This window comes from Streptomyces bacillaris (assembly GCF_003268675.1).
Taxonomy (GTDB): Bacteria; Actinomycetota; Actinomycetes; order Streptomycetales; family Streptomycetaceae; genus Streptomyces; species Streptomyces bacillaris.
Genome location: NZ_CP029378.1, coordinates 2,300,185 through 3,222,930, shown reverse-complemented (window position 1 = coordinate 3,222,930; position 922,746 = coordinate 2,300,185). Strand labels below are relative to the sequence as shown.

Here is a 922,746-nt window from a genome sequence, read left to right as displayed (position 1 = left end):
ACGTGTCAGACATCAGCTATATCCCCAACGTATTCCGCAGTGGCTTCGAACTCGACGACATCAAGTGGGTCACCTGGGACGAGCCCGGCCGGGCCGGGGTCGAGCACCACGTCCTGTGGGCGCCGGACGAGGCGAGCGGCGAGCAGTCGGTCAGCCTGCTGCTCCGCTTCCCGCCCGGCGCGCACGGCGACTTCCACGAGCACCTCGGCTATGAGCTGATGCTCGTGCTCGACGGCGTACTGGACCACAGCGACGGCATCTCGTACGTCAAGGGAGACCTGGTCGTCGAGGGGCCGGGCACCGAGCACCAGATGTCCAGCCGCACCGGCTGCACCGTGCTCGCCATCCGCACCCGGCCGGTGGAGGCCCGCGCCCCGCAGAAGCCGGTCCGCCAGGTCGGCGTGGTCGCCGCCCCCTGAGCGCGGGCAGGGCCGACCGCCCCCACCTCCCGGGCCGGACGCCCTGCCCGCCTCCCGCCCCCTTCACCACCCCGGCACCGGTCACCACTTCCGTACCGAGCATCAGCAGCACCAGGCACCACCCGCACCGAGCACCACCACCCCACACCCCCGCGCCCGTACGTTCCCGTCCCGAGCGAAAGAACAGTGTCTTGTCGTCGTACAGCGTCCAGCCCCTGAACCTCAACGGACAGGCGATGGAGCCGGGGGCAGCCGCCCCGGCCACCCAGGAGCGGCCCGGCCGCCGGGTGCTCGTCTCGAGCGTCTCCTCCGACTCCCACACCTGGAACCTGGTCTTCCTCCAGTTACTGCTGGAGGAGATGGGCCACGAGGTGACCAACATCGGCTCCTGCGTCCCCGACGAGCTGCTGATCGAGGAGTGCCGCCGGGTCCGGCCGGACCTCGTCGTCATCAGCAGCGTCAACGGGCACGGCGCGCTCGACGGCTCCCGGGCCGTGCGCCGGCTCCGCGCCCAGCCCGACCTGCGGGACCTGCCCGTCGTCATCGGCGGAAAGCTCGGGGTCCGGGGCGCCGACGCCGACTCCTACGGACCGGAGCTGCTGGCCGCCGGGTTCGACGCGGTCTTCGAGGACGGCGCCGGGATCGCTGAGTTCCGCCGGTACGTCGACACCTCCGCCCGCCCCGAACTCCTCACGTCGGGTGCCCGGTGAGCGTCTCCGGTCCCGATCCCGCCCCCGTGGCGCCGGCACCGGAGCGGGGCGCCTTCGCCACGGCCGTGGCCGACGCCCGGCGGGCCGGGGAACTCCTGGTCCAGCCCCGGATGGGCTTCGCCGACCTGCCCCGGATGCGTGAGGGGCTGCTCGCGGTGAAGGGCGCCCGCGCCCGGACCGTCGGCACCCTGACCATCGACAGCTACACCCGCGTCGGGGACGACGAGTCGGCCGCCCGCGCGCTCGCGGAGGGCACCGACCTCAACGGCTACCCCATCGTCGCCCACGGTGCCGACACCACCCGCCGGCTCGTCTCCGACCTGGTCGGTGACGGATTCGCCGTCCAGGTGCGACACGGCTCCGCCGACCCGATCGGCATCATCCGCGCCCTGCTGGACGCCGGACTCGACGCCACGGAGGGCGGGCCGGTCTCGTACTGCCTGCCCTACAGCCGCACCCCGATCCGCACCTCCGTCGAAGCCTGGGCGCGCAGTTGCGAACTCCTCGCCTCCCGGCCCGGCACCCACCTGGAGAGCTTCGGCGGCTGCATGCTGGGCCAGCTCTGCCCGCCGGGGCTGCTCGTCGCGCTCTCGGTGCTGGAAGGCATCTTCTTCCGGCAGTACGGCGTACGGAGCGTCTCCCTCAGCTACGCCCAGCAGACCCACCACGGCCAGGACGTCGAGGCGCTCCAGGCGATGCGGACCCTGGCCGGGGAGCATCTGGCCGGGCTCGACTGGCATGTGGTGCTCTACACGTACATGGGCGTCTTCCCGCGCACCACCGGCGGCGCCCTCGGACTGCTCCGCGACAGCGCGGTGCTGGCCATGCGGACCGGGACCGAGCGCATGATCGTGAAGACCCCGGCCGAGGCGCACCGCATCCCCACCATCCAGGACAACATCCACGCCCTGGAAGAGGCGGCGCGGGCCGCCGCCGGGGAGCCGGGGCGCGCGGGCGCGGTCGAGCCGGAGTTCGGGGTCGAGGCCGAGGCCAGAGCCCTGATCGACACCGTGCTCGGCCTCCACCCGGACGTCGGGCGGGCCCTCACCGAGGCGTTCCGGCGCGGGCTGCTGGACGTCCCGTACTGCCTGCACGCCGACAACGCCAACCGTTCCCGCAGCTACATCGACACCCGGGGCGCGCTCCAGTGGCACTCCACCGGGGCCATGCCGATCGCGGCCACCCCCGTGCCGGGCCGGGAGCGGCTGCGCGCCGACGACCTGCTCGGGATGCTCTCGCACACCCAGGACTCCTTCGACCGGGCCGCTCTGGCGCGGGGCGAGGGGCCCGACGGCCGGACCGCCCTGCCGGTCTGACCTCCCGTCGCGCAGATCCGCCGGGCCCGGTGTGCCGTCCACGCCGTACGGGCCGGTCCGGCCGGTGCGCCCATCGCCGTGTGTTCCCTCCTCACTCCAAGGAAGCTCCTGTGTCCGGACTCGAATCCACTCCGCATCCCCTGGTCATCGCCGTCGTCGGCAGTGGCCCGCGCGGGATCTCCGTCCTGGAAAGGATCGCCGTACGCGCCACCGCCGAGGCCTCCGAGGCGGCGGAAGCCGGCCGGTCCCCGCGCCCGGTGCGCGTGCTGTTCATCGACGCCACGGAGATCGGCGCGGGCCGTGTGTGGCGCACCGATCAGGACGACTGGTTCACGATGAACACCGTCATCAGCCAGGTCACCATGTACTCCGGCGGTCCCGACGGCGGCCCCGACCGTCCCGGCGCGGGCCCCTCGCTCGGTGAGTGGATCGCCCACCGCCACGAGACCGCGGGCGAACCCGCCCTCGGCCCCGACGACTACGCGCCCCGCGTCCGCTACGGCCAGTACCTCGCCCACGTCCACCGCACGATCGCGGAGCACCTGCCCGCCCATGTCGAGCTGGTCCCGGTCACCGGCCGGGTCACCGCCCTGCGCACCGGCCCCGACGACCGCTATCTGCTCAGCCTGGACACCGCGCCGCACCTGCTGGAGGCGGACCGGGTGGTCCTCGCCACCGGCCACCCCTTCAACGCCCCCGACGCGTTCGAGCGCACCATGCTCGACTTCACCGAGCGCACCCCCGGCACCCACTACCTCTGCGGCGACTCGGCCGCCGACATGGCGCTCGACGAGGAGACCGTCCCGCCGGGCAGCTCGGTCGGGATCAAGGGCCTCGGGCTCTCCTTCTACGACGTGATGCTCTCGCTCACGGTCGGCCGCGGCGGCACGTTCGAGCAGGCGGCGGGGGCCGACAGCGGCGGCGAGCTGCGGTACGTGCCCAGCGGGCGGGAGCCGCACATCGTGGCCGGCTCCCGCAGCGGACTGCCGATCCCGGCCCGGGGCCGTAACCAGAAGCGCCCCGACTTCAGCCACCGGGCCCGGTTCCTCACCCGCGACGCCCTGGTGGCGGCACGTCAGAAGCGGGGCGTCGGCGGCCAGTTGGACTTCGCCCAGGACGTCCTGCCGCTGCTCCAGCAGGAGATCGACCACGTCTTCTACGTCACCCACGTCCGCAACTCCGCCGGTCCCGAGGCGGCCGAGACCTTCTCCGACGCCCACGCCGAACTGCTGCTCTCCGGCGGGGATCCCGGTCCGCTGCGGGCCGCCGCCGGGCTCGGGGACGTACCGCCGGTCGATCTCGACGCGCTGGCGCGGCCGTTCGGTGACACGCGGTTCGCCTCGCCGGAGGAGTTCCGCGAGCGGCTGCTCGCCGTGATGGACGAGGATCTCGCACAGGCGGAACTGGGCACACTGGACGGGCCGTTGAAGTCCGCGCTCGACGTGCTGCGGGACATCCGCAACGTGGTGCGCCTCGCGGTGGACTACGGCGGACTGCTGCCCGCCTCGCACACCGGCTTCTTCCACGGCCGCTTCCTGCCCGTCAACGCCCTGCTCTCGGCCGGTCCGCCGATGGCCCGGGTCGAGCAGCTCAGGGCGCTCGTCCGGCAGGGGATCGTGGAGGTGGCCGGCCCCGGCACCCGCTTCGAGGCGGACGACGCGGCCGGGGCGTTCCGGGTGGTATCCCCGCAGGTCAAGGGGTCGGCCCGGCATGTGCAGAGCCTGATCGACGCCCGTATCCCCACCCCGGACCTGCTCCGGGACACCTCACCGCTGACGCGCCAGCTGGTCGCGGAGGGCATGGTCCGGCCGTACGTCATCGAGGGGCCGGAGGGCGAGGAGTACGCCACCGGGGGCCTGGAGGTCACCACGAGCCCCTTCCACGTGGTCGACGCCGCCGGCCGGATCCGGCCGGACCTGTACGCTCTGGGCATCCCGACCGAGCACACCCGCTGGTTCACCCAGGTGGGCAGCAGCCGGCCCGGCGTGAACACCCTCTTCTACCAGGACGCCGACGCCATCGCGGCGGACGCGCTGCGCCCGCTCGGCGCGGCCGCGGACCGGGGGACGGCGGCCGCGGCGATCATTCCGGCGCAGCAGGCCAACTCCCGCCCCGGGCAGACCGGTTCCGCCGCATCGCCGGGCCTGGGCGCGGCGGTCGGCGCGCGTCCGGGGGAGGGGGCATGACGGAGACCCTGCACACCGACGCGGCCACGGGCCAACTGGCCTCCGCCGCCGAGGAGTTCCTCGCCGCACGGGACACCCTGCTCCTCCACCGTACGGATCTGGCGAAGGCGGTCGAGGCCTTCCGCTGGCCGAGGCCCGAGCACTTCAACTGGGCCCTGGACTACTTCGACACCGTCGCCGCCCGGGGCGACCGGGACGCGCTGCGGGTCGTCGGCGCCGGCGGCCCCGCCTCCGACCGGCTGATCGGCTACGGCGAACTCGCCCGCCGCTCCGGCCAGGTCGCCAACTGGCTGAGGGGCATCGGGGTGCGCCGGGGCGACCCGCTCCTGCTGATGCTGGGCAACCGGGCGGAGGTCTGGGAGACCATGCTCGCCGCGATCAAGCTGGGCGCGGTCGTCATCCCCACCTACACCACCGCGACCCCCGGCGAACTCACCGACCGGCTGGAGCGCGGCGAGGTGCGGCACGTCGTCGCGGAGGCGGAGCTGGCGGACCGGTTCGCCGGAGGGCCGGGCGGCTGGCAGGGGATCGCCGTCGGCGGCGAGGCCCCGGGCTGGCAGCGGTACGCCGACTCCCTGACGGCCCCGGAGGAGTTCACCCCGGACGGGCCGACCCGCGCGGACGACCCGCTGTTCCGCTACTTCACCTCCGGCACCACCTCGCGCCCGAAGATGGTGGAGCACACCCACGTCAGCTACCCGGTGGGCCACCTCTCCGGCATGTACTGGAACGGGGTCCGGCCCGGCGACGTGCATCTGAACATCTCCGCGCCGGGGTGGGCCAAGCACGCCTGGAGCTCGCTCTTCGTGCCCTGGAACGCCGAGGCCACCGTCGTCGCCCTGGACGCGGCCCGCTCCACCCCGGCGGCGATCCTGGAGGTCCTCCGTACGCGCGGGGTCTCGACGTTCTGCGCGCCGCCGACCGTCTGGCGGGGTCTCGCCGCGCACGGCCTGGGCGAACGGCCGCCCGCGCTGCGCGAGACGGTCGCGGCGGGCGAACCGCTGGAGACCTCCCTCGTGGAGCTGGTCGGCACGGCGTGGGGACTCGACCTGCGGGACGGGTACGGCCAGACGGAGACCACGGGCCAGATCGGCAACCCGCCCGGCCGCCCCGCACTCCCCGGCAGCATGGGGTTCCCGCTGCCCGGCTACACGGTGGTGCTGATCGACCCGGAGAGCGGGGAGCCGGTGGCCGACGGGGCGCCCGGCGAGGTCTGCCTCGACCTGGCCGACCGGCCGCTGGGGCTGATGCGGGGGTACGTCGGTGACCCCGGCCGCACCGCGAAGGCGCTGGCCGGCGGCTACTACCGGTCGGGGGACCTGGCCCGGCGGGAGCCCGACGGTTCGCTGACGTATCTGGCGCGCTCGGACGACATGTTCAAGTCGTTCGACCACCGGATCTCGCCGCGCGAGCTGGAGGACGCCCTGCTGCGCCACCCGGCGGTGGCCGACGCGGCGGTGGTCCCGGTGCCCGACCCGGTGGGGCTCTGGGCGCCGAAGGCCTTCGTGGTCCCGGCCGCCGGACGCCCGGCCTCCGCCGCGACGGCCCGGGAGATCCTGGACGCGGCGAGCGCCCTGCTGCCGCCGGAGAAGCGGGTGCGGGTGCTGGAGTTCGCGGCGGCCCTGCCGCGGACCACCTCGGGCAAGGTGCGCCGGGCCGCGCTGCGCGAGCAGGGGCCGAGGGCGGCGGAGTACCGGGCGGAGGCGCCCGGAGCGCCGGCGCCGACCTGGCCCTGACCCCGAACCCGATCGCGTGGCCGGTGGGCCCGGCCGCCACCCCATGACGGGGCGGGGGCCGGGCCCGCCGGCCATGCGGGAACGCTCACTCCGCCGAAGCGTTCATCGGGTGGGAACGCTCACCGCGCCGGAGCATTCATCGCGCGGGAACGTTCATGCGGAGGCGCTTCTCACGCGCCCGCGTTCGTGCGGCGGGCGTAGTGGCGCTGGGCCTTCGCACGGTTGCCGCACCCGGCCATGGAGCACCAGCGGCGGGTCCCGTTCTTGGAGACGTCGTAGAAGTGCAGGACACAGGCGTCGTTCGCGCACGGGCGGATGCGGTCGGGCCGGTCCGCCACCAGCCTGAGCCAGTTGTCCGCCGCGTACCAGGCGGGGCCCCAGGCCGGGTCGTCCACCTCCACCACCGACTCCGGGAGCCCGTCGGCACCCAGGGCGCGGCGGATGCGGCCGTGGGCGAGGACCGTGTTGAGCGCGGCGGTGGCCCCGGCGGCGGCCGGCTCGTCGAGGGCGGCGGCCGAGGCCAGCGCCTCGAGGGCGGTACGGGTCTCCAGCAGCCGGTCCAGGGTGGCGCGGTCGGCGGCCGGGGCGAGGGGCGCGGTCTGTTCGCGGACCGGCGGACTGCCCAGCCATATCGCCAGGCCGTCCGGAGATTCGAGCAGGTCGCGCGGGCCCTCCGCGTCGATCCAGCGGGTGTTGAGCAGGTCGAGGGCGAGCGGTTCACCGGTCAGCGGCCGGGGGTCGGCCCCTACGGGGTGCGGCACTGCTGTTTCCTTCCGTCGCGGCTCGGTCGAAGGGCCGGGGGCCGGGCTCGGCCGGGGGCCGGGCTCGGTAGAGGCTGGGACATCGATGATAACCGGCCAAACGAAGATCACCGGTTGACTACCCCGTCCCTAACCACTAAATTCGCTTTTACAGGTTACGAGATCACCTCGCGGCCCTGACCGAAAGCATGGGGATTGACCATGAGCAAGGCGGAGAACCTGCAGACCGGCCACATCGGCCTCAACGTCACCGATCTGGACCGCTCGCTCGCCTTCTACCGCGAGGTCTTCGACTTCGAGGTGCTGGGCGAGGGCAAGGAGGAGGGCCGCCGCTACGCCTTCCTCGGACGCGGCTCCCGTCTCCTGGTGACGCTGTGGCAGCAGAGCGAGGGCACCTTCCCTGCCGGGCTGCCGGGCCTGCACCACCTGTCCTTCCAGGTGGACACCGTCGAGGAGGTGCGGGCCACCGAGGAGGTCCTGCGCACCCTGGGCGCCGAGTTCGCCTACGACGGCGTCGTGCCGCACGGCGAGGGCGCCACCTCGGGCGGCATCTTCTTCACCGACCCCGACGGCATCCGCCTGGAGATCTACGCGCCCACCGGCGCCGACGCGGCGGCCGCCCCGACCACCGGCGCCCCCACCTGCGGCTTCTTCTAGGGCGTGTGTCGAAAGTCCCGCCTGCCCGGCGGTGCCCGGCACGCACGCTCGCGGCGTTGTCGGGATCACCCCGATACATCCAGTATCGGGGCGACCCTCCGCCTTGCGATCGCACGCACCGGACACCGCCGGGCCTGCCCTTCGGGCAGACGACGCTACTTTCGACACACGCCCTAGACCCGCGGCCCAGGCGGACACGCGCCACCCTCCGGCGAAAGGCAGAACCATGGGCGGCTACCACCACGGTGAGATCGCCGTGCAGGAGCGGGCGGGTCTCGCCCGCGAGGCCGGGTACTCGCAGGGTGCCATCGGCAACACCATCCCCGAGGTGGCGGTGGCCTTCCTCGCGCAGCAGCCCCATGTGGTGGTGGGCGGCACGGACGAGCGGGGCCGGATCTGGGCCACCCAGCTCACCGGGGAGCCCGGCTTCCTGACCGTCCCCGGGCCGCACACCCTGCACATCGGGACGCTGCCCCCGCCGGAGGACCCGCTCGCGGCGGTCCTGACCGGAGCCGGTGCCGCAACGGGCTCCGGCTCCGGCCGGGACGCCGCCCGCATCGGCATGATCGGCATCGAGCCGGCCACCCGGCGCCGGATGCGGATGAACGGCCGGGCCGTCCGCGACGGCGCCGGCCTGCGCGTCGAGCTCGACCAGGTCATCTCCAACTGCCCCAAGTACATCCAGAAACGCGACCACCACCCGGTCGCGGAGACGGCGGCCCCGACCGCCCGCGGCGCCGTCGACTCCCCGGAGCTGAGCCCGGAGCAGCAGCGGACCCTGCGGGAGGCCGACACCTTCTTCGTCGCCACCGCCTCCCCGGACGGTGACGCCGACGCCTCCCACCGGGGCGGCAACCCCGGCTTCGTCCAGGTGCTCTCGCCCCGGCTGCTGCGCTGGCCCGACTACGTGGGCAACGCCATGTTCCTGACCCTCGGCAACCTCGAACTCAACCCGGCCGCCGGACTCTTCGTCCCCGGCTGGGAGACCGGCACCTCCCTCCACCTGACCGGCTCGGCCCGCACGGTGTGGGACGAGGAGGAGGTGGCCCGCCACCCCGGGGCCCAGCGGCTGGTGGAGTTCGAGATCACCGCCGTACGGGAAGTGGCGGCGGCCTCCCCGCTGCGCTGGTCCGCGCCCGCCTACTCCCGCTTCAACCCGCCGCCGGCCGCCTGACCCCCACCCGGCCGCCGCGCCCCCTCCCTCCTCCCGTTCCGCCGTTTCCGACCGTTCTACCTGTGACGGAGTCACCATGCAGATCACCGTGGACATGGACGTCTGCGAGAGCCACGGCCAGTGCGTCTTCGCGGCTCCCGAGACCTTCTCCTTCGACGACGACGAGTACCTCCAGTACGACCCGGCGCCGGACGACGCACTGCGCGACAGGATCGAGAAGGCCGCCGCCTCCTGCCCGGTCCGCGCCATCACCGTGGCCCCCGCCCCGTGAGGGGCACCGGCCGTCCGCGCGACATCGTGATCGTCGGGGCCTCGCTGGCGGGGCTGCGGGCGGCCGAGACGCTGCGCGCCGAGGGGTTCACGGGCAGGCTGACCCTCGTCGGGGCCGAACAGCACGCCCCGTACGACCGCCCGCCCCTCTCCAAGCAGTTCCTCACCGACAGCACCCCGGCCGACACCGCGCTCCCGGTCCCCGACGGCCTCGGGGCCTCCTGGCTGCTGGGGCGCCCCGCGGTCGGGCTCGACCCGGACAGCCGGATCGTCACCCTCGCCGACGGCTCCCGCCTCCCGTACGACGGTCTGCTGATCGCCACCGGGGCCGCCGCCCGGTCCGGCGTGATCCCCGGCGAACCGGGCCCGGGCCAGGGCGTGTTCACCCTGCGCGGGCGCGACGACGCCACCGCGCTGCGGGCCGCGCTCACGCCCGGGCGGAAGCTGCTCGTGGTCGGTGCCGGGTTCCTCGGCGGCGAGGCCGCCGCGGCCGGCCGGGCGCTCGGGCTCGACGTCACGCTCGTGGAGGCCGGGGCCGTACCGCTGGAGCGGGCGGTCGGCACGGAGGCGGGCGCGTTCATGGGGATGCTCCACCGGGAGGCGGGCATCGACCTGCGGACGGGCACCACGGTGGCGGAGTTCCGTACGGCCCACGCGTCGGCGGCGGAGTTCCGTACGGCCACCGCGTCGGCGGCGGTCGCGGAGCCCGGTGCCCCCGTCGGCGCGCTCACCGGCGCCCGGCTGTCCGACGGCCGGACCCTCGCGGCCGATGTCGCGCTGCTGGCCCTGGGCGCGGTCCCGGCGACCGGCTGGCTGGCCGGGTCGGGGATCGAGGCGGCCGGGGGAGTGCCCACCGACGCCCGGCTGCGCGCCCTCTTCCCGGACGGCGCTGTGGTGCCCGGGGTGGTCGCGGCGGGCGACGCGGCCCGGGTCCCGCAGCCCCTGGCGGGCGGCGCCGCCCCGGCCCTCGGCCACTGGTCCGGCGCGGTCGAGCAGGGCGCGGCGGCGGCCCGTACGCTGCTGCTGGGCGAGGCGGCCCCGGTCTTCGCCGAGGTGCCCTCCTTCTGGTCCGACGTCCACGGCGTCCGGCTCCGCTCGGTGGGGCTGCCCGCGCTCGGGGACACGGTGAAGGTCCACGAGTGCGACCGCGAGGCCCGCCGCCTGGAGGTCAGCTACCACCTGGACGGGCGGCTGGTCGGCGCCCTCACCATCGGCCGCACCTCCCGACTGGCCGCGTACCGGCGGGCGTTGACGGAGTACGTGGCTGCTCAGCACGCCTGAGAGGCCGCTCAGCGCCCCTGAAAGCGCGGGGTGCGGCGCTCGGTGAAGGAGGCGACGCCCTCGGTCGCGTCCCGGGTGGTCATGTTGATCTCCTGGGCGGCCGCCTCCGCCGCGAAGGCGGCCGCCCGGTCGCCGGTGAGCGCGTCGTTCACGAGCTGCTTGGTCAGGGCGAGCGCCCGGGTCGGCCCGGCGGCCAGCCGCTCGGCCCACGCGGTGGCCACCGCCTCCAACTCCCCTGCTTCGACCGTGCGGTTGACGAGCCCGATCCGCTCCGCGTCCGCCGCCGACAGGGCGTCCCCGAAGAACATCAGCTCCTTCGCCCGCTGCGGCCCCACCAGCCGGGGCAGCAGATAGGCGCCGCCACCGTCCGGCACGAGCCCCCGGCGGACGAACACCTCGATGAACCTCGCGGTGTCGGCCGCCAGGACCAGATCGCAGGCGAACGCCAGATGCGCGCCGATCCCGGCGGCGGTCCCGTTGACGGCGGCGATCACCGGCTTCTCGCAGTCCAGTACGGCGGCGACGAGCCGCTGCGCCCCGAGCCGGACGGTCCGGGCGACATCCCCGGGAAGCCGCTCGCGCACCCGGTCCGGGGCGCCCCGCAGATCGGCGCCCGCGCAGAAGCCGCGCCCGGTGCCGGTGAGCACGACGGCCCGGACGGCGGGGTCGGCGGAGGCGTCGGCCAGCAGGGCGATGATCCGCTCGCGTTGCTCCGGGGTGAGCGCGTTCATGGCCTCGGGCCGGTTGAGGGTGATCCAGGAGACGCCGGAGGCGGTGGTGGAGTGGAGGACGGTGTCGTCCTTCGAACGCTCTTCTCCCTCCGCCCCCTCTTCTCCCTTCGCCGGCCTTGCGCCCGCAGCGTCTCCGCGTACGGGCTCCGGACCCGCCCCGCTCACGGGCTCCGGGCTGACGGCTTCTATCCGTACGGGCTCCGCGCTCACCGGCACACCGCCAGCGCGTCCAGCGCCACCGCGCCCTGCCCGCGCCCCAGCACCACCAGTGGGTTGATGTCCAGCTCGGTGAGGTCGTCGCCCAGCTCCAGGGCCATCCGCTGGACCCGCAGCACCACCTCCACCAGGGCGTCCACATCGACGGGCGCCCCGCCGCGCACCCCGGCCAGCAGGGCCCGCCCGCGCAGCTCGCCGAGCATGTCCCGGGCCTCCTTCTCGCCGAAGGGGGGCACCCGTACCGCCGTGTCGTGCAGCACCTCCACCAGCACCCCGCCGAGCCCGACCGTGACGGTCGGGCCGAAGAGCGGGTCGTGGGTGACGCCGACCATCATCTCGACGCCCCGGTCGATCATCTGGCAGACCAGGATGCCGTCCAGGTCCACCGACTCGAACCGGGCGATGTCGGTCAACTCGCGATAGGAGTCCCGCACTTGACTGGCCGAGGTGAGCCCGACCTTCACCAGGCCCAGCTCCGTCTTGTGGGCGAGGTGCGGCCCGGAGGCCTTCATCACGACCGGGTAGCCGACCGGACCGGCCGCCCGGACCGCGCCCGCCGCGCTGGTGACGAGCTGCTCGCGCGGCACCCGGATCCCGTACGCGCGCAGCAGTTGCTTGGCCGCGTGCTCGCTGAGCTGCCGGCCCGGCCGCATCAGGCCGCGCGCCTTGCGGAAGGAGGGGGAGGGGGTGCGGGGGGCCTCGTCGAAGGGGGAGCGGTAGCCGGAGGCGAAGCGGTGGTGGTCCAGGTAGGCCTTCACGGCGGTGACGCAGTTGGCGAACGTACGGAAGGTGGCGACGCGGGAGGAGCCGAGGAGGGTCGTACGGTAGGCGTCCTCGGTGCCGACGGGGGAGCCCCAGACCACGCAGACCAGCTTGTCGGTGGCCTCGGCCGCGTCCACCAGGTCCTGGGCGAGGCGGTCGCTCATGGGCGGGAACGGGCCGGTGATCGGACAGATCAGCACGCCGACGGACGGGTCCGCGAGGATCGCGTCGATGATCTTCCGGCCGCGCCAGTCCCCGACCGGGTGGCCGCCGTTGTCGATGGGGTTGGCGACGTTGAGGTAGCCCGGTATCCAGGTGTGCAGTTCGTCCTGCTTGGCGGCGGAGAGGGCGGGCAGGGCGAGCCCGGCGGCGGTGGCGAGGTCCGCGAAGTGGGCGCCGGTGCCGCCGGAGATGGAGTACACGGCGACGCCCTCGGCCTGCGGTGGCCGGGCGCGGGCCAACAGTGCTGCGGTGTCCTGGAGTTCGTCGAGACCGTCCACGCGGACCACCCCGAACTGCCGCATCGCCGCGTCCACCACCTGGTCCGCCCCGGTCAGCTTCCCGGTGTGCGAGGCGGCGGCCTCGGCCCCGGCCTCCGTACGCCCCACCTTCACCGCCACCACCGGCACCCCCGCGCGGGCGGCCCGGTCGGCGGCGAGCAGAAAGGCGCGTCCGTCCTTGAGCCCCTCCACGTAACAGGCGATGGCCCCCACCTCCGGCCGCTGGGCGAAGTACGCGAGGAAGTCGGCGGTCTCCAGATCGGCCTCGTTGCCCGTGGGTGCCCAGTGCGAGAGGCGGATGCCCAGCTCCTGGAGGGTGTGGAGCGGGCGGCCCTGGTGCCCGGACTGGGTGATGAGGGCGATGGCGGGGCCCTCCAGGTCGTCCCGGAACCGCTCGAAGGCGTTCAGGTTGGTGTTGGGCCCGAGCAGCCGCACCCCGGACCGCTCGACGGCCGCCGCCAGCCGGGCCTGCGCCACCGCGCCCGCCTCCCCGGTCTCCGCGAACCCGGAGGCGAAGGCCACGGCGAAGGGGATCTTGGCCTCGCCCAGCTCCTCGACGACCGGGAGCGGGTCGGCGACCAGCAGGACCGCGAGGTCGACGGGTTCGTCCAACCCGGCCAGCTCGGCCACCGAGGCCACGCAGGGCAGCCCGAACACGGTCTCCCGGGCCGGGTGCACCGGGTGCAGCCGCGCCCCGACCCGCTCGGCCCAGGCGATGAGCTGGCGGGTGATACCGGCGTTGGGCCGCCCTTCGGTGTCGGAGGCGCCGACGACGGCCACCGAGCGCGGCCGGAAGAAGCGGTCCAGGTCGGGCACGGCCAGTTGGAGCGGCCGCCCGCTGACGTCGAGCCCGCCCTGCCGGGTGGCGGTGGGCAGGCTGACGACGGAGGCGTGCGGCTCCTCGCCGCAGGCCACCACCCGGGCGCGGAAGTCGGTGGTGAGGGTGCCGTGAGTCGATCCGAGCATCGTTCCGCCCACTCCTGTCCTGCTCGATGGGGTCCGTCGGCCGGCGCCCGGCGTGCTGCGGGACCGGCACAATGAACTGACGCTCTGTCAGTTTACTGAACTGACGACGTGTCAGGAATGGTCGTGCAGGCAAAGGCTCGGGCGCCACCCCGGGAGGGCGGGGTGGGCAGCGCCGGGGCGTCCTCGGGCCGGAGCGCGCATCGCCCGGGGCGTCCTCCGGCCGAAGCGCGCATCGCCGGTCCGGGTCCCGGCCGTGTGCCGGACGGCCGGACATCCCTCCCGGACGCTGAGCCATGGCGGGGTGCGGGCCGCCGGGCGAGGCTGGAGCCATGACACAGCCGACAGAAGCAGCAGCGCATCCTTCGTCCCCCGTCCTGGTGCTCGGGGGCACCGGCAAGACCGGCCGCCGGGTGGTGGCCCGCCTCCGTGACCTGGGCGTGGAGGTCCGGGTGGCCTCGCGGTCCGGCGGGACCCGGTTCGACTGGGAGTCCCCGGACACCTGGGCGCCCGCCCTGAAGGGAGCCGCCGCCGTCTACATCGTCCCGCTGGACACCGAGCCCTCCTCGACCCCCGCCTTCGTCGAGCAGGCCGTGGCGGCCGGGGTACGGCGGCTGGTGCTGCTCTCGGCGCGAGGCGTCGACGTGCCGGGCTACTTCGGCTCCCCGCTCCTCGACGACGGCCCGCACCTGCGGGGCGAGCAGGCCGTGCGCGCCTCCGGCCTGGCCTGGACGATCCTGCGCCCCGGCTGGTTCGCCCAGAACTTCAGCGAGGGCGTCTTCCTCGAAGGGGTACGCGACGGTGAACTCGCCCTCCCCGTCGGGGACGGCCGGGCGGCGTACATCGACGTGGACGACATCGCCGCGGTGGCGGTGGCGGCGCTCACCGAGGACGGCCACGACGGCGAGGTCTACGAACTGTCGGGCCCGCGCGCCCTGAGCGTCCCCGAGGTCCTGGACGAGATCGCGAAGGCGTCCGGCCGACGGGCCGCCTACGCCCCGCTGGAGGAGTCCGCGTTCCGGGACGCGCTGGTCGTACGCGGCATGACGGAGGTGGAGGCCGACCTCTGGACGGCCGCCCTGGACCCGATCCGCACCAGCCGGGAGGCCCCGCCGAAGGACGGCGTCCACCGCGCCCTGGGCCGCCCCCCGCGCGATGTGTCCGACGTCTTCCGGGACGCGGCGGCGGAGGGGGCCTGGAGGTGACGAGCAGGGGGATGTAGGTTCCACAGGGCAGGTTCAGGCCTTACGTGTCCGTCAGGGGGAGAGGCTCGGTGGAACAGTTCCGTGCGCTGCTGGTGGACGCGGCCCCGGCCCGTTGCTCGGCCGGGAGCTGGAGCGCCTGCTCGGCCACGGTCTGGCCGTCACGCTGAACCTGCGGCGGGTGACCGATCGGGCGGCGGTCCGGGCGGAGTGGGGCGACCGGGTGGAGTTCACCGACTTCGACCCCTTCGACGAGGCGGCGCTGCTCGCCGGCGCCGTACGGGACGGGCTCGGCCACCACGCGGTGAAGTCCCGGGCCGGGGTGCCGCTGCGCGCCGCCTTCCTCGCGGGGGCGGCCGGGCCGGGCCCGGCCCACCGCCTCCGCGTGATCGGCCGGGCCGGTGCGGGCACGGACCACGTCGACCTGGCGGCCGCCGCCCGCCACGGAGTCGCGGTCACCCACACCCCCGGCTCCAACGCGGATGCGGTGGCGGAGTTCGCCCTGGCCCAACTGCTCACGCTGACACGGGACATGCGGTCGTACGATGCGGCCGCGCACCGGGGCGAGTGGCGGGCGCCCGTGGCCCCGCCGCCGGAGCTCTCGGAGCTGACGCTGGGCATCGTCGGCGCGGGCCGGATCGGGCTGGCCCTGGCGGGGCGGGCACGTGCGCTGGGCATGGACGTCCAGGCCCTCGCGCGGCGCCGGGACACGGTACGGGCTCCCCGTCCGGCCCGCGCCTCCATGTCGACGCCCCGGCCGGTCCCGGTCCCGGCTTCCGCGTCGGCGCCCCGCCCGGCCCCGGTCCCGGCCCGCGCCTCCGCGTCGGCTTCCTGCCCGGCCCCGGTCCCGGCTTCCGCGTCGGCTCCCTGCCCCGCCCCGGTCCCGGCCTCCACGTCGGTGCCCCGGCCGGTGCCCACTCTCCCCGAGCTGCTCGCGACCAGCGACGTGGTCTCCCTCCACCTGCCGCTCACGCCGGAGACCCGGGGGCTGATCGGCCGGGCGGAGCTGGCGCTGATGCGGCCGGGGGCGATCCTGCTGAACACCGCCCGGGGCGGGATCGTCGACGAGCAGGCGCTCGCCGACGCCCTGCGTGACCCCGCGCACCCACTCGCTGCCGCCGCCGTCGACACCTTCGAGCACGAGCACGCGGCCTTCGCCTCACCCCTCCACGGCCTGCCGAACGCGCTGCTGACCCCGCACATCGCCGGGATGACCAGGGCCGCCATGGCCACGGCGGCCCTCCGCTGCGCGGACCACATGGCGGCCCTGCTCGCGGGCCGCCCGGACGGCATCCCGGTGGCCACGGCCTGACGTCACGCCTCGGCTCACCCCGCCGGGGTCTTCCGCCCACCCTCGCCCCGCGCCGCCGTCGCCGCACGGCGGTAGGCGGTCGGGCTCTCGCCGCGGAGCCGTTTGAAGGCCGCGCTGAAGCCGAACGCGTCCGCGTAGCCGACCCGGCGGGCCACCGCCGCCACCGTCAGTTCGGGGCGGGTCAGGAGGTCGGCGGCGAGGGTCATGCGCCACTCGGTCAGATACGCCACCGGGCCGTCCCCGACCAGCTCCGTGAACCGCTTCGCCAGGGTCGTCCGCGAGACCCCGGCCCGGGCCGCCAGCTCCGCCGTCGTCCAGGGGTGCGCCGGGTCGTCGTGCATCGCCTTGATCGCGGGCCCCGCGACCGGGTCGCCGAGGGCTCCGTACCAGCCGGGCGGCTCGGCCTCCGGGCGGTCGAACCAGTCCCGCAGGGTGCACACGAGCATCCAGTCGAGCAGCCGGTCCAGCACGATCTGGTGACCGGGCCGCGCACCGCCGATCTGGGCGACCAGATAGTCCCGCAGCGGCCCGCAGTCGTCCTCGTCGGGGACGACGAGGGCGGGCGGCAGGGCCTGGAGGAGGCGCCGGGGCACCTCGGCCCGTACGTCGTAGGCGGCGGCCAACAGCACGGTGGGGCCCGCCAGTTCGGGGCCGGGCCCGGAGGGCGGCGGCACCTCGTCCTCCCAGTGCACCTCCCGTACGCCCGCCGTCGGGCCGTCCGCCCGTGCCGGGTCGTCGGTGAAGGTGAACGGCGCCGGGCCCCGTACGATCGCGGCCTCCCCGAACGACAGCCGCAGCGGCTCACCGCCCTCCGGCACGATCCACCCGGCGCCGCGCATGGGCAGGCAGAGCGTCAGGTAGGCCCCGTCCGTGAAGCGCAGCGACCACGGCGGCCACAGCACCGACCGGCCGAACACCGCCCCTCGGCCCCGCACGCCCTGCAACAGTTCGTCGAACACGTCCATGGCCGTCACGATAGGCAGAGACGCACCCGGGATGCGGCCCCCGGCCCCGCTTCGAGCCCCGGGGGCCGCACCCCTGACCGGTCATCCTCGACCGGTCATCAATGGACCGTCACCCCTGGGTGGTCACCTCGAACCCGTCGCGTACGCCGGTGCCTGCTGCCGGCCCGCCACCGTCGGCCGCGGGTTCTTCAGCGCTCCCAGATCGTGCGCGTACGTGCCCACCGCGTGCGCGATGACGTCGATGTTGATGTCGTACGCCTTCATGCTGATGTTCCGCAGCGTGTCCCCGGGCGCGTGGTAGTTCGGGTCGAACGCGACCCCCGCCCGGCCGCCCCACTTCGCCGCCTCCTCGGGCGACTTGAGCGCCTCGGCGCCCGTGGTCGTACCGCCGGAGGGGATGCCCGCCAGGACGAAGGGGTGGTAGTCCGAGCGGCCGATGAAGGGCGTTCCGGCCGTCGGGAGGCCGCGGTTGCCCAGGAACGTGGTGATGTCCCGCTCGATCTGCGCCGAACCGGTCGGTCCCTCGGGGAAGTTGAGGCCGTCGGAGTTGTCGCCGTCGAAGACGAAGAGGCCGTAGTTGGGCGAGGCGATGATCTCGAAGTTCAGGTAGAGCTTGATCCGTTGGCGTTCCGCGGGGGTCAGGCTGTCCACGTAGTGCGCGGAGCCGAACAGGCCGCTCTCCGCCGCCGACCACCAGGCGAACCGCACCTTGTTGCGCGGCTGCTTCTCCTTCTTGGCCAGCTTCAGCGCGACGTCCAGCAGTCCGGCCGAGCCGGAGCCGTTGTCGTTGATGCCCGGGCCCGCCTTCACCGCGTCCAAGTGGGCTCCGACGACCACGGTGTTGGCCGGGTCGCCGCCGCGCGTCTCCGCGATGACGTTCCGGGTCGTACGGGTCTCCTGGAGCTGGCGCACCTCGAAGGAGATGGTCACCGGCCCCCGGGCGAGGTCGGCGGCGAGCCGGTCGCCGTCGGGCTTGCTCATCCCGGCGGTGGGGATCTTCCCGTCGCCGGGGCCGCCGAGGGTGCCGGAGAGCGGGCCGTACCCGGCGTCGATGTTGTTGTAGATGATGGCCCCGGCCGCGCCCGCCGCCGCGGCCTGCTCCTGCTTGGCGCCGAACGTGCAGCCGCCGCGCTTGATCAGCGCGATCCTGCCGGTGAACGCGCCCGCCGCGTAGTCGCCGGGCTCGCAGCCGGTGGTGCCGTCCTCGTCGACCGGTACGGCGGCCAGCTCGGCGGTGATCCCGCCGACCGGGGTCGAGGTGGTGTAGGTGAGCGCCTTGATCTCGGCGTCGAACGGGGTGGGGGAGAGCACCGACAGCTTCTCCGCCAGCGTCTCCGTGTAGACGAAGTCGAACTTCTGGTACGAGACGTCGTACCCGGCCGCCTTGAGGAGCGTGTGCACATACGCGGCGGAGAGGTCGTGCCCGAGCGACCCGGCGACCCGGTGGCCGCCCGTCGCCCCGGCTATCGCCTGCAGGGCCACGAGATGGTTGCGGGCGTTCGCGGCGGACGCGTCCCGCACGAGGGTCTGCGAGAGGGCGGCGGCGTCCTGGGCCGCCCGGTCCCGGTGCGCGGAGGCGGGCGAGGCCGAGGCCAGCAGGAGCGGGGCGACGAGGGCGGCGGAGGCGAGGGCGGCGACGGATCTTCGAACGGAGGCGCTCACAGAAGTCCTTCCCGGTGCGGACGAGTTGACCGGAAGCTAGCGATCTCCGCGCCGACCTGGGAACAGTTGCGCCACAACTCAGGCCATTAATCACACAGTTGTCATCATGTCGCCGTAGTCACTCCTGCGTGTCCTTGATCTACGCCGGGTGCCGCAGAACCGGCGACGTGGAGCCGGCAACGTGAAAACGGCACCGCAGAGCCGGACCTCAGTGCGCCCGCGCCACCCGCTTCGCGATCTTCTCGGCGTCCAGGGCCAGTTCGCGGAGCATCCCGCTGATCGGGTTGGTGAAGCCGGTGAAGTAGAGCCCCGGGGCCTGCTTCGGGGTGCGGGCGCCGTGAACGACCGGCCGCCCCCGCCCGTCCAGTACGTCGAGGTGGCCGAGCAGCGGCTCCAGGGCCCGGCTGTACCCGGTCGCCGCGATCACCGCGTCCGGGGTGAAGCGGGTGCCGTCGACCAGCACCACCGCGTCCTTGTCGAAGGAGGCGACGGTCGCCACCGGAACCACCCGGCCGTTCTTCACCGCGTCGATCAGCCCCACGTCCTGCACCGGGATCGCACCCTCGCGGACCCGTGAGTACAGCCCCTTCTCCGGGCGCGGCAGCCCCTGCGCCGACAGGTCCGGCACGGCGACCCGGGCCAGCAGGGACCCCGCCTTGTCCACCACCCGCACCGGCAGCCGGCGGACCAGGATGCCGGTCGCCTGGGCGGGCCACCCCGCCGTGGAGCGGCGCACGATGTGCGGGGCCGTGCGCACCGCGATCCGCACCCGGGCCGCCCCGCCCTCCGTCAGGTCCGCCGCGATCTCGGCCCCCGTGTTGCCGATACCGACGACCAGGACGTCCTTGTCGGCGTACGGGGCCGGGTTGCGGTACTCCGCCGCGTGCAGCAGCTCGCCGGTGAACGTGTCGCGCCCCGGCCACTCCGGGATGCGCGGGGTGTGGTTGAAGCCGGTGGCGACGACCACCGCCCGGCCGCGCAGGACCCGGCCGCCGGTGGCGGTCAGCTGCCAGTCGCCCGAGCCGTCGGGGTGCGGGTCGATCCGGGTCACCTCGACGCCGGTCACCACTTCCAGCTCGTGGTGCTCGGTGTACTTCTCCAGATACCGCACCAGGTCGTCCCGGCCACCCACCGCCCGAACTTCCGCGGCATCCTCAGCCCCGGCAGCGCCGACCAGCGGCGGGTGGTGTGGAGGTGCAGCCGGTCGTAGTGGCCGCGCCAGGAGGCGCCGATCCGGTCCGCCTTCTCCAGGACCACCGCCCGTACGCCCCGGGCCCGGAGCGCGGCGGCGGTGGCGAGACCGCCGGGGCCGCCGCCGATGACGTAGACGGGGCGGTCGTCCGTACGGTCGGTGAGGGCGACGGCGTCGGTACGGCCGGTGGGAGACGGGCTGTTGGGCATGGTTCGGAGCGTAATCGCCCGCTCTGTTGATGGGTCTCGGTCAAGGTGGAAATCGATTGCGAATTGATCACGGGGGGCGTGATGCGGCGGTTGCGGCCATTCGTGCCCCTCGCCCCATCTAAGGTAAGGCTAACCTTGCTTCGCTCGACGCGAGGTGACCACCGGGGGGCCGTCGCGCGGTGCCGTGCCGCGCGCCCACCAGGCGGTCGAAGGGTGGAACGTACATGAACGGCAGACAGCTGGCCCGGACCACGACCGGTCGGGGCGGGTTCCCGGGGCTCCGGGCCGGACTCAAGGGCGCGGCGGTCGTCGCCGCCGGGCTTCTCGCACTCACCGCCTGCGGTGGCGGCGACGGCGGGAGCGACGCGAGCGCCAAGGGCGAGAAGAGCGGCGACAAGGCCGCCGCCGCCACCCGTACCGTCAAGCACGACGCCGGAACCGCCGAGAAGGTGCCCGCCCAGCCGAAGCGGATCGTCTCGGTCAGCGTCACCATGACCGGCCACCTGCTCGCCCTCGACGCCCCGGTCATCGCCTCCCAGGCCACCCCGCCCTCGGTCATCACCGACAAGCAGGGCTTCTTCACCCAGTGGTCCGACGCTGCCGCCCAGAACAGCGTCAAGGTCGCCTACCAGGGCTTCGAGCCTGACGTGGAGAAGGTCCTCGCGCTGAAGCCGGACCTCATCGTCGGGGCCTCGTCCGGCGCGGAGAACGCCGAGAAGTTCTACGACAAGCTCTCCGTCGTCGCCCCCACCCTCCTCTACCGCCACGACGACGTCTCCTGGCAGGACCTGACCGCCCGCCTGGGCAAGGACCTCGGTCTGGAGAAGCGCGCCACCGAGGTCGTCGCCGCCCACGACAAGCGGGCCGGCGAGGTCAAGGCCGCGATCACCGTGCCGAAGCAGTCCGCCGCGCTCGTCCGCGACAACCAGTCCGCGATGACCGTCTTCACCCCCGAGTCGGCCCAGGGCCGGCTGCTCACCTCGCTTGGCTTCACGGTGCTGGAGCCGCCCGCGGGCAAGGGCGAGACGCAGGGCGGCCGTTCGGACTTCGCGGAGTTCAGCCAGGAGAAGGTGGCCGACACCGCGAAGGACAGCTCGCTCCTCTTCGTCAGCCACACCCCCGAGGAGATCACCGCAGCCACCGCGCGCCCGGTCTGGAAGGACCTGCCCGCCGTCAAGGACAAGCGGGTCTACGACCTCGGCCTGGACACCTTCCGGCTGGACTACTACAGCGCGGGCAACCTGATCGACAAGATCGAGAAGGCCTTCGGCTGACGGTGGCCGGGAACGACGTGAACCTCGAGCCGCGCGAACCTCAAGCACCGTGATCGTCAAGCGATCCGCCGTACGCGTACGGTACGCCGCCGGGCTCACTGCGGGGCTGGTCCTCCTGGCCCTCGCCGTGGCCGGCGGCCTCGCCGTGGGCGCGCAGTCCGTGCCCCCGGCCGAGGTGTTCGCCGCCCTGCTCGACCCCGACGCCCCGCATGCCTCGATCGTCCGGGAGGTCCGGGTGCCGCGCACCCTCCTCGCCGTCGCCGCCGGGGCCGCGCTGGGCCTTGCCGGGGCGGTGATGCAGGGCATGACCCGCAACCCGCTGGCCGACCCCGGCATCCTCGGCGTCAACACCGGGGCCGCCTGCGCCGTCGTCGCGGCGACCGTGCTGCTCGGCACGCGCTCGCTCCAGGCCGTCGTCTGGTGGGCGCTGCTGGGGGCGGCCGTCGCGGTGATCGTGGTGTATCTGCTCGGCGGCCGGGGCGCGGGGCGCGGCACCCCCGAGGGACTCGTACTCGCGGGGGTGGCTGTCACCGCCGTGCTCGGGGCGGTGGTCAGCGGGCTCGGGGTGCTGGACGCGGACGCGTACGGGACCCTGCGCATGTGGTCCGTCGGCACCCTGGCGGGGCGCGAACTCCCGGTGCTGGCCGAGGTGTTGCCGTTCCTGCTGGTCGGGGCCGTGCTCGCGCTCACCGTGGCGCCCGCCCTCGACGCGTTCGCGCTGGGGGACGAGGCGGGGCGGGCGCTGGGCGTCGCCCCCGGGCGCGTACGGCTGCTCGGCACGCTCGCCACGGTGCTGCTCAGCGGCGCCGCCACCGCCGCCATCGGCCCGGTCGGCTTCATCGGCCTGGTCGCCCCGCATGTGGCCCGCCTCCTCACCGGCCCGGACCACCGCCGCCTGATGCCGTACGCGGTCCTCATCGGCGCGGGCCTGCTGCTCGTCGCGGACATCGTGGGCCGGGTGATCGCGCGCCCCGCCGAGATCCAGGTGGGCATCGTCACGGCGTTCGTGGGCGCGCCCGTACTGATCTGGCTGATCGGCCGCAACCGGCGGGCCCGCCGGAGTGCCTCCCGGAAGGCGGTGGCCCCGGCATGAGCGCCGTGACCCGTACCCGATCCCGCGCCCGTGCGGAGGAGGCGGCGGCCGACCCCGTCTCCGTACCGGGCCGGGGAGCCGCCCACCGGACCCTCCGCCTCGCCCCCGGCCGCCTCTCCTTCCGCGTCCGCCCCCGCCCCCTCGCCGTCACGCTCCTGCTGGCCCTCCTCGCGGCGGGCAGCGGCGCGCTGGCGCTCACCCGGGACGGGCTCGTCCCGCCCGCCGAGGTGCTGGGCGCGCTGTTCGGCGCGGGCTCGGAGCAGGCCGCGTTCGTGGTGCTGGAGCTGAGGCTGCCCCGGGTGGCCCTCGGCCTCGTCGTCGGCGCGGCGCTCGGTGCGGCCGGTGCACTGTTCCAGCAGCTCTCCCGCAACCCGCTCGGCAGCCCGGACATCGTGGGCTTCAACTCCGGTGCGGCCACGGGTGCGTTGCTGGTCCTGCTGCACGGTGACCCGGCGTATGTGGCGGCGGGCGCGGCCGGTGGCGGCCTCGCCACGGCGGTGATCGTCCAACTTCTCGCCCGGCGCGGCTCGTTCCGGGGCAACCGGCTCATCCTCGCCGGGATCGCGGTCGGTTCGCTGCTGACCTCGGTCAACTCGTATCTGCTCACCCGGGCCGCCCTCGACCACGCCCAGTCCGCCCAGCTCTGGCTGATCGGCAGCCTAGGCTCCACCGAACGCCACCAGATCGTCCCCGCCCTCCTCGCCCTGGCGGCCCTGCTCCTGCTCGCCCTCCCTCTCGTCCGCCGCCTGGACCTGCTGGAGATGGGCGACGAGGCGGCGGGCGGCCTGGGCATCGACGCGGCCCGCACCCGTGTCCTGGTGCTCCTGATCGCGGTGGGGCTGAGTGCGGTGGCGGTCTCGGTGGCCGGGCCGATCGTGTTCGTGGCGCTCTGCGCACCGCAGCTGGCCCGCCGCCTGAGCCGCGGTACGGGAACGGGGCTGCTGCCCGCCGCCGCGATGGGCGCCCTCCTGCTCTCCGCCTCCGACCTGGTGGCCGTCACCCTGCCGACGGCGAGCCCGCTCCCGGTGGGCGTGGTGACGGGTGCGCTCGGCGGGGTCTATCTGGCGTGGCTGCTGGGGCGGCGGCAGCGGCGCTAGAGGGGGCCGGTCCGTGCGGGCCTCTTGCGTGAGCCGGCCCGCATCCGCTGAACTGACGTATCGTCAGATGCGAGGTGATCGGAGGCTGCCCGATGCGGACGATCTGGCTCAGCGGTGCGGAATGGCTCGCCGTCCTGCGCATAGGCCTCGGCCTGTGGTGGCTGGAGAGCTGGCGGCACAAGGACAGGAAGGGCTGGTTCGAGCGGGGCACGGGGATCGCGTGGGCGGCGGACGTGGCGGGCAAGCACCGCTGGGGCGTGGTCCGCACAGGCTTCCGGCGGGTCGTCGAACCCCGCCCGAAGCTGATCGCGTACGTCGTCGTCTACGCCGAACTGGCCCTGGGGATCGGCCTGGTGACGGGCTTCCTCACCCCGGTGGCGCTGGTGGCGGGCCTCCTGCTCAATCTGCTGTACCTGACCCTGATGATCCACGACTGGGCCGAGCAGGGGCAGAACGCCATGATGGCCCTGATCTCGCTGGTGGCCCTGTTCGCGATGGGCTGGCAGGTCTGGTCGCTGGACGCGGCGTTCGGGCTGTTCCTGTGAGCCCGGAACCCGGGGCGGCTCCCCGCTTCGACCTCCCGGAGCCGGACGCCTTCACCCGCCCCTACTGGGACGCGGCGGCGGAGGGGCGGCTGCTGATCCGGCGGTGCGGCGGGTGCGGCCGGGCGCACCACTATCCGCGGGAGTTCTGCCCGTACTGCTGGAGCGAGGACGTGGCGTGGGAGCCCGCGAGCGGCCGGGCCACCCTGTACACCTGGTCCGTCGTGCACCGCAACGACCTGCCGCCCTTCGGCGAACGCGTTCCGTATGTGGCCGCCGTCGTCGACCTGGCCGAGGGACCCCGGATGATGACGGAGATCGTGGAGTGCGCGCACACCGGCCTCCGCGTCGGGATGGGGCTGACGGCCGTGTTCCGGCTCCCGGAGGGGGGAGTTGGGGAGGCCGTGCCGGTTTTCCGGCCCCGGGACTGACGGGGCGGGCCCCTGCTGACGGGGCGGGCCCCTGTGGCAGGCTGGCGGTCCAGGACCATGATCCAGGGCGCGAGGGGGCGGCGTGCGACGGTCGGGAGAGGTCACGGGCTGGGCGTTCCTGGCCGAAGTGGACGGGGTCCCGCACGCCGGGGTGGCGGTGGGGCAGGCGGGGCTCGGCCCGTTCACCGGCGCCGGACCGGGCGGGAGCCTGTACACCCGCGCCCACGTACGGGGGTTGGCGCCGCTCGCCTCGCTGGACGAGCTGCCGTTCACGGACCCCGTCGACGCGCGGTGGCGCGTCCACCGGGACGCGGAGGGCGCCGTCGCCGTCCTCGGTCCCGGCGGCCTCGATCTGGCCTATGACCTCCACCTGGACCTGCCGCCCGGCTGGCTGGAGACGGCGACCGGAGCCGGGGCGGTCGTCCTGGTGGTGTCCCATGTACTGCCGGCCGGGGACGACATGGCCGGCGTGCTGACCGACGAGACCTGGCGGGGGACGGTCTGCGTGGGCCGGGTGCGCTTCGGACCGCCCGGCCCCGAGGCGACCGGGCCGCCCACCGCCACCTATGTCTTCGACCCGGTCTCCGTCCTGTCCGAGCTGGTGCTCCATGTGCGGGACGGGGTGCTGTCGCTCGACGCGGCCGGGGCGAGGGCCCGGGGGATGGAACGGACCCGGCGGGCGGCGCAGGCGGCGCTGGAGCCGGAGGGGCGACTGGCTTCACAGAGGGCTTCCGGGCTGTCCGCCGGAGCGATGCTGGACCTGCTGACCGCCGAGGCGTCCCGGAGCCGGGGAGCCCCACCCGAACTCCTGCACCTCTACTGGCGGTTGACGGCCGAGGTGGCCGAGGAATGCGGCGCGGAGTCCGTATGGCGGGAAGCGGCGCTGCGTACGGTCGAGAACGCCGCGCCGGTGCTCGCCCAGCGGCCCGGCCGCTCCGTGTTCGAGGACGCCGACGCGCTGGCGGGCCGCCTGATCGAGCGGCTGGAGGCATCCCGGGGCGGCTCGCCGGGTGACTCGGCGGACGGTTTCCTGGGCGGTTCTTCGGACGACCCGCCGGACGACTCCTCGGGCGGCTCGCCGGACCTGGTGGCGCCCGCGCTTCTGGCCGCCGCCCGGCTGCGGCTGGCGCTCCTGGGCCCGGAGGACCTGGGCGGTGACGCGTATGCGGGCAGGGAGGGGACGGTACGGGCCGCGCAGCTCGCCGTGGACCTGTACCGCTCGCCGCCGCACCGGCCGGGGTCCGGCGGGGAGTGGCCGCTGCGGTTCGACGCGCGGCTCCGGGCGGAGGCGGGGAGCCTGCTGTCCCGGGCGACCGCGTGGGACGACCGGGAGAGCGGGCCGGGCAGCGCGCTGCGCCCCGCGCTCCTGGCCGCGCTGGCCCAGGTGCTCGCGGCGGACGGGGGCGGGGAAGGCATCGGCGCGCGGCAGGGCGGAGGCCCGGAGGGCGTCGAGGTGCGGGGCGGAGGCGTCGGGGGCATAGGCGTGCAGCAGGACGGGGGCCTGGAGGACGTCGGGGTGCGGCAGGGCGGAGGCCCGGAGGGCGTCGGTGTGCAGGACGCCCCCTTCGGCGGAGGCGTGGACCCGGAGACCGCGCGGGCCGCCTTCGACGCGCTGTACGAAGCGCCCGGGGCCGCCCCTCCGGATCTGCTGCTCTTCCTGCTCCGGGCGGTGCCCGACGCACCCGCCGCGTTCGTCGACGCCGTGCGGGAGAGGGTCTTCGGCTCGGACGTTCCCGCCTTCCTCGCCGCGTACGGCGGTGCCGTCGCCGCCCGTACGGCCGACCAGGGCCTCAACCTCGGCCGGGAACGCGCCGACCTGCCGCTGCTCCGGGCGGCGCTGGACTGGGCCGGTCAACTCCCTTTCTCCCAGGGCTCGGCGCACCGCCGCCAGCAGACGGAGGCCCGGCTGCACGCCCTGCCCGACGACCCCACGGAGTGCCCCGGACCCGACCGGGACCCCCGGCCGCTGCCGGATCCCCTTCCGGCGGACTGGTCGCCCGCACAGCGCTCCGCCGCACTGCTGCACGCCGCTGCCCATGCCCGCCAACGACGTCAACCCGCCCTCGGAGCAGCCCTGTTGAGGCGCGCCGGGCGGCGGGGGAGCGGACCGGAGGTCAGACTGCTGACCGCCGACCTCTACCGCCAGGCGGTGGAGACCGGCGAACCGGTCTCCGACCACGTCCCCTTCCCCTGGGGGCACTCCCTGTACGCCGCGCTCTCCTACGCCTCGCTGGACCAGCAGGACCTGGCCCAGGCCTGTCTGCTGCCCGTCCTCCAGGACCTGCCGAACCTCAGCGGCGACGCCCTCAAGGACGTCGTGTACGCGATCGTCGTCGACGTACCGAACTTCGACACCAGCGGTGCCCCCGCGCTCGGTGAGGTGCTCCGCGACCTCGTCCACGCGGCCGTATGGCAGGTGGCCCTCGGGATCGAGACGCTGCCGGTGGCCCTGATGCTCGGTCTCCACCAGGCGGGCAAGGGGCCGGAGGCCGGTGCGTGGCGACGGATCGGCGGCCCGATCACCCGCCCCGCCCCCATCGAGAACTACGTCGCCCTGCTCCGGGCCGTGGAGGACCCCACCGCGGCCGGAGGTGGCGCGACGGCGAACTTGCTGAACGCGATGGACGCCCCCGACACGTACGACGCGTACGACGCGGACCTCGGGGAGGCCAGCCACGAAGACGACCGCTACGTACGCAACCTCCGTCGCCGGATCTCCTCCCTCATCGACGACGAACTCCGCGCCCGCTCGGCGGCCTTCGTGGACGACCAGTACCTGTGGGCGCGCACCGGCGACCTGCTCGACGAGCGGAGCGTCCTGCTCACCTGGTTCCTGCCCACCGCGGTCAACGGCGCCGCCGTCCTGCTCGCCGTCACCCGCGAAGGCAGCGCGATCACCGTGCAGTTGGGCGACGCGGAGGACGGCGTACCGGAGAACGCCGAGACGTACGCCGACCGGCATCCCGTGGCCGACCTGGTCGAGGCCGTCCGGGAGGAGGTCGAGCGCGACCCGCTCTTCGGGGACGTGACGCCGGAGGGCCGCCGCCTGCTGACGGGGCACGAACTGCCGCTGCCCACGGCCGACCAGTGGGCCGCGTGGCGGGGCCGGGGCAAGGACCGCCTGCTGCTCTGGCCGCACGGGGCGCTGCACTACCTGCCGGTCGCGCTCTGCTCCGCCGATGGCGATGCCGACGGCCACGGCCGCCTGATCGCGGACGACTGGACGGTGACCACCATCGCGGGCCTGGAGAGCCTCGTGCCCCTGGACGTCCCCGTACGCCCCCGCCGTACCGCCGTCCTCGCCTCGGCCACCGGCGGCGTCCCCTACGGGCTGCCCGCCGAACCCGCGCTCGACGAACACGCCCGGGCGGTCGCCGCGGCGGTCGGCGGGGTCGCCGTGACCGGTCCGGCCGCCACCCGGGCCCGGCTGCTCGCGGAACTCGCCACGGCGGACGTCGTCCACCTCGCCGTCCACGGCACGCTGGACCGGGACGCCCCCTGGCTGCACTGCCTCCACCTCGCCCCGGACGAGGACGACGACGGCCGGGTCTTCGCCCACGACTTCCTCGAACACGACCTGAGCGGTGTCCGTCTGATCACGCTCGCCGCCTGCGAATCGGCGCTGGGCCGCTTCGACCGGGCGGACAACGTCCGCGGTGTCCCGGCCGCGCTGATCACCGCCGGGGTGCGGGCGGTCGTCGGCTGTCTCTGGGCCGTACGCCCCGAACCGGCCGCGTACTTCTACCATCACCTGCACGAACGCGCCGCCGAGGGGGAGAGCGCCGAACGCGCCTTCCGGGCGGCCCAGAACGCCACCCGGGCCCGATACCCGCACTACCGTGACTGGGGAGCGTTCACCTTTCTCCGGGGCAGGAGCGGGATTCTCCGGGACGGGAGCGAGCCTCTCCGGGACGGGAGCGAGGAAGCCGCCGCATGACGACCGAGATCCAACTGCACGACATCGCCCTCGTGCCGGAGCGCACCCTCGGCGCCCCGGCCGACGACGGGCCGCTGCGCGGCAGGCTGACCTTCGGCTGGGACCTGCTGCCCGCCGACCACGAGGGCGCCCCCGCCGACTGGCTCGCGCACGTGAGGGCCACGCCCGGGCGGGAGTTCCGCCGGCTGCTGCTGGTGTGCTCGTTCCGCCCGGAGACCCCGCAGGCGCGGGGCGCGTTCCGGCACGCGTCCCTGGCGCTCGCCCTCACCACCCCCGACCCAGTCCGGCGGCCCGTGGCCCGGCTCATCGACCCGGGCGAACGCACCCGCCCGGTGGCGGCGGGCCCCGGCACCGGACTCAGCTTCACGGTCGCCACCGGCCTCGTCGACCTGGGCGTGGAGCGGCAGCCGGGCGAGGGCCCCGGCCGGGAGGAGTGGATCGTACGGGGACACGGCGCGTCCCAGCCGGACCCGCAGTGGGAGTTCCGCCGCCTGCGCCGCCTGCCGTTGGTCGGCGACCATCCGGTGGCCGCGCTGGTGGAACTCGTCCCCGGCCTGGTGAACACGGCGGAGGTGCTGGTCGCCGCCGAACTGGAGCACCGGAGCTGGGGCATCCGCCGCTACCGCGCCCGCCTGGGCCCCACGTCCCGAGGCATCACGCTGAGCACCGTGGAACGGGGACCACAGCCGCCCGCCGACGCGGACTGATCACAGCAGGGGCACGATCACAGCCCGGGCGCGCCCCACACGGGGAACCACCGGGACAGATCCTTCTCCACCCGGAGGTCGTCCCCGAGGGCGCCCCGCACCTGGAGCTCCAACTGGTTGTCCCGCTTCTCGGCGTCGCCGGGGAGCGGGGCGAACGGATAGAACGTGCCGCGCTTGTACAGATAGACGAGCGCCAGCGCACGCCCCTCCCCGTCCCGGAAGCCGATCAGCGAGCAGAGCAGGTGCGGCCCGAAACCGCCGTCCTGGAGCAGGGTGTTCACCGCGTGCAGGTCGTTGACCAGGGCCGCCGTGTCGTCGGCAGGGTGGTCGGCGAGCAGCCAGGTGTAGCCGTACGCGTCCCGGCTGAACTCCACCGGGATGCCGCCGCGCCCGGTGTCCGCGTCGAGCAGCTCCCGTACGTCCTCCTGGAGCCGGGCGAACCCCCCGCCCTCCACCCCCGCGAAGCAGACCGAACCCCGGCCCGTCGGGGTGAAACCGGTGGCGGCCTGGAGGGTGAGGGCGGCGGAGGGGACGGCGAAGAGCTGGTCGAGGTCGGGGCGGACGGGTTTGCTGCGGCCGAGGATGGCGTCGAGCAGGCCCACGGGCGGCACTCCTTCAAGTCGGCTCAGCGGGACAGGTCGGTGGAGATGCGGGACAGCTGGTCCAGGCGCTGTTCCAGCGTCGGGTGCGTGGAGAAGATCCGCCCGATGGACTCCTTCGCGGAGAAGGCGGGCAGGAAGTAGAACGCGTTGTACGGCTCCGCCTTGCGCAGGTCCTCGGTCGGGATACGGGCCATCTGCCCGCTGACCTTGGTCAGGGCCGAGGCGAGGGCGGAGGGGCGGCCGGTGAGGAGGGCGGCGGCGCGGTCGGCGGACAGCTCCCGGTAGCGGGAGAGCAGCCGGGTGAGCAGGAAGCTGATCGCGTACACGACGGCGCTGATCAGCGGGATCAGCAGCAGCAGGATGCCCGCCGGGTCGTTTCCCGGGCGGCTGCGCGCGAACCCGCCCCACAGGGCGATCCGGGTGATGATGCCCGCCAGGACGCCGAGGAACGAGGCGATGGTCATGACGGCCACGTCCCGGTGCGCCACGTGCGACATCTCGTGGGCGAGGACGCCCTCCAGCTCCTCCGGCTCCAGTCTGCGGAGCAGCCCCGTCGTCGCGCAGACCAGGGCGGTCTTCTCGCTGCGCCCGGTGGCGAACGCGTTCGGTACGTCACTCTCGGCGATGGCCACCTTCGGCTTCGGCATGTCCGCGAGCGCGCAGATCCGGTCGATGGTGCCGTGCAGCTCGGGGGCCTGTTCGGGGGTGACCTCGCGGGCGCCCATGCCGTACGCCGCGATGCGGTCGCTGAACCAGAACTGGGCGATGAACAGGCCACCCGTGATGATCAGGATGATCGGCCAGGAGCCGCGCAGGGCCGCGAGGAGCACGCCCACGAAGACGACGTACAGCAGACCGATCAGGAACATGGTGGTGACCATGCGGCCGGTCAGCCCCCGGTCCGGGGCGTAGCGGGAACGGGCTCGTGGCATCGGGGCCTCCCAACAGCTCAGCTCTCACCTGTCTCCATAGTGCCCCCTTCTTGTTGAAACCGGGTTAAGCCACCTCTCCGGCCGCCTCAGGGCCAGAGCAGCTCACGCGCCCATTCACCGCCCCCGGCCCGGCGGTAGCGGAGCCGGATGTGGCGCCGCCGGGCGTCGCCCTGGAAGAACTCCACCTCGGCCGGCTCGACCACATACCGGGTCCAGGTCGGCGCCTCGGCGTCCGGTTCCGCCCGGGCCCGCTCCCAGGCCGCGTCCGCCGCCCGGTGCAGCTCCGCCACCGACGCCACGGCCTCGCTCTGCGCCCCGGTCAGGGCGGCGGCGAGGGCCCCGGTGGACCGGGCGTGCAGATCGGCATGGCTCTCGGCCGGGGTGCAGCGCGCGACCGGACCCCGGACCCGCACCTGCCGCCCCTGCGCGGGCCAGTAGAAGCCGAGCGCGGCGTACGGCCGGGCGGCGATCTGGTGGCCCTTGGCACTGGTGGCATGGCTCGCGAAGTGGAACCCGCGCCCGTCGGCCCCGTGGAGCAGCAGCGTCCGTACGTCGGGCAGCCCGTCGGCGTCCGCCGTGGCCAGCGACATCGCGTGCGGCTCGACCTGCCCGGCGGCCACGGCCTCCGCGAACCAGGCGTGGAAGAGCGGCAGCGGCGCGTCGGGGGCGGTCGCCGGGTCGAAGGACGGCAGCTCGCTCTCCCAGACGCGCTGGGCGTGCAGGAGACCGGTGAAGTCGGTGGGGGAGGACGGGGCGGGGGCGTCGGGTTCGTTCATGGGGTCATTGGACCGCACAGGACCGTACGGGCTCGCCCCTGTCCTGTAGCTCCATGGGACACGCCGCGCTACAGTGAAGGTATGAAGACCATCACGCAGCGGGAGTTCCGCAACAAGTCCGCAGAGGTCATGGACGCGGTGGAGAGCGGCGAGACGTTCCACATCACCCGGAACGGCATAGAGGTCGCCGAACTGCGGCCCCTCAGCCGCAAGCGGCAGCTCGGTGCCGAGGAACTGGTGGCCCGGCACCGGAGGCTGCCCCGGGTGGACGGTGCGTCGCTGCGCCGCGAGGCCGACGACTTCTTCGGCGCGGAGGACCGGGTGGGCGACGACGACGTGTGGGAGCGCAACAGTGGCTGAGCGGCACCGGGTGGGCGTGCTCGACACCTGTACGTACATCGACCTCGACCTGCTGGAGCCGGAGCGGCTCCCCGCGCTCCCCGCCCTCACGGCGATTTCGCTGGCCGAACTCCAGCAGGGGGTGGCCATGGCCAGGGACCCGCTGGTGCGGGCCGCGCGCATGGAGAAGCTGGGGGCGGCGGTGGCCGACTTCGAGTCGCTTCCCTTCGACGCGGACGCCGCCGCGCGCTACGGGACCCTCGTCACCCTCGTTCTCGCGGCCCGGCGCGACCCCCGCCCACGCCGCCTCGACCTGATGATCGCGGCCATCGCGTCGGTGCGGGAGCTGCCGCTCTACACGCGGAACGCCGACGACTTCAAGGGGCTGGAGAGCGCGGTCACGGTGGTCGCGGTGTGAGGCCGCTCCCGCGCCTGCGCGGGGTCCCCCACATGTACGTGTGCGGCCCCCCTCACCCCCGCCCCAGCACCACCGTCCCCGACGAGCAGAACCAGCCGCCCGTGCCCGAGGCCACCGCCAGTTCCGGGAGGCGGTTGCCCGGGCGGTGGACCTGGCGGGCTCCGGCCTCGCCGCGTAGCTGGCGTACCGCCTCCACCAGCAGGAACAGGCCGCGCATCCCGGGGTGGCAGGCGGAGAGGCCGCCGCCGTCGGTGTTCACCGGGAGTGCGCCGCGCAGGCCCGTGCGGCCCTTCTCGACGAACGCGCCGCCCTCGCCCTTCGCGCAGAAGCCCAGGTCCTCCAGCGTCACCAGCGTCATGTACGTGAACGCGTCGTAGATCTCCGCCAGGTCGATGTCGGCGGGGCGCACCCCGGCGCGTTCGAAGGCGAGGCGGCCGGAGACGGCGGCGGGGGAGACCGTGAAGTCCTCCCACTCGGACATCGTGGCGTGGGAGGTGTGCTCCCCGGTGCCCAGGATCCACACCGGGGCCTTCGCCGTGTCCGGTACGTACTCCTCGGCGGCCAGCAGCACCGCGCACCCGCCGTCGCTGCGGACGCAGCAGTGCAGCTTGGTGAACGGGTCCGCGATCATCGGGCCGGAGAGGACGTCGTCGACGGTGATCGGGTCCCGGAACATCGCCTCCGGGTTGGCCGCCGCGTTGGCCCGGGCCTGGACCGCCACCTCCGCCAGCTGCTCCAGGGTCGTGCCGTACTCGTGCATATGTCGGCGGGCGGCCATCGCGTACTTGGCGATCAGGCTGTGCCCGTACGGGACTTCGAACTGCGCCGGTCCCCGCGCCCCGAAGGACAGGTTGGCCGTGCGGCGGCCCGCCCTGATGTCGGCGCGGGCCGTCGACCCGTAGACCAGCAGCACCGCCCGGGCCCGGCCCGCCGCGATGGCGTCCGCCGCGTGGGTGGCCATCACCTCCCAGGTGGCACCGCCCACCGCCGTGGAGTCGACCCAGGTGGGCCGCAGCCCCAGATACTCCGCGACCTCCACCGGAGCCAGCGTCCCGAGCCCGGCGGAGGCGAGACCGTCGACCACCGAGCGGTCCAGTCCGGAGTCCGCGAGCGCGCGGCGGGCCGCCTGGGCGTGCAGGGCGTACGGCGTGGCGTGGTCGACGCGCCCGCACTCCGCGAGGGCGACTCCGACGACGGCGACCTTGCGGGGGAGGCGGGAGGCAGGCATAAATCTGACGGTACATCAGATAGAGGGTGATGTGACCGTGCGTGCACGCTTCTTCCCTGCCCCGGCCGCGTGCGGGACTCTGGGAATCGACGTGCCCCGCACCTAATATGACGGCTCGTCAGATCAGGAGCCGCCGGTTCCTGAGGGGAGGAGCCGCACGATGGACGCCGCCTTCACCGCGGAACAGGACGAGATCCGCCGCACCCTGCGCGACCTGCTCGCCCGGCACGCCGGACCCGGCGAGGTCCGTGCCGCCGTGCGCACCGCCGAGGGTCACGACCCGGCCCTGTGGCGCCGGCTCGCCCAGGGGCTCGGGCTGCCGGGGCTCGCGCTCCCCGAGGAGTACGGCGGGGCCGGCTGCACCCCCACCGAGCTGGCCCTCGCCTGCGAGGAGACGGGCCGCGCCCTGCTGCCCTCCCCGCTCCTGGCCACCGCCGTACTCGCCGCCCCCCTCATCACCGCCCTGGGCACACCGTCGCAGCGCGCCGGGCTGCTGCCCCGCATCGCCGACGGCACCCTCACCGCCGCCCTGGCCGTACCGGGCGGGTCGATGGCCGCCGCCCTCGGCCTCACCGGCGACAACCGGTCCGCGCCCTGGTCGGGCGGCGGCCGGGCCGGGGGTGTCCAGGCCCGCCACGGCGACGGCGGCTGGCGGCTCTACGGGGAGGCGGACCGGGTGCTGGACGGGCACAGCGCCGGGCTGCTCCTGGTCGCCGCCCACACCGGCGGCTATCCGCGCAGCCGGACGCTCCTCTTCCTGGTGCCCACCGAGTTCCACGTGCGCGCCGAGGTGTCGGGCGGGGCGCCCACCGAGGTGCCCACCGACGTGCCCTCCGGGACCGAAGGGCTGACCCGTACGCGGCTCACCTCTCTCGACGAGACCCGGCCCCTCGCCCGCGTCGAACTGCGCGACACCCCCGCCGCGCTCCTCGGGACGGAAGCGGACACCGCCGACGTCTGCGGGGCGCTCGCCGCCACCGGGCACACCGCCGCCGCCGTCCTCGCCGCCGAGGCGGTCGGGGCGGCTGCGGGCGCGCTGGAGCGGACCGTGGCGTATGTGAAGGAGCGCGAGCAGTTCGGCCGGGCCATCGGGTCGTTCCAGGCGGTCAAACACCGGCTGGCCGATCTGTACGTACGGGTGGAGGCGGCCCGCTCCGCCGCCTACTACGCCGCCTGGGACCCGGCGGCGGGCCCGCTCGCCCTGGCCCAGGCGCTGGAGACGGCCCGGACCGTGGCCGGTGAGGCCGTCCAGCTGCACGGCGGGATCGGCTTCACCTGGGAGCACGAGGCGCACCTGTACGTGAAGCGGGCGGCGGCGGACGAGCTGCTCTTCGGGCCCGTGCACCGGCTGCGCGACCACGCGGCGGTCCGGGCCGGGCTGTTCGGGGACGTACCCTCGCGGGCCCTCGCGCACGAGGTGGCCGTCTGATGGCCCCCGGCCCCGCCCCTGCCCCCGGCCCCGCTCGCGACCGGGCTCTCCGGCTGGTCCAGAAGGTCTCCTCCACCCGCGCCTTCGCGAAGGTCGCCCCGCACGTCGTGCCCGTCCTGGACCGCACCGTGCACCGGCTCACCCGGGGCCGGGTGCTGCCCAGCGCCCGGATGCTGCCGGGGCTCGTCCTCACCGTGCCGGGGGCGCGCAGCGGGCGGCCGAGGGTGACCCCGCTGGCCTGTATGCCGGAGGGGGAGGCAGAGAGCACCTGGATCCTGGTCGGCAGCAACTTCGGCCGCCCCGGGCATCCCGCCTGGACCGCGAATCTGCTGGCCCGACCGGAGGAGGCCGTCATCAGCTGGCGCGGCCGGTCCATCCCGGTGCGGGCACGGCTGCTGGAGGGGGCGGAGCGGGAGGAGGTGTGGCGGGTGGCGCTGGCGTTCTGGCCGCCGTACGCGGCGTACCAGGCGCGGGTGGAACGGCGGATCCGGCTCTTCCGCCTGGAGCGGCGGTAGCCACTCCGCCCGGAGCGGCAGCAGCCGCCCTTTCCGGCTCTCGCCGGCTCTCGTGGACGACGTCCGGGTACGCCGACGGCGGACCACCGGCAGGGGTGCGTGGTGGTCCGCCGTCGGTGAGACAGGACGTGCCGGTGGGCTACTTGGCGGGCTTCTTGCCGGTGATGCCCAGGTGCACCAACAGCGCCAGGTTCGGGCGCAGTTCGGCCTGCTTCACACCCCAGGTGGTGAACCCCTTCTGGTGCGAGGCGACCGCGGCCAGCATCGCGACCAGGGAGCCCGCCATCGCGGCGGCGCTGACGTCCTTGTCGACCTTGCCCTTGGTCTGGAGCTCCTTCACCGAATCGGTGAGGGAGTTGGTGACCGAGTTCAGGATCTTCATGCGGATCTTGTAGAACCGCTTGTCCCCTTCGGCCGCGCCGAGGTCGATCACGCGGAGGATCGCGTCGTTGCGGCGCCAGAAGTCGAGGAATCCGTCGACGAGTTCCTCGGCCGTGTGCCAGCCGGCCTTGCCGACCCACGGGCGTCCGGCGACCAGTTCGGTCAGTCCGGCACCCTCCTTGGCGACTTCCTCGGCGATTTCGAGGACGGCGCCCTCCACATCGGGGAAGTACTGGTAGAAAGTCGCGGGTGAAGTCCCGGCCTTCCGGGCGACGTCGATGACTTTGACGTCCCGGTACGGCGAGGAGCTGAGCATCTCGCTGAGGCAGTCGAGCAGCTTCTGCCGCGTCGCCTGACCGCGTCGACCGGCCACGCGGCCGTCGACGGTACGTACTTGTCCTGTCATGCCGTCAGCTTACCGAGGGGCGATGAGAGCGCGATTCGGCCGACTGCAAATGGGGAACGCCGCAGGACCGGAGGGGTGCGAGGGGGCGGGGGCGAATGTTTTCGGCCGCCGGGAAGACCGCCGGACGACCGTTGTGACGACGGCCGGGACGACGGCCGGGACGACCGCCGGGACGGTGGCTGATCCGGAGGCCGGCGCGGCCCCGGCAGAGGTTCGGTCGACCCACTGTGATGGTGTTATCAACAGCCTGTGGACAACTTCGGTGGACAACTTTCGTCCATGCGGTGCCTCGATCTTCACCGATCGGACAAGTGTTCCCTTTTTGGGGTGTATGAACTGCGTGTGGACCGCGTTCGGCGGGCGTCGGGGCGCGCCGGGCCGGGTGCGACGTTACGTTGACTGTGACGGGCGTCACTGAAGCGACACCGGAGCGACACCGAAGGCTGAACCGCGACGGAAGGGACCAGGCCCCATGGCCGCATTCGCGCACTCGGCGCCGTGCTGGGTGGACGTGCAGCTCTCCGACCTCGAAGCGGGCAAGCGTTTCTACGGCGGCCTCTTCGGCTGGACCTTCCGGGCGGGTGACGGCATGCCCTTCGCGGACGCCCTGAGCGGCGGCAGGCTCGTCGCCGCGCTCGCCGCCAAGAAGGACGGGCGGATGCCCACCGCCTGGGGCGTCCACTTCGCCACCGACGACATCCGCGCCACCGTCGCCGCCATCCGTGAACACGGCGGCCAGATCATCACCGACCCCGTACGGGCCGGACGGGCCGGGATCCTGGCCCAGGCGGCCGACCCCGGGGGCGCGGTCTTCGGCCTCTGGCAGCCCGGGGAGCGCGCCGGCTTCGAGAAGCAGAACGAACCCGGCTCCTTCTGCTGGACCGAGGTCCACACCCGGCGGCCGGAGGAGGTGGACCCTTTCTACGAGAAGGTCTTCGGCTTCCGGGGCACCGACCTGGACGAGGCGGGCAACGACGTCTCCGGCGACGCCGAGGCGCTGGTCGACTTCCGGATGTGGTCGCCCGAGGGCACCGAACCCGGCCCGGACACCGCCGTCGGCGGCCGCAGCGTCATCACGGACGCGTTCCCCGCCGAGCTGCCCAGCTACTTCCTCACCTACTTCGCCGTCGCCGACTGCGACGCGGCGGCCGAACTCGCCGTACAGCTCGGCGGCCGGGTCTCCGCACCGCCCTTCGGCATCCCGTACGGGCGGATGGCGGTCCTCCACGACGACCAGGGCGCGCTCTTCGCCGTACTCCAGCCGAACGAGCTGCTTCCGTAGCCGAACGAGCTGCTTCCGTGACCCCGCCGTGCCCCCGTCCCGTACACCTTGTGGGCGAGAATCGGCCGAAGTGGCATGAGACACCCACATCCGCCCCCGGGTTCGCCAGCGGCGCCCGAGCCAGGAAGAATCAGGGTGCGCACCGCCAGGTGGTGCCCAGCGGTGAGACGCTGCGGAGGCCGGGAATCGCACCGGGCGGTGACGGGCGGTAATTCGCGGGCTTCGTTCCTGAGGTCCGTACGGGGAGGTGGCAGGCACGTGATGGAGCAGCTGACGCAGCACGACCCGAGACGGATCGGCCCGTTCGAGGTGCTGGGACGGCTCGGGGCCGGCGGCATGGGGCTGGTCTATCTCGCCCGGTCGGCATCGGGCCGGCGGGTGGCGATCAAGACGGTACGGACCGAGCTGGCCGAGGACCAGCTCTTCCGGGTCCGCTTCACGCGCGAGGTGGAGGCCGCCCGCGCGGTCAGCGGGTTCTACACCGCCGCCGTCGTCGACGCCGACCCCCGCGCCGCCGTGCCGTGGCTGGCCACCGCCTATGTGCCCGCGCCCTCGCTCGAAGAGATCGTCAACGAGTGCGGCCCCATGCCCACCCAGGCCGTGCGCTGGCTGGCCGCCGGGATCGCCGAGGCCCTCCAGTCGATCCACGGCGCCGGGCTCGTCCACCGCGACCTGAAGCCGTCCAACGTACTCGTCGTCGAGGACGGCCCCCGGGTCATCGACTTCGGCATCGCCTCCGGGGTCTCCAACACCCGGCTGACCATGACGAACGTCGCCGTCGGCACCCCCGCCTACATGTCGCCCGAGCAGGCCCGGGACTCCCGCAGCGTCACCGGGGCCAGCGACATCTTCTCGCTCGGCTCCACCCTCGTCTTCGCCGCCACCGGCCACGCCCCCTACCACGGGGCGAACCCGGTCGAGACGGTGTTCATGCTGCTGCGCGAGGGGCCGGACCTGGAGGGGCTGCCGGACGACCTGCGCCCCCTGATCGAGTCCTGCATGCAGCTGGACGCCACCCGCCGGCCCACCCCCGCCGACCTCCAGGCCCAGCTGGCCCCGCACCTCTTCGCCTCCGGCAGCGACGACAGCGGTACGGCGTCGGCCTGGCTGCCGTCCCAGGCCACGGCCATGATCGAACGGCGCAGGGGAGGCGGCCGCACCGCCCCGACCGCGCCCTCCGCCCACCCGCCGCGCCCCCCGCAGCCGCCGCGCGCCCCGGACCGCGCGCCGAACCGGGGGCCCGGGGCGGGGCACGGCCCGGACGGCGGCCCCGGCCACGCCCCGAACCGGGGCCCCGGGCATGCACCGGACCGGGGTCCCGGGCACGCCCCGAACGGTGGCCCCGGGCATGCACCCGACCGGAGGCCCGACTGGCGCGGCGGCGACGACCTGCGCTCCCCGTCCCCGCTCTCCTCGCCCTCCCAGCTCTCCTCCTCGGCCCCCGCCCCCGACAGCGGGCCCGTCCACCTGCCCGGCGCGAAGGCGCCGATCGGGCCAGGCCCCCGGGTGGGGGAGGTCCGGGGCCCCGCCGCCGCCCACCCGGCCGCCGCGACCGGCTGGGTCCGCCCGCCCGCGGGCCCGAACGGCTCGCCCGGTACGTCAGCGGCGTCCACCGCCCCCGTACCGTCCCCGGGACCCGGCCCGGACCCCTCGCCCGCCGCGCCCGACCGCTGGCGGCCCTGGCGCTTCCGCATGTCCAACGACGTGTGGGGGACGCCCGTCGTCTCCGGTGACCTGCTGTACGTGACGTCCTTCGAGATCCACGCGCTGGACGTCGGCAACGGGCGGCGCCAGTTCAAGACCCGGGACGTGGCGTGGGCGATGGCCGTCGAGGGCGGCCGCATCCACGCGTCGGACGGCCCCTCCCTCTACGCCCTGGACGCGGCGACCGGCGCCGAGCAGTGGCGGATCCGCACCGACGCCTGGGTGTACGCGCTCAAGGCCGACCGGGGCACGGTGCTCACCGCGACCCGGGGCGGCGGCGTCCAGGGGTGGGAGGCGTCCAACGGCGACAAGCTGTGGGAGGTCACCGGCGCCCAGACCGACTTCGAGACGGTCGAGGCCGCGCCGGTCATCCACGACGGCACGGTCTACGTCTGGCAGGACGCCCGGCTGCGCGCGCTGGACGCCCGTACGGGCCTGGAGCGCTGGTCGTACCCGATCGGCGACGCGGCCTCCTGCGGCGGCGTCCCGGTCCGGGTGACCCCGGCCCCCGACGGGTACGTCTACATCGCGGCGGGCACCCGGGTGCTGGCCGTGGACATCGTCTCCGGCCTGGTGCGCTGGCACTTCGAGGCCCCGGCGGTCTTCCTCTCCCCGCCCGCGTTCGCCCCGGGCCCGGCGGTGACCGGGGGCGGGGTCTACCTGGCGGACTACCTCGGCACGGTGTACGCGCTCGACGCGACGACCGGCAAGGACCGCTGGCGCATCGCCACGGAGGCCCGGGCCTCCCTCGAACCGGTCCTCGTCGCCGTCGGCAACGTCCATGTGGGCAGCGGCAGCGCGCTCTACACCCTGGACGCGGTCACCGGCACCCCGAAGTGGCGCTTCGCGGCGGGCGGCGACGTGGTGGGCTCCCCGGTCGTGGCGGACGGCCGCGTCCACTTCGGCTCGGCCGACCACGTCCTCTACACCCTGGACGCGGCGGGCGGCCAGCTCCGCTGGAAGCTCGCCACGGGCGGCGAGATCACGGGCTCCCCGGTGGCGGAGGCGGGCGTGGTGTACGCCTGCAGCAAGGACCGCTGCGTCTACGCCCTGGACGCCCTGAAGGGCACCGGCACCGGCAACAGGGCCCGCACCTGAGCCTCGCCTCCGCCGAACTCCCAGCCCGTCCGGCGAAACTCCAGCCCGTCCGGCGTTTGAGGACGGAACCCTGGACGGGGTGGGCGTCGACTCTGTGGGGACCGGTGCGGCGGGCTCCCAGCCCGTCCGGCGTTTGAGGACGGAACCTTCGACGGGGTGACCGTCAACCCTGGGGCGGCCGGTGCGGAGGATGCGGCGGATGCACCGGATCCCGAGGATCACCCTCCGCCTGCGGATACGACCGCGTACGCGCATCCCGGGCGTCCTGGGGGCCATGGGGGTCACGGGGGCCACGGGGATCCGGCCCCGTGTACGGCTCCACCTCCGGCTCCGGCCAGGGCGACGTCTGCACCGACATCCCCGGCTCCTGCGTCGGCGGCCAGGTGTCCACCTGATCGGCCGGATGCGCCGCGTACGGCTCCTCCACCGCCCCCTCCCGAGACCGCTCCCGGGACCGGGACCGCCCCCACCCCGACCCCCGCGCCCGCCCCTTCATCAGCAACGCCCCGATCAGCATCAGCACCCCGCCCGCCAGCGCGTTGACCACCCCCACCTGGAGCCCCTCCCCGTCCCCGCCGACCGTGAGCGACCCCGCCGCCTGCCCCTGGCGGACCATCCACAGGATCGTGAAGCCCAGCACCACGACCCCCGCGAACGCGACCACGATCCGCGACCGCACCAGAACTCCCCCGATCACGAGCAGCGCCGCGAACAGGAACGGCAGCAGGATCGAGACCAGCACCCCCGACTCCGTACCGGTGATGCCCTCGAAGAGGTCCCGTACCCGGTAGTCCTGCCCGGCCCGCCCGGCGTACCAGTCACGGAACGGGCTCAGCACGGCGGAGACCGCCCCGGCCAGGGCGACGAGGGAGCCGAGGATGTTGCGGATCATCGGAGAGGCCTCCAGGGACGTACGGCGTACGGCGAACACCCCCGTACGGCCGACGCTACGCCGGGGTGATCACCCCCGCCACGCGGACGCCGCCGTACGCCGCGCGGATGCCCCGCCCCGCAGACCATGACCGGACCGTGACAGGGTCATGACCTACGCGCGTGCGGTATCCGGCAAGCTGTACCGGCAGTACCGGGAAACGGCGAAGAGCCGAGGACGACAACAAGGGGGGCTGCATCCATGATGCGGCGACAGATCAAGCTGGCGGCGGTCCTGGTCGTGGTGGTGCTCGCACTCACCGGCTTCTCGACCGCCAGCAGCGGCGGCAAGGGAAGCAAGAGCAAGGGCAGCAGCAGCTCGGGCGGCGGCTGCTCCAACTCCAAGAAGAGCAACAGCGGTTACCGACACAACGACTACAGCGACGACGACAACTCCTCGTCCGGCTCCTCCGGTTCGACCTACGGAACCCCGACACCCACCGCCTCCGACGAGCCCGTCGTCCGGGTGATCCGGTGCGCCCGGCCCGGCAAGGGCAAGCGCAAGGCGGTCACCGCGTCCGTCGTCGAGCTGCGGTCGAACGACACCCGCTCGCACCGGTACGAGGTCGACGTCACGTTCCTGGACGCGCGCGGGAACACCGTCGACACCGCCGAGACCACGACCACGCTCGACGCCGGGGACGTCCGCAGCCTCACCGTGCGGATGGACAGTCCGCGCAAGGTCTCCCAGGTCAGCCGCTGCGAGGTCACGGCCCAGCTGCTCTGACCCGAGGGGCGGGGGCGAGGGGCACCGGAGCACAGAGCCCCCGACCCCGAGGCCGGGAGACACGGCCGCCCCAGCCCCGCCCCCACCGCACCAGGCCACCTCACCGCACACCCGCCCCACCCCCTCACCGCACCCGAGGAGCGCCTCCTCCGCCCTCACGCCCACCCCCACCCCTCCGCCCCGCGAACAGCTCGGCCTGCCGCTTTGGCCCCAGGTTCCCCAGGGCGATCAGCGCCGGGGCCTGGGCCATCGCCTGCGTCCGGGCCGCCTCCTTCGCGGCCCACACCGCCCGGACCGTGCCCTGCACCGCGTCGGTCGGATACCCGGCCATCACGCCCGCCGCCCGCAGCGCGGCCGCCGCCGCCCCGCCCGGCTCGGTCACCTCGCTGACCAGCCCGATCGCGTGCGCCCGGGCGGCGCCGATCCGTTCCGCGGTGCCCATCAGCGCCATCCGGGCCACCTCCCCGAACGGCATCCGTTGGGCCATCGCGATGGCCTCGTACGCCGAGACCATCCCGTACGTCGTGTGCGGGTCGAAGAAGGTGGCGTCGCGCGAGGCGACGATGAACTCCGCCTCGCCCAGCAGATAGAACGCCCCGCCGCACGCCATCCCCTCCACCGCCGCGACCACCGGCTTCCACAGGTCGTTGGCCTTGGGCCCGATGCGGAGGAGCGGATCGTCGATGGCGTACGGGGACGGAGGCTGCGGGACGTTCACGCCCCGGTCGATCCCGGTGCAGAAGGCGCGGGTGCCGCTCCCGGTGAGGACGACGGCCCGCACGCCCACGTCGTACCGCAACTCCCGCCACGACTCAGCCAGTTCCTCCGCCGTCCCCAGATCGATCGCGTTGAGCTTGTCCGGCCGGTCGAGCGTGACGAGGGCGACCCCCTCGGCCGCCTCCCGCTCGATGAGCAGAGCCACCGCTCACCGCTCCAGCAGCCAACGCACCAGCGTGACCGCCCCCCTTGGGCCCGCCGGGCAGAACACCGCCCGCACCGGGGCCCCGATCCGCAGCCGCGCCGGATCGACGGAGTTCAGCGGCGCGTCGGCGGAGGCGACGACGTTCCCGGCCAGCCGGATCCGCGGGGCGTCCACCAGCTCCACCAACACCGCGTTGTAGGGAGCCTGTTCGGCGTACGCGGGGAGCAGCGGCGGGTGCGGGATCACGTACGACCAGATCCGGCCGCGCCCGCTCATCGCCCGCCACTCACTGTCGAACGACCCGCAGTGCGGGCAGCAGGGCCGGGGCGGGAAGCGGAGTTCGCCGCAGGCGGGGGAGGCGCAGGCCTGGACGCGCAGTTCGCCCCGGGCGGCGTACTCCCAGAAGGGGGCGCCGTCCTCGTCGACGACGGGCAGCAGCAGCGAATCGTTCACATCCATCTCCTCAACTCTCAACTCCTCAACTTCTCGACTCGTCAGTTCCGCAGCAGGACGGCCGACGTCGGTACGCCCTCACCGGCGGTGACCAGACAGGTGGCGGCGTCCGGGACCTGGGCGGTGGAGGTGCCGCGCAGCTGTTTGACGCCCTCGGTGATGAGGTTGAACCCGTGGACGTACGCCTCGCTCAGCCCGCCGCCCCCGGTGTTGAGCGGCAGCCGGCCCCCGGTCTCCAGCGCCCCGCCCTCGGTGAACGCGCCGCCCTCGCCGCGCCCGCAGAAGCCGTACCCCTCCAGGGAGAGCGGGACGAGCGGGGTGAACGCGTCGTAGATCTGGGCCACATGGATGTCGTCCGGACCGAAGTCGGCGTGTTTCCACAGCTGTCGGGCGGCTGTCCAGGCGGGTCCGGTGAGCGGGTCGTCGTTCCAGTAGTTGACCATCCCGTGGTGCTGGGCGGGCAGGCCCTGGGCGACGGAGTGGAGGTAGACGGGCTTCTGCCGGCAGTCGCGGGCGCGCTTGGCGGAGACGATGACGCAGGCCAACGCCCCGTCCGTCTCCAGGCAGTTGTCGAAGAGGCAGAGGGGTTCGCTGATCCAGCGGGAGGTCATGTACATCTCGCGGGTGAGCGGCCGGTCGTACATGATCGCGTCGGGGTTCTGGTTGGCCCGGTTGCGGCAGGCGAGGGCGACGTTGAAGAGGTGGTCGCGGGTGGCCCCGTACGCGTGCATGTAGCGACGGGCCAGCATGCCGATCTCGTCGGCGGGCCGGAGCAGCCCGTAGGGGCGGGTCCACTGGGCGGGGGTCGGCAGCTGGACGGCGGTGTTCTTCCACGGCCGGGGGCCCGACCCGCGCTTCCGCGACCGCCAGGCGACACCGACGCTCGCCTGCCCGGTGGCGACGGCGGCGGCGAGATGGCCGAGGGTGGCGCAGGAGCCACCGCCCCCGTACCCCACCTTCGAGAAGAACGTGACGTCCCCGGCGCCGATCGCCTTGGCGACCTCCACCTCGTCGGTCTCCTCCATCGTGTACGAGGCGAAGCCGTCGACCTCCGAGGGGGCGATGCCCGCGTCGTCGAGGGCGACCAGGATCGCCCGGCAGGCGAGGGTCTTCTCGGATTCGGGGAGCCGTCGGGCGAACGCCGTCTGCCCGATCCCGGCTATCGCTGTCGCGTCCTTGAGCGTCGCCATCCGCCAACCTCCCGCACTCCCGAGCCTGCTGACAGCGGCAGAGGCTACCGCTAATCTGACGGATAGTCAGCTAGTGCGGCGGCGGCAGGAGGGCGGGCGCGTGATGCGGGACGACGAGGAGTGGGGCACCATCCCGGGGCTGGTACGGGCGGCGGCCGAGCGGTACGGCCCGGCCGAGGCGGTGGCCCACGGCCGCACCCGCCTCTCGTACACCGGACTCGGCGCCCGCGTGGAGCGCGCCGCCGCCGCGTGCATCGCCGCCGGGGTGGAGCCGGGCGACCGGGTGGCGATCTGGGCCCCGAACACCCCGGACTGGATCGTCTCCGCGCTCGGGGCGGTGAGCGCCGGGGCGGTGCTGGTCCCGCTCAACACCCGGTTCAAGGGCACGGAGGCCGCTCACATCCTGCGCCGCAGCCGGGCCAGGCTGCTGTTCGTCACCGGCACGTTCCTGGGCACGTCGTACGTGGCGTCCCTGCGCCGGGCGGAGGTGAAGCTGCCGGACCTGGAGCGGGTGGTGGTGCTGGCGGACACGGCCCCCGAGGACTACACGAGCTGGCCGGAGTTCCTGGCGGCGGGGGAGAGGGTCCCGGCCGGGGCCGTACGGGAACGGGCCGACGCCGTCCGTCCCTCGGACCCCTCCGACATCATCTACACCTCGGGCACCACGGGCGCCCCCAAGGGTGCGGTGATCACCCACGCCCAGACGCTGCGCGCGTACGCGATCTGGAGCGAGCTGGCGGGGCTGCGCGAGGGCGACCGCTATCTGATCGTGAACCCGTTCTTTCACACCTTCGGCTACAAGGCGGGGATCATCGCCTGTCTGATGCGGGGGGCCACGATGGTGCCGCAGCCGGTGTTCAACGTGGACACGGTGCTGGCGAACATCGCGGCGGAACGTATCTCCGTCCTGCCCGGCCCGCCCACGCTCCACCAGTCCCTGCTGGACCACCCGGCGCGCGACGCCCACGACCTCTCCGCCCTCCGCCTGGTGGTGACGGGCGCGGCGGTGGTCCCCCTGCGCCTGGTGGAGCGCCTGCGCGGCGAACTCCACATCCCCACGGTCCTCACGGCGTACGGCCTCTCCGAGGCGAGCGGCATCGTCACGATGTGCCACCGGAGCGACCCGCCGGAGACCGTGGCCACCACCTCCGGCCGTGCGATCCCCGGCACCGAGGTCCGCGTCCTGGCGGAACCGGGCGCTCCGGGCGAGGTCCAGGTCCGCGGCTTCACCGTGATGACCGGCTACTTCGAGGACCCGGAGACCACGGTCCGCGCCTTCACCCCCGACGGGTGGCTCCGCACCGGCGACGTGGGCGTCCTGGACGCGGCGGGCAACCTGCGGATCACGGACCGGATCAAGGACATGTTCATCGTGGGCGGCTTCAACGCCTACCCGGCCGAGATCGAACAGCTCCTCGGCCTCCACCCCGACATCGCCGACGTGGCGGTCATCGGCATCCCCGACCCCCGCCTGGGCGAGGTCGGCAAGGCCTACGCGGTCCGCCGCCGGGGCGCCACGGTGACGGCCGACGACCTGATCGCCTGGTCCCGCCGCGAGATGGCGAACTTCAAGGTCCCGAGAGCGGTCGAGTTCGTCCCGGAACTCCCGCGCAACGCGAGCGGCAAGGTGGTGAAGGGGGAGCTGCGGGGGAGGGGGTAGCGAACCTTTGTACGACTTCACCGGTTGGGGTGAACGGCCTGGGGTTCCGGCGGCCTCCGGCGGTATGGTCGTAAGTATGGCAACCAAGAAGTACACGGTCACCCTGCCGGAGGAGCTGGCGGAGGAGATCCGGGCGGAGGTCGGCCCTGGGGCCTTCAGCGCGTATGTCACGCGGGCCATAGAGCGTCAGCGTGAGCATGACCGGCTGGGGGAGCTGGTGGAGCGCTTGGAGGGCGAATACGGACCCGTCACCGACGCGGACCTGGCCGCCGCCGAGGCCGAGCGACGCGAGATCGAGCAGTGGTTCGCCGGCCGGGCGACGGACGGCGAACCGGTCGGGCCTGAGCGCCGGAACGCGGCGGCCGCCTGATGCCGGAGATCTCGTACGTACTGGACTGCGAGGCCCTCTCGCGGGCGGCCCTCGGCAAGGCGGAGATGAAGAGCCGCCTCAAGGACGCCCACCGGGCGGGTATCCGCGTGGTGACCAGCTCCACGACCCTGGTCGAGGCATACCACAGCAAGATTCGGCGCCCGGTCTGGGACTGGGCGATGTCCGGCGTGGTGGTCGAACCCGTCACCAAGGGGGTCGCGGACGAGGCGATCCTGCTCCTGCGGGAGACCGGCCTGCACGGCCACAAGTACGCGATGGACGCGATCCTCGCCGCGATCGCCAACCGCCAGCGCGGACCGGCGGTCGTCTTCACCTCCGACGCCGACGACCTGACCAAGCTGTGCGCACCCCGGGTCCAGGTCCGCGCCCTGTAGGCCCGCATGCCGAGAGGCCCGAGCCCATCCCCAGGCTCGGGCCTCTCGTGTACGGCAGCCGCGGCGGCTCCCCCTCCGCGTCGCAGCGGCTGCTCCCCCGTACGTACCCCCGTTCCCCGTTCCCCCGTATCCCCCCCGACGTCCCCCGTCGTGAAGGTCTGAAGGTCTAGTTGGCGGGCTCGCTCGTGGCGTGCATGTCGCCGTTGGTGGTGTCGCCGCCGGTGGCGTGCATGTCCTTGGCCTTGAGCGGGCTGCCGGTGGCGTGCATGTCGCCGTTGGTCGTCTCGCCGCCGGTGGCGTGCATGTCCTGCGGCTTGATGACCGGGTTCTTCTTCGCGTCAGCCATATCGCTGTTCTCCCCTAGGCAGTGCTTCTTTTCCGGTTGATGGGCGGCCCGCCCGGCTGTTCCCCCGTGGACGGCCGGGCGGGCGCCTCAGGGCCGCTCACCTTACGTCGCGGCCTCACCGTCAGCCCGTCTGCCCCCCGACGCGACGGATCGACAGGCATGAGACTGGCCGGTCGCGATAAACGAATGATGAACACCGGTGGGGGCAGGGGCGGAAACCCCTGCCGGCCTGCGGTGTTACGGGGTGGACGTCGTGGACGCGAGCAGGGTGCGGACCTCGGCCGCCTCCTGCGAGCCGAGGGCGTCGTAGATGCCCAGCGCCTCGCGCCAGCAGACCTCCGCCCGGCCGAACTGGCCGATCCGGACGAGGGAACGGCCCAGCACCGTGAGGATGTTGCCCCGCCGCCACTCGCCGCCGATGCCCCGCAGCGCGGTGAGGGCCTGCTCCGCCTTGACCGCCGCGTCCGTGGCGTTGCCCGCCGCCAGGTCCACCTCCGCGAGCCGGAAGAGGGTCATCCCCTCCCACAGCCGCTGCCGGCTGGCCCGGAAGACGTCCAGCGCCTCCAGCAGCCGGTCCGACGCCTCCGCGAACCTGCCGCTCTGCGTGAGCGCCATCCCCAGCGCGTAGCGGCCGTTGGCGCTGCGCAGGGCGTGGCCCATGCTGTCGTAGACGGCCGTGCCCTCCTCGGCCAGGGCCACCGCGCTCTCGGTGCGGCCGGTCGCCAGGTGGATGCGCGAGAGGTTGCACAGGGCGCTGGCCTCGCCCGGCCGGTCCTGGACGGAGCGGAAGTTGTCTATGGCCCGGTTGAAGTGCCGCTCGCCGTCCTCGTGGCGGGACTGGTAGAGCGCCATGATGCCCCGGGCGTTCGACGCCCAGCAGACGGGCAGCGGGTCCTGGTCGGCTCCGGCCAGCAGCATCACGCTCTCCGCCTCCTGCTCGGCCTGGTCGAACCGGCCCGACGTGTGGTGCACATCGGCCAGCGTCACCAGGGCCCGCACCTCGGAGCGCCGGTCCCCGCCCGCCCGGGCCGCCTCCAGCAGGGCCAGGGCGACGGTCTCGTACTGCTTCGCGTTCGCCCCCGACTCGCCCAGGTCCAGCGCCGCCCAGAGCAGGTCCACGCCCCGCCGCAGGGTGGCCGGGCCGTGGGACTGGCGTACGCAGGCGAGCAGGTTGCCCGCCTCCGTGTACAGCCAGTCCAGCGCCGGGTGCCGGTCCGCGAACGTGAGCCCGGCCTGTTCCGTCGGCTCCAGGTGGTCCACCAGCCGGTCGCCCGGCCGCTCCAGCGCGTACACCCCCGCCGCCGTCGCCAGGTAGAAGTCCAGCAGCCGGGAGAGGGCCGCCTCCCGCTCGGCGTCCTGCTCGTCGCGCTCGGCGCACGCGCGGGCGTAGAGGCGGACCAGGTCGTGGTAGCGGTAGCGCCCCGCGGCGGCCGACTCCAGGAGCGAGGTGTCGACCAGGGCCTCCAGCAGGTCCTCCGCCGTGTGCGCGTCCAGGTTCAGCAGGGCCGCCGCGGCGGCCAGCGAGATGTCCGGGCCGTCCGCGAGGCCCAGCAGGCGGAAGGCGCGGGCCTGGCCCGGCTCCAGCTGGCCGTACCCCAGCTCGAAGGTGGCCTTCACCGCCAGGTCGCCCGCCTGGAGCTCGTCCAGCCGGCGCCGCTCGTCCGCCAGCTTGGCGGCCAGCACGGAGACCGTCCAGGTGCGCCGGGCGGCCAGCCGGGAGGCGGCGATCCGGATGGCCAGGGGCAGGAAACCGCAGGCGGCCACCACGTCGAGCGCCGCCTCCCGCTCCGCGCCGACCCGTTCCGTCCCCACGATCCGGGTGAAGAGCTGGAGCGCCTCGTCCGGCGACATCACATCCAGGTCCACCAGATGCGCCCCGGCCAGGTCGACCATCCGCACCCGGCTCGTCACCAGCGCCGCGCATCCCGGGGTCCCCGGCAGCAGCGGGCGGATCTGGGCCGCGTCATGGGCGTTGTCCAGCAGCACCAGGATCCGGCGGCCGTCGAGCGTGGAGCGGTAGAGCGCGGCCCGCTCGTCCAGCGTGCCGGGGATCGCCGACTCCGCGGTGCCGAGGGCCCGCAGGAACGAGCCGAGGACCGTCTCCGGCTCGGCCGCCCGCGCCCCCGCGCCCTGGAGGTCGACGTAGAGCTGCCCGTCCGGGAAGTGCGGGCGGGCCTGGTGGGCCACATGGACGGCCAGCGTCGTCTTGCCGACCCCGCCGATCCCGGCCAGCGCGGAGACGGCCATCACCGAACCCTCGGCGGTGGCGAGTTGGGCGCCCAGATCCCGTACGAAGGAGTCCCGGCCGGTGAAGTCGGGGACCGTCGCCGGAAGTTGTGCCGGGCGCAGCGGCGCGGGCGCCGGGGCCGGTTCGTCCGCCGGACGGGCCAGCTCCTCGTCGGCGCGCAGGATGCGCTGCTGGAGCTGGGCCAGTTCGGGGCGCGGGTCCACCCCCAGCTCCTCCGAGAGCAGCCGCCGGGTGTCCGCGTACACCGCCAGCGCCTCCGCCTGCCGGCCGCTGCGGTACAGCGCCACCATCAAAAGCTCCCGCAGCCGCTCCCGCAGCGGGTGGGCCGCGGTGAGCGCGGTCAGCTCGGAGACGGCCTCCGCGTGGCTGCCGACCTCCAGGTCCAGATCGAGCCGGGCCTCGGTGAGCGAGAGGCGCCACTCCTCCAGCCGGGTGCGCTGGTTCTCCGCGTACGGCCCCGGTACCGAGGCCAGCGCCTCCCCGTCCCAGAGCCCCAGCACCTTGTTGATCAGCGTCCGGGCCTGGACCCGGTCACCCGCCGCGCGGGCCTTCTCCGCCTCGGTCACCAGGTCCTGCGCCAGGGTGAGGTCGAGGGCGCCCCGGCCGATCCGGAGCGCGTAACCGCCCGACTCGCTCACCAGGGTCTCCTGCCCCAGGATCTTGCGGAGCCGGGAGGCGTACGTACGGATGGTGGCCAGCGCCTGCGAGGGCGGGTCCTCGCCCCAGAACGCGTCGATCAGCTCGCCCGCCGTGGCCGTCCGCCCCTCGCGCAGCAGCAGGGCCGCGAGGAGCGCGCGCTGCTGCGGGGATCCGGAGGGGAGCGGCTCCCCGCCGCGCCATGCCCGTACGGGACCGAGGACGGTGAACCTGAGGGAGTCGGCGGCCCCCGGTTCCTCCGGGGCGCGCTGCCCCGGTACGCGCACGCGTGGCCCGCGGTCACGGTCCATTGATGCCCCCTGTCCTGCTCGCCTGCCGGCCCTGCTCTTCAGCGGGCTCTGCCGGTGGTGCCGGTATCCGAGCGCTCGCGTCTCCGCCCCGCCTGTCCGCCCCTTGTCCGCCCGTGCGTCGAAGTGCGGCGTACATCCGGATTGCTCGGTACCGCTGGTATCGCGCTCAACAGTCTGCCTTGTCGCGGGCGGGCACGTCAGCAGTGGGTGACGCTCTGCACAAGCCCTCGACAACGATCGGGGAACCGTGCGCGGGGCCGCGCCCGGCGCCGATGCGCGCACGGGAGCTGACGGGTCGTCAGATCAACGCTACCGTGGAACGCATGGAGACCTTCCCGAAGATCATCTCGGTGGACGACCACACGGTGGAGCCCGCTCATGTCTGGCGGGACCGGCTCCCGTCCCGGTACGCGGACTCCGGCCCGCGCATCGTCCGCGCGCCCCTGAAGGAAATGACCTTCCTGGGTGGAAAGTTCGCGCCCGTGATGGGCGCCAAGGGGGACGACGGGCCGGTGGGCGACTGGTGGGTCTACGAGGACCTGCACCGGCCGCTCACCCGCCTGGACACCGCCGTCGGCTACGACAGGGACGAGATCAAGCTGGAGATCATCACCTACGAGCAGATGCGCCCGGGCTCCTTCTCGGTCCCCGACCGGCTGGCCGACATGGACGTCAACCACGTCCAGTCCGCGCTCTGCTTCCCCACGTTCCCGCGCTTCTGCGGCCAGACCTTCACCGAGGCGAAGGACCGCGAACTGGGGCTGCTCGGCGTGCGCGCGTACAACGACTGGATGGTGGAGGAGTGGTGCGGCCCCGAGGCGCACGGCCGCCTCATCCCGCTCACCCTCGTCCCGCTCTGGGACGCGGAGCTGGCCGCCGCCGAGGTCCGGCGCAACGCGGCCCGGGGCGTGCGCGCGGTCGCGTTTTCCGAGATACCTCCCCATCTCGGGCTTCCGTCGATACATACGGACGAGTGGGATCCGTTTCTCGCCGCCTGCGACGAGACCGGCACCGTCATCGCCATGCACATCGGCTCCTCCTCGAAGATGCCGTCCACCTCCGCCGACGCCCCGCCCGCCGTCGGCTCCACCATCACCTTCGCCAACTGCTGCTTCTCGCTGGTCGACTGGCTGATGAGCGGCAAGTTCGAACGCTTCCCGAACCTGAAGGTCATGTACGCGGAGGGCCAGATCGGCTGGATCCCGTACATCCTGGAGCGCGCCGACGTCGTCTGGGAGGAGAACCGGGGCTGGGGCGGTGTCGCGGACAAGGTCCACCGCCCGCCGTCCGAGCTGTTCGCCGACCACGTCCACGGCTGCTTCTTCGACGACGCCTTCGGGCTGCGGAACCTGGACGCGATCGGCGTCGGGAACGTCCTGTACGAGACGGACTACCCGCACTCCGACTCCACCTGGCCCCGATCCCGCGAGGTGGGCGAGGCCCAGATGGGCCACCTCGCCCCGGACGTCGTGGACCGGATCGTGCGCGGCAACGCGATCGACCTGCTGGGGCTGACGGAGGACGGGCTCTGGGCGGGGGCGTAGGGGACGTTCGTACGGAGGCCTGACGGAGGTCTGACGGAGGGCTTGTACGGGGAGGGGCACCCCTCCCCGTACGGACCCGGCCGCTACACCTTCGCCACCGGCTCCTGCAGCTCCGTGACCCACTGGTCCCGGTCCGGCGGGCACTCCAGGGTGACCTCGCGGGCGTACCCCGTGGAGCGGTAGCCGTGGGAGTCCAGCCAGCGGGCCAGGGTCTGCGCGGTGGGCAGTACGTCGTCCATCGCGCCCCGGTGCACGATGGTCGCCGCCTCGAACGGGGGCAGCTCCACGACCTCCACCCCGGTGTCCCCGACCGGGCCCACCGGGGCCGACACCGTCACCCCGGCGTGGACGACGATGGCGCCGCCGCCGCTGCCGCCCTCGCCCTCGGGGGAGTCCTGCGGCGCGTCCTCGTAGCGGGCGATCCCGGGGCCGGTGGGCCGGATGCCGGCGCCTTCCAGGAGCGGGAAGAGGTTCTCGTACAGCGGACCGATCACCGGCCCGATGTCCTGCGGCTCGTAGCTCGCCGCCGTCCCGGTCAGCTCGGCCACCCGGACCGCCGGAACGGTCTTGATCACAACGTCGTCGGCAGGCATGTGCCCCTCGCTCTCGATCGACCGGAGCCTCGCCTCGACCTGGGCCAGCCGCGCGGTCGCGGCCGCCACCGCTTCCGCCAGCTCCGCCCGGCGCAGCCGCAGCATCCCGCGCAGCTCCTCCGGGCCCACCTGCTCGTCCAGGACGGCCCCCACCTGCTGGAGCGTGAAACCGAGGTCCTTGAGCGCGATGATCCGGTTGAGCCGGGCGAGCTGGGCGGCGCCGTAGAAGCGGTAGCCGGTGGCGGGGTCGGTGCGGTCCGGGCGCAGCAGTCCGATGGCGTCGTAGTGACGCAGCATCCGGGGCGACACCCGTCCGTACCTGGCGAAGTCTCCGATGGTGAACATGATGGCTCCCACTGCACGGCTTCACATGGTGTGAGGGTCAAGCGGTACCGGCGGATCGCGGGCCGTGTACGGGCAGGAGCCCGTACACCGGCGGGAGTCCGTACACAGGCAGGAGCCCCGTTCCTCCGCCGAAGCGGGGGAGCGGGGCTCCTTGGGTACTGCTGGTGCGACCGCGATCGGCCGACCCGGGCAACTAGGCCGGGGTGACGTTCTCAGCCTGCGGACCCTTGGGCCCCTGAGTGACGTCGAAGTTCACGACCTGGTTCTCCTCGAGGGAGCGGAACCCGGACGCGTTGATCGCGGAGTAGTGAACGAAGACATCCGGGCCGCCGCCGTCCTGGGCGATGAAGCCGAAGCCCTTTTCAGCGTTGAACCACTTGACGGTTCCGGTAGCCATAAGCCCTCCTTGGGCCAAAGGGTTGCCCTGCTCCAGAACCTGCAAACAAGTCTGAAAACTACAAAAGCCTGCGGGTTACATGCTCCGCAGGCTCTGTACTGCAAGGGAAACCAAACTGCAACTTGCGAGCGAGCCTAGCACGCAGCCTCTGGCGAGCGGTAGAGGGAAAGATCACTTCACCCGAATGTTTGATTGCCTCGCCGGAGAGGTGACGGGGGCCGTCTCCGGGCCCCCGGAGACGGCCCGGGAGGTGCTCCGGGACGCCCTCGGAACGACGGTCCCGAGGGCGTCCCGGAGGTGTACGGGAGGCATCCCGTACGCGCCTCGAAGGCCTTCCGGAGAAGCCCTGGAGACGCCCCGGAGACGCCCCGGTGGTGCTCCGCCTCCGGCGCGGGTTTAGCCTCGCGATGTGGACAATTCAACCGTCTCAGCCCGCGAGGTCCCGGCCGGTGAAGGCGACGACCGTCGCAGCCGCCCCCGCGTCGGCCACATCCAGTTCCTGAACTGCCTGCCGCTCTACTGGGGTCTGGCGCGTACGGGGACCCTGCTCGACCTGGAGCTGTCGAAGGACACCCCGGAGCGGCTCAGCGAGCAGCTGATCAGGGGGGACCTGGACATCGGCCCGGTCACCCTCGTGGAGTACCTGCGCAACGCCGACGACCTGGTGGCCTTCCCCGACATCGCGGTCGGCTGCGACGGGCCCGTCATGTCCTGCGTGATCGTCTCCCAGCTCCCGCTGGAGCAGCTGGACCGGGCCCGGGTGGCGCTCGGCTCCACCTCGCGCACCTCCGTACGCCTGGCCCAGCTGCTGCTGGCCGAGCGGTACGGGGTCCGGCCCGACTACTACACCTGCCCGCCCGACCTCGGGCTGATGATGCAGGAGGCGGACGCGGCCGTCCTGATCGGTGACGCCGCCCTGCGGGCCAATCTGCACGACGCCCCGCGCCTCGGCCTCCAGGTCCACGACCTGGGTGCGATGTGGAAGGAGTGGACGGGGCTGCCGTTCGTCTTCGCCGTCTGGGCGGCTCGCAAGGACTTCCTGGCCGCCCACCCCGAGACGGCCGCCAAGGTGCACGAGGCGTTCCTCGCCTCCCGGGACCTCTCCCTGGAGGAGGTCGCCAAGGTCGCGGAGCAGGCGGCCCGCTGGGAGGCCTTCGACGCCGGGGTGCTGGAGCGGTACTTCACGACCCTGGACTTCCGCTTCGGCCCGGACCAGCTCGCCGGTGTCCGCGAGTTCGCCCGCCGTACCGGAGCGGACACCGGATACCCGGCGGATGTCCATGTGGAGCTGCTCGGCGGCTGAGCCGGGAATGGTCCGTCCGCTTCGAATTCACTTTCCGGTTCCCGGGCGGGAAATGGGAGGAGAACGGCCGGACAACGCGGTGGACAACGTATTTGCGCCTTTCCCCGGGGCGAAAAAATCCCCTCCTGCCCGGAGAAGGTGGAATGGTCCGGCCGTTTGCCGGTGACCGGGGCGGTGGCGCCGCCTAGGCTTCGGTCCGGGTCCGGACCGTCACAGGGTCAGCCGGACCGCGTCACCGGATCGGGGGGAGTCCCTATGCAGCCGCTGGAGGCGGGCGAGCCGCGCACCATCGGTGCCTACCGGCTGCTCGGCAGGCTCGGTGCGGGCGGCATGGGCCGGGTCTATCTGGGGCGCAGCGCCGGCGGCCGGACGGTCGCGGTCAAGGTGGTCCACCCGCACTTCGCGCTGGACGAGCAGTTCCGCGCCCGGTTCCGGCGCGAGGTGGAGTCCGCGCGGCGCATCGGCGCGCAGTGGACCGCCCCGGTCCTGGACGCCGACCCGGACGCGCCGGTGCCGTGGGTCGCAACCGGTTACGTCGCCGGGCCGCCGCTCTCCCAGGCGATCACCGAGCACGGCCCGCTGCCGGAGCACGCGGTCCGCACCCTGGGCGCGGGCCTGGCCGAGGCCCTCCACGTCGTCCACGGGCAGGGCATCGTCCACCGCGATGTGAAGCCCTCCAACGTGCTGCTGGCCCTGGACGGCCCCCGCCTCATCGACTTCGGCGTCGCCCGGGCCCTCGGCGCGACCGTCTCGCTCACCTCCACCGGCGTCTCCGTCGGCTCGCCCGGCTACATGGCGCCCGAGCAGATCCGGGGCCGGGACGTCTCGGGCGCGGCGGACGTCTTCTCGCTGGGCGCGGTCCTGGCGTACGCGGCGACCGGCCACGCCCCCTTCTCCGGCGACTCCTCCGCCGTACTCCTCTACAAAGTGGTGCACGAGGAGCCCGAACTGGGCGACCTGGAGGGCGATCTGCGCGAGGTGGTCGCCGGATGCCTGGCCAAGGACCCGGACGACCGTCCCGCCCCGGCCGACCTCGCCCGCATCCTGGCGCCGGACGGGGCGGCGGCGATGGTCGCGGCGGGGTGGCTGCCGGGCCGCCTGGTGGGCGAGGTGAGCCGGTCGGCGGTGGCCCTGCTGGACCTGGAACCGCAGGACGCGCCGGTGGGGTCGGGCCCGGTGCCGTTCAGCAGCGCGTCGCTGGGGGCGGGCTTCGGGGCGAGCCCGCACGAGGGGCAGGGAGGCGATGCCCGCACGGGCTCCGCCACGGAACCGGGGTCCCCTCCCCGTACGGGCTCCGATCCCCGCACGGGCTCCGAGTTTCCTCGTACAAGCTCCGATTCCCGTACAGGCTCCGATTCCCGTACGGGCTCCGATTCCGGCCCCCGCTCCGGACCGCTCGGGGCCTTCGGCCCGCCGCCCACCCACGTACCGGACGGCAGCACTCCGCCGGGCACCCCGCCCCCGCCCGGCGCGCCCCCGGAGGCCGGGCTCCCCGGGCAGCGGGCCCGCGACCCCCGGTTCTCCGTCTCGGTCACCGCCGACTCACAGACGAGCGCGCGTACGAGCACGGGCGCGGGCCCCGACGCCGACGCGGGCGCCGGAGCGCACCGGAGCCGCCGGGTGAGCTGCACGGTGGCGCTGGCCGTGGCGGGCGCCTTCGCGGTCGTCGCCCTCGGCTCGGGCCTGCTCGACGGCTTCTTCCCGGGCGGCGACGCGGACCGGCGCCAGGGCAACGACACCGCGGCCGAACCGCCGTCCCCGACCGCCTCCGCCTCCGGTTCGGCCCCCGCGTCCGAGGACCCGGCACCGGCCACGTCCGCCCCTGACAGCGCCGAGGACGGTTCCGTCGCCGAGTTGCCGAAGGCGTTCGTCGGCACCTGGAAGGGCGCCCTCACCGAGAGGACGAGCGGGCAGCCGCACGGCACGCTCACCGCCGTCTTCACCGAGGGGAAGAGGGGCACCCAGGTCGTCCGGATGTCCAACACCATCTCCCAGCTCGGCATCACCATCACCTGCAACAGCGTCGGCACCCTCACCTCCGGCACGGCCAAGCAGCTGAAGGTCCGCGAGCGCACCGACCCGGACCGTCCCAGCACCCCCGGCCTCTGCACCACCACCGAGGCCGACCTGGTCTTCGAGCTCACCGGCGACGGAACCCTCGACTACCGCTCGGAGGAGCGCGGCGCGGGTCTCCCGTACGGAAACCTCACCAGGTCCGGCGGCTGACGGCACAAGGGGCTGGCGTACGCTGGATCGGTCCGAGGATCCTCAAAAAACCGCCGAAAGGTGACAGCCCGGTGACCGAGAAGGCCGATCTCCAGCCCGTCCTCGACCGAGCCGCCGAGGGCGGTCGGATCACCCCGGAGGAGGCGCTCGAGCTCTACCGCCGGGCCCCGCTGCACGCGCTGGGGGCGGCGGCCGACGCCGTGCGCCGTCGCCGTTACGCCAGTACGGAGCACATCGCGACGTACATCATCGAGCGCAACATCAACTACACCAACGTGTGTGTGACGGCCTGCAAGTTCTGCGCCTTCTACGCGCCCCCGAAGGCCAAGGACAAGGGCTGGACCCGGGACATCGAGGACATCCTGCGCCGCTGCGCGGAGACCGTCGAGCTGGGCGGCACCCAGGTCATGTTCCAGGGCGGCCACCACCCGGACTTCGGCGTGGAGTACTACGAGGAGCACTTCTCCGCGATCAAGAAGGCGTTCCCGCAGCTGGTCATCCACTCCCTCGGCGCCTCCGAGATCGAGCACATGGCCCGGATCTCCAAGGTCTCCGCCGAGGAGGCCATCCGCCGCATCCACGCCGCCGGGCTCGACTCCTTCGCGGGCGCGGGCGCCGAGCTGCTGCCCGCCCGGCCGCGCACCGCCATCGCCCCGCTCAAGGAGTCCGGCGAGCGGTGGCTGGAGATCATGGAGATCGCCCACGGCCTGGGCGTCGAGTCCACCTCCACCATGCTGATGGGCACCGGCGAGACCAACGCCGAGCGGATCGAGCACCTGCGGATGATCCGGGACGTCCAGGACCGTACGGGCGGTTTCCGCGCCTTCATCCCGTACACCTACCAGCCGGAGAACAACAAGCTGAAGGGCCGCACGCAGGCCACCCTCTTCGAGTACCTGCGGATGATCGCCATCGCCCGGCTCTTCCTCGACAACGTCGCCCACATCCAGGGCTCCTGGCTCACCACCGGCAAGGAGGTCGGCCAGCTCTCCCTGCACTACGGCGCGGACGACCTCGGCTCGATCATGCTGGAGGAGAACGTCGTCTCCTCGGCCGGCGCCAAGCACCGCTCCAACCGGCTGGAGATCATCGACCTGATCCGCAAGGCGGACCGGGTCCCGGCGCAGCGCGCCACGACGTACGAGCACCTCGTCGTGCACGACGACCCGGCGAACGACCCGGTCGACGAGCGCGTGGTCTCGCACATCTCCTCCACCGCGATCGAGGGCGGCACGGCCCACCCGGAGCTGAAGCTCCTCAACGCCAACTGACGTCCCCGTGCTGACGATCCACGCCGCGCCGCTGGTCCTTCCGGTCGGCGCGGCGGCCGTCGCGGACGGGGCGGTCGTGGTGGACGGCGACCGGATCGCCGCCATCGGTCCGTACGAGGAGGTCGCCGCCGCGTACCCGGCCGCCCGGGTCCGCCGCTGGCCCGGCCTCCTCACCCCCGGCCTCCGCCAGGACCGGGCCCGCGCGCTGCTCACCCGCTGCTACCACCCGGACCCGCGCGAGGCCGACGAGCTGGGTGAACTGCCCCTGTGGGGCGAGGAGTTCGAGCGGATCGCGGCGACCATGGACACGGCCCGGCGGGCAGGCAGCGTACGGCGGGGGCTCCAGCGGATGCTGCGGCACGGGACCACGCATGTGGTGGGCCCGTTCGGCGCGGAGGAGCCCGCGCTGCGGACGGCACTGGCCCGGTCCGGGCTGACCGTGGTGCCCGCCCCCGGCCGCGTCCCTTCTGGTGCGGCCGACCTGGACCCCTCCGCGCCCGGCGGCGACCTGGACCCCTTCGCGTACGGCGGTGACCTCGCCGCCACCGCCCACGGCCCGCTGACCGTGGGTGGGCGCGCCGACCTCGCCGTCTTCGACGTGCCCGCCGAGGAGGCCCTGCGCACGGGCGGGGCCGGGCGGTGCGTGGCGACCGTACTGGCGGGCCGGCTCGTCCACCGCGCCCGCTGAGCCCCACGTCCGTACGCGTACGGCCCCGGGGCTCACGGCACCGAAGGGCCGCCCAGATAGCGCCCCTTGGCGTCGTACGGCCAGGCGTTGGCGACGCACCCCTTCAGTCCGTCGATCTGCTGCATCATCGCGGGCGCCGGGCGTCCCTTCCCCGGGCAGGTCTCGTGGCCGCGGCCCAGCCAGTGGCCGACCTCGTGGTTGATGATCAGGGCCCGGTACTCGGCGACGGGCCCGTCGAACTGCGGTGAACCCAGCTGCCAGCGCTTCAAGTTGACCATCACCTGTTCGCCGCCCCGGCAGTTGACCTCACCGCGGGTCTTGAGGCCGTACGCACCACAGAGCCGGTCCGTGGTCTCCGGGGTGGCTATTTTGACCACCAACCCGGCTGATGTGTCGGTGACTTGGCGGAACGAACGCTCGCCTCCGTGGCTCCAGCCGCGCGGGTGGGCCAGGATCGCGGCGATCTCCTCGGCGGCCCGGTCGGGGTCGACGCCGATGCCGTCCTCCACCTCCACCCGGTAGGGCTCACCCTTGCCGGACCTGGTGACGCCCGCGCGGGCGACGCTGAACGTCCCGGGGCCGGAGGCGGGCACGTCGTCGGAGGTGCGGGAGGAGCGATCGTCGGTGTCGGCGGGGGTGGGTGTGGGCTCGGGCTCAGGGGACGGGGGCGGGGCGATCGGGGTCTCGGCGCTGTCGTCACCGGTCCCTGCTGCGGGATCGCTCGCGGGGTCCGGGGCGGCGGTGACGGACGGGTCGCCGCTCAGCCAGGGCCGGTCGAGGAGGGCCGCCACCAGGGCCACCGCCGCCAGGGCGAGCACGGCCAGCCCCACCGTCCGGCGCCGGTTCCGCCGTCTTCGCCGCTCACGGGAGCGGGACCGGGAGAGCGAGCGGGGCTGGGGGCGGTCTCCCGGTGCGCGCCGGGAACCACCGGCTCCCGGGCGGTCACCTGCGCGGTCACCCGGGCGGACCCGCCGCCCCGACACCGCAGTGCCACGGGCCGGTTCGTCGCGCGGCAGGGTGCCCGGTCCGCGCCGGCCCGTCATGACGCGGCCCCGGAACCCGGTATCGCGGCGTGCGGCCCGTCGCCGGGCCGTCCCGGGCCGGGCGGAGCGGAGGAGGGCGGCGGGGGCGGGGACCCGGGTGGGTACGAGGACGAGGGGGTGGGGGTCGGCATGCCGGTTACGGGCTCCGTCGGGTCGGGGGAGGTGTCCGGCGCGGGCCGGGTGAACGAGGGCGCCGGAGTGGCGGAAGGAGCGGACGTGGCGGAGGACTCCGGGGTAGCCGTCGGTCCCTGCGTGGACGTGGACGCGGGCCCCGGCGTGGGCGTGGGTTCCGGCGCGGGCCGGGTGATGGACGGGCCGGAGGGAGGGGCGGCGGGTTCGGCGTCGGGGGTGTGCCGGAGCAAGGGTCCCAGCAGGGCGATGCCCAGCGTCACGCAGGTCACCGCGGTGAAGGCGCCCGCCACCGCGAGCCCGCGCCTCCGGGCCCGTCGCCGCTGCCCCTCCCGTACGGCGTCGGGGACCAGATCGGGCAGCGGGGGCAGGTCGTCGGCGGTCCGGCACAGCGCGTCCCGGAACAACTCCTCGTCGGCCGGGGCCGGTCCTGCCGGGTGACCCGGCTGTGGTTCTGCGGTCATGACCGGCCCTCAGCTTCCGGTGGAGTAGAGCTGGACATCGCCCAGGCGGGCGCGCAGCCGGACGAGCGAACGGGAGCACTGGCTCTTCACCGTGGACTCGCTGCACCGCAGGAGCGAGGCGACGCGCTCCACGCTCAGATCGTCCCAGTACCGCAGGACGACCATCGCCCGTGCCCGGGGCGGAAGTTCGTCGAGCAGGGCGAGCAGGGTGACGCGGAGGTCGGCACCCGGGGCCGGATCGGCCTGAGGGCGCGGCGGGTTGGAGCGGTGGGCGAGCAAATCCCGTACGGTACGCCGTCGTTCGGCCACATACGTACGGACGAGGACGGTCTTGGCGTACGCGTCGAGGTTGTCGGCCCGGCTCGCCCGCCGCCAGTGCTGGAACAGCTTGGCCAGGGTGGTCTGCGTCAGGTCCTTGGCGCCCTCCATGTTGCCGCAGAGCAGATAGGCCGTGCGGTACAGCCGCCGCTGCCCGTCCCGCGCGTACGCCTCGAACGCGGCGCTCCCGCCGTCCGCCGCCGCCCCCTCGGGCTCCGCCCCTGCCGGCATCCGCCCTCCCTCTCCTCGTTCCACCCCTTACAGAGTTCGCGGGTGCGGAAAAGGTTGAAGGCGGATCGCCATCGATTCGCGGGGCCGACCGGCGGGACGGAACGTCTCACTCCGCAGTACGAACCTTCTCCGCGCCTGACATGTCCGCATATGTGGCTGTCTGCATGGGTCCGCCGTTCCCTGCCCTCGTTCCCGGAGCCCTCCATGACCACGCCCACTTCCGTACGGAAACGGGCCGCCGACGCCCCTGCTCCCGCCTCTGCCCCCGCGCCCGTGGGGCGGCGGCCGGAGCGCGGGGCCCGTTGGCGCCGGGTCGGGCTCCGCCTCGTCGCCCTCGCCACGCTCCTCGCGCTCTGGCAGCTGGTGACCGCGCTCCAGCTCTGGTCCCCGGTGCTGGTCCCGTCACCCGCCGCCGTGTGGAACGCGCTGCTGGAGACCTCCGGTACGCACGACGGGGTGCGCGGCTACCAGGGCCACACCCTGATCGAGCACCTCGGCATCAGCGCCGACGTCACCTTCCGTGAGCGCCCGGCGCTCGGCGCGGTCTTCCAACTGCGGGAGGTGCCGCCGGTGGGCGGGGACACGCTGTGGGCGGACATGGCGGCGGCGTACGACAACCTGCCCGAGGAGGTGAAGGAGCGCATCGAGGGGGGCGCGGGCGGTGCACGACTTCATCCCCGGGTTCTCCCGCTTCTACCCGCCGGAGCGGCTGGCTCCGCACCAGGATCAGCTCCCGCCGGTCGAGCACCCGGTGGTGCGGCGCCATCCGGTGACCGGCCGCCGGACGATCTTCGTGAACGCGTCCTTCACCACCCGGATCGTGGGCTTCGCGCAGGAGGAGAGCGACCGCCTCCTGCGCCTGCTGTTCCAGCAGGCGCACGCGCCGGAGTTCCAGGTGCGGTACAGCTGGCGGGCGGGCGATGTCGCATTCTGGGACAACCGGGCCACGCAGCACTGCGCGGTCAACGACTACGCCCCGCACCGCCGCATCGGGGAGCGGGTGGCGATAGCGGGGGACCGCCCCCACTGATCCGTACGCCCCGGCTGCTTGAATGGAGGGGTGACCCGAGCCTCCCTGGACAAGCAGCCGCACGAAGTCGCCTCGATGTTCGACGGTGTGGCGGCCAACTACGACCTGACCAACGACGTAATTTCGCTGGGCCAGGCCCGGCTGTGGCGCAAGGCGGTCGCGGCGGCGGTCGACGCCCGCCCCGCGCAGAAGATCCTCGACCTGGCGGCCGGCACCGCGACCTCCTCGCAGCCCTTCGCCCAGGCCGGCGCCTACGTCGTTCCGTGCGACTTCTCGCTCGGCATGCTGGAGGTGGGCAAGCGCCGCCACCCGTGGATGCCGTTCACGGCCGGTGACGGGATGCGGCTGCCGTTCAAGGACGAGGTGTTCGACACCGTCACGATCTCCTTCGGCCTGCGCAACATCCAGGACACCGAGACCGCGCTGCGCGAGCTGTACCGGGTGACGAAGCCGGGCGGCCGGGTCGTGATCTGCGAGTTCTCGCAGCCGACCTGGGCCCCGTTCCGCACGGTCTACACCGAGTACCTGATGCGCGCGCTCCCGCCCACCGCACGGGCGGTCTCCTCCAACCCGGACGCGTACGTCTATCTCGCCGAGTCCATCCGCGCCTGGCCCGACCAGCCCGGCCTCGCCGCACTCCTTCAGAAGGCGGGCTGGTCGAAGGTGGCGTGGCGGAACCTCACGGGCGGCGTGGTGGCCCTGCACAGGGCCACCCGCGCCTGAGCGCCCCCGATCGTTAGAGCTCCAACCGGTAGCAGTACCCTTGCTGCCCGGCGCGCGGGGTGGTGAAGGTCTCCGCGTGCCGCATCCCGAGCCGCTCCGCCACGGCGATGGAGCGGGCGTTACGGGAGTCGATCATCGCGACGACGTCCGGCACCCCGGCCGCCCGCAGCCGCTCCAGCGTGGTGCGGGCGGCTGCGGTGGCGTACCCGCGCCCCCACGCCGTGCGTGCCAGCCGCCAGCCGATCTCGATGGCGCCGACCGGGCCGAAGTGGGTGTGCGGCCAGGGCTGGGCGCCGGTGAAGCCGAGCACGGTGGTGTCCTCGTCGGTGAGCGTCCACAGGCAGAAGCCCAGCTCCGCGTCGTGCCGCCGCTGCCGCGCGGTCAACTCCTCGTAGACGGAGAACTCCGCGCTCCGGCCGCCGTGGAACTCCATCACCTCGGGGTCGTCGAAGATCCGGTGCCAGATCAGGGCGTCCTCGTCGGTCGGTACGCGCAGGCGTACGGCGGGCGCCGGAGCGGTGGGCGGCGGAACAGGTGCTATCGACATGAGGGAGCCCTTCGGAGGGTTGTTCTGCAGGCCCCCATAGACTGCACGGGACATGTGCCGCGCGGCACGCGAATTCGAGTCTTCGGGAGATCCGACCGTGACCGAGCCCCTCTCCGAGCACAGCGCGGACGTGATCGTCGTCGGAGCGGGCCCAGCGGGCTCCACGACCGCGTACTACCTCGCCAAGGCCGGACTAGACGTCCTGCTGCTGGAAAAGACCGCTTTCCCCCGGGAGAAGGTCTGCGGCGACGGCCTCACGCCCCGTGCCACGAAGCAGCTGGTCTCCATGGGGATCGACATCTCCGAGGAGGCCGGCTGGCTGCGCAACAAGGGCCTGCGCATCATCGGCGGCGGCGTCCGGCTCCAGCTGGACTGGCCGGAACTCGCCTCCTACCCGGACTACGGACTGGTCCGTAAACGCGACGACTTCGACGAGCAGCTGGCCCGGCAGGCGCAGAAGGCGGGCGCCCGCCTCTACGAGCGCTGCAACGTGGGCGCCCCCATCCGGGACGAGCGCACCGGCCGGATCACCGGCGTCGAGGCGAGGATCGGTGAGGAGAAGACCCCGGTCACCTTCCACGCCCCGCTCGTGGTCGCCGCCGACGGCAACTCCACCCGCCTCTCCCTCGCGATGGGCCTGCACCGCCGCGAGGACCGCCCGATGGGCGTCGCGGTCCGTACGTACTTCACCTCGCCCCGCCACGACGACGACTACCTGGAGTCCTGGCTGGAGCTGTGGGACCGCCGCGGCGCCGAGGACCGGCTGCTGCCCGGCTACGGCTGGATCTTCGGCATGGGCGACGGCACCTCCAACGTCGGCCTCGGCATCCTCAACTCCTCCTCCGCCTTCAAGGAGCTGGACTGGCGCGAGGTCCTCAAGGCCTGGTGCGCCTCGATGCCGGAGGACTGGGGCTTCACCCCGGAGAACATGACGATCCCGATCCGGGGCGCCGCCCTCCCCATGGCCTTCAACCGCCAGCCGCACTACACCAAGGGCCTCCTCCTGGTCGGTGACGCGGGCGGCATGGTCAACCCGTTCAACGGCGAGGGCATCGCGTACGCCATGGAGTCCGGCCAGATCGCCGCCGACGTCATCGTCCAGGCCCACGCCCGCGCCACCCCCGCCCAGCGCGAACTGGCCCTGAACAACTACCCGAAGGTCCTCAAGGAGACCTACGGCGGTTACTACACGATGGGCCGCGCCTTCGTGAAGCTCATCGGCAACCCGAAGGTCATGAAGGTCGCCACCCAACGCGGCCTGACCCACCCCCTGCTGATGAAGTTCACCCTCAAGATGCTCGCCAACCTCACCGACCCGACGGGCGGCGACGCGATGGACCGCATCATCAACGGCCTCTCGAAGGTGGCCCCGAAGGCCTAGAGCCTCAAGCCTGCCCGTAATGGACGCGGTGGTGTGTACCCCTTGGGTACACACCACCGCTTCACATATCAACCCCGCCCGAAAGCCCCGCTACTCGGATCGGAAGCACGCCGAATCGACGGTGACCTCAAGAAGATCCGGGGCGTTTCCGACGCTGCTTGCCCTGCGCAGACGCACGTCCACCGCGAATTCACGCCCCGCGGATTCCGCGACGAGCTGCGGACTCTTCGCCGTGCTGCTGTCCGTCCCGTCCTTCACGATCTCCCAGCCGTCCTTCGGTAGTTCGCGACGCAGGCGTTCCATGCCCGCCTGCAGTTCGACGAACGGGGCCTGGTGAACACTCCACGGGTGACGGGCGCGGAAGGTCTTCTCGTCGGATCCGTTGTCCGTGCACGGTGCTGTCATCGCGCCCGATTCGGTGACCTTGCCCTTGACGGCGAGCATTTCGAGAATGCGACTGGAGGTCTTCTCGGTTTCCGCGCTCACGGCCTGACTGTTCCGCGCTTCCACAGCCGCCTCATTTCCCTTCGAGCATCCCGTGATCAACGCGCCCGCCACGAGCATGAGTCCTATTTTTGCAACTAGCCTAGTCAAGTTCTACCTTGTCGTATTGGCCGGCGATGACGGCTGCCTGAATGCGCATTTTCCCCCAGCACGGCTCCCAAGGACTCATCGAGGGGCCTGGTCGCCGCCGGAACCGTCCGGGCTCTGATGAAGCCGCGTCGCCGTTTCCCCCGTTTCCACGTCGGCCTTGACGTGTTCCCACTCGTCCCATGCGATCGACGCGGACCGGCTCCCTGGCCGACCGCGCGCCACGGCCGAGCTGTTCGCGGAGGCGACGAGGGGATGCACCAAGGCGGATGGCCGCTGGTGGGGTGCGTACGTAGCCGTCGGACGTTCAGGTGGCGGTCGGCTCCGGCGGTGCGCTTGCGGGGCCGGTCGCCTGTGCGCGGCGTACGGAGGACGGTGCGGGGCTGACGCCCTCGCCGCGGACACCCTCACGGACCGGCCGTCGTTCCCCGCGTGCGTTCGTAGTGGCGGGCCACCCGGGCGCGGTTGCCGCAGGACGGCTTGCACCACTCCTGGCGGCCGTGGCTCTTGAGGAAGTACCGGACGCAGCGCGGTGCGTGGCAGGCCCGGAGCTGTTCGCGCTCGGGGCCGCTCAGGAAGTCGACGGCGTCGCGCGCCAAGGCGGCGACGAGCCGTACGTGCGGGTCGGCCTCGGCGGACAACAGGCGGGCCGCCGGGGCCCCTTCGGCGGGCCAGTGCAGCTGCGGGGCGACGGGCTCCCGGGCGGCGGCCGCGTTGAGGTGGGCGAGGGCCTCGTCGGCGGGCATCAGGCGGTGGGCGTCGGCCGGGCTGGGCGGCGCCGGGCTCACCACCCGCGCGAACAGGGCCCGCACGGCCCTCCGTACGCCGATGATCCCGTCCCGCAACTCCTCGTCCGCCACGAGGTCACCGACAGCCAGGCCCTCGCCGGCCAGGCTCTCGCTCTGCTGCTGGAGCCACCGCGCCACCCCCCGGACCGTGTCCAGGTCGTCGACGATGCCGTCGTCTCCGCCGTGGTGGATCGTGCTCGCCAGCGCCATGACGGGCCGCTCTGCCACCGGTCGCCCCCTTCACCGCCCTCGGCCGCCGGTCGTCGAAGGCCTCTTGAACTCTGTCCGGTCTCCACTCTAGAGTCCTAACGGAAGATCGAGAATTAACGTTAGACGGGGGATGGTCCGACATGTTGCTCGCCCAGATCAGCGATCTCCACCTGGACGGGAGTGAACGCGCGACCCGCCGGGCCACCCGCACCATGGAGTACCTGCGCGCCCTGCCCCGCCCGGTCGACGCCCTGCTGGTCACCGGGGACATCGCGGACCACGGGACGGAGGCCGAGTACGAGGAGGCGGCCCGTATCCTCGCCGCCCCGTTCCCCGTACTGCCCTGCCCCGGCAACCACGACGCCCGCCCCGCCTACCGCAAGGCCCTTCTCGGCGAGGCCCCCGCCGAAGGCCCCGTCAACCGCGTGCACCGGATCGCCGGAACCGCCATCCTGATGTGTGACTCCACCATCCCCGGCCGCGACGAGGGCCGCCTCGACACGGAGACGCTGGCCTGGATCGACGCCACCCTCACCGCGCTCCCGGAAGGCGTCCCCGCCCTCATCGCCTTCCACCAGCCGCCCGTCGAACTCCACCACCCGCTCCCCGACGCCTGCCGCCTGGAGGAGCCCGAACACCTCGCCGCCCTTCTCGCCGCCCACCCCCGGGCCGTCGCCGTCCTCACCGGCCACGCCCACACCGCCGCCGCCTCGACCTTCGCCGGGCGCCCCCTCATCGTCGGACCCGCCGTGACCTGGACCCTGCGCATGCCCTGGGAGGGGGACCGCCCGGCCGACCGCGACCAGCCCCCGGGGCTCGCGTTCCACGTCCTGGGTGAGGACCGGCGCCTGACCACCCATTTCCGTACCGTGCTCTGAGCCCGTGCATATTGCCGGGCCGTCCGCGCACCCATGTGCAATGATTCACGCGCCGGGCGTACGCGCACCTCTTCATGACGCACGCTCAGGTCTCCCCCCTCACCTCCCATCGAACGCAGGCCGGCGGGGTACGGAACAAGCCGATACAGCGCTGCTCGACCCCAAGGACTCAGCCATGACCACCGCATCCCTGCCCCGGAAGACCTCCCGTACGGAACCGGCCGCCGCCACCGCGCCCGCCGTCGCCGCGCCCCAGCACCACGGCCTCTTCCTGGAACCGCACTTCGCCCCGGGCTCGCGCGCCCTCGAGGACGACGAGTACGAGGACGGGTACGAGGGCGACGCCCTGCCCGCCCCGGAACCGTCGCGACCGGCCCGCCGCCGCTGACCGGACGGTAGCCTCGACCCCATGCCCGGCATGTCCAGCCCCGAGTCCGACAGACTCCGCCCACCGGTGGTACCGGTGGGCCGACCGCCGTTGAACATCTAGGAGCCCGAGCGCCGCCGGACGCCCTTCCCGGGCCACCGGCGCCCCTCGCTCCCTCCCCACGGCCACGCCCCCGCCGGACCACCGCGGGTACGGGCCGTTCCCACCCCACGTACGCGCCGATCCATCGCCGTACGTACGTCGGGTCCGCGCGTGCCCCGGTCGATGTCCGCACCCTTCGACCGGGCTTCTCTCGGCAACGCCCCGCATCCCCGCACCTCGGTACGTCTGTCCACCGACGGTTCCGTCAAGGGGTCTGCCACTCATGCCATACACGCTCAAGTCACAGCCACAGTCACGGCGGCAGCCACGGCTACGGCCACTGCCACTGCCGTTCGCCGTCTATGTCCTCGGGCTCGCGGTCTTCGCCCAGGGCACCTCCGAGTTCATGCTCTCCGGCCTCGTCTCGGCCATCGCCACCGACCTGGACGTCTCCCTCTCCGCCGCCGGACTCCTCACCTCCGCCTTTGCCGTGGGGATGGTCCTCGGCGCGCCCTTGATGGCCCTCTTCAGCCGTACGTGGCCCAGGCGCCGGGCTCTCCTGCTCTTCCTGGCCGTGTTCATCGCGGTGCACATCGTGGGTGCGCTGACCCCGGGTTACGGAGTCCTCCTCGCCGCCCGCTTCGTCGGCGCCCTCGCCAACGCGGGTTTCTGGGCGGTCGCCCTGGCGGCGGCGGTCTCGATGGTCCCCGACGGGCTGAGGGGCCGGGCCACGGCCGTGGTGGTCGGCGGGGTGACGATCGCCTGCGTCGTCGGCGTACCGGCCGGAGCGGTGCTGGGGGAGCGGTGGGGGTGGCGAGCGGCGTTCTGGGCGGTCGCGGTGGTGTCCCTGCCGGCGCTCTGGGCGATCACACGGTCCATCCCGGGCGGCATCCCGGGCGGCCGGGGCCGGGGAGGCGGGACGGCTCCGGTGGCCGACACGCGCGGGACGGCTCCGGCCGCCGGGGCGCGCGGGGCGGGCTCGGCAGCCCGGACACGCGGGACGGCCTCGGCAGGGCAGGTACCCGGGAGGGCCCAGGCCCCCGCCCCGGCCTCCGGGCCGACTTCCGCACCCGCCCCCACCCCCGTACGGAACGAACTCCGCCTCCTCCTCACCGCCCCGCACCTCCGCCTCACCCTCCTCACCATGGCTCTCGTCCAGGGCGCCACCTTCTGCGCGTTCTCCTACCTGGAACCGCTCCTCACCCGCACGACCGGCCTCACCACCACCTGGGTGCCCGTCGCCCTCGCGCTCTTCGGGGCGGGGGCGTTCCTCGGGGTGGGGGCGGCGGGACGGTACGCCGAACGTCGGCCCACGGCCTTCATCGCGTACGGGATGACCGCCCTGGCCCTCGGCTGGAGCGCCTTGGCCCTGACAGCGGGCCGACCGCTCGCCGCCCTCGCCCTGATCCCGCTCCTCGGCATGCTCGCCTTCGGTACGGGCACGGCCCTGATCACCCGGGTCCTCGGCCTGGCCGGCCGGTCGTCCACGCTGGCGGGTGCCTTCGGCACGAGCGCGTTCAACCTCGGGGCGGCGGTGGGCCCGTGGGCGGGCGGCCTGGCCCTGGAGGCGGGAGGGGGCTACCGGGCGCCGGTCTGGGTGAGCGCCGTGCTGATGGCCCTGGCGCTGCTCACCGAGGGCGCGCGGAGACTGCGGCGGGTGCGCTCGCGGGAGCGGGCGAGTGGGAGCACGGCGGGCTGAGCGTCAGGTACGTGAGGGGCCGCACATGCCACTCCATGTGCCGCCCCTTGCGGAGCATCAGGGTGAACCCGCAGTTCTCCCCCCGGTGCAGCGCCCCGAGGGCCTGCACCCAGCCGCGCTGGTCGGCCCAGTAGAGGGCCCGCCCGGCTTCGTACGAGGTCAGCCCGAGGACGTGGCTGGAGCGGAGCTGGACGCGCAGGACACGGATGACGTCACGGGGGTTGGCGAGGAGCCGGAGATCGACCGGCTCGGGGACGAACCCGTTGGCGGGCCCGTACCGCAGGACTTCGAACCGGAACCCGTGCTGGACCAGGGCCTGTACGGGGGCGGTGGTGCGGGGAGAAGTGCGCATGGTCGACCGTCCGATCGCAGCGTCCGGGACACCGGGCACCTCGACAGGGCGGCCCGGTCCAACTGCGGTGACCGTAACGTCACGCGTCGCTACGGCTCAACCATGTTCCGGAACAAAAATGCTGGCTCATACGTGCGAAGGCCCTCCACCGCGCGGTGGAGGGCCTTCGTGGCGCGGAGAGTCCGGGACGCCCTACTGGGCGAAGTGGTCGAACTCGCCTGCCTTGACGCCCTTGATGAACGCGGCGAACTTCTCGCGGGAGGTGATGGCCACGGTGCCGGGATCGTCGCTTTCGCGCATGAGGATCTGACCGGCGTGCTCGGTGATCTCCACGCACTGCTCCTGCGTGCTGGAGAAGGTGGACTTCTGCCACTCAAGCGCTGAGTTCATGCAGGGAATTCTCACATATCCCGTGCGAGGTGTTGGATGAAGCTCAGTGACTCCGCAGGGTCCAGCGATGCTGTCCGGCCCAGATCGAGCAACAGCCGGAAGCGATGCAACTCCGCCTCCGCGTCCAGGTAGGGGCTGCGAGTGGGGGCGTCGATGTGCACCGTGTCGAGCTGGGGCACCACGCCACCCGCGTACAGAACGGTGTGGGTCATGTCCACGTGCAGCTCGCTGGCGAATGGGATGACCCGCAGGGACACGTTGGGCCGGTCCGTCGCTTCCAGCAGATACTCCAACTGGGCGCGGGCGACCTTGCGTCCGCCGACCCGCACCCGCAGCGCCGCCTCATGGACGATGGACGCGAACTCCGGCGGCTCGTCCCGGTCGAGAACGGTCGCTCTCCGCATGCGGTGCTCCACCCGGGCCTCCACTTCGTCCTCGGGCAGCCTGGGCAGGGCTGCGCTGAACAGCGCTCGCGCGTACTCGGGTGTCTGGAGCAAACCGGGCATCGTCACCGGCTGAAAGCTGTGCATGTAGCGCGCATGGTGCTCCAGCTCCGCGATGTCCAGGAAGCCGGGCGCGAGCACCCCGCGGTACTCGTCCCACCAGAACTGCCCCCGGTGCTCACGGGATATGGCGCACAGGGCGTCGATCAGGGCCTCGTCGTCACAGGCGTAGAAGCTCGCCAGCCGGCGGATGCGCTCCTCGCCGATGCCGCTGCGTCCGGCCTCGATGTTGCTGATCCTGGCCTGATCGGTCGAGATGCGCCCGGCTGCTTCCCGGGCGGTCTTGCCCGCACGCTCCCGGAGCTTCCTCAGCTCGGCGCCCAGGCGGACCTGGCGGGCGGTCGGGTTGTCCCTTGGTGGCATGTCACCTTCCCCTGTCTGCCTGTGCAGTGTCGCAGGGCTCTGGGCGGCCGACGACGAGTTCACCCATGCGAGTGAATGGATGAAGTGCATTATTGTACCGGGTTATTTATTGACCCTAGCTTGTCCCGGAGACCGACGCGCCGGACATGAACGCCGAAGTGCAGCCGTACGCAGGGGCCTTGACCGGTACCTGTATGCGGCCGGAGCCACGGCAGCCGAACACGGAATGGCGCGCCCACCGACTCTGGCTCACGTAGGGAGACCCCCATGCCGGCCGTCATCGCGCCACCCGCCCCCTTCCCGAACGTCCCCCGCCCCTTCGAGGGCTACCAGCTGGCGATGCCCAACTCACCCGCCGCCGCGAAGATCGCGCGGGACTTCGTCGGAACGCTCCTGCGGACCGGTGCGCACTCCGCACTCGCTGACGACGCCCGGCTCTGCGTGAGTGAGGTGGTGGCCAACGTGTACTGCCATACGAGTTCGCAGTTGGTCCGGGTCGAGGTCACGGTGGACCGCGACCAGGTGGCGGTCCACGTCACCGACGACGGCCCCGGCCCCCTGCCGGACCCGCCGGAGCGCCCCGACGGCGAAGGCGGCCGCGGCCTGCTCGTCGTCGACGGCTTGGCCACCAGCTGGGGAAGCAGCACGCGCCAGGCGAACACCCGCTGAACCAACACCGTCTGGTTCGTCCTCACACCCCCGGGCGGCCAGGCGGCAGCACATTAGGACGAGCTGCTGTCGCAGGGCCTCCTCGGCCGACTGGCGGAGGAGGCGAGCGAAGGCCTGGGCCGCCCGCCTTCGTAAAGGTTCACGCGGTGGTCGACCAGCGGGCTTCGACGAGGAGCGGTACAAGAACCGCAACACCGCCAAGCGGACCATCAATCGGCTGAAGAACGAACTCCCGGGCCATGGCAACGCGGTACGGCAAGCGCGGCTACGTCTTCCGTGGAACGGTCTCCGCTGGGGCCCTGGTCATCCGGCTGAGGTCATGAATCGCTGTGCTGGTCGTCCGTCCCGGACGCCACCGGCTCGGTGCCGAGCGGCCAGCGATAGCCGGCGTCATGCAGCTTGCTCAACGCCAAGTGATCATTGGACACCATCACCTGGGCCAATCGAGCTGCCGCAGCGACCACGGCGGACCAGCCCGGGGAGTCCAGATAGACCTCGTCGGGGGCAGCGGAGCCGATCGAGTCCTGTACAGCGTTGAAGGCGGCACCGAGACCTGCCATCAGCTCAACCTCCTCCTCGCTACGAAGGCACTGCCCCAGCCAGGGCGACGGATTGTCCGCATCGCAGAAGTCGTCGAAAAGCACATGCACCGTGTAGTCGAGGTCTTCGAACTGACCCGGATCGAGCCACACATCGCGCTGCCATGTCGGGCTCGCCAGCGCCACGACGGCGGGCGCCACATGGAGGCGGTAGTACGGCAGAGCAATACCGTGATCAATCACGAGCCAACAATCGCATGATCGGCCGGACAACTCCTGGCCGGGCAGCGCGCCGCGAGGAGACCGGTGACGTCATCCTCCCCGTCGGAGGTCCACTCACCCCACGACGCACGACGAGCCGCCCCCGTACCGCAGGACACAGGCCAGCCTGCCGCAGAAGCACCGGCGACGGCCGAGGGCCGCCACTCCCGAGCGGGGAAGTGGCGGCCCTCGGCCGTACTGCGATGTGCTTGTGAATCAGAGAACGCGGACCGCGCCGGTCGGCCGGTCGTAGTCCATCGAGCGCTGCACCGTACCGGTGCTGGAGTTCTGCGCGCCGACGAACTGGCCGCCGCCCACGTAGATCGCCACGTGGTACGCGCTGCCCGCGGCGCCCCAGTACAGGATGTCGCCGGACTGGAGGTTGCTCAGCGAGACCTGGGTGCCGGCGGTCGACTGGGCCTGCGAGACGCGGGGCAGGTCGATGCCGACCGAGCGGTACGCGGCCTGGACCAGGCCGGAGCAGTCCCACGCGTTGGGGCCGGTGCCACCGGACACGTACGCGTCGCCGACCTGGGCCTTGGCGAACGCGACGATGGAGGCGGCGGAGCCCGTGGCGTTCGACGAGGTGGAGGGGGCGGACGACGGGGCCGAAGCGGTGGCCGAGTTGCCCGAGGAGGAGCTGGAGGGTGCGCTGAGCGTCGTGCGCGCGGCGGTACGGGAGGCGCGCTCGGCGCGCTCCTCGGCCTCGGCCTCGGCCTTCGCCTTGGCGGCGGCTTCCGCCTTCTTCTCCGCCTCGGCCTTCCGGACGGCCTCGGCCTTGGCCTTCTTGGCCGCCTTCGCGGCGTCCTGGGCCGCGGCGTCCTCGTGGGCCTGGGCCTCCAGGTCGAGGGCGACCTGCTGCGTGGCCTGCGCGGAGGCGGCGACGGCGGTGGCGAGCCCGGAGGTGATGGTGGGCATCTCGATCGTCTGGGTCACCGGCTCGGCCTGGGCCGGACCGGCCGCACCCGCGACCGCGACGGTGCTGAGGACGCCACCGGCAACTCCGGCTCGCAGCGCCGACTTCGAGGCGCGACGGCGGGGCTTCCGGTGGCTGGGTATGTGAGCGGTGTGGGACATGGGTACTAGCGCTATCAGGGCTGTAGGGGTCCCATCAAGAAACGTGTGTTGCGACACAGTTACGTCCGGAATCTGTGAATCCGCTTTCCGGGCGCCTTTATTGACGCCGTAACGGGCAAAACGGGCATGGATGATCAGGGCCGTGATCACGGCCTTTCGGTAATACGCCCGAATTGCCCGCTGCCTACCATCCGTTCACACCGATGGCCAAGCCCGGTTTTCCCGGAGGCGGGCCGCCGTGGCGCAGGTCACAGGGTGAGTGGTCGGTGACGGGCAACCCTCGCGTACGCGATCGCGGTCCGCCCGGCCGCGCGGAGGCGGTCCCTCCGTCACCCTCTCCGTCGATCCCGGTCTCCCTCTCTGGATCGTCTGTCCGTGATCCGGGAAGTTCGTGAATGGGTGCACATGTCCCCTTCGGTCCCCGCGACCCCTCGTCCGGGTGAGGGTGATCGACGATCGGTTCCCTTATCACTCCGCCGCCGTCCACCGCCAATTTGCTTGCAGGGGCCCTCCATTGATAGCGCCGCACCCCTTTGACCAGGGGTAACACCAGTGAATGTCACGTCTCGTGATCACTTCGCCGCTTCGCGTACGAAGATCACCGCTCATACGACTTCATGATCCTTCGTCAGGTGGTGGAGATCACAAAGCCGTTGTCGTACCCCGTGTCGCAGATCACAGGGGGACGGGCATAGGATGCGGGGCAGTCGGGCTTGTGAACTGCCTCACATGTGCACGATCTTGGTGAGGTGGCGAGCCGGTCGCCCGATGCGGTCCAACGGTCAAGGACGACTGGAAGGAGCGAGGAGCGTGAATGCCTACGCGCCCATCCTCGTGCTCGGCGCCCTGGGGGCAGGGTTTGCGATCTTCTCCGTGGTCATGGCCACGCTTATCGGCCCCAGGCGGTACAACCGGGCAAAGCTCGAAGCGTACGAGTGCGGCATCGAACCCACGCCGACACCGGCCGGAGGCGGCCGCTTCCCCATCAAGTACTACCTGACGGCGATGCTTTTCATCGTCTTCGACATCGAGATCGTCTTCCTCTATCCCTGGGCCGTCTCCTTCGACGCCCTGGGGATCTTCGGGCTCGTGGAGATGCTGCTCTTCGTGCTCACCGTCTTCGTCGCCTATGCGTATGTCTGGCGTCGCGGCGGCCTGGAATGGGACTGAGGGGCTGAGGAGCACACCATGGGACTCGAAGAGAAGCTGCCCAGCGGCTTCGTGCTGACCACGGTCGAACAGGCCGCAGGCTGGGTGCGGAAGTCCTCCGTCTTCCCGGCCACGTTCGGCCTCGCCTGCTGCGCCATCGAGATGATGACGACCGGCGCCGGCCGCTACGACCTGGCCCGGTTCGGGATGGAGGTTTTCCGCGGATCGCCGCGCCAGGCCGACCTGATGATCGTCGCCGGACGGGTCAGCCAGAAGATGGCGCCCGTCCTGCGGCAGGTCTACGACCAGATGCCCAACCCCAAGTGGGTCATCTCCATGGGGGTTTGCGCTTCATCGGGCGGAATGTTCAACAATTACGCCATTGTGCAGGGAGTCGACCATATTGTTCCGGTCGACATCTATCTGCCGGGATGCCCGCCACGCCCCGAAATGCTGCTGGACGCCATCCTCAAGCTCCACCAGAAGATCCAGGACGGCAAGCTCGGGGTCAACGCGGAGGAAGCCGCCCGCGAGGCCGAGGAAGCGGCCCTCAAGGCGCTGCCCCTGATCGAGATGAAGGGGCTCCTGCGGTGACCGAGAACCCGAACGCCAACGACGGCGAGCAGAACGGCAACGCCGTACCCGCCCCGCGCGACACCGGCGGCGAGGTCATCCGCGTACGCCGGGGCATGTTCGGCGCCAACAACGGCGGCGACACCTCCGGTTACGGCGGCCTCATCCGCACCGTCACCCTGCCCGGCGCCGCCACCCGCCCCTACGGCGGCTGGTTCGACGAGGTGGCCGACGAACTCGAAGGGGCTCTGGAGGAGCAGGACCTGCTCCCCGAGAACGCCATCGAGCGCACCGTCGTCGACCGTGGCGAGCTGACCTTCCACATCGCCCGCGAGCACCTGGTCCGGGTCGCCCGCACCCTGCGCGACGACCCCGCCCTGCGCTTCGAACTCTGTACGGGCGTCAGCGGTGTCCACTTCCCCGGGGACAAGGGCCGCGAGCTGCACGCCGTCTACCACCTGCGGTCCCTCACCCACGGCCGGATCATCCGGCTGGAGGTCTCCGCCCCGGACAGCGACCCGCACATCCCGTCCCTGGTCGAGGTCTATCCGGCCAACGACTGGCACGAGCGCGAGGCGTACGACTTCTTCGGCATCGTCTTCGACGGGCACCCGGCCCTCACCCGAATCATGATGCCGGACGACTGGCAGGGCTTCCCGCAGCGCAAGGACTACCCGCTCGGCGGCATCGCCGTCGAGTACAAGGGCGCCCAGATCCCGGCTCCGGACCAGCGGAGGTCGTACTCCTGATGACCACTCCCCACGCAACGCCCCGTGCCACGACCGAGGGGACTGTCTACACAGTCACCGGCGGCGACTGGGACGAGGTCGTCGAATCCGCCGCCAAGTCCGACGACGAACGCATCATCGTCAACATGGGTCCCCAGCACCCGTCCACGCACGGCGTGCTGCGGCTGATCCTGGAGATCGACGGCGAGACCGTCACCGAGGCCCGCTGCGGCATCGGCTACCTCCACACCGGGATCGAGAAGAACCTCGAATTCCGCAGCTGGACCCAGGGCACCACGTTCGTCACGCGCATGGACTACCTGACGCCGTTCTTCAACGAGACGGCGTACTGCCTGGGCGTGGAGAAGCTCCTCGGCATCGAGGACCAGATCCCCGACCGGGCCACGGTCCTGCGCGTGCTCCTGATGGAGCTGAACCGGATCTCCTCGCACATGGTCTGCATCGCCACCGGCGGTATGGAGCTGGGCGCGACCACGATCATGATCTACGGCCTCCGCGACCGTGAACTGGTTCTCGACCTCTTCGAGCTGATCACCGGCCTCCGGATGAACCACGCGTTCATCCGCCCCGGCGGCCTCGCCCAGGACCTGCCCCCGGGCGCGGTCGACGCGCTGCGCGAGTTCATCAAGACCATGAAGAAGAACCTGCCGGAGTACGACAAGCTCGCCACCGGCAACCCCATCTTCAAGGCCCGCATGAAGGACGTCGGCTACCTCGACCTCACCGCCTGCATGGCGCTGGGCACCACCGGGCCGATCCTGCGCTCCGCCGGGCTCCCGCACGACCTGCGCAAGAGCGACCCCTACTGCGGCTACGACACCTACGACTTCGAGGTGCCGACCGCGGACACCTGCGACTCCTACGGACGCTTCCTGATCCGCATGGACGAGATGCGCGAGTCGCTCCGCATCATCGAGCAGTGCCTGGACCGCCTGGAGCCGGGCCCGGTCATGGTCGCCGACAAGAAGATCGCCTGGCCCGCCCAGCTCGCCCTCGGCGCGGACGGACTCGGCAACTCGCTCGACCACATCAGGAACATCATGGGCACCTCCATGGAGGCCCTGATCCACCACTTCAAGCTGGTGACCGAAGGCTTCCGGGTCCCGGCAGGCCAGGCCTACGCGGCCGTCGAGTCCCCCAAGGGCGAACTCGGCGCGCACGTCGTCTCCGACGGCGGCACCCGCCCCTACCGGGTCCACTTCCGCGACCCGTCCTTCACCAATCTGCAAGCCATGGCGGCGATGTGCGAGGGCGGCCAGGTCGCCGACGTGATCGTCGCCGTCGCGTCCATCGACCCCGTGATGGGAGGCGTCGACCGGTGACCGCAGCAAATCAAGAGGTCAGTCTGGGGATGCCGCAGCTCCCCGCCACCCCCTACCCGGCCGACGTGCGCGCCCGGCTCGACGCGGACGCGAAGGAGGTGATCGCCCGCTACCCGGGAACCCGCTCCGCACTGCTGCCGCTGCTCCACCTCGTCCAGTCCGAGGAGGGATACGTCTCCCGTACGGGCATGGCCTTCTGCGCCGAGACGCTGGGCCTCACCACCGCCGAGGTCACGGCCGTCGCCACCTTCTACTCCATGTACCGCCGCAAGCCCAGCGGTGATTACCAGGTAGGGGTCTGCACCAACACCCTGTGCGCGGTCATGGGGGGCGACGCCATCTTCGACACGCTCAAGGAGCACCTCGGCGTCGGCAACAACGAGACGACCGAGGACGGCAAGGTCACCCTCGAACACATCGAGTGCAACGCCGCCTGCGACTTCGCGCCCGTCGTGATGGTGAACTGGGAGTTCTTCGACAACCAGACGCCCGAGAGCGCCACGCAGCTCGTCGACGACCTGATCGCCGGGCGGACCGTCGAGCCCACCCGGGGCGCCCCGATCTGCTCGTACAAGGAGACCGCCCGCATCCTGGCCGGCTTCCCCGACGAGCGCCCCGGAGCTGTCGAGGCCTCCGGCGGCGCGGGACCCGCTTCCCTCGTCGGGCTCCGGCTCTCCAAGGGCGAGGCACTGCCCAAGGCCCGCGTCGTCGCCCCGCGCGACGGCCGGCCCAAGGACGGCCAGCCGCACGACCCTTCGCCGTCCGAGCACCTCAGCTCGCACGACGCACCGCAGCAGACCTCGGCCTCCGACCCGGAGCACCCGGCCGGGCCCACCGCCGAGGAGGGGGAGTGATGACCTTGGCCGCCGAGATCGACCACAACGGGACGAGCCCCGAGAAGCTGCTCGCCCCCGTCCTCTCCACCTTCTGGGACCAGCCCGAGTCCTGGACCCTGGAGACCTACCGCCGCCACGAGGGGTACGAGGGGCTGCGCAAGGCCCTCGCCATGGACCCCGACGACCTCATCGCGTACGTCAAGGACTCCGGTCTGCGCGGACGCGGCGGGGCTGGCTTCCCCACCGGGATGAAGTGGCAGTTCATCCCGCAGGGAGACGGCAAACCGCACTATCTAGTTGTCAACGCCGACGAGTCGGAGCCGGGGACCTGCAAGGACATCCCGCTCCTCTTCGCGAACCCACATAGCCTCATCGAGGGCATCGTGATCGCCTGTTACGCGATCCGTTCGTCGCACGCGTTCATCTACTTGCGCGGTGAGGTCGTCCCCGTGCTGCGACGACTGCACGAGGCCGTACGAGAGGCGTACGAGGCGGGTTATCTGGGGACGAACATCCTGGGTTCAGGGCTCGATCTGGAACTCACGGTGCACGCGGGCGCCGGTGCGTACATCTGTGGTGAGGAAACCGCGCTGCTCGACTCTCTCGAAGGACGGCGTGGCCAGCCCCGGCTGCGGCCCCCCTTTCCTGCGGTCGCCGGTCTGTACGCCTGCCCCACTGTGGTGAACAACGTCGAGTCCATCGCCTCGGTTCCCGCGATCCTGAACAAGGGCAAGGACTGGTTCAAGTCGATGGGCAGCGAGAAGTCCCCGGGCTTCACGCTCTACTCGCTCAGCGGCCACGTCGCCAGCCCCGGCCAGTACGAGGCCCCGCTCGGCATCACGCTCCGCCAACTGCTCGACATGAGCGGCGGGATGCGCCCCGGCCACCGCCTCAAGTTCTGGACCCCCGGCGGCTCCTCCACCCCGATGCTCACCGACGAGCACCTCGACGTCCCCCTCGACTACGAGGGCGTCGGCGCCGCCGGCTCCATGCTCGGCACCAAGGCGCTCCAGTGCTTCGACGAGACGACCTGCGTGGTGCGGGCCGTCACCCGCTGGACCGAGTTCTACGCCCACGAGTCCTGCGGCAAGTGCACTCCCTGCCGCGAAGGGACGTACTGGCTGGTCCAGTTGATGCGCGACCTCGAAGCGGGCAGGGGCGAGATGTCCGACCTGGACAAGCTCAACGACATCGCCGACAACATCAACGGCAAGTCGTTCTGCGCGCTCGGCGACGGCGCCGCCGCCCCGATCTTCTCCTCGCTCAAGTACTTCCGCGAGGAGTACGAACAGCACATCACGGGCAAGGGCTGCCCCTTCGACCCCGCGAAATCCACGGCCTGGGCCGACGACAAGACCGCACACGCTCACCGGGGGGTGAACGCATGACAGTCACCACGAGTGCGCCCTCCGGGGGCGGCGAGGCGGCCATCCCGCCCGAGGACCTGGTCACGCTGACCATCGACGGCATCGAGATCAGCGTCCCGAAGGGGACCCTGGTCATCCGCGCCGCCGAACTCCTCGGCATCGAGATCCCGCGCTTCTGCGACCACCCGCTCCTCGACCCGGCCGGCGCCTGCCGCCAGTGCATCGTCGAGGTCGAGGGCCAGCGGAAGCCGATGGCCTCCTGCACCATCACCTGCACCGACGGCATGGTCGTCAAGTCGCAGATCACCTCTCCTGTCGCCGAGAAGGCGCAGAAGGGCGTGATGGAGCTGCTGCTGATCAACCACCCGCTGGACTGCCCGGTCTGCGACAAGGGCGGCGAGTGCCCGCTGCAGAACCAGGCGATGTCCCACGGCGACGCCGAATCCCGCTTCGAGGGCAAGAAGCGGACCTTCGAGAAGCCCGTCCCCATCTCCACCCAGGTGCTGCTGGACCGTGAGCGGTGCGTGCTCTGCGCGCGCTGCACCCGGTTCTCCAACCAGGTGGCGGGCGACCCGATGATCGAGCTGATCGAGCGCGGCGCCCTCCAGCAGGTCGGCACCGGCGAGGGCGATCCCTTCGAGTCGTACTTCTCCGGCAACACCATCCAGATCTGCCCGGTCGGCGCGCTGACCTCGGCGGCGTACCGCTTCCGCTCCCGCCCCTTCGACCTGGTCTCCACCCCCTCGGTGTGCGAGCAGTGCGCGGGCGGCTGCGGGATGCGCACCGACCACCGGCGCGGCAAGGTCATGCGGCGCCTCGCGGCCAACGAGCCCGAGGTCAACGAGGAGTGGATCTGCGACAAGGGGAGGTTCGGCTTCCGCTACGCCCAGCAGCGCGACCGCCTCACCACCCCGCTGGTCCGCAACGCCGACGGCGTCCTGGAGCCGGCGAGCTGGCCCGAGGCGCTGGAGGTCGCGGCGGCCGGACTGCTCGCGGCCCGGGGCCGTACCGGCGTCCTGACCGGCGGCCGGCTGACCGTCGAGGACTCCTACGCGTACAGCAAGTTCGCCCGGGTCGCCCTCGACACCAACGACATCGACTTCCGCTCCCGCGTCCACAGCGCCGAGGAGGCCGACTTCCTGGCCGCCCGCGTCGCCGGGCGCGGCCGGGACCTGGACGGCGAGGGGGTCACGTACTCCGCGCTGGAGAAGGCCCCTGCGGTCCTGCTCGTCGGGTTCGAGTCCGAGGAGGAGGCCCCCGGCGTCTTCCTCCGGCTCCGCAAGGCCCACCGCAAGAGCGGCCAGAAGACCTTCGCCCTCGCCTCGCACGCCACGCGCGGCCTGGTGAAGGCGGGCGGCACGCTGCTGCCCGCCGCCCCCGGCACCGAGACCGAGTGGCTGGACGCGCTCGCGGGCGGGGTCGGCCTGGACGCCGAAGGGGCCGCGGCCGCCGAGGCGCTGCGCGGTGAGCACTCCCTGATCATCGTGGGGGAGCGGCTGGCGGGGGTGCCCGGCGCACTTTCCGCTGCCATCCGTACCGCCACCGCGACCGGCGCACGCCTGGTGTGGATTCCGCGCCGGGCGGGCGACCGGGGCGCGGTCGAGACCGGCGCGCTCCCCACCCTGCTCCCCGGCGGCCGCCCGGCCACCGACCCACGGGCCCGGGAGGAGGTGGCCGCCGTCTGGCGCGTCGCCGAACTCCCCTCCCGCCACGGCCGCGACACCGGCCAGATCATCGAGGCCGCGGCCACCGGTGAGCTGGGCGCGCTGCTCGTCGCCGGCGTCGGTGTGGAGGACCTGCCGGACCCGGCGCGGGCGCTGAAGGCCTTGGACGAGGTCGGCTTCCTGGTCTCGCTGGAGCTGCGGCCGAGCGCGGTCACCGAGCGGGCCCACGTGGTCCTCCCGGTCGCCGCCGTCGCGGAGAAGTCCGGCACCTTCCTCAACTGGGAGGGCCGGGTCCGGATGTTCCAGGCGGCGCTGAAGCCCGAGCAGATGCCCCGTACGCTCTCGCCGACCGACTCCCGTGTGCTGCACATGCTGGCCGACGCCATGGACGTGCACTTCGCGCTGCCCGACCTGACCGCCGCCCGCCGCGAGCTGGACCGGCTCGGCGGCTGGGACGGCGGCCACGCGGACGACCCGCGCGAGCCGTCGCAGCCGCTGCCCCGGCCGGGCGACGGCGAGGCGATCCTCGCGGGCCACCGGCTGCTGCTCGACCTCGGCCGGCTCCAGGAGGGCGACACCGCGCTCGCCGGGACCCGGCACGCGGCTCTCGCCCGGCTCTCGCCCGCCACCGCGGCCGGGACCGGCGTCAAGGACGGCGACCTGCTCGCCGTCACCGGCCCCACCGGCACCGTCGAACTCCCCCTCCAGGTCACCGACATGCCGGACCACGTGGTCTGGGTGCCGCTGAACTCGGTGGGACGCGGCATCCCCGCCGACACCGGTGCGAACCCCGGCGGCCTGGTGCGCATCGGCCCCGCCGCCGCACCGGGTGCTCCCGTCGAACCATCGGAGGTACGAGCGTGATGGGCCTCACCGCACTCGCGACGGCGCCCGGGGGTGCCGTCCTCGCCGCCGAGGATCTCTCGATGTTCGGCACCGACCCCTGGTGGCTGGTGCTGCTCAAGGCGGTCTTCTGCTTCGCGTTCCTGATGCTGATCGTGCTCTTCTCCATCGTGTGGGAGCGCAAGGTCGTCGCCTGGATGCAGTTGCGCATCGGCCCCAACCGGCACGGCCCCTGGGGGCTGCTCCAGTCGCTCGCCGACGGCGTCAAACTGATGCTGAAGGAAGACGTCATCGTCAAGCGGGCGGACAAGGCGGTCTACATCCTCGCCCCGATCCTCGCGGCGATCCCCGCCTTCATGGCCATCGCGGTCATCCCCTTCGGCCCGGCGGGCAACGAGATCTCCATCTTCGGCACCCGTACGACGATGCAGCTCACCGACCTGCCGATCGCCGCGCTCTACATCCTCGCCGTCGGCGCGGTCGGGGTGTACGGGTTCGTGCTCGGCGGCTGGTCCTCCGGCTCGACGTACCCGCTGCTCGGCGGGATCCGCTCGTGTGCCCAGATGATCAGTTACGAGATCGCCATGGGCGCCGCGTTCGCCTCGGTCTTCCTCTACTCCGGGTCGATGTCGACCTCCGCGATCGTGGAGGCGCAGGCGGACCGCTGGTATCTGATCCTGCTGCCGATGTCCTTCATCATCTACATGGTGACGATGGTCGGTGAGGCCAGCCGGGCGCCGTTCGACATGCCGGAGTCCGAGGGCGACCTCGTCGGCGGCTTCAACACCGAGTACAGCTCCATCAAGTTCGCGATGTTCATGCTCGCCGAGTACATCCACATGGTCACCGTGTCGATGATCGCGGTGACGCTGTTCCTCGGCGGCTGGCGCGCCCCGTACCCGATCTCCGCGTTCTGGGAGGGGGCGAACCACGGCTGGTGGCCGATGCTCTGGTTCTTCCTCAAGCTCCAGCTGCTGATCTTCTTCTTCATCTGGCTGCGCGGCACCCTGCCGCGCGTCCGCTACGACCAGCTGATGAAGCTCGGCTGGAAGGTCCTCATCCCGGTCTCGGTGGGCTGGCTGATGCTCGTCGCCACCGTCCGCGCGCTGCGGAACGAGGGGTACGACTTCTCGCGGATCGTCCTGTACGTCGGCGGGGCCATCCTCGCGATCCTGCTGATCTCCCTGGTCGTCGACATGTTCCGGGACCGCAGGGCCAAGGCCCAGGAAGAGGCGGCCGGACCGGAGCCCGCCTTCGACCCGATGGCGGGCGGCTATCCGGTGCCGCCGCTGCCCGGACAGACGCTGCCGCCGGTGCCCAGGCGGGTGCCGAGGCGCGAGCGGGAGCTCGTTGTCAGTGGTGGTCCCGATACTCAGAGTGACGGAAACGCGAGTGACGGAAAGGAGGCCGGCGGTGTCTGAGAAACCAGAGCTCACGGGCTCATCGGGATCCGCTGGGTCCTCGGGCGAATCGGGTTCGGCGGGGGAGAAGTTCCAGAACCCGGTGGCCGGCTTCGGCGTGACCTTCAAGGCCATGTTCAAGAAGCGGCTGACCGAGCAGTATCCCGAGACGCCGAAGGTGACGGCACCCCGCTTCCACGGCCGCCACCAGCTCAACCGCCACCCGGACGGTCTGGAGAAGTGCGTCGGCTGCGAGCTGTGCGCCTGGGCGTGTCCGGCGGACGCCATCTACGTGGAGGGCGCGGACAACACCGAGGAGGAGCGCTACTCCCCGGGCGAGCGGTACGGCCGCGTCTACCAGATCAATTACGCGCGCTGCATCCTCTGCGGACTCTGCATCGAGGCCTGCCCCACCCGGGCGCTGACGATGACCAACGAGTTCGAGCTGGCCAACACCAGCCGCGAGAGCCTCATCTACACCAAGGACGAGCTGCTCGCGGGGCTGGAGGAGGGCATGGTCGACAGCCCGCACGCGATCTACCCCGGCATGGACGAACAGGACTACTACCGGGGCCTGGTCACCGAGGCCGCCCCCGGCACGGTGGTGCAGCCGGCGCTCTCCAAGGGCGAGCGGGAGAAGCCCGACGAGTCCGCCGACGCCGAGTCCGCGTCCACGGGCGGCGCACGGCAGGACAGGGGGGCGGGCGCATGAACGCGATCGCCGCGGCCACCACCACCTCCACCGGTGAGGCCGTCCAGTTCTGGATCCTGGGGACCGTCGCCGTGATCGGCGCCTTCGCCACGATCCTGCTGAAGAAGGCCGTGCACAGCGCCCTGGCGCTCGCCGGGACGATGGTGATCCTGGCCGTCTTCTACCTCGCCAACGGCGCCTATTTCCTCGGCATCGTCCAGATCATCGTCTACACCGGCGCGATCATGATGCTGTTCCTCTTCGTCGTCATGCTCGTCGGCGTCACCGCGGCGGACTCCCTCAAGGAGACCCTGAAGGGGCAGCGCTGGCTGGCCATCGGCTGCGGGCTCGGCTTCGGCATCCTGCTGATCGGGGGCATCGGCAACGCGTCGCTGTCCACGTTCAACGGGCTCGGCGCCGCCAACGCCCTGCACGGCGGCAACGTGGAGGGCCTCGCCAACCTCATCTTCACCAAGTACGTCTTCGCGTTCGAGATCACCGGCGCCCTGCTGATCACCGCCACCGTCGGGGCCATGGTGCTCACGCACCGCGAGCGCACCGAGCGGGCCCGCACCCAGCGGGAGCTGTCCGAGCAGCGCGTGCGCGAGGGCAAGCACCTCCCGCCGCTGCCCGCCCCCGGCGTCTACGCCCGGCACAACGCGGTGGACATCGCCGGTCTGCTCCCCGACGGCACCCCGTCCGACCTGACGGTCATGAAGACGCTGCGCGACCGGGGCCAGATCCGCGACGTCTCGCAGGAGGCGCTCGCCGATCTCAAGGCGCTGGAGCAGCGCTCCGGCGAGCGGCTCGGACGTGAGGACGCGGACGCCGTGGCACGGGGGGCCAACCCCGCCTCCGCGGCGGAGAATTCGGAGGCCGCCAAGTGAACCCGGTGTACTACCTCTACCTCGCGGCCCTGCTCTTCGCGATCGGCGCCTGCGGGGTGCTGATCCGGCGGAACGTGATCGTCCTGTTCATGTGCATCGAGCTGATGCTCAACGCGTGCAACCTGGCGCTCGTCACCTTCTCCCGGATGCACGGAAACCTCGACGGGCAGATCGTCGCGTTCTTCGTGATGGTCGTCGCCGCCGCGGAAGTCGTCGTCGGGCTCGCGATCATCGTGTCGCTGTTCCGCTCCCGCCACTCGGCCTCGGTCGACGACGCCAGCCTGATGAAGCTGTAAGGGGACCGGAATCGTGGAGAACCTGATCGCGCTGCTCGTCGCGGCGCCCCTGCTCGGAGCGGCGGTCCTGCTCTGCGGCGGCCGACGGCTGGACAAGACCGGGCACTGGCTCGGCACCGCGCTCGCCGCCGCCTCGTTCGTCATCGGTGTCGTCCTCTTCACCGACATGCTGGGGAAGGGCGCCGACGACCGGGCCCTGCACCAGCACCTGTTCAGCTGGATTCCGGTGGAGGGCTTCCAGGCCGACATCGCCTTCCAGCTCGACCAGCTGTCGATGACGTTCGTCCTGCTCATCACCGGTGTGGGCACCCTGATCCACATCTACTCCATCGGCTACATGGAGCACGACGAGCGCAGGCGCCGCTTCTTCGGCTATCTCAACCTGTTCCTCGCGGCGATGCTGATCCTCGTCATCGCCGACAACTACCTGCTGCTGTACGTCGGGTGGGAAGGCGTCGGTCTGGCGTCGTACCTGCTCATCGGCTTCTGGCAGCACAAGCCCAGCGCGGCCACCGCCGCGAAGAAGGCGTTCCTGGTCAACCGCGTCGGTGACGTGGGGCTCTCGATCGCCATCATGCTGATGTTCACCACCTTCGGCACCTTCGCCTTCGGGTCGGTGCTGGAGGCGACCGGAGACACCAGCGAGGGCAAGCTGACGGCGATCGGCCTGATGCTGCTGCTGGCCGCCTGCGGCAAGTCGGCCCAGGTGCCGCTGCAGTCCTGGCTCGGTGACGCGATGGAGGGCCCGACCCCGGTCTCCGCCCTCATCCACGCCGCGACCATGGTCACCGCCGGTGTCTATCTGATCGTCCGCTCCGGTGCCATCTTCAACGGCGCCCCGGACGCCCAGCTGGTCGTCGCCATCGTCGGTGCGGTCACGCTGATCTTCGGTGCGATCGTCGGTTGCGCCAAGGACGACATCAAGAAGGCGCTCGCCGGCTCGACGATGTCCCAGATCGGCTACATGATCCTCGCCGCGGGCCTCGGCCCGATCGGCTACATCTTCGCGATCATGCACCTGGTGACGCACGGCTTCTTCAAGGCCGGGCTCTTCCTGGGGGCCGGTTCGGTGATGCACGGCATGAACGACGAGGTCGACATGCGCAAGTACGGCGGCCTGCGGAAGTACATGCCGGTCACCTTCATCACCTTCGGCCTCGGCTACCTCGCCATCATCGGCTTCCCGGGCCTCTCCGGCTTCTTCTCCAAGGACAAGATCATCGAGGCGGCCTTCGCCAAGGGCGGCACCGAGGGCTGGATCCTCGGCTCCGTCGCCCTGCTGGGCGCCGCGATCACCGCGTTCTACATGACGCGCGTGATGCTGATGACCTTCTTCGGCGAGAAGCGCTGGCAGCCCGACGCCGAGGGCCGCGAGCCGCACCCGCACGAGTCCCCGAAGTCCATGACGATCCCGATGATCGTGCTGGCCGTCGGGTCGGTCTTCGCCGGTGGCTTCTTCGCCATCGGGGACCGCTTCGTCAACTGGCTGGAGCCGGTCACCGGTTACGACCACGGCCACTCCCCGCTGAGCGTGGCCACCGTCACCGGAGCCACCGTGGTGGCGCTGGTCATCGGCGTCGCGATCGCCTGGGCGATGTACGGGCGCAGGCCGGTGCCGGTCGTGGCCCCGCGCGGCTCGCTGCTCACCCGGGCGGCCCGCCGCGACCTGCTCCAGGACGACTTCAACCACGTGGTCCTGGTCCGCGGCGGCGAGCACCTCACCCGCTCGCTGGTCTACGTGGACCACTCCCTGGTCGACGGCGTCGTCAACGGCACGGCCGCCTCGGTCGGCGGACTCTCCGGCCGGCTGCGCAAGCTGCAGAACGGCTACGCCCGCTCCTACGCGGTCTCGATGTTCGGCGGTGCGGCGATCGTCATCGCCGCGACCCTGCTGATGAGGGCGGTCTGATCACATGTCCTTTCCCCTCCTGACCGCGACGGCGGCGCTCCCGGCCATCGGAGCCATCGCCACCGCCGCCGTCCCCGCCGCACAGCGCACCGTGGCCAAGTGGGTCGCGCTGCTCTTCTCGCTCGGCACGCTCGTCCTGGCGGGCATCGTCTTCGCCCGCTTCGAGCCGGGCGGCGACCGCTACCAGCTCACCGAGTCCCGGGCCTGGATCGCGGACTTCGGCGTCCGGTACGAACTGGGCGTGGACGGCATCGGGGTGGCCCTCCTCGGGCTCACCGCGCTGCTGATCCCGTTCGTCATCGTGGCCGGCTGGCACGACGCCGACCCCCTGGAGACGAAGTCCTCGCGCTGGCGGCCCACCCAGGGCTTCTTCGCACTGATCCTCATGGTCGAGGCCATGGTGATCCTGTCGTTCCTCGCGACCGACGTCTTCCTCTTCTACATCCTCTTCGAAGCCATGCTCATCCCGATGTACTTCCTCATCGGCGGCTTCGGGGACCGGGCCCACGGGGGCAGCGACGAGAACGCCGCCAAGCAACGCTCGTACGCGGCGGTCAAGTTCCTCCTCTACAACCTGGCCGGCGGGCTGATCATGCTTGCCGCCGTCATCGGGCTCTACGTGGTCGCGGGCAGCTTCTCGCTCACCGAGATCGCGGCGGCCCGCGCCAACGGCGACCTGGCGATGGCGACCAGCACCGAGCGGTGGCTCTTCCTCGGGTTCTTCCTCGCCTTCGCGATCAAGGCCCCGCTCTGGCCGCTGCACACCTGGCTGCCCAACGCGATGGGCGAGGCCACCGCACCGGTCGCCGTGCTCATCACCGCGATCGTCGACAAGGTCGGCACCTTCGCGATGCTCCGCTTCTGCCTCGGGCTCTTCCCGGAGGCCAGCAAGTGGGCGACCCCGGTCGTCATCGCCCTGGCGCTCGTCTCCATCGTCTACGGAGCGCTGCTCGCGGTCGGCCAGCGCGACATCAAGCGGCTTATCGCCTACGCCTCGATCTCGCACTTCGGCTTCATCATCCTCGGCATCTTCGCGATGACCAGCCAGGGCCAGTCGGGCGCCACGCTCTACATGGTCAACCACGGCATCTCCACCGCCGCGCTGCTGCTGGTCGCCGGATTCCTCATCACCCGGCGCGGCTCGCGGCTCATTGCGGACTACGGCGGGGTGCAGAAGGTCGCCCCCGTGCTGGCGGGCACCTTCCTCATCGGCGGTCTGGCGACCCTGTCGCTGCCGGGGCTCGCCCCGTTCGTCAGCGAGTTCCTGGTGCTGGTCGGCACGTTCAGCGCCTATCCGGTGGCCGGGATCATCGCCACCACCGGCATCGTGCTGGCCGCGCTCTACGTCCTCGTCCTCTACCAGCGGACGATGACCGGCCCGGTCAACGAGTCGGTCCGCACCATGCCCGACCTCAAGGCGCGTGAGCTGGCGGTCGCCGTACCGCTGATCGCGCTCCTGCTCTTCCTGGGCGTCTTCCCGAAGCCGCTCACCGAGGTCGTCAACCCGGCGGTCCAGCACACCATGTCCGACGTACAGAAGAAGGACCCCCAGCCCGAGGTGGAGGCCGCCAAGTGAGCGCAACAGCTGTCCACAGCCTGTGGACGACGGCGAGCGGGGTGACATCCGCAGCCCCGGGGGACCGCTTCACGGCGCCCACCATCGAGTACGCCCAGCTGGCACCCGTCCTGATCGTCGTGATCGGGGCCGTCCTGGGCATCCTGGTGGAGGCCTTCGTCCCGCGTAAGGCCCGCTACCACACCCAGCTCCTGCTGACCGTGGTGGCGCTGGCCGCCGCGTTCGCCGCCGTGGTCTCCCTCGCGGCCGGCGGGTACGCCACCACCAAGGCCCAGATCGCGGCCATGGGGGCCATCGCGACCGACGGCCCCACCCTGTTCCTGCAGGGGACCATTCTCCTGGTCGCCGTGGTGGCCGTCTTCACCTTCGCCGAGCGGCGGCTCGACCCCACGGCCCACGGCAAGAAGGTCGACTCCTTCGCCGCCCAGGCCGGCACGGTCCCCGGCAGCGACAGCGAGAAGGCCGCCGTCCGCGCGGGCTTCACCACCACCGAGGTCTTCCCGCTGACGCTCTTCTCGGTGGCGGGCATGCTCGTCTTCCCCGCCGCCAACGACCTGCTGACGCTCTTCATCGCGCTGGAGGTCTTCTCGCTCCCGCTCTACCTCCTCTGCGCCCTCGCCCGCCGCAAGCGGCTGATGTCGCAGGAGGCGGCCGTGAAGTACTTCCTGCTCGGCGCGTTCTCCTCGGCGTTCATGCTCTTCGGGATCGCCCTCCTCTACGGCTACGCGGGCTCCCTCTCGTACGCCACCATCGCCAACGTCGTCGACGGCGCGGTCCTGGAGATCGACCCCGCCCTCGCCGGCACCATGGGCAACGACGCGCTGCTGCTCATGGGCGGCGCGCTGATCCTGACCGGCCTGCTCTTCAAGGTCGGTGCCGTCCCGTTCCACATGTGGACCCCGGACGTCTACCAGGGCGCACCCACCCCGATCACCGGCTTCATGGCCGCCGCCACCAAGGTCGCCGCGTTCGGCGCGCTGCTGCGCCTGCTGTACGTGGCGCTGCCCGGGCTCACCTGGGACCTGCGGCCGGTCCTGTGGGCGGTTGCGATCGTCACGATGGTGGGCGGGGCGGTCGTCGCGATCACCCAGACCGACATCAAGCGGCTGCTGGCCTACTCCTCGATCGCGCACGCGGGCTTCATCCTGGCCGGTGTCATCGCCACCAGCCCGGAGGGGGTCTCCTCGGTCCTCTTCTACCTGGGTGCGTACTCCTTCGTGACGGTCGGCGCGTTCGCGGTCGTCACGCTGGTACGGGACGCGGGCGGCGAGGCCACGCACCTGTCGAAGTGGGCCGGGCTCGGCCGCCGCTCGCCGCTGGTGGCGGCGGTCTTCGCGGTGTTCCTGCTCGCCTTCGCCGGTATCCCGCTCACCTCGGGCTTCTCCGGGAAGTTCGCCGTCTTCAAGGCGGCGGCGGAGAGCGGCGCGGGCGCGCTGGTCGTGGTCGGTGTGATCTCCTCCGCCATCGCCGCCTTCTTCTACATCCGGGTGATCGTCCTGATGTTCTTCAGCGAGCCGAAGGCGGACGGCCCCACGGTCGCCGTCCCGTCCCCGCTGACGATGACGACGATCGCGGTGGGTGTGGCGGTCACGCTGGTGCTGGGCCTGGCCCCGCAGTACTTCCTGGACCTGGCGGGCCAGGCGGGGGTCTTCGTGCGGTAGCGGGAACCCTTGTCGCACAGCGCCGGACGGTCGATATCCACAGACCGTCCGGCGTTGTCGTAGGAGCCGCCTATCGTGGTCGGGGACGGAGCAAGGACGGACAGGGCCGGGCGTGCGGCCGGGACGACGGGCGACCGACGGCGGACCGGACGGGCACGGACCCCGGGGGACAGAGCATTGGGCGTGACCATGGATGTGACCGGGACGGTGACCGGCAACGGGACCGACACCGACGGCAACACCGGCGGTGGGGTCGGAGGCGGGACCGGCGCGGCCGAGACCGAGGCGCTGCGGACGCTGCACCGGGTCTTCGGGTACGACGCGTTCCGCGGCGAGCAGGGCGCGGTCATCGAGCATGTGGTGGCCGGCGGCGACGCCGTCGTGCTCATGCCGACCGGTGGCGGAAAGTCCCTCTGCTACCAGATCCCGTCCCTGGTCAGGCGCGGCACCGGGGTCGTCGTCTCCCCGCTGATCGCCCTCATGCAGGACCAGGTCGACGCCCTGCGGGCGCTCGGTGTGCGGGCCGGCTTCATGAACTCCACGCAGGACTTCGACGAGCGCCGCTCGATGGAGGCGCAGTTCCTCGCGGGTGAGCTGGACATCCTCTATCTGGCGCCGGAGCGGCTGCGGCTGGACTCCACCCTCTCGCTGCTGGCCCGGGGCGAGATCTCCGTCTTCGCGATCGACGAGGCGCACTGTGTGGCCCAGTGGGGCCACGACTTCCGCCCGGACTATCTGGCGCTCTCCGTGCTCGGTGAGCGGTGGCCGGACGTCCCGCGCATCGCCCTGACGGCGACCGCCACGGACGCCACGCACCAGGAGATCACCCGCCGCCTCGGGATGCCGGAGGCGAAGCACTTCGTCGCCAGCTTCGACCGGCCCAACATCCAGTACCGGATCGTCCCGAAGTCCGACCCGAAGAAGCAGCTCCTCACCTTTCTCCAGGAGGAGCACGCCGGGGACGCGGGCATCGTCTACTGCCTCTCGCGCAACTCCACCGAGAAGATCGCGGAGTATCTGACCCGCAACGGCATCGACGCCGTGCCGTACCACGCGGGCCTGGACGCCAACACGCGCGCCGCCCACCAGTCGCGCTTCCTCCGGGAGGAGGGCCTCGTCGTCGTCGCGACCATCGCCTTCGGCATGGGCATCGACAAGCCGGACGTCCGCTTCGTCGCCCACCTGGACCTCCCGAAGTCCGTCGAGGGGTACTACCAGGAGACGGGCCGCGCGGGCCGGGACGGGGAGCCGTCGACGGCCTGGATGGCGTACGGACTCCAGGACGTCGTCCAGCAGCGCAAGCTCATCCAGGGCGGGGAGGGCGACGAGGCGTTCCGCCGCCGGGCCGCCGCCCACCTGGACTCGATGCTGGCCCTCTGCGAGACGGTCCAGTGCCGCCGGGCCCAGCTGCTGACCTACTTCGGTCAGGAGCCCACGGCGGCGAACTGCGGTAACTGCGACACCTGCCTGACCCCGCCGGAGACCTGGGACGGCACGGTCGTCTCGCAGAAGCTGCTCTCCACGGTGGTCCGCCTCAAGCGCGAGCGGAACCAGAAGTTCGGCGCGGGCCAGATCATCGACATCCTGCTGGGCCGCAAGACCGCCAAGGTCATCCAGTTCGATCACGACCAGCTCTCCGTCTTCGGCATCGGCGAGGAGCTGTCCGAGGCGGAGTGGCGCGGCGTGGTCCGCCAGCTGCTGGCCCAGGGCCTGCTGGCGGTGGAGGGGGAGTACGGCACGCTGGTCCTCACCGACGCCAGTGCCACGGTCCTTGGCCGCGAGCGCGAGGTCCTGCTCCGCAAGGAGCCCAAGAAGCCCACGACCCGCTCGTCGTCCGCGGCGGGCGGCAAGGGGGCCAAGGGCAAGGCGGCCGCGGCCGACCTCCCCGCCTCCGCGGTCCCGGTCTTCGAGGCCCTGCGCGCCTGGCGCGGCGCGACGGCCAAGGAGCAGGGCGTCCCGGCGTACGTGATCTTCCACGACGCGACGCTGCGGGAGATCGCCACGGTCCACCCGACGTCCCTGGCGGAGCTGGGCGGGATCAGCGGCCTGGGCGAGAAGAAGCTCGCGACGTACGGGGAGGGCGTGCTGGAGGTCCTGGCGGAGACGTCCCCGGGACCGACGGCCACGGAGGCCCCGGCTCCCGCGGCCCGTCCGGCGGCGACCCCGTCCCGTACGAAGGCCCCGGCTGCCCCGCCCCGCACCGACAAGGCTCCGCAGGCCCCGGCCGCCACCCAGCAGTACAGCGACCCCGAGTTCGCCTGGGACGAGGAGCCGCCCGAGTACGAGTGAGGGCGTGGCCCGGGCGGCGGGGCTACTGCGGGTCCGCCGCCCGGCGCCGGGGTGTGATCCCGGTGAGGTCCAGGTCCACGGGGAACGGCACCGACACCTTCATCCGGTCGTGGAAGATCCCGGTGGAGGTGTACGCCCCGGTGGCCGGTTCCAGCTCGAAGACGTACACCACGGCCCGCCCGTCGTGGTTCTCCACCCGCCAGTAGTGGGGAATGCGGGCACGGGCGTACTTCACGGGCTTGGTCTCCCGGTCGCGGGACCGGGACTCGGGGGAGACGACCTCAATCGCGAGGCGTACCGACTCGGCAGGAAAGCGGGTCTGGTTCGGGTCCTGGATGACATCACCGCCGATGACGATCACATCGGGCTCGGGCCGGTTGTAGCGGTCGATGTCGATGGTGAACTCGCGCACGACCTCCAGCTCGGGCGGCGCCAGGGACTGCAACTGCCAGTTGAAGAAGTCGACCGCCCGGGTGTGGAACAAGGTCTGCGGACTCACGAAAACGAGACTCCCGTCGATCAGCTCCGTGTGCGGAGGCAGATTCGGGAGTGTGTCCAGGTCATCGGCGGTCCAGCCGCCCTCGGGCGGGACCGCCCACCGCGGCTCGGAGGCCTCGGGTTCGATGCTCATCATTGCTCCCATGGGGAGGAGTCGCGCGGGCCTGACCAGCGTATACGCCGGGAACTGGATAGGGCTCCCCCGAACGTGTGACCGCATCGCGCACCGCTGAGCGGGCCTCCCGGGCGCCCCTCAGTCACCGCCCCCGCCGCAGCCGCCGCCGCCCCCGCTGTCGCCGCTCCAGCCGTCGCTTCCGCCGCCACCGCCGGACTCGTTCTGCTTCACGTTGTAGTGGACGGCCGTCGCGGTCCACTCGGAGCGGCGCAGGACCTTCATCGCGGTGCGGCCGGGGCGGCCGTTGCGGGTGAGGGTGGGGGCGAGGCCCAGCGCGGAGACCAGGGCGGCCAGGAGGCGGTCGCGGGGGTCGGGGTAGCCCGCCTTCTCGGCCTGGGAGAAGCGCCTGCGGAGGCCGGGCACCAGGTCCGGGTGGACCGGGAAGTGGCGGTGGTACGGGAAGAGGCCGAGGACGCGGCGGGTCTCCCGGGAGAGCACGGAGCGCTCGACCAGGGAGTCCAGGTGGATGTCCCGCACGTGCTTGTCGAAGTCGGCCACCCAGCGCCGGGCGCGCATGCCCGAGCGGGGGGCCTTGCCCTGGGGCAGGGTGCGCAGCAGGGCGGCGAGGCGAGGGTCGGCCGGGTCCAGCGGGTTCACCACCTGGACCCGGCCGCGCTCCTCGCGTATCCGGCCCTGGAGCTCCAGCTCCGCGAGTGCCGCACCGGCCGTCCCGTACGCCAGGGCGGCGGCCGCGCACAGCGGCTTGCCGCTCCCGGGGTCCAGGGTGAGCAGGATCAGCTCCTCGGGGAGCGTCAGCGCGGGGGCGCCGGGGCCGGAGGTCGCGGGGGTCGTCATGGTGCCATGACGATCCTGCCGGTCACATCGCCGAGGCCCACCCGGGTGCCGTGCGGGCCCGGGGCCCAGGCGGTCAGGGTGACCGTGTCGCCGTCCTCCAGGAACGTCCGCTTGCCCTCGGGGAGTTCGAGGGGGTCGCGGCCGTTCCACGTCAGCTCCAGGAGCGAGCCGCGCTGGGCCGTCTCGGGGCCGCTGACCGTACCGGAGCCGTACAGATCGCCCGTTCGCAACGAGGCGCCGTTGACCGTCATGTGCGCGAGCTGCTGGGCCGCCGTCCAGTACATCGTGGCGAAGGGCGGCTCGGAGACGACCTGGCCGTTGATCTCCACCGTGATCCGGATGTCGAAGCCGCCGTGCTCCTCCTCGCCGGAGTCGTCCAGGTAGGGGAGGAGCGGGACGTCCCGGGTGGGCGGTTCGGTGCGGGCCGCGTCCAGGGCCTCCAGCGGGGTGACCCACGCCGATACGGAGGTGGCGAAGGACTTGCCGAGGAACGGGCCCAGCGGCACGTACTCCCAGGCCTGGAGGTCGCGCGCCGACCAGTCGTTGAGGAGGAAGAGCCCGAAGACGTGCTCGCGGAAGCCGGCCAGCGGGACCGGGGTGCCGTGGGCGGAGGGGACGCCGACGAGGAAGCCGACCTCGGCCTCGATGTCCAGCTTCACCGAGGGCCCGAAGACGGGCGCCGGGTCGGTGGGGGCCTTGCGCTGGCCGCTGGGGCGGACCACGTCCGTACCGGAGACCACGACGGTGCCGGAGCGGCCGTGGTAACCGATCGGCAGGTGCTTCCAGTTGGGGGTGAGCGCGTCGCCGTCCGGCCGGAAGATCTGCCCGACGTTGGTGGCGTGGTGCTCGCTGGCGTAGAAGTCGACGTAGTCCGCGACCTCGTACGGCAGGTGCAGGGTCACCTCGTCCACCGGGTGCAGCAGCGGTTCGATGTCCGAGCGGTGGGCGGGGACCGTCACCCAGGCGGTGAGCGCGCGGCGCACATCGCTCCAGGCGGTGCGGCCCGCCGCGAGCAGCGGCGTCAGGCTGGGCTGGGCCAGCAGCCCGGCGTAGGGCGAGCCGAGGGTGTGGGCGGCGGCGCCGGCGTCCAGGACGTGGTTGCCGATGCGGACACCGACCCGGCGGTCCTCGGGGCGGTCGGGGGTGGAGAACACACCGTAGGGAAGGTTGTGCGGGCCGAAGGGGTCGCCCTCGGGGAGGTCGAGCGGGCTGCTCTGCTCGGGCATGTGTTGCTGCCTCGCTTTCCAGGTCGTGTGGAGGACACGTTACGTCGGAGGCCCTGCCCCACGGCAGTGCCCTGACCCTCCCCAACTGTGCCTATTGCCCGGAAAGTTCGATGGGTCCCCCCGGCGTTCCGGGGGGACCCATCGGCAGGGCGGGCGGTCCGCTGAGCGGAGTGCGTGGTCCGCTCAGCGGGGCGTTCCGCCTGTTCGGCGGGGCCCGGACCGCTCGGCCCGCCGCCTCATCAGGACGCTCAGCCCGCCGTGCGCGGAATCCGCTTCTCCCAGGTGCGGTGGAAGACGATCTCGCCGCCGTCCTTGCAGATCACCTCGTCGGACGTGATGAAGTCGTGCTCGTCGGCGGCGATCTCGGAGCGTGTCTCGATCTCCACGTCCCAGGCCATCTCCGGCCGGTGCAGCCGGATCCGCCAGTCGGAGCGGGTGCGGGCGGAGAGCGGGTCGTCCTGCTGGATCGTGTACGTCTCCAGGGCGTCCTCGGTGAATTCGAGGCCGTCCGGGTAGACCCGCGTACCGCCGTAGCGCGGGTCCACCTCCAGCCGCCATTCGCCCTTGGCGACATCGCGGACGACGAGCCGTTCGGGGCGCGGCTCCTCCAGCGTGACCGGGTAGACCACGCCGAGCGGTTCGGACTGTTCCGGTTCGCCGAAGGTGATCGCCGGGTCCTCGGTGTGGCGGCGCACCGGCAGCTCGACGAAGCTGCCGTCGGCGTCGAGCGTGAAGCCGGCCGACCCGGCCTGCGGCCAGATCCAGGGCCAGTACGCGGAGGAGATGGCGATCCGGATGCGGTGGCCGGGCGGGAAGGTGTGGCCGATGCCGTTGAGGTCGAAGACCACGTCCTCGGTCTCGCCGGGCGGCCAGTCGTCGGTGCGGTCGCGGCCGTGCCGGGCGGCGAGGTTGAGCGCGCCCCGGGTGACCAGGGTGGAGGCCCCGTCGGGCGCCACGTCGCAGAGCCGGGCGATGACCTGCCCGCGCGGTACGTCCATCCGGAGGCGGAGCTTCACCCGGGGGCGGCCCAGGATCTCGATCGGCGCCTCCTCCACCGGGAACTCGAACGACACCGACTTCGCGTCCTCGTCCCGCTGGTCCGGCGGCAGGTCCGCCTCGTTGCCGAACGGGAAGAACCGCCCCGCGTCCACCCCGGTCTGCTGCGGCGAGGCGACGATCCGCTCACCGCCCTGGAGCGCGTAAGTCACCGGGTTGACGTTCTCCGAAGGCCAGGAGGCGTCCCCGACCCACCGGCCGGGCAGCGTCTCGTACACCGTGGCGGGCGGGTGCGAGCCGCTGATCCAGGACCGCAGCAGCGGCTCCCGCATCACGCCCGTCTCCTTGCCCTTCAGGTGCTGGTCCCACCAGCGCAGCGTCTCCTGGAGGAAGCCGATCGCGGGCCCCGGCGGCAGCCCCCGGTCCGGGTACTGGTGCGACCACGGGCCGATGATCCCGCGCACCTGCCCGGGGTCGAGGTGCTCGACGAGGCGGAGGACGGTGTCCCGGTACGGGTCGTGCCAGCCGCCCACCGCCAGCACGTTCGCCTTGATCGCCCCGTAGTCCTCGCAGACGCTGCCGTGCTTCCAGTAGTCGTCGCGGCTCTGGTGGGCCAGCCAGGTGTGGACGAACGGCTCGATCGCCTCCAGCCGCTTCAGCCACATCGCCTTCCACTCGTCCCCGACCTGCGCCGGGTCCGGCGGGCGGGCGACGAAGGCGAGCATGGTGGCGGCCCAGGCGTGCATGTCGACGGCGAGGACCGAGCCGCCCATGTAGTGGACGTCGTTGTCGTACCGGTCGTCGGCCGAGCAGACGGTGACGATCGCCTTCAGCGGGTCGGGGGCGAGCGCGGCGATCTGGAGCGAGTTGAAGCCGCCCCAGGAGATCCCGAACATGCCGACCCGGCCCGAGCACCACTCCTGCTGGGCCAGCCAGTGGATGACGGCCACCCCGTCGGCCAGCTCCTGTGCGTCGTACTCGTCGCCCGGCAGCCCCTCGCTGTTGCCGTGGCCCCGGACGTCGACCCGTACGGAGGCGTAGCCGTGGCCCGCGTACCAGGGGTGGCGCTGCCAGTCGCGGGGCGCGGTCCAGTCGCCGAGCCGGTAGGGCAGGTACTCCAGCAGCGCGGGGACCGGTTCGTCGGTCAGCGGCCGCCAGATCCGGGCGTAGAGCAGGGTCCCGCCGGGGAGCGGGATGCGGACGTCCTCGCGGGTCGTCTCGTACGGGAACTCGGTCGTGATGTTCATGGGTCACCTCGATGTACGACGACGGGGTGCGGAGGGGGTCTCGGGGGTGGTGGGCGGCGGGGTGCGGAGGGGGCTCGGGGTGGTGGGGGACGGGGTGCGTGAGGCGTACGGGTCAGTGGACGGGGTGCATCGTGCGCTTCAGCCACGGGGCCGCGAGGATCATCGCCACCCCGGCCGCCACCGCGATGCCGCCGTTGACGCCGAAGTAGGCGGGGTTGGAGACCTGGCCGTACAACTTCACGACCTGGGCCTGGATGCCGTTGGCCAGGGCCAGTGAGAGGAACCAGAGCGCCATCGTCTGGCTGGCGAACGCCTTCGGGGCGAGCTTGGTGGTGGCCGACATGCCGGAGGTCTCCAGGAGTACGTCACCGAGGCCGAGCAGCAGGTACGAGCCGACGATCCACCAGGCGGCCATCCGGTAGACGTCGTCCGCGTGGCCGGAGGTCGGCAGGACCATCAGCAGAAAGGAGAGACCGCCGAGGATCACCCCGAACGCGATCTTGTTGGAGGCGTGCGGCTGCCGGGTGCCCATCCGGGCCCAGACCGCGGCCACCACGGGCGCGAGCGCCACCTCGAAGGCGCCGAGCGCGGAGGCGTACCAGCTGGCCGGGAAGGTGAAGCCGAGGATCTCGGTGCGGGCGTTGGCCGACGCGAGCAGCATCATCGTCGAGTACGCCTGGAAGAGGATGAAGTTGAAGACGACGGATCCGAGGAAGAGCACGACGTACGGGCGGAGCCTGCCGCGCTCCTCCGCCGTGACCCGGGGCGAGCGGAACATCACCACGAAGTAGACGACCGGCGCGATCACCGAGATGACGGTGAGGACATCGACGAACCGGTCCATCGTCAGCCAGCCCGCCAGGGCCAGCGCGGTGGCCAGGACCGCGACCACGACGGCCCCGCCGACGATCATCCGGACTGCGCGGCGCATCGCGGCGGGGGCGAGCGCGAACTCGGCGGAGTGCTTTCGCCCGGCCAGGTGACGGCGGCCCGCCACGTACTGGATCAGCCCGAACGTCATCCCGATCGCGGCGGCCGAGAAGCCCCAGTGCCAGCTGAGATGGTCACCGAGCCAGCCGGTGACCAGCGGACCGGCGAAGGCGCCGATGTTGATCCCCATGTAGTAGAGGGCGAAGCCCGCGTCGCGCCGCTCGTCCTCGGTGCGGTAGAGCTTGCCGACCATGGAGGCCACATTGGGCTTGAGCAGGCCCGTGCCCGCGCTGATCAGCCCGAGCCCGATCCAGGTCATCGCGTCGGTCGGCACGGCCATGCAGTAGTGGCCGCAGGCGATGAGGATGCCGCCGTACAGCACCGCCCGGTAGGAGCCGAGGATGCGGTCGGCCAGCCAGCCGCCCGCGACGGAGACCAGATAGACGAGCGTCCCGTACGCGGCCGAGACGGAGGCGGCCGTTCCGGGGTTCATGCCCATGCCGCCGTTGGCCACCGTGTCGGCGAAGAACAGCACCAGGATCGCCTGCATACCGAGGAAGGAGAACCGCTCCCAGACCTCCAGCCCGGAGAGGGTCATCAGCCCCCGTGGCTGACCGAAGAAGGCGCGGTCGTCCTCGGGCGGGGGCTGGGCCGGTTCGGTGGCGGCGGGGCTGTGGGACAAAGCGGTCTCTCCTGACCATATGGGCTGATCACGAACATACCGGCGGTGGCGGGAAGGCGCCCACGGTGATCCACAGGGGACCGGATACGCTGAAGTTGCCAGGAGAGACAGCGACACATCGACATCGGGTGTGGTCGTCAGCAGACAGGAGATGCCCCCGTGACCGTCGTCGGGCCGTTCGGACTGCACGTGCGGGACCAGGCTCTTGAGGCCGATGTCCACGCGGGCCTGGCCGCTGTCGAGGCGGGGCTGCTCGAAGCCACCAAGAGCGACGTGCCCTTCATCACGGAGGCCGCCCAGCACCTGGTGCGGGCGGGCGGCAAGCGGTTCCGCCCCCTGCTGGTCATGCTCGCGTCACAATTCGGAGATCCGGACGCGCCGGGTGTCGTGCCCTCGGCCGTCGTCGTCGAGCTGACCCACCTGGCCACGCTGTACCACGACGACGTGATGGACGAGGCCGACGTACGCCGCGGAGTACCCAGCGCCAACGCCCGCTGGGGCAACTCGGTGGCCGTGCTGACGGGCGACTTCCTCTTCGCCCGCGCCTCCCACATCCTGGCCGACCTCGGCCCCGAGGCCGTACGCATCCAGGCCGAGGCGTTCGAGCGGCTGGTCACCGGCCAGATCCTGGAGACCGCGGGCCCGCGCGACGGCCGCGACCCGGTCGACCACTACCTGGACGTGCTCAGCGGCAAGACCGGCTCGCTGGTCGCCGTCGCCGGCCGGTTCGGCGCGCTGATGGCCGGGGCCGACGAGCGGACCGTGGACATCCTCACGCAGTACGGGGAGCGGCTCGGCATCGCCTTCCAGCTCGCCGACGACGTTCTGGACATCGCCTCCGACACCCACGAGTCCGGCAAGACCCCCGGCACCGACCTGCGCGAGGGCATCCCCACCCTCCCGGTCCTGCGGCTGCGGGCCCGGGCCGCGAAGGACGGCAGGCCCGAGGACCTGGCCCTGGTCGAGCTGCTCGACGGCGACCTGGCCGACGACGCCACCCTGGCCGAGGCGCTGCGCCTGCTGCGCGCCCACCCGGCGCTGGAGCAGGCCCGCCAGGACACCGTCCGCTACGCCCAGGAGGCGCGCGCCACGCTGGCGCCGCTGCCCGAGGGGTACGCGAAGTCGGCGCTGGAGGAGCTGTGCGACGCGGTGGTCCACCGCGCGGGTTGAACCGTCGGTGCACCGTCCGGGCCGAACCGTCGGCGCACCGCGCGGGCCGAGCGCCCCGGGGCCCGTCCAAGGGCCCTACCCCTACTGGATGGCCGATGAGGCCCGCCCGGTTGTCATACCGCAGCAGTAGGCGAGTTGATCCCCGGGGCTGATGCTTCGGCCCGCCCGATTTGGTCAGATGGATAACAGACGGACCACAACCACTCCTGACCCCATCGGGTGAGAAGGGCGGCAGGGAGTGGACGGGCAACCGGACGGAAGCCGCCGACCACGGAGGTAGGGCACACATGGCACCGAACGACAGCGCGGAGACCACCGGCGAGGCCACGGGCACTGCCGTGGGCCGCCGGAAGGCGGCGCGCTACATCGTCCCCGTCGCGGTCGCGGGGGTGGCGGCCGCGACCATCGGGCTCGTCCCGGCCCTCGCGAACAGCGGCGACCCGGACCTGCCGAAGATCAGCGCACAGGAACTCATCGAGAAGATCGCCGCTTCCGACGAGGAGCAGCTCTCCGGAACCTTCAAGATCAGCACGGACCTCGGTCTGCCCCTCGACGGCCTCGCGGGCTCGCTCCTCCCGGGCGCCGGCGAGGACGGGGGCAAGGGCGCGGCGGCGCCGGAGGACAAGCTCATGGAGCTGACGTCCGGCACGCACACCCTGCGGGTGGCCGTCGACGGCCCGGAGAAGCAGCGCCTCTCCATCCTCGGCAAGGCCTCCGAGTACAACGTCATCCACAACCGGGGCGAGGTCTGGGCGTACGACTCCCAGTCCGACGAGGTCTACCACTCCAAGGCCCCCGAGGGCCGGGGCGACGGCGACGCCGAGAAGGAGCCGAAGGCTCCCAAGGGCGCCCCCGCCACCCCGAAGGACTTCGCCGAGCAGGCGCTCGCGGCGGTCGGCGACACCACGTCGGTCACCGTCGACGGGACCGCGCAGGTGGCGGGCCGGGACGCGTACCAGCTGGTGATCAAGCCCAAGCAGTCCGGCTCGACGGTCGGTTCGGTACGGATCGCGGTGGACGCCGAGAACGGCGTACCGCTCAAGTTCACCCTGGCCGCTTCGGACGGCGGCAAGGCCGTGGTCGACGCGGGCTTCACCAAGGTGGACTTCGCCAGGCCCGCCGCCTCCACCTTCGACTTCACCCCGCCCAAGGGCGCCAAGGTGACGGAGGCGGACGAGCTGGAGCACGGCAAGGGCGGCAAGGACGGGATCGGCGCGGCGGAGAAGTCGCTCCAGGAGAAGTTCTCCGGGCAGATCCCCGGCCTGGAGGGGCTGGGCGGGCTCGAAGGCTCCGAGGGCGTCAACGTCATCGGCGAGGGCTGGACGTCGGTGGCCGCCATCGAGATCCCCGGCGGCAAGGGCCTCCTGCCCCCGGCGGGCTCGGGCGACGTCCCGGCCGAGGTGCAGGGCTTCCTGGACGCCCTGGGCGACAAGGTCACCGGGAAGTTCGGCTCGGGCACGGTCTTCAAGACCCGTCTGGTCAACGCGCTGCTGACGGACGACGGCAAGGTGTACGTCGGCGCGGTGACCAAGGACGAGCTGGTACGGGTGGCGAACGGCGCCAAGTAGCGCCTTCGGGCCGCCGTGGTTCACCGGCCGGGCCGCCCCGTCGCGAGAGAGTGTGCGACGGGGCGGCCCGGCCCGGCTGCTGGATGGTTGCCCCGAGGGCGTGCTTCCGCACCTGGCGGCTGCCCCGGAGGCGCGCGGCGGGTCCGGGCCGCCGCCGGATGCGGAAGTGCGGGTACGAGCGCTGAGAGGTGCGAGGCGGCATGACGGACTGCGGGGCGGCGGCATGACGGGCGGCGATGCGGCATGACGGAGACAGCGGCTGCGCGGAGTGCGCCGGAACCGGCCGGGGCGGCCGCCCCAGACCCCCAGGCCCCAGACTCCCAGGCCCTCGACCCCCAGGCCCTCGACCCTCGGGCACTCGACCACCCGACCCCCGTCATCGAGACCCACGGCCTCACCAAGCGCTACCGGGGCGGCCGCCTCGCCGTCGACGGCCTCGACCTCACCGTCCCCGGCGGCAGCGTCTTCGGCTTCCTCGGCCCCAACGGCTCCGGCAAGACCACCACCATCCGGATGCTCATGGGCCTCATCGAGCCCACCGCCGGCACCGCCAGGGTCCTCGGCCACCCGATGCCCCAGGCCGCCCGCACGGTCCTCCCGGAGGTCGGCGCGCTGATCGAGGGACCCGCGCTGTACGGCTATCTGAGCGGCAGGGACAACCTCCTGCGGTACGACCGCGCCGACCCCACCGCCGACCCGCGCACCCGCCGGGCCCGCGTCGGCCACGCCCTGGAGCGGGTCGGCCTCGCCGCCGCGTCGGACCGGAAGGCGAAGGCGTACTCCCTCGGTATGAAGCAGCGCCTCGGCCTCGCCGCCGCTCTGCTCCGCCCGCGCCGCCTGCTCGTCCTGGACGAGCCGACCAACGGCCTCGACCCGCAGGGGATGCGCGAGATCCGCTCCCTGGTCCGGGAGCTGGCGGCGGAGGGGACCACGGTGTTCCTCTCCTCGCACCTGCTGGACGAGATCGAGCAGGTCTGCACGCATGCGGCGGTGATGGCCCGGGGCCGGCTGCTGGTCCAGGGCCCGGTCGCCGAACTGGCCGCGAGCGCCCGGGGCCGGCTGGCCGTCACCACCCCCGACCCGGCCGCCGCCGCCCGCATCCTCACGGCGCACGGCCTCACCGGCCTGGCCACCGACGGCGACCGGCTGACCGCCGACGCCCCGCCCGCCGACGTGGACCTCGCGGACCTCAACGCGGCGCTGGTGGGCGGCGGCGTGCGGGTGCGGTCGTTCGGAGTGGAGGGCGGCTCGCTGGAGGACGCGTTCGTGGCACTGACGGGAGAGGGTTTCGATGTCGCAGGCTGAGACGACTCCGCCCACCGGGGCCGGGACCGAAGCCGGGGCCGGGCCCAAGGCCAGGACCGGGACCCAGGGGCGCCGCCCCCGTAACCTCCGTAACCCCCTCCGCAACTCCCGTAACCCCCTCCGCACGCTCGGACTCCTCCGCTCCGAGGTCGCCACCACCTTCCGTCGCCACCGGACCTACGCGCTCCTCGCGGTGCTCGCCGCCGTCCCCGTCCTCATCGGGATCGCGGTCCGCATCGAGACGGGCGGCGGCGGATCCGGGGGAGGGGCCGGGGGCGGCGCGGACGGCGGGGCGGGCCCCGCGTTCCTGACGCAGGTCACCAACAACGGTCTCTTCCTGGTCTTCGCCACCCTCGCCACCACGCTCCCGGTCTTCCTCCCGATGGCCGTCGGGGTGGTCGCGGGCGACGCGATCGCGGGCGAGGCGAGCGCCGGGACGCTCCGCTATCTGCTGGTGGCCCCGGCGGGCCGGACCCGGCTCCTGCTGGTCAAGTACGCCTCGGTCCTGACCTTCTGCCTGGTCGCGACCTTCGTGGTGGCGGCCTCGGCGCTGGCGGTCGGGGCGCTGCTCTTCCCTGTGGGGGAGGTCACGACGATCTCCGGGACGCGGATCGGCTTCGGTGAGGGGCTGGCGCGGGCCGGGCTGACGGCGGCGGTCGTCGCGGCGTCGATGGTCGGGTTCGCCGCGCTGGGGCTGTTCGTCTCGACGCTGACCGACAGCGGGATCGGGGCGATGGCGGCGACGGTCGGGCTGCTGATCACGGCGCAGATCCTGGACAGCATCCCGCAGTTGAGCGGCATCCACCCCTATCTGTTCCCGCACTACTGGATGTCCTTCGCGGACGTCCTGCGCGAGCCGGTCCTCTGGGACGACCTGGTGAAGAACTTCCAACTCCAGGGCCTGTACGCGGCGGTGTTCGGCTCGGCGGCCTGGGCCCGCTTCACGACGAAGGACATCACGACCTGAGCGAGGTCAGGGGGCGGAACCGTCGGGCAGAAGCGCGGGACAGAACCGTGGGGTGGTCGTCCCGTGGCCGAATCGGATCGGTGAACAGTCGTCCGCGCCGTCGGCCGGGCGAGCCGTCCCCCGATCGGCTCGTCGCGGCACGAACGGCACGAACGGTGCGGAAGGCGGGATCGAACCGACACGGTACGTTCCGTTTCCGCCTGGGTAATGTTCGGCCTATGACGACGAGCTGTCAATAAGGAATGGCTCAAACCGTCCTATGCTCACCGAATGATCACGCCGCCCAGTAGTCTGCGCCGCAGCGAGAGATCACGCCGCGCGACGCTTCAGGCCGCCCTCGACCTCTGTACGGAGAAGGGGTACGGGCGCGTGACGATAGAGGCCATCGCGGCCCGCGCGGGCGTCAGCAAGAAGACGATCTACCGCTGGTGGCCGTCAAAAGGGGCGGTCCTGCTGGAGGCGTTCACGGACGCCCTGGTGGACGCCACGCCGTTCGTGGACACCGGGGACATCGGCGCCGACCTGCGTACGCATGTGGCGGGCGCGGTGAAGTTGCTCACCGTCCCGCCCTTCGGACCGGCGTACGCGGGCATCCTCTCCGAACTCCACCACGACGACGTCCTCGCCCAGGCGCTCAAGGACCAGCTCGTGGATCCGCGCGTGGAGGAGGCCGTGGCCCGGCTGCGCAGCGCCCAGGACCAGGGCCAGATCCCGCCCGGCGCGAACCTCCCGCTGGCGGTGGAGATGCTGTACGGCCCCGTCTACTACCGCCATGTCCTGCGCAAACCGGTCCAGGACGAGGAGACGATCGCCGCCCTGGTCGCCCATGTGCTGCGCTCGCTGGGGTCACCGGGGTACTGACCCCCTACCAGGAGCACCTATACGAAGCACTCCAGGATCAGCGGCAGGTCCTCCAGCCACTCCTGGAGACGGGCGCGCTTGCGGGCCGCGAGCAGGCAGGGATGGGCCGTGCCGTCGTGCAGGTGGACGACGACCCTGAGGTGCTTGGGCCCCTCGGCCGCGTACTGCACGGTCAGGATCTCGGTCCAGGTGTACTGCGCCTCCCCGCCCTCCCGGCCGAGCGTGACGCCCGTGCTGTCGACGAGCAGGGAGGTGTCCGGCCCGATCGCCATGAACGTGAGGTCGGCGGCGAGACCGGCGGTGAGGTCGGCGGAGGGCGCGTACGGCGTGTAGGACGGTCGCGGGGGCACCACGAGGGCGGGGGCGGTCACCGTGGGCTGCGCCGCGCTCGGCGGGTGCGGGACGGCGCCGGGCGCGCTCGGCGCGTACGGAGCAGCCTCTGGCGCGCTCGGTGTGTACGGGGCAGCCTCCGGCGCGGTCGCCGGGTACGCCTCGGTAGGGGTGTACGGCGTGGCCTCCGGCGCGAAGAGGTCCAGCAACTGCGCCGGGGTGGGCCGCCGCTCCGGCTCCTTGGCCAGGCACGCCCGCACGACCGGACGCAGCTCTTCCGGAACCGCGCCCAGGTCCGCCGGTTCGTGCACCGACCGGTACATCAGGCCCATCGGCGTGCCCGCCCCGAACGCGCTGCCGCCCGCCGCCGCGACGAGCACGGCGCCCAGCGCGAACACGTCGGCGGCACCACCGACCTCCAGTCCTTGCGCCTGCTCGGGCGCCAGGAACCCCGGCGTCCCGAAGGCCGTGCCGGTGGCCGTCAGCCGGGTCGACTCCAGCGCCCGCGCGATGCCGAAGTCCAGCACTCGGGGGCCGTCGGGGGCCATCACGATGTTGCCGGGCTTCAGATCGCGGTGGACCAGGCCGCAGCCGTGGATCGCCGCGAGCGCCTCGGCGAGCGCCGCCCCCAGCCGCCGCAGCCGCGCCTCGTCCATCGGCCCCTCGGCCTCCAGCAGCGCGGAGAGCGTGGGCCCGGGAACGTACGCCGTGGCCAGCCAGGGCGCCGGTGCCGCCGGGTCCGCGTCGACCACGGGGGCCGTGTGGAAGCCGCCCACACTCCGCGCGGCCGCCACCTCGGCCCGGAACCGCTCCCGGAAGTGCGGGTCGCTCGCCAGCTCCGGGCGCGCCACCTTCACGGCCACCGCCCGCCCGCCGCGCGAACGCGCCAGATAGACCGTGCCCATGCCACCGGAGCCCAGCTCCCGTTCCACGGTGTACCCGCCGATACGTTCCGGCAGCCTGCTGCCGTCCGCCCCGTGCTCCATCCGCTGTACGCCCCCTCGCCCCCGCGCGCTCCGGCGGCTCAGTATGACGCAGGCCGCCCGGCGGAGACATGACGCAGAGCGCCTTGCGGAGACATGACGCTGAACGGCCCGCGCGGAGGCGGTGATCCGGACGCCTCCGCCCCCTCCTCCCGCGCTCCTGGTGGAGCGCCCGGCCCCGCCCGTCACACCCCCGCTGCCCCCGGGTGGCCGCTCCCCGGGCCGCGGGTGATGCTGGACCGGCACGTGTCGGTGCTCCGGTGGTCCGGGGCGCCGGGGCCGGAGCCTGAGGGTGGGTGGAGCCGTGTCGTACGCCGATACCCCGGCCGGGGCCGGAGCCGGGAAGGACGGGCCCGGCGCCCTGGACGACGCCCTGCTGGAGGCCCTGTTCGCCCAGTCCGCCGTGGGGCTCGTCGTGCTCGACCCGCAGCTGCGGCTGGTCCGCGCCAACTCCCTGGTCGAGGGCGTCGGGACCGAGGAGTACATCGGGCTCCCCTTCACCGAGGTGTTCCGGCTCGACGACCCCGACGGGTGCGAGCGGCTCCTGAGGCGGGTGCTCGCGGGGGACGGGCCCGTACGCGACCATCTCGTACGCGGCCGGCTCCGGCAGATCCCCGGCGACCGCACCTTCCTGGTCTCCGCCTACCGCCTCGCAGGAACCGCAGCCCCCGCAGCCCCCGCAGTCCCCGCAGGCTCCGTAGGACCCGCAAGCCCCGACAGTCCCGCAGACCCCGCAGGACCTGCAAGCCTCGACAGTCCCGCGGGCCCCGACAGCCCCGGGGGCCCCACCATCGGCCTGCTCAGCGCCGTCGTCGACGTCACCGAGCGGGAGCGGGCGCGGGCCCGGGAGGCCGCGCTGGCCGCCGTGCGGGACGCGGTCGGCGGTTCGCTGGACGTGGCGGCCACCTGCCGGTCGTTCATCGACGCGCTGGTGCCCGGGTTCGCCGGAGCCGCCGTCGTCGAGGTGGTGGACGAGGTGCTGCGCGGGGCCGATCCGCCGGTGGGGCCGCTGCCGCCCGAGACCCCGTTGCGCCGTGCGGCGACCGGCCGCTGTGCGACCGTACGGCCCGCCCCCGGCGACGGGCCGCACCGGGGCCGCCCGGTCGGCGGGACCCGCCGGCTGCCACCCCGTACGCCGTACGCGCTCGCCGTCGCGGACCTGCGGCCCCGGCTCGTCCCGCTCACCGCAGACACCCCGTGGCTGGCCGCCGACCCGGACGGGGCCGGTGCCCTGGCGCAGGCCGGTGCGCACTCCCTGATCGTGGTGCCCCTCACCCTGCGGGGAGCCGTGCTCGGGCTGCTCAGCCTCTACCGCTGCGGGCCCGCCGAACCCTTCGACGAGGACGACGTCTCCCTCGCCGCCACCGCCGCCACCCGGGCGGCCCTCGCCATCGACAACGCCCGCCGCTACGAGCGCGAGCACCTCATAGCCTCCACCGTGCAGCGCCGCCTCCTCCCGCAGGCCGAGCGCCACCAGGCCGCCGTGGAGACCGCCCATGTGCTGCTGCCGGGCCGGGACAGCGGCTGCTGGTTCGACGCGATCGCGCTCTCCGGGGCCCGTACGGCACTCGTCGTCGGCGGTGTCGCGGGGGAGGGGCTCCAGTCGGCCATCGCGATGGGCCAGCTCCGTACGGTCATCCAGGCGCTGGCCGGTCTCGACCTGGAGCCGGAGGAGGTGCTGGCCCGCCTCAAGGAGACCGCCGACCGTCTCGCCGGCGAACGCGCGGCTCTGCCCCCGAGCGACGCGCTCCAGAGCGAGGAACTGCGGGCGGGGTGCGTGTACGGGGTCTACGACCCGTTCACCCGCACCTGTACGGTCGCCCGCGCCGGCCACCCCGCGCCCCTGGCCGTCGGCCCCGACGGGCGGGCCGTCGCGCTCGACGTCCCCGAGGGCCCGGGCCTCTTCGACGCCGACGGCGGCCTCTTCGCCCCCGCCGCCGTCACCCTGGAGGAGGGCAGCCTCCTGGCGTTCTGCACGGGCGACCTGCTCCCCGACGAGCACGCCGAGGAGCGCATCACGCGGACCCTCGCCGACGGCATCGGGTCCGGCCGCGGCCTCCAGCAGCTGGGCGACGACATCGTGTACGCCCTCCCCGACGACACCCGGTCCGCCGGTGCGGCGCTGCTCCTGGCCCGTACCGGTACGGTCTCCGACCACCGCGTCGCCACCTGGGACCTCGCCCAGGACCGGACGACCCCGGCCACCGCCCGGCTGCTCGTCCGCGACCGGCTCCAGGGGTGGGGGCTCGACGAGGACACCGTCGACGCGACCGAGCTGATCGTCAGCGAACTGGTCACCAACGCCGTCCGCTACGGCACCCCGCCGCTCCGGCTCCGGCTGCTCCTGGACACCACCCTCACCTGCGAGGTCCACGACGGCTCCACGGCCTCCCCGCACCTGCGCCACGCCCGCACGGTCGACGAGGGCGGCCGGGGCCTCTTCATCGTCTCCCGCCTCGCCGCCCACTGGGGCGCCCGGCACGGCCCGGACGGCAAGGTGCTCTGGACGGAACAGAACCTTCCGGGCAGCGGCTGACCAGCTGACCGGGCGCGCGGGCGCGGGCCTCAGCCGAACAGCCGCTCCAGCACCACCGCCACCCCGTCCTCCGCGTTGGTGGCCGTCACCTCGTCCGCCGCCGCGCGCAGCTCCGGGTGGGCGTTGCCCATGGCCACCCGGTGGCCGGAGCGGCGGAACATCGGGAGGTCGTTGGGCATGTCTCCGAACGCGACCGTCCGCTCGGGCCCGATCCCCAGCAGCTCGGCCGCCGCCGCGATCCCGGTGCCCTTGTCGACACCGTACGGAGCCAGTTCGACCGTGCCGGGCCCCGCCATGGTGACGTTCGCCAGGTCCCCCACGGCCCCGCGCGCGGCGGCGGCCAGGGCGTCGTCGCCCAGCTCCGGGTGGCGGACCAGCACCTTGATGACGGGGCGCTCCCACAGGGCGTCGCGGGAGTCCACGCGGAGGGCGGGGAGCGTGGGGTTCGGCATCCGGTAGCCGCGCTCGATCAGCGTGACGCCGTCCGGCCCGTCCTGGTCCACGGCCGCGAACACCGCCCCGACCTCCGCCTCCAGCTTGCCGAGCGCGGTGTCGGCGGCCTCCCGGTCCAGGGTCACCGAGCGCAGCAGCCGCGCGCTGTCGGCGTCGTACAACTGCGTGCCCTGCCCGCACACGACGAGCCCGGTGTAGGCGAGATCCGCGAGCAGGGCCCGTACGCCGGGAACCGGCCGACCGGTGACGATCAGATGCCGGGCGCCCGCGGCGGCGGCGAGGGCGAGCGCGGCGCGGGAACGGGTGCCGACGGTGTCGTCCGGGCGCAGCAGGGTGCCGTCCAGGTCGGTGGCGACGAGGGCGTACGCGGGCGGCACGGGGGCGCACGCGGGCGGCACGGGCGAGGGCGAGGGCGAGGGTATGGGCGTGGGCGTGGGCATGCGCCACAGCCTAGGAGGGCCCGGACGGCGGCTTGCGCGGGAGGGGGCGATCGGGTAGGCGCGCCGGGTGCGGGCGGGAACCACGGGCTCGCAACGGAGCGAGCCCGCCCGCCCCTGTTCGGGGCGGACGGGCTCAAGGTCGTGCAGGCGTTTACTTCCGGTCGTTACTTCAGGCCGTTACTTCCGGTCACTACTTCAGACCGTTGCTGATGGCCTTCACGAGTTCGCCGTCGGTGGTGTCACCGTTGAACTCCCAGAAGAACGCGCCACCCAGGCCCTGGTCCTTGGCCCACGCCATCTTGGAGTTGATGGTGGCCGGGGTGTCGTAGCTCCACCAGTTGTTGCCGCAGTGGGCGTACGCCGTGCCGCCGACGGTGCCGGTGGCCGGGCAGGTGGTCTTCAGGACCTTGTAGTACTGGTTGCCGGGCTCGATGCCGGCCGCCGGGCCGGTGGCGCTGCCGCCGGGGGCGGACTGGGTGACTCCGGTCCAGCCGCGGCCGTAGAAGCCGATGCCGAGGAGGAGCTTCTTGGCCGGGACGCCCTTGGCCTTCAGCTTGGCGATCGCGTCGGCCGAATTGAAGCCCTGCGCCGGGATGCCCGGGTACGAGGTCAGCGGGGAGTGCGGGGCGGTCGGGCCCTGGGCGGACCAGGAGCCGAAGTAGTCGTACGTCATCACGTCGTACCAGTCGATGTACTGCGCGGCGCCGCCGTAGTCGGCCGCGTCGAGCTTGCCGCCGTTGGAGCCGTCGGCGGTGATGGCCGCAGTGAGCAGGTTGTTGGGGCCGAACTTGGCCCGCATCGCCTGCATCATGTTCTTGATCGCGGCCGGGCCGCTGTTGTCACAGGTCAGACCGCAGGCGTTGGGGTACTCCCAGTCCAGGTCGATGCCGTCGAAGACATCGGCCCAGCGCGGGTCCTCGACCAGGTCGTAGCAGGACTGGGCGAAGGCGGCGGGGTTCTGGACGGCCTGGCCGAAGCCGCCGGACCAGGTCCAGCCGCCGAAGGACCAGAGGACCTTGATGTGCGGGTACTGCGCCTTCAGCTTGCGGAGCTGGTTGAAGTGACCGCGCAGCGGCTGGTCCCAGGTGTCGGCGACCCCGTCGACGGAGTTGGCGGCAGTGTAGGTCTTCTCGTAGTCCTCGTACGCGTCGCCGATCGTGCACTTGCCGTTCTGGACGTTGCCGAAGGCGTAGTTGATGTGCGTGATCTTGTCGGCGGAGCCGGAGGTCACGAGGTTCTTCACCGTGTAGGAGCCCCAGTTGGTGAAGTATCCCAGGTTGATCTTGCCCCCGCCCGGGTTCTCGCCGCCACCGCCGCCGGTGGTGCGGACCGTCGTGGCGGCCGAGGCCGGGCCGGTCTGGTCGGCGGTGTCGCGGGCGACCACGGTGTAGGTGTAGTCGGTGCCCGCGGTCAGACCGGTGTTGGTGTAGCTGGTGCCGGTGACCGTCGCGACGGTGGCGCCGTCGCGCTTGACGTCGTAGTTCTTGATGCCCTTGTCGTCCGTGGCGGCCGCCCAGGAGAGCTTCACCGAGGTGTTGGTGATGTCGCTCGCGGTGGGCTTGCCGGGGGCGGAGGGGGCGTTGTCACCGGGGTTGGTGGAGCCGTCGCAGGGGTTGCCGTTCAGCTTGCAGCCGGAGGGCGCGCCGTTGCCGGAGCCGTTGAAGCCGAAGGAGACGGAGGCGCCGGGGGCGAGGGTGCCGTTCCAGCCGAGGTTCTTCGCCGTCCAGTGGTTCGCGGAGTTGGTGACGGTCGCGTCCCAGGCGGAGGTCACCTTGGTGTTCGCGGGGAAGTCCCACTCGACGGTCCAGGAGGTGAGCGTGGTGGTGCCGGTGTTCTTCACCGTCCACTTGCCCTCGAAGCCGGAGCCCCAGTCGGAGGCCTTGGCGTAGGTGGCGGTGGCCGAGGCCGCGGCGGACGCGGGGGAGGCGAGGCCGACCATGGCGGCCAGCGGGAGGGCCAGCGCCGTGGCGCCCGCGAGGAACTTGAACCGCTTGTTCGGGGTGCTGCCGTGCGGCGATCTGGTCCGGCTCCGGCGTGTTTCCGTGCTCAAGGATGCTCCCTGGGGACTCTGGACGGACAGGGGGGACCCCTGGCCTGTCAACCCTGCGTGGCCCTGAGCGCGTCGCGCCTCTCCTCGGCACCCCCGCAGTGTTTCCGCGACCCTAAGAAGGCCTAGACCAATCGTCAAGAGGTCTGGACCAAAAGGCTGTTGGAGGTGCTGTCGGGGTGCCGCCGGGGATGCCGACTCCGTCGTCAAATGTCTTTGATTGCTTCCAATTGTGGTCAGTTGACGCAGAATTCGTTGCCCTCTGGATCTGCCAGGACGAGCCAGCTCCCGCCCTGTTCGTCGACCGCGCGCAGGATGCGCGCACCCAGCCCGACCAGACGTTCCGCCTCCGTGTCGCGCTCCCCGGGAGGTGTGTGCACATCGATGTGCAGCCGGTTCTTGACCGTCTTCGGCTCCGGGATGCGCTGGAAGAGCAGCCGCCGCCCCAGCCCCGTACCGCTCTTCTCGTCGTACGGGTCGTCCGGGTGCCGGGCCGCCGCGAGATCGCGCCAGGCGCGGCGGCCGTGGGCGTGGGTGGTGGCGGCCTCGGGGACGGCTCCGGCGGTGAGCAACTGCTCGACCAGGGCGCTGTTGTCCTCGACCAGGTAACCGAGGGCCCCGGCCCAGAATCCGGCCTGGGCGTGCGGGTCGGCGCTGTCGATGACGAGCTTCCAGGGGAGTGTGCGTGTCATGGAAACCGTTTATAGTGGTTACATGAGTGGAAGGGCAATGGACACGCCGGAGGCGGATGTGGAGGCGGCACCTCCGGGGATGCTGCTGGTGCATCCGGACGGCAGTTCGTTCCGGTTCGACCCGGGCGCGCTCTGCCTGGAGCTTCTGCCAACCGGTGGGCCCGGGCCACTGGCGTACTTCGAGGTGCTGCACGGCCCCGCCGACCTGGTGGACTGGGCGGGCCGGAGCCGGCTGCCGGGCGGGCTCGACCTGGTCGTGAGCCCGGCCGAGGTGGTGGCCGCGCGGCGGCTGCGCGATGCGCTGTGGCGGCTGGCGGAGGCCCGGGTGGCGGGGGAGCCGACCGGGGCGGACGACCTCGCCGCCGTGAACGACGCGGCGGAGCGGCCGCCCTTGACCGCCCGGCTGACCGCCGACGGGGGGCGGGAGTGGTCAGCCGCCGGGGCGACCGGGACCGGGCTGCTCTCCACCGTCGCGCGGGATGCGGTGGACCTGTTCACGGGGGCGTACGCCCACCGGATCCGCACGTGCGGCGCGGACGACTGCCGCCTGCTGTTCGTCGACACCTCCCGGCCCGGCAAGCGGCGCTGGTGCTCGATGGAGCGGTGCGGGAACCGCCACAAGGTCCGGGCCCACCGGGCGCGGACGACGTCCGTCGGCACGCGGACAACTTCCGCCGTGGTGCGGACGACCGAGCGGGACGACTGACTACGAAACGACTGACCGCGAAGCGACTGACTGAAGGGGTTTGCCATGCCTGTCGGACTTACTCGGGACGCCGGCTGGGAGATCGGTGTCTCCCGGACTCTTCACCAGCCCCCGCAGGCCGTCTGGGAGTTCATCACCGGACCGGAGGGCGTCGCCCTGTGGCTCGGCGCCGAGGGCCCGCTCCCCACGGAGAAGGGCGCTCCGTACCGTACGGCCGACGGGACCGAGGGCGAGATCCGCAGCTACCGCCCCGGCGACCGCGTCCGCCTCACCTACGGCCCGTCCACCGTCCAGGTCGCGGTGACCCCCGGCAGCTCCGAGGGCCGGGCCGTCCTCCGCTTCCACCAGGAGCGGCTGGCGAGCGCGGAGGAGCGGGAGGAACGGCGTACGCACTGGAAGGCCGTGATGGACCGGGTGGCGGCCGAGCTGGGCTGAGCGGTGGCCTGTCCTCCCGGATCCTGGCGGGTCAGTCCTCCGGTGCCGGGCAGGCCGGACATCTGTGGCCGTCCAGCGCCGTCAACAGCCGGGTGGCGGCTTCCTGTACGGGGTCGGTGTGCGGCGGCGAGGACGTGCCGGCCGTCAGCCGCACCGCCGTCGGGCGCCCCTCCGCCACCGCCTCGTGCGCGGCGCGCGTCCACTCCGGGTGCTCGGCGTGACCGGCGGCGAGGATCGTGGTGAGCAGGTCCAGCACGCCCGCCCGGTCCTTGACCGTCTCGGTCCCCGCCAGCTCCCACAGGAACGGCACCGCCGCCACGGTCGCGTCGAAGACGGCCGGGGCGCCGATCCACCGGGCCAGCTCGCCCAGGGCGTCCCCGGCGGTCGGCCCGTCACCCCAGGCGACCCGCGACAGCATCCCGGGGACCTGGGAGGCGGAGCCGTACGCATGCTGCAACTCGTGCCATCGCACGTTCCTCATCCCGCCCAGGACAGTCCCCATCCGGGCACTCAATCAGCCTTGCCGCGTGACGTCCACCGTGCCGGGTGCTCCGTACAGCCGCCGCAGGTACTCCCGTACGGGAGCGGGGTCGTCGGCGGAGGCCACGGCGCCCACGTGGTGGTCGGGGCGGACGACGACGAGAGCGGTCGCGTACGCCGCTGCCGCGTGACCCTGGTGGTCGACGAGGGAGCCCGGGGGCGGCGTTCCGCGGTCCTCGTGGGGTGCGTACACCCGGCAGGTGCGGATGCCGGCGTTCCCGTACGCGACCGCCACCTCGCGCAGGACCGCCGCGCTCTCGGGGCCGAAGCCGAGGACGGTGGTGTGCGGGCCCGCGAGGGTGCGGTGGAGGCGCGTGGGCCCTCCGGTGGCGGCGTCCTGGCAGGGGGCGTCGGGGGCGCGGTCGCCGGGGAGGGCTCCGCGCTGCTCGGTGCCGGGCCTCGGCGGAGTGGCCGGGTCCGGCTTCGGGGCGGTCAGGGTGCTCCAGCGGTAGCCGATGCCCAGCCCCGTCGTCTCCTCGGTCATCGCGGAGGCCAGGCTTCCGCCCGGTTCGCGGATCGCCTCCAGGGTGGCCCGCAACCGGTCGGAGGCGAGGTCGAGCGTCCAGGCGGCGACGGGCAGCCGCTCCTCCTCGTACGTGTCGAGCAGTGCCGCGTCCGCGTGCCCGGCGAGCACCTGGCCCAGCTTCCAGCCCAGGTTGAACGCGTCCTGGATCCCCGTGTTCATCCCGAGCCCGCCCGCGATGGCATGCACATGGGCCGCGTCCCCGGCGAGGAGGACCCGGCCCACCCGGTAGCGGTCCACCATGCGGACGTTCACCCGGTACGTCGACAGCAGCTCGGCCCGGGTCAGATGGCGGCCCGGCAGCCCGGTGTGGCGGGTGAGCAGCCGCCGGAAGCCGTCGACGGAGGGCGGGAGCGGCCGGCCCGCCCCGTCCCGCTCGGGCCCGGCCTGGAACCACCACCCCGTCCGCGTACCGGGAATGGGGCAGAGCATGACCGCCCCGTCCTCGTCGAACCACTGGTGCCACCGGCCCCGGTCCAGTACCCCGCCGGCCAGCTCCACATCGCCGGTGACCATGACCTGGTCCTCGGCGGTCGTCCCGTCGAAGGGGATGCCGAGCAGCTTGCGTACGGAGCTGTGGGCGCCGTCGCACCCGACGACGTACCGCGCCCGTTCCGCGGGCCCCTCCCCGAAGGCGACCGCCATGTGCTGCCCGTCGGGCCCCTCCGTCAGGCCGACCACCTCGCGGCCCAGCTCGACGTGGACTCCGTACCCCGCCAGCCGACCGCGGAGGATCTCCTCCAGCCGCCACTGGGCGATCAGCCACGGCCGGTCGTAGTGCGCGGCCGGGGCGGGGGTCGCCTCTGCCCACGGGTCGGTGTCGGAGACCGGGCGGTGGTCGCGGTACACCCGCATGGGCAGCGGTGCCGAACCGGCGGCGAGCACCTCGTCCACCACGCCCAGGTCCGCCAGGATCTCCAGCGACCGGGGGTTGGGGCCCTTGGCGCGCGAGGTACGGGGGTGGGCGGGGGACCTGTCCACGATCCGGACCACCCTGCCGCGCCGGGCCAGGTCGACGGCGAGGGTGAGGCCGGTGGGACCGGCGCCCACGATGAGGACGTCGGTGGGGGTGTCGGGCATGGCGGTCGCTGCTCCTCGGTCACGGTTCCGTCGGAGCCACCAGAGAATCGTAACCGAGTAATAAAAGCAACTAGGTAATCTTTTGTTGGGTCGCGGTCTCCGGGGCTGCGGCCTCCGGGGCTGCTGTCTCGGACGTTGTCGGCGCGGGGGCCGTCGTTGCGGAGGGCGGCTGCAGGGGGGCTGTCTGCGCGGGGGCCGCCGCCGCGGTCGCCAGCAGCTTCGCCGCCAGGATCCGGTTGCGCCGGGCGTTGCGCAGCGCGTCCCAGGTCAGGAGAGTGAGGGCCAGCCAGACCAGGCCGAACCCGGCCCACCGCTCCGGCGGCATCTCCTCGTGGAAGTAGACGATGCCCAGGATGAACTGGAAGACCGGCGCCAGATACTGCAGCAGCCCCAGCGTGGAGAGCGGCACCCGGATCGCCGCCGCGCCGAAGCAGATCAGCGGCACCGCCGTGACGATCCCCGTCGCGGCGAGCAGGGCCCAGTGGCCGGTGCCCCCGGAGGTGAACGTGGACGCGCCGGTCGCCGTCAGCCAGAGCAGGAAGCCGAGCGCGGGCAGGAAGAGGACGGCGGTCTCGGCGGCCAGCGACTCCAGGCCGCCCATGTTGACCTTCTTCTTCACCAGGCCGTACGTGGCGAAGGAGAACGCCAGGACCAGCGAGATCCACGGCGGACGCCCGTAACCGATCGCCAGGACGAGCACGGCGGCCAGACCGGTGGCGACCGCGACCCACTGGACGGGGCGGAGCCGCTCGGCGAGCAGGATGACGCCCATGGCGATGGTGACGAGCGGGTTGATGAAGTAGCCGAGCGAGGCCTCGACGACGTGCCCGTTGTTCACGGCCCAGATGTAGAGGCCCCAGTTGATGGTGATGGTCGCCGCCGCGAAGGCTATGAGGCCCAGCTTCCGCGGGTCGCGGACCAGCTCGCCGATCCAGGCCCAGCGGCGCACGACGAGCAGGGCGATCCCGACGACGGCCAGGGACCAGACCATCCGGTGCGCCAGGATCTCGATCGCCCCGGACGGCTTCAGCAGCGGCCAGAAGAGGGGGACGATGCCCCACATCCCGTACGCGCCGACTCCGTACAGCAGGCCGGCCCGCTGTTCGTTCTTCCCCTTCACGGGCCCCTCCAGGACTACCTGCGCCGCTCGCTCCGCCGGCACGTCTGCCGACGGGATGACGGTAACGCCGGAGGGGCCCCGTGTCATAGCCGTTTCAGGTAAACACTCATGACAGCCGTCGAGAGGTGCGGGTCAGGCGGTCGCGAGAGCCGCGCGTACGGTCGTGGCCAGAGGTGTCGTCGGGCGGCCGATCAGCCGGGCCAGGTCACCGCTGGTGCCCGCGAGGCTCCCGCGCCCGATGGCCTCGTCCACGTCGGTGAGGATCGCGGCGAACCCCTCGGGCAGGCCCGCGCCGACCAGGATCTCCTGGTGTACGGCGGCCGGGACGTTGTTGTACGCGATCTCCTTGCCGGTCACCTCGGAGAGCAGGGCCGCGTACTCCGCGAACGACCAGGCGGTGTCGCCGCTCAGCTCGTAGGCCCTGCCGAGGTGGCCCTCGCCGGTCACCACGGCCGCGGCCGCGGCGGCGTAGTCGGCCCGGGAGGCGGAGGCGACCCGGCCCTCGCCCGCGTTGGAGACGACCGCGCCGTGCGCCAGGACGGGGGCGAGGTTGGCGGTGTAGTTCTCCGTGTACCAGCCGTTGCGGAGGAAGGTGTACGGCAGCCCGGAGTCCAGGATCAGCCGCTCGGTGGCCTTGTGCTCGTCGGCGAGGGCGAAGTCGGCGTCCGGTCCGCCGAGGATGCCGGTGTACGCGAGCTGCGCCACGCCCGCCGCCTTGGCCGCCTCGATGATCGCGGTGTGCTGCGCGACCCGCTTGCCCACCTCGCTGCCGGAGATCAGCAGCACCCGGTCGCCGGTCCGGAACGCCCCGGCAAGGGTCTCGGGTCGGTCGTAGTCGGCGATGCGCAGCTCGACACCGCGCGCCGCGAGCGGGGCGGCCTTCTCCTTGTCGCGGACGACCGCCGCGATCTCGCCGGCCGGGACCGTGGCCAGCAGTTCGTCGATGACGAGGCGGCCGAGTTCTCCGGTGGCTCCGGTGACGACGATGCTCATGGGGGGCTCCTGTTTCGGGTTCTTCGGTGGGTTGTGTGGTGCTGGTGTGCCGGTGTGCTCCCGATCGAGCGTAGGGCGGACACTAACTAATGGAAAGTACCCACTTTGAAGTAAGGTACTGGCATGGGAGTGAGTGAAGAGGTGGGGAATGTGGGGGCGGCTCCGGTCGGTCTGCAGGGGCTGCCGAAGCCCGTCCAGGACGTCAACCAGCCGATGTGTCCGTCCCGGCTGGTGCTGGAGCATGTGACGAGCCGCTGGGGCGTCCTCGTCCTGGCGGCCCTGCTGGAACGCTCGTACCGCTTCAGCGAGCTGCGCCGCACGATCGGCGGGGTGAGCGAGAAGATGCTGGCTCAGACCCTCCAGACGCTGGAGCGCGACGGCTTCGTCCACCGGGACGCGAAGCCGGTGATCCCGCCGCGGGTGGACTACTCGCTGACCCCGCTGGGCACCGAGGCCGCCGAACAGGTGTGGGCGCTCGCCCGCTGGACCGAGCGCCAGGTGGACGCCGTGCAGGCGGCCCGCAAGGCGTACGACGAGGGCAGGGCGCAGCAGGGCTGAATGGCGCCCCCACGCTGAGGGCGGGGCGCGGGGCGAGGCCCGGCCCCCGGAGTGAGAGCGGGGCGGGATCCGAGGCGCGGCCCACGGTGAGGGCGGGGCGCATGACGAGGCGCGGCCCCCGGAGTGAGGGCGAGGCCCGGGCCTGATCCTGCTGGTCGCGGGATCAGGCCCGGGCCGCTGCCGTGGCGCTGTGCCCTCGTACGACGGCTGCGTGGCCGGTCAGCCGATGACGGTCCAGGTGTCGGCCCCGGCGAGGAGGGCGCCGAGGTCGCCCTTGCCGTCGCGCTCGACGGCGGTGTCCACCTGGTCGGACATCAGGGTGTCGTAGACGGGCCGCTCGACGCTGCGCAGCACCCCGATGGGGGTGTGGTGCAGGGTGTCGGCGTCGGCCAGCCGGGAGAGGGCGAAGGCCGTGGTGGGGGAGGCGGCGTGGGCGTCGTGGACGAGGACCTGTGCGCGGTTCTCGTCGGTGACGGCGACGACCTCCAGGTCACCGGTGGCCTGGTTGCGGACGACGCCCTTGGAGCCGTCGGCCCCGAAGAGGATCGGCTCCCCGTGTTCGAGGCGGATGACGGCCTCGGCGGCCTGCTCCTTGTCCTTGAGGACCTCGAACGCGCCGTCGTTGAAGATGTTGCAGTTCTGGTAGATCTCCACGAGCGCCGTGCCCGGGTGCTCGGCCGCCGCGCGGAGCACGTTCGTGAGGTGCTTGCGGTCGGAGTCGACCGTGCGCGCCACGAACGTGGCCTCCGCGCCGAGCGCCAGCGACACCGGGTTGAAGGGTGCGTCCAGCGAACCCATCGGCGTCGACTTGGTGATCTTCCCCAGCTCGGAGGTGGGGCTGTACTGGCCCTTGGTCAGCCCGTAGATCCGGTTGTTGAAGAGCAGGATCTTGAGGTTGACGTTGCGGCGCAGGGCGTGGATGAGGTGGTTGCCGCCGATGGAGAGCGCGTCGCCGTCACCGGTGACCACCCAGACCGACAGGTCACGGCGGGAGGTGGCGAGCCCGGTGGCGATGGAGGGGGCGCGGCCGTGGATGGAGTGCATCCCGTAGGTGTTCATGTAGTACGGGAAGCGGGAGGAGCAGCCGATGCCGGAGACGAAGGCGATGTTCTCCTTCGCGAGGCCCAGCTCCGGCATGAACCCCTGGACTGCGGCGAGGACGGCGTAGTCGCCGCAGCCGGGGCACCAGCGCACTTCCTGGTCGGACTTGAAGTCCTTCATGGACTGCTTGGCCTCGGCCTTGGGCACCAGCTGGAGCAGTTCGTTGTGGAGCAGTTCCCCGGTGTCAGGCATCGATGGCCTCCTTGAGGGCGGTGGCGAGCTGCTCGGCCTTGAACGGCATGCCGTTGACCTGGTTGTAGCTGTGGGCGTCGACCAGATACTTCGCCCGGAGCAGGGTGGCGAGCTGGCCGAGGTTCATCTCCGGGACGACGACCTTGTCGTACCCCTTCAGCACCTCGCCCAGGTTCTTCGGGAAGGGATTGAGGTGGCGGAGGTGGGCCTGGGCGATGGAGAGCCCGGCGGCGCGGAGCCGGCGGACGGCGGCGGTGATCGGCCCGTACGTCGAGCCCCAGCCCAGCACCAGCGTGCGGGCACCGGCGGGGTCGTCGACGGCCAGGTCGGGGACCTCGATGTTGTCGACCTTCGCCTGGCGGGTGCGGACCATCAGGTCGTGGTTGGCGGGGTCGTAGGAGATGTTGCCGGTGCCGTCCTGCTTCTCGATGCCGCCGATGCGGTGTTCGAGGCCGGGGGTGCCGGGGACGGCCCAGGGGCGGGCCAGGGTCTGCGGGTCGCGCTTGTAGGGCCAGAAGACTTCGGTGCCGTCGGCCAGGGTGTGGTTCGGGCCGGTGGCGAAGGGGGTGGTGAGGTCGGGCAGGCTCTCGGTCTCCGGGATGCGCCACGGCTCGGAACCGTTGGCCAGATAGCCGTCGGAGAGCAGGAACACCGGGGTCCGGTACGTCAGGGCGATCCGGGCCGCGTCGATCGCGGCGTCGAAGCAGTCGGCCGGGGTCTGCGGGGCCACGATCGGCACCGGGGCCTCGCCGTTCCGCCCGTACATCGCCTGGAGCAGGTCCGCCTGCTCGGTCTTGGTCGGCAGTCCGGTGGAGGGCCCGCCGCGCTGGATGTCGATGATCAGCAGCGGCAGCTCCAGGGAGACCGCGAGCCCGATGGTCTCCGACTTCAGCGCCACGCCCGGCCCCGACGTCGTGGTCACGCCGAGCGCCCCGCCGAACGCGGCGCCCAGCGCCGCCCCGATCCCGGCGATCTCGTCCTCGGCCTGGAAGGTGCGCACACCGAAGTTCTTGTGCTTGGACAGCTCGTGCAGGATGTCCGAGGCCGGGGTGATCGGATACGAGCCCAGGTAGAGCGGCAGATCCGCGAGCTGCGCGGCGGCGATCAGGCCGTAGGAGAGGGCCAGGTTCCCCGAGATGTTGCGGTAGGTGCCGGTGGGGAAGGCCTGGGCGGCCGGAGCGACCTCGTAACTGACGGCGAAGTCCTCGGTCGTCTCGCCGAAATTCCACCCGGCGCGGAAGGCCGCCACGTTCGCCTCGGCGATCTCCGGTTTCTTCGCGAACTTCTGCCGCAGGAACGTCTCCGTCCCCTCGGTCGGCCGGTGGTACATCCACGACAGCAGCCCGAGCGCGAACATGTTCTTCGACCGCTCGGCCTCCTTGCGGGAGAGCCCGAACTCCTTCAGCGCCTCGATCGTCAGCGTCGTCAGCGGCACCGGGTGGACGTTGTAGGCCTCCAGCGACCCGTCCTCCAGCGGACTGGTCGCATACCCCACCTTCGCCATCGGCCGCTTGGTGAACTCATCGGTGTTGACAATGATCTCGGCGCCGCGCGGCACGTCGTCGATGTTCGCCTTGAGGGCGGCGGGGTTCATCGCGACCAGGACATTGGGGGCGTCGCCGGGGGTGAGGATGTCGTGATCGGCAAAGTGCAGCTGGAAGGAGGAAACCCCGGGCAGGGTGCCGGCGGGGGCCCGGATCTCGGCAGGGAAATTGGGCAGGGTCGAGAGATCGTTCCCGAACGACGCCGTCTCCGAGGTGAACCGGTCACCCGTGAGCTGCATCCCGTCGCCCGAGTCGCCCGCGAAGCGGATGATCACCCGGTCCAGGCGGCGGACCTCTTTCCCGTCGCCGCCGGTCGTTCCCGTCGTACCTGACAGGGGGGCACGCTGGCCCCCGAGGACGGCGTCATTGGCCTCATCGGCCTTCTCTGCCGCGCTACTGACCTGGCTCGTCACTGAACTGGACCTCCCTTGGGGCGGCGGCTCGGAATCGTCCGGCCGACCGGCGGTTCCAGAGGCAACCCTACGTCCGTGCGGTTCGCCCTCCAGGGGCCGATCATATGGTGGACGCTGTTTTGAGACGCCCTTTTAGCCCGTTTTGCCATCTTTCTCAAGCCCTCCGATCGCTGGATGGAAGTGCTCTGTCCGTCGGTCTTTGGTGCTAGGTCCCACCGCCCAGGACTGCCCGGCGGGGGCCCGCCGGACACCCCCGGCGGAGATCGGCGGGGCGTACGCCGTCTGCTCGCCGGGTGTGCGGCGGCGGCTCGGGCAGGTATCTGACAGAGTGTCAGATGGCTAGGAGTTGAGGTAGGTGAGTACGGCGAGGACGCGCCGGTGGTCCCCGTCACTGGGCGAGAGCCCCAGCTTCAGGAAGATGTTGCTCACGTGCTTCTCCACCGCCCCGTCGCTCACCACGAGCTGCCGGGCGATCGCGGAGTTCGTCCGCCCCTCGGCCATCAGACCGAGGACCTCCCGCTCGCGCGGGGTCAGCCCGGCCAGCACGTCCTGCTTCCGGCTGCGGCCCAGCAACTGCGCCACCACCTCCGGGTCCAGCGCCGTCCCGCCCCGGGCCACCCGCACGACCGCGTCGACGAACTCGCGGACCTCGGCCACACGGTCCTTGAGCAGATACCCCACACCCCGGCTGCTGCCCGCCAGCAGCTCGGTGGCGTACTGCTCCTCCACATACTGCGAGAGGACCAGCACCCCTATCCCCGGGTACTCCCTGCGCAGCCGCACCGCCGCCCGTACGCCCTCGTCGGTGTGGGTCGGCGGCATTCGCACATCGGCCACCACCACATCGGGCAGCGCCTGCTCCGCGCCGAGGTCCGCCACGGTCTTCAGCAGGGCCTCCGCGTCGCCCACCCCCGCGACCACGTCGTGCCCCAGATCGGTCAGCAGGCGGGTGAGCCCCTCCCGCAGGAGGACCGAATCCTCGGCGATGACTACCCGCACCCTGTTCTCCACGTGCTTCACGTGCTCCACGTCGCTGTGTCCCCCGCTGGTTCTGCTCTGCGCCCTGCGCCCGACACCACCAGCATCCCAGGACCACCCCACAGATGGGCCACCTGTGGATAACCACGCCCACTTCAGAGCCGGGCGGGGGAGTTCCAGCCCGTCCGGGGAGCCCCAGCCCGTCCGGCGATCGAGGACGGAACCCTCGACGGGGTGACCGTCAACCCTGCGGGTCCGGCACGGGGCAGCCGGGCCCGGGGCGACGCGGCGGGGGCTAAGGGTCAGCCGCGCCAGGGAAGCTCGGCCGTGACCGTCGTCGGGCCGCCGGACGGCGAGTCCACCACCAGCACCCCGTCCACCGCATCCAGCCGCTCCGTCAGACCCGCCAGCCCACCGCCCGCCGCCGCAGCCGCGCCACCCCGCCCGTTGTCCGTGACCTGGAGCATCAGCCGGTCCGAGGTCCGCCACACATCCACCGTGGCCCGGGTCGCCCCCGCATGCTTGCTGACGTTCTGCAACAGCTCCGACACGGTGAAGTACGCGATGCCCTCGATGGCCTGCGCGGGCCGCGCGTCCAGGTCCACCTCGACCGTCACCGGGACGGTGCAGCGGGAGGCGATGGCGGAGAGGGCGGCGTCGAGTCCTCGGTCGGTGAGGACGGCGGGGTGGATGCCCCGGGCGAGGTCGCGCAGCTCTTGCAGGGCCACCTTCACCTCGCCGTGGGCCTCCTCCACCATCCGCGCCGCTGCCTCGGGGTCGTCCGTCAGCTTCTCCTTCGCCAGCCCCAGGTCCATCGCCAGGGCGACCAGCCGGGCCTGCGCCCCGTCGTGGAGGTCCCGTTCTATACGGCGCAGGTCGGCGGCGGCCGTGTCCACGACCACGCCCCGGTCCGACTCCAGCTCGGTGACCCGGGCCGAGAGCGCGGACGGGCCCAGCAGACCGGACACCATCAGCCGGTCCACCGAGACCAGCCCCCGCACGATCCACGGCGACACCAGCACCAGCACCAGGCCCACCGCACTCGTCACCGTCAGCTCGGCGGGCGAGTCCAGATACTCCGCGTGCGTGCGGTCCCCGTACAGCTGAATGCCGTCGGCCCCCACGAAGACCGGGAAGATCCACTGCCAGAGCGGGTACGTCAGCGCCATCAGGCCGTACGTCCAGAACGTCACCGCGACGCAGAACGTGAACACCGCCCAGGGGAAGTGCAGCAGCGCGTAGAGAAGGTGACGCCAGGAGACGCCGCTCTTGAGGACCGCCCCCATCCACGCCATCGGGCCGCCGGTCTTGCCCCGCACCCGCACCGGCTCCGCCACGTCCAGCTTCAGCAGCCCGCGCGCCCGGGCCCGCTCCATCACCCCGAACCCCCGGCAGGCGGCCAGACCGACCGCCAGCAGCGGTATCCCGATGAAGGTGATGAGCAGACCGGCGCTGACCGACGTCATGGTGATCGCGAAGACGAACACCACCGTGCTCAGCGGCAGACTCAGCAGGACATAGAGCAGCTCGCGCCAGCTGCGCGCCTCCAACGGCGCACGCAGCACCGCCGGGAGGAACCGCTTCGCCGGCGCCGGCCCCGGGGGCCCGCCGCCCCGGCCCGCGTGGCCGGGCAGGTCCGAGTAGCCGTGCGAGCCTGCGTAGCCGTGCCGGCCCGTGTGGCCGTACGAGCCCGCTGCCTGGTGGTCCCGGGTGTCCGGTCCGTATGCCGTGGCCATGAGTGCCGTCCGTTTCCGTCTCTTCTGCCGAAACTCTTCCGCCGACTCTTCCGGCGATCGGCGGAGAGTCCCGCTTCCCCGCCCTACTCCCTCAAGGGTGCTGGGCCGCCGCCCCCGGCACCATGCGGCCGGTCTCCGTATCCGTACGGGGGTTTTCCCTACCCCCAGCCCCACATGGGGCCCGGAGTCCGGAGCGGCTCAGGTCGCCCGGCTGCCCGCCGGGGCCCGGTCGCGCCACGGCAGCTCGGCGGTGACGGCCGTCGGCCCGCCCACCGGGGAGTCCAGGACGAACAGCCCGTCCACCGCGCCCAGCCGCTCGGCCAGCCCCGCCATGCCCGAACCGCCGTCGAGCCGCGCGCCGCCCGAACCGTCGTCCGTGACCTGGATCAGCAACCGGTCCGCCGCCCGCCACACCTCGACGGAGGCCGACCGGGCACCGCTGTGCTTGCTGACGTTCTGCAGCAGCTCCGAGACCGTGAAGTACGCGATGCCCTCGATCGCCTCCGCCGGACGCCCCGGCAGATCCACCGACACACTGACCGGGACGGTGCAGCGGGAGGCGATGGCGGAGAGGGCGGCGTCGAGTCCTCGGTCGGTGAGGACGGCGGGGTGGATACCCCGGGCGAGGTCGCGCAGTTCCTGGAGGGCCACCTTCACCTCGCCGTGGGCCTCCTCCACCATCCGTGCGGCCGCCTCCGGGTCCTCGGTCAGCTTCTCCTTCGCCAGCCCCAACCCCATCGCGAGGGCCACGAGCCGGGCCTGCGCCCCGTCATGGAGATCCCGCTCGATGCGGCGCAGGTCGGCGGCGGCGGTGTCCACGACCACGCCCCGGTCCGACTCCAGCTCCGCGATCCGCCGCTCCAGCTCGTCCGAGGGCGACAGCAACCCCCGCACCAGCGCCCGGTCGACCGCCGTCAGCCCCCGTGTGATGAACGGGAGCACCGGCCACAGGACGAACAGGCTCACCAACGTCACCGTGAACGTCAGCACGCCCCACGGCAGCCGGATGACTCCGTACAGCAGGGAGCGCCAGCCCACCGGGTCCTTCAGCCCCGACCAGAGCCAGGCGAGAGCCCCCTCGTCCCGGCGACCGCGCGACAGCGGGCTCGGCTCCTCCACCCGCACCCCGAGCAACGACCGGGCCCGGGCCCGCTCCACCCGGCCCAGCCAGCGCGCACCCGCCAGCCCGCCGACGAGCACCGGCAGTCCGATCACGGTGACCGAGAGGCTCACGCCGACGGAGACCACCAGGAGCGCGTACACGAAGCCGACGATGGCTTCCGGCAGATTGAGCAGCAGGTGCGCCGTCTCGCGCCAGGTCCATCGGTCGAGGGCGAAGCGGGCGGGCGGCGGCCGGTCGGGGTCCGGAACGGGAGGGCTCATGGTCATGGAACCAGCCTGCCGGGCCGTGTCCGCCCACGCCATGGGGCTCGTAGGTGGCATGAAGTAGGGATAACCCCACCTGGGCGCGACGCGGCTGCTTACTGTGCGTTTATCAGGGCCTAGACTCCCGTGCGTACGAAGGGGCCCGGGAACGTGCGGGGCCAGAACTGGATGACGAGCAGCGAGGGGCGGACGTGAAGGACGGGGCGTACGTGCCGGAAGTGCCGCACGCGGCGTACGTGCCGGTCCACCAACAGACCGCCCTCGCATCGGAGTACTTCCAGAGCTACTCGGTGATCGGCCTGCTCGCGCTGGTCGGCGTCCTCTTCGTGGCCGTCGCGTTCGGGGCGGGGCGGCTGCTGCGGCCCGTCGTCCCGACGCCGGAGAAGCTCCTGACGTACGAGTGCGGGGTCGACCCGGTCGGTGAGGGCTGGGCCCACACCCAGGTCCGCTACTACGTTTACGCGTTCCTCTACGTCATCTTCGCCGTCGACTCCATCTTCCTGTTCCCGTGGGCCACGGTCTTCGCGGCACCCGGATACGGCGCGACCACGCTGGTGGAAATGTTCATCTTCCTCGGCTTCCTCGCCGTGGGACTGCTCTACGCATGGAAGAAGGGCGTCCTCGCATGGGCCTGACGAGCCGGCCGACCGCCGCAGGAGCCGCAGGACAGCAGCCCGGGCCGGAGGCCTCGTCGGACGGGACCGACGCGCCGCAGCCGGTGCTCCTCCCGGAACCCAAGCGCCTCGGCCTCCTCTCCCGGCTCGCGCCCGAGCCGATGAAGGTCGTCCTCAACTGGGGCCGCCGCTACAGCCTCTGGGTCTTCAACTTCGGACTCGCCTGCTGCGCCATCGAGTTCATCGCCGCGTCCATGGCGCGCCACGACTTCATCCGGCTCGGCGTGATCCCCTTCGCCCCCGGCCCCCGCCAGGCCGATCTGATGATCGTCTCCGGCACGGTGACCGACAAGATGGCCCCGGCCGTTAAGCGCCTCTACGAACAGATGCCCGAGCCGAAGTACGTCATCTCCTTCGGCGCCTGCTCCAACTGCGGCGGCCCCTACTGGGACTCGTACTCCGTCACCAAGGGCGTCGACCAGATCATCCCCGTCGATGTGTACGTACCCGGCTGCCCGCCCCGGCCCGAGGCGCTGCTCCAGGGCATTCTCAAGCTCCAGGAGAAGATTGCGCGCGAGTCCCTGGCGGAGCGTTACGCCCCCGCCCCCGCCGGTGGAGCCCCGTCCACGGCGGCGCTGCGCAGCGGCCTGATCACCGCGCCGACGCCACCGGGCACGGAACCGGGCACGGGGTCAGGTACGGGCGCGGGGGAGGAGGGGCAGCGGTGAGCGAGCGTCAGCACCCGGGCCACCACCCGTACGACGGGCTGCCCGATGCCGTCACGGAGGTCTTCGGCGAGGGCGCGACGGCGGAGTCGGCCTACGACCTGCTCACCGTCGACGTCCCCGCCACGGAGTGGACCGCCGCGCTCCGGACCGCCCGCGACGGGCTCGGCTGCACCTACTTCGACTGGCTCAGCGCCGTCGACGAGCCGGGCACCGGTTTCCGGGTCTGCGCCCATGTCGCGGCTCTCGGGAACGGTACGGTCCGGCGGCTCATGCTCCGTACCACCGTCCCGTACGACGCGGCCGTCCTGCCCAGCGCGGTCGACGTCTACGCGGGCGCGGCCTGGCACGAGCGCGAGACGCACGAGATGTTCGGCGTCGCCTTCGAGGGCCACCCCGGCCTCGCCCCGCTCCTGCTCCCGGAGGGCTTCGAGGGCCACCCGCTCCGCAAGGACTTCGTCCTGGCCGCCCGGGTCGCCAAGGCCTGGCCCGGCGCGAAGGAGCCCGGGGAGTCCGAACACGGCGGCCCCAAGCGCCGCACGATGCTGCCCCCGGGCGTCCCCGACCCGAACGAGTGGGGCCCCCTCAAGGGCCAGCTCCCCCTGCCGCCGCCCGCCCGGGCCGCGCGGCCCGCCCCACGGCTGCGGGCGACCGCCCGCCCCGCCGCACCCGCTCGGCGAGCGAGGGCTCGGCCGCGCAACGCCCGCAGCAGGCTGGGGCGGAGGCCCCCACCGGCACGGGGACGCCCGCCGAACCGCCGGGCGCCACCCAGCCGGAGGCCGTACAGCCGCCGCCCGCACCCGCGCCCCCGCGCCCACGCCGCTCCCGTTCGGCATCCGGCGGTTCGGCGAGTCAGCGGAGCGAGCAGGGGACGGTTGCCGGGCAGCCGGGCCCAGACACCCCCGCGGCTCCCGAGACCCCCGACACCTCCGCGACGCCCGCACCGCGTCCGCCGCGCCGGTCCCGTTCGGCATCGGACGGCTCCGCGAGCCAGCGGCCCGAGCAGGGCCCGGAAGCGCCCACGCCACGCCCGCCCCGCCGGTCCCGCTCCGCGTCGGAGGGCTCCGCCAGCCAACGTGTCCGCAGCACCGACGCCCCCTGGCACGACGCGCAACCGGCGTTCGACGACCCCCCTGGGCCCCCGGAGCCTTCGGAAGGCAGCCCTGCCTCCGAACCCTTCGAGCCCGAGAAGCCCACCCCCGCGTCCGAGAAGCCCGACCCCGGACCCGAGACGCCCGACCCCGGCCCCGACAAGGCCGGGCGAGGGCCCGACCCCGACACCCCCCACCCCGCCGGAGGCGATACCGAGTGAACGACGTGTTCGACGTCGCCCTCCGCCTGGCCATCGTCTTCGTCGTGTTCCTGGTCGCCCCCCTCCTCGTGGGCCAGACCGAGCACAAGGTGATGGCCCACATGCAGGGCCGCCTGGGCCCCATGTATGCGGGCGGCTTCCACGGCTGGGCCCAGCTCGTCGCGGACGGCGTGAAGTTCGCGCAGAAGGAGGACGTGGTCCCGGCCGCCGCCGATCGCCGCGTCTTCCAGCTCGCCCCCGCCGTCGCCCTCCTCCCGTACCTCCTCGTCCTCGTGGCCATCCCCGTCGGCCCCGGCGACGGCGCGGTGGGCCAGGTCGTCGACGCGGGCATCTTCTTCGTCCTGGCCGTGATGGGCATCGGCGTCCTCGGCTCGCTCATGGGCGGCTGGGCCTCGGCCAACAAGTTCTCCCTGCTGGGCGGCCTCCGTACCGCCGCCCAGCTCCTCTCCTACGAGCTGCCGATGCTCCTCGCCGCCGCCTCCGTGGCCATGGCGGCCGGTACGGTCTCGCTCACCGGCATCCTCGACGCCTTCGAGTGGTGGTGGCTGCCCTGGCAGATCGTCGGAGCCCTGGTCTTCTTCGTCGCCGGGCTCGCCGAACTCCAGCGCCCGCCCTTCGACATGCCGGTCGCCGACTCCGAGATCATCTTCGGCGCGTACACCGAGTACACGGGGCTCCGCTTCGCCCTGTTCCTCCTCGCCGAGTACGCGGGCATCGTCATCCTCTGCGCCCTGACCACCGTCCTCTTCCTCGGCGGCTGGCACGGCCCGTTCGGCGCCGACGGACTCGGCTGGCTCTGGACCCTCCTGAAGACCGCCCTCCTCGCGTTCGTCGTCATCTGGCTGCGCGTCAGCTACCCGCGGCTTCGGGAGGACCAGTTGCAGAAGCTCGCCTGGACCACCCTCGTCCCCCTCGCCCTCGCGCAGATCGCGCTCACCGGCATCGTGAAGGTGGCGATCAACTGATGTCCCCGATCCCCGGCTCGGGCCTCGCCAAAGGTCTCGCCGTCACCCTGCGCACGATGACGAAGAAGACCGTCACCGCGCAGTACCCCGAGACCCAGCCCGAACTCCCGCCCCGCTCCCGGGGCGTCATCGGACTGTTCGAGGAGAACTGCACGGTCTGCATGCTCTGCGCCCGTGAGTGCCCCGACTGGTGCATCTACATCGACTCCCACAAGGAGACGGTGCCGCCCGCCGCGCCCGGCGGACGTGAGCGCAGCCGTAACGTCCTCGACCGCTTCGCCATCGACTTCTCCCTCTGCATGTACTGCGGCATCTGCATCGAGGTCTGCCCCTTCGACGCCCTCTTCTGGTCACCCGAGTTCGAGTACGCGGAGACCGACATCCACGAGCTGACCCACGAGCGGGACAAGCTCCGCGAGTGGATGTGGACCGTGCCGGAGCCGCCCGCACTCGACCCCGGGGCGGAGGAGCCCAAGGAGATCGCCGCCGCCCGCAAGACGGCCGAGAAGCTCGCCGCCCAGCAGGCCCAGCAGGGCGAGGAAGGAGGGACCCCGTGACGCTCCCCACCACGTCTTCCGTGCTCGCCGCAGCCGCCGACCACCCCGGCTTCCTCTCCCCGACCGGCGTCGAGATCGCGTTCGTCCTCGTCGGCCTCGCCACCCTCGGCGCCGCCGTCATCACCGTCACGACCAAGCAGCTGGTGCACGCCGCCCTCTGGCTCGTCGTGGCGCTCGGCGGGCTGGCCGTCGAATACCTCCTGCTCACTGCGGAGTTCATCGCCTGGGTGCAGGTACTGATCTACGTCGGTTCCATCGTCGTCCTCCTCCTCTTCGGCCTGATGCTCACCCGGGCCCCCATCGGCCGCTCCCCGGACGCCGACTCCGGCAACCGGTGGGTGGCCCTCGGCGTGGCCCTCGCCTCGGCGGCCGCGCTCGTCTGGGTCGTCGTGGACGCCTTCCGTACGACCTGGATCGACCTCGAAGGACCGGCCCAGGGCTCCACCGCCGTCACCGGAGCCTTCCTCTTCCGGAACTGGGTCCTCCCCTTCGAGGCGCTCTCCGTCCTCCTGCTTGCCGCCCTCGTCGGCGCCATCGTCCTGTCCCGTAAGCACGACACGGACACGGCGGTACGGCCCACCCCGGCCCCCGCCACCCGACGGCAGGCGGACAGCGGCAAGGCCGGAAGCCGGGGTCAGGGCCAGGGCGGGAGCCAGGAGCACGGCCAGGAGGAGCAGCGCTGATGCACCTCGCCTATCCCGCCGTACTCGCCGCCCTCCTCTTCTGCACCGGTCTCTACGGTGTCCTCGCCCGCCGCAACGCGATCCTGGTCCTGATGTCCGTCGAGCTGATGCTCAACGCCGTCAACCTCAACCTCGTCGCCTTCGACGTCTGGCTCCGCGACACCCTCCACTCCGGCCAGGCCCTCACCCTCTTCACCATCGCCATCGCCGCCGCCGAGATCGGCATCGGCCTCGCGATCGTCCTCGCCGTCTACCGCAACCGCGGCTCCTCCGCCATCGACCGGCTCCGCGACACCGCCGAGACCGATGCCGGGACCGGCACCGCCGACGCCGGGGCCGACGGCCACCCCGCGACAGCGGGGAACGTCACGGCAGGGGACACCACGGCAGGACACACCAAGAACGCAGAGGCCACCGCGTGACCACGACGACCCTCGCCGCCCTTGTCCCGCTCCTGCCCTTCCTCGGTGCCGTCGCCGGACTCGCGCTCGGCCGCACCGCCCCCGGCTTCGTCCGCCCCCTGGCGATCCTGCCGACGCTCACCGCGGCCGTCCTCGCCGTGGTCGTCGCCGTCCGCCAGGGCGGCGGCCGCGCCATCGACGCCGCCACCCAGCTCACCCCCACCGGGTCGGTCCCCATCGACCTGGCCCTGCACCTGGACGGTTTCGCGGTCCTGGTCGCCGTCCTCGTCGGGCTCGTCGCCACCTGCGTACAGCTCTACTCCACGGCCTACCTCCGCAACGACGCCCGCTATCCGTCCTACGCGGCCCTGGTCTCCCTCTTCACCTCCGCGATGCTGCTCGTCGTCTACTCCGGCGACCTGATGGTGCTCCTGGTCGGCTGGGAGATCATGGGCATCTGCTCGTACTTCCTGGTCGGGCACTACTGGGAGACGCCCGAGGCCCGCGCCGCCTCCCTGAAGGCCTTCCTCGTCACCAAGCTCGGTGATGTCCCCTTCCTGATCGGCCTGTTCGCCCTCGCCGCCGACACCGGCAGCTTCCGGATCACCAAGATCCTCGCGGCCGTCACCAACGGCGGCCTGGACCACCCCACCCTCATCGCCCTGCTGCTCCTCGCGGGCGTCGCCGGGAAGTCCGCCCAGTTCCCCCTGCACACCTGGCTGCCCGACGCGATGGCCGGCCCCACGCCCGTCTCCGCGCTCATCCACGCCGCGACGATGGTCGCCGCCGGCATCTACTTCGTGGCCCGGCTGCTCCCCGTCTTCGCCGCCTCCGGCGCTGCCCTCACCGTCCTCGCCGTGATGGCCGCCGTCACGATGGTCGGCTCCGGGCTCGCCGCCCTCGCCCAGGACGACATCAAGCGCGTCCTCGCCTACTCGACGATCGGTCAGCTCGGCTACATGTCCGGCGCCCTCGCCGTCGGTGACCGCGGCGCCGCCGTCTTCCACCTGATCTCGCACGGTGCGTTCAAAGCCGTCCTCTTCCTCGCGGCCGGGGTCGTCATCCACGCCGCCGGCACCAACTCACTGGCCGCCATGTCCCGCATGGGCGGCCTCGCGCGCCGGATCCCCGACGCCTACTGGACGATGACCGTCGCCCTCCTCGCGCTCGCCGCCATCCCGCCGTTCGCCGGCTTCTTCTCCAAGGAAGCCGTCCTCGTCGCCGCCGAGCACACCGCCGTCGGGGACCGGGCCGTCGCCCCCGCCGCCGCGGGCTGGACGGTCCTGATCGCCGGACTCGCCGCCGCCGTCCTCACCGCCGCCTACGCCACCCGCCTCTGGCTCCTCGCCTTCCGCGGCCGTGGCGCCGAAGCCCCCGACCACGGCCGCCAGCCCGTCGCCATGACCGCTGTCCTGTGGATCCTGGCCGTCCCCACCATCGCCTTCGGACTCACGTCAGGCGTGATCGGCGACTGGTTCGACGGCCACGCCCTCACCCCGTCCCTCACCACGGCCGTCCTCGCCACCGGCGTCACCCTCGTCGGCGGCCTGGTCACCTACGGGGCGTGGCGCCACACCACCGCCCTCGCCGCCCGCACCCCCATCGGTGCCGTCGCCGCCCACCCCGGTGCGGAACCCGCCCTCGTCGAAGCCGAGGCCATGACGTCCCATACCGCCGCCTACGGCACCATCGCGGCCGCCGCCGACCCGGCCGACCCCGGACGTCTCCTCCTGGGCCCGCTCCACCGCCACGCGGTCACCGGCTTCCACCTCGACGCCCTGTACACGGCGCTGTTCGTCCGGCCCGTCCAGCAGGCCGCCCGTCTCGTACGCTTCCTGGACCGCACGGTCGTCGACACCTACGTCAACGGATCGGGCGCCGTCACACGCCTCCTCGGAACCGCCGTCCGCCGCGCCCAGACCGGCAACGTGCAGACCTACCTCGGCGCCCTGCTCGCCGGGTCCCTCGTCCTGGCCATCGCCGCCGTCGTCTTCGCCAACGTCAACGCGGGGTCGTGACCGTGATCGATATCAGCCCGTCCGTGATGCAGTTCCTCCTCGCGTTCATCGTCGTCGCCCCGCTCCTCGGCGCCGTCGCGGCCCTGCTCCCCGCCCCGCCCGGCCTCAAGGGCAGGAACCCCGACCAGGCCGTGCTCCGCCACGGCGTGACCGTCACCGGTGCCGTCCTCATCGCCGCGATCGTCCTGGCCACCGGCTTCGACCACGACCACCCCGCCACGATGCAGGCCACCACCGACATCAGCTGGATCCCGGCGCTCGACGTCCGCATCCACCTCGGCATCGACGGCATCTCGCTCCCTCTCCTGCTCCTGACCGCGCTGCTGACCTTCCTCTGCGCGCTGTACAGCTACTTCAAGCCCCCCGCGGGCCCCTCCCCGAAGGCGTTCACCGCCCTCGTCCTCCTCCTGGAATCCGGCACCCTCGCCACCTTCGCCGTCCTCGACCTGCTGCTCTTCTTCCTCGCCTTCGAGATGGTCCTCATCCCCATGTACTTCCTCATCGCCCGCTGGGGCGGTGACCAGCGGCGCGCCGCCGCCTGGAAGTTCATCCTCTACACGCTGCTTGGCTCGGTCGTCATGCTGCTCGGCCTCCTCCTCATCGGACTGAGGAGCGGCACCTTCGACATGGTGGCACTCGCCACTGACAACGGCCGTGGCCTCACCACATCCGTGCAGGTCATCGCTGTTCTCGCAATCGGTGTCGGACTTGCCGTCAAGACCCCGATGTGGCCCCTGCACAGCTGGCTCCCCGACGCCCACACCGCCGCCCCGACCGTCGGCTCGGTGCTCCTGGCGGGCGTCCTGCTGAAGATGGGAACGTACGGATTCGTCCGGATCCTGCTCCCCGTGGCCCCCGACGGGATGCGCACCTTCGCGCCCTATCTCGCCGCGTTCGCCGTCGTCGGCATCGTCTACGGGTCGCTCGCCTGTCTCGCCCTCGCCCGCAGGGGTGCCAAGGGCGACCTGAAGCGGCTCATCGCCTACTCCTCCGTCGGCCACATGGGGTTCGTCCTCCTCGGCATCGCCACCATGACCCCGACCGGAGTCAACGGCGCGCTCTTCGCCAACATCGCCCACGGCCTCATCACCGGCCTGCTGTTCTTCCTGGCCGGCGCCGTCAAGGACCGGTACGGCACCGCCGACCTGGACACCCTCGCCGGTGCCACCGGGGCCGCCCTCTACGGCCGCGCCCCCCGCCTCGGCGCCCTCCTCGCCTTCGCCGCCGTCGCCTCGCTCGGCCTGCCCGGACTCGCCGGGTTCTGGGGCGAGATGCTCACCCTCTTCGGCGCCTACAGCCCCGCCGAAGGCCTGAGCCGCTCCGCGTTCCGCACGTTCATGGCCATCGGCGCGTTCGGCACCCTGCTCACCGCCGCGTACATGCTCATCGTGGTCCGCCGCGTCTGCATGGGCGAGCACTCGCCCCACTCCGAGCTCTCGTCCGCCACCACCCCGGCCGACGCACCCGAACCGGCCGACGCACCCGAACCGTCCGGAACCGGGCGGTCCGCAACCACCACGCCCCGGCCCGCCACGCCGCAGCCAGCCGCCACCACGCCCCAACTCGCCGACATCCAGACGTACGAAGCCGTCACCTGGACCCCGCTCGCCGCCCTCACCGTCCTCGCCGGACTCTGGCCCGCGGTCCTCCTCGGCCTCACCGATCCGGCCGTGCAGAAGCTCCTCGCAGGAGGCAAGTCGTGACCGCGGACCCCAGCGCCGCCCCGGGCGCCCTCACCACCGCGGCCGACACCGCCCCCAGCGTCGTCCAGAGCGTCGACTGGCTCGCCATCGCACCCCCCACCCTCACCGCGCTGGCCGCCCTCCTGGTCCTCGTCGCGGACCTTTTCCTCCCCGCCCACCGCAAGAAGCTCCTCGGCTACGGAACCCTCACCGCCCTCGCCGCCGCCCTGGCCCTCCTCATCCCGCTGCGCGCCGGCGACCGCGCCACCTTCTGCGTCACCACCGGCACCCAGCTGTGCAGCTACACCGCCGACCACTTCACCCTGGTCATCCAGGCCCTCGTCCTCGGCGGGGCCTTCCTCACGGCGCTGCTCTCCCTCGACGACACCCGGAAGCTCCCGGCGGGGGAGTACGGGTTCCTGCTCCTGGCCTCCGCGGCGGGCGCGGCCCTGCTGCCCGCCTCCCGCGACCTCGCCACGCTTGTCGTGGCCCTGGAGGTCGCCTCGCTGCCCGCCTTCGCGCTCGTCGGCATCGTGCGCGGCGACCGGCGCTCCTCCGAGGCCGCGCTCAAGTTCTTCCTCTCCTCCGTCGTCGCCACCGCCGTCACCCTTCTCGGCGTCAGCTTCGTGTACGCGGCCACGGGGACCCTGCACCTCACCGAGATCGCCGCCCGCCTGGACGACGTGCCCCCGGCGCTCGACACGCTCGCCAAGACCGGTGTCGTCCTCACTCTTGTGGGCTTCGCCTTCAAAGTGGCGGCAGCCCCCTTCCACTTCTGGGTTCCCGACACCTATGCAGGGGCGCCGCTCCCGATCGCCGCCTATCTGTCCGTCGTCGGCAAGACGGTGGGCTTCTCCGGCCTCATCCTGGTCACGGTCGTCGCGTTCCCCTCCTACGCCGACGTCTGGGGCCCCGCCGTCGCCGTCCTGGCCGCCCTCACCATGACCGTCGGCAACGTCGCGGCCCTGCGCCAGCGGGCCGACCGCGACCGCAGCGCCGTCCGGCTCCTCGCCTGGTCCTCCGTCGCGCAGGCCGGCTATCTGCTCGTCCCGATCGCCGCCGCCGCGTACTCCAGCGACGAACAGATCGGCTCCACCGTCGCGTACGCCCTCATGTACGCCGTCGTGAACCTCGGCGCCTTCGCCGTCGCCGCCCTGGTCTCCCGTACGCACCCCGGCAACCGCGTCGACGACTACCGGGGCCTGTACGCCACCCGCCCCCTCGCCGCCCTCGCGCTCGGCTTCTTCCTGCTCTGCCTGGCCGGACTGCCGCCCGGCATCATCGGGCTCTTCGCGAAGGTCACCGTCTTCTCGGCGGCCGTCGACGCCGGTCTCGGCTGGCTCGCCGTGGTCATGGCCGTCAACGTCGTGATCGCGCTCTACTACTACCTTCAGTGGACCGCGATCCTCTTCAGGAGCCCTGAAAGCCAGGAGAACGCGGAGACCGGCGGCGGAGCGCCGGCCTCCGGAACGCCCCGCCGATTCCCCGTCCCCGCCCCGCTGACCACGGCGATCGTCCTCACCGCCGTCGTCGGCATCCTCCTCTCCGGCGCCCCCCAGCTCGTCCTGAGGTTCGCCGCCGTCAACCTCTTCTGACGCCCGCCGGACGCCGAAGATCGGTTTGCCCGGGGCCGCCGCCACAGGGCAATGTCTTGGCTGCATGCGTCCCGTACACGACGAAGACGTACGAAATCCATAGAGGAGAGAGAGCAGTGCTGAACGGGTTCAAGGACTTCATCCTGCGCGGAAACGTCATCTCGATGGCGATCGGCCTCGCCGTCGGAGCAGCCTTCACCGCCGTCGTCACCGGCTTCAGCACCGCCTTCATCACCCCGCTGATCGGCCTCGCCACCGGCTCGGTCGGTGACTTCAGCGCGGCGAAGTTCGCTGTGCAGGGCACGTACTTCCCGTACGGAAAGTTCCTCGCGGCCGCGATCGCCTTCCTCATCACCGCCGCGGTGCTCTACTTCTGCGTCGTCGTCCCCATGACCAAGGTGCAGAACCGCTTCGCCAAGGAGGAGGAGGTCGACATCAAGGCCGCCCTCCGCGACTGCCCGCGCTGCTACAGCGCGATCCCGGCCGTCGCCTCCCGCTGCGGCCACTGCACCAGCGAGGTCGAGCCCGACCCCGAGGCCCTCTCCCTCGCCAAGCTGCCCGTCCAGCGCTGACGGCCGAGCTGCCCGTCCAGCGCTGACGCACGGGGGCACGCCCCCGGCGTTGCGCCCCCTCCACCCGTACGGCTCAGTGCCGCGCCGTACGGGCCGGGAGCCCGGACCGGCCGGATCACGCCGCACCGGGCCCGCCCTCCGGCCGCACGCACAAGGGAACCAGCTCCCCTCGCCTGGCGTTGACCAGTACGGGAGGCTCCACTGGGGGAGTGGAGCACCACCACGCAAAGGGTTCCCCTGCTGCACCACTTGGAGGGCGTACCGTGCACCGCCGGCACAACGGGCTGAAAACCGCCGTACTCCTCGGGGGACTGTCCGCACTCATCATCATCATCGGCAGCTTCTTCGGACGTACGGGTCTCGTCGTCGCCCTCGTCGTGGCCGTCGGCACCAACGCCTACGCCTACTGGAACAGCGACAAGCTCGCCCTGCGCGCCATGCGGGCGCGCCCCGTCAGCGAGTTCGAGGCGCCGCAGATCTACCGGATCGTCCGTGAGCTGTCCACGGCGGCGCGGCAGCCGATGCCCCGCCTCTACATCTCACCGACCCAGGCGCCCAACGCCTTCGCCACCGGCCGCAACCCGCGCAACGCGGCCGTGTGCTGCACCGAGGGCATCCTCCAGATCCTCGACGAGCGGGAGCTGCGCGGCGTCCTGGGCCACGAGCTGAGCCATGTCTACAACCGGGACATCCTCATCTCCTCCGTCGCCGGAGCCCTCGCCTCCGTCGTCATGTTCCTGGTCAACTTCGCCTGGCTCATCCCCATCGGCCGTTCCAACGACGACGAGGGCCCCGGTCTGCTGGGCATGCTCCTGATCATGATCCTGGGCCCGCTCGCCGCCTCCGTCATCCAGCTCGCCGTCAGCCGCTCCCGGGAGTACGAGGCCGACGCCTCCGGGGCCCAGCTCACCGGGGACCCGCTCGCCCTCGCCAGCGCCCTGCGCAAACTCGACGCAGGAACGAAACAGCTACCGTTGCCCCCGGAGCCCAAGATCGAGACCGCGAGCCACATGATGATCGCGAACCCCTTCCGCCCCGGACAGGGGATGGCCAAGATGTTCTCCACCCATCCGCCGATGGCGGAGCGCATCGCCCGACTGGAACAGATGGCAGGTCGCCGCCCATGAAAACCATCCTGAACATCATCTGGCTCGTGCTGTGCGGGTTCTGGATGTTCCTCGGCTATCTCCTCGCGGGCGTCCTGCTCTGCATCACCATCATCGGTATCCCGTTCGGCATCGCCGCCTTCAGGATCGGGGTGTACGCGCTCTGGCCCTTCGGCTACACCGTCGTCGACCGCCGGGACGCCGGATCGCCCTCCTGCGCCGGGAACGTCCTCTGGCTGATCCTCGCCGGATGGTGGCTCGCCCTCGGCCACATCACCACCGGCATCGCCCTCTGCATCACGATCATCGGCATCCCCCTGGGCATCGCCAACTTCAAGCTGATCCCCGTCTCGCTCATGCCCTTCGGCAAGGAGATCGTCCCCAGCGACCAGCCCTTCGCCACCCGCTGAGCAACCGATCACCCCACCCCCGGCGTCCTGGGTTTCAGAACCGAGCAAGGGGTAGGTAGGTCGACATGGGCATCATCAGTTGGATCGTTCTCGGGCTGCTCGCCGGAGTCATAGCGAAAATCCTGCTCCCGGGGCGCGACCCGGGCGGGATCGTCGGGACCACGCTCATCGGCATCGCCGGTGCGTTCGTCGGCGGCTGGCTCTCCAGCCAGTTCCTCGACCGTCCCATCAGCAACGACTTCTACGACACCGCGACCTGGATCGCGGCCATCGCCGGCTCCCTGGTCCTGCTGATCCTCTACCGGGTGCTCTTCGGCCACTCCCGCGAACGCCGCTGACCCATACGCAGGGCGCAGGCGTCGGCCCCGCGCGCCACTGACCGCGCGTCGGGGCCGTACATGCGGCCGACCGCGGGCGCCGCTCAACTCAGCCCGGTCTCCCGCAACGTCACATTCAGCCGGCCGGCCCGCATCCCCGCATCCGGGTCGGCCGTTCCGGCGTACACCTTCGGCACCCCGTGGAAAGCGAAGCGCGAGGGGCCGCCGAAGACGAAGAGGTCGCCGGAGACCAACTCCACGTCCGTGTAAGGCTGCCCGCGGCCCTCCGTGTTCCCGAAGCGGAACACGCACGTCGCCCCGATGCTCAGCGACACCACCGGAGCGCCCGACCGCTCCTCCTTGTCCTGGTGCATTCCCATCCGGGCCGCGTCGTCGTAGAAGTTGATGAGCGCGGTGTCCGGAGTGAACGCCTCCGCCGCGCGCTCGTCCTCGTACGCCTCCGCCACCGCCGCACGCCCCAGGCCGACCAGCCACCGCGGCAGGGCGGCCACCCGGGCTCCGTTCACATCGTCGGCCGTGCGCGTGTACCGGTACGGCTGCCAGTGCCACCCCAGGCACACCGTCCGCACGGACATCACCCCGCCGCCCGGCAACACCGTGTGCCGCAGCGGAACGGGCCCCCGCGCCCACTCCCGGCACGCCGCCACCAACTCCCGCCGCCGCTCCGCCGGAAGCCACTCCGGTACGTGTACGGCGCCGGGCGCGACCACCTGCCGGGGCCGCGGGAACAGCCCGCCCGAAGCCTCCGGAACCCCACGCGAGCCCATCCGTCACACCACCCTCAACCCGTCACACCGGCCTCAACGGCCGACCCTCACCGCATCACGACGGCGCACCCTTCACCGCATCACGCCCGCTCCGCCCCCGCCACACAGGCGGCCCCCTCCAGCCCCAGCAGCAACTGCTTGCGCTCCAGGCCACCCGCGTACCCCCGCAGCGCCCCGTCCGCACCGATCACCCGGTGGCACGGCCGCACGACCAGCAGCGGGTTCCGCCCGATCGCCGTCCCCACCGCCCGAACACCGGCGCCCGAGGCCCCCACCCGCACGGCGACCTCCCCGTACGACAGGGTCTGCCCGTACGGGATCTCCTCCAGCACCTTCCAGACGCGCCGCTGGAACTCCGTACCCACGCCCTCCGCGAACGGCACGTCGAACCGCGTCGACCGCCCCGCGAAGTACGCCTCCACCTGCGCCACGACCCCCGCGAACAGCTCGGGCTCGCGCAGCCACCCGTCCTGGACAGCCGCACCGCCCTTCTGCCCGGGCACGGACAGCGACACCAGCCGCAGCCCGCCGGCCGTCCCGTCCGACTCGCCCACCAGCAGCAACTCGCCCAGCGGACTCGCCACCCGCGTATACACCGTCGTCACGACCGCTCACTTCCTTCGACCGGAGAACCGTGCGGACCACGGCCCATCCGTATCCGCACGGCCAGTCTGCTCCGCGCCGGGGGTCCCGGCTGGCGGTATTCGGACACGGAGCAGGGCGGGCCCCGGAACCCGAAGGGGCGTGTCGTCCGAGCCCACCCCGACGACACGCCCCTTCGCGTTCCGAACCGTCCTGCCGCCAGTTCGTGAACTACCGGCAGTTCACGAAACTACCGGTAGTTCACGAACTGGATCGCGAAGTCGAGGTCCTTGTCCTTCAGCAGCGCCTGCACGGCCTGGAGGTCGTCCCGGCTCTTCGAGCTGACGCGCAGCTCGTCACCCTGGACCTGCGCCTTGACGCCCTTGGGGCCCTCGTCGCGGATGATCTTCGCCACCTTCTTGGCGTTCTCCTGGGAGATGCCCTCCTCGATGGAGGCGAAGATCTTGTACTCCTTGCCGGAGAGCTGCGGCTCACCGGCGTCCAGCGACTTCAGCGAGATCCCCCGCTTGATCAGCTTGGACTGGAAGATGTCGAGGATCGCCTTGACCCGCTCCTCGCCGTTCGCCTCCATCAGGATCTTCTCGCCGGACCACGAGATCGAGGCGCCCGTGCCCTTGAAGTCGTAGCGCTGGGAGATCTCCTTGGCGGCCTGGTTGAGGGCGTTGTCGACCTCCTGCCGCTCGACCTTCGAGACGATGTCGAAACTGGAGTCGGCCATGACGTGTGGCTCCTTGCGTCGAATGTGCGTGGGATACAGCGCAAAGCCTAGCCACCGCCGCACCCTCCGGCTGCTGATCAATGAGGTGGCGGAGCACCCCTGGCCATCAGGTATTGTTTACGTCGTCGCCAAGGAGCCCACCAGCTGGGATCCGACGCGTCGTTCGAGGCGGTGTGCCCGAGTGGCCAAAGGGAGCAGACTGTAAATCTGCCGGCTCAGCCTACCCAGGTTCGAACCCTGGCGCCGCCACGCGAACGAAGCCCCCGACCGGTTCTTCCGGTCGGGGGCTTCCTCGTTGTCGGAGCGGCCCGGAGCTGGAGGAAACCTCCGGCCCCCGGTCCCGGTCCCCGGCCCCCAACGCCAGTCCTCGGCCCCGGCTCAGTTGCCCGCCACGTCCTTCACCGCCACCGTGACCGGGACGTTCCCCGAGATCAGCTCCAGGGTCAGGCCCGCCGTCGCCGGGGTGTCCAGGAGCTCCAGGAGCGTGGCCGCCACGTCGTCGCGGGGGATCGGGCCGCGGCCGGTCTTCGCGGCCAGCAGGACCAGGCCCTTGCCCGCGTCGTCGGTGAGCATGCCGGGGCGCAGGATCGTCCAGTCCAGCGCGGAACGGGAGCGCACGTCGGCGTCCGCCGCGCCCTTCGCCCTCAGGTAGACGTCGAACACCTCGTCGCCGGGGTGGTCGGGGTCGGCGCCCATGGAGGAGATGACGATGTACCGGCGTACGCCCGCGGCCTGGGCCGCGTCGGCGAAGAGGACGGCGGCGCCCCGGTCCACGGTGTCCTTGCGGGCGGCGCCGCTGTTGGGTCCGGCACCCGCCGCGAAGACGGCCGCGTCCGCGCCGCGCAGCACCTCGGCGGCCTCCTCCACGGTGGCCGATTCGAGGTCCAGCACGGCGGGTTCGGCGCCGAGGTCGGTGAGGGTCTGACTCTGTCCGGGGTCGCGGATGATCCCTACGGCCTCATCCCCGCGAGCGGCGAGCAGCCGCTCCAGTCGCTGTGCGATCTGTCCGTGTCCACCTGCGATGACAATGCGCATACCTCCGACCGTACGCCCGGCGGCCACCGTGTGCTCAGTTCCCCGGCCCGCCACCGGAGTCGGGCCGCCCCTGACGGGGGAGATCGGGTCCGGCGGCCGGGTCGGGCTCGGAGTCGCAGTACTCGCGTACGGCGCTGGTACGGGCGACGACCCGGCCGCGGTGGATGACGATCCGGCTGTACGCGAGGGAGAGCGCGGCGGACAGCCGTTCACCGCGTACGGCGAGGAGTTCGGCCGGGAAACCCGCCTCCACGCGGACGTCGGGCAGGCCGAGCGCGGCGCGGGCCGTCGTGGAGACCATGGCGTAGGCGTGCTCGGGGCGCAGGCCGTGCTGCGAGGCGAGGAGGTACGCGGCCTCCAGCGGGTCGCCGCGCCCCACCGGGTTGGCCGTGTCGCGCAGTGCGCCGCTGCCCGCCGCCATGCGTACGCCCGCGGAGCGCAGGAGGCGTACGGGGGCGGTCGTGCGGCGCTCGGAGCCCGTACAGCCGCCCTGGGGGAGGCAGACGACGGTGATCCCGGCGGCGGCCAGCTGGTCGGCGGCCCGGCCCGCCGTCTCCAGGGGGAGGTGGGCGAGCCCGGCGCAGGGGCCGAGGGCGACCCCGGGACGCAGCCCCCCGGCCATCGCGGCGAGCCGGGCCAGCCGGGCCGGGTCGTCGCCGTCGGTGTGCAGGTCGACCGGGCAGCCGTGCTCGGCGGCGACCTCCAGCACCGCCGCCGTGTACCCGGTCGGGTCGGGGTCCAGGTCGGGGCAGCCGCCGACGACCGCCGCGCCCATCTTCACGGCGTCCCGGAGCAGGGCGAGGCCCTCGGCCCCGGCGACCCCGGTGAGCAGCCGGGGGACGGCGACCGCGGTCAGGTCGGCGAGGCCGCGCAGCGCCCGGCGTGCCTGGAGGACGGCCTCCAGCGCGGCGAGCCCCTGGACGTCGCCGATCCGGACGTGGGCGCGCAGGGCGGTGGCGCCGTGGCCGAGCTGGAGCAGGGCGGCCTCGGTGGCGCGGCGCTGGATGTCCTCGGAGCGGTGGGATGCGGGCCCCGGGCCGTTCGCGTCGGCGGTGAGGGCGGTGTCGCCGTGGGCGTGGGGTTCGGCCGGGGCGGGGAGCAGGAGGTAGCCGCGCAGGTCGATGCGGGGGCCGCGGGAGGTGAGGCTGCCCGCGGTGCCGACGGCCTCGATACGGCTGCCGCTGAGGCGTACGTCGACGGCGCGGCCGTCGGCGAGGCGGGCGCCGCTCAGGACGAGGGCGGGGGCGGGGTCGGTGGTGGCCGCGTCAGCGCTGTCCGGCGCGTTGTCGTCGGGCCGCCGTGGCCGGCTGTCGGGCATCGCGCTCCTGGGAGGGGTGCGGGACCGCGCGAAGCGGCCGGGCCTGGAGTGGTCCCGTCGATCATGGCCGCGTCCGCGACCCGTGGCACGGCGGCTTCCGGGAGGAGCTGAATAGTCGTACCGGCACGGCCGCACCGAGCCGGGGAAGGAAGCCGTCCGGAAGGCCGCGCGAGGTCGATCAAGGCCTGATCAGGGGGTGTGCCCGGGCCCGGCCCGACGGCCCGGGTGCGGCGCGGAAACGGATTTGGGCGATCGGCCGGGGACCGTGTAATGTCTTCCTCGCTCGCCCCAATAGCTCAGTCGGTAGAGCGTCTCCATGGTAAGGAGAAGGTCTGCGGTTCGATTCCGCATTGGGGCTCTGGTGATCGGGAAACCCCGCTTCGGCGGGGGGACTCATCATCAAAGCGGTGTAGCTCAGTCGGTAGAGCAAGCGGCTCATAATCGCTGTGTCACCGGTTCAAGTCCGGTCACCGCTACTAACGGTAGCCGATTGTTGGGTCGGTCCTTCGATCGGCTACTCTTTTATGCGTTCATCCGTCCATCGTCCGTCCAAGGAGCACTCACGTGGCTGCCACCGACGTCCGCCCGAAGATCACGCTGGCCTGCGTGGAGTGCAAGGAGCGGAACTACATCACCAAGAAGAACCGGCGTAACAACCCGGACCGTCTTGAGATGAAGAAGCACTGCCCGCGCTGCAACTCGCACACCGCGCACCGCGAAACGCGCTGAATCAGGCTCGTACACGAGGCCGTCCCCTCTGGGGGCGGCCTCGTGTCGTTGTATGGGGTGGTTCCCCGCACAGGGGCGTGCCCTTATTCGTCTTTCCATCAGGAGGTAGCGCGCGCATGGCGCTCGACCAGTCCTTCGTGGGGCGGACCTATCCGCCCACCCCTGCGTACGAGGTAGGCCGGGAGAAGATCCGCGAGTTCGCCGAGGCGGTGGGCGATGCCCATCCGGCGTACGTCGATGTGGACGCCGCCCGCGCGCTCGGCCACCCCGATGTGATCGCCCCGCCCACGTTCGTCTTCTCCATCACCTACCGGGCCGCCGGCGAAGTGGTGCAGGACCCGCAGCTGGGCCTGGACTACAGCCGGGTCGTCCACGGCGACCAGAAGTTCACCTATGTGCGTCCGGTACGGGCGGGGGACCGGCTGACGGTCACCTCCACGATCGAGGGCATCAAGTCCCTGGCGGGCAACGACATCGTGGACATCCGCGGGGACGTGCACGACGAGAGCGGCGAGCTGGTCGTCTCGGCGCTCACGAAGCTGGTGGCGCGCGCCGCCGAGGAGGCGTGATGACGGCGAAGGTCTCCTTCGACGAGGTCGAGGTCGGTACGGAGCTGCCCGCGCAGTCGTTCCCGGTGACACGGGCGACGCTCGTGCGGTACGCGGGCGCCTCGGGCGACTTCAACCCGATCCACTGGAACGAGAAGTTCGCGCGCGAGGTCGGGCTGCCGGACGTGATCGCGCACGGCATGTTCACGATGGCCGAGGCGATCCGCGTGGTCACGGACTGGGCCGGAGACCCGGGCGCGGTCGTCGACTACGGGGTGCGCTTCACCAAGCCGGTCGTCGTGCCCGACGACGACAAGGGCGCCCTGATCGAGGTCAGCGGCAAGGTCGCGGCCAAGCTGGAGGACAACCTGGTCCGGGTGGACCTGGTGGCCGTCTGCGACGGCAAGAAGGTGCTGGGCATGTCCCGCGCCGTCGTCAGGCTCGCCTGAGGTCACGCGGAAGCCGTACGGTCTCGTACGGCCCTGAGCAGGCGTACGGAAACCTGAACAGGCTCCACGGTCCGCGGCCCCGCCCGAGCGGCGGAGCCGCGGACCGTACCCTTGTCCCGTGCAGGAACTCCACGATGCCCCCCTCGCCCCCCTGACCACCTTCCGGCTCGGCGGCCCCGCCACCCGGCTGCTGACGGCCACCACCGACGCCGAGGTGATCGCCGCCGTGCGCCAGGCCGACGCGAGCGGCACCCCGCTGCTGGTCGTCGGCGGCGGCTCCAACCTGGTCATCGGCGACAAGGGTTTCGACGGCACCGCGCTGCGGATCGCCACCCGGGGCTTCACCCTCTCCGGTACGTCGCTGGAACTGGCGGCCGGTGAGGTCTGGACCGACGCCGTCGCCCGGACCGTGGAGGCGGGTCTCGCGGGCATCGAGTGCCTGGCCGGAATCCCCGGCTCCGCGGGCGCGACGCCGATCCAGAACGTCGGGGCGTACGGGCAGGAGGTCTCCTCCACCATCACGGAGGTCGTCGCCTACGACCGGCACACCGGGGAGACGGTCACCCTGCCCAACGCGGAGTGCTCCTTCTCGTACCGCCACAGCCGTTTCAAGGCGGAGCCCGACCGCTTCGTGGTCCTCCGGGTCCGGTTCGAGCTGGAGGACGCCGACGGGCTCTCCGCGCCCCTCGCGTACCCGGAGACGGCCCGGGCCATGGGCGTCGAGCAGGGGGAGCGCGTCGCCCTGACCGCCGCCCGGGAGACCGTGCTGAAGCTGCGCGCGGGCAAGGGCATGGTGCTGGACCCGGAGGACCACGACACCTGGTCCGCGGGCTCCTTCTTCACCAACCCGATCCTCGACGGGGCCGCCTTCCAGGAGTTCCTGGCCCGGGTCCACGAGCGCCTCGGCCCGGAGGTGACGCCCCCGGCGTTCCCCGCCGGGGACGGCCGCACCAAGACCTCCGCGGCCTGGCTGATCGACCGGGCGGGCTTCACCAAGGGGTACGGCACCGGCCCCGCCCGGATCTCCACCAAGCACACCCTCGCCCTGACCAACCGCGGCGAGGCCACCACCGACGACCTCCTCGCCCTGGCCCGTGAGGTCGTCGCCGGGGTCCACGCGGCCTTCGGCGTCACCCTGGTCAACGAGCCGGTGACGGTCGGCGTCAGCCTCTGAGCCGCCGGGGCGCCGACGCTCAGTACGCCACACCCACGCCCGTCCGAACCGCCGCCGGGTCGTCGATCAGCGCCAGCATCGCGTGCGCCACGTCGGCCCGGGAGATGGTCCGGCTGCTGCGCGGCGTCCCGCCCACGGCCCGCCGGTAGACGCCCGTACGCGGCCCGTCCGTCAGCCTCGGCGGGCGTACAGCGGTCCACTCCGTCGCGCTGCGGGCCAGCACCGCCTCCATCCGCGTGAGATCGGCGTACACCTCCGCCAGCACCGCCTCGACCGCCTTGCGGGAGAGCCGGTCGACCAGCGGATCGCCCGCCGCCTCCGGCCCCACCGGCACCGCGCTCACCACCAGCAGCCGCCGCACCCCCTCGGCCTCCATCGCCGCCACGATCCGCCCGGTCAGCCGCTCCGCGATCCCGTCCGGCTTCCGGCCCCGCGCGCCGAGCCCCGAGAGCACCGCGTCCCGCCCCGCCACCGCCGCCCGGACCGCGCCCGTGTCGTCCAGGGCGACGGCCCCGTGCAGTGCGGTCCGGTCCAGTCCCTCCGGCAGCCGGTCCGGGTCCCGGACCACGGCCGTCACCTCGTGGCCCGCCGCGAGCGCCTGGCCCACGATCTCCCGGCCGACACCGCCGGTCGCTCCGAACACCGTGAGCCGCATGGGCACTCTCCTCGGGGTAAGTGTTCACTCACCCCTAGGGTGGGTGGCTGATCACCCACCCGTCAAGCGGCAGAGGGAGTCCTGTGGAGCCGAAGCCCGCCCGGGTCCGGATCGTCGACGCCGCCCATGAGCTGATGCTCTCCATCGGCCTCGCCCGGACCACCACCAAGGAGATCGCGCGGGCGGCCGGCTGCTCGGAGGCGGCGCTGTACAAGTACTTCCCCAGCAAGGAAGAGCTCTTCGTGACCGTCCTCAAGGAGCGGCTGCCGGGGCTCGGCGGGCTGCTCGCCGGGCTGGTCGCGGGGGAGGGCACCGTCGAGGCCAACCTCACCGAGGTCGCCCGGCAGGCCGCGCTCTTCTACGAGCAGACGTTCCCGATGGTCGCCTCCCTCTACGCCGAACCGCAGCTCAAGCGCCGCCACGAGGAGCGCATGCGGGAGCTGGACACCGGCCCCCACATGCCGATCCAGGGGCTCGACGGCTACCTCCGCGCCGAACAGCGCGCGGGCCGGGTCCGGGCGGACGCGGACACCTACGCGGCCGCCTCACTCCTGCTCGGCGCCTGCGCCCAGCGGGCCTTCGCCTACGACGCGCTGCCCGGCGGCACGCCCCCGCAGCCGCTGGAGGAGTTCGCCGCCGGCCTCGCCCGCACGCTGCTGGCCGGGATCAGCTAGCCAGCCAGTCGTCGATCCCCGACAGCAGCTTCTCCCGTACGTCGACGGGCGCCGCCGAGCCGCGGACCGACTGGCGGGCCAGCTCGGCCAGCTCCGCGTCGGTGAAGCCGTGGTCGCGGCGGACCAGCTCGTACTGCGCGGCCAGCCGCGAGCCGAACAGCAGCGGGTCGTCCGCGCCCAGCGCCATCGGCACCCCCGCGTCGAACAGAGTGCGCAGGGGGACGTCCGCGGGTTTCTCGTAGACGCCGAGCGCCACATTGGAGGACGGGCAGACCTCACAGGTCACCTGGCGCTCGGCCAGCCGGGCCAGCAGCCGGGGGTCCTCGGCCGCCCGCACCCCGTGGCCGATGCGGGAGGCGTCCAGGTCGTCCAGGCAGTCGCGGACGCTGGAGGGCCCCGCCAGCTCGCCGCCGTGCGGGGCGGCCAGCAGACCGCCGTCCCGGGCGATGGCGAAGGCCCGGTCGAAGTCGCGGGCCATCCCGCGCCGCTCGTCGTTGGAGAGCCCGAAGCCGACGACGCCCCGGTCCGCGTACCGCACGGCCAGCCGGGCCAGGGTGCGGGCGTCCAGCGGGTGCTTCATCCGGTTCGCGGCGATCACCACGCGCATCCCGAGCCCGGTGTCCCGCGAGGCGCTGTCCACCGCGTCCAGGATGATCTCGATGGCCGGGATCAGTCCGCCGAGCAGTGGGGCGTACGAAGTGGGGTCGACCTGGATCTCCAGCCACCCGGAGCCGTCCGCGACGTCCTCCTGGGCGCTCTCGCGCACCAGCCGGTGGATGTCCTCGGGGGACCTGAGGCAGGACCGGGCGATGTCGTAGAGCCGCTGGAAGCGGAACCAGCCGCGCTCGTCGGTCGCCCGCAGTTTGGGCGGCTCGCCGCCGGTCAGTGCGTCGGGGAGATGGACCCCGTACTTGTCGGCGAGTTCGAGCAGGGTGGTGGGCCGCATCGACCCGGTGAAGTGCAGGTGCAGGTGGGCCTTGGGCAACAGACGTACATCACGCTCCATCGGAAGATCCTGCCGCACGGGCGGGCCGGAGCGAAAGCCGCTTTCCTCTTTGGAGTGGGCCCTGTACGAAAAGTGCCCCCGGCCGTGGTGGCCGGGGGCACAATCGCGCGGGCTTCTCAGGCCTTGGCCTCGGCCATGAGCTTCTGGACGCGGGAGACGCCCTCGATCAGGTCGTCGTCGCCCAGGGCGTAGGAGAGGCGGAGATACCCCGGGGTGCCGAAGGCCTCGCCCGGGACGACCGCGACCTCGGCCTCGTCCAGGATCAGGGCGGCCAGCTCGACCGAGTCGGCCGGGCGCTTGCCGCGGATCTCCTTGCCGAGCAGCCCCTTCACCGACGGGTAGGCGTAGAACGCGCCCTCGGGCTCCGGGCAGAACACGCCGTCGATCTCGTTGAGCATCCGCACGATGAGCTTGCGGCGGCGGTCGAAGGCGGTCCGCATCTCCGCGACGGCGTCCAGCGGGCCGGAGACGGCCGCGAGCGCGGCGGCCTGGGCCACGTTGGAGACGTTGGAGGTGGCGTGCGACTGGAGGTTGGTCGCGGCCTTCACGACGTCCTTGGGGCCGATGATCCACCCCACGCGCCAGCCGGTCATCGCGTACGTCTTGGCGACGCCGTTGACGACGATGCACTTGTCGCGCAGCTCGGGCACGATCGCCGGGAGCGAGGTGAACGTCGCGTCGCCGTAGACGAGGTGCTCGTAGATCTCGTCGGTCATCACCCACAGGCCGTGCTCGACGGCCCAGCGGCCGATCGCCTCGGCGTCGGCCTCGCTGTAGACGGCGCCGGTCGGGTTGGACGGCGAGACGAAGAGGACGACCTTGGTCCGCTCGGTGCGCGCGGCCTCCAGCTGCTCGACGGATACCCGGTAGCCGGTGGTCTCGTCGGCGACGACCTCGACCGGGACACCGCCCGCGAGCCGGATCGACTCGGGGTAGGTGGTCCAGTACGGGGCGGGGACGATGACCTCGTCGCCCGGGTCGAGGATCGCGGCGAAGGCCTCGTAGATGGCCTGCTTGCCGCCGTTGGTCACCAGGATCTGGCTGGCGTCGACCTCGTAGCCGGAGTCCCGCAGGGTCTTCTCGGCGATGGCGGCCTTCAGCTCGGGGAGGCCCCCGGCCGGGGTGTAGCGGTGGTACTTCGGGGTGCGGCAGGCCTCGACCGCGGCGTCGACGATGTAGTCGGGGGTCGGGAAATCGGGCTCACCGGCACCGAAGCCGATCACCGGACGGCCGGCGGCCTTGAGGGCCTTGGCCTTGGCGTCGACGGCGAGGGTCGCGGACTCGGAGATCGCACCGACGCGGGCGGAAACCCTGCGCTCGGACGGGGAAGTTGCAGCGCTCATGGGGCCATGCTCCCAGACCGGAAAACCCGTCGGCACACGGGTTTCAGGGACCGGACAGGAGCTGCACGGGAACCGGACAGGACCGGTCGGTAGTTGTCTGTTCGACGCAGCGGCCCTGAGCACGTACACTCACCTGTCGTTGGCCTTCACCAGCCGCGCCGTATCCACACCCGGGCACCGGGGAACATGCGGTAGGTTGGTGGAAACCACAAAGGGTCGTAGCTCAATTGGTAGAGCACTGGTCTCCAAAACCAGCGGTTGGGGGTTCAAGTCCCTCCGGCCCTGCTACACACTCCTTCGCCAGGATGTGTGCGCATGTACGTACTTCATTGCACAGCCGTGCGGCTCCACCGGGCGCGGCACGGCCACGACCCGGAATCAGGTGAGAAGCGTGACGGACGCCGTGGGCTCCATCGACATGCCTGATGCTGAGGATGAATCCCCCGAGTCCAAGAAGAAGACTCGGAAGGGCGGCAAGCGCGGCAAGAAGGGTCCTCTGGGCCGCCTCGCGCTGTTCTACCGCCAGATCGTCGCCGAACTCCGTAAGGTTGTCTGGCCGACCCGTAGCCAGCTGACGACGTACACCTCCGTCGTCATCGTGTTCGTCGTCGTGATGATCGGTATCGTTACCGTTCTCGACATGGGATTCGCGCGGGTCGTCAAGTACGTCTTCGGCTGAGCCGGCGGAAGGCGTCCGACCGGCGCCCCCCTCCGCATGTTCCACCCTTTGTATCCAGGAAGAAGCAGCCATCGTGTCTGACCCGAACCTGAACGACTCCGTCGAGCCCGAGGCGGGCGCCTCCAAGTCCGGCAAGGACGAGCTCGACATCGTTGAGGCTGCTGACTCCGTGGAGCCCGACCGGGCCGAGACCGCTGTGGACACCGAGGCCGTGGCGGACGAGACGGTCGAGGCCGACGAGGACGCCGCCGTCGCCGAGGTGGCGGAAGCCGTCGAGGCCGACGACGAGAGCGCCGACGAGGAGGAGGCCGAGCCGGCCGCCCCCGTCGACCCCGTCGCCGCCCTCCGCGAGGAGCTGCGCGGTCTCCCCGGCGAGTGGTACGTCATCCACACGTACGCCGGGTACGAGAAGCGCGTGAAGGCCAACCTGGAGCAGCGCGCCGTCTCGCTCAACGTGGAGGAGTTCATCTACCAGGCCGAGGTGCCTGAAGAGGAAATCGTCCAGATCAAGAACGGCGAGCGCAAGAACGTCCGGCAGAACAAGCTCCCCGGCTACGTGCTGGTGCGCATGGACCTGACGAACGAGTCCTGGGGCGTCGTGCGGAACACGCCGGGTGTCACCGGCTTCGTGGGCAACGCCTACGACCCGTACCCGCTGACCCTCGACGAGATCGTCAAGATGCTCGCCCCGGAGGCCGAGGAGAAGGCCGCCCGCGAGGCCGCCGAGGCCGAGGGCAAGCCGGCTCCGGCCCGCAAGGTCGAGGTCCAGGTGCTGGACTTCGAGGTCGGCGACTCGGTCACCGTCACCGACGGCCCGTTCGCCACGCTCCAGGCCACGATCAACGAGATCAACGCCGACTCGAAGAAGGTCAAGGGCCTCGTCGAGATCTTCGGCCGCGAGACCCCGGTCGAGCTGAGCTTCGACCAGATCCAGAAGAACTAGCGCTTCCCGCCGGTTTCTGGACACATGCCTACCCAGCAGGTCAGAGGGGCTTCGCGGCCCCTCTGACCTGCTGGGTTTTTGGTCGCACACCTATACCCGTTATCGTTGTGCGGTATGCCTCCATCCGGATGACCGGATCGGCGGCGAAACACCTCTCACTAGGACCCGGAGAGAGCAATGCCTCCCAAGAAGAAGAAGGTCACGGGGCTTATCAAGCTCCAGATCAACGCCGGTGCGGCGAACCCGGCCCCGCCGGTCGGCCCCGCGCTCGGTCAGCACGGCGTCAACATCATGGAGTTCTGCAAGGCCTACAACGCCGCGACCGAGTCGCAGCGTGGCATGGTCGTGCCGGTGGAGATCACGGTCTACGAGGACCGCTCCTTCACCTTCGTCACGAAGACTCCGCCGGCCGCCAAGCTGATCCTCAAGGCCGCGGGTGTGGAGAAGGGCTCCGGCGAGCCGCACAAGACCAAGGTCGCCAAGCTGACGGCTGCCCAGGTCCGCGAGATCGCCACGACGAAGCTCCCCGACCTGAACGCCAATGACCTCGACGCCGCGTCGAAGATCATCGCCGGCACCGCCCGTTCCATGGGCATCACGGTCGAAGGCTGATTCAGCCCCGTAACCCCCAGTGGTAGGACCAAGCGCTGGTCCGCACCACGACTCCACACTCTGAAACCACAGGAGTAGAAGTGAAGCGCAGCAAGAACCTCCGCGCTGCGGACGCCAAGATCGACCGGGAGCGCGTGTACGCCCCGCTCGAGGCCGTCCGTCTCGCCAAGGAGACCGCCACCACGAAGTTCGACGGCACCGTCGAGGTCGCCTTCCGCCTGGGTGTCGACCCGCGCAAGGCCGACCAGATGGTCCGCGGCACCGTGAACCTCCCGCACGGCACCGGCAAGACCGCCCGGGTCCTGGTCTTCGCGACCGGTGACCGTGCTGCGGCCGCGGAAGCCGCCGGAGCCGACATCGTCGGCGCCGACGAGCTGATCGACGAGGTGGCGAAGGGCCGTCTGGACTTCGACGCCGTCGTCGCCACCCCGGACCTCATGGGCAAGGTCGGCCGCCTCGGCCGCGTGCTCGGTCCGCGTGGTCTGATGCCGAACCCGAAGACCGGCACCGTCACCCCCGATGTCGCCAAGGCTGTCAACGACATCAAGGGCGGAAAGATCGAGTTCCGCGTCGACAAGCACTCCAACCTGCACTTCATCATCGGCAAGGTCTCGTTCGACGAGACCAAGCTGGTGGAGAACTACGCAGCGGCGCTGGAGGAAGTCCTCCGTCTGAAGCCGTCCGCCGCCAAGGGCCGCTACATCAAGAAGGCCGCGCTGGCCACCACGATGGGCCCCGGCATCCCGCTGGACGCCAACCGCACCCGCAACCTCCTCGTCGAGGAGGACCCGGCCGCCGTCTGAGCCACCGTGCTCACCCGGTAGCCGCGTCGCACGCGTGCTCTGTGTGGACGGGCCCCGCAACCTTCCCAGGTGCGGGGCCCGTCCTCGTATCCGAAGGAAAGAATTCACGGGGGACCAGGAGGGGTGGACGGCCGGATGAGGACGAGCACGGTACGGCGCGCGGGTACGGGGGCGGCGGTGGCGGCCCTGATGACGGTGGTGGCGGCCTGCGGCGGCCAGGGAGGCGGCTCCGGTACGCAGACGGAGCCGGCCACGAAGGCGGCCGGGGCGAGCCATGTCGCCGCGCTCCAGCAGGTCGGGAAGAAGACCGGCACCGCGCAGTCGGCCCGGATCGAGGGCACCTCCACGATGGGCGGCACCGTCTCCATGAAGCAGACGGGGACCATCGGCTGGGCGGACGGCCTCTCGGGCTCGCTCACCGTCACGTACACCGGCGGCACCATGGCCGAAGCCCTGCGGCAGGGCGGCGGCGACGGATCGGTCCGGGCGCGCTATCTGAAGGACGAGTACTACGCCGACATGGGCGAGGCCTTCGCGAAGACCGTCGGCGGCAAGCGCTGGGTCCGGTACGCCTACGAGGACGTCGCCAAGCTGGGCGGGGGCGCGGGCGACGTCCTGCGGGAGCAGGTGCGGAACAGCACCCCCGAGCAGGGCGTGAAGGCCCTGCTGGCCGCCGGGGACGTCAGGAAGGTCGGCCAGGAGGACGTACGGGGCGTCTCCGCGACCCGCTACTCCGGCACCGTCGACGTGGCCGAGCTGACCGCGCGCGGCAGCGCCCTGGACGACCGGCAGCTCGCCGCCTTCAAGGAACAGCTCACCGCCGCCGGGATCACCACGCAGACCGTCGACATCTGGGTCGACAAGGACGATCTGCTGGTGAAGAAGACCGAGCGCGGCGAGAGCGGGATCGGCGCGTTCGACTCCACGGTCTTCTACAGCGACTACGGGACGGAGATCCCGGTCGAGAAGCCGCCGGCCGCCGACACCGTGGACTTCCTCGACGTCCTGAAGCGGCAGCCGGGCATCGGCCCCTCCTGACCTGCGGCTAAACGCACCGCGCTGGGACGGGCGGCGCCGGATTTGCCCGGCGCGCCCCCGGTCGCGTACGCTCCACAGGAAGCCAAAGACCGCTGGTCGTCGCTGTGCTCCCGCAAGGGTGACGGTGACCGAAGGTTCCGCTAGATCGGACGACCTGCGCAGGTGACTGTGGAACTGCTCCCGGACTCTGTCCGGTCGAGCCGCGCCCTGGCACTTGTGCTGGGGCGTTTCGTCTTTCCCGGCCCCTTCTGAGCGGTCCTCATCACCCGGAAGGAGGCCGACGCTCATGGCAAGGCCCGACAAGGCTGCCGCGGTAGCCGAGCTGACGGACCAGTTCCGCAGCTCGAACGCCGCCGTGCTGACCGAGTACCGGGGTCTCACCGTGGCACAGCTCAAGGAGCTGCGCCGTTCGCTCGGTGAGAACGCCCAGTACGCCGTGGTGAAGAACACGCTGACCAAGATTGCGGCCAACGAGGCCGGGATCGACGCGCTGGACGACCTGTTCTCGGGTCCGACGGCGGTTGCCTTCGTCACCGGTGACCCGGTGGAGTCGGCGAAGGGTCTTCGTGACTTCGCCAAGGACAACCCGAACCTCATCATCAAGGGCGGTGTCCTTGACGGTAAGGCGCTGTCCGCCGATGAGATCAAGAAGCTCGCGGACCTCGAGTCCCGCGAGGTTCTGCTCTCCAAGCTGGCCGGTGCTTTCAAGGGCAAGCAGACGCAGGCGGCGCAGGTCTTCCAGGCCCTGCCCTCCAAGTTCGTCCGCACCGCGGAAGCTCTTCGCGCCAAGAAGGAAGAGCAGGGCGGTGCCGGTACTCCGGCTCCCGCCGAGGCCGCCGAGTAATCACGCTCAGCGGTCCAGCGGGCTCCACGTACGCCCGCCGACACATACATCCGGCACCTGCCGAATAGTGGAAGGACGCCTGTCATGGCGAAGCTGTCCCAGGAAGACCTGCTCGCGCAGTTCGAGGAGATGACCCTCATCGAGCTCTCCGAGTTCGTGAAGGCCTTCGAGGAGAAGTTCGACGTCACCGCCGCCGCGGCCGTCGCCGTCGCCGGTCCGGCCGGCCCGGGCGCGCCCACCGAGGCCGTCGAGGAGAAGGACGAGTTCGACGTCATCCTCACCGGCGCCGGCGAGAAGAAGATCCAGGTCATCAAGGTCGTGCGTGAGCTGACCTCGCTGGGTCTGAAGGAGGCCAAGGACCTCGTCGACGGCACCCCGAAGCCGGTCCTCGAGAAGGTCGCCAAGGAGGCCGCCGAGAAGGCTGCCGAGTCCCTCAAGGCCGCCGGCGCTTCCGTCGAGGTCAAGTAACACCCCGGGAGTCCGCAGCGACTCCCCGGGCGCGTCCAGCGTCCGTACCGAAGGGCGATCATCCATCCGGGTGGTCGCCCTTCGGCGTACCCGTGGCGGCTGCCTTGCTCTTCCGCCCGTGACGAGTAGGGTGATCTTCGCCGTGCGTCTCCCGCGAGGCGCCCAGGGGCCTGCTGAAGGCTTCCCCGGGGCGGCTGGAGCGTGCTCCTGGGGGCCCGTCCGGACCGGTGGGCCTTGACGAACGGCACGAGGCGCGCAATTCTCAGGACGCGTCATCACTTCGATCCGTATCCGAGGCATGGATCGAGAGTGAAGAGGGCAGTAAAGAAGAGCGCACCCCGCGCGAGGGCCTGACCACATAGGTAGTTGAGAACAGCTGTTGAGAGCAACGTGGGTCTCTGAGAACCCCGACTGGACATCAGTGTGCCGCTTGGCTACACTGACCCTTTGCGCTGCCTGTTAGCTGCCTCCTGCCCGTCACCAGGGGCATGCCCGCACTTGAGCATCGATGACCGACCCTCGCTGAGCTGGCCTTTCCGGCCGGTTCGGGACGGTGTGTCTGGGTGTCCAATGCGGGACCGGTACGCGCGTAGTGAGTCCGAGCCCTCGGAAGGACCCCCTCTTGGCCGCCTCGCGCAACGCCTCGACCGCGAATACGAACAACGGTGCCAGCACCGCCCCGCTGCGCATCTCCTTTGCAAAGATCAAGGAGCCCCTCGAGGTTCCGAACCTCCTCGCGCTGCAGACCGAGAGCTTTGACTGGCTCCTCGGCAACGCCGCCTGGAAGGCTCGCGTCGAGGCTGCTCTGGACAGTGGACAAGACGTCCCCACCAAGTCCGGCCTGGAGGAGATCTTCGAGGAGATCTCGCCGATCGAGGACTTCTCCGGGTCGATGTCGCTCACGTTCCGCGACCACCGCTTCGAGCCCCCGAAGAACTCGATCGACGAGTGCAAGGAGCGTGACTTCACGTACGCCGCGCCGCTCTTCGTCACGGCCGAGTTCACCAACAACGAGACCGGCGAGATCAAGTCCCAGACGGTCTTCATGGGCGACTTCCCGCTCATGACCAACAAGGGCACCTTCGTCATCAACGGCACCGAGCGTGTCGTCGTGTCGCAGCTGGTCCGCTCGCCGGGTGTCTACTTCGACTCCTCCATCGACAAGACGTCCGACAAGGACATCTTCTCCGCCAAGATCATCCCCTCCCGGGGTGCCTGGCTGGAGATGGAGATCGACAAGCGTGACATGGTCGGTGTCCGCATCGACCGCAAGCGCAAGCAGTCGGTCACCGTCCTTCTCAAGGCTCTCGGCTGGACGACCGAGCAGATCCTCGAGGAGTTCGGCGAGTACGAGTCCATGCGCGCCACCCTGGAGAAGGACCACACCCAGGGCCAGGACGACGCGCTGCTCGACATCTACCGCAAGCTGCGCCCGGGCGAGCCGCCCACCCGCGAGGCCGCTCAGACGCTGCTCGAGAACCTCTACTTCAACCCGAAGCGCTACGACCTCGCGAAGGTCGGCCGCTACAAGGTGAACAAGAAGCTCGGCGCCGACGAGCCGCTGGACGCCGGCGTGCTCACCACCGACGACGTCATCGCGACCATCAAGTACCTGGTCAAGCTGCACGCCGGTGAGACCGAGACGATCGGTGAGTCGGGCCGGGAGATCGTCGTCGAGACCGACGACATCGACCACTTCGGCAACCGCCGTCTGCGCAACGTCGGCGAGCTCATCCAGAACCAGGTCCGTACGGGTCTGGCGCGGATGGAGCGCGTCGTGCGCGAGCGCATGACGACCCAGGACGTCGAGGCGATCACGCCGCAGACCCTGATCAACATCCGGCCGGTCGTCGCCTCCATCAAGGAGTTCTTCGGCACCAGCCAGCTGTCGCAGTTCATGGACCAGAACAACCCGCTCTCGGGTCTCACCCACAAGCGCCGTCTCTCGGCGCTCGGCCCGGGTGGTCTCTCGCGTGAGCGGGCCGGCTTCGAGGTCCGTGACGTGCACCCGTCCCACTACGGGCGCATGTGTCCGATCGAGACCCCTGAAGGCCCGAACATCGGTCTGATCGGTTCGCTCGCCTCGTACGGCCGCGTCAACGCGTTCGGCTTCATCGAGACGCCGTACCGCAAGGTCGTCGACGGCCAGGTCACCGACGACGTCGACTACATCACCGCCGACGAGGAGGACCGCTTCGTCATCGCCCAGGCGAACGCGACCCTCTCCGACGAGCTGCGCTTCACCGAGCCGCGCGTCCTGGTCCGCCGCCGCGGGGGAGAGGTCGACTACGTCCCCGCCTCCGAGGTGGACTACATGGACGTCTCGCCGCGCCAGATGGTGTCCGTCGCCACCGCGATGATCCCCTTCCTGGAGCACGACGACGCCAACCGTGCCCTCATGGGCGCGAACATGATGCGTCAGGCGGTGCCGCTGATTAAGTCGGAGGCCCCGCTCGTCGGCACCGGCATGGAGTACCGCTGCGCCACCGACGCCGGTGACGTGCTCAAGGCCGAGAAGGACGGTGTGGTCCAGGAGGTCTCCGCGGACTACATCACCGTCACGAACGACGACGGCACGTACACCACGTACCGCATCGCCAAGTTCATGCGCTCCAACCAGGGCACCTCGGTCAACCAGAAGGTCGTCGTCTCCGAGGGCGACCGGATCGTGGCCGACCAGGTGCTGGCCGACGGCCCCGCCACCGAGAACGGTGAGATGGCCCTCGGCAAGAACCTCCTCGTGGCGTTCATGCCGTGGGAGGGTCACAACTACGAGGACGCGATCATCCTGTCGCAGCGCCTCGTGCAGGACGACGTCCTCTCCTCGATCCACATCGAGGAGCACGAGGTCGACGCCCGTGACACCAAGCTCGGCCCCGAGGAGATCACCCGGGACATCCCGAACGTCTCCGAGGAGGTCCTCGCCGACCTCGACGAGCGCGGCATCATCCGTATCGGTGCCGAGGTCGTCGCCGGTGACATCCTCGTCGGCAAGGTCACGCCCAAGGGTGAGACCGAGCTGACCCCCGAGGAGCGCCTGCTCCGCGCGATCTTCGGTGAGAAGGCGCGCGAGGTGCGCGACACCTCGCTGAAGGTGCCGCACGGTGAGATCGGCAAGGTCATCGGCGTCCGCGTCTTCGACCGCGAAGAGGGCGACGAGCTGCCGCCGGGCGTGAACCAGCTGGTCCGCGTCTACGTCGCGCAGAAGCGCAAGATCACCGACGGTGACAAGCTCGCCGGCCGTCACGGCAACAAGGGCGTCATCTCCAAGATCCTGCCGATCGAGGACATGCCGTTCCTGGAGGACGGCACCCCGGTCGACATCATCCTCAACCCGCTGGGTGTCCCGTCCCGAATGAACCCGGGACAGGTCCTGGAGATCCACCTCGGCTGGCTCGCCAGCCGCGGCTGGGACGTCTCCGGCCTCGGTGACGAGTGGGCCAAGCGCCTGCAGTCCATCGGCGCCGACCAGGTCGCCCCCGGCACCAACGTCGCCACCCCCGTCTTCGACGGTGCGCGCGAGGACGAGATCTCCGGTCTCTTCGAGGCCACGATCCCCAACCGCGACGGCGACCGCCTGGTCCAGCCCTCCGGCAAGGCCAAGCTGTTCGACGGCCGCTCCGGTGAGCCGTTCCCGGACCCGGTCTCGGTCGGGTACATGTACATCCTCAAGCTCCACCACCTGGTCGACGACAAGCTGCACGCCCGTTCGACCGGTCCGTACTCCATGATCACCCAGCAGCCGCTGGGTGGTAAGGCCCAGTTCGGTGGACAGCGCTTCGGTGAGATGGAGGTGTGGGCACTGGAGGCATACGGTGCCGCCTACGCCCTCCAGGAGCTGCTGACGATCAAGTCCGACGACGTCACCGGCCGCGTGAAGGTCTACGAGGCCATCGTCAAGGGCGAGAACATCCCCGAGCCCGGGATCCCCGAGTCCTTCAAGGTGCTCATCAAGGAAATGCAGTCGCTCTGCCTCAACGTGGAGGTGCTGTCCTCGGACGGCATGTCCATCGAGATGCGCGACACGGACGAGGACGTCTTCCGCGCGGCGGAGGAACTCGGTATCGACCTGTCCCGGCGCGAGCCGAGCAGCGTCGAAGAGGTCTGACGGGTTCGCCGGCCGGATCCCCGTGATCCGGCCGGCTCTCCCCGGACCCGTTCAGACCATTGCTGAAGTGCCCCGTTCTCTCGCCTGAGGCGAAGGGGCTCGAACCCCCGAAAGAGGGATTGACGACAAGTGCTCGACGTCAACTTCTTCGACGAGCTGCGGATCGGCCTTGCCACCGCGGACGACATCCGGACCTGGTCCCACGGCGAAGTGAAGAAGCCGGAGACCATCAACTACCGCACCCTCAAGCCCGAAAAGGACGGACTCTTCTGCGAGAAGATCTTCGGTCCGACCCGGGACTGGGAGTGCTACTGCGGCAAGTACAAGCGTGTCCGCTTCAAGGGCATCATCTGTGAGCGCTGCGGCGTCGAGGTCACTCGCGCCAAGGTGCGTCGTGAGCGGATGGGCCACATCGAGCTGGCCGCTCCCGTCACCCACATCTGGTACTTCAAGGGCGTTCCCTCGCGCCTCGGCTACCTGCTGGACCTCGCGCCGAAGGACCTCGAGAAGGTCATCTACTTCGCCGCGTACATGATCACGTTCGTGGACGAGGAGCGTCGTACCCGCGACCTGCCGTCCCTGGAGGCGCACGTCTCCGTCGAGCGTCAGCAGACCGAGAACCGCCGCGACGCCGACCTGGAGGCCCGGGCCAAGAAGCTCGAGACCGACCTGGCCGAGCTGGAGGCCGAGGGCGCCAAGGCCGACGTACGCCGCAAGGTGCGCGAAGGTGCCGAGCGCGAGATGAAGCAGCTGCGCGACCGTGCGCAGCGCGAGATCGACCGCCTCGACGAGGTGTGGAGCCGCTTCAAGAACCTCAAGGTCCAGGACCTGGAGGGCGACGAGCTGCTCTACCGCGAGCTGCGTGACCGCTTCGGCACGTACTTCGACGGCTGCATGGGCGCCGCCGCGCTGCAGAAGCGCCTGGAGTCCTTCGACCTCGACGAGGAGGCCGAGCGCCTCCGCGAGATCATCCGTACCGGCAAGGGCCAGAAGAAGACCCGTGCGCTCAAGCGCCTCAAGGTCGTCTCCGCGTTCCTGCAGACCAGCAACAAGCCCAAGGGCATGGTGCTCGACTGCGTGCCGGTCATCCCGCCGGACCTGCGTCCGATGGTGCAGCTGGACGGTGGCCGCTTCGCGACCTCCGACCTGAACGACCTGTACCGCCGCGTGATCAACCGCAACAACCGCCTGAAGCGCCTTCTCGACCTCGGTGCGCCCGAGATCATCGTGAACAACGAGAAGCGCATGCTCCAGGAGGCCGTCGACGCGCTGTTCGACAACGGCCGTCGCGGCCGTCCGGTCACCGGCCCGGGCAACCGCCCGCTGAAGTCCCTGAGCGACATGCTCAAGGGCAAGCAGGGCCGCTTCCGTCAGAACCTCCTCGGCAAGCGCGTGGACTACTCCGCGCGTTCTGTGATCGTCGTCGGTCCGCAGCTCAAGCTGCACCAGTGCGGTCTGCCGAAGGCGATGGCGCTGGAGCTGTTCAAGCCGTTCGTGATGAAGCGCCTGGTCGACCTGAACCACGCGCAGAACATCAAGTCGGCCAAGCGCATGGTCGAGCGTGGCCGCACCGTCGTGTACGACGTCCTCGAAGAGGTCATCGCCGAGCACCCGGTGCTGCTGAACCGTGCGCCCACCCTGCACCGCCTGGGCATCCAGGCCTTCGAGCCGCAGCTGGTCGAGGGCAAGGCCATCCAGATCCACCCGCTCGTCTGCACCGCGTTCAACGCGGACTTCGACGGTGACCAGATGGCCGTGCACCTGCCGCTCTCCGCGGAGGCGCAGGCCGAGGCCCGCATCCTGATGCTGTCCTCGAACAACATCCTGAAGCCGGCCGACGGCCGTCCGGTCACCATGCCGACCCAGGACATGGTGCTGGGGCTGTTCTTCCTCACCACCGACGGCCAGCTCCGTGACACCAAGGGCGAGGGCCGCGCGTTCGGCTCCACGGCCGAGGCGATCATGGCGTTCGACGCCGGTGAGCTGGCGCTCCAGTCCACCGTCGACATCCGCTTCCCGGTCGGCACCATGCCGCCGCGTGGCTGGGTGCCGCCGGTCGCCGAGGAGGGCGAGCCCGAGTACCAGCCGGGTGACACCTTCCGGCTGCGGACCACCCTGGGCCGCGCGCTCTTCAACGAGCTGCTGCCCGAGGACTACCCGTTCGTCGACTACTCGGTGGGCAAGAAGCAGCTCTCCGAGATCGTCAACGACCTGGCCGAGCGCTACCCCAAGGTCATCGTGGCGGCGACGCTCGACAACCTGAAGGCGGCGGGCTTCCACTGGGCGACCCGTTCGGGCGTCACCGTGGCCATCTCCGACGTCGTCGTGCCCGAGGCCAAGAAGGCCATCGTCAAGGGCTACGAGGAGCAGGACGAGAAGGTCCAGAAGCAGTACGAGCGCGGTCTGATCACCAAGGACGAGCGCACGCAGGAGCTCATCGCGATCTGGACCAAGGCGACCAACGAGGTCGCCGAGGCGATGAACGCGAACTTCCCGAAGACGAACCCCATCTTCATGATGGTCGACTCGGGTGCCCGAGGAAACATGATGCAGATGCGTCAGATCGCGGGTATGCGTGGTCTGGTGTCGAACGCCAAGAACGAGACGATCCCCCGTCCCATCAAGGCGTCCTTCCGCGAGGGCCTCACCGTTCTGGAGTACTTCATCTCCACGCACGGTGCCCGTAAGGGTCTGGCGGACACCGCCCTGCGTACCGCCGACTCGGGTTACCTGACCCGTCGTCTGGTGGACGTCTCGCAGGACGTGATCATCCGCGAGGAGGACTGCGGCACCGACCGCGGCCTGAAGCTGAAGATCGCGGTCAAGGGCGCCGACGGCGTGCTCCGCAAGACGGACGACGTCGAGACCTCGGTCTACGCCCGCATGCTCGCCGAGGACGTCGTGGTGGACGGCAAGGTCATCGCGCCTGCCAACGTCGACCTCGGTGACGTCCTGATCGACGCCCTGGTGGGCGCCGGCGTCGAGGAGGTCAAGACCCGCTCGGTCCTGACCTGTGAGTCCGCGGTCGGCACCTGTGCCTTCTGCTACGGACGCTCGCTCGCCACCGGCAAGCTGGTCGACATCGGTGAGGCGGTCGGCATCATCGCCGCCCAGTCCATCGGTGAGCCCGGTACCCAGCTGACGATGCGTACCTTCCACACCGGTGGTGTGGCCGGTGACGACATCACCCAGGGTCTGCCCCGAGTCGTCGAGCTCTTCGAGGCCCGTACGCCGAAGGGTGTCGCCCCGATCTCCGAGGCCAAGGGCCGCGTGCGGATCGAGGAGACCGAGAAGACCAAGAAGATCGTCGTCACCCCGGACGACGGCAGCGACGAGACGGCGTTCCCGATCTCGAAGCGTGCCCGTCTGCTCGTGGGCGAGGGCGACCCGGTCGAGGTGGGCCAGAAGCTCACCGTGGGTGCCACCAACCCGCACGACGTGCTGCGCATCCTCGGCCAGCGTGCGGTCCAGGTCCACCTGGTCGGCGAAGTCCAGAAGGTCTACAACTCGCAGGGCGTGTCGATCCACGACAAGCACATCGAGATCATCATCCGGCAGATGCTCCGCCGTGTGACGATCATCGAGTCCGGCGACGCGGAGCTGCTTCCGGGCGAGCTGGTCGAGCGGTCGAAGTTCGAGACCGAGAACCGTCGTGTGGTCACCGAGGGCGGTCACCCCGCCTCCGGCCGTCCGCAGCTGATGGGTATCACCAAGGCCTCGCTCGCCACCGAGTCGTGGCTGTCGGCGGCGTCCTTCCAGGAGACGACCAGGGTCCTCACCGACGCGGCGATCAACGCCAAGTCGGACTCCCTGATCGGCCTCAAGGAGAACGTCATCATCGGTAAGCTCATCCCGGCCGGTACGGGTCTCTCCCGCTACCGCAACATCCGGGTCGAGCCGACCGAGGAGGCCAAGGCCGCGATGTACTCGGCCGTCGGCTACGACGACATCGACTACTCGCCGTTCGGCACGGGCTCCGGCCAGGCCGTTCCGCTGGAGGACTACGACTACGGTCCGTACAACCAGTAAGCGAGTCGCTTGACGCCCGAGGGCGGTCATCCCGTACGTCACGGGGTGGCCGCCCTTCGGCGTGTGCGGGGCCGGTCCGGCCGGTCCGGTTCAGCGGAGCGTCTCCCAGAGCGCGATGGCGACGCCGGCCGTCGCGGTGAGCGCGGCGATGCTCGCCAGCGGCCAGCGGGAGCGCTCCAGCAGGTCGAGGCGGGCCTCGTGGTCGGCGAGCTGTTTGTCGGTCTGGTCGCTGCGCTGGACCAGCAGGGCCAGCTGCCCGTCGGCGCGGGCGAAGCCGGCCTCCAGGCTGCCGCGCATCCGCTCCAGTTCCAGGGCGACGGCCACGGGGTTGTTCGGGTCGGTATCGGTCATGGGCGGCCCTCCGGCGGTTCGGTGCGCAGCCAGCGCGGCAGCAGGGCCTGGACGCCCGGTACGGCCATCACCCGGGTCACCGCCCCCGCGACGGCCAGGGCCCCGGCGACCCGGGGCAGGGTCGCGGGGACGCCGGACGCGTCCACGAGTGCGGGCAGGAGCACGGCAAGGGCGAGGGCCGTCTGCAGGACGGTACGGGCGGTACGCCGGGCGGCGTCGGACATGGCAGGCTCCTCCATCCGGTCACGGGTACGCGGGGTCACGGGTTCTTGGTGGTGTACGGGACCTTCAGGGCGTCCCAGGACGTGCGGCCGGGCAGGCCGTCGGCGTCGGCGCCGCGGAAGCCGAGCTTGCGCTGCCAGGCGGCGTACGAGCGCCGGTCGGCCTCGGTCCACCGGGGGCCGGGCCCGACGGCGTACGCTCCACAGCCCTCGGCGACCAGCCTCCGGCCCATGGCGGTGACGACGGGGGAGCTGGGGCGGGCGGTGAAGAAGGAGGCGCCGGGGAAGGGCTGGTAGCGGGGGGTGGGGGTGCTGGGGCTGGCGGGTTTGTTGCCGGGCCGGGTGGGCTGGGCGGGCTTCGAGGGCTGCTTCGGGGGGTTTCCCGGGGTGGCCGTCAGGCGGGTCGCGATGCGAGTGCGCATCGACGGCATGGTGAAGCCGCGCGGGTCGATCTTGGCGGCCGACCACTCCGCGTGGCCGATGACCGAGCGGGCGGTCCAGCCGTGGGCCCGGCAGAGGGCCGCCGACGCACGTTCGATCGCCTCCAGCTGGGCGGCGGGCCAGGGGTCCTTGCCGTCGCCCAGGTTGACGCACTCGAAGCCGTAGAAGCGGGCGTTGCCGTCGACGGCGCCCGCGCTGCCGTCATGGGCGCGCGGGGCGGGCGGGCGGTCCCCGTAGTCCTCCACGACGACGCGGGCGAGCACGGCCGGGTCGCCGCCGCCCGCGTGGTTGGCGCGGCCGGCCGAGATCAGGTGGACGGTGCCCGCCTTGTCGATGACGCCGTGGCAGAGCGGGCCGGGCAGGGAGGCGTAGCCGTTGCGGCAGAGGGCGACGGAGGCGGCGCTTCCGCTGCTCACGGTGTGGTGGATCATCACCCCGTTCACGGGGCCCCAGGCGCCCTTGTGGTTGCGGTGGTGGGTGCGCCAGCCCGGGTGCTCGACGACGGTGACGCCTTCGGCGCGCAGGGCGGCGAGCAGCCGGTCGGCGGTGAGTGGTGTGGCCACGGGGGCGGTCCTTCCGGTGCGGTGTGCGGGAGTGGGGTGAGGTGGGTACGGGGGTGCGTACGGGTGTCGCGGCTTACGGGGGCGGGCGTGGCGGAGCCCCGTACCGGAGAGGCGGGACCGGTACGGGGCTCGGGTCCGGGGTGCGCGGGTGGGTCAGGTGGCGAGCGCGGCCCAGATGGCGTTGGAGTCGGCGACGACGTTGGCCACCGGGAAGGAGGTGGGCAGCGAGGTCTGGCCGGTGGTGCTGAGGCGGCCGTGCCGGATGAAGCGGCCGGGCATCCGGGCGCTGCCGCCGGGGGCCTGGCCCACGCTGGAGCCGCGCAGGAAGGCGGGGCCGCTGGTGTTGGGGCTGGGGCCGTTGATCACCAGCGCCACCCAGTAGTTGCCCGGCGCGGCGGTGTACGCGTCGGTGAGCGGGCAGACGACGGTGCGGCCCTCGGTCGCGGTGAACAGGGTGTTCAGGGCGGCGGTCACGCCGACGCGTGCTCCGGCGCTCGTGTAGAGACCGGCGAAGGAGGCGGCGCCCAAGGTGTTGCCGACGTAGCCGGGGACGTAGAAGGCGATGTTCTTCACGATCGTCTGCGCGTGCAGGGGGACGCCGATCAGGTAGACTCAGCCGTTGATGCAGTACTGCGGGGTGGCGGCGGAGCCGCAGGCCGGGTCGAAGGCCCAGCCCGCGAACCCGACGGCGGACGGGGACCAGCTGCCGGCCGAGGAGACGGCGTCCACGTAGCCGCGGCGGGTCAGCTGGTCGTCGGTGGTGGGGGTGACGGTGGTGAGCGGCGGGGCGGCGAAGGTCTTCGTGCCCTGGACGGTCTGGTTGCCGGTCAGCAGGACGGCGTCGCCGCTCGCCACGCCCGAGACGTCGGTGGCGTTGAGGACGACCGCGCCGGTGCGGCCGTTGACCGAGGTGACGGGGGAGCCGTCGATGGCCAGATAGCGGGCGTCGCCGGCCGCCTGGGAGAGGGCGCCGACGTCGGTGGCGGCGAGGGTGACGTTGCCGGTCCTGCCGTTGACCGAGGCCACGGCGCCGCCGCCGGCCGGGAGCTGGGCGGCCGGGACGAGGCCGTCGGAGCCGAGGGTGGCGACCCCGCCGGGGGTGCCGGCCCGGGAGGCGTCCACGGCGGAGACGTCGGCTGCGGTGAGCACGATGTCCGCGTCGGTCTTCCCGTTGACGGAGTGCACGGCTCCGGCGGGACCGGCGGGCCCCTGCGGGCCGAGTTCGCCGGGCGGTCCGGCCGGGCCCGGTACGGCGACGTACTGAGGGTTCGCCGGGTCGGCCGGGGCGATGTCGGCCAGGTCCACGGTGGGGTGGTCGGCGCTCAGCACGATCTGGTAGCTGCGGGCGGTGCGGCCGAGGCCGGAGAGCCGCTCGGTGACGGTGTACGTCCACACGGCGGGGTTCCAGCCGGGGGCGTCGGTGGCCGGCAGCACGACGTGGACCCGGCCCTCGGAGTCGAGGGTGGCGCGGGTGGGCCCGCCCAGGAAGAGATCCTCCTCGGCGTGGGTGAGCAGGGCGGGCGGCCGGAAGTCGACGGTGCCGCTCATGGGGCGGCCGTCGGGGGTGAGGTAGCGGGCGGTGACGGTGACGGTGGGGATGCTTTGGGGCAGCATGGGGCTCCTTGGGCGGGGTGCGTGTGGCCGGGGGCAGGCCTGTCCCCGGCTTGTCCGGCGCTTTGGGCGGGCCGCCGCCCCGGTCTGTCCTGTGTGGGAGCGGCCGCCACCCCCGGCCCGTCCGGCGTTTGGGGCGGGGCGCCGCCCCCGGCCCGTCCGGCGTTTGAGGACGGAAGCCTGGGGGCGGGGTGGGGTGCGCCTGCGGACGGGTGGATGTGGGTGCGGGCTCGTCCCCCGCGACGGTTCCGTCCTCAAACGCCGGACGGGCTGAAATGCCGCGCCGGGCCCGCAGGACGGGCATGCCGGACGGGCTGGAGTGGTGCGGGCGCACTGGCGTGATGCGGGTGGGCTGGGGGTGGGCTCCCGGGCCCGGGAAATGCGGAACGGGCTCCTACGACTCCAGGCCGTACAGCGTCAGTGGGTGGCAGCGGATCGTCGTGCCGGCGGTGGTGACCCTGGCCTGGATCTCGAACGTCACCGTCGCCCCGTACTCCACCCCCACCCGCTCCGTCAGCACCAGCCCCGCCCCCGGTCCGCCCACCGGGCCCAGCTGGACGCCGTTCACCAGCAGCCGGACCTCGCCCGGTGCGCCCGCCACCGCGATCTCGCAGTGCAGGCGCGGGTGCTGGACGAGGCCGGGGCCCCGGTGGAGCGTGGTCCAGGTGGTGGCGCCGGTGGACTCCCAGCGGGCGGGGTCGACGGGGGCGGGCAGGGCGAAGGGGAGGTAGGGGCGGGCCAGACCGCCCCGTACGGTGTCGTCGGCCAGGACCACGTTGCCCCGCCGGTCCAGGATCTGCACCGGCTGGACCGCCTGCGGGTCCGGCGCCCCGGTCCACACCGTCAGCGCCAGCGAACCGTCGTCGCGGCGGACGACCAGCCCCTGCTGCGGGGTCTCCTCGTCGCGGTCGGGCGCGACCCGGCCGAGGTAGAGGAGGTCCTGGTCGCCCGCCGTCCGCACCCGCAGCCGGCCGCGCTCACCGATGACCACCTCGCCGCCCGCGATGTTGTTCAGCGCCGGGGTGGTGTTGGCGCTGCCCATCAACTCCCTGACCTGGCGCTCCAGCGCGCGGATGCGGTCGAGCAGGTCGGTGGGGATGATCGCCACGGGTCACACTCCTTCCAGGTAGAGGACGGCGGTCTCCTGCTTGGCGCGCTGCGGCGGGGTGACCGCCATCCCGACGATCCGGTAGTGCGCGTCCAGCCCCTCGTGGTGCCACAGGTCGTGGATACGCAGCCGGATGCGGGCGCCGATCAGCGCCGGGGTGACCCGCCCGTCGAGCCGTATGGTCAGCTCCGGGATGACCTCGGGCCGCCGCTGCCGGGCCAGTTCGGCGCGGGCCAGCGAACGCAGGGTCGCCGCGTCGCTCACCCCGCCGTGGTCCGAGGTCTGCTCCAGCCGGGGCCAGCCCTGGACGAACTCCTCGGGCAGCTCCTCGGAGACCGTCAGCGGCTCGGACTCCTGGGACTGGTCGGTGTTGGCCGACTCGCCCCGGGCCACCCACACGTTCGCCTGCACGGTCGAGTCGGTGGGCAGGCTGTAGGTGAGGACGGGACCGGGGTGGTCCAGCACGAGGTCGCTGTGGCCGGTGCGGATCTGCGGGTGGCCGAGCTGGAGCCGCTTGACGCGGTTGCCGTCGGCATCCCGGTAGCAGTGGATGCGCCACTCGAAGCCGTCGTTCAACTGGCCCAGCTTGTCGAGGAGTTCGCGGATACGGGCGAGCGCCGAATAGGCGTGGGCGTAGTCGCGTACGATCCCCGACCGCTCATGGCCGAGGCTGATCCCGATGTCCCCGCCCGGCTGCTCCTGGGCGTGGGCGACCAGGAGCCGGGCGATGTCGAACTGGTCCAGCCCGGTGCCGGTCAGGTCCCGGCACAGGATGCGGTGGTCCAGGTACGAGTCGAAGGTCCCGGCCTGGAACTGCACGGTGAGCCGGCCCTGTTCGTCCGAGGCCGGGGTGCAGGTCCACAGCACCCCGCCCCACCAGATGTCGCCGTCCCGCTCCAGCCAGACCGCCGTGCGGCCGGGCCGCAGCGCCTCCCGGGCCCGGGCCGCGAGCGCCCCCTGCGGAAGGGGGACGGTGGCGGAGAGGGAGCCCGGCTTGCCGATGAAGTCGTCGAACTTGGTCTCCGTCAGGGGCAGGACGTCCAGCAGCCGGTCCGTGCGCAGATCGCAGAAGAGGGCCCGGTAGACGGGATCCGGGGATGAGGAGGTCCGGGGCATGGGCTTCCTCACAGGACCGGGTCGACGCGGACGAAGCGGTTGTCGAACCAGCCCCGGCTGCTGGTCGCGGAGGTGCAGTAGGCGGAGACCGCCGTGTAGGCGGCACCGGCCTGGAGCCCGGTGACCCGAAACGTTGTCGACACCGAGACCGACGACTTGGTGCCGACCTGGGCCGTACGCCGCTCGTCGGCGGGGACGACCAGCACGCCGTCCTTGCGGATGTTGGCGCTCATCCGGGCCCACTGGCCCTCCACCGCGGTGCTCCCCAGGAAGCCCACGGTCACGAGGACCGCGCCGGAGACCGGTGCGGTGAACGCGGCGGTGATGGTGGGGCCGACCGTGTCGGTCACCGCCTCGACCCAGGTGGTGCTGGCGCAGTAGCCGCCGTCGGTGTTCTCGGCCCAGGCGGAGGCCGGGACGGCGGCCCGCCACACGGTGCCGTCCCAGCGCTGGAGCCGCCCGCCCTCGTCGCGGTACTGCCCGGGGTACTCGCCCTGGGCGAGCGCGCCCTGCGGGGCGATGCCGCCGACCTGGCGCGGGTAGGCGGACCAGCGGGTGCCGTCCCAGCGCTGCAGTTCCCGGCTGGTGTCGCGGTACTGGCCGACGTAGCCGCCGGGCACATCGCGGTTCCAGGACTCCGGGAGGATGCCGCCGACGGCCACGGTGGGCACGCGCAGGTCGTACACGGCGTTGGCCCAGTCGATGCCGCCGGTGCCGACGGAGGCGCCGGCCGGGACCAGGACCCGGGCGAGCGGGAGGGCGGCGTCCGGGAGGCGCGGCGGCTCGGGGGAGCTCTTCGGCTCGCCCTTGATGACCTCCAGGGTGGCTTCGGTGGCGCCCCCCTCGCTGTCGAACTGGGCGTCGTGGACCCGCAGGACCACCAGGTCGATGCGGGGGTTGGAGGCGTCGCCGTCGTCGAAGCCCACGTCGGTGTAGTCGGTGAGGACGACCGGGTAGGCCCCGGCCCGGCCCTGGCCCTGGATCACGGCCCGGCCCGGTACGACGGTGGCCCGCATGCCCGCGGTCTCGCCGTACACGTAGAGCCCGGACATCAGGTAGGTGCCGTTCTCGGCGCCGGGGATCACCCCGCCGGCGCTGGTCAGGGGGCCGGTCGGGGCCATCGTCCCGAGCGGGGAGAGGCGGGTGTCGGCGCGGGACTGGCCGGATTCGGTCTCGGTGCGGTTGATCAGCCAGGCGCTGCGTACGGGCATGGGGTCCTCCTGAAGCAAGACGGATGGGGTGGTCGTGGTGGGCCGGAGAGGGTGCGCGCTCCGCACCGCTTCGACGGCGGGCCCGAAGGGGCTCACCAGTGGGCGTCGCGCCACCGGACGGTGACGGAGGCCTCCGGGTCGGGGGTCGTGTCGTTGGAGCGGAACGCCAGCTCGGTGGCGCCCGGCGCCAGGCCGAAGAGCTGCTCGGGCGCGGAGGCGGCGGTGGCGGTGTAGAGGCGGGAGGCGGTCCCGTTGAGCAGGACGGTCCCGGCCTCGGTGTCTACGCTCAGCACGTCCTGGGGGCCGAGCACGATGTCGTACTGGAGCTGCCGGCCGTCGGTGAGCCGGGTCAGCGTCGGGCGCCGGACCGGCCCCCGGAACTCGATCAGCGGGTGGGCCGTCGCCGAGCCCCCGTTGACGGCGGTGCAGGAGCCGGAGGCGTTGGCGCCGGTCCCGGTCGGGTCCGCGACCCCCCACTCCAGCGGCCACCGCAGGCCGAGCCCGCCCTCCCCGGCCTCCTCGGGCCAGAGCAGCCCCGGCTCGGGGACCGGCAGATGGGCGCGGCACTCCCGGAGCACGGCGCCGAAGCGGCGGGGGTCGGTGGCCGTCCACTGGAGGCTGGTCTTCGAGGCGCCGTGCACCACGTAGGACCGGTCCTGCGGGACGACCTTCCGGCTGATCCGGGCCCGTACGGCCAGGGTCTCCCCGTGCAGCCGTACCGCCAGCCAGTCCTCGGCGCCGTCCGCCCCGGTGGCGTCCCGGAAGGCGGTGGACACGGCGAGCGCGTCCCCGGTGGTGCGGGGCAGCAGCCAGACGGTCGCCCCGACGAGCCGGGACTGCGCCCACTGCGCGCCGGGCCAGGCGCCGTGCCGGTCGGGGCGGGAGACTTCGCCGCTGTCGAGGGTCGGCAGGTCGTCCCAGCCGGTGATGCCGGTGCGGTCGATCTCGTACGGGGTACCGGGGCCCATCAGCAGTCCGGCCCACTGGATCTGCCCGTCGCGGGTGATCAGTGAGCCGGGTGCGGTCTCGTACGCGTATGTGGTTGTGGTCTCGGCCATGAGGGGCCGTCACCTCGCTTCGGTCGTGGGGCGGCTTCGGTCGTGGGGCGGTCGGGGCTCATGCCGCCGCCCCGTGCAGGAACAGCAGGTCGGAGGCGATGGCGAGCGGGCCGCCGCGCCCGGCCGCGTGGTACGTGTGCAGCCGGGTCCGCTCCGGGGAGCCGGCCGCCCGGTCCGGCCGCGGGCCCGCCTCGGCCGGACGCAGCCGGCTCAGCGCGGAGAGCGGCTGGACGGAGGCGGCGCCCGAGCGGCCGCCCGCGGGCTGGACGACACCGCCCTCGGCGAGCTGCGGGATCTTGGGCAGGTCCACGCCGAACTTCTTGCCGAGGACGGAGAAGCTCAGCTTGTTGAGGCCGTCGATGACCCAGTTGGCGAAGGAGATCAGCGCCTTGACCGGGCCGGTGACGGCGGCCATGACGCCCTGCATCCCGGTGGAGACGAAGTCGCCCATGCCGTGCAGGGTGCGCGAGGTGGCGTCCCTGACCCGGGTGAACATGGCCGGGATGCGTCGGGTGATCCAGTCCAGGGTGGGCTGGATCATCCGTCGGAAGCCGTTCCAGGCGCCGCTGACCAGCCCGGTCACCGCCCGGGTCGCCGAACCGACCGCCGTACGGGTGCCGTTGAAGCCGGCGGACAGGGCGGCGCCGATCCCCTTGAGCACCGCGGTGACGATCGTGCGTACGGCGGTGAACTGCGCGGAGACCACCTTGGCGTACCCCTGCACGACCGGCCCGAGGAACTTCCCGATGGCCCGGAAGACCGCCAGGACCTGGTTGAATACCTGCTTCATGATCTTCTGGCCGGTCTGCGAGCTGAGCGCGTACTCGATCAGGAAGCCCGCGAGCGGCACGATCAGCCCGAGGACGAACCCGAACGGATTGGCCCGCATCGCCACGTTGACGGCCATCACCGCCCCGGCGGCGACGGTGAGCGCCCCGCCGAAGAAGCCCATCAGCCCGGAGACCGTGCCGGTGCCCTTGCCCAGGATCCCGGCCACGCCTCCGAAGACCGTGGAGCCGGTGGAGAGGGCGCCGAGGGGAGCGGCACCACCACGGGCCCCGCCGCTGCCGGTACGGAGCCGGGTCGCCGTGACCCCGGCGGTACGGCCGGCCTTGGCCACCGACTTCCCGGCCGCGTCCGCCCCGGTCCTCAGCTGCCGCAGGGCCGGGTCGGCGGAGGCCGCGCCGCCCCGGATGCCGTCGGCGGCTCCCCGGGCCCGGCCGACATCCCGCAGGGCGTTGCGGAGGGAGGCGCCGGCCGCGCCGAGCTGGGTGCGGAAGGCGGAGAGAGGACCGGCCACGCCCGCGAGCGGGTCGGCGCCCGCCCCGATCGCTGCCGTACTCATCCGCGCGCCTTGGAGAGGAACAGCAGGGCGGCGGCGGTCTCCTGGAGGTTGGCGGAGGACGCCTCGTAGTAGTGCTCGATCTGGAAGCCGGCGACGGCCCCGGTCGTGGCGTTGTACGCGTCCGCCCGGGAGCGGCGGGCGGTGTGGCGCAGCAGCCGGTCCAGCTTGGAGAGCGGCAGGACGGCCTCGGCCTCACCGGCCTCCGCGACGATGGCGTGGACACCTCCGTTGCGCGGCTGCACGATGCCGCCGGCCGCGAGCTGCGGGATCTTCGGCAGGCTGATGCCGAAGCTCTTGCCGCCGACGCCGGGGACCCAGCCGGGGATGGAGACCTTGATGCGGTTGAGCCGGTCGATCGCGGAGTTGATGAGCCGGATCACCGCGTTGACCGGCCCCTTCACCGCCCCCGTGATCCGTCCGAAGGCCCGGCCCGCGATGTCCTTGAGCCCGCCCCAGACGGCGGAGAGCCGCTCCCTGACCCGGCTGAAAGCCTGCGGGACGGTGTTGCGGATCCAGTTGACGACGGGGGTGATGACCTTGCGGATCCCGTTCCAGACACTGGAGATGACGCTCCTGATCGCGTTCATCACCGTCGTGATGAGCTTGCGCCAGGCGTTGAAGTAGGTCGTGATGACGGTGGCGACGGCCTTGACGACCACGGTGACGGCCTTCTTGATGCCGTTCCAGACCGTCTTCATCAGGGCCCCGGCCTTGGTCATGATCGGCCCGACGGCCTTCATGACCGTGCTGATGACCTTCCTGATCGCGTCGAATGCGACCTTGAGCACCTTCTGGAGGGTCTTGGAGCGGGACGCCATGTCGACGACCCGCTCGATGAGCGGGGCGAGCAGCGAGAGCAGCTGCCCGACGATGTTCCCGCGCATCGACTTGTTGAGGCCGTTCATGCCCTTGGACGCCCTGTCGGCGCCGGACTTGAACGTCCCGATCTGCGTACCGCTCTTCTGCCCGGTGGTCCCGGCCTTGGCGAGCGACCGCTCGGCCTTGTCGGCGGCGCGCTGCAGGGTGGACAGCTCGCGGGCGGAGGTCTGGGCGGAGGCGCGGATCTTCTTGAGCTCGCGGTCGCCGGCCGCAGCCCTGGTGGACAGGCCGTTCGCCGCTCTGCTGCTCGCGTCGAGCCGTGATCTGAAGGTGTTGAGCGAGCTACCCGCTCGCCCGAGTGCTTGTACGAGAGACATGCTGATTCCTGTCCGGTCCGTTGGTGGTGCCGCTGCCGACCGAATACCTGGGGCGGAATCCCCATTCAGGTCCCAAGCCGTTGCTCCAGGGCAGCAGTGCGGGAGAGGACGGCGTCATAGGCATTTGCCACGGCGCGGAGCTGCGCCGATTCGGCCGCGTAGGAACGTCCGCGGGGCGTGACCCTGTTGCCCCTGTTCTGGGTGACGTCGGCGCGGGCGCTCACTTGGGACCGTCCAGCTGCAGCGGTGTCACGGGTCATCCGGTACAGGGCGCGGATGTCCTCGCCGTGCTGATGGACAGTTCCCTGGAGCGCCGAGTCACCGCCTCTCGCCCCGTCGCCGGTTCGTGTGACGTTGGCCTCGCTGTCACGGTGGAGCCAGGACGGCAGTCTGTTCTGCCACTCTCTGAACCAGCCGCTGTTCTGGAGCGCTTCCACCCAGGAGAACTTGATGAACTCGGTCCCGAGGAAGGAGACGCCGGAGGGAGTGACAGCCAGTACCTCCATGTCCCATTTCACGATCTGATTGCTGAAGTACTCGATCTGGTTGGATGCGTTGACGGTCTTGACGCCGTCCTCTGTCCCTGGCAAACCGGAAAGATGGGCCTCGCCGTATCCCGGTGTCTTCTGGATATCGGCGATTCCGTCTTGAACGGTCTTTAGATCCTGTCGCCATGCTGTCTGCTGGGATTTCCCCTGCTCTTCGAGTTCAGCCTCGAGGCCGGCGATATCCTTCTTCTCTTCCTTGAGCTGATCGATCTGGGACTGAAGTTCGTCGAGGTCTTCCTCGGTCGGTCTGTCGCCCATGCGGTTCAGTCCTTCCTGTGTCACGCGCCGTGCTAGAGTGCCGCGCGTGAGAAAGCCGTTCGAGTACCAGGACCTCATTCCGCTGACCATCGGAACGGCCGTGACACTCTTGGCTTCCTTCGTTTTCTTTTCATTCGCCGCGAATATCCTGATTCTCAGGTTTCGTGGCGTTCTGGGTATGGCTGAGTGCGTGGCCCAGCGCCCTTATTCCTCAGTCGTCCGGTATCAGGGGCCCGACGGCGTGTTCTACGAGAGGGCAGTCGGGGCGAAACCGAAATCTTCGATCATTCCCAGCTTCGGTGATCAGGTCGAGATCCTGTACGACCCCAAGAAGCCGGGGCGCTGTTCCCGGACTCCCTTGGTGATGGGCAAAGGGGTTTTCTTCGCACTGATGGGGGGGATTTCGCTGGCTGCGGCGGTCAGCGTCGCGGCCTCGCCGTTCACTGGCTGAGGAACATGGGGTGAACCGCGCCGTGGCGCTCAGGCGAAGAAACGCATGAGCGCCGAACGACTGGGACCCCCGGGTTCCGCCGGTTCGATGTCGTCCGTGGTTGCCCCGTCCGCCTCTGGTTCCCGGCCGTCGTCCCCCGGCCTCGGCACCGGCACCGGCATCTCCGGCGGGTCGGCGTCCTCGTCCGTGTTGACCGAGGCGAACATCCAGTTGGCGGCGGCGAGATGGTCCACCGCCGCGGCCAGCAGGTAGTCGGTCACGGTCCACTCCGCGCCGTCCCCGTCGAGTTCGCGGGAGACGGCACTGTCGCGCGGCATGTGCTTGACCAGCACCGCGAGCCGGCGGGAGGTCAGCCGGCCGCGGTGCCAGTCCAGCAGGTCCACGCCGTAGTGCCGCAGCAGGTCGGCTTCGAGGGCCTCGGCGTGTTCGGTGACGAACGCGTCGAGGCTCAGCCTTCCCCCAGGCCGAGCCCGGTCTCCTTGCCGTACGCCTCCAGGAGCGCGGCGATGTCCTGCATGGTGATGTCGTGGCGCTCGAAGCGGCCGAACTGCTCCTCGCCGAGCAGCAGCCGCAGCAGCCCGTCCACGTCGTTGTCGTCCAGCGAACGCAGCGCGGCGGCGGTGGCGCGGGTCAGCTCGGTGGGCAGTTCGAAGGTGTCGCCGTCCAGGTCGAAGGACCAGGTGCGGCCGAGCGCCTCCAGGCGCTGGGCGCGCGCCGCGTTCACGTCGAAGGAAGCCATGCGGTGTCTCCGTTTCAGGTGCGGGGTTCGGATGTGGGGGAGGGGAGAGGAGGGGGTGCCGGGGCGGGGGCGGTCTGAACCGGCCCCGCCCCGGCGGGTGTTGCGGATGGTGCGGGCCGTACGGGTGTTACGGCGCCGGGACCGTCGGCACCGCGTAGGCCGGGTCCTTCATCACGAAGGTGGCCAGCGCCGCGCCGTCGCCCGGGGAGAGCGCGGTGAAGGTGACGCCCAGCTGCGCCGCGGCCTTCCGGGCGAGCTTGATGTCGTCGGTCGCGGTGACCTGGCCGCGCGGGATGACGAAGCGGTACGTGACCTCGGAGCCGTCGGTGAACTCCAGGCCGAGGGCCCGCTCGTCGAAGGTCGGACCGTCCGGCACGTCGAACTGGAAGACGTTCGTGGCGTCCCCGTCCTTGCGGATGTCCGTGGACTTGCCGCCGAGGAAGAACGGCAGCGTGTCCTCGTTGAACTGGAGCATCGCGAACTTCAGCGTCAGGTCGCGGTCCGCGTAGACGAACCGGGCCGGGCTGATGGACTGCCACGTCTCGACCGGGTCCAGCTTGTCCTTCTTGGAGAAGGTCACGCCCTCGGTGGAGGTGTAGCCCAGGTCGGTCCAGGCCGGACCCCAGTCGGCCGCCGGGTTGTCGGAGAAGGCCTCCGGCAGCGGGGCGTCGATCTCGGCGACGAGGATGCGGCCGGTTCCGGCCACGCGGATCTCGGAGGCGTTGTTGCCTGCCATGGATGGCTCCTTGGGTGGTTGGTCCCTGAAAGGGGTGGGTGTGGTGCCGGGGGTGGTGCGTGCCGTACCGGGTACGGCAAAGGCCCCGCCGGAGGGGCAGGGCCTGGTCTGTGGGGCGCGCACGGGCCGGTGTCCGTAAGGGACTTCTGTCCGTACGGGACTTGCGGGTGTACGGGTCCGGGGCGCGCCGCCTCGTGGGCGTACGGCCTCGAAGGCGTACGGGTCGTGGCCGGGGCGTACGGGGACCGGTCGGCCGACGGTACGGGACCGGCCTCAGACGTACGGGCGCGGTCGGAGGCGTACGGGACCGGTTGGAGACATACGGGGCCGGTTCGAGGCGTGCGGGACCGGCCTCAGGCGTACGGACCCGAGTACCGCGTCAGCCGATGCGCAGCGAGACGCGCAGGACGCAGAGGTAGCGGTTGGCCGCCGGGTACAGGTACTCGGGCAGCCAGCGCGGGCCGTCCGACTCGACGACATCGCTGATCACGATGTTCGTCCCGTACCGTCGGCCGACCGCGGCGAGTAGTTCGGCCCGGGCGGAGTTGGCCAGGCGGTGTGCCGTGGTCTTGTCCGGCCCGTAGGCCTCCAGCTCGATCAGCGGCTGGTCCAGGTGGAGGTCGTCGATCCAGGCGCCACCGCGCCGGGAGACGATCACCGCCTTCTGTGTGCCGTCGAAGCCCGGCGGCGGAGTCTCGTCCACGACCGCGTCCGCCAGATCGGCGCGCTCGGAGAGAAGCTCCACGACGATGGCTTCCACGTCGGGGAAGGTGCTCGGAGGTGAAGTCATGGCAGGGCGATCACTCCTGTTCGCGGAGGTGGTCAGAGGTAATCAGGGAGGTGTCCGGCGAAGCGTTCGGGGCATGCCCGGAGAGCCGGAACGCGGGCGGCGGAGCCGCGCCCGGAGGGTGGGCGCAGCTCCGCCGCTGCACTTATTGTGACTGAGATCGTGCGAGCGCGCAACTTGTTGGTGCGAAGGTGCAATTTCGCTGGGTGTGGCTCCGGTGTGGTTCGGGGGTCGTCCGCACCTCGCCGGCGCGCGGCGGGGCCTGTTCTCGCCTCCCGCATCCCCGCCTTCGGTGCGTTAGTCTGCGGTTATCGAACTGGCATTCGAAAGGCGGCGGTTCTGCGGCGGGAAGCGCCCGGACGAGGCGTGTGGAGCGAGGGAGCGGGGGAGCGGGTGGACGGGAGTGAGCCGGTGATCAGTGCCCAGGAGCGGCTGGCCGATGTCATGGCTGCGGTGGTCGAGGTGGCCGCGGAGTCGGGGGAGTCGGGTACGTACACCGCGGAGGTCGCCCGTACGCTCACCGCCGTCGTCGGCAAGGTCGGCGCGAGAATCGCCGTGGAGGCGGAGACCCGGGGGTTCCGCAGCGGCTGGGGCGAGGCGATCGCCCTGGTGGCCGGGGGTACGGAGGGCGGGGCCCAGGTGCTCCGTATGACGAACGCGAACGTGCCGGAGGAGTAGCCGGGGGAGCATGCGGAGGCGGGAACAGTGAAGGAGGGGCGGCACCCGGCCGGGTGCCGCCCCTCCTTCACCGCTTCTGTCGTTCAGCGCGCCGTCGGCGCCTTGCGCCGCGCCGCCCGTTCCGCGGCGAAGACGTCCTCCAGCCGGAACGTGTGCGCCCGGCCCCGCCGGCCCGCCGGGCTGAGGTGGCCCAGCTGGACCCACTTGCGGATCGTCGCCGGGGTCACGCCCGCCTCGTGGGCGGCCAGGGCGCCCGTCACCAGGGTCGGTGCCGTGTCCGTCATCGGCTCCCCTCCCGCCGCGCGGTGTCCGTCGTCGACGCGGTCAGCTCCGCGAGATCGGCGCCCGACTCAGCCGCGAGCCGCACCCACGCACCCTCGCTCCACGCGTGGCGGTGCGCCGGATCCGTACGGCAGTCGCAGGCCCGGTCCGCGCAGCGGCAGGCCGGGTTGACGCAGAGGACCGCGCGGCGCGCGGGGAAGGCCCGCAGCGAGACCGAGTCGCACCAGGGGCAGCGGCCGTTCACCCGCACCACCGGTTCGGCGCCGCCCAGGGCCCGGGTGCACCGCCGGGCCATCCGGCGGACCTCGTCCCGGACGTGTTCGAGGAGGACGTCGTCGGCGGCGGCCCGGTCGAGCAGCCCCGCGATGCGCAGCAGCCGGCCGGCCACCTGCTCACGGCGCGGGCGGGGCAGCCGGAGCCGGTCGTGGACGGCCTCGTCCAGCTCGATCACGCCATCCGTGATGTCCCGTACGGCGTCGGAGATGTGCAGCCGGAGCGGCGAGGTACGGGCTCCGGACGGCGTGAGGCCGTGCGCCTGCTCGGCCCGCAGGGCCTCCTCGCGCTCGGCGCGGGTCGGGCCGGCCGGGGCCCGGTGAGCGCCGGCCGGGGTCGGGCGCGGGGCGGAGGGGGAGCGGTAGGCGGGGGCCAGCTCGGTGAGCAGCTCCGGGAACTGGCGCAGCAGCAGCTCGATCCAGAGCAGGGCGTCGGCGGTCATGGCGTCCGCGGTCGTGGCGGTCACGGTGTCCGCGGACGGACCGCCACCGGGCTTCCGGTCACTGGACTTCCGGCCACCGGGCTTCCGGTCTCCGGACTTTCGGACGTCGGCCCGTGCCCCGGCATCGGGTGTCCGTGTGTTGGATGTGGACGCGTTCGGTGTGTTCATGGCGATCCCTTCTCCCCGCACGAGGTGTTGCGAGTCCGCACCCTGACATGTTGCGCGCTCGCACGCAAGGGGGAATCGAGGGGTCCGCCGCCTTTATCTCCACAGATTTTGCCCAAACGGTAGGGGTGGGCGGGGTAATTCCTTGCGCGCAAGCGCGATAGTCTGATGGTTGCTTCGGAGGGAGGCGAGTGCCCCATGACCACGGGCGAACTCGACAGCTTCGCGACCTGGATCGAAGAACTGATCCGTCGGCGCGGCTTCGACATCGACAGTCCACGCGGCGGCGGCAAATCCCGTCTCGCCGACGAGGCCGGGGTCCACCGGGCCGCCATCACCCGCCTCCTCCAGCGCCAGAGCATGCCGGACCTGGAGACCACCAGACGTCTCGCGCAGGTGCTCCAGGTCCCGGTGCGCGACATGCTCATCCGCTCCGGCCGGCTCACGGAGGAGGACCTGCCGCTGCCCTCCGCGCCCGCGGGCGCACCGGCGGCGGGCGGGCGTCCGCTCACCCTCGAGGAGGCCGCCGTGGCGCTCGGCGTACCGGCGGACCAGCGCGAGATGTTCGTCCGGGTGGCGGGCCAGTTCCTTCCCGACCCGGCGGTCACCGCCGCCGAGCGCCGGGCCCCGCTCGCCTCCGAGTGAGCCCGGGACGGAGGCGGGCGCTGCCGATCGTGCGGCGGCCCCGCAGGCCCGTTCCCGCCCCCGGCCCGTAAGCTGTCGTGGCCTGTCCCCCCGCCCCAGCAGGTTCACCAACAGCAGTGCACGGCCGCACCCCGCCAGGTGCGCGCCGGGCAGAACGAGAGCACGCGATCGTCGCGGCCGCCGTGCGCGCCCGCCCGGTCCGGAGCGTCTCGCACGGGCGGGAAGGAAGGGGGGGCGCATGGTCGAGCGGGAAGAGTGCTCCCGGGCCACCCCCGACGAAGCCGCCTCTCCGGCCGATGCCCTGACTGCGGGGCCCACGTCCCGTCCGGCCGTCCCTCCGCCCCCGGGGCCCACGCCCCGTCCGGTCGACGCCCCGCCCCCGGGACGCACCTCCCGTCCGGTCGACGTCCCGGCGCCGGAGGTCGACACTCCGCGTACCGGATCCGCCACCCTTCCGGCCGATGCCCCGCCCCCGGGAGCCGACGCCCCGGCACGGGGAGCGGATCGCCCGGCGCGGGAAACAGACGTGCCACCATCGGATGCGGGAGCGGCACCACCGGAAGCGGACGTGCCGCCGTCCGAGGCGGGCGCGCCCGTACCGGAGACGTACGCGGCGCTCCTCGCCGACCTGGGCGCCCTCCTCGACGCCCACGAGCCCCATGAGGTCGTCGTCCTGCTGCGGGCGGAGCTGGAGCGCCGGGAGCTGCGCGCGTACTCGCACGGCTGGCGCGATGCCGCCGCCCATTTCGAGCCCGCCGTCGAAGCCGCGCGGAGCGCGAACCTGCGGACCTTACGCCTGGTGGGGCGTACGCCGGGCCGCGCCGCGGTGATCCCCATCCGGCAGGAGGCCCGTGGCGGGGACCCCCGCGAGCCGGACCGCGAGGACGGCCTCCCGGACGACGTGGCTCCGCATGTCGCTTCCCATGCCGCTCCGCACGCCGGTCCCCGCACCGATCGCGATGCCGATGCCGATGTCGATGCCCAAGGACCGCCAGGCCCACGGGACGGTGACGGCCCCGAGGGCGGGGAGCCCGGCACCGGCCGCCCCCGTACCGGTCGGCGCTCCGTACCCGCGCCCCGGCCGGCGCGCACCGGTTCCGGGCCCGAACCCGCGCTCGTACCCAAGAGCCGCAGCTCCCGGGTCCCGACCATCCCCACGCTTCCGGCGCCCCGCCTGAGGCTGCCCCCGAGGCGGCCGGCGGACGGCGGCAGGGCGGCCGCCACGGAGGACACGCGAAAGGGCGGCCACCCCTGAGACGGCACAGGGAACGACCGCACCGGGGAACGGCCGCCCGCTCCGGTGACTCCCGGCCGGAGATCACCGGCTCCCCGACCCAGGAACCCGGTCGGGCAGCGGGGCCTTGCCCGCCAGGGCCGGTATGTCGGCGACGAGCGCGTAGCCGTCGACGACAGTGGAAGGCAGCGGCAGTCCGTACGTACGCTGTGTCCGTGCCGTTCGATTGCCGAGGTCCGGCAACGGTCCGGAGGGGCGGCCACCAGGGGGCGGGGCCCGTCCGCGGTGGTCGGCGGCCCCGGCGTGTCGGGGTGGACAGCATTTGTTTTGACCCAGGTCCGTGAGGTAGGTACGCTCAAGCCTTGTGCCTGGGGTGTGCCTGGGCTCCGGTGCGTGTCCTCAACCGCATCGCGAGTCTGTCAGTAGCCACCGCAATCTGTGCCCTTCTGCCCCTCGGGCGGGAGTCTGCAGTATTCGACACACCCGACCGCGTGGGTCGGTGATGTTCCAGGTTAGTTTCACGAACGGCACACAGAAACCGGAGAAGTAGTGCCTACGATCCAGCAGCTGGTCCGGAAGGGCCGGCAGGACAAGGTCGAGAAGAACAAGACGCCCGCGCTCGAGGGTTCGCCCCAGCGTCGCGGTGTCTGCACGCGTGTGTTCACGACCACCCCGAAGAAGCCGAACTCGGCCCTCCGTAAGGTCGCGCGTGTGCGTCTGACCTCCGGTATCGAGGTCACGGCCTACATCCCGGGTGAGGGACACAACCTGCAGGAGCACTCCATCGTGCTCGTGCGTGGTGGCCGTGTGAAGGACCTGCCGGGTGTTCGTTACAAGATCATCCGCGGTTCGCTCGACACCCAGGGTGTCAAGAACCGCAAGCAGGCCCGCAGCCGCTACGGCGCCAAGAAGGAGAAGTAAGAATGCCTCGTAAGGGCCCCGCCCCGAAGCGCCCGGTCATCATCGACCCGGTCTACAGCTCTCCTCTTGTCACGTCGCTGATCAACAAGATCCTCCTCGACGGCAAGCGTTCCACCGCCGAGCGGATCGTCTACGGCGCCATGGAAGGCCTCCGCGAGAAGACCGGCAACGACCCGGTCATCACGCTGAAGCGCGCGCTGGAGAACGTCAAGCCCTCGCTCGAGGTCAAGTCCCGCCGTGTCGGTGGCGCCACCTACCAGGTGCCGATCGAGGTCAAGCCCGGTCGCGCCTCCACCCTGGCTCTGCGCTGGCTCGTCGGTTACTCCCGCGCCCGTCGCGAGAAGACCATGACCGAGCGCCTCATGAACGAACTGCTCGACGCCTCCAACGGCCTCGGCGCTTCGGTCAAGAAGCGTGAGGACACCCACAAGATGGCCGAGTCCAACAAGGCCTTCGCGCACTACCGCTGGTAGTCGCTACCCCATCGAGACCGAGAGAAGACTGAGCCATATGGCCACCACTTCGCTTGACCTGGCCAAGGTCCGCAACATCGGGATCATGGCCCACATCGACGCGGGCAAGACGACCACCACTGAGCGGATCCTCTTCTACACCGGTGTGAGCTACAAGATCGGTGAAGTCCACGACGGCGCTGCCACGATGGACTGGATGGAGCAGGAGCAGGAGCGCGGCATCACGATCACGTCCGCCGCGACGACCTGTCACTGGCCGCTCAACAATGTTGACCACACCATCAACATCATCGACACCCCGGGTCACGTCGACTTCACCGTCGAGGTGGAGCGTTCGCTCCGTGTCCTCGACGGCGCCGTCACCGTGTTCGACGGTGTGGCGGGCGTCGAGCCGCAGTCCGAGACCGTGTGGCGTCAGGCGGACCGCTACGGCGTTCCGCGTATCTGCTTCGTCAACAAGCTCGACCGCACCGGCGCCGACTTCCTGCGCTGCGTCAACATGATCGTGGACCGCCTCGGCGCGACCCCGATCGTCATGCAGCTCCCCATCGGCGCCGAAGCGGACTTCACGGGCGTCGTCGACCTCGTGTCGATGAAGGCCTTCGTGTACCCCGAAGAGGCCGCCAAGGGCGAGATGTACAACATCGTCGAGATCCCGGACAACCTCAAGGAGTCGGCCGCCGAGTGGCGCGGCAAGCTCCTGGAGGCCGTGGCCGAGAACGACGACGCCATGATGGAGCTGTACCTGGAGGGCAACGAGCCCAGCCAGGAGCAGCTGCACGAGGCGATCCGCCGCATCACCCTGGCGTCGAAGGGTGGCGCCGACTCCGTCACCGTCACCCCCGTGTTCTGTGGCACCGCGTTCAAGAACAAGGGCGTCCAGCCCCTGCTCGACGCGGTCGTGCGCTACCTGCCCTCCCCCCTGGACGTCGAGGCCATCGAGGGCCACGACGTCAAGGACCCCGAGGTCGTCGTCAAGCGCAAGCCCTCGGACGACGAGCCGTTCTCCGGCCTGGCGTTCAAGATCGCGAGCGACCCGCACCTCGGCAAGCTCACCTTCGTCCGGATCTACTCCGGTCGCCTGGAGGCCGGCACCGCGGTGCTGAACTCCGTCAAGGGCAAGAAGGAGCGCATCGGCAAGATCTACCGCATGCACGCGAACAAGCGTGAGGAGATCCAGTCGGTGGGCGCGGGCGACATCATCGCCGTCATGGGCCTGAAGCAGACCACCACCGGTGAGACGCTGTGCGACGACAAGAACCCGGTCATCCTGGAGTCCATGGACTTCCCGGCGCCGGTCATCCAGGTCGCCATCGAGCCCAAGTCCAAGGGTGACCAGGAGAAGCTGGGTGTCGCCATCCAGCGTCTCTCGGAGGAGGACCCCTCCTTCCAGGTGCACTCCGACGAGGAGACCGGCCAGACCATCATCGGTGGTATGGGCGAGCTTCACCTCGAGGTGCTCGTCGACCGCATGAAGCGCGAGTTCCGCGTTGAGGCGAACGTCGGCAAGCCCCAGGTCGCGTACCGCGAGACGATCCGCAAGGCCGTCGAGCGCATCGACTACACGCACAAGAAGCAGACCGGTGGTACCGGTCAGTTCGCGAAGGTGCAGATCGCCATCGAGCCCATCGAGGGCGGCGACGCATCCTACGAGTTCGTCAACAAGGTCACCGGTGGCCGCATCCCCCGTGAGTACATTCCCTCGGTGGACGCGGGTGCCCAGGAAGCCATGCAGTTCGGCATCCTGGCCGGTTACGAGATGGTCGGCGTCCGCGTCACCCTTCTCGACGGTGGTTTCCACGAGGTCGACTCGTCCGAGCTCGCCTTCAAGATCGCCGGTTCGCAGGCGTTCAAGGAGGGTGCCCGCAAGGCCTCTCCCGTGCTCCTCGAGCCGATGATGGCCGTCGAGGTCACCACGCCCGAGGACTACATGGGCGATGTCATCGGCGACCTCAACTCCCGCCGTGGCCAGATCCAGGCCATGGAGGAGCGCAGCGGCGCTCGCGTCGTGAAGGGCCTCGTGCCCCTCTCGGAGATGTTCGGCTACGTCGGAGACCTCCGCAGCAAGACCTCGGGTCGCGCAAGCTACTCGATGCAGTTCGACTCCTACGCCGAGGTTCCGCGGAACGTCGCCGAGGAGATCATCGCGAAGGCCAAGGGCGAGTAACTCTCCCGAGCACACGCTTTAGGCTTGTCACCGGAGCCGGGCGGGCATGCGGCACAGCGCGCGAGCACTGTGCCGTATGCCCCCGGCGCCGGCACCCCAGCAAAGATCACCTGGCGCCGATGAAGCAAGGCGTACAGAACCACTCAGGAGGACCCCAGTGGCGAAGGCAAAGTTCGAGCGGACTAAGCCCCACGTCAACATCGGCACCATCGGTCACATCGACCACGGTAAGACGACCCTCACGGCCGCCATTACCAAGGTGCTGCACGACGCGTACCCGGACCTGAACGAGGCCTCGGCCTTCGACCAGATCGACAAGGCTCCCGAGGAGCGCCAGCGCGGTATCACCATCTCCATCGCGCACGTCGAGTACCAGACGGAGTCGCGTCACTACGCGCACGTCGACTGCCCGGGTCACGCGGACTACATCAAGAACATGATCACCGGTGCCGCGCAGATGGACGGCGCCATCCTCGTGGTCGCCGCCACCGACGGCCCGATGCCGCAGACCAAGGAGCACGTGCTCCTGGCCCGCCAGGTCGGCGTTCCGTACATCGTCGTCGCCCTGAACAAGGCCGACATGGTGGACGACGAGGAGATCCTGGAGCTCGTCGAGCTCGAGGTCCGTGAGCTCCTCTCCGAGTACGAGTTCCCGGGCGACGACGTTCCCGTCGTCAAGGTCTCGGCGCTCAAGGCCCTCGAGGGCGACAAGGAGTGGGGCCAGTCGGTCCTGAACCTGATGGCCGCCGTGGACGAGTCCATCCCGCAGCCCGAGCGTGACGTCGAGAAGCCGTTCCTCATGCCGATCGAGGACGTCTTCACGATCACCGGTCGCGGTACGGTCGTCACCGGCCGCATCGAGCGTGGTGTCCTCAAGGTCAACGAGACCGTCGACATCGTCGGTATCAAGACCGAGAAGACCACCACCACGGTCACCGGCATCGAGATGTTCCGCAAGCTGCTCGACGAGGGCCAGGCCGGTGAGAACGTCGGTCTGCTCCTCCGTGGCATCAAGCGCGAGGACGTCGAGCGCGGCCAGGTCATCATCAAGCCGGGTTCGGTCACGCCGCACACCGAGTTCCAGGCGCAGTCCTACATCCTGTCGAAGGACGAGGGTGGCCGTCACACCCCGTTCTTCAACAACTACCGCCCGCAGTTCTACTTCCGTACCACGGACGTGACGGGCGTTGTGACCCTTCCCGAGGGCACCGAGATGGTCATGCCGGGTGACAACACCCTCATGGACGTCGCGCTGATCCAGCCGGTCGCCATGGAAGAGGGCCTGAAGTTCGCCATCCGTGAGGGTGGCCGGACCGTGGGCGCCGGCCAGGTCACCAAGATCATCAAGTAGTTTCTGCTTGGTCCTTGGACCTGGTGGCTCACTGAGCTGCACGAAGGGCCCCGCACCTCGGAAGAGGTGCGGGGCCCTTCGCCATGTCCGGATCGCCACCCCCACCCCCTCCGACCCTGAGGTGACCCGCATGCACCGACTGCTCCGAGCCACCCTCGCGACCGCGGCGCTCGCGGGCGTCCTCCTGCTGCTGCTTCTCCCCGCCCGGGAGGCGGACAACCTGCTCGTCGCTCTCGCCCTTGCGGCCCTCGGCGGCGGGGCGTCGATGGCCTGGTTCCGGTTCCTCTGGGGCCTGTACCTGGCCTCCGACCGGAAGGCCGGAGGCCACAGGTGAAGGCCGGGACCGTCCGGCATCGTGCTGTTCGTGGCGCTGCCGGCGGTCGGCGGCGTTCTGGCCCCGCTCCTCAAGGGCACCGGGGCCCGTACATGGATGTAGGGCCCCGGTACCTCAGGGCGGAGAGGTAAGGGGGCCCTACGGACTACGGGGACGGCGGCCGGTCAGGTGTCCGCCGTCCCGGCGGGTGGGGTGGCGGGCCGGCCGGGCGGTGCCACCTCCGGGAGGAGCGGGCCCGTGCGGCGCCGCCGCCCCCGAGGGCGGCGGGCCCGACGGGCGCCGCTCCCCCCGTGAGTGGCGGCCCGGTCAGGTGGCCGCCACCCCGGGTGCGACGGCCGGTCAGACGCCCGCGATGGACTGGATCCAGGAGCGGTACGCCGTGACGTTCGTGTACGCCGTCGTGGTCTGGCGGTCGCTGGTGGAGGCCACACCGACCTGGACGCCGTTCAGCGTCATCGGGCCGCCGGAGTCACCGCCGGCCGTGATGCCGTTGCCGCGGCGGGCGCAGATCGCCGAGCCGCCGTACGCGTCACCGCAGCCGCCCGTCACCGTCACGTTGGCGACCTTCAGGTAGCGCGACTGGCAGTTGGCCTCCGAGCCGCACTGCGAGGTGGCGCCCCAGCCCCAGACCTGGACGTTCTGGCCGACCCTCACCGTGCCGGGCTGCCCGAGGCGGGAGTAGGTGGTCTGCACGGAGCGGTCCAGGCGGACCAGCGAGATGTCCGCGCTGTGGTTGTACGTCTGGACGCCGTTGGCCACCACGCCGCCGCTGTGCTGGTCGAGGCTGCCGATGCGGAACGACAGCCCGCCGCCGGTGACGCAGTGCCGGGCGGTGAGGATCCAGGTCGGCGCGATGATCGTCGCCGAACAGGTCTCTCTGCCGTTGGAGAAGAGCCGCGCGGCCCACGGCGCGTTCTGCGCGTATCCGCCGCCGATGATCTGTGTGGTGGGCGGCGGGGCGTCCGTGAGCGGGGGCTGGGGGGCGGCGGTGGCGGTGGGGGTGAGAAGAGCGAGGACGGTGGCCGCGGCGGCGAGGGCAGCGGGAACTAGCCTTGCTATTCGCATGGTTCCTCATTTCGGGGATCACGCTGAGGGGCGTGTTTGTGGGGGTTGACGGCCCCTAGGTTGTCGAAGAACCGACCCCGCCGGGTACTAACGCTTCCCCATAACGTCGCGTTATGGCCCGGTGAACACTAGGTGGCTGTACCCGGTCGCCAGATCCACGGTGCCGCGTCCGGCCCGAACCCCACGACCGCCGGTGCGCCGTCCGCGCCGAGGTGAAGCGCGGCCCCGTCCAGGGCGACCGGTCCCTGAGAGCGTACGGCGGTGGCCCCGGCGGTACGGAGGCGGAGGGTGCCCTCCGCCGTGCGGCCCAGCAGGACCGGGCCCCGGGGCGTGGCGGCCGCCGCCACCGGACCGTACCCCTCGAAGCGGGGCGCCGGGGTGTTCCCGCTGGTCAGGGCGGTGAGGGCGGCCGCGGCTGCCGCCCGGTAGTAGAGGTCGACCGAGCCGTCCGGTGCGGGGATCGCGGCCGGGGCATGGGCGGGGACCGGGGCCTCGGTGAGCTGGGTACGGGCGGTGACGTCCGTGTCCGGGGCGTCCTGGGTCCAGTGGTGCACGCTGTGGTGCCCGGCCGCGTAGACATGGACGCGCCCCGCCGTGTCCACCATCGCGCTCAGCCCGTCCTGCACCTCGCCACCGCCCAGATCGCGCCACGCGCCCCAACTGCCGTTCCCCGCTTGGCGGATACGGGTGCTCACCCCCTTCTCCGCGTTCCGTACGAAGAGGTGGACACGGCCGTCCGGGGCGGTGACGGCGACCGGTATCCCGATCCGGCGGCCGTGGTCGCTGCCCGCCGCCGGGTTGCCGAGCCCCTCCCAGGCGCGGAAGGGGCCGCCCGGCGAACGCTGCTCCAGCACCACGATCTCGCGCTCGTTGTCCGAGCCGTGCCCGCCGAGCGCCGCGAACCGCAGCCCGAACAGCAGATGGCGCCCGTCCGCCGTCACCGCCGAGCCCAGCACCGGGGCGAGCGGGCCGCCGCCGAGGTCGTCCGGCGCCTCCCACACCCCGCTGCCGGGCGCGCTCTCGCGCCACCGCACCGCGCGCAGTCCGAGCACCCCGTACGCGGTGAGCCGGCCGTCCGCGCCGGAGACCACGGCCGTGCGGGGGCCCGGGTAGCGGTGGTGGGTGGAGCGGACCCAGCCTTTCCGGTTGGTCAGGGGGCGGTCGCCGCCCACGTTGTAGTCGCCGCAGCCGGCCGGGTTGCCGCACTCCCAGTCGGGCGAGCCGCCGTACGGGACGAGGTGCGCGGCCTTGCGCTCCAGCACCTTCGGAGGGAGGTTCTTCGGCCAGTGCCGGTTGTAGTAGCCCCGGAAGGCGGAGACCGTGAACCCGGGCACCGGCTCGCCCGCCGCCGTCGCCCGTGCCACCCAGCGGATCAACGCCGCCCAGGAGAAGCAGGCCGCCGCGGTGTGGTCGGCATGGTCGGAGTAGCCGCGCTGCTCACTGTCCCGGCGGCGCTCGGACTCGCTGCTGAACTGGAGGTCCGGGTCGGGGTCCAGGGTGTGCACCAGGGTGGGTTGGTACCGCTCCAGCAGCCCCACGAGGACGTCGACGAGACCGTCGTACGTGTACGAACCCGCCCGCTCCAGCGGGGAGTTGTCGGCCACCACCGTACGCAGCACGAGCCGCCGGTCCCGCCAGAGGCTCGGCAGCCCGAGCCGCCCCCGCCCGGTGTGCATCGCGGTGTTGAGGAAGACCAGCTCCACCCGGCGCACCCCGTCGCTCAGCACGTTCACCTCGGCCCGGTGGCCGCCGTGCAGGGCGAGGACGGAGCGCTCCCAGGGCGTGAAGCGGTCCAGGCCCAGCAGGACGGCGTACGCCTGGCGCAGCCCCTGGTGGCGGGAGGAGGAGTACGCGGTCCTGTCGGCGGCCGGGCGGGGCGCCCCGGGGATCTTGTTGACGCCGTCCGCCTCGCCCGCCGTGAGATAGACGCAGACCAGCGGGGTCCCGGCGTCCAGGGACTGCCGGGTGTCCGGGTTCATGAAGTAGAGGTCGTCGTCGGGGTGGGCCAGTAGCTGCATGATCTGCGCCCGTCGGGTGCTCGCTATGGCCAGCCCGGGCGCCGGATCCGCCACCGGGCCCCGGCGCCGCGGAGCCGGTACGGCACAGCCGGCGGCGGCGGTCGCGGCGGTCGCCGTGGCGGTCAGCAGGAGCGTGCGCCGGGGCATCCGTATGCGGGACAGGACAGGTCGATCCACCACGCCACGCACTCCGTCCGCTCCCGCTTCCCCCGCAGCGGGCGAACGGTCGCCCCGTGCTGCGTACTCCTGGCTCTCCGCGCAGGTCAGCGGCTGGTCGAGCGGCGCCTGCGGGGGGATAGACGGGGATCGCGGCGGCCGGGTTGCCCGGTCAGGGTGTGGCGTCGCGCACCACGGAAGCGTGGGCCGCAGAGTCGCGTACGCCGGAGCCCTGGACGACGGAGGCGCGCACCACGGAAGCGTGGACGACGGGGTCTCGTACGCAGAAGCCGTGCACCACGGCGGCACGCGCCACGGAGCCGTGCGTCACGAGGCCTCGCGCACCACCGGCTCGCGCACCAGGAACACATCGACCGCGTCCTCCCGCTCCAGCCCGAACCCGTGCCGCTCGTAGAGCCGCCGGGCCGCACTGCCCCGCAGCACGTCCAGCCGTACGGTCAGCCGCTCGGCGTCCGCGCGGGCCAGCAGCGACCGCAGGACGGCCGAGCCGATGCCGTGGCCCTGGAGGGCGGGGGAGAGGAGGAAGTTCTCCAGCCACCAGCCGTCCGCGCCCGGCCGCAGCGTCACACACCCGGCGAAGGCGCCGCCCGACTCGATGACCGAGGTGTGTTCGGGGAGGAAGGCGTCCCGCAGCCGCTGCCGTACCCGGTGCTCGTCGTACCGTCCCAGCCGCTCCAGGTCGGCGCGCATGACGACGGCCCGCAGCTCGGCGACGGCCTCGACGTCCTCGGGTACGGCGGGGCGCAGGGCCCAGTCGTACGGTGTGATCGTCGGCATGGCCGGATTCTGTCAGGGGCGGGCGGGTGAGCCTCTCGGGCCCCGGGGAGGCCGCCGGGCGCGGCCCCGTACGACACACGGCTCCGCCGGATGCGCGCCCGCGTTTGAGTACTCGCTCGCTCGGGGTAGGATTCCCGACTCGATTGGCCAGGCCCGCGCCCCGTATGGCACACTGACCAGGTTGCTCGGTTGAGTGTCAATGCTGCGCGCCTCCCGCCGGGAGGACCGGAAGCGAGTCCCACAGTACTCGTCGGCTCTATAAGGGCCGGACGTACGGGAATCTTCCGGGAAGCAAGGCAGGGCGCCGGCCAGGCACCCGGTGGGTGTTCCACTCCCGGTTCCGCGGTCCTCGGGCCCGCACCCCCTTGGTTGGGATCTTCTTCGGGAGATTTTCGTAGAGGGGATGCGACACGCCCGACCGCGTGGGTCGGCGGAGGAGTCCAGAGAACCCCCGGGTTCCAGAGCGTTAAACAGAGAGACAGGACTACTAGTAGCCATGGCGGGACAGAAGATCCGCATCCGGCTCAAGGCCTACGACCACGAGGTCATCGACTCCTCGGCGAAGAAGATCGTCGAGACGGTGACCCGCACTGGTGCGTCGGTCGCGGGCCCGGTGCCGCTGCCCACTGAGAAGAACGTGTACTGCGTCATCAAGTCGCCGCACAAGTACAAGGACTCTCGCGAGCACTTCGAGATGCGCACCCACAAGCGCCTCATCGACATCCTCGACCCCACGCCGAAGACGGTTGACTCGCTGATGCGTCTCGACCTGCCGGCCGGCGTCGACATCGAGATCAAGCTCTGAGGGGACGGGCCGAGATGAGCAAGAACATCAAGGGCGTCCTGGGCGAGAAGCTCGGCATGACCCAGGTCTGGGACGAGAACAACCGGGTCGTTCCGGTGACCGTCGTCAAGGCCGGTCCGTGCGTCGTGACGCAGGTTCGCACCAACGACAACGACGGCTACGAAGCGGTCCAGATCGCCTTCGGCGAGATCGACCCGCGCAAGGTGAACAAGCCCCTCAAGGGTCACTTCGCCAAGGCCGACGTCACCCCGCGCCGCCACCTGGTGGAGCTCCGCACCCCTGACGCCAGCGAGTACACGCTGGGCCAGGAGGTCACCGCCGATGTGTTCGAGTCCGGCGTCAAGGTCGACGTCACGGGCAAGAGCAAGGGCAAGGGCTTCGCCGGTGTCATGAAGCGTCACAACTTCAAGGGCCTCGGCGCCGGGCACGGCACCCAGCGCAAGCACCGTTCCCCCGGTTCCATCGGTGGCTGCGCCACCCCTGGGCGTGTCTTCAAGGGCATGCGCATGGCGGGCCGCATGGGTAACGAGCGCGTCACCACCCAGAACCTGACCATCCACGCGGTTGACGCGGAGAAGGGTCTGCTCCTCATCAAGGGCGCGGTCCCCGGTCCGAACGGCGGCCTCGTCCTGGTCCGTACCGCGGCCAAGGGGGCTTGAGGTAATGAGCACCATTGACATCCTTTCGCCGGCAGGCGACAAGGCCGGTACCGTCGAGCTCCCCGCGGAGATCTTCGACGCGAAGACCAGCGTTCCGCTGATCCACCAGGTCGTTGTCGCTCAGCTGGCGGCTGCCCGTCAGGGCACGCACAAGACCAAGACCCGCGGCGAAGTCCGCGGCGGTGGCAAGAAGCCGTACCGCCAGAAGGGCACCGGCCGCGCCCGTCAGGGCTCGACCCGCGCCCCGCAGTTCGCCGGCGGTGGCGTCGTCCACGGCCCGCAGCCGCGTGACTACTCGCAGCGGACCCCGAAGAAGATGAAGGCCGCCGCCCTGCGCGGTGCCCTCTCGGACCGGGCCCGTCACTCCCGTATCCACGTCGTCACCGGCGTGGTCGAGAGCGAGATCTCCACCAAGGCCGCCAAGGCGCTCCTCGGCAAGATCTCGGAGCGCCCCAACGTGCTCCTGGTCGCCGAGCGCTCCGACGAGGCCGCGTGGCTGTCCGCGCGCAACCTGCCCCAGGTGCACATCCTGGAGCCGGGCCAGCTCAACACGTACGACGTGATCGTCTCTGACGACGTGGTCTTCACCCAGGCCGCCCTCGAGTCCTTCGTGTCTGGCCCCCAGACCGCTGAGACCGAAGGGAGCGCCGCCTGATGAGTGAGGCGACCGTTACCAGCAAGACGTACTCGGACCCGCGTGACGTTCTCGTCAAGCCCGTGGTCTCCGAGAAGAGCTACGCGCTGCTCGACGAGAACAAGTACACGTTCATCGTCGCGCCCGGCTCCAACAAGACCCAGATCAAGCAGGCCGTCGAGGCGGTCTTCTCGGTCAAGGTCACCGGGGTCAACACGATCAACCGGCAGGGCAAGCGCAAGCGCACCCGCACCGGTTTCGGCAAGCGCGCCGACACGAAGCGCGCCATCGTGACCCTCGCCGAGGGCGACCGTATCGACATCTTCGGCGGCCCGACCTCCTGACGGAGGTCGAGTCGTCCGGAATCGGACGAGGACTGAGAAATGGGTATCCGCAAGTACAAGCCGACGACCCCGGGCCGTCGTGGCTCCAGCGTCGCCGACTTTGTCGAGATCACGCGGTCCACGCCGGAGAAGTCGCTGGTCCGCCCCCTGCACAGCAAGGGCGGCCGTAACAACGCCGGTCGTGTGACCGTTCGCCACCAGGGTGGTGGCCACAAGCGCGCCTACCGCGTGATCGACTTCCGTCGTCACGACAAGGACGGCGTGCCGGCCAAGGTCGCGCACATCGAGTACGACCCGAACCGCACCGCGCGCATCGCGCTGCTGCACTACGCGGACGGCGAGAAGCGTTACATCGTCGCTCCCCGTGGCCTGTCGCAGGGTGACCGTGTCGAGAACGGTCCGACCGCCGACATCAAGCCCGGTAACAACCTGGCGCTGCGCAACATCCCGGTCGGTACGACCATCCACGCCATCGAGCTGCGGCCCGGCGGCGGCGCGAAGTTCGCCCGTTCCGCGGGTGCCTCCGTGCAGCTGCTGGCGAAGGAGGGCACCATGGCCCACCTTCGTATGCCGTCGGGTGAGATCCGCCTGGTCGACGCGCGCTGCCGCGCGACGATCGGTGAGGTCGGCAACGCCGAGCAGTCGAACATCAACTGGGGCAAGGCCGGCCGCATGCGCTGGAAGGGCGTCCGCCCGACCGTCCGCGGTGTCGCGATGAACCCGGTTGACCACCCGCACGGTGGTGGTGAGGGCAAGACCTCCGGTGGTCGCCACCCGGTCTCGCCGTGGGGTCAGAAGGAGGGTCGTACTCGTTCTCCCAAGAAGGCGAGCAACAAGTACATCGTCCGCCGCCGCAAGACGAACAAGAAGCGCTAGGAGCGGGTTTAGATGCCGCGCAGTCTCAAGAAGGGGCCCTTCGTCGACGGACACCTCCTCAAGAAGGTGGACGTACAGAACGAGGCAGGCACCAAGAACGTCATCAAGACCTGGTCCCGTCGCTCGATGATCGTCCCGGCCATGCTGGGTCACACCATCGCGGTGCACAACGGCAAGATCCACGTCCCGGTGTTCGTCACCGAGTCGATGGTCGGCCACAAGCTCGGCGAGTTCTCGCCGACTCGCACCTTCCGCGGCCACGTCAAGGACGACCGGAAGTCGAAGCGCCGCTAAGCGCGGGGTGGAAACGACTATGACTTACACCGAAGGGACAACCATGGAAGCCAGGGCCCAGGCGCGGTACATCCGCGTCACGCCCATGAAGGCCCGCCGCGTGGTGGACCTCATCCGTGGCATGGATGCCACGGAGGCTCAGGCGGTCCTGCGTTTCGCCCCGCAGGCCGCGAGCGTGCCGGTTGGCAAGGTGCTGGACAGCGCCATCGCCAACGCCGCACACAACTACGACCACACCGACGCCTCCACGCTGGTCATCAGCGAGGCGTACGTGGACGAGGGCCCGACCCTGAAGCGGTTCCGTCCGCGTGCTCAGGGCCGTGCCTACCGGATCCGTAAGCGGACCAGCCACATCACCGTGGTCGTCAGCAGCAAGGAAGGAACCCGGTAATGGGCCAGAAGGTAAACCCGCACGGGTTCCGGCTCGGCATCACCACGGACTTCAAGTCCCGTTGGTACGCCGACAAGCTGTACAAGGACTACGTCAAGGAAGACGTCGCCATTCGTCGCATGATGACGAAGGGCATGGAGCGGGCCGGCATCTCGAAGGTCGAGATCGAGCGCACCCGCGACCGCGTCCGCGTTGACATCCACACCGCCCGCCCGGGCATCGTCATCGGCCGCCGTGGCGCCGAGGCCGACCGCATCCGTGGCGAGCTGGAGAAGCTGACCGGCAAGCAGGTCCAGCTGAACATCCTCGAGGTCAAGAACCCCGAGGTGGACGCTCAGCTGGTGGCCCAGGCCGTCGCCGAGCAGCTCTCCTCCCGCGTCTCCTTCCGTCGGGCCATGCGCAAGAGCATGCAGTCCTCGATGAAGGCCGGCGCCAAGGGCATCAAGATCCAGTGCGGCGGTCGCCTCGGCGGCGCCGAGATGTCCCGCTCGGAGTTCTACCGCGAGGGCCGTGTGCCCCTGCACACGCTCCGTGCGAACGTCGACTACGGCTTCTTCGAGGCCAAGACGACCTTCGGCCGCATCGGCGTGAAGGTCTGGATCTACAAGGGCGACGTCAAGAACATCGCCGAGGTTCGCGCCGAGAACGCCGCGGCCCGCGCCGGCAACCGTCCGGCCCGTGGCGGCGCTGACCGCCCGGCCGGCCGCGGTGGCCGTGGTGGCGAGCGTGGCGGTCGCGGCCGTAAGCCGCAGCAGTCGCCGGCAGCCGAGGCCCCCAAGGCCGACGCCGCCGCTGCTCCGGCTGCTGAGAGCACCGGAACGGAGGCCTGACCGAAATGCTGATCCCCCGTAGGGTCAAGCACCGCAAGCAGCACCACCCGAAGCGCAGCGGTATGTCCAAGGGTGGCACGCAGGTTGCGTTCGGCGAGTACGGCATCCAGGCGCTGACCCCGGCGTACGTGACGAACCGTCAGATCGAGTCCGCTCGTATCGCGATGACCCGTCACATCAAGCGTGGCGGCAAGGTCTGGATCAACATCTACCCGGACCGTCCCCTGACGAAGAAGCCGGCCGAGACCCGCATGGGTTCCGGTAAGGGTTCTCCCGAGTGGTGGATCGCGAACGTCAAGCCCGGTCGGGTGATGTTCGAGCTGTCCTACCCGAACGAGAAGATTGCTCGTGAGGCGCTCACCCGCGCTGCTCACAAGCTTCCGATGAAGTGCCGGATCGTTCGGCGCGAGGCAGGTGAGTCGTGATGTCGGCCGGTACCAAGGCGTCCGAGCTGCGCGAGCTGGGCGACGAGGAGCTGCTCAACAAGCTCCGCGAAGCCAAGGAAGAGCTGTTCAACCTCCGCTTCCAGGCGGCGACGGGCCAGCTCGAGAACCACGGCCGGCTCAAGTCCGTCCGTAAGGACATCGCCCGGATCTACACCCTGATGCGTGAGCGCGAGCTGGGCATCGAGACGGTGGAGAGCGCCTGATGAGCGAGAAGACTGTGACTGAGACGACTGACAGCAAGAGCGGCTCCGCCGCGGGCGAGCGCGGTTTCCGCAAGACCCGTGAGGGTCTGGTCGTCAGCGACAAGATGGACAAGACCGTCGTCGTCGCTGTCGAGGACCGCGTCAAGCACGCGCTGTACGGCAAGGTCATCCGCCGTACGAACAAGCTCAAGGCTCACGACGAGCAGAACTCCGCCGGCGTCGGCGACCGCGTCCTCATCATGGAGACGCGTCCGCTGTCCGCCTCGAAGCGCTGGCGCATCGTCGAGATCCTCGAGAAGGCCAAGTAATTCCTGAGGGGTTTCCCTCAGGTCAGTTCCGCCAGGCTCGGTGAGGGAGCCGCGTAGGTCACTTACGCGGCTCCCCGCCGGGAACCGGCAGACGATCAGGAGATAGACGTGATCCAGCAGGAGTCGCGACTGCGCGTCGCCGACAACACGGGTGCGAAGGAAATTCTCACCATTCGTGTTCTCGGTGGCTCGGGTCGCCGCTACGCGGGTATCGGTGACGTCATCGTCGCCACCGTCAAGGACGCGATCCCCGGTGGCAACGTGAAGAAGGGTGACGTCGTCAAGGCCGTCATCGTTCGCACCGTCAAGGAGCGTCGTCGCCCGGATGGCTCGTACATCCGCTTCGACGAGAACGCCGCCGTCATTCTGAAGAACGACGGCGACCCCCGCGGCACCCGCATCTTCGGCCCCGTGGGCCGGGAGCTGCGCGAGAAGAAGTTCATGAAGATCATCTCGCTCGCGCCGGAGGTGCTGTAAGCATGAAGATCAAGAAGGGCGACCTGGTCCAGGTCATCACCGGTAAGGACAAGGGCAAGCAGGGCAAGGTCATCGTGGCCTACCCCGCTCAGGACCGCGTCCTCGTCGAGGGTGTCAACCGGGTCAAGAAGCACACCAAGGCCGGTCAGACGGCTCGCGGTTCGCAGACCGGTGGCATCGTGACCACCGAGGCTCCGATCCACGTCAGCAACGTTCAGCTGGTCGTGGAGAAGGACGGCAACAAGGTCGTCACCCGCGTCGGCTACCGCTTCGACGACGAGGGCAACAAGATCCGCGTTGCCAAGCGGACCGGTGAGGACATCTGATGACTGCCACCACTGCGCCGCGTCTCAAGACGCGCTACCGCGAGGAAATCGTCGGCAAGCTGCGTGAGGAGTTCTCGTACGAGAACGTCATGCAGGTTCCCGGTCTGGTCAAGATCGTGGTCAACATGGGTGTGGGCGACGCCGCCCGCGACTCCAAGCTGATCGACGGTGCCGTCAAGGACCTCACCACGATCACCGGCCAGAAGCCGGCCGTCACCAAGGCCCGCAAGTCCATCGCGCAGTTCAAGCTGCGCGAGGGCCAGCCGATCGGCTGCCACGTCACCCTCCGCGGTGACCGGATGTGGGAGTTCCTGGACCGTACGCTGTCGCTCGCGCTGCCGCGTATCCGTGACTTCCGTGGCCTGTCGCCGAAGCAGTTCGACGGCCGTGGCAACTACACCTTCGGTCTCACGGAGCAGGTCATGTTCCACGAGATCGACCAGGACAAGATCGACCGGGTCCGGGGCATGGACATCACCGTGGTCACCACGGCGACCAACGACGACGAGGGTCGTGCCCTGCTTCGTCACCTCGGCTTCCCGTTCAAGGAGAACTGACCGTGGCGAAGAAGGCTCTGATCGCTAAGGCCGCCCGTAAGCCGAAGTTCGGCGTCCGCGGGTACACCCGCTGCCAGCGCTGCGGCCGGCCCCACTCCGTCTACCGCAAGTTCGGCCTGTGCCGCGTGTGCCTTCGTGAGATGGCTCACCGTGGCGAGCTGCCGGGCGTGACCAAGAGCTCCTGGTAACTCTCCTCCGCCCTAGGGCGAAGGGAAGTTCCGGAGACTCTCGGTAAGCATCTGGTCGGCAGGAGCCCCTCCTTTCATGCCGTAGGCTTGAAGGGTTGGGCGCCTGCCGCCCACGACCGACTTACTACGCCGTAGGTCCCCGCGCCGCACCCGTCCCGCCACTGAGTGGGGAGAGGGATGGCGCATACAGGAAACCCCGGCGAGAGAGGCCGAAGGCCAACTCATGACCATGACTGATCCCATCGCAGACATGCTCACGCGTCTGCGTAACGCGAACTCGGCATATCACGACGATGTCTCGATGCCGCACAGCAAGATCAAGTCGCACATCGCGGAGATCCTCAAGCAGGAGGGTTTCATCACCGGCTGGAAGGTCGAGGACGCCGAGGTCGGCAAGAACCTCGTCCTCGAGCTGAAGTTCGGCCCGAACCGCGAGCGCTCGATCGCCGGCATCAAGCGCATCTCGAAGCCGGGTCTGCGTGTGTACGCAAAGTCCACCAACCTGCCGAAGGTGCTCGGCGGCCTGGGCGTGGCGATCATCTCCACGTCCCACGGTCTCCTGACCGGCCAGCAGGCAGGCAAGAAGGGCGTAGGTGGGGAAGTCCTCGCCTACGTCTGGTAGTCGGGAAAGGAAGGAAAGCTCATGTCGCGAATCGGCAAGCTCCCCATCCAGGTTCCCGCCGGTGTGGACGTCACCATCGATGGCCGTACGGTCGCGGTGAAGGGCCCCAAGGGTTCCCTCACGCACACCGTCGCCGCGCCGATCGAGGTCTCCAAGGGTGAGGACGGCGTGCTCAACGTCACCCGCCCGAACGACGAGCGTCAGAACAAGGCCCTCCACGGCCTGTCCCGCACGCTGGTGGCGAACATGATCACCGGCGTGACCGCGGGTTACTCCAAGGCGCTCGAGATCAGCGGTGTCGGTTACCGCGTCCAGGCGAAGGGCTCCAACCTGGAGTTCGCCCTGGGCTACAGCCACCCGATCCTCATCGAGGCGCCGGAAGGCATCACCTTCAAGGTCGAGTCGCCCACGAAGCTCAGCGTCGAGGGCATCGACAAGCAGAAGGTCGGCGAAGTGGCCGCCAACATCCGCAAGCTGCGGAAGCCCGACCCGTACAAGGCCAAGGGCGTCAAGTACGCGGGCGAGGTCATCCGCCGCAAGGTCGGAAAGGCTGGTAAGTAGCCATGGCATACGGTGTGAAGATCGCCAAGGGCGACGCGTACAAGCGCGCTGCTCGCAAGCGGCGCCACATCCGCGTCCGCAAGCACCTGTCGGGTTCGCCGGAGCGGCCCCGTCTGGTCGTGACGCGTTCCAACCGCCACATCGTGGCCCAGGTCATCGACGACATCGCGGGCCACACGCTCGCGTCGGCGTCGACCCTGGACACCTCGATCCGTGGTGGCGAGGGTGACAAGAGCGCCCAGGCCAAGCAGGTCGGCGCCCTGGTCGCCGAGCGCGCCAAGGCCGCAGGCGTCGAGGCCGTCGTGTTTGACCGCGGTGGTAACCAGTACGCCGGGCGGATTGCCGCTCTGGCTGACGCCGCCCGTGAAGCCGGGCTGAAGTTCTAAGCCCCGGTTCCTACGCACAGCGGACGTAACAGAGAGAGGTAAATCCAATGGCTGGACCCCAGCGCCGCGGAAGCGGTGCCGGTGGCGGCGAGCGGCGGGACCGGAAGGGCCGTGACGGTGGCGCCAGCGCCGCCGAGAAGACCGCGTACGTCGAGCGCGTCGTCGCGATCAACCGCGTCGCCAAGGTTGTGAAGGGTGGTCGTCGCTTCAGCTTCACCGCGCTGGTCGTGGTGGGCGATGGTGACGGCACCGTCGGTGTCGGATACGGCAAGGCCAAGGAAGTTCCCGCGGCCATCGCCAAGGGTGTCGAAGAGGCCAAGAAGAACTTCTTCAAGGTCCCGCGCATCCAGGGCACCATCCCTCACCCGATCACGGGCGAGAAGGCTGCGGGCGTCGTCCTGCTCAAGCCGGCTTCCCCCGGTACCGGTGTTATCGCCGGTGGCCCGGTGCGTGCCGTGCTCGAGTGCGCCGGCGTTCACGACATCCTGTCGAAGTCGCTTGGCTCGTCCAACGCGATCAACATCGTGCACGCGACCGTGGAGGCCCTCAAGGGCCTGCAGCGTCCCGAGGAGATCGCGGCCCGCCGCGGTCTGCCCCTCGAGGACGTCGCCCCCGCGGCTCTGCTCCGTGCGCGTGCGGGAGCGGGTGCGTAATGGCTCGCCTCAAGATCACGCAGACGAAGTCGTACATCGGCAGCAAGCAGAACCACCGCGACACCCTGCGTTCGCTCGGGCTCAAGCGCCTGAACGACTCGGTTGTCAAGGAGGACCGCCCCGAGTTCCGCGGCATGGTGCACACCGTCCGCCACCTCGTGACGGTTGAGGAGGTTGACTGACATGGCGGAGAACAGCCCGCTGAAGGCCCACAACCTCCGGCCTGCCCCGGGCGCCAAGACCGCCAAGACCCGTGTGGGTCGTGGTGAGGCGTCCAAGGGTAAGACCGCAGGCCGTGGTACCAAGGGTACGAAGGCCCGTTACCAGGTTCCGGAGCGCTTCGAGGGTGGCCAGATGCCCCTCCACATGCGTCTCCCGAAGCTCAAGGGCTTCAAGAACCCGTTCCGCACGGAGTACCAGGTCGTGAACCTGGACAAGCTCGCGACGCTCTACCCCGAGGGTGGAGAGGTCACGGTGGCCGACCTGGTCGCCAAGGGTGCCGTGCGCAACAACCACCTCGTCAAGGTCCTCGGACAGGGCGAGATCTCCGTAGCGCTGCAGGTTTCGGTCGACGCCGTCTCCGGCTCCGCCAAGGAGAAGATCACCGCCGCCGGCGGTACGGTCACCGAGCTCGTCTGAGCCACGGGACAGAACTGAGCCTGGCCGGCTGCCTCTTCGGAGGTGGCCGGCCAGGTTTTTTCGTGCCCGGAACCATTTCGGGGCGATGTACGGGAACCGTAAAGGCTCGGGAAAGGTTGAACGGGTGTCCACCGCACCGGCGGTGGGGGAGCGGAGGGGCGTTCACGTCCCAAATGGTGTGGCTTGGCCGGTCTTTCACGGCCTGGGCCGGGGGACGGGCGGTGCACCGGGGTGCAGTGCGTGTTTCCTGCTCAGTCCCGGGCCGGGTAGGGTAGCGCCGTTAATCTTTTGTGGCCTCCTTACGATGTAGGGCTGCCTTGTATCCGATCCCATCCAGTCCCATCCAGACCCGTCGCCTCTGACGCATAGCGCGGGGGTCGCAGGAGGCACCGTGTTCACCGCGTTCGCCCGAGCGTTCAAGACGCCCGACCTGCGCAAGAAGCTGCTCTTCACGCTCGGCATCATCGTGATCTACCGGCTCGGGGCCCACGTCCCGGCGCCCGGCGTCGACTACGCGAAGGTCCAGCAGTGCATCGACCAGGCCGATTCGGGTGGCCTGCTCGGTCTGATGCAGATGTTCAGCGGTGGCGCCCTGTTGCAGATCACCATCTTCGCGCTCGGCATCATGCCGTACATCACGGCCAGCATCATTCTCCAGCTGCTGACCGTGGTGATCCCCCGTCTGGAAGCCCTCAAGAAGGAGGGGCAGTCCGGCACGGCCAAGATCACGCAGTACACGCGTTATCTGACGGTCGCGCTGGCCGTCCTCCAGGGCACCGGCCTCGTCGCCACGGCGCGCAGCGGCGCGCTGTTCCAGAACTGCTCGGTGGGCGATCAGATCGTCGCCGACAAGTCCATCTTCACGACGCTGGTCATGGTCATCACGATGACCGCGGGTACGGCCTGCGTCATGTGGCTCGGTGAGCTCATCACCGACAAGGGCATCGGCAACGGCATGTCGATCCTCATGTTCATCTCGATCGCCGCCACCTTCCCCGGCGCCCTCTGGGCCATCAAGGAGAGCGGCAAGCTGGCCGACGGCTGGATCGAGTTCGGCACGGTCATCCTCATCGGCTTCGTCATGGTGGCCCTCGTCGTCTTCGTCGAGCAGGCCCAGCGCCGCATCCCCGTGCAGTACGCGAAGCGCATGATCGGGCGCCGTTCCTACGGCGGTACGTCGACGTACATCCCGCTGAAGGTGAACCAGGCGGGTGTGATTCCCGTCATCTTCGCCTCCTCGCTGCTCTTCATCCCGTCGCTGATCGTCCAGTTCTCCAACTCCACCGCGGGCTGGGCGACCTGGATCCAGGACCACTTCGTGACGGGTGACCACCCGTACTACATCGCGGTGTACTTCGTACTCATCGTGTTCTTCGCCTTCTTCTACGTGGCCATTTCGTTCAACCCCGACGAAGTCGCCGACAACATGAAGAAGTATGGTGGCTTCATCCCGGGCATCCGGGCAGGTCGACCTACTGCCGAGTACCTGAGCTACGTGCTCAACAGGATCACTTGGCCGGGCTCGCTGTACCTGGGCCTGATCGCTCTGGTGCCGACGATGGCGTTGGCAGGCTTCGGCGGTGCGAACCAGAACTTCCCGTTCGGCGGGACGAGCATCCTCATCATCGTGGGTGTGGGTCTGGAAACCGTGAAGCAGATCGAGAGTCAGCTCCAGCAGCGCAATTACGAAGGGTTCCTCCGCTGATGCGAATCGTCCTCGTCGGGCCTCCGGGTGCCGGCAAGGGAACGCAGGCTGCGTACCTTGCCAAGAACCTCTCGATTCCGCACATCTCCACGGGCGACCTCTTCCGCGCCAACATCAGCCAGGGCACGGACCTTGGCAAGCAGGCCCGCGCCTACATGGACGCAGGCCAGCTGGTGCCGGACGAGGTCACCATCGGAATGGCCAAGGACCGCATGTCCCAGCCGGACGCCGTGAACGGCTTCCTGCTGGACGGCTTCCCGCGGAACGTGGGCCAGGCCGAAGCCCTTGACGTGATGCTCAAGGACGAGGGCGTGAAGCTCGACGCGGTCCTCGATCTCGAAGTACCCGAGGACGAGGTCGTGAAGCGGATCGCGGGTCGCCGCATCTGCCGCAGCGACAGCGCGCACGTCTTCCACGTGACGTACAACCCGCCGAAGACCGAGGGTGTCTGCGACACCTGCGGCGGCGAGCTGTACCAGCGGGACGACGACAGCGAGGAGACGGTCCGGACGCGGCTGGAGGTCTACCACACGCAGACCGAGCCGATCATCGACTACTACCGGGCCCAGGGCCTGGTGGTGACCATCTCCGCGCTCGGCAAGGTCACCGAGGTGACCGCCCGCGCGATGGAGGCGCTCAAGTCCGACGAGGGCTGAGCCCCACCCCGTACCACCGCTGTACAGCCGGCCGCGGCGCCCCAGGGCGCCGCGGCCGACTGTTTGCGCCCGTATCGTTGGGTACGGCCGCAGTCCGCCCGTACCCCCGTCACCGTCGATGCAGAGAGGCGCCGAGCAATGGTGCAGATCAAGACCCCCGAGCAGATCGCGAAGATGCGCGAGGCGGGGCTGGTGGTCGCTGCCATTCACGCGGCCACCCGGGAGGCCGCCGTGCCCGGCGCCACCACCAAGGACCTGGACCAGGTCGCCCGGAAGGTGATCGCCGACCACGGGGCGAAGTCGAACTTCCTCGGTTACGGCGGGTTCCCCGCGACCATCTGCACCTCGGTCAACGAGGTCGTCGTCCATGGCATCCCGGACGAGAAGACGGTCCTCAAGGACGGCGACATCATCTCGATCGACGCCGGCGCCATCGTGGACGGCTGGCACGGCGACGCCGCGTACACGGCCTTCGTGGGCACGGGTCACGCTCCGGAGCTGGTCGAGCTGTCCCGGGTGACCGAGGAGTCGATGTGGGCCGGGATCGCCGCGATGAAGGTGAACAACCGGCTCGTCGACATCTCCCGGGCCATCGAGACCTTCATCCGCCGCCAGCCCCGCCCGGCCACCGGCAAGTACGGGATCATCGAGGACTTCGGCGGCCACGGCATCGGCTCCGAGATGCACATGGACCCGCACCTGCTGAACTACGTCTCCCGCAAGCGCGGCAAGGGCATCAAGCTGGTCCCGGGCGTCTGCCTGGCGATCGAGCCGATGGTCTCGCTCGGCACGGCCCGTACGGAGACCCTCGCCGACGACTGGACGGTCATCACGACGGACGGCACCTGGTCCTCGCACTGGGAGCACTCCATCGCCCTGACCGAACAGGGTCCGCTGGTCCTGACCGCCCCGGACTGCGGCAGGGCGAAGCTCGCGGAGTACGGCATCGAGGCGGCGCCGGACCCGCTGGGGTGATACGACCCCTCCGGACCCTTCCCCAAGGTCTAGAGGACCAGGGGAGACCCCATCGGGTGATGAGACCCCCTCCGGCAGGTCTAAGGATCGCCCGCAGTGGGCAAACTTGACGGATTCGTCTTTTGGAGTCCGCTGACGTAGACTGACTCGTCGGCTCTGGTGCATCCGTATGTCTGCAGGTAGGACAGGGGATCGCAAGGAGCCGATCAAGGTAGCCGATTCGAAAGGCGAAGCGTGGCCAAGAAGCAAGGTGCCATCGAGATTGAGGGCACCGTGATCGAGTCCCTCCCGAACGCAATGTTCAAGGTGGAGCTCCAGAACGGTCACAAGGTCCTGGCGCACATCAGCGGCAAGATGCGGATGCACTACATCCGTATCCTCCCCGATGACCGGGTTGTGGTGGAGCTCTCTCCGTACGACCTCACGCGTGGCCGGATCGTCTACCGCTACAAGTAGATCTTGCCCCCACCCCGCTTCGGCGCGGTGATGGCACTGACCCGGAGAACCTGACATCCCATGAAGGTCAAGCCGAGCGTCAAGAAGATCTGCGACAAGTGCAAGGTGATCCGCCGCCACGGTCGGGTCATGGTCATCTGCGACAACCTGCGCCACAAGCAGCGCCAGGGCTGACGCACGACCGCCTGCATCTCGCAGTTCTTCGCGCGACGCACGTAATCACGTACATACGCAGTGCCCGTCCAAGCCACGGCTGACGACACCTCCGGCGGGGGCCGGGGACCCGGACGTACCACCACTCCCAGCGGGTGGTCGGCGGTCGGGAGCGGCACTGCGGAAGACCCCCGATCTAACAACTGGAGCCATTGAATGGCACGCGTTTCAGGTGTTGACATCCCGCGCGAAAAGCGCGTGGAGGTTGCCCTCACCTACGTCTTCGGTATCGGGCGCACCCGGTCCAAGGAGATCCTCGCCACCACCGGCGTGAACCCGAACACCCGCGTTCGTGACCTGGCCGAAGAGGACCTGGTCAAGATCCGCGAGTACGTGGACGCCAACCTCCGCACCGAGGGTGACCTCCGTCGCGAGATCCAGGCCGACATCCGCCGCAAGGTCGAGATCGGCTGCTACCAGGGCATCCGGCACCGTCGTGGTCTGCCGGTCCACGGTCAGCGCACCAGCACGAACGCTCGTACCCGCAAGGGCCCGCGTCGCGCCATCGCCGGTAAGAAGAAGCCGGGCAAGAAGTAGTCCTCAGCGGACGCACTGCGGACCTCCGGTTCTCCCGGAACCCGCAGCAACCAGCGGTCTTCGCTGTAGGACCGATCACCTCCCCTCTCCATCTGGAGTCAAGACATGCCCCCCAAGGGTCGTCAGGGCGCAGCCAAGAAGGTGCGTCGCAAGGAAAAGAAGAACGTCGCTCACGGCCACGCGCACATCAAGAGCACGTTCAACAACACCATCGTCTCGATCACGGACCCCTCGGGCAACGTGATCTCCTGGGCCTCCGCCGGCCACGTCGGCTTCAAGGGCTCGCGCAAGTCCACCCCCTTCGCCGCGCAGATGGCCGCCGAGTCGGCCGCCCGCCGCGCGCAGGAGCACGGCATGCGCAAGGTCGACGTCTTCGTCAAGGGTCCCGGCTCCGGCCGCGAGACCGCGATCCGCTCCCTCCAGGCCACCGGCCTCGAGGTCGGCTCGATCCAGGACGTCACCCCGACGCCGCACAACGGCTGCCGTCCGCCGAAGCGTCGCCGCGTCTGATCCGTCGCGGCCGGTGACGGTCGCGCGACAGTAGCGCCGGGTCCGGGCGGTGCGCCTCGAAAGGGGCGTACCGCCCGTACCCTTGTTACATCTGTCGGGCATCAAATAGTGGGTGCCCACGACTGAAGGACACACCCCATGCTTATCGCTCAGCGTCCGTCGCTGACCGAAGAGGTCGTCGACGAGTTCCGCTCCCGGTTCGTGATCGAGCCGCTGGAGCCGGGCTTCGGCTACACCCTCGGCAACTCCCTGCGCCGTACCCTCCTCTCCTCGATCCCCGGTGCCGCTGTCACCAGCATCCGGATCGACGGTGTCCTGCACGAGTTCACCACCGTGCCGGGCGTCAAGGAGGACGTCACCGACCTCATCCTCAACATCAAGCAGCTGGTCGTCTCCTCGGAGCACGACGAGCCCGTCGTGATGTACCTGCGCAAGCAGGGCCCGGGTCTGGTCACCGCCGCCGACATCGCGCCCCCGGCCGGTGTCGAGGTGCACAACCCGGACCTCGTCCTCGCCACGCTCAACGGCAAGGGCAAGCTGGAGATGGAGCTGACCGTCGAGCGCGGTCGCGGCTACGTCTCCGCCGTCCAGAACAAGCAGGTGGGCCAGGAGATCGGCCGGATCCCGGTCGACTCCATCTACTCGCCGGTGCTCAAGGTCACGTACAAGGTCGAGGCGACCCGTGTCGAGCAGCGCACCGACTTCGACAAGCTGATCGTCGACGTCGAGACCAAGCAGGCCATGCGTCCCCGTGACGCCATGGCGTCGGCCGGCAAGACCCTGGTCGAGCTGTTCGGTCTGGCGCGCGAGCTCAACATCGACGCCGAGGGCATCGACATGGGCCCGTCCCCGACGGACGCCGCTCTCGCCGCCGATCTGGCTCTGCCGATCGAGGAGCTGGAGCTCACCGTCCGCTCGTACAACTGCCTCAAGCGCGAGGGCATCCACTCGGTGGGCGAGCTGGTGGCCCGCTCCGAGGCGGACCTGCTCGACATCCGCAACTTCGGTGCCAAGTCGATCGACGAGGTCAAGGCGAAGCTGGCCGGTATGGGCCTCGCGCTGAAGGACTCGCCTCCCGGCTTCGACCCGACCGCCGCCGCCGACGCCTTCGGTGCCGACGACGACGCGGACGCCGGTTTCGTGGAGACCGAGCAGTACTGAGCACCACCCCGTACGACTTCCGTGAGGCGTCCGCCGCACGGGAACTGACACCGGTACCTGATACGGCCGGTGCAGCACACAAGGAGAATCACCATGCCGCGTCCCACCAAGGGAGCCCGTTTCGGCGGTAGCGCCGCTCACGAGAAGCTGCTTCTCGCGAACCTGGCGAAGTCGCTGTTCGAGCACGGCCGCATCACGACGACCGAGGCCAAGGCCCGCCGCCTGCGCCCCGTCGCCGAGCGCCTCGTCACCAAGGCGAAGAAGGGCGACATCCACAACCGTCGCCTGGTGCTCCAGACGATCACGGACAAGAGCGTCGTCCACACGCTCTTCACCGAGATCGCGCCCCGGTACGAGAACCGCCCCGGTGGTTACACCCGTATCACCAAGATCGGCAACCGTCGTGGCGACAACGCCCCGATGGCCGTCATCGAGCTGGTCGAGGCGCTGACCGTGGCCCAGCAGGCCACCGGTGAGGCCGAGGCCGCCACGAAGCGCGCGGTCAAGGAAGACGCCCTCAAGAAGGAGGAGGCCCCCGCGGCCGAGTCCACCGAGGCCGTCGAGGACGCCAAGCCGGTCGAGAAGGCCGACGAGGAGTCCAAGGACGCCTGAGCGTTCTGAGGACCACGGGACGGGCCCGCATCACCCTTCGGGGCGGTGCGGGCCCGTTTCGCTGACCAGGTGGATGAGGAGATGTGCGGGTGAGTGACGAGGCGGAGCCCGGGTTCGTCCGGGTGCGGCTGGACCTGGCCTACGACGGCAAGGACTTCTCCGGCTGGGCGAAGCAGACCGGCCGGCGCACGGTGCAGGGCGAGATCGAGGACGCGCTGCGGACCGTGACCCGGTCGGCGGTGACCTACGACCTGACGGTGGCGGGCCGTACGGACGCCGGGGTGCACGCGCGGGGGCAGGTGGCCCATGTGGACCTGCCGGAGGCGGTGTGGGCGGAGCACGAGGAGAAGCTGCTGCGGCGGCTGGCGGGGCGGCTTCCGCAGGACGTACGGATCTGGCGCGCGGCCCCCGCCCCGGCCGGGTTCAACGCCCGCTTCTCCGCGCTCTGGCGGCGGTACGCCTACCGGGTGGGCGACCGGCCGGGCGGGGTGGACCCGCTGACGCGCGGTCATGTGCTGTGGCACGACCGGCCGTTGGACGTGGACGCCATGAACGAGGCGGCCGCGCCGATCGTGGGCGAGCACGACTTCGCCGCGTACTGCAAGAAGCGCGAGGGCGCGACCACCATCCGCACGCTCCAGAAGCTGAGTTGGGTACGGGACCCGGGCTCCGGAGTCCTCACCGCGACCGTGCAGGCGGACGCGTTCTGCCACAACATGGTGCGGGCGCTGATCGGGGCCGCGCTCTTCGTGGGCGACGGGCGGCGCCCGGCCGCCTGGCCCGCCGAGGTGCTGGCGGCGAAGGTGCGCGACCCCGCGGTGCACGTGGTGCGGCCGCACGGGCTGACGCTGGAGGAAGTGGCGTACCCGGCGGACGAGTTGCTGGCCGCGCGTGCCCGGGAGGCCCGGAACGTACGGACGTTGCCGGGGGGCGCGGGGTGCTGCTGAGGGGCTGAGGCATCGAGGGGCGGAGGCGACGAGGGGCCGAGGCCGGGCGGTCAACTGCCGCGGCCCCGGCTTTGTGGTGCGGGCCGGCTGGATCAGTCTTCTACTGGGCCGGTTCCGCCGCGGCCTCGGAGGCCTGGACCTGGCCGCGCTGGCGGATCTGGCGGAAGACGAAGTTCGTCAGGTCGTCGCCGACCGCGAAGACGTCCTTGTCCTGGGTGGTGACACGGGTGCCGTCGGTGAAGCCGCCGACGGTGAAGTAGGCGTAGCGCCCGTAGGAGTTGGTGGTGCGGCGGCAGACCGTACCGCCGCGGCAGAACGTCGGGACGCCCGCGCCGCTGAGGGAGGCGAGGCCGCCCGAGGCCTGGTCGACCGTCTTCTTGGCCCGCGCCTCGGTGTCGAAGACCGCGATGCCGACGGTGACGGCCACCCCCTCCTTGCGGTAGGTCGCGCGGATGAGCTGCTCACAGCCGTTGTTCTTGAGGACCGCGCCCAGGGCCCCCTGGGTGCCGGTCGCGCAGTCGGTGGTGCTGCCCGTGGCGCCCTTGATGTGCACGCGGTCGCCCATGGCGAGCTTCTCGCCGGGGAAGAAGCCGTCGACGGTGATCGGCGCCTTGTCCTTGTCGGCGCTGGATATGTACTCCTTCGGGTCCGGCGGGGGCGGCGGTGCCACCGACGAGAAGGAGGGCGCGGGCGCCGATGTGTCCTCGGGGAGGTCGGCCGGTGCCGGCAGCTTGCTCGCGTTGTTGCCCGGATCGCCCTTGTCGCCGCCCGTGGTGACCACGGCGGTGGCCACGATCGCGCCGACGAGCGCGGTGGCCAGCACCCCGCCGCCGATCATCAGCCACCGCCTGCGGCGGGCGCGTGCGGCCGACTGCTCGGCCAGCGCGGCCCAGTCCGGAGTTCCGTTGTCCCCTGGCCCCCAGGAGGGCCCCCCTTGCCATGAACTCATGCGCGAATCCTAGGGGGTGCCGTCCGACGGAAGACGCGGCCTCCGCGAACCGGGCGGTCCGTCGTCGTAAACCGGTTGGGCCATCGCTTCGCCGCCCGTGACAATGCTCGGTATGGGACATCTCGAAGCAGGCCACCTGGAGTACTACCTACCGGACGGGCGGGTGCTGCTCGGCGACGCCTCCTTCCGGGTGGCCGACGGAGCCGTGGTCGCCCTCGTCGGGGCGAACGGGGCGGGCAAGACCACCCTGCTGCGGCTGCTGGCGGGCGAGCTCCAGCCGCACGGCGGCACGGTCTCGGTGAGCGGCGGGCTCGGCGTGATGCCGCAGTTCGTGGGCTCGGTGCGGGACGAGCGGACCGTACGGGACCTGCTGGTGTCGGTGTCGCAGCCGCGCATCCGGGAGGCGGCGAAGGCGGTCGACGCGGCCGAGGAGAAGATCCTCACCGTCGACGACGAGGCCGCGCAGATGGCGTACGCGCAGGCGCTCAGCGACTGGGCCGAGGCGCGCGGGTACGAGGCCGAGACGGTCTGGGACATGTGCACCATGGCCGCGCTGGGCGTCCCGTACGAGAAGGCGCAGTGGCGCGCGGTGCGCACGCTCAGCGGCGGTGAGCAGAAACGGCTGGTCCTGGAGGCGCTGCTGCGCGGGCCGGATGAGGTGCTGCTCCTGGACGAGCCGGACAACTATCTGGACGTCCCCGGCAAGCGGTGGCTGGAGGAGAAGCTCAAGGAGACCCGTAAGACGGTCCTCTTCGTCTCCCACGACCGCGAGCTGCTCTCCCGGGCCGCCGAGAAGATCGTCAGCGTGGAGCCGAGCCCGGCGGGCAGCGATGTGTGGGTGCACGGCGGGGGCTTCGCCACCTACCACGAGGCCCGCAAGGAGCGGTTCGCGCGGTTCGAGGAACTGCTGCGGCGCTGGCAGGAGGAGCACGCCCGGCTGAAGGCGCTCGTCCTGCGGATGCGGCAGCAGGCGGCGAACAGCCCCGACATGGCCAACCGCTACCACGCGATGCAGACCCGCTTCAAGAAGTTCGAGGAGGCGGGCCCGCCGCCGGAGCCGCCGCGTGAGCAGGACATCCGGATGCGGCTGCGCGGTGGGCGGACCGGGGTGCGGGCGGTGACCTGCAAGGGCCTGGAGCTGACCGGCCTGATGAAGCCGTTCGACCTGGAGATCTATTACGGGGAGCGCGTCGCGGTCCTCGGCTCCAACGGGTCGGGCAAGTCGCACTTCCTGCGGCTGCTGGCGGGGGAGCCGGTGGCGCACACGGGGGAGTGGAAGCTCGGGGCGCGGGTCGTGCCCGGGCACTTCGCGCAGACCCACGCGCACCCGGAGCTGCTGGGGAAGACCCTGGTGGAGATCCTCTGGTCCGAGCACGCCAAGGACCGGGGCGGGGCGATGGGGGTGCTGCGGCGGTACGAGCTGGAGCGGCAGGGGGACCAGGCGTTCGAGCGGCTCTCGGGTGGGCAGCAGGCGCGGTTCCAGATCCTGCTGCTGGAGCTGGCGGGGACGACGGCGCTGCTGCTGGACGAGCCGACGGACAACCTGGACCTGGAGTCGGCGGAGGCGCTGCAGGACGGGCTTGAGGTGTACGACGGCACGGTGATGGCCGTCACGCACGACCGGTGGTTCGCGAAGTCCTTCGACCGGTATCTGGTCTTCGGGTCGGACGGGGTCGTACGGGAGACGGCGGAGCCGGTGTGGGACGAGCGGCGGGTGGACCGGGTGCGGTGACCTTGGCGGTCGGCGGGGTGGGTGTGGCCTCGCGGTCGGGTGGGGGTGGTGCGGTGCGTTGTGCCGTGCGGCGCCGTTGCGGGGGCGCTGCCCCCCCGGGCCCCCGCGCCTCAAACGCCGGCGGGGCTGGAGAGGCGCGGCCTGGCCGGAGGCGGGCGGAGGCGTTTTGACCCGTGTGGGGCGGGGCGGGTAGTCTCGACGTTTGTTATGCGTATCGGCCGTGCCCCTGTGGCACTCAGGGCCCATACGTAGGTTCTCTGGAGCAGTTACCAGTGGCTCGCATACGGGCAGCGTTCCCGGCATTGTGAGCCCCAGCTGCATGATCGCTTCAGGGGTGCCATGTGTCTGGACCTCATCCACTGAAGAAGCGAAGGCTACGAAGTGCGTACGTACAGCCCCAAGCCCGGCGATGTCACTCGCCAGTGGCACATCATCGACGCTCAGGACATCGTCCTGGGGCGTCTGGCCACCACGGCTGCCAACCTCCTCCGAGGCAAGCACAAGGCGATCTACGCCCCCCACATGGACATGGGCGACTTCGTCATCATCATCAACGCCGACAAGGTTCACCTGTCGGGTAACAAGAAGACCCAGAAGATGGCGTACCGCCACTCGGGCTTCCCGGGCGGTCTCCGTTCGGTGCGCTACGACGAGCTTCTCGCGAAGAACCCCGAGAAGGCCGTCGAGAAGGCCATCAAGGGCATGATCCCCAAGAACACCCTGGGCCGTCAGATGCTCTCGAAGCTCAAGGTCTACGCGGGCGACCAGCACCCGCACGCTGCCCAGCAGCCGGTCCCGTTCGAGATCACCCAGGTCGCGCAGTAGTTCCGGCCACCCCCTAAGACGTACAGAAAGATCTGAGGAGAATCGTGGCCGAGACCACTGTTGAGAACCCCGTCGAGGGCACCGAGGGCGAGGAGACCTTCGCCGAGGTGACCACCTTCGAGTCCGAGGTTCCCGTCGAGGGCGAGTACACCAGCGAGTCCCTCGCGGGCCGCTTCGGTGACCCGCAGCCCGCCGCCGGCCTGGGCCGTCGCAAGAACGCCATCGCCCGCGTCCGGATCGTTCCGGGCACCGGCAAGTGGAAGATCAACGGTCGCACCCTTGAGGACTACTTCCCCAACAAGGTGCACCAGCAGGAAGTCAACGAGCCCTTCAAGGTGCTCGAGCTCGACGGCCGCTACGACGTCATCGCCCGTATCTCGGGTGGCGGCGTCTCCGGCCAGGCCGGCGCCCTGCGCCTCGGCGTGGCCCGCGCGCTGAACGAGGCGGACGTGGACAACAACCGTCCGACCCTGAAGAAGGCCGGCTTCCTCTCCCGCGACGACCGTGCGGTCGAGCGCAAGAAGGCCGGTCTCAAGAAGGCCCGCAAGGCCCCGCAGTACAGCAAGCGCTAAATATCGCCTGCTCCGTCTGCACCACACGTACGCCCCGGCGGCACACTCCGTGCTGCTGGGGCGTTCGTTTATCGGGCCCCGCAGGCGTATAACGGCATGAGACGTTCAGGCGTTGAGACGTTCATCGGCCCGCACGCTGCTACCTCTGGCGCGTGAGGCGCGTCATGCCGCCTGCCCGGCCTCTTTGCTGTTCTTGTAGTTGTAGCTGTGGTTGCTGAGTTTCGCTTTGCTTTGATTTTTGTGGTTCTGAGCACTTCGGAGGACACCAGTGGGACGACTCTTCGGTACGGACGGAGTGCGCGGTGTCGCCAACGCTGATCTGACGGCCGAGCTGGCGCTCGGGCTCTCGGTCGCGGCGGCGCACGTACTCGCCGAGGCGGGCACCTTCGAGGGCCATCGCCCGACGGCCGTGGTCGGCCGCGACCCCCGGGCGTCCGGAGAGTTCCTGGAGGCCGCCGTCGTGGCCGGGCTGGCCAGCGCGGGCGTGGACGTCCTGCGCGTCGGCGTGCTGCCGACACCGGCCGTGGCGTACCTCACCGGGGCGCTCGGCGCCGACATCGGCGTCATGCTCTCCGCCAGCCACAACGCCATGCCGGACAACGGCGTCAAGTTCTTCGCGCGCGGCGGCCACAAGCTCGCCGACGAGCTGGAGGACCGGATCGAGACGGTCTACGAGCAGCACCGCACCGGTGAGCCGTGGAACCGCCCGACCGGCGCGGGCGTCGGCCGGGTCACCGACTACACCGAAGGCTTCGACCGTTACGTCGCCCACCTCATCGGCGTCCTCCCCAACCGGCTCGACGGGCTGAAGGTCGTCCTGGACGAGGCGCACGGCGCCGCCGCCCGGGTCTCGCCCGAGGCGTTCACCCGGGCCGGGGCCGAGGTCGTCACCATCGGCGCCGAGCCGGACGGCCTGAACATCAACGACGGCTGCGGCTCCACCCACCTGGACCTGCTGCGCGCCGCCGTCGTCGAGCACGGCGCCGACCTCGGCATCGCCCATGACGGTGACGCCGACCGCTGCCTCGCCGTGGACGCGGCGGGCGAGGAGGTCGACGGCGACCAGATCCTCGCCGTCCTGGCCCTCGCCATGCGCGAGGCCGGGCAGCTGCGCAGGAACACGGTCGTCGGCACCGTGATGTCGAACCTCGGCTTCAAGATCGCCATGGAGCGCGAGGGCATCCAGCTCGTCCAGACGGCGGTCGGCGACCGTTACGTCCTGGAGTCGATGAAGGCCGAGGGCTTCGCGCTCGGCGGCGAGCAGTCCGGCCACGTCATCGTCCTGGACCACGCCACGACCGGCGACGGCACCCTGACCGGCCTGATGCTCGCGGCCCGCGTCGCCGCCACCGGCCGGAGCCTGGCGGAGCTGGCCGGGGTCATGCAGCGGCTGCCGCAGGTCCTCATCAACGTGCCCGACGTCGACAAGTCCCGGGTGAACACCTCCTCCGAACTGGCCACCGCCGTCGTGGAGGCGGAGCGGGAGCTGGGCTCCACCGGCCGCGTCCTGCTGCGCCAGTCGGGTACGGAGCCGCTGGTACGGGTGATGGTCGAGGCCGCCGACATCGAGCAGGCGCGCGCCATCGCGGGCCGGCTGGCCGATGTGGTCAAGTCCGCGCTGGGCTGAGCCCGCCGCCTCACCGGCGTACGGAAGATCCGTCCACCGAAGCCCCCGGCGTGCTCGCCGGGGGCTTCTGCGTGCGCCGGACCCGTCACAGCGCCTTCTGGAGCAGCAGCGTCAGCGTGCCGGCGAGAACGACTCCGCCGAGGTTGGCGAGGAGCTGCTGCCCGGAGCCGATGGTCTGCTGGTAGTCGCGGTAGCGGAACGCGACGGTCGCGTTGGCGGCGGCCGGGACCGTCGTCACGGAGATCGCCACGCCGATCAGGGCGCCGGACTTGGCCGAGGTGAGCGAGAGCGTCCCGGCGGTGCCCGCGAGGAACGCCACGACGAACGACATCCAGTCCGGCTGCCAGATGAACCCGGTGATGGGCCGTTCCGCCTCGATCATCGACCGCTGGAAGAGCCCGAGGGTGTCCATCAGCCAGGCGAACCCCGCCGTGATGAGCATCGCCGCCGCGAAGCCGCCGATCAGCGCCCAGAGCGAGCGCGCCACCAGGCGCGGGGCGCGCTGCACGATGGCCGTGGAGATCCCGGCGAGCGGGCCGAACTCCGGGCCGAGCGCCATCGCGCCCACGATCAGCACCGCGTTGTCGAGCATCACCCCGCACGCGGCGAGCATGGTGGCGAGGGCGAGGAAGGAGACGTACATGATGGAGAACGTCGAGTCCTCGTGCGTCGTCTCCTTCAGCTCCTCCCACAGCACCGCGTCCGCGCCGTCGCCCGGCGCCTCGCGCTCGGCCCGGTCGGCGCGCGAGGAGAGGATGAGGTCCAGGTGCTCGACGCTGATCGCGCCGGACCGGTCGATGCCGAGCCCGCGCAGCGCGCCGATCAGCTCGTCCCGGACTCCCGCGCCACATCGCACAGGACCACGTCCCCGGCCGGGGAGCGGGCCGCGTCCGGCAGGACCACCAGGCGGGCGGTGCCGACGGTGGACCCCAGGAGGGCGACGACCTCGTCCGTGGAGGCGGCGGGCACGACGAGACGCAGATGCGGCACGCGGCACGCCTTCCCCGGAAGTGTCAGAGCTTGCGCAGGGAGAGCTTCTGGACCTTGTGGTCCGGCCCCTTGCGGAGGACCAGGGTGGCACGGCCGCGCGTCGGAGCCACGTTTTCCAGCAGGTTCGGCTTGTTGATGGTCCGCCACATGGTGCGCGCGTACTCCAGCGCCTCCTCCTCGGAGACCTGGGTGTACTTGCGGAAGTACGAGGACGGGTCCTGGAACGCCGTGGCGCGCAGCTTGCGGAAGCGGCTCAGATACCAGCTCTCGATGTCGTCGGCGCGCGCGTCCACGTACACGCTGAAGTCGAAGTAGTCCGCCAGCCCGACCCTGGTCCGTCCGTCCCGGCCCGGCAGGGCGGGCTGGAGGACGTTGAGCCCCTCCACGATGAGGATGTCCGGGCGGCGGACGGTGAGCCGCTCACCGGGGACGATGTCGTAGATCAGGTGCGAGTAGACGGGCGCGGTCACCTCGTCCTTGCCCGCCTTGATGTCCGCGACGAACCGGGTCAGCGCCCGCCGGTCGTACGACTCCGGGAACCCTTTGCGCGAGGTCAGCCCGCGCGCCCGCAGCTCTTTCATCGGCAGCAGGAACCCGTCCGTGGTCACCAGCTCCACCCGCGGGTGCTCCGGCCAGCGGGCCAGCAGCGCCTGCAGGATACGGGCGCTGGTGGACTTGCCCACGGCGACGCTGCCCGCGACCCCTATGACGAAGGGGGTGCCGCGCTGCTCCCCGTGCCCGTTCCCGGCGTCCCCGAGGAAGGTGTTCAGCGCGCCGCGCAGCCCGGAGGTGGCCTGGACGTACAGGTTGAGCAGCCGGGAGAGCGGCAGATAGACGTCCCGTACCTCGTCCAGGTCGATGACGTCCCCGAGCCCCCGCAGCCGCTCCACCTCGTCGGCGGTCAGCGGCAGCGGGGTCTTGTCCCGCAGGGCGCTCCACTCGTCGCGCGAGAGGTCGACGTAGGGGGTCGGCGCATGCTCGGTGCGGCGCTGCGGGCTCCGTGCGGGCGAAGTGATCACCCTTCATTGTTGCGGGAGTTTTAACGGAGTGGGGGGTGGGGTCGGTCACGTGGGTGGCGGGTGAGTCGGCTACGTGGGGGCGGGCCGGTTACGTGGGTGGCGCGGACCGGGGCGGGCGCGGGCGGGGGGCTCGGGGTCAGGTGGCGGTGCCGGGCCACTTCCAGAAGATGCCGTGCACCCCGGCCGCGGCGTCGGCGGGCAGGATGTGCGCCGTGCCCGAGCCGCTCAGGGGGAGGGTGCGGATGTCGGCGCGGGGAGCGCCGTCGTGCGCGCGGTAGTAGCCGTAGACCGAGGCGGGGAGGGCCTCCGGGTGGAAGACCACGTGGAGGAAGTAGTGCCGGACGTGGAGCGGCAGGGCGCGCTCGTGGTGGGTGGTCCTGTGCCCGTGCGGCCCGAGGTCCACGGTGTACGCGACGACGGTGCTCTCACCTCGGGCGAGCGGGCGCCCGAAGCCGATCCGCAGGGTGGTCAGCCCGAGCGCGGGGACGCACCGCTGGTCGAGGAGGACGCCGCACTGGGCGGAGGCCGTCATCGGGGGACCGGGGGGCTCGTCGACGTTGAGGTGGGCGGTGACGTGGTCGGCCCCGTCGTGCGTCGCCCGGACCACCTGGGTCACCGTGTGGCGGGCGGTGCGCCCCGTACGGTCCAGGTGGACGGTCTCCTGGACGCTGACCGGCACCGTACCCTCGTTCAGCCTGCTGAACTCCTCCTCTCCCAGCGCCCGGGCGAGCAGCGGCTCCGGCCCATAGACGGGGCGGGCGTTCTCCAGGCGCTCCGGCGGGGTGGGCAGCGGGCGGCCGCGCGGGCGGCGCGGGCCGAGCAGGGCCAGCAGCCCGCCGGCCGGGCAGCCGAGGATGGACTCGATCGCGGAGACCGCGCGCAGGGACTCCGGCCGCTCGGGCTGGCTGCGGCCGCGTTGCCAGTGGCTCAGCGTCACCGTGCTCACGCGGACCCCGCGGCGGGCGAGATGGTCGCGCAGCCGGGCCAGCGTCAGCCCCTTGCGCTCCCGGGCCTCCCGCAGCGCCTGCCCGAACGCGGACGGGGGACGGCCCCGCCCCTGGGGTGACAGGGCGTCCGGGCTGGAGGGGCTGGAGGGGGCGGAAGGGCCGGGGCGGGCGGGGCGGATGGGGTGGTGGTCGGCCATGGTCTCTCCTTGTCTCGCCTCTCCTTGCTCCCTCTCCGGTCCGGACGGGAGGGGGAGGCCGGCGGCCGTCCGAGGGGGGTGGCCGGACGGCCGCCGTCCATCGGGCCGGAGCGGGGCCCGTCGGGTGCCGCGCCCGTCAGGAGGCGGTGTTCAGCGTCAGGCCGTAGTAGCGGAGCAGGTCGTCCAGCGGCTGCATCCAGCTCGCGCCGCTGCCGAAGCTGCCGTCGCAGCTGAGGTCGCTGGAACCGGAGGTCACGCCCTGGGCCTGACCCTGGTTGGTGATCCAGGCACCGCCGCTGTCGCCCTTGTGGATGCAGACGCTGGACTTGGCCAGGCCCTTGACGAGCGTCCGCGGCTGGCCGGGGTCGGTGTAGGTGACCGAGTGGTTGTAGCTGCTGATGGTGCCGCAGGTCCACTTGGTGGTCGCGCCGGACTTGCACACCGTCGAACCGACGGCGGCCCGCTGGGCGCCCCGGACCGGGGTGTTCGACACGACGCCCCAGCCGCCGACCGCGGTGGTGACGGAGTTGCCGGAGCTGATGGCCGCGATGCCCATGTCGACGCTGTCGTAGCCGTGCGCGAAGCGGGTCTGCGTCCCCTTGGCGAACGACGATCCGCTGAAGTACAGCGTGTCCAGCCCCTTGATGCAGTGGCCGGCGGTGGCCAGGTACTGCCGGCCCCGCTGGTCCCGGGCCCCGAACCCGACCGAGCAGTAACCGCCGTTCACGTCCGAGGTGTTGATGTTCATCTTGCTGCCGGGCGAGATGGCGGCGGTGGCCTGCGGGGCGTCGTCCGTGGTGGTCTCCACGGTGACGGCCGGACCGTGGGAGCGGGCTGCGGCGACGAAGGCGCGGCTGGTGGCGTCGGTGGTGTCGCGGACGGTGACGACGACCTTGTTGCCGACCGGGTCGACGTGCCACGACTCCACGCCGACCGGGAGCTTCTTCTCGGCGAGCCGGTCCAGCTCCGCCTTGATCCCTTCGAGCGCCGACGGGGCCCGGGCCGGGATACGGGCGGCGAGACCGGCCGCCTCGACCTCGGCGGCCTGCCGCGCGGTGGCGACGTCGACCGTGAGGGTGCCCTTGGCGTCGAAGTACGCGCTCCTGGTGGGCACTCCGGACCTGCCGAGGCGCTCCAGCGTCTCCTGCTGGGCGGTCTGCCGGTCGAGTTTCCGCTCGGCCTCCGCCACGGAGACGCCGAGCGAGTCGGCGAGCGCCTTCACCATGCCGGAGGGCTGCGTACGGGCGGACGGGGCGGGTGTCGGGTCCCCAGCGGGCTGCGAGGCGGCCGCCATGCCGCCGGTCAGAGCCACCGCCCCGGCTATCGCGCCGATCGACAGAGTCCTGCTGAGCTTGTTCACGCGTTCTCCCCTGGTGTTTTCGGCATGGCTGATCCCGCCCGAGTGCTGAAGCGGAATCCCGGATTTCATGTGACCGGTGGATGAATTCTGTTGGCCCGGTCGCGGTCATGACCAGACGGAAGAGGCGGCGAATGTTTAACAGAATTCGGCGGAACTGTTTCCTGTGGTGGCAGGGTAATTCCCTGCGCTCGGCGCAGAGAAAAGGGAGAGTGAAAGGGGGGAGGGAAGGAGAAGGTGAAGGCCTTTCGTGAAATGCCTGAGGCCTGTGGGGCGGGAGTCCGTCGTGGTGCGGCTGATCGCCGTGGGGTGCGAGTGGTCGACCGGTGGAGGAAACCTACGAACGAGGCACCCGGATGACCATCCGGGTGCCTCTTATACGGACCCCTGATTAATTCGCCGGTCGTTCACCGCCCCGGGGCCCGCTCCCGGGAGGGCCGGACCCGGACGCCCCCCCGGACGCCCGATGCCCCGGTGCCCGGCCCCCGGCGGCCTTACGGCAACCAGCGTCGAGCGGGCGGCCGGCGGGCGGGCGACGGGCCCGGAGGGTTGATTGCGTATCCGTGAACGCGGCCCCCGGATGTTCGCGCGCACCGGGGACACGTAGCTTCAGGGGCCGGTCCACCGGCTGTGCGGAACGTACGCGTGGGATGCGCGACGCACCGCGCGGCCCGGTCGGCCGACGCCGTGCACGGGCGTGCGGAACGAGCTGTGCGCACCGCCGTCGGGCAGTCCCGGCCGGACGGCATCGCGCCCTGCTTTCAGCAGTCGGCCGAGCGTGCTCCGCTGCGCCTCCTACCGCCGGGAGTTCTTCCGCCCGCCCGTGTACGTCCCCTACGCCCCCGCCCGGAGACCGCCGACGGTGATTTCGGTGGCTGCCCGCGAGTGGCTTCTCACTAAAGGTGTTCGACCCGCTGTCGTTCACCGGGAACAAGTGATCTACTTGTTTCTCCAGGGGGCAGGAAAGAAATCTCGTGGCGTGTCCGGCCGCCAGGACGCATTCGGGCCCGCCCGGGCGGAGGAGAGCGAGAGCGGCTGCGTGATCACGACATGTGGTTCTGCCCTGCGGTCTCTCGTGGGCGCTCTGCCCGCCCGGCACGCCGAACCGGTCCTGATGTACGTCGAGGGCGCGGCCGGTACGGGGAAGAGCCACCTGCTCCAGGAACTGGCCGACCTGCCCGGGACACCGGATCCGACCCGCCGCTGGTGGCGGTGCGGAACCGACGGCGGGTCCCTGGATGAGCCCCTTGCACCTCAGAAGCCCGAGAAACCTGGGGAGCCCGAGAAACCTGAGGAGCCTGAGAAGGCGAACGAGCACCGGCCCGAGGAGACCGGGCACCGTCCCGGGCCGACCCTCTGGCTGGTGGACGACGTGCACCGGGCGGGCGAGGACGAGCTGCGGCGGCTGCGCCGGATGCTGGAAGGGCTCGGGCCGGGTTCGGCGGCCGTGGTGACCTACCGCCCGGAGGAGCTGGCCGTGCCCGGTCTCCCGCTGGGCGGCCCGCCGATCGCGTATCCGGCCGGGCTGACGGTGCTCAGGAACCGCCTGGCGCCCTGGGACGAGGAGCGCGTCCGCCGGGCCGCCGCCGGGGCGCTGGACGAGAGCAGCTGTACGGCCGAGGCCGTGGCCAGGCTGTACGAGCGCACCGCCGGAGTGCCCCGGGTCGTCGTCGATCTGCTGGCCATGGTGCGGGAGCAGTGGCCGGCCTTCACCGGTACGGCCGCCGAGGTGGACGCGGCCGGGGTCCCGGCCCGGCTGGCGGAGCTGGTGCTGAGCCGTACGCACGCCCTGGCGCCGGAGGACCGACCGGTCGTCTGGGCGGCCGCCGTCCTCGACGGGCCCGCGGGCCGTGACGAGCTGATCGCCGTATCGGGGCTCGGGGCCGCGGCAGGGGGCCGCGCGCTGCTGCGGGCCCTGGAGAGCGCTGCCCTGACCGAGCTGGACGAGGGCCGTTACGGCTTCGCCGTCCCGCTGGCCGCCTCGGCCGTACGGGCCACCGTGCCCGGCCCCGTACGCCAGGATCTGCACCGGCGGACGGCGAACGCGCTCAGCCGCAGACAGCCAGTGGCCTGGGCGGCCGTGGCCGATCACCACCGGGCGGCCGGGGACGGCCACCGGTGGCTCAGGGCGGTGGAGCGGGCGGCCGAGGCGGCGGAGGCCTCCGGCCGGCACGAGCAGGCGATCACGCTCCTGGAGCGGACGCTGGCCCTGCCCGGCCTCCCGCCGCAGGCCCGCGCCCGGCTGGCCCCGCTGCTGGCCCGCAACGCGGTGACCGGGCTGCGTTCGGACCAGACCGTGGAGGTGCTCGCGCAGATCGTGCAGGACGCGGCGCTGCCGCAGGCCGTACGGGGAGAGCTGCGGCTCGACCTGGGGCTGATGCTCTGCAACCAGATGGGTCGGTTCGCGGAGGGGTGGCGGGTGCTGGAGATCGCCGCCGCCGAGCTGCACGAGGTCCGCTCGCCGCTGGCCGTACGCGCCATGGCGGCCCTGGTCAGCCCCAACTGGCCGGGCGTCTCCCTCGACGTCCACCGGGGGTGGCTGATCAGGGCGGAGGCCGCCGCCGAGGAGAGCGGGGACGACGCGATGCGTACGGCGGTCCTCGCCAACCACGTGGGGCTCGCCATGAGCTGGGCCGACCCCGAGGTGTGGGACCTGCTGGAGCGGCTGCGCGTGAAGAGCGCGGACCCCGCGTGCGCCCGGCAGGCGGCGCGCGGCCTGTGCAACGCCGCCGACTCCGCCGTCTGGCTCGGCTTCCACGGGCGGGTGGGCGACCTGCTGGCGGAGGGGCGCGAGCTGTCCGTGCGGACCGGCGCGCCCTATACCGAGCACAGCGCGATGGCGACCCGGCTGCTCCAGGAGTGGTGGACGGGCCGGTGGCTGGGCCTGGACAAGCGGTGCGAGGACTTCGTCGCCGCCACCGCCGACATGCCGTTCATCGCCTCCGACGCCTATGTCGTACGCGGTCTGCTCGCCGTCGCGCAGGGGAACTGGGGAGAAGCCAGGTCCTGGCTGTCCCAGCAGGGGACGTTCGCGACGGAGAAGCTGCCCGTGCCCCTGGGCGCGGCGGCGGCCGGGGCCGTGATCCGCCTGACGCTGGCCCGGCAGGACGTGGACGACGCGGCGGAGCGGGCGCGCGCCGCCTGGAAGGTGGTGGCCGACAAGGGGGTGTGGCCCTGGGCCGCGGAACTCGCGCCCTGGGCCGTGGAGGCGCTGGCGCGCGCGGGCGACGGGGCCACCGCTCGCACCATGGTCCGTAACTTCTCCCAGGGCCTCGGCCCCGGTGACGCGCCCGCCGCCCGGGCCGCGCTGGTGTGGAGCCGGGCCGTACTCACCGAGACGGAGGCGCTGGCCCAGGAGCGGCGGGACGGACTGCTGGAGGCCGCGCGCCTGTACGAGGAGGCCGCGGCGGCGTACGGGGAGCTGCCGCGCCCCTACTCCCAGGCCCTGACCACGGAGGGCGCGGCACGCTGCGTACTGGCGGCGGATACGGGGGATACGGCGGACGGAGCGGAAGTGGCGGCGGCTCCGGCCGACGCGGCGGATACGGCGGACACCGCCGCCTCACCGGCCCGGAAGACAGCGAAAGCCGGGAAAGCCGGGAGGACCGGGAAGGCCACCGGCTCCGCCTCCCCGGACCGGAAGACCGGTGGCGAAGCCGCCCCCGACGAGGCCGCCACCACGGCGGCGCTCGCGGAGCTGGAGTCCTGCGCCCGGCGCTTCACCGACCTCGGGGCCGTCTGGGACGCCGCCCGGGCCAGGGCACTGCTGCGGACCCGGCAGCCCGCCAGGAAGGGCCGTCCTCCCGGCCGCCCCTCGCACGCCGACCAGCTGTCGCCGCGCGAGGAGGAGGTGGCCCAGCTGGCGGTCGCGGGTCTGACCAACCGGGAGATCGCCGCGACCCTGCACCTCTCCCCGCGGACCGTGGAGCAGCACATCGCCGGTGCGATGCGCAAGACCGGCGCGCTCTCCCGGCGGGACCTCGCTCACCGGCTCGGCGGGGCTCCCTGAGCCCGGAAGGCCTGGAAGGTCCGGAGCGTGCTGTCGTGCTCCCAGACGGCGACGGTCGCGGCCGCCCAGTCCAGCTCCCAGCCGGACCGGACCCCGCGCGCTCCCCAGCCGTCCGGGCGCCTGCGCGGGATCGCGGAGCCCGCCGCGTGGGCGGCCACCGCGGCGTCGCAGGTCTCGCGCGCCATGCGGAGGGCTTCGGTCTCGGTCTCGGCGGCTCCGGTGAAGACGTGCAGGCCGCACCGGTCGGGCTGCGCAGCGTTCCTGGTGGGGACATCGACCTGGAAGTAGAGCTTGGTCATGGCGCCATCTCCTTGGGATCGCGGTTTCCTGCCCTACCTGCGCGGACTGCTGCGGACTGGTGCCGGTGGGGCTGCGTTCCCTCGCGTCGGATCAACCGCTGACAGGTAACACCAACGTACGAAGCACACCCGGGCCTGAATATCCGGGGCGGGCCGATCACCTATACGTATCCGGCCGCCCATGGCCGGGACCCGGCCTCCGAGCGATACGGCGAGTGCCTCGACCGGGCCGCGCCACACGAAGCGGTACGTGCCGGTAGGGCACGTACGGGCGCGGTACGGGCGGCACGGGTCGGCACGGCGAATCCGTCACCGCGATCCCCCTGCCCGCGGCCCGTATTCGTGGTTCCGCCCCCGTGGTCCCGTATCCGTGATTCCGGCCTACGGATGGAGACCGCCCCACGCGGCCACTAAATTCCAGCCACCGGCGGTACAGCGCCTTCATTTCCCTCCCCACGGACCAAGGAAGCCAGAGCGCGTTTCATGAAATTCATCCGTCTCGGAACAGCGGCCGGGGCTTTAGTCCTTCTCTTCACCAGTGGCTGTCAGCTGCCGCGGACGGAGGCCGCGAGCGGACCCCCGATCGTCGTCGCAACGGCCAGCCGGCTGACCGGGCTCGATCCCGCCGGGGTGTACGACAACGGGTCCTGGGCGGTGTTCAGCAACATTTACCAGACCCTTCTCGCCTTCGAACCGGGGTCGCCCGTTCCCCGCCCCGACGCGGCCGAGTCCTGCGCCTTCACCGGCCTCGACCTCACCACGTACACCTGCGAGATACGGGACGGTCTCACCTTCTCCAACGGGAACCCCCTCACGGCAGCGGCGGTGAAGCGGTCGTTCGACCGTGTGCTCCGGATCCGCGACCCGCTGGGACCGGCGCCGCTGTTCGCGAATCTGGTCTCCGTGGAGGCCCGGGGCTCCGCCGTGACCTTCCGCCTCGCGACCGCCGACGCCACCTGGCCGTCGAAGATCGCCACGGGCGCGGGCTCCATCGTCGACCCGGCGGAGTTCCCCGCGGACCGGCTGCGGAAGGGGACGAGCGCCTCGGGGTCGGGCCCGTACGTCCTGGCGTCCTACGAGGAGGGGACGTCCCTCACCCTCGAACCGAACACCGGGTACGAGGGAGCGGTGACCACGAAGGGGGTCCCGGTCGAGGTCCGCTACTTCGAGACCACGCAGGGCGTCGAGGAGGCGTGGCAGGCCAGGACGGTCGACATCGCCTACGCGGGACTTCCGGCCGCCGCCCTCGCGGAGATCGACCCCGGCGACACCGACGTACGCCTCTCCGTCGGGAACAGCGCCGAGGCGCACTATCTCGTCCTGAACCTGAACTCTCCGCGCAAGCCCCTGGGGAAGGCCGCCGCCCGCAGAGCCCTCGCCGCACTCGTCGACCGCGGGCGGCTGGCGGGCGAGGTCTTCAAGCACACGGTGACGCCGCTGTACTCACTCGTCCCGCAAGGCGTCGCCGGGCACAGCACGGCGTTCTTCGACCGGTACCCGGAGGCGGACCCCGCCTATGCGACACGGTCCCTGCGTTCGGCCGGTGTCACCTCACCGGTACGCATCAAGCTGGGCCACCAGGCCGGTACCGCCGCCGTCGAGGCGCGCGAGCTGAAGAGGCAGTTCGAGAGGGGCGGCCTCTTCCGGGTCGAGCTGATCGAGGAGCGCGACTTCACCACGTACCAGAAGCGCGGTCTGCGAGGCGATTTCGACGTCCACCTCTACCAATGGGTCCCGGACTTCCCGGACGCGGACACCTTCGTCCAGCCGCTGGTGGGGACCGGGAACGTCCTCGACAACGGCTACGCCTCGCCCGAGGTCGACCACATCATCCGGGACACCCAGCGGTTCACCGATCGCGGCCGGGCCATGAAGCAGTTCCGGGCGATCCAGGACACCGTCGCGAAGGACGTCCCGCTGATCCCCGTCTGGCACCGGCAGCGCCAGGTGGTGACCCGCTCGGCGGTCCTGGGCGGGCACCGGCTGGCAGAGGACGCCGTCTGGCGCCTGTGGCAACTGCGCCGGCTCTGACCGGCACCGCACCCCTGGGCACCACACCCCTCGGCGGGAGAGAAGAAGCAGAATTCTTTCCGGGGCGTGTCGATCGGCGCCGGGCCCGTTCGTCGTCATCGTGTAAGGCGCCCGTACGGCGGGTGCGGCACACAGAGGCGACAGGAGTCGGACCATGAAGTACATGCTGCTGATCCACAGCGGGGCCGTCGACGAGCAGGGCGGGGCGCCGCAGTGCACCGTCGAGGACTGGACGGCCTACGACAAGGACGTACGGGACGCGGGGATCCTCGTCTCCGGGGAGTCGCTGGCCGATCTCGTCACCGCGACCACCGTGCGGGTCTCGCCGACCGGGGAGCGGACCGTGACGGACGGGCCGTTCGCGGAGACCCGGGAGCTGCTGGGCGGGTTCCTGGTCATCGACGTACCGGATCTGGACGCCGCCCTGGACTGGGCCGCCCGCTGCCCCGGGGCGCGGGACGGCGGCTCGGTCGTCGTGCGCCCGGTCGCGGACTTCGGCGCCCCGGGGGACTCCGGGGACTCCCAGGGCCCTGCGGCCTCCGGCGACCCCAGCGGCTCCGGGGACTTCGGGGGCTGAGGGCGGTGGTGGGTGAGGGCGCGTCGCCCGGGGAGCCGGAGGAGGCCCGGGTCGCCGTCGAAGCGGTGTTCCGGGAGGAGCGGGGGCTGCTGCTCGCCTCCCTCGTACGGCGGTTCGGGGATCTCGACCTGGCCGAGGAGGTGACGTCCGAGGCGATCGAGGCGGCGCTGCGCCACTGGCCGGCCGAGGGCGTCCCCGCCCGCCCCGGGGCCTGGCTGCTGACGACCGCGCGGCGCAAGGCGGTGGACCGGCTGCGGCGGGACCAGGTTTACGCGGCCCGGCTCGCGGTCCTCCAGGCGGACGCCGAACGGGCGGAAACCGAACGGGCGGAGGCCGTCGCCGACCCGGCCGGGCGCGGTGAACTGCCGGACGAGCGGCTCCAGCTGTTCTTCACCTGCGCCCACCCCGCCCTCGCCGCCGAGGACCGCACCGCCCTCACCCTGCGCTGCCTCGCCGGGCTCACCACGCCCGAGGTGGCGCGGGCCTTCCTCGTGCCGACGGCGACCATGGCCCAGCGGATCGTGCGGGCGAAGAAGAAGATCCGCGAGGCCCGCATCCCGTTCCGGGTGCCCGGCCCCGACGAACTGCCGGAGCGGCTGCCCGGGGTGCTCCAGGTCGTCTACTCGGTCTTCACCGAGGGGTACGCGGCCAGCTCGGGCCGCTCCCTCCAGCGGCTGGACCTGGCCGAGGAGGCGCTCCGCCTCGCCCGGATACTGCACCGCCTGCTCCCCGGCGGACGCGAGGCCGCCGGGCTCCTCGCGCTGCTGCTGCTCGTCCACGCCCGGCGCGCGGCCCGCACCGGCCCGGAGGGCGAGCCGGTGCTCCTGGAGGACCAGGACCGGGGGCTCTGGGACCGGGCGATGATCGAGGAGGGGCGGACCCTGGTGGTCCACGCCCTGACCGGCGGCCCGGCCGGTCCGTACGGGGTCCAGGCCGCCATCGCCGCCCTCCACGACGAGGCGGCGGACGTGGAGTCGACGGACTGGGCGCAGATCGTGGCCCTCTACGACGTGCTGCTCACCCTCACCCCGTCCCCCGTGGTCGCGGTGAACCGCGCCGTCGCGGTGGCGATGCGCGACGGCCCGGGGGCCGGGCTGGCCCTGCTCGACGCGCTGGGCGGCGAGCCCCGGCTGCGGACGTACGGACCGTACGCGGTGGCCCGCGGCGACCTGCTGACCCGCCTGGGCCGGGACGGCGAGGCGGCCGCGGCCTACCGGGAGGCGCTGGAGCTGGCGGGCACGGAACCGGAGCGGGCGGTGCTGCGGCGGAAGCTGGGGGACGGGCCGGGCGGGCTCGCGGGGGGTTGAGCCGACGGCCCGCGCGGACCCGCCCCTACGGCCCGCGCTCGTCGCCGTACTCCCGTTGCTCACCTCCCGTGGCTCACCCTCCGACCGTGAAGTCCGCCGCCTCCGGTACGAACGTCCGGCCGCCGTCCTTCGCCGAGGCCAGGACCGCCACGTGCCAGGCGCCCTTCGGGGAGTCGGCGGCCTCGGCGGCGGTGATCCTCACGGTGTAGGTGCAGCGCGCGGCCCCGGCGCCGGACGGCTCGCAGGTGGCGGGCTCCACGTAGGTCATCTCGTCGGCCTTCGGGGCGGGCGCCAGGTTCGCGGGCCAGGCCAGCACCTTCAGGCCCCGGACGCCGGAGGCGTCGGTGACGCGGGCGGTGAAGGTGAGCGAGCCGTCCTTGCCGGAGGCGGGCGCGGCGTACGCGACGGAGGCCTGCGTCGCCTCGGGGCCCGTGCTCCCCGTCTCGTCGGCGAAGGCGTAGGCGCCGGCGCCCACGAGCAGGGCGGCACCGGCGAGGGCGGAGACGGTGACGACGCGCTTCGACAAGAGGTTCCTCCGTGGTGGTCCGGGTGGCGCCGGTGTGGTGGCGCTGAGCCCATGGTGGTGCGGGAGGGGCGCCCGGGGCGTGAGTAGAAGTGCTCATTCGTCGTACTCAGCAGTCCATATGACCCCTGTGACGGTGTGTCCGGTCGGGCCGGAGGGGCCGCCGGAGGGATCGGGGAGGGGCCGTCGGAGGAATCATGGCCGGAATCCTTATCTTGACCCGTCCATGACATGACTCCATCCTGTGCCCGTCGCACAGCTCCACCCCCCCACCCCGACGGACTCAGGAGACTGCCAGCATGCGACGTGCCGACGCACGGAAAGCCAAGCCCAGGGTGAGGCGGAACGCCGCCCTCGCCGTCCTGCTCGCTCTCGCCCTCGCGGCCCCGGCGACCGCTGTCGCCACCGCCGAGACCTCCGCCCCGAACGCGGCCGTCGCCGCGGACGAGCGGACGCTCCAGTACGAGATCACCGGCCGCACCACCCCCGCCGCCCGGACCGAGATCGCCCGCGCGGGCGTCTCGATCGACGAGGTGCACGACCACGGTGTGGTGATCACCGCGGACGCCGCCCAGGCCAAGAAGTTGCGGGCCAAGGGCCATGTCCTGGAGGCGCTGCCCGCACCCGACGCGCATGATCACGGGTCGTCGGAGGGCATCGGCGCGCTCGACTTCCCGCCCGCCGACTCCCGCTACCACAACTACGCCGAGATGACGGCGGCCATCGACGCCCGGATCGCCGCCAACCCCTCGATCATGAGCAAGCGCGTGATCGGGAGGACCTACCAGGGCCGTGACATCGTCGCCATCAAGATCAGCGACAACGTGGCCACCGACGAGGCCGAGCCCGAGGTCCTCTTCACCGCCCACCAGCACGCCCGCGAGCACCTGACCGTCGAGATGGCGCTCTACCTGCTCCGCGAGTTCGCCCAGGGGTACGGCTCCGACCCCCGGATCACCCAGGCCGTCAACGGGCGCGAGCTGTGGATCATCCCGGACATGAACCCGGACGGCGGCGAGTACGACATCGCGACCGGTTCGTACCGAAGCTGGCGCAAGAACCGGCAGCCCAACTCCGGCTCCAGCGCGGTCGGCACCGACCTCAACCGCAACTGGGCCTTCAAGTGGGGCTGCTGCGGCGGCTCGTCCACCAGCCCGTCCTCGCAGACGTACCGCGGTACGGGCCCCGAGTCCGCGCCCGAGACCAAGGTCGTCGCGGACTTCGTGCGCAGCCGGGTGGTCGGCGGGAAGCAGCAGATCACGGCGGCCATCGACTTCCACACCTACAGCGAGCTGGTGCTCTGGCCGTACGGCTACACCTACGCCGACACGGCCCCCGGCATGACGGCCGACGACCGCAACGCGTTCGCCGCGGTGGGCCGCAAGATGGCGGCCAGCAACGGCTACACCGCCGAGCAGTCCAGCGACCTCTACATCACCGACGGCTCGATCGACGACTGGCTGTGGGGCTCGCAGCGCATCTTCGGCTACACCTTCGAGATGTACCCGCGCTCGTCCTCCGGCGGCGGCTTCTACCCGCCCGACGAGGTCATCGAGCGCGAGACCTCCCGCAACCGGGACGCGGTGCTCCAGCTGATCGAGAACGCCGACTGCATGTACCGGTCGATCGGCAAGGAGGCGCAGTACTGCACGTGATCCGCCGGGAAGCGGAACAGCGCCGCGGGTCCGACGGCATGACATGCCGTCGGACCCGCACCGCTCTGTCACCGGGGCGCCTCCGGCCTTAGGGTGCCGCTATGTGCGGAATCGTGGGTTATGTCGGTGGGCAGTCGGCGCAGGACGTCGTCGTCGCAGGACTCAAGCGCCTCGAATACCGGGGCTACGACTCGGCGGGTGTCGCCGTGCTCGCGGACGGCGGGCTCGCCGCCGCGAAGAAGGCGGGCAAGCTCGTCAATCTGGAGAAGGAGCTGGGGGACCGGCCGCTGCCGGCCGGGCGGACCGGGATCGGGCACACGCGGTGGGCGACGCACGGGGCGCCCACCGACGTCAACGCCCACCCCCACCTGGACAACGCGGGCCGGGTCGCCGTCGTCCACAACGGGATCATCGAGAACTTCGCGGCCCTGCGGCGCGAGCTGACCGGGCGCGGCCACACCCTGGAGTCCGAGACGGACACCGAGGTCGTCGCGCATCTGCTGGCCGAGGCGTTCTCGGCGGGCGGGGACCTCGCGGAAGCCATGCGGCAGGTGTGCCGGCGGCTGGAAGGGGCCTTCACCCTCGTCGCCGTCCACGCCGACCAGCCGGACGTCGTGGTCGGCGCCCGGCGCAACTCCCCGCTCGTCGTGGGCGTGGGGCAGGACGAGTGGTTCCTCGCCTCCGACGTCGCCGCCTTCATCGCCCACACCCGCTCCGCGATCGAGCTGGGCCAGGACCAGGTCGTCGAGCTGAGCCGCGAGGGCGTCACCGTCACCGGGTTCGACGGGGCACCGGCGGACGTGCGCGAGTACCACGTCGACTGGGACGCCTCCGCCGCCGAGAAGGGCGGCTACGCCTCCTTCATGCTCAAGGAGATCGCCGACCAGCCCCAGGCCGTCGCCGACACCCTCCTCGGCCGGGTCGACGGCGAGGGGTCGCTGACCCTGGACGAGGTGCGCATCCCCGACGCCGAACTCCGCGAGGTCGACAAGGTCGTCATCGTCGCCTGCGGCACGGCCTTCCACGCCGGGATGATCGCCAAGTACGCCATCGAGCACTGGACCCGGCTGCCCTGCGAGACCGAGCTGGCCAGCGAGTTCCGCTACCGCGACCCGATCCTCGACCAGCGCACCCTGGTCATCGCCATCTCCCAGTCCGGCGAGACCATGGACACCCTGATGGCCCTGCGCCACGCCCGCGAACAGGGTGCGAAGGTCCTCGCCATCTGCAACACCAACGGCTCGACGATCCCCCGGGAATCCGACGCCGTCCTCTACACCCACGCCGGGCCGGAGGTCGCCGTCGCCTCCACCAAGGCCTTCCTCACCCAGCTCGTCGCCTGCTACCTGGTCGCCCTCTACCTCGGCCAGCTGCGCGGCACCAAGTGGGGCGACGAGATCCGTACGGTGGTGCGCCAGCTCTCCGCGATCTCCGCCGAGGTGGAGAGCGTCCTCACCACCATGGAGCCCGTCCGCGCGCTGGCCCGCTCCCTCGCCCACCACGACACCGTCCTCTTCCTCGGCCGCCACGTCGGCTACCCGGTCGCCCTCGAAGGCGCGCTCAAGCTCAAGGAACTCGCCTACATGCACGCGGAGGGGTTCGCGGCCGGGGAGCTGAAGCACGGGCCCATCGCCCTCATCGAGGAGGGCCTGCCCGTCGTCGTCATCGTCCCCTCCCCGCGCGGGCGTTCGGTCCTCCACGACAAGATCGTCTCCAACATCCAGGAGATCCGGGCCCGGGGCGCGCTCACCGTCGTCGTCGCCGAGGAGGGCGACGAGGCCGTCGTCCCGTACGCCGACCACCTCATCACCGTCCCCGCAACGCCTACGCTTCTTCAGCCGCTGGTCGCCACCGTGCCGCTCCAGGTCTTCGCCTGCGAGCTGGCGACGGCCCGCGGCAACGAAGTGGACCAGCCGCGCAATCTGGCGAAGTCCGTGACCGTGGAGTGAGCCGGGGCACGCGCCCCGGGTGATGGGGATGGCGAGGGTGGGTTCGTGATCATCGGAGTCGGGATCGACGTGGCCGAGATCGAGCGGTTCGGCGCCGCGCTGGAGCGTACGCCCCAGCTGGCCGACCGGCTCTTCGTCGAGAGCGAGCTGACACTCCCCAGCGGCGAGCGGCGCGGCATCGCCTCGCTCGCCGCCCGCTTCGCCGCGAAGGAGGCCCTCGCCAAGGCGCTCGGCGCGCCCGGCGGGCTGCTCTGGAGCGACGCGGAGGTCTGGGTCGAGGAGAGCGGGCAGCCCCGCCTGCGGGTGACCGGCACGGTCGCCGCCCGCGCGGCCGAACTGGGCGTCCGCGGCTGGCACGTCTCGCTCAGCCATGACGCGGGGGTGGCGTCGGCGGTGGTGATCGCGGAGGGGTGAGGGGGCGCCTTCGCACCCCTGCGGGGCGCGTCTGCCTCCGGACGGGGCCCGGTCGGCCCCGTCCGTCGGCCGCTGGTCCTGCGGCGTGGCGGCCGCCGGTGTGACCGGCCGCTGGACCTGTGAGGGTGGCGACCGGCCTCGCAGGGCGGGTTCGCTTCCGTGGGGGCTACTCCCGTGGGGTGGTCCCGCTTCCGTGGGTGCGGGTCCGCGGAGGGGCCCTCGGGTGCGGGGCGGAGGCCTCAGGGCCCGGTGGCCCCGGCCGGCCCTGACCGCTGGCCCGGTTGGCCCGGCCGGCTCCGTTGGGCGCCGGTCGGCCCGGTGGCCCCGGTCGGCGTGTGCCGCTCGCCCCGTGGGGGTGGCGTCCGTTGGTGTGATCGCCCAGGGTTGGTCCCATGCGACGTGCCTACAGCGTGGAGACCGTACGGGCCGCCGAGGCCGCCCTCATGAAGCGGGTGCCGGAAGGTGCCCTGATGCAGCGGGCCGCCGCCGGGCTCGCCGCCGCCTGCGGCGATCTGCTCCGGCGCACCGGCCGGGTGTACGGGTCCCGGGTCCTGCTCCTGGTCGGCGGCGGCGACAACGGGGGCGACGCCCTGTACGCCGGTGCGCGGCTCGCCCGCCGGGGCGCCGGGGTGCGCGCCCTCCTCCTCTCGCCCGACCGGGCGCACGCGGGCGGCCTCGCCGCGCTGCTGGCCGCCGGGGGACAGGTGGCCGACGGGCCGGACGACATCGACGGCACCCTGGACCTCGTCGTGGACGGCATCACCGGCATCGGCGGGCGCGGCGGGCTCCGCGACGACGCGGTCGCCCTGCTGCGGGCGGTGCTCCGGGACCGGGACCGCACCCCCGTCGTCGCCGTCGACCTGCCCAGCGGCGTCGAGGCCGACAGCGGGGAGGTGCACGGCGAGGCCGTCCGCGCCGACGCGACCGTCACCTTCGGCACGTACAAGCCGGGCCTCCTGATCGACCCGGCCGCCGAACACGCGGGCGCCCTGCGGCTGGTGGACATCGGGCTCGGGCCGGAGCTGCCGGAGCCGCCGGACCTGGAGGCGCTCCAGTACGCGGACGTGGCGGCGCTGCTCCCGGTGCCGGGGGCCGGGAGCGACAAGTACAGCCGGGGCGTCGTCGGCGTCGTCGCCGGGTCCGAGCGCTACCCGGGCGCGGCGGTCCTGGCGGTCGCGGGCGCGCTGCGCGGCGGGGCGGGGGCCGTGCGGTACGTGGGGCCCGGCGCGGACGCGGTGATCGCCCGCTTCCCGGAGACCCTGGTGCACGCCGGGCCGCCGTCGAAGGCCGGCCGCGTCCAGGCGTGGGTGCTCGGGCCCGGCCTCGGGGACGGCCGGTGGGCGGAGGAGGCGGCCGCCGACGTGCTGGCCGCCGACGTCCCCGTACTCGTCGACGCCGACGGGCTGCGGCTGCTGGAGCCCGAGACCGTACGCCACCGGACCGCCGCCACCGTCCTGACCCCGCACGCCGGGGAGGCCGCCGCCCTGCTCGGCGTGGCGCGCGAGGAGGTGGAGGCCGGGCGGCTCGCCGCCGTACGGGAACTGGCCGCCCGCTACCGCGCCACCGTCCTCCTCAAGGGCTCCACGACCCTGGTGGCCGAGGCCCGGGACACCCCCGTGCGGGTCAACCCGACCGGGACCGGCTGGCTGGCCACGGCGGGCAGCGGCGATGTGCTCTCCGGGCTGACCGGGTCGCTGCTGGCGGCCGGGCTCGCCCCGCGCGACGCCGCCTCCGTCGGCGCCTACCTCCACGGACTCGCCGCCTGGCACGGCTCCGACGGCGGCCCGCTCTCCGCCCAGGACGTGGCGGACGCCCTCCCGGCGGCCTGGCGCGACGTGCGGGCGGGGTGAGGCAGGGCACGCGCGTGAGGCAGGGCGTGCGGGAGAGGCAGAGAGAGCGCGGGGGAGGTGTGTGACTCGCGGGCGGGGTGCGCGGGGGCGAAGGTGGAGGTCCCGGCAGGACCAGGAAAGGGGCCGGCACGGTGAGCGGCAGCGAACCCGTACGCGTACGCAGGGTCTACGACCCGCCCGAGGACGGCGACGGCACCCGCGTCCTCGTCGACCGGCTCTGGCCGCGCGGAGTCTCCAAGGAGCGCGCCGCCATCGACGTGTGGCTGAAGGACATCACCCCCTCGGACGAGCTGCGCTCCTGGTACCACCAGGACCGGTCCGGCGCCCGGCACGACGCATTCGTCGAGCGCTACCGCACCGAGCTGGACGACCCGGCCCACACCGAGGCCGTCGAACGGCTGGTGGGGCTGGTGCGCGAGGGCGGCCCGGTCACGCTGATCACCGCCGTCAAGGACGTGGCCGACAGCCATGTGCCCGTTCTCGTCGACCACCTCAAGCATGTGATGAAACGTACATAGGTGTGGATACCGGCGTGCGGTACCGGGGAGGGGACCGGCGCCTCTGAGACACTGGGCGCGATGAACGAGACCGCGTCCCTGAGAGCCCGTGCCGAGATCGACCTCGCCGCGCTGCGCGCCAACGTGCGTGCCCTGCGCGAGCGTGCGGCCGGGGCGCAGCTCATGGCCGTGGTGAAGTCCGACGGGTACGGGCACGGGGCCGTGCCGTGCGCGCGGGCCGCGCGGGAGGCCGGGGCCACCTGGCTCGGCACCGCCACCCCGCACGAGGCCCTCGCCCTGCGGGCCGCCGGTCTGGACGGCCGGATCATGTGCTGGCTCTGGACGCCGGGCGGTCCCTGGCGCGAGGCGATCGAGGCCGACATCGACGTGTCGGTGAGTGCCTTGTGGTCGTTGCGCGAGGCCGTCGCGGGGGCCGCTGCCGCCGGTCGCCCGGCCCGCGTCCAGCTCAAGGCCGACACCGGGCTCGGGCGGGCCGGCTGCCAGCCCGCCGACTGGCCGGAACTCGTCGCCGAGGCCCGCGCCGCCGAGCGGACGGGCGCCATCCGGATCACCGGCCTCTGGTCCCACCTCGCCTGCGCCGACGAGCCGGGCCACCCCTCCGTCGCCGCCCAGCTCTCCGCGTTCCGGGACATGGTCGCGTACGCCGAGAAGGAGGGCGTCGACCCCGAGGTGCGCCACCTCGCCAACTCCCCTGCCACGCTGACGCTCCCCGAGACCCACTTCGATCTCGTACGGACCGGCATCGCGATGTACGGCATCTCGCCCGCCCCCGAGCTGGGCACCCCCGCCGAGCTGGGGCTCCGCCCGGTGATGACCCTCGCCGCCGCCGTGGCCCTGGTGAAGGACGTCCCCGCCGGTCACGGCGTCAGCTACGGCCACCACTACGCCACCGCCGACGAGACGACGCTCGGCCTGATCCCCGTCGGCTACGCGGACGGCATCCCGCGCCACGCGTCGGGCCGGGGTCCCGTCCTGGTCGGCGGCCGGGTCCGTACGGCGGCGGGCCGCGTCGCCATGGACCAGTTCGTCGTCGACCTCGGTGGCGACCGCCCCGAACCGGGCGCGGAGGCACTGCTCTTCGGCCCGGGCGACCGGGGCGAGCCGAGCGTGGAGGACTGGGCGGTGGCCGCCGACACGATCGGATACGAGATCGTCACCCGGATCGGGACGCGGGTCCCGAGGGTGTACGTGAACGAGTCGACCGGGGCCGTGGACGAGTCGGCCGGGACGGCGGGGCACGGGGACGGGGTGGCGGCGGCCGGGACCGTGAGCGGGGTGGCCGCGACCGTGCGCGGCACGGCGAGCGAGGCCGCGAGCAGGACGGCCGGAACCGTGGGCGGGACGGCCGAGCGCGTGAACGGCACGGCGTTCGCGACCACAGCCGGGACGGCCGGTTACGTGAACGGGACGGCAGCCGCCGGGGCCGGGAGCGAGGCTGCCGAGCACGTGAACGGCACGGCGTCCCCGACCACGGCCGGGACGGCCGGTTACGTGAACGGGACGGCAGCCGCCGGGGCCGGGAGCGAGGCTGCCGACCACGTGAACGGCACGGCGTCCCCGACCACGGCCGGGACGGCCGGCCACATGAGCGGCGGCGCGGCAGCCGGGCCCGCGCACGGAACGGCCCGCACCGCGCCCACGACCGCAGACCCGACCCGAGCGGAGGCCCGGCGCGGTGAGTGACAGCAGCGCGGGGGCGGCGGGGGACGTCGTGGCGGCGGCCGCGAGCACGGCGGCCGGGTGGCGGCGGGCGGGTGTCGCCGGGGCCGCCATAGGGGTGCTCGCCGCGGGTGCGGCCGCCGGGGTCGCCGTGGAGCGGCTCACCGTCGGGCGCGGGATGCGCAAGAAGGCCCGCCTCGCGCTGGACGCCACCGGACCGTACGGCTCCCTGCGCGGCACCCCGGGCCGGGCGATCGCCGACGACGGGACCGAGCTGTACTACGAGGTCGACGAGGTCCAGCCCGCGCAGCCGGAAGGCGGGACCGGTGCCGGCTCCGGTGGCAGCCGCCGCCGTCGGCTCTTCGGGCGCAAGGCCCCCGCCCCCGTCACCGTCGTCTTCAGCCACGGCTACTGCCTCGGCCAGGACTCCTGGCACTTCCAGCGCGCCGCCCTGCGCGGCCTCGTCCGCACCGTCCACTGGGACCAGCGCAGCCACGGCCACTCCGAGCGCGGCCGGGCCCAGGCGGACGGGGTGGCGCTCGGCATCGATCAGCTCGGCCGCGATCTGAAGGCCGTCATCGACGCGGCGGTTCCCGAGGGGCGGATCGTGCTCGTCGGCCACTCCATGGGCGGCATGACGGTGATGGCGCTGGCCGACCAGTACCCGGACCTCATCCGCGACCGGGTCGCCGCCGTCGCGTTCGTCGGCACCTCCAGCGGCAGGCTGGGCGAGGTGAACTTCGGGCTGCCCGTGGCGGGTGTGCGGGCGGTGCGCCGGGTGCTGCCGGGGGTGCTGCGGGCGCTGGGGACACAGGCGGAGCTGGTGGAGAAGGGGCGCCGGGCCACGGCCGACCTCTTCGCGGGGCTGATCAAGCGGTATTCGTTCAGCTCGCGGGACGTGGACCCGGCGGTCGCCCGGTTCGCGGAGCGGCTGATCGAGTCGACCCCGATCGATGTGGTGGCCGAGTTCTACCCGGCCTTCACCGAGCACGACAAGAGCGGTGCGCTGCCCGTCTTCCGGGATCTGCCGGTGCTGATCCTGGCGGGGGAGAAGGATCTGGTCACCCCCAGCTCGCACAGCGAGGCCATCGCGGACGTGCTGCCGGACGCCGAGCTGATCCTGGTCCCGGACGCCGGGCACCTGGTGATGCTGGAGCACCCGGAGACGGTCACCGACCGGCTGGCCGACCTGCTCGTACGCGCCGGAGCGGTGGCTGCCGCTAACGTTGGCGAGCATGGAAGCACCGCACAGCAGCCCGGCCGTCGATAGCACCGGGACGCCCGTCCCCGGCACCGGAACGCCCGGAACCGGACCGTCCGTCCCCGGCACCGGAACCTCCGTCACCGGCACCGGAACCTCCGTCACCGGCACCGGAACCTCCGTCACCGGCACCGGAACCTCCGTCACCGGCACCGGGACGGCCGTCACCGTCACGCTCACCGTCGAGTCCCCCGAACAGATGCAGGACCTGGGCCGCCGCCTCGCCCGGGTCCTCGCCCCCGGCGACCTGGTGATGCTCACGGGCGAGCTGGGCGCCGGGAAGACGACGCTGACCCGCGGGCTCGGGGAGGGCCTCGGCGTGCGGGGGGCGGTCACCTCGCCCACCTTCGTCATCGCCCGCGTCCACCCCTCGCTGGTCCAGGGACCCGCCCTCGTCCACGTGGACGCGTACCGCCTGGGCGGCGGGCTCGACGAGATGGAGGACCTGGACCTCGACGTCTCGCTGCCGGAGTCGGTGGTGGTCGTGGAGTGGGGCGACGGCAAGGTCGAGGAGCTGTCCGAGGACCGGCTCCGCGTGCTCATCGACCGCGCCACCGGCGACACGGACGACGAGCGGCGCGAGGTGACCCTGATGGGCATCGGCCCGCGCTGGGCGGGGCTGCGGGACGAGCTGGCGTAACGCCCGCTCCTGCGCGGAGGTCGCTTTCCCGACGGGCTGTCGGTAAATTGTTGCGTACGGGACCGTGGTCGTGGTCACATGGGTACGAGACCTGGTTAGGTCTGCCTAACCACGACCTCCACCGGAACCCCAGGAGGCATCCATGCCGACGCCCGAGCGCGCGGAGCGGCCGCCCCGGCAGCAGCCGACGCCGTCCGACCTGTCGATGAAGGACCTGCTGGCCTCGTGCGCCGCGGCCACCGCGGTCTCCACCCCGCCGCCGAGCGAGCCCGAGGCGGCGGCCGGCGGAACGGACGGGGACGCGGAGACCGGTCACGGGAGCGCCGTGCGCCGCCGGGCCGCGTAAGGACCGGGCAGCCCCGCCGCGCAGGGGCAGGGCATCCTCCACGGGACCACGCCTTACGGAGCCGTGCCTCGCGGGGCCGTGGCGGTCCTACGGGACCACGACCACCTTGGCGCCGACCGTCGCGAACGTCCACATCGCGTTGCCGTCCGCCCGCTTCATCCGGACACCACCGGTCTTCGACGTCGGGTCCGGGGGCTCCATCGACCCGTCCTGCGCCGCGCTGAAGCCGATCGCGACGTCGTCGACGTTGGCGAAGCGCACCACGTGCTCGATGGGCACGCCGTCCGAGCCCCGGACCGTGCCCGAGCGCGAGGTGACCTGGTAGACGTCGGGCGGCGGGCTGACGGGGCTCGGCATCACCGTGAACGTACGGAGCGATGTGCCGTCGGCGTCCACCAGCCAGACCCGCCGGTCCTTCAGCGCGTAGACGACGCGCTCACCGGTGCCCGAGTCCGCCGGGACCGCCAGGGCGTCCTTGGTGGGCTTCGGCTTCGCGGTGGGCTGGGCGGAGGCCGAGGCGGAGGCCGACGCCTTCGGCGTGGAGGAGGAGGACGCCACCGAATCGGGGGCGTTCGCCGATGCCTGGTAGGCGAGGACGCCGACCACGACGATCGCCGCCGCAGTGAGCCCGGCCACCATTCCCGAGCTTCCCCTTGACACCGTGAATCCCCTTTCGCCCGCCGCCTGCGGGAGTCGTACGACCGTTGCCGGACGGTTGCCGCGCCGACGTTGTCGTACAAGCTTTTACGTCGTACCCGCGGATACCCGGTGACGGTAGCAGCAGGCGGCGGGCGGGCCGGGACGCCGTACGGGCGCCGTACCGCCGTCGGCGGAGCCGTAGGCTGTTTGCGTGCTCTTGCTCGCCATGGATACCGCCACCCCCGCCGTCACCGTCGCCCTGCACGACGGCACGTCCGTCGTCGCCTCCTCCGGCCAGGTCGACGCCCGCCGCCACGGCGAACTGCTGCTGCCCGCCGTCGACCGGGTCCTCGCCGAGGCCGGGGTGAAGCTCGACGCCGTGACCGGCGTGGTCGTGGGCGCCGGCCCCGGCCCCTACACCGGGCTGCGGGTCGGCCTGGTCACCGCCGCCACCTTCGGCTCCGCCCTCGCCGTCCCCGTACACGGGATCTGCACCCTGGACGGCCTCGCGTACGCCGCCGGGCAGGACGGCGGGGTGGAGGGGCCCTTCGCCGTGGCGACGGACGCGCGGCGCAAGGAGGTGTACTGGGCGCGGTACGAGGACGCCCGCACCCGTACGGGTGAGCCCGCCGTCGACCGGCCCGCCGACATCGCCCGGGCGCTGGCCGGACTCCCCGTGGTCGGCGCGGGCGCGGCCCTCTACCCGGAGGCCTTCCCGGACGCGCGCGGGCCCGAGCACGTGGCCGCCGGGGCGCTCGCCGCCCTCGCCGCCGAACGGCTCGCCGCCGGGCAGGAGCTGCTGGAGCCGCAGCCGCTCTATCTGCGCCGGCCCGACGCCCAGGTGCCGAAGAACTACAAGGTGGTCACCCCCAAGTGAGCACCGCCACCGCCGCCGTCCTGCGCGAGATGCGCTGGTGGGACATCGCCCCGGTGCTGGAGCTGGAGCACGAGCTGTTCCCGGACGACGCCTGGTCGACCGGCATGTTCTGGTCCGAGCTGGCCCACGCCCGCGGCCCCGGCGCCACCCGCCACTACGTCGTCGCTGAGGAACCGGCCACCGGCCGGATCGTCGGCTACGCCGGGCTCGCCGCCCTCGGTGACCTCTCCGACGTCCAGACCATCGCGGTCAGCCGGGACGCCTGGGGCACCGGCCTCGGCGCCGAACTCCTCACCGACCTGCTGAAGGCCGCCACCGCCTTCGAGTGCGCCACCGTGCTCCTCGAAGTGCGCGTCGACAACGCCCGCGCACAGCGGCTGTACGAACGGTTCGGCTTCGAGCCGATCGGCTTCCGGCGCGGCTACTACCAGCCGGGCAACATCGACGCGCTCGTCATGCGCCTCACCATGCAAGAACACGCAGCGGACAACGCACCAGAGACCGGGACTGAATGATGGCTGCCGACGAACCCCTCGTACTCGGCATCGAGACCTCCTGCGACGAGACCGGCGTCGGCATCGTGCGCGGGACCACCCTGCTCGCGGACGCCGTCGCCTCCAGCGTCGACACCCACGCCCGGTTCGGCGGCGTCGTCCCGGAGATCGCCTCGCGCGCCCACCTGGAGGCGATGGTCCCCACCATCGAGCGCGCCCTGAAGCAGGCCGGGGTCGCCGCCCGCGACCTCGACGGGATCGCCGTCACCTCGGGCCCCGGGCTCGCGGGGGCGCTGCTCGTCGGCGTCTCGGCGGCGAAGGCGTACGCGTACGCCTTGAACAAGCCGCTCTACGGGGTCAACCACCTCGCCTCGCACATCTGCGTCGACCAGCTGGAGCACGGCCCGCTGCCCGAGCCGACCATGGCGCTCCTGGTCAGCGGCGGCCACTCCTCGCTCCTGCTGGCCCCCGACATCACCAGCGACGTCCGGCCGCTCGGCGCGACCATCGACGACGCGGCGGGCGAGGCGTTCGACAAGATCGCCCGCGTGCTGGACCTGGGCTTCCCCGGCGGCCCGGTCATCGACCGGCTGGCCCGGGAGGGCGACCCGAAGGCCATCGCGTTCCCGCGCGGCCTGACCGGCCCGCGCGACGCCCCGTACGACTTCTCCTTCTCCGGCCTGAAGACCTCGGTCGCCCGCTGGATCGAGGCGAAGCGGGCGGCGGGCGAGGAGGTGCCCGTACGGGATGTGGCGGCGTCCTTCCAGGAGGCCGTGGTGGACGTGCTCACGCGAAAGGCGGTGCGGGCCTGCAAGGACGAGGGCGTCGACCACCTGATGATCGGCGGCGGGGTGGCGGCCAACTCCCGGCTCCGCGCGCTGGCCGAGGAGCGGTGCGAGCGGGCGGGCATCCGGCTGCGGGTGCCGCGGCCGGGGCTCTGCACGGACAACGGTGCGATGGTCGCGGCGCTCGGCGCGGAGATGGTGGCCCGCAACCGGCGCCCCTCCGACCTGGAGCTGTCGGCGGACTCCTCGCTGCCGGTGACGGAGCCGCACGTTCCGGGGGCCGCGCATTCTTCCGCGCACGACCACGACCACGTGCACGAGATCAGCAAGGACAACCTGTACTCATGAGCGGCGACGCGACCATCGTCCTGATGTGGGAGGCCCGCGCCGCGGAGGGCCGTGGCGGCGAACTCCTGGAGTGGGCCCGCGCCCGGTCCGCCGAGCTGTCCCGCGAGCCCGCCCGCCGCGAACTCCTGCGCGCCCCGCAGGACCGGGTGCTGGTCATGACGTGGTGGGAGGGCGCCTCGTACGCCGACGACCTCCCCGAACTCCCCGAGCCGGACGCCGCCCTGATCACCCGGCCGGTGCACCGGTGGAGGTTCGAGGCGGTGGGGTGAGCAGCGTCCCCCGGCGGAGGACTTTCGCCGGGAAGCCGCTCAGCCCCTCGTCCTTCGGCTGTTCAGGCCCTGGCCCCGGGCTGATCAAGTCCTTGCCCCTCGGCCGTTCAAGCCCTCGCCCCCCCCGGCTGTTCAGGCCCTCGCCCCCCGGCTGATCAGGCTCTCGCGCCTCGGCTGATCAGGCCCTCCACGATCGCGTCCAGCTCGGCGGCGACCTCGTAGTCGGCGGCGTACTCCCGCCAGTGCTCCTTCACCTCGGTCAGCCGGGGCAGCTCCGCCGTGTCCTTCTCCGTGATCATCTCCGGGAAGAACTCCTGGCGCGAGGGCTGCTCCGCCCGGCGGGCCGCGGCCCGGCGGAAGACCAGGTCGCCGTAGACGTAACTCCAGATCGTCCGGTACGCGCGCACCGAGCGGGCCGGGGAGAGCCCGCAGGCCAGGGCGCAGTCGATGATCTCCTCCACCATCCACAGGGCGTGGCGGTCGGTCAGCTCGCCCAGGGCCAGGATGTCCAGCACCCAGGGGATCCTGCCGATGATGTCGTGCATGTGCACGGCCACCGCGACCAGCCGCTCGCGCGGGTCCTCGGGCAGCTCGGGGCGCGGGAAGGCGGCGGCGGTGCCGGAGAGGGTGAGCATCAGCAGCTCGTCCTTGTCCTGCACGTAGTGGTAGAGCGCCATCGGCGTGCTGCCCAGCTCCTTCGCCACCCGCCGCATGGACAGGGCCGCCACGCCCTCCTCCTCGACGATGCGGCGCGCGGTGGCGACCATCACGTCCGGGTCCAGCCTGCGGGGGCGGCCCACGGGCTTCTTCACGCCGGGCTTGCCGGGCTTGCCGGGCTTGCCGGGCTTCCCGGTCTTCGCGGGCTTCTCGGGTTTCTTGGTCTTCTCGCTGCCTGACACCTGGGCATTCTCCCCTTCCAGGTCCTCCTCGGTACCGGCGGGTTTATTTTCTATACGTGTATGGTAATTGTGGATCGCAGGGGATCGGCGAAGGGGAGGGGCGGGTCATGGAGCGCAAGGTGGCCGACGGGAGCGGGGCGGAGCCGGACGCGCGGCATGCGCGGTGGCTGCTGGTGGGGGCGCTCACCGTGCAGTTCCTGGTGTCACTGGACATGTCCGTGGTCAATGTGGCGCTGCCCGACATCCGCAGCGACCTCGGCTTCGGCCGGGACGGGCTGCTCTGGGTGGTGAACGCGTACGCCCTCGCCTTCGGCGGGCTGCTCATGCTCGGCGGACGCCTGGCCGACCTGGCGGGACCGCGCCGCGTCCTCACCGCCGGCCTGGTCCTCTTCGGCCTCGCCAGCCTGGCCGGGGGCCTCGCCTGGTCGCCCGGGTCGCTGGTCGCGGCGCGCGCGGTCCAGGGCATCGGCGCGGCGGCCCTCGCCCCGGTGGCGTTCGCCCTGATCACCCTCGCCTTCCCGGCCGGGCCCGCCCGCTCCCGGGCGCTCGGGCTCTGGGGCATGGCGGGCGCGGCGGGCGGCGCGGTAGGGGTGCTGGCGGGCGGTGTGCTCACCGATCTGGCGGGGTGGCGGGCCGTGATGCTCGTCAACGTGCCGATCGTGGCCTTCGCCCTGGCCGCCGCCGCCCGCACCGGCCCGGTCGGCCGGCAGCGGCGGTCCGGCGCCCGGCTGGACCTCGCCGGGGCGCTCCTCGCCACGGGCGGGACGACCCTGCTGGTCCTCGGGCTCGTACGGGCCTCGGACGACGGCTGGTCCTCGGCCGTCACGCTCGCCACGCTCGGCGCTGCGGTGGCCCTGCTGGCCGCGTTCGTCGCCGTCGAACTCCGTACGCCCTCGCCCCTGCTCCGCCTCGGCCTGATGCGGGGGCGGCCGGTGCTCACCGCCAACCTGTTCTGCCTGCTGCTGGCCTCGGCCCAGTTCGGCGCGTTCTACTTCGTCTCGCTCTACATGCAGCTGGTCCTCGGCTACGGGGCGACCGCCGCCGGGTTCGCGTTCCTGCCGTTCTGCGTGGGCGTCGTCGCGGGCTCGATCCTCGCCACCCGCGCGGTCGCGGCGCTCGGCATCCGCCGCCTGATGACCGTGGGCGGGACGCTGGCGGCGCTCGGGATGGGCTGGTTCGCGGCGGCCGCCACGGTCGACGGCTCCTTCCTCGCCTCGATCCTCGGCCCGTCGCTGCTCTGCTCGCTCGGCATCGGGCTCTGCTTCGTCCCGCTCGGCACGGCCGCCACCACCGACGTGGTGCCGGGCGAGACCGGAATGGCCTCGGGGCTGCTCAACAGCTCCCGCCAGGTCGGCGGTTCGCTCGGCCTCGCGGTCCTGGTCACCGTCGCCGCCCAGGTCACGGGCGGCGCGACCGGGCGCGGTGCGCTCTCCTCGGGGTACGCGGCCGCGTTCTGGGTCGCGGCCGGGCTCCTGGCGGCCGCGGCGCTGGCGGCGTACGTCCTGCTGCCGGGGGAGAGCCGGGCCGCGGGCGGTGGCCCGGTGGCCTCCCGTACGGACGCGGCCGAGCACGAAGGGGACGCGGCGGGCCGATGAGTTCGGGGGCCCGGGCCGGTCTACCCACCAAGAGGCTGGACACGGCACGCGCCCCGGACCCGGGGCGACCGGACGAGGAGACCACCGCCATGCAGAAGATCACCCCCTGTCTCTGGTACGACGGCCGGGCGAAGGAGGCCGCCGAGCACTACGTCGCGATCTTCGGCGGCGAGGCCGGCGACTCCCGCGTCCTGGACGTCACCCACTACGGCGAGGCGGGCCCCGGCCGGGCCGGGGACGTGCTGACCGTCAGCTTCCGGCTCGCGGGCCAGGAGTACCTGGGCCTCAACGGCGGACCGCAGTTCCCGTTCACCGAGGCCATCTCGCTCTCCGTGGACTGCGCCGACCAGGCCGAGGTGGACCGGCTCTGGGCCGCGCTCTCCGAGGGCGGCGAGGAGGGCCAGTGCGGCTGGCTCAAGGACCGGTACGGCGTCTCCTGGCAGATCGTCCCCCGCGAGCTGCCGGGGCTGCTGGCCGACCCGGACCCGGCGAAGGCGGAACGGACGATGAAGGCGATGCTCGGGATGCGGAAGCTGGACATCCAGGCGCTGAGGGACGCCTGAGCGGGGCGGACCGGGCGGACCGGGCGGGCCGGGTAGTCCGGGCGGGCCGGGTAGTCCGGGCGGTCCGGGCGGCTCGCCTCCGGCAGACCGGTCGTACGTCCGGCAGGCCGGTCGTACGTCGGTAGTGTCTGGTCCATGTCATCCCGCCCCTCCCTGCCCCCGCCCCCGCCGCCCGTGGAGATCCGGTCCTGGCCCGACCGGGAGGCGATGCTCGCCGACCGGGCGCTGATCCTCGGCGCGCTGGTGCGGATGCACATCGGGCCGGGGCGGCTCGGGGTGCTGGTGATGTGGGCCGGGCTCGCCGCGTTCGGATGGCTGCTCGTGGGGTCCGGGCTCGTCATGATCGAGCAGGCGGCGGCGGACTTCTTCAGCGGGATCGCCGGGTTCCTCTCCCTGCTCCTCGGGGCGGGGGCGCTGATCCCCGCCGTCATCCTCGCCGGCCTCCACCTCGCCCGGGACCGGGAGATCCGCGCGCTGCTCGTGGAGTGGGGCGCGCTGGACCGGGACCCGGAGCGCGACCGGGAGCTGCGGCTGCCCGGGGTGAGCCTGGTCTGGCTGCTGCTGTCGTTCGTCCTGGCGGCGGGCGGGCTCGCGCTCTGCGTGATCGGCCCGGCGAGCGCCCGCCCCGGCTACGACACGTACGGCATGGTCGCCCTGGTCATGGGCCTGGGCATGATCGCCTGGCTCACCGGACTCATCGGGGCCGTCAAGGCGTGGACGCACCGCCGCTGGGTGCTGCGGGTCCTGACGGCGCCCGCCACCCCGGTACACGCTCCGGCGCACACCCCGGCCCATCACTGAAGCCGTACGCCCCGCCCCGCTCCTCCCGCACCGCCCGGCTCACCCCAGCGGACGGCCGATCAGCATCGTCGGCGCCCCCGCCACCCGGGTCAGGAACACCGTCGCCGCGTTCGGTCCGGCGAGCTTCATCCGGCGGCGCAGCTCCTCCGGTTCGACCGCCGAGCCGCGCTTCTTGACGGTCAGTACGCCCACCTCGCGCTCCCGCAGCAGCGCCTTGAGCCGCTTCATGTTGAACGGCAGCCGATCGGTGATCTCGTACCCGGCGACGTACGGGGAGGAGTACGGCACATCGCTGGTGACGTACGCGATCGTCTCGTCCACCAGCCGCCCGCCGCACCGCTCCACGATGTCCGCGACCAGATGCGCCCGGATCACCGCCCCGTCCGGCTCGTACAGATAGCGCCCGACCGGGCCCACCGGCGGGGCGGGCAGCGGGGCCGGGGCGGTGAGGGTGGCCCCGGACGGCAGCAGGGTGGCCCGGAACGAACCGGGCGCGATGCCCTCCCCGTACCAGAGCACCGCCTCCTTCACATCGCCCCCGTCCGAGATCCACTCCGCCTCGGCCTCCGGGCCGATCGCCTCGTGCGGGATGCCGGGCGCGATCTTCAGCGCCGCGCGAGGGGCCTTCAGCGCGGCGGCCGTGGCCCAGGACAGCGGCGGTGAGTACGCCTCCGGGTCGAAGATCCTGCCGCGTCCGCCCCGCCGCGCCGGGTCCACGAAGACGGCGTCGTACGGGGAGGTGTCGATCTCCGTGACGTCGGTGCACCGCACCTCGATCAGCTCCCCGAGCCCCAGCGCCGCCGCGTTGGCGCGGGCCACCTCGGCGGTGAGCGGGTCACGGTCCACGGCGAGCACGGAGATCCCGGCGCGGGCCAGGGCGACGGCGTCGCCGCCGATGCCGCAGCACAGGTCCGCCACGCTCCGCACGCCGAGCGCGGCGAACCGGGCGGCGCGGTGTTCCGCCACCGAGGTACGGGTGGCCTGCTCGACGCCGTTGGGCGTGAAGTACATCCGGTACGCGTCCTCGGCCCCGAACTTCGCCACCGCCCGCTGCCGCAGCCGCGCCTGCCCCAGGGCGGCCGACACCAGCTCCGCCCGGTGCGTGCGGCGCAGCCGGGTCGCGGTGGCCAGCTCGTCGGCCGGGTCGTGGTCGCGCAGCTCGGCCAGCAGGTGTTCGCCCTCGGGGGTGCGCAGGGCGGCGAAGGCGGCGCGTGCGGGGTCGCCGGGGTCGCCGGCCGGGGTGGCGGGGGTGGTTGCGTTCACCCGGTCCATTGTGGCCGGTGCGCGGAGGCGGGCCGGTACGGGCCGAAGCACGCCCCACCGGTCGATGCGTGCCCCCGACCCGCCGACGCGGGCCCCTGTCCGCCGGTCGGGCGACGGGTCCGGCCCCCTCGCGGTGTCGGGGCGGGAGGAGCCCGGGCGGCTGGCAGGATGCGGCGCCATGCAACTAGTACGACAAAAGGGAAAATCACCCACGAAGCGGCACTCGCCCACGAGACGGCATAGACCGGTCTCCACCGTGCTGGCCGCCCTCCTGGCCGCCACCGTCACCTCGGCCTGCGCGGCGGCGACGGCCGACGGCGGTACGGGGACCCCGGACGGCCCGGCGAAGCCCGCCGCCGGGCAGCAGGGCGAGGCCGCCCAGCAGGCCGGACCCGCCCGCGCCCTGGACACGTACGCCGAGGAGCTGAAGCGGAAGCAGGCCGCACGGGCCGTCGCGGCGAAGAAGTGGGGGCTGGCCAAGACCCCGCTCGCCGCCCCCGAGCCCCCCGAGGTGAAGCCGCGCATCACCACCCGTAAAGGGTTCGAGGTCCGGGACGGGGAGGGGCTGCCGCCCGTCTTCACCACCGTCCCCACCAAGGAGAAGATCGTCTTCCTCACCATGGACGACGGGGCGGAGAAGGACCCCGAACTGCTGCGGATGATGACCGAACTGGACATCCCGTACAGCGCGTTCCTCAGTGACTACGTCACCAAGGACAACTACGGCTACTTCAAGCAGATGCAGAAGCGCGGGGTGACCATCAGCAACCACACGCTCAACCACCGCTATCTGCCCGGCCTCTCCTACGCCGAGCAGAAGCGCGAGATCTGCGGCCAGCAGGAGAAGATCCTCAAGCAGTACGGGAAGCGGCCCACCCTCTTCCGCCCGCCCTACGGCAACTACAACCGCGACACCCTCGTCGTCGCCAAGTCCTGCGGCATCACCGCCGTACCGCTCTGGTCCGCCGAAGCCTTCGCCGACCGCATGGAGTGGCGCGAGTGGGACCGGGACCTGCACCCGGGCGACATCGTCCTCACCCACTTCCGGGGCAAGGGGGACTGGAAGGGGACCATGCCCGACATGATCCGGCTGGTCATGAAGACCATCACGGACAAGGGGTACGCGGTGGCGAAGCTGGAGGACTATGTCTGACCCGGCGCACTCCCCGTACGCCCCGGATGCGCGCCCAGCCCCCGCTGCGCGCGCATTCGTCGTTCGTCCTCCCCGTCGCCCCCGTCGCCCCCATCGCCCCCGTCGTCCCGTTGTCCCCGTCGTACGGAACACCGCGTCCTACGGAACACCGCGCCCCGCCCCCACGTTGTCCGGGCGGTGACCCTATGGAGCCCCGGTCGAGCCCCGATCGGGACGGCGCGAGGGTGGTGAATTGGCACTCCGCTTGACCGAGTGCTAATCGCGGTCATAGTCTCGGGTCTGGCACTCCCCCCTGGAGAGTGCCAGCACCACACTGTGCGACAGGGCAGGTCCGGCACCCGCGACGACGGATCGGTCTGGTCGCCGCCCACCGACTGCTAAACCCCGTGAGATCTCCGAAGGGGGAGACCGGATCGTGTCGACCACCAGCTCCAAGGTTGCGATCAAGCCGCTCGAGGACCGCATTGTGGTCCAGCCGCTCGACGCCGAGCAGACCACCGCTTCCGGCCTGGTCATTCCGGACACCGCGAAGGAGAAGCCCCAGGAGGGCGTCGTCCTCGCCGTGGGCCCCGGCCGCTTCGAGAACGGCGAGCGTCTTCCGCTCGACGTCAAGACCGGCGACGTCGTCCTGTACAGCAAGTACGGCGGCACCGAGGTGAAGTACAACGGCGAGGAGTACCTCGTCCTCTCGGCCCGCGACGTCCTCGCGATCGTCGAGAAGTAATTCACCCACGTCTGCTTGTGTTCTGCGCCCCTGGCCCCCTGCGACATCACTAGCCGGGCGGCGAGGGGCGCAGTTCGTTTTGAGAGGGAAGTACAGCCCATGGCGAAGATCCTGAAGTTCGACGAGGACGCCCGTCGCGCCCTTGAGCGCGGCGTCAACAAGCTTGCCGACACGGTCAAGGTGACGATCGGCCCCAAGGGCCGCAACGTCGTCATCGACAAGAAGTTCGGTGCCCCCACCATCACCAACGACGGTGTCACCATCGCGCGCGAGGTCGAGCTGGACGACCCGTACGAGAACCTCGGTGCCCAGCTCGTCAAGGAGGTGGCGACCAAGACCAACGACGTAGCGGGTGACGGCACCACCACCGCGACCGTCCTGGCCCAGGCGCTCGTCCGCGAGGGTCTGCGCAACGTCGCCGCCGGCGCCTCCCCGGCCGCCCTGAAGAAGGGCATCGACGCCGCCGTCAAGGCCGTCTCCGAGGAGCTGCTCGCCACGGCCCGCCCGATCGACGACAAGGCCGACATCGCCGCCGTCGCCGCGCTCTCCGCCCAGGACCCGCAGGTCGGCGAGCTGATCGCGGACGCGATGGACAAGGTCGGCAAGGACGGTGTCATCACCGTCGAGGAGTCCAACACCTTCGGTCTGGACCTGGAGTTCACCGAGGGCATGGCCTTCGACAAGGGCTACCTGTCCCCGTACATGGTGACCGACCAGGAGCGTATGGAGGCCGTCCTCGACGACCCGTACATCCTGATCCACCAGGGCAAGATCGGCGCCATCCAGGAGCTGCTCCCGCTGCTGGAGAAGGTCATCCAGAGCGGTGGCTCCAAGCCGCTCCTGATCATCGCCGAGGACGTCGAGGGCGAGGCGCTCTCCACCCTCGTCGTCAACAAGATCCGCGGCACCTTCAACGCCGTCGCGGTGAAGGCCCCGGGCTTCGGTGACCGCCGCAAGGCCATGCTCGGTGACATCGCCACCCTCACCGGTGCGACCGTCATCGCCGAGGAGGTCGGCCTCAAGCTCGACCAGGCCGGTCTGGACGTGCTCGGCACCGCCCGCCGCGTCACCGTCTCCAAGGACGACACGACCATCGTCGACGGCGGCGGCAACGCCGACGACGTCAAGGGCCGCGTCAACCAGATCAAGGCCGAGATCGAGGCCACGGACTCCGACTGGGACCGCGAGAAGCTCCAGGAGCGCCTCGCGAAGCTGGCCGGCGGCGTGTGCGTCATCCGCGTCGGCGCCGCCACCGAGGTGGAGCTGAAGGAGAAGAAGCACCGCCTCGAGGACGCCATCTCCGCCACCCGCGCCGCGGTCGAGGAGGGCATCGTCTCCGGCGGTGGCTCGTCCCTCGTCCACGCCGTGAAGGTCCTGGAGGGCAACCTCGGCAAGACCGGCGACGAGGCCACCGGTGTCGCGGTCGTCCGCCGCGCCGCCGTCGAGCCGCTGCGCTGGATCGCGGAGAACGCCGGCCTGGAGGGCTACGTCATCACCTCCAAGGTCTCCGAGCTGGACAAGGGCCAGGGCTTCAACGCCGCCACCGGCGAGTACGGCGACCTGGTCAAGGCCGGCGTCATCGACCCGGTCAAGGTCACCCGCTCCGCCCTGGAGAACGCCGCGTCCATCGCGTCGCTGCTGCTCACGACCGAGACCCTGGTCGTCGAGAAGCCGGCCGAGGAAGAGGCCGACGCCGGTCACGGCGGCCACGGCCACTCCCACTAGTACCCGCCGGTACGTCAGAGGCCCGGTGCCCCCGTCGCGGGGGCACCGGGCCTCGGTGCGTCCGGAGCCGGACAGGCCCGAACCGGGCTACTGCGGCCCGTACTTGCGTCCCGTACGCGAGGTCACCCCGCCCAGCAGACCGCGCGGGGTCACCTTCACCAGCCCCATCAGCGCCTTGTAGCGCGGGTCCGGGATCGACACCGACTTCCCCCGGGCCAGGTCCGCCAGGGCCGAGGCCACCAGCTTGTCCGCGTCCAGCCACATCCACCCCGGGATGTTGTCCGTGCCCATCCCGGCCCGCTCGTGGAACTCCGTACGGACGAAGCCCGGGCAGAGCGCCATCAGCCGCACCCCCGAACCGGCCAGGTCCTTCGCCGCGCCCTGGGTGAACTGCACGACCCACGCCTTCGACGCCCCGTACGTCCCGCGCGGCACGAACGCCGCCACGGACGCCACGTTGACCACCGCGCCCCGGCCGCGCTCCTTCATGCCCGCGGTGGCGGCCGAGGTCAGCCGCAGCACCGCCTCGCAGTGCACCTTCAGCATCGTCAGCTCATCGGCCATGGACACTTCCAGATAGCGCCCCTTGTTGCCGAACCCGGCGTTGTTGACCAGCAGATCGACCGGGTGCGTCCGGTCCGCGAGCCGCTTCTCGACCGCCTCGATCCCGCCGTCCGTGGCCAGGTCCGCGCGGAGCACCTCGGCCTCGATGCCGTGCCGGTCGTGCAGTTCGGTGGCCTGCTCGCGCAGGCGTGCGGTGTCCCGTGCCACCAGCACCAGGTTGTGCCCCTGGGCCGCGAGCCGTCGCGCGAACGCAGCCCCGATACCCGCCGTCGCGCCCGTGATCAGTGCAGTCGTCATACGCGGCACGTTAGTGCCCCGCGCCCGCCTCCCGGTCATCGGCCGCCGCCACGTACGCCCGGGCCTTGCGCAGCGCCTCCGGGTGCAGGGCCGACGCGGCGGCCAGCAGGGAGGGCAGCAGGGTGCGCTCCGTCGTGACGGCCCGGAACTGGAGCGAGGCGGTGACCTGGTGATCCGGGCGGTGGACGATCTCGACGGGGTCCCCGGCCCGGATCGTGCCCGGCTCGATCACCCGGAGATAGACGCCGGTGACGGCCTCCTCGGTGAACCGCCGGATCCACTTCCCCTCCGCGATGTGGTCCGCGAACGTCCGGCACGGGATACGGCCGGAGGTCACCTCCAGGAGCAGCTCGTCCCCCACCCGCCAGCGCTCCCCGATCAGCGCGCCGCTCACATCGATCCCGGCGGTGGTGAGGTTCTCGCCGAACGCCCCGTTGGCCAGCTGCCGGCCGCCCAGCAGCCGCTGCCAGGCGTCCAGCTCCTCCCGGGCGAAGGCGTACACGGCCTGGTCGCTGCCGCCGTGGTGGCGCAGGTCGCAGACCGCGTCACCGGCGAGCCCGCTGCCGCCGACCCCCTTGGCACCGGGATCGGTGACGTGCACGTCCCCCTCGACGGGCCGCTTGTCGATCCCGGTCAGACCGCCGGGGCCACCCGCGGACGGGGACGGGGTGGGGCGGCCGACATTCACGCTCAGCAATCTCATAAGGGTCACGCTAACGGCTCAAACCTGAAAGGCATACGCGATTAGTTCGCCCGCCATCCAAGTATCTCTTATGGTGGAGGGGTGATCGAAGCCCGCCACCTCCGCGTCCTGCGTGCCGTCGCCACCACCGGCTCGTTCTCCGCCGCCGCCCGTGAACTCGGCTGCACCCAGCCCGCGGTGAGCCAGCAGATGAAGGCCCTGGAGTCCTCCGCCGGCACCACCCTGCTCATCCGCACCGGGCGCGAGATGCGCCTCACCCAGGCCGGTGAGGCGCTCGTCCGGCACGCCTCCGGCATCCTCGCCGGGCTGACCGCGGCCGAGGAGGAGGTCGCCGCCATCGCCGGGCTGCGGGCCGGCCGGGTCCGGCTCGTCTCCTTCCCCAGCGGCAGCTCCACCCTGGTGCCCGGCGCGCTGGCGGCCCTGCGCGCCGAGCACCCCGGGACCCGGGTCTCGCTGGTGGAGGCCGAGCCGCCGCGCTCGGTGGACCTGCTGCGCGACGGCGACTGCGACATCGCGCTGGCCTTCCGGTACGGCGCCTCCGGCGGTGAGTGGGACGACCTGGTGGTCCGGCCGCTGCTCACCGACCGGCTGATCGGCCTGGTCCCGGAGGGGCACCGGCTGGCCGGTGCGGCGGAGGTCTCCATCGGTGAGCTGGCGGACGAGTCGTGGATCGCGGGCTGCCCGCGCTGCCGCCGTCAGCTGGTGGAGGTCTGCGAGGAGTCGGGGTTCACCCCCCGGATCGACTTCGCCACCGACGACTACCCGGCGGTGATGGGCCTGGTGGGGGCCGGGCTCGGGGTGGCGGTCCTGCCGGAGCTGGCGGTGGAGTCGGTACGGCCCAAGGGGGCGCGGACCGTCCCGGTGGTGCCCGCGATCGAGCGGGAGATCGTGGCGCTCACCCTGCCGGACCTGGCCCGGGTCCCGGCGGTCGCGGCCACCCTGGACCAGCTGTCCCTGGCGGCCGCCCGCTGAGGAGCCGCGCTCCGTACGCGGCGGGGCCGGGGCCGTGCTCCGGGGGCCGTGGGGGCGATATCGAGGAAACGTTTCTGCGTTCGGTCGGGGCCGTCGGGCGTCAGGTCGGGCGGGAGCCCGTGGTGGCCGTGGTGGCGCCCGAGGGTGCTGCGGTGATCAGCCGGGTTCTGGCCCGGCCCATCAGCTCTTCGCGCTCGTCCTCGGTCAGGCCGCCCCACACCCCGTAGGGCTCCCGTACGGCCAGGGCGTGGGCGGCGCACTCGGCGCGTACCGGGCACCGCATGCACACCTCCTTCGCCGAGGTCTCACGAGCGCTGCGGGCGGCGCCGCGCTCACCTTCGGGGTGGAAGAACAGGGAGCTGTCGACGCCTCGGCAGGCGGCGAGCAACTGCCAGTCCCACAGGTCTGCGTTGGGTCCGGGAAGGCGGGAGAAATCTGCCATTGCTTGTCCCCTCGAAGCCGTGCTGCGTCGGAAGCGGCATCCTCGACCGCCGGTTCACCGGCGGTCCGTGATCGGCGATCGTCATCTTCGGTGACCTGAGTCTCGACCGTACATCTGCGGTGCTAGTAGATGTAAATATGACTGTTTGCGAATCTAGCCACAGACACCCTCAAAAGGGAAGAAATCTCGCCAAATAGGGCAAGCCAGGGAGTGAAGATTCGGTTGACGGGTGAATCACCCGCGTCGTTCTCCTCCGTATGCGAGCCCTCACGTAGAGTGCCGAACCCGAAGGTCGGGCCCGTAACTCTTTCGAGTGACCGTCGTTAAGAGGGTGGATGCGGTTGACGGAGAACCGGCTCGGGCACATGTCCGAAGGGGTCGACCGCACAGGTGACGACTTGTATCAGCCTGGAGGCTCAAGGTGACGCGCATCAGCTGCGGAGGACAGTCATGACATCCGTCCTCGTCTGCGACGACTCCCCGCTTGCCCGAGAAGCGCTCCGTCGCGCGGTGGCCACCGTGCCCGGTGTCGAGCGCGTGACCACGGCGGCCAACGGCGAGGAAGTCCTCCGCCGCTGGGGGGCCGACCGTTCGGATCTGATTCTGATGGACGTACGCATGCCCGGTCTGGGGGGTGTGGAGACGGTCCGGCGGCTGCTCTCCGCCGACCCCGGCGCCCGGATCATCATGCTGACCGTCGCCGAGGACCTGGACGGTGTCGCGCTCGCGGTCGCCGCCGGCGCCCGCGGCTATCTGCACAAGGACGCCTCCCGCGCCGAGCTGCGGGCCACCGTCACCCAGGCGCTGGCCGACCCGACGTGGCGGCTCGCCCCGCGCCGGCTCCGCTCCGCCGAGATGGGGGCCGCCCCCACGCTCACCGCGCGGGAGATCCAGGTGCTCGAAGGCATGAGCCACGGCCGCTCCAACGCGGAGATCGGCCGTGAGCTGTTCCTCTCCGAGGACACGGTCAAGACCCACGCCCGGCGGCTGTTCAAGAAGCTCGGGGCCTCGGACCGCGCCCATGCGGTGGCCCTGGGATTCCGCTGGGGTCTGGTCCGCTGACGCCCGGCCCGGACCGCCCCCGTCCGCAGACCGGCGGACGGGCGGACGGGACGGGTCACCGGCGGTGCACCCCGCGTCGGAGCGCGGCGGTCCACCGCGGATCCGGGTGGAGCCGACGGCGCCATGTGACGCTTCCCGGCCGATGACGCATCCTTGAGTCGTGGAGTTCCTCAGGAACGGTAGGAACGATTCGGTCGAGCGGAAGGGGAGGGCGCAGGACATGACATCCGGCGCACCCGCTCATAACGCTTCGGTGCACAACTCGGGACGCGATGGAGCGGACCGTACGGCACCGAGGCACCATGGTCCGATGCGCGACGACGAAACCACGGTGATCGGTGCCCTCGTGCACCGGGCCGTCGACGGTGACGCGCAGGCCACCCACGATCTGCTGGCCCATGTCCACCCCCTCGCCCTGCGCTACTGCCGCTCCCGGCTGAACCGGTTGCCCGGTGATGCCCGTCACTTCGTGGAGGACCTCGCGCAGGAGGTCTGCGTCGCCGTGCTGATGGCGCTGCCCCGCTACAAGGACACCGGCAGGCCCTTCGAGGCCTTCGTCTTCGCCATCGCCGGTCACAAGGTGGCCGACCTCCAGCGGGCCGCGATGCGCCACCCCGGCTCGACCGCCGTCCCCTCCGACGAGATGCCCGAGCGGCCCGACGACTCCCTCGGCCCGGAGGAGCGCGCCCTGCTCAACAGCGATGCCGCCTGGGCGAAGAAGCTTCTGGCCAACCTCCCGGAGAGCCAGCGCGAGCTGCTGGTCCTGCGGGTCGCGGTCGGGCTCACGGCCGAGGAGACCGGCCGGATGCTCGGGATGTCCCCGGGTGCGGTGCGGGTCGCCCAGCACCGCGCGCTCAGCCGGCTGCGGGCGCTGGCCGAGCAGTAGGGCAGGGGCGCTCAGGCGTTCCAGGGATGCGCGCGGGCGTTCCGTAGGAAACTACAGAACGCCCAAGTGATCTTGATCGTGGAATGAGACACCCGTGGAGCCCGTTAGCATGGACATCCGCACCGATCAAGACCATTTGGGGAAGGTGTCATGACTGCAAACGTCGACGGAGTGCCCGAGAAGTTCGCGACGCTCGGGCTGACATACGACGACGTGCTGCTGCTGCCGGGCGCGTCCGAGGTGCTGCCCAACGCGGTCGACACCTCGTCGCTCATCTCGCGCAACGTGCGGGTGAACATCCCATGCTGTCGGCCGCCATGGACAAGGTGACCGAGTCCCGGATGGCCATCGCCATGGCCCGCCAGGGCGGCGTCGGCGTACTGCACCGCAACCTCTCGATCGAGGACCAGGTCAACCAGGTCGACCTGGTCAAACGGTCCGAGTCCGGGATGGTCACCGACCCCATCACCGTGCACCCCGACGCCAGCCTCGCCGAGGCGGACGCGCTCTGCGCCAAGTTCCGCATCAGCGGCGTGCCCGTCACCGACGGCTCCGGCAAGCTCCTCGGCATCGTGACCAACCGGGACATGGCCTTCGAGTCGGACCGTACGCGCCAGGTGCGCGAGGTCATGACGCCGATGCCGCTCGTCACCGGCAAGGTCGGGATCTCCGGCGTGGAGGCCATGGAGCTGCTGCGCCGCCACAAGATCGAGAAGCTGCCGCTGGTCGACGAGGCCGGGATCCTCAAGGGCCTCATCACGGTCAAGGACTTCAAGAAGGCCGAGCAGTACCCGAACGCGGCCAAGGACGCCGAGGGCCGGCTGCTCGTCGGCGCGGCCGTCGGCGCCAGCCCCGAGGCGCTGGACCGTGCCCAGGCGCTCGCCGCCGCCGGGGTCGACTTCCTCATCGTCGACACCTCGCACGGCCACAACAGCAACGCCCTCGACTGGATGGCGAAGATCAAGTCGAGCGTCTCCATCGACGTCATCGGCGGCAACGTCGCCACCCGCGACGGCGCCCAGGCACTGATCGACGCCGGGGTCGACGGGGTGAAGGTCGGCGTCGGACCCGGCTCGATCTGTACCACCCGCGTGGTCGCCGGCATCGGCGTCCCGCAGGTCACCGCGATCTACGAGGCCGCGCTCGCCGCCCGGGCCGCGGGCGTCCCGGTCATCGGTGACGGCGGTCTCCAGTACTCCGGCGACATCGGCAAGGCGCTCGCAGCCGGCGCGGACAGCGTCATGCTGGGCAGCCTCCTCGCGGGCTGCGAGGAGTCCCCGGGCGAGCTGATGTTCATCAACGGCAAGCAGTTCAAGTCGTACCGGGGCATGGGTTCGCTGGGCGCCATGCAGTCCCGCGGCCAGGGCCGGTCGTACTCCAAGGACCGCTACTTCCAGGCCGAGGTCGCCTCGGACGACAAGCTCGTCCCCGAGGGCATCGAGGGCCAGGTGCCCTACCGCGGCCCGCTCGCCAACGTCCTCCACCAGCTCGTCGGCGGCCTCCGCCAGACCATGGGCTACGTCGGCGCCGCGAGCGTCGACGAGATGGAGAGCAAGGGCCGGTTCGTCCGGATCACGTCGGCGGGGCTGAAGGAGAGCCACCCGCACGACATCCAGATGACGGTCGAGGCGCCGAACTACAGCAAGAAGTAGTGAGAAGCACCGAGAAGTAACGCGTCACCGCAGGTGAGGGGCGGACCGGAGTTCCCGGTACCGCCCCCAGGGCGTGCCCAGCGGATCAGGGCCGGGTCCGCGACGCCCGGCACGGCACCTCGCGGCGTTGCCGAAACGCCCCAATCGCTCCGCGATGAGGACGTTCCAGCGCCTTGCGATGCACCGCACCGGACGCCGCGGCCCTGACCGGCCCTGATCCGCCGGGCGCGCCCTGCCGCGTGTCGGGGATACTGGTCAGCGCAGACGTAGAGGGAAAGGCCACACATCGTGACTGAGATCGAGATCGGGCGCGGCAAGCGCGGCCGCAGGGCGTATGCGTTCGACGACATCGCTGTCGTACCGAGCCGCCGCACCCGGGACCCGAAGGAGGTCTCGATCGCCTGGCAGATCGACGCCTACCGCTTCGAGCTGCCGTTCCTGGCCGCTCCCATGGACTCCGTGGTCTCCCCGCAGCACGCCATCCGCATCGGTGAGCTGGGCGGCCTGGGCGTCCTCAACCTGGAAGGGCTCTGGACCCGGCACGCCGATCCGCAGCCGCTGCTGGACGAGATCGCCGAGATGCCGGTCGAGACCGCGACCCGCCGGCTCCAGGAGATCTACTCCGCGCCGATCCAGGAGGAGCTGATCGGGCAGCGCATCAAGGAGGTGCGCGACTCCGGTGTCGTCACCGCCGCCGCGCTCTCGCCGCAGCGCACCGCCCAGTTCTCCAAGGCCGTCGTCGACGCGGGCGTGGACATCTTCGTCATCCGCGGTACGACGGTCTCCGCCGAGCACGTCTCCGGCGCCGCCGAGCCGCTCAACCTGAAGCAGTTCATCTACGAGCTGGACGTCCCGGTCATCGTCGGCGGCTGCGCCACGTACACCGCCGCCCTGCACCTGATGCGGACCGGTGCGGCCGGTGTCCTCGTCGGCTTCGGTGGCGGCGCCGCGCACACCACGCGCAACGTCTTCGGCATCCAGGTCCCGATGGCCACCGCCGTCGCGGACGTGGCCGGGGCCCGCCGGGACTACATGGACGAGTCCGGCGGCCGGTACGTGCACGTCATCGCGGACGGAGGCGTCGGCTGGTCCGGCGACCTGCCCAAGGCCATCGCCTGCGGTGCGGACGCCGTGATGATGGGCTCCCCGCTGGCCCGCGCCACGGACGCGCCGGGCCGGGGCCGTCACTGGGGCATGGAGGCCGTCCACGAGGACGTGCCGCGCGGCAAGCTGGTCGACCTCGGTTCGGTCGGGACGACGGAGGAGGTCCTCACCGGCCCCTCGCACACCCCGGACGGCTCGATGAACATCTTCGGCGCCCTGCGCCGCGCGATGGCCACCACCGGCTACAGCGACCTGAAGGAGTTCCAGCGCGTCGAGGTGACGGTGGCGGACTCCCAGCACAGCCGCTGACCGTTCGCAGCCGAACGGAAGGGCCCGTACCGCGACGGCGGTACGGGCCCTTCCGCATGGTCGTACGGGGTGGGTCAGCTCGCCTTCTTGACGCCACCGACCGCGGCGATCGCGCCGAGGGCGAGGAAGAGGTAGCGCATGAAGTCGGCCTCCTCCTTCCAGATGCTCGTCACGGCGTCGAAGTGGTCGAAGAACACCTCGGAGAACGGGACGTGGGCGACGTCCGCCATCACCATGGCGTAGCCGATGAGCTGGCCGAAGTAGACGCCGCCGACCGAGAAGACGGCGGACGCGGCGATGACCACCGGGTTGGCGCCGCCGAGCTTGCCGGCCGCGAAGCCGACGAGGAAGCCGACGCCGACCGCCGCGTAACCGAACTCGCGCTCGATCGAGCCGAGGAGCACGCCGTACAGGATGCCCGCGACGATCGCCGCGCCGAGCGCGACCAGCACGCCGACGGCCAGGTGGTTGCGGGCCGGGGGAGCGGGCGGGGCCGGGGCGAAGGGCGCGCCGCCGCCGAACGGGCCGGGCTGCCCCTGCTGGTCGGGGCCGGGCTGTTCCTGCTGTCCGGCGAAGGGGTTGCCGGTGGGGGCTCCGGGCGGGGGCTGCTGGCCGTACGGGTTGCCGGTCGGGGCGGCGGGGGGCTGCTCTCCGTAGGGGGTGCCGGTCGGAGCGGCCGCGTACGGGTTGCCCTCGACGGGTCCGCCGGGATAGGGCTCCTGGGGCTGGTTCGGCGGCTGCACAGGCTGGCTCACGGTGGGTCTCCCCCTGGGGCGAAATGCGCAGGCACGCGTACTTGACGCGAACATGTGTGCGCTCTGTGACGCCGCACGGTAGCAGTACGCACCCGAATTGGTCACTAGTCATCTCAGTCGACGGTATGACCGTTCAGAGCCGGTGTGCCGCTCCCGCCGGGGTGGCGCCCCGGGTGTCCAGGAGGAGCTGGGCCTTGACCGCGAGGCCCTGGAGGTCGTACGTGCGGTGCTGCTGGAGCAGCACGGTCAGGTCGGCCGCGGCGGCCGCCTCGTACAGCGAATCGGCGCGCGGGACCGGGAGTTGGCGCACCCGCCAGTCCAGGACGTGCGGATCGTGGTAGCCGATCTGGGCGCCCATGTCCATCAGCCGCCCGGCGATCTCGCGGGCGGGTGAGGCCTCCTGGTCGGCGCTGTCCGGCTTGTAGGTGACGCCGAGCAGCAGCACCCGCGCGCCGCGGACGGACTTGCCGTGCTCGTTGAGCAGGGTCGCGCAGCGCTGGATGACATAGCTGGGCATCCGGTCGTTGATCTCCTGGGCCAGCGAGACCATCCGCAGCGGGTGGCCGGGGGTGCGTCCGCTGTACGGGAGCGAGCCCGGGTCCACCGGGACGCCGTGGCCGCCGACGCCGGGGCCGGGGCGGAAGGGGTGGAAGCCGAACGGCTTGGTCTCTGCGCACCGGATGACGTCCCACAGGTCGACGCCCAGGTCGTGGCAGGCCACCGCCATCTCGTTGACCAGCGCGATGTTGACGTGCCGGAAGTTGGTCTCCAGCACCTTCGTCATCTCCGCCTCGCGCGGCCCCCGGGCCCGTACGACCTTGTCGGTGAGGCGGCCGTAGAAGGCGGCGGCCGACTCGGTGCAGGCGGGGGTGAGGCCGCCGATGACCTTGGGGGTGGAGGCGTAGGTGTGGGTGCGGTTGCCGGGGTCGAGCCGGCTGGGGGAGCAGGCCAGGTGGAAGTCGCGGCCGGCGACGAGCCCGGAGCCCTCCTCCAGCAGGGGGCGCAGCACGTTCTCGGTGGTGCCGGGCGGTACGGCGGACTCCAGCAGCACGGTGGTGTGCGGGCGGAGCCGGGCGGCCAGGGCGCGGGCGGCGTCGCGGAGGGCGGTGAGGTCGACGGTGCGGTCGGGGCCGAGGGGGGTGGGGGAGCAGATCACGGCGGTACGGACCCGGCCCAGCTCGGCGGCGCTGGTGGTGGGGCGGAAGCCGCCGGAGAGCATGCGGCGGATCTCGGACGCGGTGAGGGAGCCCTCGACGGGGGTGCGGCCCGCGCGCAGTTCGGCGCAGGGGCGTGGGTCGGTGTCGTAGCCGACGGTGTCGATCCCGGCGGCCACGGCGGCCTGCACCAGGGGCAGGCCGAGGTGGCCGAGTCCGATGACGGCGAGGTCTGCGGGCATGTCGAAGGCCGCCTTCCCTAAGACCGGAGTACGAAAAGCGCAACCGCTGTGGACAGCGCAATGTCAGACTAGGCGTAAATATGACCTATATGTCGCATTGCGTGACGCCTGTCGCCCGGGTGTTGTCCACAGGCGGTGGCTGAAGTCGGGGAGCGCGGACAGAATCGAGGAGTGGACACGGGCGGCCGGCCCCTCGGCCGGGTGGCACTCCCGTGTCCGACCACCCCGATCCACCGGGAGGCAGCAGTGAGGACAGCGACACTGGGACCCGCCGAGCGCACCGCCGCGCTCGCCGCCATGGCCGAACGCGAACTGGACGTGCTGGTCGTGGGGGCGGGCGTGGTCGGCGCGGGCACGGCGCTGGACGCCGCCACCAGAGGGCTCTCCACCGGCCTGGTCGAGGCGCGCGACTGGGCGTCGGGCACATCGAGCCGGTCGAGCAAGCTGATCCACGGGGGGCTGCGCTATCTGGAGATGCTCGACTTCGCCCTGGTCCGCGAGGCACTGAAGGAGCGCGGGCTGCTCCTGGAGCGGCTCGCCCCCCACCTGGTGAAGCCGGTGCCCTTCCTCTACCCCTTGCAGCACAAGGGATGGGAGCGGTTCTACGCGGGCTCCGGCGTCGCGCTCTACGACGCGATGTCGGTCTCCTCCGGCCACGGCCGGGGCCTGCCCGTCCACCGCCACCTCTCCCGCCGCCGCGCCCTGCGGGTCGCCCCCGCGCTGCGCAAGGACGCCCTGGTCGGCGCCCTGCAGTACTACGACGCCCAGATGGACGACGCCCGTTTCGTCACCGAGCTGGTCCGCACGGCCGCCTCCTACGGGGCCCAGGTGGCCAACCGCGCCCGGGTGACCGGCTTCCTCCGCGAGGGCGAGCGCGTCGTCGGCGCGCTCGTGCAGGACGTCGAGGGCGGTACGGAGTACGAGGTCCGCGCCAAGCAGGTCGTCAACGCGACCGGTGTCTGGACGGACGACACCCAGGGGCTCATCGGCGAGCGCGGCCAGTTCCACGTCCGCGCCTCCAAGGGCATCCACCTGGTCGTCCCCAAGGACCGCATCCACTCCACCACCGGCCTCATCCTGCGCACCGAGAAGTCCGTGCTCTTCGTCATCCCCTGGGGCAGGCACTGGATCATCGGCACCACGGACACCGACTGGGACCTGGACAAGGCCCACCCGGCCGCCTCCAGCGCCGATATCGACTATCTCCTCCAGCACGTCAACTCCGTCCTCAACACCCCCCTGACCAGGGACGACGTACAGGGCGTCTACGCCGGGCTGCGCCCGCTGCTGGCCGGTGAGTCGGACGCCACCAGCAAGCTCTCCCGCGAGCACACGGTCGCCCACCCCGTCCCCGGGCTCGTCGTCGTGGCGGGCGGCAAGTACACGACGTACCGGGTCATGGCCAAGGACGCGGTGGACGAGGCGGTGCACGGGCTCGACCAGCGGGTGGCCGCCTGCGTCACCGAGGACACCCCGCTGCTCGGCGCCGAGGGCTACAAGGCCCTGTGGAACGCGCGGGCCAGGATCGCGGCCCGGACCGGGCTCCATGTCGTCCGGGTGGAGCATCTGCTCAACCGGTACGGCTCAATGACGGAAGAAATTCTGGAGCTGATCCTCGACGACCCCGCCCTGGGCGAACCGCTGCCCGCCGCCGACGACTACCTCCGCGCCGAGATCGTCTACGCCGCCTCCCACGAGGGCGCCCGCCACCTGGACGACGTACTGACCCGGCGCACCCGGATCTCCATCGAGACCTTCGACCGGGGCACCCGCAGCGCCCGCCTCTGCGCGGAGCTGATGGCCCCGGTGCTGGGCTGGGACGAGGGGCGGATCGACCGGGAGGTCGAGCACTACGAGAAGCGGGTGGAGGCCGAGCGCGAGTCGCAGCGGCAGCCCGACGACCTCACGGCGGACGCGGCCCGGCTCGGCGCGCCGGACATCGTGCCGAGCTAGCGGGCGTTCACCTGGCGGGCCACCGCCCTTCACATCCGGGCCAGTTGGGTGCGGACGGCCCGGTTCCGGGGCGGTGGCCGCCCGGTCGGCGCTGGACGAGGGGGCCGGGTTGGTAGGAGGCTGTGGGGGATTCCCTCTTCGGACCGTGTCGGGACGGACCCCGGACCCGGCACCAGGACCGGTCCCGGGGTGAGGGACAATGAACGCTCTGCCAGGGCGGGTTGATCGCAGAGGGGACGCATGTCGGAGGCGGAGCAGGCACGGGAGCCCCAAGGGGACAAGGACGGTCGTCTCCTCGCGGGGCGCTACCGGCTCGGGGGAGTGCTCGGCCGGGGCGGCATGGGTACGGTCTGGCGCGCCGACGACGAGACGCTGGGCCGCACGGTGGCGGTGAAGGAACTGCGGTTCCCCTCCGCCATCGACGAGGAGGAGAAGCGCCGGCTGATCACGCGCACCCTGCGTGAGGCGAAGGCGATCGCACGGATCCGCAACAACAGCGCGGTGACCGTCTACGACGTGGTCGACGAGGACGACCGCCCGTGGATCGTCATGGAGCTGGTCGAGGGCAAGTCCCTGGCCGAAGTCATCCGCGAGGACGGCACGCTGACGCCGAAGCGGGCCGCCGAGGTGGGGCTCGCCATCCTCGACGTGCTGCGCTCGGCCCACCGCCAGGGCATCCTGCACCGCGATGTGAAGCCGTCCAACGTGCTGATCGCCGAGGACGGCCGCGTCGTCCTCACCGACTTCGGCATCGCCCAGGTCGAGGGCGACCCCTCGGTCACCTCCACCGGCATGCTCGTCGGCGCCCCCTCGTACATCTCGCCGGAGCGCGCCCGTGGCCACAAGCCCGGACCGCCCGCCGACCTCTGGTCGCTCGGCGGCCTGCTGTACGCGAGCGTCGAGGGCTGCCCGCCGTACGACAAGGGCTCGGCCATCGCCACCCTGACGGCCGTGATGACCGAGCCGCTCGACCCGCCGAAGAACGCGGGCCCGCTCACCGAGGTCATCTACGGGCTCCTCGCCCGCGATCCCGAGCAGCGGCTCGACGACGCCGGGGCGCGAGCACTGCTCACCAAGGTGATCAACGCTCCCGACACCCCGGTGGTGCCCGCCGACTCCACCCAGGTCATGGCCCTGCCGGCGGTGCCCGGCGCGGACCGTGCGGCGACGGACGCGAAGACGGCGAAGGCGCCCAAGCTGTCGAAGCCGGCCGGTGCGGCGGGCGAGTCCGGCGAGGGCGCCCGCGACCGGCTGCGCGGAGCCCTGCGCTCCGTGCGCGGCGCGAAGGCGTCGGCCGCCGCGGCGGGCGCGGCAGGCGCGGTGGCCGCCTCGGCCTCCCCCGCCTCCGCCTCCTCTCCCGCGACGGCTCCCGCCGCCTCCGGGGCGACCGGCTCCCCGCTCACCCCGCCCAAGCCCGCCACACCCCCCGGCACCCCGGGCGCGACGACCGCGAAGGCCTCGCCGTCCGGAGCCGCTGCCGCCACCGCCGTGGCCACCGGCCTGAAGTCCGCGGCCGGACCGACGGGTTCCGCGGCCGCCGCGGGCGCGGCCGTCCCCCCGCAGCGCCCCCCGACCTCCCCGGCCACCACCCGCGCCTCGATCACCGACGTCGTGCCGCGCCGCACGCTAGCGATCATCGCGGCCGCCGTGGTGCTGGCCATCCTCGGCACGGTCCTCGCGCTCTCCCTCGGCGGCGGCGGTGACGACAAGGCCAAGGGCAACGACGGCAAGGGCGACACCGCCGCCTCCGCCGGAGCCTCGGCGGGCGGCTCCGAGGGCGAGGGCCAGGGCGAGAACCAGGGCGGCGGCCAGAAGGAGGGTCAGGGCAACGAGGACGGCCGGGCCTCCGGCGACCCGTCCGCCGACCCCTCCGGCGACGACCCGAAGACCGACGACCCGGCCGGTGGCGAGGGTTCCTCCGACGACCCGAAGACCGAGGACCCGGACGGCGCGCTGCCCGCCGGGTACCGGTCGGTCACCGACGACCGGTTCCGCTTCACCATGGCGATGCCCGGGAACTTCAAGCGCACGGCCATAGCGGGCGCCAACTCCGGCGGCATCTACAACGCCGAGCGCGGCAGCTTCCCCCGGGTCCAGGTCGACTTCAACAACTCGCCCAAGGACGACGCGGCCGCCGCCTGGCGCGGGGCCGTCGCCGGCACCAAGGTCCTCAGCGACGACTACAAGCACGTGGGCATAGAGAAGGTCGAGTACAACGGCTACCCGACCGTCGCGGACTGGACGTTCGAGCGCAGCCACAACGGCGTCCGGGTCCGGGTGCTCAACCGGGGCTTCAAGGTCGACGCCCGCCGCGGCTACTCGATCATGGTCAGCTGCAAGATCGACGAGTGGGACGGCGACGAGTGCCGCACCCTGCGCGAGACGGCGTTCGCCACGTTCGCCCCGAAGTAACCCCCGTACCGGGCGTACGGGATGGGGCGCGAGGCGTATTGGGCGGGCCGGGTTGGTGCGACCCGGCCCGTCGGCCCGCGTTGCCACGTATCGTAAGACGACGGAGACCGTACGCAGCCGGAACAGTAGGTCAATTGCCCGCCGGATGACCGCAACTGACTGAGCTGGACCGACTGATACACACGGTGCGATGGCCGGGGGACGAGCGCGCTCTGGGGAGGCGTCGTGGACGACTACGCGGGTCGGGTGCTTGCCGACCGCTACCGCCTTCCGCTGCCCCCGTCCGACGGGTACGAACTGGTCGAGACCCGGGCGTTCGACACCTACAGCGGTCAGGAAGTCCTGGTCCGCCAGGTGCCGTTGCCGGAGATCGTGGACGCGGAGGTGCTCGACCCCGACGGCCGGGCGGCGGGCGGGCGCACCACCGGGCGGGCGGTGCGCCGGAGTACGGACCCCGCGGTCCGGCGCGCGATCGAGGCCGCGCAGGCCGCCGCCCAGGTGCCCGACCACCCCCGGCTCGACCAGGTCTTCGACGTGTTCGCGGAGGCCGGTTCGCTCTGGATAGTCAGCGAGCTGGTCGCGGCCCGCCCGCTCGCCGCCCTCCTCGCCGAGCGCCCCCTGAACCCCTACCGGGCCGCCGAGATCGGCTCCGACGTGCTCACCGCCCTGCGGGTGCTCCACGCGCACGGCTGGACCCACCGGAACATCACCGTCCGCACGGTGCTGGTCTGCGACGACGGGCGGGTGATGCTCACCGGCCTCGCGGCGGGCGCCGCCGAGGAGGCGCTCTGCGGGTACGCCCCGGAGCCGCTGCCCGACGACGAGCCGGTGGCGGAGACGTACGGGAGCGGGACGGAGGCGTACGGAGACCACCACGGGGCCTACGAGGCGCCTGAGGCCCACGAGGTGCCCGGGGTCGGGTCCGGGGCCTACGAGGTGCCCCCGACGAGCGACGCCGAGGACACCCTCGGGATACCGGTCGTGGAGACGGTCGACCACGACGAGTTGATCGAGCCGGTCGGGCCGGTCGGCTCGGTCGAGCCGTCGCGGGGGCCGGAGGCGCCGGAGGTGGCCGAGGGCCGTCGGCCCTACTTCCTCCCGCCGGCCGGGGGCGACGCCGGACCGGAACTCCCGCTCGTACCACCGTATGTACGGGCGGAGCCCCAGCAGTCCCAGCCGCAGCCGCAGGACCGTGCGCACCGCCCGGACGACCACCAGGGCGAGGCCCACGGCGAGGACCGGGCCCCCGGCGGTCAGCAGCTCGTCCCGCGCCCCGCCACGCCCGCCGTGCCCTACACACCTGCCCCGCCGCCCCCCGCCGAGCCGGGAGCCGGGAGTGCCGCCCAGTTGCGGGCCGCCCGCGCCGGGGCTATCGCGGCCTACCGCGCCGGGGCCCGCGCCGCCGCCCGGGTCACCGAGGACCGCAGGCAGCCGCCCGGGAGCGCCCCCGCCGACCTCTCCAAGGAGACCCCGGCCGAGGACACCGACGCGTCCGCCGCCCTTCCCGTTCAGCGCCCCGACCCCGCCGCCTCCGGGCCCACCCCCTCGGAGCCCGGCCCCTCCGAGCCCGGCCCCGACACCACCCCCGGCCTCCCCGGCCCCCGGCTGACCGGCGGTTCCTGGGGTGTCCCGCCCGAGGACCCGTACGACGACGAGGAGGACGAGGACGACGAGGAGGGCCCCCGCCCGCCCGGCCGCCGCGTCCACCTCGCCGGGACCTGGGACGACGGCCCCGGCGCCGGGCGGTCCGTCCCCGCGGGCGGCTCCGGCGGATTCGGCGGCTCCGGCCGGGACGCGCTGCGCGCCGACTCCCGCCGCCCCGGGCAGTCCTCCGCCCCCCTCGCCCCTGCCTCCCGCCTCCCCGCCGAGCGGCCCCCCTCCAGCACCTGGGAGGAGGCCGTCGCGGGCAGCCGCAAGGTCGCCGTCTACCGGGGCCCCACCACCCCGCTCGCCGCCGAGCGCGCCCGGCAGGCCCGGATCGCGGTCGTCGGCCCCGTCACCGAGCGCTGGGCGCCGGAGCAGGCCGGTCCGGTCCACGACAACTGGCAGCTCGCCCCGCCCATCGGCCCCGCCACCGACCTGTGGGCGCTCGGCGCGCTCCTCTACCGCGCGGTCCAGGGCCACGCCCCCTACCCCGAGGAGAACGCGGCCGAGCTGGTCCAGATGGTCTGCGCCGAGCCGCCCGCCTTCGCCGAGGAGTGCGGTGCGCTGCGGCCCGTCGTGGAGTCGCTGCTGCGCCAGGACCCCACCGAGCGGCCGGACTTCGAGGAGCTGCGCGGCTGGCTGCGCTCGCTCGTGCGCTCCGCCCCCGAGCCCGAGGCCGGTGCCGACGTCGTCCCGCTGCCCGCCCCCGACGCCGCCCGGCTCCCCGTCGTACGCCGCCGGGGCGAGCTGGTCCGCAGGCGCCGGGGCCGGTTCGGCGGCGGCTCCGCGCACGGCCGCCACCGGCAGGGCAGGCGGGAGAGCCGCCGGCCGGAGAAGCGGCGCGACGCCGACTTCCGCGAGCCGCCGCGCCACGACTCCCTGCTGCCCCCCGAGCCCGCCGGTCACCCCGCCGACGCCTGGGAGCCCCGCCCGTCCCGCGCCCCGCGCGAGCCCAAGGGGCCCCGGGTGCTGCGGGAGCCGTCCCGGCCGCGCGACGGGCGCTCGCCGCGCCACCTCGGTCGGCTGCTGCTGGTCCTGATCCTGCTGCTGATGGCGGCTGCGATCGCGTACGCGTTCCTGTTCATGCCCAAGCAGGAGCCGGGCGGACCGGCCGGTGCCGGACGGCCCACGGGCTCCGCCGGCTCCGCCGCCCCGCCCCCGGCCGCCTCCGGTTCACCCGCGCCCTCGCAGGGGGCGAGCACCGACCCCGGCTCCCAGCAGCCGCAGACCAGCCGCTCCGCCGTCGCGCTCGCCCCCGGCTACGAACTCCGCAAGGACGCGGAGGGGTTCGAGGTCGGCGTGCCGAAGGAGTGGCAGCGCAGCCCCGCCAACGCGGACCGTCAGATCCGGTACGGCAGCGACGGGTTCACCCTGCTCGTGGTGCCCGGCCGGGACACGGTCAAGGCGGCGGGCGGCGACCCGCTGGACTACCAGCGCGAGAAGCAGCCCGAGCTGCAGCCGTTCCGGGACTCCAGCTGGTCCACCTCCTCCGGGGTGCGCCGGGTCGACGTCGGCCGACAGGCCATGGCCGAGGGGCAGTTCACCTGGCAGGACAGCGGCGGCCGTGAGGTCTACGTCCGCAATCTCGTCATGATCGTCGACGGCCGGTACCACATCCTCCAGGCCATCGGCCCGGAGAACGACCGGGACAAGGTGACCGAGGTCTACCAGCAGGCCATCGCCTCGTACCGGGTGAGCGCGGGCTGACCTGCCGTCACCCCGGCGTGCGCCGGGGCCTTGTCCGGTGCGGACAACCATCACGGTGCGGTCTCGTGGGCGATCCCCCGTTCCGCCGCGTCGCCCCGGCTCCGTAATCTGGCAAGCAGAGGAACGGGGGCGGGACACACGTGGACCGATCAGAAGGCACGGCTGCGGGACTGGTGCTGGCGGGGCGATACCGGCTGGGCGAGGAGCTGGGACGCGGGGGCATGGGCAAGGTGTGGCGCGCCCATGACGAGGTGCTGCACCGCACGGTCGCCGTCAAGGAGTTGACCGCCGGGCTGTACGTGGCCGAGGCCGACCGGCTCGTCCTGCACGCCCGCACCCAGAAGGAGGCGCGCGCGGCGGCCCGGATCACCCACCCCGGGGTCGTCACCGTCCACGACGTCATCGAGTACGACAAGCGCCCCTGGATCGTCATGCAGTACGTCGACGGGCCCTCGCTCGCCGACGAGGCCAAGGAGAAGGGCGACATCGCCCCGCGCGAGGCGGCCCGGATCGGCCTCCACGTCCTGAGCGCGCTGCGGGCCGCCCACAGCGCCGGGGTGCTGCACCGGGACGTCAAGCCGGGCAACGTGCTGCTGGCCCGCGACGGGCGGGTGCTCCTCACCGACTTCGGGATCGCCGCGATCGAGGGCGACTCCACGATCACCCGGACCGGTGAACTGGTCGGCTCCATCGACTATCTGGCGCCCGAACGGGTACGCGGAGGCGACCCCGGGCCCGCCTCCGACCTCTGGTCGCTCGGCGCCACCCTGTACTCGGCGGTGGAGGGGCGCTCGCCCTTCCGTCGTACGTCCCCGATCTCCACCATGCAGGCCGTCGTCACCGAGGAACCGCCCGCGCCCGTCAACGCCGGTCCCCTCGCCCCCGTCATCACCGCGCTGCTGCGCAAGGACCCGGCCGACCGGCCCTCGGCCGCCGAGACCGAGCAGATGCTGCTGGCCGCCATGGAGGGCCACAAGCCGCGCTCGGCCCAGCGGTACGTGCCGACCGAGCGGGTCCCGGAGGAGGCCCGGTACGGCTACGCGAGCCCGGACGGCTCCACGTCCCGGCTCCCCGGAACGGCCGGCCACCCCGGAACGGCCCCCTCCACCGCCACCACCCCGAACCACCCCGCCCACCACCCCTTCGCAGGCCCCGCCTCCGCCCCCACCACCCGGCGCGGCGGCTCCCGGCTCCGTACCGTCCTCGTCGTGGTCGTCGCGGCGGCGGTCCTCGGCGGCGGAGCCGGGCTGATCGCGATGAAGTACGGGAACGGCGCCTCGGCCACCGGCCGTACGGCCACGCCCGGCGCCTCCGCGAGCACCCCCGCCACCCCCGGGGCCTCCCCGACCGACCCCACCACCCCCGCCGCGTCCGAGATACCCGACGGCTGGCACCGGGTGGAGGACCCGGCGGGCTTCAGCCTCGTCGTACCGAAGGACTGGACGCGCGAGGTGAACAACGGGCAGGTCGACTACACCCCGGACGGCGGCCGCCACCGCATCCGGATCAGCGTCGATCCGGGCCCGGACTTCGACCATCCGTATCTGCACGTGCGGAACATGGAGCAGCAGCTCGTGGAGCGGCTGCCGGGGTACCAGCGGATCGCGCTGGAGAAGAACACCTTCCGCGACCGGCCGGGCGCCCTCTGGGAGTTCACCTGGAACGAGACCAAGGACCACCCCGGCCCCCGGCACGGCATCGACCAGGTGTACTACGGCGGTGCCGGCGGCCCCGAGTACGCCCTGTATCTGACCGCCCCGCAGGAGGGGTGGGCGGAGAGCCGCGAGAAGTTCGACATCATGCTGCGAAGCTGGCGCGCGCCGGGGGCATAGGACCGAGCGACCCTGCGCCGCCTCCGCATAGCCCCTGATCAGCGGTTATGTCGCCAGTGATCGCTGGCTCGATCGGCTGGGTGCTCCGGGGCGGGCGTCGGGTCCTGTGAAAAACTGTTACCGACGGGTACCCAAAGGGTTCGGGTGGACATACTCTCGGCCTCATGACGGACTCGCAGGCCCCTGACGCCCCTCTCGGTACGAACCCGGTCGCGGTCGCCCCCGCAGGCGTGCGCACGGCCGCCGATGTGGTCACCCCCGAGGTGATCGCCCAGCTGATCCGCGGTGTCCTCGGATCGGGACGTACGGCCAACCACACCCCCTTCACCGGGGAGAAGCTGGCCGATCTGCCCGAGTCCACCCCCGAGGACGTCGCCACCGCCTTCGACCGGGCCCGCGCCGCCCAGCCCGCCTGGGCCGCCACCCCCGTACGGCAGCGGGCCGCCGTCCTCCTCCGCTTCCACGACCTGGTCCTCAGTCGCCAGTCCGAGGTTCTCGACCTCATCCAGCTGGAGACCGGCAAGGCCCGGCTGCACGCCCACGAGGAGGTGCAGTCCGTCGCCGTCGCCGCCCGCCACTACGGGCGCAAGGCCGCCTCCTACCTCAAGCCCAAGCGGCACACCGGTGTCGTCCCGACCCTCACCAAGGTCACCGAGCTGCGCCAGCCGCGCGGGGTCGTCGGCCAGATCGCCCCCTGGAACTACCCCTTCGAGCTGTCCGTGGGCGACGCGCTGCCCGCCTTCGTCTCCGGCAACGCCGTCGTGATGAAGCCCGACACGGAGACCGCGCTCACCGCGCTCTGGGCCCGTGACCTGCTCATCGAGGCCGGGCTGCCCGCCGGGGTCTTCCAGATCGTGCTGGGCGACGGCCCGGTCGTCGGCCCCGAGGTCGTCAGCCGCGCCGACTACGTCTCCTTCACCGGCTCCACCCGCACCGGCCGCGAGGTCGCCGTGGGGGCCGCCTCCCGGCTGGTCGGGGTCTCGCTGGAGCTGGGCGGCAAGAACGCCATGCTCGTCCTCAGGGACGCCGACGTGGAGAAGGCCGCCCAGGGCGCCGTGCGCGCCTGCTTCTCCTCCGCCGGACAGCTCTGCATCTCCATCGAGCGGCTGTACGTCCACGAGTCGATCGCGGACGACTTCGTGGAGCGGTTCGCCACCCGGACCCGGGCCATGCGGCTCGGCAACTCCCTCGCGTACGGCGCCGACATGGGCTGCCTCGTCGGGCCCCGCCAACTGGAGACGGTCAGCCGCCATGTGGCCGAGGCCGTCGAGAAGGGCGCCACGCTCGTCGCGGGCGGGGTCGCGCGCCCCGACATCGGCCCGCTCTTCTACGAGCCGACCATCCTGGACGGGGTGGAGGCGCCGATGGCCGTCTGCACCGAGGAGACCTTCGGCCCGGTCGTCTCCATCTACCGGTTCAGCGACGAGGACGAGGTGATCGCGCTGGCCAACGCGACCCCGTACGGCCTCAACTCCAGCGTCTGGACCACCGACGCCAAGCGGGGCCACCAGGTCGCCGCCCGGCTGCGGACCGGCACCGTCAACATCAACGAGGGGTACGCCCCCGCCTACGGCAGCGTCCAGTCCCCGATGGGCGGCATGAAGGACTCCGGCCTCGGCCGGCGGCACGGCTCCGAGGGCATCCTCAAGTTCACCGAGGCCCAGACCGTCGCCCAGCAGCGGCTGATCCCGCTGGCCCCGTCCTTCGGCATGGACGACGAGAAGTACGCCGCGTTCATGACCCGCAGCCTGAAGGCGATGAAGGCGTTCCGGCTGCGCTGAGCGCCCGCTGAAAGACGCCGTAGCCCGCCCTTTCCGTCCCGTCCGACGCCTGCAGTACTCCCTTTTCGTTCCGATTCCGTAGTGAGGAGCGCCATGTCCCAGGACAGCCCTGCCCAGAAACAGGCCGTGAGCCATGTCCCGGCCGAGGACGACGCCGCGTACGACTACGACGTCCTGGTCGTCGGCTCGGGGTTCGGCGGCGCGGTCTCGGCGCTCCGGCTGACCGAGAAGGGGTATCGCGTCGGCGTCCTGGAGGCGGGCCGCCGCTTCACCCCCGGCACGCTCCCCAAGACCTCCTGGGACTTGAAGAACTACCTGTGGGCCCCCGCCCTCGGCCTCTTCGGCATCCAGCGCGTCCATCTGCTCGGCAACGTCATGGTGCTCGCGGGCGCCGGGGTCGGCGGCGGCTCGCTCAACTACGCCAACACGCTGTACGTCCCGCCCGCCCCGTTCTTCGAGGACCGCCAGTGGGCCTCGATCACCGACTGGCAGGACGAGCTGAAGCCGTACTACGACCAGGCCCGCCGGATGCTCGGGGTTCGCCTCAACCCGACCATGACCCCCTCCGACATCCACCTCAAGGCCGCCGCCGAGGCGATGGGCGTCGGCGACACCTTCCACCTCGCCCCGGTCGGCGTCTTCTTCGGCGACGGCAAGGACGCCGACGGCACGGTGAAGGCGAAGCCCGGGGAGACCGTCCCCGACCCGTACTTCGGCGGCGCCGGACCCGCCCGCAAGGCCTGCACCGAGTGCGGCGAGTGCATGACGGGGTGCCGCCACGGGGCGAAGAACACCCTCAACGAGAACTACCTCCACCTCGCGGAGAAGGCCGGAGCGGTCATCCACCCGATGACCTCCGTCGTCGCGATCACCGACCACCCCGAGGGCGGCTACCGCGTCCTCACCGTCCCCACCGACCGCCGCCGCAAGGCGAAGCCCACGAAGCTGCGGGCCCGGAAGGTGGTCGTCGCAGCGGGCACGTACGGCACCCAGACCCTGCTGCACACCATGAAGGACAAGGGCCTGCTGCCCCGGCTCTCCGCCAAGCTCGGCATGCTGACCCGCACCAACTCCGAGGCGCTGGTGGGCTCCCAGACCAGCGACCGCCGCTACCGCAAGAAGCACGGCATCGCGAAGGCCGACTTCTCGCAGGGCGTCGCCATCACCTCCTCCATCCACCCGGACGACAACACCCACATCGAGCCCGTCCGCTACGGCAAGGGCTCCAACGCCATGGGCGCGATGTCGATCCTCCAGGTGCCCTACGGAACCCACCGGGTGCGCGGCTGGCTCGCCAACATGGTCAAGCACCCCACCCTCGCCGCCCGTTCGCTCTCCAACCGCCGCTGGTCGGAGCGGACCATCATCGGGCTGGTCATGCAGTCCCTCGACAACTCCCTGACGACGTACCGCAAACCGGGCGGCATCGGCAAAGGGCTGCTCACCGCCCGCCAGGGCCACGGCGCGCCCAACCCCACCCAGATCCCCGAGGCCACCCGCAGCGCCACGCTCCTCGCCGAGGAGATCAACGGCTTCGCCGGCTCCAACGTGGGCGAGCTGATGGGCACCCCGCTCACCGCCCACTTCCTCGGCGGCTGCCCGATCGGCGCCAGCGCGGAGGAGGGCGTCATCGACCCGTACCACCGTCTCTACGGCCACCCCGGCATCAGCGTCGTCGACGGCTCGGCGGTCTCCGCCAACCTGGGCGTCAACCCCTCGCTGACCATCACCGCCCAGGCCGAGCGCGCGATGTCGCTCTGGCCCAACAAGGGCGAGGCGGACCCCCGGCCCGAACAGGACGCGACCTACCAACGCCTCACCCCGGTCGAGCCGTTGGCCCCGGCCGTGCCGAAGGACGCGTTCGCGGCGCTGAAGCTGCCGTTCCTGGGCATCCCCGTGGTCCCGCCGAAGGGAACGGTGGAGGCGGGTGCGGACGTGAAGGGCGTCGGGAACACCCCCGTACCCAATCCGTGACCCGCTCTTGGGACGCTCGTCGGAGAGCCGTGGGGCCGACCCCGTACGCTGCGGGGTCGAACGCCTGACTGCGTCACCGCCGCCCTTCCACGGGTGGCGGTCACCGCCGTCGTACAGCTCCTGCCGAACCAGAGGTCCGCGATGACACGATTCCGCCCGCGCACCGCGCCGCCGATCAGGGCGGGCGGCCTCGTGGCCGCCACCGCCCTGCTGCTCGCCGCCGCCCCGCCCACCGTGGCCTCCGCCGCGCCCACGGCCGCCGCCCCGGTGGTCGCGCTGGGCGGCCCGGCGGAGACGGCGCTGCATCCGTACGCGGAGGGCGGCGACGGGCCGAAGCGGTCGACGGCCCGGATCACGGTGACGGGCGCGGACGACACGGCGTACGAGGGCGAGTTCACGGTCACCTTCGACCTGACCGGCGCGGCGGGCATCGCGGACGTGGCCTTCGAACCGGAGGCCGGGATCGAGTGCGCGGCCACCGCCCCCGGGTCGGCCACCTGCACCGGCCACGGCATCTCGCCCGGCCGCTCCACCGTCACCGACCTCCTCCTCACCGCCGCCAAGGGCAGCGAGCAGGGCGACACCGGCACGGTCCGGATCACCGGCGAGGCCCAGGGCGCGGCCTTCACGCCCTTCACCACCGAGGTCACCGTCGGCGGCCCCGACCTGGTGATGCACCGGCTCCCCTTCGACCACGAGCCCGTCCCCGGCCAGAAGCAGCAGGCGCCGATCACCTTCACCAACCGGGGCAGCCGCGCCGCCGACGGCGTCGTCCTCACCCTGCGCCACTCGCGCGGCCTGGACATCCCGCAGCGCTACTCCAACTGCGCGTACACGACGGACGAGGCCTGGACCACCGCCCGCTGCACGGTGGAGGGCGCCTTCGAGGCGGGCGCGACCTACACGCTGGCCGCCCCGCTGACCCTGAAGACCACGGACCGTGCCTACCGAGACATCTTCGGGTACGGCATCCACGAGGCGGGCGCGGGTCCGGACACGGTCCGAGGCGCGACGGCCGCCCGCGCCGCCCGGGGACCGGCAGGGGGTTCGGACGACGTGCTCCGGGCCGTCCCCGCCCCGAGGCCCATGGCGGCCCGCGCCCTGGACCTCGAACCGGGCGACAACGAGCACGAGGCCGACTTCCGTACGGAGAACACGGCCGACTTCGTCGCGTACGGGGACACCGCCTCCGGCCAGGCGGGCGCCACGGTCACCGCGCGCCTCGGCTTCCGCAACGACGGCCCGGCCTGGATCGGCCACCTCCGCTCCGGCGAGAGCGTCGCCGCCGTCGACTTCAGCGTGCCCCAGGGCGCGACGGTCACCTCGGCACCGGAGGGGTGCCGGGGCGTGAGCGCCGAGGGCACGGCCCTGCCGACGGGGTGGACCGGCCCCGCGCCGCGTTACGTCTGCCCGACCCCGGCGACCGTCCGCGACGACGGCGGCCTGGACCTCGCCTTCGGACTGCGGATCGACAAGGTGCTGCTGGGCGCGGTGGGCCGGGTCGTGGTGCGCGGCCCGGAGCTGCGGGCGGCGGGGCTGCCGTTCGACCCGGAGCCGGGCAACAACACGGCGCGCGTGGTGCTGAACGGGCAGAGCGGCGGCCCGTCGCCCGCTCCCTCGGACGGGCCGGGCGACGGCGCCTCCGGTACGCCGGGTTCCGCGACACCGACCCCGACGCCCGGGGGAGCGGGGGCGGGAGCGGGCCACACGGTCGCGCCCGGTGCCGTGCCGAACACCGCCACCGGGAACGGCGGCAGCCTGGCCGCCACCGGCTCGCCGACGGCGATGGCCGCGTCGGGCCTGGCGGTGACGGCCCTGACGGCGGGCCTGGTGCTGTTCACGGCGGCGAGGCGCCGCCGGAGGGCCTGAGGGCTTGGGGGCCTTGAGGGCCTGAGGGCTCTGAGAGCGGGGAGGCACGAGCGGGGAGGGGAACGGCCTCCGAGCCGGGGAGGCTCGGCAGGGGGAACGGCCTCCGGAGTGGTGGGGGAGGCGGGGGAGGGGGAACGCCTCCGGCCCGTCGTACGTCCCGATGCGACCGACCCGGGCGTCCCCGGGTACGGCCGCACATGGGGTGACCGGGCTGCTGTCCCCTGCGGACCGGTCACTTGCGCCGGGACGTGGTCCCACGACGTACCTTCGGTACGTCACACGTCCCGGCGGAGCCACGCGTGGTTTTCTTATCGATGCCGCCCCTGGTTGGCACGGACACCGGGACCAACGAAGGCACCTCGGTCCCGGTCACGCGCCGTACGGGTGAGACGGGCACCGAACGCAGATACGGTCCTGCAGGAGCGGCGCCCGGCGCGTTCCGGCCCTCACACCCGCCCCCGGCACAGCTCCAGCAGCGTCATCGCGAGCGCGGTGCCCGGCTTGCCCAGCGCGTCCCTGTAGTGGCTGAGCACGGCCGTCTCGCGCGAGAGGTTGACCCGGCGGCCGCCGGAGGTGATCCGGGCCTCCTGGATGACCGCCGAGACGGCCATCCGTTCCTGGACGAGGCCGATGATCCGGTCGTCGAGGGCGTCGATGCGCTCCCGGGCGCCGCCGATCAGGGCGGCGGCCTCGTCGGTGTGGGCGCCGGTCTGCTCGGCGGGGGTGGTGGCGGTGGTGCTGCTCATGGTGGTGACTCCCGGTGGGTCGGAGGCCACCCGGGGCGATGGGCCCGGACACGCAGAACGCCCCGGGCCTGATGGCCCGGGGCGCCTGGAACGTTGCTTGTCAGTTGCTCAAGCAGCACGACCATGGCAGCCGGCGGGCCGGATGCCATAGGTAAAGACGAAGGTCGTGTGCTGACGCATGGGGCACAGTATGGCCCCGCCCCGGCGGACCCGGCAAAACGGGGCCCGGATCCTGAGACGGGAGGACACCGCCCTCGGCATCCCCGGACCGGCGCCTCCGGCATCCCCGGGCCCGGCGGAGGGTTCGCGCACGGCCGGTAGAATCGGAAGAACCGACCCCCTTCACCACCGCCGGAAGGCCGCCCCGTGCCAGCAGCACCCCCCGCCGCCCCCGACGCCACGGCCGACGTGGTCCTCGTCGTCGACTTCGGCGCGCAGTACGCCCAGCTCATCGCCCGCCGCGTCCGTGAGGCCCGGGTCTACAGCGAGATCGTGCCGTCCACCATGCCGGTGGCGGAGATGCTGGCGAAGAACCCCCGCGCGATCATCCTCTCCGGCGGCCCGTCGTCGGTCTACGCGGAGGGCGCGCCCTCGCTGGACCGCTCGCTCTTCGAGGCCGGGGTCCCCGTCTTCGGCATGTGCTACGGCTTCCAGCTGATGGCGACCACCCTCGGCGGCACGGTCGACGACAACGGGGCGCGTGAGTACGGCCGCACTCCGCTGCACGTCACGAAGGCGGGTTCGACGCTCTTCGAGGGCACGCCCACCGAGCAGCCGGTGTGGATGTCGCACGGCGACGCCTGCTCGGCCGCCCCCGAGGGCTTCACGGTCACCGCCTCCACGGACGTGGTCCCGGTCGCCGCCTTCGAGAACGACGAGAAGAAGCTGTACGGCGTCCAGTACCACCCGGAGGTCCTGCACTCGACCTACGGCCAGCAGGTCCTGGAGCACTTCCTCTACCGCGGCGCGGGCATCGAGCCGAACTGGACCACCACCAACGTGGTCGAGGAGCAGGTCGCCCTCATCCGCGAGCAGGTCGGCGACAAGCGCGCCATCTGCGGCCTCTCCGGCGGTGTGGACTCCGCGGTCGCGGCCGCGCTCGTCCAGAAGGCCATCGGCTCCCAGCTCACCTGCGTCTACGTCGACCACGGCCTGATGCGCAAGGGCGAGACCGAGCAGGTCGAGAAGGACTTCGTCGCCGCGACCGGCGCGAAGCTGAAGGTGGTCGACGCGGAGAAGCGCTTCCTCGACGCCCTGGCCGGGGTCTCCGACCCGGAGCAGAAGCGGAAGATCATCGGCCGCGAGTTCATCCGGGTCTTCGAGCAGGCCCAGCTGGAGATCCTCCAGGAGGAGGGCCCCGAGGTCGCCTTCCTCGTCCAGGGCACGCTCTACCCGGACGTCGTGGAGTCCGGCGGCGGCACCGGCACCGCCAACATCAAGTCCCACCACAACGTCGGTGGTCTCCCCGACGACATCGAGTTCCAGCTCGTCGAGCCGCTGCGCCAGCTGTTCAAGGACGAGGTCCGCATGGTCGGCCAGGAGCTGGGCCTCCCCGAGGAGATCGTCCAGCGCCAGCCGTTCCCCGGCCCCGGCCTCGGCATCCGCATCGTCGGCGAGGTCACCAAGGACCGCCTGGACCTGCTCCGCGAGGCCGACGCCATCGCCCGCGAGGAGCTGACGGCGGCCGGCCTGGACCGTGACATCTGGCAGTGCCCGGTGGTCCTCCTGGCCGACGTCCGCTCGGTCGGCGTCCAGGGCGACGGCCGCACCTACGGCCACCCGATCGTGCTGCGCCCGGTCTCCTCCGAGGACGCCATGACGGCCGACTGGTCCCGCCTCCCGTACGAGACGCTGGCCCGCATCTCCACCCGCATCACCAACGAGGTGGCCGACGTCAACCGCGTGGTCCTCGACGTGACGAGCAAGCCGCCGGGGACGATCGAGTGGGAGTGATCCCCTGGGTTCGCGTGAACCCCTAGGGCCTCCTGGTCAACGTTGATGCCGTCGCTCAGTCGTTTGGGCGGCGGCATTGTCGTATCGGCTGGGTACGCTGAGTGAAGAGACGAGACTTCGGTGTATGGGAGCAATCATGAGCGCCGCACCCGAGCCCAGGCTCGAACTCACGCTGACCGTCCCCTTCCCTCTGGAGATCGACCTCACCGCGATCAACCGCCGCCGTCCCTAGGCCGCCCCACCCCTTCCCCTCACCCCCACCCGCCGGTAACTTCCGATCCCGTACGCCCCCGGGAAAGTGAGGAGCCGCCATGTCCGAACCGCCCGCCGTGCCCGCGCCCGCGCCGATCCCCGTGGAGCAGCTGCACTTCGCTATGCCGCCCGTGCACGCGTCGCCGGACGAGGAGCGGACGTACCGCAGGCAGCGGCTCGCGGGGGCGTTGCGGCTGTTCGGGCAGTACGGGTACGAGGACGGGGTCTCCGGGCACATCACCGTGCGCGACCCGGAGCTGGCCGACTGCTACTGGGTCAACCCGTTCGGGGCGCCCTTCGCCGACATCGCTCCGCAGGACCTGATCCTGGTCAACGGGGACGGGCAGGTGGTCCAGGGGCGCTTCCATGTGAACCAGGCCGCCTTCGCCGTGCACGCGGCCGTGCACCGGGCCCGGCCGGGGGCCGTCGCCGTCGCGCACACCCACTCCACGCACGGGCGGGCGCTGGCCGCGCTGGGGGAGCCGATCGAGCCGATCACCCAGGAGTCCTGCGCGTTCTACGAGGACCATGTCCTCTACGACACGTACACGGGCGTCGTCGTGGACGAGGAGGAGGGTCGGCGGATCGCCGCCGCGCTGGGGGAGCGGAAGGCGATCATCCTGCGTAACCACGGGCTGCTGACCGTGGGGGACTCGGTGGACGCGGCCGCCTGGTGGTTCCTGACCCTGGAGCGCGCCTGCCAGGTGCAGCTGCTGGCGCGGGCGGCCGGGAAGCCCGTGCTGATCGACCACCGGGACGCCCTCACCACCCGTGACCAGCTCGGCAGCGACCTGGTCGCGTGGATCAACTACCAGCCCCTGTGGCAGCGGATCAGTCGAACGTTCTGACGGCTGCCCGCCACCGGCCGCCCCGATGCGGGGCGCGCCCGTCCCGTACGGCACAATTCGCTGGTATCGAAGGTGAGTTGGCTGTACCGGGGTGGGAAAGGGTGTAAATCTCCGTGGCGTTGGACGAGGCAAGGGCGAGCGGTGCGCACGGCGGAGGCTGTACGTGCGGGGACTGCCCGCACGGAGCACGCGAGGGGCACCGGCGCGCGGTCGCCGCGTTCCTGGCCAAGCGGGACGAACTGGCCGCCGGGAACGGCCTGCCCGCCGGGGTCGCCCAGTCCGCCTCCGCCTCCCGGCAGTGGGTCTCCGACGAGCTGACCGAGTCCGCCCGGACCGTCGCCGAACGGGGCCGGGCCGCCGGGGACGTCTGGCTCCACCATGTGTGGCGGGGCACCCTGTTCGTCGTCTGGGGCGCGGTCGTCGCCCTGCTCGTCGGCGCGAGCCTCACCGCGATCGGGCCCGGCTGGACCACCGCCCGTACCGCCGCGCTGGCCGCCGCCCTCGTGACCGCCCTCCTGCTGACCGTCGCCGCCCGCTTCCACCGGGCCCGGGGCGGCCTCCTCGCCCCGCTGATCGGTGAGGACAACCGGCTCTCCACGTCCAGGACCGTCGCCGCCGCCTGGGTGCTCCTCGCCGTCTTCGCCGTGCTCGTCCTCGCCCTCCAGCTGGCCGGCGCCTCCGACCCGGCCGACCGGGACGCGCTGATCGAGGGGCTCGACCTGGTCCGCTCCGCCGGGGTCGTGGCGGTGCTGGCGCTGGTGTGCGCGGTCGCCGTCGTCGTACGCCGTGTGGTGACCGTACGGGTGCTGGGCCAGCGGCTCCAGAAGCTGCGCGCGGACCGGCCGCGCGCCGCCGATCTGCTCACCGACGACTCCGGGCGCGGCTCGTTCACGGATGTGCAGTACGTGCTGGTCAGCGCCGTCGCCGTGCTGTTCGCCGCCGTCCGGCTGGCCCGCCGCCCCGAGCAGTTGCCCGATCTGCCGTGGGGGCTCGCCCTGCTGGTGGCGGTCTCGGCGGCGACGTACTTCGCGGGCAAGTACGCGGAGGGCGGCCGTCCGGTCGTGCTCTCCGTCGTACGGGCCCGGGAGGCCGGGGACCTGGACGCCCCGATCCGGACCGGCGACGACATCGAGATCCGGGGCGCGGGCTTCGTACCGCCCGGCGCGGGCAGCCCCGACCGGCTGGCCCGGCTCGTCGTCCGGATCGGCACAGTCCATGTCCACGTACCGCTGATCCCGGTCGCCGGAGGGTTCGCCAACCCGACCGACACCGTCCTCACGGTCCCGGTGCCCGTCGAGGTCGAACCGGGGACCGTCGACGTCCAGGTCATCACCGCCGCCGGAGTGGAGACCAACCGCTGTGCGATCGATGTGACGGACTGACCCCGCCTCCCGCCTCCTGTCGCCCCGTCTCCTGTGTCCCGCCTCGTTGATTTCTTCCGCTGATTGCCCCGCAGCCCTGGTGAGCGCCGTCGGACAGGCGTACGTATGGTCAGGTGACGGGTCTTCGGGAAGCGGGGCAGCGGTGATGAACGGTTACGGCGGCGGCAGCGGCGGTCTGTACGGGACGGGAGAGCGGCGCGGGCTGCGCGAGCAGGCGCGGGAGTACGCCCTGCTCCCGCTGCGGATCTTCCTCGGCGTCACCTTCGTCTACGCGGGGATCGACAAGCTGACGGACAGCGCGTTCCTCTCCGCCACCGGGCCCGGCTCCATCGGTGAGCTGATGAACGCGGTCCGCGACTCCTCCGCGATCCCCGCCCTCGTCGACCTGGCGCTCAAGAGCCCCGAAGGGTTCGGCTACGCCATCGCGATCGGTGAACTCCTCGTCGGCCTCGGCACCCTCGTCGGCCTCTGGGCCCGGCTCGCCGCACTCGGCGGGGCGCTGATCTCGCTGAGCCTCTGGCTCACGGTGAGCTGGCAGTCGACGCCGTACTACTACGGCAACGACCTGCCCTACCTGATGGCGTGGCTGCCGCTGGTGCTCGCGGGCGCTTCCATGTTCTCCGCCGACGCCTTCCTGGCGTCCCGGCGCCGCCGCACCCTGTAGGCGGTCCAGGTCGCGGTGGCGGAGAGGAAGAGCCCGCCGAGGAGGACCGGGAGGAAGAAGGCCCACGGGACCTTCCACGCCCCGGCCGCCTCGGCCGCGTACCCGCCGGCCAGGGCCAGCATCGTCAGACCTGCCACCGCCTGTCCGGGCCGGAACTCATGACGCAGCACGGCTGACCTCCATGTGTCGGGCCTCCATGTGTCGGGCCGCTGTCTGTTGGACCTCTGCCGGTCCGGCCTTCACCCGTCCGGCTTCCGCCTGTACGGCCTCTGCCTGTACGGCCTTCATGCGCCGGGGCCGGAACTCATGACGTCGCACGGGTGACCTCCACCTGTCCGATGCCGACCTGCACATCCAGCTCGATCGTCCCGGCCGGCTTGGCGCCCGCGGGCGGCGGCAGCGTGCGCTGGGTCGTCTCGTCGCTGTTGATCCGGACCTGGACCCGCTGCCCTTCCTCCAGCCGGATCTCCCCGAGCCCCGCCTCGGCCCGCACCTTCACCGTCACGTCCTTCGGGACGACGACGGCGGCCCGGCCCGCTCCGACCTCCACCAGGGTCCGCACGGTCTCGCCCGGGGGGACCGCCACGCCGGACAGGTCCAGCCGGGCGTCGCCGGTGCCCAGCTCGTACGCGGGCTGTACGGCCGCGACCTCCGCCGGGCGCCATTCCTTGCGCGCCCAGTCCGTGCTGATGTCCTTGGGCAGCATCGTCGCCCCCGCCAGCAACACCGCCGTGACCGTCGCCAGCAGCACCGTGCCGAACCCGGTCCGCCCCAGCAGGGAGGAGACCAGCAGGCCGAGCCCGAAGACGGCGAGCGCGGCGACCAGACCGACCTGGAGCGCCGTGCCCAGCGGCTGGTGCGGCCAGCTCAGCCAGGTGCCCAGACCGCCCGCCACCAGCGCGGTGAGGAAGACGAGCCCGCCGATCGAGCGCGGGCCCGGCGGGGCGGGCGCCGGAACCGGCGGGCGGAACGGGGCGTCGGGGCTGGGGCGCCCGGCCTGGACCGTCTCCCGTGCCGCCTCCGGGTCGGTGTCCGAGGGGCCCCACAGATAGCCGGAGCCGACCGGGCCCGTCGTGCCGTCCTTGACGATCGGGTCCCGCCACCACGACGGACCGCCCGGCGTCGGCGGGGCCTTCACCTCCGGCGGAGCCGTGCCGAGACCGCCCGGGTGCGCGGGGCGGGAGCGGCGGCCGGGGTGCCCGGTGGGGCCGCCGGGTCCTCCGGAGGAGCGGCGTTCCGGCGGGACTGCGTCCACACCGAGCAGCCGACCACCGCCAACGACAGCAGCGCGGCGAACGCCAGCATCCCCCGGTTGCCCAGCATCGACAGGAAGAGCCCGCAGCCGATCAGCGCCAGCAGCAGCGCCACCAGCGACGCCCCGTCGACCCGGCCCGACAGCAGCCGCCGCGCCTCGTTCTCGTCCTCGCCCTCCAGGGGGAGCAGGAGCCAGGCGAAGCCGTAGAAGATCAGACCGATCCCGCCGGTCGCGGAGAGGACGCCGAGCACGATCCGGAAGATCACCGGGTCCACGTCGCAGTACCGCCCGAGTCCGCCGCAGACCCCGGCCACCATCTTCTGCCGCGGGCTGCGCCGCAGCTGCGGTCTGGGGGCGTCGGGGGGTGCGACGCCGGGAGCGGCGTCCGAGGGAGCGGTCATGCCTCCATGGTGACGGTACGTACGGCCCGGCGGGACCCGCGCCGACCCTGGCCGGTCCCTGATTTTGCGCGGGTCCGTCCCGCAGGGGGCAGGTCGTGCGGCCCGGAACGGAGGGCTGGCTCCGGTGAGGGGTGGGGCTGGCATCAGGGTCGATCAGGGGGACTACCCTGATGCCCCCCGGGCCCACGGCGTGTGACGATCGGGGTATGCCAGCCGCCACCGCCCGAGCCGCGCACAGCTCACTCACCGCCGACCCGGAGGAGCCGCCGCTGCGCAAGCTGTACCGCAGCGCCGACGGTCGGATGCTGGGCGGCGTCGCGCGCGGGCTCGCCGGACACCTCGGGCTGCCGGTCGCCTGGGTCCGGCTCGTCTTCCTCGGGCTCTTCTTCAGCGACGGCTTCGGTGCCCTGCTGTACGCGGTGTTCTGGATCGTCGTCCCCCTCGGCGTCGGGGGCATCGGTGAGGGACACGGGGCGCGCTCGGTCTTCGAGACGGCGGCGGACGGCCGGCGAAGACTCCGCAAGCCGGACCCGGGCCAGGTTTTCGCCCTGGTCGCCCTGCTCGTCGGGGCCGTGGTCTTCGTCGTCAACGTCGACATGGGCAGCGAGGCCGACCGCTACATCTGGCCGACGCTCCTGATCGGCGCGGGCTCCGTCCTCGTCTGGCGCCAGGCGGACAACGCCCGGCGCGCCCGCTGGATGGAGGTCGGCCGCAGCCGCCGCCTGCTGCAACTGGCCCGCGCCCTCGCCGGGGTCGCCCTCGTCGGCCTCGGGCTCGCCGTCTTCATGGTGGTGCGCGGCTCGGCCGCCCAGCTGGGCAATGTGCTGACCGCCGCCATCGCCGTCCTCACCGGCATCGCCCTGCTCGCCGGGCCCTACCTGGTCCGGATGGTCCAGGACCTCTCCGAGGAGCGGCTGATGCGCATCCGTGCCCAGGAGCGCGCCGAGGTCGCCGCCCATGTCCACGACTCCGTCCTGCACACCCTCACCCTGATCCAGCGCAACGCGGACGACAGCGGTGAGGTCAGACGCCTGGCCCGCGCCCAGGAGCGCGAGCTGCGGAACTGGCTCTACAACCCGGAGGGCACCGGCAAGGACGAGGACGACGAACCGGAGACGCTGGCCGAGGCCGTGAAGCGGTCCGCCGCCGAGGTGGAGGACAAGCACGGCGTGCCCCTGGAGGTGGTCGTCGTCGGCGACTGCCCGCTCGACGACAGGCTGGGCGCACAGATGCAGGCCGCGCGTGAGGCGATGGTCAACGCCGCCAAGTACGGTGGCGAGGGCGGTGCCGTGCAGGTCTTCGCGGAGGTCGAGGGCCGTACGGTCTTCGTCTCCGTCCGGGACCGGGGGCCCGGGTTCGACCTGGACGAGGTTCCCGCCGACCGGATGGGCGTACGAGAATCAATCATCGGCCGGATGCAGCGCAACGGCGGCACTGCCCGGCTGCGTTCGGTGCCCGGCGGGGGCACCGAGGTCGAGCTGGAGATGGAAAGGGCGAGCGAATGACCGAGAACACCGAAGCCACCGGGGGCCCGGAGCGACGGGTACGGGTCGTGCTCGTCGACGACCACCGGATGTTCCGCACCGGGGTACAGGCCGAGATCGGCCGCACCGAGGAGACCGGCGTCGAGGTGGTGGGCGAGGCCGCCGACGTCGATCAGGCGGTCACCGTCATCACGGCGACCCGTCCCGAGGTGGTGCTCCTCGACGTCCATCTCCCCGGCGGCGGCGGGGTCGAGGTGCTGCGCCGCTGCGCCCCGCTGATGGGCGCGGCCGACGACCCGGTCCGCTTCCTCGCGCTCTCCGTCTCGGACGCCGCGGAGGACGTCATCGGGGTGATCCGGGGCGGCGCGCGGGGCTATGTCACCAAGACGATCACCGGCACCGATCTGGTCGACTCCATCTTCCGGGTCCAGGAGGGCGACGCGGTCTTCTCCCCGCGGCTGGCCGGCTTCGTCCTGGACGCCTTCGCCTCCACGGACGCCCCGCCGGTCGACGAGGACATGGACCGGCTCACCCAGCGGGAGCGCGAGGTGCTGCGGCTGATCGCCCGGGGCTATGCGTACAAGGAGATCGCGAAGCAGCTGTTCATCTCGGTGAAGACGGTCGAGTCGCACGTCTCGGCGGTGCTGCGCAAGCTCCAGCTCTCCAACCGCCACGAGCTGACCCGCTGGGCGACGGCCCGCCGACTGGTCTGAGCGGGGCGGCTCCCCGCCCGAGCGCGCGGTCCGGCTTCAGCAGGGACCCGGCAGGTGCGGTCGCGCCCCAGCGGCGGTTCGGCGGGCGAGGAGGCCGTCGGCCGGCATCGGCGGCTTCGGCCGGTTCGGTCGGCTTCGACCGGGTCAGGCCACCCGGGTCGCTCCGGCGAACGGCATCTGGTCGATGGGCGCGATCCGGACCGGTGCGCCCGGGCGCGGGGCGTGGATCATCTGGCCGCCGCCGATGTAGAGGCCGACATGGCTGATGCCGGAGTAGAAGAAGACCAGGTCGCCGGGGGCCAGTTGGGAGCGGGAGACGCGCTGCCCGGCGTTGATCTGGGTGTAGGTGGTGCGGGGCAGGCTGACGCCCGCCGCCTGCCAGGCCGCCTGGGTCAGCCCGGAGCAGTCGAAGGCGTTGGGCCCGGTGGCGCCCCAGACGTACGGCTTGCCGATCGCGCCGTGGGCGAAGGCGATCGCCCGGCCCGCCCGGGAGTTCGGGGCGGCGACCGAGGAGCGGGGGGCGGCGCGCTCGGCGTGGCCGGTGCCCGCCCGGTCGGCGCGGGCCGGGCCGCCGCCGTGGGCGGCGTCGGCCGAGCGTTCGTACGCGGCGCGCTCCTCGGCGGTGAGGGTGGCCAGCAGCGTACGGGCATCGGCCAGCTTGGCCCGGATCGCGGTGCGGTGTTCCCGCAGCTCGGCCTGGCGGGCGGCGAGCGCCTCCGTCTCCCGGTCGGCGCGGGCCTTGACCCGGGCGATCCCGGAGAGCTGGCGCCGGATGGAGCCGAGCAGCCCCGCCTGCCGGTCGCCCGCCCGGTCCAGGTGGGAGGCGCGCTCCAGATAGCTGTCGGGGTCGGAGGAGAGCGCCAGTTGGAGGGCGGGGTCGAGGGTGCCGGTGCGGTACTGGGCGGTGGCCATCGAACCGAGCGTGTGGCGGGCGGAGTTGAGGCGGTCCGTGCGGCGGGCGGCCTCGTCGGCCAGGGCGTCGACCGTGCGGGTGGCGGCGGCCGCCTTCTCCTTCGCCCCGTTGTACTTCTCCGTGGCGACCTCGGCCTCGTGGTAGAGCCGGTCGACCTTGGCCCGGACCTGGGCGGCGGTGGGGGCGGGCTCGGCGGGCGCCGCCCCGGCCCCGCCGGCCGAGGCGGCGGTGGCGGCCCCGGCGAGCGCCAGAGTGGCGGCGGTGCGGGCAGCAGGGCCGGTGAACGGGCGCTGCTTGGGTTTCCGGTGAGCGGATTTCCGGTGCGCGGCCACGGGGGCGGCATCCTTCCTGTCGGCTGCCCGCCGGGATACCGATGGGCTCGCGAGGGACGCTAATCCGGGCGAACGGAAAAGGGTCGCCATGACAGCTATTGCCCGGATGTGACGCTTCGGTGCCGACGAGTGACTGCGGACAGCGAGTCGGAATTGATCATTCCGGCAGGTTCGGGCGCGCGGCGCACAGTTCCGGCGAAGGCGTCAAGGAAGGCTTGCCTCACTGCTGGGTAAAGATTTGGCCATGGCTAGGCTCCGGGCCATGGACGTACTCATCAATGTCTTCGTCGCCCTGCACATCATCGGCATCGCCTCCCTGCTGGGCGGCTTCCTGACCCAGATGAAGGCCATGGGCGCGGGCACCGCGCGCTTCGTTCCGGCCATGCTGCACGGCGCGCTGACCATGCTGGTCACCGGCGTCGCCCTGGTCGGGCTCAACCAGGCCGACGACCAGACCGTCAACAACATCAAGATCGGCGTCAAGCTGGCGGTCCTCGTCGTCATCCTCGCGCTCGTCTACGTCAAGCGGGACGAGGAGAAGGTCGAGAAGGGCGCGTTCGCGGCGGTCGGCGGACTGACGGTCGCCAACATCTTCATCGCCACGCTCTGGACCTGAGGGACCTGAGGGACCTGGGGTACCTGAGGACTCGGGGCGCCTGAGGAAGCCGGGGTACCTGAGGGGTTCCGGAAGCCCGAGAGGCCGGGGCGGAGGCGAGAGGCCCGCCCCGGCCGACGCGTGCTACGCCGGGCGCACGCTGCCGTAGATCGGCATGTAGTAGATCGACTCCTCGCGCACGTTCGCCCCCGGCTTCGGCGCGTGGATCATCATCCCGTCGCCCTTGTAGATGCCGACGTGGCTGATGTCGTCGTAGAAGAAGACCAGGTCCCCGGGCTGGAGGTCCGACGTGGCGACGCGGGTGCCGACCTTCACCTGGTCCCAGGTGGTCCGGGGCAGGGTCACCCCCGCCTCCCGCCAGGCCGCCTTGGTCAGCCCCGAGCAGTCGTACGAGGACGGGCCCGTCGCCCCCCACACGTACGGCTTCCCGATCTGGGCGCGGGCGAAGGCCAGCACCTTCTCGGCCTTGGCCGCGTAACCGCTGCCCGCCCCGGTCCCCGTGCCCGTACCGGGCCCCGGGCTCGTCCCTGTACCGCTGCCGGAGCCAGAACCGGAACCGGAGCCACCGGCCTCGGCGGACTCCTTCGCGGCCTCCTCGCGCGCCTTCTTCTCCGCCGCCTCGCGCTCCTTGGCCTCGGCGGCCTGGCGGGCGGCCAGCCGCTCCGCCTTCTCCCGGGCCTCGGCCTCCTTCTTCCGCTCCAGCTCCGCCAGCCGCGCCTTCTCCTCGGCGGTCAGCCGCGACAGCAGCGCCCGGGCCTCGGTCAGCTTGGTCTGCACGGTCTGCTTGCTGGCGCGCAGCGCGGTCTGCGTCTCGGTCAGCTTCTCCAGGCTTTTCACGGCCTCCGCGCGCTTCTTCGAGGCCTCGGCCTGCTGCGTACGGAAGTCGTCGACGGCCTTCTGCTGCCGCTCGGTCGCCCGGCTCATCAGCCGGCTCTGGTCGAAGTACCCCTGCGGGTCGTCCGCCAGGAAGAAGGTCGCGGTGGGCGCGATGCCGCCGGTGCGGTACTGCGCGGCCGCGTAGGCGCCCAGCTCCCGGCGCGCCTCGTTGATCCGCTCGGTCCGCTTCGCCACATCGGAGAGCAGCGTGTCGACCTTGGCCCGCTGGGTGGTGGAGGCGGCCTTCGCCCGGTTGTACTGCTGGGTCGCGCTGCCCGCCTGCCGGTACAGCTCGTCGACCTTCTTCTGCACGTCCTCGATGGCCGGCTTCGGCTCGGCGGGCGCCGCCGTCGCGTTCTGCGTGGAGAGCAGCGTCACGGAGGCGAGCGCGGCCGTCGTGAACCCGACGGCGGGGGTGGTCGTGCGCACCTTCGTACGCGGCTTGCGATGCGATGCCAAGACCGGCATCTCCTTCCGTGGACCGCCTACCGGGTTAGCTGTCGGGTTCGGACGGAACGGAAGGCTGTCCTACGGTCCGCCTGCGCGGGCACGGACCGATTCACCCCGGTTCTGCGTGTGGGTCCCCGGTTCCGAACTGCTGGGAGGGCAGCACGGATTCGGCAGAGGTGACCGTGAGACGCGGTTCGCCTCAGGGAGCTACGGATCACCTGACCGAGCACGCTAGCCAACGCGGCCCGCCGCTGGGAAGGAGGATGAGCGATATGCCCGATACATTTTCGTGACCTTTTCCCCTGTCGGGCCCCGGACCCCCTCCGACCGGGTACTCCTTCACGGAACGTGGACGTCCGCTCTCCGTCCGTACGGGGCGGACGCCCGTACCGGCGGCCGCTTGTGGCCTTCGGCCGAACGTTGTCAGTGCGGCCCCCTAGACTCGGAGGGCGATGAGCAGCCTCTTTGACGACAACTTCCTGACCGGCCTCCAGCCCGCGGAGGACGGCCCGCCGCCGCCCCCGAGGAGCACGCACCCGAAGCGGTGCCGGAGGGACTCTTCGAGGGCGTCTTCGACGCGCCCCCGCCGCCCCGGGACGGGTACTACCGGGACGGCCACCCGCGCCCGGTCATCGACTCCGCCGCGCTGCTCGACGGGCTGAACACCGAGCAGCGCGCCGCCGTCGTGCACGCCGGCTCCCCGCTGCTCATCGTCGCCGGAGCCGGCTCCGGCAAGACCCGGGTGCTCACCCACCGCATCGCCCACCTGCTGGCCGAGCGCGGGGTGCACCCCGGGCAGATCCTCGCGATCACCTTCACCAACAAGGCCGCGGGCGAGATGAAGGAGCGCGTCGAGCAGCTGGTGGGCCCGCGCGCCAACGCCATGTGGGTCATGACCTTCCACAGCGCGTGCGTCCGCATCCTGCGCCGCGAGTCGAAGAAGCTCGGCTTCACCTCGTCGTTCTCGATCTACGACGCCGCCGACTCCAAGCGCCTGATGGCCCTGGTCTGCCGCGATCTGGACCTGGACCCCAAGCGCTATCCGCCGAAGTCCTTCACCGCCAAGGTCTCCAACCTCAAGAACGAGCTGATCGACGAGGAGACCTTCGCCGGACAGGCCGCCGATGGTTTCGAGAAGACCCTCGCCCAGGCGTACACGCTCTACCAGGCCCGCCTGCGCGAGGCCAACGCCCTGGACTTCGACGACATCATCATGACGACGGTCCACCTCCTCCAGGCCTTCCCGGACGTGGCCGAGCACTACCGCCGCCGCTTCCGCCACGTCCTGGTCGACGAGTACCAGGACACCAACCACGCCCAGTACACGCTGGTACGGGAGCTGGTCGGCCCCTCCGGCGAGGTGTCCGACGCCCCCGCCGAGCTGTGCGTGGTGGGTGACGCGGACCAGTCGATCTACGCCTTCCGCGGCGCCACCATCCGCAACATCCTCCAGTTCGAGGAGGACTACCCGGACGCGACCACGATCCTCCTGGAGCAGAACTACCGCTCCACGCAGACGATCCTCTCCGCCGCCAACGCCGTCATCGAGCGCAACGAGAGCCGCCGCCCGAAGAACCTGTGGACCAACGCCGGCTCCGGCGCCCGCATCACCGGCTATGTCGCGGACACCGAGCACGACGAGGCCCAGTTCGTCGCCGACGAGATCGACCGCCTCACCGACAAGGGCGACGCGAAGGCGGGCGATGTCGCCGTCTTCTACCGCACCAACGCCCAGTCCCGTGTCTTCGAAGAGATCTTCATCCGCGTCGGCCTGCCCTACAAGGTCGTCGGCGGCGTGCGGTTCTACGAGCGCAAGGAGGTCCGGGACGTCCTGGCCTACCTCCGTGTCCTCGCCAACCCCGAGGACACCGTCCCGCTCCGCCGCATCCTCAACGTGCCCAAGCGCGGCATCGGGGACCGCGCCGAGGCCATGATCGACGCCCTGTCGATGCGCGAGAAGATCTCCTTCCCGCAGGCGCTGCGCCGCGTCGACGAGGCGTACGGCATGGCGGCCCGCTCCTCCAACGCCGTCAAGCGGTTCAACACGCTGATGGAGGAGCTGCGCACGATCGTCGAGTCCGGCGCCGGGCCGGCCGTCGTGCTGGAAGCCGTGCTGGAGCGCACGGGCTATCTGGCCGAACTCCAGGCCTCCACGGACCCGCAGGACGAGACCCGCATCGAGAACCTCCAGGAACTCGCCGCCGTCGCCCTCGAATTCGAGCAGGAGCGCGGCGAGGAGGAGGGCGCGGGCACGCTCGCGGAGTTCCTGGAGAAGGTCGCGCTGGTGGCCGACTCCGACCAGATCCCCGACGAGGACGAGGACGGCTCCGGCGTCATCACGCTGATGACCCTGCACACGGCGAAGGGCCTGGAGTTCCCGGTCGTCTTCCTCACCGGCATGGAGGACGGCGTCTTCCCGCACATGCGGGCCCTCGGCCAGACCAAGGAACTGGAGGAGGAGCGCCGCCTCGCCTACGTCGGCATCACCCGCGCCCGCGAGCGGCTCTATCTGACCCGGGCCGCCATGCGCAGCGCCTGGGGCCAGCCCTCGTACAACCCGCCCTCGCGGTTCCTGGAGGAGATCCCGGAAGCGCACCTGGACTGGAAGCGCAAGGGCCCGATGGCCGCCCCGGCCGGACCCACCTCGGGCATCACGTCCTCGCTCTCCTCCTCGCGCTCCCGCTCCGGCCCCTCGGGCTTCGCCACCCGGCGCGGTGCGGAGAAGCCGACGGTCTCGCTGGCGGTGGGGGACCGGGTCACGCACGACCAGTTCGGCCTGGGCACGGTGGTGGCCGTCGAGGGGGCCGGCGACCAGGCCAAGGCGACGGTGGACTTCGGCGACGAGCGCCCGAAGAAGCTGCTCCTGCGGTACGCACCGGTCGAGAAGCTGTAGCGGGGACGACGAGGTAACGGTAGAGGGGCGGGACGGCTGCGATCAGCCGTCCCGCCCCTCTCCCGTTGCTTACGCGCGTTCCGTCACCGTCAGGTCGGCTCGACGCCGTGGCTGCGCAGCCACGCCAGCGGGTCCACCGAGGCCCCGCCGCCCGGGCGCACCTCGAAGTGCAGGTGCGGACCAGTGGAGTTGCCGGAGCTGCCCGCGTACGCGATGACGTCACCGGCCTTCACCGGGCCCGAGCGGATCTTGGTGCTGCTGAGGTGGCAGTACCAGGTCTCCGTGCCGTCGGCCATGGTCACGATCGCCATGTTCCCGTAGGCGCTGTTGTACTGCGTGCGGACGGTGCCGTCGGTCGCGGCCATCACGGGGGAGCCGTAGCCGACGGGGAAGTCGATGCCCGTGTGGACGGACATCCAGTTGACGCCCGCCTGGCCGTAGTAGGCGCTCAGCCCGTGCTGCTTGACCGGGAGGACGAACTTGGGGCGCAGCGCCTCGCGGCGGGCGGCCTCCTCCTCGCGCTTCTTCTTCTCCTCGGCCTGCCGCTGCTTGAGGTCGATGCGTTCCTGGGTGCGGCTCGCGCGCTGGCGGAAGTCGTCGCTGCCCTCGGTGAGCTGCTCCAGCTGGCTGTCGAGCTTGTTGTTCGCGGCGACCGGCTTCACCGTGCTGGGGTCCGCGACGGCCAGCGAGGTGGTCTTCTCCGGCTTCTCCTCGTCGCTGATCCCGCTGACGGAGGCGGCCGCGATGCCCGCGACGCTCATCACACAGGCGGAGGGGACGGCGACGGTCAGGAGGGCGGACCGCTTGGCGGGGCTGCGGCGGCGGGCCCGGCTGCGCGGGGCGGGGGTGCGGACCACGGTGCGGTCCACGGAGAGCGGTGCGGGGGTCTCGCCGCCGTCGTCGTACGAGGCGGGGGCCGGGGCGGTGTCCGGCTCGGGCCGCTCGTCGGGATCCGCCCCGGGGGTGAGGTCCAGAACGGGGATCTCGGCGGTGCCGCCCTCTTCGGATTCCGGCTGCTGCTGTTCGTACAGCTGGTGCGACATCTGTTCGGGCTCGTACGCGGTGTCCTCGGGCGTGGCGCCGGAGTTCCAGGCGGTCGCGTCGTAGGCGCCGGTGTCGTACGCCGCCGTCCCGTAGGCCCCGGTGTCGTACGCGCCCGTGTCGTACGCGCCGACGTCGTACGTGCCGGTCGTGAAGGCGGTGGTGTCGTACGTCCCGGTGTCGTACGCCCCGGTCCCTGTCCCGGTGTCGTACGCGCCGGTCTCGTACGTTCCGGTCTCCTGCGCGCCCGTCCCGTACGAGCCGTCGGTGACGGACGCGGTGCCCGTGCCGTACGTGGCGGTGGCGTAGGCGCCGGTATCGTACTCGTCGCTCTCGTACGCGCCCGTCCCGTAGGGGGCCGTGCCGTACGTGGCCGTGGTGAAGCCGGTGGTGTCGTAGGCGCCCGTGTCGGCGGTCTGCTGCTGCCATGCCGACTGCGCCTGGGCCGTCTGTGCCTCGGCTGTCTGTGCCTGAGCCGTCTGTGTCTGAGCCGTCTGTGTCTGGGCGGCGTACGCGTCGTACGTGACGGTCTGCTGCGCGCCCGTGTCCCAGGCGGAGGAGTCGTACGGGCCGGTGTGGCTGTTGTGGTCGCCGTGACCGCTGTGGGCGCCGTAGGAGGCGTCGTAACCGGAAGCCGCGTAATCAGTGGTGTCGGAACCGCTGTAGGGGGTACCGAAGAGCGGGTCGGTGTCGAAGCTGCCGGTGGATCGGGTGTCGTACCCGACGGGCCCGGCGTGGGGGTGCTGGTCGTTCACCAACTTCTCTCTCGCCTCGGCAGCAGGACTGTTCTGGGTTCCGGACAGGGAGTCCCAGGGGGAAGCAGTGGCCGCGACTGTACCCGGCAGTATGTGAGGACGACAATCTTCGGCAGGTTTTGCGCCCTCAGGAAACGGGCAATCGGCCGTCTTTCGGTGGACGGCAGACAGAGGCTTGGCCCTATGTTCGAGAGTCGTTCTATTTCTAAGCGACAGAGGACGTTCCGGTTGAGGGGGCTGTGCCCTCCCGGGTCCGCTGTGACTCCAGAGCCTCACGGACGGCGGTGGCGACCGCCGGGTGCACCGGCAGCGCGAGATGCCCGATCCCGGTGACGCGTACGTTCACGGCGTCCAGGTCGGGGTGGTCCACGCAGGCCGTCTCGACCGGGACCATGACCTGGTCCAGCTCGCCCCAGAAGCTGACGAACCGGGTCCGGCACCCCGGCGCGGGGCGGCGCAGTTCCTCGATCAGCGGGGAACCGCCGCGCATCTGCCGCACGATGGGGTGAATGCCTGCCCCGGGGGCGACGGCGGTGCCGCCGTGCGGCGTGCCGAGCGTGACGAGGGTGCGCACCCGGTGGTCGCCACCCAGCCGCTGGACGTAGTAGCGGGCGATCAGGCCGCCGAGGCTGTGCCCGACGATGTCGACCTCGCGCTGTCCGGTGCGGGCGCAGACCTCCTCCACGTGCCGGCCGAGCAGTTCGGCGGCGGTGCGCAGGTCGCGGGTGAGCGGCGAGTAGTTGAGGGACGCCAGATGGCGGCGGCCGTGCCGGGCGAGCGCGCGGCGCAGCAGGACGAAGACGGAGCGGTTGTCGATGAAGCCGTGGAGCAGGACGACGGGCCGCTCGGCGTCCTGGGAGCCGGGCAGATGGTGGAGGCCGGTGCTGGTGCCGGGGGCGTGGCGTTGGTGGTCCGGCGCCGGGCGCCGGGCGTGGCGCTCCTGGGCGATGCCGAAGGGGTAGGCGGCGAGATGGCCGGTGAGGACGACCAGCTCCAGCACGGTGGCGGCGAGCAGTGCGGTGGAGGGGCGGGGCGGTAAGGGGAGGGAAAGGGGAAGTTTCACGGCCGGCCTCCTGCACGGGCGCACGGGAACGACGGCGACGACGCCAGGGGACGCGGTGCGAGGGGGATGCGATGCGGCTGGTGGGGGTGCCGGGTGCGGGGGACGGCGACGGGGGGGTTGGGGGTAATGGCGGAGGTGGGGGGGCGACGGCGATGGGCCGTACCACCGTGCCGTGCGGCTGGCGGCGCGGTGATACGGCGACCTCGTAGCGGCTCCCCGGGCGATGGTCCCGCGCGGCCGAATTGCCGCGTCATAGGGGGGACGGCGCCTGGCGAACATGTCCCACGTGTGATTTCCCCCTCCCCGCCTGCCGCGAAACGGCGGCTTGCGGGATGCTGTAGATAACGTTCGTTCACATCCCCGGCCCGTCAGGCGCGGGAGACCATGTGGAGGCAGTGATGGGTGTGACCGGTCCGATCCGTGTGGTGGTGGCCAAGCCGGGGCTCGACGGCCATGACCGCGGGGCCAAGGTGATCGCGCGGGCGCTGCGGGACGCCGGTATGGAGGTCATCTATACGGGGCTCCACCAGACACCCGAGCAGATCGTCGACACGGCGATCCAGGAGGACGCCGACGCGATCGGCCTCTCGATCCTCTCCGGCGCGCACAACACGCTGTTCGCCAAGGTGATCGAGCTGCTGAAGGAGCGGGAGGCGGAGGACATCAAGGTGTTCGGCGGCGGGATCATCCCGGAGGACGACATCCCCCCGCTGAAGGAGCTGGGGGTGGCGGAGCTGTTCACGCCGGGCGCCACGACGACCGAGATCGTCACCTGGGTGAACGCGAACGTCCGCCAGCCCGCGCAGACCTGACCTGGGGGCCGTACCGGCGTAACGGGCGTACGAGGCCGGGACGCGCGTACGTGGTCGGGGGCGGGGCCGGGAGAGGGCGCCGGGGCCCGCGACGGCCGGGGCGACGCGGGCGGGGCGCCCCCGGCGGCGGGGTCGAGGTCGGGGCACGACCCGGCGCCGGCGCAGGAGCCGGGGCCGGGGTGCGACGGCGGGGGCAGGAGCCGGTGCAGGAGCCCGGGGCCGGGGGCGAGGCCGGGGCAGGACCCCCGCGCCGGAGCAGGAGCCCGGGTCGAGACCAGGGCCAGGACCCGCAGCCGGGGCCCGGGGCGTCAGGCGGTCAGTTCGGCCTCCATCGCGGCGCGCAGGCGCAGGGTGGAGACCAGGCGCTGGAACGCCTCCGACCAGTAACTCCCGGCCCCCGGTGACGCCCCCTCCCGCTCGTCCGGGGTGGCCGTGAGGACCTCCAGGCGGTCGGCCTCGGCCGGGTCGAGGCAGCGCTCGGCCAGGCCCATCACCCCGCTGAAGCTCCACGGGTAACTCCCGCCGTCCCGCGCGATGTCGAGCGCGTCCACCACGGCGCGCCCGAGCGGGCCCGTCCACGGCACCGTGCAGACCCCGAGCAGCTGGAACGCCTCGGAGAGCCCGTGCGCGGCGATGAACGCGGCCACCCAGTCCGCCCGTTCGGCCTCGGAGAGCACCGCAAGGAGCTTGGACCGCTCCGCGATCGAGGCGGGACCGGGGGAGTCGGCCGGAGGCGCCGACGCCTCGCCCAGCAGGGCCCGCGCCCAGTGCGGGTCGCGCTGGCGGATCGCGGCCCGGCACCAGGCGGCGTGCAGCTCGCCCGCCCAGTCGTCCGCGACCGGCAGCGCCACGATCTCCTCGGGCGGGCGCCCGCCGAACCGCTCCTGCCAGACCCCGAGCGGCGTGGCCTCCACCAACTGCCCGAGCCACCAGGAGCGCCGGCCCCGGCCGTTGGGCGGAACGGCCGCCACCCCGTCGCGCTGCATCCCGGCGTCGCACTCGTGCGGCGCCTCCACTGCGATGGAGAGCCCGGCCCCCGTACGGTCGGGGTGGACGCACGACGCCGCACGGGCCGCCATCCGCCCGGCGAAGGCCGATGAGGGCAGGGCGGAGAGCAGCTCGGCCGCCGTGGCGCGCACATTGCGGCTGCGGTCGGTGAGCGCCTGCTCCAGGAACTCCTCGTCCCCGGCGCCGAGCCCGGTCCGCAGGGCGTCCAGGAACATCAGCCGGTCCTCGGCCCGTTCGGTGGACCAGGTGGTGGTGAGCAGTTCGAGCGCGGCGGCGGGATCCTGCGCCCGTACGGCGTCGAGCAGCGCGACCCGCTCCGCGAACAGCCCCTCCTCCCACAGCGTGCGCACCGTTTCCGGGTCGTCGGTGTCGGGGACGAGCGCACCGGCCGCCGAACCGCGCAGGGCGAACTTCCACTCCGGGTTCAGCGCCGCCAGCCACAGGCCCAGCGGCCCGGCGAAGGCGAGCGCCTGCGGGCGCAGGTCGGTGCGGGCCCGCGCGGCGTCCAGCAGCGGCGGCACCAGGTCGGCCGGGGCCCGGAACCCCTGCTGGTTGGCGCCGGCCAGCCACTGGGGTATCAGCTCGGTGAGGTCGGGTGCGGCCCCGCGCCGTCCGGAGGCGGCCGGAGCGGCCCGGTCGGCCAGCAGCTGGGCGAGCCGGTGCCGGGCCGCCTCGGGGAGCCCCGGGCGCGGGTCGTGCGGCGCGGGCGCGGGCCTGGCCCCCGCCACGGCGGGCAGCAGCCCGGCCCGCCGCCGCACGGTGTGCAGGGCGGCGGCGTCCAGCAGGGCCCCCGCGCCGTCGGCCGGCACCTGACCTCCGGGCGCCGTCGGCGGGCGCCGGTCGGTCCCCAGCAGCGCCGAGGTGACCAACTCCTCCCAGGGGAGCGGGGCGAGGGGGTAGGAGGCGACGGCGGTCGAGGAAGCGACCGTGGTCGGACCGGTAGTGGTGCTGGGCATCGGGTCCCCTTCTGTGGTGTCGGGCAGACAGAGCTGGGAGGCGGACAGGTGGTCGGTCAGTCAGGCGTTCGGGTGTGACGAGGTGCCAGGAGGCGGTAGGAAGCGCCCAGGGGCGCCGGGGACGGGGCCGTCGTCGGTGGCGTGCCACGCCTCTCCCTGGACCCTGGGCCCGGCCTCGGGCCCAGCCCCGGACCTCGCTCCCCCCGTCAGATGAGCCGTACGGTTCCGCCTCCGGCCTCCCCCGGTCCGCCCCCGCGTCCCGCCCCCGTGTCCCAGGCCGTGAACGGGTCGAAGCCGCGGTGGCCCAGCTCTCCGAAGACCGTGACCGGGGCGCCGCCGGAGAGGGCGACGAGCTTCCACAGGCCCTGGCGGGAGAGCGCCGCCGGGGCCAGCGGGAGCGCGTCCGTGCCCTCGGCGTCGGCCAGTTGCCAGCCGCCCCCGGACGGCACGGGTATGACGTCCCGCAGGGTGACCGGCCAGCCGTCGAGCCACGGGTCGCCCCGCAGCGCCTCCCCGTACGCGGCGAGGGCGGCCTCGGCGGGGCCGCCCGGCGGCGGGGTGGCCGGCACCGGGACCGGCGTGGCGAACCGGCGGCCCAGGTCGGCCCGGAGACCGCCACCCGGGTACGGCGTCAGCTCGGCGTCGACCGTGACGCCCACCGGCAGCGCCAGCTCAGGGGCCCGGCCGGCCGCACCGAAGGAGAGCAGCAGGGCCGTACGGCCCGACTCCCTCCCGTACAGCCAGATCCGGCGGGTGGTGAGCCGGCCGTCCGCCGTGTCGTACTGCGCGAGGACCAGCCAGTGGTCGCGGACCGGCGGGCCCTCGGCGGACACGGGCAGCCCCACCCTCGTACGCACCGTGGCGGCCAGCGGCTCCGGGAGCCGCTCCCGGCCCAGCCAGGCGGTGTCCAGCAGATGGAGCAGGCTGCACTCCTCCAGCAGCCGCACCGGCCAGCCCGGCCCCGATCCCGGTATGGCCCCCAACTCCCGCACCCGGCCCGCCAGTCCGGGTGCCTGGGCGTCGACCATGCGGGCGGCGGTCTCCTCCCACAGCGTGTAGCCCGCGCGGTCGGCCGTGGCGAGCCCGCCGCGCAGCAGGTCGGTCAGACGCTGCTCCAGCTCCAGCGCCCCCGAGGCGGCGCGCTCGGCCCGGCGCTCGGCCCGCTTCCGGGCGGCGGCGGTGTCGGCCGGGCCCGGCGCGGACTCCCCGCTCGCGGCGGCCGCCTGCCTGGCCTGCTTGGCCTCCGCCCGGCCCCGGCGGCCCTCCAGCCACTGTGAGGCCCAGTCGGCCGGCTCACCCTGCTGGACCTGACCGTCGCCGGAGGCCCGGAGCAGCAGCAGCCCCAGCGCGTGCTTGCACGGGAACTTGCGGCTCGGGCAACTGCACTTGTACGCGGGGCCCGTGGTGTCGACCACCGTCTGATACGGCTTGCTCCCGCTCCCCTTGCACAGTCCCCACACCGCCCCCGACGCGTCGTGTCCCGTCCCCGACCAGTGTCCGGCCGAGGCCAGCTTGTTCCCCGCCTTGCGTGATGCGTCGTCAGGAGCCAGGGACAGCACCTGCTCCACCGTCCAGCGCGCCACCGGTTCCGTGGCGGGCGAGGGTTCTCCCCCGTGAGATAGCAGCATGGGAACGACGGTAGGGGCCACCACTGACAGTCCCCCCTGACCTGCGCGTTCGGCGCCCGTCAGCACGTTTGACTTTGCCCGCCCTTTGCGTTTTCCTGCGACCTCCGCGCGTGGAAGAGATCCGGTCGCGGAACGATCCAGGGGGGTCCCACATGAAGCACACCCACCGCACCGGCGGCCGTCTGCGCGCGGCTGCCGGCGCCCTCGCCGCCACCGGCCTCGTCCTCGCCCTCGGTGCCTGTTCGGCCGATTCGGTGGACGAGGCGGTCGGCAAGGCGGTCGACAAGACCGTGGACGAGACGTACGAGGTCACGTACGAGGTGACCGGCAAGAGCGTCGACGAGATCACCTTCCACGGGGGCGGCGGGGACGCCATGAACCCGAAGCTGGAGACCGTCTCCTCGCCCACCCTGCCGTGGAAGAAGACCGTGACGCTGCGCGGCATCATGCCGCCCGCCGTCATGCCCATGGCGGTGGAGGCCGACGGTACGGACGTCGCCTGCACCATCACGTACAAGGGCGAGGTGATCAAGGAGGCGAAGGGCGAGGGCATGCTCACCGCGGGCGGCTGCGTCGCCGTCTCGCCGGTCGTCGGCTGATCCGGACCACTCCGCCGCGGCGGCAGCATGGGCTCTGATCGCAGGTCAGAGCCCATGCGGATCCCGGTGCGAGGGCCGTTGTCAGTGGCGTGGTGCACGGTGGGAACCACATCAGGTCGACCGAACTGTCGACGATCTGGAGGGGGATCCATGACCGTGCCCGAAACCACCGCCACGACCACCACCGCAGCCGGTGAGACGCCCGGTGAGACACCCGCAAAGGCGTCCGGCGCCGAGGTCCTGCGGCCGCACGCCGAGGACGCGTTCGCCGATGAGCTGAAGGCGCTCGCCGCCGCCGACGACCGCCCCCGGCCCGCCCGTTGGCGTCTCTCGCCCTGGGCCGTCGCCACCTATCTCCAGGGCGGGACCCTGCCCGACGGCACGGTGATCACACCGAAGTACGTCGGCCCGCGCCGGATCGTCGAGGTGGCCGTCACCACCCTCGCCACCGACCGCGCGCTGCTCCTGCTCGGCGTCCCCGGCACCGCCAAGACCTGGGTGTCCGAGCACCTCGCCGCCGCCGTCAGCGGCGACTCCACCCTGCTCGTGCAGGGCACCGCGGGCACCCCCGAGGAGGCCGTCCGCTACGGCTGGAACTACGCCCAGCTGCTCGCCCACGGCCCCAGCCGCGACGCGCTGGTGCCCAGCCCGCTGATGCGGGCCATGTCCGAGGGGATGACCGCCCGGGTCGAGGAGCTGACCCGCATCCCCGCCGATGTGCAGGACTCGCTCATCACGATCCTGTCCGAGAAGACCCTGCCCGTCCCCGAGCTGGGGCAGGAGGTCCAGGCCGTCCGCGGGTTCAACCTCATCGCCACGGCCAACGACCGCGACCGGGGCGTCAACGAACTGTCCAGCGCGCTCCGCCGCCGGTTCAACACCGTCGTCCTGCCGCTGCCCGCCACGCCCGATGCCGAGGTCGACATCGTCTCCCGGCGCGTCGACCAGATCGGCCGCTCGCTGGACCTGCCCGCCGCGCCGGAGGGGCTCTCCGAGATCCGGCGCGTGGTGACGGTCTTCCGCGAGCTGCGCGACGGGGTCACCACCGACGGGCGCACCAAGCTCAAGTCCCCCTCGGGCACGCTCTCCACGGCCGAGGCGATCTCCGTCGTCACCAACGGCCTCGCCCTCGCCGCCCACTTCGGCGACGGCGTCCTGCGCCCCGGCGACGTCGCGGCGGGCATCCTCGGCGCGGTCGTCCGGGACCCGGCCGCGGACCGCGTGGTCTGGCAGGAGTACCTGGAGACCGTGGTGCGCGAGCGGGACGGCTGGAAGGACTTCTACCGCGCCTGCCGCGAGGTCTCCGTATGAGCGACCGCACCGTATCCGAGGCGCCGGTGGCTGAGACGCCCGTGGCCGAGACGCCTGTCCCCGCTACCGCCATACCCGTCCTCGCCGCCCCCCTGCTGCTGGGTGTGCGGCACCACGGTCCCGGCTCGGCGCGGGCGGTCCGGGCCGCGCTCGACGCCGCCCGGCCGGCCGCCGTCCTCATCGAGGGGCCGCCCGAGGGGGACGCGCTGCTGCCGCTCGCCGCCGACCCGCAGATGCGGCCGCCCGTCGCCCTGCTCGCCCACGCCCTGGACGACCCCGGGCGGGCCGCCTTCTGGCCGCTGGCCGAGTTCTCGCCGGAGTGGGTGGCCATCCGCTGGGCCCTCGCCCACGGTGTCCCGGTCCGCTTCATCGACCTCCCGGCCACCCACTCCCTGGCCCTGAAGGAGCCCCAAGGCGAGGGGGCCGCACCCGCTCCCGAGGTCCCGGCCGACGAAGCGGTCACCCCTGCCGTCGACCCGATCCGCGTGCTCGCGGAGACCGCCGGATACGACGACCCCGAGCGCTGGTGGGAGGACGTCGTCGAGCACCGCTCACCCGCCGCCACCCCCCGTACGGCCGCCGACGCGCTCGCCCCCTTCGCCGCGCTCGCGGAGGCCATGACGGCGCTGCGCGAGGCGTACGGGGACGGCGGGCACCCCCGGGACGCCGTGCGCGAGGCGTACATGCGGATCCAACTGCGCACCGCGCGCAAGGAGTTCGGGGACGGGGTCGCCGTCGTCTGCGGCGCCTGGCACGTCCCCGCGCTCGCCACCCGCACCACCCTTGCCGCCGACCGGGCCCTCCTCAAGGGGCTCCCCAAGGTCAAGACCGAGATGACGTGGGTGCCCTGGACCCACCGCCGCCTCGCCCGGCACAGCGGTTACGGTGCCGGGATCGACTCGCCCGGCTGGTACGGGCACCTCTTCGCCGCCGCCGACCGGCCCATCGAGCGCTGGATGACCAAGGTCGCCGGACTCCTGCGCGAGGAGGACCGGTCCGTCTCCACCGCCCATGTCATCGAGGCCGTCCGGCTCGCGGAGACGCTCGCCGCGATGCGGGGCCGCCCGGTGGCCGGGCTGGGCGAGACCACCGACGCGGTACGGGCCGTGATGTGCGAGGGCTCCGACGTACCGCTCGCGCTCATCCAGGACCGCCTGGTCGTCGGGGAGACCCTCGGTGAGGTGCCCGACAGCGCCCCCGCCGTCCCGCTCCAGCGCGATCTCACCCGCACCCAACGCACCCTGCGGCTCAAGCCGGAGGCCCTGGAGCGGCAGATCGACCTCGACCTGCGCAAGGAGACCGACGCCGCCCGCAGTCGCCTGCTGTACCGGCTGCGCCTCCTCGGCATCGGCTGGGGCGAACCGGCCGAGGGCCGGAGCCGCAGCACCGGCACCTTCCGGGAGAGCTGGCGGCTGCGCTGGGAGCCCGAGCTGCACGTCCGGGTCGCGGAGGCCGGGGTGTGGGGCACCACCGTGGAGTCCGCCGCCACGGCCAAGGCCGAGTCCCAGGCCCTTGCGGCGACCGCGCTCTCCGAGGTCACCGCCCTCGCCGAGCACTGCCTCCTGGCCGGGCTGGCCGATGCGCTGCCCGTCGTGATGAAGGCCCTCGCGGACCGCGCCGCGCTCGACGCGGACGTGGGCCACCTCGCGGACGCCCTCCCGGCCCTCGCCCGCTCCCTGCGCTACGGGGACGTGCGCGCCACCGACACCGCCGCGCTCTCCGAGGTCGCCGCCGGACTGGCCGAGCGGATCTGCGTCGGCCTGCCCCCGGCCTGCACCGGCCTTGACGCGGACGGGGCCGAGGCGCTGCGCCGCCAGATCGACGGGGTGCACAGCGCGATCGGGCTGCTCGCCGCGGGCGCCGGGCCCGCCGAAGCGGATACCGCCGCGTCCACCGAGGCCGACGGCACGTCCGCCGAAGCCACGCCCGCCGGAGCCGGCCCCGCCACGCCCGCCGAAGCCACTCCAACCGGAGCCACGTCCCCCGAAGCCACCCCCGCCGACGGCCTCCGCGACCGCTGGAGCGCCGTCCTGCGCAAGCTCGCCGGCCGTGACACGGTCGCCGGGCTCATCCGGGGCCGGGTCACCCGGCTGCTGCTCGACGACGGAGGGCTCACCGAGGACGAGGCGGCCCGGCTCATGGGCCTGGCCCTCTCGCCCGGCACCCCGCCCACCGACGCGGCCGCCTGGATCGAGGGGTTCGTCGGCGGGGCCTCCGGCGGTGGCATGCTCCTGGTCCACGACGAGCGGCTGCTCGCCCTGGTCGACACCTGGCTCACCGGCGTCCCCGCCGACACCTTCACCGACGTACTGCCGCTCCTGCGCCGTACGTTCTCCGCCTTCGAGCCGGGCGTACGCCGCACCCTCGGGGAGCTGGCCCGGCGCGGCCCCGCCCCCGAGCACGCCGGGAGCGACGGCACGGACCACGGCTGCCCGGGCTTCGGACCCGGCCTGGACACGGACCGCGCCGACGCCGTGGAGCCGGTACTGCACCTGCTCCTGGCCGGGGCCGCCGCCCCGTCGGAGGCGAGCGCATGACCACGACGGACAGTCCCACCACGGACAGCCCCACGACGACCACCGCCGCCACCGCACAGGACGACACCCGCACGGGGGACACCATGGACACGGCGTCGGACACAGCGACAGCACCGACCGCACCATGCCCACCATCCGCACAGCACGCCACCACTCCCGCCCCCGACGGCGAGCGGATGCGGCGCTGGCGCATGGTGCTCGGCGCGGACAGCGCCGAGGCCACCGGCTGCACCCTCACCGGCCAGGACGTCGCGATGGACGGCGCGCTCGAAGCGCTCTACGGCGGGGGCGGGAAGAAGCCCGGCAGCCGGGGCGGCGGCGGGCGGTCGGCCGGGCTCGGCGCGTCGGCCCCCTCCGTCGCCCGCTGGCTCGGCGACATCCGGACGTACTTCCCCAGCTCCGTCGTCCAGGTCATGCAGCGCGACGCGATCGACCGCCTCGGCCTCTCCGCGCTGCTCCTGGAGCCGGAGATGCTGGAGGCCGTCGAGGCGGACGTCCATCTCGTCGGCACCCTGCTCTCCCTCAACAAGGCCATGCCCGAGACGACCAAGGAGACCGCGCGCGCCGTCGTCCGCAAGGTCGTCGAGGACCTGGAGAAGCAGCTGGAGAGCCGCACCAGGGCCACGCTCACCGGCGCCCTGGACCGCTCCGCGCGGATCAGCCGCCCGCGCCACCGGGACATCGACTGGGACCGCACCATCCGCGCCAACCTGAAGAACTACCTCACCCTCCCCGGCGCGGACGGCGAGCCGGACACCGGCACGGTCGTCCCCGAGCGCCTCATCGGCTACGGCCGCGCCTCGCAGTCGGTGAAGAAGGACGTCATCCTCTGCATCGACCAGTCCGGCTCGATGGCCGCCTCCGTCGTCTACGCCTCGGTCTTCGGCGCGGTGCTCGCCTCCATGCGCACCCTCGCCACCCGTCTCGTCGTCTTCGACACGGCCGTCGTCGACCTCACCGACCAGCTCGACGACCCGGTCGACGTCCTCTTCGGCACCCAGCTCGGCGGCGGCACCGACATCAACCGGGCGCTCGCCTACTGCCAGTCGAAGATCTCCCGGCCCGCCGACACCGTGGTCGTCCTCATCAGCGATCTCTACGAGGGCGGCATCCGCGACGAGATGCTGAAGCGGGTGGCGGCGATGAAGGCGTCCGGGGTGCAGTTCGTGACCCTGCTGGCCCTCTCCGACGAGGGCGCCCCCGCCTACGACCACGAGCACGCGGCGGCGCTCGGCGTGCTGGGCGCGCCCGCGTTCGCCTGTACGCCGGACCTCTTCCCGGACATCATGGCCGCCGCGATCGAGAAGCGGCCCCTGCCCATACCGGACAGGGAGGCCCAGCCGTAGTGACCGACAGGGAGACCCGGCCGTAGGAACAGGGCGACCCGGTTGCGGAGGTGGAGACCCTGCCGCGGAGAGGCCCGGAGACCGGAGACGATCTTGTCGGGTCCCGTCCCGAGCCACCCGTCCGGCACCGTCTGTGACCGTTATCACCGCTCAGGTGTGATCTGCGATTTAGGGTCACACCGAGCGCGGGGATAACCTGCCGGGTGGACATGCCGCGTGCTCGGACACCGTGTGCGCCTTCCTGGTGACAGAGCAGTCACGATGCCCTTCGCGGCACGCCCACGCAGAAGAACGAACCGCGATACCACTGAAAAGGGACGGACGCGCGTGGACCTGTTCGAGTACCAGGCGAGGGACCTCTTCGCCAAGCACGGTGTACCGGTGCTGGCCGGTGAAGTCATCGACACGCCTGAGGCGGCCCGCGAGGCGACCGAGAAGCTGGGCGGCAAGTCTGTCGTCAAGGCGCAGGTGAAGGTCGGCGGCCGCGGCAAGGCCGGTGGCGTCAAGCTGGCCGGCGACGCCGACGAGGCGGTCGCCCGGGCGACCGACATCCTCGGCATGGACATCAAGGGCCACACGGTCCACAAGGTGATGATCGCCGAGCTGTCCCCGGAGATCGAGGCGGAGTACTACGTCTCGTACCTCCTGGACCGCACCAACCGCACCTTCCTGGCCATGGCCTCGGTGCAGGGCGGCATGGACATCGAGGAGGTCGCGGAGAAGACCCCCGAGGCCCTCGCGAAGGTCCCGGTCGACTCCAACTCCGGTGTGGACATCGTCAAGGCCCGCGAGATCGTGGCCCAGGCGAACTTCCCGGCCGAGGTGGCCGAGAAGGTCGCCGAGGTCCTGGTGACGCTGTGGGACACCTTCGTCGCCGAGGACGCGCTCCTCGTCGAGGTCAACCCGCTGGTGAAGACCAAGGACGGCCGCATCCTGGCGCTGGACGGCAAGGTCTCGCTCGACGAGAACGCCGACTTCCGCCAGCCGGAGCACGAGGCTCTGGAGGACAAGGACGCAGCCGACCCGCTCGAGGCTGCGGCCAAGGCCAAGAACCTCAACTACGTCAAGCTCGAGGGCGAGGTCGGCATCATCGGTAACGGTGCCGGTCTGGTCATGTCGACCCTGGACGTCGTCGCGTACGCCGGTGAGAAGCACGGCAACGTGAAGCCCGCCAACTTCCTCGACATCGGTGGCGGCGCCTCCGCCGAGGTCATGGCGAACGGCCTGGAGATCATCCTCGGCGACTCGGACGTCAAGTCCGTCTTCGTCAACGTCTTCGGTGGCATCACCGCCTGCGACGAGGTCGCCAACGGCATCGTGCAGGCGCTCGCGCTCCTGGAGTCCAAGGGCGAGAAGGTCGAGAAGCCGCTGGTCGTGCGTCTCGACGGCAACAACGCGGAGCTGGGTCGCAAGATCCTCTCCGACGCCAACCACCCGCTCGTGCAGCGCGTGGACACCATGGACGGCGCGGCCGACAAGGCCGCCGAGCTCGCCGCGGCTGCGAAGTAAGGACGAGGGACTCCACACCATGGCTATCTTCCTCACCAAGGACAGCAAGGTCATCGTCCAGGGGATGACCGGCGCCACGGGCATGAAGCACACCAAGCTCATGCTCGGTGACGGCACCAACATCGTCGGTGGCGTCAACCCGCGCAAGGCCGGTACGTCCGTCGACTTCGACGGCACCGAGGTCCCGGTCTTCGGCTCCGTCAAGGAAGCGATGGAGAAGACGGGCGCCAACGTCTCCGTCCTCTTCGTCCCGCCGGCCTTCTCCAAGGCCGCCGTCGTCGAGGCGATCGACGCCGAGATCCCGCTCGCGGTCGTCATCACCGAGGGCATCGCCGTTCACGACTCCGCCGCCTTCTGGGCGTACGCGAACGAGAAGGGCAACAAGACCCGGATCATCGGCCCGAACTGCCCCGGTCTCATCACTCCGGGCCAGTCCAACGCCGGCATCATCCCGGGCGACATCACCAAGCCCGGCCGCATCGGTCTCGTGTCCAAGTCCGGCACGCTGACCTACCAGATGATGTACGAGCTGCGTGACATCGGCTTCTCCTCCGCCGTCGGCATCGGTGGCGACCCGGTCATCGGTACGACGCACATCGACGCCCTCGCGGCGTTCGAGGCCGACCCCGACACCGACCTCATCGTGATGATCGGCGAGATCGGCGGCGACGCCGAGGAGCGTGCCGCCGACTTCATCGCGAAGAACGTCACCAAGCCGGTCGTCGGTTACGTCGCGGGCTTCACCGCCCCCGAGGGCAAGACCATGGGCCACGCGGGCGCCATCGTCTCCGGCTCCTCCGGCACCGCCCAGGCGAAGAAGGAGGCCCTCGAGGCCGCCGGCGTGAAGGTCGGCAAGACGCCGACCGAGACCGCCAAGCTGGCGCGCGAGATCCTCGGCGCCTGACGCAGGCAGCCCGGGGCACACGCTCCACGGCGCGGGCCCGCACCCCCTGATCCGAAGAGGGGGTGCGGGCCCGCGCCGTTCGCGTACGCGGTCGGCCGCCGGTCTCAGCGGAGTTCCGGCACCAGCCGTTCCGGGCCGTGCGCCAGCTGCTCGTTCAGCGACTTCTGGAGCTTCAGGTCCTGCGCGGTCAGCTTCTGCGGGCCACCGCGCGGCGGTACGCCCCCGACCCGTTCGGGGGGCGCGATCGGCGGCTCGTAGTGCGTGGGCGCCGTGTGCAGGGTGAGCGCGGTCGCACCGATGAGCAGGGCGGCGAAGGCGATGGCGGCCCGGGTCCACAGCCGCGCCTTGTCCTCGCTGCCGGTGCGGACCTTCCGGGCGGGCGCCGGGGCCGGGACGTGTTCGGCGCGGACGAGTCCGCCGAGCCGGTCGTGGAGCAGCTCGGACTGTTCGGCGGGTGAGCCGGCGGCGGCCAGCTCGGGCAGCCGCTCGGCGAGGGCGGCCCGCGCCACCTCCAGCCGGCCCGCCGCCGCCGGGGTGGACGCCTCCGTCTCGGCGGCGGTCTCCGGCAGGTCCAGGCCGACCCCGTCGTAGAGGAGCAGGGTGCGCCGGTAGGCCGGGGGCAGGTCGAGGAGCGCCTCGAAGAGGGCCCGCCTGGCCGGTTCGGTGGGCGGGGCGTCCGGGTGCCGGTGAGCGCGGCGCAGCCGGTGCCAGGGGGACATCGCGTACTCGTACGCCGCCGCGCGCACCCAGCCCGCCGGGTCCCGGTCCACGGCCACCTCGGGCCAGCGGTGCCAGGCCAGTTGGAAGGCCCGCTCGACGGACTCCCGGGCCAGCCGGCGGCGGCCGGTGAGGAGATAGGTCTGCCGTACGAGACCGGGGGCGGCGTGGGCGTACAGCGCGTCGAACGCCTCTTCGGGGGAGAGCCGGGGGGCCTCGGGCACGGCCCCGGCGCCGGACTCGGCCCCTGCCTTGCCCTCTGTTCCGGGCTTGGGCTTGGGCGCCGGTTCGGAGGGTGGGGGAGGGGCCGCCGGGGCGGGTGGTGCGGATTGTGCGGGTGAGGTCGCCGGGGCGGCGGGGGTGGTAGGCGCCGGGACGGGATCCGGCGCGGGCGCTGCCAGGGAGGGGGCCGTTTCCGGTGCGGGCGCTTGGGGGGTGGTGGCCGGGGCCGATGCCCGAGTCGGTCGCGGCTTCGGCTCAGGTGGCGAAGCCGAAGCCGAAGCCGGTGTCGGGTCCGGTGCGAGGAGCTTGGCGTACAGCGTGCGCTTGCGGCCGCGCGGGCTCGTGCGCCCCGTCTCCCAGGAGCGCACGGTGGCGCGCGTGACGCCCACGGCCTCCGCCACCTGCTCCTCGCTCAGCGACTTCGACTCACGCAGTCTGCGGCGCTCCTTGGGGGAGGGCAGCGGCGGTGCGGCGGCCTCGTCGGTGGTGCTCCGGGTCATGGACGACCCCCGGCAGCGCTGCACTGGGAGAAAAAGTACATAAACGTATATTGAGCGACACGATGGCTGTTCGCGCGTTACGCGACATAAGCGCGTGTCGTTGGGAGCATGGGCGCCGTGACCCAAATGACCGAACGCAGCCCGATGTTGCCGCCCGAACGGACCCGGACCCTCATTCTGGCCTCCGCCCTGCTGCGGGGTGCGGTCGCCGCCGGGCTGGGGCTCGCTTCGCTGGCCGTGCTGGTGACGGTCCTCTGGATCAGCTCCCCGTACCCGGACAGCGGGCCCGGTGGCGCGCTGCGTACGGCGGCCGGGATCTGGCTGCTCGCGCACGGCGCCGAACTCCTCAGGCCCGACACCCTCAGCGGCGTACCGGCCCCGGTCGGGGTGGTCCCGCTGCTCCTCGTGGCGGGCCCCGTCTGGCTGGCGCACCGGGCGGCGCGCGACGCCGCGGAGCCGGACGAGGGCGGGCGCAGGCCCTCGCAGGCCGGGGTGTTCTGCGCGGTGACCGCCGGATATCTGCTGGTCGTGGCGGGGGCCGCGGCCTATGCGCGGGGCGGGCCGCTGCGGGTGGTGCCGGAGACGCTGGCGTTCCCGGTGGCGCTGGTCGTGGCCGGTGCGGCGGCGGCCGGGGTGTGGACGGCGGCGGGGCGCCCGTTCGGACCGCTGCCGTCCTGGGCGCCCCTGGTGCTCCAGGAGGCCATGGCGCGGACCCTCTTCCGCGACCGGGCCGCGACCGCGTGCCGGGCGGCGGCGACGGGGGCGGCGGTACTGCTCGGCGGCGGCGCGCTCGTGGTGGCGGTGGCCCTGGGGCGGAACGCGGCGGCGGCCCAGGAATCCTTCCTGGTGCTCTCGGGCGACTGGTCGGGGCGGACGGCGGTGCTGCTGCTCGCCGTGGCGCTGGTGCCGAACGCCGCGCTGTGGGGCGCCGCGTACGGACTCGGCCCCGGTTTCGCGCTCGGTACGGGGGCCACAGCCACCCCGCTCGGTCTGTCCGGGACCCCGGCCGTGCCGGACTTCCCGCTGCTGGCGGCGGTCCCGGCTCCGGGTCCGGCCACCCCGCTGAACTGGGCGGCCTGCGCGGTGCCGCTCGTGGCCGCGCTCGCGGTCGCCTGGTGCGTCCTGCGCCGGGCGGCTCCCGCCGATGGCCCGCGCGCCCGGGCCTGGAGCCCGCGCGAGACGGCGCTCACCACCGGCCTCGCCGCGCTGGGGTGCGGAGCCCTCATGGCGCTGCTCACGTCGGCTGCGGGCGGCCCGCTGGGGACGGGGGCGCTCGGCGCGTTCGGGCCCGTGGGGTGGCTGGCGGGGCCCGCTGCACTGGCGTGGACGGCGATCGTCGGCGTACCGGCGGCTCTGCTCGTACGCGTGTGGCGGCTGCGCGAACCGGGCTGGGCCTGGCGCAGGGACGTACCGGAAGACGACGGGAAGAAGGACGGGAAGAAGACCGAAGACGCCGGGAGGAAGGAAGAGGCCGGGAAGAAGAAGGGGAGGCGGGGGAAGAAGGCCGACCCCGTCGAGCCGAAGCGCACTGCCGCCTCGGCGACCCCGGCGTCCGCTCCGGCGGCCACCCCGCCCGCCCCGGCCACGTCCGGGCCTGCCGCCGCGCCGGAGGAGGACGCCATGGACGATGAGGACGACGCGGGCTTCGAACCGTACGACTTCCTGCCGACCGACCCCTGGCACGAGCACGGGAAGGACTGGCACGGGAAGGACCTGCACGGGAACGACTGGCACGGGAAAGACGGGAGGGAGGCCCGATGGGCCTCCCTCAAGCAGGGCTCCGGCGGCCTGATGGCCGACTTCCCCGCGCACATCCCGGCCGCCCTGCGCTCCGACGAACCGTCAGCGGCCCCCGCCGACACCGACGGCCGGAGCACTCGGGGCGCCCAAGGCGGTCCAGGCGCCCCGGGTGCTACTCCTTGACGCCGAAGAGCGGTTCCAGCGGCTTCGGCAGCTGCTCGTTGCAGGACAGCGCGCCGGTCTTGGTCAGGGCGTCGTTCACGCAGGTGTAGTAGTCGCGGTAGACGAGCTGCACGGTGAACGTCGTGATCACGATGATCAGCGCCAGCAGCGCGGTCACCAGGCCGCTGATCGCCGCCGTGGTCTGCGGGCGGCGATCGCCGGTCCGGTCCGGGGCGGCCGCCGCCGGGGCGACCCCGTCGCCAGGGGCCGGGGTCGGGGCCGCGGTGCCGCCGACCACCGTACGGTCCGGCGCGGACGGCTTCTTGGGCGCGGCCCGCAGCGAGCTGATGGACCAGTACACGGAGAGCGCGCCCAGCAGCAGCGCGATCTCCGGGAAGTCGAAGAGGGCGAAGAAGATGGCCCAGATACCGCCGAGCAGCGCGTAGCGGGCGCGCCGCTGCACGGGGTCGGTGGGGTCCCAGCGCATCCCGCCGGGGGCGCCGTCGGGGCCGCCCTTGCCGCCCGGGCCGTTGGCACCGGAGCGCCCGCCGAAGCCGCCGCCGCCCCGGCCGGGCTGTCTGCTGCTCCACTGGCTTCCCCAGGACGGCCGGCCGTTGCCGGAGCCCTCGTCCTCGCCGTCACCCTTGCCGTTCCCGTCCGACCCGGAGGGGTGGCGCGGCTGCCACGGCTGGTCCGGGCGGCCGGGCGGCGGCGGGGCGAACGGATTGTCGTCGGTCGGCTTGGCAGGGGTCTCCGGCGACGAGGAACCGGAGGTGCCGGAGGAACCAGAGGTGCCGGGGGAGTCCGGCGAGGAGGACTGGCGCTCCCGCGTCAGCAGAGCAGCGGCCCGCGCGGGCAACGGAAGGCGGAAGGCGGTGCGACGGCGTCGGTCCGGCATGTGGTGAACGTCTTCCCCATCTCGTCATGTCCGCCCCGGAGGGCGGTTCGTCCGCCCGGCGGACGGCTCGCTGTCCCCAGACGCTACCTTCCGGCCCGGCCCCGTCCCGTGGGGGCCGCCCGGTGTGCCGGTATCGTTGCTGACGGTCGGCCCGTTCGTAGGGTTCCCCGTATCGGGCGAAGCGATTCTTTCGTACGACCCTACAAAGAGCATCCCGCACCTGCGTCACCGCGCCTCCACCACGCGAGAAAGGGCCCCGACGTGGCCTCCCCGCCCCCCTCCGCCGCCCCCGCCCGGCTGGTCGTGCTGGTCTCCGGATCCGGTACGAACCTTCAGGCCCTGCTCGACGCCATCGGCGACGACCCGGCGGCGTACGGGGCGCGGATCGTCGCCGTCGGCGCCGACCGGGACGGGACCGGCGGGGCGGAGCGGGCCGAGCGGGCCGGAATCCCCACCTTCGTGTGCCGGCTCAAGGACCACGCGACGCGCGCCGAGTGGGACGCGGCGCTCACCGCGGCCGTGGCCGAACACCGCCCCGACCTCGTCGTCTCCGCGGGTTTCATGAAGATCGTGGGCCCGGCGTTCCTCGCCGCCTTCGGCGGCCGGACCGTCAACACCCACCCCGCCCTGCTGCCCAGCTTCCCCGGCGCCCACGGAGTGCGTGACGCGCTCGCGTACGGCGTCAAGGTCACGGGCTGCACCGTCCACTTCGTCGACGACGGTGTCGACACCGGTCCGATCATCGCGCAGGGCGTGGTCGAGGTGACCGAGGAGGACACCCCGGAGGGCGAAGCCGCCCTCCACGAACGCATCAAGGAAGTCGAGCGCTCGCTGCTCGTCGAGGCCGTGGGGCGGATCGCCCGTGACGGCCATCGCATTGAGGGACGAAAGGTTCATCTCGGTCATGTCGGTGAATAAGCCCATCCGCCGCGCCCTGGTCAGTGTCTACGACAAGACGGGGCTCGAAGACCTCGCCCGCGGTCTGCACGAGGCGGGCGTCGAACTCGTCTCCACCGGCTCCACCGCCGGGAGGATCGCCGCCGCCGGGGTCCCCGTCACCAAGGTCGAGGAGCTGACCGGCTTCCCCGAGTGCCTGGACGGCCGGGTCAAGACGCTGCACCCCCGCGTCCACGCCGGCATCCTCGCCGACCTGCGCCTGGACGCCCACCGCGAGCAGCTGGCCGAGCTGGGCGTCGAGCCGTTCGACCTGGTGGTCGTGAACCTCTACCCGTTCAAGGAGACCGTCGCCTCGGGCGCCTCCGACGACGAGTGCGTCGAGCAGATCGACATCGGCGGCCCCTCCATGGTCCGCGCCGCCGCCAAGAACCACCCGTCGGTGGCCGTCGTCACCAGCCCCGACCGGTACGCGGACGTCCTCGCGGCGGTGCAGGCGGGCGGCTTCGACCTCACCGCCCGCAAGCGCCTGGCCGCCGAGGCGTTCCAGCACACCGCCGCGTACGACGTGGCCGTCGCCTCCTGGTTCGTGGACGGCTACGCGCCCGCCGACGACTCGGGCCTCCCGGAGTTCCTGGGCGACGCCCTCACCCGGAAGAACGTCCTGCGCTACGGCGAGAACCCGCACCAGCCCGCCGCCCTCTACACCTCGGGCACCGGCGGACTGGCCGAGGCCGAGCAGCTGCACGGCAAGGAGATGTCGTACAACAACTACACGGACACCGACGCCGCGCGCCGGGCCGCGTACGACCACGCCGAGCCGTGCGTCGCGATCATCAAGCACGCCAACCCGTGCGGCATCGCCATCGGTGACGACGTGGCCGAGGCGCACCGCAAGGCCCACGCCTGCGACCCGCTCTCGGCGTTCGGCGGGGTCATCGCCGTCAACCGCCCGGTGACGGTCGAGCTGGCCGAGCAGGTCGCGGAGATCTTCACCGAGGTCATCGTCGCCCCGGCCTACGAGGACGGCGCCGTCGAGGTGCTGGCCCGCAAGAAGAACATCCGCGTCCTCCGTGCCCCCGAGGCCCCGGCCGCCGTGACCGAGGTCAAGCCCATCGACGGCGGCGCCCTCCTCCAGGTCACCGACCGCCTCCAGGCCGAGGGCGACGACCCGGCCAACTGGACGCTCGCCACCGGCGACGCGCTCTCCGAGGCCGAGCTGAAGGAGCTGGCCTTCGCCTGGAAGGCGTGCCGCGCGGTCAAGTCCAACGCGATCCTGCTCGCCAAGGACGGCGCCTCGGTCGGCGTCGGCATGGGCCAGGTCAACCGCGTCGACTCCGCGAAGCTCGCCGTGGAGCGGGCGGGCGAGGAGCGGGCGGCCGGCGCGTACGCCGCCTCCGACGCGTTCTTCCCGTTCCCCGACGGCCTGGAGATCCTCACCGCCGCCGGTATCAAGGCGGTCGCCCAGCCCGGCGGCTCGGTCCGCGACGAGCAGGTCGTCGAGGCCGCGAAGAAGGCGGGCGTCACGATGTACTTCACCGGGACGCGCCACTTCTTCCACTGACCGGCGGCTGTACGGCGGAGGCCGCACCCGGCACGACCCGGGTGCGGCCTCCGCCATGTCTGCCCGTGCCCGCCGTGCCCGCCGCGTCTGCCGGTGTCCGCCGTGTCCGTCGTACGGAATCACCTCGCCGCTCTGTTCTAATGAACGGCCGTGTCCGGTCGAGCGGCCGTGGCCGAAGAAGAGCAGGAATCCCCAGCGGGAGCAGTCACCGTGCTTGAGCTGAACAAGAGTGGAACGGACCGGACGGAGCCGGGACGGCTGCCCGCCCAGGGAAGCGGTCCGGACACCCGCCCCGCCGACGGCTCCCCGGACCGGGCCGCGGCCCCCGCCGCCGAACGCGTGCCCCTGTGGCCGTATCTGATCGCGGGCGCGATCCTGTGCGGGCTCTACTTCCTCTACTCCTACCTCCAGTACGCCCGCTTCGGCTCGCCCTCCTGGGACCTCGGGATCTTCGAGCAGGAGGTCCGGGCGTACGCGAACTTCCAGGCGCCGATCGTCGACATCAAGGGCCCCGGCTATCTGATCCTGGGCGACCACTTCTCCCCGATCGTCGCGCTGCTGGCCCCGCTCTACTGGCTCTGGCCCTCGGCCGAGTCCCTGCTCTTCGCCCAGGCCGCGTTCTTCGCGCTGGGCGCGGTCATCGTCGGCCGCACCACGCAGCAGCTGCTCGGCGGCCGTTCCGGGCTCTGCGCCACGGTCGCGTACGGACTCTCCTGGGGCATCCAGGAGGCGGTGAAGTCCGACTTCCACGAGATCGCCTTCGCCGTCCCGCTCCTCGCCCTCGTCTGCCGCGCCCTGCTCCTGAAGCGGTACACGGCCGCCCTGCTCTGGTCGCTGCCGCTGGTCCTGGTCAAGGAGGACCTGGGTGCGACCGTCGCCGTCGTCGGCTTCCTGCTCTTCGTGTACGGGCGCCGCCTCCAGGGCGCGCTGCTCGCCGCGTTCGGGGTGGCCGCCTTCGTGGTCACCCTTGTCGTCCTCATCCCGGCGGCCAGCAGCGCGGGGACGTACGACTACTGGCAGAAGATCGACAAGAACGGCGACCAGGACGTCTCGATGCTGGACTCGGTCCTCGGCGCCCTGAACTCCGCCGTCAAGATCGAGATGCTGGTCTTCCTCATCGGCATCACCGCGTTCATGGCGCTGCGCTCGCCCCTGACGCTGCTCATCATCCCCACGCTCGGCTGGCGGCTGCTCTCCCAGGACAGCAACCACTGGGGCATGGTCTGGCACTACAGCGCGATCCTGATGCCCGTCCTCTTCCTGGCGATGGCCGACGGCGTCCGCCGCAGCCGCGCCTCCGGCCGCCCCTGGCTCTCCTCGTACGCGAAGGTCGCCCTCCCCGTCGCCGCCGCCGTCGCCGTGGCGATGACCCAGCACCTGCCGCTGCGCGACCTGCTGCGCCCGGACACCTACAGCGCCGTCGGCGACGCCCGCAGCGAGGCGGCCCGGGCGGCGATGAAGGCCATCCCGGTCGGGGCGCGGGTCGAGACGGACATCACGCTCATGGCCCACCTCACCTCGGACCGGACCGTCTACTGGATCGGCGGCGCCCCGGGCACCGCGCCCGACATCGTCGCCATCAACCTGGACTTCGGCTGGTCCCGCCCGATCCAGGACCCGGTGGCGTACGCCCAGCAGCTCCACCCGGAGGCGCGCTACCGGCTCAAGCACCGGGGCGGCAGCTTCGTGGTGATGGAGCGGACGACACCGGAGCCGGCGGAGATCCCGGGCGTGCGCAAGGACTGAGCGCAGGGACTGAGCGCAAGGACTGAGCGGACGTACGCAGCGGACGTACGGTCCCGGTCCGGTCCCGGTCCCGTACGCGTGAGGGCCGCACCCGTTCCGTACGGGTGCGGCCCTCACATCGTGCCGGAGGCGCTTCAGTTGGCCTTGACGACCACCGAGGAGCAGACCTTGTCCGCGAACGTCTGCTTCTTCTCGTCCCACAGCGGCCACAGCCAGCCGATGTAGCAGGCGATGCTGTCGAGGAAGTGGGCCAGGCGGCGCACGAAGGCCATGCCGAAGCCCAGCGGGCGGCCGTCGGCCTCGCGCAGCAGGCGGATGCCCACGGCCTTCTTGCCGATCGTCTGGCCGGTGGTGCCCTCCTGGTACAGCTGCCAGATGACCAGACCGATCATCAGCAGGACGCCGAGCAGCGCGATGACGCCGCCCGCCGCGTCACCCATGGCGCCGCCGATGCCGACGAGGATGCCGTACGGGAGGCCGATGACGAGCCCGTCGATGATCAGGCCGCCCGCCCGCAGACCCCAGTGCGCCAGCTGCGGCATGCCGCTGCCGTACCCCGGCTGCTGGGGGTAGCCCCCGCCGTAGGGCTGGCCGGGCTGCTGCGGGTAGCTCGGCTGGCCCTGCGGGTAGCCGTAACCCTGCTGCGGAACGCCCTGGGGAGCCTGCTGGGGGTAGCCGTAGCCCGGCTGTCCCTGCGGCGGGCCCTGGGGAGGCTGGCCGGGCTGCTGCCCGTACGGGTTGTTCGGGTCGCCGAAGCTCATAAGGGGTGTTCCTTCAACAGACGTGTGGGGACGGGTGGCCACACGGAGGAAGGACGACGTTCAGCGGCCCGCCCCCCGTACAACCGCGGGCTTCATCGTTATAAGCGCGCCCCGCATTTGTCCAGTCCGGAGCCCCGGACGTTGTGCAAGTGCAATCTCGGCCACAGCCGGGACACGGGTGGCGCACCGGTACGGCACAGGCGGGGCACAGGCAATTGGTATGCGGGCGGGGTCATCCGCGAGGATGGGTCCATGACTGCCCAGATTCTCGATGGCAAGGCCACCGCTGCCGCGATCAAATCCGATCTGACCGTCCGTGTGGCGGCCCTCAAGGCGCAGGGGATCACTCCCGGCCTCGGAACCCTGCTCGTCGGGGACGACCCGGGCAGCCGCTGGTACGTGAACGGCAAGCACCGCGACTGCGCCGAGGTCGGCATCGGCTCGATCCAGCGCGAACTCCCCGACACCGCCACCCAGGAGGAGATCGAGGACGTCGTACGGGAGCTGAACGCCAACCCGGAGTGCACGGGGTACATCGTCCAGCTGCCGCTGCCCAAGGGCATCGACACCAACCGCGTCCTGGAGCTGATGGACCCGGCCAAGGACGCCGACGGGCTGCACCCGATGAGCCTCGGCCGCCTGGTCCTCAACGAGACCGGCCCGCTGCCCTGCACCCCGCAGGGCGTCGTCCAACTGCTGCGCGCGCACGGCGTGGAGATCAACGGGGCGCATGTGGTGGTCGTCGGACGCGGTGTCACCATCGGCCGGTCGATCCCGCTGCTGCTGACCCGTAAGACCGAGAACGCCACGGTGACCCAGTGCCACACCGGCACCCGGGACCTCTCCGCCCACCTGCGCCGGGCCGACATCATCGTCGCCGCCGCGGGCGTCCAGCACCTGATCAAGCCCGAGGACGTCAAGCCGGGCGCGGCCGTGCTCGACGTCGGCGTCAGCCGGGACGAGAACGGCAAGATCGTCGGCGATGTGCACCCCGGCGTCCGCGAGGTGGCCGCCTGGGTCGCGCCGAACCCCGGCGGGGTCGGTCCGATGACCCGCGCCCAGCTCCTGGTCAACGTGGTCGAGGCGGCCGAGCGGACCGCGGCCGAGGCCGCCGACGCGGCCGCCGCGGGCTGACGGCCGGATCCGGAGGGAACCCCATGGGTGCTGGTACGAGCCCGGCCGACCCCGCCCCGGCGGGCGACCGGCCGGTCGGCGGGGCGAAGAGCGGTGACGCGGAGGGCGGCTCCGGGGGGCGTGGCTCCGGGCTGGGCGCCTCCCGGGAGGAGACCTCCCCGGAGGCGGGATCTCCGGGGGCCGGCGACGCGGGTACGGGAAGCGCGGTCGCGGAGGCCGGGAGCACGGCGGCCCGGAACGGGCGGCCCGGTGACGGGGATCCGGAAGACGGGCGGTCCGGAGACGGTGCGCCTGGAGCCGCCGAGTCCGGGAGCGCCGAGTCCGGAGGCGCCCGGTCCGGAGGCGGAGAACCCCGGAGTGCCGAGTCCGGAAAGGGGGAGCGCGCAGACGCCGACCCCGCCGGGCCGACGGCCGCGCCCCGTAAGTCCCGGCGGTTCCCGCTCTTCACGCGGGACACCGCGCGTCCCGAGGGCGGCGGCCGGGCCGCATCCGGGGACGCGCCCGCCCCGGCCCGGCAGTGGCCGCTGCTCTCCGTGATCTCCGCGGTGGGCGTCGGTCTGCTGATCGTGGCGCTGGACCCGTTCGCCGAGGCGTTCCGTATCGGCATCATCCTGATCGGCGCGGCCCTGATCGCCGGGGCGGTGCTGCGCTGGGCGGTCCCGTCGGTCGGCATGCTCGCGGTGCGGTCCCGCTTCACCGACCTGGTGACGTACGGGCTGATGGGCACCCTGATCGTGCTGCTCGCGCTGGTCGCGCAGCCGAAACCGTGGCTGGACGTGCCGATCCTGGAGGACGCGGTCCGCTTCACGATCCGCTGACGCGGTACGGCACGGCATCGCAGGGCATGGGGGGCACGGCATGGTCCGGCCGCCGGAAGCCGTGGGGCCGGGCGGGCACCCGTCAGGAGGTGCCCGCCCGGGCCGCCCGTCCCCACCCCCGACGAGGGACGGACAGCACGGTCCGGGGCTCCGGGGCGACAGCCCCCGGCTCACGGCGAATGGAGCGGCCTTGCCCCGTCCTGGCTCAAGCGTCAGGGACATGGAGGGTCGCTACAAGGTTCCCCTGGGGCCTGTGGCACGGAAGTGACCATTCCGGCACGGTGTGATCGTCGCGCAACGATGGCAGACTGACACGGCGCAACGGACGAACAGCTGACCGGTCCGGGGGACGCACAGGCCGGCGGGACCGGCCGGCAGCGGGGGCACAGGAACGCACGTCCGGCATGCACCGGGGGATGACAAGGGGGAGGCGCCATGCCTCGTTGGAAGGCACTGCCCGATGAACTCGACCCGCAGATACGGGAGTTCGCGAGCCGGCTGCGCAGGATCGTCGAGCACAGCGGCTTGGACGTCAACGCGGTCGCCGACCGTACGGGCTTCAGCGCGACCGCCTGGGAGCGGTATCTCAGCGGCCAACTGCTCCCTCCGCGCCGTGCCGTAGTGGCCCTCGCCGATGTGACGGGCACCCCGCAGCACCACCTCACGGCCCTGTGGGAGCCTGCCGAGCGGGCCTGGAGCCGGGCCGGGACGGGCCAGGACATGACGACGGAGACCCTCCGCATCCGCCAGGTGGGCGGGGCACCCGGTTCGGCGGAGGCGGCGGGCGCCGCGGGCCGCACCGCGACCGCGACCGGCACGAGCGATCACGGTGGCCCGGGCGGCCACGACTCCGGCCCGTACGCCAACGGCCCGTACGCGAAAGCCCCGTACGCCAACGGCCCGTACGCGAAAGCCCCGTACGGCAATGACCCGTACGCCAACGCCCCGTACAGCTCCGACCCGTACGGCGACGATCCTCACCACCCCGATGGAGACGGCCGCGCCCCGCACATCCCCGCCCAGCGCGGCTCCGGCACCCCGGGCCCCCAGCAGCAGCCGAGGCAGGGCGCCAGGCGGAACGGCCCGCCCGGTGGCGGCAGCAACGCGGTCATGCTCGGCGTCGGCGCGGTCGGAGCGCTGATCGTGATCACCGGCGCGGTGATGCTCGCGCCCGGTGGCGAGCCGGCCAAGGCCACCCCGACGACGGCCGCGACGACCCCGGCGGCCACCCCGACGGACGGGGGCCCGACCGGCGGCGTCTCCGAGGAGCCCGCCGCCGCACTGCCGGACGGCGTCGAGTGCCGGGGCGACGAGTGCGCCGGGCAGAACCCGGACGCGATGGGGTGCGGCGGCGAGTACGCCCGTACGGTCACCACCACCGTGATCGGCACCGCCCGGGTCGAGGTCCGGTACAGCGAGGTCTGCTCCGCCGCCTGGGCCCGGCTGACCGAGGCGGGGCCCGGCGACACCGTGACCATCACCGGCAGCGCGGCGGCGGCCGCGCAGAACGGCCGGGTCTCGGTCACGGAGGCGTACACACCGATGGTCGCGGTGGAGAAGGCGGCCGACGCGAAGGCCTGCGCGACGCTCACCTCCGGCACCAAGGGCTGCACGACCTGAGAGAGCGGGGCCCCGCACGCCCGGCACCCCGGCCCGCGCCCACCCCGCAACCGCACTCCGCACGCGCTGCGTGACCGGTTGTGTGCGGTGCCACAGGGGGCCGGGCGGCCCACCCCGCCCGGGTCCGATAGCCTGACCGCCGGATATCTCTTCACGTCAAGATTTGATCCGGGCGCGAAGGGATCTCCCGCACCAGGGTCCGGCACCAGGGGCCGGGACCCCCACCGCCAGCTGTCTAACGGAGACCGCCATGACCCGCACTCCCGTCAATGTCACCGTGACCGGCGCTGCCGGCCAGATCGGCTACGCGCTGCTCTTCCGCATCGCCTCCGGCCACCTGCTCGGCCCGGACGTGCCGGTCAACCTGCGCCTCCTGGAGATCCCCCAGGGCGTCAAGGCCGCCGAGGGCACCGCGATGGAGCTCGACGACTGCGCCTTCCCGCTGCTGCGCGGCATCGAGATCACCGACGACCCGAACGTGGCCTTCGCCGGTGCGAACGTGGCCCTGCTCGTCGGCGCCCGCCCGCGCACCAAGGGCATGGAGCGCGGTGACCTGCTCGCCGCCAACGGTGGCATCTTCAAGCCGCAGGGCAAGGCCATCAACGACAACGCCGCGGACGACATCAAGGTCCTCGTCGTCGGCAACCCGGCCAACACCAACGCGCTCATCGCGCAGGCCGCCGCCCCGGACGTACCGGCCGAGCGCTTCACCGCGATGACCCGCCTGGACCACAACCGCGCGATCTCGCAGCTGGCCGCCAAGACCGGTGCCGCCGTCTCCGACATCAAGAAGCTGACGATCTGGGGCAACCACTCGGCCACCCAGTACCCGGACATCTTCCACGCGGAGATCGCCGGCAAGAACGCCGCCGAGGTCGTCAACGACGAGGCGTGGCTGGCCGACACCTTCATCCCGACCGTCGCCAAGCGCGGCGCCGCGATCATCGAGGCCCGGGGCGCGTCCTCCGCCGCCTCGGCCGCCAACGCCGCCATCGACCACGTGCACACCTGGGTCAACGGCACCGCCGCCGGCGACTGGACCTCGATGGGCATCCCGTCGGACGGCTCCTACGGCGTCCCCGAGGGCATCATCTCCTCCTTCCCGGTCACCACGAAGGACGGCACGTACGAGATCGTCCAGGGCCTGGACATCAACGAGTTCTCCCGCGCGCGCATCGACGCGTCGGTCAAGGAGCTGACCGAGGAGCGCGACGCGGTCCGCGAGCTCGGCCTGATCTGACCCGTACGCACTGCACCGCGTACGCACAGCGCTGTCCACGCTGAGCACCGTCCACGCTGGGCACTGTGCACCCGCACCGCACCGAGGCCCCGGCAGCACACCCGCTGCCGGGGCCTCGGCGTCGTACTTCCGCCCTTGTCGCAGCCGGTCAGTGCTCGCCGCCCCCCGGCGTGTAGTGCCCCGGGACCTGGCGGGTGGTCACCCCGAAGCGGTTCCAGGCGTTGATCACCGTGATCGCGGCGATCAGCCGGGCCAGCTCGGCCGGTTCGAAGTGTCCGGCGGCCCGGGCGTACACCTCGTCCGGGACGAACCCGTCGGTCAGGACGGTGATCGCCTCCGTCAGTTCGAGCGCCGCGATCTCCTTCTCCGTGTAGAAGTGGCGCGACTCGTCCCAGGCGCTGAGCTGGACGATCCGCTCGACGCTCTCGCCCGCCGCGAGGGCGTCCCTGGAGTGCATGTCCAGGCAGAGCGCGCACCGGTTGAGCTGGGAGGCCCGGACCTTCACCAGCTCCAGGAGCAGTGGGTCGAGCCCCTTCCGGGCGGCCGCGTCCAGCCGGACCATCGCCTGGAAGACGTCGGGGACCAGCTCGGCCCAGGGCAGCCGGGCGGGGTGTTCGGGGGCGTACGGGGAGGGCGTGGGGCCGTGGGTGTGGTGGACGGGATTCGTCGTCATGGCTTCGACGCTACGGGCCCGGTGGCGCACCGGTATGGTCCATCTCCATGACGGATTCGTGGGCCACTTTCGGCGCCGACCTGCATCTGGAACTGGTCGGTCCGGGGCTGCGCAGCGGGCTGACCCGGGCCCTGCGGGAGGCCGTGCGCGGCGGGCGGCTGGCCCCCGGGACCCGGCTGCCGTCCTCCCGGGCGCTCGCCGCCGACCTCGGCATCGCCCGTAACACCGTCGCCGACGCCTACGCCGAACTCGTCGCCGAGGGCTGGCTCACCGCCCGCCAGGGCTCGGGCACCCGGGTCGCGCAGCGGGCCGTGCCGCGCCGGGCGGCCCCGGTGGCGGCCCCCGTCCGCCCGGCCCGCCCCCGCACCGGCCACCACCTCAAGCCCGGCTCCCCGGACGTCTCGGCCTTCCCTCGCACCGCCTGGCTCCGGGCCGCCCGCAAGGCGCTCACCGCCGCACCCGACGAGGCCTTCGACTACGGCGACCCGCGCGGGCGCCCCGAACTGCGCACGGTGCTGGCCGAGTACCTGGCCCGGGCCCGGGGAGTCCACGCCGACCCGGACGCCATAGTGATCTGCTCCGGCTTCTCCCACGGGCTGCGGCTGCTCGGTACGGTCCTGCGTCGGCGCCGGGTGCGGGAGATCGCCGTCGAGTCGCACGGGCTGGGCCACCACCGCGCCCTCCTCACCGGCACCGGCCTGGCCACCCCCTGCCTGGAGGTGGACCACCTCGGCGCCCGGACCGGGGAACTGGCCGCGATGCGCGGGGCGGGGGCGGTGCTGCTGACCCCGGCGCACCAGTTCCCCTTCGGCGTACCGCTCCACCCGGACCGGCGGGCCGCCGCCGTCGACTGGGCCCGCGCCACCGGGGGCCTGATCCTGGAGGACGACTACGACGGGGAGTTCCGCTACGACCGGCAACCCGTGGGGGCACTTCAAGGACTGGACCCCGAGCGGGTGGTGTACCTCGGCACCGCCAGCAAGTCCCTCGCCCCCGGGCTGCGGCTGGGGTGGATGGTGCTGCCCGGGGGCCTGGTGGAGGAGACCGTGGCGGCGAGGAGCGCGGCCGACCGGACCTCCGGGGCCGTGGAGCAGCTGACGCTGGCGGAGTTCATCGCCTCGGGGGCGTACGACCGGCATGTGCGCTCCATGCGGGCGCGCTACCGGCGCCGCCGCGACCAGCTCGTCGCCGCGCTGGCCGAACGCGCGCCCGGCACCGAGGTCAGCGGCATCGCGGCCGGGCTGCACGCGGTCGTCGAACTCCCCGCCGGCACCGAGCGTTCGGTGATCGAGGCGGCGGCCGCCCGGGGCCTGGCACTGGAGGGCCTCGCGGAGTACCGCCACCCCGACGCCCCGGCCGGCCGCGACGCCCTGGTCATCGGCTACGGCGCACCGTCGGAGAGCGCCTGGGCGGGGGCGCTGGACGCGCTCTGCCGGGCGCTGTCGTAGCCCGTGCCTCCCGGCCGTACCCCGGTCGTGCCTCCGGACATACCTCCTGCCGCACTCCGGCCGTACCCCGCCGTACGCCCGGACGTACGCGGCTTTCGAACCGGCGCACCCTACAACTAGTCTGACAAGACGTCCGGCGTGAACGGGGTGCCGGGCCGTACCACGTACCACGGGGGAGAACTGAACATGGCACCACGAAGGCTGAGGTCGAGCACGGTCGTGCTCGGCGGCATGGGGCTGCTCGCCCTGACGATCACCTCCTGCGGCTCGGAGCCGGACCGGCGGTGCGCCGACCGGATCACCCGCGAGACCCTGCCCAGTTACGAGTGCCGGGGCTCCAGCGGCGGCGGCTCCGGCGGGTCCGGGGGCACCGGCGGTTCCGGCCGGGGCTCGTACTACTACGGCGGCTCCACCAGCAGCTACGACGGCAAGGTCCAGGGCGGCAGCTTCGACAAGTCGGCGGTCGACCGGGGCGGCTTCGGCTGCACCAAGTCCGGCGGCGGGTGAGCCCGGTGGAGCGCCGCACGATCGCACCGCGCCCCGGCTGGCAGGAGACCGTCGAGTCCCAGGGGCTCGTCTACCCGCTCACCCGCCACCCGGACGGGTCGCTGCGTCCCTACTGGGACGAGAGCGCCTACTACGTCTTCTCGCTGCCCGAGGTCGAGGCGCTGGAGGAGACCGTCGAGGAGCTGCACACGATGAGCCTGGCCGCCGCCGCGCACATCGTGGAGCGGGACCGGTTCGCCGACCTCGGGATCACCGACCCGCGGCTGGCCGCCCTGGTCGCCGAGTCCTGGCGCCGCCGCGACGAACTTCCCTCCCTGTACGGGCGGTTCGACCTGCGGTACGACGGGGACGGCCCGGCGAAGATGCTGGAGTACAACGCCGACACCCCGACCTCGCTGGTGGAGGCCGCCAGCCCGCAGTGGTTCTGGATGGAGGAACGGTTCCCCGGCGCCGACCAGTGGAACTCGCTCCACGAGCGGCTGGTCGACGCCTGGAAGCGGCAGGCGCGCCTCCTGCCGCCGGGCCCGGTCCACTTCGCGCACTCGGAGGGCGACGAGGCGGGCGAGGACCTGATGACGGTCGCGTACCTCCGCGAGACCGCCCAGCAGGCCGGGCTCGACACCGAGGCGCTGTCCGTGGAGGAGATCGGCTGGGACCGGCTGAGCGGGCGGTTCGTCGACGACCGGCTCCGCTTCATCCGCAGCTGCTTCAAGCTCTACCCGTGGGAGTGGCTGACCACGGACCGGTTCGGGCCGCAGGTGCTGGAGACCCTCGACAACGGCGGGGGCTCCGGCACCACCTGCTGGATCGAGCCCGCCTGGAAGATGCTGCTCTCCAACAAGGCGCTGCTGGCGATCCTCTGGGAGCTGTACCCGGGCCACCCCAACCTGCTGCCCGCCTATCTCGACGGCCCGCGCGAGCTGGCCGGGCCCGGCGGGGCGGGGTACGTCTCCAAGCCGTTGCTGGGCCGCGAGGGCGCCGGGGTCGACCTGCACGGGCCCGGCTCCCCGGCTGTCCCGCGCGAGGAGCCGTGCTGCTACCAGGAGCTGGCGCCGCTGCCCGACGTCGACGGCAACCGGGTGGTGCTCGGGGCGTGGGTGGTGGAGGACGAGGCGGCCGGGCTCGGCATCCGGGAATCGGCGGGGCCGGTCACGGACGAGTACGCCCGCTTCCTGCCCCACGTCATCCTCTGACCCGTCGCTCTGAGGGACCTACGGAACGCTGAGCACCGTACGCAGCCGGTCCAGCCCCCAGTCCAGGTCCTCCTTGGAGATCACCAGCGGCGGGGCGATCCGGATGGTCGAGCCATGGGTGTCCTTCACCAGCACCCGCTCCGCCAGCAGCCGCTCCGAGATCTCCCGGCCGGTGCCCAGGGCGGGCGCGATGTCGACGCCCGCCCACAGCCCCCGGCCGCGTACGGTCTCCACCGCCCCGCCGCCCACCAGCAGCCCCAGCTCCCGGTGGAGATGGTCGCCCAGCTCGGCGGCGCGCTCCTGGAACTCCCCGGTCCGCAGCATCGCGATCACCTCCAGCGCCACCGCGCACGCCAGCGGGTTCCCGCCGAAGGTGGAGCCGTGCTCACCGGGCCGGAACACCCCGAGGATCTCCGTCGAGGAGACCACCGCCGACACCGGGACCACCCCGCCACCGAGCGCCTTGCCCAGCAGATACATGTCCGGCACCACGCCCTCGTGCTCCAGCGCGAACGTCTTCCCGGTACGCCCAAGACCCGACTGGATCTCGTCCGCGATGAAGAGCACGTTCCGCTCGCGCGTCAGCTCCCGCACCCCGGGCAGATAGCCGGCCGGCGGCACCAGCACCCCGGCCTCGCCCTGGATCGGTTCGAGCAGCACGGCCACGGTGTTCTCGGTCATCGCCTCCCGGAGCGCGGTGAGATCCCCGTACGGCACGATCTCGAACCCCGGGGTGTACGGGCCGTAGTCGGCCCTCGCTTCCGGGTCCGTGGAGAAGCTGACGATCGTCGTCGTGCGGCCGTGGAAGTTGTCCGAGGCCACGATGATCTTCGCCATCCCGTCCGGGACGCCCTTGACCCGGTAGCCCCACTTGCGGGCGGTCTTCACCGCCGTCTCCACGGCCTCCGCCCCCGTGTTCATGGGGAGCACCATCTCCATGGAACACAGCTCGGCCAGCTGCGTACAGAAGTCCGCGAACCGGTCGTGGTGGAAGGCCCGGGAGGTCAGCGTCACCCGCTCCAGCTGGGCCTTGGCCGCGTCGATCAGCCGGGGGTTCCCATGGCCGAAATTGAGCGCCGAGTACCCGGCGAGCAGATCGAGGTAGCGGCGCCCCTCGACATCGGTCATCCAGGCGCCCTCGGCCGAGGCCACGACGACCGGCAACGGGTGGTAGTTGTGCGCGCTGTGCGCCTCGGCGGAGGCGATGGCAGTTTCCGTGGCGGACACGGGATCTCCGTTCGTCGTACGGCGTGGGCGTGGGGTGGTGCCCACTTTGTATCGTCGGTCACAACCCGCGCGGGGAAACCTTCACTCTCCGGCGCGCCCGCCCGCGCAGTTCCCGGCGCAGCGCCGCACGCTGCCCGGCGCACGCGTCCCGTACACCCTCCTCCTCGGCCCGCCACCTGCCTTCGCACCGGCCGCACGCCTGCCTCCGTACCCGGCGCCCGTACACCTGCCTCCGCCCCGGCCCTCGCACGCGTCCCGGCCCTCGCACGCGCCCTGTGCCGCCGCGCGCGCTTCCCGTACGCCCACCCCCGCCACGGCCCGCGCGTGCTCCGGCGGCCGGAATGTGCGCTTCGTCTCAGGTGCGCGCTCCCGGGGCGTGAGCGGCCTCGCGCCCGAGCGGGTGCGCCCCCGCTGCGCCCCGCACCGGCTGCCGGAGATCGCCCCCGCACCTGAGACAATGGGCCCATGGCCTCTGATCGCCCCGCGCTCTCCACCGACCAGCCGCAGACGGGCCGCCCCGGCGCGTCCGCCCGCCCCCGTGTGCTCTCCGGGATCCAGCCCACCGCCGGCTCGTTCCACCTCGGCAACTACCTGGGCGCGGTGCGCCAGTGGGTGGCGCTCCAGGAGACGCACGACGCCTTCTACATGGTCGTGGACCTGCACGCGATCACCGTGCCGCAGGACCCCGCCGAGCTGCGGGCCAACACCCGGCTCGCGGTGGCGCAGCTGCTCGCGGCCGGCCTGGACCCGGAGCGGTGCACGCTCTTCGTCCAGAGCCATGTGCCCGAGCACGCCCAGCTCGGCTGGGTGATGAACTGCCTCACCGGCTTCGGCGAGGCCTCCCGGATGACGCAGTTCAAGGACAAGTCCGCCAAGCAGGGCGCCGACCGGGCCACCGTCGGCCTCTTCACCTACCCGGTCCTCCAGGTCGCGGACATCCTGCTCTACCAGGCCAACCAGGTCCCGGTGGGCGAGGACCAGCGCCAGCACATCGAGCTGACCCGGGACCTCGCGGAGCGGTTCAACGGCCGGTTCGGGCAGACGTTCACCGTCCCGGCGCCGTACATCCTCAAGGAGACGGCGAAGATCTACGACCTCCAGGACCCGGCGGTCAAGATGAGCAAGTCGGCCTCCACGCCGAAGGGCCTCATCAACCTGCTCGACGACCCGAAGGCCACGGCGAAGAAGGTGAAGAGCGCGGTCACCGACACCGACACGGTGATCCGCTTCGACGCCGAGAAGAAGCCGGGCGTCAGCAATCTGCTGTCCATCCTCTCCACCCTCTCCGGCAGCTCCGTCGAGGACCTGGAGCGGTCCTACGAGGGCAAGGGGTACGGCGCGCTCAAGACCGACCTGGCCGAGGCCATGGTGGAGTTCGTCACTCCGTTCCGGGCCCGCACCCAGGAATATCTGGACGACCCGGAGACGCTGGACTCCATCCTGGCCAAGGGAGCGGAGAAGGCCCGGGCCGTCGCCGCCGAGACCCTGGCGCAGACGTACGACCGGATGGGCTTCCTGCCCGCCAAGCACTGAGTCCAAGGGCCCTGGCGAGATCGGGGCCCGAGGGGCCACACTTGCGGCGGCAGGTCGCGGCGCAAGGCCGGAAATCGACCATCGACGACGGAGGAGAACGACGTGGGGACCGTAACGCTCGGCGTTTCGATCGCGGTCCCGGAGCCCTACGGCAGCCTGCTCCAGGAGCGGCGCGCGAGCTTCGGGGACCCTGCCGCCTACGGCATTCCCACCCACGTCACGCTCATGCCACCGACCGAGGCGGAGGCGGCCGACCTGCCGGCGATCGAGGCGCACCTCGACCGGATCGCCATGGCCGGCCGCCCCTTCCCGATGCGGCTCTCCGGCACCGGCACGTTCCGGCCGCTCTCCCCGGTGGTCTTCGTCCAGGTGGTGGAGGGCGCCTCCGCCTGCTCCTGGCTCCAGAAGCGGGTCCGGGACGCCTCGGGGCCTCTGGTGCGCGAGCTCCAGTTCCCGTACCACCCGCACGTCACCGTGGCGCACGGCATCTCCGAAGAGGCGATGGACCGGGCCTATGCCGAGCTGGCCGACTACGAGGCGGCCTGGACCTGCGGCTCCTTCGCCCTGTACGAGCAGGGCGCGGACGCGGTCTGGCGCAAGCTCCGCGACTTCCCGTTCGGCTCCGGAGGCAACACCCCCGCCGTCCCGGCCCAGGGCGGTTACACGGTCGACGCGCCGTCGCTGCGCCCCTGACCTGAGCCTGTCGGTCGAAAGGCCCGCCGGTCAGACCGGCAGCCGCCGGAACACCGGGCGCGGCACATGCCGCAGCGCCGACATCACCACCCGCAGCGAGCCGGGCACCCACACCGTCTCCGACCGCCGCCGCAGCCCCGTCACGATCGCCCCGGCGACCGCCTCCGGGGTGGTGGCGAACGGCTGCTCCGGCCGCCCTGCGGCCGCCCGCGTCCGTACGGGCCCGGGGCGCACGATCAGCACCTGTACGCCGGTGCCCTGGAGCGCGTCCCCCAGCCCCTGGGCGAAGGCGTCGAGCCCCGCCTTGCTGGAGCCGTAGATGAAGTCGGCGCGCCGGGCCCGCTCCCCGGCCACCGAGGAGAGCACCACCAGCGAACCGTGCCCCTGCGCCTGGAGTGCGCCGGCGCACACCAGCCCCGCCGAGACCGCCCCCGTGTAGTTGGTCTGGGCGACCCGTACGGCGGCCGTCGGCTCCTCCTCGTCCCGTGCCTGGTCCCCGGAGACCCCGAACGCCATCAGCACCACATCGATGTCCCCCTCCGCGAAGACCTTCCCGAGCACCTCCTCGTGCGTGTCGGTGTCCAGCGCGTCGAAGGCGACCGTACGGACGTCGGCGCCCCGGTCGCGCAGCTCGACGGCGGCCGCGTCCAGGGCGGGGGAGGGGCGGCCCGCCAGCCAGACCCGGCGGGTGCGCAGGGCGATCAGACGGCGCGCGGTGGCGAGGGCGATCTCGGAGGTGCCGCCGAGGACGAGCAGGGACTGCGGGGCACCGAAAGCGTCCTTCACGGAACACTCCTGTTCAGGGAAACGTGACTACGGGGGGCAGGGCGGGTCACAGTCCGAGCCGGCGGGCCAGGTCCGAGCGGAACGCCCCCGTCGGGTCCAGCTCCGCCCGCAGCTCCCGGAACTCCGGAAGCCGGGGGTACATCGCGGCGGCGGTCTCCGGGCGCATCCGGGAGTCCTGCGCCAGGCAGACCCGGCCCCCGGCCGCCGCCACCTCCGCGTCGAGCCCGTCGAGGAAGCGGCCGAGGCCCGGCAGGGCGGCGGGCAGCTCGACGGTGAGCGCCCACCCGGGCGCGGGGAACGACAGCCACCCCGGCGAGGCGGCGCCGAACCGCTGCAGCTCGGCCCGGAGCGCGGGGCAGCGGCGCGCCGCGATCCGCCGCACCACCCGGCCCAGCGCCTCCTCCTGCCCGTACCCGACCGTGAACCGGTAGCGCACGAGCCCGGCGCGGCCGGTGGACAGGGCGTACAGGCGGTGCAGCCGGTCCGTGGCCGGGGTGGCGTCCAGCGGGTGGAAGAAGGCGGCGGACGTCCGCAGCTCACCGCTCCGGGCGCGGGGCGCACTCCGGTAGCGGACCTCGTCCACCAGGGCGGCGGCGGCCGGGCCCAGCAGCCCGCCGGGGAGGGCCGACAGGACGGAGGCCCATGGCTCGCGCTGCCGCCGAGCCGCTGTGCGCCGGGCGTGCGCCGGTAGCACGGAGAGGGGCGCATGCTCCCCTCGGGTGAGGACACCGCGCCCGGCCGACCGGCCCCGGGCGGAGAGATCGACCCAGGCGGAGGCGTACGGCAGCCGGTCGCCCCCGGCCGTGAACCGCGCCAGCAGGTCGTCCAGATCGCGGGCCCGCTCGGTGGAGACGGCGATCAGCCCGGTCGCCACCCGCCTCAGCCGCAGCGTGGCGGAGAGGATCACGCCCGTCAGCCCCAGCCCGCCGGCCGTCGCGTCGAAGAGGGCGGTGCCGGGGGTCACCGTACGGACCTCGCCGTCGGCGGTGAGCAGCTCCAGTGCGACGACGTGCCGGGCGAGCGAACCGGCGGCCGGGTGGTCGAGGCCGTGCACATCGGAGCCGATCGCGCCGCCCACGGTGATCCGGCCCGTCCCCGGCACGACCGGCGGGAACCAGCCACTCGGCGGCAGCACGCGCAGCAGCCGCTCCAGGCTCACCCCCGCATCGCAGCGGACGGTCCCCGCCACCTCGTCCAGGGCGCGGATCCGGTCCAGCCCGGTCATGTCGAGCACCGAGCCGCCCGCGTTCTGCGCCGCGTCCCCGGGGGCCCGCCCGAGCCCCCGGGCGAGGGCGCCCCGGGGGCCGCGGCCCCGGACCACGGCAGCCGCTTCCTCGTACGTACGGGGGCGGAACCGTACGGCGGTGGTCGGGGCGGTGCGGCCCCAGCCGGTCAAGGACACCGTGTCGACGGACATGCCCGTGACCGTAGCCCCGGCCGTATGACACGGGAAAACCTATTCGTACCCTTTGTTACGCCCCTCACCGGAATGGGTGATGAAGCGCGTGTCACCGGGGCGAGGAGTGGTCCGTCCGGACGCGTCCGGAAGAGTCCTCGGTGCGGTCCGACGGTTTTCCGGGCCCGGGAGGGTACGCGTACGTCCATGGACTGGCTCAAGAAACTCCCCGTCGTCGGGCCGCTCGTCTCCCGGCTGATGGAGACGCACGCCTGGCGCTCCTACGAGCGGCTGGAGAAGGTCCACTGGGCCAGGCTCGCCGCCGCGATCACCTTCATCAGCTTCCTGGCGCTCTTCCCGCTGATCGCGGTCGGCGCGGCCATCGCCGCCGCGCTGCTGAGCGACCAGCAGCTGGACACCATCAAGGAGAAGCTGGCCGAGCAGGTGCCGGGCATCTCCGACCAGCTCGGCATCGACGGCCTGGTGGCCAACGCGGGCACGGTCGGTCTGGTGGCCGGTGCGCTGCTGCTGTTCACCGGCGTCGGCTGGATCGGCTCGATGCGGGAGTGCCTGCGGGCGGTCTGGGAACTGGACGACGTCCAGGAGGCCAACCCGGTCGTCGCCAAGCTCAAGGACGCCGTGCTCCTGGTCGGCCTGGGCGGCGCCGGACTCGCCACCCTCGCGGTCTCCACGGTCGGCTCGACGGCCGTCGGGTGGACCGCCGAGCGGCTCGGCATCCCCGAGGGCGGGGCGGGCGGCGTCCTGCTCCGGGTGGCCGCCCTGCTGGTGGCGGCCCTGGGCGGCTTCCTGCTGATGCTCTACCTGCTCTCGCTGCTGCCCGGGGTCGAGCCGCCCCGGCGGAGGCTGGTGGTCGCGGCCGTGATCGGCGCGGTCGGCTTCGAGCTGCTCAAGCTGCTGCTCGGCAGCTATATGAAGGAGGTCGCGGGCAAGAGCATGTACGGGGCGTTCGGTGTGCCGATCGCGCTGCTGCTCTGGATCAACTTCACCGCGAAACTGCTGCTGTTCTGCGCCGCCTGGACCGCGACCGGCTCCAAGGAGGAGGAGCTGGGGACGGCCGGGGAGCCGGAGCGGGCGCCGGAGGACGGGCCGGGGAACGCGGAAGCCGCCGGGCCCGTGAAGGGCGCCGGCGGCTCCACCCGTACCGCCTGAGTCAGTCCTTCGAGGACTTCTCCGGCTCGCTCCTGGCCTCCGGCTCCCCGTCCTTCGGCTCGCCCGCCGTCCCCTCCTGCGGGCGGCGGGCCAGGCCCGGCACCGGCCAGCGGCGGTTCACCAGGAACACCCCGGCCGCCAGGAGCACCAGCACCCCGCCGACGACCGCCAGCGCGATCCCGACGCCACCGGAGCCCTGCCCGGCCGCCGCCGCGTGCGCGGCCTTCGCCTGGCCGCCGGATCCCTGGTCGGCCCCGGCCGCCGGCTGCGCGCCCTTGCCGCCGAAGACCCCACCGGCGCCCGTGTCCACGGACTTCGGCGGCACCAGCTCACCGACCGGCCGCACCTTGCCGCTCGCGGCGAAGCCCCAGTCGAGCAGGTGGGCGGCCTCCTTGTAGACGGCGTGGCTCTCGTCCGCCGACGGGTTCATCACGGTGACCAGCAGCACCCGGCCGTCGCGCTCGGCGACGCCGGTGAAGGTGTTGCCCGCGTGGGTGGTGTAGCCGTTCTTGACGCCAGCGATGCCCTTGTACGGGTCGACGCCGTTGTCCCCGGTGATCAGCCGGTTGGTGTTCTGGATCTCGAAGGTCTCGCGCTTCTTCCCCTTCTGCTCCCCGGGGAAGTCGGCGGAGGCCGTCGCCGCGTACTCGCGGAAGTCCTTCTTCTGCATCCCGCTGCGGGCGATCAGCGTCAGGTCGTAGGCGCTGGAGACCTGGCCCGGCGCGTCGTACCCGTCCGGCGAGACCACCGTGGTGTCCAGCGCCTGGAGCTCCTCGGCGTGCCGCTGCATCGCCGCCACCGTCTTGGGCACGCCCCCGTACATCTCCGAGAGCACGTGCACCGCGTCGTTGCCCGAACGGAGGAAGACCCCGAGCCACAGGTCGTGGACCGTGTACGTGTGGTCCTCCTTGACCCCCACCAGGCTGCTGCCCTCCCCGACCCCCGTGAGGTCGCTGTCCTTGACCTTGTAGGTCAGGGAGGTCGGCTGGAGCGCGGGCAGGACCGTGTCCGCGAAAAGCATCTTCAGCGTGGAGGCCGGGGGCAGCCGCCAGTGGGAGTTGTGCGCCGCCAGCACCTGGCCGCTCTCCGCGTCCGCGACGATCCACGAGCGGGCGGTCAGATCCTTGGGCAGCACGGGCGCCCCCGGGCCGAGGTTGACCTGGGTGCCGTTCATGGAGAGCTGCTCGCCCCCGACGCTCGACATGACGTGGTTCGGCACGGGCTGCTTGTCCTTCTCCTTGTCCTTCTCGGCCGCCGACGCGGGAGCAAGGACAAGAGTGGACATCACTACGGCGGAGGCGACCGTCAAAGCGATCTTTTTCAGAGCGGGCACGGTCGAAAACGTACAGGGCGAAAATGTGGATGAGGACCCGGACCGGCTGACCCGCCGGAGGGATGGCCGGGACTGCCCCTTTCGGACGCCACCCCGGACGAGGGACCGGGAGGGCGGCGGCGATACTGGACCCATGAAGCTCAGCCGCCCCGCCTCCTGGTTCCTGCTCGTCTTCGGGGTGTGGAGCTGGTTCATCTGGATCACTTTCGTCAAGAACCTGTGGCAGGACGGCAGCGGGCTCGCGTTCGACGACGCGGGCGAGCCGACCGGGTACTTCTGGGTCCACCTGCTGCTCGCCATCACGTCCTTTCTTCTGGGGACGGTGGTCGGCGCGATCGGGTTGCGTGGTGTCCGGGCTTTGCGCGACGAGCGCCCATGACGACAGGAACTTAGGGAAGCACGGATGGCAGCAGTGATCTTCGCCCTGGTGGCGCTCGTGGTGCTGGCGCTGCTGGCGACAGTGCACCGCTATGTCTGGCGCCGGCTGGTCGGTGACACGACGGCACCCGGCAGCACCCTGCGCACGGTGGGCACCGTCGCGGCCTTCGTGCTGCCCCTGCTGAGCGTCGGGGCCATGACCTCCGGCCGGATCGGGGCGCCCTTCTGGCTCCAGCAGGTGCTGGCCTGGCCGGGCTTCCTCTGGCTGGCCGCCCTGATGTATCTGACGCTGGCCCTGCTGGTGGGCGAGTTCGTCCGCCCGGTGCTGCGCCGGGTGCTCGCCCGGCGCGACGCGGCCGCCGCGGACCGGACCACCGTCGCGCTGTCGTCGGAGGCCGTCGCCACGACGACAAGCGGAACCCGCCCCCGTACGGAAGAACTCGTCCCGGCCGGTCCCGCTCCCTCCACCACCTCGGCCGACCCGATCCCCGAGACCACCCAGCCCACCGAACCGGAACCGGAGTCATCCGCTCCTGACCCCGTCACGGCCACCGCGCCCGCGACCGCCGACGCCCCCGCCACGCCCCTCGCGCGCCCCTCCCGCCGGCTCTTCGTCTCCCGGGTGGTCGGCGGGGCCGCTGCCGCCGCCGGGCTCGCCACCGTCGGGTACGGGACCGCCAACGTGCTGAGCGGGCCGACCGTGAAGCGCGTCACCGTGCCGCTGGCCAAACTGCCCCGGGCGGCCCACGGCTTCCGGATCGCCGTGGTCAGCGACATCCACATCGGCCCGATCCTCGGCCGCGCCCACACCCGGCGGATCGTCGACACGATCAACTCCACCTCGCCCGACCTGGTCGCCGTCGTCGGTGACCTGGTCGACGGCTCCGTGGCCGACCTCGGCTCCGCCGCCGAGCCGCTGGCCGGGCTCCGCGCCCGGCACGGCAGCTTCTTCGTCACCGGCAACCACGAGTACTTCTCCGGCGCGGAGCAGTGGGTGAACCACGTCCGCGAGCTGGGGCTGATCCCGCTGGAGAACGCCCGGGTGGAGATGGGCGGCTTCGACCTCGCCGGGGTCAACGACATCGCGGGGGAGACCGAGGGCCAGGGCCCCGACTTCGGCCGGGCGCTCGGGGACCGGGACCGCTCCCGGGCCGCCGTCCTCCTCGCCCACCAGCCCGTCGTCATCCACGACGCCGTCCGGCACGGCGTCGACCTCCAGCTCTCCGGCCACACCCACGGCGGGCAGCTCTGGCCGGGGAACTACCTCGCGGAGCTGGCCAACCCGACCGTCGCCGGGCTCGAACGGTACGGCGACACGCAACTGTTCGTCTCGCGCGGCGCGGGCGCCTGGGGGCCGCCGGTACGGGTCGGCGCCCCGGCCGACATCACCGTCGTCGAACTCGCCTCGCGGCAGGCCTGAGACGCGCCTCCCGCAAGGCCCGGAACCCGGCCTCCGGACCTCGCCGACGTTGCGGTTGCGATCATGCACGCTTCAACAAAACTGCACCGTAACGTCACCCTCAGCTACGGAATACCCCTGGTCGGGGGCGGGAAACGGCCTTTTCGGACACGGTCCGTCGACCGTGTCCAACAAAAGGCTGTGAGTGCCCTATTTACTCTTCCAGATGTGAAAATCGTGTGATTGGGTAAGCGCGAACATGCGGCGATGTGCGTGTCTGCGCGCAACTGCCGTGGTGGGGCTGGTAAGGGAGAGCACGGCAATGCGGTCGGTCCGGGTACGGATTCTCGCGATTCTCGCGGTTTTGGTCATCGCAGGCGTGGGGGCCTGGCAACTTCTCCCGTCGGGGGAGGCGAAGACCGACGCGATCACCGTCGGGACATCGGACATCGTGTCCTCGCTCGACCCGGCCGGCGCGTACGACGCGGGCTCCTGGGCGATCTACAGCAACATCTACCAGTCGCTGATGACCTTCAAGCCCGGTGCCATCGTGCCGGAGCCGGACGCGGCGGAGAGCTGCGCGTTCGTCGGGCAGAAGCTCCAGACGTACCAGTGCAAGCTCCGTGACGACCTGACCTTCTCCAACGGCCGGAAGATCACCGCCGAGGACGTCAAGCACTCCTTCGACCGGATCTTCACGATCAAGTCGGACGTCGGCCCCGCCGGTCTCTTCCCGACCCTCGACTCGGTGACGACCGAGGGCCGCACGATCACCTTCAACCTCTCCAGCAAGGACGCGACCTTCCCGCAGAAGCTGGCCACCGGCGCCGCGGCGATCGTCGACTCGACCAAGTACCCGGCGGACGAGCTGCGCAAGGGCAACCAGGTCGACGGCTCCGGCCCGTACGTCCTGCGCTCGTACGAGTCGGGGACCCGCGCCGAGCTGGTGCCGAACCTGAAGTACAAGGGCGCGCTGAAGAAGACCGGCCAGGCCGTCACCATCAACTACTTCAAGGCCTCCGAGGACCTGCTGACGGCGTGGAAGAACGGCGACATCGAGGTCGCCCACCGCCAGCTGCCCTCCGAGACCCTCGCCGAGCTGGACGAGGGCGACCCGGACGTCCGGGTCACGGAGGCGGCCAGCGCCGAGATCCGCAACATCATCTTCAACACCCGCGACGACTCGCCGTTCGGCACGAAGAAGGTCCGCCAGGCCGTCGCCGCGCTGCTCGACCGGGGCCCGCTGGTCAGCAAGGTCTACCAGGGCACGGTCCAGCCGCTGTACTCGCTGATCCCCACCGGCTACATCGGGCACAGCACCCCCTTCTTCGACGCCTACCCCTCCTCCGACCCCAAGCGCGCCAAGAAGCTGCTGGCGGAGGCCGGTGTCGAGACCCCGGTCGCCGTCAACTTCGCCTACCGCGAGGGCGACATGTACACCAAGGAGACCGCCGAGCTGCGCCGCCAGCTGGAGAAGGACGGGCTCTTCAAGGTCTCGGTCAAGGCCGTCGAGTGGACCCGCTACCAGAAGGGGTACGCGGCCGGTGAGTACGACATGTACACCGTCGGCTGGTTCCCGGACTTCCCGGACCCGGACACCTTCAGCCAGCCGCTCGTCGGCACCGGCAACGTCCTGCACAGCGGCTACTCCAGCAAGAAGATGGACCAGCTGATCGCCGCCACCCAGCAGTACAGCGACCGCGGCCGCACCTCCAACGACTTCAAGGAGATGCAGAAGCTGGTCGGTGAGGACGTGCCGCTGCTGCCGCTGTGGCAGAAGAAGGACTACGTCGTCGCCAAGACGGGTGTCGCCGGCTCCCAGTACCTCTCCGACGGCACGGGCTTCTGGCGCCTGTGGGAGCTCAACCGGATCTGACCGGCCGCTCCTCGTGCCCGTCCCGGCCGTCCGGGACGGGCATGAACTCCACCAGCAGCGCGTGGACCTGCCGCACGAGCGGTCGCAGCACCTGGAACCGGGAGAGCGCGATGGCCCGTGCGGCGATCGGCGCGGTGCGCTCGACCAGCCGACGGCTGCGCTCCGCGCCCGGGGAGCGGTCGTACACCCAGAACAGCACCAGCCCCATCTGCATCAGCCAGAGCAACTCGGGCAGCAGCGGGGCCAGTTCCGGGTCGCTCTTGGTGCTCGAACCGGCGAGGGCCTCGCGGTGCAGGGCGATCGCCGCCTCGCGGGCCGCCACCGACTCGTCGGAGAACGGGGAGAGCGGGCTCTCCGGGTCGGCCGCGTTCTTGAAGAACTGAGCGGCGAACCGGTGGTACGGCTCCGCCACGTCCAGCCAGACCAGCAGCAGCCCCCGGACCCGGTCGGCCAGCTCGCTCTCTGCCGCGAGGACCGGCCGCACCGCCTCCGCGTGCTCGGCGGCGATGCGGTCGTAGAACCCCTGGACCAGGTGCTCCTTGGAGGAGAAGTAGTAGTAGGCGTTCCCGACGGAGACGCCCGCCTCCTGCGCGATGGCCCGCATGGTCGTCTTGTCGTACCCGCGCTCGGCGAAGAGCCGCAGGGCCGTCTCGAGAATCAGCGTGCGGGTCTGCTCGCTCTTCGCGGCCTTGCCGGACGGTGCGCTCCGGCCGGTCCCGGCGGGCTTGGAAGCCCCGTTCTCCTGCACGTTCTTCTCTTCCTTCACCACGGGCCCCACCCTAGGCCGTGTCCGGCGGCCCTCACTGCCGGGGGCCGGGCGCCGGGGCGGCCCACGGGCCGGCGCCGGTCGGCGGGGCCCAGCCGCGCGGCGGTACGAGATGGGTCTGCCGGTGCTCCATGGCGCCCCGGCGGCGGATGCGGCTGAGCACCCACACATTGCCCAGGTGCATGATCCCGAGCACCAGCAGGACCACGCCCACCTTCACCGAGAGCGTCTCCAGCAGTTCGCGGGCGTCGGCCACCCCGTCGGCGTTCCTGAGGTAGAGCGCGACGAACCCGAGGTTGACCAGGTAGAAGCCCACCACCAGCAGGTGGTTGACGGCTTCCGCGAGCTTCTCGTTCCCCTTGAGCACGTCGGCGAGGAAGACCTTGCCGTTACGGCTGAGGGTGCGGGCGACCCAGACGGTGAGCGCCACGCTGATGAGCAGGTAGACGACGTACGCGACCACAGTGAGGTCCATGCCCCACCTTCCTTTGAACGCGTTCAAAACTCCTTGTGGGCGTGACTGTAGACCCCTTCTTGAACATGTTCAAGAAGGGGTCCGTGTGTGCTGTGCGTCAGAGGGACTTGGGCGCGGGCTCCGAGGGCTCCGGCTCCTCCGCCACGGGCTGCGGCGGCTCGGTCAGCGCGTCCGCGATCTCCGCGCGCAGCGCCTCGCCGCGCAGCCGCGGCAGCTCCGCCAGCATCTCGGCCCACTCCGCCACCGAGGAGTCCACCGCCTCCCGGAACCCCCGCTCGACCGGCTTCCGGGCGAAGAACAGCCCCACCGCCGCGACCGGCCGCAGCAGCCACCGCCCGCGCACGCTCAGCACGACGGAGACCCGCCAGGAACCGTCCCCGGCCGCGCGCGGGGTGACCGTGAGACGGGCCTTGCCGAGCCGGTGGACGGCCTTGCCGACGACCGGGGCCCGGGCGGGCGGGGGAGCGGCCGGGGGCAGGTCCAGCGCCGCCCACCAGGCGTGCAGGTCGGCCCTGGCGCGGCCGGAGAAGCGGTACAGCGAACCGCCCTCGGGGTTGTGCCCATCGAGGGAGAGCTCCAGCGACTTCGGGGCCCGGGGCTCCCGCAGCCGTACGCCCACACGCATGGACATGCCCTCGTCCACCGCGTGGCTCTCCACCGCGATGACCCGGGAGGGCCGCCACTCACGGAGAACGGCGGCTTCCACAGAGGGTTCCGAAGGGGCCTTCTGTGGCAGGGCGGCGGCTTCCACGGCGGGCTCCGGGCCACCCCGCCCCTCGTCCTTCTCCCCGGGTGTCTCCCCGTACTCCGCCCCCGGCTGCAGATGACGCCCCTTCAGCAGCCGCAGCCCGTGCACCGGGCGCCCGTCGGGCAGGAGGATCGCCCCGTCCTGCTCGCGGGAGGCCTCGAAGAGGTCCACCACATGTCCGGCCGTCTCCTCGAACCAGCCGCGGTCCAGGGCGGCGACGGTGACCGTGTGCGCGAAACGTGCCATGACCGGGTGGTTCCGCGCTCAGACGCTCATCGAGCGGGCCTGGTTGACCTGGCCCATCACGGCGGGGAAGGTGTGCGGGCCCATGGCCGGGATCATCGTGCCGTGGTGGCGGCCGCCGCTGGTGACGGTCACCTGCACGAAGCCCACGGTCCGCTTCTCCTTCATCAGCAGGAAGAGCAGGCCGATCAGGCAGAACAGGGCGAAGACGATCGCCAGCACGATCGCGTGCGCCGGGATCTTCTCCTCGGTGCGCGACATGTCGGTGGCCGTCCAGACCGCCCCCTTGAGCGGCATCGTCCCCGACGGGGTCACGATCGCGTCGCTCATGACCGTGATGTCCCCGATCGACAGCACCGGCACCCCGCCCTGACCGGGCATCGTCGGCTGCGCCGGGTGCGGGTAGCCGTAACCGGGACCGGGCTGGGTCGCGGACTCGGGGAGCGGCTGCGGATAGCCGTACGCGGGTGTGGCGCCCGGCGTGGGGTAGCCGTACGCCTGGCCGTCGGCCACCGTCGGCGGGTGGGCGGGCTGCTGGGGAGGACCCCACTTGTAGGCGTCGCCCGGTGCGGGTTGCGGCTCGCTCATGGGGATCCCCGTTCTCTGTGCGCGTCTCGCTCCGGACGACCGTACCGCTCATATCGCCCGTACGCAGCAACGGGCCCCGTCCACCGGGGTCATGACGACCACGGCGGACGGGGCCCGTGAAGTGCTGCCCGAAGGTCAGAAGCGACGCGTGATGAGCGCGCGCTTCACCTCCTGGATCGCCTTGGTGACCTCGATGCCACGCGGGCAGGCGTCCGTGCAGTTGAACGTCGTACGGCAACGCCACACGCCGTCACGGTCGTTGAGGATCTCCAGCCGCTGCTCACCGGCCTCGTCGCGCGAGTCGAAGATGAAGCGGTGCGCGTTGACGATCGCCGCCGGGCCGAAGTACTGGCCGTCGTTCCAGAACACCGGGCACGAGGACGTGCACGCGGCGCACAGGATGCACTTGGTGGTGTCGTCGAACCGCTCGCGGTCCTCGGGGGACTGCAGGCGCTCGCGGGTCGGCTCGTTCCCCTTGGTGATGAGGAAGGGCATGACATCGTGGTACGCCTGGAAGAACGGGTCCATGTCGACCACGAGGTCCTTGAGGACCGTGAGGCCCTTGATGGCCTCCACCATGATCGGCTTCTCCGGGTTGATGTCCTTGATCAGCGTCTTGCAGGCGAGCCTGTTCTTGCCGTTGATCCGCATCGCGTCGGAACCGCAGATGCCGTGCGCGCAGGAACGGCGGAACGTCAGGGTCCCGTCGAGCTCCCACTTGATCTTGTGAAGGGCGTCGAGGACACGCTCCTTCGGGTCGATCTCGATCTGGAAGTCCTGCCACTGGACCTCGTCCGACACCTCGGGGTTGAAGCGACGGATGCGGAACGTGGCCGTGATGAACGGGGAGTCGGCGAAGCCGGCCTCGGCGTTGCCGGTCTTGTCCAGGGTCGGGGTAGCCATCAGTACTTACGCTCCATCGGCTGGTAGCGGGTCGTCACGACCGGCTTGTAGTCGAGCCGGATCGACTCGGCGCCGTCGGCGGCCACCTCGCGGTACGCCATGGTGTGGCGCATGAAGTTGACGTCGTCGCGGTTCGGGTAGTCCTCGCGGTAGTGACCGCCGCGGGACTCCTTGCGGGCGAGCGCGGAGACCGCCATGACCTCGGCCAGGTCGAGCAGGTTGCCCAGCTCGATGGCCTCCAGCAGGTCGGTGTTGAACCGCTTGCCCTTGTCCTGGATGGACACGTTCAGGTAGCGCTCGCGCAGCTCGGCGATCTTGGCGACCGCCGTCTTGATGGTCTGCTCGGTACGGAACACCATCACGTTGGCGTCCATGCACTCCTGCAGCTCCGTGCGCAGTTCGGCGACCCGCTCGGTGCCCGTCGAGTTGCGCAGCCGCTCCACCTGGTCCTGGACCAGCTGGGCCGGGTTCTCGGGGAGCTCGACGAAGTCGCTCTTCGCCGCGTACTCGGCGGCGGCGATGCCCGAACGCCGTCCGAAGACGTTGATGTCGAGCAGCGAGTTGGTGCCGAGGCGGTTGGCGCCGTGCACGGAGACACAGGCGACCTCGCCGGCGGCGTACAGGCCCGGGACGACGGTGGTGTTGTCGGCCAGCACCTCGCCCTCGACGTTGGTCGGGATGCCGCCCATGGCGTAGTGCGCGGTCGGCTGGATCGGGATCGGGTCCGTGTAGGGCTCGATGCCGAGGTAGGTCCGCGCGAACTCGGTGATGTCCGGGAGCTTGGCGTCCAGCTGCTCCGGCGGCAGGTGCGTCAGGTCCAGGTAGACGTGGTCGCCGGCCGGACCGCAGCCGCGGCCCTCCCGGATCTCCGTGTAGATGGAGCGCGAGACGACGTCACGCGAGGCGAGGTCCTTCATGACGGGCGCGTACTTCTCCATGAAGCGCTCGCCGTCCTTGTTGCGGAGGATGCCGCCCTCACCGCGGGCGCCCTCCGTCAGCAGGATGCCCATGCGCCAGATGCCCGTCGGGTGGAACTGGAAGAACTCCATGTCCTCCAGCGGCAGACCGCGCCGGTAGCAGGCGGCCTGGCCGTCACCGGTCAGGGTGTGGGCGTTGGACGTCACCTTGAAGAACTTGCCGGTGCCGCCGGAGGCGTAGATGACCGACTTCGCCTGGAAGACGTGGATCTCGCCGGTCGCCAGCTCGAACGCGACGACGCCGGCGGACTTCTTGACCCCGTCGACCTCGGTGATCAGCTGGTCCAGGACGTAGAACTCGTTGAAGAACTCCACGCCCTCCTTGACGCAGTTCTGGTACAGCGTCTGGAGGATCATGTGGCCGGTGCGGTCGCCCGAGTAGCAGGCCCGGCGGACCGGGGCCTCACCATGGCTGCGGGTGTGACCACCGAAGCGGCGCTGGTCGATCTTGCCCTCGGGCGTGCGGCCGAACGGCAGGCCCATCTTCTCCAGGTCGAGGACGGCGTCGATGGCCTCCTTCGCGAGGATCTCGGCGGCGTCCTGGTCGACCAGGTAGTCGCCGCCCTTGATCGTGTCGAAGGTGTGCCACTCCCAGTTGTCCTCCTCCACGTTGGCGAGCGCGGCGGCCATGCCGCCCTGCGCGGCGCCCGTGTGGGAGCGGGTGGGGTAGAGCTTCGTGAGCACGGCGGTACGGCTGCGCTTGGTGGCCTCGATGGCCGCGCGCATGCCGGCGCCGCCGGCTCCGACGATGACGGTGTCGTACTTGTGGATCTGCATGGTTTTCCTCTGGTCCCTCTGTCCCGGCGCCTAGCGGATGTTCGGGTCGAAGGTGAAGATCACCAGCGTGCCCAGCAGGACGGTGAACACCGTGGCGGTGTACAGGAGCATCTTCAGCCAGAAGCGGGTCCTGTCCCGTTCGGCGTAGTCGTTGATGACCGTACGGAGGCCGTTGGCGCCGTGGAGCATGGCGAGCCACAGCATGATGAGGTCCCAGGCCTGCCAGAACGGCGAGGCCCAGCGACCCGCCACGAAGGCGAAGCCGATCTTGGAGACGCCGCCGTCGAGCACCAGCTGGATCAGCAGGTGGCCGATGACGAGGACGGTCAGGAGGATGCCCGACAGGCGCATGAAGAGCCAGGCGTACATCTCGAAGTTGGTGCGCGAACCCTTGGGCGTCTTGCTGGTCCGCTTGCGCGGGGGCTCGATCACCGGGGCCGGGTTGTCGACGTCGTACAGGCTCACGCCCTCGACGTCGCCGATCGCGGCTGCGGAAGAAGTCTCGCTGGACATGGGCCTCAGCTCCCGAAGACGTCGCGTACGGCGTGACCGAGGACGGGGTACAGGGCCCCGACCATCAGCACGATCCAGATGCCCACCACGGTCCAGAGCATCTGCTTCTGGAGTCGCGGGCCCTTGGCCCAGAAGTCCACGGCGATGATCCGGAGACCGTTCAGCGCGTGGAAGAGAATCGCGGCCACCAGGCCGTATTCGAGGAGCGCGACGATCGGCGTCTTGTACGTGGCCACGACGTCGTCGTAGGCCTCGGGAGAGACGCGGACGAGAGCGGTGTCCAGGACATGTACGAACAGGAAGAAGAAAATGAGGACACCGGTGACTCGATGAGCCACCCAGGACCACATGCCTTCCCGGCCGCGGTACAGCGTTCCAGCCGGCACGGAAGAACCCTCCGGGAGCGGGGATTGGGGTCGGCCGGCTTGACTGTCGGTCTGACCCGGCCGGGTACGGTCCACCGGCCCCGGCCATCGTAGCGACGCTTTGTCGGTTCGTTCGCGCGGGGGCCTCTGGTGTGATCAAAGTGGCAATCAAACAGGCACGTACGGGCTAGAGCGGGTCTTTCCCGGCTGCCGCCCCGGACGGGTGGGACCCGGCCGCGGGGCCCGGCTCACCAGCCCTCGGCCACCAGCTCGACGAGCCTGCTCCGGGCGAGTCGCCGCAGCTCATCGGCGGTGAGGGCCCGCTCGTCGTCCACTTCATGGGTCAGCCGGACCCGGATGGCGGCCAGGACCTGGTCCACGGCCTGGGAGGGCGGGCAGGCGTCCAGGCAGATCACGAAGGAATGGCCGAATCTGCTCTCGTACGCCGCGTGGGCCGCCTGGAGCGCGAGATGGGCGGCGCGGGGCGCGTCGTCGTGCAGGAAGGGGGCCGGCTCGGCGGCGAGCGCCTCCGCGATGTCCCGGGGCGCCAGGTCGTACCCCGCCTCGTCGGAGGCGGCCAGCAGGGACGGCAGATCGGGGAAGGGCCGGTGGGCGGCCATCCGGTGGGCCCAGCGGTGGCTGCCGCAGCACTCCAGGAGTGCGGCCTCGGCGGTGGTGAAGGGGGCCTCGTTGAACCGGGCGAGGCCGGCCGCCACCTGGGCGGGGGACAGCCCGGCGCCACCGCTGACCTGCGGCGGACGGCGGTGCTGCACGGGTACGGCGGAGGACCCGGCCGGGGGTGCGGACTGCTTGGGCAGGCCGGCGGGGGACTCGCTGGACCTGGACAGCGTGGACTCCTCGGATCAACGGCATCTGTGCCCCTGAAGAGGGGCAGGAGGGCGACAAGGTTGCCCCACGAGGGCGTACGCGGGGTGAAAGCGAGGCACACGTGGGGCGTGCGGGGGACGTGCGCGGGGTGGGAGGGGGACGTTCCGGAAGCGGAGCCTCCCGGGCGGGACATCCCGGGAGCTTCCCGGGAGGGGGGTGAAGGGAGAGACGAATGTGTCGCAACGCTAGCGAGACCGGTCGGCGGCCGTCCGGGGGATCGGCTGAAAATCACCCGAACGGGAGAGTTTCGGAACGTTTGACGACCGTCTGACCCCCGCCTGACCTGCGGAATCCAAGGTTCTGTACGCTCCGCGGTCGTTCTCGGTGGGCGGATCGGCGGCAGGAATGTCAGTCTTTCAGCCTATTCATCAGTCCCCTTCCCCTTTGCTCCCCTGCCCCTGACTCTGACCCCTATCCCGGAGGAATCTGAGCGATGTCGCCCACGCGAGGTGCCCTCGTCACCGGCGCGGCCGTCACGGTCGCGGCCGCCGCCGTCCTCACCGTCGTCGTCTGGCCGGAAGGCTCCGGCAGCCACCCGTCCCGCGACGCCGCGTCGCCGTCCGGGACCTCCGCATCGGCGGCCGCCCCGTCGCCCTCCCGCAGCTACCCGCTCTCCAGCGCCCCGAGCACCATCCCGGCGGTCCGTGAGCACACCGCCGCGCGCGGGCCCGGCTGGCAGCCCGGCGAGAACAGCACGGTCGTCATCGCCAAGGGCAGCGAGGTCCTCGCGGACGAGGCCCAGCTGCTCGCCAGGGAGCTGAACATCCACTACCGGGGCGCCGAGGACGCCCGCGAGGGGGATGTCCAGCTGGCGCTCGGGGCGAAGGACCAGGGGCCCGCCGAGTCGTACACGCTCACCGTCCGCGACCGGAAGGTGCGGATCACCGGCCCCGACGAGTCGGGGGTGTTCTACGGCACCCGCACGCTCAAGCAGTCCCTGAAGGCGGACAGGACCGTGCCGGAGGGAGTGGTCAACGACCGCCCCGACCGCCCGCAGCGCGGACTGAACCTCGACATCGCCCGCAAGCACTACAGCGCGGAGTGGATAGAGGACCGCATACGGGAGATGGGCGACCTCAAGCTCAACCAGCTCGGCCTGCACTTCTCCGACGACCAGGCGTTCCGGATCGAGTCCAAGACCCACCCCGAGGTGGTCTCGGACGAGGCCCTGACCCAGGACGAGGTCCGCCGTATCGTCGGGCTCGCCAACAGCCTGCACATCGAGGTCGTCCCCGAGATCGACTCGCCCGGACACCTCGGCGCGGTGCTGCGCGCCCACCCCGATCTCCAGCTCCGCAACACCCAGGGCCGGGAGTCGCGCGGCTCCATCGACATCTCCAAGCCGGGGGCGGCGAAGCTGATCGACGAGCTGCTCGACGAGTACACCGACCTGTTCCCGGGGAAGTTCTGGCACCTGGGCGCCGACGAGTACCAGGCGCTGATGGTCCGCGACCCGGCCGCCTCCTACCCGCAGCTCCAGCGCGCCGCCGAGCAGAAGCACGGCTCCGGCGCCACGATCGAGGACCTCGCCACCGGCTGGCTCAACGACCGGGCGGCGGTGGTGGAGCCCAAGGGCCGCACCGCCAAGGCGTGGAACGACGGCCTCTTCCGGGACACGAAGGTCGTCGCGGACAAGAACATCGAGATCGAGTACTGGACCGGCAAGGAGATCGGCGCCCGGCCCCCGCAGGAGTACCTGGCGGCCGGCTACAAGATGCTCAACCTCAACGACGAGTTCCTCTACTACGTGCTCGGCGAGCCGAACGAGTTCGTCTACCCGACCGGCAAGCGGATCTACGAGCAGTGGACCCCGATGGTGCTGCGCGGCACCGAGCCGGTGGCGGCCCGCTACTCGCCGCAGATCCTCGGCGGCCGGTTCGCGGTCTGGGGCGACCTCCCCAACGCGCAGACGGTACAGCAGGTCGCGGACGGCATCAGGATGCCGCTCGTGGCGACCTCGCAGAAGCTGTGGGACCCGCGGGAGCCGGAGCTGACCTGGGACCAGTTCCAGGAGCTGGCGGCCCGGACGGGCAGCGCGGGCTGAGAGGGCGGGGGCCGGGAGGCCCTTCGCGTACGGGGCGGTCTCCGGGCCTGCGTACAGGACGGTCCTCCGGCTCGGGCGGGCCGGGCTCCATGAGGCTGGGTCCCGGAAGGAGGGGGCGGGTCCGCCGGGCCGGGGCGGGGCTGCAGGCTTTGGACAGGCGGCCCCTCCACGGGCTACGGTCCGCCGACCGCGCACCCCTGGGGAGGGGCGCGCGAGGTCACCGACCACATGCCGTACGGGGTCAGGTCCTGGGGGACCGAACCCCGTACGACCCGTGCCCTGGGGGGAACGTCTCATGCTCTGCGTCCGCTGCCGTACCGGAACGGCCGTCACCGACGACGGCCTCTGCACCTCCTGCCCGGTCGCCGGGTCCCCGCCGCCCGGTCGGCCGGAGCCCGTGGCGACCGGCCCCGGCGGCTGGGGCGTGAGGACCTGGCCGCGCTCACCGGTCGGCCTCTCCCGGGCGGTGACCGCGCTGCTGGGCGCCGTCATCGTGACGGACCTGGTCGCCATCGGCAGGGGGCTCCATCTTCGCGCTCTGTGGCAGGGCCTCGTCGAGGAGGGCGACCCGGCCGTGCACGGCAGCGGGGGTGTGTCGGCCGAGCGGCTCCACTCGGTGGCCCAGACCGGCCAGTCGGTCGTCTTCGTGGCCACCGCCGTCGTCTTCATCATCTGGTTCCACCGCACCCGCCGGAACGCCGAGGTCTTCGACCCGGCCGCGCAGAGGATGGGGCCGGGCTGGTCGGTCGGCGGCTGGTTCGTGCCGTTCGCCAACCTCTGGTTCCCCTACCGGGTGGCCACCGGCGTCTGGGAGGGGAGCGTCGTCCCGGGCCCCGAGGGCGGCAGGCCCACCGTTTCCCGGGCACCCCTCCGCCTCTGGTGGGCCGTGTGGATCGCCTCCTCGCTCCTGGATTCGTTCACCGCGCGGATGGAGGGAAGCGCCGAGACGCCGGAGCAGACCGTGCAGGGCCTCGGACTGGTGGCGGCGGCCGACGCGTTCGAGATCGTCTCCGCGGTGCTGGCCATCGTCTTCGTCCGCACGCTGACGCGGATGCAGGTGGCGCGGGCGGAGCTGCGGGCCCCGCGGACCGGGTCCGAGCAACTGACGGCTCCGTAACCGACTTCCGCTTCGAGGCACCTCCGCATGACGGTTCCGCACAACGGTTCCGTACGACGGTTCGGTGACGGAACACCGTCTGCTCCGACGCCGATAGTGACGATTTTCAGCCATTCGGCGCAGTACGCGGTAGACCGAGGGAGATGTCGATGAGTCTGCTCGAACTGATCGAATCCGCCGACGAGCGCGCGCTCGCCGCATCCGCCGTGGCCTGCCTGGACCGCTGTCTGCCGCTGCTCACGGGGCCGGACGGGCCCGAGCCGCTGCGGCCGCTCTGGGCGAGCTGCGAGAACGGGCGGGATTGGGCCATCCGCCTCGTGGCCGTCCGTACGGAGCTGGACGGAGCGGCGGCGCGGGGTGGGGCCGACGGGGACGGCGGGGACGGTCCGGCCGCCCGGGTGCGCGCCATGCTGGCGGCGGCTCCCTCCGACTTCGCCCCCGCGCCGCTACGGGAGTGGGCGGACGCCTGCTCGCTGGTCGCGCTGGAGATCCATGGCCGGTTCGACGCCCCGGACGGGGACGCCCCGCAGGAGACCGCCGACCTCCTGAAGGCGGCGCGTGCCGGGGAGGCGGAGGGGGTGGGGCCGCTGGTGGCGGGGGAGCTGGAGCGCCAGATCCGGATCCTGGAGATCCTCGCGGAGACCACCGGCACGGCGGGCAGCGGGGCCGGGGTGCGCAAGGCCCTCGACCTGTCCACGGAGGGGCGCCGGGTGCTGCGCGCGGTCATGTCGCGCCGGGCTCGCATCCGGCGCTGACCGAGCCCCCGCGCAACTCGCGCCCCTCGCCCCACTCGCCTCACCCGCTTCGCGCAGCCTCCCCGGACTCCGTACCCCAGAAGGGATAAAATCGGCCATAAGCCGCGAGGTGTGTGCGTCCGGCTCTTCGGCCGGTACGGCCATGCCCCAGTCGAAGAGGAGCCGCGCAGATGTCCACCACCACGGAGCACCGCCCGCACGCCGACCACGACCATCGGCACGCTCCGGGCTGCGGCCACGTCGCGGTCCCGCACGAGGACCACGTCGACTACGTCCACGACAGCCACCTGCACCGGGTGCACGGCGACCACGTGGATGAATGCGCGAAGTCCGGACACGAGGTCCACGAGGGCCACGACCACCAGCACGGCCAGGACTGCGGCCATGTCGCCGTCCCGCACGGGGACCACGTGGACTACATCCACGACGGCCACCGCCACTCGGCGCACGACGGCCACTGGGACGACCACTGACCGAGGGCCTGGCGCCGCCGGGGCCGTAGCGACCGCTACCGGCCCCGGCGGCTGCCCGTCACCCGGCCTGCGCGCCGCCTCCCTGGCGTACCCGGTCGAGGATGTCCCGGTGCAGGGCCTCCAGACCGGCGGGGGGCAGCGGGACGGGGCTGCCGGTGAGGACGTACCACTCCTCCGCGCCCGTGTACTGGACGGCGATGTCGGCGCGCCCGTCGGGCCGCAGGGTGGTGGAGACCGTCAGCTCACCGGTGACGACGCCCACCTCGTCGGTCATCGCCCCGCCGCGCCCCGCCTCGACGTCGTCCACGAACTGCTGGGTCTTGGCCGGGTCGGGTCCGTTCATGAGGTGCTTTCCGTTCACGAGAGTTACGGGTTCACGAGTAGCGGGCCCGTGGATACGGGTCCCACGGATACGGGCCTCACGGGACACGGGCGCATGAGCCTCGGCTTCACGAATCCCAGGTGCACGAGTCCCGGTTTCGCGGGCCCCGGCTCCACGCGCCCCGGCTTCAGGAGCCGCAGGTGTCCAGCATCTCGGTGAGTGTCTCCTTCTCCGTCTCCGTCACCGAGAGTTCGTACGAGGCCTTCACCGACACCCAAGCACGGGAGTAGGTGCACCAGTACGCCTTGGACGGCGGCTGCCACTCGTCCGGCCCCTGGTCGCCCTTGGAACGGTTCGTCGCCGCCGACACCGCCAGCAGCTGAGGCCGCGTCAGGTCGTTGGCGAACTCCTTGCGCTTCTCCTGCGTCCACGTCCTGGCCCCGGAGCGCCAGGCGTTGGCGAGCGGCACCATGTGGTCGATGTCCAGGTCGCGGGCCTCGGTGAAGGCCTTGTCGTCGTAGACGCTGGTCCACTTCCCGGAGACCGCCCGGCACTGGTCGTCCCGCTCGACGTCGGTGCCGTCCCGCTCCAGCACGGTCTCCCGCGTGTCGCAGGACTCGCCCTGCGACGCCCAGTGGGGGAACTTCGCCCGGCTGTAGCCGGACATCGAACCGTGCTTGGCCACCGTCAGCCCGGCCAGCTCCGTCCGAGCCTGCTCCGCGGTGGGTATGCCCGGCAGGGCCGGGTCGTCGGCCGCCGTACCGCCACCGCCGCCGGCCCCGGTGGACGCCGAGGCCGAGGCGGACGGCTTCCCGTCCGCGGGCTCGGGCTGCGTCGCGTCCTCGATCGCCGCGCATCCGGCCAGCGCGAACACGGCCCCGACCGCCAGCCCTCGCCGCCACCAGCTCTGTCGCCTCGTCATGACCTGGCCCACCCCATGCAGTTCGCCGCCGATTCCTTCTGGCGGAGCAGCCTATCGGCTCGCCCGCCGCCGTCCGGTTCCTTCCGGTTTCCGTCCGTCGGACCGGATGCACCGTGAAAGAATGCGCACCGCCAGGCAGTTTCGAGTGGAGGAGACGGATTCCGGATGTTCGATGCTCTGAAGGGTCTGAAGGACAAGGCCGAGACCCTTGCCGAGGCTCACGGGGACAAGATCTCCGACGGGCTGGAGAAGGCGGGCGACTTCATCGACAGCAAGACCGACGGCAAGCACAGCGACAAGATCGACACCGCCGTCGACAAGGCCCAGGAGTACGTCCAGGGCCTCGGCGAGAAGAAGGACTGACAGCGGAGCACCCCTGGGCACGCCGGAGCGCCCCCCGTCTTACGCGAGGGGCGGACGGCCGCGGGCGGTCTTCTGCCGCGTGCCAGGTCACGGCCGTGGGTGCGGAGCGACCGCACCGCCGATCGGTGTCGCGGCTCAGGCGTCGGCGAGGAGCGGATCGTACGGGGCGTTCGTGCGACGGCCCGACATGAAGGAGAGGAAGTCGCCCACGAAGGCGCTGCGGCCGTAGGCGCCGTCGCTGGTGGTGAGGTCGCGGTGGAAGGCGGTGCGGAAGAGGGTGCGGTACTCGTCGGCGTCGATGGCGCCGCTGCCGTCCTTGTCGGTGGCGTCGAAGAGGACCTCGGCGACGCGGATGAGTGCGGGCCCCGCCAGGGAGGGGACCCCGACGGCGTACTCCTCGGCGCTGACGCGGCCGTCGCCGTCCGAGTCGAGGGCTGACTGGAGTTCGCGCCACCAGGCGGCGAAGGCCTCGTAGAGCCGGGTCTCCTCGGGTTCGTCGAGGTCGAGGCGGGTGGCCAGTTCGCGCGCCATGGCGGCGAGGTCGGGCCAGTCGAGGTAGCCGTCGCCCGTCTGGTCCAGCACCTGGTGGAAGAAGGCCCTCGCCGGGCGCCTGTCCTCTCCCGCGGCCGACGCCTGGGCCGGACCGGCGTGGTCGTCCACCGGCGTCAGGAGGCGGACCAGGGCCGCGGCCCGCTTGATGCGAGTGCGCAGCGCGGCCACGGTGCGGGCGCGGGGGTCGTCGCTGTCGGGCCGGAGCGAGAGGGTCTCGATGATGGCTTCGGCGTTGATCCAGCCCGCGGGCAGGAACCGGGCGAGTCCGGCCGTGAGGTAGGCACCCTGCATGAGGGCCGGGGCGCCGGGCACCTCGGGCAGCCCGGCCTTGCGCCGGTAGGCGTCCGGGAGCGAGGCGACGGTGATGGTCCCGAGAAGCGGGCCGACAACGGCCCGGCCGGCGGCCCACAGTGTCGGAGCGCCTTCGAGCAGGGCGGGGGCGGGCAGGTGGTCGAAGAGCCGGTAGAGGATGACGCGGGCCGCTTCGGTGTTCTCCAACTCGTCCTGGACCATCCGGTCGTAGTACCGCCAGAAGTCGTTCAGCCCTTCCGGCAGCGCCCCGGCGTCGCCGTCGAGCGCGGAGAGGAACGCGCGGTACTCGGCGTACAGGCGCTCCATCGTGTCCTGGTCGAGCGGCTGGCCGCTGAGCCGGCACATGGTGACGGCGCTCTCGAAGAGGGTGGCGACCACCCACGCGCGGGCGCCGCGGTCCATGGCGTCGTAGCCCCGGCCCCGGGAGTCGGAGCCGCTCATGCGGGTGTGCAGCCGGTTGAGCCGGGCGGCCTCCCGCTCGCGTACCGCCGGGTCGGTGTCGAACATGCGCCGCATGCTGAGGAAGGTGTTGCGCAGCCGACGCCAGGGGTGCGTGGTGAAGGTGGAGTTGTCGGCGAGCGCCGCGCCGATCTGCGGGTGGGCGGCTTCCAGCACGGTGGCCCGGACGATGGCCAGCGCCCAGCGTGGGTCGTCGAAGAAGGCGCAGAACTGCGATTCCGTCTCGATCAGGGGCGCTTGGCCGGTCGTCTTCGTGGTTCCGGTCGTCATGACGGATCTCCGTTCGTCCGGGGCGGCAGGCCGCCGAAGCGGCGGTCACGGCCGTGATAGGTGTGCAGGCAGGCCAGGAACTCGGGAGCCCGGAAGTCGGGCCAGAGAACCTCGGGGAAGACCCACTCGGCGTACGCCACCTGCCAGAGCATGAAGTTGGAGATGCGCTGTTCCCCGGAGGTACGGATGACGAGGTCCACGTCGGGAGTGTCGGGGAACGGCAGATGATCCGCGAAGCGCCGTTCGGTCACCTCGTCGGCGGGCGTCCCGCTGCGGATGAGCGACTGTGCGGCCTCGACGATGTCCCGGCGTCCTCCGTGGTCGAAGGCGATCGTCAGCGTCATCCCCCGGTTGCCGGCGGTCAGCGTGGCCAGGTCGTCGAAGTCCTGGACCAACTCCCTGGGCAGGCGCGGGTCCGTCGCCCCGAGGAAGCGGCAGCGGATACCGCGGGCGAGCAGGAGCGGCGCGTGCTTGCGCACCGCCCGGCGGACCAGGCGCATGAGGTAGTCCACTTCGGCGCCGGGGCGGTTCCAGTTCTCGGTGGAGAAGGCGTACAGGCTGAGCCATTCGACGCCGCAGCCGCGGGCCGCCTCGATGATGTCGATCACCGTGGTCTCCGCGGCTCGATGGCCCGCCGTGCGGGGAAGCGACCGCATCTGCGCCCAACGGCCGTTGCCGTCCATCACACAGGCCACGTGCCGCGGGACCGCGCCCTCCGCCCCGTCACACCGCCGCTCCCCGTCGCCGGACCGGCGCCCGCCCGGCAGGCCTCCGGCGCTCACGCCGCCCGCATACCGGGCATCCGAGTTCCCCACACCGAGCCCCCTCGCTCTCCCCCCCGGCGGGACGGCCGGCCCGCCGCGCTCGGTCCGCCCACCCCGTACCGGCCCTCGCGCGCCTCGGCCGGGGCGCCGCCTTGAAAGAAGACTGACGGCAGGGGAGGCTCCCGACCGGGCAAACAGGAGGTCGTCACCCTTGGTTCGCCTGTCTGATTCCCCTCGCGGTCGACCGCTGCCTCCGGTGGTCGGGGTGCGGTCGGTGCGTCCCCGGGTGATCAGCTCACCGGCCGGTCCCTTCCTGCGGATGCTGGGACGCGCGAGAGGGCGACTGCCGCGGGCTGTCGGCGGGCGCACTCGGTGTCCGGCGACGGCGGTCAGCGCAGAAGGCGATGCCGGTCGAGAAGGGCGCCCTGGCGGAGGCGTAGCTCGTGGAGGACATACCCGTCCGACCTCTGCCCGGTCCCGTCCCCTCCGGTGTGCCTGTCGCGCGACGACGCCTCGATGGCCATCACGTCGCCCAGGGGGACGCGTGTGGTGCGTCCCCCGGGGGCGAGGGTTCAGTTCCGGAACGTGATCTCCAGCATCTCCCCGTCGAAGGCGAGCCGGGGGAACAGGGCCGACGCGGTCAGGCGGCGACCGACCGGCAGTTCGTCACTCCGTCGGACTGCTTCATGGCCGCAGTGTGGGCCAGGACGAGCGACCGCGCCATGAGGCGTTCCCTCCCGGCGCCGGGGGGGGCGACCGGTCGCGCGACGCAGAACCGGCTGTGGGGCGGGGTGCGGGCCGCGGCACGGCGCCGGTTCGCGGCGCGGGCGGGAGAGGCGGGAGGAGGAGCGACGACCGGGGCCGCCACCCCCCACAGGAGAGGCCCCGGCCGTCTTCCACGGGGTCGCAGCACGACCCCGTACTCATCTCAGCGCCGCGGCTGCGTTTTCTGTCACACCGCACCGAGGGCCGCGAATTGTTGCGAGTTGTACAAGTCATGGACGTGACCCCTGCCGACCACGTAGCGTGCTGAGTCGCGCAGAGTGGCGCGGCAGTGGTGACCAGCTGCGATTTGGACAGCAGGGCGGGTTGAGGGAGTGCTGGGGGACGACGCGGAGCTGACCGCCGCGGTGCTCGCGGCACAGGACGGGGACGAGGACGCTTTCCGTGCTGTGTACCGCGCTGTGCAGCCACGGCTGTTGGGTTACATACGGACGCTGGTGGGGGAGCCGGACGCCGAGGACGTGGCGTCCGAGGCCTGGCTCCAGATAGCGCGCGACCTCGACCGGTTCAGCGGGGACGCCGACCGGTTCCGGGGGTGGGCGGCCCGGATCGCCCGCAACCGCTCGCTCGACCACCTGCGGATGCGCAGCCGCCGCCCAGCGATCGGCGGCGACGAGACCGAGCTGACCGGCCGGCCCGCCGAGTCCGACACCGCCGGGGACGCCATGGAGGCGCTCGACACCGACCGCACGATGTCCCTCATCGCCCAGCTCCCGCAGGACCAGGCCGAGGCCGTCGTCCTGCGCGTGGTCGTCGGGCTGGACGCCAAGAGCGCCGCCCAGACCCTCGGCAAGCGCCCCGGCGCCGTACGGACCGCCGCCCACCGCGGCCTCAAGCGCCTCGCCGAACTCCTCGGGGAGCACCAGCCCGACGCGCCCCGCCCCGCCGCCGTACCGCCCGCGCCCGCCGGGGGGTTTCCCGCCGCGTCCGGTGGCCGTTCCGGCGCCCGCACCCGTAGCGGGCCCGCGTCCAGCGGTGAGGCCCTGACCGGTGGTGGGTCCGGCCTCGCGGGTGGTTCCGACGCGGGTGGCCTGGCCTCGGCGCAGGGGGCCGGGAGCGACGCAGGTCAGGGTGGGGTCGGTGGTGCGGAACTCGGTGCCGTACCCTCTCAGCGCCCCGGTAGGGGCGGTCCGGCGGCGCCGGCCGGGGTCACTCCCGGTGTGACGCATTCGCGACCGTGGACGCAGAGGGACATGTGATGGCCGACGAGCAGTACGAGTGGCTCGACAAGGACGCGGCGGAGAAACTGCTCCGCGGCGAACCGGTCGTACCCGTCGGCGACCAGGCCCGCGACGACGCTCTCCGGCTCGCCGAAGCACTCGGTGCGGCCCGTGCCGCCCGCCGTGCCCCGGCCGGTGAACTCCCCGGCGAGGACGCCGTGCTCACCGCCTTCCGGCAGGCCACCCGGTCCGGCCGGGACCGGCTCGCCGGGCGGAGCGCGGGCCCCGCCCTCCCCGGACAGCCCGGAACCCTGCACTCCGTCCACATCGGTGCCGCCCCCGCCGCCCCGCCCCGCCGCCCGCGCTGGAGCCGCCCGGTCCGCTTCGGTCTGGCCGTCTCGCTCGCGGGGTGCGCGCTCGGCGGTGTGGCCGTCGCCGCCGGTACGGGGGTCCTCCCGGGCCCCTTCGGCGGCCAGGACTCACCCGCGCCCGCCTCCTCCGTGTCGGCGGCGACCCCCGAACCGCTGGTCTCCGGACTGCCCGCCGACGACCCGACCACCGTGCCCGAACCGTCCCCGCCCGACGACCCCGATCCGGTCTCCCCGCCCGAGAGCCGGCAGCCCGGCACGCCGGAGGAGGCCGAGCGGCCGGAGACCGGAGGCATCGACGCGGAGGCGGACGGCGGCGACCGTACGGGTGACCGGAACCGGCCCGGTGGGTCCGTCGGTCCGGGCGCGTCCGGCGGCGCCGATGCGTCGGGCGGCTCCGGCGGCCCCGGCGGGTCGGGCCGCGAGAACGCCACCAAGGACCCGACCGGCCGCGACGAGCGCCCCGGCGGTTCCGGCGGCCACGACCAGGGCGGCACCTGGTACGAGAAGTCCGTCAAGGCCTGCAAGGCCTTCCGCGCCGGCACCCTCGACGAGCGGAGCCGACGGCAGTTGGTCCAGCTGGCCAAGGGCGAGGAGAACCTGGAGCGCTTCTGCGACCGGCTCCTCGACGGGACCGGTTCCGGCGGCCCCGGAAACGGAAGCGGCGGCGGTGACGGCGACGGGCCCGGTGACGGCGACGGCGGCTCCCTGCCTCCCGTCTCCTTCGAGCCCGCCCCGCCCCGCGCGGACAGCGAGCGCCGGGCCGGCGTCGGCGTGCGCGCGGAGGCGGAGGCGGTGGCTCCGATGAGGTCGGCCGCGCCTGCCCCGACCGCCCTGCTCACCCGCTGACCTGGGCTTTCCTTCCCCGACGTGTCGGTTTCCCGCGCCCGTACGCATGCGCTTCCGCTCGCGTACGGGCGCGCTTCCCGTTCCCGTACGGAGACCTCCCGCATAGAGCGTTCACTTGAGGTGTGACGTTTTTCGAGGGCCGGGCGCAGTACAGAGTGAGCCGACTGGTCATCGGCAGCGCGACGAGCCGGGGTTCCCCCCGTACCTTCGGCTCAGCGCATCGGCGCGGGCGGGACACGTTCCCCCGGTCCCGCCCGCGCCCTCTCACTCCGCAGGCACGTCTCGGGCCCGCCGCGCGCCCCTCACCAGTAGATGACGACCTTGTCGCCGTTCTTCACCTGGTCGAAGAGAGCCGCGACCTTCTTCCTGTCCCGGACGTTCACGCAGCCGTGTGAGGCCCCGGCATAGCCGTTGGACGCGAAGTCGGCGGAGTAGTGCACCGCCTGGCCGCCGCTGAAGAAGAGGGCGTACGGCATCGGGGTGTCGTACAGCGTCGACACATGGTCCCGGGACTTCCAGAACACCTTGAACTCGCCCTCCCGCGTGGGCGTGTACTCCGAGCCGAAGCGCACGTCCATCGCCGAGACCACCCGGCCGTCGATCATCCACGCCAGCGTCCGGCTCTTCTTGCTGATGCAGAGCACCCGGCCGGTCAGACACCGCTCGTCCGGCTTCGCCACCGGCCGCTCGGTCGGCGGGTCCAGCTCGTCGGCCGTCGGCGTACGGGTCATGGCCCGCAGCTTCTGCCAGGTGGCCGCGTCCGTCTCGCCGGTCCCCTCCGTCCCCCGCTTGACCTGGAAGGACCGGACGGCCTCGGCGGTGACCGTGCCGTAGTAGCCGGTGGGGTTCCGCCCGAAGTGTCCGATCTGCCGCAGTCGCGCCTGCAACTCCCGTACCCGGGGCCCCTCGGAGCCCGTCCGCATCAGAACCTCGGGCTGCGGAGAGGCCGTGCTCGGGCGGGGTGCGGGGGAGGGCGACGCGACCGGCGGGGCGGTGGGCGGCTCGGTGGGCGTGGGCGTCGGCGTGGGTGTGGGGGTGGGTGTGGGGGTGGTGTCGTCGGCCTTTCCGTCTTCGGTGGGGGAGGGGGCGGCGGGGCCGTCGTGGCGGTGGTGGCGGGTGCCGGTGCCGTCGGCTGCTTGAGCGCGTCGGCGGCCGGGTCCTGCGGCCCGCACCCCGCGGCCAGGGCGGCTATCGCGAGCACCCCGGCCGCGGTGGCGGTCGCCGTACGCCTGCCGCGTGACGGGCCGCCGTGCCGGTGCCCCTGGACGGAGGGGGCGCTGCCGTACGGGCCGTTGCTGTACGGGCCGTTGCCGTAAGGATCGCCGTCGCCCCCGTTCCCGTACGCGTCGCTCTCCACGCCGACGTTGCCCATGTTCCTGCGCGCCATCCCCGCCATCCCCACCCATCCCCCGTGCTCGTGTCCGGTCCGTCCGGTGCCTCACCGGCGCTCCCCTGACGGATGCCCGTCCGGCCCGGTGGTCGAATCCTGCGCACGACGGTAGTGGCGCCAGGTCACAGCAGGACGGCCGAAAGGTCACGGCGAGACGGCTGGGCACGGCGGCGTACGGGTGTGCGAAACTCCGTCCATGCTGGGTGTCACCGACCTTCCGACCTACCTCGCGGGCCTGCTGCTGATCGTTCTCCTGCCGGGCCCGAACTCGCTGTACGTGCTCTCCGTCGCGGCGCGACGCGGCGTACGCACCGGCTACAGAGCCGCCGCGGGCGTATGGACCGGCGACACCGTCCTGATGACGCTCGCCGCGCTCGGCGCGGCCTCGCTGCTCCAGACCACGCCCCTGCTGTTCGCCATCGTCAAGTACGCGGGCGCGGGCTATCTGACCTGGCTGGCGATCGGCATGCTGCGCGCGGCGGTGTCCCTGTGGCGCGAACGGCACCGGCGGACCGCCGAACTGGCGGAGGCGGCCGAGGCGTCCGGGGCGGGGCCGACGGAGAACCCCTACCGGCGGGCGCTGGTGGTCAGCCTGATCAACCCGAAGGCGATCCTGTTCCTGATCTCGTTCTTCGTACAGTTCGTCGACCCCGGCTACGCCTACCCGGCCCTGTCGTTCCTGGTGCTGGGCACGTTGCTCCAGCTCGCCAGCTTCCTCTACCTCTCCACGCTGATCTTCGGCGGCACCCGCCTGGCCGCCGCCTTCCGCCGCCGCAAGCGCCTCTCGGCGGGGGCGACCTCGGCGGCGGGCGTGCTCTTCCTGGGGTTCGCGGCGAAGCTCTCGCTCAGCAGCGTGTAGGAGGCAGGAGGCAGGAGGCAGGAGTACGGGGAAGGGTGACTCGACTCCGCGCGCGAGCAGGCCCGTCGGCGGTCCGAGGGCGACTGCCGGGGCGGCGGGGTGGGCGCCGCCCCGGCAGTACGGGTCAGTCCTCGGACGGCCGGGGCAGGGAGCCGACCGTGAACCGGGGCGTGGTCCGGGCACCGCTCGTGGCGGCGGACCGGGCGAAGCCCTGCTGGACCTGGTAGACGCGGGTCTGGTTGTCGGCGGTGCGGAAGACGTACGCCCAGGTCGGGCCGGAGCTGTTGGTGTACGCGAAGGTGGTCGGCGCGGTGGCGGAGGCCTCGAACGACGCCTGCTGCCATGCCCGCCAGGAGCCGCTGCCCTGGACGGTCTCACCGGTGTTGTGGACGTAGCCGTCGGTGCCGCGCGCGGTGATCTCGGTGAGGCCGGTGAGCGGGGAGATGACGGCGCTCGGCGCGCCGTCGGCGTTCAGGCCGCCGACCGTGTCCCAGCCGCCGAAGGCCCCGTTCTCCGTGGTCTGGGCCGTCGTGACGACGTGGCCCTGGCCGTCGTTGGCGAAGACCCGGATGCGGTAGCCGGGGTAGACGACGACCGAGGGCGCGTCGCTGACGTTCTGGGCGCCGAGGCCGCTCCATGAGGTGAGGGTGCCGCTCTCGGTGAACCGGGCGGTGGAGAGCGTGCCGCCGGTGGTGGTGGCGAAGAGCTGGATGCCGTCGCGGACGGTGACGGCCTGGAGCGGGCCGGCCAGACCGGTCCCGCTCAGCCGCATCCACCCCATGAAGTCGACGTTGGGCCGCTGCTGGATGCGGTACCAGGGCGAGCCGTCGGCGGCGACGGCGAACTGGACGAGCAGGCCGCCTGGGGTCTTCGCGGTGACCGGGCGGTGGGCCATCGCGCCCGCCAGGTCGACCCAGTTGTTCCAGTCGGCACCGGCCTTGGCGGTCTGCGTACGCTGCCAGATGCTGCCGGAGGTGTTCTGCGCGGTGATGACGACCCGGCCGTCACTGTGCTCGGTCAACGTGGGGCGGCCGGTGAAGGCCTCGTTGCCGGAGACGGTGGCCCACTGCACCCCGTTGAAGTCGGAGGGGTCCGTCATCCGGCCGTGCACCAGGCGGCCGATGTTGTCCGTGTAGGCGAACTCCAGCGATCCGGTGGAGGACTGGACCGCCGTGGTGGAGCTGTAGCTCTCCAGCGGTGCGGCGGGGGAGGGCGGGGTGGGGTTGGCGGTGAGACGGCAGGCGTCCGGTGCTCCGGAGACGTTCGTGTAGTTCTGCCAGCCGCTCGCGGCCACCGTCTTCTTGTAGACGGTGAAGTCCCGGATGTTCTCGTCGAAGCGGTAGTAGTGGGCGGCGCCCGAGGCGGTCACGCCGACCAGGGTGTCTCCGCCGATCGACGTGATCCCCTTGGTGTACTGGCGCCAGTCGGCGAGGCTCTCGACGACATGGCGCTCCAGCCACCGCTGGCTGGTGAAGTCGTAGCGCGAGCGGTAGAGCCGGCCGTCGGTGGCGTCGCGGCCGTAGACCACCCCCGCGTCGGCCGCGACGATGAGGTCGTAGCGCTGCCAGCCCTGGTCGATGATCTTCCCGCTGTCGCCGGTCCACTTCTCGGTGGCGAGGTCGTACTTGTGGGCGCGGAGCTGGCCCTCGCTGTTGAGCACCCAGAGCCGGTCGCCCCGGTCGACCGTGATCCGGTTGCGGCTCGCCGCACCCGCCAGCCAGCCGAAGTCCGGGCTGATCTTCTTGTGGTGGATGTCCCAGGTGCCGGAGGTCCGCCGGCTCAGATACAGGCCGTCGGACTTGATGCCGTAGAAGCGGGCACTCTGGCCGGCCAGCACCCGGCCGTAGCCGTTCCACCCGGTGTCGATGGTCCCCGGCGTGCCAAGGGTGCCGCCGCTCACGGGAGTCGGCATGTCGGTGCGGAGCAGCTTGCCCGCCGTGTCCACCGCGTACATCGGACCCGAGGGGTGCAGGTGGCGGTCTCCGCCGCGTGCGCCGTACCCGGAAGGCCCACGAGCAGCGGGACGACGGTGGCCGCCGCCGTCAGTGCGCCGGCCCAACGCGCCTTCCGTCGTGTCGAGATGAGAGTCATGGAGTCGGACGCTAGGCGAGCTTCGGTGAACGGTGCGGTAGCCGCCGGGTGAATAGGTGTCACCTGCAACCAAAGGGCACATGAACAGTTCGTGCCCGCCTCGACACGCCTTCCCCACGCCCCACAACATCAACTGGTCCGTTCGAAGACGCACTTGGGGGGTCCATGCCCGCGTACCGAGGAATTGCGCGCCGTCTGCTGATGCGCCGTGCGGTACGCGGCATCTGGGGCAAGGCCGTCGGCCTGGCCCTGGTCGTGGCGCTCGCCGTCGGCTCGCTGGCCCTCGCCGCCACCGGCTTCCCGCTGCTGCCGGAGCGGCCCGCCGCCGCCGAGGGGCCGGACCAGCGGTGGGGGAGCGCCGAAGGGCTCGGCCACTTCGCGGGCGGCCCCGCCAACACCCGGCCGCCCACGTCGCTGCGCGCCACCTACCCGACCGGCGCCCCGAAGGCCGCCGCCCGGCCCTCCGGCCCGCCCAACACCGCCGAGGTGAGCGATCCGCCCGCGCCGCGCGTCACCGGATTCGACGCCGCGACCAGTGCGGAGATCGTCGCCGAACGGGACGCCCTCAGCCGCACCTACGCCAACCAGGACGGCACCCGCACCACGGAGATATCCACCACTCCCATCAACTACCTGAACGAAAAAGGCAGTTGGCAGCACATCGATACCACGCTCACCGACGCCGAGCCGGACGGGAGCGCACCGGCCGGCCGCCGCGCCGGAAACAGCGAAGGCTGGACCACCACCGCGGACTCCGTCGCCCTGACCCTGGCGCCCCGCGCCGACAGCCCCCGACTCGCCCTGCTCACCCTCCCGTCCGGCGCCTCCTTCGGCTACCGGCTCGACGGTGCCGCCGCCGCACCGGGCAACGCCCAGGGGAACCGGGTCAGTTACGAGAACGTCCTGCCGGACACCGACCTCTGGCTCGACGCCCAGGCGGGCGGCGTCAAGGAGACCCTGGTCCTGCGCTCCGCCGACGCACCCGCCGACTTCTCCTTCCCGCTCACCCTGAACGGCCTGACCGCCACCGAGCGGGACGGCGGAATCGTCCTCACCGACGGCGACGGCGAGACCGCCGCCGTCATCCCGGCCGGGTTCATGACGGACGCCCGGGGCGTCATCTCGTACGGCGTCCGCTACCGCCTGGCCGAAGACCGCGACGGCGGGCGGACGCTCCACATCAGCGCCGACCGCGACTGGCTCACCGACCCGGCCCGCGCCTTCCCCGTCCAGCTCGACCCCTCGGTCGACACCGGCACGGCCTCCACCTCCATGTACGTCAGGGACGGCGGCCCCTCCGTGGTCGGCTCCGGCGAACTCCACACCGGCCGGGGCCCCAGTGGCGCGACCCACTCCTACCTTGGCTTCCCCGGCCTGGACGAACGGCTGCGCCACCACCGCATCTTCGGCGCCCAGCTCCAACTGGTGAACTTCGACGCCGCCTCCTGCAAACCCCGCCCGGTCGCCGTCCACCCCGTCACCCAGTCCTGGACCGCCGGGACCGGCACCTCCTACCCCGGCCCCTCGGTCGGCGCTGCCCTCGCGACGAAGTCGTTCGCGTACGGGCACGTCGCCTTCGGCCAGTCCGCCTCCGCCTGCCCGCCGGCCGGGGAACTCTTCAACCTTGGCAAGGGCGGCCGCGACCTGGTCCAGCGCTGGGTCGACGGGACCCAGCCCAACCACGGGCTCTCCCTGCGCGCCTCGGCCACCGATCCGCTCGCCTTCAAGAAGTTCACCGGCCACGCCACCGCCAACCCGCCGAAGCTGTACGTCACCCACTCCCCGTACAGCGCCACCTACGCCTTCCCCAAGCCCGTCCCCGACCCGCCGGTGCTCCAGAACCAGGCCGGGAAGGTCAAGGTCACCGTCACCAACACCGGTGCCGAGACCTGGACCCCGAGCGGCTACTACCTCGCGTACCGCGCCTACGACGCCAAGGGCAAGCTCGTCACCCAGCAGCGGTCCGCCAACCTCACCGGGAACGTGGCGCGCGGCGGGAAGGCGACGCTGGACGCCACCATCAAGGCGCTGCCCCCTGGGGCGTACCTGCTCGACTTCACCATGGTGCGCACCGGCGGCAAGGTCTTCACCGACGAACAGGTGCCGCCCGGCCGGCTCACCCTCCAGGTCTTCGACATCGCCCCGGTGATCAAGGAGCAGTTCCCGCCCAACGGCTACCAGGCACAGACCCTCACGCCCCAGCTCTGGGCGAGCGGCGTCGACATCGACGCACCGCCGGGCTCCGTCCTCCAGTACAAGTACGAGATCTGCGAGGCCGACAAGGACGGCAAGCCGACCGCCTGCACCACCTCCGCCTACCAGACCGCCTCCGCCTACCCGGTCCCCGCCGGCCGGCTGAAGTGGGGCACCACCTACCTGTGGCGCGGCTTCGTCAAGGACGCCTCCAACGAGGTGCCCACCGCCCAGATCGCCCTGGTCGCGGCGGTGCCGCAGCCGGAGATCACCTCCCGGCTCTCCGCCACCCCGGGCAAGGAGTTCGACCCGAACGTCGGCAACTTCACCTCGGCGGCCGTCGACGCAACGATCACCTCCGTCGGCCCCGACCTCGGCCTCGTCCGCACCTACAACAGCCTCGACCCGCGGCGGGACCTCGCCTTCGGGGCCGGCTGGTCGACCCGCTACGACATGCGACTCACCCCGGACGACGACGGCACCGGCAACGTCGTCATCCGCTACCCCGACGGCCAGGACGTCCGCTTCGGCAAGAACCCCGACGGGAGCTTCGCCCCGCCGCCCGGCCGGTTCGCCAAGCTGACTCTCGACACGGCGGCGGGCACCTACCGCCTCCAGGACAAGTCCGGCACCCTCTACGAGTTCTCCACCGGCGGGCTGCTCGCCCGGATCACCGACGCCTCCTCCAACGTGGTCTCCTACACCTGGTCCGGCGGGAAGATCCAGCGTGCCGTCCACGCCCGTAGCGGCCGCTCGCTCACCTTCACCTGGACCGGCGCCCACGTCACCTCCGTCTCGACCAACCCGGTCGACGGGGCCCCGCTCACCTGGACGTACACCTACACGGGCGATGTGCTCGACCAGGTCTGCGACCCCACCGGCGGCTGCACCCGCTACGCGTACACGTCCGGCAGCCACTACGCCAGTACGGTGCTCGACGCGCGGCCCGCCTCCTACTGGAAGCTCGGCGAGAGCGAGGGCACGGCGGCCGGGAGCGCCGTCGAGGCCAACCTCGGCAAGGACCGGGGCACCGCCACCGACATCACCCTCGGGGCGGCGGGCGCCATCACCGGCGACCCGGGCACCGCCGCCGGGTTCAACGGCTCCACCTCGCGCATCACCCTGCCCTCCGGCACCCTCAAGAAGAGCCGCGACCTGGCGGTCGAGGTGTGGTTCAAGACGCCTGCCACCGGCGTCGGCGGCCCGCTCGTCGGCTACCAGGACAAGGCCTGGGGCACGGCCCCCGGGGTCGGCGTCCCCGCCCTCTACGTGGGCACCGACGGCAAACTGCGCGGCCAGTTCTGGACCGGGACCGCCGCCCCGATCACCGACACCACCAAGAACGTCAACGACGGCAAGTGGCACCACGCCGTGCTGTCCGTCTCCGGCTCCACCCAGAGCCTCTACCTGGACGGGAAGCTCTCCGGCACCCTCACCGGCAAGCAGCTCACCGCGGGCGACCTCACCCACAACCAGATCGGCGCCGCCCGCGTCTCCGCCCCCGCCTCCTGGCCCGGCTGGGGCTCCACCGCCGCCCGCTCCTTCGCCGGCACCATCGACGACGTCGCCGTCTACCACCACCCGCTGGGCGCCACCGCCGTCGCCGCCCACCACCGCGAGGGCACCCGGGCGGCCGACCTCCTGACCCGGACCACGCTGCCCTCCGGCCGGACCGCCTCCGAGGTCGCCTACGACACCGCCCGCGACCGGGTCCGCGAGTACACCGACCGCAACGGCGGCACCTGGAAGATCGGCACGCCCGCGGTCTTCGGCGGTGACGACGACCTGCGGCGCACGGTCGAGGTCCACGACCCGGTCGACTCCCCGTACTTCTACGAGTACGACGGCCTCACCTCGCGGATGCTCCGCTACGGCGAACCGATGGCCCTCGGCGCCCGCGACTCCCGCCCCGCGCCCTCGCCCACCGGCACCGACCCGCCCGGGCAGATCTGCACCGAACCCGACCCGGGAGACCCGGCCTTCTGCACCAACCCGCCCGGTGACGGCGGCAGCGAACCCGACTTCATCCGGCACCCCGCCGACGGCGTCGCCATCCGTCTCTTCACCTACGACGACAACGGCTACCAGACCGGCATCACCAGCGAGAACGGCGACCAGGTCACCCTCGGCTACGACGACCGGGGCAATGTCGTACGGCGTACCACCTGCCGGGCCAAGGGCGACTGCCAGACCGCCCACACCCAGTACCCGATCCCGGCCGGGGACCTGGACCTGCGGGCCGACCAGCCCTCCGCCACCCTCGACGGCCGCTCCTCGGGACCGACGGACACCCGCTTCCGCACCCGCTACGAGTACGACGCCCGGGGGCTGCTGACCCTCCAGACGGCGGCGGACGGCGGCACGGTCCGCAACACGTACACCACCGGCGCCGAGCCCGCGATCGGCGGCGGCAACACCCCCACCGGGCTGCCGCTGACCTCCACCGACCCGCGCGGCAAGGTCACCCGCTACCAGTACTTCTCCTCCGGCGACCTGGCGCAGATCACCGAACCGTCGGGGCTCGTCACGAAGTTCACGTACGACGCGCTGGGCCGCAAGCTCACCGAGACCGAGGTCTCGGACGCCAACCCCGCGGGCGCCACCGTCACCCTGGCCTACGACAAGCTGTCCCGGGTCGTCTCCACCACCGAACCCGCCACCACCAACGCCGTCACCCTGGCCCGCCACCAGCAGCGGACCGTCACCGCGTACGACGCCGACGGCAACACCGTGCGCACCGAGGTCGGTGACGTGCTGGGCGGCGACGAGCCGCGCACCATGACCTTCGAGGCCGACGACCACGGCCGCCCCGCGAAGGCGGTCGACGCCGAGGGCAACGAGACCTCCTACGGCTACGACTCCCTCGGCAACCGGACGTCGATGGTCGACGCCAACGGCAACCACTTCCAGTACGTCTACACCGCCCGCAACATGATGGCCGAGGTCCGGCTGCGGGACTGGGACGACGACGGCGGCGACCCCGAGTACACCGTCCTGCAGTCCTACGCCTACGACCCGGGCGGCCGGGTCGCCCGCAACACCGACGCCATGGGTCGGACCGTCCTCTACGACTACTACGGCGACGACCTGGTCAAGTCCCTGACGCTCAAGGACTTCCGCAACCCCGACGGCACCCGACGGGACATCGTGGTCGAGGCCAACACCTACGACGGCGCCGGGAACATCCTCACCGAGAAGGCCTACAACGGCAGCGTCGTCACCGAGTACACCTACGACGCCGTGGGCCGTACGCAGTCGGAGGTGACCGACCCCGGGGGCCTCGCCCGCCGGACCACCTTCACCTACGACCTCGCGGGCAACGTCACCACCACCGCCTCCAGCGGCTCGCCCTCCAACGTGCCCTGGCCGGTGAGCGCCACCCCCGAGACCGTCCGCTACGTCTACGACCAGGCGGGCAACGTCGAGCAGGAGACCGTCGAGAACGGCACCGAGGGCCGCACCACCCGCTACACCTACGACCAGCGCGGCCTGGTCACCTCCCGTACCGACGCGGGCGGCCACCGCACCGACTACGGCTACGACGAGACCGGCCGCCCCCTCTCGGTCACCGCGCCCCCGGTCGAGACGGAGTCCGCGGGCGGGGCCGCCACCACCACCCGCCCCACCACCTACACCGGCTACGACACCTTCGGCGCGGTCACCGAATCCGTCGACGCGCTCGGCAACACCAACCGCACCACCTACGACCGGCTGGGCCGCGCCGTCTCCGCCACCGCCCCGCCTATCGGGCCCCCGGCTCCACGGAAACGGTCACCCCGACCACCGGCCGCACCTACGACGCCCTGGGCAACGTGCTCACCGTGACCGACCCGCTCGGCCGGACCACGGAGTTCACCTACGACCGGCAGAACCGCCTCCTGGCCAAGGACGTGCCCGTCGGCGACGGCGACGCGCGGGCCAGGTGGGCCTACACCTACACCCGTACCGGCGAACTCCTCACCGTCACCGACCCCACCGGCGCCCGCGCCGAGAGCACCTACGACGACCTCGACCGCCCCGTCACCACCACCCGCATCGAACGCAGGCCGCAGCCCGGCGCGTTCACCACCCGCAACGAGTACGACGACGCCGGGAACATCGTCCGGCAGACCGCGCCCGGCGGCGGGGTGAGCCTCTACAGCTACGACAAGCTGGGCCAGCTCCTCCGGATGACCGACCCGGCCGGTGTGGTCAGCCAGTTCGGCTACGACCTGAGCGGCCGCGAGGTCCGCGCCACCGACGGCATGGGCCGCACCTCCGCCAAGCTGTACGACGCGCTCGGCCAGCTGCGGCAGGACTCCGACCTGGACGCGGCCAACAGCCCGCTGCGCAAGGTCGACTACGGCTACGACACCGCCGGGAACCTGACCTCCGCCACCGACCCCCGGGGCCGCACCACCCGGTACGCCTACGACGCGCTCGGCCGGCTGAGGAGCCAGACCGAACCCGTCTCCGCCACCGAGTCGATCACCACCTCGTTCGGCTACGACGCCCTGGGCAACCGCACGCGCTACACCGACGGACGCGGCAACAGCACCGTCTACACGGTCAACACCCTCGGCCTGCCCGAAGCGGTGATCGAACCCGCCACCGCCCGCCACCCGGAGCCCGGGGACCGCACCTGGACCACCGCGTACGACGCCCTGGGCCAGCCGGTCAAGGTGACCGCACCGGGCGGTGTGGTCCGTGAACGCGCCTACGACCGGGCCGGGCTGCTGACCCGCGAGAGCGGCAGCGGCACCGGGGCCACCACCCCGGAGAAGACCTTCGGCTACGACACCGTCGGCCGCCTCACCCGGGCCTCCACGCCCGACGGCGACAACACCTACGCCTACGACGACCGGGGTTCGCTGATCTCGGCGGCCGGGCCGTCCGGCGAGGCCTCGTACACGTACGACAGCGACGGCCAGCTCATCTCGCGCACCGACGCGGCGGGCACGGCGAACTTCGGCTACGCGCGCCGCCAGCTCGTCTCCGCCACGGACCCGCTCACGGGCGGGGCCCAGACCTACCGCTACGACGGGTCCGGGGCCATCAAGGAGATCGGCTACGGGGCGGGCCAGTCACGCTCGTTCGCGTACGACGCGCTCGGCCGGCTCGACACGGACACGATCAGCAGCAGCACCGGCTCCACCGTCGCTTCCGTCGACTACGGCTACGACGCCGACGACCACCTGACCTCCAAGAAGACCACCGGCACCGCGAAGGCCGGGGAGAACACCTACGGCTACGACGACGCGGGCCGCCTCACCTCCTGGACCGCCGACGGCACCACCACCGAGTACCGCTGGGACAGGAGCGGCAACCGCACGGGCAACGGCGAGAAGACGGCCGCGTACGACGAACGCAACCGGCTGCTCTCCGACGGCGACTACACCTACAGCCACACCGCGCGCGGCACCCTGGCCACCCGCACCAGCTCCGGGCTGACCGAGGAGTTCACCTTCGACGCCTTCGACCGGCTGACGAAGGCGGGCGAGTCCGGCACCACGTACACCTACGACGCACTGGACCGGGTCGCGTCCCGCAACGGCGCGGACTTCTCGTACGCCGGTCTCGCACCGGACCCGGTCAAGGACAACAACTCCACCTACGGCCGGGGCGCCTCCGACGAACTGCTCTCCGTCGCCGAGGGGACCGGCGGTGCGCAGCTGACGGTCACCGACAAGCACGGGGACGTGGTCGGGGACCTGTCGGCGACCGACGGAGCGGCGACCCGGCTGACGGGCTCCGCGGCCTTCGACCCGTTCGGACAGCGCTCCGAGGCCACCGGGTCGGAGCCCGGCACCGCGGGCAACTCCGGCTTCCAGGGCGACTGGACCGACCCCGACACCGGCCAGGTGAACATGGGGGCGCGCTGGTACGACCCGGCCACCGGGGTCTTCGACTCCAGGGACGCCTACACCTACGCCTCCGGGGCCTCGATCCTCGCCAACCGCTACACCTACGGAGCCGGGTCCCCGCTGGACTACTCCGACCCGGACGGGAACTGGCCGAGCTGCATCTTCTGCAAGAAGACCGTGAGCAAGGCCCTGAACAAGATCAAGCAGAACAAGTACGTCCGGGCGGCCGTCAAGACCGCCAAGTACGTCTACAAGGCGGTCTCGTACGTCGTCCGCCACCCCGTCTCCGCGCTCAAGAAGGCGGTCAAGTTCACCGGCAAGGTGGTCGGCCACATCGCGCGCAAGTCGGGGCTCACCCAGATCTGGAACGCCGGTGTACGGGCGGTGAAGAGCCTCGGCCGCTCCACCGGGGTCACCGAATGGGCCCGGCAGAAGGCGGCGGAGGCCCGGAAGAAGTACCACGAGGTACGGGTGCAGATCACCCGAAAGGCCAGAGCGGCCGTCGACTTCGTGGCCAAGCACAACCCGGTGCCCGCCATCATGGCCGCCGCCAAACCCCTGCTGGTGGTGGCCGTGGCGGTCGTCACGGCCGATCCCAACCTCCCGGCGATCCTCGTCGGCGTCGCCAACAACGTGATCGCGGACGTGGCGAAAGCGGCGGACGACATCCGGGCGGCGGTGGTCGCGGACATCGGCGCGGTCGTCGAGACGGTCCGGGACGCGGTGGACTGGGGCGCGGTCTGGGACGGGGTGAAGACCGTCGGCAACGTCGTCGGTGAGGTCACCGGCTTCAACGACATCCGTGACTGCGTCACCACGGGCGACATGGAGGCCTGCGCCTGGGCCGTCGCCACGGTGGCGGGACTGGCCCTCGGCGGCGCGGGCGCGGGTGTGGTCCGCGCGGCGAAGGCGGGCCGGATGGCGACGAAGGCCGCCAGGTACGGCGAGAAGATCGAGAAGGCGAGCGACACCGTCGACCGGGTCGAGACCGCCGTCGAGTGCACCCGGCTCGCCTCGGACCTCGCGGGCAACAGCTTCCTCGCCGGCACCGAGGTCGTGATGGCCGACGGCACCCGGCAACCGATCGAGAAGGTGAGGACGGGCGACGAGGTACGGGCCACCGACCCGACGACCGGAAAGACCTCCACCCAGGAGGTCACCGCCACGATCACGGGCCAGGGCCTCAAGCAGCTGGTCCGCCTCACCCTCGACACCGACGGCGACCGCGGCGACGCCACGGAATCCCTGACGGCGACGGCCGGCCACCCGTTCTGGGTCGCGTCCCTGAAGACGTGGCAGACCGCCGACGAACTGGAACCGGGCCAGTGGCTGGAGACCGGCTCGGGCACCCGCGTCCAGATCGAAGCGGTCACGGCGTGGACGCAGCGGGCGGCGGTGTACAACCTGACCGTCGACACGGCGCATACGTACTATGTCGCGGCGGGGGCCAAGCCGGTCCTGGTGCACAACTGCTCGGTCAGCCCGCACCAACTGGAGCGGACGGAGCAGCTCGGCGGAGCCGACAGCCGGGCACGCGTCGACCGTATCGCCGGCAGCATGGCCACGGACGGCTGGGTGGGTGAGCCGATCGAAGTCTTTGAGCACCTGAACCGGCGGTATGTGATCAACGGGCATCATCGGGTCGCGGCGGCGAAGAAGGCGGGAATCGACGTTTCCTATCGCTCCCTCACCCTTGATGAAGTCAAGGCCTACAAGTACAGGACGGCTGATGAGGTGGTCTGGTCCTCCCTGGAGGTCGGCCCGGACTTCCCCGAGGAGCGGAGAGGGCGGAGACGACGATGACCCGGTCGAGTGGAGCCGCTGCCTGTGTGCGTTCCTTCCTGCGCTCCCGCGAGGGCGTCATGCGAGCGCTGGCGGTCGCCTACCCGCCGTTCGACACGCTGGAGAACGTCTTGGCGGCGGTCCGCGCAGGTGAGCTGGAGCGACGCGGGCGCACGGATTCCGGATACTCCTACGCGGTCCACGGACGTGGCTGCCGGATGACCGGACCCGGTGGCGCCGAGGTCGATATGGACCTGCTCCTGGACGGGGCGGAGGCTTTCGACGCCTGGCGGTTGGCGGCCTTCGCCCGCAGTGTCGGCATGAGCCCCGTGCCTCCCGACGACGACCTCGATGGGGCCTGCCGCGAGCTGGTGGCAGAGGGATTGCTCGTGGAGCCGGAGACAGGGTGGTTCCGGCTCCACGACTGACGGGTACCAGCGGCTGTCCCCGCCCTCACCACATACCGGAGAACCCCAGCCGCACCCGCTCCTCCTCGTTCGCCACGTCCAGCGCCCCGCCCTTCACCCGGGACGCCTCCTGCGCGGTCAGGGCGCGGCCGAAGAGGCGGATGTCGTCCAGGCCGCCGCGGAAGAGTTCGGTGACTCCGGCCGGCTGGTTCGGGAAGTCGGGGCGGGCGCCGATGTGGACGGAGAACTCGGCGGGCGGGGTGATGTCGCCCGCCGGGGCCGTGGCGGTGAACTCCTGGCCGCCGTCCACGGAGAGGGCCAGCCGGCCCGCCTGGCGCTTGAGGACCGCGTGGTGCCACTGGCCGTCGTTGTACGAGGACGTGGTCCGCACCTCCGCGTACGCCGTGCCCGTGTCGATCGCCGCCCGGACGGCGCCCCGGCCCGGCTCGGCCCGCAGCCAGAACTGGCGGACGCCCGAGCCCATCCCGTACCCCCAGACGATCGGCAGGGCGCCCGTCGTGGCGGTGTGGCGGAACCAGGCCGTGAGGGTGAAGTCGCCCGCGCCCAGGCGCAGCGAGTCCGAGCAGGAGACCAGGCGCAGGTAGTCGTCCTGGCCGTCGAAGGTCATGGCCCTGCCGGAGCCGCGGCTGCCGAGCTGGGCGCCGCCGTGGACCAGGGCGTGGTTGCCGTACCCGTTGGGGCCGGTGTCCGAGGTGCGGGGGAGGCGCAGTTCGCGGTGCGAAGCGTCCAGTTGGGCCTCGGTGAACGAGGTGAAGACGAGGTCGCTGTGCGGGATGTTCCCCGCGCTCTCGTAGAGGACCCCGATCGCGCCCGAGGGGAGCAGGGCCAGATCGGAGTAGCCGGAGCGGCCCGGGGTCACGACCGTGCCCGCCGTCTGCCAGGTGCGCCCCTCGTCGTACGAGGAGCGGATCGCCAGCTCCCGGCGGTCCTCCAGGGTGTGGGGGCCGAGGCGCGAGGGGGCGGAGAAGAGCAGCCGGTCCCGCACCGCGCCCAGCTCCTTCGCGTGCAGGCGCAGCAGCGAGCCGGAGACGGGCGGGGTGTCGAGGCCGGGTACGGGGGAGAACGGGGCGTCGAAGGTGGCCCCGCCGTCCGTGCTGGTGGTGGCCATCCGGTGGTTCTCGGTGCCGCACCGGGCCGAGCTGCGGGCGTTGACGTACACGCCCCCGCCGGTCGTCTCGGCGACGGACAGCTCGGCCGGGAAGGCGGGGGCGGTGGCCCGGTCGACCTCCGCCTGGGCGCCCAGGGACCAGGTCAGTCCGCCGTCGTCGCTGACGTACAGCTGGCCGCCCGCCCGGCCGCCCGTGGTCGTGTAGTCGCCCGGGACGACCAGCCTGCCCCGGTGCGGGCCCCGGGCGAGCTGGATGCCGTGGCCGGGGCCCGTCGAGATCCAGGCCCGGCCCGTCGGCTTCAGGTGGGGGAGCGGGGCGCCCTCCGCCCAGCCCGCGCCGTCGTCCACGCTGTGCACCACGCGCAGGCTCCGGGGGCCACGGACCGGCTCGCCCGGCGTACCGCTCCAGGGGCCGGTCGCGTACAGCAGCGACACCCGCCCGGTCGCCGCGTCCACGACCGGCGCCGGGTTCCCGTGCGCGTCCTCGTCCGCGCCGCCCACGACCACCTTCAGCGGGCCCCAACTCCGGCCGCCGTCCGTGGACTTCCGCATCACGATGTCGTTGTGCCCGACGTCGCTGCAGGTGGCCACCCGCCCCTCGGCGAAGGCCAGCAGGGCGCCCGAGGGCGTGGCGACGAGCGCGGGGATCCGGAAGCAGCGGTAGCCCTCGCCACCCGCCTTGAACGGGGTGGTGACCGCCGCCGGTACGGCCGCGACAGCGGGAGGAGCCGGTGCGCCCAGCACGGTCGCCGTCAGCGTCAGCACCAGCCCGGACATGGTCAGTCGGGCTCTTCGGCGGCGGTGGCGGTGGCGGAAGGGCGACGGGCGTCCGGGCAGGGGCATGGTGGCCATCCTCGTGTTGGTACCGACATCGGAGACCGGCGCGGGCCCGCCGGTCCTCCCCGCTCACGCCCGCGGACGGACCCGCCGGCTCTGCTCCGTCATCGTCCGCTTCAGCCTCGGCCCGAACGGCTTCTCGACGAACCGGTGCATCAGGTGCGCCAGCACCAGGATCGACGCCACCGCCGCGATCAGCGTCAGGTACGGCGGCACGTGGAGGCCACGGCTCAGCACCCGGATCACGAACCAGCCCAGGTGCTCGTGGAGCAGGTAGAAGGGGTACGTCAGCGCCCCCGCGACCGTCAGCCAGCGCCAGTCCATCCACTTCAGCCGGCCCAGCGCCACCGCGGCCACCGCCATGAAGGACAGCGTCACGATCAGCTGGATCACCAGGGGGGAGCGGCCGAACTCGCCGCCCCCGCCCGGGTGCCACAGGGCCATGACGGAGTACCGCTGCCCGAGCAGCCAGCTGACCAGCACGATCCCCCAGAGGAGCAGGTCGCTGCCGTACCGGTGGATCAGATAGAGCGCGAGGCCCGCGATGAAGTACGGCGCGTGGTCCCGCATCACCAGGGCGTCGGTCAGCGGGTGGTCGGCGATCCGGGCGAAGGCGCCCGCCAGCGTCCAGCCGCAGCAGAAGACGACGACCCGGCGGTACGTGACCCCGCGCCAGACGACGAACACCGCGAACAGCACGTAGAAGCGCAGCTCGACCCAGAGCGTCCAGCACACCCCGAGCACCCGGTCCACGCCCATCGGCTGCTGGAGCATGGTGAGGTTGACCAGCAGTTCGTCCAGGCGCAGCGGCTCCACGACCACGGGCAGCGCGACGGCCGCCGCCGTGACGACGACGATCGCCGCCCAGTACGCCGGGTAGAGGCGGGCGACCCGGGAGCGGAAGAAGTCACCGACCGAACGGCCCCAGCTGCTCATGCAGATGACGAAGCCGCTGATGATGAAGAAGAGCTGCACCCCCAGGCTGCCGTAGGTCGCGAACGACGACAGCGTCGGGAAGAGGTGCGCGGGCGACTGCCCCCAGGACTCGGCGACCGTGCCTTCCTTGCCCGCGTAGTGGTAGAGGCAGACCATCAGCGCGGCCAGGATGCGCAGCCCGTCCAGGGCCGCCATCCGGTTCCGCTTCCCCTTCCCCTTCTCCGGGGGCGCGGCGGCCGCCGCCTCGCGCGCCGGTCCGGCGGGCCGGGCCTCCTGGGCCGGGAGGGTCGCCGTCCCCGCACGCCTGCCCGTCACGCCCGCTCCCTCGCCCGTCGCACCCGGCGCGTCCGTCACGCCCGCCCCTCCGCCCGGTCCCGTGCCCGTGTCCGTCCCGCTGTCCCCGCCCCCGCCCATCTCCCCGCCCCGTCAGCCGCGCGTGCTGCGGACGCGGGGGAGCCGCTGTTCCGCGCCCCGCTTCCAGGCGACGGCCTGCCGGGCGATCCTGCGGACCGTGGCGTTGCGCGGGATGAAGTCGAACTGCCCGGGAAGGGCCCCCGGCAGCGCGAGCGCGGTGAGCCTGCGGCGGCGGAAGTACGGGGAGGAGGCCGGGGACGGGTGCGCGGCGAGGTACTCCTCGGCGGCGGGCCGCAGCCCCGGGTAGATCTGCGGCTGCATCGCGAAGCCGACGGCCGTGACCAGCCCCGACAGCTCCGCCCGCACCTCCTCCTCGCCCGGCAGCCGCCACGAGGTGACCGCCTCCCGGTCCTCCAGGGCGGGCAGCAGGGCGTCGACGATGGTGACCGGGACGCGGTTGCTGTTCTGGTACGGGGTCAGCGCGGCGAGCAGCTCCTCGGTGCCGACCCGCGCGACGGGGATCCCGTAGAACGTGGCCGCCGTCAGCAGCGCGGTGGAGAACGCGCCCACGACGAGCGCCGGGCGCGTCCGCTCGTACACCACCTCGGCGATCACCGGGGAGTCCAGCACGGTGAGTTCGGCGCCGAGCGCCCCGGCCTCCTGCTCCAGCGCGCGCGACCAGCTCACCGGGGCGGCGGGGTGCGGCTTGAAGACCACGTGGGTGTGGCCGAGCGCGACCGCGCCGCGCAGCATCCGCAGATGCAGCTCCTGCTCCTCGTCGGCGGTGAGGACGTCGATGGCGGAGAGGTACTGCCCGAGCAGTAGCGCCGGTGCGTCGGCCGGGGCGCTGAACTCCTCGGCGGAGGCGGCCAGTTCGCCCAGGACCTTGAGGAACTCGGCGGTCGGGACGACCTCCGGCTCCACATCGAACTCGGTCATCAGCAGCGGCCGCAGCCCCGGCACCAGGTCCAGGTGGAGCAGGCGCTGCACCCGGGTGCCGATCAGCGGGTCGATCTTGCTGCGGGTGGGGCCGTAACTCATCAGCCCGTCCGCGTAGAGGTGGATCGGGCTCTCGCCGAAGATCTTCGCCACCGCGCTGGACGGGTTGGCCTGGATGGACTCGCAGGCGATCTCCACCGGCCCGTCGCCCAGCTCCCAGGCCAGCCGCAGATACCGCTCCCAGAGCAGGGTGTCCTGCTCGCGCGGGAACCAGCCGGCCGGGTGGAAGGGCCTGATGAACGCGTTCCACGAGTGGACCTCGTCGAACTCCGGCCGCAGCGAGGCGAACCCGGCCATCCGGTCGAGCGGGGTGCCCACCTCGGGGGCGGGGGAGGTGTCGCTGACGATCAGCAGCCGGCGGTGCTCGGCGCGCGGGCCGAACTGACCGGCCCGGATCGCCGCGGTCACCGTCGCGGCGGCGTACTGGGAGGCCGCGAAGAAGAGCTGGGTGGAACGGATGGCAGACATCAGGCGCGGGCTCCGGAGGCGGCGGCAGGTGTGACGGCGGGGGCGGGCTCCCCGCCCATGGGACGGCGGCGCACCCGCCGCAGCAGGGCGGCGCGCCGGTCGCCCAGGGAGCGGAGGGTGTCGTCGAGGAGATCGGGGGGGAGCCTGCGCAGGGCGGTGGCGCTCATGGAACGCAGCGTCCGGGCCACGGACGGTTCGAAACGCTCTATGGAACCGAGATGGTGGGCCATGACCGCGCAATAGGTACGGACGGCCTTCGGCAGCAGGATCTCCGCGTCGGAATCCTGCGCGGTCTCCTCGATGACCTGGTCGAATGCCCGGATGAAATCGAGCTGCCGGACATCTCCGATCTGGGTGAGCGAGGAGGCGACCCCGCGCCGGTAGAAGAGGCCGAGCAGGCCGACCGCGGCGAAACTCTCGGCCTCCCGGTGCAGGCGCCAGATCCACGGCCGGTCCTCGGCGGTGCGCAGACCGTCGGTGAAGTGCAGCAGACCGCGGTCGAGAAGGCGCCGGCGGTAAATACCGGCCCAGGCGTACGGATAGTCCACCGATGTGGTGCGGTCGACCGGAAGGATCACCGAGCGCGGGCTGAGCACCACGTTCCGCAGCCCGTGCGGCACCCGGTGCACCGTCCGGGTGCGGCCGGTGACCTGCACATGGTCGGTGCGGACGAAGTCGCACTCCAGCCGCTCGGCCGCGGCCACCAGGTCGGTGAAGTAGCCGGGGGCCAGCCAGTCGTCGCCGTCCAGGAAGGTCAGATACTCCCCGTCCGCCGCGTCCAGGCCGGTGTTCCTGGCCGTGGCCAGACCGCCGTTGCGCTCGTGGACGATCACCTTGGCGCCGGGAATGTCCTCCCTGGCGCGCTGGAGGATCCCGGCCGTCCCGTCGGTCGAGCAGTCGTCGACGAGAATGAACTCGAAATCCTCCCGGGCGTTGGCCCGCAGGCTTCTGAGGGTGTCGGGCGCGTATGTCTGCACGTTGTAGAACGGCACGATGACGGAGAGCTTAACCACCCGCATCACGCTAGTTGGAGACCCGGCACATTCCTCGACCCGGAAAAGTACTGCGGGTGAACGATGAATGTCCGAACGGTGAAGCGGACCGAATGCGGCGGAAGTTGACCGCTCCGGCCTGCCGATTCCCCAACCGTCGGCCTCCTGTTAACCATTTGTTGCTGTCGCGTTGGGCCGCGCATCGAAATGCCTTCCTAACTTCTGGGATGTGCCCCCACGTACCAGCAATCAGGCCGATCCGGCCGACGCCCCCGCCGAGCCCCGCCAGGCGCTGCGGGTCGCCGTCCTCGCCGACTCCGACACCCGGTGGAAATGGGGCGCGCTCACCGCGCGCCGCCTGACCGCCGAGGTGGCCGGGGACGGGCGGGACGCGCGCCCCGTCGAGGTCAGCGGGCTGCTGCTGCGCGGCCGGGCCACCCCGACGCCCCGTCAGCTCGCGGAGGTCGGTGAGGTCGGGATCGACGCCGGGCGGGTCCGTGAGGTCACCGCCGTCGAGTTCCTGCACACCGTGCGCGACGAGGGGTACGACGTGGTCGTCCTCGCCCTCGTCGGCGGCGGCGTCCAGGCGATGCTGCACGGACTGGCCGCGCTCGACCTCGCCCGCAGGCCCGTCATCGTCACCGGGTACGTCGGGGTCGTCTACGAGAAGCTGGCCGACGGGCTCCTCCTCCGCCACGGCGCGGACATCGTCCTCGCCAACTCGGCGCACGACGCGGAGCGTTTCCGGGCGGTGTACGAGGGAGTGGGCGCCGACGCCTCGGCGGTCACCGAAGCCGCGCTGCCCTTCCTGGGCGGAGCCCCGTACAGCCCCGAAGAGGGCCGCGACACCGTGGTGTTCGCCGCGCAGCCCTCCGTACCGGCCTCCCGCGCCGACCGTACGTACCTCCTCCGCCGGCTCGTCGAGCACGCCCGGCTGCACCCCCGCCGCGAGGTGCTGCTGAAGCTGCGCTCCAAGCCCGGTGAGCACACCACGCACATCGAGGAACTCCCGTACCAGAAGCTCGCCCAGAGGCTGCCCGGCGGGCTGCCGCCCAACTTCCGTCTGGTGTACGGGCACATGGGCGAGGTCCTGGACCGCACCGACCTCCTGGTCACCGTCTCCTCCACCGCCGCCCTGGAGTCCCTGCACCGCCGCATCCCGACCGCCGTCCTCACCGACCTCGGCGTACGCGAACCCCTCGGCAACCACCACTTCGTCGGCTCCGGGCTCCTCACCTCCTGGGACCGGCTCGACGGCGGATACCGCCCGCGCCCGGACGGGGAGTGGCTGGCCGGCCAGGGCGTCGCCGCCGACGGTTCGTACGGCACCGCCTACGACACCGCCCGCGCCAAGGTGGCCGAGCTGCTGGCGGAGGGCCAACTCCCGCCGCTGGCCCCGTACTACACGCCCACCACCGCCCCCGGCTACCTCCCCGGCATCCTCGCCCGCCACCACCTGGCCCCCGACGGCACGCCCCTGCCCGGCGCCGCCGCACCGCAGGAGCCCGGCCGGGTCCGGGGCGCGGTGCGGGAGACCGTACGCAACGCGGCGCGCGGCGCCTACCGGCACGGCGTCCAGCGCGTCGCCCCGGTGATCCGCCGGATGGGGGAGCTGTGACCACCACCTCAGGAGCTTCGATGACACCGACCGTCCTCGCCGTGATCCCCGCCCGCGGCGGATCCAAGGGCGTGCCCGCCAAGAACCTCGCCGAGGTCGGCGGCATCCCCCTGGTCGCCCGCGCGGTGCGCGCCGCACTCGGCGCCCCCGAGGTCACCGATGTCGTCGTCACCACCGACGACGGGGCCATCGCCCAGGCCGCCCGTGCCGCCGCCGTCGACCTCGGCGCCGCCCACCGGCTGCACTGCGTCGAGCGCCCCGCCGCCATCGCGGGCGACACCGCCACCAGCGAGGCGGCCGTGCTGCACGCCCTGGACACCTACGAGGCCGAGCGCGCCAAGCGTGTCGACGTGGTCCTCCTCGTCCAGTGCACCAGCCCCTTCGTCTCCCGCGACGACATCGACGGGGTGGCCCGGGCGGTCGTCCACGAGGGCGCCGACACGGCCGTCACCGTCGCCACGTTCCACGGCTTCGTCTGGCGCGACGGGCACGCGGTGGAGGAGGGCACGTACGGCGTCAACCACGACAAGTCCGTACGCCCCCGCCGCCAGGACCGCCCCCAGGACTACCTGGAGACCGGTGCCGCCTACGCGATGGACGCGGCGGGCTTCCGCACCCACCGCCACCGCTTCTTCGGCCACACCGCCCTGGTCCCCACCGACCCGGCCCGGGTGCTGGAGATCGACGACCCGCACGACCTGGCCCGCGCCCGCGCGCTCGCCCCGCTCCTGGACCCCGCCCCGCTGCCCACCCGGGCCGACGTGGACGCGGTCGTCCTGGACTTCGACGGAACCCAGACCGACGACCGGGTCATGGTCGACTCCGACGGCCGCGAGACCGTCGCCGTCCACCGGGGCGACGGCCTGGGTATCGCCGCCCTGCGCAAGGCGGGCGTCCCACTGCTGATCCTCTCCACCGAACAGAACCCCGTCGTCGCCGCCCGCGCCCGCAAGCTCCAGGTCCCCGTCCTGCACGGCATCGACCGCAAGGACGAGGCGCTCAAGCAGTGGTGCGACGAGCAGAACATCGCCCCCGAGCGCGTGCTCTACGTCGGCAACGACGTCAACGACCTCGGCTGCTTCGCCCTCGCGGGCTGGCCCGTCGCGGTCGGCAGCGCCCACGACTCGGTGCGCGCGGCGGCGCGCGCCGTCACGACCACCCCCGGCGGCTACGGCGCCATCCGCGAGATCGCGGCCTGGCTGCTGGGCCCCACCCTCACCGCTGACATCACAGCCCCCACTGTCCCCACCAAGTAAGGAAGCACCACCATGAGCACCTCCCGTCTGCGTACCTTCGGCACCCGTACCGCCGGACCCGGCAACCCCGTCTACATCACGGGCGAGATCGGCATCAACCACAACGGCGACCTCGACAACGCCCTCGCCCTCATCGACGTGGCCGCCGAAGCCGGCTGCGACGCCGTCAAGTTCCAGAAGCGCACCCCGGAGATCTGCACCCCGCGCGACCAGTGGGACATCGAGCGCGACACCCCCTGGGGCCGGATGACGTACATCGACTACCGCCACCGCGTCGAGTTCGGCGAGGAGGAGTACCGGGCCATCTCCGAGCACTGCGCCGAGCGCGGCATCGACTGGTTCGCCTCCCCGTGGGACACCGAGGCCGTCGCCTTCCTGGAGAAGTTCGACGTCCCCGCCCACAAGGTCGCCTCCGCATCCCTCACCGACGACGAGCTGCTCCGCGCCCTGCGCGCCACCGGCCGTACGGTCATCCTCTCCACGGGCATGTCCACCCCGAAGCAGATCCGCCACGCGGTCGAGGTCCTGGGCAGCGACAACATCCTGCTCTGCCACGCCACCTCCACCTACCCGGCCAAGGCCGAGGAGCTGAACCTGCGGGTCATCAACACCCTCCAGCAGGAGTACCCGAACGTCCCGATCGGCTACTCCGGCCACGAGACCGGCCTCCAGACCACGCTGGCCGCCGTCGCCCTCGGCGCCACCTTCGTCGAGCGCCACATCACCCTCGACCGCGCCATGTGGGGCTCCGACCAGGCCGCCTCCGTCGAGCCCCAGGGCCTGACCCGCCTGGTCCGCGACATCCGCACCATCGAGCAGTCGCTCGGTGACGGCGTCAAGAAGGTGTACGAGTCCGAGCTCGGCCCGATGAAGAAGCTCCGCCGGGTCGCGGGCGTCGTCGCCGAGGCCGAGAACGCCCCGGCCCCCGAGCCGGTCGCGGTCTGAGCGCCGACCGGTGAACCTCGCCTTCGTCGAGAGCCCGGTCCAGCTCCTGAACGTCCTGGAGTGGGTGCACACCGAGGGGGGAGACGATCCGGCCGCCACGACGGTCGTCGTTCTCCCCCCGGTCGACCCGATGTCGCGCGGTCAGCTGCGCCGGATGGCGGAGCTGGCCCGCGACGAGGGCATCGCCGTCCGCTGGCAGGAGGCGCGCGGGGAGTCCGGCGCGCCTCTCAAGGCCCTGCGCGCCCTGGCCGGACTGGTCAGGCGCGCGGACCACATCGTGATCGGGGACCCGTTCTCCCGTTACGTCCAGCTCCTGCTGACCCTGGTCCGCGCCGAGCGCCTCACGGTGGTCGACGACGGCACGGCGACCATGGAGTTCGTCGCCCAGCTCGCCCGGGGCGAGCGGCTGACCCGCTGGCACCGCAAGGGCCGGGGCGGGCCGCGCGAACTGGTCCTGGCCCCGGTCACGGCCACCGCGCGGCGCCGCTTCACCCCGACGGCCCGGCACGCGGTGGAGGTCTTCACCGCGATGCCGGTCGAGCCCCCCGAGGGCATCACCGTCACCGCCAACGCCTTCACCTGGACCCGCGCCCGCTTCGGCCCGCCCACCATCGGCAAGGGCGCGGACCTGGTCGGCACCTCCCTGGTGGAGACGGGCGTGGTCGACGCCGCCCCGTACCAGGAGGCGGTGGCGGCCCTGGCCCGCACCCACGGGGCCACCCGCTACTTCGCCCACCGCCGCGAGTCCGCCGAGAAGCTCCACGCCCTGGAGGCCGCCACCGGCCTGGAGATCGTCCGCCCGGACCTCCCCCTGGAACTCATCGCCCGCCGCGGCCCCATCGGCCACACGGTGGTGAGCTTCCCCTCCACGGTGGTCCACACCCTCCCGCTGGCCCTGGCCGGCACCGGGGTGAACGTCGCGGTCTGCGACATCGCCCCCGAGTGGCTGCGCACGACGGCCTCCCCGCGCGCCCAGGGCTTCCTGAGCGGGGTCACGGAGACGGCCCGGGGGGTGCAGCGGCTGACGTCGACGGCGCACGCGTAGAGGGTGTGCCGGCGGTGTATCGGCCGTCCCGTACACCACGGGAGAACCCCAAGGCATACCCACCGTCACGACCCGTCACACACCCCCGCCCCGCCTTTTGTTCCCCTGTGCGGTTGAAGTTTTCTTGATCTGTGGCCAGTTGGGGGGTGAAGGGGCCTACGCTTCACCAGGTGAACCAGTTGAAGTCCCGCGCCGCAGCCCGTTCCGAAGACCTGGTCGACCAGCCGGGAGGAGGTGGGCTGCCCGGCAGGCTCGGTGACGAGCTGCGGGCCGAGCTGATCGCCTTCCGCCGGGATCTGCACATGCACCCCGAGCTGGGCAACCAGGAGTTCCGGACCACCGCCGCCATCAAGGACCGGCTGGAGAAGGCCGGGCTGCGGCCGCGGGTGCTCGACGTGGGCACGGGGCTCGTCTGCGACGTGGGGGAGTGGGACGGCGTGACGCCCATGCTGGCGTTGCGGGCCGACATCGACGCGCTGCCGATCCCGGACACCAAGGTGGACGTCCCCTACCGGTCAACCGTCCCCGACCGGGCCCACGCCTGCGGGCACGACGTCCACACCACCACTGTGCTCGGCGCCGGACTGGTGCTCGCCGGGCTCCACCGCCAGGGGCTCCTGCCCAACGCGGTGCGGCTGGTCTTCCAGCCCGCCGAGGAGGTCCTCCCGGGCGGTGCGGTGGACGCGATCGAGTCCGGGGTGCTGGAGGGCGTCGGGCGGATCATCGCCGTCCACTGCGACCCCAAGGTGGACGCCGGGAGGATCGGGCTCCGCGTCGGGCCCATCACCTCCGCCTGCGACCGCCTGGAGGTCTCCCTCGACGGTCCCGGCGGCCACACCGCCCGCCCGCACCTGACCACCGACCTGGTCACCGCCGCGGCCCGGGTCGCCGTGGACGTCCCCGCGCTGCTCGCCCGCCGCGTCGACGCCCGCTCCGGCCTCGTCCTGACCTGGGGCCGCCTCCAGACGGGCCACGCCCCCAATGTCGTACCGCAGCACGCCGAGCTCTCCGGCACGGTCCGCTGCCTGGACCTGGCCGCCTGGCGTGACGCCCCGGACCTGGTGCACGCCGCCATCGACGAGGTGGCCGGAATGCATCGGGCCAAGACCGTGATCAATTACGTACGGGGCGTCCCGCCCGTGGTGAACGACGCCGAGTCCATCGGTCTGCTGGACGCGGCGATGACCGAGCGTCGCGGCTCGTACGCGATCGAGGACACCGAGCAGAGCCTCGGCGGCGAGGACTTCTCCTGGTATCTGGAGCGCGTCCCCGGCGCCATGGCCCGCCTCGGCGTCCGGCCGCCCGGCGACACGCGCGGTCTGGACCTGCACCGGGGCAACTTCGACGTGGACGAAGAGGCCATCACCGTGGGGGTTGAGCTGTTCACGGCCGCCGCCCTGCTGGCCGGACGGTCGTAGGACTGCCGTAACGAACTGTTCGCGGGCCGTCCGTGGACCGGCGCGCCACCCTCTGTTCGCGACGATCCGATAACGGCTTCCGTACGTGCTCTTATCTGACATCTACGCGCGTTACGATCGCCGCGAAACCAGCGCCGGAAGAGGCGCTTCGGTCAGGTTTGAAGGAGCCTCCCTTGCGCCGGATCACCAGGATTGCCACCGTGGGTGTCGCGTCAGCGGCCCTCGCGCTCAGCGCCACCGCGTGTGGCGGAAAGACGTCGTCGTCGGGCTCCGGCTCCGACGGTGACAAGGCCGCCATCGCCTACGACATCGGTGGTCGCGGCGACCAGTCGTTCAACGACGCCGCCTACGCCGGTCTCTCCAAGGCGGAGAAGGACCTCGACATCGACGGCAGCGAGGCCGAGCCGTCCGACGGTGAGAGCGACGCCGACAAGGTGCAGCGCCTCACCGAGCTGGCCCGCGCCGGCAACAACCCGGTGATCGGTGTCGGTTTCGCCTACGCGCCCGCCATCAAGAAGGTCGCCCCGAAGTTCCCGGACACCACGTTCGGGATCATCGACGACTCCTCGGTGACCGGCAAGAACATCGCCAACATGGTCTTCAACGAGGAGCAGGGCTCCTACCTCGCCGGCGTCGCCGCCGCCAAGGTCAGCAAGACCAAGGTGGTCGGCTTCATCGGCGGTGTCGAGACCCCGCTGATCAAGAAGTTCGAGGCCGGTTACGTCCAGGGCGTCAAGGACACCGACCCGTCGGTGAACGTGCTCCCGCAGTACCTGACCCAGCCGCCGAACTTCGACGGCTTCTCCAAGCCCGACCTCGGCAAGGCCGCCGCCCAGGGCCAGCTCGACAAGAAGGCCGACGTGGTCTACTCGGCCGCCGGTCTGGCCGGCTCCGGTGCCATCGAGGCCGTCTCCAAGGCGGGCAAGTGGAACATCGGCGTCGACTCCGACCAGTACAACCAGGAAGGGCTCGCCAACTACAAGGAGTCCATCCTGACCTCGGTCACGAAGGACGTCTCGGACGCCGTCTTCAACCTGATCAAGTCGGTCAAGGACGGCAAGCCGCAGACCGGTGAGATCCGCTACGGCCTCGACAAGAACGGCGTCGCCCTGTCGATGTCCAACCCGGCCTTCACCAAGATGACCGACGTCATCGCCGCGGTCGACAAGGCCAAGCAGGACATCATCGACGGCAAGATCACCGTCAAGACCGCCCCGTAACCGGGACGGCCTGCCCCTCGGGCACCAGGCCCTGTCCGCCCGCCCGCCGCACACCGGCGCGGCGGGCGGACAGGGCCGCCGGGCCCTCCCCGTACGGCGGGGAGGTGCCCGTACCGCCGCGGAGGAACCGCAGCACCACCGCGGCCCCACCGCGACACCCTCGAAGAACCCGCGGTACCCGAAGAAGAAGATCCGCCTCTCGCAGAGGTCTCCTTACCGGCCCGGACCCCGCGTCCGGACTGTGACGTGCGCCTGTGTTTCACGATTCGGCAGCGCTACGCGTGTAGACAGCCCTCCGGCGCGATAACTTCACCCCGCTCACCAGAGCCCCCCCAGCCCCTCCGCCCCCGCTCCTGTCCGGCCAAGGAGAGTGCGTCATCAACGCGTCCAGCAGCCCCCCCGCCGTGGAAGTGCACGGCATCACCAAGCGCTTCCCCGGCGTCGTCGCCAACCACGACATCGACATCACCATCGGCAAGGGCACCGTGCACGCCCTCGTCGGGGAGAACGGTGCCGGCAAGTCCACCCTGATGAAGATCCTCTACGGCATGCAGAAGCCGGACGAGGGCACCATCGCCATCAACGGTGAGCAGGTCTCGTTCTCCAACCCCGGTGAGGCCATCGAGCGCGGCATCGGCATGGTGCACCAGCACTTCATGCTCGCCGACAACTTCACCGTCCTGGAGAACGTGGTCCTCGGCGGCGAGAAGCTGCACGGCATCGGCTCCGGCGCCCGTAAGAAGATCAAGGAGATCTCCGACGCGTACGGGCTCGGCATCCGGCCCGACGTGCTCGTCGAGGACCTCGGGGTCGCCGACCGGCAGCGCGTGGAGATCCTCAAGGTCCTCTACCGGGGCGCCCGCATCCTCATCCTGGACGAGCCGACCGCGGTCCTCGTGCCGCAGGAGGTCGACGCCCTCTTCGCCAACCTGCGTGAGCTGAAGGCCGAGGGCCTGACCGTCATCTTCATCTCGCACAAGCTGGGCGAGGTCCTCTCGGTCGCCGACGACATCACGGTGATCCGCCGCGGTACGACGGTGGGCACCGCCGACCCGGCCACCACCACGACCAAGCAGCTCGCCGAGCTGATGGTCGGCAGCGAGCTGCCCTCGCCGGAGACCCGCGAGTCCACCGTCACCGACGTGCCCATGCTGCGCGTCCAGGACCTCTCGCTCACCGTCACCGACCCCGACGGCACCGTCCGCGACGTCCTCGCGGGCGTCGACTTCACCATCCACAAGGGTGAGGTCCTCGGCATCGCGGGCGTCGAGGGCAACGGGCAGACCGAGCTGATCGAGGCCCTGATGGGCCTGCGCGACCCGGACGGCGGGGTGATCACGCTCGACACCGCCGACATCTCGCACGCCCCCACCCGCAAGCGCCGCGAGTCGGGCATCGGCTACATCCCCGAGGACCGCCACCGCCACGGCGTCCTGCTGGAGGCCCCGCTCTGGGAGAACCGCATCCTCGGCCACGTCACCGAGAAGCCCAACAGCCGCGGCTGGCTGCTGGACAACAGGGCGGCCCGCACCGACACCGAGCGGATCGTGCGCGAGTACGACGTCCGCACCCCCGGCATCGAGGTCACCGCGGCCTCGCTCTCCGGCGGCAACCAGCAGAAGCTGATCGTCGGCCGCGAGATGAGCCACGCCCCCAAGCTCCTGATCGCCGCCCACCCCACCCGGGGCGTGGACGTCGGCGCCCAGGCGCAGATCTGGGACCAGATCCGCGAGGCCCGCCGCGAAGGACTAGCCGTCCTGCTGATCTCGGCCGACCTGGACGAGCTGATCGGGCTCTCCGACACCCTGCGCGTCATGTACCGCGGCCGGCTGGTCGCCGACGCCGACCCGGCCACCATCACCCCGGAGGAACTGGGCTCGGCCATGACCGGCGCCGCCACCGGTCACCTCGAAAGCCCGGAGGACGAGGCCCGATGAAGAAATTCGACAAGGACCGGCTGATCCTGGGCTTCGCCGGCCCGGTGCTCGCCCTGGTCGTGGCCCTCGCGCTGACGACCGTGGTGCTGCTCGCCTCCGGCCGCAACCCCTTCGAGCCGTACCGGATCATGTTCGACTCGGCGTCCTACGTGGACGTCCAGGTCCTGATCATCAACCAGGCGGGTACGTACTACCTCGCCGCCCTCGCGGTCGCCGTCGGCTTTCGCATGAACCTCTTCAACATCGGCGTCGACGGGCAGTACCGCCTCGCCGCCATGATGTCCGCTCTGGTCGGCGCCAGCGTCAGCCTGCCCGGCCCGCTGCACATCGCGCTCATCGTGATCGTCGCGATGCTCGTGGGCGCCTTCTGGTCCGGCATCGCGGGCTTCCTCAAGACCAGCCGCGGGGTGAGCGAGGTCGTCTCGACGATCATGCTCAACTCGATCGCCACCGCGCTGATCGCCTGGCTGATCCTGCCGAAGAACTTCGGCGAGCAGCCCCCGGGCTCCAACAACCTCACCACCGGTGAGATCGCGGAGTCCGGCTGGTTCCCGGGGCTGCCGATGGGCGACGGGGCCGGCGAGATCTACGGCTTCACCTTCGTCGCGGCCGGCTGCGGCCTGCTCTACTGGTTCATCCTCAACCGCACCCGCTTCGGCTTCGACCTGCGCGCCACCGGCGCCAGCTCCAGCGCGGCCCAGGCCTCCGGTGTGGACGCCAAGAAGATGATCCTCACCTCGATGCTGATCTCCGGCGCGGTCGCGGGTCTCGCGGGGCTGCCGACGCTGCTCGGTGACACCCACACCTACAGTCTCGACTTCCCCACCGGTATCGGCTTCACCGGTATCACCATCGCGCTGCTGGGCCGCAACAACCCGCTCGGCATCGCCTTCAGCGCCCTGCTCATCGCCTTCCTGGACAAGTCGTCGGCCTCGCTCGACCAGTACGGGTACGAGAAGGAGATCGCCACGATCATGCAGGGCCTGATCGTGATCTCGGTCGTCGTCTCCTACGAGCTGGTACGCCGCTACGGCGTCCGCCGCCAGCAGCAGAAGGTCGGCGAGGAACTCGCCGCCGGCCATGCCATCAAGACCGAGAAGGAGGCGGCCCTGTGAGCACCAGCAAAGCCATCGCCGCACGCCCCGCCCCGCTGAAGGGCGGCCGCCGCAAGCTCACCCTGCCCGTCGTCCTGCTCATCATCGCGGGCGGCCTCGCCCTCGTCTCGCTCGTCCGCCTCATCAGCGGCGCCGACGACATCACCTCGGTCGGCCAGGTCGCCGGTGCCCTGGAACTCGCCGTGCCGATCGGCCTCGCCGGGCTCGGCGGCCTCTGGGCCGAGCGCGCCGGCGTCGTCAACATCGGTCTCGAAGGCATGATGATCCTCGGCACCTGGTTCGGTGCCTGGGCCGGGTTCCAGTGGGGCCCGTGGATGGGTGTCCTCTTCGGCATCATCGGCGGCTGCCTCGGCGGTCTGCTCCACGCGATCATCACCGTCACCTTCGGCGTCAACCACATCGTCTCCGGTGTGGCGATCAACATCCTCGCCGTCGGTGTCACCCGCTACCTCTCCAACTTCGCCTTCGACGGCGTGCAGGGCGGCTCCTCCAAGCAGTCCCCGCGCATCGACCCGATCGACAAGATCACCATCCCGGGGCTCTCGGACTGGCTGCGGGACATCCAGCAGCACCACTGGTTCCTGGTCTCCGACGTCGCGGGCATCCTCGGCGGCCTGGTCACCGGCCTCTCCCTGCTGACCCTGCTCGCGCTCCTGCTGATCCCCGCCACCTGGTGGATCCTGTGGCGCACCCCGTTCGGGCTGCGGCTGCGCTCCTGCGGTGAGTCCCCGGTGGCCGCCGAGACGCTCGGCGTCAACGTGTACAAGTACAAGTACATCGCCGTCACCGTCTCCGGCGGGCTCGCGGGCCTCGGCGGCGCGTTCCTCGCGATCGTCGCCACCGGCATCTACCAGGAGGGCCAGACCGGCGGCCGCGGCTACATCGGCCTCGCCGCCATGATCTTCGGCAACTGGATGCCGGGCGGGATGGCGCTGGGCGCCGGACTCTTCGGCTTCACCGACAGCCTCAAGCTGCGCGGCGGCGCGGAGAACGTCCACGCGATGCTGCTCCTGCTGGCGATCCTGCTGGTCATCGCGGTGTTCTGGCAGCTCTACAAGAAGAAGTACGTCGCCGCGGTGATCTCGGCGGCCGTCTCGGCGCTGCTGTTCACCTGGTACCTGCTGACCGACCAGGTGCCCAGCCAGTTCGTCGACGCCGCTCCGTACGTCACCACGCTGCTGGTCCTCTCGCTCGCCGCGCAGCGGCTACGGATGCCGAAGGCGGACGGCGTGCCCTATCGGAAGGGCGAGGGCAAGTGACCTCGCCCGCCTCCGAACCCGCCGTGCTCTTCGACGAGTCCGACTGGGAGGCCCTGCGGGCGGCGGCCCGGGACGCGATGTCCCGGGCGTACGCCCCCTACTCGGGCTTCCCGGTCGGGGTCGCCGCCCGGGTGGACGACGGCCGCACGATCACCGGCTGCAACGTCGAGAACGCCTCCTACGGCCTCTCGCTCTGCGCCGAATGCGGTCTGGTCTCCACCCTCCAGGCGACCGGCGGCGGCCGGCTGACCCATTTCACCTGCGTGGACGGCACCGGGTCGATCCTGGTGCCGTGCGGCCGGTGCAGGCAGCTCCTGTACGAGTTCGGGGGCCCCGGACTCCTCCTGGAGACGCCCGACGGGCGCCGCACGCTGGACGAGATGCTGCCGCAGTCGTTCGGCCCGCAGCACCTCGGCTGACCCCGTATTCTCCGGCGGTGGCCCTTCCCCTCCTGGAAGGGCCACCGTCCTTTCCCCTCTCTATGCGCGTAGAGTCAACGAGGACTCTTGCGTACGCACCGGCCGGAAGGACTCCCATGGACGCCATCTCCGTCATCCGCACCAAGCGGGACCGAGGCGAGCTGACCCCCGAGCAGATCGACTGGGTCATCGACGCGTACACCCGCGGCGAGGTCGCCGACGAGCAGATGTCCGCCCTCGCCATGGCGATCCTGCTCAACGGCATGAACCGCACCGAGATCGCCCGCTGGACCGCCGCGATGATCGCCTCCGGCGAGCGGATGAACTTCCGAGCGCTCTCCCGCCCCACCACCGACAAGCACTCCACCGGCGGCGTCGGCGACAAGATCACCCTGCCGCTCGCCCCGCTGGTCGCCGCGTGCGGCGCCGCCGTGCCGCAGCTCAGCGGCCGGGGCCTCGGCCACACCGGCGGCACCCTGGACAAGCTGGAGTCCATCCCCGGCTGGCGGGCCCACATCTCCAACGAGGAGATGCTGAACGTCCTCGACACCACCGGCGCGGTCATCTGCGCCGCCGGTGACGGACTCGCCCCCGCCGACAAGAAGCTCTACGCGCTGCGCGATGTCACCGGCACCGTCGAGGCGATCCCGCTCATCGCCAGCTCGATCATGTCCAAGAAGATCGCGGAGGGCACCGGGGCGCTCGTCCTGGACGTCAAGGTCGGCTCCGGCGCCTTCATGAAGACCATCGAGGACGCCCGCGAGCTGGCCTCCACCATGGTCGCGCTCGGCACGGACAGCGGCGTCCGCACGGTCGCCCTGCTCACCGACATGTCGACCCCGCTCGGCCTCACCGCGGGCAACGCCCTGGAGGTGCGGGAGTCGGTCGAGGTCCTCGCCGGTGGCGGCCCCCAGGACGTCGTCGACCTGACCCTCGCCCTGGCCCGCGAGATGCTGGACGCCGCAGGCCTCAAGGACGCCGATCCCGAGAAGGCGCTCTCCGACGGCTCCGCGATGGACGTCTGGCGCCGCATGATCTCCGCCCAGGGCGGCGACCCGGACGCCCCCCTCCCCACCGCCCGCGAGCACCACATCATCACGGCCCCCGCCTCCGGCGTCCTCACCCGCCTGGACGCCTACGGCGTCGGCGTCGCCGCCTGGCGCCTGGGCGCGGGCCGCGCCCGCAAGGAGGACCCGGTGCAGGCGGGCGCGGGCGTCGAACTCCACGCCAAGCCCGGCGACACCGTCACCGAGGGCCAGCCCCTGATGACGCTGCACACGGACACCCCGGAGAAGTTCGACTACGCCCTCAAGGCCCTCCCGGACGCGTACGACATCGCCCCGGCGGGCACGTCGTTCGCCCCGCTGCCGGTGGTGCGGGAACGTATTGCCTGACCTGCGGTTTCCCCGTACGGGTGACGGGATCGGTGGACTGCCACCGGTCCCGTTCGGCATGCTGGACTCGGTGACGTACCGATAGAGGAGACCGCCATGAGCGCACTCACCGTCGACCCCGTGCCGGGCCACGGCCAGGACTGGGACGACATCGTCCGGATCTGGGAGGAGACGGACGCACCCGAGGGCTGCAAGGTGGAGATCATCGAGGAGATCGTCACCGTGTCGCCGCCACCGTCCAAGGACCACAACACCACCGCTGCCCTGCTCCAGCGCAGGCTCTACACCGTCATCCCGGAGGAGTGGGAGATCTACCAGACCCTCGGCCTCTCGCTGCCGGGGCGGGGTGGGATCTACATCCCCGACCTCGTGGTCGTGGACCGCGCCACCGCCTCCGGGCCGGGGAACACCGTCCCCGCCGAGGAAGCCCGCCTCGTCGTCGAGATCACCTCCCGCGCCAACGCCAACCACGACCGCGTCAGCAAGGTCAACGGATACGCCAAGGCCGGGGTGGAGCTGTTCCTGCTCCTCGACCCCTGGCACTCCGGCCGCCCGACCGCGACGCTCTACGGGGAGCCGGAGGGCGGCACGTACCGGGTGCTGGAAACGGTCGAGTACGGCGGGAAGATCAGCCTCCCCGAACCGTTCGGACTCGACCTGGACACGGGCGTCTTCCCGGTCAGCTGAGGCCGCTTCCGCCACTCCTGTCGATGACACACGCGAGCGGCCCGCCGCACGGAACCTTCTCCGTGCGGCGGGCCACCGTCGTGCGGGGGGAACTACCGCTCCTGGAAGGTCACTTGCCCAGGTAGGCGTTGTAGATCTTCACCGAGGACTTGTTGCCCTTCTTGTCGGTGATGTCGGCGGCGAAGGAGATGGCCTTGCCCTTCGCCGGGTTCTTCACCGAGATCTTGCCCTTCTTCACGGTGACCTTCTTCCAGGTCTTGCCGCCGTTGTAACTGACGTACGCCGTCAGCGACTTGAGGTTCTTCCCGGCGGCCGAGCCCTGGACCGTCACCGGCACCGAGATCGTCCTGCCCGCCTTCGCGTAGCCGTCGGATCCGATGGCGGGGGTGAAGCGGGCGGTGGAGGCCGGGAGCTTGGTGCTCGACTTCTTGGAGCGGAACGAGAAGCTGACGTCCACCCGGGTGGAGAGGCGGCCGATCTTGGTGCTGTGGGTCACCGACGAGGTGAGCTTGTAGGAGGCGTCGCCCGCCGGGACCTGGAAGGGTTCCCAGCCCTGGAGCGGGTCCGTGTTCTGGGCGAACTTCTTGCCGTTGCGGTGGAGCACCGTCGTGACGGACGTGAGCTGCATCCCGCCCTCGTTGCCCTTGCCGTCGGCCAGGACCGGCAGCACGGCGGCGATCTCGTTGCCGTCCCTGTAGATGCCGTCGTCGCGGGTCAGCCGGGGGCCGAAGACACCGGTGTTGACCGTGCGGGTGTAGGTCTTGCCGCCCTGGTAGGCGACGGTGTCACCGGCGATGTAGCCCGCGTCGTAGACCGGGAAGCCGTCGGCGTCCTTGCCGCCCACCTGCGAGAAGTCCAGCGTCCAGCGGGCCTTGTCGGTGGTGGAGAGGCGGATCGTGCGGACACCGGGCAGCGACTGCGTGGCGGGGGAGCCGAAGAGGCCGTAGCCGCCGGGCAGTTCGGCCATCGGGTAGACCATGCCGGTCTTCTTCTTGACCGCCCCGGCGCCCATGGTCAGCTTCACCGTGGCGAACTGGTTGGCCTTGTAGGTACGGCTGTAGCCCGTGCCCAGCTGCTGGACCCGGCCGCCGGAGACGGTGTTGTAGTCGCCCGCCGCCCCGGTGTTCCAGCTGCCGGCCCAGCGCTGGGTGAGCGAGCCGTCGGTGATCTTCGGGCCGAGGTGGGCGGTGCGGAGGCTGTCCCCGGCACCGACCATCCAGCTGTAGGTGGCCTCGGCGTGCTTCGTCGAGATCGAGAACTCGCTCTGCAGGCTGCGGACCTTGGCGCCCTTCACCGGCAGGGTGATGTTGATCGGCTTGGCCTTGCGGGCGTCCAGCGTGATCGTCGTGTTCTTCGTGACGGCCAGCTTCGGCTGGGCGAGCCAGTCGATGTGGTTGGGCTTCTTCCGGTCCGTGACGATGTCGGAGTCCAGGACGTACGTGCCCTTGGGCACCCGGACCTTGGCCACCCCGTTCTTGAACGGCGCGGTGAACGAGGCGCCGTCCGCCGTACCGCCCAGGTCGCCCAGCGAGAAGTCCGCGCCGGCCGGGGCCTTGCCCGTACGGCCGATGGCCTTCAGCGTGACGTCGTACGACTCGCGCTCCCGGTCGACCGCGGCCGCCGTGCGGACACTCTGGCCGCCGCCGGTGCCCACGACGTACGCGGAGTACGCGCCGGTCTCCGCACCGCCGAGCCGGGTGTCGGCGGTCAGCGCCACCTGGGCGGTGCCGCCCGCGGGGACGGTGACCTGCTGCGCGCCCAGGGTGAAGAACCCGGCCGGGGCGGGCTTGCCCTTGGGGCCGGTGCCGGTGACCTTCAGATCGAGGGTGACGTCGGCGGTGCCCAGGTTGCGGTAGGTGATGTTCCTGGTGACCGGGACGTCGTCGGTGTGCGGCCACTGCTGCACGCCGAAGCTCACCGAGACCTGGTCGCTCACGACGGTCTGGGCGAGCGCCCGGTCCACCGCGATCCGGCCCACGCCCTGCTGGAACGGGGTGTACGCACCCGGCTTGGCCGAGGCCGCCAGCACGCTCTTGAGCTGCGTGTTCTTCCAGTCGGGGTGCTGCTGCTTGAGCAGGGCCGCGGCGCCCGCGACATGCGGGGTGGCCATCGACGTACCGGAGATGGTGGTGTAGCCCGCGGGCTTCTCACCGACCTCCAGCGCGATCTCCGAGCCGGGGGCGGAGGCCGCCGTGATGTCCACGCCCGGGGCGGTGACATCGGGCTTGACCGCGCCGTCGCCCACCCGCGGGCCACGGCTGGAGAAGCCCGCCAGCTTGTCCTTGACGTCGACCGCGCCGACGGTCAGCGCGGCGTCCGCGCTGCCGGGCGAGCCGATCGTGCCCGCCCCGTCGCCCTCGTTGCCCGCCGCGATGGCGAAGAGGACGCCGCTCTTGGCCGAGAGCCGGTTGACCGCCGCCTCCAGCGCGTCCACCTCGGGGGTGTCCATGCCGCCGAGGCTCAGGTTCACGATGTCGGCGCCCTGGGCGACCGCCCACTCCATGCCGGCCAGGATGCCCGAGTCGTCGCCGAACCCGTCGTCGCCGAGCACCTTGCCCGCCAGCAGCTTGGCGTCCGGGGCGACGCCCTTGAACTTCCCGCCCGACCTGGCGCCGGAACCGGCGGCGATCGACGCGACGTGCGTGCCGTGGCCGACCCGGTCCTTGAGGTCCCGCGAGGAGGAGAAGTTCTTCGCCGCGGCGATCTTGCCCTTGAGGTCGGCGTGGTTCCCGTCCACCCCGGTGTCCAGGACCGCGATCTTCACGCCCTTGCCGGTGTAGCCCGCCTGCCAGGCGGCCGGCGTGCCGATCTGGGCGACGCTGCGGTCGAGGGCGACCTTGCGCTTGCCGTCCAGCCAGACCCGGTCGATGCCCGCCGCGGTGGTCCGCTGCGGGCTGCCGGCCTGCTCGCTGGTGAGCGCCTCCCACAGGCTGGGGGCGTCCTCCTTCGGCGTGGCCACCGACTGCGCGTTCAGCGACGGCAGGCTCCGGCCGATCCGGGTGGCGCCCGCGTCCCGGACGTCCGCCTTCGCCCGGGCGCTCTGCGCACCCTGGTAGCTGACGATGAGCCGCAGGTCCTTCTTCTGCGCCCGGCGGTTCTCCGGCCGGTTCAGCTCCGTGATGTCGAACAGCCGCCGGTCGAGCTTGCCCGAGGCGATGAGCCGCTGGGCGTCGGCGGGTATGACGAGCGTGCGCCCGTCCCGTATCTGCTTGCGCACCGGGATACCGGCGCGGCCCTGCGCGGGCGCGAAGCCCACGACCCGGCCCTCGGCGTCCACCGACACCCGGTCACCGGTGATCAGCGTCAGCTGGTGCACGGCCTTGCCCGGGAGGCCGGAGGCGGCCGGGCCCGCGGCTGCGGGCCGGACCGGCTGGGCGGCGGCGGGCGTGGTCATGCCCGCGGCGAGCGCGACGGCGACGGCCGCGGCGACGGCCGGGACCCCCGCCCTGTTCACATGTCTGCGCAACTCTCCCCCTGGAGAATGAGGCGGTTCCTCTGAACCGTTCACTCAGACCAGAGGGGAAAAGTGGTGAAGAGGTTCGCAAGGGATGTGCACAACTTGTGAGTTGAGGCTCATCGGCCGAAATCCCACCCCGGGCGGCGATGAGTTTCGGTCACGGAAGCGGTCCTCCCGTTGTGGCAGCCATGAAACCGATCGTTCTCGTCGTCGCCGGACACGTCACCCGTGACGCCGTACCGGCCCTCTGCGCGGAGCTGGAGACCCTGCTGAGCGGCCCCGGGGCTCCTGTGCCGGACGGGGTCCCTCCCGCACCACCGGGCCCCGTGGAGTGCGATGTGGGCGGCGTGGTCCGGCCCGGCCTGGCCCTGGTGGAGGCGGTGGCCCGGCTGGCCCTGGTCGCCCGCCGGTCCGGGCGGCAGCTCGTGCTGCGCCGGGTGGGACCCGAACTCCAGGGGTTGCTGGACCTGGTGGGGCTGGCGGATGTGGTGGGGCTGGGGGAGCCGGGGGGCCAGGGAGCGCGGAGAGAGCCGGGAGAATTCGGGGAGCCTGAGGGTGCGGCGGAGGTACGGGCCCCGGGGGCGTAGGCGCACGGGGGGGCGTCGGGCGCGGGGCCCGACGTCCTGACCCCGCCCGGGACCTGGCCCCCCGCCCTACGTCACTCCCCGCCCGTCGCCCCCGCCGGCAGCCGCTCCGGAAGGCCGAAGAGCGGGAACCACCGCTCCACGTCCAGGAAGCAGTGCATGCCCGCGATCGCCCCGTCCCGGACGTCGATGACCTGCACGGCCCACGGCACGAAACCGGACCCCTCCGGATCGGGCTTGTAGTGGGCGAAGCCCGGGGAGCCGTTGGCCGACACCGGCACCAGGCGGGAGCCCGCGCAGGCCGCGCCGATGGTCGTCATGAAGCCCGTGATGTCGGAGGTGCCCTGGAGCCACAGGTCGAACGGCGGCATCGTCATCACCGCGTCCTCGTGCAGCAGCGCGGTCAGGGCGGCCATGTCGTACCCCTCGAACGCCTTCACATAGCGCTCCAGGAGCTTCTGCTGCTCCTCGTCGAGCGGGTCGGCCGCGTCCGGCACCCGGCCCTCCTGCTCGGTCAGGGTGGCCCGGGCCCGCTGGAGGGCGCTGTTGACCGAGGCGACGGAGGTCTCCAGCAGCTCGGCGACCTCGGCGGCCTTCCAGGCGAGCACCTCGCGCAGGATCAGCACGGCCCGCTGCTTGGGCGGCAGATGCTGGAGGGCGGCGACGAACGCGAGGCGCACCGACTCCCGCGCCACGGCGGCCTCCGCCGGGTCCTGGACGGAGGGCAGGGTGCGGCCGTCCGGCATCGGCTCCAGCCAGACGTTCTCCGGGCGGGGGGTGAGCGCCGCCTGGGCGAGCGGGGTCGGGCCGCTCAGATCGACCGGGCGGGCCCGCTTGTTGCCCGCCTTCAGCATGTCCAGGCAGACGTTGGTGGCGATGCGGTAGAGCCAGGAGCGCAGGGAGGAGCGGCCCTCGAACTTGTCGAAGTTGCGCCAGGCCCGCACCAGGGTGTCCTGCACCGCGTCCTCGGCCTCGAACGCCGAACCGAGCATCCGGTAGCAGTACCCGGTCAGCTCGGTGCGGTGGCCTTCGAGGCGGGCGTCGATGTCGGCGGCACCGGGGGCTCCGGCGGCTCCGGAGGTTCTGGCGTCCCCGGAGGCTCCGGTGCCTCCGGGTCCCGCACCCGCGGCCGTCGTCGTGGTCAGATCGCTCATGGCTCCACCCCTGTCGCGCAGCCGCGCCGCGGCCTTGGTCACCCGGTACCTCGGAAGCTACCGCAGGGCACTGACAACAGGGGTGGAAAGAGGCCGACGGGCCCGCGCCGATCAGGTCCCGGGCTTGCGCCCGTAGACGTACACGTCGTCGCCGTTCTTCAGCAGGTTCCAGTATGCCTTCGCGTCGGCGGGACGCATGTTGACGCAGCCACCGGAGCCCGGCGGGTTGTACATGGACTTGGTGACCGAGTGGAACGCCTGGCCGCCGTCGAAGAACTGCGCGTGCGGCATCCGCACCTTGTAGATCGTCGACCAGTGGTTGATGTTGCGCCAGTAGATCTTCTTGGCGCCGGTACGCGTCTCGGCGCCGTCCCGGCCGGTGCGCACCGGCACCGGGCCGTACTTCAGCTTCTTGCCGTCCTGGATCCAGCTCAGCTGCCGGGTCAGGTCGACACAGGCGATGCGGCCCTTGTTGGTGGGACACTTCCCGGCCTTGTTGGGGTTCTTCCCGGCCGCCTTCTGGGCGTTCATCGTGTTCATCGTGCGCCAGGTCAGCGGCCCGGCGTACCCGATGGTCGGGGTGATGCCGTGGGCCTTCTGGAACTTCTGGATCGCCTTGCAGTCGGCGGCCGACTGCTTGCCGTCGACGGGCCGCTTCAGGAACTTCTCGACCTGCTTCTGGTGCGGCCCCGTGGAGGTGGTGCAGGAGGCGGCCTGGGCCGCGGTCCCGGTGCCCAGGACCAGGGCGGGTGCCGCCACCAGCCCGGCCACGGAGAGCGCCGCCCCACGTCGCAGCCGCCGTCCTCCGGGTATTTTCGCCGTGACTCCCATGCGCCAACTCCCCTTCGCCCACAGTGGTTTTGTGGTTACGCCTGGGAGACGCGCGAAGGGGAGCGGGGGTTGCACGGGTCAGGTCTCGGTTGCGTCGCGGTCCGGCATAGCCGGAATTACGGCCTCCGGAACGGGTCTCCGGACGGCCTCCGGAACAAGCCTCCGGACGGCCTTCAAGCGACGGGTCGGATGGTCATCGGGTCGCCGGTACCAGCGCCCGCCGCTCGGCCCGCGCCACCCGGGTCCCGTACAGCGTGATCGAGACGACGCCGAGGACCGCGAGCAGCCCGAGGGCCACCGTCGCCGCCCAGCCGCCCGTGTGGAAGGCGACCGCGCCCAGCGTGCCGCCCGCGCTGGAGCCCAGGTAGTACGCCGACTGGTAGAGCGCCGACGCCTGCGCCCGGCCCGCCGTCGCCGTCCGGCTCACCGAGGACGAGGCGACCGCGTGCCCGGCGAAGAACCCGGCCGTGATCAGCACCAGCCCCGCCAGCACGGCGAGCAGCGCGTCCGACAGCGAGAGCAGCAGCCCGGCCGCCGTGGTCGAGACCGCGAGATAGAGCGCGCCCCGGCGGCCGAGGCGGGCCACCAGCCGTCCGGCCGCGGCCGAGGAGACCGTGCCGACCAGGTAGACCAGGAAGATCGACCCGACGACGCCCTGCGGCAGCGAGAACGGCTCGTCGACCAGCCGGTAGCCGATCACCGTGTAGACCGCGCCGAACACGGTCATGAACAGTGCGCCGATCGCGTACAGCCGCACCAGCAGCGGGTTGGAGAGGTGGGTGGCGACAGTCCTGGCCAGCGCCTTCGGGTTGAGCGTGCCGGGCGTGAAGTTACGGGCCCGGGGGATCAGGAAGTGGAAGGCGACGGCGCACGCCAGCGCGAGCAGACCGACCGCCGCGAGCGCCGCGCGCCACCCCCAGGCCTGGGCGACCCAGCCGGTGAGGACGCGGCCGCTCATGCCGCCGATGCTGTTGCCCGCCACGAACAGTCCGATCGCGGCGATCAGCGCCTTGGGCCGTACCTCTTCGGCGAGATACGCCATCGCGGAGGCCGGCAGTCCGGCGAGCGCCGCGCCCTGGACGGCCCGCAGCGCGATCAGCCAGCCGATGGAGGGCGCGAACGGCACCAGCATCCCGACCACGACCGCGACCGTCAGCGAGACCGTCATCATCTCCCGCCGCCCGAACCGCTCCGAGAGCGCGCTCAGCGGCAGCACGCAGAGCGCCAGCGCTCCGGTCGCCGCGGAGACCGTCCAGCTCGTCTGGCCGGCGCTCACGCCGTACGCGGTGGAGATCGCGGGCAGCAGGGCCTGGGTGGAGTAGAGGAGGGCGAAGGCCGCGACCCCGGCGGCGAAGAGCGCGAAGCTCATCTTCCGGTAGCCGGGCCGGCCGGGCTCGAGGCGCCCGGCGGTGCTCGCGGGAGCGGCGGCGGTGCGGGAGGTGATGACGGGGGACGACGGGGCAGAGGCATCCACGACGACGGTGGATGCCCCGGTATCGGCGGGAGGCATACGACGAACGTAGAGCGCCACGTTTCATGCGTCCAATGCACGAAACCGCCATAATCAATCCTATGGTGCATCAACGCAGCTCACAGCCCCGGCTGTCACCGAGCAGTTACGAAGAAGACATCCGGGCCGTCCTCGCGCCCCGCCTCGCGTACTTCGAGGCGGTCGCCCGCCACGAGCATGTGACCCGCGCCGCACAGGAGCTGGGGGTCCCGCAGTCCACGCTCTCCCGTGCCATGGTCCGGCTCGAAGCCGACCTGGGCGTCGCCCTGTTCGCCCGCAAGGGCCGTACGGTCTCGCTCACCCCGGCCGGCCGCACCTTCCTCACCTCCGCCGAACGCGCCCTGGCCGAGGTGGAGAAGGCCGCCGACTCGGTCCGGGCGGACGCCGACCCCACGGCGGGGCGGGTCTCGTTCGGCTTCCTGCACACCATGGGCTCGGAGACCGTACCGGCCCTGATCCGCGCCTTCCGCGCCGACCACCCGAGGGTCCGCTTCCAGCTCGTCCAGAACTACGGCGAGGCGATGATCGAACGGCTCCGCGCGGGCGGCCTCGACCTCTGCCTCACCTCGCCCGTGCCCGACGCCCCCGACCTGGTCACCCGCCGCCTCGACGAACAGCGCCTGCGCCTGGTGGTCCCCGACGACCACCGCCTCGCCACCCGCCGCCGCATCCGCCTCGCGGAGGCCGCCGACGAGACCTTCGTGACCCTCGAACCCGGTTACGGGCTCCGCCGCATCACCGACGACCTCTGCACGGAGGCGGGATTCACCCCGCGCGTCGCCTTCGAGGGCGAGGAGGCCGAGACCCTGCGCGGCCTGGTCGCCGCCGGTCTCGGCGTGGCCCTGCTGCCGCCCCCGGCGGTCGCCCGCCCGGGGGTCGTCGAGCTGACGGTGACGGCCCCGCGCGCGGTCCGCGAGATCGGGGTCGCCTGGCTGGACGGCCACCCGGACACCCCACCGGTCGCGGCCTTCAAACGGTTCCTGCTCTCGCGGCGGGGGAACCTGCTGCCGGACTGAGGGGGGCCGGACAGTTGGGAACGAACGGGCGGGCGCCCACAGGAACGAAGGGGTGGGCGCCCACGGGAACAGGCGAGCGACAATGGGCCGGTGCATCCTGCTTCCTCTCCGCCGCCCGGGGACCCGGGCCTGAAGGGCGTCGTCTTCGCGGCCGTCATCGGCTCGGTGATGGTGCTCGCCGCCGCCGTTCTGTTCGCGCTGCTGCCCGGGGCGCTCTCCGAGGCCCGCGACTTCCGGGCCGCACGGCCGTGCGCGGAGATCGGTGGCTCGGCGGTGGAGAACGGCGACTGCCTCTCCGAGTGGCCCGCCACCGTCGTCTCCACCGAGACCGGCCGGTCGAACAAGGCCGTCACCAACTGGGTCACGCTCGACGGCGAGGCCGAGGAACCGCCGTTCCGGATACGGATGCGGGGCCATGGGCCGGTCTGGGAGAAGCTGAGGCCCGGGGACCGGGTCACGGTCTCCTCCTGGCGCTCCACGGTGTGGGCGGTGGGCCTGGGGGAGCTGCGCCAGGACACGATCGACGAGCCGGGCCGCCATGCGACCGTCCGACTGGCCGTGGGGCTCGCCCTGTTGATCGTCGGGGCCGTCTTCCTGCGGGGCGCGGGGTGGCTGCACCACCGCCGCGCCACCCGCGCCCCGGCCGTCCGGGCCGCGCAGGTCTTCGTACCGATGGTGGCGACCTTCGTTGCGGCGGCCGTCGCCGTGGTCGCCGCCACCGCCACGGACACCCTCTGGCTCGTCCTGCTGATCTCCGCCGCCGGGTGCGCGGTGGCGTGGACGGGGGCGGCGCTGCTGCTGCGGGGGATGGGCGGGGAACGTACGGCTTGATGTCTTACGGGCTCCGCCCCCGTACGGCGTTCAGTGCCGCAGCGACCGTCCGAACCCCGCCGCCAGCGGCATCCGCAGCCCCAGCGGCGGCGGGGCGGCCAGCGCGTCCTTGACCGGGCGGGCGTAGGAGCGGGCGAAGAGCGAGCCCCGTACGAAGTCGGCCGCCAGCGCCACCACTTCGGACCGGTGCTGGCGCAGCGCGTGGCCGTCCGAGTGGACCTCGAAGCGGCAGGTGTCCCGGTTGGACTTCTTCGCCCGCTCGGCCAGCCGGTACGACAACTCCGGGTCGGTGCGCTCGTCGTTGGTGCCGTGCACGATCAGCACCCGCCGCCCCACGAGCTGTTTCACCGGCTCCGGCTCGGCGGCGGTGTGGTCCGGCAGCCAGGGCGCCATCGCCAGCACCGAGGTGACCGCCCCGTGCCCGGCGGCCCGCAGCGCCGCCCGCCCGCCCATCCCGTGGCCGACCAGGCAGACGGGCACGTCCCCGTACCGCCGCTGCACCTCGTCCGCCGCCCAGGCCGCGTCCTGCGCCGGATGCGCGTCGGCGTCGTTCCAGCCCCGGCAGCGGTAGCGCAGGACGTGCACCGCCAGCCCGTCGCCCTCCCCGGCGCGCGCCAGCGCACGGGCGAACGGCAGCTGTACCGCGTAGGAAAGGGGTGAGGGACGGCGCCGTGAGTCGGGCTCGCCGTCCGGGAGCAGCAGGACCACGCCGCTGACCTCGTATGGTGCTCCGGCCGTCGAGACGGCCCGTCCCAGCCTGGCGGCAGGCAGGGGGAGTGCGCGCTGTGCCATGACAGAACAGTCTCAGAAGAGCAGGTGTACTCCACCCGACTTTCCGGTCACTGTTACGCATCGACGGAAGCCGTCGGCGGGCGCTCTACGCGCGTAGGCGCTACAGTGCCCAGATGACGAGCCAGACCCTGAATGTCCCCGATTCCGACCAGATCCGGCGCGCCCCCAAGGTGCTGCTCCACGACCACCTCGACGGCGGCCTCCGCCCGGGGACGATCATCGAGCTGGCCCGCGCGCAGGGTTACGACTCCCTCCCCGAGACCGAGGCCGACAAGCTCGGCATCTGGTTCCGCGAGGCCGCCGACTCCGGTTCGCTGCCCCGGTATCTGGAGACCTTCGCCCACACCTGCGCCGTCATGCAGACCCGTGACGCGCTCTTCCGGGTGGCCGCCGAGTGCGCCGAGGACCTCGCCGAGGACGGCGTCGTCTACGCCGAGATCCGGTACGCCCCCGAGCAGCACCTGGAGGGCGGGCTGACCCTCGAAGAGGTCGTCGAGGCGGTCAACGCGGGCTTCCGCGAGGGCGAGCGCATCGCCCGCGCCAACGGCCACCGCATCCGCGTCGGCGCCCTGCTCACCGCGATGCGGCACGCCGCCCGCGCGCTGGAGATCGCCGAACTCGCCAACAGCTACCGGGACCAGGGCGTCGTCGGCTTCGACATTGCGGGCGCCGAGGCCGGCTTCCCTCCCACCCGCCACCTCGACGCGTTCGAGTACCTCAAGCGGGAGAACAACCACTTCACCATCCACGCGGGCGAGGCCTTCGGCCTGCCGTCGATCTGGCAGGCCCTCCAGTGGTGCGGCGCCGACCGGCTCGGCCACGGGGTGCGGATCATCGACGACATCGAGGTCGCGGAGGACGGCTCGGTCTCCCTCGGCCGCCTCGCCTCCTACGTACGGGACAAGCGCATCCCGCTGGAGATGTGCCCGACGTCCAACCTCCAGACCGGCGCCGCCACCTCGTACGCCGAGCACCCCATCGGGCTGCTGCGGAAGCTGCACTTCCGCGTCACCGTGAACACGGACAACCGCCTCATGAGCGGGACGAGCATGAGCCGGGAATTCGAGCTGCTGACCGAGGCATTCGGATACACGCTCGACGACATGCAGTGGTTCACCGTCAATGCGATGAAATCAGCTTTCATTCCTTTCGACGAACGTCTCGCGATGATCAATGAGGTCGTCAAGCCCGGTTATGCCGAGCTGAAGTCCGAGTGGCTTTTCCGTCAGACCGCTGTGACCAGCGGTTCTGCCGCTGCCACGAGCTGACGTCCGAGGGTGTGGAAGATGGCCGGGGAAAAATTCCCCGGCCATTTTTCGCGTGTCGGGATGTTTGCGGTCGGGGCGCCGGGATGGCTACCGTGCAGAGCCGCTCACATCCCCTTCCCCAAGGATGAATTCTTCATGAAGAAGACCGCTGCCAAGACTCTGGGTGTCGCCGCTCTCGGTGCCGCTTTCGCCGCTGCCGCCGCCGGCAGCGCCTCCGCCGCCCCCTCCCTGCCGCTCGACACCGCGGCCGGCGCGCTCCCCGTCTCCTCCATGGCGCTGGACACCGTCTCCCAGGCGGCCCAGAACGCCCCGGTCCAGGAGACCGTCGGCAAGGTCCTCGGCGGTGACGCCACCGAGTCCGTCGCCCCGGCCCTCGGCCTGCTCGGCGGACTGCCCACGCAGGGCCTGACCGCCAACGGCATCCCGCTCGGCGGCTGACCGCGGCCGCAGCACACAGCAGTGGGGCGCACACCCTGACCAGGGTGTGCGCCCCACCGTGCTGTACGCGGTCCCGCGACCGGCTCCGTGCGCGGCCCTTCGACCGGCCGGTCGCGTCACCAGGCCGACGCGGACGAGGCGGACTTCTCCGAGGGCAGCAGCGCCCAGAGCGCCAGATAGATCAGGAACTGCGGGCCGGGCAGCAGGCAGGAGACGACGAAGATGACGCGCATGGTGCCGGCCGAGGTGCCGAAGCGCCGTGCCAGCCCCGCGCACACCCCGCCGATCATGCGTCCTTCGGTGGGGCGGACCAGTGCGGCCATGGTGGGCTCCTTCGCGAGACGTGAACCGTAGCGGCGGGAGCGGCTCTGTTCTGCTCCCGGTGTATCCATGGTGCGCCCGGGAAGGGGGACAAAGCATCGCTCTACGGGGCGATGCCGACCCTGGAAATCGTCGGGGTCGAACCCCCAGGGGCCTCATCCCGCAGACGGGTCTCCTGCCGGTACCGGGGGAGGTCCCGTACGCCCGGCACCCCCCGGCGGCGCAGCCGCGCCCGGCAGACCGGCACGACCAGCAGATGCGCCACCACCACCCCCGTGGTGTTCAGCAGCACCGAGTCGATGTCGACCACCTGACCCGGCACCCCGGTCTGGCCCAGCTCGATGGCGAGCGAGATCAGCGCCCCGGCCGCCACCGTCCGCAGCAGAGACACCCACGGCGAGACGAAGACCCGGCCCCCGGCCATCGGCAGCAGCACCCCGAGCGGGGCCAGCAGGAGCAGCGCCCCGCCGATCCGGCGCAGGGCCTCGGCGGGCCCCAGTGCGAGGTCGTTCCTGATCGAGGCGAGCGGCTCGAAGTTCGCGGCGGCGGTCCAGGGCACATCCAGCGGGCGCAGCGTCAGCCACCCGACGAACAGCAGATGCGCGAGGAGGAGAGTGACACCCGCCGCGCGGAAGTGGATGACGGCCTGACCGTCGGAACCTTGACCCGAACCTTGACGCACGCCCACCAAGACGCCCCGGCCGGCCGGATCGGTTCCGCGACTTCGGCCCCGACGCTCTCCCGGTGGTCTCCCGACGGTCTCCCGGTGACTCACCGGCGGCTTCCGCCCGGCTTCCGCCCGGCCCGGCTGACGCCCGGCTGACGCCCGGCTTCAGTCCCGCTTCAGCACGTCCGGGGTGGTCACGTCCTGCGGCCGGGACTTCGTCTGCGAGGTGCAGAGATAGCCGCGCGGCGGATACGTTCCCGGGCCGCCCAGCACCACCGAGCCGTCCGTCACGAGCGCCTCGTTCTCCGCGTACGTGCACACCAACTGCGCCAGCGCCTCCGCCGACAGGTCCTCGGGCTGGCTGCTCAGCCGCAGGGCGCCCGCCGGGTCATCGGTCCGGGGGTTCTCGACCCGCAGCCCGGCCGGGACCGCCGTGGAGAACCCGGCCCGCCGCTCGGTCTCGGGCGGCGCCTGCTGCACCTGGTCCAGCAGGGCGCGGGCGGCCACCAGCGGGTCGGCGCCGCCGGCCGCGCCGCTGGGCACCGGCCGGTCCACGGTCACCAGCTGCGAGGCGCACACCAGGTACACGGGCGCGGCCACACTCTCCGGCGACCGGGTCGTGACGTCCGCCGACGGTAGCTTGCACGGCACCCGGGAGGGCGCGGCCCCGGCGTCCACGGGCACGGACGTGGTCCGGATCCCGCACCCCGAGGCCAGGGCGACGGCCGCCAGCACGGCGGCGAACCCGGCACCGGCACGACGTACGCCACGCGCCCCACGCGTCCAGGGCCCGCGCGCCGCCGTCGAGCCACGCCCGCGCGCCGCCGACGGGTCAGGCCCGCGCGCCCCCGACGGGCGCCCGGGCGGCCGGGACGCATCCGCCGCCGTCGGCCGAACCGCACCCGTCATGACACCCCACCGTCCTCGCCCTTGCCTCCGGAACCCCGGGCGCCCCCGGAACCCCCGGCGCCTCCCGGACCTCCACCGTGCTCGCCCCGCCCGCCCGGCTCCTTGTCCGCCCCGTTCCCCGTACCGCCTCCGTCCCCGCCCGCGCCTGCGCCGCCCGTCAGCTTCGAGGCGTCGCGCGGGAGGCGCAGGACGAAGACCGCCCCGCCCTCCGGAGAGTTGGCGGCCGTGATGTCACCGCCGTGGATGTGCGCGTTCTCCACGGCGATGGAGAGGCCGAGCCCGCTGCCCTCCGAACGCGGTCGGGAGGCGCTGGCCTTGTAGAAGCGGTCGAAGACGTGCGGCAGCACCTCCTCGGGGATGCCCGGACCGTGGTCCCGTACCTCGATGACCAGTTCCTCGCCCTCGGTCCGCACCTTCACGTTCACCGGCGAACCGCCGTGCTTGAGGGCGTTGCCGATCAGATTGGCCAGGATCACGTCCAGGCGGCGCGGGTCGAGCCGGACCATCATGCCGCGCTCCGCGTCCAGGTCCACCGCGTCCAGCCACGCCCGGGCGTCGATGCACGCGGTGACCTGGTCGGCCACGTCCACGTCGTCCAGGACCAGCCGCGCGGTGCCCGCGTCGAAGCGGGTCACCTCCATCAGGTTCTCCACCAGGTCGTTCAGCCGCCGGGTCTCGCTGACCACGAGGTGCACGGCGGGCGCGATCATCGGGTCGAGGCTGTCCGCCTCGTCCTCCAGCACCTCGGCCACCGCCGTGATCGCGGTCAGCGGGGTGCGCAGCTCGTGGGACATGTCCGCGACGAACCGCCGGCTGGACTCCTCCCGCGCGCTCATGTCCGCGACCTTCTTCTCCAGCGAGCTGGCGGTCCGGTTGAACGTACGGGAGAGATCCGCGAGTTCGTCCGTACCGGAGACCGTGAGCCGGGTGTCGAGCTTGCCCTCGCCCAGCTTGCGGGCCGCGTCACCGAGCCGCTGCACCGGCCGCAGCACGGTCGTCGCGGCGGCCTGGGCCAGCAGCGCCGAGCCGATCAGGGCCAGGGCGGTGGCGATCCCCAGCGACCAGGCCAGTGAGTTGAGGTCCTGCCGCTCCTGGTCGAGGGACTTGAGCATGTACCCGGTCGGGCCGCCGCCGATGATCCGCGTACCGGCGACCAGGTACGGGGTGCCGGAGATGCTCGTACGCTGCCAGAACAGGTGGTACTCGTGCTCGTTGTTCGCGGTCAGCGGCTGCTTGCGGGACACCTGCTTCCGCAGCGGGTCCGGCACATCGGTCAGGGTGAAGGCGTCCAGGTCGGAGTAGCCGACGATCGGCTTGCCCTGTTCGCGCTCGTCCTCCAGCAGCACGTTGTAGCCGGGCCCGCCGGACGCCATCTGCCCGGCGGCCCGCTGGAGGTCGTCCTTGGTGGGCCGCACCGGCAGCGTGGCCGCCGTGTCCTGCATCTGCCGCCGGAAGTCGTCGAGCGCGGTGTCCTGCGTACGGGTCAGCACGGCCTCGCGGTTGAGCCAGTACGCGATCCCCGAGGCGGAGACCGCCGCCGTCAGCGCCACCAGGGCGAAGACCACGACGAGCCGCAGCCGCAGGCTGGTCCAGCGGAGCCCCGCCCGGATGGACCGCTTGGTTCTCTCCGTCACTGAGGCGAGTCCAGCCGGTAGCCCACGCCCCGTACCGTACGGATCAGGGTCGGCGAGGACGGCACGTCCTCCACCTTCGCGCGCAGCCGCTGCACACAGGCGTCCACCAGCCTGGAGTCGCCCAGGTAGTCGTGCTCCCACACCAGCCGCAGCAGTTGCTGCCGGGAGAGGGCCTGGCCGGGCCGGCGGCTCAGCTCCAGCAGGAGCCGCAGCTCGGTCGGCGTGAGCTGCAGATCCTCCCCGCCCTTGGTCACGGTCATGGCGGACCGGTCGATGACCACGTTGCCGAAGGTCGCGGAGTCGGTCGACTCCCGCTCACCACGGCGCAGCACCGCCCGGATCCGGGCGTCCAGCACCCGGCCCTGGACGGGTTTGACCACATAGTCGTCCGCGCCGGACTCCAGTCCCACCACGACGTCGATGTCGTCGCTGCGCGCGGTCAGCAGGATGATCGGCAGCTGGTCGGTGCGGCGGATCCGCCGGCACACCTCGAAACCGTCGATCCCGGGCAGCATCACATCCAGCACGACCAGGTCGGGGCGCTGCTCGCGCAGCAGCTCCAGGCCGTCCTCTCCCGTCGCCGCGGTGGCCACACGGTGGCCCTGGCGTGACAGCGAGAGTTCGAGGGCCGTGCGGATGGCGTCGTCGTCCTCGATCAGCAACAGGAAAGGCACGAGCGTCATTCTGGCCCATGGGGGCGCTTCAGTTCGACCTGTGGCCCCGCACAGCTGCCGGATACGGCCGCAACTGCCCCTGTGACAGGCCTGTGACAGTCGGGGGACAGCGCCATGAAACTGCCCCGGCAAGCTCTTTGGCAGCAGGGAAGTACGGCACGTACCACCACGACGGACTCCAACGATCTCCACCGATAGGGGGCGCGAGATGAACGCACTGCACAGCAGCACCAGCTCAAGCGCAGTTGTCACGCGTCTCCACGACATCGGCCGGAGCGGCGAGAAGTCCGGCGCTACGAACGTACGGGGGTGTGTTCGGGGCGCCGGGCGTCAGCACCTGCCGTCACCGTCGGCCGCGGAGCAGTCGCGCAAGCCGTACATGACGGTGGTGGACGCACCCACGGGGGACACGGGGGGCAACGGGGGAAGCGCGTACGGGGAGGTCACGGGGGACCGCGCCCGGACGGAGACCGGGGACGCCGAAGCGGCGTTCACGGCCTACGTCCAGGAGCGGCGGGCCTCCCTGTACGCCACCGCCTACCACCTGACCGGCGACCGGTTCGAGGCGGAGGACCTGCTGCAGAGCGCCCTCTTCTCGACGTACCGGGCGTGGGACAGGATCAGCGACAAGGCGGCGGTCGGCGGCTATCTGCGCCGCACCATGACCAACCTGCACATCAGCGCCTGGCGCAGGCGCAAGCTGAACGAATACCCGACCGAGGAGCTGCCGGAGACGGTGGGCGACACGGACGCGATGCGCGGTACGGAGCTGCGCGCGGTGCTCTGGCAGGCGCTCGCCCGGCTGCCCGAACTCCAGCGCACGATGCTGGTCCTGCGGTACTACGAGGGCCGCACCGACCCGGAGATCGCGTCGATCCTCGACATCAGTGTCGGCACGGTGAAGTCGAGCATCTGGCGGTCCCTCCGCCGGCTGCGCGAGGACGAGGTCCTCAGCTTCGGACGTGACGAGCAGGAGTCCTTCGGCGAGCTGGTGGCCTGAGGCTACGGGGGAAACGGGGAACCCGGGGAGTCGGGGGACGAACCGGGAACGGCCACTGCTTCGGGGGAGGCAGGGGTTACGGGGGAGAAGCGGGGAACCCACGGGGGAGATGTGGGGAAACCACGGGGGAGCAGTGAAAACGGGATCCGAGGGGGCCCGGGGGAAACACGGGGGAACGGCCGGTCGCTTCGGGGGAGGCGCAGGCCACAGGGGGAATCGGAGCGGGGTCGTACGGGCCGGGGGGTCCTGTACGGCCCCGTTCGCCATGCGGGCCTGGCGGAAAAAGCGCTTGTTAGGGTGACCGGATCACGATCCGGCGCAGATGTTCGAGATGACTCATGGGGGCCGAGTTGAGCAGTCAGACAGCCGATGGGACGACGGCATCCGCAGAGGGCGCCGCACCGGTCTCGATGCAGCTCAACGAGGTCCCGGCCGACCTCTCCCCGCCGCCCGTGTACGGCCCCTTCGCTCCCGGCCAGGGCCCCAACGGCCCGGTCCAGGGCCCCTACGCCCCCGGCTACGGCCCGCCGTTCGCCCCCTGTACCCCCTCGCTCGCCTCCTCCCCGGCCGAGAAGAAGGCCGCCGCCGAGGCCATCCGTACGCGGATCAGGCCCGGCACCAAGAAGGACGGCGACCACGCGGACGAGGAGACCTCGGCGGCGGTGAAGGCGTTCGGCGCCAAGGACGGCGACGGCTGGGCCACCTCGCGCGCGCTGAAGAACGCGCACAAGACCTGGGGCGAGCAGGTGCAGGCCATGCTGAAGCGGCTGGAGGCGGACGAGAACGGGCTGAGCGGCGCCCGGCTGAACCTGCGGGGCGCCGATCTGATCACCCAGCAGCAGTTCCGCTCCATCTCGCCGCTGGACTGCTACTGAGGGTCCTCAGGGCTCCGGCCCACCGCGTTCACCAGGCATTCCGGACAACGGGGGTAAGGGCATGCCCACCTATCACGAGATCATGACGACGGACCTCTCCGCTCTCACCACGGCCGCGGCCAAGTGGACCGGAATGGCGGGCGAGTTCAGCAAGCGGGCGAAGGAGTACGAGAAGGAGGTCCAGGGCATCACGCTGGAGCGCACCTGGATCGGCCAGAGCGCGGACGCGGCCAATGCCCAGTTCCGCGTCACGCTCAACGAGTACAAGAACGCCCAGGCCGAGGCGAAGGCGATAGCCTCGCTGCTCCGGGACGCGCACACCCAGTTCACGGAGCTGAAGAAGAGCCTCCAGACCGTGCGGGCGGATGCCCTGAAGGCCGATATGAAGGTCTCGGACAGCGGCAGGGTCACCTTCGACACCTCGACCCTGAGCGAGGGCGCGCGGAGCGCGTACCACCACGACCCGGACTACCAGAAGTCCGTCCGGGACGCCGTCGGCTCGTGGCAGCGGCAGATCGACCGGCTCGTCGCCCAGATCACGGACGCGGACGCCGGTGTCGAGATCGCGCTGAAGGCGGTCGTGAAGGACACCGACCCCACGGACGGCACGACGAACGGCTTCAACGGCAAGCCCCTCGGTGACATCGAGGAGTACGAGGTGCGCAACACCGAGGAGATCGCCAGGCGGCTCCTCGACGGCAAGAAGGTCTCCGACACCGACCTCGCCGAGATGGAACGGGCGATGCGGGACCAGGCCGGCGACAAGACCTTCGCCAAGTCCCTGCTGAACCGGCTGGGCCCCGAGGGCATCGTCAAGCTGAGCGACGTCATGTCCGACCGGGAGCGGGAGGGCGGTTCGTCCGCAGATCAGTACACCAAGCTCCTCGGCGGCCTCGCCAACACCGTGGCGACGGCCACGAACGTCCCCGGTTCGATGGCGGACGCGGGCCCCGGCTCCGCGAAGTACGAGGCCTGGCTGAAGAGCCCCGACGGCGCGTTCTACAAGCAGTTCACCGAGGGACTCAAGGAGGCCGGGGCCAAGAACTTCGACTCGAAGACCAACCCGATGTACGGCTACCGGCCGTTCGTCGAGATGATGACCCGCGCCGACGTCCCGTTCGACGACCAGTTCCTCAACCAGCTCGGCCACGACATGATCGCCGCCGAGAAGGACAACCGCACCATCTTCGAGCAGTGGGGCGGCAACCACCGCGAGGGCCGGGCCGACGCGCTCGACAGCCTGCTCGGCGTGATGAGCAAGAACCCCGATGCTGCCACGGCCTTCTTCGACCCGAAGCTGGAGCACGGCCAGGCGCACCTGGACTACCTGGTGGGCAACGGGGACGGGGCGCGGGAGTGGCCGCAGCAGCACATTGTGGCCGGCACCACGCTCATCACCAACGACGACCCGCTCAGCCGCCACGGCCTGGGGCTCGCGCTGGAGGCCGGGGCGACCGGCCACGAACCGGGATCGCCGCTGGGCAGGCCGGGACCCCACAGCGAGGGCCAGGCCCGGGTCATGCAGGGCATCATCGCCACGCTGGACAAGGGCGCCGGGGGCGACACCGTACCGGAGGCGCTGAAGGCCCCGCTCGGCCGCGCCCTGAACGACTACACGCAGGACACCCACGCCATCCTCGGCGGCTACGCCCCGAACAGCCCGGTGGGCCAGGACGACATCGCAGGCTCCGGCGACAACGCCTCCATCGCCAACAGCAAGGAGAGCCTGCTGCGGGTGATGCGCGGAGTCTCCGACGGTGTGGCGGGCGAGAACGAGAAGGGCGAGCCCATCCGCGTCTTCGACACCCTCTACGAGAGCCAGCGCGGGTACGCCGCCGAGTACCTGGAGACCGGCCGCCAGGTGCCCCAGTCCGCCCTGACCGAGAACGTCACCAGCTGGGACAACCGGGCCCGCCATGTGGGCGAGGCCCTCGGCGGCATGAACGCCATCGGCACGGACATGATCCTCGACGTCCGCGACGCCGAGGTCGGCACGATCAACGACCAGGCGCGGTACGCGTACCACGGCGTCGGGTCCCTGGCCAACACCATCCCCGTGTTCGGCGACGTCGCGCAGCGCACCGTGGACGCCGCCACCTACGAGTGGTCCAAGGACGTCATCACCGAGAAGGAGAACGTCGCACGCGCCGACGTCAGCCGGGAGACGGCGGGCGGCATCGCGGGAACGAACAACCTCATCGACGGCTGGGCCGACACCCGCGACGCCAAGGGCTCCGACGCCGCCGAGAACGCCAAGGGCGAGGCCAAGCAGAGCTACATCACCGGCCGTGAAGAAGCGTATTCGGCCCTGCGGACCAGGAAGTGAGCACGTGAGCACAGCAGGAGCAGCAGGCCGTACGCGTCCGGCGTGGAAGGTCTGGGCGGTCGTGGCCGCCGTGGTCGTGGTGGTCGCGGGGCTGCTGCACGCCTGGCGCAACACGAACGTGCTGACGGCCGACCGGCTCTGCGGGGGGCTGGTGTCGGCGGAGAAGGTGGACGCCGTCCTTCCCGGGTCCGGGCGCCTGGGCGCCGAAGGGGACGGGCTGGACGAGGACGAACTGACGGATACGAGGTGCAGCGTCGAGAAGTCGTCCGTCGTCCTCGGTTCCGGCGAGAGCGGGCTCAGTGTCCGGCTCTGGGGGGTACGGGGCTACGACCCACTGGCGTTCGAAAGCGAGCCCTACCCCCCGGGCGCCTCGTACTTCACCGGCGAGGTGACCGGCGGGGTCAACGCGTACAGAGCGTGGGTCATGCTGCCCGAGAAGTGCTGGACCGACCGGCCGGTGGTCGCCGCGTTCAGCGTCAACGAACCGGCTGCCGACCGCACCGCCTTCGCCGCCCTGGCCACCGACACCGCACGGACCATCGCAGCCCGGACCAAGTGCGGTGACCTCCCCGGGAAGCCCGGAACGCTCGTCTCCCCTCGCTCCGATGCCGCGCGCCCGGTCGCCGAGGGACAGGTGTGCGGCCTGGACGGCCTGACCGTGGCGGGCCAGGTTCCGGCCGGGACGAAGGTGCTCGAAGAGGGGCAGCAGGCCCCCACCGACCTGTGGTTCTGCAAGCTGACCCTGGACGACGAGACGAGTGGCTTCGTCCGTGGTGACGGCTTCATGCATTACACCGCCACCCGGGACCCGCTGCTCATCGATGCCCTGCGGAAGTTCCCGGGCACGGCCGAGGGCACGGCGCCGGACGGCCGGAAAGCCGAAAAGGTCGACAGTGGCGTCGGATTCATCCTGCCCTGCGCGGACGGCGGCTCTCTCTACCTGGCGGAAGAACTGGGGCTCCAGTACCTGGAGGCGAGCAAGCGCCACGAGGACCTGCCGAAGCGGGACACCTACTTCGCCCCCTTCATGAAGGCCGCCGCCAAGACCTTCGGCTGCGCGGCCCCCGCCACCGGCTGAGGCGGCTACTCCGGCACCGTCACCCGTCGGCACCGTCCCGCCGCGGCGGCGGCGAACCGCCCCAGCGCCTCCTCCTTGCCGCACGGGTGCGCCCCCAGGGCCGTCTGGCGGGCCACGATGCGCCGCTCGTCCCGCATCAGGCGCCAGCCGCGCCGCAGCAGGAACGGCACCGACTTGCGGCCCTCGCGCAGGTCCCGGACCAGGCGGCGGCGGAACGTGGTGGAGGGGCGGCCGCGCAGGCAGAGCGCGTCCGCCAGCAGGCCCAGCTCCTGGCAGCGCGCCACGATGTCCGCCGCGAAGATGCCCTCGGCCACGAAGAGCGGCGAGCGCTCGATGCGGAAGCCCTCGGTGCCCGTACGGGAGCTGGTGGCGATGTCGTACACCGGCACGTTCGTCCGGCCCGTGCGGCACAGCTCCGCGATGGCCGCCACCGCCGCGTCCGCGTCCCAGGAATCGGCCGAGTCCCAGTCGATGTCGGTGGAGCCGGGGACCCGGAACAGCGTCGGGTCGTGGTGCTCCTTGTAGAAGTCGTCCAGGCGCAGCACCGGGAGACCGGTGCGGGCGGCCAGGACGGACTTGCCGGAGCCGGAGGGGCCCGCGAGCAGGACGACGCGGGTCGGGAGCGGAGGGGAACTGGAACTCACAGAACAGCAGTGTGAGGCATTGACCCGCGCAGGGGACCACCCGGGCCTCCTGTTGGTATCCAGCATCACACCTCAACTACTCTGCGCGTACGCACGATTACCCGACCAGGTCGATCAGGTGGAAACATGGCACTTCACGCACGCAAGCCCGAACGCCGCGCCCTGCTGCGCGCCGGTCTGACCGTGACCGCGCTGGGAGCGGCGCTGGGGGCGGGTGCGGGCTCGGCCCAGGCCCTTCCCCAGCTGCCCCCGGTCGCGGAGATTCCCGAGCAGGGCGTCACCGCCGTGCAGGCGGTCACCGAGAGCGCCGGGCCCGCGGTGACCAGCGCGCTCGGGACCTCGCTGACCAACAGCATCCGGCCCGTCACCGAGCTGCAGCTGCACCCGCTGGCCAAGACCGGGGTCGACCCGCTGGACAACGCGGTGGGCACCCAGGTCGCCGACTTCCAGCCGGTGTCGACCGCCGTGCTCACCGACCCCCTCACCAGCGGCGGCGCGATCAGCGACCTGCCGGTGGTGGGAGCGGTCACCCAGTTCGTCACGGGCTGACGCCGGTCGCGTACGGCAGGACGCAGGACGGAGGGGCCGCCCCCAGCGCGTGGGGGCGGCCCCTCCGTCCGTATCCGGGGGCGAGCGTCGGTACGGCGAGCCCGCGGCTACGTCAGTACTCAGTACGACGACCCCGCGGCCCCCAGCGCACCCGTCGGGTGCCAGACCGTCTTGGTCTCCAGGAACGCCGTCAGCCGGTGCGTGCCGGGCGCGGCCAGCCAGTCGGTGGACGCGTCCGAGCCGTCCGCCTCGGCGGGGAGCGGGCGCAGGACCCGCTTCAGGTTGTCCGCCGCCGCGATCTCCAGCTCCTTGGCCAGCTCGGCACCGGCGCCGGTGAGGTCGATCGCGTTGACGTCCTGGTGGGCGGCGAGCGGGGCCGCCAGCTCCGCCGTGGCGCCGGACAGGATGTTGACCACGCCGCCGGGGACGTCCGAGGTCGCCAGCACCTCGCCCAGCGAGAGCGCGGGCAGCGGGGCGTCCGCCGAGGCGATGACGACCGCCGTGTTGCCGGTCGCGATGACCGGGGCGATCACCGAGACCAGGCCGAGGAACGACGACTTCTGCGGCGCCAGGACCGCGACGACACCCGTCGGCTCGGGGGTGGAGAGGTTGAAGAACGGGCCCGCGACCGGGTTGGCCCCGCCGGAGATCTGGCCGATCTTGTCGGTCCAGCCCGCGTACCAGACCCAGCGGTCGACCGCCGCGTCCACCACGGCCGCCGCCTTGGACTTCGACAGCCCCTCCGCCGCCGCCACCTCGCGGACGAACTGCTCCTTGCGGCCCTCCAGCATCTCCGCGACGCGGTAGAGGACCTGGCCGCGGTTGTACGCGGTCGCGCCCGACCAGCCGCCGAACGCCTTCCGCGCGGCCACGACCGCGTCACGGGCGTCCTTGCGGGAGGACTGCGGCGCGTTGGCCAGCCATGCGCCCTTGGAGTCGGTCACCTCGTACACCCGGCCGCTCTCGGAGCGGGGGAACTTGCCCCCGACGTACAGCTTGTAGGTCTTGAAGACGCCAAGACGGTTCTGCTCAGACATCGAGGTACGCCTCCAGGCCGTGGCGGCCGCCCTCGCGGCCGTAGCCCGACTCCTTGTAGCCGCCGAACGGCGACGTCGGGTCGAACTTGTTGAACGTGTTGGCCCAGACGACGCCCGCGCGGAGCTTGTTGGCCACCGCGAGGATGCGGGAGCCCTTCTCCGTCCAGATGCCCGCCGAGAGGCCGTACTGGCTGTTGTTGGCCTTGGCGACCGCCTCGTCCGGGGTGCGGAACGAGAGCACGGAGAGGACCGGGCCGAAGATCTCGTCACGGGCGACCGTGTGCGCCTGGGTGACGTTGGTGAACAGGGTCGGCGCGAACCAGTAGCCCGACGACGGCAGTTCGCAGGGGGCGCTCCAGCGCTCCGCGCCTTCCGCCTCGCCCGTCTCGACCAGGGCGGTGATCCGGGCGAGCTGCTCGGCGGAGTTGATCGCGCCGATGTCGGTGTTCTTGTCCAGCGGGTCGCCCAGCCGCAGCGTCGAGAGCCTCCGCTTCAGCGCGTCCAGCACCTCGTCCTGGACCGACTCCTGGACCAGCAGCCGGGAGCCCGCGCAGCAGACCTGGCCCTGGTTGAAGAAGATCCCGGTCACGATGCCTTCGACGGCCTGGTCGATCGGGGCGTCGTCGAAGACGATGTTGGCGCCCTTGCCGCCCAGCTCCAGCGTGACCTTCTTCTCCGTGCCCGCGACCGAGCGCGCGATGGCCTTGCCGACGGCGGTCGAACCGGTGAAGGCCACCTTGTTGACGTCCGGGTGCGTGACGAGGGCCTCGCCCGCGTCCCCGTAACCGGTGAGGATGTTGACGACGCCCTTGGGCAGCCCGGCCTGACGGCAGATGTCCGCGAAGAACAGGGCGGAGAGCGGGGTCGTCTCGGCGGGCTTCAGCACCACCGTGTTGCCGGTGGCGAGCGCCGGAGCGATCTTCCACGCGAGCATCAGCAGCGGGAAGTTCCACGGGATGACCTGCCCGGCCACACCCAGCGGGCGCGGGTTCGCCCCGTACCCCGCGTGGTCCAGCTTGTCGGCCCAGCCCGCGTAGTAGAAGAAGTGCGCGGCGACCAGCGGGAGGTCCGCGTCGCGGGTCTCCTTGATCGGCTTGCCGTTGTCCAGCGTCTCCAGGACGGCCAGCTCACGGCTGCGCTCCTGGATGATCCGGGCGATCCGGAACAGGTACTTGGCGCGCTCGGAGCCGGGCAGCGCCGACCACTTCTCGAACGCCTTGCGTGCCGCCTTCACGGCCCGGTCCACGTCCGCCGCGCCCGCCTGCGCGACCTCGGAGAGCACCTCCTCGGTGCTCGGCGAGACGGTCTTGAAGACCTTGCCGTCGGCGGCCTCGGTGAACTCACCGTCGATGAACAGCCCGTAGGACGGGGCGATGTCGACGACGGAGCGGGACTCCGGCGCCGGTGCGTACTCGAATGCGGATGCCATGGCTTATCAGTCCACCGTCACGTAATCGGGGCCGGAGTAACGGCCGGTGCTGAGCTTCTGGCGCTGCATCAGCAGGTCGTTGAGGAGGCTGGAGGCGCCGAACCGGAACCAGTGGTTGTCCAGCCAGTCCTCACCCGCCGTCTCGTTCACCAGCACGAGGAACTTGATCGCGTCCTTGGTGGTGCGGATGCCGCCGGCCGGCTTCACACCGATCTGTACGCCGGTCTGCGCCCGGAAGTCCCGGACCGCCTCCAGCATCAGGAGCGTGTTGGCGGGGGTGGCGTTGGTGGCCACCTTGCCGGTCGAGGTCTTGATGAAGTCCGCGCCCGCCAGCATCCCGAGCCAGGAGGCGCGGCGGATGTTGTCGTACGTGGACAGCTCGCCGGTCTCGAAGATCACCTTGAGGCGGGCGGTCCCGCACTCGGCCTTGACGGCCACGATCTCCTCGTAGACCTTCAGGAACCGGCCGGAGAGGAAGGCCCCCCGGTCGATCACCATGTCGATCTCGTCGGCCCCGGCCGCCACGGCGTCACGGACGTCGGCCAGCTTGACGTCCAGCGCGGCCCGGCCGGCCGGGAAGGCGGTCGCCACGGACGCCACCTTCACACCGGAACCGGCGAGCGAGGCGGCGGCGGTGGAGACCATGTCGGGGTAGACACAGACCGCGGCGGTACGCGGGGTCGTGCGGTCGAGCGGGTCGGGATGGACGGCCTTGGCGGCGAGAGCCCGGACCTTGCCCGGGGTGTCCGCGCCTTCCAGCGTCGTCAGGTCGATCATCGAGATGGCGAGATCGATGGCGTACGCCTTGGCCGTCGTCTTGATCGAACGGGTTCCGAGGGCGGCGGCGCGCGCTTCGAGACCGACGGCGTCGACGCCGGGCAACCCGAACAGGAAGCGGCGCAGCGCACTGTCGGACGCGGTCGCGTCGGCGAGGGGGGTACCTCCCTGCTCGAACGCAGTTGAGAGTTTGGGGGAGGGAGCAGTGGTGGGCATGGTCACCAGGGGAGCATATCTACGCGCGTAGCGACCTGTACAGGGGTACGGCCCAACCGTGCGTACCGCCACACGTCCCGCAGGCTCTCACGGGGCTGCGGGCGCAGGGCGAAAGCCCGTCCTCCGGGTGCGTCAGGCAGAATCGGCCCCATGACGAGCCCCACGCCCCCCGCTGAGCCGCAGTACGCCGACCGGACCCACCGCTCGACCTCCGCGCTGGTCTGCGGGGTGCTGCTCCTCGCCCTGGTCGGGGTGATGGCCGGGGACGCCCTGATCCGGGGCGAGGGACAGGCGCCGTGGCTGGCCCTGGCCGCCCTGCTCACCGCCGTGCCGCTCATCGTGGCGTTCACCCTGCGGCCCGTGGTCTCCGTGAACGCCGAGCGGATCCGTATTCGCAACCCGTTCCGGACGATCCAGCTGCCTTGGACCGAGGTGGCCGACGTCCGGGCCGGGTACTCCTCCGAGCTGATCGCCGCAGGCGGCACCAAGTACCAGCTGTGGGCCATTCCGGTCTCCCTGCGCGACCGCAAGCGCGCCTCGCGCGCGGCGGCCCGTACGCCGCACAAGGACGCCTACGGCCGCTTCTCGCCCGGCGCGGGCGCGGGCACCGACGCCCACCGGCACACGGCCCCGCCCGTCGCGGCGGCCGACCAGACGATCATGGAGCTGCGGGACCTGGCCGAGCGGGCGGGCGACCCGAAGGGCGATGCCGGTGCCACGACGGGCTCGGTGCGCTGGGCGTACGAGGTGATCGCGCCGGCGGTGGCGGGGGTCGTGCTGTTCGTGGTGCTGTGGGCGATGGGCTGAGAGGTCCGTACGCCCGACGCGGGCTGAGGGGTCCGTACGCCCGTACGTCCGACGCGGGGCTGAGAGGCCCGTACGTCCGGTACGTACGACGCGGAAGGGGACCGGCCCCGGCACTTGTGCTGGGGGCGGTCCCCTTCCCGTATCCCGTCCGTACGTCTCAGGCTCAGATCCCCGCGGCCGCCGCCAGGTCCCGCTTGATCCCGGCGAGCAGCTCAGCGCCCCGGGCCCGGGCGGCGGGCAGCGAGGCGGCGTCCGCGACCGGGACCACGACCTCCAGGTAGCACTTCAGCTTCGGCTCGGTGCCGCTCGGGCGGACGATCACCCGGGCGCCCTCCAGCTGGTAGCGCAGCCCGTCCGTGGGCGGCAGCGCGGCCGTGCCCTGCGACAGGTCCTCGGCCGAGGTGACCGCGAGGCCCGCGAGGGAGGCCGGCGGCTGCTCGCGGAGCCGGGCCATGGCGTCCGCGATGACCGTCAGGTCCTCCACCCGCACCGAGAGCTGGTCGGTGGCGTGCAGGCCGTGGGCCAGCGCCAGGTCGTCCAGCAGGTCCAGCAGCGTACGGCCCTGCTCCTTGAGTACGGAGGCCAGCTCGACGACGAGCAGGGCTGCGGTGATGCCGTCCTTGTCGCGGACGCCCTCGGGGTCGACGCAGTAGCCGAGCGCCTCCTCGTACCCGTACCGCAGGCCGTCCACGCGGGCGATCCACTTGAAGCCCGTCAGCGTCTCCTCGTAACCGAGGCCCGCCTTCTCCGCGATCCGGCCGAGCAGCGACGACGACACGATCGACTCCGCGAAGACGCCACTCACGCCCCGCTCCACCAGATGCGCGGCGAGCAGCGCGCCCACCTCGTCACCGCGCAGCATCCGCCAGCCGCCCTCGGCAGAGGTGTCGGGCACGGCGACGGCACAGCGGTCGGCGTCCGGGTCGTTGGCGATGATCAGGTCCGGGGCCGCCCGGCGCGCGGTGGCGAAGGCGAGATCCATCGCACCGGGCTCTTCCGGGTTGGGGAAGGCGACGGTGGGGAACGCGGGGTCGGGCTCGGCCTGCTCGGTGACGAGCACCGGCGCGGGGAACCCGGCCCGCGCGAAGGCGGCGGTCAGCACGGAGGTGCCGACGCCGTGCATCGCGGTGTAGACGGTGCGCGCCGTACGGGGGCTCCCGGCGGCCAGGACGGCGTCCGTACGGGCGAGATAGGCCTCCAGGACCTCTTCGCCCAGGGTCTCCCAGCCGTCCTCGGGGCGGACGACGCCCGCCAGCGGACCGACCGCGGCGATGGCGGCCGCGATCTCGCCGTCGGCCGGGGGCACGATCTGCGAGCCGTCGCCGAGGTAGACCTTGTAGCCGTTGTCGCGGGGCGGGTTGTGGCTGGCGGTGACCTCGACCCCGGCCACGGCACCCAGGTGCCTTATGGCGTACGCGAGTACGGGGGTGGGGAGCGGGCGGGGGAGGACGGCGGCGCGGAGTCCGGCGCCGGTCATCACGGCCGCGGTGTCGCGGGCGAAGTCCTCCGACTTGTAGCGGGCGTCGTAGCCGATGACGACGAGGCCGTCGTCCTGCCCCTGGGCCTTGAGATAGGCGGCGAGGCCCGCCGCCGCCCGGATCACCACGGACCGGTTCATCCGCATGGGGCCCGCCCCCAGCTCGCCGCGCAGCCCGGCGGTGCCGAACTGGAGGGTGCCCGCGAAACGGGCGGCGAGCTCGTCGGCGTCGCCCGCCTCGATGAGGGCGCCCAGCTCGTCACGGGTCTCGGGGTCGGGGTCCTCGGCCAGCCAGGTCCTGGCCTGCGCGATGAGGTCGTGCTGCACGGGGGCCGCCTTTCGGGGGTGCGGTGGTCGTGGGGCGGGGGGTGGGTTCGGTGCGAGTACGGGGGTGGGCGCTGCGCGGGCTGTTCCCCTCCCCGCCCCTTCCCGAAACCGGGTCTCCGCCCCGGACCCCGGTCCTCAAACGCCGGACAGGCTGGAAAGGAAGCCGGGGTGGAGAGGGAGCCGAACGGGGTGGAAGGGGAAAGGGGAGTCGGGCGGGAGAGGGGCAGTCGGGCGGGGTGGAAGCGAGGTCGGACAGGCCGGAAGAGCAGCGGAACGCCGGACGGGCCGGACGCGAGCAGCCGGGCCGGGACGGGCCCGGTCCTCGAATGCCGGACGGGCCCGGTCCCGGGGCGGCCCGTACCGGCCTAGGGCGTGTCCGGCGGATCTTGACCGGGTCCGCGACGCCTGGCACGGCACCTCGCGGCGTTGCCGACACGCCCGAATCGCTCCGCGATGAGGACGTTCCAGCGCCTTGCGATGCACCGCGCCAGACGCCGCGGCCTATCCGGTCCTGATCCGCCGGACACGCCCTAGATGCGGTCGAGCACCTGGGCCAGCAGGGCGCCCATCCGCGTGGCCGAGTCGCGGCCCGCCTGGAGGACCTCTTCGTGGTTCAGGGGCTCGCCGGAGAGGCCCGCCGCCAGGTTGGTGACCAGGGAGAGGCCCAGCACCTCGGCGCCCGCCTCGCGGGCCGCGATGGCCTCCAGGACCGTGGACATGCCGACCAGGTCGCCGCCCAGGACCCGGACCATGTTGATCTCGGCCGGGGTCTCGTAGTGCGGGCCGGGGAACTGGACGTACACACCCTCTTCGAGGGTGTTGTCGATCTCCTTGCACAGCGCGCGCAGGCGCGGCGAGTACAGGTCGGTCAGGTCGACGAAGTTGGCGCCGACGATCGGGGAGGTCGCCGTGAGGTTGATGTGGTCGCTGATCAGCACCGGCTGGCCGGGGCGCATGCCCTCGCGGAGACCGCCGCAGCCGTTGGTCAGGACGACGGTCCGGCAGCCCGCGGCCACCGCCGTACGGACTCCGTGGGCGACGGCGGCGACGCCGCGGCCCTCGTAGTAGTGCGTGCGGCCGAGGAAGACCAGCGCGCGCTTGCCGCCGATCTTGTACGAGCGGATCGTGCCGCCGTGGCCCTCGACCGCGGGGGCCGGGAAGCCGGGGAGCGCGGTGACGGGGAACTCGGCTTCCGGCTCGCCGAGTGCTTCGCCCGCGGGCGCCCAGCCGGAGCCCATGACCAGGGCGACGTCATGGGTCTCGGCGCCGGTCAGCTCGCGCAGGCGGGCGGCGGCCCCGGCAGCGGCTGCGTACGGGTCGCCCTGGATGTTGTCCGGAATAACTGATGCGTTCACGCGCAAGAGCGTAACCGCTGAATGCCTACGCGCGTAGATGCCCTGGTGCAAAGACTCGCCGGATGTCTTTGTGGCTTCGCACGAAGACCGGTCGGCGGGTCGTGCCCGAGCCCAGGTCAGGCCCTGTCCGGGGGCTTCGTCACAGGAACCGGCGGTCCCGGTCAGCAGGGGCGCTTGCGCAGGTTCATCACATAGTCGTGGGGGGCGCCCGCCGACTCGGCCGCGTCCGCGATCTCGCCCAGGTAGCGGGCGGAGGGCAGGCCGCCCTCGTACCCGTTCAGCACGTACATCCAGGCCGGCTCCTCGCCGTCCAGGGTGTGCACGCGGACGCGCATGCGCCGGTAGATGTCGAGCCCGACGCCCTCCCAGCGGTCCATGGAGTCCTCGTCCATCGGCGCCAGGTCGTACAGCGCGACGAAGACCTGGGAGCGCGGCGCCTCCACGACCGTGGCCAGCGCCCCCTCCCAGCCCATCTGCTCCCCGCCGAAGGTCAGCCGCCAGCCGTTGAGCCAGCCGGTGCTGCGCATCGGGGAATGCGGGGCGCGGCGGGTCATGAGCCGCGCGTCGAGGTTGCCGGCGTACGCGGCGTAGAGCGACATGGGACCGAGGGTACGGGAGGGGGGCGCGGGAGTGCCGGTTCCTGTGACGAAGCCCCCGGTCGGGGGAGGGCAGGCGGGGCTCGAAGGGCTGTGCGGGCGGGGCCGTTTCCGTACGGGCGGGGCGTCTTCTCCCGTACGTCCGGAGCCCCGGCGCCCGTATGGAGGGCCCCGGGGCGAATCTGTTTGGCGCGTGCGGGACAATGAAGTACGTACTGCATTCCTCCGGGGCGATCCCCCGGACCCCCGGCCGGGGCGGCAGGCGGCCGTGGGGTTGACACCCACGCGAGGCGGACTTTTCGTGACCCGGATCGTGATCATCGGCGGCGGCCCCGGCGGCTACGAGGCGGCTCTGGTGGGCGCCCAGCTCGGCGCGGAGGTGACCGTCGTCGACTGCGACGGCCTCGGCGGAGCCTCGGTACTCACCGACTGCGTGCCCTCGAAGACCCTGATCGCCACGGCCGAGGTGATGACCACCTTCGACTCCTCCTACGAGGAGCTGGGCATCATCGTCGCCGACGACACCCCGCACATGGAACAGGCGGCGAGGGTGGTCGGGGTCGACCTGGGCAAGGTCAACCGACGGGTCAAGCGCCTGGCGCTCGCCCAGTCCCACGACATCACCGCCTCCGTCACCCGGGCCGGCGCCCGGGTGATGCGCGGCCGGGGCCGGCTCGACGGGCTCCAGGCGGCCGACGGCTCCCGCGAGGTCGTCGTCACCGCCGCCGACGGCACCGAGGAGCGGCTCACCGCCGACGCGGTCCTGATAGCGACCGGCGGCCACCCGCGCGAGATCCCGGACGCCCAGCCGGACGGCGAGCGCATCCTCAACTGGACCCAGGTCTACGACCTCGACGAGCTGCCCGAGGAGCTGATCGTGGTCGGCTCCGGTGTCACCGGCGCCGAGTTCGCCGGGGCCTACCAGGCGCTCGGCTCCCGCGTCACACTCGTCTCCTCCCGCGACCGGGTGCTGCCGGGCGAGGACCCGGACGCCGCCGCCGTGCTGGAGGACGTCTTCCGGCGCCGCGGCATGAACGTGATGGCCCGCTCCCGCGCCCAGTCGGCCAAGCGCGTCGGTGACCGGGTCGAGGTCACCCTCGCCGACGGCCGGGTCATCACCGGCTCGCACTGTCTGATGGCGGTCGGCGCGATCCCCAACACCGCGGGGATGGGCCTGGAGGAGGCCGGCGTACGGCTGAAGGAGTCCGGCCACGTCCTGACCGACCGGGTCTCGCGCACCAGCGCCCCCGGCGTCTACGCGGCCGGTGACGTCACCGGGATCTTCGCGCTGGCCTCGGTCGCCGCGATGCAGGGCCGGATCGCGATGTACCACTTCCTCGGTGACGCGGTGACCCCGCTCAACCTCAAGACGGTCTCCGCCAACGTCTTCACCGACCCGGAGATCGCCACCGTCGGCTACAGCCAGGCCGACGTGGACGCGGGCCGGATCGACGCCCGGGTGGTCAAGCTGCCGCTGCTGCGCAACCCGCGCGCCAAGATGCAGGGCATCCGCGACGGCTTCGTCAAGATCTTCTGCCGTCCCGGTACGGGGATCGTGGTCGGCGGCTGTGTCGTCGCGCCGCGCGCCAGCGAACTGATCCATCCGATCTCGCTCGCGGTCGACAACAACCTGACCGTGGAACAGATCGCAAACGCGTTCACCGTGTACCCGTCGCTGTCCGGATCGATCGCAGAAGTGGCCCGTCAACTGCACACCCGCAAGCTCACGGACGAGGGCTGACGCCGGGTCACGACCGCACACAGGCCTCTGTACGGGCCTGGCGGAGGCTCTCGAAGTCCCCGCCGGAACCTTCCGGTTGCCGGGGAATCCCGACATTCCCCGGCAACCCCCGGCAGGCCGGGCGGGGGTGGTGACCGCTCGGCGATCACACCCGGACAACAACGAAAGTCCCTATACCACTTCGGTGGCTGCCGGATGTACAACTTCTGTTATTCGGCGCAAACTGCTGAGAACTCAACGACGGCCAGGTTACTGTCAGTTTCGTGTTCGCTGCAGAACGTCGTCAGTTGATCCTCGAAATGGTGCGCGCCAACGGGGCGGTATCGCTCCGTGAGCTCGCCCGCGTCGTCCAGACCTCCGAAGTGACCGTACGGCGGGACGTGCGGGCACTGGAGGCAGAAGGACTCCTCGACCGCCGGCACGGTGGTGCGGTCTTGCCGGGCGGTTTCACGCGGGAGTCCGGCTTTCCGCAGAAATCCCATCTCGCCACCGCGGAGAAGACGGCCATCGCCGACCTGGCCGCCTCTCTGGTCGGTGAGGGCGAGGCCATCGTGGTCGGCGCCGGTACGACCACACAGGAGCTGGCCCGCCGGCTCGCCCGGGTCCCCGGGCTGACCGTCGTCACCAACTCGCTGCTGGTCGCCCAGGCGCTGGCTCATGCCAACCGGGTGGAGGTCGTCATGACCGGCGGCACCCTGCGCGGGAGCAACTACGCGCTGGTGGGCAGCGGGGCCGAGCAGTCCCTCCAGGGGCTGCGGGTCTCCCGGGCCTTCCTCTCGGGGAGCGGCCTCACGGCGGAGCGCGGTCTCTCCACCTCCAACATGCTCTCGTCCAGCGTCGACCGGGCCCTGGTGCAGGCCGCGGCGGAGGTGGTGGTCCTGGCCGACCACACCAAGCTCGGCTCCGACACCATGTTCCAGACGGTGCCCACGGAGCTGATCACCCGCCTCGTCACGGACGAACCCCCGGTCCACGACGAACGTGCCGCCGCCGAACTCCAGGCCCTGGCCGACCAGGGCGTGGAGGTCACCGTGGCGGGCCCCGACGTCGACACGGCCGACGGCCCGTCCGGCGACCGCCGTCCCCGCCGCGACATGCCCCTCCCGGGCCAGCGGCGGACGACGACGGGTCGGAACGGTGGCCTGGGCCCGCAGTTGCGCAGCGCGTCGTCGCTGTCCGACCAGCCGCCGCCGACGGGCGAGCGGGCCCGGGTGGCGGACCTGCGCAGGCGGTAGGCCCCGCAACACCCAGCCCCCTCCGGCGTTCGAGGAGCGGGGTCCGGGGCGGAGCCCCGAAACCTCAGCCGTCCGGCGATTGAGGACAGAGGGGTCCGGGGCGGAGCCCCGGATTCGGGAAGGGGGCGGAGCGGGGAGAGGCTCCGCGCAGCGGCCCCGGCCCGCAGGCACCCGCCCACCGCACCCTGGTCCACCGCCCCCTACTTCAGCCCCCGCAACGTCAGCCGCAGCAACCGCTCCGCCAGCTCCGGATCGTCCGGGGACTGTTCGGCGGCCAGGGCGATGGCGTTCGTCAGCTGGAGCAGGTCGTCGATCGAGACGTCCGCCCGCACCGACCCGCTCTCCTGCGCCCGCCGCAACAGCCCCGCCCCCGCCTCCCGCAAGGGCAGATGGCACTGGGTGAGCGCCGAAGTCTCGTCCTGCGAGGCCGACATGAGGGCGCGGGCCAGGCCCCGGTACTCACCCGCATGAGTGACGATCGCCCCCAGCCAGTCCACCAGCGCCCGGCACGGGGCCTCCGCGCCCGCCAACTCCCGGGAGCGGTCCAGGAGGGAGCACAGGGCGTCCTGGAAAACCGCGTTCATCAGGGCGTGGCGGTTGGGGAAGTGGCGGTAGAGGGTGCCGATGCCCAGGCCCGCCCGGCGGGCGATGTCCTCCAGCGAGGCATCCGTACCGTGCTCGGCGAAGGCCGTACGCGCCACACCGACCAGCCGTTCGTGGTTCCGGCGGGCGTCCGCGCGCATCGGCCGCTCCGGTGGCCGTGCCGTGCCCGTCTCCATCGAGATCGGCCCTGCCATGGCTCCCGCCCTCCCTCGGTCCGAGCACCTCTCGTGGGGTCCAGGATGCCACTGCGCGCGGAGGGGCCCGGCACGCGTAGGCGGGGAGGGGTGCTGATGCACGCGGAGGGGCCCGGACCGCGTCCTGGTGACGTGGTCCGGGCCCCTGAGCGCAACTCTGTACGGGCTCCGAGCCGTCAGTCCTTGATCTCGCAGATCAGGGCGCCGGAGGAGACGGAACCGCCCACCTCGGCCGTGAGGCCCTTGATCGTGCCGGAGCGGTGCGCGTTCAGCGGCTGCTCCATCTTCATGGCCTCCAGGACGACGACGAGGTCGCCCTCCTTGACCTCCTGGCCCTCCTCGACCGCGACCTTGACGATCGTGCCCTGCATCGGGGAGGCGAGGGAGTCGCCGGAGGCGGCGGAGCCGGCCTTCTTCGCTGCGCGGCGCTTCGGCTTCGCGCCGGCCGCGAGGCCCGTACGGGCCAGGGACATGCCCAGCGAGGAGGGCAGCGAGACCTCCAGGCGCTTGCCGCCGACCTCGACGACGACGGTCTCCCGGCCGGCCTCGTCCTCCTCGTCCGCGCCCGCGGGCGCGGCGAACGGCTTGATCTCGTTGACGAACTCCGTCTCGATCCACCGGGTGTGGACGGTGAACGGGTCCGCGGTGAAGGCGGGGTCGGTGACGACGGCCCGGTGGAAGGGGATGGCGGTGGCCATGCCCTCCACCTGGAACTCCGCCAGCGCACGCGCGGCGCGCTGGAGGGCCTGCTCACGCGTGGCGCCCGTCACGATCAGTTTCGCGAGCAGCGAGTCCCAGGCCGGGCCGATCACCGAACCCGACTCGACGCCCGCGTCCAGGCGGACACCCGGGCCGGTCGGCGGGGCGAACGTCGTCACGGTGCCGGGGGCGGGCAGGAAGTTGCGGCCCGGGTCCTCGCCGTTGATGCGGAACTCGAAGGAGTGCCCGCGCACGGCCGGGTCGCCGTAGCCCAGTTCCTCGCCGTCGGCGATGCGGAACATCTCGCGTACGAGGTCGATGCCCGTGACCTCTTCGGTGACGGGGTGCTCGACCTGGAGGCGGGTGTTGACCTCCAGGAAGGAGATCGTGCCGTCGAGGCCGACCAGGAACTCGACCGTGCCGGCGCCGACGTAGCCGGCCTCCTTCAGGATCGCCTTGGAGGCCGCGTACAGCTCCTCGTTCTGCGCCTGGGAGAGGAAGGGGGCCGGGGCCTCCTCCACCAGCTTCTGGTGGCGGCGCTGGAGGGAGCAGTCACGGGTCGAGACGACGACCACGTTGCCGTGGGTGTCGGCCAGGCACTGCGTCTCCACATGCCGGGGCTTGTCCAGGTACCGCTCCACGAAGCACTCGCCGCGCCCGAACGCGGCCACCGCCTCGCGCACGGCGGAGTCGTACAGCTCCGGGATCTCCTCCAGTGTGCGGGCCACCTTCAGCCCGCGCCCGCCACCACCGAAGGCGGCCTTGATCGCGATCGGCAGCCCGTGCTCCTCGGCGAACGCCACGACCTCCGCCGAACCCGAGACCGGGTCCGGGGTACCGGCCACCAGCGGGGCACCGGCGCGCTGCGCGATGTGCCGGGCGGCGACCTTGTCACCCAGGTCCCGGATGGCCTGCGGCGGCGGGCCGATCCACGTCAGCCCGGCATCCAACACGGCCTGCGCGAACTCGGCGTTCTCCGACAGGAACCCGTAACCCGGGTGGATGGCGTCCGCGCCGGAGTCCGCGGCGGCCTGGAGCACCTTGGCCATGTCCAGATAGCTGGCGGCCGGGGTGTCACCGCCCAGAGCGAACGCCTCGTCGGCGGCCCGGACGTGCAACGCGTCCCGGTCCGGATCGGCGTAGACCGCCACGCTCGCGATCCCCGCATCCCGGCACGCCCGAGCAACGCGGACAGCGATTTCGCCACGGTTGGCGATGAGCACCTTGCGCACGATGACTCCCTCCTGGAAACAAGCTGAGTTTAGGGACTACCGACACGGCGCTACGACCCGTCCCCAATGGTGAGCTTGCCCACACGGAGTGTGATCCGAGGCTTGGCCCAGCAGTGAAATCCCTTGTGGCACCACGGTACGCCGGGTTCTACCACCGCACAGTAACCACCAGGTGTGGTGCAGGTCTCTGTCTGTGAGGTCAACGCCTCACGGCGTTTCTTTGTGGGGTCCCTACGAACGCCCGGAGGATTCTTTGCCCGGCGTGCGGTCCGGTCCGACCCCTTGTCCGGGCGGATACCGGTGAGTAAGGTCCGCGACACGCACATACCGCAGGTAACAGGGCCGGTGGCAGGGCAGGCAACCAGGGGAGGCGCCGTGCTGAACAGAGCGGTGGCGATCGTGACCGCGTTCGTCCTGTTCGGGGAGGCCGTGGGCATCTTCGCCGTCAACGCCGTCCTCGCCACGGTCACCGAGAACCAGAACATGTCGCTGGCGGGGATGGACCCGAAGGCCATGACCACCGGGACCTGGGTGCTGGGCGGGGTCTCCGCGCTGCTGCTCATCGGGTGCGGGCTGATACCGCTGCTGGCCGGGGTCCGGGACCGGGCTCCGGGGCGGTTCGGGCGGATCGCGCTGATCGGCTGCGCGGTGGTGCACGGGGTGCTCGGCGCGGTGACCGTGGGGCTGGTGGGGTGGGGCGCCTTCGCCTTCATGATGGTGGTGCTGGCCCTGCTCGTCTTCACCCTTCTGGCGTACGGCCCCGAGCCCGGCGGCGATGACCGTACGGGTGACGGGAAGGCCGCCCCGGCGGCCGCCTGAGCCACCGGGGAGCCGTGGCGCGAACGGCCTCAGGCCCACAACTCCGTTACCGAGATGTCCAGTTCGCCCAGCAGGCGGCGCAGCAGCGGCAGCGAGAGGCCGATCACGTTTCCGTGGTCGCCCTCGATGGAGTCGACGAACGGCGCCGAGCGGCCGTCCAGCGTGAACGCCCCCGCCACGTGCAGCGGTTCGCCGGACGCCACGTACGCGGCGACCTCGGCGTCGCTCGGCTCCCCGAACCGTACGACGGTGGACGCCGTCGCCGAGGCCGTACGCCCCGAGGCGGTGTCGATCACGCTGTGGCCGGTCTGCAGGATGCCGGACCGGCCGCGCATCGCCTTCCAGCGGGCGGTGGCCTCCTCGGCGTCGGCCGGCTTGCCGAGCGTCTCGCCGTCCAGCTCCAGGACCGAGTCGCAGCCGATGACCAGGGCCCCGGCCGCCTCCGGGCGCTCCGCGACCGCGGCCGCCTTGGCCCGGGCGAGGACCAGGGCCAGTTCACCGGGGGTCGGGGCGCTCAGGGCGTCCTCGTCGACCCCGCTGACGATCACCTCGGGGGCGAAACCCGCCTGGCGGAGCAGGCCGAGACGGGCGGGGGAGGCGGAGGCGAGCACGAGACGGCGCTGATCAGTCATACCGGCCATCGTAGAAGGAGCCCCCGGCGCTCATGGCCGGGTCCCGTCGGCCCGGGGCCGTACCCCCTGCCCCGTAGGTCATGGTCCCCGGGGCCGTACTCCTGCTTGCCCTGTGAACCCGCCGGTCCCGGTGTCCCGTCAACCCTGCCGGGCCCGTGCGCCGTCAACCCTGCCGGTCTCAGCGGGAGCCGAGCACGAACATCGCCACCAGCATCGCCAGCGCGAGCACGAATCCCGCGCGGCGCATCATGTCCTGGGCGTCGCGCAGTTCCTTCGGCGGCTTGTTCTCGGGGTCGGACCACAGCATGGTTCCGATCCTGCTGCGCGGGGCGCCGAAACGCCTGAGTACGGGTACTCAAGCGCCCCGGCGCCCCCGGTCCGGTTCAGGCCGGCCAGTACGTCCGGGCCCAGGCCCGGGGGCCCGGCTGCAGGCGGCCGGTGCGGGCGATGCGGCCCGGGTCGGACCACTGCTCGGGCGGGTTCGGCGCACCGGACGAGACGGCGGCGCTCGCCGCGGCGCGGGCCTGGACCACCGCGAGGGCGGCGGCCAGCTCCTCCGGGGTCGGGTTGCCCCGTACGACCCTGATCATGGGCAGACCTCTCTGTGGCAGGGCAGGCGGCTACAGCGGGATGTTGCCGTGCTTCTTCGGAGGCAGGGATTCCCGCTTCGTACGGAGCTGACGCAGGCCCTTGACGATGTGGGCCCGGGTGTCGGACGGCATGATCACCGCGTCGACGTAGCCGCGCTCGGCCGCCACGTACGGGTTGAGCAGCGTGTCCTCGTAGTCCGCCATCAGCTCGGCGCGGGTCGCTTCCGGGTCCTCCGCGGCCGCGATGGTGCGCCGGTGCAGGATGTTCACCGCGCCCTGCGCCCCCATGACGGCGACCTGCGCGGTCGGCCAGGCGAGGTTGAGGTCGGCACCCAGGTGCTTGGAGCCCATCACGTCGTACGCCCCGCCGAACGCCTTGCGGGTGATCACGGTGATCAGCGGGACCGTGGCCTCCGCGTAGGCGTAGATCAGCTTGGCGCCGCGCCGGATGATGCCGCCGTACTCCTGGTCCACGCCCGGCAGGAAGCCCGGCACGTCCACGAAGGTGATGACGGGGACGTTGAACGCGTCGCAGGTGCGGACGAAGCGGGCCGCCTTCTCGCTGGCGTTGATGTCCAGGCAACCGGCGAACTGCATCGGCTGGTTGGCGACGATCCCGACCGGGTGCCCCTCCACCCGCCCGAAGCCGGTGATGATGTTCGGCGCGAACAGGGCCTGGGTCTCCAGGAATTCGGCGTCGTCCAGCACGTGCTCGATCGCGGTGTGCATGTCGTACGGCTGGTTCGCGGAGTCCGGGATGAGCGTGTCCAGCTCCCGGTCCTCGTCGGTGACCGCGAGGTCCGCCTCCTCCGGGAAGGCCGGGGCCTCGGAGAGGTTGTTCGAAGGGAGGTAGGAGAGCAGGGACTTGACGTACTCGATGGCGTCCTTCTCGTCGCCCGCCATGTGGTGCGCCACCCCGGAGGTGGTGTTGTGCGTACGGGCTCCGCCCAGCTCCTCGAAGCCGACGTCCTCACCGGTGACCGTCTTGATGACGTCGGGGCCGGTGATGAACATGTGCGAGGTCTGGTCGACCATCACCGTGAAGTCGGTGATCGCGGGGGAGTAGACCGCACCGCCCGCACACGGGCCGACGATCAGCGAGATCTGCGGGATCACCCCGGAGGCGTGCACGTTGCGGCGGAAGATCTCCGCGAAGAGGCCGAGGGCCACGACACCCTCCTGGATGCGCGCGCCGCCGCCGTCGTTGATGCCGATGATCGGACAGCCGGTCTTCAGCGCGAAGTCCATGACCTTGACGATCTTCTCGCCGTAGACCTCGCCCAGCGACCCGCCGAAGATGGTGAAGTCCTGCGAGTACACACAGACCGGGCGGCCGTCGACCGTGCCGTACCCGGTGACGACACCGTCGCCGTACGGGCGGTTCTTCTCGATGCCGAAGTTGGTGGAGCGGTGCCGGGCGAACTCGTCGAGCTCCACGAAGGAGCCCTCGTCGAGCAGCAGCTCGACCCGCTCACGGGCCGTCAGCTTGCCCTTGGCGTGCTGCTTCTCGACCGCGCGGGCCGAACCCGCGTGCGTCGCTTCGTCAATGCGGCGCCTCAGGTCCGCGAGCTTGCCCGCGGTGGTGTGGATGTCGCTCTGCGGCTCGGACATCGGGGGGCGGCTCCCTGCCTGATCACGGGGACGGCGATCGGTGGCGGTCACGGGGGGACGGACCGGTCGCCTGTCCGGCTCTGTGGCTACTGGCTCGTAACCTGTGGTCGCGGAACTCTGCTACGTAACTCTCCGGCTACTGACTCGTAGGGTATCGGCGCCTCTCCGGAAAGGCAGTGCGTCCTTTGCCACACCTAGGGTGGCTTGCATGACACCACCGGATGCGCCACACAACCGCTGGTCGGACCTGGACCGGCCGCCCCTGAACGGGACCGCACTGCGCCGCGGGCTGCTGCGGCCGGACGGTCTCTGGAGCGAGCTGGAGGTCGTGGAGACCACCGGCTCGACCAACTCCGACCTCGCGGAGCGCGCCCGCTCCGGCGAGCTGGCCGAGGGCACGGTCCTGGTCGCGGAGGAGCAGACCGCCGGGCGCGGGCGGCTGGAGCGGAGCTGGACCGCGCCGCCCCGCTCCGGGCTGTTCTTCTCGGTCTACCTGGAGCCCGGCGACGCCGTGCCCGTGGAGCGGTGGGGGTGGGTGCCGCTGCTCGCCGGGGTGGCCGCCGCGACCGGCCTCGCCAAGGCGGCGGGCGTCGACACGGCACTCAAGTGGCCCAACGACCTGCTGGTGAATGTGGAGAGCGTCGAGCGCAAGGCGGGCGGCATCCTCGGGGAGTTCGCCGGGGACGGCATCGTCGTCGGCCTCGGCATCAACGTCTCGCTGCGCGCGGACGAACTGCCCGCCCCCACCGCCGGTTCGCTGGCCCTCGCCGGGGCCGTCTCCACCGACCGGGAGACGCTGCTGAGGGCGGTGCTGCGGTCGCTGGAGCACTGGTACGGGGAGTGGAAGGCGGCGGACGGCGACGCGGCGGCGAGCGGGGTCCAGGCGGCGTACGCGGCCGGGTGCGCGACCCTCGACCGGACCGTGCGGGCCGAGCTGCCGGGCGGGGACTCCCTGGTCGGGGAGGCCGTCGCGATCGACGGCGACGGGCGGCTGGTGCTCTCCACCGAGGACGGACTCCAGAAGCCGGTCTCGGCGGGCGACATCGTGCATCTGCGGGGCACGGAGGGCGGCCTGACGTAAGGCCTGCCCCGCTTCCCGGCGCGGGTGGTCCGGAGAACGCGGGCGGCCTGGAGCAAGAGGCACATAGCGCTTATCCGGTGGATGTCACGCGCGACGCACCCGTATCGGGCAACCTAGGACGTGAGCTAGGGCACATCTGCCGTATTGTTGAGGCGATCCGGCGACAGATCGTTGTCGAGGCGATCGACGACAGATCGACGACAGATCGGCAGGCAGTGCGCAGGGAACGGGCAGGAGGCGGCTGGTGACCGTCGGCGACACCACGTCCGGCGCGGGTGAGGAGCCCCCGTCGGACTCCTCGGTCCATGCCACCCCGCATCACGAGGTCGACCACACGGCCGAACCGACCGACGACCCCCTCGCGATCCGCCTCGAAGCCCTGATCCTCGGGGCGGACCGCCGCTACACCCCCTTCCAGGCCGCCCGCACCGCCGGGGTCTCCATGGACCTGGCCTCCCGTTTCTGGCGGGCCATGGGCTTCGCGGACATCGGCCAGGCCAAGGCGCTCACCGAGGCCGACGTGCTGGCCCTGCGGCGGCTCGCCGGTCTGGTGGAGGCCGGGCTGCTGAGCGAGCCGATGGCGATCCAGGTCGCCCGCTCGACCGGGCAGACCACCGCCCGGCTGGCGGAGTGGCAGATCGACTCGTTCCTGGAGGGGCTCACCGAGCCGCCCGAGCCGGGGATGACCCGTACGGAAGTCACGTATCCGCTGGTCGAGCTGTTGCTGCCGGAGCTGCAGGAGTTCCTCGTCTACGTGTGGCGGCGCCAGCTGGCCGCCGCCACCGGGCGGGTCGTGCAGGCGGCGGACGACGACGAGATGGTCGACCGGCGCCTGGCCGTCGGCTTCGCGGACCTCGTCGGCTTCACCCGGCTGACCCGGCGGCTGGAGGAGGAGGAGCTGGGCGAGCTGGTCGAGTCCTTCGAGACCACCGCCGCCGACCTGGTCGCCGCCCACGGCGGCCGGCTGATCAAGACCCTCGGGGACGAGGTCCTCTTCGCCGCCGACGACGCGGGCACGGCCGCCGAGATAGCGCTCCGGCTGATCGAGGCGATGTCCCAGGACGAGACGATGCCCGCCCTCCGCGTCGGGATCGCCTTCGGCACGGTCACCACGCGCATGGGCGATGTCTTCGGCACCACGGTGAACCTGGCCAGCCGCCTCACCTCCATAGCCCCGAAGGACGCCGTCCTGGTCGACGGGGCGTTCGCCAAGGAGCTGGTCCGCCACGGGGAGGCCCCGGAGTCGGAGGCCCAGGCCGCCGAGAAGGCGGCGGCCGCCGCCGAGCGGGCCCGGCTGGCCGAGAAGGAGGGCCGCGAGGTGGTCGAGGAGCCGCCGCTGCCCACGTACCGCTTCGGTCTCCAGCCCATGTGGCAGCGGCCGGTGCGCGGGCTGGGCGTGGTGGAGCCGTGGCTGCTGGCGCGGCGGGGGAAGACGGGGTCCTGAGGGCCTGAGCCCGTCGGCCCCGCCGTCGGCGCGGCTCGATCCGTCTGCGCCCTCTTCCCTTTTCCTTCTCTTTCGCGTCTCCCCCTTACGTTGCCGATTCCGGCCGTCCCTGTCGGATTCCCGTGGCTCCTGTCTAGGATCCCTGGCGGGTAACGCTCGTTAACCGGCAGTCGACCGACAGGGGTGCAGCCATGACCGTCACGTCCGAGCAGCGGTTCGGGGAGTTCGTCGTCGTACGGCGTCACGAGGGCCAGGAGCACGTGGCCGAGCTGGTGCTCGACCGGCCGAAGGCCATGAACGCCGTCTCCACCGACATGGCCCGCTCCATCGCCGCCGCCTGCGAGGCGCTCGGCGCCGACCGGGACGTGCGGGTCACCGTCCTCACCTCCAGCCATGAGCGGGCCTTCTGCGTGGGCGCCGACCTCAAGGAGCGGAACTCCTTCACCGACGCCGAGCTGGTACGTCAGCGGCCCACCGCCCGGGCCGCCTACACCGGGGTCCTGGAGCTGCCGATGCCCACGGTCGCCGCCGTGCACGGCTTCGCCCTCGGCGGTGGCTTCGAACTGGCCCTCGCCTGCGATGTGATCGTGGCCGACGCCACCGCCGTGGTCGGGCTGCCCGAGGTGTCGGTGGGCGTCATTCCGGGCGGCGGCGGTACGCAGCTGCTGCCGCGCCGGGTGGGTGCGGCCCGCGCCGCCGAGCTGGTGTTCACCGCGCGGCGGGTGGAGGCGGCCGAGGCGCGGGAGCTGGGTCTGGTGGACGAGCTGGTGGCGGCGGGGCGGGACCGGGAGGAGGCGCTCGCGCTGGGGGCCCGGATGGCCGCCAACTCACCGGTCGGGCTGCGGGCGGCCAAGAAGGCGCTCCGGCTGGGGCACGGGCTGGACCTGCGGGCGGGTCTTGAGGTGGAGGACGCGGCCTGGCGGTCGGTGGCCTTCTCCGGGGACCGGGCGGAGGGCGTGGCCGCCTTCAACGAGAAGCGGAGCCCGCGGTGGCCGGGTGAGTGACCGGTTCTGCGCGCCGTGATCCGCCCGCCGGGCGACGCCGAAAATTAGTTGCGCATCAAACTGATCAAAAGGGAACAAATCTACATAAGCTGGGTGAATGGCTGAAGAGGATGCCCGGCTGAGGGCCGTGGTTTCGCTGGCGCAGACGATGGCCGCGGCCTACACGCCGCGCGAGTCGTGGCGGGCGGCCGCACTGGGGGCCTGCGAGGCGCTGGGCGGCAGCTTCGCGGCCCTCTCCGTGTGGGAGCGGGACCGGGGCAGGCTGCGGGTCCTGGTCAACGCGGGGCAGCGGGCCGAGGGGGAGGAGGAGTTCCCCGAGGAGGAGGCCTACCCGGTCCACGAGTTCCCGGAGATCACCGAGTTCCTGCACGAGCGCTGGGCGGGCGGCGGTGAGCCCGACGCCTGGGTGGAGACCGCCGACGGCCTGCCCGGCGCGGGCGGCCCGGCGCGCGGCGCGCGCCCGTACTGCCACCAGCGGGTGGCGGCCCTGCGGCGGCGCGGCCGGGGCTGCTGCGTGGTCGCGCCGATCGTGCTGCACGGACGGGCCTGGGGCGAGCTGTATGTGGCGCGGCAGGCCGGGAAGCCGGTCTTCGACCGGGACGACGCCAACTTCGCGACCGTGCTCGCCGCCGTCGTGGCGTCCGGGATCGCCCAGACCGAACGGCTGGAGGAGGTCCGCAAACTGGCCTTCACCGACCCGCTGACCGGCCTTGCCAACCGCCGGGCCGTCGACATCCGGCTCGACGAGGCGATCGAGGCGCACCGCACGGCGGGCATCGTCGTCAGCCTCGTCGTCTGCGATCTCAACGGCCTCAAGGCGGTGAACGACACCCATGGGCACGCGGTCGGCGACCGTCTGCTGGAACGTTTCGGCTCGGTGCTCTCCCTCTGCGGCGCGATGCTCCCGGACGCGCTGGCGGCCCGGCTCGGCGGGGACGAGTTCTGCCTGGTGGCGGACGGGCCCCCGGCGGACGAGGTGGTGGGCGTGGCCACCGAGTTGTGCGACCGGGCGGCGGTGATCGAGCTGGGCAACGGGGTGGCCTGCGGGGTCGCGTCGACCGGTGACCCGATCGGGCCGGTGCGCTCGGCCCGTCGGCTGTTCCGGCTGGCGGACGCGGCCCAGTACCGCGCCAAGGCCGCCCGCTCGCTGCGGCCGGTGGTGGCGGGGCGGGACGGCGAGGTCATCCGGCTCGCGGACTCCCCGCCGAAGTCGGCCCACGACCGCCGCAGACTGCGCGGCAACCGGCCGTGACCCCGGCGGAGGGCCGGCCGTGATCCCTGCGGGGGGTCGCCCGTGACCGTACGGGCAAGGCGGTGGCGGTAAGGGGCCCTCTTCGGTAAGGGGCCCTCTCCTCAACGACTAGTGACATAGCGGGTTTCAATCCGTACGCTGCTGAATATGGATATGCACACTGTCGTGGTGGGGACGTCCGGAACCACCGCCGATGACGTCGTCGCCGTGGCCCGCCACGGCGCCCGGGTCGAGCTCTCCACCGCCGCCGTGGACGCGCTCGCCGCCTCCCGCCTCATCGTGGACGCGCTCGCCGCCAAGCCCGAGCCCGTCTACGGCGTCTCCACCGGCTTCGGCGCCCTCGCCAGCCGCCACATCAGCACCGAGCTGCGCGCCCAGCTCCAGCGCAACATCGTCCGCTCGCACGCGGCGGGCATGGGCCCCCGCGTCGAGCGCGAGGTCGTGCGCGCCCTGATGTTCCTCCGGCTCAAGACGGTCGCCTCCGGCCACACCGGCGTACGCCCCGAGGTCGCGCAGACCATGGCGGACGTGCTCAACGCGGGGATCACGCCCGTCGTCCACGAGTACGGCTCGCTCGGCTGCTCCGGCGACCTCGCGCCCCTCTCGCACTGCGCGCTCACCCTGATGGGCGAGGGCGAGGCGGAGGGCCCCGACGGCACGGTCCGTCCGGCCGGTGAACTGCTCGCCGCGCACGGCATCACCCCGGTGGAGCTGCGCGAGAAGGAGGGGCTGGCCCTCCTCAACGGCACCGACGGGATGCTCGGCATGCTCGTCATGGCCCTCGCCGACCTCCGTAACCTCTACACCTCCGCCGACATCACCGCCGCCCTCTCCCTGGAGGCGCTGCTCGGCACGGAGAAGGTCCTCGCCCCCGAGCTGCACGCCATCCGCCCGCACCCCGGCCAGGGCGTCAGCGCGGACAACATGCTGCGGGTGCTGGCCGGTTCGGGCCTGACGGGCCATCACCAGGACGACGCGCCCCGGGTCCAGGACGCCTACTCCGTCCGCTGCGCCCCCCAGGTCAACGGCGCCGGACGCGACACCCTCGACTACGCGGCCGTGGTGGCGGGCCGCGAGCTGGCCTCCGCCGTCGACAACCCGGTGGTCCTGCCCGACGGCCGGGTGGAGTCCAACGGCAACTTCCACGGCGCGCCCGTCGCGTACGTCCTGGACTTCCTCGCGATCGTCGCCGCCGACCTCGGCTCGATCTGCGAGCGCCGCACTGACCGGCTCCTCGACAAGCACCGCTCGCACGGCCTGCCGCCGTTCCTCGCGGATGACGCCGGGGTCGACTCCGGTCTGATGATCGCCCAGTACACCCAGGCCGCCCTGGTCAGCGAGATGAAGCGGCTCGCGGTCCCCGCCTCCGCCGACTCCATCCCGTCCTCCGCGATGCAGGAGGACCACGTCTCCATGGGCTGGTCGGCCGCGCGCAAGCTCCGTACCGCCGTGGACAACCTGACCCGGATCGTCGCCGTCGAGCTGTACGCGGCGACCCGCGCCGTCGAACTGCGCGCTGCCGAGGGACTCGTCCCCGCCCCCGCCTCGCAGGCCGCCGTGGCCGCGCTGCGGGCCGCGGGCGCCGAGGGTCCTGGCCCGGACCGCTTCCTGGCGCCGGACCTGGCCGCCGCGGACACGTTCGTACGGGAAGGGCGCCTGGTGGCGGCGGTGGAGCCGGTCACGGGGCCGCTGGCCTGAGGGCCGCCGGCCTGAGCACGGCCGCGTGACGCCGGTTCCGTCCGCGGAACGCGAGAGGGCTGCCGCGCCGGGGGCAGCCCTCTCCGTAAGCCGTGTACGGGTACGCGTACGGGGTTCAGATCACCGGACGCGTACCGCTGCGGCGGACCGAGTAGGCGACGAACCCCGCCCCGATGCCGAGCAGCGCCGTACCGCCGATCAGATACGGGGTGGTGTCGACGCCCGGGCCGGTCTCCGCGAGCTGCGGGCCCGCGGTGGTGCCCTCGGCGGCGGCCGGGGCAGCGTCCTGGGCGGCCGGCTCCGCGGTGGCCTCGACGGTGGCGTTGGCCGACGGGACGAACCAGAGTGCGGCCAGCAGCGTTCCCGAGGCGGTGGCGGTCAGGAGTGTGCGACGAGTGACGGACACAGTTTCGATCCCCTTGCGACAACCATGAGTTAGCCCCGTGGGCCGATGCTAAGCAAAGCAGCGGGTCGGAGGAAAGTCGCCGCCTGAACGCGCCCTACGCTCCGCACTATGACCACAGAAGAGAGATCCGGATTTGTTCGCGTTCGCGTGGAGATGGTGGTGGAGATCACCGATCTCGACGCCCTCACCGGCACGGCCCTGGAATCCATCGCCGCCGAATACGGGGAACCCGTAGCGGGTATCTCCGAGAGCGACAGCGCCGAGGAGCGGATGCATGCCGAGGCCACGGTCCGGGCAGACGGAGCGGAGGCCCTCGCCTCGCTGATCGACCCGTTCGACCTGGTCGGCGATGTGCCCGGGGTCGAGCTCGCGCAGGCCTCGTGGAGCAGCGAGAGCGTCGAGTACGACCCCGACGCGGAGGACTGGGACGACGACGAGGACGGTCCGTTCCTGACCGGTACCGGGGACGACGAGGAGGGGTACGGCGACACGGTCGCGCACAATGGGAGGAATGACGGCGAGGACGGTGACCTCGCGCAGCGGGTCTGACGTGTGAGAACACCGGCCCCGGCCCCGCTCACCGCGGACCGGGGCCGCGCTGTGCGGCGGTTCCGTATCAGGGCCGGGCGACGGGAACCACCGCCGCCGCGGCCGCGTCGATGAGTGGTGTTCCCCACATCCCGGGTGGATGCGGAACGGAGTGTCCGTTCCAGGTGTTCTTCAGACACTGACGGGGAATCGCCGCCTGGCAGCCCCGTCCGGGGATCTTGGGGAATCGGCAACGATGGAGAAGCGTGTGATGACGGACAGCAAGCGGCGCAGGGGCCTCGCGGCCGTGTCCGCACTGCTCGGCGGCGTGCTGGTGCTTTCGGCCTGTACCGACGACGGCGGAGACAAGAAGACGGGCGCCGGCAGCTCGGAGTCGTCGCAGGCGCAGGAGGTGGACAAGGCCGCGGCCGAGGACGCATCCGAGGCCCAGATAGCCATCGAGCCGAAGAACGGCTCCACCAACGCCAGCATCAACAACGCGGCGCAGATCTCCGTCACCAAGGGCAAGCTGACCGAGGTCACCATGACCACGGCGGACGGCAAGCCGGTCGAGGGCACGCTGGCGGCCGACGGCTCCAGCTGGAAGCCCGCGGGACCGCTGCAGCGCTCCACCACGTACAAGATCAACGCGACGGCCGAGGACGCGAAGGGCCGCCAGGCCCACGAGAACACCTCCTTCACCACCGTCTCGCCCGACAACAGCTTCATCGGGAACTTCACCCCCGAGGACGGCTCCACGGTCGGCGTCGGGATGCCCGTCTCGATCAACTTCAACAAGCCGATCACGGACCGCAAGGCCGTCCAGGCCGGCATCACCGTGACCTCCAGCAGCGGCCAGGAGGTCGTCGGGCACTGGTTCAACAGCCAGCGCCTGGACCTGCGCCCGGAGAGCTACTGGCAGGGCGGCTCCACCGTCACCCTGAAGCTCGCGCTGGACGGCGTCGAGGGCGCCGACGGCGTGTACGGCGTGCAGCAGAAGACGGTCACGTTCAAGGTCGGCCGCAACCAGGTCTCCACCGTCGACGCGAAGACCAAGATGATGACGGTCACCCGCGACGGCAAGACGATCAAGACGATTCCGATCTCCGCCGGCGCGCCCGAGAACCCCACGTACAACGGTCAGATGGTGATCTCCGAGAAGTACAAGGAGACCCGGATGAACGGCGCCACCGTCGGCTTCACCGACGACGACGGCAAGGGCGAGTACGACATCAAGGACGTGCCGCACGCGATGCGCCTGTCCACCTCCGGCACCTTCATCCACGGCAACTACTGGGGCAAGGGCATCTTCGGCACCGCCAACACCAGCCACGGCTGCGTGGGCCTCGCCGACGTGAAGGGCGCGAACGACCCCAACGCGCCGGGCGCCTGGTTCTACAACAACTCGCTCATCGGTGACGTGGTCATCGTGAAGAACTCCCCGGACAGGACCATCAAGCCGGACAACGGCCTCAACGGCTGGAACATGGACTGGGCCCAGTGGAAGGCCGGCTCCGCCGCCTGATCCGTCCCCCCGCTCTTTCCCCCGCGTGAAGGCGGCGGCCCCCGGAACTCTCCGGGGCCGCCGCCTTCGGCGTGTGCGGGCGGCCATGACCCCGGGGGTACCTCGCGGGTACATGACCTCCGAGGTAATCGACGCCGTCCACCCCGCGCGGCAGCATCGGGAGCGTCACGGGGGCCACCCCGACGCCATCCACCCCGACGCCATCCACCCTGGAGGACCGCGCCATGACCGCGTACGCCATCGCCCACCTGCGCCCCGCCGACGGCCCCGTCCACGACGAGGTGCTGAGCTACATCGAGCGCGTCCAGGCCACCATGGAGCCCTACGGAGGCCGCTTCCTGGTCCACGGGGCCGAGGTGGAGGTGGTGGAGGGGGAGTGGCCGGGCGCGCTGGTCCTGGTGGGCTTCCCCGGCGTCGAGGAGATCCGCGCCTGGTACGCCTCCCCGGCCTACCAGGAGATCCTGCCCCTGCGCACCCGGCACTTCGACGGCGACGTGGTGATCGTCCCGGGCGTCGGCCCGGAGTACGACGCCCCGGCCACGGCGGCGGCGATGCGGGCGGCCCGGGACCGGGCGGCGGCGTGAGCGTCGGGATGGGCCTGGAGAGGGTCCGAGGGCCTGCGAAGGGGCCTGAGGACCCCTGAGGGAGCGGGGGGAGCTTGAGGGGCTCTGAGAAGGGGCCTGAGAAGGTTCTTTCAGCCGGTGTGCCACGGCACCCGGGGCACCGGGCCGCCTGCCGCGTCGGGCCGGACATGACGGCCCCGGCGCCGCGCCACCGCCTCCCGGTAGGAGCGCAGATCGCTGCGGTGCACCTGGCGCACGCCCGCCAGATCCGCGTGCGTGGCTGCGGCCCGGGGGCAGCCGCCCAGGCGTTCGCGGGGCGGCGGCCCGGCGGTGGCCCGGCGGAGGTGGTGCCAGGGCTGGAGCGGCAGCCAGAACAGGCCGTAGAGCCAGCGCAGCACCAGACGGCGGAACTCCGGGCGCCCCGCGTCCGGCAGCCGGATCACCCGTACGCCCATGATCAGCTTTCCGGCGCTCGCCCGTACGGCCATCGTCAGCAGCACCTGGTTGGCGAAGGACAGCGCGGTCAGCTGGGCGACGAGCGCCACCGCCGTCCGCCCCACCCCCGCGTCCGCCGCCCTCAGGCACCCGTGCAGCAGCAGCCCGACGACCAGCAGGCACAGGTAGCAGTCGAGCCCGACCGCCAGATAGCGGCGCGTCTCGCCCGTGCCCCGGGGGATACGGGGCTGCCGTCCGGGGGCGCCGTACGGGTCGGGCCGCGGGGGCGCGGGAGGCGCGGCGATGCGGCCGGTTCCGTACAACAACCTTGGCTGATAAGGAGGTTGCGCTCTCCGACGCCCCCGCGGCTTCGTCATGGGGAGCATCATGACCGATCGTCAGTCGGGGTGTCGTGGTTCCTGGCCGGTAACTCCCTCGCTCTTACCGATTTCACCAATCCCTTACCTTGGCGGGAACAGTTGCACGAGTGGTACGGGGGCGGCGATGGGGTTCGACGGCACCATATGGAGGCTGCGGCGCGGGACGGATCTCGTCGGGGAGATCGCCGTCGACGACGCCGACTTCCCCTGGCTGCACGGCCGGTTCATCCCCGGCCCGGCCTTCGACCCCGCCGTGCGTCAGCTCTTCGACCGCGAACTGGCCCTCCTGGAACGGCTGGACGAGGACGAGAGCGACGAGAGCGCGGAGGCGTGGGAGCGGGTCTGCGACGAGGTGAACCGTACGCTCGCGCTGGCCGGCCCAAAGGGGGCCGCGGTGGCGGAGTTCCTGCTGCACATCCGGGGGGACCGGGCCTGGTTCCGGTGGAGCGACACCCCGTTCTCGGAGGAGGGGCTGTAGGGGTGGGCCTGGGCGGAAGGGCGGCGCTGTAGGGGCGGGCCTCGGTGGAAGGGCGCGGCTTCAAGGGGCGGGGCCCCGCCGGAAGGCGGGACGGCCACTATGTGGATGGCCGTTCAAGATCATCGGGTGACGCGGGACAATCGGGGCGTACGACGGTCCCACCCACCGGCCGCCAGGGCAGCCGGGCGGACCGGAGGTGCCCCCTCGGGACGGGGGTGCCCCTCCGGTGCGGGGGTGCCGACGCGCACGAGCCGACCACGGAAGGTCTTGATCAGATGCCGGTCATCCCCGACGCCACCGACCCCGCCCGCTCGCACGATGCCGCGGACCGTGTCATCGAGCCGCTCTACGCCGAGATCCTGCGGCGCAACCAGGGCGAGAAGGAGTTCCACCAGGCGGTCCGCGAGGTCCTGGAGACGCTCGGACCCGTGCTGACCCAGCGCCCCGAGTTCGTGGACGCCCGCATCATCGAGCGGATATGCGAGCCCGAGCGCCAGCTGATCTTCCGGGTGCCGTGGGCCGACGACTCCGGCGACATCCACGTCAACCGGGGCTTCCGGGTCGAGTTCTCCAGCTCGCTGGGCCCGTACAAGGGCGGCCTGCGCTTCCACCCCTCCGTCAACCTCGGCATCGTGAAGTTCCTCGGCTTCGAGCAGATCTTCAAGAACGCCCTCACCGGTATGCCCATCGGCGGTGGCAAGGGCGGCGCGGACTTCGACCCCAAGGGCCGCTCGGACGCCGAGATCATGCGGTTCTGCCAGTCCTTCATGACCGAACTCCACCGCCACCTGGGCGAGTACACCGACGTGCCCGCCGGTGACATCGGCGTCGGCGGCCGCGAGATCGGCTACCTCTTCGGCCAGTACAAGCGGATCACCAACCGTTACGAGTCCGGTGTCCTCACCGGCAAGGGCCTCGGCTGGGGCGGCGCCCAGGCCCGTACGGAGGCCACCGGCTACGGCACCGTCCTGTTCACCGCCGAGATGCTGCGCAGCCGGGGCGAGTCGCTGGAGGGCCAGACCGTGGCCGTCTCCGGCTCCGGCAACGTGGCCATCTACGCCATCGAGAAGGCCCAGCAGCTCGGCGCGACCGTCATCACCTGCTCGGACTCCGGCGGCTACGTCGTCGACGAGAAGGGCATCGACCTCGCCCTCCTCAAGGAGATCAAGGAGGCGGGCCGCGGCCGGGTCTCCGAGTACGCCGAACGCCGCGGCGCCCACGCCCGGTTCGTCGCCGGTACGGGGGTGTGGTCGGTCCCCGTGGACGTGGCCCTGCCCTGCGCCACCCAGAACGAACTGCACGAGGCCGACGCCCTGGAACTCGTGCGCAACGGGGTCAAGGCGGTCGCGGAGGGCGCCAACATGCCCACCACGCCGGAGGCGGTCCAGGTCTTCCAGAGCGCGGGCGTCGCCTTCGCCCCCGGAAAGGCGGCCAACGCGGGCGGGGTCGCCACGAGCGCCCTGGAGATGCAGCAGAACGCCTCCCGGGACTCCTGGACCTTCGCCCACACGGAGGAGCGCCTCGCGGAGATCATGCGCCACATCCACGACTCCTGCTACACGACCGCCGAGCGGTACGGCAGCCCCGGCAACTACGTGGTGGGCGCGAACATCGCGGGCTTCGAGCTGGTCGCGGACGCGATGCTGGCGCAGGGGCTGATCTGAGCGTGCGCAGCGTACGTACGGAGACCTGACCGCCCGTACGGTCGGATCTCCGTACGTGCAGGGGGCGTCGGCCCGGCGCGATCGCCTGCCGGGCCGACGCCCCCTGCACGTTCCTGCACACCCCTGCTCGTTCGTACGCCCCTGCCCGCCCCCCGGCTCGTCAACACCCTTCGCCCTCGGCAGATCCGCCGGGAGCGCAACGCCCGCTCCGTGCCCTCCCGGCGCCCGGCTCCTAGGCTGGAGCGATGACCATCCGAGAGACGAACCGGGCCCGTGTCATCCCGCTGCGCCCGCTCCCGGCCCCGCCGGGCCCCGCCCCGTCCCGGGAGCCGCTCTGGCGCGACCTCGTCGGTGAGGCGCTGCGGAGGGAACGGCGGTCCCAGGGACGGACGTTGAAGGACGTGGCCGGCGCCGCGCGGATCTCGATGCCCTACCTCTCCGAGGTGGAGCGCGGCCGCAAGGAGGCCTCGTCGGAGGTGCTGGCCGCCGCAGCCCAGGCCCTCGGCCTGACCCTGGCCGACCTCCTGGCCCTGGCCCAGGGCGAGCTGATCAGACTCTCCGCCGCCCGCTCCCGGAGCATCGGCCACCCGGGCCACCCGGGCCGCCCGGCGGGCCCCGGGGCGGGGTCGGGCGCGATGGGCACCGTACGGCTGGCGGCCTGAGCGGGTGTCAGGGCCGTTCCGGAGGTACCGTCCTCGGCATGGACTCTCGCATCACAGTTGAGCGCGCTCAGCGCTTCCGGCACCTGCACGCCGACCACCAGCCGCTCGTGCTCCCGACCGTCTGGGACGCCTGGTCCGCCCGGACGGCGGCCGCCGCCGGGTTCCCCGCACTGACGGTCGGCAGCCACCCGCTCGCCGACTCCCGGGGAGCGGAGGACAAGGAGGGACAGACCTTCGAGGAGGTGCTCGCCGCCGTCAGGCCGATCATCGCGGCGGTCGACATCCCGGTCTCCGTGGACCTGGAGGCCGGGTACGGTCAGCGGCCCGCGGATCTCATCGCCGGACTCGTCGAGATCGGTGGCGTCGGCCTCAACCTCGAGGACACCGTCCACTCGGAGGGCGGACGGGTGCGCACCACGCAGGAGCACGCGGGCTTCATCGCGGACCTGCGCGCGGCGGCCGACGCCTCGGGCGTTCCGGTCTGGATCAACGGACGCACGGACCTCTTCATCTACGCGGAGGACGCCGCCGGCGTCCTCGACGAGGTGATCGAACGGCTGCGGGCCATGGAGCAGGCGGGCGCGGACAGCGTCTACCCGGTGAAGATCCAGGACGACGACGAACTGCTCAAGGCGGTGACGGCCGCGGTCTCCGTCCCCGTCAACTCCACGGCCCACCCGGTCAAGCACGACCTCGAACGCTTCCGCAGCCTCGGCGTCGGCCGGGTCACCTACGGTCCGCTGCTGCAACTCGCCCTGACGGACGCGATGAAGGACATGCTCGGCCCCTGGGCGCCGTAGCGCGAGACCCGCCGTCGGCGCGGGGCTTCGGGCCCCGCGCCGACGGCCTACGCCTCAGTCGAGGCAGAATTCATTGCCCTCGATGTCCTGCATCACGATGCAGGACTCGTTCTCCTCGTCGGCGACCAGCACCTGCTGACACATCGCCCCCAGCGCCACCAGCCGGTCGCGCTCGGCCTCCAGCGTGGCGAGCCGCTCCTCACCCACGAGCCCGGTCCCGGCCCGTACGTCGAGGTGCACCCGGTTCTTGGCGGTCTTGCCCTCCGGCACACGCTGGAAGAACAGACGCGGCCCCACCCCCGACGGGTCGGTACAGGCGAACCACGCGTCCCGCTTCTCCTGTGGCAGCGAGTCGTTGTACGCGGCCCACGTCCCGAACCCCTCCGGTGGCTCTGGGGGGACGTACCCCAGCACCTCGCACCAGAACCGGGCCAGGCGCTCGGGTTCGGCGCAGTCGAAGGTGATCTGGATCTTCCTGAGCGTTGCCATTCGGGCACCCTAGAGGGCACCGACCGCCCCCGGCATCCGGATTTTCCTCCAGCGGGGGGCGGTGGTGCCGCGCCTCGGGAGTCCGACGGGCGGGCGGTCAGCCGTCCGTGGGAGCCGGTGCGAGGCCCGTCGGGCAGGAGGCGCCCCAGTTCGTCTCGAACGGGCCGCTCAGCTCGACGCCCGTACCGCCGATCCCGCAGTAGCCGTCCGGGTTCTTGTCCAGGTACTGCTGGTGGTACGCCTCAGCCGGCCAGAACGGGCGGCCCTCCGCCGGGAGGATCTCCGTGGTGATCTCCTTGTGGCCGGCCGCCGTCAGGACCTTCTGGTACGCCGCGCGGGAGGCGTCCGCCGCCGCTGCCTGGGCGGGGGAGTGGGTGTAGATCGCGGAGCGGTACTGGGTGCCCACGTCGTTGCCCTGGCGGAAGCCCTGGGTGGGGTTGTGGGACTCCCAGAACAGCTTCAGCAGCTCCGCGTACGAGACGACCGCCGGGTCGAAGACGACGCGGACCGCCTCCGTGTGGCCGGTCAGGCCCGAGCAGGCCTCCTCGTACGTCGGGTTCTCCGTGTACCCGCCCTGGTAGCCGACCAGCGTCGTCCAGACGCCCTCCGTCTGCCAGAACTTCCGCTCCGCGCCCCAGAAGCAGCCGAGCGCGAAGTCCGCCACCTCCAGGCCCTCCGGGTACGGGCCCACCAGCGGGTTGCCGAGGACCGTGTGGCGGGAGGGGACGGTGAATTCGGGGACGGGGCGGCCGCGCAGGGCCTGCTCCGGGGTGGGGAGCTGGGGGGTGCGGCTGTTCAGGAACATGCGGGGGCTCCTCCGGGGTCGGTCGGGTTCGCTACGTACAACAAAGCCGCCCTCGCCCGGATTCCGGGTGGGGGTGCGGGCGGAGTGCGGCTCAGGGGCCGTGAAGCCCCGGGACCCGGGTGAGGGCCGCAGGCCGCGGCGCCTCAGTGCGGCAGCGTCGCCGGGGAGCCGCCGTTCGCCTCGTACCCCGCCACCGCCAGTGCCCGGTAGACCGTGTACTGCGCGGCCGGGTCCGCCTCCGCCGTCCAGGGCAGCGCGCCCACGTGGCCGTCGATGCGGATCAGCTGGTGCATCGCCTCCGACCAGCGCTCCATATGGACCAGGAAGAGGACCAGCAGATGGCGGACGTGGGCGAGCATGGGGTCGTCGGGGCGGGCCGAGTGGACCGCGTACATCGCGCCCTCCACCGCCTTCGTCACCACCTGGCTGCGGTAGAACCCCTGCACCAGGTTGACCTCCGGCAGGTGCTCGTACACCGCGAACAGCGGCAGCGCGGCCAGCAGCGAACCCTGCGGGGCACGGGCGGCGGCGGCCGTGGCGAAGGCGTCGGCGTCCTTGCGGGAGCCGTGCCACCTCTCGCTGTGGAAGTGCAGCGCCGCGATGTGCGCGCCCATGTGCGCCGGGGCCCGGTCGATGATCTTCGCCCAGAGCTGGTCGAACTGCTCGGGGGTGTAGCCGAGACCCCGCGCCACCGCCAGCTCCACGATGTACGGCACCGGGTCGCCGGGGGCCAGCAGGGCCGCCGAGGCGCAGACCGTACGGGCCTCCTCCAGGATGATCCGGAAGTCGTCGCTCCCCACGGATGAGGAGCGCCACGCCTGCTGCACCAGGAACTCCGCGTGCACCGCCGCCCCGCCCGCGTCCTTCGGGGCCTCCGCCCGCCAGGCGCGCAGCCACGCCCCGCCCTTCCCCGGCTGCTGCGCCAGCTCCAGCGAGGCCGCGCCCGCGAAGGCCTGCACCCGCTGCCAGCGCACCTCGCCCTCCTTCGGCGTACCGGCGAGGAGCTGGGAGGCCGCCCGCCAGTCCTGGGTGGCCTGCACGACGTCGAGCACGTCCAGGAGATCCTGGTCCGGACCCGGCATCCGGACGTCCAGCTCCTCCTGGCGTGCGAAGCCGTACGTGTCGGGGTCGGCCGCGTCGGGCGAGCCCGGTTCGACCTGGCGGATACCGCCCCGCCGGCGCATGATCCAGGGGCCGACGATCGCGGCGAGCATGCACATCGCGAGCAGGAACAACAGAATCTCCATGCACCCATTGTCCCCGGAGCGGCGAGTGGCCGGTAAGGCCCCTTGCGACGAACTACGCTCGGGGCCATGAGCGACCAGCACAGCTTCGAGACTCTCGCGATCCACGCGGGCAACACCGCCGACCCCCTCACCGGCGCCGTGGTTCCCCCCATCTACCAGGTGTCCACGTACAAGCAGGACGGCGTGGGCGGACTGCGCGGCGGCTACGAGTACAGCCGCAGCGCCAACCCGACCCGTACCGCCCTGGAGGAGAACCTGGCGGCCCTGGAAGGCGGCCGCCGCGGCCTCGCCTTCGCCTCCGGTCTCGCCGCCGAGGACTGCCTCCTCCGTACGCTGCTGACCCCCGGTGACCACGTGGTCATCCCGAACGACGCCTACGGCGGCACCTTCCGGCTCTTCGCCAAGGTCGCCGCGCGCTGGGGCGTGGAGTTCTCGGTCGCGGACACCTCGGACGTGGCGGCGGTCCGCGCGGCCATCACCCCGCGCACCAAGGCGGTCTGGGTGGAGACCCCCTCCAACCCGCTGCTCGGCATCACCGACATCGCCGCCGTCGCCCAGGTCGCGCACGACGCCGGGGCCCGCCTCGTCGTCGACAACACCTTCGCCTCGCCCTACCTCCAGCAGCCGCTGGCGCTCGGCGCGGACGTCATCGTCCACTCCACCACCAAGTACATGGGCGGCCACTCCGACGTCGTCGGCGGCGCGCTCGTGGTCAGCGACCCGGAGCTGGCCGACGAGCTGGCCTTCCACCAGAACGCCATGGGCGCGGTCTCCGGCCCCTTCGACGCCTGGCTCGTGCTGCGCGGCATCAAGACCCTCGCCGTCCGCATGGACCGCCACACGGAGAACGCCACCAAGGTCGCCGACCTGCTGACCCGCCACCCCAAGGTCTCCCAGGTCCTCTACCCGGGCCTGCCCGAGCACCCCGGCCACGATGTCGCCGCCAAGCAGATGAAGGCCTTCGGCGGCATGGTCTCCTTCCGCGTCGCGGGCGGCGAGGAGGCGGCGGTCGAGGTCTGCAACCGGGCCGAGCTGTTCACGCTGGGTGAGTCCCTCGGCGGGGTCGAGTCGCTGATCGAGCACCCCGGCCGGATGACGCACGCCTCCGTCGCGGGCTCCCTCCTGGAGGTCCCGGCCGACCTGGTCCGCATCTCCGTCGGCATCGAGAACGCCGACGACCTGGTGGCCGACCTCACGCAGGCCCTGGGCTGATCCGGCACAGAGACGTTGATCCCGTAGGGAGATGCTGATCCCGTACGGGGACAAGGGGCCCGCCGGTCGTCCGGCGGGCCCCTCCCCGTGCTCACCACCCCTCCAGCGGGGGCGTCACCTCCGCCGGTTCCGGCAGCCACGGCTGTTCGACCCCGGCCCAGACGAGGAACGCGGCGAACACCGTCCCCGCCAGCCACCACCCCGTACGCCGCGCCCCGCGCCGCAGCCGCAGCAACCGGGCCCCGCGCCGTACGGCCCGCCCCGCCAGATCGACCGGCACGGGAGGATGCGGCCCCTCCAGCATCCGCCGGACCTCGTCCACCTTCCGGTCCCGGCCCGCGCCCGCGCCCGCGGTCATGCCGTCGCCCCGGAGGCCGTCCGCCGCCCTCGGTCCACGATCACGGCGCCACCCCCGAGGCCGTACGCCGGTTCCGACCCGCCGACCTCAGCGTCGCGATCGACCGGTCGCAGACCACCCGCACCCGGTCCGCCGGCAGGCCCAGCAGCGCCGCCGTCTGGTCCTCGCCGACCTCCTCGTACAGGCGCAGCACCAGCACCAGCCGTTCCAGCGGCGCGAGCGCACCCAGTACGCCGCCGAGCGGGCGGCGGTGGCGCCAGGACTCGCGGGCGAAGCGGACCGCCAGCTCCTGGCGGGTGCGGTCGTACGGGTCCTCGCCGCGCAGCCGGTCCCACTCCGCGTACGTCCGGGCCAGCGCCGCGCAGAGCAGCCGCTCGGCCCGGGTCCCCGTGCCCGCCGGGGCGAGCGGCTCGGCGGTGAGCAGCGTCGCCGTGTGCAGCAGACGGCCGCCCGCGCCCGCCACGAAGGCCTCGAACTCCTGGGCGCGGAGCCGGTCCCGGTGGGTCTGCCGCTCTCGCATGGACCTCATCCGAGCCCCGCGGCGGCTCCGGGGTCAAGGGGTCGGACAGGGCCGGAGGTCCGTGACCCCGGGCCCTCTCACGTACGTACCGCCCGGCCTCAGTCGTTCTGCTGCGGCTGGTACGCGGCCTGCCGGGCCGCCAGCGATCCGTTGAACCGGGTGAGCAGCGTGCAGAAGGTGTCCCGCTCCTCCTGCGTCCAGCCGTCCGTCACCTGGGACATCAGCTCGCGCCGCGAGGCGCGGACCTCCTCCAGGCGGGCCTGGCCGCGCGGGGAGAGCTGGAGCACGACCGCCCGGCCGTCCTCCGGGTGCGAGGTGCGCTTGACCAGCCCGGTGTCGACGAGCGGGGCCACCTGCCGGGTCACCGTCGAGGAGTCGATCCCCATCCCGGCCGCCAGCGCCTTGACACCCATCGGGCCTTCCTTGTCCAGGCGGTTGAGCAGCAGGTAGGCCGCCCGGTCCATCGAGTTGCGGACCTGGCCGACACCGCCGAGGCGGGTCTGCTCGGCGCGGCGGGCGAAGACGGCCACCTGGTGCTGGAGGGAGTCCAGCAGGCGGTCGGGACCCGGGTGTTCGGGGGCGGCGCCCCCGGAAGGAGACGCAGCAGTCGTCATGTCCTGAGGGGGCATGGCCGGGGGCTCTCTTCATGCGGTGTCGGATGGAGTGGGGGACAGAGTACGCGGCCCCGGGGCAACGCGTACCAGTGCCGCACAAACCCGTGGACACCACCGCAGGCCGCCATGGGACAAGTCTGCCGGGACCGCCGCGAGCTGCGAGACTTGCGACCATGATGTTCCGCGCGACCGCCCGACACCCGGCCCTGATCCTCGACGACGTCCGGGGCGCGCAGAAAATGCTGTCCGGGGTGGCCAGAGCGACCGCCCTGGAGGGCAGCCGGCATCTGACCGAGCTGGTCGGCGCCCCCGTCCACCTCAAGTGCGAGAACCTCCAGCGCACCGGCTCCTTCAAACTGCGCGGCGCGTACGTCCGCATCTCCGGCCTCACCCCGGTGGAGCGGGCCGCCGGGGTGGTCGCCGCCAGCGCCGGGAACCACGCCCAGGGCGTCGCGCTCGCCTCCTCGCTCCTCGGCGTGCGCTCCACCGTCTTCATGCCCGTCGGTGCGCCGCTCCCCAAGGTCGCCGCCACACAGGAGTACGGGGCCGAGGTGCGGCTGCACGGGCAGGTCGTCGACGAGACGCTGGCCGCCGCCCAGGAGTACGCGGAGCGGACCGGCGCGGTCTTCATCCATCCCTTCGACCACCCCGACATCATCGCGGGCCAGGGCACGGTCGGGCTGGAGATCCTGGAGCAGTGCCCGGAGGTCCGCACCATCGTCGTCGGCATCGGCGGCGGAGGGCTCGCGGCCGGGATCGCCGTCGCGGTGAAGGCGCTGCGCCCGGACATCCGGATCGTCGGTGTCCAGGCCGAGGGCGCCGCCGCCTACCCGCCCTCGCTCGCCGCCGGGCACCCGGTCTCCCTCGACGACCCGGTCACGATGGCGGACGGGATCAAGGTGGGGCGCCCGGGGGACGTCCCGTTCACGTTCATCGAGGAGCTGGTCGACGAGGTCCGTACGGTCTCCGAGGACGAGCTCTCCAGCGCGCTGCTGCTCTGCCTGGAGCGGGCCAAGCTGGTGGTGGAGCCGGCCGGGGCGAGCCCGGTGGCCGCGCTGCTGAGCGACCCGAAGGCGTTCCGGGGGCCGGTGGTGGCGGTGCTCTCCGGCGGCAACGTGGACCCGCTGCTGCTCCAGCGCGTCCTGCGCCACGGGATGTCCGCCGCCGGGCGCTATCTGAGCCTGCGGCTGCGGCTCACCGACCGGCCGGGGGCGCTGGCCACCCTGCTGGCCGCGCTGACCGTGGCCGACGCCAACGTGCTCGATATCAGCCATGTGCGCACCGACCCGCGCCTCGGCCTCACCGAGGTGGAGGTCGACCTCCACCTGGAGACCAAGGGCCCCCGCCACTGCGAAGAGGTCGAGGCGGCGCTCCGCGCGGAGGGGTACCGGGTCATCGGCTGACCGTCCGGTTCTTGCCGGATGGCCGAAACGCGTTAATCACCGCGCGATGGGGCCCCGCGAATCCTAGGATCGCTCACGGACGACGTACCGGACGACGCATCGGACGGCGTACCGACACACGTACCGCGAGCGAGCGACGGGGGAGTCCCTCTATGCCAGGTGCCATCCATGCCGAAGGTCTGGTCAAGACCTTCGGTGACGTACGAGCCCTGGACGGAGTCGACCTCGATGTGCCCGAGGGCACCGTCCTCGGGCTGCTCGGGCCCAACGGCGCGGGCAAGACCACCGCCGTACGCGTCCTCACCACCCTGCTGCGCCCCGACAGCGGCTCCGCGTTCGTGGCCGGGATCGACGTGCTGAAGAAGCCCAACGAGGTACGCCGCTCGATCGGGCTCTCCGGCCAGTTCGCCGCCGTCGACGAGTATCTGACCGGCCGCGAGAACCTCCAGATGGTCGGCCAGCTCTACCAGATGAGCTCCCGCGCGGCGAAGGCCCGGGCGGGCGAGCTGCTGGAGCGGTTCAACCTCGCGGAGGCCGCCGACCGTACGGCCAAGACGTACTCCGGCGGGATGCGCCGCCGGCTCGACCTCGCCGCCGCCCTGGTCGTCTCGCCGCCCGTGATGTTCATGGACGAGCCGACGACCGGCCTCGACCCGCGCAACCGGCAGCAGCTGTGGGACGTCATCGAGGACCTGGTGGCCGGCGGTACGACGCTGCTGCTGACCACGCAGTATCTGGAGGAGGCCGACCGCCTCGCCAACGACATCTGCGTCATCGACCACGGCAAGGTCATCGCCCGTGGCACCTCCGACGAGCTGAAGGCCCGCACCGGCGGCGAGCGCGTCGAGGTCGTCGTGCACCGCCCGGACGAGATCGAACCCGCCCGCTCCGTGCTGGCCTCCCTCGGCAAGGGCGACGTCACCGTCGTCCAGCTCTCCCGCAAGCTGACCGTCCCGGTGAGCGGCGGTGCCAAGCTGCTCGCCGAGATCATCCGCGACCTGGACGCCCGGGGCATCGAGATCGACGACATCGCCCTGCGCCGCCCGACCCTGGACGACGTCTTCCTCTCGCTGACCGGCCACGCGGCCGAAGCGGAAGAGGGCGACGACAAGGAGGAGACCCCGTGAGTGTCACCACCAAGGACGCGCCCGTCCTGGCACCCCGGCCGGCCGGAGGGGTCGTGCAGTCGGTCCGGGACTCGCTGGTCGTCGCCAAGCGGAACCTGATCCGCATGTCCCGGATTCCCGAAATGCTGCTTTTCGGGGTCATTCAGCCGGTCATGTTCGTCGTGCTGTTCACGTACGTGTTCGGCGGGTCCATGCGGATCGGCAACAGTACCAACCCAGAGGACTACAAGAACTTTCTGATGGCGGGCATCTTCGCGCAGACCGTCACGTTCGCCACGGCGGGGTCGGCGGCGGGCATCGCCGACGACATGCAGAAGGGCTTGGTCGACCGCTTCCGGTCGCTCCCGATGGCGCGCGGTGCGGTGCTCACCGGCCGGACGGTCGCGGACCTCGCGCAGACGTGTATCACCCTCTCCGTCCTGGCGATCGTCGCGCTGATCGTCGGTTGGCGCCCCGGCTCCGACGGGCCGACCAACGCCGGACGGGTGCTGGCCGCCTTCGGGCTGCTGCTCCTGCTGGGATACGCCTTCACCTGGATCGGCGCCCTGATCGGGCTGTCGGTCCGGACGCCAGAAGCCGCGACCTCAGGTGGGATCATCTGGCTGTTCCCGGTCACTTTTCTGTCCAACGCATTCGTGGATTCCAGTCAGATGACTCCGTGGGTCCGTCACATCGCCGACTGGAATCCTTTCAGCGCAACTGTGCAGGCGTGCCGTGAGCTTTTTGGTAACCCGGGCGTCTCGCCATCGTCTGCGTGGCCGATGCAGAACCCGGTATGGGCCTCATTGATTTACTCATTGGTCATTGTGGTCGTCTTTCGAACTCTGGCGGTTCGAAAATATCGAAAGACGTCCTGAGGCAGTCCGGGTGCGGGCCCTCATGCCGGGCCCGCACTCTTCGATTCGTGCAGATTGCCGCCTGGGGCACTGAACTGTCAGCAAATGGTGTGGTACTTGCTGGACTCCTTCGGCCCCCATGTGACCCGCCCGTTGTACGTGGCATGGGCGTAGGTCTTGTAGTTGCCGCACGCGGGCTTGGGCGTCGACCACGTCACCGTTCCGGCTGACGTCGTTTTGCAGGCTCCTCCGAGCTGGATGTCGGGGGTGAAGGGGTGCTGGGCGTGAAGGAAAACGCAAACCTTCGTATCTATGGGGTTGGGCCCGTGCAGGTTCGCCGAGACGTGAATCCTTCCGCTCTTGAGGGTCGGATTCGTGATCGTGCCTGAGGCCAGGGTGCCGGCGTCGCCGGCGAACGCGCCACTTGGGCTTCCTAATGCGAGTGCGAGCCCAACTCCTGTAACTGCGAAGAGCTTCTGGTACTTCGACACAAGGTTCCTCCCTTTTTCGATTGGCATCGGGAGATTCAGGGCTTGATCCCTTGGAGCTGAGGCCAACTTACACATTGAGTTGTCGGATGAGTCAAGGGGTGTGGCCTCGGAGTGGCTTGAAAGAGGTGCCACTGGTAAATGTGGCCGCAGCCGTGGAATCGGAAGTGTGGATTCCATCGCCTGGTCCGTGCTGGTGGCCGGGCGTAGATCAGTCCCGTTATCTATGAACGATCGGCGGCCACTGTGGCCGCTCTCCGGCGCTTCCCTGAAAGCGTGGGCCGGAATGGCGGCGATCCGCTGGACCTTGTCTTCATCGGAGAGGGGACCGGTGTGACCTGCCGGGCCAACACGGACCCGACGCGGGTGCCCCGGACCCCTCAGGAAGGGGCCGGGACACCCGCGTCGGGTGTGTCGTGGTGAGGCCGAGCGGGGTGTCAGCCCGTGTACGGCTTCGCCGCCAGGATCTTGACCGTGGCGGTCTTGCCGTTCGGCAGCTCGTACTGGGCCTCGTCGCCGGTCCGCTTGCCGTTCACGCCGATACCCAGCGGGGACTGCGGGGAGTACGTCTCGATGTCTCCGCTGGCGTACTCGCGGGAGGCGAGCAGGAAGGTCGTCGTGTCGTCCTCGTCGCCGTCGAAGGCGATCGTCACGACCATGCCGGGCTCGACCACACCGTCGTCGGCCGGCGCCTCGCCGACCTTGGCGTGCTCCAGGAGCTGGGTGAGCTGGCGTACGCGCAGCTCCATCTTGCCCTGCTCCTCCTTGGCCGCGTGGTACCCGCCGTTCTCCCGGAGGTCACCCTCCTCACGGGCCGCCGCGATCTTGACGGCGATCTCCGTGCGCGCGGGACCAGACAGGTACTCCAGCTCGGCCTTGAGCTGGTTGTACGCCTCCTGCGTGAGCCAGGTGACGTTTTCGCTGGTCTGGGTCACAGGTGCTCCTCGTCGGTGCTGGGAATACAAACGATCGCCCTACCCGGAAGCATGTGCTTCCTCGGGTGGGCGAAACCACGAGCCTAACAATTCCCCAGGAAAAGGGGGAGAAGGTAAACCGTCACACGTCCGGGTGGACCGGGCCGCCCGGAGGAAGGGGCAGGTCAGAGGGGGTACGGACGCGGACGGGCCGAGCGGATCGGTCAGCCGGCGGGGGAGTCGCCGGCCGTGCAGCCGGTCAGCTCGACCGCGGTGGCCCGGGCCCGGGTCCGCATCACCACCAGCTCGTCGATCCGGTCGGAGCCCGCCCCGAAGCGGGTCTCCTTGCGGCCGACCTCGCTGCCGTCCTCGCTCAGCGCCCGTACGGTGCAGAAGCCGACGGTCCCGCTGTCCTTGCGCACTTCCAGATGGGCGTCAGTGCGGACGTCGGAGACGATCTCGAACTTGATCAGCTCGGCGCTGACGCCCTTGCCGACGATGTAGCCGTAGCCGATCCACGCGATCACGGCGAGCAGCCCGACACCCAGGACCGAACCGACGATCTTCAGCGTCCGGTCGGTCCGCTGCTCGTCCGTCCTGCCGTAGCGCCCCTCGGGCGTGGCCTCGCGCGCCGCCGTCATGATCGTTCCTTCCGGGCAAAAGAAGAACGAGGAATTTTCCCCCTCCTCGTTCGGTCACTATAGAAGTCGCCCGTTCGTCATCCGACCGCGCCCCGACACGACCACAGCAGGATCAATGACAACCGAGGATCGAGCTTTGACTGAGCAGCTGCGACTGATGGCCGTTCACGCCCACCCCGACGACGAGTCGAGCAAGGGCGCGGCCACCATGGCCAAGTACGTGTCCGAGGGGGTGGACGTGCTGGTCGTGACCTGCACGGGGGGCGAGCGCGGCTCCATCCTCAACCCGAAGCTCCAGGGCGACGCGTACATCGAGAAGAACATCCACGAGGTGCGCAAGAAGGAGATGGACGAGGCCCGGGAGATCCTGGGCGTCCAGCAGGAGTGGCTGGGCTTCGTCGACTCCGGACTCCCCGAGGGCGACCCGCTGCCCCCGCTGCCCGAGGGCTGCTTCGCCCTGGAGGACCCGCAGCTCGCGGCCGGGCGGCTGGTGGCGAAGATCCGGGCGTTCCGGCCGCAGGTCATCACCACGTACGACGAGAACGGCGGCTACCCGCACCCCGACCACATCATGACGCACACGATCTCGATGATCGCGTTCGACGGTGCGGCCGACGCGGAGGCCTTCCCGGAGGAGGAGTTCGGCCCGGTCTGGACGCCGCAGAAGCTCTACTACAACCAGGGCTTCAACCGGCCGCGCACCGTCGCGCTGCACGAGGCGCTGCTCGCCCGGGGCCTGGAGTCGCCGTACGGGGAGTGGCTGGAGCGGTGGAAGGAGTTCGAGCGGGTCGAGCGCACGCTGACCACCCACATCCCCTGCGACGAGTTCTTCGAGATCCGCGACAAGGCGCTGATCGCGCACGCCACGCAGATCGACCCGGAGGGCGGCTGGTTCCGCGTCCCGATGGAGATCCAGCGGGAGGTCTGGCCCACCGAGGAGTACGAGCTGGCGAAGTCGCTCGTCGATACCTCCCTCCCGAGAGCGACCTCTTCGCGGGCATCCGCGACAATGCCTGATATGTACGCGACCCAGGCACTGACACACGTCGTCCCGCTCGCCGCCGAGCTGGACAAGAACAAGGTCACCCCCGGTGTCCTCGGCTTCCTCGTCTTCGCGGCCCTCGCCGTCGGCGTGTGGCAGCTGATGAAGTCGATGAACCGGCACATGGGGCGGGTGAACTTCGAGGAGGCCCCGGAGCCGGGGTCGGCCGTCGCCGCCGAGAAGGGGGCCTCCGGGGGTTCCGCCGAGAAGTAGCCCCGGGGCCCCGGGGCGCGGACGCCAGGACTGGGCCCGGGGCCTCCGGGCGCGGGCTTCCGTCCTCAAACGCCGGACGGGCTGGGGTGGCCGATCACCTCGCGGGAGTGGCGGGTCGGCATCAGGCCGAGCCGCCACGCCTGCCAGCCGTCCTCCAGGTCCACGCCCCGCTCCAGGACCACCGCCAGCGCTTCCGCGCACCGCTCCAGCCGGGAGTCCCGGGCCGGGTGGTGCTCGGCGGTCAGCTCCACCAGCTCCTGCTGCGCCACCACCGTGCCCACCTCGCTGCCGCCCGGCGAGGCGTACGGCAGCAGCGTGCACCGCAGGAACCGGGCCCAGTCGCGCCCGCGCTCGTCCCCGTACGAGGCGAACAGCTCCGCCGCCTCGCCGCAGAGCGTGAGCGCCTGGGCCGCCCGCCCGTTGCCCGCGTCGATCAGGGCCAGCTCCAGGCAGGCCCACGCCTCGCCGTGCGCCACCCCGATCCGGCGGAAGTCGGCGCGCGCGTCCATCAGGAGCTGGCGGGCGAAGCCGGAGTTCCGCAGGTTCCCCGTCTGCGCGGCCCGCTGGTCGCGGGTGACCCGGCCCGAGTGGTGGCGGGCGCAGGCGAGCCCGTACACGTCCCGCATCCGGGAGAACATCGTGCGGGCCCGCTCCAGCTCCCGTACGGCCTCGACGGTGTCGCCGTCCTCCTCCAGCGCCTGGCCCAGGTAGTACAGCGTCCACGCCTCGCCGCGCGCGTCCTCGTTGTCCCGGTGGCGGGCCAGCGCGTCGCGGAGCTGCTCCAGGGCGGGGCCCGGGTCGCCGTCCAGCAGCCGGGCGCGGGCGAGCTGGGTGATGGCCCAGGCCTCGCCGCGGCTGTCCCGGGTGCGGCCGTACAGCTCCAGGGCGGTGGAGAGGGCCTCCTCGGCCGCGGCGACCTCGCCCGTACGCAGCCGGACCTGGCCGAGCTGGAAGCGGGTCCACGCCTCCCCGTGCAGCGACTCGCCCTCCCGGTGCAGGGCCAGCGCGGTGTCCAGCAGGGTCAGGGCGCGGGCCAGGTTGCCCCGGTCGCGCTCGACGGCCGCCAGCGCGTGCAGGGTCCAGGCCCGGTCCTCGGCCTGCTCCGGGGAGGACTGGAGGTCCAGCGCCTCACCGAGCCGGGCGGCGGCCTCCCGCAGGTTGCCCTGGTGGTGCAGGGTGATGCCGAGCGAGCAGAGCGCGAGGGCGGCGCCCGCGTCGTTGTGCGCCTCCCGGTAGAGGCCGACCACCGAGGAGAGCGTGGTGCGGGCCTTGTCCAGCTCACCGAGCTGCCGGGCCGCGATCCCCGTACGCCACTGCACCGACCGCTCCATCAGCCCCTGGTCGACGGACTGGGTCAGCTCGCTGATCTCACCCAGGCGGTAGAGATCACCGCGCAGCAGGCAGTAGTCGCAGAGCGCGCCCAGCAGGTCCAGGACCGTGGACTGGTCGACGCCCTCGCTGTGGCGCAGGGCGGAGGTGATGAAGCTCGACTCGTCGTCCAGCCAGCGCAGCGCCGAGTCCAGCGAGCCGAAGCCGTGCGCCCCGAACTGTCCGGCCCGGGTCGACATCTTCCCGTCGACCATACGGATCACGGCGTTGGCCAGCTCGGCGTAGCTCGTCAGCAGCCGCTCATGGGCCGCCGCCCGCTCGGCGGGCTCCTCCTCGTCGAGCAGCCGGGCCAGGGCGAAGCTCCGGACGAGGTCGTGGAGCCGGTAGCGCGATCCGCGTACGTGGGTGAGCAGCCCGGCCCGGGTCAGCTCGGCCAGCCGCCGTCCGGCCTCCTGCTCGTCGGCGGCCAGGAGCGCCGCCGCTGCCGCCGCACCGAGGCTGGCCCGGCCCGCCAGGGCGAGCCGCCGCAGCAGCCGGCGGGCGGTCTCGTGCTGGTCGGTGTAGCGCAGCCACAGGGCCCGCTCCACGGGCGAGAGCGGGCCGTACGCCCGCAGGTCCTCCGCGAGCGCACTGCGCGTACGGGCCCCGAGCGCGGACGCGGCCACCCGCAGCGCCAGGGGCAGGCCGCCGCACAGCTCCACGACGGCGTCGGTGGCCGGATAGTCGTACGGCCCCGCCTCCTCGCCCCCGGCCACCTCCCGCAGCAGCTCCTCGGCGCCCCCCGCGTCCAGCGGGCCGACGGGCAGGTGGTGGACCCGGGCGGGGACGTCCTCCGGCAGCTCCAGCGGCTCCCGGGCGGTGACGATGACCAGGCTGTCGGAGCGCTCCGGGATCAGCGTGCGGACCTGCTGGGCGTCGGTCGCGTCGTCGAGCACGATGGTGACGGGGGTGCCGGTGAGGTGCTGGTGGTACAGCTCGCCGAGCCGCCGTACGTGCTGCTCGGCGGCGGCCTTCCCGGGCGGCGTCGGTCGCGTACCACCGGGGGAGCCCGGGCCACCGGGGGCGCCGGGGGCCGTCCCGTCCCGGAAGAGGAGCTGCTCGCGCGGCGCGCCCAGCCGGTTGAGGAGGTGCAGCAGGGCGTCCCGGGTCGGCAGCGGGCTCTCCCCGGCCACCTGGCCCCGCAGGTCGACCACGCAGGCGCCCCGGAACTGGTCCTTCAGCGCATGGGCCGCCCGCACCGCGAGCGTGGTGCGCCCGGAGCCCGGCTCACCGTGCAGCACGACGACGGTGGGCAGGGTCTGCGTGGCGGCGCGGGAGGCGTGCACCCACTTGGCGATCTGCGCCAGCTCGGCCCGGCGTCCGGCGAACACGCCTTCAGCCTGCGGAAGTTGGCCGAAGGACTGCTCCAGCACGACGCGCGTACGGGCCGCCGCACTGCGGTCGCCGCCGCGCAACTGCCGTACCACGGGCGGCTTCTTCTGCTGAGACGCGCGGGTGGTGGGGGTGAGCATCCGCTGCTGGTCCAGGTACGGGCGGATGCCCCGTACCTCCAGCGCGGTCAGCCACTGGAGCCTCAACTGCTCGGCCCCGCCCGGCTGTCCGGCCGCGGCGGCCCGGCGGTGGGCGGCGGGCCAGTGCGATGCGGTCACCTTCGCCACGGTCGTCGCGGCCCCGGCCACCGCGACGACCGCCCCCGCACCGAGGGCCGGCCCGGTGGCGGTCCCGAACGCCAGGTCCGCCCCGAACGCGGCGACGGCGGCGACACCCGTGACGAGCAGGGGCGTTCCCAGGGCCTCCTTGGTGAACCGCTCCGACAGCGGCCGCTCCCCGGCGGCCGCGGCATCGAGGGCCTGCGTGTACGCGGCGTACTCCTCGCGCGCCCCCGCCGCGATGGTGTCGAGCGCGGCGGTCGCCCGTGCCATCAGCACGGCGGAGTCCGTCCGGCCGCCCGACCGCCGCGCCTCCTCCTCCACGGCGCGCGCCAACAGCCTGGTGGCCTCCGCCCGATGGCCGTCCCGCATCTGTGTCCCCCTCCGAGTGCCGCGTCGCGAAGCCGTACGCCGCCGGGCCCCGGTGACCCGACGTCAGGGCCAAGTGTCCTGCGTACAGCGCCAGCACGCGAGAGCCCCTGGGCAAGGGGAGGGTCAAGGAAGGGGTACGGGGCAGTGACCGGCGGACGCGACGGGGCGCGCGGACGGGGGCGATGGGTGGGCGGACGGGTCGACCGGTGGCCGCCCTGTCAGGTGGCCGGCGGGCGCGGCGGGGTGCGCGGACGGGCGTGACGGGGGGCGGACGGGACGACGGGCGGCCCACCCCGTCCGGCAGGCGGACGAGGCGATGGGCGGCCCACCGCGTCCGGTGAGCGGGGGGCGACGGGCCACCGCCCGCCGCCACCGCCCCCCCGGCTCACCCCGCCATGTCGCCCCCGCCCGGCTGCCGCAGGCCGAGCGCGGCGCGCAGCCGCTGCTCCTCACCGGCCCCGTCGCCCTCGCCGACGCCCGCCATCCGCTCCCGGAACTCCTCCTCCGTACGGGCGGCCGACGCCCCGCGCATCTTCGCGGACAGGGCGTCGAGCCGGTTCGCGAACGCCGCCGCCGGGCCGCGTGCGTCCGCCGGGAGCTTGTCCGCGGCCCGCAGCAGCCGGGCCGACTCGGCCTCGCCGTCGGCCATCCGCGCGGCCCAGGCGGTCGCCCCCGCGAGGTTCTTCCCGGGGCCCCCGCCGGGCTGGCTCGCCCGTGCCTCGCTCGCGGGGCGCAGGGCCGTCAGATAGGCCAACTGGCCCTCGTCCCAGACGTTCACGTCCTGGCGGAGCGACTTCTCCAGCAGCCCGGCCGGGGCACCCACCCAGCACAGCACCGTACGGTTGCCCATCGCCCAGCCGGTGGCGTCCGGGTGGTAGAAGTACAGCTGCACCCGGGGCAGGGCCGTGGTGTCGAGGGCGAAGTCGTGCAGCAGCGGGGCACAGTCCTTGTACGCGGACGCCGCGATGGGCCCGGTGCCGGGGAAGTCGCCGTCCGGCAGCCGGAACGAGCCGTACACCTCGCCCTGATGGGGCCTGTCGCACTCCACCACATCGGCCGACAGATCCTTCAGCCGCGGGTCGTCCTGCGTCGGCAGCCCCGCACCGGGGGTGAAGCAGTCCCCTTCCCGCAGCCCGAACAGGGTGCCCGTCTCCGCGCCCCGCGGCCCGTCGACCGTCCACGCGTCGAACCGCGCCCCGCCGATGGCCACCAGCAGCACCGACAGGGCGACCAGCGCCCCGCCGACGGCCGTACCCGCGACCGCCAGCCCCTTCCCGCGCTTGCCGGTCCGGGGGATCCGCACCAGCGCGACGATCCCGAGGACCAGCCCCACGGGCGCCAGGCAGACCAGCAGCGACAGCACGAGCGAGGCCACCGCCATCCCGCTCAGCGGCCGGTGAGCCACCGGCTGCCAGGAGCCACCGGGCGGCCGGTGCCCGTAGCCGTACGGGCCGGGCACCGGATGGCCCGGATGGCCCGGATGGCCCGGATGGCCCGGATGGCCCGGCGGGGGCGGCGGCACGGAGGGTATGGAGGAGGGCGGGGGCGGCGGCACGGTCATGGTCCTGTGCCCTTTCGTCGGTTCGTGAACAGCGCAGGAGTCCGTGTGGGGCCGGGGTGACGGCACGGTAGCACCGGGCCGCGCGACGCCTTGCCCGGCCGGTTCCCCCCATCGCCCTCGGCACCGGCGTGCCGGAACAAGGGCCGCAAGCTGCCGGGTGCGGACGGCCCCGTGCGCCGGTTCCTGGTGGCCGACACCGTCGCGGACGGGATGCTCGCGGTGGCCGCCGGATGCGCGGTGGCGGACCTGATCGTGAGCTGATCCGCTCGCTCCCTACTCCGCCCCCAGTACGTTGGCGAGGAAGCGGGCCTCGTTGCGGCCGAGCCGGGTCGCGATGACCGCGTTGCCGCCCGTGATGCGGCCGATGACGGCGACCTTCGCCAGGAGGCGGTTCTCGCCCTGGACGATGGCCAGGGCGTTGGTGGGCGGCGGGCGGTCGGTCACCGTCCCGGTCAGCTCGGCGAACTTCTCGGCGTCCGCGTCCTGGAACTCCACCCGTACCGCCCACCCCTCCTGCGCCTCGTCCTCGAAGGCGGTCACCCGCACGAACCGGGTCACCGTCAGGCCGGGCGCGGTGGAGACGACCACGCACTCCTCCCGGTCGTCCGAGGTGAAGCCCCGCCCCGGGGGCACGGCGGGCCGTGACGGGGCGAGCGGGTCGGCGGCCTCACCCGGAGCGGGGCAGACGCCGGGCTGCTCGCTCTCCACCTCCAGGAACCGCACCGGCGCGTCCGGGGCGCCCGCCGCCCCCGTACCGCCACCCCCGCCCCACGGCTGCCAGATCAGCACGCCCGCCACCAGCAGCGCGGCCCCGGCCGACGCGGCGACGGACCACCACCGCCGCGAACCCCTCGGGGTCGCCCCGTGGTCCGTCGGAGCGGCCAGGCGTGCGGTGGCGGGCGGGGAGCCGACGGGCCGGGTCGGTTCGTCCGGTCCGGCGCGGTCCGGTGTGGCCGGGAGTTCCGCGGAGGCGTCGACGCGGCGGATCGCGTGGCGCAGGGCGTCGGTGCGCTCGGCCCGGTGCCGTTCGACGGCGTCGGTCCAGCGGGCGTCCAGCAGCCCCCCGCCGCCCCGCGCCGCCGGGCTGCCGCCGAGGTGGTCGGCGCAGTGGGCGATGACCTCGGCCGGGGTGGGGCGGGAGCGCGGGTCGGGGTCGAGGCAGGGCAGGACCAGGGGGTCCAGCTCCGCCGGGAGGCCGGTGGTGTCGATGTCCCCGGTGGCCGCGCGTACGAGCAGTTCCATCGCCGAGATGTGCTCGATGTCCCGGTAGGGCGGTCGGCCCACCGCCAGATAGAACAGGGTCGCCCCCACGGAGAACATGTCCGACGCCTCGGTCGTGGGCTCCCCTCGCGCCTGCTCCGGCGAGGCGTAGGCGACGGTGCCGAGCGCCGACTGCGTACGGGTGAGGTCGTGCGCCTGCGAGATGCCGAAGTCGATCAGGCGGGGCCCCTCGACGGGCAGGAGCACGTTCGAGGGCTTCACATCCCGGTGCACGAGCCCCGCCGCATGCAGCGAGGCGACCGCCTCCGCCATCCCGGCGCCCACCCAGTGCAGGGCGTCCACCCCCAGCGTGCCGCACTCCTCGACCAGGTCCTTCAGCGAGGGCGCGGGCACGTACTCCTGGGCCATCCACGGCACTTGGGCCTCCGGGTCGGCGTCCACGACGCTCGCCGTGTAGACCCCGCGCACCCGCCGCGCGCACTCGACCTCACGGACGAACCGCCTGCGGTCGTCCGCCCCGTCCGTGAGCAACGTCTTCAGCGCGACCGTACGCCCCGCCGGCGACCGCGCCAGATGCACCCGCCCCATGCCCCCGCTCGCCAGCTCCGCGAGCACCGTGAACTGCCCGACCCGCTCCCCGGGCCGCACCGCCCCCGCCCCAGCCCACCCCATAACCCGCCCGCCCCGTCTCCTCGCACTCCCACCCAGGCCACTCAGCATCGTCACCCATGGCACCCGAACCCACCACGCTTTTCCCCGAGTTGAGGCCACCAGCGCCCGGATCGCGGATCGCGGATCGGCGGGCGAACCGGGCGGGTGGTGTGGACCGAGGCGCCCGCGCCCGACGACGGCACGGTGGCCGTAACGTTTCCCCGGCCGGGCCCGGGCGCTGTGAGAGGCTGACTTTCATGAACCGGCTGGCTGGTGTGACCTCGCCATATCTGCTTCAGCATGCTGAGAACCCCGTCGACTGGTGGCCCTGGTCGCCGGAGGCGTCCATGCCGCCTCACTCATGCTCGAGCCCCCGGGGCGTCTGCGTACGCCTGCTCAGTCCCGAAGCCTTGCGCTATGGGAAAGGGAAAACTCGACGCGACGTGAGCAAGGCAGACGGTGCGAATGTAGCCGCGCAGTAGCTTTTTCGTGGCCCCGCCGTGAGGCCGGGAGCTGGTCTGGGTCGTGATCCTTGCGCATCACAAGACAGAAGCATGCGGGTGCGAGCCATAAAACGTGGAAGACGAACGACTTTCCGTTCCTTAACTTTCCCCAAGATTGACCGCGATGGGGAAAGGTGCGGTGGCCTTCACTGTGCCCGTGAACATTTCGCCGTCCCGGTAAGCCTTGGTGGCGGGGTCGAGGACGTACGTGTAGACGATCGGGACACCGGTGGCGGCCTGCTCAACCCGCCAGTAGAAGGGGATGCCTGCCTTGGCGTACTGGTCGACCTTCACGATCCGGTCCGTGGTCTCCGAGCCGGGCGACACGACCTCCACTACCAGGAGCACGTGCTCCGGGCGGGTAGGCGTGACGTCGATGGTTTCTGCCCGGTAGACGATGACGTCCGGGCGGCGGTTCGTGAGCGGCACGTCCTGCAGGCGGACGTCGAAGTCCGTGTCGGCATTCCAGTCCGGGCCTGCGGCGGCGTCCAGGGCGTTGGCCAGGATGCGGGCCAGCCGGTTGTGGCGCTTGGAGGCGCTCGGGCTCACGACGACCATCCCGTCCACGATCTCGATGCCGGCGCACTGCTCCTCGGACCAGGAGTCGTACTGCTCCGCGCTGATCTGCATGTGCATCCACGCGGGCGCCACCATCTCGGCGGTCATGGTGTACCTCCTTCGAGGAGCCTCAGCAGTCCCGGTGCTGCTGGAGCCAGCCTACTGTCCGCCGATGCCACGCCGCCCGGTATCGGCAACCCTCACTCCCCCCACCTGCCCCTTCACACCCCGTCCCGTGGCGCGCGGGTGTCGTGGGGACGGGTGCGCGAGGATTGGGGCCATGGCCAACCGACTTACGCAGACCACCTCCCCGTACCTGCTCCAGCACGCCGACAACCCCGTCGACTGGTGGCCGTGGTCGCCCGACGCGTTCGAGGAAGCCAGAAGGCGGAACGTTCCGATCCTGCTCAGCGTCGGGTACGCCTCGTGCCACTGGTGTCACGTCATGGCGCACGAATCCTTCGAGGACGACGACACCGCCGCCTACCTGAACGAGCACTTCGTCTCCGTCAAGGTGGACCGCGAGGAGCGGCCCGACGTCGATGCCGTCTACATGGAGGCCGTGCAGGCGGCCACCGGGCAGGGTGGGTGGCCGATGACCGTGTTTCTTACGCCGGATGCCGAACCCTTCTACTTCGGGACCTACTTCCCGCCCGAGCCCCGGCACGGCTCGCCCTCCTTCCGGCAGGTGCTCGAAGGGGTGAGTGCCGCGTGGACCGATCGGCGGGAGGAGGTGGCCGAGGTGGCCGGGCGGATCGTCGCGGATCTGGCCGGGCGGTCGCTGGCCCATGGCGGGGACGGGGTGCCGGGGGAGTCGGAGGTGGCGCAGGCGCTGCTCGGGCTGACGCGGGAGTACGACGAGCAGTACGGCGGGTTCGGGGGAGCGCCCAAGTTCCCGCCGTCCATGGCCGTGGAGTTCCTGCTGCGGCACTACTCCCGTACGGGGGCCGAGGGGGCCCTTCAGATGGCCGCCGACACCTGTTCGGCGATGGCCCGCGGCGGGATCTACGACCAGCTCGGCGGTGGGTTCGCGCGGTACTCCGTGGACCGGGAGTGGGTGGTCCCGCACTTCGAGAAGATGCTGTACGACAACGCGCTGCTCTGCCGGGTGTACGCCCATCTCTGGCGTACCACCGGGTCCGAGGAGGCCCGTCGCATCGCCCTGGAGACCGCCGACTTCATGGTCCGGGAGCTGCGTACCGCCGAGGGCGGCTTCGCCTCCGCGCTCGATGCCGACAGTGAGGATCAGGAAGGAAAGCACGTCGAGGGTGCTTTCTACGTGTGGACTCCCGCGCAACTGCGTGCGGTGCTCGGTGAGGAGGACGGGGCCTTCGCCGCCGCGTACTTCGGGGTGACCGAGGAGGGCACCTTCGAGGAGGGCGCTTCCGTGCTCCAGCTGGCGGGGGACGCCGGACCTGTGGACGCGGGACGCGTCGCCGACGTACGGGCACGGCTTCTGGCGGCCCGTGAGGAGCGGCCGCGGCCGGGGCGGGACGACAAGGTGGTCGCCGCCTGGAACGGGCTCGCCATCGCCGCGCTCGCCGAGACCGGCGCCTACTTCGACCGGCCCGATCTGGTCGAGCGCGCCACCGAGGCCGCCGATCTGCTGGTCCGGGTCCACCTGGGCGAGGTCGCCCGGCTGACCCGTACCTCCCGGGACGGGCGCGCGGGAGACAACGCGGGCGTGCTGGAGGACTACGGCGATGTGGCCGAGGGGTTCCTCGCGCTGGCCGCTGTGACAGGTGAGGGCGCCTGGCTGGAGTTCGCCGGGTTCCTGCTCGACGTCGTGCTGGAGCAGTTCACCGGCGAGGGCGGGCAGCTCTACGACACCGCCCATGAGGCGGAGCAGTTGATCCGGCGGCCGCAGGACCCGACCGACAGCGCCACCCCGGCCGGGTGGACGGCGGCGGCGGGTGCGCTGCTCTCGTACGCCGCCCACACCGGGTCCGAGGCTCATCGCGCTGCCGCGGAAGGTGCGCTCGGCGTCGTCAAGGCGCTCGCGCCGCGTGCGCCCCGGTTCATCGGGTGGGGGCTCGCCGTGGCCGAAGCGCTGCTGGACGGGCCCCGTGAGGTGGCCGTCGCCGGGCCCGTCGGCGGTGAGCTGCACCGTACGGCGTTGCTCGGCCGGGCCCCGGGTGCGGTCGTCGCCGCGGGGGAGGGGCCGGGCGCGGCGGCCGAGTTCCCGCTGCTGGTGGACCGGCCGCTGGTGGGCGGGGAGCCGACCGCGTACGTCTGCCGGCACTTCGTCTGTGACGTGCCGACCACCGATGCGGGGGAGTTGGCTGTGAAGCTCGGCGGGTGAGGGACGGGGGGATGAGCAAGGGGCCGGTCGTCGCCAGAGACCGGCCCCTTTCCCGGACCCGTACGGACTTCCCCGTACGGACTATCCGTGCTGGTACGCCACCAGCGAGATGCCCACGTAGTGCGCCACGAACGCCGCCAGCGTCAGCGAGTGGAAGACCTCGTGGAAGCCGAACCAGCGCGGCGACGGGTTCGGCCGCTTGATCCCGTAGATCACCCCGCCCGCGCTGTAGAGCAGCCCGCCCACGACGACCAGCACCAGCACCGCGATGCCGCCCGTCCGCATGAAGTCCGGCAGGAAGAACACCGCCGCCCAGCCCATCGCGATGTAGCACGGGGTGTAGAGCCAGCGCGGGGCGCCGACCCAGAAGACCCGGAACGCGATGCCCGCCGCCGCAGCCGCCCAGACCGCCCAGAGCAGCGGCCGTCCGGTGGATTCGGGCAGAAGGAGCAGGGTCAGCGGGGTATAGGTCCCCGCGATGATCAGGAAGATGTTGGCGTGGTCCAGCCGGCGCAGCACCGCCTCGCCGCGCGGGCCCCAGGTGCCTCGGTGGTAGACCGCGCTCACGCCGAAGAGCAGGCAGGCCGTCGCCACATAGATCGCGCAGGCTATCCGGCCCTCGACGCTGTCGGTCAGGGCGATCAGGGTGATCCCGGCGATCAGTACGGCGGGAAACATTCCGGCGTGCAGCCAGCCGCGCAGGCGGGGTTTGACAGGGACGGGGTCGAGGACGACAGGTCCTTTCGTCGCCTCGGTCGGGCCGGTGGTCGCGGCGGCAGCAGCGGCGTCAGTCATACCCGCATGTTACCTACGCAACCGTAGGTAACGAATATGAGTGGCAATGCTCACGTGTGAGGCCCCCTGGACAGATGGGCGAAACGGTCGGATGATCAAATGAGTGCGGTCGGCACCGGATGAGCGCCAGGGGATCGAAGGGTACGAAGCATCCGGGTCGCAGCCCCCACGGGGCACCTGACAACACACACCCTCTCCAAGGAGCGATCGTGGCGCGCGACATCGCGGCTCCCCTCACTGTCCCCACCCACCACCAGGAGCTGATCTCCTGGGTCGACGAGATCGCAGCCATCACCCAGCCGGACCAGGTGGTCTGGTGCGACGGCTCCGAGGCCGAGTACGAGCGCCTGTGCGGGGAGCTCGTCGCCAAGGGCACGTTCACCAAGCTGGACGAGATCAAGCGGCCGAACTCGTACTACGCCGCGTCCGACCCGAGCGATGTCGCCCGCGTCGAGGACCGTACGTTCATCTGCTCCAAGGAGGAGAAGGACGCGGGTCCGACCAATCACTGGAAGGACCCCGCCGAGATGCGGGAGATCTTCACGGGGGAGAACGGCATCTTCCGTGGGTCCATGCGCGGCCGCACCATGTACGTCGTGCCCTTCTGTATGGGCCCCGTCGGCTCCCCGCTCTCCGCCATCGGCGTCGAGATCACCGACTCGGCGTACGTCGCCGTCGCCATGCGCACCATGACCCGCATGGGCCAGGCGGTCCTGGACGAGCTGGGCACCGACGGCTTCTTCGTGAAGGCCGTCCACACCCTGGGCGCGCCCCTGGAGGAGGGCCAGGAGGACGTCCCGTGGCCCTGCAACACCACCAAGTACATCTCGCACTTCCCCGAGGACCGCGAGATCTGGTCGTACGGCTCCGGCTACGGCGGCAACGCCCTGCTCGGCAAGAAGTGCTACGCCCTGCGCATCGCCTCCGTCATGGCCCGCGACGAGGGCTGGCTCGCCGAGCACATGCTCATCCTGAAGCTCACCCCGCCGCGCGGTGAGTCGAAGTACGTGGCCGCCGCCTTCCCGTCCGCCTGCGGCAAGACCAACCTGGCCATGCTGGAGCCGACCATCCCCGGCTGGACCGTGGAGACCATCGGGGACGACATCGCCTGGATGCGGTTCGGTGAGGACGGCCGCCTCTACGCGATCAACCCCGAGGCCGGCTTCTTCGGTGTCGCGCCCGGCACCGGCGAGCACACCAACGCCAACGCCATGAAGACCATGTGGGGCAACTCCGTCTTCACCAACGTCGCGCTCACGGACGACGGCGACGTCTGGTGGGAGGGCATGACCGAGGAGACGCCCGCCCACCTCACGGACTGGAAGGGCAACGACTGGACCCCCGAGTCCGGCACGCCCGCCGCCCACCCCAACGCCCGCTTCACCGTCCCCGCCGGGCAGTGCCCGATCATCGCGCCCGAGTGGGAGGACCCCAAGGGCGTCCCGATCTCGGCCATCCTCTTCGGTGGCCGCCGTGCCTCCGCCGTACCGCTGGTCACCGAGTCCTTCGACTGGCAGCACGGCGTCTTCCTCGGAGCCAACGTCGCCTCCGAGAAGACGGCGGCCGCCGAGGGCAAGGTCGGTGAGCTGCGCCGCGACCCGTTCGCCATGCTGCCGTTCTGCGGCTACAACATGGGCGACTACATGAACCACTGGGTCAAGGTCGGCGCCGACAAGGACCAGGCCAAGCTGCCGAAGATCTACTACGTGAACTGGTTCCGCAAGAACGACGCGGGCAAGTTCGTGTGGCCCGGCTTCGGTGAGAACAGCCGCGTCCTGAAGTGGATCGTGGAGCGCCTGGAGGGCAAGGCCGAGGGCGTCGAGACCCCGATCGGCATCCTGCCGGCCAAGGGCGCGCTGGACACCGAGGGCCTGGACCTCTCCGAGGCCGACCTCGACTTCCTGCTCACGGTCGACAAGGAGGTCTGGCGCGAGGAGGCCGCCCTGGTCCCCGAGCACCTCAACACCTTCGGCGACCACACGCCCAAGGAGCTGTGGGACGAGCACCGCAAGCTCGTGGAGCGCCTGGGCTGAGGCCCGGACCGGAGCGCCCGGACCGGAGCGTCTGGGCTGGAGTGCCTGGGCCGAGGCCCGGGCGCCTGGGACTCCGGTCTCCGGAGTCCCGCCCTCTGAGCCCCGCGGCCGGGTCCATCGGACATCCGCCCTGACCTGTGGGTACGACGACCCGCCGCGGAACGGGGACTGTCGGAGACGACAGCCCCTCAGGGAGTCCCCGACCAAGGACGCCCTGCCGGTCCCCGGAACCCCCTCAGGTTCCGGGGACCGTCCCCGTTCCGTACGTGTTCTCCGCGCCCCGGTCCTCCAGATAGCGGGTGTGCGTCTGCTGGCGGATCTCCTCCGCCTCCCGCAACCCCGCCACCAGCTCCTCGACCTCCCCGTGCAGCAGGGCGAGTTGGCGCATCAGCTGCTCCTCGGGGTCCTGCCGGCCCGGGGCGATCCGGGTCCACCATCGAGTCCGTACGTAGGTGTCCACGGACTCCGGGAGGTCCCGGTGCACCGCACGGACCAGTACGTGGATGCCTTCCGGGTCCTGCGCCAGCGCCTCGGAGACCCAGCCCGGAGTCAGGAGTCCGTCCAGCAACTCCCGTAGCGAGTCGAGCCGTTCGGTGGCGGCCGGTGGCAGGTCCACCTGCGTCAGATACTCCCGGAGGGTGGTGAAGTCCTTGCGCAGCCCGTCCAGCCGGGAGGTGGGGTCGGGGAATCGCGGTGCCGGTGGGCGGGTCGGCGGTGCGATCAGCGCGCCCGCCCCGTACAGCCCGGCGACCACCACCGGCCAGTACGCGCCTGCCAACCCGGTGAAGGTGAGGGCGAGTCCGCCGAGGGCGCAGGCGCTGCCGGTGAGGTTCTTCGCGGATTCGAGGTAGGCGAGCGCCCGGTCCGTCCGGTTCGCCTGGCCCGCCCGGCTTCCCGCGGTGGCCTTCGTCGGTCTACTGGTAGCCACGGATCTCCTCGAACGCCCCCTCCAGCGAACCGGGTCCGTGCTCCTTCGTGCCGTCGAAGAGCCGGCCACCGGTCAGGGCGGCGATCCGGTCCAGCTCCGAGCGGTCGGAGTCCCCGAAGACGACCGGGAAGACCGGGGTGATCTGCCGGGCGGGCGGCAGGGACCGGTAGAACGAGGTGAAGTCGGCCGCCGACCGGCCCGCCGTGTTCTCGCCGTCCGTCATCAGCACGATGGAGGTGAACGCCGAGTCGGTGTCCGGGCCGAGATGGTCGTACGCGGCGGCCAGCGACGAGTAGATCGCCGTGTTCCCCTCCGCCGTCAGCGCGGCCGTGTCCGCCCGGATCGCGGCGGGTCCGGCCGCCGGGTCCGCCGGATCGACCGTGTGGGTACGGACCCGCTTCACCGCCGACCCGAACGGCAGCAGGGTGACCTCCTCGCGCTGCCGGAAGTCGCCGGTCAGACCGGTCAGTGCGGACTTGAGCTGCTCCAGTCGCTTCCCCTTCATCGACCCCGAGGTGTCCAGGACGTACACCGTGCGCGAGGGGCGCCGGAGCTGGTGCTCGTAGGCGGAGAGCAGCCCGTCCGCGACCGATCGCGAGCCGGGGAAGGGGAGTTCGCGGCGGGGCTCGGGGGAGAGCGGCTCGGCGGGGCGCGCGGAGGCCACGACCGGGCGGCGCAGGGTCCGCTCGGTGATCTCGCGCTGGACGGCGGGGGAGCGGAAGTGCTCGGTCAGGGCCCGTACCGCGTCCTTGGCCTCGGGGGTGGCGTCGGTGAGCGTGGAGAGCGGGTAGTCGGCGGTCACGACGCCGTCGCGGGGGCGGATGACGGTCAGGTCGGTGCCGGTGCGGGTGTCCCTGCCGGTGCGGCTTTCGGTGTCGGCGTCGGCCGGGGTCTCGGCGGGGTCGGTGCTGGTACCGGCGCCGGTGTCCCGGGCGAGGGAGAGCAGCACCGACTCGTAGTTGATCAGCGCGTCCACGGTGGAGCGCCGGGTGTACGCGGTGGCCAGCCAGCCCGAGGAGCCGGAGGTCAGCCGCTGCCCCGCGAAGAACTCCTTCAGCTTGGGGGTCGCCGTGCGGACATCCGCGTCGGTCAGCGCCGCCTGCGCGCCCGACAGTCCGGAGGCCACCGAAATGAGCGCGGAGAAGCCGGAGTTGGAGCGCTTGGGGTCGGTCATCCCATACGTGAGCTTCCCGTCCGCCACCGCCCGGTGGACCTGGGCCCAGCTGACCCGCTCCGGGTCCCAGCCGAGCCGCCGCACCGTCGCGGGCCGTACGCCCAGGGCGACCGGCGAGGTCATCAGCGGGGTCTCGGAGGTGACGCGGCGGGCGGCCTCCGGGTTCAGCCGCAGATAGTCGTTGGACGACAGCCACACCGCGTCGAACGCCCCGTCCGCCTTCCCCGAGGCCAGCCGCTCTACGGCGTCCAGGGTGCCCGTCCAGGTGGGCCGCACGGTGATCCCGGTCGCCTTGCGTGCCTCCTCCAACAGGGGCTCCATGTCCGCGAGTTCGCTGGAGGCGAGGACCCGGACAGTGCCGGAGCGCGGCCGCCCGTCATCGGCGGGCTCCGGAGCCGGGCCTGCCGGGTCCGGCGTACAGGCGGCGAGCGGGAGGAGGACGGCGAGGGCCGCGGTGAAGGCGAGCAGGGGCGCGAAGGCGCGGCGCGGGGGCCTGCGGGGCGCGTCGGTGCGGGAGGACTGATGGTTGCGGTCCTGCGAGGACCGGTTCGTGCGCGTCCACGAGAGGCGGCGCATGTGTCCCTGGGGGAGATGGCTCATGCGAGGCCGCCGTCCAACGGGCCGGACGCACGCCCCCGCTCCAACCGGGCGCTCGCCTCCTGGAGTTCGGCGGTGAGCGCCTCAACGGTGGCGGCCATGGACTCCGTCGCCCGCACCTTGTACGTGTCGATGGCGTCCAGCGTCCGGTAGATCTGGTGGAACGCCGTACGCAGCGTCTCCGCGCCCACCGCCGGGTCGGCCGCGATGCGCTGGATCTCGCCGCTCTGGGTGGCCAGCATCTCCGCGTTGCCCCGGATCAGCTCCTCCGTGGTGGAACGCAGCACCTGCACCTGCTCGGTGACCCGCCGCTGGTTCTCCAGCGCCGAGGCGAGCATCACCGCGATGCGCAGCGCCGAGACCGTGGTGGTCGCGGCCCGGTCGACGCCCTTGATCAGCTCGTCGTTGTTGCGCCGTACGACGTCCATTGCCAGGTATCCCTGCGCGCAGACGGCCAGTTGGGTCAGCAGGTCCTGGTGCTTCTGCCGGACCGAGAAGAGGACGTCGGCACGGAGCGCGTCCGCCTGTACGGGGTCGGTGAGCTCGGTCTCCGCGATGCGGCGGGCCACGACCTCGTCGAGGGCCTCGGTGAGGACCGCGTACTCCTGGAGTTTGCCCATCGACTCCCAGAGCCGGGTGCGTTCGGTGTGCAACGCGGCGTTGTCGCGTCGCAGTTCGTCCTGGCCGCTGCGGAGGGAGCCGACAATCCGGTTCAAGGTGCCTTGCGCCGAGGCGTACTTGGCCACGTGGTCGCGGAACCGGTTCGCGCCGGGCAGCCGGGACAGCAGCCGCCGGGCGCCGCGTACCGGGGTGTCGCCCGGGTCGAGATCCTGGACCGTGCGCCGCAGTTCGACCAGCGAGGCCCCGACCCGGGCGGGCGCGTCGCCCTCACCGGAGGCCAGCGAGCGGACGGTGCGGTCCAGCATCCGGTTGGACTGCTGGGCGGCGCTGCGGATGTCGCCCTGCCCGAGCGCGGCGATCTCGCCGATCCGGGAGGTGAACTCCGGTGACCGGGCGTCGAGTCCGGCGAGCGACCCCACGTACTCCTCCGCCCGCCGCACCATCTCCTCCCGCACCGCGCCCTCCACCGGGACGAGCCCGGCGGCCTGCTCGGCCCGGACGGGGGCGACGGGCTCGGGCGGGGTGAGCACGAGCGGCGCGGCCGGCGGGTCCAGGGACCCGACGCCGTGGGGCCTCGCGTCCTGCGGCCCGCCTGCCTCCCGCGGGGCGCCTGCTTCCTGCGGTCTCGCGTAGGGGGTTCTGGGGTCCTGGGGCATGGGTCACGTCTCCTGGGCTGCGGGTGCCTCGGGGCACGCGGGGGATGGGGAAGCCGGGTGGGGTGCGGCGGTGGCGGGCGGGGCCGGTACGGCCGGCCGGGGCGCCGTGGCCGTCGGGGCTTGCGCGGGCGCGGCGGCGCGAGGGGCCGGAAGCATCGGGCCGGGTGTGGCGGTACGGGGTGCCGGGAGCGCCCGGCCCGGCGGGGCCGTGGCCCCGGGCCCCGGCCTCCGTACGGCGGCAGCCCGGCGCATCAGCCGCGGGCCCGTTCGGCCATCGTGCGCAGCACCTCGGCGGTGGGCACGGGTGCCTGGCGTACGCCGGTCAGCTGCTGGTCGATGTAGTCGGTGTGGGCCGCGGTGGCGGCGGTGAACTCGGCCGCCGCGCCCTGCGGGCGGAAGCCGTGGCGTACGGCCAGCTCCCGCAACCGCGGGTCGGTGGAGAGCAGTTCGCCCAGTTGTCGGCCCGCCGCCGTCAGGGGGACCAGGGTGTGGTCGCTGGAGACCGTGGTGTCCGGGTAGAGCACGACGAGGTCCCCGATCTCCTGCCGTTTGCTGTGGGTCAGGAGGGAGGCCACCTGCGACTCGTAGACCAGCACCAGCGGGTTGCCGACCCCGCTGATGAAGTCCCGGAACGGGGCGTCGCTGCTGGTCTGCTGGGCCCCCTGCACCTGGACCAGCTTCCGCATGAGCACCGCCGTACGGTCCACGGCCGCGCGGTCCGCCGCGACCCGGCCGCCGTCGGCGACGTACGAGGCGGCGGCGAGGTAGAGGGCGCCGGAGTTGGACGAGACGGGGTCGGTGCTCGTGATGAAGAGCGTGCCGCTCAACTCGGCGTGCCCGGAGGCCCCTTCGAGCTGCTGCCAGGTCCGGTCCGCCTCGGCCGCCTTGAGGTAGGGGCCCATGAGCAGCGTGCCCCGGGTGGCGAAGCTGGAGGTGCCGTCGGTCTTCAGCCGGGCGAGGCCGTTGGCGGCGAGGACCTCGGCCGCGTTGCGGTGGGCCACGACGACGAGCGGTGAGTAGAAGGGCCGCAGCGGACCGCCCTCGACGGCGGACCTGCGGCGCAGCTCGTCGGCCGGCGCCTTGGAGCTGGGGAAGGCGAAGTCCTGTCCTTCCAGGGAGAGTTGATCCATGGCCCAGGAGCCGGATGTCTCGGCCTTGACGGTGATGCCCCGGGCGGCGAGGGCCTTCACCGTGTCGGGGTCGGCGAAGAACTCGGCCTTCTCCGACCCGATCACTCCACGCACGGTCGTCGCTGCCGTGCCACTGCTGCCGTCGCCGTCTCTGTCACGGCCTGCCACGACGGCCGCCGCCACGCCGCCGATCAGCAGGACCGCCAGGACGATTCCCACGATGCGTCTCACGTACGCAGCGTGCGCCCGGAAGCCCACATTCCTGGCCGAGTTGGGTGGACGGGAGATGAAGCGGCTATCCCAGTACGCAACGGAGGGGCGGGAAGGACCCTCGGGAGGTTGCGGCCGGAGAGGCGATGACATCTCCATCATGACAGGTCAGAGGGGGTTTTCGTAGGACGGACGGCACAGGCTCCATGCCTTGTTCGGCCACCTCGGCGGCGCCCAGAATCTCCGCCATGGACATCACGGGGACAGTTGATCAGGACGACATCACGCGGGCGCGGACCATCCTTCTCGCATCGGGTCGCCGCACGCCGTACGAGGAAGTCGACGCCTACCGGGTGCTCGCCCGGGTCGGCCCCACCGCCTATCTGCCCCGCCTGGTCCGGGCACTGCACGACCTGAGCCACGAACGGGGCCATGGCTCCGGCAGGTGCGGCTGCCCCGGGTCCGGGTACCGTGAACGGCCTGCGGCACGCCTCGCGTTGCTGGAGGAAGCGGTGGCCGCGGCGCGGGCCGTCGACCCGGCCGAACCTGGACGTGCGGAACTCCTCTACCAGGCACTCGACTTCTGCCAGAGGAATCTGTACGCCATGGGCAGGCGCGCCGAAGGGCTGGCCCTGCGCGCCGAGATGCTGGCTATCGGCCGTGCGCAGGCCGCGGCGGACGGTGGTCCGGTGAGCCAGGGGGTGAGGGAGTGGGCCGCCGGCCTCTCCGAGGAAGGCCGTTGTGCCGAAGCAGCGGAACTGCTCGGTGAGTTGGTCGCCGTGAGGCTGCCGGACGGGCCCGGTGAGGGCACTCTCGCCTGGCTGCTCCTGGAGTGGATCGGCGCTCTCCATGACGCGGGCCGCGCGGATGAGGCACTTGCCGCGTTCGAGGGGCTCGTCACCATGGAAGCGGCCGAGGCCGCGGCCGACCGGGGGCCGGTGGTCTGCCACGCCCACGCGCTGATCGGGTACGCGCGGATGCTCGACACCTGGGGCAGGGGTGAGCCGGCAGCCGCCGTACGCAAGGAGGCGCGGGCCGTGCTGACGGAGCTGGCCACCACCGGTGAGCGCCGGTCGTGGAGCGGCTATCAGACGTCGTTCTGGGTGGTTCTGTTGTCCCTCTCGGGCGCGGACAGCGAGCGCCCGGCGTCCGGTGGGCGTCCCGCGCCAGGTGAGCGCCCGGCGTCCGGCGGGCCGCGTCCGGCGCTGGGAGTGCAACCTCGGAACTGGTCCCCGGACGTCGGGCAGCGCTATTTCGACAGCCGTACAGCCCTGCGGGAAGAGGTCGACGCGCTCGCCGCACGGGCGGCCGAGGACCCGGACGGACCGTGCGCCGAACAGGTCCGGCTGCATCGCGTCCTCACCGTACGCTCAGCCGTCCACGCGGAGTCCCTCACCCATCTGTTCGCGGAGCGGACGCGGCACCTGTTCGACGAGGGGGTGGACCTGGCCCGAGGCCTGGCCCGGCACCGCTCGGCCGAGGGAAGGAGGGCCCTGGCCGACGTCCTGATGGACCGGTCGGCCTTTCGCCTGGCGGCCCGGGAGTTCGGCCCGGCACTGGACGACCTCCGCGAGGCCTCGGGGCTGCTGGGGGACGCGGGCTGATCCGGCCGGAGGGCGGAACACGGAGCACGGAGGGTGGAGAACCGAGACCAGGCAACGGAGCCCGAATATCGGGGCCAGACAACGGAGGCGAGGCAACCGGGACCAGGGAACGGGGCCAGGCAACCGTAAACGTGGCGCCCGGTCCGCGCGCCCTGCCGGCACGCGGACCGGGGCCGTCAGTGGGCGCCGACAAGCTGCCCGGAGGCGGCGGTGTCGGCGGGGGCCGAGGCGAGGGCCTCGGTGTGGGCGTCCATCCGCTGCGCGGAGAGGATGGCCGCGGTCGTGTCGGCGCGGGACGCCGCCACCACCAGCGCGCGGCCCGCCAGGGCGTGGGCGCGGCGGTGCAGGGCCACCGGGGCGGCGTCGGTCAGGGCGGCGTGCCGGGCGGGCGGAGCGCCGCGCAGCCGCGCCACCTGCTCGGCGATGCGGTCGCCCGCCGCGCCGAGGCCCAGTTCGTCGGTGACCGCGAGGAGGGCGGCGAGGTGCCCGGCCAGCTGGATGTCCAGCTCCTCCTCGCGGCTGCGGTGCGGAAAGTCCGCGTCGTCGGCCGGGCTGTGGACCGAGGGGGTGCGGATCGGCTCGTACATGGATGGCCTCCCGGTGATGCTGGATATCCATCCTACATTGGATCGAGTCTAAGTTTACGCTCGATCTGAAATCCGGTCCGGCATCCGGCCCTCCGTCCTTGAGGTGTCTGCCCTACGGCTGCCCGTAACCGTCCAGGAACGAGCCGATCCGGGTCACGGCGTCCCGCAGCTCCTCCGTCGCGGGCAGCGTCACGATGCGGAAGTGATCGGGCTCCGGCCAGTTGAACCCGGTCCCCTGCACGACCATGATCTTCTCGGCCCGCAGCAGGTCCAGCACCATCTGCCGGTCGTCCTTGATCTTGTAGACCTTCGGGTCGAGCCGGGGGAAGAGGTACAGGGCCCCCTTCGGCTTCACGCAGGTCACCCCGGGGATCGAGGTCAGCAGGTCGTACGCCACGTCCCGCTGCTCCAGGATCCGGCCGCCCGGCAGCACCAGGTCCTCGATCGACTGCCGGCCGCCGAGCGCGGTGGCCACCGCGTGCTGGGAGGGCATGTTGGCGCAGAGCCGCATGTTGGCCAGGATCGTCAGCCCCTCGATGTACGAGGTGGCGTGCGCCTTCGGGCCGCAGACCGCCAGCCAGCCGGAGCGGTATCCGGCCACCCGGTAGTTCTTCGAGAGCCCGTTGAACGTCAGCACCATCAGATCGGGGGCCAGCGCCGCCGTCGGGGTGTGGGTGGCACCGTCGTACAGGATCCGGTCGTAGATCTCGTCGGAGCAGACGATCAGGTTGTGGCGGCGGGCGATCTCGGTGAGACCGCGCAGCATCTCGTCGTCGTACACCGCGCCGGTCGGGTTGTTCGGGTTGATGATCACCAGGGCCTTGGTGCGGTCGGTGATCTTCCGCTCGATGTCCGCCAGGTCCGGCATCCAGTCGGCCTGCTCGTCGCACCGGTAGTGCACCGCCGTCCCGCCCGCCAGCGCGACCGAGGCCGTCCACAGGGGGTAGTCCGGAGCCGGTACGAGGACCTCGTCACCGTCGTCGAGCAGGGCCTGCATCGACATCTGGATCAGCTCGGAGACGCCGTTGCCCAGGTAGATGTCCTCGACGTCGAGGTCGATCCCCTTGGTCTGGTAGTGCTGCACCACCGCGCGCCGCGCCGACAGCAGCCCCTTCGCGTCCCCGTAACCGTGCGCGCCCGAGAGGTTCCGGAGGATGTCCTCGAGGATCTCCGGCGGGCACTCGAACCCGAACGCGGCCGGGTTGCCCGTGTTGAGCTTGAGGATGCGCTGACCGGCCGCTTCGAGCCGCATCGCCTCCTCCAGCACGGGGCCCCGGATCTCGTAGCAGACGTTGGCGAGCTTGGTGGACTGGATGACCTGCATGTCCGCGAGCTTACGGCCGCGTTTCGCGCGGTGCGCGGAGATTGCGCCGTTCTCGGGACCCCGGCCCCGCCCGCCGCCGCGCTCCGACTTCCAACGCCAAGGCCGCCCCGGCCCCGGACCGTGGGAAGGACCGGTGAGGGCGGCGCCGCGGCTTGGAATGGGGCGTGAGCGGCCCGCGCGGGTGAGATGCGCCACGCGGGCGGTGACACAGCGCCCTGCCGACGGTGGAGACGGGCGAAGGGGGGCGTGTCCGTACGTCCGGTCCGCCGGTACGCGCCTACGCCGGCAGCTCGGCACCCTCCGGTACGCGGATGCCGAAGTCGTCCCGGAGCACCCGCACCACCTCGTCACGGCCCGACAGCAGCCGCTCCTTGACCGTGCCGTCCTCGGCCCGCTCGACCAGGTCCAGCCCGGCGAGCGCCAGGTGGGAGGCGTCGGGCAGGGTGCGCCGCACGTAGACCGCCTGCTGGAACGGTGAGCGCGGGCTCGTCGCCACGTACCAGTTGATCATCTCGAAGTCCGGGGACTCGAACGGCTCCAGCGTGAACGTGTACTGCGGCTCCCAGCTCCCGCCCTGCTCCGCCAGCAGCTCCCACATCTCCAGCGGCCCGTCGTGCGCCACGGTGACGAGCCGGTGGCGGCGTGGGGCGTCGTGCAGCTCCGCGCCCGGCACCAGCTCGATCGGCTCCAGGAGCGCGCCGACGTCCCCGAACCCGACATCGGCGATGTACGGGGTCGCCGCGCCCGGCACGTCCACCCGCAGCAGTATGTGGCTGCGCGGGCGGATGTCGCCGGGCGCGGCGCCCAGGACCACCCGGGCGGCCAGGAACGTCACCGTGAAGCCGAGCTGGCGCAGGGCGGTGGCGAGGACGGTGTTGTGCTCGTAGCAGTAACCGCCCCGCCCGCCGCGGACGAGCTTGGCCTCCAGGTCGGCCAGGTCCAGCGAGGGCGCCGATCCGAGCACCGCGTCCAGGTTCTCGAACGGGATGCCCAGGGCGTGCGCGCGGTGCAGGGACCGCAGCACCTCCACCGTGGGCCGGGGCTCCCCGGACCAGCCGATCCTGGCGAAATAGGCGTCGAGGTCGAGTGTCATACCCCGACCGTACGCAGCCGGGGCCGGGCCACGTCTCAGGCTCACCGGACCCGTGCCGCGTGCCGCCGACGGCCCACCGGGCACGCCCCGTCGGCGCCGGTCCCGAGCCCAGCGGCCCTGGTGGCGCGGACTGTGCCGACGCCGGGCTGAGCCTCGCCGGGCCCGTCCTGCCGACCCGTCGGCGCCGGTCAGAGGCCGGTCACCGAGCCCGCCGCCGCTTCCAGCAGGGCCGTCTCCACGCCCTGTTCCCGGGCCGTACGGAGCAGAGCCGCGTCCCCGGCCTCCACCACGGCCGGGCTAGTCGTGTCCTCGGGCGCCGCCGGGTCGCCGTACGCCGCCGTCGACGGGGCCATCGCCGTGAGCCAGCCGGCCACCAGCCCGCCGAACTCCTTCCGGTCGATCCCCGCCCCCTCCACCAGCGCGAACGCGTGCCGGGCCCCCGCGAACATGGCGGTCATCGCGCTCAGCAGCGCCACGTCGTAGAGCGCGGCCAGCCCGAAGTCCTCACCCACGTAACGGGTCTCCGCCGGTACGCCGAGCACCTCGCGGTGCTGGTCGAAGAGGGCGCGCGGCCCGCTGTAGAGGATGTAGCCGCCCGCCTCGGGCGCACCGATCATCGGCGGTACGGCCATGATCCCGCCGTCCAGGAATCGGGCGCCGCGCCCCGCCGCCCAGGCTGCCCGGGCGCGGGACTCGGCCGGGGTGGAGGTGGTGAGGTCGACCAGGTCCTTGCCGGTCAGGCCGGCGTCGGCCAGCGCCTCCCGGACCGAGGCGTCGTCGAGCAGACAGGTGACGACGAGCGGGCTCGCGGCCACCGCCTCGGCCGCGCTGTCCGCCACCCGCGCGCCCCGGAGGGCGAGTTCGGCGCTGCGGCCGGGGCTGCGGTTCCAGACGGTGAGGGGGTGCCCGGCGGCGAGCCAGGTACGGGCGAGCGCGGCGCCCATGGCGCCGAGGCCGAGCAGGGTGAGCGGGGTGGGGGAGGCCGGTGCGGTCGGTGCTGATGCGTTGTCGGACATGCGGATTAGGCTGGTCGAAGGGCTGGGACCGCTCAAGTACGCACTTGCGAGTGGGTGGTTACCCGGTGGTGAGTGACCAGGCGGGGGGAGGGTGTCGCGATGAGGGCGGTACGGAGGCCGGGGGCGTATGTCTGCGGGATCGACGCCGCGATGGATGTGATCGGCGGCAAGTGGAAGGTGCTCATCCTGTGGGCCCTGGCCGAAAGGACTTACCGCTTCGGTGAATTGCGCCGGGCCGTCCCCGGCGTGACCGAGAAGGTGCTCACCGCGCACCTCAAGGAGCTGGAGGACGACGGCATCGTGCACCGAGAGGAGTACGCCGAAGTGCCGCCGAGGGTGGAGTACTCGCTCACCCCGCGAGGCGTCGCACTGAACACGGCGCTGGGGCCGCTGGGGGACTGGGGGCGCGAGCACGTGTATCCGGGAGGTGGGGGCGGGGGCGCGGCCGAGAGCGGGGGCGCGGCTGGAGACGGTCGCCCGTGATGGCGAGGCACCCAGGAAGGCGTACGTATGCCGAACACCATTCTCATGTCGGCGCGTGATCGAGGATGACGGTTGTGCCCTGTGCTTCCCTCTGCTCACCGCAGCCGGGACCCGCCAGCCCCTCGACGCAGCCCGCGCCGACCGGCTCCCGCGCGCTGTACGCACTTGCGCTGCGCACCAGACTCCGCAGAAGGCGAGTGCCTCTGCCGCTAGACCCTCCTCCTGTTCCTGGCTCCAGGAACAGGAGGAGGCGATCTCATCGTGACCAAGGAGCTGCTGGGGCACGCCCAGATTGGCGTAACCGCCGACGTCGAGGGCGAGGATCCTGACGACCCACCCGCCACAGGCATCGTCCGCTGACGTTGCCGTCATTGTTGCCGCTGAGGTTGAACGGGTGGGGTGACATAGGGCGTTGGCGGTGCTACATCCTCGTCATGAGGTATGCGGATGGTGGCGGGCTGACCGCTGCGGGGCGGGCGAAGCGTGAAGCGGTGCGCTTTGAGGCCGCGGAGATGTTCGGGCAGGGGGTGCGGCCGCCGGAGGTGGCCCGCAGGTTACGGGTGTCGCGGGAGTCGGCCTACGCCTGGCACACCGCCTGGCGCCAGGGCGGGAGCGCGGCCCTGGCCTCCAAGGGGCCGGCGGCTTTCCGTGCCGACTCGACGATGCCCAGGCAGAACAGCTGCAGGCCGAGCTGGAGGCGGGACCGGCGGCGCACGGCTGGCTGGAGGACCAGCGGTGGACCCTGGCGAGGGTCGCGGAACTGATCCACCGCCTGTTCGGGCACCGGTACACCCCGCGCGGGGTGTCGTATCTGCTGCACCGGCTGGGCTGGTCACCGCAGGTCCCCGCGCACCGGGCGGTCGAGCGGAACGAAGAGGCCGTCGCCGCGTGGCGGACGGAGCAGTGGTCACGGGTAAGAGGACGGCCCAGCTCCTGGGCGCGTGGATAGTCTTCGAGGACGAGGCCGGGCAGGACCCGAAACCCGGCAAAGGCCGGACCTGGTCACGGCGCGGGCGGACGCCGGTGGTCAGAGTCACGGGCAAGGGGTCCGGCCGGGTCCTGATGGCCGGGATGATCTGCGTCAGACCGGGGCGTGAGACCCGTCTGATCTACCGGACGCAGACATACCGGGGCCGAACCGGCGAGAAGAAGGGCTTCCGGGCCCGCGAGTTCGCGGACCTGCTGGCCTCTGCCCGCCGGCAACTCGGTGATGCCCCGCTGATCGTGGTGTGGGACAACGCCAGCACCCACCACGCCAAGGCGGTGCGGGAGTTCTGCGAACGCAACAGCGACTGGCTGACCATCATCAAGCTCCCGCCCTACGCACCCGACCTCAACCCTGTCGAAGGCGTGTGGGCCCACCTGAAGAAGTCCCTGACCAACCTCGCACCCCGCACGATCGACGAGCTGACCCCGATCCTGAAGAACCGCCTACGCGCCATCCAACGCCGACCGCAAATCCTCAACGGCTTCATAGCCGAGACAGGACTCGGACTGGAGCCCCCGTAGCCCCGGCACCCCGCCCTTTCAACCTCAGCGGCAACTACTGCCGTCAGACACCGCGGAGGCCCCACCGGAAAGCAATCCGGTGGGGCCTCCGCGTTTCGCAGAGAAACGCGACTCTATGTTCCCATCACGTCACGAGGAGAGATATCAGGAAACAGTGGCGATGGCGATCACGTCATCAACGCTCATGCCCGTCTCAATGCTCCCGCCGAAGCTATACCCATCATCACAGAACACCAGGTCAATATCTGCGGGCACCAAGCCTCGGAACCAGAGCGCAAACCTAGCGGCCAAACCAAGGGGGGAATCGAGGTAAATGCAAGTTCCGTCCACATGGGAGTAGCCCTCAAGCTCCTGGCTATCCTCTGCGTAAGACCAAACCACATCCCTGGACTCCTGTGATCCTTGGTGTTCACGGATCACAGCGGTCGGCCAGTCGCGCTCCAATGCCGCGATCAGATCCGAGCGTCGAACCCCACGACTCTGGTCTTCAAAGACGGCTAGGTACGTCACTGACCTGCTCCTTTCCTATGGACTCAAGACGACAGAGCCTGGTACCCCATGCTGTTGCATCAGGCCCCTAAAGTATGGCACGGCCCCCGACTCGTTGGTGATGACGCGCAATCCCGTCAATGGATTTCCAGGATCGTTGATCACCGCCGCGTACCGTGAGAATTCATCGCCCATCTTGGCATCGATTTTTGCCTGGATAAATACTGGGACCTTCCCGCCCGGCACAAAGGGACTCCGCCCCGGATTGCCAACATACTTGGCATCCAGAAGTTCGGAAGTGTTGATATCGAGACCGTCAGCCCAAACTTGTGTACCGCCACCCGTGGCATGATATTCGGTCGAACCAACCTGCCTAATCTGGTAGGCCTGATTCGCGCCGCTACCCTTCGGAGCCCCAGTTTTCAACGACAACGCATAAGACGTCGGGCAGCCCGTATTGGTGTTGTGCACCAGGACCGGAGTAGCCCCCGCCAGCACATAGTACGTGTGCGTGCTGAGGTGCTGTCATCTGCGTTTTCGCAGGTCAGCGGAATTCGGCCAGTCCGTGGGTGTGCGTGGAAGTGCCGTGCTGTGCGCCCCTGTTGCCGTCGGCGTTGCCGTCAGACGGCTACGCGCGTGAGGGCGGTGGAGTGGGCTTTGGCCGGTGTCCTGCCCGGGTTGGGGTCGGGCATAGTCAGGGGGCCGTACGCTGGCCCGGCAACTCGGGCAGGTTGTGATCCTGCCCGGAATTTGAACGAGTGGCCCCCTGGCCTTGCCCGGCGCGGGCCCCGGCCCGGGGAGGTGGGTAAAGCCCACGGAACCGACCGGCCCCACCCCCGGGCCTACGCCCCGACCAACTCCCCGCCGTCGCCTCGCCGTCGGCCTGGCGTTCGCTGTGCGGGCGCGTCCGGCTCCCCCTGCGCTTCCGGTTGTCCGCTGTGCTGTCTCTGCGCGGCCTGGTCGCTGGCCGGCCCGCGGTGGCGGAGCCGAGAGCGGGCCGGGTGGGCGACCGCGCCGCGCGCGACCCGCGTCAGCGGGTCGCCTTGAAGACGTAGAGAAAGTTTGGACGCATCCCGCTTCGGCGGTACGCCGTGGCTGTCGGTTGAGCGTTCGGCTGGGCTGCTGGCCTGGTGCGATGGCCTGCGGGTTGTGGGTCCTGTTCCGGCTGGCGGTGGTGGTTCTACTCGGCTCGGGTGACCTTGGCATGGTCGGTGAAGACGCGTCTGAACAGGTCGTGGCCGGTGCGTCCGGTGTGGCGGAGTGCCCAGTCCTGTGCGGCTTCCTGCTGGGGGTGCGGTCCGGATTCGGCTCCGCAGCCGCCGGTGACGCAGAACGCCTCGTAGGTGATGCCCCCTTCGGGCGCGTGGCGGATGGTGTGAACGACGTGCCGGTAGATAGCGCGGGGGCTCACTGGTGACCCTCCGGGTGGCGTCGCATGTAGACGTTGCAGTCGCTGACGGTGGTCATGTCTCCGACCACGCGGGCCCGGTCGCGTACGTTGGCCAGTTCGGTACAGCCCGCGCAGCCTTCAACGGGAGTCGGCTCCAGTTCCAGGCGCAAGGGGAGTTCGACCGGCTGGGTGGAGTATCTGGTCGGCTCCGTCATGCACATCGCCACCTCTCGAACGTCACATGGCCGACCTCTTGACAGGTCGGTACTCTAGTTCAGTATTCGAGTGGCCGAAGCACTCCCGCTACGGTTCGTAGTGCACTAGTGTGCCCTCACTGACAGCACGTCAACTCAACTGAGGGGCACGCCTTATGCCCAGTCCCAAGACGTTCACGAAGATCGCGGATCACTTCCGGGAGCGCATCCTGTCCGGAGAGCTTGAGCCGGGCGCCAAGCTGCCGACCAACCGGGAGATCGCCGGGCAGTGGCAGGCCGCGGCCGCCACCGTCTCCCGCGCCTTGCAGGCTCTCCAGGTGGAGAACTTCATCCGCACCACCCCCCGGGGCACCTACGTCGCCGATGACCCTCGCTGGACGCTGTCGGCGCGGGACCGGCTGGCCCGGGTCCAGCGGGTGAAGTCGTTCCTGGCCGAGGGGGAGACGAGCCGGGTGACGGCCGCCGAGCTGATCATCCCGCCGCTGTACGTGGCGGAGATCTTCGATCTGGAGGCCGGGGATCAGGTGGTTCGGCGCGAGTGGCTGGCCGGACGGGGCAAGACCCGGACCGTGTTCGCGGTGACCTGGTACCCGGCCCCGTTCGCCGCCCTCGTGCCGGACCTGCTGAACACCGCCCCGGGCCGCAATCACGGACTCTCGGCCAGGGTTCTGGAAGCCACCGGGCGCACGATCACCCACGCCCGCGACGACATGCACGCCCGTCCCGCCGATGCCCGAGAGGCGAGCGCGCTGGGGCTGCCGGTCGGCTCCCCTATCCTGGCCGGCGCCCACCGCTGGTCGGACGCGGAGGGGATCATCGAGTACGGGGAATGGTGCCTGCCGCCTCGATTCACCATCGGCTACGAGTACCAGCCCTGACCGATCCACGCGAAGCGTCCCCGAAGGCCAGTCTGCGGCCTTCGGGGACGCTGCCGTTCACGTACCCGCCTCAGTTGGTGTCGCGGCCTTCGAGGCGTTCGACGCGCTCCTCCAGCTCCTCGATCCGCTCCAGGGCTCGTTCCAGCTTGTAGGCGAGATCCGCCACTCCGGCCACCGCCGGGAACTCGTTCGGCGGGGCAGCCGACGCTTCGTCCGGCTCGTCCACCGGCTGCACCGCGACCGGTACCTCTGTGCCGAACTCGCCCCCCACGACGACATACGCCATCGAGCCGTTGCGCTGGTGGGCCTTCTTCATCCTGCCCTCCAGAGTGAGGAAGGTCAGAGCCTGGTCTGCGGATTCCGGGTCGCCGCCGATTGTGTCGACCACCTCGTCCACGGTGACCGTGGCGCCCCTGGCCAGTGAGCCGTCTCTGATCTTGCGGACCAGGCGGCCGTGGGTGAGCTGGGTGGCGAAGCCGTGGTCGTCCCAGTCGCGTACGTAGACCTCGTCGGCGGGCAGCTCACCGAGGTAACGCAGGAGGAAGTTACCGGCCAGCAGGGCGATGGCATTGGTGACCACGTTGAGCGGCACCGCATAGTGCTCCGCCAAGACCTCGCGGGCCGGGAGCCGGGAGCCGGGAGCCAGAGTGCCGGAGTAGATCTGCTGTGTGAGATCGCCGGCGACCTTCTCGAAGGCGTCCTCGAAGTCGGCCGAGCGCGTGACGAATGTGCCGCGCCCCTGGCGGGCGATGACCCAGCCCTCGTTCCTGAGCAGCCGGATCGCCTTCTGCACGGTCAGGCTCGACGCCTTGTAGGTCTGCATGAGCTGGCTCTGGGTCGGCAGGAGCTGGCCGGGCCGCAGTTCGCCGTCCCGGATCTGCTGCCTGAGGTCGTCCGCGATGCGCTCGAACGTCAAGCGCGCTTCGTCAGCAGCAGCCATGTCCATCCCCGGTCCCAGTCCGATTCCACCCACTGCGGGCCGCTCGCTGCCTGTCGCGTTTCACCAGTTCAGCGGCCTCACGGGGTCAGAGTAGCCGCCGTATGGATGGACCACCCCACGAACGGATGGAACTCAATAGGGATGGACTTTGGATGGAATGAATGTAGGGTTGCGGCACGCGATCACCCACACGGGTGACTTGCACCCCTTCTACCTGGAGGTTTGCCGTGAAGACCATGCCCATCGACCAGACTCCGGCCCTGGTGATCCTGGCCTCCGAGTCCCGGCCGCACTTCAAGGACCGCGAAGGCCAGCAGCCCGCGATCGACCGGGCCACCGGCGCCCACCTGCACCTGGTGGACGTGATGTTCGCCTTCAACGGCCGCGCCGAAGTGATCACCGTCAAGGTCCCGGAGCCGGGCCTGGGCAAGGGCCTGAAGGTCGGCCTGCCCGTCGTCTTCACCGGCCTGGTCGCCTCGGCATGGGAGAACGAGATCAACGGCAAGGACCGCCACGGCATCTCCCTGCGCGCCGACGCCGTCACCGCCAAGGCGGGCGCCTGATGACCGGCAGCCCCCTCGGACCCGCGCTCCTGGCCGTGGTCGTCCTCGGCGCGCTCGGACTGCTGGGCTGGGCCGGGTACTGCTTCACCCGCTGGTACCGGGCCGATGCCGAGACCCGGGTCAGCCTGCGGCAGGCGCGGCGGCTGCGGTGGGGCTGGAAGCGGCTCGCCCCGATGCTCGGCCTGGCGGTCAAGGACGCCACCCCGACCGTGCTCCAGCAGTACGGCCCGCAGGAGCAATCGACCAAGCCGCGCGTGCTGGTGCCGCGCCTGCGCACCCGCGCCGATGCCTTCGGCGTCACCGTCACCGCCGACGCGCTGCCGCAGGTCGGGCTGAGCGCCTGGCAGGACGCTGGCGAGGGCCTGTGCGACGCCTGGGGCATGCGCCGCATCCGGCTCACCCAGCCCAAACCCGGAGTGATCGTGGCGCGCGGCTTCCGGCGGGAACCGCTGGAGGCGGTGATCCGCTCACCACTCCTCGGTCCCGACGGCTCCCCCGTCTGCCGACCGGGGCAGTTCGTCTCCACCGACGACGTACTGCTCGGCTGGGACGAAGACGGCACCCCCATCGTGCTCAACCTCGCCTACTCCGCCCACGCTCTCGTCGCCGGCCTCACCCGCTCCGGCAAGTCGATCACCGTCAACACCCTGCTCGCCTACGCCTCGCTCATGCGGGACGTGCGGCTGATCGTGATCGACCCCAACCTCGGCGCCGTCGCGCCCTGGTGGCGTACCGCCTACAAGGTCTCCGACGCCATCCACCCCGACGAGCCGACCGAGATCCTGCGCTGGGTGCGCGAGGAGATGCAGCGCCGGGAGCGGCTGTTCTGGTCCGGCCGCACCGACCGCATCACCGACTTCAGCCCCGAGCTGCCGCTACTGCTCGTGGTGATCGACGAGGTCGCGAACTACACCCGGCACCCGGACCGCAAGGCCCGCGAACGCTTCGAGGCCGAGCTGCTGGCCATCGCCAGCCAGGGCGCCAAGTTCGGCATCCGGCTGTGGCTGCTCACCCAGAAGCCCTCCGCCGACGTGCTCACCACCGCCGTACGGACCAACCTGTCCGCCCGGATCTGCCACCGCGTCGACACCGTCGAGGACTTCCTGCACCTCTTCCCCGACGGCCGGGAACTGGACATCACCGCCGCCGACCGCACCATGCCCCAGGGCGTCTCGATCGCCTCCGTCGGCGACATGCGCACCCCGGTCCGGTTGCGCTCGGTCTACCTGCCCACCGAAGCCTGCTGGCAGATCAACGACCTCATGTGCGCCGAAGGGCTCAAGGTCCGCGACCTGCCCGACCACATCGACCTGGACAAGGCCGCGTGACCGCCGCCTCCTGGTCCCGCTTCGCAGCGATCCCCGGCAAGGGCGTGTAGTCGCCAAACCCTCGCCCCTGCCGGGGCCTCCCTCCCATCCATCCACGGCACACGTGTGCCGCAGCGCAGAGAGGTCCCGCCAGCATGCCACCGCACCACCCCACCACCACAATCCCCCACCCCGAACCGGCCGCACCCGCGCTACCCACGTTCACCGGGTACCGCGACCTGCTCGGCCTGGTACGGCAACTGTCCTCGCTCGGCGGCTGCGCCCGGCCGATCCGGCTCGAAGGCCAGCGCACCGAGATCGACGCCTTCACCGGCGCGATCCTGCGCGAACTGAAGTCCAAGGAGCTGCCCGCCGGGCACCTCCTGGTCCGCTGTGGCAACCGCCGCAGCACCCGCTGCCCCTCCTGCGCCGAGCTCTACCGCCAGGACACCTACCACCTCATCGCCGCCGGCCTGCGCGGCGGCAAGAGCATCCCCGACCAGGTCGCCACACACCCCCGCGTCTTCGCCACCCTCACCGCACCCTCCTTCGGGCCGGTCCACGGGCGACGCCTCAACGGCTCCGCCCGCTGCCGCTGCGGACGCACCCACACCAAAGGCGACCCGCGCCTCGGCACCCCGCTCGACCCCGAGCGGTACGACTACACCGGCGCGGTGCTGTGGAACGCCCACGCCCCCGCCCTGTGGGCCCGCTTCATGCTCCACCTGCGCCGCACCATCGCCGCCGCAGCCGGTGTCCCGCAGCGCCTGCTCTCCAGGGTCGTCCGGGTCTCGTACGCCAAGGTCGCCGAGTACCAGCAGCGCGGGCTGATCCACTTCCACGCAGTGATCCGCCTCGACGGCCCCGCGGGCAGCTACACCCCGCCATCTACCTGGGCCACGCCCGAACTTCTGGCCGATGCCATACGGCTCGCGGCCACCCGTGCCCGCATTGACGGACCGGAGATCAACGGCCGTGCCCGCTCCTTCGCCTTCGGCAAGCAGATCGACACCAGGATCATCCGGTCCACGGCCTTCCAGGGCGGGACCACGATCACCGAGGGCAAGGTTGCCGGATACGTCGCCAAGTACGCCACCAAGGGCACCGAAGCCGCGACCGGCACCCTCGACCACCGGCTGAAGAGGATCACCGACCTCTGGTTCGAGTCCGTACCCGAGCACGCCGCCCGCATGATCCGCACCGCCTGGGCCCTCGGCAACCGCGACGACCTCAAGCACCTGAACCTGCGCAAGTGGGCCCACATGCTCGGCTTCCGCGGCCACTTCTCCACCAAGACCCGCGCCTACTCCACCACCCTCGGCGCCCTCCGGGCCGCACGCGCCGCCTGGCACCGCCGCCACACCCCTCCGACCTCCCCGACCACCCTCGTCCTCGCCCACTGGGCCTACGACGGCACCGGCCTCACCCCCGACCTCGAACGCCTCGCCGCACTCATCGACGGCGGCCCGACGGGCGAACAGGAGGTAGCGACTCGTGCGTGACGACGAACTCCTCACCGTCCCCGAGGCCATGGCCCGACTCAAGATCGGCCGCTCCGCCCTCTACGACCTCCTGCGCACCCGCCGCCTGGCCTCGCTGACCATCGGCCGCGCCCGCCGCATCCCCGCCCACGCCCTCGCTGACTACGTCCAACGCCACCTGGAAGAGGCCGCCCTATGACCGCCCCCAAGCGCAAGAAGGCCCGCGCCAACGGCGAAGGCACCATCTACCAGCGCAAGGACGGCCGCTGGGAAGCCGCCGGCTACGTCCTCGCCGCCAACGGCACCCGCAAACGCGTCCGCGTCTATGGCACCACCCGTAGAGAAGCCGCCGACAAGCTCGCCGAGAAGATCGCCGACAGCAACCGCGGCCTCCCCGTCGCCACCGCCGCACCGTCGGCGACTACCTCGCTTACTGGCTCGGCAGCGTCGCCATCCACCGGCTCCGCGAGAACACCCACACCCGATACGCCGCCTGCGTCCGCCTCCACCTCATCCCCGGACTCGGCACCAAGAAGGTCGCCCGCCTCACGGCCAAGGACGTGCGTACCTTCCTCGACCGGCTCCGCGCCACCTGCCAGTGCTGCACCCAGGGCCTGGACACCGAACGGAAGAGGTGCTGCGCCATCGGCGAGTGCTGCCAGAAACGGCTGTCCCCTTTGACCGTGACCTACGTGCACTCGGTGCTCAAATCGGCACTGGAGCATGCCGTCCGCGAAGACGAACTGCCCCGCAACGTCGCCCGCAACGTCAAGACCATTACGCACCAGCCCAGGCGCTTCCGTCCGCTCACCGCAGCCGAGGCCCGCCAGTTCCTCGACGCGGCCCGCACCGACCGGCTGCACGCGCTGTACGAACTCGCCCTGCGAACCGGACTCCGCAAAGGCGAACTCCTCGGCCTCCACTGGGAAGACCTCGACCTCACAACCGGAGCGGCCAGCATCCGCCGCTCACTCCAGCGCACCCGCACCGGCGGCCTCACCCACCTGCCCACCAAGACCCAAGCATCCGAACGCCGCATCGCCCTCCCCACTGAGTGCATCCCCTACCTCAAGGCACACAAGGAACGGCAGGACAAGGAACGCGAGACCGCAGGACTGGACTGGAGAGATAGCAGCCTCGTCTTCTCCACCCCGACCGGCGCACCTCTCGACCCGGCCAACCTCACCCGCCGCTTCCGCAGCTTCCTCGACCGCGCCGAACTCCGGCGTATCCGATTCCACGACCTCCGCCACTCGACTGCCACGCTGCTCTTGGAGCAAGGCGTCGACCTCGTCGTGATCAAGGAACTCCTCGGACACGCCCATATCGGCGTCACCGCCGGCGTCTACGCCCACGTAAGGCTTCGCCTCCAACGCCAAGCCATCGACACACTCGACGGCGCCCTCAGCGGAGACAGCGACACCCCTGACAGCCCACCCGGCGCTGCCGTCGTCTTCTGACGTTGCCGTCACCGTTGCCGTCAAGCACCACAGAGGCCCCACCGGAATGCTCCGGTGGGGCCTCTGGCATCTGACGGGCCCCGCTCTCCGCAAAGCCGCGCGTCGAGACTGGTCAGATTCTATCGTCGCTTTTCATTGACTGGATTCGGTGAACTCGTCCAGCCGCTCATAGATTTCATCTACCGCGGCCTCCTCCAATTCCCCCACCATCCAATCATTTGCTGCCATGTGATCGAGGAACTCGGCGGGGAGTTTCACATGATATCGCCTCACATAGTACACCAGGCTGCTCGGCCACACCCAGGCGCCATCTGTCCGAATTGAATACTGGCAGATTCTCTTGGCACTCACATCCAGTAGATCATCAACCCACTGGCTTGCGGCGACAATAACCTCCCCTTTTTCTAGATAGCGCGCCGCCAATGCCTCCCAGGGGTGCTCGACAGAGGTCGCCGCGGTGGAGACTTCCTCAGCAGATCCATAGAATCCTGCACGTCTCACGATGTCCTCTCCTGTCATCTGCCCCCTCCGGGAAGGAAACTCGCCCATTCGCCATGGAAGTGGGATCGACCAAGCGCTGCACCCTCACGACCAATACTCATCCTACCGTTGGGACGTACGTACAAGTAGCCGGTGGGTGCCAGGACTTCCACGCCGAGTTTATTGGCAAGATCCTGCGCGAAGGTTCCTCGAGAAGCACCAGTCTGGCAGGAGCAGAGCCTAATCGGCCCGCCGGCGTAGTTCGGATCACTCCTTATCAGGCCCGCGAGCACCCGGTGGTTAATTAGACCGGATCCACCTTCTGCGGCATTGAAGCTGGGGGCGACGCCATCAGGGGAACCATGGATCCGAACGTCGTGATATCCCTCAGCGCGCTCGACTTTCGGTATAAACCCGTTCAGCTGGTCTTCTGCCGAAAGAAGATTGGTTGAGCAATTGTGGACCAGGACCGGTGTGGCGCCCGCGAGCACATAGTACGTATGCAGGTCCGCGACCGTGAGGTTGTGGACGGTGGCGGTCTCCGTCCAGCGCTTGATCGCGGTGATCTGGACGTGGGTGCCGGCGCTGGTGCGCAGCCATTGGCCCGGGGCGAGGTCGGTGGCGTCGATCCAGCGGCCGAGCTCGGGGACCCAGAAGGGGTGGCCGTCGGTCGCGGTGATCTCGGCGGTGTCCGTGCCGCGGTCGCCGTCGGTGTCGATGGTGACCTTCACCAGGTTCTTGGTGCCGTCGCCCCGGATCTCGGCGGTGACCTTCTCGGCTCGGGTCTCGCCTGTCTCCGGGTCGGTGGCCAGGACTTCGTCGCCGATCTCGACGTCCTCGATCGGCTTCGTCGTTCCGTCGGCGAGGGCGACCTCCGTTCCCGGGGCGAAGCTGTTGCCGGGGCGGCACCCCTTTGCCGCCATCTTCAGCCCGCCCTTGATCCCCGCAGCGATCGCACCCACCCCGCCGACCATGCTCAGGCCGTCCATGAGGCCTTCGCCGTTGGCGTAGGCCCGGCCTTTCGTGTTCACCCCGAGGCTGCTGACGAGGCTGTCGTACAGGGGCGCGGCCTGGACGGTCGGGAAGGGCATGATCGCCGACGCTGCGGCATCCACGCCGGAGACCCATGAACGGGCCATACCGGCGACGAGGTTGATGCCCCAGTCCTTCTCGTAGTGCTCGTTCTTCCACTTGGTCAGCTTCTTGGCCTTGCCGAAGGCAGGGGAGTTGCCGAGCCCCTCTGCCTTCCACTGAGCGAGAGTCGCCCACGAAGCCGTCTTCTCGAAGTGCCGGGCGACCGTGTTGACGTCCTGGTACTTGGTGGTCTTGGTGGTGATGACCTGGTTGCCGCCGCAGCGGTACAGCGATCCGCACTCGTCGCTCTTGAGGCCTGTGGGGTCCCAGTTGGTGACCGGGTTGTTGTTGGCGTAGGCATAGCCGTTCATCTGGAGCGGGTCGGCTATGTCGATGATGGGGTCGGCCGAGATGAAGCGGCCCGTCATGGAGTCGTATTCGCGGGCGCCGATGTGGGTCAGCCCCGTGGTCTCGTCGTCGATGCCGACGCCGAGGTAGGTGCGGCGGTCGGGCCAGGTGGTGGGCTCGGTGCCGCGGGGGTTGCCGTAGGGGTCGAACATGCGGCGGGTGACCGGCTGGCCGCCCGTCAGGGCCACCGACGCGGTCGGGGTGTTGTGGTGGTCGGTCAGCTGGACCGTCAGCGTGTGGCCCGACGTCCTGCCGCCCGTGGTGCGGAGCGTCGTCGGCGCCCCGGGGTGGGAGTAGTAGCGGCGGGCCTCCACCGGCCGGCCGGCGGTGTCGACGACGATCTCGGACTCGCCCAGGTACAGGGTGCGGGTCGTGGCGTCGGCCTCCAGGAGGCGGTTGCCGGAGGCGTCGTACAGGTAGGTCACGTCCGCGGTGCCGTCGTCGTCCGTGTCGGCGGACATGAGCTTGTTGCGGCGGTCCCAGGTCAGGGCCTGGGTGTCACCGCCGATGACCCGCTGCGTGGTGTTGCCCGAGGGATCGTAGGCGTACGTGGAGGATGAGGTGACCGTGGAGCCGGGGCCCCGTACGGTCGCGTCCACCTTCGTCAGCGTGTGCGGCTGGAGTGTCGCGGGCTGCAGTGGGCCCTCGGAGGGCACGCCGTGGGTGTAGACGTAGGTGTCGTCCAGGGCCGGGTCGGCCGGGTCGTGGACGACCATGCCGGTGCGGTTGCCGATGGTGTCGAACTCATACGAGTGCCAGTACCCGGCCCCGTCGATGCTCGGTGAGACGTCCGTGCGGTTCGGGCCCGCGCCCTGGGCCGTGGAACTGCGCGGGCAACCGGGGGACTTGGCGGTCCAGGCGTGAGCCAGGCGCCCCATCGGGTCGTACGCGAAGCACTGGCGGTCGACGCGGGCCGGTGACTGCGTGTCCGTGATCGACGTGATGTTGCCGACTGTGTCGTGGGCGTAGGACGTCTCCGAGATACGGCTCGGGTCGAGCGTCTCGCGGTCGGTGATCCTCCTGTCGAGGCGACCGGTGTTCTCGTCGTAGAAGTGCGTCGCCCACACCCGGTTCGGCGCCTCGCCCGACGCCGTGCGCAGCACCTGGCCCAGTGGGCTGAGTACCGTGTCGGCCGTGTACCACGCCAGACCGGACGTCGTGCGCGGCGAGCCCTCGCCGTCGTAGCGGGTGATGACCTTCTCCGCCGCCAGACCCCCCGGTGTCGCCGGCAGCTCGACCGACTGAGGGAGGCCGGTGGGCGTGTAGGTGTTCTTGTACGTGTAGGTGCCAGCCAGGCCCGTCGTCAGGGGCGTGGACGGGATCGTGGTTCGGGAGCCGGTCGGCCGGTACTCCTGGTCGTAGCCCGTGACCTCGCTCGTGAACTCCGCGCCCCCGTGGTAGCGGGTCGACGCCACCGGCAGGCCCTTCGCGCCCGGCAGGGTGTCGTACGTCCACTTCGCGACCAGCGGCCCCTCGGCCGAGTCGTCGCGCAGCTCGGTCCGGCGGCCCAGTTCGTCGTACACCGTGTGCTGGGACCGCTGCCGGGAGTCCTTCGACCAGATCTGCCGGTCCAGCACGTCGTAGCCGAAGGAGGACGAGCCCGCGTCGGGGTCCGTGGAGAACGCCAGGCGGCCACGTGCGTCGTACGTGTACGTCCAGATGTTGTCCCGCGCGTCCGTGACCTTGGCGAGGTTGCCGCGCGCGTCGTACGTGTATCGCGTTTCGATGGCGGCCGACAGGTCGGTGGCCGTGAAGTGCTCGATCTTCGACGTGCGGCCCAGAGCGTCCGTCCAGGTCGCGGTGGACCGGCTGCCCGGCATCGGGGTCGTGCCGTCGGCCGACATGCCCGTCCGGGTCAGCGTCCGGTCGCCCTCGTGGCGGACCGTGGCGGAGTGCTGCGGATCGCCCGCGTGCAGGACCGTCGTGCGGACCGCGCGGCCGAGGCCGTCGTAGGCGGTCTTCGACGCGCTCGGCACCTGTGTCAGCGAGAGCGGGACGAAGAGTTCGGTCTGCGGCTCGCCCTCCGCCAGATAGCCGTTCCTGGTCTCCGCGGGCGCCCCGTTCGCGTTGTACAGCGTCTCCGTGACGATCCGGCCGCCGCCGAGCGCCTCGGTCTGCGCCTGGCGCGGGCGCAGCAGCCCGTCGTAGACGGTGACGGAGTCCTCGTACGTACCGTTGTCGCGCAGGACACGGGTGCGGGTCGCCGGGACCTTGTTGTCCTCGATCTGGTAGTCGAAGAGCACCGACGCCTTGTCCGTGCCCTGAGTACGGGACGGGGACCAGACGGCGGTGGTGCGGCCCAGTTCGTCGTAGGCGCTCGTCGTCCGGCGCCCGTTGGCGTCGGTCACCGACAGGGCGGTGCCGCGGGCCGGGTCCAGGGCCGTGGTGGTGGTGTGGCCCTTCGCGTCGGTCGACGTGGTGGTGAACGCCGGGCCCGTGGGCGGAACGAAGCCGACCTTGGACACGTGCCCCTTCGCGTCCCGGACTTCCGTGGCGCGGCCGAGCGGGTCGTACTCCGTGCGGGCGGTGGTGACCCAGCCGGTGCCGTCGGCCCCGACGGTGTCGGTCCGGAAGGGCAGCCCCCTGACCGGAGCCGCGCCGAACGCGTCGAGCGCGTCGTACGAGACACGGGTGTCGGAGACGACGTCGCTGCCGGGCGCCGTGGCCGCCTGGGCGCACGTGCCGACCGTCGTTCGGGCGCGCTGCACCAGACCGATCAGGTGCTTGGCGGTGTTGTGGACGTACGTATTCGTCGAGCAGCTCCGGTCGCCGGTGGTCGTGCCGCCCGAGCCGTCCGGCGTGAGGGTGAGCGTCTCGGCGGTGAGCGGCAGCCCGTACGTGTCGTCGTACGTCGTCACCGTGCGCGCGGTGCGCGTCCGGCCGCCGCTGATGGTCTCGACCGTCTCGGTGCGGGCGGTCGCCACGCGATGTGCCTTGAGCGCGGGGAGCCCGGGCCGCGCCTGTGAGGCCGTCTCCCTGCTGGTGGGCCAAGCCAGGATGCGGGAGGCCACGTCGCCGCCCGCCCTGGTGTACGCGACGGTCTCGGCTGGCATCCCCTGGTACGGCGCCAGGTCCTCGCCCAGGGTCTCCGCGCCGGTCGAGTCCTTGACCGTGACCGTGGGACGGCCGGCGTCGCCGGACATACCGCGGAAGTAGCGCATCCGGGTCTGGGACTGTTCGGTGGCGTCCGCGGCGGCCGGATCGGCTCCGGTCACGCCCTTCCTGACGAGGACGCTCGCATAGCCGCGCCACTGGTCGTACGTACGCAGCTTCGGCTTGGTGAACTCGTCGGTGCTCCGGCCCCAGGCGCCGCCGCCCTCGTACGCGTACGTGGTGACGACGTCGGGCTGGCGGGCCACGCGGTCCTTCTCGGTGACCTTCTGGACGACGTACTTGTTGAACCACTCCACCGGCGCGGGCTTCTTGGCCAGGATCTCGTCCGACAGGGACTCGGGGTCGGGCGAGTAGTGGACGGGGAAGCAGCGGGTGGTGTTTGTCTCGGGGGACGGGTGGGCGGTGCCCACGGCGCACGGGGCGGAGTAGTCGACGTGGATCTCGCCGCCCGTCTCGGTGCGGACGGTCTCGACGCGCAGCCGGTCGAAGTCCGGGGTCTCGTCCGTGGCGCCCTTCGAGACACGGTTGGGCATGTCGACGACGTTCGGGAGGAAGGAGACCGGGGGCAGGGCCCTGCTCGTCTGCTCGCCCGAGGCGTTCGGGGCGCCGTGGCCGGTGCGGGTGATGGACTCCAGCCACAGCGGCGGGTGGGTGTCGGTGCGCTGCTTCGGGAACGACTGCTTCAGCGTCCAGCTGTCCACGAGGGAGAGGGCGGTGGAGCCGGGGGTCCGCCGGCCGTGCGTCTCGATCTCCGTCAGGCGGACGCTGCTCCAGAAGGTGGGTGAGGTGACGAAGCAGTTCTTCGCGCCCGCCTTGCAGTGGAGCGTGGCCGGGGTGTCCCACCAGGGCTGCTTGTCCGCGTAGTTCTCCGACTCGTAGCCGGTGGGGGAGCAGGTGGTGCCGGCGTCCTCGACGCAGCGCGGCGCGGTCTTGAAGACGACCTTGCCCGCCGGTGCGCCGTTCAGGTCGTCGGCGCGCAGGCCGTAGAGGATCTGGGCCGGGTAGCCGCCCCGGTGATAGGCGACGGCCTCTTTGAACTTCTCGTTCCGGGCGTAGCGGTTCGTCTCCTTCTTCCAGTCGACGATCATCGCGTTGCCGTGGACGTCCTCGACGTAGTCGAGGTTCCAGCGCCAGGCCTGGGCGCAGGAGGAGTCGGCGTACGCGGTGGCGTGGCAGGGCTCGCCGCTGTGGTTGCCGAAAACGGGGACGGTGAACGCGGAGTCGGTGGCGGCGGTACGGCCGGGGATGGTGTTGCGGCCGAACCAGTAGCGGGTGCCGTCCCTTGTGGTGACGACCCAGTACTCGCCGTCGTACGCGCCGGTCTGGGCGGTCTTCGGGCTGCCGGTCCTCGTCCGGTACTCGATGCGGGCACCGGTGTCGTTCTGTGCCACCCACGCACCGGTGGTCCCGTCGTGGACGAGGGCCGTGGCGGAGCCGCCGAGCGACATGACGAGGTTGTCGCTCGCCCAGCACAGGTCGGACTTCTTCTTGTCCTTGCCGCCCGCGTTGTTGGGGGTGCCGGACCGGTCGTCGTTGCAGGAGCGGTAGCGGCGTTCGATGAAGCCCGGGTTGTAGTCCCAGCCGTCACCGATCCACGAGGCCTGGCCGTTGGCGGCGGAGGTGCGGCCGTCGACGGACTGGGAGGAGTAGGAGAGTGAGATGGTGGGGGCGGGGCCTGCCGGGGGTGCCGGCGCGGTCAGCGGGTACGACCAGGAGAAGCCGCCACCGCTGCCGCCGGCCGTCCAGGTGCCGGTCGCGGTGAACGGGGTCGCCTTGTACGTGCCGCCCGCACCGGACGCCGAGTCGGTGGCCGCGAGCACGACGGGGCCGCCGCCGGACTGGGTGGACAGGCCCTGCTGCGGGGACGCCGCCGGGTCGATGGTGGCGCGGACGGTGTCGTTCGAGGGGTCGTTGACGCTGGGGACGTCGACCACGGTGGTGCATTCGTCCAGCTCGGGCGTGGTCAGGAAGCATTCGGGGAGCTGGGTCAGCCTGAGCCGCGAGGACCACGCGGTGCCGAAGAGGTCCTCGAACTTCCCGTAGTCCAGCTCGATGTCGACGGGGGTCGCGCCGCCGGAGGGCGGGGTGACGGTGATGAGGGCGCCGTCGACGTCGGACGCCTCGGTGCTGGTACGGGGCTCGACCGCCACGTCCCACGTTCCGCCGGGGGCCGGCGGGTCGGGCTCCTCGTCGGTCGGCGAGGCCTTGCCGAGTCGCACGGGGAGGTTGCCCACGGGGACCAGGTCGTCGCCCGCGCCGTCGAGCGCCACGGGGGCCGTGCCCCCGGCCGGGGGTGTGGTAGCGGTGGGGGTGTAGTCGACCGGGGGTTCCACCGGGGCGCCGGACCAGGTGCTCAGCTCGTCGATCTTCGCCTGGTCGGGGTCGGCGGGCTCCTCCTGCTGGAGGCCTACCAGGGACGGTCCGACACGGGGGGAGGGGGGCGCGATGGCCCACGCCTCGGCCGGCAGCAGGGTCGCGGCCAGTACGGCGGAGAGCGTGACGCCGAGGCCGCGCGCGCCGACCGCGCGGCCGCGGTGGCGCACGGAGGCGCTCGACCGGCGGGCCGAACCCGGCGCCCACGATTTCGTGATTCTGGCCAGAAGCCCGGAAAAACGAAAGGCGCGCCCCGAAGCGGACGACGACATGAGACTCCCCCCACTTCCCTGCGGACCGAGTCAGTCACGGGCGCGCAAGGAAAAGACAAATAGCCGCGTCATTGTGCAGGGTTGGTGAACAGGAAATCCACTGTAATTCTGTGGACGTGATTCTGATCACGGCTCAAGTGGGTACTTTTTTCTTAAGCCGATCAAAGCATTATTAAGTGGCAAGGTGTGATGGAAGTGACTTGGGGATTTTTTTCGGGTGCTCCTTACCTTGATTCTCAAATCAGGCATTCGGTCGAAAATTTCTGGTGATTCGATAGGTTCTGGGGCTTCTAATCGGTGCCGGATGTGCGGGGTGCGTCGCCTGCTCGGGTAAGCGGTACTCGTGATTCCGTTTGTCTGTCCCTCCGGGCCGCCCGGAACCCACGTGACGAAACCGTGAAGATGGTCCATGCTCTGCTGGCACATATCTGCGCGTCGGCGGGAATTCCGGGGGATCTCGGCGGCCGGGCGCGCGCGGGGGGAAGGAAGTCATGGACGCCGCGTCAAGAACAGCGGAAAGTGGCGGGGATTCGCCGCCGGTCGAAAGTCCGGCCACAGCGGCGGCCGGATCGCCCGTCTCCGTCGAAGCGCGCCGCAAAGCGCGTCGGCGCCGCGGATACGCGGCCCTCGCCGTCCTGCTGGCGGTGGCCCTGGCCCTTCCCGTAGGGGTGCACTTCAGCCGGGACGCCGACGCTCCCCGGACGGAGGCGAAGGCTGAGCCGAAGGGTGCACCCGAGCCGCTCGTCACCGAGGCCGAGGCGGCGCGCGCGGCTCAACGTACCGGCAAGGAGGTGGAGGTCACCGCCCGGCGTACCGCCACCGCCACCACGTGGGCCCGGCCGGACGGGCTCCTGCGGACCCGCTCCTACAGCGACACGATCCGCGCCAAGGTCGGCGACGGGTGGAAGCCGGTCGACACGACCCTCCGGCGTGTGGACGGCGGTTACGCGCCCAAGGCGGTCAACGACCCGCTTCTGTTCAGCGCCGGAAGCAAGGCCGGAAGCAAGGCCAGAGGCAAGCCCGGAAGTGAGGCCAGGAGCAAGGCCGGCTCGGACAGCTCCGCCCCCCGGGCCTCGCGTGCGGTGCCCCGTACCGTCCTCACCGCCGGTGCGCCCGCCGCCGACGCGCCCGCCTGGAGCGACCTCGTACGGCTCACCACCGGGCCGCACCACCTGGTGGTGAAGTGGCCCGGCGAACTGCCGGAGCCCGTGGTGGACGGGCCGCGCGCTCTTTACCAGGACGTGCGGCCCGGCATCGACCTGCTGCTCACGGCTCGTGACAGCGGCTTCTCCCACATCCTGATCGTCAAGAACCGGGAGGCCGCAGAAGACCCCCTGCTCCGCACGCTCACCTACCGCCTGGCCTCACCCACCCTGACGTTCGTCCTCGACCCGGCGTCCAAGGCCGTCAGCGCCCGGGACAGTGCCGGGGAGGAGTTCGCCGCCGCCCCCACCCCCTACCTGTGGGACTCCGCGGGGCCCGTGCGGGCCACCATCGGGGAGCCGGCCCCGACTCCCGACCCTGCCGTACGAGACACCTCGCTCGCTCTCCCCGGGCTCGCGGGGCCCCAGCCCGGGTCGCGCGACGCCGTGCTGGACGCACGCCTCGGGGCCGACGACGGAAGGCTCGACATCACCGTCCCGGTCGGCCTGCTGACCGGCCCCGACACGGTGTACCCGGTCTTCATCGACCCGTCCTTCAAGGGCCGCAAGAAGAACTGGACGCTGCTGTACAAGAAGTACCCCGGCTCCAGCTTCTGGAACGGCCAGAACTTCAACGACGGCACGAACGAGGCGCGCGTCGGCTACGAGAAGGACAGCGGCGGGCTCTCCCGGTCCGCTTTCACCTTCGAGTTCGGGAGCGTCCTGCACGGCACGTCCATCAAGTCCGCCGACTTCCGGGCGCTCCAGACCTACTCCTACGGCTGTTCCAGTCGGCAGTACAACCTTCACCTGACCGGCGGGATCTCCAGCTCCAGCAGCTGGAACAACCAGCCGGCCTGGAAGGAGACCCTCTCCTCGCAGACCAACGGACACGGCTACCGGACGGGTGACTGCCCCGACAGCTGGGTCAAGATGAACATCAAGTCGGCCGTTCAGAAGGGGGCCGACGGCAAGTGGAGCTCCCTCACCCTTGGGCTCCGCGCCGCCAACGAGACCGACACCAACGCCTGGAAGAAGTTCATGGCGAACGGTGAGAACTCCCCGTACATCGAGGTCGTCCACAACAGCCCGCCCCGTGAGCCCACGGCGTCCGCGATGACGACCACACCGGGTACGAGCTGCAAGACGGCCACGCCCTACCCCGGCATCGGGAAGCAGGACGTCACCTTCTCCGTCACCGGCTCCGACCCGGACGGCAACCTCAAGCACATCAACCTGCGCGTCTACCACTGGATCGGCGACACCGCCCACGACGTCGTCAACCAGAACCTGACGCCCAACAGCAGCGGCACCGCCACCCGGACCATTCCGTGGTCCCAGCTCACCAGCGGCAAGACCTACACCTGGACGGCCCGCACCATCGACACGGACGGTGAGACGTCCGCCTGGGGCCCTTCGGGGACGGCGGCCTACTGCCGGTTCACGGTGGACCACAGCGCGCCGAACACCCCCGCCGTCAGCTCGGAGGTGTTCCCGCCGGCCGGTGAGGACGGGTCGGTCTGGTCCTCCGTACGGTTCGGGACGGCCGGTCTCTTCACGTTCTCGGCCAACGGGTCGCCGGACGTGAAGGAGTACCAGTACGGCTTCACCACGGCCTTCAACCTCAAGGTGGCCCCGAACCCGAACCCCGGTGGACGGGCGAGCGTCTCGCTGAAGCCGCCGCACGCCGGACCGAGCGTGCTGTACGTGCGCTCGGTGGACGCCACCGGCAATGTCTCGAAGCCCCAGAAATACGTCTTCAACGTCACGCCCGCACCGGTCTCCGACAGCCCGATGGACGTGACCGGGGACAAGGTGCCCGACCTGTACACGATCGACAAGGACGGCAACCTGGCCCTGCACGCGAAGCCCCCGGGCACCGACCGGTTCCACACCTCCATGCCGGCCGCCTACACCACGGGCACCGCCGACGGGTCGGCCGAGCTCGTGCCGGACGGGTACTGGAAGGGCGCGCTCATCACGCACAACGGGGACTGGCTGCCGGGCGACGGCATCCAGGACCTGGTGGCGCGCATGCCCGACGGAAAGCTGTACCTCTGTCCCGGCGACGGCTACGGCGGCTTCGACGTCACCAAGCGCGTCGAGGTGCTGCTGCCCGCCGGGGCCCCGGAACCGAGGACGCTCCGGCAGATCCTCTCGGTCGGGGACGTGACCGGGGACGGCCGCCCCGACCTGCTCGCCCTCGCGGGCGCCGACCTGTGGGCCTTCACCGGGTACACCGGGGCCAGCTTCGCCCAGGCGACACGCCTTGCTGGTGAGTCCTGGACGAACCGCGACCTCGTCCAGGTCGGCCACATCGCGGGAGACATGGCCCCCGACCTCGTCTTCCGGGAGAACCTGGCCGGTCAACTGCACCTGCGGCAGGGCAGGAACGCGGCCTCCGGCGGTCTCGACCTCGCGTCGATCGGAACCAAGGCGGCCTCGGCCGGGCATCTGGACACCTATGGTGCCTCGGGCTGGTCCCGCGGTGAGGTGCCGATCCTGGCGGGTACGCCCGACGTCAACGGGGACGGGCTGCCCGAGGTCTGGGCGCTGTCCGCGAACGGCGACGTACGGGTCCACCCGGGCCGCGCGGCCGGCCTCGCCCCCGCGGCGGCCTTCCAGGTCGCCGGTGGCACCTTCGGCAACAGCTGGGCCGGGTACACGGCCATCGGCTGACGAGCCCTGACCCTGCCGGTTCCGCCTCCCGGAAGCGAGGCGGAACCGGCAGAGAGCAGGCGGGTGGCCGGAAACTGACCCTTGTGATGGCCGGACATCTGGGAAACCATGCGCATGTCAAAAGCCGGAAGATTTCCGGTCCTTGGCATCACTGGAGGGGACCCCCCACATGAACAAGCCTCTCATCGGTGCGTTTCTTGCTGCCCTGCTCCTGGGAGCGGGCGTCGCGCCCGCCGTCGCGGCCGAATCCGCGCAGGCGCGGGAATCCGCCACCGAGGTCACGCCCGCACCCGCCGCGAAGGCCGTGACCTTCGCCGGTACCGTCGCGCTCAGTAACTGCTCGGGCTCCGTAGTCCGTTCGCCCGACTCCGCGCCCACCGACCCCGCCCTCGTGCTCTCCAACGGGCACTGTCTGGAGACGGGATTCCCGGGCCCCGGCGAAGTGCTCGTCGACCGTCCGTCCACGCGGACGTTCACCCTGCTCGACGCCTCGGGCGGCGGGGTCGGCACGCTGAGGGCGAGCAAGATCGCGTACGGCACCATGACCGACACCGACCTCTCGCTCTACGAACTCACCTCCACCTACGAGGAGATCGAGAGCGCCTACGGCATCGAGGCGCTGGAGCTGGAGACCGACCACCCGGTCGCGGGCACCGCCATCACCGTCGCCTCCGGCTACTGGAAGCGCACCTACAGCTGCGGCATCGACGGCTTCGTCCACCAGCTCAAGGAAGGCCGGTGGACCTGGAAGGACTCGGTGCGCTACACCCCGGAGTGCCAGACCATCGGCGGTACGTCGGGTTCGCCGGTGATCGACGACGCCACCGGCAAGGTGGTCGCCGTCAACAACACCGGTAACGAGAGCGGCCAGGAGTGCACGGACAACAACCCGTGCGAGGTCGACGAGAACGGCAACGTGACCGTCCGCGAGGGCATCAACTACGCCCAGCAGACGTACGACATGGTCCCGTGCATCGGTGTCGGCAACAAGATCGACCTCGACCGGGAGGGCTGCGGGCTGCCCAAGCCGTAGCCCCCTGCCCTGCCGGGTGCGGTAGGTGTGAGTGGTGTGGGGCGTGCGTCCGGCCGTCCTGATTCTCCTCAGGGCCGCCGGGCGCGCGCCGCCTCGATGCCGTCGAGCAGCACCCCGAGCCCCACCCGGAACGTCTCGCGCGCCTCCCGCTCCAGGTACGGCATCCCGGCGTCCGGGGCCGGGGCCTGGTCAGGGGGCGGGGCCTGGTCCGGGTACGGCTCCACCGGGCCCTCCGCCTCCAGGCCGCTCACCGCCGGGAAGCGCTCCGCGAAGTCCGGGACCAGTTCCGTCAGGGCCGCCGAGCGCGCCGCCCACCACTCCGCGTCGGAGCTCCCGGTCGCCGTCGCGGCCAGCCGGGCGTCGGCCACCGTCTGCGCCGAGCCCCGCACGAACGGGAACAGGGTCCCCACCAGCCGCCGCACCACCCCGGCCTCCAGGCCCGTCACCCGCAGCAGGGTGATCAGCGTGTCCAGCCCCGCGTACTCGTGCGGCCCCAGTACCGGCCGCGCCTGCGAGACCTGGAGCACCCAGGGGTGACGTACGTAGAACTCCAGGACGTCCCCGGCCCAGGCCGTGAGCGGCGCCCGCCAGTCGTCCGGGGCCGACTCCGGGTAGGCGGTGGGGAGTTCGGCGTGGACCGCGTCGTACATCAGGTCCAGCAGCTCGCTCTTGCCGGGGACGTAGGTGTAGAGCGCCATCGCCGTGCGCCCGAGCCGGTCGCCGACCGCGCGCATCGACAGGGCCGCCATCCCCTCCGCGTCCGCGAGCGCCACGGCCGCCGCCACGATCGCGTCCACGCTCAGCCGGGGTTTGGGGCCCGGGGTGCCGCGGGTCGGCGGCGGGGCGTCCGCGCGCCAGAGGAGGGAGAGGGAGCGGTGCGGGTCGCCCTGCCCGGCGAAGACCACCACGTGCGACTCCTTACGATGTAAAGTAACGTTCGGCGGATAATCCATTACACCGTAAGGTATCGGTGTCGGTGTCAGTATCGGTGGTCGTCGGCGGCGATCACCGGCGGGGAAGGGTCGGGTCGCGATGGGTCAGGCGCTGTCGGTCACCTATGTACGGGTCGTGGACGTCGAGCGGGTCACGCCCCGTACGGCCAGGGTCGGCTTCACCGCCGACGAGCTGCCCGGGCTCCTGGAGGACCGGCCCGACCAGCAGCTGAAGCTCTGTCTGCCGCGCGCCGGGCAGACCGTGCCCCGGCTGCCGGAGCGGGCCGCCGACGACCCGTACGGCATGAGCTGGTACGAGGCGTACCTCGCGATCCCGGAGGCGGAGCGGCCCTGGATGCGCAGCTTCACCGTGCGCTCCTACGACCGTGAACGCAACGTGATGGCCGTCGACTTCGTGCTGCACGGCGACGGCGGGCCCGCCGCGCGCTGGGGTGCGGCCGCCAGCCCCGGCGATGTCCTCGGCATGGTCGGCCCGTCCTCCCTCTACGTCCGTCCCCTGCCCGCCGCCCGCCGGATGCTCCTCGCCGGGGACGAGACGGCGCTCCCGGCCATCGCCACCGTGCTGGAGGCACTGCCGGCCGGGACCTCGGCCATCGTGTACGCGGAGGTCGCGGACGCGGCGGAGGAGCGGGAACTGCCGCCCGCCGCCGGAGGGGCCGAGGTGCGGTGGGTCCACCGGGACCGGGGCGGCTCGCTCGTCGCGGCCGTACGGGGAGCGGGCGCCGACCTCGACGGGGTGGACGCGGCCTGGGTGGCGGGCGAGGCGTCCGCCGTGCGGGATCTCCGCCGCCATCTGGTGGGGGAGCGGCAACTGCCTAAGGCCGCCGTCGAGTTCAGCGGGTACTGGCGGCGCGCCCTCACTCAGGACGACGCCCCTACGGAGGAGGATCTCGCCTGGGCGGCGGAGCGGGCCGCCGACGCCTCGTAGGGGCCTTCGGGCGCCTTCGCAGAGAGCCTCCGGGCAAGGGTCGCGCCCTCGGGTGGTCCTGGCGGAGAGCCTTCGGGCGGGCCGCCCCCTCGGGCGCCCCCGCCCGGAGCCTCAGGAGGCGCCCGCCCCCGCGCCCCGGACCGCCCGGCCCGCCAGTACCGGCGTACGGCGGTTGTCCTCGATCACGAACCTGCCGTCGATCAGCACGTGCGGGATGCCCACCGGCAGTGTGCGCGGCTCCTCGAAGGTGGAGCCCGCCGCCACCGTCTCCGGGTCGAAGAGCACCAGGTCCGCGCGGTACCCCTCGCGCACCAGGCCCCGGTCCGCCAGCCGCAGCCGGGCGGCCGGGCGGGAGGTGAGGTGGGCCACGCACTCCTCCAGCGAGAGGATCCCCAACTCCCTTACGTATCGCCCCAGATACTGGGGGAACGTGCCGTACGCCCTCGGGTGCGGCTTGTCGCCCTGGAGGATGCCGTCGCTGCCGCCCGTGTGCACGCGGTGGCGCATGATCTGCCGGACGTTCTCCTCGTGGCCGACGTGCTGGAGGATCGTCGTGCCGAGCCGGTCCTCGGTGAGCAGCCGCCGCGCGGTCACCCAGGGCTCCTCGCCCCGCAGCGCCGCCGAATCCGCCACCGTGCGGCCCACGTACTCGCCCAGATGCGGGGCGCCGACGCCGGAGATCTCGATGGTGTCCCACTCGATCGGCACCCCGTGGCAGCCGTCCGAGCCGAGTACTTCCAGGTGGTGCTGTATCTTCTCGGCGCTCGCCGGGTCCGCGAGCCGGGTGAGGACCGACTCGGGTCCGCCCTCGCTCGCCCAACTCGGCAGCATCGCCACGAGCGTTGTGCAGCCGGGAGTGTACGGGTAGGTGTCGAGCGAGATGTCGGCCCCGGCGGCCAGCGCACCGTCCAGCAAGGCCAGCAGGTCCGGTGCCCGGCCCTTGTTCACGCCGAAGTTCATGGTGGCGTGGGCGAGATGGAGGGCGCAGCCGGCGTGCTGCGCCAGCTGCACCATCTCCTCGTACGCCTCCAGCGCCCCCGCCCCGTAACTGCGGTGGTGCGGGCAGTAGTAGCCGCCGTGGCGGGCCACCACCCGGCACAGTTCGGTGAGTTCGGCGCCGTCCGCGTACATCCCCGGGGTGTAGGTCAGCCCGGACGACATGCCGACCGCGCCCTCCCGCATGCCCTGGCCCACCAGCTCCTTCATCCGGGCCAGTTCGGCGTCGGTGGCCGGGCGGTCCTCCCAGCCGACCGCGTACATCCGGACCGTGCCCTGCGGGATGAGGTAGGCGGCGTTGACGGCGATGCCCTGGCCGCCGAAGTTCCGGTCCAGGCGGTCCAGATAACCGCCGACCGTGCGCCAGTCGAAGTCGATGTCGGAGCCGTCGCCGTTCCAGCCGGTGATGGAGCGGCGGACCTCGGCGAGCGTACGGTCGTCGACCGGGGCGTACGACAGGCCGTCCTGGCCCAGGACTTCGAGCGTGACGCCCTGTGCCGCCTTCGCGCTGTGGTCCGGGTCGCGCAGCAGCGCCAGATCGCTGTGGGCGTGCATGTCGATGAAGCCGGGGGAGAGCGCGAGCCCGTCGGCGTCGACCGTCCGGGCGGCGGTGGGGCGGGGGCCGGGGGAGCCCTCGCGGTGGATCTCGGAGATCCGGCCGCCGTCCACCGCCACATCGGCGCGGTAGGACGGCCCGCCGGTGCCGTCGACGACGAGCGCGTCGCGCAGGACCAGGTCCATGGAGAGCCTTTCGGGGCGGGAGGAGGGGGGAGGGGCTGCTCAGAAGAACGTGCGGATGTACTCCGTGACCGTGCCGTCCGCCTCCACCAGCGGGATCAGCTGCCACTTGTCGAAGCTGGTGCAGGGGTGCGAGAGGCCCATCCCGACCCAGTCGCCCACCTCCAGCTCGGTCCCCGCCTCCGTCCGCACCCACGTGTGCTGGTCGGAGAGACCGGTGACCGTGATCCCGGTGGCGGGGCGCACCGAACCGTCCCGCGCCGAGCGGACCACCTGCGCCTCGGGGAGGTCCAGGTCGTACGCCGCGTCCCGCTTCCCCGCGTTCAGGAAGGCCTGTTCGCCGGTCGGGCGGGAGACCACCTGGGCCCAGAGCCGGAACGCGGGCTCCAACGCCCCTTCCTCGGGCACCCTGTTGAAGGGGGTGAGGTGCTTGTAGTGGCCGTCGTCGTGCGAGACGTACGCGCCGGAGCGCAGCAACTTACAAACGGGCAGGCTCAGTTCGGGGATCTCCGCGAAGACGTCCGCGACCGCGTCGAACCAGGCGCTGCCGCCCGCGCTGATCACGATCTCCTCGGCCCCGGCGAACCGCTTCTCGTCGTCGAACGTGGCCGCCAGTGCGACGAGCCGCCGCAGCCACGCCCGTACGCGCTCCGGATCGGCGTCCGGCACCTCCCCCTCGTACCCGGCCACGCCCACCAGGCGCAGCGACCCGGCCCCGGCCACCGCGTCGGCCACCGCCGCGCAGTCGGCCTCCGTCCGGGCCCCGGTCCGCGCGCCCTCGCCCGCGCCCAGCTCCACGACCACGTCGAGGGGGCGGGTGGCGCCCGCCGCGCTCAGGGCCTCCTCCATCAGCTCGACCCCGCGCACGGAGTCCACGTAACAGACGAAGCGGAACTCCGGGTCGGCGCCCAGCTCACCGGCCAGCCAGCGCAGCGCGACCGGGTCGACCAGCTCGTTGGCGAGGAAGATCCGCCCGATCCCGTACGCCCGGTAGACCCGCGCCTGGTGCGGCACGGCGGCCGTGATGCCCCAGGCGCCGCGCCGGAGCTGGTCCGCGAAGAGCTGCGGGGCCATCGACGTCTTGCCGTGCGGAGCGAAGGCGAGGCCGTGGCGCTCGGCGTACGTCTCCAGCAGGGCGAGGTTGTGCTCGACCGACTCGGCGGAGAGCGCGAGGACGGGGGTGGTGAACCCGCCGGTGAAGAGGTTGCGGCGCTCGGCGGCCAGCGCCCCGACGGTCAGGCCCTCGGCGTCGGGCGGCAGGGCCTTGAAGCGGTGGTCGACGCGCTCGTCCGCGAGGCCCGCGGCCAGGGACGTGGCGCGGTCGGTCGACGGCGAGGCGGCGCGGGCGGAGGCCGGGGGCGCGGCGCGGTCGGCCGTGGGAGACGCGGGGCGGTCGGTGGGGCGGTCGGCTGCCAAGGTGAGCTCCTCGAAGTTCGTTGCAACATATGCAACATCCATTGCGTATATCGCTCAACGCTGTCTAACATCCGAGCCGACGCCCGGTCAATGGTGACCACCGGCCCGCACACCGACCAGCGAGGAGCCCTCAGTGTCCGGACCCGCAGCAGGGACGGCCCACGCCGCCGCGACCACCGATGTCGTCTGTCTCGGTGAGTCCATGGTGACGTTCCTGCCCTCGCAGCCCGGCCGCCTCGCCGACGTGCCGTCCTTCGGGCGCGGGATCGGGGGCGCCGAGTCCAACGTGGCCTGCGCCCTCGCCGCCGCCGGGCACCGGGCGGCCTGGGTGGGACGGGTCGGGGCCGACGGCTTCGGCGACCACCTGGTCGAGACGATCGCGGGGTACGGGGTCGACACCTCGGCCGTCCGCCGGGACCCGGACCGGCCGACCGGCATCTACTTCCGTACGGCGACGGATCGCGGGACCGAGGCCCATGAGGTGGCGTACTACCGGGCCGGGTCGGCGGCATCCGCGATGTCACCGGCGAACGTGCCGTACGAGGAACTGTTCGCCGGGCGCATCCTGCATCTGTCCGGGATCACGGCCGCGCTCTCCGCCGACTGCCTGGCCCTGCTGCGGGAGCTGACGGCCCCGCGCCCGGGCCGCCCGCTGGTGTCGTTCGACGTGAACCACCGGCCGCGGCTGTGGCGGGACGGCGACGCCGGTGTGCTGCTGGAGCTGGCCAGCCGCTGCGACCTGGTCTTCGTCGGGGAGGACGAGGCGGAGGAGGCGTGGGGGATCGTCGGCGCGGAGGCGATCCGGGCGGCGCTGCCGGAGCCTTCGGTGGTGGTCGTGAAGCGGGGGAGTGCGGGCGCGACGGTGTTCGCCTCGGGGCTCCGCCCCGGACCTCGCTCCTCGAACGCCGGAGGCGCTGACATCGGCTCGCGCCCGACGCACGTCGGAGGGGCTGAGGCAGGGGAGCGTGCCGCCCAGGCTGCCGACCGTGACACCGTCACCGTCGTCCCCGCCCTCCGCGTCGACGTCGTCGCCGCCGTCGGGGCCGGGGACGCGTTCGCCGCCGGGTTCCTCTCCGCGACCCTGCGGGGCCTGCCCGTACGGGACCGGGTCCGGCACGGGCACCTGATGGCCGCCGCCGTCCTCACCGTCCCCGGCGACCTCACCGAACCGCCCGCCCGCGACCACGCCGACCGCCTCGTCGCCCTCGACGACGGCGCCTGGGGGAGACTTCGTCTCGGCCCCGGCTGGACCGCAGCCGACCGGGCCCACGAGGAGGTACGTACGCCATGAGCCAGACCGTCGACCGGGCACTCAGCATCCTGCCGCTGCTCGCCCAGGGCCCCGCCGACCTCGGCCAGGTCGCCGAGCGGCTCGGCGTCCACAAGTCCACGGCGCTGCGCCTGCTGCGTACGCTCCACGAGCACGGGCTCGTCTACCGCCAGCAGGACCAGCGCTACCGCCTGGGCGCCCGGCTCTTCGCGCTCGCCCAGGAGGCCGTCGAGAACCTCGACGTACGCGAGATCGCCCATCCCCACCTGGTCGAGCTGAACGACCGGTGCGGGCACACCGTGCACCTCGCCGTCTACGAGGAGCAGGAAGTCCTCTACATCGACAAGGTCGAGAGCCGCTATCCGGTCCGGATGTACTCGCGGATCGGCAAGCCCGTCGCGATCACCGTCGCGGCCGTGGCCAAGCTGCTGCTGGCCGACCTCACCGAGCCCGAGCGGCGCGCGATCGCCGAGAAGCTCGACTACCCCATGTACACGTCCCGTTCGACGCCGAACGCGGCCGCCTTCCTCAAGGAGCTGGCCGTCGTCCGCGAACAGGGCTGGGCCACCGACCTCGGTGGTCACGAGGAGTCCATCAACTGCATCGGCGCCCCCATCCGGGGCGCGTACGGCCGGGTCGTCGCGGCCATGTCGGTCTCCGCACCGAACGTGGTCGTCACGGCCGAGGAACTCCTCACCCTCCTCCCGCTGGTCCGGCGCACCGCCGAGACCATCAGCCGGGAGTACTCCGGCTCCGGCACCAACCGACCCAAGAAAGTCTGATCAGCCATGACCGAGAAGATCGCGCTCACCCCCTCCACCCACACCGTGCCGCCGGCGAAGTTCTCGCACGGCGTGAAGAAGGGGAACATCCTCCAGGTCGCCGGCCAGGTCGGCTTCCTCCCCGCCGTCGAGGGCCAGGCCCCGACCCCGGCCGGCCCCACCCTGCGTGAGCAGACCCTCCAGACCTTCGCCAACGTGAAGGCGATCCTGGAGGAGGGCGGCGCGAGCTGGGACGACGTGATGATGATGCGCGTCTACCTCACGGACGTGGACCACTTCGCGGAGATGAACGAGATCTACAACGCGTACTTCGCCGAGCAGAACCTGAAGGAGGCCCCCTCGGCGCGGACGACGGTCTACGTGGGCCTGCCCAAGGGCCTGCTGATCGAGATCGACGCGCTCGCGGTGCTCAGCTGACGGTTCGGACTTCCCACAGCCCCATCGCCTTGCTCCACCCGCAGCAACTCTCCAACCCGCCGTACGGTACGGCGCCCCGTCCCCCGGGGGCGCCGTACCGCGCTCCGCCCTGCCCTCCCTCCAGCACCATCGGAGTTCCCCCATGCCGCTCGCCGCCACCCCACCGCCGGTCGAGATCCCGCCGCACACCGGTGGTCTGCTCCTCCTGATCGACGGCACCGCCGGTCTGCTGACCGTCGCCGCCCTCGGCATCGCGCTCCTCCTCTTCCTGATCATCAAGGTCAGACTCCAGCCGTTCGTCGCCCTGCTGGCCGTCTCCATAGCCGTCGGCCTCGGCGCCGGGCTCTCGGTCACCGAACTCTTCGGCACCGTGCAGAAATCCGCCGCCGTCTCGGTCATCGAATCCGGCATGGGCGGCATCCTCGGCCATGTGGCGATCATCATCGGGCTCGGTACGATGCTCGGCGCGATCCTCGAAGTCTCGGGCGGGGCAGAGGTGTTGAGTGCCCGCCTGCTGAACCTCTTCGGGGAGAAGCGCGCCCCGCTCGCGATGGGCCTGACCGGCCTCATCTTCGGCATCCCGGTCTTCTTCGACGTCGGCATCTTCGTCCTCGCGCCGATCGTGTACGCGGCCGCCAAGCGGTCCGGAAAATCGATCCTGCTCTATGCGATGCCGCTGCTGGCGGGGCTCTCGATGACCCACGCGTTCCTGCCCCCGCACCCGGGCCCGGTGGCCGCCGCCGGACTCTTCAACGTGTCGCTGGGCTGGGTCATCCTGATGGGCGCGGTCGTCGGCATCCCGTCGGTCCTGGCCGCCTGGGCGTACGCCTCCTGGATCGGGAAGCGGATCTTCGTCGACGTACCGCAGGACATGGTCGAGGCGGCCGCGGAGGCCAAGGCGGCCGTCGCCGCCGAGCAGCGGGCGGCGGGCGTCACCCCGCACGAGAAGCCGGTGCCGCTCGCCACCGTCCTCGCGATCATCGGCACCCCGCTGGTCCTGATCCTTGCCGCGACCTTCTCCTCCATCGCGCTGAACCCTTCGACCCTCCGCTCCGTCGTGGAGTTCTTCGGCAACCCGTTCGTGGCCCTGACGATCGCCCTGTTCCTCGCGTACTACCTGCTCGGCATCCGCCGCGGCTGGTCCCGCAAGTCCCTGGAGTCGGTCTCCACCTCCTCGCTGAAGCCGGTCGGCAACATCCTGCTGGTGGTCGGCGCGGGCGGGGTCTTCGGCGCGGTGCTCAAGGGCAGCGGCATCGCGGACGCGCTGGCCGACACGTTCAACGACGTGGGCCTGCCCGTCATCCTGCTCGCCTGGCTGATCTCGGTGGTCCTGCGGGTCGCCCAGGGCTCGGCCACCGTCGCGATCGTCACCACGGCCGGGATCGTGGTCCCGCTGGTGGAGGGCCAGGACCTCTCCCAGGCCCACCTCGCGCTGATCATCATGGCGATCTCGGCGGGCTCCATCTTCGCCTCGCACGTCAACGACGGCGGCTTCTGGATGGTGTCGAAGTACTTCGGCATCTCGGAACGCGACACGTTGAAGTCCTGGACGGTGCTGGAGACGGTGCTGTCGGTGGCGGGCTTCGTGGTGGCGGCGCTGCTCAGCCTGGTGATCTAGGGCCTCTCGGCGTACGGGGCGGCGCGCCCGGCCGTTCGGCTTCCATGGCTGCCTCACCGGAGGGGAGGAGGGGCGGACCAGGTGCTGGACTGTGGCTACCTGAGGCCACCTTGTGGCGCCCCCGGCCCTGCCCTGTCCCTGCCCGATCCCTGCACGCCCCCTTGTGCGGTCCCGCCGATTGCGCTTCCTTGATCGGCATGGCTGAGACAAGAGCAACCACAGGGACGGGTGAGCCGGCCTCCCGGCCGCGCAAGTCCAGCTGGAAGTACATCGGCCCCGGGATCGTCGTCGCGGCGACCGGGGTCGGGGCCGGGGATCTGGTCGCGACGCTGATCGCGGGCAGCAAGTTCGGCTACACGCTGCTGTGGGCGGCGGTGATCGGGTGCCTCGTCAAGATCTCGCTGGCCGAGGCGGCCGGGCGCTGGCACCTGGCGACCGGGCGCACGCTCTTCGACGGCTGGCGCAGCCTCGGCGCCTGGACGACCGTCTACTTCGCGGTGTACGTCGTCGTCTGGGGCTTCATCTACGGCGCGACGGCCATGTCCTCCAGCGCCCTGCCCATCGTGGCCCTCTTCCCGGACGGGCCGGGGCTGAAGTTCTGGGCGATCGTGACCGGGCTGATCGGGCTGGCCTTCGTCTGGTTCAACCGGTACGCCGTCTTCGAGAAGGTCATGACGGTCCTGGTCGGCATCATGTTCGTGGTGGTCGTGTACGTGGCCGCCCGGGTGGTGCCGGACGTCGGCGCTTCGTTCGCCGGGCTCGTCCCCGTACTGCCGGACGGTTCGCTGCTCTACACCCTCGGGCTGATCGGCGGCGTCGGCGGCACGATCACGATGGCCGCCTACGGCTACTGGGTGAACGCGAAAGGGTGGAGCAACTCCTCCTGGATGAAGGTGATGCGGCTCGACAACCGGGTCGCCTACATCACCACCGGCATCTTCGTCGTCGCCATGCTCGTCCTCGGCGCCGAGCTGCTGCACGCCTCGCAGATCGCCCTCACCTCGGGCGACCGGGGGCTGATCGACCTGGGGAAGGTGCTGGAGGACCGGTTCGGCGGGGCCACCGCCACGCTCTTCCTGGTCGGCTTCTTCGCCACCTCGTTCTCGTCGCTGATCGGCGTCTGGCACGGGGTGAGCCTGATGTTCGCGGACTTCGTGGAGCGGTTCCGGGCCCCGGCGGGCGAGGAGAAGGCGCACGCGGGCCCGGAAGTCGTCGACCGGCAGCAGCGGTCGGTGCCGTTCCGCGCCTATCTCCTCTGGCTGACCTTCCCGCCGATGGCCCTGCTCTGGCTGGACGAGCCCTTCGGCCTGGTCATCGCGTACGGCGTGCTCGGCGCGTTCTTCATGCCGTTCCTCGCCCTGACCCTGCTCTGGCTGCTCAACTCCTCCCGTACGCCCAGGGAGTGGCGTAGCGGCTGGGTCAGCAACGGGATGCTGGCCCTGGCGGGGCTGCTGTTCGTCGTGCTGTGCGTGCAGCAGGTGCGCGAACTGCCCTGGTGAGTCCGTCCGGTCGAAACGCCGCAGCGCCGCCGGGGGAGCGGCGGCGCTGCGGGTTTCTGGATGGTGCTGATGGTTACGGCAGGCTGCGGACGTGCGGGCCGACCGCCTTCGACCAGGCGAACCCGGCCGTCGCGTCCCAGTTCGTCGACCAGGTCATCGCGCCGCGGAGCGACGGGTAGGTCTTCGAGGGCTTGAACGAACCGCAGTTGGTGCCCTTGGTCAGGCAGTCCAGGGCCGCGTTCACGACCGACGGGGCGACGTAGCCGCTGCCCGCGCCCCGGGTGGAGGCGGGGACGCCGATGCCGACCTGGGACGGGTCGAGCCCGTTCTCGAGCTGGATGCAGGCGAGCGCGGTGAGGAAGTCCACCGAACCCTGGTGGTAGACCTTGCCGTCGCAGCCGAGCATCGAACCGCTGTTGTAGTACTGCATGTTGACGACGGTCAGGATGTCCTTGATGTTCAGCGCCGTCTTGAAGTACTCACCCGACGTCGACTGCATGTCGATCGTCTGCGGGGCCATCGTGATGACCAGGCCGGGGCCCGCCTTCGCCGACAGCTGGCGCAGCGCCTTCGTCATGTAGGTGGCGTTGAGGCCGTTCTCCAGGTCGATGTCGACGCCGTTGAAGCCGTAGTCCTGCATGAGCGCGTACACCGAGTTGGCGAACGCGGTGGCCGAGGCGTCGTTCTCCACGCGAACCGTGCCCAGTTCGCCGCCGATGGAGATGATGACGTTCTTGCCCTGCGCCTGCTTGGTCTTGATGTCCGCCCGGAACTGGGCGTCGGTGTAACCGTTCAGCCCGGCGGTGTCCAGGTTGAAGGTGACCGCGCCCTGCGTCGGCGTGGCGTCCGCGAAGGAGACCGCGATGATGTCGTAGTCGGCCGGCACGTCGGTGAGCTTCTGGACGGCCGCGCCGTTGTTGAAGTTCTGCCAGTAGCCGGTCACCGCGTGCTTGGGCACGGCCGGGCCGGGGCCGGGGCCCGTGCCGGGCTTGGCCGTACGGGCGGTGATCGCGGCGGACTTGACCGACTCGCCGGCCGCGTTGGTGGCGCTCACGGAGAACTGGTACGCCGTGTCGGCGGCCAGCCCCGTGATCGTCGCGGAGGTCCCGGTGGAGGTGGTGGCCTGCACACCGTCCCGGTACACCTTGTAGCCCGTGGCGCCGGAGACCGCGTTCCAGGACAGGGCGACCGAGGAGGTCGTCGTGGCGCCCGCGGCGAGACCGGCGGGGGCACCCGGGATGACCGGGCCGGGGCCGTCGCCGCCGCCACCGCCGTCGGGACCCGTCACCTCGATGTCGTCGGCGTAGTAGGCGGACTGCCCGTACCAGCCGTGGGTGTAGACGGTCACCGACGTGGTGCTGGGGCCGGTCCTGAAGCTGGTGGACAGCTTGGTCCAGGTGGTGGAGCCGGGCGTCCAGGTGGAGACGTCGGTCGTGCCGCTGCCGGTCACCCCGAGGTAGGCGTAACCGCCCTGCACCCAGGAGCTGAGCGCGTAGGTCGAGTTGGGCTTCACGGCCACGGTCTGCGAGCACCGGCCGTTGTCCTGGCCGGCCGGGGTGGCCTTCAGCGCGGACGTGCCGCTGCGCACGGGGGTGGAGACGGTGGTGCCGCTGCCGGCGGAACAGGCCCAGTTGGCGAGCCCCGACTCGAAGCCCGCGTTCTTGGCGTTGTTGACGTCGGCGGCCTGGGCGGTGGAGACGAGCCCGGTGACGGTCAGGGCGCCGGCCGCGATCACGGCCATGGCACCGCCGAGGAACGGCCGGGAGGAATTCCTTCTGCGGCGCCTTCTGCTGCCTGCGGAGCGTTGCACGTGGGCCTCCGTGGGGAGTTGGTGGTGCGTGGCGGGGTGGTACGGCGGGGAAGGGGTCGTACCGTGCGGGGTGGGGCAGAAGCGGTCGTCACCGCTGCGCATAAGCTGGTCCAGACCAATCGAGTTGTCAAGACCTCTGGCAGTGAACGAGGCTTCGGTGGCGGCCCCGTGGCGACTTCGCCAGGTGGTCGGTGCGAGGCCGCGGCCGGGCTCGGACGCCCTTCCGGCGGAGTCACTCCCGGGGAATCTTTGCCGGACGGTGACCCCGCGCCACCACCCTCCGACCCGCACGGGTGATCTTGCCGAAGGTCTCCGTACCGTGACGGAGAAACCCCGCCGGGACGGTCCGGAACACGCGCTGCTCCGCCCTGACGTGCGCAAACGGGAATGTGCCCGGATTCCGGATGGATTCTTCGGTAACGCTCCGCAAGGGCGGCCGAGTTGACCGGAATCGATTTCATCCCGTTTGGCGTCCGAATCCCGTACGAACGGTGTTCGCATGATGACGCACTGGTCCCCGATAACTGTTCTCTGCCTGGTGAGACGTGGCTAAAGTGCTGAGGCAGGAGCACGGAGCAGGAGCGATTGCGGCCGACGTCTTGGCGGCGGCCGGAGCCGAACGGGGAAGAGCGTGCCGACCGCGATAGCAGTGACGAGTGCAGATCTGGTGCTGCCGCCCACCGATCAGCAGACCCCGACCGCGGCCCTGCTCCAGGCCCCCGAAGCCCAGACCCTGGAACTGGCGATCGGCGACATGCACCTGCTGCTCGAACAGCACGGCTACGTCATCGCCCTCTACCCCAGCGGCATCCGGCCCGAGCACGAACGGCGCCTCCACTCCATCCGCTCGGTCCTGGAGAGCGACCGGATCGCCCTGGTCAAGGTGGAGCTGCCGCCCCTCGGCGTGGCCGTACTGGTCCGGCAGTTACGGCAGCTGTCCATCTGCGACTTCAGCCCCGGGGTCGTCGCCTCCGCCGCCCGGCTGCTGTCGCACTACATCTACGCGGGCGCCCTGCTCAACTCCGTGGCCAAGCTCGACCGGGTCCCGGTCAGCCTCAAGAGCCACGCCAAGTCCTGGGTCCCCGGCTCCCAGTTCGCCGTGCTTGCCGGACCCCAACCGCAGCTCGTCAAGGTGGGCCCGACGGCCGAACCCCTGACCGGCCCCGAATTCCGTACGCATCTCCTCGTCGCGAAAGGACAGTTGCCGTCCGACTGGGTACGGGAGACCCTCGCCCCCGCCTGGAAGGTCCAGGCCGTGCACGAGACGGCCGTTCCCGCCGACTCGCCGCGCTGGTGGGGCACGGGGAAACTCGTGGAGTTCGCCGCCCACCTCCCGGACATCTCCGTGCTGTACCAACTGGTCGCCTCCGTCCGCCGGGAGAGATGCCACTGGTGCGCCATGGAACTCATCGGGGACCGCTGCGCCTTCTGCTCCGCCCCGCTCGCCGCCCCCGAACACCGCGACCGCAGACCGTCCACCGGCGTCCTCCAGCTGGAATCCGGCGGCCGCTCCGGCCCCTAGGCCTCCCGTATCCGTTGGCCGGCCTCACCCGACCCGCCCCGGCCCTCCGGGGGCCCGAGGCGACCGGTGCGCCCGGCCCGGCCGCCCCCGTACCCCTCCACCTCCGAATTCGCGCCCCCGAACCGCACGCATCCCGAACCACCCGCACCCCGAATCACGCACACTCCGAACTGCCCGCACTCCGAACCGCACGCATCCCGATCCGAACGAGGTTGACCGGCCATGAACTCCCGCCAGCGCCGCGGCGTGATACTCCTGCTCCTGTCGGTCCTGTGTGCCTTCGGTGCCTTCGCCGGTGTGCTCTCGGTGATCAGCGATGTGAACTCCAAGGTCGGCCCCGAGGTGACCGCCTACCGGGTGAAGAGCGACGTGGCCCCCTACACGGCCCTGAACGGCCGGCAGTTCGAGAAGATCACGATGCCCAAGCGGTGGCTCTCGGAGAACGCCGTGACCGACCTGCGGGAGGTCGAGTCGAAGATCGCCGTCACCCAGCTCCGCGAAGGCTCCCTCCTCCAGTCGGACATGATGGTCCGCAAACCCGAACTCCGCGCCGGTGAGCAGGAGATCGCCATCATGATCGACGCCGCCACCGGCGTCGCGGGCAAGATCACCCCGGGTGCCACGGTCAACGTCTACGCCACCTTCGCCGGTGAGCAGGGCGAGAAGGGCGACCCCGCCCAGTCCAAGGTCATCGTCTCCAACGCCAAGGTGCTGGAGGTCGGCAAGCTCACCGCCCTGGAGCCGGGGGGTGACGGGCGGCGCAGCCAGACCACCGAGGCCGTGCCGATCACCTTCGCCCTGAACACCCTGGACGCCCAGCGCATCGCCTACGCCGAGTCCTTCGCGGAGCACGTACGTCTCGCCCTCGTCGCCCCCGGCAGCGACGGCACCATCCGCCCGGGCGACCGCACCTACACGCTCGACAAGGACAAGTGAGGATCGGATGACCACCAGAATCCTCCCGGCCGTGGGCGACCCCGACGCGGCCCGCTCCCTCACCACCCTGCTCAGTCAGCTGCCCGACGCCGAACCGGCCGGTCCGGTGACCGACTCGACCCAGCTGATCGACACCCTGGCCCGGCTCGCGGGCGAGGCCCTCGACGAGCTGCCCGAAGTGGTGCTGGTGCACGAGCGGATCGGCCCGGTCCCGGCCCTGGAGCTGATCCGGGAGGTCTCCCTGCGGTTCCCCTCCGTCGGGGTCGTCATGATCACCACGGACGCGAGCCCCAGCCTCTTCGCCGCCGCCATGGACTCCGGCGCCCGCGGCCTGGTCACCCTGCCCGTGAGCTACGAGGAGCTGGCCAACCGGGTCCAGGCCGCGGCCCAGTGGTCGACCGGCGTACGCCGCCACCTCTCCTCCGCCAACGACGTCTTCACCGGCCCCGGCGGCACGGTCGTCACCGTCACCGGCGCGAAGGGCGGCGTCGGGGCCACCGTCGCCGCCATCCAACTCGCCCTGGCCGCCCAGGCGTCGGGCCACACGGTCGCCCTGGTCGACATGGACCTCCAGACCGGCGACATCGCCTCCTACCTCGACGTACAGTTCCGCCGCTCCCTCGTCGACCTCGCCCTGATCACCGACATCTCGCCCCGGGTGCTGGCCGACGCGGTCTTCTCCCACTCCACCGGCCTCGCCCTGCTGCTCGCCCCCGGCGAGGGCGAACGCGGCGAGGAGGTCAGCGACCGCTCGTCCCGCCAGATCGTCAGCGCCCTGCGCTCGCGGTACGAGATCGTCGTCATCGACTGCGGCGGCCAGATGAACGGGGCCAACGCGGCGGCCATCGAGATGGCGGACACGGCCCTGCTGGTGACGACCCCGGACGTGGTCGCGGTGCGCGGCGCGAAACGGATCGTACGGATGTGGGAACGGCTCCAGATCCGCAAGGCCGAGGAGACCGTCACCCTCGTCAACCGCTTCACCCGCAACACCGAGATCCAGCCGCCGCTGATCCAGAAGATCACCGGCACCCGGGTCGCGAGCGCGGCGGTCCCCGCCAACTTCAAGGAGCTCCAGGCGTCGGTCGACTCCGGCCGGCTGCACGAACTGGACGCCAAGAGCACGGTCAAGCAGGCCCTGTGGGGTCTGGCCGGGGAGCTGGGCATCGTCAAGCCGAGCGCGGCCGCCAAGAAGGGCGGCGGTGTGCTCGCCAAGAGGAACAGCGGCACCTTGAAGAACGACCGGGGCTCGATCGGACGCCCGCGCCGCAGGCGCGGCGGGCCCGCAGACGCCGAGGGGACACGCTGAGCGATGACGACGACCACGAGGACGGCGAGCGGCACCATACGGGGGCCCGGGGGAGCGGGAGGCGCCCGGGGTGCGCGAGGGGCCCGGGAGGTACGGGGGCCGGGTGGACGAGGGCTCCGGTACGGGCGAGGGCTCAGGGCGCTCCGGAAAGATGACCGGGGGCAGGCCGCCGTCGAGTTCCTGGGGATGACCCCCTTCATCATCCTGATCATGCTCGTGCTCTGGGAGTGCGCCCTGATCGGCTACACGTTCAGCCTCGCGGGCAACGCGGCGGACGTGGCCGCACGCAAGGGGAGCGGGGCGGAGTACGCGCCGGGAGCCGCCTGCCGGGCCGGGGCGATGGAGGATCTGCCCGCGGCCTGGGCGGGCGGGGCCCGCGTGAGCTGCGGCCGGGGCGCGGACCTGTACGAGGCGACGGTGACGCTCAAGGTGCCGGTGCTGGTGCCGGGCCTGTTCGACCTGGACATCGGCATCGACGGGGAAGCCGGATCGGCGCTGGAGGACTGGCGATGACGACGATGAGGACCCTCCCGTACGGGGAACGCCTCGGGATCCTCCGCAGAGGGAGGAGCCGGGGCTGTGCCGACGTACCGGCCCCGGCCCCGGCCCGCAAGGCGAGTCGGGAGGACGCCGACGTACCGGCCCAGGCTGGGAGGGCGCGCCGGGACCGTGCGAACGGGTCGGTACCGGCCGGGAGGGCACGTCGTGACCGTGCGAACGCGTCGGCACCGGCCCGGAAGGCCCGCCGGGACCGCGGTCAGGTGGCCCTGGAGTACCTCGGCTTCCTCCCGCTGCTGCTTCTCGTCGCCCTGCTGGCCATCCAGCTCGGCATCGCCGCGTACGCCGCCAACCAGGCGGGCACGGCCGCCCGCGCCGGAGCCCGTACGGCGGCCAGCTACGACGCCCACGGGGACCCGGAGACGGCGGCCCGGAACGCGGTCAGCGGCTGGGTGGAGGGCAACGGGTTCTCGTACAGCCAGAGCGGCTTCGAGGACATCACCGCCACCGTCGCGGTCAAGGTCCCCTCGCTCGTCCCCGGCATCGGCCCCTGGACGGCGACCCGGAGCGCCACGATGCCGCGCGAGTGACCCCGTACGGGACACCCGCCGCACCCGTCTCACGGGCCACACCCGCTACACCCGCCCCGTCCGCTACACCCGCCACACCGAGGAGAGTTGGGCAGAAATGAGCCTGCGGGCACGCATGACCGCCCCCGACGAGCAGGGCGGCGCACGGGAGGACGGCCACCTGGTGGCCACCTACCGGGCCAAGCTGCTGGAGGAGATCGACCTCGCGGAGATGTCCTCGCTGGCCGCCGCCGACCGGCGGGCCCGGCTGGAGCGCGTCCTCGGCCACATCATCAGCCGCGAGGGCCCGGTCCTCTCCACCGTCGAGCGCTCGCAGCTGATCCGGCGGGTGGTGGACGAGGCGCTCGGCCTCGGCATCCTCGAACCGCTCCTGGAGGACGCCTCCATCACCGAGATCATGGTGAACGGACCGGACCACATCTACGTCGAGCGCAGCGGCAAGGTCGAACGGCTCCCCCTGCGCTTCGGCTCGCACGAGCAGCTGATGCAGACCATCGAACGCATCGTGTCGACCGTCAACCGCCGCGTGGACGAGTCGAATCCGATGGTCGACGCCCGCCTGCCCAGCGGCGAGCGCGTCAACGTGATCATTCCGCCCCTCTCCCTGACCGGCGCCACGCTCACCATCCGCCGCTTCCCGCGCTCCTTCACCCTCCAGGAGATGATCGGCTTCGGCTCGCTGGACGAGCAGATGCTGATCCTGCTCGCCGGTCTCGTCCAGGCCAAGTTCAACATCATCGTCTCGGGCGCCACCGGCACCGGGAAGACGACGCTCCTCAACGCGCTCTCCGGGCTGATCCCGAACGCCGAGCGCATCGTCACCATCGAGGACTCCGCCGAACTCCAGCTCCAGCAGAGCCATGTCATCCGGCTGGAGTCCCGTCCGGCCAACGTGGAGGGCAAGGGCCAGATCACCATCCGCGACCTGGTCCGCAACTCCCTCCGTATGCGCCCCGACCGGATCGTGGTCGGTGAGGTCCGCGGCGGAGAGTCGCTCGACATGCTCCAGGCGATGTCGACCGGCCACGACGGCTCGCTGGCCACGGTCCACGCCAACAGCGCCGAGGACGCGCTGATGCGGCTCCAGACCCTGGCCTCGATGTCCGAGGTGGAGATCCCCTTCGAGGCGCTGCACGACCAGATCAACAGCGCGGTGGACGTGATCGTGCAGCTCACCCGGCACGCCGACGGCACCAGGAAGGTCACCGAGATCGCGGTGCTGGACTCGCACGGCCGCGACCCGTACCGCATCGTGACCGTCGCCCGGTTCGAGGCACAGCCGTTGGCCGCCGACGGCCGCATCTACGGCCGCTTCCAGTACCTGCCGCTGCCCCGCAGGGTCGCCGACCGGCTCTATCTGGCGAGCCAGCCCATCCCGCAGGCGTTCGGCGTCGCGGAGCACGCCGCACAACTCGCCACCCGAGAGGCCAACTAGGTACCCGCGCCATGGACAACGTCAACCTCCCCCTGGTCACCGTCGGCGTCACGCTGCTCGCCTGTGTGCTCGGCGTGATGGGCCTGTACGCCTACTCCGGCGGCAAGGCTGACCGCGACGCGCTCGTGGAGCGGCTCTCCCATGTCGGCCAGCTCCCCGAGACCGGCCGCCACCGCCGCTTCAAGGGCCTGGACCGCAGGCTGCGGGCCACCGCGCTCGGCCGGAAGCTGGAACTGAAACTCGCTTCGACCGGCTTGGAGTTGACCCCCGGCGAGTTCTTCGTCTACGCCCTGGTCGCGATGGCCGGACTGTGGATGATCGCCTCCTCCATGCTCGCGGCGTTCTTCGGCCCGGTCGCCGCCCTGATCGGCCTCTGGGGCACCAACACGTTCCTCAACTGGCAACGTACGAAGCGCACCGAGCGGTTCATCAACCAACTCCCCGAACTCTCCCGCATCCTGGCCAACGCCACCCAGGCCGGGCTGGCCCTGCGCACCGCGCTCTCCATGGCGGCGGAGGAGATGGAGAACCCGGCGGGCGAGGAACTGGCCCGGGTGGCGAGGAGGTTGGCGGTGGGAGAATCCCTGGAGGAAGCCCTGAGCGAGCTGACCGACCGCCTCCCTTCCCGTGAACTGGTCGTCCTCGTCACGACCTTGGTGCTCTCCAACCGGGCCGGCGGTACGGTCGTCAGCTCCCTGCGCAACCTCACCGAGACGCTGGAGGAGCGCAAGGAGACCCGCCGCGAGGTCAAGACCCAGCTCTCCCAGGTCACCGTCACCGCCTATGCCGTACCGGCGTTCGGCATCGGCGCGATGCTCCTGATGAACGCGGTCATGCCGGGCGCCCTGGACCGGATGACGGGCGCGTTCATCGGCCAGGCGGCGGTGGTCGTGGCCATCGCCCTGTACGCCATCGGGTTCGTGGTCATCCGCCGCCTGTCCCGTATCGACGTCTGAGACCGGAAGAGACGGAAGAGACGGGAAGAGAGAGGGGACGTACGGATCATGGACCTGCTGCTCGCCCTGGTGGTCGGCATCGCCGTCTACGGGGCCATCCACGGCATCCGGATGTACCGCGCCGACGCCAAGCTCCCCGGCGACCTCGCCGTGGCCCTGGAGTCCGGCGCCACCCGCACGAGCGCGGTGGGTTCCGGCATCGACCGGCTCGGCATCCGCTGGGCCCCGCTGGTGCTGCGGATGATGGGCCCGAAGGCGGTCAACAAGAAGCGCCGCCAGATCGACCTGGCCGGAAACCCGGGCGGCCTCACCATCGACCGTTACGCGGCGCGCCGCGCGGTCTACGGCGCGCTCGGCCTCCTGGGCGCCTTCTCCATGCTCCTCCAGGGCCAGGTCTTCCTCGCGCTCCTCATGATCGCGTTCGGCCTGTTCTGGGTGGAGGTGGGCATCTGGTCGGCGGTCCGGGTCCGCCGCGAGCACATCGAACGCACCCTGCCGGACTTCCTCGACGTCCTCGCCGTCGTCGTCTCCGCCGGACTCGGCTTCCGGCAGGCGCTGGACCGGGTGGCGGAGAAGTACGAGGGCCCGTGGTCCGACGAACTGCGCATCACCCTGCGCCAGATGGACATGGGCGTCAGCCGCCGCCAGGCCTTCGAGGAGCTGCGCAGACGCAACGACTCGGAGCAGGTCGCGATGTTCGTCACCACGCTCCAGCAGGGCGAGGAGCTGGGCGCCCCGATCGTCGAGACGCTCATCCAGATCGCCAACGACATGCGCCGCACCGACGCCCAGAACGCACGCCGCAAGGCGGCCAGGGCGGTCCCGAAGGCGACGTTCGCGGTGACGTCGTTCCTGCTGCCGGGCACGCTCGTTCTCCTCACGGTGGGATTCGTGTACGGAGCGAATGTCGACTTCTCGTTTCTCACGGGCGGCTGACATGAACGGCGGGAGGGGTGGGGACGACGGGTACGACGGGGCCTGCGGGCCCGCCGGGTCCTTACGGGGCCGTACGGGCAGCGCACCGGAGGTGACAGGCGCATGGCATACCAACTGAGCGGCGGGCGCCCCGGCCTGAGGGCGAACGCCGGGGCGGGCCGGACGAGGGACCGCACGCCCATGGACGCCACGGCGACGGGCCCCATGGCCTCCGACTCCGCAGGGGCCGGCTCCCCGGCGACCGCCCGCACCTCCACCGACTCCGCAGGGGCCGGCTCCACGGCAAGTGACGTCGGGCCCACCGACTCCGCAGCGGCCGACGTCAAGGCGACCGCGGTCGCGTCCTCCGACCCGAATGCGGCCCCCGCTCCCACCGCTCCCACCGCCCCCACGGCCTCCGACCCGAAGACGGTCCTCGCCTCCACCGATCTCACAGCCACCGACCTGGCCACGGATCTGGCGCGGGCGCACACGGACACCCCGGCGGCCCCGGCCTTCGCCATCCAGGTCAACGCGCTGCAGGCCATGTGCCGCCAGGTGTTCGGCTTCCGGCTGGCGATGATCGCGATAGCGACCCCGTACGCCATCGCCCACACCGCCCCAGGCCTGCCCACCTGGTTCATCGGCGCGGCGATCCTGGTCACCTTCATGGGCTCGTACGTCCTGTTCCGCGACTGGGAACGGTTCGGCCCGGTCCTCCTGCGCCACCCCTGGCTGCTGGCCGTCGACGCGGTCTTCGGCTCGCTGCTGCTGATCACGGCGACGCCCGAGTCGACCCTCGCGTACGTCACCGTCTGCACCCCGCTGCTGGCGGGCCTGGTCCAGGGCTGGCGCGGGGCGGCGGTCTTCGCGGCGCTCCAGGTGGTGATCGTCTTCGGGGTGTACGCGAGCGTGCCGAAGCTGGAGGCGGGCGGCGCGACGGCGTTGCTCCTGCCCGGCTTCTGCGTGATCGCCGGGGCGGTGGGGGTGGCCCTGCGCAACCTCCTCCTGCGCTTCGGGACGGCCACGCAGGCGCTCACCGAGACCCGGGCGCGGCTGGCGGTGAACGAGGCGGTGGAGGGCGAACGCACGCGCCTGGCACGGGAGATGCACGACTCGGTGGCGAAGACCCTGCACGGCCTGGCGCTGGCCGCCGACGGCCTGGCGTGCTCGGCCGACCGGATGGACCCGCCGACGGTCCGGCACCACGCGGAGCTGGTGGCGAGGGCCGCGCGCCGGGCGGCGGCGGAGTCGCGGGAACTGCTCACGGACCTGCGGCGGGAACAGGGCCTGGAGGGCGGCGTGGACCTGGTCGCCGAACTGGAGGCGCAGGCAGCGGACTTCACCGCCCGCCACCCCGTCGGCGCGACGTTCCGCCGCCTCTCGGAGGACATCCCGGTCCCGCCGGTCCCGCAGGCGGTGGCGCGCCAGCTCCTGACGGTCGCCTCGGAGGCGCTGGAGAACGCGCACCGCCACGCGTCCCCCACGTACCTGGTCGTCCTCGCCGGGGTGAAGGGCGATGTGCTCCGAGTGAGCGTGTACGACGACGGCCGCGGCCTCCCCGCCGGAACCACGCTGGAGAGCCTGCGCCGGGCGGGCCACTTCGGCCTGGTCGGCATGGTGGAGCGGGCGGCGTCGATCGGGGCGCGGATCAGGATCGGCCGGGGGAAGGCGGAGCGGGGGACGGAGGTACGGGTGGAACTGCCGCTGGCGGCCCTGACGGGCGTACCCCCACCGGCCCGGACGCCCGCCCCTCCCGCCCACGACTGAACGTGCACGCCCGTGTACCCCCACCCCGAGAGGAGGTCGCACCATGCCGGGCGACCCCTTCGAACCAGCCCGCCGCCGCCTGCACCCCGCGGCCGGCCCCCCGCCCTGCCCTCCGCACCGCCCGAGGCCAAGCTCAGGGTGGTGGTGGCGGACGACAACCCCGTGGTGCGGGCGGGCCTGGGCGTCCTGCTTTCGGGCCGGGCGGACATCCAGGTCGTCGCGGAGGCGGCGGACGGCCGCGAGGCGTACGAGAAGACGCTGCACCACCGCCCGGACGTGGTTCTGCTGGACGTGCGGATGCCCGGGGTGGACGGCATCTCGGCGCTGCCGCACCTGGTGGGCATCGCCCCCGTACTGATGCTGACGTACAGCAGGGAGAGCGAGATCGTGCACGAGGCCCTGCGGCTGGGCGCGGGGGGCTACTTGGTGCACGGGGAGTTCACGGCGGACCAGCTGGTCCAGGCGGTACGGGACACGAGGAACGGCCGCGCCAACTTCACGGCCACGGCCGCCGACGCCCTGCTGGCCCACATGCGCCACGGCACGGCCCCGGACCGCGCCCCCCTGCCCGACGGCCTGGGCGCGGCCCTCACGACGGCCCCGCCGCCGCCCGTCCACCACCTCCCCCGACCGGGCGATCCTTCGGAAAGCCTTTCGCAACTGCAACCTCCTGTGGGACAGTCTTCTGTGACCGGGGGGTCGGTCTCTCCCCCCAACAGGCAGCAGTACGGGCTGAGTTCGCGAGAGGTGGAGGTCATGGACCTGATTGCGTCCGGAATGAGTAATCAGCAGATCGCCGCCACCTGCTTCATCAGCGAGAAGACCGTCAAGAACCACATCAACCGCATCTTCACCAAGCTCCACAGCACCACCCGCAGCGAGGCGATAGCCCGCTGGCTGGGCACGGCCCCCCGCGACCCCGGACGGCACCCATGACCGCCCGGACGCCGAACGGGCGGGCGACGTCCCCAACACCCAACCGGCCGACGATGAAGCCCCTTTGGGCCCGGAAATGGGCCCACGGACCCTCTGACCGCACGCCACCCCCCTCCTATGTTTCTCCCGTCGCCCCCGGCCCCGGCCAGGAGGAAGCCGGACCCGAGGCCGACACCGCAGAAACGCCCGAGTCGGCCGGCAGGCGGTCGGCCGAACCAGGAGGGGAACACCATGTCGAACTTCACCCTGAAGGCCGCCGTCCGCGTCAACGGCTGGGCGAACACGGCCGTCAGCGCCGTCCAGAAGCGTTACGCGGCGAAGGACCGGGGGCAGACGGCGTTCGAGTACCTGGGGATCATTCTGGTGGTCGTGGCGATCATCGGGGCGATCGTGGCGACGGGGATCGGCGGGGCGATCTCCGCACGTATTCAGGGCTTGGTGAACGCCATCACGGCGCAGTGATCTCCGTTCGCTCGCGCAAGGACTCAGGGCAGGCTTTCCCCATCTACGTGATGATGGTGGCGGGTCTGCTCTTCCTTGCGTTCGCGTTCTTCGCCGTCGGCAAGGCGGCCGCTCTGCGCAACGGGTCCCAGGGTGGTGCGGACGCGGCTGCCCTGGCCGCCGCGCAAGCCGCTCGCGAGGACATCGAGACCGGGTTCCTCGCCGCCCTCCCGCTGGAAACGCTCGACCTGTTCCTGCAGCGGCCCTTCACGCGATACCGCCCCTGCGCCGAGGCGAGACGGCTGGCAGATGCCAACGGGAACGACCAGCGGTCCTGTGCGGCGGAGTATGGGTACCCTCGCTACAAGGTCACTGTGCAGGTCGAGGGACGCAAGCCCGTCGACTCGCCGGTTCTCCCCGGATCCGGGCGCACGCTCGCGAAGGCCACGGCGACCGCCCTCATCGAGTTCCGATGCACGTGGAAAGCCGTCGATCTCACGAACGACGGCATCAAGGACCTGTACATCTTCACGTGCAGAAATGGCGCGGTTTTCGAGATCTCCACGAGCAGTCAGCCCGACTGGTCCCGTGTGAGCAAAGATCTCTTCGATGTGCGGTTGGTCGACCAGTGACAGCGAACGACGAGTAGGGGAATCGGACCATGAGTTTTCGGCGTGCCACAACAAAGAGAAGGTTCGCGCCGGCCGTCGCCGCCGTGGCTGCCTTGGCTCTCGCCCTGACCGGATGCGGTGACGACGGCGGCGACGGGGCGGCGGAGCCCCGGAGCGAGCGTTCGGCTGAGCCGCCCGCACCGGCCAGTTCGCCGACGTCCGAGGACAAGGGCGAACAGCAGATGGACACCGCCGCGGCGGCGAACGTGGACCCGAACGCCAAATTGGCCGAGGCGCGCGGTCTGGACGGGCTCACGCTGGTCGTCAATCAGGTCAAGCGCGACTCCGGCGGCTTCGTGACCGTGCAAGGTGTGATCAAGAACGAGGGAACCCAGTCGGCGAATACGACGGCGTGGGCCGGATCCGAGACGGCGCTGCTCGCGGCGAATCCCAACTCCGTCGCCGGAGCCACGCTGGTCGACAAGGTCGGGAAGAAGCGCTACTACATCCTGCGGGACACCGAGAACCGCTGCCTGTGCACAACAGGTATCCCGCCGCTCATGGCAGGCAAGAGCACATCGGTCTTCATGCAGTTCCCCGCCCCGCCGGCCGGCGCCACCGAGGTCGACTTCACCCTCCCGACCTTCGCGACGACATCCCTCAAGATCTCCGGGTGACGGCCGACATGAGACACACACGCACCCACATGAGGCCAGTGGCCCTGTCGGCGGCCTCGTTCCTGGTCGTCGCGAGCCTCACCCTGTTCGGGGGGACGCCCGCCCAGGCCGACGACGGCCCCAGCGTGCCACCGGGTACCGAGGCCCAGTCGGTCCCCCCGGTCGAGGTCGACGCCAACGACCCGGACCTGAAGATGCCCGACGGCGGAACGCTGGGCCCCGCCAAGGTCCTCGACATCGTCCAGGTCGTCGAAGACCTCGGCGGCGAGGAGCGCCGCGAGGACAGCAACGCCGACATCAAGTTCGCGCTCCAGGCGGAGGTCCTCTTCGGCAAGGACAGCGCGAAGCTGAGTTCGGCGGCCAACGCCCGTATCGCGGCCATCGCCGAGGAGATCAAGAAGCAGAACGCCACCAAGGTCCGCGTCTTCGGCTTCACCGACAACCTCGGCTCCTCCGCCCACGGCGACGTCCTCTCCAAGCAGCGCGCCGACGCCGTGCACGGCGTCCTGTCGCAGCAGCTCGGCCCCACGGTCACGTACGAGATCCGGGGCTACGGCGAGCAGTACCCGATCGCCAGCAACGCCGACGAGGAGGGCCGCAAGAAGAACCGCCGCGTGGAGGTCTCCTTCCAGCGGGGCGAGGGCTCCTGACCTCTGTCGGCCCATGCCGGCCCCCGTCGGTCTCCGTCGGCCTCTGTCGGTCTCCGAGGGGAACGCAGCACAGCAGCCGAGGGTCCGGCGCAGCGGTCACACCGCGGCGCCGGACCCTCGGCAACTCCCGGACCCTCGGCAACTCCCGGACCCTCGGCAACTCCCGGGCCCTCCCTGCTCCCGGACCCTCGACAGCTCCCGGACGCCCGCCCCCTACTTCACCGTGATCGACCCCACGAACGCATCCAGCTCCCCCTCACCCACCGCCCCCTTCACCGCGTTCAGGCGGACCACGAACGGGACGCCGGCCGAGTCCACGCCCGCGACCAGGACGCCCGTCATCGGGGTGCCCCGGTTCGGGGTGTTCTCCTTGCCGTCCGCCGTGAAGTCGTAGTCGATGCGGCGGGCTTCGCGGGCGGGGGAAGGGCCTGCGAGGCGGATGTCCTCCGTGGATCTGCGGGTGGTGCCCAGGCCGATGCCGGCGCCTGCCGCGGCCGCCGCTCCGGCCGCGTCGCTCACGCCGGTGGCGAAGTCCAGCTGGACGGAGACCATGCCCGTGCGGATGCCGTCCTCCACCTTCAGGGCCACCGCCGCGTTGTTCCTGCTCCGCTCGTCCGCCGGCTGCTCCGCGTACCCCTGGTCCTTCGGGTAGCCGACGCTCAGGCTGTCGGTGTGCAGGGTGGACCAGCCCTCCGGGACGCGTGCCGTCTCCTTGGTGCCGCTACCGCTGCCGCAACCGGTCAGGGGAAGGGTGAGCGCGAGGGCCAGGCCCAGGACGGCCGTCCCCCGCAACCGGCGCCCTCCGGCGAGCCGCCGTTCCCCGAAAGGCCCTCTCGTCATCCTCGATCGCCCCTTCATCGCCGTCAGTTCGCGCAGTAGCTGTACGGAAGATACGTCCGGCCGTCCCCGCGCGGCGCCCCCAGGAACCGCGCGTCCGCCAGCGACTGACTCTTCTGCTCGGTGGAGAGCGAGAAGCCCAGGCTCATGCCGAGCGAGATCTCGAAGCCGAAGTCCTGCGCGTCCGTCTCCCCGAGGTAGCGCATCGTGCTGGACAGGCCCTCCTCGAACATCAGGTGCTCGAAGGGGTCGTCGCCCGTCGGCCGGGTCTCCATGCCCCGGTCCCCGAAGAGGTACTCGAACGGAGCCGTGTTGTTGCCGGAGCCGCCCAACCACTCCTCCGCCACCGCCCGTTGGGCCTCCGTCCTCGCGTCCGTCTCCTTGTCGAAGACGAGCGAGTTCGTCACCACCTGGACGCCGGTCCCGCCCGACCCGTCGGACACGCTGCCCTTGCCGCCCCGCTTGTCCGCGCCCGACTCCCCGTTTTCGCCGCCGACTTCGACCTTTCCTGAGGTCGAGACGTCCTCCACCGTCTGCGTCATGTCGATGCGGACGAGCTTCCCGGTCTTCTGGTCGCGGGTGACGGTGATGGCGCCGGTACGGCTCTGCTCGGCGCCCACCGTGCCCTTGAGCGGCCCCGCGCTTCCGCTGAGCCTGCCCTCCAGTTCGAGCCTGGCGGTGTACGTGTACGACTCGTTCCCGTTCACGTCGTCCCTGGCGATCGTCACCTCGGGCGACAACCTGGCCTTGCCGCCCAGCTTCGCGCCGAGTTCGTCCTCGTCGCCGCCCTTGACCGAAAGACCGCCGTCCGCATAGGCGTTGAGGCCGACCGTCGAGTACGAGATCTTCTTGTCGCCGATCTTCCGCTCGATGTCCTGCTTCTTCTCCGCCCACTTCATGCCCGAGTACCAGTTGCCCCCGTACCCGCCGCCGTGCTTGGTGGCGGTCTCCCACATCTTCATCTCCGCGATGTCGTCCCGCATCCTCTGCGCCTCCTCCTCGCTCGCGAAGATCCAGGTGTCACCGTTCGTGATCTTGATGCCGCCGCCGATGTCGACGTCCGCCTTGCCGAGGCTCCCGAGCTTCACGCCCGGGGTGCTCGCCGTGACCCCGGCGGAGGCCGCGTCGGTGAACGTCATGGAGACGACCCGGTCGTTCCCGTCGACCTTCCCGTCCCCGTTGACGTCGGTGTTGGCCTGGGAGACCTTCTGCTGGAACCCGTACTCCTCGCCCCACTCGAACCAGCCGATCTTCACCTTCCCGCCCGCCGTGTCCGAGACGGACGAGATCTGGCACATCTTCGGTTCGTAGTCGGCGTCCGTCCTCGGCCGCGCCTCCGGGTCCCCGCCGCCCGCCGCGCAGGAACCGCCGGCTCCGCCCCCGCCCAGGGAGCTGATCGCGCAGCGGATGCGTTCCCCGATCTGCCCGCCGACCCCGGCCATGGCCATCGCGCCGATCAGCGTCACGACGAGGACCACCACGCCCAGGTACTCCGTCGCGGTGGCGCCGCCGTCCCGCCAGTTGTACGAGTACGTCGGCGGGGGCGCCGGCCGGGTGGCGCGTTCCTCCAGCAGCCGGTCGACGGCCACCCCCGAAGCCGCGCCCGTCGCCAGCGACACCACGGGCATCAGGACGCCCTCGATCCCCACCGCCTCCCACGACACCGCGAAGCCGTACGCGAGACCGGCCAGCGGGACGGCGAGCGCGGCGAGCAGATAGAGGGTGCGGGACTCCCGGTACTCGTCGGACAGCAGCCGGGCGGCGGCCAGCACGGTGAGGAGGGTGACGGCGAGCGCGGGGATGTGCAGCAGGGCCAGCCGCCAGCCGAACGTCTCCAACCGCGCCCCGGAGCCCAGTAGTTCGAGAAGAACCCGGCTCGTCAGGAATCCGGCGGCGACATAGACCAGCGTGCCCGCGGCCCAGCTCCGCGTCAACGCGAGGAAACGGCCGCCCGGTTGGCTGAATGCCGGAGCGCCGGAGCCCCCCGCGCCCCGGCGTCCCGACGGTATGCGGCCCGCGCCCCTGCCGTCCTCCCAGCCGCCGTCCCCGCCACCGCCCACGGTCTGTCCTCCCGTCCCGAACTGTGCCTGTGCCCGCGCCTGTTGTGGCCGTGAGCGTACGGCGTGAGTACGGTCCCGGCGCGGGCCCCCGGCCCCAGAACCGGGCCCAAAACCGGCCCCGGCGGCGGGCCCAAGTGCGGTGGGCCCGAGGGGTGTTGTGCCGGTGTCATGTGTCCGCTCGGTCCGGGTTCGGTACGGGGGGCGGACCCGGGTTCGGCGGGGGTTCGTCGGCGCGCCGCTTTGACTTCGGGGCTCCCTCCGCCCCGCTCTTTGGGCCGCCGGTGGGCCCGTGGACCCACGCCCCTGCCCGGTGCCGCTCGCTACGCTCGGCCATGACGGTGACCGCCCGCCCTTGTGTTTGCGTGAGCGAATTAATAGGCTCGGGCTGTGATGGGGGTGTGGCGTTGATGGGTGCCGGGTTCTTCTACTCGTACCACCTGGGCTGGACCCGGCTGGATGCCGCGACACTCCTGGGTGACCTGGAGGCAGAGGGTCTCCGTCCGGTGCATCCGGTGACCGGGCGTACCGTACTCGTCAGTCTGGACCTCCCCTCGTGCGGGGCTCGCTCACCGGTGACGCGCGAGCAGCTCCTCTCTCTTTCCGATCTGCAAAGACTTCAGGAGGTCGGGTTCCTGCTGTGGGTGGACGGGGGTCCCGATCTGCTGGTGCGCATACGGCGGGCGCGCGGCGGTGTGGTCGCCGTCGAGTTCTCCGTGGGGGAGCTGCCGCCGGTGGAGCGGGAACGGGCGGTGAGCGCCATCCGGCGGACCGTCGGCCGGGCGTCCGTGCTCTGCATCGGCTTCGTCGTCGACCGGAGCGGCGTGACGGCCGGTACCGACTGGGACGGCGTCGTCATCGAGGGCTCCGCGTACCTCGACTCCTGGCCGGACGCCGTCGCCGTACGGGAGGAGATCGCCGCCGGGCATCCGCAGCTGACGGTGATGGACGCCGTCACGATCTCGCCGTGGAAGGTGTTCGGGAGCGCCGTCCCCAGCCTGTGGGCGGCGGAGGGCCATGGAGGGGGCGGGGGGCGGGGGTGGAGTGGTCGGGAATGTCCGAGACGGACGACATAATCGGCCGTATGTCCGATCACCACCTCCGCACCCGGATGCCTGGCGCCCCCGCCCCGGCTGCGGCCCCGGCCCCGGCCCCCCGAGGCCCCGGCCCCCGCACGGCCGCTGCACTCCGGGCCGCCGCGCCCGCGCTCGCGGTCTACGCCGCCGTCCGGGCCCTGGGCCTCCTGGTCCTCTGGGTGGCGGCCCACGCCTCCGGCAAGGACCCCGTGGTGCGGCTCAGCGGACGCTGGGACTCCGTCTGGTACCAGCGCGTCGCCGAGAACGGGTACGGCCACACCGTCACCCTCCCCGACGGCGCCCTCCACTCCGACCTGGCCTTCTTCCCCCTCCTCCCCGCCCTGGAGCGCGGGATCTCCGAGGTGACCCCGCTCACCCTCGGCGGCGCCGGACTCCTGGTCGCCTGGACGGCCGGGCTGCTCGCCGCGTGGGGCATCTACGCCGTGGGGGCGCAGCTGCACGGACGGCGTACGGGGGTGGTGCTGGCCGCACTCTGGGGCGTGTACCCGACGGCGTTCGTCCAGTCGATGGCGTACACGGAGACGCTCTTCACCGCCCTGGCCGCCTGGGCGCTGTACGCCGTGCTCAGGGGCCGCTGGCTGCCGGCGGGGGCGCTCTGCGTGCTCGCCGGGCTCACCCGGCCCTCGGCCGCCGCCCTGATCGCGGCCCTGGCGATCACGGCCGCCGCCACTCTCGTACGGGAGTTCCGCGCCGGTGGCCGTACGGGCCCGCTGCTCCGCCGCAACGCCCGGATGCTCGCGGGGGTGGCGCTCGCACCGCTGGGCTGGCTGGCGTACGTGGTGTTCGTCGCCGTGCGCGAGGGCAGCCCGTTCGCGTACTTCGAGGTCCAGGCGCAGTGGGGCAACAACATCGACGGCGGACGCGCGCTCGCCGCCTTCATCGCCGGGCTGCCGCTGCCCGCCGCCCTGGGGCTCTGCGCGGCGCTCGGGCTGCTCGGGTGGCTGGTGGTGCTCTGCGTACGGCAGCGGCAGCCGCTGCCCGTCCTCGTCTACACCGTCGCGATCGTCGTCATCTCGCTCATCGGCGCCGGCTACTTCGGCTCCCGGCCCCGCCTGATGATGCCCGCCTTCCCGCTCCTCCTGCCCCCGGCCGTCGCCCTGGCCCGGCTGCGAGGCGGGTGGGGCGCGCGGGGCGGGTTGCGCGCGGAGGCCCCCGGGCCCATGGCGGGCGCGGATCGCGAGGTGCCTCCGCCGCCTGACGCCCCCGCGCAGCCCCCGGCGCTCACCGCGCCCGCGCAGCCCTCGGCGCTTACCGGGTCCGCGCAAGCCGCAGCCCTCACCGCCCCCGCCGTCATCGTCCTCGCCGTGCTCGCCTGCGCGTCGGCCGCTTTCGGGGCCTGGACCCTGCTCGGCGCGGGCCCGCCCTAGGCAGCCACCCCGCGTGCGGACACCGGTTGACCGGCCGCTGGTTGACCGGCCGCTGGCTGACCGGCGGCCGACAGACCGGACGCCGACGGTGTCGCGCCGCTGACCGGCACGTCCGATGCCTGCCCTAGAACGCCCCGGACCCGTCCCGCCTCCAAGGTGCCCCGGACTCCTCCCGCCCCCAGGACGTTCCCGCCGCCCGCAGCCGGACCCGGACCCCCGGCCGTACCCCCCACCGCTCCATCGCCCCCGCCTCCGCCTCCACCACATGGCGGGCCCGCAGACGGGGGAGGCCCAGGCGGCCGGGCTTCATCGTCCGGACCGCCAGTACGGTGAACTGCCGGTCCAGGTAAGCCACATCGATCGCGAACCGCATCCGGAAGGTGTGCACGCTCGCGCACGGGGTGATCAGCAACGCGCCGTCGATCCCGTCCCGCCCGAGCAGCCCCCGGGCCCTGGTCCGGTACGAGGCCGCTATCCGCAGCGGCACCCGCCGGGCCTCCGGGCCCCCGTCGACCGTCAGCGTCCCGTCGCCGTCCCGCCATCTCCGCGTTCTCATGGCCCCAGACCGTAGCGCCCGGCGCCCGCACCCAGGTCAGGAACGGACTGAACGATCAGGAGCGGTCCGGAGTGGGTCCCAGGGCCCAAGCCCCTTTCCCGCGCCGCCGATTAGGGTCGTCCTGTGTACCTCGCGCTGCTCGCCGTCGCCGCTGTCTGGGGTGGAGCCACCGGATGGCTGATCCCGCGCGCCGCGTACCGGTTCGCCGTCGAGCCCGAGGAACCCTGGCGCACCACGTGTCCCGCCGGGCACCCGTTCACCGGACCGTTCGGCGGCTGGCTCGGCCCGGCCCGCTGCGCCCCCTGCGGCTCGCGTGCGCGGACACCCGTACGGTACGGAGACGAGCACGCCGCCCCCGTACCGGAGCCTCCGGGCCCCTCCGTCCCGCCACCCGCCGAGCCCCCCGTACCGGAGCCTCTGGAAGCCCCCGCGCCGCAGCCACCCCCTGGGGCCCCCGTGCCGCAGGCTTCCGCACCTCCCGAAGCCTCCGAGCCGCAGCCACTCCCCGGACCTCCCGCCCCGTGGGTTTCTGCGCCCACCGGACCCCCCGTCCCCTACGCCCCCGGCACCCTCGCCCCCCTCACCACCGTCCTCGCCTGCCTCGCGCTCGCCGCAGCCACGGGGGCCCGGCCCGAGCTGACCGGGTGGTTGCTGCTGGCGCCCGTCGCGGTCCTCCTGGCCACCGTCGACCGCCGGGTCCACCGGCTGCCCGACCCCCTCACCCTGCCCCTCGCCGCCGCCACCGTCCTGGTGCTCGGCGGGGCCGCCCTGCTCCCCGGACACGCCGGGTCCTGGACCTCCGCGCTGCTCGGCGGGGCGGTGCTCGGCGGCTTCTACCTCCTGCTCTTCCTCATCAACCCGAACGGCATGGGCTTCGGCGATGTGAAGCTGGCCCTCGCCCTGGGCGTCGCCCTCGGCTGGTACGGCTGGGCGGTGCTGTTCCTGGGCGGGTTCGCCGGGTTCCTGTTCGGCGCGGCGTACGGACTCGGGCTCGTCCTGCTGCGCCGGGCGGGGCGCAGGACCGGCATCCCGTTCGGCCCGTTCATGATCGCGGGGGCGCTGACCGGCCTGCTCCTGGGTGCCCTGGCGGCCTGAACCACGGGCTCTTCCGTACGGCCCCGACGGGAGCCCCGGCCCATGCTGCCCACCCGGCGCCCAGCACCCGCCGCCCAGTACCCGCCGCCCCATCCGGGCCACCCGCAGGCGCCACAGAATCCGGTCGCGCCTCCCGCCCCCGCCTGACACGATCCCCGTATGTCCGAACAGCCCCCTCCGTCCCCCACCCCGCCCGCCCCGCACACCCCGCCCCTCTCCTTCGCCTCCCCGGCCTCCCGCGACCGCTTCGAGGCCCTCGTCGCCGAGGCCGACGCCGTCTCCGTGGACGGCTGGGACTTCTCCTGGCTGGACGGGCGGGCCACCGAGCAGCGCCCCTCCTGGGGGTACGCCCGCGCCATGGCCGACCGGCTCGCCGGTGCCCGGGCCGCGCTCGACATCCAGACCGGGGGCGGTGAAGTGCTGGCCGCCGCGCCGGTCCTCCCGCCCCTCACCGTGGCCACCGAGTCCTGGCCGCCGAACATCGCCCGGGCCACCGCCCGGCTGCACCCCCTGGGCGCCGTCGTCGTCGCGGACGCGGACGAGCCGCCGCTGCCCTTCGGGGACGCGGCCTTCGACCTGGTGGTGAGCCGGCATCCGGTGACCACCTGGTGGGAGGAGATCGCCCGGGTGCTCGCCCCCGGAGGCACGTACTTCTCCCAGCAGGTCGGACCGGCCAGCGTCTTCGAACTCGTCGAGTACTTCCTCGGCCCGCAGCCGCCCGAGGTGCGCCGCGCCCGCGACCCCGAGGACGCCCGCGCCGCCGCCGAGGCCGCCGGGCTGGACGTCGTCGGCCTGCGGGCCGAGCGGTTGCGCACCGAGTTCTTCGACATCGGGGCGGTCGTCTACTTCCTCCGCAAGGTGATCTGGATGGTGCCCGGCTTCACCGTCGAGCAGTACCGTCCCCAACTGGCCGCCCTGCACCGGAGGATCGAGGAGGACGGGCCGTTCATCGCCCATACCGCGCGCTTCCTGATCGAGGCCCGCAAGCCTCTGTGACGTAGGGAGCAGGTGTAGCAGGCGGCAGGCCGAAAAGGTCAACGCGCTTACCCCGGACGCCAGTTCAGCCTTGCCCCACAGGCAACGCGATCGCGCGGGCCGTCGTCCTACTCGACAGGAGGAGCGCGAGCAGCAGGAACAGCTCGGCGGGAACAGCGAGAACAGCGGCAGCGGCAGGCACGGTGGGACGGAGAGGGAGCGGGCCATGACGGTGGAGAGCGGCGAGTGCGGCGGCGGACCGGCCGGGCGCACCCGGGGCGGCAACGCCGACTGGCTCACGGGTTCCCGGATCACCGCCGTGCACGGGGTCTTCTACCGGCCCGAGGGGCCCGCGGGCGAGCCGGAGGCCGTGGAGTTCGTGATCGCGGGGGACCAGTCCGTCCTGCTGACCTGCACCTCCGACTGGACGTTACGCATCACCCCCGGCACCTGGCCGCTGCTGCCCGACTGGTGCGTACCGGCGAGCCAGTGGCAGCACGCCCCGCTGACCCAGCTGCCGCCGGTGCCGTACGAGGGCGCCTGGACGGTCGTCGGCACGCTGGAGCGCAGGGACGGCAACGGCGAGGTCCATGAGGCCGTCATCCGGTGCGAGGAGGGCGACTTCGTGGTCACGGCGGGGGACACGGTGGCGGTCCGCTTCCACCACCGTCACTGAGCCGACCCCACCGGGCCGGGCCCACCGCCCCGGGCAGCCGCAACCCTCTCCACGCGCGCGGGTCTCAGCCTGAAGGCCTACGCATGCGGCCCCACCCTCACCACCCCCACCGTCAGCTCCGCCCGCCCCTCCATGACCGCGCCCACCCGCTCCACCTCCTCCTCCAGCTCCCGCAGCCGCGCCCCCGACAGCGCTCCCCGTCCCCCCAGCGGCTCCACCGTCACCGCGATCCGCCGCCCCGAACGGCGCTGGTGCCAGACGCCCGCGACCTCCCCGTCCACCAGCAGCACCGGGTGGTTCCCCGCCTGCCCGGTGGGGCTGAGCGCCCGCTCGGACGCCCGGCCCGGGAAGAGCCGCTCGCGGGGGTACGAGGCGATGGTGAACGCGTCGAAGTAGGGGAGCAGGCGCACTCCCCGTACCGGCTCGGCCGGGAAGTCCGTGTCACCCGCCACCACCCAGGCGGGGCCGACGCCCTCGAAGGCGACCTCCTCGATCGCCCCGGAACCGGCCAGCGAGGCGAACAGCCCGGCCGCCCACTGCCTGGGGGCGGCCAGCCAGCGGGCGAAGTGGGCCGGGGTCGCCGGGCCGTACGCGTACAGGTACCGCTCGGCCAGGGCCGCCTGCGCCTCCGGGCCGGGCAGCGGGGTGCAGCCGGGGTTCGTGTACGTCGCTCTGCGGCCCCGGTTCGGGGCGTAGGCCAGCGCGCCCCGGTGGCCCGCCAGGTGCAGGACCTGCCGCCAGCGCGGCCACATCTGCTGGAAGCCCGGCACCACCAGGTCCCCGGCCCACGGCCCGGTCCTGGCGACGACCTCGTCCGACAGCTCGTCGACGGTCAGCTCCGCCCCGGTCAGCGCCTCCCCGATCGCCGCCACGACCTCCTCCACCTGCTCCGGGGTCATCCGGGCGCCCGTGGCGAACGGGTTCGGGCCCGCCGGTACGGCGGAGAGCGCGCCGGTCCACAGGGGCAGCTCCGCCGCGGGCAGCAGATGGACCGTGCCGCGTGGCCCGAACGTCTTGACCAGGGTCCGGCGGGCCGGGTCCTCGGCCCACAACGCCGTACGCACGTCCGTGCGGGTGAGGTCCTTGCCGCGCAGCCCCACCGAGAGTTCGGCCGCCGACAGCACCTGGGCGTGTGCGCCGAGCACCGTGCCCACCACATCGGCGGGGGAGATGTCCGGTGCCGGGGTCCGCAGATGCTGGCGGGCCAGCCGCCGCGCGTTCGCCGCCCGCCAGCTCACTGTCGCGGTCGGGTGCGGACCGGTCCGTGTGCTCGGCGGACCGGCGCTCGTGCTCGTACGGGATCGAGGGCGTGCCGGGGGCGTCGGGGGTGTCATGGGCCGAACCTAGAGCCCCTTCAGGTCGGAAACCGTCCGCAACGACGAGCAGCGACGAGCGGTGGCGAACAGCGGCAGGCCCCGGCGTCAAGGCCGCGCCCTGGGACACCCCCTCGATACCGGGGACGAATCCGGGCCCCCGAGCGCCGGTCACAGGGCGCTGTCCCGGGCCGTTGCGGAGTCCCGCGAACCCGGAGAGTAGTTGTGGCGCGGCGCGGCACCCCGGGGGACTTACGAAGGGTTATGGTGGAAACCCCCCCCTCGGGCCGGTCCGTATCCCCCCACGGACCGGCCCGTTTTCTTTCGGCCGGTACGGGCCCGCCGCGCAGAAGCCTCCCGGACCGCCCCACCGGGGTCTCCCGGACCGCCGCACGAACCCCCTGACCCGCCGTCAACGTCCAGTCGGAGAAGGCGTCCCGTCAGCCGCGCTTCGCCCAGATGTTGGTGCCCTCGGTGTCCACGGCGAAGGCGTCGATCTCCTTCAGCTCCTCGGCCGTCAGCGCGGGCCCCGCCAGCGCCGCCACGTTCTCCTCCAGCTGCTTCACGCTCGACGCGCCGATCAGCGCCGACGTCATCCGGCTGTCGCGCAGCACCCACGCGATGGCCAGCTGGGCGAGCGACTGGCCCCGGCCCTGGGCGATGTCGTTCAGGCCGCGCAGCCGGCGCAGGACCTCGTCCGAGAGCAGCCCCGGGTCGAGCGACTTGCCCTGGGTGGCGCGCGAGCCCTCCGGGATGCCCTTCAGGTACTTGTTCGTGAGCAGACCCTGCGCGAGCGGCACGAAGGAGATGCAGCCCATGCCGGCCGCCTCCAGGGTGTCGAGCAGGCCGTCGTCCTCGATCCAGCGGTTGATCATGGAGTAGGACGGCTGGTGGATCAGGGCCGGGACGCCCATCTCCCGCAGCAGCCCGGCCGCCTCCGCCGTCTGCTCCGCGTTGTACGAGGAGACACCGACGTACAGCGCCTTGCCCTGCTGGACGGCGGACGCCAGCGCGCCCATCGTCTCCTCCAGTGGGGTGTGCGGGTCGAAGCGGTGCGAGTAGAAGATGTCGACGTACTCCACGCCCATCCGCTTCAGGGAGGCGTCGAGCGAGGAGAGCAGGTACTTGCGGGAGCCCCACTCGCCGTACGGGCCGGGGTGCATCAGATAACCGGCCTTGGTCGAAATGACCAGTTCGTCACGGTATCGGGAGAAGTCCTGGGCGAACAGCTTGCCGAAGTTCAGCTCGGCCGAGCCGGGCGGCGGCCCGTAGTTGTTCGCCAGGTCGAAGTGCGTCACCCCGAGATCGAAGGCGCGGCGCAGGATCGCCCGCTGGGAGTCCAGCGTCCGGTCGTCGCCGAAGTTGTGCCACAGGCCCAGGGAGAGGGCGGGCAGCTTGAGGCCGCTGCGTCCGCTGCGGCGGTACTCCATCGCGTCGTAGCGCGTGTCGGCGGCGCGGTGGAAGAGGTCGGGGGAGAGGTATTCAGTCACTTTCCCTCCTTATCACGGAGTTGTGACAGACCGGGTTGGGCCCCCGTGACCCGATCGCAGTAATGTGGCGGCTTCGGGGAACGCAGATGTGCGGCGCGGCTCACGCCCGCGCGGGTCCGTGCGGACCGTGCGGCGCTCCCCCGCGGGGGTGGACCCCCGACCCCCGGCGACGGGGAGGGCGGGCCCCGGGCCCGTACGGAACCGAGAGGGTGAACTCAGTGAACTTCCGCGACCTGGTGTACAGGCTCTACGCGCGCCGGGTGGAAGGCCGCCTGGACCACGACCAGGTGCCGAAGCACATCGGGGTCATCCTCGACGGCAACCGGCGGTGGGCCAAGGCCTCCGGGGGCTCGGCCGTGCAGGGCCACCAGGCGGGCGCGGACAAGATCTCCGAGCTGCTCGGCTGGTGCAGCGAGACCGATGTCGAGGTCGTCACCCTCTGGATGCTCTCCACGGACAACTTCGACCGGCCCGAGCACGAGCTGAAACCGCTCCTGCGCATCATCGAGAACACCGTACGCAACCTCGCCGCCGACGGCCGCTGGCGCGTCCACCACGTCGGCACGCTCGACCTGCTGCCCGCCGAGACGCAGCTCGTGCTCAAGGAGGCCGAGCAGTCGACCTCCCACGTCGACGGGATAATCGTCAATGTCGCCGTCGGCTACGGCGGCCGCCAGGAGATCGCGGACGCCGTACGCTCGCTGCTCCTGGAGCACGCGGAGCGGGGCACCACCTTCGAGGAGCTGGCGGAGATCGTCTCCACCGACCTGATCTCCGAGCACCTCTACACCCGCGGCCAGCCCGACCCCGACCTGGTGATCCGGACCAGCGGCGAGCAGCGCCTGTCGGGCTTCATGCTCTGGCAGAGCGCCCATTCGGAGTACTACTTCTGCGAGGTCTTCTGGCCGGCCTTCCGCAAGGTCGACTTCCTCCGGGCGCTGCGCGACTACTCCGCCCGCCACCGCCGCTACGGCGCCTGAATCCGGCCCTCCTCCTCTCCGTACACGTCGGCTCCCCTCTCTAGGGCCTCACCGGGCCTCCACAGGGGGGCCGACACGTATATACGGGAGTCATCGCGCGTCCACCGGGACTTCTCCACACCGTGTCATATGCAGCGGCATGGCTCCGGGCCGAACAGGGAATACCCCTGACAGGTCGACATCCGGTCATCAGCCGGGCGGATGTCGCATCCAAGTGAGCGGCACCCAGTCCGCTCGCCCGGGAGGCCCTTTGCACACGAAGGACCGTAGACGCAGTCAGCCTGCGGCCGACGCGGAGGCCGTGGTCCGGCCCGCGCACAGGGGCCAGATCCCGGTCCGTCCTCTCCTTTCGGGGAGTTCCGCGACCGTCCGTCGCGCTCCCCGACCTCGTCCGAGGGGGTACGTCCTTCCGTGGTGACCAGTAGCAAGCGCCGCATGCCCGACAGGCGCACATACGTTCTCGACACCAGCGTCCTGCTGGCCGATCCCGGAGCCATGGCCCGCTTCGACGAGCACGAAGTCGTGCTGCCGATCGTGGTGGTCACGGAGCTGGAGGCCAAACGGCACCATCCGGAGCTGGGGTACTTCGCCCGCCAGGCCCTGCGCCTGCTGGACGACTTCCGCATCCGGTACGGCCGGCTGGACGCCCCCATCCCCCTCGGGGATCTGGGCGGGACGCTCCGCGTCGAACTCAACCACTCCGACCCGGGCATACTGCCCGCCGGTTACCGGCTGGGGGACAACGACTCGCGGATCCTCGCGGTCGCCCGCAACCTCCAGGCGGAGGGGTACGACGTCACGGTCGTCTCCAAGGACCTGCCCCTGCGGATCAAGGCCTCCTCGGTCGGCCTCCTCGCCGAGGAGTACCGCGCCGAGCTGGCCATCACCGACTCCGGCTGGACCGGAATGGCCGACCTGCCCCTCTCCGGGGAACAGGTCGACCTGCTCTTCAGCGAGGAGACGCTGTACGTCCCCGAGGCCGCCGAACTGCCCGTCCACACCGGGCTCGTCCTCCAGTCCGAGCGCGGCAAGGCGCTCGGCCGGGTGACGGCCGAGGGCAATGTGCGGCTGGTGCGCGGCGACCGGGAGGCCTTCGGGATCCACGGCCGCAGCGCCGAGCAGCGGATCGCCCTCGACCTGCTGCTCGACCCGGACGTCGGCATTGTCTCGCTGGGCGGCCGGGCCGGCACCGGCAAGTCGGCGCTCGCCCTCTGCGCCGGACTGGAAGCGGTGCTGGAGCGCCAGCAGCACAAGAAGGTCATGGTCTTCCGGCCGCTGTACGCGGTGGGCGGCCAGGAACTGGGCTACCTCCCCGGCAGCGAGGCCGAGAAGATGAGCCCCTGGGCGCAGGCCGTCTTCGACACGCTCTCGGCGGTCGCCGGGCGCGAGGTCATCGAGGAGGTGCTCGGGCGCGGGATGCTGGAGGTTCTGCCGCTCACCCACATCCGGGGCCGCTCGCTCCACGACGCCTTCGTGATCGTCGACGAGGCGCAGTCGCTCGAACGGAACGTGCTGCTGACCGTGTTGTCCCGGATCGGGGCGAATTCACGCGTGGTGCTCACCCATGACGTGGCCCAGCGGGACAACCTCCGGGTCGGCCGGTACGACGGAGTCGTCGCCGTGGTCGAGAAGCTGAAGGGTCATCCGCTCTTCGCCCATGTGACGCTCACGCGTTCGGAGCGTTCCCAGATCGCCGCACTGGTGACCGAAATGCTGGAGGAAGGACACATCTGACCTGCATGTCCTTGTTCGTGTCGCCCGGCGAGCCAAAGAGCTTAGCCGGGCGGCATCGTGTTGCGCCGTCATTTCCGCCAAACCGATGGCCCAAACGAGGTGTGACCTTTCCCACGCAACACAGAATTGCCCCCTGGCATCCCCGTCCGGCAGAGTCTTGCTTCCGTCAGGCCCCGCATACGGCACTTGGGCACCTCCAGAGGCGCCACGCACCACACAACTCCACACCAGACCTGTCCGTATGCCGCCCGCGAGCACCACGCGGCAGCCTCTCCACCGGGGTTGCCCAACGGGCCCGTGCCTCCCGTGACCCACGCAGTAGGGAGGCCAGCGCCAGGGGCACGAACGCGCTCGCGAGGTCACCTAAGCGGGCGATGCTGGAAGGACACCATGTGAGCCGGATCTCGGTCCGGGGGTTCGCCGTGGCATCTGCCACTGCGGTCACCACCGTAGGCGCCGTCGTAGGCGTTGCTGCGGGCGGCGCACCTGCCGCCGACGACAACAACAACTTCGAGGCTGCCGCAGCCGACACCACGCTGCTCGCAGACATCCCCGCGGGCCAGCAGGCCCAGGTCCAGACCGCTTCGCTGACGCAGCAGGCCGATGCCCAGGCATCCGCCGCCGACGCCGCCGCGAAGAAGTCGGCCGAGGAGTCCGCCCGCCTTCAGGCAGCCAAGGACGCCAAGTCCAAGAAGGCCGCCGCCGAGGCGAAGGCCGAGGCCGACCGCAAGGCCGCCGAGCAGAAGAAGAAGGACGAGGCCGAGCGCGCCAGCCGGTCCGCCGTCCGCGACGCCTCCTCCTTCACCGCGCAGGGCTCCTACACGGTGGCCCAGGTGAAGGCGATGGCCCGCCAGATGGTCCCCGCCGACCAGTTCCAGTGCTTCAGCAACATCGTGAACCACGAGTCGACCTGGAACTACCGCGCGGTCAACCCGTCCTCCGGTGCGTACGGACTGATGCAGGCCCTCCCGGGCCACAAGATGTCCTCCGCCGGCGCCGACTGGCAGACCAACCCGGCCACCCAGATCAAGTGGGGCCTCAGCTACATGGACAGCCGCTACGGCTCCCCGTGCGGCGCCTGGTCCTTCTGGCAGGCGAACAACTGGTACTAAGGGCCTGTCGGTCCTGAGAAGCCCCTCACCGCCATCCGCGGTGGGGGGCTTCTCGCGTGTACGGTCGCATCCGGCGATCCAGGGCAGCGCTGGGGAGCGAAGATGGGGGAAGGGAAAGAGACATGTCGAAACTACCGGGCTGGCTGGGCCGCTTCGGGTCCGAACTGACAGAGCTGGGCGCCCGCCTGGAGGAACGCCGGGCGCGCGCCGCGGCCGACGTCGATCCCCTCGGCGGCCCCGGCCCCTCCGCCGCCCCGGAGCCCCTGGACCCCGGGCAGGTGCCCGCGCCCCCCTCGTACGCCCCCTCCGTCGCCGCCAAACCGGATCCGGTGGCCGCCATTCCGTGGGGGATGCGGGTCGCGGCCGAGGCGGGGTGGCGGCTGCTCGTGCTGGCCGGCACCCTCTGGGTGCTGATGCAGGTCATCACCGCCGTGCAGCTGGTCGTCCTCGCCTTCGCCGCCGCCCTGCTCATCACCGCGATGCTCCAGCCGACCGTGGTCCGGCTCAAGCGGATAGGGCTGCCCCACGGGCTCGCCACCGCCGTGACCGCCGTGCTCGGGTTCGTGATCATCGGGCTGGTCGGCTGGTTCGTCGTGTGGCAGGTGATGGAGAACCTCGACACGCTCTCCGACCGGGTCCGGGACGGCATCGACGAGTTGAAGCGCTGGCTGCTGGACAGCCCCTTCCACGTCACCGAGTCGCAGATCAACGACATCGCCAAGAACCTCAGCGACACGATCGGCACCAACACCGAGGAGATCACCTCCGCCGGGCTCCAGGGCGTCACCGTGATGGTGGAGTTCCTCACCGGGCTGCTGCTGGCGATGTTCTCCACGCTCTTCCTGCTCTACGACGGCCGCCGTATCTGGGAGTGGTCGCTGAAGCTGGTGCCCGCCGCCGCCCGCCCCGGGGTCGCGGGGGCCGGGCCGCGCGCCTGGCGGACCCTGACCGCCTATGTCCGCGGCACGGTGCTCGTCGCCCTGATCGACGCCATCTTCATCGGCCTCGGCCTCTACTTCCTCAATGTGCCGCTCGCGGTGCCGCTGGCCGTCTTCATCTTCCTGTTCGCCTTCATCCCGCTGCTCGGTGCCGTGGTCTCCGGGGCGCTGGCGGTCGTCGTCGCGCTGGTCACCGAGGGCGTGTTCACCGCGCTGATGGTGCTGGTCGTGGTGCTGGCGGTGCAGCAGATCGAGGGCCACATCCTCCAGCCGTTCATCCTCGGCCGGGCGGTGCGGGTCCACCCGCTGGCCGTGGTCCTCTCGGTGGCGACGGGCGGCCTGGTCGCGGGCATCGGCGGCGCGGTCGTCGCCGTGCCGCTGGTCGCGGTCACCAACACGGTGGTCGGCTACCTCCGCTCGTACGCGACACCCGCCCCGGTCGGCGGACAGCACGGGGCCACCGCGCTGGGAGCCGCCCCGGCGGCGGGCCCGGCGGAGCCGCCGTCACCGCCGCCAGCCGCACCCCGGACCGGTCAGGGTCCGGACGAGCCGGGCGGTGAGCCCGTACCCCCGGGGCCGTCCGAGGACGAGCCGCCGCAGAAGTAGGGGTCCGTACGGACGCGGAAGAGCCCCGGGACGGTCGGTCGTCCCGGGGCTCTTCCGTACATCAGGGGTGGTGCGGGGTGACTACTCGGCGAGTACGGCCTCGGCGTCGAGGGTCACACCGACGGCCTGGATCACCGAGGCGACCTTGACGGCCTCCTGGATGGTCTCCCGGTCCACACCGGCCTTGCGGAGCACCTGCTCGTGCGAGTCCAGGCACTGGCCGCAGCCGTTGATCGCGGAGACGGCGAGCGACCACAGCTCGAAGTCGACCTTCTCCACGCCCGGGTTGCCGATGACGTTCATCCGCAGGCCCGCGCGGAGCGTGCCGTACTCCGGGTCCGACAGCAGGTGCCGGGTCCGGTAGAAGACGTTGTTCATCGCCATGATGGCGGCCGCCGACTTCGCCGCGGTGTACGCCTCCGGCGAGAGGTTGGCCTTCGCCTCGGGCTCCAGCTCGCGCAGCACCTTCGGCGAGCGCGAGGCGATCGCGCAGGCCAGCACGGTGCCCCAGAGCTGCTGCTTCGGGAGGTCGCTGTTGCCGATGACCGAACCGAGGTTCAGCTTCAGGTCCTTGGCGAAGTCCGGTATGGCGGACTTCAGTTCGTCGAGAGCCATGTCGGTATCAGCTCACTCGCCCGAGAGGAGCGCGACCGGGTCGAGGGTGTTCTCGCCCTTGGTCCAGTTGCACGGGCACAGCTCGTCGGTCTGCAGGGCGTCGAGGACCCGCAGGACCTCCTTGGGGTTACGGCCCACGGAGCCGGCGGTCACCATCGTGAACTGGATCTCGTTGTTCTGGTCGACGATGAAGACGGCGCGCTGGGCGAAGCCGTCCTCGCCCTCGATGCCGAGGTCACGCATGAGCTCGTGTTTCGAGTCGGCCAGCATCGGGAAAGGCAGGTCGGTCAGGTCCGGGTGGTCCTTGCGCCAGGCGTGGTGCACGAACTCGGAGTCACCGGAGAAGCCGAGGATCTGGGCGTCGCGGTCGGCGAACTCCTCGTTCAGCTTGCCGAAGGCGGCGATCTCCGTGGGGCAGACGAACGTGAAGTCCTTCGGCCACGCGAAGACGATCTTCCACTTGCCCTCGTAGGTCTTGTGGTTGATCTGCTCGAACTCCTTGCCGCTCTCCAGCGAGACACAAGCGGTCAGGTCGAACTCGGGGAACTTGTCACCGACAGTGAGCACGCGCACTCCTTGCAACGTCGGAACTCCCCTTTTGGGAGAGTTCCTGAGGGTTGGACGAGATCCACCTTGGCACAGAGTGCATTGATCAGGGAAATAGCTACACTCGGTCGTGATGATCGGAGGTGCCTATCAGTGGGCCAGGGGAAACAGGGCATACGCCCCAAGCAGTCCGGTAGGCCGGCCACCAAGCAGCCCAGCCTGTCGCAGCTGCGCGCCTTCGCCGCCGTGGCGGAACATCTGCACTTCCGGGACGCGGCGGCCGCAATCGGGATGAGTCAGCCGGCACTCTCCGGAGCCGTCTCCACCCTGGAGGAGGCACTGGGTGTCCAGCTCATCGAGCGTACGACCCGCAAGGTGCTGCTCTCGCCCGCCGGGGAGCGGCTCGCGGGGCGGACCGCCGTCGTGCTGGAGGCCGTCGCCGCGCTGATGGAGGAGGCCGAGGCGGCCCGGGCGCCGTTCACCGGGGTGCTCCGGCTCGGCGTGATCCCGACCGTCGCCCCGTACCTCCTGCCCACCGTGCTCCGGCTGGTCCAGGACCGCTACCCCGACCTCGACCTCCAGGTCCACGAGGAGCAGACCTCCTCCCTGCTGGAGGGGCTCGCCGCCGGACGCCTGGACCTGCTCCTCCTCGCCGTGCCGCTCGGGGTCCCCGGGGTCAGCGAGATCCCGCTCTTCGACGAGGACTTCGTGCTGGTCATGGAGCAGGACCACTGGCTCGGCGGCCGCGCCGACATCCCGCGCGAGGCGCTGCGGGAGCTGCCGCTGCTCCTCCTCGACGAGGGCCACTGCCTGCGCGACCAGGCCCTGGACATCTGCCGGGAGGCCGGGCGTACGGAGGGGGCCCCGGTCACCACGACCGCCGCCGGGCTCTCCACGCTCGTCCAGCTGGTGGCGGGCGGGCTCGGGGTGACGCTGCTGCCGCGCACCGCCCTCACGGTGGAGACCGCCCGCAACGACGCCCTGGCCACCGGGTACTTCGCCCACCCGGCCCCGACCCGGCGGGTGGCCCTCGCGATGCGGGCGGGCTCCGCGCGGGGCGGCGAGTTCGAGGAGTTCGGGGCGGCGCTGCGCGGGGCGATGAAGCCGCTCCCGGTGCGGGTGGTGGACGCGCCTCCCGTATGAACGCGCCTGCCGTATGAACGCTTGAACGCGTGCGGGCGCGGCCGGACTTCCGCCCGGCCGCACCCGCGTGCTCCCCGCTCCCGCTACTCCGTCCGCAGCCCGTCCGGCCGCATCAGCCGCCACAGCGAGGGCATCGACGCCGCCGTCACCAGCAGGATCAGCCCCGCGCCGACCCCCGTCAGCGGCAGGAACAGCCACCAGTCGGAGACGGACTTCGCGATCATCCAGGCCAGCATGGCGCCCAGCCCCAGCCCGCCCGCGACCGCGACCACCAGGCCGAGGAAGACCGGGACGGCGGTCTGCCACAGCACCGACCAGCCCATCGTCGTACGCCGGGTGCCGAAGGCGACCAGCACCGACAGCAGCCGCTTGCGCTCGCGCAACTGCTCCACCTGGGAGACCAGCATCGAGGCGGCGATCAGCAGCAGCACCACACTCGCCCCGACCTTGAGCCCGGTCTGGATGCTGTCGTACTGCCGGTCGCGCTCCACCGAGTCCAGGGTGACGAAGCGCATCCCCGGGTCGATGCGGGCCGCCGTGTTCCGTACGTGCTCGGCGACGTCCGGCACGCTCCGGTCGACCCGGATCTGGGCGGTGATCTGCGCGCCGGGCAGCGTACCCGCGTCGACCGCGCCGGTGGTGGCCATGATCCCGTAGTGCGGGTCGCCCATCGGGTCCTTGCGGCCCTGCACGGTGGGGGAGTCGGCGGGCAGCGTCCACCGCAGCGGCTTGCCCTCCCCGGAGCCGATCTCGACCACCTGGCCCTTGCGGGCGGCCTGGTCGATCCAGAAGGACATGTCCTTGTCGTCCGGCGGGTGGACGACGAAGGTGTCGCCGTCCTCGCAGGAGGTGATCCGGGCCAGCTCGCGCAGGGTGTCGCAGGTGCCGACGGTCACCGAGGTGGTGGGCGGGATGTCGTCGTCGGCGTAGACGCCGGGCTTGGAGGCGTACGCCTGCACCGAGCCGATCACCACGTCCACGCCCTTGGTGGCGCGGAACTGCTCGATGGCCGAGGTGGCCGCCTCGCCGGTGACGTTCTCCGAGTAGGCGGCGAACTGGGCCCGGGCGGGGTCCTGGCCGGTCACCCGGTTGAAGTCGGCGTTCATCGCCGCGAACAGCATCTGCAGGGCGATCGCCCCGGCCACCGCCACCGTGACCCCGCTGACCGCGCGGGACGCGGCCTCGCTGCTCAGCTGGAGCCTGCGCACGGCCAGTTGCCAGGGCACCGGACCGCCGCGCAGCCGCTTCACGCACGCCTCGACCAGCCACGGCAGCAGCAGGGCGAGACCGACCAGCACCAGCACGGCCCCGGCCGCGATCGGGAACGGCTTCACCGGCTCGTACGCGTACTCGTCGACCCGGCCGGTGATCCCGAGCACCGCCAGACCCCCGACGGGCATGAGCAGCCGCCACCAGAGCCGGCGGCCCCGGTCCTTGCCCCGGCGCACGACGCCGAGCGGCTCGATCACCACCGAGCGCATCGCGACCAGCGTGACGAGCACGGCGGTCAGCGGCACCGCGACCGTGATCAGCAGGCCGAGCAGCGGATCGGGCACCACGTCGGCCGGGAACGCGCTGACGTCCCAGACCTCCACCGAGCCGACGAACTCCCGCCCCACCAGGAAGAAGACCAGCCCGAACAGCAGCCCGAGCACCGCCCCGAACAGCGCCTCCCCGGCGGCCACGCGCCGGGTGGTACGGATGTCCGCGCCGACCAGGCGCAGCGCGGCCAGCCTGCGGTCGCGCCGGTCGCCGCCGAACCGCACGGCGGTGGCGATGAAGATGGCGACCGGCACCAGCAGCACGACACAGACCATGACGGTCAGCACGACGAGCAGCGGCGGGAGCGGGTCGGTCGCGCGGTGGGCCCCGTAGCCGGAGATCCGCTCGGCCCCGGCGGCGGGCGTCAGGGTGTCGCTGCCCGCGTAGTAGAACAGCTCATTGGGCGAGCGCAGCCCGGTGTCACCGATCGTGCCGGTGATGTCGTACGGCAGCCGCTCGCGCAGCAGTTCGCTGCCGGGCGCTTCGAGCAGCTCCTTCAGCGCGGGGGAGACCACCATCTCGCCCGGCCCGGGGAAGCGGGCCACCCCCGGCGGGCGGACGGGCGCCGAACCCTCGGCGTGCAGCAGCCGGCCGATGACCGTCCGGTCGCGGTACTCCGTGCTCGTGTCGAGCCGCAGCACCGAGGTGTCGGACTTCGCCGAGTCGTCGGCGGAGACCTTCACCTCGCTGCGGGCCTGGTCGCGGCCGGAGCGGGCGTCGAGCATGTGCGGCACGGCGGAGGCGAGCAGCAGCAGCGCCACCCCGAGGCCGACGCCGACCGCCGTCAGCAGCGTACGTATCCAGCCCTCCCGGCCCCCGGCGGCGGCGAACCGGATGCCGAGGCCGAGGTCCCGGAGGGCGGCCGCGCCGCGCGGGGACGGCTTCGGGCTCTCCGGTGCGGCGGGGGGTGTCGTACGGGAGTCGAGCAGCGTCATACGGCGTGCTCCAGGTCGAGCGCCCGGCCGTCGCGCACGGTGACGTCACGGTCGGAGTAGGCGGCGACCCGGGCCTCGTGGGTGACCAGGACGACCGCCACGTTGGAGGAGCGGGCGGCCTCGGTGAGCAGCTCCATCACCCGCTCGCCGTTGAGGGAGTCCAGGGCGCCGGTCGGCTCGTCCGCGAAGATCACCTTCGGGGAGCCGGCCAGCGCGCGGGCCACGGCGACCCGCTGGCCCTGGCCGCCGGAGACCTCGCCGGGGCGCTTGGCGCCGAGGTCCTCGACCTCCAGGCGCTCCATCCACTCCCGGGCGGTGCGCTCGGCGGCCTTGCGCTTCACCCCGTTGAGCCGCAGCGGCAGCGCGACGTTCTCCACGCAGGTCAGCTCGGGCACCAGCTGGCCGAACTGGAAGACGAAGCCGAAGTCGCTGCGGCGCAGGGCGCTGCGCTCGGCGTCCGACATCGCGGACAGCTCGCGGCCGGCGTAGGTGATGGTGCCGGAGTCCGGGGTGATGATCCCGGCCAGACAGTGCAGCAGGGTCGACTTGCCGGAGCCGGAGGGGCCCATCACGGCGACGACCTCACCGGGGTGGACGGAGAACGAGGCACCGTCCAGGGCGGGCGTCGAGCCGTAGGTCTTGCGCAGGTCGTGGGCGGCGAGCAGGGCGCCTTCGGGGATCACGCGGTCACCACCTTGGAGAGCTGGCCGAGCCGGGCCGCGGTCAGTTCCAGCCAGCGCAGATCGGCTTCCAGGTGGAACAGGGCGTGGTCGCAGATCAGCTGGTCCGCGAGGTCGCCCTTCCGCTTGCGGTCGGTGAGGATGCGCATCATCCGCAGGTGCTCCGAGCGCTGGGTGTCCAGCACGTCGGCCGCGCTGCGGTCGGTGAGGAGCGCCAGGACGACCTTGGTGTAGAGCGTCGACTGGAGGTACGGCTCCGGCTTCTCGGGCTGCGCGAGCCAGCGCGAGACGTCGGTGATCCCGGCGTCGGTGATGGCGTACCGCTTGCGCTCGGGCCCCCCTTCGCTCTCTATGCCGTCGACCTCGACGAGCCCGTTCTTCAGGAGGCGGGACATCGTCGAGTAGACCTGGCCGTAGTGGAGGGGGCGGTCCTGGCCGAACTTCTCGTCGAAGGTCCGCTTCAGGTCGTAGCCGTGGCGTGGCCCGGCTTCCAGGAGCCCCAGGAGGGTGTGACCGATAGACATGAGGAGCACTCTACACGGTGTGTATACCTGCCATGTATACGCGGCCGGAATACCTCCACCGGCCCATGGGGCGCGCTCCCTGTCCCGTCCGCGGGGTCCTGTGTGGTCCTACGCGCCGTCCGTGCCCGGCTCCTCCGGCGGCCGTTTCGGCGGGCGGCCCCGGCGGGCGATGGGCGCCGCCGAACCCGGCAGCCGCCCCGCCTCCTTCAGCGCCCGGCGCAGCAGGAACTCGATCTGCGCGTTGGCGCTGCGCAGCTCGTCGGAGGCCCAGCGGGCCAGCGCGTCGTGCACCGCGGGGTCCAGCCGCAGCAGCATCTGCTTGCGCTGCTGCGGCCGGGCGGCCGGCGTCCGCCGGGGCGGTGTCTCGTCGGTCACTGGTAGAGGCTGCCCGTATTGAGGACCGGCTGGGCCGCGCGGTCACCGCACAGCACCACCATCAGATTGCTGACCATGGCGGCCTTCCGCTCGGCGTCCAGCTCCACGATGTCCTGCTCGGCGATCCGGGTCAGGGCCATCTCGACCATGCCCACCGCACCCTCGACGATCTGCTGGCGGGCCGCGACGACCGCGCCGGCCTGCTGGCGCTGGAGCATGGCGGAGGCGATCTCGGGAGCGTACGCGAGGTGGCTGAAGCGCGACTCGATGATGCGGACGCCCGCGGCCTTCACCCGGGCGGTCAGCTCGACGGCCAGCTTCTCGGTGATCTCCTCGGCGTTGCCGCGCAGCGAGAGGCCGTCCTCCTCGTGGGCGTCGTACGGGTACTCGATGGCGATGTGCCGCACGGCCGACTCGGTCTGGGTGGCGACGAACTCCAGGAAGTCGTCGACCTCGAAGAGGGCCTGGGCGGTGTCCTCGACCTTCCAGACGACGATCGCGGCCAGCTCGATCGGGTTGCCGTAGGCGTCGTTGACCTTGAGGACTGCGGTCTCGTGGTTGCGGACGCGGGTGGAGATCTTGCGGCTGGAGGTCAGCGGGTTGACCCAGCGCAGCCCGTCGGCGCGGATGGTGCCGACGTACCGCCCGAAGAGCTGGATCACCCGGGCCTCGCCCGGAGCGACCATCTTCACACCGCTCATGCAGAAGAACGAGGCGATGGCGAGCAGGATGCCGAAGACGCAGAGCGGGACGCCGACGGCGTTGTTCCCGCCCGCCCCGATCACGCCGCCGGTGATCGCGAGGCCGACGCCCGCCAGCACTCCGAGCACCGTGAGCAGCAGCCCCAGGCCGCCCGGGATCGAGTGCGCGGTGACCTCCGTGACCTGCGGCTCGGGCATGTCGGGGGCGTCGATGTCGAGCTCGGCCGCGGCCGTCTCCGGTCGGTGGCCGTCGTGCTGTGAGGTCATGTGGTCCCCCGTTCCGTGCGGCTCGTGCCGCGCTATCAATGTGATTTCACATTAACGGTTCTCGCAACCTTGTGCACCCCTGAGGAGTCGGTTCCCTTGGGAACGCGTGCTGATTGTCACGCCCGGAAAAGACTGGATCGCTTGCCATTTGTCCCTGCCGACGGTGTTAGCTGGCAGGTCTGAACGGACTGGGTGGGCCGAGCGAGCCGGTCGAGCAGAGAAGCGGGAGCAACACAGTCATGGGTCGAGCGGATGCGCGACGAGCCCAGGCGCGGGCGTCGCGCCGGGCTGCGAAGAGCGGCGGCATACGCAGACTCTTCACGTGGAAGAAGCTGCTGGGGACGTTCTTCGGGATCGTCCTGCTGGGCATGGGCGCCTTCCTCGCGCTCTACCTGTACGTCCCCGTCCCCGCCCCCAACGCCCTGGCGGAGCGGCAGAGCAACGTCTACCAGTACAGCGACGGCACGGTCCTCGCCCGCTCCAACAACGGCGTCAACCGGCAGATCGTCGACCTGGCCCAGGTGCCCACGGAGGTGCAGCGCACCTTCGTCGCCGCCGAGAACAAGACCTTCTACAAGGACCAGGGCGTCGACCTCAAGGGCACGACCCGCGGTCTGATCAACACGCTCAGCGGCAAGGGCAAGCAGGGTGGCTCGACCATCACCCAGCAGTACGTGAAGAACTACTACCTCACGCAGGACCCCACCATCAGCCGCAAGCTCCGCGAGCTGGTGATCTCGCTCAAGGTCGACCAGAAGCAGTCCAAGGAGCAGATCCTCGCCGGGTACATCAACACCGCCTACTACGGACGCGGCGCCAGCGGCATCCAGGCGGCCTCCCAGGCGTACTACGGCGTCGACGCCAAGGACCTGAACGTCTCCCAGGGCGCCTACCTCGCCTCCCTCCTCCAGGCCCCCAGCCAGTACGACTGGGCCACCGCCACCGACACCGGCAAGCGCCTGGTCAAGGAGCGCTGGGCCTACACCCTGCGGAACATGGTGGAGATGGGCTGGCTGACCGAGGCCGAGCGGGCGAAGCAGGAGTTCCCGGTCCCGGACAAGCCCAAGCCCGCCCAGGGCATGGAGGGCCAGACCGGCTACCTCGTCGAGGCGGTCAACAAGGAGCTGGACAAGCAGGGCATCTCCGCCGAGGACCGTGAGGCCGGCGGCTGGACGTTCACCCTCACCATCGACAAGAAGCGCCAGCAGCAGCTGGAGAAGTCGGTGAAGAAGGAGCTGGAGTCCCAACTCGACCGCGAGGGCAACAAGATCGACGCCACCGTCCAGGCCGGCGCGACCTCCGTCGACCCGAAGACGGGCAAGGTCCTCGCGATGTACGGCGGCGAGGACTACGTCAAGCACTACGTCAACAACGCCACCCGCCAGGACTACCAGCCCGCCTCCACCTTCAAGCCGCTGGTGCTCGCCGCCGCCCTGGAGAACGAGGCGAAGACGCAGGACGGCAGCCTGATCGGGCTCAACACGATCTACGACGGCACCAGCAAGCGGCCCGTCGTCGGCAGCGACACCCCGTTCAACCCGCAGAACGAGGACGACCGGAGCTACGGCCCGATCTCCGTCCAGAAGGCGATGAACAGCTCGGTCAACTCCGTCTTCGCGCAGATGATCGTGGACGTGACACCCGCCGCCACCAAGAAGACCGCGCTCGCCCTCGGCGTACCGGACAAGAACTTCCCCGAGCGCCCCGCCGTCACCCTCGGCACCATGAACGCCTCCACCTGGGACATGGCTGGCGTCTACGCGACCCTGGACAACCACGGCCGCAAGGTCACCCCGCACATCCTCCAGTCCGCCGAGCACCGCGCCCGTACGGTGAAGCCGGAGGCGCCCAGGAAGCAGCAGGTCATCAGCCGCGCCTCGGCCGACACCGTGACCTCCGCGCTCAAGGGCGTCGTCGAGTCCGGCTCCGGCCGCGCCGCCAACACCTCCGCCTACCAGGCGGCGGGCAAGACGGGTACGTCGGAGGAGAACAAGTCGGCCTGGTTCGCCGGGTACACCCCCGAACTGACCACGGTCGTCGCCCTCTTCGGCGAGTCCCCCCAGGGCGGCCGGCAGGTCTCCCTCACCGGTACGGCCAACTCCGGCCGGGCCAACGGCGGTGGCTTCCCGGCCCGGATCTGGGCGGACTACACCCTCGGCGCCCTCGACGGCGGCTCGAACGCCACGTTCGACCTCCAGGACGTGGAGCGCGGCGAGGTCCCGCCGCCCCCGCCGAGCCCCACGACGACGCCGTCGGAGGAGCCGACCCCGTCGGAGAAGCCCACCCCGTCCGAGACGCCGTCAAAGACTCCGCCGAGCGAGACGCCCAGCGAGACCCCGACCACGCCCTCGGCCCCGCCGACGATCACCCCGCCGACCGTCCCGCCGACCAGCCCCGAGACCCCGCCCCAGCCGGGGGAGAGCGACGGGCAGCCGGGCGAGCGGCCCGGAGGCGGCGGCGCGGGGGACTGACCCCGTACGCGCGAGTGGACAGGGGTGAGGGGCGGTACCGGCCGGTACCGCCCCTCACCCGTAACCGGCTACTGGCTCCGCGTCGCCATCTCGAACCAGACGACCTTGCCCGTCGACAGCCGGGTCGCACCCCACCGCCGGGCCAGCCGGTTCACCAGGAACAGCCCGCGCCCGCCCTCGTCCGTCTCGCGCGCCCGGCGCTGCCGGGGCAGCTGCGGGGAGTCGTCGCCCACCTCGCAGCGCAGGATGTCCGTCCGCAGCAGCCGCAGCGTCACCGGCCGCTCGGCATAACGCACCGCGTTGGTGACGACCTCGCTGACCAGCAGCTCCACCTCGTCGGACAGCTCCTCCAGGCCCCACCGGCTCAGCGCCCGCCGGGCCAGCCTGCGGGCCCGGCCCGGAGCCGCGTCCTCCGGCTCCAGGTACCAGTACGCCACATCGCTCGGCGCGATCCCGTCGAAGCGCGCGGCGAGCAGGGCGATGTCGTCGTCCCGGTCGCCCGGGCCCAGCATGTCCAGCACGTCGTCGCAGAGGGCCTCCAGCGGCGGGGAGTGGTCGTCCCCGGTGAGCTGCGCGGTCGCCGCGAGGCGCTCCCGCAGCTGCTCGATGCCCGTCCACACGTCCCGCAGCCGCGACTCGACGAGCCCGTCCGTGTACAGGAGGAGCGTGGCTCCGGCCGGGGCGTCCAGCTCGACGGCCTCGAAGTCGACCCCGCCCACCCCGATCGGGGCGCCCGGCGGCACCCGCAGCACCTCGGCCCGGCCGCCCAGGTGCAGCAGCACGGGCGGCGGGTGTCCGGCGTTGGCGATGGTGATCCGGTGCGCGACGGGGTCGTACACCGCGTAGAGGCAGGTGGCCATGCGGTCGCTGCCGAGCCGCTGCGCCTGCTCGTCCAGGTGGTGCAGCACCTCCTGCGGCGGCAGGTCCAGCTGGGCCAGGGTCTGGGCCGTCGTCCGGAGCTGGCCCATGATCGCGGCGGAGGTCATGGAGTGGCCCATCACATCCCCGACGACCAGGGCGACCCGGCTGCCGGGCAGCGGGATCGCGTCGTACCAGTCGCCGCCGACCCGGGCCGTCTCGGCGGCCGGGAGATAGCGGGACGCCAGGCGTACGCCGGTGGGCTGGGGGAGCGAGTCGGGGAGCATCGTGCGCTGCAACTCGTCCGCGATGTAGGCCTCGCGCCCGTACAGCACGGCCTTGTCGATGCCGAGCGCGGTGTGCGTCGCCAACTGGGCGGCGACCAGCAGATCGCTGGCCTCGAACGGGGGCCGCTCGGTCGACCGTACGAAGACGGCGGCGCCGATCACCCGGCGTCTGCCGCGCAGCGGGGCGAGGATCGCCCGGTGGCCGGTGGGGACCGGGCGCCCCGGGCCCAGCAGCTCGGGCAGGGCGGCGCGGGCCGCCGCCGAGTCGCCGAAGACCGGCCGCACTCCGCGCAGCACCTCCGCCAGCGCGCCGCCCGCCCGCACCTCGCACAGCTCGGCGGCGGGCATCAGATCGGCCGTCGGGTCGGTGAGCAGCGGCCGCAGCCGCTCGGTCTCGGGGGCCGCCTCGCCGTCCTCGTCGGTGTGGCGGAGCCGGTCGCTCCGGCGCAGCCGCAGCACGAACGGGCTCACCGGACGCTCGTCCCCGACCGGGAGCGGGTCGCGCAGATAGACCAGGATCGCGTCGGAGAACGTCGGCACGCTCGCCCGGCAGAGCCCGAGCACGATCTCGTCCAGGTCTATGCCCCGGGCGATCCGCCGGGTGGCCGCGCCGACGAAGCGCAGCCGGTCGCCCTCGCGGCGGGTGGCCGCCTGGGCGTCGGCGAGGGCGGCGGCTCCGGTCCCCGGGTTCGGCGCGGCGGCCGGCGACGGGATCGCGGCAGCGGCGGCCGCGGCCGTGGCGTCCTGCTGCCGGGGCCGGGTGCGCTCCTGCTGCCGGGCGGCGAGAGGCTGCCGGCCTTCGTGGGAGGTGGGGTGCTCCGTCACGCGTGGGATTCCGTCCGTCCGGGCCGGTTGTATGAGGCAGTCGCCCCGTGGGGCGCCACTGTGCCCCGGCGACCGCGATGAGGACAACGGCTGTCTGCGGATGCCCCGGCAGACGGGGCTGAAACCGAACGTCCGCACGATGGCCGGACGACGACGTTCCGCGCGGCGGCCGGAGCGCTCACGGCGGGGTGGCAGCGGGCAGCGAACACGTCTCCACCCCCTCGTGGTGGCCTGCGACCGGGCGGTCCGGCCGGGTCCGTGGCCCGCCGTTCCGCACGACCGGTGCGATGACTTGTGGTCAGATCCGGTGTGGCGCGCGCCGGACCGGCCGGCGCCTCCCTCGGGGATCCGGGCCTGCCGACCGGGCCCCCACGGGGTGCGTCCAGGGTCTCACGACGGCATGTGGGCAGGGGTGCGGTCCCAGTCATCCGGCAGCGGCGGAACCTGCCACCCCGGATCGGGCCGCCAGTGCTCCCAGCCGTCCCGGAACGGCGAGCCCCACGCCGCGATCACCTCGACCGCTGCGAGCCCCGCCTCCCGGACCCGGGCGGCGGTCGCCCGGTCCATCAGACCGACGTGCTGCGCCTGGGCGAACTCGTCCTCGTCGAGCCACTTCCAGCTCCGGTCCGGGTGCACGGAGATGTCGAGAAAGTGATCCTCGGAATCCACCCCTCCGGCCCACCGGGTGTGCGGCTCCTCCAGGTTCACGTACCAGTTCCGGAAGGTCCACCCCCGGTCCCAGAAGAGCCAGACCGACCACGGGTCCCCGGGCCGGGCCAGCTTCAGCACCCCGGCGCCGAACCAGGTGGAGCGGGCCGTGGTGCGCGGGGCGGTGTAGCGGGTGGCGAGCGGTTCGGCGTGCACCTGGGTGCCGTCGGCCAGGACCGGCCGGACGCACTCGGTGCCGGGCGCCATCCAGACGGCGAGCAGCTCGGCGGTGTCCTGGACGACGGTCACCGGGCGGCAGATGTGCACGGGCGGTCCGCCGGGCGGCCGGTGGGCCCGGCCGTTGTCGCGGTAGCGCCAGAGGATCTGGTCCCCCGGCGCCCAGCGTGCGCACTCTCCCGTACCTGTCATGGATGGATCTTACGGAGCGTCCGCGCCCGCCCGCTGCGACTCAGGTCACCCGGTGTGCCCGGGCGGCGCCGGACGGGTCACCCGGGAACCCCACGGGCCCCGGGTGACCCTCGCGTCACGGCCGTGTCATCCGCAACACGTCGAGCGCCTGGTCCAGTTGCTCCAGGGTCAGCTCGCCGCGCTCCACGTACCCGGCGGCGAGCACGGTCTCGCGGATCGTCGTGCCGTCCTTCAGCGACTGCTTGGCGACCTTCGCGGCCGCCTCGTAGCCGATGTACTTGTTGAGCGGGGTGACCACCGAGGGGGAGGACTCGGCGTAGGCACGGGCCCGCTCCACGTTGGCGGTGATGCCGTCCACCGTGCGGTCGGCCAGCAGCCGGGAGGCGTTGGCCAGCAGCCGTACGGACTCCAGCAGGTTCTTCGCGATGACCGGGAGCATCACGTTCAGCTCGAAGTTGCCGGCCGCGCCCGCCGTGGCGACCGTGGCGTCGTTCCCGGTGACCTGGGCGGCGACCATCAGGACCGCCTCCGGGATCACCGGGTTGACCTTGCCCGGCATGATCGAGGAGCCGGGCTGGAGGTCGGGCAGGTTGATCTCCGCGAGGCCGGTGCGCGGCCCGGAGGCCATCCACCGCAGGTCGTTGGAGATCTTGGTGAGCGAGACCGCGATCGTACGGAGCTGGCCCGAGGTCTCCACGAGCCCGTCCCGGGCCCCCTGCGCCTCGAAGTGGTCGCGCGCCTCGGTCAGCGGCAGCCCGGTGGCGGCGGCCACCTCCGCGATCACGGCGGCGGAGAAGCCGGGCGGGGTGTTGATGCCGGTGCCCACCGCCGTACCGCCCAGGGGGAGTTCGGCCAGCCGGGGCAGGGAGGCGCGCAGCCGCTCCACGCCGTAGCGGACCTGGGCCGCGTAGCCGCCGAACTCCTGGCCGAGGGTGACCGGGGTGGCGTCCATCAGATGCGTACGGCCGGACTTGACGACCTCCGCGAACTCGGCTGATTTCCGCCCCAGGGATTCCGCCAGATGGTCCAGTGCGGGGATCAGATCGGCGGTGACGGCGGCGGTCGCCGCGATGTGGATGGAGGAGGGGAAGACGTCGTTGGAGGACTGCGAGGCGTTGACATGGTCGTTGGGGTGGACCTCGCGGCCGAGCCGCTCGGTGGCGAGGGTGGCGATGACCTCGTTGGTGTTCATGTTCGACGAGGTGCCGGAGCCCGTCTGGAAGACGTCGACCGGGAAGTGCGCGTCCCAGCGGCCCGACGCGACCTCGGCCGCCGCCTCCTGGATCGCGTCCGCGACCTCCGGGTCCAGCACCTTCAGTTCGGCGTTGACCTTGGCGGCCGCGCCCTTGATCCGGGCCAGCGCCTCGATGTGCGCCCGCTCCAGCCGCTGCCCGGAGAGCGGGAAGTTCTCCACCGCCCGCTGGGTCTGCGCCCGCCACTTGGCGTGAAGGGGGACCTTCACCTCACCCATCGAGTCGTGCTCGATCCGGAACTCCGCGCTGTCCTGCGGATCTGTCGTCGCGTCGGCCATCGTGTTTAAACCTCCTGCAAAAGATGAGCACATGTCTTGTTCCAGCTATTCCCAAGTCGCCTACCGGCCAGTAAATACCCGGGGTAACCACACACCCGGGAGGCGCAATGAGGCGCACCAGGCTCAGAATCCGAGGGCTCCGCAGCCTTCACCGGCTCCGCCGCACGGCCGCCGTCACCGCCGTGTTCGCGGTGGCCGCCACCACTCTGGCGGTCGCCGGACCGGCCGGCGCGGCCGATTCGGGTACCGGCACCGGCACACTCGCATCCACTCCTCTCCCGCCCGCGCTCGAGACGATCCGGGCGGCCGAGGCCACCCAGCTGTACGGCAGTCCGGCCGAACGGCCGCTCGCCGAACGGAAGACCGGGCTGATCTCGCTGGGCGACAGCGAGATCTCCGGCGAGGGCGTCGGCACCTACGACCCCGGCACCAACGGGCCGGACAACTGGTGCCATCGCTCGCCGGAGGCCGCCATCCACCGCACGGGCATCGCGGCGGACGTCACGTACAACGTCTCGTGCTCCGGTGCCTATACCGGGAACATCAAAATCGGCGGAAACAAGCAGTACGCCGACGAGCTGGTCCAGAGCGACAGCCTGGCCATCAAGGCCCGCAACACCCGGATCAAGATGGTCGTCCTGGTCGCCGGGGCCAACGACGACCTCCAGTTCGGCCCGGTCATGACCGACTGCGTGGTCCGCTACATCACCCTCCAGGGCCCGTGCGAGCCCAAGTACGCGGGCGGCTGGCAGGCCCGCGTGGACGCGCTGGTCCCCAAGGTCGAGGCCACGGTCCGCGACCTGCGCACCGTGATGACCGACGCCGGATACGCGAACGACGACTACAAGCTCGTCCTGATGGGCTACCCGAGCCCGATCGGCCCCGACTTCCGGGACAACCCGGACTTCCCCGGCAAGCTCATCTGCGGCGGCATGGGGTACGACTCCGACACCGTCTGGGGCCGCAACACCGCCGTCCCCGCCTTCCAGGTCGGCATGCGCGAGGCGGCCGCCTCCACGGGCGCCACCTACCTCGACAACTCCCGCCTCTTCCACGGCCACGAGGTGTGCAGCGAGGCCCCCTGGGCGCGCGGGCTCTACATCGACCTGAGCAAGCCCGGACTGCCCGACGAGAACTCCGTACGCCAGTCCTTCCACCCCAACGCCGCGGGCCACCGCGCCTTCGCCTCCTGCCTCACCCAGCTGTACGCCTCCGGCCTCCGCGAGGCGAGCTGTGCCGACCCGGCCAGCACCGGCACCCCGGTGCTCCAGCCCGGCGCCTGGGACGACCAGTTCGTCCCCGTACGGAACGAGGCCACCGGCACCTGCGTGGACGTCCCCGCCTCGGTGACCCGTAACGGCACCGCGATCGGCGGCTGGGACTGCCACGGCGGCCGCAACCAGAACTGGTGGTACGACACCGGTACGCAGACCCTGCGCACCGCGCTCAGCCACGACCGGTGCCTGGACGTCTCCGGCGCCAAGTACACCGCGGGCGCCACGCTCATCGTGTGGAACTGCGCGGGCGCGGCCAACCAGAAGTTCGTCCGCCAGGCGGGCACCATCCGCCCGGCCGCCGCGACCGGACTCTGTCTGACGCTGGCCGGGGCCAAGGACCCGCTCAAGCTCCAGACGTGCGACGGCAGCGCGAAGCAGCGGTTCGCGTAGGCGCGTCCGGCGGGAGGCGGGTGGCGGGCCGTGCCCCCACCCACCTCCCGCCGTCACCACCTCACCGCCCCGCCATCACCGCGCCCAGGATCGCCGCCAGATACGCCGGGTCGTCCACGCCGCACAGTTCGCGGGCCGAGTGCATCGAGAGGCCGGGCACGCCCACGTCCACCGTGGTGACGCCGAGGCGGGCGGCGGTGAGGGGGCCGATCGACGTGCCGCAGGGCATCGCGTTGTTGGAGACGAAGGGCTGCCAGGGGGCGCCCGCCCGCTCGCAGGCGGCCGTGAAGACCGCGATGCCGGTGGAGTCGGTGGCGTACCGCTGGTTGACGTTCACCTTGATGGTGGGGCCGCCGTTGGGGAGCGGGCGGTGGTCGGGGTCGTGGCGCTCCGCGTAGTTGGGGTGCACCGCGTGGGCCATGTCGGCGGAGACGCAGAACGCGCCCGCCAGAGCCCGTGACCAGTCCTCGTCGCTGCCGCCCCGGGCCGCCACCGAGCGGGAGAGGACCCGCTCCAGCAGCGGGCTCTGGGCGCCGGTCTCGGAGCCGCTGCCCACCTCCTCGTGGTCGAAGGCGGCCAGCACGGGGACGAAGGACGGCTCGGTGACCCCCGTCGCCGCGTCCACCAGGGCGGTCACCCCGGCGTGCACCGAGACCTGGTTGTCCAGCCGGGACGCCACGACGAACTCCCGCTCGGCGCCCAGGTATCCGGGCGGCTGGATGTCGTGCAGCATCAGGTCCCAGCCCAGCACGTCGGCCGGGTCCTCCCCGACGGCCGCCGCCACCAGCCGCAGCAACTCGCCCTCGCGCGGATCGCCCAGTGCCCAGATCGGGGCGATGTGGCGCTGCCGGTCCAGCGCCACCCCCTCGTTGACCGTGCGGTCCAGGTGGATCGCCAACTGCGGTACGCGCAGGAGCGGTTCGTCGAGCTGGACCAGCCGGGTGCGCGGGGTGCCGTCCGGGCCGCAGCGCAGGGCCAGCCGGCCGGAGATGCCGAGGTCCCGGTCGAGCCAGGTGTTCAGCGGGACCCCGCCGTAGATCTCCACCCCGATCTGCCGCCACCCCGAACTGCCGGTGTCCGGTGCCGGTTTGATCCGCAGGTTCGGCGAGTCGGTGTGGGTGCCGACGATCCGGAACGGGGTGTGCGCGGGCGCGCCCTCGGGGACGTACCACGCGATCAGCGCACCGGCCCGGGCGACGAAGCAGCCGCCGGTGGCCCCGGTCCAGTCGTCTGTGCCGAGCAGCTCGCGGAATCCGGCCTTCTCCAGCCGCTGGGCGGCGCTCGCGACCACGTGGTACGGGGAGGGGCTGGCGGCGATGAAGGCGAGCAGGTCGTCGGTGTGGCTGCGGTGGGGGGCCGGGGTCATGCGGCGTCCGCCTTTCCGGATTCGGCAGTGGCCGCGCGGGCGAAGGGTCCGCGAGGCGTCGAGGCGTGCCCGGCGGGTCAGGCCGGTGCGGAGTTTCCAGGAACGTCCGACCACCCTTCGCGGCGCTCCCGCCCCGGCGCAAGCCCGCCCGGCGGCGGGCTGCGGGAAAGCGGCGGTGCGGGGGCCACCATCCACCGGGTGCGGGGACTGCGGCGCGCGGCGCCGGAGCCCGGGGCGTTGCCTAACGCCTGGTGGCGCGGGGTCCGTTCGGTCGAGCTGACAGCGCCCTGCCCGTGAGGGGCGCGCGGCCCGCGCGAGGACCGGCGGAGGGGCGCCCGCGCGGGGCGCACCGGTTGCGGGCCCTGTGGCCCGGAAGGTGCCCGCTCTCGCGAAATTGGCTTGATCTCGACGTACAGGGGTGGTGGGCCGGACGGTCGTACGGAGGTGGCCTCTCGGGCCCGGACGCGGGAGAGGGGCGCCCGTCGGGACGCCCCTCTCACTGCTGCCGGTGCCCGGCGGCCGGTGTCAGCCCAGGCCGGGGCCCCGGACCGGAATGCTGGTGAACGTCGGCGCGGGGGCGGGCTCGGTGAAGAAGTCGTTGCCCTTGTCGTCGACGACGATGAACGCGGGGAAGTCCTCGACCTCGATCCGCCAGACCGCCTCCATGCCCAGCTCCTCGTACTCGACGACCTCGACCTTCTTGATGCAGTCCTGCGCGAGGCGGGCCGCCGGGCCGCCGATCGAGCCGAGGTAGAAGCCGCCGTGCGTGCCGCAGGCGTCGGTGACCTGTTTGCTGCGGTTGCCCTTGGCGAGCATCACCTTCGAGCCGCCCGCCGCCTGGAACTGCTCGACGTACGAGTCCATCCGGCCGGCCGTCGTCGGGCCGAAGGAGCCGGAGGCGTACCCCTCGGGCGTCTTCGCCGGGCCCGCGTAGTAGACCGGGTGGTCCTTCAGGTACTGCGGCATCTCCTCGCCCGCGTCCAGCCGCTCCTTGATCTTGGCGTGCGCGATGTCGCGCGCCACGACCAGCGGGCCGGTCAGCGAGAGCCGGGTCTTCACCGGGTACTTGGTCAGCTCGGCCAGCACCTCGTCCATCGGCCGGTTGAGGTCGATCTCCACGACGTCACCCGCCTCGTCCAGGTGCTCGTCGGTGGTGTCCGGGAGGAAGCGGGCCGGGTCCTTCTCCAGCTGCTCCAGGAAGACGCCCTCGGCGGTGATCTTCGCGGTGGCCTGGCGGTCGGCCGAGCAGGAGACGGCGATGGCGACGGGGAGCGAGGCGCCGTGCCGGGGCAGGCGCACCACGCGCACGTCGTGGCAGAAGTACTTGCCGCCGAACTGCGCGCCGATGCCGATCTTCTGCGTCAGCTCGAAGACCTTCTCCTCCAGCTCCTTGTCCCGGAAGCCGTGCCCGGTGGGGGAGCCCTCGGCGGGCAGCTCGTCCAGGTAGTGCGCGGAGGCGTACTTGGCGGTCTTCAGCGCGAACTCCGCCGAGGTGCCGCCGACCACGATCGCCAGGTGGTACGGCGGGCAGGCCGCGGTGCCGAGCGAACGGATCTTCTCCTCCAGGAACTTCATCATGGAGGCCTCGTTGAGGACGGCCTTCGTCTCCTGGTAGAGGAACGACTTGTTGGCCGAGCCGCCGCCCTTCGCCATGAAGAGGAACTTGTACGCGCCGCCGTCGGTGGCGTACAGCTCGATCTGGGCCGGGAGGTTGGAGCCGGTGTTCTTCTCGTCCCACATGGTCAGCGGGGCCATCTGCGAGTAGCGCAGGTTGAGCTTGGTGTACGCGTCGAAGATCCCGTGCGAGAGGGCCTCCTCGTCACCGCCCTCGGTGAGCACGTTCTGCCCGCGCTTGCCCATGACGATCGCCGTCCCGGTGTCCTGGCACATCGGCAGGACGCCCGCGGCGGCGATGTTGGCGTTCTTCAGGAGGTCCAGCGCCACGAACTTGTCGTTGGAGGAGGCCTCCGGGTCGTCCACGATCCGGCGCAGCTGCGCCAGGTGGGCCGGGCGCAGATAGTGCGAGATGTCGTGCATGGCCTCGGCGGCGAGCGTGCGCAGCGCCTCCGGCTCGACCTTGAGGAACGTACGGCCGTCGGCCTCGAAGGTGGAGACACCCTCGGCGGTCACCAGACGGTACGGCGTGGTGTCCTCCCCCAGGGGGAGCAGATCGGAGTACGCAAACTCTGCCATGACGGCCATTCCTCACTCGGCGACAGCGGCTGACCTCCCTCGGGCAGCGCGTCAACCAGGGTAGAGCGCCCCCTCCGGGCCGATCCTGTGAGGTAAGGCTCACCTGGAGACCACCCCGCCACGGCACGGATGCGGGCGCCCCGGGAGGGGCGTTCCGGTGGCGGGCACGCCGTCCGGAGGGGTAGTCGCGATCTATCGCGTTTGGGTACGCTGGGGCGGTGGACCTAGAGAAGCAGCCCCAGCAGCCCGCCGCACCGGCCACCCCGCCGGCCGCCCGGGTCTCGCCCGCCGAGTTCGCGCCCGCTGACTCCCTCCGCGCCTCCGACGCCGACCGCGACCGGACCGCGGACATCCTGCGGGAGGCGCTGGCCGAGGGGCGCCTGACGGCGGACGAGCACGCGGAGCGGGTCGACCTGGTCTACCGGGCCAAGACGGTCGGTGAACTCCAGCCCCTGGTCCGCGATCTGCCCGCCGCCGGCGGGCCCGCGGGCGCGCGTCCGGCCCCGCAGCCGTACGCGTACGGCCCCGAGGTCCCCGACGGCCCGACCGACAACCTCGTGGCGGTTTTCAGCAGCGCCGTCCGCAAGGGCCGTTGGCGCGTCGGCGCCCGGACGAACGCCTTCTCGCTCTTCGGCAGCGTGGAGATCGATCTGACGGAGGCGCTTTTCGGCCAACGACTCACCGTCATCAACGCGACGTCGATCTTCGGCAGCGTCGAGATCCGGGTGCCGCAGAACGTCACGCTGCGCGGCACCGGCTCGGGTGTCCTCGGCAGCTTCGAGATCCGGGCGGCGGAGTCGGACGACCCGGAGGCCCCGGTCGTCGTGGTGAACGGCTATGCGGTGCTCGGCAGCGTGGAGGCGAAGCCCAAGAAGGGCAAGTTCGTCGCGGACCTCCAGCGGCGGCTGCGCAAGCACCTCGGATACTGACGGCGGCCCGGCGGACGCAGGTTAGGGAATCAGCCAGAACGGCGCACGGAGCCCTTGTCGCGCCCCGTGCGCCGGTGCCGCTGCGTGCATAGCCGTACACGCAACGGGTATGGACTGCTGCATCGTCTCTCGCTCGCGAAGCCGTAGCCGTCGTCAGGAGTAGACCGTGCTGCAACCGCCGCATCAGCCTCTGCAGGTCGCCGCCGTTCCTGCCCAGCGGGCCCCCGCCCGGGAGGACGAGGCGGGCCCCTGGCACTCGGAGGCGGTGTGCCGCCGGGACGAGGCCGGGCTGTTCTTCGCCCCGTCCAAGGAGCCGACCGCCGCCCGCCTGGCCCGTGAGGAGGCCGCCAAGCGGGTCTGCGCCCGCTGTCCGGTGATGGTGGCGTGCCGGGAGCACGCGCTGATGCAGCCCGAGCCGTACGGGGTGTGGGGCGGCCTCACCGCCGCCGAGCGCCGGGTCGCGCTGGCCCGCCGTCGCCGGCGCGACATCGAGCTGACCGCCGCCGCACCGGCGGAGCGCATAGCCGCGGCGGGCTGAGGTGGAACGGACGGGGGAGGGGGCGCGGGCCCGTGGCCCGCGCCCCCTCCCCGTACGCCGTCTTGGTCTTCCGGCTGCTTCGCGCGGTGGGACTACGCGGTGGGACTACTTCGCGCGGTCGAAGTCGATGGCGCTGTAGGCGCGCAGCTTCGACAGCCGGTGGGTCGAGGAGATCGTCCGGATCGTGCCGGACTTGGAGCGCATCACGATCGACTCGGTGGTCGCCGTCTCCGCGCGGTACCGCACACCGCGCATCAGCTCACCGTCGGTGATCCCCGTCGCCACGAAGAACACGTTGTCGCCGCTGACCAGGTCGTCGGTGGAGAGCACCCGGTCCAGATCGTGGCCCGCGTCCAGCGCCTTCTGCCGCTCCGCCTCGTCCTTGGGCCAGAGCTTGCCCTGGATGACACCGCCGAGGCACTTTATGGCGCACGCCGAGATGATGCCCTCGGGGGTGCCGCCGATGCCCATCAGCAGGTCGACGCCGGTGCCCTCGCGGGCGGCCATGATCGAGCCCGCCACGTCGCCGTCGGAGATGAACTTGATCCGGGCGCCGGTCTCGCGGATCTCCTTGACGATGCCCTCGTGGCGCGGGCGGTCCAGGACGACGACGGTGACGTCCTCGGGCGTGGAGTTCTTCGCCCGCGCGACGCGCCGGATGTTCACCGACACCGGGGCGTTGATGTCGACGAAGTCCGCCGCCTCGGGCCCCGTGACCAGCTTGTCCATGTAGAAGACCGCGGACGGGTCGAACATCGCCCCGCGGTCGGCGGCCGCCAGCACGGCGATCGCGTTCGGCATGCCCTTGGCGTTGAGCGTGGTCCCGTCGATCGGGTCGACCGCGATGTCGACCTCGGCGCCGGTGCCGTCACCGACCCGCTCGCCGTTGAACAGCATGGGGGCCTCGTCCTTCTCGCCCTCCCCGATGACGACGACGCCGTTCATCGAGACGGTCGAGACGAGGGTGCGCATGGCCTTCACGGCGGCGCCGTCGGCGCCGATCTTGTCGCCGCGGCCCACCCAGCGCCCGGCGGCCATCGCGGCGGCCTCGGTGACCCGGACCAACTCCAGGGCCAGGTTGCGGTCGGGGGCCTCCGGGGAGACCTCCAATGGGGACGGCAGATGATGCTCGGACATCGGAGCGCACCTTTCTGTACGGCGACGACCGGATATGAGGGTGCTGTGACTCTATCGGTAGGTCGATAAAATGAGCAGTGCGGGTCACGCATGAGCGCCCCGTTCCGTGTCTCCGCCGCCACCCACCGTCAGCGCCCGCGGTCGGCCCGACCCTGCGGCGGCGCGCGCCGGGCCGCGTGCCACCATGGATGCCGTGGCAAGCAAGCGAGGCAAGCAGACGGTCCGGAACATGTTTCTGTCGACCCTGGTGACCGCCGCCTGTGCGGGCGTCATCTACATGTTCGTTCCGCACGACGAGAACCTCGACCCCATCAAGCGGGTCGACTTCTCCGTGGAGCTGGCGACGGTGCGCGTCACCGCCCCGTACCCGGTCGCCGCGCCGGAGGGCCTGCCGGAGAAGTGGAAGCCGACCTCCGTCTCGTACGACGGGGCCGCGGGTCAGGCCTGGCACCTCGGCTTCCTCGACCCGGACGGCAAGTACGTCGCGGTCGAGCAGTCCACCACCACCCCGCGCGAGTACGTCCCCCAGGTCAGCCAGAAGGCCAAGAACACGGGGAAGACGGAGACGATCGCGGGCCGCGCGTGGCAGTACTGGGAGGGCGAGAAGTACGACGCCCTGGTCCTGCCGGAGAAGGGGCACACCACCGTGGTGACGGGCTCGGCGCCCAAGGAGCGGCTGGTGGAGATGGTCGAGGCGCTGCGGACGGAGCCGACCGGAGGCCCTGCGGCGTCGCCGTCGGCCTCTGCTTCGCCCTCCGCGTCGGCTTCGGCTTCGGCCTCCTGACCGTACGTACGCGAAGGGGCCCGGGAACACAGGGTGTTCCGGGGCCCCTTTCGCATGGCGCCTGGTGCGTGGCCGCTCAGACGGTGGTGATGACCTCGTCGTACGAGAGGCGCGGGCTGCGCGGGAACCAGGCGTCCTCGCCCGGCTTGCCGATGTTGACGACCATCAGCGGGGTGTGGTCGTCGTCCAGGAACTCCTTCTGGATACCGGCGGCGTCGTAACCGGTCATCGGCCCGGCGGCCAGCCCGGCGGCCCGGACGCCGATGATGAAGTAGGCGGCCTGGAGCGCGGCGTTGAGACCGGCGGCCGACTCACGGACCGGGCGCTCCGAGAAGAACATGTCCTTGGCCTGCGGGAAGTGCGGCAGCAGCGCCGGAAGCTCCTCGTGGAACTCGTTGTCGGCGGCCAGGATCGCGACCAGCGGGGCGGTGGCGGTCTTGGGGCGGTTGCCCTCGGCCATGTGCTGGACCAGCCGCTCGCGGCCCTCGGCGGAGCGGACCAGGACGACACGCAGCGGCGACTGGTTGAAGGCGGTGGGGCCGAACTTCACCAGGTCGTAGATCGCCTGGACCTGCTCGTCGGTCACGGGCTCGTCGGTGAAGGTGTTGGCCGTACGGGCCTCGCGGAAGAGGAGGTCCTGGGCGGCGGGGTCGAGAACGAGGGACATCGGGACAGACCTTCCGAACGGGGGTGTGTGCATGAGTAAGCAACGCACTGAACCGTAACGGAGAGGTAGGTTAACTTTCAACTAAAACCGGAGTGGAGTGGTCCACTCCACACACGGACCGACGTTCAGGAGCCGGAGGGCTCGTCCTCCTGGGGGCGGGCCAGCGCCGCGTCCAGCCGGGCCCGGGCGCCCTCCAGCCAGTGGCGGCAGATCTTCGCCAGCTCCTCGCCCCGCTCCCACAGGGCCAGGGACTCCTCCAGCGTCGTGCCGCCCGCCTCCAGCCGGCGTACGACCTCGATCAGCTCGTCCCGCGCCTGCTCGTACCCGAGCGTGCTCGTCGCGGCAGCCGCCGCCGTACCGTCGTCCGTCATGTGATCCACCCTAGATGTGAGCTGTTACGTCATCGTGGGGACGGCCCAGGCCCCCGCCGCCGCTGGGTCGACTCATCCGCCCCCGTCCCCGTCCACCCGCACCGTGAACTCGCCCTCCGACACCCGCGCCCGCAGCGGCTCGCCGGGCGCCCCGGCCTCGGCGGGGGAGCGGACCACATGGCCGTCGGGGCGCTGGAGCACCGCGTACCCCCGCTCCAGCGTGGCGGCGGGCGAGAGCGAGACGACCCGGGCCCGGGTGTGCGCCAGCTCCGAATCGGCCCGGTCCAGCAGATGGCCCAGCACCCGGCGGCTGCGCCCGACGAGCGCGTCGACCTCCGCCTCCCGCTCGTCCACCAGCCGCCGGGGGTGCTCCATCGAGGGGCGCCCCAGGGCGTGCGCGAGCCCCCGCTCCTCGCGGTCGAGGATGCCCCGGACGGTCCGCAGGGCCCGGTCGCGGAGCTGCTGCACCCGCTCCAGCTCCTCGCCCACGTCCGGCACGACCTTCTTGGCCGCGTCGGTGGGGGTGGAGGCGCGCAGGTCGGCCACCAGGTCCAGCAGCGGGGAGTCCGGTTCATGGCCGATCGCGGAGACCACCGGCGTACGGCAGCCGGCCACGGCCCGGATCAGCTGCTCGTCGGAGAACGGCAGCAGATCCTCCACGCTGCCGCCGCCCCGGGCCACCACGATCACGTCCACCTCGGGCAGCGCGTCCAGCTCCTCGATCGCCTGGACCACCTGGGCGACCGCGTTCACCCCCTGCACGGCGGTGTTGCGGACCTCGAAGCGCACGGCGGGCCAGCGGCGGCGGGCGTTCTCCAGGACATCGCGCTCGGCGGCGGAGGCCCGCCCGCAGACCAGCCCGATGAGCTGCGGCAGGAAGGGGAGCGGCTTCTTCCGGTCCAGCGCGAAGAGCCCTTCGGCGGCCAGCGACTTCTTCAGCTGCTCCAGCCGCACCAGCAGCTCACCGATGCCGACCGGCCGTATGTCGGTGGCCCGGAGCGACAGCTGCCCCCGGGGCGCGTACCACTCGGGCTTGGCGAGGACGACGACCCGCGCGCCCTCGCTCACCACGTCGGCGATCCGGTCGAAGACCTGCCGGAAGCAGGTCACGCTCACCGAGATGTCGTGCGAGGGGTCGCGCAGGGTCAGGAAGACGACCCCGGCGCCCGGCCGCCGCGACAGCTGGGTGATCTGCCCCTCCACCCAGATGGCACCGAGCCGGTCGATCCATCCCCCGATCAGGCGCGACACCTCACCGACGGGCAGCGGCGCTTCCGCGGACGTGTTGAGAGCCATGCGCCCGAGCGTATCGGCACGCACCGACAACGGAGGCCGGTCCGCGCACGGGGGATGAGCCCCTCACCGACAGCGGAGGAGACCGGCTCTGTGCGCGGGGAATGACGGCCTCACCGCCCGCTCCCCGCCCCCCGTGCCCCCGCGCCCTGCACCGCCAGGACCACGAACCCGATGCCCAGCCAGCACAGCCCCACCACCTGCGCGCTCGTCGTGGCCTCCATGATGACGGCGACGAGGATCCCCGCCCCCACCACCGGTACGAGCACGTGCTTCCACCAGACGGGCTCCCCGGCCATCCGGCGTACGACGAACCAGCCGACCACCGACGCGTGCAGCAGCACGAACGCGGTCAGCGCCCCGATGTCCACGACCGACACCAGATGGTCCAGCCCGTCGTCGCGCCGGGCCGCCCACACCGCCGCCACCAGCGTCACTACGGCCGCACCCAGGATCGCGAGCCGCGGTACGCCCGACTTCGGGTCGACCTTGGCGAGGAGGTGCGGCAGCCGCCGCTCCCGGGCCATCGCGAAGACGAGGCGCCCGGCGGCGGCCTGCCCCGCCAGCGCAGCGAACGCCGCACCGATCGCCTTGCTGACCGCCACCAGGTCGTGCAGCCAGGTCCCGACGGAGGCGTCGACCGCGTCGTAGAAGGCCGACCCCTGCGCCGCCGGATCCGCCGCCAGCTCCGCCGAACTCATCGGCTCCAGGAGCGCCGCCAGATAGGTCTGGGCGATGAACAGCACACCCGCCAGCACCAGGCAGAACAGCACCGCCCGCGCCACCTTCTGCGACCCGCCCGTCACCTCCTCCGCGAACGAGGCGATGGCATCGAACCCCAGATACGACAGCACGGCCACCGACACCGCGCCCAGCACCGCCGCCATGGAGAACGCGGCATCCCCGGTGAACGGCGTCAGCCACCCCCGCTGCGCCCCGTCCTGTACGAGCACGACCACGGCCGACACCACGAAGACCAGCAGCACCACGATCTCCATGGCCAGCACGGCGAACCCGACCCGCGCGGCCGCCCGTACGCCCCACAGGTTGAGGAGCGTGGTCACGAGCACGGCGAGTGCGGTCCACACCCACCGCGACACCTCGGGGACCAGGGCGTTCATCGCGATCCCGGAGAAGAGGTAGGCGACGGCCGGGATCAGCAGATAGTCGAGCATCGCCATCCACCCCGCGATGAACCCGGGCCCTTCCCCGAGCCCCTTGCGGGCATACGTGAAGACCGAGCCCGCGAAGGGCGCGACCCGCACCATCTGGGCGTAGCTGAAGGCGGTGAACCCCATGACGACGGTGGCCACGACATAGACGAGGGCGACCGAACCGCCGGACTTGGCGTCCAGGGTGCCGAAGATGCCGACGGGGGCCATGGGGGCGATGAAGAGGAGCCCGTAGACGACGAGATCCCGGAACCCGAGGGTCCGCCGCAACCGCCCTTCCTGAACGCTGCTTCCGCCGCTTTTCCCCTTGTCGCTCCCCGAGACCGACGCCATGAACCCTCCACCCTCACCGACCGTGACCACACGTCACGACCAGTCTGTCCACGCGGCCGTCATGGCGCCTGTTCGGTACGGCCTTACGATGGGACGCATGACTGCAACGCCCAGCCCGTCACCCGCCGCCGCCCCGAGTGGAGGCGCTACGCGCCGCAGTAACACCCGCCGTGTCCTGCTCGCCGCTCCCCGTGGCTACTGCGCGGGCGTGGACCGCGCCGTGATCGCCGTCGAGAAGGCCCTGGAGCAGTACGGGGCCCCGATCTACGTCCGTCACGAGATCGTGCACAACAAGTACGTCGTGCAGACCCTGGAGAAGAAGGGCGCGATCTTCGTCGACCAGACGACGGAGGTCCCCGAGGGCTCCATCGTGATGTTCTCCGCGCACGGAGTCGCGCCCACCGTCCACGCGGAGGCCGCCGAGCGCAAGCTCGCCACCATCGACGCGACCTGCCCGCTGGTCACCAAGGTCCACAAGGAAGCCGTCCGGTTCGCCAAGGAGGACTACGACATCCTCCTGATCGGCCACGAGGGCCACGAGGAGGTCATCGGCACCTCCGGCGAGGCCCCCGACCACATCCAGCTGGTCGACGGCCCCGAGGACGTGGCGAACGTCGAGGTCCGCGACGAGTCGAAGGTCGTCTGGCTCTCCCAGACCACCCTCTCCGTCGACGAGACGATGGAGACGGTGGACGCGCTCAAGTCGAAGTTCCCGAACCTCCTCTCGCCGCCCAGCGACGACATCTGCTACGCCACGCAGAACCGCCAGATCGCGGTGAAGAAGCTCGCCGAGGACGCCGAACTGGTCATCGTGGTCGGCTCCAAGAACTCCTCGAACTCCATCCGCATGGTCGAGGTCGCCCTCGACGCCGGTGCCCCCGCCGCCCACCTGGTCGACTTCGCGAGCGAGATCGACGAGGCGTGGCTGGAGGGCGTGACGACGGTCGGCCTGACCTCCGGGGCCTCGGTGCCGGACGTCCTCGTCGACGGGGTCCTGGAGTGGCTCGCGGAGCGGGGTTACGCGGACGTGGAGACGGTCAAGACGGCCGACGAGTCGATCACGTTCTCGCTCCCCAAGGAGCTCCGCCGCGACCTGCGCGCCGAGGCCGCCGCCCTTTCCGCCGAGTAGCCGCGCACGGCGCCGGGCCTGCCCGTACGGTGTTGCCATGGAGATCTTCGGCGTGGACATCGGCGGATCCGGGATCAAGGGCGCTCCCGTGGATCTGGACCGAGGAGACCTGGCGCGCGAGCGCCACAAGGTGCTGACACCGCAGCCGGCCACGCCCGACCGCGTGGCCGACTGCGTGGCCGAGGTCGTCGGCCACTTCGACTGGTCGGGCCCGATCGGGATCACGTTCCCGGGCGTCGTCACGGACGGCACCACGCGCACGGCGGCCAATGTCGACAAGGGCTGGATCGACACCGACGCCCGCGCCCTGCTGGGCGACCGGGTCGGTCAGCCCGTCACGATCCTGAACGACGCGGACGCGGCCGGGGTCGCGGAGATGACGTTCGGCGCGGGCCGGGGCCGCAAGGGCACGGTCATCATGCTGACGCTCGGTACGGGCATCGGCAGCGCGATCTTCGTCGACGGCCGCCTGGTCCCCAACACCGAGCTGGGCCACCTGGAGCTGCACGGCCACGAGGCGGAGAAGCGCGCCTCCACGAAGGCCCGGGAGGACGAGGACCTCAGCTGGCAGCACTGGGCGCACCGGGTGCAGAAGTATCTGCTGCACGTGGAGATGCTGTTCTCGCCGGAGCTGTTCATCATCGGGGGCGGTGTGAGCCGCAAGGCGGAGAAGTTCCTGCCGCTGATCGAGAAGGTCCGCGCGGAGATCGTCCCGGCGGAGCTGCAGAACAACGCGGGGATCGTGGGGGCGGCGATGGCGGCGGCGGGAAGGTAGGGTCGCCCGGCGACTACCGGCTGGCCCGGGGGCGCTCGGCCGGTCCGTCGGCCCGGGGGCGTTCGGCGGGTCCAGCGGTCCGGGCGGCCGCCCCGGCGATCTTCTGCGGCCCTCGGGCCACCGGCCGCCGTGCTTTCCCCGCCCCTCCCGCTCCCCCTGCGCCTTCTCCCGTACGGCCCTGAAGGGCGAGGTACCGCCGCCGGGCCCGCATGTGCCGGACCTTGCGTACGGAGGCGATGAGACCGGCGATCAGCGTCCCGCCGTACAGCCAGCCGGCGTGCACGGCGAGGGCGGTGACCAGGGCCATGGTCTGCCCGCCGAAACCGCTGGACCCGCCGGAGATCGGGAAGACCCCGACGGCGAACGCGATGGGCACGCTGATCGGCGCGGTGACCAGGTCGGCGGGGCGCACCCAGAGCGCGGTGAGCGCGCTGACCGGCAGGAAGAGCAGCCCGTAGACCAGTTCGGAGCTGTCGAACAGCAGCCGGTCCAGACAGGCGAGCACGAACATGGTGAGCGAGGCGAACAGCCCGGCCCCGATCCCGGTGAGCCGGGGGTTGGGAAAGCGCCGCAGAGCCGTCACCACGGGCGGCACCGGGCGCCCGGTCGCCCGGTAGACGGTGGCGGACTCACCGAAGGCCCCCGGCGCGACCGCACCGGGCGGGGCCGCCGCCGGCCGGGGGGAGGGCGACGGCCTGCGCTGCGGGGGACGTGTCCTGGGCTGCTCCACGGGGACAACGTAGGTCGCGGGGCGGGCGGAATCAGGCGTTGGACACGCGCTTTGGCCGACCTTGGCGTTGCGTTCGACGCCGCACGGCCGAAACCGGCCCCTTCGGAGCCGCAGGCCGCCCCCCTCCGGAGCCGTACGCACGGAACGCACAGCGCCCACCGCGCCGCCTCGCCCACACTCCCTGCCCCGGCCCACTCCGCCCCCGGGACGGACCCGTGCGGGGCCGCGCGCCCCCGCCCGTAAACTGGAGAACCGGTCCACTCCGTGACCAGGTCCGGACAGCCGGGCCGGCCCCGGACGCCCCTGACCCCCTCCTCACTCCAGGAAGTCGCCAAAGTGTCGCTCACGATCGGAATCGTCGGTCTGCCGAATGTCGGCAAGTCGACCCTGTTCAACGCCCTGACCAAGAACGACGTGCTGGCGGCCAACTACCCGTTCGCCACGATCGAGCCGAACGTCGGCGTGGTCGGCGTCCCGGACCCGCGCCTGAACAAGCTCGCGGAGATCTTCAACTCCCAGAAGCTCCTGCCGGCCACGGTGGACTTCGTCGACATCGCCGGCATCGTGCGCGGCGCGTCGGAGGGTGAGGGCCTGGGCAACAAGTTCCTGGCGAACATCCGTGAGTCCGACGCGATCTGCCAGGTCATCCGCGCCTTCAAGGACGAGAACGTCGTCCACGTCGACGGCAAGGTCTCGCCCAAGGACGACATCGAGACGATCAACACCGAGCTGATCCTCGCCGACCTCCAGTCCGTCGAGAAGGCGATCCCGCGCCTGACGAAGGAGTCCCGCCTCCAGAAGGAGAAGGTCGCGGTGCTCGCCGCGGTCGAGGACGCGCGGAAGATCCTGGAGTCCGGCCAGACCCTCTTCGCCGCGGGCATCACCGCCGCCACCGAGAAGGGCAAGCTCCTCCACGAGCTGCACCTGCTCACCACCAAGCCGTTCCTCTACGTCTTCAACGTCGACGAGGACGAGCTGGTCGACGAGGACTTCAAGAACGAGCAGCGCGCCCTGGTCGCCCCCGCCGAGGCCATCTTCCTCAACGCCAAGATCGAGTCCGAGCTGATCGAGCTGGACGACGACGAGGCCCTGGAGCTCCTCCAGTCCATGGGCCAGGAGGAGCCCGGCCTCGCCACCCTCGGCCGCGTCGGCTTCGACACCCTGGGCCTGCAGACCTACCTCACGGCCGGCCCGAAGGAAGCCCGCGCCTGGACCATCAAGAAGGGCGCCACGGCCCCCGAGGCGGCCGGTGTGATCCACACCGACTTCCAGAAGGGCTTCATCAAGGCGGAGATCATCTCCTTCGACGACCTGGTCGAGACGGGCTCGGTCGCCGAGGCCCGCGCCAAGGGCAAGGCCCGCATGGAGGGCAAGGAGTACGTGATGCAGGACGGGGACGTCGTCGAGTTCCGCTTCAACGTCTGATTTGCCCTACACGCCTGATATATCAGGCGTGCATGACCGAAGGCCGTCCGGCCCGCTTCGCAGCGGGACGGGCGGCTTCTTCGTGGTGCTCGTCGGTCGAGCCGTTCAAAAGGTGCTGAACGGCTTCGAACGGCTTCGAACGGTTCCTTTCGGGGTGTGGAGGGTACGTTTGGGTGTAAGAGGGTCCCCTTGGGGAGGCTGATTCGATGCCGTGGTTCGCATGGTTGCTGGCCGCCGCGGCGCTGGGCGCTGCGGAGTTCTTCACCCTGACGCTGGTCTTCGGGCTGCTGGCCGGTGCCGCGCTCGTGGCCGCCGTCGTGGCCGGTGTGGGGGTCGGTCTGCTCGGGCAGCTCGTGGCGCTCGGGCTGGCCGCTGTGGCCGGGCTCGCTCTCGTACGGCCCGTCGCTCTGCGGGCCATGGAGCGCTCGCCCCTCACCCATGAGGGCAGCGACGCCTTGATCGGCAAGCGGGCCGAGGTCATGCAGGAGGTGACCGCGACCCATGGCCTGGTCAAGCTCTCCGGTGAGGAATGGTCCGCGCGGGCTCTCGACGAGAGCCATGTGATCCCGGTGGGAGCGCTGGTCGACGTCATGGAGATCGACGGCGCCACCGCCGTCGTCTATCCGCGCGAGCTTCTTCCGTGAACGGCTGAACAGGCAGGGGCAGGCAGGGCAGGCAGAGACAGGCAGAGGGAGTACGCAGAGGAGGACGCATGGATCCGGTAGTCATCCCGATACTCGTAGCGGCGATCGTGGTCGTCTTTCTCGTCGCCGCCACCGTGCGCATCGTTCCGCAGGCGCGCCGCTACAACATCGAGCGGTTCGGCCGGTACCGGCGCACCCTGCAGCCGGGGCTGAACTTCGTGCTGCCCGTGGCGGACCGGGTCAACACCAAGCTCGACGTGCGTGAGCAGGTGTACTCCTCCGACCCCAAGCCGGTGATCACCGAGGACAACCTCGTGGTGAACATCGACACCGTGCTCTACTACCAGATCACCGATCCCCGGGCCGCCGCCTACGAGGTGGCCGACTATCTGCAGGCCATCGACCAGCTCACCGTGACCACGTTGCGTAACGTCATCGGTTCCATGGACCTGGAGGGCACCCTCACCTCGCGTGAGGAGATCAACGCCCGGCTCCGCGCCGTCCTCGACGACGCGACCGGCAAGTGGGGCATCCGCGTCAACCGTGTCGAGATCAAGGCCATCGACCCGCCCAACACCATCAAGGAGGCGATGGAGAAGCAGATGCGGGCCGAGCGGGACAAGCGTGCCGCCATCCTGCACGCCGAAGGGGAGCGGCAGGCCAAGATCCTCACCGCGGAGGGTACGAAGCAGAAGGACATCCTGGAGGCCCAGGGCACCCAGCAGGCCATGATCCTGCGCGCCGACGGTGAGTCCAAGGCCGTGGAGCTGGTCTTCCAGGCCGTCCACCGCAACAACGCCGACGCCAAGGTCCTCGCCTACAAGTACCTGGAGACCCTCCCGCACCTGGCGAACAGCGACAACAACACCTTCTGGGTGATCCCCGGTGAGCTGACGGAGGCCGTCCGGACGGTCACCACCGCTTTCGGTGACCGCTCGGCGACAGGGCAGCCGCCTGGCCCGCAGCGCGAGGAGGTCTCCCGCGACGACACCGCTGAAGAGAAGGGCTCGACCGCCCCGGAGCTGGAGGAGGTGGACCCCACCCTCGCCCTGGACGCCGTGGCCGCCGCCGACGAGGCCGCGAAGCAGGCGGCGGAAGCCGTGAGCGACGCGAAGGCCGAGGCCGAGGCGGTGGGGGAGGTCCGACTGCCGGGGCGCTCCCGGCGGCCGGAGGAATGAGCTGCGATGACGGGAAGCGCCGGGGCCCTGCCCCGGCGCTTCCCGTCATCGCCACCTCCGCGTCATACGGACAGCGACACCGTGTGGATCTCGTCCGCCACGTGGCCCGCCCGTTCGTGGACGCGCTGGACCGCGTCGGCGGAAGGGGCGGTCGAGAGGCAGTAGACCGTGCCGGATTCCGGGTCCGCCCAGGCGTGCTCGAAGTGGACGCCTTCTTCATGTTCGATCGCCGTATCGGCTTCGTGTGCCTCCTTCAGCTGCGCCGCTGTGATGCCTTCCATGCCTCGATGGACATCCATGTACGTGTTCATGGCTCGCGCACCTCCGTCGGTCGTACGCCTCCTTCCATGGTGCCTCCGCCGGAGCCGGAGCCGCCCAGGGCCCGGCTACCGCTCCGCCTCCACCCTCAGCTCACTCACCCCCGCCGGCTTCTCCGGGTCCTCGGAGCGGACCGTCACCCGGACCTTGCGGGCCGTGGCGCCCGGCAGGTACGGGCGCCAGAAGCGGCCGTCGACGGAGGTCTCCAGGGTGTGGGAGGCGGGCGGTACGTCGTTCCAGCGCGGGGTCACCGAGGTGACGCGCAGCGGCTGCGGGCCCAGGTCCACCGTCAGGGACCCCTCCGCGCCGGACGGGGACCAGGAGGTCGCGGGGGAGCCGTCCACCGCCGCCTCCGCGTAGAGGCCGGGGGTCTCCGAGGTGGCCTCCACCGGGCGGCAGCGGGCCGTGTCCGGCGTCGGGGTCAGGTCCGGGCGTCGGGTGGGAAGCGTCAGGGCTGAGCGCAGGAGGTGCGGGCCCTGTGCCGTGTGGACCGTGAACGGGGTGCCCGACGTCAGGCGCACCGTACTCGTCCGGGGGCCGATCTCGACCTCGTACGACGCGTCCCGGTACCGCAGGCCCGTCAGCTTCACGCCCTCGCTCAGCTGGGGCGGCAGCAGCGGGTCCAGGCGGACGCCGTCCTCGCGCAGGCGCAGGCCCGTCAGACCGTGGGTGAAGACCTGGAGGAAGCCGCCCTTGCCGGTCAGGAAGTCCTCGGCGGGGAAGCCGGAGAGCGGGTCCTCGGCGCCGGACTTCTCGCCGCGTGCTTCGGAGAACAGGTCGTACGGGCCCCGCATGAACGGCCGGACCGCGCGCTGGAGATACGTGTACGTCGAGCAGCCCGGCTCCCCGGTCGCCGCCGCGTCGATCGCGTGCACCGAGTCCGTCATCGCCGGGCCGTCCGGGTCGGTGCGGGCCGCGTAGTAGTCCAGGGTGGCCGCAGCGGCGCCCGGCTCCATCGGCCACTCCAGCGGGTACATCAGCAGGACCGTGTCCGCCTGCTTGATGGTCGAGCCGTTGTACCCCGCGTACTGGAGGAAGACCTTCCGGTCGGCGTCGTACGGGATGCGGAGGCCGTCCGCCACCCGGTTCCAGGCCGTCGGCGGGCGGTGGCCGAGGAGGTGGGCGGCCCGGGTCGCGTTGCGGAGGGCCGTGGCGGCGACGGCGTTGGTGAAGACGGCGTCGTCCACACCGTTGCTGTACTCGTCGGGCCCGGCCACGTTCTTGATGGAGTACGTACCGTCCGCGTTCGCCGTGGCGCGGGACTCCCAGAACTCCGCGATGCCGCGCAGCAGCGGCCAGCCCCGCGCCGCCAGCCAGTCGCGGTCACCGGTGGAGAGGTAGTACTGCCAGACGGCGAGCGAGACATCGCCCTGGAGGTGGTTCTGCGTCAGACAGTGCGGCGGGTCCCAGCTCTGGCACTCGGAGTCCATACGGCCCCGGCTCGCGCTGGTCCAGGGGTAGAACAGGCCCCGGTGGCCGTACTTCTCGGCGTTGGCGCGGGCCGCGCCCCGGGTGCGGTAGCGGTATTCGACGACCGAGCGGGCCAGCTCCGGGCGGGTCGCCAGCAGCCCGGGGAACATCCACGTCTCCGCGTCCCAGAAGATCATGCCCGCGTAGTTGTCGCTGGTCAGGCCCGCTGGGGCGATGCTGTCGGACGAGCCTCGGCGAGTGTTGGCGAGCAGCCCGTACTGGGTCGAGCGCAGCCACCGTTGCAGCTCCGGACGGCCGTCGACCACCACGTCGGCGGACCACGCCCCGCGCCACGCCCTCTCGTTGGCCGCGAAGATCCGGTCCCAGCCGCGCCGGGCCGCGCGGTGGGCCGCCTCGCGGGCGTCCTCGGCGGGGGCGGGCGAGGTGAGGGCGGTGTCGACGCCGACGTACTTCTCGAAGGTGTACGTCCGCCCCTCGCGGACCGGCGTCGGCTCCGGGGTCGTACGCGACTCGGGGCGCAGGGTCTCGACCACTCCCGAGCCCCGGCGCATCGTCTGCGCCACCGCGCCCTCCACGCCGGTGCCGAGCGTCCTGAACGTGCCGTCCCTGCGCAGCGTGATCCGGCGTGCGCCCCGCTCGTCGAGGCGGCCGGTGACCGTCGCCGTACCGCTCCAGCGCGGGGTCATCCGCAGGCGGACGGCCCCGGTGTGGACGTCGGAGCGGTCGGCCAGCACCTCGAAGGTGAGGTCCGTGGCCCGGCCGTCCGCCGTCGTCCACCGCAGTGAGGTGCGGACGAGACCGCAGCTCAGGAAGACCGTCTGGTGGTAGTGCGAGATCCGGCCGGCCGGGGTGTCCGCGCCGAACCTCTCGCCGCCGACCCCCACCTCGACCGTCGTCCAGCTCGGCAGCGCGGCGATCACCTCGCGGCCCTCGGAGACCGACTCGTCCCGCGCGTAGAGCCCCGAGACGAACGCGCCGTCGTAGCGCGGGGTGTAGAGCGGCCAGCCCGTCTTCTCCCCGGTCGCCGCGTAACCGGTGCCTGCGGCGGGGACGCGGTGGCCGAGGTAGCCGTTGCCCACGTACGGGTCGTAGCCCTCCGCCTCCCCGAAGCGGGTGGAGGTGGGGGACCAGGAGGTGCCGGGGGCGCCCTCGCCGTCCGCACGGCCGCAGGCGGGGACGGCGGACGGCGGCGGGGCGGGGGGCGCGGGGGTGGCGGCGACGGCGTGGGGGAGGGGCGGCAGCGGTGCGATCAGGGCGGCCGCGACCAGCGGGGCGAGGACGGAGATGCGCGAGAGGCTCACCGTACGAAGGTAGGGAGACGGCCGCAGCGGCAGGCGGTACGGCACGCCCGCCCGTACGAAGGTGGCGTGAACGCGCCCAGCGGATGCGCCGGATGGCCCTGCCGGGGCTTCGAGGGTGGCCCTGCCCCGTCCTCGCTGCGGCTCTCAGCCCCGTACGTCCTTGATGAAGACCAGCCCGTCCGTCTCCTTCAGGTGCGCCGGGTCCAGGCCGAAGTAGCCGAACCAGGGCGAGACGCGGGGCGCGGGCAGCGGGTCGCCCAGGGCGGCGGCCAGGCGGGGCGCGTCCACGAGGAAACGGTCCTCCGGGAGCGCGTACAGCAGGCCCTCCACCGTCTCCGGCGGCGGGGCGTCCACGGCCTGGTGCCGGATCGTGCCGAGGGCCGTGGTGAGGAACCCGTACTCCGGGCCCAGCCGCGCGCTCACGATCGCACCGGCGCCCCACCACTCCAGCCGCTCACCGCCCATCCGCATCGAACTCCGCTCCCGCTGGAGGTGGGCGTTGTGGGCGAAGGCCAGGACCGGGCCGCGTTCGGCGAGGGCCAGCAGATTCTCGGCCATCATCCGGTCCCGGACGGAGACCAGCCGGGTCATCCGGGCGGGCGTGGTGTCGGCCAGCCAGGAGTGGTAGCTCAGCAGGCCGGTGGCGGTGCGGCCGTGGAGGCGGGCGCGGTCCCAGGCCTCCCGCCCGGCCGCCGCGATCAGATGCGGTGTCCGTTCGTCGAGAAGGGATACCAAGTCGTGCGCGATGAGCGCGAGTTGTACGGCATCGGGGGAGCGGCCGCAGGAACGGGACGGGTCCATCAGCGCGGCCGGTTCGGTCCACCGGTCGTCGGGGCCGAGCAGGGCGTCGAGCGTGTCGGCGGTGCAGGGGAGGAGGCCGTCGGTGGGGCCGTCGGCGCTGAGCCAGGAGGTGAGGAAGGCGTGCAGCGCGGTGAGCGGCCGACGGGGGCTCGCGGCGCCCGTCATCTCCAGCGGGGCGTCGAAACCGGCGAAGCGGAGCCGGTCGGCGGCGGGGCGGCCGGTGTTGTACTCCCGTGCCCAGCGCACGAGTTCGCGGTTGGCGGCACAGGCGCCGAACCCATGGCTGAATCCGTGCTCCATGGCCTCGTCCAGGGTCCCGGTGCCCGTGGTGACGTACGCGTCCACGCGCAGGCCCGCCAGGCAGTCGCTCTCGACGGCGATCGTCCGGTACCCCTCCTGCTCGACGAGCTGCCGGAAGAGTCCGTTGCGCACGTCGAGCAGGGTGTCCTCGCCGTGGGTGGGCTCGCCCAGGGCGAGCAGCCGGGGGCGGCCCGGGAGCAGTTCCATGACGGCGGAGGCTTCGAGGGCATGGGTGAGGTGCGCGATACGCGCGGTATCAGGGGCCATGCCTTCAACGGTATCGTTGAACTCTCGGTGAAGACTTTTGTCGGTCGGATGGCCTGAGAGCGTGGTTGGCATGGAGAAGAACCCTCAAAACCGGGTACGGCTCCGGCCGGTCGACCTGGCCCGTCCGCACGGCCTCTCCACCCAGGCCGTGCGGAACTACGAGAAGGCCGGCATCCTTCCCGCCGCCGCACGCACGGAGAGCGGCTACCGCACCTACTCCCCGCTGCACGCCCAGGCCCTGGACACCTTCCTCGCCCTCCTTCCCGGCCACGGCCACCCGACGGCGACGGGCATCATGCGGGCGGTGAACCGGGGTGCGGCCGACGAGGCGTTCCGGCTCATCGACGAGAGCCACGCCCAGCTCCTGGAGGACCGGCGCACCCTCTCGGCGGTGGAGAACGCGCTACGGGACCTGGGCTCCGGCGTGCCGGAGCCCGGCGCCCCGGAGCCCGGCGACCCTGCGCCCGGCACGCCTGCGCCCCCTGAAGGCCCCACCTCCGCCCCCACCTTCATCGGCCCCCTCGCCGGCCGCCTCTCCGTCCGGCCCGCCACCCTGCGCAAGTGGGAGGCCGCCGGGCTGGTCCGGCCCCGGCGCGATCCGCTGACCGGGTACCGCGTGTACGGCGAGGCCGAGGTGCGGGACGCCCGGCTGGTCCATCAACTCCGGCGCGGGGGCCACCTCCTGGAGCAGATCGCCCCGCTCGTCGACCGGGTCCGGGCGGCCGGCGGGCTCGAACCCCTGGAGGCCGCCCTCGGCGACTGGCGCTCCCGGCTCGCCGGCCGTGGCCGGGCGCTGCTGACCGGGTCCGCGAAGCTCGACGCGTACCTCGGCGAGCGGGAGCGGGGGCGGTAAAGCAGAGGAGTTCTCAGGATCTCTTCGTAACACCCAGGTGAATTGGTCCGCCCGGAAAGCGCGTTCAGGACGGGTCCCGGGGCTGGTGCCCGGCCCGGGTGCCGGTGCCCCCGGCGGACCGGACAGCGCCAGGTCAGGGCCGAAGTGGGGGAGCGGGTTCCGCCGCGGCGGTGCTACCGGACGGTCACCGTCCGCCGGATGTCAGGCATATGGCAGATGAATGGCGCGCGTATGGCATGGCTCAAGGCGCCCTTGTGGGTTTGCCATGGATCGGTCAATCTTTCGCTGGCAGCAGGGTGTGCCGGACACGGACGACGCAGAAAGCGGGGCGTTCGGACGGTTGATTTGTCATGCCCCTGTCTGGAGTTCGCGCGGCTCCGGCACCACCCCCCACCAGCGCACCGCCTATGAGGAGGACCCCTCACATGTCAGTGATGCGTCACACCCCCCATGCACGTCGAAGACTCGCCGCGGCGAGCGTCATAGCCACCGCGGCAGCTGTCGCCCTCGCCACCGCGGGCACCCTCCCGGCCACCGCGGCCGAGCGTGCACCCGAAGGCGTGATCCTGAACGCGGGCGCCCCGGACACCGTCAGCGGCAGCTACATCGTCACGCTGAAGGACTCGGCCGCGAAGTCCGACTCCGCCAAGGGCAAGGCCCTGGCGAAGAAGTACGGCGCGAGCATCGAGCGCACCTACCGTGCCGCGCTCAACGGCTACGAGGTCGAGGCCACCGCCGAGGAGGCGAAGAGGTTCGCCGCCGACCCGGCCGTCGCGTCCGTCTCGCAGAACCGCGTCTTCACCATCGACGCCACCCAGACCAACCCGCCGTCCTGGGGTCTGGACCGCATCGACCAGCGGAACCTCCCGCTGGACCAGCGCTACACCTACCCCGACAAGGCCGGTGAGGGCGTCACCGCCTACGTCATCGACACCGGGGTACGGATCAGCCACAGCGACTTCGGCGGCCGGGCCTTCAACGGCTACGACGCCATCGACAACGACAACGTCGCCCAGGACGGCCACGGCCACGGCACCCACGTGGCGGGTACCGTCGCGGGCACCGCCTACGGTGTCGCCAAGAAGGCGAGGATCGTCGGCGTCCGGGTGCTCAACAACCAGGGCTCCGGCACCACCGCGCAGGTCGTCGCCGGCATCGACTGGGTGACGGCCAACGCCGTGAAGCCCGCCGTCGCCAACATGAGCCTCGGCGGTGGCGCGGACTCGGTCCTCGACGCGGCCGTGCAGCGGTCCATCAACTCGGGCATCACCTACGCCGTCGCGGCGGGCAACGAGTCGACCAACGCGAGCACGAAGTCCCCCGCGCGTGTCGCCGACGCCATCACGGTCGGCTCGACGACCAACACCGACGCCCGCTCCAGCTTCTCCAACTTCGGCGCGGTCGTGGACCTGTTCGCGCCCGGTTCCTCCATCGCCTCGGCGTGGAACAGCAGCGACACCGCCACGAACACCATCTCCGGTACGTCGATGGCCAGCCCGCACGTCGCCGGCGCGGCCGCCATCTACCTCGCCGACAACCCGGGCTCGACCCCCGCCCAGGTCTCCGCAGGTCTCGTCGCGGCCGCTACGACCGGCGTCGTCGGCAACCCGGGCACCGGCTCGCCCAACCGCCTGCTGTACGTCGGCACCGGCAGCACCAACCCGCCGGACCCGGACCCCAAGAAGTTCGAGAACACCACGAGCTACCCGATCAACGACAACTCCACCGTGGAGTCGCCGGTGACGGTCACCGGGATCAGCGGCAACGCCCCGGCCACGCTGAAGGTCCCGGTCAACATCTCCCACACCTACATCGGTGACCTCAGGATCGACCTGGTCGCTCCCAACGGCACGGTCTTCAACCTGAAGGCGTTCGGCACGGGCGGCAGCGCCGACGACGTGGTCACCACCTACACGGTCAACGCCTCCTCGGTCGCCGCCAACGGCACCTGGAAGCTGCGGGTCGCGGACAACGCCCGCTACGACACCGGCCGGATCAACAGCTGGGGCCTGCACTTCTGAGCCCGTCACAGCGGCTGAACTGAACGGATGACGCGCAAGGTTGGGGCAGCCACGAGCCGTGGCTGCCCCACCCCCGTTCTCGCTAGCGGCGGTTCAGCCCGCGGTGGACGGCGGTCACCAGCTCACCGTCCTCCGTGTCCCCGTCCAGAGACCAGAACATCGCGCCCGCGAGGCCCTTGTCCCGGATGTACGAGGTCTTGGCGCGCAGCACCTGCGGGTCGTCGTACGTCCACAGCGTGGTCCCGTCGAAGAGCCAGGCATGGCCGTTCTTCGTGTCCCGGTGGACCTTGAACGTGCCGGAGTCGGCCAGCTTCTTGAGGACCTTGTAGTCCTCGTAGCCGTTGGCCCAGGTGGCCGGAGCGGGGCCGGTGGCCGGCTGGCCCAGCCCCTTGCCGCCACCCGTGACCCCGGTCCAGCCCTGGCCGTACGTCGGCATGCCGACCACGAGCTTGTTCTTGGGAGCCCCGCGCTTCACCCAGTCCCGTACGGTCTGGTCCACGCTGAAGTCGTTCTTCGCGTAGAGCGCCGACTGCTGTGCTGTCTTCTTCTCGCCCGACACGTGGTAGTCGTAGCCCTGAAGGTTGACGAAGTCGAAGTCCTTCATGAGGCGCTTCACATCGAAGCCCGCGTCGATCGCCTTCGGGTTGGCGGGGACGTACGCCGACAGGTCGTAGTGCTTGGGCTTCGGCTTGTGGTGGCCGTGCCCGTGCCCCTTGCCCTTCGCGGGCTTCGCCTTCGCCCTGGCCTGGCTCTTGGCGTACGCGTCGAGCTGGACGCGGAACTCGCGGATCAGGGCGGTGAAGTTCTTCTTGTCCTCCGGGCGGAAGACCGTGCCCTCGTTGGCCGCCGAGCCGGGCCACTCCCAGTCGACGTCGATGCCGTCGAAGACACCGGCCGCCGCGCCCTGGCCGCCGCGCGCCCCGTCCTGGGGCAGGTTGCCCTTGATGTACAGGTCGATGCAGGAGGCGACGAGCGCCTTGCGGGAGGCCGCGGTGCGCACCGAGTCGGAGAAGTGGGTGGACCAACTCCAGCCGCCGAGCGAGATCATGACCTTGAGGCCGGGGTTCTTCGCCTTCAGCTTGCGCAGCTGGTTGAAGTTGCCCGCGAGCGGCTGGGTGTCGGTGTCGGCGACGCCGTCCACCGAGTTCGCCGCGTCGAGCGGGCGGGCGTAGTCCGCCCAGGCGTCGGCCTGGCCGGGGATGTTGCCGGTGAAGCACTTGCCCTCGGCGCTGACGTTGCCGAAGGCGTAGTTGATGTGGGTCAGCTTGGCCGCGGTCCCGCTGGTCTGCAGGTCGTTGACCTGGAAGTCGCGCCCGTAGACGCCCCACTGGGTGAAGTAGCCGATGTTCTTGTACGCGGGGCGGTGGTGGCCCTTGGAGCGGTCGTCGCCGCCCTTGCCGTGGCCGCTGCCGGCCGTCGCGGCCGGGGCGGCGGTCGCCACCAGGGCGAGGGTGACGCCGGCGATGGTCAGTCGGGACAGATTTCTTCGACGCATGGGGCTCGTTCCTGTGCGTGATCCGGTACGGGATCCGGTGCGGAAAAGGGTGTGGAGAGCCGTGCAGGGGTGTAGGGGAGGCGCTGGGGTGTGCTGATCGTGCCGGTCGTGCTGTGCACAGGAAGGTATTGGTCTGGACCAAAAACGGTCAAGGGGTGGGGAGTTGGAGGCCGTCGCGGCCGCCCCGCCGTGCCGGTGTCGGGCGCCGGAATCCGGGGCAGGGAATGTCCGGGAAGCGCCCTGGTGCTCGGGGCCGGTTCATGCGTGATCCGCCCCGGTGTCATCACATTGGGTGAAACTCTGGCCCATGCTTGCGGTGCACAACCCACGGTTGTCAGGCTGTTGCAGACTGTCAACCTGTTGGGAGTGGCCTGTGACTTTCGGTGAGCAGCCCGCCTATCTGCGCGTGGCGAGCGATCTGCGGGAGAAGATCGTCAACGGCGCGCTGCCGCCCCATACCCGCCTGCCGTCGCAGGCTCGCATCCGGGAGGAGTACGGGGTCTCGGACACCGTCGCCCTGGAGGCGCGCAAGGTCCTGATGGCCGAGGGGCTCGTCGAGGGCCGCTCCGGCTCCGGCACGTACGTCCGCGAGCGCCCCGTCCCCCGCATGATCGCCCGCTCCGGGTACCGCCCCGAGAAGGGTGCCAGTCCGTTCCGCCAGGAGCAGACCGCCGACGGGGCGCGCGGGACCTGGGAGTCCCGCAGCGAGCAGGAGGGGGCCAGTGCCGAGGTGGCCGAGCGGCTCGGCATCGAGCCGGGCGACCGGGTCATGCGGACGCATTACGTGTTCCGCGAGGCGGGCGAGCCCATCATGCTCTCCACCTCCTGGGAGCCCCTCGCCGTCACCGGGCGCACGCCGGTGATGCTCCCCGAGGAGGGCCCGCTGGGCGGCTGCGGGGTGGTCGACCGGATGGCGGCGATCGACATCGTCGTGGACAACGTGGCCGAGGAGGTCGGTGCGCGTCCCGGGCTCGCGGAGGAGCTGCTGGCCCTCGGCGGGGTGCCGGGCCACGTGGTCATCGTGATCGGGCGTACGTACTACGCCTCGGGGCGCGCGGTGGAGACGGCCGACGTCGTGGTGCCCGCCGATCGCTATCGGGTCGCTTACCACTTGCCGGTCAGATGAGTTGACGCCCCGTCGGATCCGACGGGACCGCGATGAGCAGCGGTGATGGGGCTCCCCAGGGGGCGCGTCCGGTGGATGCGCCCCCTTCGTGATGGCCGGATGTGTATCTCTTTGTGTAAAGGTGCCTGCGCTGAGTGAAGGTCAGGCGTACGCTCGGGCATATGCGTACTGCGGTTTCCTGGGGATCCTTAGCGACGTGCACGCCGGTGGAGAGAGGGGCCATATGCGGGGGAGCGACACGATGAGCGACAGCGGTGCCGTGCTCCCGTGGCTGGTGATACGGCAGGACGACAGCGGCAACCGCTACCGCGTCGGCAGATACGCCACACAGGCCGAGGCGCAGAAGGTCGCCGACGGCCTCGACGACCGCAGGCACCGCCAGGTGTACCGGGTGGAGCGCATGGGCCAGGGCGGCGGCGCCCGCTCCTGAGCCCGCCCGCGGCCGCCCACGGGCCTCTGGGGGCGCCTGGAGCGCCCCTCCCGGGCCCCCGCCGCGTTCCGGGACCCTGCCGTGCAGGCGGTAGGGTCCCGCCCGTCCGGGGTGCGATCTCCCGGACGTGGTGTCCCGTCCGGGCGGCATCCCGGGCGCGGCACGCGAGGGCGGAGTGAGCGGAGTGATGGGCGGATGGCGTCGGTGCTGATCGACACGGTGGCGTGGGTGCGGATCGAGGGCGGCAGGATCCTCTGCGCCCGTCCCAAGGGCAAGGACGTCTTCTACATCCCGGGCGGCAAGCGCGAGGGTGCCGAGAGCGATCTGCAGACCCTGCTGCGCGAGATCGAGGAGGAGCTGACGGTCGGCCTGATCCCGGAGACGGTCGTCCACGCCGGTACGTACGAGGCGCACGCCCATGACGGTCCGGACGCCCCCCTCGTCCGGATGAGCTGCTACTACGCCGACTATCGCGGCGACCTGGCCGCCAGCAGCGAGATCGAGGAAGTCGCGTGGTTCTCCTACGCCGACCGTCCGCTCGTGCCCCCGGTGGACCAACTCCTCTTCGACGACCTCGAAGCCGCCGGCGAACTGCGCTGAGCCACACCGGCCCGCGCCGGGTGCGCCGCCTCCCGACGGGCGCGACTCCTTACGCCCGTATGCACGAAACACCCCTGCGTGCGGTAATAACCGATGAATGGTGGGTATGGGCTGTTTAGCCCCCATTTATCCATGGGGTGAGCCCGCGGCCTGCCCTGGGAAGTGATCGGCGTGATCGATACCGAAGGCGACTGCGCCGAGTGGACCTTCCCGGCCGAACCGGGTTCCGTGCGCAGCGCCCGGCACGCCGTCCGCGACGCCCTGGACTGCTGGGGCCTGGACCCGTCCGTCGGTGACACGACGGTGCTGCTGGTCAGCGAGCTGGTCACCAACTCCCTCCAGTACGCCTCCGGACCCATCGGCGTACGGCTGGAACGCCTGCGCCCGAAGGCGGAGAGCAACGGGTCCGGTGAGCTGACCGGAGACTTCTCCACAGACCTCCGGCTCACCGCCGCCCGCCCGCCCGTCGCCCCCGGACTGCTCGTGGAAGTCTCCGATCCGCTTCCGGATCCACCCACCGAACGCAGTGCGGGCCCCGACGACGAGGGTGGCCGGGGACTGCAGCTCGTGGCCTGTTCCGCACGCCGCTGGGGGACTCGTCGCGGAAAAAGCGGCAAGACGGTGTGGTTCGAGCTGGCTCTCCCTGGTTAGGAGTGGGGAGGGACGCACAGCGATCACCAGAGGTCGGGCAGAACCTGGCTGAAAGGGACTGAGACCTTGCTGTGATCGTGAACGCCGTGTCGGTCGGGGCCGTAGTGCTGAATACTGCGGGCAGGACCGGTCCGGTGTGTGAGCTGGAGGGGACGGTCGCGTGAGCGAAATACCTGGGACAACGGGCGACGTCGTGTGGCAGAGCAGTCCGCCCGGCTCGATCTACGACTACATCAGGGTCGCCTCCTTCTCGATCGGGGCCGACGGTCTGATCGAGCAGTGGAGCCGCCGGGCCGCCGGCCTCTTCGGCATGACCTCCGACGAGGCCATCGGGCGTGATCCGGTCGAGGCCTTCATGCCCGTCGAGCTGCGCTCGGACGGCCACCGGCGGGTCGGCGAGATCCTGGACGGCAAGGAGTGGACCGGCCTCGTCCCGTTCCGGATGCCGGGCGAGGGCGGGGCGCACGGGCTCGCCGAGGTCTATGTGATGCCCAGTGAGACGGCGCGGGGCGAACGGGCCGCGCTCTGTATCGTCGTGGACGTCCGCGCGTTGCGCAGGATCGAGACCGACCTCGCCGCCTCGCAGGCCATATTCGGCCAATCTCCCTTCGGCTTCGTGCTGTTCGGTACGGACTTCACCGTCGTCCGGGCCAACCAGCGCTTCGCGGCCGTCTTCGGCGGCGCGGCCGACGACCACCGGGGCCGTACGGTCGACGACTACCTCCCCGCGCCCGAGGCCGAACGGCTGGGCGCCACCCTGAAACGCGTCCTGGAGACCGGCGAGTCCGTCACCGACCTCCAGCTGGTCGGCCCCACCCCCGGCGGCACCGGCCGCCGCCACTGGTCCATGAACCTCTACCGGGTGCACAGCGGCGCCGGCCGCCCCGTCGGGGTCGCCGGCCTCGCCACCGATGTCACCCGCCGCCACATCGCCGCCCGCGAGGCCGCCAGCGCACGCCGCAACCTCGCCCTGCTCAACGAGGCCAGCGCCCGCATCGGCAACTCCCTCGATCTGGAGACCACCGCCCGCGAACTGCTCGACGTTGCCGTCCCCGGCTTCTGCGACCTGGCCGCCGTCGACCTCTACCAAGGGTTGCTCACCGGCGAGGAGGCCGCCCCCGGCTCCTGGGCGCCCCCGCACCGCGAGTCCGGCGGCGGCTCGGCCGAGCTGCGCCGGGTCGCCCACGCCAGCGCCGTCGCCGACGCCCTGCCCACCGCCGTCGCGGGCAGCGGCGCCCCCGGCCCCGAGGACCTGCCGCCCGCGCTCGGCTCCGTCCACCGCTTCCCGTTCGGCTCACCCTGCGCGGTGGCCCTGCGCTCGGGCCGGGTGGAGGACGTCCCCGGCGACGACATGGGGTTCGTGCAGTCCACGCTCGCCGTCCCGATGGTCGCCCACGACACCGTCGTCGGCCTCGTCCAGTTCTCCCGTACGAAGGGGAGCGAGCCGTTCGGGGAGCGGGACCGGGCGCTCGCCACCGAGCTGGCCGCCCGCGCCGCCGTCTGCATCGACAACGCCCGCCTCTACCGCCGCGAGCACGAACGCGCCCTGATCCTCCAGCGCAGCCTGCTGCCCCCCGGCGACCCCGAGGCCGCCGGGCTCGACATCGCCTGCCGCTACCTCCCCGGCAACGCCGCCACCGAGGTCGGCGGCGACTGGTTCGACGTCATCGAACTCCCCGGCCACCGCACCGCCCTGGTCGTCGGGGACGTCATGGGCCGGGGGCTGCGGGCCGCCGTCGCCATGGGCGAACTCCGCACCGCCGTCCGCACGCTGGCCCTGCTCGACCTGGAACCCGCCGAAGTGCTCTCCGCCCTGGACGAGGTCGCGCGCGGCCTCGGCTCCCCGGGCGGCGGCGAGCGCAGCGAGGGGCTCGGCGGCAGCGGGGGCGCCCAGTGGCCCTCCCGCGCCGCGCAGCGCTCCCGCGAGGCGGACCTCTCCGAGGTGTACCTCGCGACCTGTGTGTACGCGGTCTACGACCCGGTCACCCGGCGCTGCACGTTCGCCAACGCCGGGCACATGCCCCCGGCCGTGGTCGAGCCCGGCAGGCCCGCCCGGCTCATCGACGTACCGCCCGGGATGCCGCTGGGCGTGGGCGGCGAGCCGTTCGAGGAGGTGGAGGTGGAGCTGGCCGAGAACGCCCTGCTCACCCTCTACACCGACGGCCTCGTGGAATCCCGTGACCAGACCCTCGACGAGGGCCTGCACGCCCTGCGCACGGTGCTGACGGGCCCCCAGATGGCCCTGGAGGACGCCTGTGACTTCGTCCTCTCCACGCTCGACACCCGCCACGGCGAGGACGACATCGCCCTGCTGATGGCCCGGATCCAGGGGCTGCCCGGGGAGGCGGTGGGGGACTGGACGCTGCCGCGCGAACCCCGCTCGGTGGGGCGTGCCCGCGAGCTGGCCCGCTCCCAGCTCATGGCCTGGGACCTGGACGACCTGGTCGACACCACCGAACTGCTCGTCAGCGAGCTGGTCACCAACGCCCTGCGGTACGGCGAGGGCGAGATCCGGCTCCGGCTGCTGCGCGACCGCACCCTGGTCTGCGAGGTGTGGGACGCCGGACTCGTCCAGCCGCGCCGCCGCCGGGCCCGCGACACCGACGAGGGCGGGCGCGGGCTGCAGTTGGTCGGCCTGCTCAGCGCCGCCTGGGGTTCGCGCCGCACCCCGCGCGGCAAGACCGTCTGGTTCGAACTGGCCCTGCCGGACGGGGAGCCGGCCGCGGAGCTGTCGGTGGAGCAGCTGCTGAGCATGTACTGAACCGTCATGTCCGTTACGCGGTGCCCGCCTTCAGGGCCGCCAGCCGGGCCTCCACCTCCGCGCTGGCGCCCAGGCTGTCCAACTGCTCGAACTGGGCGTCCAGCGAGGAGGCGGCCAGCTCCTGCTTGCCCAGGGCCCTGGCCTCCTCGCGCCGCACCTTGTCCTCGAAGCGGCTCAGCTCGCTCGTCGGGTCGAGCACGTCGATGTTCTTCACCGCGTCCATCATCTGGTTCTGCGCCTGCGCCGACTTGGCGCGGGCCACCAGCTCGTCCCGCTTGGCCTTCAGCTCGGAGAGCTTGGCCTTCATCTGGTCCAGCCCAGACCTGAGCTTGTCGACCACCTCGGTCTGCGAGGCGATCGTCGGCATGGCCGTCTTCGCCTCCTGCTCGGACTGGAGCTGCCGGCCCAGCGCCACCTTGGCCAGGTTGTCGAACTTGTCCGCCTCCGCCGCCGACCCGGCCCCGCGCAGCTCGTCCGCCTTCCGGCTGGCCGCCAGCGCCTTGGCGCCCCACTCGGCCGCCGCCTCCACGTCCTCCTTGTGGTCCTGCTCCATCAGCCGCAGGTTGCCGATGGTGGCGGCCACCGCCTGCTCGGCCTCCGCGATGTTGCTGGTGTAGTCGCGGATCAGCTGGTCCAGCATCTTCTGCGGGTCCTCCGCCTGGTCCAGCAGGGCGTTGATGTTGGCCTTGGCGAGCTGGGTGACGCGGCCGAGGATGGTCTGCTTGGTCATGGCACGGCTCCTTGGGAATCGAGATCGCTGGTACGGGTGAGTTCGTGCGGGGAGCTTGTACGGGTGGGCTGGTACGGGTGAGGGGGAAGCCCGGGTCGTTCAGAAGCGGCCGCCTCCGCCCCGCCGCCCCCGCGTACCGCCCCCGCCGAAACTGCCGGGCCCGGCGCCGAACCCCCCGGACCGGCCGCCACCGAAGCCCCCGGACCGGCCGCCGAGCCCGCCCCCGTAACCGCCCCGCCCGCCCCCGAACAGCCCGCCGAGGATGATCCCGCCGAGCACCGCCCCGCCCATGCCGCCCCCGCCCCGCGTACCGCCGAAGCCGCCCGGACCCTGCGGCCCCCGGAAGCCCCGGACGTCCTGCGCCGCCAGGTCCAGCGCCTGCCGGGCCAGCGCGTCCGCCTGCTGCGCCTCGGCCAGCGCGCCCTGCGGGTCGTCACCGGCGGCCAGCTGCCCGGCCTGTTCCCAGCGGCGCTGGGCCTCCGCGATCCGGGTGCGGGCCGGGGCGCCGACCGCGCCCCGGTGGGTGGTGATGTAGTCGGCCGCCGCCCCGATCGCGGAGCGCGCGGTGAGCATCGCCTGGTCCAGGAGCGAGCGGGCCCGCCGACCGCCCTCCTCCCGCTCCCGCGCCCCCGCGAGCGCCTCGTCCAGCGCCGCGTCCGCCTCCTCCACCCGGCGCAGGGCGTCGACCGGGTCGTACGGGCCCGCGGCCATCGCCTCCCGTACGGCGGTGAGGACGGCCTCCGCACGGGCGATCCGGCCCCGGAGATCGGCGGTGGAGGTGGCGGCGGGGGTGCCTTCGAGGAGGCCCCGGGCGTCGGCGAGGTCGGTCTCCGTCTCGGTGAGGGCTCCCGGCAGCTTCCCGGCCGCCTCGGCCAGCTCCGCCGAGCGCCGGTCCACCGCGTCGATGAGGGTGCCCGCCTGCCCGACCGCGCCCTCGGCGGCCCGGATGTAGACGGCGGCCCGGGAGTGGTCGGCGGCCTCCACCGCCGGGCGGGCCTGGTCCAGGGCGGAGGCGGCGAAGGCCAGCCGGTCCTTCGCCTGCTCGACATCGCCCGCGACGGGCGCGGCGGCCCCGTCCCCGTACCGCTCCCGCATCCCCGCGACCGTCGCCTCCGCGCCCGACACGCGGCCGGTGAGCGTACGGAAGGTCGTCTCGACGGAGGTCAGCGCCTCGGGAGCGTTGCGTTCCAGGGCGCGCAGCCGGTCGAAGTCCGCCGCGACCGTGTCCAGCCCCTCGTCGGCGGCCGTGCACCGGCTGATGATCTCCTCCAGCGTCCGGCGGCGGGTCGGGTCGTCCTCGGGGAAGGCGTCGTCGAGCTGCTGGCGCAGCCGGAAGGAGCGCGTCAGCTCGTCCTTGGCGCGGGCCACCGCCTCGGTGAAGGGCTTGGCCGCCTCCTCCCCGAACTGGGCGGTGGCGAAGCCGAGTTCCTCCTCGCTGGTGCGGACCGCGTCATCGGTGTCCACCAGCACCTGCTTCGCCCGCGCGTCCAGCTCCTCCAGGGAGACCGGTGCGCCGTCCGCCTCCGGGGGCCGCCCCCAGCCGGTCGCGGCCGGGGTGGTGCGGGTCGTGGAGCGTCGTTTGCGCCGGGTGTACGCGAACACGGCGAGCGCCCCGGCGCCCACGACGACGATCACCGGCATGAGGAAGTCGCCCGCGCCCGAGGGGCCGGAGGCGCCGGAGCCGGGGTCGGCGGGGCCGGGAGTGATGGCGGGTGCGGTCACGGGCCGCCCGGCCAGCACGGAGACGTACCCGTCCGCCGCCCCGATCGCCGCCCCCGCCCAGTCGTTCTCGCGCAGCGCGGGTTCGACGGCGGTGGACGCCACCTCGCGCAACTGCTCGTCGGTGAGCCGGGAGTCCGCGTCCACGGAGTAGGCGTACTGCCGGGCGTGGGTGGCGACGGAGAGCAGCACGTCGTCCTGGCCCAGCCCGTTGCGGTCGGCGGTCTCGTCGCTCCAGGTCTGCCCGGACCGCCCGGAGAAGTCGCGTACGTACACCACGAAGAGCTGGATGCGCCGCTCGGCGTAGAGCCGGTCGAGGGCGTCCTCCACCGCGTCCGTACGGTCCCGGAGCGCGCCCACCCGGTCGGTGATCTGGCCGTCCCGGGACAGCTCCACCGGGTCCTCCGCACGCGCCTCCACGGCGGTGGGCAGAACCAGCCAGCACCCGGCGGCGAGCGTGGCGAGCAGGCCGGTGAGCAGGGCCCTGCCGGGTCCGGCGCCCTGGATGCGGTCCACGAATGGCGTCACGTCCGTGAGGCTATGTCCGGGTTCGGGCCCCCGCGACCGGAGCTTCGGCGGCCCTCCCGCACGGGTCTGCGCTGTTCGGATGAAAGGGCGCGGCGGCCCGCGCGTCCGGGCTCGGAACCCCCGGCCTCCCCCGCGGGATGGGCAAATGTAGAGAAACCGCAACTAGACAGGCCCCACGTGGGTGACCCGGCCGAAGCCTGGAGATGTCACATGACCGGCCTTCAGCTCTCCGTCGTCGTGCCGTGCTTCAACGAGGCGGAGGTGCTCGGCACCTTCCACAGCGCCCTGCTCACCGTCCTCGACGGGCTCTCCACGCCGTTCGAGATCTGTTACGTGGACGACGGCAGCGGCGACGCCACCCGGGAACTCCTCGCCGGCCTCGCCCTGCGCGACGAGCGCGTCCACTACACCGCCTTCAGCCGCAACTTCGGCAAGGAGGCCGCCATGCTCGCCGGTCTGCGCATGTCGCGCGGGGCGGCCGTGGTCATCATGGACGCCGACCTCCAGCACCCGCCCGAGCTGATCCCCCGCATGCTCGAACTCCACCGCCACGGCTACGACCAGGTCATCCCGCGCCGCGACCGGGCGGGCGAGGGCGTGGTGCGCTCCGCGCTGAGCCACACCTACTACGCGCTGGTGCGGCGCTGCATGGACGTGGAGCTGATCGACGGCTCGGGCGACTTCCGGCTGCTGTCCCGGCGGGCCGTCGAGAGCGTCCTCTCGCTCCCCGAGAGCAACCGGTTCTCGAAGGGGATCTTCTCCTGGATCGGCTTCGACACGGTCAGCTTCCGCTACCGCAACAGCGAGCGGGTGGCCGGCCGGTCGAAGTGGGGGAGCAGACGGCTGCTGAACTACGGCATCGACGGGCTCCTCTCCTTCAACAACCGCCCCCTCCGCCTGGCCATCTACACCGGCTTCTGGGTCCTCTTCTCGGCCCTGGCGTATGCGCTGTGGACGGTGATCACCGTCGTCCTGCACGGTGCGGACACCCCCGGGTACGCGACCCTCCTCACCGCCGTCGTCGCGCTGAGCGGCATCCAGCTGGTCACCCTCGGGGTCATCGGGGAGTACGTGGGCCGGATCTACCACGAGGCGAAACACCGCCCGCCGTACGTGGTGCGGGAGACCGACGCGACCTGCCGGACCCTGCGGGAGCGCCGGCTGCCGACCGGGTCGCTGGTCATCGGGGAGCCGGACGGGTCGGCCGCCGCGGGGCTGCCCTCCGCCCCCGGGTTGTCCTCCGCTCCGGGGCTGCCTTCCGCTCCGGGGCTGCTCTCCGTCGCGGGGCGGTCCGCCGCCCGGTCCCGTACGGCCCGCCAGTTCGGCAGCTTCGTCCTCATCGGTTGTGTGAACACCGCCGTCTACCTGGGCGTCTACGCCTCGCTGAACCGCTGGATCCCCTACCTCGTGGCCCATGTCATCGGCTACACGGTCAGCATCGTCTGCTCGTTCCTCCTCAACTCCTACGTGACCTGCCGGACGAAGCCCACCTGGCGCGCGTTCGTCCGGTATCCGCTCTCCAGCCTGGTCAATCTGGTGGCGTCGGGAGCACTGCTCTACGGCGCGGTCAGTGTTCTCGGGATGGACAAGAACCTCGCCGCGCTGGCGGCCGGGGTCATCGTCACGCCCATCTCGTTCCTGCTGGCCCGGTGGGCCATCATGTCGGGCCGCCGGACCCGGACAGAAGGGGCGTCGGAGGTCTCTGTACCGGAGAAGGCACCGCAGCCGCAGCCGGCCCGGCCGACGGTGGACCGTCCGGCTGCCGACCGCCCCGCCGTGGACCGCCCCGCCGTGGACCGCCCCGCCGTGGACCGCCCGATGGCGGACCGCACGCTCGCACCGAGGACCGGTGAGAAGGGTTGAGCGAGAACACCCCGAGGACGACGGCGCCGATGAACGCACACCCGGAGAACCCACAGTCGGGCCGGGACCCGGAGCCGCAGCCGGACCGGGAGCCTCAGTCGAGGCCCGGCCCCGAAGAGGCCCGAGCCGGAGAGGAGCACCCCGGCCCCCGGACCGCGCTCTGGGTCACCGCCCTCTCCCTCCCGCCCCTCGCCCTGCTCGCCGCCGCCTCCTGGTTCGGCCGGTGGGTGCGGCCCAGCGCCGACGACTGGTGCTTCCTCCCCGCCGTACGGGACGACGGCATCACCGGCCTGGTCGGGAAGTTCTACTTCGACGACAACGGACGGGTCGCCAACGCGTTCCTGGTCGGCGCCTACGCCAAGTTCCAGGTCGCCGGACACCAGTGGTACCCCGCCGTGAGCGGGGTCCTGATCCTCGCCGTCCTCTGGGCGGTGGCCGTCCTCGCCCTGCGCCGGGGCGGGATCACCGTCCCGCGCGGGCTTCCGCTGCTCCTGGCGGCGATGGTGACCGCGCTCTTCCTGTTCGTCACGCCGAACACGTACAAGACCTTCTACTGGCCCGCCGCCTCGGTCTCCCACACCCTGCCCCCGGTCCTGGCCTGCGCCGCCCTGATCCCGCTGCTGCTCGCCCGCACCCGCAGGGGCCGGGGGTTCGCCCTGGCGGTCGCGCTGCTCGGGGGCGCCTTCGTCGCCACGCTCTCCGAGGAGACGGCGATCGTGGTGGTGATGGTGCTGCTGGCCGCGCTCTTCCTGAGCGGCCGGGTCGTCCCCGCCGCCGAACGGGGGTTCGTCCGCCTCTGGTGCGCCACGGGCATCGCCGGGACGGTCGCGGGCGCCCTCGTCCTCATCACGTCCCCCGGCTCGATCCGCCGCCGTGAACGGTTCGGCGCCGGGACCACCACCTCCCTCCTCGCCCCCGACTCCCTCGCCGCCTCGCTGCGCGCCTTCGCGGAGATCACCGTCACGGTCGTCACGACGTGGCAGTACGTGGGCGCGATCGCGGTCGGCGTACTCCTCGGCCTGCTCGCCGCCCGCCGGGACGGCCGCCCCCTCCGCCCCTCGCCCCACTGGCCGCTGCTCGCCCGGACCGGCCTGCTCACGCTGCTCGTCTCCGGCTATCTCTGCACGGTGATCGCGTACCCCGTCTTCCGGGACCGCGTGAGCGACCCCAGCGCCAACCGCCTCTGGAACGACTACCTCCTGCTGTACGTGCTCCTCCTCGTCGCGGCCGGGGCGCTGCTGGGCCTGGCGGTACGGCAGCATGTCCGCCGTACCGCCCCGGTGAAGGCCGGGTGCGCGGTGCTCTGCGTGCTGGTCTGCTTCGGCCCGGCGGTCTCGCTGCTCAACCTGGACACCAACATGCGGGCCAGGGCGGAGAAGTGGGACGCGCAGGACCGGCGGCTGCGGGCGGGGGCGGCGGACGGCGAGCGCGTGCTGCCGTACGAACGGCTCGTCATCAGCAGCATGCTGGAGCCGTTCAGCCGGGGCGGCGCCAACTACTGGCCGGGCGGCTGCGTGGCGGACTTCTACGGCCTGGAGCGCGTCACGGACGCAACACGCGTGCCTTCGGGCGGGGGTTGAGCCGGAGCTGTTGCTGACCGGTTTCCTTCGGGGGGTGGTTGAGCCGGGCTCTCTGCCAATCGGGTTCCCACGCGGGGAGTTGAGCCGGTCACTCTTCCGACGGGACTTCTACGGACGGGAGTTGAGACGGGCCGCCTGCCGGGTCAGATGGTCGCGCTCGGCAGCGTTCTGCGCCTTGCGGGCGGCCTCCGCGTAGAGCCGTGCGGCCGTCTCCGGGTCGCCGTCCCGCTCATGGAGGTACGCCGACACCGCCGCGTACCGGGGCAGCGAAGCGTCCACCTCCGCCAGGGCCGCGAGCCCGGCGCGCGGCCCGTCGGCCTCGCCCACCGCCACCGCGCGGTTGAGCCGGACGACCGGGCTCTGTGTCAGCCGGGCCAACTCGTCGTACCACTCGACGATCTGCACCCAGTCGGTCTCGGCGGCGGTGGGCGCGTCGGCGTGGAGCGCGGCGACGGCGGCCTGGGCCTGGTACTCGCCGAGCCGGTCGCGGGCCAGGGCCGCCTGGAGGATCCGGACCCCCTCGGCGATCGCCCCGGTGTCCCACCGCCCCCGGTCCTGCTCCGCGAGCGGCACCAGGCTGCCGTCGGGCGCGGTGCGGGCGGCCCGCCGGGCGTGGTGGAGCAGCATCAGGGCGAGCAGCCCCACCACCTCGGGGTGGTCGATCGCGGCGGCGAGCTGCCGGGTCAGCCGGATGGCCTCGGCGGCGAGGTCGAGGTCCCCCGAGTACCCCTCGTTGAAGACCAGGTAGAGGACGCGCAGCACGGTGGAGACGTCGCCGGGCCGCTCGAACCGCACACCGGAGACCGTCCGCTTGGCCCGGCTGATCCTCCCCCACAGCCTGAAGGGCGTGGGAGGTGCCCCCTCGCCATGGTCGCCTCGGGCACCAGATAGGCCCGGGCGATCTGCCGGGTGGTGAGCCCGCCGACGGCCCGCAGGGTGAGTGCGACGGCGGACGAGGGCGTGAGCGAGGGGTGGGCGCAGAGGAAGTAGAGGTGGAGCGTGTCGTCGCCGCCGGGTACGGGACCGGGCGTGGGCTCCTCCTCCACGGCCTCCTCCCGCCGGCGCCGGGAGGCCTCCGCCCGGGTCGCGTCGAGGAACCGCCGCCAGGCCACGGTGACCAGCCACCCCTTCGGGTCGCGCGGCGGGTCGTCGGGCCAGACCCGCACGGCCTCGACCAGTGCGTCCTGCACGGCGTCCTCGGCCGCCGCGAAGTCGGCCCCGCGGCGGACGACGACCCCGATCACGCCCGGAATCAGGCTCCGGAGCAGCAGCTCATCCATGGGCTCACCCGTCCTGTGCCGGACCAGGTCACTCAGCGATGGTGGGCGGCGCGGTCAGGAACGGCCGCAGCTCCAGCCACTCGTGGATCGGCTTCCCGCCCGCGCCCGGGGCGGCCGACAGCTCACCGGCCAGCTCGACGGCGCGTTCGTACGAGTCCACGTCGATGATCATCCACCCGGCGATCAGGTCCTTGGTCTCCGCGAACGGCCCGTCGGTGACCGGCGGCCGCCCCTCCCCGTCGTACCGGACCCAGGCCCCCTCGGGTGCGAGCGCCTGCCCGTCGACGTACTCCCCGGACTTCTCCAGCCGGGCGGCGAAGTCGTTCATGTACTGGATGTGCGCCGAGACCTCCTCGGGCGTCCAGCGGTCCATGGGTACGTCGTTGACGGCCTCCGGAGCGCCGCGGTAGTGCTTGAGCATCAGGTACTTGGCCATGGGACTCTCCTCGGTGCGGGGGCGGCCGGTCGTGGCCGCCCCGTGGCTGCTTCCACCACGGGGACGGAGCCGGGTGCGGGTTCTCGACATGGCTTCGCGGATTTCCTCCGACTTTCTCACTCCGCCCGTCCGGCCACCCCCGCGACGCTCAGTACCCGAAGATCATCTTGTAGGCCACCTCCGGCAGGAACTGCCCGGCCGCGGACCCGCCGCCGACCCCGCAGTCACCGTCCGACTCCCCGGGCGTCTTCAGCCAGAGCAGCATCTCGGCGCCACCGCCGCCGCCCAGCTGGCTGACGGCCCCGATCCGCCGCCCGCCGGGGTTGCACCACTCGCCGTTCGCCCCGTTGCCGTTGCGGCTGGTGTCGACGACGTACGGCTTCGTGTAGCCGTAGGACGCGGCCAGCGCCCCGTTGACGGCGTTGCCGTACGCGGTGTTCTCGCCGGTGCCGAAGTAGTTCGAGATGTTCAGCGAGAAGCCGTGCGCGTCGCGCACCCCGGCGCCGTCGAGGTGCTGGGCCATGGTGGAGGCGCCGATCCAGGCGGGGTTCCCGGCGTCCAGATAGGTCCAGGTGTTGGGGGCCCGGTCGCGGAACTGGGCCAGGGCGCCCCGGAGCATCGCGTTCCGCTCGTTGATCTGGGCCTGGGTCAGGCAGCTGAAGTCGCCCAGCGAGTCGGGTTCGATCACCACGAGCGCGGGGCGGGTGCCGATGGCGGAGGCGAAGGCGGATATCCAGGAGTGGTACGCGGCCGGGGTCCCCGCGCCCCCGCCGGAGTGGCCGCCGCAGGCGTCCCGGCCGGGGATGTTGTACGCGATGAGCACGGGCAGCTTGTCGGCGGCGTCGGCGGCGCCCACGTACGAGCCGACGGCCGCCCCGATGTCCCCGCTCCAGGCGCCGAACCAGCGGGCCATGGGGCGGGAGGCGATGTTGTCCCGGATGGCGGCGGCGCGCCCGTCACCGGGGTTGGCGGCGGCCCAGACGGCCGGGTTGGAGTGGGGGTCGGTGTAGAACCCGCTGGTCATGCCGATGGGGTCGGCGAGCGGGGCGGGGGCGGAGGAGGGGGTGGCGGCGGTGGCGCTGCTCTGTGCGGCGGCGAGGGGGAGGAGCAGACACGCGGACGCGGTGGCGGCGGCGAGCGTACGGAGAACTCTTCTCACGAGTGCGGCCCTTCTCTGGGAGCGCTCCCATGCGACGGCGGCCGGACGGTGGGGGAGGGAGGCGCGTGGGTGGGGGAGGCGCACGGCCGGGGAGGCGCGTGCGGTGGGCCCGCGGTGCGGGGGAGGGCCCGGCGGAGTACCGCCGTCGGACGAGACGGTGGCAGCGGGACGGGCGGCTGTCAATGGGGCGGGAGCGGACCGGCCCCCGGGGCGGTCTCGGGGTAGGTGCGACCGGAGAGGTATCCGTGTCCGCCCCAGAGTCTGACGTTTCCTGGTCATAGGCGCACGAAGATGGACGGAAAGAACAAGAAACCTTCCGGACCGTGATGCCGGACGAGGACGGACGAGGACAGGAGACGACATGCGTGGCGTTCTGGTGGGCGTGGTGGGCACCGTGGTGGTGCTCGGGGTGGCGGGCGCGGTGGCCGTACCGCAGGCGAAGGAGTGGTACGAGGGCCGCCACGAGCAGACGGCTTCGTACGCCACTGGCAAGGCGGCCAAGGCCGAGCGCCCGTCCGTCCCCCGCTGGCTGCCGGACGACGCCGCGTCCGTCGAGTACGCCATGCGCACGACCGGCGGCGAGCGCATCCTCAAGGCCACGCTCAGCGGCGACGGCCTCCCCGCCTCCTGTACGCCGCTCGACGCCGGGGCCGGGAAGGCGCCGGACCCCGAGATCAGCGCCTCCTGGTTCCCCTCGGGCGCGGCGAGCGGTGCGCAGGGCCGCTGCGGCTCCTACTACGTCTCGCTGAAGGACCACACGCTGTACGCCTGGCAGACGAACGACGACTGGGTGGAGGAGAACCGCAGGTCGGCGCAGTAACGTTCCCGCCGCACCGCACCCCGTACCGTTCACGCATTCCCCCCACCGCCCCCCGGCCCGACGCATCCGAGGTCACCCGTGATCGCCTTCGTACCGACAGCAGTCTTCTTCCTCTGGTTCTGCTGGGGCGTGCGGCAGGACCGCCGCCAGTTCCGCAACGCGGTGCTGCTCGGCCTGACCGTGCTGAGCCTGTCGTTCGCCCTGCTGACGCAGGTGGACCGGCTGCCGGGCAGCCTGGCCGTCCTGGTGTACTCGCTGGTCTTCCTCGTGCCCGCGCTGGCGGTCGTGGTGCTCGGCGGCTTCCTGGTGGGCAACGGGCTGACCATGCTCCGCAAGGAGGGCCGCAGCCCGGGCAACCTGCTGTCGGGCCTGGCGGGTCTCGCCATCTTCGCCGTCCTGGCGCTGGTGGTCACCGCCGACTACGTGGGCAGCTCCCGCGCGTACCAGTCCTTCATCCTGGCCGTCGTGCTCGTCACCGGTTACGTGGCCTTCCTCTTCCTCTGCTTCCTGGCCTACGCCTTCCTGTACGGCCGCATCCGGGTGCGCGGTGACGTGGACTTCGTGGTGGTCCTGGGCTCGGGCCTGATCGGTGGGGAACGGGTGCCTCCGCTGCTCGCCTCGCGGCTGCGGGCCGGACTCCGCATCCAGCGGAAGCAGATCGAGCGGGGCGCGGACGCCCCCGTGCTGCTGGTCTCCGGCGGACAGGGCCCGGACGAGAAGCTGCCGGAGGCGGAGGCCATGGGGCGCTGGCTGGTCGCGGAGGGCGCCGACCCGTCGCTCGTACGGGAGGAGTCGCGGTCCCGTACGACCACCGAGAACCTGCGCTTCAGCCGGCGGCTGATGGAGGAGGCCGACGCGCGGTACGTCTGCGTCGTCGTCACCAACAACTTCCACGCCTTCCGCGCCGCGATGACGGCCCGTCGGGAGGGCGTGCGCGGCCAGGTGATCGGCTCCCCGACCGCCGCGTACTTCTGGCCGAGCGCCACCATCCGGGAGTTCGTCGCCGTCTTCTGGGAGAACCGCGTCGTCAACGCCGTCCTGTGCACGCTGCTCGTGGCGCTGGCGGTGGTCGTGGGGATGCGGTGGTAGGGACCCGCCGACCGGTGCGCGGCACCGCCTAGGCTGACCCCCTGCCGCCCGGTTCGAGGCGGCACGCCCGGGAACGGGCCCGGGGACGGACAGGGGCGGGGACAGTACATGCGTGTGCGTACGGCGGGGGCGGGGGCTGGGGCGGGCAGAACCGTCCGCAGAGCGCTCGTAGCGGGGCTGGGCCTGGCACTGGTGGCGCTGACGCCCCTTCCCGCACAGGCGAACGCGACCACCGGGGCGGCGCGGGAGCCGGTCGCCGCCACCGGGGCGTGGGCGGATCCGGTGAGTGCCTCCGGGGCGGCGGCAGGGCCGGTGGGCGTCACCCGCACCACGCTGGCCGCGGACACCGTCATCCCCCGGGGCGTGACGGTGGATCTGGTGCGCCGGACGATGACGCTCGCGGCCGGGGAGAAGCGGCATCTGCGGGGACGGCTGGAGGCGACCAGCACGACGACCGGCATCGTCGGCCTGACCGAGCGCGTCCGCTGCCTGGACGCCTCGGGGAGGACGGTGCCCGTGGTCGCGGCGTCGGCCCGTAACCACGAAGGCAGCGACACCGTCACCTACGCCACCCCGGGCCATCTGCCGCTCTTCGCGGACCTGCTCTTCACCGCCCCGGCCGACGGCACCTACACCTGCGTCCTCCAGGGCACGGCGTACTCCTCACTGACGGGCAGCTACCACCTGACCGCGGTCGCCGGGAAGACCTGGCTGGAGGCGGACGACGGCGACCGGGTCGGCGCCGGCTGGTGGCAGAACCCCGCCTGCGAGAGCGCCGATTCCGGCGGTGCGTGCACCTATGTCGGTACGGGACCGGCCCGTCGGGACGCCTGGGTGTTCTACGACGACGGAACCCCGTCGCGTAGGTGGCAGGCGCATCCGGACGCCGTCAGCGTCTCGGCCCAGGCCAACCTGGAACTCACCACCTGCTACCACGGCACCGCCTCCTGTGCCACGGCCATGCAGGCCCACCCGCGCGGGAAGAACGCGGTCGTGGACGCCCGGTTCGAGTTCATCCAGCTCGGCACGACCGGCCACGCCTGCCGCAGCCACAGCACCACCGCACGCCGGACCGTCACCGACGACGCGCACCACGCGGTCGGCTACTCCTTCCTCACCGGCCTCCCGGTCGATCCGGCCTGCGGTACGCGGGACTTCCTGATGCGGATCTACGTGAAGCACGTCTCCGGCCAGACCGTGAAGATCGACGGCGTCCAGAGCGGTGTCACGTCCCTGACCAACGGCATCGCCTTCAACAACTTCGGCTGACGGGGACGGCGGGCTCCGCCCGTACGGACCCGAAAGCGTGCGGGCTCCCACCGGCCGGTGGAAGCCCGCACATGCGTGAGGCGTCGAGGAGCGGGCGTCAGATGCCGCAGCTCGGGGCCGACCAGAAGCGGCCGCTGCCACCGGCGACGTGGGTGTGGTCGTTGTGGCCCGGGTAGCCGGGGCCGAGGATCTCGGTGAAGCCGTGGTTGCGCGCGGCCTTCGCGAGGGCGCAGAAGCCCTGGGACCCGGCGCCGAGGTCGGCCGCGTGCCCGTACATGTGGCGGCTGTTGGCGGCGCCGCCGACCGCGCTGTTGCAGGAGACGCTGCGGAAGCCGCCGTTGACGGTGACCGGCCGGTCGCCCAGGGCGTGGCGCAGGGCCTGGAGCTTCCACATGGTCACCAGGGCGTTGGCGCGCGCGGTGGCGGCGCTGACCTTGCCGCCGGACCAGTCGGAGTTGCAGCGGTTCAGCTCGGCGTAGGTGAAGTTGGCCGGGGTGCAGTCGCTCTTCTGGAGCTGGTAGATCTTGTTGAACGTCTGCGGCCCGGCGATGCCGTCGGCCCCGAGTCCGTACGCGGCCTGGAAGCGCTGGACGGCCGCCTTCGTGGCCGGACCGTACGCACCGTCGATGGCGAGCTGGTTCCCGGTCCCGGGGTAGCCCGAGACGCGGATCTGGAGCTGGCGTACGGCCTCCCCGCTGGAGCCCTCGCGGAGCGTGCCGCTCCAGGTGTAACAGGCGTCGGCCGTGCCGAAGTCCCCAGAGGCGGAGGCCTTCACGGCGGGGGCGGTGGCGGCGTCTGCGGAGCCGGGGGCGGCGGAGGCGGAGGTGCCGCCGAGGGCGAGCACCGCGCCCGCGAAGGTCGCGAGCAGGAATCCGGTGGGGCGTGAGCGCATGGGACAGCACCTCTTCGTCGTCGAGCGGGGCGGCCGGTGAGCGTTCGCTGAGCGGTACCGAGCCTGTGATGCGAGCGCGGGAGCGTCAAGGTCATGACAACTAGCTGCAAGCGGGTCGGTGCCTGATGGGGCAATTGGACGCGGTTGGTACGCGGCGGGCTGTCCGGAAGCTGCCACTACCCGGACGTTCGGCGGCGGCGGTGCTTCACTTGCCGCTCATCCACCCCAGGCCTGCGCTCGCGTCCGCGTCCGAGCGCGAGTCCGAGCCTGCGTCCGCGCTTGACCTTGCGCTCTCGCCCGCGTCCCCCCTCACACCCAGGAGCCCCCATGAGGCTGTTCACTGCCGTCCGTTGCGCCCTCGCGTCCGCGATGGTCGCCTCCGCCGCCCTGCTGGCCGCCCCCGTGGCCCACGCCCAGGAGGTCCGTCCGGAGGGAGGGCGGCAGGAGGCGCAACCGCTGGCTGCCGCCACCATCGCGGTGTATCCGCCGATCCAGGGCCCGTCCATATGGAACCGGTTCGGCCAGACCCCGCCCTCCTCCCACCACCGGGTCTTCTCCAACTGGGGCTATCTCAACGACTGGTCGGTGGACATCTACCAGAACCCCGGTGCCACGGTCGTCTCCCCGTTCGGCAGCAGGACCTCGACCGGCAGCTCGGTGACGGTGCGCGTCGTGACGGTCCGCCCCGGCTGCGCCACCGGGAACCTGGCAGACGGCGGCTGGCGCATCGGACTGGAGGCGAGCGACGACGCGACCGGGGCCGTCGTGGGCCGCGCCGACGTCATGCACGTCGACCGGAAACCCGCCTCGATCACGGTCGGCGCCACCGTCGGCCCCTGGACCCGGCTCGGCCAGACCGGCAGGTTCCGCTACTCCTCCTGCTACCAGGTCAACGGGGACACCGGCGCCCACATCCACCTCGAAGTGATCAACAGGACCAAGTACTCCTGCTACATCGCCCGGGGGCGGGTGCGGGCCTGGGCGACGAGACGGTCATCGGCCGGGTCGGCACCCTCGACTCGGGCCCCCAGCAGGCCTGCTGAGGACCCGACCCGCAACCGGCCGGTAGACGGGGAGAGAGAGCTACGGGCGGCGGTGCGGCCGGCGCAGCGCCGCCGCGCCCGCGTACCGGGCGCTGCCGCCCAACTGCTCCTCGATTCGCATCAGTTGGTTGTACTTGGCGGTACGGTCCGAGCGGGAGAGCGACCCGGTCTTGATCTGGCCGCACCCCGTGGCCACCGCCAGATCCGCGATGGTCGTGTCCTCCGTCTCGCCGGACCGGTGGGACATGACGACGGTGTAGCCGGCGCGGTGGGCGGTGTCGACGGTGGCCAGGGCCTCGGTCAGAGTGCCGATCTGATTGACCTTCACCAGTACGGAGTTGGCGACACCGGCCGCGATCCCCTCGCGCAGGACGGCCGCGTCGGTGCAGAAGACGTCGTCCCCGGTGAGCTGGCAGCGGGCGCCGACCCGTGCGGTCAGCTCCTGCCACCCGGTCCGGTCGTCCTCGGCCATCGGGTCCTCGATCGAGACGACGGGGTAGGAGTCGATCAACTTGACCAGGTAGTCCACCTGTTCGGCGGGGGTGCGCCGGACGCCCTCCCCGGTGTAGTCGTAGACGCCGTCGCGGAAGAACTCCGACGACGCCGGGTCCATGACCAGCCCGATGTCGGTCCCCGGCCGGTACCCCGTGCGCTCGACTGCGGCGACGACGAAGTCCAGGGCTTCCTCGGCGGTACGGAGCGAGGGCGCGAAGCCGCCCTCGTCGCCGACGCCCGTGGAGTGCCCGGCGGCGAGGAGGTCGCGGCGCAGGGTGTGGAAGACCTCGGAGCCCATCCGTACGGCCTCGGCGAAGGTGGCCGCGCCGATGGGGGCGATCATGAACTCCTGGAAGTCCAGCGGATTGTCGGCGTGGGCGCCGCCGTTGACGATGTTCATCATCGGTACGGGGAGCAGGCGGGCGCCCGAGCCGCCGACGTACCGGAAGAGCGGCAGGCGGTGGGCGGCCGCGGCGGCCTTCGCGGTGGCCAGGGAGATGCCGAGGACCGCGTTCGCGCCGAGCCGGGACTTGGTGGGCGTGCCGTCCGTGGCGACGAGGGTGGCGTCGAGCCCGGCCTGGTCCTCGGCCTCGCGGCCGATGACGGCGGCGGCCAGCTCCGTGTTGACGTGGTGCACCGCCCGGTCGACGCCCTTGCCGTGCCAGCGGCCGGGGTCGCCGTCGCGGAGTTCGACGGCCTCGCGGGCCCCGGTCGAGGCGCCGGAGGGGACGGCGGCCCGCCCGGTGGACCCGTCCGCCAGCTCCACATCCACTTCGACGGTGGGGTTGCCCCTGCTGTCGAGGATGCTGCGGCCGGTGACGGAGGTGATGGCGGTCATGGGAGTGAGTCCTTCCCGTTGTCGCGCGGGTGTGCCGTGGCACACGCGCCGGGGCCCGGCTGCGGCGACGGTGGCGCTGGTCCCGGCAGAAGGAAACTCTACAGCAATGCTGCGCAGCTGAACTGAACAGTTAGCCTGCACACTCCTTCTTCCTCCCTCCTCCCGGCTACGCTGCGTTAATATTCGGTATGCCCCTTCCGGAATCCGCCGCCGTCGCCGCCGAACTGCGTGCCGCGACGGGAAAGCTCACGCGCCGCGTGAAGCGTGAGGACCAGATGCCGGTCGGCCAGGTGGCCGTCCTCGGTGCGCTGGACCGCAGCGGCGCGATGACGACCAGCGAACTGGCAGCCGATCAGCGGGTCCGCCCGCAGTCCATGGCCCGGGCCGTCGGCCTGCTGATGGACCAGGGCCTGATCACCCGCCGCGCCCATCCGACCGACGGCCGCAAGAGCCTGGTCGAACTCTCGGTCGCGGGCCGGGCGCTGCTGGAGGAGGAGCGGGGGCGCAGGACGGACTGGCTCGCGCACGCGATCGAGTCGGAACTGACGCCCGATGAGAGGGAGTTGCTGGCGCGGGCGATCACCCTGGTGGAACGGCTCGCGGCACACTGACCCGGCCCCCCGACCGGGTCGTGCGCCCCGAACTGTCTTTTGCGGGCGGCCCTTTGCCTGTCGTGCTTTCCGGGATGGCTTCCCGGCCCCGCGGTGATACGTACGGCCGGCCCCGCAGTGCTACGGCTACGGCCGGCCTATTCCTGCGGCGCGGCTCCTTCGAGCAGCGCGACAACCTCGGAGTGGGGACCGGTGAGGGCCCACTCCATGGGGGACATGCCGGTTCCGCCGTCCTCCCGCAGGGCCGGGTCGGCGCCGTGCTCCAGCAGTACGCGTACGGTCTCGGTGTGGCCCCAGCAGGCCGCCGCGCACAACGGGGTGCCTTCGGTGCCGTGTCCGCTCTCCGTGTCGGGGTCCGCCCCTGCCCCCAGCAGGGCGCGCACCACGTCGGCGGAGCCGTGCACGGACGCGGCGTAGAGGGGGGTCGTGCCCTCGCCGTCCGCCCGGTCGGGCTGGGCGCCGCCCCGCAACAGGGCGCGGACCTCGGTGAGTTCACCGAAGGTCGCGGCTTCGACGAGCCGCTTGGTCAGTTTCTTCTGTCGTCGATGGTTCACGGTGTTGCTGCCTCTGTCGTGAGTTGTCAGGGACCGGTGGGCCGCCGGTCGAGCGGCCCACCGGTTCAGACTGCCGTCAGCGGCAGCGGATCACTTGACCGACTTCACGTCGCAGTGCTTGGCGCGGTACCCCTTGCCCACCTTGCTGTTGGCGTTCTTCTTCGCCGCGGCGATGGCCTTGGGCTTGGTGTTGGCCTTGCCCTTGCCGTCGACGAAGCCGACCGCGTTGTTGTTGCTGATCTTCACCTTGGCGCACTTCACGACCGCGGTGTAGGACTTGGCCGCATGGGCCTGCGAGAGCGGACCCGCTATCCCGATCAGCAGGGCGGTCGCCACGACGGCGGAGGCCTTACGCATGTGCTTCATATGTGAACCTTGCGGTTTCAACCCCGAAGGGCGGGCCGACGCCGCCGCGACGCTCCGTGCGTCACGGCTCCCCGGCGCCGACCCTTGGTCTGAAGATCATTCTTTACGAACTCCCGGCGAAAAGTTGGGAGTTTCCTGGTGTGACGGTGATCACCGCCCTGCCGCCCCTGGGCCGCCGCCCCTGCGCCGCCTCAGTCTGAGAGCGCGGAGCGCATGGCCCGGGAGATGAGGTCGCGGGCGGGTGCCCCGTGGACGGCGATGCGCGACAGCTCCGTGAACGCCCGCAGATAGGTGCGGACTTCACCGGGCGCCGTGATGTTCACCTCCGCGGTCAGCGTCTCCACGGCCACCTGGGCGTCGTCGAACGCGTAGAAGGCCTCCAGCGGCCAGATCGTACGCCGGCGGGCCCCGAGCAGGATGACGCCCAGGGAGACGTTGGGGCGGGACATGACCTCGCCCAAGTACCGGAGTTGTGCGGCGAGCTCGGGCCCGTCGCAGACCCGGTGGTGGAGGCTGGCCTCCTCGATCAGCAGGGCGAAGCGGTGGCTACCCTCGTGGACGACCCGGGAGCGTGCCAGGCGCGCCCGGACGGCTTCGGCCACGTCGTCCGGGGTGCCCTGGAAGTCCGCGATGGACCGCAGGAGCCCGGTCGCGTACCCGGCCGTCTGGACCATGCCGGGCAGGACGTTGGAGGCGTACACCCTGAAGTGGGCCGTCCGCTCGTACAGCGGGACGGTGCTCTCGTGGACCCGCCGCATCCCGTCCTGGTGGAGCTGCTGCCACTGGACGTACATGGACTCGGCGGTCCGGGAGGCGGCGATCAGGTCGGCCGCCCGGGCATCGGATTCGCTCGGACTCGGTGCCATCAACTCTCCCCCTCCGTAAAGGAATCATGCGCTTCCAAGGCGTCCACGGTTGCCGTGATCAGGGCCCGCCCGGTTCCGCCTCCTAAGGTCCTTGCTCCGCACGAGAGAAGGAGACGGCAATGGGCTGGGGAACAGGAAAAGGCGGCGGCGGAGGCGACGGGAAGCATGCGGGAGGCAAGGCCCCGGGTACCGCGAAGCCGTCCTCGGACACCGCCAAGCCGGTGCCGGAGCCGAAGCACACAGGGAAGTGGGCGCACCGCGGATGGAGTTGATCGGAGCGGACGAGCAGGCCGCCGTCGTGCCCGCCATGGGCGGCCTGCTCGGCTCGGTGAACGAGAGCCTCGGGGCGCCGGTCGCCCCGGTCTGGGAAGCCGCCTTCCGGGGGGCGCCCCGGCATGCGTTCCTGCCGGAGACCGTGTGGGTGGGGGGTGAACTGGAGGAGTGCTCGCGGAAGTCCGACCCCGAAGGGTGGCTGCGGCACGCCTGTGCCGACACCGCCGTCGTGACCCAGGTCAACGACGGAAAGGACGTCGGGGCGGTGGGGGAGCGGTGGGCCTCGTGTTCCGCCTCCGCTCCCTCCGTCGTCTTCCGCATGCTCGACATGCTGGACCTGCGCGCCGAGCACCATGTCCTGGAGATCGGTGCGGGCACGGGGTGGAACGCGGCGCTCCTCGCCCACCGGCTCGGGGCGGACCGGGTGACCAGCGTCGAGGTGGACCCCGTACTGGCGGCGCGTGCGGAGGGGAGCCTTCGGGGGGTGGGGCTCGATCCCCGGGTGGTGTGCGGTGATGGGGCGGAGGGGTACGCGGTCGGCGGTCCTACGACCGGGTGATCGCCACCTGTTCCGTACGGGCCGTGCCTCCCGCGTGGATCGCGCAGACCCGGCCGGGCGGGGTGATCCTCGTCCCCTGGGAGTCGCCGTGGCTCTGTTACGGGCTGCTGCGGCTCACCGTGGACGGGTACGGGGGCGCCTCGGGGTTCTTCTTCCCGTACTCGGCGTTCGTGCTCATGCGGGGACAGCGTACGGATCTGCGGATCTACCGCGATGTGGTGCGGGGCAGCCATGTACCGCTGGCATCCGTGAGCCTGCTGTCCCCGTGGGCGGCCGCGGGTGAGGGCTGGGCCGCGCAGTTCGCCGTCGGGCTCCAGCCCCCCGACGTGTGGCGGGCCCGGCACGACGATCCCGGTGTCGACGGTGTCGCCCGCCGGCTGTGGGCGGCCGCCACCGACGCCGGCTCCTGGGCGGCCGTGGACTGGGACGGGACGGTCTCCGACCGCTTCGCCGTGTGGGAGCACGGGGGGCGCCGGCTGTGGAGGGAGATCGAGGGTGCCTACGCGTGGTGGCGTGGGGCCGGGCGTCCGGGGCCGGGGCGGTTCGGGCTGACTATCGCTCCCGACGGTACGCACGTGCCGTGGCTGGACACCCCGGACCGGCCCGTGCCCGCGGCGGCTCGCTGAGCGGACGGCGGTGGGCCGAGCGGGGTGCGGGCTCCGTCAGGTGCCCGCCGGCGGCTGCCACTCCCGCCTGAGCAGTCCGAACACCCAGGTGTCGGAGACCTCGCCGTTCACGACGCACTCCTCCCGCAGCGTGCCCTCACGGACGAAGCCCACCTTCTCCAGCACCCGGGCGGACGCGAGGTTGCGTGTGTCGGTCTCGGCCTGGACCCGGTTCAGGCCCAGCGTGTCGAACGCCCACCGCAGCACGGCGTGCGCGGCCTCCGTCGCGTAGCCGTGGCCCCACGCGGTCTTGTCGAGGCAGTAGCCCAGGGACGCGCTGCGGTACTCCGGGTTCCACCGGGCCAGCGTGCACCAGCCGACGAAGGCCCCGTCGGAGGCCCGGTCGAGGGCCAGGCGTACCCCGGAGCCCTCGTCCGCCATGGTCCGGCACATCGTCAGGAAGCGCTCCACGCGGGCCTGTTCGGTCCAGGCGGGGGAGTCCCAGTAGCGCATCACCTCGGCGCTGCTGTGCAGGGCGAAGAGGCCGTCCGCGTCCGCGGCCGTGAAGGGGCGCAGCCGCAGTCGGGCGGTGCGCAGGGTGGGGGTGGTCAGAGGCATGCGCACCATTCTGCGTGCCGGGAGGTGGGCAGGACACCGAATATCCGTGGCGGAAGGTGAAGGTGACGTGTCGTCACTCCGTACGCGTGTGCACGCTCACCGCGTAGCCGCCGCCCGGGTGGAAGGTGTCACCGCTCCACGTCGCGTACCGCTGGAGCAGGGACAGCCCGGCCTCCGTGCACCAGGTGTCGAACTCCGTGAGGGTGACCGTGGGTTCGGGCAGGGGGAGGTGGGCCGCGTCCAGGCCCATGCCGGTGACCAGCAGGCCGCCGGGGCGCAGGGTGGCGGCCAGCTGGCGGACGACGGCCGGCTCGGTGCCGGGGGCCAGGAGCGGGACGACGTTTCCGGCGGCCAGGGCCAGGTCGAAGCCCGGCTCCAGGTCGAGGGTGTCCAGGTGGGCCAGGTCGCCCAGGAGCCACTCCTGGGCGGGGGCCTGGCGGCGGGCGACCGCGAGCATCGAGGCGTCGACGTCCACGCCGGTGCACCGGTGGCCCAGCTCGGTGAGCCGGATCGCGATCCGGCCGGTCCCGCACCCCGCGTCGAGCACCCGCGCGCCGGGCCGCAGCAGGGTCGCGCAGAACGTGGCCTCGCCGTGGACGTCGTGGCCCGACTCCGCCAGCCGGGCGAAGCGGAGCGCGTACTCCTCACCGGCCTGTCCACCGGTCAGCTCCGCCCAGCGGTCGGGTTGCCCAGTCATGTGCTGTGTGCCTTCCGGTCGGCCGTCCTCGAAAGGACGAGCGTTCCGTCTCAGCGCCCCCGTGTCCAGCGGAACTCGATCTCCGGGTAGCGCGGTACCGGCCCGTCGAGGAGCGGGCGTCGGTGGCCGAGGAGGAATTTGTCGAAGAACGCGGTGGTGTACGCGCGGGTGACCGCGGCCGCCCGGGCCGGGGCAAGGGTGCCGAGGAACTCCGCGTACAGCGGTTCGGGCCACCGCTCCCGGAGCCCGGCCGCGTGCGCCAGGGCCGGTACGTCGGTGGCCGTGAGGTGGCCGCCGCCCGCGAGGTGCAGGTGGCGCCCCCAGTGCCGGTGGTGCGCGCGCCACCGCGCCCAGGTCGGGTGGTCCGGCGACGAGGTGAGGAGGAGGAACGGGCGGTCGAGGCCCGTCTCCGGGACGGTGGTGCCGAACAGGCCGCCGTCCAGGTCGAGTCCGGCCACGAAGCGCCGGTCCAGCCGCATCGCCTCGGCCGCCGCCGCCCCGCCCAGCGAGTGGCCGAGCAGCCCGACGCGCCGGACCGCGACCCCGGCGAGCGGGCGGCGGCTCCGGCACAGCGCGTCGGCCACACACCGCAGGTCCGCGGCGCGCACGGCGACCTCCAGCCGGTCCTGGGCGTCCCAGTCGTCCGGTTCGGCGGGCAGCGCGCCGCGCACCAGCCGGCCGTCGGGGAACCGGACGGCGGCGGCGTCGTAGGTGTGGTCGACGGCCGCGACGAGATGGCCGCGCGAGGCGAGTTCCTCGGCCAGGCCGCTGGTGAGGGCCCGGGACGCGCCCCGCCCATGGCTCAGGACGACGGCCGTACGGGTGCCGGGGGCCGGGCGCCCTCCCGTACGTGGACCTCCTGCCCCCGGACCTCCCGTACGGGCTCCGAGAGACGACAGGTCTCCCGTACGGGCGTGCGTGGTGACGGCCGCCAGCACCCCGGGCCGCATGCCCCACGCCACCTCCAGCGCGGCCGCGGTCCCCGGGTCCGTGTAGGGGGCGCTCGGGCGCGGCGGGGCGGTGGTGGCCGGGTACCAGAGCTGCACCATCAGCTCGCGCGGGCCCGGGTGCGGGGCGAAGGGGTCGGTGCGGGTGGTGTCGGTCAGCGGGACGGAGAGGGTGGCGACGGGGTGCCTGCCCGTGGGGCGGGGGAGCGTCGCGGCGAGGGGCCTGCCGGGGGAGCGGGCGCCGGCGGGGCGCGACGGCGTGGGGCGCGGCGGCGTGGCGTGCGGGGCCGGGGTGCCGGCTGCCGGGGCGCGGGGGAGGGCGGTGGCGGTGGTGGCCGGCAGGGCGGTGGAGCCGAGGGCCGCGAGGGCGGCCGTGAACGCTGCGCGTCGGGTGAGCACCGGTGTCTCCTCGGAGGACGTGGCCGAGCGGGCGACGAGGCCCGATCCGCACCGTAATTGGCCTGGACCAATAACGGGAGGCCTTGCGCGGAAGCCGATGGAAGGTCTCGTGCGGAATCCGGGGCGGTACGGCGTTCCTCCGGGCGGGTGAGCTTCCCGTACGTCCCCGCCGTGTCGGCGTCCCCTCCCGCGCGGAGGCGCTTTCAGTGGGGGCAGGAATCAGTGTGATCAACTGCAAATGCCACCAAACAAGCACTATCCGGTCCATCCGGTACGGGGTGGTCCGGGCCGGCCCCGGAGGTATCAGCCATGTCCCACGTCGGCGTCCCGCGCGGGACGGTCCGAAAGCGCCGCTCGCTCGCGCTCCTCACAGCGGGGGTGCTCACGATCCCCGCGCTCGCGGGGTGCAGTTCCGACAGCGAGGAGACCTCCCGGGGGGTCCCGCAGGACATCGCTCCCGCCGCCCGTGACCGCGTCGCCGACGGATCGACGGTGAACTGGGCCGTCGACGCGATGCCCACCACCCTCAACGCCTTCCAGGCGGACGCCGACAGCGCCACCACCAGGATCACCGGGGCCCTGCTGCCCACGCTCTTCCCGATGGACGCCACCGGTCAGCCGAAGCTCAACCCGGACTACCTGGAGTCCGCGAAGATCATCGAGCGCGAGCCCAAGCAGGTCGTGCTCTACAAGCTCAATCAGCAGGCGGTCTGGAGCGACGGCCGCGAGATCGGCGCTCCCGACTTCGTCGCCCAGTGGCGCGCGCTCAGCGGCAAGGACTCCGCCTTCTGGACGGCCCGCAACTCCGGCTACGAGCGCATCCAGAAGATCGAGCGCGGCGCCGACGACCTCCAGGTCCGGGTCACCTTCGCCAAGCCCTACGCGGACTGGCGCTCCCTCTTCTCACCGCTCTACCCGAAGGAGGTCACCGGCTCGCCGGACACCTTCAACGACGGAGCGCGTACGACCCTGAAGAACACTGCGGGCCCCTTCCAGCTCAAGAGCGTGAGCAAGGCCAAGGGAACCGTCACCCTCACCCGTAACCCCCGCTGGTGGGGCGACAAGGCCAAGCTGGACACCCTCGTCTTCCGGGCCGTCGCCCCCAAGGACCGCACCAAGGCCCTCGCGGACGGCACCGTCCACGTCACCGACGTCGACTCCACCACCGCCAACCGCATCGCCCTCGCCCTCCGCGACGGCAACAACGGCGGGCAGCCCCTCGCCCACGGCCCCGGCGCCGACCTCACCCCCGCCGCCGCCCTGCGCTCCTGGGCCCTGGCCAACGGCTCCGACGAGGAGCAGGCGGAGATCGCCCGGGCCGCCCGGGAGAAGACCCGCAAGGCCGTCGCCGCGTACGGGGCGGAGCAGAAGGCCCTGCGCAGCTACGCCGTACGCAAGTCCCTGGAGCCCGCCTACACCCAGCTCGCGCTGAACGGCGAGTCCGGCCCCCTCGCGGACGACCGGGTCCGCCGGGCGGTGGCCCGCGCCCTGGACCGCCAGGAACTCGCGGAGACCGTGCTCAAGCCGCTCGGGCTCCCGGCGAAGCCGCTCGGCAGCCACCTGGCCCTGGCCGGACAGCCCGGTTACAAGGACGGCAGCGGGGCGCTCGGCGACCAGAACACCGAGGAGGCCCAGGCCCTGCTGGCCGACGCGGGGTGGACCCGGGGCGGCGCGGCCGAGAAGCCGAAGGACACCAAGGCGGGCAGCGAGGCGGAGAAGAAGGACGAGAAGGAGGACGGCGAGAAGAAGGGCACCGACAAGGCCGAGGACAAGGACGAGAAGAAGACCGACAAGACCGAGGCCGACACCGACGCCGACAAGAAGACCGAGGACGCCGAGAAGAAGACCGAGGACAAGGAGGAGAAGGCCGGGGACGAGGACAAGGAGGAGAAGAAGAGCGACCAGGCCGCCACCGGCTCCGACGACAGCGCCGCCTCCCGTGCCGAGGGCCTCTACATCGTCGGCCAGGACAACAAGCCCGGCGCCCGTCCCGTCCAGGGCCTCGACGCCTCCTCCTCCGTACTCTCGCCCTCCCGCACCGCCGCCGTCCAGAGCCTTGCCCTGCTCCGCCAGGCGAGCGCCGTGAGCGGGGACACCTCCGCGGCCGACACCGCCGCCAAGGTCACCGCCCAGGACAAGCAGTCCGGCGGCGCCCCCGGCGCGTACGCCCCCATGGGCACCGCCGCACCCGCCCCCGCCTCGGTCAACGGGCCCCTCGGCAAGGACGGCAAGACGCTGACCCTGCGCTTCGTGCTCCCCTCCGGCCCCGGCTCGCAGTCGCTGCGCGGCGTCGGTGAGCGGATCGCGACGATGCTGGAGAAGATCGGCATCGGCACGGAGATCACCAAGGTTCCCGACGAGAGCTACTTCAAGGACCACATCGCCTCCGGCGACTACGACCTGGCCCTCTACTCCTGGCCCGCCACCGCCTACCCGGCCACCGACGGCCGCCCGATCTACGCCAAGCCGGAGCCGGCCACCGACGGGTCGCTCCTCGTCGAGCAGAACTACACCCGGGTCGGCACCGACCACATCGACCAGCTCTTCGACCAGGCGGTCGCCGAACTCGACGAGAAGGCGGCGCGGGAGCTGATGAAGCAGGCCGACGCCCGGATCTGGGCGGCCGCCGGATCGATTCCGCTCTTCCAGCGCCCGCAGCTCGTCGCGGTGGACAAGAAGCTCGCGAACGTCGGCGCCTTCGGCTTCGCCGCCCCCCGCTACCAGGACATCGGGTTCACGGACCGGCAGGCGGCAGGTTCCCCCGCGGACCGGAAGAAGTAGCCGCCGCCGGAAGAAGTGGCGGTCGCCCGGAGAAGCCGCAGGTCACCGGAGGAAGCAGCGGATCGCCGGAGGAAGCGGCCGGTCGCCGGAGGAAACGACAGCTCACCGGAGAAACCCGCAGCTGGCTGGAAGAATCCGCAGGTCACCGGAGGAATCCGCAGGTCAGCGGAGAAAACAGCAGGTCAACGGTTTGCACAAGCTCAGATGCTGCTCAAAACCCTTGCCCGCCGTCACGTACGGCGGGCAAGGTGGTATCCGCCCTGACCCGGGCCGTTCGACCCTCCTCACACACCCTCCCCGCACCCTCCTCGCGCCTCCCCCACGCGGCTCTCCCACAGCCGCCCCCGCTCCTTGACACCGGCTGAATATCGGCTGAATCACACGGGAAGACCGCCTCCGCGGATCGGCCCGGGAAGCCCGGCGTGCGCAGGGCCCGTACCATGGGACGAGCCGTGGCGTGCCGCCCGGCGGGCGTACGAGGACTCGAAGACCGACTGAGACGCCTGATCCCACGATCCGAGAGAAGCGCAAGCCACCCATGCCCACGCGCCACGACATCCGTAACGTAGCCATCGTCGCCCACGTCGACCACGGCAAGACCACGCTGGTCGACGCCATGCTCAAGCAGGCCGGCTCCTTCGCCGCGCACGCTGCCGAGTCGCTCGACGACCGCATGATGGACTCGAACGACCTGGAGCGTGAGAAGGGCATCACGATCCTCGCCAAGAACACGGCGGTGAAGTACCACCCCAAGGACGGCGGGGACCCGATCACGATCAACATCATCGACACCCCCGGCCACGCCGACTTCGGTGGCGAGGTCGAGCGCGGTCTCTCGATGGTGGACGCGGTCGTCCTGCTCGTCGACGCCTCCGAGGGCCCGCTGCCCCAGACCCGCTTCGTGCTGCGCAAGGCGCTGGCCGCGAAGATGCCGGTCATCCTCTGCATCAACAAGACCGACCGGCCCGACTCCCGGATCGCCGAGGTCGTCGACGAGACGTACGACCTGTTCCTGGACCTGGACGCCGACGAGGACCAGATCGAGTTCCCGATCGTCTACGCCTGCGCCCGTGACGGCGTCGCCTCGCTGACCAAGCCCGAGGACGGCACCGTCCCGCAGGACAGCGAGAACCTGGAGCCGTTCTTCTCCACGATCCTCTCCCACGTCCCGGCCCCCGAGTTCGACGAGGAAGCGCCGCTCCAGGCCCACGTCACCAACCTGGACGCCGACAACTTCCTCGGCCGTATCGCGCTCTGCCGCGTCGAGCAGGGCGAGCTGCGCAAGGGCCAGACCGTCACCTGGATCAAGCGCGACGGCACCATGTCCAACGTCCGCATCACCGAGCTGATGATGACCGAGGCGCTCACCCGCAAGCCGGCCGAGGTGGCGGGCCCGGGTGACATCTGTGCCATCGCCGGTATCCCGGACATCATGATCGGCGAGACGCTGGCCGACCCGGAGAACCCGATCGCGCTGCCGCTGATCACGGTCGACGAGCCGGCCATCTCCATGACCATCGGCACCAACACCTCGCCGCTCGTCGGCAAGGGCGGCAAGGGCCACAAGGTCACCGCCCGCCAGGTGAAGGACCGCCTGGACCGCGAGCTGATCGGTAACGTCTCGCTCCGCGTCCTGGACACCGAGCGCCCCGACGCCTGGGAGGTCCAGGGCCGTGGTGAGCTGGCGCTCGCCATCCTGGTCGAGCAGATGCGCCGCGAGGGCTTCGAGCTGACCGTCGGCAAGCCCGAGGTCGTCACCAAGCAGATCGACGGCAAGACGTACGAGCCGATCGAGCGCATGACGATCGACTCGCCCGAGGAGCACCTCGGCGCCATCACCCAGCTCATGGCGACCCGCAAGGGCCGTATGGAGACCATGACGAACCACGGCTCCGGCTGGGTCCGCATGGAGTGGATCGTCCCGTCCCGCGGCCTCATCGGCTTCCGTACGGAGTTCCTGACCCAGACCCGCGGCACCGGCATCGCGCACTCGATCTTCGAGGGCCACGAGCCGTGGTTCGGTGAGCTGCGCACCCGTCACAACGGTTCGCTGGTCGCGGACCGCGCCGGTTCGGTCACGCCGTTCGCGATGGTCAACCTCCAGGAGCGCGGTGTCATCTTCACCGAGGCCGGCACCGAGGTGTACGAGGGCATGATCATCGGTGAGAACTCGCGCGCCGACGACATGGACGTGAACATCACCAAGGAGAAGAAGCTCACCAACATGCGTGCGGCCTCCGCGGACACCACGGAGAACGTGGTCCCGGCCCGCAAGCTGTCGCTGGAGCAGTCCCTGGAGTTCTGCCGCGAGGACGAGTGCATCGAGGTGACCCCGGAGACCGTGCGTATCCGCAAGGTCGTCCTGGACCAGAAGGACCGCGCCCGCACCGCGTCCCGCGCCAAGCGCTGACGTGGCCGACGTAGCCGCGTGACGGAGAGCCCGGGCCCCTTCCAGAGGGTCCGGGCTCTCCGTCGGTCCCGGGAAGAGGCTGCTCCCCTTCCAAATGGGGAGTTCCGGTCGAGACCGTGGCTCCGCACCCCCGAAGTGAACTTTTGTGCGATTGGCTGGTGTCCGGCCTCAGGAGATCGACCTCCGGCTATCGGAGACCTGGGGCCCGGCACATGGGCAGCTCGCTCATGTTCACTCAACGGGTAGGGGCATGAAATGACCGTCAAGTCCTTCGACCGCGTCAGGGCCATCGGATTCCGTACCGTCGCGGCCTCCGCGCTGACCGCCGCCGCCGTGCTGGGGGGCACCGCGGCGGCGCAGGCGACCGCGCCGGCCAAGGCGGCCACGGCGGCTCCGGCCACCGTCAAGGCTCCGGCCGCGGCCGTGAAGTACTGCAAGTACAAGGTGACCACCCAGGCCGGCGTCAACGTCCGCAGCGGCCCGGGCACCAACTACTCGATCGTCGGCACGTACGCCTACGGCCAGACGTTCTGGGCCAAGGCCGCGAGCGTCAACGGCTGGCGCTACATCTCGTCGGCCCGCTACGTGACGACGCAGCACACCGCCCAGGTCACCAGCACGCCCTGCCAGTACAGCTGACAAACCTCCGCCGGAGCGGATGGCCGAAAGCTGTCGGTCCGTCACCATGCGTACGGCCCGGTCGTCGTGGATTCCCCGCGACGACCGGGCCGTTCGTCGTTTATCGCCCCTGTTTCGTGAGAAGTGTCACCCGCATGGGGAGGGTCTCGAAGCAACTCTTTTTGGGCGTCCGGCTGCTGTTCGGATGTCCGGATAGCGACCGCCGTGCTCCGGAAGTTGCGTTAACAGTCCGTTTCGCGGGCGTCTGTCTAGGATCACTTTGTCCGGATTTCGGGCTTCCGGAGACCGGTGATGTTGTCAAACCGAGACCCTTTAAGTGTGGTTTACGGCTCGGCCGTACTCAATAGTTGGCTCCATTGAGCTCGGGTCAATGGGTCACGCGCTGTGGGGAGCGCCGACTCACGAGCACACTTCGGGGTCACTGTTCATCGCCGTCAGGGGTGTCGGCGACGTATCAGTGCCCCTCTTGCAGTGATCAAAAGTGGACTCTTGAGGAGGAGAACCCATGCGTGGTTCCAAGATGGTCGGGTGCGCGATAGTCGTCGCCCTGGCTGCGACCGCCTGTGGCGGTAGCGGTGGCGACAGCGAGAGCAAGGGCAGCTCCGGCGGCGGGTTCAGCATGAACATCGCCGAGCCCAAGCGCCTCGTCCCGCAGTCGACCACCGAGTCCGGTGGCTCGCAGGTCCTGTCGGGCCTGTTCACCCCGCTGGTCGACTTCGACGCGAAGAACCAGCCGGTTCTGGCCGCCGCCGAGTCCATCGAGAGCCCGGACAACAAGGTCTGGACGGTCAAGCTCAAGGACGCCACCTGGCACGACGGCAAGCCCGTCACCGCCAAGGACTACGTCGGCGCCTGGAACTGGGGCGCCTACGGCCCCAACGCCGCCGACGGCAACTACTTCTTCGGCACCATCCAGGGCTACGACGAGATGAACCCCGTCGACCCGGACGGCGAGGAGGGCCCGAAGAAGGCCGAGGAGCCGAAGGCCAAGGAGCTTTCCGGCCTGAAGGTCATCGACGACAAGACCTTCGAGATCACCCTCAAGGCCCCGTTCGCCGGCTACAAGTCCGTCCTGGGCTACACGGTCTTCTACCCGATGCCCGAGTCGGCGCTCACCGACCTCAAGGCGTACGAGGAAGCCCCGATCGGCCAGGGTCCGTTCCAGATGGACGGCAAGTGGAACCACGACAAGTTCGTGAAGGTCAAGGCCTACCCGGACTACAAGCTCGGTGAGAAGCCGAAGGTCGACTCGGTCGAGTTCCGGATCTTCCAGGACCAGAACACCGCGTACAACGACCTGCTCGCCAACAACCTCGACATCGTGGACCAGATCCCGACCGAGGTCATGGGCACCGCCCCGGGCGAGCTGGGCGACCGCTTCAAGACGTCGCAGGCCTCCACCTTCCAGTTCGTCGCCTTCCCGACGTACGACAAGAAGTACAGCGACGCGCGCGTCCGCAAGGCCATCTCGATGGCCATCGACCGTGACGAGATCATCAAGGTCGTCTTCCAGGACTCGCAGTCCTCCGCGCGTTCCTTCGTCTCCCCGGTCGTGGGCGGCTACCGCGAGGACACCTGTGGCGAGGCGTGCAAGTTCGACCCCGCCGCCGCCAAGAAGCTGCTCGCCGAGGCCGGTGGCATCGAGGGCAACAAGATCAACATCGGTCACAACGCCGACGGTGGCCACGAGCAGTGGATCAACGCCACGTGTGACCAGCTCAAGAAGAACCTGGGTCTCGACTGCGTGAGCCAGGCCGTGCCGAAGTTCGCCGAGCTGCTGACGCAGGTCGAGAACAAGAAGTTCTCCGGCATGTTCCGCATGGGCTGGATCATGGACTACCCGTCCATGGAGAACTACCTCGGCCCGCTGTACAGCACCGGTGGTTCCTCGAACTACTACGGCTACAGCAACAAGGACTTCGACCGCCTCCTCCAGGAGGGCCGCGAGGCCAAGACCGAGGCCGAGGCCATCCAGAAGTGGCAGGCCGCCGAGGACATCCTCGCCAAGGACATGCCGGTGATCCCGCTGCGCTTCGGCAAGAACGTCTTCGGTCACTCGACCAACGTCAAGAACGTCGAGATGAACCTGTTCAACCAGGTTGAACTCACCAAGGTCGAGAAGTCCTGACCTGCGTCCCGCGTGACGCAGTAGTCAAAAATTAGGGCCTGACGACGGGGGGCGGACCCACATCCGCCCCCCGTCGTTCCCACGAGGAGGAACCATGGGCCGCTACGTCGCAAGACGGCTGCTCCAGATGCTCCCGGTCATCATCGGGACCACCTTTCTGGTCTTCGCTCTCGTCACCGCCATGGGCGGTGACCCGGTACAGAACCTGTACGGAGAGCGTCCTGTTCCGGAAAGCATCAGAGTTGCGCTGACCGCGCAGTACCACCTGGACGACCCCCTGCCGATCCGCTACGGCTACTACCTCGCGGGTCTGGTCCAGGGTGATTTCGGGACGAGCCTCAGTGGCTCCCGTCCCATCAGCGAGATGATCGCCGACGCGTGGCCGGAGACCCTCCGCATCGCCGGTATCGCCTTCGTCTTCGAAATGATCATCGGTGTCGCCGCCGGTGTGATGGCGGGCATGCGGCGCGGAAAGTTCCTGGACAACCTGGTCCTGCTCTCCACGCTGACCGTCATCGCTGTCCCGATCTTCGTCCTCGGGCAGGTCAGCCAGATCTTCCTGGGCGTCAAGGCCGGCATCTTCCCCGTCTCGGGGACCAACGAAGGTTTCGTCAGCTACCTTCTGCCGGGCCTTGTCCTCGGTTCCGTCTCGCTCGCCTACATCGCGCGCCTCGCGAGAGCCTCCGTGGCGGAGAACCTGCGGATGGACTACGTGCGTACGGCCAAGGCGAAGGGCCTCTCCCCGTCCCGGATCACCGGGATCCACGTCCTGAGGAACTCGCTGATCCCCGTGGTCACCTACCTCGGCGCGGACCTCGGAACGCTCATGGGCGGGGCCATCGTCACCGAGCGGATCTTCAACATCCCCGGTGTCGGCTACAACCTCTTCAAGGCGATCCAGATCGAGGACGGACCGGCGCTCGTCGGCTTCGTGACCCTCCTCGTCATCGTCTACGTGGTGATGGCGCTCGTCGTGGACCTGCTCTATGCCGTGCTTGACCCGAGGATTCGCTATGCCTGACGCAACCAAGACTTCCGCAGCCCCGGAGTCCGCCGAGGAGGCCAAGGCCGCATCGGCGAAGGGCACCAACTCCCCTGTGAAGGAGATGGCCAAGCCGCGCAGCCTCCTCCAGGACGCCGTCCGCGACCTCGTGCGCCGGCCGCTCTTCCTGATCCCCTCGGGCATCATCCTGGTGCTCGTCGCGATGGCCGCGTTCCCGTCGCTGTTCGCCAGCGCCGACCCGCAACTGTGCGAACTGGGCCGCTCGTTGCAGAAGCCCAGCGCCGACGCCTGGTTCGGTTACGACGCCCGTGGCTGCGACGTCTACGCCCGTACGATCTACGGCACCCGGACCTCGATCACCGTCGGTGTCCTCGCCACCCTGGGCTCGGCCCTCATCGCCCTGGTCTTCGGCCTCGTCGCCGGGTTCTACGGCAAGTGGATCGACGCGATCATCTCGCGCGGCATCGACATCGTGATGGGCATTCCCTTCCTCGTCGGCGCCATCGTCATCCTCAACAGCTTCCGTGACGACGACGGGTTCCGCATCGGCGGCATCTGGGGCGTGCTCACCGCGCTCACCGTGCTCGGCTGGATGAGCATGGCCCGCATCATGCGCTCCACCGCCATGCAGACCAAGCAGGCCGACTACGTCACCGCTGCCCGGTCGCTCGGTGCCTCCACCGGCCGGCTGATGTTCCGCCACGTGCTGCCGAACGCACTGACCCCGCTGATCGTGCTGGCGACCATCTCGCTCGGTGTGATCATCTCGGCCGAGGCGACGCTCAGCTTCCTCGGTGTCGGCATTCAGGAGCCGACCATCTCCTGGGGCGTCATGATCAACCAGTCGCTGGGGCGCATCCGCGAGTCGCTGCACCCGCTGCTCTTCCCGGCCGGCTTCGTCAGCATCACCGTGCTGGCGTTCATCATGCTCGGCGACGCGGTGCGCGACGCCCTCGACCCCAAGCTGCGCTGAGGGAGGCGTACGTGACTACGATCGAAAAAACCGCGAACGTCCCCGCTCCCCGCAGCGACGACGGACACCAGGGCCCGCTGCTCGAAGTGCGTGACCTGCACGTCGAGTTCCACACCCGCGAAGGCGTCGCCAAGGCGGTCAACGGTGTCAACTACACCGTCGACGCCGGTGAGACGCTGGCCGTGCTCGGGGAGTCCGGCTCCGGCAAGTCCGTGACCGCCCAGGCGATCATGGGCATCCTGGACATGCCTCCGGGCCGTATCCCGCAGGGAGAGATCCTCTTCCGCGGCCAGGACCTGCTCACCATGTCCGAGGAGGAGCGCCGCAAGATCCGTGGCCGCCGCGTCGCGATGATCTTCCAGGACGCGCTCTCCTCGCTGAACCCGGTTCTGACCGTCGGCTACCAGCTCGGCGAGATGTTCCGGGTCCACCTGGGCATGTCCAAGAAGGAAGCCAGGCTCAAGGCCATCGAGCTGATGGACCGGGTCCGCATCCCGGCGGCGAAGGAGCGGGTCGACGACTACCCGCACCAGTTCTCCGGCGGTATGCGCCAGCGCATCATGATCGCCATGGCGCTGGCCCTGGAGCCCGACCTGATCATCGCGGACGAGCCGACCACCGCGCTCGACGTGACCGTCCAGGCCCAGGTCATGGACCTGCTCGCGGAGCTGCAGCGCGAGTTCAACATGGGTCTCATCCTGATCACCCACGACCTCGGCGTGGTCGCGGACGTGGCGGACAAGATCGCCGTGATGTACGCGGGCCGGATCGTCGAGACCGCTCCGGTGCACGAGCTCTACAGCCGCCCGTCGCACCCCTACACGCGCGGTCTGCTCGACTCCATCCCGCGGCTGGACCAGAAGGGCCAGGAGCTCTACGCGATCAAGGGCCTGCCGCCCAACCTGACGCGTATCCCCGCGGGTTGCGCGTTCAACCCCCGCTGCCCCAAGGCGCAGGACATCTGCCGTACGGAGATCCCGGCGCTGCACCCGGTCACCGAGCGGGACGGCACCGACCTGCCGGGCCGCGGAAGCGCGTGCCACTTCTGGAAGGAGACGATCCATGGCTGAGCTCGACAAGGAGTCCGTGGACGCCACCCCTCACGTCACCGAGGTGGAGACGGTCGCCGTCGCCACCGAAGAGGACGCCGTCGCCGCCATCGAGGCGCCGGTCGAGCGGGGCGAGCCGATCCTCCAGGTGCGCAACCTGGTCAAGCACTTCCCGCTGACCCAGGGCATCCTCTTCAAGAAGCAGATCGGTGCGGTCAAGGCCGTGGACGGGATCTCCTTCGACCTCTACCAGGGCGAGACGCTCGGCATCGTGGGCGAGTCCGGCTGTGGCAAGTCCACCGTCGCCAAGCTGCTCATGATGCTGGAGAAGGCGACCGCGGGCGAGGTCTTCTACAAGGGCCAGGACATCACCAAGCTGTCCGGCCGCGCCCTGAAGGCCGTGCGCCGGAACATCCAGATGGTGTTCCAGGACCCGTACACCTCGCTGAACCCGCGCATGACGGTCGGCGACATCATCGGGGAGCCGTACGAGATCCACCCCGAGGTGGCTCCCAAGGGCGACCGCCGGCGCAAGGTTCAGGAGCTCCTGGACGTCGTGGGCCTCAACCCGGAGTACATCAACCGGTACCCGCACCAGTTCTCCGGCGGTCAGCGCCAGCGCATCGGCATCGCCCGCGGCCTCGCGCTCAACCCGGAGATCATCATCTGCGACGAGCCGGTCTCCGCGCTCGACGTGTCGGTGCAGGCGCAGGTCATCAACCTGATGGAGAAGCTCCAGGACGAGTTCAACCTCTCCTACCTCTTCATCGCGCACGACCTGTCCATCGTCCGGCACATCTCGGACCGGGTCGGCGTCATGTACCTCGGCAAGATGGCCGAGATCGGTACGGACACCGAGATCTACGACCACCCGACGCACCCGTACACCCAGGCGCTGCTCTCCGCGGTGCCGGTGCCGGACCCGGCGGCGCGCGAGGGCCGCGAGCGGATCATCCTCACCGGTGACGTTCCGTCACCGGCGAACCCGCCCTCCGGCTGCCGCTTCCGCACCCGGTGCTGGAAGGCGGAGGAGCGCTGCGCGACGGAGATGCCGCTGCTGGCGATCCCCGAGCGGTTCGTCGCGGCGGGCGGCCCGGCCGCGCACGAGTCGGCGTGCCACTTCGCCGAGGAGAAGGACGTCGTTCACGCGGCGTGACCGATCCCGGTAGCCGTACGTCGGATGCCCGGCCCCCTTCCGAGGGAGCCGGGCATCCGTGCGTCGGGGCCGGGGGGTCCGTGCGTCCGGCCGGGCCCGTGCCCGTACGGGGTAAGCCCGCATGCGGTGTGTGGCGGTATGGGGTGATATGAGGCATTGAGCTACTCGATGACTCTAGGAGGCACTTCATGCGCGGAGCCACACGGACCCGGTGGGCCGCCTGTGCGGTGGCGGTCGCCCTGGCAGCGACGGCCTGCGGCGGCGGAGGCGGCGACAACGGCGGCGGCAGCGGCGCCGACGGCATCGTCAGCTCCTCCTGGGGCGACCCGCAGAACCCGCTGGAGCCCGCCAACACCAACGAGGTGCAGGGCGGCAAGGTCCTCGACATGGTCTTCCGGGGGCTCGTCCGGTACGACCCCAAGACCGGCGAGGCGCAGAACATGCTCGCGGAGTCCATCGACTCCGACGACGCCCAGAACTTCACGATCAAGCTCAAGGAAGGGTGGACCTTCTCCAACGGCGAGAAGATCACCGCCAAGTCCTTCGTGGACGCCTGGAACTACGGCGCGGCGCTGAAGAACAACCAGAAGAACGCCTACTTCTTCCAGTACATCGAGGGCTACGACCAGGTCCACCCCGAGTCCGGCACCGCCTCCGCCGAGACCCTCTCCGGGCTCAAGGTCGTCGACGACCTGACCTTCACCGCCAAGCTCAGCCAGAAGTTCTCCCTCTGGCCCGACACCCTCGGCTACTCGGCCTTCGTACCGCTGCCCAGGGCGTTCTACGACGACCACGACGCCTGGCTCTCCAAGCCGATCGGCAACGGCCCGTACACCATCCAGTCGTACGCCAAGGGCTCCTCGATGAGCCTGCGCCGCTGGGACGACTACCCGGGTGACGACAAGGCGAAGAACGGCGGCGTCGACCTCAAGGTCTTCACCGACAACAACACCGCCTACACCTCGCTGACCTCGGGCAACCTCGACCTGGTCGACGACGTGCCCGCCTCCCAGCTCCGCAACGTCGAGCAGGACCTCGGCGACCGGTACATCAACACCCCCGCCGGCATCATCCAGACGCTCGCCTTCCCGTTCTACGACAAGGAATGGGACACCGACGGCGCCCGCAAGGTCCGGCAGGGCCTCTCCATGGCGATCAACCGGAAGCAGATCACCGACCAGATCTTCCAGAAGACCCGCACCCCCGCCACCGACTGGACCTCCCCGGTCCTCGGCGAGGACGGCGGCTTCAAGGAAGGGCTCTGCGGCAAGGAGTGCGAGTACAACAAGGCCGAGGCCAAGAAGCTGATCGACGAGGGCGGCGGCATCCCCGGCGGCCAGCTGAAGATCTCGTACAACGCCGACACCGGCTCCCACAAGGAGTGGGTCGACGCCGTCTGCAACAGCATCAACAACGTCATGGGCAACAACCAGGCCTGTGTCGGCGGCGCGGTCGGCACCTTCGCGGACTTCCGCAGCCAGGTCTCCACCCAGAAGATGACGGGCCCCTGGCGTGCGGGCTGGCAGATGGACTACCCGCTGATCCAGAACTTCCTGCAGCCGCTCTACTACACCAACGCCCCGTCCAACGACGGCAAGTGGACCAACAAGGAGTTCGACGACCTGGTCGACCAGGCGAACGCCGAGACCGACAAGGCGAAGGCGATCACCACCTTCCAGGACGCCGAGAAGGTGCTCGTCGAGCAGATGCCGGCCATCCCGCTCTGGTACCAGAACGGCAGCGCGGGCTACTCGGAGCGGGTCGACAACGTCGAGCTGAACCCGTTCAGCGTGCCGGTCTACACGGAGATCACCGTCAAGTGACCCGCACCGGCGTCAGCTGACACCCGGTGGCCGGGGCGACCGACGCGCGCCCCGGCCGCCCGCCCATCCGGCCTGTCCGCCCCGACCCCCGGAGCCCCTCATGGGACGTTATGTGATCCGGCGGCTGCTGCAGATGATCCCCGTCTTCTTCGGCACCACGCTGCTGATCTTCCTCATGGTGAACGTGATGGGCGACCCCATCGCGGGCCTCTGCGGCGACCGCCAGTGCGACCCGGCCACCGCCGCCCAGCTGCGCTCCGAGTTCGGCCTCGACAAGCCGGTCTGGCAGCAATACCTCACCTACATGGGGAACCTCTTCACCGGAGACTTCGGCACCGCGTTCAACGGGCAGAAGGTCACCGAGCTGATGGCCACCGCCTTCCCCATCACCATCCGGCTCACCATCGTCGCGATCGTCTTCGAGATCGTCATCGGCATCAGCCTCGGCGTGGTCACGGGCCTGCGCCGCGGCCGCCCCGTCGACACCACGGTCCTCATCCTCACCCTGATCGTCATCGCCGTCCCCACCTTCGTCACCGGCCTGCTGCTCCAGCTCCTCCTGGGCGTCAAGTGGGGCATCATCAAGCCCTCGGTCTCCCCGGACCCCACCTTCGACGAGCTGCTCGTCCCCGGTCTCGTCCTCGCCTCGGTCTCGCTCGCCTACGTCACCCGGCTCACCCGGACCTCGATCGCCGAGAACGCCCGCGCCGACTACGTACGCACCGCCGTCGCCAAGGGGCTGCCCCGGCGCCGGGTCGTCGTACGGCACCTGCTGCGCAACTCGCTGATCCCCGTCGTCACCTTCATCGGCACGGACGTGGGCGCCCTGATGGGCGGGGCCATCGTCACCGAGCGGATCTTCAACATCCACGGCGTCGGCTACCAGCTCTACCAGGGCATCCTGCGCCAGAACTCGCAGACCGTCGTCGGGTTCGTCACCATCCTGGTGCTGGTCTTCCTGGCCGCCAACCTCATCGTCGACCTCCTGTACGCCGTACTCGACCCGAGGATCCGCTATGCCTGAGCCGCAGACCCCGGACGAAGCGATCTCCCAGGCGGGCGCCGGCGGCGCGACGGACCTCGCCATGGCGGAGGGCACCAGCCTGGAGAAGACCCCGGGCGGCCCCGACGGCACCGGCCCGGCCGGGAAGCCGCGCAGCCTCTGGTCGGACGCCTGGCGCGACCTGCGGCGCAACCCGGTCTTCATCATCTCCTCGCTGATCATCCTCTTCCTGGTGATCATCTCGATCTGGCCCTCGCTCATCGCGAGCGGCGACCCCCTCCAGGCCAATCTGGACGACGCCCAGAAGGGCTCCGAACCCGGCCACCCCTTCGGCTTCGACCCCCAGGGCCGCGACGTCTACACCCGGGTCGTCTACGGCACCCGCACCTCGGTCACCGTCGGCGTCTGCGCCACCCTCGGCGTCGCCCTCCTCGGCTCCCTGCTCGGCGGGCTCGCGGGCTTCTTCGGCGGCTGGTGGGACTCGATCCTCTCCCGCCTCACCGACGTCTTCTTCGGCATCCCCGTCGTCCTCGGCGGCCTGGTCTTCCTCTCCGTCGTCACCAGCTCCACCGTCTGGCCCGTCGTCGGCTTCATCGTCCTGCTCGGCTGGCCGCAGATCGCCCGTATCGCCCGCGGCTCGGTGATCACCGCCAAACAGAACGACTACGTCCAGGCGGCCCGCGCGCTCGGCGCCTCCAACTCCCGGATGCTGCTGCGCCACATCGCCCCGAACGCCGTCGCGCCCGTCATCGTCGTGGCGACCATCGCGCTGGGCACGTACATCTCGCTGGAGGCGACCCTGTCCTTCCTCGGCGTCGGCCTGAAGGACCCGGCCGTCTCCTGGGGCATCGACATCTCCGCCGCCGCCAACTACATCCGCAACGCCCCGCACATGCTGCTCTGGCCCGCCGGGGCGCTGGCGATCACCGTGCTCGCCTTCATCATGCTCGGCGACGCGGTGCGCGACGCCCTCGACCCCAAGCTGCGCTGAGGAGCCGGTTGCCATGTTGCTCGAAGTGCGCGATCTGCACGTGGAGTTCCACACCCGCGAAGGCGTCGCCAAGGCCGTCAACGGGGTCAACTACTCGGTGGCCGAGGGCGAGACGCTCGCCGTGCTCGGTGAGTCCGGCTCCGGCAAGTCCGTCACCGCCCAGGCGGTCATGGGCATCCTCGACATGCCGCCCGGGAAGATCGCCGGCGGCGAGATCCTCTTCAAGGGCCAGGACCTGCTGAAGCTCAAGCCCGAGGAGCGGCGCAAGATCCGCGGCCAGGAGATGGCCATGATCTTCCAGGACGCGCTCTCCTCCCTGAACCCGGTCCTCACCGTGGGCGAACAGCTCGGGGAGATGTACGTCGTCCACCGCGGGATGTCCCGCAAGGACGCCAAGGCCAAGGCCGTCGAGCTGATGGAGCGGGTGCGCATCCCGGCGGCGAAGGAGCGGGTCGGCCAGTATCCGCACCAGTTCTCCGGCGGTATGCGCCAGCGCATCATGATCGCCATGGCGCTGGCCCTGGAACCGTCCCTGATCATCGCGGACGAGCCCACCACCGCCCTCGACGTCACCGTCCAGGCCCAGGTCATGGACCTGCTCGGGGAACTCCAGCGCGAGTTCAACATGGGCCTCATCCTCATCACCCACGACCTGGGCGTCGTCGCGGACGTGGCCGACAAGATCGCCGTGATGTACGCGGGCCGGATCGTCGAGACCGCCCCCGTCCACGAGATCTACAAGGCCCCGGCCCACCCGTACACCAAGGGCCTCCTCCAGTCGATCCCGCGCCTGGACCAGAAGGGCCAGGAGCTGTACGCGATCAAGGGGCTGCCGCCCAACCTGCTGCACATCCCGCCCGGCTGCGCGTTCAACCCCCGCTGCCCGATGGCGAGGGACGTGTGCCGCACCGATGTGCCGCCGCTCTACGAGGTGGACGAGCAGCGCCGGAGCGCCTGCCACTTCTGGAAGGAGACGCTCGATGGACGCTGACCGCGAGGCACGCGAAGGGGGTTCGACGCTGCTCTCCAAGGCGGGGGAGGGCAGCAGGCCGTACGTCGAGGGCGAGCCGATCCTCGAAGTGCGGGACCTCGCCAAGCACTACCCGCTGACGCAGGGCATCCTCTTCAAGAGGCAGGTCGGCGCGGTCCGGGCCGTCGACGGCGTCGACTTCGACCTCCACGCGGGCGAGACCCTCGGCATCGTGGGGGAGTCCGGCTGCGGCAAGTCCACGGTCGCGCGGATGCTCGTCCACCTGGAGAAGCCCACCGCCGGGGCCATCCGCTACAAGGGCGAGGACATCTCCCGGCTCTCCGGCCGCGCGCTCAAGGCCGTGCGCCGGAACATCCAGATGGTCTTCCAGGACCCGTACACCTCGCTCAACCCGCGCATGACGGTCGGGGACATCATCGGGGAGCCGTACGAGATCCACCCCGAGGTCGCCCCCAAGGGCAGCCGGCGCCAGAAGGTGCAGGACCTGCTGGACGTGGTCGGGCTCAACCCCGAGTACATCAACCGCTATCCGCACCAGTTCTCCGGCGGCCAGCGCCAGCGCATCGGCATCGCCCGCGGCCTCGCGCTCAACCCGGAGATCATCGTCGCGGACGAACCGGTCTCGGCGCTCGACGTCTCCGTACAGGCCCAGGTCGTCAACCTGCTGGACCGGCTCCAGGCGGAGTTCAGCCTCAGCTTCGTCTTCATCGCCCACGACCTCTCCATCGTCCGGCACATCTCCGACCGGGTCGGGGTCATGTACCTCGGCCGGATCGTCGAGATCGGCTCCGACGCGGAGATCTACGACCACCCCACCCACCCGTACACCCAGGCGCTGCTCTCCGCCGTCCCCGTACCGGACCCGGAGGCGCGCGCCCACCGGGAGCGGATCATCCTCCACGGCGATGTGCCCTCACCCGCCAACGTGCCGTCGGGGTGCCGCTTCCGCACCCGCTGCTGGAAGGCGCAGGAGCGGTGCGCGCTGGAGGTGCCGCTGCTGGCGGTCCCGGCGGAGTTCCGGCTCGTGGACAGCCCGGCCCGGCACGACTCGGCGTGCCACTTCGCGGAGGAGAAGCGGGTGGTGCCGCCGGAGGGGGAACTCGGGACGCCGGGCCGTCCGGTGGAGGAACTGCGCGAGCCGGACTCCGGGGAAGGGCCCCCGGAGCCCTGAGGCGGCGGCGGGGCTGAGGCCGGGGGCGGCCGTTGAGTAGGGTGCCCAGTGACTCAGGCGTTCCTGAGCTCGACCAGTGGTGCGATCCCGGGGGGATCGTGGCCCTCGCGACCTCGACCGGGTCCCGCGAAGGCCCTCCCCGACCCGCGCCCGACATGCGGAAATACGGGGAAAATGATCAACAGCAAGCTCACCGTGGGTATAGCCGGTCCGACGGGTGCGACGGGAACCCTCTGCCTCGACGAGCGGCCGCCCGTCCCGGGGGACCCTCTCGGCATCCACGATCTCACTCCGCGCGAGCGGCAGGTCCTGCTGCTGCTCGGGCAGGCGGCGACCAACCGTGAGATCAGCCACAGCCTGGGGATCGCCGAGCGGACGGTGAAGTCCCATCTCACCAGCGTCATGGGCAAGCTGGACGTGACGACCAGGACCGAGGCGGCCATCTTCTCCTACGTCCACCACTCGGCCCTGGTCCACGAGGAGCCGGACGCCGCCGCTTCCTGACGGGCCGTCTGCGACCTTCGGGCGATGCCCGTTGGTCCGATGCCCGAAGATCCCATTGCCGGGGCCGGACGGGCCCGGGGATGATCGTTTCCGCGGCCGGTCCACGGCCGCGACCCATCACCAGGCCTCCTGACCCGGGGCCGGTGTCGTCCGTCCCCGGCGGGGATCCCCCCACATGTCAGCAGCGCCCGACGGGGCGCGGCTCCGCCATGCCCTGAGGGGCGCCCGCGCGGGAAGATACGAGGAGTTCAGCACCATGGCGTCCACATTCGTTTCCCGGCTCTTCAGCGTCACGGCGGCGACTGCCGCAGCCGGCGCGCTGGTTCTCACGGCGAGCCCGGCCCACGCCACCAGCTCGTCCCAGAGCTGGAACATCAACGGCGGCTACAAGGCCACGGTCAACGCCTGGCACTGCGGCGTGTACGTGAAGGCCTGCGACTGGAAGACGTCGACGAAGCTCTACAAGGGCAAGTCGAGCGCGAAGGCCACCTGGATCCAGTCCCGCGCGATCGTCAAGTCGCACGGCATCGGCGCCTCGCTGGAGATCTCCAAGAGCCCGAGCATCAAGATCTACTCGAAGACCAAGGACAAGGCCGAGTACCGCTGGAAGAACACCAAGACCTGGATCTCGGACGCCTCCGGCCAGGTGAAGCCGGGCTTCACCGCGACCCACATCTCCACCAAGAGCTGTGGTGCGCTGAAGATCGGCAAGAACATCAACTTCAAGGAGAAGTGCGTCACCGCCGGAGCCTTCTGAGCCGGATCCGCGCTTTCCCGTGCCTTCCCGCTGACTTGCGCCCTTCCGCGCTCGTCCGTGAAGGCGTAACCGGCTCCCGCGTCTTCGGGTGAAGGCGCGGGAACCACCGCCCGGGGCGGGTCACCCGTGCGCCCCCGCCCTGGTGTGGGGGCGCACGGGTTCGGTTCGTTGCTCGCTGGGGGAGCCGGGCCGGTTCACCCCCACAGCCAGGTCGCCGTCACAGTCAGGTCACCGTCATGAAGAAAGCCACCGCCAGGGCCGCCGTCGCCGCGCTCGTCTGCGCGGTCCTCGCCGTCTCCTGCACCGCACCGTCGGACGGGACCGCCCGGAGCGAGCCGCCCGCCCCGGACGCCGCCGCCTCGGGGCGGGCCTCGGCGGACCCCTTCGAGACGCTGGTCAGCCGTCAGAACGGGCTCTTCTACCACCCGTTCCTGCGCACGCACCCCACCTCCGCCCAGGACCAGTCGTTCGCGCTGCGCACGCTGCGCGAGGCGGGGGCCCGGCCCACGGTGGAGCTGACGGCGGCGGTGAGCGACGAGGTGCGCTCGGACGCGCTCGCCGTCTCCGCCGTCTGGGGCCGGTACTGGCTGATCGCCTTCCGGGACGCCGGGGCACGGAACGCGCTGACCGGGGCGGACGCGGACGCCGTCGAGCGGCTGTACCGGCCGGGCGGCTGGTACGAGGACCCCGCCCTGGGCGACGACCCGGCCCAGCGGCTCAGCGCCACCTGGGCCGCGCTGGAGGTCCTGGACGCCGTGGGGCGGCCCGGGCCCGGCAAGCGGCGGGAGGCGACGGCCCGTTGGCTCACCTCGCTGGCCGACGGCGACCCCGGCCTGGAGGAGGCCGGTGCCATCGCCCGGTCGCTGCGGCTGCTCGGCCGGCCCGTCCCCGCACGGCTGAAGGCCCTGAAGGCGCCCCCGATGGCGGACTTCGGCTCCCTGTCCCCGGACGAGCGGGCCCAGCGGCTGCTCGACACCTACGGCTACGTCACGCTGGCCGAATCGGCGGGCATCGCCCCGGAGGTGGACCGTACGGCGTGGCGGAAGGCCCTCGGCGACAACGCCGAGGCCCTGGAGTACGACCAGCTCTACTACCTCGCCCGGGTGCTGCGGGCCGGGGGCGAGGACGGGGACGTCCTGCGCCCGGTCGTCCGGCGGCTGGAGAGCAGCCGGCTCCCCGACGGGACGGTCGGTGACCCGTCCTCGTACGTCGGCACCGGCGACGCCTCGCTCTTCGTCCAGCTGCTCCGCACCCTCGCCGGGGACGGGGCGCGCGATGTCCGGCTGGCGCGGGCGGTGCGCGAGGAGAAGGAGACCGACGACGCCCCCGACGACCCGGTCAGCCGCATCACCCGTGCCGCGCTGCTGCGTTCGGCGGCCGGGGACGGGGTGCCGCAGGACGTACGGGCCCTGTGCACGGACGGTTCGGTGGTGCCGTCCGAGGTGACGCAGGACGACGCCGTGGAGTGGCAGCGCATGGTGCTGCTCTGCGCCGAGGCCGGGGCGGAGACCCCGGCGCCCGCCGTCACCGCCTGGCCGGTCCGGACCCGGCAGCAGATCAGGGACGCGGCGGCGCTGGTCGACGGGCTGACCCTGCTGGGCACCGAGAAGGTGCCCGCCTGGGTGGACACGGCGGCGCTGCGACGGGCGGCGATCAACCCGGAGGCGGGGACTCCGCTGTACGAGCAGGCGCTCGCCGCGCTCGCCTACCTCCGCGCGGGCGGAAAGGCGGACGCCGCCCTGCTGTCGGCGCTCCGGAGCGAACAGGCGGCGCAGCACGGCTGCCCCGGTCTGCCCGGCCTGTACCGGATCGGCGCCGGTGACCAGGGCTGCGACCTCAAGACCACCTGGGCCGTACGGCGGCTCGACAGGCAACTCGACGGAAGACTTCTCCGTCTTCCGGACGGCACACACGCACCATCAGGAAGTGAGAAGCAAGGGTGACCGCACTACTCGAAACCCGGGGGGTGTCCAAGACGTACCCCTTCCGGGGGCGCGCCGTCGATGTCCTGTCGGACGTCGACTTCTGCGCCCACGCAGGGGAGTTGACGGCGATCGTCGGTCACTCGGGCACCGGCAAGTCGACGCTGCTGCACATCCTCGGCCTGCTGACCGAGCCGGACCGGGGCAGCGTCGTGGTCGACGGGACGGACACCTCCGGGCTGGGGGACGGCGAACTCGCCGATCTGCGGCGCGCGAAGATGGGCTTCGTCTTCCAGTCGTACAACCTGCTGCCGCAGCACTCCGCCCTGCGCAACACCCTCATCCCCTCGGTACGCCGGGGGAAGGAGGCCCAGGACCGGGCCCGGGAGCTGCTGGAGCGGGTCGGCCTCGGGGAGCGGGTGGACCACCTCCCGGCCCAGTTGTCGGGCGGTGAGCAGCAGCGCGTGGCCCTGGCCCGCGCCCTGGTCAACGACCCGCCGGTGATCCTGGCCGACGAGCCCACCGGCAACCTGGACAGCGAGAGCGAACAGCGGCTGCTGGCCCAGCTGTTGGAGCTGGCCCGGGAGGGCCGCGCAGTGGTGGTCGTCACCCACAACCAGGCGGTCTCCGACGCCGCCGACCGGGTCTACCGCATGGCCGACGGCCGTGTGAGCAGCCCGCAGCTCCGGAAGGAGGGCTCCCGATGAGTCTCTGGTCCCTCGCCCTGGCCAACGTATGGGCGCTGCGACGGCGCCTGGTCGGGCTGGTCGTGCTGGTGTCGGCGGCGGTCGCGGTCTGTCTCGGCGCGTTCGCCATCACCGACCGGGCGCAGGCCGTGACGACGAGCGATGTGAAGGAGAGCACGGCCAACCGGTCCATCACCATCGACCCGCCGGGGGAGGGGTCGGGCAACCCGCTCCTGACCGCCCGTTCGGTGAAGGAGCTGTCGGAGCTTCCGCGCGTCGAGTCCGTGCAGTACCGGCTCCAGGCCTCGTTCGGCCTGGTCACCGATGACGGCAACGGCCCGCTGCTGTACGCCACCACCTACCGGGCCGCCCTGCCGCCGCCCGTCGTGGACGCGGTGCGCGAGGACCTCTTCCCGCTGCGCGCGGGCGAGGTGGTGCTGCCGTCGCGCTCGCAGGGCTTCGACCTGACCCCGTACCTGGGCAAGAAGGTCACCGCCACGACCACCCGGTTCGTCCGGGAGGGCGAGGGGACCGGGGTGGACCAGCCGGTGACGGTGGTCGGCCTCTACGACGCCACCTGGCAGCTCGACAACCCGGACGCCGCCTACGCGGACGACGCGACGGTGATCCGCTGGGCGGCCGAGCGCAACGGCCGTCCGGTCAAGGACTTCGTGGACACGGTCGGGTACGACCAGCTCACCGTGGTGGCGCAGAAGGAGTCGGACGTACCGGGGCTGACCCGGCAGATCCAGGACCGCCACTACACCGCCACCACGCTCCGCCAGGTCCTGGACACCCTGCCCGGCATCCTGGAGCTGATCCGGGTGGCGGGCCAGGTGCTGCTCGTCGTCCTCGGCCTGCTCGCCTTCGCCGGTACGGTCACCGCCACCGGGGCCCTGGCCCGCAGGCGGGCGCAGGAGATCGGCATCCTCAAGGCGGTGGGCTTCCGGACCCGGTTCGTCCTGGCCCTGCTGGTGGCGGAGATGAGCCTCGTCGCGGCCGTGGCCGCGGTGGTGGGCGTGGTCCTCGGGGTGGGTCTGGCCGGTGCGGGCGCGGCGGGTCTGCGGACGGTGCCCGAGCTGAAGCCGTACGTGGAACAGGCGCTTCCGCTGCCGTCGGCGGGGATCCTCCTGCCCCTGGTCGCGGCGGCGGTGCTCGTCGTCGTCGCCGGTTCCCTCGGCCCCGCCCGGCGCGCCGCCCGGATGTCCCCCACGCAAGCCATGAAGGACTGGTGACCCCCGCGATGACGCCCGAAGCAAGGGTGACGAAGACCGTACGCGCGGCCTCGCGCGCCGCTGCCCTCCTCGCCGCGACCGGCCTGCTGGCCGCGGCGAGCGCCGGATGCTCCGCGCCGGACGAGGAGATCACCCTCGGCAAGGACTGGGCGGGGGCGCAGTCGTACGTCGTCGTCGACATCTCCGGCACCGAGGCGGTGGCCGGGGTCGACCCCCGTACGCACAAGGCCGAGCCCCTGGCGCTCGTGCCCCGGCACGGTGACGACGACGATGTGCTGGCGCCCCAGCTGGCGCGGCTCTCCGACGGGGAGTGGGTGCTCGCCGTGCCCCGCAAGGACGGCGGGCCGGACCGGCTCTACCGGGTCGACCGGAAGGCCGGGAAGCTCGTCGAGCAGGGCGAGCACGAGGCGCTGCACGCGATCCTGCCCGCCCGCACGCTGATCGCGGACGCCAAGGGGCTGGACGGTTCGGGGGCGGCCACGGAGGTCCTGGTGAAGGACGCGAAGAGCTGGAAGGTCCAGCGGAAGGTGAAGGTCCCCGGCTCGCTCGCGTACGCCTCGGCGGACCCGGCCTCGGACACCGTCTGCCTGGCGACCGGTTCGTCCCCGGACGTGACGGTCCACGCCCTGGACCTGGCCGGCGGGAAGCTGACCAGCGGACCGGGCCCGAAGGGGACGGACGTCCAGGGCGTCGCCTGCTCCGGCGGGGCCCCCGTGGCGGCCGGGGTGACGGAGGCGCGGCCCGACGGCGAACCGCCGGCCGAGGCGACCCTGAAGATCATCGCAACCAGGGCCGGGACGACCATCACCGCCGACACCGGCCGCATCGAGGACGTCCAGGCCCAGGACGGCACCTCCACGGTGGCCGTCGCACTCGCGGTCGGCGACCGGACCGAGATCGTCGAGGTGGACACCCGCGCCGGCAAGGAGCTGCGCCGGACGGAGCTGGAGGGGGCGGGCACCCTGCGGGCGCTGCGCCACACGGACGGCGGCTGGCTGGCCTACACGCAGGACGCGGTCTCGCTGGTGGACCGCACGACCGGCAAGGAGCGGACGTTCGGCCTCCCGGGGGCGTACGTCGCCGGCTGACGGCCCCGCGTGAGGCGAATGGGCCCGCCCCCTGTCGCAGGGGGCGGGCCCATTCATGTGTGCTGCCGTGGCAGGCGGTCAGCCCTTGGTGCCGCAGGGCTTTCCGGCCTTGATGTCCTGCACGGCCGGGCCGAGCGCCGAGAGGACGGCCGAGGCGTCGGTGCCCTCGTTGCGCAGCCGGACCTGGACGCTCGGGTTGCGGTCGTACGTGGAGAACATCTTGGAGGTCCGGTCGTCCGCGGGCTTCTGGGCGACCCAGTCGACCCCACCCTCGTCGACGCACTCGGCACCGGCCTCGGGCGCGGGCATCCCGCAGTAGACGATGACGTCGCCGTCCCCCCAGGCGGCGGCGCCCGCGACGTTCGAGCTCTCCTTCTCGTACCCGCCCAGCTTCCCGGGCAGCTTGCCGGTGAGCGTGTCGCACGCCGGACTGCCCGAGAAGGGCGGCTTGGTGAGGTTGTAGCCGTCTCCGCCGCCGCAGCCGGCGAGGACGGCGGTACACGCGGTCAGGGCGGCGGCGAGGCGCAGCGGCCCACGGATGTTCCTGGTCATGGGATTCCCCCCGTACGGGTGGTCTGTCGGTCGGTACAGAAACCTATCTCCCACCTGTGCGCCGACGGCGGAGTCCCGGCCTCCGCGGGCTGTGACCTGCCTGACACCGGAGCCGGGAGGTCCCTGGCCGATTCGTTAACAGGCAGGCAACTCCGCCGACGTCACACCGATATACGGACGTTCCAAGCTGAACGGCGTACGGCCGTGCGGGTGCCGTGGGCCGGCCGGGGCGTCGTCGTGTCGCTCCGGCCGGTTGGCCCCGCCCCCGACGGCCTTCCGCCGCGAGGCCGCTACGGCGGCCCTCAGCCGCGGGACAGCCCCAACGACCGCTTGAGGAAGTCCACCTGGAGCAGCAGCAGGTTCTCCGCGACCTGCTCCTGCGGCGTCATATGGGTCACCCCGCTCAGCGGCAGCACCTCGTGGGGCCGCCCGGCCGCCAGCAGCGCCGAGGAGAGCCGCAGCGCGTGCGCGACCACCACGTTGTCGTCCGCGAGCCCGTGGACGATCATCATGGGCCGCACCTGCTCGGCCGCGTGCGCGAGCCCGTCGTCGGTCATCAGGGCGTTGTACGCGTACACCTCGGGCTGCGCGCCCGGGTCCCCGAGATAGCGCTCGGTGTAGTGGGTGTCGTAGAGCCGCCAGTCCGTCACCGGGGCGCCCACCACGGCCGCGTGGAAGACGTCGGGGCGGCGCAGCACCGCGAGGCCGGAGAGGTAACCCCCGTACGACCAGCCCCGGATGGCGACCCGGTCCAGATCCAGCGGGAACCGCCCGGCCAGGGCGTGCAGGGCCTCGATCTGGTCGTCCAGGGTGAGGACGAAGTCGTCCCGTACGGCCTTCTCCCAGGCGGGCGAACGGCCCGGGGCGCCGCGCCCGTCCGCCACGACCACCGCGAAGCCCTGGTCCGCGAACCACTGCGAGGTGAGGTGCGCGTTGTGGGCGGCGACCACGCGGCGGCCGTGCGGACCACCGTACGGATCCATCAGGACCGGAAGGGGACCGTCCGACTCCTGGTACCCCGACGGAAGCAGCACGGCGCACGGAATCCGCCGTGCGCCCCCCTCGGTGAGCGTCACCTGTGCCGAGAGCACCGGCTCCTGCGCGAAGCTCGCGATCCGGACCAGCCGCTTGCCGTCCCGGACGACCCAGGCGGCCGATCCGGGCGTGTCCGGGGTGGCCGAGACCAGTACGGTCAGCTCGCCCGAGCGCACGGCGGAGTGCACACCCACCCCTTCGGAAATCCGCTCGATTCCCAGCTCGTTGACCCGGTACACATGGCTCTCCCCGGTCTCCGGAGCCGCCGCCTCCTCGCCCGCCACGGCGGAGACCAGGATGTCCGACTCCCCGATGTCCAGCACCGCCTGGATGTGCAACTGGGCCCCGGTCAGCGGCCGGTCACCGACGGCCAGCACCCGGGCGCCGCCCTCGTCCGCGATCCGTACGAGCCGCCCGTCCGGCGCCCACGCGGGCACCCCGCCGAACAGATCCAGCCAGACCGGGTCCTCGTCCACATGGACGATCCGGGTCTCGCCGGACTCCGGGTCCACCGCCAGATACCGCTGACTGCGCTGGTCGCGGGCCTGGACGAGGAGCAGCGGGGCACCCGCGGCGGACCAGTGCACCTGGGCCAGGTACGGGAACGCCGCCCGGTCCCAGACCACTTCCGTACGCTCTCCCTCCAGGTCCACCACGAAGAGCCGCACCTCGGCGTTGGGCGTCCCCGCCGCCGGATAGGCCACCTCGGCCGGCTTCCGCTCCGGGTGCGCGGGATCGGCGATGAACCACCGCTGTACGGCGCTGTCGTCGGCCCGCGCGACCAGCAGCCGGTCCGACTCCGGCGACCACCAGAAGCCCCGGAAGCGGTGCATCTCCTCGGCCGCCACGAACTCGGCCAGACCATAGGTGACATGGGCGTCCTCGGGCTCGGCCAGCGCCCTGTCGCCCTCGCCCTCCGCGCCCACGACCCGCAGCGCACCCTTGGAGACGTACGCGATCTGGCGCCCGTCGGGGGAGGGGCGCGGGTCCAGCACCGGGCCCGGCACCGGCAGCGCCCGCGCCGTTCCGGCCCGCAACTCGGCCACGTACACCTTCCCGGAGAGCGCGAAGGCGGCCAACTCTGCCGCCGCGTCCACCGCGTAGGAGACGATCCCGGCCGACCCCTCCCGGGTCCGCTCGCGTCGGGCCCGCTCCTGCGCCGACAGCCGCTCCGCCGAACCGCCCAGCAGCGCCTCGGGATCCGCGACCAGCCGCTCCTGCCCGGAGGCCGGGTCCAGCACCCAGAGGCGGTTGGTGCGGTCGGTGCCCGAGGTGGAGCGCAGGAAGATCACCCGCGTCTCATCCGGTGAGACGGTGAAGGCTCTCGGTGCGCCGAGAGTGAACCGCTGGGTCCGTGCGTGCTGGCGGGGAAAGGACAGCTTCGGTGAGGTCATGGCCTCGAACTTAGCTTCGCGCAGCGGTTCGTGCGCCCCTCGTGCTGCTGTGCCCCGATCAATGCGTTGGCACGGATAGTTATGATCCGTAGCGCTCGGTGGGTAAGAACCCGTCGACCCGCGTATCCCCGTCCCGACCGTACTGATGGAGGTGAACCGCCGTGGCGCTCTCGATTTCGGCGGTGGTGCTGCTGGCGATCATCGTCTTCCTGCTGATCCGGAAATCCGGACTGAAGGGCGGACATGCGGTGATCTGCATGCTGCTGGGGTTCTACATCGCCAGTTCGTCCGTCGCGCCGACCATCTCGGACCTGACGTCGAACGTGGCGGGGATGATCGGGAGTATCAAGTTCTGACCGCCTGCATCCGTCCGCATCCGCCTTCCGATCGCGTGTACCCGCATTCCGTCCGGGTACGCCCGCGCTGACGCCGTCGGCGGGGAGCGGGGGACACCGGGGCCCGCCGGGCTCGTAGGGTGGTCCCCATGAAGGACCTCCCCGCCCGCCGTCTGCTGCTGGTGCACGCGCACCCGGACGACGAGTCGATCAACAACGGCGCCACCATGGCCAGGTATGCGGCCGAGGGCGCCCACGTCACGCTGGTGACGTGCACGCTGGGCGAGGAGGGCGAGGTCATCCCGCCCGCCCTCGCCCATCTCGCCGCCGACCGCGACGACACCCTCGGCCCGTACCGGGTGGGCGAGCTGGCCGCGGCGATGAAGGAGCTGGGCGTCACCGACCACCGCTTCCTCGGCGGGCCGGGCCGGTTCCGGGACTCCGGGATGATGGGCACCGAGCAGAACGAGCGCCCCGGCGCCTTCTGGGCCGCCCCCGTGGACGAGGCCGCCGCCCCGCTCGTGGAGATCGTCCGGGAGGTCCGCCCCCAGGTCCTGGTCACCTACGACCCCGACGGCGGCTACGGCCACCCCGACCACATCCAGGCCCACCGGGTCGCCATGCGCGCCACCGAGCTGGCCGCCGACCCGGCGTACGGCACGGGCGCCCCGCACACCGTCGCCAAGGTCTACTGGAACCGTGCGGAGCGGTCGGTGGTGGAGGCCGCCTTCGCGCACCTCCGCGCGACGGCCCCCGACGCCTTCCCGGGCATCGCGGCGGTGGACGACGTCCCCGGGGTGGTCGACGGCGACGAGATCACGGCCGAGATCGACGGATCGGCGTACGCCGGGGCGAAGGCGGCGGCGATGCGCGCCCATACGACCCAGATCGCGGTGGCCGACGAGGGCCCCTTCTTCGCCCTCTCCAACGACCTGGGCCAGCCGCTCCTGACGACCGAGTGCTACCAGCTGGTGCGGGGTGTCCCGGGGGCCGTGGCCGGGGCACGGGAGGACGACTTGTTCGCGGGGGTGGCGGAGGCGGAGACCGCGACCGTGCCGGAGGCCGGGGCGGGTGCCGTACGGGGATCGGCGGCGGGTTCCGCTTCGGGTGCCGGGCCGGATTCCGTATCGGGTCCGGCCTCCGCATCGGGGGCAGGCGCATGAGCGGGCAGAACGGCAAGGGCCCGGGCCGCGACCGTGATCGTGCCCGTGCGGCGGGCGGCGACGCACCGGCCTCCGGGGCGGCGCGCTCCAAGGCGGCGCGCTCCGGGGCGCCGAGCAGCGGCAACGCCCCGCGCTCCGGCGCATCGGGCAGCAGCAAGGCGGCCTCGCGCACCGGCACACCACGTACCGGCACACCGGCCCGGGCCCCCGAAGACGTCGGCTACACCGGCTTCACCAGCCGCCCGAACCCGGGCCGGATCGCGGCCTACTTCGGGCTCGCGGTGCTCGGCGCGCTCGTGGCGCTGGCCGGGACGCTGGTCCAAGCGGCCTGGTTCCCGGGCGGGTTGATCATCGCGCTGGCGGGTTCGGCGGGCCTCTTCTACGGCGGCCGCATCCTGACCGGCACCCAGATCGGCGCGCTCGCGCCCGCCGTCGGCTGGTTCATCACGGTGTTCCTGCTGCTGTCGGGCCGGCCGGAAGGCGACTACGTCTTCGGCGACGAACTCGGCCTGGCGCTCTTCACGCTCGGCGGAACGGCCGTGGCTGTGATGTGTGCCACGACCTCCAAGGTGCCGCAATCAGCCACCCGTCGTGGCCGGTCCGGTATCTGAAGTGCTAAGTCCGCGCCCGGAATGCCCCCCACAGGTGTGATGCCGAGGTGGAGGTTTCTCCCGGTCGCGGAGTGTCCTGCGGCGGCGGCCAGTATGGTGGTGCGCGCGCCGAGCCGTCCCCTGGCCTGCGGCATGGGGGAAGTACGGGCGGCGGAGCCAATCGGGAGAACCTGCTTTGAGTCGTGAAACTGACAGTTCGTCCTCCGGGCCCCAGGGGCGCGGTGGAGCCGCGTACCCGTCGGGTACGCCGCCGTACGGATCCCGCCAGTATTCGTCGGCGGCCGGCTCGGACGAGTCTCCGGAATCCGTCGATCCGCCCCGGCCCGAAGAGCCGAAGACCGAGACGACGCTGACGACGCGCATCCGGATCAACATCCCCGGGTCGCGTCCGATCCCGCCGGTCGTGATGCGTACGCCGATGGCCGAGAGCGACCTCGCCACCGGCCGTCCCGACGCGGAGCGCACGGGCTCGACCCCGCGCCCCGGCACACCGCCGACCGCGCCCTCGGGCCTGACGGACGGTGCCGCCGCGTCGGCTCCCTCCTCCGCGGCGCAGGCACGGAACGCCCGTGACACCCGGGACGGCGGCGGTTCCGCCGATCCCTCCGCCCCGGCGGCCTCCGGCTCCACCGCCGCGGACGAAGGGGCCAGGGCGAAGTCCGGGAGCGACTGGTTCGCCCCGCGCAAGAGCCCGGCCCCGGCGCCCGCACCGGCCTCCGGTTCGGCGGGCATGCCCGGTTCCGGTTCCTCCGGCGCGGGCCCGCTCGGCGCGAGTGGCGCGGGCGGTCAGGGCGGTCCCGGCTCCGGCGCCCCCGGCTCCGGTGGCCCGGGCGGCCCCGGCGCGGCGGGTCCCGACGGTGGCGCCCGGCCGCGTCCCGACCTGCCGTACTTCTCGGACGCCGCCCCGCGCCCCGGCAACGGACCCGGCACATCCGGTTCCGGCATCCCCGGCCCGGACACACCCGGCTCGGGCATCCCGGGCCTGGGCACGTCCGGCTCCGGCGGTCCCACCAGCGCCCTGGACGGCTACAGCGCCGAGCCCCCCGGCTCGGCGGGCCCGCGCTCCACGCCCGACCCCGGTGTCCGCACACCTGGCCCGGGGCGACCCGGTGGGCCCGGGCCCTCCGGCCCCACCACGGGCCCGGTCACCGGCACCTCGTCCCTCACTCCCGACCTGGACAGCATCCCGGGGCTCGGCGGCCCCGGCCCGATGGTCCCGGGCGCCCCCGGCGGCGTACCGCCCCGGCTCTCCGACGACACCGCGATCCTGACGCCGCAGTCCCCGGCACCCGACGCGGGCCCCGGCGGCCATGTCTCGGGCGACACGCTGACGAGCGGCATCCCCGTGGTGCCCAGCGAGCCGCGCTCGACGTTCCCGGGCGGGCCGGACGGTCCCGGCGGCGCGTTCCCGGGCGGCCCGGGCTCGGGCGGAGGCCCCTTCCCCGGGGGCCCCGGCGGCCCCGGCAGCCCGTTCCCGGGCGGCAACGACCCGTTCGCGGACGGGCCCGACAGTCCGGGCGCGCCCACGACGCCCCGCCCCGCGGCCGCGCGCCCTGCGCCGACGCCCGCAGCCCCCGCCAAGAAGGGCCGCTCCAAGCTGGTCCTCCTCGGGGTGGCCGCGGTCGTGCTGCTCGGCATCGCCTACGGCGCCGGACTCCTCCTGAACCACTCCGAGGTCCCCAAGGGCACCACGGTGCTCGGGGTCGACATCGGCGGCGGCACGAAGGAGGAGGCGGTCGTCAAGCTGGAGGCCGCCCTCGGCGAGCGCTCCCGGGCCCCGCTGACGCTCTCCGTGGACGGCAAGGAGGAGAAGCTGGACCCGGAGAAGGCCGGTCTCACCCTGGACAGCCAGGAGACCGTGCGCGGAGCCGCGGGCAGCGACTACAACCCGGTCTCGGTGATCGGCTCGCTCTTCGGCGGGGCGCGCGCCGCGGACCCGGTGATCCCGGTCGACGAGGAGAAGCTCGGCGTCGCGCTGAACGACCTGGCGGGCACCGCCGGTTCGTCCCAGGACGGCACGATCCGGTTCGAGCCGAACAAGGCGATCGCGGTCCCGGGCAAGCCCGGCAAGACCCTGGACGTCGGCCAGTCGCTGATCTCCGTCCGCGACGCCTACCGCGCCCAGGTCCAGACCGGCCGCCCCAAGGTGGTCGAACTCCCCGTCGCCACCCGGGAACCCACCATCACCCAGGCCGAACTGACCCGGGCGATGAAGGAGTTCGCGGAGCCCGCGATGTCCGACCTGATCACCATCAAGGCGGGCCCGAAGCAGATCCAGTTCGGCCCGGCGAGGTCGCTGCCGCAGATCCTCTCCATGAAGGCCGTCGACGGCCGGCTGGTCGACGTCTACGACAAGAAGGCGATCACCACCCTCCTGGACGGCGTCTTCGACGGCATCACCGCCGTCAAGGCCGACGGCAAGCAGCACCCGGTCGACGCGGACGACGTGGCCCAGGCGATGAAGACCGCCCTCACCGGCAAGACCCCGGCGGAGCGCACGGTGACCATCGACCTCACCGGCGAGGGCTGACCCCCACCCGTACGCCCACCAGACGGCCCCCACCCGGACCCCCGGGCGGGGGCCGGCCCCGTTCCCGTCCCGACAGGCGCCCCGCCCCCGCCCGGCGCATCATGGAAGGGCGGGCGGGGCAGGACGGGTGCGTCGGAGGCGGGGCAGGGCCGGATCATGGCCGTGTGGCATGTGCGGGATTTCGTACCCGAGGATCTGGAAGGCGTTGTGCGCCTCGACTTGGAGAGCCGTACCAGTGGGGAGCCCGCCGTGTTCCGGCTCTCCGAGGTGGTTGCCGCGCTTCAGGGGGCGAACCCGGGGGTCGTCGCCGTGGCCGAGGGGCAGCTCGTGGGGGCTGCCGTGGGGCGGGTCGACGGGGACCGGGCGTGGGTGCTGCGGGTGGCCCTGCATCCGGCCTGGCGCAATCTAGAGCTCGGGACCGCGTTGCTCTCCGCGCTGGAGCAGCGGATGCGGGCGGCCGGGGCGGTGCTGCCGGAGGACGAGACGGGGGCCGCCGCGCTCGTGAACTCCGGGTTCCGGTTGCGCCGCGGGCTCTCGTACTGCGAGAAGGTCCAGTCCGTCACCGCCGAGGGGTCCGCCGTCCTCTCCTCGCTCGGCGCGACCGTGCCCCCGGCCGGGCTCTGGGAGCGGCTCGCCGGGTGGGGAGAAGTGAGAGAGCCCTCTCTCGTTACGGTGATGCTTTCCCGATGTGCCTGTACGCGTCAAGAGTTGTGCGCTGCGTTCGTGGGCCGGTGGGGTGCTCGTTGACTTGGTGAAGCGATGCCCCGCCCGCAGGCGGTGATCGTCGTGGCCCGGCCGGGGCCCGGACGCGCGGGTGTGCGGCGTACGGGGGACCATGGGGCCATGAGCTCGCCCGACGCCGGTCCGCCGCGCCCGGCCCGTGATGACCCCCCGCCCCCGGGCGCCGGCCGACGGATCAAGGTCTGGTTCCGCTTCGTCCCGCGTGAGGACTGGCTGCCGTACGACACCGAGGGATTGTGGGCGACCCGGCTGAGCGCCGAGACCGCCCGCGTCGACAACGTGCCGTTCCTCCAGGACGGGGTGGCCGAGGGCGAGACCGTACGGTTCACGACCGACGCGGACGGGGTGCACTGGGCCACCGGGCGGGTGGCCGCCTCCGGCAACTGCACCGTACGCGTGCTGCCCGTACCGGACGGGCCGCTCGGGCGGGACGCCCGCGCCGTGCACGAACGGTTCTCCCCGTTCGGACTGGGCGGCGAGGTCTTCAGCGCGGACTTTCCGCTGGTCGCGCTCACCGTGCCGGGCGGTGCGGACTTCCGGGCGATCAAGGCGCTGCTCGTCCGGGGGAGGGACGAGGGGTGGTGGCACTTCGAGGTCTCGTGCGCCACGGAGGCCTGGCGGGAGGCGTAGGGGTACGGGGGTGGCGTCTGGGGACGTGAGCGGCGGGGCGGGTCCGGGTGGTGTGGAGGTATGTGGCGCGGCGGGTCCGGTGCGTGGGTGGGGTGCACGGGGCACGTGGGGCACGGGGTGCGCCGACGCCGGGACGGCCTCCGTGGCGTGGTGGTACGCGGGGCGGCCGGGCGCCGGCCCCGGGGTGCGTCGGCGCTGGGCGGGCCCGGGGCCCAGCTCGGCGAGGCAGGCGTGTGGGGTCCTGAAGTCAGGCCGAGGAGCCCCGCCCTGAAGTCAGGCCGTGGGGGTCGGCGCCTTCCCGTCCCCCTCCTCCCCGATCTTCCGGATCACCCGGGCCGGGTTGCCCACCGCCACCACATTCGCCGGCAGGTCCTTCGTCACCACCGCCCCCGCGCCGACCACCGTGTTCTCCCCGATGCTCACCCCCGGGCAGACGATCACCCCGCCGCCCAGCCACACGTTGTCCCCGATCGTGATCGGTTCCGCCGCCTCCCACTTGGCCCGGCGCGGCTCCGGGGCGATCGGGTGGGTCGGGGTGAGGAGCTGGACGTTCGGGCCGATCTGGACGTCGGCGCCGATCGTGATGCGGGCGACGTCCAGGAACACCGCCCCGAAGTTCACGAACGTACGCGGGCCGACCACGATCTGGTGGCCGTAGTCCACCCGCAGCGGCGGGCGGATCTCGGCGCCCTCGCCCAGCTCACCCAGCAGCTCGGCCAGGGCCGCGCGGCGGGCCTCGGGGTCGGTGGCCGAGGTGGCGTTGAAGCGCTCGGTCAGGAGCGCCGAGCGCAGCGCGTCCGCCGCGATCTCCGGGTCGTCGGCGAGGTAGAGCTCGCCCGCGAGCATGGCCTCCCGCTGGCTGCGGGGCGCGTTCCGCGTGGCGTCCTCGGTGCCGGGGTTCCGGGTCCCGGTGTCCTCGGGCCCGGCGTTCTCAGCGGAGTTGGGGGTGTTCTGGCTGGTCACGAGGTCGTCGTCTCCTTCGTATCCTGCGCATCCCCCGTAGGGGATGATCCGTCCCCGTGCAGTCTGCCCGCCGGATCCGTCCCCTGTCCCGAAGGGTTCTGCCCCGGAGGTTTCTGTCCCGAAGGTTTCCGTCCCGAGGGGCTTCCCGCCCGCAGCCCCGGCGCCAGGGCCAGCGTCACCGCCACCGAGAGCGCGGCGACCGCCGCCATCCCGGTCCCCGGCGAGGTCAGCTGGGCGACCGACCCCGCGACGGCCGCGCCCACGCCCTGCATCGCGAGCATCCCCGAGGAGCCGAGCCCCAGGGCCTGGCCGCTCAGCTCCGGCGGGGTGAGGGCCATCAGCCGTTCCTGGAGCAGCAGGCTGGCGCTGAAGCCGACGCTCGCCACCACCACCGCCACCACCGCGACCGGCAGCCCGGGGTTCAGCGCGAACGCCAAGTACGGGGCGGCCAGCAGCAGCCGCAGCGGAGCGTCGAGCCGGGCGCGCCACCGCCCCGGTACGAACCGGCCCACCAGCGTGTCCCCGGCCAGCATCCCCAGGGCCCCGCACGCGAACAGGAGCCCCGCGTGCCCGGGCGCGTACGCGATGTACAGGGACTCGCACCCCACGACCAGCCCGTTGGGCACCCACAGGGCGAGGTACACCGAGCGGCGGGGTGCGGAGGACCAGAGCGCCGCGTTGGTCCGCCAGGTCTCCCGGACCGAGGCCCGGCCGGTGGCCCGGGGCGGCCGGGCGGCGAGCCCGAACCGGGCGAGGGCGGCGGCCACGACGTACAGTCCCGCCCCGGCCAGCAGCGTGCCGCGCGCCGAGAGGGCCGTCACCAGCACCCCGCCCACCGCGAACCCGGCGATCTGCGTGGTGCCGACCGACATGTTGAGCACCGAGCGGCCGAGCAGGAACCCCCGCTGCGGCAGGATCTCGTTGAGCAGTCCGTACCGCACCCCGCCGCCCAGCGAGGAGGCCACCCCGAGGGCCAGCAGGACGGCGAAGGCGGCCCACAGGGGCAGCCCGGGGACCGCCTGGGCCGCGGTGCCGAGCGCGAACAGCAGCGCCAGGCCCGTCAGCGTGGCGCGCGGCGGCAGCCGGTCCGCCGCCGAGAGCAGGGTGAGGGCCCCGGCGACCTGGGCCAGGGAGGGGCCGAACATGGCCAGCGCCGACAGCAGCGGTGAGCCCGTCGAGGTGTAGACGAGCGTGCCGAGGGCGAGGCCGCTCGTGGTCTGCGCCGCCACCTGCACGGAGGCGGTCGTGAAGAGGGGGAGGAACTCCGGGGTGCGGAAGAGCTCGCGGTAGGTGCGCATCAGCGGAGTGTGCGAGGGCGGTCAGCGGGCTCGTTACTCTTTCGCGTACAGGCGAAACGTCGAGCAACTGGGCGCCCGTACGGCGGTGGAGCCGGGCGTACGACGCCACTCGCGCACGCCACTCCCCTCCGAGGCATCCGGGAGGGGGGCCCGTGCGGCGGTGGTCGGCGGTGGAGCCGCGTACGGACGCCGCCCGCGCAGGCCGGACCAACCCTTCCCCCAACGCACCCGGGAGCACCCCATGGGCTGGTGGCAGATCAGCACCGACACCCTCGCGAGCAGCCGCTTCGTCGTCTCCCCGCTCGCGGAGACCGTGGCGAGCCTCAGCACCCTGGAGCGGGCCACCGCCGCCCACCCCCGGGAGCGGGCCTGGCTGGAGCGGTGGCTGCCCGCCTACCGGCGGCTCCAGGCCGACGACCCGCTCGCCGCCCGCATCGTCCGCGCCGCCCTCACCCCCCGCTGGAGCGCCGATTTCCTCACCCCGGCGCCCGTCCCGCCACCCGCCGGGCAGGAGCCGGACACGTTCGCGTCGGAGCTGGCGCGGGTCCGGGCGACCCAGCCCGAGGCGGCCCGCGCCGATCTCACCGTGAGCCTGGGCGGGCCGCTCCCCGCCGCGCTGGACCGGGACGATCTGGCGGAGCGGAGCGCCGACGTCCTGGAGTGGGTGTGGACGCGGACCGTGGAGCCGGAGTGGCCCGCCCGGCGCCGGGTGCTGGAGGCCGATGTCATCGCCCGGGCCGCCCAGTTGAGCCGGGGCGGCTGGGCGCGGGCGATCGACGGGATGCGGCCGGGGATGCGGTGGCTGGGGGAGAGCCGGCTCCAGATCAACACGTACGACAACCCGCCGCGCGAACTCGGCGGCGCCCAGCTCGTGTTCACCCCCGTCACCGCCGATGTGGGCTGGGTCTGCTGGGACATCCCGCACCGCTACGGCGTGGTCTACCCCTGTACGGGCGCGCTCGCCGACACCGGGCGCGCCCCCGTACCGCCGCAGGCGCTCGGCGCGTTGATCGGTCCGGCGCGGGCGGGCGTCCTGATGCTGCTCGCCTCGCCGCTCTCCACCACCCAGCTCACCGCGCTGACCGGGCAGGGACTGGGCTCCGTCGGCCGCCATCTGCGGGTTCTGCTGGACGCGGGGCTGGTGCGCCGCCGCCGGGACGGACGGTCCGTGCTCTATTTCCGTACGGCGGCGGGGGACGGGCTGGTGCGCGCGGCGGGCTGAATGCGCCCGGCGCGCGCCCCTGGCCGTAGCTGGGAAGTCACCGGTGGGCGATGCGCTCCGCATGGATCGCGCGCATGTATGAGTCGTGACATCGGTGACTATTGGTGATGCTCATCGTTATGACAATTTCTCTCTCGCCACGGAACGCCGAGCGAAGGGAATGTCGTGAATCCGGAGTACGCCGCGTACTGCCAGGCGGACCGCCGCTTCTACGACGCGCCCCACCGTTCCCTCGAAGCGGGCGCCGAGGAGCGGGCGTTCTACGCTCCCGTCCGCGGCGGAGCCCCCGAGGGGTGGACCCGCTCCCGGCGCGGTGACTGGCTCTCCTTCAGCCCGGCCGGGCTGCGGCTGCCGGCCCAGGGGTGGAAGCTCCACATATCGGCCGCCGCCGACAACGCGGAATCGGTGCTGGAGCGGGTCGCGGCCCACTGTCTGGCCCACCGGCTGCCCTTCAAGTGCGTACCGTCCCCCGCCCTGCTGGCCCTGCGGAACTCCAAGTACGCGGACCGGGCGGGCAGCGGCAAGTTCATCACCGTGTACCCGCACTCCGAGGAGACGTTCCCCGAGGTGTGCGCCGCGCTGATGGAGCTGCTGGAGGGCGAGCACGGCCCGTACATCCTGAGCGACCTGCGGTGCGGCAACGGGCCCGTGCACACGCGGTACGGGGCGTTCGCCGCCCGCTTCTGTACGGGCCCCGACGGGCGGCCCGTCCCCGCCGTGGCCGATCCGCAGGGGCGCCTGGTCCCCGACGACCGGGGCCCGGCCTTCCGGGTGCCCGCCTGGGTGACCCCGCCCGACTTCCTGCGCCCGCACCTGGAGGCCCGCGCCGCCGTCGGCCTCGGTGACCTTCCGTACACCGTCGAGAAGGCGCTGCACTTCTCCAACGGCGGCGGGGTCTACCTCGGCCGCGACACCCGCACCGGCGAGCAGGTCGTCCTCAAGGAGGCCCGCCCGTACGCCGGGCTCGCCGCCGACGGGGCCGATGCCGTCGCCCGCCTGGAGCGCGAGCGGACCGCGCTGGAGCGGCTGGCGGGGCTGGAGTGCGTACCGGCGGTGCACGACGCGTTCGAGGTCGGCGGCCACCACTTCCTGGTCCTCCAGTATCTGCCGGGCACCACCCTCAACACCGTCTTCGCCCGCCGCTTCCCGCTCGCCCGGCAGAACCCGGCCCCCGAGCTGCTCGCCGGACATGTGGCGTGGGCGGAGGAGGCGTACGGGAAGGTCGAGGCCGCCGTCGAGGCCGTGCACGCCCGGGGCATCGTCATCAGCGATCTCCACATGAGCAACGTCATGGTCGACGAGGAGTCCGGCCGGATCGCCCTGCTCGACTTCGAGGCCGCCTCCCCGGCCGCCGACCGCCGCCGCCAGATCGTCGCCAACCCGGCCTTCGTCGCCCCGCCCGACAGGCGCGGCACCGACATCGACCGGTACGCCCTCGCCTGCCTCCGGCTCGCGCTGTATCTGCCGCTCACCACGCTCTTCGGCATCGACCGCATGAAGGCGGCGGGCCTCGCCCGGGAGATCGCCCGCGTCTTCCCGGTGGGGGAGGAGCGGCTGCGGCCGGCGGTGGAGGAGATCCAGCGGGGGGCGGGGACAGCCGGTACGGGCGCGGACGCCTCTTCCCGTACGGACGCTTCCTCCCGTACGGACGCGAGTACGGGTGTGGGCACACGCACAGACGCAGGCGCAGGCGCAGGTACGGCGCCGGACGCCGACGCCTCCCAGCCGCTCCCGCCCGACCCCGGCGACTGGCCGGAGAGCCGTGCCGCGATGGCCCGCGCCATCGCCGCCTCCTGTACGCCCGACCGCGACGACCGATGTTTCCCGGGCGACATCGCCCAGTTCGCCACCGCGACCGGCGGCCAGTCCTTCGCGTACGGCGCCGCCGGCGTGCTCTACGCCCTGCACGAGACCGGCGCCCCGCGCTGCGAGCCGGCCGAGGAGTGGCTGGTGCGGCAGGCCAAGGACCCGGCCTCCGGCTCCCCGCTCGGCTTCTACGACGGGCTCACCGGCATCGCCTGGACGCTGAACCGGATCGGCCGCACCGCCGAGGCCGCCGACCTCGTCCGGATCGTCCTGGACCAGCCGCTGGAGGGCCTGGCCCCCGGACTGCACAGCGGGTACGCCGGTATCGGCCTCGCCCTCGACGACCTGGCCCGCACCGCCTCCGCCACCGAGGTCCCGGCGCTCACCGAGGCCGCCGGGCGCTGCACCGCCCTCGCCGTACGCGCCCTGCTGGACGGTCCGCCGTCCCCGCGCACCGGCCTCCTGCACGGCGCGACCGGAGTCGCCCTGCTGCTGATCCGCCGGTACGGCACCACCGGGGACCCCGCCCTGCTCGACGTGGCCGCCGCCGCCCTCCGGCGCGACCTGGACCGGTGCCGGGCCGGGGACGACGGTGAACTCCTCGTCGTCGAGGGCAAGCGGCTGATGCCCTACCTCGGAGCGGGCAGCGCCGGGATCGCGGCCGTCATCGACGCCTACCTCGCCCACCGCCCCGACGACGCGGAGCTGGAGGCGGCGGGCCGGGCCCTGCTCCCGGCCGCGCTCTCCGCCTTCTACGTCCAGCCCGGGCTGCTGCGCGGCTCGGCCGGGCTCCTCATGCACCTGGCGGCCACACCCCTGTGCGACGCGGAGACCCGGGAGCGGGCCGTCCGCCTCCACACCCGCCTGCTCGCCGGTCACGCCCTCACGTACGGAGGCGGACTCGCCTTCCCCGGCGAGCAGTTGATGCGGCTGTCGATGGACCTGGCCACCGGGACCGCCGGCTGCCTGCTCGCCCTGGGCGCCGCCCTCGGCACCACCCCGGGCGCCCCACCGGGCCCGGCCACCACGCTTCCCTTCCTCGCCGCCTCCGCTCCACCGGTGGCGCGACCCGGCCGCGCGAGCGGCCCCACGGACCGGCTCCTTCAGGGGTCGTAGCACCACCACCGCTCAACACACAGCCGGAGCAACGGGTTCCGGTTACCGTCCCAGAAAGGAAACACCATCATGGCGCTTCTGGACCTTCAGGCGATGGAGACCCCGGCCGAGGAGAACTTCGGCGAGCTCGCCACGGGCAGCCAGGTCTCGCTGCTGGTCTGCGAGTACAGCTCGCTGAGCGTGGTCCTCTGCACCCCGTGACGCCTCGCCGCCCGCTCCGCCGGTGACCCCACCGGCGGGCCGGGCGGCCCGTCCGCCGGTCCCGAGCGGTTCGTCCGCCCGGGACCGGCGGCGTACGTCTGTCCACGCGCACGTACCGATCGACACGGGTCCGGAAAGGGAGACCACGTGCGGCCGAAACCCCGCCTCCGCCTCCGTCCCCGTCCTCCGGCGCCCTCCGGCGCACGCCGGCTCGCCCAGCGCCACCCGGGCGCCCTCCTCGCGCTCTTCCTCTGCTCCACCGGCGGGGCGCTCGCCGCCCTCGCCCTGCCCGCCGCCCTCGGCCACACCGTCGACCGGCTCGTCGACGGCGGGCCCGTGCCCTGGGCCGGGCTGCTGCTCTGCGCCGTACTGACCCTGGCCGAGACCGGGTTCGACGCGGGCGCCGCCGTCCTCACCACCAGCACCGGCGCCCGGCTCACCGCGCACCTGCGCACCCGCACCACCGCCCGGGTCCTGGCCGCCGAACCCCGCCGCGCCCTCGCCGTACCCACCGGGGACCTCACCGCCCGGCTCACCGCCCGCACCGCCGACGCGGCGACCGCGCCCGTCACCGCCGCCGGGGCCGTCGCGGGCGTGCTGCTCCCGCTCGGCGCGATCGTCGGCCTCTTCGTCATCGACCCCTGGACGGCCGCCGCCTTCCTTCTCGGCGCCCCCCTCCTCGTCGCCCTCCTGCACACCTTCACCCGCCGCACCGCCGACGCCGGGGCCGACTACCAGCGCGCCCAGTCCGTCATCGCCCACCGCCTCACCGAGGCCCTCGACGGCGCCGACACCATCCGCGCCGCCCGCACCGGAGCCCGCGAGTACCGCCGCATCCTCGAACCGCTCACCACCCTGGCGGCCCACGGCCGACGCACCTGGGCCGTGTACGGGCGGGCCGCCGGCCAGAGCGCCCTGCTGCTGCCCCTCCTCATGCTGCTGGTCCTCGCGGTCTGCGGCCTCCGGCTCCACGCGGGCGCGATCGGCGTCGGGGACCTCGTCGCCGCCTCCCGGTACGCGGCCCTCGCCGTCGGCATCGGCTCCCTCACCGGAGCGCTCGGCGCCCTCGCCCGCAGCCGCGCCGCCGCCCGCACCCTGGACCCGCTGCTCACCCTGGACCCGCTGCCGCACGAGGGGCTGGGCCCGCTCCCCGGCGGCCCGGGCCACCTCGAACTCCGGGACGTCGGGGTCGTCCAGGACGGAAAGCAGGACGGGAACCAGGAAGGCAAGCAGGACGGAAACCAGGACGGGGAACCACTGCTCAACGGCGAACCGGACCGGAAGCCGCTGCTCACCGGTGTCCATCTCACCGTCCCCGGCGGCACCTCCCTCGCCGTCGTCGGCCGCTCGGGCTCCGGCAAGTCGGTCTTCGCGGCGGTCGTCGGACGGCTGCTCGACCCGGACACCGGAACCGTGCTCCTCGACGGCGTCCCCCTGACCGCCATGGACCCCGCCCTTCTGCGCCCCGAGATCGCCTACGCCTTCGCCCGCCCGGCCCTGCCCGGCACCACGGTCGAGGACACGATCGCCTTCGGGCCGTGGACCGCCGGGCCCGCCGCGGTACGGGAGGGGGCCCGCGCCGCCCGCGCGGACGGGTTCGTCGGGCTCCTCCCGTACGGCTACGCCACCCCGCTCACCGACGCCCCGCTCTCCGGCGGCGAACGCCAACGGCTGGGACTGGCCCGCGCGTTCGCCCACCCCGGCCGGCTGCTGATCCTGGACGACGCCCTCTCCGGCCTCGACACCGTCACCGAACACCACGTCCGCCGCGCCCTCGACGAGCGGGCCGGGCGCTGCACCCGGGTGATCGTGGCCCACCGCCTCTCCTCTGCCGCCCGCGCCGACCGGGTCCTCTGGCTGGAGGACGGCCGCGTCCGGGCGACGGGCCCGCACGAGGAGCTGTGGGCCGATCCGGAGTACCGGGCGGTGTTCCGTACGGAGACGGGCGAGGCGGAGGAGACGGCGGAGGCGGACGAAGGGCCGGGGGCGGGGGCGGACGGGGCGCTTCCACGGGCCCGTACGGAAGTGGAGGCCCGGTGAAAGCACCCCGAACGGCCCGTCGCTCCGGCCCCCTCACCCGGGTCACCCGCGACGCCCGTCCCTTCCTCCGAGCCCGCACCGGAACCGTCCTGCGGCTGGCCGGCTGGTCCCTGCTGGAGTTCGTCCAGACCTTTCTGGGCGGCTACGGCGTCGCCCGGGCGCTGGACCACGGCTTCCTCGCCGGGCGTCCGCTCACCGGTCTCCTCTGGCTGGCCGTCGCCGCCGTGGCCGTGCTCCCCGCCCAGCTCGCCACCCGCGGGGTCTTCGGACGGCTCGCGGACCTGGTGGAGCCGCTGCGCGACGGACTCGTGCGGCGCGCGGTCTCCCGCGCGCTCGTCGGCGCCCTCGCGCACCCGACCGGCACCACCGCCCGCTCCCTCTCCCAGGTCACCCACCAGAGCGAGATCGCCCGGGACGGCTGGGCCGGACTCGTCCTGACGCTCCGGTCGTTCGTGTTCACGGTGGCCGGAGCGGTGGCAGGCCTGCTGGCCCTGGAGCCGAGGCTCCTGCTCCTCGTGCTGCCCCCGCTCGTCCTGGGCGCCGCCCTCTTCCTGGCCACCCTGGTGCCGATGGCCGCCCGCCAGCGCGACTACCTCACCGCCGACGAGGCGTACGCCGCCCACGCGGGCCGGACCGCCGCCGACCTGCGGGACATCGCCGCCGCGGGGGCCGCCGACCGCACGGTGACGGAGTCCCGGGAACTGGCCGACGCCCAGGTCCGCGCGGCCCGTTCACTGGCCCGCTGGTCCGGCGTACGGGTGGTGGCCCTGGCGGTCTGCGGGCGCTTCCCGCCCCTGCTCCTGCTCCTCGGCGCCCCCTGGCTGCTCCGCAACGGCCTCACGCCCGGTGCGCTCGTCGGCGCGCTCACGTACCTCACCCAGGCGCTGGCCCCGGCGGTCCAGGCGCTGATGACCATGCTCTCCACGGTCGGCGGCCGGCTGCTGGTGGTCCTGGACCGGTTCACGGACGCGCCGCCGCCCCCGGCCGAGGACGGAGACGACGGGCACGGTCGGGTTCAGGGGCACGACGGTCACGACCGGGGCGCGCCCCCACCGCGCGGCGCCCCCGTCGCCGAACTGGACGCCGTCACCTTCGCCTACGGGCCCGCCGCGCACCCCGTCCTGGACCGGCTCTCGCTCACCGTCGCCCCCGGCGAGCACCTGGCCGTCGTCGGGCCGAGCGGCAGTGGCAAGTCCACGCTCGCCGCCGTCCTGGCCGGGGTGGAGACGCCCGGTGCGGGCTCCGTGCGGTGGCTCGGGCGGCCGGTGCGGGCGGCCGACGCCACCTCCGTACGGGTTCTGCTGCCCCAGCACGCGTACGTGTTCACCGGTTCACTGCGGGACAACCTCCGGTATCTGCGCCCCGACGCGACCGACCGGGAGCTGGCCGCCACCGTCGCCGCGCTCGGCCTGGACCCCCTGCTCACCCGGCTCGGCTCGCTGGACGCCCTCGTCGAACCGGACCGGCTCTCCCAGGGGGAACGCCAGCTCGTCGCCCTCGGCCGGGCCCATCTGGCGGCCCCGCCGCTCATCGTGCTGGACGAGGCCACCAGCCGGCTCGACCCGGCGGCCGAGACCCGTGCCGAACTGGCCTTCGCCGCGCTGCCCAGCGCCCTGGTGGTCGTCGCCCACCGCCTCAGCTCCGCCCACCGCGCCGACCGGATCCTGGTGATGGACGGCCCCCGCACCCGCTGCGGCACCTCGGCGGAGCTGCTGCGCACCTCGGCGCTCTACCGGGACCTGGCCGGCCTCTGGGAACCGGACGAGCCGCTCCGTGACCACGGCCGGTCGAGCGGGTCGCTCCGCGAGAACGGCCGTTCGAACGGGTCGTCGAACGACGTGGTCCACGGCGGCGGAGTCAGATCCACCCCGCCTCCTTCGCCCGTCTGATGGCGTCCACCCGATTGCGCGCGCCGGACTTCCGAATGGCGGCGGCGAGGTAATTGCGGACCGTCCCCTGGGTGAGATGCAGCCGCCCCGCGATACCCGTGACGGTTTCCCCGCTCTCGGCCAGGGAGAGCACGCTCAATTCCCGGGGGGATAAGGGCATGTCGGCCACGTGTAACAGGCTGAAGGCAAGTGACTCGTCGATATGCCGCCCGCCGTCGGCCAGTTTGTGCATGACCTCGGAGAGATCGTCCACCAGCCGGTACTTGTCGATATAGCCGCGGGCGCCCGCCTCGTAGGCCCGGCGCAGCCCCCGCGGCCGGTCGCTGCGGGTGAGGACCGCCAACGGACAGCCCCGGCCGTGCGGTTCGGCCAGCGACCGGACCTCCTCCAGCAGGTCCAGGGAGTCCGGACAGTCCAGGTCGGTGAGGATCACATCCGGTGCCGGTCCCGAGCCCGCCAGTGCCGGGCGTATCGCCTCCCGGTCGGCGGTCGTCACCTCTATTCCCTGCCCCGCGCCGAGCAGGGAGGCCAGCGAAGCGCGCCACAGAGGCACGGTGTGGACCAGCAGAACGGTTGTCATCAAGCTGCCCTCGGCATTTCTCTCCTGGCGCGCGCACTACAGACGTATCGCAGAATGCGATGGCGTGTGCGCGTCGGGTGACGGGTCTCCAGTGGAGCGCATGAGCATTCGGCCGCGCCGACGAATTGGCGGATTCCCGTGCCTGATGGGCGCGGATGGGGGCGTTCGGATGTACAGCGGGAGCGCACGGGGTGGTGGAGCGGCTGAATCCGACCGATGAGGGCAGGCCGGGGTATACCTTTCCGGCCGCAATCCGCACCGAAATCCGGCCGGGCCACGCTCGGTTCACCGGCCCATGCGCTGTGCACCGGGCCCGCTCGGTTCACCTCGCCGGGCCCCGCTCAGTTCAGCAGCGCCCGGGCCGCCTGGGCCTTGTGCCGGACCGTCTCGGCCGTCGTCGGCTCGATGGCGTCGAGCACCTCCGCGTACTCCTCCATCTCCGCCGCCCCGCGCTGGAACTCCCCGCGCTGGACCAGGAGCTGGGCCCGCTCGTAGCGCAGCCGGGCCGGGTGCGAGGGCAGCAGCAGCGAGAGGTCCACCGCCCAGAGGGAGACGTCCGTGCGCTCGGGGCGGGCGGCGGCCCAGGCCCTGATGTTGTTCAGGATGCGCAGCACGATCTCCAGCGGCCGGGCCGGTGCCAGCATGGACGGCTCCAGCCTGGCCCCCGTCGCCCCGGCCACGAACAGCCCGGCGTCCTCGCCGGTCAGCGGCGCGCCTCCGGCGAACGGGTCGACCAGCACCGGCTGTTCCGGGTCCCCGAAGCCGACGACGAAGTGGCCGGGCAGCGCCACCCCGTACACCGGGGCGCCGGCCCGCCGGGCGACCTCGATCCAGACCACGGAGAGCAGGATCGGCAGCCCCCGGCGGCGGCGCAGCACCTGCTGGAGAAGCGAGGACTCCAACCGCTGGTAGTCCGCCGCTGAGCCGCCGAACTCGTGCCGCCCACCGAGCAGTTCGGCCAGGGCCGTGGCCCAGCCGGCGGGGGTGCGGATGCCGTGGGGCAGCAGCCCGGCGAGCCGGTCCAGTTCGATCTGGGCCGCGTCGATCCCGTACGGGTCGGGGGAGACGTCCCCCGGCCGGAGCGGACGCGGCTCCTCCGGGCCGACCGGGCCCGCCTCCGCGCCCAGCAGCAGACAGAGCAGGGCGAGATCCGGCCGCTCGGACCGGGCCTCCTCGGCGAACTGCCGCCGCCGCTCGGCCGTACCGGAATCCTGCGCGCTCATATGCGACCCATGCCCCTGCTCGTCCTTGCTGCCGTACCTCTGCGGACCGCCCTGCCGCTGAGGGCTGCCCCACCGCTGAGGCCGCCCTGCGGCCCCGCCCTCCGTAGCGGTCCCGTCGGACCCGTCGCCCCTGCCGCCCCGCCCACGCTCTCCGCTACGCGGGCCGGAAGTGGTGGTACCGGTGGTGCGGGGCGAAGCCCATGCCGTCGTACAGCGCCCGCGCCCCTTCATTGTCCTCCTCCACCTGGAGCCAGGCCGCCGATGCGCCTTCGTCCAGGGCCCGGCGGGCCAGCGCCGCCATCACCGCCGTGGCCAGCCCGCGCCGCCGGTGCTCGGGGGCGACCTCGACGGCCATGAACCCGGCCCACCGCCCGTCCACGACACACCGCCCGATCGCCGCGGGCGGCTCATCGCCACCGGAGCCCTCGCCCGCGCCCTCGCCGGAGGCCTCACCCGCACTTCCGCCGGAGCCCCCGCCCGCCACCGTGGCGAACCAGACCGACGGGCCGCTGCCCAGCACCCGCAGCACCTGGGGGCCGGGCGTGGAGAAGCGCTGGTAGCGGGAGAGCCATGCCGCGTCCGGCTCGCGGGTCAGCCGCACCGCCGACACGTCCGCGTCCAGGTCACCGACCGGCGCCAGCGCGGCGATCCGCACCTCCGCCGAGACCTCGCGCCGCCAGCCGTGCCGCTCCAGCTCCGCGCAGAGCGTCTCCTGCGTGCCCTCGGCCCCGGTCGCCGTCTGGATGTACGGGGGCAGGTCCCGCTCCCCGTACCACTGCTCGATCCGCTCGAACGCCTCGCCGAGCGGCAGCCCCGGATCCCCGAGCGGCAGCACGGAGTTGGCGCGGCGGGTGAAGCCGCCCGCGGCGCGCAGCCGCCACGCGCCCAGCGGCTCGCTCTCCACCGGCTGCCAGGCGCGCGCGGTGACGGCGGCCAGCTCCGCGAAGGAGGCGGCCGGGCCCCGCCTGCGGGCCGGGGCCGCGGGCACGACCTTGCCCGCGACCAGGGACGATTCCAGGATGCGGACCGACTCGCCGCTCTTCCGTGTGATCGCGACCACACCGTCGTTCCACGATGTGAGAACGCCGACCGTGTCGGTGAACTCCGCGCCGGAGCCGCCCCCCGTGGAACGCCGCCTGACCGAGACGCGTTTGCCCACGTCAGCCGGTGTGATGCGGACTTCCAGCCGTCCGCCCATGGTGAATTCCACAGCTCTGTCCGCCCCTCCTGTTCGGATCGTGCCCGAGAACGGAGATACTAGGTGCGGGCATCGACGACGCCGCGCTCCCGCGCGAGAGCCAACGCCCTACCGAGGAGGAACGACAGCGTGACCTACGTCATCGCGCAGCCTTGTGTCGACGTGAAGGACAAGGCCTGCATCGAGGAGTGCCCCGTCGACTGCATCTACGAGGGCCAGCGGTCCTTGTACATCCACCCGGACGAATGCGTCGACTGCGGAGCCTGTGAGCCGGTCTGCCCGGTCGAGGCCATCTTCTACGAGGACGACACCCCGGAGGAGTGGAAGGACTACTACAAGGCGAACGTCGAGTTCTTCGACGACCTCGGCTCGCCGGGCGGTGCTTCCAAGCTGGGCCTCATCGAGCGCGACCACTCCTTCATCGCCGGGCTGCCGCCGCAGAACCAGTAAGCGGCCGCACCACGAGCGCAGCCCGGTCCCGTACGGCCCGTCACCGTACGGGACCGCGGCGTATCCCCGTACGACCGCGGGGCGCGTCCCCGTACGGCCGTGAGGCCCGTTCCCCGTACGGCCGCCGGTCCCCGAACAGCCCCAGAAAGCAGAGCCGCCCCGTGTCCGCAGTCTCCTCCCGCCTCCCGGTCTTCCCCTGGGACAGGCTCACGCCGTACAAGACCACGGCCCAGGCCCACCCGGACGGCATCGTGGACCTCTCCGTCGGCACGCCGGTCGACCCGGTGCCCGAGGTGATCCGGCAGGCGCTCGTGGCCGCCGCCGACAGCCCCGGCTATCCGACGGTGTGGGGGACCGAGGCCCTGCGCGACGCGCTCACCGGCTGGGTGGAGCGGCGGCTCGGCGCGACCGGCGTGACCCACGCCAACGTGCTGCCGGTCGTCGGCTCCAAGGAGCTGGTGGCCTGGCTGCCCACGCAGCTCGGGCTCGGCCCGGGCGACAGGGTCGCCTACCCGCGCCTCGCCTACCCGACGTACGAGGTCGGCGCCCGGCTCTGCGGCGCCGAGCCCGTCGTCTACGACGACCCCACCGAGTTGGACCCGGCCGGGCTGAAGCTGCTCTGGCTCAACTCGCCCTCCAACCCCACCGGCCGGGTGCTGGCCAAGGACGAGCTGGTCCGGATCGTCGCCTGGGCGCGCGAGCACGGGGTGCTGGTCTTCAGCGACGAGTGCTACCTGGAGCTGGGCTGGGAGGCCGAGCCGGTCTCCGTCCTCCACCCGGACGTCTGCGGCGGCCACTACGAGGGGATCGTCGCCGTCCACTCGCTCTCCAAGCGCTCCAACCTGGCCGGTTACCGGGCCGCGTTCATCGCGGGCGACGCGGCGGTCCTCGGTGAGCTGCTGCTGATCCGCAAGCACGGCGGGATGATGACGCCCGCCCCCGTCCAGGCGGCCACCGTCGCCGCCCTCGGGGACGACACGCACGTGGCCGAGCAGCGGGCCCGGTACGCCGACCGGCGCCTGGCCCTGCGCGCCGCCCTGGAGGCGCACGGCTTCCGGATCGAGCACAGCGAGGCGAGCCTCTACCTCTGGGCGACCCGCGACGAGCCGTGCTGGGAGACCGTGGCGTACCTCGCCCAGCTGGGCATCCTGGTGGCGCCCGGCGACTTCTACGGACCGGCGGGCGAGAGCTTCGTCCGGGTGGCGTTCACCGCGACCGACGAGCGGGTGGCGGCGGCGGTCAAGCGCCTGTCCTGACCACCGGTACGCGGAGGGGCCCGGGGAGTGCGCACTCCCCGGGCCCCTCCGCGTACCTGCGTACATGACCTGCGTACCCGCGTACGTGACGTGTGTACGCGGCCGTGGCCGAGGCTGTGGCCGTGGATCAGCCGATCGGCAGCCCGTCCAGCGGCAGGCCGCCCTTGGTGAGGGCGTCGGTGGGCAGGCCGCCCTGGGTGAGCGAGTCGGTCGGCAGGCCACCGGACGCGGCGTCGGTCACGCCGCCGAGGGCCTCGCCCGCGCTGCCCGCGGTCTGGCCGACGGTCTCCTGGACGGCCGGGGCGGCCACCCTGGCGGTCTTGCCGACGGTGGCGCCCGCGGCCGGCAGGGCGGTGCCCACGAGGCGGCCGCCCGTCTCGCTCGCGGCCTGGGTGCCCTGGCGGGCGGCGCTGTCCACGGTGTTGCCGAGGCCGGCACCGTCGAGGGCGGTCAGGCCGCCGAGGTCCGGGGTCCGGGGGAGCTCTGCGGCGCTCGCGGCGCCGGCCGCACCGACCACGGGGGCCGCACCCGCGGCGATCAGCAGCGCGGTACGAGCGATCCGACGGGTCAGGGGGAGGGACATGGTGCTCCTTCGACGGGAAGTCAACGATTCATGTGGTTCGTTCCGGTGAGCCGGACGCACTGACAACCGGTCGTGGGGGAGGGAAAGTTGCGGAGGCCGAAGGTAAAGAGTGAGTAATGCGTCCGATAATCCGCAGTGGAGGAACCCGGGCAAACGATCCATTCCGAAGTCGTTCGACGAACCGTCACTTCCCTTGGGCGGCAAGGGAATCGACGGGGTGGGAATGAACTGCCGGAGAGGTGGCCGGGGAGGGGTGGAGCGCTCGGTCCAAGGGTCCGAACGGGCGATGGTCCGAACTACTGGGCGACCCGGATGGCGACAGCCGCCGTGCCCGGTTCCTTCTCCTTCGAGCGTTCCGTCCGCCAGCCGGAACCGGCCTCCCAGATCCGGTCGGCGTAGCTCACGCGCTCGATCCGCAGCTCCTGGGAGTGCGCCACCGCCCAGTGCGCCAGCTCCCAGCCGCGCCGCGGTGCGCCGTCCGCCTCCGCCCCGGCCTGTGCTCCGGCCGTCGCCGGTACGGGCACCGAGACGGTGGCGGCGGCCGAGGGGCCGGCGGCCTTCGTCGCGGGCAGGACGTCCTTGCCGAAGGTGCGCACCAGCTCGGCCCGCACCTGCCCCGCGTCGCCCGGGCCCTGGCCGGTCTTCTTCGACGGCGTGCAGTTCAGCGCGGCGGGCTCGCGCCCGGTCAGCGCGGCGGCCAGCAGCGCGGCGTCCGGCTCGTGCTTCGCGTACGCCTGCGGGAACCCGCTGCGCTGCACGCGCTGCGCCGCCACGGTCAGCGGGAGCCGGGAGTATCCGGGGACCTCGGCGAGATGGTCGTAGAACTCCCCGGCCGAGTAGACCGGGTCCATGATCTGCTCCACGGTGCCCCAGCCCTGCGAGGGCCGCTGCTGGAACAGGCCCACCGAGTCCCGGTCCCCGTAGTCGATGTTGCGGAGCGTGGACTCCTGGATCGCGGTGGCGATGGCGATCGTCACCGCCCGCTCCGGCATCCCGCGCGTGGTGCCCACGGCGGAGATCGTCGCCGCGTTCGCCGCCTGGTGCAGGCTCATCTCGTACGTGTGGTCCCCGTCGGGGGCCCGGACCACGCAGCGCGGCGCGGACTCGGTGGTGGAGGAGTCGTACTGAACGGCCAGATAACCACCCAGGGCGGCGAGCACGGCGAAGGCGGCCGCGTAGCGGAGAAGACGGCTGCGGCGACGGCGGGCGGGGCTGGCTGTCCGGGACACGGCCCCACCGTACTGGAGGGTTCGGCCGGGGCCGATACCCCAGTCCTATGGGGTGGACACCCCAGGTCCTCCGGGGTGGACACCCCTGGCCCTCCGGGGCTGACTCCCTTGGTCCTCCAGGGCGGACACCCCCGGTCCTCCGGTACGGACACCTAGGCCTTCCAGGGCGGACGCCCCGGCCCTCCGGGCCCCTGGCCGGGCCCGGCGCACGGTCCTCTAGGGTCGGGACCATGTCCGACAGCACGCTTGACCTGACCCTGGACGGCCCGGCGCTCACCGCCCGGCTCGTCGACTTCCCCTCGGTCAGCGGGGAGGAGAAGGCACTCGCCGACGCGATCGAGACAGCGCTGCGCGGCCTGCCCCATCTGACCGTCGACCGCCACGGCAACAACGTCGTCGCCCGCACGCACCTCGGCCGTGCCGAGCGCGTCGTCCTCGCCGGGCACATCGACACCGTGCCGATCGCCGACAACGTCCCCTCCCGCCTCGACGGGAACGGCATCCTCTGGGGCTGCGGCACCACCGACATGAAGGCCGGGGTCGCCGTCCAGCTCCGGATCGCCGCGACGGTCCCCGAGCCCAACCGCGACCTGACCTTCATCTTCTACGACAACGAAGAGGTCGCCGCCCACCTCAACGGCCTCGGCCACATCGCCACCGCCCACCCCGACTGGCTCGCCGGAGACTTCGCCGTCCTCCTGGAGCCCTCGAACGGCGAGGTCGAGGGCGGCTGCCAGGGCACGCTCCGCGTCCACCTCCGTACGACGGGGGAGCGGGCACACTCGGCGCGCAGCTGGATGGGGTCCAACGCGATCCACGCCGCCGCCCCGATCCTGGCCACGCTGGCGGCGTACGAGCCCCGCCGCCCGGTCATCGACGGCCTGGAGTACCGCGAAGGGCTCAACGCGGTCGGCATCGAGGGCGGCGTCGCCACCAACGTCATCCCGGACGCCTGCACCGTCGTCGTCAACTACCGCTACGCCCCCGACCGCACCGAGGAGGAGGCCATCGCCCACGTCCGGGAGGTCTTCGCGGACTGCGGAGTGGCCGAGATCGTCATCGACGACCACTCCGGCGCCGCCATGCCCGGCCTCTCCCACCCCGCCGCCCAGGCCTTCATGGCGGCGGTCGGCGGCACCGCCCGGCCCAAGTTCGGCTGGACGGACGTCTCCCGCTTCGGCGGCCTCGGCATCCCCGCGGTGAACTACGGCCCCGGCGACCCGATGTACGCCCACAAGCGCGACGAACACGTGGTGGTCGAGAAGATCACCCACTGCGAGGACCGCCTCCGCGCCTGGCTGAGCAGCTGACCGGCTGACCGCCCGACGTACGGCATTCCCCCGTACGTAACCTCCGCCGATCTACGCTGGCCTGACGCAGCACGACACAGCCCGACCCAGAACGACCCAGGTCGGTGGAGGGAGCGGAACATGGGCAACGCCGAGGACGCACGGATCCCCGAAGGTGCGGAGGTCCCCGAGGGCGCGGTGGCGCCCGAGGAACAGTGGCTGGGTCCGGTACTGCGCCGCAGGGAGCAGGTCCAGCCCGGCACGACCGATCAGCGGCTGCTGGACTCCGAGGGCGACTCCGAGTGGGTGCACACCGACCCGTGGCGGGTGATGCGCATCCAGTCGGAGTTCGTCGAGGGCTTCGGCGCGCTGGCCGAGCTGCCGAGCGCGATCAGCGTCTTCGGCTCGGCCCGCACCCCGGCCGGATCGGCGGAGTACGAGGCCGGGGTGGCGATCGGCAAGGCCCTGGTCGACGCGGGCTTCGCGGTGATCACGGGCGGCGGTCCGGGCGCCATGGAGGCCGCCAACAAGGGGGCCCGGGAGGCGAAGGGGGTCTCGGTCGGCCTCGGCATCGAGCTGCCCTTCGAGTCCGGGCTGAACCCGCACGTCGACATCGGCGTCAACTTCCGCTACTTCTTCGTCCGCAAGACGATGTTCGTGAAGTACGCGCAGGGCTTCGTGGTCCTGCCCGGCGGCCTCGGCACCCTGGACGAGCTCTTCGAGGCCCTCACCCTCGTCCAGACCGGCAAGGTCACCCGCTTCCCGATCGTCCTCTTCGGTACCGCCTACTGGGGCGGCCTGGTCGACTGGCTCCGCGACACGGTGGTGGGCCAGGGCAAGGCCTCGGACAAGGACCTGCTGCTGTTCCACGTGACGGACGACGTGGAGGAGGCGGTGGCGCTGGTGACGAAGGAGGTCGGACGGTAGGCCTTCCAGCCGTCCGGCCACATCAAGCTCGCCCGGGGCCGGACCCTTTTCGGCCTGGCCGGCACGATCAAGCCCGTCCGGCGCTTGAGGACATCCTTTCCGGCCGGGCAGGCCGGTCCGGCCGGACTCAGCCCCTCCGGCGCTTGAGGGGCGGGGCCCAGGGGCAGCGCCCCCGGCCCCGCCCGCCGGGCAGGCGGCAGGGAACTACGCCAGCCCCCTCCGCGCCACCGCCGGCTCCCGGTGCCCCGCGATCGACGCCACCATGTCCAGCACCTGCCGCGTCTCCGCCACCTCGTGCACCCGGTACACCCGCGCCCCCAGCCACGCCGACACCGCGGTCGTCGCCAGCGTCCCGATCACCCGCTCCTTCACCGGCCGGTCCAGCGTCTCGCCCACGAAGTCCTTGTTGGACAGGGAGACCAGCACCGGCCACCCCGTCTCCGCCATCTCCTCCAGACGGCGCGTCGCCTCCAGGGAGTGCCGGGTGTTCTTCCCGAAGTCGTGCCCGGGATCGATCATGATCCCGTCCGGCCGCACCCCGAGCCGGACCGCCCGCTCCGCAAGGCCCACCGTCACGCGCAGGATGTCCGCCATGACGTCGTCGTACGTGATCCGGTGCGGCCGGGTGCGCGGCTCCGCGCCCCCCGCGTGCGTGCAGACCAGCCCCGCCCCGTACCGCGCGGCCACCTCCGCGAGCCTGGGGTCGACCCCGCCCCACGCGTCGTTCAGCACATCCGCCCCGGCCTCGCAGACCGCCTCGCCCACATCGTGGCGCCAGGTGTCCACGCTGATCACCACGTCCGGGTGGCGGCGGCGGACCTCGGCCACGAACCCCACCGTGCGGCGCGCCTCCTCCTCGGCGCTCACCTCCTCGCCGGGCCCGGCCTTCACCCCGCCGATGTCGATGATCGCGGCGCCCTCGGCCACCGCCTGCTCGACCCGGGCGAGCGCCGGTTCGTCTTGGAACGTGGCGCCCTGGTCGTAGAAGGAGTCCGGGGTCCGGTTCACGATCGCCATGATCACCGGCTCGTGCGGTCCGAACTCCCGCCGCCCCAGCCTGAGTGCACCGCTCCGCATCCCGTTCTTCCTCCTCAGCTAGCCCGCGGCAGCCCGCCGCTGACCCGCGGTTGGCTCGTCTGCGACCCTAAGGCCTTCCGTGGTCGGCCCGATCTGTCAGTCCCGCATGGCACGATCGGAGCCGGACGAGGTCCTTGCTCCCGGGGAGATGCGCGTGTTCTGGTTCTTGCTGCTCACGATGGTCGTGGTCGTCACGGCGGTCACCCTCGCGGTGGTCGGCGGTGGCGGGAGCGCCGTGCTCCAGGATGTGGAGCCCGAGCGGTTCACCGACCCCCTGCCCGCGAGCCGCCCGGTCGGCCGGGCGGACGTGGAGGCGCTGCGCCTGCCCATGGCCGCCCGGGGCTACCGGATGGCGGATGTGGACGAGGCGCTCTCCCGGCTCGGCGCCGAGCTGGCCGAGCGGGACGCCCGGATCGCGGAGCTGGAGTCCGCCCTGGCCGGGGCGCAGGCGGCCGCGGTGAGCACGGGCACCGATCTGTTCAAGCAGCCGGGCGAAAACCGGCCCGCCGAGCCGGGCGACCGGGGCGCGGCACCGGCGGACCGCGGCGAGGAGGCCGGACGATGAGCGACGGCGGAGCCGTGGCCGCCCCGGACGGGCGGCTGCGCTGCCCCTGGGGCCTCGCCACCGACGACTACCTCGCCTACCACGACACCGAGTGGGGCCGCCCGGTCCACGGGGACGACGCCCTGTTCGAGCGGCTCTGCCTGGAGGCGTTCCAGTCCGGCCTGTCCTGGCTGACGATCCTGCGCCGCCGCGAGACCTTCCGTACGGCCTTCGCCGGATTCCGGATCGCCGAGGTCGCGAAGTTCACCGGCACCGACCGGGAGCGGCTCCTCGCCGACCCGGGCATCATCCGCAACAGGGCCAAGGTCGACGCCACCCTCGCCAACGCGAAGGTGCTGGCCGGCTGGCGGGCCGGGGAGCTGGACGAGCTGATCTGGTCGTACGCCCCCGACCCCGCCGGCCGCCCCGCCCCGCGCGGGCTCGGGGACGTCCCCGCCATCACCCCGGAGTCCACCGCGCTCGCCAAGGAGCTGAAGAAGCGCTCGATCCGCTTCGTCGGCCCCACCACCGCCTACGCCCTGATGCAGGCCTGCGGCCTGGTCGACGACCACCTCGCGGAGTGTGTGGCCCGGGGCGGCGGCGCGGCGGCCGGGTGAGGAGCGGCCTCCCCGGCCGGGGTGACCGGCCGCTCCCCGGCCGGGTGAGCGGCTACTTCCCCAGGTAGACCGGCTTCTCCTTCTTCAGGAACGCCTCCACCGCGATGGTGTGGTCCTGCGACGCGCCCGCCCGGGTCTGGAGGTCGTCCTCCTTCTCCAGCGCCTCGGCCAGCGTGTGCCCGGCGCCGTAGGCCATGGACGCCTTCAGCCCCGCGTACGCCACCGTGGGCCCGGCGGCCAGGGTGCGGGCCACCTCCGCCGCCCGGTCGGCCAGCTCGGCGGCGGGGACCACGCGGTTGACGAGGCCCAGCTCCAGCGCGTCCTGGGCGGAGATCGACCGGGGGAAGAACAGCAGGTCCGCCGCGCGGGTCTGCCCGATCAGCCGGGGCAGGGTCCAGGACACGCCCGAGTCGGCGGTCAGCGCGACCCCGGCGAACGAGGTGTTGAAGGAGGCGGTGTCCGCGACCACCCGGTAGTCGGCCGCCAGGGCGAAACCGAACCCGGCCCCGGCCGCGACCCCGTTCACCCCGGCGACGACCGGCTTCGGCATCTCCGTGATGGCCCGCACGATCGGGTTGTAGTGCTCCCGCACGGTGCTCAGCGCGTTCCCGTCGCCCGCCTCGCGGGTCGCCGCCAGCGTGGCGACGTGCTCCTTGAGGTCCTGCCCGACACAGAAGGCGCGCCCGGTGGCCGTGAGCAGCACCGCCCGTACCGCGGGGTCCGCCGACGCCTCCAGGAGCGCGTCCCGGAGCGCGACCTTCGCCGCCGTGTTCAGCGCGTTCATCGCGTCCGGGCGGTTGAGCGTGATCGTCGCGAGCCCCTCGCTCACGTCGTACAGCACGGTGTTCGCCTGCTCGTCGGCCATTGCGGTCCATCCCCTCGCTGCTCGGGCATCGTTGCCCCTGCAGGCAAGCATGGCCGACGGGGGACGGGCCGCAGATGTGACCTGCGTCTAACAATTGGCTCCCGCTCGGGGCCCCGGGGCGGCGAAGTATCGCAGCCGGATCCCCGAATTGGGTGGTTTTGAGAGAGCGCGTTGCGCAAGCGATGCAGAGCGATGTTGGTCATCGGGGTCGTTGATGCGGGATAATGGTGAAGAAGCAATGTGTTCGATGCCGGTGAGGCAGCGCCTGTCATGGGGCCGCCGGTTGCGATGAGCTGGTTTCAGGAAGGGGAACGAGCATGGCGGCCATGAAGCCGCGGACGGGCGACGGCCCGCTCGAGGTGACAAAGGAGGGGCGGGGCATCGTCATGCGCGTTCCGCTCGAAGGCGGCGGTCGGCTTGTTGTCGAGCTGACTCCGGACGAGGCCGATGCCCTCGGCGACGCACTGAAGAAGGTCGTCGGCTGACGCGTAACGCCCATCACCTTCCACCGCTGCCCGGTACGGTCTCCGTACCGGGCAGCGGTGCGTTCACCACAGGGTGCGTTCGCGGCGGAAGATTTTCGCGGCGGAAGATGTCCGGCGGTCAGCCGCGCCGGACCGCGCAGAGCAGCCCGTCGCCCACCGGCAGCAGCGTCGGCATCAGCTCCTGGCTGTCGCGGACCGCACGCAGCAGCTCCCGCAGCCGCAGCACCTCGGCCGGCTGGGCGGCGGAGTCGACCGTACGGCCGTCGGCGAAGACGCCCTCGAAGCAGACCAGGCCACCGGGGCGCAGCAGGCGCAACGATTCAGCGAGGCAGTCGAGGCTCTCCAGCCGGTCGCCGTCGCAGAAGACGAGGTCGTAACCGCCGTCCGCGAGCCGGGGCAGGACGTCCAGCGCCCGGCCGGGGATGAAACGGGCCCGGTTGGAGGCGAAGCCCGCCTCGCGGAACGCCTCCCGGGCGAACTGCTGGCGCTCGGGCTCCGGGTCCACCGTGGTCAGCACGCCGTCGGGCCGCATCCCGTGCAGCAGATAGATGCCGGACACGCCCGTGCCCGTACCGATCTCCGCCACCGCCTTGGCGTCCGAGGCACCGGCCAGCAGGCGCAGCGCGGCGCCGGTGCCGGGCGACACCGAGCGGATCCCCAGCTCACGGGCCCGCTCCCGGGCCCGGTGCAGAGCTTCGTCCTCGGCGACGAAGGAGTCGGCGAGGACGAAGCTCGTCTGCCGGTTGGCGGTAATGACCCTCTCCTGTCCCCGTAGTTGGCGCAACGGTGACTGTATCCGCTGGACCCGGGAACCCGCAGATGGGACCGGGCGTTGTGCAAGGAGTGGGGAGAGCGCAGCGTCCCGGCCCGCGGATCGGACCGGTGAGCTGCGGTGAAGTTCCGGGCGACGCCCGGCCCCAGCAGGGAAAAGGCTTATCCGGAGCTAACGGGCGAGGTGGCTATGGTAGGGGCTCCACTGGACACCACCAGAGCCGATAGGGGAGGTGCGGCTGCGCCTGTGGATCGGGGCGGGGTGCTGCGGCGCCTTCTCAGGTCGGCCGGTGAGCCGAAATCCGTGACCAACATTGCTGACCGTTCTTCCGAAGTATCCGCACCGACCGCGACCTTCGCCTCCGATGCGGATGCCCAGGCGTGGACCCCGCCCTCATGGGAAGAGATCGTCAGCACGCACAGCGGTCGCGTGTACCGCCTTGCCTACCGGCTGACGGGGAACCAGCACGACGCCGAGGACCTCACGCAGGAGGTCTTCGTCCGTGTCTTCCGCTCGCTGTCGACGTACACCCCCGGCACGTTCGAGGGGTGGCTGCACCGCATCACCACCAATCTCTTCCTGGACATGGTCCGCCGGAAGCAGCGCATCCGCTTCGACTCGCTCGGTGACGACGCGGCCGAGCGGCTGCCCAGCCGGGAGCCGTCCCCGCAGCAGGTCTTCAACGACACCCACTTCGACGCCGATGTGCAGCAGGCGCTGGACACCCTCGCGCCCGAGTTCCGGGCCGCGGTCGTCCTCTGCGACATCGAGGGCCTCAGCTACGAGGAGATCGCCGCCACCCTCGGCGTGAAGCTCGGCACCGTGCGCAGCCGTATCCACCGAGGCCGTTCGCATCTGCGCAAGGCGCTCAAGCACCGTTCGCCCGAAGCCCGCGCCGAGCAGCGGTCCCTGGCGGACGCGGTCCTGGCAGGGGAGGGCGGAACGGCGTGAGTGGCACAGGTCCGACCGGTCCCACCCCTGCGGAAGCGCATCTGGGGGACCGGCTCGCCGCGCTGGTCGACGGCGAGCTGAATCATGACGCCCGTGAGCGGGTCCTCGCCCATCTGGCGACCTGCGCCCGGTGCAAGGTCGAGGCCGACGCCCAGCGCCGCCTCAAGAGCGCCTTCGCCATGTCCGCCGCACCCTCGCCCTCCGAGGGGTTCCTGGCCCGCCTCCAGGGCCTTCCCGGCGGTCCTGGAGGCGACGACACCGGCCCCGGCCGCCCCTTCGGCTCCGGCGGTCCGTTCGCCGACGAGTTCTTCCCCCCGCTGCGGTCCTCCGGCTCCACCCGCCGCGACGCCGTGCGCCCCTCCGCGCCGGCCGACTTCGGGTATCTCCCCGCCGCCCACGGCTCCACCGCCGTCCTGCCCGGTGGCTCCCGCTCCGCCTTCCGCATACACGACATGGCCCGGGACGCCGAGCGTTCGCCCTGGCGCGGCCGGCGCTTCGCCTTCGCGGCGGCCGGTGCCGTCTCCCTGGCGGCCATCGCGCTCGGCGGCACCCTGCCGCTGGACTCCGCCCAGGATCCCCTCCTGCGCGCCGAGGGCAGCGGTAGCAGTGTGACCCCGCTCGGCGCGGAGACCCGCGCCGGAGGCTCGAACGAGGCCGTGAGCCGTCGCGGCGGCAGCCAGTCGGTCGGCGGCGACCGCCTCGCCGTCAACCGGTCGGCGGCCGACATCTCGTCGACCGGCTCGCACCGGCCCGCGCCCGTGCTCACCCCGCCCCCGGCGTCCGTCGCCCCAACGGCGAAGCCGCCCCTGCTCCCACGGGCGCAGACGACGGCCCCGCCGCTCCTCTCCTCCCCCCTGGGCGGGCACCCCTTCACGTTCCCCGTGCTGAACGTGTCCGTGCCCCCGCTCATACGTCCGACCGGTGGCTCCACCCCGCTGCTCGCGGCGGTGCTGGGCGGCGGATCGACGGCGAAGGCGAGCGCCCCGCCGGTCTCCTCGGCCCCGGAGACCCGTCCGGCCCCGGCCAACGACCTGGCGAGCCCGCTGCCACCCCGCCGCTGACCGGGATCGGCCGTCCCCCGGCCGATCCCTGGCCGATCCGCACCCGTTCCCCGGCCGATCCCGTAAGGGGCCCTGCGGGGAGATTCGCAAACCTGGTTGAATTCCGGGGAGGGACGCCTCTGTGGGGCGTGCAGAGGCCAGTTGCGGAGAGAGCATGGACGACGGGAAGCCCACCGGGCCCCAGGCGAAGTGGTGGAGCCGTCCCACGACGGGGCGGCCCGGCCGCGCCGAGCCGGAGAGCCGGGCCCTGGGCGAGGACACGCCCCCGGCCCCGCCCGGCGCGGGCGACCCCGCCGCCCCGGGCTCGGGGGCAGATCCCAGCCACCCGACGGCCTCCGCCCCCGACCACCCGGCCGCACCCGCCGACGCCGCCCCGCCCGGCGCGGGCCAGGCGTCGCACCGGCCCCGCCCGTCCGGGGCCCCGCTGCACGAGCCCGACGCCTACAGCACCCCGCCGTACGGGGACCCCGGCCCCTGGGCCCCCGCGCCGCCGGTGCAGCGGCCGACCCCGGCCCACGGCACCCCCGTGCCCCCGCAGGCAGCGGCCCCGTCGCCGCAGCACCCCTCCCCGGTGCCGCCGCCCACCGGCGTACAGGGCGGACCCGCTCCCGTACAGCCTCACCCCGCCCCCGTACAGCCGCAGTCGCAGCAACACCCCACCGCCCTACAGCAACAGCCCGCCCCCGCCCCCGTGCCCGCGCAGTGGGGGCAGTACGACCCCTGGGCGGCGCCCGGGCAGCCGTTGACGCAGCTGGGGCCGCCCGCCGGGACCGAGCCGGGGCGGCGGAAGAACCGGCGGGGTGGGGCCTTCGCCGGGGTGCTGCTGCTCACCCTGGTCGCCAGCGGCATCGGCGGCGGGGTCGGCGCCTACATCGAGCGCAACGGCGGCCTGACCACCGTCGAGCTGCCCCAGGCGAGCCGCACGACCACCGACCGGGCCCCCGAGAGCGTCGCGGGCATCGCCGCCAGCGCCCTGCCCAGCGTGGTCACCCTGCACGTCAGCGGCACCGCCGAGTCCGGCACCGGCACCGGGTTCGTCCTCGACAACCGGGGCCACATCCTCACCAACAACCACGTCGTCGCCCCGGCCGGGACCACCGGCGACATCACCGTGACGTTCAGCAGCGGCGAGACGGCCACCGCCGAGCTGGTCGGCAAGGACAGCGGCTACGACCTCGCCGTCGTCAGGGTCCGCGGGGTCTCCGGCCTCAAGCCCCTGCCGCTCGGCAACTCCGACAACGTCCAGGTGGGCGACCCGGTGGTGGCCATCGGCGCCCCCTTCGACCTCTCCAACACGGTCACCTCGGGCATCATCAGCGCCAAGCAGCGCCCCATCACCGCGGGCGGCGAGAAGGGCGACGGCAGCGACATCAGCTATGTCGACGCCCTCCAGACCGACGCCCCGATCAACCCGGGCAACTCCGGCGGCCCGCTCGTCGACACCCAGGCCCATGTCATCGGCATCAACAGCGCCATCCGCGCCGCCGACAGCGGCAAGGGCCCCGAGCGCGGCGGCCAGTCCGGTTCCATCGGCCTCGGCTTCGCGATACCGATCAACCAGGGCAAGCGCGTCGCCGAGGAGCTGATCAACACCGGCCGGGCGACCCACCCCGTGATCGGCGTCACGCTGGACATGAAGTTCACCGGCGACGGCGCCAAGGTCGGCACGAAGGGCGCCGACGACGGCCCCGCGGTCACCAAGGACGGCCCCGCCGCCAAGGCGGGCATCAGATCCGGCGACGTGATCACCGCCGTCCAGGGCCAGCGGGTGCACAGCGGGGAGGAGCTGATCGTCAAGATCCGCGCCCACCGGCCGGGCGACCGGCTGGAGCTGCGGCTCACCCGGGGTGGCGAGGAGCTGACCATCACGTTGACGCTCGGCTCGTCGAGCGGCACGTGAGCGCCATGGCGAGGTACCGCCCGGACAGGTCGGCCAGGTACCGTTGAGCGGCCCGGGCACCCCCAGCCTGCCGGGAATGTCGGTTTCAGGCGGAGAACACGCGGAGAACACGAGGAGCAGCTAGGTGTTCAATGACATAGGCGCACTGGAGCTGCTGACCATCGGTGTCCTGGCCGTGCTGGTCTTCGGCCCCGACAAGCTGCCCAAGCTCATCCAGGACCTGACGCGCACCATCCGCAAGATCCGGGAGTTCTCGGACAGCGCCAAGGAAGACATCCGTACGGAGCTGGGCCCGCAGTTCAAGGACTTCGAGTTCGAGGACCTCAACCCCAAGACGTTCGTTCGCAAGCAGCTCATGGACGGCAACGACGACTTGGGGCTGAAGGAGATCCGCGAGAGCTTCGATCTGCGCAAGGAGCTGTCCGACGTCACGGACGCGGTCAACGGGCGCACCCCGGCACCGGATTCCGCCAACAGTGCGGCCGACGGAGCAGCGGGCGCACCGGCCACCACCACCGCTCCCAGCCTCACCAAGACCAGTGACACCACCCCTGACCTGCTGAAGAAGGCCCCGCAGCAGGCGCAGCCCGAGCGTCCGCCGTTCGACGCGGACGCCACCTGACGCCAGGTCAATCCCGACTCGCCCGGACGGTATGGCTATTCTCCATCTGTCCGGTTGCGAGGACGCCCACGCCCGCGGGGGGCGGGCCGCTCCGGATCAGGACTGATCGAGGAGGCGGCCGCTCAGATGGAGACGACGAGTCGGGTGGATACGGACGGTGCCCCTGGCACGGTCACGGCGGAGGAGGTACCGGCGGCCCGGCGGCGTACCGTCGACGGCTATCTGGAGGCGCCGTTCCCCTGGTACGGCCTGGACGACGCCTTCACCGGCCCCCGCTGGCTGATGCAGGTCGGCACGGCGGCGGACGGCACCGTGCAGCACGGCTCCACCGGACACGGTGACGAGCCGTCGGTGAAGACGGACGGCTCCGCCGCCGAGAAGGAACGGTTCGCGGCCGTCATCACGGTCGCCGCGAGCCCCGTCAGACGCAGCGGTGACGGTACGGGCGTCCTGGACGCCACCACGGTCTCCTCGGCGGCCTGGCTGGCCGGCTCGGGGCTGCTGGCCTACACCTGGCCGCCGCAGATGGACCACACCCTGCGCGACGACTGGCTGGACCAGCAGACCGAGACGGCGTTCACCCTCGCCGACGACCTCGGCTCCGCGCCCTGGTCGACGCTCTCCCTGCCGGTGGACGGGGTCCCGGTGGAGTTCCACTACCGCGAGTCCGAGTTCGGCTGGGTGCTCGCCGGGTCGGCCCACGAGGGCGTGCACATCGGGGCGTACGGGCGGGGGATGAGCGCGTACGGGCTGGGGTTCTCGGTCATCAAGGACATCGAGAGCTACGCGTAGGGCCAGCGCCCGGAAACACGTGAGCGCCGTACAGGCCGGGGAGACCGGGCCCGTACGGCGCTCAGGAGCGGCAGGGCTCAGAACTTGTTGCGCGGGGTGATCCCCAGTGACATGCCCGACAGGCCGCGCTGGCGGCCGCCCAGCTTCCGCGCGATCGCCCGCAGCGCGCTGCCCGCCGGGGAGTCCGGGTCGGACAGGACCACCGGCTTGCCCTCGTCGCCGCCCTCGCGCAGCCGTACGTCGATCGGGATCGCGCCCAGCACCGGCACCTCGGCGCCGACCGTCCGGGTCAGCCCCTCCGCGACCCGCGCGCCGCCGCCCGAGCCGAAGACGTCGACCATCTCGTCGCAGTGCGGGCACGGCATGCCCGACATGTTCTCCACGACGCCGACGATCTTCTGGTGGGTCTGTACGGCGATGGAACCGGCCCGCTCCGCCACCTCGGCCGCCGCCTGCTGCGGGGTCGTGACCACCAGGATCTCCGCGTTCGGCACGAGCTGCGCCACGGAGATCGCGATGTCACCGGTGCCCGGTGGCAGGTCCAGCAGCAGGACGTCCAGGTCGCCCCAGTACACATCGGCCAGGAACTGCTGGAGCGCCCGGTGGAGCATCGGGCCGCGCCACACCACGGGCGCGTTGCCCGGGGTGAACATGCCGATGGAGATGACCTTCACGCCGTGCGAGGACGGCGGCATGATCATGTTCTCGACCTGGGTGGGCTTGCCGTCCGCGCCGAGCATCCGGGGCACGCTGTGCCCGTAGATGTCCGCGTCCACGACACCGACCTTCAGCCCGTCGGCCGCCATCGCCGCCGCCAGGTTGACCGTCACCGAGGACTTGCCGACGCCGCCCTTGCCGGAGGCGACCGCGTACACCCGGGTCAGCGAGCCGGGCTTGGCGAAGGGCACCTCGCGCTCGGCCGTGCCGCCGCGCAGCGAGCTGGCCAGGTCCTTGCGCTGCTCGTCGCTCATCACGTCGAGGGTGACCGAGACCCGGGAGACGCCCTCCACCCGGGAGACGGCCTCTTCCACGTTCCTGGTGATCGTGTCGCGCATCGGGCAGCCGGAGACCGTGAGATACACCGTGACAGCGACTGCACCGTCAGGATCGATCTCGACCGATTTCACCATGCCCAGCTCGGTGATCGGGCGGTGGATCTCCGGGTCGTTCACTGTCGCCAGTGCCTCAAGCACCGCGTCTTCCGTAGCCATACCGACGATGTTACGGCGCCGGGCCCTACGGGCGGGTAGGACCTCTGCGGTCGCCTTCGTCACTCTCGGACGTGCGCACGATCCGGCGCTCCTCCATGTCCCGCACCATGTCCTGCAGCTCCGAGCGGATCCAGTCCCGGGTGGCCACCTCGCCCAGGCCCATCCGCAGCGCCGCGATCTCCCGGCTGAGGTACTCGGTGTCGGCGATGGACCGCTCGTTCTGCTTGCGGTCCTGCTCGTGGGTGACCCGGTCGCGGTCGTCCTGCCGGTTCTGGGCCAGCAGGATCAGCGGGGCCGCGTACGACGCCTGGAGCGAGAGCATCAGGGTCAGGAAGATGAACGGGTACTCGTCCCAGCGCAGCTCCTTCGGCGCCCAGACGTTCCACGCCACCCAGACGATGATGATCAGCGTCATCCAGACGATGAACCGTCCGGTCCCCAGGAACCGCGCGATCCGCTCCGAGAACCGGCCGAACGCCTCCGGGTCGTACTCCGGCAGCAGCTTCAGCCCCGGCGCCTTCGGCTGGTCGAGCCGGGTGCGCGGCGGCCGCATCAGCCCCGACGCGCCCGTCGACGCGGCCTTCGACCGCTCCTCACCGGCCATGGCGGATGCCCCCCTCACCGTGGAAGTCGGTCTCGCGCCAGTCCTCGGGCAGCAGGTGGTCCAGCACGTCGTCCACCGTCACCGCGCCCAGCAGGGAGCCGCTCTCGTCCACCACGGGCGCCGAGACCAGGTTGTACGCGGCCAGATAGCTGGTCACGGTCGGCAGCGGGGTGTCCGGGGGCAGCGGCACCAGATCGCTGTCGACGATTGAGCTGACCAGGGTGAACGGCGGATCGCGCAGCAGCCGCTGGAAGTGCACGGTGCCCAGGTACTTCCCGGTCGGCGTCTCGTCGGGGGAGCGGCACACGTACACCTGGGCGGCGAGCGCCGGGGACAGGTCCTGCTGCCGGACCCGGGCGAGCGCGTCGGCCACGGTGGCGTCCGGCCGCAGCACGATCGGCTCGGTCGTCATCAGACCGCCCGCCGTCCGCTCCTCGTACGACATCAGACGCCGTACGTCGGCGGCGTCGTCCGGCCGCATCAGGGTGAGCAGCCGCTCCTTGTCCTCCTCGGGCAGCTCCGAGAGCAGGTCGGCCGCGTCGTCCGGGTCCATCGCCTCCAGGACGTCGGCGGCCCGCTCCTCCTTGAGCTTGCCCAGGATCTCCACCTGGTCGTCCTCGGGCAGCTCCTCCAGGACGTCGGCCAGCCGGTCGTCGTCGAGCGCGGCGGCCACCTCCACTCGGCGCTTGGGGGAGAGGTGGTGCAGGGCGTTGGCCACATCGGCCGGACGCAGCCGCTCGAACGTGGCGACCAGGTTCTCCGCGCCCTGCCCGTGCTCCTCCAGCGAGAAGCCGCTCACCGCAGACCACTCCACCGTCAGCGTCTCGCCCTTGCGGCGCAGCGCCCCGCCGCGCCCCTTGCGGACGAAGTACTTGTCGATCTCCCAGTCCCGGCGGGCGGGCAACTGCTGGATCGCCACGTCCAGGACGGTGACCTCCTCCTCGGTCTCCACCAGCCGCACCCGGCGGTCGAGGAACTCGCCGAGGACGAGCCGTTCGGTGGGCCGCTGCTCGAAGCGGCGCATGTTGACCACGCCGGTGGTGATGACCTGGCCCGACTCCACGCCCGTCACCCGGGTCATCGGCAGGAAGATCCGCCGCCGGCTGATCACCTCCACTACCAGCCCCAGGATGCGCGGCGGCCGCGGTCCGACACGCAACATCGCCACCAGGTCGCGGACCCGGCCGACCTGGTCCCCGTTCGGGTCGAACACGGGCACCCCCGCGAGGTGCGAGACGAAGACCCTGGGGGCCCCTGCCGCCATGCTCCGCCTCCTTGTCGCTCGCGTCGTGCCGGTCCGGCCGGCACGGTTGCGGACCGGTGCGTTCCGCCGTACGCGCAAGCCGTACGCCATGATCAGGCTAGCCGCTGCCGTCGTGGAGCGCCCCGGCGGACCCGTCCGTACGACTGGCTGCCGGACGGTGCCCGGAGCCCGGGTACGCTGCGCTCTGCCCCCGATCGCCGTTGAGAGGCAGTACGCCCGTGACCTCTTTTGCCCCGGCCGTCCGGAATCATCGCCGGACCGCGCTCGCCGTCGTTCTCTGCGGTGGGCTCGTCGCGGCTCTCACCGCCTGCGCGGGCGAGGACCCGGACAAGGGGACCAACGGGATCGGCAGACTCCCGGCGGAGCAGATCGACACGAAGGCCAGAGCGGCGGCCGACAGCGCGGACGGCGTACGGCTGGCGGGCACCCTGGTCACCAAGGGCGGCACCTATGTGCTGAACATGAAGCTCAGCGACAAGGGCGGCACGGGATCGGTCTCCTCCAAGAAGCGGAGCTTCGTCCTGCTGCGCGTCGAGGACGAGCTCTTCATCAAGGCCGACGCCGACTTCTGGATCCACGAGGAGGGCGGCAAGGCGAGCCGCTCCGACCAGGAGGCCGCCGAGAAGCTGGGCGGCAAGTACGTCAAGGTCCCCGAGGGCGACCCCAGCTACGGCCAGCTGCGCGGCTTCACCGACAAGAAGGTCCTGCTGGACGGCCTGCTGACGCTGCACGGCACCCTGAACAAGGGGGCCAGGGACACCGTCACCGGCCACCGCACCATCCAGCTCCTGGGCGGCAAGGGCGAGGGCGGGGCGCTCGACGTCTCCCTGGAGGGCAAGCCGTACCCGGTACGGGTGGCGCGCGGCGGCGGCGGGGGCACCGTCACCCTGGCCGACTGGGGGCGCCCCTTCCCCCTGGAGGCCCCGAAGGACGACGACACCGTGGACTACGGCGGCCAGCTCCCCAAGTCCTCCGGCTGACGCACACCTCCGCAGGCGTCAGCCCTTCCGGCGCCGCTTCAGCAGCAGCCGGGGGAGCGCGGCCGGTACGGGCCGCCGGGTGGTGGCCCCGGTCGGCAGCGGGGCGGCGGCCAGCGAGGTGTCCGGCAGCGCGGTGTCGACCGACTCGGGCGTGAGGCGCACCACCGTGCACTCCTTGGCCCACCGCTCCGTCATCACCTCGGCGTCCGGCGCGTTCAGCCGCTTGCCCTTCAGCTCGGCCACGGCCGCCTCCCACTCCTCGGAGTGCGGCGCCAGCACCCGTACGTCCGCGGTCCAGGCGACGATCCGGCCGCCCTTGTCCTTGCTGCGTACGGTCACCTCGGCGCTGCCCCCGTCGGTGAGCCCGGCGGGCAGCGGCTGCTCGCCGGGGCCGTCCCCGACGAGGTGGGCCGCGCCCTCGTGCCAGACGTGCCAGACGGCCCGGGCGGGCCCGGTGGAGCGCACCCAGACGAGGCCGGACTTCTTGGTGGCCTCCTCGACGAGGGCCTTCTCCAGCAGCGCGTCGGCAGCATCAGTCATGGCCGGGAGCTTAGGCCCTTCCGTCCGTCCCCCGGTGGTCACAGCCAGCCGTTGCGCTTCAGGATGCGGTGGATGGAGAAGCAGACCGCGCCGATGAGCCCGAGCACCAGCGGGTAGCCGTACTTCCACTCCAGCTCCGGCATGTAGTCGAAGTTCATGCCGTAGACCCCGCAGATCGCCGTGGGCACGGCGATGATCGCCGCCCAGGAGGTGATCTTGCGCATGTCCTCGTTCTGGGCGACGGTCGCCTGCGCCAGATTGGCCTGGAGGATCGAGTTCAGCAGCTCGTCGAAGCCGATGACCTCCTCCTGGACCCGGGCGAGGTGGTCGGCCACGTCCCGGAAGTACTTCTGGATGTCCGGGTCGATCAGCCGCATCGGCCGCTCGCTCAGCAGCTGCATCGGCCGCAGCAGCGGCGACACGGCCCGCTTGAACTCCAGCACCTCCCGCTTGAGCTGGTAGATCCGCCCCGCGTCCGAACCGCGCCGGCCGCCCTTGGCCGGGGTGGAGAAGACATCGATCTCCACCTCGTCGATGTCGTCCTGCACCGCCTCCGCCACCGCGATGTACCCGTCGACGACATGGTCGGCCACCGCGTGCAGCACGGCGGAGGGGCCCTTGGCCAGCAGCTCCGGGTCCTCCTGGAGACGGTGGCGCAGGCCGCGCAGGGAGCCCTGGCCGCCGTGCCGGACGGTGATGACGAAGTCCCGGCCGGTGAAGCACATCACCTCACCGGTCTCCACGACCTCGCTGGTCGCGGTCAGTTCGGCGTGCTCCACGTAGTGGATGGTCTTGAAGACGGTGAACAGCGTGTCGTCGTACCGCTCCAGCTTGGGCCGCTGGTGGGCGTGGACGGCGTCCTCCACGGCGAGCGGGTGGAGCCCGAACTCCCGGGCGATGCCAGCGAATTCCTCCTCCGTCGGCTCGTGCAGCCCGATCCAGGCGAAGCCGCCCTTCTCCCGCACCTCGAGCATCGCCTCGTGCGGGGTCGGGGTCGTGGGCCCCTCCAGGCGGCGGCCGTCGCGGTAGACCGCGCAGTCGACGACGGCCGTGGAGGCGGAGGGGTCGCGAGTGGTGTCGTAGGCGCTGTAGGGGGTGGTGTTCTTGCGGAAGGACGGACGCAGGGACGGGCGCACGGCGGCGCGCAGGTCACGGATCATCGACATGGCTGGCTCCTTCACGGAGGGCCGTCGGCGAGGGCGTGGAACAGCCCGGAATGGGGACGTGCGCTCACGTCCGCAAAGCGGGCTCCACCGCGCGGGCGCGATGACGGCGTTCGCAACAGACAGGCAGAGAAAGAGATACGGAAGTGTCTTCCGCGCGGCGAACGAAGCGACCGCTGAGAACGGGGCGCCGGGAAAGCCCGACGGAGCGTCAGTTCAACGGATGACTGAACAGAGGGTTCAGCGGGAAAGGCGATGCGCGGAAGGGTGATCGGTACTGCACGGTCGACTTGGATCCATAGCAGTCCCCACCTCCTCCGGCCGGTCCCCCGTGGGGGACGACGTGTCGTCGGGACTGAGGGAGCGACGCTTCTGCGTGCTGTCCCGACCGGCGGCCAGGCTATCAGCCGTCCCGGGCGAATCCCTTACTTTGCCCACTGTGCGCGCACTCTATGCTCGCCGGATGGCAGAAATTCTCGCTCTGGTCGAAGCCCGGCTCCGCTCGGCCCTCGGGGAGCCGGACGCCCGCGCCGATGTGACGTTCCTCGGCACGGACCGTATCGAGGTGCTCCGCTTCCTCGACGGCGACGTGGTGCGCTACGCCACGCTCGGCATGTCCGGGCAGCCCATGGCCGACCCCACCTCGCCGCTGGCCGACCCGGTGAAGGGCCCGCGCGCCGAGTTGGTCCTCTCCGTACGGGCCGGGCTCGCCGCCACCGACCAGGTGCTGCGCCCCCTCGCCGTGCTGGCCGCCTCCCCGCAGGTGGAGGGGCTGGTCGTGGCCCCGGGCGCCTCGCTGGACCTGGGGGATCCGCTCTGGCCCGGCGCCCCGTTCACCTCGGTGCTGGTGGCGGAGTCCGGGGGGCTGGTGGAGGACCTGGAGCTGGACGAGCCGATGGACCCGGTCCGCTTCCTGCCGCTGCTGCCGATGACCCCCAACGAGGCCGCCTGGAAGCGGGTGCGCGGGGCGCAGGAGCTCCAGGAACGGTGGCTCACGCACGGAACGGACCTGCGTGATCCGCTCCGTACCTCAGTACCGCTGGACTGACCGGCGTACGGAGGAGCGGCGGCCGCTCTCCCGGGACGGCAGCCACGCTGCGGAAGGGTGATCGTCCTTGACGCGGCGACCGGCGGGGAGGACCGTGGGGCTCTATGAGGGGCGAACCCAGTTGCCCGAAGTGCGGTGGCCGGGTCAGGGCGCCCGGTCTCTTCGCCGACGCCTGGCAGTGCTCCGCGCACGGCCAGGTGCACCCGATGCAGCCGGTCGTCCCGCCGAGCGTCGAGGCACTCGGCGTGGTGGTGCACCGCTCGCAGGTGCCCGTCTGGATGCCGTGGCCGCTCCCCGTGGGCTGGCTGTTCACCGGGGTGGCGAGCGCGGGTGACGACCGCAGCGGCGGCCGCGCGACCGTCGTCGCCTGCTCGGGCCCCGGACCGCTGGGGGGCATGGGCGAGATGCTGCTCGTCGCCGAGGAGCTGGGGGTCGGGCTCGGTGCCCGGTACGCGGGGATCGACGGCCCCGACCCCGGCAACCTGCTGAACGTCGACGGGGCCCCCGACGCCAAGGTCCACGCCGCCGGCCGCCCCACCCCGCTCTGGCACGTCCGGAACGCCCCCGAGGACCGGGCGGTCTTCGCGGGCGAGGCGCGCGGCCTCTGGCTCTGGGCGATCCTGTGGCCCGAGCAGTCGGGGCTGCTGCTCTACGACGAGCTGGTGCTGACGGACCTGCGGGATGCCGGGGGAGAGGTCGACCTCGTCCCCTGCGGCGCGCTGACCCCGCGCCTCCTGGCCGCGCCGGAGTCCCCGCCCCGGCAGGGGAACGGGGAGCGGTAGGTCACACGGGGGCCGGGGCGTACGCGGCCGGGGGCCTGACGTGCGGCGGTTATCCTTGAGCGGTCCCCCGTCCGCCCGCGAGCCCTGGAGTCAGCCGTCGTGCGCATCGACCTGCACACCCACTCCACCGCTTCGGACGGTACGGACACCCCCGCCGAGCTGGTCGCCAACGCCGCCGCCGCGGGGCTGGACGTCGTCGCGCTCACCGACCACGACACCGTCGGCGGCCACCAGCAGGCCATCGACGCGCTGCCCGAGGGGCTCACCCTGGTCACCGGCGCCGAGCTGTCCTGTCGGCTCAACGGGGTGGGCCTGCACATGCTGGCGTATCTCTTCGACCCCGCCGACCCCGAGCTGGAGCGCGAACGCGAGCTGGTCCGCGACGACCGGGTGCCCCGCGCCCAGGAGATGGTCCGCAAGCTCCGCGCCCTCGACGTGCCCATCACCTGGGAGCAGGTCGCCCGGATCGCCGGGGACGGCTCGGTCGGCCGCCCGCACGTGGCCGCCGCTCTCGTCGAGCTGGGCGTCGTGGACACGGTCTCCGACGCCTTCACGCCCGAGTGGCTGGGCAACGGCGGCCGGGCCTACGCCGAGAAGCACGAGCTGGACCCCTTCGAGGCGATCCGGCTGGTCAAGGCGGCGGGCGGTGTCACCGTCTTCGCCCACCCGGCGGCCGCCAAGCGCGGTGAAGTGGTCCCCGAGGCCGAGCTGGCCGCGCTCGCCGCTGCGGGCCTCGACGGCATCGAGGTCGACCACATGGACCACGACGAGCCCACCCGGGCCCGGCTGCGCGGTCTCGCCCGGGAGCTGGGGCTCCTGACCACCGGCTCCAGCGACTACCACGGCAGCCGAAAGACCGTCCGGCTCGGTGAGTACACCACCGACCCGGAGATCTACGGCGAGATCACCCGGCGCGCCACGGGAGCCTTCCCGGTGCCGGGCGCGGGCGGAGCAGGCCGCCGCTAGGGCCCCACGGGCCCGCCCCTTCCCGTACCGCACCACGTTCCACTCCCGCGCGCCCTTCCCCTCCGCCGTCGTGCGCCGACGGCGGACCGGACAGGCCCGCGCACCTCCGTACCACCCGCTCATCTCTCGCAAGGCTCACTGTGTTCGACGTCGCTGTCTTCGGATCCCTTTTTCTCACCCTTTTTGTGATTATGGATCCGCCCGGAGTCACTCCGATCTTCCTGGCCCTCACCGCGGGCCGCCCCGCCAAGGTGCAGCGCAGGATGGCGCTCCAGGCGGTGGCGGTCGCCTTCGGCGTGATCGCCGTCTTCGGTCTGCTGGGCCAGCAGATCCTGGACTATCTGCATGTCTCCGTACCCGCCCTGATGATCGCGGGCGGACTTCTGCTGCTGCTCATCGCGCTGGACCTGCTGACCGGCAAGACGGAGCAGCCGACGCAGACCAAGGACGTCAACGTGGCGCTCGTACCGCTGGGCATGCCGCTGCTGGCCGGTCCCGGTGCGATCGTCTCGGTCATCCTGGCCGTGCAGCACGCCGACGGGTTCGGCGGCCAGCTCTCCGTCTGGTCCGCGATCGTGGCCATGCACGTGGTGCTCTGGCTGGCGATGCGCTACTCGCTGGTGATCATCCGGATCATCAAGGACGGCGGGGTGGTCCTGGTGACCCGGCTCGCCGGGATGATGCTCTCGGCCATCGCCGTACAGCAGATCATCAACGGTGTCACCCAGGTCATCCAGACCTCCTGAGGCCGTCCCCGCACACCACAGCGCCCCCGCGCGGCCTTCCGTGCGGGGGCGCTGCTCTGCCTTCGGTGGTGCGTGGGGCGTTACGAAGCCGCGCTTCCGGCCGGCCGGATGTAGACGCGCTGACCCGTGGCCGCGGCCTGCCGCACGATCCGGTCGACGGAGGCGGCGTCCACGACGGTGCTGTCCACGGCGGTACCGTCGACGTCGTCGAGTCGCATGATCTCGAAGCGCACAGGGCTTCCCTTCGTCTCGTCGGTTCCTTGCATGTGGCAACGGCTTGCCTGGTACAAACATTCCCTACGCTAAGGAAATTTTTTGGATGTCTAAGTACCCGGCGGATATCGCGGAGCGTCTGGACCGCACCAACGAACTGCTCCAGCGCATGCTCATGGAGGTCGCCAAGACCCCCTCCACCCACGCCATCTTCGTGGACGCGGGGTATGTGTACGCCGCGGCCGGGCTGCTCGTCACCGGCACCGAGGACCGCCGCTCCTTCGACCTGGATGCGGAGGGGCTGATCGAGGCCTTCATCGACCGGGCCCGCACGATCTTCGCGGACAGCAGGCTGCTGCGCGTCTACTGGTACGACGGGGCCAGACGCCGCATCCACACCACCGAGCAGCAGGCCATCGCGGAACTGCCGGACGTCAAGGTGCGGCTCGGCAACCTCAACGCCAACAACCAGCAGAAGGGCGTCGACTCCCTCATCCGCACCGACCTCGAATCGCTCGCCCGGCACCGCGCCATCAGCGATGCGGCCCTCATCGGCGGCGACGAGGACCTGGTCTCGGCGGTCGAGGCCGCCCAGGGGTACGGTGCCCGCGTCCACCTCTGGGGCATCGAGGCCGCCGAAGGCCGTAACCAGGCCGAACCGCTGCTCTGGGAAGTCGACAGCCAGCGCACCTTCGACCTCGACTTCTGCCGCCCGTACGTCACCCGGCGCCCGGTCACCACGTACGAGGACGACACCCCGGCCCCCTCACGGGAGGACGTCCGCTTCGTCGGCGCCCAGATCGCCACCGCCTGGCTCGCCGCCCGCGGCCGTGAATCCCTCGTCGACCTGCTGCCCGGTCACCCCTACCTCCCGGGCTCCGTCGACCAGGACCTGCTGGTCGAGGCCGAACGCCTCCTCCAGCACTCCCTGCGCGGCCACGCCCACCTGCGCCGGGCCCTGCGCGACGGCTTCTGGCAGCACCTGCAGGCGCAGTTCTGACCCTTAGGGTGTGTCCGGTCCTGATCCGCCGGACACGCCCTAGATGTGTTGTCCCGGGACGTTGGTGACACGCGTGCTGGGTTCTTGAAATGGGTGAGGGCCTCCGGGTTCGGTGTGGATTGCGACATCTCCACCGAGATCAGGAGGCCCTCGTGGTACACCGTAATGCCCCGCTGACCGAGACCGGGAGACTCCGTCTGGCCCGCTGCGTCGTCGAGGACGGATGGCCCGTACGGCGGGTGGCCGAGCGTTTCCAGGTCAGCCACACCACCGCCGCCCGCTGGGCCCGCCGCTACCGGCAGCTCGGCGTCACCGGAATGAGCGACCGCTCCAGCCGCCCGCACCGCCAGCCCCGCAGGACCGCGGCCACCGTCGAGGAGCAGGTTCTCCGGCTGCGGCGCGAGCACCGGATCGGACCGCTGCGACTGGCCGTCCGATGCGGCGTTGCCGCCTCGACCGCCCACCGGATCCTGGTCCGGCACGGCCTGCCGCCACTGGCCGCCCTGGACCGGGCCACCGGCGAGCCCGTCCGCCGCTACGAACGCGCCCGACCCGGCGAACTGGTCCACATCGACGTCAAGAAGCTGGGCCGCATCCCCGACGGCGGCGGCCACAAGACCCTCGGCCGGGCCGAGGGCCACCGCAGCCGGACCGACGGCGCCGGCTGGGCCTACCTGCACACCGCCCTCGACGACCACAGCCGCATCGCCTGCACCGAGGACCTGCCCGACGAGACCGCCCCGACCTGCGCAGGCTTTCTCGTCCGGGCCACGGCCTACTTCGCGTCCCTGGGCATCCGCATCGAACGGGTCCTGACCGACAACGCCTGGGCCTACAGCAAGAACACCTGGCGCCACACCTGCCGAGACCTGGACATCCAGCCCCGCTGGACCAGGCCCTGGCGGCCCCGGACCAACGGAAAGGTCGAACGCTTCCACCGCACCCTGCTCGACGAATGGGCCTACCAGAAGCCCTACACCTCAGACCGGGACCGGATGGAAGCATTCACCCGCTGGCTCCACTGGTACAACTACCACCGACCCCACACCGCAATCGGCGGCCACACACCCGCCAGCCGCGGCACCAACCTGTCCGAACCACACACCTAGAGCGTGTCTCCTTGATGGGGCCTACGGACGCCACTCCTGGCGGTAGTCGGGGTGCTCGGCGTACGACTGCGCCAGCATGTTGAGCGCGTACGCGAGACCTGCGTGGCGTGCATCCGCCGGATCCATTGCTTCGTATTGCCTGGCCAGCATGTCGACCAGGTCGAGCATCGGCAGGTGGCTGTCGAGGAGGGCGTCGCCGCCGAAGCGGTGGGCCACCTCGGCATAGGCGTGGTTGTCCGCCATGTTGCGGTCCCGAAGGAACCTGACGAGGTCGTCCATGAGGTCATCCTCGCGCACGGGCAGCGGCGTGGGGCGGCATTTCCGTCCCGGCCGGCCCGCCTGCTGAGTCAGGTCATCTTCGTGCCCAGATGAGGATGGCGGCGAGGTGGAGTGCGGCCTGGTAGGCGATGGCGAGCTTGTCGGTTCGCATGGCCAGCCCGCGCCACTGCTTGAACCGGTTGATGCACCGCTCGACCGCGTTGCGCTGCTTGTATGCTTCGGCGTCGAAAGCGGGTGGGCGGCCACCGGCGCTGCCTCGTCGCAGGCGGTGGCCCACCTGGTCGGACGGCTGGGGAATGACGGCGCGGATCCCGCGCCGGCGGAGATGGCTTCGGATCGCGCGGGATGAATACGCGCGGTCCGCCAGGACTGCATCTGGTCGGGTCTTCGGTCTTCCGGGTCCGCTTCGCGGAACACGGATGCCCGCCATGACGGCCTCGAAGGCCGGGGCGTCGCCTGCTTGGCCTGCGGTGACGCGGAGGACAAGGGGTCGTGCATGACTGTCGCTGACTAGGTGGACTTTCGTACTCAGGCCGCCGCGAGAACGACCGAGCGCGTGGTCGTCTGGCTCAGCCCGATCCGGAACCCCTTTTTCCTGGCTCCGGCGGCGTGCTGGTGGGCCCGGCAGACCGTGGAGTCCACCGACACGGTCCAGCCGATGTCGTCACCGGCCTCGGCCACTTCCAAAAGCGCCGCGAGAATCCGTTCCCAGGTGCCGTCCACGGCCCACCTGAGCAGCCTCTTGTGAGCGGTCTGGAACGAGCCGAGTTCGTCCGGCAGGGCCCGCCAGGGCGAGCAGGTGCGGTACTTCCACGCGATGGCCTCAAGGGTGCGGCGGTGGTCGGCCCACCGCCGCCCGCGGACCGGATCGGCCGGCATCAGCGGCTCGATCCGGTCCCACATCGCATCAGTGATCACTAACCGGACAGACACATCCGATCAACTGATCAACCCATCAAAGAGGCACGCTCTAGACGTGATCGACGAGACGATGCCTAGTACCGGAAGCTGTAGTACGGGGTCCAGCTTGTGGTGTAGGCGCCGGGGCCGAACTCCGCCTTGGCGCCGGAGCATCCGAACTCGGTGTACACGGTGAGCCATTCCCCTGTGTTGTTGTGGGGCCTGTAAGCGACCGTGTTGCCACCGAAGTTGCTGCACGTGCCGCTCGGCGGGTTTCTCCAGGTCCACTGTTGGCCCTGGGCTCCCTGCCAGGTCAGAGTGCCGGTGGCGGCCTGGGCGTTGGTGGACAAGCCGACAACCAGCATGGTCGAGGCCGCCACGGGCGCGGTGACCGAGCAGGTCTTTTTGACCCACTTCCCGAAAGCCATAAGAGTCCTCTGTTCGCACGGTTCCCCAACCGGGGGTCGGCGGCAAGAAGATCACAGGGCTCCGGTTCGCAGAGGTCGCTTCGCCGAGATGGCCACCCGTCTGGCCCAATAGGCGCCAGCCTGGCCCGACGTTGACCAAAGAGACAGAACCTAGGCGTCGGGGACCGTGTCCCAGAACGCGGCGAGTGCCGACGCCGTCTCGTGGGGGCGGGCGGTGTTGGGGGAGTGCTCGGCCCCGGCGATCGTGGTGCGGTGCGCGCCGAGCCGCCGGGCCATCGCGTCGAACTGCTCCACCGGCCATACGTCGTCGCGCTCGCCGGACAGGACGTGGACGGGCAGCCCGAGGGCGGCCAGCTCGTCCACCCGGTCCGGTTCGGCGGCGAGCTGGGCTCCGGTGGCGATGAGCTGGGCGGGGTTGTGGCGCAGCCAGCGGCGGCGCATGTCCTCGCCGTCCCCGGTGTCCGCGTCCTGCGGCGGGTCCAGGGCCCGCATCGCCTCCCACACCTCGTCCCTGGTGAGCACGGCGAGCGCGTCGCCCAGCATCTTCACCTTCTCCTGCTGGGCGGGGACCACCGCGGCGGGCCCGGAGGACATCAGGGTCAGCGAGCGGAACGGGGTGGCGTCCAGCAGGACGGCCGCACGGGAGATCTGGCCGCCGAGCGAGTGCCCGAGCAGGTGCAGCGTCCCGCCGCCTTCGGTCAGGCCGTCTTCGGTCAGGGCCGTCGCCTGGGCGAGCACATCGCGGGCCAACTCGTCCTGGGCGTAGTCCTCCTGGCGGTCCGTCCCCTCCGACTCGTACTGCCCGCGCCCGTCCACGGCGACGACCCGGTACCCGGCCGCGCACAGCGGTTCGAGCAGCGCGATGAAGTCCTCCTTGCTCCCGGTGTACCCGGGCAGCAGGAGGGCGGTGGCGCGGGCGGGGGCGTCCGGTACGGCGTCCAGGACGGCGAAGTCCCCGCGCTCGGTACGCAGGACGCGGGCGGTGGCGCAGGGGGGCGGCGTGAAGGTGGGCGGGCGGCTCATGGGGCGAGGCTATCGCCGTGACCGGGCCGGGGGCACGACGGGGGAGCCGGAGGGGGCGCGATGCGGAGGGCGGCTGGTGGGCCGCCGTAGGTGCCAAAGGGACCGCCGGGCAGCCTGTGTGGCGCGCCGGGGCCTGGCCAGGACGCCGTGGGTACCGCCGGGTCCGATGGTTGCCCGTGGTTGCCCGTGGTTGCCCGGGTGCCATAGGGCCTGCCCGGCGGTCCCTGTGCCGCTCGGCTTGGTCCGTCGTCCGTGGTCCGTCCTCCGTGGCCAGGCAGCCGGAACGGCCCCGGCCCCCGCAGTGTGTGCGGGGGCCGGGGCCGTGGGTGGAGCAGGTGGGGCGTCAGCTCTCGGTCGAGGCCGTCGCCTTGCCCGCGGCGCGGGTGGCGCGGCGGCGGCGCGGCTTCGTCTCGGCGGCGGCCTCGCTCACCACGGCCTCGGCCTCGGAGACCACGGCGGCCTCCTGGGACGCGGTCGAGGTGACGCTCCGGGTCGCGCGGCGGCGCCGGGGCTTGGCCTCGGTCTCGTCGGCGGCCGGGGCCTCCGGCGCGACCGTCCCGGCCTCCGCGTTGCTCGCGGCGCGGGTGGCGCGACGGCGACGGGGCTTCGTCTCGGTCCCGTCGGCCACCGGTGCCTCCGGTGCGGCCGCCTCGGCGGGGGCCGCGGCCTTCGCCCGGGTCGCCCGCTTCGGCTTCGACTCGGTCTCCGTGACCGCTTCGGCCTTCGGCTTCGGCTCGGCCTTCGTGGTGGCCTCGGCCTTCGGGCGGCTCGTGGCGCGGGCCGGGCGGCGGCGGGTCTTCGCCTCCGGCTCCGGCTCGGAGGGCGGGGCGATCTGGAAGTCGACCTCGTCGGCCGGCTGTACGATCCGGGCGCGGCGGCGCGGCCGGGTCGCGACCGGCTCGGCCACCGGCTCCGCGATGCCTGCGGCGGCCGCCACGGTCTGGAACCCGGCCTCGGCCGGGGCAGCGGCGGCGGGAATCTGCGCCACCGGCTCGGCGGCCACCGGCTTCGCGGCGCGGCTGCGACGGCGGCGCGGCTTGGCCTCCGCCACCGGCTCCACGACCGGCTCGGCCACGGCGGCCGCCACCGGCTCGGCCACGACATCGGCGGCCGAGGCGGGAGCCGCCGGGGCCTCGGCGACCGCCACGGACGCCTCGGTCAGGGGCTCGGTCACGGTGTCGGCCACGCCGATCCGCGTACGGCGACGGCGGCGCGGGGTGCGCGCCTGGGCCTCGGACGGCTCGTCACCGGCCGGGGCGACCGGTGTGGCCTCCTTGGCGGGGGCCGGGACCGTCGCCGTGGACTCCGTCATGGTGGACCCGCCACGGGTACGGCGGCGCTGACGCGGCGTACGCGTACGGGGCTCGCGCTCCTCACGGGCCGGTGCCGGGGCGGCGGACCTGCGGCCGCGGCCACCGGTCTCGCCCAGGTCCTCGACCTCCTCCGCACGCAGACCGGCACGGGTCCGCTCGGCGCGCGGCAGGACACCCTTGGTGCCGGCCGGGATGCCCAGCTCCTCGAAGAGGTGCGGCGAGGTGGAGTACGTCTCCGGCGGGTCCGGGAACTTCAGGTCCAGCGCCTTGTTGATCAGCTGCCAGCGCGGGATGTCGTCCCAGTCGACCAGCGTGATCGCGGTGCCCTTGGCACCCGCCCGGCCGGTGCGGCCGATGCGGTGGAGGTAGGTCTTCTCGTCCTCCGGCGACTGGTAGTTGATGACATGGGTCACACCCTCGACGTCGATGCCGCGCGCGGCGACATCCGTGCAGACGAGGACGTCGACCTTGCCGTTGCGGAAGGCGCGCAGCGCCTGCTCGCGGGCGCCCTGGCCGAGGTCGCCGTGGACCGCGCCGGAGGCGAAGCCGCGCTTCTCCAGTTGCTCCGCGATGTCGGCCGCCGTCCGCTTGGTCCGGCAGAAGATCATCGCCAGCCCGCGGCCCTCGGCCTGGAGGATCCGCGAGACCATCTCGGGCTTGTCCATCGAGTGCGCGCGGTAGACGTGCTGCTCGGTGTTCTTGACGGTCGTGCCCTCGTCGTCCGGCGAGGTGGCGTTGATGTGGGTCGGCTGCGACATGTAGCGGCGGGCGAGGCTGATGACGGCACCGGGCATGGTGGCCGAGAACAGCATCGTCTGGCGCTTGGCCGGCAGCATCGTGATGATGCGCTCGACGTCGGGCAGGAAGCCCAGGTCCAGCATCTCGTCGGCCTCGTCCAGGACGAGCCCGCGGATGTGGGAGAGGTCCAGCTTGCGCTGGCCCGCCAGGTCGAGCAGCCGGCCCGGGGTGCCGACGATCACGTCGACGCCCTTCTTGAGGGCCTCCACCTGGGGCTCGTACGCCCGGCCGCCGTAGATCGCGAGAACGCGGACGTTACGGACCTTGCCGGCGGTCAGCAGGTCGTTGGTGACCTGGGTGCACAGCTCACGGGTGGGGACGACGACGAGCGCCTGGGGGGCGTCGGTCAGCTCTTCGGGCTTCGCGCGCCCCGCCTCGACGTCGGCGGGGACGGTGACGCGCTCCAGGAGGGGGAGTCCGAAGCCGAGCGTCTTGCCGGTGCCGGTCTTGGCCTGGCCGATGACGTCGGAGCCGGAGAGCGCGACGGGGAGCGTCAGCTCCTGGATGGGGAAGGGGGACATGATGCCGACTGCCTCGAGGGCTTCGGCCGTCTCGGGAAGAATGCCGAGGTCGCGGAACGTAGTCAGGGTGCTGCCTCTTCTGTGAGACGCGGCCCGAGGCGAACGCTGGGGGTCGTACCGTGCCGGGTTGGTCATCCGGCCGTGGGAGGCCGGGTGGCGCGGGACCACTGCCGTCGCTCGAGCGCTCGTGCCGCTGAGGGGGCCCCTCATCTGCAGTCGTACGTGTCGTACGCACCGCGTGGAGGGCTGTCGGGTCGGAGCCGATCGGGCCACCGACCGGGCATCCTCATTCAAGGACGCGCCCCTGGCACAGGAAAATGCTCAGTAAGCGCAATACCACTGTACCCCGGATTCGTGCATGTGTGTTGGACGAATTCATCGGAACGGTGTGATGTCCGCTGCTGACCGGGCCCTTCCACCCCTCGTCGGGCGGGCTATTGTGCGGTTCATGGAGACGCCTGACAACGCCACTGAACACCCCGAAGAAGCGCCCGGAGCGACCGGAATCGCCGCCCAGGACTGGGCCACCGCCGCCGCGGAGCCGCAGTACCGCGCCGCGGTCGTGGACCTGCTGGGCGCCCTCGCCTACGGCGAGCTGGCCGCCTTCGAGCGGCTCGCGGAGGACGCGAAACTCGCGCCGACCCTCGGGGACAAGGCGGAGCTGGCGAAGATGGCCGCCGCCGAGTTCCACCACTTCGAGCGGCTGACCGAGCGGCTCGGCGCCATCGAGGAGGACCCCACCACCGCGATGGAGCCCTTCGCCAAGGCGCTCGACGACTTCCACCGCCAGACGGCCCCGTCCGACTGGCTGGAGGGCCTGGTCAAGGCGTACGTGGGTGACTCGATCGCCAGCGACTTCTACCGGGAGGTCGCGGCCCGGCTCGACTCGGACACCCGCGCCCTTGTCCTCGCCGTGCTCGACGACACGGGCCACGGCAACTTCGCCGTGGAGAAGGTGCGCGCCGCGATCGAGGCCGACCCGCGCGTCGGCGGGCGGCTTGCGCTCTGGGCCCGCCGGCTGATGGGCGAGGCGCTCTCGCAGGCCCAGCGGGTGGTCGCGGACCGCGACGCGCTCTCGACGATGCTGGTGGGCGGCGTCGCGGACGGCTTCGACCTGGCGGAGGTGGGCCGGATGTTCTCCCGGATCACCGAGGCCCACACCAAGCGCATGGCCGCGCTGGGGCTGGCCGCGTAGCCCCTGGGCTATTGGGCCGCCGCCGACCTCGTGAGGCGGCGGCCGCGCGGGCGGATCAGCAGCGACAGCGTCACCGCCCCGACGGAGACGGCACCGATCAGCGTCGCCACCCCATGGCCGGGGCCCAGCGCCGAGTGGGTGAGGAACGCCCCGAACAGCGCCCCGAGCGCGCCGGTGGCATAGACGGCACGGGCGGACGGGAGCCGGGCGGACAGGGAGCGGAGAGCCGCCCAGGACAGGACGAGTCCGAGCACGGTGGCGCCGAAGGATTCCCAGAGCACTTGAGGATCACCTCGCGGGGGTGTGCGGGGCAGGCGAATCGGTCGTAGGCGGTACTACCCGTGGCCCACGCCTCACAACCCTCCGCCGAGCCGGGGAAACCCGTACGGGTAAGGCCTGGTCGACCAGCGCTTACGGCACCCCCGGCCTGGGTAGAGGGCGCTCCCGCCGAGGCATACGGGAGCAGGCATACGGGAGCGGCCCGGCGGGAAGATCCCGCCGGGCCGCTCCCGTGCTCACCAGCTCACCGCGTCCAGAGGACTACAGCGCGCCGAACCCCACACGCCGGGTGGTCGGCTCACCGATCTCCACGTACGCGATGCGGTCGGCCGGTACCAGGACCTTGCGGCCCTTGTCGTCCGTGAGGCTCAGCAGCTCCGCCTTGCCGCCCAGTGCAGCGGCGACCGCGCTCTCGACGTCCTCGGCGGAAAGCCCGCTCTCCAGAACGATCTCGCGGGGCGTGTGCTGCACCCCGATCTTGACCTCCACGGCTATGTCCCTCCGACGGTCAGTCCCTGCGCGGCGAACCGCGCCGTACGCAGCCACATTAGCCCGGTGGGAGCACGCCTCACGGCCCGACCGGCATCGCCCGCAGCGAACACGCTCCGGGATCCGGCCGGGACGGGGGGTCAGTGCTGCTCGACGCCGTGCAGCGGGAAGCCCGCGATGCCCCGCCAGGCCAGCGAGGTGAGCAGCTGCACCGCCGTGTCGCGCGGGATGCTGGAGCCGCTGGAGAGCCAGTAGCGCGCCACCACCTGCGACACGCCGCCGAGCCCGACCGCCAGGAGCATCGACTCGTCCTTGGAGAGCCCGGTGTCCCCGGCGATCACGTCGGAGATCGCCTCGGCGCACTGGAGGGAGACCCGGTCCACCCGCTCGCGCACGGCGGGCTCGTTGGTCAGGTCCGACTCGAAGACGAGCCGGAAGGCGCCGCCCTCGTCCTCCACGTACGCGAAATAGGCGTCCATGGTCGCCTCGACGCGCAGCTTGTTGTCGGTCGTCGACGCCAGCGCCGTCACCACGGCCTGGAGGAGCGACTCGCAGTGCTGGTCCAGGAGGGCCAGATACAGCTCCAGCTTCCCGGGGAAGTGCTGGTAGAGCACCGGCTTGCTCACCCCGGCACGCTCGGCGATGTCGTCCATCGCGGCGGAGTGGTAGCCCTGTGCGACAAAGACCTCCTGCGCGGCGCCCAGCAGCTGATTGCGTCGGGCGCGGCGGGGAAGACGCGTGCCCCGCGGGCGCGCTGCCTCTGTCTGCTCGATGGCGCTCACGCCGCCTCCCAAATGTGTGTTCCAGCACAGCCGATCCGTACACGCTGCGCCGTACAGCCATCGTACTTTTGGGTAACCCCGGTGCGCGCGGCGCGGACGCAGAATTTCACGTACCGGACGGCTGCGGAAGCCGCAGTTCTCCGAGGTCACGGGCAAAGCGGGGCGTTCCATCGGTAATCCCCCCGCAATCGCCTCCGGCAACAGCCCTGTCCTACCGGTAGTCGTCCTCGTCCAGTGGGATCACCCTGCGCTGTTCGGCCACATCGGCCTCGTTGGCGGTGGCCAGGTCGGCGTCCTCCAGCTGCTCGTCGTCCTCGGGGCGGACGTCCGTCCGCTGCTCGACGGCGTCCGCCTCCGGGGTCTCCGGGCCGGAGGTCCCCGGCTCGGCGTCGGTGAAGGTGTCCGGGTCGCTCGGGTCGACCGTCATCTATGGCTCCCTTTCTTCCCCTGAAGGTGCTCCAAGGTGCTCCCCTTGCAGCGTAGGAGCAACACTCCTACCCCGCGATGCGGCCTGTGACCGCGAACACATGAACTGGTACGTGATCGTCTCGTAACATTGCCGCATGTCTTCGACCGAGCTGCCGGGTGCCCAGGCCGTCGCCGCGGCGGCGGCTCCTACGGTCAGCGCCGTCCGGGTCGCCGAAGGGGAGCGGCTGCGCTCGGTGGCCCTGCCGGGGCTCACGCTGACCGTCCGTTCCCGGCCCGTGGACCGGACGGGACGGCCCCCCGCGCTCTTCGTGCACGGGCTCGGCGGCTCCTCGCAGAACTGGTCGGGGCTGATGCCGCTGCTGGCGGACGTCGTCGACCCCGAGGCCGTCGATCTGCCCGGATTCGGCGACTCGCCGCCGCCGGACGACGGCAACTACTCGGTCACCGGGCACGCCCGTGCGGTGATCCGGCTGCTCGACTCGGGTGAACGCGGCCCCGTTCATCTGTTCGGCAACTCGCTGGGCGGCGCGGTCGCCACCCGGGTGGCCGCCGTCCGCCCCGACCTCGTGCGCACCCTCACCCTGATCTCGCCCGCGCTGCCCGAGTGGCGGGTGCAGCGCTCCGCCGCGCCGACGGCGCTCCTGGCGGTGCCGGGGGTCGCTCCCCTGTTCGCCCGGCTCACGAAGGACTGGACGGCGGAGCAGCGGACCCGTGGAGTCATGGCACTCTGTTACGGCGATCCGGCACGGGTCTCCGACGAAGGCTTCCGCAACGCGGTGGCCGAGATGGAGCGCCGGCTGGAGCTGCCGTACTTCTGGGACGCGATGGCGCGTTCGGCCCGGGGCATCGTGGACGCGTACACCCTGGGCGGCCAGCACGGACTGTGGCGCCAGGCCGAGCGGGTGCTCGCACCGACCCAGCTCGTGTACGGCGGACGGGACCAGCTCGTCTCGTACCGGATGGCACGCAGGGCGTCCGCGGCCTTCCGCGACGCCCGGCTGCTGACCCTGCCCGACGCGGGGCACGTGGCGATGATGGAGTACCCGGAGGCGGTCGCCCAGGCGTTCCGGGAACTGCTGGACGATTGCGGCGGGAGCTGATCCGGGGCGTGGGACGACACAGCCGAAAGGGCGCCGAGGCCACCCGCCCGGACGCCGCAGCGGCGGAACAGGGCGCCCGGCGCGCCGTACCCCGGCCCGCCCCCGGCACCGGCCGGCGCAGGCGCCAGGGAGCGGTGGACCCGGCCGAGGGGCCCGCGACCTTCCAGGACGCCCCCCAAGTGCGCGGCGGCCACCCCGAGAGCCACGAGCCGGGCGGCGGCTGGGGCGCCGGACCGGCGTACGCCCGGCAGCCGTACGGGCAGCAGCACGCGACGCCGTACGGGCCTCCCGGCCGCCGGCCCCAGAGCCAGGGGCAGGATCAGGGCCGTGGCCCCGGCCGGGGGACCGGTTCCGGCCAGGACCAGGAAGCCCGGGAGCAGGCCGTGGCGCGTCAGGTGTCCGCCCAGCGGGTCGCCGCCCAGCGCGCCGCCGACGACCGGACCGCGCGGCAGCCGGCCGCCGGGCCCGGCGCGATGCCGGGCCCGCGCCGGGAGTTCGTCGACGCTTTCGACGACGCCTTCGACGACGAGGCGTCCGCCCCGGCCGTGTCCCCCGACGCGGGTGCCCCGGAGGGACCGGACCGTGGCCCGGACGGGACGGCCCCCGAGCGCCCCGGCCCCAAGGGAAGCAAGGGGCGGACCTTCACCGGGATCGCCGCTGCCGCCGTGACGACCGTCCTCGCGGTCGTGGTGGCCGGACAGGTCGCCGATGACTCCGCCGACCGGGAGGCCGCCGCTGCCCGTGCCGCGGGCGTCGAACGGGACGGCGGCGAGGGCGCCTCGCGCTCGGATGCCCGGCCCACCCCCGAGCACCCCGCGAGCAGGCCGCCCGAGGTCAAGCCCCTCTCGTACGCGGAGAAGATGGCGCAGCCCTATCCGGTCGCCGCGGACCTGAAGGCGACCGGGGCGTTCGAGGCGGTGCCCGGCCTGGCGAAGGCGCCCGGCAAGGGGCAGAAGTACCGCTACCGGATCGATGTCGAGAAGGGGCTCTCCCTCGATGCCGGTCTCTTCGCGGAGGCCGTCCAGAAGACGCTGAATGACAACCGGAGCTGGGCGCACAACGGCGCGATGACCTTCGAGCGGATCTCCTCGGGGAGCCCCGACTTCGTGATCACGCTCGCCAGTCCGGGAACGACCGGTGAATGGTGTGCGAAATCCGGTCTGGACACCACGGTCGACAATGTCTCGTGCGATTCCGCCTCGACCGACCGCGTGATGATCAACGCTTATCGGTGGGCGCAGGGTTCCGCCACCTTCGGCCCGAAGAATCTGCTGGCCTACCGTCAGATGCTCATCAATCACGAAGTCGGCCACCGGCTCGGACACAATCATGTGAGCTGCCGCACGCCCGGCGCCCTGGCCCCCGTGATGCAGCAGCAGACGAAAACCCTGGACATCGACGGGATCAAGTGCAAGCCCAACCCCTGGGCGTACCCGGACAGTTGACAACCCCTGTCCGCATGGTGAGACGGCCGTCCTGATCCGCTTTGACAGCGATCAAGGCGGCCGTTCATATTTATCGGCATGTCACGCAGCCCCGCACCCTCCGAGATCGCCGCCCTTGAGCTGGCGCTTCTCGGCGTGACCGGGCACTGCGTAGCCGACATTCTCTGTCGCTGACACCTGTCCGAGCGCGCTGTCGGCCTTTCCCTTTTCCGTGACCCGCCCATGAGCCCCTGACCGGCTCCGGCGGGTCCGTGACCGCCGCGCCCGGACGTACTCCGTCCGCAGGCGCGGCAGGTGTTTTTCCGACGGCCCGGGTGCGATTCCGGCGCCTTCTTCCGCTGCCGCCCGCGCGGATTCCCCCTCCCTTTCCCGCGTGGTCCCACGTGCCGTTCCGCGTGTGCCGCTTCGCGTGTCATTTCGTGTGCCATCCACCGCGGCACCAGCATTCCGAGAGGTCGTCTTCCGATGCGTCAACCGTCCCCCATAGCTCGCTGCGTGGCCGCCGCCACCGTCGCCCTCGTCCTCGCCGCGGGTGCCGCGGCCTGCGGCCCGGAGGACAGCAAGGGCGGCGACAGCGGCTCCGGGGCCGAGGGCACGCCGCAGAAGGGCGGCACCCTCACCGTCCTGAACCGCAACCCCCAGCAGGACTTCGACCCCGCCCGGCTCTACACCTCCGGCGGCGGCAACGTCCCCTCCCTCGTCTTCCGCACCCTCACCACCCGCAACCGCGAGGACGGCGCCGAGGGCGCGAAGGTCGTCCCCGACCTCGCCACCGACCTGGGCAGGCCCAACGAGGACGCCACGGTGTGGACGTACACCCTGAAGGAAGGGCTCAAGTACGAGGACGGCACCGCGATCACCTCCGCCGACATCAAGTACGGCATCGAGCGCTCCTTCGCCGCCGAACTCTTCGGCGGCGCCCCCTACCTGCGGGACTGGCTGATCGGCGGCGCCGACTACCAGGGCCCGTACAAGGAGAAGAAGGGGCTCGACTCCATCGAGGTGCCCGACGACCGGACCATCGTCTTCCGGCTGAACAAGCCCGAGGGCGAGTTCCCGTATCTGGCGACCCAGACCCAGACCACCCCCGTACCCAAGGCCAAGGACACCGGCACCAAGTACGAGGAGCACCCGGTCTCCTCGGGTCCGTACAAGGTCGTCTCCAACGAGAACGACGGCGAGCGGCTGATCCTGGAGCGCAACCCGCACTGGTCCGCGGCGACCGACGAGGAGCGCAAGGCCTACCCCGACCGCATCGACGTCCGCTCCGGACTCGACGCCACCGTCATCAACCAGCGGCTCTCCGCCTCCCAGGGCCCCGACGCCGCCGCCGTCACCACCGACACCAACCTCGGCCCCGCCGAACTCGCCAAGGCCGGCAGCGACAAGGAGCTCGCCACCCGCGTCGGCACCGGCCACTTCGGCTACACCAACTACATCGCCTTCAACCCGGAGGTGAAGCCCTTCGACGACCCGAAGGTGCGCCAGGCGATCGCGTACGCCGTCGACCGCACCTCGGTCATCAACGCGGCGGGCGGCTCCTCGCTCGCCGAGCCCGCCACCACCTTCCTCCCCGAGCGGGACTTCTTCGGACACCAGCCCTACGACCACTTCCCGGCCGGGAAGACGGGCAACGCCGAGAAGGCCAGGGAGCTGCTGAAGGAGGCCGGGCACGAGAAGGGGCTCACCGTCACCCTCACCCACTCCAACGCCAAGGACTTCCAGACCAGCCCGGAGATCGCCACCGCGATCCAGGCCGCGCTCAAGAAGGCCGGGATCACCGTGAAGCTCCAGGGGCTGGAGGACAACGACTACTCCGACACCACCCACGACGCCAAGAGGACGCCCGGCTTCTTCCTCTCCCGCTGGGGCGCCGACTGGCCCTCCGGCGGCCCCTTCCTCGCCCCGATCTTCGACGGCCGGCAGATCGTCCGGGACGGCTCCAACTACAATGCCGCCTTCCTGAACGACCCCGAGGTCAACAAGGAGATCGACGAGATCAACAAGCTGACCGACCTGAAGGCCGCCGCCGCCCGCTGGGGCGCGCTCGACAGCAAGATCGGTGAGAAGGCGCTGACCGTCCCGCTCTTCCACCCGGTCTACAAGCGGCTGTACGGCGAGAGCGTCAAGAACGTCGTCATCAGCGACTGGACCGGTGTCCTCGACGTCTCCCAGGTCGCGGTCAAGTAACCATGTCCCAGGCCCTGCTGGCCCAGGAGGCGGGAGCGGCGCCGGCCGTCGCCCCCGCCCCCGGGGCCCGGTCGTTCCGGCAGAGGCTGCGCGCCCAGCGCGCGGCCTCCGCCGCGGCCCTCGTCGTCCTCCTGCTCGCCCTGGTCGCGCTCGCCGCGCCGCTGCTCACCGCACTGGCGGGCCAGGACCCCAACACCTACCACCCCGACCTCGTCGACTCGGCGGCCGGCGGCGTCCCCATCGGCCCCTTCGGCGGCATCAGCGCCGACCACTGGCTCGGCGTCGAACCCCAGACCGGCCGCGACCTGTTCGCCAGGGTCGTCTACGGCGCCCGGGTCTCGCTCGGCGTCGCCCTCGTCGCCACCGTCCTGCAGATCACCCTCGGCCTGGTCATCGGCCTCACCGCCGCGCTCGGCAGCCGCTGGGGCGACCAGCTCCTCAGCCGGATCACGGACATCAACGTCGCCCTGCCGCTCATGGTCATCGCCCTGGCGCTCCTGGCGATCGTGCCCGACACCTTTCCCCGGCCCGTCCTGATCGCCCTGGTCCTCGGCGGCATCGGCTGGTCCGGCATCTCGAAGATCGTGCGAGCCCAGGCGCTCGCCCTCACGTCCCTCGACTTCGTCGCGGCGGCCCGGCTCAGCGGACGCGGCAGATGGGCCATCGCCCGCCGCGAGCTGCTGCCCTCGCTCGCCGCCCCCGTGATCACGTACGGCGCCCTGGCCTTCCCCTCCAACATCGTCGCGGAGGCGGCCCTCTCCTTCCTCGGCGTCGGTGTCAAACCACCCACCCCGTCCTGGGGCCAGATGCTCACGGAGGCCAACACCTGGTACCAGGCCGCCCCCACCTATCTGCTGCTCCCCGCCGGGCTCCTCTTCGTCACCGTCCTCGCGCTCACCGTCCTCGGTGAGGGCATCCGCACGGCGCTCGACCCGCGCGCCGCCTCCCGGCTGCGGGTGGGCACGAAGAACAGCAAGGGGGGCAGGGCATGACCGGGTTCCTGATCCGGCGGCTCGGCGGGGCCGTCCTCGTCCTGTTCGCCCTGACCGCCATCCTCTACGGCATCTTCTACGTGGCCCCCGGCAACGTCGCCCAGCTCGTCTGCGGCCCGCGCTGCTCACCCGCCCAGCTCGCCCAGGTCACCGACCAACTGCGGCTGGACGACCCGCTGTACGTGCAGTACGGGCACTTCCTCCAGGGCATCGTCGCGGGCCGGGACTTCTCCACCGGCACCGGCGTGGAGCACTGCTCCGCACCCTGCCTCGGCGTCTCCTACCAGTCCGACCAGCAGGTCACCCAACTCATCCTGGCCAAGCTCCCGGTCACCGGCTCACTGGTCATCGGGGCCTTCGCGGGGTGGCTGCTGCTCGGCGTGGGCACCGGCGTGCTCTCCGCCTGGCGGCGCGGCCGGCTCACCGAACGCGTCCTGACCTGGCTGACCCTCGCGGGCTCGGCCACGCCCGTCTTCGTCATCGGGCTGCTGCTCATCATCGTGTTCTGCTCCACCCTCCAGTGGCTGCCCGCCCCGAGTTACGTCCCCTTCGCGGAGGACCCCGAACAGTGGGCGTGGGGGCTGCTGCTGCCCTGGGTGTCGCTGGCGCTGATCGAGTCCGCCAAGTACGCGCGGCTCACCCGCAGCGCCATGCTGGAGACGCTCGCCGAGGACCATGTGCGCACCTTCCGCGCGTACGGGGTCGGGGAGCGGGCCATCGTCGGCCGCCACGCGCTCCGGGGCGCGGTGGCGCCCGTCATCGCGCTCAGCGCCCTGGACTTCGGCACGATGTTCGGCGGCGCGGTGCTCACCGAATCCCTCTTCGGCATCCCCGGCATCGGGCGCGAGCTGGTCAACGCGGTCAAGCTCGTCGACCTGCCCGTGGTGGTCGGCATGGTGCTGGTGACCGGGTTCTTCGTCGTCCTCGCCAATGCCGTCGCGGACCTGCTGTACGCGCTGGCCGACCGACGGGTGGTCCTGTCATGACAACACATGAGCCTCTGGTGGAGGTCGCCGGTCTCACCGTCGACTTCGGTTCCGTACGGGCCGTGGACGGCCTCTCCTTCACGCTGGAAGCGGGCGGCGCGCTCGCCGTGGTCGGGGAGTCCGGATCCGGCAAGTCCGCCTCCGCCTACGCCCTGCTCGGCCTCCACCGGGGGACCGGCGCCCGGGTCGGCGGCACCGTCCGCGTCGCCGGTACGGACGTGAACACGGCCGACGACCGCCAACTGCGGGCCCTGCGGGGCGCGCAGGCCGCCATGGTCTTCCAGGACCCGCTCTCCTCGCTCGACCCGTACTACCCGGTGGGCGACCAGATCGCGGAGGTCCTCCGGGTCCACCGCCGCCTCTCCCGCCGGGCCGCCCGCGCCCGGGCCGTGGAGGTGCTGGACCGGGTCGGCATCCCGGCCGCGGCCCGCCGCTCCCGGCTCCGCCCGCACGAGTTCTCCGGCGGGATGCGGCAGCGGGCGCTCATCGCGATGGCCCTGGCCTGCGAACCCCGGCTGATCGTGGCCGACGAGCCGACGACCGCGCTCGACGTCACCGTCCAGGCCCAGATCCTGGACCTGCTGCACGACCTCCGCCAGGAGACGGGCACGGGGCTGCTGCTGGTCACCCACGACGTGGGTGTGGCCGCCGAGAGCGTGGACGAGGTGCTCGTCATGCGCGCCGGCCGGGAGGTGGAGCGCGGGCCGGTGGCCCGGGTGCTCGGCGCCCCGCGCGAGGCGTACACGAAGGAGCTGCTGGCGGCGGTGCCGAGGGTGGAGACGCGGAGGGCGGTGCCCACGGTGACGCCGGGGCCGGTGCCTTCCCCGCGCGCCGCCGTGGGGGCTGCTGCGGACGGGAGCGCCGATGAGGTCTCCGTACCGCTGCTCGAAGCCGCCGCGGAAGCCTCCGTACCGTTGCCCGACAGCGTGGCGGAAGGACCGCTGCTCGAAGCCTTCGAGCTGCGGCGGGAGTTCGGGCGGGGGAGCGGGCGGACCGTTGCCGTGGACGGGGTCTCGCTCGCCGTGCACGCCGGGCGGACGCTCGGCATCGTCGGGGAGAGCGGCAGCGGCAAGACCACGCTCGGCCGGATGCTGGTCCGGCTGCTCGACCCGACGGCGGGCCGCCTCCGTTACGGGGGTACGGAGATCGGCTCGCTCTCGGAGAAGGAGCTGCGGCCCTTCCGGCGCGAGCTGCAGATGGTGTTCCAGGACCCCGTCGCCTCCCTCAACCCGCGCCGCTCGGTGGGGGAGTCCGTGGCCGACCCGCTGCGGGCCGCCGGGGAGCACGACGAGGAGCGCGTACGGGACCGGGTGGGCGCACTCCTGCAGCGCGTCGGGCTGGACCGGGCGCACTTCGAGCGCTACCCGCACGAGTTCAGCGGCGGACAGCGCCAGCGCATCGGGATCGCCCGCGCCCTGGCCGCCGAGCCGAAGGTCATCGTCTGCGACGAGGCGGTCTCCGCGCTCGACGTCACCACCCAGGCCCAGGTGGTCGCCCTGCTCGCCGAACTCCAGCGGGAACTCTCCATCGGCCTGGTCTTCATCGCCCACGACCTCGCCGTGGTCCGGCAGGTCAGCGACCATGTCGCGGTCATGCGCGGCGGCCTGATCGTCGAGCAGGGCCCCGCCGACGAGGTGTACGAGGACCCCCGGGACCCGTACACGAAACAGCTGCTGGCGGCCGTCCCCGCGCTCGATCCCGGGCTCGCGGCGGCCCGCCGGGCGGCCCGCAAGGAGCTGGCCGCAGCCTGACCCTCCGTGACAACAGACCGCCTTATCGCGACGGAACGCGACGGGGGCGGGAAAGTTACGACGGTTCACCCCTTTCGGTGGCGCGACGGACAACCGTCCGTCGCGCCACCGGCCTGTCCGCTTACGGTCGTCCCGCTGCGAGTCGCCGTTCCAACGGCGGCTGCCCACAAGGGAGATCGGGGGTGTGCTCGTGCGGATCGGACTGCTCACGGAGGGTGGCTACCCGTATGCGACCGGTGAGTCCAGGCTCTGGTGCGACCGGCTGGTGCGCGGCCTGCCGCAGCACGAGTTCGACCTCTTCGCGCTGAGCCGCTCCGCCGAGCAGGAGGACCAGGGCTGGGTCGGGCTGCCGCACCACGTCGGCCGGGTGCGGACCGCGCCGCTCTGGACGCCGGAGGACGGCACCCCGCACGGCAGCGGTGAGCGCGGCCTGCTGGCCCGGCTGGTGACCGGCGGGGGCGTCTCCTACGGGCGGCGAGACCGCAGGCGCTTCGCCGCGCACCTGACGGCGCTCGCCACCGCGGTCTGCGCCTCCGAGGACGCCGGGGCCGACCCCGCGACCGACGGGGCCCCGGGCGCCGAACTCTTCACCGAGGGCTTCTACGGCCTGGCCGAGCTGGCCCGCGAGCGCGGCGGACTCCACCTCGCCCTGCGCTCCGAGACCACCGTACGGATCCTGGAGGCCGCCTCCCGCGCCCGGGGCGCCGGCCGCATCGTGCGGAGCGCCACCGTCGTGGACCATCTCGCCTTCGCCGCCGAGCTGGAGCGCCTCCTGCGCCCGCTCTCGCTCGACTGGTACGCCCCCGGGAGCCTCGGCGCGGTCGACCTCTGCCACGCGGCCTCGGGCGGGGCGGCCGCGATTCCGGGGCTGCTGGCCAAACGCTTCTTCGGGGTGCCCCTGCTCATCACCGAGCACGCTGTGCAGCTCCGGGCGCACTACCTGGCCGCGCCGGAAGCGCCCTTCGGTGCTCCCGTACGCGCCCTCCTCGCCCGCTTCCACGCCCTGCTGGCGGCCGAGGTCTACCGGCAGGCCGCGCTCGTCGTCGCGGGCAACACCCACGTCCGCCGCTGGCAGCAGCGGTGCGGCGCCGACCCGGCCCGGCAGCGCACGGTCTACCCGGGCATGGCCGCCGAGCGGTTCGCCCGGGTCGGTGAGCACGACGACCAGGGCGGCCCGAAAACCCTGGTCTGGGCCGGGCGGATCGAGCCCGCCAAGGACCTGATCGCCCTGCTCCACGCCTTCGCCGAGGTCCGCCGCGCCGAACCGGACGCCCGGCTGCGGATCTTCGGCGCCCCGGCGGAGGGCGAGGAGGCCACCACGTACCTCGCGCACTGCCGGGCGCTGGCCGCCCAGCTCTTCCCCGACGAGGCCACCGGCGCCCACGCCGAGGGCGTCAGCCCGGTCACCTTCGAGGAGATCGGCGGCCCCGAGATCCCCGACCTCGCGGAGGCCTACGCGGCGGGCGGTGCGGCCGTCCTCTCCAGCGTCGTCGAAGGCTTCCCGATCGGCCTCGTCGAGTCGATGCTCTGCGGCCGGGCCACGGTCTCCACGGATGTCGGAGCCGTCGTCGAAGTCATCGGCGGCACCGGCCTGGTCGTGCCCCCGCGCAACCCCCGGGCGCTCGCGGACGCCTGCATCGCGCTGCTGCGCGACCCCGAGCGCCGGGCGCGCCTGGGGGCAGCGGCACGGGCCCGCGCGCTCGAACTCTTCACCGTCGAACAGAACCTCGCGGCATTTCGCGGCATTTACCTGGAGCTGATCTCGCAGGCTCCGGTCCGGCGGGAGCCCGACGGCGACCCCCTCCTCTTCGCCACCCCACCGGAAGCCCGCCTCCCCGGGCCCTGGACCCGGCCCCGGGCCGCGGTGACGGGACCGGACCGGGCCGGTGTCGCGGTGGCGGCGGCGGACGGGGCGGAGTGCGCGGTGGGGGAGGGCGCGGGGGAGACGGTGGTTGCCGGGGAGCCTGCGGCGGCCGAGGTGCGTGCCGGGGCCGGGGAGCGTGCGGTGGCCGGGGAGCGCCTGCCTTTCTGTGTGGCCGCCGAACGTGGACCGGGGGACGGCGATGCGTGACCGACCGACCCGCCCCGACCACGGAGAAGGGATCACGGTGCCTGCCGACACCACCCCGCCCGTTGCCGAGCCCGCATGGCCTGAGGCTGAGCCCGTCGAGCCCGCTGAGCCCGCCGAGCCCGCTGTCGGGGCTACGGACGCTGCCACCCCCACTCCAACCCCCCTCCGCCCCGCCGAGATCCCGGCGCGCGGCGGGCAGCGCAGGCACCCCGTCCCCGTGCGCCGGAGGCCCGCCGACCCCGTGAAGTCGCTGATGCACCACCACCGCGCCCTCTGCGAACGGGCCGTCAGCCCGCTGGAGATCGCCGCCGGTCTGGAGGCCCACGGGCTCACCGACCGGACCGCCGCCCGCTACCGGCACCGGGACGTCTTCGCGCTGGCCGAGGAGCTGTACGCCCGCACCCCGGCCGGGCCCGCCGAGCCTCCGCCCCCGGTGATCCCGGCCCCGCACCCGGATGCCGGGGCCCGCGCCGGGTGGACGCTGCTCGCGCTGCTGCCCGGCGCCGCCTGCCTCGCCACCGCCGGGGTGCTCCGGCTCACCGAAGGGGCGCTCGGCGGGGGAGCGCGGGCCGCCGTGACCCTCACCGGCGCACTCCTGGCCTGCCTGGCGCTCCGGCTCTGCCTGCGCCGGGGGCCCCTGCGCGCCCCCGAAGGAGCGGGCCGCGCCGGACTGTACGCCTGCTGGCTCCTGAGCTTCGCGGTGTACGGCGAGGAACTGATCGCCCAGGTCATCAGCGGCGGCCCGGACGGGCCCTGGCAGCCGTCGCCCGCCCCGCTGCTCGGGCTCGCCGCGGCCATCGCCCCGGCCGCCTGGTGCGCGCACCTCTTCACCGTGCGGGCCCGCCGCAGACTCGAGGGCAGCCGCGCACTGGAGGAGTTCGGCGCGGGAGTGCGCCCCCTGCTCCTGGGAGCCGTCGCCCTCTTCCTCTGCGCCCTGCTGCCCCTGCTGCACCTGGCCGGCCTCGGCCTCGGCGGCACCGGGACGCCGGTCGCGGCCGCCGCCCTCGGGGTGCTGTTCTTCCTGGCCCGGCTGCTGGCCGCCCACGGACTGCCCGGACCGGGCACCGTCGCGCTGGCCGCCGCCTGTGCCGTGGAGGCCGCGGCCCCCGCCCTCGTCCTCGCCGCCCGGCTCCCCGGCCTCGATCCGCTGGCCCGGCCCGTCCACGCCCTCGTCGAGGCGGGCGGCACCGGAGCCGTCCCCGCCCTGGCCTGCGGCGCGGCGTCGCTCGGACTGCTCGTCCACGCCTCCGCCGCCCTCTCCCGGGCCTCCGCCCACACGAGGACCTGACCGGCCCCGCCCCCGTACCCCCGGAACCGCCACCCCCCGAACCGCACCACCGCACCACTCCCGCGGAGCCGACGCCGCGGGCGTTCCCCACCGGACCGACCCACCGATCGACCGATCCACCAAGGAGTAACCCGCCATGACCCCCCAGTCCCCCGCACCGGCAGCCCGCCGTCGGCACCGAGGCGGTGCGCGATGAGGGTGCTGCTGCTCGGAGCCAACGGATTCCTCGGCCGCTTCGTCGCCGACCGGCTGCTCGCCGACCCCGCCGTCCACCTCACGGCCCTCGGGCGCGGCGACGACGCCGACGTCCGGTTCGACCTCGCGGGCGGCAGCCCGGGAGCGCTCACCCGCTTCCTGGACGCCGTCCACCCCGGAGTCGTCGTCAACTGCGCGGGCGCCACCCGCGGCGGCGCCCGGGAGCTGACCCGCCACAACACCGTCGCCGTCGCCACCGTCTGCGAGGCCCTGCGCCGCAGCGGCTGCGGCGCCCGGCTCGTCCAGGTCGGCTGCGCCTCCGAGTACGGTCCCTCGCAGCCCGGCTCCTCCACCGCCGAGGACGCCATCCCGCGCCCCGGCGGCCCGTACGGCGTCAGCAAGCTCGCCGCCACCGAGCTGGTCCTCGGCTCGGGCCTCGACGCCGTCGTGCTCCGGGTCTTCTCGCCCGTCGGCCCCGGCACCCCCGCAGGTTCCCCGCTCGGCCGGCTCGCCGAGGCCATGCGCCGGGCCATGCAGGCGGGCGACGGCGAGCTGAAGCTCAGCGGCCTCGGCGTGCAGCGGGACTTCGTCGACGTACGGGACGTGGCGCGGGCCGTCCACGCCGCCTCGCTCTCCGCCGCCCAGGGCGTCGTCAACATCGGCACCGGGCGCGCAGTCCGGCTCCGGGACGCCGCCGCCGTACTGGCGAGGGTCGCCGGGTACGCGGGCGCACTCCATGAACTGGACTCGCCCCCTCCGCGCCTCCCCATCGGCGCCCCGCGCACCTCCGCCGAGTCGGTGATCGAGCACCTCTCCGCGACCCCGTCCCCCTACCCGGACGGCTGCGGGGCCTGGCAGCAGGCCGACGTCCGCACCGCCCGGGACCGGCTCGGCTGGCGCCCCCGGATCAACCTGGAGGAGTCGCTCGCGGACATCTGGATGGAGGCGGCATGCCGTATCTGACCGCCCCCGCCGACACCCTCAGGACCGCGGGCGGCGAACAGCTCGGCTTCGGCGTCCCCGGCTACGCCCACCCGCTGCTGGCCCCCGCCGAGTGGGCCGAGCTGGCCCGCCCCGGCACCCCGCTCCACTGGGCCGTCCTCAACATCGCCGGCGGCCCGGGCACCCGGCCCGACCCGCACTGCCTGGAGGCGGCCGGGCGGCTCCGCAACGCACGGGAGCGTGCCCTGCACGGCGAGGAGCCGGACGACTCCGTACGCGCCTGCGGCGGCCGGCTCCTCGGCCACCTCGATCTGGCCCACGGCGGGCGGCCGTTCGACGAGCTGATCGCGGACGCCCGCTCCTTCGTCGACTGGTACCGGGTCGGCGGCTTCTATCTGGCCCGCTGCCCCACCGAACGGGCCGAGCTGCCCGCCGTCCGGCGGCTCACCGGCACCCTCCACGCGTTGCTGGCGGAGAGCGACAGCGCGGACGACGGCGGGCGCCTCGTCCTCGGCCACGGCACCCACCCCCACCCCGGTTACGCGGAGGCGGCCGACCAACTGGTCACCTTCCAGGGCCCGTGGACCGACTACCGCTGGTCGCAGGTGGCCGAGTGGACGGCGGACTATCCGCCCAGCCGGTTCGCGCACTTCGTCCACGGGGTGCCCCGCACCCATCTCGACGAGGCGATGCGCATCGCCCGCTGGCAGGGCGCCGGGACGATCTTCTTCACGGACCGGGGCGGACGGAGCGTCGACGGGCGGAGCGGACAAACCGATCCATTCGCGGCGCTGCCCAGGTACTGGGACGAAATCGTCTCGCGGATCGGACCCGGTATCTCGGAATGAGAAGGGGCGTGGCAGTGTTACCGGAAGAACAACCGTACGTAGTCGATGTACGCGCAGTCGATGTACGTAAATCCGACCACCTGCATTGTTGAGGTTCCTGTGTCGCTGCCACCCCTGGTCGAGCCAGCCGCTGAGCTCACCGTCGACGAGGTCCGCAGGTACTCCCGCCACCTGATCATCCCGGATGTCGGGATGGACGGACAGAAGCGCCTGAAGAACGCGAAGGTGCTCTGTGTGGGCGCCGGCGGTCTCGGCTCACCGGCCCTGATGTACCTGGCCGCGGCCGGGGTCGGCACGCTGGGCATCATCGAGTTCGACGAGGTCGACGAGTCGAACCTGCAGCGCCAGATCATCCACAGCCAGGCCGACATCGGCCGGCCCAAGGCGCAGTCCGCCAGGGACTCGGTGCTCGGCATCAACCCGTACGTCAACGTGGTCCTTCACGAGGAGCGGCTCGAAGCCGAGAACGTGAAGGAGATCTTCGCCCAGTACGACCTGATCGTGGACGGCACGGACAACTTCGCCACCCGCTATCTGGTCAACGACGCCGCCGTGCTGCTGAAGAAGCCGTACGTCTGGGGCTCGATCTACCGCTTCGACGGCCAGGCCTCGGTGTTCTGGGCCGAGCACGGTCCCTGCTACCGCTGCCTCTACCCGGAGCCCCCGCCGCCGGGCATGGTCCCGTCCTGCGCCGAGGGCGGCGTGCTGGGCGTGCTCTGCGCGTCGGTCGGCTCGATCCAGGTGACCGAGGCGATCAAGCTGCTCGCCGGCATCGGTGACCCGCTGGTCGGCCGTCTGATGATCTACGACGCCCTGGAGATGCAGTACCGCCAGGTCAAGGTCCGCAAGGACCCCGACTGCGCGGTCTGCGGCGAGAACCCGACCGTCACCGAACTCATCGACTACGAGGCCTTCTGCGGCGTCGTCTCCGAGGAGGCCCAGGAGGCGGCGGCCGGCTCCACGATCACTCCCAAGCAGCTCAAGGAGTGGATCGACGGGGACGAGAAGATCGAGATCATCGACGTCCGCGAGCCGAACGAGTACGAGATCGTCTCGATCCCGGGCGCGAAGCTGATCCCGAAGAACGAGTTCCTCATGGGCACCGCCCTCCAGGACCTCCCGCAGGACCGCCGTATCGTCCTGCACTGCAAGACGGGTGTCCGCAGCGCCGAGGTCCTCGCGGTCCTCAAGTCGGCGGGCTTCGCCGACTCGGTGCACGTGGGCGGCGGCGTGATCGGCTGGGTCAACCAGATCGAGCCCGAGAAGCCGGTCTACTAGAGCGCCACGCGTTCTGGTAGAGGGGCCGGTCCACCTGGTGTGGACCGGCCCCTTCCGTGTGCGCGTCACCCGCAGGTCAGGCCGTCGTCCGGAACCTTCCCGTCCAGGAAGTACGCGTCCACGGTCGAGGTCACACACGGGTTCTCGCCGTACGCCCCGTGCCCCTCGCCCTTGTTGGTGACCATGATGCCGACGCCCTTGCCCAGCTCGTCCGCCATCCGCTGCGCACCCTCGTAGGGCGTCGCCGGGTCGCCGGTCGTGCCGATGACCAGGATCGGGGCGGCGCCCGGCGCACTGGTCTCCGGGTTCTCGTGCTCCCCGTCGACCGGCCACTGGGCGCACCAGCCCGCCGTGTCCCAGGCCAGGAACGGCCCGAACACCGGGGAGAGCCTGCGGAATTCGGGCAGCAGCGCGCGGGCCTCGTCCACCGTGGGGCGGGCCTTGGAGTCGGCGCAGGAGATCGCCCGCTGGGAGTGCGCCTGGGTGTCGTAACGCCCGCTCTCGTCGCGCCCGTTGTACGAGTCGGCGAGCCGCAGCAGGCCGTCGCCCCTGCCCTCCTTCTCCGCCTCGTCCAGGGCGGCCGTCAGCTCGGGCCAGTTGTACCGCGAGTACAGCGGCGTGACGATGCCCGTGATGGCGAGGGACTCGGTCAGCTCACGGCCCGACGAGGTCGGCAGCGGCTTCCCGTCGAGCCGGGCCAGCAGCCGGGCGATCCGCTCCGAGCCCGCCTTCGGGTCCTGGCCGCGGTCCTTGAGGTAGTTCTCCAGGGCCCGCTGGAACCCCGTGGCCTGGTTGCGGGCGTGCCCGATGCCGTCGGCCGTCGGGTCGATCACCGCGTCCAGGACGACCCGCCCCACGCGGTGCGGGAAGAGGTGCGCGTACGTCCCGCCCAGCTCCGTACCGTACGAGAAGCCGAGATACGACAGCTTGTCGTCGCCGAGGACCTGGCGGATCAGGTCCAGGTCGCGGGCGGCGTTGGACGTGCCGACATGGGGGAGGACCGTGCCCGAGCGGCGCTCGCACCCCGCGCCGAAGGCCGCGCCGTCCTTGATGAACGCCGCCTCCTCGGCCGCCGTGTCCGGGGTCAGGTCCACCGTGCGGAAGGCCTGCTCCTGCTCCTCGTCGGTGCGGCAGCGCACCCCGGAGCTGGCCGCGACCCCGCGCGGATCGAACCCCACCAGGTCGTAGCGGGCGTTGAGCTTCCCGTACGAACCGGCCGCGCGCGGCAGTATGTCGACGCCCGAACCGCCGGGGCCGCCGAAGTTGAACAGCAGCGAGCCGATCCGCCGGTCCTTGTCGCGGGCCTCCTTGCGGATCAGCGCGATGGAGATGGTCTCCCCGGACGGCTTCCTGTAGTCCAGGGGCACCTGCACGCTCGTGCAGCGCCAGTCGGAGCCGGGAGCCCGGCCGTTGGGCGGGGCCGTACAGCGCTTCCAGTCGGGGCGCTGGGAGGTGAGGGAGGCGGGCAGGGCCGGGGACTTGGGCGTGTCCTTCAGCTCCGGCGAGGGGGAGGGGGAGGCGGAGGTGTCCCGGGGGCGGCCGTCCGTGGTCGCGTCCGGCTCCGGCTCCGTACCCAGCAGACCGCACCCGGCGAGCAGCCCCGCGGCCAGCAGGGCCGCCCCCGCCCGCACGGCTCTCCAACGGGTCCTCCGACGCGCGGTCATGGTCCGGCTCCCCTCCCCGAGGCCCGCAGCCGGTGGTGACGCGACGGGCGTGTGCTCTGTCCCGCCATGCTAATCGGCGCCTCTGACAGCGCGTCGGGGACGGACCCGGGGGAGCGGGGCGGCCGGAGCGGGGGTCACTCGCAGACCGTGCCCGACTTCGGCACCGTACCGTTCAGGAGATAGCCGTCCACGGCCCGCTGCACGCAGGCGTTCTTGCTGTTGTACGCGCCGTGGCCCTCGCCCTTGTACGTCAGCTCGACGCCCACGCCCGTACCGAGCTTCTCCACCATCGCCTTGGCGCCCGCGTACGGGGTGGCCGGGTCGCCGGTGTTGCCGATGACGAGGATCGGGGCGGAGCCCGGGGCGCTGACGTCCGGGGTCTCCCAGGCGCCCGCGACCGGCCAGCCGGTGCAGCCCATCAGCCCCCAGCCCAGATACTCCCCGAACATCGGGGACGCCTTGCGGAAGGCCGGCAGGGCCGCCTTCGTCTGCTCCAGGGTGAAGCGCTGTTTGCTGTCGGCGCAGTTGATCGCGATGTTGGCGGCGTTGGAGTTGTCGTAGCGGCCGTCCTCGGAGCGGCCGTTCAGCGAGTCGGCCAGGGCCAGGAGCAGGGCGCCGTTGCCGCCCTCGGCCTCGTCCAGCCCCTGTTCCAGCAGCGGCCAGGTCTCCTTGGAGTAGAGCGCGGAGGCGATGCCGGTGGTGGCCAGCGTCTGGGTGAGCGGCCGGTCCCCGAGCCCGTCGACCGGCTCCTTCTCCAACTGCGCCAGGAGGCCGGCGATCCACTGCTGGACCTCCTGGCCGGTGGCGCCGGGCAGGGCGCACTCGTCGCCCCGGTCCGCGCAGTTCTTGGTGAAGTTGTCGAAGGCGAGCTGGAACCCCTGGGCCTGGCCGAGCGAGGACTGCTCTGCGTCCTTGGTCGGGTCGACCACCGCGTCGAAGACCGCCCGGCCGACCCTGTCCGGGTAGAGGTGGGCGTAGACCCCGCCCAGCTCGGTGCCGTAGGAGATGCCGAAGTAGTGCAGCTTGTCGTCGCCCAGGACCGTACGCATCAGGTCCATGTCGCGGGCGGCGTTCGTCGTCCCCACATAGGGGAGTTCGGCGCCGGAGTTCTCCTTGCAGGTGGCGATGAAGTCCTTCTGGCCCTGGACGAACTCCTTCTCCTCCGCCGCGTCGTCCGGTGTGGCGTCCTCCTGGTAGAGGGCGTCCAGCTGGGCATCGTCCGCGCACTCCACGCCCTCGCTGCGCCCCACCCCGCGCGGGTCGAAGCTCACCAGGTCGTAGCGGGCGCGCAGCCGGTCGTAGTCCGCGCCGAAGGCCGGCAGGGTCGCCACCCCGGAGGCACCGGGTCCGCCGAAGTTGAACAGGAGCGATCCGATCCGCCGCTTCTGGTCCTTGGCCTTCCCCCGGATCAGCGCCAGCTCGATGGTCCGGCCGTCCGGCTCCGCGTAATCCAGCGGTACGTCCATGAAGGAGCACTCCCAGACCGTGCCGCCGGGCAGCGGCGAGGGCGACTCCCCACCGCCCTGCGCCACGTTCGGCGCCGGGCAGGCCGACCACTCCAGCTTCTGCGTCGCCAGCTCCTGGGAGGTGGCGGTGGGGGAGGCGGTCGAGGCCCCGGTCGGGGTCGAGCCGCCCTCCCCACCCCCTCCGCCGCCGTCCGAACAGCCGGCCAGCGGGAGCAGTACGGCGGTGGTGGCGGCGAGGGCGGCGGCACGCAGAGCGGGGGAAGTCCTCATGGGCTCCATCGTGCGGCGGGGCGCCGGAGCGCGCGCGGGGCGCGGTCCATGCGGGTGGTGCACGCCGGGGCTTACCCGGCCCCGGGGACCCTACAGCTCGCCCTTCCGGGTCAGTTGGTTGAAGCAGATCCACCCCGGCAGCACCGGCAGCCACAGCGTCATCACGCGGTACAGCAGCACCGCCGGAGCCGCGACCTCCATCGGCAGCCCGACCGCGATCAGGCCCAGTGTCAGGGCGCCCTCGACCGCGCCCATCCCGCCGGGCGTGGGCGCCGCCGAACCGAGGGCGTTGCCCGCGAGGAAGACCACGGCGATGCTCGCGTAACTCAGCTGGGTGACGTCCGGGCCGCTGAACGCCCGGATCGACGCGTCCAGACAGAGCACGAACACACCGGTCAGCAGCAGCATCCCGCCGATCCCGGTGACGAGCTTCTGCGGCCGCTGCACCACGTCCAGCATGCGCGGCACGACCCCGGCGAAGAGCGAGCGCACCCGGGTGACCACGAACTTCCGCAGGAACGGAATGGCCGTCACCACCAGCACCAGCACCGCGACCGTCAGCAGACCGGCGATCACCGTACGGGAGGGGGTCAGCGAGTCCGGGGTCTTCTCCGTCCCCGTCAGATAGCCGAAGAGGGCCAGCAGCAGGATGTGGCAGCCGAGCCCGAAGAGCTGCGAGGCCCCGACGCTCGCCACGGCCAGACCGGGGCGCACTCCGGCGCGCTGCAGGAAGCGGGTGTTCAGCGCCACACCGCCCACGGCGGCCGGAGCGACGATCTTCACGAACGAACCGGCCACCTGCGCCTGCACGGTCTTCCGGAACGACACCCGCTCCGGCACGAACCCCAGCAGGCTCATCGCCGCCGCGATGTAGCTGAGCGCCGAGAAGCCGAGCGCGGCGGCCACCCAGCCCCACTCCGCCTCCTCCACCAGCACCCCGAAGTCGGCCTGGGTGACCTGGGAGATCAGGAAGTACGCGGCGATGGCCCCGGCGATGAAGCTGAAGAGCGTGCGCGGCTTGATCCGCTCCAGGCGGACCGGCTCGACCGGCGCCTGCGGCCGGATCAGCAGCACCTGCTGACGGATCTGGGCGAGCAGATCCCCTTCCCGGGCCTCCTCCAGCGCATCGTCCACGGCCCGCTTCTCGGCCTGCTTCTCGGTCCGCAGGGACTTGCGCTCGGCCTTGTGCCCGCTTTTCTGCCCGGGCTTCCGCGGGGCCTCGTCCGTCCCGGCCTCATGGGCCGCCTCCGCCGACCCTTCCTGGGCCCGTGCCTCCTTGGCCGCCCGCGATGCCTCCAGCACCGCGTCGCGCTCCTGCTGCGACCGCTCCCGCGCGAGCCGGCGCAGGGTCGCCCGGGTGGAGCGGCTCAGGGCGATCGGCTGGAGCAGCGGCAGACAGTCCGCGACGGCGTCCGGGCCGAGGACGGCCAGCGCCCCGGAGACCGACCGCTCGGCCCCCACCCGCAGCCCCAGGGTGGTCAGCAGCTGCGCCACGTCCATCCGCAGCACCAGGTCACCGGCGGCGATCTCACCGCCGCGCAGATCCGTCACGAACGCCCTGCCGGAACGATCCACCAGCAGCGCGTCACCCGTCAGCCTGCGGTGCGCGATCCGGCGCGACTGGAGCGCCTTCACCTGGTGCCACGCGCTGCGCACCAGGTCGTCGGTGATCTCCTCGTCCTCCATCTGGTCCAGCGACCGGCCGCCGATGTGCTCGTAGACGAGCATCACCGCGTCCGGGCCCAGCTCGGAGGTGGCGATCAGCTTCGGCGCGTTCGCCCCGGCGGCGATCGCCGCGTACGCGAGCAGCGCCTCCTGCTCCAGCGCCTGCCGCAGCGACTGGATCGAGCGGCGCTGGGTGATCCCGCGCAGCGTCAGCCGGCGCCAGGCCCGGTAGAAGAACCCCTGGGCCTGCTGCTCCCGGTCGACGACCGTCACGTCCAGCGGCGGCCCGTCCTCCAGGGTGACCAGATAGCGCCGCCCCCGGTCGTTCTGGTCGGTGCCGTCCTTGTCCGGGGCGTCCTCGGTGCGCATCGCGGCGACGGGGCGGAAGCCGACGTGCCGCAACCCCGCCATCAGGTGCTGGCCGGTGGGGCGGACGTTCGGGGAGCCGACCGCGTACAGCGTTCCGTACGCCACCGTCCAGCCGATCAGGACCGTGAGGATGATCGAGAACGGGGTGGTGTACCCGCCGACGAGCATCGCGAACGCGTCGAGCAGCAGCACCGCCCAGAGCACGACCCGCCAGCGCGGCCGTCGCGCCATCCCGACGGCGGTCATGTACGCGATCACGGGGGCGAGGTAGCCGTGCACCGGATCGGTCAGCCCGGCGCCCGGCTGCGGCTGGGTCAGCGCCTCCTGGATGGTGCCGGGCGCGGAGCGCGAGACCCAGAGGTCGGTGGCGAGGGTCACCCCGTGGGCGAGCACGGCGGCCAGCACACCGTCGGCGATGCGCAGCCCGTCCCGCTTGATCAGACGCTCGATGGCGAAGGCCACCGGCACCAGCAGCACGGCGATGCTGGAGACCAGACCGGCCAGCTTGATCAGCAGATCGGGCGCCTGTTCGGTGCCCTTGGAGATGTCGTCCTCGAGGCCGGTGGTGGTGCCCTGGGCGAACGCGGCGATGGCGAACAGCACGCCGATGGCGGCGATGCCGATGAGCAGCCGCATCAGGTCGGAGGGGCGGTGCACCCGGGCGGGGAGCAGCGGCTCGTCCCCGGAGACCCGGTCGGTCAGGGCGGCCTCGGCGGAGGCGAGCGTGGAGCCGGTCAGATGGCCGCTGGTGGAGGCGGTGGGACCGTCCGCGGCAGGCGTCGCGGGGGCGCCGGGCGCCAGTACGGGAGCGGCGGCGGGCTCCGGCGTACGCGGCTCGCGGCGCTGTTCCGCGGGCTCCGGCGCACGCTCTTGCAGGCGCTGTCCGGTGGGCTCCGGCGCGCTCGGCGGGCGCTCTCCGGCATCGGAGGCGTCCGCCGCCTTCGGTGGCTGCACGCCCTGCTCCTTCGTCGCCTCTGGTTCGTCTTCGTTGTCTCGTATCACCGGTCACCGCCCGGATGATGGTGGCACGGCCCGGAGACGGAGGGGGGCATCAGGGTGCGTCGCACGGGCGCGGGATGCGCAACATACGCCCCTTTGCACCTGCGCGCACGCTCGGTGCACATACCGATACGGTTCCGGCCGGGCTGTCGGTGGCGCACGGCAGGATGGGGCGGATGAGCCAGGACGAGACGGATGCGACGGGCGACGGGGAGCAGCCGGCCGAGCTGCCGGAGTACGCGGAGCGGGTCCTCGATGTCGCCGACCTGATCCCGCCGGGCCGGGTCATGACGTACGGCGATGTCGCGGAGTGGCTGGGCGACGGCGGCCCCCGGCAGGTCGGCCGGGTCATGGCGCTGTACGGCTCCGCCGTGCCCTGGTGGCGTGTGGTGCGGGCGGACGGGGCGCTGCTCCCGGGCCACGAGCTGCGGGCGCTGGGCCACTACCGCGCGGAGGGGACCCCGCTGCGCGACGCCTCGCGCCGGGCGGACGGACATCTGCCCCGGCTGGACATGCGCCGGGCGCGCTGGGACGGCGCCCCGGCCCCCGGGGGCGAGGAAAGTCACACCTGAGGGCGTGCGCCGGGGCCGGGTGCGGAGCCCGTTCCGGTGCCTCCGCCCGGCCGGACGCGGGCGCGGGCGTGATGAGGGACGCAGGGAACCCGCCGCCTCCCGCGCCGCCCCTGGCGTAGCGTCGTCACCGCGCACCGCGCGCGCCCCTCTCCTCGTCCCTCATGACCTGTCCCGGCCCGTACGACGTATGACCCGTACGGCCCGCACGACCCCGCAGACCCACCAGGACCGGCGATCCACGTGAGCTTCTTCTCCTCCACCCGGCACAGTCCGCACCGTGAACCACGGTCGCGGACCACGGGCGCGTACCGACTGGTGCGCACCCCGCCGGGCTCGGTGGAGCCTCCTCTTCTTGACGCAGGTCAGCGCGCCGTGGTTGACCACGCCGGAGGACCGCTCCTCGTCCTCGCGGGCCCCGGCACCGGCAAGACCACCACCCTCGTGGAGTCCGTGACGGCCCGGGTGAACCGGGGCGCCGACCCCGCCCGCATCCTCGTCCTCACCTTCAGCCGCAAGGCCGCCGTCGAACTGCGCGACCGGATGGCGGCCCGGCTCGGCGCGGCGCGCGGACCGCAGGCCACCACCTTCCATTCGTACTGCTACGCCCTGGTCCGCGCCCACCAGGACGCCGATCTCTTCGCGGATCCGCTGCGGCTCCTCTCCGGCCCCGAGCAGGACGTCACCGTCCGCGATCTGCTCGCGGGCCAGCTCGACCTGGAGAAGGAGGGGCTCGCCCACGTCCGCTGGCCCGACGAACTGCGCGCCTGCCTGACCACCCGGGGCTTCGCGGACGAGGTGCGCGCCGTGCTCGCCCGCAGCCGCGAACTTGGCCTCGCCCCGGACGCGCTCGCCGCCTTCGCCCGCCGCACGGGCCGCCCGGACTGGAACGCGGCGGCCCAGTTCCTCGCCGAGTACCTGGACGTGCTCGACGCCCAGGGCGTCCTGGACTACGCGGAGCTGGTCCACCGCGCGGTGCTGCTCGCGGAGCGCCCGGAGGTCTCCGCGCGGCTGGCGGAGGCGTACGACGCGGTGTACGTCGACGAGTACCAGGACACCGACCCGGCGCAGGTGCGCCTGCTGCACGCCCTCGCCGGGAACCGGGTGAGCGGCGGGCGGAAGCGCGGGCGCGGGGCGCACGCCGGAGCCGCGAGCCGGACAGGCGGGGCGCACGCCGGGGCAGAGGGCCACGGGCGAGGCGCGGGCGGCGGCGACGGCGGCCGAGGTCGCGACGCGGGAGGCGGCCGCACGCTGGTGGCCTTCGGTGACCCGGACCAGTCGATCTACACCTTCCGGGGTGCCGATGTGAACGGCATCCTCGAATTCCCCGACACCTTCCGCCGCGCCGACGGCACCCCCGCCCCGGTCGGCGTCCTCACCACCTCCCGGCGCTCCGGCTCCGAACTGCTGGCGGCGACCCGCCTGCTCACCCGCCGGATGCCGCTCACCCGGCTCCCCGCCGACACCGTCCGCGCCCACCGCGAGCTGCACGCCGTCCGGGAGGGCGGCCGGGTGGAGACGTACACCTACCCGACCGCCTCCACCGAGCTGGACAACATCGCGGACCTGCTGCGCCGCGCCCACCTGGAGGACGGAGTCCCGTGGCGCGAGATGGCCGTGCTGGTACGGGCCGGAGGCCGCTCGCTGCCCGCCGTCCGCCGCGCCCTCACCTCGGCGGGCGTCCCCCTGGAGGTCGACGGCGACGACCTCCCCCTCCGCCACGAACCGGCCGTCGCCCCGCTGCTGACGGCCCTGCGCACGGTGGCCAAGGCGGCGCTCCACCCCCTTTCCCCGGACACGGAGGCGGACCGGGGCGAGAGCGCGGCGCACCCCTGGCTCGACACCGAGACCGCCCTCACCCTCCTCACCTCCCCCCTCGGCTCCATGGACGCCGCCGACCTCCGCCGCCTCGGCCGGGCCCTGCGCGACGAGGAGCGCGCCGCCGGGGTCACGGTCCCCGCCCCCTCCGACGAACTGCTGGCCCGCGCCCTGGCCGAGCCGGAGCGCCTGGTCACCCACGATCCGGCGTACGCCCACGGCGCGCAGCGGCTCGGCGCGCTCCTGCGCAAGGCCCGCGAGCACCTCGAAGGCGGCGGCACCGCCGAGGAGGCCCTGTGGACCCTGTGGAACGGCACCCCCTGGCCCGGCCGACTGGAGCGGGCCGCGCTGCGCGGCGGGGCGGGCGGCCGCAACGCCGACCGCGACCTGGACGCGGTGTGCGCCCTCTTCGAGACGGCGGCGCGCGCCGAGGAGCGCACCGGGGGGCGCGGGGCCCTCAACTTCCTGGAGGAGGTCGACGCCCAGGACATCGCCGCCGACACCCTCTCCCGGCGGGCCGTCCGCCCCGACGCCGTACGCCTGATGACCGCCCACCGCTCCAAGGGCCTGGAGTGGCGGCTCGTCGTCGTCGCCGGGGTCCAGGAGGGGCTCTGGCCCGACCTGCGCCGCCGGGGCTCCCTCCTGGAGGCGGACCGGATCGGCCGCGACGGTCTCGCCGAGCCCCTCACGCCCGGCGCACTCCTCGCCGAGGAGCGCCGCCTCTTCTACGTCGCCGCCACCCGCGCCCGCGAGCGCCTGGTCGTCACCGCCGTGAAGGCCCCCGCCGACGACGGCGACCAGCCCTCCCGCTTCCTGGCCGAACTGGGCGTCGAACCCCGCGATGTCACCGGCCGCCCGCGCCGCCCCCTCGCCGTCGCCGCGCTCGTCGCGGAGCTGCGGGCCACCACCGTCGACCCGGCCGCATCCGAGGCCCTGCGCGACGCCGCCGCCCACCGCCTGGCCCGGCTCGCCGCGCTCACCGACGACGAGGGCCAGCCGCTCGTGCCCGCCGCCCACCCTTCCCGCTGGTGGGGCCTGGACGAGCCGACCCGCTCCGCCGTCCCCCTGCGCGACCGCGACCAGCCCGTCACCCTCTCGGGCTCGGCGCTGGACCAGCTCGCCAACACCTGCGCCCTCCAGTGGTTCCTGGGCCGCGAGGTGAAGGCCGACGCCCCGGCCTCCGCCGCCCAGGGGTTCGGCAACGTCGTCCACGTCCTGGCCGACGAGGTCGCCTCCAGCCGTACGCCCGCCGACCTCGACGTCCTCATGGAGCGCCTGGACTCCGTCTGGAACGGCCTCGCCTTCGACGCCCCCTGGAAGTCCGACCAGGAGAAGGAGCAGGCCCGCGCAGCCCTCGAACGCTTCCTCCACTGGCACGTCCTGGACCGGGGCGGCCGCACCCCCGCCGCCAGCGAGCACGGCTTCGACGTGACCCTGGAGGCGGGCCCGTACACCGTCCGCATCCGGGGCTCCATGGACCGGGTGGAGGAGGACACCGAAGGACGCGCGTACGTCGTCGACTTCAAGACCGGCAAGAGCGCCCCCACCAAGGACGAGGTGGCCGCCCACCCCCAGCTCGCCGTCTACCAGCTCGCCGTCCGCGAGGGCGCGGTCGACGAGGTCTTCGACGGCCGCCGCCCCGAACCCGGCGGCGCCGAACTGGTCCAGCTCCGCCAGCCCGCCCCCAAGAAGGAGGGCGGCGACGCCTTCCCCAAGGTCCAGGCCCAGGAACCGCTGAGCGGGGAGTGGGTCTCCGACCTGCTCGCCACGGCCGCCGGAAAGGTCCTGGACGAACGGTTCACGCCCACCACCGGCGCCCACTGCGCCCACTGCACCTTCCGCGCCTCGTGCAGCGCCCAGCCGGAGGGGCGGCAGGTGGTGGAGTAGGCGCCGCATCCCGTTCGTACGGGGTTGTCAGTGGTCCCGGTTAACGTTGTCCGGGTGTCCGCACGCATCACCGATCCCGAGCAGCTCAAGGAGCTTCTGGGGATCCCCTTCACCCCGGAGCAGACGGCCTGCATCACCGCGCCGCCCGCCCCGCAGGTGATCGTGGCCGGAGCCGGGTCCGGCAAGACCACGGTGATGGCCGCCCGCGTGGTCTGGCTGGTCGGCACGGGCCAGGTCGCGCCCGAGCAGGTGCTCGGCCTCACCTTCACCAACAAGGCGGCGGGCGAGCTGGCCGAGCGCGTCCGCAAGGCGCTGATCGCCGCCGGGGTCACCGACCCCGAGGTCATCGACCCGGACCATCCGCCGGGCGAGCCCACGATCTCCACGTACCACGCGTTCGCCGGCCGCCTCCTCACCGAGCACGGCCTGCGCATCGGCCTGGAGCCCTCCACCCGCCTGCTGGCCGACGCCACCCGCTACCAGCTGGCGGCGAAGGTGCTGCGCGAGGCACCGGGCCCGTATCCGGCGCTCACCCGCTCCTTCCCCACCCTGGTCAGCGACCTCCTGGCGCTCGACGGGGAGCTGTCCGAACATCTCGTACGACCGGAGCGGCTGGAGACGTACGACACCGAGCTGCTGGACGAGCTGGCCACCGCCAGGCTCACCAACGCCGACCTGCGCAAGCTCCCCGAGACCGCCGAGGCCCGCCGCTCCCTCCTCACCCTCACCGAGCGCTACCGCGCCGCCAAGCGGAGCCGGGACCTCATCGACTTCGGTGACCAGATCGCCCTCTCCGCCGAGCTGGCCCTGACCCGCCCCGAAGTGGGGGCGATCCTGCGGGACGAGTTCCGGGTGGTGCTCCTCGACGAGTACCAGGACACCTCAGTCGCCCAGCGGCTGCTGCTCTCGGGGCTGTTCGGCAGCGGTACGGGGGCGGGGGCGACCGGCCACGCGGTGACGGCCGTCGGTGACCCCTGCCAGGCCATCTACGGCTGGCGCGGCGCCTCCGTGGCCAACCTGGACGACTTCCCCGAGCATTTCCCGTACGCCGACGGCACCCCCGCCACCCGCCACAGCCTCAGCGAGAACCGGCGCAGTGGCGGCCGCCTGCTCCAACTCGCCAACGGCCTCGCGGAGCCCTTGCGCGCGATGCACGAGGGCGTGGAGGCGCTGCGCCCCGCACCGGGTGCCGAGCTCGACGGCGTGGTCCGGTGCGCCCTGCTGAACACCCACACCGAGGAGATCGACTGGCTGGCGGACTCCCTCGCCCACCTCGTGCGCACCGGCACCCCGCCCGGCGAGATCGCCGTCCTGTGCCGCACCGCCGGGGACTTCCCCGCGATCCAGGCTGCCCTGGTCGCCCGGGACATCCCGGTCGAGGTGGTCGGCCTGGCCGGGCTGCTGCATCTGCCCGAGGTGGCCGACCTGGTCGCCGTCTGCGAAGTCCTCCAGGACCCGGGGGCCAACGCCTCGCTGGTCCGCCTCCTCACCGGCCCCCGCTGGCGCATCGGCCCCCGTGACCTGGCCCTCCTGGGCCGCCGCGCCCGCCTCCTCGTCCACCGGGCCGCCCAGGGGGAGGACGCCGACCCGGACCGGCGGCTCGCGGAGGCCGTCGAGGGTACGGACCCGGCCGAGGTGATATCGCTCGCGGACGCCCTGGACACCTTCCTGATCGCGGGGGACGCGGCCGACGACGGGCTGCCGTTCTCGGCGGAGGCCCGGGTGCGCTTCGCCCGGCTCGCCCGTGAGCTGCGCGACCTGCGCCGCTCGCTCGCGGACCCGCTGATGGACGTCCTGCACCGGGTCCTGGCCACCACCGGCCTGGAGGTCGAGCTGTCCGCGTCCCCGCAGGCGCTGGCCGCCCGCCGCCGGGAGACCCTCGCCAACTTCCTGGACATAGCGGCCCGGTTCGCCGCCCTGGACGGCGAGGCGTCGCTGCTCGCCTTCCTCGGCTTCCTGCGGACCGCCGCGCAGTACGAGAAGGGGCTCGACAACGCGCTGCCCGGCGGCGAGAACACCGTCAAGGTCCTCACCGCCCACAAGTCCAAGGGGCTGGAGTGGGACGTGGTCGCCGTGCCCGGACTGGTCACCGGCCAGTTCCCGAGCGGGCAGTCCCGGGACGCCTGGACCGCCCAGGCCAAGGTGCTCCCGCACGCCCTGCGCGGCGACGCGGCCACGCTCCCGGACGTGGACACGTTCGACGCCAGGGGGATCAAGGCGTTCAAGGAGGAGATGAAGGCGCACCAGCACACGGAGGAGCTGCGCCTGGGGTACGTCACCTTCACCCGCCCCCGCTCCCTCCTGCTCGGCTCCGGCCACTGGTGGGGCCCGTCCCAGAAGAGGACGCGCGGCCCGTCGGCCTTCCTGGAGGCGCTGTACGAGCACTGCGCGGCGGGCCACGGCGAGATCGAGGTGTGGGCCGACGAGCCCGCCGAGGACGAGGAGAACCCGGCCCTCGCGGCCCCCGACACCGACCGGGCCTGGCCGCTCCCGCTCGACCCCACGGCCCTCGCCCGCCGCCGCGCCGCCCGCGACACGGTCCTGGCCCACCTGGAGCGCCTGGCCGTCCAGGGGGACGAACAGCCACCGGCGTACGCCCCAGAACCCGCCGACGTACCGGCGTACGGCTCCGGACCCGATGACGTACCGGCGTACGGGCCCTGGGACGACGAGCCCCCTCTCGACGAGCCACCGGCCGACGAGGAGTGGGACTGGGACACGCTCCCCACCGAGCGCCCTGCCGGTACGCCGGATCCCCAGGACGCCCCGGCCACCGAGGCGTCGGAGCCCGTACGGGAGTCGGCCCCGGCCCCGGAACCCGTACAGGAGTCGGCACCCGCACCGGCCCCGGAGGCACCCCCGCGCACGCCTCCGCACCCGCACATCCCCGCCGCCCGCCATCCCCAGGAGGAACCGGCGGACCGGCTCACCCCCGAGGAGGCCCGGACCCTCGCCTCCTGGGACCGGGATCTCGACGCGCTCGCCGGGGAGCTGCGCCGCGCCCGCGCCACCGTGCACGACGTCCTCGTCCCCGCCTCGCTCTCCGCCACTCAGCTGCTGCTCCTGGCCGAGGACCCCGACGCGTTCGCCAAGGAACTGGCCCGGCCCATGCCCCGGCCGCCGCAGCCCGCCGCCCGCCGGGGCACCCGGTTCCACGCCTGGGTGGAGTCCCGGTACGAGGAGCTGCCGCTGCCCATGCTCGGCCCCGACGAGCTGCCCGGGGGCGACGAGAGCGACGCCGAGATCGCGGACGAGCGGGACCTGGCCGAGCTGAAGGAGGCGTTCGAGCGCACGGTGTACGCCCGGCGCACGCCGTACCGGGTGGAGACCCCCTTCCAGATCACCCTGGCGGGCCGGGTGATCCGGGGCCGGATCGACGCCGTCTACCGCACGGGGGACACCTACGAGATCGTCGACTGGAAGACCACCCACCACCGCACCGCCGACCCCCTCCAGCTCGCCGTCTACCGGCTGGCCTGGGCCGAGCTGCACGATCTGCCGCTCGACGCGGTCACCGCGACCTTCCTCTACGTACGCAGCGGGGAGACCGTCCACCCGCAGGGCCTGCCCGGCCGGGCCGAGCTGGAGCGGATCCTGCTGGACGAGCCGGTCCCCGGGGACGGATAGGCTCAAGAGCATGAGCGAGACCCCGGACAGCGCCGTCCGTACGTACACCGAACAGCACCGCGCAGCCTTCCTCGACGACCTCGCCGAGTGGCTGCGCATCCCGTCCGTCTCCGCGCAGCCGGAGCACGACGGGGACGTCCGGCGCAGCGCCGAGTGGCTGACCGCCAAGCTCAAGGAGACCGGCTTCCCGGTCACCGAGATCTGGGAGACCCCCGGCGCCCCCGCCGTCTTCGCGGAGTGGCCCAGCGCGGACCCGGACGCCCCGACGGTCCTGGTCTACGGCCACCACGACGTGCAGCCCGCCGCTCGCGAGGACGGCTGGGACACCGACCCGTTCGAGCCGGTGGTCCGCGACGGCCGGATGTACGGACGCGGCGCGGCCGACGACAAGGGCCAGGTGTTCTTCCACACCCTCGGGGTCCGCGCCCACCTCGCCGCCACCGGCCGCACCACCCCGGCCGTGAACCTCAAGCTGCTGATCGAGGGCGAGGAGGAGTCGGGCTCCCCGCACTTCCGCGCCCTGGCCGAACAGCACGCGGACCGCCTCGCCGCCGACGCCGTGATCGTCTCCGACACCGGCATGTGGGACGAGGAGACGCCGACCGTCTGCACGGGGATGCGCGGCCTCGCGGAGTGCGAGATCGAGCTGTACGGCCCCGCCCAGGACATCCACTCCGGATCGTTCGGGGGAGCCGTCCCCAACCCGGCCACCGGGATCGCCCGCCTGGTCGCCGCCCTCCACGACGAGGACGGCCGGGTCGCGATCCCCGGGTTCTACGAAGGCGTCACCGACCTCACCGACACCGAGCGGGCCCTCTTCGCGGAGCTGCCCTTCGACGAGGCGACGTGGCTCCGTACGGCGAAGTCGCGGGCGGCCTCCGGCGAGACCGGGTACTCCACGCTGGAGCGCGTCTGGGCCCGCCCCACCGCCGAGGTCAACGGCATCGGCGGCGGCTACCAGGGCGCCGGCAGCAAGACGATCATCCCCTCCTCCGCCCTGGTGAAGATCAGCTTCCGGCTGGTCGACGGCCAGGACCCCGACCGCGTGCAGCAGGCTGTCAGGGCCTGGGTGGAGTCCCGTGTTCCGGCGGGCATCCGCCACCGGGTCGCCTTCCAGCCCGCCACCCGCCCCTGCCTGACCCCGCTGGACCACCCCGCCCTCCAGGCCGTGGCCCGCGCGATGGGCCGGGCCTTCGGCAAGAAGATCCTCTTCACCCGCGAGGGAGGCTCGGGCCCGGCCGCCGACCTCAGGGACGTGCTCGGCGCCCCCGTCCTCTTCCTCGGGATCTCCGTGCCCTCCGACGGCTGGCACGCGCCCAACGAGAAGGTCGAGCTGGACCTGCTGCTCAAGGGTGTGGAGACGACCGCGTACCTGTGGGGCGAGCTGGCCACGGCACTCGGCTGAATCCTCTGCACACCCTCCACGAACCTGTGCACACCCGATCCACCCAGGGGGAGTAGGAAGCACCTGTGAGCACCTTCGACAACACCACCGCGGACCGCCCGATCGGCCTCACCGCGCCCAGCGGCATCGACCGCGCGGCGCACCACCGTCTGGACGAGGCGTGGCTGGCCGCGGCGTGGAGTCACCCGACGACCCGCGTCTTCGTCGTCTCCGGCGGGCAGGTGCTGATCGACGACACCCCCGAGGGCGGCACCGAGATCGTGATGACCCCGGCCTTCGAGGCCCCGGTCACCGAGACCCACCGCTATTTCCTCGGCACCGACGAGGCCGGTGTCAGCTACTTCGCGCTCCAGAAGGACTCACTGCCCGGCCGCATGGACCAGTCGGCCCGCCCGGCCGGACTCCGCGAGGCGGGGCTGCTGCTCGGTCCCCGGGACGCGGGGCTGATGGTGCACGCGGTCGCCCTGGAGAACTGGCAGCGCCTCCACCGCTTCTGCTCCCGCTGCGGCGAGCGCACGGTCATCGCCGCCGCCGGGCACATCCGCCGCTGCCAGGCCTGCGGCGCCGAGCACTACCCGCGCACCGACCCGGCCGTCATCATGCTCGTCACCGACGACCAGGACCGCGCCCTGCTGGGCCGCCAGGTGCACTGGCCCGAGGGCCGCTTCTCCACGCTCGCCGGGTTCGTCGAGCCGGGGGAGTCGATCGAGCAGTCCGTGGTCCGCGAGGTCTACGAGGAGGCGGGGATCACCGTCGGCGAGGTCGAGTACATCGCCAGCCAGCCGTGGCCCTTCCCCTCCAGCCTGATGCTGGGCTTCATGGCCCGGGCCACCTCCTCCGAGATCGATGTGGACGGCGAGGAGATCGAGGAGGCCCGCTGGTTCTCCCGCGAGGACCTGACCGCCGCCTTCGAGTCCGGCGAGGTCATGCCCCCGTACGGCATCTCGATCGCCGCCCGGCTGATCGAGCTGTGGTACGGCAAGCCGCTGCCGAGGCCGGGCAGCCTGAACCGCACCAACTGAACGACGGCACACACACCGCTGCCCCGGCACCCGCTCGGAAGCGGCTGCCGGGGCAGCGGTGTCACTTCAGGTGCGCCGTGCGTCGTGCGCCCTGCGTGGGGCTCAGGCGACCAGGGCCTGCTTCACCTGGGCCAGCGACGGGTTCGTCATGACCGACTCGGTGCCCGCGGGGGAGACGATCAGCAGCGTCGGAACCGTCTGGTTTCCGCCATTGGCCTTCTCGACGAACGCCGCCGACTCCGGGTCGTGCTCGATGTTGACCTCGTTGTACGCGATGCCCTCGCGGTCCATCTGGCTCTTCAGCCGACGGCAGTAGCCGCACCAGGTGGTGCTGTACATCGTCACAGTGCCCGCCATGTCGCTGGCGCTCCCTTGTCTCGTCCGTCCCGCTGCACGGCCGCAGCGTCACATGCGGCCCGGCGGCCCAGGCCGCCTTCCCGCACCGGATGGAACGTACGGGGGACGGCGACCATTCCCGCCACCGCTCCGGGGCAGGGTCGGCATCCGGCCGGGGCCGCCGCCGGTATCAGTACGACGAATACCTCACGCCTGTGGACAACCGCCGCATCCGCCCCAGGGGACCTGGCAGCATGGCGGGGTGACAGCAGCAACGCACTCCACCCTCTTCCCGCAGGTTCCCGAGACCCCGGACGCCGTGCTCGACGGGCTCGACCCCGAGCAGCGCGAGGTGGCTCTCGCCCTGCACGGACCGGTATGCGTGCTGGCCGGAGCGGGTACGGGCAAGACCCGCGCGATCACCCACCGCATCGCGTACGGGGTGCGCGCGGGCATCCTCCAGCCCGCCACGGTCCTCGCCGTCACGTTCACCAACCGGGCCGCGGGGGAGATGCGCGGCCGGCTCCGCCAGCTCGGCGCGACCGGCGTCCAGGCGCGGACCTTCCACTCGGCGGCGCTCCGGCAGCTCCAGTATTTCTGGCCGAAAGCAGTCGGTGGCGAGCTGCCCCGGCTGCTGGAGCGGAAGGTGCAGCTGGTCGCCGAGGCCGCCGCCCGCTGCGAGCTGCGGCTCGACCGGAGCGAGCTGCGGGACGTCACCGGCGAGATCGAGTGGGCCAAGGTCACCCAGACCGTCCCCGCCGACTATCCGGCCGCCGTCGCCAAGACCCAGCGGGACGCCCCCCGGGACCCGGCGGTGCTCGCCCAGATCTACTCCACGTACGAGCAGCTCAAGCGCGACCGCTCGGTGATCGACTTCGAGGACGTGCTGCTGCTCACCGTCGGCATCCTCCAGGACCGGCACGACATCGCGGACCACGTGCGCGGCCAGTACCAGCACTTCGTCGTCGACGAGTACCAGGACGTCAGCCCGCTCCAGCAGCGGCTGCTCGATCTGTGGGTGGGGGACCGGGACAACCTCTGCGTGGTCGGGGACGCCAGCCAGACGATCTACTCCTTCACCGGGGCCACCCCCGACCACCTGCTGAACTTCCGCACCCGCCACCCCGGGGCGACGGTCGTCAAGCTGGTCCGGGACTACCGCTCCACCCCCCAGGTCGTCCACCTCGCCAACGGGCTGCTGAGCCAGGCCCGGGGCAGGGCCGCCGACCACCGCCTCGAGCTGGTCTCGCAGCGCGACAAGGGCCCCGAGCCGGTCTACGCGGAGTATCCCGACGAGCCCCATGAGGCCGAGGCGACCGCCCGGCGCGTCCGCGACCTGATCGCGGCGGGCGTCCCGGCCGGGGAGATCGCCATCCTCTACCGGGTCAACTCCCAGTCCGAGGTCTACGAACAGGCCCTGGCGGACGCGGGCGTGCCCTACCAGCTGCGCGGCGCCGAGCGGTTCTTCGAGCGCGCGGAGGTACGGGAGGCGGGCACCGCCCTGCGCGGCGCGGCGCGGGCCGGGCGCAACGACTCCCTGCTGGACGGGGCGGAGGACCTGGCCGCCCAGGTGCGGGCGGTGCTCTCCACCAAGGGGTGGACCACCCGCCCGCCCGCCGGGTCGGGGGCCGTGCGCGACCGCTGGGAGTCGCTGGCCGCGCTGGTGCGGCTCGCGGAGGACTTCGAGACGGCGAAGCCCGGGGCGACCCTGACCGACCTGGTGCGCGAGCTGGACGAGCGGGCCGCCGCCCAGCACGCCCCGACGGTCCAGGGCGTCACGCTGGCCTCGCTGCACGCGGCGAAGGGGCTGGAGTGGGACGCGGTGTTCCTGGTCGGCCTGACCGAGGGCATGATGCCGATCGCGTACGCCAAGACCGAGGAGCAGATCGAGGAGGAGCGGCGCCTGCTGTACGTCGGCGTCACCCGCGCCCGCCACCACCTCTCGCTCTCCTGGTCCCTGGCGCGTTCCCCCGGCGGCCGGGCGAGCCGCAGGCCCACCCGGTTCCTCAACGGGCTCCGGCCGGGCTCCACGGCGCCCGGCGCCCGGGGCGGGACGGGAGGCGGCGGCGGGATCGACCGGGGGACCGGCCGCTCCGCAGGGGCCGCCGAGCGGCGGAGCGAGGCCGTCGAGCGCAGGCCCCGGCAGCCGGTGCGGTGCCGGGTCTGCGGCCGCACCCTCACCGACGCGGGCGAGATGAAGCTGATGCGGTGCGAGGAGTGCCCCTCCGACATGGACGAGGCGCTCTACGGCCGGCTGCTCGACTGGAGGGCGGGCCAGGCGGCCCGGCTGAGCCAGCCCGACTACTGCGTCTTCACCGAGAAGACCCTGATGGCCATCGCCGAGGCCGTGCCGTCCACCGAGGGCGAGCTGGTCGTCATCGCCGGCGTCGGGAACCGGAAGCTGACCCGTTTCGGAGCCGATGTTCTGGCCATCTGCGCAGGTGAGACGGTCGGTGAGGGGCCCGAGGAGGGCGCCGGTGAGAGCTGAGAAAAACTCGTCCAGAAAATAGTTTGCGCCCGCACCAGTCGTCACCATAGGTTCTTAACCACGGGAACAGCGACTTCTCTGAAGCCCTGAATCCGTGCTGTACTTATCCGAATACGCGCGACCGGCTCCGGCCGGTCCCCCTAGACGCCGAGAGGAGGCGATTGAAGTGATCAGCATCATCGAAACCCAGAAAATGACCGGTCTTTCGGTCGTCTCCGCCTGCTCGCTCGGCCTCACCCGTTCCTCGGTCGTCTCGCTCCGCGCCACCGGTCTGTCCGGCGTCTCCGCCGTCAGCCCGCTGTCCTTCGCGAGCCTCCCCGTGGTCCGGGAGCGCAATGAGCGACCGATCGAGGCACCGGCGGCAGCAGTAGCGAAGGATGCACAGGCTCAGGCCTATGCCTTTGCGGCAGCCGGTGCCGGAGCCAAGAAGCAGACGCAGCAGCACCACACGATGTGGGCCTTCCGTGGGCCTGAACCCTGGAGCGATCCAGCCTGATCCAGCATCAGGCCGGCGCCTCAGGGCCGCGGAACCCCACTCGGGATCCGCGGCCCTTTTGTTTTGTCCGAACGGACGGGACATGCCCAAGGCGCCTCGGGCCAGCAGTACCAGCCGCCAACCGGCCAACAGGCCGGCACGACCAGACGAGGACACCACCCACCGTGCAACTCGAAGCGCACGCCCCGTCAGTACCGCAGTCCGACTCGATCTCCCCGCCCGGCTCCACGGAGGACTCCACCTTGCTCCCCCTCACCGCGCTCACCGCGCTCGACGACGCCATCGAGAACCTCGGCGTACCCGTCCCCTGCCGCTCGTACGACCCGGAGGTCTTCTTCGCCGAGTCCCCGGCCGACGTCGAGTACGCCAAGTCGCTCTGCCGCACCTGCCCGCTGGTCGAGGCCTGCCTCGCCGGTGCCAAGGAGCGGCGCGAGCCGTGGGGCGTCTGGGGCGGCGAGCTCTTCGTCCAGGGTGTCGTCGTGGCCCGCAAGCGGCCGCGCGGCCGCCCGCGCAAGAACCCGGTCGCAGCGTGATCGCCGACCGCTGCGCCCCCGCCCCCACACGGTGGCCGCGCCTCGGAACCATCGACCGTCCCCAGACTCATGACCCCCGGAATCAGGCACCAATGATCACCCCCACGCAGGAGCCCGTCGGTTCCGCAACCCCGGACGTCACCATCACCGGCGCGAACGACTCGCGTCAGAACAGGACCCGCGAGATGCAACTCATCCCAGAAGCCCTGGCGCGTGCGCATATGCACGACCGCCTGCGGGAGGCCGAGAGCGACCGCCGAGCGGTGCGCCTCGCCGCCGCCCGCAGGATGCAGCGCCGAGCGGAGCGCGCCTCGCTGCGCGCCCGCCGCGCGCTGGCCATGGCCGTCATGCACTGAGAGGCCCCACCTCTCCGCTCCGCGACCGGAGCACGAGCGCTCCGCGACCGGAGCACGAGCGCTCCGCGACCGGAGCACGAGCGCTCCACGACCGGAGCGACACCGCTCCCCACCGGAGCACCGGCGCTCCCTTCCGGAGCACTCGGCCCCTCATCCGGCAACCGCTCTGCCGGGTGAAGAGCCACCACCCCACCCCGGGGCCGTCCGAGTCAGGGCGGCCCCGCGGTGCGTTGTGGTGCCGAGGATCCGCCGCGGGGATATCGTCACGACGTGGACGAGGACACGCATCCCCCCGAAGAACCGGCCACCGGACCCGTGGTCTGCGCCCGCTGCGGCACCGCCGCCGAGGGCGGTACGCCCCCGCTGACCTGGCTCTCCTCCATGGAGGACGGCCGGCTCCTCCACTTCTGCGAGAGCTGCGCCCGCCTCCACATCAGAGCGATCGAGAGCCGCCTCGACTCCCTCTGGTGGTGACCGCCTACGCGTCGCCCCCCGGGACCGGCTCCGGCTCTGGCTCCTCGCTTTCCGACCCTGCCCCGGCCTCCTTGGCCTCCCCGGCTTCCTCGCTCTCCTCGTCCTCCGCCACGAACCCCGGCAGCCACGCTTCGAGTTCGTCCCGCAGCCGGACCGCCGCACCCAGCTGGCACAGGACCCCGATCGTGCTGAGCGTGACCCGGTGTATCAGGAGGTAGGACGGCGGGAGGTTCAGCTGCCTGCCCAACTGGTGCGCGGGGGAGCGAGGATCGGCGATCCGGGCCGCCTGGTCCCGCAGCCAGCCCCGGGAGAAGGTGAACTCCTCCACCTGCGCGGGCTCGATGATCGGGAGCAGATAGTCGAGGACCTCGTCCGGCTCCAGGTCGATCGACTCCTTGACGAACCCCTCGTCCCGCAGCCGCCCGTACACCCCGGCCGCGTCGCCCTCCAGCGTCATCCGCAGGGACTCTCCGATGGTCCCCGGCAACCCGCCCGGCAGCCGGTCGACCGTCCCGAAGTCCAGCACCCCCAACCGCCAGTCCCCGGCAGCCCCGACGGCCCCGCCCTCCTCCGAGCCGTCCGTACCGCCGGAACCGTCCGGGTCGGGCGAGGCCTCCGGACCGTCCACCTCGTGCGGCGCGTCCGCGTCGCCCGGGGCATCCACCGGAGGCAGCAGCCGGAAGTTGCCCGGGTGCGGGTCGGCGTGCAGGAGGCCGGTGCGGGCCGGGCCCGAGAAGAGGAAGCGCGCCAGCAGCTGACCGGCCCGGTCCCGCTGCTCCGGCGTACCGTCCGCGATCACGTCGGCCAGCGGGATCCCGTCCATCCACTCCGTCACCAGCACCTGGTCGGACTGGTGCACCACACCCGGGATCACCACATCGGGATCGTCCGCGAACTCCTCCGCGTGCTCCCGCTGGGACTGCGCCTCCAACTCGTAGTCCAGCTCCTCCGACACCCGCTCGCGCATCTCCTTGATGAGCGGCTTGATGTCCATGCCGGGCACCAGCGGGCCGAGCAGCCGGGCGAAGCGGCTGAGCTGGGCGAGGTCCGAGAGCAGCGCCTCGCCCGCACCCGGATACTGCACCTTCACGGCCACCTCACGGCCGTCGTGCCACACCCCCCGGTGGACCTGCCCGATGGAGGCGGCGGCCGACGGCTTGTCCTCGAACTCCAGGAAGTACTCCCGCCAGTCCTCGCCGATCCGCTCGGCCAGCACCGCATGGACCGTCCCGGCGGGCAGGGGCGGTGCGGCCTCCTGCAACTTGGTCAGCGCGGCCCGGTAGGGGCCCGCGATCTCCTCCGGCAGGGCCGACTCGAAGACGGAGAGGGCCTGGCCCAGCTTCATGGCCCCGCCCTTCAGCTCGCCCAGGGTCCTGAACAGCTGCTCGGCCGTGCGCTGCTGCACCTCGCGGGCGACCAGCTCGGCGGACCTGCCGCCGATCCGCTTGCCCAGACCCCAGGTGGCACGGCCGGCGAAGCCGAGCGGCAGCGCGGCCAGCTTGGCGGTACGCGTAACCGCCTTCCGGGGAAGATCAGACATGTGCCCCTCCAGTTCCCAGACTGCCGTGCCGCCCGGTCCTCCGGCATCACCCGTCGGCTGCGGTCACCCGGCCATTGTGTCCTGCGCCGGACGGTCCCCGGAGGCCCCCGCCCCCCGGCGGCGCTCGGCCGCTCCGCAACTGCAGTCGACATGCGGGCCGATCCGCTCGCTCCGCCACTCCAGCAGGGGCAGCGCCGCCTCCCAGCGCACCCCGGTGCTGGCCGGCAACTCCCCGTCCAGGAAAGCCAGGGCATGGGCCGCCGCGAGACCGGCGACCGCCGTGGCCAGCCCCAGATCGCAGGCGGGCACCGCCGCACCCCGCCGCCCCGAACGCCACTGCGCCAGCATCCGGGGCCACTGCGAATCCCGGTCCGCGCGGTGCAGCTCCAGACACCCCGCGCACCCCGTGCCGCCCGGGAGCACGAGTGGCCCGACCACCCCCGTCGCCTCGATCACCCCCGCATAGAGATGAGGGGTGCCGGACGCGATCCAGGGGGAGGCGGTGTCAGGCACCGGCGCGTACACCGAGAGCCCGTCCCGGGGCGCGACGACGATCAGTGACAGACCGGGCGGCGCGCCCGCCGCGCCCCGCTCCTCCCCGCCCGCCCTGGGCGCCGGCCCCGGGGCGGCCCGGCGGACGAGCCGACGGGCCGCCACATCGCGCCGTTCCCCCACGGCCTCGGGCGGAAGCCCGGCCGGTGCCACGTCCCCCGGCTCCGCCCGGCCCCCGTCCAGCACCTCCACATGGCCCACCCCCGAGCCGGACAGCACCGCCGCGATCGACGCCCCGACCCGCCCCGCGCCCCGCACCTGGACCCGCATAGCCCGCCGGGCCGCCATCCGGCGCAGCCCCTCACCCGGCCCGGGATGCACGACGGAGAGCGAGGCCACATCGGGACGTTGGCGCTCCATCACCTCGGCCCGGTGGCGCAGGATCTCCGCCTGCGGCCCGACGGCCCGGGGATCGTCGAGCAGCCCCGCCTCCGCCAGCCGCCTTACCAGGACGTTCACATGACGGTCCGACAGGTCCAGGGCCCGGGCCTCCTCGCGCAGCAGCGGCAGCCCGCGCGTCCCGTCGAGCAGCTCCAGGAAGCTGCCCGTCGCGATGTCCACCGGACCCAGCGTCACCGCGTGCGCGGGGGTCACCCCGAACTGCACGGTGTTCCGTCCGCGCCATGCCCGGCGCAGTGCGGGCTTCAGCATCGGATGCAGGACTTCTCCCCCGAGACGCACGGCTCTCCCCCGATCGGTTGCGTGACCGCGTGCCCGGGAGGTCCCCGGCCGCGTCGAGCCATGGCCAGCATGCTCCCCGGCGACGGAGCGTGCGCGGAGTTATCCACAGGCAGGGGTTATTAGTCATTCAAATGGGGGGGGCATGTGGCAGGCATGGTGCGGGTCACGGAGCGAACACGGTGCGCGACCTGGGGCGGACATGGTGCGCGTCCTGGAAGGGAGTGGAGGGGATCGGTGGTGAACGGACCCGGAGGCGGGACTTCCCCCACGGGCAGCGGGTAACGTCGAGGCGTGCCCGCAGACCCGTCACCCGGCGTCGTCGGGGAGACCCCCGCGCGCAGCGCCGTGAGCCAGCAGCCCGATACGGCCACCCGTGCGCCCCGCGCCTCGGTGGCCGGCGCGGTCGAGGTCCGCAGGAGCACCCGGCGCAGGAAATCCGTCTCCGCGTACCGGGAGGGCGGCCGCACGATCGTGCTCATCCCCGCCCGGATGTCGGAGGCGGAGGAGCGGCGCTGGGTGGGCGTGATGCTCGACAAGCTCGCGGCCCAGGAGAGCAAGCGGGTCCTCGGGGACACCGAGCTGACGGAGCGGGCCGAGCGGCTGTCCGCCCAGTTCTTCGACGGCAGGGCCCGGCCCGCCTCGGTGCGCTGGGTGACCAACCAGAACACCCGCTGGGGCTCGTGCACCCCCGCCGAGGGCAGCATCCGGCTCTCGCACCGGCTCCAGGGCATGCCGGAGTACGTCGTCGACTACGTACTCCTCCATGAGCTGGCCCATCTGCTCGTCCCCGGCCACGGCCCGGATTTCTGGCGGCTGCTGGAGGCGTACCCGCGCACCGAGCGGGCCCGCGGCTACCTCGAAGGAGTGGTGGCCGCCGATCAGCTGCCTCAGCCGCCGACCGCACCCGAGGAGTGAGCCCGGAGGGCCGCGTCCGGTGGTTCTGTACCGGGTGTGTACCGGCTTGGCCGGATGTCGCGGTTTGCGGTTAGCCTGACGCGACGCATTCACCTTCGGGATGGGGGACGGTCGTTACGTATGGCCAGGGAATTCCAACGAGGCCACAAGGCCAAGCTCAGTGATCTCACACCGGGGACAGATCTGTACGTAGGTGTGCAGATCGCCGCCCCTGGACTGACCTTCGACATCAGCTGCTTCGGTCTGGACGCCAACGAGCAGCTCTCGGACGACCGGTACTTCATCTTCTTCAATCAGCCGAAATCACCCGAGGAGTCGATTCAGCTCCTCGGCGCGCAGTCCGGCGACACCGAGTCCTTCCGCGTCACGCTCGACCGCATCCCGGCCGCCATCCAGAAGCTCTCCTTCACCGCGACGATCGACGGTCCCGGACAGATGTCCCAGGTCGGCCCCGGGTACATCCGGATCGTCGCCGGTGGCGAAGAGGTGGTCCGGTACGCCTTCACCGGCTCGGAGTTCACCACCGAGCGCGCGGTGATGCTCGGTGACTTCTACCTGAAGGACGTCTGGCGCTTCGCCGCCGTCGGCCAGGGCTTCGACGGCGGCCTCGAAGCGCTCCTGAAGAACTTCGGCGGCGAGGTCGCCGAGGAGGAAGAGGCCCCGGCGGCCCCGCAGGCGGCCCCCGGGTTCGCCCCGCCGGCCCAGGCCACCGCGCCCCCGGCCTTCGCGGCCCCGCCCGCACCCCAGGCCCCGCAGCCCGCACCGTCCTTCGGCGCCCCGCCCGCACCCGCCCCCGCACCGCAGCAGCCGATGCACGCGGCGCCCACCATCGCGGCGCCGCTCACCCCACAGGCGCCCCCGGCCCCGGCCCCGTACGGCCAGCCCGGCCACCAGCCTCCCCAGCCCCCGCAGCCGCAGCTCGGCCAGGTCCCGGGGCAGATCCCGGGCCAGCACCCCGGTCAGCCCGCCCCGCCCGCGCCCACGCCGCCCTACGGCCAGCCCGCCCCGGCCCCGTACGGCCAGCCCGCTCCCTTCGGGCAGCATCCCCCCGGCGCGCCCCAAGGTGTGCCGCAGGGCCTTCCGGCGGCCGGTGCCGGGCTGCACGCGGCCCTCCAGCTTTACAAGGAGACCGCCACCGGGCAGCGCTGGACCCCGCAGAACCAGCAGCTCATGCGGGTCGACCTGACCATGGGCGGCGCCGGGGTGCTGGCCCGCCAGGGCAGCATGGTGATGTACCAGGGCAAGGTGGACTTCGGCTACAAGGGCGCCGGATTCGTCGGCCGGGTCGTCGGCAACGCCACCGGCCAGGAGATGCAGCTGATGCGGTGTACCGGCCGCGGCCAGGTCTTCCTCGCCGAGGAAGGCTCGTATCTGCACCCGATCGAGCTGCAGGGCGACGCCATCTGCGTCTCCGCCGAGAGCGTCCTCGCCTTCGACGAGTCCCTCCAGTACGAGGTGCGCCGGGTCGAGGGGCACGGCATCCCCGGCGGCGCCCTGTTCACCATGCAGTTCCAGGGCACCGGCACCGTGGTCATCAAGACCCATGGCACCCCGGTCGTCCTGCCGGTCACCCCCACCACGTTCGCCGACTGCAACGCGGTGGTGGCCTGGTCGGCCGCCTCCCAGGTGATCGTATCCAGCCAGGTCCGGCTGCGCCGCAACGCGTACCCGGGGCACAGCGGCGAGACCGTGAACCTCCAGTTCCGGGGAGCGCCCGGCAACTTCATCGTCGTCCAGCCCTACGAGGTCTGAGGGAGCCCGTCATGAACCAGCAACTCGCGGGCTACGCCCCGACCCCCGTCACGGCCCGTATGGAGAACCACGGTTCGGCCATGCTCAAGGTCGCCATGGCCTCGGGACAGGACCTCTACGCGCGCACCGGCTCGATGGTGGCGTACGAGGGGTTCATCCAGTACGAGCCCAATCCGCCCGCCGCCCGGCAGGTCGCCTCCCAGTGGATCACCGGCGAGGGCGCACCCGTCATGAAGTGCTCCGGCGACGGGCTGCTCTACCTCGCCGACTACGGCGCCGACGTGGTCGTCCTCAACCTGAACAACGAGTCCATCTCGGTCAACGGCACCAACCTCCTCGCCTTCGACGCCCACCTCACCTGGGGCGTCGAGCGGGTCAAGGGAATGGCCAAGTTCGCCGGACAGGGCCTGTGGAACGTCGCCGTCCAGGGCACCGGATGGGTCGCCATCACCTCCCGGGGCACCCCGATCGTCGTCGACTGCGGACGCGGCGAGGACGAGACGTACGTCGACCCGGACGCGCTCGTCGCCTGGTCCACCAACCTCAAGGTCAAGGGGAAGCGCAGCTTCAAGGCCGGGGCCCTGATCGGCCGCGGCAGCGGCGAGGCGTACCAGATGGCCTTCTCCGGGGAGGGCATCGTCGTCGTCCAGCCGAGCGAGGACAGTACGGACCGCCTGCGGGTCCGGAACTGAGGGGAGGGAACACCATGCAGAGTCCGCTTTTCAACCACACCGAGCAGCAGTCCCAGGACCGGTACACGATCCAGAACCCGCAGCTCCTGCGGGTGGCGCTCACCGGGCAGGACGACATCCTCGCCCGCAAGGGCGCCATGGTCGCCTACCAGGGGCTGATGGACTTCGACGGCGAGTACCAGTCGCAGAACCAGCGCCGGGCCCGCGCCCACACCGGTGAGGGCCTGGACCTGATGCGCGTCTCCGGCCAGGGGACCGTCTACTTCGCCAACCTCGCCCAGTACATCCACGTCGTGGACGTCGACCGCGAGGGGATGACCGTCGACAGCGCCTACGTCCTCGCGCTCGACTCCTCGCTGCACACCGAGGTCATCGCGGTGGACAGCCAGTACGGGATCTCCGGCAGCGGCAAGTACCAGCTCAACATCACCGGTACCGGCAAGGTCGCCCTCATGACCTCCGGCCAGCCCCTGATGATGCAGGTCACGCCCGACAAGTACGTCAACGTGGACGCCGACGCCATCGTGGCCTGGTCCAGCGCCCTGCGGGTGCAGATGCAGGCCCAGACGCACTCCAGCGGCGTCTTCCGGCGCCGGGGCAACACCGGCGAGGGGTGGGAGCTGAGCTTCCTCGGGCAGGGCTTCGCCCTGGTCCAGCCGAGCGAGGTCATGCCCCCGCAGAACGCCCAGATCGGCCAGGGCGCCCGCGCGCAGTTCGGCATGGGCCAGCACGGCGCCCACGGCCAGAACCAGAACAACGCCTGGAACTGACCGGCACCGGCACATGGGTAAGGGGCGGCCTCCAGAGAGGCCGCCCCTTACCCATGTCTACCTGCTACAGCCGTGCGCGCGTCGCTTCCAGCAGCCGTACGACGGAGGCGTCGGCCACCGAGGCCACCTCCTCGTAGCCGAACCAGCGCAGCTCAAGCGACTCCTCGCTGATCCGCTCCGCAGCCCCGGCCGGGGCCAGCGCCGCGTACTGCACGTCCAGGTGCCAGTGGCACGGCGACGGAATGGGATGCCGGTCCAGCCGGACCGGGCCGCCCGGCAGCAGGGTGAGCCCCGTGATGCCGGACTCCTCCGTCGCCTCCCGGAGCGCCGCCGCCTCCAGCGTCGCGTCCAGCTCCTCGCAGTGCCCGCCCATCTGGAGCCACATCCGCAGCTTGCGGTGCAGGGTGAGCAGCACCTTCTCCCGCTCGGGGTCGATCACCAGGGCGCTGGCCGTCAGATGCCCGGCCCCGCACGCCTTCCACATGCCGTCGGCGTGGAGCGCCAGATGGTCCAGATAGGCCTGGCGCAGCTCCGCCTGGTCAGCACCTGCCTCGCCCCCAGGGGCGTAACCCTTCAGTACGAGGGTGGCGTCGTCGTGCAGCGTCACCGGTCGCGGCCGTCCTTGCCGTTCTCCGTGCCGCCCTCGTCGCCCTTGTCCTCGGCGCTCTCGCCGCCCTCGACGGTCTTGTCGCCCCCGGTGGACTTCTGCGGACCCTTCGCCGCCTCGCCGAGCATCTTGTCCAGCTCGGAGAAGTCCGCCTGCTCGTGGTGGACGAAGCCGTCCGGGTCGTCCAGGTCGTGGGCGGTCGGCAGCATGTCCGGGTGCGCCCACAGCGCGTCGCGGCCCTCCAGCCCCCGGGCGTCGGTGAGCGAGGCCCACAGCCGCGAGGCGTCCCGCAGTCGGCGCGGGCGCAGCTGGAGGCCGATGAGCGTGGCGAACGTCTGCTCGGCCGGACCACCGGAGGCACGGCGCCGGCGCATGGTCTCGCGCAGCGCGTCCGAGGAGGTCAGCCGGGACTTCGCGGCCTCGTGGACCACGGCGTCCACCCAGCCCTCGACGAGCGCGAGAGCCGTCTCCAGCCGGGCCAGGGACGCCTTCTGCTCGGGCGTGTCCTCGGGCTGGAACATGCCCTGCTGAAGGGCGTCCTGCAGCTGCTCGGGGTGCGAGGGGTCGAACTGCCCGACCACGTCCTCCAGCTTGCCGGTGTCGACCTTGATGCCCCGCGCGTACGACTCGACCGCGCCGAACAGGTGCGAGCGCAGCCACGGCACATGGGCGAAGAGCCGCTGGTGGGCGGCCTCGCGCAGGGCCAGATAGAGCCGTACCTCGTCCTGCGGGACGCTGAGGTCCTTGCCGAACTGCGCCACGTTCAGCGGGAGGAGCGCGGCCTTGCCCGCCGGGCCCAGCGGCAGCCCGATGTCCGTGGAGCCGACCACCTCACCGGCCAGCACCCCCACGGCCTGCCCGATCTGCTGGCCGAACATGGCGCCGCCCATCGACCGCATCATGCCGATCAGCGGGCCCGCCATGGCCTGCATCTCCTCGGGCAGCACATCGCCCATCGCCGCGCCCACCCGCTCGGCCACCGGGTCGACCAGCTGCTGCCAGGCCGGCAGCGACGCCTCGACCCACTCCGCGCGGCTCCACGCCACGGTGGAGACCGAACCGGAGGGCAGCGACGTCACCCCGTCCAGCCAGAGGTCGGCCAGCCGCAGCGCCTCGTCGACCGCCGTCCGCTCGGCCGGGCCGACGCTCGCGTCCTTGGTGCCGTCCGAGGTGCCCTGCGAGACGGTCTGGCGGGCGATCTGCTTGGCCATGTCCCAGTTCACGGGACCGCCCTCGTAGCTCAGCATCTGGCCGAGCTGCTGGAAGGCCGCGCCGAGATCGTTCGGATTCATCGAGCCGAACATTGCGGCGAACGGGTTGTCGCCGCCCGCTCCCGGCCCGAAACCGAACGGGTTCCCCGGCCCGCCCGCGCTCTGCCCACCTTCGGTGGGGTCCTTCTTCTTGCCCTTGTCGCCGTCGTCCGGCTCCTCCGGCGGAAGGCCGAATCCGAATGGGGTGTCACTCACGGGTTTCCTCGGCTCCTAGGGCCGTCGGCTCGAACCGACGGCGACTGCCCGACATCACCATCCAGCGTAGACACCACGCCCGCTTCGGGCCTCAGTGCTCCGCCGACTCGCGGCCTGCGGCAGGATGGACGCCACCTGGTACGTACGCGTCATTCGGGTACGTACTGAAGACAACCGCTGGAGACGCCCGGTGAGTTCCCCAGATCCGCAGGTTCGCGCAGCGCGAAACCTGACCGACCCCTCGCCCGAAAGCACGCCCGAGAAGAAACGCCCCAGGAGCCGGGGCCCCGTCGTCGCGGTCACCGGTGCCGCGACCGGCGTCGGTGAGCTGCTGACCGCCCACCTCGCCGCGTCCGACGAGATCAAGCAGGTCATCGCGATCGACGAGCGGCGCGGCGAGGTCTCCGAGGCGACCTGGCACATCCTGGACGTCCGCGACCCGGCCATCGCCGAGAAGCTGCGCGGCGCGGACGTCGTCGTCCACCTGGCGCTCGACCTCGACCTGGAGACCGACCCCGCCGCCCGTACCGCGTACAACGTGCGGGGCACCCAGACCGTGCTCACCGCCGCGGCCGCCGCCGGGGTCCACCGGGTCGTGCTGTGCACCTCCGCGATGGTCTACGGAGCGCTCGCGGACAACGACGTGCCGCTCTCCGAGGACGCCGAGCTGCGCGCCACCGCCGAGGCCACCGGCGTCGGTGACCTCCTGGAGATCGAGCGGCTCGGCCGCCGCGCGCCGCGCGCCCACCCCGGGCTCAACGTCACCGTCGTCCGCCCCACCGTCCTGGTCGGCGGCACCGACACCGCCCTGACCCGCTACTTCGAGTCACCGCGTCTCCTGGTGGTCGCCGGTTCCCGTCCCACCTGGCAGTTCTGCCACGTCGAGGACCTGGTGACGGCCCTGGAGTACGCGGCCCTGGGGAGGATCGACGGGGAGTTCGCGGTCGGCTGCGACGGCTGGCTCGAACAGGAGGAGGTCGAGGAGCTGAGCGGCGTACGCCGGATGGAGCTGCCCTCCGCCGTCGCCCTGGGAGCGGCCGCCCGGCTGCACCGCATCGGGCTCACCCCGTCCCCGGCCGGCGACCTCGCGTACACGATGCACCCTTGGGTGGTCAGCGTGAGCCGGCTGCACGACGCCGGGTGGCGCCCGAAGTGGACCAACGAGGAGGTGCTCGGCGCGCTCCTGGAGGAGGTCGAGGGGCGCCACACGGTCGCCGGACGCAGGCTCGGCCGCAAGGACGCCACCGCCGTCTCCGCCACGGCCGCCGGGGCCACCGTTGCCCTGCTGGGTACGGCCGCCCTCGTCCGCCGCGCCCGCAAGGCCCGCCGCCGCATCTGACACACTCCTGTCCCGGGGCGCCCCCGGCCTCCTGTAGGAGGCTCCAACGCGGCCAGGTGTCCGCCGGTCGAACAGGCAATTCCGTGTTGTCGGTGCCGTACGGCACGATGGGGGCATGGCACGTACCCAGGACCACCCCGGCGAGCAGGCGGCCGCGGATCCCATCCGGCTGCTGGCGATCCGGGAGAGCGCGCTCTCCGTCGACGAGGTCTTCCGTGCCGTCGGGGACGACGCCGCGGGCGGCATCGCCCTCTTCGTCGGCACCGTGCGCAACCACGACGGCGGTCAGGACGTCGGTGCGCTCGGCTACTCCTGCCACCCCTCCGCCGAGGACGAGCTGCGCCGAGTGGCGGAGAAGGTCGTGGCCGACTTCCCGGTCCGCGGCCTCGCCGCCGTCCACCGGGTGGGTGAACTGGAGGTGGGCGATCTGGCGGTGGTCGTCGCCGTCGCCTGCCCGCACCGCGCGGAGGCCTTCGCCGCCTGCCGCAAGCTCATCGACGACCTCAAGCACGAGGTTCCGATCTGGAAACACCAGCGATTCTCCGACGGTACGGAGGAGTGGGTCGGCGCCTGCTGAGCGCAAACCGGACCGGGGCGCATCAGCCCCGATTTGCGTAACCGCACCCCTGCCGTGAGCGTTGGTCTTCCGGATCGTTAATCTGCAGATCGATCATTCGATCGCTCATGGGGTAGGGAGGTCGTGATGGCGGCACTCGCTTGGCTGTTGATTCCACTTTTCGCTGCTGTCGGTGGTGCGATATGGGCGAGCTGGGCTGCTCGCAACCGCACGACCGGCGATGTCACCGAACTCGCCGGGTACGCCAGATTCCGTGACGCGATGGAGAAATCGCACTCCGGTTCCGGAGCACTCTGAGGCCGTCGAAGCCGCGTGACCACCTGTCCGCCGCGCTCCGGCCGCTCCCCGGACGGACCGGCCCCGACGGTGGACCTACGGGCCCTTCCCGTACTGTCGTTCCATGCCACGCCGCACCGCGACGATGCTCGCCTCCACCCTCATCCTCATCGCGCTGTTCTGCGCAGGCCTGCTGATCAAAGTGCCGTATTCGGAGATGTCTCCCGGACCGACGGTGAACACGCTGGGCGAGGCGCGTGGCGAACCGGTCCTGCGGATCGCCGGCCGCAAGACCTACCCGACCTCCGGGCACCTCAACATGACGACGGTCCGGGTCACCGGCGCGGACTACCGGATGAACCTGGGCCAGGCGGTCTGGGGCTGGCTGGCCCACGACAGCGTCGTCGTCCCGCACGACACCCTCTACCCGGACGGCAAGACCGAGGAGCAGTCGACCCAGGAGAACGCCGAGGAGTTCAGCCAGTCCCAGGAGAGCGCCAAGGTCGCCGCCCTGAAGGAGCTGAACATCCCGGTCGCCACCCAGGTCGTGGTCTCCACCGTGGTCAAGGACAGCCCCGCCGAGGGCAAGCTGCACGCGGGTGACGTGATCAAGGCCGTCGACGGCACCGCGGTCGAGGAGCCCGGCGACGTCGCCGAGCTGGTCACCAAGCACCAGCCCGGCGAGGACGTCACCTTCACCATCGTCCCGGCGAAGGAGGCGGCCGCCGCCGAGAAGGCCGGCCGGGCCCCCGAGGGCAGCCGGAAGATCACCATCACCACGGAGAAGGCGCCCGCCGCGGAGAAGGGCGGCAAGGACCGGGCCATCGTCGGGATCAGGGCCGGGACGGACCACACCTTCCCGTTCGAGATCGACATCAAGCTCGCGGACGTCGGTGGCCCCAGCGCCGGACTGATGTTCTCCCTGGGCATCATCGACAAGCTCACCCCGGGCGATCTGACCGGCGGCAAGTTCGTCGCCGGGACCGGAACCATCGACGACGCGGGCAAGGTCGGCCCGATCGGCGGGATCACCATGAAGCTGGTCGGGGCCCGGGACGCGGGCGCCCGCTACTTCCTCACCCCCGACGAGAACTGCGCCGCGGCCGCCGCCGACATCCCGGACGGGCTGACCCTCGTCCGGGTCAAGTCCCTCGACGACGCCCGGAAGTCGCTGGAGCGGATCAGCGCCGGGAAGACCGACGGACTGCCGAACTGCTCGACGAGCTGACGGCCCGGCCCGGCCCGGCGGACCGGCCTGCCGCGCCCGACGCGGCCCCCGTATGCGGCGGCACGGACCGACCCGTCCGCGCCCGGCACACACCGACCCGTTCGCGCCCCGCCCGGTCCTTGTGGCCGGGCGGGGCGGAAGCGCGACGGTCCGTCAGGACTCGAACGTCGCCGCGAGGGCCTCGGCAAGCCCCGGCACCAGCCCGGCGCCGGTCAGCACCTCGGTGGGGGAGTCCTTCTCGCGCAGCCGTACGGCGGACTCGCGTGCCCCGTCCCGCAGCACGGCCACGGTCATCCGCACCTCCTGCCGGTCCGGGTGCCTGGCCACCCACTGGGTGAGCTGCTTGTCGCTGAGACCTTCCGGTACGGAGGCCTCCGCGGACGGCGGCAGCATCAGCCGCTCCACGGTCATGGCGCAGCCGACCACGGCGTCGGGCCAGGCAATGGTGCCGAGGAACTCGTCCAGCGCCTTGCCGGCGGGCAGCTCCTCCTGCTCGATCGGGGTGAGGGCGGCGGCCGGGGCGGAGGTGTCGTCCAGCCCGAGCTGGTCGGCCAGACCGGGCTCCTGGGCCCGCAGCCGGGCGGTGTCGACCAGGGCGAACAGCCGGGCGGGCTGGTCCCAGCCGAGGGTGGAGGCGTAGGCGTCGATTTCGAGGACGGCGACGGTTAGCGGGCTCGCGGCCATCGGGGGTCCTGCGGGGGAAACGTTGGGCATGGGCAATATCCTGCCTCCTTCGGCCCCGGTATCGGGAACTAGGTAAAGCTTCAGTAAGTTGCATAGGTGGGCTCTGCTACCGCCGGGCCCCGCTCCAGACGACCCGCGAACTTCGAGGTGCGCACGTTGGCTTTCCAGATGCCGGACCGCGGCGGAGGCCCCACGGGGCCACGGATCAGTGTCGGCCGCCCGTCCCGGCGCGTCCGCACCCTGCTCATGACCCTGGGGGTCCTGGCGGTTCTCGCCATGGCCTTCATCATGTTCGCCGGGTTCTGGACGGACTGGCTCTGGTACCGGTCGGTCAAGTACTCCTCCGTCTTCACCACCACCCTGTGGACCAAGATCGGACTGTTCCTCGTCTTCGGACTGCTGATGGCCCTGGCCATCGGGGTGAACATCTGGCTCGCGCACCGGCTCCGGCCGCCGCTGAGCGCGATGTCGCTGGAGCAGCAGAGCCTGGACCGCTACCGGATGAGCGTCGCCCCCTTCAAGAAGTGGGTGCTGCTCGCCGTCACCGCGCTCGTCGGACTGATCGCCGGAGCCTCCGCCTCCGGCCAGTGGCGCACCTGGCTGATGTACGTCAACGGGGTGCCCTTCGGCACGAAGGACCCCCAGTTCCAGCTCGACGTCGCCTTCTACGCCTTCGACCTGCCGTTCTACCGCTTCCTGCTGGGCTTCGGCTTCGCGGCGACCGTGCTCTCGCTGATCGCCGCCGCCCTGACCCACTACCTGTACGGCGGGCTGCGCATCACCAGCCCCGGCGCCCGCGCCACCGGTGCGGCCACGGGTCATCTCTCGGTGCTGCTCGGCATCTTCGTCTCGCTGAAGGCCGTGGCCTACTGGCTCGACCGGTACGGTCTCGCGGTGAAGTCCAGTGACTTCAAGGCCGCGGAGAACTGGACGGGTCTGCGGTACGTCGACGCCAACGCCTACCTCCCGGCGAAGACCATCCTGTTCTGCATCGCCGTGATCTGCGCCGTGCTCTTCTTCGCGACGCTGTGGCGCCGCACCTGGCAGCTGCCGGTCATCGGCTTCGGTCTGATGGTGCTCTCGGCGATCCTGATCGGCGGGCTCTACCCGGCGATCGTGCAGAAGTTCCAGGTCCAGCCGAACGAGCAGGCCAAGGAAGCCCCCTTCATCCAGAAGAACATCGACGCCACCCGCGATGCGTACGACATCGACAAGGCGCAGATGGAGGACTATTCGGGCCAGGCCACCACGACCGACGACGCCAAGCTGCGTGCCGCCGCCAACACGGCCGCCAGCTACCGCGTGATGGACCCCAACGTGGTCTCCCCGGCCTTCCAGCAGCTCCAGCAGCGGAGGAACTACTACCAGTTCCCCAAGACGCTCGACGTCGACCGCTACAAGGGCGAGGACGGCAAGGAGCAGGACACGGTCATCGGTCTGCGTGAGCTGAACATCCAGGGCCTGCCCAAGCGGAACTGGATCAACGACCACTTCACGTACACCCACGGCTACGGCGCCATCGCGGCCCGCGGCACCACCACCGGCAAGAACCCCACCGGTTCCCCGGACTTCACCGAGTCCGGTCTGCCGTCCACCGGTGAGTTCGGGGAGTACGAGCAGCGGATCTACTACGGCGAGAAGACCGAGCAGTACTCCATCGTCGGCGGCCCCCAGAAGGAGCTGGACTACGAGGAGGACGGCGAGAAGACCACCAGCTACAAGGGCGACAGCGGGGTCAGCCTCTCCAACACCTTCAACCGTGCGGCGTACGCGGTCTCCTTCAGCGAGCCGCAGATCCTGTATTCGGGAGCCATCGGTGAGGGCTCGCGGATCCTGTACAACCGCACGCCCAAGGAGCGCGTCGAGGCCGTCGCCCCCTGGCTGACGATCGACGGCGACGCCTACCCGGCGGTCGTCGACGGCCGGATCCAGTGGATCGTGGACGCCTACACCACGACCAACGGCTATCCGTACGCGTCCCGGACGACGCTCGGCGACACCACGGCCGACTCGCTGACCACCAACCAGCGCGCGGTCGTCGCCCAGCAGAACCAGGTCAACTACATCCGCAACTCGGTGAAGGCCACCGTCGACGCGTACGACGGCAAGGTCAAGCTCTACGAGTGGGACACCAAGGACCCGGTCCTCAAGACCTGGCGCAAGGCGTTCCCGGGCACGGTGGAGGCCCGCTCGAAGATCCCGCAGTCGCTCATGGACCACCTGCGCTACCCGCAGGACCTCTTCAAGGTCCAGCGTGAGCTGCTGACCCGCTACCACGTCGAGGACCCCGCGCAGTTCTACAGCGGCTCCGACGCATGGCAGGTGCCGGCCGACCCGACCACCAAGGAGTCGGGCTCCGTTCCGCCGTACTACCTGTCCATGAAGATGCCGGGCCAGGACCAGCAGGCGTTCTCGCTGACCACCACGTTCACCCCGAGGGGGCGCCCGAACCTCGGTGCCTTCATGGCGGTGAACGCGGACGCGGCCAGCAAGGACTACGGCACGATGAGACTGCTCCGGGTCACCTCCACGGTGAAGGGCCCGGGCCAGGTACAGAGTGAGCTGAACGGTAACGACGACGTCGCCGAGTTCGTGAGGAACCTCAAGGGCACGGACTCCGACATCGACTACGGCAACCTGCTGACGGTGCCGCTCGAAGGCGGCTTCCTCTACATCGAGCCCGTCTACACGCGCGGTGGCAACCAGAACTACCCGCTGCTGCGCAAGGTGGCCGCCTCGTTCGGCTCGAAGATCGTCTTCGAGAACAACCTGGGAGACGCGCTCAACGCGGTCTTCGGGGTCGACGGCGATACGGACCCGACCCCCGATCCCAGTGAGCCGCCGGGCGACACCACCAAGCCCCCGGCCACCGGCACCGAAGCGCTGAAGAAGGCCATCGCGGACGCCCAGAAGGCGTACGAGGACGGCGAGACGGCGCTGAAGGAGCAGGACTGGCCGGCTTACGGCAAGGCGCAGGACGCCCTCCAGGAAGCCCTGGAGCGGGCGGCCAAGGCCCAGCCCACGGGCGGGTCCGAGGGCGAGAAGGCGGACGCCCCGGAGAAGGACGGAGCCGACCCGGCCAAGAAGCCCGATGAGGGCGAGGGCGCGAAGAAGCCCGAGGGCGAGGCGGCGAAGCCGGAGGACAGCGGCGGCGACCAGGGCACCTGAGAAAGCCCCACCCCGCGTCGTGATACGGTTTGAACACAACGACGCGGGGTGGAGCAGCTCGGTAGCTCGCTGGGCTCATAACCCAGAGGTCGCAGGTTCAAATCCTGTCCCCGCTACTGCATGACGAAGGCCCGGATCTCAAGGGATCCGGGCCTTCGTCATGTCCTCGTGTCTTTTCTGTTCCGTGGGCGTGAAGTGCGGTTCGCTGGGCACCAGTTGGGTCCCGACGTGTTTGACTTGTCTCTCTGTGGGCATGTCGACAAAACGCTGAAGTGACCTCACTGGCCGCGATATACCAGGTGTACGCGGGTTACAGGTGGTGCGACGATGGTATTTATGGGGGACAGGGCAACTCTGTTGGAGACAGGGCGGTTTGTGCAGCGGCGCGGCCAGGAGACGGACGAGATGGCAGACGCGGCCTTCGCCGCTGTCATCGCCGGGGCGGCCGGAGCGGACGAGACCACCGGGACGGTGGGACACGTGGACGCGGATGCCATGCACACCGCCGCCGTCACGGGCGTGACCACCCCGGGCGCGGCCGACTCCGGCGTGCCCGCCCCGGACGAGGACACCACGGACGCCGTCGACGCGGCGGACAGCGCCGAGGCGGAGGCCCGCCACCGCCGGGCGGCCGAGGCTGGGGACACCGCGTCCATGAGCGTGCTGGGCGCCCTGCTGCTGCGCCGCGGTGACCTGGACGGCGCCGAGACCTACCTCCGCGCCGCCACCGCCGACGGTGACCGGGCCGCCGCCAACAACTTGGGCGTCCTGCTCCACCAGCGGGGCTACCCGGACGAGGCCGCCGGCTGGTGGCGAGTGGCCGCCGTGGCCGGTTCGGCCGCCGCCGCGCACGCGCTCGGCCGCCACTTCCGCGAGCGCGGTGACGAGCCCGGCGCCGAGTACTGGCTGCGCCAGTCCGCCGAGCAGGGCCACGCGCTGGGTGCCTACGCGCTCGCGGACCTCCTGGAGCACCGTGGCGACATCGGTGCCGAGCGCTGGCTGCGCGCCGCCGCCGAGCAGGGCCACCGGGAGGCCGCCTACCGGCTGGCCCGCACCCTGGAGCGCAACGCCGTCGAGGACCCGCACGACGCCTTCGGCCTGGGCCGGGCGGCGGCCGGCACCCCCCGGACCGCCCCGGGCCTCGCCCTGCCCGGCGACCCGGCCACCCCGGCGGCCCCGACGACGGCCGCGGCGAGCACCGGATCGACGAGCACGACGGGCGGCCGGGCGACCGGATCCAAGGCGACCGGATCCAAGGTGACGGGCACCAAGGGCGGCGACGGCCCCGTGGCCGGTCCGGCGGCGGGCCGCGTCGGCGAGGCCGAGCAGTGGTACCGCCGCGCCGCCGCCCGGGGCCACCGCCGCGCTGCCCTCCACCTCGGCGCGATCCTGGAGCAGCGCGGCGAGCTGAAGGAGGCGGGCCGCTGGTATCTCACCGCCGCCAAGGAGGGCGAGGCCCGCGCCGCCTGCGCGCTCGGCTTCCTGCTGCGGGACGCGGGCGACGAGGAGAGCGCCGCCGTCTGGTGGCTGCGCGCCGCCCAGGACGGCGACGGCAACGCGGCCAACGCGCTGGGCGCCCTGCACGCGGCGCGGGGCGAGCAGCAGACCGCCGAGCGCTGGTACCGCGCCGCCATGGACGCCGGTGACGTCAACGGGGCGTACAACCTCGGGCTGCTCTGCGCCGCCCAGGACCGTATCCCGCAGGCCGAGCAGTGGTACCGCCGCGCCGCCTACGCGGGTCACCGCGAGGCCGCCAACGCGCTCGCCGTCCTGCTCCTCCAGGCCGGGGACCACACCGGCGCCGAGCCCTGGTTCTCCAAGGCGGCCGAGGCGGGCAGCGTGGACGCCGCCTTCAACCTCGGCATCCTGCACGCCGGACGCGACGAGGACCGTACGGCCCTGGGTTGGTACCAGCGGGCGGCGGCGGCCGGGCACACCGACGCGGCCCTCCAGGTCGGCATGGCCCTGCTGCGCGACGGCGAGGACCAGGAGGCCGAGCGCCATCTGCGCTGCGCTGCGGGCGGCGGCAGCGCCGAGGCGGCGTTCCGGCTGGCCGGGGTGCTCGACGCCCGCCAGCCGCCGCCGGGCCCGCCCGCGCTGGGCGAGCCGATGCCGGCCAAGACCGAGTGCGAGGAGTGGTACGAGCGGGCCGCCCAGCAGGGCCACCGCCGCGCCCAGGTCCGGGTCGGCATGCTCGCCGCCGCCCGAGGGGACGTGGAGAGCGCCGCTCACTGGTACCGGGAGGCCGCCGAGGCGGGCAGCCGCAACGGCGCCTTCAACCTGGGGCTGCTCCTGGCCCGCGAGGGCAGCGAGCGCGAGGCCGCCCTGTGGTGGAGCCGCGCCGCCAACGCCGGTCACGGGCGGGCCGCGCTGCGCCTGGCGCTCCTCGCCGCCCGCCGGGGCGAGCTGACCGAGGGGCAGCGCTGGTGCGCGCGGGCCGTGGAGCTGGGCCCGGCCGAGGTCGCCGAGCGCGCGGCCCGGCTGCGCGACGCCCTGCACCAGGAGCTGACCGCGTAACGCCCGGGGCGCCCCCCGGGGCCTACGGCCCCAGCCGTCGGCCCCCGGCCCTCGGGCACCAGCTCCCCGACCCTCCAGCCCTCCAGCCCCGGGGGGCCGGAGTGAAGGAATTTGCGCAGGCCGACCCGCTGACGTAATGTTGCATTCACCGACGCGGGGTGGAGCAGCTCGGTAGCTCGCTGGGCTCATAACCCAGAGGTCGCAGGTTCAAATCCTGTCCCCGCTACTGAAGACGAAGGCCCGGATCTCGATCAGAGATCCGGGCCTTCGTCATGTTCCGGCTCTCCGCCATGCAAGGAAGCGCACAAAAGACCGGGCCCGCCTGTCGAATCGTTCCAACAGGCGGGCCCGGCTCACATCACATTCGTCAGGGGGTCCCGGCGCAGCTCGGACAGAGCCCTCGGTACGTCACCTCGACGCCGGAGACCGTGAAGCCGTACCGCTCCTCGGCGGGCAGGTCGGCCAGCGGGTTGCCCGCCGGGTGCACATCGCGGATGGCGCCGCACTGTCCGCAGATCAGGTGGTGGTGCGGGCGGTGCGCGTTCGGGTCGTACCGCTTCGCCCGGCGGTCGGTGGAGACCTCCAGCACCTCACCGAGGGACACCATCTCGCCGAGGGTGTTGTAGACGGTGGCGCGCGAGATCTCGGGCAGCTTGTCGACGGCCCTCGCGTGGACCTCGTCGGCAGTCAGGTGCACGTGGTCCCCGTCGAGGACCTCGGCCACGACACGCCGCTGCGCCGTCATGCGCCAGCCACGTCCACGGAGTCGTTCCAGCAGGTCGCTCATGCAGCCCAGCCTAACAGTGGGGGGACCGAGTCCCGATCGGGTGTGACTTTGGATGCTCGCTTGACTTAGACAATGTCCATTGTAGGATCGTGATCGGCATTAGCCAAGGGACAGGGCTGTACAGAGAACAGAACGCTGTGCAGGAACGCGACGCAGGAGGCGCACGTGACGCAGGGACCGCTCACCACCGAGGCCGGGGCGCCGGTCGCCGACAACCAGAACAGCGAGACCGCGGGCGTCGGCGGTCCGGTTCTCGTCCAGGACCAGGCGCTGCTGGAGAAGCTCGCCCACTTCAACCGGGAGCGCATCCCGGAGCGCGTCGTGCACGCCCGCGGCGCCGGCGCGTACGGCACCTTCACCGTGACCCGCGACGTGACGCAGTGGACCCGCGCGAAGTTCCTCTCCGAGGTCGGCAAGGAGACCGAGACGTTCCTGCGCTTCTCCACGGTCGCGGGCAACCTCGGTGCCGCCGACGCCGTGCGCGACCCGCGCGGTTTCGCGCTGAAGTTCTACACCGAGGAGGGCAACTACGACCTCGTCGGCAACAACACCCCGGTGTTCTTCATCAAGGACGCCATCAAGTTCCCCGACTTCATCCACACCCAGAAGCGCGACCCGTACACCGGCTCGCAGGAGGCGGACAACGTCTGGGACTTCTGGGGGCTCTCGCCCGAGTCGACGCACCAGGTGACCTGGCTCTTCGGTGACCGCGGCATCCCGGCGACCCTGCGCCACATGAACGGGTACGGCTCGCACACCTTCCAGTGGAACAACGAGGCCGGCGAGGTCTTCTGGGTCAAGTACCACTTCAAGACCGACCAGGGCATCAAGAACCTCACCCAGGCCGAGGCCAACAAGCTCGCCGGTGAGGACCCCGACAGCCACCAGCGCGATCTGCGCGAGGCGATCGAGCGCGGCGACTTCCCGTCCTGGACGGTGCAGGTCCAGATCATGCCCGCGGCGGACGCGGCGACGTACCGCTTCAACCCGTTCGACCTCACCAAGGTGTGGCCGCACGCGGACTACCCGCCGATCGAGATCGGCAAGCTGGAGCTGAACCGCAACCCGGAGAACATCTTCGCCGAGGTCGAGCAGTCGATCTTCAGCCCCGCGCACTTCGTGCCGGGCATCGGCCCGTCCCCGGACAAGATGCTCCAGGGCCGTCTCTTCGCGTACGGCGACGCCCACCGCTACCGGGTCGGCATCAACGCCGACCACCTGCCGGTGAACCGCCCGCACGCCACCGAGGCGCGCACCAACAGCCGGGACGGCTTCCTCTACGACGGCCGGCACAAGGGCGCCAAGAACTACGAGCCGAACAGCTTCGGCGGCCCCTTCCAGACCGACCGCCCGCTCTGGCAGCCGCTGCCGGTCACCGGCACCACCGGCAACACCGAGGCCCCCGGCCACGCCGAGGACAGCGACTTCGTGCAGGCGGGCGACCTCTACCGGCTGATGTCGGAAGACGAGAAGGCCCGGCTCATCGAGAACCTCTCCGGGTTCATCGCCAAGGTCTCGCGCGACGAGATCGCCGAGCGCGCGATCGACAACTTCCGCCAGGCGGACGGTGACTTCGGCAAGCGACTGGAAGCCGCGGTCCAGGCCCTCCGCGGCTGACCTGGACGCTTGCCGTCGACGGTGGGCCGGCTCCCCTCACGGGGGTCCGGCCCACCGGGCTTTCCTACGCCGACCCGGCCGCCGCCACCGTACGGCGACGGGTGGGCGCCCAGCAGCGGATGATGTCGCGCACCGACACGATGCCCACCGGCCCGGTGTCGTCCAGCACGATCAGATGCCGGAACCCGCCGTGCGTCATGGCTTCCGCTGCCTCCTCCAGGGTCCAGGCCGGGGCGGCGAACACCACGTCGGTGGTGGTGTGGGCGGAGGCGGTCTCCAGGTCGGGGTCCTGGCCCGAGCCGACCGCGTCGAGTATGTCGCGCTCGGTGATGATCCCGAGCCCGCAGGTGTCCGGGTCGTGGACGACGGCGGCCCCGATGCGGCGGGCCGACATCAGCCGGGCGGCCTGGCGGAGCGTGTGGTTGGGGCCGATGGTGAGGACCACCGTGCTCATGGCGTCACGGACGAGCATGGAACGAGCCACCTCCTCGGAGCGCCGACTCTGTGAGTCGATTCACAAGTTCACAAGTGGGGGGACTCTCAGAGTGGCACCCTTGGGACGGGTCGACAAGGGGTGGACCGGGCGCGCGCCGGGGGAGTGCGCAAGCACGTACGGCGTCACCGGGGCGCCCGGTGACCGGCGGAAGTGTCAGTAGCGCTGGTTGAGGTAGCCCAGCAGCTCGTCGTGGAGCAGGCCGTTCGACGCGGCCCCGTTGGCGCCGCCGGGCCCGTCGGTGCCTTCCAGGTCGGTGAACCGGCCGCCCGCCTCCTGGACGATGATCGCGTTCGCCGCCATGTCCCAGAGCGACAGCTCCGGCTCCGCGCAGATGTCCACGGACCCCTCCGCGACCATCATGTACGGCCAGAAGTCGCCGTACCCCCGCGTCCGCCAGCAGGCCCGGGTCAGGTCCAGGAAGCCGTCCAGGCGGCCCTGCTCCTCCCAGCCGCTCAGCGAGGAGAACGCGAACGAGGAATCCGCGACGGTCTCGACCTTCGACACCTCCAGCCGGGTCGCGGAGGTGAGGCTGCGCCCGGTGTACGCGCCAGCGCCCTTCGCCGCCCACCAGCGCCGGTTCAGCGCGGGCGCGGAGACCACCCCGACCACCGGCTGGAAGCCCTGCTCACCGGCCTCCATCAGCGCGATCAGCGTGGCCCAGACCGGCACGCCGCGGACGTAGTTCTTGGTGCCGTCGATCGGGTCGATCACCCAGCGCCGGGGCCCGGTGCCCTCGACCCCGTACTCCTCGCCCAGGATCGCGTCGCGCGGGCGGGCCCGATGCAGATGGCCGCGGATCAGCTCCTCGGCGGCCTTGTCGGCCTCGCTCACCGGGGTCATGTCCGGCTTGGTCTCCACCTTCAGGTCGAGAGCCTTGAACCGGTCCATGGTGGCCGCGTCGGCGGCGTCCGCGAGTACATGGGCGAGGCGCAGATCATCGTGGTAGTCGGGCATGCCGTCACAGTATCCAGCCGTACGGGGAACGGGCCACCGGCCCCCGCCCCGTGATCACCGGCCCCCGCTGCCACGGCGGACACCGCGCCCCCGCCTCCACGGCGGACCACCGCGCCCCGACCCCGTACGCGGACCCTTGACAGTCGACACCACCGCCTCAACTCTGAAGCGCAGGCCCCTGGCACGGCCCCGGCCCGGGAGGCGGCGATGCCGACAGCGCGAGAAGCCCTGCTGGACGCCGCCCTCAGGGCGCTCGGCGACCGGCCCTGGCACACGGTGCGGATGGTCGACGTGGCCGCGCTGGCCGGGGTCTCCCGGCAGACCCTCCACAACGAGTTCGGCACCAAGGGCGGCCTCGCCACCGCCCTGCTGCGCAAGGCCGCCGACCGCTATCTGACCGGCGTGGACCGCGCACTGACGGCGTCCGCGCCGGAGCGCCCGGCCGCCGTGGCGCGCTGGACGGTACGGGCCGCCCGCGCCGATCCCCTCGTCAAGGGACTGCTCACCGGGGTCTGGAGGGAGGGGCTGCCCCGTCCCGGCCCCGGGGTCCCGCTCCCGGGTCACCTGCTCGCCGTGGCCAGGGACCGGATGGCGGCCGCCGCGCACCCGCTCACGCCCGCGCGCTGCGAGCGCGTGCTCCGGCTCGCGCTCTCGTATGTGATCGTGCCCGGCGACAGCGTCGGGCCGAGGCGTCAGTGCGCCGAGCCGGAGAGCTGGAGCCCGATCACGCCGATGATCACCAGCGAGATCGACACCAGCTTCAGGGTCGAGACGACGTCACCGAGGAAGACCATGCCGTAGATCGCCGTACCGGCCGCTCCGATGCCGGTCCACACCGCGTACGCCGGTCCCACGTCCAGCTTCTTCAGAGCCATCGTCAGCAGGCCGAAACTGCCCAGGGCGAAGGCGGCGAACGCGAGGGTCGGCCAGAGCCGGGTGAAGCCGTGCGAGAGCTTCAGACAGACGGCGAAACCGGTCTCCAGCAGTCCGGCGACCACGACCAGCAGCCATGCCATCGTCCGTTGCCTCCTGCGTAGGTGATGCGTAGGTGACTGGTTCGTCCCGCTCGGTGCGATTATGCCTTTACCAGTCGTTGAAACTCGCAAACATGCCCGCAGGACACCGACCGAAAACGGTCCCCCCGTACCGCCCGGCCTCAGTCGCCCTCGCGCCGCTCGCGGGTCGAGAGGAGGCGCCGCAGCGAGTCGAGCCGCGCCGGATCGGCATGCCCCTCGGCCACCCAGGCGTCCAGCGCGCACTCCGGCTGGTTCTCGTCGTGGGTGCAGCCGCGCGGGCACTCCTCGGTGCCCGGCTCCAGGTCGGGGAAGGCGTGGATGACGCGCGACGGGTCGACGTGGTGCAGCCCGAACGACCGTACGCCGGGGGTGTCGACGACCCAGCCGCGCCCATCGGGCAGCGGCAGGGCGAGCGCGGAGGTGGTGGTGTGCCGGCCGCGGCCGGTGACCGCGTTGACAATGCCGGTGGTACGCCGCCGGTCCGCCGGGACCAAGGCGTTGACCAGCGTCGTCTTGCCGACCCCGGAGTGCCCGACGAAGGCGGTGATCTTGCCCTCCAGCTGCTCGCGCACCCGGTCCGCCGCGCCGCCGCTCTCCAGCTCCTCGCGGCTGGTGACCACGTACGGCACACCGAGCGGGGTGTACGCCTCCAGCAGCTTGTCCGGCGAGGCCAGGTCGGACTTGGTCAGCACCAGCAGCGGGGTCAGCCCGCCGTCGTACGCCGCCACCAGACAGCGGTCGATCATGCGCGGACGCGGCTCCGGGTCGGCCAGCGCGGTGACGATCGCCAGCTGGTCGGCGTTGGCGACGACGACCCGCTCGTACGGATCGTCGTCGTCGGCCGTGCGGCGCAGCACCGTACGGCGCGAGGCGATCCGCACGATCCGGGCCAGGGTGTCCTTCTCGCCGGACAGGTCCCCGACGAGGGAGACGGTGTCGCCCACCACCGCGGCCTTGCGCCCCAGCTCACGGGCCTTCATCGCCACCACGGTCCGCCCGTCGACGAGACAGGTCAGCCGGCCCCGGTCGACGGTGAGGACCATGCCGTCCTCGGCGTCCTCGTGCTTGGGGCGGATGTGCGTCCGCGGCCGGTTGCCCTTGCGGTTGGGGCGGACGCGGATGTCGTCCTCGTCGGGGTTCTTCCCGTAGCGGCGCATGATCTAGATCCCGAGCATCCCGGTCCACAGCTGAGGGAAGTCCGGCAGGGTCTTGGCGGTGGTCCCCACGTTCTCGATCTCCACGCCCTTGACCGCGAGGCCGATGATCGCCCCGGCGGTGGCCATGCGGTGGTCGTCGTACGTGTGGAAGACGCCGCCGTGCAGCGGGCGCGGGCGGATGTGGAGCCCGTCGGCCGTCTCCGTGACGTCACCGCCCAGCTCGTTGATCTCCTTGGTGAGCGCGGCCAGCCGGTCCGTCTCGTGGAGCCGGAGGTGGGCGACGCCGCTCAGCGTGGAGGGGGAGTCGGCCAGGGCGGCGACGGCCGCGATGCCCGGGGTCAGCTCGCCGACCTCGCCGAGGTCCACGTCGATGCCGTGGATCCGGCCGGTGCCGGTGAAGGTCAGACCGTGCTCGGTCAGCTCGCAGCTGCCACCCATCGCGGTGAAGATCTCGCGCAGCGCGTCACCCGGCTGGGTGGTCCGCTCGGGCCAGTCCGGGATGGTGACCTTGCCGCCGGTGACCAGCGCCGCGGCCAGGAACGGCTGGGCGTTGGAGAGGTCCGGCTCGATCGTCAGGTCCCGGCCGAGCAGCGCGGAGGGGGAGACCCGCCACACGTTCGGCTCGCCGCCCGTCTCCGGCTCGTCCACCTGCGCGCCCACGGCCCGCAGCATGTCGACGGTCATCCGGATGTGCGGCATCGAGGGCAGGACGGAGCCGGTGTGCCGGACCTCCACGCCCTGGTTGAACCGCGGCCCCGACAGCAGCAGCGCCGAGACGAACTGCGAGGACGACGACGCGTCGATCGAGACCGGGCCGCCCTCCAGCGCCCCGCCCCCGTGCACGGTCAACGGCAGCGCGCCGCGCCCGTCGTCGTCGATCCGCGCGCCCAGCGCCCGCAGCCCCTCGATGACGCCGGTCAGTGGACGTTCGTACGAGCGGGGGTCGCCGTCGAACCGGATCGGGCCGTCGGCGAGGGTGGCGACGGGTGGCAGGAAGCGCATGACGGTGCCGGCGTTGCCGACGTCGACGGTGACCGGGCCGTGCAGCCCCGCCGGGATGACCCGCCAGGCCTCGCCGGTGCTGTCCGGGGAGGCGGCGGCGGACGGGCTGGTCGCGGACGAGGAGGAGACGGTCTCCTCGATGCCCACGCCCATCGCGCGCAGCGCCTCGGCCATCAGCAGGGTGTCGCGGGAGCGCAGCGGGCGGCGGAGCCAGCCCGGCTCGGAGGCCAGCGAAGCCAGGACCAGCGCCCGATTGGTGACCGATTTCGATCCGGGCACGGTGACGGTCGCGTCGACGGCTCCACTCGCGTGAGGTGCGGGCCAGAGGGCGGGGTGCACGGGACTCTCGGTCATGGCCAACACTTTAGTGGTTCCGCGCACAACCGGGACCAGCGGCAAAGGGCCGGAAAACGACGCGCAACGAAACAATGGTGACGCGCGGAGAAACAATGGTCCGGACCGGAACGGATCCCTCCGGGTCGGAGCGGACTCACCAGCCCAGCAGCCAGCGCCCGCCGCCGATCAGCGAGCAGAGCGACACCGCGTGGAAGAGGAAGAGCCAGAGCGCCGCCGGGGCGTGGGTCAGCCGGGCCAGCTGGTCCGCGTCCGAGTCCGGGGCACCGCCGTAGCGCCGCTTGGACTGCAGCTCGAAGGGCGGCCGCACCCCGCCCAGCAGCAGGAACCAGACCACCGCGTACGCGAACGCCGACTGCACGTCCGACGAGGTCAGCCAGGACACCAGCAGGAAGGCGGTGCCCGTCAGGATGACGGTGAGCGCCCCGTACACATTGCGGATCATCACCAGCATCGCGGCCAGCAGCGCGGTCGCGACCCACAGCAGCAGCGTGATCCGGCCATTGGTGAGCAGCCAGGCGCCGCCCAGGCCCAGCAGCGAGGGGGCCGTGTAGCCGGCCGCCGCCGTGAGGATCATGCCGATCCCGGTCGGCTTGCCCCGGCTCACCGTCAGCCCGCTGGTGTCCGAGTGCAGCCGGATGCCGGAGAGCTGGCGCCCGGTGAGCAGGGCCACCAGACCGTGGCCGCCCTCGTGCGCGATGGTGATGGTGTTGCGTGCGAGGCGCCATATCGGGTTCGGCACGACGGCGATGAGCGCCAGCGCGGCCGTCACCACCACCAGCCACTGTTCGGGGGCGGGCTGGGTGCCGGTGAGGCGATCCCACAGGTCGCCCAGATCGGTGCTGTTCATCGGCCGGGCGACTCCTTGCGGTGGGTGCGGGCGGTCGTGGCAGTCTGGCACTTATGTGCGGACGGTTTGCAGCCAGTCGGAAACCCGAGGACCTGAACCGGCTCTTCGGGATCGAGAAGTGGGAGACCACCGAGACCCTGGAGCAGGACTGGAACGTGGCGCCGACCAAAGAGGTCTACGCGGTACTGGAGCGTCCTGTTAAAGACGCGGACGACCGGCGTCCGGTTCGCCAGCTGCGGACCCTGAAATGGGGACTCGTCCCCTCCTGGTCGAAGACCCCCGAGGGCGCCGCCCGGATGATCAACGCCCGCTCGGAGACCGTCCACGAGAAGCCCTCCTTCCGCAACGCCTTCGCCCAGCGCCGCTGCATCCTGCCCGCCGACGGCTACTACGAGTGGGTCACCGGGGCCGAGGAGCGGCAGCTGGAGGAGAAGAAGGGCAAGAAGCGGGCGCGCAAGCAGCCCTACTTCGTCACCCCCGCCGACGGCTCGGTCTTCGCGATGGCCGGGCTGTACGAGTTCTGGCGCGACCCGACCCTCCCCGGCGACCACGAGAACGCCTGGTGGGTGACGTGCTCGGTGATCACCACCGAGGCCGAGACCACCCCCCTGGCCGTCGCCCCCGCCGAGGGCCCGGCGGCGCTCGCCGACATCCACCCCCGGATGCCGCTGATGCTCACCCCGGACCGCTGGGACGCCTGGCTGGACCCCACGCACACCGGCCTGGACGAGTTGCGCGCGCTCCTGGAGCCGCCGCCGGGCGGGCTGATGCGCGCCTACCCGGTCGCCACCGCCGTCAGCAACGTCCGCAACAACGGGCCCGAACTGCTGGAGGAACTGGCCGCGCCGGAGGAGGCCACGCTGTTCTGAGGGGTGTGCGGGGCCTTGCTTTTCCGAGGCGTGCGGGGCCGCGCTCTTCCGAGGGGCGCGGGGCTTCCCCGGTGGGGTGCTGAGGGGTCCTGGGCGGCGCCCGGGAGAGGATGGGTCCCGTGAGCCGTCGACCACGTACGCAGACCGTCCCCACCGACGCCGGAGAGGCCCGGATCACCTGGTTCCGCGCCACGGTCGCCCCTCCCCGCCTCGTGCTGGCCGTGAGCCACGGGGCGGGCGGCGGCATCGAGGCCCGCGACCTCCAGGCCTTGGCCGCCGCCCTGCCCGGACACGGGGTCACCGTCGCCCTGGTGGAGCAGCCCTGGCGGGTGGCCGGCAAGAAGGTGGCCCCCGCCCCGAAGACCCTGGACACCGGCTGGCGCGGCCTGTGGCCCACCCTGGCCGAACCGGGCCTCCCGGTCGTCGCCGGAGGCCGTAGCGCCGGGGCCCGGGTCGCCTGCCGCACCGCCACCGAACTGGGCGCGGCGGCGGTCCTCGCCCTCAGCTTCCCGCTCCACCCGCCGGGCAAGCCGGAGAAGTCCCGCGCCGACGAACTGCTCGGTACGGGGGTGCCCACCCTGGTCGTCCAGGGCGGCAACGACCCGTTCGGGCGACCCGGGGAGTTCCCGCCCGGCCCGTACGAGCTGACAGAAGTCCCCTACGGGGACCATGGCTTCGCCGTACCGAAGAAGTCCGGGCTGAGCGAGGCTCAGACGCTGGAGGTCATCACCGGGGCGGTCACCGGATGGCTGACGTCACTCGGGTGACCCGGCCACGGCCGGGGCCCGCCGCCCTCGTGGCCGAGGCCCCGTGACGCGGCCCACGGGAATGCCCCGTAGAAGGGCGCTGTTGTTCGGGACGTCGGTACAACAACGTCGTACGTGGAGAGGGAGTCCGTCGCATGGGTTCGACCATCTGCCCGAGCCGCTCGAACACCGCTGACCTGGAGTGGACGGTGCTGCCCGCGGCGAGGACCACCTCCGGGCGGACGCCGGGCGATGCCGATCGACAGCCCGTCTCGAAGCAAGGTCGACTATTCTCCGAGGCGAGCGGGTCCGGCTTCGGCTCCGCCACATCGTTGGAGGAGGTGGGTCCGGTCACTGGGACCGACACAGGGACCGACGACGGCCGTGCACCCGAGACGCCCGCCGAGCGCAACGCGCGCTTCGAGCGGGACGCCCTCGGCTTTCTCGACCAGATGTACTCGGCCGCGCTGCGCATGACGCGCAACCCCGCCGACGCCGAGGACCTGGTCCAGGAGACCTACGCCAAGGCGTACGGCTCCTTCCACCAGTTCCGCGAGGGCACCAACCTCAAGGCGTGGATGTACCGCATCCTCACCAACACCTTCATCAACTCGTACCGCAAGAAGCAGCGCGAGCCCCAGCGCAGCGCCGCCGAGGAGATCGAGGACTGGCAGCTGGCGCGCGCCGAGTCGCACATGTCGACCGGTCTGCGCTCCGCCGAGTCCCAGGCGCTCGACCACCTCCCGGACTCCGATGTGAAGGCCGCGCTCCAGGCGATCCCCGAAGAGTTCCGCATCGCCGTCTATCTCGCCGACGTCGAGGGCTTTGCCTACAAGGAGATCGCGGACATCATGGGGACACCCATCGGTACGGTGATGTCCCGGCTGCACCGTGGCCGCCGCCAGCTGCGCGGCATGCTGGAGGACTACGCCCGTGAGCGCGGGCTCGTCGCGGCCGGCACCGGTGGTTCGGACGATCGGAAGGGCTCTGCCTCATGAACTGCGGAGAGCCGCACGAGACCGACTGCTCGGAGGTCCTCGACCATCTCTACGAGTTTCTCGACCGGGAGATGCCCGAGGGCGACTGCACCAAGTTCGAGGTGCACTTCGAGGAGTGCTCCCCGTGCCTCGAGAAGTACGGCCTGGAGCAGGCCGTGAAGAAGCTGGTCAAGCGCTGCTGCGGCCAGGACGAGGTCCCGAGCGACCTGCGCTCCAAGGTGATGGGCCGGATCGACCTGATCCGGGCCGGCGAGGCCGTGCCCGAGCAGGACATCACCGTCGGCGGCCAGGACACCGCCACGGCGCGCGAGTAGTACGCCGCCCCCAGCACCGCGCGATCAGCCGCCCCACCGCCCGCCGGGTGGGCCTCACACACCCGGCCACGGCCCCGCGCACGCCCGCGCATCCGCGCCATCCCCAGGATTCACGGCCCGGCCGACGCATACGACGGCCGGTGCGGGGAAGGCATCGACGGGCCCCCGGGGCCGCTGGAGCGGCTCGGCACCGCCGCCGGACCCGACCACCGGACACCGGCCGTGACCGCCCTCGCGAGAGCTTGACCCGGGGCGGTCTGACCCGGGTCGGGGGTGGGTAACCCATGGGTAATGAGCGGGCGTCCGGCCGGGCATGGTTGGATGCGAAAGCAGAGCGAAAACGAGGGTGTCCAGTCGGGACAGGCGGGAATCGTGAGGATCTTCGGGAAGGTACGGCATCGGCCGTCCGCCTCTTGGCGGCAGGCCACGGACCGCGCGTTCACGCTGATCGGCGACGGCCGGTACGAGGACGCGGGGGCGCTGCTGACGCGCGCGGCGGATCTGGAGCCCTGGCTCTCGGAGTCCTGGTTCAATCTGGCGCTGCTCCACAAGTTCCGCCACGACTGGGAGCAGGCGCGCGCGGCGGGCCTGCGGGCGGTCGCGCTGCTGGACCGCGAGTCCGGCGCCCCGGACTGGTGGAACGTCGGCATCGCCGCCACCGCGCTCCAGGACTGGCCGCTGGCGCGCCGGGCCTGGCAGGCGTACGGACTCAAGGTGCCCGGCGCGGGGCTGAACAGCGCGGCCACCACCGAGCCCACCGGTATGGAGCTGGGCAGCGCCGCGGTGCGGCTCTCGCCGGAGGGCGAGGCCGAGGTGGTCTGGGGCCGTCGGCTCGACCCGGCCCGGATCGAGGTGCTCTCCATCCCGCTGCCGTCCTCCGGGCGGCGCTGGGGCGAGGTCGTGCTGCACGACGGGGTGCCCAACGGGGAGCGGGTCACCGCCGCCGGGCCCACGTATCCGGTCTTCGACGAGATCGAGCTGTGGGCGCCCTCCCCGGTGCCGACCTGGGTGGTGCTGCTGGAGGCGGCCACCGAGGAGGACCGGGACGCGCTGGAGAAGCTCGCCTCGGACGCCGGGTTCGCCGCCGAGGACTGGTCCTCCTCCGTACGGCTGCTCTGCCGGGCCTGTTCGGAGAGCCGGATGGAGAGCGACGAGGGCGACGGCGAGCACCTGGACCCGCACGACCACAGCGAGCCGGGCCACCCCGGGCCGCTCGGCCACCGCACGGCGGGCGGCGGTGACCTCTGGGTCCCCGAGCGCGAGTGCGGTCTCGCGGCCCCGGCCGGGCTGGTGCGCGGGCTGCTGGACGGCTGGGTCGCCGACAGTCCGGACAGCCGCGAGTGGCGGGATCTCGAAGAAGTCTGCTGACCGCTGCCCGTAGGCTGTACGCGCACCGATCGCGGTGCTGTTCCTCCCGCGCATCCCGGCATCCGGCCGGGTCGGGCGGGGTCACCGAGTTCAGGTTTTGCAGGAAGGCGTACGGCGGACATGTCGCAGCAGGAGACGGACGGGCGGATCGGCGTGGACGACGAGGGGTTCGTCGTCGACACCGAGGACTGCGAGGCGCGCGAGGCGGCGTACCGGGAGCGCGGTGCGTCGCGTCCGATCACGGTCGTGGGCAACCCGGTGCTGCACAAGGAGTGCAAGGACGTCACCGAGTTCGACGACGAGCTGGCGAAGCTCATCGACGACATGTTCGCCAGCCAGCGCACGGCCGAGGGCGTGGGCCTGGCGGCCAACCAGATCGGTGTGGACCTGAAGGTCTTCGTCTACGACTGCCCGGACGACGACGGCAAGCGCCACGTGGGCGTCGTCTGCAACCCGGTCCTGGAGGAGCTGGAGCCCGAGCGGCGGGTGCTGGACGACTCCAACGAGGGCTGCCTTTCGGTGCCGACCGCGTACGCCTCGCTGGCCCGCCCCGACTACGCGGTGGTGCGCGGCCAGGACGCCAAGGGCAACCCGATCCGGGTCCGGGGCACCGGCTACTTCGCGCGCTGCCTCCAGCACGAGACGGACCACCTGTACGGCTACCTGTACATCGACCGGCTCTCCAAGCGCGACCGCAAGGACGCGCTGCGGCAGATGGAAGAGGGCACGCCGCGCTACGAGACGGTCCCCAACGCCTGAGGGCACCCGCCTGCGGAATGAGGCGGTCCGGCGTCGGCCGGACCGCCTTTCCTGTGGCCGTACGCCACGCGTGGCAGCTAACTGCCGTTTACCTGTGGATAGTTGACGCGCGTCGACCCGCTGCGCCAGGCTCGCCCCACAGCGTCCGTGATCGAGAGGGAGCCCCATGCTGAAACGCGCCGCACGCGTTCTGCTCGGACTTGTCATGACCATTACTTTCGCGTTGGGCGGGGCGGTGCTGACCGCGGGCCCCGCGCAGGCCGACGGCTGCTACACCTGGACCCGCACGCTGAAGGCCGGGGCCACCGGCAACGACGTCACGCAGCTCCAGATCCGGGTCGCCGGCTGGCCCGGCTACAACTCCGTGCTGGCGATCGACGGTTCCTACGGCCCGGCCACCACCGCCGCCGTCAAGCGGTTCCAGGCGGCCTACGGCCTGGCCGCCGACGGGGTCGCGGGCCCGGCCACCCAGGCCAAGATCTACGCGCTCCAGGACAACGACTGCACCCCGATCCACTTCACGTACCCCGAGCTGAACAAGTGCAACAGCACCTGGGCGGGCGGCAAGGTCGCGGCGGGCACGGCGAAGGCCAACGCGCTGAGCAGCATGTGGAAGCTGGAGGCGCTGCGCCACGCGCTGGGTGACAAGTCCATCCGGGTCACCAGCGGCTTCCGCTCCGCCTCCTGCAACGCGGCGGTCGGCGGGGCCTCCAACAGCCGCCACATGTACGGTGACGCGGTCGACCTCGGCGCCTCGCCGCACTCCCTGTGCACGCTGGCCAAGCAAGCCCGCTACCACGGCTTCCGCGGGATCCTCGGCCCGGGCTACAGCGGTCACAACGACCACGTGCACGTCAACCAGGGCCCCAACCGCTTCTGGTCGGCCCCCAGCTGCGGCGTCTGACGTCCAGCCCTCCGCCAGCCCCTCGTGCCCGGCGTCCGCCTCTTCAGCTTCAGGCGACGCCGGGCATCGCGCGTTCCGGGCCCGCTCCCGCCCCCGGCCCCCGGAAGGTCCGGCGGTACGCGTTCGGGGTCGTCCCCAGCGTCCGTACGAACTGGTGGCGCAGGGTCGCCGCCGTGCCGAACCCCGTCTGCGAGGCGATCGTGTCGATCGTCCGGTCCGAGGTCTCCAGCAGATGCTGGGCCAGCAGCACCCGCTGCCGCAGTAGCCAGCGGTACGGCGTCGTCCCGGTCTCCTGCTGGAAGCGGCGCGCGAAGGTGCGCGGCGACATGTGCGCCAGCGCCGCCAGCTGCTCCACCGACATCTCCTGGTCGAGGTGGCTCTCCATCCACGCCAGCGTGGAGCCGACGGTGTCGCACGCGTTCCGGGGGAGCGGCCGGTTGATGTACTGCGCCTGCCCGCCGTCCCGGTGCGGCGGCACCACCATCCGCCGGGCGATGGTGTTGGCCGCGTCCTGCCCGTACGCCTGGCGCACCAGGTGGAGGCAGGCGTCGATGCCCGACGCGGTCCCGGCCGAGGTGATCACGGACCCCTCGTCCACGTACAGCACGTCCGGCTCCACGATCGCCTTCGGATAGCGGCGCGCCAGCTCCGCCGCATGGCGCCAGTGCGTGGTGCAGCGGCGCCCGTCCAGCAGCCCCGCCGCCCCGAGAACGTACGCCCCCGAACAGACGCTCAGCACCCGTGCCCCGCGCTCCACGGCCCGACGCAGCGCGTCCAGCACCTCGTCGGGATACTCCCGCTCCATGAAGCGGCTGCCCGCCGGCACGGCGACGAGGTCGGCCTCCTCCAGCCGCTCCAGGCCGTGGGGCGTACTGATGGTGAACCCCGCGTGGGTGCTGAGCACCGGCCCCTCGGCGGAGACGACGGCGAAGTCGTGGACGGGCAGGCCCTCTTCGCCACGGTCCAGCCCGAAGACCTCGCTCAGCACGCCGAGTTCGAAGGGATGGACCTCGTCGAGCAGTAGGACGGCGACGTTGTGCAGCATGGAGACAGTGTGGCAGTAATTCGATGCTGCATGGCAGTGCTGCCACTGACGAAAAGTGCCCGGGCGGACGAGGGTGGAGCCATGAACCTCTTCCTGGACTACCTCACGGTGACCGCCCTCTTCGCCTTCGTCGCCCTCCCGGCCGCCATCGGCTTCGCCCGCGAGCGCCGCATCACCCGCCAACTGCGCGATGCCGAGCGGAGGGAGGCGGCGCCCGCGGAAAACGGAAGGCGCCGCGCGACCCGGCGGGGTCACGCGGCGCCTGAACGGGCGGAGTTGGGCGAAGGCCTAGGGGCCCCAGGGTCACCCGTCCTCTTCTCCGAACCAGGGTCGGCCCTGGGCCCAGTGGGTCACCCACCCCGCGAAACCGGGCGTGCCCGGCATGAGAGAGGTACCCGGCCGGGTGCCGAAGGGTATCGCGCCGTTCTCGTCGATCAGCCAGACGTGACCGCGCTCCGGGCCGGTGACGATCAGGTGCCAGTACATGCCGCAGCCATCGGTGCCCAGCAGTAGCGAACCGTGGTCGAAGACCGGGCTCCTCCGGTCCTCGCACTGCTGGTACTCCTCCTCCGACAGCTCCGCTTCACCCTCCTCCGCCTCCCACAGCCACGCCTCCGCGAGCGGAAAGGGCTCGGAGAGCAGGCGGTCGGGACGGCCCGATCCCCAGTCCGAAGGTGTCTGCGCGAGAGGCAGCAGCCCGTCGTAGGGCGGCCCCGCGCGCAGCCCGTCGGCCATCTCCGCCACGAAGGTGCGGTACGGCTCCGGGAGCACGACACGGTGCTCCGCCTCGAAGGCCCGCACCGCTCCCCAGCCGAGAGGCGGCACCGCCTCGGGGCGGGACGCGATGACCTCGTGAAGGGCGGCCGACTCGGCCGGGGCACAGGTTTCTGTGTTCATGCCGGTCATCATGCAAGATCCGGCTCCTGGGCCCCGCTGCTCCCCCTGTCTCTGGGCTGGGGGAAGAGGTGGGGGTGTTGGTGGGTGAGGTGGTGGGTGATGGCGGTGTGGGTGGGGTCGGTGATGTCCCAGCTGTGGGGGGAGGGGTGTGCGGCGAACAGTTCGCAGGCTTCGTTCGCCGCGTTACGGGGGTTGCGTGTGGGGCACCAGGGGAGCGGGGTGAGCCGGGCGGGTCCGGGGGCCTGCCAGTGGACCCAGACGGCGCTGCCGGGGCGTCCGCCTTCGTCCCAGAGGAGGGCGGCGTGGTGGCCGTCGTGGTCGGTGGCGAGTTCGCAGAGGACGTGTCCGGTTTCGGGGCGGTGTCCGGGGGGTGCGAGGGCGATGAGGTGGTCGGGGGGCGGGAGGAGGGCGAGGGCGGTGCACTGGTTCATGGGGGGGGTCGGCTTCATGGGTGGGGTCGGCCTTGCGGGTCGTCGGTGGTGAGTGTTCCGGCGATGAGGTCTGCGAGGGGGTCGGTGATGTCCCAGGAGTGGCCGGTGGGGTGCTGGTGGTAGAGGGAGCAGGGCAGGGTGGCGTCGGTGGTGAGGTGGTGGAGGGTGGCGGGGCACCAGGGGGCGGTGTCGATGCGGTGGGTGGGGGTGTCGGGGGTGTGGGTTGTGGTCCAGAAGAGCCAGAGGGCGGGGTGGTCGGGGTTGTCGGCGGGGCGGAGGAGGGCCGCGTGGTGGGTGGGGGCGTGGTGTTCGCCGAGTTCGCAGAGGGCGTAGGGGGTGGGGGTGTGGGGTTCGCCGGGCAGGGTGAGGAGCGCGGTGAGGGTGTCGTCGAGGGGGATCCGGGTCAGGGCGGTGCATTGCAGCACGGGGGTCTCTTCTGTCGGAGGGGTTAGGGGTGGCGGTGGCGGGGGGTGGTGTGCCATCCGGCGAGGGTGAGGCTGAGTCCGACGGCGGGGTCGAGGACGGTGAAGTGGAGGGGGAAGCCCGCTTCCAGGGTTCGTATCGCGTCGTCCTGAAGTTGTCCGGTGGTGGCCCAGTGGCGCAGGGTCTGGGGTGCGTCGGAGCTGTGGAAGAGGACGGGGGGTACGTCGGCGGTGGTTGTCGGCGGGGGTGGATCGTTGTCCGGGGGTGCGGGATTGCCGTGGGCGTTGGCGAGGCGGAGGGCCTGGCGGCGGAGCCAGAGGAGGACGAGGCGCCGGTTGCGTACGGTGGCGGTGCCGAGGCAGGCGTGGCGCTGTCCGACGGAGAGGGTGACCTCGGCGGCGTACGCGGCGCGCTTCACGCGGCACGCTCGTGGTCGGCGGGGGAGCGGAGGAGGGCCCGGAGGCGTTCGGCCGCCGCCTCGATCTCCGCCACGGCGGCGGTGTGGTGTGCGTCGAGGGCGGCGTCCAGCTGGGCGAGGAACAGGGCCCGGTAGGCGGGGTCTGTCTCGATGCGGACGAGTTCGCCGAGCGGTGGGAGGGCCTGACGCCGGCGGGTCTGGGTGAGCCGGTCCCGTAACCGGGCAAGGAAGCCGCTCACAGGAACTCCCCCCGGCTGCGGGCGTTGGCGCGGGCGGTGCGGGCGCGGAGCTGTTCTATCGGCGACGGAGGGCGTACGTATCGGGGTTCGACCTCCCACTCGGTGCCGCCGCCCATGGGGCGCAGCGACCAGTAGAAGCCTGCGACCCCGCGGAACTCGCCTACGCGGTTGTCGCTGCTGGTGTCGACCAGGAGGGTTCCCAGGGCGGGGAGTTCGGGAGGTCCCGCAGTATTCGGGTACGCGTTCACGCCGTACATCGATCGCTCCTCATACCATCCAGGCGTACCTGCCCGGCGGCAGGTGGCGTCGCTCGAAGTGGGGTCGAATCCATTGACATCTCTAGAGAACTAAACATCTCTAGAGATGTCAATTGATCGGCTTGCATTCGTGTAGCTCTGCTGTTCGCATCTGGGTAGGTGGGGCGTGATTCGACTCACGCCCCACCTGCAAACCGCCCAGGGGAGGGCAGCCGACCGGCTCACGTGGCCTGCCCGGATGTCGCGTGAGTGATGGGCGGGCCTAAGCTGTCCGGAAAGGAGAGGAACCCGTTGATGGCCACCGACGCCAGCCGCCGTGAGCCCAAGTACCAGCGGATCGCGAACGCCTTGAAGGCGGAGATCCGGTCGGGAGTATGGGGAGCGGGGAGCCGTCTTCCCGGCGAGAACGACCTCATGGCGCAGTACGGTGTAGCGCGCATGACGGTTCGGCAGGCGCTGGGCGTGCTCCAGAGCGAAGGGCTGACTGAAGCGCGGAAGGGCGCGGGCGTCTTCGTTCGGGCCTTCCAGCCGCTCAGACGTCGTGGGATTCAGCGGCTGGCGAGCGAGCAGTGGGGGTCCGGCCGTTCTGTCTGGGAAGCGGACCTCGGCGGTCGGGACCTGGTGGTGGACCAGGTGGAGGTGCGCGAGGGAGTCGCCCCGGAGAGTGTGGCGAAGGTGCTCGGCGTCGGAGCGGGGGAGAGCGTCTGGACCAGGAGTCGGCGGTTTGTCCTCGAAGGCAAGCCGGTGCTGCTGTCGACCTCGTACCTCCCCGCGTCCCTGGTCGATGGCTCGGCAATTACCCAGCAGGACACGGGACCGGGAGGGACCTACGCGCGGCTGGCCGAACTGGGCCACCGGCCGGTCCACTTCCGGGAGGAGATCCGCTCCCGTATGCCTCTGCCGGAGGAGGCGTCGAGGCTGGGCCTTCCGGCCGGGACGCCCGTCATGCTCGTCTGCCGGACGGCGTTCGCTGAGCAGGACCGACGCCCTGTGGAGGTCAACGAAATGGTCCTGGACGCGGCGGCCTACGTCCTGGAGTACGACTTCGACGCGTGAGGACCCCAACGGCTGGAGGCTCCCCGGTGCCGTCGTGCCGTGCGTGGTGGGGCCTTCTGCTGCGGAAGGGCCTTGCACGGTGACCCAGCTCCCGCGGTGGTCACCTCTTCGTCCAGCGACAACGGCGGTGACTGCGTTGAGGTCGCCGCCAACCTCGTAGCCCCACGTGGCATCGTCCCGGTCCGCGACTCGCAGGTGTGGACGGCCCGGTGGTCGACGTCCGTACCGCCGCGTTCTCCGCGTCCGTCTCCGGCGTACGGGCCGGGGCGTTCGACCCCGCCTGACGGGCGCGGTTCTCAGCAGCGTCCTGCCCCGACGCCCGCGCGCAGGGCAGGACGTTCCGCGGCCCCGGCGGCGCCCCGCTCAGTGCCCGCTGCTCTCGTAGTGGCGGGACTGCCGTTCCCAGAAGCGGTACGCGGCGTACATGAGCACGACACCGATGGCCGGAGCGCCCCAGGCGAGCCATTCGGGGACGGCGAGTTCCTCGCCCCGGTTCATCAGCACGGTCGCCGGCAGGTAGGCGACGAAGGCCAGGGGGAAGACGAAGGTCAGCCCGAAGCCGGCCACGGGGCCGAAGATCTTCAGCGGGTAGTTGCCGAAGTCGCTGAAGATCATGTCGATGGCGAACTTGATGGGGGAGACCCTCTTCATCCGGAAGACCAGTGCGGAGGCGGCCAGTTGCAGGGAGCCTTCCACCAGCGCACCGCCCATCACCGCGAGCACGAGGAAGCCGACGGCCCCCGGTGACCAGTCGACCGGGGCGGAGGCCGAGGCGATGGACAGGAGGACCACTCCGCCCGCCAGGTCGCCGAGGGAGCTGAGCCGCACCCTGCGGGTGAGGAGCTGGACCAGCGGCGACACCGGGCGGACGAGATAGCGGTCGTACTCGCCCTCGATGACGACCTCGTCGACGTGGATCAGCTGGTGACCGGGGAGCAGCCACAGGCCGTGGGCGGTCAGCCTGATCCCGTAGAGGAAGGCGATCTCGCCCAGTCCCCAGCCGCCGACCTGCCCGAAGCGGTCCAGCACCGCCCAGATGAAGGCCAGCCCGACGCCCTGGTAGAACAGGCCGCCGACGATGTTGATGAGCAGGTTGCTCCGGTACTGGAACTCGGCCCGGAACGCCGCACCGGCCAGCAGCAGATAGACCCGTGGACCTCGCATCGCCCCTCAGCCCCCCTGCGACATGACGCGGCGCCGGGCGCGCGACCAGACGAACGCGGCCAGGGCGCCGAGCGCGCCGATCCACGCGAGCTGGACCCCGAGGGCGGCCACGATGCCCGGGCCCTCGACCTGGCCCAGGTAGACGGCAGCCGGGGTGTACGCGGTGGCCTGGAAGGGCAGCCACTCCGCTGCGGCCCGGACCGGTCCTGGCATGAACCACAGCGGGACCAGGGCCCCGGAGAAGAACTGTGCGACGAAGCGGTAGGCCATGAGGGCGCCGCTCACCTCCAGGGTCCAGAAGGAGACCAGGCCGAGCAGCAGCCCGAGCAGCTGGTTCACGAGCAGCGCGCCGACCAGCGCCACGGGGTAGGCGAACCCCGCCGCTGCGGAGGCGGGTGCCTGGCCGGCGCCGATCACCAGCGCGAACGGCAAGGCCACCAGCAGGACCGGGACCGCGGCCGATGCCCACCCGAGCTGGCCGGCGAGCATCTGCCCGGGGAAGCCGACGGGCCGCAGCAGGTCCACGGCGACCTTGCCCTCCCGGACCCGCTGGTCGATGGGGGAGGACCGCCACGGGCTGACCAGCTGGTACTGGAGCGTCGTCAGCGTCGCGTACGCCGTCATGGTGGTGAGGCCGAGCCCGTCCACCTCCGCGCGGCCGTCGTAGAGGGCCTTCCAGACCACCGTCAGCAGCCAGATCTGGAGGAGCATCATCACGAAGGACGACAGATAGGCCGTGCGGTAGGTGAGGGCGGCCCGGAACTCCATCCGGGCGCAGGCGAGATGGGCCCGCAGCAGCGTTCCGAGCGGTTGCCTCGCGGAGGCGGTGGACGTCTTCGCCCTGGTGGGGGCCGGTGCGGCGGTCATCCGCGGTCCGCGTAGATCCGGTGGATGACGCTCTCCAGCTCGGGTTCCACGATCGAGAGGTCGGTCACCCGGTGCTGCGCCAGCACCGCCGCCACCAGTTCGGCGGGCGGGGTGCGTACGGGGTCGAAGCGCAGCCACACCTTGCCGTCCTCCCGGCGGACGACCTCCGCGCCCTCGACGCTCTCCAGCCGGTCGGTCTGCACCACGAGTTCCCGGTGCGGGGCGTAGCGGGCCTTCAGTTCGTCCACCGCGCCGTCGTAGGCGACCCTGCCGTGATCGATGAGGACGATCCGGTCGCAGAGTTCCTCGACGTCGTCCAGGTCGTGGGTGGTGAGGACGACCGTCGTACCCGACTCCCGGTTCAGTTCCCCGACGAAGGTGCGTATTCGCTCCTTGGCGATGACGTCGAGCCCGACGGTCGGCTCGTCCAGGTAGAGGATGTCCGGGTCGTAGAGCATCGCGGCGGCGAGGTCGCCGCGCATCCGCTGGCCCAGGGAGAGCTGGCGGACGGGGGTGTCGAGGAACGGGCCCAGGTCCAGCACCTCGCTGAACTGCCGCTGCCTCTCGCGGAACCGGGCCTGCGGCACGTCGTAGAGACGGCCGATCAGCCAGAGCGAGTCCCGCAGGGGCAGGTCCCACCAGAGCTGGCTGCGCTGGCCGAAGACCACGCCTATCCGGCGGGCGTTGTGGGACCGGTCCCGCCAGGGTGTGGCACCGGCGACCGTGACCGTGCCGGACGTGGGGACGAGGATGCCGGTGAGCATCTTGATGGTGGTGGACTTCCCCGCGCCGTTGGGGCCGAGATAGCCGACCATCTCGCCCTGCTCGACCGTGAAGCTGACGCCGTCGACGGCACGCTTGACGGTCTGTTCCCTGGTCAGCAGCGTACGGATGCCCGCGAAGGGGCCCTCCTGCCGTTTGGGTCGGCTGAACTCCTTGACGAGGTCTGCCACTTCGATGACGGGCATGTACGCCTCTCTGAGCGAGCCGGGCCCGGTCGGGCGTGATCGATCTGAGAGTGTGCACGCCGAGGCTTGGTCTGGTCCAAGTATTTTTCCGTCCGGTCGGCCCTCGTCATGCCGTGACGGGATGCGGAAGGCCCCACCGCGCTCGGCGCAGTGGGGCCTTCCGTCGTAGGGATCCGGAGCGGGTCTAGAAGTCGTCGTCGAACCCGACCGAGCCCTCCACCGCCACCTGGTAGGCGGACGGGCGGCGCTCGAAGAAGTTCGTCAGCTCCTGGACGCCCTGCAGTTCCATGAAGGAGAACGGGTTCTCCGAGCCGTACACCGTCGGGAAGCCCAGGCGGGCCAGGCGCTGGTCGGCGACGCACTCCAGGTACTGGCGCATCGACTCGGTGTTCATGCCGGGCAGGCCCTCGCCGCACAGGTCGCGGCCGAACTGCAGCTCCGCCTCGACGGCCTCCTTCAGCATGTCGGTGACCTGCTGCTGGAGAGCGTCGTCGAAGAGCTCGGGCTCCTCCTTGCGGACGGTGTCCACGACCTCGAAGGCGAAGTTCATGTGCATCGTCTCGTCACGGAAGACCCAGTTGGTGCCCGTGGCGAGGCCGTGCAGCAGACCGCGCGAGCGGAACCAGTAGACGTAGGCGAAGGCGCCGTAGAAGAACAGCCCCTCGATGCACGCCGCGAAGCAGATCAGGTTCAGCAGGAAGCGACGGCGGTCGGCCTTCGTCTCCAGGCGGTCGATCGTCTCGACCGAGTCCATCCACTTGAAGCAGAACTGCGCCTTCTCGCGGATGGAGGGGATGTTCTCCACCGCCGCGAACGCCGCCGCCCGGTCGTCCGGGTCGGGCAGGTAGGTGTCCAGCAGCGTCAGATAGAACTGGACGTGCACGGCCTCCTCGAAGAGCTGCCGCGACAGGTACAGCCGCGCCTCGGGGGAGTTGATGTGCTTGTACAGCGTCAGGACCAGGTTGTTCGCCACGATCGAGTCGCCGGTCGCGAAGAAGGCGACCAGGCGGCCGATCATGTGCTGCTCACCCGGCGACAGCTTGGCGAGGTCGGCCACGTCCGAGTGGAGGTCGACCTCCTCCACGGTCCAGGTGTTCTTGATCGCGTCCCGGTAGCGCTCGTAGAAGTCCGGGTAGCGCATGGGACGCAGGGTCAGCTCGAATCCCGGGTCGAGCAGGTTCTTCTCGTTGTTCGTGGTGCTCATTACTGGCAGGCCTCGCAGGACTCGGGGTTTTCGAGGGAGCAGGCGATGGCGTCCGCGTCAGGAGCCGTCGCCTGCTGTACGGGGATGGGGGCGGCGGCCGCCGCCTGGCCGGACGCGGCACGGGCGATCCGGGTCGCCGGGCGCGAGCGGAGGTAGTACGTCGTCTTCAGCCCCTGCTTCCAGGCGTACGCGTACATCGAGGAGAGCTTGCCGATCGTCGGCGTCTCCAGGAACAGGTTGAGCGACTGGCTCTGGTCGAGGAACGGCGTACGGGCCGCCGCCATGTCGATCAGACCGCGCTGCGGGATCTCCCACGCCGTGCGGTACAGCGCCCGCACGTCCTCGGGGATCCACGCGAAGCCCTGGACCGAGCCGCTGGCCTCGCGCAGCGCCTCACGGGTGCGGGCGTCCCAGACGCCGAGCTTCTTCAGCTCGTCCACCAGGTAGGCGTTCACCTGGAGGAACTCGCCGCTGAGCGTCTCGCGCTTGAACAGGTTGGAGACCTGCGGCTCGATGCACTCGTACACACCGGCGATCGAGGCGATCGTCGCGGTCGGCGCGATGGCGAGCAGCAGCGAGTTGCGCATGCCGGTCTTGGCGATCCGGGCGCGCAGGGCGTCCCAGCGCTCGGGCCAGTTCAGCTCGGTGTCGTAGTGGTCGGGGTGGAGCACACCGCGCGCGGCACGCGTCTCCGACCACGCGGGCAGCGGGCCCGAGCGCTCGGCCAGGTCGCAGGACGCCTCGTACGCGGCCAGCATGATCCGCTCGGAGATCTTCGTGGAGAGCGCGCGGGCCTCGGGCGAGTCGAACGGCAGGCGCAGCTGGAAGAAGACGTCCTGGAGGCCCATGGCGCCCAGACCGACCGGCCGCCAGCGGGAGTTGGAGTTCCCGGCCTGCTCGGTCGGGTAGAAGTTGATGTCGACGACCCGGTCGAGGAAGGTCACGGCCGTACGGACGGTGGAGTCCAGACGGTCCCAGTCGATCGTGCCGTCGGCCACGAACGCGCCCAGGTTGACCGAGCCCAGGTTGCAGACGGCCGTCTCACCGTCGTTGGTGACCTCCAGGATCTCCGTGCACAGGTTCGAGGAGTGCACGACCCGGCCCGGCTCGGCGGTCTGGTTCGCGGTCCGGTTGGAGGCGTCCTTGAACGTCATCCACCCCTGGCCGGTCTGGGCGAGGGTGCGCATCATCCGGCCGTACAGCTCACGCGCCGGCATCGTCTTGCGGGCCAGGCCCTTGGCCTCGGCCGCGCGGTAGGCCGCGTCGAACTCGTCGCCCCACAGGTCGACCAGCTCGGGCACGTCGGCGGGGGAGAAGAGCGACCACTCGGTGTCCGCGTCGACCCGGCGCATGAACTCGTCCGGGATCCAGTGCGCCAGGTTGAGGTTGTGCGTACGCCGCTGGTCCTCACCCGTGTTGTCGCGCAGCTCCAGGAACTCCTCGATGTCCGCGTGCCAGGTCTCCAGGTAGACCGCCGCCGCGCCCTTGCGCCGGCCGCCCTGGTTCACCGCCGCCACGGAGGCGTCCAGCGTCTTGAGGAACGGCACGATGCCGTTGGAGTGCCCGTTGGTGCCCCGGATCAGCGAACCCCGGGCGCGGATACGGGAGTAGGAGAGGCCGATGCCGCCCGCGTGCTTCGAGAGGCGCGCCACCTGGTGGTAGCGGTCGTAGATCGAGTCCAGCTCGTCCTTGGGGGAGTCCAGCAGATAGCAGGAGGACATCTGCGGGTGCCGGGTGCCGGAGTTGAAGAGCGTGGGGGAGGAGGGGAGGTAGTCCAGCTTGCTCATCAGCCCGTAGAGCGCGGCGACCTCGTCCAGGGCCCGCACCGACTCGTCCTCGGCCAGACCGGCGGCCACGCGCAGCATGAAGTGCTGCGGGGTCTCGATGACCTGACGGGTGAGCGGGTGGCGCAGCAGGTAACGGCTGTGCAGCGTACGGAGACCGAAGTAGCCGAAGCGGTCGTCCGCGCCCTCGGCCAGCGTCCGCTCCACCAGCGCGTCCAGCGCCTCGGAGTGCAGCTCCACGAAGGCGGCGGTGCGGTCCGCGATCAGGCCCTCGCGGTGGCCGACGGCGACCGAGGCGGAGAAGGAGGTGGCGCCCTGGCTCGCGGCCTCGTCGGCGATCGTCCGGGTCAGCAGCCGGGCGGCGAGCTTGGAGTACGCCGGGTCCTCGGAGATCAGGCCCGCCGCCGCCTCGGTGGCCAGCGTGCGCAGCTCGGCCTCGTCGGAGCGGGCGTTGCGCCCGCGGAGCGCGGAGGCGGCGACCCGTCCGGGGTCGGTGTCGGGCAGATCGACGGTGAGGTCGGTCAGGGTCCGCAGCAGGGCGGTCCCGGGTCCGTCGGTCGTGCCTTCTCCGGACGCGGTGGAGGCAGCGGATTCGGTGGCTGAAACCGGATCGGCGGGCGCGATGGTCACTGGGCTTTCCCTCGCTCGGCTGGGGGCCGGCGGCGAGCGGGGAAACCGGGCAGCACGATGCCTGGGAAGGCAGCACTGCTACGGCGTCCACCGGCCCATCCGCGAGGCCCGGACGTCTGCCGTCCGGTTCGGTCGAGCCGGACGTACTGTCGACAGGTCTTCGGACTTCGGGTGTGCAAAGCACACTGATCACACCGTTGCGGGACAGTTCCGGATTCGCACCGGATTCCCCTGCGGCGACAGCGAGGTCGAGCATACATGTGGGGGCCGCCAGATGATGCGGCCCCCACATGTTGTGTCGCGTTGATTCCTTGTGCCCTTCAGGAGGCCGCCTCCAGCTCCAGCCGGAAGGTCAGGAGGCGCAGGCCCGGCACCGGCTCCCAGTCCCGCTCAGGGGTCCGCAGAAAGCCGAGCCGACGGTAGATCCTATGGGCCGGGAGCATGGCCGGCTGCGTCGACAGCACCAGCCCCCGGACGCCTTCGGCGGACCGGGCCCGCTCGACGCACGCCCGTACGAGCGCCTCTCCCACGCCCCGTCCCCGCCCCGCGCGGGCCACGGCGAGCATCCGGAACTCGGCCTCGTCCGGACCGGAGATATCGCGCCACGGAGTGCCGGGAGCGGCATACGTCACACCGCCGAGCACCACCCCGTCCGCGTCGAGCGCCACGAGCACCTCGGCCTCGGCCGCCCGCTGCTCCACTGCCCGCAGTCTGAGAAGGTAGGGGTCCTGAGGGCCGTCCAGCAGACCATCGCCGAGATAGGCCTCGGCGATGATCTCGCCGAGTACGGCGTACTCGCCGGGCTCCGCCACCCTGATCGTCAGATCCATCAGCCGCTCGCTCCCACCTCGTTGTCCGGGGCGCCGTCGCCCACCGGCGGCAGATCGCCGCGCTCGACGGGCTGTTGTCCGGAGCCGCCCCCGGCGGGCGGCAGCACCCGGTCCAGCTCGTGGCCGTCGGCGCGGTGGGCGGCCCGCGCCGCCGACCGCAGCGTCGCCCGGTCCACCTTCTCGCGCGCCCCGCTCACCGTGATCACGAGTCCGTCCTGCTCCCGGGCGTACGCGTGGTCCGACTCCGTGGCGCGGTACCAGTGTTCGCCGTCCCGCTCGCACGTCACCAGGGGCTTCTCACCGTCGGCGGGCGCGGCGGCGCCCGTGCAGTCCGCCACGGCGTGCGGGCGGCGTTCCACCGACAGCTGGAGCAGGCCGCCGTCCGGCGCGGTGTAGGAGCTGCCGAACCCGTCGTCACCGAGCACCCCGACCGACTGGCGCGCCAGGGCGTAGCCCGCGGCCTCGGTCACCCAGACATGGTCCGTGACGAGCTGCGCGGCGGCGGCCCGCGCCTCCAGCTCCGCCCGGTCGGGCGCCGGTTCGGCCGAAGAGCTCCGCTCCGCCGTCGGCTCCGAGCCGGGCGCCGACGCGGTGCCGCAGCCCGTGACCGCCGCCAGTGCCAGGGCCGCGGCCAGGAGCAGGGGCCGGAGCCGGGGCGACCGGGTGTGCGATGTCATGGGCACATCCTTACGTACGGTCGCGGCTCCGCGCACCGGGGAATCGAGCGGCGGACGGGCTCGTCCGGGGGCGCGGAAAGGGGCCGCCGCGCCCCCGGAGGGGTGTGGCGGCCCCGATCGGCCGACGGTGGTCAGCAGCAGCGGAAGCCCTCGCGGGGGTCCGCCTCGCGGGCGTCCGTGCGGCTGTGCTCGAAGGCCCGGCGGCTCATCACCGGCGTGTCCGGATCGTGTGTCCTGGCGTGCGCCACATAGCGGTCGTACGCGGCCTCGCCGGTCAGCTCACGGACGTAGAAACGGATCCGTCCCGCCAGCCGCCGTACGTCCGCGACGGTCATGTCCGGCTCCCCGTCCCGGCCGGCTCCTTGCGCAGGCCGCCCTCGGGTCCGACACCGGCCTCCGCCAGCTCGGCCTTCTCCTCCTTGGTGGCGAAGAGCGAGGCCGGGGCGACGAACTTCGACTGCACGAACGGCGTTTCGTGGAGCTTGACGGTCTCCGGGTCGCGGATGGCCTTGTAGCAGACCCGGCCGGCGTCCACGAGGACGACGACGATGAGGAGGGCGAAGAGCGCGCAGAGCACCCCGTCGACGGTGGAGTTGGTGACGATGGTCCGCATGTCGTCCATGGACTTGGCGGGGGCCAGCACCTCGCCCGCGTCGATGCCCGCCTGGTACTTGTCGCGCTGGGCGAAGAAGCCGATCTTCACGTCCGAGGAGAAGATCTTCTGCCAGCTCGCGGTGAGGGTGACCGCCACGTCCCAGGCGAGCGGTACGGCGGTGACCCAGGCCCACTTCAGGCGGCCGGACTTCACCAGCAGGGTGGTGCAGACGGCGAGCGCGACAGCGGCCAGCAGCTGGTTGGCGATGCCGAAGAGCGGGAAGAGCTGGTTGATGCCGCCCAGCGGGTCGTGCACGCCGACCCAGAGGAAGTAGCCCCAGCCGCCGACCACGACGGCGCTGGCGAACCAGACGCCCGGCTTCCAGCTGACCTCGCGGAACGGCTTGTAGGCGTTGCCCAGCATGTCCTGGAGCATGAAGCGCCCGACCCGGGTTCCGGCGTCCACGGTGGTGAGGATGAAGAGCGCCTCGAACATGATGGCGAAGTGGTACCAGAACGCCTTCATCGCCGTTCCACCGATCACTGCGGAGAAGATCTCCGCCATGCCGAGCGCGAACGTGGGCGCGCCGCCGGTCCGGGAGAGCAGGCTGGCTTCCTCGACGTCCTTGGCGGCCTGGGCCAGGGCGTCCGGGGTGATGGTGAAGCCGAAGTTGGCCACGGCCTCTGAGGCGGACTGGACGCTGTCCCCGATCACACCGACGGGCGCGTTGATGGCGAAGTACAGCCCCGGGTCGATGATGCAGGCCGCGATCATCGCCATGATCGCCACGAACGACTCGGTCAGCATGGCGCCGTAGCCGATCATCCGGATCTGCGTCTCCTTCTGGACCATCTTCGGCGTGGTGCCGGAGGAGACCAGGGAGTGGAAGCCGGAGAGGGCGCCGCAGGCGATGGTGATGAAGACGAACGGGAACATCGAGCCGGCGAAGACCGGTCCCTGGCCGTTGGTGGCGAAGTCGGTGACCGCGGGCATCTTCAGGGTCGGCAGCGCGACCACCACACCGAGGGCGAGCAGCGCGATCGTGCCGACCTTCATGAAGGTGGAGAGGTAGTCGCGCGGGGCGAGCAGCAGCCAGACGGGGAGCACGGAGGCGAGGAACCCGTACACGATCATCCAGATGACCAGCGTGCCCGGCTCCAGGGTGAAGAAGTCCGCCCACGAGGACTCGGCCACCCAGCCGCCCGCGACGATCGCGAGGAGCAGCAGCGCGACGCCGATGAGGGAGACCTCACTGACCTTGCCGGGCCGCAGGATGCGCAGGTAGACGCCCATGAAGAGGGCGATCGGGATCGTCATGCCGATGGAGAAGACGCCCCACGGGGAGTGGGCGAGCGCGTTCACGATGACCAGTGCGAGGACCGCGAGCAGGATGATCATGATGATGAAGACGGCGATCAGGGCGGCGATCCCGCCGACCGGCCCTATCTCGTCGCGCGCCATCTGGCCGAGCGAACGGCCGTTGCGGCGGGTGGAGAAGAACAGCGTCACCATGTCCTGGACGGCACCGGCGAAGATGACGCCGACGACGAGCCAGATCGTGCCCGGCAGATACCCCATCTGGGCCGCGAGCACCGGGCCGACCAGCGGACCGGCCCCGGCGATGGCGGCGAAGTGGTGGCCGAAGAGGACGCGGCGGTCGGTGGGGTGGAAGTCGACACCGTTGTCCTGCAGTTCGGCCGGGGTCGCCCGGTTCTTGTCCGCCTTCAGCACCCGGTTGGCGATGAACCGGGAGTAGAAGCGGTACGCGATGGCGTACGAGCCGAGCGCCGCCGCGAGCATCCAGGCGGCGGACACCTCCTCACCCCGCGAGAGCGCGAGGGTGGCCCAGCCGATGGCGCCGACCAGGGCGACGAGGCTCCAGACGACGATGGACTTGGGGGTCAGCGACCGCCGTCCCGGCGCCTGTGGAACCGGTGGTGCTGGTGTGGGCGATTCCGGCATATCGATCCGTCCCCTCGCGTGATCACTGTCGTAACGTGCGCGAAATCTAGGTGCTGCGACCGCTCGCGGGAACCCCTGTCCGCATACCGGTCGCGCATCACCGATGTCTTCACCGATGTTCCGCGGTAAGGACACGGATGGGGGGAGTGATCGGTTCACCCGGGGCCGCCGGAACCGGGTCTGACCGAAAAAAGGCGGTGGCCCCGGGGAGCGTCCTCCCCGGGGCCACCGCCTGTCGCCGTCCTCCGTCCGTGGTGCGCGCGCCGTGTGCGGTCAGTCCGTCGGCCGCTTCAGGCGGGCCACGAACTTGTACCGGTCACCCCGGTAGACCGAGCGCACCCACTCCACCGGTTCGCCCTGGCCATCGATGGAATGGCGGGAGAGCATCAGCATCGGCAGCCCCACGTCCGTGCCCAGCAGACCGGCCTCGCGCGGGGTGGCGAGCGAGGTCTCGATGGTCTCCTCGGCCTCGGCCAGGCGGACGTCGTACACCTCGGCGAGCGCGGTGTAGAGAGAGGTGTACTTCACCAGCGAACGGCGCAGCGCCGGGAAGCGTTTGGCCGAAAGGTGGGTGGTCTCGATCGCCATCGGCTCCCCGCTGGCGAGCCGGAGCCGCTCGATGCGCAGCACCCGGCCGCCCGTCGAGATGTCCAGCAGTCCGGCGAGCGTGTCGTCCGCCGTGACATAGCCGATGTCGAGCAGCTGGGACGTCGGCTCCAGGCCCTGGGCGCGCATGTCCTCGGTGTACGAGGTCAGCTGGAGCGCCTGGGAGACCTTCGGCTTGGCGACGAAGGTCCCCTTGCCCTGGATGCGTTCGAGCCGGCCCTCGACGACCAGCTCCTGCAGGGCCTGGCGCACGGTGGTGCGCGAGGTGTCGAACTCGGCCGCCAGGGTGCGCTCGGGCGGCACCGGGGTGCCGGGCGGCAAGGTATCGGTCATGTCGAGGAGATGCCGCTTGAGCCGGTAGTACTTCGGTACGCGTGCGGTGCGCGCACCGTTGCCGGTCTCGCTCCCCGAACTGCCCCCGTCGGCACCCATGGCCCGCCTTCCCGACGCTTGCGTTGCTGCCGTCACCGGCTCCTCCGTCTGTCGCGGCTCACATGGTGGCACGGTCCGGTCACGGGTCGTCGCCCTCCCTTAGGTGTCGGTCCTATAACGGACGCGAGTGCACTTCTTATACACCCTTGACACCCCTAAAGGTCTAGGCCAAGCTCCCGGTACTGGTCTAAACCATTAAAGACCAGGTCCAGCCCCAGCAGAACTCGTCGAATGTCTTCGCGGTGGGTGGGGTTGCAGCATCCCTGAGGAGGGTTTGACGTGAAGCGCAAGCTCATCGCGGCGATCGGTGTCGCGGGCATGTTGGTTTCGGTCGCGGCGTGTGGTTCCGACGACAAGGCGTCGTCGCAGGACCCGAAGGACCGTAAGGAAACCCTGACCGTCTGGCTCATGGGCGAGGCCCAGTCCACCTGGCCCGAGCTGGTCAAGGACACCAATGCCGAGTTCAACAAGAAGTACCCGGGCGTCAAGGTCAACGTTCAATACCAGCAGTGGGCCGACAAGGTCAAGAAGCTGGACACCTCCCTCGGTGGCGACAAATTCCCGGATGTTGTCGAACTCGGCAACACCGAGACCATGCAGTACATCCTGAATGGTGCGCTCGGGGAAATCGACCCCAGCAAGTACGAGAACTCGGACACCTGGATCAAGGGTCTGAAGGACACCTGCACCTTCGAAGGCAAGACGTACTGCGTTCCTTACTACGCGAGTGCCCGCCTCGCCGTCTACAACAAGGACATGCTGAAGGCCGGCACCGGCAGCGACGCCCTCCCGCAGACCGAGGACGAGTTCCTCGCGGCGATGGACAAGGTCTCCGCCGAGCTGGGCAAGAAGGACAAGCGCGCCTCCTCGCTGTACTTCCCGGGCCGCTACTGGTACGCCGCGATGTCCTACGTCGCCGCCTACGGTGGCCAGATAGCCACCTACGACGAGGGCTCCAAGGAGTGGAAGTCCGCTCTGTCGACGCCCGAGGCGCAGAAGGGCCTGGAGCACTACGTCAACCTGGTCAAGAAGTACAACAAGGCCGACCAGACGAAGGACGAGCAGGACCACGCCAACGTCATGGCCAACGAGAAGGCCGCGGTCATCTACGGCCAGGCCTGGGAGGCCGGCAGCGTCACGGGCGGCGAGAACGGCAACCCGAAGCTCGAGGGCAAGATCGCCACGGCCGGTATGCCCGGCCCCGAGGGCAAGGCCCTCCCGTCCTTCATCGGCGGCTCGGACCTCGCGACGATCTCCAAGTCGAAGATCCAGGACCTCGGTGAGGAGTGGATCGCCCTCTACACCAACGCCAAGGGCGGCGAGGTCCTCGCCTCGAAGAACGTCCTCCCGAACAACGAGAAGCAGCTCGAGCCGCTGAAGTCGAAGCCGGAGACGGCCGCCATCGCCAACGCGGTGCCGGACGCCTGGTTCACGCCGATCGCGCCCGGCTGGGCCTCCGTCGAGAAGGAGGAGATCCTGGAGAACCTGCTCCTGGAGATCCTCAAGGGCTCCTCCGTCGCCGACGCCTCCAAGAAGGCCGACGACAAGATCAACGCCCTGATCAACAAGAAGGCCTGACCTTCCGGTCGCCAGGCGGGGGCCCGGCAGCCATGCCGGGCCCCCGCCCTCTTCCCGTAAGTGCACGCCGTGAATTCCGGGGTCCGCCCCGGACCCGCGATGGAAGGTCAGCCACGTGTCTGCCGCTGATACCAAGGCCGTCGGGCCGCCGGTCCCCGTACCGCCCGACCCGCAGCCGACCGGGAAGTCGTCCTCCGACGACGCGCCCCGGGTACAGAAGAGGAAGCGGAAGAAGGGTGAACTCCTCCCCTACTTCCTGATCCTCCCGGCGATCGTGGCGATCGCCGCCGTCTACCTCTACCCGCTGAGCAAGACGGTCATCATGTCCTTCCAGGACATGGGCCGGCGTGAACTGTGGTCCGGAGAGCCCGCCCCCTGGGTGGGCTTCGAGCAGTTCACCAACATCCTCGGGGACCCCGAGTTCTGGTGGGTCACGTTCCGCACGATCGTCTTCATGGCCATCTGTGTGACGCTGACCATGGGCATCGGCCTGCTGGTCGCCCTGCTCATGCGCAAGCTCTCCACCTGGGTCCGGCTCGTCCTGACCGTGGCGCTGATCGCCGCCTGGTCGATGCCGCTGATGGTCGCCGCCTCGATCTTCCGGTTCATGGCCGACTCCGACTACGGCCTGATCAACACCCTGATCGCCAAGGTCGTCGGCGAGGACTGGCTCGGCCACAACTGGTACCTCAACCCGGTCCAGGGCTTCGGCATCATCACCCTGCTGGTCGTCTGGGGCGCCATCCCGTTCGTCGTCGTCACCCTGTACGCCGCCCTCACCCAGGTCCCCCAGGAACTGGAGGAGGCCGCCGCGCTCGACGGCGCCACCGCCTACGGCATCTACAAGTTCGTCACCTGGCCGGTCATCAAGCCGGTCTTCACCATGGTCGCCACCCTCTCGGTGATCTGGGACTTCAACGTCTTCGGCCAGATCTGGCTGCTGCGCGGCAACAAGCCCGAGCCGGAGTACGAAACCCTCGGCCTCTACTCCTACTCCAAGGCGTTCGAGTCCACCTCCTTCAGCCAGGGCTCCGCGATCGCCCTGATCACGGTGCTGCTGCTGTCCGGTGTGGCCGTGTACTACCTGCGCCAGCTCATGAAGACGGGAGAGGTCGAATGAGCAGCACGACCGAGACACAGGCGCTGCGCCCGGACCGGAAGAAGAGCCGGCTCCACCTGGACATCATCGGCCTCGGCATCGCCGTCGTCATGATCTTCCCGGTCTACTGGCTGGTCATCAGCTCCCTGCGCCCCAACCGGGAGATCCGCAGCTACGACCAGAAGCTGTGGCCCACGTCGATCACCTTCGACAACTTCGCCCGCGCGATCGACCAGCCGAACTTCACCACCGCCATCCAGTCCAGCCTGATCGTCGCCGTCACCGCGGTGGTCGGCGGCATGATCATCGCGACGCTGGCGGCCCTGGCGATCGGCCGGTTCCGCTTCTTCGGCCGCAAGCCGCTGCTCCTGATCATGATCCTGGTGCAGATGCTGCCGCCGACGGCGATGCTCATCCCGATCTACGCCCAGCTCAACGCCATGGGCGGGATCGACGAGTACTGGGGCCTGATCGTCGTCTACCTGGTCTCCACGCTGCCCTTCGCCACCATCATGATCCGCGGCTTCGTCGTGAACATCCCGGTGGAGCTGGAGGAGTCCGCGATGGTCGACGGCCTCACCCGCTTCGGAGCCTTCCGCAAGGTGGTCTTCCCGCTGCTCGCCCCCGGGCTCGCCGCCGCGTCGATCTTCGCCCTGGTGAACGCGTGGAACGAGTACCTCTTCGCGTACATCCTGATCAACGACAACTCCAAGTACACGCTCAACGTGTGGCTGATGACCTTCACCACCGAGCGCGGAACGGACTACGGCGCACTCATGGCGGCCTCCACCATGATCGCCCTGCCCGTCGTCATCTTCTTCATGATCATCCAGAAGAAGATGGCTGCTGGCCTCACCTCCGGCGCTGTGAAGGGATAGTGCGGGCCCATGACCACCCTCGTTTCCACCACGGACACCCTGACGCGTGACGCGCTCGCGGTGCTCCAGCCGGGATTCACCGGAACCACCGCACCGGACTGGCTGCTGCGCCGCGTCGGTGAAGGGCTCACCTCCGTCGGGCTGTTCGGCCGCAACATCGAGTCGCCCGAGCAGCTCGCCGCCCTCACCGCGCGCCTGCGCTCCGAGCGGGACGACGTCCTCGTCGCCATCGACGAGGAGGGCGGCGACGTGACCCGCCTGGAGGTCAACGAAGGCTCCTCGTTCCCGGGCAACTTCGCCCTCGGCGCCATCGACGACACCGACCTCACCCGGGCCGTCGCCCACGAACTGGGCCGCCGGCTCGCGGCGTGCGGGGTGAACCTCAACTGGGCGCCGTCCGCCGACGTCAACTCCAACCCGGGCAACCCGGTCATCGGCGTACGCTCCTTCGGCGCCGACACCGCCCTGGTGGCCCGGCACACCGCCGCGTACGTGGAAGGGCTCCAGGCCGCCGGCGTCGCCGCCTGCACCAAGCACTTCCCCGGCCACGGCGACACCGCGGTCGACTCGCACCTGGCGACGCCCCGCATCGATGTGGATCTCGACACCCTGCACGCCCGTGAGCTGCTGCCTTTCCGGGCGGCCATCGCGGCGGGTTCCAAATCCGTGATGAGCGCGCATATCCTGCTTCCCGCACTCGACCCGGACCGCCCGGCCACCCTGAGCCCGCAGATCCTCACGGGCCTGCTCCGCCAGGAGCTGGGTTACGACGGCCTGATCGTCACGGACGGCTTGGAGATGGACGCCATCTCCAAGACCTACGGCATCGAGCGCGGCGCGGTCCTCGCGATCGCCGCGGGCGCCGACGCGATCTGCGTCGGCGGCGGGCTGGCCGACGAGGAGACGGTGATCGCCCTCCACGACGCCCTCGTGGGGGCGGTACGGAGCGGGGAACTGCCCGAGGAGCGGCTCGCGGACGCGGCCGCCCGTGTACGAGCCCTCGCGTCCTGGACGCAGGGGGCCCGGGGGGATGTCCCGGAGCCGGGCGCGGAAGTGCAGGAGGGGACCGCGCCCGGCACCGGAGTCCGCTCCGACGTCGGCCTGGTGGCCGCCCGCCGCGCGGTCCGGGTCACCGGCACCGGCGACACGCTGACCGGTCCGGCCCACGTCGCGGAGTTCGTCACGGAGGCGAACATCGCGGTCGGCGACGAGACCCCCTGGGGCATCGCCGACGGGATCGCCCGCCTCCGCCCGGGCACCGAGGGGGGCCGGTACACCGGCGAGAGCGCCGACCCGGCGGCCGAGGTGCTCGCCGCGGCGGGTGACCGCCGCATCGTCGCCGTCGTCCGCGACGAACACCGCCACGCCTGGATGGCCCAGGCCCTGGACGCCCTGCTGGCGGCCCGCCCGGACACGATCGTGGTCGAGATGGGCCTCCCGGAGTCCACCCCCCGCGGCTCCCTCCACGTGGTCACGCACGGCGCCTCCCGCGTCTGCGGCCAGGCGGCGGTGGAAGCGGTGACGGGTACGACCCCGTAGCGCAGCCGACCAGGCGGACGCTTCCAGCCCGTCCGGGCGTTTGAGGACGAGGCCGCAAGGCCGAAAATCAAGCCCGTCCGGCGATTGAGGACACAGCCTCTCGCCGGACGGGCGGCACAACGGCCGAGGGCCGGGACACCATCAGGCGTCCCGGCCCTCGGCCGTGCGGGCGTACGGCCTACAACCCCTGCCACGCCGGCTTCGCCGCATACGTGGCGCGGAAGTAGTCCGCCAGCTTCAGCTTCGACGCCGCGGCCTCGTCCACCACCACCGTCGCGTGCGGGTGCAGTTGCAGCGCCGAAGCCGGGACGACCGAGGCGACCGGCCCCTCCACCGTCTGCGCGACGGCCTCCGCCTTGCCCTCACCGGTGGCGAGCAGGATCGGGTGCCGGGAGTCCAGGATCGTCCCGATGCCCTGGGTGATCACGTGGTGCGGCACCTGGTCGATGTCGTCGTCGAAGAAGCGCGCGTTGTCCACCCGGGTCTGCTCGGTGAGCGTCTTGATCCGGGTGCGCGAGGCGAGCGAGGAGCACGGTTCGTTGAAGCCGATGTGCCCGTCGGTGCCGATGCCGAGCAGCTGGAGGTCGACCCCGCCGGCCTCCGCCAGCGCCCGGTCGTACGCCTCGCACGCGGCCTGGACGTCCTCGGCGGCACCGTCGGGGCCCATGAAGGACGCCTCGGAGAGCCCGAGCGGCTCGACGACCTCACGGAGCACCACGGAGCGGTACGACTCCGGGTGGCCGACGGGCAGCCCGACGTACTCGTCGAGCTGGCAGATACGGGCGCGCGAGGCGTCGACGGCCCCGGAGGCGACCTTGGCCGCCAGCGCGCGGTAGATGGGCAGCGGGGTAGAGCCGGTGGCAACGCCGAGCAGGGCGTCGGGCTTGCGGCTGAGCAGGGAGGCGATGGCCTCCGCGATCAGCTCGCCGCCTGCCGTGGCGTCCGGGACGATGACAACTTCCACGCTTTGCCTGCCGATCTGATGAGAGAAACCGTGTGGTATAGACCAATCAAAGGCCCAATCTAGCAGAATCGGGCAGCTGTGCGGCCGACGTCCCACGCATCGGTCCACCCGCCCACGGCCCCGCGCCCCCCGCTGGCGGACCCGGCGTTTGCCTGGTCGACTTTGTCCCGTACGGTGCCGACGGCGCGGTCCGCGGCGGCTCCGTACCCGTACGCGTACGCACGGGCACGGCGACCCCCGTACGTACGGACAGAACCCCCACGCCACCGCAGGACACCGCACGGGAGGCCTCATATGCCCGCCACCCCTCCGCCCGGCCCGGACACCTCCGACGACCAGGGCGACGCACCCGGCCGCCTCATGTCCGGCGAGATGGCCGAGCAGCCCGCGATGCTGCGGCGCATCCTCGACCGGGGCGCGCCCCGCATCCGCGAGGTGGCCGCCGAGATCGCCGCCAGGAAGCCCCGCTTCGTGCTGCTCACCGCGCGCGGCACCTCCGACAACGCGGCGCTCTACGCCAAGTACCTGCTGGAGATCCGGCTCGGCCTGCCCTGTGGCCTCGCCTCCATGTCCACCACGACGGCGTACGGGGCCAAGCCCGATCTGCGGGACGTCCTGGTGGTCACCGTCAGCCAGTCGGGCGGATCGCCGGACCTGGTGGCCTCGACGCAGGCGGCCCGGGACGCCGGGGCGGTCACCCTCGCCGTCACCAACAACCCGGACTCCGCCCTGGCGGCGGTCTCCGAGTACCACATCGACATCCTGGCGGGCCCGGAGAAGGCGCTCCCGGCCACCAAGACGTACACGGCCTCCCTGCTCTCCCTCTACCTCTTCGTCGAGGGCCTGGCGGGCGCCGACGGCACGGAGGCGGCCTCGGTCCTGCCCGACCTGGCGGGCGCCATCCTGGGCCGCCGGGCCGAGGTCAAGGCGCTGGCCGCCCGCTACCGCTTCGCCGAGCGCATGGTGATCACCTCGCGCGGCTACGGCTACCCCACGGCCAAGGAAGCGGCCCTGAAGCTCATGGAGACCAGCTACATCCCCGCTCTCTCCTACTCGGGCGCCGACCTGCTGCACGGCCCGCTGGCGATGGTCGACAACATCTCCCCGGTGATCGCCGTGGTCACCGACGGCCGGGGCGGCGAGGCGCTCCAGCCGGTGCTGGACCGGCTGCGCGGGCGCGGCGCGGACCTCTTCGTGGTCGGCCCCAAGGCCCAGGTGGAGGCGGCGTCGGCGGGCTTCTCGCTGCCGACCTCGGGGGTGCCGGAGGAGCTGCAGCCGATCCTGGAGATCCTGCCGCTCCAGATGCTCGCGTACGAGGTCACCATCGCGCGAGGCCAGGACCCGGACTCACCACGAGCCCTGGCAAAGGTGACGGAGACGCGCTGAGGGCAGCCGATCCGCACCGTACGGCCCCGGAAACACCCGCGGGCCGCGGCGCCGGGATGGGACCCTCAGCCCATCCGGCACCGCAGCCCGGAGCTACCTGGCCGGCGGTGTGCGGTGCCTCCGGCCCCATGAGGCACCTTGCGCGGTCAGGGCAGAGAGCGCCGGGTGCCTCGGTCCACTCTCCTGTGCGGGGAGAGTGGAGGTCTTGGTGAACTCATTGTGGACTAGACCAATTGCCTGTGTCCATCCATGTGCGCGACATTCTCGGGCCGCACACCGCGCGCTGTCCATCGCCTTCCGCCCGCCCCGCCCCACCGCACGGCCCGCCGGGCCGATCGGTTCGAACACGTCCGTTCACCCCGGGTACGCTCCACAGGTGCCCTCCATGAACGATCTCGTCCGCCAGCACACCGCTCTGAGCGACTCCGACCTGGAGTGGCTCCATCTGCTGGTCTCGGAGTGGCAGCTGCTCTCCGACCTCTCCTTCGCCGACCTGGTGCTGTGGGTGCCCACCCGCGACGGCACGCGGTACGTCTCCGTCGCCCAGATGCGGCCCAACACCGGCCCCACCTCCTACCAGGACGACATGGTCGGCCACCTGGTGCCGCGCGGCCGCCGCCCGCTGCTGGACGCGGCCCTGGACGAGGGCCGGATCGTGCGCGAGGGCGACCCGGAGTGGCGCGAGGAGGTCCCCGTACGGGTCGAGTCCATCCCCGTACGCCGTGAGGGCCGGGTCCTCGGTGTCATCGCCCGCAACACCAACCTGCTCACCGTGCGCACCCCCTCCCGGCTGGAGCTGACCTACCTCCAGTCCGCCTCCGACCTGGCCCAGATGATCGCCGCCGGGGCCTTCCCCTTCCCCGGCCAGCAGGTCGACATGGACGCCTCGCCGCGCGTCGGTGACGGCCTGATCCGGCTCGACGCCGACGGGGTCGTCCAGTACGCCAGCCCCAACGGCCTCTCCGCCTACCACCGCCTCGGCCTCGCATCCGACCTGGTCGGCCACCACCTCGGCACCACCACCGCCGAACTGGCGCCCTCCCGGGGCCCGGTGGACGAGGCCCTGGTCAAGGTGGCCAGCGGCTACGCGCCCCGCGAGTTCGAGGTGGAGGGCGCGGGCGGGGTGATCCAGCTGCGGGCCATCCCGCTCAAGCCCAAGGGCGTCCGCATCGGCTCGCTCGTCCTGCTCCGCGACGTCACCGAACTCCGCCGCCGCGAACGCGAATTGATCACCAAGGACGCCACCATCCGGGAGATCCACCACCGGGTGAAGAACAACCTCCAGACGGTGGCCGCCCTGTTGCGGCTCCAGGCCCGCCGAATGGATTCCGCGCAGGGCCGCGAAGCGCTCAACGAGGCGGTACGGCGCGTCGGTTCGATCGCGATCGTCCATGAGACGCTCTCCCAGAACCTGGACGAGCGCGTCGAGTTCGACGAGATCGCCGACCGGGTCATCGCGATGGTCTCGGAGATCTCTCCCGGCAAGGTGACCTGCCGGCGCATCGGCCGCTTCGGCATCCTGGACGCCGAGGTCGCCACCCCGCTCTCCATGGTGCTCACCGAAGTCCTCCAGAACGCCCTGGAACACGCGTTCACCGTGGCCGACCAGGGCACGGTGGAGGTCTCCGCCGTACGCGGCGGCTCACCGTCCGACGCCCGGCTGCTGATCACCGTCACCGACGACGGGCGCGGGCTCCCCGAGGGGTTCGACCCGCAGCAGGCGGGCAACCTCGGCCTCCAGATCGTACGGACGCTGGTGGAGGGGGAGTTGGGCGGCACGTTCGGCATGGTCCCGGCGCCGGAGCGCGGCACCCAGGTGGTGCTGGACCTGCCGGTGCGCGGCGCCAAGTAGGGGCGGCACACAGCAGAGCGGGCCCGGACCGTGGTGACGGTCCGGGCCCGCTCCGTGCTGCTCACGTTGCGATGCGCTCCGGGGTACTGCGCGCTGCGACTCGAAGGCGGGGCCGTGCGTACGCTCTGTACGCGCCGCCTGGCTGAGGCGTGTTCGTGGGGGGCGTCGGTCAGGCGCTGGCGTTACGCGCCCGGTTGCGAGCGGCGCGGCGCTTCATCGCGCGGCGCTCGTCCTCGCTGAGGCCACCCCAGACGCCGGAGTCCTGGCCGGACTCGAGCGCCCACTGCAGGCACTGCTCCATGACGGGGCAGCGACGGCAGACGGCCTTGGCTTCCTCGATCTGCAGCAGCGCAGGACCGGTGTTGCCGATGGGGAAGAACAGCTCGGGGTCTTCCTCACGACAAACGGCGTTGTGACGCCAGTCCATGGCTGCTACCTCTCCTTGGTATTACACGCTGGTGCTTGTGAATGTGAACGCTTTCACGAATCCCCCCGCAGCTGACGGGCCGACCCCCAGAAGCACTGGGTGTGGTCTGTGATGGTGAGGAGGGGTTCTGGCTCTCAGGGAGGCCGGTGTTGCGGGCCGTCCCGATCGCCATGTAGAGATTCGCAAACCTCGGCTGCGGATACAACCCCTTCTGGAAAGTTTTTTTTGATTCCTCGGTGTCGACTAGGTCACAGGCGCACTTCTTAGGGGTGGGACCCAGGCCAAACGTTCGAGTTAAAGGACTTTCGGCCCTTCCACTCACACAATCACACGCAGTGCACGGCGTACGCCTGTGAACGTCACGCTCGTACGCAGTCCCAGGTGGTCGCCGTCCATCTGGAAGGGCAGTGGGACCTTTGAATGCAAGGTGAAGTCCGTGAGGTCGTGGCGTGAAACGGCGTGCTTCCCCCGGGGCCCTCTTTCAGGGCTCGAAGTAAGCAGCTGGGTGCCGTACAGGGCCACCGCCGCGGTCGACAGACGCTTCAGTCCGAGGACGTCCAGAGCGGTGTCGAAGGAGGCCTTGGGGGAGGCGTACACCGGACGATTCCCCAGGTAGGTCCAGGGGGCGGTGTTGCAGATTATGGAGAGCGCGAGGTCGGTGACGGGCTCCTGGCCGGGCACCTCCAGGGTGATCGTCCCGTGTCTGCGGTGGGCCTCGTTCACGAACTGCCGCACCACCTGGCGCACGTACAGCGCATGGGTCGAGCGCTTGCCGCCCTCGCGTTTCTGTTCGACCCGGCCGACCACTCCGGCGTCGAAACCGAGACCCGCGCAGAAAGTGAACCAGCGTTCGGGCACGGCCTCGTCCTCGGTGCCCGGGGTGCCGGCGGCCAGTCCCAGTCCGACCGTACGTTCGCTCCGGTTCTCCAGGGCGTCCAGAATCGCGCCGGTCGCCTCCACGGCGTCGTTGGGCAGCCCCAGCGCGCGGGCGAAGACATTGGTGGAGCCGCCCGGCACCACGGCCAGCTTCGGCACCCCGTCCACGTCCGGGCCGCGGTGCAGCAGCCCGTTCACGACCTCGTTCACCGTGCCGTCGCCGCCCAGCGCGACCACCAGGTCGATGTCGTCGCTGTCGGCCGCCCGCCGCCCCAGGTCCCGGGCGTGCCCCCGGTACTCCGTGGTCACCGCCTCCAGCTTCATCTCGCTGGCCAGGGCGTGGATGAGCACATCGCGGGTGCGCGCACTGGTGGTGGTAGCTGCCGGGTTGACCACGAGGAGAGCGCGCATGCCCGTCAGAGTACCTACCGGGCGGTTCGGCCCTGAAGTCGCGGTTCGCCGGACTCCCGGCCGGTCACGCTCCGTGATGTACGGGGGGCGGCTCGGGCGTACGCCGGGGGAGGGACCTCGTACGTACGGGGGAGCCACGCCCGTACGGGACGGGAGCCGTGTTCGTGCGTGATGTGCGCCGCGCCCCGCACCCCCGGCTTCACTTCCGGGCCCCAGGGATGCCAACCTGAAAGGCGTGAGCACTCAAGCGACCTCGTCCACCCCCTCGCCCGCCGCGGCCGGGCGCCCGCGCAGGATCACGGCGCTCGCCGGGATCAACGCCCTCGAAGGCGCCGCGCTCGCGATCGGCGGGCTCTACCTGGTGGTCATGGGGGTGCTCGGCCGCCCCGAGAGCCCGCAGCAGGCGGAGACGGTCGGCATCACGCTGATCGCGCTGGGCGCCATCCCGCTCATCGCCGCCCGGGGCCTGATGCTGCTGCGCGGCTGGAGCCGGGGCCCGGCGCTGATCACCCAGATCATGGCGCTGCCCGTCGCCTGGACGCTGCTGCGCTCCCAGGGGGCGCTGATCCCGCTGGGGATCGCCGTGGCGACGGTCGCCGTGACCGGGCTGGTGCTCGTGGTGAACCCGGCGACCACCCAGATCCTGGGGCTGCGCAGGGGCGCCGGTCCGGACCCGGAGGACGCGGACCCGAAGGCCTGAGTCCAGAGCCCTGGGCCCGCTCCCCGTCTACTCCTCGACGAGCAGGCGCTCGCGCAGCTGGGCCAGGGTGCGGGCCAGCAGCCGGGAGACGTGCATCTGCGAGATGCCGACCTCCTGGGCGATCTGCGACTGGGTCATGTTCCCGAAGAACCGCAGCAGCAGGATCCGCTTCTCGCGCGGCGGCAGATCCTCCAGGAGCGGCTTGAGCGACTCCCGGTACTCCACGCCCTCCAGCGCCTCGTCCTCCGAGCCCAGCGTGTCCGCGACGGCCGGGGACTCGTCGTCCGTGTCCGGCACGTCCAGCGAGAGCGTGCTGTACGCGTTGGCCGACTCCAGGCCCTCCAGCACCTCCTCCTCGGAGATGCCCAGCCGCTCGGCCAGCTCGTGCACGGTCGGCGACCGGCCGTGCTGCTGGGACAGCTCGGCGGTGGCCGTGGTCAGCGAGAGCCGCAGTTCCTGGAGCCGGCGCGGCACCCGCACCGCCCAGCCCTTGTCCCGGAAGTGGCGCTTGATCTCGCCGACGACCGTGGGGGTCGCGTACGTCGAGAACTCCACGCCCCGGTCCGGGTCGAACCGGTCCACCGACTTGATCAGCCCGATCGTGGCGACCTGCGTCAGGTCGTCCAGCGGCTCCCCGCGGTTGCGGAACCGCCGGGCCAGGTGCTCGACCAATGGCAGGTGCATCCGCACCAGCCGGTTGCGCAGCTCCGCCTTCTCCGGCGAGCCGTCGGGAAGCGCCCGCAGCTCGACGAAGAGGGCGCGGGCCCCGCTGCGGTCATGTGGATCGTGGTGCCCGTGCTCGCTCATCTGGCCCGCCCGCTCCTGCGACTGCTCCACCGCGACGTTGAGGCTCTCAGGCCCGTCCGCTCCGTCCACCGGATGCGGCCGGGCCTGCTGCTCCGGGATGCCCGTCGGCCGCACCACCCCGGTTCGGATCGTCTCGTCCCGCACAGGACCGTCCCCGTTCCCGTCGCTCACGCCGGCCCGGGGCCCGCGCCGCGCTGTTTGTAGAGGCTGATGCTGACCGTACGGTCGTCGGCGACCGTCGAGTCGACCTTGCCGGCCAGTGCGGAGAGCACCGTCCAGGCGAAGGTGTCGCGCTCGGGTGCGCGGCCGTCCGTCGTGGGGGCCGACACCGTCACCTCGAGAGAGTCGTCGATGAGCCGGAACACGCAGCTGAGGACGGAGCCGGGCACGGCCTGCTGGAGCAGGATCGCGCAGGCCTCGTCGACCGCGATGCGGAGATCCTCGATCTCGTCGAGCGTGAAGTCCAAGCGCGCTGCGAGACCGGCCGTGGCCGTTCGCAGCACCGACAGGTAGGCACCCGCAGCGGGCAGCCGGACCTCTACGAAGTCCTGATTCCCGGGCTCGCCTGCGATCTGGGACACCCTCACCTCCAAGGTGGCACAAACTCTTTCGAGGATCCGGGAAGGGTGGCCCGGAGCCATGCGGTCGGTCGACGGTTCTCAGCTCGGCGACGCTATCGGATCCATGATGCAGTGTCGCCCGCACCCCATCCCCCGGCCGTCACTCATGGTAAACACATGAGCACGCACAGTGGCTAGGGGGTTGCGGGGTCCAATTACGAAGAACCGGCGCCGCATTGACGTACCCAGACGTCAGACGATCGAACCGTCCTCGAAGCACCAGCGCCAGCTCTCGCCCGGCTCGAAGCTCCGCATCACCGGGTGACCGGTCGCCCGGAAGTGGCCGGTGGCGTGCCGCAGCGGCGAGGAATCGCAGCAGCCGACGTGCCCGCAGGTCAGACAGAGCCGCAGCTGCACGGGATGGGTCCCGGCGGCCAGGCACTCGGGGCAGGTCTCCCCGAGCGGCACGGGCTCGGGGCGTGGCAGATCCGCTACATGCGCGCACTCGCTCATGATGGGCAGGTTACGACGGATCCGAGGACGGTGAGATGGACGCGCTGCCCCTGGTGGCGCTGGTCGCGGCCAGCGCGGCGGTCGCCGGCGCGGCCCGCCGCACCCCGGTCCCCGCCCCGCTGGTCCTGGTCGCGGTCGGCCTCGTCGCGGGCCTGGTGCCGGGCGTTCCCACGTACCACCTGGACGCCCACATCGTCCTCCCGCTGCTGCTGCCCCCGCTGCTCCACACGGCGGCCCTGGACAGCTCCTACCTGGATCTGCGGGCCAACATCCGGCCGGTCGCGCTGCTCTCCGTGGGGTACACGCTCTTCGCCACCGTCGCCGTGGGGTGGCTGGCGTACCTCGCGATCCCGGAGCTGCCGCTCACGGCCGCGCTCGTCCTGGGGGCCGTCATCGCCCCGCCGGACGCCGTGACGGCCGCCGCCATCGCCCGCCGTGTGGGGCTGCCCGCCCGGGTGACGACCATCCTTCAGGGTGAGTCGCTGGTGAACGACGCCACCGCGATCACCGCCTTCCGGGTGGCGCTGGCCGCCGCGGTGGGGGAGGGGATGTCCTGGGCGGCCGGGATCGCGGAGTTCCTGCTCGCGGCGGTCGGCGGGGTCGGCGTCGGCCTGCTGCTGATGGTGCCGCTGCACTGGCTGCGCACGCATCTGAAGGAGGCACTCCTCCAGAACACGCTGTCCCTCCTGATCCCGTTCGTGGCGTACGCGGCGGCCGAACGGGTGCACGCCTCCGGAGTCCTCGCGGTGGTCGTCGTCGCCCTCTACCTGGGACACCGCTCCTGGCAGGTCGACTTCGCCACCCGACTCCAGGAGGCCGCGGTCTGGAAGATGGCCGCGTTCATCCTGGAGTCCACGGTCTTCGCGCTGATCGGACTGCAGCTCCCCTTCGTCCTGAAAGGACTGGAGGCACCCGGTACGGCGAGGGCGCTGGGGTACGCGGCGATCGTCTTCGTCACCGTCGTCGTGATCCGCTTCGTCTGGGTCTACCCGGCCACCTGTCTGCCGAGACGGCTCTCCCGGCGGGTACGGGAGCGGGAACCGGACACCGACCGGACCGCGCCCCTGATCGTCGGCTGGGCGGGCATGCGCGGGGTCGTCTCGCTCGCCGTCGCCTTCTCCATCCCGCTGGTCACGCACGACGGCGACCCCTTCCCGGCCCGCAACCTGGTGCTGTTCCTGACCTTCACCACGGTGATCGCCACCCTGGTGATCCAGGGGCTGACCCTGCCCGTACTCGTCCGCGTACTGAAGGTGCCGGGCCCCGACCGGCGGGCCGAGACGCTGGTCGAGGCCCAGGCCCAGAGCGAGGCGTCCCAGGCCGCCGAGGCCCGCCTCGACGCACTGCTCGCCGCCCCGCACAACACCTTGCCGCCGCCCCTGGCCGAGCGGCTGCGCACCGTCCTGGAGCGCCGCCGCAACGCGGTCTGGGAGCGGCTGGGCCCGGCCGACCCGGTCACGGGGGAGTCGGCGGACGACACCTACCGCAGGCTCTCCCGCGAGATGATCGAGGCCGAGCGGGAGGTCTTCGTCCGGCTCCGGGACGAGCGGCGGATCGACGACGAGATGATGCGTACGCTGCTGCGCCGCCTGGACCTGGAGGAGGCGGCGGCCTACCGGGAGACGGACGGCCCCTGAGGGGTTCTGTCACGCGGACGGGCCGGGGCGGTGGTTACGCGGACGGGCCGGCCGGTACGTCGGGGGTGCCGGTGATCACGGCGGCCACCCGGGTGCCCGGCGCGAAGGCGCCCTCCTGGGCGAGGGTCACCAGCGCGAAGAGCAGCTTGGCGACGTAGACCCGCTCCACGGACAGCCCGTGCCGGTCCTCGAAGTCGGCGGCGAAGGCGTCCAGTTCCGGAGTCGTACGGGCGTAGCCGCCGAAGGTGAAGCGCTCGTCCAGCGACCAGCGGCCGGCCTCCCCGCCGAACGCGTCCCGCTGGAGGGCGGCCACGGCTTCGCCCAGGAAGCCGCCGCGCAGCACCGGTACGCCCAGCGCCCGCTGCCCGCTCTCCAGCCCGGCCGCGAGCCCCGCCAGGGTGCCGCCGGTCCCACAGGCCACGGCCGCCACATCGGTGAGCCCGCGCACCTCGCGGCCCAGCGCCGTACAGCCCTGTGCGGCCAGGGCGTTGCTGCCGCCCTCCGGGATCACCTCGACGTCCCCGAACAGCTCCAGCAGCCCCGCCAGGACCTCGGGCGACCCCTTCGCCCGGTACGTCGTCCGGTCCACGAAGTGCAGCCGCATCCCGTCGGCCGCGCACCGGGCCAGGGACGGGTTCAGCGGCCGGTGCGCCAGCTCGTCGCCCCGTACGACACCGATGGTGGGGAAGCCCAGCAGCCGCCCGGCCGCCGCGGTGGCCCGGAGATGGTTGGAGTAGGCACCGCCGAACGTCAGCACGGCCCGTCCGGCGGCCGCCTCCAGGTTGAGCGCGAGCTTGCGCCACTTGTTCCCCGGCAGCTCGGGGTGGATCAGGTCGTCCCGCTTGAGCAGCAGCGTGGCCCCGCACCGCTCGAAGCGGTCGTCCCGGACCTCCTGCAGGGGGGACGGCACCCGGGGCTGAAGTGCACGGGCGAGGTCTACGGGCGGGCTCACCCTCCCATTGTGGCCGTGCGTTCTCGGCACGCCGTCACGGCGTCTGCGGTACGCCCCGGCCCCACAGCTCCTCGGCGTGCTCCGCGAACCGGTCGAACATTCCGCTGTCACCCTGGCGACGCAGGTGCAGCAGGGGCGAGTCATGGCCGACGAGCCGCGCCAGGTGGGGAGTCACGAGCGCATCCTGATCGAATCTGAACACGGAGAGGGACACGTGGTTCACGGCGTCCTCCGGGCTGGTGAAGCGCGTCTCCAGGCCGTCCAGGGGGCCGAGGCGTCCCAGGTGCTCCAGGCTGATCCGGATGCGCGTGCCGACACTCAGGGCGACGTCTTCGATGACCTCACGCTGTCGGGTCACTTCTCCGTCAGGATCGCCCAGCAGGAAACGCACCCGGCACCCCGACGCGATCTTGCGGCGCAGCGTCTCGATGAACGCGGGCTGCTCCAGCCAGACGAAGTAGTTCGTGTAGCCGGCGAAGAAGATGTCCGTGGAGGCCCCTGCGATCAGTTCACCCCACACGGTCGACGGGCAGGCGGACCGGTAGGGGTAGGCGTGGGCCAACTCGCGGTCGTGGCCGGTCTTCACCCGCTCCTGAACAGCCTTGGGCCAGATCATGTCTTCATCCACCTTCAGCGCCCGGCACGCGTCGACGCGGTTTCTTGCATGAGGTAAAAGCTCGGCGTCGGCCAGCCACCGTTCCACCGTCTTGGGTACCACACCGATGCGGGTGGCAAGCTTCCGGGGCGTGAGCTTGGCGTCTTCTATAGCTGATCGTAGAGCGGCGTTCAAGACTTCCCCCTGCGACATTTGGGCGTTCTTGAACCGTAGTGCCCAACGGTACAACTGTCCCTGATTCGAGGGCAGATACGTCCTTCAGGGGCATGGAGTCACCTCCATGACGACTCCAGACACAGCCATGGACCCACCTGCGCATCTCATGTCCGTCCCGGAGCCTCCGCAGCCTGTGGAGGGCTGCGACGTGTGCCAGGTATTGGACGCCCAGCGGCGGGAGGCCAGAGGCCGGGGCGACTATTCGGCGGCGACGGACGCGAGCGTGGAGATCCGGCGGCACCCGCACGCGACCGGGACGCTCCGATGATCACGCAGGGGGCGATGGCGGTGGAGATGCAGCAGTGGCGCGACGGCCGCAAGGCGGCGGAGAACGCGACCGAGGCGCTCAGTGGTGCCTTGGTCGAGCTCGGGATCGAGGCCGAGCGGGTCAGCCACCTGCGGCCGGTGGTGGCCTATTCGGGAAGGCCGTACGTCCACATGGGAGCCATGCCCGCAGACATGGTGGAGCGTATGGCCGAGGCACTGAGGCGTGACGACCCGATCCTGCCCAACCACCCTGAGAAGCGTCCGGCGCGCTGCTCGGGAACCCTGGCGCGTTGGGGCCGGAGAGCCGTGAGAGCCATCGGTCCAACTTTTCTGCACTTGTTCAAGGGTGTGCCCGCAGAGCGCCGGATGGCCGGTCCCGACCGGGCGACTGCCATCCGTTCCTGAGGCTCCCTGGACCGTAGGGAAGCGGAAGGAACACCATCGGCCCCATTTGGTTTTCCATGGCGTACCAGCTCGCACAGGCCTCGTAGCTTGGGGCGGACGGTATCGCGGGGCCTTTGACAGCCACCAGAGGGCGAGCCTCGGACGCCTGGTGGCGATGGGGCCGTCTACGGGCAGGCAAGTGCCAGCCCGATTCGCACCGGGATCGAAAGGCCCCCAATCCTCCCGCCCCCTGCACCGGCACCTCAGGAAGGCGCTCCATCCGTGCTGCAATGCACTGCCGTCACCGACTTACCGATCATCGAAGCGCTTGCCGCCCTCACCACCATGGAGGGGGCACCCGCTCACCCTCCTGACGCTCTCCCGGAAGGGTTCGTCCTGTGCGAGCTTGCCGAGCACGACGAGACTGCCGAACACGCCTCGTACCTTTGTGCCGCTGAGACACGGGAGGACCGTGACCTGTGGTTCATCTGCACCGGTACCGGTGCGCACCGGGTCCACCGATTCGATGTCCTGCCGCTCTGTCTCGCTGCTCTCCACGAACGGCCCACGGGCCTGATCCGGCAGTGCCTGCTGTTCCGTCACCATCGCCCCCGCGATCACTCGTTCTTCGTGACCGACCCACTCCGCGAATTGATCGCGGAGGAGCAGCAGGAACGGCAGGCAGGGAAGCGCCCCGCATCCGAAGACCATGCCGACGACGCATGACACCGACCGAGCCCCGACGACCCAAGAGGCCGCCCCAGCCATGAACAAATGCACCACTGTTGCCCTGTTCGACCCGCCCGACTGGATTGTTGCCCTCTTCGCCTCCGTGCACCGTCTGGAAACCCGGCATCTGTTCTGTGAACTGGGCGAGGACCACGACGACGATCACGCCGCAATGCTGTGGGACGAGGGAGGGCGGCCGGGCAGCGCCGTATGGGCTCGTTGGGCGGGAAGGAACATGCGGCTCGCGTCGCTGGGCTGGTGCACCGCTCTGACGCCGAAGGAGGAGGCATGCGGGCTCTTCGACGACCATCCGTCCGCGCACGCATGGGACGTGACAGATCGCACCCTTGAAGCATGGAAACGAGAGCTGGCGAAGGACTTTCCGGACCACTTCCCCGAGTACGGCGAAGGCCACGAGAGCTGGTGCTTTGACCGCATAGGTTCGCCGGGTTGGTGGTTGTGGCGGTCGGATGTGCGGTGACGTCCGATCCGACTGTTGGAGGCGGGGTGGCCGTCCCCGCCTGCTCAGCCGCGACGACGAGGACTTCGTCATCCAGACGGCCACCACCCGCCCCACCAAGCTGGGCCAGCCCTTCACTCACTGGTCGCTTCGCAAGCTGGTCGCCTACCTGCGGAAAGCCCACGGCCGGATCATTCGCATCGGCCGCGAGACGTCACGCTGCCTGGTCGCCCGCCGCGATGTCACCTTCCAGCGCACCAAGACAGGAAGGAGTCCCCCGACCCGGACCGTGAGGCGAAACCGGACCGGATCGAGGAGGTTCTTCACCGGTTCCCCGACCGCGTGTTCGCCTTCGACGAGTTCGGACCGCTTGGAATCCGGCTCACCGCAGGCTCGGGCTTGGGCGAACAAGGACATCCCGACCGGGTTCCGGCCACCTACCACCGCACTCACGGAGTGCGCTACTTCCATGGCTGCTACTCGGCCGGTGGCGACCACCTCTGGGGCGTCAACCGCCGCACGAAAGGCGCCGCGAACACACTGGCCGGGCTGAAATCCATCCGCGCCGCCCGGCCCGACGGCGCCCCGATGTCCTCGCCGCTCAACGCAGGGAACGCGCCCGCATCCGCAGCGAAAAGGGCGTCCGCTGGGTGGACGCCTCCTCGTCATCACAGCTTGAGCAACCTGCTCCGATGCTCTGCGCGGTCACACGTTCATGCCGTAGCCAAGCTCCTCAGCCGCGACGTGCCAGAAGGAGTTCTCGTCGGCAACGGCCTCGGCGTCAAGCATCTCGAATCGCTCCAGCAACGCTTCCGTGAGCGCGTCCGCGGCCTGCATGGCCAAGTCCCCGTCCTCGTCCAGATCATCATCTGGCCCCTCGTAGGCTTCGGCCTCAGTAGCGGCCTCCTCGTAAGCACGGTTGAAAGCGACGAACGCCTCGACGCTGGAGTTCACCAGGTGAGGAACACCGCCCTCCGGCAGACCCCACAGCGAGCCGTCATCACGCCGCAGAACGAGCGCGCTCAGCCCTGGGTCGACCGCGACCGCGGCATACCCCTCACCGTCGACCATGCGTTCCGTAAAAGGGGAGTCCTGCCACACCCCGGGGTAGGGGCACCGAGCGCATCCGGCCAAGAGCGAGGCGACTTCAGAATCGTTCATGCCGAGAACATAGTCCGCCCCGCCGACACTTCACCAAGGCGGTGAACCTATGCGGTCAGAGCACTAGTAGGGCTTTGTTAGGTGGTCTTGTCACTTTGGGTGTGTGGTAGTTCGCTGGCTGTATGAGGGCTGGGGAGCTTGCCGTGGTGCGGGGTCGGTTGGAGGAGTTCGCTTCGGAGGTGTTCGCGCCGTTGGTGCGGCGGGACCAGCGGCAGAAGGGTGCTCTGTATCTGCGGGGCCTGCTGCTGGAGGGTCGGAGGAAGTCGATGCAGCCGATGGCGGAACGGCTCGGGGTCGATCACCAACAGTTGCAGCAGTTCATGACGTCCTCGACCTGGCCGGTCGAGGACGTCCGGACCCGTCTGGCGTGGCGGGCGGTGGCAGCGGTGCGACCGCAGGCGTGGGTGGTGGACGACACCGGCTTCCCGAAGGACGGTGTCTTCTCGCCGGGCGTGGCCCGGCAGTACTCCGGCACTCTGGGCAAGGTCGGCAACTGCCAGATCGGTGTCAGCATCCACGCTGCCTCCGACACGGCTTCATGTCCCTTGTCCTGGCGGCTGTTCCTGCCCACCGCCTGGGACGAGCCCGAAGCCGAGGCCCGTCGGCGGGCCTGCCGGATTCCCGAGACCGAGCGCCACCGCCCCAAGTGGCAACTGGCGCTGGCCATGCTCGACGACCTCGCCGCCACCGGTCTGCGGCCCGCGGTCCTCGTCGCGGACGCCGGCTACGGCGCGAACGCCGACTTCCGCCGCGGTCTGGACGAACGCGGTCATGCCTGGGTGCTCCAGGTGAAGGGCGAGATGACCGCGCACGGTCAGGACGCGGTGCCGCATACGCCCGACTACGGCGGTCTCGGCCCCCGTCCGCTTCCCCGCTACCGCATCCGCCCGGCAGCCCTGCGCGAGCATGTGCTGGCTGCTGGACGCAGCAGCGGCCGGGCTGTGACCTGGCGCATGGGCTCGAAGGCCGCGATGAACGCGCACTTCGTACTCCTGCGGGTCCGTCTCGCCGGGCGCCGCCCGAAACCGGCAGCTGACGGCACGATCCCTCTGGTCTGGTTGATCGCGCAATGGCCCGAAGGCGAGGCGGAACCGGTGAAGTACTGGATCTCGAACCTGCCCGCCGACATCCCGACGAAGGATCTGGTCCGGCTGGCGAAGGCCCGGTGGCGGATCGAGCACGACTACCGCGAGCTGAAGACAGCTCTGGGCCTGGACCACTTCGAGGGCCGCTCGTTCACCGGCTGGCACCGCCACGTCACCCTCGTCACCGCCGCCCACCTCTTCCTGACCGAGCAGCGGTCATGCCCAAAAGTCCCTGCCAGGGCCTGACCCTCTACCAAGCCCTGGCCCTCCTCCAACATCTGCTAGCCACCTGGACCGGAACCTGCCCCACCTGCCGACAACCCACCCCATGGCAGCCCTACGACACCACCTAACAAAGCCCTACTAGGCCGTGTCCGGCGGATCTTGACCGGGTCCGCGACGCCTGGCACGGTACCTCGCGGCGTTGCCGAAACGCCCGAATCGCTCTGCGATGAGGACGTTCCAGCGCCTTGCGATGCACCGCACCAGACGCCGCGGCCTGTCCGGCCCTGATCCGCCGGACACGGCCTAGCTGGGGTCACGCCGTAGAACATGACAGTTAGGCTGTCTCCTCGTCATCGGCGGGAGGGAGACAGCCTCCTCGAAACGATGACATCCAAAGCTGCCGCTCATAGGCGAGTTCCGAGTGACCCTCAGCCTGTCGCGAGTGCGCCCGCCACTCCATCCCGTCAGGAGTTCTTGGGGCCGGACGGATCGTGATCCTCCGGTTTGCCGAGGCGCTGCCCCGCAGACCATGGCGCAGCAGCACGTGAGAGTCGCCTCGGAAGCCGCTGGTGTGAGCTGCGATGATCCTTGCCCCAGAGAGAGAGGAAGTGTCGTGTCGGTGGATGCACGGCCTGATCCGGTGCAGATCGTGGCCAAGGTGGGGTCAAGCTTCCGAGCTGCCGATCCGGAGCGGGCGTTTGAGGTGTGGATGCATCTCGCCACCAAGGCTGGGTGGCAGGTCGGAGTTGTCGAGGGCGTTGCCGTGGACCTTGACGCTGGGGATTGCGGGGTCGTCGACATTGAGGGGCTGCGCTACCTGGTCCGTCAGACCCGGAGAGTCCGGCGCACGCTTGTCGACGACGTCACCGGCAGACCTGCTGAGCGCCCGGTCTTCGGCTTCGCGGCGTGGGCGGAGCCGGTTCTTTCACCGGAGAGCGCGGTTTCCTGATCAAGTTGGTTCAGCCTGGGCACCGGTCATGATCTCGCTCCACGTGCCTCCGTCAGGCTGATGGCGGTTCTGTTCGTGATGTCGAAGTCGGCGGACCGCATCATCGACTGCCGTTGACATCTCCGTGAGCCGCGGTATGGCGTTCTCCGCCAGCTCTCCACCGTTCGAGGTCAGTCGCGGGGCGCAGCAAGGTCTCCGGGCGGGACGGGCGGGACGGGCCGGGCGAGGGGCCGTCGGACGGGCGACGGGACGGGAGGTGGGGCGGGCCGGTCACCTGGTCATTGTCGCCCGTCCCGGTCCGGGTGGGGTCAGGCGCTCGCCAGCCAGAGGTCGGGGCCGAAGACCTCGTAGTGGATGTCGGCGGGGCGGACCCCGGCGTCCAGCAGTTGGGTGCGGATCGTGCGCATGAAGGGGAGCGGGCCGCAGAGGTAGGCGTGGGTGCCGGGGAGGACGGTGATGCCGTTCAGGTCGACGAGGCCGGTGCGGTGGGCCGGGTGGCCGGCTTCCGGGGACTCGTACCAGAAGTGCGGCTCGGCCTCCGGGAGCTTCTCCGTCAGCCGGGTGTGGTGGGCGCGCAGGGCGTGGTCGGCGGGGGAGCGGTCGCCGTGCACGACGGTGACGGGGCGGTCGTGGCCCTCCTCGGCCAGGTACTCCAGCATCGACAGCATGGGCGTGCAGCCGATTCCGGCCGAGGCCAGCAGGAGGGGCGCGTCCAGGTGGTCGAGGACCAGGTCCCCGTAGGGGACGGAGACGCGCAGCCGGTCGCCCGAGCGGGTGTGCTCGTGGAGGTGGCGGGAGACCTCGCCCTCGGGGGTCTCCTCGCCGCGCACCCGCTTGACCGTGATGGAGCGCAGCCGGGAGCCCGGGGAGGAGGAGAGGCTGTACTGGCGTATCTGCCGGGCGCCGTCGGCCAGTTCGACCTGTACGGAGACGTACTGGCCGGGCCGGAAGGCGGGCGAGTCACCGCCGTCCGCCGGGCGGAGGCGGAAGGTGGTGACGTCCTCGGTCTCCTCGATCCGGGCGGCGACCTCCCACTCCCGCCACACATCGCCCGCGACCACCCCCTGCTGGGCGTAGAGCCGCGCCTCCATGGAGATGAGGGCGTTCGCCATCAGCCAGTAGACCTCGTCCCAGGCCGCGGCGACCTCGGGGGTGACCGCGTCGCCCAGGACGTCGGCGATCGCGGCGAAGAGGTGGGTGTGGACGACCTCGTACTGCTCCGGGGTCACCCCCAGGGAGGCGTGCTTGTGCGCGATCCGGTTCAGCATCACGTCGGGCCGGGTGCCCGGGTGCTCGACCAGCGCGGTCGCGAACGCCGCGATCGAGCCCGCCAGGGCTTTGCGCTGGTCGCCGGAGGCCTGGTTGCCCCGGTTGAACAGGTCGCGCAGCAGCTCGGGGTGGGCGGTGAACAGCTTCTTGTAGAAGAGGTCGGCGATGTCGCCGATGGCCGCGCCGACGGCGGGGAGGGTGGCACGGACGGTGGCGGTGGACCGGTCGGAGAGCATGCGGGGCGGGCTCCTTCTTAATTGGTATTTGATGTTCGTATTTTCGGGTGGAGCGGAACCCGCCCGTGGTGCGAGCGGGTGGGTCGGTGGGAGTGGAGGTCAGTCCCGTGGCGGGCCGCTGCCGATGCCGAGCAGCAACGGGCCCGTCGGGGCGGCGACGAGATCGGTGACGGTGATCGGGTCGAGCGTGGCGTAGAACGCGTCCTGCGCCTGACGCAGGGCGCCCCGCAGCCGGCAGGCGGAGCGCAGCGGGCAGGGTGTGGAACCCTCGCACTCCACGACGTCGTCCGTGCCCTCCAGTTCCCGTACGAGAGCGCCGATCGAGGCCGAGTGGCCGGCCGTGGTGAGGGTGAGTCCGCCGCCCCGGCCGCGCCGGGCGTCGAGCAGGCCCAGGTGCTGGAGGCGGGCGACGACCTTGGCCGTGTGGGTGTACGGCACCTGCATGGTGTCCGCCACCTCGCGGGTGGTCGGCGGGTCCGTGCCCTCCGCGACCGCCAGCCGCATGAGCACGCGGAGCGCCACATCGGTGAATCTGGTCAGCCGCATGGCTTGATCATAGATAAGTGGTATGTGGCATGCAAGTTTTAAGGCCCGCCGGGCGACGAGGGGCAACGTGCCCCGACAGAAGGCTGATTAGTCACACTCTTTTGTGTAATGGCGGGCCGGGTCCTCCGCTGAAAGGCTTCTCCAGCAGGTCATCCCAAGATCGAGAGGACGTCAGATGTCCGTTGGTGAAGAGGTTCGCGACACGCAGGCGCCGCCGCAGCAGAGTCTGGGGACGGCGGCTGCGCGGAACCTCGCGACGACCACCAAGTCCGCGCCGCAGATGCAGGAGATCACCTCACGGTGGCTGCTGAAGATGCTGCCGTGGGTGCAGGTACAGGGCGGTACGTACCGGGTGAACCGTCGGCTCAGCTATTCGGTCGGTGACGGCCGGGTGACCTTCGTCCAGACCGGGGACCGGGTGGCCGTGATCCCCGCCGAGCTGGGGGAGCTGCCCGCTCTGCGCAACTTCGAGGACGAGGAGGTCCTCAACGAACTCGCCCGCCGGTGCGAGCAGCGGGACGTGGCCGCGGGCGAGGTGCTCGCGGCGTCGGGGGACGCGGCGGACCGGGTCTTCCTGCTGGCGCACGGAAAGGTCGAGAAGGTCGGCTCCGGGCTCTACGGGGACGAGACGGAGCTGGGGGTCCTCGCCGACGGCGCGTACTTCGGTGACCAGAGCCTGGTCGACGGCGACGCCGTCTGGGAGTACACCGCCCGCGCCGTCACCGCGTGCACGCTGCTGACGCTCAGCCGCGCGGACGTGCTCAACCTGGCGGAGCGGGCCGACTCGCTCCGCGCCCACCTCGCCGGGCTGCTCACGATCCCGCACCAGCGGACCAACCACTACGGCGAGGCGGCGATCGACCTCTCCGCGGGCCACGTGGGCGAGGCCGTCGTCCCGCACACCTTCGTCGACTACGACGCCGCCCCCCGCGAGTACGAGCTGAGCGTCGCGCAGACCGTGCTCAAGGTGCACAGCAGGGTCGCGGACCTCTACAACCAGCCGATGAACCAGACCGAGCAGCAGTTGCGGCTCACCGTCGAGGCGCTCCGCGAGCGCCAGGAGCACGAGCTGATCAACAACCGGGAGTTCGGCCTCCTCAACAACTGCGACTACGGCCAGCGGCTCCAGCCGCACGACGGGGTGCCCAGCCCCGACGACATGGACGAACTGCTCTCGCGTCGGCGCGGATCGAAGCTCTTCCTCGCCCACCCGCGCGCCATCGCCGCCTTCGGCCGTGAGTGCAACCGGCGCGGACTGGTCCCGGAGAGCGTGGACATCGGCGGCCACCACGTCCCGGCCTGGCGCGGGGTGCCGATCTTCCCGTCCAACAAGATCCCGGTCACCGAGGCCCGTACCACCTCCATCATCTGCATGAGGACCGGCGAGGCCGAGCAGGGCGTCATCGGCCTCCAGCAGACCGGCATCCCGGACGAGATCGAACCGAGCCTCTCGGTCCGCTTCATGGGCATCGACGAGCAGGCGATCATCTCCTACCTGGTGACGGCGTACTACTCCGCCGCCATCCTGGTACCTGACGCCCTCGGCGTACTGGAGAACGTCGAGGTGAGCCGCTGGCGCTGACCTCGTGTCACCACCCCCGGGGCCCGGTCGGCCGACACCGGCCGGGCCCCCGGGCCCGTCCCATCGCACCGCCCCAGGGAGTGACCGTGACCATGACCAGTACGGACGCAGCGACGGAAGGGCACGAGGCCGCGGCGCTGCTGGAGCGCACCCGCGCCATCGTCGACCCGCATCTGCGATCGGCCGTGGAATCGCTGCCCGGTGGCATACGCCGGATCGCGATGTACCACTTCGGCTGGGAGAACGCCGACGGCACCCCTGCCGCCGGGCAGGCGGGCAAGGCCATCCGGCCGGCGCTCGTGCTGGCCGCCGCCCGGGCGCTGGGAGGCGATCCGGAGCACGCCGTGCGCGCCGCCGTCGCCGTCGAGCTGGCGCACAACTTCACCCTCCTCCACGACGACGTCATCGACGAGGACACCACCCGCAGACACCGGCCCACCGCCTGGGCCGTCTTCGGTGTGCCGGACGCCATCATCACCGGAGACGCCATGCTGGCCCTCGCCCAGCGTCTGCTGGCCGAGGACACCCACCCGGCCGCAGCCGGGGCGGCCGCCCGCCTCTCCTCCTGCGTCATCGAACTCTGCGCGGGCCAGCAGGCCGACTGCGCCTTCGAGGAGCGCGGACCGGACGAGGTCACGCTCGACGAGTGCCTGACCATGGCGACCGCCAAGACCGGCGCCCTGCTCGGCTGCGCCTGCGCGCTCGGCGCCCTCTACGCCGGGGCGGCGGACCGGGCCGTCCGCGCCATGGACGGCTTCGGGCGGGAGGCCGGCCTCTCCTTCCAGCTCATCGACGACCTGATCGGCATCTGGGGCGACCCGGCCCGCACCGGCAAGCCCGTCGGCGCCGACCTCGCCGCCCACAAGAAGTCGCTGCCCGTCGTCGCAGCCCTCACCTCCGGCACCCCGGCCGCCGCCGAACTGGCCGCGCTCTACCGGGGGCCCATGTCCACCACCGGGGAGGTGGACCGCGCCGCCGACGCCGTGGACCGGGCCGGTGGCCGGGACTGGGCCCAGGTCGCCGCCGCCGACCGGATGGCCCGGGCGCTGCACCACCTCTCCCGCGCGGTCCCGGAGCCGGGCGCGGCCGGAGACCTGCTGGCCCTGGCCGAATTCGTCACCCGCCGCACCAGCTGACCCACCCTGCCGACCGGCTCGCACCCCTCAACCGGCTCTAGTATTCCGGGGGTTGATCTTACGGACGAGGGCAGCGCGCGAAGGGCGGGAGCCGGTCATGGGCGTACGGATACGGCAGGCGGACAGGGGCGACAGGGGCCTGGTCGTGGCGGTCCTGGAGGAGGCCTTCCACCACGACCCGGTCAGCTGCTGGGTCTTCCCCGACGAGGCCCACCGGCGGGCGGTGCACGGCAGGTTCCTCGGCGTCTTCGCGGACATCACCCTCGCCGAAGGCCGTGTCGACGTGGCCGAGGACGGCGCCGCCGTGGCCCTGTGGCTGCCGGTGCCCGCCGGGGCTCCCGAGGAGGAGGACCCCACGCCCGCCCTGATGCGGCGGACCGCCGACCCCGACAACGAGCGGTGCGAACTGGTCGGACGGCTGACCGGGAAGGTGCACCCGCACGACCGCGCCCACTCCTACCTGCTCATGGTCGGCGTCTCCCCGCGGCGCCAGGGCGAGGGCATCGGGGCCGGGCTCATCGGCGCGGAGCTGGACCGCTGCGACCGCGACGGCGTACCCGCGTACCTGGAGGCGAGCAGCGCCCGCAGCCGTACGCTCTACGAGCGGCTCGGCTTCCACTTCCTGGGCACCGCCGTCGACCTTCCCGACGGGCCGCGGATGTGGCCCATGTGGCGTGACCCGCAAGCGAATTGAGGGTTCACGGAGGGGTGGCGCAGGGGCGTTCCGGAGCGGGGTACAGTCCCTGCTCATGACAGATGAGTCGTGGGCCGGCTGGTACCGGGACCGGGACGGTTCCGAGGCCGTCGTCCTCACCACGGACGGACAGCAGCTCCGGATCCGGATCCGAGGGGTCGACTTCGAGGGCCAGAGCTTCGACCGCCTGGTTCCGGTCGCGGGTACGACCCCGGAGAGCGGGGCGCCCGCCCCGGTGGACGGGACCTCCTGCCCGGTGGGCGAGGGCTTCTCCTCGCCTGACGGATCCTTCTCCTCGGCCGAGGGAGCCTTCTCCCTGGCGGAGGGGGCGCTCACCGACTGCGTACTGGAGTGGGACCTCCCGCTGCCCGTCCGCGTCGACGGCACCTTGCGGCAGGCCACTCTCGGCTGTCTGCTCTCCCTGCGCCGGGTCGACCCGGACCTCCACCTCGCCCTCCATCTGGACGGCGCGGTCTACGAATCCGCCCGCGCCGAGAGCGACTTCGCCGCCGCGCTGACGGCGATCCAGCGCATCCTCCCGGACGGCGTCCGGCTCCAGACCTGCATCGCCTGCGCCTTCTCCGCCCCCTTCCCCCTCCGGGCCCCGGCCCAGCCCCCGGCCCCGGCCTCCTCCGCCTCCGTACCGGGCCCCCGCCGTGGCCTCTCCGGCTCCCTCGCCTGCTTCGGTGAGGCCAAGGGCGCCCCGGGGGACCGGCGTACCGGACTCGTCCAGGAGGTCTGGAGCTGCCGGGAGTTCGAGGGGAGCCCGTCCTGGGCCACCGACACCGACACCGACACCGGCCATCGGGGCGCCTTCCCTCTCGAATCCGTCTGACCCGTGGCGCCATAGTCCGTCGGTCCGTCGGTCCGTCGGTCCGTCGGCGCCACGGGCCACCACAACTCCATTGCCACCCTCCAGTTGTTCTACTAGCATGCGAACAACGGAGGTTTTCATGACACGCAAGCACCTTGGCCGCGCCACACTCGCGGCCCTGCCCTTTGTCCTCGCCTTTCTCGTCGACCTGATCCTCTTCATCGCCCTCAAGGACCGTCTCCCCACCCGTCTGGCCGCCCACTTCGACCTCTCCGGAGACGTGAACGGCCATGTGGACCGCACCACTTACGTCCTCGTCACCGCTCCGGTGCTGCCCATGCTCGGCGCCCTGTGGGTCCTCATGGTGGCCGGCGGAAAGTTCTACGGCCGCGCCCACCGGCTGCTCATCGCCGGTGGCTGGGCGGCCGCCGCCTTCCTCCAGTACGTGCTGGGCGCCGCCCTGATCGTCAACCTGGACGTCCCGGAGGGAGGCGCGCCCGCCCGGTTCCCGCTGTGGCACCTGGCCGCGGCCCTCGGAGCGGCCGTCCTCGCCGGAGCGCTCGGGCTGCTGCTGGCCCGGCTGGTCCCGGCGCCGGAGAACCCCTACGCCGGGAAGGACCCCGCCGACCGCGCGCGGATCGCGCTCGCCGACGGCGAGGTGGCCGGCTGGGCACGTACCACCGGCTCCTGGTGGCTGCCGACGGGGGCCCTGCTCACCGCGGCCGCCGGTGCGGGGGTCGGTATCTGGGGCACCTGGTTCGCCGGGGTACCCCTGCTGGTCCTCGCCCTGCTGGTGCTCACCTTCTGCCGCGCGCATGTCACCGTGGACCGGCGCGGCCTCACCGTCTCCGGGCTGCTGCCCTGGCCCCGGGTCCAACTCCCGCTGGAGCGCGTCGAGACGGCGGACAGCCGACCGGTCGACGCGGTCGCGGAGTTCGGTGGTTACGGCTATCGCGTCCGCCCCGGCCGCACCGGCTTCATCGTCCGGTCGGGCGAGGCCATCGTCGCCCGGCAGCCGGGCGGCCGTGAATTCGCGGTCACCGTCGGGGACTCCGCGACCGGCGCCGCCCTGCTCAACACCCTCGTCGACCGGAACCGGGCGGGCCGCTGACCATGCTCTTCCGGGTCGATCCCACCTCCACCGTGCCGCTCGGCGACCAGATCGCGGCCTCGGTGCGCCGCGCGGTCGCCGACGGGGCGGTGGCCCCGGGCGAGCGGCTCCCCGCCGCCCGGGTGCTCGCCGACTCCCTCGGGGTGAACGTCCACACGGTGCTGCGCGGCTACCAACGGCTGCGCGAGGAAGGGCTGATCGAGTTGCGGCGCGGCCGTGGCGCGGTGGTCACCGAGGGCGCCTCGCCGCGCCGGGCCCAACTGCTGGAGCGTGTGCGCGAAGTGGTCGCGGACTCCCGTGAACTGGGCCTGACGGACGAGGAGTTGCTGACGCTGATCCGTACCGAACTGGGTGCCTGAGGCCGGTTCCGTACGGCAGGGGCAGTACGCCGAGGAGGCCCTGTTCTCGTATAGCTACCGCCGGGTGTGTCCAGCGAGTGGTGTAACTCGTGGGTTGGTTGTTACCGCTGGGTCGCGGTGAGGCGGCCGTCGAAGGCGATGTCGAAGGCTTGGAGGGCCGGCTTCCATCGCCGGGTCCAGCGTTTCGTGCCGTTCCCGGTCGGGTCCAGGCTCATGACCGCGAGGTAGACGCACTTGAGGGCGTCCTGCTCGGTGGGGAAGTGCCCGCGGGCGCGGACGGCCTTGCGGATCCGGGCGTTCACACTCTCGATTGCGTTCGTCGTGCACACGATCTTGCGGATCTCCACGTCGAACTGGAGGAAGGGGACGAACTCCGCCCAGGCGCGTTCCCACAACCGCACGATGGCCGGGTACTTCGCTCCCCATTCCTCGGAGAACTCCAGGAACCGCTCCATGGCGGCCTCCTCGGTCGGTGCCGTGCAGACCGGGCGGAGGGCCTTGGCGATCTTCCCCCAGTCCTGGCGGCCCGCGTACTTGAAGCTGTTGCGGAGCAGGTGAACGACGCAAGTCTGCACGATCGTCGCAGGCCAGACAGTGTTCACCGCGTCCGGGAGTCCGGTCAGTCCGTCGCAGACCAGCATCAGGACGTCCCGCACCCCCCGGTTCTTGATCGCGGTGAGTACCTGAAGCCAGTACTTGGCGCCCTCGCCGCCATCGCCGACCCACAGGCCCAGAATGTCGCGGGTGCCCTCGGCGGTCACGGCCAGCGCCATATGGACAGGACGGTTCGCGACCTGCCCGTCCCGGACCTTGACGTGCACACAGTCGATGAAGACCACCGGATACACCGCGTCCAGGGGCCGGTTCTGCCATTCCAGCATGCCGGCGACCACGCTGTCGGTGATCGTGGAGATGGTCTGCTTCGACACCTCGGTGCCGTAGACCTCGGCGAGGTGTGCGGAGATCTCCCCATGCGTGAGGCCCTTGGCGGACAGCGACAAGACCATCTCGTCGATCCCGCCGAGCCGCCGCTGCCGCTTCTTGACCAGCATCGGCTCGAACGTGCCCGCCCGGTCCCGGGGAACCTCGATCTCGACCGGGCCGACCTCGGTGACCACCGTCTTCGCCCGGCGCCCGTTGCGGTAGTTCTCCCGCCCGCCTTCGCCCTTCTCGCCGTGCTCGTGACCCAGGTGGCCGGTCAGCTCGCCCTCCAGGGCGGACTCCAGCACCCGCTTGGCCAGCTGCTGCAGCAGACCTCCCTCGCCCGTCAGCCGCAGCCCATCGGCCTGGGCCCGCGCCACCAGCTGGGCGACCAGCTCGTCATCCACACCGGCTGCCGGCTCTTCTGCCCGGCCCTCGGTCTCGGTGACACTCACGTAGGTCATCAACTTCCGCTTCCTGCACGGGAGTTACACCGATCACCGTACAGACCCCAATTCCCGGCACCCAGTCGTGGCTCGATCCGGTAGCGCGCCCGTCGGAGGCCGGTCGACGTCAGGGCCGGGTGCGGCGTTCGTGGAGGTCTGCGGCCGTGTCGAGGATGCGGTCGATACCGGCCGCGACGCCGGCGTCTGTGTTGGTCAGGTACCGCAGGATGGCAGCGCCGGCCCCGGACACCGCCGCGGGAGGCACTGGGAACCTCCGGAAGAGCAGTGGGAGTCCGTAGATCTCGCGGAGGATCTCCTCCACGACGAATTCGTTGACCGGTCGCCGTTCCCTGCGGTGCCGGGCTGCGACCTCGTCACTGAACGCCGCGATGTCCTCGATCCCGCACCGGTCGCCCAGCCGTGGCACGAGGAGCACGGCGGCTACGGAGACGAGGAAGTCGTTGAAGGCGATTCTGTCGTCCGGTGAGAGGGCGTCGTTGAGCGCCTTCGCCCTTCGGTCCTTGAGGACGAGGCATCTGACCTGGTCGCGGAACCGTGGTTCGACAGGCATGTCGGCCGCCTTCTACTCGACGTGGGTGAAACTCATGAGGACGTCGAGCATGGCGTCCTCGAACGACTCGTGTCTGCCCACTTCGTCTAGTCGGAAGAGTCCGGTGTTCCGCACGACGGCGAAGGCCGACCACAGTCCCAGGTGGTGGTCAACCCGTCCGGCGTGGAACGTCTCCCCGCCGTCTTCGAGGACGACCCCGACGATCTCCTCGCCGGGGCGCGCGTCCGGCTGCGGCCGAAGCGAGAACCGATGGCGTTCGAGGGACTGCCGGAGTTCCGTGCTGACTTCGGGAATCGTCACGTCGCCCTTCCTTGTCCTGGATCACGGTTCGGGTCACTGAGCCGCGCGCAGGAGTCCAGCAGCATGGTCGCGGAGCCTCCCCGGGCCGACGGCCTCGTAGTAGTCGCGCGCCGCGCGCGCGAGGTTCGCCTTGGGTGGCAGCAGGGCGAGGAAGTCGACGAGGACGTGCTTTTGTTCCGTATCGTCGAGGGTGGCCCACTCACCGTGAGGTCCGCCGCAGGCGTCGAGGAGGACGTCGAGGCACTGGGCGGTTGCCAGCGGTTCGCTGCCATCCCAGTCGGCCAGCCATCGTTTTCGTAACGCCTCGGCGGCGAGACCGGAGAGAGTGGGCGCCGCGGGCGCCGGGCGCGCGAGTTCCGGCTCCTCCTCACTCCTGGCGTCCGCGGGCTCGCGGGACGTGTCGATCCCGAGGCGGATGCGTTGCCGGAGTCCGATCAGCCGCTCCTGGGCCGCGCCGTTGCCCCGGCGCGCGGCGAGGTCGTACCAGTACACGGCCTGGTCCGCGTCGTTGTACTGCTCCTCGTAGAGCTGTCCGAGGTGCAGCGGACCGACCGGGTCGCCGGCTTCCGAGGCCTTCGAGTACCACTGCGTGGCCTCCAAGAGCTTCGCCCTGTCGACAGGTGCTGGCTCGACACCCTGCATTCTCGCCTGAACCCGGCCTTCGGCGATCTGCCCGAGCCGGTTCATCGAGGGGGCGTGTCCGGCTTCGGCCGCTGCCCGGTACATCGCGGCGATCACCGGCAGCCGTTCGACTCCCTCCTTGGTCTCACGGCGGTACGCCTCGTGGAAGACGGTGTCAGGGTCGGCGCCGGGTTCGGGCGGGGCGTCGGGGGCGTTGTTGCGGGCGAACACCCAGCCGGCGGCGTGATCCTCGATGCGGCGGCCCGGCTCGGGTCTGCCGTCCTCAACCAGTTGGTCGGCGACCACGCCGAAGATATGGTCGAAGGTGAGACCGGCCGGTCCGCCAGGGATACCCTCCTGCACCGTCCGAACGAGGGCCTTGGTGAAGTACGTCTGGGCGCCGATGACTTCTTCCTTCTCGTGCCAGGAGGCTTCGAAGGCGCTGCTGCTCATCAGTACGTAGGCGCCGGACACTGGGGGCAGGCGGGTGGCGGAGAGGCGACCGTATTCCTCCGTGGCGAGCCCCGCGTAGCAGCAGTCGAGCACCGCGAGTTTGACCGCGGCTCTGCTGGCCCGGAACGCGTCCCGCACCGCCTCGAACGACAAGCCCGTGGCGGCCGTGAAGTTGGGATCGGTTCGGGTATCGCCCACGGCGAGACACAGCCTCTCGCGGTGGTCGTAGATCCCGTGTCCGACGTAGTAGAAGAGCGCGACGTCGGTGGCTTGAAGGAACGTCTCGATGAGTTCGACGTGGGTCGTGCCGAGGGTGGGGCGGTTGTTGAGCAGCTTGATGGAATCGCGAGGCCACGAGCCGCACACCGGGTCCTGTAGCAGTTCCCGCATCCGGTGGTAACTGCGTCCGACTGCGGGGACGTCGTCGAAGTCCCGGTAGTCCCAGGTGCCCATGAGGACCGCACGTGACCGGGAGTAGTCCCGGTTCGCCAGGTTAGTCATCGCTGAGCAGGCGGTCGGTGATCTCGATGGCCTTCTCGGGGTTGGGAAGGTTCTTGCCGTCGAAGGTCACGGATCGGTCGCCCCGGGTGATCGTTACGCTCACGGACGATCGTCTGGATCTGATGAACGCCGGCAGGGTGCGGATCACGACGGTGAGCACTGCCGCGGACGGCACGAGCAGGTGCAGCGTCTCGGCGACGCCCAGCTTGCCATCCTCCGGGCCGGAGCGGTGCCGGTTGACGGTCGCGTCCGGGATCGTGCTGAGGCGGCGGAACAGCGGACCGACGCTGGCCGGCTCGGAGACTGTCACCGCGCAGGCGAACGATACTTCGGCGGCGTCCGGGGCGGTGTCGGAATGCTGCGCAGAGATCGGTTCGCTCATCGGGGTCTCCAGGTCGATGCTTTGCTCGGCTCCGGCTCGGTCTCCGTGGGGGTGTGCGTGTCCTCAGATCCTCAGACCTCCACCCGCCGGACCAAGTTGTAGTACAGCGAGATGTCCTCGGGACCGTGCAGGCGGATGTCTTCACCGTCGCCACTCACCGCGCAGACCCACCCGGGCGGAGCGGAGTGATCGGGCTCAGCGAGGGTGAACGGACCTTGCCCGTTAATGGCCCACACGGTGCTGCCGAGTCCCACGGTGTGACCGTCCTTGGTCCGGTAGGTAGCCATGCAGCAGTCCTACCACCGCTCCTGCCCGTGCGTGGGCCCTTTCACGGAACGCCCCTACAGGCCGACCGAAAGTCGTGCCTGTCCACTCACGCGGTGTGGACGCACGGCCTGTCCATCGGAACAACCCAACATGCCGCATGTGACAGAACGGACGGCGATCTGTGCTGGGGCGATGGGTGTTCTTGTCTAGGCAATGAGGGAGCTGGCTGCCGCGTCAGCCGCACCTCCCCCCCCGCCCCCCGCACCCTCAAGTGACCCCGCTATCCCTTTCGGCCGTATCTCGGCTGGTACCCCGAATCGGCTTCGAGGTCGGCCTGGAGAAGTGAGAACGCTTCAAGAATCCTGAAGTTACGTCACCGGCTCGAAGAACATCGCAAGGAGACAGAACACCCTGGCCACGGGGACAAGGGGGCAGCAGGGCTCAGAGGAACTCACGGGATGTCGCACAGGAGGGCCGTTCCGCGTCCGGAACGGCCCTCCGTCCATGGGGCCGGGGCGACCGGCCGGCCCGTACCGGCCGGGAGCGATCAGCCGGTACGGGCCGGTCGTACCCGGGTCAGGAGGTGCTGTCGGCCAGGGCGGCGGCGAAGCCGTTCTGCCAGAGGTAGTTCACCCGGGCCCGCTCGTTGGCGTCCGGCTGGGCGTTGGTGCACGACGGGCCGGGGCCGCCACCGGACATCAGCTGGCTGCACGGACCGGAGTAGGTGTCCGGCAGGCCGAGCACGTGCCCGGTCTCGTGCGTGGTGACGCGGGTGGAGTTGTACTGCTGGTTCTGCCGGTAGTCCAGGAAGATGAAGCCCCGGCCGTGCCCGTTGGTGGAGGCGTACGAGCCCCGCGGGTCGTTGCCCTCGCGGTACGTGAAGTCGGCGTTGGAGCCTTCCTGGAGCCGCACGTTGGAGACCGAGCTGTTCCAGATCCGGGTGCTGTTGGCTATCTGGGTGCGGAAGCTCGGCGCCGAGGCCGCGCTGTAGGTGACCGTGACGGCCTGTGTGCCCGGGTTGGCGGCCCGCTTCTCGGCGACGGACTTCATCACCGCGTCGAAGAACGCCTTGTTGGCGGCGGCGTTCTCGGCGGAGCCGTTGTACGCGGCGATGGTGGCGGGGGTGGAGACGGCAGGTGCAGGAGCGGCGGAGACCGCGGGGGCCGTACCCAGCGCGGCGACCAGGCCGAGACCGGCGGCGGCGGTGGCGATGGCGGTCCTGAGGTGTCTCATGGGGGATTTCTCCTACTGTCCGGTGAACCCGCGCCGTGGGGGTTGTCCGCAGAACGGACGGGGCGCGGGGCGGTACGGGGAGAGTGTGGGGGAGCGGACGGGCGTCGGGGATGATGCCAACCGGGGATAGCGCCGCCCTATCCCCCTGCCCGTACCGCTGTCCGCATCCCGTGTGAAGGGTCGCCCAACACCCCCTGAATTAACGCCCTTTGGTGGGGTTGAGGCCGATGGTGCCGGGGCGGGAGCGGTCGTACGCTCCGAACCATGGAGCTTGAGGTGAGGCACCTCAGGGCGCTGTGCGCCATCGCCGACGCGGGCAGTCTGCACCAGGCGGCCCGTCGTCTCGGCGTGAGCCAGCCCTCCCTGACCACCCAGCTGCGGCGGATCGAGAACTCGCTCGGCGCCGAGCTGTTCCGCCGCGAACGCACCGGCTGCCGCCCCACGCTCCTCGGGCGGGCCGTCCTCAGCCGGGCCCGGCCGCTCGTCGACGGGATGAGCGCCCTGGTCAGCGACGCCCTGGCGGAGGCCGACGCCGCCCGTTCCCGGGGGCCCCGGCTCCGTATAGGCTCCACCGCCAGCCGGGTCATCGGGGGCTGGCTGAGCCGGTTGCGGGTGGCCCTGCCCGGCACCGACATCTCGCTGCGGGTCGACGTCTCGGCCCACGCCCTCCTGCGCTCGGTCGAGGCGGGTCTGCTGGACGTCGCCTTCGTGCACGAGGTGGAGGGCTCCCCGCTGGCCGTCCCGGACGGCCTGGAGCAGCGCGTACTCCTGGACCGCGAACCGCAGTTCATCTCCCTCTCCCGGGACCATCCGGCCGCCCGCCGCCGGGTGGTGGAGCTGGGGGACCTGGCCGGGGACCGGTGGATGGTCGATCCGACGGTGGACGGGGAGTGGGACGGCGTACGCCGGGTGCTCGGCGCCGCCGGCCTGAACCCGCCGGTCCTGCACGGGGATTACCTCACCGCCGCCTCGCTCGTCGTGCTCGGTGAGGCCGTCGCGCCCTGCCAGCCCACCTCGGGCCCGCGCGACGACATGGCCATCCGCCCGCTGCGCGGCGACCCGCTCGCCGTCCGGCTGCTGCTGGTCTCCCGGCCAGGGGCGGACATCTCGGTGGTGTACGGGGAGTTGGAGGCGGCCTATGTGGAGGCGGCCCGGCGATCCAGCGGCTACTACGCCTGGCTGCTGCGCCACCGAAGCCCGCTCACGCGCACGCCGTGAGGCCGCTGAGCGGGAGCGCGCGCGAGTTCCCCGATCTGCTGACAGCGTGCGGGTGTTCCCCCGGGCCGTCCGGGCGGGCAGGCTCGGACCATGAAGCTACTGATGCTGGGCGGTACGGAGTTCGTCGGGCGGGCCGTCACCGAGGCCGCGCTGGAGCGGGACTGGGAGGTCACGGTCTTCCACCGGGGCCACCACGCCCCGCCACCGGGCGTGCGGGTGCTGACGGGCGACCGTACGGGAGGGGAGCGGGGCCTCGCGGCGCTGGCGGACCACGCGGGCGACTGGGACCTGGTCGTCGACACCTGGAGCGGGGTGCCCACGGCCGTCCGGGACGCGGCCCGGCTCCTGGCGGACCGCGCGGGCCACTACACGTACGTCTCCAGCCGCTCGGTCTACGCCTACCCCGCCCCGGCCGGGCTGGACGAGGACGGACCGCTGGTGGCCGGTGCCTCGCCGGACGAGGGCGGGGACGTCCCGTACGACCGGGCCAAGCGCGGCGGTGAGCTGGCGGCCCTCGACGCCTTCGGTGACCGGGCCCTGCTGGCCCGGGCCGGGCTGATCATCGGCCCCGGCGAGAACATCGGGCGGCTGCCCTGGTGGCTCACCCGGATCGCCCGCGGCGGCCCGGTGATCGCCCCCGGCCCCCGTACGGCCGAGCTGCAGTACGTCGACGCCCGCGATCTGGCGGAATGGCTGCTGGACGCGGCGGCGGCCGGGGTGCACGGCCCGTACAACACGGCCAGCCGCCCCGGCCACGCCACCATGGGCGAGCTGCTCGACGCCTGCGTCCGGGCCACCGGCTCCGGCGCCGAGCTGCGCTGGACGGACCCGGACACCCTGCTGGCCGCCGGGGTCGAGCCCTGGACCGGGCTGCCGATCTGGCTGCCGGAGGGGGAGCTGTACGACGCGATGCACCGGGGCGGCCATGCCAGGGCCGAGGCCGCGGGGCTGCGCTGCCGGCCGGTCGCCGAGACCGTGGCCGACACGTGGGCCTGGCTGTGCGGGCTGGGCGGCACCGCACCCCAGCGGCCGGACCGGCCGGTCGTCGGCCTCGATCCCCGGCTGGAGGAGAAGCTGCTGACCCCCTGATCCCTCGCTCCGATCCTCCGCTCCGACCCCCCTATAGGTCGACGCGCAGGGGCAAAACCGGCGTGTCATAACAAATGACTTGCATTAAAGATGCATATTGCGCGGCATGGAACAACAGGCGCGCAGGCGCGGCAATGCAATCCGGGCAGCAGTGACAGTGGCCACGGCCGCGGCGATGGTGGGCATGCTGGCCCCGGCCGCTGCCGCCGATCCGCTGCCGGGCGGACTCGGCCCCTGCCTCGGCAGCGGGTGCCCGTCGAGCTGGAACGACCCCAACAACGGTCCGATCGTCGGCTACGACGAGAACATCAACATCTACGTCGGCGGGGACTTCCTGGTCCGGGAGGCCGCCGCCGAGGCCGAGGGGAAGATCGTCACCCTCGGGCGGTTCGACATGGACAAGCGGGACGGCGTATCGCAGATCTACAACGTCGGCATCGTGGGCGTCGGTTCGCGGGTTCCGCCGCCGGACGGTTCCGACTACCTGTCCGTGGGCGGGACCGTCACCATCGCCGACGGTGAGCGGTTGCTCGCCGAGGAGGGCACCCACTCCGGCCAGGTCGCGCACGCGGGGGCCCTGACCGGCGTGGTGAATCCGACCACCGCACCGCGCCTCGACCCCGACGCCGTCACCCCGTTCACCGGCCTGCGCCCGCAGCTCACCGAGGCCAGCCGGTGCTACGCGTACGAGGGCGATGAGCACCGGGCGACGACAGGCGACTGGGAGCGGGTCGGTGACACGTTCACCTTCACCGGGGACGGCACCTCGGCGATCCAGATCTTCGACGTGGACATGGACCTGGTCTCCTCGACGGGCGGCAACGCCGGGTTCGTCTTCAACGGCATCCCCGCCGGGGCGACGGTCCTGGTCAACGTCTACGGGGACGCCCGCACGGTCGCCACGTTCATGGGCTCCCTCCCCAACGACGGGCTCCGCGAGCGCTTGCTGTGGAACTTCCCGGACGCGACGGACCTGACGCTGACCGGCCCGGCCCAGTTCCAGGGCAGCGTGCTCGTCGGACAGCAGGCCAGCACCACGACGCTCTCCATGAGCGGCACCAACGGCCGCTTCTACACGGCGGGTTCGCTCACCCACACCTCCTCGGGCACCTCGGGCGGCCAGGAGATCCACGCGTACCCGTTCGACGGCGACCTCCCGACCTGCGGCCCGGACCCGACGCCGACGCCGACCCCGACGGATCCCACGCCGACCCCGACCCCGACGGATCCGACCCCGACCCCGACGCCGACCGATCCCACGCCCACGCCGACGCCCACGGATCCCACGCCGACGCCGACCCCGACGGACCCCACGCCCACCCCCACACCGACGGACCCGACGCCCACGCCGACCCCGACGGACCCCACTCCGACGCCCACCGACCCGACCCCGACCCCCACGGACCCGACGCCCACGCCGACGGACCCGACCCCGACGCCCACCGACCCGACCCCGACGCCCACCGACCCGACCCCGACCCCCACGGACCCGACGCCCACGCCGACGGACCCGACGCCGACCCCCACCGACCCGACCCCGACCCCGACCGACCCGACTCCGGGTCCCACCGACTCGCCCACGCCGGGTCCCACCGACACACCGACGTGGAAGCCGACCCCGTCCCCGTCCCACCCGGGCCAGCTGCCCGACACCGGGTCGCAGGGCGGTGAATGGATCCTCGGGTCCATCGCGGCCGTGCTGGTGGCCGCCGGTGGAACGGTCCTCGTGGCCACGCGCAGGGCGCGCCGCCGCACCTACTAGCAGCACCCGCTAGCGTGGTTCGATGACCGAACCACTGCTGCACCTCGCCGAAGCACCTCTCTGGGAGGCGGCCCGCGGGACCGGGACGTACGAGATGTCCACCCGCGGCCGCACTCTCCAGGAGGAGGGCTTCATCCATCTCTCGCTGCCCCACCAACTGCCGGGCGTGGCAAGGATGCTGTACGGGGACGGAGACGGGAGCGAGAGCGGGGACGGGGCCGACGGCCACGACCTGGTGGTCCTGGTCGTCGACCCCGCCCGTCTCACCGACCCCGTCCGGTACGAGGCGATGAAGCCGGGCGGCGAGGAGTTCCCGCACCTGTACGGACCGCTTCCGGTCGAGGCGGTCGTGGAGGTGCGGCCCTGGCCAGGAACAGCCTGACCCCGACCGACAAGAGAGGAACACGAACCCCAGTGACCGGCCCCCTCACCGCCGTGACCGGAGCGAGCGGAGCCGTCGGCGGCCGGGTCGCCGAGCGGCTCGCCCGGACCGGAGTCCCCGTACGCCTCCTCGGCCGCGACCCGGCCCGTCTCCCCGGACTGCCCGGCGCCGACCGCGCCCCCGCCGCCCCCTACGGCGACGGGGAGGCCATGCGCCGGGCCCTGGACGGGGCGCACACCCTCTTCCTGGTCTCCGCCCACGAGAGCCCGGACCGGGTGCGCGAGCACATCACGGCGGTGGACGCGGCCGTGGCGGTGGGCGTGGAGCGGATCGTGTACGTGTCCTTCCAGGGCGCCGCTCCCGACGCCACGTTCACCTTCGCCCGCGACCACTGGCACACCGAGGCCCACATCCGCACGGCCGACGTGCGCCACACGTTCCTGCGGGACAACTGGTACCTGGCGGGGCTGCCCGCGATGACCGGCGCCGACGGGGTGCTGCGCGGCCCGGCCGGTGACGGCCGCGTCGCCGCCGTCGCCCACGAGGACATCGCGGACGCGGCGGCCGCCGTCCTGCTGGACGGTTCCACCGCCCACGACGGCCGGGGCTACGACCTCACCGGCCCCGAGGCGTTCACCCTGGCCGAGGCGGCCGAGGAGCTGAGCCGGGCCAGCGGGCGCTCGATCCGCTACGTCCCCGAGACCGTCGAGGATGCTTACGCGTCCCGGGCCGGACACGGGGCCGAGGAGTGGGAGGTGGCCGGCTGGGTCACCTCGTACGAGGCGATCGCGGCGGGCGAACTGGCCGCCGTCTCCGACGCGGTGCCCACGCTGACCGGTCACCCGGCCATGGACTTCGCGACGTTCCTGGCGGAACACCCGGAGAGCTACCGCCACCTGCTGCCCGGCGTATGACGGGGGAGCTTTGCTCCCCGCCGCCGACCGCCACGCAGCTGACCCGCCCTCCCCGGCTCACCGCCACGGGATGTGGCGCCAGGGGCTGCCCTCGCTCTCCGTCAGCAACCGGTGGGCGATGGCGCTCTCCTCGTAGAACGGCCCGTACTCCTCCTCGTCGAACCGCAGCACCCGCCCCAGCGCGTACCCCGCCGAGAACTCCTCCCACGACCGGTGGGCCGACTTGCTCAGCGCCCCGGCGTAGACGATGGCCTGCTCGGCGTCGGCCGGGGCGCAGTAGCGGGCCGAGAGCCCCCAGCGCGCCAGGTTCACCGCCCGCCCGTAGTCGTACGCGACCGTGGTGCGCACCCGGCCGTCCGGCGCCAGCAGCCCGTCCGCGCGGAACCGGGCCTCGTACCGCATGATCCGCCGTACGAGATCCTCGATGCCCTTCACCGCCGCCGCGTCGGCCCCGAGGTCCTGGGCGTGACCGGCGGCCGTCTCCCGCCACAGGTCGGCGGAGGGCAGCTCTCCGAGCGCGGCCGCCAGTTGCTCGCGGGCGCGCAGCACGAAGTCGGGCTCCGGCGGGCTGTTGCGGGCGTCCAGCAGGGCGTCGAGCTCGCGGCGCCACCCGGCGTGGTCGGTGATGCCCCAGGAGTCGCGGAGCAGGTCGCGCTCGGTGGTGTACTCGCGGTAGACCGTGCCGACCTCGTTCCACGGCACCGCGTTCCTGATCGCCAGGTGCGCCCCGCAGGCCAGCCCGTAGGCCAGCGGACCGTGCAGCGCGCCGTGGCGCAGCGCGAGGAACCGGTTCTCCCGGAGGCGGTCGTTCTCCGCGTACGCCCGCTGCCAGCGGGCCCGTTCGGTCGGGGTGGCGGGCAGCAGGAGCTGGCCGGGCGTGCCCACGTTCACGCCCAGGAACATCCCCGCCTCGGGCCAGTCGAACTCGGCCACCCAGCGCAGCGAGACCCCGTGGAAGACCCAGTCCGGATGCCAGGCGGGCAGCATGCCCCGGGTGAGGACGGGCCGGCAGACGAAGCCCGACGGGTCGCGGTGGGCGCGCCAGGTGATGGTGTCCGGCTTCGCGTCCGCCTCGGCGCGCGGGGCCGGGATGTACAGCTCGGCCCCGGCCAGCGCGGCGAGTTGGGCCCGCGCGTCACCGCGCAGGGTCGCCTCGTGGAGGAACTGCTCGGTCTCGGCGGGCGGAATCCAGGGGACCGGGGCCTCGTTCGCGTGGCTCACGCGGTTCGTGTGACTCGTGTGGCGGGTCGGGGTCATGACCAGGGGAGGTTCCGGTAGGGGCCGGCGGGGTCCTCGGTGAGGATGCGGTGCTCGGTGAGCGACTGCCGGTACGTGGACTCCGCCGCCTCCGGGCCGTCGTCCTCGGCCCGGTGCACCAGACGGGCCATCAGGTAGCCGAGGGAGAAGTCCGCCCACGACGGGTAGGCCTGCCGGGCGAGTCGGCCGATGCGCAGTACGTCCTGCTCGGCCTCGTACGGATCGGTGTACCGGGCGCCGAGCGCGAGCCGTACGACGTTGACGGCCCGGCCGAGGTCGAAGGCGGCCAGTGTGTCGACGCGCCCGTCCGGGGCGAGCGCGCCGTCGGCCCGGAGCCGCTCCTCGTACCGGGGGATGTGGTCGAGCGCCCGGTCCGCGACCGTCCGGTCGTAGGCGTCGGGCACCGGGAACATCCGGGCCACCGCCTCCGCCCACTCCTCGCGCGTCGGTGTGCGCCCCAGCCGGGCGGTGAGGGTGCGCCGGACGTGCAGCACGGACTCCTGCACACGGCCCACGAGTTGGCACTCCATCAGCGACGCGAGGCGGTCGCGGTACGCGGCGCGGTGCTGGATGCCCCACGGGCTGCGGAGCCGGTCGCGGTCGCCCGCGTACTCCTCGTAGGCGGCGCCGAGCCGGTTCCAGATCAGGCCGTTGGTGACGGCGAGGTGGGCGCCGAGCGCCAGCCCGTGGGCGAGCGGCCCGTGCAGCGGCCCGCCGCCGTCGGTGAGCAGGACACCGTGCTCGTGCCCGCCGGTGCGCTCGTCGGCCCTGAGCCAGGCCTTCAGCTGCCTGGGCCGGGCGTCGACCATCGCCGCGTACGGAGTGCCGTGGTTCACCGCCAGCCGGCGCACGTCGTACGGCCAGGTCCGGGCCAGCTCACCGAGGCTCACCGCCCGGAAGACCCACTCCGGATGCCAGGGCGGCACCATCCCCGGGGTCAGCACCGGCACACAGGTCCGCCGGGTCGCCTCGTCGCGGATCGTGGGCAGCGGGGCCGTCCACCCGGGGGTGTCCGCGTGCAGCCGGGCGACGAGCACATACAGCCGGGTCCGCGCAAGCACCTCCACCACCGCGTCCCCGCCACCCCGCCCCGCACCACTGCCGCCCGCGACGGCCGCCGACAGCGCGCGCTCGATCCCGGTGGGCGGCGCGGCCATCACCGCCGTACCGCTCCCTGTCACTGCCCCGTTCCCCGTAGTCACGGAGCCGATCCTACGGAACGGGGTACGGCGGCCGGGTGGGGGACGGGCGAAGAACGCCGGGCGGAAAGACCGCACCCGGCCCGCGACGGCCACCGGTGGTCGGCGGCCTGCGGGCCGGGTGCGGACAGGTAGGCGACACGACCCGCGAAACCGCAGGTCAGAACGCCCAACCAGAGGTCAGGCCTTCTTGGTCTCCCAGAAGATCCGGTCGACCTCGGCGATCAGGTCCAGCGCCTTCTGGCCCGTCTTCGGGTCGTTCGAGCCCTTGGCCGCGGAGAGCGCCTTCAGGGTGTCGTTGATGAGCTGGTGCAGCTCCGGGTACTTCTCGAAGTGCGGGGGCTTGAAGTAGTCGCTCCAGAGCACCGAGACGTGGTGCTTCGCGAGCTCGGCGCGCTGTTCCTTGATCAGGACGGCGCGGGTGCGGAAGTCCGCGTCCTCGTTGGCCTGGTACTTCTCCTGGACGGCCTTGACCGACTCGGCCTCGATGCGGGCCTGGGCCGGGTCGTAGACGCCGCAGGGCAGGTCGCAGTGGGCGCTGACCTTCACCTTGGGGGCAAACAGGCGGGAAAGCATGGAGCTGTCCTCCTCGTGATCGTCTTCTCAGGTGGGACATTACTCCGTGGAGCGCGGCTTTCCGTGGCTGCCCCTGGGGCTTAGGTCAAAAGTCCGGGGTGGGATTCGGGCCGTCGGCCGAATGTACGGAGCGGAACGCGGTACGCGGGACGGTGTGCCGGAGGAGGAGCGGGAGGTGGCCGAGATGCCGCAGTGGGGACGGGTGTCCGGAGGCGGGCGGGGCGGGCGGCGGCCGTTGCGGGTGGTGGAGGTGACGGGGCCTTCGATGGTGCCCACGCTCTACCACGGGGACCTGCTCCTGGTGCAGTACGGGGCGCTGGTGCGCGCCGGTGACGTGGTGATCCTGCGTCACCCCTTCCAGCAGGACCTGCTGGTGGTGAAGCGGGCGGTCGAACGGCGGCCGGGCGGCTGGTGGGTGCGGGGCGACAACACCTTCGCGGGCGGGGACAGTACGGACTACGGGGTCGTGCCCGAGGAACTGGTGCTCGCCCGGGTGCGGGCCCGCTACCGGCCTCCGGCGAAGACGCCCAGGGGTCAGCGGTCGGTGACCGAGGTGCTCGGCTGGGCGCTCTCCGCGTTCAGGCCCGTCCGGTCCGCCTCCGCGCGCTTGCGGGCCCGGTAGGCGGCCACGTTGGCCCGGGTGGCGCACCGGTCCGAGCAGTAGCGCCGGGAGCGGTTGGTGGAGGTGTCCAGGTAGGCGTTGCGGCAGGGGGACGCCTCGCAGAGGCCGAGCCGGTCCACGCCGTGCGAGGTCAGGTGGAAGGCCAGGCCCATCGCCGCGATGGCCGCGTAGCCGGCGGTGGCGTTCGACGGGTGGTCGGCCAGGTGCATGTGCCAGTCCGGCCTGCCGTCGTCGTCCCGGACGTCGTGGCCGGAGATCTGCGGGCTCACCGGGAACTCCAGCAGCAGCGAGTTGAGCAGGTCCACCGCGAGCGTCTCGTCGCCGTCGTCCGCCGCCTCGAAGACCGCGCGGAGCCGTCCCCGTACGGAACGGAAGCGGGTCACGTCCGCCTCCGTCGTCCGCCGCGCCGCCTGCTGGTTGGCGCCGAACAGCTCCCGTACCGCGTCGACCGAGGTGAGGGCGTCCTTGTTGCGGGCCGGCTCCTCGGTGTTGACCAGGCGCACGGCGTAGTCCGAGTAATAGGCCAGTTCCACTTGTAGTCCTTACGGGCGCGGTCTAGGGTCGGAGTGTCGGCCAGTGTAATGGGTGGTCGGTGTTGAGAGGCTTACTGGGGAGGTTGGCGTGACGGAGACGGGGACGAGCACCGACTGGCGGTCCTGGCAGGAGAGCTGGGACCGGCAGCAGGAGTGGTACATGCCCGACCGCGAGGAGCGGTTCCGGGTGATGCTGGACATGGTCGAGGCTGTCGTCGGCCCCGCGCCCCGGGTCCTGGACCTCGCGTGCGGTACGGGAAGTATTACGGACCGGCTCCTCCAGCGGTTCCCGGACGCCACCAGCACTGGCGTCGACCTCGACCCCGCGCTCCTGGCGATAGCCCGCGGCACCTTCGAGGGCGACGACCGGGTCACCTTCGTCACCGCCGACCTGAAGGACCCGGAGTGGACCGCCGGGCTGCCCCACACCTCGTACGACGCCGTCCTCACCGCCACCGCCCTGCACTGGCTGCACAGTGAGCCGCTGGCCGCGCTGTACGGGCAGCTCGGCAGGCTCGTCCGGGACGGCGGGGTCTTCATGAACGCCGACCGCACCATCGACCCCGACACCCCCCGGATCAACGCCGCCGAACGCGCCCACCGGCACGCCGGCATGGACCGCGCCAAGGCCGCCGGCGCCCTGGACTGGGCCGACTGGTGGGCGCTCGCCGCCGCGGACCCCGTACTCGCCGGGCCCACCGCCGAACGGTTCGCCATCTACGGCGAGCACGCCGACGGCGACATGCCCTCCGCCGCCTGGCACGCCCGCACCCTGCTCGCCTCCGGCTTCGCCGAGGCCCGCACGGTCTGGGCCTCGCCCTCCGACAGCCTCGTCCTCGCCGTGAAGTAGGCGGGCGGGGAACGGACGGAGGGCGGTACGGACATCGTGTCCGTACCGCCCTCTCTCATGGAGCCAACTGCAGCGAGCTACAGCACCTTCGACAGGAACGACTTCGTCCGGTCGTGCTGCGGGTTGGTCAGGACGTCGCGCGGGTGGCCCGACTCGACCACCACGCCGTCGTCCATGAAGACCAGCGCGTCGCCCACCTCGCGGGCGAAGCCCATCTCGTGGGTGACGACCACCATCGTCATCCCGTCCTCGGCCAGGCCGCGCATGACGTCCAGGACGTCACCCACCAGCTCCGGGTCGAGCGCGGAGGTCGGCTCGTCGAAGAGCATCAGCTTCGGCTCCATCGCCAGCGCGCGGGCGATGGCGACGCGCTGCTGCTGGCCGCCGGAGAGCTGCGTGGGGTAGTTCTTCGCCTTGTCGCCGAGGCCCACCCGGTCCAGCAGCTTCTCGGCGCGGGCCCGGGCCACGGCCTTGGCCTCGCCCTTGACCTGGATCGGCGCCTCCATGACGTTCTCCAGGGCCGTCATGTGCGGGAACAGGTTGAAGCGCTGGAAGACCATGCCGATGTCACGGCGCTGGAGGGCGACCTCGCTGTCCTTCATCTCGTAGAGCTTGTCGCCCTTCTGCCGGTAGCCGACCAGCTCGCCGTCGACCGAGAGCCGGCCGGCGTTGATCTTCTCCAGGTGGTTGATGCACCGCAGGAAGGTCGACTTGCCGGAGCCGGACGGGCCGATCAGGCAGAACACCTCACGCGGGGCGACCTCCAGGTCGATCCCCTTGAGGATGTGGGCTGCGCCGAAGGACTTGTGGACGCCCTCGGCCTTCACCATGGGAGTGGTCATGAGGAGACACCTCCGGAGGGCCGGTTGCTGAACGCGGCGAGGTTGACCTTGACGCGCTGCCACGGGGTGAGCGGCAGCGAGCGCAGCGAGCCACGGGCGTAGCGGCGCTCCAGGTAGTACTGGCCGACGCTGAACACGCTGGTCATCACGATGTACCAGATGGACGCGACGAACAGCATCTCCATGACGGCGTACGACGTGGAGCCGATCTGCGAGGTGGAGCGGAGCAGCTCGTTGTACGTGACCGCGTAGACCAGCGAGGAGGTCTTCAGCATGTTGATGAACTCGTTGCCGGTCGGCGGGATGATCACCCGCAGCGCCTGCGGCAGGACCACGCGGCGCATGGTCTTCGCCTGGGTCATGCCGAGCGCGTGCGATGCCTCGGTCTGGCCCTCGTCGACCGACTGGATGCCGGCGCGGCAGATCTCCGCCATGTAGGCGGCCTCGTTCAGCGCGAGCCCCAGCAGGGCGCACATGAACGGGGTCATGACGTCCGTCATCTCGTCCTTGTAGATGAACGGGATGTTCAGGATCGGGAAGATCAGCGCCAGGTTGAACCAGAGCAGCAGCTGTACGTAGACCGGGGTGCCCCGGAAGAACCAGATGTACAGCCAGGCCACCCAGCTGGTGACCGGGTTCTTCGAGAGCCGCATCACGGCCAGGACCACACCGAGGATCACGCCGAGCACCATCGCGAGGATGCTGATCAGCAGGGTGCGGCCCGCTCCGGCGATGACGGTGCTGTCGAACAGCTTGTCGCCCACCGCCTGCCACTGGATGTTGCCCTGCGAGAAGGCGTACCCGAGGGCGACGAGGAGGCCGATGACCACGGCACCGCTGATCCAGCGGCCGACATGGCGGACCGGGATGGCCCTGATGTTCTCCGGGGCCGTGGTGGCGCCCTCGGAGACGGACACCGGGCCCGCCGGTGAGGCGGCGGGTGTCTTGTCGAACTTGTCAGTCATGGTGACTGCCCTTCAGTGGAGCGTCCGGTCACTTGCCGCCGTTGATGGCGGCCTTGTCGATCGCTCCCGTGCCGGCGCCCCACTTGTCGAGCACCTTCTGGTACGAACCGTCGGCGATGATCGCGTCGACGGCTTCCTTCAGGGCGTCCCGCAGCCCGGTGTTGTCCTTCTTGACGGCGATGCCGAACGGGCCGGCGTCGATCTGCTCGCCGACGACCTCGAAGGCGTTGCCGCCGTCGGCCTTGCGGGCCAGGTCGACCGCGACCGGGTAGTCGTTGACCCCGGCGACCGCGCCGCCGGACTTGACCCGGGTCTGGGCCTCGGTGTCGTTCTCGAACGACTCGATCTTGATGGCCTTCTCGCCGCCGTCCGTACAGGCCTTGGACTGCTTCTTGAGGGCCTCCTCGTAGGTGGTGCCGCGCTGCACGGAGGCGGTCTTCCCGCAGAGGTCCTCGATGGACTTGATGTTCTGCGGGTTGCCCTTCTTCGTGTACACGGCGGTACCGGCGAGGAAGTAGTCGACGAAGTCGACGCCCGGACCCAGCTTCTTGCCGGCGTCGTCCAGGCCCTCCTGGCGCTGCTTGTTGTCCGTGATGGACGACATGGCGATGTCGTGGCGGCCGGAGTTCAGGGCGGTGATCAGCCCGTCGAAGTTGCCGGAGGTGAACTCGAACTTCACGCCCAGCTTCTTGCCCAGCTCCGCGGCGATGTCGGGGTCGACACCCACGATCTTGCCGTTCTCGACGGACTCCATCGGGGCGTACTCGGCGTTCGTGCCGACCTTGATGACGCCCGACTTCTGGTACTTCTCGGGCAGCTTCGAGAAGAGCGGCGCGCCGGCCTTGGTGGCGGTGCTGTCGCCGCTCCCCGAGGACGCGCTGTCGGTCTGGTCGCCACAGGCGGTGAGCAGCAGGGAGCCGGCGACCGCGATGGCGCCGACCGCCGCAATCCGGGACTTGGCGGTCTTGCGACGCATGATGCTTGCGGTCATGTCGGGATCCTCCGGCAGGTGAGGGATGAAAGAGATAGTGGGGGGCTTTCGGGAGGCTTGGCACGCACCTTCGAGTGTCGGCACCTCGTTTGATGACGGCATCCTGCCATTCGGACAGGCCTGTTCAGGGGCCCAGTCATGTCAAAATCGGATAACGGGCAACACCCGAACTCGCGTGACCGATAGGTCTGGACCGGACCTTCTGTGGTGAACCGTCCCCGATGCCGAATAATCTTCGGCACACCTCACCCTTCGGGCGGCATTTGTGCCGGTTTGCCGACTTGTCCAGATATTCGACTATGAGTCACGTCACCGCATCGGAATGGACTCGTGCGTAACAGGGTTGGTCCGGTAAGAAAGACGTTTACACCCCTCATCCGGGGCTCAGGGCGCGTGTGCGGCGCGCCCGCGCGTACGTACCTCTCCCTGCCGGGGCGGGCCAACCGCCCGGCGCAGGGCGCGTACGCGGTGCCCGCCCACCCCTCCTCAACCAGGAGTGGCCACCCTCAAACGATGAAGACTTAAGGGGTCAACACCATGGCAGCGGAGATCGTCAATCCTCGCAGCGACAGCACCACCGACAGTGACATCCGGCGCGTGAGCGCCGCGGATACGGAGACCGGGGCCGACGAGCCCTTCGATCCGGCCTTCGCCCTCCACCGGGGAGGGAAGATGGCCGTGCGGTCCACCGTCCCGATCCGGGACAAGGACGACCTTTCCCTGGCCTACACGCCCGGCGTGGCCAAGGTCTGCAGCGCCATCGCGGACAACCCCGAGCTCGTCCACGACTACACCTGGAAGTCCCAGGTCGTGGCCGTCGTGACGGACGGCACCGCCGTGCTCGGCCTCGGGGACATCGGGCCCGAGGCGTCCCTCCCCGTGATGGAGGGCAAGGCCATCCTCTTCAAGCAGTTCGGCGGCGTGGACGCGGTGCCGATCGCGCTCGCGACCACCGACGCCGACGAGATCGTCGACACCGTCGTCCGGCTCGCCCCCTCCTTCGGCGGGGTCAACCTGGAGGACATCTCGGCGCCCCGGTGCTTCGAGATCGAGCGCAAGCTCCAGGAGCGGCTGGACATCCCGGTCTTCCACGACGACCAGCACGGCACGGCCGTCGTCACCCTCGCCGCCCTGCGCAACGCGGCCAAGCTCTCCGGGCGCACGCTCGGCGATCTGCGCGGTGTGATCTCCGGCGCGGGCGCGGCGGGCGTGGCCATCGCCAAGTTCCTGCTGGAGGCGGGCATCGGTGACGTCGCCGTGGCCGACCGCAAGGGCATCGTGAGCCGGGACCGGGACGACCTGACCGACGTCAAGCGCGAGCTGGCCGAGCTGACCAACCGGGCCGGGATCTCCGGCTCGCTGGAGCAGGCGCTCGCCGGGGCGGACGTCTTCATCGGTGTCTCCGGCGGTACGGTGCCGGAGGCGGCGGTGGCGTCGATGGCGCCCGGCGCGTACGTCTTCGCCATGGCCAACCCGAACCCGGAGGTCCACCCCGAGATCGCGCACAAGTACGCGGCCGTGGTGGCGACCGGGCGCTCGGACTTCCCGAACCAGATCAACAACGTGCTGGCGTTCCCCGGCATCTTCGCCGGTGCGCTCCAGGTCCGGGCCTCCCGGATCACGGAGGGCATGAAGATCGCCGCGGCGAACGCGCTGGCGGATGTCGTGGGCGATGAGCTGGCCGCCGACTATGTCATTCCCTCGCCGTTCGACGAGCGGGTCGCGCCTGCGGTGACGGCCGCCGTGGCCGCGGCGGCGCGGGCCGAGGGTGTGGCCCGGCGCTGACGTTGCGCGTGTGCGGGTGATGGTGGGCGGGGCCTGTCGGTACAGGCCCCGCCCCTCCGCGTTCCGGGGCGCTGCCCCGGACCCCGCTCCTCAATCGCCGGAGGGGCTTGAGTTCGCCCGTCGGAGACGCCGGAAGAGGTCCACCGGGGGATCGAGCGGGCAGCTTGGTGTGCGTCACACGCGGATGCGGTTACGCCGTCGCCCCGCCCCGCCTATCGTCTAGCCATGTTCGCCGCCTACGCAGCCCGTATCGACCCCGACCAGCCCCTCGACGGACTTGAGCTGGGTGAACGCCCGGCTCCGGAAAAGCGTGCCGGGTGGAGCACCGTCACCGTCCGGGCCGCCTCCCTCAACCACCACGACCTCTGGTCGCTGCGGGGCGTGGGGCTCTCGCAGGACCGGCTGCCGATGATCCTCGGCTGTGACGCCGCGGGCGTCGACGAGGACGGCAACGAGGTCGTCCTGCACTCCGTCATCGGCCAGTCGGGCCACGGTGTCGGGCCGAAGGAGCCGCGCTCCATCCTCACCGAGCGCTATCAGGGCACCTTCGCCGAGCAGGTCTCCGTCCCCACCTGGAACGTGCTGCCCAAGCCGGCCGGGCTCTCCTTCGAGGAGGCCGCCTGTCTGCCGACCGCCTGGCTCACCGCGTACCGGATGCTCTTCACCAACGCCGGTGTCCGGCCCGGGGACTCCGTGCTCGTCCAGGGTGCGGGCGGCGGGGTCGCGACCGCCGCGATCGTGCTCGGGAAGGCCGCCGGGCTCCGGGTCTTCGCCACCAGCCGCGACGAGACCCGGCGCAAGCGGGCGGTGGAGCTGGGCGCCCTGGAGGCGTACGAGCCCGGGGCGCGGCTCCCGCAGCGGGTGGACGCCGTCATCGAGACCGTCGGGGCCGCCACCTGGTCGCACTCCGTGAAGTCGCTCCGCCCCGGCGGCACCCTCGTCATCTCCGGGGCCACCAGCGGCGACCGCCCCTCGCACGCCGAGCTGACCCGGATCTTCTTCCTGGAGCTGAAGGTCGTCGGCTCCACCATGGGGACCAAGGACGAACTGGAGGACCTGCTCGCGTTCTGCGCCACCACCGGCGTGCCGCCGGTCATCGACGAGGTGCTGCCGCTGGACCGGGCCCGTGAGGGGTTCCAGCGGCTGGCCGACGGCGAGCAGTTCGGGAAGATCGTGCTCCGGCCGACGGAGTAGCCCCCGGAATTCACCGCCGCACCATACTTGAACAAGTGTCAGCTTTGCTGATGGGATGCCGCCCATGCGTATGGGCAGAGTACTCATAGCACTTGTCGTCGCGTCCGTCCTGGCGGCGGGGGCCCTCGCTCCCGCCGCCTCGGCGCACCCCGTATCCACCCGGGCCGCCGGCCCGTCGACGTACGAACGCGCCATCCCGCCCCTCACCGACAGCCGGGGCCGCACCCTCACCCTGCGCGGCTGGAACGTCGAGGACAAGGCGAACCGGGGCGAGGCCGCGCTCGGCGCCATCACCGAGCGCCACTTCCGCGACCTGCGCGCCAACGGGTTCAACTTCGCCCGGCTGCTGGTCTTCTGGGACGACCTGGAGCCCCGGCGCGGGCAGTACAGCGAGCGCTACCTCCGGAAGATCGAACGCATCCTGGGCTGGGCCCACCAGCACCGCATCCACGTCCTCATCGACGCCCACCAGGACGTCTTCGGGCCCGCGTTCGGCCACCGGGGCATCCCGGAGTGGGCCACCAGGACCGACGGGCTGCCGTTCACCCCCAACCCCGACGACTGGTTCTCCGAGTACTTCCAGCCCGCCGTCCAGCGGGCCTTCACCCACCTCTACGAGGATCCCGACCTGCAACGCGCCCAGGCCGCCATGTGGCAGGTCCTGGCGGAACGCTTCCGCGGCCACCCGGCCGTCATCGGCTACGACCTGATCAACGAGCCGATGGGGGAGCTGCGCGAGGGCGAGGACCTGGCGACCGCCGCCCGCCGCATCGAGGCCCAGCACCTCACCCCGATGTACAACCGGCTCGCCCGTGCCGTCCGCGCCAAGGACCGCTCCACCTGGCTCTTCGTCGAGCCGACCCCGATCGTCGGGGAGGGCGTGCCCACCGGCCTCGGCCGGATCCATGACAGCCGGACCGTGTACGCCCCGCACTTCTACAACACCGCCATGGAGGCGGGCGCCGACTACGACCCGGACGCGGGGTGGATCGAGGCGTACGAGGCCGCCGTCACCGCCTATCCGGCCCGGTACGGGATGCCCGTGGTCGTGGGGGAGTGGGGCCCGCTCAACAACTCCCTCCCGAACATGGGCCGTTTCTACCGCGAGGCCGTCGCCTCCCTGAACCGCTACAGCTCCGGCTGGGCCGGGTACGTCTGGTGCTACGGCGGCGGCTACTGCGCGGTGGACGAGCGGGGCCGCTTCCGTACGAACAAGGAGCGGACGGCGACCCCGTACGCCCCCGCCGTCGCGGGCACGGTCCGCTCCGACGCGTACGACGCGGACGGCCGCTCCTACCGCCTCGCCTACCGGGCGGCCGCCCGCCCCGGCGTCACGGAACTGTCGCTGCCGCCCTCCGCCAAGGGCTGGCGGGTCTCCGTCACCGGGCGGGCCGCCCATGTCGTCGGCAGGGCACCGTACGGCGGCCGGGTGGCCGTCCTGGCGTGGCCCGGATCGGAGGTGGTGGTCACCGTGCGGGAGGCTGGACCGCATGGATGAACTGACCGCCCCTGAAGGGTTTCTGCTCCGTCCCTGGCTCCCCGCCGACGCCCCCGCCGTCCTCCGTGCCTTCGAGCCGGACGAGATGGGCCGCCAGACGGACCGGCCCGTCTTCGACCTCGCGGGCGCGCTGGTCTGGATCGCGGAACGTGCGCGGGAGCGCGGGGCCCGGACCGACTACTCCTGGGCCGTCGTGGGGGAGAAGGGCGAGGCGCTCGGCTGTGTGGCCCTCCAGGACATCAACCGGACCCATGACACGGCCTGGGTCTCCTACTGGACCACGGAGAGCGCCCGCGGCCAGGGGGTCGCCTCCGCGGGCGTACGGGCGGTGGCGCGCTGGGCGTTCCGCAAGCAGGGGCTGTACCGGCTGGAGCTGGGCCACCGTACCGACAACCACGCCTCCTGCCGGGTCGCCCGGCGGGCCGGGTTCGCGACCGAGGGAATCGAGCGGAGCAGGCTGCGCTACGGCCGCACCCGGTACGACATCGAGCGGCACGCCCGGCTGGCCGACGATGTTGTCAACTTTGATTGACGGAAGGGTGATGTCAATGTAGATTGACGCCATGACCGAAGCAACGGATCTGGCCGCCCGCGCCGGTGACCGCGACCCGCGCGTCGGACTGCGGGCGGTGGCCGCGCTGCGGCGGCTGCTGGAGCAGCTCGAAGCCGTGCAGGTGCGCAGTGCCCGCGTCCAGGGCTGGTCCTGGCAGGAGATCGCCGCCGAGCTGGGCGTCAGCCGGCAGGCCGTGCACAAGAAGTACGGGAGGCGCTGATGTTCGAACGGTTCACCCGAGGGGCCCGCGCGACCGTCAAGGGGGCCGTGGCGCAGGCGGAGCGCGCCGGGGCCGCGTCGGTCACCGAGGAACACCTCCTGCTCGCGCTGCTGGAACAGGACGGCAGCCGGGCCTCCTTCGCCCTCGCCTCCCTCGGCCTGCCCCGCCGCCGCGCCTCGCTGGAGGCCGCCTTCACCGAGGCCCGCCGCCGGGGCGGGCTCACCCGGGCCGACACCGAGGCCCTCGCGGAGATCGGCATCGACATCGGGGCGGTCGTCTCCCGCGTCGAAGGGGCCCACGGCGAGGGCGCCCTCGCCGCCGGCCGCACCGGCCGCCGGTGGTGGTCGGGGCACCGCCCCTTCGCCCCGGGGGCCAGGGCCATCCTGGAGAAGTCGCTCCGCATCGCCCTGGGCCGCGGCGACCGCTCCATCGGCGAGGAACACCTCCTGCTCGCCCTCACCGCCACCCCCGGCACCACCGCCGACGTCCTCGCGGAGCACGGAGCGACCTACGCCACCGTCCACCGCGCGCTGTACGGGCCGGAGGCCGACGGGCGGGGGCACGCGAAGGCGGGGTGAGGGGGCGGGGCGGGCGCCCCGGCGGTACCGGCGCGCGAAACGCGAAAGGGGCGGGGCCCGTACGGAACAGGCCCCGCCCCCAGTCGTGTCCTCAGCCGTCCTTCTTCTTCCCGTCCGTCTCCGGCGGGGCCAGCAGCGCCTCGATGCGGGTCGCCGCCGCGCCCAGGTGGTGGCGGGCCTCGGTCAGCTGGGCGTCCGTCACGCCGTGGTCGCGGGCCGCGTCCCGGACCGTGTCGCGGAACCGGTCCAGCAGGCGGTCCAGGTCGCGGGCCGGGTCGTCCGTGGCCGGGACGTCCTCGGCCCAGTCGGAGGCGTGGACGGTCTCGGGTGCTCCGGTCTCGTCGGCCACCTCCGCGTCGGCGGACCAGGGCCTGCCGAACGTGGACCAGCCGCCCGAGCGGGCGAAGCCGCCGAGCTGGCCGGTGATCTCGGCCAGGCCCTCCCGTACGCCGGAGGGCCAGTCGCCCCGGGCGAAGTGCTCCTGCACCTGACGGGCGGCGTCCCGCATCTGCTCACGCGCCCGGTCCTGGGCCTCCTTGGCCTGGCGGCGGGCCTGCTGGGCCTCCTCGCGGGCCCGGCGGGACTCGTCCTTCGCCCGGCGCGCCTGCTCCTGCCACTCCTCCTTGGCCCGGCGCACCTCCTCCTTGGCCGCGCGCCACGCCTTGCTGTCCGCGAGGTCGCCCAGGTTGCCGAAGTCCCCGAAGTCGCCCAGGTCCCCGAAGGGGGAGGACTGCTTGTCCCGGTCCGTACGGGACTCGGAGGCGGCCGCCCGCATGTCGCTGCGGAGCCGGCCCGCGGCCCCGCGCACGTCGTCGCGGATCTCGGCGGCCAGTTCGGCGAGGGAGTCGCGGATCTCCAGCTCCAGATCGGCCAGTTCACCGCTGCGGCCCGCCAGCTCCTCGCGTCCGGCGTCGGTGATCGAGTAGACCTTGCGGCCGCCCTCGGTGGCGTGGGTGACCAGGCCCTCGGCCTCCAGCTTGGCCAGCCGGGGGTAGACCGTACCGGCGGAGGGGGCGTACAGGCCCTGGAAGCGCTCCTCCAGCAGCCGGATCACCTCGTAGCCGTGGCGCGGGGCCTCGTCCAGGAGCTTGAGCAGATACAGGCGCAGTCGGCCGTGCGCGAATACGGGGGCCATGTCAGAGAACCTTTCCGGTCGGCTCGGCACCGTGGGCGGCCTCCTCGGCCGGGGGCCTGCGCAGCAGGGCGATCGAACCGGAGACGGTCGTCGCCTTCAGGGTCCCGGTCCCGGCGCCCAGCGTGCCGGTGATCTTCTTCGCGCCCCACTGCCCGCCGACCCGCAGGTCCTCGAAGGCGTTGGAGACGGCCCCGCTCGCGGTGTTCGCCTCGACGCGGGCGTCCGCCGGGTGCGGCAGCCGGATCGCGATCTCGCCGGAGACCGTGGTGAGCCGGATGTCGGTGGGCCGGTCCGAGGCGGCGGCCGAAGGCTCGACGTCCAGCACCATGTCCCCGCTGATCGACTCGGCCCGGACCGAGGTGCCCGCCCCGTCCACCACCGTCAGGTCCCCGGCCACCGAGTGGAAGCGCAGGTCCCCGGTGACGCCCTGGGCCTCCAGGCTGCCCGACACGGAGTCCCCGCGGACCGCCCCGCTCAGCCCGACCAGGGTGATGTCCCCGGTGACGCCCCGTACGTCGGTGCGCCCCTCGATCCCGGAGACGACGGCCCCCGCCCCGACCACGCCGACCTCCACCGAGGCGGCGGCGGGCACGGTGAGCGAGACGACCGCGCTGCGGCGGCGCCCGCCGGGGTCGAGCCAGCGCAGGAGGTCCTGCCAGGGGAGGTCCTCGTACGCCACGGTCAGTCGGCCGTTCTCGTACGTCACCAGGAGCGGCGGGCCCTCGACGGCGGAGACCTCCAGCCGGGCGCCCGGCTCGTCGGTCCCGACCACGTTGACCGTGCCGCCGACGACGCGTACCTGAAGGGCGGTCACCGGGTCGTCGAAGGCGAGCTTCTGCGGCTCGGCGACGGTCCGCTTCGACACAGCCATGGATGGGACCTCCCGGAGAGGATCACGACGCAACATATCGCGTCTCGTGAACAACACGATATATCGCGGATGGGGGAAGTCAAGCGTCGTCGACGGGCACCTCAGGTGATCAAAAGGCATCAAACATGGGCAAATTGCCCTAGCGTGTGGCCTATGAACGCGACATCCACCGGGGCGCTCCTGCTGTGCCGTGCCGACCCCGAGACCGTACGGCCACTCGCCCACCTGCTGCGCGAGCAGATGCTGCTGACGCGCGCGGGCGAGGAGTGGAGCGTTCTCGTACCGGAGGGGAAGCCCTGGCGGGGCACCGGACCCTCCGGCGGCGATCCCGAGCCGGTCGACCGGGTCCTCGGCGGCTGGGCCACCGCCCTGGCCGTCGGCTCCCCCTGGCCGGTGCTCGCCCTGTGGTGGGACGCCGACCGGGCCGGCTACACCCTCGCCGCCGGATTCCGCCGCACGGTCGGCTACATCTGGCTGGCCGACGGCACCCCGGTGGGCGAGGACGAGGCGATGCGCACCTTCGCGGCCCGCCTCGGGCTCGACCCCGTACTGGACCTCCAGGCGCTGGAGGAGCTGACCCGGCCCGACCCGGACGCGGACGCCGAGGCCCGGCTGCGCGGGCTGCTCGCGGTCCTGACCCGGACGGGGCTCACCCTGCCCGCCGGGCTCGGCCCGGGGGAGAGCGCCGACCGGCTGCGCAGCGTCGCGGCGGTGCAGCGCGGGGCGGAGCGCGTCGAGTGGGCGGGGTGGCGCGATGCCGTACGGGCCGAACTCGACGCGGTCGAGAGCAGCAGCCTCGGCCCCTGGGTGCGCGGCCCCCGGGCCCGGGCCATCGCCGCCGCCCAGCTCGCGGCCGGGCTCCCGCTGCTGCTCTGGGGCGCCCGCCGGCGCAGCGGAGGCTGGGCGACCGCCGGGGCCCTGCTGCTGGCGCAGGGCGCGCTCGGGCTCGCGTACCACCGGGCCAGGGCGGCTACGGAGACGCGCTGACCGGCCGCGGGCCCGGGCCCCTCGGGCTCACGCGTCCTCGTCGTCCTCGTCGTCCAGCCGGGCCAGCCAGGTCGCCAGGCGCTCGACCGGCACCTCGAAGTCGGGGTTGAGATCGACGAACGTACGCAGCTGCTCGGCCAGCCACTCGAAGGTGACCTCCTCCTCGCCGCGCCGCTTCTCCAGTTCCTCGATGCCACGGTCCGTGAAGTACATGGGAGAAGGATATCCAGCGGGGAAACGCCGGGGACCCGGCCCCGCGACAAGCGCGGAACCGGGTCCCCGGGGTGTTCAGTTCTGCGGTCCTCAGGCTTCGAAGACCTCGTTGACCAGCTGCGTCTGCTCCGCCTGGTGACGCTTGGCCGAGCCGACCGCCGGGGACGAGCCGTGCGGCCGCGAGATGCGGCGCAGGCGCTCGCCGTGCGGCACGTCCGCGCCGACGGCCAGGTCCAGGTGGTCGATCAGGTTGAGCGCGATGAACGGCCACGCACCCTGGTTGGCCGGCTCCTCCTGGGCCCACAGGTACTTCTCGGCGTTCGGGTACTTGGCGATCTCGGCCTGGATCTCCGCACCCGGCAGCGGGTACAGCCGCTCCAGCCGGATGAGCGCGGTCTCCGTGTCGCCGCGCTTCTCCCGCTCGGCGTCCAGGTCGTAGAAGAGCTTGCCCGAGACGAAGACGACCTTGCGGACGTCCTCCGCCTTGACGGTGTCGTCGCCGATCACCGGACGGAAGCCGCCGCTGGTGAACTCCTCGATCTTCGACGCCGCCGCCTTCAGACGCAGCATCGACTTCGGGGTGAAGACGATGAGCGGCTTGTGGTGCGGGTTGTGCACCTGCCAGCGCAGCAGGTGGAAGTAGTTCGAGGGGAGGGTCGGCATCGCGACCGTCATGTTGTCCTGCGCGCACATCTGGAGGAAGCGCTCCGGGCGGGCGGAGCTGTGGTCCGGGCCCTGGCCCTCGTAGCCGTGCGGCAGCAGCAGCGTGACGCCGGAGGTCTGGCCCCACTTCTGCTCGGCCGAGGAGATGAACTCGTCCACGACGGTCTGCGCGCCGTTGACGAAGTCACCGAACTGGGCCTCCCAGATGACCAGCGACTCCGGGCGGGCCAGCGAGTAGCCGTACTCGAAGCCCATCGCCGCGTACTCGCTGAGCAGCGAGTCGTAGACGTTGTACCGGGCCTGGTCCTCGGTGAGGTAGAGCAGCGGGGTGTAGTCCTCGCCGGTGACCTGGTCCACCAGGACCGCGTGGCGCTGGCCGAAGGTGCCGCGGCGGCTGTCCTGGCCGGCGAGCCGGACCGGGGTGCCCTCCATCAGCAGCGAGCCGATGGCCAGGGTCTCGCCCATGCCCCAGTCGATCGTGCCGTTCTCCACCGAGGCCGCGCGACGCTGCATCTGCGGCATCAGACGGGGGTGGACGGTGATCGTCTCGGGGATGTTGACCTGGGACTCGGCGATCCGCTTGATGACCTCGGCGGAGACCGCCGTGTCCACGGCCACCGGGAACGCGGCCTGCGGCTCCGGGACGTGCGGGGCGGCCGGCTGCGAGGTGGCCTCGCGGACCTCGGCGAAGACCTTCTCCAGCTGGCCCTGGAAGTCCTGGAGCGCCTGCTCGGCCTCTTCCAGCGTGATGTCGCCGCGACCGATGAGGGACTCGGTGTAGAGCTTGCGCACCGAGCGCTTCTTGTCGATCAGGGTGTACATCTGCGGGTTGGTGAACTCCGGGTTGTCGCCCTCGTTGTGACCGCGGCGGCGGTAGCAGATGAGGTCGATGACGACGTCCTTGTTGAACGCCTGCCGGAACTCGAAGGCGAGCCGCGCGACACGGACCACGGCCTCCGGGTCGTCACCGTTGACGTGGATGATCGGCGCCTCGATCATGCGCGCCACGTCGGTGGCGTACATCGAGGAGCGCGAGGACTCCGGGGCGGCGGTGAAGCCGACCTGGTTGTTGATCACCACGTGCACGGTGCCGCCGGTGCGGTAGCCGCGCAGCTGCGACATGTTGAGCGTCTCGGCGACGACGCCCTGGCCCGCGAAGGCCGCGTCGCCGTGGAGCGCGACGGGCAGGACCGTGAAGTCCGTGCCGCCCTTGTTGATGATGTCCTGCTTGGCGCGGGCGATGCCCTCCAGGACCGGGTCGACCGCCTCCAGGTGCGAGGGGTTGGCGGCCAGCGAGACCTTGATCTGCTCGCCGTCCAGACCGGTGAAGGTGCCCTCGGCGCCCAGGTGGTACTTGACGTCGCCGGAGCCGTGCATCGAGCGCGGGTCGAGATTGCCCTCGAACTCGCGGAAGATCTGCGCGTACGACTTGCCGACGATGTTCGCCAGCACGTTGAGGCGGCCGCGGTGGGCCATGCCGATGACGACCTCGTCGAGGCGGGCCTCGGCGGCGGAGTCGATGACCGCGTCGAGCAGCGGGATGACGGACTCGCCGCCCTCCAGCGAGAACCGCTTCTGACCGACGTACTTGGTCTGCAGGAAGGTCTCGAACGCCTCGGCCGCGTTCAGCCGGCGCAGGATGCGCAGCTGCTCCTCGCGCTCGGGCTGCTGGGCGCGGGGCCGCTCCACCCGGTCCTGGAGCCACTTGCGCTGCTTCGGGTCCTGGATGTGCATGAACTCGATGCCGGTGGTGCGGCAGTACGACTCACGCAGCACGCCGAGGATGTCGCGGAGCTTCATCATCGACTTGCCGGCGAACCCGCCGACCGCGAAGTCCCGCTCCAGGTCCCACAGGGTGAGGCCGTGCTCGGTGATGTCGAGGTCGGGGTGCTTGCGCTGGCGGTACTCCAGCGGGTCGGTGTCGGCCATGACGTGGCCGCGGACCCGGTAGGAGTGGATCAGCTCGAAGACCCGCGCGGCCTTCGTCACGTCGCTGTCGTGCGACGCGTCGATGTCCGTGAGCCAGCGGACCGGCTCGTACGGGATGCGCAGGGCCTTGAAGATCTCGTCGTAGAAGTCGTTCTGGCCGAGCAGGAGCTGCGAGACGACCCGCAGGAACTCGCCGGAGGCGGCGCCCTGGATGACCCGGTGGTCGTAGGTCGACGTGAGCGTCATGACCTTCGAGATGCCGAGCTTGTTCAGGGTGTCCTGGGAGGTGCCCTGGAACTCCGCCGGGTAGTCCATCGCGCCGACGCCCATGATGAGGCCCTGTCCGGGCATCAGGCGGGGCACCGAGTGGACGGTGCCGATGCCGCCGGGGTTGGTCAGCGAGGCGGTGACGCCGGTGAAGTCGTCCATGCCGAGCTTGCCGATGCGGGCGCGCCGGACGATGTCCTCGTACGCCTGCCAGAACTCGAAGAAGTTGAGCGTCTCGGCCTTCTTGATGGCCGCGACGACCAGCTGGCGGTCGCCGTTCGGCTTCACCAGGTCGATGGCCAGACCCAGGTTGACGTGGTCCGGCTTGACCAGGGTGGGCTTGCCGTCCTTCTCCGCGAAGGAGTAGTTCATCGACGGCATGGCCTTGAGGGCCTGGACCATCGCGTACCCGATGAGGTGGGTGAAGGAGATCTTCCCGCCGCGGGCGCGCTTGAGGTGGTTGTTGATGACGATGCGGTTGTCGAAGAGCAGCTTCACCGGGACCGCGCGGACGGACGTGGCCGTCGGCAGCTCCAGCGAGGCGTTCATGTTCTTCGCGACGGCGGCGGAGGGGCCGCGCAGCGTCACGTACTCCGGGCCTGCCGGGGCCTCGGTGGCCTCGTCCGCCTTGGCCTTCGGCTTGGCGGGCGCGGCGGCGGGCTTGGCCGCCGCGGGCTTCGCCGGAGCCGCGGCCGGGGCGGCCTTGGCCGGTGCCGGGGCTGCCGGGGCAGCGGCGGCGGGCTTCGCCGGGGCCGGAGCGGCGGCGGCCGGGGCCGCGGGCTGCGCTGGGGTGGTGGCGGCCGGGGCCTGGCTTGCCGCAGCCCCCGAGGCTGCGGCGCCGGGAGCGGGCTTGTCCGCCGTGCCGGAGGAACCCGGCTTGTAGTCGGCGAAGAAGTCCCACCAGGCGCGATCGACCGAACTGGGATCCTGGAGGTACTGCTGGTAGATCTCGTCGACGAGCCACTCATTGGCGCCGAAAGCGGCGGCCGGGTCGGTACCCGGGCTGGCTTGGTCGGTCGAGATGCTCGAGTTACTGGGGGACTGAGACGACACGGCGGCAACCGCCCTCTTCCGCTTCACAAGGTGATGGACAGCGGAAATCAAGGCTACGCCCCCCAAACCGTTCCTTGCAGGCCGGGCCGGTGCTTCGTCGTGCACATCACATCGCAACGCGGGTTTCGGCGCAGGAAATGGCGGGAAACAAGCGAGGTTCCACTGCACTTCGGGTACGCAGGACCGTGGATACGGTCCTGAGACCGTATCCCGCCGGGGCTCCCCACGGGGATCCCCTTCCAGGAGGACACGGGTGAAGCGCCCTCCCGGTTCGAACCCTATGTCAACCGCATCGTCAATCGCGTCGCTCGGACAGCCCCGGAAGTGTGACCTGGATGCGGCAGCCCCGAGCGGATTCGGCCACCCCGATCCGGCCGCCGTGGAGATCGACCGCCCAGCGGGCGATCGCCAGCCCCAGTCCCGTACCGCCGTCGCTGCCCGGACCGTGCGGCGAGGGGGCCTGGCCCCGGTTGAACCGCTCGAAGACCCGGTACCGCTCCGCCTCCGGGATGCCGGGGCCCTCGTCGATGACCTCCAGGACCAGCGACTCCGGGTAGGGGCCGCGCCGGGCCAGCACCGTCACCCGGCCGTGCGGCGGGCTGTGCTTGACCGCGTTGTCGATGAGGTTGGCCACCACCTGGTGCAGCCGCTCGGCGTCCGCGTGCGCGGTGAGCTCCGGCGGCGAGACGTCCAGGTGGAGGTGGACATCCGTACGGGAGTGGTTGCCCGACCCCGACGACAGCCGGCGCTGGGAGGCGGCGAGATTGGCTTCTTTCAGTACGCCCGAAAGATACGGCCACACCTCGAAACGGCGGGCCTTGAGCGTCACCACCCCGTTGTCCAGCCGGGACAGGTCCAGCAGCGTCTCCACAAGCCGGCCGAGCCGCTCGGTCTGCTTCAGGGCCGTATGCATCGTCTCCGGATCGGCGGCGGACACCCCGTCCACCACGTTCTCCAGCACGGCCCGCAGGGCGGCGATGGGCGTACGCAGCTCGTGGCTGACATTGGCGACCAGCTCCTTCCGGTGCCGGTCCTCCGCCTCCAGGTCGTCCGCCATGCGGTTGATCGTCTGGGCCAGGTCGCCCAGCTCGTCCCGCCGCCCGGCCCCGCTCACCCGGCGCGTGTAGTCGCCGTGCGAGATGGACCGGGCCACCGCCCGCATCTCGTCCAGCGGCGCGGTCAGCCCGTGCGCCACGAACTGGGTGATCAGCAGCGTCGCGATCACCGAGAAGACGGTGATGAACTGGAACTCGGTCCGGGTCCGCAGGGCCACGATCAGCAGCCCCGTCGTGATGAACACCGACACCACGACGAGCGTGCCCAGCTTGGCCTTGATGGAGAAGGGCCGCATCCCCGACCCTGGCCGGGTCATGGAGCCGGGGTCTCCAGGGCGTACCCCACGCCGTGCACCGTACGGATCCGCTCGGCGCCGATCTTCCGGCGGAGCGCCTTGATGTGGCTGTCGACCGTACGGGTCCCGGAGGCGTCCGCCCAGTCCCAGACCTCGGCCAGCAGCTGCTCCCGGGAGAGCACCGCGCGCGGGGTGTTGGCCAGGCAGACCAGCAGGTCGAACTCGGTCGGCGTGAGGTGGACGTCCTCCGCCCGCACCCGCACCCGGCGCTGCGCGTGGTCGATCTCCAGCTCACCGAGGCGCAGCATCCCGCTCTTCGGAGTCACGGCGGCGAGCGCGGCGCGCTCCACCCGGCGGAGCAGGACGTGCACCCGGGCGGCCAGCTCCCGCATGGAGAACGGCTTGGTCATGTAGTCGTCGGCGCCGACCCCGAGCCCGACCAGCATGTCGGTCTCGTCGTCGCGCGCGGTCAGCATCAGCACCGGCACCGGGCGCTGCGCCTGCACCCGGCGGCAGACCTCCAGGCCGTCGAAGCCCGGGAGCATGATGTCGAGCACCATCAGATCGGGCTGCCAGGCCTCGGCGGCGTCCACGGCCGCGGGCCCGTCCAGTGCGGTCTGCACCAGGAAGCCTTCCGCCCGCAGCCGGGCGGCAATAGCGTCGACGATCGTGGCGTCGTCCTCGACGACCAGCACCCGGCGCTGGGCCCCCGGGGTGGCCGCGACGCCGTTGTGGGTGGTGTGTGTCTGTTCCATCGCCCCGCCCCTGCCCGTTCTCGCGGGGGGGCGAACCCCTGCGAGGCACGGTCTTCGCTCGTGGATTTCGTGGGTGATCCCTGTGTGCCGGTCAGCAGCGTAAAGGCAGCGGAGGGCTCTCGGCTACGCAGGGTGTTCTGCCGAGGGTATGTGCCCGGCTCCGGCGGGGCGGCGGATCGTCGGCCTTGTGCCGCGATGCCCGCCTCACCGCCGGACCGTGCATACCGCCAGGGGGTTCCGCAGCCCCTTCAGGAAGCCTTCGATGCGAGATGGACCACGTCGGGCACACCTCGGGCAACAGCCACTTCTTCGGTCCTAACTCTGGTGAACCCGGCATTCCGCAAAGCCTGTTCGAACTCCGCCGACGGCTGCGCGGACCAGACCGCGAGCACCCCGCCCGGGGTCAGCCGGTCGAGACAGCGGGCCAGCCCGGTGGGGGAGTAGAGGCTCCCGTTCTCCTCCGTGACGGTCCAGTCCGGCCCGTTGTCGATGTCCAGGCAGAGCGCGTCGTAACGCTCCGTGGTGGTACGGAGGTGGTCGAGCAGATCCGTGTGCAGCACCTCGGTCCGGGTATCGGCCAGCGCCGCCCACGAGATCCGGTCCAGCGGCCCCCGCCGGTGCCAGTCCACGATCGCCTGCTCCCGCTCCACGACCGCGATCCGCCCCCACCGCTCCTCCTCGGCCGCCCGCACCAGCGAGAAGCCCACCCCGAGCCCGCCGATCAGCACGGAGGGGCCGGTCCGCCCGGCGGGCAGGGCGGCCAGGGCCGCGTCGATCAGCAGCCGCTCGGAGCGCCCGTCGGAGGTGTCCATCAGGAAGCAGCCGTTGGCGATGATCTCGAAGTGCTCTCCGCGCTCCCGCAGGACGACCTCGCCGTAGGGGCCTTCTCGGCGGTCGAGGGTGCGGGGGCGGGGGGAATCATGGCGCAGGTGTAGGTAGCGGTGGTGTCGGTACGGGGCTCCATGGGCCCGATCTTAGGAGCGCGACTTCTGTGGCCCCAGCTGCTTTGATCTTCACCACGCCCTCTCATGCGAGTCCGTCTCCTGTGAGAAGCCCTACGAGAAGTCCCATGAGAGGGATGCGCCTTGAGACCGCACGCACACCGGCCGTACGCGCGACGGCACATAAGAACGTTCGTCGTCCTCCTGGCAGCCGTCCTGCTCGGGACCGCCGTGCTCCCGGACCGGGCCCTCGCCGTGACCGGGCCGCCGGCCACCGACGCCCACACCCGGCCCTCCGTGCGGGCCATGACCTGGAACATCTGCGGCGAGGCGGGCGGGGGGACCCCGGGCACCGGGGCGTACTGCCCGGACCGCAACGACCCCAGGGCGAAGGCGGCGGCCGTGGCGGAGGTCGTGCGGGCACGCGACCTCAACGCGGTCATGCTCCAGGAGGTCTGCTCGGGCCCGTTCGTCCCCGGCCTGAACAGCGGCTCCGGCGCCCCCAGCCAGCTGGACGAGATCGCCACCGCGCTGGGCCCGGAGTGGTCCTTCCGCTGGGCCGAGGTGTGGCGCCCGGCCACCGCGGCGTTCCCGCAGGGCTCGTCCTACTGCCGCGCCGGCCTGACCGGCACCCTCAGCGTGGCCGTCGGCGTCAAGGGCCGGATCGACTGGCAGCGCATCCGTACGATGCCGGTCCCGGTCGACGCCGGGCAGAGCCGTACGCAGGCGCTCTGCGTGGGCGCCGCCGGCTGGGAGTCGCACCTGTGCACGGCCCATGTGGCCAACTTCGACGCGGCCGCCCGGCAGGGCCGGATGACCCAGGCCGAGGCGGACGGCCTCTACGCCGACCAGATCGGCGTCATCAAGGAGATGGCCGCGGGCCTGCCCTCGGTGGTGGTCGGCGGTGACTTCAACACCCGTCTGCGGACCAAGCTCCAGCCCCTCCACGACACCCTGTACGAGTGCGACGAGCGCTCCTATTTCCCCGGTGACGCGGTCGCCGAGCCGACGCACTTCTCCCCGGCCACCGCGAGCACGGACCCGGTGACCGGGGCGATCACCGACAGCCGGTACGGCACGGCCCGGCTCGACTACCTCTTCTCCACGGAGGCCTTCAGCGGCTGCGACTCCTGGACGGAGAAGGCCGACCAGGCCGACTACACCCCCGCTGCCCAGCCCGCCTGCGACAACGTCACCACGCCCCGCGTCTGCACCCCGACCGGCACCTCGGACCACGCCCCGGTGTACGGCTCCACCCAGGGCGGCCCGGCCCTCGACTGGCGCATGGACGGCACCGCGTCCGGCGGCTCCCGGGGCCTGACCGGCACCCCGTCGGGAGGCTTCTCCTGGAGCACCGAACCGGGCGGGGCGCTCGAACTCGACGGCGTGTCCGGCACGGTCACCACCCCCGGACCCGTCCTGGACACCCGCCGCAGCTTCACCGTCTCGGCCTGGGCGAAGGCCGACCCGGGAACCGGTACCGCCGCGGTCCTGGCCCAGGACGGCGAGGTCATCAGCGGCGCCATGCTCTGGTACAACGCCCCGGACCGCACCTGGCGCTTCGGGATGCCCCGCGCCGACGGCCCCGACTGGAACGTCGACCAGGCCATCTCCCGTACGCAGGCGGCCACCGGGGTCTGGACCCGTCTCACGGGGGTCCACGACGCCGAGGCGAAGACCCTCACGCTGTACGTCGACGGCGCCCCGGCGGGCACCGCCCCGCACACCACCACCTGGGCGGCGAACGGCCCGTTCGTCGTCGGCCGGGACCTCGTCAAGGGCAGGTACAACGCCTTCTGGGACGGCCGGGTCCGGAGCGTGGAGACGTACGACCACCCGATGACGGCCGCCCAGGCCCTCACTCACGCCCGCACCCTGACCGCCCCCACCGCCAGGGCCGCACAGCCCTCCGCGACCGGCCCCGCCGGCTGCCAGGCACTGGGCGGTTACGGGACGGTCTCCAGCCGTACGCCCACTCTCACCGTCCACGTCACGCACCCCGACCCGTCGAAGCAGGTCTGGGCGGAGTTCGGCCTCTGGGACAACACCGACCCCACCCGTCCCCAACCCGTCGCCCTGGGCACGCCCGGCTCGGCGAGCGGCAAGGTCGTGGGCCGGGGAACCGTCACGCTGACCGTCCCGCCGCTCGTCGCCGGGCACGCGTACGGGTGGCGGGCCAGGACCACGGACGGCACGACGACCTCCGCGATCAGCACCAACTGCCACTTCCGGGTGGCGGTGGGGTAGGGCGGTGCGGGGGAACACACCGACGTCCCCGGGCTCCGAGCCCGGGGACGAAGTGACCTGTTCAGGCCGGGAATCGGCCATTCTGCTGCACAGTGAGAACCTCGGGCCATAATCTCTGGACATACGGAGACCGCCCGCAGCGGGGGCTGCGAGGGACGGCTTCGATCGTCTTACGGGGGGCTTGATGATCGAAAAGATCTTGGTCGGCGTTGCCGTGGCGCTGCTGGGCTGGATCGGCCGGACGCTGATGCGCAACCGGCACCATCTGCGACTGCTGCGCCTGCTGCTCACCCCCCGCCGCAGGGTCCGCGTCTCGGTGGCCGTCCTGTTACGCGTGCAGGACGAGGACCACTACGTCCTCTTCGGCTCTCCCACCCGGCCGGGATCGTTCGGCCCGCCGGGTGGGGTTGTGAAGTACCACGACTCGGAGCGTCGCGGCCTCGACAAGCTGCGGTTCGATCCGGAAGGCCGCACGCGTGGCGTCATGAAGCACGACCTGCGGGGCTTCCTTCCGGCCGTCATGGTGCCGGGTTTCGCACGGTGGCTGCACCGCGGCACAGGCCGGGAGCACTCGACGGACTGCCTGCGCCGCGAGCTCGCGGAGGAGCTCGGCGAGATCGGCCGTCCCGAGCTGACACACCTGTCGCAGGCGGTGAGGTTCTCCCTGGTCCGCAAGGTGATCGACGGGCCGTGGGACGTCCCGGGCGAGCAGTACCGGCAGATCCGGTTCATGGAGGTGTACGACCTCCTGTGCGACCGGCCCGAGGCCGACGAGCTGCGCACGGCCCTGGTCACCCTGTCCCGGGCCCAGGGCGACTCCCAGGTGGTGGGTGCCACCCGCCAGGACATTCTGCGAGGCCGGTCCGGACCTCATCTGGTCCTGCCCCAGTCCGCTTTTCTCGTTGGCGACCGACGTGTGCGCGAGGACATCCAGCCCGTGCGCTGAGAGGTGACACCACGTGGACGACCCCCTGTCCCTTCTGTATGCCGAGGCCTCGGCCCTGGGCATCGACCTCACCCCGGATCTGCTCGGCCGGGTCATGGCCTGTTTCGGCGAAGGAGTCTTCGCGAAGCTGCTCGATCCCGACACCGGTGTCACCGTCGCCGCGGAGGTCTGGAACGCGACGTACAGCAAGCTTCCGGACGAGGATGCCATCATCGTCTGCCTCGCCCTGCGCGGCGTGTTCGGACTCGGACCTTCCCGGCTCCGGCCGCACCTTGGCGACCTGCGGTGGAAGGCGACCTGGTGCCATGTCCACCTGTACCTGGCCGGCTCGCTCTACCAGTGGTCCAAGGAACTGATGAGCACGGGTTCGGGCGACGTTCTCCGCCTGCTCACCGAGGCCCTGCGCTGCTGGGACGTCGTCGAACCGAACGACGCCTACCTGGCCAAGGGGCCCGGAGGCAGGATCTGGCGCGGGATGCGCGGGGTCACTCGTCTCATCCTCGCCCGTCAGGACCCGTCCCCTCTCCCCCTGCTGCACGGGGCGAGGGCCGATCTGCTCCTGGCCGAGCAGCGCGGCGATACCAGCGCCGAGCATTTCGCCTTTCACCTGGAGGTACTCCACCGGCTGGCACAGGACCGGGCGGAGCTCCCCACGCTGTGGACCGAGGCCGATGAGCTGGCCGCCCGGGCCCGGCCCCACGTCTCCGGCTCGTTCCCCTGGCTGTGCGCGCGAGGTGAGCTGTATCTGCGCAAGGCGCAGTCGGTCGTGGTCCTCGAGGGCGAGCAACTGTCCCGGGAATCCGGCTCTCCCTTACCCGATGACGAGTCCGGGCTCCCGGACATCTCCGACGAAGTCGCGGCCGTCGCCCGCCGCACCGCCGCGCTGGAGGCATATGAGGAGGCGCTTCGCCACTTCCAGGAGGCGCAGGGCCGGGCCGCCGGCCGGGAACACGGCTTCCGGCTCGTCATGCTGCGCCACAACCAGGGCGTCGCCCGAGCGGGCGTGGCCCGTACTCTGCAGGCGCTCAGGCGTCTCGACGAGGCTCAGGCCCACTACGTCACCGCGATCGAGGACATGCGCTGGAGCGCCTCCCATGCCACACCGGTCCAGGGCTCCGCGTTCCCATCGGCTCTGGTCGACTACGCCCTCCATCTGTACCGGGCCAAGGACTTCGCCGCGGCCCACGTGCTCGCGCAGGAGGCCCATCTTCTCTGCGTGGCCAGTCCGGGCCGGCTCGGTGAGTCCAGGGAACGGTTCACCGCCGAGCTGTGGCGTGCCACCGCGGTCCTGGCCCTCTGGCCGCTGAAAGAGGCATCGTCCGACGATCTGTCGGATCCCGATGGCTGGTCCGTCCCCGATCCGGTGGAGCTGCGGGTCCGGCTCGACGCTCTCCTGGCCTGTGGGCCGACCGAGTCGCCGGCTGTCCGCCCCCTCGTCTGGGCCGCCCGGCTGCTTGTCGCCCAGGCGGACGCGGCCGACCTCGACCGCTTACGCGCCACACTGACAACGCTCCATGCGTTGCGGGAGACGGGCTCGGCCGGGAACCGTCCCTGGTTGTCCACCCAACTGGGCATGTTGTTCGGCAAGTTGGACCGGCAATGGCGGGCGGCGGACGGTGCTGCGACGGGAGAGCCTCAGCCACCCCCGTTCGACAACCCGGCCGCACGTTCCTACACCTACTTCGGCGACGCCGTCCGTGAGTCGACCGTCCGCAGCCGACGCGCCGAGTTCGATCTTGGCAGGGCCGCGTTTCACCATGCCAAAGTCCTCCTCGCGGAGACGGGGGACCCCGAGTCCGCCGTCATGCTGCTGTACGAGGCACGTGAAGTCCTGCTGGCGTGCCTCGATGAGGAGGCCGCAGAGGGCGGCGTACCTTTCACGACGGCTGCCCAGGCGGAGCAGCCGCTCGTCCGTGAGCACGTGACCAGGTATCTCGGCGAGACCTGCCTGCGCCTGAGCACCCTCACCCAAGACGGGGACCACCTCCGTGAGGCGATCGACTGGCTGGAGCAGACCAGCAACTCGGGGGATGCGGTCGGCAACGTCCAGGGCATGCTGGGCGACGCCTATCTCCGCCTGGCGCGCGCCGGGAACGCGCAGGCCCTCCGCACGGCGCTGGAGCACAAGGCGCGGGCTCGCGAGACGGGGGACCGTTCCCGTGAGAACCTCAGCGTGTCGGCCGCCGGCCACTATCGGCTGTGGCGGTCGAGCCGCAGACCGCAGGAGTTCGTGACCGCGGTCGAGCTGGCGCTGGAGGCATGCAGGCTGGCCCCCGACTGGCCGTGGCCTCTGCTGCAACTCGCCGGCATGGCGGCTGCGCCGGCCGTCGTGGCGCCGCCGGAAGAGCCGGAGGCCACCACGCCCTCGCGACCCGGGGACGCGGAGACGGACCGGCTCCGTGCCGCCGTGTGGGCCGGCGACCAGGATCTGTTCTATGAGAGGGCGGTGCGGACAGCGGTGTATTCGCAGCCCTTCCGCCGGACGGTGCTCGGCGGGCGGTCGGAGACCTTCGTACTCGACGACCCGCACCGGCTTCTCTCCACCACCCTGGTGCTGAAGCCGACCTACCGCGCCGAAGCGGAAGCCGAGCAGTCCCACCTCGCCTCCTTGAGGCAGTACCTGCACGACACCGCCGCCCCCCGCTGGATGAGGCTGCCGGAGGTGCTCGCCCTGGTGGCGTTGCCGTCCGGCTTCTCCCATGACCGCGAACGGTCCCCGGACACGGTTCTCGCCTCCCGTCGCGCAGTGGGCCGCAGCCTCGCAGGCGTCATCGCCGAGGCGTACGAAGGCCGTAGGCGGTCACCGCGGGAGCAGGTGGGCAACGCTCTGCGGTATCTGGCCCGCATTCACGTGTGGTCGAGCGGCACCGCGGATCCGGGCGACCCCGAGGACGCGGCCCGCGCGCAGGCGGCCGTGGCGGCCGAACTGGAGAAGCGAGCCATGAGACTCGCGCTCCCCGATGCCCAAGGGCTGGCGGAGAGCTGGGCGGCGGCCGCCCGGTGGCCGTCGGCGTCGGTACCCGGCCGGGATGCCCATGCGGAGAACTGGTTGATCACCGACTCCGGTGACGTGGTGGCCCTCGACCTGGAGCCGCACGGATGCTTCCCTCTGCTCTACGAGGTGGCGCAGCTGATCGAGGACCACGCGGCACTGAGTCTGAAGGAGAGCGACTGGCCTGAGCGGGAGGCTCTGTGCCGGGTGTACCTGGACGAGCTCAAGGCCCTGGGGTACTACCCGAACACGGTCGCCGCTGCCGACGTGCTCCCGGCCTACCAGGCGTTCGCGCTGGTCAGGGCAGTGTTCCTGGTGGAGCATCTGACGGTCGGCCGATCCGGCCCCGCCCCGACGGGGCGCGCGCCGGAGTCTACGGGTTCCCGCCGCTGGGCCGACCGCCGTCTCGCTCACGCCCGCGCACTCGTGGACCATTGCGCCGGCTCCGCGACCGACCCTCTGCTGCGAGGGCTGGCGCTGCGCCTGAAGGCATCGCTGCTCGTGTGATGGTGGTCGGCCGAGGCAGGCCGGCACGGCAGCGGGCCACCCGCGGAGGGCACCCTGCCGACTGATCGCTCACAGCGAACACCGCTAGGGGAACATTCGGCGGCTCACAAGCATTGAGTGCACATAGCTCAACTTGCCTGCCGAAGGGGAGATCATGACTAACGAGTCCAAGGCGTTCACACCGATCGACCTGCCCGTGCTGCCGCTCGACGACGAGGTCGTCCTGCCCGGCATGGTGGTGCCGCTGGACCTGTCCGACGCCGAGGTGCGCGCCGCCGTCGAGGCCGCGCAGGCCGCCGCCCGTCCCGGGGGCGGCAAGCCCGAGGTGCTGCTGGTCCCGCGGATCGACGGGACGTACACGGGGACCGGTGTCCTCGGCACCGTCGAGCAGGTCGGACGCCTGAGCGACGGGGACCCCGGCGCGCTCATCAGGGCTCGTGACCGGGTCCGGATCGGGGCCGGGACCAGCGGTCCGGGGCGGGCGCTCTGGGTCGAGGGGACCGTGATCGACGTCGTCGTGCCCGATCCGCTGCCCGGGTCCGTTGCCGAGCTGGCCAAGGAGTACAAGGCGCTCGCCACGAGCTGGCTGAAGAAGCGCGGCGCCTGGCAGGTCGTGGACCGGGTCCAGCAGATCGACGACATCTCCGCCCTCGCGGACAACTCCGGATACTCCCCGTTCCTCTCCACCGCGCAGAAGGTCCAGCTCCTGGAGACCGTGGACCCGGTCGCGCGGCTGAAGCTCGCCATCCAGTGGCTCGGCGAGCACCTCGCCGAGCAGGACGTGGCCGAGTCCATCGCCAAGGACGTCCAGGAGGGCGTCGACAAGCAGCAGCGCGAGTTCCTGCTGCGCCGCCAGCTCGACGCCGTACGCAAGGAGCTGTCCCAGCTCAACGGCGACCCGGAGGACGAGTCCGACGACTACCGGGCCCGCGTCGAGGCCGCCGAGCTGCCCGAGCACGTCCGGACGGCCGCGCTCAAGGAGGTCGAGAAGCTGGAGCGGGCCAGCGACCAGTCGCCCGAGGGCGCCTGGATCAGGACCTGGCTGGACACCGTCCTCGAACTGCCCTGGGACGAGCGCACCGAGGACGCCTACGACATCCGCGGCGCCCGGGCCGTCCTGGACGCCGAGCATGCGGGCCTGGCCGACGTGAAGGAGCGCATCACCGAGTACCTCGCGGTGCGCAAGCGGCGCGCCGACCGGGGGCTGGGCGTGGTCGGCGGCCGCCGTGGTGGTGCCGTGCTCGCCCTCGTCGGGCCGCCCGGCGTCGGCAAGACCTCGCTCGGGGAGTCCGTCGCGCACGCCATGGGCCGCAAGTTCGTCCGGGTCGCGCTCGGCGGGGTCCGGGACGAGGCGGAGATCCGCGGCCACCGCCGTACGTACGTGGGTGCTCTCCCCGGCCGGATCGTGCGGGCGATCAAGGAGGCCGGTTCGATGAACCCGGTCGTCCTGCTCGACGAGATCGACAAGGTCGGCTCCGACTTCCGGGGCGACCCCGCCGCCGCTCTCCTCGAAGTCCTCGACCCGGCCCAGAACCACACCTTCCGTGACCACTACCTGGAGGTCGAACTCGACCTCAGCGACGTCGTCTTCCTCGCCACCGCCAACGTCCTCGAAGCCATCCCCGAGGCCCTGCTCGACCGCATGGAGCTGGTCCGCCTCGACGGCTACACGGAGGACGAGAAGGTCGTCATCGCCCGGGACCACCTCCTCCCGCGCCAGCTGGAGCGGTCCGGCCTGGAGAAGGACGAGGTCACCCTGGGGGAGTCCGCGCTGCGCAAGCTGGCCGGTGAGTACACCCGCGAGGCGGGCGTACGGAACCTGGAGCGGTCCATCGCCCGGCTGCTCCGCAAGGTCGCGGCCCAGCACGAACTGGGCGACCGCGAGCTGCCGTTCACGGTGACCGACGCGGACCTGCGCGGTCTGATCGGGCGCCCGCACCACGTGCCCGAGTCCGCCCAGGACCCGGCCGAGCGCCGCACCGCCGTGCCGGGCGTGGCCACCGGGCTCGCGGTGACCGGGGCGGGCGGTGACGTCCTCTTCGTCGAGGCGTCCCTCGCGGACCCGGAGACCGGGGCCTCCGGACTGACCCTGACCGGTCAGCTCGGGGACGTCATGAAGGAGTCCGCCCAGATCGCGCTGAGCTTCCTCCGCTCGCACGGCGCGGAGCTGGAGCTTCCGGTCGGTGACCTCAAGGACCGGGGCGTACACGTCCACTTCCCGGCGGGCGCGGTCCCCAAGGACGGCCCGAGCGCGGGCATCACGCTGACGACCGCGCTGGCCTCGCTGCTCTCCGGACGCCTTGTCCGTACGGACGTGGCGATGACCGGTGAGGTCTCGCTGACCGGGCGGGTGCTGCCGATCGGCGGCGTCAAGCAGAAGCTGCTGGCCGCCCACCGTGCGGGCATCACCACCGTGGTGATCCCGCAGCGCAACGAGGCCGACCTGGACGACGTTCCGGCCGAGGTGCTGGAGAAGCTGGACGTCCGCCCGGTCACCGACGTCCGCCAGGTGCTGGAGATCGCCCTCGCCCCGGCCTCGGCCCCGGCGGAGGAGAGGATCCCGGCCGCGGCCTGACCGCCACGCAGTGACGGGCGCGGCATCAGGTACGCGGCCGGTACGGACGGCCCGCTCCCGAGTCGAGGGGGCGGGCCGTTCCGCGTCAACGGCAGGCGGGCCGTGCTCACGGGCGGTAGATCGTGCCCGGCTCCGGCACCGCCGGGGCCATCAGCTCCGGGACGGTCACGAAGGTGTAGCCGTCCTTCTGGAGCGCGTCGATGATCCCCGGCACGGCGGGCACGGTGCCCTTGTAGATGTCGTGGAGCAGGATGATGCCGTCCCTGCTCGCCTGGTCCAGGATCCGCTGGGTGATCAGCGCGGAGTCGTTCGTCGAGTAGTCCTTGGCGGTCGCGCTCCACAGCACCTGCGAGAGCCCCAGCTCCTTGCTGATCCCGGAGACCTGGTCGTCGGTGCGGCCCTGCGGCGGGCGCATCAGCCGGGGCCGCTTCCCGGTGATCTTCTCGATCGCCTCCTGCGTCTTCTCCAGCTCCGCCCGTATCTCCTCCGGCTTCTCGTCGGTGAGGATCTTGTGCGTCCAGGTGTGGTTGGCCACCTCGTGGCCCTCGTCCTGGATGCGCCGCACGGTGTCGGGGTGCTTGAGGACGTGGTTCCTGCCCAGCAGGAAGAAGGTCGCGGAGACCTTCTTCTCCTTCAGGATGTCCAGCAGCTCCGCTGTGTCCTTGCCCGGCCCCGCGTCGAAGGTCAGGGCGATGCACTTCGCCTTGCGGCAGTCCGCCCGCCCGAAGGAACCCTTGGCGTCGGGAGCCGCGTCCCGCCGGGCCGAGGCGGGAGCCGTGGTCTCCATCGAACAGCCGGTGAGCGCCAGTGTGAGCGTCGCCACCAGAGCGGCGGCCAACCCGCCACCGAGCACGGACATCTTCTTGGGCATGGCGGACACCACTCCTCTGCGCGGAAAACTCCGCACAGGCGTGCGGTACGCCGAGGACTATACATAGTGCGTATACACCGAGTGCATAGTGGGGGTGCGGGGCACCGCGAAACCCCGGTGACCTGCGAAGGGGCACCGGGGTCGGAGTGAAGGCCTTCGGCCTCAGCCGTTGGCCAGCGCCTGGACGCGGTCCAGCGCGCCGTTGAAGCGGTTGTGGTCACCGACGATCGGGCCGGTCGAGGTGTACTGCCACATCGTGTGGACGGGCCAGCCGGCCGGCAACTCACCGACCGTCGTGTTGTAGCGGGCCACCCAGAGCGGGTTGGTCGCGCCGAAGCCCGCGTTGTTGCCCGTGCACTCCTTCCACCAGCTCGTCGCGGTGTAGATGACCGCGTCCCGGCCGGTGCGCGCCCGGTAGGTGGTGGTGAAGTCCCGGATCCAGTTGGCCATCGCGGCCTGGCTGAGCCCGTAGCACTGGGCGCCGTACGGGTTCCACTCGATGTCGAGCACGCCCGGCAGGGTCTTCCCGTCCCGGGACCAGCCGCCGCCGTTGTCCACGAAGTAGTTCGCCTGCGCGGCGCCGCTCGTCGTGTCGGGCGTGGCGAAGTGGTACGCGCCCCGGATCATGCCGATGGCGTACGAGCCGTTGTACTGCTGCGCGAAGTACGGGTTCTTGTAGTACGTCCCCTCGGTGGCCTTCACGTAGGCCCACTTCACTCCGCTGTTCCACAGGCTCTGCCAGGCCACGTTGCCCTGGTGGCTGCTGACGTCCACCCCCTCGGTCTGGACGACGCGGGAGTCCCTCGGGAGCCCGCCCTGCCCGTCGTGCTCGATGACGCCCTGGCCCATCCGGGCGGTGCCCCGGGCGGGAGGTGCGGCGGAGCCGTCGGCGTCGGCCGCGGTGGCCGCGCCCGGCAGGGTCAGGAGGAGGGCGAGGGCGGCGAGGAGGGTGCCGCCGACGGCGAGGCGCGAGCGGCGGCCGGTGCCGGATCTGTGGCGGTTCAGGGGCATGGGTGTGCCTCCGGGGGGTGGGTGGTGCCGGGGGTGGGTGTGGGTGCGCGCGCAGCAGTGCGGGTGAGGTGCGGTCGTACAATATGGCGTGCTCATGTCAGATACACGTTCCGGTCATGACGCTACGCACGGAGACCCGGCGTACGGAAGGGGGTCTGGCCGCCGCCGTTGGTCTACGCCTGCGAAATACTGGCTCAACTGCGGCGTTGACCGGCCGTGGAAGAAACTTTCATCGGCAGGAAACCGTACGAGGGGTACTGACGTGCACGGGAGCGAGAGCGCGCGGGAGCCGGACGCGACCGCCGGAACTGGTGTGGACCACGAGTTCCTGGCGCTGGAGCGCGAGTTGGCGGTCTTCCTGCGCCGGGCGCGGGCCAGTTCGGGGGAGATGGCCCGTGAGGTCCACCCCGAACTGGAGCCCGCCGCCTACGGGCTGCTCGTCCGCCTGGAGTCGGCGGGCCGGCAGCGGGCCACCGAGCTGGCGGCCTACTTCGGCGTCGGCAAGGCCACCATGAGCCGTCAGCTGCGGGCTCTGGAGGACCTCGGGCTGGTCGCCCGCGAACCCGATCCGGCGGACGGCCGCGCCTGGCTCGTCCGGCTGACCGACGAGGGCCTGGCCCGCTTCCGCAGCGTCCGCGACGCCCGGCGCGGGCGGTACGTCCGCAAGCTGGCCGACTGGGACCGGGCGGAGGTGGCCGAGCTGGCCCGGCTGCTGCACCAGCTGAACTCCCGCGCGGAGGAGTGACCTTGCTCCCGGACCGGGCGGTGACCTGGCTCCCGGGTCGCACGGAGGGGTGACGTCCGGCCGTACGCAGAAGTGATATCCGGCCGAGCGGAGAGTGACGCCCGGCCGTGCAGGGGGGCGGGCGCCGGGCGCGCGCCCCCGCCCTCCCGGCCCCTACAGCTCCACGAACACCGCCGTCGCGTCGTCGTGCGTCTTGCCCCGCCGCAGCCGTACGCGCCCGGCGGCCGCGTCGGCCTCCTCCAGTTCCCGTACCCGGTCGATCAGCCCCCGGGGCCCCTCCTTGCGCAGCAGCTCCAGGGCGGCCGCCCAGTCGCCCTCCCGGAACAGCTCCGTCCACCGGCCCGCCCCGTCCGTCAGCGCGGCCAGCGAACGGACCCCGGCGGCCGGGACGCTGCCGGTCACCGCGCGTGAGGAGACCGCGGGGTCGGTGGCGGCCGTGAAGAAGCCGCCCTCCTTGTTCCGCAGCCGCGCGTCCACGTCCGCCACTGAGGAGAGCGAGCCCGGCGGCAGGCGGTCGAGACGGTCGTCCACCACCGCCCGGACCGTGCCGTCCGGGGCCTCCAGCAGAAGCACTGCATCGGAGAGGACCAGGTACTCGATCGCGTGTTCGCTCCAACGCGCCAGGGCCACGGTCGCCTGAGGCGTACGCGCGTGAGAAAGGTCACAGGTCGCCCGGTGGGCGTCGGCGGTGCGCCGGATGGACGACGACAGAATCTCGGCCAGGTCCATATCTCGCCGTGAACCCGACAGTTCCACCAGCGCGCCGCCCAGCCGGGCGGTGAACCAGGGGACGGAGTGCGCACAACCGTCGTCCCCCCGCGGCGGTGTCACCCCGTCGAGCACCACCGCCACTCCCCCCTGGCCGGACGCGGGGAGGGCGGCGGATACCCAGTCCTCGTTGGGGCGTTCGGGGTCGCCGGGGACGGTGACGAGTTCGAGACGCATGGGGCCAGTCTGCACGAGGTCTTCACCGGCCCCGCACGGGAGCGGTTTCCAGCCGTACCGGCAGGTCAACGCGGGCCCGGTACACGGAGTGCGGGGCTCCGGGGCGAGTGCGGGCGGGCATCCTGCCAAAGGCGGCGCCGAAGTTCCACCCCACGCCCTATGCATGGTCAGGGGCGCGTCTGGGGAGACTTGTTCGCCAACTCAAGAGTGATGTTCACTCGTTCGAGTGGCGGAGCGGTTGATGCGCGTCTCCCTCTCAAAAGCACTGGAATGGTCGGAAGCCGTACCAGGAGCGGGGGCCTTCTACGTGACCGAGCGTCACCTCTGCTTCAAGGGTGGACGAGTCAAGATTGCGAGCACCGGTGCAGAAGAAGCGGCCGCGGAGCCAGGGCAGCACGCGCGACGGTTCCGGGGCGACGCCTCCGGCTCAGGGCGTGGACCAGGGAGCCGACCGGCGGACCGGTAAGCGGACGGGGAAGCGGACCGTACGGGTACGGAGCCGGCTGGTCGCCGGGGTCGCCGTCGTCGGGATCACCGTCATCGCGGCGGGCGCCCCCGCCGCGCTCGGCGCCTCCTCCGATCTGGCCGAGTCCCAGCGGCTGGTGACCCTCTCCCAGCTGAACCGGCAGGCCGTCACCCTGGCGCACTCCCTGGCCGACGAGCGCGACGCCGTCACCGCGTACATCGCGGGCGGCCGGGCCGACGACGGCAAGGAGGGCGAGGAGAGCCGCCTCACCCGCACCACCCGTGTCGACCAGCAGATCGACGAGATCCACGGACCGGCCCCCGCCGCCCTGCGCCGCGACCTCTCCACCGTGCCCTCCCTGCGCCGTGACGCCCTCACCGGCAAGGGCTCGGCCCTGGAGGCCCACCAGGCGTACTCCGAGGTCATCGCCAAGCTCCACGGCATCGCCGCCGAGCTGGCCGAGAAGACCCCGCCGCGCGCCGCCGAGGCCACCCGCGCCCCGCTCGCGCTCGGCGGTGCCGCCGAGCAGGCCTCCGCCACCCGCGGGCTCCTCCTCGCCGCCCTCGCCGTGCCGAGCCCCGAGCCCGCCGCCCCGCAGATCGACCCCTTCACCGGGCTGCCGGTCGAGACCGAGGACGACGAGAGCAAACGGGCCGACCGCGACCGGGACGAGCTGAGCGCCGCCGCCCAGCAGGCCCGGGTCCGGGAGCTGGCCTCGCTCGCCGCGTTCGACCAGGCCGCGAACCCCGTCGCCCGCGACAAGCTCGCCGCCACCGTCACCGGCCCCGAGGTCAACAGCGCGGAGAAGTACCTCACCCGCCTCACCGACCGCCCCGAACTCTCCGAGAGCGAGCGCAGGACCGACGCCGCCAAGCTGGAGGCCGCGCTCTCCGCCCGCATCGACCGGATGCGCGGCGTCGAGTCCGCCCTCGCCACCAGCCAGGTCCAGCGGCTCGAAGGCATCCGCGACGACGACGTCACCGCCCTCGAACTGAGCATCGCCCTGCTCGGCGGCTGCTTCCTGATCGCCGTCGGCGTCTCCACCGCCGTCGCCCGCACCCTCACCCAGCCGCTCGCCGTCCTGCGCATCGGAGCCGCCCGCCTCGCGGAGGAGCCCGAGACCGCCGACCCGGTCCGCTACACCGGCCGCAACGACGAGTTCGCCCAGGTCGTCCGGTCCATGAACACCCTGCACGCCAAGCTGACCGGGCTGCACCAGGAGTTCACCGGCCGCTTCGAGAGCCTCGGCACCGAGCGCGCCGAACTGATCGCCGGCCGCGAGGCGCTCACCCTCCAGCGCGCCGAACTCCAGGTCCAGACCGCCGAGCTGGCGTCCCAGCTGGAGCGGCTGAAGAACACCGTCCACCACACCTTCGTCAACCTCTCGCTGCGCAACCTCGGCCTCGTCGAGCGCCAGCTCGCCGTCATCGAGAGCCTGGAGGAGCGCGAGCAGGACCCGGAGCGGCTCGCCACCCTGTTCAAGCTGGACCACATGGCCACGGTCATGCGCCGCCACAGCGAGAACATGCTCGTCCTCGCGGGCGCCGAGCACGGCCACGGCCATGCGGGCCCGATCCCGCTGGTCGACGTGGCCCGCGCGGCCGTCAGCGAGATCGAGCGGTACGAGCGGGTCACCATCCAGTCCCTGCCCCCGCACGCCCAGATCGCCGGGTTCGCCGCCGACGACCTCAGCCACCTCCTGGCCGAACTCCTGGAGAACGCCACCTCCTTCTCCCCGCCGGACTCGCATGTCGAGCTGTCCGGCTGGCTGCTGGAGAGCGGCGAGGTGATGCTCTCCGTGCAGGACGCGGGCATCGGCATGTCGAGCGTCCGGATGGGCGAGCTGAATGCGAGGCTGGCCGACCCGGCCTCCTTCGAGGCGGGGGAGCAGAACGCCGACGGGGCCGGACTCGGGCTCCAGGTCACCTCGTTGCTGGCCGCCCGGCACGGTGTACGGGTCCAGCTGCGCGAGCAGAAGGGGAGTGGAGTGACGGCCGTCGTCGTCCTGCCGCAGACCCTGCTGCCCAACTCGCTGCCCGCCTCCTCGCCGCCCGCCGTGCAACTGCCCGGCGAGGCGCCCACGCTCAACCTGCCGGGCTCGGTGGCCGAGGCCAACTCCAACGCCCTGCCGAGCCGTACGCCGATCCTGCCGCCGGCCGCGCAGCCCACCCCGGTCGCACCGGAGGCGGAGGGTGCCACGGCGCCCGAGCGGACCGTCGAGCCGACCACGGATGCGGACGAGGCCGGGGCCGGGGCCGGGGCCACGCCCGGGGATGCGGAGACCACGGCATCCCTGCCCGTCGTCGACCCGATGATCGCCGCCGCCGAGCGCGCGATCCGCGAGGCCGGCGCACGCGAGCCCGCACCCGCCGAGGGGCCCGAAGCCAGCGCCGTACCGCGGCAGGAGTCCGGCACGGACGCGGGCGCCGGTACGGACCCGGCACCGGTCGTCGATCCGGCAGCCGCCGGTCCGGCCGCCGAGCCCGCCGCCCAGGCGCCCCTGGAGTCGGACTCCGAGATCACGATGCAGGTCCGCCTGCCGAAGCCCCCGGCGGACCCGAACCCCAACCAGGTCCAGGCGGACCCGAACCCGACGGCCCCGGAACCGGCCCCGACGGACCCGGCCCCGGCTGCGGCTGCGGAGACCCCCGCCCCCGACCCGTACGCCATCGGCCCCGACCGGCACGAGCGCCCCGCCGAGAGCGGTCCGGGCGGTCAGGAGCCGGACGGTTCCGCCTTCCGCCCCGAGCCCCGCGCCGAGGCCACCGCCCCGGAGTCCCAGTCCCAGGCCGCCGCCGAGACCGTCCCCGGCCCCCGGAGGCCGGAGGAGCGGCGGATCACCGACAAGGGGCTCCCCAAGCGCACCCCCAAGGTGGTCCGGCCCGAGGGCGCCCCCACCACCGGGCGCGCCGGCAGCCTGGACAAGGAGGACCTGCGCCGCCGGCTGGGCAGCTTCCACCAGGCGGCGAAGGAGGGGCGACGCGATGTCGAGGCCGAGATCGCCGAGTCCACCGGCTCCATCGCGCTGGCCGACCGCGAAGGCGACCGTACAGCCGACCGCGAAGGCGTGACCACCGGACGTACGGGGCACGAGACCACCGGCACCACGGACAGCGCCACCACCGGCACCGCACACGACACACGTACCGAGCAGACCGGCGGCCGCGCGGCGGACCGCCGAAACGGAGAGACGGGGGACACAGTCGAGGAGGCACGCAGTTGACTGCGCCCAGCACGTTCGGGCTGAGTACCGAGGCCCGGAACCTTCACTGGTTGCTCAGCAATCTCGTGGAGGAGGTGCCAGGGGTCCGCTCGGTCACCGTCGTCTCGTCCGACGGGCTGATGCTGCTCTCCTCCGACCCCGGCCACCACGCGGTGAAGGAGGCCGGGCCCTCGGACGGGCCGAAGGGCTCCAGCGCCGATCTGGCCACCATCGTCTCCGGCATCGGCTCGCTCACCGTCGGCGCCGCCAAGCTGATGGACGGCGGCGGGGTCAAACAGACCATGGTCGCCATGGACGAGGGCAGCGTCTTCGTCATGTCGATCAGCGACGGCTCCCTCCTCGGCGTCCACGCCACCCCTGACTGCGACATGAGCGTCGTCGCGTACCACATGGCCCTCTTCGTCGGCCGGGCCGGACACGTCCTCACCCCCGAACTCCGCAGCGAGCTGCGCAAATCGATGGAGAGTACCCAGTGACGAGTGCCGCAGCCGAGCCCGCTCCCCGCCTCCCCGTCCGCGGGGCCGACAAGCGCCCCGCCCGGGTCCGCCCGTACTCCCTCACCGGCGGCCGCACCCGGTTCGGGCACGTGCTGCTCGTCGAGACGTTCGTCGCCGCCCTCGAAGCACCCGAGGAGCGCCGCGAGCTGACCAACGGCAACCTCGCCTCGCGCGTCATGCCGGAGCTCCAGGCCATCGTCGAAATCTGCCGCCGGATGCGTACGGTCGCGGAGATCTCGGCCCTGTTGAAGATGCCGCTCGGAGTCGTCCGGGTGCTGCTCAGCGACCTGGCCGACCAGGGAAAGATCCGCGTGTACGGGACCGGTCACGGCACCGGCCAGCCCGACCGCGCACTGCTCGAAAGGGTGCTCAATGGACTCCGCCGTCTCTGAGGCGCCGCTCTTCGCCCCGCGCCAGCCGGGGCCCGGTGATCAGCCGTCGCTCTCCCCGGACCAGCCGTCCCGCCCCCAGGACCGGCCGGAGGAGGCCCTCCAGCCCTGGCAGCTCGACCACACCCGCGCGCCCACCGCGACCAAGATCGTGGTGGCGGGCGGATTCGGCGTCGGCAAGACGACGTTCGTCGGCTCGGTCTCCGAGATCACCCCGCTGCAGACCGAAGCGCTGATGACGCAGGCCAGCGAGGAGACCGACGACCTCTCCGCGACGCCCGAGAAGACCACCACCACGGTGGCGATGGACTTCGGCCGGCTCACCCTCGACGACGACCTCGTGCTGTACGTCTTCGGCACCCCGGGCCAGCAGCGCTTCTGGTTCATGTGGGACGACCTGGTGCGCGGCGCGATCGGCGCGATCGTCCTGGCCGACACCCGGCGCCTGGAGGACTGCTTCCCCGCGCTCGACTACTTCGAGAGCTGCGGGCTGCCGTACATCGTGGCGGTCAACCACTTCGAGGGCACGCCCGGTTACGCGGCGGAGGACGTCAGGGAGGCCCTGACCGTACCGCCGCAGGTGCCGGTAGTGATCATGGACGCGCGTAACAGGATCACGGTCGTCGAGTCGCTGCTGGCCTTGGTGGGCCATGCTCTCGACGTCACCCCCGCGTGAGAACGCGTACACCGCCCCGATCACACACAACGGAGAGCCGCGATGCGGAAGATACTCATAGTCGGAGCCGGGCAGTCCGGGCTCCAGCTGGCCCTGGGGCTCCAGTCCAAGGGCTACGAAGTCACCCTGATGTCCAACCGCACCGCCGACGAGATCCGCACCGGCCGGGTCATGTCGACGCAGTGCATGTTCCACACCGCGCTCCAGCACGAGCGGGACTACCAGCTGAACTTCTGGGAGTCCCAGGCCCCGAAGATCGAGGGGCTCGGCGTCTCCGTCGCCGCCCCCGACTCCTCCCGGGCCATCGACTGGGTCGGCAGGCTGAACGGGTACGCCCAGTCCGTCGACCAGCGGGTGAAGATGGCCGGCTGGATGGAGACCTTCGCCCAGCGCGGCGGGCAGCTCGTCATCCACGGGGCGGCCGTCTCCGACCTGGACTACTTCTCCCGCACCTACGACCTGGTGATGGTCTCGGCGGGCAAGGGCGAGCTGGTCTCCATGTTCGGCCGGGACGCGGCCCGTTCGCCCTTCGACGCCCCGCAGCGCGCGCTGGCCGTCGCCTACGTCCACGGGATGGGCCCGCGCCCGGAGCATCCGGAGTTCGACGCGGTCCGCTGCAACCTGGTGCCGGGCGTCGGCGAGCTGTTCGTGATGCCGACGCTCACCACCTCCGGCCGCGCCGACATCCTCTTCTGGGAGGGCATCCCGGGCGGCCCGCTCGACGCCTTCCAGGGCATCAAGGACCCCTCCGAGCACCTGGCGAAGACGCTGGAGCTGATGGAGAAGTTCACGCCGTGGGAGTACGCCCGCGCCACCAAGGTCGAGCTGACCGACGCCAACGGCACCCTCGCGGGTCGGTACGCCCCCACCGTCCGCAAGCCGATCGGCCGCCTGCCCGGCGGGGGTCTGGTCCTCGGGGTCGCGGACGTCGTCGTCGCCAACGACCCGATCACCGGCCAGGGCTCCAACTCGGCGTCCAAGTGCGCCAACTCCTACCTGGACTCGATCCTGGAGCACGGCGACAAGGAGTTCGACGCGGCCTGGATGCAGTCCACCTTCGACCGCTACTGGGAGACCGCCCAGCACGTGGTGAAGTGGACCAACGCCATGCTGGGCGTCCCGCCGGAGCACGTACTGAACCTGATCGGCGCCGCCGGTCAGCTCCAGCCGGTCGCGGACCGCTTCGCCAACGGCTTCAACGACCCGGCGGACTTCGAGAACTTCTTCTTCGAGCCCGAGAAGACGAACGCGTACCTGGCCTCGGTCTCCGCCGGACAGTAGAGAGCCGGTCTCCGCCGGACAGCAGAGAGATCCGAGCGCCCCGCCGTCCTGGTGGCCGGACCCGCACCGCCGGTCCGGCCACCAGGTCTATTCCGGCGCCCTTTCCGGCGCCCCGTCCGCGCTGTAGCCGGTGTCCGCGCCGTCGCGGGCGCCCTCGGGGAGTTCCGGGCGGGTGTACGAGGAGAGCGGTACGCCGCCGGGGTCGGGGCGGACGGCGCCCAGGAGCGGGTTGGAGGCGATCGGGGAGACCTTCACCCTGGCGCCGGGGCGGGGGGCCTGGACGACCAGGCCGTCGCCGATGTAGAGCGCCACATGGGTCGCCTTCGGGAAGTAGACCACCAGGTCGCCGGGGCGCAGCGAGGAGACGGGCACCTTCGGGAGCTGCTTCCACTGCTCCTGGGAGGTCCGGGGGACCGGCCGTCCGGCCGCCGCCCACGCCTGGGAGGTCAGCCCGGAGCAGTCGAAGGAGTCGGGGCCCTCGGCGCCCCACACGTACGGCTTGCCGATCTGTTCGATCGCGTACGCGATGGCGTCAGCGCCCTGCCGGGTCGGCGGCCGGACCGTGCTGAGCGCCCCGGAGGCGACCAGTTCGCGCTGGGCCGCCGCCACGCCCCGCTGCTCCAGCCCGGCCAGTTGGGCCAGTTGCTCGGCGGAGAGCGTCGCCAGCAGCCCTTCCACCTTCCTCAGCTTGCCCTGGACCGCGTCGCGCTGCTTCTGCTGCTCGGCCACCAGCCGCTTCTGCTGGTCGACCGCCTTGCGCGAGGCGACGGCCAGGGCGTCGGCGCGGCGGGCGTCGGCGGTGAGGCGCTCCACGGTCGCCGCGCGGCCCGCCGCCACCCGCTCGACGACATGGCTCTGGTCCAGGGCGCGCAGCGGGTCACGGGCCAGCAGGAGCTGGAGGTAGGCGGAGAACTCGGTGCGCCCCTGGTACTGCTCCCGGGCCAGCCGCCCGGCGTCCCCCCGGCTCAGCTCCAGCGCGGCCCGCGCCTTCGCCAGCTCGGCGCCCACCTTCTTCGCCTCGGCGGTCCGCTGCTTCAGCTTCTCGGCGGTGGCGTTGTACGTCTCGCTCGCCTCCTCCGCCTCCTGGTAGAGCGTCTGCAGCTCCCGCAGCAGGGTGGCCACGCCCTTGGGGGCCCCGAGGGCTTCCGGGGCCTCCGGGGCCGCGAGGGCGGTCTCGGCGTCGACCTCTGCCGCGTCCTCGGGCTGTGCGGATTCCCCGGTCGGCGACGGTACGGGGTCCGGCTCGGCCGGGGCGGCGGTGGCGGGGGAGACCACGAGGGCCGTGGCGAGAGCGGCGGTGCAGACCGCCCGCAGGAGCCTGCGTGACACGACAACATCACCTCCGTGACGGGGACGGCCCCGGAGAAGCCGGACCCGTCCCTGGGCAAGGGATCTCATCCGATTAATCCGGTCACCCGGTGTCAGGTGATGCAAGCACCGCACGGCGTGCCGCCCGGGGGATGCCCCGGACGGCCGTACGCGGAGATATGGCCGTCCCGGCTCAGGCGACCGGGAAGGCGTAGAAGGATCGGGCCCGCTGGACGATGACGTTCGTTCCGGAGGCCAGGGTGCGGTAGGGGGCGCTCACCGTCTCCCCCTTCGGGTCGGCCACCCCGATGTCCTGGAACTTCCACAGGCGCTCCCCGTCGGCTGCCGAGAACGCGGTGACCTGGGCGGCGTCGGCGGCGAACAGCGTCTCTCCGGTGGTGCTCACGGTGAGGGCGGGGGCGCCCCCGGCGGCCGGCACCTCCGTGGAGCGGCGCCAGACGAAGCGCCCGGTCTCCCGCTCCACGGCGCCGATCTGCTGGCTGCGCTCGGTGGTGTGGACGAAGGGCCCGGCCACGAGCGGGGTGCCGAAGTACGAACCCTGCGTGCCCGTCACCCGCCAGAGCGGCTTGGTGGTGTCCGCCTCGAACGACTGGAGATCGGCGCCGACCGACGCGTACAGGACCCCGCCCTCGTCGCCCGTGATACCGGCGTTGGGGGCGGCCGTTCCGTACTGCTTGGTCCACCGCAGCTTGCCGGTCTCCCGGTCGAAGCAGCGGAGGGAGCCCTTCCCCTTGGCCGCCTTGACGTCGGCCGGGGTCAGGGTGGACGGCTCCTGCCGCACGAGGATGTCGGCCGGGCGCTCCGCGACGACCCGGTACAGGGGGGTGCCGGGGGCACGGCCCGCCGGTACGGGCGTACGCCACAGCTCGGCGCGCCGGACGATGTCGTACGCGAAGAGGTGCGCCTGTACGACCTTCTTGTCCGGCTCCTGCTTCTTGCCCTTCTTCGGCTTGGGGGCCTTCACGGTGACCGTGTGCGAGCCGGTGAACCAGACGACGGTCCCGGAGTGGCCCGCCAGCCGTTCGACCTGGAGGCCGGGCAGGTCGGTGAAGCCGTCCGCGTACCGCAGGCGGTGCACGACCGCCCCGTCCTTCGGCGCCAGCCAGAGGAACTCCGTCGGCCCCGCCACGAAACAGAGGTCCCCGGCGGCCAGCGCCGCCTGGCCGTCGGCGGCGTCCGCGCGCTGCCAGACCCGCTCGCCGGTCCGCAGGTCGACGGCGCTCGCCTGGCTCTCGCTCGTCACCACCAGGAGCCGGTCCTGCCAGAGCGCGGCGGTCAGCGGGGCGGACTCGGAGGAGGGGTGGGCGTAGATCCAGCGCGGTTCGGGGGGCTGGCCGGGGAGTGTACGGCGCGGCTTCGGCGGCGCGGGCTTGGCGTCCGTGGCGACCGCGCTCTCCCCGCCGCCGATCACCGCGACGGCCCCGCCGCCCACGACGAGCCCGCCGACCGCGGCGGCCGCGACGGTGAGCAGTCCGCGCCGGTCGAGGGCGGGGCCGCCGGACGGAGGGGTGGGCGCGGGCGGAAGCGGCAGCGCGACCATGGGGCCGCCGCTGCCTCCCCGGCCGTTGCCGCTCCGGCCGTTGGCGTCTTGGCCGCTCCCCGGTCCGGCGGAGCCCGGGAGCACCGCGGCCGGGTAGGGCGCGGGGCTGCCGTGAGTGTGCTGGTGGGCGGAGGTGGCGGGGAGAGCGGGCGGCTGGTGGGGGAGGGCGAGCTGGGTGGTCACACGGTCGGAATGGGGCGGCTTGCGGACGGTGTTGAGGAAGCGGGTGGTGCCCTGGTCCTCACCGATGTCGCCGGTGCCGTGGGTGGCACCGGCGTCGGCGTTGGCGGTGGCGTCGGGGGCAAGGGGAACCTGTGGGTCGGCCGGAGCCGGTGTGCCCACGGCACCGCCCTTCTGAAGCACCGCACCCCCAGGCGCCGCCTCGGCTACCTCCGGCACCGTATCGGCCACCCCAGGCGCATCGGCCACCTCCGGCACCGCGTCCGCCGCCTCAGGCGCTTCCCACGCCCCCTCCAGCGCGCGCACCCGCGCCTCCTGCTCCGCGACCGCCGCCGCCAGCCGCTCGGGGAGCCAGCCGCCCCGGGCGAGGCCCGCCGCGCCCTCCAGGGCCAGTTCGGCGGCGACCGTACCTGCGGTGGGACGCTCGGCCGGGTCCTTCGCCAGGCAGCCCGCGATCAGCTCACGCAACTCCTCCGGTACGGACTCCAGTTCGGGGTCGGCCTCGGCGATCCGGCGGGCGGCCTCCTCCGGCGGGCCCTCCGTGAACGGGGTCGTCCCCGTGGCCGCGTACGCCAGCAGCAGCCCCAGCACGAACAGGTCCGACGGCGCACCGGCCTCCTTCCCCGCGACCTGCTCCGGCGTGAGGTAGCCCAGCCGCACCGAGAGCTGCCCGCCCGGCCGCGCCTCCGCCGTCGCCGCCGCGCCCAGCGGGCCGAACGCGGTGAGCCGGGGCCCGTCCTCGGCCAGCAGCACCGTGTCGGGGGCGAGCCCCTGGAGCACCGCGCCGCCCGCGTGCACCCGGGAGAGGATCTCGGCGATGCCCGCGCCCAGTATCCGCAGGGCGCGCTTCGGCATCGGACCGGCGATTCCGATGGCCTCGGCCAGCGGCAGAGCGGGGACGTAACCGGCCGCCGTCCACAGAAGTCCGGCCCCGTCGGCCTCACGGCCACCGCCACCGGTCTCCAGAGGCGGGGCCACCCAGCCGCCCGCGAGGCGTTCGGCGGTACGGGCCTCGGCCTCGAAGCGGCGCCGGAAGGCCGGTACGGCGGCGAGCGCGGGGCGCGCGGCGGTGATCACGGCGGTCTCCCCGGCGCCGACGCCGGTGCCGGTGTCCCGCGCCACGTACCGCACGGCGCTCGCGGTCTCCTGGAAGCGGGCCAGCACGGTGAAGCGCCCGAAACGGCGTGGATCCTCGCTACGCAGCGCCTCCATGGCGCACCCCCCTAGGGTCTTGCGGCACACCCGGGCGCCCCGCGTCGCCGCACCTGACCGACGATCTTAGGGCCTGTGCGCATGTGCGTACGCGAAACCCTAGTCGCGGCTCTCCGGCTTGGACCAGGGCCACTTGAGGGTGCGGCGGGTGCGGCCGCCGGGGGCGTACTCGTAGACCCAGCCGCGCTGGAGGCCGAGCCGCTTGGTGTAGCCGGCCGGGACGCGTTCGTACGCGTACACGGTGGGCGGGGAGCCGTCGGGGGAGGGGACGGGGACCTCGTACCACTTCGGCGGGTGGCCGGTCGGGCCGACCAGGACCGGCAGGACCCGGCCGTCCAGGGGGCCGCCTCGGAAAGGGGTGTTCTCGCTCTTCACCGGGTCAGTCTGCCGCAGGGGCGGGCGCCAGGAGGTGTGCGGCGTCGGCGACGACCGGGATGACCAGCTCCGCCAGCCGTCCGGCCGGTCCGCCGGGGGTCTCCAGGGCGAGCAGGTCGCGGACCACCGTCGCGGTCTCCTCGTCGGTGGCGGCCGTCGCCGCGAGGAGGGCGATGAGGTGGTCGACCAGCCAGCCGCGCAGCTCGGCCGCCGGGGGCCGCTTGCCCTCGTCCAGCCAGATCAGGGAGGCCGCCTCGACGGCCGCGATCCAGCTGCGGACCATCATCCGCAGCCGCGGCCCGGCGCTCCGCTCCCCGGCGTCGGCGCCGCCGATCCGGCCGAGGTGGCTGAGGATCTCCTCGGCCGCCGCCCGCCGGACGCCGTCCACGATGCTCGTCGTCCGGGAGGTCTCCACGACGCTGCCGCCGCGCAGCAGGGCGCTGAACCCGGTGTCGTGCTCGTCGACGAAGCGGAGGTAGCGGTCCAGGACGCGGGCGACCCGCTCGGTGGGCGGGCCCACCGCCGGCTCGGTGAAGCAGAGCTTCAGCTCGTCGGCGGCCGAGCCGAGCGCGGCCTCGTACAACTGCTGCCGCCCGCCCGGGAAGTAGCGGTAGACCAGCGGCCGGGAGACCCCGGCCGCCACCGCCACCTCGTCGAGCGAGACCTCGTCGGGGGCCCGGTGGGCGAAGAGGCCCAGCGCCGCGACCAGGAGCTGGGCGCGGCGCTCCTCGACGCTGAGCCTGCGGTACGCGCGGGGCGGCGGCGGGGCTGCGGCGGTGGACGTCATGCCCCCGAGCGTAAGGGGTCTCCGGTCCGGGCCGTCGAGCCCGGGGACCGCGGTCCGCACGCGATCAGGCCAGCAGTCCCGAGCTGCGCCACAGCCTGCGGCCGACGCCGTTCAGCAGCCCGATGTCGTCGAAGAAGTCCGTCAGCCGCTTGGCGCCGGTCTGCATCACCTCCCTGCGGTGGCCGCTCGCCCGCACCTGGGCGACGGCCTCCCGGCGGTCCAGGCCGACGTTCTCGTACACCCGCGGGTTCACGAAGCAGACGGAGAAGACGCGGGCCGCCTCGCCGCAGCTGACCCTGGTGAGTTCGCGCTCCCAGCGCGGGGCGGTCACCATCTGGCGGCGCAGCTCCTCGCGGGCGTACCGGACGTGCCGGGCTTCCTCGATGACATGGATACGGGTCACCCCGCGCACCAGGGTCTGCACCCGGTCGTCCGGGAACGTCAGCCGCTGCATCCAGTCGAGGATCTCCTCGCCGAGCAGGGTCGCGGCGAACGAACCGGGCGTGGTGGAGACGGTCTTCAGGACCCGCGCCAGGTTGTGGTAGACGCGCGGCACCTCGTACGTCGGTGCGCCGCCCCAGTCGATCATGCGGCCGAACATCATCGAGTGGCGGCACTCGTCGGCTATCTCGGTGAGGGCGTAGCGGACGTGGTTGCTGGTGACGGGCTTGTCGTAGACGTGCCGCACCAGCAGCTGCATCAGGATGATCTCGAACCAGATGCCGAGCGAGGCGAGGGCGGCGCCCTCGTGCCGGGAGAGGTCCAGACGCTGCTCCTCCGACATCCGGTGCCACATGGGGGTGTCGTAGAGCGAGAGCAGCTCCGGCGGCCAGAACCACCTGCCCTCCTCGACCGCCGCGTCCCAGTCGAGTTCGGTGTCGGGGTCGAAGGAGTGCTTGGCCGAGGATTCCAGCAGGCGGGCGGCGACCTGCTCGCGGTCCCGGAGCGGGCCGAGGGCGTCGCGGAGCAGCGTCAGGTCGCGGTCGGTCGCGGTCGTCATAGCGAGCACCTCACACAGGGGAGCCAGGGAGAGTTACCGACGGTCACACCTTATGAGACTCCTCGTCAGCAAGGGCGTCAATCCCTCGCGCACCACTCCGTCGGGCTGTGTGCAACTTGTTGACTCGCTGTCTACCAGCGTGTGAACCTGCCGGGGAGGCGGTGGGTACCCGCGCTCAACCGCCTTCGGTGTCACGGAACTTGTCACGCGGCTTGCTCACGGAACCTGTCAAGCCGTTCGAGTCGGTCGAGGCGAAGGAGCCGTCCGTGTCCACTCATGACCTCTACACCACCCCGCCCGCCGAGCCCCTCTGGCAGGTCCCCGCCACCGGGGCCGCCCGGTTCAGCTGGGACTACGACGACGGCCGCGAACGCCTCCTCGCCCTCTATCAGAAGGGCAAGGACAGGCAGTGGGACGGCAACAAGCGCATCGACTGGTCCCAGGAGGTCGACCCCACCGACCCGCTCGGCACTCCCGACGAGGCGCTCACGCTCTACGGCACCCCGCACTGGGCGAAGATGACCGAGAAGGACCGGGGCGAGCTGCGCAAGCACTACACCTCCTGGCAGTTCAGCCAGTTCCTCCACGGCGAGCAGGGCGCGATGGTCTGCGCGGCCAGGATCGTGGAGTCCGTCCCCGACCTGGACGCCAAGTTCTACTCCGCCACCCAGACCATGGACGAGGCCCGGCACGCGGAGATCTACGGCCGCTTCCTGCACGAGAAGATCGGGATGCTCTACCCGGTCAACGACAACCTCCAGGGCCTGCTGGGCGACACCCTGCGCGACTCCCGCTGGGACATGCCCTACCTCGGGATGCAGGTCCTCATCGAGGGCCTGGCGCTCGCCGCCTTCGGCATGATCCGCGACACCACCACCAAGCCGCTGCCCAAACAGATCCTCGCGTACGTCATGCAGGACGAGGCCCGCCATGTCGCCTTCGGGCGGATGGCGCTGCGCGACTACTACAAGCAGCTCAGCGACGCCGAACTCCGCGAGCGCGAGGAGTTCGTCATCGAGGGCTGCTACCTGATGCGCGACCGGCTCAGCGGCGTCGAGGTCCTGGAGAACTTCGGCATCGGCAAGCAGGAGGCGAAGGACCTCTCGGAGCACTCCGAGTTCCTCCAGCTCTTCCGCAAGCTCCTGTTCAGCCGGATCGTCCCGTGCGTCAAGGACATCGGACTCTGGGGCCCGCGCCTCCAGAAGGCGTACGTCGAGATGGGCGTCCTGGAACTGGGCGACTCCAACCTGGACCTGCTGATGTCCCAGGACGAGGAGATAGCCGAACAACTGGACCGCGAACGCTTCGCGGCCGAGGAGCAGGCCCGGGTGGCGGAGGTCGCGGAGGCGATCGGGGAAGGAGCCGGGGAGGGGACCGGGGAGGAGAGGGAAGCGGCGGCCTGAGCGGTCGCTTCCGGCGGGAGGCGGCTGAGGGGTGTACGGGGCCGGTCCCCGGCGTCGGACGGGGTTCGTCCCGACCCTGTACCGATATCGTCCGCGTCGAAATTCCGTTCGCAAACGTGTCGTACGGTGAGCGCATGACCACCCCGCCTCAGCCGCCGCAGGGCCCGTACGGCCCGCCGCCCCCGCACCCGCCGCAGAGTCCCTACGGCCGGCCCGCCGCCCCCGGGGTGCCGCCGCAGCAGCACCCCCAGCAGCCGTACGGCCACCCGCCCCAGCAGCAGCCCGGCGGCTGGGGGCAGCCGCCGGTCGCACCCGGTGCGGGCGCCTGGCCGCCGCAGGGGCCGGGGGCGCAGCCGCCGCGGAAGAAGCGGACCGGGCTGATCGTCGGGATCGTGGCCGGTGCGGTCGTGCTGGCGGGCGGCATCGCCTTCGGCGTCTCCCAGCTGGTCGGGAAGACCGCCGACGCGGCGTTCCCGGACGCCGAGTACCAGCTCGTCCTGGAACAGAAGCTGCTGGACGGCGAGTTCACTCTGGCCCAGGACCTGTCGTCCACCGAGGGCAAGAAGATCGAGACGCTGTACGACCCCACCGTCCGGGACGCGAAGGCGGTGGTCGGGCAGTACAGCTCGGCCAAGGGCGGGGCGCTGGTGATCTCCGGGATGTACGGGCGGTTCGCGGACCCGGAGATGATGACCGGCAAGATGATGGAGGGCGGAGCCGCCGGGGAAGGGGCGACCGTCGTCGTACCGCCGAAGAAGTTCACCCCCGCCGGGTACGACATCACGCTGGAGTGCCAGGTGCTCCAGTCGGCCAAGGGCGGCGTCAAGGCCAATGTGCCGATGTGCGCCTGGGGCGACGACAACACGGGGGTCTCCGTGGGGATCATCCGCGCCGAGACCGCCCTCAAGGACGCCCGGTCGATCGACCTGGAGGCGGCCGCGGTCGAGACCGCGAAGATCCGCGAGGAGATCCGGCAGCCGATCGGCTGAGCGGCCGGCTGAACGGCCGGGGCGCGGGCGGGGTGTCCCGCGCCCCCTCCCCGCCGGTCAGCGTGCCCCCGCGGGTCAGCGTGCCCCCGCCGGGGCCGGGAAGCGGGTGCGCAGGGTGAACGCCCGCTCGGTCGGGCCGTGTTCGCGCAGCTGCAGCAGGCGTTCCTCGGCGTCCGCCACCGTCGGGCGTTCCCCCGCGGGCACCCACCACAGGGCGGACATCGCCTCCCGCGTGTGCGCGAACCATTCGCGGCGCCGCTTCAGCAACTCCCGGTGCTGCCCCGCGTACATGAATTCGGTGAGGGCGTCGGCGTCCCGCCACACCGACATGTTGACGATCAGCCAGTCGTCCCCGAAGACCGGGACGTCGGTGGCGTTCCCGGAGTCCGAGCGCAGCCGCCAGACGAACCCCTCCGCCGCGTCGGCGACCGCGTTCACCGGGTCCAGCCCGTCGACGAAGTCCTTCAACTGCGGTGATTCAAGCGGGAATCGGAGGCGGGCGATGTTCACCTGGGCCAACTCGTGTTTCGGGCCGGTGGTCTCTGTCTCGATCGTTGTCATGGCCGCACGGTAGGCAGGACGTTCTCCACCGCGCGGGCCATTCCGAGCAGCGAGACGTCCGCCCCGCGCGCCGCCACCAACTGGAGACCCACCGGGCAGCCGTCCCCGGTGAATCCGGCGGGCACGCTCGCCGCCGGATGGCCGCTCAGGTTGAACGCCCAGGTCAGGGCCGTGGAGTAGCGGTCGCCCGGCCCCTCGTGCCCATGCGGCCGGTTCGGGGTGACCGGGGTGAGCAGCAGGGGCGCGGCGGCGAGGAGCGCGTCCAGCCGTCCGTCGTTCGCCCGCCGGACCGCCACCGCCTCCGGGTCCCCGGCCGCCCCGTCCCGTACCGCCTGCCAGGCCCGCCCCGGGTCGAGCAGCACGCACGCGGCGTCCACCAGGCGTACGGTCCCCGCCGCGACCAGCCGGTCCACCGCCGCCCGCACCACGCCCGCCACCTCCGGGTCCACCTCCGCGAACCCCAGGTCCTCGCTGTACACGGCGGCCAGGGGCAGGGAAGGGGCGGCGGGCTCCCCGTACCCGGGCAGCACATGGCGTACGTACTGCTCCGCGACCGCCGCCGAACGGGCCAGCACCCCCGCCGACGCCAGGCCCGAGGCGTCCGGGGACGGCAGCCGCCCGTTCGTCGTCTTCAGCCCGAACACCCCGCACCAGGCGGCCGGGATGCGCACCGAACCGGCCCCGTCGCTCCCCGTCGCCAGCTCCACCATCCCCGCCGCCACCGCGACCGCCGAGCCCGCCGACGAACCGCCGGGCGTACGGTCCGCCCGCCACGGGTTGACCGTACGGCCGTGGGCCCCCTGCCCCCAGGTCTGCCAGGCCGTACCGGGTCCGGGCACCGAGGTCGCGCCGACCGGGACACCGCCCGCCGCGATCAGCCGGCGGGCCGCGTACGAGCGGATGCCGGTGCGGCCCTTCACCGCGAACGGCAGGCCGCGCAGGGGGAGTTCCCGGGCCTCCGGCTCACGGGCGAGGGCCTCGTCCGGCCACACCTCGATGAACGCGCCCAGCGCCGGGTCCCGTTGGGCGATCCGCTCCAGCGCCCGCGCCACGGCGGACGGTCTCGATGTCATGCCCGCCAGTCTCCCCGCACGGTCTCCCCGACCCTGCTTCCTTGACCCGGCCCGCCCCCCCCTGCCCGCCGCACGTACAAGCCCCGGCCCGGCCAGGCTCACCCCTCCAACGCCGCCTCCATCACCGCCCGGGCGATCGGGGCCGCGCTGCCGCCGCCGCTGATGTCGGCCCGCTCCGCCGCCGCGTCCTCCACCACCACGGCGACCGCGACGGCCGGGCGGCCGGAGTCCCGGGGCTGGGCCCAGGAGATGAACCAGGCGTAGGGGAGGCCGGAGTTGTCGACGCCGTGCTGGGCGGTGCCGGTCTTGCCGCCGACCGTCACCCCGTCGATCGCCGCGTTGGACCCGGTGCCGCTCTCCACCACGTCGACCATCATCCGCTGGAGCTGCACAGCGGTGGAGGGGCTCATCGCCCGGGCGTAGGAGCGCGGGCCCTGCTGCCGGACCGTGTCGCCGCCGCCGGTGGTCACCCGGTCGACGAGATACGGGTAGCGCAGATCGCCGCCGTTGGCCACGGCGGCCGCGACCATCGCCATCTGGAGCGGGGTAGCGGTGGTGTTGAACTGCCCGATGGAGGAGAGCGCGAGCTGGTCCTCGCTCATGTCGGTGTCGAAGTTGCTCCGCGCCACCCCGGACGGGATCCGCAGCCCGCTGTCGTTGAAGCCGAAGTGGCCCGCAGTCTCCACCATCCCCGCCAACCCGACCTCCACCCCCAGATGGGCCATGACCGTGTTGCAGGAGACCCGGATCGCGTCCGCCAGCGAGGCCTTCCCGCAGCCGCGCGCCTCGTCGGGGAGGACCGTCCGGGTGTTCGGCAGGACGTACGGGGACGGGGTGTCCGTCGGCGCGTCCGGGTCCGTCACCACCCGGGCGTCCAGGGCCGCCGCCGCTGTCACGATCTTGAAGGCGGAGCCCGGCGGATAGGTCTGCCGGATGGCCCGGTTGAGCATCGGCAGGCTCTTGGACGCGTTCAGCCGGGTCCACGCCTCGGTGACCGCCGCCCCGGTGCCCGACAGCCGCTCGGGGTCGTACGACGGGGTCGAGACCAGCGCCAGGATCCTGCCCGTCGACGGCTCCAGGGCGGCGACCGCGCCCCGCCGCCCGCTCAGTCCGGCGTACGCGGCGCGCTGCATCGACTCCTTGACCGTCGTGACGACGTTGCCGCCCGGCTGCCGGCCCCGGGTGAACTCGTTCCAGAAGGGGAGCGGGGCCAGCAGCGAAGCCGTACCGGAGAGGATGCCGTCCTCGGCGTGCTCGATGAGCGTGGTGCCGTACGTCTGCGAGGCGTAGCCGGTCACCGGGGCGTACAACGGGCCGTGCAGATAGGTGCGTTCGAAGCTGAGCTGCTCGCCGGTCTCCTTGTTGCCGGTCACCGCCCGTTCGCCGACCAGGATGTTGCCGCGCGGCTGGTCGTAACGGGCGATGGTGGTACGGCGGTTGGCCGGGTTGGCGTCCAGCTCGTCGGCCTCGAAGAGCTGGACGCGGGCCGCGTTGACGAGCAGCGCCACGAGCAGCAGCAGACAGAGGGCGGCGGCGCGCCGGATGTAACGGATCACCGCTCCTCCTCGACGCGGTCCAGGGCGCTCGCGATGACCCCGGTCTCCACCTGTTCCGGCTGCGGCCGGCGCGCGACATCGCTGAGCCGGATCAGCAGCGCCACGATGATCCAGTTGGTGACGACGGACGAGCCGCCCTGCGCCAGGAACGGCATCGCCATCCCGGTGAGCGGGATCAGCCCCATCACCCCGCCCGCGATCACGAACACCTGGAGTGCCAGGATCGAGGCGAGCCCGATGGCCAGCAGCCGCCCGAACGGGTCGCGCAGGGCGAGCCCGGTCCGGAAGCCGCGCGCCACGAGGAGCGCGTACAGCAGGAAGATCGCGGTCAGCCCGCTCAGCCCCAGCTCCTCGCCCGCCGTCGCCAGGATGAAGTCGGACTTGGCGGCGAAGCCGATGAGGACGGAGTGGCCCGCCCCGAGCCCGGTCCCGAGCATCCCGCCCGCCGCGAACGCGAAGAGCGACTGGGCGAGCTGGCCCGGCCCCGCCCCGCGTCGATCGAGGCGAACGGGTCCAGCCAGTCCTGCACCCGGCCGTGCACATGCGGTTCGAACGAGCCGACGACGAACGCCCCGACGGCCGCCAGCAGCAGCCCGACCGCGATCCAGCCGGTCCGGCCGGTCGCCACGTACAGCATGATGACGAAGAGGCCGAAGAAGAGCAGCGAGGTGCCGAGGTCCCGCTCCAGCACCAGCACGCCCACGCTGAGCAGCCAGATCGCCACGATCGGGCCGAGCACCCGGCCGGTGGGCAGTTGCAGCTTCCAGAACGTGCGTCCGGTGTACGCGAGCGCGTTGCGGTTGGCCGCGAGATAGGCGGCGAAGAAGACCGCGAGCAGGATCTTGGCGAACTCGCCCGGCTGGAAAGAGAGTCCGCCGATCCGGATCCAGATCTTCGCCCCGTTCACCGCCGGGAAGAAGATCGGCACGATCATCAGGGCGAGCGCGGTGGCGACCGAGAGATAGGCGTAGCGCGCGAGCACCCGGTGGTCGCGGAGCAGCACCACGACGACGGCGAAGAGCGCCACCCCGAGCGTGGACCAGATCAGCTGGGTGGGGGCGGCCTGGTCGCGCGGGGTCTCCAGGTCGAGCCGGTAGATCAGCACCAGGCCCAGCCCGTTGAGCAGGACGGCGATCGGCAGCAGCAGCGGATCGGCGTACGGGGCGCGGAAGCGGACCGCGACATGGGCCAGCAGGGCGAGCGTGCCGAGCCCGGCACCGTAACCGGCGACATCGGGGGGCACGGCCCCGTCGTGGGCGAGGCCGACGGCCGCGTAACCGTAGACGGAGATCAGGACGGCCCCGATGAGGAGCGACAGCTCGACCCCGCGCCGTCTGGGCAGGCGGAGCTCGGGCGGGGGAGCGTCCGCCGTCGTTGCGGTCATGCGTCGCAACGTAGCAAGAGGTGTGCCGTATTTCCCTTATGTCATAGCGCCCGCCGCCCATGTCATCGCACGTCCGCTGATCTCAACAGACATCTGCTGATGTCAATAGACGTCCGCCCGGAAGCGGGTGGCTTCCGGGCGGACGGGACGAGCAGGGGCCGGACGCGTCAGCAGTAGCGCGGCGCGGCGCCGATGTTCTCGATGTAGCGGGCCGAACCCCAGGCCCAGGTGCCGTCGGTCAGCAGGTACCAGCGGTTGTTGCCGTCGACGTTGTCACCGGTCGTCTTGCAGAAGATGTTGACGACGGTGCCGTACTTCACCGAGCCCACGACCTTGCTGCTCCGGGTCGGCCGGTCGCGCAGCAGCAGGTACGGCTTGGCGATGACCCGGCCCTTGTAGGTCCGCTTGGGGGCCTGGGGCTTGGCCTGGTTCTGCGCCTGGGCGTCCTGCCGGGCCTCGTGCTCGCGCTGGAGGGCGGAGGCGGAGAGCTCGTCGGAGGCCGGGGCCGCGGTGGCGGCCTGGTCGCGGTGGTCGGTGGGGCTCGGGTCCGCCGCCAGAGCGGGCGCGGCGGCCGTGACCGCCGTGAGGGCGCCGGTGGCGACGCAGAGACCGATCCGGCGGAACCGCGAGGGGCGGGACAGGGGGGACATGCTGCCTCCAGGGAGAGGAAGGGGGGCGTGGGGGACGCGAGCCGGGCTCGCCTTCGTCACGCTAAATTGGCCACGGAGAGTCCGCAACGCGCACTGTGCGTGACGTGGCAGGGCTACTCCGCGGTCCCGGCGCCCTGTTCGCCCGTGTTCCCGGCGGAATCCTCCTCGTCGAGGTGGACGTACTCCGGCAGCGTCAGCCGGGCCAGTGCCCCGCCGTCCGGGGGATTCACGAACTCCAGCCGCGCCCCGATCACCGCCGCCTGGCCCACCGCGATGGTCAGCCCGAGTCCGTGGCCCTTGCCTGCGCCGTCCGTGCGGAACCGCTGTGGACCGCCCTCCAGGAGGTACGCCGGAAAGCCCGCACCGTGGTCGCGTACGGAGACCACCGCACCCGACACCTCCACCACCACCGGCCCCGCCCCGTGCCGGTGGGCGTTGGCCACCAGGTTGCCGATCACCCGCTCCAGCCGCCGCCGGTCCGTCTCCACCCGCGCCGGACCGTCGACCCGCACCCCGGTCTCCGTCCCCGAGGCCCGGACGACCCGCTCGACCACCGGGGCGAGGTCGTGCACGGCCAGGTCGACCTGTTCGGTACGGGCGTCCAGGCGCGAGATCTCCAGCAGGTCCTCGGTCAGCGCGCGCATCGCCCGCACCCGGTCCCGCACCAGCTCCGCCGGACGCCCCGGCGGCAGCAGCTCGGCGGCGGCCGAGAGACCGGTGAGCGGGGTGCGCAGCTCGTGCGCCACATCGGCGGTGAACCGCTGCTCCGTCTGGAGCCTGCGCTGCAGGCTGGAAGCCATGGTGTCCAGGGCGCCCGAGACGATCGCCACCTCGTCCTGGCCGCGCACGGGACGGGCCGTACGGGGGTCGTCGACCCGGGCGTCCAGGTCGCCCGCGCTGATCCGACGGGCCACCCGGGCCGTCTGGTGCAGCCTGCGGGTCACCCGGCCGACCGCGAAGAGGCCGACGACGAGCGTGGCGGCGATGGCCAGCAGCGAGGAGCCGATGATCGCCCGGTCCAGCCCCGCGATGGTGCGGGCGCTGTGGCTGTAGTCCGTCCAGGTGGCCAGCGCCCGCCCGTCCGCCGGGCCCGCCGCCCACATCGCGGGGCCGCTCCGCCCGTCCGGGTCGCCCGGCCGGTGCGGGCCGTCCGCGACCATGGTGCCGCGCTCGCCGTCCGCCGCCAGGGCGCGCAGCGGGGCGGGCAGCCCCGGCGGGTCGATGCCGGAGCCCCGGGGCAGCGGCTCCCCGGCCTCGTACGCGTCGGTGACGACCTCCAGCCGGTCCAGCGCCTTCTCCCGGGCGTGGGAGACCGTCTGCCGGGTGACCGCCGTGTGCACGAGGACGCCGAGCAGGGCCGCCAGGGTGCAGCACATGGCGGTGAGGAAGACCGCGGCCTTCCAGGTGAGGGTCGAGGCCCAGGCGGGGGAGCGGAACCGGCGCCGTCTCATCGGCCGTCCGCCGACGAGGTCGCCGCTGCCGAAGGAGTCTCCGAGGGGGCGGGCGCCGTCGGGGTCCCTGAGGGGGTCTCCGAAGGGGCGGGCGCCGTCGGGCTCTCCGAGGGAGGAGCCGTGGACGTGGGGGCCGTGCGCTCCCCGCGCCGCTCCGGCACCCGCAGGATCTCGTCCCGGGTGGCCAGCATCGCCTGCTGCCGGTCGTCCCAGGACCACGCGGTGCGGTACTCGTACCCGGAGATCACCGAAGGGGCCCGCAGGATCAGGTCCCGCCCGGCCAGCTCCACGCTGATCACGGCGTCCACCGTGGACATGATCCGGGTCAGCACGCCGTCGTCGGCCCGGTAGGCGCGCACGGCGAGCTGCCGTTCGGGCATCCGGATGCCGAGCACCAGTTCGTCCCTGCCGTCGCCGGTCAGGTCGAAGTAGTACGGGGTCAGGACCGGGCAGTCGCCGGGTGCCGTCCGGCAGGCCCGGATCTGCCGGACCGTCGCGTCGGCCAGCTCGTCCAGCCCGCTGTCCCGGTTCGTCTTGGCCTTCAGCCCGGCCTGCGCCACCGTGACCGGGTCCAGCCGGTGCACATCGTCGCCGGGGACCGTGATCCCGGGGATCCTGGCCGTCTCGCCCTCCCCGTAGTCGTACGGGGCGGCCGATGCGGGCGGCAGGTCCGGCCAGAGCCGGGCGGGCCCGACCGCCGATGGCGCCTCGCCGGTGCTCTGCAGCCCGCCGGCCGAACCGCAGCCGGAGAGCAGGGCGAGCCCGGCCACGGCGGCGGCGACGGTACGGACGCGGACCGGGCGCACGACTGGCCCTTCTCGTGGACGACGGGGGGCCTACACCCTAGGACGTGACCGTACGCAATGCCCACTTCGTACCTGTACGTGACCGGCCGCCTCCCGCCCCGCCGGGAGCCTCGGCCGGAGCGCGCCCAGCGCCCCGGGGCCGGAGCGTGCTCAGAGCCGTGGACGGGACCGGAGCGTGTTCAGAGCCGTGGACCGGAGCGCGCTCAGCGCTGGAACGGGCTCTGGCCCGGCTGACCGGGCTGCCCCGGCTGTGTGAAGCCCGGCTGCTGCGCCGACGGTCCGGACCGGCCGTCGGGACCGGCCCCGTGCTGGGCGAGGAGCTGATCGGCCTGCTCCTGCGATATCTGCTGCTCACCGCCGCAGAACGTGCACTGCGTGGCGTACTTCGTCGAGAACGGGAACAGCGGGATGAAGAACAGCGTGAACTTCGTGACCCGCTTGCGCAGGGTGTGCGCGGCCGGATTGCCGCACCAGCCGCAGACCATCGTCAGGATGGCCAGTTGGTGCAGATAGCCCTTGGTGCCGAAAATGATCATGCCGTGCTCCCTCTCCCCGTCTTCCCCGTCCCCCGGAGTGCCTGCCGGCACAGCGCCAGGAGCTTCTCGTCCTCGTAGGTGTCATGGCTGCCGTACCCGCCGTCCAGCGCGTTGTGACGGCGTACGGAGGAGAGTTCGGCGCGCAGCACCTGTGCCGTCGTCGACGCCGGGTCGACCGGCCCCGTCCGCGCCAGGCATTCTGCCACCCGGACCCGGACATGGCGGTTCTTCTCCCAGGCGTCCAGCAGCACCCCGGTGCTCTCCTCCGTCCGCCCCGACACCTTGCGGAGCGCTATCGCCGCGTCCACCCGCAGCCAGAGCTCGTCATGGCCCAGCAGCCCGCGCAGCCGGGGCGCCACCGCCGCCGCCTGCGGACCGAGCGCCCCCAGCGCCGCCGCGGCCGCCCGCCGGTCGTGCACCTGGTCCGAGCCGAGCCCCTCGACCAGCACCGGCAGCACCGCGTCCCGGTCCCCGGCCACCGCCCACAGCGCCTCGGCCGCCTCCGTGGCCGTCCCCGGGCGCCCGAGCATCGCCCGCAGCTCCGGCACCGCCTCCCGGGCGGCGGGCCCGAACGAGCCGAGCGCCCGCAGCGCCGCCGTACGCAGCCACTCGCCCCGGTACGCCGGTGCGCCGCGCAGCACCCGCAGCACCTCCGGGGTCGCCTCGCCCGCCCGCAGCCCGGTCAGCCCGGCCAGTAACGGGCTCGCCCGGTCGTACGCCCCCTCGTCCAGGGGCACCCCGGCCAGCCTGCGCCGCAGCGCCCCGGCCAGCGGAAGGGCGGCCTCCCCGAGATGGGCGACGGCGAACCCCACGTCGTGCGGCACCTCCGGCAGCTCCAGGGCCGCCGCCAGGGCGGGCACCGCGCGGGCGTCCCCGAGCCGGGCCAGCGCCTTCACGGTGGAGCCGAGCCCCGGCGGACCGCTGGCCCACTCCTTCACCCAGCCCCCCGGATCGGCCGCCAGCCGGGCCGCCAGGGCGTCGGCAGTGGGGGCCGCCAGCGAGAACAGCTCCTCCAGTACGTGGGAGGCGGCCTCGGCCAGCCGGGGCTCGGGGTCGGAGAGCTGGTCCCCGACGAGCCCCACCAACTCCTCGTACGAGCCGCGCCAGGCCCGTATCAGCCCGCCGCTCATCCGTACGGCGTCGATGCGCTGCCAGCGGTCGGGGCTGCGGAGCTGGTCCACGAGGAGGGCCGTGCGGTCGCCGACCCGGTCGTCGAGGCCGACGTGCAGGGTGCGCAGCAGATCGGCGGCCCAGGGGGCGCCGCGCCCGGCGTTCTCCTGGGCGGAGAGCGCCCGCAACTGGCCCACCAGGGTCGGCGCCGGGGCCTGCTCCGCCCGGGAGGCGTCCGCCGTACCGACCGGGTCGGCCTCCGGCTCGGCCTCGGCGTCGGGGTCGGGCTCGCCGTCCGGGTCGAGCTGCTCGTGCGGTTCGTAGGCGTGCTGGGGTTCGTAGGGTCCGTGCTGCGGCTCGTAGGGCTCGTACGGCCCCTGGCGCGGGTACGGCTCGTGCTCGGGGCCGGTGGGGCCGGACCCCGGGCCCGTACGCAGCTCGCGCAGCAGCCCCGACACGACGGGCACCACATCGCGGGGCAGCGCGTCGGGCGAGCAGCGCGCCAGCTGGGCCAGCGCGGCGAGCCGCAGCCCCGGTGCCCGCTCCCGGCCCACCAGCAGGGTCAGCCACTGGGCCACCTGCCCGGCCAGCGGCCGGTGGCGCAGGGCGATCCGCCCGGCGGCCTCCACGAGAGCGAGCCGCACCTCCTTGTCGGGCTCCACCGGCAGCCGCTCCCGCAGCAGCGCCAGGACCCGCACGGGGTGCCGGTGCAGGGTGGCGAGCGCCAGCGGGGCCGCCAGCCGCACCCCGGGGTCCTCATCCGCGATCAGCTCGAAGAAGACCCCCGCCCCGGCGGTGACCGCGGCCGCCGCCATCGCGTAGTTCGCGGCGCCCTCGATCTCGTCCTCGTCGATCTCCTCGTCGTCCTCGTCGAGATCGAAACCGCCGATGCTGGTGAGCAGCTCGACCACACTGCCCCGGTCCTGCACGCCCGGGTCGACGGCGAGTTCGAAGAGGAAGGGGATGCACGCGAGGGTGCAGGCGTAGACGTCCCCCTGGTGGTGCACGGCCCCGTACATCCCGTCGAGCGCGCTCTCCCGCTCCGCCGGATCGGCGGAGGCGAGCCCCCGCAGGAGCGCCGGCACGTCGTCGGCGGGCCCGTAGGCATGCTCCATCGAAGCCCAGTCGACCTCATCGATCCCCGAGAACACGCCATCCCCTCCCCACGTCACGGCAGTGTCCGGAGGCTTCTCCCGCCCCCGCACACCTGTTCCCCGCACCCCTGTCGGCGTATCCCGAAGAAAGCGCCTGCGCAGAGTGTGCACTACGGCTCCGACAATCCACCCGTCACTTGTGGCCTTTCCTCATGCCGTGACCAGGTCATGACCCTGCCATGACGCAATGGCATCCCCACGGCCTGTGAGCAGCCTGTGAAACAGCGGAAACGAGCCCCGGCGCGGCCGACGCCGTACGCCCGGATCAGGCCGGACCGCCGGTCGGGATCAGGCCGGGACCGTCCGGGGGTCCGGTCGGGATCAGGCCGTACGGAGCCGGGCGCGGCCAGGGGGAGTCCCGTCGGGATCGGGCGGGTCCGGCCGGGAGTCCCGTCGTGATCGGTCGGGGAGGGGCCCCAGGAGGTCAGCCCGGACCCGGCGGCAGGGGCCGGGCCCGGTCCGGGTCGAGGAGGGGCCCGAGCAGGTCCCCGTACCGCTCCAGCCGCCCGGCCATGTCGTCCGCCCGGAACACCAGCGCCTCCGGGGTCCGGCACCCCTCGATCTCGTCCCAGGTGACCGGCGCGGAGACGGTGGGCTCGGCCCTGGCCCGCAGGGTGTAGGGCGTGGCGGTGGTCTTCGACGCGGAGTTCTGGCTGAAGTCGACGAAGACCTTGCCCGGCCGCAGGGCGCGCTTCATCCGGTGCAGGGCCAGGTCGGGCAGGGCGTCCTCCGCCTCCACCGCGAGCCGCCGGGCGTACGCGGACACCTCGGCGGCCGGGGCCGGCTCCAGCGGGACCAGCAAGTGCAGCCCCTTGGAGCCGGAGGTCTTCCCGTACGCGAACAGTCCGTCGGCGGCGAGCCGCTCCCGCAGCCAGCGGGCCACCGCACAGCACTCCACGACGGTCGCGGGGGAGCCCGGGTCCAGGTCGAAGACCATCCGGTCCGCGATCTCCGGGGCGTCCGCCCGCCACTGCGGGGTATGGAACTCCACCACCAGGTTGGCCGCCCACATCAGCGAGGCCAGATCCTGGATCATCACCTGCCGGGCGCCCGGGTCCTCGCTCCGGGGGACGGGGGTGGTGCGCACCCAGTCGGGTGTACCGGGCGGCGGATTCTTGGTGACGAAGACCTGGCCCCCGGGCCCGTCCGGATAGCGCAGGAAGGAGACCGGGCGGTCGCGCAGATGGGGCAGGATCGCGCCCGCCGCCGTGGCCGCGTAGTAGTGCAGCACCTCGCCCTTGGTGGTGCCGGTGGCCGGATGGAGCACCTTGTCGAGATTGCTCAGCGAGAGGCGCCGCCCCTCCACCTCCGTGATCGGCGTCATACGATAAGAGTCACACGAACCGTACGAAAATCTGCTCAAGCCCTCCTTCGCGGACATACGGGTACAGGGAGCGGGCGTAAAGGGGTGAACGGTGAGGTCCATATGGAACGGCGCGATCTCCTTCGGGCTGGTCAGCATCCCCATCAAGCTGGTCAACGCCACCGAGAACCACTCGATCCACTTCCGGCAGATCCACCTCGCCGACGGTGGCCGGATCCGGTACCGGAAGGTCTGTGAGCTGGACGAGGAGGAGGTGTCCGGCGGCGAGATCGGCAAGGCGTACGAGGACGCCGACGGCACGATGATCCCGATCACCGACGAGGATCTGGCCCAGCTCCCGCTGCCCACGGCCAAGACCATCGAGATCGTCGCCTTCGTGCCAGCCGACGAGATCGACCCGCTCCAGATGGACACGGCGTACTACCTCTCCGCCAACGGGGTCCCGGCGGCCAAGCCCTACACCCTGCTGCGCGAGGCCCTCAAGCGCAGCAACAAGGTGGCCGTCGCCAAGTTCGCCCTGCGCGGTCGCGAACGGCTCGGCATGCTCCGGGTCGTGGACGACGTGATCGCCATGCACGGGCTCCTCTGGCCCGACGAGATCCGGGCCCCCGAGGGGGTCGCCCCGGAGGGCGACGTCACGGTCCGCGACGCCGAACTCGACCTGGCGGACGCCCTGATGGACACCCTCGGTGAGGTCGACATGGACAGCCTCCACGACGACTACCGGGAGGCGGTGGAGGAACTGATCGCGGCGAAGGCGTCGGGGGAGGCGGTGGAGCCCTCGGAGTCGCAGGAGCCTGGCGGCGGCAAGGTCATCGACCTGATCGCGGCGCTGGAGAGCAGCGTCCGCGCGGCGAAGAAGTCGCGAGGGGAGGGGCAGGAGGACGAGGAGGACGAAGAGGCCGGGGCCGAGGGGGACATGGCGAAGGTCCACCCCATCAAGAAGAGGGCGGCGAAGAAGTCGACGGCGGCACGGACGAAGTCGACTCCCAAGGAGACGGGCGCGAAGAAGTCGACGGCGTCCGGCTCGTCCACGGCCGGGAGGACGACGCAGAAGCAGCGGAAGACGACATCGTCCTCCGCGAAGAGGACGAGCGGCCGGGGCACGGCGAAGAGCACCGCCGGGACCGCCACGAAGAGCACCGCCAAGTCCGCCACCAAGAGCACGGCCAAGAGCGGTGGGAAGACCCCCGCGAAGGGCACCAAGAAGACGGCATCCGCGCCGCGCAAACGCGCCTCGGCCTGACCCGCCGCGCCTCGGCCCGACCCGCCCGCGCCCCTCTCGCGCACCCGCCGGGCACCCGGCCCCGCGCCCCGCCCCGCCCCGCGCCCCGCCGCGCAGGGGCTGCCGCGTCCGACTTCCGGCCCCGGCTCCCCCCTGTCGTACGTCCCCCGTACGCTACGGCGCATGAGCGAAGAGGCCCCCTCGGGACGGGTGATCGACGGCCGCTTCACCCTGGTGGAGCGGCTCGGCAGTGGCGGCATGGGCATGGTCTGGCGCGCCCGCGACGAGGCGCTCCACCGCGACGTCGCCCTCAAAGAGGTGCGGCCCCCGGACCCGGCGCTCGCGGAGTACGACCCGGAGGGCGCCCGCACCCTGCGCGCCCGGGTCCTGCGCGAGGCCCGCGCCCTGGCCCGCCTGGACCACCCGAACGTGGTCACCGTCCACCACATCGTCGACCCGGGCGAGGACGGCTACCCCTGGATCGTGATGGAGCTGGTGGCCGGCTCCTCGCTCCAGGACCGGCTGGCCGAAGGGCCGATGGACCCGGCCGAGGCCGCAGAGCTGGGGCGCGGCATCCTCTCCGCCCTGGTCGCCGCCCACGCCTCCGGCATCCAGCACCGCGACGTCAAGCCCGCCAACGTCCTGCTGCGCCCCGACGGCCGCCCGGTCCTCACGGACTTCGGCATCGCCGCGATCCGCGAGTCGACCAGCCTCACCATGACGGGCGCCCTCATCGGCTCGCCCGACTACATAGCCCCCGAGCGCATCCGGGGCACCGAGGGCGACCCGTCCTCGGACCTCTGGTCGCTCGGCATGATGCTGTACGTCGCGGTCGAGGGCCACCACCCGCTGCGCAAGGCCACCACGCTCGCCACCCTGGCCGCCGTGCTCGACGAGGAGGTCCCCCCGCCGGTACGGGCCGGGGCGCTCGCCCCCGTACTGAAGGCGCTGCTGACCCGGGACATCCCGGCCCGCCCGGACGCCGCCACCCTGGACCGGATGCTGGCCGAGGCGGCGACGAGCCCGACGGCCACCCCCGTACAGCCCACTCCCGTACCGCCCACGCCCGACCCCAGAAGCGCCTACGGATCACCGCCGCCGTCCCCCGCGCAACCGACGCGGCCGCCGACCGGGTTCGGCCACCCGCAGGCGTTCGCGACCCCGGTGGACGCCCCGCGCAACCCGTACGCGAACAACCCGTACGCAACCCCGCCCACGCCTCCGGCCGGGGCCCCGTCCTCGGCGACGGTCCCGACGGTCACCGACGACGAGGAGCGCAGACACCGCCTCCAGCGCCGGACCCGGGTGATCAGCACGCTCGGGACCATCGTCTCGGCGGCTGTGCTGGTGGGCGTCTTCTGGATGATCGACCCCTCGTACTTCCGGGGCGGGGGAGACGACAGCGCCAAGGGCGGAGGCGGCCCGGAGACCACGGCGAGCGCCCCGGCCAACGCCCGCAGCGCCCCGCCGCCCAGCGCGGCGGGCCGACCGGTGGCGGACGACGAGGAGCCGGGGGCGGACGACGACGGCGACGACGGGGCGGAGGCCGTCACCGACCTGCTCACCCCGCAGGGGGCGCGGCAGGCCATCGCGGGGCTGAAGCCGCTGATGGGCGGGACGAAGGTCACCGACTTCACCCTCTACGACAAGCACGCCTCCGCCAAGGCGCCGCTGAAGTCCAACTCCCGCCTCTACGACCGCTTCACCTACCGGGACGGCCAGGCGAAGAACGACGACATGGGCGGCACGCTCATGTCCGGGGACAAGCCGGTCGACCTGGATTCGGTGAACTGGGACGCCCTGCCCGCCCTGCTGCGGACGGCCAGGACGACGCTCAACATCCCGGAGCCGGAGAGCAGTTACGTGATCGTGGACCCGTCGTCGCCCTTCCACGGCGACCGCCCGGTGCTGCGCGTCTACGTCTCCGACAAGTACGGCGGCGCCTACCTCACCGCCGAGCTGAACGGCAAGGTCATCGAGAAGAACCCGCGCGAGGAAGGCTGAGCGAGGTGGGTTCGAGGAGGTCGGGCAGGGCGGGCAGCCGGGGCTCCAGCAGGCTGCGTTCGATGACGTAGGTGCAGCTGGTGTACGTGTACCCGGGCCGGACCTTCGACCCCGCCGCGTAACTGTCCACCCGGGACGAGGCGCCCGTACCGTGCTTGTAGAGGAAGTGGTAGTCGCCCGCGGGCAGTTGGAGCCGGGCCTTGGGGTAGTTCTTGCCGCTGACCTTGCAGGCGAGCGTGGAACCGGTCGCCGCGCTGTACCGCTTGCAGTCGCCGCAGGGCTTCAGCGTGACGGTGCCGGTGACCGGCCCGGTGTAGAGGACCTCGACCCCGTTGGGCGCGTCGTTGCTGATGACCAGCTCCATGCGGGGCCCGCCGGGGTCCCCGGACGGCGGCAGCCGCTTGCCCGCGGCCGGCCGGGCGGCGGCTATCTCGGCGGCGATGGCGATCTTCCGGGCCTGCGCGGCCCGCCCGTCGTTGTTGTGGGTACGGGCGAAGCGGTCCAGGGTCAGCTTGGCCTGGCTGAACTTCCCCTCCTCGAACCGGTCGACCCCGCAGGCGTAGTCCCCGTCCTGAACTCCCTTGCCGGCCTTGGCACTCAGCCCCGGCACGTGCTGGGCGGGCAGGGCGGCGACGGTGGTCCGCAGCCCCCGCAACGCCTCGGCGGCCGCGCACGGATCGTCGCCCTTCACCTCCGCGACCCGCCCGTCGATCCGCTCACCGAGCACCGGGGCCACCTGCCGCGCGGGCTCGGACTCGGGGAACGTACGCAGCAACTCCCCGAACTCCGCCGCCCCTCCGGGCGAACTCCCGCCCAGCCGCGAGACCCCGCACGCGTACAGCGACTCCGCGAGCGGCCCGTCCGGCCACCCGGCCAGCTCGCCCAGCAGCCCCCGGTCCACGGTCCCCGGCAGACTCCGCAGATACGTCAACGGCTCGACGGCCTCGCAGTGCCGCTTCTCGGCGTACGGGGAGGAGACGGCGTCGTAGTAGTCCTTGAGCCGGTCCGGCACGAGCCCGGCGGCCCGGGAGTCCGGGTGGTCCCGGTCGAGCGCACGGTAGACGCCGAGAGCCTTCTCGTACTCCCCCTTCGCCGCCCCGAACGGCTGCCCGGACGCGGCGGCCACCCGCCGGTCCCCGCTCTCCAGCCGGTCCAGCAGCATCTCCTCCCGCGCCTCGTCCCGCGCGGCCCCGTACGCCACCACCCCACCGGCCGGGACCGCCAGCAGCACGACCCCCAGCCCGACCGCCACCACCGGCCGCCACGACCCGCCGACGGCCGACCGCAAGGCGATCCGCGCCCCGTCGACAGCGGCAAGAGCGACGAGAACCCCATAGACGACGACCCACCGGGCAGGCACCCCGTCCGGCTCGGCGGGCAACGCCACAAGAAGCAGCACCCCGGTGGCGACCCAGCACGCAACGGCCCGCCCCCACCGCCCCAGCAACGCATACCCGAGCCCCAGCCCACTCAGATTGAGCACCCCGGCCGCAACGGCCCGCAACCCGGCCCCAGCAGGCGGCGGCCCGACAGCAGGCGGCCGGTCCGGAGGCGGCGGAGCCCCGAAGGAGGACGGCCCGGAGGGAGGCGGCCCGAACCCGGGCGGCCCGACAGGCGGCGGCGGAACGGCACCACCGGCCCCGGCCCCGGGCGCGGCTCCGTGCCCGCGCCCGTCCGCTCCCTGCCCGCCCGCGTCCTGCCCCGCAGCTCCGAACTGTCCACCGGACTCCATCACGGCCCCCCGCCGTCGAGTCTCACAAGTCCCGGGAAATATGCCCATCTTGCTGCCACTTCACGCGTAATGAAAGGCCGACTATGTGCAGCTTCCGGCCTCACCGCTGCCCGGCCAGGAGCACTCAGTCAGGTGAACCGCAGCGAGACACAAGCGCTCACCGGCGTCGGCCTTGTATCCGGCCCAAGTCCACCAGCCACGTCTGTGTCCCGTCCACCGCGCAGGAGCACTGTGCCAGCAGGATCCACCAGCCCCGAGTTCGAGCGTGCTTGTGGAGACGATCACGTAGTCGCGGGAGTTGCTGAAGGCTTCCTCTGCGCGCCTGTGCTCATCGGCGGACAGGGAAGCGTGCGGCAGGAAGGCGTTGACTCCCTTGGCGCGCAGGCTCTGCCCCGACGAGCTCGTGCATGGTTGCCTGTGCGACGCCGAGAGGTGCAGGTCCGTCCGGTGTTCACTGTGCCTGACAGTCCGTGCGGCTGACGGTCCGCTGGGGTGAGAGCAGGCTGGCGACGGCTTGGATCGTGTCGCTCATGTGCTCGCGTCGGCCGTGGTGCCGGGCGAGTGACCGCCAGTCCCCGTCGGCGTCCCCGGAGCCGGCCTCCGGGGACGCGGCGGCGAGACCCTGGATGGAGGCCGCGTCGCCCATCCGCTCCCGGTGGGAGCGGATGTCTTGGAAGAGGGAGCCGGTCCGGTAGACCTGCGGGGTCGGAGCCTGCGGATGCAGTGCCGCCCTCCTCGGTGACCGCCTCGGCAAGCTTGAGCACACAGTCGGAGGCCGAGCTGGACGTCTTGCTGCTGAAGACATCTCGGAGGAGGGGGGACTGCGGAGGCTGTCGGGGCCATCTCTGCCTCGCTTCTCCTGGATCTCGTGCGCCTGCGACGGTCGGGCATCCCGGCTCGGACGGCTGCGCGCACGCCTGCGGGCCCGGCCTCGATCGCATCCGGCTGAGAGGACCGCACGGCGGGGTGGGCGGGAGAGGTGAGTGGGGGGGGAAGACGACCTCCTCCACTTTCAGGACCTGCGTATCGCGGCTCAGGAAGCCTGGTCCGCGGGAGGCGGCGTCACGGACGGTTCGATGGTCGACCGGACGTAGATCCGCGTCGTACCGGCCGTGAACTCGTGAGCGAAGAGGTCGATGCAGCGTTGGAGGTACTTGCCTTCCGGCGATGTGAGGTCGTCCGGGCACAGGCTGGCCATGCGCAGTCCCTGGACGAACGTCTCCGGTTCGGGCAGCCCGAGGTGACCGAAGGCGGCCGCAGGACGGTACCCCTTCTCCTTGGGGCGGGAGTTCCCGATCATCACCGTGCCCTTCTCGATGAGCCGACCGGTGTAGGTCTCCGCTTCCTCGCTCGGCAGGACGAAGGACAGCAGACCGGTGTCGAAGCGTTGCCCGACCTTGTAACCGGCCCGGCGGTCCGACGCCCCCTCCGGGATGCGGATGCCGAGCTGGCCGCTCATCCAGGCCGGCGTGGCCCCGTCCTCCCAGCAACAGGCCATCTCCTTCTCCGCCAGGTCCGACGACACGTCGTCGGCGGCGCAAGAGACCACACCGACCGTGGCGGCGACGCAGGCGAAGAGCGCCAGCGCGATGGCGGAGACGATCGGCGTACGACGGCGTCGCACCGGCTGTTCGCCGTCGGCGCTCCTGCTGGAACTGCTCATCGGTCCTTCACCGCGCTTCCTGTTGCTCGCGGCCCGGGTCCGTGCGACCGCCCTCGCGCCCGGGCTCGTCCGGCGCGGGCAGCGGGCCTTGGAGCGGGGCCGATCCGCCCAGATCGTAGTGCTTGACGGAACTGCTGCCTGCCATGTCGAACTCCTGGGCGATGCCGGTCGTGTGCAGACGAGCCATCCGGCCATCCGGAATGTCCATGCCGCCGCCCCACGGAAGGCCGATATTCACCCCCTTGTTCTCGTCCCAGTTATAGCGGTCCCACGCATTGGCCTGGTAGTCGAGACCGACCTTGGGTTCGCCGCTGGCGTCGGGAACCACGGTGACCACTCCGGTCACATTCGACCTGGTGGATCCGACCGCGAAGAACCAGTTCTCGTTGACGCCCTGGTTGAAACTGAAGTCGCGGTTGCTGGTCTCCACCGGTATCGAGACGGGCCGGCCCCCGTTGCGTCGGAATTCCGCGAGAGCCTGTTCGCGCCACGTGTCCTTGTGCGCCGCGATGCTGCCCTCGATGTGCGCGCGGAAGTCCGGTACGTCCGACATCATCTTGTCGACCGGCAGCTCCATGTCCGTCCCGCTGTTCGCCAGGTAGTGAGCCATGTGGCGTGAGGCGTCGTTGTCACCCTTCCAGTCGGCGGCCTCGGCGATCAGGTTCATCTTCTCCCGGACCCTTCGGTCCTCCGCCCCTGGTTTCTCGCTGCCGTGCGGCCCCGAGCCACGGTCGGGAGCGGCTTGTTTCACGGTGGGTGTGAGGAGCCCCGCCGCGAGAAGACCGTCCTTGTGCCCGGTCCACAGCTCCGCGCGGGCCTGAGGGCTCAGCGACGTCCAGAGACGCTGCAGCTCGGCCCGCTGTGCCGTGTTCGCGTCGCTCCCCAGCGAGGCGAGTTTGGTTGCGCGCGGCAGTTGGTCCTCGTCGAGCGAGGTGTACGTCGCGTGCCCCGCGTTGTGCGGGTCGCCGCCATGGCTGCGCTGCAGGGCCCGGGTCACGGCCGCATCGATCTCCGCCGCGTGCGCCACCAGGCCCGTGAGGGTGTCGGCGTACCACTGCATGAGGTCCTTCGTCCGCTGGGACGTGCCCTCCACACCACAGAAGGCCTCGATCACCTTCACGGTGCCGTGGGGACCGTCCGACACCAGTAACCCCGGATCAGGGCCTGCCGCCCGGTCAGGATCGCCCTTGCGCGCCTCCGCCGACAGCTTCCGGGCCTGCTTCTGCACGTGGGTCAGTTCCTCGTGGGCGTCCCGGAGGACGGCCGCGATGCTCTGGGCCTCCACCTGGAGATCCGCGACCTCCTTGACCGTCTTGCGGACGAACCCTTTGGTGACAGTCGCGTTCAGCCCTGCCCAGTCGGCCCCGTCGGACAGGCGGAGGAGACCCTTTTGGACGTCGGTCCTGAGCTTCTTCAACCCGGCCGCCGTCGAGGCCCAGTCATCGGCAGCCGAACCCAGCTTCCCCAGGTCGACTTCCATGAGATCCGTGTACGAGAACGCCCCCATATCCTCCGTTCCCCCCTGATCACTTCACGTACTTCAGCAGCTCCGACACCGGTACGGCGGAGCCGTTGCGCCCCTTGAGCGTGGCGGCGATCTCCACCTCGTCGTTGACGGCCGACTTCTTCGAGTAGTCCAGGTGGTTGGAGATGTGCGCACACATCTGGAGAACCGTCTTCACCTGCGAGGTCCAGACTTCGAGGGTGGTGTACAGCTCACTTCCCGCGCTGAAGTTCCGGCCCTGCAACTCCGCCGCCGCCCGAGCGGTGGTCCCCGCGCCGGACTTGTCGGCACCAGCCCCCGCGAGGTCGGCGCGCTTCCGCAGCTCCCCGTGGACGCGGAATGCCTCACTTCCGACCGCCCCGAGGTCGTCCTGGTGGACCACGAGGTCGGGATCGGTTCTGGACCCTGGCGCGCCTGGCTGGGGCCCGGCGGTGTTGAGGCTCATCTGCGCTGACTGCCGGTTCTGCGCGTCAGCTTTGAGCGCAGCCCACTCGTCGTCGAACGTCATGGGTCCCCCGCCCTGATCGATGCCAACGCTTCACTTTAGCAACGGGGTTGCCGATCGATCGCGGGGTTTCATCGTGCATGCCATGCACGGCACCCAACGTCAGACAGAGCAGCTCACTGACGAACCCGCGCCAGGCGTGGTGGCCGAAGGCGATGGCGGGCCCGGTAGAGCGCTTGCTGTCTCGGACGGGGACGACGTGGGGGAGGTTGGGGGCCACATCGACGCAACCCCCTGTCCGCCGCTGAAGTTGCTGATGCGCCACCTCGCACACGGAGAATCCGACACGCGCGCTGCCCGTAGGCTGCGATGTTCCGTTCGCCCAGGACACACCCGCCGGGCCGGAACACGGATCGCCTTTCGTCACGCCTGCGGACGTGCTGCGCAAGGGCCTTCCATACGTTTCCCGGACAGACAACTGGATGGCCACCTCCGATGAGGACGCGGTGTGCGATGCCAGGTCCCTGCTTCTGGCCACCAGGGAGGACGGTGTGCACGCAGTCCTGAACGCGGTGCCGGTCGTTCCCGGCCGAGGCGTGCTTGCCATGCGGGCCGCCACTTTGGCGGACACGTACTGGCTGAAGGGACCGATCTGCTACCGCCTGCGGTCGGCTGATGCGACGAGCTGAGGAACCGTGAGCAGCTCGATGCCTGGCTTTCCCCACGACGGCTGCCTCTCGGCAGTGTCGTTGGTTGCGTCCTGGCTAGTCTGGAGATCATGAGCATAGAAGCAGTTGGCGATCTCCTTGAAAGGGGCGTGGGTATGGAGACGGCCAGGGCGAGCGCATCACCAGCCGACCGAAGAGACCGTCGGCCCAGTGGGTTCTCCAGCCGCGCGGCACGACGCGGGTAAGGGGACCACAGCATTTCCGGCACTCGATACGGGACGGAGTCCGGCTCTCCGCCCTCGAATCCGTCCTGGGAGCCGATGGGAACGCCCTCAGAGCTCTCTTCCCCGACGGTGTCGCACGTCTCTGGGGATCGACACCTCCGGTTCGGGAGAGATCCGAGAAGGTGACCGCGCTGGCCGGACGCAAGGTCGGCGACGAAGTGCTCTTCTACGCCGGGAAGAAATTCGTCGCCAGGGCCAGGATCATCGGTCTTTTCGACAACCGCGCCCTTGCCGAAGCTGTTTGGAGAACGGACGAGAACCAGCTGAAGCTCCACGCCGACCATGTCATCGAGCAGGAGTACCTCGAATACCACCGGGGGCTGTGCGGACGCGGGTGAATGCCGTCCCGCCCCGGCGTGGCAGTCCGTCCGGAACCGATCACCGGGCTGTCGCGCCGCCCCTGATGACACTCGTGCCGCCCGGAGCGGTGGAGAAGGATCCGGATACGCGAAGACCCCGCTGCCGGCGTGAACGCTGGTGGCGGGGTCTTGTCGGCACTTCCTGCGAAGTGCCCCCGGCAGGATTCGAACCTGCGCACCCGGCTCCGGAGGCCGATGCTCTATCCCCTGAGCTACGGGGGCGTATCGCGGTGTTGCTCTGCGACGGGTGAAACACTACCAGCTCCCGACGGGTGTCCGTGAACAGGTATTCCGTCGTGGCAGCAGGTCCCCCGTCCGGGGCGGAAGTGGGCAAACGCCGGACGCGGTCACCGGGGCCGACCTACTCTCGAAGGGTGTCAGGGGCGTACGGCCGCGTGCTTGTTGTCGACGACAACAAGGTCATCCGGCAGCTGATCAGGGTCAATCTCGAGCTGGAGGGCTTCGAGGTCGTGACCGCGGCCGATGGTGTCGAGTGCCTGGACCTGGTCCACCGGATCCGTCCCGATGTGGTCACCCTCGATGTCGTGATGCCCCGCCTCGGCGGCCTGGAGACCGCGACCGGGCTGCGCTCCGACCCCCGCACCCGCCATCTGCCCATCGCCGTCATCAGCGCCTGCACGCCGTACGAGGTGGACGCGGGTGTGTCGGCCGGGGTCGACGCGTTCCTGGCCAAGCCGTTCGAGCCGAGCGAGCTGGTGCGGATGGTGCACCGGCTGGCGACCGGGGAGGAGCGGCCGTCGGTCGACGGGCGGAGCGGGGCCGGGTGCGCGGGGACCACCACCGGTTGAGCGGCGGGCGGACCATGCACCGAGCAGCCGGGACCACCACGGCCGGCCCGCGCAGGCCGTACTACTTGCCCCACGTCGGCGCCACCCGCTGACCTGCGCGGGCGCCACCCGCTGACCGGATGGCGAAACCGGGTCGCGGAACGACCCTCCTCCTCCCATACGCTTGTCCCGTGACCCCCGCCGATCTCTCCCGGACCGTGCTGCACGCCGTGCGCCGCGCGGTCGACGAGGACGTGCTGCGCGCGCCGGTGCCCGCGCGCGTGCGGGTGGAGAGGACCCGGCCCGGCGGCAGCGGCGACTACGCCTGTGCGGTCGCCCTCCAGCTCGCCGGGGAGGCCGGGCTGCCAGCCCTGGAGGTTGCCCGGATCCTGCGCGAGCGGGTAGCCGCCGAGCCCGGGATCGGGCGGGTCGAGGTCACCGGGCCCGGGTTCCTGAGCTTCACGCTGGACGCGCCCGTCGACCGTGATCGGGCCGTTCTCGACGCCGTACGGGAACGGGGCCTCGCCTACGGACACGGGGACGCGTTCCGGGGCGAGGCCCTTCGGCTGCACCACGCGCGGGAGGTCCGTGCCGCCGTCACCGCCGATGCCGTACGCCGGCTCCTCGCCGCCCAGGGCGCCCGCGTCCGGGTCGGTTGCGAGGAGGCGGGGGCGGCGGAGGAAGAGGAGTGGGAGCGGCTCGGGGCGAGCCCGGACGCGTACGGGCCGGATGTGTCCGGGCCGGATGCGTACGGGGCGGGTGCGCCGGAGCGCATCGTGATCCGGCCCGTGCCTGCCGGAGCCACCGGGGCGGGGTTGCTGGAGCGGCTCGGGCCGGATGCCGCCCGCTGGGGGCTGCTGCGGCCCGCCGCGCACGACCGGGCCCCTCTCGGCCCCGACCTGCTCGTCCAGGGGGAGGCCAACCCGCTCTTCCGGGTCCGGTACGCCTATGCCAGGACCCGTGCCCTCACCCGTAACGCCGCGGCTCTGGGGTTCGCCTCCGAGCCGGAGGACGTCGCTCCGGCCGGGCCCGGCACGGGCCGGGATTCCGACTCGTACGTAGGCTCCGCCCCGTACGCCGAGCCCGCCGCAGCAGGCGCGGAGCCCTCCGCCCACGGAAGCCCCGAGCCCGTTGCCTCGTACGGCGAGCCCCCTGCCCGTCCCCTCCTCGATCTCCTCGCCGATCACCCCGGCGTCCTCCTCGCCGCAGCCCGTCACCGCGCGCCCGACCGGGTCGCCCGGCAGCTGGAAGCCGTTGCGCACGCCTTCTTCGCCTTCCACGACTCCTGTCCGCCGCTGCCCATGGGTGACGAGAAACCCTCGGCCGCCCACCGCTCCCGGCTGGCCCTCGCCGAAGCCGCCGGGACGGTGCTGGCAGGCGGCCTGTCCCTGCTCGGTATCAGCGCGCCCGCACACCTCTGACGAATCCGAAGAATCCGAGAGACCTCACCATGAGCCGCTCCGCACACCCCGCCGGTCCCCGTCACGCCGACGTCCTGACCGAGGGGCACTACTCCGCCCCCGCCGCCGACCTCAACGTCCTGGACGAGAAGGTCTGGGCCCGTACCGTCACCCGTGACGAGGACGGCGCCCTCACCGTCGGCGGGATCGCCGTCGCCCGGCTCGCGGAGGAGTTCGGGACCCCCGCCTACTTCCTCGACGAGAGCGACTTCCGCGCCCGCTGCCGGGCCTGGGCCGACGCCTTCGGGCCGGACGCCGACGTCTTCTACGCCGGGAAGGCCTTCCTCTCCCGCGCCGTCGTGCGCTGGCTCAAGGAGGAGGGGCTGAATCTCGATGTGTGCTCCGGCGGTGAGCTGACCACCGCCCTCGGCGCCGGTATGCCCGCCGAGCGCATCGCCTTCCACGGCAACAACAAGACCGTCGCGGAGATCGAGCGCGCCGTCGAGGCCGGGGTCGGGCGGATCGTGCTCGACTCCTTCCAGGAGATCGTCCGGGTCGCGCACATCGCCCAGCGCCACGGCGTCCGCCAGCGCGTCCAGATCCGGGTGACCGTCGGCGTCGAGGCGCACACCCACGAGTTCATCGCCACCGCGCACGAGGACCAGAAGTTCGGCATCGCGCTGGCGGACGGGCAGGCCGCCGAGGCCGTGCGCCGGGCCCTCTCGCTCGACGGGCTCGACCTCGTCGGCATCCACTCGCACATCGGCTCGCAGATCTTCGACATGGCCGGTTTCGAGGTCTCCGCCCGGCGCGTGGTGCAGCTGCTCGCCGAGGTCCGCGACGAGCACGGCGTCGAGCTGCCCGAGATCGACCTCGGCGGCGGCCTCGGTATCGCGTACACCTCGGAGGACGACCCCCGCGAGCCGCACGAGATCGCCAAGGCGCTCAGCGACATCGTCACCCGCGAGTGCGAGGCCGCGAAGCTCCGTACGCCCCGCATCTCCGTCGAGCCGGGGCGGGCCATCGTCGGACCCACCGCGTTCACGCTGTACGAGGTCGGCACGATCAAGCCCCTCGAAGGGCTGCGGACGTATGTCAGCGTCGACGGCGGAATGTCGGACAATATTCGTACCGCGCTGTACGACGCCGAGTACAGCGTGGCGCTCGTCTCGCGCACCTCGGATGCCGAGCCGATGCTCGTCCGGGTCGTCGGCAAGCACTGCGAGAGCGGGGACATCGTGGTCAAGGACGCGTTCCTCCCCGCCGACCTGGCACCCGGGGACCTGATCGCGGTCCCCGCCACCGGCGCGTACTGCCGCTCCATGGCGAGCAACTACAACCACGCCCTGCGCCCCCCGGTCGTCGCCGTCCGGGACGGCGAGGCGCGCGTGATCGTCCGGCGCGAGACGGAGGAAGATCTCCTGCGTCTCGATGTCGGCTGATGAAATAGTCATCTCAGGATCCGGACGGGGGTCAGAAACCCCCGTCCGGTGAGTGAGACTGGTCCACACATGTGCATGTACAGAAACGAGGTCGGATGATGCGTACGCGTCCGCTGAAGGTGGCGCTGCTGGGCTGTGGAGTGGTCGGCTCAGAGGTGGCGCGCATCATGACGACGCACGCCGACGACCTCGCGGCGCGCATCGGCGCACCCGTCGAGCTGGTCGGTGTGGCCGTCCGCCGCCCCTCCAAGGTGCGTGAGGGCATCGACCCCGCACTGGTCACCACCGACGCCACCGCCCTCGTGCGGCGCGGCGACATCGACGTGGTCGTCGAGGTCATCGGGGGCATCGAGCCCGCCCGTACGCTCATCACCACCGCCTTCGAGAACGGCGCGAGCGTCGTCTCCGCCAACAAGGCGCTCCTCGCCGAGGACGGCGCCGCCCTGCACGCCGCCGCAGAGAAGTACGGCCGCGATCTGTACTACGAGGCCGCCGTCGCGGGTGCCATTCCGTTGGTAAGGCCGCTGCGCGAGTCCCTGGCCGGTGACAAGGTCAACCGGGTGCTCGGCATCGTCAACGGCACCACCAACTTCATCCTCGACAAGATGGACACCAGCGGCGCGGGCTACTCCGAGGCGCTCGACGAGGCCACCGCCCTCGGGTACGCCGAGGCCGACCCGACCGCCGACGTCGAGGGCTTCGACGCCGCCGCCAAGGCCGCGATCCTCGCCGGGATCGCCTTCCACACCCGCGTGAAGATCGGTGACGTCCACCGCGAGGGCATCACCGAGGTCACCGCCGCCGACATCGCCTCCGCCCGCCGCATGGGGTGCACGGTCAAACTGCTCGCCATCTGCGAGCGCGCCGCCGACGGCCGGTCCGTGACCGCCCGCGTCCACCCCGCGATGATCCCGCTCAGCCACCCGCTGGCCTCCGTCCGCGAGGCGTACAACGCGGTGTTCGTCGAGGCCGAGGCCGCCGGACAGCTGATGTTCTACGGCCCCGGCGCCGGCGGCTCCCCGACCGCCTCCGCGGTCCTCGGGGACCTGGTCGCGGTCTGCCGCAACAAGCTGGGCGAGGCCACCGGACCCGGTGAGTCCGCCTACACGCGCCTGCCGGTCAGCCCCATGGGCGAGGTCGTCACGCGCTACCACATCAGCCTCGACGTGGCCGACAAGCCGGGCGTCCTCGCCCAGGTCGCGACGGTCTTCGCCGAGCAGGGCGTATCCATCGATACGGTGCGCCAGCAGGGCAAGGACGGCGAGGCATCGCTCGTCGTCGTCACCCACCGCGCGCCCGACGCCGCCCTCTCCGGGACCGTCGAAGCGCTGCGCAAGCTCGACACCGTGCGCGGTGTCGCCAGCATCATGCGTGTTGAAGGGGAGTAAAGGACCCATGACCAGCAAGGGCACCCACCAGTGGCGCGGCATCATCGAGGAGTACCGGGACCGGCTTCCGGTCACGGCGACGACGCCGGTCGTCACGCTTCGTGAGGGCGGTACGCCGCTCGTTCCGGCGCAGGTCCTCTCCGAGCGCACGGGCTGCGAGGTGCACCTCAAGGTCGAGGGCGCCAACCCCACCGGTTCGTTCAAGGACCGCGGCATGACCATGGCCATCACCCGGGCCAAGGAGGAGGGCGCCAAGGCCGTCATCTGCGCCTCCACCGGCAACACCTCGGCCTCCGCCGCCGCGTACGCGGTCCGCGCGGGCATGGTCTGCGCCGTCCTCGTACCGCAGGGCAAGATCGCGCTGGGCAAGATGGGCCAGGCGCTCGTCCACGGCGCCAAGATCCTCCAGGTCGACGGCAACTTCGACGACTGCCTGACCCTGGCCCGCTCGCTCTCGGACAACTACCCGGTGGCGCTGGTCAATTCGGTCAACCCGGTCCGTATCGAGGGCCAGAAGACCGCCGCGTTCGAGATCGTCGACGCGCTCGGCGACGCTCCCGACATCCACGTCCTGCCGGTCGGCAACGCGGGCAACATCACCGCGTACTGGAAGGGGTACGGCGAGTACGCCGGCGACGGCGTCGCCACGCACACCCCGCGCATGTGGGGCTTCCAGGCCTCCGGTTCCGCGCCCCTCGTGCGCGGCGAGGTCGTCAAGGACCCGTCCACCATCGCCACCGCGATCCGCATCGGCAACCCGGCCTCCTGGGACTTCGCCCTGGCCGCCCGGGACGAGTCGGGCGGCTTCATTGACGAGGTGACGGATCGGCAGATCCTTTCCGCCTACCGGCTGTTGGCCTCCCAGGAGGGTGTCTTCGTCGAGCCCGCGTCGGCCGCGTCCGTCGCCGGTCTGCTCAAGGCCGCCGAGGAGGGCAAGGTCGACCCCGGCCAGCGCATCGTCTGCACGGTCACCGGCAACGGCCTCAAGGACCCGGACTGGGCCGTCGCGGGCGCCCCGCAGCCGGTCACGGTCCCGGTCGACGCGGCCACCGCGGCGCAGAAGCTCGGCCTCGTCTGACGCGGTGCGCCGGTCGGCACTCCGGAGAGTGGGGGAGGGCGGGGCGGGGCATCGAGCCGACGGCCCGCCCCGGCCCGGACGCCTCCTCCGCCGCCACCCGGCCCTGACCGTTCGGTGAAACCCGGCTCCGGTTCGTACGGATGGACAGCCCGGCGTACGCGGCCGGGTGGGCCCGGTCCGCATGGGCAGGCGTACGCGGCCCGGGCGACCCGGCGTGCATGGTCCGCCTCACGCGGCCCGGGCGGCCCGGCGTGCATGGTCCGCCTCACGCGGCCCGGGCCCACCCGGCCGCGCATCCTGAGCCGCCCGGTGCGCAGGGTCCGGTCCGCGCGGTCCGGACGGCCCGCGTGCACGGTCCGGTCGCCCCCGGCGCGGCCCCGCCGACACGTTCCCGTCAACCCGCCCCGTACCGACCGTCAACCGCGACAACCCAGCTCAACCACCCTCTTTTCGGGGCGGAGAGCGCATAGGAGGCGGGCGACACGCACCGTGCGCCTCCTGTGCGCCCTATGTCGCGACAGAACCTTCCTTCGATAAGCTGTACTCCATCCGCCCGACATCCGCCCGTAGGGTCTGCCGCGGCGCGAGCGCCGTCGTGACGGCGCGTACGGGCCGGGCCACCGGCCCATCCCCGTACCCCTTCCATCGCCCAGCCCCCACACGCACAGCCCCCCACGCCGCAGAGCCACCGCACCGCAATCCCCGCCGCCTTACAAGGAGTCGTCCAACCGATGGCCGGTCCCGCGTTCCGAGCCGCCGCCGTCAGGGTGCGCGTCCCCGCAACCAGCGCCAATCTGGGTCCGGGTTTCGACGCCCTCGGCCTCTCGCTGGGGTTGTACGACGACGTCGTCGTCCGGGTCGCCGACTCCGGGCTGCACATCGACATCGCAGGTGAGGGCAGCGAGACGCTGCCCCGTGACGAGAGCCACCTGCTCGTACGCTCCCTGCGCACCGCCTTCGATCTGCTCGGCGGCCAGCCCCGCGGCCTGGAGATCGTCTGCGCCAACCGCATCCCGCACGGCCGCGGCCTCGGCTCCTCCTCCGCCGCCATCTGCGCCGGAATCGTCGCGGCCCGCGCCGTGACGACCGGCGGTGACGCCCGGCTCGACGACGCGGCCCTGCTGGAGCTGGCCACCGAGATCGAGGGCCACCCCGACAACGTCGCGGCCTGTCTGCTCGGCGGGTTCACCCTGGCGTGGATGGACGGCGGATCGGCCCGGGCGATCCGGATGGACCCTGCGGAATCCGTCGTTCCGGTGGTCTTCGTGCCCGGCCGGCCCGTGCTCACCGAGACGGCGCGCGGACTGCTCCCGCGCACCGTCCCGCACGTCGACGCCGCCCTCAACGCGGGCCGGGCCGCCCTGCTGGTCGAGGCGCTGACCAGGCGCCCCGAGCTGCTGCTCGCCGCCACCGAGGACCGGCTCCACCAGGAGTACCGGGGCCCCGCGATGCCCGACAGCGTCGAGCTGGTGCACCGCCTGCGCGCCGACGGCGTGCCCGCGGTCATCTCCGGCGCGGGCCCCACGGTGCTCGCGCTGGCGGAGGAGGGTTCCGCCGACAAGGTCGCCCGGCTGGCGGGGGAGGGCTGGGCCGCGAACCGGCTGGCCCTCGACGCCTCGGGCGCCACCGTGCTGCCGCTGGCCGTGTAACCGCAGGTGATTACCGGTGGCCGAGAGGGGGAATGTTTGTTGGAGCCGGTAGTGTTAACCTCAAGTCTGCAACCGACGTCTTTGAGGCGCGTTGCTTCGTGTCCCCCTCCGGGACCACCATTCTTCCGGGAGCCTCCCCAACTGCCTGAGCAGCCTGCCTGAGCAGTTTCGAGCACGCTCCGGAACCGGCACGACACCCCTCGCTCGTCCAGGAGTGGGCCGAGCAGGGGGATCTCGCGCCGGACCCCGCACGTTCATCTCTCCGCCGTACCCGGCGGACCACCGCCCCGGCAAGGTCCGCGATCCAGCAAGATCGACAGACCGCAGTCGGACAGCACAACCGGTCGCCGAGCCAGAAGGCCGACGTCCGCTCCAGGGAAGGACCCTTCGTGAGCGACACCACCGATCTGATGGGCGTGACTGCCGACAAGAACGTCGACAGCGCCGCGCCCGCCGAAGGTGCTGCCACTGGCACCACCGCACGGCGCCGCCGCTCCGGCACCGGCCTCGAGGGCATGGTCCTGGCCGAGCTGCAGCAGGTCGCGTCCGGCCTCGGCATCAGGGGTACCGCGCGGATGCGCAAGAGCCAGCTGATCGAGGTCATCAAGGAGGCGCAGGCCGGCGGCGGAGCCGCCGCCCCCAAGGCCTCCTCCAAGGCCGCCGAGGCCCCCGCCGCCGAGGCGGAGAGCAAGCCCAAGCGGCGCGCCACCTCCAAGGCCCGCACCGGGGACGAGGCCGCCGCCGAGAAGCCCGCGGCCCAGCAGCAGATCGACATCCCCGGCCAGCCGGCCAGCGACGATCAGCCCGCGGGCGAGCGCCGTCGCCGCCGTGCCACCGCGCAGGCGGGCAGCCCCGACACCAAGACCGAGGCGAAGACCGAGGTCAAGGCGGAGGCGCAGACCGAGCTGAAGACCGAGGAGCGCGCCGAGCCCAAGGGCGACGCCAAGGCCGAGGCCGCCACCGACACCGCCGAGGGCCGCCGCGGCGACCGTCAGGGCCGGGACCGGGGCGAGCGCGGCGACCGCGAGGGCCGCCGTGAGCGCCAGCGCGACCGCCGGGGCAAGGGCGACGACCAGGGCCAGCAGGGCGGCGGCGGACAGCGTCAGCAGCGCCAGGGCCAGGGCGGTCAGGGCCAGCAGAACCGGGACAACGGCCCGCAGGACGACTTCGACGACGAGGCGGGCGGCCGCCGTGGCCGCCGTGGCCGCTACCGCGACCGCCGTGGCCGCCGTGGCCGCGACGACTTCGCCGGCGATGTGCAGGTGGCCGACGACGACGTCCTGATCCCCGTCGCGGGCATCCTGGACATCCTCGACAACTACGCGTTCATCCGGACCTCCGGCTACCTCCCGGGCCCGAACGACGTGTACGTCTCGCTCGCCCAGGTCCGCAAGAACGGCCTGCGCAAGGGTGACCACGTCACCGGTGCGGTCCGCCAGCCCAAGGACGGCGAGCGGCGCGAGAAGTTCAACGCGCTGGTCCGCCTCGACTCGGTCAACGGCATGGCGCCGGAGTCCGGCCGCGGCCGCCCCGAGTTCCAGAAGCTGACCCCGCTCTACCCGCAGGACCGGCTCCGCCTGGAGACCGACTCCAACGTCCTGACCACGCGGATCATCGACCTGGTCGCCCCGATCGGCAAGGGCCAGCGCGGACTCATCGTCGCCCCGCCGAAGACCGGCAAGACGATGATCCTGCAGGCCATCGCCAACGCGATCACGGTCAACAGCCCCGAGTGCCACCTGATGGTCGTCCTGGTCGACGAGCGTCCGGAAGAGGTCACCGACATGCAGCGGTCGGTGAAGGGCGAGGTCATCTCCTCGACCTTCGACCGCCCCGCCGAGGACCACACCACCGTCGCGGAGCTGGCCATCGAGCGCGCCAAGCGCCTGGTGGAGCTGGGCCACGACGTGGTCGTCCTGCTCGACTCGATCACCCGTCTGGGCCGCGCGTACAACCTCGCGGCGCCCGCCTCCGGCCGCATTCTCTCCGGTGGTGTCGACTCGACCGCGCTCTACCCGCCGAAGCGCTTCTTCGGTGCCGCGCGCAACATCGAGGACGGCGGCTCGCTGACCATCCTGGCCACCGCGCTCGTCGAGACCGGCTCGCGCATGGACGAGGTGATCTTCGAGGAGTTCAAGGGCACCGGCAACATGGAGCTGAAGCTCGACCGGAAGCTCTCGGACAAGCGCATCTTCCCGGCGGTGGACGTCGACGCGTCCTCCACCCGCAAGGAAGAGATCCTGCTCGGCACCGACGAGCTGGCCGTCGTCTGGAAGCTGCGCCGGGTGCTCCACGCGCTCGACCAGCAGCAGGCCATCGAGCTGCTCCTGGACCGGATGAAGAAGACCCAGTCCAACGCGGAGTTCCTGCTCCAGATCCAGAAGACCACGCCGGGCGCCGGAAACGGCAACGACTGACCCCGGTACGGCAGTTGAGCACGAGGGTCCCGTCACTCCGGTGACGGGGCCCTCGTGCGTTCCGGGGGTGGAGTCCTCGCGTCCCGTGGCCGGGTCCGGCCCGTGCGCGGCCGTACGACCACGGCCGAGCCCCTTCCCGTACGCGTGCGGAACCGGCGCCCCGCCCCCGTACGCCGCCCGAGACCTTTGCCACACGCCGGGCCGTCGCGCCGCGCCCCCGCCCCTCCGTCCCCGGCGCGGTAAACCGCAGGTGAACGCCGGATCGCGGGCCGTACGCCGCCGCTCGCGCGCCCCTCCGCGCCCACCGGGATCCCACAGCACGCTGTGCAACCCTTCTTGCTGCTTCGCCGTCTGATCAAGAGATGACAAACCCTCCCGGAACCGTCGAACCGTCGCGGCCGGGGGCGAGGAGCAGTGGACGCCGGACGAGGGAGACGCGTGAGCGAGCAGAGGAAGACCCCGGGGCGGATACGCGGCACCGGCACCCGCCGGAAGAAGCCCACCGGGCGCCACCGGGCCAAGGTCGTCGCGGCCTGGACGGTGGCGGGGGCGGTGGTCCTCGGCGGGGCCGGGCTCGGATACGCGTACGTCACGCTCGACGGGAACCTCTCCAGCGTCGACATCGATGCCAAGCTCGGCACCGACCGCCCCGACGACGTGGACGACGGCTCGCAGGACATCCTGGTGCTGGGCTCCGACTCGCGCTCCGGCGACAACGGGGAGTACGGCTCCGACGAGGGCGGCGCCCGCTCCGACACCGCGATGGTGGTCCACGTCGACAAGGGCCACCAGTCCGCGAGCGTCGTCTCGATACCGCGCGACACCCTGGTCGAGCGCCCCGCCTGCGAGAGCGACACCACGGGCGAGGCGGTCCCGGCCGCCCACCGGGCCATGTTCAACACGGCGTACGAGGTCGGCGGACCGGCCTGCGCGGTGAAGACCGTCGAGTCGATGTCCGGCATCCGCATGGACCACTACGTCGAGGTCGACTTCACCGGCTTCAAGAAGCTCATCGACGAACTGGGCGGCGTCGAGATCACGACGAACACCGCGATCAACGACTCCAAGAGCCATCTCGACCTGGAGCCGGGCACCCACACCCTGGACGGCGAGGAGTCCCTCGGCCTCGTCCGCACCCGCAAGAGCGTCGGCGACGGCAGCGACCTCGGCCGCATCCAGCTCCAGCAGGCGTTCATCAAGGCGCTCATCAAGCAGGCGGAGAGCGTCGGGATCTTCTCCAGCCCGCAGAAGCTCTTCGGCCTCGCGGACGCCGCCACCAAGGCGCTCACCACCGACTCCGGCCTCGGCTCGGTCAAGAAGCTCACCGGCTTCGCGAACGGCCTCAAGGGGCTCGGCGCGGAGAACGTGCGGATGGTGACGCTGCCGGTGGAGTACGACCCGGCCGACCCGAACCGGGTCCTCCCGCAGGAGGAGGCGGGCAAGCAGGTGTGGGCCGCGCTGAAGCAGGACCGGCCGATCCCCGCCTCCGCCACCGAGAAGTCCGCCGGGGACAAGGGCGAGGCCGGACAGGTGGTGCGCTGAGGGGCACCGGGCGGAGAGGCCCGGGAATACCTGCGGCCCGCCCCCGGTTTTGGGAGATACGGCCGGTCCTGGCAGACTGGTACGTCGGCCCCGGTTCACGGCCGCGCAAATCCGCGCGGACGACCCGGCGCCCTCCCGAAACTAGGAGACACCTTGAAGCGCGACATCCACCCCGAGTACGTCGAGACGCAGGTCAGCTGCACCTGCGGTGCGTCGTTCACCACCCGGAGCACCATCGACGGCGGCACCATCCGTGCCGACGTCTGCTCCGAGTGCCACCCGTTCTACACGGGCAAGCAGAAGATCCTCGACACCGGCGGCCGCGTGGCCCGCTTCGAGGCCCGCTTCGGCAAGGCTGCCGGCTCCGCCAGCAAGTAGCGAGCCACTGCGCCGGTTCCTGGCGCCCTCTTCCCGGGGGCGTCGGAACCGGCGTTTTTTCCGGTCGGGTGTCCGGGGGAGACCCGCCGGACACCCCACCGGGCAGTCACGCCCTCCAGCAGGCCCGCAGATCTCAGACCAACCAGGAGCCCCCGCATGTTCGAGGCGGTCGAGGAACTGATCGGTGAGCACGCCGATCTCGAGAAGAAGCTCGCCGACCCGTCGGTCCACGCCGACCAGGCCAACGCGCGCAAGCTGAACAAGCGCTACGCGGAGCTGACCCCGATCGTCTCCACGTACCGGGCCTGGAAGCAGACCGGCGAGGACATCGAGACCGCCCGCGAGTTCGCCGCGGACGACCCCGACTTCGCCGCCGAGGTCAAGGAGCTGGAGAAGCAGCGCGAGGAGATCACGGAGAAGCTCCGCCTCCTCCTCGTCCCGCGCGACCCCAGCGACGACAAGGACGTGCTCCTGGAGATCAAGGCGGGCGCGGGCGGCGACGAGTCCGCCCTCTTCGCCGGCGACCTCCTGCGCATGTATCTGCGGTACGCCGAGCGCGTCGGCTGGAAGACCGAGATCATCGACTCCACCGAGTCCGAGCTGGGCGGCTACAAGGACGTCCAGGTCGCGGTGAAGACCAAGGGCGGCAACGGCGCCACCGAGCCCGGCCAGGGCGTCTGGGCCCGGATGAAGTACGAGGGCGGCGTGCACCGCGTGCAGCGCGTGCCCTCCACCGAGTCCCAGGGCCGCATCCACACCTCCGCCGCGGGCGTGCTCGTCACCCCCGAGGCCGAGGAGGTCGATGTCGAGATCCACGCCAACGATCTCCGTATCGACGTCTACCGCTCCTCAGGACCCGGCGGCCAGTCCGTCAACACGACCGACTCCGCCGTCCGCATCACGCACCTGCCGACCGGTGTCGTCGCCTCCTGCCAGAACGAGAAGAGCCAGCTCCAGAACAAGGAGCAGGCCATGCGTATCCTGCGCTCCCGGCTGCTGGCCGCCGCCCAGGAGGCCGCCGAGCAGGAGGCCTCCGACGTGCGCCGCAGCCAGGTCCGTACGGTCGACCGCTCCGAGAAGATCCGTACGTACAACTTCCCGGAGAACCGCATCTCGGACCACCGCGTCGGCTTCAAGGCGTACAACTTGGACCAGGTCCTCGACGGCGACCTGGACGCAGTGATCCAGGCGTGCGTCGACGCCGACTCCGCCGCCAAGCTCGCCAACGCGTGAGCGCACCGCCCGCCCCGCACACCCCGTAACCCGTACGGAGAACCGCGATGAACCTGCTGCTCGCCGAGGTGGCCCAGGCCACCCAGCGGCTGGCCGACGCCGGTGTCCCCTCACCGCGATTCGACGCCGAGGAACTCGCCGCCTTCGTCCACGGGGTGAAGCGGGGCGAGCTGCACGCCGTCCCCGACGGCGACTTCGACGCCCGGTACTGGGAGACGATCGCCCGCCGCGAGGCCCGCGAACCGCTCCAGCACATCACCGGCCGCGCCTTCTTCCGCTATCTGGAACTCCAGGTCGGACCCGGTGTCTTCGTGCCCCGCCCGGAGACCGAATCGGTCGTCGGCTGGGCCATAGACGCCGTCCGTGCGATGGATGTCGTCGAGCCCGTCGTCGTCGACCTGTGCACCGGATCGGGCGCCATCGCGCTCGCCATGGCGCAGGAGGTCCCGCGCTCGCGCGTGCACGCCGTGGAGCTGTCCGAGGACGCCCTCAGGTGGACGCGGAAGAACGCCGAGGGGTCCAGGGTCACCGTCCACCAGGGAGACGCCCTGAGCGCCCTCCCGGAGCTCGACGGCCAGGTTGACCTGGTGATCTCCAACCCGCCGTACATCCCGCTCACCGAATGGGAGTACGTCGCCCCCGAGGCCCGCGACCACGACCCGGAGATGGCCCTCTTCTCCGGCGAGGACGGCCTCGACACCATCCGCGGCATCGAACGCACCGCCCACCGGCTGCTCCGCCCCGGCGGCCTCGTCGTCATCGAGCACGCCGACACCCAGGGCGGCCAGGTGCCGTGGATCTTCACCGAGGAGCGGGGCTGGGCCGACGCGGCCGACCACCCCGACCTCAACAACCGCCCCCGGTTCGCCACCGCCCGCAAGGCCACGCCGTGACGGGCCCCCGGCACCGCACCCCGTACCCGTACACGCTCGAGGAGGCCGGCTGATGGCACGGCGATACGACTGCAACGACGCCACCGACCGGACCAGCGGGCTGCGCGAGGCCGCCTCCGCGATCCGCCGCGGCGAACTGGTCGTGCTGCCCACCGACACGGTGTACGGGATCGGGGCGGACGCCTTCAGCGCGGAGGGCGTCGCGGACCTGCTGGACGCCAAGGGCCGCGGCCGCAACATGCCCACCCCGGTCCTCATCGGCTCCCCGAACACCCTGCACGGCCTGGTCACCGACTTCTCCGAGCAGGCCTGGGAGCTGGTCGACGCCTTCTGGCCCGGCGCGCTCACCCTGGTCGCCCGGCACCAGCCCTCCCTCCAGTGGGACCTGGGGGACACCCGGGGCACGGTCGCCATCCGGATGCCGCTGCACCCGGTCGCCATCGAGCTGCTGACCGAGGTCGGCCCGATGGCCGTCTCCAGCGCCAACCTCACCGGACACCCGGCGCCGGAGGACTGCGACGCGGCCCAGGGCATGCTCGGTGACTCCGTCTCCGTCTACCTCGACGGCGGCCCGACGCCCGGCATCGTGCCCTCCTCGATCGTCGACGTCACCGGCGCCACCCCGGTCCTCCTGCGGGCCGGAGCGCTCTCCGTCGAGGAGCTGCGCAAGGTGGTCCCCGACCTCGAGGTGGCCAATTGACCGCCCCCGAGGGGCGTGGCATAGCGGGGCGGACCGACACCTTCCGCATCCTCCACGTCAGCACCGGCAACGTCTGCCGCTCGCCCATCACCGAGCGGCTGACCCGCCATGCCCTGATGGACCGCCTCGGCGACCCGCTGAGCGGCGGCCTGATCGTGGAGAGCGCGGGCACCTGGGGCCACGAGGGCGCCCCCATGGAGGCCAACGCCGAGATCGTCCTCGCGGACTTCGGCGCGGACGCCAGCGGCTTCGTCGGCCGCGAACTGCTCGACGAGCACGTGATCCGCGCCGACCTGGTCCTCACCGCCACCCGCGACCACCGCGCCCAGGTCATCTCCATGGGCCACTCCGCGGGCCTGCGCACCTTCACGCTCAAGGAGTTCACCCGGCTGGTCCGGGCGATAGACCCGGCCACCCTGCCCGACCCGCGCGACGAGGGCGTCGTCGAACGCGCCCGCGCCCTGGTCCGCGCCGCGGCCGCCCTGCGCGGCTGGCTGCTGGCCCCCACCGCCGAGGCGGACGAGGTCTACGACCCCTACGGCGCGCCCATCACCTTCTTCCGCTCCATCGGCGACGAGATCAACCAGGCACTCGACCCGGTGGTCACGGCACTGACGGGCGTACGGGCCCCGAGCAGCTGACGGCCGCCGTCCATGCGACGGCGCACGCGCTCGGAGCCACCGGTTCCGCGCTCCGGGTCGCCGGTTCCACGCCCCCGCCCGACGGCACCGCGAGCCGTACCGACGGCGTACGCACCCCGCCGAGCCACCGCCGCACGCGCCCCACACCCCTGCCCCCGCCGGTGCGCCGACCGGCGTACGGGAGGGGCCGACAGCGGGCACGCCGACCCGGCCCGGCCTACATTGGAGCTGACACCGGCACCCCTCGCCGGCGCACCCACCTCCAGGCCCGGAGCCGTCCCATGCCGGTCACCTCTCCCGCCGCCGCCTCCGTACCCGCGCCGACCGCGCCCGAGTCCCTGCCCCAGGACTTCGGCGCCCTGCTCAGCCAGGACCCGGAGATCGCCGGGGTCCTGCTCGCCGAGCGGGGCCGGCAGGCCACCACGCTCCAGCTGATCGCCGCCGAGAACTTCACCTCGCCCGCGGTGCTGGCCGCCCTCGGCTCCCCGCTCGCCAACAAGTACGCCGAGGGGTACCCGGGCGCCCGCCACCACGGCGGCTGCGCGTACGCGGACGCCGCCGAACGCATCGCCGTCCGCCGGGCCACCGCCCTCTTCGGCGCCGAACACGCCAACGTCCAGCCGCACTCGGGCTCCTCGGCCGTCCTCGCCGCCTACGCCGCGCTGCTGCGCCCGGGCGACACGGTGCTCGCGATGGGGCTCCCGTACGGGGGACACCTCACCCACGGGGCGCCGGGCAACTTCTCCGGCCGCTGGTTCGACTTCGTCGGGTACGGGGTGGACCCGGTGACCGGGCTCATCGACCACACCCGGCTGCGCGCCCTGGCCCGCGCCCGCCGCCCCAAGGCGATCGTGTGCGGCTCGATCTCCTACCCGCGCCACCCGGACTACGAGGCGTTCCGGGAGATCGCGGACGAGGTGGGCGCGTATCTGATCGTCGACGCGGCCCACCCGATGGGGCTGATCGCCGGGGGAGCGGCGCCGAACCCGGTGCCGTACGCGGACGTCGTCTGCGCCACCACGCACAAGGTGCTGCGCGGTCCGCGCGGCGGGATGATCCTGTGCGGCGCGGAGCTGGCCGAGCGGATCGACCGGGCGGTGTTCCCGTTCACCCAGGGCGGGGCGCAGATGCACACGGTGGCGGCGAAGGCGGTCGCGTTCGGGGAGGCCGGAACACCGGCGTACACGCTCTACGCGCACCAGGTCGTCGCCCATGCCCGGGTGCTCGCCGCCGGTCTGGAGGCCGAGGGGTTCGAGGTGACCACGGGCGGCACGGACACCCACATCATCGTCGCGGACCCGGCCCCGCTGGGTGTCGACGGCCGCACCGCCCGCGAGCGGCTGGCCGCCGCCGGGATGGTGCTGGACACCTGTGCGCTGCCGTACGGGGACGCCCGGGGCATCCGGCTGGGGACGGCCGCCGTCACCACGCAGGGGATGGACGAGGGGGACATGGCGCGGATCGCGGCTCTGTTCGGCGCGGCGGTGCGCGAGCCGGGGGAGGTGGACACGGTCGCGGCGGAGGTCCGGGAGCTGGCCCTGCGGAATCCGCCGTACCCGGGGTAGACGAGGGCTGTGCAACCATCACCCGTACCGTGGAGTCCTTGTTCAGAGACTAGGGTGTGGTGCTTGGATGGCCGGCGAAACCTGTGGGGCAGCCCGTGCGTGATTACCTGCTGACGCTCTGTGTCACGGCTGCGGTGACCTATCTGCTGACGGGGCCGGTGCGCAAGTTCGCCATCGCGGTCGGTGCGATGCCGGCGATCCGTGCGCGCGACGTCCACCGGGAGCCCACCCCCCGGCTCGGCGGGATCGCGATGTTCGGCGGGCTCTGTGCGGGACTGATCGTCGCCGACCATCTGTTCAACCTCAAGGGTGTCTTCGAACTCTCCAACGAACCACGGGCGTTGCTCTCCGGAGCGGCCCTGATCTGGCTGATCGGCGTGCTCGACGACAAGTTCGAGATCGACGCCCTGATCAAGCTCGGCGGCCAGATGATCGCCGCCGCCGTCATGGTCATCCAGGGGCTCACGATCCTGTGGCTGCCGATCCCCGGCATCGGCACGGTCGCCCTCACCCAGTGGCAGGGCACGCTCCTTACGGTGGCGCTGGTCGTCATCACGATCAACGCGGTCAACTTCGTCGACGGCCTGGACGGGCTCGCGGCGGGCATGGTGTGCATCGCCTCGGCGGCGTTCTTCCTGTACGCCTACCGCCTCTGGTTCGGTTACGGGATCGAGGCGGCGGCCCCCGCGACGCTGTTCGCGGCCATCCTGATGGGCATGTGCCTGGGGTTCCTGCCGCACAACATGCACCCGGCGCGGATCTTCATGGGCGACTCGGGCTCGATGCTCATCGGCCTGGTGCTGGCGGCGGGCGCGATCTCGGTCACCGGCCAGGTCGACCCGGACAGCATGCGGATCTTCTTCGAGGGCAGCGAGCGCGGGGCCACCCACGCGATGCTCCCGGTCTTCATCCCGCTGGTGCTGCCGCTGACGATCATCGCGATCCCGGCCGCCGACCTGGTCCTCGCCATCGTCCGCCGCACCTGGAACGGCCAGTCCCCGTTCGCCGCCGACCGGGGCCACCTGCACCACCGCCTGCTGGAGATCGGCCACTCGCACAGCCGTGCCGTCCTGATCATGTACTTCTGGTCGGCCCTGATCGCCTTCGGCGCCGTGGGCTACTCGGTCCACTCGGCCTCGATGTGGATCGTCTTCGTCATCATCGCCGCGAGCGCGGTGGGCCTGGTCCTCCTCCTGATGCCCCGCTTCACCCCCCGCACCCCGCACTGGGCCAACCGCTTCGTCCCGCCGCGCTACCGGCGCCAGGTGCCCGAGCGGGCCTCCGCGTCCCGGTCCCCGTCCGCGTCCTCGTACGGCGAGAAGCCGGAGCCCGCGACCTCCGGGGCCCAACCGGCCCTGGAAGAGGCTCAGATGGGCCAGGAGAGCCCCGAACGGGCCCCTGTGGCGGTCGGGGTGTCCGGCGTCAACGGGGCGACCGCGATCGGCCCTCGTTCGCGTTTCCCTGAACGCCGGTCCATCGACTCCTCGCGCTGACGTTTCGGATTCCGTCGCCCATTACCAGACATAGCGCCGTCTTGTCGTGCACACACGCGCGGGGTAACCCTCATGTGTGACAGTTGGCACACTTTCCAGGTAAAGACCTCATCAAATAGTTTGTGATACCGTTCACGAGACCCGGCGACGGAGCCGAAGGACCCTAGTGAGACGGTTCCTCGGCCTGAGAATCCGCCTCGCGGACCGGGCCTACGCTCGTCCATGACGACGCCCCATTCCTCCCAAGACCAGTGGAGCTGCCGCCATGCAGTCCGACATGCGCGAACTACTGCGCATCGCCGCCCCCACCGCCGCAGTCGGCGCCATCGCCACGCTCGTCGGCGGTCTGGTCGCCGGTGGCAAGGGGGCGATCGGTGCGGCGCTGGGCTGTGTGGTCGTCATCGTCTTCATGGCGCTCGGACAGCTGGCGCTCCAGTGGGTCGCCAAGGCCATGCCCCACCTGTTCCAGGGGATGGGGCTGATGGTCTATTCGGCCCAGCTCGTGCTCCTGCTCATCCTCATCATGGGCATCCGGGACACCTCCCTCTTCAACCTCCAGGCCTTCGCCCTCTCGCTGGTCGCCACGGTGATCACGTGGATCGTCGCGCAGAGTGTGCGGCACGCCAGGAGCAAGACCCTCTACGTCGATCCGGAGGCGGAGACACGGAGCGTCCCGGGTGGAACCGAGGGAAAGCGTGACGAGTAGGGCCGGGATAAAGCCGTGTTCGACATGCTGCTATCGTCCGGTCTCGGTTGCGGTACTGCGGGCGCGGACAACACGGCTGTCGCCTGATTCATCGCGAGGCTTCGGGCCCGGCCGCCGCCTCCTCCCCGTAAGAACCAGTCCGGTGCCGACCTGCGGCTGCCAGCCGCTCCGATACAACGAGGTAGCCGTATCCATGCGCCATGCAGAAGGAGCTCCTGGTGACTGCTGACGCCCAGACGCTCGCCTTCGAGGTTGACTGCCACCTGTTCCAGGGCTCGTGCGGATTCCCAGCCCCGAGCGCGTGGTCGTTTATCTTCGACCCGATCTTCACCATCGGGCCGGTCGAGTTCAACAAGCCGATGCTGCTCGCGATCATCGGGACGTTCGCCATCCTGGCTCTGTTCTGGGCCGGCTTCTCCAAGCCCAAGGTCATCCCGGGCAAGCTGCAGATGGTCGCCGAGGCTCTCTACGACTTCGTGCACCGGGGCATCGCCAAGGAGATCATCGGCAAGAAGGGCGAGCCCTTCGTCCCGCTGCTGGTGTCGCTGTTCTTCTTCGTCTGGATGCTGAACCTCTGGGCGATCATCCCGATCGCACAGTTCCCGGTGAGCTCGCTCATCGCCTACCCGGTCGGACTGGCCCTGCTCGTCTGGGCCGTCTACATGACGGTGACCTTCCGGAACAACGGCTTCGTCGGCGGCATCCGCAACCTGTGCGTACCGAGTGGCCTGCCCAAGCCGATCTACGTGATCCTGACGCCGATCGAGTTCGTCTCGAACATCTTCGTGCGCCCCTTCACGCTGGCGGTCCGACTCTTCGCGAACATGTTCGCCGGTCACATCCTGATCCTGGTCTTCACGATCGCGACCTGGTACATGCTCGGCACGGTGCTCGGCACCGTGTACGCCACCGCGTCGTTCGCCGTGACCCTGGCCCTGACCGTCTTCGAGATGTTCATCCAGGCGCTCCAGGCCTACGTGTTCACCGTGCTGACCGCCACGTACTTGTCCCAGGCGCTCGAAGAAGCGCACTGAGGACACCCGGGCCACCACCCGGACACCCCCTAGACGTCCGGTGGACGCAATCTCCACCGGCCAACCAAGAGAAGGAATCACAGATCAATGTCTGAGACTCTCGCAGCCGTTGTGGGCAACGTCGGCACCATCGGTTACGGCCTCGCGGCGATCGGCCCCGGCGTCGGTATCGGCATCATCTTTGGTAACGGTGTGCAGGCCATCGCCCGTCAGCCCGAGGCGGCCGGCCTGATCCGCCAGAACATGCTGCTCGGCTTCGCCGTCATCGAGGCCCTGGCCCTCATCGGCTTCGTCGCGCCCTTCATCTACCCGAAGTAGTCCAGGCGACCTGACGATACGTTTTCGACGAAAGGTCCACCATGTTGCATCTGGCAGCCGAGGAGCCGCAGTCACCGCTGCTGCCGGTCTGGCCCGAGATCGTCATCGGTCTGATCTGCTTCAGCATTGTCTTCTTCGTCTTCTACAAGAAGCTCCTCCCGGCCATCAACAAGGCCCTGGACGAGCGTCGCGAGGCGATCGAGGGTGGCATCGAGAAGGCCGAAGCGGCTCAGACCGAGGCGCAGAGCGTTCTTGAGCAGTACAAGGCTCAGCTCGCGGAGGCCCGTCACGAGGCCGCCCGTCTGCGCCAGGAGGCGCAGGAGCAGGGCGCCGTCATCATCCAGGAGATGAAGGCGGAAGGTCAGCGGCAGCGCGAGGAGATCATCGCCGCCGGCCACGCCCAGATCGAGGCCGACCGCAAGGCCGCGGCCTCCGCGCTGCGTCAGGACGTGGGCAAGCTCGCCACCGACCTGGCCGGCAAGCTCGTCGGCGAGTCCCTCCAGGACCACGCCCGGCAGAGCGGCACCGTCGACCGTTTCCTCGACGAGCTCGAGGCGAAGGCCGAGGCTGCCCGATGAACGGTGCGAGCCGCGAGGCACTGGCCGCCGCACGCGAGCGGCTCGACGCGCTGACCGACAACACGTCGGTCGACGCGGCGGCCCTCGCCGACGACCTGGCATCGGTCACCGCGCTGCTCGACCGCGAAGTTTCCCTGCGCCGGGTTCTCACGGACCCGGCCCAGAGCGGCGAGAGCAAGGCCGAGCTGGCCGCGCGCCTGCTCAGCGGTCAGGTCAGCGGCGAAGCCGTCGACCTGGTCTCCGGGCTGGTCCGCTCCCGCTGGTCGCAGTCGCGTGACCTGGTGGACTCGGTCGAGGAACTGGCGAACACCGCGGACCTCACCGCGGCCCAGCGCGCCGGTGTCCTCGACGACGTCGAGGACGAGCTGTTCCGGTTCGGCCGGATCGTCGGCTCCGACCAGGAGCTGCGTTCGGCGCTCACCAGCCGTACGGCCACCGCCGCCGCCAAGGGCCAGCTGCTCCGCAGCCTGCTCGGCGGCAAGGCGCAGCCGGTCACCGAGCGGATCATCGTCCGCCTGGTGACCCAGCCGCGGGGACGTAGCCTGGAGGCAGGGATCGAGTCCCTGTCCAAGCTCGCCGCGGAGCGCCGCGACCGCGCGGTCGCCGTCGTCACCTCGGCGGTGCCGCTCAGCGACCGGCAGAAGCAGCGCCTCGGCGCCGCCCTGGCGAAGCTGTACGGCCGCGAGATGCACCTGAACCTGGACGTGGACCCCGCGGTCCTCGGCGGGATCTCGGTGCGCGTCGGTGACGAGATCATCAACGGCACCGTCGCGGAGCGTCTCGAAGAGGCGACCCGCCGCATCGCCGGCTGACAAGCGCAGCGCAAGAGAACAAGCAAGACCAGCGGCCCGGTTGGGCCGTGCAGAAACTGCAGAAGATTCCTGGGGGTCGGCCCCCAGACCCCCTTAAGAAACTTCGGGCCCAACAAGGAGAGCAGGGAACCCAGATGGCGGAGCTCACGATCCGGCCGGAGGAGATCCGGGACGCACTGGAGAACTTTGTCCAGTCGTACCAGCCGGACGCGGCCTCGCGCGAGGAGGTCGGTACGGTCAGCGTTGCCGGCGACGGCATCGCGAAGGTGGAGGGCCTGCCCTCCGCCATGGCGAACGAGCTGCTGAAGTTCGAGGACGGAACCCTCGGTCTCGCCCTCAACCTCGAGGAGCGCGAGATCGGTGCGATCGTCCTCGGCGAGTTCAGCGGCATCGAGGAGGGCCAGCCGGTGCAGCGCACCGGTGAGGTGCTCTCCGTCGGCGTCGGCGAGGGTTACCTCGGCCGCGTCGTCGACCCGCTCGGCAACCCGATCGACGGTCTCGGCGAGATCGCGACCGACAGCCGCCGCGCCCTCGAGCTGCAGGCCCCTGGCGTCATGGTCCGCAAGTCGGTGCACGAGCCGATGCAGACCGGCTACAAGGCCGTCGACGCCATGGTGCCGATCGGCCGCGGCCAGCGTCAGCTGATCATCGGCGACCGTCAGACGGGTAAGACCGCTCTGGCCGTCGACACGATCATCAACCAGCGCGACAACTGGCGCTCGGGCGACGTGAACAAGCAGGTGCGCTGCATCTACGTCGCCATCGGTCAGAAGGGCTCCACCATCGCCTCCGTGCGTGGTGCGCTCGAAGAGGCCGGTGCGCTGGAGTACACGACCATCGTCGCCGCCCCGGCGTCCGACCCGGCCGGCTTCAAGTACCTGGCGCCGTACACCGGTTCGGCCATCGGCCAGCACTGGATGTACCAGGGCAAGCACGTCCTGATCATCTTCGACGACCTCTCGAAGCAGGCCGACGCCTACCGCGCCGTGTCCCTGCTGCTGCGCCGCCCGCCGGGCCGTGAGGCCTACCCGGGTGACGTCTTCTACCTGCACTCGCGTCTGCTGGAGCGCTGCGCCAAGCTCTCCGACGAGATGGGTGCCGGTTCGATGACGGGCCTCCCGATCGTCGAGACCAAGGCGAACGACGTGTCGGCGTTCATCCCGACCAACGTCATCTCCATCACCGACGGCCAGTGCTTCCTGGAGTCCGACCTGTTCAACGCGGGTCAGCGTCCGGCGCTCAACGTCGGTATCTCGGTCTCCCGAGTCGGTGGCTCCGCCCAGCACAAGGCCATGAAGCAGGTCTCCGGCCGGCTCCGCGTGGACCTCGCCCAGTTCCGTGAGCTGGAGGCGTTCGCCGCCTTCGGTTCCGACCTGGACGCGGCCTCCAAGGCGGCGCTGGAGCGCGGCAAGCGCATGGTCGAGCTGCTGAAGCAGCCGCAGTACGCCCCGTTCCCGATGGAGGAGCAGGTCGTCTCGGTCTGGGCCGGCACCACGGGCAAGATGGACGACGTCCCGGTCGAGGACATCCGCCGCTTCGAGTCCGAGCTGCTGGAGTTCCTGCGCCGCGAGCGCAAGGACCTGCTGACCAGCATCGCCGAGGGCGGCAAGATGTCCGACGACACGCTGCAGTCGATCGCCGACGCGATCGCCGCCTTCAAGCAGCAGTTCGAGACCTCGGACGGCAAGCTCCTGGGCGAGGGCTGATCGATGGGCGCTCAGCTTCGCGTTTACAAGCGCCGCATCCAAGCCGTCACCGCGACCAAGAAGATCACCAAGGCGATGGAGATGATCGCCGCCTCGCGCATCGTCAAGGCGCAGCGCAAGGTAACGGCCTCCATGCCGTACGCCACCGAGCTCACCCGCGCGGTGACCGCGGTGGCGACCGGCTCCAACGCCGACCACCCGCTCACCACCGAGGCCGAGACGCCGACCCGTGCCGCGGTCCTGCTCGTCACGAGCGACCGCGGTCTGGCCGGCGGCTACTCCTCCAACGCCATCAAGGCGGCGGAGCGGCTGCGGGAGCGCCTTGCCTCCGAGGGCAAGGAGGTCGACACGTACATCGTCGGCCGCAAGGGTGTCGCGTACTACGGCTTCCGCGAGCGCAAGGTCGAGGAATCCTGGACCGGCTTCACCGACAACCCGGGCTACGGCGACGCCAAGCGCATCGCGGCCCCGTTGATCGCGGCCATCCAGAAGGACACGGCCGAGGGCGGCGTCGACGAGCTGCACATCGTCTTCACGGAATTCGTGTCGATGATGACGCAGAACGCGGTCGACAACCGGATGCTGCCGCTTTCGCTCGACGAGGTCGCGCAGGAGAGCACCCGCAAGGGCGAGATCCTGCCGCTGTTCGAGTTCGAGCCGTCGGCCGAGGACGTCCTCGACGCCCTTCTGCCGCGCTACGTCGAGAGCCGTATCTACAACGCACTGCTGCAGGCGGCCGCTTCCGAGCACGCCGCCCGCCGCCGCGCGATGAAGTCGGCGACCGACAACGCCGGGGAGCTCATCAAGAGCCTCTCCCGGCTTGCCAACGCGGCCCGCCAGGCCGAAATCACCCAGGAAATCAGCGAGATCGTCGGCGGTGCCAGTGCTCTGGCCGACGCGACCGCGGGGAGTGACAAGTAATGACGACCACTGTTGAGACGGCCGCTGCCACGGGCCGCGTCGCCCGGGTCATCGGCCCGGTCGTCGACGTGGAGTTCCCCGTCGACGCGATGCCGGAGATCTACAACGCCCTTCACGTCGAGGTCGACGACCCGGCCGAGGCCGGCGCCCGCAAGACGCTGACCCTCGAGGTCGCCCAGCACCTGGGTGACGGCGTGGTCCGCGCGATCTCGATGCAGCCCACCGACGGCCTGGTCCGCCAGGCCCCGGTGACCGACACGGGCGCGGGCATCACCGTCCCGGTCGGTGACATCACCAAGGGCAAGGTGTTCAACACCCTCGGTCAGATCCTGAACGAGCCCGAGGCCGAGGCGCAGATCACCGAGCGCTGGCCGATCCACCGCAAGGCCCCGGCCTTCGACCAGCTCGAGTCCAAGACCGAGATGTTCGAGACCGGCCTGAAGGTCGTCGACCTCCTCACCCCGTACGTCAAGGGTGGGAAGATCGGTCTCTTCGGTGGTGCGGGCGTCGGCAAGACGGTCCTCATCCAGGAAATGATCATGCGTGTGGCGAAGCTGCACGACGGTGTGTCGGTGTTCGCCGGTGTCGGTGAGCGCACCCGTGAGGGCAACGACCTCATCGACGAGATGACCGACTCGGGCGTTCTGGACAAGACCGCGCTCGTCTTCGGCCAGATGGACGAGCCGCCGGGGACGCGTCTGCGCGTGGCCCTGTCCGCCCTGACCATGGCGGAGTACTTCCGCGATGTGCAGAAGCAGGACGTGCTGCTCTTCATCGACAACATCTTCCGCTTCACGCAGGCCGGTTCCGAGGTCTCCACGCTGCTCGGCCGTATGCCCTCCGCGGTGGGTTACCAGCCGACCCTGGCCGACGAGATGGGTGTGCTCCAGGAGCGCATCACCTCGACGCGTGGTCACTCGATCACCTCGATGCAGGCGATCTACGTCCCCGCGGACGACCTGACCGACCCGGCCCCGGCCACCACGTTCGCCCACCTCGACGCGACGACGGTGCTCTCCCGTCCGATCTCGGAGAAGGGCATCTACCCGGCCGTGGACCCGCTGGACTCCACGTCCCGCATCCTGGACCCGCGCTACATCTCCCAGGACCACTACAACGCGGCCAGCCGCGTCAAGGGGATCCTGCAGAAGTACAAGGACCTCCAGGACATCATCGCGATCCTCGGTATCGACGAGCTGGGCGAGGAGGACAAGCTCG

The 922,746-nt window shown here is 71.9% G+C and carries 816 protein-coding genes, 7 tRNA genes, 19 pseudogenes and 2 riboswitches (1 of these 844 only partly in view); of the genes and pseudogenes, 499 read left to right on the top strand and 343 right to left on the bottom strand.

The features are described from left to right. The first annotated feature begins 2 nt into the window (after positions 1–2). The 5 genes from DJ476_RS13545 to DJ476_RS13525 all read left to right on the top strand — a co-directional run bounded on the left by DJ476_RS13545 (position 3) and on the right by DJ476_RS13525 (position 6,367). The gene (locus DJ476_RS13545; RefSeq protein ID WP_181006428.1) at positions 3–419 is read left to right on the top strand and encodes a cupin domain-containing protein; all 417 of its coding nucleotides are present in this window, start codon (positions 3–5) and stop codon (positions 417–419) included. Between the two features lie 191 nt (positions 420–610). Continuing rightward, positions 611–1,129: a cobalamin B12-binding domain-containing protein gene (locus tag DJ476_RS13540; RefSeq protein WP_241565457.1), complete on the top strand. Its 519-nt coding sequence runs from the start codon at positions 611–613 to the stop codon at positions 1,127–1,129. 26 nt (positions 1,130–1,155) lie between these two features. Beyond that, positions 1,156–2,445 (top strand): methylaspartate mutase, encoded by a 1,290-nt coding sequence (locus tag DJ476_RS13535; RefSeq protein ID WP_181006429.1) that lies wholly within the window; start codon positions 1,156–1,158, stop codon positions 2,443–2,445. Positions 2,446–2,555: 110 nt separating this feature from the next. Then, complete coding sequence (locus DJ476_RS13530) at positions 2,556–4,631, top strand: FAD/NAD(P)-binding protein (RefSeq protein ID WP_162638687.1); 2,076 nt, start codon at positions 2,556–2,558, stop codon at positions 4,629–4,631. Next, positions 4,628–6,367 (top strand): AMP-binding protein, encoded by a 1,740-nt coding sequence (locus DJ476_RS13525; protein WP_112490613.1) that lies wholly within the window; start codon positions 4,628–4,630, stop codon positions 6,365–6,367. Before DJ476_RS13530 ends, DJ476_RS13525 begins: the two co-directional genes overlap by 4 nt. Positions 6,368–6,537: 170 nt before the next feature. On the opposite strand, the gene DJ476_RS13520 is transcribed toward DJ476_RS13525, so the two are convergent. Beyond that, on the bottom strand, positions 6,538–7,128 hold the full coding sequence (locus tag DJ476_RS13520) for a CGNR zinc finger domain-containing protein (protein ID WP_103416745.1): 591 nt from the start codon (positions 7,126–7,128) through the stop codon (positions 6,538–6,540). 201 nt (positions 7,129–7,329) lie between these two features. Here DJ476_RS13520 and DJ476_RS13515 point away from each other — a divergent pair, with 201 nt between their 5' ends. From DJ476_RS13515 to DJ476_RS13500, 4 genes are all read left to right on the top strand, one after another. After that, entirely contained in the window at positions 7,330–7,785 is a 456-nt protein-coding gene (locus tag DJ476_RS13515) for a VOC family protein (RefSeq protein ID WP_079167174.1), read from the top strand. Positions 7,786–8,011: 226 nt separating this feature from the next. Further along, the gene (locus tag DJ476_RS13510) at positions 8,012–8,959 is read left to right on the top strand and encodes a pyridoxamine 5'-phosphate oxidase family protein (RefSeq protein WP_103416746.1); all 948 of its coding nucleotides are present in this window, start codon (positions 8,012–8,014) and stop codon (positions 8,957–8,959) included. 76 nt (positions 8,960–9,035) lie between these two features. Continuing rightward, positions 9,036–9,230, top strand: a complete 195-nt coding sequence (locus DJ476_RS13505) for a ferredoxin (protein ID WP_070200374.1) — start codon at positions 9,036–9,038, stop codon at positions 9,228–9,230. Then, positions 9,227–10,510, top strand: a complete 1,284-nt coding sequence (locus DJ476_RS13500; protein ID WP_318294654.1) for an NAD(P)/FAD-dependent oxidoreductase — start codon at positions 9,227–9,229, stop codon at positions 10,508–10,510. Before DJ476_RS13505 ends, DJ476_RS13500 begins: the two co-directional genes overlap by 4 nt. 8 nt (positions 10,511–10,518) lie before the next feature. Here DJ476_RS13500 and DJ476_RS13495 read toward each other — a convergent pair whose 3' ends face one another. Together DJ476_RS13495 and DJ476_RS13490 are read right to left on the bottom strand one after the other, a co-directional pair. Further along, the gene (locus DJ476_RS13495) at positions 10,519–11,406 is read right to left on the bottom strand and encodes an enoyl-CoA hydratase/isomerase family protein (RefSeq protein ID WP_103416747.1); all 888 of its coding nucleotides are present in this window, start codon (positions 11,404–11,406) and stop codon (positions 10,519–10,521) included. Positions 11,407–11,447: 41 nt separating this feature from the next. Continuing rightward, positions 11,448–13,685, bottom strand: a complete 2,238-nt coding sequence (locus DJ476_RS13490; protein ID WP_103416748.1) for an acetate--CoA ligase family protein — start codon at positions 13,683–13,685, stop codon at positions 11,448–11,450. Positions 13,686–14,014: 329 nt separating this feature from the next. Here DJ476_RS13490 and DJ476_RS13485 point away from each other — a divergent pair, with 329 nt between their 5' ends. Then, entirely contained in the window at positions 14,015–14,887 is an 873-nt protein-coding gene (locus DJ476_RS13485) for an NAD(P)H-binding protein (protein ID WP_112490612.1), read from the top strand. Positions 14,888–15,065: 178 nt separating this feature from the next. Beyond that, a complete protein-coding gene (locus DJ476_RS35135) occupies positions 15,066–16,196 on the top strand; it encodes an NAD(P)-dependent oxidoreductase (RefSeq protein WP_318294651.1) in 1,131 nt (376 codons plus the stop codon). A 14-nt stretch (positions 16,197–16,210) separates the two neighbouring features. Here DJ476_RS35135 and DJ476_RS13475 read toward each other — a convergent pair whose 3' ends face one another. The 3 genes and pseudogenes from DJ476_RS13475 to DJ476_RS13465 form a co-directional block, all read right to left on the bottom strand. Continuing rightward, the gene (locus DJ476_RS13475; RefSeq protein ID WP_103416751.1) at positions 16,211–17,161 is read right to left on the bottom strand and encodes an AraC family transcriptional regulator; all 951 of its coding nucleotides are present in this window, start codon (positions 17,159–17,161) and stop codon (positions 16,211–16,213) included. 123 nt (positions 17,162–17,284) lie between these two features. Next, on the bottom strand, positions 17,285–18,823 hold the full coding sequence (locus tag DJ476_RS13470; RefSeq protein WP_112490610.1) for a M28 family peptidase: 1,539 nt from the start codon (positions 18,821–18,823) through the stop codon (positions 17,285–17,287). A 208-nt stretch (positions 18,824–19,031) separates the two neighbouring features. Continuing rightward, positions 19,032–20,224: pseudogene (locus tag DJ476_RS13465) on the bottom strand (flavin-containing monooxygenase). A gap of 224 nt (positions 20,225–20,448) precedes the next feature. Between DJ476_RS13465 and fepB the strand changes: the two are divergent. The 7 genes from fepB to DJ476_RS13430 all read left to right on the top strand — a co-directional run bounded on the left by fepB (position 20,449) and on the right by DJ476_RS13430 (position 29,305). Further along, on the top strand, positions 20,449–21,498 hold the full coding sequence (gene fepB / locus DJ476_RS13460) for a Fe2+-enterobactin ABC transporter substrate-binding protein (RefSeq protein WP_112490609.1): 1,050 nt from the start codon (positions 20,449–20,451) through the stop codon (positions 21,496–21,498). 49 nt (positions 21,499–21,547) lie between these two features. Further along, on the top strand, positions 21,548–22,591 hold the full coding sequence (locus tag DJ476_RS13455; RefSeq protein ID WP_103416755.1) for a FecCD family ABC transporter permease: 1,044 nt from the start codon (positions 21,548–21,550) through the stop codon (positions 22,589–22,591). After that, positions 22,588–23,688, top strand: a complete 1,101-nt coding sequence (locus DJ476_RS13450) for a FecCD family ABC transporter permease (RefSeq protein ID WP_112490608.1) — start codon at positions 22,588–22,590, stop codon at positions 23,686–23,688. Before DJ476_RS13455 ends, DJ476_RS13450 begins: the two co-directional genes overlap by 4 nt. Positions 23,689–23,780: 92 nt before the next feature. Next, positions 23,781–24,233: a DoxX family protein gene (locus DJ476_RS13445; protein WP_112490607.1), complete on the top strand. Its 453-nt coding sequence runs from the start codon at positions 23,781–23,783 to the stop codon at positions 24,231–24,233. Then, positions 24,230–24,661, top strand: a complete 432-nt coding sequence (locus DJ476_RS13440; RefSeq protein WP_103416758.1) for a Zn-ribbon domain-containing OB-fold protein — start codon at positions 24,230–24,232, stop codon at positions 24,659–24,661. The genes DJ476_RS13445 and DJ476_RS13440 overlap by 4 nt, the downstream gene beginning before the upstream one ends. An 82-nt stretch (positions 24,662–24,743) precedes the next feature. Beyond that, a complete protein-coding gene (locus tag DJ476_RS13435) occupies positions 24,744–28,598 on the top strand; it encodes a CHAT domain-containing protein (RefSeq protein ID WP_112490606.1) in 3,855 nt (1,284 codons plus the stop codon). Next, complete coding sequence (locus DJ476_RS13430) at positions 28,595–29,305, top strand: hypothetical protein (RefSeq protein WP_112490605.1); 711 nt, start codon at positions 28,595–28,597, stop codon at positions 29,303–29,305. Before DJ476_RS13435 ends, DJ476_RS13430 begins: the two co-directional genes overlap by 4 nt. 17 nt (positions 29,306–29,322) lie before the next feature. On the opposite strand, the gene pspAB is transcribed toward DJ476_RS13430, so the two are convergent. From pspAB to DJ476_RS13415, 3 genes are all read right to left on the bottom strand, one after another. Next, a complete protein-coding gene (gene pspAB / locus DJ476_RS13425; RefSeq protein WP_112490604.1) occupies positions 29,323–29,907 on the bottom strand; it encodes a PspA-associated protein PspAB in 585 nt (194 codons plus the stop codon). A 23-nt stretch (positions 29,908–29,930) separates the two neighbouring features. Beyond that, positions 29,931–30,839 (bottom strand): zinc metalloprotease HtpX, encoded by a 909-nt coding sequence (htpX, locus tag DJ476_RS13420; RefSeq protein ID WP_028416795.1) that lies wholly within the window; start codon positions 30,837–30,839, stop codon positions 29,931–29,933. Between the two features lie 86 nt (positions 30,840–30,925). Further along, entirely contained in the window at positions 30,926–31,615 is a 690-nt protein-coding gene (locus tag DJ476_RS13415; RefSeq protein ID WP_112490603.1) for a pyridoxine/pyridoxamine 5'-phosphate oxidase, read from the bottom strand. 81 nt (positions 31,616–31,696) lie between these two features. Here DJ476_RS13415 and DJ476_RS13410 point away from each other — a divergent pair, with 81 nt between their 5' ends. Together DJ476_RS13410 and DJ476_RS13405 are read left to right on the top strand one after the other, a co-directional pair. Next, positions 31,697–31,975, top strand: a complete 279-nt coding sequence (locus DJ476_RS13410) for a type II toxin-antitoxin system Phd/YefM family antitoxin (protein ID WP_103416764.1) — start codon at positions 31,697–31,699, stop codon at positions 31,973–31,975. After that, on the top strand, positions 31,968–32,372 hold the full coding sequence (locus tag DJ476_RS13405) for a PIN domain-containing protein (RefSeq protein WP_103416765.1): 405 nt from the start codon (positions 31,968–31,970) through the stop codon (positions 32,370–32,372). The genes DJ476_RS13410 and DJ476_RS13405 overlap by 8 nt, the downstream gene beginning before the upstream one ends. A 52-nt stretch (positions 32,373–32,424) precedes the next feature. Here the strand turns inward: DJ476_RS13405 and DJ476_RS13400 are convergent, their stop codons facing one another. Beyond that, the gene (locus DJ476_RS13400; RefSeq protein ID WP_112490602.1) at positions 32,425–33,600 is read right to left on the bottom strand and encodes a thiolase C-terminal domain-containing protein; all 1,176 of its coding nucleotides are present in this window, start codon (positions 33,598–33,600) and stop codon (positions 32,425–32,427) included. A gap of 160 nt (positions 33,601–33,760) precedes the next feature. Between DJ476_RS13400 and DJ476_RS13395 the strand changes: the two genes are divergently transcribed. Then, positions 33,761–35,029 carry an acyl-CoA dehydrogenase family protein gene (locus DJ476_RS13395; RefSeq protein WP_112490601.1) on the top strand — a complete coding sequence of 423 codons (1,269 nt, stop codon included), beginning with the start codon at positions 33,761–33,763 and terminating at the stop codon, positions 35,027–35,029. Further along, positions 35,029–35,544: a nitroreductase/quinone reductase family protein gene (locus DJ476_RS13390; RefSeq protein ID WP_112490600.1), complete on the top strand. Its 516-nt coding sequence runs from the start codon at positions 35,029–35,031 to the stop codon at positions 35,542–35,544. Before DJ476_RS13395 ends, DJ476_RS13390 begins: the two co-directional genes overlap by 1 nt. A 139-nt stretch (positions 35,545–35,683) precedes the next feature. Here the strand turns inward: DJ476_RS13390 and DJ476_RS13385 are convergent, their stop codons facing one another. Beyond that, a complete protein-coding gene (locus tag DJ476_RS13385; RefSeq protein WP_103416769.1) occupies positions 35,684–36,331 on the bottom strand; it encodes a TetR family transcriptional regulator in 648 nt (215 codons plus the stop codon). A gap of 472 nt (positions 36,332–36,803) precedes the next feature. On the opposite strand from DJ476_RS13385, the gene DJ476_RS13380 reads away from it, so the two are divergent. Further along, complete coding sequence (locus DJ476_RS13380) at positions 36,804–37,613, top strand: VOC family protein (RefSeq protein WP_112490599.1); 810 nt, start codon at positions 36,804–36,806, stop codon at positions 37,611–37,613. A 261-nt stretch (positions 37,614–37,874) separates the two neighbouring features. Further along, the gene (locus DJ476_RS13375; RefSeq protein ID WP_112490598.1) at positions 37,875–40,415 is read left to right on the top strand and encodes an outer membrane protein assembly factor BamB family protein; all 2,541 of its coding nucleotides are present in this window, start codon (positions 37,875–37,877) and stop codon (positions 40,413–40,415) included. 163 nt (positions 40,416–40,578) lie between these two features. Here the strand turns inward: DJ476_RS13375 and DJ476_RS13370 are convergent, their stop codons facing one another. Beyond that, on the bottom strand, positions 40,579–41,307 hold the full coding sequence (locus tag DJ476_RS13370; protein WP_112490597.1) for a hypothetical protein: 729 nt from the start codon (positions 41,305–41,307) through the stop codon (positions 40,579–40,581). Positions 41,308–41,547: 240 nt separating this feature from the next. Between DJ476_RS13370 and DJ476_RS13365 the strand changes: the two genes are divergently transcribed. Beyond that, positions 41,548–42,072, top strand: coding sequence for a hypothetical protein (locus tag DJ476_RS13365; protein ID WP_112490596.1), 525 nt, complete (start codon positions 41,548–41,550; stop codon positions 42,070–42,072). Between the two features lie 124 nt (positions 42,073–42,196). Here the strand turns inward: DJ476_RS13365 and DJ476_RS13360 are convergent, their stop codons facing one another. From DJ476_RS13360 to DJ476_RS13350, 3 genes are read right to left on the bottom strand one after another with little or no spacing between them, the layout of a single operon-like run. After that, on the bottom strand, positions 42,197–42,994 hold the full coding sequence (locus tag DJ476_RS13360; protein WP_112490595.1) for an enoyl-CoA hydratase/isomerase family protein: 798 nt from the start codon (positions 42,992–42,994) through the stop codon (positions 42,197–42,199). Positions 42,995–42,997: 3 nt separating this feature from the next. After that, on the bottom strand, positions 42,998–43,453 hold the full coding sequence (locus tag DJ476_RS13355; protein WP_103416775.1) for a Zn-ribbon domain-containing OB-fold protein: 456 nt from the start codon (positions 43,451–43,453) through the stop codon (positions 42,998–43,000). 35 nt (positions 43,454–43,488) lie between these two features. Next, on the bottom strand, positions 43,489–44,637 hold the full coding sequence (locus DJ476_RS13350; RefSeq protein WP_112490594.1) for a lipid-transfer protein: 1,149 nt from the start codon (positions 44,635–44,637) through the stop codon (positions 43,489–43,491). Between the two features lie 103 nt (positions 44,638–44,740). Between DJ476_RS13350 and DJ476_RS13345 the strand changes: the two genes are divergently transcribed. The 3 genes from DJ476_RS13345 (at position 44,741) to DJ476_RS13335 (ending at position 47,062) form a co-directional block, all read left to right on the top strand. After that, positions 44,741–46,297 carry a FadD3 family acyl-CoA ligase gene (locus DJ476_RS13345; RefSeq protein ID WP_112490593.1) on the top strand — a complete coding sequence of 519 codons (1,557 nt, stop codon included), beginning with the start codon at positions 44,741–44,743 and terminating at the stop codon, positions 46,295–46,297. 76 nt (positions 46,298–46,373) lie between these two features. After that, positions 46,374–46,667: a hypothetical protein gene (locus DJ476_RS13340; protein ID WP_112490592.1), complete on the top strand. Its 294-nt coding sequence runs from the start codon at positions 46,374–46,376 to the stop codon at positions 46,665–46,667. Next, entirely contained in the window at positions 46,667–47,062 is a 396-nt protein-coding gene (locus DJ476_RS13335) for a PIN domain-containing protein (RefSeq protein WP_103416778.1), read from the top strand. Before DJ476_RS13340 ends, DJ476_RS13335 begins: the two co-directional genes overlap by 1 nt. Positions 47,063–47,228: 166 nt before the next feature. Here the strand turns inward: DJ476_RS13335 and DJ476_RS13330 are convergent, their stop codons facing one another. Continuing rightward, positions 47,229–47,408 (bottom strand): hypothetical protein, encoded by a 180-nt coding sequence (locus DJ476_RS13330; protein WP_019762150.1) that lies wholly within the window; start codon positions 47,406–47,408, stop codon positions 47,229–47,231. 237 nt (positions 47,409–47,645) lie between these two features. Then, positions 47,646–50,603: an AfsR/SARP family transcriptional regulator gene (locus DJ476_RS13325; RefSeq protein WP_112490591.1), complete on the bottom strand. Its 2,958-nt coding sequence runs from the start codon at positions 50,601–50,603 to the stop codon at positions 47,646–47,648. A gap of 323 nt (positions 50,604–50,926) precedes the next feature. Here DJ476_RS13325 and DJ476_RS13320 point away from each other — a divergent pair, with 323 nt between their 5' ends. Then, positions 50,927–52,147 carry an amidohydrolase family protein gene (locus tag DJ476_RS13320; protein WP_112490590.1) on the top strand — a complete coding sequence of 407 codons (1,221 nt, stop codon included), beginning with the start codon at positions 50,927–50,929 and terminating at the stop codon, positions 52,145–52,147. Between the two features lie 83 nt (positions 52,148–52,230). On the opposite strand, the gene DJ476_RS13315 is transcribed toward DJ476_RS13320, so the two are convergent. Together DJ476_RS13315 and DJ476_RS13310 are read right to left on the bottom strand one after the other, a co-directional pair. Further along, positions 52,231–53,085, bottom strand: a complete 855-nt coding sequence (locus DJ476_RS13315; RefSeq protein ID WP_112492502.1) for a MerR family transcriptional regulator — start codon at positions 53,083–53,085, stop codon at positions 52,231–52,233. A gap of 193 nt (positions 53,086–53,278) precedes the next feature. Next, positions 53,279–53,482 (bottom strand): cold-shock protein, encoded by a 204-nt coding sequence (locus tag DJ476_RS13310; RefSeq protein WP_003967102.1) that lies wholly within the window; start codon positions 53,480–53,482, stop codon positions 53,279–53,281. 409 nt (positions 53,483–53,891) lie between these two features. Between DJ476_RS13310 and DJ476_RS13305 the strand changes: the two genes are divergently transcribed. The 4 genes from DJ476_RS13305 (at position 53,892) to DJ476_RS13290 (ending at position 58,970) form a co-directional block, all read left to right on the top strand. Then, a complete protein-coding gene (locus tag DJ476_RS13305) occupies positions 53,892–54,785 on the top strand; it encodes a menaquinone biosynthetic enzyme MqnA/MqnD family protein (protein ID WP_019762154.1) in 894 nt (297 codons plus the stop codon). Positions 54,786–55,040: 255 nt separating this feature from the next. Then, positions 55,041–57,011, top strand: a complete 1,971-nt coding sequence (locus DJ476_RS13300) for a serine/threonine-protein kinase (protein WP_112490589.1) — start codon at positions 55,041–55,043, stop codon at positions 57,009–57,011. Positions 57,012–57,082: 71 nt separating this feature from the next. Beyond that, on the top strand, positions 57,083–58,282 hold the full coding sequence (gene mqnC, locus DJ476_RS13295) for a cyclic dehypoxanthinyl futalosine synthase (protein ID WP_112490588.1): 1,200 nt from the start codon (positions 57,083–57,085) through the stop codon (positions 58,280–58,282). 7 nt (positions 58,283–58,289) lie between these two features. Beyond that, positions 58,290–58,970, top strand: a complete 681-nt coding sequence (locus DJ476_RS13290) for an imidazolonepropionase-like domain-containing protein (RefSeq protein ID WP_103416783.1) — start codon at positions 58,290–58,292, stop codon at positions 58,968–58,970. Between the two features lie 32 nt (positions 58,971–59,002). Here DJ476_RS13290 and DJ476_RS13285 read toward each other — a convergent pair whose 3' ends face one another. From DJ476_RS13285 to DJ476_RS13275, 3 genes are read right to left on the bottom strand one after another with little or no spacing between them, the layout of a single operon-like run. Beyond that, positions 59,003–60,013: a DUF3152 domain-containing protein gene (locus DJ476_RS13285; RefSeq protein WP_112490587.1), complete on the bottom strand. Its 1,011-nt coding sequence runs from the start codon at positions 60,011–60,013 to the stop codon at positions 59,003–59,005. Next, complete coding sequence (locus DJ476_RS13280; RefSeq protein WP_162638685.1) at positions 60,010–60,606, bottom strand: hypothetical protein; 597 nt, start codon at positions 60,604–60,606, stop codon at positions 60,010–60,012. Before DJ476_RS13280 ends, DJ476_RS13285 begins: the two co-directional genes overlap by 4 nt. Positions 60,607–60,615: 9 nt before the next feature. Then, positions 60,616–61,155, bottom strand: coding sequence for a SigE family RNA polymerase sigma factor (locus tag DJ476_RS13275; RefSeq protein WP_112490585.1), 540 nt, complete (start codon positions 61,153–61,155; stop codon positions 60,616–60,618). Positions 61,156–61,359: 204 nt separating this feature from the next. Here DJ476_RS13275 and DJ476_RS36045 point away from each other — a divergent pair. Together DJ476_RS36045 and DJ476_RS13260 are read left to right on the top strand one after the other, a co-directional pair. After that, positions 61,360–62,185 (top strand): annotated as a pseudogene (locus tag DJ476_RS36045) (TauD/TfdA dioxygenase family protein). Between the two features lie 30 nt (positions 62,186–62,215). After that, positions 62,216–62,908, top strand: a complete 693-nt coding sequence (locus DJ476_RS13260; RefSeq protein WP_070205474.1) for a demethylmenaquinone methyltransferase — start codon at positions 62,216–62,218, stop codon at positions 62,906–62,908. A gap of 13 nt (positions 62,909–62,921) precedes the next feature. Here the strand turns inward: DJ476_RS13260 and DJ476_RS13255 are convergent, their stop codons facing one another. Beyond that, complete coding sequence (locus tag DJ476_RS13255) at positions 62,922–63,455, bottom strand: GNAT family N-acetyltransferase (RefSeq protein ID WP_112490584.1); 534 nt, start codon at positions 63,453–63,455, stop codon at positions 62,922–62,924. 97 nt (positions 63,456–63,552) lie between these two features. Between DJ476_RS13255 and DJ476_RS13250 the strand changes: the two genes are divergently transcribed. Next, positions 63,553–64,836, top strand: coding sequence for a geranylgeranyl reductase family protein (locus tag DJ476_RS13250; protein WP_018490705.1), 1,284 nt, complete (start codon positions 63,553–63,555; stop codon positions 64,834–64,836). A gap of 90 nt (positions 64,837–64,926) precedes the next feature. Here DJ476_RS13250 and DJ476_RS13245 read toward each other — a convergent pair whose 3' ends face one another. Continuing rightward, a complete protein-coding gene (locus DJ476_RS13245) occupies positions 64,927–65,322 on the bottom strand; it encodes a hypothetical protein (RefSeq protein ID WP_318294643.1) in 396 nt (131 codons plus the stop codon). 512 nt (positions 65,323–65,834) lie between these two features. Further along, complete coding sequence (locus tag DJ476_RS13240; RefSeq protein ID WP_103416788.1) at positions 65,835–66,425, bottom strand: CGNR zinc finger domain-containing protein; 591 nt, start codon at positions 66,423–66,425, stop codon at positions 65,835–65,837. Between the two features lie 140 nt (positions 66,426–66,565). Between DJ476_RS13240 and DJ476_RS13235 the strand changes: the two genes are divergently transcribed. From DJ476_RS13235 to DJ476_RS13225, 3 genes are all read left to right on the top strand, one after another. Beyond that, complete coding sequence (locus tag DJ476_RS13235) at positions 66,566–67,303, top strand: metallophosphoesterase (protein WP_112490583.1); 738 nt, start codon at positions 66,566–66,568, stop codon at positions 67,301–67,303. Positions 67,304–67,478: 175 nt separating this feature from the next. Then, a complete protein-coding gene (locus DJ476_RS13230) occupies positions 67,479–67,691 on the top strand; it encodes a hypothetical protein (RefSeq protein WP_070205469.1) in 213 nt (70 codons plus the stop codon). 427 nt (positions 67,692–68,118) lie between these two features. Continuing rightward, positions 68,119–69,471 (top strand): MFS transporter, encoded by a 1,353-nt coding sequence (locus DJ476_RS13225; protein WP_112492500.1) that lies wholly within the window; start codon positions 68,119–68,121, stop codon positions 69,469–69,471. Here the strand turns inward: DJ476_RS13225 and DJ476_RS13220 are convergent. The 3 genes from DJ476_RS13220 to DJ476_RS13210 form a co-directional block, all read right to left on the bottom strand. Beyond that, on the bottom strand, positions 69,401–69,823 hold the full coding sequence (locus DJ476_RS13220; RefSeq protein ID WP_112490582.1) for a hypothetical protein: 423 nt from the start codon (positions 69,821–69,823) through the stop codon (positions 69,401–69,403). The genes DJ476_RS13225 and DJ476_RS13220 overlap by 71 nt on opposite strands. A gap of 192 nt (positions 69,824–70,015) precedes the next feature. Further along, positions 70,016–70,213 (bottom strand): DUF397 domain-containing protein, encoded by a 198-nt coding sequence (locus tag DJ476_RS13215; protein WP_112490581.1) that lies wholly within the window; start codon positions 70,211–70,213, stop codon positions 70,016–70,018. 11 nt (positions 70,214–70,224) lie between these two features. After that, positions 70,225–71,079: a helix-turn-helix domain-containing protein gene (locus DJ476_RS13210; protein WP_112490580.1), complete on the bottom strand. Its 855-nt coding sequence runs from the start codon at positions 71,077–71,079 to the stop codon at positions 70,225–70,227. Between the two features lie 267 nt (positions 71,080–71,346). On the opposite strand from DJ476_RS13210, the gene DJ476_RS13205 reads away from it, so the two are divergent. Both DJ476_RS13205 and DJ476_RS36040 read left to right on the top strand, forming a co-directional pair. Then, positions 71,347–71,748: an ATP-binding protein gene (locus DJ476_RS13205; RefSeq protein ID WP_318294640.1), complete on the top strand. Its 402-nt coding sequence runs from the start codon at positions 71,347–71,349 to the stop codon at positions 71,746–71,748. 124 nt (positions 71,749–71,872) lie between these two features. Further along, positions 71,873–71,972 (top strand): annotated as a pseudogene (locus DJ476_RS36040) (IS5/IS1182 family transposase); the annotation flags it as partial. Between the two features lie 93 nt (positions 71,973–72,065). On the opposite strand, the gene DJ476_RS13200 reads toward DJ476_RS36040, so the two are convergent. After that, complete coding sequence (locus DJ476_RS13200) at positions 72,066–72,530, bottom strand: SCO4402 family protein (RefSeq protein ID WP_318294639.1); 465 nt, start codon at positions 72,528–72,530, stop codon at positions 72,066–72,068. A 234-nt stretch (positions 72,531–72,764) separates the two neighbouring features. Next, complete coding sequence (locus tag DJ476_RS13195; RefSeq protein WP_112490579.1) at positions 72,765–73,625, bottom strand: C40 family peptidase; 861 nt, start codon at positions 73,623–73,625, stop codon at positions 72,765–72,767. 810 nt (positions 73,626–74,435) lie between these two features. On the opposite strand from DJ476_RS13195, the gene DJ476_RS13190 reads away from it, so the two are divergent. The 15 genes from DJ476_RS13190 to recQ all read left to right on the top strand — a co-directional run bounded on the left by DJ476_RS13190 (position 74,436) and on the right by recQ (position 92,837). Further along, positions 74,436–74,795, top strand: coding sequence for an NADH-quinone oxidoreductase subunit A (locus DJ476_RS13190; protein WP_018490714.1), 360 nt, complete (start codon positions 74,436–74,438; stop codon positions 74,793–74,795). Positions 74,796–74,813: 18 nt separating this feature from the next. Then, entirely contained in the window at positions 74,814–75,368 is a 555-nt protein-coding gene (locus DJ476_RS13185; protein WP_018490715.1) for a NuoB/complex I 20 kDa subunit family protein, read from the top strand. Further along, positions 75,365–76,096, top strand: coding sequence for an NADH-quinone oxidoreductase subunit C (locus DJ476_RS13180; protein ID WP_103416793.1), 732 nt, complete (start codon positions 75,365–75,367; stop codon positions 76,094–76,096). The genes DJ476_RS13185 and DJ476_RS13180 overlap by 4 nt, the downstream gene beginning before the upstream one ends. Continuing rightward, on the top strand, positions 76,096–77,418 hold the full coding sequence (locus DJ476_RS13175; RefSeq protein WP_103416794.1) for an NADH-quinone oxidoreductase subunit D: 1,323 nt from the start codon (positions 76,096–76,098) through the stop codon (positions 77,416–77,418). The genes DJ476_RS13180 and DJ476_RS13175 overlap by 1 nt, the downstream gene beginning before the upstream one ends. Positions 77,419–77,447: 29 nt before the next feature. Next, positions 77,448–78,272 carry an NADH-quinone oxidoreductase subunit NuoE gene (gene nuoE / locus DJ476_RS13170; RefSeq protein ID WP_103416795.1) on the top strand — a complete coding sequence of 275 codons (825 nt, stop codon included), beginning with the start codon at positions 77,448–77,450 and terminating at the stop codon, positions 78,270–78,272. Next, positions 78,269–79,642: an NADH-quinone oxidoreductase subunit NuoF gene (gene nuoF / locus DJ476_RS13165; protein ID WP_181006430.1), complete on the top strand. Its 1,374-nt coding sequence runs from the start codon at positions 78,269–78,271 to the stop codon at positions 79,640–79,642. The genes nuoE and nuoF overlap by 4 nt, the downstream gene beginning before the upstream one ends. Continuing rightward, on the top strand, positions 79,639–82,149 hold the full coding sequence (locus tag DJ476_RS13160; RefSeq protein WP_103416796.1) for an NADH-quinone oxidoreductase subunit G: 2,511 nt from the start codon (positions 79,639–79,641) through the stop codon (positions 82,147–82,149). Before nuoF ends, DJ476_RS13160 begins: the two co-directional genes overlap by 4 nt. Then, positions 82,149–83,549: an NADH-quinone oxidoreductase subunit NuoH gene (gene nuoH, locus DJ476_RS13155; RefSeq protein WP_103416797.1), complete on the top strand. Its 1,401-nt coding sequence runs from the start codon at positions 82,149–82,151 to the stop codon at positions 83,547–83,549. The genes DJ476_RS13160 and nuoH overlap by 1 nt, the downstream gene beginning before the upstream one ends. Beyond that, entirely contained in the window at positions 83,542–84,240 is a 699-nt protein-coding gene (nuoI, locus tag DJ476_RS13150) for an NADH-quinone oxidoreductase subunit NuoI (protein WP_112490578.1), read from the top strand. The genes nuoH and nuoI overlap by 8 nt, the downstream gene beginning before the upstream one ends. Continuing rightward, positions 84,237–85,106 carry an NADH-quinone oxidoreductase subunit J gene (locus tag DJ476_RS13145; RefSeq protein ID WP_053559827.1) on the top strand — a complete coding sequence of 290 codons (870 nt, stop codon included), beginning with the start codon at positions 84,237–84,239 and terminating at the stop codon, positions 85,104–85,106. Before nuoI ends, DJ476_RS13145 begins: the two co-directional genes overlap by 4 nt. Continuing rightward, a complete protein-coding gene (gene nuoK, locus DJ476_RS13140; protein WP_018490724.1) occupies positions 85,103–85,402 on the top strand; it encodes an NADH-quinone oxidoreductase subunit NuoK in 300 nt (99 codons plus the stop codon). The genes DJ476_RS13145 and nuoK (DJ476_RS13140) overlap by 4 nt, the downstream gene beginning before the upstream one ends. Positions 85,403–85,415: 13 nt before the next feature. After that, positions 85,416–87,311 (top strand): NADH-quinone oxidoreductase subunit L, encoded by a 1,896-nt coding sequence (gene nuoL, locus DJ476_RS13135; protein WP_112490577.1) that lies wholly within the window; start codon positions 85,416–85,418, stop codon positions 87,309–87,311. A gap of 4 nt (positions 87,312–87,315) precedes the next feature. Beyond that, positions 87,316–88,887: an NADH-quinone oxidoreductase subunit M gene (locus DJ476_RS13130; protein WP_103416801.1), complete on the top strand. Its 1,572-nt coding sequence runs from the start codon at positions 87,316–87,318 to the stop codon at positions 88,885–88,887. Next, positions 88,884–90,548, top strand: a complete 1,665-nt coding sequence (nuoN, locus tag DJ476_RS13125; RefSeq protein WP_208853493.1) for an NADH-quinone oxidoreductase subunit NuoN — start codon at positions 88,884–88,886, stop codon at positions 90,546–90,548. Before DJ476_RS13130 ends, nuoN begins: the two co-directional genes overlap by 4 nt. 189 nt (positions 90,549–90,737) lie before the next feature. Beyond that, positions 90,738–92,837 carry a DNA helicase RecQ gene (gene recQ / locus DJ476_RS13120; protein ID WP_112492499.1) on the top strand — a complete coding sequence of 700 codons (2,100 nt, stop codon included), beginning with the start codon at positions 90,738–90,740 and terminating at the stop codon, positions 92,835–92,837. Between the two features lie 22 nt (positions 92,838–92,859). Here the strand turns inward: recQ and DJ476_RS13115 are convergent, their stop codons facing one another. From DJ476_RS13115 to DJ476_RS13095, 5 genes are all read right to left on the bottom strand, one after another. Further along, complete coding sequence (locus tag DJ476_RS13115) at positions 92,860–93,468, bottom strand: Uma2 family endonuclease (RefSeq protein ID WP_103416803.1); 609 nt, start codon at positions 93,466–93,468, stop codon at positions 92,860–92,862. Between the two features lie 120 nt (positions 93,469–93,588). Next, on the bottom strand, positions 93,589–94,305 hold the full coding sequence (locus DJ476_RS13110) for a GOLPH3/VPS74 family protein (RefSeq protein WP_112490575.1): 717 nt from the start codon (positions 94,303–94,305) through the stop codon (positions 93,589–93,591). Then, positions 94,302–95,531 carry a fumarylacetoacetase gene (gene fahA / locus DJ476_RS13105; protein WP_112490574.1) on the bottom strand — a complete coding sequence of 410 codons (1,230 nt, stop codon included), beginning with the start codon at positions 95,529–95,531 and terminating at the stop codon, positions 94,302–94,304. Before fahA ends, DJ476_RS13110 begins: the two co-directional genes overlap by 4 nt. A gap of 248 nt (positions 95,532–95,779) precedes the next feature. Further along, positions 95,780–97,774, bottom strand: coding sequence for a CocE/NonD family hydrolase (locus tag DJ476_RS13100; RefSeq protein WP_112490573.1), 1,995 nt, complete (start codon positions 97,772–97,774; stop codon positions 95,780–95,782). Between the two features lie 112 nt (positions 97,775–97,886). Then, a complete protein-coding gene (locus DJ476_RS13095; RefSeq protein WP_112490572.1) occupies positions 97,887–99,386 on the bottom strand; it encodes a peptide MFS transporter in 1,500 nt (499 codons plus the stop codon). 159 nt (positions 99,387–99,545) lie between these two features. On the opposite strand from DJ476_RS13095, the gene DJ476_RS13090 reads away from it, so the two are divergent. The 5 genes from DJ476_RS13090 (at position 99,546) to DJ476_RS13070 (ending at position 105,257) form a co-directional block, all read left to right on the top strand. Next, entirely contained in the window at positions 99,546–100,556 is a 1,011-nt protein-coding gene (locus DJ476_RS13090; protein ID WP_070205449.1) for a polyprenyl synthetase family protein, read from the top strand. Between the two features lie 287 nt (positions 100,557–100,843). Next, positions 100,844–102,124 carry a LolA family protein gene (locus DJ476_RS13085; protein WP_112490571.1) on the top strand — a complete coding sequence of 427 codons (1,281 nt, stop codon included), beginning with the start codon at positions 100,844–100,846 and terminating at the stop codon, positions 102,122–102,124. Positions 102,125–102,367: 243 nt separating this feature from the next. Continuing rightward, positions 102,368–103,429 carry an ABC transporter ATP-binding protein gene (locus DJ476_RS13080; RefSeq protein WP_112490570.1) on the top strand — a complete coding sequence of 354 codons (1,062 nt, stop codon included), beginning with the start codon at positions 102,368–102,370 and terminating at the stop codon, positions 103,427–103,429. After that, the gene (locus DJ476_RS13075; protein ID WP_112490569.1) at positions 103,416–104,396 is read left to right on the top strand and encodes an ABC transporter permease; all 981 of its coding nucleotides are present in this window, start codon (positions 103,416–103,418) and stop codon (positions 104,394–104,396) included. The genes DJ476_RS13080 and DJ476_RS13075 overlap by 14 nt, the downstream gene beginning before the upstream one ends. A 270-nt stretch (positions 104,397–104,666) precedes the next feature. Next, positions 104,667–105,257, top strand: coding sequence for a TetR/AcrR family transcriptional regulator (locus tag DJ476_RS13070; RefSeq protein WP_029395630.1), 591 nt, complete (start codon positions 104,667–104,669; stop codon positions 105,255–105,257). A 17-nt stretch (positions 105,258–105,274) separates the two neighbouring features. On the opposite strand, the gene DJ476_RS13065 is transcribed toward DJ476_RS13070, so the two are convergent. Beyond that, positions 105,275–106,573, bottom strand: coding sequence for a serine/threonine-protein kinase (locus DJ476_RS13065; protein WP_112490568.1), 1,299 nt, complete (start codon positions 106,571–106,573; stop codon positions 105,275–105,277). Between the two features lie 301 nt (positions 106,574–106,874). Here DJ476_RS13065 and DJ476_RS13060 point away from each other — a divergent pair, with 301 nt between their 5' ends. Continuing rightward, positions 106,875–109,106, top strand: coding sequence for an ATP-binding SpoIIE family protein phosphatase (locus tag DJ476_RS13060; RefSeq protein WP_112490567.1), 2,232 nt, complete (start codon positions 106,875–106,877; stop codon positions 109,104–109,106). A 29-nt stretch (positions 109,107–109,135) separates the two neighbouring features. Here DJ476_RS13060 and DJ476_RS13055 read toward each other — a convergent pair whose 3' ends face one another. From DJ476_RS13055 to DJ476_RS13045, 3 genes are all read right to left on the bottom strand, one after another. Then, on the bottom strand, positions 109,136–109,999 hold the full coding sequence (locus DJ476_RS13055) for an HAD family hydrolase (RefSeq protein WP_318294631.1): 864 nt from the start codon (positions 109,997–109,999) through the stop codon (positions 109,136–109,138). 190 nt (positions 110,000–110,189) lie between these two features. Then, positions 110,190–112,049, bottom strand: coding sequence for a glycosyl hydrolase family 18 protein (locus DJ476_RS13050; RefSeq protein ID WP_112490565.1), 1,860 nt, complete (start codon positions 112,047–112,049; stop codon positions 110,190–110,192). 233 nt (positions 112,050–112,282) lie between these two features. Then, positions 112,283–112,738, bottom strand: a complete 456-nt coding sequence (locus DJ476_RS13045) for a VOC family protein (RefSeq protein WP_112490564.1) — start codon at positions 112,736–112,738, stop codon at positions 112,283–112,285. A gap of 22 nt (positions 112,739–112,760) precedes the next feature. Here DJ476_RS13045 and DJ476_RS13040 point away from each other — a divergent pair, with 22 nt between their 5' ends. Beyond that, a complete protein-coding gene (locus tag DJ476_RS13040; protein WP_318294630.1) occupies positions 112,761–113,444 on the top strand; it encodes a CGNR zinc finger domain-containing protein in 684 nt (227 codons plus the stop codon). 45 nt (positions 113,445–113,489) lie between these two features. Then, complete coding sequence (locus DJ476_RS13035) at positions 113,490–113,879, top strand: SRPBCC family protein (protein WP_112490563.1); 390 nt, start codon at positions 113,490–113,492, stop codon at positions 113,877–113,879. A 31-nt stretch (positions 113,880–113,910) separates the two neighbouring features. On the opposite strand, the gene DJ476_RS13030 is transcribed toward DJ476_RS13035, so the two are convergent. From DJ476_RS13030 to DJ476_RS13015, 4 genes are all read right to left on the bottom strand, one after another. Continuing rightward, positions 113,911–114,381 carry a hypothetical protein gene (locus DJ476_RS13030; RefSeq protein WP_112490562.1) on the bottom strand — a complete coding sequence of 157 codons (471 nt, stop codon included), beginning with the start codon at positions 114,379–114,381 and terminating at the stop codon, positions 113,911–113,913. A gap of 12 nt (positions 114,382–114,393) precedes the next feature. Beyond that, complete coding sequence (locus DJ476_RS13025; protein WP_112490561.1) at positions 114,394–116,022, bottom strand: FAD-dependent monooxygenase; 1,629 nt, start codon at positions 116,020–116,022, stop codon at positions 114,394–114,396. 70 nt (positions 116,023–116,092) lie between these two features. After that, the gene (gene rarD, locus DJ476_RS13020) at positions 116,093–117,142 is read right to left on the bottom strand and encodes an EamA family transporter RarD (protein ID WP_112490560.1); all 1,050 of its coding nucleotides are present in this window, start codon (positions 117,140–117,142) and stop codon (positions 116,093–116,095) included. A gap of 132 nt (positions 117,143–117,274) precedes the next feature. Further along, positions 117,275–118,135: an SDR family oxidoreductase gene (locus DJ476_RS13015; protein WP_112490559.1), complete on the bottom strand. Its 861-nt coding sequence runs from the start codon at positions 118,133–118,135 to the stop codon at positions 117,275–117,277. Positions 118,136–118,258: 123 nt separating this feature from the next. Here DJ476_RS13015 and DJ476_RS13010 point away from each other — a divergent pair, with 123 nt between their 5' ends. Further along, complete coding sequence (locus DJ476_RS13010) at positions 118,259–118,693, top strand: winged helix-turn-helix transcriptional regulator (RefSeq protein WP_404827493.1); 435 nt, start codon at positions 118,259–118,261, stop codon at positions 118,691–118,693. Between the two features lie 219 nt (positions 118,694–118,912). On the opposite strand, the gene DJ476_RS13005 is transcribed toward DJ476_RS13010, so the two are convergent. The 5 genes from DJ476_RS13005 to DJ476_RS12985 form a co-directional block, all read right to left on the bottom strand. After that, entirely contained in the window at positions 118,913–119,986 is a 1,074-nt protein-coding gene (locus DJ476_RS13005; RefSeq protein ID WP_112490558.1) for a 2-oxoacid:ferredoxin oxidoreductase subunit beta, read from the bottom strand. Further along, positions 119,979–121,943, bottom strand: a complete 1,965-nt coding sequence (locus DJ476_RS13000) for a 2-oxoacid:acceptor oxidoreductase subunit alpha (RefSeq protein ID WP_103416822.1) — start codon at positions 121,941–121,943, stop codon at positions 119,979–119,981. Before DJ476_RS13000 ends, DJ476_RS13005 begins: the two co-directional genes overlap by 8 nt. 339 nt (positions 121,944–122,282) lie before the next feature. Further along, positions 122,283–122,942 (bottom strand): response regulator transcription factor, encoded by a 660-nt coding sequence (locus tag DJ476_RS12995; RefSeq protein WP_053562819.1) that lies wholly within the window; start codon positions 122,940–122,942, stop codon positions 122,283–122,285. Positions 122,943–123,223: 281 nt separating this feature from the next. Further along, positions 123,224–124,657, bottom strand: coding sequence for a sensor histidine kinase (locus DJ476_RS12990; protein WP_112490557.1), 1,434 nt, complete (start codon positions 124,655–124,657; stop codon positions 123,224–123,226). A gap of 198 nt (positions 124,658–124,855) precedes the next feature. Next, positions 124,856–126,046 (bottom strand): sensor histidine kinase, encoded by a 1,191-nt coding sequence (locus DJ476_RS12985; RefSeq protein ID WP_103416914.1) that lies wholly within the window; start codon positions 126,044–126,046, stop codon positions 124,856–124,858. Between the two features lie 215 nt (positions 126,047–126,261). Between DJ476_RS12985 and DJ476_RS12980 the strand changes: the two genes are divergently transcribed. The 14 genes and pseudogenes from DJ476_RS12980 (at position 126,262) to DJ476_RS12915 (ending at position 139,021) form a co-directional block, all read left to right on the top strand. Continuing rightward, positions 126,262–126,678 (top strand): NADH-quinone oxidoreductase subunit A, encoded by a 417-nt coding sequence (locus DJ476_RS12980; protein ID WP_103416915.1) that lies wholly within the window; start codon positions 126,262–126,264, stop codon positions 126,676–126,678. Next, the gene (locus tag DJ476_RS12975; protein WP_112490556.1) at positions 126,669–127,385 is read left to right on the top strand and encodes an NADH-quinone oxidoreductase subunit B; all 717 of its coding nucleotides are present in this window, start codon (positions 126,669–126,671) and stop codon (positions 127,383–127,385) included. The genes DJ476_RS12980 and DJ476_RS12975 overlap by 10 nt, the downstream gene beginning before the upstream one ends. After that, positions 127,382–128,694: pseudogene (locus DJ476_RS12970) on the top strand (NADH-quinone oxidoreductase subunit C). Before DJ476_RS12975 ends, DJ476_RS12970 begins: the two are co-directional and overlap by 4 nt. Next, positions 128,691–129,659, top strand: coding sequence for a complex I subunit 1/NuoH family protein (locus tag DJ476_RS12965; RefSeq protein ID WP_093749452.1), 969 nt, complete (start codon positions 128,691–128,693; stop codon positions 129,657–129,659). Before DJ476_RS12970 ends, DJ476_RS12965 begins: the two are co-directional and overlap by 4 nt. Next, positions 129,659–130,216, top strand: coding sequence for a NuoI/complex I 23 kDa subunit family protein (locus DJ476_RS12960; RefSeq protein ID WP_103416827.1), 558 nt, complete (start codon positions 129,659–129,661; stop codon positions 130,214–130,216). The genes DJ476_RS12965 and DJ476_RS12960 overlap by 1 nt, the downstream gene beginning before the upstream one ends. Then, positions 130,213–130,899: an NADH-quinone oxidoreductase subunit J family protein gene (locus DJ476_RS12955; RefSeq protein ID WP_112490555.1), complete on the top strand. Its 687-nt coding sequence runs from the start codon at positions 130,213–130,215 to the stop codon at positions 130,897–130,899. The genes DJ476_RS12960 and DJ476_RS12955 overlap by 4 nt, the downstream gene beginning before the upstream one ends. After that, complete coding sequence (nuoK, locus tag DJ476_RS12950) at positions 130,899–131,321, top strand: NADH-quinone oxidoreductase subunit NuoK (RefSeq protein ID WP_112490554.1); 423 nt, start codon at positions 130,899–130,901, stop codon at positions 131,319–131,321. Before DJ476_RS12955 ends, nuoK (DJ476_RS12950) begins: the two co-directional genes overlap by 1 nt. Next, on the top strand, positions 131,318–133,318 hold the full coding sequence (locus DJ476_RS12945) for an NADH-quinone oxidoreductase subunit 5 family protein (protein WP_103416830.1): 2,001 nt from the start codon (positions 131,318–131,320) through the stop codon (positions 133,316–133,318). The genes nuoK (DJ476_RS12950) and DJ476_RS12945 overlap by 4 nt, the downstream gene beginning before the upstream one ends. After that, entirely contained in the window at positions 133,315–135,021 is a 1,707-nt protein-coding gene (locus DJ476_RS12940) for an NADH-quinone oxidoreductase subunit M (RefSeq protein WP_112490553.1), read from the top strand. Before DJ476_RS12945 ends, DJ476_RS12940 begins: the two co-directional genes overlap by 4 nt. Continuing rightward, positions 135,018–136,595: an NADH-quinone oxidoreductase subunit N gene (locus DJ476_RS12935; RefSeq protein ID WP_112490552.1), complete on the top strand. Its 1,578-nt coding sequence runs from the start codon at positions 135,018–135,020 to the stop codon at positions 136,593–136,595. The genes DJ476_RS12940 and DJ476_RS12935 overlap by 4 nt, the downstream gene beginning before the upstream one ends. Before the next feature lie 116 nt (positions 136,596–136,711). Further along, on the top strand, positions 136,712–137,167 hold the full coding sequence (gene mscL, locus DJ476_RS12930; protein WP_112490551.1) for a large conductance mechanosensitive channel protein MscL: 456 nt from the start codon (positions 136,712–136,714) through the stop codon (positions 137,165–137,167). Positions 137,168–137,430: 263 nt separating this feature from the next. Beyond that, positions 137,431–138,294, top strand: coding sequence for a zinc metalloprotease HtpX (gene htpX, locus DJ476_RS12925; protein WP_018490771.1), 864 nt, complete (start codon positions 137,431–137,433; stop codon positions 138,292–138,294). Then, the gene (locus DJ476_RS12920; protein WP_018490772.1) at positions 138,291–138,683 is read left to right on the top strand and encodes a YccF domain-containing protein; all 393 of its coding nucleotides are present in this window, start codon (positions 138,291–138,293) and stop codon (positions 138,681–138,683) included. Before htpX (DJ476_RS12925) ends, DJ476_RS12920 begins: the two co-directional genes overlap by 4 nt. 65 nt (positions 138,684–138,748) lie before the next feature. Beyond that, positions 138,749–139,021, top strand: a complete 273-nt coding sequence (locus DJ476_RS12915) for a GlsB/YeaQ/YmgE family stress response membrane protein (protein WP_019764833.1) — start codon at positions 138,749–138,751, stop codon at positions 139,019–139,021. An 83-nt stretch (positions 139,022–139,104) separates the two neighbouring features. Here the strand turns inward: DJ476_RS12915 and DJ476_RS12910 are convergent, their stop codons facing one another. The 3 genes from DJ476_RS12910 to DJ476_RS12900 form a co-directional block, all read right to left on the bottom strand. Next, entirely contained in the window at positions 139,105–139,788 is a 684-nt protein-coding gene (locus tag DJ476_RS12910; RefSeq protein WP_112490550.1) for an alpha-ketoglutarate-dependent dioxygenase AlkB family protein, read from the bottom strand. Between the two features lie 80 nt (positions 139,789–139,868). Further along, complete coding sequence (locus DJ476_RS12905; protein WP_103416835.1) at positions 139,869–140,393, bottom strand: methylated-DNA--[protein]-cysteine S-methyltransferase; 525 nt, start codon at positions 140,391–140,393, stop codon at positions 139,869–139,871. A 227-nt stretch (positions 140,394–140,620) separates the two neighbouring features. After that, positions 140,621–141,109, bottom strand: a complete 489-nt coding sequence (locus tag DJ476_RS12900) for a YajQ family cyclic di-GMP-binding protein (protein WP_103416836.1) — start codon at positions 141,107–141,109, stop codon at positions 140,621–140,623. Between the two features lie 167 nt (positions 141,110–141,276). Here DJ476_RS12900 and DJ476_RS12895 point away from each other — a divergent pair. After that, a tRNA-Tyr gene (locus DJ476_RS12895) sits at positions 141,277–141,358 on the top strand. A gap of 129 nt (positions 141,359–141,487) precedes the next feature. On the opposite strand, the gene DJ476_RS12890 is transcribed toward DJ476_RS12895, so the two are convergent. Next, on the bottom strand, positions 141,488–142,144 hold the full coding sequence (locus DJ476_RS12890; protein WP_112490549.1) for an SDR family oxidoreductase: 657 nt from the start codon (positions 142,142–142,144) through the stop codon (positions 141,488–141,490). A 34-nt stretch (positions 142,145–142,178) separates the two neighbouring features. Then, the gene (locus DJ476_RS12885; RefSeq protein WP_112490548.1) at positions 142,179–143,462 is read right to left on the bottom strand and encodes an amidohydrolase family protein; all 1,284 of its coding nucleotides are present in this window, start codon (positions 143,460–143,462) and stop codon (positions 142,179–142,181) included. A gap of 285 nt (positions 143,463–143,747) precedes the next feature. Between DJ476_RS12885 and DJ476_RS12880 the strand changes: the two genes are divergently transcribed. The 6 genes from DJ476_RS12880 to DJ476_RS12855 all read left to right on the top strand — a co-directional run bounded on the left by DJ476_RS12880 (position 143,748) and on the right by DJ476_RS12855 (position 146,362). Next, a tRNA-Thr gene (locus DJ476_RS12880) sits at positions 143,748–143,820 on the top strand. 45 nt (positions 143,821–143,865) lie between these two features. Further along, positions 143,866–143,938: transfer RNA gene (locus tag DJ476_RS12875), tRNA-Met, on the top strand. Positions 143,939–144,026: 88 nt separating this feature from the next. After that, positions 144,027–144,191, top strand: a complete 165-nt coding sequence (rpmG, locus tag DJ476_RS12870; protein WP_003956487.1) for a 50S ribosomal protein L33 — start codon at positions 144,027–144,029, stop codon at positions 144,189–144,191. A gap of 116 nt (positions 144,192–144,307) precedes the next feature. Then, complete coding sequence (locus tag DJ476_RS12865) at positions 144,308–144,760, top strand: MaoC family dehydratase N-terminal domain-containing protein (protein WP_019765115.1); 453 nt, start codon at positions 144,308–144,310, stop codon at positions 144,758–144,760. Further along, a complete protein-coding gene (locus tag DJ476_RS12860) occupies positions 144,760–145,188 on the top strand; it encodes a MaoC family dehydratase (protein WP_103416838.1) in 429 nt (142 codons plus the stop codon). The genes DJ476_RS12865 and DJ476_RS12860 overlap by 1 nt, the downstream gene beginning before the upstream one ends. 118 nt (positions 145,189–145,306) lie before the next feature. Next, positions 145,307–146,362: a UDP-N-acetylmuramate dehydrogenase gene (locus tag DJ476_RS12855; RefSeq protein ID WP_112490547.1), complete on the top strand. Its 1,056-nt coding sequence runs from the start codon at positions 145,307–145,309 to the stop codon at positions 146,360–146,362. 19 nt (positions 146,363–146,381) lie between these two features. Here DJ476_RS12855 and DJ476_RS12850 read toward each other — a convergent pair whose 3' ends face one another. Next, on the bottom strand, positions 146,382–147,017 hold the full coding sequence (locus DJ476_RS12850; protein ID WP_112490546.1) for an NAD(P)-dependent oxidoreductase: 636 nt from the start codon (positions 147,015–147,017) through the stop codon (positions 146,382–146,384). An 83-nt stretch (positions 147,018–147,100) separates the two neighbouring features. Here DJ476_RS12850 and DJ476_RS12845 point away from each other — a divergent pair, with 83 nt between their 5' ends. Beyond that, positions 147,101–147,691 carry a TetR/AcrR family transcriptional regulator gene (locus DJ476_RS12845; protein WP_103416841.1) on the top strand — a complete coding sequence of 197 codons (591 nt, stop codon included), beginning with the start codon at positions 147,101–147,103 and terminating at the stop codon, positions 147,689–147,691. Here the strand turns inward: DJ476_RS12845 and DJ476_RS12840 are convergent. Together DJ476_RS12840 and DJ476_RS12835 are read right to left on the bottom strand one after the other, a co-directional pair. Continuing rightward, the gene (locus DJ476_RS12840) at positions 147,684–148,697 is read right to left on the bottom strand and encodes an adenosine deaminase (RefSeq protein ID WP_112490545.1); all 1,014 of its coding nucleotides are present in this window, start codon (positions 148,695–148,697) and stop codon (positions 147,684–147,686) included. The genes DJ476_RS12845 and DJ476_RS12840 overlap by 8 nt on opposite strands. 116 nt (positions 148,698–148,813) lie before the next feature. Continuing rightward, the gene (locus tag DJ476_RS12835) at positions 148,814–150,040 is read right to left on the bottom strand and encodes a pyridoxal phosphate-dependent aminotransferase (RefSeq protein WP_112490544.1); all 1,227 of its coding nucleotides are present in this window, start codon (positions 150,038–150,040) and stop codon (positions 148,814–148,816) included. A gap of 212 nt (positions 150,041–150,252) precedes the next feature. Between DJ476_RS12835 and DJ476_RS12830 the strand changes: the two genes are divergently transcribed. From DJ476_RS12830 to DJ476_RS12780, 10 genes are all read left to right on the top strand, one after another. Then, positions 150,253–150,325: transfer RNA gene (locus DJ476_RS12830), tRNA-Trp, on the top strand. Between the two features lie 106 nt (positions 150,326–150,431). Then, complete coding sequence (gene secE / locus DJ476_RS12825; RefSeq protein WP_112490543.1) at positions 150,432–150,719, top strand: preprotein translocase subunit SecE; 288 nt, start codon at positions 150,432–150,434, stop codon at positions 150,717–150,719. Between the two features lie 73 nt (positions 150,720–150,792). Then, positions 150,793–151,662: a transcription termination/antitermination protein NusG gene (gene nusG / locus DJ476_RS12820; RefSeq protein WP_093749442.1), complete on the top strand. Its 870-nt coding sequence runs from the start codon at positions 150,793–150,795 to the stop codon at positions 151,660–151,662. Positions 151,663–151,839: 177 nt separating this feature from the next. Next, positions 151,840–152,274, top strand: coding sequence for a 50S ribosomal protein L11 (gene rplK / locus DJ476_RS12815; RefSeq protein ID WP_006126872.1), 435 nt, complete (start codon positions 151,840–151,842; stop codon positions 152,272–152,274). Positions 152,275–152,354: 80 nt separating this feature from the next. Continuing rightward, the gene (gene rplA / locus DJ476_RS12810) at positions 152,355–153,077 is read left to right on the top strand and encodes a 50S ribosomal protein L1 (RefSeq protein ID WP_019765122.1); all 723 of its coding nucleotides are present in this window, start codon (positions 152,355–152,357) and stop codon (positions 153,075–153,077) included. Positions 153,078–153,212: 135 nt separating this feature from the next. Continuing rightward, positions 153,213–154,115 carry a hypothetical protein gene (locus DJ476_RS12805; RefSeq protein WP_112492497.1) on the top strand — a complete coding sequence of 301 codons (903 nt, stop codon included), beginning with the start codon at positions 153,213–153,215 and terminating at the stop codon, positions 154,113–154,115. Positions 154,116–154,401: 286 nt separating this feature from the next. Continuing rightward, complete coding sequence (gene rplJ / locus DJ476_RS12800; RefSeq protein WP_006126875.1) at positions 154,402–154,959, top strand: 50S ribosomal protein L10; 558 nt, start codon at positions 154,402–154,404, stop codon at positions 154,957–154,959. An 84-nt stretch (positions 154,960–155,043) separates the two neighbouring features. Continuing rightward, a complete protein-coding gene (rplL, locus tag DJ476_RS12795; RefSeq protein WP_103416846.1) occupies positions 155,044–155,427 on the top strand; it encodes a 50S ribosomal protein L7/L12 in 384 nt (127 codons plus the stop codon). Between the two features lie 622 nt (positions 155,428–156,049). After that, positions 156,050–159,535 (top strand): DNA-directed RNA polymerase subunit beta, encoded by a 3,486-nt coding sequence (gene rpoB / locus DJ476_RS12785; protein WP_053559786.1) that lies wholly within the window; start codon positions 156,050–156,052, stop codon positions 159,533–159,535. A 129-nt stretch (positions 159,536–159,664) separates the two neighbouring features. Further along, positions 159,665–163,564, top strand: coding sequence for a DNA-directed RNA polymerase subunit beta' (locus tag DJ476_RS12780; protein ID WP_018490792.1), 3,900 nt, complete (start codon positions 159,665–159,667; stop codon positions 163,562–163,564). A 90-nt stretch (positions 163,565–163,654) separates the two neighbouring features. On the opposite strand, the gene DJ476_RS12775 is transcribed toward DJ476_RS12780, so the two are convergent. From DJ476_RS12775 to DJ476_RS12725, 11 genes and pseudogenes are all read right to left on the bottom strand, one after another. Then, complete coding sequence (locus tag DJ476_RS12775; protein WP_018490793.1) at positions 163,655–163,915, bottom strand: hypothetical protein; 261 nt, start codon at positions 163,913–163,915, stop codon at positions 163,655–163,657. Beyond that, positions 163,912–164,139, bottom strand: coding sequence for a hypothetical protein (locus DJ476_RS12770; RefSeq protein ID WP_019765124.1), 228 nt, complete (start codon positions 164,137–164,139; stop codon positions 163,912–163,914). The genes DJ476_RS12775 and DJ476_RS12770 overlap by 4 nt, the downstream gene beginning before the upstream one ends. Before the next feature lie 35 nt (positions 164,140–164,174). Continuing rightward, on the bottom strand, positions 164,175–165,140 hold the full coding sequence (locus DJ476_RS12765) for a peptidoglycan-binding protein (RefSeq protein ID WP_112490542.1): 966 nt from the start codon (positions 165,138–165,140) through the stop codon (positions 164,175–164,177). Positions 165,141–165,293: 153 nt separating this feature from the next. Next, a pseudogene (locus DJ476_RS12760) lies at positions 165,294–166,754 on the bottom strand (phage tail protein). A 391-nt stretch (positions 166,755–167,145) separates the two neighbouring features. Then, a complete protein-coding gene (locus DJ476_RS12755; RefSeq protein ID WP_112490541.1) occupies positions 167,146–167,859 on the bottom strand; it encodes a hypothetical protein in 714 nt (237 codons plus the stop codon). A gap of 3 nt (positions 167,860–167,862) precedes the next feature. Continuing rightward, entirely contained in the window at positions 167,863–168,975 is a 1,113-nt protein-coding gene (locus DJ476_RS12750; RefSeq protein ID WP_112490540.1) for a hypothetical protein, read from the bottom strand. Between the two features lie 8 nt (positions 168,976–168,983). Next, positions 168,984–170,186, bottom strand: coding sequence for a hypothetical protein (locus tag DJ476_RS12745; protein ID WP_112490539.1), 1,203 nt, complete (start codon positions 170,184–170,186; stop codon positions 168,984–168,986). 92 nt (positions 170,187–170,278) lie between these two features. Next, positions 170,279–171,244 (bottom strand): phage distal tail protein, encoded by a 966-nt coding sequence (locus DJ476_RS12740; RefSeq protein WP_112490538.1) that lies wholly within the window; start codon positions 171,242–171,244, stop codon positions 170,279–170,281. Positions 171,245–171,302: 58 nt separating this feature from the next. Then, positions 171,303–172,589, bottom strand: coding sequence for a tape-measure protein (locus tag DJ476_RS12735; protein WP_112490537.1), 1,287 nt, complete (start codon positions 172,587–172,589; stop codon positions 171,303–171,305). After that, the gene (locus DJ476_RS12730; protein ID WP_112490536.1) at positions 172,586–173,785 is read right to left on the bottom strand and encodes a phage tail protein; all 1,200 of its coding nucleotides are present in this window, start codon (positions 173,783–173,785) and stop codon (positions 172,586–172,588) included. Before DJ476_RS12730 ends, DJ476_RS12735 begins: the two co-directional genes overlap by 4 nt. A 65-nt stretch (positions 173,786–173,850) precedes the next feature. Further along, positions 173,851–174,591, bottom strand: a complete 741-nt coding sequence (locus DJ476_RS12725; protein ID WP_112490535.1) for a hypothetical protein — start codon at positions 174,589–174,591, stop codon at positions 173,851–173,853. 46 nt (positions 174,592–174,637) lie between these two features. Between DJ476_RS12725 and DJ476_RS12720 the strand changes: the two genes are divergently transcribed. After that, on the top strand, positions 174,638–175,042 hold the full coding sequence (locus tag DJ476_RS12720) for a DUF3592 domain-containing protein (RefSeq protein ID WP_103416856.1): 405 nt from the start codon (positions 174,638–174,640) through the stop codon (positions 175,040–175,042). A 29-nt stretch (positions 175,043–175,071) separates the two neighbouring features. Here the strand turns inward: DJ476_RS12720 and DJ476_RS12715 are convergent, their stop codons facing one another. The 4 genes from DJ476_RS12715 to DJ476_RS12700 all read right to left on the bottom strand — a co-directional run bounded on the left by DJ476_RS12715 (position 175,072) and on the right by DJ476_RS12700 (position 177,307). Beyond that, positions 175,072–175,425 (bottom strand): hypothetical protein, encoded by a 354-nt coding sequence (locus DJ476_RS12715; RefSeq protein WP_103416857.1) that lies wholly within the window; start codon positions 175,423–175,425, stop codon positions 175,072–175,074. Between the two features lie 65 nt (positions 175,426–175,490). After that, positions 175,491–175,781: a hypothetical protein gene (locus DJ476_RS12710; RefSeq protein WP_019765136.1), complete on the bottom strand. Its 291-nt coding sequence runs from the start codon at positions 175,779–175,781 to the stop codon at positions 175,491–175,493. A 127-nt stretch (positions 175,782–175,908) separates the two neighbouring features. Further along, positions 175,909–176,517, bottom strand: coding sequence for a phage tail tube protein (locus DJ476_RS12705; protein ID WP_073877605.1), 609 nt, complete (start codon positions 176,515–176,517; stop codon positions 175,909–175,911). A 379-nt stretch (positions 176,518–176,896) separates the two neighbouring features. Continuing rightward, a complete protein-coding gene (locus tag DJ476_RS12700) occupies positions 176,897–177,307 on the bottom strand; it encodes a hypothetical protein (RefSeq protein ID WP_053559776.1) in 411 nt (136 codons plus the stop codon). A 408-nt stretch (positions 177,308–177,715) separates the two neighbouring features. On the opposite strand from DJ476_RS12700, the gene DJ476_RS12695 reads away from it, so the two are divergent. Then, entirely contained in the window at positions 177,716–177,982 is a 267-nt protein-coding gene (locus DJ476_RS12695; RefSeq protein WP_381243624.1) for a hypothetical protein, read from the top strand. A gap of 83 nt (positions 177,983–178,065) precedes the next feature. On the opposite strand, the gene DJ476_RS12690 is transcribed toward DJ476_RS12695, so the two are convergent. Together DJ476_RS12690 and DJ476_RS12685 are read right to left on the bottom strand one after the other, a co-directional pair. Continuing rightward, positions 178,066–178,266: a MerR family transcriptional regulator gene (locus DJ476_RS12690; protein ID WP_112490534.1), complete on the bottom strand. Its 201-nt coding sequence runs from the start codon at positions 178,264–178,266 to the stop codon at positions 178,066–178,068. After that, complete coding sequence (locus tag DJ476_RS12685; protein WP_381243780.1) at positions 178,263–178,979, bottom strand: hypothetical protein; 717 nt, start codon at positions 178,977–178,979, stop codon at positions 178,263–178,265. The genes DJ476_RS12690 and DJ476_RS12685 overlap by 4 nt, the downstream gene beginning before the upstream one ends. 363 nt (positions 178,980–179,342) lie before the next feature. Between DJ476_RS12685 and DJ476_RS12680 the strand changes: the two genes are divergently transcribed. From DJ476_RS12680 to DJ476_RS12650, 7 genes are all read left to right on the top strand, one after another. Next, positions 179,343–179,789 (top strand): helix-turn-helix domain-containing protein, encoded by a 447-nt coding sequence (locus DJ476_RS12680; protein ID WP_053559775.1) that lies wholly within the window; start codon positions 179,343–179,345, stop codon positions 179,787–179,789. A gap of 568 nt (positions 179,790–180,357) precedes the next feature. Then, on the top strand, positions 180,358–181,044 hold the full coding sequence (locus DJ476_RS12675) for a hypothetical protein (protein WP_318294622.1): 687 nt from the start codon (positions 180,358–180,360) through the stop codon (positions 181,042–181,044). Positions 181,045–181,572: 528 nt separating this feature from the next. Beyond that, the gene (gene rpsL, locus DJ476_RS12670; RefSeq protein ID WP_003948652.1) at positions 181,573–181,944 is read left to right on the top strand and encodes a 30S ribosomal protein S12; all 372 of its coding nucleotides are present in this window, start codon (positions 181,573–181,575) and stop codon (positions 181,942–181,944) included. 2 nt (positions 181,945–181,946) lie between these two features. Then, the gene (gene rpsG, locus DJ476_RS12665) at positions 181,947–182,417 is read left to right on the top strand and encodes a 30S ribosomal protein S7 (RefSeq protein ID WP_003966970.1); all 471 of its coding nucleotides are present in this window, start codon (positions 181,947–181,949) and stop codon (positions 182,415–182,417) included. Between the two features lie 37 nt (positions 182,418–182,454). Beyond that, positions 182,455–184,584 carry an elongation factor G gene (gene fusA / locus DJ476_RS12660; RefSeq protein WP_103416863.1) on the top strand — a complete coding sequence of 710 codons (2,130 nt, stop codon included), beginning with the start codon at positions 182,455–182,457 and terminating at the stop codon, positions 184,582–184,584. A gap of 157 nt (positions 184,585–184,741) precedes the next feature. Continuing rightward, a complete protein-coding gene (gene tuf / locus DJ476_RS12655) occupies positions 184,742–185,935 on the top strand; it encodes an elongation factor Tu (RefSeq protein ID WP_018490814.1) in 1,194 nt (397 codons plus the stop codon). A 130-nt stretch (positions 185,936–186,065) separates the two neighbouring features. After that, positions 186,066–186,269, top strand: coding sequence for a hypothetical protein (locus DJ476_RS12650; RefSeq protein WP_112490532.1), 204 nt, complete (start codon positions 186,066–186,068; stop codon positions 186,267–186,269). Between the two features lie 339 nt (positions 186,270–186,608). On the opposite strand, the gene DJ476_RS12645 is transcribed toward DJ476_RS12650, so the two are convergent. The 4 genes from DJ476_RS12645 to DJ476_RS12635 all read right to left on the bottom strand — a co-directional run bounded on the left by DJ476_RS12645 (position 186,609) and on the right by DJ476_RS12635 (position 190,306). Next, positions 186,609–187,334 (bottom strand): S1 family peptidase, encoded by a 726-nt coding sequence (locus tag DJ476_RS12645; RefSeq protein ID WP_112490531.1) that lies wholly within the window; start codon positions 187,332–187,334, stop codon positions 186,609–186,611. Positions 187,335–187,462: 128 nt separating this feature from the next. Continuing rightward, complete coding sequence (locus DJ476_RS12640) at positions 187,463–189,499, bottom strand: PIG-L family deacetylase (protein WP_112490530.1); 2,037 nt, start codon at positions 189,497–189,499, stop codon at positions 187,463–187,465. Between the two features lie 181 nt (positions 189,500–189,680). Continuing rightward, positions 189,681–189,839 (bottom strand): hypothetical protein, encoded by a 159-nt coding sequence (locus DJ476_RS34450; RefSeq protein WP_208853492.1) that lies wholly within the window; start codon positions 189,837–189,839, stop codon positions 189,681–189,683. Next, positions 189,836–190,306, bottom strand: coding sequence for a GNAT family N-acetyltransferase (locus DJ476_RS12635; protein ID WP_112490529.1), 471 nt, complete (start codon positions 190,304–190,306; stop codon positions 189,836–189,838). The genes DJ476_RS34450 and DJ476_RS12635 overlap by 4 nt, the downstream gene beginning before the upstream one ends. 496 nt (positions 190,307–190,802) lie before the next feature. On the opposite strand from DJ476_RS12635, the gene rpsJ reads away from it, so the two are divergent. The 31 genes from rpsJ (at position 190,803) to truA (ending at position 208,277) form a co-directional block, all read left to right on the top strand. Beyond that, positions 190,803–191,111 carry a 30S ribosomal protein S10 gene (gene rpsJ / locus DJ476_RS12630; protein WP_003948644.1) on the top strand — a complete coding sequence of 103 codons (309 nt, stop codon included), beginning with the start codon at positions 190,803–190,805 and terminating at the stop codon, positions 191,109–191,111. A gap of 14 nt (positions 191,112–191,125) precedes the next feature. Continuing rightward, a complete protein-coding gene (rplC, locus tag DJ476_RS12625) occupies positions 191,126–191,770 on the top strand; it encodes a 50S ribosomal protein L3 (protein ID WP_053559769.1) in 645 nt (214 codons plus the stop codon). Positions 191,771–191,774: 4 nt separating this feature from the next. Continuing rightward, on the top strand, positions 191,775–192,425 hold the full coding sequence (gene rplD / locus DJ476_RS12620; protein ID WP_018490819.1) for a 50S ribosomal protein L4: 651 nt from the start codon (positions 191,775–191,777) through the stop codon (positions 192,423–192,425). Then, the gene (gene rplW / locus DJ476_RS12615; protein WP_003966958.1) at positions 192,425–192,748 is read left to right on the top strand and encodes a 50S ribosomal protein L23; all 324 of its coding nucleotides are present in this window, start codon (positions 192,425–192,427) and stop codon (positions 192,746–192,748) included. The genes rplD and rplW overlap by 1 nt, the downstream gene beginning before the upstream one ends. A 39-nt stretch (positions 192,749–192,787) precedes the next feature. Beyond that, positions 192,788–193,624 (top strand): 50S ribosomal protein L2, encoded by an 837-nt coding sequence (gene rplB, locus DJ476_RS12610; RefSeq protein WP_003966957.1) that lies wholly within the window; start codon positions 192,788–192,790, stop codon positions 193,622–193,624. 12 nt (positions 193,625–193,636) lie between these two features. Continuing rightward, on the top strand, positions 193,637–193,918 hold the full coding sequence (gene rpsS / locus DJ476_RS12605; RefSeq protein ID WP_019765149.1) for a 30S ribosomal protein S19: 282 nt from the start codon (positions 193,637–193,639) through the stop codon (positions 193,916–193,918). A gap of 43 nt (positions 193,919–193,961) precedes the next feature. Beyond that, positions 193,962–194,309, top strand: coding sequence for a 50S ribosomal protein L22 (rplV, locus tag DJ476_RS12600; RefSeq protein ID WP_009997296.1), 348 nt, complete (start codon positions 193,962–193,964; stop codon positions 194,307–194,309). Continuing rightward, complete coding sequence (gene rpsC / locus DJ476_RS12595) at positions 194,309–195,139, top strand: 30S ribosomal protein S3 (RefSeq protein ID WP_003966954.1); 831 nt, start codon at positions 194,309–194,311, stop codon at positions 195,137–195,139. The genes rplV and rpsC overlap by 1 nt, the downstream gene beginning before the upstream one ends. A gap of 5 nt (positions 195,140–195,144) precedes the next feature. Then, positions 195,145–195,564, top strand: a complete 420-nt coding sequence (rplP, locus tag DJ476_RS12590) for a 50S ribosomal protein L16 (RefSeq protein ID WP_003966953.1) — start codon at positions 195,145–195,147, stop codon at positions 195,562–195,564. Next, positions 195,564–195,788: a 50S ribosomal protein L29 gene (rpmC, locus tag DJ476_RS12585; RefSeq protein ID WP_003966952.1), complete on the top strand. Its 225-nt coding sequence runs from the start codon at positions 195,564–195,566 to the stop codon at positions 195,786–195,788. The genes rplP and rpmC overlap by 1 nt, the downstream gene beginning before the upstream one ends. After that, positions 195,788–196,096, top strand: coding sequence for a 30S ribosomal protein S17 (gene rpsQ, locus DJ476_RS12580; RefSeq protein ID WP_103416867.1), 309 nt, complete (start codon positions 195,788–195,790; stop codon positions 196,094–196,096). The genes rpmC and rpsQ overlap by 1 nt, the downstream gene beginning before the upstream one ends. A 108-nt stretch (positions 196,097–196,204) precedes the next feature. Then, positions 196,205–196,573, top strand: a complete 369-nt coding sequence (gene rplN / locus DJ476_RS12575; RefSeq protein ID WP_003974257.1) for a 50S ribosomal protein L14 — start codon at positions 196,205–196,207, stop codon at positions 196,571–196,573. A 2-nt stretch (positions 196,574–196,575) separates the two neighbouring features. Further along, positions 196,576–196,899: a 50S ribosomal protein L24 gene (rplX, locus tag DJ476_RS12570; RefSeq protein WP_003966949.1), complete on the top strand. Its 324-nt coding sequence runs from the start codon at positions 196,576–196,578 to the stop codon at positions 196,897–196,899. Beyond that, on the top strand, positions 196,899–197,456 hold the full coding sequence (gene rplE, locus DJ476_RS12565) for a 50S ribosomal protein L5 (RefSeq protein ID WP_112490528.1): 558 nt from the start codon (positions 196,899–196,901) through the stop codon (positions 197,454–197,456). Before rplX ends, rplE begins: the two co-directional genes overlap by 1 nt. Positions 197,457–197,458: 2 nt before the next feature. Then, positions 197,459–197,644, top strand: coding sequence for a type Z 30S ribosomal protein S14 (locus DJ476_RS12560; RefSeq protein WP_003948630.1), 186 nt, complete (start codon positions 197,459–197,461; stop codon positions 197,642–197,644). A gap of 223 nt (positions 197,645–197,867) precedes the next feature. Continuing rightward, on the top strand, positions 197,868–198,266 hold the full coding sequence (gene rpsH / locus DJ476_RS12550) for a 30S ribosomal protein S8 (RefSeq protein ID WP_018490821.1): 399 nt from the start codon (positions 197,868–197,870) through the stop codon (positions 198,264–198,266). A 21-nt stretch (positions 198,267–198,287) separates the two neighbouring features. Next, the gene (gene rplF / locus DJ476_RS12545) at positions 198,288–198,827 is read left to right on the top strand and encodes a 50S ribosomal protein L6 (RefSeq protein ID WP_003966946.1); all 540 of its coding nucleotides are present in this window, start codon (positions 198,288–198,290) and stop codon (positions 198,825–198,827) included. A 2-nt stretch (positions 198,828–198,829) separates the two neighbouring features. Continuing rightward, on the top strand, positions 198,830–199,213 hold the full coding sequence (gene rplR / locus DJ476_RS12540) for a 50S ribosomal protein L18 (RefSeq protein WP_018490822.1): 384 nt from the start codon (positions 198,830–198,832) through the stop codon (positions 199,211–199,213). Between the two features lie 47 nt (positions 199,214–199,260). Continuing rightward, the gene (rpsE, locus tag DJ476_RS12535) at positions 199,261–199,866 is read left to right on the top strand and encodes a 30S ribosomal protein S5 (RefSeq protein ID WP_010058791.1); all 606 of its coding nucleotides are present in this window, start codon (positions 199,261–199,263) and stop codon (positions 199,864–199,866) included. Further along, complete coding sequence (gene rpmD / locus DJ476_RS12530) at positions 199,866–200,048, top strand: 50S ribosomal protein L30 (RefSeq protein WP_003966943.1); 183 nt, start codon at positions 199,866–199,868, stop codon at positions 200,046–200,048. Before rpsE ends, rpmD begins: the two co-directional genes overlap by 1 nt. Position 200,049: 1 nt before the next feature. Then, positions 200,050–200,505, top strand: coding sequence for a 50S ribosomal protein L15 (gene rplO / locus DJ476_RS12525; protein ID WP_003966942.1), 456 nt, complete (start codon positions 200,050–200,052; stop codon positions 200,503–200,505). A 391-nt stretch (positions 200,506–200,896) separates the two neighbouring features. Further along, positions 200,897–202,210: a preprotein translocase subunit SecY gene (secY, locus tag DJ476_RS12520; protein ID WP_103416868.1), complete on the top strand. Its 1,314-nt coding sequence runs from the start codon at positions 200,897–200,899 to the stop codon at positions 202,208–202,210. Next, complete coding sequence (locus tag DJ476_RS12515) at positions 202,210–202,866, top strand: adenylate kinase (RefSeq protein WP_018490824.1); 657 nt, start codon at positions 202,210–202,212, stop codon at positions 202,864–202,866. The genes secY and DJ476_RS12515 overlap by 1 nt, the downstream gene beginning before the upstream one ends. A 138-nt stretch (positions 202,867–203,004) precedes the next feature. Then, positions 203,005–203,841: a type I methionyl aminopeptidase gene (gene map, locus DJ476_RS12510; protein ID WP_028416683.1), complete on the top strand. Its 837-nt coding sequence runs from the start codon at positions 203,005–203,007 to the stop codon at positions 203,839–203,841. Between the two features lie 234 nt (positions 203,842–204,075). Next, entirely contained in the window at positions 204,076–204,297 is a 222-nt protein-coding gene (gene infA / locus DJ476_RS12505) for a translation initiation factor IF-1 (RefSeq protein ID WP_003956442.1), read from the top strand. A gap of 60 nt (positions 204,298–204,357) precedes the next feature. Then, on the top strand, positions 204,358–204,471 hold the full coding sequence (gene rpmJ / locus DJ476_RS12500; protein ID WP_003956441.1) for a 50S ribosomal protein L36: 114 nt from the start codon (positions 204,358–204,360) through the stop codon (positions 204,469–204,471). A gap of 195 nt (positions 204,472–204,666) precedes the next feature. After that, on the top strand, positions 204,667–205,047 hold the full coding sequence (rpsM, locus tag DJ476_RS12495; RefSeq protein ID WP_018490826.1) for a 30S ribosomal protein S13: 381 nt from the start codon (positions 204,667–204,669) through the stop codon (positions 205,045–205,047). A gap of 105 nt (positions 205,048–205,152) precedes the next feature. Beyond that, the gene (gene rpsK, locus DJ476_RS12490; protein WP_003956432.1) at positions 205,153–205,557 is read left to right on the top strand and encodes a 30S ribosomal protein S11; all 405 of its coding nucleotides are present in this window, start codon (positions 205,153–205,155) and stop codon (positions 205,555–205,557) included. Positions 205,558–205,695: 138 nt separating this feature from the next. Further along, positions 205,696–206,718 carry a DNA-directed RNA polymerase subunit alpha gene (locus tag DJ476_RS12485; protein WP_003966937.1) on the top strand — a complete coding sequence of 341 codons (1,023 nt, stop codon included), beginning with the start codon at positions 205,696–205,698 and terminating at the stop codon, positions 206,716–206,718. Positions 206,719–206,811: 93 nt separating this feature from the next. Then, on the top strand, positions 206,812–207,330 hold the full coding sequence (rplQ, locus tag DJ476_RS12480) for a 50S ribosomal protein L17 (RefSeq protein WP_018490827.1): 519 nt from the start codon (positions 206,812–206,814) through the stop codon (positions 207,328–207,330). 89 nt (positions 207,331–207,419) lie between these two features. Continuing rightward, positions 207,420–208,277 carry a tRNA pseudouridine(38-40) synthase TruA gene (truA, locus tag DJ476_RS12475; protein ID WP_112490527.1) on the top strand — a complete coding sequence of 286 codons (858 nt, stop codon included), beginning with the start codon at positions 207,420–207,422 and terminating at the stop codon, positions 208,275–208,277. 100 nt (positions 208,278–208,377) lie between these two features. Here truA and DJ476_RS12470 read toward each other — a convergent pair whose 3' ends face one another. Beyond that, positions 208,378–209,226, bottom strand: coding sequence for a hypothetical protein (locus DJ476_RS12470; RefSeq protein WP_112490526.1), 849 nt, complete (start codon positions 209,224–209,226; stop codon positions 208,378–208,380). Positions 209,227–209,338: 112 nt separating this feature from the next. On the opposite strand from DJ476_RS12470, the gene DJ476_RS12465 reads away from it, so the two are divergent. The 4 genes from DJ476_RS12465 to glmM all read left to right on the top strand — a co-directional run bounded on the left by DJ476_RS12465 (position 209,339) and on the right by glmM (position 213,982). Continuing rightward, positions 209,339–210,958, top strand: coding sequence for an ABC-F family ATP-binding cassette domain-containing protein (locus tag DJ476_RS12465; protein WP_112492496.1), 1,620 nt, complete (start codon positions 209,339–209,341; stop codon positions 210,956–210,958). 381 nt (positions 210,959–211,339) lie between these two features. Further along, a complete protein-coding gene (gene rplM / locus DJ476_RS12460; RefSeq protein WP_003966932.1) occupies positions 211,340–211,783 on the top strand; it encodes a 50S ribosomal protein L13 in 444 nt (147 codons plus the stop codon). Between the two features lie 44 nt (positions 211,784–211,827). Then, positions 211,828–212,355 carry a 30S ribosomal protein S9 gene (rpsI, locus tag DJ476_RS12455; protein WP_019765158.1) on the top strand — a complete coding sequence of 176 codons (528 nt, stop codon included), beginning with the start codon at positions 211,828–211,830 and terminating at the stop codon, positions 212,353–212,355. 268 nt (positions 212,356–212,623) lie between these two features. Then, the gene (glmM, locus tag DJ476_RS12450) at positions 212,624–213,982 is read left to right on the top strand and encodes a phosphoglucosamine mutase (protein WP_103416873.1); all 1,359 of its coding nucleotides are present in this window, start codon (positions 212,624–212,626) and stop codon (positions 213,980–213,982) included. Between the two features lie 85 nt (positions 213,983–214,067). On the opposite strand, the pseudogene DJ476_RS12445 reads toward glmM, so the two are convergent. From DJ476_RS12445 to DJ476_RS12430, 4 genes and pseudogenes are all read right to left on the bottom strand, one after another. Continuing rightward, positions 214,068–214,972 (bottom strand): annotated as a pseudogene (locus DJ476_RS12445) (DUF389 domain-containing protein). Positions 214,973–214,995: 23 nt separating this feature from the next. Continuing rightward, positions 214,996–215,991, bottom strand: coding sequence for a type I pantothenate kinase (coaA, locus tag DJ476_RS12440; RefSeq protein WP_053559764.1), 996 nt, complete (start codon positions 215,989–215,991; stop codon positions 214,996–214,998). A 136-nt stretch (positions 215,992–216,127) separates the two neighbouring features. Beyond that, a complete protein-coding gene (locus DJ476_RS12435) occupies positions 216,128–217,135 on the bottom strand; it encodes a helix-turn-helix domain-containing protein (RefSeq protein WP_112490525.1) in 1,008 nt (335 codons plus the stop codon). A gap of 136 nt (positions 217,136–217,271) precedes the next feature. Further along, positions 217,272–218,495 (bottom strand): alpha-lytic protease prodomain-containing protein, encoded by a 1,224-nt coding sequence (locus DJ476_RS12430; RefSeq protein ID WP_112490524.1) that lies wholly within the window; start codon positions 218,493–218,495, stop codon positions 217,272–217,274. Positions 218,496–219,531: 1,036 nt separating this feature from the next. Here DJ476_RS12430 and DJ476_RS12425 point away from each other — a divergent pair. Further along, complete coding sequence (locus DJ476_RS12425; protein WP_112492495.1) at positions 219,532–222,501, top strand: helix-turn-helix transcriptional regulator; 2,970 nt, start codon at positions 219,532–219,534, stop codon at positions 222,499–222,501. On the opposite strand, the gene DJ476_RS12420 is transcribed toward DJ476_RS12425, so the two are convergent. Beyond that, positions 222,477–222,800 carry a hypothetical protein gene (locus DJ476_RS12420; RefSeq protein ID WP_093755868.1) on the bottom strand — a complete coding sequence of 108 codons (324 nt, stop codon included), beginning with the start codon at positions 222,798–222,800 and terminating at the stop codon, positions 222,477–222,479. The two genes, DJ476_RS12425 and DJ476_RS12420, sit on opposite strands and share 25 nt — an antisense overlap. 483 nt (positions 222,801–223,283) lie before the next feature. On the opposite strand from DJ476_RS12420, the gene DJ476_RS12415 reads away from it, so the two are divergent. From DJ476_RS12415 to DJ476_RS12405, 3 genes are all read left to right on the top strand, one after another. Continuing rightward, on the top strand, positions 223,284–224,831 hold the full coding sequence (locus tag DJ476_RS12415) for an ABC transporter substrate-binding protein (protein WP_112490523.1): 1,548 nt from the start codon (positions 223,284–223,286) through the stop codon (positions 224,829–224,831). Between the two features lie 154 nt (positions 224,832–224,985). After that, positions 224,986–225,408 carry a YciI family protein gene (locus tag DJ476_RS12410; protein ID WP_103416877.1) on the top strand — a complete coding sequence of 141 codons (423 nt, stop codon included), beginning with the start codon at positions 224,986–224,988 and terminating at the stop codon, positions 225,406–225,408. 5 nt (positions 225,409–225,413) lie between these two features. After that, positions 225,414–226,715 carry an RNA polymerase sigma factor gene (locus DJ476_RS12405; protein WP_112490522.1) on the top strand — a complete coding sequence of 434 codons (1,302 nt, stop codon included), beginning with the start codon at positions 225,414–225,416 and terminating at the stop codon, positions 226,713–226,715. A 73-nt stretch (positions 226,716–226,788) separates the two neighbouring features. On the opposite strand, the gene DJ476_RS12400 is transcribed toward DJ476_RS12405, so the two are convergent. Next, positions 226,789–227,241: a DUF5707 domain-containing protein gene (locus tag DJ476_RS12400; protein ID WP_112490521.1), complete on the bottom strand. Its 453-nt coding sequence runs from the start codon at positions 227,239–227,241 to the stop codon at positions 226,789–226,791. Between the two features lie 296 nt (positions 227,242–227,537). Here DJ476_RS12400 and DJ476_RS12395 point away from each other — a divergent pair, with 296 nt between their 5' ends. From DJ476_RS12395 to DJ476_RS12350, 9 genes and pseudogenes are all read left to right on the top strand, one after another. Continuing rightward, positions 227,538–228,893, top strand: a complete 1,356-nt coding sequence (locus DJ476_RS12395) for a M14 family metallopeptidase (protein WP_112490520.1) — start codon at positions 227,538–227,540, stop codon at positions 228,891–228,893. 101 nt (positions 228,894–228,994) lie between these two features. Next, positions 228,995–230,842, top strand: a complete 1,848-nt coding sequence (gene glmS / locus DJ476_RS12390; RefSeq protein ID WP_103416881.1) for a glutamine--fructose-6-phosphate transaminase (isomerizing) — start codon at positions 228,995–228,997, stop codon at positions 230,840–230,842. A 45-nt stretch (positions 230,843–230,887) separates the two neighbouring features. Next, positions 230,888–231,256, top strand: a complete 369-nt coding sequence (locus tag DJ476_RS12385) for a holo-ACP synthase (protein WP_018490844.1) — start codon at positions 230,888–230,890, stop codon at positions 231,254–231,256. A 392-nt stretch (positions 231,257–231,648) separates the two neighbouring features. Beyond that, the gene (locus DJ476_RS12375) at positions 231,649–233,106 is read left to right on the top strand and encodes an NAD(P)H-hydrate dehydratase (protein WP_112490518.1); all 1,458 of its coding nucleotides are present in this window, start codon (positions 231,649–231,651) and stop codon (positions 233,104–233,106) included. 131 nt (positions 233,107–233,237) lie between these two features. After that, on the top strand, positions 233,238–233,624 hold the full coding sequence (locus tag DJ476_RS12370; protein ID WP_112490517.1) for a DUF488 domain-containing protein: 387 nt from the start codon (positions 233,238–233,240) through the stop codon (positions 233,622–233,624). A 60-nt stretch (positions 233,625–233,684) separates the two neighbouring features. Then, positions 233,685–234,842, top strand: a pseudogene (gene alr / locus DJ476_RS12365) (alanine racemase); the annotation flags it as partial. A 457-nt stretch (positions 234,843–235,299) separates the two neighbouring features. Next, entirely contained in the window at positions 235,300–236,553 is a 1,254-nt protein-coding gene (locus tag DJ476_RS12360; RefSeq protein WP_112490516.1) for an alpha/beta fold hydrolase, read from the top strand. Next, positions 236,519–237,184 (top strand): tRNA (adenosine(37)-N6)-threonylcarbamoyltransferase complex ATPase subunit type 1 TsaE, encoded by a 666-nt coding sequence (gene tsaE, locus DJ476_RS12355; RefSeq protein WP_112490515.1) that lies wholly within the window; start codon positions 236,519–236,521, stop codon positions 237,182–237,184. The genes DJ476_RS12360 and tsaE overlap by 35 nt, the downstream gene beginning before the upstream one ends. Before the next feature lie 142 nt (positions 237,185–237,326). Next, a complete protein-coding gene (locus tag DJ476_RS12350) occupies positions 237,327–237,530 on the top strand; it encodes a hypothetical protein (protein ID WP_070205376.1) in 204 nt (67 codons plus the stop codon). An 87-nt stretch (positions 237,531–237,617) separates the two neighbouring features. On the opposite strand, the gene DJ476_RS12345 is transcribed toward DJ476_RS12350, so the two are convergent. Beyond that, positions 237,618–238,169 carry a hypothetical protein gene (locus tag DJ476_RS12345; RefSeq protein ID WP_103416886.1) on the bottom strand — a complete coding sequence of 184 codons (552 nt, stop codon included), beginning with the start codon at positions 238,167–238,169 and terminating at the stop codon, positions 237,618–237,620. A gap of 226 nt (positions 238,170–238,395) precedes the next feature. Here DJ476_RS12345 and tsaB point away from each other — a divergent pair, with 226 nt between their 5' ends. The 4 genes from tsaB to DJ476_RS12325 are packed head-to-tail and all read left to right on the top strand — an operon-like array spanning position 238,396 to position 240,942. Beyond that, positions 238,396–239,046 (top strand): tRNA (adenosine(37)-N6)-threonylcarbamoyltransferase complex dimerization subunit type 1 TsaB, encoded by a 651-nt coding sequence (tsaB, locus tag DJ476_RS12340; protein WP_112492494.1) that lies wholly within the window; start codon positions 238,396–238,398, stop codon positions 239,044–239,046. Positions 239,047–239,075: 29 nt separating this feature from the next. Next, positions 239,076–239,561 carry a ribosomal protein S18-alanine N-acetyltransferase gene (rimI, locus tag DJ476_RS12335; RefSeq protein ID WP_181006432.1) on the top strand — a complete coding sequence of 162 codons (486 nt, stop codon included), beginning with the start codon at positions 239,076–239,078 and terminating at the stop codon, positions 239,559–239,561. Then, complete coding sequence (gene tsaD, locus DJ476_RS12330; protein WP_103416889.1) at positions 239,561–240,673, top strand: tRNA (adenosine(37)-N6)-threonylcarbamoyltransferase complex transferase subunit TsaD; 1,113 nt, start codon at positions 239,561–239,563, stop codon at positions 240,671–240,673. Before rimI ends, tsaD begins: the two co-directional genes overlap by 1 nt. Then, entirely contained in the window at positions 240,670–240,942 is a 273-nt protein-coding gene (locus tag DJ476_RS12325) for a hypothetical protein (protein ID WP_103416890.1), read from the top strand. Before tsaD ends, DJ476_RS12325 begins: the two co-directional genes overlap by 4 nt. Before the next feature lie 155 nt (positions 240,943–241,097). Here the strand turns inward: DJ476_RS12325 and DJ476_RS12320 are convergent, their stop codons facing one another. Then, positions 241,098–241,841 carry a TetR/AcrR family transcriptional regulator gene (locus DJ476_RS12320; protein WP_112490514.1) on the bottom strand — a complete coding sequence of 248 codons (744 nt, stop codon included), beginning with the start codon at positions 241,839–241,841 and terminating at the stop codon, positions 241,098–241,100. 107 nt (positions 241,842–241,948) lie between these two features. Here DJ476_RS12320 and DJ476_RS12315 point away from each other — a divergent pair, with 107 nt between their 5' ends. The 3 genes from DJ476_RS12315 to DJ476_RS12305 all read left to right on the top strand — a co-directional run bounded on the left by DJ476_RS12315 (position 241,949) and on the right by DJ476_RS12305 (position 244,800). Next, positions 241,949–243,436: an MFS transporter gene (locus tag DJ476_RS12315; RefSeq protein ID WP_112490513.1), complete on the top strand. Its 1,488-nt coding sequence runs from the start codon at positions 241,949–241,951 to the stop codon at positions 243,434–243,436. 89 nt (positions 243,437–243,525) lie between these two features. Then, positions 243,526–243,999 (top strand): VOC family protein, encoded by a 474-nt coding sequence (locus DJ476_RS12310; protein WP_103416891.1) that lies wholly within the window; start codon positions 243,526–243,528, stop codon positions 243,997–243,999. 135 nt (positions 244,000–244,134) lie between these two features. Next, positions 244,135–244,800, top strand: coding sequence for a hypothetical protein (locus DJ476_RS12305; protein WP_112490512.1), 666 nt, complete (start codon positions 244,135–244,137; stop codon positions 244,798–244,800). Positions 244,801–244,839: 39 nt separating this feature from the next. On the opposite strand, the gene DJ476_RS12300 is transcribed toward DJ476_RS12305, so the two are convergent. Beyond that, positions 244,840–246,072: a THUMP-like domain-containing protein gene (locus tag DJ476_RS12300; RefSeq protein ID WP_112490511.1), complete on the bottom strand. Its 1,233-nt coding sequence runs from the start codon at positions 246,070–246,072 to the stop codon at positions 244,840–244,842. Positions 246,073–246,241: 169 nt separating this feature from the next. Here DJ476_RS12300 and DJ476_RS12295 point away from each other — a divergent pair, with 169 nt between their 5' ends. The 3 genes from DJ476_RS12295 to groL all read left to right on the top strand — a co-directional run bounded on the left by DJ476_RS12295 (position 246,242) and on the right by groL (position 249,665). After that, positions 246,242–247,216, top strand: coding sequence for a polysaccharide deacetylase family protein (locus tag DJ476_RS12295; protein WP_103416894.1), 975 nt, complete (start codon positions 246,242–246,244; stop codon positions 247,214–247,216). 415 nt (positions 247,217–247,631) lie between these two features. Further along, complete coding sequence (gene groES, locus DJ476_RS12290) at positions 247,632–247,940, top strand: co-chaperone GroES (RefSeq protein WP_003966899.1); 309 nt, start codon at positions 247,632–247,634, stop codon at positions 247,938–247,940. Positions 247,941–248,039: 99 nt separating this feature from the next. Then, positions 248,040–249,665, top strand: a complete 1,626-nt coding sequence (gene groL, locus DJ476_RS12285; protein WP_019763846.1) for a chaperonin GroEL — start codon at positions 248,040–248,042, stop codon at positions 249,663–249,665. Between the two features lie 87 nt (positions 249,666–249,752). On the opposite strand, the gene DJ476_RS12280 is transcribed toward groL, so the two are convergent. Together DJ476_RS12280 and DJ476_RS12275 are read right to left on the bottom strand one after the other, a co-directional pair. Then, complete coding sequence (locus DJ476_RS12280; RefSeq protein WP_103416895.1) at positions 249,753–250,526, bottom strand: SDR family NAD(P)-dependent oxidoreductase; 774 nt, start codon at positions 250,524–250,526, stop codon at positions 249,753–249,755. A 10-nt stretch (positions 250,527–250,536) separates the two neighbouring features. Beyond that, complete coding sequence (locus DJ476_RS12275) at positions 250,537–251,229, bottom strand: MOSC domain-containing protein (RefSeq protein WP_103416896.1); 693 nt, start codon at positions 251,227–251,229, stop codon at positions 250,537–250,539. Between the two features lie 81 nt (positions 251,230–251,310). Here DJ476_RS12275 and DJ476_RS12270 point away from each other — a divergent pair, with 81 nt between their 5' ends. Beyond that, entirely contained in the window at positions 251,311–252,201 is an 891-nt protein-coding gene (locus DJ476_RS12270) for a LysR family transcriptional regulator (RefSeq protein WP_103416897.1), read from the top strand. A gap of 100 nt (positions 252,202–252,301) precedes the next feature. On the opposite strand, the gene DJ476_RS12265 is transcribed toward DJ476_RS12270, so the two are convergent. Continuing rightward, positions 252,302–252,643, bottom strand: a complete 342-nt coding sequence (locus DJ476_RS12265; RefSeq protein WP_026238029.1) for a WhiB family transcriptional regulator — start codon at positions 252,641–252,643, stop codon at positions 252,302–252,304. A 450-nt stretch (positions 252,644–253,093) separates the two neighbouring features. Between DJ476_RS12265 and DJ476_RS12260 the strand changes: the two genes are divergently transcribed. From DJ476_RS12260 to DJ476_RS12240, 4 genes and pseudogenes are all read left to right on the top strand, one after another. Then, positions 253,094–253,705 carry a response regulator transcription factor gene (locus DJ476_RS12260; protein ID WP_003948568.1) on the top strand — a complete coding sequence of 204 codons (612 nt, stop codon included), beginning with the start codon at positions 253,094–253,096 and terminating at the stop codon, positions 253,703–253,705. Between the two features lie 310 nt (positions 253,706–254,015). Continuing rightward, positions 254,016–254,591 (top strand): sigma-70 family RNA polymerase sigma factor, encoded by a 576-nt coding sequence (locus tag DJ476_RS12255; RefSeq protein WP_112490510.1) that lies wholly within the window; start codon positions 254,016–254,018, stop codon positions 254,589–254,591. A 150-nt stretch (positions 254,592–254,741) separates the two neighbouring features. Further along, a pseudogene (gene guaB, locus DJ476_RS12250) lies at positions 254,742–256,243 on the top strand (IMP dehydrogenase). 288 nt (positions 256,244–256,531) lie between these two features. Continuing rightward, complete coding sequence (locus DJ476_RS12240; protein ID WP_070205363.1) at positions 256,532–257,656, top strand: GuaB3 family IMP dehydrogenase-related protein; 1,125 nt, start codon at positions 256,532–256,534, stop codon at positions 257,654–257,656. Positions 257,657–257,730: 74 nt separating this feature from the next. Here DJ476_RS12240 and DJ476_RS12235 read toward each other — a convergent pair whose 3' ends face one another. Next, the gene (locus DJ476_RS12235) at positions 257,731–258,399 is read right to left on the bottom strand and encodes a hypothetical protein (protein WP_318294880.1); all 669 of its coding nucleotides are present in this window, start codon (positions 258,397–258,399) and stop codon (positions 257,731–257,733) included. 145 nt (positions 258,400–258,544) lie between these two features. Beyond that, positions 258,545–259,807, bottom strand: a complete 1,263-nt coding sequence (locus DJ476_RS12230) for a nucleotide sugar dehydrogenase (protein WP_112490508.1) — start codon at positions 259,805–259,807, stop codon at positions 258,545–258,547. A 246-nt stretch (positions 259,808–260,053) separates the two neighbouring features. On the opposite strand from DJ476_RS12230, the gene DJ476_RS12225 reads away from it, so the two are divergent. The 7 genes from DJ476_RS12225 to DJ476_RS12195 all read left to right on the top strand — a co-directional run bounded on the left by DJ476_RS12225 (position 260,054) and on the right by DJ476_RS12195 (position 274,979). Beyond that, positions 260,054–261,760, top strand: coding sequence for a glycerol-3-phosphate dehydrogenase/oxidase (locus DJ476_RS12225; RefSeq protein WP_112490507.1), 1,707 nt, complete (start codon positions 260,054–260,056; stop codon positions 261,758–261,760). A gap of 240 nt (positions 261,761–262,000) precedes the next feature. Further along, positions 262,001–264,172 (top strand): serine/threonine-protein kinase, encoded by a 2,172-nt coding sequence (locus DJ476_RS12220; RefSeq protein ID WP_112490506.1) that lies wholly within the window; start codon positions 262,001–262,003, stop codon positions 264,170–264,172. A 225-nt stretch (positions 264,173–264,397) separates the two neighbouring features. Then, entirely contained in the window at positions 264,398–267,523 is a 3,126-nt protein-coding gene (locus DJ476_RS12215; RefSeq protein ID WP_112490505.1) for a protein kinase, read from the top strand. Between the two features lie 140 nt (positions 267,524–267,663). Beyond that, positions 267,664–269,355, top strand: coding sequence for a serine/threonine-protein kinase (locus DJ476_RS12210; protein ID WP_112490504.1), 1,692 nt, complete (start codon positions 267,664–267,666; stop codon positions 269,353–269,355). A 164-nt stretch (positions 269,356–269,519) separates the two neighbouring features. Further along, on the top strand, positions 269,520–271,136 hold the full coding sequence (locus tag DJ476_RS12205) for a succinic semialdehyde dehydrogenase (protein ID WP_112490503.1): 1,617 nt from the start codon (positions 269,520–269,522) through the stop codon (positions 271,134–271,136). Between the two features lie 93 nt (positions 271,137–271,229). After that, a complete protein-coding gene (locus tag DJ476_RS12200; protein WP_103421661.1) occupies positions 271,230–273,110 on the top strand; it encodes a GMC family oxidoreductase N-terminal domain-containing protein in 1,881 nt (626 codons plus the stop codon). 141 nt (positions 273,111–273,251) lie between these two features. Beyond that, positions 273,252–274,979: a peptidase gene (locus DJ476_RS12195; protein ID WP_208853491.1), complete on the top strand. Its 1,728-nt coding sequence runs from the start codon at positions 273,252–273,254 to the stop codon at positions 274,977–274,979. 446 nt (positions 274,980–275,425) lie between these two features. On the opposite strand, the gene DJ476_RS12190 is transcribed toward DJ476_RS12195, so the two are convergent. After that, positions 275,426–275,725, bottom strand: a complete 300-nt coding sequence (locus DJ476_RS12190; protein ID WP_103421662.1) for a chorismate mutase — start codon at positions 275,723–275,725, stop codon at positions 275,426–275,428. Between the two features lie 366 nt (positions 275,726–276,091). Here DJ476_RS12190 and guaA point away from each other — a divergent pair, with 366 nt between their 5' ends. The 4 genes from guaA (at position 276,092) to DJ476_RS12165 (ending at position 280,824) form a co-directional block, all read left to right on the top strand. Then, positions 276,092–277,678, top strand: a complete 1,587-nt coding sequence (gene guaA, locus DJ476_RS12185) for a glutamine-hydrolyzing GMP synthase (RefSeq protein ID WP_103421663.1) — start codon at positions 276,092–276,094, stop codon at positions 277,676–277,678. A gap of 311 nt (positions 277,679–277,989) precedes the next feature. After that, positions 277,990–278,778 carry a class II aldolase/adducin family protein gene (locus tag DJ476_RS12175; protein ID WP_112490502.1) on the top strand — a complete coding sequence of 263 codons (789 nt, stop codon included), beginning with the start codon at positions 277,990–277,992 and terminating at the stop codon, positions 278,776–278,778. A gap of 113 nt (positions 278,779–278,891) precedes the next feature. Further along, complete coding sequence (locus DJ476_RS12170; protein WP_103421665.1) at positions 278,892–280,160, top strand: hypothetical protein; 1,269 nt, start codon at positions 278,892–278,894, stop codon at positions 280,158–280,160. A 145-nt stretch (positions 280,161–280,305) separates the two neighbouring features. Next, entirely contained in the window at positions 280,306–280,824 is a 519-nt protein-coding gene (locus DJ476_RS12165; protein ID WP_103421666.1) for a DoxX family protein, read from the top strand. Positions 280,825–281,128: 304 nt separating this feature from the next. Here DJ476_RS12165 and DJ476_RS12155 read toward each other — a convergent pair. Next, positions 281,129–282,480, bottom strand: a pseudogene (locus DJ476_RS12155) (PspC domain-containing protein). Between the two features lie 206 nt (positions 282,481–282,686). Between DJ476_RS12155 and DJ476_RS12150 the strand changes: the two are divergent. After that, positions 282,687–283,985, top strand: a complete 1,299-nt coding sequence (locus tag DJ476_RS12150; protein WP_112490501.1) for a PspC domain-containing protein — start codon at positions 282,687–282,689, stop codon at positions 283,983–283,985. Beyond that, the gene (locus DJ476_RS12145) at positions 283,982–284,677 is read left to right on the top strand and encodes a LuxR C-terminal-related transcriptional regulator (RefSeq protein ID WP_028416635.1); all 696 of its coding nucleotides are present in this window, start codon (positions 283,982–283,984) and stop codon (positions 284,675–284,677) included. The genes DJ476_RS12150 and DJ476_RS12145 overlap by 4 nt, the downstream gene beginning before the upstream one ends. A gap of 144 nt (positions 284,678–284,821) precedes the next feature. On the opposite strand, the gene DJ476_RS12140 is transcribed toward DJ476_RS12145, so the two are convergent. After that, complete coding sequence (locus DJ476_RS12140) at positions 284,822–285,922, bottom strand: C40 family peptidase (protein ID WP_112490500.1); 1,101 nt, start codon at positions 285,920–285,922, stop codon at positions 284,822–284,824. 262 nt (positions 285,923–286,184) lie between these two features. On the opposite strand from DJ476_RS12140, the gene DJ476_RS12135 reads away from it, so the two are divergent. Then, positions 286,185–286,538, top strand: a complete 354-nt coding sequence (locus DJ476_RS12135) for a hypothetical protein (RefSeq protein ID WP_018490886.1) — start codon at positions 286,185–286,187, stop codon at positions 286,536–286,538. A gap of 123 nt (positions 286,539–286,661) precedes the next feature. On the opposite strand, the gene DJ476_RS12130 is transcribed toward DJ476_RS12135, so the two are convergent. Beyond that, complete coding sequence (locus DJ476_RS12130) at positions 286,662–287,882, bottom strand: C40 family peptidase (RefSeq protein ID WP_181006704.1); 1,221 nt, start codon at positions 287,880–287,882, stop codon at positions 286,662–286,664. Next, positions 287,881–288,047: riboswitch (cyclic di-AMP (ydaO/yuaA leader) on the bottom strand. (Overlaps the previous gene by 2 nt.) Before the next feature lie 269 nt (positions 288,048–288,316). Between DJ476_RS12130 and pcrA the strand changes: the two are divergent. Beyond that, positions 288,317–290,757: pseudogene (gene pcrA, locus DJ476_RS12125) on the top strand (DNA helicase PcrA). An 89-nt stretch (positions 290,758–290,846) separates the two neighbouring features. On the opposite strand, the gene DJ476_RS12120 reads toward pcrA, so the two are convergent. After that, complete coding sequence (locus DJ476_RS12120; protein WP_112490498.1) at positions 290,847–292,553, bottom strand: M23 family metallopeptidase; 1,707 nt, start codon at positions 292,551–292,553, stop codon at positions 290,847–290,849. A gap of 205 nt (positions 292,554–292,758) precedes the next feature. After that, entirely contained in the window at positions 292,759–293,616 is an 858-nt protein-coding gene (locus tag DJ476_RS12115) for an esterase/lipase family protein (RefSeq protein ID WP_103421674.1), read from the bottom strand. Positions 293,617–294,014: 398 nt separating this feature from the next. On the opposite strand from DJ476_RS12115, the gene DJ476_RS12110 reads away from it, so the two are divergent. Next, a complete protein-coding gene (locus tag DJ476_RS12110; RefSeq protein WP_018490891.1) occupies positions 294,015–294,428 on the top strand; it encodes a cobalamin B12-binding domain-containing protein in 414 nt (137 codons plus the stop codon). Positions 294,429–294,736: 308 nt separating this feature from the next. Here the strand turns inward: DJ476_RS12110 and DJ476_RS12100 are convergent, their stop codons facing one another. Both DJ476_RS12100 and DJ476_RS12095 read right to left on the bottom strand, forming a co-directional pair. Beyond that, positions 294,737–296,392, bottom strand: a complete 1,656-nt coding sequence (locus DJ476_RS12100) for a DUF5691 domain-containing protein (RefSeq protein ID WP_112490497.1) — start codon at positions 296,390–296,392, stop codon at positions 294,737–294,739. Positions 296,393–296,598: 206 nt separating this feature from the next. Then, positions 296,599–298,020 carry an SWIM zinc finger family protein gene (locus DJ476_RS12095; protein WP_112490496.1) on the bottom strand — a complete coding sequence of 474 codons (1,422 nt, stop codon included), beginning with the start codon at positions 298,018–298,020 and terminating at the stop codon, positions 296,599–296,601. 152 nt (positions 298,021–298,172) lie between these two features. On the opposite strand from DJ476_RS12095, the gene DJ476_RS12090 reads away from it, so the two are divergent. From DJ476_RS12090 to sucD, 6 genes are all read left to right on the top strand, one after another. Next, positions 298,173–298,619: an MmpS family transport accessory protein gene (locus DJ476_RS12090; RefSeq protein WP_070205339.1), complete on the top strand. Its 447-nt coding sequence runs from the start codon at positions 298,173–298,175 to the stop codon at positions 298,617–298,619. A gap of 150 nt (positions 298,620–298,769) precedes the next feature. Beyond that, on the top strand, positions 298,770–299,930 hold the full coding sequence (locus DJ476_RS12085) for an ATP-binding protein (RefSeq protein ID WP_318294611.1): 1,161 nt from the start codon (positions 298,770–298,772) through the stop codon (positions 299,928–299,930). Further along, complete coding sequence (locus DJ476_RS12080; protein ID WP_318294609.1) at positions 299,927–302,467, top strand: DUF5682 family protein; 2,541 nt, start codon at positions 299,927–299,929, stop codon at positions 302,465–302,467. Before DJ476_RS12085 ends, DJ476_RS12080 begins: the two co-directional genes overlap by 4 nt. Beyond that, on the top strand, positions 302,464–303,813 hold the full coding sequence (locus tag DJ476_RS12075; RefSeq protein WP_112490495.1) for a VWA domain-containing protein: 1,350 nt from the start codon (positions 302,464–302,466) through the stop codon (positions 303,811–303,813). Before DJ476_RS12080 ends, DJ476_RS12075 begins: the two co-directional genes overlap by 4 nt. Before the next feature lie 327 nt (positions 303,814–304,140). Continuing rightward, the gene (gene sucC / locus DJ476_RS12070; protein ID WP_103416672.1) at positions 304,141–305,322 is read left to right on the top strand and encodes an ADP-forming succinate--CoA ligase subunit beta; all 1,182 of its coding nucleotides are present in this window, start codon (positions 304,141–304,143) and stop codon (positions 305,320–305,322) included. Between the two features lie 19 nt (positions 305,323–305,341). Then, positions 305,342–306,226: a succinate--CoA ligase subunit alpha gene (gene sucD, locus DJ476_RS12065; protein WP_019766612.1), complete on the top strand. Its 885-nt coding sequence runs from the start codon at positions 305,342–305,344 to the stop codon at positions 306,224–306,226. A 104-nt stretch (positions 306,227–306,330) separates the two neighbouring features. Here the strand turns inward: sucD and DJ476_RS12060 are convergent, their stop codons facing one another. Next, positions 306,331–307,665, bottom strand: a complete 1,335-nt coding sequence (locus tag DJ476_RS12060) for a helix-turn-helix domain-containing protein (protein ID WP_112490494.1) — start codon at positions 307,663–307,665, stop codon at positions 306,331–306,333. Positions 307,666–307,791: 126 nt separating this feature from the next. On the opposite strand from DJ476_RS12060, the gene DJ476_RS12055 reads away from it, so the two are divergent. Further along, positions 307,792–309,588, top strand: a complete 1,797-nt coding sequence (locus tag DJ476_RS12055) for a cell division protein PerM (protein WP_112490493.1) — start codon at positions 307,792–307,794, stop codon at positions 309,586–309,588. Here DJ476_RS12055 and DJ476_RS12050 read toward each other — a convergent pair. Then, entirely contained in the window at positions 309,578–310,465 is an 888-nt protein-coding gene (locus DJ476_RS12050) for a hypothetical protein (RefSeq protein ID WP_103416669.1), read from the bottom strand. The genes DJ476_RS12055 and DJ476_RS12050 overlap by 11 nt on opposite strands. Before the next feature lie 261 nt (positions 310,466–310,726). Here DJ476_RS12050 and purN point away from each other — a divergent pair, with 261 nt between their 5' ends. From purN to DJ476_RS12035, 3 genes are all read left to right on the top strand, one after another. After that, positions 310,727–311,383, top strand: a complete 657-nt coding sequence (purN, locus tag DJ476_RS12045; protein WP_028416618.1) for a phosphoribosylglycinamide formyltransferase — start codon at positions 310,727–310,729, stop codon at positions 311,381–311,383. Next, complete coding sequence (gene purH / locus DJ476_RS12040; RefSeq protein WP_112490492.1) at positions 311,370–312,923, top strand: bifunctional phosphoribosylaminoimidazolecarboxamide formyltransferase/IMP cyclohydrolase; 1,554 nt, start codon at positions 311,370–311,372, stop codon at positions 312,921–312,923. Before purN ends, purH begins: the two co-directional genes overlap by 14 nt. Before the next feature lie 210 nt (positions 312,924–313,133). Beyond that, positions 313,134–314,669, top strand: coding sequence for a DUF2079 domain-containing protein (locus tag DJ476_RS12035; RefSeq protein WP_070205332.1), 1,536 nt, complete (start codon positions 313,134–313,136; stop codon positions 314,667–314,669). Between the two features lie 134 nt (positions 314,670–314,803). Here DJ476_RS12035 and DJ476_RS12030 read toward each other — a convergent pair whose 3' ends face one another. Continuing rightward, positions 314,804–315,430 (bottom strand): RDD family protein, encoded by a 627-nt coding sequence (locus tag DJ476_RS12030; RefSeq protein ID WP_112490491.1) that lies wholly within the window; start codon positions 315,428–315,430, stop codon positions 314,804–314,806. A 252-nt stretch (positions 315,431–315,682) separates the two neighbouring features. Here DJ476_RS12030 and DJ476_RS12025 point away from each other — a divergent pair, with 252 nt between their 5' ends. From DJ476_RS12025 to DJ476_RS12010, 4 genes are all read left to right on the top strand, one after another. Then, entirely contained in the window at positions 315,683–316,564 is an 882-nt protein-coding gene (locus DJ476_RS12025; RefSeq protein WP_093754099.1) for a bifunctional methylenetetrahydrofolate dehydrogenase/methenyltetrahydrofolate cyclohydrolase, read from the top strand. Positions 316,565–316,587: 23 nt separating this feature from the next. Next, positions 316,588–317,382 (top strand): DUF3017 domain-containing protein, encoded by a 795-nt coding sequence (locus DJ476_RS12020; protein ID WP_112490490.1) that lies wholly within the window; start codon positions 316,588–316,590, stop codon positions 317,380–317,382. Positions 317,383–317,817: 435 nt separating this feature from the next. Continuing rightward, complete coding sequence (locus DJ476_RS12015) at positions 317,818–319,002, top strand: helix-turn-helix domain-containing protein (RefSeq protein ID WP_112490489.1); 1,185 nt, start codon at positions 317,818–317,820, stop codon at positions 319,000–319,002. A gap of 250 nt (positions 319,003–319,252) precedes the next feature. After that, positions 319,253–320,242 (top strand): malate dehydrogenase, encoded by a 990-nt coding sequence (locus tag DJ476_RS12010; RefSeq protein WP_070205329.1) that lies wholly within the window; start codon positions 319,253–319,255, stop codon positions 320,240–320,242. 148 nt (positions 320,243–320,390) lie between these two features. On the opposite strand, the gene DJ476_RS12005 is transcribed toward DJ476_RS12010, so the two are convergent. Beyond that, positions 320,391–320,915 (bottom strand): carboxymuconolactone decarboxylase family protein, encoded by a 525-nt coding sequence (locus tag DJ476_RS12005; protein ID WP_112492492.1) that lies wholly within the window; start codon positions 320,913–320,915, stop codon positions 320,391–320,393. 47 nt (positions 320,916–320,962) lie between these two features. Here DJ476_RS12005 and pdxR point away from each other — a divergent pair, with 47 nt between their 5' ends. From pdxR to DJ476_RS11990, 3 genes are all read left to right on the top strand, one after another. Then, positions 320,963–322,363 carry a MocR-like pyridoxine biosynthesis transcription factor PdxR gene (gene pdxR, locus DJ476_RS12000; protein WP_112490488.1) on the top strand — a complete coding sequence of 467 codons (1,401 nt, stop codon included), beginning with the start codon at positions 320,963–320,965 and terminating at the stop codon, positions 322,361–322,363. Between the two features lie 186 nt (positions 322,364–322,549). Beyond that, positions 322,550–322,870, top strand: coding sequence for a hypothetical protein (locus DJ476_RS11995; RefSeq protein ID WP_029395185.1), 321 nt, complete (start codon positions 322,550–322,552; stop codon positions 322,868–322,870). A gap of 5 nt (positions 322,871–322,875) precedes the next feature. Next, positions 322,876–324,063, top strand: a complete 1,188-nt coding sequence (locus DJ476_RS11990; protein WP_103416661.1) for a glutathionylspermidine synthase family protein — start codon at positions 322,876–322,878, stop codon at positions 324,061–324,063. A gap of 18 nt (positions 324,064–324,081) precedes the next feature. Here the strand turns inward: DJ476_RS11990 and rocD are convergent, their stop codons facing one another. Beyond that, a complete protein-coding gene (gene rocD, locus DJ476_RS11985; protein WP_103416660.1) occupies positions 324,082–325,290 on the bottom strand; it encodes an ornithine--oxo-acid transaminase in 1,209 nt (402 codons plus the stop codon). Between the two features lie 540 nt (positions 325,291–325,830). Here rocD and trpS point away from each other — a divergent pair. Together trpS and DJ476_RS11975 are read left to right on the top strand one after the other, a co-directional pair. Then, positions 325,831–326,823, top strand: coding sequence for a tryptophan--tRNA ligase (trpS, locus tag DJ476_RS11980; RefSeq protein ID WP_029395382.1), 993 nt, complete (start codon positions 325,831–325,833; stop codon positions 326,821–326,823). A gap of 102 nt (positions 326,824–326,925) precedes the next feature. Next, positions 326,926–327,516: a 2'-5' RNA ligase family protein gene (locus DJ476_RS11975; protein ID WP_053559705.1), complete on the top strand. Its 591-nt coding sequence runs from the start codon at positions 326,926–326,928 to the stop codon at positions 327,514–327,516. A 30-nt stretch (positions 327,517–327,546) separates the two neighbouring features. Here DJ476_RS11975 and DJ476_RS11970 read toward each other — a convergent pair whose 3' ends face one another. Next, positions 327,547–328,302, bottom strand: coding sequence for a decaprenylphospho-beta-D-erythro-pentofuranosid-2-ulose 2-reductase (locus tag DJ476_RS11970; RefSeq protein ID WP_112490487.1), 756 nt, complete (start codon positions 328,300–328,302; stop codon positions 327,547–327,549). 46 nt (positions 328,303–328,348) lie between these two features. Next, positions 328,349–329,719: an FAD-binding protein gene (locus tag DJ476_RS11965; RefSeq protein ID WP_112490486.1), complete on the bottom strand. Its 1,371-nt coding sequence runs from the start codon at positions 329,717–329,719 to the stop codon at positions 328,349–328,351. A gap of 186 nt (positions 329,720–329,905) precedes the next feature. Between DJ476_RS11965 and DJ476_RS11960 the strand changes: the two genes are divergently transcribed. Beyond that, complete coding sequence (locus DJ476_RS11960) at positions 329,906–330,868, top strand: YihY/virulence factor BrkB family protein (RefSeq protein WP_112490485.1); 963 nt, start codon at positions 329,906–329,908, stop codon at positions 330,866–330,868. Position 330,869: 1 nt separating this feature from the next. On the opposite strand, the gene DJ476_RS11955 is transcribed toward DJ476_RS11960, so the two are convergent. Then, positions 330,870–332,201, bottom strand: coding sequence for a D-alanyl-D-alanine carboxypeptidase family protein (locus tag DJ476_RS11955; protein WP_404827490.1), 1,332 nt, complete (start codon positions 332,199–332,201; stop codon positions 330,870–330,872). Between the two features lie 133 nt (positions 332,202–332,334). On the opposite strand from DJ476_RS11955, the gene DJ476_RS35530 reads away from it, so the two are divergent. The 3 genes from DJ476_RS35530 to DJ476_RS11940 all read left to right on the top strand — a co-directional run bounded on the left by DJ476_RS35530 (position 332,335) and on the right by DJ476_RS11940 (position 335,854). After that, entirely contained in the window at positions 332,335–332,580 is a 246-nt protein-coding gene (locus tag DJ476_RS35530) for an SCO4848 family membrane protein (protein WP_053559700.1), read from the top strand. Positions 332,581–332,613: 33 nt separating this feature from the next. Next, positions 332,614–333,999 carry a metallophosphoesterase gene (locus DJ476_RS11945; RefSeq protein ID WP_112490483.1) on the top strand — a complete coding sequence of 462 codons (1,386 nt, stop codon included), beginning with the start codon at positions 332,614–332,616 and terminating at the stop codon, positions 333,997–333,999. A 301-nt stretch (positions 334,000–334,300) separates the two neighbouring features. Further along, entirely contained in the window at positions 334,301–335,854 is a 1,554-nt protein-coding gene (locus tag DJ476_RS11940; protein WP_112490482.1) for an ABC transporter substrate-binding protein, read from the top strand. Here DJ476_RS11940 and DJ476_RS11935 read toward each other — a convergent pair. The 9 genes from DJ476_RS11935 to DJ476_RS11895 form a co-directional block, all read right to left on the bottom strand. Beyond that, positions 335,841–336,623 (bottom strand): TetR/AcrR family transcriptional regulator, encoded by a 783-nt coding sequence (locus DJ476_RS11935; protein ID WP_112490481.1) that lies wholly within the window; start codon positions 336,621–336,623, stop codon positions 335,841–335,843. The two genes, DJ476_RS11940 and DJ476_RS11935, sit on opposite strands and share 14 nt — an antisense overlap. Before the next feature lie 31 nt (positions 336,624–336,654). After that, on the bottom strand, positions 336,655–337,095 hold the full coding sequence (locus DJ476_RS11930) for a hypothetical protein (protein WP_112490480.1): 441 nt from the start codon (positions 337,093–337,095) through the stop codon (positions 336,655–336,657). Positions 337,096–337,192: 97 nt separating this feature from the next. Beyond that, entirely contained in the window at positions 337,193–338,089 is an 897-nt protein-coding gene (locus DJ476_RS11925) for a hypothetical protein (protein ID WP_112490479.1), read from the bottom strand. 18 nt (positions 338,090–338,107) lie between these two features. After that, entirely contained in the window at positions 338,108–338,674 is a 567-nt protein-coding gene (locus DJ476_RS11920) for a hypothetical protein (RefSeq protein ID WP_112490478.1), read from the bottom strand. Positions 338,675–338,809: 135 nt separating this feature from the next. Continuing rightward, positions 338,810–339,577, bottom strand: coding sequence for a succinate dehydrogenase iron-sulfur subunit (locus DJ476_RS11915; RefSeq protein ID WP_070205313.1), 768 nt, complete (start codon positions 339,575–339,577; stop codon positions 338,810–338,812). Continuing rightward, the gene (sdhA, locus tag DJ476_RS11910) at positions 339,577–341,331 is read right to left on the bottom strand and encodes a succinate dehydrogenase flavoprotein subunit (RefSeq protein WP_070205312.1); all 1,755 of its coding nucleotides are present in this window, start codon (positions 341,329–341,331) and stop codon (positions 339,577–339,579) included. The genes DJ476_RS11915 and sdhA overlap by 1 nt, the downstream gene beginning before the upstream one ends. Before the next feature lie 30 nt (positions 341,332–341,361). Then, entirely contained in the window at positions 341,362–341,844 is a 483-nt protein-coding gene (locus DJ476_RS11905) for a succinate dehydrogenase hydrophobic membrane anchor subunit (protein WP_028416594.1), read from the bottom strand. A 5-nt stretch (positions 341,845–341,849) separates the two neighbouring features. After that, on the bottom strand, positions 341,850–342,230 hold the full coding sequence (gene sdhC, locus DJ476_RS11900; RefSeq protein ID WP_073740310.1) for a succinate dehydrogenase, cytochrome b556 subunit: 381 nt from the start codon (positions 342,228–342,230) through the stop codon (positions 341,850–341,852). Between the two features lie 227 nt (positions 342,231–342,457). Further along, the gene (locus DJ476_RS11895) at positions 342,458–342,982 is read right to left on the bottom strand and encodes a 2-oxo-4-hydroxy-4-carboxy-5-ureidoimidazoline decarboxylase (protein ID WP_318294602.1); all 525 of its coding nucleotides are present in this window, start codon (positions 342,980–342,982) and stop codon (positions 342,458–342,460) included. Between the two features lie 548 nt (positions 342,983–343,530). Here DJ476_RS11895 and DJ476_RS11890 point away from each other — a divergent pair. The 4 genes from DJ476_RS11890 (at position 343,531) to DJ476_RS11875 (ending at position 347,486) form a co-directional block, all read left to right on the top strand. Continuing rightward, a complete protein-coding gene (locus DJ476_RS11890) occupies positions 343,531–345,141 on the top strand; it encodes a family 20 glycosylhydrolase (protein ID WP_112490477.1) in 1,611 nt (536 codons plus the stop codon). Positions 345,142–345,436: 295 nt separating this feature from the next. Beyond that, a complete protein-coding gene (locus DJ476_RS11885; protein ID WP_112490476.1) occupies positions 345,437–346,258 on the top strand; it encodes a DUF4328 domain-containing protein in 822 nt (273 codons plus the stop codon). Positions 346,259–346,407: 149 nt separating this feature from the next. After that, complete coding sequence (locus DJ476_RS11880) at positions 346,408–347,013, top strand: hypothetical protein (RefSeq protein ID WP_103416650.1); 606 nt, start codon at positions 346,408–346,410, stop codon at positions 347,011–347,013. Between the two features lie 170 nt (positions 347,014–347,183). Next, on the top strand, positions 347,184–347,486 hold the full coding sequence (locus DJ476_RS11875; RefSeq protein WP_070205308.1) for a hypothetical protein: 303 nt from the start codon (positions 347,184–347,186) through the stop codon (positions 347,484–347,486). A 58-nt stretch (positions 347,487–347,544) separates the two neighbouring features. Here DJ476_RS11875 and DJ476_RS11870 read toward each other — a convergent pair whose 3' ends face one another. Both DJ476_RS11870 and DJ476_RS11865 read right to left on the bottom strand, forming a co-directional pair. Further along, entirely contained in the window at positions 347,545–347,829 is a 285-nt protein-coding gene (locus DJ476_RS11870; RefSeq protein WP_103416649.1) for a hypothetical protein, read from the bottom strand. 166 nt (positions 347,830–347,995) lie between these two features. After that, positions 347,996–348,730, bottom strand: coding sequence for an HNH endonuclease family protein (locus tag DJ476_RS11865; RefSeq protein WP_103416694.1), 735 nt, complete (start codon positions 348,728–348,730; stop codon positions 347,996–347,998). Positions 348,731–348,895: 165 nt separating this feature from the next. Here DJ476_RS11865 and DJ476_RS11860 point away from each other — a divergent pair, with 165 nt between their 5' ends. Further along, positions 348,896–349,093, top strand: coding sequence for an antitoxin (locus DJ476_RS11860; protein WP_053559688.1), 198 nt, complete (start codon positions 348,896–348,898; stop codon positions 349,091–349,093). Positions 349,094–349,228: 135 nt separating this feature from the next. Here the strand turns inward: DJ476_RS11860 and DJ476_RS11855 are convergent, their stop codons facing one another. After that, positions 349,229–350,686, bottom strand: coding sequence for an oxygenase MpaB family protein (locus DJ476_RS11855; protein ID WP_112490475.1), 1,458 nt, complete (start codon positions 350,684–350,686; stop codon positions 349,229–349,231). Next, positions 350,683–351,453, bottom strand: a complete 771-nt coding sequence (gene uppS, locus DJ476_RS11850) for a polyprenyl diphosphate synthase (RefSeq protein WP_103416693.1) — start codon at positions 351,451–351,453, stop codon at positions 350,683–350,685. The genes DJ476_RS11855 and uppS overlap by 4 nt, the downstream gene beginning before the upstream one ends. 1,094 nt (positions 351,454–352,547) lie before the next feature. Between uppS and DJ476_RS11845 the strand changes: the two genes are divergently transcribed. Both DJ476_RS11845 and DJ476_RS11840 read left to right on the top strand, forming a co-directional pair. Beyond that, entirely contained in the window at positions 352,548–353,432 is an 885-nt protein-coding gene (locus DJ476_RS11845; protein WP_112490474.1) for an RNA polymerase sigma factor, read from the top strand. Further along, positions 353,432–354,610, top strand: coding sequence for a hypothetical protein (locus DJ476_RS11840; protein WP_112490473.1), 1,179 nt, complete (start codon positions 353,432–353,434; stop codon positions 354,608–354,610). Before DJ476_RS11845 ends, DJ476_RS11840 begins: the two co-directional genes overlap by 1 nt. A gap of 302 nt (positions 354,611–354,912) precedes the next feature. On the opposite strand, the gene DJ476_RS11835 is transcribed toward DJ476_RS11840, so the two are convergent. After that, entirely contained in the window at positions 354,913–355,782 is an 870-nt protein-coding gene (locus DJ476_RS11835) for a L,D-transpeptidase family protein (protein WP_404827489.1), read from the bottom strand. 414 nt (positions 355,783–356,196) lie between these two features. On the opposite strand from DJ476_RS11835, the gene leuE reads away from it, so the two are divergent. After that, positions 356,197–356,859, top strand: coding sequence for a leucine efflux protein LeuE (gene leuE, locus DJ476_RS11830; protein WP_112490472.1), 663 nt, complete (start codon positions 356,197–356,199; stop codon positions 356,857–356,859). Positions 356,860–356,983: 124 nt separating this feature from the next. On the opposite strand, the gene DJ476_RS11825 is transcribed toward leuE, so the two are convergent. Beyond that, positions 356,984–358,804 (bottom strand): tachylectin-related carbohydrate-binding protein, encoded by a 1,821-nt coding sequence (locus DJ476_RS11825; RefSeq protein WP_318294599.1) that lies wholly within the window; start codon positions 358,802–358,804, stop codon positions 356,984–356,986. A gap of 347 nt (positions 358,805–359,151) precedes the next feature. On the opposite strand from DJ476_RS11825, the gene DJ476_RS11820 reads away from it, so the two are divergent. Genes DJ476_RS11820 through DJ476_RS11810 form a run of 3 tightly spaced genes read left to right on the top strand, consistent with a single transcriptional unit; the run spans position 359,152 to position 369,196 of the window. Next, on the top strand, positions 359,152–364,968 hold the full coding sequence (locus DJ476_RS11820; protein ID WP_112490471.1) for a LamG-like jellyroll fold domain-containing protein: 5,817 nt from the start codon (positions 359,152–359,154) through the stop codon (positions 364,966–364,968). Then, on the top strand, positions 364,965–368,789 hold the full coding sequence (locus DJ476_RS11815; protein WP_162638680.1) for a polymorphic toxin-type HINT domain-containing protein: 3,825 nt from the start codon (positions 364,965–364,967) through the stop codon (positions 368,787–368,789). Before DJ476_RS11820 ends, DJ476_RS11815 begins: the two co-directional genes overlap by 4 nt. 26 nt (positions 368,790–368,815) lie before the next feature. Beyond that, on the top strand, positions 368,816–369,196 hold the full coding sequence (locus DJ476_RS11810; protein WP_103416643.1) for a DUF6896 domain-containing protein: 381 nt from the start codon (positions 368,816–368,818) through the stop codon (positions 369,194–369,196). 25 nt (positions 369,197–369,221) lie between these two features. On the opposite strand, the gene DJ476_RS11805 is transcribed toward DJ476_RS11810, so the two are convergent. From DJ476_RS11805 to DJ476_RS11790, 4 genes are all read right to left on the bottom strand, one after another. After that, entirely contained in the window at positions 369,222–371,156 is a 1,935-nt protein-coding gene (locus DJ476_RS11805) for a sialidase family protein (RefSeq protein WP_318294598.1), read from the bottom strand. Between the two features lie 54 nt (positions 371,157–371,210). After that, entirely contained in the window at positions 371,211–372,272 is a 1,062-nt protein-coding gene (locus DJ476_RS11800) for an acyltransferase family protein (protein ID WP_181006424.1), read from the bottom strand. A 231-nt stretch (positions 372,273–372,503) separates the two neighbouring features. Then, on the bottom strand, positions 372,504–373,898 hold the full coding sequence (locus tag DJ476_RS11795) for a polysialyltransferase family glycosyltransferase (RefSeq protein ID WP_103416641.1): 1,395 nt from the start codon (positions 373,896–373,898) through the stop codon (positions 372,504–372,506). Continuing rightward, positions 373,898–374,917: a glycosyltransferase family 2 protein gene (locus tag DJ476_RS11790; protein ID WP_181006423.1), complete on the bottom strand. Its 1,020-nt coding sequence runs from the start codon at positions 374,915–374,917 to the stop codon at positions 373,898–373,900. The genes DJ476_RS11795 and DJ476_RS11790 overlap by 1 nt, the downstream gene beginning before the upstream one ends. 202 nt (positions 374,918–375,119) lie before the next feature. On the opposite strand from DJ476_RS11790, the gene DJ476_RS11785 reads away from it, so the two are divergent. From DJ476_RS11785 to DJ476_RS11730, 12 genes are all read left to right on the top strand, one after another. After that, entirely contained in the window at positions 375,120–376,508 is a 1,389-nt protein-coding gene (locus DJ476_RS11785; protein ID WP_103416640.1) for a DUF6716 putative glycosyltransferase, read from the top strand. Positions 376,509–376,528: 20 nt separating this feature from the next. Beyond that, positions 376,529–377,764, top strand: a complete 1,236-nt coding sequence (locus DJ476_RS11780; protein WP_103416639.1) for an acylneuraminate cytidylyltransferase — start codon at positions 376,529–376,531, stop codon at positions 377,762–377,764. A 12-nt stretch (positions 377,765–377,776) separates the two neighbouring features. Continuing rightward, positions 377,777–378,709 carry an N-acetylneuraminate synthase family protein gene (locus DJ476_RS11775; protein ID WP_103416638.1) on the top strand — a complete coding sequence of 311 codons (933 nt, stop codon included), beginning with the start codon at positions 377,777–377,779 and terminating at the stop codon, positions 378,707–378,709. A gap of 10 nt (positions 378,710–378,719) precedes the next feature. Further along, the gene (locus DJ476_RS11770; RefSeq protein ID WP_103416637.1) at positions 378,720–379,754 is read left to right on the top strand and encodes a hypothetical protein; all 1,035 of its coding nucleotides are present in this window, start codon (positions 378,720–378,722) and stop codon (positions 379,752–379,754) included. 179 nt (positions 379,755–379,933) lie between these two features. After that, the gene (locus DJ476_RS11765; protein WP_381148405.1) at positions 379,934–381,172 is read left to right on the top strand and encodes an amidohydrolase; all 1,239 of its coding nucleotides are present in this window, start codon (positions 379,934–379,936) and stop codon (positions 381,170–381,172) included. Positions 381,173–381,345: 173 nt separating this feature from the next. Then, positions 381,346–382,392, top strand: a complete 1,047-nt coding sequence (locus DJ476_RS11760; protein ID WP_103416635.1) for a BMP family lipoprotein — start codon at positions 381,346–381,348, stop codon at positions 382,390–382,392. Between the two features lie 353 nt (positions 382,393–382,745). Next, complete coding sequence (locus DJ476_RS11755) at positions 382,746–384,329, top strand: ABC transporter ATP-binding protein (RefSeq protein ID WP_103416634.1); 1,584 nt, start codon at positions 382,746–382,748, stop codon at positions 384,327–384,329. Further along, positions 384,326–385,444, top strand: coding sequence for an ABC transporter permease (locus tag DJ476_RS11750; protein WP_112490468.1), 1,119 nt, complete (start codon positions 384,326–384,328; stop codon positions 385,442–385,444). The genes DJ476_RS11755 and DJ476_RS11750 overlap by 4 nt, the downstream gene beginning before the upstream one ends. After that, positions 385,441–386,703, top strand: coding sequence for an ABC transporter permease (locus DJ476_RS11745; protein WP_019765550.1), 1,263 nt, complete (start codon positions 385,441–385,443; stop codon positions 386,701–386,703). The genes DJ476_RS11750 and DJ476_RS11745 overlap by 4 nt, the downstream gene beginning before the upstream one ends. Further along, positions 386,700–387,122, top strand: coding sequence for a cytidine deaminase (locus DJ476_RS11740; protein ID WP_103416632.1), 423 nt, complete (start codon positions 386,700–386,702; stop codon positions 387,120–387,122). The genes DJ476_RS11745 and DJ476_RS11740 overlap by 4 nt, the downstream gene beginning before the upstream one ends. A gap of 116 nt (positions 387,123–387,238) precedes the next feature. Beyond that, a complete protein-coding gene (locus tag DJ476_RS11735) occupies positions 387,239–388,516 on the top strand; it encodes a thymidine phosphorylase (RefSeq protein ID WP_112490467.1) in 1,278 nt (425 codons plus the stop codon). 96 nt (positions 388,517–388,612) lie between these two features. Next, entirely contained in the window at positions 388,613–389,203 is a 591-nt protein-coding gene (locus tag DJ476_RS11730) for a Uma2 family endonuclease (RefSeq protein WP_112490466.1), read from the top strand. Positions 389,204–389,312: 109 nt separating this feature from the next. Here DJ476_RS11730 and DJ476_RS11725 read toward each other — a convergent pair whose 3' ends face one another. Next, the gene (locus DJ476_RS11725) at positions 389,313–392,657 is read right to left on the bottom strand and encodes a S8 family peptidase (RefSeq protein ID WP_112490465.1); all 3,345 of its coding nucleotides are present in this window, start codon (positions 392,655–392,657) and stop codon (positions 389,313–389,315) included. A gap of 191 nt (positions 392,658–392,848) precedes the next feature. Here DJ476_RS11725 and DJ476_RS11720 point away from each other — a divergent pair, with 191 nt between their 5' ends. After that, the gene (locus DJ476_RS11720; RefSeq protein WP_112490464.1) at positions 392,849–393,247 is read left to right on the top strand and encodes an STAS domain-containing protein; all 399 of its coding nucleotides are present in this window, start codon (positions 392,849–392,851) and stop codon (positions 393,245–393,247) included. A 71-nt stretch (positions 393,248–393,318) separates the two neighbouring features. Here DJ476_RS11720 and DJ476_RS11715 read toward each other — a convergent pair whose 3' ends face one another. The 3 genes from DJ476_RS11715 to DJ476_RS11705 all read right to left on the bottom strand — a co-directional run bounded on the left by DJ476_RS11715 (position 393,319) and on the right by DJ476_RS11705 (position 396,739). Further along, entirely contained in the window at positions 393,319–394,398 is a 1,080-nt protein-coding gene (locus DJ476_RS11715; RefSeq protein ID WP_112492490.1) for a sigma-70 family RNA polymerase sigma factor, read from the bottom strand. Between the two features lie 111 nt (positions 394,399–394,509). After that, positions 394,510–395,229 carry a L,D-transpeptidase family protein gene (locus tag DJ476_RS11710; protein WP_070205281.1) on the bottom strand — a complete coding sequence of 240 codons (720 nt, stop codon included), beginning with the start codon at positions 395,227–395,229 and terminating at the stop codon, positions 394,510–394,512. Positions 395,230–395,422: 193 nt separating this feature from the next. Next, a complete protein-coding gene (locus DJ476_RS11705) occupies positions 395,423–396,739 on the bottom strand; it encodes an MFS transporter (protein ID WP_112490463.1) in 1,317 nt (438 codons plus the stop codon). A gap of 62 nt (positions 396,740–396,801) precedes the next feature. On the opposite strand from DJ476_RS11705, the gene DJ476_RS11700 reads away from it, so the two are divergent. Continuing rightward, positions 396,802–397,755: a LysR family transcriptional regulator gene (locus DJ476_RS11700; protein WP_112490462.1), complete on the top strand. Its 954-nt coding sequence runs from the start codon at positions 396,802–396,804 to the stop codon at positions 397,753–397,755. Positions 397,756–397,845: 90 nt separating this feature from the next. Beyond that, positions 397,846–398,586: a hypothetical protein gene (locus DJ476_RS11695; protein ID WP_112490461.1), complete on the top strand. Its 741-nt coding sequence runs from the start codon at positions 397,846–397,848 to the stop codon at positions 398,584–398,586. Positions 398,587–398,616: 30 nt separating this feature from the next. On the opposite strand, the gene DJ476_RS11690 is transcribed toward DJ476_RS11695, so the two are convergent. Further along, positions 398,617–399,378, bottom strand: coding sequence for an alpha/beta hydrolase (locus DJ476_RS11690; RefSeq protein ID WP_103416623.1), 762 nt, complete (start codon positions 399,376–399,378; stop codon positions 398,617–398,619). Between the two features lie 113 nt (positions 399,379–399,491). Here DJ476_RS11690 and DJ476_RS11685 point away from each other — a divergent pair, with 113 nt between their 5' ends. Continuing rightward, positions 399,492–400,646, top strand: a complete 1,155-nt coding sequence (locus DJ476_RS11685; RefSeq protein WP_103416622.1) for an adenosine deaminase — start codon at positions 399,492–399,494, stop codon at positions 400,644–400,646. Between the two features lie 135 nt (positions 400,647–400,781). Next, positions 400,782–401,084: a hypothetical protein gene (locus tag DJ476_RS11680; protein ID WP_103416621.1), complete on the top strand. Its 303-nt coding sequence runs from the start codon at positions 400,782–400,784 to the stop codon at positions 401,082–401,084. 116 nt (positions 401,085–401,200) lie between these two features. Here the strand turns inward: DJ476_RS11680 and DJ476_RS11675 are convergent, their stop codons facing one another. From DJ476_RS11675 to afsQ1, 5 genes are all read right to left on the bottom strand, one after another. Then, entirely contained in the window at positions 401,201–401,407 is a 207-nt protein-coding gene (locus DJ476_RS11675) for a PspC domain-containing protein (protein ID WP_018490974.1), read from the bottom strand. A gap of 101 nt (positions 401,408–401,508) precedes the next feature. Beyond that, positions 401,509–402,093 carry a VanZ family protein gene (locus DJ476_RS11670; RefSeq protein ID WP_070205274.1) on the bottom strand — a complete coding sequence of 195 codons (585 nt, stop codon included), beginning with the start codon at positions 402,091–402,093 and terminating at the stop codon, positions 401,509–401,511. Between the two features lie 144 nt (positions 402,094–402,237). Continuing rightward, complete coding sequence (locus DJ476_RS11665) at positions 402,238–402,807, bottom strand: hypothetical protein (protein WP_103416620.1); 570 nt, start codon at positions 402,805–402,807, stop codon at positions 402,238–402,240. 170 nt (positions 402,808–402,977) lie between these two features. Beyond that, the gene (locus tag DJ476_RS11660) at positions 402,978–404,615 is read right to left on the bottom strand and encodes a sensor histidine kinase (protein WP_103416619.1); all 1,638 of its coding nucleotides are present in this window, start codon (positions 404,613–404,615) and stop codon (positions 402,978–402,980) included. Then, the gene (gene afsQ1 / locus DJ476_RS11655; protein ID WP_078533099.1) at positions 404,612–405,289 is read right to left on the bottom strand and encodes a two-component system response regulator AfsQ1; all 678 of its coding nucleotides are present in this window, start codon (positions 405,287–405,289) and stop codon (positions 404,612–404,614) included. The genes DJ476_RS11660 and afsQ1 overlap by 4 nt, the downstream gene beginning before the upstream one ends. A 208-nt stretch (positions 405,290–405,497) precedes the next feature. On the opposite strand from afsQ1, the gene DJ476_RS11650 reads away from it, so the two are divergent. From DJ476_RS11650 to DJ476_RS11635, 4 genes are all read left to right on the top strand, one after another. Next, a complete protein-coding gene (locus DJ476_RS11650; RefSeq protein WP_181006417.1) occupies positions 405,498–406,289 on the top strand; it encodes a SigE family RNA polymerase sigma factor in 792 nt (263 codons plus the stop codon). A gap of 410 nt (positions 406,290–406,699) precedes the next feature. After that, positions 406,700–407,164, top strand: coding sequence for a hypothetical protein (locus DJ476_RS11645; protein WP_103416618.1), 465 nt, complete (start codon positions 406,700–406,702; stop codon positions 407,162–407,164). A 61-nt stretch (positions 407,165–407,225) separates the two neighbouring features. Next, positions 407,226–409,490 carry a WXG100 family type VII secretion target gene (locus tag DJ476_RS11640; RefSeq protein WP_112490460.1) on the top strand — a complete coding sequence of 755 codons (2,265 nt, stop codon included), beginning with the start codon at positions 407,226–407,228 and terminating at the stop codon, positions 409,488–409,490. A gap of 61 nt (positions 409,491–409,551) precedes the next feature. Continuing rightward, complete coding sequence (locus DJ476_RS11635) at positions 409,552–410,568, top strand: hypothetical protein (protein ID WP_112490459.1); 1,017 nt, start codon at positions 409,552–409,554, stop codon at positions 410,566–410,568. 5 nt (positions 410,569–410,573) lie between these two features. Here DJ476_RS11635 and DJ476_RS11630 read toward each other — a convergent pair whose 3' ends face one another. Beyond that, positions 410,574–411,278, bottom strand: a complete 705-nt coding sequence (locus DJ476_RS11630) for a uridine kinase (protein WP_112490458.1) — start codon at positions 411,276–411,278, stop codon at positions 410,574–410,576. A gap of 60 nt (positions 411,279–411,338) precedes the next feature. Between DJ476_RS11630 and DJ476_RS11625 the strand changes: the two genes are divergently transcribed. Then, positions 411,339–411,761, top strand: coding sequence for a hypothetical protein (locus DJ476_RS11625; protein WP_019766763.1), 423 nt, complete (start codon positions 411,339–411,341; stop codon positions 411,759–411,761). Between the two features lie 119 nt (positions 411,762–411,880). Here DJ476_RS11625 and DJ476_RS11620 read toward each other — a convergent pair whose 3' ends face one another. The 3 genes from DJ476_RS11620 to deoC are packed head-to-tail and all read right to left on the bottom strand — an operon-like array spanning position 411,881 to position 415,220. Then, positions 411,881–412,798: an aldehyde dehydrogenase family protein gene (locus DJ476_RS11620; RefSeq protein ID WP_084748863.1), complete on the bottom strand. Its 918-nt coding sequence runs from the start codon at positions 412,796–412,798 to the stop codon at positions 411,881–411,883. Continuing rightward, the gene (locus DJ476_RS11615) at positions 412,791–414,227 is read right to left on the bottom strand and encodes an aldehyde dehydrogenase family protein (protein WP_084748864.1); all 1,437 of its coding nucleotides are present in this window, start codon (positions 414,225–414,227) and stop codon (positions 412,791–412,793) included. The genes DJ476_RS11620 and DJ476_RS11615 overlap by 8 nt, the downstream gene beginning before the upstream one ends. A gap of 6 nt (positions 414,228–414,233) precedes the next feature. Then, on the bottom strand, positions 414,234–415,220 hold the full coding sequence (gene deoC, locus DJ476_RS11610) for a deoxyribose-phosphate aldolase (protein ID WP_239695051.1): 987 nt from the start codon (positions 415,218–415,220) through the stop codon (positions 414,234–414,236). A 150-nt stretch (positions 415,221–415,370) separates the two neighbouring features. On the opposite strand from deoC, the gene DJ476_RS11605 reads away from it, so the two are divergent. Further along, a complete protein-coding gene (locus DJ476_RS11605) occupies positions 415,371–416,027 on the top strand; it encodes a PH domain-containing protein (RefSeq protein WP_103416615.1) in 657 nt (218 codons plus the stop codon). 163 nt (positions 416,028–416,190) lie between these two features. Here the strand turns inward: DJ476_RS11605 and DJ476_RS11600 are convergent, their stop codons facing one another. The 3 genes from DJ476_RS11600 to DJ476_RS11585 form a co-directional block, all read right to left on the bottom strand. Then, the gene (locus tag DJ476_RS11600) at positions 416,191–417,831 is read right to left on the bottom strand and encodes a phospho-sugar mutase (protein WP_112490457.1); all 1,641 of its coding nucleotides are present in this window, start codon (positions 417,829–417,831) and stop codon (positions 416,191–416,193) included. Between the two features lie 530 nt (positions 417,832–418,361). After that, positions 418,362–419,186 carry a purine-nucleoside phosphorylase gene (locus tag DJ476_RS11590; RefSeq protein ID WP_070205262.1) on the bottom strand — a complete coding sequence of 275 codons (825 nt, stop codon included), beginning with the start codon at positions 419,184–419,186 and terminating at the stop codon, positions 418,362–418,364. 161 nt (positions 419,187–419,347) lie between these two features. After that, positions 419,348–419,785: a gamma-glutamylcyclotransferase gene (locus tag DJ476_RS11585; RefSeq protein WP_018490991.1), complete on the bottom strand. Its 438-nt coding sequence runs from the start codon at positions 419,783–419,785 to the stop codon at positions 419,348–419,350. Between the two features lie 298 nt (positions 419,786–420,083). On the opposite strand from DJ476_RS11585, the gene DJ476_RS11580 reads away from it, so the two are divergent. Both DJ476_RS11580 and DJ476_RS11575 read left to right on the top strand, forming a co-directional pair. Then, positions 420,084–421,523: an NAD(P)H-quinone dehydrogenase gene (locus tag DJ476_RS11580; RefSeq protein WP_070205261.1), complete on the top strand. Its 1,440-nt coding sequence runs from the start codon at positions 420,084–420,086 to the stop codon at positions 421,521–421,523. Positions 421,524–421,786: 263 nt separating this feature from the next. Continuing rightward, a complete protein-coding gene (locus DJ476_RS11575) occupies positions 421,787–422,758 on the top strand; it encodes a DeoR/GlpR family DNA-binding transcription regulator (protein WP_112490456.1) in 972 nt (323 codons plus the stop codon). Between the two features lie 200 nt (positions 422,759–422,958). Here DJ476_RS11575 and DJ476_RS11570 read toward each other — a convergent pair whose 3' ends face one another. Beyond that, the gene (locus DJ476_RS11570) at positions 422,959–423,501 is read right to left on the bottom strand and encodes a TetR/AcrR family transcriptional regulator (protein WP_446446989.1); all 543 of its coding nucleotides are present in this window, start codon (positions 423,499–423,501) and stop codon (positions 422,959–422,961) included. A gap of 230 nt (positions 423,502–423,731) precedes the next feature. After that, entirely contained in the window at positions 423,732–425,486 is a 1,755-nt protein-coding gene (locus DJ476_RS11565; protein WP_112490455.1) for an acetyl/propionyl/methylcrotonyl-CoA carboxylase subunit alpha, read from the bottom strand. Between the two features lie 375 nt (positions 425,487–425,861). On the opposite strand from DJ476_RS11565, the gene DJ476_RS11560 reads away from it, so the two are divergent. After that, positions 425,862–426,305 (top strand): hypothetical protein, encoded by a 444-nt coding sequence (locus DJ476_RS11560; RefSeq protein WP_181006416.1) that lies wholly within the window; start codon positions 425,862–425,864, stop codon positions 426,303–426,305. 29 nt (positions 426,306–426,334) lie between these two features. On the opposite strand, the gene DJ476_RS11555 is transcribed toward DJ476_RS11560, so the two are convergent. The 4 genes from DJ476_RS11555 to DJ476_RS11545 form a co-directional block, all read right to left on the bottom strand. After that, complete coding sequence (locus tag DJ476_RS11555; protein WP_112490454.1) at positions 426,335–426,946, bottom strand: nucleoside triphosphate pyrophosphatase; 612 nt, start codon at positions 426,944–426,946, stop codon at positions 426,335–426,337. Positions 426,947–427,115: 169 nt separating this feature from the next. Further along, positions 427,116–427,244 carry a morphogenic membrane protein MmpB gene (gene mmpB, locus DJ476_RS35525; RefSeq protein WP_018490050.1) on the bottom strand — a complete coding sequence of 43 codons (129 nt, stop codon included), beginning with the start codon at positions 427,242–427,244 and terminating at the stop codon, positions 427,116–427,118. 76 nt (positions 427,245–427,320) lie between these two features. Further along, on the bottom strand, positions 427,321–427,527 hold the full coding sequence (locus tag DJ476_RS11550; RefSeq protein ID WP_019761339.1) for an acyl-CoA carboxylase epsilon subunit: 207 nt from the start codon (positions 427,525–427,527) through the stop codon (positions 427,321–427,323). A 30-nt stretch (positions 427,528–427,557) separates the two neighbouring features. After that, positions 427,558–429,138, bottom strand: coding sequence for an acyl-CoA carboxylase subunit beta (locus DJ476_RS11545; protein ID WP_103416609.1), 1,581 nt, complete (start codon positions 429,136–429,138; stop codon positions 427,558–427,560). A 208-nt stretch (positions 429,139–429,346) separates the two neighbouring features. Between DJ476_RS11545 and DJ476_RS11540 the strand changes: the two genes are divergently transcribed. The 5 genes from DJ476_RS11540 to hutH all read left to right on the top strand — a co-directional run bounded on the left by DJ476_RS11540 (position 429,347) and on the right by hutH (position 435,617). After that, positions 429,347–430,219 (top strand): biotin--[acetyl-CoA-carboxylase] ligase, encoded by an 873-nt coding sequence (locus tag DJ476_RS11540; protein WP_112490453.1) that lies wholly within the window; start codon positions 429,347–429,349, stop codon positions 430,217–430,219. Between the two features lie 244 nt (positions 430,220–430,463). Continuing rightward, entirely contained in the window at positions 430,464–431,663 is a 1,200-nt protein-coding gene (locus DJ476_RS11535; RefSeq protein WP_112490452.1) for an adenylate/guanylate cyclase domain-containing protein, read from the top strand. Between the two features lie 191 nt (positions 431,664–431,854). Then, positions 431,855–432,667 (top strand): enoyl-CoA hydratase/isomerase family protein, encoded by an 813-nt coding sequence (locus tag DJ476_RS11530; RefSeq protein ID WP_103416607.1) that lies wholly within the window; start codon positions 431,855–431,857, stop codon positions 432,665–432,667. A gap of 97 nt (positions 432,668–432,764) precedes the next feature. Next, positions 432,765–433,919 (top strand): GGDEF domain-containing protein, encoded by a 1,155-nt coding sequence (locus DJ476_RS11525; RefSeq protein ID WP_112490451.1) that lies wholly within the window; start codon positions 432,765–432,767, stop codon positions 433,917–433,919. Positions 433,920–434,066: 147 nt separating this feature from the next. After that, positions 434,067–435,617, top strand: coding sequence for a histidine ammonia-lyase (hutH, locus tag DJ476_RS11520; RefSeq protein WP_112490450.1), 1,551 nt, complete (start codon positions 434,067–434,069; stop codon positions 435,615–435,617). A gap of 115 nt (positions 435,618–435,732) precedes the next feature. Here hutH and DJ476_RS11515 read toward each other — a convergent pair whose 3' ends face one another. Further along, positions 435,733–436,023, bottom strand: a complete 291-nt coding sequence (locus tag DJ476_RS11515; protein ID WP_070205250.1) for a hypothetical protein — start codon at positions 436,021–436,023, stop codon at positions 435,733–435,735. A 153-nt stretch (positions 436,024–436,176) separates the two neighbouring features. On the opposite strand from DJ476_RS11515, the gene DJ476_RS11510 reads away from it, so the two are divergent. The 3 genes from DJ476_RS11510 (at position 436,177) to DJ476_RS11500 (ending at position 438,660) form a co-directional block, all read left to right on the top strand. After that, complete coding sequence (locus tag DJ476_RS11510) at positions 436,177–436,572, top strand: hypothetical protein (RefSeq protein WP_112492489.1); 396 nt, start codon at positions 436,177–436,179, stop codon at positions 436,570–436,572. 235 nt (positions 436,573–436,807) lie between these two features. Further along, on the top strand, positions 436,808–438,076 hold the full coding sequence (locus tag DJ476_RS11505; RefSeq protein ID WP_112490449.1) for an Ig-like domain-containing protein: 1,269 nt from the start codon (positions 436,808–436,810) through the stop codon (positions 438,074–438,076). A gap of 224 nt (positions 438,077–438,300) precedes the next feature. Further along, complete coding sequence (locus DJ476_RS11500; protein WP_112490448.1) at positions 438,301–438,660, top strand: DUF1330 domain-containing protein; 360 nt, start codon at positions 438,301–438,303, stop codon at positions 438,658–438,660. 173 nt (positions 438,661–438,833) lie between these two features. On the opposite strand, the pseudogene DJ476_RS11495 reads toward DJ476_RS11500, so the two are convergent. Continuing rightward, positions 438,834–439,397, bottom strand: a pseudogene (locus tag DJ476_RS11495) (RDD family protein); the annotation flags it as partial. A 181-nt stretch (positions 439,398–439,578) separates the two neighbouring features. On the opposite strand from DJ476_RS11495, the gene DJ476_RS11490 reads away from it, so the two are divergent. The 4 genes from DJ476_RS11490 to DJ476_RS11475 all read left to right on the top strand — a co-directional run bounded on the left by DJ476_RS11490 (position 439,579) and on the right by DJ476_RS11475 (position 443,058). Continuing rightward, positions 439,579–439,932, top strand: coding sequence for a hypothetical protein (locus tag DJ476_RS11490; protein ID WP_103416602.1), 354 nt, complete (start codon positions 439,579–439,581; stop codon positions 439,930–439,932). A gap of 275 nt (positions 439,933–440,207) precedes the next feature. Continuing rightward, the gene (gdhA, locus tag DJ476_RS11485) at positions 440,208–441,596 is read left to right on the top strand and encodes an NADP-specific glutamate dehydrogenase (protein WP_103416601.1); all 1,389 of its coding nucleotides are present in this window, start codon (positions 440,208–440,210) and stop codon (positions 441,594–441,596) included. Positions 441,597–441,841: 245 nt separating this feature from the next. Continuing rightward, on the top strand, positions 441,842–442,258 hold the full coding sequence (locus DJ476_RS11480; RefSeq protein WP_112490447.1) for a helix-turn-helix domain-containing protein: 417 nt from the start codon (positions 441,842–441,844) through the stop codon (positions 442,256–442,258). 38 nt (positions 442,259–442,296) lie between these two features. Beyond that, a complete protein-coding gene (locus tag DJ476_RS11475; protein WP_103416600.1) occupies positions 442,297–443,058 on the top strand; it encodes an isocitrate lyase/PEP mutase family protein in 762 nt (253 codons plus the stop codon). 54 nt (positions 443,059–443,112) lie between these two features. Here DJ476_RS11475 and DJ476_RS11470 read toward each other — a convergent pair whose 3' ends face one another. From DJ476_RS11470 to DJ476_RS11460, 3 genes are all read right to left on the bottom strand, one after another. Next, positions 443,113–443,547 carry a VOC family protein gene (locus DJ476_RS11470; RefSeq protein ID WP_112490446.1) on the bottom strand — a complete coding sequence of 145 codons (435 nt, stop codon included), beginning with the start codon at positions 443,545–443,547 and terminating at the stop codon, positions 443,113–443,115. Positions 443,548–443,644: 97 nt separating this feature from the next. Then, the gene (gene msrA / locus DJ476_RS11465) at positions 443,645–444,352 is read right to left on the bottom strand and encodes a peptide-methionine (S)-S-oxide reductase MsrA (RefSeq protein WP_112490445.1); all 708 of its coding nucleotides are present in this window, start codon (positions 444,350–444,352) and stop codon (positions 443,645–443,647) included. 143 nt (positions 444,353–444,495) lie between these two features. Then, entirely contained in the window at positions 444,496–445,599 is a 1,104-nt protein-coding gene (locus DJ476_RS11460) for a hypothetical protein (protein ID WP_103416598.1), read from the bottom strand. A gap of 66 nt (positions 445,600–445,665) precedes the next feature. Between DJ476_RS11460 and DJ476_RS11455 the strand changes: the two genes are divergently transcribed. After that, positions 445,666–446,811: a cystathionine gamma-synthase gene (locus tag DJ476_RS11455; protein WP_103416597.1), complete on the top strand. Its 1,146-nt coding sequence runs from the start codon at positions 445,666–445,668 to the stop codon at positions 446,809–446,811. Between the two features lie 91 nt (positions 446,812–446,902). Here DJ476_RS11455 and DJ476_RS11450 read toward each other — a convergent pair whose 3' ends face one another. The 3 genes from DJ476_RS11450 to DJ476_RS11440 all read right to left on the bottom strand — a co-directional run bounded on the left by DJ476_RS11450 (position 446,903) and on the right by DJ476_RS11440 (position 448,318). Further along, entirely contained in the window at positions 446,903–447,169 is a 267-nt protein-coding gene (locus DJ476_RS11450) for a hypothetical protein (RefSeq protein WP_103416596.1), read from the bottom strand. A 40-nt stretch (positions 447,170–447,209) separates the two neighbouring features. Then, positions 447,210–447,689, bottom strand: coding sequence for a SigE family RNA polymerase sigma factor (locus DJ476_RS11445; RefSeq protein WP_103416595.1), 480 nt, complete (start codon positions 447,687–447,689; stop codon positions 447,210–447,212). A gap of 98 nt (positions 447,690–447,787) precedes the next feature. Next, complete coding sequence (locus tag DJ476_RS11440) at positions 447,788–448,318, bottom strand: MarR family winged helix-turn-helix transcriptional regulator (RefSeq protein WP_029395650.1); 531 nt, start codon at positions 448,316–448,318, stop codon at positions 447,788–447,790. 158 nt (positions 448,319–448,476) lie between these two features. Here DJ476_RS11440 and ilvA point away from each other — a divergent pair, with 158 nt between their 5' ends. From ilvA to DJ476_RS11425, 3 genes are all read left to right on the top strand, one after another. After that, positions 448,477–449,706: a threonine ammonia-lyase gene (ilvA, locus tag DJ476_RS11435; protein WP_070205235.1), complete on the top strand. Its 1,230-nt coding sequence runs from the start codon at positions 448,477–448,479 to the stop codon at positions 449,704–449,706. A gap of 152 nt (positions 449,707–449,858) precedes the next feature. After that, the gene (locus DJ476_RS11430) at positions 449,859–450,833 is read left to right on the top strand and encodes an ATP-binding cassette domain-containing protein (RefSeq protein WP_112490444.1); all 975 of its coding nucleotides are present in this window, start codon (positions 449,859–449,861) and stop codon (positions 450,831–450,833) included. Next, entirely contained in the window at positions 450,830–451,690 is an 861-nt protein-coding gene (locus tag DJ476_RS11425; protein WP_206304417.1) for an ABC transporter permease, read from the top strand. Before DJ476_RS11430 ends, DJ476_RS11425 begins: the two co-directional genes overlap by 4 nt. A gap of 77 nt (positions 451,691–451,767) precedes the next feature. On the opposite strand, the gene DJ476_RS34445 is transcribed toward DJ476_RS11425, so the two are convergent. The 3 genes from DJ476_RS34445 to DJ476_RS11415 all read right to left on the bottom strand — a co-directional run bounded on the left by DJ476_RS34445 (position 451,768) and on the right by DJ476_RS11415 (position 453,712). Next, positions 451,768–452,160: a hypothetical protein gene (locus DJ476_RS34445; RefSeq protein WP_141760915.1), complete on the bottom strand. Its 393-nt coding sequence runs from the start codon at positions 452,158–452,160 to the stop codon at positions 451,768–451,770. Between the two features lie 434 nt (positions 452,161–452,594). Continuing rightward, complete coding sequence (gene greA, locus DJ476_RS11420; protein ID WP_018490078.1) at positions 452,595–453,092, bottom strand: transcription elongation factor GreA; 498 nt, start codon at positions 453,090–453,092, stop codon at positions 452,595–452,597. Between the two features lie 203 nt (positions 453,093–453,295). Then, on the bottom strand, positions 453,296–453,712 hold the full coding sequence (locus DJ476_RS11415) for a DUF4307 domain-containing protein (protein ID WP_070205232.1): 417 nt from the start codon (positions 453,710–453,712) through the stop codon (positions 453,296–453,298). 136 nt (positions 453,713–453,848) lie between these two features. Between DJ476_RS11415 and mca the strand changes: the two are divergent. Next, positions 453,849–454,729 (top strand): annotated as a pseudogene (gene mca / locus DJ476_RS11410) (mycothiol conjugate amidase Mca). A gap of 1 nt (position 454,730) precedes the next feature. Next, on the top strand, positions 454,731–454,967 hold the full coding sequence (locus tag DJ476_RS11405; RefSeq protein ID WP_112490443.1) for a hypothetical protein: 237 nt from the start codon (positions 454,731–454,733) through the stop codon (positions 454,965–454,967). Positions 454,968–455,032: 65 nt separating this feature from the next. Here the strand turns inward: DJ476_RS11405 and DJ476_RS11400 are convergent, their stop codons facing one another. The 3 genes from DJ476_RS11400 to DJ476_RS11390 form a co-directional block, all read right to left on the bottom strand. After that, a complete protein-coding gene (locus DJ476_RS11400) occupies positions 455,033–458,317 on the bottom strand; it encodes a tetratricopeptide repeat protein (RefSeq protein WP_112490442.1) in 3,285 nt (1,094 codons plus the stop codon). Positions 458,318–458,702: 385 nt separating this feature from the next. Beyond that, positions 458,703–459,878 carry a DUF4190 domain-containing protein gene (locus tag DJ476_RS11395; RefSeq protein ID WP_318294580.1) on the bottom strand — a complete coding sequence of 392 codons (1,176 nt, stop codon included), beginning with the start codon at positions 459,876–459,878 and terminating at the stop codon, positions 458,703–458,705. A 273-nt stretch (positions 459,879–460,151) separates the two neighbouring features. Further along, positions 460,152–461,771: a protein kinase domain-containing protein gene (locus tag DJ476_RS11390; RefSeq protein WP_162638678.1), complete on the bottom strand. Its 1,620-nt coding sequence runs from the start codon at positions 461,769–461,771 to the stop codon at positions 460,152–460,154. A 236-nt stretch (positions 461,772–462,007) separates the two neighbouring features. On the opposite strand from DJ476_RS11390, the pseudogene DJ476_RS36035 reads away from it, so the two are divergent. Then, a pseudogene (locus tag DJ476_RS36035) lies at positions 462,008–462,094 on the top strand (DUF255 domain-containing protein); the annotation flags it as partial. 258 nt (positions 462,095–462,352) lie between these two features. Here the strand turns inward: DJ476_RS36035 and DJ476_RS11380 are convergent. Further along, positions 462,353–462,919 (bottom strand): Uma2 family endonuclease, encoded by a 567-nt coding sequence (locus DJ476_RS11380; protein ID WP_103416588.1) that lies wholly within the window; start codon positions 462,917–462,919, stop codon positions 462,353–462,355. Between the two features lie 172 nt (positions 462,920–463,091). Here DJ476_RS11380 and DJ476_RS11375 point away from each other — a divergent pair, with 172 nt between their 5' ends. Further along, the gene (locus DJ476_RS11375; protein WP_112490438.1) at positions 463,092–465,113 is read left to right on the top strand and encodes a thioredoxin domain-containing protein; all 2,022 of its coding nucleotides are present in this window, start codon (positions 463,092–463,094) and stop codon (positions 465,111–465,113) included. Between the two features lie 81 nt (positions 465,114–465,194). Here DJ476_RS11375 and trhA read toward each other — a convergent pair whose 3' ends face one another. Beyond that, a complete protein-coding gene (gene trhA / locus DJ476_RS11370) occupies positions 465,195–465,908 on the bottom strand; it encodes a PAQR family membrane homeostasis protein TrhA (protein ID WP_029394747.1) in 714 nt (237 codons plus the stop codon). A gap of 209 nt (positions 465,909–466,117) precedes the next feature. On the opposite strand from trhA, the gene DJ476_RS11365 reads away from it, so the two are divergent. Continuing rightward, the gene (locus DJ476_RS11365; RefSeq protein ID WP_053559605.1) at positions 466,118–467,941 is read left to right on the top strand and encodes a phosphoenolpyruvate carboxykinase (GTP); all 1,824 of its coding nucleotides are present in this window, start codon (positions 466,118–466,120) and stop codon (positions 467,939–467,941) included. Positions 467,942–468,176: 235 nt separating this feature from the next. Here DJ476_RS11365 and DJ476_RS11360 read toward each other — a convergent pair whose 3' ends face one another. The 4 genes from DJ476_RS11360 to DJ476_RS11345 form a co-directional block, all read right to left on the bottom strand. After that, positions 468,177–468,869 (bottom strand): hypothetical protein, encoded by a 693-nt coding sequence (locus tag DJ476_RS11360; protein WP_103416586.1) that lies wholly within the window; start codon positions 468,867–468,869, stop codon positions 468,177–468,179. After that, positions 468,856–470,643, bottom strand: coding sequence for a vWA domain-containing protein (locus tag DJ476_RS11355; RefSeq protein WP_318294577.1), 1,788 nt, complete (start codon positions 470,641–470,643; stop codon positions 468,856–468,858). The genes DJ476_RS11360 and DJ476_RS11355 overlap by 14 nt, the downstream gene beginning before the upstream one ends. Then, positions 470,640–471,917 carry a toxic anion resistance protein gene (locus DJ476_RS11350; protein ID WP_112490437.1) on the bottom strand — a complete coding sequence of 426 codons (1,278 nt, stop codon included), beginning with the start codon at positions 471,915–471,917 and terminating at the stop codon, positions 470,640–470,642. Before DJ476_RS11350 ends, DJ476_RS11355 begins: the two co-directional genes overlap by 4 nt. Positions 471,918–472,168: 251 nt before the next feature. Further along, on the bottom strand, positions 472,169–473,305 hold the full coding sequence (locus tag DJ476_RS11345; RefSeq protein WP_208853489.1) for a hypothetical protein: 1,137 nt from the start codon (positions 473,303–473,305) through the stop codon (positions 472,169–472,171). Between the two features lie 200 nt (positions 473,306–473,505). Between DJ476_RS11345 and DJ476_RS11340 the strand changes: the two genes are divergently transcribed. Next, positions 473,506–474,861 carry a hypothetical protein gene (locus DJ476_RS11340; protein ID WP_112490436.1) on the top strand — a complete coding sequence of 452 codons (1,356 nt, stop codon included), beginning with the start codon at positions 473,506–473,508 and terminating at the stop codon, positions 474,859–474,861. 176 nt (positions 474,862–475,037) lie between these two features. Here DJ476_RS11340 and DJ476_RS11335 read toward each other — a convergent pair whose 3' ends face one another. The 4 genes from DJ476_RS11335 to DJ476_RS11320 form a co-directional block, all read right to left on the bottom strand. Beyond that, entirely contained in the window at positions 475,038–475,448 is a 411-nt protein-coding gene (locus DJ476_RS11335; RefSeq protein ID WP_112490435.1) for an SCO4983 family protein, read from the bottom strand. 112 nt (positions 475,449–475,560) lie between these two features. Next, the gene (locus DJ476_RS11330) at positions 475,561–476,772 is read right to left on the bottom strand and encodes a pyridoxal phosphate-dependent aminotransferase (protein ID WP_103416583.1); all 1,212 of its coding nucleotides are present in this window, start codon (positions 476,770–476,772) and stop codon (positions 475,561–475,563) included. Positions 476,773–477,049: 277 nt separating this feature from the next. Further along, positions 477,050–477,865, bottom strand: a complete 816-nt coding sequence (locus tag DJ476_RS11325; RefSeq protein ID WP_103416582.1) for an arylamine N-acetyltransferase family protein — start codon at positions 477,863–477,865, stop codon at positions 477,050–477,052. Positions 477,866–478,053: 188 nt separating this feature from the next. Further along, positions 478,054–478,881, bottom strand: coding sequence for an NAD(P)-dependent oxidoreductase (locus DJ476_RS11320; protein WP_112490434.1), 828 nt, complete (start codon positions 478,879–478,881; stop codon positions 478,054–478,056). Positions 478,882–478,980: 99 nt separating this feature from the next. Between DJ476_RS11320 and DJ476_RS11315 the strand changes: the two genes are divergently transcribed. Further along, complete coding sequence (locus DJ476_RS11315) at positions 478,981–479,364, top strand: winged helix-turn-helix transcriptional regulator (protein ID WP_112490433.1); 384 nt, start codon at positions 478,981–478,983, stop codon at positions 479,362–479,364. A 434-nt stretch (positions 479,365–479,798) separates the two neighbouring features. After that, a pseudogene (locus DJ476_RS36240) lies at positions 479,799–480,873 on the top strand (IS630 family transposase). 144 nt (positions 480,874–481,017) lie between these two features. Here DJ476_RS36240 and DJ476_RS34435 read toward each other — a convergent pair. The 4 genes from DJ476_RS34435 to DJ476_RS11290 form a co-directional block, all read right to left on the bottom strand. Beyond that, positions 481,018–481,383, bottom strand: coding sequence for a hypothetical protein (locus tag DJ476_RS34435; protein WP_162638674.1), 366 nt, complete (start codon positions 481,381–481,383; stop codon positions 481,018–481,020). Positions 481,384–481,398: 15 nt separating this feature from the next. Beyond that, the gene (locus DJ476_RS34430; RefSeq protein ID WP_162638672.1) at positions 481,399–481,833 is read right to left on the bottom strand and encodes a restriction endonuclease fold toxin-2 domain-containing protein; all 435 of its coding nucleotides are present in this window, start codon (positions 481,831–481,833) and stop codon (positions 481,399–481,401) included. Between the two features lie 709 nt (positions 481,834–482,542). Next, complete coding sequence (locus DJ476_RS11295) at positions 482,543–482,773, bottom strand: DUF7848 domain-containing protein (protein ID WP_112490431.1); 231 nt, start codon at positions 482,771–482,773, stop codon at positions 482,543–482,545. Then, positions 482,770–482,967, bottom strand: a complete 198-nt coding sequence (locus DJ476_RS11290; protein WP_046421954.1) for a hypothetical protein — start codon at positions 482,965–482,967, stop codon at positions 482,770–482,772. The genes DJ476_RS11295 and DJ476_RS11290 overlap by 4 nt, the downstream gene beginning before the upstream one ends. A gap of 155 nt (positions 482,968–483,122) precedes the next feature. Between DJ476_RS11290 and DJ476_RS11285 the strand changes: the two genes are divergently transcribed. Further along, positions 483,123–483,845: a GntR family transcriptional regulator gene (locus DJ476_RS11285; RefSeq protein ID WP_043409952.1), complete on the top strand. Its 723-nt coding sequence runs from the start codon at positions 483,123–483,125 to the stop codon at positions 483,843–483,845. A gap of 70 nt (positions 483,846–483,915) precedes the next feature. Here the strand turns inward: DJ476_RS11285 and DJ476_RS11280 are convergent, their stop codons facing one another. Further along, complete coding sequence (locus tag DJ476_RS11280; RefSeq protein WP_318294570.1) at positions 483,916–484,761, bottom strand: GntR family transcriptional regulator; 846 nt, start codon at positions 484,759–484,761, stop codon at positions 483,916–483,918. A gap of 260 nt (positions 484,762–485,021) precedes the next feature. Here DJ476_RS11280 and DJ476_RS11275 point away from each other — a divergent pair, with 260 nt between their 5' ends. From DJ476_RS11275 to DJ476_RS11255, 5 genes and pseudogenes are all read left to right on the top strand, one after another. Beyond that, on the top strand, positions 485,022–485,348 hold the full coding sequence (locus tag DJ476_RS11275) for an SCO3933 family regulatory protein (RefSeq protein ID WP_246532017.1): 327 nt from the start codon (positions 485,022–485,024) through the stop codon (positions 485,346–485,348). Further along, positions 485,348–486,676 carry an FtsK/SpoIIIE domain-containing protein gene (locus DJ476_RS11270; RefSeq protein WP_112490428.1) on the top strand — a complete coding sequence of 443 codons (1,329 nt, stop codon included), beginning with the start codon at positions 485,348–485,350 and terminating at the stop codon, positions 486,674–486,676. The genes DJ476_RS11275 and DJ476_RS11270 overlap by 1 nt, the downstream gene beginning before the upstream one ends. A 134-nt stretch (positions 486,677–486,810) precedes the next feature. Beyond that, complete coding sequence (locus tag DJ476_RS11265) at positions 486,811–488,157, top strand: replication initiator (protein WP_112490427.1); 1,347 nt, start codon at positions 486,811–486,813, stop codon at positions 488,155–488,157. Further along, positions 488,150–488,335, top strand: a complete 186-nt coding sequence (locus DJ476_RS11260; RefSeq protein WP_112490426.1) for a helix-turn-helix domain-containing protein — start codon at positions 488,150–488,152, stop codon at positions 488,333–488,335. The genes DJ476_RS11265 and DJ476_RS11260 overlap by 8 nt, the downstream gene beginning before the upstream one ends. After that, a pseudogene (locus DJ476_RS11255) lies at positions 488,332–489,596 on the top strand (tyrosine-type recombinase/integrase). Before DJ476_RS11260 ends, DJ476_RS11255 begins: the two are co-directional and overlap by 4 nt. A gap of 132 nt (positions 489,597–489,728) precedes the next feature. Here the strand turns inward: DJ476_RS11255 and DJ476_RS34425 are convergent. Continuing rightward, positions 489,729–490,097 (bottom strand): hypothetical protein, encoded by a 369-nt coding sequence (locus DJ476_RS34425; protein ID WP_162638670.1) that lies wholly within the window; start codon positions 490,095–490,097, stop codon positions 489,729–489,731. A gap of 14 nt (positions 490,098–490,111) precedes the next feature. Further along, a complete protein-coding gene (locus DJ476_RS11250; RefSeq protein WP_318294569.1) occupies positions 490,112–497,215 on the bottom strand; it encodes a polymorphic toxin-type HINT domain-containing protein in 7,104 nt (2,367 codons plus the stop codon). Between the two features lie 593 nt (positions 497,216–497,808). On the opposite strand from DJ476_RS11250, the gene DJ476_RS11245 reads away from it, so the two are divergent. Further along, positions 497,809–501,138, top strand: a complete 3,330-nt coding sequence (locus DJ476_RS11245; RefSeq protein ID WP_162638668.1) for a DNRLRE domain-containing protein — start codon at positions 497,809–497,811, stop codon at positions 501,136–501,138. Positions 501,139–501,307: 169 nt separating this feature from the next. Beyond that, on the top strand, positions 501,308–502,171 hold the full coding sequence (locus tag DJ476_RS11240) for a S1 family peptidase (protein WP_112490423.1): 864 nt from the start codon (positions 501,308–501,310) through the stop codon (positions 502,169–502,171). A 68-nt stretch (positions 502,172–502,239) separates the two neighbouring features. Here the strand turns inward: DJ476_RS11240 and DJ476_RS11235 are convergent, their stop codons facing one another. Further along, entirely contained in the window at positions 502,240–503,079 is an 840-nt protein-coding gene (locus DJ476_RS11235) for a TetR/AcrR family transcriptional regulator (protein WP_112490422.1), read from the bottom strand. Positions 503,080–503,203: 124 nt separating this feature from the next. On the opposite strand from DJ476_RS11235, the gene DJ476_RS11230 reads away from it, so the two are divergent. After that, a complete protein-coding gene (locus tag DJ476_RS11230) occupies positions 503,204–504,052 on the top strand; it encodes a siderophore-interacting protein (protein ID WP_112490421.1) in 849 nt (282 codons plus the stop codon). A gap of 111 nt (positions 504,053–504,163) precedes the next feature. Here DJ476_RS11230 and DJ476_RS11225 read toward each other — a convergent pair whose 3' ends face one another. Together DJ476_RS11225 and DJ476_RS11220 are read right to left on the bottom strand one after the other, a co-directional pair. Then, positions 504,164–505,789, bottom strand: coding sequence for an N-acyl-D-amino-acid deacylase family protein (locus tag DJ476_RS11225; protein WP_112490420.1), 1,626 nt, complete (start codon positions 505,787–505,789; stop codon positions 504,164–504,166). Between the two features lie 39 nt (positions 505,790–505,828). Next, on the bottom strand, positions 505,829–507,202 hold the full coding sequence (locus tag DJ476_RS11220) for an alanine racemase (protein ID WP_404827487.1): 1,374 nt from the start codon (positions 507,200–507,202) through the stop codon (positions 505,829–505,831). A gap of 133 nt (positions 507,203–507,335) precedes the next feature. Between DJ476_RS11220 and DJ476_RS11215 the strand changes: the two genes are divergently transcribed. The 5 genes from DJ476_RS11215 to DJ476_RS11195 all read left to right on the top strand — a co-directional run bounded on the left by DJ476_RS11215 (position 507,336) and on the right by DJ476_RS11195 (position 512,788). Continuing rightward, positions 507,336–508,493, top strand: coding sequence for a sugar kinase (locus DJ476_RS11215; RefSeq protein ID WP_112490419.1), 1,158 nt, complete (start codon positions 507,336–507,338; stop codon positions 508,491–508,493). Next, positions 508,490–509,254, top strand: coding sequence for an IclR family transcriptional regulator (locus DJ476_RS11210; protein WP_112490418.1), 765 nt, complete (start codon positions 508,490–508,492; stop codon positions 509,252–509,254). Before DJ476_RS11215 ends, DJ476_RS11210 begins: the two co-directional genes overlap by 4 nt. Positions 509,255–509,260: 6 nt before the next feature. After that, the gene (locus DJ476_RS11205; RefSeq protein ID WP_019763282.1) at positions 509,261–509,671 is read left to right on the top strand and encodes a RidA family protein; all 411 of its coding nucleotides are present in this window, start codon (positions 509,261–509,263) and stop codon (positions 509,669–509,671) included. A gap of 142 nt (positions 509,672–509,813) precedes the next feature. After that, on the top strand, positions 509,814–511,289 hold the full coding sequence (locus DJ476_RS11200) for a GntP family permease (RefSeq protein WP_112490417.1): 1,476 nt from the start codon (positions 509,814–509,816) through the stop codon (positions 511,287–511,289). A 197-nt stretch (positions 511,290–511,486) separates the two neighbouring features. Next, entirely contained in the window at positions 511,487–512,788 is a 1,302-nt protein-coding gene (locus DJ476_RS11195) for an Nramp family divalent metal transporter (RefSeq protein ID WP_103416571.1), read from the top strand. 73 nt (positions 512,789–512,861) lie between these two features. On the opposite strand, the gene DJ476_RS11190 is transcribed toward DJ476_RS11195, so the two are convergent. Beyond that, positions 512,862–514,598 carry a chitinase gene (locus tag DJ476_RS11190; protein ID WP_318294877.1) on the bottom strand — a complete coding sequence of 579 codons (1,737 nt, stop codon included), beginning with the start codon at positions 514,596–514,598 and terminating at the stop codon, positions 512,862–512,864. Between the two features lie 649 nt (positions 514,599–515,247). On the opposite strand from DJ476_RS11190, the gene DJ476_RS11185 reads away from it, so the two are divergent. The 14 genes from DJ476_RS11185 (at position 515,248) to DJ476_RS11120 (ending at position 527,844) form a co-directional block, all read left to right on the top strand. Further along, on the top strand, positions 515,248–516,120 hold the full coding sequence (locus DJ476_RS11185; RefSeq protein WP_181006410.1) for a hypothetical protein: 873 nt from the start codon (positions 515,248–515,250) through the stop codon (positions 516,118–516,120). 222 nt (positions 516,121–516,342) lie between these two features. After that, on the top strand, positions 516,343–517,056 hold the full coding sequence (cpaB, locus tag DJ476_RS11180) for a Flp pilus assembly protein CpaB (RefSeq protein WP_103416568.1): 714 nt from the start codon (positions 516,343–516,345) through the stop codon (positions 517,054–517,056). Positions 517,057–517,063: 7 nt separating this feature from the next. After that, the gene (locus DJ476_RS11175) at positions 517,064–518,365 is read left to right on the top strand and encodes an AAA family ATPase (protein ID WP_070205199.1); all 1,302 of its coding nucleotides are present in this window, start codon (positions 517,064–517,066) and stop codon (positions 518,363–518,365) included. A 3-nt stretch (positions 518,366–518,368) separates the two neighbouring features. Then, positions 518,369–518,878: a TadE/TadG family type IV pilus assembly protein gene (locus DJ476_RS11170; protein ID WP_381249193.1), complete on the top strand. Its 510-nt coding sequence runs from the start codon at positions 518,369–518,371 to the stop codon at positions 518,876–518,878. 248 nt (positions 518,879–519,126) lie between these two features. Then, entirely contained in the window at positions 519,127–519,453 is a 327-nt protein-coding gene (locus DJ476_RS11165; protein WP_103416566.1) for a TadE/TadG family type IV pilus assembly protein, read from the top strand. Positions 519,454–519,550: 97 nt separating this feature from the next. Next, positions 519,551–520,888: a CpaF family protein gene (locus DJ476_RS11160; RefSeq protein WP_103416565.1), complete on the top strand. Its 1,338-nt coding sequence runs from the start codon at positions 519,551–519,553 to the stop codon at positions 520,886–520,888. 11 nt (positions 520,889–520,899) lie between these two features. After that, positions 520,900–521,844, top strand: a complete 945-nt coding sequence (locus tag DJ476_RS11155) for a type II secretion system F family protein (protein WP_112490415.1) — start codon at positions 520,900–520,902, stop codon at positions 521,842–521,844. A gap of 48 nt (positions 521,845–521,892) precedes the next feature. Further along, positions 521,893–522,780, top strand: coding sequence for a DUF5936 domain-containing protein (locus DJ476_RS11150; RefSeq protein WP_103416563.1), 888 nt, complete (start codon positions 521,893–521,895; stop codon positions 522,778–522,780). 102 nt (positions 522,781–522,882) lie between these two features. Next, complete coding sequence (locus DJ476_RS11145; RefSeq protein WP_318294565.1) at positions 522,883–524,529, top strand: sensor histidine kinase; 1,647 nt, start codon at positions 522,883–522,885, stop codon at positions 524,527–524,529. A 12-nt stretch (positions 524,530–524,541) separates the two neighbouring features. Beyond that, on the top strand, positions 524,542–525,465 hold the full coding sequence (locus DJ476_RS11140) for a response regulator (protein ID WP_404827486.1): 924 nt from the start codon (positions 524,542–524,544) through the stop codon (positions 525,463–525,465). A 231-nt stretch (positions 525,466–525,696) separates the two neighbouring features. After that, positions 525,697–525,927: a hypothetical protein gene (locus DJ476_RS11135; RefSeq protein ID WP_093753639.1), complete on the top strand. Its 231-nt coding sequence runs from the start codon at positions 525,697–525,699 to the stop codon at positions 525,925–525,927. After that, positions 525,927–526,538: a pilus assembly protein TadG-related protein gene (locus tag DJ476_RS11130; RefSeq protein WP_404827589.1), complete on the top strand. Its 612-nt coding sequence runs from the start codon at positions 525,927–525,929 to the stop codon at positions 526,536–526,538. The genes DJ476_RS11135 and DJ476_RS11130 overlap by 1 nt, the downstream gene beginning before the upstream one ends. Before the next feature lie 29 nt (positions 526,539–526,567). Next, complete coding sequence (locus tag DJ476_RS11125; RefSeq protein ID WP_103416561.1) at positions 526,568–527,194, top strand: hypothetical protein; 627 nt, start codon at positions 526,568–526,570, stop codon at positions 527,192–527,194. Positions 527,195–527,223: 29 nt separating this feature from the next. Then, positions 527,224–527,844, top strand: coding sequence for an OmpA family protein (locus DJ476_RS11120; protein WP_112490414.1), 621 nt, complete (start codon positions 527,224–527,226; stop codon positions 527,842–527,844). A 213-nt stretch (positions 527,845–528,057) separates the two neighbouring features. On the opposite strand, the gene DJ476_RS11115 is transcribed toward DJ476_RS11120, so the two are convergent. Both DJ476_RS11115 and DJ476_RS11110 read right to left on the bottom strand, forming a co-directional pair. Next, complete coding sequence (locus DJ476_RS11115) at positions 528,058–528,684, bottom strand: hypothetical protein (protein ID WP_112490413.1); 627 nt, start codon at positions 528,682–528,684, stop codon at positions 528,058–528,060. Positions 528,685–528,707: 23 nt separating this feature from the next. Continuing rightward, entirely contained in the window at positions 528,708–530,741 is a 2,034-nt protein-coding gene (locus tag DJ476_RS11110) for a hypothetical protein (RefSeq protein WP_112490412.1), read from the bottom strand. A 407-nt stretch (positions 530,742–531,148) separates the two neighbouring features. Between DJ476_RS11110 and DJ476_RS11105 the strand changes: the two genes are divergently transcribed. Together DJ476_RS11105 and DJ476_RS11100 are read left to right on the top strand one after the other, a co-directional pair. Then, positions 531,149–531,814, top strand: coding sequence for a hypothetical protein (locus tag DJ476_RS11105; RefSeq protein WP_318294876.1), 666 nt, complete (start codon positions 531,149–531,151; stop codon positions 531,812–531,814). A gap of 8 nt (positions 531,815–531,822) precedes the next feature. Beyond that, positions 531,823–533,202 carry a hypothetical protein gene (locus tag DJ476_RS11100; RefSeq protein ID WP_112490411.1) on the top strand — a complete coding sequence of 460 codons (1,380 nt, stop codon included), beginning with the start codon at positions 531,823–531,825 and terminating at the stop codon, positions 533,200–533,202. Positions 533,203–533,326: 124 nt separating this feature from the next. Here DJ476_RS11100 and DJ476_RS11095 read toward each other — a convergent pair whose 3' ends face one another. Continuing rightward, entirely contained in the window at positions 533,327–533,758 is a 432-nt protein-coding gene (locus DJ476_RS11095; protein WP_103416556.1) for a DUF192 domain-containing protein, read from the bottom strand. 123 nt (positions 533,759–533,881) lie between these two features. Between DJ476_RS11095 and DJ476_RS11090 the strand changes: the two genes are divergently transcribed. From DJ476_RS11090 to DJ476_RS11080, 3 genes are all read left to right on the top strand, one after another. Beyond that, positions 533,882–534,853, top strand: coding sequence for a prepilin peptidase (locus DJ476_RS11090; RefSeq protein WP_112490410.1), 972 nt, complete (start codon positions 533,882–533,884; stop codon positions 534,851–534,853). A gap of 159 nt (positions 534,854–535,012) precedes the next feature. Next, on the top strand, positions 535,013–535,849 hold the full coding sequence (locus DJ476_RS11085; RefSeq protein ID WP_112490409.1) for a class I SAM-dependent methyltransferase: 837 nt from the start codon (positions 535,013–535,015) through the stop codon (positions 535,847–535,849). 205 nt (positions 535,850–536,054) lie between these two features. Beyond that, positions 536,055–536,504, top strand: a complete 450-nt coding sequence (locus DJ476_RS11080; RefSeq protein WP_103416553.1) for a hypothetical protein — start codon at positions 536,055–536,057, stop codon at positions 536,502–536,504. Positions 536,505–536,581: 77 nt separating this feature from the next. Here the strand turns inward: DJ476_RS11080 and DJ476_RS11075 are convergent, their stop codons facing one another. Further along, positions 536,582–537,742 (bottom strand): winged helix DNA-binding domain-containing protein, encoded by a 1,161-nt coding sequence (locus tag DJ476_RS11075; RefSeq protein ID WP_112490408.1) that lies wholly within the window; start codon positions 537,740–537,742, stop codon positions 536,582–536,584. A 515-nt stretch (positions 537,743–538,257) separates the two neighbouring features. Then, complete coding sequence (mgrA, locus tag DJ476_RS11070; RefSeq protein WP_103416551.1) at positions 538,258–539,307, bottom strand: L-glyceraldehyde 3-phosphate reductase; 1,050 nt, start codon at positions 539,305–539,307, stop codon at positions 538,258–538,260. A 218-nt stretch (positions 539,308–539,525) separates the two neighbouring features. Between mgrA and DJ476_RS11065 the strand changes: the two genes are divergently transcribed. The 4 genes from DJ476_RS11065 (at position 539,526) to DJ476_RS11050 (ending at position 544,677) form a co-directional block, all read left to right on the top strand. Further along, complete coding sequence (locus DJ476_RS11065; protein ID WP_019765788.1) at positions 539,526–540,287, top strand: isoprenyl transferase; 762 nt, start codon at positions 539,526–539,528, stop codon at positions 540,285–540,287. Positions 540,288–540,698: 411 nt separating this feature from the next. Next, entirely contained in the window at positions 540,699–542,021 is a 1,323-nt protein-coding gene (locus DJ476_RS11060; protein WP_070205184.1) for a PhoH family protein, read from the top strand. A 392-nt stretch (positions 542,022–542,413) separates the two neighbouring features. Then, complete coding sequence (locus DJ476_RS11055) at positions 542,414–543,133, top strand: aggregation-promoting factor C-terminal-like domain-containing protein (RefSeq protein ID WP_019765786.1); 720 nt, start codon at positions 542,414–542,416, stop codon at positions 543,131–543,133. A 122-nt stretch (positions 543,134–543,255) separates the two neighbouring features. Further along, on the top strand, positions 543,256–544,677 hold the full coding sequence (locus DJ476_RS11050; protein ID WP_103416550.1) for an AI-2E family transporter: 1,422 nt from the start codon (positions 543,256–543,258) through the stop codon (positions 544,675–544,677). A gap of 81 nt (positions 544,678–544,758) precedes the next feature. On the opposite strand, the gene DJ476_RS11045 is transcribed toward DJ476_RS11050, so the two are convergent. Both DJ476_RS11045 and DJ476_RS11040 read right to left on the bottom strand, forming a co-directional pair. Then, entirely contained in the window at positions 544,759–545,292 is a 534-nt protein-coding gene (locus DJ476_RS11045; protein ID WP_018510280.1) for an alkyl hydroperoxide reductase, read from the bottom strand. Between the two features lie 12 nt (positions 545,293–545,304). Then, positions 545,305–545,859 (bottom strand): peroxiredoxin, encoded by a 555-nt coding sequence (locus tag DJ476_RS11040; RefSeq protein ID WP_003966619.1) that lies wholly within the window; start codon positions 545,857–545,859, stop codon positions 545,305–545,307. A 132-nt stretch (positions 545,860–545,991) separates the two neighbouring features. Between DJ476_RS11040 and DJ476_RS11035 the strand changes: the two genes are divergently transcribed. Then, positions 545,992–546,981 (top strand): hydrogen peroxide-inducible genes activator, encoded by a 990-nt coding sequence (locus DJ476_RS11035; RefSeq protein WP_103416549.1) that lies wholly within the window; start codon positions 545,992–545,994, stop codon positions 546,979–546,981. 83 nt (positions 546,982–547,064) lie between these two features. Here DJ476_RS11035 and DJ476_RS11030 read toward each other — a convergent pair whose 3' ends face one another. The 5 genes from DJ476_RS11030 to DJ476_RS11010 form a co-directional block, all read right to left on the bottom strand. Continuing rightward, on the bottom strand, positions 547,065–549,458 hold the full coding sequence (locus tag DJ476_RS11030; protein ID WP_112490407.1) for an ABC transporter permease: 2,394 nt from the start codon (positions 549,456–549,458) through the stop codon (positions 547,065–547,067). Next, positions 549,455–550,141: an ABC transporter ATP-binding protein gene (locus DJ476_RS11025; protein ID WP_053559570.1), complete on the bottom strand. Its 687-nt coding sequence runs from the start codon at positions 550,139–550,141 to the stop codon at positions 549,455–549,457. Before DJ476_RS11025 ends, DJ476_RS11030 begins: the two co-directional genes overlap by 4 nt. Then, complete coding sequence (locus DJ476_RS11020) at positions 550,138–550,662, bottom strand: PadR family transcriptional regulator (RefSeq protein ID WP_028416161.1); 525 nt, start codon at positions 550,660–550,662, stop codon at positions 550,138–550,140. The genes DJ476_RS11025 and DJ476_RS11020 overlap by 4 nt, the downstream gene beginning before the upstream one ends. 108 nt (positions 550,663–550,770) lie before the next feature. Next, on the bottom strand, positions 550,771–551,037 hold the full coding sequence (locus DJ476_RS11015) for a hypothetical protein (RefSeq protein WP_103416547.1): 267 nt from the start codon (positions 551,035–551,037) through the stop codon (positions 550,771–550,773). Next, positions 551,034–552,005, bottom strand: a complete 972-nt coding sequence (locus tag DJ476_RS11010) for an SPFH domain-containing protein (protein ID WP_112490406.1) — start codon at positions 552,003–552,005, stop codon at positions 551,034–551,036. The genes DJ476_RS11015 and DJ476_RS11010 overlap by 4 nt, the downstream gene beginning before the upstream one ends. A gap of 239 nt (positions 552,006–552,244) precedes the next feature. On the opposite strand from DJ476_RS11010, the gene DJ476_RS11005 reads away from it, so the two are divergent. Beyond that, positions 552,245–554,476, top strand: coding sequence for a transglycosylase domain-containing protein (locus DJ476_RS11005; RefSeq protein ID WP_112490405.1), 2,232 nt, complete (start codon positions 552,245–552,247; stop codon positions 554,474–554,476). A 68-nt stretch (positions 554,477–554,544) separates the two neighbouring features. Here the strand turns inward: DJ476_RS11005 and DJ476_RS11000 are convergent, their stop codons facing one another. The 3 genes from DJ476_RS11000 to DJ476_RS10990 all read right to left on the bottom strand — a co-directional run bounded on the left by DJ476_RS11000 (position 554,545) and on the right by DJ476_RS10990 (position 559,054). Further along, positions 554,545–556,446 (bottom strand): SpoIIE family protein phosphatase, encoded by a 1,902-nt coding sequence (locus DJ476_RS11000; RefSeq protein ID WP_103416544.1) that lies wholly within the window; start codon positions 556,444–556,446, stop codon positions 554,545–554,547. A gap of 390 nt (positions 556,447–556,836) precedes the next feature. Beyond that, positions 556,837–557,523 carry a cytidylyl-2-hydroxypropylphosphonate hydrolase gene (gene fomD / locus DJ476_RS10995; protein WP_103416543.1) on the bottom strand — a complete coding sequence of 229 codons (687 nt, stop codon included), beginning with the start codon at positions 557,521–557,523 and terminating at the stop codon, positions 556,837–556,839. A gap of 115 nt (positions 557,524–557,638) precedes the next feature. Further along, positions 557,639–559,054 carry a class II fumarate hydratase gene (locus tag DJ476_RS10990; protein WP_112490404.1) on the bottom strand — a complete coding sequence of 472 codons (1,416 nt, stop codon included), beginning with the start codon at positions 559,052–559,054 and terminating at the stop codon, positions 557,639–557,641. Between the two features lie 107 nt (positions 559,055–559,161). On the opposite strand from DJ476_RS10990, the gene DJ476_RS10985 reads away from it, so the two are divergent. Continuing rightward, entirely contained in the window at positions 559,162–560,721 is a 1,560-nt protein-coding gene (locus tag DJ476_RS10985) for a ricin-type beta-trefoil lectin domain protein (RefSeq protein WP_103416541.1), read from the top strand. Between the two features lie 61 nt (positions 560,722–560,782). Here the strand turns inward: DJ476_RS10985 and DJ476_RS10980 are convergent, their stop codons facing one another. After that, the gene (locus DJ476_RS10980) at positions 560,783–562,087 is read right to left on the bottom strand and encodes a M18 family aminopeptidase (RefSeq protein WP_103416540.1); all 1,305 of its coding nucleotides are present in this window, start codon (positions 562,085–562,087) and stop codon (positions 560,783–560,785) included. 525 nt (positions 562,088–562,612) lie between these two features. Next, complete coding sequence (locus tag DJ476_RS10975; RefSeq protein WP_070205174.1) at positions 562,613–564,280, bottom strand: fumarate hydratase; 1,668 nt, start codon at positions 564,278–564,280, stop codon at positions 562,613–562,615. 218 nt (positions 564,281–564,498) lie between these two features. Between DJ476_RS10975 and DJ476_RS10970 the strand changes: the two genes are divergently transcribed. Together DJ476_RS10970 and DJ476_RS10965 are read left to right on the top strand one after the other, a co-directional pair. Beyond that, the gene (locus tag DJ476_RS10970) at positions 564,499–565,209 is read left to right on the top strand and encodes a DUF1707 SHOCT-like domain-containing protein (protein ID WP_070205173.1); all 711 of its coding nucleotides are present in this window, start codon (positions 564,499–564,501) and stop codon (positions 565,207–565,209) included. A 166-nt stretch (positions 565,210–565,375) separates the two neighbouring features. Then, a complete protein-coding gene (locus tag DJ476_RS10965) occupies positions 565,376–565,747 on the top strand; it encodes a WhiB family transcriptional regulator (RefSeq protein ID WP_103416539.1) in 372 nt (123 codons plus the stop codon). Between the two features lie 105 nt (positions 565,748–565,852). Here the strand turns inward: DJ476_RS10965 and glpX are convergent, their stop codons facing one another. Then, positions 565,853–566,884, bottom strand: coding sequence for a class II fructose-bisphosphatase (gene glpX / locus DJ476_RS10960; protein WP_070205172.1), 1,032 nt, complete (start codon positions 566,882–566,884; stop codon positions 565,853–565,855). Positions 566,885–567,068: 184 nt separating this feature from the next. On the opposite strand from glpX, the gene DJ476_RS10955 reads away from it, so the two are divergent. Further along, positions 567,069–567,668 (top strand): DUF4245 domain-containing protein, encoded by a 600-nt coding sequence (locus DJ476_RS10955; RefSeq protein WP_112490403.1) that lies wholly within the window; start codon positions 567,069–567,071, stop codon positions 567,666–567,668. Between the two features lie 76 nt (positions 567,669–567,744). On the opposite strand, the gene DJ476_RS10950 is transcribed toward DJ476_RS10955, so the two are convergent. The 4 genes from DJ476_RS10950 to DJ476_RS10935 form a co-directional block, all read right to left on the bottom strand. Further along, positions 567,745–568,335, bottom strand: coding sequence for a malonic semialdehyde reductase (locus tag DJ476_RS10950; RefSeq protein WP_070205171.1), 591 nt, complete (start codon positions 568,333–568,335; stop codon positions 567,745–567,747). 125 nt (positions 568,336–568,460) lie between these two features. Next, a complete protein-coding gene (locus DJ476_RS10945; RefSeq protein WP_070205170.1) occupies positions 568,461–568,706 on the bottom strand; it encodes an exodeoxyribonuclease VII small subunit in 246 nt (81 codons plus the stop codon). 72 nt (positions 568,707–568,778) lie between these two features. After that, positions 568,779–570,002: an exodeoxyribonuclease VII large subunit gene (gene xseA / locus DJ476_RS10940; protein WP_112490402.1), complete on the bottom strand. Its 1,224-nt coding sequence runs from the start codon at positions 570,000–570,002 to the stop codon at positions 568,779–568,781. 110 nt (positions 570,003–570,112) lie between these two features. Beyond that, positions 570,113–571,504: an APC family permease gene (locus DJ476_RS10935; protein WP_112490401.1), complete on the bottom strand. Its 1,392-nt coding sequence runs from the start codon at positions 571,502–571,504 to the stop codon at positions 570,113–570,115. Positions 571,505–571,592: 88 nt separating this feature from the next. On the opposite strand from DJ476_RS10935, the gene DJ476_RS10930 reads away from it, so the two are divergent. Next, positions 571,593–572,633 (top strand): 4-hydroxy-3-methylbut-2-enyl diphosphate reductase, encoded by a 1,041-nt coding sequence (locus DJ476_RS10930; protein WP_376083199.1) that lies wholly within the window; start codon positions 571,593–571,595, stop codon positions 572,631–572,633. A 37-nt stretch (positions 572,634–572,670) separates the two neighbouring features. Further along, the gene (gene ppgK, locus DJ476_RS10925; RefSeq protein ID WP_103416535.1) at positions 572,671–573,408 is read left to right on the top strand and encodes a polyphosphate--glucose phosphotransferase; all 738 of its coding nucleotides are present in this window, start codon (positions 572,671–572,673) and stop codon (positions 573,406–573,408) included. A gap of 13 nt (positions 573,409–573,421) precedes the next feature. Here the strand turns inward: ppgK and DJ476_RS10920 are convergent, their stop codons facing one another. Beyond that, positions 573,422–574,003 carry a DUF6542 domain-containing protein gene (locus DJ476_RS10920; protein WP_103416534.1) on the bottom strand — a complete coding sequence of 194 codons (582 nt, stop codon included), beginning with the start codon at positions 574,001–574,003 and terminating at the stop codon, positions 573,422–573,424. A gap of 471 nt (positions 574,004–574,474) precedes the next feature. On the opposite strand from DJ476_RS10920, the gene ychF reads away from it, so the two are divergent. The 3 genes from ychF to DJ476_RS10905 all read left to right on the top strand — a co-directional run bounded on the left by ychF (position 574,475) and on the right by DJ476_RS10905 (position 577,385). Beyond that, the gene (gene ychF / locus DJ476_RS10915; protein WP_019765443.1) at positions 574,475–575,563 is read left to right on the top strand and encodes a redox-regulated ATPase YchF; all 1,089 of its coding nucleotides are present in this window, start codon (positions 574,475–574,477) and stop codon (positions 575,561–575,563) included. Between the two features lie 206 nt (positions 575,564–575,769). Continuing rightward, positions 575,770–576,207, top strand: a complete 438-nt coding sequence (locus tag DJ476_RS10910; protein WP_019765444.1) for an NfeD family protein — start codon at positions 575,770–575,772, stop codon at positions 576,205–576,207. A 68-nt stretch (positions 576,208–576,275) separates the two neighbouring features. Further along, the gene (locus tag DJ476_RS10905; RefSeq protein WP_103416533.1) at positions 576,276–577,385 is read left to right on the top strand and encodes an SPFH domain-containing protein; all 1,110 of its coding nucleotides are present in this window, start codon (positions 576,276–576,278) and stop codon (positions 577,383–577,385) included. A gap of 62 nt (positions 577,386–577,447) precedes the next feature. On the opposite strand, the gene DJ476_RS10900 is transcribed toward DJ476_RS10905, so the two are convergent. The 3 genes from DJ476_RS10900 to DJ476_RS10890 all read right to left on the bottom strand — a co-directional run bounded on the left by DJ476_RS10900 (position 577,448) and on the right by DJ476_RS10890 (position 581,803). Next, positions 577,448–577,696: an SCO4226 family nickel-binding protein gene (locus DJ476_RS10900; RefSeq protein ID WP_103416532.1), complete on the bottom strand. Its 249-nt coding sequence runs from the start codon at positions 577,694–577,696 to the stop codon at positions 577,448–577,450. 75 nt (positions 577,697–577,771) lie between these two features. Further along, a complete protein-coding gene (locus DJ476_RS10895) occupies positions 577,772–580,435 on the bottom strand; it encodes a glycosyl hydrolase family 65 protein (RefSeq protein ID WP_112492481.1) in 2,664 nt (887 codons plus the stop codon). Between the two features lie 144 nt (positions 580,436–580,579). Continuing rightward, positions 580,580–581,803 carry an erythromycin esterase family protein gene (locus DJ476_RS10890; RefSeq protein WP_112490400.1) on the bottom strand — a complete coding sequence of 408 codons (1,224 nt, stop codon included), beginning with the start codon at positions 581,801–581,803 and terminating at the stop codon, positions 580,580–580,582. A 70-nt stretch (positions 581,804–581,873) separates the two neighbouring features. Between DJ476_RS10890 and DJ476_RS10885 the strand changes: the two genes are divergently transcribed. Both DJ476_RS10885 and DJ476_RS10880 read left to right on the top strand, forming a co-directional pair. Beyond that, positions 581,874–582,656 carry a TioE family transcriptional regulator gene (locus tag DJ476_RS10885; protein ID WP_112490399.1) on the top strand — a complete coding sequence of 261 codons (783 nt, stop codon included), beginning with the start codon at positions 581,874–581,876 and terminating at the stop codon, positions 582,654–582,656. Between the two features lie 425 nt (positions 582,657–583,081). Next, positions 583,082–584,677: a S8 family peptidase gene (locus DJ476_RS10880; RefSeq protein WP_103416529.1), complete on the top strand. Its 1,596-nt coding sequence runs from the start codon at positions 583,082–583,084 to the stop codon at positions 584,675–584,677. Between the two features lie 82 nt (positions 584,678–584,759). Here the strand turns inward: DJ476_RS10880 and DJ476_RS10875 are convergent, their stop codons facing one another. Next, complete coding sequence (locus tag DJ476_RS10875) at positions 584,760–586,172, bottom strand: glycoside hydrolase family 18 protein (protein ID WP_112490398.1); 1,413 nt, start codon at positions 586,170–586,172, stop codon at positions 584,760–584,762. A 373-nt stretch (positions 586,173–586,545) separates the two neighbouring features. Between DJ476_RS10875 and DJ476_RS10870 the strand changes: the two genes are divergently transcribed. The 5 genes from DJ476_RS10870 to DJ476_RS10850 all read left to right on the top strand — a co-directional run bounded on the left by DJ476_RS10870 (position 586,546) and on the right by DJ476_RS10850 (position 591,740). After that, positions 586,546–587,298, top strand: coding sequence for a GntR family transcriptional regulator (locus tag DJ476_RS10870; protein WP_018490217.1), 753 nt, complete (start codon positions 586,546–586,548; stop codon positions 587,296–587,298). Positions 587,299–587,521: 223 nt separating this feature from the next. Continuing rightward, on the top strand, positions 587,522–587,728 hold the full coding sequence (locus DJ476_RS10865; protein WP_018490218.1) for a hypothetical protein: 207 nt from the start codon (positions 587,522–587,524) through the stop codon (positions 587,726–587,728). Between the two features lie 195 nt (positions 587,729–587,923). Beyond that, on the top strand, positions 587,924–588,328 hold the full coding sequence (locus DJ476_RS10860) for an NUDIX hydrolase (protein WP_103416527.1): 405 nt from the start codon (positions 587,924–587,926) through the stop codon (positions 588,326–588,328). 162 nt (positions 588,329–588,490) lie between these two features. Next, entirely contained in the window at positions 588,491–588,979 is a 489-nt protein-coding gene (locus DJ476_RS10855) for an ATP-binding protein (RefSeq protein ID WP_103416526.1), read from the top strand. A gap of 193 nt (positions 588,980–589,172) precedes the next feature. After that, positions 589,173–591,740 (top strand): SpoIIE family protein phosphatase, encoded by a 2,568-nt coding sequence (locus DJ476_RS10850; protein WP_208853575.1) that lies wholly within the window; start codon positions 589,173–589,175, stop codon positions 591,738–591,740. Between the two features lie 13 nt (positions 591,741–591,753). Here DJ476_RS10850 and DJ476_RS10845 read toward each other — a convergent pair whose 3' ends face one another. Together DJ476_RS10845 and DJ476_RS10840 are read right to left on the bottom strand one after the other, a co-directional pair. Beyond that, positions 591,754–592,470 carry a PspA/IM30 family protein gene (locus DJ476_RS10845; RefSeq protein WP_103416524.1) on the bottom strand — a complete coding sequence of 239 codons (717 nt, stop codon included), beginning with the start codon at positions 592,468–592,470 and terminating at the stop codon, positions 591,754–591,756. Positions 592,471–592,569: 99 nt separating this feature from the next. Continuing rightward, entirely contained in the window at positions 592,570–594,705 is a 2,136-nt protein-coding gene (locus DJ476_RS10840; protein ID WP_112490396.1) for a TPM domain-containing protein, read from the bottom strand. Positions 594,706–594,927: 222 nt separating this feature from the next. On the opposite strand from DJ476_RS10840, the gene DJ476_RS10835 reads away from it, so the two are divergent. Beyond that, positions 594,928–596,580, top strand: a complete 1,653-nt coding sequence (locus DJ476_RS10835; protein ID WP_112490395.1) for a glycosyltransferase — start codon at positions 594,928–594,930, stop codon at positions 596,578–596,580. Between the two features lie 29 nt (positions 596,581–596,609). Beyond that, positions 596,610–598,160, top strand: coding sequence for a DUF6056 family protein (locus tag DJ476_RS10830; RefSeq protein ID WP_318294555.1), 1,551 nt, complete (start codon positions 596,610–596,612; stop codon positions 598,158–598,160). A 108-nt stretch (positions 598,161–598,268) separates the two neighbouring features. Here the strand turns inward: DJ476_RS10830 and DJ476_RS10825 are convergent. The 3 genes and pseudogenes from DJ476_RS10825 to DJ476_RS10815 all read right to left on the bottom strand — a co-directional run bounded on the left by DJ476_RS10825 (position 598,269) and on the right by DJ476_RS10815 (position 601,035). Next, positions 598,269–599,440, bottom strand: a pseudogene (locus tag DJ476_RS10825) (RNA polymerase sigma factor). A gap of 28 nt (positions 599,441–599,468) precedes the next feature. Next, on the bottom strand, positions 599,469–599,876 hold the full coding sequence (locus tag DJ476_RS10820; protein ID WP_019763141.1) for a YciI family protein: 408 nt from the start codon (positions 599,874–599,876) through the stop codon (positions 599,469–599,471). A 148-nt stretch (positions 599,877–600,024) separates the two neighbouring features. After that, positions 600,025–601,035 carry a glycoside hydrolase family 6 protein gene (locus DJ476_RS10815; protein ID WP_103416519.1) on the bottom strand — a complete coding sequence of 337 codons (1,011 nt, stop codon included), beginning with the start codon at positions 601,033–601,035 and terminating at the stop codon, positions 600,025–600,027. 361 nt (positions 601,036–601,396) lie between these two features. Between DJ476_RS10815 and DJ476_RS10810 the strand changes: the two genes are divergently transcribed. The 3 genes from DJ476_RS10810 to DJ476_RS35500 all read left to right on the top strand — a co-directional run bounded on the left by DJ476_RS10810 (position 601,397) and on the right by DJ476_RS35500 (position 604,213). Further along, a complete protein-coding gene (locus DJ476_RS10810) occupies positions 601,397–601,855 on the top strand; it encodes a hypothetical protein (RefSeq protein WP_070205136.1) in 459 nt (152 codons plus the stop codon). Positions 601,856–601,933: 78 nt separating this feature from the next. Next, the gene (locus DJ476_RS10805; protein ID WP_103416518.1) at positions 601,934–602,944 is read left to right on the top strand and encodes a YdcF family protein; all 1,011 of its coding nucleotides are present in this window, start codon (positions 601,934–601,936) and stop codon (positions 602,942–602,944) included. Positions 602,945–603,052: 108 nt separating this feature from the next. Next, positions 603,053–604,213: a hypothetical protein gene (locus DJ476_RS35500; protein WP_318294553.1), complete on the top strand. Its 1,161-nt coding sequence runs from the start codon at positions 603,053–603,055 to the stop codon at positions 604,211–604,213. 97 nt (positions 604,214–604,310) lie between these two features. Here DJ476_RS35500 and DJ476_RS10795 read toward each other — a convergent pair whose 3' ends face one another. From DJ476_RS10795 to eno, 3 genes are all read right to left on the bottom strand, one after another. Then, on the bottom strand, positions 604,311–605,105 hold the full coding sequence (locus tag DJ476_RS10795; protein ID WP_103416517.1) for a D-Ala-D-Ala carboxypeptidase family metallohydrolase: 795 nt from the start codon (positions 605,103–605,105) through the stop codon (positions 604,311–604,313). A 593-nt stretch (positions 605,106–605,698) separates the two neighbouring features. Then, entirely contained in the window at positions 605,699–605,890 is a 192-nt protein-coding gene (locus tag DJ476_RS35125) for a hypothetical protein (protein ID WP_208853488.1), read from the bottom strand. Between the two features lie 298 nt (positions 605,891–606,188). Then, positions 606,189–607,481: a phosphopyruvate hydratase gene (gene eno / locus DJ476_RS10785; RefSeq protein ID WP_103416515.1), complete on the bottom strand. Its 1,293-nt coding sequence runs from the start codon at positions 607,479–607,481 to the stop codon at positions 606,189–606,191. Between the two features lie 188 nt (positions 607,482–607,669). Here eno and DJ476_RS10780 point away from each other — a divergent pair, with 188 nt between their 5' ends. Beyond that, positions 607,670–608,092 carry a MarR family winged helix-turn-helix transcriptional regulator gene (locus tag DJ476_RS10780; protein WP_103416514.1) on the top strand — a complete coding sequence of 141 codons (423 nt, stop codon included), beginning with the start codon at positions 607,670–607,672 and terminating at the stop codon, positions 608,090–608,092. 137 nt (positions 608,093–608,229) lie between these two features. Here the strand turns inward: DJ476_RS10780 and DJ476_RS10775 are convergent, their stop codons facing one another. The 3 genes from DJ476_RS10775 to DJ476_RS10765 all read right to left on the bottom strand — a co-directional run bounded on the left by DJ476_RS10775 (position 608,230) and on the right by DJ476_RS10765 (position 609,878). After that, positions 608,230–608,646: an ankyrin repeat domain-containing protein gene (locus DJ476_RS10775; RefSeq protein ID WP_112490393.1), complete on the bottom strand. Its 417-nt coding sequence runs from the start codon at positions 608,644–608,646 to the stop codon at positions 608,230–608,232. A gap of 90 nt (positions 608,647–608,736) precedes the next feature. Next, the gene (locus DJ476_RS10770) at positions 608,737–609,012 is read right to left on the bottom strand and encodes a hypothetical protein (RefSeq protein WP_070205129.1); all 276 of its coding nucleotides are present in this window, start codon (positions 609,010–609,012) and stop codon (positions 608,737–608,739) included. Between the two features lie 191 nt (positions 609,013–609,203). Continuing rightward, the gene (locus DJ476_RS10765; protein WP_318294551.1) at positions 609,204–609,878 is read right to left on the bottom strand and encodes a DUF5753 domain-containing protein; all 675 of its coding nucleotides are present in this window, start codon (positions 609,876–609,878) and stop codon (positions 609,204–609,206) included. A 262-nt stretch (positions 609,879–610,140) separates the two neighbouring features. Here DJ476_RS10765 and DJ476_RS35495 point away from each other — a divergent pair, with 262 nt between their 5' ends. Continuing rightward, positions 610,141–610,710: a methyltransferase domain-containing protein gene (locus tag DJ476_RS35495; protein ID WP_318294549.1), complete on the top strand. Its 570-nt coding sequence runs from the start codon at positions 610,141–610,143 to the stop codon at positions 610,708–610,710. A gap of 23 nt (positions 610,711–610,733) precedes the next feature. Then, positions 610,734–611,336 carry a hypothetical protein gene (locus DJ476_RS35490; protein WP_318294547.1) on the top strand — a complete coding sequence of 201 codons (603 nt, stop codon included), beginning with the start codon at positions 610,734–610,736 and terminating at the stop codon, positions 611,334–611,336. A gap of 36 nt (positions 611,337–611,372) precedes the next feature. Here DJ476_RS35490 and DJ476_RS10755 read toward each other — a convergent pair whose 3' ends face one another. The 3 genes from DJ476_RS10755 to DJ476_RS10745 form a co-directional block, all read right to left on the bottom strand. Continuing rightward, positions 611,373–611,933: a GNAT family N-acetyltransferase gene (locus DJ476_RS10755; protein ID WP_162638665.1), complete on the bottom strand. Its 561-nt coding sequence runs from the start codon at positions 611,931–611,933 to the stop codon at positions 611,373–611,375. Positions 611,934–612,006: 73 nt separating this feature from the next. Then, a complete protein-coding gene (locus DJ476_RS10750; RefSeq protein WP_112490391.1) occupies positions 612,007–612,630 on the bottom strand; it encodes a class I SAM-dependent methyltransferase in 624 nt (207 codons plus the stop codon). A 50-nt stretch (positions 612,631–612,680) separates the two neighbouring features. Then, on the bottom strand, positions 612,681–613,976 hold the full coding sequence (locus DJ476_RS10745) for an alpha/beta hydrolase (protein ID WP_112490390.1): 1,296 nt from the start codon (positions 613,974–613,976) through the stop codon (positions 612,681–612,683). Between the two features lie 309 nt (positions 613,977–614,285). Here DJ476_RS10745 and DJ476_RS10740 point away from each other — a divergent pair, with 309 nt between their 5' ends. From DJ476_RS10740 to DJ476_RS10650, 19 genes are all read left to right on the top strand, one after another. Next, positions 614,286–616,757, top strand: a complete 2,472-nt coding sequence (locus DJ476_RS10740) for an ABC transporter family substrate-binding protein (protein WP_112490389.1) — start codon at positions 614,286–614,288, stop codon at positions 616,755–616,757. Between the two features lie 538 nt (positions 616,758–617,295). Beyond that, the gene (gene typA / locus DJ476_RS10735; protein WP_053559535.1) at positions 617,296–619,167 is read left to right on the top strand and encodes a translational GTPase TypA; all 1,872 of its coding nucleotides are present in this window, start codon (positions 617,296–617,298) and stop codon (positions 619,165–619,167) included. Between the two features lie 255 nt (positions 619,168–619,422). Continuing rightward, positions 619,423–619,806, top strand: coding sequence for an SH3 domain-containing protein (locus DJ476_RS10730; RefSeq protein WP_070205122.1), 384 nt, complete (start codon positions 619,423–619,425; stop codon positions 619,804–619,806). A gap of 505 nt (positions 619,807–620,311) precedes the next feature. After that, complete coding sequence (locus DJ476_RS10725) at positions 620,312–621,934, top strand: peptide ABC transporter substrate-binding protein (RefSeq protein ID WP_070205121.1); 1,623 nt, start codon at positions 620,312–620,314, stop codon at positions 621,932–621,934. Positions 621,935–622,028: 94 nt separating this feature from the next. Continuing rightward, positions 622,029–622,955: an ABC transporter permease gene (locus DJ476_RS10720; RefSeq protein ID WP_070205120.1), complete on the top strand. Its 927-nt coding sequence runs from the start codon at positions 622,029–622,031 to the stop codon at positions 622,953–622,955. Further along, positions 622,948–623,910, top strand: a complete 963-nt coding sequence (locus tag DJ476_RS10715; protein WP_112490388.1) for an ABC transporter permease — start codon at positions 622,948–622,950, stop codon at positions 623,908–623,910. The genes DJ476_RS10720 and DJ476_RS10715 overlap by 8 nt, the downstream gene beginning before the upstream one ends. 11 nt (positions 623,911–623,921) lie before the next feature. After that, positions 623,922–624,980 (top strand): ABC transporter ATP-binding protein, encoded by a 1,059-nt coding sequence (locus tag DJ476_RS10710; RefSeq protein WP_112490387.1) that lies wholly within the window; start codon positions 623,922–623,924, stop codon positions 624,978–624,980. Then, positions 624,973–626,115, top strand: a complete 1,143-nt coding sequence (locus tag DJ476_RS10705) for an ABC transporter ATP-binding protein (RefSeq protein WP_103416504.1) — start codon at positions 624,973–624,975, stop codon at positions 626,113–626,115. Before DJ476_RS10710 ends, DJ476_RS10705 begins: the two co-directional genes overlap by 8 nt. Positions 626,116–626,303: 188 nt before the next feature. Beyond that, the gene (locus DJ476_RS10700; RefSeq protein ID WP_112490386.1) at positions 626,304–627,938 is read left to right on the top strand and encodes a peptide ABC transporter substrate-binding protein; all 1,635 of its coding nucleotides are present in this window, start codon (positions 626,304–626,306) and stop codon (positions 627,936–627,938) included. Positions 627,939–628,038: 100 nt separating this feature from the next. Then, entirely contained in the window at positions 628,039–628,962 is a 924-nt protein-coding gene (locus DJ476_RS10695; protein ID WP_028416214.1) for an ABC transporter permease, read from the top strand. Beyond that, on the top strand, positions 628,955–629,932 hold the full coding sequence (locus DJ476_RS10690; protein ID WP_112490385.1) for an ABC transporter permease: 978 nt from the start codon (positions 628,955–628,957) through the stop codon (positions 629,930–629,932). The genes DJ476_RS10695 and DJ476_RS10690 overlap by 8 nt, the downstream gene beginning before the upstream one ends. A gap of 13 nt (positions 629,933–629,945) precedes the next feature. Continuing rightward, on the top strand, positions 629,946–630,923 hold the full coding sequence (locus DJ476_RS10685; protein WP_103416501.1) for an ABC transporter ATP-binding protein: 978 nt from the start codon (positions 629,946–629,948) through the stop codon (positions 630,921–630,923). Then, positions 630,913–632,094, top strand: a complete 1,182-nt coding sequence (locus DJ476_RS10680; RefSeq protein WP_112490384.1) for an ABC transporter ATP-binding protein — start codon at positions 630,913–630,915, stop codon at positions 632,092–632,094. The genes DJ476_RS10685 and DJ476_RS10680 overlap by 11 nt, the downstream gene beginning before the upstream one ends. Before the next feature lie 174 nt (positions 632,095–632,268). Then, on the top strand, positions 632,269–632,598 hold the full coding sequence (locus tag DJ476_RS10675; RefSeq protein WP_208853487.1) for a helix-turn-helix domain-containing protein: 330 nt from the start codon (positions 632,269–632,271) through the stop codon (positions 632,596–632,598). Positions 632,599–632,854: 256 nt separating this feature from the next. Next, complete coding sequence (locus tag DJ476_RS10670) at positions 632,855–633,355, top strand: hypothetical protein (protein WP_070205112.1); 501 nt, start codon at positions 632,855–632,857, stop codon at positions 633,353–633,355. 236 nt (positions 633,356–633,591) lie between these two features. Then, positions 633,592–635,298 carry a hypothetical protein gene (locus DJ476_RS10665; protein WP_112490383.1) on the top strand — a complete coding sequence of 569 codons (1,707 nt, stop codon included), beginning with the start codon at positions 633,592–633,594 and terminating at the stop codon, positions 635,296–635,298. 23 nt (positions 635,299–635,321) lie between these two features. Continuing rightward, a complete protein-coding gene (locus DJ476_RS10660; protein ID WP_112490382.1) occupies positions 635,322–635,984 on the top strand; it encodes an ABC transporter ATP-binding protein in 663 nt (220 codons plus the stop codon). Beyond that, positions 635,981–637,198, top strand: coding sequence for an FtsX-like permease family protein (locus tag DJ476_RS10655; protein ID WP_103416497.1), 1,218 nt, complete (start codon positions 635,981–635,983; stop codon positions 637,196–637,198). Before DJ476_RS10660 ends, DJ476_RS10655 begins: the two co-directional genes overlap by 4 nt. A gap of 8 nt (positions 637,199–637,206) precedes the next feature. Next, positions 637,207–638,286: a hypothetical protein gene (locus DJ476_RS10650; RefSeq protein ID WP_318294542.1), complete on the top strand. Its 1,080-nt coding sequence runs from the start codon at positions 637,207–637,209 to the stop codon at positions 638,284–638,286. 78 nt (positions 638,287–638,364) lie between these two features. On the opposite strand, the gene DJ476_RS10645 is transcribed toward DJ476_RS10650, so the two are convergent. Together DJ476_RS10645 and DJ476_RS10640 are read right to left on the bottom strand one after the other, a co-directional pair. After that, complete coding sequence (locus tag DJ476_RS10645) at positions 638,365–638,838, bottom strand: DUF3515 family protein (protein ID WP_070205108.1); 474 nt, start codon at positions 638,836–638,838, stop codon at positions 638,365–638,367. 302 nt (positions 638,839–639,140) lie between these two features. Continuing rightward, positions 639,141–641,267: a S9 family peptidase gene (locus DJ476_RS10640; RefSeq protein WP_112490380.1), complete on the bottom strand. Its 2,127-nt coding sequence runs from the start codon at positions 641,265–641,267 to the stop codon at positions 639,141–639,143. Between the two features lie 161 nt (positions 641,268–641,428). On the opposite strand from DJ476_RS10640, the gene DJ476_RS10635 reads away from it, so the two are divergent. From DJ476_RS10635 to DJ476_RS10605, 6 genes are all read left to right on the top strand, one after another. Beyond that, the gene (locus tag DJ476_RS10635; protein ID WP_018490263.1) at positions 641,429–641,623 is read left to right on the top strand and encodes a hypothetical protein; all 195 of its coding nucleotides are present in this window, start codon (positions 641,429–641,431) and stop codon (positions 641,621–641,623) included. 128 nt (positions 641,624–641,751) lie between these two features. Next, entirely contained in the window at positions 641,752–642,765 is a 1,014-nt protein-coding gene (gene mshB / locus DJ476_RS10630) for an N-acetyl-1-D-myo-inositol-2-amino-2-deoxy-alpha-D-glucopyranoside deacetylase (protein WP_103416494.1), read from the top strand. Next, positions 642,762–643,376, top strand: a complete 615-nt coding sequence (locus DJ476_RS10625) for a DUF6113 family protein (RefSeq protein WP_112490379.1) — start codon at positions 642,762–642,764, stop codon at positions 643,374–643,376. The genes mshB and DJ476_RS10625 overlap by 4 nt, the downstream gene beginning before the upstream one ends. Positions 643,377–643,551: 175 nt before the next feature. Then, positions 643,552–645,906, top strand: a complete 2,355-nt coding sequence (locus DJ476_RS10615) for a hypothetical protein (RefSeq protein WP_208853486.1) — start codon at positions 643,552–643,554, stop codon at positions 645,904–645,906. A gap of 207 nt (positions 645,907–646,113) precedes the next feature. Beyond that, positions 646,114–646,653, top strand: coding sequence for a GNAT family N-acetyltransferase (locus DJ476_RS10610; protein WP_318294541.1), 540 nt, complete (start codon positions 646,114–646,116; stop codon positions 646,651–646,653). A gap of 96 nt (positions 646,654–646,749) precedes the next feature. Then, positions 646,750–647,277, top strand: a complete 528-nt coding sequence (locus DJ476_RS10605) for a DUF4265 domain-containing protein (RefSeq protein WP_112490377.1) — start codon at positions 646,750–646,752, stop codon at positions 647,275–647,277. Positions 647,278–647,550: 273 nt separating this feature from the next. On the opposite strand, the gene DJ476_RS10600 is transcribed toward DJ476_RS10605, so the two are convergent. Continuing rightward, entirely contained in the window at positions 647,551–648,123 is a 573-nt protein-coding gene (locus tag DJ476_RS10600) for a sugar O-acetyltransferase (RefSeq protein WP_103416675.1), read from the bottom strand. Positions 648,124–648,236: 113 nt separating this feature from the next. After that, entirely contained in the window at positions 648,237–649,538 is a 1,302-nt protein-coding gene (locus tag DJ476_RS10595; protein WP_112490376.1) for an MFS transporter, read from the bottom strand. 241 nt (positions 649,539–649,779) lie between these two features. Between DJ476_RS10595 and DJ476_RS10590 the strand changes: the two genes are divergently transcribed. The 5 genes from DJ476_RS10590 (at position 649,780) to DJ476_RS10570 (ending at position 657,812) form a co-directional block, all read left to right on the top strand. Then, positions 649,780–650,760, top strand: a complete 981-nt coding sequence (locus tag DJ476_RS10590; RefSeq protein ID WP_112490375.1) for an ArsR/SmtB family transcription factor — start codon at positions 649,780–649,782, stop codon at positions 650,758–650,760. 165 nt (positions 650,761–650,925) lie between these two features. Further along, entirely contained in the window at positions 650,926–653,682 is a 2,757-nt protein-coding gene (lanKC, locus tag DJ476_RS10585) for a class III lanthionine synthetase LanKC (protein ID WP_112490374.1), read from the top strand. Positions 653,683–653,751: 69 nt separating this feature from the next. Continuing rightward, the gene (locus tag DJ476_RS10580; protein ID WP_019761740.1) at positions 653,752–653,883 is read left to right on the top strand and encodes a SapB/AmfS family lanthipeptide; all 132 of its coding nucleotides are present in this window, start codon (positions 653,752–653,754) and stop codon (positions 653,881–653,883) included. A gap of 147 nt (positions 653,884–654,030) precedes the next feature. Further along, positions 654,031–655,923 (top strand): ABC transporter ATP-binding protein, encoded by a 1,893-nt coding sequence (locus tag DJ476_RS10575; protein WP_112490373.1) that lies wholly within the window; start codon positions 654,031–654,033, stop codon positions 655,921–655,923. Further along, a complete protein-coding gene (locus DJ476_RS10570) occupies positions 655,920–657,812 on the top strand; it encodes an ATP-binding cassette domain-containing protein (protein ID WP_112490372.1) in 1,893 nt (630 codons plus the stop codon). The genes DJ476_RS10575 and DJ476_RS10570 overlap by 4 nt, the downstream gene beginning before the upstream one ends. Here the strand turns inward: DJ476_RS10570 and DJ476_RS10565 are convergent. The 3 genes from DJ476_RS10565 to DJ476_RS10555 all read right to left on the bottom strand — a co-directional run bounded on the left by DJ476_RS10565 (position 657,781) and on the right by DJ476_RS10555 (position 660,825). Then, complete coding sequence (locus DJ476_RS10565) at positions 657,781–658,392, bottom strand: response regulator transcription factor (protein WP_112490371.1); 612 nt, start codon at positions 658,390–658,392, stop codon at positions 657,781–657,783. The genes DJ476_RS10570 and DJ476_RS10565 overlap by 32 nt on opposite strands. A gap of 341 nt (positions 658,393–658,733) precedes the next feature. Continuing rightward, complete coding sequence (locus DJ476_RS10560; protein ID WP_103416485.1) at positions 658,734–659,615, bottom strand: transglutaminase-like domain-containing protein; 882 nt, start codon at positions 659,613–659,615, stop codon at positions 658,734–658,736. A 154-nt stretch (positions 659,616–659,769) separates the two neighbouring features. Beyond that, on the bottom strand, positions 659,770–660,825 hold the full coding sequence (locus tag DJ476_RS10555) for a GNAT family N-acetyltransferase (protein WP_103416484.1): 1,056 nt from the start codon (positions 660,823–660,825) through the stop codon (positions 659,770–659,772). Positions 660,826–660,942: 117 nt separating this feature from the next. Here DJ476_RS10555 and fdxA point away from each other — a divergent pair, with 117 nt between their 5' ends. Both fdxA and dapC read left to right on the top strand, forming a co-directional pair. Then, positions 660,943–661,263 carry a ferredoxin gene (fdxA, locus tag DJ476_RS10550; RefSeq protein WP_018489192.1) on the top strand — a complete coding sequence of 107 codons (321 nt, stop codon included), beginning with the start codon at positions 660,943–660,945 and terminating at the stop codon, positions 661,261–661,263. A 161-nt stretch (positions 661,264–661,424) separates the two neighbouring features. Continuing rightward, a complete protein-coding gene (gene dapC / locus DJ476_RS10545; RefSeq protein ID WP_070205090.1) occupies positions 661,425–662,519 on the top strand; it encodes a succinyldiaminopimelate transaminase in 1,095 nt (364 codons plus the stop codon). 127 nt (positions 662,520–662,646) lie between these two features. On the opposite strand, the gene DJ476_RS10540 is transcribed toward dapC, so the two are convergent. Together DJ476_RS10540 and DJ476_RS10535 are read right to left on the bottom strand one after the other, a co-directional pair. Beyond that, positions 662,647–663,102: a hypothetical protein gene (locus tag DJ476_RS10540; protein WP_053559512.1), complete on the bottom strand. Its 456-nt coding sequence runs from the start codon at positions 663,100–663,102 to the stop codon at positions 662,647–662,649. Between the two features lie 296 nt (positions 663,103–663,398). Further along, the gene (locus tag DJ476_RS10535) at positions 663,399–664,331 is read right to left on the bottom strand and encodes a hypothetical protein (protein WP_103416483.1); all 933 of its coding nucleotides are present in this window, start codon (positions 664,329–664,331) and stop codon (positions 663,399–663,401) included. Positions 664,332–664,561: 230 nt separating this feature from the next. On the opposite strand from DJ476_RS10535, the gene dapE reads away from it, so the two are divergent. Next, positions 664,562–665,641 (top strand): succinyl-diaminopimelate desuccinylase, encoded by a 1,080-nt coding sequence (dapE, locus tag DJ476_RS10530; RefSeq protein ID WP_112490370.1) that lies wholly within the window; start codon positions 664,562–664,564, stop codon positions 665,639–665,641. Positions 665,642–665,761: 120 nt separating this feature from the next. Beyond that, positions 665,762–666,547, top strand: coding sequence for an LOG family protein (locus DJ476_RS10525; protein ID WP_103416481.1), 786 nt, complete (start codon positions 665,762–665,764; stop codon positions 666,545–666,547). 204 nt (positions 666,548–666,751) lie between these two features. Here DJ476_RS10525 and folP read toward each other — a convergent pair whose 3' ends face one another. Next, entirely contained in the window at positions 666,752–667,624 is an 873-nt protein-coding gene (gene folP, locus DJ476_RS10520; RefSeq protein WP_103416480.1) for a dihydropteroate synthase, read from the bottom strand. A gap of 148 nt (positions 667,625–667,772) precedes the next feature. On the opposite strand from folP, the gene DJ476_RS10515 reads away from it, so the two are divergent. Together DJ476_RS10515 and DJ476_RS10510 are read left to right on the top strand one after the other, a co-directional pair. Beyond that, positions 667,773–668,189: a cell division protein DivIVA gene (locus DJ476_RS10515; protein WP_244210475.1), complete on the top strand. Its 417-nt coding sequence runs from the start codon at positions 667,773–667,775 to the stop codon at positions 668,187–668,189. After that, a complete protein-coding gene (locus DJ476_RS10510; RefSeq protein WP_070205086.1) occupies positions 668,186–668,785 on the top strand; it encodes a DNA-3-methyladenine glycosylase I in 600 nt (199 codons plus the stop codon). The genes DJ476_RS10515 and DJ476_RS10510 overlap by 4 nt, the downstream gene beginning before the upstream one ends. A gap of 52 nt (positions 668,786–668,837) precedes the next feature. Here DJ476_RS10510 and chcB read toward each other — a convergent pair whose 3' ends face one another. Then, complete coding sequence (gene chcB, locus DJ476_RS10505) at positions 668,838–669,650, bottom strand: 2-cyclohexenylcarbonyl CoA isomerase (protein ID WP_112490369.1); 813 nt, start codon at positions 669,648–669,650, stop codon at positions 668,838–668,840. 317 nt (positions 669,651–669,967) lie between these two features. On the opposite strand from chcB, the gene DJ476_RS10500 reads away from it, so the two are divergent. Next, complete coding sequence (locus tag DJ476_RS10500; protein WP_003966491.1) at positions 669,968–670,135, top strand: DUF3117 domain-containing protein; 168 nt, start codon at positions 669,968–669,970, stop codon at positions 670,133–670,135. 118 nt (positions 670,136–670,253) lie between these two features. Here the strand turns inward: DJ476_RS10500 and DJ476_RS10495 are convergent, their stop codons facing one another. Further along, positions 670,254–670,919, bottom strand: a complete 666-nt coding sequence (locus DJ476_RS10495) for an O-methyltransferase (protein WP_018489182.1) — start codon at positions 670,917–670,919, stop codon at positions 670,254–670,256. Between the two features lie 177 nt (positions 670,920–671,096). Here DJ476_RS10495 and sigE point away from each other — a divergent pair, with 177 nt between their 5' ends. From sigE to DJ476_RS10470, 5 genes are all read left to right on the top strand, one after another. Next, positions 671,097–671,858, top strand: coding sequence for an RNA polymerase sigma factor SigE (sigE, locus tag DJ476_RS10490; protein ID WP_175512372.1), 762 nt, complete (start codon positions 671,097–671,099; stop codon positions 671,856–671,858). Next, on the top strand, positions 671,855–672,919 hold the full coding sequence (locus tag DJ476_RS10485; protein ID WP_103416477.1) for an anti-sigma factor family protein: 1,065 nt from the start codon (positions 671,855–671,857) through the stop codon (positions 672,917–672,919). The genes sigE and DJ476_RS10485 overlap by 4 nt, the downstream gene beginning before the upstream one ends. Before the next feature lie 154 nt (positions 672,920–673,073). Continuing rightward, positions 673,074–674,819 (top strand): trypsin-like peptidase domain-containing protein, encoded by a 1,746-nt coding sequence (locus DJ476_RS10480; protein WP_112490368.1) that lies wholly within the window; start codon positions 673,074–673,076, stop codon positions 674,817–674,819. Positions 674,820–674,943: 124 nt separating this feature from the next. Beyond that, positions 674,944–675,441 carry a sec-independent translocase gene (locus DJ476_RS10475; protein ID WP_103421862.1) on the top strand — a complete coding sequence of 166 codons (498 nt, stop codon included), beginning with the start codon at positions 674,944–674,946 and terminating at the stop codon, positions 675,439–675,441. Positions 675,442–675,567: 126 nt separating this feature from the next. Continuing rightward, a complete protein-coding gene (locus tag DJ476_RS10470; protein WP_103421861.1) occupies positions 675,568–676,233 on the top strand; it encodes a hypothetical protein in 666 nt (221 codons plus the stop codon). A 77-nt stretch (positions 676,234–676,310) separates the two neighbouring features. Here DJ476_RS10470 and DJ476_RS10465 read toward each other — a convergent pair whose 3' ends face one another. Genes DJ476_RS10465 through DJ476_RS10455 form a run of 3 tightly spaced genes read right to left on the bottom strand, consistent with a single transcriptional unit; the run spans position 676,311 to position 679,312 of the window. Beyond that, entirely contained in the window at positions 676,311–677,444 is a 1,134-nt protein-coding gene (locus DJ476_RS10465) for an Mrp/NBP35 family ATP-binding protein (RefSeq protein WP_053559505.1), read from the bottom strand. Between the two features lie 25 nt (positions 677,445–677,469). Then, positions 677,470–678,048, bottom strand: a complete 579-nt coding sequence (locus DJ476_RS10460; protein ID WP_103421860.1) for a DUF1003 domain-containing protein — start codon at positions 678,046–678,048, stop codon at positions 677,470–677,472. Then, positions 678,038–679,312 carry a magnesium transporter MgtE N-terminal domain-containing protein gene (locus tag DJ476_RS10455; RefSeq protein ID WP_028416242.1) on the bottom strand — a complete coding sequence of 425 codons (1,275 nt, stop codon included), beginning with the start codon at positions 679,310–679,312 and terminating at the stop codon, positions 678,038–678,040. The genes DJ476_RS10460 and DJ476_RS10455 overlap by 11 nt, the downstream gene beginning before the upstream one ends. 218 nt (positions 679,313–679,530) lie before the next feature. On the opposite strand from DJ476_RS10455, the gene DJ476_RS10450 reads away from it, so the two are divergent. After that, the gene (locus DJ476_RS10450; RefSeq protein WP_112490367.1) at positions 679,531–680,292 is read left to right on the top strand and encodes a hypothetical protein; all 762 of its coding nucleotides are present in this window, start codon (positions 679,531–679,533) and stop codon (positions 680,290–680,292) included. A gap of 18 nt (positions 680,293–680,310) precedes the next feature. Here DJ476_RS10450 and DJ476_RS10445 read toward each other — a convergent pair whose 3' ends face one another. Further along, on the bottom strand, positions 680,311–680,832 hold the full coding sequence (locus DJ476_RS10445) for a hypothetical protein (RefSeq protein ID WP_112490366.1): 522 nt from the start codon (positions 680,830–680,832) through the stop codon (positions 680,311–680,313). Between the two features lie 38 nt (positions 680,833–680,870). Next, entirely contained in the window at positions 680,871–681,998 is a 1,128-nt protein-coding gene (locus tag DJ476_RS10440; RefSeq protein ID WP_103421857.1) for a magnesium and cobalt transport protein CorA, read from the bottom strand. A 460-nt stretch (positions 681,999–682,458) separates the two neighbouring features. Here DJ476_RS10440 and DJ476_RS10435 point away from each other — a divergent pair, with 460 nt between their 5' ends. The 4 genes from DJ476_RS10435 to DJ476_RS10420 all read left to right on the top strand — a co-directional run bounded on the left by DJ476_RS10435 (position 682,459) and on the right by DJ476_RS10420 (position 685,537). Further along, entirely contained in the window at positions 682,459–683,043 is a 585-nt protein-coding gene (locus DJ476_RS10435; protein WP_103421856.1) for a suppressor of fused domain protein, read from the top strand. A gap of 104 nt (positions 683,044–683,147) precedes the next feature. After that, positions 683,148–683,825 (top strand): DUF6758 family protein, encoded by a 678-nt coding sequence (locus DJ476_RS10430; protein ID WP_079167717.1) that lies wholly within the window; start codon positions 683,148–683,150, stop codon positions 683,823–683,825. Between the two features lie 99 nt (positions 683,826–683,924). Next, complete coding sequence (locus DJ476_RS10425) at positions 683,925–684,791, top strand: PHP domain-containing protein (protein WP_103421855.1); 867 nt, start codon at positions 683,925–683,927, stop codon at positions 684,789–684,791. Between the two features lie 140 nt (positions 684,792–684,931). Continuing rightward, positions 684,932–685,537, top strand: a complete 606-nt coding sequence (locus DJ476_RS10420) for a MarC family protein (RefSeq protein WP_029395441.1) — start codon at positions 684,932–684,934, stop codon at positions 685,535–685,537. Between the two features lie 80 nt (positions 685,538–685,617). Here DJ476_RS10420 and DJ476_RS34865 read toward each other — a convergent pair whose 3' ends face one another. Beyond that, the gene (locus tag DJ476_RS34865) at positions 685,618–685,770 is read right to left on the bottom strand and encodes a hypothetical protein (protein WP_164837764.1); all 153 of its coding nucleotides are present in this window, start codon (positions 685,768–685,770) and stop codon (positions 685,618–685,620) included. A gap of 86 nt (positions 685,771–685,856) precedes the next feature. Here DJ476_RS34865 and DJ476_RS10415 point away from each other — a divergent pair, with 86 nt between their 5' ends. After that, the gene (locus tag DJ476_RS10415) at positions 685,857–686,750 is read left to right on the top strand and encodes an NYN domain-containing protein (RefSeq protein ID WP_070205075.1); all 894 of its coding nucleotides are present in this window, start codon (positions 685,857–685,859) and stop codon (positions 686,748–686,750) included. A gap of 152 nt (positions 686,751–686,902) precedes the next feature. Further along, complete coding sequence (locus DJ476_RS10410) at positions 686,903–687,859, top strand: IS481 family transposase (RefSeq protein ID WP_162638663.1); 957 nt, start codon at positions 686,903–686,905, stop codon at positions 687,857–687,859. Positions 687,860–687,880: 21 nt separating this feature from the next. Here DJ476_RS10410 and DJ476_RS10405 read toward each other — a convergent pair whose 3' ends face one another. The 5 genes from DJ476_RS10405 to DJ476_RS10385 all read right to left on the bottom strand — a co-directional run bounded on the left by DJ476_RS10405 (position 687,881) and on the right by DJ476_RS10385 (position 693,121). Further along, positions 687,881–688,138, bottom strand: coding sequence for a DUF6221 family protein (locus tag DJ476_RS10405; protein WP_162638546.1), 258 nt, complete (start codon positions 688,136–688,138; stop codon positions 687,881–687,883). A 73-nt stretch (positions 688,139–688,211) separates the two neighbouring features. Then, positions 688,212–689,041, bottom strand: a protein-coding gene (locus tag DJ476_RS10400) for an IS5 family transposase (protein ID WP_404827588.1) whose coding sequence is annotated in 2 segments (ribosomal slippage) — positions 688,212–688,723 and positions 688,723–689,041 — 831 coding nt in all. Because the reading frame shifts where the segments join, the coding sequence is not laid out codon by codon here. 92 nt (positions 689,042–689,133) lie between these two features. Then, a complete protein-coding gene (locus tag DJ476_RS10395) occupies positions 689,134–689,466 on the bottom strand; it encodes a hypothetical protein (RefSeq protein ID WP_103421853.1) in 333 nt (110 codons plus the stop codon). Between the two features lie 150 nt (positions 689,467–689,616). Further along, positions 689,617–690,489 carry an alpha/beta fold hydrolase gene (locus tag DJ476_RS10390; protein WP_103421852.1) on the bottom strand — a complete coding sequence of 291 codons (873 nt, stop codon included), beginning with the start codon at positions 690,487–690,489 and terminating at the stop codon, positions 689,617–689,619. Between the two features lie 343 nt (positions 690,490–690,832). Beyond that, positions 690,833–693,121, bottom strand: a complete 2,289-nt coding sequence (locus tag DJ476_RS10385) for a DEAD/DEAH box helicase (protein WP_112490363.1) — start codon at positions 693,119–693,121, stop codon at positions 690,833–690,835. A 448-nt stretch (positions 693,122–693,569) separates the two neighbouring features. Between DJ476_RS10385 and DJ476_RS10380 the strand changes: the two genes are divergently transcribed. Continuing rightward, positions 693,570–694,316: a ferritin-like fold-containing protein gene (locus DJ476_RS10380; RefSeq protein WP_103419800.1), complete on the top strand. Its 747-nt coding sequence runs from the start codon at positions 693,570–693,572 to the stop codon at positions 694,314–694,316. An 8-nt stretch (positions 694,317–694,324) separates the two neighbouring features. Here the strand turns inward: DJ476_RS10380 and DJ476_RS10375 are convergent, their stop codons facing one another. The 4 genes from DJ476_RS10375 to DJ476_RS10360 form a co-directional block, all read right to left on the bottom strand. Continuing rightward, a complete protein-coding gene (locus DJ476_RS10375; RefSeq protein WP_019762680.1) occupies positions 694,325–694,597 on the bottom strand; it encodes a hypothetical protein in 273 nt (90 codons plus the stop codon). Positions 694,598–694,856: 259 nt separating this feature from the next. Next, positions 694,857–695,084, bottom strand: coding sequence for a DUF3107 domain-containing protein (locus tag DJ476_RS10370; protein WP_010061602.1), 228 nt, complete (start codon positions 695,082–695,084; stop codon positions 694,857–694,859). Between the two features lie 140 nt (positions 695,085–695,224). Then, the gene (locus tag DJ476_RS10365) at positions 695,225–695,866 is read right to left on the bottom strand and encodes a TetR/AcrR family transcriptional regulator (RefSeq protein ID WP_073878597.1); all 642 of its coding nucleotides are present in this window, start codon (positions 695,864–695,866) and stop codon (positions 695,225–695,227) included. A 211-nt stretch (positions 695,867–696,077) separates the two neighbouring features. After that, complete coding sequence (locus DJ476_RS10360; protein ID WP_103419798.1) at positions 696,078–696,293, bottom strand: hypothetical protein; 216 nt, start codon at positions 696,291–696,293, stop codon at positions 696,078–696,080. A 136-nt stretch (positions 696,294–696,429) separates the two neighbouring features. Between DJ476_RS10360 and DJ476_RS10355 the strand changes: the two genes are divergently transcribed. From DJ476_RS10355 to moeZ, 12 genes are all read left to right on the top strand, one after another. Then, the gene (locus DJ476_RS10355; protein ID WP_112490362.1) at positions 696,430–697,395 is read left to right on the top strand and encodes an alpha/beta fold hydrolase; all 966 of its coding nucleotides are present in this window, start codon (positions 696,430–696,432) and stop codon (positions 697,393–697,395) included. 8 nt (positions 697,396–697,403) lie between these two features. Beyond that, complete coding sequence (locus DJ476_RS10350) at positions 697,404–698,840, top strand: DUF3152 domain-containing protein (RefSeq protein ID WP_318294534.1); 1,437 nt, start codon at positions 697,404–697,406, stop codon at positions 698,838–698,840. 78 nt (positions 698,841–698,918) lie between these two features. Then, complete coding sequence (locus tag DJ476_RS35485) at positions 698,919–699,014, top strand: Ms4533A family Cys-rich leader peptide (RefSeq protein ID WP_309544399.1); 96 nt, start codon at positions 698,919–698,921, stop codon at positions 699,012–699,014. 291 nt (positions 699,015–699,305) lie between these two features. Continuing rightward, positions 699,306–701,030, top strand: coding sequence for an ABC transporter substrate-binding protein (locus DJ476_RS10345; RefSeq protein WP_112490360.1), 1,725 nt, complete (start codon positions 699,306–699,308; stop codon positions 701,028–701,030). Between the two features lie 2 nt (positions 701,031–701,032). After that, positions 701,033–702,022, top strand: coding sequence for an ABC transporter permease (locus DJ476_RS10340; protein ID WP_112490359.1), 990 nt, complete (start codon positions 701,033–701,035; stop codon positions 702,020–702,022). After that, positions 702,019–703,008: an ABC transporter permease gene (locus DJ476_RS10335; RefSeq protein ID WP_103419788.1), complete on the top strand. Its 990-nt coding sequence runs from the start codon at positions 702,019–702,021 to the stop codon at positions 703,006–703,008. Before DJ476_RS10340 ends, DJ476_RS10335 begins: the two co-directional genes overlap by 4 nt. Beyond that, entirely contained in the window at positions 703,005–704,759 is a 1,755-nt protein-coding gene (locus DJ476_RS10330) for a dipeptide ABC transporter ATP-binding protein (protein ID WP_112490358.1), read from the top strand. Before DJ476_RS10335 ends, DJ476_RS10330 begins: the two co-directional genes overlap by 4 nt. Positions 704,760–704,949: 190 nt before the next feature. After that, a complete protein-coding gene (locus DJ476_RS10325; protein ID WP_318294874.1) occupies positions 704,950–706,830 on the top strand; it encodes a DUF3492 domain-containing protein in 1,881 nt (626 codons plus the stop codon). A gap of 217 nt (positions 706,831–707,047) precedes the next feature. Beyond that, positions 707,048–708,118, top strand: coding sequence for a hypothetical protein (locus DJ476_RS10320; protein WP_404827483.1), 1,071 nt, complete (start codon positions 707,048–707,050; stop codon positions 708,116–708,118). A gap of 192 nt (positions 708,119–708,310) precedes the next feature. Continuing rightward, positions 708,311–709,276, top strand: a complete 966-nt coding sequence (locus DJ476_RS10315) for an NAD-dependent epimerase/dehydratase family protein (RefSeq protein ID WP_018489149.1) — start codon at positions 708,311–708,313, stop codon at positions 709,274–709,276. Then, complete coding sequence (locus DJ476_RS10310) at positions 709,264–710,103, top strand: spherulation-specific family 4 protein (RefSeq protein WP_103419782.1); 840 nt, start codon at positions 709,264–709,266, stop codon at positions 710,101–710,103. Before DJ476_RS10315 ends, DJ476_RS10310 begins: the two co-directional genes overlap by 13 nt. 99 nt (positions 710,104–710,202) lie before the next feature. After that, positions 710,203–711,381, top strand: coding sequence for an adenylyltransferase/sulfurtransferase MoeZ (moeZ, locus tag DJ476_RS10305; RefSeq protein WP_019765891.1), 1,179 nt, complete (start codon positions 710,203–710,205; stop codon positions 711,379–711,381). A 65-nt stretch (positions 711,382–711,446) separates the two neighbouring features. On the opposite strand, the gene DJ476_RS10300 is transcribed toward moeZ, so the two are convergent. The 3 genes from DJ476_RS10300 to DJ476_RS10290 all read right to left on the bottom strand — a co-directional run bounded on the left by DJ476_RS10300 (position 711,447) and on the right by DJ476_RS10290 (position 717,769). Continuing rightward, complete coding sequence (locus DJ476_RS10300) at positions 711,447–713,045, bottom strand: alpha/beta hydrolase (RefSeq protein ID WP_112490356.1); 1,599 nt, start codon at positions 713,043–713,045, stop codon at positions 711,447–711,449. Positions 713,046–713,179: 134 nt separating this feature from the next. After that, a complete protein-coding gene (locus DJ476_RS10295; RefSeq protein ID WP_112490355.1) occupies positions 713,180–714,781 on the bottom strand; it encodes an alpha/beta hydrolase in 1,602 nt (533 codons plus the stop codon). A gap of 90 nt (positions 714,782–714,871) precedes the next feature. Further along, positions 714,872–717,769 (bottom strand): lysylphosphatidylglycerol synthase domain-containing protein, encoded by a 2,898-nt coding sequence (locus DJ476_RS10290; RefSeq protein WP_112490354.1) that lies wholly within the window; start codon positions 717,767–717,769, stop codon positions 714,872–714,874. 221 nt (positions 717,770–717,990) lie between these two features. On the opposite strand from DJ476_RS10290, the gene DJ476_RS10285 reads away from it, so the two are divergent. The 5 genes from DJ476_RS10285 (at position 717,991) to nudC (ending at position 728,142) form a co-directional block, all read left to right on the top strand. Next, a complete protein-coding gene (locus tag DJ476_RS10285; RefSeq protein WP_103419774.1) occupies positions 717,991–718,386 on the top strand; it encodes an MGMT family protein in 396 nt (131 codons plus the stop codon). Positions 718,387–718,626: 240 nt separating this feature from the next. Continuing rightward, positions 718,627–722,088 carry an ATP-dependent helicase gene (locus DJ476_RS10280; protein ID WP_112490353.1) on the top strand — a complete coding sequence of 1,154 codons (3,462 nt, stop codon included), beginning with the start codon at positions 718,627–718,629 and terminating at the stop codon, positions 722,086–722,088. A 54-nt stretch (positions 722,089–722,142) separates the two neighbouring features. After that, positions 722,143–725,715 carry an ATP-dependent DNA helicase gene (locus DJ476_RS10275; protein ID WP_112490352.1) on the top strand — a complete coding sequence of 1,191 codons (3,573 nt, stop codon included), beginning with the start codon at positions 722,143–722,145 and terminating at the stop codon, positions 725,713–725,715. Positions 725,716–725,725: 10 nt separating this feature from the next. Further along, positions 725,726–727,120, top strand: coding sequence for a dipeptidase (locus tag DJ476_RS10270; protein ID WP_103419769.1), 1,395 nt, complete (start codon positions 725,726–725,728; stop codon positions 727,118–727,120). A 65-nt stretch (positions 727,121–727,185) separates the two neighbouring features. After that, positions 727,186–728,142: an NAD(+) diphosphatase gene (gene nudC, locus DJ476_RS10265; RefSeq protein WP_103419768.1), complete on the top strand. Its 957-nt coding sequence runs from the start codon at positions 727,186–727,188 to the stop codon at positions 728,140–728,142. Positions 728,143–728,244: 102 nt separating this feature from the next. Here nudC and DJ476_RS10260 read toward each other — a convergent pair whose 3' ends face one another. Beyond that, positions 728,245–728,499, bottom strand: a complete 255-nt coding sequence (locus tag DJ476_RS10260; protein WP_019765672.1) for a glutaredoxin domain-containing protein — start codon at positions 728,497–728,499, stop codon at positions 728,245–728,247. Positions 728,500–728,740: 241 nt separating this feature from the next. Between DJ476_RS10260 and DJ476_RS10255 the strand changes: the two genes are divergently transcribed. From DJ476_RS10255 to DJ476_RS10235, 5 genes are all read left to right on the top strand, one after another. Beyond that, positions 728,741–730,966, top strand: coding sequence for an ATP-dependent DNA helicase UvrD2 (locus tag DJ476_RS10255; RefSeq protein ID WP_103419767.1), 2,226 nt, complete (start codon positions 728,741–728,743; stop codon positions 730,964–730,966). 166 nt (positions 730,967–731,132) lie between these two features. Continuing rightward, positions 731,133–731,462: a hypothetical protein gene (locus DJ476_RS10250; RefSeq protein ID WP_070205050.1), complete on the top strand. Its 330-nt coding sequence runs from the start codon at positions 731,133–731,135 to the stop codon at positions 731,460–731,462. 164 nt (positions 731,463–731,626) lie between these two features. Further along, the gene (locus DJ476_RS10245; protein ID WP_015611216.1) at positions 731,627–731,995 is read left to right on the top strand and encodes a WhiB family transcriptional regulator; all 369 of its coding nucleotides are present in this window, start codon (positions 731,627–731,629) and stop codon (positions 731,993–731,995) included. Positions 731,996–732,087: 92 nt separating this feature from the next. Continuing rightward, positions 732,088–732,351: a hypothetical protein gene (locus DJ476_RS10240; protein WP_018489134.1), complete on the top strand. Its 264-nt coding sequence runs from the start codon at positions 732,088–732,090 to the stop codon at positions 732,349–732,351. A gap of 270 nt (positions 732,352–732,621) precedes the next feature. After that, on the top strand, positions 732,622–732,825 hold the full coding sequence (locus DJ476_RS10235; protein WP_053559478.1) for a hypothetical protein: 204 nt from the start codon (positions 732,622–732,624) through the stop codon (positions 732,823–732,825). Positions 732,826–732,829: 4 nt separating this feature from the next. Here the strand turns inward: DJ476_RS10235 and DJ476_RS10230 are convergent, their stop codons facing one another. Both DJ476_RS10230 and DJ476_RS10225 read right to left on the bottom strand, forming a co-directional pair. After that, on the bottom strand, positions 732,830–734,365 hold the full coding sequence (locus DJ476_RS10230) for an ABC1 kinase family protein (RefSeq protein ID WP_112490351.1): 1,536 nt from the start codon (positions 734,363–734,365) through the stop codon (positions 732,830–732,832). A gap of 63 nt (positions 734,366–734,428) precedes the next feature. Further along, the gene (locus DJ476_RS10225) at positions 734,429–735,577 is read right to left on the bottom strand and encodes a ThiF family adenylyltransferase (RefSeq protein WP_103419810.1); all 1,149 of its coding nucleotides are present in this window, start codon (positions 735,575–735,577) and stop codon (positions 734,429–734,431) included. A 312-nt stretch (positions 735,578–735,889) separates the two neighbouring features. Between DJ476_RS10225 and DJ476_RS10220 the strand changes: the two genes are divergently transcribed. The 4 genes from DJ476_RS10220 to DJ476_RS10205 all read left to right on the top strand — a co-directional run bounded on the left by DJ476_RS10220 (position 735,890) and on the right by DJ476_RS10205 (position 739,727). Next, positions 735,890–736,513, top strand: a complete 624-nt coding sequence (locus tag DJ476_RS10220; RefSeq protein WP_103419765.1) for a M48 metallopeptidase family protein — start codon at positions 735,890–735,892, stop codon at positions 736,511–736,513. A 120-nt stretch (positions 736,514–736,633) separates the two neighbouring features. Further along, positions 736,634–738,265 carry a TerD family protein gene (locus tag DJ476_RS10215; protein WP_103419764.1) on the top strand — a complete coding sequence of 544 codons (1,632 nt, stop codon included), beginning with the start codon at positions 736,634–736,636 and terminating at the stop codon, positions 738,263–738,265. Between the two features lie 11 nt (positions 738,266–738,276). Beyond that, on the top strand, positions 738,277–738,957 hold the full coding sequence (locus DJ476_RS10210) for an AIM24 family protein (protein ID WP_053559474.1): 681 nt from the start codon (positions 738,277–738,279) through the stop codon (positions 738,955–738,957). A gap of 14 nt (positions 738,958–738,971) precedes the next feature. Continuing rightward, positions 738,972–739,727, top strand: coding sequence for an AIM24 family protein (locus DJ476_RS10205; protein ID WP_070205046.1), 756 nt, complete (start codon positions 738,972–738,974; stop codon positions 739,725–739,727). Between the two features lie 64 nt (positions 739,728–739,791). Here the strand turns inward: DJ476_RS10205 and DJ476_RS10200 are convergent, their stop codons facing one another. Together DJ476_RS10200 and DJ476_RS10195 are read right to left on the bottom strand one after the other, a co-directional pair. After that, complete coding sequence (locus DJ476_RS10200) at positions 739,792–740,334, bottom strand: NUDIX hydrolase (protein WP_112490350.1); 543 nt, start codon at positions 740,332–740,334, stop codon at positions 739,792–739,794. Beyond that, the gene (locus tag DJ476_RS10195) at positions 740,331–741,800 is read right to left on the bottom strand and encodes a zinc-dependent metalloprotease (RefSeq protein ID WP_103419762.1); all 1,470 of its coding nucleotides are present in this window, start codon (positions 741,798–741,800) and stop codon (positions 740,331–740,333) included. The genes DJ476_RS10200 and DJ476_RS10195 overlap by 4 nt, the downstream gene beginning before the upstream one ends. 190 nt (positions 741,801–741,990) lie before the next feature. On the opposite strand from DJ476_RS10195, the gene DJ476_RS10190 reads away from it, so the two are divergent. The 3 genes from DJ476_RS10190 to DJ476_RS10180 all read left to right on the top strand — a co-directional run bounded on the left by DJ476_RS10190 (position 741,991) and on the right by DJ476_RS10180 (position 745,220). After that, positions 741,991–743,139, top strand: coding sequence for an SDR family oxidoreductase (locus DJ476_RS10190; RefSeq protein ID WP_053559472.1), 1,149 nt, complete (start codon positions 741,991–741,993; stop codon positions 743,137–743,139). Between the two features lie 115 nt (positions 743,140–743,254). Continuing rightward, the gene (locus DJ476_RS10185) at positions 743,255–743,716 is read left to right on the top strand and encodes a molybdenum cofactor biosynthesis protein MoaE (protein WP_019765113.1); all 462 of its coding nucleotides are present in this window, start codon (positions 743,255–743,257) and stop codon (positions 743,714–743,716) included. A 400-nt stretch (positions 743,717–744,116) separates the two neighbouring features. Beyond that, the gene (locus DJ476_RS10180) at positions 744,117–745,220 is read left to right on the top strand and encodes a YlbL family protein (protein WP_112490349.1); all 1,104 of its coding nucleotides are present in this window, start codon (positions 744,117–744,119) and stop codon (positions 745,218–745,220) included. Between the two features lie 153 nt (positions 745,221–745,373). Here the strand turns inward: DJ476_RS10180 and DJ476_RS10175 are convergent, their stop codons facing one another. Further along, a complete protein-coding gene (locus tag DJ476_RS10175; protein ID WP_241565688.1) occupies positions 745,374–745,934 on the bottom strand; it encodes a PPA1309 family protein in 561 nt (186 codons plus the stop codon). A gap of 138 nt (positions 745,935–746,072) precedes the next feature. Here DJ476_RS10175 and DJ476_RS10170 point away from each other — a divergent pair, with 138 nt between their 5' ends. From DJ476_RS10170 to DJ476_RS10155, 4 genes are all read left to right on the top strand, one after another. Next, complete coding sequence (locus DJ476_RS10170) at positions 746,073–749,072, top strand: UPF0182 family membrane protein (RefSeq protein WP_112490348.1); 3,000 nt, start codon at positions 746,073–746,075, stop codon at positions 749,070–749,072. A 42-nt stretch (positions 749,073–749,114) separates the two neighbouring features. Continuing rightward, positions 749,115–749,188: transfer RNA gene (locus DJ476_RS10165), tRNA-Met, on the top strand. A gap of 211 nt (positions 749,189–749,399) precedes the next feature. After that, a complete protein-coding gene (locus tag DJ476_RS10160) occupies positions 749,400–751,589 on the top strand; it encodes a tetratricopeptide repeat protein (protein WP_103419758.1) in 2,190 nt (729 codons plus the stop codon). A gap of 152 nt (positions 751,590–751,741) precedes the next feature. Continuing rightward, positions 751,742–751,815: transfer RNA gene (locus DJ476_RS10155), tRNA-Met, on the top strand. 141 nt (positions 751,816–751,956) lie between these two features. Here the strand turns inward: DJ476_RS10155 and DJ476_RS10150 are convergent. Then, positions 751,957–752,376, bottom strand: a complete 420-nt coding sequence (locus tag DJ476_RS10150) for a Fur family transcriptional regulator (RefSeq protein WP_029395467.1) — start codon at positions 752,374–752,376, stop codon at positions 751,957–751,959. Positions 752,377–752,541: 165 nt separating this feature from the next. Here DJ476_RS10150 and DJ476_RS10145 point away from each other — a divergent pair, with 165 nt between their 5' ends. Continuing rightward, positions 752,542–753,993 carry a catalase gene (locus DJ476_RS10145; protein WP_112490347.1) on the top strand — a complete coding sequence of 484 codons (1,452 nt, stop codon included), beginning with the start codon at positions 752,542–752,544 and terminating at the stop codon, positions 753,991–753,993. A 64-nt stretch (positions 753,994–754,057) separates the two neighbouring features. Here DJ476_RS10145 and DJ476_RS10140 read toward each other — a convergent pair whose 3' ends face one another. Continuing rightward, the gene (locus DJ476_RS10140) at positions 754,058–754,465 is read right to left on the bottom strand and encodes a CBS domain-containing protein (RefSeq protein WP_112490346.1); all 408 of its coding nucleotides are present in this window, start codon (positions 754,463–754,465) and stop codon (positions 754,058–754,060) included. A 177-nt stretch (positions 754,466–754,642) separates the two neighbouring features. After that, positions 754,643–755,443, bottom strand: coding sequence for a histidinol-phosphatase (gene hisN, locus DJ476_RS10135; protein WP_019764681.1), 801 nt, complete (start codon positions 755,441–755,443; stop codon positions 754,643–754,645). Positions 755,444–755,650: 207 nt separating this feature from the next. Between hisN and DJ476_RS10130 the strand changes: the two genes are divergently transcribed. Beyond that, positions 755,651–756,244: a TetR/AcrR family transcriptional regulator gene (locus DJ476_RS10130; protein ID WP_318294529.1), complete on the top strand. Its 594-nt coding sequence runs from the start codon at positions 755,651–755,653 to the stop codon at positions 756,242–756,244. On the opposite strand, the gene DJ476_RS10125 is transcribed toward DJ476_RS10130, so the two are convergent. From DJ476_RS10125 to DJ476_RS10110, 4 genes are all read right to left on the bottom strand, one after another. Beyond that, complete coding sequence (locus DJ476_RS10125; protein WP_019764680.1) at positions 756,136–756,459, bottom strand: DMT family transporter; 324 nt, start codon at positions 756,457–756,459, stop codon at positions 756,136–756,138. The genes DJ476_RS10130 and DJ476_RS10125 overlap by 109 nt on opposite strands. A 140-nt stretch (positions 756,460–756,599) precedes the next feature. Continuing rightward, positions 756,600–757,616 (bottom strand): ribosome small subunit-dependent GTPase A, encoded by a 1,017-nt coding sequence (rsgA, locus tag DJ476_RS10120; protein WP_103419755.1) that lies wholly within the window; start codon positions 757,614–757,616, stop codon positions 756,600–756,602. A 3-nt stretch (positions 757,617–757,619) separates the two neighbouring features. Further along, entirely contained in the window at positions 757,620–758,972 is a 1,353-nt protein-coding gene (gene aroA, locus DJ476_RS10115) for a 3-phosphoshikimate 1-carboxyvinyltransferase (protein WP_103419754.1), read from the bottom strand. A 136-nt stretch (positions 758,973–759,108) separates the two neighbouring features. Continuing rightward, positions 759,109–759,822 carry a M50 family metallopeptidase gene (locus DJ476_RS10110; protein ID WP_103419753.1) on the bottom strand — a complete coding sequence of 238 codons (714 nt, stop codon included), beginning with the start codon at positions 759,820–759,822 and terminating at the stop codon, positions 759,109–759,111. Positions 759,823–759,875: 53 nt separating this feature from the next. Here DJ476_RS10110 and DJ476_RS10105 point away from each other — a divergent pair, with 53 nt between their 5' ends. The 7 genes from DJ476_RS10105 (at position 759,876) to DJ476_RS10075 (ending at position 765,780) form a co-directional block, all read left to right on the top strand. Continuing rightward, positions 759,876–760,691: an SOS response-associated peptidase gene (locus tag DJ476_RS10105; RefSeq protein WP_112490345.1), complete on the top strand. Its 816-nt coding sequence runs from the start codon at positions 759,876–759,878 to the stop codon at positions 760,689–760,691. Between the two features lie 119 nt (positions 760,692–760,810). Further along, the gene (locus tag DJ476_RS10100; protein WP_112490344.1) at positions 760,811–761,458 is read left to right on the top strand and encodes an alpha/beta hydrolase family protein; all 648 of its coding nucleotides are present in this window, start codon (positions 760,811–760,813) and stop codon (positions 761,456–761,458) included. A gap of 320 nt (positions 761,459–761,778) precedes the next feature. Then, a complete protein-coding gene (locus DJ476_RS10095; RefSeq protein ID WP_018489107.1) occupies positions 761,779–762,435 on the top strand; it encodes a sigma-70 family RNA polymerase sigma factor in 657 nt (218 codons plus the stop codon). Next, positions 762,432–762,749 carry a mycothiol system anti-sigma-R factor gene (rsrA, locus tag DJ476_RS10090; RefSeq protein WP_103419750.1) on the top strand — a complete coding sequence of 106 codons (318 nt, stop codon included), beginning with the start codon at positions 762,432–762,434 and terminating at the stop codon, positions 762,747–762,749. Before DJ476_RS10095 ends, rsrA begins: the two co-directional genes overlap by 4 nt. 372 nt (positions 762,750–763,121) lie before the next feature. After that, complete coding sequence (locus DJ476_RS10085) at positions 763,122–764,117, top strand: tetratricopeptide repeat protein (protein ID WP_028416297.1); 996 nt, start codon at positions 763,122–763,124, stop codon at positions 764,115–764,117. Positions 764,118–764,237: 120 nt separating this feature from the next. Next, a complete protein-coding gene (gene def, locus DJ476_RS10080) occupies positions 764,238–764,876 on the top strand; it encodes a peptide deformylase (protein WP_112490343.1) in 639 nt (212 codons plus the stop codon). Between the two features lie 166 nt (positions 764,877–765,042). Beyond that, on the top strand, positions 765,043–765,780 hold the full coding sequence (locus DJ476_RS10075; protein ID WP_103419748.1) for a D-Ala-D-Ala carboxypeptidase family metallohydrolase: 738 nt from the start codon (positions 765,043–765,045) through the stop codon (positions 765,778–765,780). Positions 765,781–765,829: 49 nt separating this feature from the next. Here DJ476_RS10075 and DJ476_RS10070 read toward each other — a convergent pair whose 3' ends face one another. The 7 genes from DJ476_RS10070 to DJ476_RS10035 form a co-directional block, all read right to left on the bottom strand. Then, a complete protein-coding gene (locus DJ476_RS10070) occupies positions 765,830–766,825 on the bottom strand; it encodes a GlxA family transcriptional regulator (protein WP_112490342.1) in 996 nt (331 codons plus the stop codon). A 303-nt stretch (positions 766,826–767,128) separates the two neighbouring features. Beyond that, positions 767,129–767,734, bottom strand: coding sequence for an SMI1/KNR4 family protein (locus tag DJ476_RS10060; protein WP_103419745.1), 606 nt, complete (start codon positions 767,732–767,734; stop codon positions 767,129–767,131). Further along, on the bottom strand, positions 767,731–768,153 hold the full coding sequence (locus DJ476_RS10055) for a hypothetical protein (protein ID WP_112490341.1): 423 nt from the start codon (positions 768,151–768,153) through the stop codon (positions 767,731–767,733). Before DJ476_RS10055 ends, DJ476_RS10060 begins: the two co-directional genes overlap by 4 nt. 14 nt (positions 768,154–768,167) lie before the next feature. Then, positions 768,168–768,578 (bottom strand): hypothetical protein, encoded by a 411-nt coding sequence (locus DJ476_RS10050; RefSeq protein ID WP_103419743.1) that lies wholly within the window; start codon positions 768,576–768,578, stop codon positions 768,168–768,170. 23 nt (positions 768,579–768,601) lie between these two features. After that, positions 768,602–768,994 (bottom strand): hypothetical protein, encoded by a 393-nt coding sequence (locus tag DJ476_RS10045; protein ID WP_112490340.1) that lies wholly within the window; start codon positions 768,992–768,994, stop codon positions 768,602–768,604. Further along, positions 768,991–769,233 carry a hypothetical protein gene (locus DJ476_RS10040; protein WP_112490339.1) on the bottom strand — a complete coding sequence of 81 codons (243 nt, stop codon included), beginning with the start codon at positions 769,231–769,233 and terminating at the stop codon, positions 768,991–768,993. Before DJ476_RS10040 ends, DJ476_RS10045 begins: the two co-directional genes overlap by 4 nt. Next, positions 769,230–769,490 (bottom strand): hypothetical protein, encoded by a 261-nt coding sequence (locus DJ476_RS10035; RefSeq protein WP_103419742.1) that lies wholly within the window; start codon positions 769,488–769,490, stop codon positions 769,230–769,232. Before DJ476_RS10035 ends, DJ476_RS10040 begins: the two co-directional genes overlap by 4 nt. A 294-nt stretch (positions 769,491–769,784) precedes the next feature. Between DJ476_RS10035 and DJ476_RS10030 the strand changes: the two genes are divergently transcribed. Together DJ476_RS10030 and DJ476_RS10025 are read left to right on the top strand one after the other, a co-directional pair. After that, on the top strand, positions 769,785–770,546 hold the full coding sequence (locus DJ476_RS10030) for a GntR family transcriptional regulator (RefSeq protein ID WP_103419741.1): 762 nt from the start codon (positions 769,785–769,787) through the stop codon (positions 770,544–770,546). A 79-nt stretch (positions 770,547–770,625) separates the two neighbouring features. After that, positions 770,626–770,830: pseudogene (locus DJ476_RS10025) on the top strand (DUF397 domain-containing protein). Positions 770,831–770,909: 79 nt separating this feature from the next. Here DJ476_RS10025 and DJ476_RS10020 read toward each other — a convergent pair. The 10 genes from DJ476_RS10020 to DJ476_RS09975 all read right to left on the bottom strand — a co-directional run bounded on the left by DJ476_RS10020 (position 770,910) and on the right by DJ476_RS09975 (position 782,265). Continuing rightward, positions 770,910–771,710, bottom strand: coding sequence for an ABC transporter permease (locus tag DJ476_RS10020; RefSeq protein WP_112490338.1), 801 nt, complete (start codon positions 771,708–771,710; stop codon positions 770,910–770,912). Between the two features lie 6 nt (positions 771,711–771,716). Then, complete coding sequence (locus DJ476_RS10015; RefSeq protein ID WP_208853484.1) at positions 771,717–772,577, bottom strand: ABC transporter permease; 861 nt, start codon at positions 772,575–772,577, stop codon at positions 771,717–771,719. After that, a complete protein-coding gene (locus DJ476_RS10010; protein ID WP_112490337.1) occupies positions 772,574–773,545 on the bottom strand; it encodes an ABC transporter ATP-binding protein in 972 nt (323 codons plus the stop codon). Before DJ476_RS10010 ends, DJ476_RS10015 begins: the two co-directional genes overlap by 4 nt. 184 nt (positions 773,546–773,729) lie before the next feature. Next, positions 773,730–774,749: a ribonucleotide-diphosphate reductase subunit beta gene (locus DJ476_RS10005; RefSeq protein ID WP_019764667.1), complete on the bottom strand. Its 1,020-nt coding sequence runs from the start codon at positions 774,747–774,749 to the stop codon at positions 773,730–773,732. Continuing rightward, a complete protein-coding gene (locus DJ476_RS10000; protein ID WP_103419738.1) occupies positions 774,749–777,163 on the bottom strand; it encodes a ribonucleoside-diphosphate reductase subunit alpha in 2,415 nt (804 codons plus the stop codon). Before DJ476_RS10000 ends, DJ476_RS10005 begins: the two co-directional genes overlap by 1 nt. Positions 777,164–777,297: 134 nt before the next feature. Continuing rightward, positions 777,298–777,431, bottom strand: a riboswitch (cobalamin riboswitch). Between the two features lie 52 nt (positions 777,432–777,483). Then, a complete protein-coding gene (locus DJ476_RS09995) occupies positions 777,484–777,993 on the bottom strand; it encodes a GNAT family N-acetyltransferase (protein WP_070205027.1) in 510 nt (169 codons plus the stop codon). Then, the gene (locus DJ476_RS09990; RefSeq protein WP_103419736.1) at positions 777,993–778,670 is read right to left on the bottom strand and encodes a hypothetical protein; all 678 of its coding nucleotides are present in this window, start codon (positions 778,668–778,670) and stop codon (positions 777,993–777,995) included. The genes DJ476_RS09995 and DJ476_RS09990 overlap by 1 nt, the downstream gene beginning before the upstream one ends. 131 nt (positions 778,671–778,801) lie before the next feature. After that, positions 778,802–779,005 carry a YbdD/YjiX family protein gene (locus tag DJ476_RS09985; protein ID WP_112490336.1) on the bottom strand — a complete coding sequence of 68 codons (204 nt, stop codon included), beginning with the start codon at positions 779,003–779,005 and terminating at the stop codon, positions 778,802–778,804. Then, on the bottom strand, positions 779,002–781,227 hold the full coding sequence (locus tag DJ476_RS09980) for a carbon starvation CstA family protein (protein WP_112490335.1): 2,226 nt from the start codon (positions 781,225–781,227) through the stop codon (positions 779,002–779,004). The genes DJ476_RS09985 and DJ476_RS09980 overlap by 4 nt, the downstream gene beginning before the upstream one ends. Before the next feature lie 273 nt (positions 781,228–781,500). Next, entirely contained in the window at positions 781,501–782,265 is a 765-nt protein-coding gene (locus tag DJ476_RS09975; protein WP_093691401.1) for a GntR family transcriptional regulator, read from the bottom strand. A gap of 279 nt (positions 782,266–782,544) precedes the next feature. Between DJ476_RS09975 and DJ476_RS09970 the strand changes: the two genes are divergently transcribed. The 4 genes from DJ476_RS09970 (at position 782,545) to DJ476_RS09955 (ending at position 787,359) form a co-directional block, all read left to right on the top strand. Beyond that, a complete protein-coding gene (locus tag DJ476_RS09970; RefSeq protein ID WP_070205024.1) occupies positions 782,545–783,843 on the top strand; it encodes a sugar ABC transporter substrate-binding protein in 1,299 nt (432 codons plus the stop codon). Positions 783,844–783,958: 115 nt separating this feature from the next. After that, a complete protein-coding gene (locus DJ476_RS09965) occupies positions 783,959–784,963 on the top strand; it encodes a carbohydrate ABC transporter permease (protein WP_070205023.1) in 1,005 nt (334 codons plus the stop codon). Further along, on the top strand, positions 784,960–785,820 hold the full coding sequence (locus DJ476_RS09960) for a carbohydrate ABC transporter permease (RefSeq protein WP_070205022.1): 861 nt from the start codon (positions 784,960–784,962) through the stop codon (positions 785,818–785,820). The genes DJ476_RS09965 and DJ476_RS09960 overlap by 4 nt, the downstream gene beginning before the upstream one ends. 9 nt (positions 785,821–785,829) lie before the next feature. Further along, positions 785,830–787,359: a glycoside hydrolase family 3 protein gene (locus DJ476_RS09955; RefSeq protein WP_112490334.1), complete on the top strand. Its 1,530-nt coding sequence runs from the start codon at positions 785,830–785,832 to the stop codon at positions 787,357–787,359. 178 nt (positions 787,360–787,537) lie between these two features. Here the strand turns inward: DJ476_RS09955 and nagB are convergent, their stop codons facing one another. After that, positions 787,538–788,323 carry a glucosamine-6-phosphate deaminase gene (gene nagB / locus DJ476_RS09950; protein WP_019764660.1) on the bottom strand — a complete coding sequence of 262 codons (786 nt, stop codon included), beginning with the start codon at positions 788,321–788,323 and terminating at the stop codon, positions 787,538–787,540. 294 nt (positions 788,324–788,617) lie between these two features. Here nagB and DJ476_RS09945 point away from each other — a divergent pair, with 294 nt between their 5' ends. Further along, on the top strand, positions 788,618–789,709 hold the full coding sequence (locus DJ476_RS09945) for an SIS domain-containing protein (RefSeq protein ID WP_103419732.1): 1,092 nt from the start codon (positions 788,618–788,620) through the stop codon (positions 789,707–789,709). 385 nt (positions 789,710–790,094) lie between these two features. Beyond that, positions 790,095–791,561, top strand: a complete 1,467-nt coding sequence (locus DJ476_RS09940; protein WP_070205020.1) for a PAS domain-containing sensor histidine kinase — start codon at positions 790,095–790,097, stop codon at positions 791,559–791,561. Positions 791,562–791,730: 169 nt separating this feature from the next. Here DJ476_RS09940 and DJ476_RS09935 read toward each other — a convergent pair whose 3' ends face one another. Together DJ476_RS09935 and DJ476_RS09930 are read right to left on the bottom strand one after the other, a co-directional pair. Next, positions 791,731–791,988, bottom strand: coding sequence for a WhiB family transcriptional regulator (locus DJ476_RS09935; protein ID WP_003953983.1), 258 nt, complete (start codon positions 791,986–791,988; stop codon positions 791,731–791,733). A 318-nt stretch (positions 791,989–792,306) separates the two neighbouring features. Then, the gene (locus DJ476_RS09930; protein WP_070205019.1) at positions 792,307–793,275 is read right to left on the bottom strand and encodes a diacylglycerol/lipid kinase family protein; all 969 of its coding nucleotides are present in this window, start codon (positions 793,273–793,275) and stop codon (positions 792,307–792,309) included. 235 nt (positions 793,276–793,510) lie between these two features. On the opposite strand from DJ476_RS09930, the gene DJ476_RS09925 reads away from it, so the two are divergent. Next, complete coding sequence (locus DJ476_RS09925) at positions 793,511–793,975, top strand: hypothetical protein (protein WP_112490333.1); 465 nt, start codon at positions 793,511–793,513, stop codon at positions 793,973–793,975. Between the two features lie 27 nt (positions 793,976–794,002). Here the strand turns inward: DJ476_RS09925 and DJ476_RS09920 are convergent, their stop codons facing one another. The 3 genes from DJ476_RS09920 to DJ476_RS09910 all read right to left on the bottom strand — a co-directional run bounded on the left by DJ476_RS09920 (position 794,003) and on the right by DJ476_RS09910 (position 795,855). Further along, positions 794,003–794,926, bottom strand: a complete 924-nt coding sequence (locus DJ476_RS09920; RefSeq protein ID WP_019764656.1) for an RNA polymerase sigma factor SigF — start codon at positions 794,924–794,926, stop codon at positions 794,003–794,005. Positions 794,927–794,949: 23 nt separating this feature from the next. Next, entirely contained in the window at positions 794,950–795,363 is a 414-nt protein-coding gene (locus tag DJ476_RS09915; protein ID WP_014048265.1) for an ATP-binding protein, read from the bottom strand. Between the two features lie 231 nt (positions 795,364–795,594). Then, on the bottom strand, positions 795,595–795,855 hold the full coding sequence (locus tag DJ476_RS09910) for a UBP-type zinc finger domain-containing protein (RefSeq protein WP_029395465.1): 261 nt from the start codon (positions 795,853–795,855) through the stop codon (positions 795,595–795,597). A 35-nt stretch (positions 795,856–795,890) separates the two neighbouring features. Here DJ476_RS09910 and DJ476_RS09905 point away from each other — a divergent pair, with 35 nt between their 5' ends. Further along, entirely contained in the window at positions 795,891–797,492 is a 1,602-nt protein-coding gene (locus tag DJ476_RS09905) for a Na+/H+ antiporter (protein WP_112490332.1), read from the top strand. A gap of 34 nt (positions 797,493–797,526) precedes the next feature. Here the strand turns inward: DJ476_RS09905 and DJ476_RS09900 are convergent, their stop codons facing one another. Together DJ476_RS09900 and DJ476_RS09895 are read right to left on the bottom strand one after the other, a co-directional pair. After that, complete coding sequence (locus DJ476_RS09900) at positions 797,527–798,444, bottom strand: 1-aminocyclopropane-1-carboxylate deaminase/D-cysteine desulfhydrase (protein WP_103419729.1); 918 nt, start codon at positions 798,442–798,444, stop codon at positions 797,527–797,529. A gap of 34 nt (positions 798,445–798,478) precedes the next feature. Next, the gene (locus tag DJ476_RS09895) at positions 798,479–799,252 is read right to left on the bottom strand and encodes an XRE family transcriptional regulator (RefSeq protein WP_318294524.1); all 774 of its coding nucleotides are present in this window, start codon (positions 799,250–799,252) and stop codon (positions 798,479–798,481) included. Between the two features lie 288 nt (positions 799,253–799,540). Here DJ476_RS09895 and DJ476_RS35120 point away from each other — a divergent pair, with 288 nt between their 5' ends. From DJ476_RS35120 to DJ476_RS35480, 4 genes and pseudogenes are all read left to right on the top strand, one after another. Next, complete coding sequence (locus DJ476_RS35120; RefSeq protein WP_208853483.1) at positions 799,541–799,948, top strand: hypothetical protein; 408 nt, start codon at positions 799,541–799,543, stop codon at positions 799,946–799,948. 261 nt (positions 799,949–800,209) lie between these two features. Next, complete coding sequence (locus DJ476_RS09880) at positions 800,210–800,653, top strand: hypothetical protein (protein WP_208853482.1); 444 nt, start codon at positions 800,210–800,212, stop codon at positions 800,651–800,653. Positions 800,654–800,693: 40 nt separating this feature from the next. Then, positions 800,694–801,137, top strand: a complete 444-nt coding sequence (locus DJ476_RS09875) for a hypothetical protein (RefSeq protein ID WP_318294523.1) — start codon at positions 800,694–800,696, stop codon at positions 801,135–801,137. Positions 801,138–801,162: 25 nt separating this feature from the next. Next, a pseudogene (locus tag DJ476_RS35480) lies at positions 801,163–801,707 on the top strand (IS630 family transposase); the annotation flags it as partial. A gap of 114 nt (positions 801,708–801,821) precedes the next feature. Here DJ476_RS35480 and DJ476_RS09865 read toward each other — a convergent pair. Further along, positions 801,822–802,277 carry an SUKH-4 family immunity protein gene (locus DJ476_RS09865; protein ID WP_103419728.1) on the bottom strand — a complete coding sequence of 152 codons (456 nt, stop codon included), beginning with the start codon at positions 802,275–802,277 and terminating at the stop codon, positions 801,822–801,824. A 122-nt stretch (positions 802,278–802,399) separates the two neighbouring features. Here DJ476_RS09865 and DJ476_RS09860 point away from each other — a divergent pair, with 122 nt between their 5' ends. Together DJ476_RS09860 and DJ476_RS09855 are read left to right on the top strand one after the other, a co-directional pair. Further along, a complete protein-coding gene (locus DJ476_RS09860) occupies positions 802,400–803,608 on the top strand; it encodes an IS701 family transposase (RefSeq protein WP_079167082.1) in 1,209 nt (402 codons plus the stop codon). A gap of 592 nt (positions 803,609–804,200) precedes the next feature. Beyond that, positions 804,201–804,536 carry a hypothetical protein gene (locus DJ476_RS09855; RefSeq protein WP_127469730.1) on the top strand — a complete coding sequence of 112 codons (336 nt, stop codon included), beginning with the start codon at positions 804,201–804,203 and terminating at the stop codon, positions 804,534–804,536. Between the two features lie 308 nt (positions 804,537–804,844). Here the strand turns inward: DJ476_RS09855 and DJ476_RS09850 are convergent, their stop codons facing one another. Both DJ476_RS09850 and DJ476_RS09845 read right to left on the bottom strand, forming a co-directional pair. Further along, on the bottom strand, positions 804,845–806,041 hold the full coding sequence (locus DJ476_RS09850; RefSeq protein ID WP_112490329.1) for a globin domain-containing protein: 1,197 nt from the start codon (positions 806,039–806,041) through the stop codon (positions 804,845–804,847). A gap of 99 nt (positions 806,042–806,140) precedes the next feature. Beyond that, complete coding sequence (locus DJ476_RS09845) at positions 806,141–806,587, bottom strand: RrF2 family transcriptional regulator (RefSeq protein ID WP_112490328.1); 447 nt, start codon at positions 806,585–806,587, stop codon at positions 806,141–806,143. A gap of 175 nt (positions 806,588–806,762) precedes the next feature. Between DJ476_RS09845 and DJ476_RS09840 the strand changes: the two genes are divergently transcribed. The 6 genes from DJ476_RS09840 (at position 806,763) to DJ476_RS09815 (ending at position 812,283) form a co-directional block, all read left to right on the top strand. Beyond that, positions 806,763–808,169, top strand: a complete 1,407-nt coding sequence (locus DJ476_RS09840) for a family 2B encapsulin nanocompartment shell protein (protein ID WP_070205010.1) — start codon at positions 806,763–806,765, stop codon at positions 808,167–808,169. Between the two features lie 92 nt (positions 808,170–808,261). Then, entirely contained in the window at positions 808,262–809,305 is a 1,044-nt protein-coding gene (locus DJ476_RS09835; protein ID WP_103421890.1) for a family 2 encapsulin nanocompartment cargo protein polyprenyl transferase, read from the top strand. 97 nt (positions 809,306–809,402) lie between these two features. Continuing rightward, positions 809,403–809,999 (top strand): GNAT family N-acetyltransferase, encoded by a 597-nt coding sequence (locus DJ476_RS09830; RefSeq protein ID WP_103421889.1) that lies wholly within the window; start codon positions 809,403–809,405, stop codon positions 809,997–809,999. Between the two features lie 55 nt (positions 810,000–810,054). Then, positions 810,055–810,834, top strand: a complete 780-nt coding sequence (locus tag DJ476_RS09825; RefSeq protein WP_112490327.1) for a DUF6304 family protein — start codon at positions 810,055–810,057, stop codon at positions 810,832–810,834. Positions 810,835–810,952: 118 nt separating this feature from the next. Further along, positions 810,953–811,924 (top strand): DUF1648 domain-containing protein, encoded by a 972-nt coding sequence (locus DJ476_RS09820; protein ID WP_112490326.1) that lies wholly within the window; start codon positions 810,953–810,955, stop codon positions 811,922–811,924. A 2-nt stretch (positions 811,925–811,926) separates the two neighbouring features. Beyond that, entirely contained in the window at positions 811,927–812,283 is a 357-nt protein-coding gene (locus DJ476_RS09815) for a GntR family transcriptional regulator (protein ID WP_103421886.1), read from the top strand. A 101-nt stretch (positions 812,284–812,384) separates the two neighbouring features. Here the strand turns inward: DJ476_RS09815 and DJ476_RS09810 are convergent, their stop codons facing one another. From DJ476_RS09810 to snpA, 7 genes are all read right to left on the bottom strand, one after another. Then, positions 812,385–813,668, bottom strand: a complete 1,284-nt coding sequence (locus DJ476_RS09810; RefSeq protein WP_112490325.1) for an IS256 family transposase — start codon at positions 813,666–813,668, stop codon at positions 812,385–812,387. Positions 813,669–813,777: 109 nt separating this feature from the next. Further along, positions 813,778–814,221, bottom strand: a complete 444-nt coding sequence (locus DJ476_RS09805; protein ID WP_112490324.1) for a hypothetical protein — start codon at positions 814,219–814,221, stop codon at positions 813,778–813,780. Between the two features lie 12 nt (positions 814,222–814,233). Continuing rightward, a complete protein-coding gene (locus DJ476_RS09800) occupies positions 814,234–814,521 on the bottom strand; it encodes a hypothetical protein (protein WP_103417461.1) in 288 nt (95 codons plus the stop codon). Between the two features lie 33 nt (positions 814,522–814,554). Continuing rightward, a complete protein-coding gene (locus tag DJ476_RS09795; RefSeq protein WP_112490323.1) occupies positions 814,555–816,096 on the bottom strand; it encodes a caspase, EACC1-associated type in 1,542 nt (513 codons plus the stop codon). Next, positions 816,089–816,478, bottom strand: a complete 390-nt coding sequence (locus DJ476_RS09790; protein WP_241565509.1) for an effector-associated constant component EACC1 — start codon at positions 816,476–816,478, stop codon at positions 816,089–816,091. Before DJ476_RS09790 ends, DJ476_RS09795 begins: the two co-directional genes overlap by 8 nt. Before the next feature lie 71 nt (positions 816,479–816,549). Further along, a complete protein-coding gene (locus DJ476_RS09785; RefSeq protein WP_030592812.1) occupies positions 816,550–816,765 on the bottom strand; it encodes a hypothetical protein in 216 nt (71 codons plus the stop codon). Positions 816,766–817,321: 556 nt separating this feature from the next. Next, on the bottom strand, positions 817,322–817,978 hold the full coding sequence (gene snpA, locus DJ476_RS09780) for a snapalysin (protein WP_053559440.1): 657 nt from the start codon (positions 817,976–817,978) through the stop codon (positions 817,322–817,324). Positions 817,979–818,242: 264 nt separating this feature from the next. On the opposite strand from snpA, the gene DJ476_RS09775 reads away from it, so the two are divergent. From DJ476_RS09775 to DJ476_RS09755, 5 genes are all read left to right on the top strand, one after another. Continuing rightward, complete coding sequence (locus DJ476_RS09775; RefSeq protein WP_103417459.1) at positions 818,243–819,196, top strand: LysR family transcriptional regulator; 954 nt, start codon at positions 818,243–818,245, stop codon at positions 819,194–819,196. Positions 819,197–819,286: 90 nt separating this feature from the next. Continuing rightward, positions 819,287–820,285, top strand: a complete 999-nt coding sequence (locus DJ476_RS09770; RefSeq protein WP_241565508.1) for an NAD-dependent epimerase/dehydratase family protein — start codon at positions 819,287–819,289, stop codon at positions 820,283–820,285. A 151-nt stretch (positions 820,286–820,436) separates the two neighbouring features. Then, positions 820,437–822,047: a choice-of-anchor A family protein gene (locus DJ476_RS09765; protein WP_318294515.1), complete on the top strand. Its 1,611-nt coding sequence runs from the start codon at positions 820,437–820,439 to the stop codon at positions 822,045–822,047. 22 nt (positions 822,048–822,069) lie between these two features. Further along, on the top strand, positions 822,070–822,429 hold the full coding sequence (locus DJ476_RS09760) for a DUF952 domain-containing protein (protein ID WP_103417456.1): 360 nt from the start codon (positions 822,070–822,072) through the stop codon (positions 822,427–822,429). 32 nt (positions 822,430–822,461) lie between these two features. Next, a complete protein-coding gene (locus DJ476_RS09755; protein ID WP_103417455.1) occupies positions 822,462–823,343 on the top strand; it encodes an NAD(P)H-binding protein in 882 nt (293 codons plus the stop codon). A gap of 57 nt (positions 823,344–823,400) precedes the next feature. On the opposite strand, the gene DJ476_RS09750 is transcribed toward DJ476_RS09755, so the two are convergent. The 3 genes from DJ476_RS09750 to sodN form a co-directional block, all read right to left on the bottom strand. Further along, positions 823,401–824,600, bottom strand: coding sequence for a DUF1266 domain-containing protein (locus DJ476_RS09750; protein WP_404827480.1), 1,200 nt, complete (start codon positions 824,598–824,600; stop codon positions 823,401–823,403). After that, a complete protein-coding gene (locus tag DJ476_RS09745) occupies positions 824,597–825,802 on the bottom strand; it encodes a DUF1266 domain-containing protein (RefSeq protein WP_112490321.1) in 1,206 nt (401 codons plus the stop codon). Before DJ476_RS09745 ends, DJ476_RS09750 begins: the two co-directional genes overlap by 4 nt. A gap of 177 nt (positions 825,803–825,979) precedes the next feature. Continuing rightward, a complete protein-coding gene (sodN, locus tag DJ476_RS09740; protein WP_003966342.1) occupies positions 825,980–826,375 on the bottom strand; it encodes a superoxide dismutase, Ni in 396 nt (131 codons plus the stop codon). Between the two features lie 121 nt (positions 826,376–826,496). Between sodN and sodX the strand changes: the two genes are divergently transcribed. Further along, positions 826,497–826,997 (top strand): nickel-type superoxide dismutase maturation protease, encoded by a 501-nt coding sequence (sodX, locus tag DJ476_RS09735; RefSeq protein ID WP_070204997.1) that lies wholly within the window; start codon positions 826,497–826,499, stop codon positions 826,995–826,997. Here sodX and DJ476_RS09730 read toward each other — a convergent pair. Beyond that, positions 826,910–827,530, bottom strand: a complete 621-nt coding sequence (locus tag DJ476_RS09730; RefSeq protein WP_070204996.1) for a CGNR zinc finger domain-containing protein — start codon at positions 827,528–827,530, stop codon at positions 826,910–826,912. The two genes, sodX and DJ476_RS09730, sit on opposite strands and share 88 nt — an antisense overlap. Positions 827,531–827,618: 88 nt before the next feature. On the opposite strand from DJ476_RS09730, the gene DJ476_RS09725 reads away from it, so the two are divergent. Continuing rightward, positions 827,619–828,380 carry a class I SAM-dependent methyltransferase gene (locus DJ476_RS09725; protein WP_112490320.1) on the top strand — a complete coding sequence of 254 codons (762 nt, stop codon included), beginning with the start codon at positions 827,619–827,621 and terminating at the stop codon, positions 828,378–828,380. 77 nt (positions 828,381–828,457) lie between these two features. Here the strand turns inward: DJ476_RS09725 and DJ476_RS09720 are convergent, their stop codons facing one another. The 3 genes from DJ476_RS09720 to DJ476_RS09710 are packed head-to-tail and all read right to left on the bottom strand — an operon-like array spanning position 828,458 to position 831,178. Next, positions 828,458–829,222: an amino acid ABC transporter ATP-binding protein gene (locus DJ476_RS09720; RefSeq protein WP_018492124.1), complete on the bottom strand. Its 765-nt coding sequence runs from the start codon at positions 829,220–829,222 to the stop codon at positions 828,458–828,460. Further along, positions 829,219–830,187 carry an amino acid ABC transporter permease gene (locus tag DJ476_RS09715; protein WP_103417450.1) on the bottom strand — a complete coding sequence of 323 codons (969 nt, stop codon included), beginning with the start codon at positions 830,185–830,187 and terminating at the stop codon, positions 829,219–829,221. The genes DJ476_RS09720 and DJ476_RS09715 overlap by 4 nt, the downstream gene beginning before the upstream one ends. Positions 830,188–830,215: 28 nt before the next feature. Beyond that, positions 830,216–831,178, bottom strand: coding sequence for an ABC transporter substrate-binding protein (locus tag DJ476_RS09710; RefSeq protein ID WP_112490319.1), 963 nt, complete (start codon positions 831,176–831,178; stop codon positions 830,216–830,218). 537 nt (positions 831,179–831,715) lie between these two features. Here DJ476_RS09710 and DJ476_RS09705 point away from each other — a divergent pair. The 6 genes from DJ476_RS09705 (at position 831,716) to DJ476_RS09680 (ending at position 837,006) form a co-directional block, all read left to right on the top strand. Beyond that, complete coding sequence (locus DJ476_RS09705; RefSeq protein ID WP_103417449.1) at positions 831,716–832,963, top strand: NAD(P)-dependent malic enzyme; 1,248 nt, start codon at positions 831,716–831,718, stop codon at positions 832,961–832,963. 225 nt (positions 832,964–833,188) lie between these two features. Beyond that, the gene (locus DJ476_RS09700; RefSeq protein WP_112490318.1) at positions 833,189–834,157 is read left to right on the top strand and encodes a zinc-binding dehydrogenase; all 969 of its coding nucleotides are present in this window, start codon (positions 833,189–833,191) and stop codon (positions 834,155–834,157) included. 64 nt (positions 834,158–834,221) lie between these two features. Further along, positions 834,222–835,655, top strand: a complete 1,434-nt coding sequence (locus DJ476_RS09695; RefSeq protein WP_112490317.1) for a cellulase family glycosylhydrolase — start codon at positions 834,222–834,224, stop codon at positions 835,653–835,655. Next, entirely contained in the window at positions 835,648–836,187 is a 540-nt protein-coding gene (locus DJ476_RS09690) for a GNAT family N-acetyltransferase (protein WP_112490316.1), read from the top strand. The genes DJ476_RS09695 and DJ476_RS09690 overlap by 8 nt, the downstream gene beginning before the upstream one ends. Before the next feature lie 31 nt (positions 836,188–836,218). Further along, a complete protein-coding gene (locus tag DJ476_RS09685) occupies positions 836,219–836,428 on the top strand; it encodes a sigma factor-like helix-turn-helix DNA-binding protein (protein WP_006127526.1) in 210 nt (69 codons plus the stop codon). Next, the gene (locus tag DJ476_RS09680) at positions 836,428–837,006 is read left to right on the top strand and encodes a Clp protease N-terminal domain-containing protein (RefSeq protein WP_112490315.1); all 579 of its coding nucleotides are present in this window, start codon (positions 836,428–836,430) and stop codon (positions 837,004–837,006) included. Before DJ476_RS09685 ends, DJ476_RS09680 begins: the two co-directional genes overlap by 1 nt. 91 nt (positions 837,007–837,097) lie before the next feature. Here the strand turns inward: DJ476_RS09680 and DJ476_RS09675 are convergent, their stop codons facing one another. Further along, positions 837,098–838,141: a PadR family transcriptional regulator gene (locus DJ476_RS09675; RefSeq protein WP_103417444.1), complete on the bottom strand. Its 1,044-nt coding sequence runs from the start codon at positions 838,139–838,141 to the stop codon at positions 837,098–837,100. A gap of 1 nt (position 838,142) precedes the next feature. Beyond that, positions 838,143–839,012, bottom strand: coding sequence for a DUF4097 family beta strand repeat-containing protein (locus DJ476_RS09670; protein WP_162638661.1), 870 nt, complete (start codon positions 839,010–839,012; stop codon positions 838,143–838,145). Positions 839,013–839,165: 153 nt separating this feature from the next. Here DJ476_RS09670 and DJ476_RS09665 point away from each other — a divergent pair, with 153 nt between their 5' ends. Next, complete coding sequence (locus DJ476_RS09665; RefSeq protein WP_103417442.1) at positions 839,166–839,999, top strand: hypothetical protein; 834 nt, start codon at positions 839,166–839,168, stop codon at positions 839,997–839,999. A gap of 27 nt (positions 840,000–840,026) precedes the next feature. Here DJ476_RS09665 and DJ476_RS09660 read toward each other — a convergent pair whose 3' ends face one another. The 5 genes from DJ476_RS09660 to DJ476_RS09635 all read right to left on the bottom strand — a co-directional run bounded on the left by DJ476_RS09660 (position 840,027) and on the right by DJ476_RS09635 (position 847,042). Continuing rightward, positions 840,027–840,212, bottom strand: coding sequence for a DUF6104 family protein (locus DJ476_RS09660; RefSeq protein ID WP_003966321.1), 186 nt, complete (start codon positions 840,210–840,212; stop codon positions 840,027–840,029). Positions 840,213–840,302: 90 nt separating this feature from the next. After that, positions 840,303–844,124, bottom strand: coding sequence for a multifunctional oxoglutarate decarboxylase/oxoglutarate dehydrogenase thiamine pyrophosphate-binding subunit/dihydrolipoyllysine-residue succinyltransferase subunit (locus DJ476_RS09655; RefSeq protein WP_103417441.1), 3,822 nt, complete (start codon positions 844,122–844,124; stop codon positions 840,303–840,305). Between the two features lie 295 nt (positions 844,125–844,419). After that, complete coding sequence (locus tag DJ476_RS09645) at positions 844,420–845,496, bottom strand: HAMP domain-containing sensor histidine kinase (protein WP_103417440.1); 1,077 nt, start codon at positions 845,494–845,496, stop codon at positions 844,420–844,422. After that, positions 845,493–846,230: a response regulator transcription factor gene (locus tag DJ476_RS09640; RefSeq protein WP_103417439.1), complete on the bottom strand. Its 738-nt coding sequence runs from the start codon at positions 846,228–846,230 to the stop codon at positions 845,493–845,495. Before DJ476_RS09640 ends, DJ476_RS09645 begins: the two co-directional genes overlap by 4 nt. 248 nt (positions 846,231–846,478) lie before the next feature. Continuing rightward, positions 846,479–847,042 (bottom strand): spermidine synthase family protein, encoded by a 564-nt coding sequence (locus DJ476_RS09635; protein WP_404827478.1) that lies wholly within the window; start codon positions 847,040–847,042, stop codon positions 846,479–846,481. A 273-nt stretch (positions 847,043–847,315) separates the two neighbouring features. Between DJ476_RS09635 and DJ476_RS09630 the strand changes: the two genes are divergently transcribed. From DJ476_RS09630 to lon, 4 genes are all read left to right on the top strand, one after another. Continuing rightward, a complete protein-coding gene (locus DJ476_RS09630; protein ID WP_162638659.1) occupies positions 847,316–849,418 on the top strand; it encodes a LamG-like jellyroll fold domain-containing protein in 2,103 nt (700 codons plus the stop codon). Between the two features lie 184 nt (positions 849,419–849,602). After that, on the top strand, positions 849,603–850,364 hold the full coding sequence (locus DJ476_RS09625; RefSeq protein ID WP_112490311.1) for an SMODS-associated NUDIX domain-containing protein: 762 nt from the start codon (positions 849,603–849,605) through the stop codon (positions 850,362–850,364). Between the two features lie 13 nt (positions 850,365–850,377). Then, positions 850,378–853,863, top strand: coding sequence for a hypothetical protein (locus DJ476_RS09620; RefSeq protein WP_112490310.1), 3,486 nt, complete (start codon positions 850,378–850,380; stop codon positions 853,861–853,863). 154 nt (positions 853,864–854,017) lie between these two features. Further along, the gene (lon, locus tag DJ476_RS09615; protein WP_112490309.1) at positions 854,018–856,438 is read left to right on the top strand and encodes an endopeptidase La; all 2,421 of its coding nucleotides are present in this window, start codon (positions 854,018–854,020) and stop codon (positions 856,436–856,438) included. A gap of 106 nt (positions 856,439–856,544) precedes the next feature. Here lon and DJ476_RS09610 read toward each other — a convergent pair whose 3' ends face one another. Continuing rightward, complete coding sequence (locus DJ476_RS09610) at positions 856,545–857,309, bottom strand: polysaccharide deacetylase family protein (protein ID WP_112490308.1); 765 nt, start codon at positions 857,307–857,309, stop codon at positions 856,545–856,547. Positions 857,310–857,471: 162 nt separating this feature from the next. After that, positions 857,472–858,320, bottom strand: coding sequence for a lysozyme (locus tag DJ476_RS09605; protein WP_112490307.1), 849 nt, complete (start codon positions 858,318–858,320; stop codon positions 857,472–857,474). Between the two features lie 262 nt (positions 858,321–858,582). Between DJ476_RS09605 and DJ476_RS09600 the strand changes: the two genes are divergently transcribed. Next, complete coding sequence (locus DJ476_RS09600; RefSeq protein WP_019763494.1) at positions 858,583–859,065, top strand: MarR family winged helix-turn-helix transcriptional regulator; 483 nt, start codon at positions 858,583–858,585, stop codon at positions 859,063–859,065. Positions 859,066–859,218: 153 nt separating this feature from the next. Here the strand turns inward: DJ476_RS09600 and DJ476_RS09595 are convergent, their stop codons facing one another. Beyond that, on the bottom strand, positions 859,219–860,010 hold the full coding sequence (locus DJ476_RS09595) for a protein phosphatase 2C domain-containing protein (RefSeq protein ID WP_112490306.1): 792 nt from the start codon (positions 860,008–860,010) through the stop codon (positions 859,219–859,221). 362 nt (positions 860,011–860,372) lie between these two features. Between DJ476_RS09595 and DJ476_RS09590 the strand changes: the two genes are divergently transcribed. From DJ476_RS09590 to DJ476_RS09570, 5 genes are read left to right on the top strand one after another with little or no spacing between them, the layout of a single operon-like run. Next, positions 860,373–863,699 carry a sensor histidine kinase gene (locus DJ476_RS09590; RefSeq protein WP_112490305.1) on the top strand — a complete coding sequence of 1,109 codons (3,327 nt, stop codon included), beginning with the start codon at positions 860,373–860,375 and terminating at the stop codon, positions 863,697–863,699. Further along, on the top strand, positions 863,696–864,175 hold the full coding sequence (locus DJ476_RS09585) for a roadblock/LC7 domain-containing protein (RefSeq protein ID WP_112490304.1): 480 nt from the start codon (positions 863,696–863,698) through the stop codon (positions 864,173–864,175). The genes DJ476_RS09590 and DJ476_RS09585 overlap by 4 nt, the downstream gene beginning before the upstream one ends. Then, positions 864,172–864,588 (top strand): DUF742 domain-containing protein, encoded by a 417-nt coding sequence (locus tag DJ476_RS09580; RefSeq protein ID WP_019763497.1) that lies wholly within the window; start codon positions 864,172–864,174, stop codon positions 864,586–864,588. Before DJ476_RS09585 ends, DJ476_RS09580 begins: the two co-directional genes overlap by 4 nt. Then, a complete protein-coding gene (locus tag DJ476_RS09575; RefSeq protein WP_112490303.1) occupies positions 864,569–865,261 on the top strand; it encodes a GTP-binding protein in 693 nt (230 codons plus the stop codon). Before DJ476_RS09580 ends, DJ476_RS09575 begins: the two co-directional genes overlap by 20 nt. A 42-nt stretch (positions 865,262–865,303) precedes the next feature. Beyond that, complete coding sequence (locus tag DJ476_RS09570) at positions 865,304–866,542, top strand: styrene monooxygenase/indole monooxygenase family protein (protein ID WP_112490302.1); 1,239 nt, start codon at positions 865,304–865,306, stop codon at positions 866,540–866,542. Between the two features lie 87 nt (positions 866,543–866,629). On the opposite strand, the gene DJ476_RS09565 is transcribed toward DJ476_RS09570, so the two are convergent. The 5 genes from DJ476_RS09565 to DJ476_RS09545 all read right to left on the bottom strand — a co-directional run bounded on the left by DJ476_RS09565 (position 866,630) and on the right by DJ476_RS09545 (position 872,965). Further along, on the bottom strand, positions 866,630–867,871 hold the full coding sequence (locus DJ476_RS09565; RefSeq protein WP_112490301.1) for a C40 family peptidase: 1,242 nt from the start codon (positions 867,869–867,871) through the stop codon (positions 866,630–866,632). A 172-nt stretch (positions 867,872–868,043) separates the two neighbouring features. Beyond that, positions 868,044–870,803, bottom strand: a complete 2,760-nt coding sequence (locus tag DJ476_RS09560; RefSeq protein ID WP_112490300.1) for an outer membrane protein assembly factor BamB family protein — start codon at positions 870,801–870,803, stop codon at positions 868,044–868,046. A gap of 99 nt (positions 870,804–870,902) precedes the next feature. Then, the gene (locus DJ476_RS09555; protein WP_053559409.1) at positions 870,903–871,178 is read right to left on the bottom strand and encodes a hypothetical protein; all 276 of its coding nucleotides are present in this window, start codon (positions 871,176–871,178) and stop codon (positions 870,903–870,905) included. A 4-nt stretch (positions 871,179–871,182) separates the two neighbouring features. Then, complete coding sequence (locus DJ476_RS09550) at positions 871,183–871,965, bottom strand: TetR/AcrR family transcriptional regulator (RefSeq protein WP_112490299.1); 783 nt, start codon at positions 871,963–871,965, stop codon at positions 871,183–871,185. 64 nt (positions 871,966–872,029) lie between these two features. Further along, positions 872,030–872,965, bottom strand: coding sequence for an AurF N-oxygenase family protein (locus tag DJ476_RS09545; protein WP_103417424.1), 936 nt, complete (start codon positions 872,963–872,965; stop codon positions 872,030–872,032). Positions 872,966–873,231: 266 nt separating this feature from the next. Here DJ476_RS09545 and DJ476_RS09540 point away from each other — a divergent pair, with 266 nt between their 5' ends. Further along, a complete protein-coding gene (locus DJ476_RS09540; RefSeq protein ID WP_112492476.1) occupies positions 873,232–874,368 on the top strand; it encodes a ferritin-like domain-containing protein in 1,137 nt (378 codons plus the stop codon). A 134-nt stretch (positions 874,369–874,502) separates the two neighbouring features. Next, positions 874,503–875,357 carry a hypothetical protein gene (locus DJ476_RS09535; protein WP_112490298.1) on the top strand — a complete coding sequence of 285 codons (855 nt, stop codon included), beginning with the start codon at positions 874,503–874,505 and terminating at the stop codon, positions 875,355–875,357. A 75-nt stretch (positions 875,358–875,432) separates the two neighbouring features. Here the strand turns inward: DJ476_RS09535 and DJ476_RS09530 are convergent, their stop codons facing one another. The 10 genes and pseudogenes from DJ476_RS09530 to ligD all read right to left on the bottom strand — a co-directional run bounded on the left by DJ476_RS09530 (position 875,433) and on the right by ligD (position 886,962). Beyond that, complete coding sequence (locus DJ476_RS09530; RefSeq protein WP_112490297.1) at positions 875,433–875,918, bottom strand: DUF3291 domain-containing protein; 486 nt, start codon at positions 875,916–875,918, stop codon at positions 875,433–875,435. Next, positions 875,915–876,991: an amidase family protein gene (locus tag DJ476_RS09525; protein ID WP_112490296.1), complete on the bottom strand. Its 1,077-nt coding sequence runs from the start codon at positions 876,989–876,991 to the stop codon at positions 875,915–875,917. Before DJ476_RS09525 ends, DJ476_RS09530 begins: the two co-directional genes overlap by 4 nt. Positions 876,992–877,089: 98 nt before the next feature. Then, complete coding sequence (locus tag DJ476_RS09520; RefSeq protein ID WP_112490295.1) at positions 877,090–878,547, bottom strand: penicillin-binding transpeptidase domain-containing protein; 1,458 nt, start codon at positions 878,545–878,547, stop codon at positions 877,090–877,092. After that, positions 878,544–879,931, bottom strand: a pseudogene (locus DJ476_RS09515) (FtsW/RodA/SpoVE family cell cycle protein). Before DJ476_RS09515 ends, DJ476_RS09520 begins: the two are co-directional and overlap by 4 nt. A 167-nt stretch (positions 879,932–880,098) precedes the next feature. Then, positions 880,099–880,581 carry an SH3 domain-containing protein gene (locus tag DJ476_RS09510; RefSeq protein WP_103417418.1) on the bottom strand — a complete coding sequence of 161 codons (483 nt, stop codon included), beginning with the start codon at positions 880,579–880,581 and terminating at the stop codon, positions 880,099–880,101. Between the two features lie 113 nt (positions 880,582–880,694). Then, a complete protein-coding gene (locus DJ476_RS09505) occupies positions 880,695–882,032 on the bottom strand; it encodes an ATP-binding protein (RefSeq protein WP_112490294.1) in 1,338 nt (445 codons plus the stop codon). Continuing rightward, positions 882,029–882,838, bottom strand: coding sequence for a dihydrolipoyllysine-residue succinyltransferase component of 2-oxoglutarate dehydrogenase complex (locus DJ476_RS09500; RefSeq protein WP_112490293.1), 810 nt, complete (start codon positions 882,836–882,838; stop codon positions 882,029–882,031). The genes DJ476_RS09505 and DJ476_RS09500 overlap by 4 nt, the downstream gene beginning before the upstream one ends. Before the next feature lie 203 nt (positions 882,839–883,041). Beyond that, positions 883,042–883,374: a zinc-ribbon domain-containing protein gene (locus tag DJ476_RS09495; protein WP_103417415.1), complete on the bottom strand. Its 333-nt coding sequence runs from the start codon at positions 883,372–883,374 to the stop codon at positions 883,042–883,044. Continuing rightward, the gene (locus tag DJ476_RS09490; protein WP_112490292.1) at positions 883,371–885,635 is read right to left on the bottom strand and encodes a HEAT repeat domain-containing protein; all 2,265 of its coding nucleotides are present in this window, start codon (positions 885,633–885,635) and stop codon (positions 883,371–883,373) included. The genes DJ476_RS09495 and DJ476_RS09490 overlap by 4 nt, the downstream gene beginning before the upstream one ends. A 427-nt stretch (positions 885,636–886,062) precedes the next feature. After that, positions 886,063–886,962 (bottom strand): non-homologous end-joining DNA ligase, encoded by a 900-nt coding sequence (gene ligD, locus DJ476_RS09485; protein ID WP_112490291.1) that lies wholly within the window; start codon positions 886,960–886,962, stop codon positions 886,063–886,065. Positions 886,963–887,053: 91 nt separating this feature from the next. Here ligD and ku point away from each other — a divergent pair, with 91 nt between their 5' ends. Both ku and DJ476_RS09475 read left to right on the top strand, forming a co-directional pair. Next, on the top strand, positions 887,054–888,208 hold the full coding sequence (gene ku / locus DJ476_RS09480; protein WP_112490290.1) for a non-homologous end joining protein Ku: 1,155 nt from the start codon (positions 887,054–887,056) through the stop codon (positions 888,206–888,208). A 162-nt stretch (positions 888,209–888,370) separates the two neighbouring features. Continuing rightward, positions 888,371–890,191, top strand: a complete 1,821-nt coding sequence (locus DJ476_RS09475; protein WP_318294507.1) for a serine/threonine-protein kinase — start codon at positions 888,371–888,373, stop codon at positions 890,189–890,191. On the opposite strand, the gene DJ476_RS09470 is transcribed toward DJ476_RS09475, so the two are convergent. From DJ476_RS09470 to DJ476_RS09440, 6 genes are all read right to left on the bottom strand, one after another. Next, positions 890,160–891,923 (bottom strand): hypothetical protein, encoded by a 1,764-nt coding sequence (locus DJ476_RS09470; protein WP_318294506.1) that lies wholly within the window; start codon positions 891,921–891,923, stop codon positions 890,160–890,162. The two genes, DJ476_RS09475 and DJ476_RS09470, sit on opposite strands and share 32 nt — an antisense overlap. A gap of 451 nt (positions 891,924–892,374) precedes the next feature. Beyond that, positions 892,375–892,569 (bottom strand): hypothetical protein, encoded by a 195-nt coding sequence (locus DJ476_RS35475; RefSeq protein ID WP_241565501.1) that lies wholly within the window; start codon positions 892,567–892,569, stop codon positions 892,375–892,377. 387 nt (positions 892,570–892,956) lie between these two features. Beyond that, positions 892,957–893,586 carry a hypothetical protein gene (locus tag DJ476_RS09455; protein WP_103417408.1) on the bottom strand — a complete coding sequence of 210 codons (630 nt, stop codon included), beginning with the start codon at positions 893,584–893,586 and terminating at the stop codon, positions 892,957–892,959. A 7-nt stretch (positions 893,587–893,593) separates the two neighbouring features. Next, the gene (locus DJ476_RS09450; RefSeq protein WP_241565500.1) at positions 893,594–895,066 is read right to left on the bottom strand and encodes a hypothetical protein; all 1,473 of its coding nucleotides are present in this window, start codon (positions 895,064–895,066) and stop codon (positions 893,594–893,596) included. Positions 895,067–895,112: 46 nt separating this feature from the next. Further along, positions 895,113–895,598, bottom strand: a complete 486-nt coding sequence (locus DJ476_RS09445) for a hypothetical protein (RefSeq protein WP_167480374.1) — start codon at positions 895,596–895,598, stop codon at positions 895,113–895,115. Further along, positions 895,561–895,815, bottom strand: a complete 255-nt coding sequence (locus DJ476_RS09440) for a DUF397 domain-containing protein (protein ID WP_318294505.1) — start codon at positions 895,813–895,815, stop codon at positions 895,561–895,563. The genes DJ476_RS09445 and DJ476_RS09440 overlap by 38 nt, the downstream gene beginning before the upstream one ends. Positions 895,816–896,017: 202 nt before the next feature. On the opposite strand from DJ476_RS09440, the gene DJ476_RS09435 reads away from it, so the two are divergent. Both DJ476_RS09435 and DJ476_RS35115 read left to right on the top strand, forming a co-directional pair. After that, on the top strand, positions 896,018–896,224 hold the full coding sequence (locus DJ476_RS09435; RefSeq protein WP_103417405.1) for a hypothetical protein: 207 nt from the start codon (positions 896,018–896,020) through the stop codon (positions 896,222–896,224). 385 nt (positions 896,225–896,609) lie between these two features. Then, positions 896,610–896,825 (top strand): hypothetical protein, encoded by a 216-nt coding sequence (locus DJ476_RS35115; protein WP_181006462.1) that lies wholly within the window; start codon positions 896,610–896,612, stop codon positions 896,823–896,825. Between the two features lie 171 nt (positions 896,826–896,996). Here DJ476_RS35115 and DJ476_RS09425 read toward each other — a convergent pair. Next, positions 896,997–897,068 (bottom strand) — tRNA-Arg (locus DJ476_RS09425). Between the two features lie 173 nt (positions 897,069–897,241). Between DJ476_RS09425 and DJ476_RS09420 the strand changes: the two genes are divergently transcribed. The 23 genes from DJ476_RS09420 to atpD form a co-directional block, all read left to right on the top strand. Further along, complete coding sequence (locus DJ476_RS09420; protein WP_028416372.1) at positions 897,242–897,655, top strand: response regulator; 414 nt, start codon at positions 897,242–897,244, stop codon at positions 897,653–897,655. A 170-nt stretch (positions 897,656–897,825) separates the two neighbouring features. Continuing rightward, a complete protein-coding gene (gene nrtL, locus DJ476_RS09415; protein ID WP_112490287.1) occupies positions 897,826–899,055 on the top strand; it encodes an ArgS-related anticodon-binding protein NrtL in 1,230 nt (409 codons plus the stop codon). Positions 899,056–899,084: 29 nt separating this feature from the next. Next, positions 899,085–900,476, top strand: a complete 1,392-nt coding sequence (lysA, locus tag DJ476_RS09410) for a diaminopimelate decarboxylase (RefSeq protein ID WP_112490286.1) — start codon at positions 899,085–899,087, stop codon at positions 900,474–900,476. Between the two features lie 98 nt (positions 900,477–900,574). Beyond that, positions 900,575–901,864, top strand: coding sequence for a homoserine dehydrogenase (locus DJ476_RS09405; RefSeq protein ID WP_103417470.1), 1,290 nt, complete (start codon positions 900,575–900,577; stop codon positions 901,862–901,864). Positions 901,865–901,871: 7 nt separating this feature from the next. Then, positions 901,872–902,942 (top strand): threonine synthase, encoded by a 1,071-nt coding sequence (gene thrC / locus DJ476_RS09400; RefSeq protein WP_103417402.1) that lies wholly within the window; start codon positions 901,872–901,874, stop codon positions 902,940–902,942. 731 nt (positions 902,943–903,673) lie between these two features. Beyond that, positions 903,674–904,591 (top strand): homoserine kinase, encoded by a 918-nt coding sequence (gene thrB, locus DJ476_RS09395; protein WP_112490285.1) that lies wholly within the window; start codon positions 903,674–903,676, stop codon positions 904,589–904,591. A gap of 389 nt (positions 904,592–904,980) precedes the next feature. Beyond that, a complete protein-coding gene (gene rho / locus DJ476_RS09390) occupies positions 904,981–907,008 on the top strand; it encodes a transcription termination factor Rho (protein WP_103417400.1) in 2,028 nt (675 codons plus the stop codon). A 438-nt stretch (positions 907,009–907,446) separates the two neighbouring features. Further along, on the top strand, positions 907,447–908,550 hold the full coding sequence (locus DJ476_RS09385) for an LCP family protein (RefSeq protein WP_112490284.1): 1,104 nt from the start codon (positions 907,447–907,449) through the stop codon (positions 908,548–908,550). Between the two features lie 153 nt (positions 908,551–908,703). Further along, complete coding sequence (gene rpmE, locus DJ476_RS09380; RefSeq protein ID WP_019764351.1) at positions 908,704–908,928, top strand: 50S ribosomal protein L31; 225 nt, start codon at positions 908,704–908,706, stop codon at positions 908,926–908,928. A 156-nt stretch (positions 908,929–909,084) separates the two neighbouring features. Further along, positions 909,085–910,161, top strand: coding sequence for a peptide chain release factor 1 (gene prfA, locus DJ476_RS09375; RefSeq protein ID WP_070202301.1), 1,077 nt, complete (start codon positions 909,085–909,087; stop codon positions 910,159–910,161). Positions 910,162–910,208: 47 nt separating this feature from the next. After that, positions 910,209–911,054 carry a peptide chain release factor N(5)-glutamine methyltransferase gene (gene prmC / locus DJ476_RS09370; protein ID WP_018492180.1) on the top strand — a complete coding sequence of 282 codons (846 nt, stop codon included), beginning with the start codon at positions 910,209–910,211 and terminating at the stop codon, positions 911,052–911,054. Between the two features lie 52 nt (positions 911,055–911,106). After that, a complete protein-coding gene (locus DJ476_RS09365; RefSeq protein WP_018492181.1) occupies positions 911,107–911,754 on the top strand; it encodes an L-threonylcarbamoyladenylate synthase in 648 nt (215 codons plus the stop codon). Further along, positions 911,751–912,395 carry an arsenate reductase/protein-tyrosine-phosphatase family protein gene (locus DJ476_RS09360; protein ID WP_018492182.1) on the top strand — a complete coding sequence of 215 codons (645 nt, stop codon included), beginning with the start codon at positions 911,751–911,753 and terminating at the stop codon, positions 912,393–912,395. Before DJ476_RS09365 ends, DJ476_RS09360 begins: the two co-directional genes overlap by 4 nt. Before the next feature lie 281 nt (positions 912,396–912,676). Beyond that, complete coding sequence (locus DJ476_RS09355; protein WP_112490283.1) at positions 912,677–913,960, top strand: serine hydroxymethyltransferase; 1,284 nt, start codon at positions 912,677–912,679, stop codon at positions 913,958–913,960. 83 nt (positions 913,961–914,043) lie between these two features. Continuing rightward, positions 914,044–915,453 carry an MraY family glycosyltransferase gene (locus DJ476_RS09350; RefSeq protein ID WP_181006461.1) on the top strand — a complete coding sequence of 470 codons (1,410 nt, stop codon included), beginning with the start codon at positions 914,044–914,046 and terminating at the stop codon, positions 915,451–915,453. A 265-nt stretch (positions 915,454–915,718) separates the two neighbouring features. After that, on the top strand, positions 915,719–916,159 hold the full coding sequence (locus tag DJ476_RS09345) for a hypothetical protein (RefSeq protein ID WP_112490282.1): 441 nt from the start codon (positions 915,719–915,721) through the stop codon (positions 916,157–916,159). A gap of 200 nt (positions 916,160–916,359) precedes the next feature. After that, the gene (gene atpB / locus DJ476_RS09340; protein ID WP_065488237.1) at positions 916,360–917,193 is read left to right on the top strand and encodes a F0F1 ATP synthase subunit A; all 834 of its coding nucleotides are present in this window, start codon (positions 916,360–916,362) and stop codon (positions 917,191–917,193) included. An 87-nt stretch (positions 917,194–917,280) separates the two neighbouring features. Continuing rightward, a complete protein-coding gene (atpE, locus tag DJ476_RS09335) occupies positions 917,281–917,511 on the top strand; it encodes an ATP synthase F0 subunit C (RefSeq protein ID WP_006127588.1) in 231 nt (76 codons plus the stop codon). A 41-nt stretch (positions 917,512–917,552) separates the two neighbouring features. Beyond that, positions 917,553–918,089, top strand: coding sequence for a F0F1 ATP synthase subunit B (locus DJ476_RS09330; RefSeq protein WP_019762944.1), 537 nt, complete (start codon positions 917,553–917,555; stop codon positions 918,087–918,089). Continuing rightward, positions 918,086–918,901 carry a F0F1 ATP synthase subunit delta gene (locus DJ476_RS09325; RefSeq protein WP_103417395.1) on the top strand — a complete coding sequence of 272 codons (816 nt, stop codon included), beginning with the start codon at positions 918,086–918,088 and terminating at the stop codon, positions 918,899–918,901. The genes DJ476_RS09330 and DJ476_RS09325 overlap by 4 nt, the downstream gene beginning before the upstream one ends. Positions 918,902–919,035: 134 nt before the next feature. Further along, a complete protein-coding gene (gene atpA / locus DJ476_RS09320; protein ID WP_019762942.1) occupies positions 919,036–920,607 on the top strand; it encodes a F0F1 ATP synthase subunit alpha in 1,572 nt (523 codons plus the stop codon). Between the two features lie 3 nt (positions 920,608–920,610). Then, the gene (locus DJ476_RS09315) at positions 920,611–921,528 is read left to right on the top strand and encodes a F0F1 ATP synthase subunit gamma (protein ID WP_019762941.1); all 918 of its coding nucleotides are present in this window, start codon (positions 920,611–920,613) and stop codon (positions 921,526–921,528) included. After that, positions 921,528–922,746 carry the 5' portion of a F0F1 ATP synthase subunit beta gene (gene atpD / locus DJ476_RS09310; RefSeq protein ID WP_070202294.1) on the top strand. It continues 224 nt past the right edge of the window, so 1,219 of the gene's 1,443 nt are visible here — the first part of the coding sequence; the start codon lies at positions 921,528–921,530; its stop codon lies beyond the right edge, outside the window. The genes DJ476_RS09315 and atpD overlap by 1 nt, the downstream gene beginning before the upstream one ends.

Coding starts and splice junctions, on each gene's coding strand:
- DJ476_RS13525 (WP_112490613.1), top strand. CDS start 4,628: ATGACGGAGACCCTGCACACCGACGCGGCCACGGGCCAACTGGCCTCC.
- DJ476_RS13515 (WP_079167174.1), top strand. CDS start 7,330: ATGAGCAAGGCGGAGAACCTGCAGACCGGCCACATCGGCCTCAACGTC.
- DJ476_RS13510 (WP_103416746.1), top strand. CDS start 8,012: ATGGGCGGCTACCACCACGGTGAGATCGCCGTGCAGGAGCGGGCGGGT.
- DJ476_RS13505 (WP_070200374.1), top strand. CDS start 9,036: ATGCAGATCACCGTGGACATGGACGTCTGCGAGAGCCACGGCCAGTGC.
- DJ476_RS13490 (WP_103416748.1), bottom strand. CDS start 13,685: ATGCTCGGATCGACTCACGGCACCCTCACCACCGACTTCCGCGCCCGG.
- DJ476_RS13485 (WP_112490612.1), top strand. CDS start 14,015: ATGACACAGCCGACAGAAGCAGCAGCGCATCCTTCGTCCCCCGTCCTG.
- DJ476_RS13475 (WP_103416751.1), bottom strand. CDS start 17,161: ATGGACGTGTTCGACGAACTGTTGCAGGGCGTGCGGGGCCGAGGGGCG.
- fepB (WP_112490609.1), top strand. CDS start 20,449: ATGAACGGCAGACAGCTGGCCCGGACCACGACCGGTCGGGGCGGGTTC.
- DJ476_RS13450 (WP_112490608.1), top strand. CDS start 22,588: ATGAGCGCCGTGACCCGTACCCGATCCCGCGCCCGTGCGGAGGAGGCG.
- DJ476_RS13445 (WP_112490607.1), top strand. CDS start 23,781: ATGCGGACGATCTGGCTCAGCGGTGCGGAATGGCTCGCCGTCCTGCGC.
- DJ476_RS13430 (WP_112490605.1), top strand. CDS start 28,595: ATGACGACCGAGATCCAACTGCACGACATCGCCCTCGTGCCGGAGCGC.
- htpX (WP_028416795.1), bottom strand. CDS start 30,839: ATGCCACGAGCCCGTTCCCGCTACGCCCCGGACCGGGGGCTGACCGGC.
- DJ476_RS13415 (WP_112490603.1), bottom strand. CDS start 31,615: ATGAACGAACCCGACGCCCCCGCCCCGTCCTCCCCCACCGACTTCACC.
- DJ476_RS13410 (WP_103416764.1), top strand. CDS start 31,697: ATGAAGACCATCACGCAGCGGGAGTTCCGCAACAAGTCCGCAGAGGTC.
- DJ476_RS13400 (WP_112490602.1), bottom strand. CDS start 33,600: ATGCCTGCCTCCCGCCTCCCCCGCAAGGTCGCCGTCGTCGGAGTCGCC.
- DJ476_RS13395 (WP_112490601.1), top strand. CDS start 33,761: ATGGACGCCGCCTTCACCGCGGAACAGGACGAGATCCGCCGCACCCTG.
- DJ476_RS13390 (WP_112490600.1), top strand. CDS start 35,029: ATGGCCCCCGGCCCCGCCCCTGCCCCCGGCCCCGCTCGCGACCGGGCT.
- DJ476_RS13385 (WP_103416769.1), bottom strand. CDS start 36,331: ATGACAGGACAAGTACGTACCGTCGACGGCCGCGTGGCCGGTCGACGC.
- DJ476_RS13380 (WP_112490599.1), top strand. CDS start 36,804: ATGGCCGCATTCGCGCACTCGGCGCCGTGCTGGGTGGACGTGCAGCTC.
- DJ476_RS13375 (WP_112490598.1), top strand. CDS start 37,875: ATGGAGCAGCTGACGCAGCACGACCCGAGACGGATCGGCCCGTTCGAG.
- DJ476_RS13370 (WP_112490597.1), bottom strand. CDS start 41,307: ATGATCCGCAACATCCTCGGCTCCCTCGTCGCCCTGGCCGGGGCGGTC.
- DJ476_RS13365 (WP_112490596.1), top strand. CDS start 41,548: ATGATGCGGCGACAGATCAAGCTGGCGGCGGTCCTGGTCGTGGTGGTG.
- DJ476_RS13355 (WP_103416775.1), bottom strand. CDS start 43,453: ATGGATGTGAACGATTCGCTGCTGCTGCCCGTCGTCGACGAGGACGGC.
- DJ476_RS13350 (WP_112490594.1), bottom strand. CDS start 44,637: ATGGCGACGCTCAAGGACGCGACAGCGATAGCCGGGATCGGGCAGACG.
- DJ476_RS13345 (WP_112490593.1), top strand. CDS start 44,741: ATGCGGGACGACGAGGAGTGGGGCACCATCCCGGGGCTGGTACGGGCG.
- DJ476_RS13340 (WP_112490592.1), top strand. CDS start 46,374: ATGGCAACCAAGAAGTACACGGTCACCCTGCCGGAGGAGCTGGCGGAG.
- DJ476_RS13335 (WP_103416778.1), top strand. CDS start 46,667: ATGCCGGAGATCTCGTACGTACTGGACTGCGAGGCCCTCTCGCGGGCG.
- DJ476_RS13330 (WP_019762150.1), bottom strand. CDS start 47,408: ATGGCTGACGCGAAGAAGAACCCGGTCATCAAGCCGCAGGACATGCAC.
- DJ476_RS13325 (WP_112490591.1), bottom strand. CDS start 50,603: ATGGACCGTGACCGCGGGCCACGCGTGCGCGTACCGGGGCAGCGCGCC.
- DJ476_RS13320 (WP_112490590.1), top strand. CDS start 50,927: ATGGAGACCTTCCCGAAGATCATCTCGGTGGACGACCACACGGTGGAG.
- DJ476_RS13315 (WP_112492502.1), bottom strand. CDS start 53,085: ATGTTCACCATCGGAGACTTCGCCAGGTACGGACGGGTGTCGCCCCGG.
- DJ476_RS13310 (WP_003967102.1), bottom strand. CDS start 53,482: ATGGCTACCGGAACCGTCAAGTGGTTCAACGCTGAAAAGGGCTTCGGC.
- DJ476_RS13300 (WP_112490589.1), top strand. CDS start 55,041: ATGCAGCCGCTGGAGGCGGGCGAGCCGCGCACCATCGGTGCCTACCGG.
- DJ476_RS13285 (WP_112490587.1), bottom strand. CDS start 60,013: ATGACGGGCCGGCGCGGACCGGGCACCCTGCCGCGCGACGAACCGGCC.
- DJ476_RS13280 (WP_162638685.1), bottom strand. CDS start 60,606: ATGACCGCAGAACCACAGCCGGGTCACCCGGCAGGACCGGCCCCGGCC.
- DJ476_RS13275 (WP_112490585.1), bottom strand. CDS start 61,155: ATGCCGGCAGGGGCGGAGCCCGAGGGGGCGGCGGCGGACGGCGGGAGC.
- DJ476_RS13255 (WP_112490584.1), bottom strand. CDS start 63,455: ATGTCGATAGCACCTGTTCCGCCGCCCACCGCTCCGGCGCCCGCCGTA.
- DJ476_RS13240 (WP_103416788.1), bottom strand. CDS start 66,425: ATGGCGCTGGCGAGCACGATCCACCACGGCGGAGACGACGGCATCGTC.
- DJ476_RS13235 (WP_112490583.1), top strand. CDS start 66,566: ATGTTGCTCGCCCAGATCAGCGATCTCCACCTGGACGGGAGTGAACGC.
- DJ476_RS13230 (WP_070205469.1), top strand. CDS start 67,479: ATGACCACCGCATCCCTGCCCCGGAAGACCTCCCGTACGGAACCGGCC.
- DJ476_RS13220 (WP_112490582.1), bottom strand. CDS start 69,823: ATGCGCACTTCTCCCCGCACCACCGCCCCCGTACAGGCCCTGGTCCAG.
- DJ476_RS13215 (WP_112490581.1), bottom strand. CDS start 70,213: ATGAACTCAGCGCTTGAGTGGCAGAAGTCCACCTTCTCCAGCACGCAG.
- DJ476_RS13210 (WP_112490580.1), bottom strand. CDS start 71,079: ATGCCACCAAGGGACAACCCGACCGCCCGCCAGGTCCGCCTGGGCGCC.
- DJ476_RS13205 (WP_318294640.1), top strand. CDS start 71,347: ATGCCGGCCGTCATCGCGCCACCCGCCCCCTTCCCGAACGTCCCCCGC.
- DJ476_RS13195 (WP_112490579.1), bottom strand. CDS start 73,625: ATGTCCCACACCGCTCACATACCCAGCCACCGGAAGCCCCGCCGTCGC.
- DJ476_RS13185 (WP_018490715.1), top strand. CDS start 74,814: ATGGGACTCGAAGAGAAGCTGCCCAGCGGCTTCGTGCTGACCACGGTC.
- DJ476_RS13175 (WP_103416794.1), top strand. CDS start 76,096: ATGACCACTCCCCACGCAACGCCCCGTGCCACGACCGAGGGGACTGTC.
- nuoE (WP_103416795.1), top strand. CDS start 77,448: ATGCCGCAGCTCCCCGCCACCCCCTACCCGGCCGACGTGCGCGCCCGG.
- DJ476_RS13160 (WP_103416796.1), top strand. CDS start 79,639: ATGACAGTCACCACGAGTGCGCCCTCCGGGGGCGGCGAGGCGGCCATC.
- nuoH (WP_103416797.1), top strand. CDS start 82,149: ATGGGCCTCACCGCACTCGCGACGGCGCCCGGGGGTGCCGTCCTCGCC.
- DJ476_RS13145 (WP_053559827.1), top strand. CDS start 84,237: ATGAACGCGATCGCCGCGGCCACCACCACCTCCACCGGTGAGGCCGTC.
- DJ476_RS13130 (WP_103416801.1), top strand. CDS start 87,316: ATGTCCTTTCCCCTCCTGACCGCGACGGCGGCGCTCCCGGCCATCGGA.
- recQ (WP_112492499.1), top strand. CDS start 90,738: ATGGATGTGACCGGGACGGTGACCGGCAACGGGACCGACACCGACGGC.
- DJ476_RS13115 (WP_103416803.1), bottom strand. CDS start 93,468: ATGAGCATCGAACCCGAGGCCTCCGAGCCGCGGTGGGCGGTCCCGCCC.
- DJ476_RS13110 (WP_112490575.1), bottom strand. CDS start 94,305: ATGACGACCCCCGCGACCTCCGGCCCCGGCGCCCCCGCGCTGACGCTC.
- fahA (WP_112490574.1), bottom strand. CDS start 95,531: ATGCCCGAGCAGAGCAGCCCGCTCGACCTCCCCGAGGGCGACCCCTTC.
- DJ476_RS13100 (WP_112490573.1), bottom strand. CDS start 97,774: ATGAACATCACGACCGAGTTCCCGTACGAGACGACCCGCGAGGACGTC.
- DJ476_RS13085 (WP_112490571.1), top strand. CDS start 100,844: ATGGCACCGAACGACAGCGCGGAGACCACCGGCGAGGCCACGGGCACT.
- DJ476_RS13080 (WP_112490570.1), top strand. CDS start 102,368: ATGACGGAGACAGCGGCTGCGCGGAGTGCGCCGGAACCGGCCGGGGCG.
- DJ476_RS13075 (WP_112490569.1), top strand. CDS start 103,416: ATGTCGCAGGCTGAGACGACTCCGCCCACCGGGGCCGGGACCGAAGCC.
- DJ476_RS13070 (WP_029395630.1), top strand. CDS start 104,667: ATGATCACGCCGCCCAGTAGTCTGCGCCGCAGCGAGAGATCACGCCGC.
- DJ476_RS13065 (WP_112490568.1), bottom strand. CDS start 106,573: ATGGAGCACGGGGCGGACGGCAGCAGGCTGCCGGAACGTATCGGCGGG.
- DJ476_RS13055 (WP_318294631.1), bottom strand. CDS start 109,999: ATGCCCACGCCCACGCCCATACCCTCGCCCTCGCCCTCGCCCGTGCCG.
- DJ476_RS13045 (WP_112490564.1), bottom strand. CDS start 112,738: ATGACACGCACACTCCCCTGGAAGCTCGTCATCGACAGCGCCGACCCG.
- DJ476_RS13040 (WP_318294630.1), top strand. CDS start 112,761: ATGAGTGGAAGGGCAATGGACACGCCGGAGGCGGATGTGGAGGCGGCA.
- DJ476_RS13035 (WP_112490563.1), top strand. CDS start 113,490: ATGCCTGTCGGACTTACTCGGGACGCCGGCTGGGAGATCGGTGTCTCC.
- DJ476_RS13030 (WP_112490562.1), bottom strand. CDS start 114,381: ATGGGGACTGTCCTGGGCGGGATGAGGAACGTGCGATGGCACGAGTTG.
- DJ476_RS13025 (WP_112490561.1), bottom strand. CDS start 116,022: ATGCCCGACACCCCCACCGACGTCCTCATCGTGGGCGCCGGTCCCACC.
- DJ476_RS13015 (WP_112490559.1), bottom strand. CDS start 118,135: ATGAGCATCGTCGTCACCGGAGCCACCGGAGAACTCGGCCGCCTCGTC.
- DJ476_RS13010 (WP_404827493.1), top strand. CDS start 118,259: ATGGGAGTGAGTGAAGAGGTGGGGAATGTGGGGGCGGCTCCGGTCGGT.
- DJ476_RS13005 (WP_112490558.1), bottom strand. CDS start 119,986: ATGCCTGACACCGGGGAACTGCTCCACAACGAACTGCTCCAGCTGGTG.
- DJ476_RS12990 (WP_112490557.1), bottom strand. CDS start 124,657: ATGGCCACGGCATACGGACCGGACACCCGGGACCACCAGGCAGCGGGC.
- DJ476_RS12985 (WP_103416914.1), bottom strand. CDS start 126,046: ATGACCATGAGCCCTCCCGTTCCGGACCCCGACCGGCCGCCGCCCGCC.
- DJ476_RS12975 (WP_112490556.1), top strand. CDS start 126,669: ATGGGCCTGACGAGCCGGCCGACCGCCGCAGGAGCCGCAGGACAGCAG.
- DJ476_RS12960 (WP_103416827.1), top strand. CDS start 129,659: ATGTCCCCGATCCCCGGCTCGGGCCTCGCCAAAGGTCTCGCCGTCACC.
- nuoK (WP_112490554.1), top strand. CDS start 130,899: ATGCACCTCGCCTATCCCGCCGTACTCGCCGCCCTCCTCTTCTGCACC.
- DJ476_RS12920 (WP_018490772.1), top strand. CDS start 138,291: ATGAAAACCATCCTGAACATCATCTGGCTCGTGCTGTGCGGGTTCTGG.
- DJ476_RS12915 (WP_019764833.1), top strand. CDS start 138,749: ATGGGCATCATCAGTTGGATCGTTCTCGGGCTGCTCGCCGGAGTCATA.
- DJ476_RS12910 (WP_112490550.1), bottom strand. CDS start 139,788: ATGGGCTCGCGTGGGGTTCCGGAGGCTTCGGGCGGGCTGTTCCCGCGG.
- DJ476_RS12900 (WP_103416836.1), bottom strand. CDS start 141,109: ATGGCCGACTCCAGTTTCGACATCGTCTCGAAGGTCGAGCGGCAGGAG.
- DJ476_RS12890 (WP_112490549.1), bottom strand. CDS start 142,144: ATGCGCATTGTCATCGCAGGTGGACACGGACAGATCGCACAGCGACTG.
- DJ476_RS12885 (WP_112490548.1), bottom strand. CDS start 143,462: ATGCCCGACAGCCGGCCACGGCGGCCCGACGACAACGCGCCGGACAGC.
- DJ476_RS12865 (WP_019765115.1), top strand. CDS start 144,308: ATGGCGCTCGACCAGTCCTTCGTGGGGCGGACCTATCCGCCCACCCCT.
- DJ476_RS12860 (WP_103416838.1), top strand. CDS start 144,760: ATGACGGCGAAGGTCTCCTTCGACGAGGTCGAGGTCGGTACGGAGCTG.
- DJ476_RS12850 (WP_112490546.1), bottom strand. CDS start 147,017: ATGCGGCTCACGGTGTTCGGAGCGACCGGCGGTGTCGGCCGGGAGATC.
- DJ476_RS12840 (WP_112490545.1), bottom strand. CDS start 148,697: ATGGAGCGTGATGTACGTCTGTTGCCCAAGGCCCACCTGCACCTGCAC.
- DJ476_RS12835 (WP_112490544.1), bottom strand. CDS start 150,040: ATGAGCGCTGCAACTTCCCCGTCCGAGCGCAGGGTTTCCGCCCGCGTC.
- rplK (WP_006126872.1), top strand. CDS start 151,840: ATGCCTCCCAAGAAGAAGAAGGTCACGGGGCTTATCAAGCTCCAGATC.
- DJ476_RS12805 (WP_112492497.1), top strand. CDS start 153,213: ATGAGGACGAGCACGGTACGGCGCGCGGGTACGGGGGCGGCGGTGGCG.
- rplJ (WP_006126875.1), top strand. CDS start 154,402: ATGGCAAGGCCCGACAAGGCTGCCGCGGTAGCCGAGCTGACGGACCAG.
- rplL (WP_103416846.1), top strand. CDS start 155,044: ATGGCGAAGCTGTCCCAGGAAGACCTGCTCGCGCAGTTCGAGGAGATG.
- DJ476_RS12775 (WP_018490793.1), bottom strand. CDS start 163,915: ATGACCGATACCGACCCGAACAACCCCGTGGCCGTCGCCCTGGAACTG.
- DJ476_RS12770 (WP_019765124.1), bottom strand. CDS start 164,139: ATGTCCGACGCCGCCCGGCGTACCGCCCGTACCGTCCTGCAGACGGCC.
- DJ476_RS12750 (WP_112490540.1), bottom strand. CDS start 168,975: ATGCCCCGGACCTCCTCATCCCCGGATCCCGTCTACCGGGCCCTCTTC.
- DJ476_RS12745 (WP_112490539.1), bottom strand. CDS start 170,186: ATGCCCGTACGCAGCGCCTGGCTGATCAACCGCACCGAGACCGAATCC.
- DJ476_RS12740 (WP_112490538.1), bottom strand. CDS start 171,244: ATGGCCGAGACCACAACCACATACGCGTACGAGACCGCACCCGGCTCA.
- DJ476_RS12735 (WP_112490537.1), bottom strand. CDS start 172,589: ATGAGTACGGCAGCGATCGGGGCGGGCGCCGACCCGCTCGCGGGCGTG.
- DJ476_RS12730 (WP_112490536.1), bottom strand. CDS start 173,785: ATGTCTCTCGTACAAGCACTCGGGCGAGCGGGTAGCTCGCTCAACACC.
- DJ476_RS12725 (WP_112490535.1), bottom strand. CDS start 174,591: ATGGGCGACAGACCGACCGAGGAAGACCTCGACGAACTTCAGTCCCAG.
- DJ476_RS12710 (WP_019765136.1), bottom strand. CDS start 175,781: ATGGCTTCCTTCGACGTGAACGCGGCGCGCGCCCAGCGCCTGGAGGCG.
- DJ476_RS12705 (WP_073877605.1), bottom strand. CDS start 176,517: ATGGCAGGCAACAACGCCTCCGAGATCCGCGTGGCCGGAACCGGCCGC.
- DJ476_RS12700 (WP_053559776.1), bottom strand. CDS start 177,307: ATGACTTCACCTCCGAGCACCTTCCCCGACGTGGAAGCCATCGTCGTG.
- DJ476_RS12690 (WP_112490534.1), bottom strand. CDS start 178,266: ATGACGGACACGGCACCGACCCTGGTGACGGGCGCCCTGGCCGCCCAC.
- DJ476_RS12685 (WP_381243780.1), bottom strand. CDS start 178,979: ATGACCGCCGACGCCCTGCTCTGGATCGAGCTGCTGCTGCGCCAGTTC.
- DJ476_RS12680 (WP_053559775.1), top strand. CDS start 179,343: ATGACCACGGGCGAACTCGACAGCTTCGCGACCTGGATCGAAGAACTG.
- rpsG (WP_003966970.1), top strand. CDS start 181,947: ATGCCTCGTAAGGGCCCCGCCCCGAAGCGCCCGGTCATCATCGACCCG.
- fusA (WP_103416863.1), top strand. CDS start 182,455: ATGGCCACCACTTCGCTTGACCTGGCCAAGGTCCGCAACATCGGGATC.
- DJ476_RS12650 (WP_112490532.1), top strand. CDS start 186,066: ATGCACCGACTGCTCCGAGCCACCCTCGCGACCGCGGCGCTCGCGGGC.
- DJ476_RS12645 (WP_112490531.1), bottom strand. CDS start 187,334: ATGCGAATAGCAAGGCTAGTTCCCGCTGCCCTCGCCGCCGCGGCCACC.
- DJ476_RS12640 (WP_112490530.1), bottom strand. CDS start 189,499: ATGCCCCGGCGCACGCTCCTGCTGACCGCCACGGCGACCGCCGCGACC.
- DJ476_RS12635 (WP_112490529.1), bottom strand. CDS start 190,306: ATGCCGACGATCACACCGTACGACTGGGCCCTGCGCCCCGCCGTACCC.
- rpsJ (WP_003948644.1), top strand. CDS start 190,803: ATGGCGGGACAGAAGATCCGCATCCGGCTCAAGGCCTACGACCACGAG.
- rplC (WP_053559769.1), top strand. CDS start 191,126: ATGAGCAAGAACATCAAGGGCGTCCTGGGCGAGAAGCTCGGCATGACC.
- rplD (WP_018490819.1), top strand. CDS start 191,775: ATGAGCACCATTGACATCCTTTCGCCGGCAGGCGACAAGGCCGGTACC.
- rplW (WP_003966958.1), top strand. CDS start 192,425: ATGAGTGAGGCGACCGTTACCAGCAAGACGTACTCGGACCCGCGTGAC.
- rplB (WP_003966957.1), top strand. CDS start 192,788: ATGGGTATCCGCAAGTACAAGCCGACGACCCCGGGCCGTCGTGGCTCC.
- rpsS (WP_019765149.1), top strand. CDS start 193,637: ATGCCGCGCAGTCTCAAGAAGGGGCCCTTCGTCGACGGACACCTCCTC.
- rplV (WP_009997296.1), top strand. CDS start 193,962: ATGGAAGCCAGGGCCCAGGCGCGGTACATCCGCGTCACGCCCATGAAG.
- rpsC (WP_003966954.1), top strand. CDS start 194,309: ATGGGCCAGAAGGTAAACCCGCACGGGTTCCGGCTCGGCATCACCACG.
- rplP (WP_003966953.1), top strand. CDS start 195,145: ATGCTGATCCCCCGTAGGGTCAAGCACCGCAAGCAGCACCACCCGAAG.
- rpmC (WP_003966952.1), top strand. CDS start 195,564: ATGTCGGCCGGTACCAAGGCGTCCGAGCTGCGCGAGCTGGGCGACGAG.
- rpsQ (WP_103416867.1), top strand. CDS start 195,788: ATGAGCGAGAAGACTGTGACTGAGACGACTGACAGCAAGAGCGGCTCC.
- rplX (WP_003966949.1), top strand. CDS start 196,576: ATGAAGATCAAGAAGGGCGACCTGGTCCAGGTCATCACCGGTAAGGAC.
- rplE (WP_112490528.1), top strand. CDS start 196,899: ATGACTGCCACCACTGCGCCGCGTCTCAAGACGCGCTACCGCGAGGAA.
- rpsH (WP_018490821.1), top strand. CDS start 197,868: ATGACCATGACTGATCCCATCGCAGACATGCTCACGCGTCTGCGTAAC.
- rplF (WP_003966946.1), top strand. CDS start 198,288: ATGTCGCGAATCGGCAAGCTCCCCATCCAGGTTCCCGCCGGTGTGGAC.
- rplR (WP_018490822.1), top strand. CDS start 198,830: ATGGCATACGGTGTGAAGATCGCCAAGGGCGACGCGTACAAGCGCGCT.
- rpsE (WP_010058791.1), top strand. CDS start 199,261: ATGGCTGGACCCCAGCGCCGCGGAAGCGGTGCCGGTGGCGGCGAGCGG.
- rpmD (WP_003966943.1), top strand. CDS start 199,866: ATGGCTCGCCTCAAGATCACGCAGACGAAGTCGTACATCGGCAGCAAG.
- rplO (WP_003966942.1), top strand. CDS start 200,050: ATGGCGGAGAACAGCCCGCTGAAGGCCCACAACCTCCGGCCTGCCCCG.
- DJ476_RS12515 (WP_018490824.1), top strand. CDS start 202,210: ATGCGAATCGTCCTCGTCGGGCCTCCGGGTGCCGGCAAGGGAACGCAG.
- map (WP_028416683.1), top strand. CDS start 203,005: ATGGTGCAGATCAAGACCCCCGAGCAGATCGCGAAGATGCGCGAGGCG.
- rpmJ (WP_003956441.1), top strand. CDS start 204,358: ATGAAGGTCAAGCCGAGCGTCAAGAAGATCTGCGACAAGTGCAAGGTG.
- rpsM (WP_018490826.1), top strand. CDS start 204,667: ATGGCACGCGTTTCAGGTGTTGACATCCCGCGCGAAAAGCGCGTGGAG.
- rpsK (WP_003956432.1), top strand. CDS start 205,153: ATGCCCCCCAAGGGTCGTCAGGGCGCAGCCAAGAAGGTGCGTCGCAAG.
- DJ476_RS12485 (WP_003966937.1), top strand. CDS start 205,696: ATGCTTATCGCTCAGCGTCCGTCGCTGACCGAAGAGGTCGTCGACGAG.
- rplQ (WP_018490827.1), top strand. CDS start 206,812: ATGCCGCGTCCCACCAAGGGAGCCCGTTTCGGCGGTAGCGCCGCTCAC.
- DJ476_RS12470 (WP_112490526.1), bottom strand. CDS start 209,226: ATGAGTTCATGGCAAGGGGGGCCCTCCTGGGGGCCAGGGGACAACGGA.
- DJ476_RS12465 (WP_112492496.1), top strand. CDS start 209,339: ATGGGACATCTCGAAGCAGGCCACCTGGAGTACTACCTACCGGACGGG.
- DJ476_RS12435 (WP_112490525.1), bottom strand. CDS start 217,135: ATGGCCGACCACCACCCCATCCGCCCCGCCCGCCCCGGCCCTTCCGCC.
- DJ476_RS12420 (WP_093755868.1), bottom strand. CDS start 222,800: ATGACCAAGCTCTACTTCCAGGTCGATGTCCCCACCAGGAACGCTGCG.
- DJ476_RS12415 (WP_112490523.1), top strand. CDS start 223,284: ATGAAATTCATCCGTCTCGGAACAGCGGCCGGGGCTTTAGTCCTTCTC.
- DJ476_RS12410 (WP_103416877.1), top strand. CDS start 224,986: ATGAAGTACATGCTGCTGATCCACAGCGGGGCCGTCGACGAGCAGGGC.
- DJ476_RS12395 (WP_112490520.1), top strand. CDS start 227,538: ATGCGACGTGCCGACGCACGGAAAGCCAAGCCCAGGGTGAGGCGGAAC.
- glmS (WP_103416881.1), top strand. CDS start 228,995: ATGTGCGGAATCGTGGGTTATGTCGGTGGGCAGTCGGCGCAGGACGTC.
- DJ476_RS12375 (WP_112490518.1), top strand. CDS start 231,649: ATGCGACGTGCCTACAGCGTGGAGACCGTACGGGCCGCCGAGGCCGCC.
- tsaE (WP_112490515.1), top strand. CDS start 236,519: ATGGAAGCACCGCACAGCAGCCCGGCCGTCGATAGCACCGGGACGCCC.
- DJ476_RS12350 (WP_070205376.1), top strand. CDS start 237,327: ATGCCGACGCCCGAGCGCGCGGAGCGGCCGCCCCGGCAGCAGCCGACG.
- DJ476_RS12345 (WP_103416886.1), bottom strand. CDS start 238,169: ATGGTGGCCGGGCTCACTGCGGCGGCGATCGTCGTGGTCGGCGTCCTC.
- tsaB (WP_112492494.1), top strand. CDS start 238,396: ATGGATACCGCCACCCCCGCCGTCACCGTCGCCCTGCACGACGGCACG.
- rimI (WP_181006432.1), top strand. CDS start 239,076: ATGCGCTGGTGGGACATCGCCCCGGTGCTGGAGCTGGAGCACGAGCTG.
- tsaD (WP_103416889.1), top strand. CDS start 239,561: ATGGCTGCCGACGAACCCCTCGTACTCGGCATCGAGACCTCCTGCGAC.
- DJ476_RS12325 (WP_103416890.1), top strand. CDS start 240,670: ATGAGCGGCGACGCGACCATCGTCCTGATGTGGGAGGCCCGCGCCGCG.
- DJ476_RS12315 (WP_112490513.1), top strand. CDS start 241,949: ATGGAGCGCAAGGTGGCCGACGGGAGCGGGGCGGAGCCGGACGCGCGG.
- DJ476_RS12310 (WP_103416891.1), top strand. CDS start 243,526: ATGCAGAAGATCACCCCCTGTCTCTGGTACGACGGCCGGGCGAAGGAG.
- DJ476_RS12305 (WP_112490512.1), top strand. CDS start 244,135: ATGTCATCCCGCCCCTCCCTGCCCCCGCCCCCGCCGCCCGTGGAGATC.
- DJ476_RS12300 (WP_112490511.1), bottom strand. CDS start 246,072: ATGGACCGGGTGAACGCAACCACCCCCGCCACCCCGGCCGGCGACCCC.
- DJ476_RS12295 (WP_103416894.1), top strand. CDS start 246,242: ATGCAACTAGTACGACAAAAGGGAAAATCACCCACGAAGCGGCACTCG.
- groL (WP_019763846.1), top strand. CDS start 248,040: ATGGCGAAGATCCTGAAGTTCGACGAGGACGCCCGTCGCGCCCTTGAG.
- DJ476_RS12280 (WP_103416895.1), bottom strand. CDS start 250,526: ATGACGACTGCACTGATCACGGGCGCGACGGCGGGTATCGGGGCTGCG.
- DJ476_RS12275 (WP_103416896.1), bottom strand. CDS start 251,229: ATGAGATTGCTGAGCGTGAATGTCGGCCGCCCCACCCCGTCCCCGTCC.
- DJ476_RS12265 (WP_026238029.1), bottom strand. CDS start 252,643: ATGGCAGATTTCTCCCGCCTTCCCGGACCCAACGCAGACCTGTGGGAC.
- DJ476_RS12260 (WP_003948568.1), top strand. CDS start 253,094: ATGACATCCGTCCTCGTCTGCGACGACTCCCCGCTTGCCCGAGAAGCG.
- DJ476_RS12255 (WP_112490510.1), top strand. CDS start 254,016: ATGCGCGACGACGAAACCACGGTGATCGGTGCCCTCGTGCACCGGGCC.
- DJ476_RS12230 (WP_112490508.1), bottom strand. CDS start 259,807: ATGCCCGCAGACCTCGCCGTCATCGGACTCGGCCACCTCGGCCTGCCC.
- DJ476_RS12220 (WP_112490506.1), top strand. CDS start 262,001: ATGTCGGAGGCGGAGCAGGCACGGGAGCCCCAAGGGGACAAGGACGGT.
- DJ476_RS12205 (WP_112490503.1), top strand. CDS start 269,520: ATGACGGACTCGCAGGCCCCTGACGCCCCTCTCGGTACGAACCCGGTC.
- DJ476_RS12200 (WP_103421661.1), top strand. CDS start 271,230: ATGTCCCAGGACAGCCCTGCCCAGAAACAGGCCGTGAGCCATGTCCCG.
- DJ476_RS12195 (WP_208853491.1), top strand. CDS start 273,252: ATGACACGATTCCGCCCGCGCACCGCGCCGCCGATCAGGGCGGGCGGC.
- DJ476_RS12190 (WP_103421662.1), bottom strand. CDS start 275,725: ATGAGCAGCACCACCGCCACCACCCCCGCCGAGCAGACCGGCGCCCAC.
- DJ476_RS12175 (WP_112490502.1), top strand. CDS start 277,990: ATGTCCGAACCGCCCGCCGTGCCCGCGCCCGCGCCGATCCCCGTGGAG.
- DJ476_RS12165 (WP_103421666.1), top strand. CDS start 280,306: ATGAACGGTTACGGCGGCGGCAGCGGCGGTCTGTACGGGACGGGAGAG.
- DJ476_RS12150 (WP_112490501.1), top strand. CDS start 282,687: ATGCCAGCCGCCACCGCCCGAGCCGCGCACAGCTCACTCACCGCCGAC.
- DJ476_RS12145 (WP_028416635.1), top strand. CDS start 283,982: ATGACCGAGAACACCGAAGCCACCGGGGGCCCGGAGCGACGGGTACGG.
- DJ476_RS12135 (WP_018490886.1), top strand. CDS start 286,185: ATGGACGTACTCATCAATGTCTTCGTCGCCCTGCACATCATCGGCATC.
- DJ476_RS12130 (WP_181006704.1), bottom strand. CDS start 287,882: ATGCCGGTCTTGGCATCGCATCGCAAGCCGCGTACGAAGGTGCGCACG.
- DJ476_RS12110 (WP_018490891.1), top strand. CDS start 294,015: ATGGGTGTGACCGGTCCGATCCGTGTGGTGGTGGCCAAGCCGGGGCTC.
- DJ476_RS12100 (WP_112490497.1), bottom strand. CDS start 296,392: ATGCCCAGCACCACTACCGGTCCGACCACGGTCGCTTCCTCGACCGCC.
- DJ476_RS12095 (WP_112490496.1), bottom strand. CDS start 298,020: ATGCTGCTATCTCACGGGGGAGAACCCTCGCCCGCCACGGAACCGGTG.
- DJ476_RS12090 (WP_070205339.1), top strand. CDS start 298,173: ATGAAGCACACCCACCGCACCGGCGGCCGTCTGCGCGCGGCTGCCGGC.
- DJ476_RS12085 (WP_318294611.1), top strand. CDS start 298,770: ATGACCGTGCCCGAAACCACCGCCACGACCACCACCGCAGCCGGTGAG.
- DJ476_RS12080 (WP_318294609.1), top strand. CDS start 299,927: ATGAGCGACCGCACCGTATCCGAGGCGCCGGTGGCTGAGACGCCCGTG.
- DJ476_RS12075 (WP_112490495.1), top strand. CDS start 302,464: ATGACCACGACGGACAGTCCCACCACGGACAGCCCCACGACGACCACC.
- sucD (WP_019766612.1), top strand. CDS start 305,342: ATGGCTATCTTCCTCACCAAGGACAGCAAGGTCATCGTCCAGGGGATG.
- DJ476_RS12060 (WP_112490494.1), bottom strand. CDS start 307,665: ATGACCCGGAGCACCACCGACGAGGCCGCCGCACCGCCGCTGCCCTCC.
- DJ476_RS12055 (WP_112490493.1), top strand. CDS start 307,792: ATGACCGAACGCAGCCCGATGTTGCCGCCCGAACGGACCCGGACCCTC.
- DJ476_RS12050 (WP_103416669.1), bottom strand. CDS start 310,465: ATGCCGGACCGACGCCGTCGCACCGCCTTCCGCCTTCCGTTGCCCGCG.
- purH (WP_112490492.1), top strand. CDS start 311,370: ATGTCGGTGAATAAGCCCATCCGCCGCGCCCTGGTCAGTGTCTACGAC.
- DJ476_RS12030 (WP_112490491.1), bottom strand. CDS start 315,430: ATGAGCTTCGGCGACCCGAACAACCCGTACGGGCAGCAGCCCGGCCAG.
- DJ476_RS12025 (WP_093754099.1), top strand. CDS start 315,683: ATGACTGCCCAGATTCTCGATGGCAAGGCCACCGCTGCCGCGATCAAA.
- DJ476_RS12020 (WP_112490490.1), top strand. CDS start 316,588: ATGGGTGCTGGTACGAGCCCGGCCGACCCCGCCCCGGCGGGCGACCGG.
- DJ476_RS12015 (WP_112490489.1), top strand. CDS start 317,818: ATGCCTCGTTGGAAGGCACTGCCCGATGAACTCGACCCGCAGATACGG.
- DJ476_RS12010 (WP_070205329.1), top strand. CDS start 319,253: ATGACCCGCACTCCCGTCAATGTCACCGTGACCGGCGCTGCCGGCCAG.
- DJ476_RS12005 (WP_112492492.1), bottom strand. CDS start 320,915: ATGACGACGAATCCCGTCCACCACACCCACGGCCCCACGCCCTCCCCG.
- pdxR (WP_112490488.1), top strand. CDS start 320,963: ATGACGGATTCGTGGGCCACTTTCGGCGCCGACCTGCATCTGGAACTG.
- DJ476_RS11995 (WP_029395185.1), top strand. CDS start 322,550: ATGGCACCACGAAGGCTGAGGTCGAGCACGGTCGTGCTCGGCGGCATG.
- DJ476_RS11965 (WP_112490486.1), bottom strand. CDS start 329,719: ATGTCCGTCGACACGGTGTCCTTGACCGGCTGGGGCCGCACCGCCCCG.
- DJ476_RS11960 (WP_112490485.1), top strand. CDS start 329,906: ATGGACTGGCTCAAGAAACTCCCCGTCGTCGGGCCGCTCGTCTCCCGG.
- DJ476_RS35530 (WP_053559700.1), top strand. CDS start 332,335: ATGAAGCTCAGCCGCCCCGCCTCCTGGTTCCTGCTCGTCTTCGGGGTG.
- DJ476_RS11940 (WP_112490482.1), top strand. CDS start 334,301: ATGCGGTCGGTCCGGGTACGGATTCTCGCGATTCTCGCGGTTTTGGTC.
- DJ476_RS11930 (WP_112490480.1), bottom strand. CDS start 337,095: ATGGACCTCACTGTGGTCGCGTACGTCGTCTACCTGCTCATCAGCGTG.
- DJ476_RS11925 (WP_112490479.1), bottom strand. CDS start 338,089: ATGGCACGTTTCGCGCACACGGTCACCGTCGCCGCCCTGGACCGCGGC.
- DJ476_RS11920 (WP_112490478.1), bottom strand. CDS start 338,674: ATGAGCGAGCCGCAACCCGCACCGGGCGACGCCTACAAGTGGGGTCCT.
- DJ476_RS11915 (WP_070205313.1), bottom strand. CDS start 339,577: ATGGCTACCCCGACCCTGGACAAGACCGGCAACGCCGAGGCCGGCTTC.
- sdhA (WP_070205312.1), bottom strand. CDS start 341,331: ATGCAGATCCACAAGTACGACACCGTCATCGTCGGAGCCGGCGGCGCC.
- DJ476_RS11905 (WP_028416594.1), bottom strand. CDS start 341,844: ATGTCCAGCGAGACTTCTTCCGCAGCCGCGATCGGCGACGTCGAGGGC.
- DJ476_RS11890 (WP_112490477.1), top strand. CDS start 343,531: ATGTCGCCCACGCGAGGTGCCCTCGTCACCGGCGCGGCCGTCACGGTC.
- DJ476_RS11885 (WP_112490476.1), top strand. CDS start 345,437: ATGCTCTGCGTCCGCTGCCGTACCGGAACGGCCGTCACCGACGACGGC.
- DJ476_RS11880 (WP_103416650.1), top strand. CDS start 346,408: ATGAGTCTGCTCGAACTGATCGAATCCGCCGACGAGCGCGCGCTCGCC.
- DJ476_RS11875 (WP_070205308.1), top strand. CDS start 347,184: ATGTCCACCACCACGGAGCACCGCCCGCACGCCGACCACGACCATCGG.
- DJ476_RS11870 (WP_103416649.1), bottom strand. CDS start 347,829: ATGAACGGACCCGACCCGGCCAAGACCCAGCAGTTCGTGGACGACGTC.
- DJ476_RS11865 (WP_103416694.1), bottom strand. CDS start 348,730: ATGACGAGGCGACAGAGCTGGTGGCGGCGAGGGCTGGCGGTCGGGGCC.
- DJ476_RS11860 (WP_053559688.1), top strand. CDS start 348,896: ATGTTCGATGCTCTGAAGGGTCTGAAGGACAAGGCCGAGACCCTTGCC.
- DJ476_RS11855 (WP_112490475.1), bottom strand. CDS start 350,686: ATGACGACCGGAACCACGAAGACGACCGGCCAAGCGCCCCTGATCGAG.
- DJ476_RS11840 (WP_112490473.1), top strand. CDS start 353,432: ATGGCCGACGAGCAGTACGAGTGGCTCGACAAGGACGCGGCGGAGAAA.
- leuE (WP_112490472.1), top strand. CDS start 356,197: ATGCTGGGTGTCACCGACCTTCCGACCTACCTCGCGGGCCTGCTGCTG.
- DJ476_RS11820 (WP_112490471.1), top strand. CDS start 359,152: ATGCGCCGTGCGGTACGCGGCATCTGGGGCAAGGCCGTCGGCCTGGCC.
- DJ476_RS11805 (WP_318294598.1), bottom strand. CDS start 371,156: ATGGCCACCATGCCCCTGCCCGGACGCCCGTCGCCCTTCCGCCACCGC.
- DJ476_RS11800 (WP_181006424.1), bottom strand. CDS start 372,272: ATGGCGGCCCTGGACGGGCTGCGCATCCTGGCCGCGCTGATGGTCTGC.
- DJ476_RS11795 (WP_103416641.1), bottom strand. CDS start 373,898: ATGTCTGCCATCCGTTCCACCCAGCTCTTCTTCGCGGCCTCCCAGTAC.
- DJ476_RS11790 (WP_181006423.1), bottom strand. CDS start 374,917: ATGCGGGTGGTTAAGCTCTCCGTCATCGTGCCGTTCTACAACGTGCAG.
- DJ476_RS11780 (WP_103416639.1), top strand. CDS start 376,529: ATGACACCGACCGTCCTCGCCGTGATCCCCGCCCGCGGCGGATCCAAG.
- DJ476_RS11775 (WP_103416638.1), top strand. CDS start 377,777: ATGAGCACCTCCCGTCTGCGTACCTTCGGCACCCGTACCGCCGGACCC.
- DJ476_RS11750 (WP_112490468.1), top strand. CDS start 384,326: ATGAAGAAATTCGACAAGGACCGGCTGATCCTGGGCTTCGCCGGCCCG.
- DJ476_RS11735 (WP_112490467.1), top strand. CDS start 387,239: ATGGACGCCATCTCCGTCATCCGCACCAAGCGGGACCGAGGCGAGCTG.
- DJ476_RS11730 (WP_112490466.1), top strand. CDS start 388,613: ATGAGCGCACTCACCGTCGACCCCGTGCCGGGCCACGGCCAGGACTGG.
- DJ476_RS11720 (WP_112490464.1), top strand. CDS start 392,849: ATGAAACCGATCGTTCTCGTCGTCGCCGGACACGTCACCCGTGACGCC.
- DJ476_RS11715 (WP_112492490.1), bottom strand. CDS start 394,398: ATGAGCGATCTGACCACGACGACGGCCGCGGGTGCGGGACCCGGAGGC.
- DJ476_RS11710 (WP_070205281.1), bottom strand. CDS start 395,229: ATGGGAGTCACGGCGAAAATACCCGGAGGACGGCGGCTGCGACGTGGG.
- DJ476_RS11705 (WP_112490463.1), bottom strand. CDS start 396,739: ATGCCTCCCGCCGATACCGGGGCATCCACCGTCGTCGTGGATGCCTCT.
- DJ476_RS11700 (WP_112490462.1), top strand. CDS start 396,802: ATGGTGCATCAACGCAGCTCACAGCCCCGGCTGTCACCGAGCAGTTAC.
- DJ476_RS11690 (WP_103416623.1), bottom strand. CDS start 399,378: ATGGCACAGCGCGCACTCCCCCTGCCTGCCGCCAGGCTGGGACGGGCC.
- DJ476_RS11685 (WP_103416622.1), top strand. CDS start 399,492: ATGACGAGCCAGACCCTGAATGTCCCCGATTCCGACCAGATCCGGCGC.
- DJ476_RS11680 (WP_103416621.1), top strand. CDS start 400,782: ATGAAGAAGACCGCTGCCAAGACTCTGGGTGTCGCCGCTCTCGGTGCC.
- DJ476_RS11675 (WP_018490974.1), bottom strand. CDS start 401,407: ATGGCCGCACTGGTCCGCCCCACCGAAGGACGCATGATCGGCGGGGTG.
- DJ476_RS11650 (WP_181006417.1), top strand. CDS start 405,498: ATGAACGCACTGCACAGCAGCACCAGCTCAAGCGCAGTTGTCACGCGT.
- DJ476_RS11645 (WP_103416618.1), top strand. CDS start 406,700: ATGCAGCTCAACGAGGTCCCGGCCGACCTCTCCCCGCCGCCCGTGTAC.
- DJ476_RS11640 (WP_112490460.1), top strand. CDS start 407,226: ATGCCCACCTATCACGAGATCATGACGACGGACCTCTCCGCTCTCACC.
- DJ476_RS11630 (WP_112490458.1), bottom strand. CDS start 411,278: ATGCTGGATACCAACAGGAGGCCCGGGTGGTCCCCTGCGCGGGTCAAT.
- DJ476_RS11625 (WP_019766763.1), top strand. CDS start 411,339: ATGGCACTTCACGCACGCAAGCCCGAACGCCGCGCCCTGCTGCGCGCC.
- DJ476_RS11620 (WP_084748863.1), bottom strand. CDS start 412,798: ATGTCTGAGCAGAACCGTCTTGGCGTCTTCAAGACCTACAAGCTGTAC.
- DJ476_RS11615 (WP_084748864.1), bottom strand. CDS start 414,227: ATGGCATCCGCATTCGAGTACGCACCGGCGCCGGAGTCCCGCTCCGTC.
- deoC (WP_239695051.1), bottom strand. CDS start 415,220: ATGCCCACCACTGCTCCCTCCCCCAAACTCTCAACTGCGTTCGAGCAG.
- DJ476_RS11605 (WP_103416615.1), top strand. CDS start 415,371: ATGACGAGCCCCACGCCCCCCGCTGAGCCGCAGTACGCCGACCGGACC.
- DJ476_RS11585 (WP_018490991.1), bottom strand. CDS start 419,785: ATGTCGCTCTACGCCGCGTACGCCGGCAACCTCGACGCGCGGCTCATG.
- DJ476_RS11570 (WP_446446989.1), bottom strand. CDS start 423,501: ATGCGCGCGGACGCCCGCCGGAACCACGAACGGCTGGTCGGTGTGGCG.
- DJ476_RS11555 (WP_112490454.1), bottom strand. CDS start 426,946: ATGGCCGGTATGACTGATCAGCGCCGTCTCGTGCTCGCCTCCGCCTCC.
- mmpB (WP_018490050.1), bottom strand. CDS start 427,244: ATGCTGTGGTCCGACCCCGAGAACAAGCCGCCGAAGGAACTGCGCGAC.
- DJ476_RS11550 (WP_019761339.1), bottom strand. CDS start 427,527: ATGATCAGGGTCGTACGGGGCAACCCGACCCCGGAGGAGCTGGCCGCC.
- DJ476_RS11545 (WP_103416609.1), bottom strand. CDS start 429,138: ATGTCCGAGCCGCAGAGCGACATCCACACCACCGCGGGCAAGCTCGCG.
- DJ476_RS11540 (WP_112490453.1), top strand. CDS start 429,347: ATGACACCACCGGATGCGCCACACAACCGCTGGTCGGACCTGGACCGG.
- DJ476_RS11530 (WP_103416607.1), top strand. CDS start 431,855: ATGACCGTCACGTCCGAGCAGCGGTTCGGGGAGTTCGTCGTCGTACGG.
- DJ476_RS11525 (WP_112490451.1), top strand. CDS start 432,765: ATGGCTGAAGAGGATGCCCGGCTGAGGGCCGTGGTTTCGCTGGCGCAG.
- hutH (WP_112490450.1), top strand. CDS start 434,067: ATGGATATGCACACTGTCGTGGTGGGGACGTCCGGAACCACCGCCGAT.
- DJ476_RS11510 (WP_112492489.1), top strand. CDS start 436,177: ATGGTGGTGGAGATCACCGATCTCGACGCCCTCACCGGCACGGCCCTG.
- DJ476_RS11505 (WP_112490449.1), top strand. CDS start 436,808: ATGGAGAAGCGTGTGATGACGGACAGCAAGCGGCGCAGGGGCCTCGCG.
- DJ476_RS11500 (WP_112490448.1), top strand. CDS start 438,301: ATGACCGCGTACGCCATCGCCCACCTGCGCCCCGCCGACGGCCCCGTC.
- DJ476_RS11490 (WP_103416602.1), top strand. CDS start 439,579: ATGGGGTTCGACGGCACCATATGGAGGCTGCGGCGCGGGACGGATCTC.
- gdhA (WP_103416601.1), top strand. CDS start 440,208: ATGCCGGTCATCCCCGACGCCACCGACCCCGCCCGCTCGCACGATGCC.
- DJ476_RS11480 (WP_112490447.1), top strand. CDS start 441,842: ATGACCATCCGAGAGACGAACCGGGCCCGTGTCATCCCGCTGCGCCCG.
- DJ476_RS11475 (WP_103416600.1), top strand. CDS start 442,297: ATGGACTCTCGCATCACAGTTGAGCGCGCTCAGCGCTTCCGGCACCTG.
- DJ476_RS11470 (WP_112490446.1), bottom strand. CDS start 443,547: ATGGCAACGCTCAGGAAGATCCAGATCACCTTCGACTGCGCCGAACCC.
- msrA (WP_112490445.1), bottom strand. CDS start 444,352: ATGTTCCTGAACAGCCGCACCCCCCAGCTCCCCACCCCGGAGCAGGCC.
- DJ476_RS11460 (WP_103416598.1), bottom strand. CDS start 445,599: ATGGAGATTCTGTTGTTCCTGCTCGCGATGTGCATGCTCGCCGCGATC.
- DJ476_RS11455 (WP_103416597.1), top strand. CDS start 445,666: ATGAGCGACCAGCACAGCTTCGAGACTCTCGCGATCCACGCGGGCAAC.
- DJ476_RS11450 (WP_103416596.1), bottom strand. CDS start 447,169: ATGACCGCGGGCGCGGGCGCGGGCCGGGACCGGAAGGTGGACGAGGTC.
- DJ476_RS11445 (WP_103416595.1), bottom strand. CDS start 447,689: ATGCGAGAGCGGCAGACCCACCGGGACCGGCTCCGCGCCCAGGAGTTC.
- DJ476_RS11440 (WP_029395650.1), bottom strand. CDS start 448,318: ATGCCCCCTCAGGACATGACGACTGCTGCGTCTCCTTCCGGGGGCGCC.
- ilvA (WP_070205235.1), top strand. CDS start 448,477: ATGATGTTCCGCGCGACCGCCCGACACCCGGCCCTGATCCTCGACGAC.
- DJ476_RS11430 (WP_112490444.1), top strand. CDS start 449,859: ATGCCAGGTGCCATCCATGCCGAAGGTCTGGTCAAGACCTTCGGTGAC.
- DJ476_RS11415 (WP_070205232.1), bottom strand. CDS start 453,712: ATGACGGCGGCGCGCGAGGCCACGCCCGAGGGGCGCTACGGCAGGACG.
- DJ476_RS11405 (WP_112490443.1), top strand. CDS start 454,731: ATGTACGCGACCCAGGCACTGACACACGTCGTCCCGCTCGCCGCCGAG.
- DJ476_RS11400 (WP_112490442.1), bottom strand. CDS start 458,317: ATGCGGGACGGCCATCGGGCGGAGGCCACCAGGCTGTTGGCGCGCGCC.
- DJ476_RS11395 (WP_318294580.1), bottom strand. CDS start 459,878: ATGACCGTGCCGCCGCCCCCGCCCTCCTCCATACCCTCCGTGCCGCCG.
- DJ476_RS11390 (WP_162638678.1), bottom strand. CDS start 461,771: ATGGGGTGGGCTGGGGCGGGGGCGGTGCGGCCCGGGGAGCGGGTCGGG.
- DJ476_RS11380 (WP_103416588.1), bottom strand. CDS start 462,919: ATGACCGCCGAGATGGTGGCGCCCGCGTGGATGCACATGCAGATCAGC.
- DJ476_RS11375 (WP_112490438.1), top strand. CDS start 463,092: ATGGCCAACCGACTTACGCAGACCACCTCCCCGTACCTGCTCCAGCAC.
- trhA (WP_029394747.1), bottom strand. CDS start 465,908: ATGACTGACGCCGCTGCTGCCGCCGCGACCACCGGCCCGACCGAGGCG.
- DJ476_RS11355 (WP_318294577.1), bottom strand. CDS start 470,643: ATGAGCCATCTCCCCCAGGGACACATGCGCCGCCTCTCGTGGACGCGC.
- DJ476_RS11350 (WP_112490437.1), bottom strand. CDS start 471,917: ATGCCCCAGGACCCCAGAACCCCCTACGCGAGACCGCAGGAAGCAGGC.
- DJ476_RS11340 (WP_112490436.1), top strand. CDS start 473,506: ATGGACATCACGGGGACAGTTGATCAGGACGACATCACGCGGGCGCGG.
- DJ476_RS11335 (WP_112490435.1), bottom strand. CDS start 475,448: ATGTACGAGCCGATCCGCACCCCCTCGGTCCACAGCCCGGCCGACGAC.
- DJ476_RS11330 (WP_103416583.1), bottom strand. CDS start 476,772: ATGCAGGTCATCCAGTCCACCAAGCTCGCCAACGTCTGCTACGAGATC.
- DJ476_RS11325 (WP_103416582.1), bottom strand. CDS start 477,865: ATGACACTCGACCTCGACGCCTATTTCGCCAGGATCGGCTGGTCCGGG.
- DJ476_RS11320 (WP_112490434.1), bottom strand. CDS start 478,881: ATGTCCGACAACGCATCAGCACCGACCGCACCGGCCTCCCCCACCCCG.
- DJ476_RS11315 (WP_112490433.1), top strand. CDS start 478,981: ATGAGGGCGGTACGGAGGCCGGGGGCGTATGTCTGCGGGATCGACGCC.
- DJ476_RS11290 (WP_046421954.1), bottom strand. CDS start 482,967: ATGACGGAGCCGACCAGATACTCCACCCAGCCGGTCGAACTCCCCTTG.
- DJ476_RS11285 (WP_043409952.1), top strand. CDS start 483,123: ATGCCCAGTCCCAAGACGTTCACGAAGATCGCGGATCACTTCCGGGAG.
- DJ476_RS11275 (WP_246532017.1), top strand. CDS start 485,022: ATGCCCATCGACCAGACTCCGGCCCTGGTGATCCTGGCCTCCGAGTCC.
- DJ476_RS11270 (WP_112490428.1), top strand. CDS start 485,348: ATGACCGGCAGCCCCCTCGGACCCGCGCTCCTGGCCGTGGTCGTCCTC.
- DJ476_RS11265 (WP_112490427.1), top strand. CDS start 486,811: ATGCCACCGCACCACCCCACCACCACAATCCCCCACCCCGAACCGGCC.
- DJ476_RS11245 (WP_162638668.1), top strand. CDS start 497,809: ATGGACGCCGCGTCAAGAACAGCGGAAAGTGGCGGGGATTCGCCGCCG.
- DJ476_RS11240 (WP_112490423.1), top strand. CDS start 501,308: ATGAACAAGCCTCTCATCGGTGCGTTTCTTGCTGCCCTGCTCCTGGGA.
- DJ476_RS11230 (WP_112490421.1), top strand. CDS start 503,204: ATGGGTCAGGCGCTGTCGGTCACCTATGTACGGGTCGTGGACGTCGAG.
- DJ476_RS11225 (WP_112490420.1), bottom strand. CDS start 505,789: ATGGACCTGGTCCTGCGCGACGCGCTCGTCGTCGACGGCACCGGCGGG.
- DJ476_RS11210 (WP_112490418.1), top strand. CDS start 508,490: ATGAGCCAGACCGTCGACCGGGCACTCAGCATCCTGCCGCTGCTCGCC.
- DJ476_RS11205 (WP_019763282.1), top strand. CDS start 509,261: ATGACCGAGAAGATCGCGCTCACCCCCTCCACCCACACCGTGCCGCCG.
- DJ476_RS11200 (WP_112490417.1), top strand. CDS start 509,814: ATGCCGCTCGCCGCCACCCCACCGCCGGTCGAGATCCCGCCGCACACC.
- DJ476_RS11195 (WP_103416571.1), top strand. CDS start 511,487: ATGGCTGAGACAAGAGCAACCACAGGGACGGGTGAGCCGGCCTCCCGG.
- cpaB (WP_103416568.1), top strand. CDS start 516,343: ATGAACTCCCGCCAGCGCCGCGGCGTGATACTCCTGCTCCTGTCGGTC.
- DJ476_RS11175 (WP_070205199.1), top strand. CDS start 517,064: ATGACCACCAGAATCCTCCCGGCCGTGGGCGACCCCGACGCGGCCCGC.
- DJ476_RS11170 (WP_381249193.1), top strand. CDS start 518,369: ATGACGACGACCACGAGGACGGCGAGCGGCACCATACGGGGGCCCGGG.
- DJ476_RS11160 (WP_103416565.1), top strand. CDS start 519,551: ATGAGCCTGCGGGCACGCATGACCGCCCCCGACGAGCAGGGCGGCGCA.
- DJ476_RS11155 (WP_112490415.1), top strand. CDS start 520,900: ATGGACAACGTCAACCTCCCCCTGGTCACCGTCGGCGTCACGCTGCTC.
- DJ476_RS11150 (WP_103416563.1), top strand. CDS start 521,893: ATGGACCTGCTGCTCGCCCTGGTGGTCGGCATCGCCGTCTACGGGGCC.
- DJ476_RS11145 (WP_318294565.1), top strand. CDS start 522,883: ATGGCATACCAACTGAGCGGCGGGCGCCCCGGCCTGAGGGCGAACGCC.
- DJ476_RS11135 (WP_093753639.1), top strand. CDS start 525,697: ATGTCGAACTTCACCCTGAAGGCCGCCGTCCGCGTCAACGGCTGGGCG.
- DJ476_RS11125 (WP_103416561.1), top strand. CDS start 526,568: ATGAGTTTTCGGCGTGCCACAACAAAGAGAAGGTTCGCGCCGGCCGTC.
- DJ476_RS11120 (WP_112490414.1), top strand. CDS start 527,224: ATGAGGCCAGTGGCCCTGTCGGCGGCCTCGTTCCTGGTCGTCGCGAGC.
- DJ476_RS11115 (WP_112490413.1), bottom strand. CDS start 528,684: ATGACGAGAGGGCCTTTCGGGGAACGGCGGCTCGCCGGAGGGCGCCGG.
- DJ476_RS11105 (WP_318294876.1), top strand. CDS start 531,149: ATGGGTGCCGGGTTCTTCTACTCGTACCACCTGGGCTGGACCCGGCTG.
- DJ476_RS11100 (WP_112490411.1), top strand. CDS start 531,823: ATGTCCGATCACCACCTCCGCACCCGGATGCCTGGCGCCCCCGCCCCG.
- DJ476_RS11095 (WP_103416556.1), bottom strand. CDS start 533,758: ATGAGAACGCGGAGATGGCGGGACGGCGACGGGACGCTGACGGTCGAC.
- DJ476_RS11085 (WP_112490409.1), top strand. CDS start 535,013: ATGTCCGAACAGCCCCCTCCGTCCCCCACCCCGCCCGCCCCGCACACC.
- DJ476_RS11080 (WP_103416553.1), top strand. CDS start 536,055: ATGACGGTGGAGAGCGGCGAGTGCGGCGGCGGACCGGCCGGGCGCACC.
- DJ476_RS11050 (WP_103416550.1), top strand. CDS start 543,256: ATGTCGAAACTACCGGGCTGGCTGGGCCGCTTCGGGTCCGAACTGACA.
- DJ476_RS11045 (WP_018510280.1), bottom strand. CDS start 545,292: ATGGCTCTCGACGAACTGAAGTCCGCCATACCGGACTTCGCCAAGGAC.
- DJ476_RS11030 (WP_112490407.1), bottom strand. CDS start 549,458: ATGACGCTGCTCGACTCCCGTACGACACCCCCCGCCGCACCGGAGAGC.
- DJ476_RS11020 (WP_028416161.1), bottom strand. CDS start 550,662: ATGTCTATCGGTCACACCCTCCTGGGGCTCCTGGAAGCCGGGCCACGC.
- DJ476_RS11010 (WP_112490406.1), bottom strand. CDS start 552,005: ATGACCTCACAGCACGACGGCCACCGACCGGAGACGGCCGCGGCCGAG.
- DJ476_RS11005 (WP_112490405.1), top strand. CDS start 552,245: ATGGGTCGAGCGGATGCGCGACGAGCCCAGGCGCGGGCGTCGCGCCGG.
- fomD (WP_103416543.1), bottom strand. CDS start 557,523: ATGACAGGTACGGGAGAGTGCGCACGCTGGGCGCCGGGGGACCAGATC.
- DJ476_RS10990 (WP_112490404.1), bottom strand. CDS start 559,054: ATGGCCGACGCGACGACAGATCCGCAGGACAGCGCGGAGTTCCGGATC.
- DJ476_RS10985 (WP_103416541.1), top strand. CDS start 559,162: ATGAGGCGCACCAGGCTCAGAATCCGAGGGCTCCGCAGCCTTCACCGG.
- DJ476_RS10980 (WP_103416540.1), bottom strand. CDS start 562,087: ATGACCCCGGCCCCCCACCGCAGCCACACCGACGACCTGCTCGCCTTC.
- DJ476_RS10975 (WP_070205174.1), bottom strand. CDS start 564,280: ATGGCAGAGTTTGCGTACTCCGATCTGCTCCCCCTGGGGGAGGACACC.
- glpX (WP_070205172.1), bottom strand. CDS start 566,884: ATGTCCGAGCATCATCTGCCGTCCCCATTGGAGGTCTCCCCGGAGGCC.
- DJ476_RS10955 (WP_112490403.1), top strand. CDS start 567,069: ATGGATGCCGTGGCAAGCAAGCGAGGCAAGCAGACGGTCCGGAACATG.
- DJ476_RS10950 (WP_070205171.1), bottom strand. CDS start 568,335: ATGTCCCTCGTTCTCGACCCCGCCGCCCAGGACCTCCTCTTCCGCGAG.
- DJ476_RS10945 (WP_070205170.1), bottom strand. CDS start 568,706: ATGACGGACGACGGTACGGCGGCGGCTGCCGCGACGAGCACGCTCGGG.
- xseA (WP_112490402.1), bottom strand. CDS start 570,002: ATGGCTCTCAACACGTCCGCGGAAGCGCCGCTGCCCGTCGGTGAGGTG.
- DJ476_RS10935 (WP_112490401.1), bottom strand. CDS start 571,504: ATGGCGTCGGTCTCGGGGAGCGACAAGGGGAAAAGCGGCGGAAGCAGC.
- DJ476_RS10930 (WP_376083199.1), top strand. CDS start 571,593: ATGGGACGCATGACTGCAACGCCCAGCCCGTCACCCGCCGCCGCCCCG.
- ppgK (WP_103416535.1), top strand. CDS start 572,671: ATGGAGATCTTCGGCGTGGACATCGGCGGATCCGGGATCAAGGGCGCT.
- DJ476_RS10910 (WP_019765444.1), top strand. CDS start 575,770: ATGCCGTGGTTCGCATGGTTGCTGGCCGCCGCGGCGCTGGGCGCTGCG.
- DJ476_RS10905 (WP_103416533.1), top strand. CDS start 576,276: ATGGATCCGGTAGTCATCCCGATACTCGTAGCGGCGATCGTGGTCGTC.
- DJ476_RS10900 (WP_103416532.1), bottom strand. CDS start 577,696: ATGAACACGTACATGGATGTCCATCGAGGCATGGAAGGCATCACAGCG.
- DJ476_RS10890 (WP_112490400.1), bottom strand. CDS start 581,803: ATGGCCCCTGATACCGCGCGTATCGCGCACCTCACCCATGCCCTCGAA.
- DJ476_RS10885 (WP_112490399.1), top strand. CDS start 581,874: ATGGAGAAGAACCCTCAAAACCGGGTACGGCTCCGGCCGGTCGACCTG.
- DJ476_RS10880 (WP_103416529.1), top strand. CDS start 583,082: ATGTCAGTGATGCGTCACACCCCCCATGCACGTCGAAGACTCGCCGCG.
- DJ476_RS10875 (WP_112490398.1), bottom strand. CDS start 586,172: ATGCGTCGAAGAAATCTGTCCCGACTGACCATCGCCGGCGTCACCCTC.
- DJ476_RS10865 (WP_018490218.1), top strand. CDS start 587,522: ATGCGGGGGAGCGACACGATGAGCGACAGCGGTGCCGTGCTCCCGTGG.
- DJ476_RS10860 (WP_103416527.1), top strand. CDS start 587,924: ATGGCGTCGGTGCTGATCGACACGGTGGCGTGGGTGCGGATCGAGGGC.
- DJ476_RS10845 (WP_103416524.1), bottom strand. CDS start 592,470: ATGACCAAGCAGACCATCCTCGGCCGCGTCACCCAGCTCGCCAAGGCC.
- DJ476_RS10835 (WP_112490395.1), top strand. CDS start 594,928: ATGACCGGCCTTCAGCTCTCCGTCGTCGTGCCGTGCTTCAACGAGGCG.
- DJ476_RS10830 (WP_318294555.1), top strand. CDS start 596,610: ATGAACGCACACCCGGAGAACCCACAGTCGGGCCGGGACCCGGAGCCG.
- DJ476_RS10820 (WP_019763141.1), bottom strand. CDS start 599,876: ATGGCCAAGTACCTGATGCTCAAGCACTACCGCGGCGCTCCGGAGGCC.
- DJ476_RS10810 (WP_070205136.1), top strand. CDS start 601,397: ATGCGTGGCGTTCTGGTGGGCGTGGTGGGCACCGTGGTGGTGCTCGGG.
- DJ476_RS35500 (WP_318294553.1), top strand. CDS start 603,053: ATGCGTGTGCGTACGGCGGGGGCGGGGGCTGGGGCGGGCAGAACCGTC.
- DJ476_RS10795 (WP_103416517.1), bottom strand. CDS start 605,105: ATGCGCTCACGCCCCACCGGATTCCTGCTCGCGACCTTCGCGGGCGCG.
- DJ476_RS35125 (WP_208853488.1), bottom strand. CDS start 605,890: ATGACGTCGGCGCGGCCCACGACGGCCCCGGTCGCGTCGTCGCTCGCC.
- eno (WP_103416515.1), bottom strand. CDS start 607,481: ATGACCGCCATCACCTCCGTCACCGGCCGCAGCATCCTCGACAGCAGG.
- DJ476_RS10780 (WP_103416514.1), top strand. CDS start 607,670: ATGCCCCTTCCGGAATCCGCCGCCGTCGCCGCCGAACTGCGTGCCGCG.
- DJ476_RS10770 (WP_070205129.1), bottom strand. CDS start 609,012: ATGAAGCACATGCGTAAGGCCTCCGCCGTCGTGGCGACCGCCCTGCTG.
- DJ476_RS10765 (WP_318294551.1), bottom strand. CDS start 609,878: ATGGCACCGAGTCCGAGCGAATCCGATGCCCGGGCGGCCGACCTGATC.
- DJ476_RS35495 (WP_318294549.1), top strand. CDS start 610,141: ATGGAGTTGATCGGAGCGGACGAGCAGGCCGCCGTCGTGCCCGCCATG.
- DJ476_RS10755 (WP_162638665.1), bottom strand. CDS start 611,933: ATGCCTCTGACCACCCCCACCCTGCGCACCGCCCGACTGCGGCTGCGC.
- DJ476_RS10750 (WP_112490391.1), bottom strand. CDS start 612,630: ATGACTGGGCAACCCGACCGCTGGGCGGAGCTGACCGGTGGACAGGCC.
- DJ476_RS10740 (WP_112490389.1), top strand. CDS start 614,286: ATGTCCCACGTCGGCGTCCCGCGCGGGACGGTCCGAAAGCGCCGCTCG.
- typA (WP_053559535.1), top strand. CDS start 617,296: ATGCCCACGCGCCACGACATCCGTAACGTAGCCATCGTCGCCCACGTC.
- DJ476_RS10730 (WP_070205122.1), top strand. CDS start 619,423: ATGACCGTCAAGTCCTTCGACCGCGTCAGGGCCATCGGATTCCGTACC.
- DJ476_RS10725 (WP_070205121.1), top strand. CDS start 620,312: ATGCGTGGTTCCAAGATGGTCGGGTGCGCGATAGTCGTCGCCCTGGCT.
- DJ476_RS10720 (WP_070205120.1), top strand. CDS start 622,029: ATGGGCCGCTACGTCGCAAGACGGCTGCTCCAGATGCTCCCGGTCATC.
- DJ476_RS10715 (WP_112490388.1), top strand. CDS start 622,948: ATGCCTGACGCAACCAAGACTTCCGCAGCCCCGGAGTCCGCCGAGGAG.
- DJ476_RS10705 (WP_103416504.1), top strand. CDS start 624,973: ATGGCTGAGCTCGACAAGGAGTCCGTGGACGCCACCCCTCACGTCACC.
- DJ476_RS10700 (WP_112490386.1), top strand. CDS start 626,304: ATGCGCGGAGCCACACGGACCCGGTGGGCCGCCTGTGCGGTGGCGGTC.
- DJ476_RS10695 (WP_028416214.1), top strand. CDS start 628,039: ATGGGACGTTATGTGATCCGGCGGCTGCTGCAGATGATCCCCGTCTTC.
- DJ476_RS10690 (WP_112490385.1), top strand. CDS start 628,955: ATGCCTGAGCCGCAGACCCCGGACGAAGCGATCTCCCAGGCGGGCGCC.
- DJ476_RS10685 (WP_103416501.1), top strand. CDS start 629,946: ATGTTGCTCGAAGTGCGCGATCTGCACGTGGAGTTCCACACCCGCGAA.
- DJ476_RS10680 (WP_112490384.1), top strand. CDS start 630,913: ATGGACGCTGACCGCGAGGCACGCGAAGGGGGTTCGACGCTGCTCTCC.
- DJ476_RS10675 (WP_208853487.1), top strand. CDS start 632,269: ATGATCAACAGCAAGCTCACCGTGGGTATAGCCGGTCCGACGGGTGCG.
- DJ476_RS10670 (WP_070205112.1), top strand. CDS start 632,855: ATGGCGTCCACATTCGTTTCCCGGCTCTTCAGCGTCACGGCGGCGACT.
- DJ476_RS10665 (WP_112490383.1), top strand. CDS start 633,592: ATGAAGAAAGCCACCGCCAGGGCCGCCGTCGCCGCGCTCGTCTGCGCG.
- DJ476_RS10655 (WP_103416497.1), top strand. CDS start 635,981: ATGAGTCTCTGGTCCCTCGCCCTGGCCAACGTATGGGCGCTGCGACGG.
- DJ476_RS10650 (WP_318294542.1), top strand. CDS start 637,207: ATGACGCCCGAAGCAAGGGTGACGAAGACCGTACGCGCGGCCTCGCGC.
- DJ476_RS10645 (WP_070205108.1), bottom strand. CDS start 638,838: ATGACCAGGAACATCCGTGGGCCGCTGCGCCTCGCCGCCGCCCTGACC.
- DJ476_RS10640 (WP_112490380.1), bottom strand. CDS start 641,267: ATGACCTCACCGAAGCTGTCCTTTCCCCGCCAGCACGCACGGACCCAG.
- mshB (WP_103416494.1), top strand. CDS start 641,752: ATGAAGGACCTCCCCGCCCGCCGTCTGCTGCTGGTGCACGCGCACCCG.
- DJ476_RS10625 (WP_112490379.1), top strand. CDS start 642,762: ATGAGCGGGCAGAACGGCAAGGGCCCGGGCCGCGACCGTGATCGTGCC.
- DJ476_RS10605 (WP_112490377.1), top strand. CDS start 646,750: ATGAGCTCGCCCGACGCCGGTCCGCCGCGCCCGGCCCGTGATGACCCC.
- DJ476_RS10600 (WP_103416675.1), bottom strand. CDS start 648,123: ATGCTCGCGGGCGAGCTCTACCTCGCCGACGACCCGGAGATCGCGGCG.
- DJ476_RS10595 (WP_112490376.1), bottom strand. CDS start 649,538: ATGCGCACCTACCGCGAGCTCTTCCGCACCCCGGAGTTCCTCCCCCTC.
- DJ476_RS10590 (WP_112490375.1), top strand. CDS start 649,780: ATGGGCTGGTGGCAGATCAGCACCGACACCCTCGCGAGCAGCCGCTTC.
- DJ476_RS10580 (WP_019761740.1), top strand. CDS start 653,752: ATGGCGCTTCTGGACCTTCAGGCGATGGAGACCCCGGCCGAGGAGAAC.
- DJ476_RS10565 (WP_112490371.1), bottom strand. CDS start 658,392: ATGACAACCGTTCTGCTGGTCCACACCGTGCCTCTGTGGCGCGCTTCG.
- DJ476_RS10560 (WP_103416485.1), bottom strand. CDS start 659,615: ATGAGCGCGCAGGATTCCGGTACGGCCGAGCGGCGGCGGCAGTTCGCC.
- DJ476_RS10540 (WP_053559512.1), bottom strand. CDS start 663,102: ATGTCCCTCCCCCTGACCCGTCGGATCGCTCGTACCGCGCTGCTGATC.
- dapE (WP_112490370.1), top strand. CDS start 664,562: ATGTCCGACAGCACGCTTGACCTGACCCTGGACGGCCCGGCGCTCACC.
- DJ476_RS10525 (WP_103416481.1), top strand. CDS start 665,762: ATGGGCAACGCCGAGGACGCACGGATCCCCGAAGGTGCGGAGGTCCCC.
- folP (WP_103416480.1), bottom strand. CDS start 667,624: ATGCGGAGCGGTGCACTCAGGCTGGGGCGGCGGGAGTTCGGACCGCAC.
- DJ476_RS10515 (WP_244210475.1), top strand. CDS start 667,773: ATGCGCGTGTTCTGGTTCTTGCTGCTCACGATGGTCGTGGTCGTCACG.
- DJ476_RS10510 (WP_070205086.1), top strand. CDS start 668,186: ATGAGCGACGGCGGAGCCGTGGCCGCCCCGGACGGGCGGCTGCGCTGC.
- chcB (WP_112490369.1), bottom strand. CDS start 669,650: ATGGCCGACGAGCAGGCGAACACCGTGCTGTACGACGTGAGCGAGGGG.
- DJ476_RS10500 (WP_003966491.1), top strand. CDS start 669,968: ATGGCGGCCATGAAGCCGCGGACGGGCGACGGCCCGCTCGAGGTGACA.
- sigE (WP_175512372.1), top strand. CDS start 671,097: ATGGTAGGGGCTCCACTGGACACCACCAGAGCCGATAGGGGAGGTGCG.
- DJ476_RS10480 (WP_112490368.1), top strand. CDS start 673,074: ATGGACGACGGGAAGCCCACCGGGCCCCAGGCGAAGTGGTGGAGCCGT.
- DJ476_RS10470 (WP_103421861.1), top strand. CDS start 675,568: ATGGAGACGACGAGTCGGGTGGATACGGACGGTGCCCCTGGCACGGTC.
- DJ476_RS10465 (WP_053559505.1), bottom strand. CDS start 677,444: ATGGCTACGGAAGACGCGGTGCTTGAGGCACTGGCGACAGTGAACGAC.
- DJ476_RS10460 (WP_103421860.1), bottom strand. CDS start 678,048: ATGGCCGGTGAGGAGCGGTCGAAGGCCGCGTCGACGGGCGCGTCGGGG.
- DJ476_RS10455 (WP_028416242.1), bottom strand. CDS start 679,312: ATGGCGGCAGGGGCCCCCAGGGTCTTCGTCTCGCACCTCGCGGGGGTG.
- DJ476_RS10445 (WP_112490366.1), bottom strand. CDS start 680,832: ATGACTGATGCTGCCGACGCGCTGCTGGAGAAGGCCCTCGTCGAGGAG.
- DJ476_RS10440 (WP_103421857.1), bottom strand. CDS start 681,998: ATGTCGATGATCCGTGACCTGCGCGCCGCCGTGCGCCCGTCCCTGCGT.
- DJ476_RS10435 (WP_103421856.1), top strand. CDS start 682,459: ATGGCAGAAATTCTCGCTCTGGTCGAAGCCCGGCTCCGCTCGGCCCTC.
- DJ476_RS10430 (WP_079167717.1), top strand. CDS start 683,148: ATGAGGGGCGAACCCAGTTGCCCGAAGTGCGGTGGCCGGGTCAGGGCG.
- DJ476_RS10415 (WP_070205075.1), top strand. CDS start 685,857: ATGTCTAAGTACCCGGCGGATATCGCGGAGCGTCTGGACCGCACCAAC.
- DJ476_RS10405 (WP_162638546.1), bottom strand. CDS start 688,138: ATGGACGACCTCGTCAGGTTCCTTCGGGACCGCAACATGGCGGACAAC.
- DJ476_RS10395 (WP_103421853.1), bottom strand. CDS start 689,466: ATGGCTTTCGGGAAGTGGGTCAAAAAGACCTGCTCGGTCACCGCGCCC.
- DJ476_RS10390 (WP_103421852.1), bottom strand. CDS start 690,489: ATGAGCCGCCCGCCCACCTTCACGCCGCCCCCCTGCGCCACCGCCCGC.
- DJ476_RS10385 (WP_112490363.1), bottom strand. CDS start 693,121: ATGTCCCCCTTCCCCATCCAGGAGCTGACGCTCCCCGTCGCGCTCTCC.
- DJ476_RS10380 (WP_103419800.1), top strand. CDS start 693,570: ATGGAGACGCCTGACAACGCCACTGAACACCCCGAAGAAGCGCCCGGA.
- DJ476_RS10360 (WP_103419798.1), bottom strand. CDS start 696,293: ATGACGGTCGACCCGAGCGACCCGGACACCTTCACCGACGCCGAGCCG.
- DJ476_RS10355 (WP_112490362.1), top strand. CDS start 696,430: ATGTCTTCGACCGAGCTGCCGGGTGCCCAGGCCGTCGCCGCGGCGGCG.
- DJ476_RS35485 (WP_309544399.1), top strand. CDS start 698,919: ATGTCACGCAGCCCCGCACCCTCCGAGATCGCCGCCCTTGAGCTGGCG.
- DJ476_RS10345 (WP_112490360.1), top strand. CDS start 699,306: ATGCGTCAACCGTCCCCCATAGCTCGCTGCGTGGCCGCCGCCACCGTC.
- DJ476_RS10340 (WP_112490359.1), top strand. CDS start 701,033: ATGTCCCAGGCCCTGCTGGCCCAGGAGGCGGGAGCGGCGCCGGCCGTC.
- DJ476_RS10335 (WP_103419788.1), top strand. CDS start 702,019: ATGACCGGGTTCCTGATCCGGCGGCTCGGCGGGGCCGTCCTCGTCCTG.
- DJ476_RS10330 (WP_112490358.1), top strand. CDS start 703,005: ATGACAACACATGAGCCTCTGGTGGAGGTCGCCGGTCTCACCGTCGAC.
- DJ476_RS10315 (WP_018489149.1), top strand. CDS start 708,311: ATGAGGGTGCTGCTGCTCGGAGCCAACGGATTCCTCGGCCGCTTCGTC.
- DJ476_RS10310 (WP_103419782.1), top strand. CDS start 709,264: ATGCCGTATCTGACCGCCCCCGCCGACACCCTCAGGACCGCGGGCGGC.
- DJ476_RS10300 (WP_112490356.1), bottom strand. CDS start 713,045: ATGACCGCGCGTCGGAGGACCCGTTGGAGAGCCGTGCGGGCGGGGGCG.
- DJ476_RS10295 (WP_112490355.1), bottom strand. CDS start 714,781: ATGAGGACTTCCCCCGCTCTGCGTGCCGCCGCCCTCGCCGCCACCACC.
- DJ476_RS10285 (WP_103419774.1), top strand. CDS start 717,991: ATGAGCCAGGACGAGACGGATGCGACGGGCGACGGGGAGCAGCCGGCC.
- DJ476_RS10270 (WP_103419769.1), top strand. CDS start 725,726: ATGAGCGAGACCCCGGACAGCGCCGTCCGTACGTACACCGAACAGCAC.
- DJ476_RS10260 (WP_019765672.1), bottom strand. CDS start 728,499: ATGGCGGGCACTGTGACGATGTACAGCACCACCTGGTGCGGCTACTGC.
- DJ476_RS10240 (WP_018489134.1), top strand. CDS start 732,088: ATGATCACCCCCACGCAGGAGCCCGTCGGTTCCGCAACCCCGGACGTC.
- DJ476_RS10230 (WP_112490351.1), bottom strand. CDS start 734,365: ATGTCTGATCTTCCCCGGAAGGCGGTTACGCGTACCGCCAAGCTGGCC.
- DJ476_RS10215 (WP_103419764.1), top strand. CDS start 736,634: ATGGCCAGGGAATTCCAACGAGGCCACAAGGCCAAGCTCAGTGATCTC.
- DJ476_RS10210 (WP_053559474.1), top strand. CDS start 738,277: ATGAACCAGCAACTCGCGGGCTACGCCCCGACCCCCGTCACGGCCCGT.
- DJ476_RS10205 (WP_070205046.1), top strand. CDS start 738,972: ATGCAGAGTCCGCTTTTCAACCACACCGAGCAGCAGTCCCAGGACCGG.
- DJ476_RS10185 (WP_019765113.1), top strand. CDS start 743,255: ATGGCACGTACCCAGGACCACCCCGGCGAGCAGGCGGCCGCGGATCCC.
- DJ476_RS10180 (WP_112490349.1), top strand. CDS start 744,117: ATGCCACGCCGCACCGCGACGATGCTCGCCTCCACCCTCATCCTCATC.
- DJ476_RS10175 (WP_241565688.1), bottom strand. CDS start 745,934: ATGCCCAACGTTTCCCCCGCAGGACCCCCGATGGCCGCGAGCCCGCTA.
- DJ476_RS10170 (WP_112490348.1), top strand. CDS start 746,073: ATGCCGGACCGCGGCGGAGGCCCCACGGGGCCACGGATCAGTGTCGGC.
- DJ476_RS10160 (WP_103419758.1), top strand. CDS start 749,400: ATGGTATTTATGGGGGACAGGGCAACTCTGTTGGAGACAGGGCGGTTT.
- DJ476_RS10150 (WP_029395467.1), bottom strand. CDS start 752,376: ATGAGCGACCTGCTGGAACGACTCCGTGGACGTGGCTGGCGCATGACG.
- DJ476_RS10140 (WP_112490346.1), bottom strand. CDS start 754,465: ATGCTCGTCCGTGACGCCATGAGCACGGTGGTCCTCACCATCGGCCCC.
- hisN (WP_019764681.1), bottom strand. CDS start 755,443: ATGCCCGACTACCACGATGATCTGCGCCTCGCCCATGTACTCGCGGAC.
- DJ476_RS10130 (WP_318294529.1), top strand. CDS start 755,651: ATGCCGACAGCGCGAGAAGCCCTGCTGGACGCCGCCCTCAGGGCGCTC.
- DJ476_RS10125 (WP_019764680.1), bottom strand. CDS start 756,459: ATGGCATGGCTGCTGGTCGTGGTCGCCGGACTGCTGGAGACCGGTTTC.
- rsgA (WP_103419755.1), bottom strand. CDS start 757,616: ATGCGCCGCTACGGGAAGAACCCCGACGAGGACGACATCCGCGTCCGC.
- aroA (WP_103419754.1), bottom strand. CDS start 758,972: ATGACCGAGAGTCCCGTGCACCCCGCCCTCTGGCCCGCACCTCACGCG.
- DJ476_RS10110 (WP_103419753.1), bottom strand. CDS start 759,822: ATGAACAGCACCGATCTGGGCGACCTGTGGGATCGCCTCACCGGCACC.
- DJ476_RS10105 (WP_112490345.1), top strand. CDS start 759,876: ATGTGCGGACGGTTTGCAGCCAGTCGGAAACCCGAGGACCTGAACCGG.
- rsrA (WP_103419750.1), top strand. CDS start 762,432: ATGAACTGCGGAGAGCCGCACGAGACCGACTGCTCGGAGGTCCTCGAC.
- def (WP_112490343.1), top strand. CDS start 764,238: ATGTCGCAGCAGGAGACGGACGGGCGGATCGGCGTGGACGACGAGGGG.
- DJ476_RS10075 (WP_103419748.1), top strand. CDS start 765,043: ATGCTGAAACGCGCCGCACGCGTTCTGCTCGGACTTGTCATGACCATT.
- DJ476_RS10070 (WP_112490342.1), bottom strand. CDS start 766,825: ATGCTGCACAACGTCGCCGTCCTACTGCTCGACGAGGTCCATCCCTTC.
- DJ476_RS10060 (WP_103419745.1), bottom strand. CDS start 767,734: ATGATGACCGGCATGAACACAGAAACCTGTGCCCCGGCCGAGTCGGCC.
- DJ476_RS10055 (WP_112490341.1), bottom strand. CDS start 768,153: ATGAACCAGTGCACCGCCCTCGCCCTCCTCCCGCCCCCCGACCACCTC.
- DJ476_RS10035 (WP_103419742.1), bottom strand. CDS start 769,490: ATGTACGGCGTGAACGCGTACCCGAATACTGCGGGACCTCCCGAACTC.
- DJ476_RS10030 (WP_103419741.1), top strand. CDS start 769,785: ATGGCCACCGACGCCAGCCGCCGTGAGCCCAAGTACCAGCGGATCGCG.
- DJ476_RS10020 (WP_112490338.1), bottom strand. CDS start 771,710: ATGCGAGGTCCACGGGTCTATCTGCTGCTGGCCGGTGCGGCGTTCCGG.
- DJ476_RS10015 (WP_208853484.1), bottom strand. CDS start 772,577: ATGACCGCCGCACCGGCCCCCACCAGGGCGAAGACGTCCACCGCCTCC.
- DJ476_RS10010 (WP_112490337.1), bottom strand. CDS start 773,545: ATGCCCGTCATCGAAGTGGCAGACCTCGTCAAGGAGTTCAGCCGACCC.
- DJ476_RS10005 (WP_019764667.1), bottom strand. CDS start 774,749: ATGAGCACCACGAACAACGAGAAGAACCTGCTCGACCCGGGATTCGAG.
- DJ476_RS09995 (WP_070205027.1), bottom strand. CDS start 777,993: ATGGATCTGACGATCAGGGTGGCGGAGCCCGGCGAGTACGCCGTACTC.
- DJ476_RS09990 (WP_103419736.1), bottom strand. CDS start 778,670: ATGACATCGCACACCCGGTCGCCCCGGCTCCGGCCCCTGCTCCTGGCC.
- DJ476_RS09985 (WP_112490336.1), bottom strand. CDS start 779,005: ATGACCGTCGCGGACGTACGGCGGCTGGCGGGACGGATCCGTTTCTAC.
- DJ476_RS09980 (WP_112490335.1), bottom strand. CDS start 781,227: ATGCCGGAATCGCCCACACCAGCACCACCGGTTCCACAGGCGCCGGGA.
- DJ476_RS09975 (WP_093691401.1), bottom strand. CDS start 782,265: ATGGGTGCCGACGGGGGCAGTTCGGGGAGCGAGACCGGCAACGGTGCG.
- DJ476_RS09960 (WP_070205022.1), top strand. CDS start 784,960: ATGAGCAGCACGACCGAGACACAGGCGCTGCGCCCGGACCGGAAGAAG.
- DJ476_RS09955 (WP_112490334.1), top strand. CDS start 785,830: ATGACCACCCTCGTTTCCACCACGGACACCCTGACGCGTGACGCGCTC.
- DJ476_RS09945 (WP_103419732.1), top strand. CDS start 788,618: ATGCCCGCCACCCCTCCGCCCGGCCCGGACACCTCCGACGACCAGGGC.
- DJ476_RS09940 (WP_070205020.1), top strand. CDS start 790,095: ATGAACGATCTCGTCCGCCAGCACACCGCTCTGAGCGACTCCGACCTG.
- DJ476_RS09935 (WP_003953983.1), bottom strand. CDS start 791,988: ATGGACTGGCGTCACAACGCCGTTTGTCGTGAGGAAGACCCCGAGCTG.
- DJ476_RS09930 (WP_070205019.1), bottom strand. CDS start 793,275: ATGCGCGCTCTCCTCGTGGTCAACCCGGCAGCTACCACCACCAGTGCG.
- DJ476_RS09910 (WP_029395465.1), bottom strand. CDS start 795,855: ATGAGCGAGTGCGCGCATGTAGCGGATCTGCCACGCCCCGAGCCCGTG.
- DJ476_RS09905 (WP_112490332.1), top strand. CDS start 795,891: ATGGACGCGCTGCCCCTGGTGGCGCTGGTCGCGGCCAGCGCGGCGGTC.
- DJ476_RS09895 (WP_318294524.1), bottom strand. CDS start 799,252: ATGTCGCAGGGGGAAGTCTTGAACGCCGCTCTACGATCAGCTATAGAA.
- DJ476_RS35120 (WP_208853483.1), top strand. CDS start 799,541: ATGATCACGCAGGGGGCGATGGCGGTGGAGATGCAGCAGTGGCGCGAC.
- DJ476_RS09875 (WP_318294523.1), top strand. CDS start 800,694: ATGAACAAATGCACCACTGTTGCCCTGTTCGACCCGCCCGACTGGATT.
- DJ476_RS09865 (WP_103419728.1), bottom strand. CDS start 802,277: ATGAACGATTCTGAAGTCGCCTCGCTCTTGGCCGGATGCGCTCGGTGC.
- DJ476_RS09860 (WP_079167082.1), top strand. CDS start 802,400: ATGAGGGCTGGGGAGCTTGCCGTGGTGCGGGGTCGGTTGGAGGAGTTC.
- DJ476_RS09850 (WP_112490329.1), bottom strand. CDS start 806,041: ATGCTCTCCGACCGGTCCACCGCCACCGTCCGTGCCACCCTCCCCGCC.
- DJ476_RS09845 (WP_112490328.1), bottom strand. CDS start 806,587: ATGCGGCTGACCAGATTCACCGATGTGGCGCTCCGCGTGCTCATGCGG.
- DJ476_RS09840 (WP_070205010.1), top strand. CDS start 806,763: ATGTCCGTTGGTGAAGAGGTTCGCGACACGCAGGCGCCGCCGCAGCAG.
- DJ476_RS09835 (WP_103421890.1), top strand. CDS start 808,262: ATGACCAGTACGGACGCAGCGACGGAAGGGCACGAGGCCGCGGCGCTG.
- DJ476_RS09830 (WP_103421889.1), top strand. CDS start 809,403: ATGGGCGTACGGATACGGCAGGCGGACAGGGGCGACAGGGGCCTGGTC.
- DJ476_RS09825 (WP_112490327.1), top strand. CDS start 810,055: ATGACAGATGAGTCGTGGGCCGGCTGGTACCGGGACCGGGACGGTTCC.
- DJ476_RS09820 (WP_112490326.1), top strand. CDS start 810,953: ATGACACGCAAGCACCTTGGCCGCGCCACACTCGCGGCCCTGCCCTTT.
- DJ476_RS09815 (WP_103421886.1), top strand. CDS start 811,927: ATGCTCTTCCGGGTCGATCCCACCTCCACCGTGCCGCTCGGCGACCAG.
- DJ476_RS09810 (WP_112490325.1), bottom strand. CDS start 813,668: ATGACCTACGTGAGTGTCACCGAGACCGAGGGCCGGGCAGAAGAGCCG.
- DJ476_RS09805 (WP_112490324.1), bottom strand. CDS start 814,221: ATGCCTGTCGAACCACGGTTCCGCGACCAGGTCAGATGCCTCGTCCTC.
- DJ476_RS09795 (WP_112490323.1), bottom strand. CDS start 816,096: ATGACTAACCTGGCGAACCGGGACTACTCCCGGTCACGTGCGGTCCTC.
- DJ476_RS09790 (WP_241565509.1), bottom strand. CDS start 816,478: ATGAGCGAACCGATCTCTGCGCAGCATTCCGACACCGCCCCGGACGCC.
- DJ476_RS09785 (WP_030592812.1), bottom strand. CDS start 816,765: ATGGCTACCTACCGGACCAAGGACGGTCACACCGTGGGACTCGGCAGC.
- snpA (WP_053559440.1), bottom strand. CDS start 817,978: ATGAGACACCTCAGGACCGCCATCGCCACCGCCGCCGCCGGTCTCGGC.
- DJ476_RS09775 (WP_103417459.1), top strand. CDS start 818,243: ATGGAGCTTGAGGTGAGGCACCTCAGGGCGCTGTGCGCCATCGCCGAC.
- DJ476_RS09770 (WP_241565508.1), top strand. CDS start 819,287: ATGAAGCTACTGATGCTGGGCGGTACGGAGTTCGTCGGGCGGGCCGTC.
- DJ476_RS09760 (WP_103417456.1), top strand. CDS start 822,070: ATGACCGAACCACTGCTGCACCTCGCCGAAGCACCTCTCTGGGAGGCG.
- DJ476_RS09750 (WP_404827480.1), bottom strand. CDS start 824,600: ATGACCCCGACCCGCCACACGAGTCACACGAACCGCGTGAGCCACGCG.
- sodN (WP_003966342.1), bottom strand. CDS start 826,375: ATGCTTTCCCGCCTGTTTGCCCCCAAGGTGAAGGTCAGCGCCCACTGC.
- sodX (WP_070204997.1), top strand. CDS start 826,497: ATGTACGGAGCGGAACGCGGTACGCGGGACGGTGTGCCGGAGGAGGAG.
- DJ476_RS09720 (WP_018492124.1), bottom strand. CDS start 829,222: ATGACCACTCCCATGGTGAAGGCCGAGGGCGTCCACAAGTCCTTCGGC.
- DJ476_RS09715 (WP_103417450.1), bottom strand. CDS start 830,187: ATGACTGACAAGTTCGACAAGACACCCGCCGCCTCACCGGCGGGCCCG.
- DJ476_RS09710 (WP_112490319.1), bottom strand. CDS start 831,178: ATGACCGCAAGCATCATGCGTCGCAAGACCGCCAAGTCCCGGATTGCG.
- DJ476_RS09705 (WP_103417449.1), top strand. CDS start 831,716: ATGGCAGCGGAGATCGTCAATCCTCGCAGCGACAGCACCACCGACAGT.
- DJ476_RS09700 (WP_112490318.1), top strand. CDS start 833,189: ATGTTCGCCGCCTACGCAGCCCGTATCGACCCCGACCAGCCCCTCGAC.
- DJ476_RS09695 (WP_112490317.1), top strand. CDS start 834,222: ATGCGTATGGGCAGAGTACTCATAGCACTTGTCGTCGCGTCCGTCCTG.
- DJ476_RS09690 (WP_112490316.1), top strand. CDS start 835,648: ATGGATGAACTGACCGCCCCTGAAGGGTTTCTGCTCCGTCCCTGGCTC.
- DJ476_RS09685 (WP_006127526.1), top strand. CDS start 836,219: ATGACCGAAGCAACGGATCTGGCCGCCCGCGCCGGTGACCGCGACCCG.
- DJ476_RS09680 (WP_112490315.1), top strand. CDS start 836,428: ATGTTCGAACGGTTCACCCGAGGGGCCCGCGCGACCGTCAAGGGGGCC.
- DJ476_RS09675 (WP_103417444.1), bottom strand. CDS start 838,141: ATGGCCCCCGTATTCGCGCACGGCCGACTGCGCCTGTATCTGCTCAAG.
- DJ476_RS09670 (WP_162638661.1), bottom strand. CDS start 839,012: ATGGCTGTGTCGAAGCGGACCGTCGCCGAGCCGCAGAAGCTCGCCTTC.
- DJ476_RS09665 (WP_103417442.1), top strand. CDS start 839,166: ATGAACGCGACATCCACCGGGGCGCTCCTGCTGTGCCGTGCCGACCCC.
- DJ476_RS09660 (WP_003966321.1), bottom strand. CDS start 840,212: ATGTACTTCACGGACCGTGGCATCGAGGAACTGGAGAAGCGGCGCGGC.
- DJ476_RS09645 (WP_103417440.1), bottom strand. CDS start 845,496: ATGACCCGGCCAGGGTCGGGGATGCGGCCCTTCTCCATCAAGGCCAAG.
- DJ476_RS09640 (WP_103417439.1), bottom strand. CDS start 846,230: ATGGAACAGACACACACCACCCACAACGGCGTCGCGGCCACCCCGGGG.
- DJ476_RS09635 (WP_404827478.1), bottom strand. CDS start 847,042: ATGGACACCTCCGACGGGCGCTCCGAGCGGCTGCTGATCGACGCGGCC.
- DJ476_RS09625 (WP_112490311.1), top strand. CDS start 849,603: ATGATCGAAAAGATCTTGGTCGGCGTTGCCGTGGCGCTGCTGGGCTGG.
- lon (WP_112490309.1), top strand. CDS start 854,018: ATGACTAACGAGTCCAAGGCGTTCACACCGATCGACCTGCCCGTGCTG.
- DJ476_RS09610 (WP_112490308.1), bottom strand. CDS start 857,309: ATGCCCAAGAAGATGTCCGTGCTCGGTGGCGGGTTGGCCGCCGCTCTG.
- DJ476_RS09605 (WP_112490307.1), bottom strand. CDS start 858,320: ATGCCCCTGAACCGCCACAGATCCGGCACCGGCCGCCGCTCGCGCCTC.
- DJ476_RS09595 (WP_112490306.1), bottom strand. CDS start 860,010: ATGCGTCTCGAACTCGTCACCGTCCCCGGCGACCCCGAACGCCCCAAC.
- DJ476_RS09575 (WP_112490303.1), top strand. CDS start 864,569: ATGGACTCCGCCGTCTCTGAGGCGCCGCTCTTCGCCCCGCGCCAGCCG.
- DJ476_RS09570 (WP_112490302.1), top strand. CDS start 865,304: ATGCGGAAGATACTCATAGTCGGAGCCGGGCAGTCCGGGCTCCAGCTG.
- DJ476_RS09560 (WP_112490300.1), bottom strand. CDS start 870,803: ATGGAGGCGCTGCGTAGCGAGGATCCACGCCGTTTCGGGCGCTTCACC.
- DJ476_RS09550 (WP_112490299.1), bottom strand. CDS start 871,965: ATGACGTCCACCGCCGCAGCCCCGCCGCCGCCCCGCGCGTACCGCAGG.
- DJ476_RS09545 (WP_103417424.1), bottom strand. CDS start 872,965: ATGACGACCGCGACCGACCGCGACCTGACGCTGCTCCGCGACGCCCTC.
- DJ476_RS09535 (WP_112490298.1), top strand. CDS start 874,503: ATGACCACCCCGCCTCAGCCGCCGCAGGGCCCGTACGGCCCGCCGCCC.
- DJ476_RS09530 (WP_112490297.1), bottom strand. CDS start 875,918: ATGACAACGATCGAGACAGAGACCACCGGCCCGAAACACGAGTTGGCC.
- DJ476_RS09525 (WP_112490296.1), bottom strand. CDS start 876,991: ATGACATCGAGACCGTCCGCCGTGGCGCGGGCGCTGGAGCGGATCGCC.
- DJ476_RS09510 (WP_103417418.1), bottom strand. CDS start 880,581: ATGTCCCCCCTGTCCCGCCCCTCGCGGTTCCGCCGGATCGGTCTCTGC.
- DJ476_RS09505 (WP_112490294.1), bottom strand. CDS start 882,032: ATGAGACGGCGCCGGTTCCGCTCCCCCGCCTGGGCCTCGACCCTCACC.
- DJ476_RS09495 (WP_103417415.1), bottom strand. CDS start 883,374: ATGATCATTTTCGGCACCAAGGGCTATCTGCACCAACTGGCCATCCTG.
- ligD (WP_112490291.1), bottom strand. CDS start 886,962: ATGACGCCGATCACGGAGGTGGAGGGGCGGCGCCTCTCGCTGAGCAAT.
- DJ476_RS09475 (WP_318294507.1), top strand. CDS start 888,371: ATGAGCGAAGAGGCCCCCTCGGGACGGGTGATCGACGGCCGCTTCACC.
- DJ476_RS09470 (WP_318294506.1), bottom strand. CDS start 891,923: ATGGAGTCCGGTGGACAGTTCGGAGCTGCGGGGCAGGACGCGGGCGGG.
- DJ476_RS35475 (WP_241565501.1), bottom strand. CDS start 892,569: ATGGGCGACGCGGCCTCCATCCAGGGTCTCGCCGCCGCGTCCCCGGAG.
- DJ476_RS09455 (WP_103417408.1), bottom strand. CDS start 893,586: ATGAGCAGTTCCAGCAGGAGCGCCGACGGCGAACAGCCGGTGCGACGC.
- DJ476_RS09450 (WP_241565500.1), bottom strand. CDS start 895,066: ATGGAAGTCGACCTGGGGAAGCTGGGTTCGGCTGCCGATGACTGGGCC.
- DJ476_RS09445 (WP_167480374.1), bottom strand. CDS start 895,598: ATGACGTTCGACGACGAGTGGGCTGCGCTCAAAGCTGACGCGCAGAAC.
- DJ476_RS09435 (WP_103417405.1), top strand. CDS start 896,018: ATGGCCACCTCCGATGAGGACGCGGTGTGCGATGCCAGGTCCCTGCTT.
- lysA (WP_112490286.1), top strand. CDS start 899,085: ATGAGCCGCTCCGCACACCCCGCCGGTCCCCGTCACGCCGACGTCCTG.
- DJ476_RS09405 (WP_103417470.1), top strand. CDS start 900,575: ATGCGTACGCGTCCGCTGAAGGTGGCGCTGCTGGGCTGTGGAGTGGTC.
- thrC (WP_103417402.1), top strand. CDS start 901,872: ATGACCAGCAAGGGCACCCACCAGTGGCGCGGCATCATCGAGGAGTAC.
- thrB (WP_112490285.1), top strand. CDS start 903,674: ATGGCCGGTCCCGCGTTCCGAGCCGCCGCCGTCAGGGTGCGCGTCCCC.
- prfA (WP_070202301.1), top strand. CDS start 909,085: ATGTTCGAGGCGGTCGAGGAACTGATCGGTGAGCACGCCGATCTCGAG.
- prmC (WP_018492180.1), top strand. CDS start 910,209: ATGAACCTGCTGCTCGCCGAGGTGGCCCAGGCCACCCAGCGGCTGGCC.
- DJ476_RS09365 (WP_018492181.1), top strand. CDS start 911,107: ATGGCACGGCGATACGACTGCAACGACGCCACCGACCGGACCAGCGGG.
- DJ476_RS09355 (WP_112490283.1), top strand. CDS start 912,677: ATGCCGGTCACCTCTCCCGCCGCCGCCTCCGTACCCGCGCCGACCGCG.
- DJ476_RS09345 (WP_112490282.1), top strand. CDS start 915,719: ATGCAGTCCGACATGCGCGAACTACTGCGCATCGCCGCCCCCACCGCC.
- atpB (WP_065488237.1), top strand. CDS start 916,360: ATGCAGAAGGAGCTCCTGGTGACTGCTGACGCCCAGACGCTCGCCTTC.
- atpE (WP_006127588.1), top strand. CDS start 917,281: ATGTCTGAGACTCTCGCAGCCGTTGTGGGCAACGTCGGCACCATCGGT.
- DJ476_RS09330 (WP_019762944.1), top strand. CDS start 917,553: ATGTTGCATCTGGCAGCCGAGGAGCCGCAGTCACCGCTGCTGCCGGTC.
- DJ476_RS09325 (WP_103417395.1), top strand. CDS start 918,086: ATGAACGGTGCGAGCCGCGAGGCACTGGCCGCCGCACGCGAGCGGCTC.
- atpA (WP_019762942.1), top strand. CDS start 919,036: ATGGCGGAGCTCACGATCCGGCCGGAGGAGATCCGGGACGCACTGGAG.
- DJ476_RS09315 (WP_019762941.1), top strand. CDS start 920,611: ATGGGCGCTCAGCTTCGCGTTTACAAGCGCCGCATCCAAGCCGTCACC.